This is a genomic window from Candidatus Nitronereus thalassa, from assembly GCF_032191465.1.
Taxonomy (GTDB): Bacteria; Nitrospirota; Nitrospiria; order Nitrospirales; family UBA8639; genus Nitronereus; species Nitronereus thalassa.
Map to the genome: position 1 here is coordinate 1 of NZ_JAQOUE010000002.1, position 656,439 is coordinate 656,439.

Below are 656,439 nucleotides of genomic sequence, written 5' to 3' on the forward strand. Positions count from 1 at the left end.
GAGGCTGTTTTGCCTTCTGGATGTGGCTCCGATTGGACCGCTCGCCTTGGTGGGCAACAGCAGGCATCATATCCCTGGTGATCTTTGCGGTCATATTGACCCGCTCAGAAGCCGCTTTTGCCGGACGAACCTATGCGGCCTATGGCGGGATTTATATTGTATCCTCGCTGTTATGGTTATGGGCTGTTGAAGGCGTGAGTCCTGATCGATGGGATGTCGCAGGAGCCAGTATTTGTTTGGCCGGAGCCGCCATTATACTTTGGAGCCCACGACCTCTTATTCAATAAACAAATGGTTTCTCTAAGGCTGAAAGGTTCTGGAAGATAAAATTTAGAAATTAAATTTGTTTGTTATTACCTAGTGAAGCACTGGTTGAGAAAACCGGAGTCCTGTAATCAGAAAGTCATAGGGTAAAATAACTCGTAGAATCACGAAACTGACAAATTCCCTGTTAATTCCCTGTTTGGGATAGTCATATCCCTTAACCCATGCTCAAAACCCATTGAATTGCCGAAGGATTTACACGTGGAGGCTTGATTTCTTCCTTACATATTGAGAAATTTCCCTGTACTTTCCCTGTTAAAGACGGAAATGAAGATTGCCGCTAGTGACTACTATCTTACCGGTGAGTCAGTAGTAAATTGATATATTCTAAGGTAGAGTTAGGAAACTGGAGAGAAAAATTGGCTGCTGACTACCCACATCTCGGGGAGTCACATTCGAACCAGCGGTCCTTCGTGCGGGAATTCGGGATCAACAGAGAGAGTGCTGCTGCAGACTCCCTCCACCGCCAGAATATCATCTACAATAAATCCTCACTTCACCCTTCTAATTTTAAAGTCGCTCCCGAGCGGGAGACCAAAAATAAATTTGAGCAGAAACATAGCATTCTGCGCTAAGCTCCTTCGTGAACACTGACTGACTGGCTACCTTCCTGACCTACCACAGGTTTTGCTGAAATTGAGAAAGAATGGCACTTCCGGTGGCAAACTTCGCAAGGGAATATTCACACCTCAATCGCTCCACGTTACGCCGAGAAGGAATCATAACTTTCGCCACGTGCTTGCAAAGAATTCATTACAAACCTTCGTATCGTAGGACCTTGGCCGGAGCCTGACACATTGTGAACGAAAATCTGTTCCGCTAAGTAAGCATTCGAATATCATGAAGGTGGCTTCGGGCGCCCTCCACAACTGCAACCTCTTTCGTGTGTATGTCCACTTTTAGATGCGAAACCCCAGACACTTTTCACAACCAGTGCATATTGCATGGCGTGTCAGAGTATACCTATGGATACCAATCTCACCACAGCCGCAATTGATTCCGTTCTCTTCATTAAACTCGTCTGGCGTATGTTTCGCTGGTGTGAGAAATCTTTACTTCATGAATGGTTTGACAAAATCAAGCTAAGTTACTAGGTTAAAAACTCCCAACCAACATCATCATCTCTTTTAAACATAGGCCATTTTAAAGAATGACAATTCTTCAGGATGGCCTTCTTTTCCGGATATTATGAAGGCTTAGGAACATTGCTTTTGTATTTTATGGAATTCCACAAGACGAACCAGGCTCCGCGAAGATTATTTCCTCCAGTGTAGGTCCCAGGAACTATGTGCGGAATTCTCGGGCAAATAAATTTCTCAGGTGACCCAGTCAACCCCGAAGGATTGAGGGCCATGAGTGCCACGATGATCAACCGGGGCCCTGATGGAACGGGTCTATATGTTCAAGGACGACTGGGGTTCGGCCACCGACGGCTCAAAGTGATTGACCTGTCTGACGCGTCACAACAACCCATGATGGATTCCGCATTGGGTCTGGGAATTGTGTTCAATGGTGCCATCTACAACTACAAGGAATTAAGAAAAGAGCTGGAAGGGAAAGGCTATACCTTTTTTTCCCATGGGGACACAGAAACCATTCTCAAGGCCTATCATGCATGGGGGGAAGAATGCATTCACCGCCTAAACGGCATGTTTGCGTTTGCAATATGGGAAAGAGATTCGGAACGGGTGATTTTGGCACGAGACCGTTTGGGAATTAAACCGCTCTACTATACGGAATCGCCTCAACAATTTCGTTTTGCCTCGACCCTTCCTGCCTTATTAGCAGGAGGACAAATCGACACAGAGATTGACCCTGTGGCCCTTCATCACTATTTGATGTTTCACGCCGTGGTCCCGGCACCCCACACCTTACTCAAAGGGATCAGGAAACTTGAGCCCGGCACCATGTTGGTTATTGAACCGACTGGGTCACGCCGACCTCATCGCTATTGGAACCTTTCCTTCGATCAACGTGAGGATGAAAAGTCCCTGGATGCACGCTCCTGGGAAGATCGACTGTATGATGTCCTTCGTACGGCTGTACGGCGTCGGCTGATTGCTGATGTGCCGGTCGGTGTTTTACTGTCGGGGGGACTGGATTCTAGCCTCATCGTTGGCCTGTTAGCCACTGAAGGCGCCCAAGGCCTCAATACGTTTTCCATTGGATTTGAAACGGTCGCGGAGGAAAGGGGGGACGAATTTTTCTATTCGGACATCATTGCCAAAGAGTTTTCCACCCAACACCACAAACTCCCAGTAGATTCCGCCCAGGTTCTCCCGAACCTGCCAGGGTGCATACAAGCCATGTCCGAACCCATGGTAAGTCACGATGCCATCGGGTTCTATCTGCTCTCCCAGGAAGTGTCCAAGCATGTCACGGTCGTCCAAAGTGGGCAAGGGGCCGACGAAATATTCGCGGGGTATTACTGGTATCCCCCGCTGTTGAAGAGTCAGTATCCAGTCGAGGATTATCGCAAAGAATTTTTTGATCGTGATCAGGAAGAATTCTGCCGCACCGTTCATCCCCGATTTCATGAACAGGATCATAGTCACGATTTTGTCGAACGTCATTTTTCACAACCAGGCGCCTCCAGCGCCATTGATAAGGCTCTACGGCTGGATACCACTATTATGTTGGTGGATGATCCGGTCAAACGCGTCGACAACATGACGATGGCTTGGAGCCTGGAAGCCCGAGTCCCGTTTTTGGATCATGAGGTCGTCGAGTTGGCCGCACGAATCCCCGCGGAGATGAAAATCGCCCAAGGCGGAAAAGGTATTCTTAAAGATGTTGCTCGACGGGTCATTCCCGCTGAAGTGATCGATCGTCCCAAAGGGTACTTTCCCGTTCCTGCTCTAAAATATCTTCGAGGGCCTTATTTAGAAATGGTGCAAGACGCCTTGGTATCCAAGGCCAGTCAGGAACGTGGCCTATTCCAACAAGCATACGTTGATAAATTACTTCATAGCCCGGACGACCATCTTACGCCTTTACGGGGATCAAAACTCTGGCAACTCGGGCTCTTGGAACTGTGGCTTCAAGCACACGACATTTAGAGAGAATAAGGAGATAGAATTTATTGAGAACCAAGCCTGTGCCTCTCCTTGCAGCCGCGGATCGACGACCCAGTGGGCCAACGGTGAAAAGCTGGGAAATCGGCCCGGCGACGTACCAAGGACAACAGGTCAAACCCAAAGTCGTTCAGGACTGTGGTTGGGGTCGCCTAATCTTTGCTCACACCTTTCCAGGGGCCGAAGAGGTCGCCTCGACCCTTCTGAAAGAACGTCCCGGACAACGAGACATCGCTTTTTATTTACGCGATCCTCATGTGTTATTGTCCATTCACCCCCACAAACTCTTCCTGGATCCTTCTCACACGTTTCGACTATGGTTGACAGAGTATCCATCCGATCCGAATAGAACCCCGGGATTTAAAATCACCACAATCCAATCGGAAGCCGATATTCTGTCTCTGAATCGAATCTATACGGCCCGGGGTATGGTGACGGTCGATCCCGATTTTCTGAAGAAACATCGTCGATCACGAAAAATCCTCTATTTGCTAGCCAAGGATCAGGCAACCCATGAGGTCATTGGTGTGATTATGGGAGTCAATCATCGTCTGACTTTTAACGACCCCGAAAAAGGCAGTAGTATTTGGAGCCTGGCCGTAGATCCCCAAACATCCCATCCCGGGGTAGGAGAAGCGTTGGTTCGGCAGGTCGCGAAACGCATGAAAGCCCGCGGGTGCAGCTACCTGGACCTCTCCGTGTTACATGACAATCATGAAGCGATTGCCCTGTACCAGAAACTCGGGTTTGACCGTATTCCCGTGTTTGCGGTCAAATTGCGGAATACAATTAATGAACGGTTATTCTCTGGTCCGTCTCCCGACCAGCGCCTGAACCCGTATGCCACGATTATCGTCAATGAGGCCAGACGTCGAGGCATAGATGTCGATGTACTGGATGCCGAAGCAGGGTATTTTCGATTGACGTTTGGAGGACGGGCGATCACCTGCCGGGAATCCTTATCAGAATTCACTACCGCCATTGCGATGAGCCGATGTGCGGATAAAACTTTGACCCGACGGTTACTCAAGGATGCCGGGTTATCCGTTCCGGCCCAGGTCGTGGCTCAAGGAGGAAAAAGCAATCGTGATTTTCTTCGACGATGCAAGTCGATCGTCGTTAAGCCGGCGACTGGCGAACAAGGAAAGGGTGTGAGTGTGGATGTGCACACCGTGAAGGCGATGGAGTCTGCCATTGCCCATGCCGGAAAATTTGGAGATCAGGTGATTCTGGAACAATACGTCAAAGGCGAGGACTTACGCATCGTACTCATCAACTATGAAGTCGTAGCTGCGGCCATTCGACGACCCGCAAGAATCACTGGAACGGGACGCCATACCATTGCCGAGTTAATCGAACGGCAAAGTCAGCGTCGGGCACGAATGACTGGTGGAGAAAGTCGCATTCCCATGGACAGCGAAACGAAGAGGTGTGTCAAAGAAAGTGGATATCAACTCACAGACTGGCTTCCCAAGGGCAAGTCCCTCACTATTCGAAAAACAGCCAACCTCCATACCGGGGGAACCATTCACGATGTCACAGAAAAAATTCATCCCGGATTAATCTCCGCCGCCATAGTGGGAGCCAAAGCCCTGGCGATTCCCGTCGTCGGTTTCGACTTTATCGTCCCGACGATTTCGAAATCTGACTATGTCATCATTGAAGCCAACGAACGACCGGGGCTTGCCAACCATGAACCACAACCAACAGCAGAACGCTTCATCGACCTGTTGTTTCCTCAAACTAAAACACCGACACATTCCATGTAAGCTTCCGGCGAAATAGAGGATTGTATGACCGAAACACACATTGACACCCATTATCTCCTGCACGTCTTGCAAAAACTGTTGGCGATCCCCAGCCCCACAGGCTACACCGATCAAATTGTTCATGCCGTGTCGGATGAACTGAAACAATTGGGGATTCCGTTTGAGCTGACACGACGAGGCGCGATTCGTGCCACGATGCAAGGAAAAGTCCAGTCCCCCGATCGGGCCATTGTCGCCCATTTGGATACGTTGGGTGCCATGGTCAAGTGGCTGAAAAATAACGGAAGATTGGCCATCATTCCGATCGGAAGTTGGTCCAGTCGGTTTGCCGAAGGGTGTCGGATCACCCTCTTCACGGATAACGGTATGTATCGCGGCACGATTCTGCCCCTAAAAGCCTCCGGCCATACATATGGGGATGAAATCGATACACAACCGGTGTCCTGGGAGAATCTTGAGGTTCGGCTCGATGAGGCTGTCTCTGACAATAAAGCCTTCATCCAGCCATTATCGAAAGTGCATGATCTCCAGAGACTCGGCGTCAATATCGGCGATTTTATCGCTATTGATCCATCACCGGAAATTCATCCCAATGGATTTATTAATTCGCGGCATTTAGATGATAAGGCAGGAGTTTCCACCATTCTCGCCGCGGCAAAATCCATTATAGATTCGGGAGCCAATCTTCCGATGGATTGCCATTTATTGTTTACTATTTCCGAAGAAGTCGGTTCCGGCGCCTCAGCCGTTTTACACGGTGACGTTGCCGAAATGGTCACCATCGATAACGGCACACCCGCCCCTTTTCAAGCATCCAGCGAATTTGGCGTGACCATTGCCATGGCCGATTCCGCAGGCCCCTTTGATTTCCACTTGGTGAGACGGTTGATTGGCTTATGCGTCGACCATGACATCCCATTTCAACGAGACATATTCTGTGACTATCGAAGTGACAGTGCTTCGGCAGTGGAAGCTGGAAACGACATTCGCACCGCCCTAATTACCTTTGGTGTGGACTCCTCCCATGGGTATGAACGCACACATCTGAGTGCGTTGGATGCTATCGCAAGATTATTGGCTATCTACATGAAAAGTGATCCCGTATTTTGGAGAGATCGAGACACCTTGGGATCGGACAGTGATTTTCCCACTCAACCGATTGAAGAATCTAATTTTCCCGATTCTGATAAGGGAGTAATCCTTCACCAACAGGACCGTTAACAGGCCACTTGAAATTCATTTCCGACGAAGGAGGGTGAATTCAGAGCACCTTAATCCAAGATGGTTTTCTCTCATGACTAACGGCAGCGGCGTTTTTTAGAACATCAGAATTCGTTCATGAATCAAAGCACCACATAAACCAGCACGAATTGTTGGTCAATTCGTGTGTTTCGTTACATGTCCTCTTTTTCCCCACCCAACACGACCGATCCACAATTCACGCTCCGTGCCATTGCCACGGGAATGGTTTTAGGGGCCATCCTTACCCCATGTAACATCTACAGCGGTCTGAAAATTGGATGGACCTTTAACATGTCCATCACGGCAGCCTTGCTCAGCTTTGCCTTTTGGAAGGTACTGGAGACAACGTCCCACAGTCATCCGTGGGGTCTTTTAGAAAATAACATCAATCAAACTACGGCTTCCTCAGCAGCATCAATCATTTCGTCAGGATTGGTCGCTCCCATTCCCGCGTTAGCGATGTTGACGGGTGAGAAATTGTCCTGGTCGCTTCTCACGGTCTGGGTCTTTTCCGTCAGTCTTATTGGCATTGTGGTGGCAGTCGGACTTCGGCAGCAGATGCTGGTGCGCGACCAGTTACCCTTTCCCGCAGGAATCGCCACGGCGGAAACCGTGAAAGAAATCTATGGAAAAGGCGGGGAAGCTCTGGCTCGCGTCAAAGTTCTCCTCACCGCGGCTGGAGTGGCCGGATTTTTAAAACTTTTCAACGACGCATTCGTGACCATTCCCAAACTGGCACTGAACTGGACATGGACCATCAGGGAAACACTTAGGCCCACAGGAATCTCCTCGGTCTCGTTGTCCAATCTCGGGTTTATCCTTGACCCCTCTCTTCTGATGATCGGATTTGGTGCGATTATTGGGATTCGTGCAGGGCTTTCCCTCTTGCTTGGGACAATTCTGGCCTGGGGAGTGATTGGTCCATGGGTCTTGACCCAAGGGTGGATTCCGATGGAACACCTCAAGCCGGAGGACTATTGGTTTGGAGCGATGGTGGAATGGTTGCTTTGGCCCGGGGTGACGATGATGGTCATGGCTTCTCTTACCTCGTTTGCCTTGTCCCTCAGACCGGTTTTGAGACGGATTTTGCTCGCTCGACCAACCTCTCTTTCCAATCCTTCAGTTTCCCAAGATCCCCATGAGGTCCCACGTCGCTGGTTTGTCATCGGACTTTGTGGAGCACTGGGATTTGCCGTATGGACCCAAGTGGCCTTTTTCAGCATCTCAATCTTCGTCGCTGTCCTGGCGGTTCTGCTCTCGTTTGTCCTTGCGATCGTCGCCGGACGGGTTTCGGGAGAAACGGGCATCACCCCTATCGGAGCCATGGGAAAAGTTACTCAACTGACCTTTGGTTTCCTTATTCCTGGGAATTTTACCACCAACCTGATGGCCGCGAATGTCACGGGAGGGGCAGCCGGACAATGTGCAGACCTGCTTCATGATCTCAAGACCGGTATACTCATTGGCGCTTCCCCTCGCCTTCAAACCTTAGCCCAGATTTTCGGAGTCCTGACGGGATCACTTGTGGGAAGCGCGGTCTACCTCATCTTAATTCCCGACCCTCAAGCTATGCTGCTCACCGCGGAATGGCCGGCTCCTGCCGTCGCGACATGGAAGGCTGTTGCTGAAGTGTTCCAACAGGGGATTGAGGCCATCCCTCCGGGTAGTCTATGGGCCATGGGCATCGCCGGTCCCTTGGGCATGGGCATGGTCCTTCTCTCTCACAGATTGCCAGGACACATCAGCCGATGGATTCCAAGCGCCTCGACGATGGGACTCGCCTTTGTGATTCCTGCCTGGAACTCCCTCTCCCTATTTATCGGTGCCCTTCTTGGCGTCGTCTTGATGAAATTCGCCAAAACATGGGCGGAACGATTTGTTATGGCCTTGGCAGCCGGGCTAGTTGCCGGTGAAAGTCTGGCTGGGGTCACGGGTATTTTGTTGAAATTATTTGGGCATGCCTAGTTAATAGGAGAGGGCCATTCGTAAGGCGGTTAGTTACAACGCCAATGTCACACGAGTCCCAAAAATTGTTTGGTCGAAACTCTGGTACGGTTCGCATGACAGTGTTATCGCGTCATGACAGGAGGTATTCATTATGCATTACCGAGGCATGACCAAAATTTCATGGCGATACATGGGCAACTCAATTTTAGTACATAGTTCCAAAGTCAGCTTGACCAAAAAATCGAACAGGCCTTTCCCCCTTCAGATGATCTGGCGTGATCTGGTATGTTCCCTTAATTGTGGGTGTCCATATAACCTGTGCGGTTTCTTCATCACCGCCCCCAAGGACATAGGCAATACCACCAACAATCCCTCCAAGACCTGCGTAAGCTGCTTTAACGGGAAAATATATGAGCGTGAGTCCCCCGCTCGCAATCTTGAGTCCAGTGTCGGTCGGAGCATTATTGTCATAATCAGTGATAGGCGTTGCCATTCCAGTGCCATGAAATGTTAAGCCACAAAGAAGCGTCCCCATTAGAAATACAAGAAGTTTGTTGATTGGCCGTTTTTTGTCCATTTTGAATGCACCTCCGTTTTTTGATTCCTCATTAGCCAAAAATCTTAGGGTATAACCCCACCACTGCAGAACTAAGATATCTTGCTCATTTTTTAGCCATTCTAATTCCTTATTTCTGAACAACCCCACCCTTTTAAAGAATTCTATCAAGTTGCGTCGTTCATTGAACTAGGAAAAACCCTGGACACGTATTGGGTCCAACCGTGGAATTAAGAGGCAATTAAGTACCTCAGCGATCTTTGACTAAGGTACGATTCAAATTCGTCCACTCATGCTTGAAAATTTTCATCGAAGAATCGACAAGTCCTTTGATTTCCATAATCAGTAATGAGCGGATAAACCCAACAAGGGTTTTCACCAGTGTATTTTCTTGTTCTTTTCCTCATTCTTAACGGATTAGATATAACCCATACTAAGGATATGGACAGTTCCTACACCATTCCTTATCAGCCAAGAATTCTTCTTGTTGATGATCATACAATGATACTGGAAAGTCTCCAGGAGTTATTGAAAAACCAATATCATATCGTCGCGACCTGCTCCCAAGGTCATTTGGTCATACAGGAAGTCTCTCGTCTTAAACCTGACTGCCTCCTTCTTGACATTTCAATGGGTGAAGCAAGTGGTTTTGACATTGCTCGACAATTAAAACAATAACGGCATCACACCAAAGTTATCTTTGTGACGATGCATGAAGAGCCAACTTTTGTGCGCGAAGCATTTCAAATTGGCGTGGATGGATATGTGCTTAAACAGAGTGCTCCTTCGGAACTCCACATGGCAATTGATAATGTCATGAATCATCAACGACACCTTTCAACACACCTACAGTAGATATGCGAAAATGCACCTGAACTTTATATTTTTTCTCCCCAACATAGCCCGACAATTGATTCGAACAAAACGAAGCATCGGACTTGAAGATTTCTGCCGTCGGTGAAAACCGAAGGCCATCTACTATCTGTCGCAACCATCAGCGCTCTTCTCATTCGCGGGAACCCACCATACAAAGATTTTGAGCATTTTTTTCAATGAAAATTCATCGAATAAAAACGTTGGTGGACATTTAAAGAATAGACATCACGTTTTTGTCTATCGAAACGATCTTGTACTTCTCGTATGATAAAAATATGCATTTTGAATGAAGGAGAATTTGAAACGCTAATGGCCTTTAGCTTAAAGAAGGGACTTAAACCTACACAGATATAACCTCAACGTATGAGGGTTCGTTTAAAAATGAGGCCCGGTTGTTCTTGAGGCCAAACAATCACAATATCGATTAGATCGTAAGAGGAGGAAACTGAGATGATCAGAAAAATAAAGAACAGTGCAAAAACCATCTGCATGGGAATTGCCTTTCTAGGCCTGATTGGATTGGATGCATCCTTTGCAGGACACGGAGATACCCTCCCTCAGGCACACTCAGAATCGTCAGCAAGTAGGATTGTCTTTGGAACAGTGGATGATGTTGCAAGAAATCTCGTAAAAGTAAACAAAGACAAAACGGAGGGCATTACACCTCGATACATCGACTTGAGTGAAGTGAAAAAAAATGAGGTCTTACAAAAAGGAGATAGAATCAAAATGAAGGTGAGCAATCATAATATTGTCACAGATTATTGGGTTGTGACGAGTAAATAATCTAGGCAAACAACAAACGTCCATAGTCATAAAAACCAAGCAACATTACCAATATACCGAAAGAGATGAGCCTGATGTCTTTTCCAAAGATGAAACGCTTTACTATGATCATCAGGACTTCGCTCATGACCGCTTTGGGTATACGAAGCAACGATTCAAAAAAATAGGCAAGCACGATCAAATACTCGAAATCTATGTCGACGCACCAAATGTAAACTTCTTAACAACCGAGACACACAAGGAGTAGTTGGGCAAATGTTACGGAATATCAATGCCATGATCGGTCACAGCCTCGAAGCGTCAGATGGAAATATCGGCTGCAGCTCGGACTTTTTGTTCGACGACCGAGACTGGGTGATCCGATATATGGTTGCCGATACTCAGAAATGGCTTCCGGGGAGAAAGGTGCTGATTGCCTCGTCGGCGCTCATGGAACCAGACTGGGACCAAAAGTGCTTTCCCGTGGAACTCACCAAGCAACAAATCAAGGACAGTCCCCCGCTCGATGAACATGCACCGGTGTCTCGCGAATATGAAATACTCTTTCATAAATATTATGGCTATCCCAATTATTGGGAAATGCCATTATTCGGAGGGTCTTATCCCGGTATGAGCCTTGGACCGAGCCTTCAAGAACCACACTGGAGTGAAGACATGGCAGCGGATTATCAACATGCCAAGGAAAATTCGCTGCGCTCGGTGTTGGAGGTCATTGGGTATGGCATTCAAGCTCAAGACAGTCAAGTGGGGGAGGTTAAGGATTTTATCATTGATGATCTGTCCTGGACCATCCGCTGGTTGGTTGTAGACACTCGAAAATTTTTACCTGGCCCCAAGGCTCTCGTGGCACCAGTTCGGGTCGATTCTATTGCTTGGGCAGAAAACGACGTTCAAGTAAATCTTTCAGTTGACCAAATCAAAACTTGTCCAGAGTTCGATCCAACCATTCCCATTACCCAAGAGTATGAGAACAGACTGGCTGAACATTACGCCCAGCCAAGGAACTGAAAAGTTGAAATTTCATTTATCCAGGTCACAGTTGTTCTTTCCAATAACCTTTAGCTTAGAGAGAAAGGGAGATTCTAATGAGTGAAAAAGAAGCCTATCAACAAAAACTAGAAGGAAAGCTCGACGAGTGGAAAGCCGACATTGACAAACTCAAGGCAAAAGCAGAGCAAGCTAGTGCCGATGCAAAGGTCGAATTGGAAAAACAGGTGAACGATTTACGAGGCAGACAAGAGACAGCAAAGACAAAGCTGAACGAGTTACGCCAAGCTGGGGATGAGGTATGGGAAAAACTTAAAGGAGAAGCGGAAAAGACATGGAATGATCTGGGTGAGGCTGTAAAAACTGCCTCATCGAAATTTAAATGATGGATGCTTTGCGTATTTTTTATGTCGAGTGTTTTCCGTTGGATTGTTTTTGGTCTTAGCTTCATTGCGATGGCGGGAAGTTTTAGTGGCCCCCTCACTTTAGCACAAATCAGCTCATCGGTTGGAAACGATCTTTTATCAGAAAACGACCAACCTCTCTTATCCCTTCCAACATTTCAACCTACCAGATCATTTGTTCCCAACGTGCCTATTACAGCAATCGGGAGCACCAGCACAATCCATTTGGTAGAAGACCTTGTCGAATCGGCACAAAATTCGCAGCCAGGGCTACTGATAAAAGTACGCAGTGTGAATGTTGCCGTCACCCCAGAATGGTGGAACCTCACTGATTTCCCCACAATAGCAATCTTCTCGGGACCCATAGCCGATGAACACCTAGCGACGTTTCAAAGACAGCGACATGCCTTTCCCCTTCACCTCAGTATTGGCATTGACGCCATGATCATCGTGACACACAAGACCAACCCGATTTCCGAACGTGGCCTGACACTGGCTCAGATCGATGCCATATTTTCAATGACTCGAAACCGCGGCCACAGTCCCGTACATTTATGGAGAGACATTGACTTGAACGGTGCTTGGAAGCAGCGTCCGATTAATATCATTGGGCAGGATGCGTCATCCAGTTATTTTCGGAATTTCATACGACATGCGCTGAAAGAAGGAGACTTCAAACACCAGGTCATACGCCTTCCAAATTCAGCTTCCGTGGTGAAGGAGGTAAGCCGCGACAAATATGCGATTGGTTATACAAGCAAGAGCGCACTGACAACAAAAGTTAAGATTGTCCCTTTGAAGTCTCGCATGAATTCGGATTTTATTGTTCCTACTTTTCAACAGGTTCAGGGAGATCACTACCCTCTTCTGGTGACACTTTCACTCTATAGTGATGCCAATTCCAATGAGCCTCTCGACCCAACAGTCCAAGAACTTCTAGACTTCATATTGAGCCGACAAGGACAAGAAGTGCTTTTGCAGAGAGGGTACACCCCTCTCACTCCTCAGCAGATTCAACAGGAACGCAGTAAGATCAGGAATTGAAAAAAGATATCCGCCACAAGAAATCGAGAATAGCGATATTTAACACCCCTCCCCCATTGTTTACCCCTCTGTGCCGCCTTTGGTGAAGTGCCCATTTTCACGCAAAGGTTGATTCTACACAGATGTCGAGGTTTTATACCCTAGAGGTCGAAACAGGACAAAGAGGAGAGGAAGGAGAGTCAGATCAACCAATAACGCGGAGACCATAGCAAATCCCGTCAAGAGGCCAAAGTAAACCGTCGGAACAAACTCTGACAAAGCCAGGATAGAAAACCCAAGAGTAATCGTGAGCGACGTATAATGCATGGCGCGACCGATACTTTTATGAGCCCGCCGAACCGAAGCCCAATAATCTCCGTCTTTTTGAAACTCGGTCTTATATCGATGGACATAATGTATCGTATCATCCACCGCAATACCCACGCTGATGGCAGCAATTGTAATCGTCATAATGTCTAAAGGAATCTTAAACCAGCCCATGATACCCAGGACTAATGCAGCCGCCAGCGAGTTCGGAATAATGGCAATAGTCGCCACTTTGACCGATCGGAACAAGATCATAAACATGACAAATATAGCGATAAAGACGAACCCAAGCGTAACAATTTGAGAACGAAACAGACTCTGGAGCATATTGTTATATAACACCATCATCCCAGTAAGCTGCACCTGGTTATTGTTCAAACCGAATTCTTCAACGAAATGGTTACGGATTTTTTTTAATAATTCCTGTCGATTCAAGGATGTGTCCGATTCATACACTCGCACACTGAAACGAAGTTGATCGCCTTCCTCCGAAAAGTACGGTTCGATGAGAGTTTCATTCATATTTTGGGGTAGGCGGTTATACAATACGGAGAGGAACAAATCATCAAGAGGCCCGTCGCGTTTCAATCGTTGCAACATCGTGAATGCGGTATGCAGTGACAGCACCTTTCCCGTATCCGATAAGTTGTCCAAATATGCATGCATGTTGGCGATATCGTCGAGCTTGAATGAATTGAACCAATAGCTGGAATTGGTAATGCCCGCATTGCCTGTGGTTTCATCCGCAAATGGATCGTTCGTGATATCCGGTTCCTGCTCTGCTTGCCAATCGTTAGGTGCATCAATGATGACATCGAGGGGTGTCGTTCCCCCGAGTTTTTGATCGATTAATTCCATCCCCTGGTAAATTTCCGTGGATTCCTTGTAGTAGTCGATGAAACGGTTTTGTACGCTCAAGCGACTCATGCCAACAACACAGACCACGGCCAACATAGCGCAGATGAGCAACGTCGATTTACTATAGGTTCGAATGCCTTGGGCAAGAAATCCTGTAAAGGTTTCAGTAAAATCTCGACGTGAAGCGGCCTTGCCAGGAGAGAACAGCATTAAGGCCGCGGGAAACGCTGTAAAGGCCAAAACAAAGGCGATCATAATACCAATGACCATCATCCACCCAAAGTCGATCACCGGACGAATATCGCTGAAGACCAACGAGCCGAACGCCACCATGGTCGTGAGCGCTGTATACACACAGGGCATCACCTTCGTACGGATGGTTTCTTTGACCAAGAACCGTTGATCCTTATGAGGATGCTCTTCGTGCAATTCACGATAGCGGACAATCAGATGAACCAAGAGAGACAGGGTAATGATGAGCAATAAAGAAAGGAAGTTTGAAGAGACGACTGTAACTCGCCAATCGAGAAACCCTAAAAAGCCAATCATGATGAGCCCTGTCACCAAGCAAATCATCAGGGAGAGGATAACCCAACGGGGGTTCCGAAAGGCTATAGTCAAGATAATAATGATAAACCCCAACACACCGGCGCCAAACACTTTCAGGTCGTGGCGGATAAAGGCTATTGAGTCTGCCACGATCATTGGGACACCTCCCAAATGCAACTCAGCCATGCCTTTATGACGATCCATGATTGAACGGATCGTCGCAATATCCTCAGCTTGTTGATCTAACCGTTCTGAGGTATAGGCGTTGAACCTCCTGGAGACCGTTGCCAGCTCTCTAGTCTCCTTCTCTGAAAGTTTCAACTGAAGCCGTTTTTCGCGTAACTGGTTCCGTTTATTGAGGAGGTCATAATAGATTTTGTCCCGATCAAAACTGATTTGAAGTGCCGTCGTGCTTCCATCAGGACTGATCAACAGATTTCGGTACAAAGGACTCGAGAGGAATTCGCGACGGGCGAGAGTCGGATCGGTCGTTGGATCTTCCAAAGTTGGGGCACCTTCGCTCAGTTCCGAAAGGGTCAATGGAGGACTTTGAATCAGTGGGACATCCAGAATGCTGGTGACAGAAGCAATTCGCGGTAAGGCATCAAGGGAATCTCGTAATTGAGTCAGGTCGTCTAACACCGAGGACTGAAAAAGGGACTGTTCAGGCGAGTATGTCAGAATCAAATAATCATCAGATCCATATCGAGCGCGAATTGATCGGTAGTCGCGAAGAGCCTCATCATTTTCCAACACCAAGGAGTCCGCAGAGGCATCCAGTTTAAAGTCAAAGGCGAAATTCCCGAAAACGGCGGCAAGCAAGCCAACGACCAGCAAGGTCACCACAGGCCTTGCGAGTACCAATTTGTCATAGACGCCAATGGAAGAAAATGACATAAAAGGAAGTGAAAAAGTTTTTAAAAATCAGGTGCCGGACCTGATGAACAAAGAGTTTCAAGATTTGGAGGCTTTTCGGTGAGATACAATTACTACAGGTGAAGGATCCATGGCCGCTCAGAAAAAAGGAATGGCAAGTGACACCTCATTGTTTTATGCCTAACGTAGCCATTCCATTTTTCTGGACATCCCGTTGTGCTAAAACAGCGATGAGATTACCGCCGCAGTTGCCCTTCCAAATGGACAACAGACGTGGTAATGCCCTCAGGTGATACCACGGCCTCGATGTGTTCGCCGACCTTAAAATCATTGGCATTTTTATGGCTGTTCAATGGCATGGGAATTCGTAGAATTTTTCCGGTGTTTCTGCTCTTGATCACCAATGTTTGTTCCTCAACTTCGACAATTTTACCTTCCTTGACTCCCGAGGCCACCGCTGCATCAGAATTTTGGTCTTGCATTGTCCCACCGTAGGCGGGAAACATGCCGAAGAGTAACAACATTAACGAGCAAGCAGAAAGCGCAATGACGCCTGGCTTGACCCTACAACGATTTTTTCGTCTCATGGTGCTCTCCTTTCAACTTTTATTAATTAGTTTGTTGATAATCTATACTATCGAGGATTGATCTTGACCTGTTCTTGCCTGCGCCACAACAGACTTTTTTCAAAACCATGAAAAGCTTTTGTCCACTGACACAAGGCAAAGTTTTACCCTAGAGCGAAGTACCACTGACTCCTTGGCACACCTCGTATGAAACGCACGATAATGTATAATTCCGCAGGCTACCGAGTCTTTTAGTGTCCGTCAGCCACAGACATTATGGGCACACTACTATTCTCTATGGCAGTTCCTCGGTCATGCCCTCAGCTTGAATTTGATAACCTGAGTTGAGCAATTAGGTTTTTATGGCTAGAGCTTCAAGCCCATCAAACACCTCCTGAAGCATATGAGATGTCCATTCTGGCGGAGCTCCAGCACGCCATGGCCCCACAGGTTTTTGATCATGATGAAGCTGACGATGGAAGAACCCACGGTCTTTTCCTAGCACGACTTTGTACTTGTGCCCGTTAGGGGAATCGACGACTTGCCGAAGCTTTCGTGTCGGTTTCATGCTGCTCTCATCTTCCAAAAATCGGTGTTGCATACTTTTTCTCTCCTTTCCTAAATATGCCTTTTCCAGACTACCATAGTTCACAAAGCCGGCCGCATGAGATGAATGAGGGAACATCTATTAATAGTTCAAACAGGAAATACTTTCCAAACCTTCACAAAAATCAGCAGGTTGCGCGCTTAAGAAGGAATTTGGATCTCATCCCGACCATGAACCTGAGCAGGTGGATGCGTGGCCTCGACTGCTGTAAAGGTTTCCAAAACCGTATAGCTATGACTTGAACCTTTTGGGACCACCCAACAATCGCCAGGATCGAGCAGAATAGTTTGACCTTCGAGCTGTAGCTCTGCTCGACCTTGAAGCACATAACCCACGGTTTCATAATCCCGCTGTGTGGGTGATTGAGGCTGTCCACATGGCTCATGTTCCCATAACCGCATCGCGATGGTCTTGCCAGAAGCGAGATATGTTTGTCCCAAGGGGCCTTTGGGTGAATGGTGAGCACTCACTTTTTGTACAGACGAATCAGCCATAATCATTTATCCTTCCTGATTTCGATATAGTACGATGTATTTTCTCGCATGAATCAAAAACTTCCCCCTAAGTGGGCATCCCGGGCGGATCTTCATGATCCTCCCCGGCCAAGGCCTCTTCCTCAACAGCTTCCAATTCCTCTAACTGGGGGAGAATACCCTGAAGCAACTGCCGCCGTTGTTGAACGGCTTTCATAAATAGATCCTGTGACAATGGTTCTTGAGCCGATTCGGGCAAATTGACGACCGCTTCCGCTTCGCCCATGACGGCATATTGATACGTTTCCATGTGCGGGTTGGCTTTTCCAAAAGTTTTAGCCAAAAGAGTTTCTGTCTCTCGGTCGAACTGGGCAAGGGCGTCTTCTTCAATCTCCCCCTGACTAAGGATTTCCAATTGGTTGAGTAACGCATGGAACTGGTCGGTTCGTGAAAGCGGTGAGAAGGATGCATTGATATTTGCCATAAAGAAAACTCCTTACCTTTGGGCTTGAGGCTCGAAGAGCTTAAGATCCCCCATTAACTAAAAAGTCGCGTAGAAAATAGCTGTTCATGCGGTCAGGATAAATCGAAAGAGAGGGAGCATTGTCTTATTATTTATAGTGCGTGCTCTCACATTCCAGTTTAATGGTTTTAACCTCCCACAGCTCCCCATTCTCTGCTAAGGTCGCTGAACCGTCGGCGTCATACCCACCTTTATGATTGCACAATCCCTATAGAGAAACAGAATTAATCTTTTTCCATTTTAACCGTTTTGCCTGATTTTGCGTCGATGTACACTTCATAAAATTTTCCGTCATCCCCTAAAATCTCCACTTCATAGACGAGTCGGTCCCCTTCTTTTTCTAGCTCAGCTTCTACTACTTTCCCGGGTTTTTCGTTCACAGCATGAATGACGGCTTTTTGAAGGGTAATTTCTGCTGTGGCGGAAAGATCTCGTTTGTTCTGTTCGTCGTCCGTGAACATATCGAACAACGCCCAAGAGGGATTGACCCACAGTAAGACCATGCTCACAATTAATATCGATCGTTTCATAAATCCTCCTTTTGCGAATAAGCCGTGTGATGAATGGTACCTTCTAGAAAGATTCTAACCAATCACCTCCCACCGAACACCTGGAAAAAACCCTGGAGGCAGCTTTTAAAGAAGATTCGGTCCACTACTTGGACTCTTTGCCTTCCGAGGGCCGCTGTAAGGACGATTTCAGCCGGAGCAACGAACCTTCTCGAGACCATGTCACCCTGGTAGTGGAAATCTACCGATTAAGGGTTTTTAACAGTAGTGATCACCAAGCGGTTTTGTTATAAGGCAAAAAACGAAGGGGACCCAGACAAAGTAAGGGGGTAAGTAGCGTAGACTATTGAGACCCAAGTGGGGAGAGCTTAGCAACGAAATTTCCCCTAAATCAGTCTTTTGCGGATGGAGTATTCGGGAGTGAGTAGACCCATAATCGGTATCAGAATCAAGGCACCACCCTATGCCACATGTAAAGGAGTCGTATGATGAAAAGCCAATTGATGCTGGATTCGTTTCGAGACCAATTAATGGCCTTGGAACACACTACGGGATTTGCAGCAAAACCAAAAATCATCAGCGCTCCACTGTTAGGCGCACTCAAATCTGCCGGCACATCCCACGTGTATGCAGATACGGCTGACAGTGAAGAATTACGAAAAATTATTGAGATTGAACAAGACACGATTATTGAAGAAATTGATGGAAACACGGTCAATCAGCCACTAGCAGCGAAGGTCATCCATCGATACCTTGAACAGGATGATTTGATTGAATGGGTTCGAGAGTTTCGTGGACAAAATCCTGCGAAGACCAACCATGAAATGGTCGAATGGCTGTACGCGGTTGTGTGCGGCCGAATCGGCAACGATATGATTCGCGCGTTTGCAAGCAGTCGTTCATGGGAAGTCAGCCTGCAATTGCACATGGGGCTGATGGCAAGTCCCGATAGGGCCCACTACATTGGGCGCATTCTGCGAACCGTGGTCCCCAGTGCGCTGGTCAAGGTCCCGTTTACCCCTCATGCGCCCGTATGTTTCCTTGTGGCACGGGACCTCGAACAGAAAGGGGTTCCCGTAAACTTCACGTCGACATTTTCTGCGCGACAAGTTGTCGCTGCCGCACTTCTAAGCAATGCGACCAGAACCAACGTTTTTATGGGCCGGTTGGATCAAGGGCTTCACGCGAAACTTCTGGGTGCCCACGTGACTCTTGAGGCACAACGGCAACTCATCCGCCTCAGGAGCAAACACCAAACCCACACTCAGCTCATCGTCGCCAGCCTACGGGATTGGCACAGTGTTGTTCAGACGGCTGGGTGCGATGTGTATACGATTCCATGTCAAGTCATTCGAGATTTCCTGCAACAGCAAGAGGTATCTCCCGCAGACATCAAGAGTCAGCTCGACACATCCTATGAGGATCGACTGAAGATTCCGGAAACCATTGTCTCCAAACTTGGAGCCGATTACATCGCGCGCCTCTATACCATTGAACCGGAGTTCGTGGAATTCCTACTCGAATATCGAAAAACTACCGAGTATCAGAATCTCGAAGATGGTGACCAACTGGTCCGACGTTTTGAAGCAGCCGGGTTCAAAGATGTGTTCTATGCCCCCACAGAAAGCGAATGGTCGGAAATGCGGCGGGGGAAGATTCCCGATCTTGACGCCCCACTCACCCAGAAGCTGGCACTGGACACATTATATAGCCTGTTGGCTGATGCGGATTTTGAAAAATGTCAGGAAGGAATGGATCGGGAAATGGAACAATACTTAAACAGGGAAGACTGAAAGCCAATCAACTGCTAGGCGAAAGAATGATCTTGGAAAAATATTGTTGAAGTTGTGTGACCTCAATTGGTTGACTTTTGTATCCCACGTACCCATCAGGACGAATCACATAGACACAACACTGCTCTAGATCCGCACCATTTCGAAGGTGAAGCGTTCCATCGCTATCCCGAATAATGGAACATTCAGGATGCAGGTTAGATTGATCGTTTGCTGTTTGCACAACGAGAATACGGACGTTAGGGACAAAGGCCTTCCCTATGAGGTCATGAAGATTTTCCAACATGGGTTGGGATTCTCGAGGTAGTGTTCGACCAATGAAGATTAGCATCGTATGGTGAGGGCTCCGTAGGAATTGAGATAACCGACAGACCTTCATGTCTGCCTGTCGGAAAGATACGTCCGGAGCACGTTCGCCAACATCGGGAGGAGCTGTTGCATTCAACGCTCCACGACCGGAAAAAATGCGCGTCTTCCATTTTTGTTTGACCGTAGTATTGATCTGTTGAGCACGGACAATCGGGCTCTGCGGATATTGAGTGTCGAGTTCCGCAAGGGCATGAACCATTCTTTGTTGGAAGACTTGAGATTGACTTACGAGCGTCACTAGATGATTTCGGACCCACCGCGAAACAGGATGTCGCAAGGTAATCAATTTCGTTCCCCAATGGGTCCCCGACAAGAGTGAGGCAGCCACAGGTCGCCGTTCCTGCTCATACGTGTCAAGCAGCGACTCACGTGAATATCCCCCACTCACCAATGCCAGTTTCCATCCGAGGTTAAACGCATCTTGTATGCCAGTATTCATCCCCTGGCCACCGACAGGGCTGTGAACATGCGCGGCATCCCCAGCGAGGAGCACATGCCCTTTGCGGTAAGACCTGACAAGACGTCGAGCGATGCGGAACTGTGAATGCCAGCAGAGTTGACTGAGAACATTGCGACTTCCAGATTCCCTCCCCACACGTTGCCTCCAATAGTCTTGAAAGTCTTGGATAGTAATATCCGCATCAACCTTTCGCAAAGACTGATGAGTTTCATCTACGACTAATCGATAGCAATCCTCCCAAGGCAAAGGAATAGCCAGCAGTACACCGTTGGGCGATAAAAAGACATGGGCTTCATCTGAAGGAAGGTCTCCGTTTACCGTGAGATCTCCAAGGAGAAAAGACTCATCATAGCGTTCTCCTTCAAACGGGATCTCCAGACATGTCCTGACCGCGCTACGCGCACCACCGCATCCAACTACCCACGAGACTGCCTGAGGATCTCGTCGCTGATTCGACCTTGGATCTTGAATAATGGCCATGATGTTTTCCCGAAGGAATTCCAGGGTCTCCAACTGGTTCGGTCGTTCGACCCTCTCGCCCAGTAAGGTGAGTCGCTCAATAAGAAATTGTTCCGTTTCATTTTGGGGCAACACCAAAGCAAACGGATAGGGCGTGTCTAAGTGTTGAAAATCGAAACGAGCGATGCATTGGCCATCTGCATACAAGTTGAGTGCGTGAATTCTACGTCCACGCCGGCATAGGTCGTCGGTGAGTTCAAGCTGCTCGAAGCATTCTAACGTTCGCGCATGGATGGCAAGCGCTTTAGAATGTTGAGAAGGCTGTTCCTGCTGATCGATGATCCGGAACGGGACGCCTCGTCTAGCGAGATCGCAAGCTAAGGTCAGTCCGGTTGGGCCAGCCCCCACAATCAACACTTCGGCAGAATTCCCCGTTGGTGTCATGTCGATCCGCCTCTATGATTGTACCGACCATGGAGTCTGACCCTTATAGCTTGCCGTTATACCTCACATGTTTCGATCATGTAGCGTGATCGTCAGCAGGTGCCAGATTATGCCTCGACAAGGGATGACACGTTGGATTTCATCCGCTGTTCAACCGTATCCCAATCGATATTTGAGAAAAAGGCATCGATGTATTTCGGACGGTCTGCAAGAGCATAATCCCATATATAGGCATGCTCCCAGACATCAAGCACCAAGACCGGAATAAATCCCGAGACATTTCCGGTTTCATGGAGGGTAATCCAATGATTGGACAGCATCCCATTGGCCGGATTTTGGTAACAGACGGCCCATCCCACCCCACGCATCTTTGCAACTCCGGTAAAGTGGGTTTTCCATAATTGATAACTTCCAAAGCTAGCCGTGGCCGCTTCAAGAAAAACGGAAGACGGTGCGGGATCCCCGGTTTCATAGCGAGTCAAATTTCCAAAGTAATATTCATGGAGAATCATGCCGTTATATTCAAATCCGAGACGTCGGGTCAGTTCGGAATAGGCAGGCATTTCCTCTTGATCAATGGTTCCATCCTGAAGAAATGTAGCAAGCTGGTCGTTGAGCTTATTTGTCGCCTTGACGTATCCTTCATAGAGGGAGAAATGCTTTTCCAATGATTCATCGGAAATGCCATTCAGACCACTGAGATTGTACTCTTTGGCTTTGTAAGGATCAGCTGACAACATCATATAACCTCCCATTGTTTGAGTGTAGGTGAATGTGGAAAGCTGGCCACGGTCCTTTCCTAGATTAGGCTGTGAATCAGTAACATCCACCATGCAGTCTCATTCTAGATGATCGATACGTCTAAACAACTGGAAACATCCCTAGGGAGGGGATCTGACTAGCTCCTTCGCCTCAATGGCTTTCATCGTTCGGCGAGGAATTACTATTGAAAATCTCGCAGCCTGGAGACCGATTCCAATTTTTTGGTATTATTCATCCGAGATTCTACCTATTTGAACGGTTGGAGGGATGCAACGTTGATTCTCTTCGATGCCGATGAAAGGAGTAGCCCGCATGCCCCCCCCTCGCATCGTACTAGCAGACGATCATGTTCTCGTTGCTGAAGGCATTCAGCAATTACTGGCATCCGAGTTTGACCTTGTGGGGTTAGTGGGAGATGGACGGGCTCTCTTGGATATGATTCAGGAACTTCAACCAGACATTGCCTTAGTCGACATTTCGCTTCCGCTGCTCAATGGATTCGACGCGGTACGCCAAGTCAAGAAAATTTCACCAAACATCAAGATTGTTTTCTTGACCATGCATGATGACAAAACATTCGTTGAAGAAGCGTTCCGAGTCGGAGCCTGTGGATATATTCTCAAAGAATCTGCTATTTCAGAACTCGTGTTTGCACTACACGAAATCACCGCTGGACGTAACTATGTGACCCCATCTTTGGCACAGGAGCCGGCGACCCAAGCAGGCAAGGCCTCTTCCCCACAGCATGGTCTATCACCAGACTCCCTGACCCAACGTCAGCGGGAGATTCTCCAGCTTGTAGCGGAAGGACGGTCGAACAAGGAAATTTCCCAAATCCTGAGCATTGCTCTCAAAACCGTAGAATTTCATAAAACTCGTCTCATGCGATGCCTCCATGTGCAGACAACGGCCGAATTGACCAAATATGCCATCGCCCATGGTCTGGTGACTCTGTAGAATCCTAACCTTTTCTATATTGTTTCCTTTCTTACTTAATTTCCCCACGAATAGCACCACGCAAAGCCCTCAAAGACATGGGTTTCTCAAAGGTACGTATTGCCCCCAACACTTCAGCTATTTTGAGCGGGTTGGCTTTTCGTTGAGGTAATTCCGCAGACATGGCAAAAATTTTCGAATTAGGAAATTCACTGCGTAGTTCCGTGATCAATTCAAGCCCGCCTTTTTCTGGCATAAAAATATCGGTAATCACGAGGTCAGCGGGATTTTGACGATAGGCCACAAGTGCCTCCTGCCCGTTTGCGGCTTCCTCAACTTCGTGTCCTTCCTGTTGTAAATCCTTTCGCAAGACCTCTCGGACGTCAGGGTCATCATCGACAAGGAGAATTAACGCCATGAGTCAGCTGCTCCCGGACAAAAAAACGGAAAAACATGCGGCTCATCTAAATCTCGTGTAAAAGTGCCGAACATCGCTGAACCTACTTTGGTGAAATGAGACAGCGTGGTTCTCGTGTATAGATGAGCATTCGGACTTTCAATTAACGCATCGAATGTATTCACAAATTGTTGGCTGAGAGTTCTCAACAGAACAACCGATCCTGACTCGGAGGAAATCTAATGATCGCTCTAACCAATACATCGGCAACCAAATCCCTCACAATCAAAAAAAAGTGTTCCCAAGCACCCACGCGGGACTCCCATACTTTCCTCATACTGCCCTAGTCTCTTCAAAACAGTAATTTTCTTATAACGGCTTGGGGCTGCAAACCAAGCCGACCCTTCCGGACAACTGTATGCATTCAACTATACAGGGATTTTTTGCCATCCAAACTGGTCATAACCCTTGAGTCTAACTTTTATAGAACTAACCCACCGACACCTTGGAGCATACCCATTGTGTTGGTTAACACTTCTCATTTAGAATTCTAGATCCATGTGTTCCCAAAAATCATTTAACGTTTCGGTGACAGACTTCACTAACACTGGATTCTATGGAACTTAAGAACCAACAGAATCAAACCCGTGTAACTTCTAAGAGCACACCGCCTACAGTTTCATCTCAATCTCGCTTATCTGGTCTTTTTCAACAGCCGGTTGTGCTCTTCACCCTCTGCACCATCATGACCCTGGTGATTGCCTCTATTGATTGGTTGACTGAACTCGGCATCTCCATTGGGTTGTTTTACGCCGTTGTCGTATTTATAGCGGGCCGATTGCCGGATCCTCGAGCGCCACTGATTGCCGCAGGAGTAGGTACGACTTTGGTACTCGTTGGGCTATTCCTTTCGCCTTTTGCCGGAGAATGGTGGAAGGCTGTGGTTAATCGCGGATTTAGTATTTTAACGATTTGGATCACAGCCAAGTGGATTGGCCAACAAGCCCATGAGAAGCAAACTTTAGAATCCATCGTAGATGGAAGTCCAATCGGAAAACTCGTAGTCGATCAACAAGGAAACATCGCCCTGGTGAATACGCAAATTGAAGAACTGCTCGGATATAGTCGGGATGAATTGATTGGGCGACCAGTTGAAACGGTTCTGCCTGAGCCAATGAGAGCGTTATTTTCTTTTGACAAAAAAGAACGCGCTGATTCACTTCGCACCAAACCATTGGGGACCGGACGAAATGTCTACGCCTGGAATAAACATGGCGAGGAAGTACCAATCGACATCAGAATGACGCCCATTAACACCCCGAGTGGGAAAATGGTCCTTGCCTCCATTGTTGATATGTCTGAAAGGATAAAGCTCGAGACAATCTTGGCCGCACGCGTTCGCCAAGAGGCAGCAATCGCTGATTTCGGTCAGCGAGCCCTCATAGAGCGTAATATTGATGCCCTTATGAAGGGCCTGGTAACGCTCATTACTGAGACGCTTCAGGTGGAGTATTGTATGATTCTTGAATTGCAACCAAACAAGCAAACATTTTTTCTGCGAGCAGGAATGGGCTGGAATGAAGGTCTGGTTGGTCATGCCAGAGTGGCGGTGGATGCACGGACTCAAGCTGGATTTACATTAGCGAGTACAGGTCCAGTGATAGTCAATGATTTACGCACCGACAGCCGCTTTGACGGTCCAACTTTATTGCACGATCACGGGGTAAAGAGTGGGATTAGCTGCATCATTCCAGGAATGAGGGAACGCCCGTTTGGGGTCCTCGGGGTACATTCGACGCGATCGCTCGTGTTCTCTGACGATGAGGTCAATTTTTTACAAACCATAAGCACTATTCTCGCAAATGCAATTCAACGAAATCAGGCAGAACAAACGATCCAAGCAAGTCGCAAAAAATACGAAAGTTTGATTGAGCATCTTCCCGACGTGGTGTACTCGGCCTTATCGGATCAGACAGCCACTACGACATTCATCTCTCAGAGAGTAAAAGAATGGACAGGCCTCGACCCATCAGCGTTCTATGACAATCCTGAAAACTGGTCGAGTACGATCCACCCTGATGATCGCGAACGGACCTTGCAGACTTTTCGGTCGGCCATTGCGAATCGGGCAGAGTTTATATGTGAATATCGAATCCTGCATGAGGATTCTAAGCGCATTCGCCATGTGAAAGACCATGGGATGCCAATCATCAATGAGAAGAACGAACTCATTCGTTACGACGGCATCATGCGAGATATTACCGAGCAAAAAGAAGTCGAACAGGAATTGAAGCGGCTTACAACCAACCTCGAAGCGGACGTGGAAGAGCGAACACTGGAGGTGCGCCGATCCCACGAGAACCTACGAAGACTGGCGGCAGAATTGACGGTGACCGAACATCGTGAACGCCGCCGTCTTGCCACAGAACTGCACGACTATCTGGCCCAATTACTAGTCGTGTCCCGCATAAAGCTTGGACAGGCGACGACCTTGAAACCAAGCCCGGAAGTCGTGGAATTGCTTAAGAGTTCGGACCAGATGCTTGATGAATCGTTAATGTATACGCGGTCGCTCATCGCCGAGCTCAGTCCTCAAGTGCTGTATCAATTCGGACTGCCAAAAGCAGTGAGATGGCTAGGCGAACAAATGAAAAAATATGGCCTCACGGTTGAAATTCATGACACGGTGGAGTCTGTAGATTTTGACGATGATGTCGCCATTCTTTTGTATCAAACTGTGCGGGAATTGTTAATAAACGTGGCGAAGCATGCTGAGATCAAACATGCTACTGTGTCACTATCGAAAGGCCCCGGAGACCACCTAAACATCACCGTAGAGGATCACGGCAAGGGGTTTAAACTGAACACCATAGACAATTTGAAGAAATTCGGATTACTTAGCATTCGGGAACGGCTCGAGGCACTCCAGGGGTGTTTCGATCTTGACTCGCAACCGGGAAAAGGGACACGCGCCACTCTCATCGTGCCCTTGCACAAAAACCAATCAAAACCACTCATCCCTTCAGACATCAGAACTCCGGTCCAGAAGAATCACCTTCCTTCATCAGAAATCGTGAGAATTCTGTTGGTTGATGATATGGCCATGGTCCGAGAAGGTCTACGGAGTCTTCTACAGAATTATACCAACCTAAAAGTGGTGGCCGAAGCAGAAAATGGGCAAGAAGCCATTGAATTGGCTCGCGCCGTTCAACTTGATGTAATCGTCATGGACATTAATATGCCCAAGGTCAATGGCATCGATGCGACGCGGCACATTCTCAACGAAGCTCCTCACCTCAAAGTAATTGGGCTATCCATCAATGAAGATAAAGAGCAACGCGACCTCATGTTACAGGCAGGAGCCATGGAGCATCTAAAAAAAGACTGTCCTGCGGAAGAACTCTATCAGGCGATATGTCAAGCCTGCCAAAAAAAATAAAGGTAGAAATAAGACCACTGAAGCACGGTGGGGTAATGAAAGAAAAGAATGCACCAATCGGTGTATCCGCTCTCACAAAGGCATTGAATATACGTAATCAGAAACTTTGCACTTATCGAATCCGATGATAATGCCTCGGTCGAGGACAAAGCCTATGCGGTGCTGTTTAAACCGGACAGAGTTTGGATCCGTCACTCACCGAAGTATGCTCGAGACGCGGCTAGTGCATGAGCCACATGATGTTGATGCGTGGCAACCGGAAGTCGGAAAAATTCACTCGTGAATACTAAGAATTCAAAGAGGTGATTCCATGAGTGACGGCATACTTCGTGAGCTCGGCCGCTGTCTTCACACCTAAGGCCTGCATGATATTGCTTTTATGAAAGGCCACAGTACTAGCCGAAATCTTTAGGGTGGACCCAATTTCCTTTGCCGTGTACCCCTCAGCAATGAGTCCAAGAACCCTCCTCTGTTTTTGAGTCAATCGGCCGCTGAGTTCCTCAAGTGGTATGCCTTCGGTTTTCGCAAGAATGGTTTCTCTGACTTCTTCGGAAATCTGTGGAGACATATAGTAACGGCTCCTCGACACTTCTTGTATGGCGCGAACAAGTTCACTTCCCACGGATTGTTTCAGCACATAACCCATCGCACCCAACTGAAAGGCTTCTGTAATAATCGTTGGGTCTTCGTGCATCGTGACGAAAACAATTTTGACCAATGGCTGTTGAGCCTTCAATTCACGAGCGAATGCAAATCCGTCTCCATCAGGCATTTGCTTATCTAGCAACACAATATCCGGTTGCAGTTCCTGAGCTTTCCGTAGGAAGTCCCGTCCATTTGTGGACGTACCCACAACATCACATTCTGCGTCAAGAAGCTGTTGTAGTCCTTGTAATACCAGGACATGATCATCGACGATGAGTACCCGCGTATATTTCGTGGTCATATTTTAAATCCGCTCGAATGGTTCGTGCACAAAACTTAAACTTCCTCGACCAGATCATAGTGTATGTACACGGAATTGGTCTCTTCTGGATCTCGGAGATAGATATGTCTCGAATTCATGAATAGGATTGTCACGACAGGTACCCGCATTTGCACGCTTTCCCATGGTTTGATGAACGAATAGTTATCCGTCACATTATACCCGGAGTCAGGGTGAGCATCACAACTGCCATAACTCCCATGCCAACATCTTCTGTCAAGGTGACGGTCGATAATGGCACGTCAAGGACAGAGCCCATGCACGGACAATTGATATCCAGATCTTTTCGTAACGCGGACACCACACCCAGTGTACCGATGATCATGACAATGATTGTGACACTATAGGTCACGGCAGGCGCAAGAAACGAGAGAAAGCTTAATCCTAACCCCAGTTCGATGAATGGATAGATATACGCATAGGCTCGACTGTGCTTGGCAATTAAATCATACATTTGAAATCCATCAGCAAATGCTGAAAGGTTGAAGATTTTCAACATGGCGAAACAGCACAAAAAGAATCCCATAAAGTAATGCATCCACTGCAACCAGCCGCCCTGCACGTTCCAGGTAATTGCAGTACCGGCGGCCGCAGTGATCAAGATAAGGGAGAAAAGAGACCAGTAATCTTTGAGTTCTCCTCCCCGATTTTTCTCTCGTTTCTTGTGAGAGGGATTGTCAGACATGGAAAACTCTCATTCTTGTTCCAAAACAAATAATACATCAGGGAATACCATGTCCTGTCCTCCATTTTAAAACAATGCGCACCATCGTAGTCCACATTGTTAGGAGACTCGAACTTTAGCCCTTGTATATTCCGGTTACCCACTGTCCTCATTCTTATGGAGGCTTCCTGAAAACCTTCTTGTTGAAACCGAAGGGGCAGGTTGCACTAGCCTTCACGAGTTCTCAAGATTCTAAATTACGAGGAGAAAGCGGTGAAGTGAACTACCAAAAACCCTGGAAGGCATTGCACCTACCCTTGTAATTCCCGGACACATTCTTACGGGTTTTCCACGTAATCGATTCAATTATGGACCTTCCGACTTAACCACGAAACTTACTTTAATTCCTTAATGCAGGAGCAAAAGTTTGTCTCAATCCACAATGGAACTTTGGGGTACGATTTTTTTATTTTCCTAATTACCACCTACATGCGGAATAGGCGGAACCGGTTGTGGCGGAGGATCTGGAAGCGGCGGCTTTGGATTCGGAAGCGGGGGTTTAGGATGAGGAAACGGATCTGGGGATGGGTCAGGTTGAGGATTTGGAAGGCCGAGATTGGATGTAACAACCAACCGTTTCTCAACCCAGGCATTGCAGAATGGTTTTGCGAAACTTATTTTGCTACTCATCGGAAAATCCGTCGTCCCTCTCACACTGTTTTCCATATGACAGTCCCCCACATTCTAATCACCGAATCTTCCCGTGAAGGTACGGGCAGCCATTTCAATCAATTTTAACTTCAATGGCTGCCCATCCTCATGACTACTTCGCGAGACCTCCAGTAAAACAGACTCGACGTTACTTCATGTCAGATCGGGGTTGGGCACTGATTCCCTTTTCTCCCCGGTCTTTCATTAAGGCAATGGCATGACCATTAGGTAACACCTTAGCAATTACCTCATCTCCTTGCTCGACACTTCCGTCCACAAGCGTATCTTCCCCCACATGCACTCGTCGTGTGCGCCCATCCGAGTTTTCCAGGACAAAAATGTTTCCGTTTCTTTTTTGCAAAGTTCCTAACATCGTCTTAGCGAAACCTCCGCTTACAGAAGCAAATTGTTCCTTTTCTGCTTGAAAACGATCGAGTTCTTCAAAAAACTGAAGCTGTTCTTTGCTAAAGTTTCTCTTGGCATTTCTATATCGTTGGGCCGCTTTTTTGAAGCGTTGCTTGGCGTAACCAAAACGATCACGCGCGAAAGCCCGATTATCATAGTACAGCGTGTCATCTTCGGAAAAGACATCAGGTTCGTCCCTCTCTCTGTACCGGTCACGTGTGTAGGGGGGAAACTCATCCTCGCCCAGGTATCTTTCAATATCAATAGACCCATAGGGGTTTTGAGGAACAGAAGGGTGGTTTGCTACCGGCAAGTTTTGGGTAATTGCTCGCCCAGGATCCCAGTCGGCTCCTCTTACTTGGTTATTTTTCGGGGATTCTGCCATCGCATAAGACGTGAGCCCCAAACTCATTAATACCGCAATCGTACAAGTGGTTTTAACTTTTCGCATTGTGTCCTCCATGTTTCAGGTTCTGGTTAATCCATCGAAGGGCTAAAATGGTGAACTGCCCTCCATCCAGCTTCTAGATAAAGACCGGTTGTCATGAGCTCGACTTCTTTTTTTTATCCTTGGCAAGAGTTATGACAGAATCGGCCATCAGTTCTTTTTTTTCGAAAAGGTCATAGTCCATGTGGCCAAAAGCCTTCACACGGTCACCTTTGCGGATTTTCTGAAACCCCTGGTCGTCCATGGGATTGTACGGCATATTGATCGTGTCAATCTGAATCTTCCGCTTCCCCGTATCCAAGGTAAACTCTCGGCCATCCACTTCAGTCACCGTTCCTGTTAGGTCAAGCCACGACACCACAATAGGTGTGGGGTAAATTCCAAAGGCCAAATCCTCCTCATCCGCATCATTGGCGTAGAAAAATGTGTTCAGATTTTCAACATACACACTGCTCGCCTCAATGGAGGCGGTTTCAAACAGATCATCATCTATCCGGCCATAGACGGTCACTTTGTCGCCATCGAGCAAAGACTTGCCTTCGCCATACCAGTCCCAGTCATCCATCTCAACAATGATCTGTCCCTTGCCATAGTCGAGCATGAAACTGTGATCTTTCGCGGATGCTACCACTCCACTCACACTGACCCAGCTCCGATCTGGTTTGTTTCTAAGATTTTCCGCGCTTGCCGCACACGGCACCGCGAGAATTAAAATCAGCAATATCCACATATTCTTAAATGATTGGCGCATTATTGTTCCTCCTTTCATTTTAGAGCACCACTAGATAGAACGTGAGCTGGGATACTCATTTGGAGATCATTCATGAGTTCGGATTGTGCCACCCTTTCAATTCCCTGATGACTCATACCCAAAAACCTTCGCTCCGGAATATCAATGGGAATGATCGGGAGCCGAATCTTTAAATAATTTCTATATCAATACACCGATGAGTAAAACTGTAAATTTCCCTTGATCGTGTATCTTTTTGAAGTAAGCCACAAACCTTGAAGTCAACCAAAATCGCTACCGAACGACGAAAAAGATTGATCAAAGGGCATAGCACCTCAGAAAAGAGGTGATTGGGGAGAACACAGAGAAAAAGTTGACTTATTTTGTGTTTTTCCGAAGTCCTCGGTAGCGCATCTTTAACAGGAATTTTTCAGAATTGGCCATACCCCATATACCAGACAATTTTTCAATAGATTACTTTTTTTGTCTACTAGATGAAGGTTTCTAACTCACGATAGAATGAAAACAATGAAGAGACATTGACGGCTGGTCATATTTTTGCTTTGTAGATCTCTCGAACTTTTCAAATCTGACTGGTTGCTGATTCATTATTCGAAAAACAATTGGCTAAACCAAAGACATTTGAAATCCAGATCAAGCGGGCTCCGAATTAATTGTTGCTTCATGCATTGTAGCGAGGACCACAAACACAATTATTTCACCTTATAAGGAAATCCAAGATGAAATGTCCCCAAACCTATCAACAGAAGGCCATGCCACTCACATTGTTTAGCCTCTTGTTCCTGGGAGTATTCGCAATCACTGGGACAAACGTCATATTTGCAAATTCTCAAGACGACACCATCACCGATAAAGACATCACGATTGCGACCGAGTCCCGTTTTATTGTCGATAAGAGCGTTCCAGTTAATGCCATTGATGTTTCCACGAAAAATGGCATCGTCACGCTTACTGGCAAAGTCAACACGATTCTGGCAAAAGACCGGGCCACTCGAATTACGGAGAATATTCGTGGCGTACGAGCTATCGTCAATCGCATGAAAGTCGTCCCTCTTGTTCAAAAAGACGATCCGGCAATAGTACTAGATGTGGAAGCGGCATTGGCCAAAGATCCAGCGACGGATTCCTATGAGGTAACTGTCGCTAGTCATAATGGCACTGTCACTCTTCATGGGGTAGTTGATTCATGGCAGGAAAAACAACTCAGTGCGCAAGTTGCCAAATCAGTCAAAGGGGTCAAGGAAATTTCCAATCAACTGAAGATCAGGCCGGCAGCAATTCGCCGCGATTCAGAGATCAAAGCGGAAATTATGCGAATGCTTCAGGCGGACGTATTTCTCGATGATCAACTCATTGGTGTCATGATTCGGAATGGGCATGTGACACTGACTGGTGTCGTGGGAAGTTTGGCCGAAAAAAATAGCGCATTTACCGATGCGTGGGTGAGCGGTGTCATTTCAGTTAATACCGAACCACTGAAGGTCGAGTGGTGGGCCAAAGATAGAATGCGTCGGGAACCAGGTGATGTAATTCGTTCAAACGAAGGCATTAAACAGGCCATTGAGTTAGCATTATCGTATGATCCCCGCATCAATCAAAACAGCATAGAAGTTGATGTTAAAAATGGCATTGTCACCTTGCGAGGGATCCTGCGGAACGCCCAAAGCAAAAGCGCAGCCCAAATGGATGCAGAAAACACCGTCGGTGTGTTTTTAGTGAAAAACTTGATTAAAGTACGCCCTCCTGAGCAGCTATCCGATTCGGAACTGGAATCTCAGGTTCGCCAGGCTCTGGCCAACAATGCATTGGTCGATCGCTACGACATTAACGTGACGGGACGTCATGGCCAAATATTTCTTGACGGCTATATGGATTCCGTTTTTGAAATCTCGCAAGCCGTCAAGACAGCCGAGAAAGTTTCCGGTGTTGTGGAAGTCATCAATCAATTAATCTACACCCCTCACCATCAGCACAAGAGTGATGAGGCTTTATGGCAAGAACTTAGGCAGGCTTTTTGGTGGGACCCTCATCTTTATGATCAAGATATTCGGGTTTCCATTGAGGATGGACATGTAACATTGACCGGTACCGTACCCACGGTCCATGCCTCAAAAAAAGCCATTCAAATTTCCAAAGATACCGGAGCGAAAAAAGTAACAAGTCGGTTACGTATCCAACATGCGCCAGACTTTTTTCCGGCCTAACGTAACAAATGGGCTTGTATAATAAGTTGATTCGTACGATTGGGCAAAAGGAAGAATGACCATGCGAACGTTTTACCCTCCCTATCACCAACACGAACCTATTCTAGCTTGGGGCAGAAAGAACAAATATCGCCTCTCTCGGCTGCTACCGATTTTTCTCGCTGCATGGGTCTGCATCATTTGTCAGGCCAGTGTCGTGAGTGGCAATCAGTCTTCTGACATTGCCGATCAGGATATCATGTTTGCGATCGAGGAACGATTGTCGAAAGATGAGGGAGTAGCAGCCCATCACATTGATGTCATCGTTAAAAATGGTATCGTGATGGCAACAGGAACGGTTGACAACCTACTTGCAAAAGAACGTATCACCCAACTCGCTTCAACCTTCAAGGGTGTCCGTGCAGTCGTCAATCGAATACAGGTAGCTCCGAGGCGCTCAAGCACAGACTCGGAAATCAAGGATCACGTTGAGCAGGCACTGCTAGATAACCCTGCCACAGAATTGCTCGATCTTCATGTATCCGTGCAAGACGGAATTGTCACACTTCAAGGAACCGTCCAGTCATGGCAGGAACAGCAACTGTCACTTACGGTGGCCAAAGGGGTTCAAGGAGTTCGGGATACCATAGAACGTGTCCAACTTGCCACAATACCAAACCGGTCAGATCGGGCTCTCACCCATGAAATTGCTCAGCGATTGAGATATGACGTGTGGATTCCGCATGATTCGATCAATGTCCACGTTCGCAATGGAAAAGCAACCCTTTCGGGTGTGGTCCACAGTGTAGAAGAAAAAAATCGTGCTGGGAGGTTGGCTTGGGTTTTTGGTATTACCTCTGTCAATACGGATGGACTGCAAGTCAATTGGGAGAAGCAAGATCCTATGCAGAAATCCGGTCTGACTCAGGTCCCTGACGATGATATTCGTCAAGCCATTGACCAGGCATTGACTTACGACCCTCGGTTGTCATCCTCAAACATTGAAATAGAGGTCAACCATGGCACGATTACCTTGACTGGGATCGTCTCAAACCTTGCCGCCAAGGCCGTTGCCGAACACAATGCCAAGAATACGGTCGGCGTGTATCGGGTGATGAATTTTTTGAAGGTACGCCCTTCACCGCCAGCGACTGATGCTTCCATTGAAAATCAAGTCAAGGCGGCAATGCAGCGTGATCCTTTTTTAAATCAAGAAGCTCTCGACGTGTCTGTCCATGAAGGGCGAGTCTACCTTGAAGGGAAAGTCCCGACGACCTTTCGGAAATCCCGAGCAGAATTCTTAGCCTCTCGCGTGAAAGGTGTGGTCGAGGTGATAAATCGGGTTCATCATCCGTTTCGATGGTTATGGAAATCGGATTGGGAGATTAAACGAGACATCCGCAATGCCTTACAGTGGGATTCTCACCTCGCCCCTGCCAGCATCCAGGTACATGTTGAAAACGGTCAAGTGACATTGCGAGGTACCGTGCAGAATAAGGAGCAATCCCAATTGGCCAAACACATAGCCTTAGAAATGGGCGCTCGTTCTGTAAGAAATAAATTAGAAACGCCGCCTTTACATTGAACGCCTATGTTTACTGAGATGCCACGATCTTTTCTTGACCATTGTTCCGACCAGGAACCATAGAGAAGGAGACAGAGTATGGATGCCACCAAACTCGATACTATCACAAAGGATTTAACAAAAGACTTTCCGAGAAGCCCAAGGGAAAAATTGGGTGATTATGTCATTGCAGGACGAACTTTAGACAAATGCCGAGCCGTGTTACTTGGCAAAGAAGGTGAATATAAATTTAACTGTCCTTTGGATAGGGAATTTTTCGACTTTAGTAAAATCAATGCCAACCAATTTAAAGAATGTGTAGCTTCAGGCGCCACGGACCATGAAGTGGCCGCATGGATCCATGAACATGCCACCGATCGTCCCAGAGTGGAAATCGTAAAATGGAACAATCGGTTGCGCGGCATGCGCATTTCTGAATTACCAGACGATGCCCAGGAGTTCCTGGAAGATTATATTGAAAACTACATTCCAAAGGGACGTCAATTTTACAGTTGGTTCGATGTTTATGATTTGGAAGAACAGCGGTTGTAAGGAATAAAAGCCTATGAAGGCTGTGAGAATTTTATTTTCACAGCCTTCATAGGAAACACCATGATTGACTAATATAATTCCGTCAGCAGATTTGCACGACTACTAAGTCTACCTCCGGTTCCTGGGAGACCTTCTCCAGAAGGAACTTCCGTTGGATATTTTACTGAGCCCACAACATTTAAGGGTCATTGTGAGCGCACGCATTGGATTTCTTATTACGTATATATTTCTACTTAATGAAAACAGTCCGATTAATGCGGCGCCAGGGAAATATATTTCTTGTTACAGGAATTTATTTCACCAGATCCAACACAAAATTTTGTGAACGCTTGTGTTTTCCGTCTATGGAGACATGATTTCCATAGGGACGCACCTGAAAATGGGTCAACGGTTGCAACTCATCCGCCAGACCATTCATTTGACTTTCGCATAAAGATTTAAAGCAGCCTTGGCACATCGCCAAGTGCCACAGCCGGTATTCCTGATCGTAATTATTAGCATACAGGTCCAACCAGGCTTCTTTGTCCCGACAGAGATAGTGAGATGGCTCACTTTTTCGATAGTAGGGTTGGATACGATCCAAGATGTGACACACAGTATTATTGACCGTTCTCCAGTCCTGATCCACATCTTTTTCCAACTCCAACAACACCTGCTCTGATAGTCCACCGACTATCATGGTTTGCTGCCATCCCCCTTTTCTCCATCGCGCATAGTTCTTGAAAATACGGGCCTGCTGGTCTTCCGGGATAGCCAGAACCTTCATCACATGTGAAGGGGTCATACTATAGAGATGCCAAAATAAGGTCACCAAGCCATCGCGACTCACCACAGCTCGAGAAATTAGAGCATCTAGATACTGTCCGAGAGGCGTTGACAGGGTGGGCCAATCCGGAGATATGAGGTCCAATTGACTAAAGGATTGAGCAATGAAACTGTCTAGGAGCAACACCGGTCGCATAGGGAGTTTTGTTCGCGCGTAATCGATGAATCGTTCAGTCAGTTCATAACCTAAACGTAGCGCGAGTTTTTCATACGCCACCGTATTATCCCATCTTTTGGTTTCTTTAAGCCGATGAATCACATATTGTGTGGCGTGTTCAAGAAGATCTTGGGATGATGTTTTGAGAAATCGATCATAACTGGCCTCATCAGGTATAATGGTGGCCACTGTCAGTCGATCCACATGTTGGTGTTCCTGAGCAGATAGCATAACCGCATCAAAGTCATTGTTTGGAAGGGAAATTCCAGCGTTCATTTTCGTTCCTTTCTTCTTGTGTCAAACGTACGCCAAGTTCTTAAGCACACCTTAGCAGGCCGCATTTGACTTCTGAACTGGAAAGAACCCTGGGTTTGTATTGATTGATAATTAAATGCAGAATTTATGAAGCGTGGAAGAGAGGAGTGGAATGGATTACCCGTCTTGAATTTAGAGTGGCATTCACACCCCGTTTCAGCGACAGAGAGCCATTCTGATTTGGCCCAAGTCAGGACGAAGTGTCGACCCTCTCTTTTTCTTTTGTGTCCGGTGGGTCGCCAATTGGAGGAATATCCTTAGGCGGGGGACCGTCGGGCATTGGTGGTTCCCGAACCGGCGGATCGTCGGTCAGAGGATCGGGAGGTTTTCGTTTGGGGGAATCTTGAGAACTTTGTTCTTGGTTTCGCCAAAATTTATTCACTTCGACCTCGCTATCTTTTTTGTTTTTATTATTGAGCATCCATGCCTTGATTTTATCCCTAAGCGTTTATTTAGGCCTTCACCTCTCGCAGGGCATCCGATTTCGCTTGAAGTAATTCCTTTAATTTGGCTTCGTCGTCAATCGACAAAGAGGTATGTAAAACCTTGCCCTCAAGATCAAGGCTCTGCAACTCCTCAACGACTTTGTCAGGCGTAATATCCTTAATCAACAAAAACAAGGCCGACGAGCTTGGTTGGATCGTTTGACCCAATTGTTTGATAAAATCATCATCAATTCCAATATCGGACAACCACCCTGCCGTTCCACCAAGGGCGGCACCCGTCACGCTTCCCGCGGCAAGGCCGACCAAGGGATTAAAAAAGAGCAACCCTAAGAGCAATCCCCACAGTGTTCCAAAAAAGGTCCCTTCAATTGCTCCGCTCGCGACCAGGTTATACTGCTGATTGACTGCTATTTTGCCTTCCTTATTTCGAACGACTACGACCGCATCCTCAAGGCTCACGAGATACTTTTTTTCCAATTCAACCAATTTCTGGCGAACCTCATGTGCTTTGGTTTCACTTAAAAAACTGACAACGACTAAATTCCTCATTCTTCGTTCCTTTCATGGTTTCGTCAATATTTTTAAGCTCTTCTATTTAAGCCCTTGCACATTCAACTTCATATGATCAGACTGTCCTCACCGACCCTCTCTCACGCACTCAAAGACTGGGGTTTCGTTTTATGGATTGGGCTTGGGCGGCGGCCAGTCAAAATCCAAGTATTTTCTAACAGTCAATTGACTTTCGACCAATCTCGCTCCTCCCTCTTTCGCATTCTCTAGGGCGGCCTCATACTCAAACCAACTATTCACCGTCCCTCTTAACGTCGCAATGCCGTGTTCAACAGTCACGGTGATATCATCGCTGTCAACGAAGGGACTCCACCACAATTCATCTTCGATGTCTTGTTGAATCACGGCATCTGGTGTCCATTCCCAGGAATCCGGGATTACTAGATTGTTTTTCACCTCCAAAACGCCTTTCACGCGAGCCGCCAGATGCTCCGCTAATCGTCGTTCATAATACGAGCCCACGGTTCCCCTCAAAGTAACTTTGCCATCATGCACCAAAGGATCAATCGTAAAAGGCTCAAGATCCGGATCGATGGCAATCAACGTCTCAATTCTCCTTTTGATTTCTTCATCATCGGGATATTCTGGGAGCCTGACTTTTAAATAGTTGTTTACCCATAAGACTCCCCTAGTATGCCTGGCTGTTTCTTGTGCGGAGTGTTTTGCGTTGAGGTTATCAACCGTCCCCTGTAATGTGACAACTCCATCTTCAACTGCGATGTCAATCGAAAACCAAAACACCCGAGGATCATAAGCCAAGGCAAGCTGGACATGTTCTTTAATGGTGTCGTCTGACAACATATCAAAGGTTTTTGTCCGACGCATGTTACCTTTGGCCCACCATTTGACAAACAGTTGGCTATCATCGACGCTCTTCACACCCATCACGTATGCGTTATTCCGAGCTCGGCGTTTTTCTGAAGCGCTGCCCACCACACCAGATAACCACACACGTCCGTCACGAACTGACACATCAAGACCATCCGCATTGATCCACACATCCGTCTGTAATCGTTTTTGAATCTCATCCGCGATTTGTCCGTCGCTCCGCTTCCCCTCGTAGGAAACCTCGATGTTATTGACAACCTCATGGACACCTCGAGCTCCCGAGGCAATCTTTTCTGCCAGGTTTCCTGCCGCCCATGAATTGACGGATCCAGACAGGGTTGCTGTCTTGTTTTGAACCTGAACTTCGAGATCGTATTTTTCAGTTGCAGGATCGTGAGAGAGAACCTCTTCAACATTTTGACGAATGTGCTCATCAGACAAGCCAAGATTTTTTATCGTCACGGTATTGACCACCGCTTGAACACCACGGATGGTTTCAGCCACGGAGGTCGCTCGCATTTTTCCTCGTAAATGAGGGGCTTTCCCGCTCAGAGCGACAACCCCCTTTTTGGTCGTAACGTCAATGAGATGACCTGGGACACTCGGATCAACTGAAAACGCCTTTTCTACCGCTTTGGTGATTTTATTATCATCCAACTGCTCCATTCTCTCGGCGAGCGCATTATTGACTGGGACTTGACACATCACGACAGCAAGTGCGATCAGTAGAATCCGTAATGTAGGATGAAATTTTATTTGTGTCCTCGGTTTTTTCATTGCTTTGAATTCATGGGTCATTTGCTTCTCCTTACCTAGAACCCCTCGATCATATGAGATTTCCAATGATTAATTCTTTACCAATACCATTACCAAAAGTGGCAGCCAAGACAAAATAGACAAAATCAATAGATAATGGAGTCGGATGTCCAATCATGGATAACATATAATCAAACATAATGAGGGTGCGGTTGCGCGCCGATTCTTTGCCGACGTCAGGCACACCCTTGAGTTGTTGGCTCCAGATTCTACGTCTTGTCTTTTTTCTTGGGTTGGAAATCTATATCTATTAAACGCTCGCTCGACTTATAGGTGAGATAGAACCAGATCCACTCCATGATGACTCTAATTTTGTCAAACCCAATGAGAAATGAGACATGAACCACACTCCAAAGCAACCAAGCTGGCAGACCAGATACGTTCCACCCTTTAATATTCGCCACGGCCCTGGCTTTTCCAATAGTGGCCATTTGCCCTCTGTCCTTATAGTGGAATGGCACCCTTGATCGGGGAGACGGATTGTGCCGAATAAGATGAGCCACGTACCGGCCTTGTTGCATGGCCACGGCTGCAAGTCCTGGTAAGGGATCTCCGTTTTCATCCAAACAGCATGCAGCATCGCCAATGACAAAGATTGAAGGGTACTTGGGTATGGAGAGATCCTGACCAACGCTGATTCTCCCCTCAGGATCCAAATCCATGTTCAACGTTCTAAGTAAGGGCGACGCCTCATTCCCTGCAGCCCAAATGACATTGGCTGTTGGGATGAATTCATCATTACACTGCACACCGTGTTCAGAAATGTCTGTAACTACACAATTGAGTTTGACTGTCACATCCAGATGTTCTAGATCTTTTTTTGCATGTTCTGAAAGCTGAGCAGGGAACCCCTTGAGTAATCGAGACTCTTTCTGAACCAAAATGATCTTAATGGTGTGGTCACGGAGTAGCGGAAAGTCTGGTCGAATCGTATTCCGCGCGATTTCGGCAAGTGCGCCAGCGAATTCAACACCTGTTGGTCCACCACCCACAATGACAAAAGTCAGATAACGTTGGGCTTCGCAATGAGGAAGCAGACGCTCAGCCCGCTCAAACGAATGCAGGATGTGGTCGCGAATCCCAAGAGCATCGTGTAAATTTTTCAGGCTCCAGACATGATGACGCCATTCTTCATGACCGAAAAACGACGGTCGAGATCCCGGTGCCAGAACCAGAAAATCAAATGAGAGTGTCTCATTGATAAGCTGGACAACCTGTTGCTGACAATCAACCGCCTCAACCCGATCTAATATGAATCGAATATTGGATTGAGTACGAAAAATTTCGCGGAAAGGCGTGGCAATATCCCCACGTGAAAGCGAGGCGATGGCAACCTGATACAGTAATGGCTGAAACAAATGATGATTCGTTTTATCGATGAGAACAATCTCGACATCCGCGTTTTTTAATCCGCGTGCAACGGCCAGGCCTCCAAACCCTCCTCCAACAATCACAACTTTGGGCCTACGCATGAGCTCGTTCATCTCCTTTTGATAATTGACGAAAAAGCATGAGTTTCACCTACCAAAAGTGTGGGGCCGCCAGAGGATAAACAATGCGGTAGAGCGAGTGTGGCATTGCATGATAGGATTGTCAGTAGACATAATCCTCTGGAGAAGATGGAATATTGTCTATATGACCTATGCAGTCATTCCTGCTAATGTCCGCTAAAGAATATGTCTCAACCTTCCCATCCTTCACCGGCAGACCGGCACCTTTGGCAAATTGCGTTTATTCGGGATTTGTTGTGGTTAAGCTTGATCTTGCTTTTGCTTTGGCTTGGCTACTATCTTCGAAGCATATTTGTGCCAGTCCTGATTGGTGCGGTGTTCGCCTATTTGTTTACGCCCCTTATTACCTTTGCCAATCAACAATGGAAATGGCCTCGCCCGTTTACCACCCTTTTGCTCGTCATCTTTCTCCTTCTCCTCATTGGGGGTGGCATGATTATTCTCGGTCCCATCATTGTTGATCAGGCCGTCACCCTCACAAGTAAGCTGCCCGATTATGCCAATTGGCTGGCTGACCGCTACGGCCTTCAGCACGACACCTTAATGAGTCAGTTACAGCAACTCGCCGTCCATGTTCAGGAAAACCCATTCGAGACCTTTCAATCAGTATTTAGCGGGACAAGTCGAGCATTCGATTTTATGGGAAGTCTTATCGGGACCGCGACCTATATACTGATTTCGTTTGCCCTCATCCCTATCTATTTCTTTTTCTTTGCATGGCAATTTCCGACAATTCTTGCTTCCCTTCAGGAATATATTCCTGCTCGTTATATGAGAAGGACCAAGAACATTGCCGCTCAAATGGATGAAGCTGTCGGCAGTTTTTTTCGTGGCCGGTTGCTCATTGCACTCATTATGGCCATTATGTTTTCTGTGGGGTGGTACCTGGCCGACGTGCCCTATTGGTTTTTGCTCGGAGTCGGAACAGGGGTGTTGAGCCTCATTCCCTATGCTGCGACATTCGGTTGGCCCATTGCTGTGCTCGTGAAATACTTGGACATGACCACCACTCAAGGGCTTTCATCGGTCGATTGGATGGCTGTAGCCTTTTGGCCAAGTCTGGTGTATGCCGTAGTACAAATCCTTGAAGGGTGGGTCTTGACTCCCTGGATTCAAAGTCAGTCGACCGACTTACATGCAGTAACCATTCTTCTTGTCGTGCTCATTGGAGGTGCCGTTGCAGGAGTATACGGCCTTATTCTGGCTATTCCATTAACCGCATGTTTAAAAATTCTGACGAAAGAAATGGTTTTGCCAAAAATGAAAGGAATGGCAGACAAATCCTCACCTGGCTAGGGTCGACATTCTTCAAACATTCTCATCAGGTTGGTAAAATTTTTATTCGTTACCAATCTGGAGTCGACTTTTGAGCCAATCCCATTCCAACTTTTCTGGGTGCGCAATATAGTCATCTGAATTTTGCACGACCGTTTCGATATAGCTCTCCCGTAAATTCCACTCATGTTCCGCCTCTTCCTCATCATATGACACAACATCAATTGTCCCATCGTTGAATCGAACGGTATAGGCATCAACCGGTTGGTTCAAGTCATCGACATAAATCTTGGCGATAACATTTTTTCCTCCAAGCACTTTATTTCCCAATTCTATAATTTGCTTGTAGGGAAGACCGTCTTTGTGGCGACGAAGCGCAAGATTGCACGTATTGATATATTTAATGAAAAATGTCCGCGTTTCCTGAGAATTCATGTTGTAGGGCCATCCAAAGCGCACCAACAAACAACACCGGACCTGCAAATCGTAAATCGTTGGTGGGTGGGATTGTGTCTTGGTGTGACGTCTGACTCATGAAAAACCTCTCACGACGGTTCGCAATGATGAGTTTGCGAATCGTCTCACCTGCAAAGTGATTAGGGCAAATCAGGATTTGACCCACCACTGAGAATTGAGCAGGGTTTCATGGTGCATGGTTTCAGTGAATTCCTCAATATGTTTTTGGTTAAGGTTTCCAAGTGGCATTAGGCGAGCGTCCTTGTACCCCCATGACTGAATCGGAACCATGAACTGGTTCCATGAGATGAGAGGACCACGACAGAGTCGTTTTTCGATGCTGGACGGTGGGGTCATGAGTCTTTGTTCCAGTCGTTTCATAAGTGTTTGCCATACCCATTGCGGAACCTTGTGTCTTTCCTCTGGATACACAAATGCAAATAGTTGCAAATGAGAGAACAAGACTTCCCAGTAGGTACCAAATCGTCTTATTAAACGTTGCCAGTCAATCTGCTTCCAGCAGGCATGAATGAGGTGAATGATATCAGTTCCGTCATAGCGTTCCCGCTCCATTACAAAGGCTTTGGTCCAAATCATTTCTTCTGGAGGAACAAGTTCAACCACGTGTTCATCAAGTTTCCAATGTGACGCATGAATGAACCAATCCTCGTCAACATCACACAGACCATTCCCTGAGGAAAAGATGACATCGACAAAAAACTCTCCAAGACGAACCTTTCCCAACCAGTGGGGAAACGTTCTTTCTGTTTCATATCCAGCTTGTGACAACGCAGCCATGATGCCCCCGAACTCCTCTGGTGTCACAAATAAATCGATATCCTTAGTTGTGCGAGCTATTTCGGTGTAGGCAGCTAATGCATAGGAACCACCGATAAGAAAACGCGACCCCGAACGGCGTAATGCCTCAAGAATGTGAAGATAAAAATGGCGAAAGGATGCAATGGAACTCAGTTCCGGCACTGTCTGGGCTGTTTCTTGTGGCGGCAAGATTCCGCTTGATGATCTCGAATGATGTGTACGTGACATCGCCATAGATGAACCTTTATCGACTTTTTTCAGCTCGGGCTATTGACGGTTAAAGCGTAGAATGCTACCGGCGTCTGAAATCTCTTGGCCTTTTGCAAAAGAGGCAGGGCGACATTGAACACCGGAATCTTATTCTTCGTCATCCCCTTCGGCTGGCCATGATGAGCATGTCCATGAAACACCACCTCGACAGGATAGCGGAGAAGCACGTTTTCCAGATAACTAGATCCCAGAAAAGGAATGATGGCTTCTGGCTCACCTTCAACCGTTCCACGAATTGGGGAATAATGAAGTATTGCCACGCGGTGATGATTGGTCGATTGTTTAAGAGATGATTCAAGTTTCTCCGCTTCGAGTTTAGCCATGGCCACAAATTCCTTAATCAATGGTTCTCCCCATGGCTGCAAGGCCAAGTCATCAAATCCGCCAGCGAATCCCTTTGTACCAACAAAATCAATTCCACATGCTGTATGCACGCCCCCATCCAGAATAATTACCCCTGATTGCCGTAGAACCTGAGTGATGATGTTTGCCTCTCCCATTTCATAATCATGGTTGCCGAGAACTCCAATCGTCGGACATCGCAATGGAGCGAGTAATTCAGCCAGGATGGCGGCTTCTGATGGATGACCTTCATGGGTTAAATCCCCACACAACAACAATACATCCGCTTTAGCGTCAATTTCCTGCAGCATGGCTTTCAGATACGATGGATCGACATACGGACAATGCACATCTCCGACTGCAGCTATGTTGACAACATTGCTGTTGGGGCAGATAGCCCTCCCCCCTTTTTGTTCTGAGTGCCTGAATGTTGTATCGAGACTCAATAGGTGTTCCTCATGGTTGACTTGGTCTGATTCATCCAGAATCGGATTGTATGACCTTATTCAAGGTGAAGTGACGATATTCTTTGGGCTTTACACGGTCAACGCTAATGCGTTTCTACACCTAATCCTGCTCCAGACATCGCTCGAATAAGGTCATGCCGAGTAATGGATTTAATAACACGTTCATCTTCTACAACAGGAACAATCGGCATATGCTCCGATTGAAGAATCTTAAGGGCATCAGATATCGGAGTCGAGTCTGTGACGTGAATGGGCTTCTCTTTTTTCATCAAATCCTTTGCTTTCATTTGCGTGAGGTCTTTACCCTCTTGAAGAGCCTTCAAAATTTCCAACTCTCCAACAACACCTTCCAAGTATCCGTCGGTATCAACGACCGGAACAACAGCGATATGGTTTGTCAATATCTCCATGGCAATCGATTCTCCATCGACTTGAGAATCGAATTGTAACGTATGAGTAGCAACGATATCTCCAACTGACTTATATCCTTCAGGTGGCACACCAGCAGTATTCATAAGATCTCCTTTCTTCTCGGCTGAAATAAATTTTTCGGGATACCTCACAATCCATAGTTGATTCCGAATGAATGCCGAGCAACATGAATTGGTAACATGACACTTCCCCTTAGCGTATTCGAATATCATTTTTGACTGTTTCTACGCCAAGTTGGTTACGAGCGATAATTTCGGCTTGTTCAACCTGAAGTCGACTCTCAACCAGCCCGGATAATTGGACATGTCCATCTTTAACGCTCACCGTGATGGCATGTCCTGCAACATGAGGGCTTTGCCGAAGATCATCCATTATTTTAATCTCAAGAACTTGTTCCTTTTTTGTCAGGTCCGTGTTGCCTGCTTTTGGCTGAAGACTCGCACACCCCAATTCGAAGCAGACGATGAGCAGGCTGTAAGTCATGATTAACATCGTCGTTTTCATCCGTCCTTTGTACTTTTGGTTGCGCATGCGGTCACATTTCATGTGAGCACCTATCGTCAGGGAGCATAACGGGCTTCATTTCACTACAATTACCAGTTTCATACTTATCTCATACGCCATTTTGGTTTTTGTGTGAACTGTAGAAAACCCCTGATTTGGGGAAATCCATGATGCAAAAGCAAGGGATCTCGCTAGTTACAAGGAAATGTATATTGGGTACATTGGGAGGATTTTTGTCCTAATCTGGATAAGGGACGAACTTTTTCACAAGTAATGGTAAATATTGTGAGTACACACACCTCTCAGACCACATCACTATTCAAACGGTTCGGCTTTCATCTTCATTCTATTGTTTTTGGATGTTCCGCGTTCCTCATTCTGTTGTTTGTTCTTCTCTCGCTCATTCGCCTTGATGAGATGCAAAAAACTTTTCAGACCATTGAAACCATAATCGCAGAAAAAGCTGGTTGGCTTCTTGTCCTTTCAGTCAATGTATTTCTTATTTATGTTGTCACTGTACTCTTGAGTCGATTTGGGAGCATCAAGCTTGGAGGAAAGGATGCAAAACCCGACTTTTCCTATTGGGGTTGGTACTCGATGTTGTTTAGTGCCGGAATGGGAATTGGACTATTATTTTGGAGCGTGGCCGAGCCAATCTCCCATTACGTTTCACCGCCATTCGGAGAGCCAAGGACTGTTGAGACCGCACGCCTTGCGCAAGGGTTAACTCTCCTGCATTGGGGAGTCCATGCCTGGGGAATCTATGCATTAGTAGGATTGGCTTTGGCGTTCTTCGCCTATAACAAGGGACTTCCTTTATCACTTCGATCGGTATTTTATCCATTATTTGGCGAGAAGATTTATGGGTCTCTTGGGAACATTGTTGACATTATCGCGACCATCTCCACCTTATTTGGAGTTGCGACTTCTTTGGGACTCGGCGCTCAACAGGTAAATGCAGGTCTGGCGTATCTTTTTTCGTTTCCCAACAATACCCTGACCCAAGTGATCCTGATTGCGATTATTACCGCATTAGCGACCCTGTCGGTTGTTCTTGGGTTGGACCGTGGCATACAACGTTTGAGTCAGATCAATTTGGGATTTGCTCTTATGCTCCTCCTGTTTATCTTTTCGATAGGACCGACGATCCATCTGCTGAATACCCTGATTCAAAACGTCGGTCTATACACAAAACATATCGTGATGTATGGCACGTGGACAGAAGCCTATAGCCAAACGGATTGGCAACATGACTGGACGATTTTTTATTGGGGATGGTGGATTGCATGGTCCCCTTTTGTCGGGACATTTATTGCCAGAATATCTCGGGGCCGGACCATCAAGGAATTTTTAGTGAGTGTCTTATTGGTTCCCACCGTGGTCACGATGACGTGGATCACCGTGTTTGGAAATTCTGCATTGTTTATTGAAATGTCCGACAGTGGCCGTATCGCTGAGGCCGTTCAGGAAAATGTTGCCGTCTCACTCTTTGTCCTGCTTGAGCAATTTCCTTGGTCATTCTTCACAAGTATGTTAGGCATTGTGGTGGTGACGATTTTTTTTGTTACTTCTTCGGATTCCGCTTCGTTTGTGATTGACATGATTACGGCTGGAGGCCATACCAATCCGCCAGTGAAACAACGGGTATTTTGGGCGATCACCGAAGGGGTTGTCGCTTCGATTTTACTGTTGGGAGGAGGGCTTATGGCCTTTCGCATCGCCTCAATCAGTATGGGGGTACCGTTTGCCATTGTGTTGTTAATTGCATGTGTGAGCCTATGGCTCGGGTTAAAGGGAGAAGATGCCGGTTCCAAGACCACAGCCTAATTGCATCGAAGAAAGGACCATTTGCTCATAAAAAAGGGGCAGAATTCTGCCCCTTTTTTTGCCTTCTCGGCGTGGACCTTACGACTATGACCAACTATCGATTAGGATTAATCGCATTCTTTACAGGTGGATTGATCTCATAATCTGGATATCCTTTTGCCAGTTCAGGTAATACTCCCGCTCCTTTATTATTGACATTGGTATCTTTTTCGGTCCATTCCGGGTTCTTTCGAATCTCGGATTTTGTTGCTGCCTGCATGGCTTTCTCACCAGTCCACAAATCTCGGCCTGGATCATTCGCTAAGGATTGCCCGGTGACCGGACTCTTCAACGGTTTCATCGGATGGCCTGGATGTTCAGGCAGAAGAGCTGGGTTTGCCAAGGCCGTCCCAACGAGCAGCGTCGTCCCCAAGAGAGCGCCGGTGAGTATGTTGATGGTTAAAAACCGTTTCATGGTGCCTCCTTCTAGATTGGTGTTTGGTAAAGCGACAAATGGCCGAGCAAGCTATTGTCTGCACGACTCAATTATCGATTAAGCATAACTTCAACTTACACCTCTCTCGACAACCCACAACTATCAACAACCCTTGATGAGTTTTGCCTTGAACCTGCTTAAAAACCCATGGCCAGGGTTTTCTTTAGTTTTTGGAAAGTGAATTCCCTGTTAAAACACGACTGAAAACTGATGGCCATTGACACCGCTGAACTAAGCAGAAAGTGTCACCAAAATTTTCTAACTACTGTAATCAAGGACTATAGAGGAGGTAGCCAAATGGTGGTGAGCGATATTATGACAGTTGGAGCTATGACCATCGAAGCAGATGATTCGATCACCCAGGCAGCTCAAAAGTTGGAAAAACACGGTGTTGGGCTCTTGCCTGTTCTTGATAACCAACAATTGATTGGCGCGATTTCTGATCGGGACATTGTTGTCCGAGTGGTATCTCAAAAATATGCCCCTCAAAGTTGCCAAGTTCGGCACTTCATGTCTCCGCAAGTTGCCGTGTGCTTTGAAGATCAAAAAGTCGAAGAAGCTGCTCATTTGATGAAACAGGAACAAATCCGTCGGCTCTTTGTGCTGAACAAAGACCAGAAGCTTGTTGGAATGCTCTCACTTGGCGATTTAGCCTATCGAGACCAACATGGGCAGGTTGCAAAGGATGCGCTCAAAGGGATTTCTGAACCACCCAGGCCAATACAACAGAGGATGACGAGTAGCTCACACAACCACGAGCACAATTAATATTCCTGAATGGTCAGACATGTCATTGCCAATTTATGCTCATATGAATTTGCCCATCACCGGATGTATTTGAAGGATGCTCTTCTCAATCGATCAGTTGTCAACATAAGGAGGTTTTACATGGAACAACAACACAATCGTACGGGTAGAATGCTGACAATCAAAAAGGTTCCATTCCATATTCTCCTTACGTGTACCGTCGCGGGTCTGATAAGTTTCGAAGTAAATCATGTGACATTTGCGACCCCGACGGCTCAAATCACCCCAGACCAAGCCAACGTCACACTTGAGTTTGAAAAGTCTGAATATGGAATGGAACGAAACTTTCCCCTTTATGAACAAGGGCCAATCCGTTATTTCAGCGCTGGGGTAGGCAAAGCTGAAAGGAAACCACAATACCCAGCATTTCCCCTTAAGCTGATTTTTGCAAATGACACTGGCTCTTTTCTCGCATTCATCTCTGTAGAAATTCGTCACCAGGACGGTTCGCTGGCTGCAGACATTCCAGCCAAGCATGTCACTGGCCCATGGTTATTTGTGGATTTGGAGCCTGGAGTCTATGAGATTGTTGCCACAAACAAGAATGGCCAAAAGGTCACAAAGCATGTTCCAATAAAAAAGGATGACCCATTGTCGCTACCCTTGTACTGGAATTCATAGGGAACGGTATCTGACAATGGGATGTTTCCTGTTCCTGCTATCTAAAGCGTGAAATTTCGTAAAAGGAGGTATTTATGTTCAATCAACGACGAACACTGAATGGCATAATGGTAGGCACCATCATGACAGTTTTTCTCTGTGTTGGCGTAGGGTTAGCTAAAGAAGTTGGAGAACTCACCGACGGTCGAATGGAAGGAGCGATTGAAAGACGATTAGAAATGGATTCAAGAATAATAAGTAACGCGATTGGTGTGACAGTAAAAGATGGACATGTCAGGTTGTTCGGGAGTGTTGACACGCTTCAAGAGCATGGACAAGCTACGCAAGTCGCTAGCTCGGTCATAGGGGTCAAATCAGTTCATAACACCATAGAAATTCGACCGAATCCGAAACCAGATCAACACATTCGAAATGAAATCTCCACGCGGCTTAAGGAAAGCGCCTTAATAAAGGATGATCATATCGACATTAGGGTGTCAAATCGGGTTGTCACACTAATGGGCACAGCTCCAAGCCAAAGCGCCTTGCGTCAAGCACAACACGTCGCAGAATCCACGCCGGGAGTTCGAAAAGTAGAAAATTTGCTAGGCCTTCAGGGATCAGATCGGTCTGATGAGTTAATTCACAAAGACGTGCTGGATTATCTTCTGTGGTCACCGCTGGCAGATCTACCCGACTTTAACGTGTCAGTGAAACAAGGGGTGGTCACCTTAGAAGGAACGGTGGCGCATCTCATTCACAAAGACGTATTGGCTATGGATATTATAAATATTCACGGTGTCAAAAACGTCAAAGTTGGAAAAGTCATCCCTGAGTCTTTTGAGATCTCTTTAAAGGACCAATAAATCATTACTGAGGAATATTTATTCTGTGGCAACTTTTCGTCTGCAGAAAATATGGAGGAGTACCAGCTATGCCAAGAGGCGACAAATCCAAATATACAGAGAAACAGAAGCGTCAGGCTGCTCATATTCAAAAGGGCTATAAAGAACATGGCGTCCCTGAGGAAGAAGCAGAAGCGAGAGCCTGGGCGACGGTGAACAAAATCACAGGAGGTGGAAAGAAAAAGGGTGGATCTGGAAGGGGAAAACCTTTGAATAAAGACCCGGCTCGGAAAGGTGGGGAAAAAGGTGGAAAGGCTTCCACAAAGAAAAACGTGTCAACTGTCACGAATGCTAAAAAGAAGCAATAACCCTTATTGAGTCCAATCCTTTCCAATTCATTTTATACACACGAGCACGACTAGGTTGAAAACCATGTCGCAACAAATCTCCAGTGACAGGGGCAGCACTATCGTGGCATTGGTTGTCGGTGAAAATGTCCTGCAGAAAATAAAATGACAGCCCAAAAGTCCAACCAAGGACGAAGCCACAGCCTGGCAGGAACAATTTAGACCAAATCAGCTGCCAGAAAAGCCATTCCCTGTGCCTTGGTTTGTTTTTTTACGCCAATTCAAGCATCCCTTGATTCAGGTTTACCTCTCGAATGTTCAGGGAGGCGTCTCATCTTCTTCATCTTCTAAGGTAAAACCGACTTTCAATGTGACCTGCCAATGGGCAACTTTTCCCTGATCAATATCTCCTCGGGTTTCCACAACCTGAAACCACCGCATATGGCGTAGGGTCTTGGACGCTTTCGCAATCGCATTCCGAATGGCGTCCTCTTCAGTCGTTGTTGAACTCCCAGTCAACTCAAGAACCTTATACACATGATCGTCCATTATTTTTACCTCATCGCAATCAACCATTAATTGCGCTCATCCATGCAACCGCGAAAGCAACAATCTGGTCACATAGACGATCGCCTCGGTTTGGGATTCATAATCGTTCTATGATGTTCCCCAAAGTTTTCTCCATGAACTCCTAGCAGACTCAAGAGTAGGATTCAGCCTGTTGAGTCTGCCTGCTAAACTGTCTGGAATGTCTTCCAACCAGGGCATCGAGGCTCCATGCTCCAGGACCAAACACATAGACATAGAGCAGCCCTCCCATCATCGCGATATTTTTGAGAAACATGATGAATTGAGTCTGATTGGAGAAATGGGTATGAAAAATCCATGTTGTGGGAATCATGAAGAGGAACAGCATGGCCGCACCAACCTGAGTCCAAAATCCCAATAAGAGAGAGAGGCCAGCGACGATTTCCACCACAATCGCGCCAAACAGAAAAATTTCCGTCGCTGGCATACCCATTGATGTCATATATTCTTGAGTGGAAGCGGGATTGAATATTTTATTGAACCCGGAAAGCAAAAAAATGGCTGCTAGCATCGTGCGACCTGCCAGCATGATGTAATTATTATATTTCATACAGACCCTCCTTTCTCAAATGGTACTAGCCATCTGTTTGTCAAAAACTTCATAGAATCAGGAGCCTGACTGAACCATCTATATTTGTACCGAGACGGTCTGACGGGTTCCTAATGTAGCCGCTGATAATGCACATTTTTGAGCCTGCTGGTTTATTGCAAAAATTCCACGCCTCCTTTGGCGTTGACGAACAATCCATCGGTAAAATTCACACCTCCACCCTCGCACTTCATTTTCGTGTCCCTGAGTTCCTGTACTTAAGATGATTCGGGCGTCTTCTTCACCTTGGTGGTCCACCTTGCTGAAACTCAACCCTTCAATGGCACTTCCCGTCTGAAATTGTTTCAGATTTGAACACTAACTCTCCAATTCGACATAAGCCATACGGGGGAAGAGGTTAGCGCAGGAAATGTCTCGGAAAACACTGTCAAAAACCCTGGCCCGCAATTATTGCTTGAAGGAAAGATGAAGGGTTCCAACCCATGCCATCCGTTAGCCATCCGGTCACCTTAAATTTCATGTCTCATCCATAGCCAGGGTATTTTCCAGTTTTAAGGCAAGCTCATCTGCAGTAGGTTGAAGAAGTGGCTAAAACCATTTTAGTAGAGACTAAGAGAAGGAGTCTGGGCATGGTGTCGGCATCTTTAAAAGATTCTAGTTTTGACCACAGGCTTATCAAGGGATTGCGGTCCCAGGCGGCTCAGCTTCGCATGGATAGTGTGCATGCGACATCATCCGCAGGAAGCGGACATGCAACAAGTTGTTGTTCTGCAGCCGATATTGTGGCCACCTTATTTTTTGGCGTCATGCGATTTCACCCGGAGATTCCCAGACTTACGACTAATGACCGGTTTATCCTTTCAAAAGGCCATGCGGCTCCACTCCTGTATGCGGCCTGGGCAGCAGTCGGCTTATACCCCCGTGAGGAATTATCAACCCTACGACAGATCGACTCTGACTTGGAGGGCCATCCGACGCCTCGCCTGCCATTTGTTCATGTGCCAACGGGTTCTCTGGGGCAAGGGTTATCAGCTGGGGTGGGAATGGCCTTAAATGCCAAATACCTGGATCAATTGGATTATCGCACGTATGTACTAATGGGGGATGGGGAATCAGTTGAGGGAGCCGTATGGGAGGCAGCGGAAATCGCCCGCTATTACGACCTCGATAATCTATGTGCAATCATTGATGTTAATCGTTTAGGACAATCCGACCCCACGATTCATCAACATCGTATGGAACGCTATGTCAACCGGTGGTCAGGCTTTGGATGGCACACCATTGTCGTCGACGGTCATGATCCAGCCTCCCTGCTCCAGGCGTTCGCAGAAGCCGAACAGACCTTGGCCCAGCCAACGGTCATCCTTGCAAAAACAATAAAGGGAAAGGGCATCTCGTTTCTTGAGGATCAGGGCGGACGCCATGGGAAAGCCTTAAAAGGAGAAGAACTTGAAAATGCAATACAGGAATTATCAAAACAAATAGAACCAGAGATTTTGCCTCTTACCAATCGAAATATTCCTCTCACTGGGGAGGTATCGAATTCGTTAAGAAACAAAACCCGTCGATCACTTCCTGCCTACAAGAAAGGCGACCAGGTGGCTACCCGTCAAGCGTTTGGAGAAGCTCTGTTGGCTGTAGGAAAAGCACATCCACATGTAGTCGTGCTCGACGGTGACGTCAAGAACTCCACACATGTGCAACAATTTGCCGATGAATGCCCCGATCAATTTTTTGAATCATTTATTGCCGAACAGAATATGATCGGCACGGCCATGGGACTAGCCTCATGCGGGAAAATCCCCTTTGCCGCAACCTTTGCCGCTTTTCTGACGCGTGCGCACGACTTCATTCGAATGGGCGCCATTGGACGAGCCAACATCAAGCTTATGGGATCACATGCTGGCGTCAGTACCGGAGAAGACGGCCCTTCTCAAATGGGACTAGAAGACATCGCCATGATGGCCACACAACCAGACACGGTCGTTCTGTATCCATCCGATGCTGTTTGCACTCACTGGGCGGTTCAGGAAGCCGTCGCGCACCAAGGGATGGTGTATATCCGAACCAATCGACCAGAAACTCCTATCCTGTACGACAACGACGAATCATTTTGCCTAGGAGGATTCAAAGTCGTACGACACACGCCTCGTGATCTTTTAACCGTCGTCACAGCTGGGGTTACGCTTTTTGAAACTTTGAATGCCCAGGAGCAGCTCGAACGACAAGGGATATCGGTTCGCGTAATCGACTTGTACTGCGTGAAACCTATTGACGCCCATGGTTTATATGCTCACATCAGTGAAACCGAGGGCCGCGTACTGATCGTAGAAGATCATTATGAACATGGTGGATTCGGTGATGCGGTGCGGCGGGCCTTAGGTCGAAAGAGTATTGAGAGTGATCATTTGGCTGTGCGAAACATTCCCCGAAGCGGAAAATCTCAAGAGCTGCTCGATCGATACACATTGAGTACAAGTTCAATTATTAAAAGAATCCAAGCGATGATTCAATAATCTCGAAGCTGAAATGAAGTGATAACGGTCACAAAACCAAATCAATGTTTTTTGAAACCGTCGAAGTCAGGCCAATACCGTTCGAGCTCGCAATGATGTCGGACAATGACGCACGACTCAAAAACCCCAATGCTCGTGTTGAGCCATTGGCTTTTTGTACACCTCAACCTAAGGAGGAGGTTATGAACCAAAATCGCACCATTTGCTATACGCTTCTACTGTTTTTCATGATGACCAGTATCGGCGCGACAAGTCCATCGTTCGTTCCATTAAAAACCGACTCAGGATCTCCGGCACAAAGGCTTAACCAGTCCGGGATTAAAGCGTATCAGGAAGGGGAATGGCAAAAAGCACAGGAGCATTTCCTTTCGGCGGGTCAAGAGGCCCCTCAGTCTGCTGTCGTTCATTACAATCTTGGCTTAACGTTACATAAAATTGAAGAGCACAAGGATGCCGCCCAACATTTTCAAAAAGCGGCAGATCTAGGAACGAATAATTCACACATACAAGAATCTCAAATTCTGAAGGATCATTTAGAGATGCTGAACTAACCAATTCTATTCCATGGATCTACTCACAAGACCAAGGTCTTCACCTGTCACTGTGAGTATTGGAATACGGATACGTGGCACCACTAGGGAAAAACAATTTACAGAGGGCCACGTGAAAACAGAGAGAAAACTTCCATGGGAAATTTTGTGGGGAAAGGAGGTCGTCCATGGTCTGGGAAAGGGCACCAACGTCTGTACAAACGGCCACAATTGATCGTGAACTTTGTACAAATTTCGCACATAAGTTCAATTAAACTTTTCGAATGGAGGAAAACATGAACCGCGTATACTATCAACAACCAGCGATACACTATGCCATCGCTGTCAGTTTGGCGACAGTAATCGGAACCACTCTGATAGGCGCCACAACCTCAGCGTTGGCCTTATCGAAGCCCCTGGGAGGCCACATACAAGGGAAAAGCTACGTGGTAAGAGGAAAGCTTGTAAATGTCCAAGGGGATCAGTATTGGATTCGCAAATCCACAGGGGAAGATATCCGAATCAAAGTGACCGCCGATACGAATATGGTGTGTGAATCAAACCGTGAAATGCCTTCCAAAGCAATTACCACAGGACGCACGGAGATGAAGCAAAAACCAAAAACAAAGGGATTTCGAATTGGAGATTGCCCTCCCGAACCCGGGCAATACGTGAAGGCCGAAACGACTGATATCGGCACAGCCAGTTTTGTCAGGTCTTACGACGAGGGATCCATATTGAGACAGACTGAACGACTTGGTCTGCCTCAACAATATTCCGTATTTCCCGTCGTGCGAGGAGAATTACAGCAAGTGCCGGCCAACGATTTTGCAGTTCGAACCGAGGATGGCAAACAAATTGGCAATCTCAAGAAGGTGATTATTGACACACAGGTGGGAAATATCGTGTATGGTGTAGTTGCATTGGATCAGGTGGCGCTTCAATCTCATGGGATGGAACTTGCGAGGGGCAGTTTAATGGCCGCGCCATGGGATGGATTCACCGTTTCGGACAAAGGCAATAGTATTTTGATCAATGCAACATTTGACCAATTATCGAATATGCCTGCGTTTGGCAATGAAATGTCCGTCTATGACGTACGTGCCTTTTGGGAACTGCACGATCCGACGTTAAAAAGCCCTGTGACTCCGGAATATCAAGGAGTCGATCGTGTAGCGAATTTGGATTTAGAAAGAGAACGGGCACGCTATGAATCTGCCAGGGATCGGTTTCTGGACACACAAACAAAGTTTGAAGACGACCGACAGGCAATGGAAAGGGCCCGCGAACGGTGGGAAGACGCCTTGCTTGACTACAGGACTGAAACGGGAAAAACGATTCAACAAGAACTGCAAAGTCAAATATTCCGTTAAAATTTCTTAAGTAGCTCATTCGCGTTGATGGCTGTGGCTGGATGTTTCTGGCCACGGCCATCTTCTGCATGGCTTTTGCTCAGTAAGAAGTCAATAAATCAAGCACCCACAAGACTACCGTCAACTGGCAGGTCCGTTTTCTTCGAGAGAGAAAAAGTCTGGGCGAGTTAAGATCACGTGTGATGGTCACGAATCTCAGTTCTACATGATGGGTTCTTTGGTGACACGAAAGGAGACTTCCTCATGGTAAATGATCCACAGAAAAAGACCTGCGCGCATCCTTCATGCACATGTATTGTAGAACCTGGAAAAGAATTTTGCTCGAAGTTCTGCTCAGACTCTCGAAGCCCTCTGAGTTTATGTTCCTGTGAGCATGAATCATGCGCGGCACCTTCTGGATAATTTAGACCCCCACCGTGATCGTCATTAATTTTTGTTGACTAATCGACATAAAGGACGGAAGCTCATGTGAAGAGGAAGATGATAGCCATTTTTTTAGGTGTCATATTTATCGTGGCTACCTGGTCATGGGTCAACGAAAGTGTTTATGCCAATGGAGCCTCTTCACCATTTTCGAATCAGACAGTCATTTTTCGTCTTGATGAAATGAAAACGGACCTCAATGGTCTCCGGCATGAGCTTCAAACGATGCAGAAGCAGTTGGAGGCTATGGAAAACAAACTGCAGAAAAGTACGAAACCCACACAAGGTAAGAGCGGAGATACGGTCACTCAACTCCAACAAGATGTATCTTCGATCCATTCCACGTTGACCAACCGGCTTTGGTTTGAAGTGGGGGGTTTCCTCATCCTGGCAAGTCTTTTAGGTTATGTTGGATTCAAAATGAGACCATGATCCAGTACCAATTGCGTGTTGGAGACACAACGTTGGCTTTACATTGAACATGAATCTGGCGTTTGAGGAGTAACTTTTGGGGGAGATCATCTTATTTGAATTCTGGGGCTCTATGGGTAACCGCATGCCACCTTTAATCTATACACATAATGCTTGATTCTGAAACATGGTCCCTTTCGTTCAGTATCGTTGTCTTTTCATTCGCCACGATCCTCATCGTGGGATTTGGCAGTTGGTTGGCAAAACTCGCTGACCACTTGGCTGATCGCACCGGGTTGGGAGAGGCGCTAATGGGGGCCTTGTTTCTTGGAGCAGCCACATCCCTTCCTGAAATCACCACCACCACCACGGCCGCAATCACCGACCATGCAGACTTAGCCATCAGCACGGCGTTGGGAGGGATTGCCGCCCAGACCGTATTTTTGTCACTGGCGGATATGACCTATAAGCGGGCAAATCTTGAACATGCTGCGGCATCAATGGCAAATATCATGCAAGGCCTACTGGCTATTGCTTTACTGACCACCACTATTCTGGCTTTTGGTACCAGTCACATCCATTGGTTTGGGATTCATCCGGCGACACCGTTTATGATTGGCGCGTACCTGTATGGGCTTCATCTTGTGTATAAAACCCAGGCCTACCCCATGTGGAAACCCCAAAAAACGTCAGAAACAAAAACCGATGTCCCCGACCCGTCTATCGAGGGTCCGTCATCTCTACTCTGGCTCTGGGCTCTATTGCTGTTCGTGTGTCTCATCGTGGGAATCGCTGGATGGCTTATTGCCAAATCCGGCATTGCGATTGCGACACATACCGGCCTGTCGGAGACCATCATTGGGGTGGTACTTGTGTCGATCTCCACATCGTTTCCTGAATTGGTGACGGCACTCGCTGCCGTTCGGCACGGAGCCCTCACCTTAGCGGTAGGCGGGATATTAGGCGGCAATGCGTTTGACACCCTTTTGGTGGCGTGGTCCGACTTGGTGTATCAATCCGGGACCATTTATGAGGCTATCTCACATCAACAAGTTTTTCTGATGGCATTGACGATTCTCATGACCGTCATTCTGATTATGGGATTAGTGCGACGGGAAAAAAGTGGCATTGGAAATATCGGGTTCGAAAGCTTCTTGATCTTGGTGCTGTATGTTGGGGCCATTGTTTATCTTTTTGCGTTTGAACAATCCTTGTAACTAATTTTCAACGTAACAATCTAACAATTAGACATTGTTCATGGTGTCATGGATTTGGCTGAAGGAGCATTCATATGGGCGCACCCATTGAAGAATTGATTGATCAACAACAATGGGAGAAACTGCAAAAGCAGATTGAAGCGCAACCAGCGCCAGAAGTCGCTGATGCCCTCGTGACCCTGCCTCAAGATCGTCAAGCATTGTTTTTCAATGTCTTGTCGCCTTCACAATCTGCTGAGGTCTTTTCTTATTTAATGCCTGAAGTACAGGAACCGTTACTCAAGGCCTTGCCAGATGACAAAGTACGTGTCTTGTTAGCAAAGCTGCCACCAGATGATCGCACGAAAGTTCTTGAGGGATTATCTCACCATACGATTTCGAAACTTCTGACATTACTCAACCACCAGGATCTCCAAGAAGCTCAACAGCTTCTACACTATCCCAAAGAAAGCGTCGGCCGACTCATGACTCCGGATTTCGTCTCCGTAATGCCTGATTGGACAATAGGGAGCGCGTTTGACCATATACGAAAAGAAGGGAAAGAATCGGAAACAATAGCCGTAATTTATGTCAGAGATACACATTGGAAACTCCTTGACGCACTGAACCTTGAACAATTGGTGTTGGCGAGTCCATCGCAGACTATTTCCAAAATTATGGACTCCTCGTGTGTAGCGCTTCATCCCGAAGACGATCAGGAAAAGGCCGTGCGAACAATACAAAAACATGATTTGGTTGCTCTTCCGGTTATCGATGCATCTGGAAACTTACTGGGAATTGTCACGGCAGACGATGTGCTTGACGTGGCCGAAGAGGAAGCCACCGAAGATATGCAAAAAGGCGCTGCGGTCGAGCCTCTCAAAACCCGTTATCGTGACTCATCGGTCTGGGGATTGTATCGAAAACGAATCCCATGGCTTGGCGGGTTGGTGTTAGTGAATCTCGTTGCTTCGGGAGTGATTGCGTTCTATGAAGAGACCCTCGCCTCGGCCCTGGCCTTAGCGTTCTTTATTCCCGTGCTCATGGGTAGTGGAGGAAATACGGGAACTCAGGCCGCGACGCTGATGGTTCGGGCATTGGCCACGGAAAACTTCACAGGCGCGCAATGGATGAAAACTTTGTTGAAAGAAATTGGAGTCGGAAGCCTTTTGGGCATCACCATGGGGCTCGGCATTGCGGTGTTGGGTATTGCCAGGAATGACTGGGCTCTTGGGATGACGGTAGGACTCGCGATGGGGGCAATTGTGCTGCTTTCCAATATCATTGGGGTACTGTTCCCGATTGTGTTGAATTATTTTCGCGTTGACCCCGCTGTCGCCAGTAGTCCCATGGTGACCTCAACTGCAGACGTCACGAGTCTTGCCCTTTATTTTGCCATTGCGACGTTCGTATTAACGAATGCACCAGGGGGAATGTAACTGCCTTTCAGATACTGTTCTGCAATTGACTAAGGGTGCCAAAAGACCAGCAAATAATACCCACCCCAAATACAAAGCCCAACACTGACGACGATAAGCCACCAGGGAATTTTGCCAGGTTTTTCCCTGACTCCGGCTGACACATATTCATATTCTCCATCATGGGACGAAGGTATCTGTTGCTTGTCTGCCTCGTTGTTGTTCATAAAGCATGCTCTTCTTTTTGCGTTGAGTCCTCTTGTTCTCCTGTCTTCATCGTCTGTATTGACGACATAGGCTGTGATTCAGGGAGTATCACGACATCATCTTCTAATTTTCCATTGTTGGCAGAAGTAGAAAGGGAAGCCCAAATGCGCCTTCTCGCATCTTCTACTTTTTCAGTTGGCAAGTCAGAGGCCAGGAGAGTTTTCATTTGGGCATTCACCCGAAGGGATTGCACAAAATGAACAATCTTCCACACTTGTTTGACAGAAAGCTGTTCTTGAAAAGCGGGCATAGGATCTCCGCCAACTCCTGTCATAATTGTCGTAAACAGGTGCTGGCTGTCATGTCCTAATTTCACACCACCCGGCTCTCCTGCGGGCAACACAAAGTTGGCTGGCTGAATAGGGCTCCCCCACACATCATTGACCTGTCCTGCTAAAATGCCGTCACCCAATCCCTTAGCTCCATGACAGAGCTTGCAATGCGTGTCGAAGAGCGTGGCCCCTTCTTGAAGAGACGTTGCAGTTACGGGTGGTTCAAGAGGCACCGTAATCGGCGATGGAACTTTTTCGTTTTCCCAACGATCTGAAAATGATTTGATATAGTGGATGACCGCCCACCGTTCTCGTTCCGGCAACGAATACCAGGGAGGCATGGCCGTACCCCACAGCCCATGCGTGATTGTGACAAAAAGATCGGCGTCGGTTGGTAATGAATTTTGACCTGCGGTCGAATGAAATTTGAACATCCCCCGTGTGAAGTCTCTTGGTTTCGGGTTCAGAAATTTGGCTGCTGGTCCCTTGCCGTCACCCTTCTCACCATGACACCCTATGCACCGGAGTTCATAGACTCGACGGCCTAAATTGAAAAGGTCGGCCTGGCCTTGTGGACTCGATTGCAACGCCGCGCCTTTGACGAGTCGCGTGGACACAAACCCTTCCCGCCAATCGCCGATAGAGGTGCCCAAGCGTTGGATATAGGTCAGGAGTGCCTTGCCGTCTTCATTCAGTACAAACGATGAATCTTCGCCCTCCGTAAACAACCAGGGAAATTTTGGCATAATTGAATTCGGAACAACTTCCCGAGGATTCCAATGGTGAGCGATATGCCAATCATCACCATATTTTCGTCCAACTCGTGTCAAATCCGGACCAATGCGTCGTGTACTGAATAGATGGGGCCGATCATGCGCATATTCTCCTGCCTGAGAAACCGGACCCCACCGAAATCTTTCTCCGGTAACCGGACGGATGTATTGAGAGTGGCAATACCAACAGCCTTCTCGAATATACACCTCCCGACCGCGTTGTTCCTCAGGAGAATACGTCGCCACTTGTACCGTCGATTCCGTCACGACATTTTGGACAGTGGTCTCTCGTGTTTCAGCCATCAGTAAGGGAATAATGCCCTGAGTCAACACCGCAAGAGAGAAAAAACCAATGCCTGCGGCCACGACAATCGTTGATGGGGTTTCTAACCAATTTGGCTTGGTGTACGGTCGAACAGGATGTTCCGATTCCGGGGCAATGTGGGTCTGGGTTTCTTCGAGCGCAACACCCTTTCGTGCGGTCTGATAAAAATTAATCACCATCAAGGCCAGAGCAATATCCATGGCCAAGCCACCAAGTGTTCGGGACACCCACCACGGTTTCATTTCTTCCATCGAGTCCACAAAATTCGCCCCATACTCCAGCATAGACCCTTGGATGAACCCTTGTGCAGTCAGCCCCACTGCCATGATTGTAAATCCCACAATGGTCAGCCAAAGATGCCAACTGGCGAGTTTGGCGCTCCATAATTGACGACCGGTGACGCGAGGCCACACGTAATAGAGTCCGCCCACGACCCACGTGACCATGGACCCGAACACGGTTAAATGTGAATGGGCAATGACAAAATCATTGAAATGCGTGAGCTCCTGAAGACGGCGTAGCGCTTCGACTGACCCTTGAAAACATCCGAGCAAATAGTACACGGCCCCAAGCATCAAAAATTTCCCGGCATAGTGATCAGCCTGATTTCCGCCAAGAACCGTTCCCCATTGTCCTTTGATTGTTCCGAAAAAGTTGACCGTGACTGTCCAGACCGGAATGATAAGCATCATGCTCGTGACAATGGAAATAGTTTGCGTCCAGTACGGAATGGGACTGAACAAATAATGATGCGTGCCCACAAAGGGGTAGAATAATGCAAGAGACCAAAACCCGAGTAACGATAGCTTATGACTAAAAAGCGGTTGTTTAGTACTCAACGGCAGGAAGTAGTAAATGATGGCTAAGCCAGCAGGTGTAAGCCACAGCCCGACAATATAATGGATATACAAACCGTGCATGGCCGCGCTGTTGACCCCGGTAATTTCGTCGCTATACGGCAGAACAACATTTCCCAAGATCAGGTTGAACAGCGTCCACACCAAAGCAGCAGTGGCATACCACAGCGAGACATAAAAACGTGGTTCTTTTCGACGGAACACAGTTCCGAGAATTTGAATGCCGATACACGCAAAGATAAAGAATCGTAACAGATTCAACGGCCATTCGAATTCTGCTGCTTCTAAACCAAGGTTATATCCCAATAAAAGGGAAGCGCTTCCAAAGACAAGAAAGGCATTCCACAACCAGAGAAGCCAAAACCCCCAGGCTTCTTTGTAGAGTCTGACCCCGCAGAGTCTGGGAACCGCATAATACAGGAGGGCGATGAACGAAGTGGAAAACGAGCCAAAGATGACGCCATTGACATGAACCGGTCGTAGCCGTCCGAAGGTAAACCATGAGGTCTCACTCAAAAAATTCGGATTATGAAATTTGATGGAAACGAGGATCCCGACAATGGGAAACACCGTCAGCCAAATGAGAGCCCACCACCCCCATAGTCTGACTAACGGCTTACTCACAAGGGCTGAAGTGCTCATGGTTATGGCGCTTTCTGATATTTCTGCTTAATGTCTGCGATGACATTCGTTCCGCATTCAGAACAATACCCATGCGAAAATCTTGCTTGCGACCGCTGAGAAATATACGACTCTAACTGTTGCCAATTCCCACCTTCATCTCGAATTTTTTTGCAAGACATACAAATGGGGAGTACACCTTCCAGCATTTGAATTCTTTTGAAAGCTTCTTCTCGCTGGTCTCGGAACTTGTTTTGATAATAAGCCAACGTGGCGGTTACCCAAATGGCAAACAATGCCAGACCGCGGTTAGCCAAACCTTTCCAATACACGGGATCAGATTGAGGTGAATAGACGAAACCGCCTATTGTCAGGAACGAACACATTAAACCTATCGCAAATACAGAAGATCGTACTGGAAGAAAGGCAGCAAGCAGAACCGGAAGAACATAAGGAACGCCACCCGCCACCCCTATCGGCATCCATAAATCAGCAAAAAAGGTTGCAATCATCAAGACTATACACAGAGGCAGCAACCACCAGAAACCCTTTGACGAATGGTTGTGGGACAAGTGCATATAAATCCCAAGTATACGGTATTATCCAATATTATTCGACTTGACATTCCAGGCAACCAAAGCCCTATCTTTTTAAAACAATGAACCCGCGTACCTTATTACGTCAGACCACGGAACAACGAACGGTTGCATACTTTACTAACCTGCGGAGGTTGCCATAACAGATTTGATTCGGGCACGTCCCTTTTTGACTGCAGGAAATTTAGATTGGCGGTTATGAAGGATCGCGGGATCGATGACTTCCCCACATTGAAAGCACCGCAATCCCCAGAAACCATTTTCCCCAGTCCCATCCAAAAGATCGAAGCAATACTCATGAGTAAGTAGCCCCTCACATCGAGGACATGGTTGCCCTCGCGATACGTCACGAGATCGCAACGGAGAGGTGGACTCATGCACAGTCATTGGAATTTTGAATTGAGCCATGGTGTTCTCCTTTGTTGTGGTGAACAGTGTGTTTCACGCACCGTTGAACTCTTGGTAGATCTCGGATCTATCACTCAGGTCGTCACAATAGCATGCTAAGACAAAGCTGAAAGCTATAAAAAACCCTTGGCCAGGAATGATGAGGGCCTTTACGGAATTCAAATGGACTGCTGGATGAAGAAGGGGATCGTTGAAAAACCAAAGCCACACACATGCATGCAAATCCATGAATCGCATCACAATTTGCGCGCGGAAGAATATTGGAAAAAATTATTAACGAGATTATTCTTGCTGTTGCCGATTCTTACTGCATCCACTCAGATCAACTCACGCACTTTATCGGATAAGACGGTTAATGCAATCTTGTCCCTATTGGGTTCTCCCTTGGCCAACGAATGGGCGAATTTTGCGGCTTGGTCCAATGTGACTTTCGGAGGCATGGGAGGCTCAAAAGGATCGACAAGGGCTTCAATAATAACTGGGCCTGGAGTTTCAAACGCTTCCTGAAGAGTCGCCGCACAGTGCTGAGGATCGTCAATCGTGAGTCCTTTTGCTCCACAGGCTTCAGCAAAAAGAGCAAAGTTAATCGGATGGAGTTCACATCCGTATTCTGGATTTCCAAGAAAAACCATTTGTTCCCATTTAATCATGCCCAACGTATTATTTTTAATAATGATGACTTTCACCGGCAATTGATATTTCACGCAGGTCGCTAGTTCGGCCATCAGCATGGAAAATCCACCGTCTCCGACAAATGCCACACATTGGCGATCAGGATAGGCGAGTTGAGCCGCCATGGCATAAGGAAGGCCATTCGCCATCGAGGCTAAATTGCCGGAGACCGAATGCAGTTGGTCGGCTTTGGCAGGAACCTGTCTCGCCCACCACGTGGCGATCGTGCCGGAATCAGAGGACACAATCGCTGAGTTGCGAAGTTGCTTGCCTAATTCCCATGCTACGACCTGCGGTTTCATGGGCGTACTCTGATTAGTCCCGCGAGCTTCCATCAACGCCCACCAAACCTTCATTCCCTTTTGCGTTTTCTCTAGGAAGGATCGGTCTTCTTTCTGTTGAACCATTGGCAATAATGCATTCAGCGTTTTTCGGCATTGTCCTACCAGTCCAACTTCGATGGGATAACGCAACCCAATACGCATGGGATCCATATCAATCTGGACACCACGAGCCTGGCCAGGTTTCGGAAGGAACTCGATGTATGGAAAGGACGATCCTGCGATAAGTAAGGTATCGCATTCTTCCAAGACTTCTTGTGAAGGTTTGGTTCCAAGAAGGCCGATGGTCCCGGTTGTATAGGGACTATCGTCCGGTACCGACCCTTTTCCCAATAGGGCTTTGACAATGGGAGCTCCTAATCGCTCTGCGAGCAGCTCGAGTTCTTCGGAAGCTCCCAGAGCACCCCTACCCGCAAGAATCACAACTTTTTCGCCACCATTGAGAACCGCCGCCGCTAAATCCAAGTCTCGATTGCTGGGAAATCCCGCTTCAATGGCGAATACATCTGATGTATGGTTTGGCACATTGCGTTTGGTCGTAGGTTTAGACACTTCGCTATCCTGCAGATCGACAGGAAACGTGATGTGGGCGACCCCACGGTAACTGAGGGCTGTTCGACATGCTAAATGTGCGATGTTTTCGATGTGCGCTGCACCCATTACTCGTTCGTTATAAACCGCCACATCCATAAACACTTTATCGAGCTCGACATCTTGTTGTGTTTTCGTGCCTATAAGATCGTGAAACGGCATACCAGTGATGGCTAATACGGGCTGCCCATCGAGTTTCGCATCGTACAGCCCGTTGAGAAGATGAAGCCCGCCTGGCCCAGATGTGGCTAAACAGACACCAAGTTGTCCTGTATATTTGGCGTGGGCACAGGCCATGAATGCGGCGGCTTCCTCATGTCGGACTTGAATGAATTGGATCCGATCCTGTCGGAATCTGAGGGCTTCCATAATCCCGTTGATCCCATCACCAGGCATACCGAATATCCTATCGACGCCCCAATCGTGAAGCGTATCGATGAGTACTTCCGCCGCAGTCACACTCATAGCTAGACTCCTTGTCACTCTACTGTTTCATTTCGCAGAAGAAAGTCTTTGGGATTCTCAGGTGTGCGAGACAAGCACTCTTTAAAAAAGCTTGACTCCGACTTTACTGATGAGATGATCAGGTGCAAGATGATCAGGGCTGTATTCAATTTCGTTTTGGGTCATGTCTAGCGAAATACATTTTCTTGACCAGTCTATCGTGACCTTCTCGCATCGTCGTGTTGCAAAATACACGATTTTACCTTCCAACCAATGATGCGTTTCTACGGCAATATAGGGAATCGCCCAATCCGTATCCTCAATCACAAAATCCACAACAGAACCGACAATTCCTTCCTCAGCTTCAATAGAATACCCGAGGAGTTCATGACAACTTCGCAAATGCGGATTGTTCTGTTCTTTGGTTAAGGCTTCCCAATCGGCCAGCGAAACTTGGGTAGTCCCGTAATCCATAACAGGTTCCATCTTTCGCGACGCGGGAAACAATGGATCAGTCCCTCCCCAATACCTCGGCCATCGGTAATACCATGAACGTGTATTTTCCTTTTGGAGAAATACTGGTTTCTCCATGGTCACAGCCGGACAATTATTAATCTGATTCATAGTCAATCCGACAGGCAACACCCTCGCCTTCCAGTGAGGGGCCTTGAAGTAATCCATTTCAACCGTGACCTGGCAACTTTCGAGCCATTTTCCGGTTTCAACAACGACTTGGTGAATACGCCAGGTCCGATCATCAAAATGTAGGTCTTCGACTACCCCAACCCTTTGATCGAGCGCTTTGACGGTAAAGCCTTTTAAATCTTGGGTGGTTGCACGCATATTGTCCTCCTCTTGGCTCTATCCATTCCCTTACTAAGCTTGTACTGGCTGGCTAAGTAGGAGCATTCGATTTCTTTACATGAATAATGAGAATTGGATTTTTTTCAATTCGCCCTCCTCTCAAAACTAGTTAGGATGTTCCCCAACGACCTCCACAGACAAAATCTGCCTCTCCGCTTCCAACCAGTCTTCTAAATCATGACCATGCCCCCCGCCTTTGGCCTCGTAAAGCTCATAAGCTCTCTTCGCAATTCGAGCGCCTAAAGCTTTGAAATAAATATTCTTTGTATCTTCTTTACCTTGGGGAACAAGGCGTGGATTTTCTGGAATACCTGCTTCTGGATGGGAATATTTCATTGCGTTAATCACTTTTTCTTTCTTTTTGGCCTTTTGAGCCGCGACCGCGACTCTCGCAGATATTTTGGTTTTTGCATCTTGTTGACCTTTCAGCTTTTTAGCACTGGCGCGAGATATGGTTTGGGCCTTCTGTCTTGTTTTCTCTTTTGGAGTAAGAGGAGAGGTTGCTGTACGCTTCTCGGTCATATCAATGCTCCTTCGAAATAGATCGCAACAAAACAATCGTCCCCGGGAACAAAATCTCAATACACGCGTTACAACACCTTGGAGACAAGTTGCAGATCATACTGTAATGTCTGGCCGGCCAAAGGATGGTTAGCATCCAATCGAACCTTGGTATCATCCACCTCCGTGATCCTCGCCACCATGGATTCTCCCGCTGGTGGATTGATATCCAAGGTAAGTCCAATTTTTGGCTGAATCCCACGATCTCGAAATTCTTTTTGGTCGATCTCGGTCACTAATTCATGCCTGTACTGACCATATGCCAGGTCAGGTGTGAGCGTCACTCTGGCTGATTCACCGAATTCCATTCTCAAAAGCCTCTGTTCAATTTCACGGAGAATTTCTCCCTGACCTAACTTCAATTCCAGAGGTCCGGCACGATGCGTCGAATCGCAAACCGAACCATCATTGAGTGTGCATGTGTAGTGAATTTTCACCTTGTCTCCTGGTTGCGGGTGATCCATTGATGCACCTCCTTTTTCTGAATACCAGCATTCAGAATTCGACTTTTTCAAAGTCATTCCAATTTTTGTTTGCAAATCGTTTGACGTCCTTGCAACTTCCTTTGATGGTAATATATCCACAACATCTAAATGTAAATGTTACTCTAATTAGGAAGAGGGGCTTTCCATTGAAGACCTCCATTCGGACCATACATTGTCAACGTAGGTGTCCCATCTGCAAGAAGCTGAATGCGAGCTCGCGGTACATCCTGGTGATCACGAAGCACAAATTCTGGTCCACCCAGTGTTTGCGTTTCCAAAACCGCTCGACGTTTACAATTTTCTCCAAAGAGGGTGAGTGCTGCCTGTTCCCGGTCCCGTACGGTTAAGGCCAAGCGGCGATCGCAGGTTTTATCTCCGAGTATGAGCGCAGGATGCTCACCGTCCCAAAGGAACAAGCTCGCTCGGGGTTCCCCTTTATCATTGACTATTTGGAGACCCTTTGTCGTAATAAACTGGCGCGGTTCTAGCTGGCCAATGGCTTGGTCAGCCTGGCTTAACCAACTCAGCATGATGCCGCTCAGAAAGGCGATGAGCACATACACAAATAATGAAGACTTGATTGGTCTATTCATAGCTATGAATCCTCCCATACGTAAAAGCGTTATAATGCCACTTTACAGGAAATGATGTATTGAGAAAGCTGCAAAGAACCCTTGGTTCCTACTACGCGAAGAGGCAAGGTACTATTCAAACACTTACAACAGTAAAACTTGTGTAAACGCTATAAATCCGTGAAATACGCATGGAGGTAATTTAAGACAAAAATGGATGGGAGTTTGTGACGAACTAATTCAAAACCGTTATGCCTAGAAATCGACCTGTTCCGTAAGTGATAGTCGCAGCCGCGAGTCCAAGAAGGAGCTGCCTAAATCCGGAATAGAAGATGCTTCGCCCTGTGATCAAGGCCACTGCCGCACCAAAGACAAAAAGCATAAGGGCACTGAACAGAATTCCGCTAAATATCGCAAGCTGCTTATCGAAAATCGCAAACGGAATCAGCGGAATGGAAGCTCCAAAAACAAAAAGCAAAAACGAGCTAATCGCGGCTTCCCAGGCCGTTCCGCCGAGTTTTTCGGGATCAATCCCTAATTCCTCACGAGTCAACGTATCGAGAGCTCTATGTTTATCCGACATAAGTTCCTTGGCCAAATTTTGTGCATCCTCCTTCTTCAGTCCCTTGGCCTCAAAAATTAGCACCATCTCTTCTTGCTCTTCTTCTGGCATTTCATCAATTTCATCTGACTCAATGTCGATTTGCCGCTGCGATAATTCTCGTGAACTTTGCACTGAAATCCATTCTCCCATGGCCATAGAACCGGCCCCTGCTAAAAGGCCGGCCAATCCAGTGATGATAATGGTTTGTTCAGAGAAATTTGCGCCAACGACACCCATGATTAGGCTTACATTCGAAACCAATCCATCGTTGGCTCCTAATACGCTGGCTCGCAACACATTCCCGCCAATGGCGTGATGACGCCCTTCCATCCGAGCTAGTTCGCTTCCCTCGATGCCTTCTTCCGCTCCTTTACCTATTGCCCGTAACACTCTGGCATGTGAATGTTCTTGAACAAACAACTCGCCATCACGAGCTTCAGGATCCTGCTGATAGCGTCTCGAGCCGTTATATTCCATTTCAGTCAAAGCAGGGAGAATGAAAGCCGGCCCGAATCGTTTAGCCAACCAAATAATCAAACGCCAGCGAAATTCGAGAGGTTTATGGGGGATGGCCCAACCCAATGTTTCTAATTTGTGTTTCCAAATGTCCGCATGTCGCTGTTCCTGTTGAGCGATGCGTTGGAACACCTCAGCAATCTTTGCATTAGACTCCATTTTGGCCAACGCCTGATACAGGGCGACACTCCCTGTTTCATCTTTAAAGTTTCTCTCATACCGTTTAATCTTTGTGCGAGAATTCATATATACCTTTATACTTTTCTCTCAAACTCTCCTAAAGACGTGCCTCTTCATGAAGGAATCGACCTCGCTGGATTTGCAAGAGTGATCGACGAGGCAACTTCTTTCGATATCCCTATCCAAGATTTCGTGTCGATGCGGTACCCAGGCGAGCCTCAACGTGATGAAGTCCCCTCAGCACAACCCAGACCAAACCGGTCACTCCGATTGCTAAAATATATTGACCAAGAGCCACACACACACCAATGCCCGCAACGATTAAAATCGATGCTGCTGTGGTAAGACCATGAACACGATCTGCCGATTGTTGACGAATAATGGTACCGGCACCGAGAAAACTGACTCCTGTGATGACTGCTTCTATGAGGCGAATAGGGTCAGAGCGAAGCACATCGACATTGATGTTCGAATGGAAACCCTCTACCAAGACTTGCCCCATTGATACGAACAACGCGGCGGCTCCAGCGACAAGACTGTGGGTTCGGATACCCGCCGGACGATTGGCAAGTTCGCGGTCCAACCCAACTATTCCACCTAAGACCATGGCCGCAACGACATGGCCAAGAATTTGGATTTGAAGAAGTTCGATTAGGAGCACATCCATGATTTAAGTTCGCTTCCTGTGCCATAAGAAAATTTTTCAACCTAAAGCTGTAACAAAAATGTCTTGATGGCGTGAACTGGTAGAAACCCTGGAACCAGAAAACCTTATGAATTTTTCAGAGAGGAGTACTGTGGGAGGGAAGGTCGCTCGCCGATCTTTTTGTCTATAAAATTGTTTGAAAAGTAACTGATAGAAAACCTACTCGACTAAGCGAGCTGATCTTGAGAGATCATACCCAATGGCTTTCCGTTTGAATCAAGTACGACAAGATATTGGGTATTCATTTGGTCCATTTTCTTTTCAATCTCCTCGAGATCTTGATCTTCAGCACATCGAATTTCTCCACAGGTCATGACATCCCTTACAGTCGTTTTTTGGGGATCAAGTCCTTGAGCGGTACTATTTTCGATAATATTCTTGTCCGTGAGAATGCCGGATACTTGCATGTGATCCATCACCACCATGCTGGTGACTCCAAGGCGCTTCATGGTTTGTGCCGCATTAGATACCAAGTCACCACCCCTCAACGTTTCAAAAATTGGTGTCATTACCTGGTTGACCTTTTTTGTCATCCCTTATGATCTCTCCCCTCTAATGAAACGAAATTTTCTCGAGTTTACCGGGTTATTAATCATTTTACCTGCATATTCCTCAGATCGAACTGGGAAAAACCCTTGGCCAAGCAACGCTGGTTTCATAGCCAGTGGTTTTTGAGCAGCTTCCAGTAAAGGAGACATTACATAAATTCGGAAGCACAAAGTTCTTCAACTCCCCGTTCCTGAAGAAAATTTCACTGAGTCCCTGTAACCTTCTGTTAGGAATCGGATTGTCGAATGTCACACTTTTTGATGAACCATGCACCATGATGTTTTTCCAAGAAAAAAATATAGGTTCCTTGGACTGACACCTCAACGAGACCCATGCCAGGCTCTATACCAGCTAAAGAATAATGCCCTTCTACCGTGGCTCTATTCTCTCCCTGAAACCGTATTTTCCGAATGTCTTTTTTTAGACTGGACTCTTGGAATAATTCCTCACGGTCTTGGGTCAGCAATTTTCGAATGGCTGATCGGGATTCAGCCTCAGCCTCCCTTGGAGTATCCAATTCGCCATCCTTCACAAATAGTTCCACTAGGGCATTTGCATCATCGTGATTCCACGCACGTACAAACTCCCTAACAATGCCTTGAATCGCTTCCTTGTCTTGCTTTTTAGATGAACCCAAAGAATGTTTCGTCTGCAAGGAAAGAGTCGCAATCACAACACAAAGAATCAGAACGCCAGTTTGTGTATATGGATTCATTGTTTTTAATGCTATTTCTTATGATGTGGAAATTGTAATTTGATTGTCGAGTGCCTGGCCGCAATACCACAAGACCACTCTAATTAACGCATTTTGTTTGGACACCTATTATTCTTCCCTCTCGAACCAATCTAGATCGAATCCTAGCCTGACCCCGAGAACCAAGGCATCTGCTATTGATGGATTAGTGCTAGGATTGATGACATATTGGATGTTTGGTTGAATCAGGACCTCATGTGTAAAATTGATGGCATAGGTGAACTCGACAGTCACTTCGACATCATTCACACGAATCCCTACTTGCCGTTGCGCTCGTTCGAAGTGGCTTCCATTTAACGCGGCAGCAATGCCGAATCCCATTTCATCAGTTGGACGCCCGCGAAGTAAACCTCGATAGACCAATCCCCCACCGTAATACTGTGAGAAACGATTGACACGAGGATCAGCAACCCCGGCTCTGGCAAAGAGTATCAGTCCCTGCGTTGCGTCTTCGTGTTCATGAAACACCATCTGCTCGGCCAATCCATAGAGACCATAGGTCCCATCACGGCGAATGGGATTGCCGGAATTATTCACCTCACTTAAATCATTCAACTCCGTCGTATACCCCCAGATACCGACAGCATATTTCCCCTGGTATTCCATGGGCGCAGCCCTGCCTACACGGGAAAAACCGAGACGAAACTGACGTTTGGATAATATCCCTTCTCCGTCTTCTTTTATCCCTTCCTCCGGAAAGGTGTAATAGGAAAACTCGGTGCCAAAAAAAATCCCATCGTCGCTTCTCAAATGGATTTCCGTACCATTTGGATCATTAGGATCACCCGGCACCCCATCCGCAATCACCGCGCGAATGGCTATGGCATCATTGAGAATAGCTTGTCCTCTCACGGCTAAGGATGTGGCGGGAAAGGTAGAGGGACCAATTCGCCCACTCGCCGCAAATTCCGCCCCGGTTCCGAAAGAACCATTGAGAAACAATTCTGCTGACGAACGAATGACATCAAATTCCGATGTGACATCATACAAGCCCGCCAATATCGACAATCGTTCGTTGAAGAAATTTTGTTGATACCAGACTTCAAACAGTTTCCATGTAGTCGGCGCCGCCAGACTGCTGACCGCCTGAACATCCCCAACGTTGTTGCTAGGATTCTCCCCGTAGATTCCTAATCCATACATAAAGAACGTGCTATCCTTCAACCCAAAGAACTTTTCACCATTGATGGTGAGCAACAGATCGAGAACGCCTGCTGTCGCGGTTTTTCGATGAAGCCCTCCTGATATGGGAGTTAAGACATCAATCGTGTTAATAATTTCAAAATTGACTCCTTTGGTTGAAAATTGATCTTGCAGCGAATGCCAAGTGTGAACAAAGTCTTCAACTACCGGCATCCCGACCAGGGTCTCAGCTCCGACCCAGACCGGCATTAACCAGATAAGACAAAGAAAAGGACCGATGACCTTATGAGGTAAAAAATACCGTCGGCTTTGCGGATCAAGCGACAAAGGACAGGACAGTTTGGAATCGCCTTTAATCACCAGCGCAACTCAGAAACGTTCAAAGTTCATTGGCAAGTGTCTTTTTGCCATACTAGAAATTTCTTGAGTGCGCATAATTAAAGGCCCCCATTATTACGTGAGTGCTCTTTACCAAATTTCTTCTGTTTTTCACAATAGGAAAGGAGCATAACTATGTGGCGAAGTTTCGATTTTTTCAAGGGTTTTATGTTCCGAGCTCAGGCTGGCAATTTCGACACAGTCCAATACATGCACTATGATGATCAAGAATAGGAATCCGGATTTCTCGACTAAGACACCGCGGAGTGGCTCACCTATAGACAGCCGAAGACCCTGGGGCCACCGGATTGGGCAAGGGTAAATTTTCCTATTGAGTTAGCGAAAGAACGACTCGAGCAGTGCGCGTGAAGTGTTCGGCTATACTGTCCAAGCCAGCAATGGGGAAGTCGGCCATGTCAAAACTTTATGGTCGTCGATGAACATAGACGGAGTACTACATGATAGTCAATTCTGGAACCTGGAAGGAAGGAATCTAGGCTTGTGATGTTTGGAACTCAAACAAAACTTTTTGCGATCGATCATATAGGATCGACCTAGGAAGGAAGTCCTTAACTCCTCCCTCAAATGATCCCTCTATCAATTCAGAATGGAGTTCTTGCGACATCGCACATACCGTCACATCTGGAAAGTACGTGCGGGTATAAATTAAAAATTCCATCCTATTCTCTTCCGTATCGTCCAAACTCAGCAACACTGCACTAGTGGGTTGAATATTCAATACCTGAATTCCTTCACGACTATTACTCACAATTGAAACTACCCTTTGCCTTGGAAATAATTTTTCAACCAAAAGGTATTTTCATTGTCTCCCTCGACGATTAAAATGTGTTGCGATACGGAATTTTCTATTTTTAAATCAACATAGTCGCTTAATGAATGCTCATGGGGCATCATTCCTCCCTCCAAAATTGAGCCGACGATCAACAACTATTTACTTCCTACGATTTCATGGTTGGATCATGATCCCGCGGTACTTGTTCAGCGCTAGAATCCGATTCGCTATTATGGATCTCTTGATCCTTTTGCTCTGAGGGTCGAGGCTGATCAGAAGATGACACTTCAATTTCAGATGGATCAGCTTCATGAATCGACTTCTTAAATCCCTTGATTGCCTTACCCATACCTTCCCCAAGCTGGGGAAGTTTTCCTGCCCCAAAAATGATCAGGACAATAAAAAGGACCAGCAGTAATTCCATCCAACCAAACGACCCGAACATACATCACCTCAGCTGTTACAAAAATGTCAGATCAATGGCTCTACTTAATTTGAATATTGCTTAAGAGCCCGATCATAGCCTTCTTCCAATTCTTTAATAGCATCTTCGACACCAGAACCCATTTCCTCCCAGGCTTTCCCAGTTGATGTTCCAAGGTTGTTCAACTTAGTTTTGACAGCTTCTTTTTCGGAGTTTAGTTCAGCCAAAGTGTTATTCATATCCTCCTTGACGTCTTTTCCAGCCTCTTTCATACGAGACTTCAATTCTTCATGCTTTTCATTGAGGGCTTGTAACTTCGCTTCAAGAGACTTTTGATATTCTGCCATTTTGCCTTCGGTAAATTGACCGGCGGTTTCGACGGCTTCATGAAATTCCTCTTTGACGTCATCCGCATTTGTTTTGGGTTGAACTTCCTGAGCCGACTCCTGATTTCCACAACCACTCATGATCAAAAATGAAAAGAAAAGGCAGACGAATCGCAACTGTACCATAGGCACCTCCATTGAGACGGAATTTGTCATTATTTAAGCAAAAATTTGAAAAACCCTCTTTTCATTTCTTTGAAATACCATCCCGAATTTTCGAAGATGCCAATTCAAAGGAGCTCCTAACCTCATCCCATCCCTTGTTAACGCCACGAACCATGTCTTCCCAGGCATTTTGGCTTCCGGTTTTTACCTCATCCCAGGCTTCTTCACCGGCATCCTTAATTGTTGCCAAACGGTGCTCGCCCTCGCCCATTTTGCTTTTCACGTCCTCGATCTTCACTTCCAATTCCTTAATCTGCTCCAGATATTGAAGTTTGGCTTCTGCTTCGAGCTTTTCCGCTCTCAGTTTGAGCTCATGCAATTTTTGAGAATGTGAATCGATTTGAGACTTCCATTTCTCTAATTGCTCTTCAATCTCCATCTGAAATGTTTCTTTATCACTCATTAAGTCCTCCTGTTAAAAATTTGAAACGAATGGAGCCATGCCCCTATAGGATCTACTCCCTTTCCAATTTTTCATTCATAGGGTGCTACTCTAGTCCCCAATTTTAGCATATTTGGCATACCTTCCTGTTTTTCTTAATATAATGAGTAGGTTACCATTCGCGGTGGAATTTGGTAACTGAACAAAACCCTTGACTGCGCCTACATTGGCATATTTCCCAAAGTTCCTTTAATGCGATGTAGTAACAATTTCACTTTGGGAAAGAAGAAGGGGAAGCCGGGTTTGGCAACATGATTTTTATCATTACACCATTGCTAATCATTACCGCTTCCCTACTCGTCACGCGCGTTGCCTCCATTGCCCTGACTCATACTGGGCTATCGTGAGAATCAGTAAAGTTCCGGGCAAAATTTGCCTTGATCGGAGCTGGGGTTACCACTTTAAAGTCTGAAAGAGTGGTGTCACACGCTGTCCGAGGACGATTCGTGATGCTCTTGATGCTGCTGGGAAATGCCGGCATAGTCAGGGCCATGACTATGCTCATTCTGACCTTTGTTCAAGATAACCAGGCTATTGCCTAAGGGCCGAATATTTTGTTTTTACTGGCTGGAGTCTTTGTTCACTTGATGTTATCAAGCAGTCAATCGGTCGATCGAAGATTGTTTCCCCTGATCGAATAGGCACTAGGGCCCTACACACCGCTTGACAAAAAAAACTACGCTAGCCTTTTGCCCCTTGGTGGAGAGTACCGGTTAGTGGAATCCCACGTACAGGAAAATGACTGGCTCGCCCACAAGACATTGGCCGAAGCTCGTCTCTGAGATGAATGGATTGTCGTTTTCGTCATTCAACCTAAAGACGGTACTTATCTCGAAACACCCAAAGGTCACCGCCGACTCCTTCCTCACAATATGTTGCTCCTGTATGGGCGCGTCACCACATTGAAAAATCTCGACAACCGCAAACAAGACCTAAAAGGGGATGCTGAGGACCAAAAGGCAGTTGACACCCACAAAAAAGTCATTGAGGAAGAGACCCTCCTGAGCAAAGACCAGAAATACAACTTCTAACATCCCACAATAGCTTGGTTACTGTAGGCTTTGAAAAAATTCCTAAAACACTTCAAGGGTTTTTACCAGTGTGACTTTTAGTGTGAAGTCCCTATGCTCTCTTCACACTTCTTGATTTAATGTTTAATGGTAATTACCAACACAGGAGGATGGACATTATGAACCAAGTGCGCCTGATAGCGGCTCTAGTTACGATTCTCATTGGATCCCTTACGGCATGCAACACACTAGAAGGTGCCGGCGAAGATATTCAAGACGCCGGAGAAGCCATTGAAGATAGAGCGGAAAAACATGATTAAAACAAATTCTCTCCGAGTTCAGCATAAACTGAACTGATTCAGATGGTTACTTCCATTTGCCATAAAGAATGGTTCATGGATACGGAGGTGCACAATGCTAAACTGGGCTGTAACCTTCCTCATTATTGCACTCATTGCAGGGGCCGTGGGCTTAACGGGGGTTGCTGGGACCGCCTCGAATATTGCATGGGTCCTATTTGTGGTATTCTTGATCGTTTCTCTTGTAGGCTTGGTGATGGGCCGACGCCCGCCTACGCGAAAGACTGGGTTCCCAAAATAGGAAATTTAACCTTTCGACATAAAATATAACTTTCTCTTGGTGGCCAATGAGAGGATCTGCTCAGACATAGTTTTGTTCCATAATATCTCATTTGGCCTAATCGACCAGTTGGAATCGACAAAATAACCGAAATGGGAAGAAAGGCGCTGACCTAAGCCGTGCGGGGAACGTGTTCTCGCGAAGTACTTTGGACAACTGCGCTTGGCTTGGGGATAAGTTCAACATTTAACAAGTGAGGCAACACCATGATTTTCATAAAATGGGCTGCTATTTTCTTTTTGATTGCGCTGGTGGCAGCTGTTTTTGGATTCTCGGGAATCGCTGCAGGAGCGGTCGACATTGCCCAGATTCTCTTTTTCATCTTTCTCGCGATCTTTGCTGTGTTGTTGGTGATCGGACTTCTTGTGGCGAAAAAATCAACTTCATGGTCACCCTAGTTGACGGCCATTTCCTGGGAACGTATTTTTTCTCAATGGGACGAGCCTCTTACCTCTCCATGTTCTAGAGAGAAATACCACACATACACCTTATGAGCATTCCACCACGCAGTTTAGGCGAGGCCAAGGTTCGGGCAACACGGTCATTTGTGTCCCGCGAAGTCTTGCTTCCAGCACAATTGTACATCCACAACGAAGTGATCGGGGGGGCACTGCTTTGTTTGGCGTCTGTTGCGGCCTTGGTCTGGGCCAATTCCCTGTGGTCCGAAACCTACGTGGCATTCTTCCATGAAACCATCTCCATCCGATTCTGGGATTGGTCCATCTCTCACACGCTCAAGCACTGGATTAATGATGGAGCCATGGTACTGTTTTTCTTTGTCATTGGTCTGGAAGTGAAGCGAGAATTCGTCCATGGAGAACTTTCGTCTCCAAGACAAGCACTCTTTCCAGGTATGGCCGCTTTGGGAGGAATGGTTGTACCTGCCCTTATTTTTGTGGGATTGACCTTTCATACATCAGGGAACGAGATAAGAGGATGGGGAATCCCAATGGCGACTGATATCGCCTTTGCCTTAAGTATTCTGGCGTTATTGGGAAATCGAATTCCCGGGGAAGCAAGAATCTTCTTGTTGGCTTTAGCCACAATGGATGATATCGGTGCCATTCTCGTAATCGCGCTGTTTTATACGGAACAGATATCCTGGGTCATGTTGGCAATCGCTGGCGGGCTATTCGGCCTTTTGGCATTCTTTCGTCGATTGGGCATTCGCAACATCATGCTATTCATCATTGTGGGAATTCTTTTTTGGTTTGCAGTCCTCAAGTCCGGCATCCATGCGACCATTGCTGGGGTAGTCTTGGGACTGTTGACTCCCGCGTACCCATGGTTCAACACAGCTAATTTTGACTCTGCCGCGACAAAGCTTCTGAATAATTATCGTGAAGCGATCAAACAAGGAGACTCCGACAGGGCCCGTGCCTTACTGGGACAATTCGAAGAATTAAGTATGGGCACTGAATCTCTTGTCGAACGATTGGAACGTTTGGTTCACCCTTGGGTTATTTTCCTCGTTCTGCCGCTGTTTGCATTAGCCAATGCCGGAGTTGTTTTATCAATACACACTCTTGAATCTGCCATGACCAGTCCCGTCGCCCTTGGGATCGGAGCTGGATTAGTGATCGGCAAAGTGACCGGCATCCTCAGTTTCTCCTGGATTTCCACACGGTTGGGATTGGTCACCATGCCCCCTTCTCTCAATTGGCCCTTAATCTGCGGCATCGGGTTTTTAAGCGGGATTGGGTTTACGGTTTCCTTGTTTATCACTGGATTGGCCTACACGGAAGGAGAACTTGCCGAGTATGCTAAGATTGGCATCTTGTTTGCCTCAATACTTTCTGGTGCAGCTGGGTTAATTTTTCTCCGTGCTCAATCATCGAATAACAGCTAACCATTCATACGCCTAAGATACACATGCCTAATTCGTCAGATTCCGCACAAAGTTTTATGGTTGATCGATTAGTGATATTCGGTGCAACAGGAGATGTCGTTTCTCGGCTTTTCCTTCCGGCACTTGTTGGATTGGTACAAGAAAGTACATTCCCTCGCAATCTTTCCATTACCGCCATCGCAAGAAAATCATGGTCGACCGAGCAATATCACCAACATGTGCGGGAAACATTTCGCAAACAGGGAACAGATGTTGAGAGCGATCAGCTTGAATACCTATTTTCGTGCATCCAGTACGCACAAGTTGAAGATTTGTCTCATATTCAACGAGTACAAGAAGCACTAGGGTCCTCACCCTTTGTGGCATACTTGGCACTTCCTCCGTCAACGTTTTCCATGGTGTTGAATACTATCAAACAGATAGGCATTCCCCAGGGCAGCAGAATCATTTTTGAAAAGCCATTTGGGGAAAATTTTGGTTCGGCGAGAACGTTGAATTATCAGGCCCACCAAATATTTCCAGAAGAACAGGTTTTTCGTATCGACCATTTCTTAGGAAAACAAACCGTTCGCAATATTTTAGGGTTGCGATTCGGCAATCGAATCTTCGAACCCATATGGAACCAACACCATATTGAGAATGTGGAGATTATCTGGGATGAGACCTTGGCCCTGGAAGGGCGAGTTGGCTATTACGATAAGGCTGGGGCTCTCAAAGACATGATACAAAACCACTTACTACAACTGATGTGTTTAATCGGGATGGAACCTCCGATCTCTTTCAACGACCGAGACTTTCGTGATCGAAAAGTCGACCTTTTACGAGCCGTTCGAAGCCTCACTCCAGATGAAGTGAAGCAGCAGACTGTTCGTGCACAATATGACGCAGGCACAATCAATGGTAAGGCTATCCCTGCATATAAAGACGAAGACGGAGTCGACGCTGATCGAGGAACCGAAACCTATGCTGAAATTAAGCTCTGGATTGATAGTTGGCGTTGGGCTGGAGTTCCTTTCGTGTTACGGAGTGGTAAAGCATTAGGCAAGGATAGAAAAGAAGTCCTTATCCATTTTAAAGATGTTCCATATCTAGCTTTTGGAGAAAGCAAGGAAATTCAAAGGAACATCCTCAGACTGCAGTTCAGCCCTGACAGCTTAAATCTATCCTTGAATTTAAATGGAGCTGGGGACCCCTTTCAACTAAATCCCGCTGAGCTCAAAAGCCAATTGGCCCCTCAAGACACTCTTCCCTATGGCGATCTTTTCCTCAATGTTTTGGCGAACGATCCAATACTGTTTATACGAGCAGACGAAGTTGAAGAACTTTGGCGAATAATCGAGCCCATTCAATCTGGATGGGAACAAGACCAGGTTCCCTTGTTTAGCTACCCAGCAGGCTCTCTTAAGCCAAAAGATTCTTTTAAAGAATCGCATTGAATGCGGTGCCTGCATTTACCTTCCTGAATTTCACCAAGCCATTCATTTAACCGACAGCCCATTTCTCTTTTACTCGAACAAGAATCCTCACCCTAATATTGCCACGTTTTTTTTCGCACTATCTGGTATAGTTTCTTTTGCTTGTGTTCCTCTTTTTAGGGAAAATTTTCTACTCGTCTTAATCATTCACAAAATTGTTTTCACCAATATTTCCTTTTGCATTTTCTTTCCTAAAAGGTTATAAGCTTTTACCTTCTTTAAAAAATGTACAGTGGCGAAAGGGAATTTCATGGCACTTTCAACAAAAATTAAAAAAACAGCAAAAACCGTTTCTCGGAAAGCCTCAAGTAAGGCGAGCCAAGCAAAAAAGAGCCTTAAATCTTCAGCTGAAAAAGCGAAGAAATCTGCCAAAGCGAAAACGAAAAAGCTCACGGCTGCAGGAAAGGCCGCTAAAAAATCTATAAAGAAAACCGCCTCTCGAGCAGAAAACGTTACAAAGAAAAAAACGAGCCAAGCAAAATCCACAGCTAAGGCCAAAACAAAAATCGCAAAAACCAAAGCTTCCAAGGCGGCAAAAAAGACCAAGCGAACTGTGAGCTCCGCATTAGGAAAAGCCAAACGGGCAATCAAAAAAAGATTAGCCTAAATCCTTGAAAATATTTGAATCTTTTGCACCTTCTTCATTGTCTCCAAATGCCAGGCTTGCTCCTTCTTTGGGTAGAGAGCCTGGCACTTTTCAACATCATTCGTTATTTAAAAAGACGGTTCGCTTCCTTGATGAATACTGGCCTTATAGGGACCCCTCAAATGAAACGCCCAATCATTTCTCATATTTAACATCTGCCTAAAATACGAGCAATTTATTTTCGAGTCTTGAATGGTTAGTTAGGATTATTTTCCTTTGTGCATACCCTGTTAATGCGACACTTGCCTTCAAACAAACGTTGAAATCCTTGCAAGGTAATCGCATGATCATCGTCCAGCGGGATTCGTGATCTGTGAATCACCATATAATTTATATGCCTGGTGGGTCATAATACAGTAATAGGTCCTGGCCAATGATTAGGAATAAGATAGACTCTTCTGGAATTGTACTCACAATAACTTTCGAAATCGCTCGCCTCAGTTTTCGAAAAAGCTTTCTTATTTCAAGGGTTTTTTCTAGTTAACGCCAGTACACAACCTCGCTATACTCTCTGAAGAAATTTGATGTCAGTGACAAATTATGCTTTGACTTTTAGGCAATTGTATTCCGAATTCCATTCCTTGGGAAATGGAGAACGGTAATCGTGAATTTAGGTGGGGTAATTTTAAATTTTCAATCTTCTAAGGAGCTTTATGGATACTGAATCGCGGACAATTTTCCTTGCTGGCATTTCTTTCTTAACTGGACTGATTTTGGGATTGGGCACGGGAATTCTTCTCGCCCCCCAAGCGGGGACAAACACACGCAAACGCATTGGGGAGGCCATGGAAGACTCGTCACAACAGTTGGGCAAATGGATGGTAGACGCCAAAGAACGTGTTCAAGATCTCACCGAAGAAGGGAAAAAGCTCGCGTCTCGAGTTACTTCAAAATAAAATAGTCGCCAAGAAGCGAACAGATGGTATCCGAAAGTTAATAGGAATGCTTCCAGCACATCTTCCAGGATCAAGAGTATCTTGACTCTTTACCTGAAATTCCAATGTGGACGCAAAGAAAAGCCCTGGCATGTGAGGATCCACTGACCAGGACTATCTCGACATAGAGGGTAGAAGCTCGCAGTTTTTTGTTCATTGTCGGGTATATAAAAGTTCACATGCTTCGCAATACCCATCCTCACGGCCACGATCATAGGCTTCGACCAATTGCTTGCGGACCCAATCACTACCCTGTTTTCCACCCGGTCCATCTACCCCTTGCGATAACATCATGGCAAGACCCACATCAATCAATCGCTCTTTACGTTCCTCCATCTCTTCAGTGACCAACGAAGGTATCATGGCTTTGGCAAAGTGCTTCACGATATCTTCGCGAAATTTGTCATACCCTAGGACAGCGACTGTACCTTCTCGAATTTTCACCAACGCAGCTTTGACGCGAGGAATGTCCTTCATCAAGACTCGAAAGATTTCGAGTCGCCCCTCGTCCCAGAGCTTTTTTTCCATCCCTTCCAGGATTTCGCCAGGATCTAACGCTTCGTCTGGGCCTTCATCGTGATGATCACTTTTCGCGCCAAATCCCCCAAACCGCATTCGCTCATACGATTTCCGAGTTTCAGGGTCACCTAAAATTTCATACGCAGCATTTAATTCACGGATTTTTTCTTCAGCCTCCTTATCGCCCTGATTCCGATCAGGATGATATTTCAAGGCCAATTTTCGATAGGACTTCTTGATTTCTTCGTCGGTCGCCTCTGGCGTCACCTCCAGAGTGACATAATAATCAAGATGAATTCTCGGCATAAGTCCTACCTTCGACCTCTGGCAGCGGAATTATTAATTGACCTGGAATTCTTCTTGGTCTGCCATCGGGTAATTTGACGACGAAAAGTCACTTCACCACGAAATGGCGACACAAACCGAGTCATTTCAAATAACGGGAGAGGATTAAGATGATGAAGATGTTCAGCCTTCCAGGTGAGGTGCAATTGGTCGATATGTGTAAAGGATTGCCCGCCCTTCGGTAATCCCAAGGGCACTTGTTGATATCCCCGAGAAAACAATAATAGCTCCTCGTCAAACAAGGCCGTATTGATTTCGTCGACTCCCCCGTAAGTGCTGAAGGCATGGACTAAACGTTGAAAAGTCACAGAGTTCTCTAATTCCTCACGCAAGGCGTAGAAGACCCTCACCCCTGCCTGCTTTTGATCCTGCAAGACCTGCACACTGTCCGCAATGGATTTCGCTTCCTTGAGGTCTCGCTTCGTGAGGATGAGAAGACGACGGATCACCACATCCCGTTGCACTGCACCCTGATTCACAAGCAAGTAATTGGGGTAAAACGGTTCGCCTTTCCTCCATAAATGCCAGCGTTCCATCACGGAATCAACGGAATGTTGCGTCGTTTCCATCAAACGGACAGCCTCGGCATGGGCTAATGCCCCGTCAAAACATAACTCTTGATTCGCCAATTGACGAAGCTCCAATCCAATGGCTTCGATCTTTTTCGGCAGATAGCGAGGACGCTTGGGCACCTGGGACATCACGTCCACAGCTGTTAACGCCATGGTCCAATATGGCTTCACGGGTTTGGGGGCTTTATCTTTTTGTGCTAGCAACAACAATGCCACAGGGTTCATCCCCAGCAGCTTGGCAATTCTGACACACAAATCTGGATTCGGAATCTTTCGACCACGACGAATCAGGTTCGCTTCGGGCTGGGTAATCCCTAGACATTTCGCCAATGCATAATCACTACGTAACCCGCAGCGATCTTTCACTTGCTCTACATATTTCGCACATTCCATAGGGCTTCCCAAAGAACTCAATCATATCGATGGGATGCCCCACAGGGCAAGGCATTGCCACGTCTATCATTACTTAGATTTAGGCTATATGAATTTTGCAAAAGAGATTAAATAACCAAGAGGGGCGTGACAAGAAAGACTCGGAGACAACGAAACAGGGAGGAAGATTTTCGCCTATCAAAGAAATACTGTTCACACAGCTTATTAGGCCCATAACAAAAAACCAACCGCACTAACGGCGCAGAGGGTTAGGAAACCTTAATGTATACCCTTTCTTTTCCATACAGTGCCCAGCTTCCATTCCAGACACCACCGTAGGACTCAACCATTCACCATAGATTTCAAGAGCTCTTTCACAATTCGCATAGTCGACAATCATATCAATTTCTGATTTTCCCACAAGTGTCCATTCTCCCTGCTGGCAATCCCAATATGGGTGACACATCCGCTCGGCACGGTTGGGCCCATAATCATATTCTGCGTACTGGTTAAGGAAGTCTGAGACACATCCTGACAATGCAACACCAAACCAAATGAGGAAAAAGATATTGAGTTTCCCTGAAGCAACGAGCCTCATGCCACCACCTCTTGTTACGCCGATGCCTAGACCGAACTCCTCACTAGACCTACACGAAAAAATCTACTACATTGTCTTGTCGGCAGAATGACGATCCGACAACAGGGGAGGCATAATTTTTAGGCGCTTACACAGGCCCTGTATTTCAGGTGAAAGGACAAATGAAGATCGAAATATCAAATTCTTAAAGACAGCTCCCCCGGCCTTTATGAACATTCAATTCATATGCTCAATCGGGCACAGCCACCCTCATCGAACACTCTTCATAAATGTGCCTGGGTTGTTGAGAAAGAAGGGGGATACACTAAGCCGCAAAAAACCATTCGGAGTGAACCGAATCCAAAAATGCTCCTCAAGGAAGGTTAACCCTGCTCGCTATCGAGAGCGACGAGTTAACGGAGGGCGTCCCGGCCCTCCAGGATGCCAAGGCCGGCTTCCTTTTCGGGCCCTCATCATTGTCCGTCGTTTCTGGAGATGGATGGCACAAAACCATTGACTCACGGCTTTGCGTGGACAATAAATGCACAAGCCCGCTTCCTTGTGACGCCGCTGATATCGTTGCTGTCTCGTCATATCATAAAAATGATAACAGTTTATTATCAAATAATACAATTTATTCATCATTGAGCAAATCCGCTTGGATTGCGGAACTCACCTTAAATTACAAAACCTGAGACCAGGTGGTCACATGGCAATCCCTCTGAAGCTATTCACGCATTTTAATTAGGTTAGATATGAACCGCCACCTTTTCCTTTCCTTCATCATGCTAGGCTTCATCGAACAAAAGCCAATTTTTGACTCGAGCATTTCGCACGCCAATCCCCTCGAAAACCGACAATTCTTAGCGGCACAAGAGGTTCAACCTGACCTCTTGCCTACGACTCCAGAACCCACTTTGGATCAGGGCAATCTGGTCTCTATCTCTGAGGTTTTGTGGCACCCGAGAGATTACCACCAAATGATCATTCGTCTACGAGGAATTGTCACACGACTCGAGCTACATCTTGACGACACACGTCACTTCATTGACTTTGTCTTTTTTTTAGCTGAGGGGGAACAGCGCCTCCTGGTATTTGGACGCCACGATAGGACGAAAGGAGATATTCAATTAACAAGTGACCGAATGGTCGAAGTACAGGGACTGTTTTGGCAAGAACGATTCGCGAACGGGCATCGTTTCGAAAATAATCTGGAAGCGCAGGACATCCGATTTTATCCACCACTCCTCCCCGACCAAGCCAGAGCCCCCAACACACATCTCCGTTTAGCAATTATTTACAAATAGGGGTCTAACACATCGGCAGCAGCAGATACTCCAGACTCTGGCGGTGCCTCACGAGGCAAAGGTAAGGCTTGAATCTCGGTCAATGCCTTCTGCCACGATCCCGCATAAAACTCATCCTTGGAAAGTTCCACAGCTCTCCCGTACCGATGAGCATATTCTACGAGTACATCCTCATCCGCAAAGTTATACCGTCGGACATAAATAATGGGCGTACCGGCAGCCACCGCTTCAATCACCGTTCCATACCCCGGTTTAGACAAGATGATATCGGCACCACCAAATAATTCCATGAAACTCATATCGAACTGGCTTGAAGACCGTAGCCGCGAAAATTTAGAGGGAAGAGGCATATCAAGAATAAGTTGAAAGGGAGCAAGCTGATCAATCTCATGAAAAGGTAAGGAATCCATGGGCACGCCACCCAATGCTACTAACACTATCGGTCCATCAGAAGAGTTTCGAAGGATTTTGGCCTTAGACGGCTGCCCCTCCCGAGGCAGTGAATACCCAATGGGACCGACATCTTTATGGTGAGAAAAGGCGTCCATGGATAACGCCGGTGAAAGCCGAATGGCGAATTCAGCACGTTTATAGACATCTCGAATATGGCCCACGATGTGCGCGTGTTCGGGATTATGTGAGTCTAACAACTCTTGAAGAATATGGTCCCAAGCAAGCGAACCATACGCAATGGCCGGCACCCCAGTGCGCGATCCTGCTTCCAAAGCAAGATACGAAATATTGGAAAGCACAAGATCGGGAGCATCTCGTTTCAGGACGTCACATTCGTCAGCAACCCGTTGTTCCCAGGTCTCATGAAAATGATGGTAGGCACGCCAAGTTGCCGGGATATCAATCGTCAACGGACCCAGCTGTACACATCCGACATCCTGCGCCTGCACACTGAGTTCCCAAGGCACAGTCAATCGACTGGCAAAAAATGTTCCTGGCACAGTTGTGCGTAAGATCACGGTAAGTTCCGGATGGCGTCGTCCCAATTCATTCAAAACCGGCACCACTTGGGCCGCATGCCCATACCCATGACCGGAAATCGCACACCAAATACGTGGCATTTGTCACCTCACACTCGGTAAAATAAAATACCCCTCTTGCCTAAGGCTTGACGATCGGCCAGAAAAGCGTTATTTCACAAGTCCATCATTAATCAGTGACTTCACAAAATCATCCATCGATGAACCATTCCACGAGACTTTCAACAATCGCCATCGGCATCATCCTTACTGGATTTCTTTTTGTACTCGTGAGTTGCCGAAGCTCTCCCTCAAAAACTGATCCACCACAATCACATAGACCGTCCCCAGCGGTCACCATGGAACAAAAGGAAGACGTGGAACAACAACTGTTGCACACGTTAGCTGAGGCTCGAAAATTGGGCCCCGCCAATCCTCTCTTGCTAAGTACGATGTACAGTTTGGCGTCGTTTTACCGTGAACATCACGCGTTTGAAAAAGCCGAACGTCTTTATCAAGAAGCTTTATTGATAAAGGAACAACTCCATGGACCGCATCATCCAGATCTCGCCATCATTCTCCACCAATACGCCGCGCTCCTTCGTGACGCCCAACGGGTGCAAGAAGCCACCGAATTAGAACAACGGGCACGCCAAATCCAGAACTCTTCCCCCATTCCATCTTCTTACCGACAATAGGACCCGCCAACCAACATACTCGGCATAGCCTGTTCAATGGAGCCAGAACTGCCTGACAGGTAGGAATCTTTTTCCGAGTCTGACCGCGAAACAAGAAAGATCGTAAAAAAACCCACACAAACATCACCTAATGAACATCATCTAAATTTGGCATATGACTTGTATACTAATGGTGTCAGGACCACTCTGCATACAGGAGATCCCTATGAAGACCAAAGCCAAATCAGTGCCTAAACCAGCACGTCGAACAAAAAAAGCCGTCCGGGAATCCGCTCCTGCCTCCACTCCTCAAGCACGGACAGTGCCACGCTGCACTCGATGTGGATCACGAACTGTTCGACTGGAGCAGTTTAATCAAGAACTCTTAGCCGTACTGGCCATCCACTGCCTTATTTGCGGACATCATGCCTTTGTCGGAAAACCAATGGTTCGCCTTATTCGAAAACCCGAAATCCCTCAAAGTGCCGACATTCAGAAAGAAGCCCTCAAAATCTGAATCCCGCACAGGATCAACCGACATTCTCACAACCTGCTGAAGAGGTGTATTTACCACACTTCGGCGCGAAAGCTTCGAGAATGAATTCCCAACTGATGCAAACCCCGCATCAGTTGGTCGCGGGCACTGACATTTCCACACAACCGAATATGGTATTGATCAAGATTTGGAATCAATGCGAGTAACGGATCCAAGTTAACCGGCAAATCTGAGCCCTCGCCTTCCTTCTCATGCATAATCCGCCCCCTTGTTCCCTCCCAGTCCTCTGACCACTCTCTCGTCAGCACTGGATGATATTGAAAATGGTCCGGCGCGATGCGAGCCAAATCCAATAGTTCTTCATGATCCATTAATTGACGTGTATTCCGCACGCTCGACACTAGAATAAACTCGACACCGGGACAGGTATCTGATTTGCCAAACCCTTTTGCTTGCATATACCGAAGATACGCGAGAAACGGAGTAATCCCGGTGGAAAAAGCCAGAGCAAGTATTCGCATAGTGGGCCATTCGTGATCGGACTCTAGGATTAAATTATTCGGTTGAATTTTTTGGCTGTTTTCATAAACCACCAGTTCTCCAGCCTGCTGATTAATATCCACCCGAACATCTATGGTGCCGCCAGTGGTCACCATTTCCTCTATGACCTCAGTTTGCCACCAAGGAGAAGTATCAGCCTTTTCGCGATGAGTATCATTCACAATAGTTTCCAAAATACGAGGAGCCACGATCGCACAATTTGATCGAGTATACATTCGGCGACGATACTTTCCCGACCGCTGCCCAAAGGGACGGGCCAAAAAGGCACTTCCGGGATGCATTCCATCACGAACCGAAAATACACGACCTTCAACCTCATAGGTATCCGGTAGCGTCAACACAATTTTCCGAATTTCTCCTGGATCAAAGGTGTGAATTTGAGTAATCGTCGCTGGAACAAATAGCTCGCGGGGCAGCATGGATGATGGAACTCCTACAAAAATCTCAGGATCGTTGGGTCTCCGAGGTGATGCCTCATCATAGCAGAGGAAGCTTGCGACCTAGAAGAAGCACTCTGCCACCCGACTTCCTTGTACCCTGCAGTAGAAGAGAGTAAAATTCCGATTTGAAAAAAGAAGATGTATCACCCTGTGGAACATAGGTTATATCGTGGCAGGACCCGAAAGGCTGGAAGGGCTACCTCAACAGCCAAACAACATTCAGAATTCGGAAAAGCCTCCCACATCCTCCAAAACTACCAACAACACCCCCGGGAATCAGCCATTTACAGATTCCGTAAACATCTCTTCTGAAAATGTCGAATATCAACAATTATTAAAAGAGATCGATGAGGTGCCTGATATCCGTCCCGATCGCCTAAAAAAGATCCAGCAGGCTCTTAAAAACGGCACCTACCATATTGATTCCGATCTTGTCGCCAATCGAATCATCCAGGACATTCTAAATGAAGAAAAGTCATCTCCCCGGCATTCCCAACGGCCGCTCTCGACATAATACCTTCGAATAATGTTGTTTTCGACCAAAGGATTCAGTCTATCTTCGTATCCATTTCGAATTCTTTTGAATCAATAATTTCCGTCTTCCCTAGTTCCTGCATTTTTCTTCGCCCGCTAAATTGCTATCACCATCGATATTACCCTACTTTCAACGGCTCTCTCCAAAAACTGACATTGAAGCGTTGAAAAAAAAGACCGACAACATGGAGGAGATGTATCACACGACAGAGACCACCACAAATAGCACCACCAATACGGTTTGGCTTCGCATCGAAGATGAGAACTCTCCTGCCATGCTGCGGGGACATCTCATCGGACTCGGACAAAACCAGGCCTTGCTCTGCGGCATTCCCTCCCATCCCTCATGGCAACAATTAAAACCTGGCATGACCTGCCGAGGCCACACAGTGATTGAGGGCGAAACTTATCAATTTGAAACAACGATTAAAGAAGTGCTTCGAGATCAACCTGCAATACTTTTAAATAGTCCCAGGAAAATAACGCGTCGACCGCCTCGGGTCCATCCACGGATTCCAGTAGACATTCCCGGGACCATTCGTCCAATGAATTATGATGGGACTGTGCTCGCCGTTCTCCCAGCCACCTTAAGTGACTTATGCACGATGGGCTGCCAGCTCCGAACATCCGAAACTACATGGCCGAGCCTGGCCACCTTAACGGTGATCCTCACTTGCCGGTTACCAAATCTTGACCATACATCCAAGTTTCATGGACGCATCGAATGGATCGAACCCATTCCGGAATTACTGATGGGTATTCAATTTCAATTTACTTCGTTTTCTGATGTCGCATGCAAGGACCTGGAACGCTGGTTCGGTTCTCAGCAAGCGAAGCTGATCAATACGATTGCATAGATGTTCCCCTTCAAACTCCCAAATTTCTTGCCAATCTGGCCACTACCCACGGACCGTGACCCAGAAATCCCAGAACATCATACCATTTCATGAAAAAGGGCAATCCCCCTGGCTCTTGCAGGCCCATGGGCAGATTCCTTAGAATACCGAATCCTGAATTTATCGTGCGGCTTTCTCACCTTTCACTACAAGGTAGAAGAAATAGGTGCCCCCGATATGTGATCGAGAATTTGGTCCATCATTCAAACATTCCCCAAGAAGGTCATCACCATGAAAGAACTTATTGATAATCGCCATGTCGTAGATATTAAAGAATTAGTCACCCCACGACAGGTCAAAGAGCGTCTGCCCACCACCGAAATGGCCGAAAGTGTCGTAATTGAAACCCGTCGGGCCCTTCAAGACGTCTTATATGGCCGGGACCAACACCGCCTTTTAGTTGTGGTAGGCCCCTGCTCCATCCATGACCCTGGCCAGGCCTATGCCTATGCGGAATCGTTGAAAAGAATCGCCGAAGCCACCAAAGATCATTTGCTCGTCATTATGCGAACCTATTTTGAAAAGCCCCGCACCACCGTAGGCTGGAAAGGACTGATCAACGACCCACACTTGGATGGGTCCTGTGATATTGCTTCAGGCTTTGAATTGGCCAGAACGATCTTACTGAACATCAATAATATGGGCCTGCCCTGCGGAACGGAATTGCTGGATCCCGTCACCCCTCAATATATTTCTGACCTACTCAGTTGGTCAGCCATTGGCGCCCGCACGACGGAAAGTCAGACCCACAGGGAAATGGCGAGCGGACTTTCTATGCCGATTGGCTTTAAAAATGGAACCGATGGAAGCCTTCAAGTCGCACTTAATGCCATGGCCACAGCCAGCCAACCTCACAGTTTTGTGGGCATCAACGTTGATGGCGTCACCTCAATCATTAGGACCAATGGGAACCCAGATCGGCATATTGTTTTACGTGGCGGTGGGGGTAAAACGAACTACGGCCGTGAACATATCATGCAAGCACTTGAGGGGTTAACGAATGAAGTCATTACCCGTCCCATCATGGTGGATTGTTCGCACGGCAATTCGGACAAAGACCATACCCGACAAATTCCTGTTGCCCATTCCGTACTCAAACAGCATTGTGAAGGACAAAAAGGGATTCTTGGATTATTGCTGGAAAGTAACTTAAAACCCGGAAAGCAATCGTGGGACCAAGGAAAAACCTTCGAATATGGCGTCTCGATTACCGATGCCTGTATCGGTTGGGAGGATACCGAAACGTTGCTGTATGAATTAGCCGAAGGACTTGCCAAAGAAACACAGGATAATGCTGTGGCACATTAGTAAAAAAGGGAAAGGCTCAAAACCGCACTAACGATGTGGATCGCGCAAGCGACGCCAAACAGGAAAAATCAATGTGAGGATTAGACCAAGAAGATAGAGCGACAGGATTCCAACCACCAGCACAGCAAGAATCGGAAGTCCCTGACCGTTGCGAAACAGTTCAACAATAAACGTCATCCACTCTGGCATACCTAAAACACCCTATACTCCTTGTAGAAAAAAGAATCCGGAAAACAAGCCCAATCACTGAATAGGTGAAGCCGGAGCAGGACGGACTTCACCACCCTCGTGAAATACTGATTGTTCATCATCTTCATGACAACCATGACAATGACATAATGATCGATTGAGAAATCCTCCCCAGGCGATCATTGACGCGCCAAGCAAATCCCCTGAAATTTCCAACGAACTCCCAGGCTCAATTAATATCCGAACCGACAGTAGAGTGAGAAAACCTATAATGGTTAACATGGCAGGTCGTCGATCTCCATGGACAGGATAGGTGGCCAACACCCCAAATCCCGCAACAACCACAATCACGCCCAAAAAGACCCATTCAAAGGAATGCGAAAACACGGTTCCAAATACTCCCTCAAAGACTCCGCCATATTGAGCCGCCAATAAAGGAAGCGCCAACAACGCTAAAGGCGTCAACGCGCAATGCACAGCACATACCAATGAAATCATCGATCCGGCCTTGGATAATCTGACACCTATTGTGGACATGCGGCTCCTTTTCCTTCACACATTATTGGCATTTGGGACACCATCCACTAAATTCCAGCGAATGATCTCCAACAATAAACCGAGTTTCTTGTTCAATGAGAGCAGTCAGCTTTTTCAAAGGACACAAAAGCAAGTCGACAATACGCCCGCAATTTTTACATCGAATATGATGATGATGCTCCCGACCTTCTTTGATTTCATAACGAAACTGCCCTTCTTGATGCAGCTCCAACTGCGTGACTAGGCCCAGTTCCTTTAATGCGGTTAAATTGCGATAAACCGTCACAAGATCAATGGCCACATTATCCTTTTGCAACATGGCATATAGTTCAGTAGGACTAAGCGGATACTTCGATGTCTCGAGAATGTTGAGCACCGCTCGCCTGGTTCGCGTCATGCGTTTCCCAGCTGCCTTCAATTCATCCTTCAAATTTGAATTCATGATCTCCCACTCATTACAAAAGTCCCCACCAACAGGGAGGACTCAACATCGGTTAATGCAAGTACATTGCAAATATCACAAGGAATGACGAGAAGTCAATGGAACAAAGAATTCAAGAAAATATTAAGTATTTTTTTCTAGTTTTATCTACGGTTAATTAATATTCAAGTAAGAAAAAATTGGCTGTAAATTCACATGCTGCTCCAGATGTGAGGCCCAACGGTCGATGGCGGTAAGCATTCGTCGAGAAACAGTCTCGGATACCGCTACATCAAGAGGTTTGAGCCCTTTCCTCTTGCGAAGGCGATTCAGCCACGCACGCCGAAACTCAGGTTCATCAAACACTCCATGAATATAGGTGCCCCACAACAACCCATCGCTCGAGACCATCCCTTCCAGCAATATTTCCCCATCGCACTCGCCCTGTCTTCCCATAATTTCAAAACACGGTAAGCCGGATGAACGATGAGACATTCCCATGTGGATTTCGTACCCTTTCACAACACATCCCTGGCCTTCAGATAGGAATAAGGGCTGAGCCGTCACTTGAGATGTATGCTTTATCGGCAGCAACTCAGACGTCATATCCAACAATCCCAAACCAGGAACCTCCCCACCCTCTTCAACTCCTCTCGGGTCGGCCACCATTTTTCCCAACATTTGAAATCCACCGCAAAGACCGACTAGCTCCCCAGTTCCCTTTTGCCCATAGTCTTGTATAAATTCGCAAAACCCTTGGGCATACAAATACTGGAGATCGCCCAAAGTATTTTTCGTGCCAGGGAGAATGACGACATCAGCTCCCTTCAATTGGTCCGGGCGTTTAATGTAATGAAACGCCACATCCTCCTCGGCGGCAATCGCATTAAAATCGGTGAAGTTACTCATATGAGGAAGCAACACCACAGCCACATTGATCCTCTGCGGGGAAAAAGGCTTTCCAGCCTGAGAATCAATTGTCACGCTATCTTCTTGATCCAATTCAAGTTGCCGCAGGAACGGCACCACACCTAAGACGGACACCCCAGTCCGTTCCTCTAGGATCTGGACTCCATCATCGAACAACCGACGATCCCCACGAAATTTATTCACAATCACCCCAATCACCCGTTGCCGCTCATGAGGCTCTAGCAAATCCAGGGTCCCAATAATTTGTGCAAAGACCCCACCCCGGTCAATATCTGCCACCAAAATCACAGACGCATCTGCCATCTCCACGACAGGCCAATTGACCAAATCACGGTTTCGCAAATTCACCTCGGCAGCACTGCCAGCGCCTTCGATGATTAAGATTTCATGTCGTGCCGCTATTCGCTCATAACTCTCTCGCACAAAACGAAACAGTTCGGGTCGGCAACCGAAATATTCTTGGGCATCATGACGTCCCCAAACCTTTCCTTGCACTACCACTTGGGACCGATGATCCGCCTCAGGCTTGAGTAGGATGGGATTCATATCGACATGCGGGACGACCCCACAGGCCTGCGCCTGCAAGACCTGAGCGCGCCCCATCTCCCCGCCTTCCACCGTCACATAGGAATTCAATGACATATTCTGTGATTTAAATGGGGCAACATCACAGCCCTTCCGATGTAAGAGTCGTCCAAGTCCAGCGCACACCAGACTTTTTCCCACATCCGAGGCAGTTCCCAGAATGGCTAAGGCTTTTGACATAAGTAACGAAATCTTTCAGTGAAATTCGCTACACCATATCGAATGGACGGATTCGACTCAAACACAATCCTCCCTATGCCACCAGGCAAAAAAAGAGCCCCATGCCGACTACAAGCATGAGGCTCTGGCGCATTGCCAAAAGGATTCGACTCGCCCTACATGCTCTTCTTCCTCATCTGCCACCCTGAGAAGCCAACCAAACCTGAACCTAATAACAGCAATGTCCCCGGCTCAGGAACAGGATGGGGAGTAATAGTTAAGGGCGTCCACTCCCCTGTTCCTCTCAATATAAATTCGCCAAAAATATTTCCCCCACCCTGCAACGACTGAGGACCTGGAGATAATGATAACACCGGAACTTGAATAACCTGAGCTACGAGCTCCCACTCATTTCCATTCAGAATCGCGGCTGACAACGATTGAAGAAACCCTCCCTCAACGCCGAAATACGTCCAAAGACATTCGGTGCACCCGTGAATATTCGGAGGCACCACTTCACCATTGGCAATGACCAAGGCAGATTCGTCAAATGTGAAGGAATTTGTTGAGGGCAATGCCGGACCAATTTGAAAGTTCGGTCCAGAAACCGTCAGGGCCGATCTAATAACATTTCCCCAGGAAAAATGAGTCGCTGTGGGGACGGTGGGACCGAAGTCTAACTCCAACCATGCCGTTACCGAATGTACTTCTTGGGTACTCGTATCGATACCCGCCCCTTCATAGGTCCAAATAGAATTGGCCTGGGCATCCAGGACCCACCCCCCTGCGAGCAACCACATCCCTATGAACATGTGGAATAAAATTCTTCGATATTTCATAAAACCTACCTCCCTAGATACCAAGGAGAAACCAAAGCAAGGTACTTTTTCCTTAACTCGCCGACAATAAATATTTGGAAAAGAGCAATTTCAAAACATTTTTGTGAAAACACTGTAAACCACAAGACCCTAACGACGACTAAACCAAATTTCATGCCAGCACTTGCCCAAAGGCATATTTCAGACCTTAATAGTCACTAAGGTATTGATTGTGAGCATGATTCACATTTTTCAACTCCCGCATTGATTGGCCATATTGAGTGAAATTCCTGTTACTTTTGTAAAATTCCCTGACGTTTTTTCCAACTGTGCTAATTCATAGACCAGAAGACTACCTACGTAATGAACGTATATTCTTTACGTCTCGCAGTAAAAACCCATCGGCTATGGGCCAAGGAAGGAATGTTTGGACCTTGAGTACACACTCCTTCATCCAAAAAAATAATCCTTCAAAAATCCTTCTATGCATTTGAATTTAAAGACAGAATTGATCCCCCTGGAACAATCCCAAACTAATATCGTTCAGAGTGAAACACATCTCTACGTTCCATCATTCAAAACTTCCCATGTTTGGTATGGCAGAGAAGGAAGACCTTCAAGTTCGGCAAAAGCTAATTTGTAAAATTATCTGACTGTAAATCATTCAAAAGTTCACAAAAACACCAAAACTCATCAAAATTGAACGGAAAATACGCCAAGAGAAATGAGGAAAATTTCCTGACACAAATAAAACAAAGCGACAAAAATGGAATGAGGACGAAAAAATTCAGGCACTACCAAGCAAACAAGAAAAATAGATTGCGGAGAGAGATGAAATTAAGAAAGGATGATCCCTACTGAGGGACATCCAAGGTCAATTTAGCCGAGAACAATACGGAAGGATCTTGACGCCGACGAGCCTCGCGCAACAAGGTCTCTAACTGAGGAATGATACGGCCGTGAAAACTGACGATACCATTAGTCACTACAGTGATGGGATGAGAAAAGTCGATTAATACATCGTTCAGAAACAATGTATATCGACGAACACGAGCAGTTGTGAGATCAATTCGATTTTCCTTAATATTCATTACAGTCAACCGAGCATAAATTCGGTTTTTCATCAACTCATCCTGACGATCAATCAATTGCTCGGAAAACATGGCAATCCGATCCGTGCCATCAATCCGCACCCACCCAAATTCACTTAGGTGACTGGCATCCCGCACCACAGTCACTTTCATAGGATAAGGATCACGACGCTGTTGGCCAAACCATTTCACAAGACTTGGTAATTCCTGACGTGGAAAGAAATGTCCTCCCGCATGTGGATGGGTCCACTCATGCTCACGATATATGTAGGCAATTCCAAGCTGTGACAATTCATGAGTGATATTCCGGCTCAACCATACCGGCATAATTTGATCCTTGGCCCCATGGATCACATACAAAGGCGTTTGACTTAAATTTTTCAAAAAGGGAAACAGCACCTCGTCAATACCACCGGCCATGGGTGCTACCGCCGCAAACCTTGGCGCATGATGCATCCCAATGATCCAGGCCCCAATTCCACCGTTGGACATACCCGTCAGGAAAATCCTGTCAGGATCAATGTGATAACGACTTTGAACGGCGCGGATCGTAGCTAGCACCAGTTCCTCGCCCTGCCGCGACCACCACGCCCCCATGGAAATAGTTGGGCAGACCAAGATATATGAATCCCCCAGCCGCTCGGCCCACCGCTCTAAATAGGAATCACCCGTAAACCCAGCACCATGAAGACACACGACCAAGGGAGACGCCTGGCTCGGATCATAGCTTGAAGGCACAAACAACCCATAGGACATGTCACGTCCACGAACCAACACGGACAGGCTAGGTTGCTGACCAACCGGAGCATTCCCAAATGTTCGCGCATGAGTAATGAGATCAACCACACGGTCGATACTTGCATCGGGCCGTAAAAGAATTTCATGGAGAACGGACTCCGCCAACGCATCCTCACCATTCGACAAATACTTGCGAACCACCCCCAACAAAGAGGGTTCAGTCTTTGCGTCAATTTGAGCATCCATCTTCAGAGGTTGCGCCATGGCAACACAGGAGAAATTCCACGCAATAAAATAGATACTGAAAAGAAGAAAGAAACGGGCGGTGTTAACCAAGAAGGGCATAGACATCCCTATGAATGGAAATTCCGGGTAAAAACCACATACCAACAATCACGCCATTTTCATCAATTCGGCTATCGCGCCGCTGACCCCTTCGAAGATTTGGTGGGGTTTGGCGGTGCCGTACATGTAGGCTGGGGTGGTGATAATTTTATTGGCGGAATCCACCACGAACTTTTCCACGGCACAGTTCGAATGTTTCGCGCCAGTTTTTTCGACTTCGGATGCGGTTCCTTGATCATCTCCAATCGTCACATTTACCCCTTTCCCTCCAAAGGCAAGAGCCATTATGGCCGGGGCAATACAAATGGCGGCGATGGGTTTTCGATTTTCATGAAATTCTTTCACGATTCGCTTGACTTGGGGATCAATGGCTCCGCCACTACCTTTTTGCGCAAAGTCACACAAATGGAGTGCAGCTCCAAAACCACCAGGAAAGGCCAGGGCATCAAATTCCTGAGCCTTTAATTCTTCCAAAGGTTGAATTTCGCCCCGCCCAATACGGGCAGCTTCTTGCAGAACATTCCTATTCTGGCCTGTGGGTTGTTGGGTCAAATGATTGGTTTCAGGCACATCTTTATTCGGGGCAAAACATTTGTACTCCCCACCGTGCTGCCCAATCGCCACTAATGTACTAATCGCTTCGGTAATTTCGGCTCCATCCAAGAAACCACATCCTGATAAAATGACAGCGACCTTTTTCATGATTCCCTCCCGAATGGCTATGAATATTTCTCTGCCATATTTTGCCCTTACTGTATCTTCGAATTCAAATCTCCAGAGATCAAGACATCATCCCCTAGGGGTTGCATGCGAATATTTGAGACCGCGATTTTTTGGACCAAGTGCTTGGGCGAAAGACCGCCAACCAGGCCTTTGGAATTTTGGCCGCCTAATAAAGTTGGGGCCATATACAGGAACACTCGATTCACCAACCCTTCACGTAAGAAACTGGCGTTTAACTCACTACCACCTTCTACCATCAAGCTAGTGATTCCCATATTTCCCAGTTCTTGAAGACAACGACGAATGGAAACCCGCTTGGCCTTTTGGGGAACAACTAACACCTCAACCCACTTCGAACGCAATTGTTCCATTTTCTTGTGACTTGCCTGGGAAGTCGTCGCAATGGCAGTTGGGCTGGTCTCAATATTTTTTAAGACCCGTGCGTCGAGAGGGATTCGAAGAGTACTATCGAAAATTAACCGAACCGGCTGTCGAGTACTGGATGTTTTCTCTTTTTGGCCAGAAAGCCGTGCTGTCAGTTGAGGATCATCTTGAAATACCGTGTTCACGCCGACAGCAATCGCATCGACTTGGCTGCGGAGTTGATGCACATGCGCACGAGCTTGCATTCCCGTGATCCACTTTGACTCTCCTGTTGCTGTTGCAATCTGTCCATCTAAGGTCATCGCTGCCTTGAGAATGACAAACGGCTGACCTGTTTTCACCCAATGAATATACACCTCGTTGAGTTCGGCGGCTTCCCGCTTCAAGCAGCCAACGTCTACTCTAATGCCTGCCCTTTTCAATTGCTGGAGGCCGCGACCCGCCACCTGTGGATTGGGGTCCCGCATAGCCACCACTACACGCCGAACCCCGGACTGAATTATGAGTGGCACACAAGGCGGAGTCCGTTTTTCGGTATGGCAACAGGGTTCTAAGGTGAGGTAGAGTGTGGCGTGACGAGATTTGGATTTGGCTTGTTCTAGAGCAAAGACTTCGGCGTGAGGGCCACCGGCTTGCTTATGATACCCAGAACCGACCCTTTTCCCCTTGGCCACCACGACTGCGCCGACCATAGGATTTGGACTGGTAGTGCCCCTGCCTCTTGCCGCAAGAGTTAGGGCCTGTTTCATGAAAAGGACGTCTTGATCGACGTCAGTCACCGGCGAGCTTTGGTTTTTCGTGGACGAGCTTTGGTTTTGGCTTTTGGTTTTTTGGTAGTAGCCGTCACACGGCGGGCATGAGCCTTAGTTTTTGTGGAAGCCTTTCCCACTTTTTTCTTGGACTTGGTCGCAGGCTTTTGGCCTTCGGCATTGAGCACCGCCTGGGCTGCAGCCAATCGAGCAATTGCCACGCGATAGGGCGAACAACTGACATAGTGCAATCCCAGAGAATGACAAAATTCTACAGAGCTTGGCTCTCCGCCATGTTCCCCGCAAATCCCAAGTTTAATATTCGGTCGAGTGACACGACCTTCGTTCATAGCCAAGCGCATGACAGCCCCCACGCCTTCCTGGTCCAGAACAGCAAAGGGGTCAAAATCCAGCAAATGATGTTCACGATAAAATCCCGTAAAACGGAACGCATCATCCCTGGACAATCCATAGGTGGTTTGCGTCAAGTCATTGGTGCCAAAGGAAAAGAATTCAGCGTCTTCGGCAATCTGTCGGGCCGTCACTGCCGCACGCGGCAATTCAATCATCGTTCCGACCAAATAGGAGAGCTTGACTCCGCATTGTTTCATGGTTGCGTTAGCCACTTCTTTAATGATCGCCTTTTGTGCCTTCATTTCCGTGGCCATACCGACCAGGGGAATCATTATTTCAGGAATGATCTTTTTACCTTCCTTGGCAACTTCGCAGGCAGCCTCCATGATAGCACGTACTTGCATACGAGTGATTTCGGGCATGGTGATTCCAAGCCGACATCCTCGTAGCCCAAGCATGGGATTATATTCATGGAGATCATCAACACGTTCCAAAATAAATTTCTTCTCTTCAATCTCCGACGCGCTTCCATTCGTTAACTCAAGACGAGCAATGTCGACCATCAACTGTTCACGCTTCGGCAAAAACTCATGGAGCGGTGGATCCAGCAACCTAATGGTCACGGGAAACCCCTTCATTTGACGATACAAACCGATGAAGTCTTCCCGTTGCAGAGGAAGAAGCTGCGCCAAATATTTCTCCCGTTTTTCCGGAGTCGAGGCAAGAATCATGGCCTCCATAATCGGGGCACGGTCCTCAGCGAAAAACATATGTTCCGTTCGGCAAAGACCAATACCTTCGGCACCGAAGCCACGGGCGATTTGTGCTTGATCTGGCGCATCGGCATTGGCCCGAACCTTTAGATGTCGAATCTGATCAGCCCAACTGAGTAGCGTGGCAAACAGGCGATATTTCTCAGACTCCTTAGCAGTCATGTTGCCTTGAATGACCTGCACCACTTCAGACGGGACCACCGAAAGCATCCCCCCATACACAAATCCCGTAAATCCGTTTAGGGAAATGCTATCCCCTTCCTGGAAAACAGACGGCCCAATTCTCACTTTGCCTTGGCCCTCTAAGACCTCGACATCTTCACAACCGGCGACACAGACTTTTCCCATTTGGCGCGCCACTACCGCGGCATGAGAGGTCATACCACCCGTCGCCGTTAAAAATCCTTCTGAGGCATACATGCCGTGAATATCATCGGGACTCGTTTCTTTTCGAACCAGAATGGTCTTTTCTCCACGAGCTTTCATGGTTACGGCTTGTTCTGGTGTTAAGGCAATCTTGCCAGAGGCGGCACCAGGTCCAGCCGGCAATCCTCGTCCAATCGGTTGAAATTTCTTTTCCTCGGAAGGTTCGAAAATCGGGTAGAGGTATTGTGCGATTTGATCGGGATCAACGCGACGGACGGCTTCCTTTTTGGTGATGAGGCCTTCCTTCACCATTTCCACTGCAATCCGCACTGAGGCAATCCCCGTGCGTTTTCCCACACGAGTTTGCAACATATAGAGTTTGCCTTCTTGAATGGTAAACTCCATGTCTTGCATATCCCGATAATGTTTTTCCAATGTCTTTTGGGTAGTCATGAGCGTTTTATACGCCGAAGGAAGCTTATCTTTTAAGGCATTCACTGGAAGAGGCGTTCGGATACCGGCCACAACGTCCTCACCTTGAGCATTCAACAAAAATTCGCCAAAAAATTTGCGAACACCGCTGGACGGATCTCGGGTAAACGCCACGCCTGTTCCGCTAGTATCACCCATGTTGCCAAAGACCATGGATTGGACATTTACGGCAGTCCCCCAAGTATCGGGAATATCGTAGATTTTTCTATAAGTGACCGCGCGATCTCCAAACCAGGAGGTAAACACCGCATTGATCCCCATCTTTAATTGCTCAAACGGATCGTCAGGAAATTTCCTTCTGGTTTCTCGAAGAACCACATCTTTAAATTGAGTCACAAGACTGGCCAGTCCCTCGACGGGGATATCCGTATCACTCTTCACACCAAACGTTTTTTTGGTTTGATGGAGGACGGATTCAAATTTGTCTCGATGGATGTCCATCACCACGGAACCGAACATCGTAATAAAGCGTCGATAGGCATCCATGGCAAATCGAGGATTATTAGTTTTTTGCGCGAGCGCTTTTACGGTCACATCATTCAACCCAAGGTTGAGCACGGTATCCATCATACCGGGCATGGAGGCCCGCGCACCCGACCGCACCGAGACGAGTAAAGGATTTTTCGAATCGCCAAACCCGGCCTTCATGGATTTCTCCACGCGCTTTAACCCTTGTAGCGTCTGCTCCCACATACCGGGAGGATATTTTTTCTTGGATTTAAAATATTCGAGGCAGGCTTCGGTCGTGATGGTGAATCCAGAGGGGACAGTAATTTTCAGGTTGGTCATTTCGGCAAGCCCGGCGCCTTTTCCGCCAAGGAGCTCCCTCATTGAGCCTTTTCCTTCGGCTTTCCCGTCACCAAAGTAATAGACGTACTTCTTCTTTCCCATGCGTTGGCTCCCCCTTTTTGGCTGCAAATGAACCAGCCCGCCGATTCACTTCATTCATTCAAACGAAGCGAAAATGTACCATACTTTCAAAATTTCTCAAAAATAAATCTTAAGTACCAACCCTCGACCTTGAGAAGATTCATGCCCTTGCCAGAGGTTATCCACAGATCCCCATGAACACCTTCAATTGAGAATGACGACTAGCCATTGCCCGCCACAAGTCGCCGTTGATACCAAATGAGGAGATACCGCTTCACTCCTAGGCCCGAACCAATCACCACGACAACAAACGCGAGGAGCCCCAGAATATGGAAATCCTCGTTTCGAGCATTGGGGTAGTATAAATTCCCATCCTCTCCCATTGCTAACGGTTCATTGGTCCTTATTGTATGCACTTGTCCGGTGGGATCGTTGGTATCCAGCCATTCAGTGCATACCTGAATCGGGGTTTCCACTCCGGAGACTTTCATGACAGTAATTCCCACGCAATGACCGCTCGCTGGATCATAGAGTTCAGCATTCGTGAGTACAAAATCCAGATCTATGCCACTGGCCCAGAGCCCGCCTAATAACACGCCATTACACACGATAATTAATATCAGGGTAATTCCAATTCGAAACCAGCGAAACCGTGCTTCAGAAAAAATCATGGGATCTGGGCATCCCCTTCTCATAGAACAAGCCACCGGACTCGTATGGTTGATGGCTATGAGCTCTGAACTTGAATCTGCGACAAGTCCCCTATGCCTAAAAATAACTTATCGATCTTTCGCAACAAGGACAAACGGTTGGCACGAATGTCAGGCTCCGGCGCGTTCACCAACACTCCATCAAAAAAAGCATCGATGGGGGATTTCAACTCAATGAGCGCTTGGAGGGCCTTTGAGTAATCAATGGCTTTGATGGAAGCGTCCACAGTGTCTTGGGCCATTTCAACAAACTGGAAAAGCGCCTGCTCGGACTGATGGACCAAAAGCGCCGCATTCACATCAATGGCGGTCCATTGTTCTTTTTCGACCAAACGATGCGCCCGCTTAAATCCCACCATTAATGGGTCAAAGTCTTTTTGGGTCGTGATCGCTTGAAGAGCATGCATGCGGGAAAACAGATCCGCCATGGAGAATCGGTCAACGGGGCGTCCTTTGAGGACAGCCGCCATGACATCTTCTCGAAAACTATGGAGGGTTCGTCCGTAAAATCGTAGCCGATCTTCCAGAAATTCCACCAAAATCTGAAGTGGCCCGGGCCTAGGGTTTTCACCTTCCTCTGGCGAAGGCGACTCCGATTTCACGCCCTGCTTCTCCAATAATTGTTCCGCTAACCTGAGGAGGTCGATCAGATTCACATTAATATTCGCTTCAACCAAAATTCGAACAAGCCCAAAAGCCTGTCGTCGAAGCGCAAAGGGATCTTCCGAGCCGGACGGAATCATGCCCACCTGAAAAAAGGCCGCCAAAGTATCTATCCTATCGGCGAGCGATAATAACCGACCAACCGCCGTCACAGGAATCGCATCTTCTGGGGTTCGAGGTTGATAGGATTCTCCCAAGGCCTGACACACCTCCGCGGGTTCCCCATCGTGAGTCGCATATTCCCGCCCCATCACCCCCTGTAACGTCGGAAACTCGCCAACCATTCCCGTGATCAGATCGGCCTTATTTAACAAGGCCGCTCGCTGACAAGACTCTTTATGGCCGGCTAAACCCGAAGCATCCGCCAGAGCTCCTATTAAAGAAATCGTCCGTTCAGTTTTTTGATACAACGTCCCAAGTTTTTTATGAAACACCACTCCATTCAAGTGACTCACCCGATCAGCTAATTTTCCCTTGCAGTCCTGTTCAAAAAAGTATTGAGCATCAGAAAGGCGGGCCGCCAACACCCGCTCGTTCCCTGCGGTGATGACCTCCATTTTGGGAATCTTCATATTGGTTGGCGCAAGAAATCGTGGAAGCAGCGTTTGTTTGGAAGTCACTACCGAAAAAAAACCTTGATGTTCCTTCATGGAGGTAATGAGAACCTCCGGCGGCAGGCCTAAATACTTTTTATCAAACTCCCCGCACACCATATTCGGACATTCAAGGGAAAAGACGGCTTGATCCAACAACTCATCGTGATTAGCAGGATACGGCTGACCTTTCACCGTCTTGGCAAGGCTTTGGGTCAAGTTTTTTATTGCCGTACGCCTTCGAAGTGGATCGGCCACGACCCCCGCTCGTTCGAGAGTCGTTTCATAAACCTCCGGTCGCTTTACCTCTAAACCCTTGGTGGCCATTAACCTTGTGGTCTTTCCCGTCATGAACCGATGGCCCCACGTCCGGTTCCCCGATTTCACGCCACCGACCTCAACCGAAATCGTACGAGATCCAAGTAGGGCGACGACCCATCGAATGGGCCGAGGATACCGCATCCCCGAAGCATTCCATCGCATGGTCTTTGGAAATGAAAGACCTTGAATGAGCTGCGGCACACTTTCTTTTAACACCATATCTGTGGGTCGGCCTTCTCGGTGCTTCACTGCACAAACATATTCACCTTTGGGGGTTTCACGAATTTGTAGAGCGGTGGCATGTATGCCTTGAGATTTCGCAAACCCTTCTGCCGCTTTGGTGGGTTTTCCTTGCGCGTCAAACGCTACCGCCTTTGACGGCCCCAATACTTCCTGATGAGATGAGGTTTGTTTTTTGGCCACACCCTCGGCTAGGACAGCCAAGCGTCGTGGCGTTCCAAACGACCGAATGGCCCCATGGTTTACATGTTGTTCAGTCAGCATCTCAGCGAGAGATTTCGCCAATTGCGTCATGGCCGGTTGGATCATTTGCCAAGGTAATTCCTCGGAACCAATTTCAAGAAGGAACGACGTGGTGCCGGATTTGGAAGGTTGAGTTTTTGCTTTTGACGAGGGGGATTTTTTGGAAGAACGTTTTTTCATGCAGGGGCCTTATTTCTTTTTTGAGACCATCGAGGCAGCCCCGGAATCCACCTTTCCCTGTTTTGTTGGCAAAATACGAGTAGACCGTCTCGATGACGTTGACACCACGGGGGCTTTTAACAGGGGAAAACCCATGGTCTCTCGACGCTCAACATAAGCCGCAGCACAGGCCCGGGCTAAACCTCGAACCCGTCCAATATATCCTGTCCGTTCCGCTACACTGATTGCGCCACGCGCATCCAACACATTGAACCAATGCGACGATTTCATACAGTAGTCATAGGCGGGAAGCACCAGCCCTTGTGCTAATAGTTTCTGACATTCCGCTTCACAGGACGTAAACATCGCACTGACCATATTGACATCCGCCAATTCGAAATTATACGTAGAAAACTGCACCTCGGCATCATGAAATAATTCCCCGTAGGTCATATCCTTCGTCCACTTGAGATCATAAACGTTATCCACATCTTGAATGTACATCGCGATACGTTCGGTCCCGTAGGTCAACTCGACGGTAATCGGATCGAGGGTTTGTCCGCCCGCTTCCTGAAAATATGTGAATTGAGTGATCTCCATGCCATCCAATCGCACTTCCCAACCCAAACCCCATGCCCCAAGGGTCGGAGATTCCCAGTCATCCTGGATAAATTGAATATCATGCTTTCGAGGATCAATACCGAGAGCAGCCAGGCTCTCTAAATACAACGCTTGAACATTGTCAGGGCAAGGTTTCATCACCACCTGATATTGGTAGTAATGTTGCAGCCGGTTGGGATTTTCACCATAGCGTCCATCCGTGGGACGACGGCAGGGTTCCACATATGCCGCACGCCAAGGTTCAGGCCCCAATGCGCGCAAAAAGGTGGCTGGATTAAACGTGCCAGCCCCCTTTTCCACATCATAGGGTTGGCAAATAATACAGTGTTGGGAAGCCCAGAATTGATGAAGAGAGAGGATGAGGTCCTGGACGGTCACAGGGGGTGTAGAAAGCCTATGTTAAAAGGCCCGATGGTCGATCTGAATGAGTGAGAAAACTTCCGAGATTTTGTGTCAATAAACAAGTTTGGAACCTAGCAATAATGGTCAATAGTGTCAAGATAACAGATTGAAAAATCAGGAAAACCCTTGCCTTTTTATGAAGGCTTGATTATATTGCCTTCACATTAAGCACAATGAGGGGAATTTTATGAAAACCACGTTTCGCCTGTTTCGTAGTTTCTTAGGTATTTCTGCTGCGGCCATTCTGATGTTTGGGTGCGCGGAATTGCAAACAAATGGAGGGGGCTCCGGTTCCAGTATGGGTGGGTCCAGTGCAGGCTCTTCCACTCCCGTCTCGAGCACCGATGTTGCCTCAGGTCACTACGGGGATACCCTAGAAGCATGTCTTGGTCGCATCCCAAGCGGGTCCACGGATTCACAACGCATGTTGGCTGAGCTGACCTGCAAACGTGATGAGGCCGCGAGAAAATCGATTAACGCAGTCCCTGGAAATTAATTCATTTCTACGTTGGGATCATGTCAGGATCGCCTGATTGGTATTCCTCCCCTTAATTTCCGGCAAGCTAGACAGGTAGCGAATCTGCTTTGTTCAAAGGACGATTTGCTACCTGCTGTTTCCACAATCACCACCCCCTTCATTCCTCGATGCCCACGAATGGGACATTGAAATTCGTAGACCCCAGAAGGCAAGGTCATAATCAATTCGACGCTTTTCCCTGGCGGGACAGCAATACCTTCCTTTGCGTTAATAGTGAGCAGATTGGGCTCACCATTGATTTTGACTTCTGATGCCGATAATAATCGACTCTGAAAGCGATGGATTTCTCGCCCCTGGTTTCTCACGACCAATCTGATCGGTTGCCCCGGAATGACTTGAACGCGAGTCGGAGTAAAGCGAAAATCTTCGATGGTAAGATGGACTTCCTGGTATTCATTCGAACATCCACTCCGAAGGAGAAGGATGAGGCCAATCGAAAACACCACCTTCATTTGACCACCTAAAATCTGCATGATAGAGTCCATTCACTTCCTATTTGACCCTCTAGGCTGAATGATTTTCAAGCGAATTTCGGTTCCTCCTTTTTACCCCTCATGAAGCAAGTGCTTACCATTGCAGGTTCCGATTCTGGTGGCGGAGCTGGCATTCAGGCCGATCTCAAAGCCATGTCCGCCAATGGCACATTCGCCATGTCCGTGATTACGTCAATTACCGCGCAAAATACCAAGGGGGTCACCGCTATCCACGACCTTCCCGACACGATCATTGAAGCGCAAATCGATGCCATTTTCGACGACTTTGAGGTCGCCGCCGTAAAAACCGGAATGCTTTCCACGGCAACGACTACCGCACTCGTGGGAAGAAAGATGAAGCAATACGGCGTCACCAAATTAGTCGTCGATCCCGTCATGGTGTCGAAAAGCGGTCATGAGCTATTACAACCCAATGCGATTGATTGGCTGAAACAAGACCTCATCCCTTTGGCCTACCTTCTGACACCAAATATTCCCGAAGCCGAACGTTTGACGGGCCTCACGATACGATCCCTTCCCGAAGCTCGCGAAGCGGCCAAAGCCCTGCACAAACTCGGGTGCCAACATGTCTTGATTAAGGGTGGGCACTTATTAGAACGGCCCGCCACAGACTTGCTATACGATGGCCGGTTTTTCCGAATGTATAAAGGCGAGTTTATCGATACCACCACCACACATGGCACGGGATGCACCTATGCCTCAGCCATTGCCGCCCAATTGGCACTCGGCAAACCCATTGCCGATGCCATTGAAACAGCCAAAACGTACACGACGTCGGCCATTCGCCATGGATTGTCCATTGGCCATGGGCATGGCCCCACCAACCATTTCTTTTTTCTCCAGTAACTCGCCTCACAACCCTTTCGCTTTACTGCCTAACGCGTTAATATTCCCATACACTTTTGGCAACAACCGCGCTCAGGCTCTCGGAAATTTTTCATGAAAGCCAAGGAAACAACACTCCGACTTGAACATTCTGGAGGCCATACGTCCGCCATCTTAATGGAACCAGGCGATGATGCCACCAGTATAGTCATCCTTGGCCATGGGTTTCTTTCGAATAAAGACAGTCGCACCAACCTTCGGCTTACAGAATTGCTCACCTCGAAGGGACTCAGCACGCTTCGCTTTGATTGGATCGGCATGGGAGATTCGGGTGGACGGTTTGCCGAAATCACCCTCTCAGCATGCTGCACCCAATTGAACTATTTGATCAATGACATGAAAAATAGAGGCTATCGAGACATTGGACTCATCGGGTCGAGTTTTGGAGGACTCGTCGCGATTTTGGTCGCTGCCGATCATCCTGAGCTGTTTGCCCTGGGGTTGAAATGTCCTGTCCCAGACTTTCCGGAAATGTTGGAATGTGAATTTGGACAACAGGGCATCGAGGAATGGAAACGCACCAACACCATTCCCAACGTGACCGGCGGGTCCGAGCCCATCGCCTTAGATTTTGCATTTCACGAGGATTGCTGCCAATACAATGCCTATGAACAAGCCGCGAAGATCAGCACTCCCTGTGTAATCGTTCATGGCGAACAAGACGAGCTGGTGCCCATTCATCAAATACACCGATTAGTAGAAAGCCTCCCTGGAGAAAAAAATCTTCGTTTGCTCCCGGAGGCGAACCATCACTTTGGACGGCCTGAAGACTTTCGGGTTATGAGCTTGGCCTTGACCGAATGGATAGTCACCCATTCCCCATCTTCCCAATCTACCGCAAAGGTCCCTTCCTAATGGAAACGTCCCACTTGCTCCGCGAAGAACAATTGGAAGTCGTGAGAATTTTATACCCCTGGTACAAAGAGGAAGTCTTTCGCCGACGGGAACAAATGATTCGCTTGACCGCCTTTGGCAGCGCATTTCTTGTGCTACTACTCATTACCATTCTCGCCCTTGCGCCGCCGTATCCGGTAGATCCCATCGTTAAAATTTTTTCGATGACCGGGGTCGCATTATTTTCAGCGCTCTTTATCTACCTCATCCTCCAACAGCGCGACCGGCATCGTTTGGCCAAACAAACGTTGGTCGAAATTGAAAAAGTGCTCGGCTTGTATGAAAAAGGATTGTACCTGGAAGAAAAAACTCTCTACCCGGAAGACTGGCAAATTGCCTGGACCACGGATCGAAGCGTCACCATCTACGTCGCAGTTGTCGCGGCACTTGCGGTTCTGGTGATTGCGGCTGTGCTGGCCAAAGGATAAGGGATTGGTTGTGATCCACCACATAAAGGTTCCGTGTATACCGAGCCACGCCCCCATCGAAAGGGGATTTAGCCATGATTAAACCCTTTCGTGGAATCCTGCCTACCATCACATCGAGCGCCTTTATCGAAGAGACTGCCGTCGTCATTGGGGATGTGGTCATCGAATCCGAATCGAGTGTGTGGTTTAACTCTGTGGTTCGTGGAGACGTGCATTACATTCGCATCGGCCATCGAACCAACATCCAGGACCTGAGTCTTCTTCATGTCACCCACGACACCCACCCGTTGATCATTGGAGACGATGTCACCGTCGGGCACCACGTGGTGCTCCATGGCTGCACGATTCACAATCGGGTTCTCATCGGGATGGGCAGCATTGTTATGGACGGTGCGGTCATCGAGGACGATTGCATAATTGGCGCAGGCTCGTTAGTCACAGAAGACATGGTCATACCCTCTGGCAGCCTCGCTCTAGGCTCGCCCGCTCGCGTCAAACGCCCGTTGAACGATCAAGAAGTCGCCTGGCTCAAGGAATCAGCAAGCAATTATGTACGTTATGCCCGCCAATACCTGACAGATTAGCAGGTTGCAGGAGACATCACGATTTTCCCCGACCCTCCCCTTCCCCTCGTGATCTTAGGCGCTGGTTATACCGGAAGGGTTCTCTATCACCAAGCGTTGGAACAAGGATGGATAGTTTACGCTAGCAGTCGGACCCCTGAAGCTCACTTACCTTATGTGGACCCTCTCGCTCGAATTCTTTTTGACTTAGAACAAACAAGCACCTGGCAAAACCTTCCCACTCCGTCCCACATTGTGTGGTGTTTTCCGACCTTACCAGGACCTATGGCCGCCGAGCTTGCCGAGAACCTAACTAATAAGGGATGTCGGCTTCTTCTCTTAGGAAGCACCTCAGCCTATCCACCAAAGGCTGAAGATTTGACCGATGAACGATGCGAAATTAACAAGACTCTTCCCCGAGTACAGAGCGAAGAACATTTGCGAGAGGCCTACGGCGCCATCGTCCTGAGACTCGCCGGCCTGTACGGCCCAGGCCGGCATGTCTTGAATTGGATTCGAAGGGGAAAAATTAGAAACACTCCCCGCTACGTCAATCTCATTCATATTGAAGATGTGGCTGCGTTAAGTCTTGCCGCCTTGCAACAAGCCTCGCCGGGATCAAGTTACATCGTCAGCGATGGGACGCCCCGGCTTTGGGCAGACATTTGTGAGTACGCTTCGACTCAATGGCACATCCCCATCCCCGAACCGACCACGCCAAAGGACGCAGGAAAACGCTTGTCGCCTCAAAAAATATTACATGAGTTGCAATATGAATTAAGGCATCCTGATCTGTTTAAAGAATTAGATGAGATTGAGAGGGAGGGGGAAGAGATTATTGAAACCTGAAGGATTCTTTCTGAAGAATTTATTATATGTGGGCTTTCGCGCCCACACGACGAGGTTCTTTTGTTTCGGCAAAAGGACCCAAAACCATTTTCGCCCGTGCGCGGCCCTACGGGTCCCTTCGGCTTCGCCCTGAATAAGATGGCTCAGGAACTCGCGCTGCTCAAATAGCCTTCGCCAAAGAAGCCGATTCAGGGCGAAGCCGGAGCCGCGCCCAACGCGGATTGAAAAAAGCTTGTGACATTGACTGCCACCCTAGACTCTCACGCAAAGATTTGACCCTTTATGAAATCAAAATGCTTGTACAACTTGGCATCCGCTACCTTCTGGGTAGCTAGGATATAATGGCTCACTTAGTTTAGAATGTTCGACCTCAGGGTTGAATGTGGCCGCTAAAAACCGACAGCTTAGGAAATCCTCCGGCTGTTAGCGTCTTAACAACTATTGAAAATTAAAAAATTTTTAGAAAACATACAATGTTTGATTCAGAACGCATGGGAATAAAAATCCTGAAATGTCTTTTTATTGTAGTTTTAATTGTGGCCTGTGATCCCTATACTTTTCAACTTCAACCGGATTTCACCCATCTTGACGTTCCTCAAGAGGGATATAATGTAAGAATTTCAAAACAAGGAATCACCGTCGATCTCAAGGGGAATCAAACTCGATACTACGGTAGCACTTCAGGAAGGTTTTCAATGAAAATTATAAATGGCAGAAGTAACTCGATGACTTTGGACCAATCAAATTTTTCAATAAAAGTTGATGGTAGGCTTGTCCCAGAGGCTTCATTTCGACTACGCCCTGTGAAAGATTATTGGTCAAAGAATGACTTCACAAGTCTTCCCATTTTCGCTTTTAGTAGTCCAATTGAGCGCATCACAATAAATCCAAACCAATCTAATGTTGTACTAATTGAATATTCATTTAGTTTCAATACTCCAGGTGCAAGTATGAGCTTCGTCTTTGACTTAGAGGAAAATGTAAATATACAAGGTAAAATTTCTTTTGAAACCCGATTTGTGTTTTAAATTTCTACAGTAAGATTTATGTGTCACTTTTGGGGTTGAAGGTTGGGAGCAAATCTTTGATTGAGAATTTTGCAAAATCAAAATTTTCCAACACTCCCTTCACCCCGCGTTGGGTGCGGCTGGGCCACCGCTCCGAATCCTACTTCTCTGGCGAAGACTGTCTGAGCGTAGCGAGTTTCTGAGCCATAATGATTCGGGGTGGTGGACCAGGAACCCCGGAGAGCCTGTTTCTGAACAGGATCGGAGGGGCCGCGCACAGGCAAGAATGGTTTTGGACACTTTTGCCGAAACAAAAGTGTCTCGTCGCGTGGGGGCGACACCCCACATAAAATATTTCTTCAACGAAGCCTATCTTCGGCAAAAACAAAACCAACCTAGATTTCCGAAAGCTAAAGTCCGTTCCTATTGTTGAAATTTTGAGCGAATTAAGAATACAAAAAAACTTAGCCCAGCGGTATTCAACGCAAGATATCCTTGTAATAATTTTGCTCTCCAAAATTCTCAAGAAAGGATTTGACTACAAGGAACCTTTAGCCTCAGACCAGTTTTTCACCGGTGGTTCCTATCGACATGTAGTCGATTAGGAACCACCATGAATCCTTTCTGGTTACAAATCGGTCCTCAAGAGTTATTTTGACAATAAGGCTCCTACCTCGTTCCAAGACTTTAAAGTTCCTAAGACGGTGGGACTCCCAAGCCGGACGTTATATTGATCTTCCTTTACCATCCGTAGGGCCAGAACCAGGTTATTGAAATCCTCCAAATTATTGGTTTCGAAAATGGTAATAAAGTCCGCATCGGCGAGACCTGTGGCGTGGTAGAGCTTTCTTTTCACCGTTTTCAAATAGGGCAGAGTGGGTACGGTGTGTTCTCGAATCAAGGCTACACGTTCTTCCTTGGGCAGATTCCACCATTCCGCGCTTTTCCTGGTCGGAATCATAATCACGTAGGTCGATGGATCGCCTTCATACTTGGCGGCTTTGAGTTGGGCCAAGAGATCCGGGAATTCTGGGGCATAATTCAGGCCTTTGGTAATACCGCTGATAGTAAATTCCAGATCAAGATGTTGCCCTAATCCTGACCCTGCAAGTTTGGTAAGCAGTTCCTGATTGATCTTTGCCTCAGAGGATTGTAGCCGAATCAAGAAATGGGAATCGGTCGTTAGTCCATAGGTCCAATAGGAATCAAGAGTGATTTGATCTTTAAAGGACTCGACCACCGCCGTCGCCTCCTGAACTCCTTTGGCCTTCTCTTCAATAGAAAGCCTTGTCCACGTAGGGTTGACTTTGAAGAGGGCAAACGTGCCATGCACTTGGGAACCTGCCGCCAGGGTTAAGGCCGGATTACCTACCAAAAATACCAAGAAACTCATCAACATAACCCTGAAAATATGCATAAAACCTCCTTAAAAGGATAAAGAAATCTGGATTGCCGAGAATAGGGTCTATCGATGTAGTGTTTCGTTACAACCTTTAATATTTTTCCAACGAAACCTATCTTCCTCAAAGAACAGGCAACCAAAATTCTCGATTAAAAACGTCGGGAATGAACACACCTGAAACCTTTTGCCGAGTTTTGGAGTCTTAAGAATACCAAAGGTTCCGCTTCACCCGCGTTAGGCGCGGCTGGGCCGCCGCCCCGAATCCTACCTCTTTGGCGAAGACTGTCTGAGCCCAGCGAGTTTCTGAGCCATAATGATTCGGGGCGGTGGACCAGGCACCCGCTGGGCCGCGCACGGGCATGAATGGTTTTGGGCACTTTTGCCGAAAAAAAAGTGCCTCGTCGTGTGGGGGCGACTCCCCACTAAGATAAAATGTATCGATGTAAATCTTAATAAGAGAGATCCTTCGCAATGCTCAGGACGACAGAAAAATGAAAAAGGAAAACCTGGATCCCCGAAAACAAACGTCGGGGATGACGGAATAGAAGAAAAAGCCGAGAGATGTATTTCTGAGAATTGTGAATAGGAAGGTGAAGGATAAGAGACGGAGCCTTCATCCTGGTCGCACGAGCAGCAACACCGTTGCGCAGACCAGGGAATTATTCAATGCATGGGCTACCATGCCAGGCAAAATGCTTCCCGTCTTTTCATAAGCCCAGGCCCACAACAACCCACTCCAAAAAATCGTGATCAACCCGAATGTTCCATACCCATGCGCTAACGAAAAAATCAGCGCACTTACAACCATCGCGATTGGTGCATTCCAATAACGACGCAAGGTGCTATAAAGCACGCCCCGGAAGACCAATTCCTCAAACAAGGGGGCCAAAATCGTATACGACAGCAGCGGAGGAAGGAGATCCCAGGCGGTGCCTTGAATCATGGTGGGATCGAACCAATCCGTCCAATGCAAAGAGGTCTCAAAATTCTGTGCAAAAAATCCAATCACCCATCCCCCTCCGACGCCAAGCGTAAAGAGGGTTAACGCAAACCAGGTAACCCGGAGCCAGCCTCCTTCGACAATCTTTAACCCCACGGCTTGCCGAAGCGACAATCCGTTCGGTTGCCACAAATAGTAGTAGGCCAACCCAAGAATGGGTATATGAATGGAGATGGGAATAAGAAATTGGAGTACCGAGGGATCAAGACCCGTGACCGAAAGACTAATAATCAATAAACTGGCGATACCACCGCCTCGAATCAACACCACCACTCCATTCCCGCCAGTCCACCGTGGAGGGAAGGACACCTCTCCTACGCGAAGAGCTACAGCCCCGCCCCATTTCCATCGCCTCCAAAGCATAACCATGGCCATGAGGCCGCCCATGACGGCCATGATTTGGGCGCCACCTAACAAACGATTGTTCGACACCAATCGCTGCGCATGACGTTGGCTGGCAGCTGCCAGGGATACCTGCAATCCCTCATCGTGACTTCGTTCGGCGATTTGTAACGCGATCCGCCGATAAAACCACCCACTCGGTAAATGCTCGGCAATTTGAGCTTGCAACGCGTGCGCCTGAATGGGGTCGACTTCTTCCGACAAGTAAGCGGCTTGGAGAACGGCACTATAAAAGGGAAAGGGTAAGGCCCAATCCTTCCACATGTGGACTTTCATTTGCACGGCATGAATCTGTCCCGCTTCCCCCTCTAATATCGCAAGGTAGAGGGCCGAAAGTGGATCAGTATTTATTTCCGTCAATTCCGAATACCATTCAATGCACTGCTGCAGTTCCTCCCCAGTAGGATCGACCACGCTCATCATTTGCCGCTCCAAATCGGAAACCTGCTTCAATCCGTCTCGGAGCCCCATCACCTGATTCGTGATGATCTCTAACGCTCGCTCGGGTGAAGGAATTCGCTCCAATCGGGGCATGGACAGGTGGGCAAAAATCAGGAACCCCAGGCAGGCAAGGAATATCGTTCCGAAACACACTGTCACAAACAAGGAAAATTCGACAGGTGTCCTTTGGGTGTTAGCAGAAGCCGATTCTTGATAAGGCCAAGAAGTCACAGTAATTCTTAATAACGGATGAATATTATCGAGGCAGTCTTTATATTGGGAACAATGATTACAGAATTAACAGAGGCTATTTCCTGGAATACCCTACCAGATGAGAGACCGTTTGAAATCCCAGACCATTGCCTCTTTCGGCCATTTTGCCCAAAGAGTGGAATCCTTGAGATGCCCCCGCTAGAATAGGCCCTCTAAAGGACGAACCATTGATGCCTGGTTTTACCCAACAATACAAGGATTTATCCCCTTCCCGTCGCCTCTTGTTAGGCCCAGGCCCTAGCCTGGTCCACCCTCGGGTTTTGCGAGCCATGAGCACCCCCCTCATTGGGCACCTTGATCCTGAGTTTCTCGTGATTATGGATGAGATTCAGGAACTTCTCCGATGGCTTTTCCAAACAGACAATTCCTTTACCATTGCCGTTTCAGGAACGGGATCGGCTGCCATGGAAACAGCCATCGTCAATCTCATTGAACCCGGAGACCGCGTCATAGTGGGAATGAACGGCATCTTCGGCGCGCGGATTGCCCAAATGGTCACACGATGCGGGGGAACTGTCGTCGAAATTCAAGCCGATTGGGGCACACCCATTCCTCTTGACCAAATCGCCCATCAGCTTCAGGCTGCCGGTCCCATCAAGGCCGTAGCGATCGTCCATGCCGAAACTTCTACCGGCGTCTGGCAACCGCTAGACAATCTCGGCGCCCTCTGCCACGGCCACGAGGCCCTGTTGATTGTAGATACAGTCACGTCACTCGGAGGCCTTCCAGTGAAGGTAGATGAATGGGACATTGATGCCTGTTACTCGGCCACACAAAAATGCTTGAGTTGTCCACCAGGATTGGCCCCACTGACATTGAGTGATCGGGCATTGCACGTTATCCAAAACCGGAACACTCCCTGCCAAAGCTGGTATCTCGATTGCACCCTTGTCGCGGATTATTGGACCAAAGGGAAACGCACGTACCACCACACGGCACCCATTTCCATGGCCTACGCCCTGCGCGAAGCACTTCGGTTGATACATGAAGAAGGTCTCGACGCACGGTTTGCTCGTCATCAGCGAAATAGCCAAGCTCTTCGTGCAGGCTTAGAAGCCTTAGGATTTACCCTCGTTCCTGCCCCTGGCCACAGTCTTCTAACTTTAACTTGCGTCGCTCTTCCAGAGTGGCTGGATGACAAAACCATTCGCTCAAGGCTTCTTCACGAATTCCATATAGAAGTCGGCGGCGGGTTGGGGCCGCTCGCCGGCAAAGTATGGCGGATCGGCCTCATGGGTGAATCATCCACGTTTGACTCGGTCGTCACCCTCCTTGCGGCTTTGGAACATCTCTCGTCGCAAGCCAACCCGTCAGTGCAACCAGGCAAAGCCGTTAGTGCTGCGCTCCAAAAATATAATACGTGGCCTCGTTAACTCGGCACCAAAACAATCTCCAACTTCTTTCGCACTGCCACAAGAACCTCTTTGGTAAAAATTTTTGGTGAATTTTTCCACTGTTGGAACCTTCCATTACACTGTTCTTCGCCAACGTCTCACATTTTCAATGGTTGTCTTAGTATCCTGGCTGTTCCATTCACTTGTTACCCTTCGAGAATAGTTAAAGGACCCTCAAAGAAATCCCGATCAACTTAATTAGTTTATGGAAGGAAAATTATGTCTGCCCGAGATTCGCCAAACTCCCGGCATTTCCGCCATTTCTATATCCCCGAAAAGAAAAATCGGTAGTTATGACAGCATTGAAAGTCAGTGAGCCCCCAGACAGGAATAGTGGAGAACAAGAATGATTTGGAATCTCTTTGGCAGAGGAAAGGGACCAAAACCGTCACAAAAGGATTTTGGACCTTATTCAAACTACCGATTAGCGGTAAGACTAGAACTCACCCAAAAACCTGGAGTCTTTGCCGCAGTCGTCAACTTGTTAGCTGAAGAGGGAGCCAGCATTGGAGCTGCCGACATTGTCTCCGCGACCAAGTCCAAAGTGGTACGAGACATTACCTTTGACGCCAAGAACGAAGAGCATGGACAGAAAATTTTAGAACAATTAGACCGTGTCGAAGGCGTGAAAGTCATTTCCGCTTCTGATCGAATTTTCATGATGCACCTAGGCGGAAAAATTCAGGTCAGCAGCAAGTTCCAAATCAAGACTCGCAATACGCTCTCCATGGCTTACACACCCGGTGTTGGACGCGTCTGCCAAGCCATTGCCGGCGATCCGGCTCTCGCCTATCGATTTACGAGCAAGAGCAATAGTGTGGCAGTCATCACGGATGGCTCTGCGGTATTGGGTTTGGGCAACCTTGGTCCACAAGCCGCGCTTCCGGTCATGGAAGGTAAGGTAATGTTGTTTCAGCAATTCGCAGGAATTGATGCCTGGCCTATTTGTTTAGACACCCGAGACCCTGAAGAAATCATCAGGATTGTCTCCGCCATTGCCCCAAGTTTCGGAGGAATTAACTTGGAGGATATTAGCGCCCCCCGCTGTTTTGAAATCGAACGACAACTACAAAACAAACTCGACATTCCAGTGATGCATGATGACCAACACGGAACCGCCGTGGTGGTTTTGGCTGCGCTTCATAATGCTCTTAAAGTGGTTGGACGTCGATTGGAGGATATCACGGTTGTCGTCAATGGACTTGGGGCCGCCGGGACGGCCTGCTGCCAATTACTTCTGGCAGCCGGCCTTCAGAACCTTCGCGGCTGCGACAAACAGGGATATGTATTGAAAGGGGAAGGAGGGGCATTATTCAATCAACGAGACGTTCTTCCTTCACTCATTCACTATGACAAACCCATGGGAACCTTGCGTGACGCGCTCCAAGGGGCGGACGTATTCATCGGGCTTTCCGCTGGGAATATTATACAGCCTGGAGATTTGGACCTCATGGCACCTGACCGAATTGTCTTTGCCCTGGCGAACCCGGAACCGGAAATTTCTCCAGAAGCGGCACATGACCATTGCCGAGTGTATGCGAGCGGACGGTCTGACTATCCGAACCAAAGTAATAACCTCCTCGCCTTTCCGGGTATTTTTCGTGGGGCATTGGATGTCCAGGCCTCGACAATCAATGAACCCATGCAATTGGCAGCGGCAGGGGCATTAGCCGATGTCATCCCCCCTTCCACCCTGAGCGAAGAGTACATCATTCCCAGCGTGTTTAATAAACAGGTCGTTCCAGCCGTTGCCAAAGCCGTGGCCTTGGCCGCACAAAATACCGGTGTCGCTCGGAAAACCCTTCAGCACCTGATAACGGAATAAACAAAATCAATCCTCCCCTTGCAAAACAACATCCCTTCTGATGTGTGCAACGAAGCATTCAGCATCTTGATATCTGGTTCATCGCCTTCTCTATGATCCCCGCCTCAATGAAACAGTTTTCTCTTTCGCTTTATCCCAGGAGAAAATCAATGCGGCTCATGCAAAAAGTTTGCAGGCCACAAAATCTTGCAACCCAGAACAATTCTCGGGCAAAATTGTATGCACCGAAAGATTTTCTCATCATGGATACTCCCACATCTCGTTCTACCTCTTTTTTCTCCCTGCCCTACTTGGGGCTATTGGGATTGCTCTTGTTAGGATGTTCCGAACCGTTGTATTGGGCAAAACCTGGTGCGCAGGCTGAAGACTTTGAGTGGGATGTTCAGGAATGCCGTGCCAACCTTGGCTTACCAGCCATTCCCAGAGCAGGCACGGGTTTTTCGGTTCTCAACCCAACGATCGGCTCGGCTTCAGTGGCCATGGAACAATGTCTCGCGGACAAGGGATGGTATTTGGCGAAGAAACCCTCCCAGTAAATGTTTGGTTCCTGGTTCGCTATTGAAGGAACGTATCGACAGCCTGACGCAATGTTTCTCTGATCTTTTCGCGTGCCTCCTCATCATTGATCTTTTCCCCATCGGCTCCCGTGACATAGAAGACGTCTACGACTTGATCAAGTTTGGTGGCGATTCTCGCACCGTGAATGGATAATCCTAATTCAAATACCGTCCGGGCAATGACCGACAGCAATCCCTGCCGATCATCGGCAAACACGTCAATGATAGTAAATTGGTCAGACGTTTCATTATCAATTTGCACCTCAGCGGGTTTCGGGGACACAGGAAAGGGTCGATCGAAAGAGAGACGATGACTTCGCTGCATTAACTGTTCAAGCGTGTCTTCTCCGCACATGACCTTAATGATGGCCTGTTCCACCTTCTGTCGCTTCACGGCTGTAGGAGGTCCGTCAAAGTCCGGATCATGAACAAAAAACGAGTCGAACACGATGCCATCACTTCTCGTCATAATTTGCGCATCCAACACATGAAGACCAAATGCAGCCAAGACTCCTGTCACATTCATGACAATTCCTGGTTTCAGGTGGTCACGTGCAATCAAGGTATATTCACAGACTCGCAAGTCATCTATGTAGGCCGACTCAACCAGGGGACTCTTGGTTAAAATCTGATCTAAGGCTTGAAGGTGAGCCACCATGCGATGGCGTGGAGTTCCAGACAAATACCGTTGCGGGAATTTCCCTAACTGCTCTTCTACCCAAGATTTCCTGGAATCAGGCAGGGATGTGGCTTCAATGGTCTGACAAGTGAGGTCCTGTGACTCCCAAAGTCCACAAACCTCCGTCGCAACCTTTTTGATGTCCTGCGTCGTGTCTAAGGATTCACTTCCCCCTGATACTTCAGGGAGGGTCCGCGTATACAACTCAAGCAGGAGGGATTCTTTCCATTTGGTCAAAGTTTCAGGCCCCACTGCCGCAATATCCGCAGCTGTCAACATGAGGAGCTTTCGCAAAAGGGCTGGTGTTCCCACGGCTCTGGAGAATTTCAGCAGTACCTTATCATCATAGGGATCACGGCGAAATGCGGTATTGGCCATGAGCAGATGCTGATGCACGAGAAACTCTAAGGTGCGAGCCTCCTGTTGATCGAATTGCAATCGCACTGCCATGTCCCTCGCAATCCCTTTACCCACTTCACTATGATCTTCGGGAAGACCTTTGCCGATATCATGGAGCAAAGCGGCTAAATGTAAAATATCTTTCCGATGAACTTTTTCGTAGACATCGTGAAAAATTCCATCTTGACGACCGAGTCGTTCTAAAAGACGTACGGTCAGTAGGCTGTGCTCATCCACGGTATACTTGTGGTATTGATTGAATTGCATGAGTCCGCGGACACGCCCGAACGCCGGAACCAATTTCTCTAGCACGCGAGCCTGATGCATCAGCGTTAAGGTTTCCCCCACCAACCTAGGTCCAGAGAGAATCTCCCGAAAGGCCTCACGGACGGACGGAGTTTGAAATACTTCATCCGACACGGTTTCCATTTGTCGATGAATTTCTTCGAGGACAGAACCATCAATAGTCAAACCCTTCGCTTGAGACACTTTAAACAGATCGAGTAATCGTCCTGGATCATGTAGGACATCGAGCAATTTATCTTGGGGAACCGACAGCGCCGTTCCTGATACCGAAAAATACCCGTGGATTAATGGCTGCGGCCACCACCCCTTAACTCTGGCCCACAGAGGTTGTTCTTGAGCGCGATCCAGAAAACGGACACAACGATCGTAAATTCCGGTGGTATGGCGATAATACAACTGCATAAACTGCTCTACGGCCAACAGATGTGGTTGATCGTGAAATCCAAAGGCCTTCGCCAATCGAACCTGCTCTTCAAATGAAAGGATTTCTTGCGCGCGGCCAGCTTCAACATGCAAGAGTGCCCGCACCTTCCATAAGAACTCTCGGGCTTCCACCAGCGCCAAATAATCCGGGTGAGCCAGAATACCGCGGTTCGCCAAGTCCTGTAAGGTGGGGGCTTGATACTTGGCCATCCCTACCCATTGCAACAAGTGTAGGTCGCGCAAGCCTCCCTTGGTTTTCTTGATGTTGGGTTCGAGTAAATAGATTGTCTCACCAAATTTGGCATATTCTCTTTTTCGTTCCTCTACCTTCTCTCGAATAAACTGATCAACTCGTCGACCCAACACCCGTCGCGCATAGCGTCGCTGAAATTCTTGATACACTGAAGCTCCACCAGCAAGAAACCGTGACTCCATGAGGGCCGTTTTCACAGCAAGATCTTCTTCTGCTAACACCAGGCAGTCTTGAATCGATCGTACACTATGTCCAACTTGAAACCCCAAGTCCCACAAATGGTGCAAAACCTGCTCGGATAACGTTTTCACCACCGTCTCCCCACCAGAATGATAAAGCACCATGACGTCGATATCAGAATAGGGTGAAAGTTCCCGTCGTCCATACCCGCCAACCGCCACGAGGCAACATTGCTGCATCCCCACAGCCGAGTCATTGACATGTTGGCGAAGCACATTTTGATATCTGGCAATCAGGACCGAATCGACCAAATCCGTGAAGCCCGCGACGACTTCAGATCCTGAAGCCCCATTCCGCAATCGTTCCGCCAACCCATCACGACGCTCCTGGAGTACCGCTTGAGTTAAGGTTAAGTCTTCGTCATGAGAAACAGAATCAAATTGTCCAGATGGTGTGACAGATTCCATGTTGTTTTCTCTTTGTCTCTCGAACAATACGCAAAAAAATCAGTTCTTAGTTGATCATTTCCACAGTTTAATGTTTGAGATATCGATTGGTCAGAGGCATACGCCGATCCTTGCCGAGGGCGCGCGGTGTAATCTTAATGCCAATAGGCGCCTGCCGCCGTTTATATTCACTTCGATCCACCATGGCCATCACCTGGCGAACAATCTTAGGTTTCATGCCTAACTTCACGATTTCTTCTAATGACCGATCTTCTTCGACATAGGCTTCTAATATTCGATCAAGAACGTCATAGGATGGCAAGGTATCTTGATCGGTTTGGTCAGCTTTCAACTCCGCCGACGGAGCTCGTTCGATAATCCGAAGAGGTATCAACTCCCTTCCAAGGTGATCCACCGCCCGACGATTCCGATACCGGGTCAGCTCATACACTAGCATTTTCGGAACGTCCTTAATCACAGCAAACCCACCAGCCATATCACCGTACAACGTCGCATACCCGACACTCATCTCACTCTTATTTCCCGTCGTGAGCACCAAATGACCAAATTTATTCGACAGGGCCATTAACAACGTGCCTCGAATTCTGGCCTGTAAATTTTCCTCGGTTGCATCATGCGGCCTTCGCCCAAAAGCCGGTGTCAACAGCTTCAAATAGGATTCCCACGTGGCTCCGATGGGGATGGTCAAAAAGGAACATTTCAAGGCTTTCATAAGCTTGGTAGAATCTTCACGACTCTCCCTCGACGTAAATTTCGAGGGCATAAACACTCCAGTGACGTTCTCCGCTCCAATAGCATCCGTAGCAATAACCGCCGTGAGAGCCGAATCAATGCCACCGCTGATTCCGATTACCACGGTCGAAAACCCATTCTTCCGTACATAATCCCGCACACCCGTCACCAGAGCCAGATACACTTCTTCTACTGAATTCAATTTAGGAAGAGGTTGGCGCATTATCGGTTTCTTTACCGCAGGACCCAAGTGTCCCTTGGCCACCACATTCTTTATAGTAAAATTGACCGGCACCCGTTTCTTGGTAGTCGTACTCGCAGCCAGATATTTTGGAACCGTACCAGGGAACTGAAGATCTGCCACAAGAAGATCTTCTTCAAACGCTTTAGCTCGGGCAATAACTTGCCCCTGAGGATTCACGAGAATACTATTCCCATCAAACACGATTTCATCCTGACCACCCACCATGTTGGTGTAACTCAGCATGACCCCATTTTCTCGAGCCCGACGCGATAGCATTCGTTCACGCGTCGCACTCTTCCCTTTGTGAAAAGGAGAAGCATTGATGTTGATGATCAGTTCCGCAGATCCATGGTTCACTTGATCACGGGTAGGTCCATCCGCATACCAAATATCTTCACAAATGTTCACGCCCACACCGATTCCGCCAATCCTACACACCAAGGCCTCACGGCCAGATTCAAAGTACCGGCTTTCATCAAAGACACCGTAATCAGGCAACAAGGTTTTTTGACATCTGGCAATCACCCGACGATCTTGAATCACGGCTGCGGCATTAAAAATGTGCCGGGGGCCTGATGGAACCACCATGGAGGTTCGGTATTTTTGACTCCTGGTTTTCCGTTCCTCCACAAACCCAACCACCGTCGTGATCTGACGACAGTGCTGAACGAATTGATGAAGGGCCTGTTGAGTATCCCGAAGAAAACTCTGCCGAAGCACCAAATCCTCTGGTGGATAGCCGGTAACCACCAATTCCGGAAACACCACAATATCGGCTTGCGCCTGGCGCGCGGCCTTCAGCCATCCTGTCATGGCTTGAACATTTCCATTCAAATCCCCAACAATGGGATTCATTTGGACCATCGCTATTCGACAAGTTCTCATCGTAAAAAAAAACGCCCTCATCCCTTCAGGGAATTGAGGACGCCTTTGTCCACAAACGCCATCACATTTCGGGACAGTTCATTGCCCCAAGTAATATACACGCATCTAACAAGGTCGTCGGCATCCTGTCAAGGTGGACGCTCGTACAAGATTACCGATCGGATCGTCCTTCTAACTCTCCTGCCAAAATTATAGCTTCGGCAATCTCTCGCATTGATTTGCGCAAATTCATACTTTGCCGCTGAATCAAACGAAAGGCTTCGCTTTCCGTCATTTTTCGTGAGTGCATCAGGTGGCCCTTGGCTCGTTCTACTAATTTACGAACCGTCAGGGCTTCTTGCATTTCAAACGATTTTTCCATTAACCGCGTATGCTCGATCGCCACGGCCGATTGGTTGGCAATTGCTTGAATGATCTTCACCTCCTCGGTCTGAAACACATGCACTTTCGAGGTGTAGACGTTGAGTACGCCAATGACCTTATCTTTTATCATCATGGGCACAGACAACAAAGAACACAGCCCTTCTCGTCTAGCCAAATCTCGATAATAAAATTCATCTTCTTTCGTCACGTCCGGCACATAAATAGGCCGTTGTTCCTTGACCACGGCACCACTAATGCTTTGTCCAATTTTCAGTGAGCGCTTTCGCCGGTAAGCTTCACTAAGGCTTTGAGTGGCGGCAATACGAAGCTCCCCGCTTGGTTCATCCACCAACATGAGTGAACAAATTTTTGAATCCATCATTTCCGCGGTCATGGTGACGATTAATTCCAGGACATCATCAATCAGTCGATTGGATGCCACGGTTTCAGAAACTTGCGACAGCGTGTCCAACTGTAACGCCTGCCGTCGCATTTCTTCATACAACCGAGCATTCTCAATCGCTCCTCCCACTTGATTGGCAATCGTGGAGAGCAAGGCCAATTCTGCCTCTTGATACCGTTTGGTACGTTTATGCTGGACATTGATGACCCCGACGACAATCCCTTTCGTGACGATAGGAAGCGAAACAAAGGCCTGATAACGATCTTCTGGCAAATTATGGAAAAACCGAAACCTGGGGTCGTCACTGGCATTGCGTGGAATGACCACTCGAACTTTTTCTTGCGCTACCCAACCCGTGATGCCCTCTCCAAGTCCGAGAGACGTTCGTCCAATCAGTTTCGGATGTGGATTTTTCGACGCCCGAAGCACCAGTTCATCACGATTTGCAGACACCAAGTACAATAAACATGAATCCGCTTTGGTGACCTGGACCACCACTTCCACAATATGCTTGAGCACCGACTCCAAGTCTAGCGTACTGCTAATGGATTCGCTGATGCGGTGCAGGACTTCAACCTCGCGGGTTCGTTCGCGCAAGGCCGCATTGACATCTTTTTTGGGGCGTGTGGTGGTCACTTTGGTTGGACTCATGAGGAATCGCGTATCTCGACGTCGACCAATTGTGAAAAAGGATTAAAAAATTATGCCTGATGCTTTTCGACTTGGCGGAACCAGGTTTTCACAGCCTTTTGATCCAAAGGATCCACAGTCACTTTTCCGACAGCCTTAGGAAGCACACAATGAATGCGTCCACGAGCAACTTTTTTGTCATGAAGCATGGCACCCCATAAATCTCCGAAATTCAATGGCGGTAAATTCGTGGGCAGCCCTGCGCGACGAACAAGATCTCGTTGCCGAGCGACGACTTTTTCTGCGCATAAACCGAGAGAATTCGCAAGGTCCGCCTCCTGAACCATTCCGATTCCCACGGCTTCGCCATGGATATACTGTTTATACTGGCCGAGAGATTCCAGAGCATGGCCTATGGTATGACCATAATTCAATATTCGCCTGAGACCGGATTCTCTCTCATCTTTCGCCACGACTGAGGCCTTAATTTCACAACACCGCTTCACCATATGATGTAATGATGTGTCGTCCATATTAATAATATCTTCGATCCGACTTTCTAAAAATCCAAAAAACTTTGGGTCAGCAATCATTCCATATTTCACGACCTCCGCAAGCCCCGCAGTCCACTCTCGCTTAGGCAGGGTGCGTAAGGTCTGCGTATCGAGAAGAACCAGCGCAGGTTGGTAAAAGGCGCCAATCATATTCTTTCCCAGAGGATGATTTACGCCGGTTTTTCCTCCAACACTGGAATCAACCTGAGCCACCAAGGTTGTCGCCACCTGCACAAACGGAATGCCTCGTTGATAGATAGAAGCCGCAAACCCGGTCATGTCTCCAATCACCCCGCCACCCAATGCCACCAACACTGATTGCCGCTCAAAACGCTGCGCCAGTAATTCATCAAGTATGTGAGAAATCCAACGGAGGTTTTTGGCTTGTTCGCCGTCAGGGACACTAATGGTATGCCGTTGAAACCCGGCTTTCTTCAATGAACGTTCAACCCTTCGGCCATAGAGTCCTTGCAAGATGGGATTGGTAACTATGCCCACTTTTCCGGAAAAGCCTAAATCTAGAAGATACTCCCCCAGTCGGTCGAGGCCGCCTGGGTTAAGGATAATGTCATAACTTCGCTTGCCGAGTCCCACTCGGACGCGTTCAGGCTTTTGAACAACTGATCGGGACAAGGAAGTTTTCGCCATCGTTATTGTTCACACAAGGATGCGTGCCAAGATACAAACATTAGGCAGGTCAAAATCGATAATTGGAGCCTAAGGAATTTCACAATTTCAAAACGATTTCACGTAGGCTTGATAGGCATCAAAATTTCGTTTCATCTCATCAAGACAGTCGCCACCAAACTTTTCCATCATGGCATTGGCCATTTCATAGGCAATGACCGCTTCCCCAACGACACCCGCCGCAGGAACGGTACAAATATCTGAGCGCTCGACCGTCGCTTCAAAAGGTTCCTTCGTTTGAATATCCACACTGTTTTTAGGTCGATATAAGGTGGCGATTGGTTTCATGGCCACACGAATCACAATTGGTTGGCCATTCGTGATCCCGCCTTCTAAGCCACCAGCATTGTTCGTCTTTCGCATAAACCCCGTATGAGACTCATCCGGATAAATGTCGTCATGCACTTCAGATCCAAATCGACGTGCGGATTCAAATCCCATTCCAATCTCCACACCTTTCATCGCTTGTATGCTCATTGCGGCCATGGCCAATCGTGCACTCAATCGGCGATCCCATTGGGTGTAGCTGCCTAACCCAATAGGAGGATTGGTAACCACGACTTCGAAGACTCCACCCAGACTATCGCCTTTATGTTTAGCCGAACGAATTTCTTCGATCATCTTTTCCCCGGCCCCCTGATCCCAACAACGGACCTGCGATTCCTCGGCCTTCGCATAAGCTTCTAAGGGATCCAGGGAGGTGGGCGCCACCACCGATCCGATTTCCATGGTATAGCTCACCACTTGCATGCCAAATTGACCCAATAACGCTTTCCCGATAGCCCCCACCGCCACACGGATAGCGGTTTCACGGGCACTCGCCTTTTCAAGCACATTACGAATATCACGATGGCCATATTTAATGGCGCCGACCAAATCCGCATGACCTGGACGGGGACGAGTCACGACCCGTTCGGTCGAAGGCGGCCCAGGTTCCACCGCCATAATGTCTTTCCAATTTTCCCAATCTTTGTTCCGAATGAGTAGGCCAAGAGGATTACCTAACGTCTTCCCCTTACGCACGCCACAAGTAAATTCAATTTGATCTTTCTCAATCCTCATGCGTCCACCACGGCCATACCCGCCCTGCCTCCGCGCCAAATCGTTATTCACTTCTTCCGCGGTAATCGGAAGCCCCGCCGGCACACCTTCAAGCACGGCCATGAGACATTGCCCATGCGACTCACCTGCATTTAAATAACGCAACATACATAACACCTTAGTCTAGAAATAACGAACATATCTGGCATTTAATTAGCCATTTTTCCGAATCCCCTCACACCCGAGAACTTATTAACCTGGAGGTACAACCAACGATAAGCGCATGGCTAATTGATCTTCGACAACCTTGATCGCGTATTGCAGGCCCTTGTCAATGGGATGATTAAGATCAAATACTAACCGTAATTTTTTCGGATGCTGCCCAATTCGAATTTGTTTCAGCAATCGATGGTCAACGGGCAACAATTGAAAGCGAATGGCCGAAACGACATTCGGTAAATCCAAACTCAACCGCAAGGCGTCAACAGGAGTCAGTCGATAGGTCAAAGGACCATTACCCTGGATGACAATCGTAATATCATCATCCCCTCGTTGCACGGCAATTTTCTTAACAGCCCGTCTCAAGGCTCCTCACAGTGTATCCAGATACGACCCCAATACATTTGATTAGCCTCTTATTTTTGTTCCTCTAGGCTTCCCCGTCTGCCAAGCATACAGAAAAAAGTTAGGGAGATAATACTAAACTATTTTCCGACAACTGGGCATCACCATTTGCATCCAAGGGCCTCGCAATCACCACGGAATCTCTTGTAATTCGCCTGACCGTTCCACGAATACCTTCTAGATAACTTCCAGGCTCCACTACGACTCGCTCTCCATTCGGAAACTTCACAAGGGCCTGATACCCGCGTGCTCCAAAAATAACGCCAAGCAATGTAAGAGGGTCTTCAGAATTTTCGGTCTTGGATATCCCAGAAATCTCGGGATCTTCTTCTGAACCGGAAGAACGTAAGGGAACAAAGGGGTCACGGCGGCTTCCCATTTTATAGCGATACGGTTGATCTAATAGTGACTCAATACCCAATTCATTCGCAGCCAATATACCAGAGGAGGAAGAGTCTTCGGCGAACACCCTTTCTGCGTCGAGAATTCCAACGTGGAGGCAGACTAAAGCCATCCATACGCAAAGGGAGGAACGACGCCAAGAGATTACCAGCCGAATCATCGAGACTTACCCTTTCCCTTCCATCGCATGGGCCGGCCTAGGAATATCACTATTCCCAGCCAGAGTACGGCCGGCTCCTTTAAACCCAATGAAATCAATTATTGTCTGAATCGTAGGCGTTCCGGAAGTACTATCAGCACTATGCATCAACATAGCCGTGATCCCCATGGCTTTTGAAAGATCCTGCATGTGGTCCAAAAATCGAGCCACATGATGAAAGCCCCCTTCAACATGAAGCCGAAGACGTTGCTCTTTCAGATCGGTTCCTGAGTGAACCTTAGATTCAACTGGCTTCCACAAGGTAACATTCACGAGCGTTTTTTGGCTCATGTTCGACATTTCGGAAAGGACCTGACTCATGGGAACCTCTAATCCGAGACTGGCCTCCTGTAGATTCGCTATGGATGTCCACTGAGACAACTCTTCTTGCGCAGCAAGATATTGTCGTTCGAAACGAGAAAACTTGCTAATGGTTATCTCGAGACCCTGAACTTTCAGGACTAATTCCTCTTGCTCCTTCATCATGGGTTGGACAATCAAGCCATAACACATTCCTCCCCACAGTACTAACACAAGGATAACGAGGGAAATTTTCTGCTTCAATGGCGTGAATTCACACCATTCAAGAAGCCCTGACATATTCCACCTCTGAGGTCAAAAGGAGGTCCATGATAAAGTGGTAGGAAGAGGATTCCCCGGAAACTCTTCCTGCCTCACGCACTGTCACATTTTGAAAAAGGCTGTCTTGATTTAGAAGTTTGGCGAATTTCACGATTTGATCCTTGGATTCTGAAAACCCCATGAGCTTGACCTGCCCCTGTTCCATTTCAAGATCAGACAACCAGAGCCGTAAAGGATCAAGGCTGCGACTAACCACATCCAATACCTGAATGGCCTGCCGACGTTGAACCAGTAAATGGGTCACTTGACGACTTCGCTCCTTTACGTCGTCAAGCTGGCGAGACGTTGCTTCCAGTTGACTCTGGAAATTCTCTACACCACGAAGCCTGTCCATCAGTTGAGCTTCCTGCTCCCGCAAGGAAGAAATCGATCTGTCCATGTTCCACCAAATAAGGCCTGAAGCCACCACCAGTCCAACAATAAGAAACACCCCGACTGACAGTTCGATTTGACAGCGTCGGCGACGACGCTGTTCATTGGCTAACGGCCGACGAAGAAGATTAATCGCGATCATGTTGAACATTTATCCATGTAGAATTCTCAGGCCCAATCCTCCAGCAACATTAGCCAAGGACTCTACGGTGGATTTCGATACCCCTCGCCCACCAAAATTAAACGGCGCAAAGAGGTTGATACATGAGGTAGGCATCATGAGAGACTGCGAAATTTTTTCCTGAAGTTCAAGGTTCATGCCCAAAGGTCCGCTGAGGAAAATTCGTTCAAGATGAAAGTTAGGTTGACATTCTCTGGCGCTTTCGACCGTTCGCTTTACCTCATTGACGATTTCAGCCTGGTTCAGTTTCTCACAATAGGAAGGGGCCACTACCTGATTCTCCAGGGAATCACCTGAAAGTCCGAGATGCCTCACGTCACGAAATTCACCACCAGTAAAGAAAGGCCCTACAGCAGAAGAAAGACATACATCACGAACAAAAAGCGGTTCACCTTGTCCCACGACGGCAATATTCATCACGGCATTCTGAATATTGACCACGAGATAAGAATAATAGGTCTGAACCTCATTATTCATTTGAGCCAGATTGAGAATCGCCAAGGTTTCCACATCGCATATAATGGGATGCAGCTGTACTTCTTCGAGTACTTCTCTGTGCTCGTCAACGGTTTCACGCTTGGCCGCAACAAGAAGAATATCTATCTCCTCACTGGTAACTTTGGTAGATGATGATGAACACAATGAAAAATCAAGATACACCTCATCAGGATCATAAGGAATAAATTTAGCACTCTCCCACAAGAAATATTCTTCGAGATTCTGTTGATGACTCCGAGGCACCCGAATTCGTTTCACTATCACCGATGCTCCACTCACAGCCATGGCCACGTGAGCACCCTGCAACCGGTATTGTTCGACTAACACACGGAGGCCCTCTTTCAGGGATAGTCGGTCTTTTATTCTTCCATTGTCCAAAGTTTGTGATTCAAGGAGCTGGTAGCCCCACCGATTCACAAAAAACCGACCTTGGTGATTTCGGAATTCTACAAACGCAATCGCTTCGGACCCAATGCTCAAGCCAATAACAGGATGCCGTCTGGCACTTGCCCAATTGGGCAAAAATCTCTGCTTAACCTGTGCAAGAAGAGAGGTTCCCATTGGAGCAGAAAAGGTTCCCAATTTGCTAAAAATCTTTCGTTTTCTTCACCGAAATTTTATGACAATTTGAGAATAAAATTGCCAAGGCAACCCTACACTGTTGGCCAATTTTCCGTCAAACAAGACCTTTATTCAGGTTCCTCGATTGGCGTCATAAAACCAGGCTTTCAGAGCTGAACATAGTAAGGATCGTTTAGGAAAGAGAAGAGAAGAATAAAGTCGGGCAAATCTGCGGCGAGCAATACTTGTGATGTAGGAAGACTAGCTGCGATGCAGGTCACGATGGCGTATTTTGACATCATGTCCCAATGAAAGGAACACTTGTTGCAGTTTCAGAGCAATGGCTACAGAACGGTGCCGCCCCCCCGTACATCCAATCGCAACTGTCAGATAACTTCGGCGTTCTTGCTCAAACAACGGAAACAGAAAGACGAAGAGGTTTTGTAAATGTTGAATAAAACCCTCGGCGTTTTTATTTTCAAATACATACCGTTGGACCGCTTCATCTTCCCCGGTCAACTCTTTTAACTCCGGTACGAAATTTGGATTTTTAAGGAAACGCACGTCAAACACTAAATCCGAATCATAGGGCACTCCGAATTTGTACCCAAACGTCATAAGGGACACCCGCATCGATTGCTTATGATCCAGGTCGCTAAAATGCCTGGCCATCCAATCCCGTAGTTCATGCACGGTCATGTCGGACGTATCGAGGACTTGATCTGCCCCATTCCGCAATTCCTGTAATTGGAGACGCTCCAATTGAATTCCCTCAATAACTGGTTGCTGCGGGAGAACAGGATGAGGCCTACGGGATTCGGAAAATCGACGAGTCAATACCGCATCACTGGCTTCCAAGAAAAGCAGCTCGACACGATAGGCGCTTTGCTTTAAGCGTGAAAGGTTTTCAAAAAAGTCGGCAAAAAACCCTCGTTCTCGAATATCAATACCCAACCCAATATTACGAACATCGCCTCCCTGTTGGGCGCACAGCTCGGCAAATTTCGGGAACAAGGCAGGCGGAAGATTATCCACACAGAAAAACCCGAGATCCTCTAAGCATTTTAAGGCCTGAGTCTTCCCTGATCCTGAAGCCCCACTGACAATCACCAACTGAAACGGCACTTCTGGATTTATCGACTCCATCGTCTCTCCCTAGACCCACACATTTCATTGTGGGAGACCAGAAATGGTAGAAGTGTACTTCTCATAATTCTACGCGTGACAGGTTATGACGGAATACGTTTCCGTTGGCTGGCAGGGGCAATATTGAGTTCCGCGCGATATTTGGCCACGGTTCGTCGGGCAATAATAATTCCTCGACTTTTCAGCTTGGTGACAATTTCTTGGTCTTTCAGTGGTTTGCTCGCGCTTTCATTGGAGACCATCTCCCGGATTAATTCACGAACTGTGAGGGAGGACAAGTCTTCTGCCCCTGGATCAGAACGTCCAATTCCTGCGTTAAAGAAAAACTTGAGTTCCAACATGCCTTGGGGGCAATACATGTATTTATTCGTCGTCACCCGACTGATGGTGGACTCATGCATACCCACATCTTCAGCCACCTGCTTCAACACCAGGGGTTTCAAATACTGAATGCCTTTTTCAAGGAACGCTTCTTGAAAATGAATCAGACTATGCACGACTTTTAAAATGGTCTTGTTTCGCTGGTCGAGGCTTCGAATAATCCATTGTGCGCCACGGACTTTATCTTCTAAATAAGTTTTGGTCGCTTCAGAGGTGTCACCACTTCCACTTACCATTTCTTTATAGTAGGGACTAATTTGCACGCGAGGCAGACCGTCTTCATTCAAGAGCACGACCCATTCCCCTTCATCTTTAAACACGAATACATCGGGAATGATGATCTGATTATTATCCGAAAAATAGGGCCGTCCAGGTTTAGGCTCCAATCCTTCGATGATATGAACCGCATCATAGACCTCTTCGAGGGTAACCCCGACTTCTTTGGCAATATTCTGGTAGCGTTTCTTCTGAAGATCCGGCAAGTGTTTGGCCACAATGGTTTTGAGTAAACAATCTGTACTTACCCCATTGCCGGAATGGGTCCCTTCAACCAAGCCATAATGAAGATGTCTGAGTTGTATGTTCAAACATTCTTGTAGGTCTCGCGCGCCAACACCTGGGGGGTCAAATGTCTGAATGAGATCCAACGCATTTTCCACTTGATGGAGGGAAACCTGCATCTCTTCCGCGACTTCCTCGAGGGAAGTACGGATATATCCATCTTCATCAATATTCCCAATCAAGACGGTGCCAATCGCTTGCTCGGTTTCATTCACGGAAGATAAGCGTAATTGCCACAACAAATGGTCTTCAAGTGAGGTCGGTTTTGTCAGGGTCTGCTCATAGGAGGGAAAATCCTCGTCTGAGGATGATGACGATTGTGTGGCACCACCTGCCCGCCAATCGCTTTCGTAATAGTTATCCCATTCCTCGGAAGAAAGGGGTTCGGAGAATTCTGCGGTGGTATTTTCAGTACTGGGTTCCCCTTCCGCCGGGGTCCCTTCTTTCCCTTCGGCGGCTCCAGTTTCACCTGCAGGTCCCTCGACATCTTCATCGCCAGCAACTTCCTCAAGGAGCGGATTCTCCATAAGATGCTGAGACAAGGTTTGCTGAAGTTCTAACCTGGATAATTGCAGGAGCTTGATGGCCTGCTGAAGTTGGGGAGTCATCACCAACTTCTGGCTCAGCTTTAAATCCAGTCTTAATTCCATGCTGACACGTTCACCCTTTGACAAGTACTCATGACAACTTGAAACGTTCCCCCAAATACAATGCCCTGGCTTGAGGACTACTTACAACCGCCTCGGGCTTTCCCGACTCCAGGATCGTGCCTTCGTTAATTATATAGGCTCGATCCGTTATGGAAAGGGTTTCTTGTACATTATGATCGGTAATAAGAATCCCAATATCCTTGCTTTTTAAGGATTGGATAATTTCTTGAATATCCGCCACGGCTATGGGATCAATACCCGCAAAGGGTTCATCCAACAACAAAAAACTCGGGTTTGTAGCGAGGGCTCTGGTTATTTCGAGGCGTCGCCGCTCTCCACCTGATAAGGTGAAGGCCTTATTTTTTCGAAGATTGGTCAGCCCAAGCTCACTCAATAATTCATCAAGCCTGGCCTGACGATCCCCCTTTGAAAGGCGAAGTGTTTCTAAAACGGCCATGATATTATCTTCTACCGACAAACGCCGAAATACCGAGGCTTCCTGAGGAAGATACCCAATGCCTCGGCGAGCCCGCTGATACATGGGAAGGTGGGTGATGAGCTCGCGGTTCAGGAGAATTTGACCATGATCCGGCTGACATAACCCAACCACCATATCAAAGATGGTGGTTTTCCCTGCTCCATTTGGCCCAAGTAGTCCAACGATTTCTCCAGCCTCGACCTCAAGGGAGACCCCGCGGACGACTTCCCGTCCCTTAAAACTTTTTCTCAGTTGCTTCGCATATACACGGGGCTGCTGCATGACGTGACAAAAACCAACACTCCAGGTAAATCTCCGTTTTCGAGAGCGCCCTACTGTTCACCTTCCGATTCCTCAATAACGACGCGAGATCCCCCCTCCACAATACTACGCTCTTCTTTTAAAAAAATCGTCATCTTCGTACCCGTCACGCGGGTTCCATTTTGCCATGCCACCGGTGAGTCGGTGAGCACGACTTTTTCTTCGTCTTTATAGTACACGGCTCGCCCACTGGTGGCCTTGCCATCTTCCTTCTCGATAATGACATGCCCCTGAGCATCGACCACGTCCACTTGTTGTCCAAAAGAATCATCTGATGACTTATCAGATTTCCCAGGGCTATCCTTTTTAAAATACACGATCATCCGATCAGCGCGGATTACCATATTATCGCGCGTGAGCACCACGGACTTTTCAAAAATGGCCTTTCGGGACTTTCCTTGGGCCGTCATCGTCCCAGAGGTAATGGTCGTCGGATTGCGTGGTGCCGCAAACCCGGCCGCATCAAAAAGCCCCCACCATAGCACCCCAATCACCAAGAGGACTTTTGACAGGGAAAGGAGATTACGACGAGGATTGGACACGGACATGATCTAGAACTGAAAACTCCTCTGATTCAAGGTGTCCCACTAAACCAACCCCAGTAATGGTCAAACCATTGCCTTGGATCGTCACTGGACTTGGCGTTCGTATTTCTTGATTGGCGTCAATCCAATGCAGGTGTGGGGTAAGAATCGTATACCCATTTTTGAGTTCGATGACGATGGGATCTTGTCGATTGCGTAATTCAAAATCTTTGGTTTCCGTATTGATCACCCCCTCATCGGCATCCACCATCATTTCTTCGCCCTGCTGTCCAAACAATCGTAACTGCACCTCTTTCAGGGTCGCCTCTTGTTTATCTTCAAATACTTCGGCGCGCTGAGCGGCAACTTCCCATTGCACCATCCCATCTTTTGTTTGACGATACACAAACCCTTCCATGCCAGCATCGGCTTCCTCAAGCTCTGGTAAGGCAATGGAAGGGGGAGGCGCATTGGTCTGCATATGACCAACGACCACATACGCTAAATACACGCTAAGGCCCAGGATGATTCCACCTAGCGTCCATCGCAAAAAACGGTTGGACATCCCAGTTGCACTCCATTCACGTATATCAAGCGATGTGAAAAAAGAATAGCACAGGGCCCTATCCAAGTAAACTACACATTCTTGGATAGGGCACAGGATTCTATAATGATGTCAACTAGTTAGAAGAAACAACGAAAGGACAGCAAGAAAGACATTAAGCGTCAAGGCTCAGGTGAGGAAGAGCGTGAGGAACACGAGAAATGTTTACTTTTTCTCGGCATCAGATTCGGCATCAGTATCAGATTCCTTCTCAGGTTTCACCGATACTTCACGCGCCACCAATTCCAACGCCACCATTTCAGCGGCATCCCCAGGACGTCGCCTCGTCGGAATAATTCTGGTATACCCACCAGAACGACTGTGGAACCGCCCTGCCACATCATCAAACAGCTTGGAAACAATGGTCTTTTGTTGAATGAAACTCAAGGCCTGACGTCTGGCGTGCAACGTACCAGACTTCCCTAAGGTAATCATTTTCTCCGCTAGCCCGCGAATTTCCTTTGCTTTCGCCTCTGTAGTTTCAATCCGTTCGTGTTCTATCAACGACGTCACTAAGTTCCGGAACAGGGCATGACGATGTTTGGTGTTTCGTCCAAGTTGTCTACCACTTTTTCGGTGCCGCACTGGATTACCTTCTTTCCCTAAACCTGGGTGAATTACGAGTTCGAGGAACTGACGGAATCAGTCTTAATTCCTAATCCTAATCCCATTTCCGACAGAACTTCTTTAATTTCATTTAAGGACTTTTTCCCAAAATTTTTCGTTTTCAACATTTCCATTTCCGTCCGTTGCACCAAATCTTCAATAGTCTTGATATTGGCGTTTTTCAAACAATTCGCAGCACGAACGGAAAGTTCCAATTCATTAACACTTCGCGACAAGTTTTTTGTAAATTCCGCCTGCACCTCATTTTGTGAGGAATCCGGCTCCGCCTCCCGCATCTCTTCGCTCGGAATGCAAATGGCCAGATGTTCTCGAAGAATACTCGCAGCAGAGGACACTGCCTCTTGTGGAGTGATGTCCCCATCCGTCCATACTTCAAGGTTTAAACGATCATAATCGGTCATTCGACCAACCCGAGCATTTTCCACATTAAAATTAACGCGCTTGATAGGTGAAAAAATCGAGTCCACAGGAATCACGCCAATGGGCAACCCCTCTTCTTTATTGCGTTCGGCTGGCACATAGCCTCGTCCGGGCTTCACAATCATTTCAATATCAATCATCCCATCTTTGTCCAAGGTCGCAATTTTCAAGTCAGGATTCAGGACCGTGACATCCGCATCATGTTCAATATCAGAGGCTTTGGCATCGCCCGGCCCTTTCTTTTTTAGCCGGATGGCCTTGGCTTTGTCCGTATGGAGTTTTAGCCGGAGGCTCTTGATATTGAGAATGATCACGGTTAAGTCTTCCGTCACACCTGGAAGGGTAGAAAATTCATGATAAGCCCCTTCAATCTTTACCGACGTGACAGCAGCGCCGGGGAGTGAAGACAACAGGACACGCCGCAGAGAATTTCCAATGGTCGTTCCAAATCCGCGTTCGAATGGTTCAGCGGTGAACTTCCCATAGGTGGCAGAGGCCGTGTCTTTTTCCAACTCCAGCCGCATCGGCAGCTGAAAATCTTTCATCCCTTTGCTCATTACGCCCCCCTTCGCCTCATCTGTCTATTGCAAAAAATTCATCAACCAGTTTCTTGCTTGAAAAATAATTATTGGAACCTTATCGAGAGTACAACTCGACGATAACCTGTTCATTAACGGGCGCCCCAATATCATCCTTGGCTGGCAAGGCATTAATCGTCCCACGAAACGCCTCGCGATCGACATCAATCCAATTGGGGGCTCCCCGCCCTTCCGTGACTTCTAACGCACTTTTTATCGCCAACAGTTCATGACTTTTGGGTTTGACCGAAATCACATCACCCACCGAAGTCGTAATGGAAGCAATGTCGGCCTTCTTTCCATTCAACAGAATATGCCCATGATTCACCAACTGCCGAGCTTGCTTTCTTGATAGGGCAAAGCCGATTCGATAGACCACATTATCCAAGCGTTGCTCCAGCAAACGCAGAAGGTTTTCACCCGTCACACCGCCCTGACGTTCGGCTCGCTTAAACACCCCACGGAACTGACGTTCGAGCATGCCATACATACGCCGTAATTTTTGTTTTTCTCGAAGCTGCGCACTATAGTCGGTTACCCGTGATCGGCCTTGTCCGTGTTGTCCCGGAGGATAACTCCGTCGCTCAATCGCACATTTGTCCGTCATGCACCGCGTTCCTTTGAGAAAGAGCTTGACGCCCTCTCGCCGACAAATCCTACACACTGGTCCCGTATAATTCGCCACGTCGTATTCCTTTCACCTAAAACTCAGCCATGTTAGGCCGCCATTTACTTTCTTTCGTTGTTCAGGAAAATCCTAGTTACACCCTTCGTCGCTTCGGAGGACGACACCCATTATGCGGGATAGGGGTTACATCACGAATTAAAGTGACACGCAAGCCCACTGATTGCAAAGCTCGAACAGCTGATTCCCGGCCTGATCCCGGACCATTGACATACACGTCAATTTGCCGCATCCCATGTTCCATGGCTTTTCGTCCCGCAGTTTCTCCCGCTTTGGTTGCAGCAAACGGTGTGCTTTTTCGAGACCCCTTAAACCCCAAACTACCTGAGCTCGACCAGGACACCGTATTTCCACCCATGTCCGTAATTGTCACCAACGTATTATTAAAGGATGCTTGGACATGTGCAATTCCGGCCTGAACAATTTTTTTCTCTTTTTTTCGCCCCTTACTCACACTCATGAATTCACCCTTATTAAAATCTTATTTCTTGCGACCAATCGCGGCTCGCTTCCCTTTTCGGGTTCGAGCATTAGTTTTCGTTCGCTGTCCACGAAGGGGCAGCCCTTTTCGATGACGGAGCCCTCGATACGTACCGGTGTCAATGAGCCGCTTGATGCTCATCGTGATTTCTCGTCGCAAGTCACCTTCCACATTGCATTCACGATCAATAATTTCACGAAGCTTCACGATGTCTTCTTCGCCAAGATCCTTGACTCGAGTCGAACCATCAATCCCCGTTTTTTGCAGGATACTTCGAGCCGTCCACGGACCGATTCCGTAGATATAGGTTAATCCGATATCAACACGCTTCCCAACGGGAAGATCTACTCCTGCAATACGAGCCATCCGTCCTCCTTAGCCCTCTACCACGGCAAAGACCGACAGGTGAGTGCCCTGTCCTTTCGTGACTGAGACTGACATTTAATTACCCTTGTCGTTGCTTATGCTTCGGATTACTGCAACGAACCCGAACCACACCACGTCGCCGGTACACAGTACATTTTGAACAAATTGGTTTGACTGACGATTTTACCTTCATTTTCAAGCCCACATCGTATTATTTAAATCGATAGGTAATCCGGCCTCTCGTTAAATCATAGGGGGACATTTCCACGGTCACCTTATCTCCAGGTAAAATTCGGATAAAGTGCATCCGCATTTTGCCAGAAATATGGGCCAAGATCTTATGTCCACTTTCTAATTGCACTCGAAACATCGCATTGGGCAAGGTTTCCAACACGGAACCCTGGACCTCAATCACATCTTCTTTTCCCATAATTACATTTGGACTTTCAGAGAAAAGTCCTTTGCCCTTATCGTCCGTTTAGAGTGCCGTTAATATTCTTGGAGGACCGCTCGGTTGGATGGCAATGGTATGCTCAAAATGAGCGGAAAGGCTCCCGTCTTGCGTCACGGCCGTCCATTGGTCATCCAGCACCCGCACATGATACCCCCCCACATTTACCATAGGTTCAATAGCCAACACCATGCCTACCTGCAAGCGGGGCCCGTGGCCTGGCCGCCCATAGTTCGGCACCTGAGGTTCTTCATGCAATTGGCGCCCAATACCATGCCCGACAAAATCCCGGACCACCGAAAATCCATGGGCTTCAACATGCTGCTGAACCGCATGCGAGATGTCTGACAAGCGATTGCCAACTACCCCTTGTTCAATGCCTTTCATCATCGCTTCTTCGGTCACCCGCATTAATGTCGCCACCTGATCAGGGACAGGACCGACAGGGACTGTCACAGCGCCATCCCCATAAAATCCATGAACAATTGCACCCAAGTCAAGCCCGATAATATCACCCTCCTTCAAGATTCGGTTTGAGGGGATTCCATGAACGACCTCGTCATTCACCGCTACGCACAAAGTCTTAGGATAGTTCCTATACCCTTTGAATGCAGGAACGCCCCCGTGGCCTCGTATAAACTCCTCGGCGATACTATCAAGGAACAGGGTTGTAACGCCTGGCCTGACCTCTTTCTTCAACACTTGATGGGCCTCTGCGACAATTTTGGACGCCTGGGCCATCATTTCAACTTCTTCTGGTGTTTTTAAAACAATCATCAATAATATTTAAGAGGCTGACAGTAACGCCACAAGGCGACCTTGCACATCCTCCACAGCTCCAGAACCATTCAATTCGACCAACAAATTTTTTTCCCGGTAATACTGAATTAGGGGTGAGGTTTGTTCTTCATAGACATTTAACCGTGACTCCACGGTTTCCTTTTGGTCATCACTTCGCTGGATAAGCGTCCCACCACAATCGTCACAGACGCCTTCCTGTTTTGGAGGAACAAACTCCACATGATACACAGCAGGACAGTTTGAACAACTTCGACGACCACTCAGTCGACTGATCACTTCTTCCCGGGGAATCACAAAATACACCACCCGATCCAGCGAGACCCCTTTTTTCGCTAGCATTCCAGTTAGGGTATCAGCTTGGGGAACGGTTCGTGGAAACCCATCGAGAATAAAACCTTTGGCACATTCTGCCGCATTCGTCTTTTCTTCAACTAATCCGATCACCACCTTGTCAGGAACAAGGTCTCCTCGATCCATAAACTGCTTGGCTTCCAATCCTAACGGCGTCTTCTGCGCCACCGCTGCTCGCAACAAGTCTCCAGTCGAAATTTTGGGAATGCCGTACTTGGCAGACACCATTTCCGCTTGTGTACCTTTTCCAACTCCAGGAGCCCCAAGAAAAACCAATCGCATCACAGACTACCCACTCCGTCCCTTAAGTTTCCCCTTGGATAAGAATCCTTCATAGTTGCGCATCAACATATGCGATTCAATCTGTTGAGCCGTATCGAGTCCAACCCCAACCGTAATCAACAAGGAGGTTCCGCCAAAATAAAACGGAACATTGAGCCGATAAATCAACAACTCGGGGATAACGCAAACGATAGCCAAATAGATGGCCCCCGCAAAAGTGATCCTGGTGAGCACTTTATAAATATAATCCGCCGTGCGTTGCCCCGGCCGTATTCCCGGAATAAACCCTCCGTACTTTTTCATATTGTCTGACATGTCCACCGGATTCAGAACCACGGCGGTATAAAAAAAGCAAAAGAAGAGAATCATACTCACATAGAGCAACGTATACACAACTGAACCTGGAGCCAAATGTGCACCAAGTTCTTGAACCCAAGGTACCTGAATAAAGCCTGTAATCGTTGCTGGGAACGCGATAATTGACGACGCAAAAATAGGTGGGATCACTCCCGCCGTGTTAATCTTTAACGGTATATGAGTATTTTGCCCTCCAAAGACTCGGCGTCCAACCACACGTTTTGCATATTGAACAGGAACTTTTCGCCGACCACTTTCCAAAAAGACGATGGCCGTGACCACCCCGACCATGACCAAACCTAAGATGATGAGGAACAGAAGGCTTAGCTCACCAACCCGGTACAGATCAAACGTCTGCACCACAGCACTTGGAAGTCTGGCGACAATTCCAGCAAAAATTATCAACGAAATTCCATTTCCAACCCCACGTTCCGTGATTTGCTCACCAAGCCACATGAGAAATGCGGTTCCAGCAGTGAGGGTAATCACAGTCATAAACCGAAAGGCCCAACCCGGCTCAAGAACAAACTGGCCTTGATTCATTCCTTCCAAACCAAGCGCTATACCAAATCCTTGGACCAGCGCAATGCCAATCGTGCCATAGCGAGTGTATTGGATAATGGTTTTTCTTCCGCGCTCACCCTCCTTCGCAAGTTTGGATAAATGAGGTATAACGACGGTCAGTAATTGAATGATGATCGAGGCACTAATATAGGGCATGATGCCCAGTGCAAAGATCGTCAGACGGGATAAAGCACCGCCTGAAAAAATATCAAGGAACCCTAAAAGGGCTCCACCACGATCAAGAAGAAACTTCGCAAGTTCATCGTTATTAATTCCAGGTGTAGGAACATGTGCTCCAATCCTATACACAGCCAACATTGCCAGCGTAAAAATCACACGGCTGCGTAACTCTGGAATTTTAAGAATGTTTTGGAAGCTCGTAATGAGCCGTTCAAGCACGGCCAATGACCTTGGCTTGCCCACCTGCTTGCTGAATCTTTTGGAGGGCCGACTGGCTAAATTTATGGGCTTCCACGACAAGTGGCTTTGTGAGTTCGCCCACCCCTAGAATCTTAATAGGCTTCGACCGTTTCCTCACGATGCCCTTGTCATATAGGACTTGCGGCGTCACTTCATTGACGTCAGATAGGGTTGAAAGCGCTTGGAGGTTGACAATACAGTATTCAACCCGAAAGGGATTATGAAATCCTCGCTTCGGCAAACGACGAGCTAAAGGCATCTGGCCGCCTTCAAATCCTGCCATATTGGGCTTCCCTGAGCGAGCCAATACCCCCTTATGCCCTTTTCCCGAGGTCTTTCCATGACCAGATCCGTGACCACGCCCTACGCGTTTTGGCTTCTTCTTCGATCCAGGAGCGGGTCGTAATTCATGCAATTTCATGTGGATTTCACCTCAACCAAATGCTTCACTTTATCAATCAAACCAAGAACCTGAGGATTTTTAGGATGCTCAACGGTTTGGTGTAATCGTCGCAATCCTAGGCCCAGTAATAATACCCGTTGCTTCTTGTGACGACCAATAGGGCTCTGTTTTAGCGTGATTGAGACTCGGTCCGTTTCAGATTTTTGTTTTGAAGTAGGCATGTTATTCAACTTGTAATATCTGTGTAATAAATCAGTTTATCCGGCCTGGCGAATACGCTTTACGGCCTCAGGATCCTTCAACTGCGCCAATCCAGCTAATGTGGCCTGAACGACATTGAATGGATTTCCCCGTCCCAAGGTTTTCGCCACAATATTATTGACTCCTAGGACCTCCAAAATGGCACGGACCGCGCCACCGGCAATAATTCCTGTCCCTTCCTGAGCCGGCTTCATCAACACATGCTCTCCACAAAAGAATCCATGGACATCATGAGGAATGCTACCGTTTTTTAAGGGAACCTGAATTAACTGTTTTTTGGCACGACCCACCGCTTTCGCAATGGCTGGAGGAACTTCCGCAGCTTTGCCTTTTCCGATTCCCACCCATCCAGAGCCATCACCCACGACCACAAGAGCGCTAAAGGAAAAACGCTTCCCCCCTTTTACGACCTTGGCCACGCGATTAATAGAAACCAGTTTATCCTTTAAATTCAATTCTTCAGGATTGACACGCAAAATACTATTCCCCCTGGGCTAAAAGTTAAGCCCGGCTTCACGAGAAGCGTCAGCTAAGGCTTTAACTCGACCATGAAATAAACGCCCGCCACGATCAAACACGACGGCTGTGACATTGGCGGCTTTAGCTCTTTCAGCGATTCGCTGCCCTACTGCCTTAGCCGCAGCTGTGGAGGCCCCCGACGAAACACTGTCCTGGATGGCCTTTTCAAGAGACGAGGCCGCCGCTAACGTTCGCCCCTGAATATCATCAATAATTTGGGCATAAATATGCGCGTTACTTCGAAACACGTTTAGTCTTGGGCGGGCATCCGATCCAAGAATTTTTTTCCGGACCCGCGCCTTACGGCGGGAGAATCTTCGACGTTTGGTAGCTTCATTCATAAGAGCACTCTACTTCTTCCCGGCTTTACCGGCCTTTTTAATTAACACTTCTCCAGCGTATTTAATGCCCTTCTGCTTATAGACGTCAGGTGGGCGAATGCCACGTATGTTGGCAGCCACTTGCGTAACCAATCGCTTATCAATGCCCTTGACTAATACCACGGTCTGTTTATCCACTGTTGCCTGAACTCCCTTCGGAATAGACACAGAGACAGGGTGGGCAAACCCTACGTTTAAAGAAAGATCTTGACCTTTGACCTGAGCCCGATATCCAACCCCCGTGAGTTCCAAAGTTCGCTCAAACCCAGTGGTAACCCCTTCGATCAAGTTATGTAACTCCATCCGCGTCAATCCATGGAGCGCTTTTAGTCGAGGAATATCCGAGGCTCGCTCCACATGGAGGTGCCCATCTTTCACTTCCACATTGACGCCATCGACCAATCCCCACTGCAACTGACCAAGAGGACCTTTGACGGTCACTTGACGACCAGCCACTTGAACCTCAACGCCTTTCTTTATCGGAACCGGCTTTTTCCCAATTCGTGACATCTGTTGTTTTGTCCTAACCTAGGTTTACGAAGAAATACCGTTGGTATTGCTACCACACATAACACAACACTTCACCGCCCATTCCATTTTTCCGGGCCTCACTATCGGTGATGACACCTTTCGATGTGGAGATCAAAGCAACACCTAACCCCCCCATCACCCGCGGAATATCCGACTTCCCTACATAAATGCGATGGCCCGGCTTACTTACCCGTTTAATCCCACCAAGAATGGGTTTTTTCTCTCGACCGGGATGATACCGCAATTTAACTTCGAGACCTGGATGGCCATTAATGGTAGTGGGCTCAAAGCTTTGAATGAACCCTTCGGCCTGAAATACCGAGAGAATATTGGCTTTCAGCCGTGATGCTGGAATACCCACTGTTGGATGAGCCCGTCGACCCGCATTAAGCAGACGAACAAACAAATCAGCAACAGGATCAGTCATCGACATAGTGAATTCCTCAATTTAATAAAAAAGATTTTTCGCTAAACCCACAGAGCCTACCAACTGGACTTTGTGACCCCGGGGATGTCCCCACGCAGACCATGAAACCGAAAACAAATACGGCACATATGAAAACGCCTCAAAAAGGCTCGAACCCTTCCACACAGAGGACAACGGTTGTATCGTCGAACCTCAAACTTTGGTTCACTGGCTGCTTTAATTCGTAATGATTTCTTTGCCACAAGTTACTCCGACACAGTCCCTATCGGTTAATTAGATCAACGAAAAGGCATCCCTAAATGGGCCAGAAGCGCTTTTGCCTCATCATTGCGGTTCGCACTGGTCACTATTGTAATATCCATTCCATGGATCGAGGCCACATCATCATATTTTATTTCCGGAAAAGTTAATTGCTCTTTGAGGCCAAGAGTATAATTCCCCCGACCATCAAAAGCCTTGGGAGAGACCCCGCGAAAATCCCGAATCCGAGGAAGGGCAATGTTCATCAATCGATCCAGGAATTCATACATGTGATTTCCACGGAGCGTGACTTTGGCTCCAATCGGTATTCCTTGCCGCAATTTAAACCCGGCAATGGCTTTTTTAGCCTTGGTGACCACAGCCTTCTGTCCGGTGATCAACGAAAGTTCAGCCACTGCACTTTCTAATAGCTTGGCGTTTTGAACAGCTTCTCCCATTCCAACGTTAAGCACCACACGTTCCAGGCGAGGAACCTGCATCTGATTTTTATAGGAGAATTCCTTAATCATCAAAGGGAGAACCTCGGCCCGATATTTCTCTTTTAATCGGGGAAGCGGCTTTCCATTTGCCTTAGACTGACTAGGTTCTTTTGATTGCGTTTTACTCATTACACTTTATCCAAAATTTCTTCAGGACTTTTTCGAAGAATCCTGACACGCCGACCATCACCTAACACTTTAATCCCGATTCTTGAGGGTCGTTGAATTCCCTGCGAGAAAACCATCACGTTGGAAATCGCAAAGGGGGCCTCACGCTCCAAAATTCCGCCTTGTTTATGTTTTTGCGTTGGTTTTGTATGTCGCTTGATAATATTTAATTTCTCAACCGTCACCTTCCCCAACCGAGGAGACACCCCCAAGACTTTGCCGGTTTTTCCCTTTTCCCGTCCGGCAATAACCATCACCATATCTCCCTTTTTGACTTGAGCCTTCCGAAGGCCCTGAATACGCTGCTTTCCCGATCGACCTCTCGCCATTATATGACCTCAGGAGCCAGTGAAATAATTTTCATAAATTTCTTTTTTCGCAATTCCCTGGCCACAGGGCCAAAGATTCTGGTCCCAATGGGATCACCCTGAGCATTGACGAGCACACAGGCATTTTGATCAAAACGAATATAGGAGCCGTCTTCTCGCCGCGCGCTTTTCTTAGTTCGTACGATCACGGCCTTGACGACCTGGCCTTTTTTGACACCAGCTCGAGGAATCGCTTCACGAACTGAGACGACAATAATATCGCCTATCCCGCCATATCGACGACGCGTCCCTCCAAGCACATGAAAACAACGAACGCTTCGAGCTCCGGAATTATCAGCAACATCGAGATATGTGTAATTTTGAATCATGCCCGTTCAATACTCCTGCCAGAACCAATTGAATCTACGCTTGCTGAGACCGCTCGCCTTTTTCCACTACTGCTGAAACGCGCCAATGCTTATCTTTACTCAGTGGTCTCGTTTCTACGATCTTCACTCGATCCCCAATCTTCGATTCATTTTTCTCATCATGTGCCTTCAACCGAGACACACGACGCACGACCTTTCCGTACAATGGATGCGGAACAAACCTTGTCACCGCGACCACAACGGTTTTCTCCATCTTATCCTTGATCACTTCACCATACGAAACACGTTGCCTACGACGTTCAGGATTACCCATTCTTTAGCACCTTAACTCCAATCATCAAGCAAACCGTCACTTCTTCTCGCGAAGGACCGTTCGCGCCCTGGCTACATCACGCCGCACGTGACGAATGCGCATAGGGTTTTCGATCCGACCTAAAGCCAGTTGACATCTGAGATGAAACAGTTCTTGTTTCAACTCATGAACTTTCCCCAACACTTCTTCCGGTTCCAATTTTCTTAGTTCTTGAATATCCATAAATACGCCATGCTAAATCGCCAATTCCCCACGAACCACTAATTTTGTCGCCAACGGCAGTTTATGCCCAGCCAAACGAAAGGCTTCCTCTGCCACTGAACGGGTCACATCGTCCATTTCATAAAGAATACGCCCAGGTTTAACCACCGCAACCCAAAATTCTGGATTACCCTTTCCTTTACCCATTCGTACTTCAGCCGGCTTTTTGGTGACGGGCTTATCAGGGAAAATCCTCGTCCAAATTCTACCACCACGCTTCACATGACGCGTCATGGCAATTCTCGCGGCTTCAATCTGTCGAGCGGTTATTCGACCTGGCTCAAGAACCTTCAAGCCATACAACCCAAAAGATACTTCACCACCACGGTAGGCCTTCCCATACATACGGCCCTTATGTACTTTGCGAAACTTAACTTTTTTAGGAGATAGCATATTGATTCACGCCTATTCCACTTACAATAAAGAAAGAGCCGGCTCTCCAATATTCGTTGAAGGCAACTTAGCATCACCCTTGTAAATCCAAGCCTTGACCCCAATTTTTCCCATCGTGGTATTGGATTCAGCAAAACCATAATCCACATCAGCCCGGAGGGTATGAAGAGGGACACGCCCCTCTCGATACCATTCAGTCCTGGCAATTTCATTTCCCCCAAGACGCCCCGCACAGGCAACCCGCACCCCTTGCGCCCCCAAGCGCAATGCGGCGGCGACGCTACGTTTCATAGCACGACGAAACGACACACGCTTTTCCAACTGCAAGGCGATATTCTCCGCCACTAACTGTGCATCCAATTCTGGTTTTTTAATTTCCTTGACGGTGACATACACTTCCCGCCCATACTGTTGCTCCATCATGCCTTTGAGCTTGTCAACTTCCGCGCCTTTCCGTCCAATGATAATACCAGGACGAGCGGTATGAATAATGATTTTCACTTGATTCCCAGAACGTTCAATCTCTACCCGAGAGATACCCGCATGATACAACCGAGATTTGACGACTTTACGAATCTGCACATCCTCATGGAGCAACTTCACATACTCTTTTTTGGCATACCACCGTGAATTCCAGGACCTGGTATACCCAAGTCTAAAACCATAAGGATGTGTTTTTTGCCCCATAAATTCCGCCTACCCCTCTATGTCAAAATGAACAGCATTTCCAAAAATCAGCCAGACGCCAACCATCAAGAAACTTCGGAAGGAGCCACAACAATTGTCACATGACTCATTCGTTTATGAATTGGATTAGCCCTCCCCATTGACCGCGCCCTAAACCGTTTCAACGTCGGCCCACAATCAACATAGGCCCGCACGATTCGCAAAGACTCAGGATCACCAAGCTCTTTTTGTCCTGCATTGGCCACGGCAGACTGCAACAATTTTTCGACGACGGGGGCAGCTGATCGAGGAAGATATTTGAGAAGAGTTAAGGCCTCCGGCACCTCCCGCCCACGGATCAAATCTATCACCATCCGCATTTTCCTCGGAGTCATTCTCACAAATCTCAGGACTGCACTTGCTTCCGCCATTGCCCTACTTCCCTTCTCCTACTTTAATGGAACAGCTTTTTCTGATTTTGCAGCCCCATGCCCCTTAAAGAACCGCGTGGGAGCGAACTCACCTAATTTATGCCCAACCATATTTTCAGTGACATATACCGGCATAAACTTTTTCCCATTATGCACGGCAAAGGTATGGCCAATCATTTCTGGCACGACGGTCGAACGGCGGGACCATGTCTTAATCAATTTATTGTCACGGCTTTCATTCATCTTTTCGACCTTCTTCATCAGATGATCGTCCACGAATGGCCCTTTATGAACTGAACGAGGCATACACGACTCCTACTAGACTATTTACTCCGCCGTGAAATAATAAATTTAGACGAATCCTTTTTCTTTTTGCGGGTCTTGAACCCCTTGGTCGGCATTCCCCAAGGGGAAACTGGATGAGGATTCCCTTGGCCGGCTTTACCTTCACCACCACCATGAGGATGATCAACCGGGTTCATCACCACACCACGCACATGCGGCATCTTCCCTAACCACCGAGAACGTCCAGCCTTCCCGACATTGATTTTCTCATGATCCAAGTTACCCACTTGCCCAACGGTGGCCATACACGTACCCAAGATTCTCCGCATTTCCCCAGAAGTTAAACGGACTTGAATATAATGGCCTTCACGCCCCATCACTTGCGCCGAAGATCCCGCACTTCTCGCTAATTGGCCACCCTTTCCTGGCTTAAGTTCAATATTATGAATGACCGTCCCTAATGGCATAGCCGAAATTGGAAGCGCATTTCCAGGCCGAATATCGGCATCAGTCCCGGATTGCACCGTGGCACCAACCACTAAATCAACGGGAGAAAGAATATATCGCTTCTCCCCATCGGCATAATGAAGCAACGCAATCCTGGCAGATCTATTGGGATCATATTCAATACGGGCCACTTTCGCAGGAATACCAAATTTATTGCGCCTAAAATCAATTTGTCGATACAGACGCTTATGACCACCCCCACGAAATCGACTTGTGATGCGGCCCTGATTATTCCGCCCCCCAGACTGCCCCTGCTTCTTCGTAAGTTTTTTTTCAGGACGATCAGATGACAATTTTTCGCCAACAATCGCCGTCATACCTCTACGGCCTGGCGATGTGGGTCTGTATGATTTGATTGCCATTTTTCTTTCAACTTCCTTATTTCAAAATTACCAAACTTCCAAAATCTCTATCCACTTCCCGAGAACAATTTAACTTAGGCACTTTCATACAGTTCCAGCTTTTCACCCTCACGTAGCGTCACAATGGCTTTTTTCCAGTCTGGACGTTTTCCAAGAAAACGGCCCTGCCGCTTTTTCTTCCCCATAACGACCATCACATTGACACTCTTAACTTTGACTTTTAAGGCCGACTCCACGGCCTTTCTTACCTCTATCTTCGTAGCATCCTTCTTCACCAAAAATGCCACCCGGTTCGCCTGCTCTTGAAGTCCGGTGATTTTTTCAGTCAACAGCGGCTTCACAAGTACGTCAAAGGGATCGCGCTTCATGACCATAACTCCTGAACTTTATCCAGCTGATCTTTCACAATAACCAAGGACTCGTAACGTAGGACATCGTAAACGGTCATTTCACTGGGGACAACGGCCCTCACATCTTTCAAATTTCGTGCAGCACGGAAGAGATTGATGTTCTCTTCTCCTGCCACCAACAAAGCCGAACGCCCCAAACCCAACTTGGACAACATCGTCGAAAGCTGCTTTGTCTTAGCCTCAGAGAGCGACAACTCTGAAACAATCGATAATTCGCCTGCAGATTGCTTGGAGGATAAAGCACTTTGCATAGCCCCACGATACATTTTTTTCGGTATGGAATAATCGTAGGTGCGGGGACGAGGACCAAAAACTATTCCACCATGCCTCCACACCGGCGATCGATTAGATCCAGCCCTGGCCCGACCAGTATGCTTTTGCTTCCATGGCTTCTTTCCGGTGCCGCTGACTTCACCACGCCCCTTTGTGCTGGATGTTCCCTGCCGAAGCGAAGCACGCTGCATCACCACAGCGGAATGAACAAGAGGAACTTTAACAGGAACCCCAAATACAGAATCATTTAATTCAACGGAGCCAGCAGCCTTCTTCCCTGTATCTAAAACCTTAATAGTAGCCATAAAATTACTTTTTCCGAACCTTCTGAATGACAACATAGCCACCAGGAGGTCCGGGAACTGCTCCAAAAATTAACAGAAGGTTTTCCTCTGGGCGCACTTCAACAATTTTCAAACCACGAACTGTCACTCGTTGGGCACCCATATGGCCAGGAAGCCTCTTTCCTCTCCACACTCTTGAAGGAAAAGAACTCGCACCAACAGAACCTGGAGCACGATGAAACATGGATCCATGAGTAGCTGGCCCACCACCAAAATTGTGGCGTTTCATCACACCCTGAAAACCCTTCCCCCTGGATACCCCTTGCACATCGACCAACTCACCGTTTTCAAACAAATCAACGGATACGGTATCCCCAATTTGCTTGTCTGATGAACCACGAAACTCCCTTAAAGATTTCCAGAGCTTCTTACTACCAGATGCCCGAAGATGACCAATTTGAGCCTTAGTCAACTTTCGTTCCTGCACCTCGCGATATCCCAATTGAATGGCTTCATACCCATCTCGGTCCAATGTTTTGACAGCGGTAACATCACAAGGACCCGCTTCTACCACCGTCACAGGGTAAAGACGACGCTCTGCATCATACACCTGAGTCATCCCCAATTTTTTTCCCAACAATCCACCACTCATAATGCTACATCCTCACCCAAACCAGACAACACTTAAAAAAATGGTCATCACAATTTAATCTCGACATCCACTCCGGCAGCCAAACTTAATTTCATTAGAGCATCCATCGTGTCTGGAGTTGGCTCAAGAATATCCAGCAATCGCTTATAGGTTCGAATTTCAAATTGCTCTCTTGATTTTTTGTCAGCATGAGTCGAACGCTGAATCGTAAACTTTTCAATTCGGGTAGGAAGCGGAACAGGGCCAGCCACTCTCGCACCAGTCTGCTTAACCGTATCGACAATTTCACGCGCTGACTGATCAAGAATCCGGTAATCAAACCCTTTCAACCGGATACGAATTCGCTGATCCACACTTACCACGCTCTACCCCCTCAACCTATGCCAAAATTTCCGTCACCACGCCGGCGCCCACCGTGCGCCCGCCTTCACGAACCGCAAACCGCAACCCCTGTTCCATCGCAATCGGCGAGATCAACTCTCCCGTAAACGTCGTGTTGTCCCCCGGCATCACCATCTCCACCCCTTCATTCAATTGCACGATCCCCGTCACATCCGTCGTGCGGAAATAAAACTGCGGACGATAACCATTGAAAAACGGGGTATGCCGCCCCCCTTCTTCCTTGGTCAACACATACACCTCAGCCTTAAACTTCGTATGTGGAGTGATACTCTTCGGCTTGGCTAACACCATGCCCCGCTCCACTTCGTCTTTTTTGGTGCCCCGCAATAACGCCCCAATATTATCCCCCGCTTGCCCGTCATCTAAGACTTTCCGGAACATTTCCACCCCAGTCACGGTGGTGGTTTGTGTGTTGCCTAACCCGACAATTTCAATTTCATCGCCCACCTTCACTCGCCCCCGCTCCACCCGGCCCGTGACCACGGTCCCACGGCCACTGATGGTAAACACATCTTCGATGGGCATCAGGAAGGGTTTATCAATGGCGCGCTCGGGAGTAGGAATGTAGGTGTCAATCGCTTCCAAGAGCTTTATGATGGAAGGTACGCCGATGTCACTGGTGTCCCCTTCGATGGCTTTGATGGCCGAGCCCGTAATAATGGGCACGTCATCGCCGGGGAATTGATACTTCGAGAGCAATTCCCGCACTTCCAGCTCCACTAATTCCAACAGCTCGGGATCTTCGACTTTATCCGCTTTGTTTAAAAAGACGACGATATAGGGCACCCCCACTTGCCGGGCCAACAGAATATGTTCGCGGGTTTGCGGCATGGGCCCATCAGCAGCCGATACCACGAGGATGGCGCCATCCATTTGGGCCGCCCCGGTTATCATGTTCTTGACGTAGTCGGCATGCCCCGGACAGTCCACATGCGCGTAATGCCGATTGTCGCTTTCATATTCCACATGCGAGATGGCTATGGTCAGGATTTTGGTCGGATCCCGTCGCCCTTGCGATTCACTCGCCTTGGCCACTTGATCATAGGAGACATAGTTGGCCATCCCCTTATCCCCCATCACCTTCGTTAAGGCTGAGGTCAGGGTCGTCTTCCCATGGTCAACGTGCCCAATCGTCCCCACATTCAAATGCGGCTTCTTCCGATCAAATTTCGACTTCGCCATCTGCCCCTCCCTTTACAAATGCGACTTTTCTTAGGCAATCCAAACGAAAGAATAATTTGCTCAACCAATTCTTTCGATTACAGTTAACACTTTATTTATGTGATTACGACTCGCCGCGCTGCTTCCCCATGATTTGCTCGGAAATCAGCTTTGGGACGATATCATATTGCTCAAATTCCATTGAATAGGTGGCACGCCCTTGAGTTTTTGACCGAAGCGAAGTGGAATATCCAAACATTTCGCTCAAAGGGACCGCGGCATCCACCGCTTGAGATCCTGCACGGGACTGCATCCCCCGAACCTTACCTCTCCGGGAATTTAAATCTCCAATGACATCCCCCATGAACTCTTGCGGCACCAACACTTCAACTTTCATAATTGGCTCAAGCAAGGCAGGATCAGCTTTTTTACAAGCGCTCTCAAAGGCCATTGACCCAGCAATCTTAAAGGCCATTTCATTGGAATCCACTTCATGAAATGAACCGTCGAACAACGTCACACGCACATCACGCATGGGATACCCGGCTAATACCCCAGTCTCCATCCGCTCTTTCACGCCCTTTTCGACAGCTGGGATATATTCCCTCGGGATGATTCCCCCAACAATTTTATTAACAAACTCAAGACCAATCCCAGGTTCTGACGGCTCCACGTTTAGTACGACATGACCATACTGGCCGCGCCCCCCAGACTGCTTGATATATTTCCCTTCGGCTTCGCCCTTCTTACGGATCGTTTCACGGTAGGCAACTTCAGGCTTCCCCACATTTGCCTGAACCTTAAATTCTCGGACCAACCGATCGACAATAATCTCTAAATGCAACTCCCCCATACCAGAAATAATTGTCTGGCCTGTTTCGTCATCAGTGCGAACATGAAATGAAGGATCCTCCTGAGCAAGCTTTTCCAAGGAAAATCCAAGTTTCTCCAAATCTTGCTTGGTTTTTGGTTCCACTGCCATAGAGATGACTGGCTCAGGAAATTTAATTACCTCTAACAGGATTTGCTTCTTCTCATCAGCCAATGTGTCCCCTGTCCGTGCACCCTTCATTCCCACGGCGGCCGCAATATCCCCGGAATACACTACATCAATATCTTCGCGCTTATTGGCATGCATCTTCAGGAGCCGACCGATGCGCTCACGCCTTCCCTGCGTCACATTATAGACATAGGAACCTGTTTCTAATTTCCCAGAATAGACACGGAAGTATGTCAACTGACCAGCAAAGGGGTCCGTCATAATCTTAAAAGCAAGGGCGGAGAATGGTTCATCATCATTGGCTTTTCGATGCATGACCTCCCCAGAGTCTGGGTGCACCCCTTCAACCTCAGGAACATCCAACGGCGAGGGCAACAGGTCAACCACGGCATCCAACAAAGTCTGAACGCCCTTATTTTTAAAAGCCGTGCCACACAAGACCGGAGTTACCTTTAGCTGATTCGTCCCCATACGAATAGCCCGCTTTATCTCAGCTTCATTGAGGGTTTCCCCATTGAGGTAACGCTCAAGTAAAACTTCGTCGAATTCAGCCACAGCCTCCAGCATTTTTTCACGATATTCTTCGGCCATCGACAACAGATCAGAGGGAATCTCCCCCACTTCATAGCTAGCGCCAAGGGATTCATCATTCCACACAATGGCCTTCATTGAGACCAGGTCAATCACGCCAAGAAAATCCGCCTCTTTCCCAATTGGTAATTGAATGGGAATGGGATTGGCCCCAAGACGATCGATAATGGTCTGAATACTGTTAAAGAAATCCGCACCCACCCGATCCATTTTATTTAAAAAAGCAATTCGCGGGACATGATACTTGTCCGCTTGTCGCCAAACAGTCTCAGACTGGGGTTCCACACCCATGACGGAATCAAATACGGCCACAGCCCCATCCAACACTCGAAGAGAACGCTCAACTTCCACGGTAAAATCGACGTGCCCTGGAGTGTCAATTATATTGATGCGATGATCTTTCCAAAAACAGGTGGTGGCAGCAGAGGTAATGGTAATCCCACGCTCACGCTCCTGCTCCATCCAGTCCATCTGAGCCGCGCCTTCATGCACCTCTCCAATGCGGTGAGACACACCGGTATAAAACAAAATTCGCTCAGTTGTGGTCGTTTTACCGGCATCAATATGCGCCATAATGCCAATATTACGGGTCCGCTCTAATGGGTATCCTCGACTCAATTTTCCCTCATCTTCTTGAAAGCACACAAATGCTGTAGCGGCACCCTCACCTTCACGACCCCCAATAAAAAATAAAATAAGGAATACGTTAGGGCATTACAGGGTGTGCCCAACTACAGCACCATCCCACAAGTCACCAACGATAATGAGCAAACGCCCGATTCGCTTCAGCCATTCGATGCGTTTCATCACGCTTCTTAACTGCAGCACCGGCGCTATTGGCCGCATCCATTAATTCAGCGGCAAGCTTCTCTTCCATACTACGACCAGACCGAGAAAGCGCACTCTGCTTAATCCAGCGAAAGGCGAGCGCCATCTGCCGAACCGGACGAATTTCAACAGGAACCTGGTACGAAGCACCACCCACCCGACGAGACTTCACCTCCACCATCGGCTTCACATTACCGAGGGCGGCATGAAATACTTTCAGTGGATCACCACCCGTCTTTGATTCCACCATTTCAAAGGCGCCATAACATACTGCCTGGGCCGTACTCTTCTTTCCACGACTCATCAATATATTGATAAATTTCCCGACCAAAGCGTCGCGAAACTTTGAATCTGGGGGTGGTGTTCTATGCCCTGCGCTTTGTCCACGTGCCATAATTTATTCACTTACTCCTAAAAACATGATCAACAAACCAAGGAACCACACAAGTCTAAGCTACTTTGGCTTCTTGGCCCCATACTTGGATCGGCCTTGTTTTCGATTGGCCACACCCACAGCATCCAACGCACCACGAACCAAATGATATCGTACACCTGGCAAATCCTTCACACGGCCTCCACGAAGAAGCACGATAGAATGCTCCTGAAGGTTATGCCCCATACCTGGAATATAGGTGGTCACCTCCACCCCAGTCGTCAAACGAACCCTCGCAACTTTTCGCAAAGCCGAATTCGGCTTCTTTGGTGTCGTGGTATACACCCGCAAGCAGACCCCACGTCGTTGCGGACAGCGATTCAAGGCCGGGCTTTTACTTTTAAATTTTGGGGCCTTTCGACCTTTACGAACCAACTGATTCACTGTCGGCATAAGTGCCTCTCTTTTCGCTACTTAAGTGTTCATTGAATCTAACACACAGGTGGCGGGCAACCGGCGGATTGTAATGAAACAATCACTCTAGTGTCAATAGAAAACCATGCGATTCAAAAACATTTATGATGTTTGCGTCTGTAATTCTTTCCCACCTTCAACAGCCATTGATTCTGAGTCACTTCCTGGGTCCGATTCTAGAACATCTTCAACCGGCCTTGGAACAAACGTTTCACGATATTCTGAAAATCCTGTCCCTGCTGGAATAAGACGTCCAACAATAACATTTTCCTTCAACCCACGGAGATCGTCGACACGACCATTGATAGCCGCCTCGGTCAACACCCTAGTCGTTTCCTGGAATGATGCCCCGGAGATAAAGCTGTCTGTGCTCAACGAGGCTTTAGTAATACCCAGCAACACGGGTTTTCCGATCGCAGGCTGGCCGCCCTCCGCTAATACTCGTTGATTCTCATCCATGAAAGAAAATCTTCCGACCTGTGCACCGGGCAAGAAACTCGCATCGCCAGGATCTTCAATTCTGATTTTCTTGAGCATTTGTCGTGCAATGACTTCGATATGCTTATCGTTAATGGAAACACCCTGCAACCGATAGACTTCTTGAACTTGATTCACTAAATAGCGCTGCAATTCACGAGGGCCCAAGACCGCGAGTATGTCATGCGGATTGGCCGAACCATCCATCAATGGCTCTCCAGCCCGAACCCAATCTCCTTCGTGTACATTGACATGTTTCCCACGAGGAATAAAATATTCCTTCACATCACCCATTTTGTTATCAACGGTCACTTTCCGCAATCCTTTGACAAATCCACCAAAAGAAACTTCCCCGTCGATTTCACTTATCACAGCTTGCTCTTTGGGTTTTCTGGCTTCGAACAGTTCTGCCACGCGAGGCAAACCACCAGTGATATCCTTGGTCTTTGTAGTTTCTCGAGGAATCTTGGCCAACACATCTCCAGGAAAGACGATTGATCCTTTTTCAACAAAAAGATGGGCGCCCACAGGCAAAAGGTATCGAGCCTGCGACCCTGCCGAGGGCAACTTGGCCGTTTTTCCAGATTCATCTTTAATCGAAATACGTGGGCGAAGGTTCGTCCCGGCCTGTTCAATCACGACCTTCCGGGACATGCCAGTGATTTCATCCACCTCTTCCTTCATGGTGACACCATCGGTGATATCACCATAAGCAATCTTTCCGCCCACCTCCGTCAAGATTGTGAGCGAATAAGGATCCCACTCTACAAGCTTCTGCCCAACCGTGACGCGTTCGCCATCCTTGACCTTGATTTTCGCGCCGTACACAACCGGATGTTTTTCGCGTTCACGTCCGGAATCATCATACACCGCGATCTTCGCATTCCGGTTCATTACGACCCATTCCCCCTGCTTATTTTTTACGGCCATGTGGCTGTTATGGAAGTCAGAATTTTTCTTGGCATCAAAGCTTAAGTACTTCAATACACCGTCATGCCGTGACTCCAACACGCTTTGCTCTACAACCTTACTCGCGGTACCGCCTATGTGGAAGGTTCTCATGGTCAACTGAGTCCCAGGTTCACCGATTGATTGTGCTGCAATTACACCCACAGGCTCACCTTTTTCCACCAATCGACCACGGGCCAAATCACGACCATAGCATCTCACACACACTCCCCACCGAGCCTGACAAGTCAACACCGAACGGATTTTAATATGATCAATGCCGGCCTCACTGACAGCCTTAACTTGGAACTCATCCAGTTCGGTATCAGCCTTGACCACCACTTCGCCGGTTAAGGGATCGAGAATGTCTCCAGCGGCCAACCTTCCAAGAATTCGTTCCTCCAAAGGTTCAATTACTTCACCACCTTCCACCAATGCCGAAACTTCAATTCCATCGGTGGTCAGACAATCTTCCTCACTAATAATAACGTCCTGAGCAATATCGACAAGACGCCTGGTCAAATATCCAGAATTCGCGGTTTTTAACGCCGTATCCGCCAACCCTTTTCGTGCACCATGGGTAGAAATAAAATACTGCAACACGGTCAACCCCTCGCGGAAATTTGCGGTAATCGGGGTTTCAATAATTTCACCTGAGGGCTTAGCCATCAAACCACGCATCCCACCAAGCTGACGAATTTGCTGTGAACTACCACGAGCACCGGAGTCCGCCATCATGAAAATTGGATTGAGGGTATCTTCAGGACCCTGACCACCACCAGCACGGATTTCGAGCATCATCTCATTGGCCACCTGCTCACTTACATGAGCCCAAATATCGATAACTTTATTGTATCGTTCACCGTTGGTAATCAACCCTTCGCTATATTGTGACTCCACCTCCCCCACTTCCTTTTTCGCCGCACCGAGCAAGACCTCTTTCTTCGTGGGGATATGCATATTGTCGATACAGATGGACACACCCGCCTTGGTCGCATAAGAGAAACCAAGTTCCTTGAGTTTATCCAGCATGAGGACGGTTTCATGAAGCCCAGCCTTGCGATACACCGCATCGATGAGCTTGGTCATTTCTTTTTTCGTCATAATTTGATTGACGTGCGAGAAATTAATGGATGCCGGCAAAATTTCGCCAAAGATGACTCGACCGACCGTTGTGTCGACTAACTCGTTATTGATACGCACCTTCACACGAGCTTGTTCATCAAGCTCACCAGCGTCGTAAGCAATGCGCACTTCTTCAGCTCCGTATAAGATACGGCCTTCACCTTTGGCCCCTTCCCGCTCCTGCGTAAGCCAATAACACCCCAACACCATATCCTGAGAAGGAATAGCCAACGGACGACCATTAGCAGGTGACAGCACATTATTCGTCGACATCATCAAGACCCGGGCTTCGATTTGAGCCTCAACGGACAAGGGCACATGAACAGCCATTTGGTCACCGTCAAAGTCAGCATTGAAGGCCGCGCAGACCAAAGGATGGAGGCGAATCGCTTTTCCTTCGACTAAGACTGGATCAAAGGCTTGCATACCCAGTCGATGCAAAGTTGGCGCACGGTTGAGAATCACAGGATGCTCACGGATAACTTCATCCAACACATCCCACACTTCTGGACGCTCCTTCTCCACCAGTCGCTTTGCGCTTTTAATGGTTGTGGCTGCGCCTCGCTCCTCCAATTTATGGAAGATAAAGGGTTTGAATAACTCGAGCGCCATCTTCTTGGGCAGACCACATTGATTCAACTTCAGCTCAGGCCCTACGACGATCACGGACCGCCCCGAATAATCGACCCGTTTTCCTAAGAGATTTTGACGGAATCTTCCCTGTTTCCCCTTCAACATATCGCTCAAGGATTTGAGGGGTCGCTTATTCGCACCACGAATCGTCCGTCCACGCCGACCATTATCAAAGAGCGCATCCACGGCTTCCTGCAACATACGCATTTCATTGCGAATGATGACACCTGGCGCTTTCAATTCGACTAATCGCTTCAATCGGTTATTTCGATTAATGACGCGACGATAAAGATCATTCAAATCAGAGGTCGCAAACCGACCGCCATCGAGAGGCACCAAGGGACGAAGTTCCGGAGGAAGCACCGGGATGACATCCATAATCATCCACTCCGGTTTATTTCCGGATTTATGGAAGGCCTCTATCACTTTCAGGCGCTTTGTAAGTTTTTTGCTCAGCGCGATGGAGGTGGTTGCCTTGACTTTTTCATGCCGCTCATTCCACAGGCCTTCGATATCGACCTTTCGCAATAATTCACGAATGGCTTCAGCGCCAATTCCCACACGAAATCCCTGGGAACCGTATTCATCAAATAATTCACGATACCGCTCCTCCGTGAGAAGCTCATTTTCTTTCAGTGGCGTGTCTCCTGGATCAAGCACCACATAAGCCTCGAAATACAGTATTTTCTCCAATTGCTTGAGACTCATATCCAACAGAATCCCAATACGACTCGGCACCCCTTTTAAAAACCAAATATGGGCAACCGAAGCCGCAAGCTCAATATGCCCCATACGCTCACGACGAACTTTGGATTGGATCACCTCGACACCGCACTTGTCACAAACAATGCCTCGATGCTTCATCCGCTTATATTTTCCACAATTACATTCCCAATCCTTTGTCGGGCCAAAGATTTTGGCGCAAAACAACCCGTCTTTTTCCGGCTTAAAGGATCGGTAATTAATCGTTTCGGGTTTTTTTACTTCCCCATAGGACCACGAACGGATTTTCTCTGGTGAAGCAATTCGAATACGCATCGCATCAAAGGACACGGCATCGCGTGGCTTTTCAAACAGCGCATAAATGCTTTCCAAGTTTCGACCCTCCTAGTTAAACACCCGTGTTAAATTCTTTTAACACGAATCTATTCAGTGGATTTCATTAACTCGACATCGAGTCCAAGACTCTGGAGCTCTTTGACCAACACGTTGAAGGACTCTGGCAATCCAGGCTCCAAGAAATTTTCGCCTTTCACAATCGCCTCATACATACGCGAGCGACCCGGGACATCATCAGATTTCACGGTAAGAAATTCCTGCAAGGTGGAGGCGGCTCCATAGGCTTGCAATGCCCAGACCTCCATTTCCCCCAAACGCTGCCCCCCGAATTGCGCTTTACCACCCAACGGTTGCTGGGTGACCAGAGAATAGGGACCAATGGAACGCGCATGAATTTTATCATCAACCAAGTGATGTAATTTCATCATATACACATAGCCAACCGTCACAGGGCTTTTAAACGGTTCTCCAGAGCGACCGTCATACACCACGGATTGGCCATTTTGAGGCAGCCCCGCCTTCTTTAAGAGTTCCTTAATTTCCGGTTCCGTAGCTCCATCAAAGACCGGACTGGCCACGTGAAGACCCAAGGCACTAGCCGCCCACCCGAGATGAGTTTCTAGGATTTGCCCTACGTTCATACGAGAAGGTACGCCCAATGGGTTCAGAACAATTTCTAATGGCGTGCCATCAGGAAGATACGGCATATCTTCTTCAGGAAGAATCCGCGACACCACACCTTTATTTCCATGCCGACCCGCCATTTTATCGCCGACGGAAATTTTCCGTTTAATCGCCAGGTATACCTTGACTAATTTGATGACACCGGGAGGCAACTCATCACCACGACGAAGTCTTCCAACCTTTTCATCATAATAGGTTTGGAGGATTTCAATTTGATCCTTCGCTGCCCGTTCAATATCTTCAAGCTTCTTGTGTTCTTCCGCATCACCAAGAATCACTCGACGGACATCATCATCGGACAATTTCCGCAACACATCCGCGGTAATTTTTCCCTTTTTCTTCAAAATGACATCGCCGTTATCGTGATCCATAAGATCACGCCCCACGACTTGCCCCAACAGGAGCTTACGAAGACGCTTATTGCGTTCTTCTTCGATGATTCGAAGTTCATCTTGATAATTTCGCTCGATCTTTACCCGATCCTGAGATTCAATGTTCTTGGATCGCTCATCCTTATCAATACCCTTACGGGAAAAGATTTTGACATCAACGACAATTCCTTCAATGCCAGGAGGCACCTGAAGCGAAGTATCCTTCACATCGCCAGCTTTTTCGCCAAAGATCGCTCGCAATAATTTTTCTTCCGGGGTGAGTTGGGTTTCCCCTTTGGGAGTCACCTTTCCGACCAAGATATCCCCAGGCTTCACTTCGGCCCCAATCCGCACAATCCCACTTTCATCAAGGTTCCGCAGTGCTTCCTCACCCAAGTTGGGTATATCCCGTGTAATTTCCTCTTTTCCTAATTTGGTATCGCGAGCTTCAACTTCAAACTCTTCAATATGAATAGACGTGAAGGTATCATCCCGCACGAGTTTTTCACTCAGCAAAATTGCATCCTCGAAGTTGTACCCACCCCACGGCATAAATCCCACCAACACATTTTTCCCAAGTGCCAATTCTCCACGATCTATGGATGGGCCATCTGCCAACACCTGCCCAACCTTAACGGGTTGACCAACACGAACCACAGGGGTCTGCGTCACACAAGTATTTTGGTTCGTACGTTGGAACTTCACCAAGTCATAGGTATCCAAAAATCTGCCACTCTTGCGTTTGGGATCATCCTTCTTACCCAATTCCGTTCTGACGACAATCCGCCTTGCATCCACACTCTCGACAACACCGTCGCGACGGGCCTGCTCAACATACCCAGAATCACGCGCGACAACCGCTTCCATCCCCGTTCCCACCAGAGGTGCTTCGCTCTGAAGTAACGGGACGGCTTGCCGTTGCATGTTCGAACCCATCAAGGCCCGGTTGGCGTCATCATGCTCGAGAAAGGGAATTAACGCTGTGGCCACACTGACAACCTGCTTAGGCGATACGTCGACATAATCAACTTTATCAGGATCAGTGGTCACAAACTCACCTTGCGACCGAGCAGTTACAGCCTCGGAGATCAACTTTCCACTTTCGTCAATTTTCGAATTTGCCTGAGCGATGATATACCGCTCCCCTTCCAAAGGAGAGAGAAATTCAACTTCGTCTACCACCCGCCCCTTACGTACCTTTCGAAATGGCGCTTCAATAAATCCAAATTCATTGATACGCGCATATGTGGCCAAAGAGGTAATCAAACCAATATTAGGTCCTTCTGGGGTTTCAATTGGACAAATTCGACTGTAGTGAGACGGATGCACGTCGCGAACCTCGAAGCCCGCGCGTTCTCGAGTCAAGCCCCCAGGTCCCAAAGCTGACAAGCGACGCTTGTGAGTGATTTCGGCTAATGGATTGGTTTGATCCATGAACTGAGACAACTGACTACCAGCAAAAAACTCCTTGATAGCCGCCACAATAGGCTTTGCGTTAATCAAATCATGAGGAAGGACCGTCTCCATATCCAAGAGATTCATGCGCTCCTTGATACTTCGCTCCATACGAGCAAGTCCCAACCGAATCTGATTTTCCAAAAGTTCACCCACCGAGCGCACACGACGGTTTCCTAAATGGTCGATATCGTCAACATCCCCCTTGCCCATTTTCAACTCAACCAAACAACGCACAACTTCCGTCACATCCTGCGAGGTCAGGACACGTTGATCGAGTGAATGATCCAAGCCAAACCGGCTATTCATTTTCAAGCGCCCAACCGGGGACAGATCATATCGTTTAGGATTTAAAAACAGATTTTCAAAAAGAAGTTTGGCAGAATCAATCGAAGGCATTTCCCCAGGCCTAAGCCGCTTGTAAATCTCCACCCAGGCCTCTTCTTTGGAGGTCGTTTTCTCGGCATCCAGGGTATCCAAAATCACTGGTGTGGTCGCCGAACTATCCAGGTATATGACTTTGAAACTTTCAATTGAACTTTCCAGAATTTTTTCGACAATGGGCAATGTCAGCCGTTGATTTTTTTCGAGGAGCACTTCGCCACTTTTGGTATCTACAATTTCTGTCAACACCGCACGCCCCAAAAGTTCATCCGGCTTTACAGGAATTTCCTTTATACCGGCGCCGGTAAGTTTGGCCATGACACCCTTGGTTAAACGACTACCTTCTTTGACTAAAGGCTCTTTTCCGCCTTTTTCAAAGACATCAGCCGTCGCACGAAGCCCTGTATGCAGATCCGCATCAAGCTTGCGCATGAACTGCCCACTTACCACGCGGATTTCTTCCACGGGATAATACATTTTCAGCAGATCATCCGTTGAAAGACCAAAGGCTTTTAACAAGATCGTAGCTGGCATTTTTCGGCGCCGATCGATTCGAACATACAAAATATCCCGGGCGTCAAACTCAAAATCTAACCATGAGCCCCGATAGGGAATAATACGCGCGGAAAAAAGTATTTTTCCGCTGGAGTGAGTCCTCCCCTTATCATGACTGAACGAAGCCCCAGGAGAACGATGCAATTGGCTAACAACAACGCGCTCCGTTCCATTAATGATAAAAGTCCCTCGATCCGTCATGAGCGGGAGTTCGCCGACATAGACCTCCTGTTCACGAACATCGAGCACCTTTCCCTTAACGCTCTTATCTTGACTATCAAAAACCACCAAACGAATGCGCAGTTTCATTGGCGCAGCCAAAGTCATGCCTTGCTCTAAACATTCACGCACATCATATTTTGGCGTACCAAGGGTGTAACTAGTAAATTCAAGAAGTGCCGTGTTGTTGTAATCAGAAATCGGAAAGACACTCATCAAGGCGGCTTGCAGACCTTTTTCGGCGCGCCGCTCAGAGTCAGCATCTTGTTGCAGAAAATCTTCGTATGATCGTTTTTGCACTTCGACCAGATCCGGGATGTCAATCCTCGATGGAATTTTGGCAAAATCCATCCGCTTGATAATTCCCGGCAATATTGGTTGCGGCATAGTCGGCTCCTTGGACATCAATTCAGGTTAGACAGCTCTTCATGAGCAAACAGGAAACTTCCGTCCACCTTATTTGATTTCTACTGTCGCTCCAACATCGGTCAATTTCTTTTTAATCGTTTCAGATTCATCTTTGTCCGCGCCTTCCTTCACAGGCTTTGGCGCACCCTCAACTAGGTCCTTGGCCTCTTTTAGACCCAACCCTGTGATCTCACGAACCACTTTGATGACTTGAATCTTTTTATCTGCTGGAACACCTGTCAGGACCACATCAAACGAATCCTTTTCCTCCACCGCTGCCGCTGGCGCTGCGGCTCCAGGCGCCGCCGCAACTGCCACCGGCGCCGCCGCCGTGACGCCAAATTTCTCCTCGAACCCCTTAACTAATTCCGAAAGCTCCAATACGGTCATACTTCCCACCGCACTGAGAATGTCCTCTTTTGAAAGTTTTGCCTCTGTCGCTGCCATTGAATCATCTCCTTTCTTTGTTTCTTGAATTGCGGCCAACACCGCCACAAACCCACGAAGAATGCCTTGCATAACCCCAGCCAGCCCGCGCATCGGGCCTTGCATGGCGGAAAGCAACATGGATAGCAAGACTTCCTTGGAAGGTAAATCTGCTGTGGCCATGAGTTGGGCGGAATCGAGGGTGTTCCCCTCCAACACTCCGCCTCGCCATAATATTTTTTCATCACATTTTTCTGCTTTAATAAAATCTCGTAAAATTTTTGTCGGCAGCACCGGATCATCGTAGCCAATCACGAGGGCCACTTGCCCTTTAAATAAGGTTGTAACCGGCACCAATGACGTGCCTTCTGCCGCTCGCTTAGCGATGGTATTTTTCACGACTTTCAATTCAGCCTTTGCACCACGAAGCTGATGCCTCAATTGCGTCACCTGGTTGACCGGCATACCGCCACATTCTGTTACGACGGCCAATTTGGCTTTCGAAAACTTTTCGTGTAGGTCGGCGACTGCCGTTACTTTGTCTTCCTTTTTCATTCAAGGCTCCTTCCCAACCACATCAATCAAACTGCCGCGCAATTGCCCCACATTCAAGTTGAATTCCTGGCCCCATGGTGCTGCACATGGTTGCTCCCTTGATATACTTGCCTTTGCTTGAGGATGGCTTAGCCTTCATCAAAGAACTAAACACGGCCTGGGCATTTTGGGTAATTTTCTCGCCCCCAAAAGACACTTTCCCAATAGGGACATGGACAATCCCAGCCTTGTCGACCTTATACTCCACGCGGCCTTTTCGGATTTCCTCGATGGCTTTCCCCACCTCAAAAGTCACGGTTCCGGTCTTCGGGTTCGGCATCAGCCCTCTTGGGCCGAGCACTTTTCCCAATTTACCCACGGAAGCCATGAGATCAGGCGTCGCAATGGCTTGATCAAATTCAAGCCAGCCACCTTTCACTTTTTCCAGCAGATCGTCAGAGCCAACAAAATCGGCTCCCGCCTGCTTAGCTTCCTGCTCTTTTTCCCCTTTAGCAAAAACTAAAATTCTCACTTTTTTTCCGGTTCCATGCGGAAGCAGCGTGGTCCCACGAACCATCTGGTCGGCTCGCTTCGGATCAACGCCTAGGCGAACAGCCAGCTCCACGGTTTCATCAAACTTGGCGGTGGCGGTTTCCTTGACCAAATCACCAGCCGCTTGTAAGTCGTACAATTTCGGCTCGACTTTCGCCGCAGCGTTTTGAAATTTCTTTCCCACTGCCATCACTCCTATAAAAAATAACCTTGAATATTAGTCCGCAACTGTAATGCCCATGCTTCGAGCCGTGCCTTCAATAATTTTCACGGCGCCCTCAATATTCAGCGCATTCAAATCCGTCATTTTCTGCTTTGAAATTTCCAGCAATTGGGCTCTCGAAATTTGCCCTACCTTGTCTTTTTGTGGAACCCCAGACCCTTTAATGATCCCGGCGGCTTTTTTTAATAAATCCGTGGCTGGCGGCGTCTTCGTAATAAAGGTAAAACTTCGATCTTTATAGACCGAGATCACTACCGGAATGACACTTCCTTCCTGCTTTTGAGTCTTTGCATTAAATTGCTTACAAAATTCCATGATATTGAGTCCATGCTGACCCAACGACGGACCCACTGGAGGCGCGGGATTGGCTTTCCCCGCAGGAATTTGCAATTTAATTTGAGTAATGACCTCCTTCGCCATATCGTACTCTCTTTCCTAACCAGACGGTTAACTATGCCGTTCAGCCTTTGTTAGAGGCTACCAATTTTCTTTTGGATCATTCGTGAACGATTACAAAATCACCCAGCACGCTCAATTTGAGAAAAGGCCAATTCCACAGGAGTCGACCGCCCAAAGATGCTGACCAACGCCTTGACACGACTATGATCAGGATCCACGTCATCCACCATCCCATTGAATCCCATAAACGGCCCATCAATAATTCGCACGTTATCGCCCTTCGAAAAGAACACCTGTTCGCGGGGGGCAGTAGCACCAGATTCAATTTGCTTAAGAATTGAGTCCGCCTCTTCACTGGTCAAAGGAATGGGAGTCGTTCCACCTCCGACAAATCCCGTCACTTTCGGCGTGTCCTTGATCATCATCACTGTTTCATCTTTAACAGGAGCCTCCAACTCTACGAGCACATACCCTGGGAAAAACTTCCGCTTCGATGCCCTCCGCTTCCCATCCTTAATCTCAATGACATCTTCCGTTGGAACGAGCACTTGGCCAAGCTCCTCCTGGAGCCCCATTTGCGTCGCCCGCTCTCCCAGGGAAGCCCTTACCCGACCCTCATAGCCAGCGTAGGTATGTATGACGTACCAATTTTTGGCCATCGCATAGACCTCAAATGACTCTGTTTAAAGTATGCGGCTGACAAGCCACACTAAAATTGAATCCACAAAAGAAAGATATAAAGACATGATGACACAAAACACCACGACAACCGAGGTGGACCCAATAGTCTCGTCGCGAGTGGGATAGGTAACCTTTTTCAATTCAGCTTTAACTTCCGATAAAAACTCAGTAATCCTGCCCCATAATTTACGCACAACACTTCTCCTCCAGCCCAAACACACTCCGCCAACTTCCTACCCAGGCCGCCTCCATCAACAGAGTGGCAGGGGCACCAGGACTCGAACCCGGACCATCGGTTTTGGAGACCGACATGCTAGCCATTGACACCATGCCCCTTCGCTTTCGACTGCCCAAGATTACCCATCCTATTTTACTTCCTTATGAGGAACATGCTTTCGGCAAAATCGACAATACTTCTTTCTCTCCAAACGATCCGGATCATTTTTTTTATTCTTCATCGTCGAATAGTTTCGCCGCTTACATTCACCACAAGCCAAAGAAATTATGACCCGCATGGCCCCACCACCTTTCCAGAAATATCAAACAACTCTGACGCCCTGTTATGCCAAAATTTCCGTCACCACGCCGGCGCCCACCGTGCGCCCACCTTCACGAACCGCAAACCGCAACCCCTGTTCCATCGCAATCGGCGAGATCAACTCTCCCGTAAACGTCGTGTTGTCCCCCGGCATCACCATCTCCACCCCTTCATTCAATTGCACGATCCCCGTCACATCCGTCGTGCGGAAATAAAACTGCGGACGATAACCATTGAAAAACGGGGTATGCCGCCCCCCTTCTTCCTTGGTCAACACATACACCTCAGCCTTAAACTTCGTATGTGGAGTGATACTCTTCGGCTTGGCTAACACCATGCCCCGCTCCACTTCGTCTTTTTTGGTGCCCCGCAATAACGCCCCAATATTATCCCCCGCTTGCCCGTCATCTAAGACTTTCCGGAACATTTCCACCCCAGTCACGGTGGTGGTTTGTGTGTTGCCTAACCCGACAATTTCAATTTCATCGCCCACCTTCACTCGCCCCCGCTCCACCCGGCCCGTGACCACGGTCCCACGGCCACTGATGGTAAACACATCTTCGATGGGCATCAGGAAGGGTTTATCAATGGCGCGCTCGGGAGTAGGAATGTAGGTGTCAATCGCTTCCAAGAGCTTTATGATGGAAGGTACGCCGATGTCACTGGTGTCCCCTTCGATGGCTTTGATGGCCGAGCCCGTAATAATGGGCACGTCATCGCCGGGGAATTGATACTTCGAGAGCAATTCCCGCACTTCCAGCTCCACTAATTCCAACAGCTCGGGATCTTCGACTTTATCCGCTTTGTTTAAAAAGACGACGATATAGGGCACCCCCACTTGCCGGGCCAACAGAATATGTTCGCGGGTTTGCGGCATGGGCCCATCAGCAGCCGATACCACGAGGATGGCGCCATCCATTTGGGCCGCCCCGGTTATCATGTTCTTGACGTAGTCGGCATGCCCCGGACAGTCCACATGCGCGTAATGCCGATTGTCGCTTTCATATTCCACATGCGAGATGGCTATGGTCAGGATTTTGGTCGGATCCCGTCGCCCTTGCGATTCACTCGCCTTGGCCACTTGATCATAGGAGACATAGTTGGCCATCCCCTTATCCCCCATCACCTTCGTTAAGGCTGAGGTCAGGGTCGTCTTCCCATGGTCAACGTGCCCAATCGTCCCCACATTCAAATGCGGCTTCTTCCGATCAAATTTCGACTTCGCCATCTGCCCCTCCCAGGGTTCTTTCTCATCCAGGAACCCATAGACACATCCCTGGCCGTTAGCTAAACGTGAGAATGTAAATTTTTCTAAAAATTATGATTCAATCGAAACCGTGGAGCCCACGACGCGGATCGAACGCGTGACCTCGTCCTTACCAAGGACGTGCTCTGCCAACTGAGCTACGTGGGCCTCGGCATAATTCAAAAAGCTGGGACCAAATCGACAATCAAACATCTACGCTTATAGGCCCTTGGTATTCCCATTCACGAAAGTATTGGAGCGGGAGACGGGATTTGAACCCGCGACAGCCAGCTTGGAAGGCTGGAACTCTACCACTGAGCTACTCCCGCCACGGTTTACATATGTGTTCTTCTTGAACGGCTTCATAACCAAACAGACAAATTTTCGTGCAACCACTCCCTACCCAATCTCTCGCCAGCAAAAAAATGGTGGGCAGGCAAGGATTCGAACCTTGGAAGCCGATGGCAGCAGATTTACAGTCTGCCCCCTTTGTCCACTCGGGTACCTGCCCATTTTACATCTACACTTTTTGGCAGTCTGCCCTTAAGTCATCAAAAGATTAAGGGAAATAGTCAATAGAAAAGGTGGGATGCGATAAAGGCAAAACCCTTCTCCCTCCTGCATTCCTACAGGTAAGAACTAGGGCTCAATAAGAATTTTGACTTACGAAACCGCCCACGGGTCGATCCCAACAAACGGTGCATTATAGAGACAGGACATACAATCGTCAAGATAGTTTGATGGGAAACATGAGTGACTATTTTTAAGGGAAAAGTGATCTCAAGATGACCAAGAAATAATACTGAGGTAAATATACATAAATCAATATTATTTTAAAAAAGCGGCCAGGGGTTTTAGGCAACCCGATCACCATTGCCAATTACCCCCTAGCATTTTTCACTGAGAAGAAGTTATATAGAGCTAGGTATAAGCATCTTACTGATTGGAAGCACATGACAGGACAGAAAAAAATTCTGATCGTATTTGCACTGGCTGTTTTTGAATTTGCAGGCTCCCTATCTGTTTTGGCTTCACCCCCATCTCCACCACCCAAGTTAAACCCAGGGCTCGCCACCATTCAAACACCCGATGGCTTCACTATTTATGCAGAAATAGCCAACACCCCCGATCAAAGATCCCAAGGATTAATGTATCGCACACGATTAGCCCCAGATCGAGGTATGCTGTTCACCTTCCCAGAACCCGGGATTTGGACTTTCTGGATGAAAAACACCAAAATGGCTCTAGATATGCTTTGGCTCGATGAGAAGGGTGTTATTGTTCACATTCAACATGCGGCTCCGATCTGCGAACGGAAAGACAATCTCTGTCCCCGGTACCGCTCCAATAAACCGGCCGTCGCAGTATTGGAATTGGGTCCAGGCCGATCAAAAACGCTGAACCTCGCACCAGGCAAGAAACTCACCATCGAACTCCCCTGAGGAAATCAGAAGGAATCTATTGTTTTCCTACTGATAGGCATCTCTAACGAGAATCTTCCCACCCTCGAATTCGTTTTGCAGAAATTACCCCTTCGATCCGCCCTACAGCTTCCAAGGTTCGCTCAAGGTGCAAGGCATTCGAGACCTCAATTACAAAATCCAAGACGGCCTTTTGGTCCTCTCTGGTGGTGATTTCGGCTCTACTGATATTGGCTTGGGATGACGAAATGGCCAAAGACACCTTGGCGAGAACTCCCGGTTGATCCACGGTCAATACGCAGACCTTGACTGAATGATTCCCTTCGATATGGCTATCCCATTCCACCTCCACCAATCGATCCTTTTCATAATCCAATGCCTGCAAATTGGGACATCCCAAGGCATGAATGGTCAGGCCGCGACCTCGGGTCAGATATCCCATGATGGAATCCCCAGGAATGGGACTACAACATTTCGACAACTGCATCATGACATCTCGACCACCCAACACCTTCACCGCCTTATTCGGCCTTTTCAATGGAATAGAGTCCGGCGTTTCCCCGCTCCCAGCACCATCGCTCTGCTCTTGAACGGCTGGATCTAAAAATTGATTGACCACATTGGCGGCTGACAACCGTCCATACCCAATCATTCTTGCCATATTATCGAGGGATTCGTAACCACCAGCCAAAGCGACCTGCTCTAACTGATCAGATTTGAGCAACTCAGCCGCCGGCAGATTATGCTGACGAAACTCTCGTTCCAAAAGACGCTGCCCTAACTCGAGTCCACGCTTTTGCTCTTCCACTTTCAGCCAATGTTTGATTTTGGCGCGAGCTCGCGAAGTTCTGACAAACTTGAGCCATTCCCGTTGAGGAGTCTGGGACGACGACGTTAAAATTTCAACGGTATCCCCGCTGCTCAGTTTGTGTCGCAATGGAATAATTTTCCCATTCACCTTGGCCCCGATGCAGTGATCGCCAATTTCGGTATGAATAGAATAGGCAAAATCCAGCGGAGTGGAACCCAAAGGCAACTCCTTCACTTCCCCTTTTGGCGTAAAGGCAAACACAACATCATGGAACACATCTAAATGAAAAAGGTCGAGCTTCACGGAATCCATAAACTGCCGGTTGTCTGATAAATCCCGATGCCATTCCACAAATTGGCGTAACCAACTGAATACCTTTTCATCACGATCCCCGACTCGTGCCTGCTCTTTGTAACGCCAATGCGCAGCCACGCCATACTCGGCAAGACGATGCATCTCTTCGGTTCGAATCTGAAACTCGATATGTTGGCCTTGGGGACCCAACACCGTCGTATGAAGTGATTGATAGAGGTTCGTCCGCGGAGTCGCGATGTAATCTTTAAATCGGCCATGAACCGGAGGCCACAGAGAATGGATCAAACCTAATACCGTATAACAATTCATCTTCGTATCGGTAATGATCCGAATCGCTGCGAGGTCATATACTTCTTCAAAGGTAATGCCTTGTCGTTCCATTTTTTGATGCACGGAATACAAATGCTTTGGCCTTCCCTCGACCTCACCGGTTAATCCTGCAGAAACCAAAGCGTCCTTCGTCGTATGGATGATGGATTCAACATAGGCCTCTCGCTCTTCATCCCGTTTTGCTACCCGGAGCTTGAGCAAACTATAGGCTTCGGGTTTTAAATATTGAAAACATAAGTCCTCCAGCTCTTGCTTCATCCAACTCATACCAAGACGATTCGCTAACGGAGCATAAATCTCCACAGTTTCTTGAGCAATTTGTTTTCGCTTGCTTTCGGACATATGTTCAAGTGTTCTCATGTTGTGCAGACGGTCGGCCAATTTAATAAACACCACACGGATGTCATCAGCCATTGACAACAACATTTTTCGAAAATTTTCAGCCTGCTTTTCTTCATACGTCTGAAAAGGAATCTGCCCAATTTTCGTGACGCCTTCGACCAAATGCGTCACCTCATCGCCAAATTGCGCGCGCAATTCCTCTTGAGTGGCCACGGTATCTTCTAGGGTATCGTGAAGCAGAGCCGCGACAATAGCGGTGACATCTAACTTCAGAAAGGTCAGAATTCCCGCCACCGCTAACGGATGTCGAAGGTAAGGCTCGCCCGACCGCCGAGTTTGTCCTTCATGGGCTTTTGCCGAAAACTCATAGGCACGCCGGATCACAGCCCCATCCGCTTCGGGATGATAGCCTTGAACCTGCTGAATAAGTTGGTCGATCTCTGTAACGATGGTTAACGACATCGCGTGCTCATGTTCCTTCACAAATCCGTAAATCTCTCATGCGGAGCTGAATTCGGTCATATCCTTTCCAGCGATTGATTTCCGGAATAAATGCCACATCATATTGTCGGCCAGCGCCATTCAAGGTGGGTAACCATTCCCCCATTCGAAACCCAATACATTCAATCGGAACCGACCCATTGTGACGCACCACCAACTTTAAATGATTGTCACCCACAATTCGTTTTTCCAGAACAGTAACACCCAACGCCGAAAGCGTTGGTTCAGGATTCCCCATACCAAATGGATCCAAAGCATCGAATTCTTTCAGCAAGCGAGGTTGCACCTCGGAAAGATTGATCTCCGCGTCAATATCCAGCACAGGAATTTTTAGTTCCGATGTCATATTCCCCGTCGCCACTTCAAACATTTTTTGTTGAAACCGCGAAAACGAGTCAAAAGACACGGTTACCCCCGCAGCTGCAGGGTGGCCTCCAAAGGCCAGTAAATGTTCCTGGCATTGGGCCAAGGAATCAAACACATTATACCCTGGTACGGAACGCGCCGAGCCTTTTCCCATGCCATCCTGATCAAATGCCACAACCACAGCTGGACGATGGTATCGTTCCACCAACCGAGACGCCACAATTCCCACTACGCCAACATGCCATCCTGGCTTTCCGACAACGATCACGGGAGATTCTCTTGCCTCTTCGACACAGGCTTTTGCTTCTTCAAAGATTTCCTGTTCAATTTCACGACGTTGACGATTCATGTGTTCTAATTTCTGAGCCAAGGAGAGGGCCTCCTCATCGGAACCGCTGGTTAACAGCCGAACTCCTAATTCCGCATGAGCCAATCGCCCGGCGGCATTGATCACCGGAGCCAGCCGAAATCCAATGGTACTGGCCGAACAACTTCCTGCAATTCCCAAAACTTGCTTCAGGGCTCGAATGCCGCAACGTCTTCCCTCATTAATATGACGAAGCCCTTCACGAACAAATACACGGTTTTCATCTCGAAGTGGCATCACATCAGCAACTGACGACAACGCGACAAGATCAAGCCCATCTTCGGGTACGACATCCCGTCCCCCATATTTTTTGAAATAAGCATGTATCACTTTGTACGCCAAACCTCCGGAGCATAGCCCCTGAAAGGGATACAGATTGTCAGAACGATAGGGATTAATAAATGCAAAGGGTTGAGGAACGTCATCTTGGAATTGATGATGGTCCGTCACGATCACATCAATACCAAGACGCTGCGCCAAGGCAATTTCCTGATGCGAGGTTGTCCCGCAATCCGCCGTCAGCATAAGCGACACTTGGCAATCCGCCAGTTTTCGAATCGCGCGTTCATTGAGGCCGTAGCCTTCTTCTTGACGGTGGGGAATATACACTTCCGCATGCGCACCGAGACTTCGAAAAAACGAAAGATGCAAACTTGTGGCGGAAATGCCATCAACATCATAATCGCCATAAAAACAAATGCGTTCCTTCTGACGAATGGCGCGCTCTAACCGATCGACGCATTTTTCCATATCTGGCAGAAGAAATGGATCATGGCCAGATCCCCCCCCATTTGAAAGCCACTGACGAGCATGCCCGCTATCCCGCACTCCTCGCCCCCACAAAACCTTGGCCGTAATGGGAGACACCTCCATCGCTTCCGCAAGGGCGAGAACTTGTTCCTGGTTAACAGACCTAGTGATCCAGTGCTTCTTGGTCATCATATTTTCTAGTGATATTGCGCGAATGTTATCCACACGCAGGGTTGAACTTAAACAGCGAGAATCTTAGGAGTTGGGCTACAGAGTGTCAAACTCCGAACCTAATGGAAAGGGACTACGGCAAGAATCTAACGGTACCAAATCGAATGAGAAGAGATGCAGACGGTCCAGCGGGATAAAGAAGTATAAAGAGGGTAACAGAAAGGCAGCTTATTCGCCCCCTTTCTGCACATAGTTTTTGACGAATTCTGAAGCGTTTTCTTCCAATACTTCGTCTATTTCATCGACCAGTTGATCAATATCTTCCTGAAGTTTTTTGCCAGTTTCGATCACCTTTGGATTCGGCTTAACCTCTTGATCATCCTTAACGGATGGGGTTTTGGAAGAATCCGATTTGCGTTCTTGTTTTTCCATGGGCCACCTCCTGACAAATCATTGCGCGGTCACGTTGGTAGGATAACGAAGCTTCGTGAGGTGGTCAAGATAACTCCTCTCAGCCAAACCGCGTAGTCGGGCCACGGCATCCTCGAGAAACTTCCCAGTTGAAGGATGTGGAGAAGATCTCCTATCCTGTTAAAGATTTCAGTCATATTCTCTTTGGAACATTACTATCACTATACCAGATTAAATACATCATAATACCAGATTGGATACATCATAAACCTTTCTTCTTAGTTCCTTTTTTTCTATAAGGCTTCGCATGTCTATTCAGGATCAAAAATTTAATCCAGCTTCTTTCACACCTCCTTCCAGACTGAAAAAGATCGGGCCATCACAGATTCGGGAAAATATGCGAATTGCACTCGAGAATCATGCCATTAATTTAGCTCAAGGGCGTCCTGACTTTCCCACTTCACCCGTGGTGAAACAAGCGGCGATTGATGCCATTAGCCAGGATCACAATCAATACTCTGTAACCTGGGGATTGACAGAATTACGCCAAGCCATCGCACAACATCTCAAGGACAGGCATGGTCTCTCCATTAACCCTGAAACCGAGGTCACCATTACCTGTGGTGTGACGGAAGCCATCGTGGCCTCCATGCTGGCCCTTGTCGAAACTGATGATGAAGTCGTCATCATTGAACCCGCACACGAAAACTATGTCCCGGCAGTTTATTTCGCCAGCGGCAGACCAAAATTCGTTACGCTTCGACCACCAGACTATGCCATGCCAATCGATGAGCTTCGTTCAGCCTTGAGCCCTCGAACACGAGCTATCATTCTGAATACTCCACATAACCCCTCCGGCCATGTGTTTACCCACGACGAATTAACAGGGATCTTGGCCATTGCGGATCAGCATGGCATCTACGTCGTGACGGATGAAATTTATGATCACCTCTACTATGAGCCGCATCACCATATCGCCCCAGCAACATTGGCTCCCACTTTGAAGAGTTTGGTTATTACCGGAGGCTTGTCAAAAATTTATGCAGCGACCGGTTGGCGTCTAGGCTATGTGGTGGCCTCCGAAGATGTCACGGCCGCGATTCGGACGGTACATGACTACCTCACCATCTGTGCCCCCACGCCTTTTCAGCATGCAGCAGTTACGGCCTTGGCCCTCCCAGAAACTTACTACGCCGAGTTACGCGCGGAATTTTTGGAACGTCGAGACTTGACCATGAAGATGCTGCAAGAAAGTGGATTTACGCCCTACCTACCGCAAGGTGCCTATTACTTGTTAGCCGGCTACGAACCCTGGGCACACAAAGGAAACTCAGAATCTTTTACCAAGCGATTAATCACAGAAGCCAAAGTCGCCGTGGTTCCCGGCAATGCCTTTTATTATCAGGCGACTGATTTGGGACAGCATCTTGTCCGCTTCGCATTCGCCAAAACATGTCAGGTTCTCCAGGAAGCCAGCGAGAACCTGCGTCAAGCCTTTCTCAATCGTTAAATACAACATTTGGTGAATTGCTCCACGACTTTCACCAAAATTATTTCTCACCCACAAGTTAAGGAACCAACCTCATGACTACATCCGCATGGGATACACTCTCTCACCAAATTTCAGAACTGGATACACTCGCGGGCATTGGAGGATTATTGGCTTGGGACCAGCAAGTGATCATGCCATCAAATTCGGTGGAGGGCCGAACGCAACAAAGTGAAATGATAGGCAGGTTGTACCACGAACAGGCCACGTCTCCTCGATTGGGTGAGCTCATTGAGGCGGTGGCGGCCCTTCCCAACCCAACAATCGAACAACAGGCTGCTGTACGAAATTTACGACGGACCTATGCCCGTTCAACCTGCGTTCCGCAAACCCTGGCCAGCCAAATTGCCAAGGCCTCGGCAAACGGAATCGCAGCATGGGGGGAAGCCAAAAAGGAAAAAAATTACAAACGATTCGTTAAGAGCTTGCAGACGAATTTAGACTTGGCCCTTGAACGAGCTCAGGCAATTGATTCCAGTCGTCATCCCTATGATGTCCTTCTTGAAGACTACGACCCCGGGACAACCGTCAAGGATCTACGCCTCATGTTTGGCACATTACAACCCGGCCTCACGACAGTGCGAAACGCAGCCCTTGCGAAAAAACCGGCTGAACCCTTCACCGAACTTTTTGAGGTCGCCAAACAACTCACGCTCCACCAAGAAGTCATTCGCGCGGTGGGATATGACACGACACGGGGGGCATTACATGAGGCGGAACATCCCTTTTCCTGTCGAGTTGGCCGCGGGGATGTACGGATTGCCACCCATGTGCACGAACGAGACTTTCTCAGTGGATTAGCGGCTACGATGCATGAACTTGGACATGCCCTTTATGAACAAGGCATCCCCGATGGACCAGGTAGCTCAGCGGTGTACGCCGCCACCTCAACAGGATTACATGAATCCCAATCTCGCCTATGGGAAAATATGGTGGGACGATCTCTCGAATTTTATCAATGGCTCCAGCCATTGATGACCAAACATTTTCCCCGTCAGGCATTTGATCCCGAAAATGTTTTCAAAACCTCTTGCCATGTGAATTCAGGAAGCATTCGAATATTTTCCGATGAAGTCTCCTATAACCTACATATCATTTTACGATTTGAAATGGAATTGGCATTATTAGAGAAACGCATCACCGTCAATGAAGCTCCGGGGGAATGGGAGAAGTTAAGCGAACAATATTTAGGAATTCGACCCTCCGATCCAGCGGAAGGCATTTTACAAGATGCTCATTGGGCGGGCGGGGCTTTCGGATATTTCCCAAGCTACACCTTGGGAAATTTATATGCGGCATCACTCTTTGCCAAACTACACGAATGCATTCCAAACCTCGGACACCAAATCACCGAGGGTAACTTTGCTCCAACCTTACAATTTTTAAGGGAACGGATTCACCACCATGGCCATTTGTACGAAACACCGGACCTCCTACAAAAAGCGGTAGGCACACGAGACCACGTCAAAGACTTGCTGGCCTATCTCCAAGGACGCTATGCCAATGATTAAAGACCAGGTTCGAAATTCTGCCTAACCAAGGTAACTGGTATCATTACCCAGTATTCAAGATTTATCGCGAAATTCCTGCTTGTCGATGTCATACGCTTTAAGCTTACGAAGAAGCGTACGGCGACTCATACCAGCCTGATTGGCTGAATCGGCAATGCGTCCATTATTGTCAGCTAAAACGACTTCTAGATACTCTTTCTCTAAAACCGAAAGTTGGGGTTGAAGGTAGTCTGCCAGAGTCAACGTGGGATCAATGGATGCTGACGAACAATTCTGACTTGGAAATGATCGGGCTCCGTTTTCCATTTCAGCGCTTGGCAAGGTAGATGAAACTCCTGGAATCTCTTGGGAATATAACACTTCGGTCAGATCTTCCGCGGTCAATTCCTTGGTATGACCTTTTAAGACCAGTCGTTGAGTCAGATTTTCTAATTGGCGCACATTTCCTGGCCAAGGCTGCTCCCAGAGCAAATCCATAAATGACTGATTCAATTCTGGACAGTCCATTCCATAATCTGCACAGACTTGTTTCAGAAAATGGCCAAATAAAAACAGAATGTCTTCCCGGCGTTCGCGTAACGGAGGCACCTCTAATCGAATTACATCAAGGCGATAAAAAAGATCTTCCCGAAATTGGCCAATTTGCACCGCTTGAGCCAAAGAAGCATTGGTTGCGGCAATGACTCGCGCATCAATGGGCACTTCATGGTGAGACCCAACGGGCCGCACCGTCTGTTCTTGTAACACGCGTAACAAACTCAACTGAGTTTGAACCGGCATATCTCCAATTTCATCGAGAAGAATCGTGCCGCCATCGGCATATCGAAACAACCCCTGTTTTTGCTGATGAGCGCCAGTAAAGGCACCGCGCTCATGACCGAACAATTCCGACTCAATAATTTCTGGATTAATAGTGCTGCAATTTACGGCCACAAATCGGCCTGTTCGTCCAGACTGACGGTGGATAGCCCTGGCGAGCAAGTCTTTCCCTGTCCCCGTTTCCCCAACAATCAACACCGTGGCATCGGAACTCGCCGTTCGGGCAATGGTTTGAAAAATATCCCACATGGTGCCATTACGGCTGAGGATACCTTCAAAACTCCCAAATTTTTTACGAGTATCCCGAAGGTCTGAGGTATTCGAGGAAAATGTTTGATTCGCCTGAATAGTTTGAATGGTGTGTTGCAGAGTTTCCAGTGAATCCTCATACACCACATCCGCCGCCCCGCTTTTTAGAACAGCATGAACATAGCTCGCATCCGCGTCAGGTTTAAACACCAACACATCGAGATACGGCCGACATTCCTGCAAAGCCTTGATCGTATCGAAAGTTTGGGCATCGCCAAGATTCTTACCATCTAAGATCACGAGGCGAACGTGAGCCCCGATTTGTAGAGTTTCTCCACTTACTGGCGACTCCCCACTGAAAACCTCGAAACCCATTTGAGCCAATGCATGTTCTAAATGCGGGGACCCCAGGAGGCATATTGGATAGGCTTCAGACATTGAGACACTATTGTCTCACAAATAAAAAATGAGTCAAGTGTGTCTCATTTAGAGAGACACACTTTTCCCATAAAATAAAATGAAAACATTAAATCGTTTATTTTCAGTAATTTAGGTTATGGAATCACAATTGCTTAATACTATCTTAGGTAAATAAATTTAAGGTGAACCAATGTCTGCCGTCTTTTATTTAACCTAAGGAGGTGCCAAAGTTTCTCCACTCCACTGAGGAGAGCAAAGCCTGACAACAGGGTTCCGGCTTCTGTGGAATGTAAGTTGCTCACTCATCGCCGACCTAACTCAAACAGCGAATTCAGATTGTACCCAATGGAGGATTGAAGCCTTCATGGGTTTTCGGGCCTAACAAGAAAAATTCAAGTAGAAAGAAAGAAGAAAGATGGTAGGGGAAGTAAGAAATCCCTGGCTGGCAATTTGCTACGACCATAGAGTTTAACATTCAAACATACACATGACACCTGAATGCAGGAAAAATCCTGCAACACACGACAGCAGAAAACACACTTTTTGGAAGGGATCCATCATGCAAAATCAATTGGAAATTGGAGAAAGACTCTATAACAGATTTGAGTGGAAAAGACCTCAAGCACCTATACAGCTAGATATTCAACCGGCCAAACGTCACGAAATGGTCATTGCTGCGAATATTCTCCGTTCATCAGCTGAATGGTACCGGCCTTTTCTTCACGAAAAAGATATGGCCCAGCATACGGTGGATAATACTTGGGGAGAAATGGAGTTCGACAGGCGACGCTTCTTTATTGGGCGAAACCAAGATGTCCCGGTTGGCGTAATATCCACTCAATCAGTCCAAGACATGTTTTACATCGGATACATCTATGTCTACGCCCACCAAGTAGGCAAGGGGTTCGGGCCCCAATTACTTAGTCATGTTCGTGATCTCGCTTGGGAGGAAGGTAAACGGGGTATGGTGTTGATTGCCCACCCCAAGGCAATCTGGGCCACTCGCGCCTATACCCGCTTCGGATTTGAATGCATTGCTACTACCCGAGAGCAAGTGCTAGAGTGGCAGCAAGGTTGGCTTAAACCCTACTATGAAGAGGGATTCCAACTGTACCAATTTCTGTTCTGACACCAATCTCTACATACCACAATTCATCAGCAATAAAAGTTGAACACTCATTTAAATCCTCCCTCACCCTCTAGGTGCGACAGGAACGGGAAACGAGGGAACCCACACGTTGAAGGAGATCTCAATGGCTAAGAAAGCCCCTAAGAAAAAGAAACCATCTGGAGGTAATAAACCCGCGGCAGCCAAGAAAAAGGCCATCTCGAAAAAGGTATTGAGCGCGAAAAAATCCCCCAACAAAAAGAAACCAACCATCAAGAAGAAGTCGGCCATTTCGAAAAAGACACCGGACGTTAAGAAAAAACCTACCACTAAGCGAGCACCAGTCGCTCTCTTGGGATATAGTCTCGAAACCATGGAAGCCGCAAAGGAACACAACATCCCATTTGTCGCCGTGGTTCCGGAAGGTTTCGACATTGCCCTGAAAGAAGATGGAGTTGATTGTACGACCTGGGACTTTTATATGCGGAACCAGAATTCAGAGCGCCTTCACGAAAAACTCGTGGAGCGAGGCGTGAGCCATGCCGTCCCCCTGTATGAAGAAACCGTGGAATGGGCGGGCCAACTCAACACCCTTCTCCTCAAAGATCCCCGCGCCTTTCAACGAGCGTTGCTCTTCCGTGACAAGGCCATGATGAAACGCAACGCCCAAATGAACGGAATTCGGGTTGGTGTCTTTGAAGAAATCCGGACACCCGAAGAAGCCCTAGCCTTTTTTGAAGACATCAATGAAGCCAGGCTTCGCCTAGACGAAGAAGTGCCAGAACCCGTCCACCTTAAACCGTTATCGGCTGCAGGAAGCGTCGGGCATGTGTTTGTCCGGACCAGAGAAGACATCACTTCTCTCCCAGATGACGCCTTTCCCTGTTTGGCCGAAAGCCATTTGGCTGGACAAGAGTTTTCGGTTGAAGCCTTTATTCATCAGGGAAAAATCGAATTCATGAATATCACCGAATATGTCCATTTGGGCTATTCTCAAATCGTACCTGAAACACCGAAGCTCACCAAACAGCGCCCCAAGATTCGAAAAGCGATCGAAAAACTCATCAAAGCCTTTGGTATCACCAATGGCATGATCCATCCTGAGTATTTCTTGGATCATGAAGGGGAGTTGCATTTTGGAGAGGTAGCAAACCGGGTTCCCGGTGGCCACATCTTCGAGCTGATTCAAAAAGCTCATGGCTTTAATCCTTACGCTGCTTTATTATTATGTTCGGATCCGAACACCACCAAACGGCAATTGGATCGATTTTTCCCGAAAGAGCGAGACCATAAGATCTTCGCGGCCAATTTGATGGTCTACCCGCGAAAGGCCACCGTGCACCAACTCGCGTTTCCTGAAGAATTAGAGAATCACTCCTACTTTGATCGCCATACCATGTTTGAACCTGTCACACCAAAGGTGGCAGAGCGGGTCGGGTTCGGCAACCACTATGGAACGGTATTCTTAGCAGGTGAAGACCCAGAAATATTGCGCGAACTCGTGCAGAAGTACGAGGATTATGACTTCTATGAGTGAGACCCCTCAGGGCTCTTCAACATCTGCCTCTTCGACCACTATCGGTCGCCACGAAAAAGCCTTTCTTCATGCCCTAGAAGAATTGGAGCAAGCTACGCTTTTTGCCAAACCCAAATACCAAACAGAATTTTTTCGTCGGGCCACGGATTTGTTTGAGAGTGACCAAGGGATCCAATTCGTCAGAGCACAAGCCCACCGTTTCGATTCTGCAGGAGTTTTTCATGCCGGGCCCTGGGAACATCCGGATCGGTTAATGCCAGAATTAGTTGGGGGCGGGTTGCGAGCCGAAGGAGAATACTCCTCCATCGAAATAGTAAGTGAGCTTCGCGTGATGTCCCTGGCGGCAGGAGAATCTACACATGCAGCAATGACCAAGGAGCAAGCCCAATCCTTTTTACAAACGGTCATGGGACTGAATCTCGACTTACTGTACGGTAGCGAAACGGAAGAATCCCGCCTCCGTCCCAAAGTCTTTGCACGCGCGCGACGACTGCTCGCATTGATTGAGCAAGAGGTGTCTACCGGTGGATTGCTGGAACATGTGCTCGACGATATCGATCAACGCGTCTCGCAACGGCCTATTGATGTCAGCCTGACCTTGAATATGATTGAACAAGCCAAAAATATTCCAGGCGATCCAGAACCCAAGCAGGTTGCACGCCTGAACAGATTTCTTAAAGCGACGGGAAGCCCAACGCCTCTCGCCGAGAAAGCCCAAACCCCAGCGAATTATCGAAATCTCTTAACTAAGGCCACCAACCATGAGATCGAAAACGAGGCCAAGGTCGCAGGAAAACTCTTAACCCTTACCGGACTGTCCAGTGAATACCATGTGGCACTGATTCAGCATCTCCTTAATAAAGATGACACCGACATCCTAGCCTTTGCCTTAGATTTGACCGAAGCTGGACAGGCCCACATGGAACAATATCGCGATCAGGTATTGGAGTTGCTCCGTCTGACCATCCATCCCGCCACCAGTTGGGTCATTTATGGATTTCAGCAATTTTTGGAACGAACGCTGTTAGCTCGCGCAGAGGTGGCAGATGGTCTCACAAAACTAACAAACCTCGATTTATGTGCGACTGCCCAACAAGTCATTAAAAAACCCTTGCCTAGAGGTTCAGGAATCAACGCAAACGCAGCACTTGTGGGAGGAGCCATCGCGATGTTGGGACAGCCCTTAGGTGTCGGGCAAGGAAACAATCCAACCTGTCAGGGTGCTCGTGCATTAAGCCTCTGGAGTCTGCATGATCCTGGATATTTACTCCAATTACTCACCAGTGCGGCCCGTGACGATACCGTTGAAATGTTGTTTGAGGGAGCCCCGATTTTCTCGGGGGCCATCGCAGGAGGAGTCGCGGCGGGTAAATTTGATTTGAGACTCGATCCGGTTTCACGCGTTCTGGTGCCCCATCTTGATCGCATTTATGATGAAATGATGCGACGGGCCGCATTGCGTGGGGAAGATCCTCACAAATGGGTCAACCCAGCCCTTTACGGACGTTGGGTTCCAAACAGTTTAGCATCCCCCTTCAATCTCATTAATCTGAATGTGGTGGGATACGAAGAATTTGTTCGGCTATTTTATGCGACCCATCACCCATCCTACGATGGCGGGCACGATCTGATCTACCCCAATCCCGTAGGGTTACTGATTACCAACATTCATGGGAAATTTTTAGGGTATCATGCCGTTTCCATTCAGAGAGTCGCGGAAGATGACGAAGGCAATGTCCGGGTCTATTTTTTTAATCCCAACAACGAGGGACGTCAAAATTGGGGAAAAGGCGTCGAGCCCAGTGTGGTTGGTCATGGAGAAATTCCAGGGGAATCTTCACTGCTCTTTGCACACTTTGCCGCACACCTCTATGCCTTTCATTACAATCAGATGGAAGTAGGAGATTTGAAGGCGGTACCGGCAGAAATCATTACTGAAGTGACGGAACATGCCCAGGGAACCTGGGGAACAGCCTTTACTTGGTTATAAATTTAAGAGGCATTCATACTGAAAGGAACGAGGTATGTCTTTTTTGAAAATTAAACAAGTCACATTAGCCGGCGTCAGAAATACCTTCATTAGCACTTCCGCGATTGCCTACATTCAGGAAATCACCCCGGAGCAAGATCCTGCCTGGCAAGTGGGGGCCGAACCTTCCCGAACCTTGATCTTTCTGCATCAAAAACTTGAACCAATTATCTCTATTGACAACTTTGAGACCATTGCCAAACAAATCAAAGGGTTTGGTTCTGCCAGTGGCATGAACCAACAACCAAATAAAAAAACCAGGTAACAAGTTCCATTGCCTGAAATTCAGCATCCATCCCCTCCTGAGTCATCCCCTCCTCGAATTGAAAACAAGGGCCAGGGCCCACTGCTTTGGTTCATGGTTATCGGTGCGCTTGCCGGGGGAGTCCTTGGAGCCATGGCTCCCGAGGCCGCTCAACACGTTGTCGTCCTTGGAGATCTGTGGATTCGAATGCTCCAGATGCTCGTGGTTCCCTTGATCATCTCATCTATTATCCAAGGAGTAGGCTCCTTGGGGGATATTCGCCATTTGGGAAGATTGGGTGGTGTCACAGTGGCGTATTATCTGATCACTTCAGGACTCGCCATTATTCTGGGGATGATTCTCGTCAAACTGATTCAACCTGGTGTAGGTGCCGATATCACCGCTGCAGTAGCCCCGCTCGGGACCGAGGCGGCAGTAAAACATGGTTGGATTGATCTGTTACGAGGATTTATTTCTCCCAATATTTTCGCATCCGCCACCCAAGGAGATCTCCTGCCCTTGGTGATATTTTCCCTCGCCTTTGGAGCAGTCCTAACGACCGTTGGGGAAAAGGGCCAGTTAGTCATCAACATCTTTGAAGGCATCTTTGCTGCCATCATGAAGCTGGTCCATCTCGTAATGTGGATCGGCCCCATCGGAGTGTTTGGATTGGTCGCCGGCCGCCTGGCCATTGCGGGCGGCAGTGAGGGCATTGTCGCGCTCTTAGTAGGCCTCGGATTATTCACGATCACGGTTATCGTCGGACTAGTCATCCATGCGGGGATCAGCCTGGGACTGATTTTACATCTAGCCGGCCAGCGCCATCCCTTTACGTATATGGGCTTTCTAGGCGCGGCCCTCACCAGTGCATTTGCTACGGCAAGTTCATCGGCCACCCTGCCCTTGACTATGGAAGGGGTTGAACGCGCCGGTATCAGGACACGATCCAGTCGGTTTGTCCTCCCGATTGGAGCCACGGTCAACATGGACGGATCGGCTTTATACGAAGCGGTCGCAGCCGTGTTTATTGCCCAAGCTTGGGGAATTGATTTACCAGTGACCGCCCTTATGGCTCTATTCATTGTGGCCACCGTATCAACCATCGGAGCGGCGGGAATTCCCGAAGCGGGTCTGGTTACCATGGTGGTCGTCTTACAAGCAGTTGGGTTGCCTCTTGAAGGATTAGGACTGCTTTTAGCCATCGACTGGCTAATTGATCGATTCAGAACCGCCGTAAATGTGTGGGGTGACGCCGTCGGAGCAGCGGTTGTGGACCGGTATGTTCCAGGCTAACCTTCTTCCCCTTTCCTTCCCTTGTGAATCAATGGCATACTGCTTCCCTAATTTCGAATGGGACTATAGGTCCTGTGTCATTACTATTTTTTAATTCTTACATTAGGTGAACCTGAAATGGAAACGACATTTACCTATCAAAAAATTGCATCTCACGAAGCCCGCAAGGGAACCTTTGATACATGCGTATTACTCTATTCCGGCGGGTTGGATACGTCCATTATGCTCAAATGGATTGCCGAGGCCTACAACTGTTCGATCGTGGCGCTGACCGTCGATGTCGGGCAACTGCATGAAGATCTTGAAGCCGTCAAAGCCAAGGCCATCAAACTTGGGGCCAAAGAAGCGGTCGTCGTCGATGCTCGTGAGGAATTTGCGGAAAAATTGTTATCGCGTGCCATTAAAGCCAACGCGGATTATCAGGGAGGATACCCCCTTTCCACCCCTCTTGCACGGGTCACGCTTTCGGAAATAGCCGTTCGTGTCGCCCAAGAACGTGGCATCAAGGTCATTGCCCATGGCTCCACGGGCAAAGGCAACGATCAGGTTCGTTTTGAAAATTACATTACGACGTTAGATGCCACCATGAAAGTTATCGCCCCGGTCCGCGAGTGGAGCATGGGGCGGGACGAACAGATTGACTATGCCAAACAACACGACATCCCGATTAAACAAAATAAACAATACCTGTACTCCCATGATGACAATATGTGGGGATCAACGAATGAAGGCGGAGACATTGAAAACCCGGCCTGCATTCCTGATCTCAACAAATTTCTCCAGGTTTGCGTTCCACCGGAGAAAGCCCCCGATGCAGCCGAAGTCCTCACTGTGGGTTTTTATAAGGGTGTTCCTTGTTCTATCAATGGGGAAGACCTTTCCCTGTCACAAGTTATCGAACAGGCGAATACCGTTGGCGCCCGACATGGGGTTGGCATTGTGCATTTAACGGAAGATCGACTGGTTGGGCTGAAGGTTCGCGGAGTGTATGAAGCTCCTGGCGCGGAGATTTTAATCAAGGCTCATTTCAATTTAGAAAAGTTGGTCAACACTCGCGACCTCAATGAACTAAAAAAACTTCTCGACGAAAAATGGGCATACATGTGTTACGGCGCAAAATGGTATGACCCTTCCATGGATGCCATTCACGCCTTCCAAGACTCCGCCAACCAATATGTCAATGGAACCGTCAAAGTGAAGCTCTACAAAGGGAAGGCCGAGGTTGTCGCTATGGAATCACCCCACTCCCTATTTGATAGCAACTTGGCGACCTTTAATAAGGATGCAAGTTTCAACCAGAATGCGTCCGCGGGTTTTATTGAAATTTACAATTTGGCGCAAAAAACCTATCGACGATTACATCAAAAATAAGCGAACTTCTGAAGAGGGTTGAGCAAACAAGGAAGGCCCTGACGAAAAAAGTCAGGGCCTTCTTATTTTAAGAAGCGATGTTCACTAAAGGAGCCGGTTTGTTATCGAACGAGCAACCCACCATACTGGACGAAAAATGGGACGAAGACCAAAGACAGAATCGCTGAAAGTTTGATCAGAATATTCAACGAAGGACCGGAAGTATCTTTCAACGGATCGCCAACGGTATCCCCGACTACCGCGGCCTTGTGAACTTCCGTCCCCTTGCCGCCAAGATTTCCGGCTTCAATATATTTCTTTGCATTATCCCACGCACCTCCACTATTGGAGGAAGAAATGGCAATGACTCCACCCGCCACCAGAGATCCGGCGAGTACGCCCGCCACAGCTTGAATATCGAAAAGGAATCCGACAAGCAGCGGAGTCCCCATGATCAAAATCCCTGGGGCAATCATTTCCTTCAACGCGGCTTGCGTGGAAATTGCCACACATTGTTCGTAATCCGCTTCGGCCTTTCCCTCCATCAGCCCAGGAATGGATTTGAACTGACGTCGCACTTCTTCAATCATTTTATACGCCGCAGAGCCCACGGACTTCATGGTCATGGCGGAGAAATAGGCGGGAAGAACCGCACCAATAAATAAACCCGTATAAACCAAAGGATCTAGGAGATTGATGCTGCCTAACAGATCATACTGTGGCCCGTTTTGTTCCTTCAGTAATAAATCTGCTCGAGTCAAAAATGCGGCAAAGAGAGCCAAAGATGTCAGGATAGCGGCCCCAATAGCAAACCCCTTCCCGATAGCGGCAGTCGTATTCCCAGCGGCGTCGAGTACATCGGTCCGTTTGCGCACATGTTCCGGCATACCAGCCATTTCCGCAATCCCCCCAGCATTATCAGACACTGGACCATAGGCATCGATCGTAAGCGCGATCACCAGCGTTCCTAACATTCCAAGGGATGCGATGGCCACGCCATACATTCCCGCTAACATCCAGGGAAAATAAATGGCCAGCGCAATCGCGAGATAGGGGCCTACTGCGCTCTTATAGCCTAGGGCCAAGCCAAAAATAATATTCGTGGCAGCCCCGGTTTCGCACGATTGCGCGACTTCCCTCACTGGGGCATATTCATGAGCCGTGTAGTATTCGGTCATCAAACCCACCGCCAGTCCGGCAACGAGTCCAGCTAAGAAACAAAAATACACGCCGACGCTCGTATAGGTTTCACCCGCAATGAGAAAAGTTTCAGGAATCATCAACTTGGTAACAAAAAACATTGCAACCGCAGTCAAGCCACTGGAGATGATCAGCATCTTTTTGAGCGCTGGCCCAACCTGTTCTTCGGTATTCACTTTAATCAACATCAAAGTCAAAAGGCTAATAGGAATGCCGACTGCTGAGATGACAATTGGATACAACAGGGCATCAACCATGCCAGAGAATGCCACCGCGCTAATCACCATGGCTGCGCAAGTACTTTCCGCGCAGGAGCCAAAGAGGTCGGCTCCCATACCAGCCACATCGCCAACATTATCGCCTACGTTATCTGCAATCACTGCAGGATTACGTGGATCATCTTCCGGAATACCGGCTTCGACTTTACCGACGAGATCAGCTCCCACATCCGCCGCTTTGGTGAAAATGCCACCACCCACCCGCGCAAACAAGGCAATGGAAGACCCACCTAGACCAAAGCCCGCGATGACCTCCATGAGAATATGCGTCGGAAGTTGTTCAGGCATAATACTTTTCAGCAGAAGATAAATCAGGAGCATTCCCAAAGTGGCCAAACTCACCAATCCAAACCCCATGACCGCCCCTGAATGCAACGCCACATTAAAGGCAGCGGACAGTGACTTATTGGCAGAGACCGTAGTCCGAACATTGCCTTGCGTGGCAATTTTCATCCCGATGAAACCCGAGGCGATGGAAATGATCGATCCAAAAATAAAGGCAACGGCTGTGTAAACCCCTTCATTGACATAGTCCGTATGATGATCATCAATGAGCAACGCAATCACCGCCGCAAAGACCACCATAAAGATGGCCATGAATTTATATTCCTGTTTGAGGAAAGCCATGGCACCAGTGGCAATGGCTGAGTGGATTTTCTTTAAACGTTGTCTGGTATCCGCATCATCCACCCCCATATCAATGGGAATTTTTTGGACTGACGAAGAATAAAAAAACGCAATGACAAGTCCAAGAAGGGACAGGGCCAAAATTGTTGTTACCGCCATGATTAGTTTCTCTCCATGATGTATGTAAGGCTTTATTTAGATTCGAACTCGCCGACTGAGCTCAGCGAACCTTCTTCTCTATCTCTCAATCATATTTTTCCTAAGCCGCAACCCTCAAAATTAAACAAACCCTGCTTTCCATTGTCGGGGAAGATAACAGGTTGGGAGGATGAGACTTTGACCCAAGAAAACTCTGCAAAATCTTTCGAGCCGAACTTTTCCTGACGACTGTTTCTTGGGTTCCTGATAGAAAACAACAGGAAAGAGGGCTATTTTATCGATGACGACCCTAATGATCAAGAATAATTTCGAACCATGGGCCAAGACTACGTTATATAGCAAACATTAACCCATAGTCATCACGAACAAAGGTTGACATCACAAATCCATTCTCCAATGGCATGGCACCACAGCCAGTCAATGAAGGACTTAGACATTCGAGAACCATTATGAACTTTAGAATCCTGTGAATAATGTCTTCATTTCGTCTTTGGTCACCTCTCGATATTCCCCAGGCATTAAGTCCCCGAGTTTCAGCCCACCAATGGCGATCCGAATGATCCGCAATGTCGGATTTCCTACCGCTGCAGTCATTCGGCGGATTTGACGATTCATGCCTTCTGTAATTGTCATTTCCAACCATGAAGTCGGTACGGATTTTCGAAACCGGATGGGAACAGGTCGATCCCAAAAATTCGGTGGTTCCTCTAAAAGCTGAATATGAGCCGGACGAGTTGTTCGGCCTCGAATGACCACACCATTCCGAAGTTGATCCAAGGCCGTCGCGTCTGGAATGCGTTCGACTTGAACAAGATACACTTTGGGAAGCTTATGTTCAGGGTCGGTTAATCGATGCGCCAGCATGCCATCAGCCGTGAGAAGAAGAAGGCCTTCGCTATCCAAATCCAACCGCCCAGCGGCATACACGTCTGGCACGGAAATATATTCAGCCAACGTGGGACGCCTCAGCTCATCGGTAAAACACGACAACACGCCATAGGGTTTATTCAGGATCAATGTTGGCTTTGTTGTCATCGCTGAAAGTTTCTCGCTCATGCATCTTAAGACCGCAAGGCTATCAAACGTACAAGAAAAATTCGTTTGCCCTTTTAATGTCTTAGGTTGCCCCTACTCACTATTTCTGTTAACGTAAAGGTCAATTACTTACGCACTAGCACTAGTACCCAAATCCACAACGGAGAAATAAATGTCCTGGGAACCTAAAGATCCGTGGGGACAACAAGGCGGTTCAGACCCGTTAGATGATGTCCTCAAAAAAGCTCAAGACCAATGGCAGAGAATGATGCCCAACAAGGGCATGAAAACTATCATTCTCATAGTCGTGGCCGTTCTTGCACTTTCGCAAGCGGTGTTTAAGGTCGAACCCGACGAAGAAGGTCTGGTGAAACGGTTTGGAGACGTGGTTCGGACCGTTGGACCAGGGCCACATCTTAAAGTCCCATTTATTGAAACCGTGGTCACCCCCAAAGTCGAAAAACTTCACCGGATAGAAGTGGGATTTCGCACCAACGATCGCGGCCGCACACAAATCGTACCCCAAGAAGCATTAATGTTGACCGGAGATATGAATATTCTGTCTGTGGAATTCATTATCCAATACAAAATCAGCAAAGCCAGGGACTATCTTTTCAATGTCGCTGACATAGAAGAAACCATACGCAAGGCCGCAGAAGCCTCCATGCGGGAAGTCGTTGGCAAAAACAAGATCGATGAAGTCCTCACCGTCGGAAAAGCGGAAATTCAACAAAAGACCCAAGACCTGCTTCAAGGAATACTCGATCAATATGAAGGTGGAACACAGATTGCCTCAGTTCAGCTCTTGGATGTAAATCCGCCTCAAAAAGTTGCCAAGTTCTTTAAAGATGTGGCCAGTGCGAAAGAAGAGCGAGAACAGCTCATCAATCAAGCCCACGGCTATCGAAACGATATTATTCCGAAAGCCAAAGGGCAAGCTGCACAAGACATTAACCAAGCCAAGGGATTTGCACAATCCCGCCTCGCACGTGCCGAAGGTGAAGCCAATCACTTTTTGCAAACATTGGAAGAATACCGAAAAGGCAAAAACGTCATTGGGAAACGCGTCTATATCGAAACCATGGAAGAAGTGCTCTCCAATGTCGATAAAATTATTCTGGACTCCAAGGCATCTGGCAATGTGTTGCCGTATTTGCCATTGGATCGGATGAAAAGATTTCCAAAATCTAATTCACAGGCGACACCATAATGAAACAAAATCTTATTCTCGGCATATTAGGGGTTATCGTTCTCCTCATCATGATGGGGGCTTCTCCGTTCTTCATTTTAGACCTCACACAAACGGCCATTGTCGTGCAGTTGGGAGAACCTAAGCGTACAGTCACGGAACCCGGGCTCAAATTCAAAATTCCTTTTGTCCAAGAGGTCACGTATTTTGACAAACGGCTTCTCGACTACGATGCCTCTGCACGAGAGGTTATCACCCAAGACAAAAAAACCATTCTCATCGATAATTTCGCTAAATGGAAAATCGTTGACGCACTCCGCGTGTACCAAGCTTTTCAAACACAACGCGGGGCCTTGCAACGTTTAGACGATATCATCTATTCCGAACTTCGCGTGGAATTGGGACGGCATGAACTCTTAGAAATCGTCTCCGCCAACCGCTTAATGATTATGGCTGTTGTCGCCGAACGAGCCAATAAAAAAGCCTCTGAATACGGGCTAGAGGTAACGGATGTTCGCATCAAACGCGCAGACCTGCCTGAACAAAATGCCAAGGCCGTCTTTGATCGGATGCAAGCTGAGCGAGAACGGATCGCAAAACAATACAAAGCCGAAGGCGCAGAAGAAGCGCAGAAAATTCGATCAGAGGCGGAAAAAGATCGTGAAATTATTTTGGCCGAGGCCTACAAAGAGGCCCAAGAAATTCGCGGTGAAGGCGAAGCCAAAGCCTTCAAAATTTATGCGGATGCTTATCGGCAAGATCCAAAATACTTTGAATTTGTCCGATCGATGGAAGCCTATCGAAAGGTGTTCGCCAAAGACACCACCATGGTGCTCAGTCCCGATTCCGAGTTTTTACGCTTCCTCAAAAAACAGTAATTTCGTCATTCCAAGCAGCAGGCAATCTCTTAACCAATTGCTTGCCCCATATCCTTGCCTTCGAGTCTCTTGCCGCGCTACAACAGCAGCATGGCAAATCAAGAACATCTTGACCTGGTCCTCAAAGGACTGGAAGTCTGGAATAAATTTCGGCGTACACAGCCGGACATCCTTCCCGACCTCAGTGGCGCGGATCTCTCGGGCTACGATTTCACAAGAATGGATTTTACGAAGGTGAATTTTTCTGGGACGGACCTTTCTGATGCGTATTTGCTTCAAGCCAATCTCGAAGAAGCCAATTTGACCGACGCGAATCTCACCGAAGCCGATATCCTTGAAGCCAATCTCATCAAAGCTATCCTCACCAATGCCACACTCCAAATGACCGACCTCAGTGGGACGGGCATGGTTCGCGCAAACCTCACAGGAGCCAACCTCTCCCAAGCAAACATGACTCGAACTGCTCTGCCTTGGGGTATTTTGCGTGGCTGCACACTTACCAAGGCCAATCTAAAAATGGCCGACCTTCGTGAAGCCGACCTCACCGAAGCTGATCTTTCCCATGCCAATCTTCAAGACGCCTCACTCACTGGCACGATCTTTCAACGCGCAAATCTCCAATCCGCCAAAAATTTAATCGTAGAACTACTGGGAAAATCAAAAACACTCCACCAAGCCCATCTGGATCCCGAGATCAAAGATGAAATTGAAAAAAACTTTTCCTACTTGCTTTGCGAATAGTAATTTTCATCTGTCGTAGAACTATAATTACTGCCTCGGGTTTCAGCGGCAGCTAAGGTAATGTAGAATAGTCGCATGAGCAGTCAGTCATTTAGTCATATTGTCACAGCTCTGCTTATTACCTTGGCAGTCGGTCTGCTCTCCCCCACCTTCATACAAGCCCAAGCTCAACAAGAACTTAAAAAGACCTATACTCCTGAAGAAAAAGATAACCTCAAGGCCATTCACACGATTTTGCTTGGTGGAAAAGTCACGACCTGGTTAGATTATGAGTATCCGATTTATGATCCCGTTTCAAATTTGAAAGGGAGACTGGAGGAAGTCGGATTCCACATTGTCTTCGATCCAGAAGAACCCCATGATGCCATCTTGTTTCTTGAATATACAGAAACACCCAGTGGCACTTTCCGTGCATTGGAACAAGGAACAGCGGTGACGTTCAACACCACCGTCTATCACCCGAAGGTCGGCATCATCGCTTCGAATCATTTCGAAGCCGAACCAAGCGAAGTTCCAATTGGGGGCCTCTATTGGGATACCATTGGTAACCTCGAAGGAGACCCGTTGTTCTTTTTTCAGGCCCAAATTCTGAAAGCTTGGCTCACCAACCAAACAGATGCTGGCACGGTCCTCATGAAAATGGTGCGTCGTCCGTATACTGACACGAACTTTGAACAACCCTACGAGCAGCCGGGACCAGCCTTTGTGCGAAGGGTCGCACGGATTAACGCCATACGGGCAATAGGTGCTCTTGAAGATCCCCAGGCGCAAAAAACGCTATGGGAATTGACGAAGGTTGCGACGCCAGAGGAACGATCAGTGGCCGTGCAAGTGCTAGGCAGCATTGGCAACGCCTCGTTTGTTCCAAAACTCTCGCTCCTCGCGGAAAGGGACCTGGATCTTAATGTGCAAAATGCCGCACAAGAAGCTATTCGGAATATTGAAACAGGCCAATAATAGAGAGGCTACTTCTTATTTTTTCAATCTGTAGACCGGGCTAGTGTATTGAGTTTGGCTTATGGCTTCGTCGAATAACGATGATGCGCCCAAGCAGGTGATCAGGAGGATCGATGGGAGATTCGATTAAATCAATTCGGGTCCCCACGCCCTGAAGTAAGCGAAGGCCTTGAGAAGTCTGGACAAAGCCTTTAGCGCGCAGGGCTTTGTGAGAAACAATCTGGCTAATGATTGAGTCAGGATGAGCTCCAGGTTCCAATTGAACTTCTTCAGATTCAAAAGCTTCGTGCGTATGAGGTCCATGTCCATCAACGTTCCGCTTAGCATTCATATCATTGTCTGGTGTAAACAATACCTCGGGTGAGACACTTGCATTAGTTGCATGAATGATTGGTATGCCGGGAGCCAAGTGATCTAACCGTGCTTCAATTCGCCCAAGATGATCAGTTCCCACAAGATCCACTTTATTAAGAATCAATAAATCCGCCGACGACACCTGCTGTTCAAAGGTGCCCTCTAAATCGCGCTCGTCGGCCACTTGTTCGGCATTGACCACCACGACCGCAATACAATCGCCCACCCAATTGGAGACAGGTTCCCGCCAAAAATTGAGGAGTGTATCGAAGGGCAACGCCACCCCGGAGGTTTCGACAACGATACGGTCTGGCCGAACTTCTATCCACAACTGCTGCAATGTGTTGACCAATTCATCTGACAATTTGCAGCAAACGCACCCCCCTTCGAGTTCGACATAAGCATTCGACCCTTGGGCTCCAAGAAGGGCCTGATCAATGCCTAGGGCGCCGAATTCGTTCGAGACTACTGCCAACCGCAAGCCTTTTTGCTGAGCATCTTTTAGAAGATGCTGCACAAGAGTTGTTTTACCTGAGCCTAAAAACCCCGACACCACGAGAGCTGGAATGCCTGTTAGAGGTACTGGAAACGGGTCACTCATAGTTTTGTTTCATCAAAGAAGGTGGAAGGTGGCCCCTAAGACAACAATACTTAGCACAAGCAAACGTTCTTTTGTCATCCTGAATGAAATGAAGGATCTGTCTCTCATGATGGAGAGATTCTTCACTAGGCTCAGAATGACAAATCCTGCAGATTTCCACCTATTCAAATACCAAACCATCTATGGCACATCGGTCATCCCTTGGGTAGGACCAATTTTATATAACAGAGTCACCTGGGCTTCGACTTTGATTTCACCTGGCGACATGGGGACCGAGGATTCTGCTCCCCCATCAGCCATCAACATACTCGCTTTGGCATAGGACCGTCGTAGTTCCGGAACCGATATCCCACCTTCTTGCACCGTCAATAGTCCTACCAGTTGAACGTCTAAAGACTGTGCAAGGATTTTTGCTTTTTCCTTGGCCTTCTTGGCCGCTTGGGCTAAGGCCTGGAGGTACACGGGATGTTGATCACGCACGATCCATTGGATTCCATTAAAATGATTCGCTCCAGCTTTTAAGGCCCGATCAGCCACGGCCCCCACCTTGACCAAATCTCGCACTTCAGCCTTGAGTCCATTCCGCGCAGTATAGCCAAGAATTTTGGGTGGCTCATATTTGATAGGCTCATCAGACCGACGCCGAGGGGGTGGGGCATATTGGGGGGTAATATCAAATGAAGTAGTTTGAATACGCTCTTCAGGTATACCCAGAGCAATAAGCGCCGCCATTACCCGTTCCATACGATCCCGATTATCACTCACAACTTGTTCAAAGGACTCTCCCGCAGTTTCGACAGAAAAATTGACAATGGCGGTGTCGGGTGCCAACTGAATCGTTCCTCGGGCCGAGACATTCAAGATGGAAGGGTCAACGTGTGCATCATTCCCCCAGGCAAATGGCACGGACATCATGACCATTAGAATCGTGGCCGGAAGTTTCATGGGACCTCCTTTATGTTGGCCTTCATTAGACCGGAACGATTGAATGACAAATCTCCCCTCTCGTTGACAACCAAGGCCCGGCTTTACGAGAATGCCACTATGTCAACGCCTTCCCCCGATTCACTCGCAATGACCCCGGGATCCGAATTGCCCGACCGACAATGTGCGTGGTGCAAAATTAACATGAATAAGCGCCTGGTCGGAGAAGACCGCTTTATTCATTACACATGCCCTGCCTGTATTTTTCAACATACCTCGAAACGGGAAGCTTCGTAATACGTGATGCGTTCATAAAACGATCCCCCCTCGCTTTACGCTTCACGTATTTTAGAACAGGTTCGAGACGATTCGAGTTCCGCCCACCCACGTGCCAATGACGCTTCCAAGGGTCGGCAACAAAAAGGCGAGAAAAATCCTGAGGAGCCGACTTTGCCACCATCGTCGAGGAATCGCAATATCTTCCGCAACGGTTTGAAATTCCCGGACGACCGGTGGCTGCATATAGGCTTGCACAAAGGCGGTCACGTACCCCACGCCAATCACAGGCGTCAGACTCGTAATCGGAGCGCCCGCAAATGCCACTAAAATTGTCAAAGGGTGAGCAAAGGCAATGATCGCGCCAAGGCCACTGGGAATGCCATTTGCGAGAATCCAAAACATGGCATTTTCGCCAGCCGCCGCCAACCCCTTTTGATACCCAATCATGGCAATTGATCCGACGATGATTGCGGGAATACTCCACCCCACCCATTTCCATACTGGTGAAACGGGAGGAATGACATCGAGCGCGGAAAGGTCTGAACGCCCAGATTGTTGCAACACCGATTTCATGCCCTCGACATGACCAGCACCCACCACAGCCACCACTTTCTCGCCATCGGCTTGTAAAATTTTTTCCGCAAGATATTGATCTCGTTCATCTATGAGCACTTCTTTAAGCGTGGGCACTTCGGTGCCAAGTTCCCGCATCATTTCCGATAACACGTCCTGTTTTTTTAAATCCGACAAGGACTCTTCCGTCACTGGTTCAGTATCAAATACACTTAACATGAGAGACGAAACCAACATGCTTTTTTTAAGGAATGGTGTGGAGCGCCAGGCGCGCCGCATGGTCACCCGGACATCGCGATCACACAAGAAAATAGGAATGTCATGTTTTTTAGATATGGTAATCGCTTCCAGCATTTCGGTTCCCGGCAAAACACCCAGCTGATCACCCAGCCGTTTTTGATAGGATGCCAAGAGCAAATTGACCAACAGAGTACTCAGTTGTTTATTGCGAATGACCTCTTTGAGGTCAAGCGACTCCCATTTATGCTGCTGCGAGAGGGCCTCCAATCGACGAGCATCAAGCTCGACACACACACCATTGGGCTTTTCCTCTTCGATGACTCCCCGAACTAAATCTGCCGATTCACGAGAGACATGGACCGTCCCGACAAGGATAATCGTTTTCTCCCCTACCTTCAGCACATGCACATCAGCAGAAGATCGAAGGCCGGAAGGCCCAGATTCCTGCGCTTGTATCGACTCAGGTGATTCAGAAGATTCCATAAACACACCATGAACAAAAATTTTCGATATTGTCAAGAAACGAAAGACGTGGACGTTTCTCCATGCTACAATGGCAACCTTAGAACGAGGGAAGTATCTCTTATCCACATCAACATCCCCCGGCCATGAGCAAAATTCGCATCGCCAAACGAATATGGTTTTGGATCCACCAAGATGGTAGCCGATGGAAAGTGGCCAAAACAGATGAAGGTTTTTGGTTTTGCCCGCTTGGTTCTGCAGGGAAGCATCGAGGCCCTTGGAAGGCTGGCTTTCCGCCGGGATTGGAAGATTTTACTCCTTGGCTTAAGCACCATTAAGCGGTATCGTTATTCTCATGACCCGTCTACTTAAAATCTCCAGTTATCGGTTGGCCTTTTGGCATGCATCAAAACGTGCACGCCACGAAGAAGCCGAAATCATGGACTGCATATTTTGCCAATATAGCGAAGGAGTCGCCAGAATGCGTGACGTAGCCGGGTACTTTCATCGACGAGGATTCACCATCGCCGACTGCGATGACCGGTCTGTGACTATTTTGCTAGAAGAACCATCAGGAACGTCCGACAAGATGCGTTCTCGCAGCAAGGCCGACCTATTGCGGATGATATCGGGGCAACGATCCTTTTCCGTTCATTCTTCGCATTTTGAATAACGCTCACTTTTCCAAACATTGATCATATTCCCTACAATTGTTTCGCTCCCAGGACTCCCATCATGGACAAGTAAATTCTTGCATGATCTTTATCAATGAATGGGACGTCTAATCTCGATCTTCAGGACTCAACATCCGCACCCGGCCAAACTCCCCGTCATAACCAGGATCGATCCTGGCATGCCCCTCACGCAAAAGTTGGACAGAGAGGGCCAACAACCGCCCACCATTTTCTTCGATATCCGCTAAAGGAATTTCCCTGAGGATGAAAAGTTCTGGACCCAATCTTGCGAGCATATGGTGATATGCTTCTTGCACTCCCTTGGTATTTACTCCCGCGCCTCTTACTTCCGCGAGGAGTTCAACCAACGGGACAAGACTCCAATAGGGCAAGCCCTTTTCTGGACGATAGCCGATAGGCTGGTCAGACAAGGCTTCGGTGCGGTGCAACACGCCAACGGTAACCATTTTTCCGCATTCAGGACACATCCCTTGATGCGCACGTGTTTCCTCGGGCGTGAGACGGATTTGGCAGTTTCGGTGCCCATCATAATAGTACTTCCCTTCCGCCGGAAAAAATTCAATTGTCCCCAGAAATTGTGGAGAAAAACCATTCGTAAAGGCCTGCTTGATACCCTCGAACGACAGATCGCAATTCAGCACGTTGCATTCCCGGCCTAGTTTACTCGGAGAATGCGCATCGGAATTGGAAATAAGCGTTATGCCTTCTAACTGGCTAAGTCGCCAATTCATCGGAGGATCCGAGGACAGCCCAGTTTCGATAACCTTAATATGTGGCGTGAGTTCTCCAAAGCATTCTTCCAAGGAATCAAATCCCGAGTTAGCTCCGAACACCGAAAAGTGCGGGGTCCAAGCATGCGCCGGCACAAACAAAGACTGGGGGGACAGTTCTAACATAATGCGCAACAATTCTTCGCTGTCTAACCCTAATATCGGCCGTCCATCGGAACGAATATTTCCAATCTGTGCTAACTTGTCATTGAGGTTCGAAACCTCCGTAAAGCTTGACGCATAAATCATATTATGCACTTTGCGCGTGCGCCCATACCGCTTATAGATACTGCTAATTTCCGAGGTAAGAAGGAACCGAACTTCCCCTCGACACGATTCAGGAATTTCGGCATCGACTTTTTTGGCAAGTTCAGGTTTGAGACGATACAAACCTGGTTCTGCTGGTTCGATTTTCTCCTGAAGCTCAAGACACCAGCCAGGGTGGGTAAAATCTCCAGTCCCTAGAACACTAATTCCTTTAAGTTGTGCCCACCGATATAAGTTCTCGGGGACCATGTCTTTACTCACCGCCCGTGAAAACCGCGAATGGATATGCAAATCTGCAATAAATGGCTTCATAGGTCCTTTGCCACCCTAACGAGGCATCATAAAGAAGTCATAACATCCAAAGTCTGCTCCTTCGGCAATCTCCAAAATACCCTAGCTCATAGCTATTTTTTCCACCCATTGCGATAATGAAATAACCTTTTGAATAAAGGTATCTCATTCATTCACCCTGGAGGGCTCCATGTCCAAAACCTTAAAAACGTGTTTCACCTCTTCACTCATTTTCGCCGCCGCCTTAACATTGTCTATTGGACTCCCAATGGGACACGATGTCGCTTGGGCCAAAGAAAAGGTCAAGGTGTTATACCACGTAGACGGCAAAGACATTGCCACCGCGACCTATGCCTTGGCTCTCATTAATAAACACATCGAAGCCGAGGGGGGGCCGGACAACATTGATGTCAAACTGATCGTTCATGGACCAGCTCTTGAACTCTTCAAAGAAGAAAGTGTTGACCCTGAACTCAAAGCGAAATTGAAAGCCGCTATGGATAAAGGTGCGGATGCGGAAATGTGCCAAGTATCCATGAAATTGTTTGGGACGCCCCTTGAAAAACTCGTGGCGGGATTTCAGCCGACCGAACATCCTGTTGCGGTAAAACGCATTGCCGATCTTCAACAACAAGGCTATATCTATATCAAACCGTAATTTCTCTTTCCTTTTTTTTCGGAGGAGCAAGGGCCGCCTTGCTCCTCTTTTTTTGAAGCGTTGCAGTTCATTACCACATTCAAGTCATCATCTGGGAGGAAAAAATTTCCCACTTCTCAGAGGAATATTCCCCTCTTGGCGACTCCTCAACCTCCAGCCCTTGAAACCTTGGTCCTTTAATTACCATGTAACGAATCAAGATCTCGCCACAACATACCGAAACAACGGATACTAGACAGCGTTCAACACAAATCACCAAATTCATTCAACATTTTAAAAAATATTCCCGGGCAAACAACAATCTGGAATAAAGCTTGCATGATCTGAAAGAAGCATTCAAAAACCCTTGAACGAAAAACCAAAAAAGAACCAGACCTTGAACCCTCTAAAACCTATCGACACCCCTATGCCTATAGCAGGGATCTCTTCCTTATATAAATGGTTGATAGCCCTAGGCATAATGGCCTTTTGGATACATCTGTGTGCAGATTTTGCCACAGCCCTTCCCCCTTCCATCACAACCTCTTCTACAACCACCACCGTTTTTGAATCCATGACCAATCTTGATGCTAGAACATTGTTACCTGCTGATTTATTAAAAAGTGCTCACCATACCGTGATGGACCAGGTTGAACCGTTTCGACTCACCAACCATTTCACTATCACTTCCCCCTTCGGACAATTTGAGGCGTACGGGCAAGACATGCTGCGAATTCGCATTCAAGAGATCCACGCCTTAGCCAAATTGCAAGAAGAAGGGTCCCTTGACCAACTTTCGGCTTTTGGACATGGCGTGGCCCATGCCGCTTTGAGTCCCTTGAAGTTTGTCGTCAACCTGTTCAGCGACCCAGTCAATACGGCGACTCAAGTCCCGAAAGGCCTCTGGCGTGCCACAACCCGCTTGAAAGAAATGGTCACCGGTGAACGAGGACAATTAGAGGGCCCGGCAAGCAAAGAAATCATTGGATTTTCGATGGTGAAACGAAAAATAGCCGACAAGTTGGGAGTCGATGTTTACTCATCCAACTCTGTACTGCAGAAAACTCTGAATAGGTTAAGTTGGGCCGGTTATGCGGGAGATACCGGCGTTCGGTTGCTCACTATTCCCGTGGCCGGTCCTGCCGGCGCCATCCTGACCGGTACCACGCTGAGCAGCGCCGTGGGCGACCTACTCCGAGACTATGCACCGGAAGACCTTCGCCGCCTGAATCGTGACAAACTGGAAGCCATGGGCATTGATGAATCTGTCATTGAAGACTTTCTTAGCCATGTCTGGTATTCGCCTCGACACGAAACCGTCATTGTCCAGGCCCTCTCGGAAATGCAGTCGGTGGCAAACCGCGGACGATTCCTTGAAGTGGCCATGTCAGCACAATTTGAAGAAGACGCACTGTTTTTTCAGCGGCTCTCTGAGATGCTGGTGGCTTTTCATCTGAATATCCGCCCACTGAACGATATTGTCGCCATTAACAATCAACTTGTTGCAGGATATGCGAACAATCATACGCTCATCGCGATGATTCCCACTGATCGACTCACCTGGCAAAGAGAGGTGGAAGAAGCAGCCCAACATATACGACGCTGGAAGAACCCTGAACATCCAACTCAAAAAGTAGAAGTGTGGATTTCCGGCAAACCGACTCCCCTTGCCGAAAAAAACCTCAAGGCGATGGGGCTTATCGTCAAACACAACGCACGCGACGTGTTGCGTTGGGCAGCGACCACCAGTCAAGGCGAATCAATAATGACCTCGTTTCGGTAATCCATACATCTTCCTCACCGACCTCCTCCCTCATTCAAAACATTAACCATAGTAGGTCTTGAAGCATTCTCTAGCCTATGAGAGTATGGCCATCCTCTCCATCAACGACATATCGTTTCTCTTAAAATAATAATGCCATCACAACGAAATATCGACGAATCCGCTACGGCTAAAAATATATAATATTTTTATTTTTCAACAACTTATAAAATATTCAAATTGGCATGATTTGTGAAATCCCATATTAGTGGAAGTTACTCTTATTAATAAAAAACACAAATTCAAGGTAAATATGGAAAACCATAGCATGACGTTAACGGAACAAAACTTTCATGAGATCGTAAAACATAGCGACAAACCAGTCCTTGTTGACTTTTGGGCGCCCTGGTGCGGACCCTGCCGAGCGATGAATCCCATCATTGCAGAACTAGCTTTGGAACTGGTGGATTACATTACCATTGGAAAAGTGAATGTGGATCATCAACCGCAACTGGCTGCAGAATATCACATCCAATCCATACCGACGTTTCTTATATTCCAAAACGGGAAGGTCGAAGCAACGGTCGTGGGTTCAATACCGAAGCAAGTACTGGCTGAAAAAAATTCTGACACAATCACAAATGAGTCGATCATAATCAGGAGGAACCCTCATGGCGCATATTATTCAGAACCTCAAACCGCCTCGATATGATACACAGTCCAAGGATCGCCATATGGAAACGCACATGAAAAACACCGGCAATTGGGTTGAGAACTTGCAACACCTATACGACGAAGCTGTCACGCGTTACCAGAATGGCCTTCGCGGACGAGATCATGTCATTCCTCAAACAAGTCTTGAGTTTCTGGAGTCGATCGGGGCATCCCCACAGGAAATTTACGATTTTGTTGAAGACTGGGTAGAAGACTGCGAGCCCTCGTTTTCAACGATCGCAGACATCACCGCAATAAGGCGTGATTTCTTCTTGCACGTTCAAAAAGGATACGCATCAACCCATGTGACTGACACTTCTACCCTACCCTCCGGTCATGAGGAATTGGGAGGCCACCGCTGGCTCCCACGCATTATTGCCAAAGCACGAGCAAAACTCCGGGGAGAAATGTCACCCGACATTATGTATGGCTGCGGAGCAGATCGACCATTCTTGCACAAGATCGGAATTGAACCTGCGGAGTTTCTGCGAATCGTTTGGAAAGCCGATGGCGACGAACAAGCGGTGCTTGACACCATAAAAAAACATGTGTGAGCTTTATTGTCCTTACTTTTGAGGAGGAGCTATTACCTTCATAAAGCCCACCGTTTCCCCCCCTCTTCTACAGCCTTCACAGCATTAGATTCGCCATCCTTGGCTCTTCCTAGATGCATCAGTTAGTATCTTTCTCTGAACTTATCGGAATTCGAGATTCAGAAAATATTGATTGTGCTTGAGCATTAGAGAAACAGAGAGAAAGGAAGGATGGCACGGATGGCAGACAAGATTCAAAAATCCGATGATGAATGGAGGCAACATCTCACGCCAGAACAGTTTCATGTGGCGAGAGAGCACGGTACCGAACCCGCATTCAGTGGATGCTACTACAATCACAAAGGGGAGGGCACCTATCAATGTATTTGCTGTGGAACCCCGTTGTTTCAGTCAGATGATAAATTTGATTCGGGAACTGGTTGGCCAAGTTTCACACAACCCCTATCGGCCTCTGTAATTTCCACCCACGCGGATCATAGTTATGGCATGACGAGAGTCGAGGTACTCTGCTCAGCATGCGATGCTCATCTTGGACATGTATTCCCCGATGGCCCAGCACCAACAGGGCAACGATATTGTATAAATTCCGCTTCGTTAGATTTTAAAGAAAGCAAGTAGAATCAAAAGACGGAATTTTAGGGGGATTTTATAATGAGTGGAGAGCCTGTCACACGTGGTAGGGACCATGGAAAATTTTGACAACCAACCTGTTTGAACCAGCGATAGTTAACTCCCCAATAATTGACGGACGCTTTTAACAAGGTCTTGCACATCAAAGGGTTTTGACAACACACTATGGGCTCCCAAACGCTTCGCAAGTTCCAAAACATCGACGCCACTTTTCGTGAGCCCACCTGAAATAGCCAATATTTTGGTATGAGGAAAACGTTGGCGCATCTCTCGAATTGTCTCTAAACCCTCTTTGTCAGGCATAAGCACATCAGTGATGACCAAATCCACCTTTGTAGTCTCTAAATGTTGGAGCCCCTCAATGGCTCTTTGCGCTGTGATAACCTGAAATCCTTCAAACTCTAAAACATCTTGTAGCAATGCATTAATCTGTGGATCGTCGTCAATCACTAAAATTGGTGCCATACACTCAACATCTGGTGAATAAGAAGCCCAAGACGACATTTGGATTAAATAGAGCAGATCTCATGCCAAAATTTACGTCACGATAACTTTGCGGCGAAAATCATATAACCTATTGATTTTAAACACATATTTTTATTTTCATTCAAATGGTCCGAATTTTTAAAAGATACAGATTTACGAATGTTGTATCCAATCAGATACGACATTGTATCTGTTTAGATACGAATGAAAAAAATTAAAACCTAAAACGATATTTATTCTGAAGAAAGAAGATGGCGTGTCATAGAGAAACAAAACAGGAGGGGGGGCACTGAAAACTACAATCAACTTTTCGTGACAACTACAGATCCAATTATCCCTAGTCTAATCGTCCAATAATTTTCAAATATTTTAAAAGGTAAAAATCACCGTGGAATCTCAATGGCGCTTCGCATCACATCCAATAATCCTCCCACTTCAAACGGATCATTTAAGACACGAACGACACCAGGTTGATTGGCCACGGCCTGTCGATCGTCTGGATTTTCATCTTGGCCAGAAAACAATGCGATAATTTTAGCCTGGGGAGCTGATTCATGCACATGCCGTAAAGTTTCCAGACGAGTATCAGTTGGACCGGTCATGAAATCGGTAATGACCAGCGAGGGGGAGGATTCGGTGGAGGCAAAACAGGTAACTGACTCTGGGCTAGCCAAAACCACATCGTGACCAGCTTTTTCAAGAATTCTTTGTAGCATGGGACCAATTGGAGAATTCCCCTGAACCACCAGAATTTTCGTCAGGGAGGTATCTTTTTCGAGTGTCACAGTCACCTACCTTACCCTAACTTTTTAGTTGACGGTTCGTAATCCAGAGAAAACCTTGGACACAATCGGGAATTCAGCATATGATCACCTCATAAGGTATTTGTAAACTTTATAATGGGGGGAAATCCCAAGCTCGTCCTTGAGCCGCAATGACTTTTGCCAGCGAAAAAGCCTCGACCATCTCGATTGCGGGGATATTCCCCCTTTTCTAAATTTTTAAAGACCCAACTCCCTAAGTTTTGGGCAAACATAAATTCGTCAATCTCTAGGGTAGAAGATCCTAACGAAAGACAACAGCAAACAGCGGTGATTTCTATCACTCCAACTCCGTGATCTTCATCACGCCCTTTTCCATCGTTGAAATTTCTCCACTTTCCCACACTACAATTTTGGCTACAGGCGAAAGGGAAAGCCCACACCATTCAAAACAATTGCACTAAGAGAATAAGAGGGGTACCGTAAACACAAAGGAGTTCAGAGAAAGATCGAAGGAGACTCTCGACCATTGTCTTAAGAACTTCAAGGGGAGAGAGTAGGTGGTATTGAAAACATCTACGATGAAGTTGCCCATGCACACGATTTTCAGGATCACAGCATCAGGAGCAACCGTTTTCCAATGTAGATAGTGAAAAAATGATATTATTCCTAAAATGGGTTGGCAGTCTCATATTGATATTTTTCCTCATGGGCGTCCACGTTGTGTTTTCGAAGGTTGCGGAAAAAACCTCCGAACGCCTTTCCGCAATAAAATCTTCGATCGCAACCCCCGGCCTTCATTCGTTGACCCGTCCTCAAATTACTGCACCCGTACCAGTTCGAAAAATACTCCCCGCCTATGACCGAAAAATGTTTTTCAAACATCTCAGAACACGATTCCCTCGGTATCAAGAACATTTCCAAAACGCCGCAGAGAAATATAACCTCCCTTGGAAACTTCTTGCCTCACAAGCCTATCAGGAATCTCATTGGAATCGCCGCGCTAAAAGCCCAACGGGTGTACGTGGGATCATGATGTTAACTCGCCGTACCGCGGCATCCCTTGGAATCCGGAATCGGCTTGACCCTGAAAAAAGTATTTATGGTGGCGCACGATTTCTTGCACGAATGCAACAGAGAATTCCTACCTCCGTTCCGATGCCCGACCGAAGGTTTTTTGCCCTGGCGGCCTACAACGTAGGCCTGGGTCATATGGAAGATGCAAGAGAGTTGGCTCAACGAATCAAGAAAAATCCTGACCACTGGCAAGACATGACGGAAGTGCTCCCCCTTCTCAGTCAAAAAAAATATTATCGTACTCTTCGGTATGGAAAGGCCCGGGGACATGAACCAGTGATTTATGTTCGACGAATTCGAGCCTATCAGGTGTTATTCGATCAAGTCCCATCGGAGAATTCCTACGTGACGAAAAGGAATAAAAATGGCAATATGAAAGCCTCCATTAGCCAACGATTCCTGCGCCCCCATTTGAACCGGCTAGAAAGAAACTCAGGAGCCTGATACATGAATGAATCTCCCCTAATCCTCCCTCTTCAAGAATCGCTCTATGATAGTTTGGACATGATCATTACTTTCCTTCCAAATATCGTGGGAGCCTTAGTCCTCCTGACTATCGGTATCATCGTGGGTCGCCTTGTGAGCAGCGCCATGCGCCGCATCATGGCATTTGCCAACATGGATCGACACTTGGACAACTGGGGGATTACGCAATTTTTTCAGCAATTCGGCATCCAGCAACCTGGGGCGACTTTGGTAGGGGCTTTATCTTTTTGGTTTATTGTGCTGCTCTTTCTCATTTCGGCTGCCCGGACTTTGGAGCTCGATGTCATCACCGAAGCCTTAATTTCTCTCGCGTACGCATTACCGGATCTCGTTCTCGCGATCCTTATTGTGCTCGTGGGCCTATTCGGCGCCAAAGCTTTACGCACATTGGTGACCACCCTCTTTGACACCACAGGCCTCCCAGCGGCCAGGATGGCTGGGAACCTCGTCTATGCCTTGTGTGCGCTGGTCGTGGGAATTATGGCGGCGGCGAAACTAGGATTTGATACGAGCTTCTTAGGCTCATTCATCCTGATTCTTGCCGCTGGCTCTGTGGCAACATTGGCCTTATCCATCGGTCTTGGCGCGGGGCCCGCCATTCGAAACCTCATCGGCACATATTCCGTTCGCCACTTCATTCAAGTCGGACAGCAAGTTCAAGTTGGCGACATGACTGGAACGGTGCTCGATCTCACCTCCATGGTCATCGTTCTCGAGGTCAATGGCAAGAAAGTCGTGATTCCCGCCTCGCGATTAAATGACAACCCCACCACAATCAATCCACAACAATCATAGCCCATCCTCTTAACAGGCATAGTTGCCAGAAGAGGCGACCCCGGCACAAACCGCTGTAACACGCCACCTTGGCTTCGCCATTCTTGTATGACTCCCCAACATGGAGTTCTCAGAAAAATTCAGGTAGCATCACGTTATGGCACCCAAACGATCCCGTCAATTATTGGAAAGCGTCCTGGTCATGCCAGAGGACTTATCCCCCTGGCGAACCATCGCCATTCGAATCGGCGTCATTATCCTTCTCGTTGTTTTTTTGATTACCTATCTATGGATCGATCGGGAGGGACTGAAGGATCATGCGGATGGAGTCATTACCATTCCCGATGTCATCTATTTTACCATGGTCACTATTACCACAGTGGGCTATGGGGATATCGTACCCATCACCCCGCAATCCAGACTCTTTGACGCCTTCGTGATCACTCCAATTCGTATGTTTATCTGGATGCTTTTTCTCGGAACCGCCTACCAATTGGCACTTAAACAATTTGCAGAGGGTTATCGCATGGCAAAAGTGAGAGCAAGCTTAGAACAACACGTGGTGGTATGCGGCATCGGATATACGGGGTTAGCCACCATTAAAGAATTACTCGCGAAGGGGACGAACCCCGAACAAATTTTGGCCATCGATATGCGAGACGAACGTGTTCGGGCTGCTGTGGAGTTAGGCGTGTATGCGATCCGTGGAGATGCCTCAAAGGAAGCGACCCTCCGAGATGCCGTCCTCGAAAAAGCCAAAGCCATCATCATTACCTCTGGGCGCGATGATACCAATGCTCTCACGCTCCTCACCGTGCGGAATATTTGTCCATCTCTTCGAGCCTTAGTGAGTGCCAAGGAAGAGGAAAACGTCAAATTATTGCGGCAGGCCGGTGCCAACACCATCATTACCCCTGCGACCTTTGGGGGATCGATGTTGGCCTCTGCTGTCAACCAAACTCATCTGGCTCGATATATGGAGGACCTGCTCACCTCAGGAGGGCGGGTGGATCTGATTGAGGAAAAGGTTCGACAGGAGGACGTCGGGAAATCGACCCTTGACTTCCTTCCCAATGTGGTGCTGAGGATCTATCGAAACGGGAAAATGTTATCACTTGATGAATTCCGAAAAAACGAACCTGTCAAAGAGGGAGATATCGTTATGCTTCTTAAACATCATCATGCTGAAGAATCTTCTACGTAATGTCCACAAAAGACCAAGAAATATTCATTACACTTCACCTAATTGCTGAATACATTTGGCCCATCCGATCGGCCCAACACCTTCCACTCGAATGAGCTGCTTAAAAGCAATCCCACTTTGGTAACCTCCACCTCTTTGCTCAACCAAAAAAGGATAATCTGCCTGCTCCAACATGGGAATATCATTTAAACTGTCTCCAATGGCTGCAATTTTGATGGATCCCCAATGCTTTCGGAATAAATCCAGAAGAGTGCGACAAGCTGGCCCCTTATGTGTCCCCCCAACCAAATGCGCAAAGCGACCAGCCAGCACGACTAACAGCCCCAACTGACCGGCTTCATGTCGAATTTCAAACATCTTGGAAGGATCGTTAACGAGGAACGGTTCATCATATTCTCGTTTTTGGGCGGCCATGGCTTGTATGGGAGACAAGCCTGTCGTGGCCACCACATCATCGAGACTCATATCACCAAATCCCTTTAACCGAATCCCAAGTTTTTGTTCTATTGTCCGTAATCCTTCGCGAAGCTTCGCATACGGAACCCCGAATTCAATGACATGGTACCCATCCCGCACAACACTATTTTCCGGCACTTGAGGAAAATATCCCTCGGGGACATACACCGCTCCCCCATTTTCCACGATAAACGGATCCACATTCTTCATTTCCAGACGCAGGGGTTCTACTTCGGCAAATGTCTTGCTGCTTGAAAACATGACGGGAACGCCCCTGGCCTGCAAATCTTCGAGCGCCGACCGGGCAGGCTCATACCCATAGGTATCATAATCCAGCAAGGACCCATCTAAATCTGTCATAATAATAAGGCGCGACTCTGGCTCCATATTCGTCCACTTTCTTTGTTAAGGGTCTTCGGAGTGAAAGAAATTTTAGGAAGAGAACGCTGCCCGCTCGCGATGGACAGCTGCGGCGAACTCAAGCAGACCTGGATCATTCTGCCATTCTTCGAAGGGTCGGCTCAACTTTTTTTGCCACACCGGATACGCACCTTCTGGTGCACCAGGTATATTTGGCGTATCCACCTCTCCCAATAAATCTTCCAAAGAGGTCGCCACTATGCGGCAGGGAGTCCGAGCCAGATAGGCATATGTAGCCTGACACAAATCATCCGACAAGTTAGGCAGATCTTCAGCCAAAGCGGACGTCCCATGAGGTAACAGATTTTCCTTACCCAAAGCGTGGAGCAGGGCTTGCCGATCTCGGATACGCGTCACTCGATCTTCATCCATATGAGCCAGTGAGGGGTATAACCCAATTTGGTCCTTGGTCTCAATATCCCGACCCACCCAAAATCCCCGAAGGGTTGGCAAATCGTGCGTATTGACGGATGCCAAGGCGAGTTCAGGGTACATATTGGGGGCTCGATACCGTTGACCGGAACCCTTTTCAAACATCAGCAATCGATACGACAACAACCCCGCCTGAGCAAACTTTCGTCGAATCGTTGGGGTCACAGTTCCCAAATCCTCCGCCACAACCATCACCTGATGCCGAACACTTTCCAACGCCAAGATGGCTAATAACTCGTCAACCGGAAACCGAACATAGGCCCCCTCACTGCCAGACTTGCCGTCGGGGATCCAATACAATCGAAACAGTCCAAGCGCATGATCAATCCGCAACATGCCCCCAAATTCCATATTATGAGAGAGCGTTTCTCGAAAATATTGAAAGGCATGTGATCTCAGACGACTGGGAATTGGGGACTGTAAGCCCCAATTTTGTCCGGATAAATTAAAGGTATCAGGCGGGGCGCCAATGGAAACCCCGCGTGCCAGCTGGTCTTGAAATATCCAGGCATCAGCCCCCCCGGCATCAATACCCACGGCCAGATCATGGTACAGCCCAAAAGAGACCCCAGCCTTCTTCGCAGCCACGTTTAGCTGATGAAGTTGCTCCACACATTGCCACTGCACATATTGAAAAAATTGGAGTCGTTCGAAATTTCGATGGGAAAATTCTTCAACCGCTACCGAGGTGGGATCTTGATATTCTCTTGGCCAGTGTCGCCAATACACTTGCGGATACTGTTCCTGTAACACCTGGAAGAGGGCAAATCTGAATAAGGCTATGCCTTGTTGTTTGACAAAACGCTCAAAGGCCTGAGCACGATCAGAACCTGCGGCAACATGACGTTGGCAAAACGCGCCATATAAAGATTCCAGTATCGGCAACTTGATACCACGGATGCTTTCGTAATCAACCGTAGGATTTTTCCTCAGTCGTTCTAAACGCTCTTGAAATGGCTGGTTGTAGACCTGGTCACGTACAGTATGCGCCTCTTGAAATTCAGGAATGGCCTCAATATCAAGATATAAAGGATTAAAAAATAATCGGCTTGACGGAGAATAGGGGCTGATTGATTGGGGAGACAAAGCGTGAAGTGGGTTAATACCAATGGTTGAAGCGCCGAGGCGATGCCCTGCCCAAGTGGCCAACCTTGAAAGGTCCGTAAAGTCCCCAATGCCCCAGTTGCGGCCACTAGCCAACCCATATAACTGAACGGTTAGGCCCCACGATCGAGAAGGCTGATCAGGAAGGTAACATTGCCGCGGGGCCACAACCACGAACGCATTCCCACTGATCTTACTAGGCAATCCTGAGACACTCACCGAAAGACGATAATATCCTAGGGGTAACTGGTCAGGAAACGGCACTCCCAATCGGCAATAGTCCGTTCCATGAATTGTCCGCGAGGCCAACAGTGCAAGAGAATCCCCTGACCGCTCACCACTAAACTCTCGACCATGCTCATCAATCAGTTGCCACCACACGGTCAAATGCGAAAGCGCTGAAGGTTTCAGAGGAAGAGTCAATTGCCAAAGGGAAGTAGCCTCGCTTTCCCACACGACAAAAACTTCATCAAGTACTGAAGTCCATCGCCGATGACGAACGGCCTTCAGAGACTGGCGAGCCTCATCCTCAGTCCCCACCTTCACCCCCATCGCATGCAACAATGAATGAAGGGCGGAAGACGGGACTACCCGGTCCATGCCCGTGCCATCGCGATATCGCAATTCGATACCATGAAGACGCGCAAGGGCCTGTAGGGCTTTTTCATGTTTGAGGGTCAACAGCATCTGATCCAGATCGCAAAGGTTGAGTGGTGGATGGCGAATCAAGGGGAAGCGAATCCCCTTCATCAGGCATCAAGTCTTCTTTTAAATGCTCTCCAAAGTGATCGGGTTTCATCACCCCTCGAATCGAAGGATCATGAACGAAGGGAGCATACTGAGCAAGGCCCAAGGTAATTTCATCCCCCTCTTCAACTAGCAAATTGATCTCTGGAATTTGACGGGTAAACGTCCCCAGTAAGGCTCCTCGGGAAGTGGATACGGTCAAAAGTAAACGTTCCTTGTCCTGGTGTTTTCGCACCACGGTGCCTTTGACAATTTCGCTCTGCGCTTGAAGCGCCACCGGCATATATGAGGAGAAGGTAGGAGGAATAAATTGCGTACCCACGGCACCTGTCCCCACACCCACCACAAAAAGACTTAATCCCACCCAAGCTTTCATCTAGGACTCCACGACAAGATTATTTTGTTGATTTGGCACCGTGACCTCAGGAATGACGGCCTAGGTTTTTTCCGCGATCAACCATATCGTTCATGGTTTCCTTGGCATCATCCACCCATTCACCGGCACGCTCGCCCATATCTTCCATCATGCTGCGGAGATGTCGACGGGTCCGACTCCCGGATTGAGGAGCTAGTAATACCCCCATTCCTATCCCGAGGATTAATCCAGAAAAAAATGTCAAACCAGCCACCATCAAACAACGTGCTTCGGAATCCATATACTCCTCCTTTTCATTATACGAGCCTGTCACTCATTTCACTCTCGACCGGGCAACCGATCGCCTTTCCCCCATCCACGATAAAAGAAAATATCGACCCAGAAAGAGGAGCGAAAGCACCTCTCCACAACATTGAATTCGACCCGACCACAAGTAAAAACAACGACTATATTCTATTCGGTTTCACATAACTTAAACTGAGTGTAATGCCGGAAAAAAAAGAATGGGACGTTGAATCCCCATTGCTATTCGGAAATTTAATTTCATAAATCTGGGGTCAAAACTATTCATTTCCTTAAATGGTGAAACATAGCCCCTCACTCTCTTTAAACTCTCTGCTAAGTCACATTCCAGTTTCTCACCTGGTTTAATTCCATTGTCTCTTATCTCACGCCTTTCGTCCATGGGGTCAAAGGAAATTCAAATCTATTTCCATGCCATGGCCCCTTCCCCTCAAAAAAAACGAGCCCCACTCCTTACGGAATGAGGCTCGAAGTTTTAGCCCCCAGGAAAGCAGTACTCAAACTACGCTTGAGCCTTCCGGTAGCGCCATCCAACTAAGCCGACAAGGCCTGAACCAAAAAGAATCATGGTGCTGGGTTCCGGTACTGGCTTCGGGGAGATATTGGCACGGAAATCCATGCCGATAGAGTTTGACACATCTCCGCCCCATAGCTGCACTGTCGTTTCGGTTAAGAAATTGGCACTTTGGGTATTCAAGAAGTTAAAGGTTCCAGTGTAACCATCCTTGGGACCTCCACTGATAGTGTAATCAAAATAGCCGTGGGCATACTCTGAACCACCATCATGAAGCCATCCATTCGAAATGGTCACGGTGCTCCCCAGATACGATCCTCTGTTATCTGTCATCACCCCCATAATGTTGGAAAGCCTCCAACCCCCAGACCAATAATCTAGATCTCCCATCAAGGTTCCTACTAAAGGATTGTAAATGGGGGATCCACCTGCAGTAGAGTTGTTATGAACAAAGGTTGCGATAAATCCTGGGAAATTTCCGCTTTGTACTGTTATGTTGACTGGCGCGGCCCAGCTTGGTGCTGCAGCAACCACGGTCATGATACAGGCAAACAAACCCTTTCGGATGGTGGATTGTACATTCATGGCATTCCTCCTTTTATTGCCCTCCGCATTCCAGGATGGGAGGAACAAGTAGTGGTTATTTTTCACCCCGGCGCAGGGGTAAAGATATTTTCAGTTTCAGGAGTAAAAGCAGAATCCATACCACGACCAAATAAACACTCAAAGCCGTTTGAATTCAATGGGTTGAGAATATCAACCAAATAGTCCAGGCCATAAGAACCAGCATATTCGCAAAAAATTCCGACGGTCCTAAGATAGTTGATAAATGAAAAGAAAAGTCCCCTAATGAGAAGTGATTGAAACTAACGATACCAATTTAACCAAGGCAAAGATCCCGACGGGAAAAAATTAAAATGATGTCGACTGGATCACAAGTAGAACCTAGAGAGCAGAACGAAGAAAAAGATTGGTTTGGAAGGTCTGAAAAAAATTCCGACAGAGGGTGGAAATACTATTAGGGAAGAATGAGCAAAAATAAAAAAACAGACTGTAACAACAGTCATATGGACAATCAGACATTCGCACCGACCAAAGAAAGGAAGAGTTTTTAAATTGAGGAAAATTGGAGTCAGGAGGTAGGTCAACTCAGCCGGAGGGAATCCCAGAAGTGAGTGAGTGTTTCTTTACTAACGGGACTATCCGACTGACAAGGCTGAAATACAATCGTAATTATTCTAGCCCGAAAATGGGGTTGAAAGGAATCCATATCTGAATTCAAATAAATGTGAAATCACCAAATGGTTCTCAAGTATTTTTCTTACGCGCCATGGCATTTTTTATATTTCTTACCGCTACCGCAAGGGCAGGGGTCATTGCGGCCAACTTTATCTTCGGCTCGGTGTACGGTTTTAGGAGCGGCAGCTTCCCCACGATTGAAGCTCATCTGTCTGGGTTGGTCCACTTCTTTGACTTCTTGAGGTTTCTCGCCCTGTACGACCTGGACTTTGAATAAACGCTCCAAGGCATCGGACTTAATCAAGTCCATCATCCCCGAAAACATGTCATAGCCCTCCCGCTTATATTCCGCGAGAGGGTCTTTTTGACCATAGCCACGAAGACCGATCCCATCGCGCAATTGATCCATGCCTAATAAATGTTCTTTCCAATGATGATCGATCACCTGCAGAACGAGTGCTCGTTCAAGCTGATGGCGCACCTCAGGACCAATATGCTGGTCGCGCTCCTTTTGTCTTTGTTCAAACAGGGCCCGCATTCGCTCCAGCAGTTCCTCCCGAAGACCATCACGTCCCATGTCCTTCATCTCATCTACTGTGATAAGTTCGGCGCCACATTGTCCATGCACAACGTCCCGCAGGCCCTCCAGATTCCATGCTTCGGCGTACTCCTCTTCAGGACAATGCGTCGCAAGGAGCGAGTCCACAACATCTTCCATCCAATCGCGAACATCTTCCTCTAAGGAAGACCCAGATAACACAGCCCCTCGATGAGCATAGATGATCTCTCGTTGCTTATTCATGACATCATCATACTCCAGAAGCTGCTTACGAATTTCGAAATTGTGGGCCTCCACCTTCTTTTGTGCATTTTCAATGGATTTGGTCACCATCCCATGTTCAATAGGCACCCCTTCTTCCATGCCCAATTTAAGCATGAGATTGGAGACACGCTCCGAGGCAAAAATCCGCATTAAATCATCTTGGAGGGAGAGAAAGAATCGTGTGGACCCCGGGTCCCCTTGCCGCCCCGCCCGTCCACGCAGCTGATTATCGATCCGACGGCTCTCGTGACGTTCGGTTCCAACAATGTGCAGGCCACCAAGCGTTAAAACCTCTTCTTTTTCCTTTTCGCATTGCACTTTTATTTTTTCAAAGGCCGCTTGTTTTTGTTCATCCGTGAGATCTTCTCCGCGATACACGACCTGTTGTTTATATAAGGCTTCGGGGCTGCCCCCCAGCACAATATCCGTCCCACGACCTGCCATATTCGTCGCCAACGTCACCGCGCCCTTTTGACCGGCAAGGGCAATAATCTCGGCTTCTTTCTCATGGAATTTGGCATTCAACACATGATGTTTTACGCCCTGGTGTTTCAACATGGCAGAGAGCCGCTCGGACTTTTCGATGGAAATAGTCCCGACTAACACGGGCTGCCCACGTTCGTGATATTCTTTGATTTCCTCGGCAATCGCCGTGAATTTTTCTTTTTCCGTACGATAGACCACATCGGGATGATCGATCCGAATCATCGGACGATTGGTAGGAATGACGTTCACATCCAGATTGTAGATTTTGGCGAACTCCGCGGCTTCGGTATCAGCCGTCCCTGTCATGCCGGCGAGTTTTTCATACATGCGAAAAAAGTTTTGAAAGGTGACCGACGCCAAGGTTTGATTTTCATTGGCAATCTTTACCCCTTCCTTGGCCTCGACCGCTTGGTGCAAGCCATCTCCCCACCGACGCCCGGGCATGAGCCTCCCAGTGAATTCATCGACAATCTGGACTTCCCCATCTTTGACGACATAATCCACGTCCCGCTTATAAATCGCATGGGCTGATAAGGCTTTCACTACATGGTGAACCAGATTGAGATTCCGCATGTCGTAGAGGTTATCCACGCCCAAAAGTTTTTCCACCTTAGCGTTGCCTTCTTCAGTCAACGTGGCGGTCTTGGATTTTTCTTCGATGGTATAGTCTTCTTCTGGCTTTAATTGGGGAATGATCCGATTGATTTGGTTATACAAATCCGTATTCTGCTCAGTCGGACCTGAAATAATCAGCGGTGTTCGGGCTTCATCAATCAGAATGCTATCGACTTCGTCGACAATGGCATAGTGCAATTCTCGTTGGACACGCTGCCGAAGGTCCGTCACCACCAAATTGTCGCGTAGGTAATCGAATCCAAATTCATTGTTGGTGCCATAGGTAATATCCGCCCGATATGCCTCCGGACGGGTACAGGGACGCAAATTATTCAGCCGCTTGTCAGCAGCTTCGTAATGGGGGTCATATAAAAATGAGGATTCGTGTTGAATCACGCCGACAGAGCATCCGAGGGAATGATACACCGCACCCATCCATTGGGCATCGCGTTTGGCCAAGTAATCATTGACCGTTACGAGATGCACACCCTTTCCGGTGAGCGAATTGAGATACACCGGCAGGGTCGCCATCAAGGTTTTCCCTTCACCGGTTTTCATTTCCGAAATTTTCCCCTGATTGAGAACCATGCCACCTAAAAGCTGCACATCAAAATGGCGCATGCCTAAAATTCGACGGGAAGCCTCACGACACACGGCAAAGGCTTCGGGCAAAATGTCGTCTACGGTTTCTCCAGCTTCAATGCGCTTTTTAAAGGTTTGGGTTTTATCGGCCAAGGCTTCCAGGGAGAGATTCTGGAGAGGGGGTTCCATTTCATTGATCTGAGCCACAAGAGGCTGCAAGGCCTTGAGCTCACGATCATTTTTGCTACCAAAGATCAGGTTCAGGAGGCGGACAAACATAGATTTTCCACGGGGTTCAGTTTAGAAATGAGAAATTAGGAACATGTCTCGTGCATATCGTCTCAGAGTAGTATACCTGAATGGATTCTGGAATCAACCGGTGGAAAGGTATGGCAAGAGTCATATTTTCGCAAGAATTCTGGATGATCCTGTCACATCAGTAGGCGTTGATGGGTTTATCAATCTATCCAGATTATGCTAGTGTTTAAAGGTTTTGAGGTCTAGGCCTTTCCATTGAACATGTCAAGATAACAGACGCTATCCTTAGAACACGACCAATTTCCATATTTTGAACAGCCAAGAGGCTTTTGGTTCCCGAGGCAGTCTATAGTAATATGATATATCCAAATTTTTGGCGGCTTTCTCAAACTGTTACAACCCTATGTTTCACATTAACCACCTTCGTCTTCGGCACTCCAGAAGTGCGGGGAGAAGACTACCCCGAGGAACCAGTGGCCATACTCGATACCATCGAAGTTCCAGCCACGTTTGTCATCCAAGAGGAACGAAAAATTTCGATCCCGCTTCCTGAAATGAACGACTTTACTCCCCTACCTATAGGACCTTTGGTGCAGGCGAGCCTGCCCCCCCCATCCACGGCGACTATGGATTCGGTCAAAGTGACTCGAGATCCCATTGCAGATATTAAAGGAAAACGAACCCCAGTCCGGCCAGCCAAGGCTGAACGCCCACCCTATCCACAATTCGCCCGGGAACAAGGTTGGGAAGGCACCGTGATACTGAGAATTCGAGTTAACCAACAAGGTTTGGTAGATTCTGTGCAAACTCAAAAAAGTTCTGGATTTCCGATTCTTGATGTCAGTGCTTTGCAATCCGTCAAATCCTGGAGGTTCGAACCTGCCAAGGACGGAGAATTTCTTCTCGCGGCCACCGTTGATCTTCCCATTCGCTTTGACCTTGATGAACCGTAACCCGTATTTTTCAATGACTCCATCACCTGAGGAATTATGAGCCCACGATTACTTGTTTTTGACACTATTCGTATCGGTGTGTTTTCCCTCCTGCTCAGCCTTGGCAGTCCACTCCAATGCTGGGCTGATCAGGCACAGGATTTGTACAATCAAGCCTTGTCTCATGTTCAACGGCAAGACTTTTCACAAGCCTCCCAAACCTTGCAACAAGCCCTCCAGGTTTTTCCTCGATTCGCCGCTGCCCACCATTTGTTGGGCGTCGTGCTGTTTAATGGATTGCATCAACCAGAAAAGGCGATTCAGCATTTAGAACATGCAGTAAACCTGCACCCAAATTTTGCCCGCGCCTACCTCGACCTTGGTTTGGTGTATCAACATGCCGGCAATATGCCGAAAGCCAAGCAGGCCTTAGAAAAAGCCATGGAGATCTATCCCCGCTATGCCGAGGCCCAACTCAATTTGGCGTTCGTGTTTGACCAAATGCATTCAACGGAAAAAGCCATTGAGGCCTATTTGGCCGCCCTGAAGCTGAACCCCAACCATCCCACGGCACTGTATAACCTGGCCACGTTGTATGATAGCCAAGGACATCCTGATCAGGCCAAACAATATTTGGAAAAATTGACCAAAATTGATCCAAACCATGCCAATGCCTGGTTAATACTTGCCCAATTGGCCGAAAAACAGAATCAAACGAACCAGGCCATTCAATCATACAAACGGGCCCTGCAGATCGATAATAATTTACTGGAAGCGCATTACGCCTTGGGATTTCTGTTGCAAGCCAAAGAACAATCACAACAAGCTGCGGAACATTTTCAACAAGTCATCCGCCTTAATCCCAAACATGCTGAAGCCCACTTAAACCTTGGGGTTCTTTATGCAAATCTCAACAAACTCGACCAAGCCGAGCAGGAATATCAATCCGCGATTTCGCTGAACCCTCAACTCGTGGAAGCCTACTATAACCTCGGAGTTTTTTATGAGTTTTATCGGAAAGATACAGGGCGAGCATTGGCACAATACAAAAAATACGCTGAGCTTGGTGGAAAAGACGAACGGGTGGGCAACCTACTGAAAAAAACCGGTCAATGAGTTTTGCCTTTGCCGCCACGGCCCCCATGAAATCGCTCTCTTCCGAACCACCATTTTTGCCCTTTTGGGCATGGTCGGGACTGCTCCATCTTGGAATCCTCGCTCTATTAAGCTTGACGCAAGTCACAAGCCAACTCGAAAAGACACCGTCCGTGGTAAAGGTCACCTTAATTGAAGCCGCCACTCCCAGCACCGCCCCTTCAACAACCCAGAAAACAAAAAATAAGGAAGCAACGCCTCAGCCACCGGCCATGTTGAAGGCGCAACGCTCGGTTTTACCAACTCCACCGCCGCCCCCAAAGGTTGCCAAACCTCTTACGACGCCAACGGCTCCTCTTACCATGGCTCAAGTCGCTGTCCCTCAGAATTCTCGGGAACGCGCCCAGCCGATAGAACGATCTCCGCTACGAGATTCCCGTGCGGATAACCAGGTGGAATTTAAAAACTTTTTAAAAGTAACTCAACGAATGCCAGTATCGCGCTCTTATTCCCTACCCACCACACCTGAACTCAATCCCTCCACTTCTGCCACGCAGATTCCAACCCACATCCCTTCTCCTCACATTGAGGCCATAACCACAAGAGACAGTCCGGAGTCCATTCGATCGGTCACACCAAATGTTCTCAAGGCCATGGCACCAGGCGTTGGCACTATTGGCAAATCAAAGGTGGGTTTGGGACGCACCCTTCCCCCTGTCTATCCTCGGATTGCCCGAGAAGCCGGCTGGGAGGGCACCGTGGTTGTGCGCGTCGCTGTTCAACCAGATGGCCATCCCGAGAAGATAGAAATTCGTAAAAGCAGTGGATACCCAGTGCTCGATGAAGCTGCGGTAGAAGCCGTCAAAAAATGGCAATTCTCCCCGGCCAAAGATGGCAATATCCCCATTCGCAGCATTGTGGAAATCCCCATCAATTTCGACTTGAGAAAACAAGGTTAATCAACATATTCACCAAGGATACACGCCAATGATACAAATGTTTATGGCCGGCGGATGGATGATGATCCCTATTGTCATCAGCTCGCTCGTGGCCGTCGCCATCGTCTTAGAACGAGGATGGTGGTTTTACCACATGCCACCCAACGACCATGCCGATCGTCTGATCAACCTTGTGACCCAAGGGAAGTTGACCGATGCCCTTGCCTTCAATGATCGCGAGCCACATTTCATGCTCCGCGTTTTAAAAGCTGGACTTCAAGCCAGAACCGCCGCTCCGGAAAAAGCCATGGAGGCGGCAGCCATTGCTGAACTCTCCCGAATGAAACGCGGGATGCCAGCTCTGGATACGATCATTACCCTCGCCCCCCTTCTCGGACTTCTAGGAACGATTATTGGAATGATCGATTCATTTGGAGTAATGGCAGATCAAGGGATAGGCCAACCTCATGCCGTAACCGGAGGAGTGGCCGAAGCCTTAATTTGCACCGCAGCAGGCATTTTTGTCGCCGTGATTGCCTTGGTCCCCTACAACTACTTTCAAGCCAGGATTGAACAATACACTGAACTTATTGAATATTACGCCACTCGCCTGGAGTCGGCATTACAAGAAACACTGGAGAAAACCCCGCGTGAGACTCCCAGCCGTCCCAAAAAAGAAAGCCCGAATTGAGATCATCCCCATGATCGACACCATGTTCTTTTTATTGGTGTTTTTCATGATCGCCACACTTTCAATGACCTTACAAAAAGGGATGCCGGTCAATCTTCCCACCGCTGGCTCAGCCACCGATGATGTACCGGAGCAGGTCTCGCTGACACTCACGAAAAAAGGGGAATTGTTCTTTAACAAAGAGCCGATCGTGATCCAGGAACTTGAATCCCGTTTACAAAGTTTGTTAGATACAAGTGAACCATCGGTCGTTATCAATGCTGACACCGCGGTTCCTCACGGACGCGTCATTGAAGTGATGGATGCGATCCGAAAAACGGGAATCTCCAATATGGCGATTGCAACAAAACCACTTTCCCCCTGACAATTACTCGATGATTCCTTTCCCCAAAACAAAAACAGCCTTAACCGCAACGGCCTCCTTGGTCGGCGGGATCTATCTTGTTTTGGTCATTGCGTCTCTATTTTGCGCAACAACCCATGCCTCAAATCATAGTCATACCAGTAACCACTCTCCTCTTTGTGCTTGGGCTTGTCAGACTAATAATTCCGAAACTTATGCTTCTGTCAATTCATCGGTACGTCCTCTCTTGTTAGCCATTTCGCTTTCTTCATTCACCTTTATTCCAACGCCATCTACCCACCGAATTCAACTCTCCTCTCGCGGTCCTCCTATGATCAATTTGTTCCCAACGTTCAAAGTCTAAGTAGGTTGTGCCCCTGGGCATCACAGAATGGTGTACCTGGGCTAATTCAACCTCCTGACATAACGGGACGTCTTGCATTGGCATCCCCATGTCAAATCATTTTTGGGAATTTTTAAGGAGAGACCATCATGACACAGCCCCTTTTACGCGTCAGTGAAGCTGCCGAAGCCTTAAATGTCAGCCGATGGACCATTTATCGATGGATTGATGAAGGACGCCTGGAGGCGACGAAAATTGGCAGAGGTAGCCTTCGAGTGTTTGGCTCATCGGTCCAGGCCTTAGTTGAAGGCAATCGCAAAGAACGGATGTGGCTGGAACCAACAACCGTATAAAATTTTTCGCAAATTGTTGCACCGGCAAGTAACTGTTTGTAGACAGCCTTGCCTTAAAGGCTTACATTTTAGGCCTATGATTTCCGGGAAAAATCAGAAAATACTTGGGGTTGGGTTAGCGTTTTGCTTTTTCTTCGTGAGCAGTCTGCTGACCACTGCAATCGCCAAGCACGCCACCCATGTCGGCCATGATCACAGCACCCATCAACAAACTTGGTGTGGTTGGTTGTGTGCCGCAGGAAAAGCGATTCAAACCCCATCACTTGAACCAGACCCGACCTTTTCGTTTTTAGCAAACACCGAACCTTTTCTTCTTTTGCGCACCCTAGTTCTCTTCTCCAAAGCCCCACCATCACGAGCTCCGCCCATCCCTTTTTCTAAGATTTCCCACTAATCAAAACATGAAACAACAACCAGCGTATTAGGTTGTTGAGTCAAAACCTCGTGAATGTTTTCACCCTAGGAAAATCGCTTCCTGTTTTCCAGGATGCAAGGCATCCGATCTGAGCGAATACTAGGTTGTTCTCCTAATAAAGAACTTCACGATGCTTTGAGTCATGAGGAATATCGGGTTCCCAACACACCTTGGCATGCCATTCAAAAACCGTTTTAAGGGAATAATGATATAAAAGTTTACTCGAATACATGCTTATATCCAGCCCTTCCAGCCTTTGCGCTTATTTTCTTTTTCATTGCCGCCAATACATCTTTGGCACAATCGGCATCCGAAAAAGTTTTTGCCCTACACTTGAGAACACAACCCTTCAGTTCCATCATGTGTAGAAAAATTCGACCAGACGAAAACATCCAGGTCAGAATCGCTCGCCACCGAGATTTGGTTTTGCGAAAAGTGACAAACCAATTTATTCCCCCTCAATTTGAGGATGCTCGAAAAAAATCCTATGTACATGAACTGACTCTTCAAGATTTAACCAATGGAGTCATTCACAAAGGAGCTATTGCCTTTAACACCAACCATGCGGTCATTTTTTCTGATTCCCACCCTCGAGGGATTTCCCGTGAGGAATTCCTGTCCCAATTACCTCCGGGAATACGTTCCATTGCCCAGCAAGCACTGGACACATTCCTCCGATTGCACCCTATTTTGAATGCCGCGGTTGATGGATGTCGTCCCTATCCCAGTCAAGTCACTTATGGCACAGATGATGAATTCGATAAAATTGAAATGGGCAGAATAACCTATCGTGATCTGGCGAATCAGTTTAACAATACGCCTAATCCTTCCAGCCCCCTGATTAGACACACAAACGGAAAATCTGGTGGGTACTACGATCCTCGGACCGAAGGCAAACAAGTCAGTTATCATGCCATCAACCCGCTAAATTTCTTCGAAGCCGGATCAGTAAATCCATGATTTCACCTTCACCAAAGATTTTATATCTTTTGATTGGCCTGGATAGATAATTGGAAAAAACAAAGTCCTACGCATTAAGCGACGGTTTACCCAAGTGAATCGGAATCTTGTTCTACCAAAATTTTTGTTTCCAAGGTTTAGGCTCTCCTCCTGACCTTGGATTTGGGAGTGGGAAAGCTCGATTGTTGCAACCTCCCGAGCTTTCCCCCTACCCCCCATTAATTTGCAAACTTGCCATTTCGGTCTGCTTCAAGAGCAGGAAGGATTTTATAAATAAAACTGTTGCAAGGGGTAGCATCTGTTGGCAAGCTCCCGTAGACAGTCCAAAACCACAATCTCTATTTTATGTTGGTAGAGTCTTTGGAATACCGGTTGTTCATCCTACAAAATAGAGTGAGTATATGATCCTGCTCTCAAAAACATTCCTATTGTTCCTTGTACCTTGGTTGATCGTTAATCTCATTTCACCGTCCCCTGGCCTGTCATCGTCTCCCCAAATTCCTGGCCTGGAGTTTGGCATACCATTGAATCTTAATCATGGCTCCAAACGTATATCTGGACCGGCATTGAAAATTGACAACCAAGGAACACTACATCTGGCATGGTTTGAAGCAGGGAAAGCTCGCAACGAAATTTTTTACGCAACAGCGCCCCATCAAGCCATGGGCGTTACTCTGCCCATTCATGTCAACAAAGACGGGGATCCCGTATCTTCACTCCATCAACCTCCTGCTCTCGCATTGGGACCAGATCAATCGGTGTATATCACCTGGTCAACACCCCATCCCCAAGGAAAAAGCAATCCATTTGCGAGCCTTCTAAAGGCAAGTCGCTGGGCCCCTGCCATAGGCACGTTTACCCCTCCAGTCACCGTAAATGATGATGCAGCCCCAACCAGTCATAGCTTTGACAATCTCTGTGTCAGCCCATCAGGCACGCTTCATGTGTCTTGGATCGACGAACGGCTGGGGCATGGACAACCCAAAACGATGACCACACGATCGGACACGAAGGGATTGAGTTTTAAAAAAAACCTCGCACTGGAGGGAATGACCTGTGTCTGTTGTCGAACCGCAATGACCACAGCTCCAGACGGGACAATTTATGTTTCCTGGCGACAGACTCTTGAGGGCAACGTGAGAGAAACCGTGGTGGCTCGTTCAACGGATAACGGGCGTTCCTATTCATCGCCCGTTATCGTGGGTCACGACCAATGGGTTTTTCCTGCATGTCCGCATCGACCATCCTCGATAGGGGTCGACGGTCAAGGAAGACTGTATGTGGTTTGGTATACCGAAGGCCCTGATGAAACACCGGGGATCTATTTCGCAATGTCTGACAATCAAGGACAAACCTTTTCACCACGTCGTATGCTTAATCGTTCAAAAGGCACTTTTCCGGATAAGCCACATATGGCCGTAGATCCACAAGGACGAATCCTCGTGGTGTGGGAAGAACTCTCGCCGGTTCGACATGAGGTATTTCTGAGTTATTCGGAAGATCGAGGAAACACGTTCACGACCCCTCAACGCCTGAATCAAGCCAAAGGAGAGGGGCCAGTCGTCAGCCTCAATACTCGAGGCCAAGGGAGCATTGCTTGGAACGAACATGCCTTTCCCAATAATGTGTTGATTGTACAACCCGTCACGATATCGACCCCTCACTCACACTAAACCGTAATGCTCCAGGTCATCGTTTTCCTCCTCTTCGGGTTGCCCATACCACTCCTACCCCATACGGTCTCCGGGCATTCGGTTTGGGCAAATGATACGTTGTCTTCCCTACAAATAGTTCCCCCCATTCCTCCAGCCCAAGCCCCGCACTTCCGCATTGTAACCCTTGAGGGAATACCCGTGGATTCTCAGCAACTGTTGGGGAAAGTCGTCCTTTTAAATTTTTGGGCAACCTGGTGTGGACCGTGCAAAGAAGAAATGCCTGCTCTAAATCGACTGCAAGAACATTTCCCGCGAGACAAGTTTAAAATTCTGGCTGTCACTACAGATATTCAGCCCAAGGCCATTCAGGCCTTTTGGAACCTCCTTCACTTGAACATGGAAGTTCTGCTCGATGAAACCCAAGAAGTGTCTCAACAATTTTTTGTTCGGGGATTACCCACGACCATCTTGATTGGAAGCGATGGAACCATTCTTGGCCGGGCTATGGGCCCGCGAGACTGGGACAGCCAGGACGCCATCGCGTTTATCCGAACTTTGGTAAACCCTGAGTCCATTGAATGAATTTTGAATCCGGAAAAGATTTGCTAATCGTCGAAAAACCTAATTTTTATGGAGGCATAGATCAGGACTAAACAGAATCAGTGAGGAACTGCGAAACTGAGAGACTCTTGCTTCACGTAATTTACACAAATCTCCAAGCATGCGCCCTTACGTTAATTAGGTTCAGCATGGACTCTTATTCAATGATGCGTATACCTAGTAAGACCGTGATGACACCTCGTATGAAATTTTTGGTGCGACATTTCACGCTGTTTTTGGTCATTCTCTATCTTGGGCTCGCCAGCGTTTCAACTTATTGTACGGTCAACCATTTCAACCCACATGCAGCTTCACACCAACATAAAAATACATCTCATTCCCACTCACCGTTATGTTTTTGGGCCTGTCAGGTAAGCGCACAGCCTTCAAACACCCAGCCTGCCTCGCCTCAACTCCTGCTGGTCCTCTTCATAGTCGGTGTTTTGGTTGCCCCTTTTCTCTTTTACCCAATCTTGTCACCCAACTTTTTTAGGGCTCGCCCGCCTCCCTTAGATTTTTAGTTTTCATTCAATCGTTTTTCTTCAACAGCATTGCTTCCTAGGCAATCTTTGGCTGCACCCAAGATTTGCGTCTCCATAAGAAAGGAACTTTCTATGTACCAGGGCCTACCTTGCACTCATTTCAAATTTTATCGGTCTATGATCGTTATCATGTGGTTTTCCCTATTTGGACTTTCTCCAACATTTGCTGATACCCCTCCAACGACTATCACCGACACTGACATTGAAACTCTTCCCACATATTTAGTAGAGGGCAAAAAAATCGAAAATATTGACATCATCAAAGAAGAACTTTCGCGTCGGCCTGCGAGCACGGCGTTGATTGAAGAAAAAGAGATTAAACAATCACGCGGTTTGAACTTGAATGATGTGTTGCAGTTCGTTCCGGGAGTCCGGTTTCAATCCCGCTTTGGTGCAGACGAGGGCCAATTTCAAATTCGAGGCACTTCCCTACGGAACAATTTTCATCATCGAGGAATTACGATCTTAATCAACGGTATTCCGTTCGGAGATGCCGATGGATTTTCCGACTTTGAATCTATCGAATTGCTGGCCTATGAACGAATCGAAGTGTACAAAGGAACCAATGCCTTAAGGTATGGCGCCAACACCATTGGTGGAGCCATCAATTTCGTGCCACGGACGGGATATAATGCTTCGATGTTGCAAGTGCGTGCCCAAGGTGGAAGCTTTGGGTTGTATATGGGCCAAGTTTCTAGTGGCCGTGTTTCCAAACCTATGAAGCTTGGCTTCATGGATGTCATTGCCGACTACTATATTAGCGTCTCCGGAAATCATCAGGACGGCTTCCAGGATCACAGCCAACAAGACCGGCAGCGGCTCAATGCAAATTTCGGATTTAAGCTTGGCACCCACCAAGAAATTCGGGCATATCTCTTAGGCGGCAACGTGGCTGAACGGATTCCTGGTTCCCTCACACTGGGACAAATGGAGGCCAATCCTCAACAGTCCAGTTCTTTGGGTGGAATCAGCCTGTTTGCTTGTGTCCCCAACCAGGTCTGTAACTATGGGCGATTTTACAACCTGTGGCGAGCAGGTGTGGCTTATCGAAATGAATTTTCTCCTCAACAATTTATCGAAATCATACCTTTTTATTCTTATCAATACCTCGATCACCCGATTTTTCAAACGATCGTTCAGGATAATCATAACGTCGGTGCGGAACTTCGGTATCATAATTCGAAGCCGCTCTTTGGGCATGACAATGCATTTCTTATCGGACATCAGCCTCGTTACGGCGATCAACACCAACGCCGATTCAGCAATGTTCTTGGCAATCGCGGGCCACAGACGCAGAACTTGAATACCAGAACCACCAATTTTGGAACCTACATTGAAAACCAATTTAACATATCAGATGGGTTGGTCCTGATTATTGGGGGGAGATGGGATTATAGTGTTCGGCAAGCCCGCAACGAATTAATCAGTCCATTTTCCGGGCTCGTGACGAGTAGCAGAAGTGACCTTCGACAATTCAATGCGATTACGCCAAAGGCGGGGGTTGTCTATCACACGTCGTCGACTTCTCAAATTTTTGGAAATATCAGCCGTGGCTACGAACCGCCTCTCAATTTAGAGTTGACCTCAGCAATAAATCCAGATGGCTCGACACCGACATCAGCGTTTCTTTCCTTGGACGCTCAGCGTGCCTGGCAATTCGAAATCGGTACGCGGGGCACAACCGCTAACCAGCGATTTTCGTGGGACTTCACGGTGTATAATTTAGAAATGGAAAAGGAAATTTTGGCTTCTGTTATTGGAGGCACGAGCACCTTTCAAAATGCGAATGGGACTCGTCATACCGGCATTGAGGCAGGCGGAAGCCTTCTTGTCCTCACAGGCCTCCTGGCCCCTGGCACACCAGCCCAACAGGATCGACTGATTGTTCGGACCGCTTATACATGGTCGTTGTTTCAATTTACCGATGATGTGTTTGGAGGGAGTACGCTTATTGCGGCTGATGGGAATCGCGTCCCTGGCGCTCCGGAACATAATCTGGCTGGAGAATTACGTTATGATCACCCAAGTGGATTCTGGATTGCCCCGAATTTTGAATGGTCAATCAAAGGATTCCATGTGGATAATCTCAATACCGTGAAAAATCCAGCCTATTTTGTTGTCCACATGAAAGGTGGATATAATATCCGCAAAAATCTCGTAATTTTTGCCGAAGGCCGGAATCTGACGAATCAAACTTATGCCGGGGCAGTAGTGGTGAACGATAATATGGGAAGATTCTTTAATCCGGCTCCAGGAATCAGTGGATTTGCGGGAATGGAATGGACGTTTAATTAGCAAGAAAGCACCGATTATCTATGGGGGAATAGATACTATTTATTATTTTCGGAATGACTCTCCTGATGGCATCGTAAGAAAAATAATATTCCCTTCTGGGAAGGGTTAAAAACATACATCGAGGACGGATTTTTTACCAAAAGAAGCCGTCCTCGTCCAACCACAATTCACCGTTCATTTTGAACTTCCTACCAAATTTCTTTCATCTGGAAATACCAGACGTCATAATGGAAGCAACAAATTCAGCTGAATTCTAGCTTTCGAATGGGAAAGGGTGCATAATAAAAAGTATTGTAGCCTTTATCCACATCATGGACTGCAGTTGACTAAAAAATGAAAAAACTTCTTGGCATTGGAGCGGTTGCAGTCTTGGGTTTGATCTTAGTTGTGACTTGGCTGTTACCCGGAGCCTTTAGCGCGAAGGGGAAACCGCCGGAATGGGAAGTCACCATGGCCCGTTTTGCACGCCACCTGGCAACACCAAGTCAATGGCGAGATGCGAAAAACCCTGTAGAAGCTTCCGCGGAAAACTTAGAAGAGGCACTTCACCATTTTGCCGATCACTGTGCGTCCTGCCATGCGAATGATGGAAGCGGGAAGACCGAAATGGGGCCAAATTTTTATCCGCCCGTCCCTGATCTCCGCACAGAACCCATTCAATCGATGTCGGATGGAGAATTATTTTATGTGATTCACTTTGGTGTGCGGTTTACCGGCATGCCGGCTTGGGGAAGTGGGGATCCGGAGAAAGATATGGGAAGTTGGGCCTTGGTCCATTTCATTCGACATCTACCAAATATTACTCCAGAAGAAATTTCACAAATGAAAGAATTAAATCCGAAGACCGCACAGGAACGGGCTGAACAGGAAGCTATGGACGCCTTCTTAGCTGGTGAGGATTTTGTCCCACCATCAGAACATCATCATTAAATCAAAAGGAAATGTTATGAAACGATTACTTGCCCTCACCATCCTTCTGTTGCTTCTATCCGCTCCTCTTTTTGTGGGCGCCCATGGGAACGCCTCTCACGTCCTCGGCACGGTCACAGAAACGACACAAGATCAGATTACAGTGAAAACACCCAAAGGAAAAGTCGTCACGATACACATCAGCCCTGACACCATTTTTCAACACAATGGCATCACCACGAACGACGCACGTCCTCAAGTCGGGAATCGGTTAATTGCAGAGGCGGCAAAGATTGATGACAAATTAGTCGCCATCGAAATTAAATTTTCTTCACCGAAGTCTAAATAATCCCAAAGACAGGCAAAATAGTTATGTAAACTGATGGTGATTTTTTTCATCATTTTGGATTCCCCAATTTTGGGGTGTTGGTCAAAAAGTTGCCCCGTATACAAGCCTTTCCCAACTCTTTTCTATTCATCGCTCTCTCAACGATAATTCTTATTCATTCCGTTTCGCATCTCAGAAAATCCCGAAAGTGTTGCATTGATTAGTACCCATCGGTAGACCAGAGTCGGGCCCCACCCTATACTAACGCCCCATAATTGAAGAATCTTGAACCAAGACGACACTCCTAAATCTTGGTTCCCCTGGGTAGGACTCTCAAGGCCATTCCAGACCTATTGCGCTTCCTGCCCATGTCCTGTGGAGAGCCCTCGGGATAAAGGGAGGTTTGCCTACCTCATCTCTTCATTCCAGGCTCCTCACGGGGTCTGCAACACTAAGAACATACATATTTCAGGAAAATATCAGCCGTTTTTCTATTATCAACCAAGGAGGCAGTATGATGCGCACGTCTTTCTTCATCCTTTGCTTGGGAGTGTTTTTGATTTTTGGATTGACCGGGTCAGCCTTCGCCTTACAGTCGGGCGGCGTTGAAATTGGAGATCTCGAGACAGGGTCTGTGGTAGGCCAGCCCTTCAAGGAACTTGATGTGGATATCGCATTCACCGCTATGAAAGTTGGCAACAAACAAGGATGGTACCCCCCAACCGCGATTTTGAATCTCGTAGCTCAAGGAACCGGTGGCCGCGCGGGTCGCCCAGTTCTTCTGCAAGTGACAAATAAACTTGAATCGGACTACTCCTTCCACCTTACCGCCGATTCTGCATTTGCCGGCCCAACATCCATGACCGCCAAACTCACCTTAAAACCTGGAGAAACCAAGTTCATTGGGATCCCCACTAGCGACTTAACCTACGTTACGGCCAGCAATCTGCTGAATTACACGAACCCTTCGGCGAAGGATGATTTAGGCGGCCAGCTGCTTATTCTTCGATAGACCTGATTCGTTTTTTAGGTCGCACGACAAAAGGCCATCTCCCAAAAAACACGGGAGTTGGCCTTTTTGTGTATCCAAGTCAAATTTCCTTTGTCTGCTTTCCCCCTAATGCACGTTGGCTAATCTCGCCTTATCAAGAATTACGATATGTCGATGATCTTGTAGAACAAGCCCTCGTTTGGAGAACTGACCAAGTAAAGTGCTCACGGTTTCGCGGGACGTTCCAATCAAATTAGCCAGGTTTTGGTGGGTAAGCCGAGACTGAAGACGAATCCCTCGGTCTTCAGGGCACCCCATGGTTTCCGCCAAATTGAGCAGCATGGTGGCAAGACGGGCGGGTGCACTTTTAAACACCATGTCCCCAACTCGCGATTCAATCGCGCGAAGCCGCAAGCCCATGAGTTTTATCACTCGGCCGCCCACATGTGGATATTTTTGGAGATATTTTTCAAAATCCTCTCGACGAATCTCACACACCATGGTTTTTTCCAATGCCTGGACAAGCGTTTCTCGATGCTCTCCAGTGACCGCTTCCGTTTCCCCAAAAATTTCGCCAGGCTCGAGAATTGCCAATAGTGCCTCCCGACCATCGTCATTTACCTTGGAAATTTTAACTCGCCCCTTTTTAAGCAAAAACACAGCCCCGCTCGGATCTCCCGGGAGATACAATAATTGCCCCCTGGCGTAACTCTCCATTTTGGTGATCCGTTGCAAATGACGCATTTCCTTCCAAGAAAGCCCAGCAAAAAGTCTGATTCGCTTCAAATACCACAGCTTTTTGCCCTCTTCCGTGGCGGAAACTGTTAAAGACTCTCCCGGCATTTTGCCCTCTTTTTTGAAAATTCGGCCAACTTTTCGTGCGTTCGTTCAGAAAATCATGAATTTCAGGACGAGCCAAAGTTTTCCGATAGTTTTACCATATAAAATTTTATGGTTTTCTAAGGGTTAACCCTACATTATGCAGGTACACTCGCTCAATACCCCTTCTCTTCCAATAGGGCATTTACAAACAACTCCGACAGCGTCCCCAACCTCCTCAACACCAACAAATTCCAAAGAAAAGGGCATTACCAGCCCAGTCCATGATCCTGTCCAGCTTTCCGGCCATGATCCGGAATTGGAAAAACTCAAAGCCCGAGATCGAGAGGTTCGTGCCCATGAAGCAGCACATGCCGCGGCCGCTGGATCACTCGCCAAAGGAGGACCGTCCTATACGTACCAACGTGGGTCAGACGGTCAACTATATGCCGTTGGAGGAGAGATCAACATTGATACCAGCGCGGTCTCCGGGGATCCTGAGGCCACCATCCAAAAGGCTCGACAAATTCGAGCCGCTGCGAATGCCCCCGCGAATCCATCTGCTCAAGATCGTGCCGTGGCAGCACAAGCCACACGGCTAGAAGCCCAAGCTCGAAGAGAGTTGCAACAAGAACGTACGGAAAAAGTTCAGGAACTCCCCTCCTCTGGATCGAATACACCACCATCAGAACCGAAAATCATTGATCTCTTTGCCTAATTTTTGTGGTGGGTGAAGCACTTGGTTATTGCCAATATGATCGGAGCCTCATCGGCTGTAAATTGAGCATTTCAGTCGCCCCTTTCCCACTAAACATTGGCAGGCCTTCTTTCCGAGATCCCCTCTCAGCAGATATGATCCCCTTGAAAACTTTCACAGAATTTTGTTAGCTGACATCAGCAATCAACATTTTTAAAAATTATGTAACATCTGCCCATTTGGAGCCACCAAGTAACCAGGACAGGAGACCAAATCTAAAGAAGTCCCGATTAACCTATTTAAAAATCGTCCTCATAATCATGACGAGACGTTAAAAAAAAATTTTCCTACAAACACTGATGAACATCCTCCCCTTTGTCCAATTATTTAATGCCGCGGGGGCTCGGTTGCGTGACCTGGGTCTCCCACTGGTTCCATTCGATTCAAAGTCCTTCATGGCCCAAGCTTCTAAGAAAACGAAGCTTCAAGATTTTGGCGACTCCTCCTTTCTCGAACCGTTAAACATTCTCTTGGAGGCCTGCGAAAAGGAGGCTCGCCTCTCCATGGTCGGACGCTTGGCTGTGAAGGGGGAAACCATTCGGCTTCTGGGGAATCGTTTAATTCTGACACAAGATCGAAAAACCTATCCGGAAATTTCTCAGGAACCCATCACCTCACCTATTTTCATCGTGGGCCTTCCTCGAACTGGATCAACCTTCCTCCACAACCTACTTGCACAAGACCCGGGTCTACGAGCACCTCGTATGTGGGAAACCATGTTTCCTTCGCCCCCTCCCGGTCATCCTGACTCGCAGACAGAATCTCCTATTCGGCAGACTGACCAACTCCTCAAAGGTTTTTATTTAGTCGCGCCAAAATTTAAAATTGTCCACCCGATGACAGCGCAAGATCCGACGGAATGCGTGACGATCATGAGCCACAGCTTTATGAGTGCGCAATTTCAAAGCACCTACCACATCCCCTCCTATCAAAAATGGTTGGAAAGCGGGAACCTTCGCCCCACATATGTCGACCACCGCCAATTCCTTCAGCAACTCCAGTGGGGCTCACAACCCCGGCAATGGATCCTCAAAGCCCCGGCACACATTTTATCCCTGGAATCTTTGTTGGCCGTGTACCCGGATGCGAAGATTGTGCAAACTCATCGATCCCCCCACGCTGTTTTGGGATCCGTTTCTAGTTTGGACGTCATTCTCCGCCAGGCCTTTAGTCGTTCAGTCGACCCACAAGCGATTGGACAGGAAGCCCTCACTCAATGGGCCAATGCTGTTCAGCGAGCCATGAATGTTCGCGATGCAGTTAGCACTCAGAGGCACCAATTCTATGATGTGTTGTATAATGCACTCGAACAACATCCCATACGGACTATTGAACAGATGTACCAACATTTTGGATTAACGCTTACTAACACCGCGAAAAGTAATATGCAGAACTATTTACTAAGACACCCTAACCACAAAAATGGAACCCATCGATACACCCTGTCTCAGTTTGGGCTCACCCAGGAGACCATCTTTTCTCACTTTAAGCCATACATTCTCCGATACAACCTGGATACCTGAACAGCCCTCAAAAACTAATTTTCGCCAGGAATATGATAACCCTCAAATGTACACACATTCGATAATTGGTAGAATTAAGGAATTATGAAAAAATATAAGAGACTCCATCATATTGTGATTTTGAGCTTTTTTTTCATCTTATTAGTTTCAAGCCAATGGGCGTTGGCGGAAGAGGCGAGTACCGCCGTCACTCACCTACAGGACACCATTCTCAAGATCATGAAGGATGGGGATAAGTTAGGGTATAAAGGCCGCTACGACCTCATCCGACCAGTGGTGACCCAAACTCACGACTTACCGGTTATCGCACGGATTGCAATGGGACAATACTGGAGGGAACTGAATGAAAACCAACAGAAGAATTTCACCGATATTTTTGGAGAACTTAGTCACTCCACCTATGCTGGCCGATTCAATAGTTTTTCCGGGGAAAAGTTTTCGCTGATTTCGGAGGAATCTCTCAGGAAAAATCGAAAGCTTGTTCAAACCCGATTCCAAAAGGCCGATGGAGAGGAAATTCGATTTAATTACATTCTTCATCAAGTCAATGATCAATGGAAAATCATCAATATCATGGTCAATGGCGTCAGCGATCTCGCGCTCAAACGGACTGAGTATGGTAGCATTTTAAAAAAGGATGGCTACGATACCCTAATAGAAAAACTACGTACGCAAATCAAGGAAAACGCGGATGGACTATAATGTCAATTACTGGTAGGATTATCATTTAGAATCATTCAATCGCTCCCAACCACCGATGTTTATTATGAAACTCTGGTCAAACCAACAACGCCCATTGGCAATATTTTCTTCACTCCTGGTTTCCCTGGGAGTACTCATGGGGGGCACTGACGCTGTTCTGGCTGCAGGGTCATCCGATGATCCCATTGAAGTCATTAATCGACCTATCTATCACGCCAATGACATTTTAGATCAGTATGTGGGAGAGCCAATTTCCCGAGTGTACATTGATTACACTCCAGAAATGGTTCGATCTAGCGTTTCGAATTTTTTCGATAACGTCTCCTATCTGAATGTGATACTCAATGACTTCCTGCAAGGAAAAGGCAAACAAGGGGTTGAAGATTCAAGCCGATTTCTTATCAATAGTACATTCGGGGCTTTGGGGCTCTTTGATATTGCCACCCCCTTGGGCCTTGAAAAACATAATGAGGACTTTGGACAAACACTCGCAGTGTGGGGGGTGGGACAGGGCTCTTACCTCGTCCTTCCTTTCCTTGGGCCAAACACGGCACGAGATGTCCCGGACCTTGGGTTCAGCACTGTCACCAATATCCTTTTCTATGTCAGCAATCCGGTCGCCGTTCCTGTCGCGGTTTTGGGCTTTATTGACAAACGGTCACGATTTGACCAAGCCATCCAAATCAGAAACGAAGTCGCGGTTGAGCCGTACCTCTTCACCCGTGAGGCCTATCTCCAACACCGAAATTTTCTTATTTATGACGGAAACCCGCCAATCGAGGACGAAGACTTGTTTTTGGACGAACCCTATGCGGAGCTCGAAAAAGAAGGGCCAGTGGAGATTGAAGACACACCAGAGCAACCTACCCCTAACATCGATCCCCAAGCTCGCAATACGGACCTCGGCAATGCCTCAGTGACTGTCTCCATTCGCTAACCATCCATTTTCTTGACTCATCCATTTTTCCACCAGCCTCGGACTTCCAATTCTCCAATTAAAGCCGGCAAAACCACCAGAGCACAGAGCAGGGCCAAAGTTAAGGTCAGCACCAGCAAAATGCCCAAGCTTGCCATCCCTGGATGAGCTGAAAATCCTAAGGCACCAAAAGAGGCCATTGTCGTGAGCGCGCTGAAAAGTACCGCTTGAGAAGTACTGCTTTGAACAACTTGCGCAATGGACACACCTTCGCGTTTTCGCAAGACAAGATAAATCCCAAAGGCAATGCCCAATCCCAGGACCAAGGGCAAGGCCACCACATTCGCAAGGTTTAAGCGGACATCAAACAAGAGCGAAGCCGCAACCGTGAGAATCATCGTCATGAGAAGAGGCAGAAGGACAAGAAGTACCTCGCCTGGCCTCCGAAGTATAACAAACAACAAGACTGTGGAAGCCAAAATCGCTACAATAGTCGCTTGGATGCACGCATCGATAATGGCCCGCCCACCCTCGACAATCCCAACGGGAGACCCAATGGCGCGTGGATCCACTTCTTGCACACCTCGAGCGAACTGCCGCAGCTTCGTATTATCGTTCCCATTAAACACAGAAAACACTTCAACCCGTGCGCGACCATCCTTGGCAAGATAATGGTCTTTCAGGGCCTGGGGCAAGGTTTCAAGTGTTACCGGAGTCGCATTCATCAACCTTCTTAAACGGTCAAGCCATTGAGGGAAATTTCCAACCAGCCTTTTACGAAGCTCATGTATGGCCTCAGGGTTCCATCCAACACTTGCTCCAAAGTGATCAAAAGATGCCGTCAAGTTTTTTGCGCTGGAAGAAAACTTCTGGGTCCACAGGGGATTGTTCTGGTCTTCCAACTTTCTTTGAAAGTCCTGAACAGCTCGAATTTCTTCTTCCTCACTTGGAAACGGGAGCGGCTCAACGGGAGTCAGCACCGGATCCAGCACTAAGGCCATGTCATCAATAATCGCCATTTTCTCCTCTTGGTCTTCTGGCACGTATTTCGACAAGGTAAGAGCACGATCTACCACATCCAGTTCTTTTAAACGCGCAGCAAGTTCATCCGCCTTTGTGAGATTCTGAGCCAACAGGTGAATCACATAGGGAGAGGTCCCTGGGTCCTTAAGAAGCTCAAGAAACGTGGAAACCCCTTCCGTGTTGGGATCCCTAAGGTGAAGAGCATTGAAATCAAACCGAAGTAAGGGAAGCGCCGCGACAGCGGCTAATGTGAGGGGCACCATCAAAAACAAAATCGGCCTTCGATACCGGAGAACCCAGGGTAAGGTGAAGGAATTATTCGGCGAAGATTGGGGAATAGAGGAAATACGTTTGGTCCTGGAAATCGGGAAGATCGTTAATAATGCCGGGAAAAAAGTCAGATTAGCGAACAACGCCAAAAACATTCCCCCCCCAGCAATCAATCCAAGTTCCGCAAATCCCCGGTAGGCCGTTGGCAAAAATGAGAAAAAACTCAATGCGGCGGCGATGGCCGACAGCGTAAGGGCGCCCCCCACCCCACTCGCTGCCTGACGAAGGGCTTCCTGATGGACACCCAACCGATCAAACGCTTCCCGATACCGCATCCCAAGTTGAATACCAAAATCCACACCTAGCCCAATAAATAACACCGGGGCGGTTGCAGAAATAAAATTCAAGGATCCAATCGTGAATACAGCAAAGGCACCGGTCCAAATCAATCCAACGATCAGAGTAAACAGCATGGCGCCGACAAGACGGACTGACCGCAACCCAAGCAATAAAATGAGACAGACCAGAGATATCGATAGGACCCCGGCCATTTCCGCACCTTTGGATAGCGTTTCGCGCTCTTCTGTTTCTATGGGAATGGACCCGGTTAGGCGAACACGAACGCCAAAAGTGTTTTCCAACACCTTTCCTTGCTTACGTATAAATCCAATGGGCCCACCAGCCCCTTCCAAAGTCGAGTAATCCAAACGGGGTTTTGCGAGAAGGAAGCGGCGCTTGGGATCGCCTTTTGGGGTCACGTCACCAAGCATGGCCTCTTTCCAAGAAGAAGGATTAGGCTTTCCTGCGATCTGAGCCTCAATGGCCTCACTCAGCAAATCAAACACCTTTGCCAATAGGATTTGTTCATCCGCATTCGGATTTTCGCCAACCGCCAAAGAAAGCATGGAAAAAAGGCCGCGAAGGCTAGGGTCATGGACCATCGTGCCTAAAAACGGTTGCCATTTACTCAAACGTTCGTCCAATTTCCAGAGTTCGTCAGGTTTCAGGTACAGCAACCCATAGGTGTCGAAAAATTCACCCTGTGCCGGATCATAGATCGAAGAAAAGAGGGCAGGTTGTTGAGATAGAGTTCCGGCTAATTGACGAACGGCGTCCCGGGCGGCATCCGAAGTTCCTTGATCAATCACGATCACAATTAAATCGTCGAGTTCCGGAAAGGCCGCAACAAACTCCTCATCTAATTGTCGGAAGGGAAGATCTGGATCCAGTAAATTGAGAGGATTCGTATCGAGCGTGAGATTGTTCACGGTATAGACCAAGAGAATACTGGTCAGTATCACAACCCCCATCACCACCCATTTCGCAAAACGACGGCAACCATCCACCAGTTGCACGACCGCTTGCTGAAATGTCACCGCCGTATGATCAAAAAGAGAACTCATCATCCTTCAAGTGTTTCTTGAGAAATGAAAAAGGTTGGGCTCAATATCATGGACTGCATTGAAGACCTATCTCTGGACACCAATTCGAACGCAGCCTAAAATTCCCATAATACCAGGGAGAAACTATGACACGACTTTGCCAAAGTAAGACTAAACACATGGACTAAAAAGTTAGAAAATGTGAATCGTGAAAGGACTTAACCGGTGAGTAGATGAGGCATGCGATTTCGGATGACCCTATGAATTTCACAGTAATTTGATAGTCTAGAATAAAAATACGATTTACTCTTGAAGGAATCAGCCATGATATTTTTCCGGCCTGAGACCATACGATTCGGCTACCTGCCGTGGCAGTGTACCACACAAGGGAGTTTTCCACATCTATCTAGCAAAGCAATCCTCATGCGAACATATGCATACTATTTTTTATGCCTCCTACATTCCTAACCTGAGAAAGTAGTCCAAATGCTCCGGAAAGCATAAAAATCGTTAGTTTATAACCTACCCAAACCTCCCCTTAATATACATATCCCTATTCTTGGCTACGCAGAATCCTGACTATCTTTTGGGAACCAACTATGGTAAAAAGGAGTATCTTTTTCCGCCGTGGGTCTGGCAGTCAAAGAATCGTGAATAAGGCCCGTAACCGATGTTGTTTTGCCGAGGAGTCCATTCGGAAGTCAGCCCAGAGTCGCCTCAAGTTCGCGCCCTCGGACCATACCTTCCAAACATTTGATTCTCCCCAGTCACAAGACAATGTCATGATTTTCAAAGGAGGAACCACATGGGTTCAAAAGTGTATGTAGGTGGCTTGCCGTATTCCGCGACGGAAGCTGAAGTTGAGGCGTTATTTGCTGAGCATGGGACTGTCGAATCGGCTCGTGTTATTACTGATAAATACACCGGCCAATCCCGCGGATTTGGATTTGTAGAAATGTCAACTCAAGAAGAAGCTCAAGCGGCCATTAATGCGCTTCATTCCAGCGATATGGGTGGGCGCACCTTAACTGTCAATGAAGCCAAACCCATGGCCCCTCGCTCTGGTGGCGGTGGCGGCGGATTTGGTGGTGGCGGTGGTGGCCGAGGAGGAGATGGAAACCGAGGCAGACGGAGCCGGTTCTAAACATCACCCTGTAATCCATACATAAACGGAGGGGCTTGCATTCTGAGCAGACCCCTCCGTTTTTATTTTTGAAAGACCCGAACATGCCCTCGACCACCCTGCCTCCTCTTTCTTCCCGTGGTCTCGATATTGGCAAAATCTTACTGTTTGGAACGGTCGCCACAGGCGCCCTCATTGGCGTCCCCACCTTTGCCTATTTCTATGACTATCACCCGATCGACTGGATCATGTTTGGCATGCTCTACGCCATCACGGGATTGGGAATCACCGTAGGATACCATCGCCTCGTAACCCACCGAAGCTTCACCTGCCCCAATTGTGTCAAAGGTCTATTGTTAATTGCCGGTGGCTGGGCGATAGAAAATTCCGCACTCCGATGGGCTGCCGACCACATGCGGCACCATGCCCAATGCGACCAAGACTCTGACCCTTATAATGCCAAACGGGGGTTTTGGTTTAGTCACTGCGGCTGGATTTTTTTGAAAGACCCCAATCGAGATAATCGATGGACTTCAAAATTACGACAAGACTCTGTGGTGGTTTGGCAGGATCGGTATTACCTCCCCATTGTCCTTTCCGGATTGATGCTACCGTTTGTCGTTGGTCTCATGGCCAATGGATGGATAGGTGGACTAGGATGCTTTCTTTTGGCCGGATTAGGACGGACATTTTTTGTCTTGAACTCCACGTTTTGCGTGAATTCCGTTTGCCACTTGTGGGGCCGACAACCCCATGGAAACTCCGATACAAGTCGAGATAGTTGGTGGGTCTCTCTCCTGACCTTTGGCGAGGGGTACCATAACTACCATCACATGTACCCTGGTGATTACCGAAACGGCATTCATTGGTACAATGTTGATATTTCAAAATGGCTCATCTATGGCCTTTCCCTCATCGGCATGGCCTCTTCCCTTCGTCGAACCACAGCTCGTCCAAAAGATCGAAAAAAAAAGAACCCCTCTAACATTCTCCCCACTCCATAACCTTAGGTTATTTTGTTCGGAAGTGAATTCGCACCGTCAGCTCACCATCCACAAAATCATCACCATCCATTTGCGGATCAAAGGTCCATTGCTTAAGGGCATGGAGCCCCTCGAGATTCAATTGACGGTGTTTGGCCGGTTGTAAAACTACAACAGTTGTCTCTGCCGTCTTACTCACCAAAATTCTGATTTTCATCCAGTCGTCGATTTCTTTTCCATTTAAGGAAGGCGGCATAGTGGGCCAGGGGGTATATTTTGGTACAGGACCAAGTTGTTGATCTTTATTGAGCTTGAATCCGTGTACATGAACGGTTTCAAGCACTTCCACATCTTCGTCTTCTAAGTGGTCTGCTTCATGAGTCGATCGATCGGATTGGGCCTGCACAACCATGGGCACACTCATCAAGGACAGGCATGCGATTCCTATTGGGACCCAAACGTCTCTCATTGGAAAACTCCCTTCATGAATCAAAAAACCATTGTGTTCTGAAGAAAAATGAGCGCGGCATATTCGCATGCGAGACCCCAAGACCAATACTCTGCTCCCCGATATTTAACAATTCTTGTTGATCGAATACATTGATCATATCAAAACCAAACAACAGCCTCTGCTTACCGGATAATGGAAGAACGTGAGTAAGAGAGAGATTATACGTCGTCACCGAATCAGCGCTCTGGGAATTGGTTTTCTCACCGGCTGATGCTGTCCGCAAACCAGAGCCAAACAACATTTGCCCGGATACGGTCGTATGCTCCAGTAGTCGATAGGTCAGAATGGCCGAACTCGTGACTTCTTGCATATGATCACAAAACACTCCTTCGCTCGTTTCAATATCATTAATCTCCTGCTGCTCCAGGAGGAAATGTCCCGACTGAAGCCCCTGTCCTTTACATTGCCCCCAAGCGACATTTCCTCGTGCCGAAAGATTGTCCGTGAGTTTCACTTTGATACTGCCTTCGATCCCCCGCTGCCAACCATTTTTAAAGGCAAAGAAGTTCAGCAACGGCGTGGTGCCAAATTGCCCGGCATCGGATAAATTCTTACTGAGTTTATAATAGCCCGTCAGTTGTACCACGGCAATTTGGCCAAACGCATGCGTGGATCCCACCTCAAAATAATGTGACCGCTCCGGCTTGACCGTATTATTCGTCAAATTCTCAGGTTCGGCAGTGGTGCCAACCGTATTAAGTTGGACAAACCTGATTGCTTCCAGATTCGGCGGAGTAAACAACCGACCATAGAACGCATGAAAGGCATGGTTGTTCGTGGCTTTAAACGTCGCACCGACTCGTGGGCTGATTTGGGCGGCCTCGATAAATCCGTGAATATTATCCACCCGGACACCAAGATTAAACGTCCATTGATCATTAGGCGTATATTGATCCTGCACCCAAAATTCTTCCCGATAGCCAATCAACCGACTATCCGCCCGACGCATCAAGACACTCCCCATTGGGGCTCCACCCACACGATTGAAGGCGAATAATTCCGTCTTGTTGACCGCCTGCGTTCGATCAAATTGAAACCCAGCTTTAACAAGGTGCTCGCTATTCAAGACATTCGTATAGTCCAATCGCACCCCGTTGGAATAGGCAAATCGATCCTGATCGCCAGCAGAGAATGGCTCGTCCGTATCGCCAGTATAGGCCAAGACATTTAAAGGATCAGTTTCAAACGTGGCTCGTGTATGACGCAAATATCCAGCTAGACTAAAGAATTGACTAGCATTGACATCATGTCGCCACACCAAATGGGCATACTGGTTAGTCTCTTTTTGGGATTCATCAATGTCTTGTGAAATTACTGGGTTAAACCCAGGATTGTTCGCCTGGATCAACCCAACGATTGTTCCATTGGCTATTTGATTGGGCGTATTGGGAATTTGAAACTTCGCAATCGAGTTCAGAAATAACAGCGTAAAGTTATTGTTATTGTTAAGTTGATAATCGCCACGTATGAAAGTCTGATTTCTGTCACTTTCGTTATGAAAACCTGAATCACCTAACGTCGGTGGATCAATCCCACGACTCGTTGTGGTATAACTGTTTAATACGTAATACCGAAACTTGTCTCCTGCCGTCCCACCATATTCGAATGAAGGTATCACGGTTTCATTCGACCCCCCAAACAATTGAATAGATCCAAATCCTGGCTTGGTTCCGCTTTTGCTCGTAATATCAATGACCGCAGCTGTTCGATTGCCAAACTGTGCTTCCATCCCACCGAGAATAATATCTGCCCGTTCCCAGGCACGGGGGGAAATCACATCCGTGAAGGTGGAAGAAACCGTATCCGGAATCGGCACACCGTCGATCCGTACCTGAAAATTTGCATGATCCTGGCGAATGTGAACTTGCTTGAGGCTCCCGTTCACCGCACCGGGAATAGTCAACAATGCATCATTGAATTCAATGTTACTCCCAAACGGCAGGGCCTCGATTTCCGTTCGACTCAGTGAGTAGGTTTCGCTGGACGACTTAGGTTGAATTGGGAGTAAGGGAGCCACTACTTCCAACGCAATTTCTTGTGTAACAGTCATCGTCAACACGACTGGACCTACCTCCTCATTACCAACTTCGACAATCTTATATTCGCTTCGATACGTCTCTTGAATCGCCCGTATAGAAAATACTCCAGTTCCTGGAGCAACCAAAATAAACTCTCCGGCATCATCAGTTGACTCGGATGTGACCAGTGCGCCCTCCTGATCTCGCAATTCCACTGTGGCTTGAGCCACACGCCGCAAATCCACATTTTGCACATGCCCTGCAATCTTTTGCCCTCCTGAAACAGCATACGAATCCTCCAAAAATCCAAATATAAACGTAAAGGCCAAACCCAAGAACAACCATTTCAGATGGTTAGTTTTTTTTAAATCTTTATCAAGATATGACATAGCCCCTCTTTCTCAAAGATCAAAATAATTCAAGAAGTTCACCAGAAATTACACAGGCGTCAACTTATTCCCGAGGAAAAGGAATAGGACGTCCCATATAACCCTGACAAGAAATGAATTTCGACTGATCTAGAGGAAAAGAGGAGGACCGCGGGATTCTTGGGAAGTGAGGGCTTTCGAAGAAAAAACAATTTCTGACGTATGCCATTGTTCATGTTCGACCTGAAGCGGGATTCCAAGATTTCCATGATCGAGATCAACGGACCCACTCCCATGGGCTTGCACCCATTGGCAGAGGTCAAAATCTGAATGCTCATGACCATCATGATCCACTTCCGCAAAAATATGGTGAACTTCTAGAGCACTCGCAAAAGGAAGAAGACAGAGGACCAGCAGAACGACCGTGGCCGCAACCGTGGCTTGAGAACGAGGTGAAAAATTGAATGATCGGAAACGGGCTATCATATGAGGCAACCTTAGCAACACCATCAAGGCGAGTCAATAGTTGCAAGGCAGTTGCAATAAGAAAATTAGCCACCCGATTAGCCAACCAGGAGCCAGGGAGGATTATGGGTCTAAACAAGAAGCAATAGAACGAGCCAAGTCGGCACCAGAATTCAAAGCGGTAGGTTTCCATCCAATACCCAGCCCCGCGCCATTCTCTTCTTTTGGAATAATGTGATAATGAACATGAAAGACCGCCTGGTGAGCCGGAGCTCCATTGTTTTGGAGAATGTTATAGTCCCTTGCACCGGTGGCCTTCAGGACTGCTCGACACAAACGGGGAAGTACTCGTCCAATCGCCGCCGAAGATTCGTCGGACAATTGATCCAAGGTTTCCGCGGGCTCTTTAGGAATCACCAAGGTATGGCCCTTGGAGAGGGGATTAATATCCAAAAATGCAAGGACCTGCTCGTCTTCATAAACTTTATGACAAGGAATCTCGCCACTAAGAATTTTTTTAAAAATCGTGTCAGCCATGGATGAAAGAATAAGCAAAATATCGAACAATGACAAGAGGGGGGAAATGTTGATTCCTGACTTGAGACCATAGGCCATTACCACTCATTTCTTCGCTTTATTCTCGTTCTTATTAAATCTCTGTCCCCTTATTAACCCGACATAGAAATTAGGCCGATACATAGGCTAGAGGGTTAAGATATTGAGTTTTCTTTTCTTGCTAATAAAAGATCCCCGCCGCAAGCAGCGGGGTATTCAGGGGAATACATGATCATACCTTCTATAATGAGACCCGCGTAGCAGAGCTACGGGGAATAACCAGATTCAAGTAGAATCCTATGCAAAAATCTTCTTTCAGTGGAATTGTCATCGGTATTGCCATCGGAATCTCTTCCATTACTGCCATTTTTGGTTTTGGTCTCTTTTCTATTGGCAAGCAAATCGACAACCCACAAACGGTAGAAATTGTTCGTGAAGCTATTCATGACGAACTTGATCGTACGAGTCTTTTAGACATGCTCCTCGGCAACAACACCTCTCAAAATGTTTCTGAGCCAATTTTCGATGATGAAATAATTATTCCGGCGGTCCGATCAGGCAACCACCTTTATGTGGATGTAGAAATAAACGACTATCAGACGGTGACACTACTGGTGGATACTGGCGCTACGGACATTATGTTAAAAGCTGAAGTAGCTTACGAACTAGGCCTTTCAGAATCAGACGCCATTGAAGCCACCTATAATACAGCCAATGGTCCGACTCAACAGTTCATTACCATGCTGGAGTTAGTTCGAATTGGGGAAGCCGAACAGAGCAAAGTACGAGCTTCTTTTGGTAGGGGAATGACAGACGGATTTGAAGATGGCCTTTTAGGGATGAGTTTCTTAAAACACTATCATGTTGACATTGATTTGAAACGCGAAGAACTTCACCTTCGTCCCCGCGAAAAGTAAAAGCTTAAATAAAAATTTTCAAACCTTCTCCCCCAAACACACTAGTACCATATCTCGTGATTTGAAGTTTGTTTTTCCCCAAGCCCCCTCAAATGAATACAAAGGGTCCATGGCCAATAGGGTCCTTGCTTAAGCACAGACTTTTTCACTACGCTGTCTTCATTATTTCAGAAAACTTTCTGGCTCATCCTGCAAGGCAAACACCCGTATGAGCTCGCCAAAACAACTAGAAACCTTTCGTCTCTCGCTTCAGACCACTGTCGGCGAACTCCAGGCGGAAATCTCGGTACCGACAAGTTTTATTCCTATATCAGATATTGTCCCTCTCATGCGCTCATTGGGCGAACAAGCCCTCGCAATGGAAGAAGATCACAATCGATTGGCCGGACACCAAATTTCTTGTCATAAAGGATGCGCCGCTTGCTGCCGAATGCTGGTCCCCGTCTCTCCACCTGAAGCTTTTGCACTCCAACGAAACATCGAACAACTACCAGTCCCTCTACGAGAAAAAATTTTAACTCGTCTGAGTTCTGTCAAAAAGACATTGGAGCAATCGGGCCTCCTTGGAAAACTTGTGCAGATATCAGAGACCCGATCGCAATTGTCTGATGAGGATATGGAGCCAGTCAATCAAGCATATTATGCCCAGCGATTGCCATGTGTGTTTCTTGAGGATGAAGTGTGCAGCATTTATGAATTCCGACCCGCGGCCTGCCGAGAACTTCTTGTCACCTCCCCCAAAGAATTGTGTCAGGATATCGCACAAAACCCAGTGGTTCCCCTATCAGCTCCCTTTCGTATTGCCACCGTGTTAAGTCTCATGTGGGCTGAACTCACCAAAGGACCAGCCAAACTCATCCCCCTTCCGGTCGCATTAGATTGGGCAGATCGCCATGCCAAAGAAAATCAATCCACCCAAACCGGAGAGAGTCTTTTGAAAATGGGGTTGGACAAAATACTTGGATTCCTCCGCCAGAATTCTTAAGCTTCTCTTCCAGTTGGCCTACCGCCCCAAGCCCCACCTTGACAACCCCTCGAAACATTGTGATAGAAATGAGAGTTTGCTAATGACCTTTATTCGGAAATGAGGCTGCCTGTTCATGCGATTCTTTTTTTATGCTGACAATTTGAATCCAACACAACTAAAACGACGAGCACCAGAACACAAGTTTTTATTTAAAGCCTATCTCCCGGACCACACCATTGGGTTCCCACGGTTCTCATCTCAATGGCGGTGCGGTTTGGCCAGTGTGATCCCTTCGCAAGGAGAACGCGTCTGGGGAGGCGTCTTTGAACTCACCGACGAAGATGTGAAAATTTTGGACCAATTTGATGGTGAAGTTCCGGAAGGGGCGTACCGGCATCTCGAAGCCAATGTCTACACGGAAGATGAACAAAAAGAATTGGTCACGACACACACGTCACAGGTCATTGGGAAATTCAAACCCAAAGAGCATTATTTGGACTTCGTGGTAAAAGGACTCAAGCATTGGAGCATGCCTGAGGAATGCCTTGAGATGTGGGAATTGTTTCGTCCTCGATAATTTCAAGTATAATAGCAGGAAGCCAAATCACCCCATCCATCATCCCAGAGCCAACTGTTTGATCTAACATAAAACAACAACCGACTAATCACCTCGAAAGGAGTGATAATGCCAAAACCCAAGTATCATATTATGGTTTGTACCAATACACGCCCCCCTGGTCATCCGAAACCCTCTTGCGGATCAGCCGGATCCCAAAACCTTTTGATGGCCCTTAATATGGGACTCATGGAGCGTGGCTTCCAACCGGGTGAGGTCCTGGTAACTGGCAGCTCATGCTTAGGCCCCTGCGAACAAGGACCAACCGTGGTAGTCTATCCTGATGGCACTTGGTACTCCCAAGTAAAAGATGAGCATGTAGCCTTGATTCTCGACGAACACATCAAGAAGGGCACCCCCGTTGCTCAATTAAACCCAGATTCTGTGTGGGCGTAACAGTTCTCACTTAAATCGTCGAACCCTAACATGGGCACCCAACACGGTTCTCACTCACATGGACCTAGTCATTCGCAGGGCTCAGCTTCCTCTGCCGAACATAAGGCCCGTGGTCCCTCAACCATCAGTTGCGGAATCATTACCTGTAGCGACACCAGAACTCCCGATACGGACAAGAGCGGTCAGCTCATTCGAGAATTGCTCACCTCACAGGGACATTGTATTGACGCCTACCATGTGGTGAAGGATGAACCCACCGAAGTACAACTGCTCCTTCAAGAGTTAGGGACTCATCATTCCCTTGGCGCGATCATCATCAATGGAGGAACGGGAATTTCTCAGAGGGACTCAACGTTCGAGGCTGTGGACGGGTTACTAGAAAAACACCTGGTGGGGTTCGGCGAAATTTTCCGCTATCTTTCGTATAAAGACATTGGGTCGTCTGCGATTCTCAGCCGCGCCACCGCGGGTCTCTATCGAGGCAAGGTCATTTTTTCGATTCCCGGATCGAGCGGAGCCGTTCGATTGGCTATGGAATCCTTAATCATTCCTGAACTTCCCCACATTGTAGGTGAAATGCAGAAATAAAAAACGAACCTCGAGTTTTACACGCTTCTCAGGTTATTCCTCACCAGGGTCTGGAAGAAGTACAATCTTTCCAAAATTTTTTCTCTCTAACATGCGTTCTTGCGCCACCCGGGCCTCATGCAAAGGAAATGTCGTGTCCAGGATGGGTCGAAGCGTACCCGCCTCAATCAAACGCGTGGCTTCCAAAAGTTCGTCTCGGGTTCCCATATACGATCCCATAATAGTCAATTGCCGGGAGTATAGATAACGCGCATCAAACTGGTGGGCTCCACCAGAGGTCGCGCCACAGGTAACCATGCGACCACCTCGTGACAGGGAATTCAAACAAGAATTCCACACTGCTTGTCCAATATGCTCGATAACCACATCGACTCCCCTATCATTTGTAAGGGCTGCAACTCGATCCGCCACATTTTCCGTAGAATGATTGATGACATCTTCCGCCCCTAGCAGGTTTGCCTTTCCTTTTTTGTCTTCCGTACCCACCGTGCTCAGCGCCCTCGCTCCCAATAAATTAACCATTTGAATAGCCATGCTTCCCACGCCACTTCCCGCACCCATCACGAGGACGGATTCTCCCGGTTGCACATTGGCCAAAGACTTGACCATATGCCATGCCGTAAGCGTCACTAAAGGAAATGCCGCGGCTTGTTCAAATGTGAGATTTTCTGGCATGGGCAGAACATTGACCGCCGGCACAGCCACGTATTTGGCATATCCACCATTTCGTTGAGCCCCAAGAATCTGAAACTGCGAACAGCGATTCTCCTTCCCAATCAAGCAGTCGTCACAATTGCCGCAACTGATTCCCGGCATGACAAACACTCGTTGCCCTGGCGTTAAAGAACCAGAATACGCCGTTCCTACGGTGTCGATCACACCACTGACATCACAACCAGAAATATGAGGAAGAGAGATGGAATAATTTGGAATACCCTGACGAATCCAAATATCCAGGTGATTGAGGGCACAGGCTTTGACTCGAACCAATACCTCGTCGGGCCCAACCTGGGGAAGAGGAACCTCTTCGTAGATTAATTTTTCCGGACCACCATGTTCATGAAAGGTCACGGCCTTCATGAGAGTTGGCATAGCCTGCTCCCAATCAAAAGGAGTGCGTCATTAAAAAAGAAGCTTTCCTTCGGCCACCATTACCGCCTGGCCCCCGACTTTTATTTCTTGAATCATGTCATCATCGGAGTAGACCTGCACCAGAATTCGAGATGGCCGATCAATCTCATAACCTTGTTCTGTATATATTTCAGTCGTAGGCCCTACATCCACCACCCCATTTTTCACTAAGTATCCTCCAAGAGCCCCACTCGCGCTTCCTGTCGCAGGATCTTCGACAATACCAATCGGTGCAGCAAACATACGGGTATGGACCGTGGCCCAATCCTCCACCGTCATGGTGGTAAATACCATGATACCGTTCACCCCCAGGCGCTCACAGATCGTCATCGTTCCCGTCAGGTCCACCTCGATCGATTTGACTGCCGTCAATGTTCGTACAGGAACAATCACCACCGGCAGACCGGTCGACACGACTTCAACGGGAAGCCGCGTGTCGGAAATATTGGCCTTCGTCAATCCCAAAGCCTGACTGATTTCATACAGATCCTTAATTTCGTCCACCACACCTAAATATTCCGGGGAAGGTTGAGACATGATCACCTGCTGTACCTGATCCTTCACAACCAATAGTTCGACAGGAAACACGCCAATGTTACACTCAAACATGAATCGGGTAATTGGTTCCTGCAAGGGAAACTTATTCAACAAACTGAGGACAAAAAAGGTGCCGATGACCGGATGTCCGGCAAAAGGAATTTCTTGGGTTGGAGTAAAAATTCTGAGCTTGGCAATTGCCGCCGGATCAGTCGGAGGAACGACAAACACGGTTTCAGAGAGATTCATTTCCCTAGCAATTTGCTGAAATTCCCGATCAGTTAAGTCTTCAGCATCGGGAATGACCGCCACGGGATTTCCACCAAAAGGCTGATCCGTGAACACATCAGCCTTATAAAACTGCAAGCGTCGAGTTGGAGTTGTCATAGAATTTTTGATTTAGTAGGAGAGGATAATGGCTTCATAAGATTTGGGGAAATAAAATCTTCCGGCCCCCATCGCACCCTACCCAGCAGGCCAATGGACATGGAAACTATTGAATTGGTGCACTTTTTTACCGAAACAGAAAATTTGGCAGGTAGTAGAACACGTTACGCACTTAAAGGCAAGGCTTCATAGCTGGCGGCGGCGGGATTTCGTACATAGTCCTCAACAAAATTTTTCAGCGTCCCATTTCGATACAGCCGGGTATTGGCAAATTTCGTATCTATCTTATGGAGCACCTTCACTTTCACACCAGTTTTGTGGATAAACTCCTCTAAGGTGACTCCCATTATATCCATATTCGTCCCACGCCCAGATTCCATGACGCTTTTTGGAATGTGCAGGCGCTTTTCGTTCGTAAGACATTTCCGTATATCATCAAAGGTCAGAAGTACCGTGCAATCGGAATCTCCACCCAACATCGCATTGGGTATATGGAGAAAGCGCGCCCTCCCCTTTCGGTACATGTTCAAAATTTTATGAACACTCCCGGCCATCACCACCGTATCCTTTTTCTCTAATTCGAGGGCATCGAACGCACTCACAATGCGTTTTCGATTCAAAAATGCGGTCACATAGGCTTCCGTATGAATCGTGGTCAGATTGGGATATCCCGCATCATATATTCGTTCCGCTTCAAGGGGGAGAAACTTTCTCCCCTGTCGCATCAGATTGGCCGTATCTTCCTTTAACCCACGAACCGGGGTCAGGCACCCCATCCACAACACGCATTGTTGATTAACCTTGGCAATCTGTTCGGCATCCTTAGACATCGTATCTTGGTCAAAGGAATAAAAATTAGCCGAGGACACGGCAGGGCCATCCAACACCTTCATGACGTGCCTCACCGACGGCGCATGGGGCATTAATTTTTCTCGATACTTGCTGAGTGTGATCACCGACAGTTCAAAATTGATCCGGCCCGGATATTGTGCCACCAGCTGATGAATTTTAGGGACATGGACAAAACCAACAGTAAAAAACTGAATATTCTTATCGGTGTGCTTTAAAAAGTCTTCCACCCACTCCATGCCTTTGGGATGCAGGAATAAATCCGTCCACTCCATATACTCATTCCCTCCCAAACACCAGAACTGCATGGGATCGGTAGGCTTGGCATTGATATAGTTTAGGATAAACTCCCAATCATCTTGCGATGTTTTCGGCGGATCTTGCGTCTCGCGATAGGAATGATCCAGCTCGTAACAAAAGTCACATTCCACCGGGCACTTCTTCCCCAAACTCAAGGGAATTTTTCCGGCATCCATTTCACGCTTGAGCACTTCCCGATACCCCTTGCCTTGGAGAACGAGAGTTGGCTCTAATACCGGCAGGTCTCGCCCCACGGTTAACCCCTCACTCCTAGTCGCTCATGACCATTCTTGTCTATAAGAACACAATGGCTCGTTGACACCCTCACAAAATTTTTGCCAGACTTTGTACAGTCAAGCCAAGTCTCGATTATCATAATTCCAATTTCGCCCAAATACTCCATGGAAAATTCCCATCTCCCATCCAATGAATCCTTCAAAAACGCGTTAGCACTGTTCCAGCTTTCCCTGCCCTTGGAATCGAAAACGTTACATCACCGATACCAAGAACTGCTGGTCACATGGCATCCTCACCGCTATGCCAATATGACCAACAACCCGACCAAATATATGCAGATGTACAAAAAAGGTGAAGCGATGACTAAGGAAATTCGGTCAGCCTACGCCCTATTGAAAGAGTCGTTAGAACAGGGTACTGGCACATCCTCGGACTAAATTCTACTCTAACCAACTTTTTGAGCAGCAACTTCAGCGGGAATCTGAATTATTCTAAACCTGGGAGCAATGAGGGCAACTTAAAACAATCGGACTATTTAGCCGAATGACTCACTACTCTCGCCATGCCAGGTTCCCCATCCTTTCCGCCCTCAGGATCAGCTTTGGCCACGGGCCAGGTAATTAATCCCGCCACGGTATCCGGCTTAGCCTCGGCAGGTGTATGGTTGGTGGCATAAATCTGAGGCAGCTTATTAGTGCCATATTTGGAAATATAAAGAAATATCTGCTCGCGCGCATTAATGCGTACGGCCCAAGATGCAAAGTCATTTTGATAAAACTCTTCGCATAATTGCATGGCATCCAGACAACTGACACCACCAGGTTCATTCAAGGTATAGTAATAATCCAGCGGCATATCGTATTCATCTTGCTTGTGAATCGTAATGCCAAATTTTTCTGGATTTCGAACCATGGGGGTATGCCTGTACGCCACGAAGTAAAATAACTCAACAGAATGAATGCTGGCTTTATTGTCCAGCAAAAACTGTCTCGTATCCTCGGCCTCCTCTTTCGTTTCTCCGGGAAATCCATAAAAGGCCATCACATGATTCCAAATGCCAACTCTCGCCGCTTCTTTTAAATTATTTTCGATGACGCTCTTCTTGGCATGTTTATCCATTAATTCCAGTACTCGTTCGTTCGCCGACTCCATCCCATAGTAGAGCGTTTTACACCCCGATTTGGCTGCCAAGTCCCAAATTTCTGGATCTTGTAGAGTTTCTTCAAATCGAATGAGCGTCGTCCATTTAATATCAACATTCTCCTCAATAAGCAGTTGGGATACTTTTTTAAAGAGAGCCGGGGGATAGGATTCATCGGCGAATAAAAAATGATCGGCATGAAATTTTTCCTGCAACGCCTTCACCTCGCGCACAACATCTTGGGCTGGCTTTCCACGATATTGATCAAAATATCCTTGCCCATGATCGCAAAACGTACATTTCCCCCAATAACACCCGCGAGTGGCAAGGTACGGAAGAATACGTGTCGGGACAAAATATGAGTCCAACGGAAACCCTTCGAAGTCTGGAAGTGGGAGGCTGGTCGTTTTTTCGGTATAAATTTCCGAATTGATCCGAACATGGCCTTGCTCTTTGTACATAAGGTTAGGAACGGCGGTCCATTCCCGATCCCCCACCAAAGCCTCCAGCAACCACAAGAGGGCATGCTCACCTTCATACATGATGGCCGAGTCAAATATTTCCGTAAAAAATGGTTCTTGCTTTGCCAGGTCCTCTTGCAAACGCGTGATAACGTTTCCCCCGACCGTAATATGAATATCGGGATAGGCTTCCTTAATCAGCTTTCCAAAGGTCAACCCAGCGATCAGCTGCATTTTGGTGCCAATCGAAATCCCCACCACATCCGGCCGCTCCTTCGCGATGGAAGGCAAAACCAACTGCTGGCACACATCGCGATACACATTGACCTGAGGGTCATTTAAGCAGGCATACACTTCACTTGAGACTCCAGGACGATACCCTAAGTTGCTTTCCATCGGGTAATAGACTAGGGAAGCCGGATAGTATGCCACTGAGATGTAGCGCATCACATCACGAAAAACATTCAGTGCCCATTCGAGTTTGCTAGCATCATAGAAATCTTCGCTACGGTTAATGCGTTTGGCTTCCTCGGCACTAGAGGCTAATTCCATCACGTCGAACGACAAGACTTCCTCCAGGCACTCCTTTTGATCAATTTCCTTTTCCGTCAGTTCGCCTTGTGCTTCTTTCCCTTTCAGCTCCCTGAGCTGTTGTGCCATTCGCGCATTCACCCAAATAAGGAACATATCGCTAAAAAACAATTCATACATTTCGATATTGATGTCTCGCTGAATAACTTCATGCCCATTTTCCCGAAGCACCGCCGTCAGGCTAGGAAGGGCTAAATACGGCGCCGTTGGCACCCATTCCGGAGGGAAGAGCAGCATGGTCTTTAACTTACGGCCACTCTTTGGCTTCGCATTTTTAGTATCGATTTTTATGAAGGAAGAAGACATAGGATTTTAAACTTTCGCTAAGGCCTGGTCCTTTTCATCGGGGGCAATTCGAAATTGGAGAGCAGGAAGTTTGTTGGTGCCAAAATGGGCCACATAAAGAAACACATATTCCCGGATGAAAATTTTCAAATCCCAGCCGGGATAATGATTCTGTTCAAACTCTTCAAACACGCGCTCGGCATCTTCAATACCCAACCCATCTTTTACTGTGAAATAATAATCCAGAGCCAGGTCCCATTCAGGATTGGCGTAGTATGTCACGCCCCACTTTTCAGCATTCTTGGCGACGGGAGTATGTTTGCTCAAATCAAATGTTCCAAATCCAATGGAATGCACATGTTCTTTATTGTCTTCTAAAAATTGCATGGAAAATTTTGCATCTTCGTATCGCTCACCCGGAAATCCAAAAAATCCCATGACATGATTCCACACGCCATGCTTCGACGATAACTCCATGCTGCGTTGAATCACCTCCGTCGTGGTGGCTTTATCCATGAGTTTCAGCACGCGCTCACTGCCAGATTCATACCCGAAGTGAAGAAATTTGCACCCGGAATCCTCCGCATCCTGCCACACTTCATCATCCAGCAAACTTTTTTCGAATCGAATGTGCGTGGTCCAGGCGATATCCATTTTTTCTTCTTTTAAGGCCCGGGTGAGCTTGCGGAATAAGGCAGGGGGATAGGATTCATCGGTGAAGTGGAACATGCGGGTGTGATATTTATCGCGAAGCAATCGAACTTCTTCAATAACCTCCTGAATCTTTTTGGTGCGGTAGCCCGCAGTATATCCTTCACCGTGGTCACAAAATTCGCACCGTCCCCAATAACAGCCACGCGTGGCCAGATAGGGAAGAATCGGTTCCGGAACAAAATATTTTTCGAGGGGCAGCCCATCAAAATCCGGCGGCGGCAAATCCGACATACTTTCTGAGGATGTCACCGAAGAGGTATGAATCCCGGACTCATCACGCCAAAGCAGATTGGGGATTTCGTTAAAATTTCGATCAGTGCCGATGGCTTCAATTAACTGCAAAAATGCCGTCTCACCTTCATACACTATCGCACTATCGAACAAGGCAAATAATCTTGGGGTATTGGGTAATACATCTCGCAATCTGGTAACAGTGTTCCCCCCAATGGTTATGTGAATATCAGGGAACGCTTCTTTGATCATGGCGCAGAAGGTCATTGTCGAAAATAATTGCTGCCGAAGCACAATGGACAGACCAATAATTTCTGGCTTTTCCTCCTCAATCGCGGGCCTCAAAATATGCTCAAAGACATCCCGGTACACATTCACTTGCGTATCGTTAACTGCCTCTAAGACTTCAGACGACATGAAAATTTTATAAGAAAGGTCGGTTTCCATGGGAGGCATACAAATACGAGCAGGGGCGTAAACCAAAGAAATAGTCGCGGTCACTTCGCGAAAAATATTAATAGCCCATTCGAGTTTCTCCGCATCATAGAAATCTGGAGACCGAACGATCGCCTTGGCTTGTTCGGCCTGGTCACTCAATTCGGCAATGCGTGATCGAGTACATTCACACAACGCAAGTTGCAGTTCCGTCTCAGGTTCAGTCAGGCTACGATCGCGACTGATCCGCTTCAGCCGATCCAACTGCTGAGGTACGCGCTTAAGCACGCGCTTTAAAAAGTCCGCACTAAAATACCAATCATACATTTCCAAATTGACATCTTTTTGAACGACTTCGTGACCGGCCCGGCGAAGGAAGGCGGCGAGGGTGGGCAAACTCAGGTAGGGTTCCGAAGGATACCAGTCGGGGGGGAAGACCAGCATGACCTTCTTTTTGGGCCCTATATTGGCATCACTCTCTTTTCTCCGCAATTGAATAAGCTCAGAACTCAGCAAGCCCCCTTTATTATAATCAATCCGCATAACGGTCCTTTATTGAAATTTTTGGGGTAAACATGGAGAAAGTACCGTTTTTCCCCAGGATTTCCCTCTGAGAAAACTATTGAAATCTCAACTGGTTATTTTCACAGAATGTCATTCTATGCTTACGGAAAATAGCTGGTCAAGGTTGCTAACCACATGAAAAATAAAGGGTAATACTGTTGACAGTTTCCAGTCCATCCATTAGGATGAAAGTTCGTGTTACACAAGGGCAATTTCCGGGATAGACCCGCCAAGATTTCCCACAACATCACCAATACAGCAACTCAAGTACACCATGGCTTGACCCGAAAGGGTGCGTAAGGAGCGAGAGATGAACGAGTCAAAAAGCACAACTAACAGGAATTGGCTGTCATATTTAATGGACTCTCTGGTGCATTCAGGGACAATGCCGAGTTGGGAAGCCACCGAATACCTGACGACCCACCTGATCGGAGTGGGCCCAAACACTCAGCTCCATGAATCAAAATCGCCGTATGAAGCTATCCATCAATTTCTTCATCGAGTGTACGGTCCGATTGTCGAAGCCGCCTCCCGCTCCATGTATCTCCCGAAGGAATCCATGATCCATATGTTTACGGATATTAGTGTGATCGGAAATTCCGCTGTGCTCGTAGTGTACTTTCCAGGAAAAAACAAACCGCATCAACTTCTCCTCCTCGATGGTGTCAAAGCCTGGGACCTGATGTTTCAGGATACAGACGCATTCAACGCCTGGGCCCAAGAACGACATACCTGGATTACGGATGCTTTAAAAGCAGTCAGCATTGACTCCATGTTCCAAGAACCCACCGAAGCATCAATGGCCTTGAGTTCCTAAGAGGCCCCAAAGTCCCGCAAAATTTCCAATATTTGCAATCTCTTTCTCAGTGAAAAGACCCTTACAATAAATTGGGCGAAAGCCATCGTTCGACTACCGACACATCCATTTGTTTTCGAATTGCATAGTCTTTAACCTGATCTTGGTCGATTTTCCCGACCCCAAAGTATTTGGCCTGGGGATGGGCAAAGTAGAGACCACTCACGGAAGCCGCGGGAAACATTGCGAATGTTTCAGTCAGATGGATCCCCGTGGACTGTTCAACATTCAGCAGCTTAAACAAAATACCTTTTTCCGTATGGTCGGGACAGGCCGGATAACCTGGAGCTGGGCGAATTCCACGATAGGACTCTTTGATTAACTCTTCATTCGAGAGGTCTTCATCCTGTCCATAACCCCATTCCCTCCGAACTTTTCGATGCAGCCATTCCGCAAAGGCCTCCGCCAGTCGATCGGCCAACGCCTTTGCCATGATGGAATTATAATCATCGTGGTCTTTTTCAAATTGCTTGCAGATGTCCTCCAGGCCAATGCCTGCCGTCACGGCAAACCCACCAAGATAGTCGGCAAATCCCGTTGATTGAGGGGCAATAAAATCGGCCAAGGCATAATTAGCCTCGCCTTTAGTTTTTTCCAATTGCTGTCGAAGCGTGTGAAACACCGTCAACTCTGTCGAGCGAGTCTCATCTTGATAAACAACAATGTCATCCTCCCGACTATTGGCGGGGAAAAATCCATACACGGCCTTGGCAGTAAGTAACTTCTTATCGACAATTTCCTTGAGTAAACCCTGCGCATCATCAAACAACTCTTTCGCTTTACTTCCGACAGTGGCATCCTCAAATATCTTTGGATATCGACCCTTCAGTTCCCAGGTCTGGAAAAAAGGCGACCAATCGATTAGAGGAATTAAATCTTCTAGCATTTGATTTTCTATCACTCGTGTCCCTAGAAAACTCGGCTTGGTCATATCCGAAGATTGCCAATCTATTGGGGTTCGGCGCTTTCTGGCTTCCTCCAACCTCAATAACTTTTTCGTGGTTTTCTTGCTCTCGTAGGCTTCGCGTGAGGAGGCTTGCTGCTGGCGAACCTTTTCTACAAATCCAGGTCTTTCTTCCTCACTTAACAATTGTCGTACGACATTCACTGCCAAGGAAGCATCCAGGACATGTACGACTGGTTCTTGATACCCTGGAGCAATTTTCACGGCGGTATGAGCCTTACTTGTGGTCGCGCCTCCAATGAGCAAAGGAATATCGAAGCCTTCTCGCGCCATCTCTTTGGCGTTATGCACCATTTCATCCAATGAAGGTGTAATCAATCCACTCAAGCCGACCATGTCGACCTTTTCTTCTCTAGCGGTTTTTAAAATTTTCTCGCAGGGGACCATCACTCCAAGGTCGATCACTTCATAGTTGTTACAGCCCAATACCACCGCAACAATATTTTTGCCAATATCATGCACATCACCTTTCACCGTGGCCATTAAGACTTTCCCCTGCGCTCCACTCCCAGAAGCTTCTTTTTCTTTATCCATGAAGGGCAACAAATAGGCCACAGCTTTTTTCATCACGCGAGCGCTCTTCACGACTTGCGGCAAAAACATTTTCCCAGAACCAAATAATTCCCCGACGATATTCATACCAGCCATCAGAGGGCCTTCAATGACCTGAAGTGGTTTTTCAAATTTCTGACGCGCCTCTTCCACATCTTCGTCAATATATTCCACAATGCCCTTGACCAATGCATGTGACAGACGTTCTTCAACCGTGCCTTTGCGCCAGACATCGTCTTTCACGATGGCCTTACCACCTTGCTTGACCGTCTCGGCAAAGGAGACCAACCGTTCCGTGGCATCGGACCTACGATTCAGCAGGACATCTTCCACCAACTCCAACAAGTCCTTAGAAATTTCTTCGTATACGCCCAATTGACCGGCATTCACAATAGCCATATCCATCCCTGCCTTAATGGCATGAAACAAAAAAGCGGTATGCATGGCCTCGCGCACAAAGTTGTTTCCCCGAAAGGAAAAGGAAATATTGCTGACGCCACCACTCACTTTACAATGCGGCAAGGTCGCCTTGATTTGTCGAGTGGCTTCAATAAAATTCACCGCATAATTATTGTGCTCCTCGATCCCCGTGGCCACCGTAAGAATATTGGGGTCAAAAATAATGTCTTCAGGAGGAAACTCTACGTCTTTGGTTAAGAGATGATATGCCCTCGTACAGATCTCGACTTTTCGTTCAATGGTATCGGCTTGCCCCTGTTCATCAAAAGCCATGATTACTGTGGCCGCACCGTACCGTTTAATGAGGCGGGCCTGTTCCTTAAATTTCTCCTCACCCTCTTTCAGGCTAATTGAATTGACCACCCCCTTACCCTGAATACATTGAAGGCCGGCCTCGATCACCGACCATTTGGAGCTATCGATCATGATCGGCACACGACAAATATCCGGCTCCGAGGCAATGAGGTGGAGGAAGTGCACCATGGATTTTTCAGAATCCAACATCCCTTCATCCATATTAACGTCGATGATTTGAGCGCCACCCTCCACTTGTTGTCTCGCTACAGACAAGGCCTCCTCGAACTGGCCATTGAGAATCAACTTGGCGAATTTTGGTGAACCAGTCACATTGGTCCGTTCCCCAATATTGATAAAGTTCATTTCAGGCCGAATGACCAACGGCTCTAATCCGCTTAACCGGGTAACATGATCTGAAGGAACAACCACATGAGGAGGAAGGCCTTTCACCGCTTGAGCAATGGAATGAATATGATCGGGTGTGCTTCCACAACACCCGCCCACAATGTTCAACCACCCATTGCTGGCAAAGTCGCGTAAATCCTCACCCATCCGTTCCGGCGTTTCATCAAACCCGCCAAACGCATTCGGCAAACCGGCATTGGGATAGCAACTAATATAGGTAGGGGCGAGTTTTGCGAGTTCTTCAATATAGGGACGCATTTGTTTGGCGCCAAGCGCACAATTTATTCCCACACTAAAGGGGTGAGCATCGGCAATGGAATTCCAAAACGCTTCAATTGTCTGCCCGGACAGGGTCCGTCCGCTTTGATCTGTAATGGTAACCGACGCCATCACCGGGATCTGTATGCCATGTTCCTCACGATATTGATCAATCGCAAAAAATGCGGCTTTGGCATTGAGGGTATCGAAAATGGTCTCCACGAGAAGCAAATCTACTCCGCCATCGAGGAGCCCCCGGACTTGTTCATAATAGGCTTCACGCAACTGATCAAACGTAACCGCACGGAAGGCCGGATCATTTACATCGGGCGACATACAAGCCGTACGATTGGTGGGGCCAAGGGCCCCAGCCACAAATTTTGTTCGAGACGGATCTTTGGTCATGACCATCTCAACAGCTTTTCGCGCGGCCTTGGCTCCCGCGACATTCAAATCGTAAGCCAAATGCTCCATTTTATAATCAGCCATGGAAATGGAGTTGGAATTAAACGTATTGGTTTCAATAATATCCGCCCCGGCATCAAGGTACTGCTGATGAATCGAGGTAATTAGGTCGGATTGCGTGATCGCCAATAGATCATTATTCCCCTTTACGTCACAGGAATGGTGGGCGAACTGGGATCCACGGAAATCAGCTTCCTCTAACTTTTGCCGTTGAATCATGGTGCCCATGGCCCCATCCAACACCACAATTCGCTTCGTCATGAGGGCCTGCAAATCTTGTATTCGGCCTGTTGAATGTTTCACATTTTCCTCTTCAATTAAATCCTGACTATATGATTGTCTAGACTGACTTTCGTCATTCCTTGCCACACCCCACTAAAATGAGGCTTTGCACTCGCTCTGGTATAGATATCATCGATTTTACGGAAAAACGACTATACCGGGTAAGAAGACGAGGGTCAAAAGTCAGCCTGCAAAAAATTTTGAAAAAACTATTCCTGTGGTGCCTGCCTGGCTTGACGCCCTATAAGATGAGGGAATAGGATAAATTAGTTGTGTTTGTACTAGCTAAATCCATGCCTGTCTCATTAACAAAAATTCCTCAGATCTTTTTTCTTATCCTGGTCGGCTTGAGTTTTTTGGGTTCGCCCTCACAGTCCCAGGCCATGCCCTATTTCGAAGATGGGTTTTTGGGGCTCACGAAAAAGGAACTGCACCAAAAAATTGGGACCCCTCACGCCATTCGGGCCCGAAAAGCCGCCTTGCGGATCTTTAGCTACTACTCGCCCCAAGATTGGGAAAAGTATTTTAGCAAGTTGGTGTCTCCAGAAAACGGGGAAGATGTGTACACCTATGAAAAAAACGGCATCCAAGTTCGTTATTCATTTGTGTATACACCGGACCTTCGCGAGCAAAAAGATTTTCCTACTTTATATGTTAAACGAGTTGAAATCGAATTCACCCCTGCGGTCCCGATTGAAACCATTCCCAGCCTCGTCAAAGAATTTGTTCCTCCCACCCAACCCGATGCACCAGTATTCCGATCGAATCTTTGGGTGCTAATTTTCAAAGGCCCTCCTTCTCAAGAAGCAACCCTCTTGGTCAAGGAACATAATAAAGAACAATGGGATTGGTCTTTAGCCTACCAACTCTTTTCCCTCAATGGCATTCCGAACTATGTCACGGGACAGTCGCCCATTGATCGGTTGGAATTTACTATTCAAAGCCTGCCCCAAATTCGAAAAACACGACCCTATACCCATGAACCCTTTTTAAACCCCTATTCTCCTGAGTTTGCCAAGCGCCCCACGGAACCTCCAAAAAAACAGAAGTCCATTCCTTTGCCTCAATACGCTGATTAAGGCCTCAAGCCTTCGAAACTTTCCACGACAAGTTTAGGGTTCTTGAAATCGTAAATCTCCAATATCGGCAAGAAGGAGATGAGATTCCCCCCATTGGTAGGGACTTTCGAGTGACCAAGGTTCTTTAATTTCTACCGGCCTTATCCGAATACCACACATGCCCCCAAACACGAGATAGGCCAAACCCGCCCCTGAATCTTCCACAGGTTGGCCAAACGCAGGACAAACAGGGTCGGCCTCATTGTCTGTCCAACCAACTACGTCACACCATTCCCCTTGTATTGAGCGTTCATACAGTTTTACCTGCATCAAAGGTTTCGCTAGCCCAACCTCCTTGAAACGGAGAAATAATGACCCCTCAAAATTTTCACTATGTTCAATCTCCAGAAACATTGGATCTCCACATTGACGACATTTATTTCGCCCTGATAAAGTCACCTAGCGTTTTATGGTACCCAACAATTCCATCTCAGCCACCTCTGTCCACCCTCCCAAACCATCTTCGGAAAATGGGGAAGCCGTGGACTTGCATCCAAATCTCCAGACGCCCGAGATACCCTTTATCTGTCGAAAACCTGTACGCATTACCATTTACTCCCTTTTGGCCGCCTTCGCGCTTTTCATGATTGCCTGGGGATTTCTGCCTAGCTTCTTAGACCCAACCTTTGAACAACATATTCAGGACAAAGAAGTTGTTGCCGGCATGACTCGCGATCAGGCCATCGCCGCATGGGGATCACCCTACCAAATGAATGTCACCTATACGGATCGGGGCATTCGGCGAGAAGAATGGGTATATGAAGATTGGATCGATGCAGGTTCGGTTCGACACCGCTACCTTTATTTTGAAGAAGGCGTGCTTGTTGGAGGATGGTACTATAAATAACCTCTCCTTATGGCCTAAATGCCGAGCCAATTAATTCTCAATCCAATCGGCCTTTTTTGCATCTAATTGGATAGCACTATAACTATTTAAATGACTTGCCCCCATCATGTCCATTCGGGCCAGGGCAATTGCCCTAAGGAGTTTCTGTTATTTGCGCGCGCCGACCTCTCCCTCCCCCATCACTAATGACAAGAACCCGTTTCCACTCTCGGATTTGATATACCGCCCAGGCATTAGGCTCCCCCTTATAATACGCTTCTGGATCCTCGCCTTTGGCACTCAAATAGGTCGGTTCGGTAAATCCTTCGTCTAATACATATTCCATTAAGCTGTCAGTGGTGAGTCCCTCACCTTTTAGGGAAACGTCCGCCAAAAAAGTCAAAATTTGGTCAGGATCAGCAAGATTTACCGGAGCTCTGGCCATGTTGATTTTTCCTCATGTGTGTTATTATAAATATCCTATTGTAGGTTTGATTTTCCAGAAATTGCAAATTTGCCTTGATTAAGCTCGAACCAAAATATTCCGACAAGGCTTTAAATTCCCACGCCAACGTGTAGCAACACACACGGCTCATCCCGAACCCGATGGATTCGAATGATTTGGAAGCTTTCAGCTGACCAGTTTCGCGAACGTCTTTTTGACATTGTTAGCCGCAAACAACATTGGTCGACACCCTACTTCAACGGAAGCACGGCCACCAAGGCCCAGCTAAATATTCATTTCCGCCAAGAGTATGCGGTATACATCCGGGATTTTTCCGTGCTGCTCGGTCGGCTTCTTGGGAAAAACCCTGCATGGGAAATGCGCCGACAGCTGGCTACCACGATCTACGAAGAGGAAACCGGGAAACTCTCGCTTGGCCAGCCACACCAGGAACTCTTTTTGGACATGATGTTAGGTCTCGGGTATCCACGCGCCGAATTTCGCGATGTCGAATTGCTCTCGCAGAGTTTTTCGTTCCGGGAATGGCTCGATGATATTTGCCAAGAGCAAGAGTGGATTGTGGGTGCCGCGATCTTGACCCTTCTTGTTGAAGGATCGGCGAATGATCGACAGGAAGTCTTTAGCCAAGAAGAACCAAAATCCGAAGCTGAAATCGAAGATATTGTCCTTAAACACCCGCTTGTGATCTACCATGGCCTTGACCCCAAACACATGGATTTGGTCCGGGTTCGTGAAATGATTGAGCCCTCTAATCGAAAAATTGTGTACGATTCAATTGTCAAAGAGGCAACTGCCAACAAACAGCATACTCTGGTATTGGAGCACTTGGAGGAAGGTCTCCAATTATGGCTAAACTACCGAGATGGCATTGCTCGTGCTTGTGGGCTCCGCCAAGTTTAACCATTCTCTTTTCTCCCTACACATCCTTGCCTAAAATGAAATTTGTTCTTCTCTTCCCCTGGCTCCCTACAAAAAACTTAATAGGGAAACATTTTACCATATTAAGATTTCCATTCATCTCTAGTTAAGCAAAGATTATAAAAACCGTTCCCTCAAGTTCAGTATTTTGTTAGGCTAGAGCTTTCAGCGACGAACCATCATGTATGAATTTCCATTTCCTTATCGAATTCTGCATCTATGCATCCTGCTCGCCTTTTTGAGTGGGTGCTATTGGACGCCCCGGGTCGAAACCCCCATTTTTGAAGATTCCCAAGTATCGGTTTCACTCACCACTGTGTCCGACGAATCCTTCTCGGCAGATCACCCCGTCTCTTTCCACACCGAAACAATGACTCACATCTTGACTGGCTTGAAACTGGAGCAACATAAACGATTACTCCAAAAATTATTTTCCAGTGACAATTCCCCGCACCCTGTGTTCACCGAGGAACAAACCCATGTATTAGCGGATCAGTTGAAACAAGCCTTTTCTCAAGTGACACCTGAGGAACATGTGGCTTTTCAAACCCACGGCAACCCCAAACAAGATATTCAGCCCCTCAAAGGGACCATGTATGTGAAAAATGAAAATCTGTATATTTCTTTAATATTTGCAAACTCCGGAGCTCATGCCGCAACTAAAACCGCGGGAAGAACGGTCCGAACAGTTCAGGAAGGTACTGGAAAACCTACCATTGTATTTACTCCCCAAGAAGCAATCCAAGCAGAACAGAAGCCCCATTGGCTCTTGGGCGGAGCAGATACCAACCATGTCGTCATCAATCTTCGTCTCCTTGCCTCCCTCAAAGACGAGCACTCCTTTCCATCCATGCAAGCAGACAAAACCACCGACACCGCCCCAAAGGCATCCATCTCCGAGAAAACAACACCTTTATCTCAGGAGATCGAGACCGCTTCGGATCAAAGTGAAACAAACTCTGACACGCAATTGTTAATGGAGGAAATTAAAGCACTTCGAAAAGAATTGGCCGACCAGAAAAAAGCCATTGAGGAAATAAAGCAGGAAAAAACCGAAACCCGTTAGCTTGCTTCAATTAATTGAGGATTATGCACAACAAGATCTCGTCCCAGGGGTTCACGAAAGGTCATCCGATTATAACAAGCATAGGTGACATAGGTATCTTGTAGACAATATTCTGCAATGGCTTTACCCTGTCCCGCAGCCCACATCTCCGCAACCTCTTTCCCGCTACCCGACTTGGTTTCGACCTGTAATGCCCGAGCCAAAATATCCAGCTTCACCCATCCTCGCATATCCCAATTACTCCAAACGGCCATCGTATCGTAGACCGGTTCGGTGCGAAACTTTGCCAGACTGATTTCCATTGAAGGTTTGACACGATGAATAATCGACCGTTTTTTAATAAACGGCAAATCAAACCCCAACCCATTATGCGTAATGAATAGTGACGGACGAATTTCCCCTAGCCGGCCCCAAAATTGACGAAGCAAGTCAGCTTCATTGGAACCATACCAACTCACGGCTCCCTGTGGTTCCATAGAAGGAGAAAAAACCAACATCCCAATGCACACAATTCGGCTATAGGTCCCATCAAACGATGAACGTTCATACAATTCATCCTCTTTTTTAAGCTGCTCCTGGACCTCCGCGTGGGAAAACAAATCAGCAGAAGGATCCCCATCGCAAGATTCTGAGATAACATTCTCTACGCCTGCTAACCGTGCCCATTCCTCGCGAGGCGCTTGCACGGTTTCAATATCAAGAACAACTTTCATCTGCACCTTGTGGGATTTTTTTGGATCGTGTGGTGAATGAGCATGAAATAAAGTCCCACATCATTTTCTTTGATTTTGTTCCTGGAGTTTAGCCATAACCGGTTCATCTGCGGGTGGAAACTGATAGCATGAAAATTCGTCAGGATGAACCCAATGAAAATCCGCGCATCCGAGCGGCTGCAGATCACCCGACAATAACGAACTGAAGAAAAAATGCAATTCCACGGCTTTCTCTGTATATTCGTGTTTGACGACCACGAAAGGTTGGGGATGCGTGATCTCAACCCCCAACTCCTCGAGCAACTCTCGCCTCAAACATTCCTCTAAACTCTCACCAGGTTCTCGCTTGCCGCCTGGAAATTCCCAATAACCGCCCAAATGTGAATTTGGTTCTCGTTTGGTAATGAGATAACGCCCTTCACATTCAATCACCGCAGCCGCAACCTGAATATATTTTTTCGTAGACATCACCCTGACAGCTATTTAATTTCAACAGGAAACGCCTGACAGAAGTCTCGCATAGGACAAAACAGACAATAGGGCTTACGCGCGGTACAGACGACGGCGCCAAAATCCATGAGCGCCTGATTAAAATCATACCCCTTCCCTTTGGGAATAAGCTCTTCCGACATAGCCCACAATCGAGACGTCTTCTTCTTGGGATCCCCATTTCCAAGAAACACACGATGCAACACTCGCATGACATTGGTATCAAGAATAGGAGCATCCTCATTAAAAGCAAAAGACCGTACCGCCCCTGCGGTATATCGACCAATCCCTTTCATCGATTGAAGCTGCGCCGGGTCTCGAGGAATGGTGCTCCCATACTTTTCCACGGCTTCGCAGGCAATACTATGTAACCGATAGGGCCGTACATTATAGCCAAGTGGATACCATGCCTTACGGACATCATCGGGTTTCGCCGCAGCCAAATCTAGTAAGGTGGGATATTTTCCTAAAAATTCATGATACTTAGGTACCACCCGATCAACCTGCGTTTGCTGAAGCATGACTTCAGAAACTAAAATTCTGTAGGGATCCGAAGTGCGACGCCAAGGAAGGTCTCGTCCAAATTCGCCATACCATTTCAGCAACCGATTTTGGAACCGCCGCTTTGGACCGCGATCGATAGAAGATGAAGAGACAGAACTTTTTAATGAAGATTTTTTCTTGTGGTTTTTTGCGGGTGCCATAGGTGGCAGGATTCTATGGATGAGATTGGGCTAATGCAAGACAAGCAAAAACCCGTAGATTTCTTCTACATAGATAACGGGCGGGATAATAGGGCCAAGTTATGATTTGGCTGGTGAAAGACCAATTGCATTGGGTCCTATTTTGATTACTTTGTCATTCTCACCTTGCGTCAGAGTAGTTTCAGGAAATTCTTTTTGCTCAAACCTGGGAGGTGTCAGATTCAATTTAGTAAAGTGGCTCAATTGCGCGTTGACCAAAATATCCAACATGGAGAGCAACTGACGGGTCTTTGCTTGGGACGACCCCATGACCGGACGGCCCTGAATTTTCGTAGGATGGATATGAGTAGTGACACCATAATTATTGGTGGCTAAAGGAATGGAAGTTCCCGAAAAAGGAAGAGGCATTGTAATCTCAATAATACCCTTCTTAGAAAATGCTTCCCAATTTTTATTTGCCAAGCTTTTTCCCAGCGAATGCCCAATTTCATGAAGAGCTACCGAAAACAAATCGATATAGTCACCATTCGAGAATTCACCTTTGGGGTTGGAATAAACTCGGCTAACTACAATCTGGCCACCCCCTAAATCTTGCGTCAATTCGGTGTAGGACTGAAACTCTTCACTTTGATGAGGGGTCGCATCCAACCACCATTGAAAATTATTGGGATTGGTATTGTTATTGAAGAGAATGGTGCCTTCAGTTTCACGATTAGGAGAACCCTCTTGACGATTCAACGTGTGTACTCCTCCCCCTACGGGAGCCCACCCGAACTTTAATATCAAGGTGTGGTCATCTTGAATGGCATGTTCCCAAAAGTCAGCTGCAGCATGAAAGATGGCCACTAAGTTCCCCTTTCCAATGGCCGTCGGCTGAGGGGTTCCTCCCTGAAAATGCCGGATAATATCCAATGCATTAGCATCACTGGAACTCACTGAAAAAAACAATATCAAAATTATCACGACACAACTCAATTTTTCCCACCCCCTGGAGGTTGCCTTTTGAAGTTGATCTTTTTTGATCATTTCATTTCTCCAGGTTTAACGATGAGGGTTGTGAATCGTTATGCTATTTTTTTGTACTAAACAGGCTTATTGGCTGCTTTACCTCCAACAGACATCGCAAGCCCTATGCCACCAGGATGACTGAGATATGAAACAGCGTGGCGGCCCCTGTAACTCATTGAATACCAGCATTTTTTTAGTAAGTTTGACGTGGCCGAAAGAACTCATCGCGACCAGCAACGTGGAATGGGCAAAATTCACAGTAAATGTATCCGACACCTATAGTGCTTGAATCCTAGAAACATGGGCATAAACCCATTGAGTTTCAACAGGTTGGACTTATAGATAGGGTTTGGAAAGAATTCTGACTGCCGTAGAAGAAATTGAGAGTAAATTTATTGAAGAATTCCTAGTGTTCCTTTCGCCAGAGACTTACGCATGGTGGACCGTTCCAATCGGTAATTGGATCGGGAAAGGTACATTGTGCAACCAGATTCAGACCAGAAGCCACCATAAACTGACAAGCCTTGACCCCTCCCCTTTCTCCACGATTGACCATAAACACAAAACCATTGACCTTGAGCACTCGCGCCATGGTCTGAGCCAATAGTTCTGGGCGGTATACCTTTAGGGGCAATCGCCATCGAACCAAAGCGTTCGGTTCAAAAAATGGATAGAAACAGGTGATGCCGTCCACCTCTCCATCGAAATCACAAAAATCCATGACTCGGTATTGAGTATTCGGCATATCTTGAATATAGGCCATGGCGTAATCAAAACGGCTGTGCCCATCCTGATAAATCCGATAGCCTTCCAGCTCTATTCCTACCAATGCCTTTGGTTGAAAAAATGCGTGCAAGACAGAAGCATAATAAAAGTTCTGGGATCCCACATCCACGATATGGGCACCAGGGGAAACTTTCCATGGAAAATTTTGGAAAGCCCGATCCAATAAATCTAAATACAGATAATTAGTCAGTGCGAGGGATTGTCGCAATTGGCCTTCAAAGGATACTTGGTAGGTCGATTGAAGCTGATCAATACGGTTGATTTTTTGGGAAGTCAGGTTTTGAAGAGTACCGGCAACCGGTTCCTCAAAGTGGGGTTTGGACCACTTTACGGTTCGCTGGATTTCGAACCAAAATCGATTATAGAGGGAAAAGAGTCGTAGGAAGGGAGAAATAATAAGGATGTCTCTCGCCCAAGGGAGAGTTATTTACGACATGATCCAGAGTTCCAGATCCCCTGGGACCGGTTCGGGAACAATAGGATGAAAGCCCAAATAAGGTTGTAGGTGATGCGCCTTAGAGGAGAAACTTCGAACCAACTGTTCCAGATATTGGAAGAGTGGAACACCATTCTCCAAGGCACACCGTTAGAACTTAGCCTATCGCCGTAAGTACCTTAAAACAAGCCGGGTTGTTATCTTTCGAGCCCTTCTACATATTTTGCAATATTTGTAAAAGTCTGGGCCAAGATGCAGCCATTATTTATATTGACATTTGTATAGACAAATGTATATTTTATTGCTATGATAAAAATACAAGTTAACGGCTTTGATTGGGATGAGGGAAATCGGGAGAAAGGCCAAAAGCATGGCCTGTCGCAGAAGGAGATTGAATATTTCTTTCAACAAAAAGAGGTTTTCGTTACCCCCGACCCCAAACATTCCGATGACGAAGAGCGTTATCTGGCGATTGGACGCTCGAAAAAACAAAAGCCGATGTTTATAGTGTTTACCCTGCGGGAGATGAATGGAGAGAGTTTAATCCGACCCATTAGCGCCCGTTATATGCATGAGAAAGAGGCGAAGAGATATGAAGAAGAAAGTGCCAAAATTCAAAAATGATAAGGAAGCGGAAAAGTTCCTGGACCAGGATTTAACGGATTACATTAATCTGAAGAATTTTACATCGGTCAATTTTGAGATGCTTCCGAAGGACAAGCAGGTCAATCTACGGTTTTCAGAGCAACTCTTGTCGGCGGTTCGGCAAAAGGCAGATGAAGAAGGGATTTCCTACCAAAAATATATACGCAAGGCTGTTGAGGAATCTCTTGCCTCGCAGTAAGAGCATTAAGCCTATTTTACAATTTCCTTAATATAGTGGGGTTTAAAGAAGATTTAGCTTACCTGCTTGAATCAAGTGCCTGTCTGTGCATTGTTGCACCGGATGGAGGCCCCAAGCCTGATCAACAAAACTTTCCATTATTAACCATACGTCTTTTATAAGCTGAACTTTCTTATCTTCAGTCAAATCATATTCATCCAGATAGGGCATGTATTTTTCAATGTCAGGTTTCAAATATGTATTTCCTTGGATTAACGCTCTAGATTATATCGAAAATTAGCTTCGAGGAATTGAACCAAAAAAAGTGTCTAAATTCGGCATTATAGCCAGTTATCCTTTTGCAGCCCACAATAGGCCAGAAAAAAATCCCTATAAAAATCAATCTGTTATATGATGGTGCGGGAGACGGGAATTGAACCCGTATGCCCTTGCGGGCGCAGGATTTTAAGTCCTGTGCGTCTGCCGATTCCGCCACTCCCGCATAGCGGGCGTCACTTTACCATCGCGGTCACGGACAGGCAAGAAAGGATGGCTTAAGGTCAAGGGCTTTTGAAGAACGATCGATAGACAGGGAATAAAAAGAGGGCAGCATGTTTCCACGCTGCCCTCTTCATAAAGAAAACCGAATCTACCATGTATTATTGATGAAGTTGCATATGTCCTCGGCGATTCAACTGATAACATTGTTCATCGTTTCCATAGCAAAACGGACGCTCTTTGCCATAGGAAATTACTTGAATTTTATGAGATTCTACACCCAGATCCACGAGATAAGCGCGAACGGCTTCAGCACGTTTTTTCCCGAGTACCACGTTGTAGTCCCGAGTTCCTCGTTGATCACAATGGCCTTCGACAGTCAAACTGCGGGCTTGGTTTTGACTAATCCAGTCCGCATCATGGGCCAAGGCTTGTCGTCCCTCTTGGGAAATTCTCCAGCTATCCAATTCAAAAAACACATCTTGGAGTTCTACCTGGACCCGAGTATGCTGGTCCCCGAAATTCCTCTGGCCTTGGCCAAAAGATTGAGAACCATAGCCATTCCCTTGGTCATTCGGTTGGGAACCGAAACCATACTGCCCGCCTTGGCCAAATCCTTGGGACCGCGCATCTGCAATATTGTCATAATCCTCTTGGATAAATTCATTGGCCATACTGCCTTCTGAAGAGTTCCATCCGCTTCCATACTCCTGCAAGTTAGCCAGAGGACCGGAAATCGCCTGGGATCCTGAATTGCTTTCATCATCGCCATAACCGGAAGACCCTCCCGACGCCCAATTTTGTGAGCCAGATCCTCCCCCATTTTGCTGAGCCCAATTTTGTGAGCCATTGCCCCCGGCTCCACCTTGCTGTCCCCAAGAGTATTGGGATGACGAAGAAACGCTGCCTTGTCCATATGGGTTACCTGCACCATACTGGCCATCGGCATACTGAGATCCCTGTTCAAAGGTTTCGGAATCCGCAGTAACGTTTACCGACTTTTGACTACATCCTTGCCCCAGCAGCAATGCCAGTCCCGCAAGACCAACAATTTTCATAATTTCTCGACTGGTTGCCATCATACTACCTCCTTGTTTGTCCGCGAGGCCTTCCCATGGACCTCCTGTATTTAATACGAGCCCTGTCTTCTTCATCATTAAAAACAAAAATTAAGAATTTTCACCTAAGATATTTAACTCGGCATTGAGTACATGCCACTTTGTCCATTTTGACTAACCAATTGTGGTGATGTATCGGAAATGGTCAAAAAAACTTGAGTTTAAATAAGGAGTTATGAAATGTAAGAAATAGTGGGTAAATATTGCAGTAAGTAGAAAAATCTAGCTAGATTATTTGTTGACTAGTAAAATGTAGCGCACGGGAGCAACGGTGAAGAATCGACCAAGACTAGCGAAAAAACCTGCACACGTCTCAAACGAAATATTAATTTTCTTCGAATAGGGAAGAAGAAAAATTGGAGAGAAATCGATAATTCCCAAAATTTCCCAGTTCATCCAAAAGTAATAAGGGGTAAAAAGGGGGGGACCCTTCTCTCAATAGGAAAATATGGGATTTAAGATGGGGAAAGGATCGTCTTCTGGTACCAATCCCAGAATTGGCGAACTCCTTGGCCAACCGATAACTTCGGGTCATACCCTAATAAATCGCGCGCCTTGGTAATATCAGCAAATGTGTAGGCGATATCAGCATCAACCATTGGGGTGGGAATTAAATGAGCAGGTTTGCCAGCCAACTCCTCGATAGTCTTGACAAATTCAGCCAACAGGACAGGCTCACCACGGCCAAGATTGATGATCTCATACCCAAGCGGTCGATCCACGGCTCCAACAATACCCTGCACAATATCCGTGACATAGGTCCAATCACGATGCATTTGCCCCGAATTGTAGAGGGGAACCTCCCGTCCAGTAAAAATATTGTCTAACACCTTGTAGGCCATCATGTCCGGACGACCCCGAGGACCATAGACCGTAAAAAATCGTAAGGCCGTAAACGGTAAGCCATAGAGATAATGATAGGAATATCCCAACAACTCGCCCGCTCGCTTACTTGCAGCATAGGGAGCCAAGGGCTTATCAGAGGGATCATTTTCAACAAAGGGAATCTGCTTGGTATTGCCATAAGCCGAGGAGGTTGAGGCAAACACAAAAGTCGGCAAGGAGTCAGGCTTCTTTTGTCCGATCGCCTTTCCACCAAACCGTCCGACCGATGCCTCGACAAGGTTTAACGTTCCGGTCACATTCACATCATAGTAAATATGGGGATTTTCAATTGACACCCGAACACCTGCCATAGCGGCAAGATGGACAACCGCATCAAAGGAATGAGCAGAAAATAATTCAGCAACAAGATTCTGATCCCGAATATCCCCCTCCACGAAGGTAAAACCATCACCCTGCCCAGTGTGAGCTAGAGCTTGCCGGACCTCTTCTAGATTGGCACGTTTTCTGGCAGGATCGTAATAATCATTCAGGTTATCCAAGCCAACGACTCGGTCCCCCCGAGACGCGAGGATTTGTGAAGCATTGCTTCCAATAAAACCTGCGGCCCCCGTGACTAAAATGGTCTTGCTCAATGGAATCTCCCTTTTGTGGTCAAAGCTAGGTTGAAGCTCGTATGTCTTGGATCACCAGCAATAAGCAGGCGGAATGTTTTTGCGTAATGATCTTCCATCGGAGAATAAAAGTGAAGCCTTAAATACTGAAACCTGAGCCATCTGCCTCAGATATTGAGCCATTCGTCCACCACTGATAGAATACCCTCATTCTCACATTCCATTATGGCAACCTTTCCCTCTACAGAAGTTGACGAAATCATCGAAGAAGGCACGGACCTCGGAACCGGGAAGGACTTTGAGGCCGAAGTTATCGTCTATAACTGCGACTGTCATACCTATCAGCAGGTCATCGACCTATTCTGTCGCTTTATCCCTGGAATGAATTCGTCAAAAGCCTTCGAACTTGCCTGGCGCATTGATCATGAGGGGAGCGCCCAAGTCTACAAAGGCTCGAAAAAGGCTGCAGATAATATTGCAGCAAAACTGGCAGGTGGTGGCCTCAAAGTAGAAGTTCGCTAACTTCCACAATCGTTACCTTCCACCACGACATTTCACAATCCCGGGATTATTTATGTTTGGCGATAGCCCTAGCCTTGGTTTTTTGCTTGGGTTTGGTTTTGGATTTAGATTTTGGTTTAACCTTCGAGGATAATTTTGGCGTAGACTTTTTAACCGGTTTTACTTTGGCGCGAGACGTTGAGGCAGATTTGGGTTTCGCTTTGGGTTGAGTCTTAGTTTTAGCCTTGGAAGTACTTTTTGTAAGCCGGGCACCTGACATGGAAGACTTTTTCGCCTGACTCTTGAGTATTGGTTTCCGGGTTTTCCCCTTTGACGCGGGTTTAGCCTTAGATTTCGATGGAGAAGTGCTTCCAGCAACCTTTTTAGATTTAGCAGGAGTTTGTTTCGATGCGGTCTTTTGACCCTGAACTTTTTTCAAGGAGACCGACTTTGAACCCTTCAAAGATTTAGATTGAATAGAGGGGGAAGTGTCAACAATGGGTGGTAAGGGTCTCGGGGCTGGCTTTCTGGCCGTCGGAAGCCCTTCCTTGTGCTTATGGGATGGCGGAGGGGGTGGCAATTTTCGAATTTTTATGGATTTCAGGCTATTCCCACTATACACCTTAACCTGATACAGCTCCATTAACTTGGAAACAGCATTTGCGTCACCCTTTCTCGCCAACGCCAGCAAATGCCGACGCTGGTTCATTTCCTCTTCTTCGGTATGCGATGTAACGCGCCTCTCCATAATAATTGAGACATCCCCTGTGCTGGTGGAAAATAGCCGAAATCCGTTCGGCGTGCGGGAGAGTTTGGCGTAAAGTACACTGTTAGGAAAATATTTTCCAGCAGCTTATTTTTTGGCAAATACCGCCGCATCGCAAGAAAAGTATTTTATCTGCTTCAGAGGGATGATCATCACCTCTTGGGGCGTATCAATTTCCAAGACTTCCATATCATCACTGATGGTATGGCGGACGGCATTATTCACCATCACTTCCTGATTATCCGTAAAAACGACCTTCACCCAATACTGCACAACCTACTCCTTTCCCCAAATTTGATGAGCCCTATTTTCCCCCACTCACCCGGGGGAGGACCTATCTAGGTAGCCCGCTTGGCTCGACCAACGCCATTTTTTCGTGACGCTATATGCCTTGACTGGCCCAGTTTCCCTAACTTTCTAGAACGTAGGGTGGCGCTTTGCACCGCATTAATTACGGTCCCCCGAAGTTTTCCTTCTTCCAAACTATGTAACCCCGCAATGGTCGTCCCTCCAGGAGACGCCACGCGGTCTTTCAAAGCCCCAGGGTGCTCACCACTTTCAAGGACCATCTTGGCCGCACCTAAAACCGTCTGGGCGGCTAATAACTGTGCAACTTCACGCGGCAAGCCCATTTTTACTCCACCATCGGCCAACGCCTCAATAAAAACATAAACATAGGCAGGCCCTCCACCACTAAGCCCCGTAATGGTATCAATGTGGGTTTCCTCGACCACCACGACCTTTCCGACCGCCTCAAAGATGGATTTTCCTATTTCAAGTTCCTGAGAAGATACACCTGGGCCCCCGGCCAATGCCGTGGCCCCCTCCAGCACAATGCTGGGGGTATTCGGCATGACCCGGATAATATGCTTGGTAGAACGAAGCTTAGATTGGATTCTTTCAATAGGCACACCAGCCGCCACAGATAATACCAAGGGATTTGATCGAGCAGGTAACTTCAACCCTACCACGACCTCATCAATAACCTGAGGCTTCACCGCCAAAATTAGAATATCGCACCATTTAGCAGCCTGAGCATTGTCAGACCCAACACGAACCCCATATTGGGTTTTAAAATGCTTCAACCTCGACTCCGAAACATCCGTGGCAAAAATTTGCGAGGGCTGAACCACTCGTTTCTTAAGCAATCCAGACACCAAGGCCTCGGCAATATTTCCGGCCCCGATAATGGCAATATTGAGATTTTTCAGCATAACCGCGCGAGTATATCGTGTGCGGATTACCCATTCAACTAAAGAACCATCTCCAATTTGGCCCACAACTCATAATGCCCATGGAAAAAAATTCATTGCGATGAGAAAAGGAGTGGATAAGTTAAGAGGCCCGGCATGAATATTGCCCTATTCCTTCACTGACAGGACCTCATTTTTTCCAAACAAAAACGATTGCCTGCCAACGGTTAGCCGGAAATTCAAAACCGGTTCCTGGGTAGAGGCTGACACTCCTTCTCCTGCAAAACCAAAAAACCCTCCCCAACTCAGGCTTATCCCTATACATCTTCCTTTTTACCGTTTATCATGTTCTCGTGAAAAAGGAGTGCAGTGCCTTTTTCCGTCTAAAATTATTAGGAAGTTTTTGGCTATTTCCTCTGGAAAGTTTGTGTATTGTAAGATGTGATTAGAATGTTAAACAGCCTCAAAAGATTATGCCCATCCAATCCAGCCCCACGACTATTCCCGACTGTATTCTGTACTGCCGCAAACGTTGGCAGCCCGTCACCATACCATGGGACGACTATGGCCCCAAGGAGGCTCCTCATGAAACACTGCTTATTCTTCACTTCTATTTTAGTCACATTATCTCTTCTAATGGTTCCCGAAAGTAGTTTCGCTCGACGAACTCATATGACTCCCGAAGAAAGGACCCACCTTGAAAAAGCCAAGACGGTTCTCGTCACAGTCCTTGCCTTAACTGAAAAAGGCGCCTCGGACGCCACAGATCTCACTAAGATTGTGACTCAGGGTTTAGGAGACATTGGATATGAGGTAGTCACTGATCGAACAAAGGCTCATGATGTCGAGTTTAAAGTTAAATGCGAAGAGCGAAAAACCTGGACGGGAACGACACCTGAGGGAGGAGACGCCGAATTGGCGGATGCGCCATCCCGACTTTGGAATGGTCCAGCCTGTCTCTTTACTTACCTGCTCAACGGAAAAAATTTGGGTTGGTATAAAGAGGTACGTACTCCGTTTCAAGATTCTATCACTGCGGCAAAAATTGCTGGAGCGAAAGATCCAGGCTTGTTTGCCCTGGAACAATTAACTACGCAAGTATCCAACTATGACTTTCCGGTATTGATCGCCGCAGAATGGGGACAACCCCAACGACTAGTAAAACTCTTGGAGGCCCCGAATACACCAAAACTCAGGAAGCTCAAAATTCTCTCTACGCTAAGTATGCATGAAGCTGACCTAGCACTACCGCAAATCACCGAACTGGTGAAACAAAAGGACTTGGCTCAGGAAGCCATTGCCGCACTCAAAGGAGTTGGAGAAGACTCCATCCCCACGCTCATCGATTTATTCCAAAACTCCCCGCAACCAGAGATTCAGGCAGCGGCAGCTGAAGCCCTCGGAGATGTTGCGGGGGCCAGTGGCAACCCTACTGCGATTCCCCCACTGATTGCCTACCTCAAGAGGGCATTGTCCACCATGAAAACATCTGAAGATATTAATTTTCCCGTACTCACTCCTGTGGTCTGGTCATTGGGAAAATTGCGGGATGAAAAAGCAATAGCACCCATGACCGAATTGAATAAAAAGGTATGGCTCATTTACGATAAATCTAAAGAAATGGCGGATCTTCGCGAAGCCGCCAATTGGACGTATAAACAGTTGGATCTGGATGGACACGTAAGTTAACCATGGGCATGAAACACTGGGCCGGTTAAACACTCAAACAAACCTTAGACAATTTTCACCCTTGTCCTTCACGTTGAAGGGCAAGGGTCGTTTATTTTACAATCCCCCCCCACACAGCAATGACTCCACCTTGGTCAGGAGGCCCCATGATGACACATTCTATTAGACTGTTCTTGAGTATTTGTTTAGTTATCCTGGGAATTGCCGCAGAAAGTTCGGCACGACGAACCCACATAGACCAAGAACAACGAACGCAACTCGCCAAAATCAAAACGGTTTATCTCAATATCATAGCTCTCACAGAAAATGGCCGTGTGCCATCCGATGATCTTTCGTCACTCATCAAAAGTCGTATGGAAGAGATCGGCTATACCGTGGTCACCGACAAGAAAGCCCCGCATGATGTACAGTTTTTTGTCAAATGTGAAGAACGAAAGCGTTGGAAAGGCACGACCCCTTCCGGAGGCGATGCCGAGTTAGCCGATGCCCCGGCGCGATTGTGGAGAGGTCCAGCCTGCTTGTTTAACTATTTGCTTGATGGCCGTGATTTAGGTTGGTACAAAGAAACCCGCACGGACTTTGAAGATGCTTATGCCGCGGCCCAACAAGCCAAGGTCAAAGATTCCGGGGAATACGCTATGAGCCAACTCAAACTTAAATTAGAAAAATTTGATTTCCCGGTGATGGCTGCCACCGAATGGGGGCATACGGAACGCTTGGCCAAATTACTGGAAGATCCGAAAACCTCTAAGCCCCGCTTGCTTCGCATTCTCGGCACCTTGTCAAAAGTGCAATCCAAAGCAGCCATGCCCCACCTCATTAAATTGGCTCATGATGAAAATACGGAATATGCAGAGGAAGCCATCATTGCACTTGCCGGGATGGGTAGTTCTGCAACACCAATCTTGACCGACATCTTCGTGAACTCAAAAATCTCACGAATTCAGGCCGCAGCTGCCAAGGGCCTGGGGTTGATTGGGGCCCACACCGGCGATCCTACTATCACTCCTCCGCTCTTGGATTATCTCAATAAAAACCTTGAAGACATGGACGAATCCTCAGATATCGACTTTCCTGTACTAACTGAAGTCGTATGGTCTATTGCGAAATTGCGAAATGATAAATCTATTGTCCCCATTGAACAACTCAACATTAAAATTTGGCTCATCCGCGACACCTCCGAAGAAATGAAAAAACTTCGGGAGGCGGCCAATGTCGCCACGAAAATGGTGGACTTGGATTATCAGATCATGTAAATCGGTATCCAGCCCGCCTTTGACACCCCTCACCTTTATGCAGAGGGAGATTTTATCCCCATCTTTGAAGGGTCTATGCGCGCACCACATGTTATTTTATCACCTAGCACAGTTGATACATTAGCACTTGTAAACCTCATTTTGCTTCTCTGTCTTCCCCAGTTCTTGCCACTCGCATCCGCACAAACTTCAAAAGACCAAGTAGAACTGATGCACTTGCGAGACAAAGCCGAAGAAGCCATGTCCGTGGGTGATCCTCAAACCGCCGCAACCAATTCCGGCAAAGCCGCACTCTTAGCTTCGCTCATGGCCAAGGATGAAACGCGCCCAGTTTTTCGTTCTCAATTGGAAAGCCTGGAAGCCATGTTTCGCACACAAGAGCAGATCTATCGAGCCATTGCTCTATTCCAGCAAAGTGGAGAACATGTCCCCGCCTCCTCCGGTGTATGCAAATCAATTACACAGGCTTCGAGTCACCAGAGGCAGGCAAAAAAGCTGTTGGCCACAAATCCCCCCGCTGATCCAATGTTCGAATCACTGCCAACCGACTTACAAGAATGGAAAGAAATTATCGATGAATTACAAACCGAATTTGGCTGCGCAAAGAAAATCGGAAAGGGAGGGCCTTAGAATCAAGGCCGATGATTCAGGCAGGGACTGGAAAACACTGGAACATTCTCAGTCGATTCTCTCGTTAAAGAACTAAATATCGTGGTCACGACCTCTTGAGCCAACGTAGCCTGCATTACGGCGGATGCCCGGGCCCGAGCCTCACGTGGAGTGACATGTCCTTCACGGTCGGATCGATTTACTACTCCTATCACACGATTTTGACGCGGATCAATTACCTGCACATCTCCACACCACCGCGCATAAACAAATAACGGATCACGCGAATCAATATCCCAGACGCGAACCGAACCCTGAATGAGCAAATCTGCAGCTTGTTGGGAAACTCCGACATGAGAATCCAAAGCCTCTATCGTTGAAGCACCCTCGATACGTACAGGGAGCCCTTCTTGGCCAAGCTTCTGCACAATCGCTGACTGGACGTCAGCCGCTTGATCACCGACAATATGAACCTCAACCACAAACTGTTCCTTGACAAATTCATCAAGCTCCTGTCGAAGCTGACCTAATTCATAAGGAGGCGGAATCCCACGTCCACTTTCTCGGATAACCCGAAGGTCCACATTCACCTTATCGCGCTCCTGCCATACCTGAATGGCATGTTTGAGCTGTCCCAAGTGCGTGAGCTTGTCCTCACTTGTTCGAGCCCGCTGTACCTTACTCTTTATCGTCTGATCATAGGCTTGAATTTGTTCCATCAAGCCACGTTCCACTTGTTGGCGATCAAGCCCGGCAAGCACATACATTTCCTTGGTTTCTGGATGTTGCCACCGTTCCAACACTTGCACATGACTAAGAACCTTATTTGTCGTCACACGCGTGGACTGTTCGAGTCCCAACTCACGTTGTGTCTGTGTCGACCCATCTTTTTCCAATAACCGAAACGCCTCCGAATCCTGAACCCTCGACTGAACATGAGCCGAAAAAATTTTGGCTACGGCGGCGTACGCCCGCTCCTCGGCCACAGAACCGGAGGACCCATGCCCGACACCGACGAGATACCGACTTGTTGGATATTGCTCGCTGGCTCCCATGAGCCAGGAGGGAGGGTCCACGTATTTGAACATCGTACAGGCGCTCAGGCTAAACCCTACGACCAAGATTAAAATTGACCACTGTTTACTTGCCATTGGGATCAAGTTTCTACTCCGGGGTAAATACCGTCAGAATTTGCGTTTCCCCAGGCTGCACAGTCACGGTAAAAGTCTTGGGGGCTCCTATTAAATTACTTTGCCGACCTACTGATTGATACTTCAAGGTCAAGGGACCAGGCGTTACAAAAAACCGAGAAACATGAATTTCATCAGGAAGGGTACGCCAACTACGCTTATCCGCTTCTTCCGTGGTAATCACAAGGACTTTCAGCAAGGTGGATACGATCGCGTGAATAAGATTCCGTGTTTCCTCATCCTTGCCAGCGGCACTCACTCCGTACCCAATGCCCTCAGCGGTGGACATTTTTAATGCTGCCCGAGCGACCGTCCGCAAGGTCACGCTCGGCAAGCGGTCTGCCAAATTTTTTTTCGCCGCAGCCGTCACACTGCTCATCAATTCCGTCTGATAATTCTCTTGCCCTCCCACCCCGTTTACAATAACCCGGCCAAAGCTGACCCTTGTCTTTTGCGGAACGACACGCGGAAGAGAGATTCTCACGATTTCGCCTTGGAGTCCATAGAGCACGGCATCCACCCCACCCGCCTGTTGGGGTTGATTCCGCCCCAATTGCTTGGTGTACAACAGGAGCCCCAACGCATCCAGACTGATCGGCACATCAATAAACTGATCTTCTAAACGTGGTGCTCGGCCATGCATGCCAATAAGGACAATCTCTCCTTGTCCATTATTCTGCCCTGACGGCCACGAAATTCCAGGAAATGCCTGTTTATAGCCGGCATGCTCATTCGAGAGATTCAATCGTTGGGTGATTCGCAATAAATCCTGTTTTAGCGTTTGTGGAATCGTCACCTCCGACCAAGACTGGGCACGTTGATATGCCTCGTAGGATTTTCGATAGGCCACGAACGCATTACTGAGATCGCCATTAGCCTCATACAACAGCCCCGATAAATAGCGTGCAAACGGATCTTCCTGGTAATCTTCTTTATCAACAGTATCGGCTAACACGTTAAGTCGATGATCTATCCGGCGCGCCTCAACCAATGCCTCGCCAAGTTGACCAAGCCTGGCATAATTCAACGCATTGATAACATTAATATACACTTGCTCATATGGATCACCACGAAAGGGCCGCTTGGCATCATTGACGATGAGGGACAAGGCTTCATTGCGAAGTTGACGCGTATATAAATCTTCCACCATCGCGTCGGCCTGTTCCAAGACCTTGGCACTTTCTTCATAGCGACCTGCCAAATGTAACGCCATCCCATGATCCATAAGATACAGTAGCTGACTTGTCGCCCCATACTGGGCTTCCGCAGCCACAATTATTTGGTTGGCTTGCTCAGGATTTCCCTGATGGAGGCTGGCGTACAATTTGTCGTAATGGGATAAGCTTCCTGCACAGCCTTCGAGCACCATGAACAACAAAAGCAATAGCCAGGAAGCCGGAACGAGGGGGAAAACCTGTTGAAATCTTTTATTTAGGAAGGAAAGAGGAAAGAACCCTAAGGAAGCGCTTGAAGTCTGCTCGGCAAGATGCAAGACCTTCACCAGACATCAGTCAGCTAAAAAATTGTGCGCTTTCGTTCAATGACTTTTTTAATCTTATGCTGGCCATACCAGGATTTCGTATTATCGGCCAAGCTTACTAATTCTAAATCGACCTGATAAAAAATCGCCTTAGTGCCTTCAGCTTCATCCTGAATGGTTGAAATCCGGCCTTTCATAATATAGTCGGCACCAATCTCACGACCTGGAGCCTTTTGAGTATCCTGACGAGAATGTGATGCCTGGTCCAGCCGTTCTTCACGAACTTCCTGTCGGTCAGATTTATCAGCCACAAAGGTGACTTTTTGGCTATTGGTCATTTCTCGTTCTAAATCACTGATAAACGTCTGGGTATTAATATGTTCATGGCTAAGATTTTCAACGGTGCCGACAATCACCACTGGCTGCCGAGTTTGCTGCGAGGTAAAATTTCCCAACCACGGACGCGACAACATTTCACTAATCATTTTTTCGGCGACTTGCTTGGAATCAGTATCATTCCAACGTCCGCTAAGATCCGTAGTCACACCGGTATCAACCCGCGTCACTCGCTTTTCCGTCGCGCAACCAGAAAGCAACCCCGTCAACAACAATAGCGCGCTTAACCAAGAAACTTGTCGGATCATGTTCATGACCGGTGATCTTTCCACTATAAATTGATTTATTATCATCGTTTACTGCTCAGACACACTCGCTTGGCGTTTTGCTTCTTCTTGTTCCAAGCGATCAAAAATACGTTCGCCATTTTTCTTCACGAAGTTTTTGACTTCCTTGTCCAACTCCTTGGCTTGATTCAAGGCCTCTTGCATATCTTTAAACGAGAGCTTGGCCAGGACATAATACATATCTTTTTCTTCATCTTTATACCGTTCAATTTGTCTCACACCATTCAAAGTCACAGCCGTAAACGTCTTGATCGCCCGTTGGACATCTTGTTCTGCAGACATGCCTGGAGATTCCGTAGCCGCCGTGGTGGCGACATAATCTCTCATCAGGTACGCGGTATAGGTCTCAAAACTTTTGGCCACCTCGGCACGAGCGCGATTTTCGGCTATCTCCCAAGCGACAGATTCCATGGGAACTTTTTCAACCGTTCCCACTCCATAGATTGACTTACTGTCATCTTTATTCAGCACTCCTGAGCCCTCTTTCACCCAGTCCGGAGCCCCTCCGCATCCGCTAAGCAACAAGGCCACGACCAGACATACCCCGCCTGCGAAATAGTTCCATTGTGTGCGTACTGGGACTTTCATAGATGCCTCCTCAGATCTTCAAAGGTCAGGTGGGGAAAACTGAGTCAACCTTAATCTTCACAAACCAACATTAGAGAAAACCTCAAAAAAATGCTAACATGCACCCCCTACCCTGTCAAGAAAACTTCGAAGAAAAACCTCGTCATTACAGGGGATTACGAGGATACATCTCAGACGCGCCAAGATCGCGACAAAGAACATGGAGGACATACCGTGGCTGAAGTTAAAATGGAAGACGGGATCATCAAGATTATTGAATTAGACATACAGGATCCCAAGGTGGCCAAAGTGCTGGCGGAATACCCGGAAAATCGATGGTGCGAAATCACCCGACGCGCCTTGAAAATTGGGCTGGGTTACTTAAAAGGAGGCGCTCAAGATTAATTTCCACATGCGGGGCCAGCTTCAAGACAGTATGTGGATCCATTCCTCATATGAGCGTCAGGCAGTAAAATTGTTTATTGGTCGGCTCTATACCGAGTGAAAGCCACTCTTGATCTTATTCATTTGTCGGTACCCATTAAAGGCTCCCCTTAAATATGACGAAATGACTGAAGGGTTGATTTTTCAGTCCCTTAGAAGGCCTTCAATGGTTAGGAAATTTTAGAACTTATGAACTCAACATGCAAAATTGACCACATGCTCACTCAACATGACCGAGAGTGCATCGCAAAGAGAGGAACCTCCGTCGAAACCATTGAACACCAGCTCACCACTTTTCAACGCGGAATTCCTTTTACTCACATTACGAAACCCTGTACGATTCAAGATGGCATAACACAATTCACCAAAAGCGACCTTCCGGATCTCGAAGCGACTTTCGGGCAAGCCATGACCACGGGGCGGGTCACTAAATTTGTCCCAGCCTCTGGCGCAGCCTCCCGCATGTTTAAAACTCTGTTGGCTATCTGTGCGGATTCTACAATCGCTGCCCCCTTTTCCGTGACTCCGTCAGAACAATCTGATCTAGAAACCTTTTTACAACGACTCTCGGACTTTGCCTTCATCAATGACTTAACGAGCACTCTCTCCAAACAAGGACACCAACTAGAGAACCTCCGTGACCAGGGGCAACATCAACCTATCTTGGAAGCGCTACTCCATCCAACTGGGCTGAATTACGCCAAACGACCTAAAGGCCTTCTGGCATTTCATAGGTATCCAGACCACATACGCACCCCCATTGAAGAGCATTTAATTGAAGCCACCGTGTATGCCAAAGACGCCAACAACCAAGCTCAAGTGCACTTTACGATTTCCCCCGAACATCAGGAGGCCGTACAAGAACATATTGAAGTTGCCCGTCAACGATTCAAGAAAGCTGACCACGATTGGATCGTCACATGCTCACTCCAAAAAGCCTCTAGCGATACCATTGCCGTAGACTTGAATAACCAACCGTTCCGAGACCGCCACGGCAATCTACTTTTTCGTCCGGGGGGCCATGGTGCGCTTCTTACAAACGTGAATGAACTCGAGGGAGATATTGTCTTCATCAAAAATATCGACAATGTGGTCCCGGATCACCTGAAAGAAGAAACCTATACATATAAACGAGCCATAGGCGGCTATCTCATTTCGATTCAAGGGACCCTCTTTGAATACCTTCGACAGCTCGACAAGGAAAGCGCGACCACACAACAACTGGACGATATGTTGGAATGGGCTCAGTCAACATTGCATTGTTCACATCCAACACCGTGGAAAGAGTGGGATCGTTTACAACGCACCCATCATCTCCGTAGGTTCTTCCACCGACCAATCCGCGTCTGCGGCATGGTGAAAAATACGGGTGACCCTGGAGGAGGACCATTTTGGGTACAACACCAAGACGGCACCACTTCACTGCAAATTGTAGAATCTTCTCAGGTGGATCCTCGTTCCACGGAACAACAACGCATCTTTGCTTCCTCCACACACTTCAATCCTGTCGATATGGTATGCGGGGCCCGCGACTACCAAGGCAAGCCATTCGACCTCACACAATACATCGACCCCAACGCCGGATTCATCTCACAAAAATCATACGAGGGACGTGAGCTGAAAGCACTTGAACTCCCTGGGCTTTGGAATGGTGGCATGGCTAAGTGGCATACGATTTTCGTAGAAGTTCCACGTCACACTTTTAACCCTGTGAAAACCGTCTTCGATCTCCTCTTACCCGCACATCAACCAGAATAATTTGAAATTACATTTTTTCTTGCAGCAAGGCGTCAAGGACCGCATAATAAAAATCATACACCAACATATCCCAAGTTTGATGATTTCAATCCACCCACATCACGACTTTTTATTTTCGAGGGGAACCACTCATGGCAGAACAAATTGAAACATTATTAAAGACTTCCACCGTGTACCGCCCCACCGAAAAAACTCTGAGTGAGGCGTATATCAAGGATTATGAAACCGCATATAAAGAGTCGATTGCCGACCCTGAAAAATTTTGGGATGGCATCGCCAAGGAATTGGAATGGTTTTCCCCTTGGAATCAAGTATTGGAATGGAAATACCCATGGGCCAAATGGTTTCTCGGCGGAAAGTGCAACATCTCCTACAATTGCCTGGATCGGCACGTCAACAGTTGGCGCAAGAACAAGGTTGCGGTCATCTGGGTCGGAGAAAAAGGCGAGGAACGGATTTTCACCTATGCCGAACTCTCTCGACAGGTAAATCGTTGTGCAAATGCCCTAAAATCCATCGGGCTCAAAAAAGGCGATGTGGTCACCATTTATCTCCCAAAAATTCCCGAGCAAATTATCGCGATGTTAGCCTGCGCTCGAATCGGCGTCATTCACTCCGTTATTTACTCAGGGTTTAGTGCCCCGGCTTTAGAATCGCGCATCAAGGATGCCAACGCCAAAATGATCATTACCGCTGACTGTGGTTACGATCGCGGGAAAAGTATCGATCTCAAAAAAGTTGTCGACGAGGCAGTATCAAAAAGTCCAAGCATTGAAAAAATGGTCGTCGTGCGGCGAGAAAAACCTGGCAATACTCTCAAAGAGAATGAAATCGATTGGGAAGAATGGATGGAGGGACAATCCACCAACTGCGAAGCCGAACAATTGGACTCCGAAACACCGCTGTATTTCCTGTACACCTCCGGAACCACCGGCAAACCTAAGGGCGTGGTGCATGTACACGGTGGTTATATGGTCGGCACCTACATTACTACGAAATATATTTTCGATCTCAAGGATGAAGATGTGTACTTCTGCGTAGCCGATCCAGGTTGGGTTACCGGACACAGTTATATCGTTTACGGTCCGTTGCTCAATGGCGCCACCGTGTTGACCGCCGAAGGCAAACCCGACTACCCCAATCCAGGACGCTGGTGGGACCTCATTTCAAAATATGGCGTATCGATTTTTTATACAACCCCTACGGCCATTCGTTTACTCATGAAGTATGGCGAAGATTGGCCTGGAAAATACGATCTCTCCTCCTTACGTGTGCTCGGCTCAGTGGGAGAACCCATTAACCCCGAAGCATGGGAATGGTTTCATCGCGTAACAGGTGGAGACAAACCTATCATGGATACCTGGTGGCAAACAGAGACCGGATCAATTCTCGTGAGCCCACTACCCTGCGTGCCGCTCAAACCTGGGTCTGCTACCCGACCCTTCTTAGGCATTGAAGCGGATGTGGTGGATAAAGAAGGCAACAGCATCGGCACCGGTGGGGGATTCGCCGTCATCAAAAAACCTTGGCCCTCGATGATGCGCACGATTCACAAAGACCCGGATCGTTACCTTGGATACTGGAATAACATCCCTAACTGCTATACCGCAGGCGACGTGTGTCACAAAGATGAAGACGGCTATTTCTGGTTCATGGGCCGGGCGGATGATGTAGTCAAAGTCGCGGGCAATCGAATCGGCACCGCAGAAGTGGAAAGTGCGTTAGTGAGTCATGATGCAGTCGTTGAAGCCGCCGTTATCGGCAAACCACATAAAACCGCCGGGGAGATGATCAAAGCCTTTGTGATATTAAAGCAGGGACAAACCGAAAGTTCAGAACTGATTAAGAACCTGAAGGCGCATGTCCAAACCGAACTCGGAAAAATTGCCGTTCCACGAGAAATCGATATCGTCACCTCGCTGCCAAAAACCCGGTCAGGAAAAATCATGCGCCGCGTCCTAAAAGCGAAAGAACTCGGCCAAGACCCCGGTGACATTTCGACATTAGAAGAATAGAACATCAAAAAAAATGGCGAGCGGCATTTCTAAAAGCCACTCGCCATTTTTTCTTCGAACCCTCTACCTATCAGCCATCGACACCCGAAAGAAAGCAAAAACTTTCAGTCCATAACTCAAGACTCTTTAGCCAATCAACCTCCCTGTTTAGTTTGCCCTTTTAGGCCTAATTGGGCCAAAGTCTTCCCGGCGCATTCAGGACAATAACTATGTGTAAACTGGGTGTTGGAATGCTGCCCGATATACACTTCCAGCTGTTGCCAGAGGCCTTGCTGATCGCGAATCTTCTTGCACTGGGCACAAATGGGAAGGAAGGACTCAAGAACTTTGATTTCCGAGAGCGATTTGCGCAAAGCCTCTGTGACCTCCCGCTCCCGATCGAGTAAGTCTCTCACCTTTGCGAGGGCCCACCCAATGGCCAGGAACGACACGAGGCGAATCAGAGAGTTCCAAACGAAGATACCCCATGACGAGTAGGCATGCCCATCATGAAAATCCGCAACAAACCAAACTACGGCGCTGAATAACGCAAGACCAACGGCTCCCAAAAGGCCGAAGAACCACGCACCAACCGACACGGGTAAAAAGTACAACGCAAAAAAGGCTAACTCATAACCCGTAAGCCAATCGAGAATTCCCACAACCACTACGGAAATGATAGACACTACCCCCCACACCCACAATGGCAACTTATTTTTCATGATGTGTTTCCCTTGGGAAAATGAAATAGATGCCGAACAATGGCCAAATGCCACGGGCTAACAATATTGAGATGGATACGTTCGTCGTTGGAATTTTACCACGCTTGGAGGGGAGGATGCTGTCGGAAGGTAGCTGCTTTTTCTGGCAACACACCACCATCAACGGTCGGTAATTCGTGCAGATGTTCCTACGCCATTGATGATGCAGTCAGTTAATAGAAGTCTATTAGTTCCTCATTCGTATTTAGGGAATGGCATACTACTCACTCAACACATAAAACCGAGTAGATAGCGTTTTACCGTCCGGAAAGCGATCAAAGCTCCCCATGGCATCGCCCAATTTGGACAGGCGTGCGTCGGGTTGTGGATGCGTCTTGAACAAGAGGGAAACACTACTATCCTTGGCACTCACATGCCCAATTTCTTGTAACACGACAGGCAATCCGTAGGAGTCATACCCGGCTCGTGTTGCTAACACAACACCGATTCGGTCAGCCTCGTATTCGGCATCCTTATCCAAGCCCCGCGCCATGATTTCCGCACCGTTTCCGATTAAATGTTGAATGGCTTCATCCCCGGTCTTGTTCCCGACACGGCCAAGCTTGCTGGATAACAGACGACTTCCTAGATCAAGGGCTTTGCTTTTCTTGAGCACGGTCAAATGGTGCTGTTTAATCACGTGGCCAATTTCATGTCCAAGCACGCCTGCCAATTCGGCTTCGTTGTTCAATTTCCTGTAGAGCCCTTTGGTAAGAAAAATGAATCCACCGGGCGCCGCAAACGCATTAATGTCCTCACTCTCCAACACCCCGAACGACCACGGCAAATCGTTCCGTCCACTCTGAAGCGCCACCCACATGCCTACTTTATTGACGTACCGCTGGAGAGATTCATCAGGCACGAGTGGGGCAGCGCCAAGAAGCCTCCCGGCGATTTCCTGTCCGATGGCAATTTCCTCTTCTACAGATGTCCCCTTGAGCAACCCTGCCACATCAGTAAGCGATGGTGGATTTTTCGCTTTCTGATCCTGAGAGGATGGAGGCGACTTTTCCTTTTTGAGAATTGTGGATAGATCTTCCTTTTTGTCGAGTTTCTTGAGCACCTCGCCAAAGTCGAAGGCGTAGGAAAAATTTACTGTGATGGCCATGATGAGAAGTCCGATACCTATGGCAATTGATCGCATTGCATATCCCTTTCTACTATTACTTTCCAGCAGAATTTTCGAGAAGTTCCACCCGCAGTGATTGCAGCCCACCTTCTTTGGCAAACGATTGGGACTCCTGAACCGATGTGGCATACGTTTTGAGTTTGGAGAATTCTTGGGCATTATACGTGGCGCCCTTCAACTCTTCTTCGCTTAAGCCACGGACACCGGTGGCAGCCACCACATTGCCTTTCCCAGATCGGCCAGTGGCCAATCCCAAGACGCCAGAGGCTTCAGTGACGGCCGAAGTTTTTCCAGCGGATGCGCCACGACGGACAAACAGCATTCGCACCCACCCCGTTTTCCCCTTGGCGGTGACCTGCAACCATCCACCCTTTCTCCTTCCGATGTCGACCGAATCCCCAGCCTTCAAGGATGCAATCTCTCGAGCATCGGCAAACGGTTCATTCAGCACCTTACAGCTTCTCACAGCCACACCACTTTCAGCCGCCAAAGCGGAAATGGAATACCCTACACACATGAACAATAGGAACCCTAACAGCCACCTCATCGTTCGATACCTCCTTACCACTCTAATCAACTTACTTCGCCTTTCGCAGCAACCACACGAGGTAGACTCCCGTTTCATTCAGGAGACCTGCCGCGTTTCCTGTTCTCTCAAATCGAGCATGCTCTTCATCACCAGGTGTTGCCATGCTTGAATCCGTCCCTTTTCCTGGCCATAGGGCAAAGCCCCCTGACAAAAGCCAATGCGCCAAACACGATGCTCCTTTGCACAAAGTGCTTGGGCCTCTTCCTGAACCAACGCACGCGTGGTGTTCCCATCGGTCCTGGGCACCCATTGACCATTCTTCACGGCACTCTCCACATAGTATATCAAGAACATGTCATGATAGGCTCTGCCGATTCCCGCGGGCTTGCGGGGAAACGCCTCGACTGTGAATCCAGGCTTTCGATTATTCAGATCGCGCTTAAAAGCAGTGAGAAAGTGGGATTCTGAAGCTTCCGGTAAATCCTCGACATGGAGCACCATGATTTCAGCATGCTGCCATCCGTCAACACCTTCTTCGACATTGAGCCAGACATATTTCTCCATGAGTGTGGCTTCGGCATAGGCATACACCCGTGCAAGGGAAAAATAAATCAACCCGGTGGTGATAGGCGCCGTCAGATCCACATAAAACGTGGAAAAGTTCAGACTGGCAAAGGTGACCCCAATCAAACCAGCTTGCGAACTCGCAAAAATGCCATCAATCCACTTCCGGTTCACGCCCGTCATAAACGCAAAGGCCGTTCCCCAAATAAGACCCAGAGCCAATAAAGTAAACATCCAGGGATTTTTCACCTGCGTGATCCAATCCCCGTTTTTCAGATTATCGATGGCGGTCGCCAGGATTTCCACGCCAGGATGAATGCGTGCCATAGGTGTCGGTTTCGTATCAAACAGGGCTGAAGCCGTAGATCCAATGATGACAATCTTGCTGGTAAATTCGTTAGAAGGCCGCTGGCGGTCACGACGCAAGAAGTCCTGGAATACTTCGCTGAAACGAACGGATTGAAAGGCTCCAGGTTTCCCGCGCCAATTTAAAAAGACATCCTGTTTTTGGGGTAATGTCCATCCCTGCGTATCGCCAATCTTCGCCGGCAACGACGGAATGCGCCACCCATGGTGATTTCGGAAAATGGGATACTGCCGAACAATACCGTCCCGATCAGGATAGACATTGTTTGTACCGATTCTGCCGCTGGCCAAAATCCCCGAAAAGGAAGGCAAGACCACGGCCATACCTTTGTCTAACTGCGATTGACCTGGGATAGTGCCCATACCAGGTATCATCCCAGGAGTAACTTGGCTGGCATCATCATTCTGTGGAGCCAATCGCAGCATGGGGAAAAAAGTGTTGGGCCACATTCCCACCACCTCATTGAAATATGCATCTGAGTCCGGGTTGTAGATATCCGGATCGCTGAACAAAATATCAAACACCACAGCCTCAGGTTCTTGTTCCTGAAGGATTTCCAGAAATTCCGCGAACACCTGGCGTGGCCAAGGCCATCGCCCATAGTCCGTCGCCATGGCGGCCAGGCTTCCTTCGTCGATATCAATAATCACAATGTTCGAATCAGCCTGGTGAAAGAGCAGACGATTTTTCATGATGACATCGAAAGTTTTCAACTTCATCCCGCTGACCAATTGGGTAGACCCGGCATCCAGGATTACCAGCAGGCTACAGAACACGGCTAGATAAAGATAAAACCGCCCCTTGGACCTGGTCACATAGCGGTAGCCGATCTGAATGAGTTTTTCCACGGAAGAATGCTTCATGGATTATCAGCTTACCTTACTTCCAAAAGATCAGAAAGGGCTGAATCGTCTAACGCTAGAGGAAAGACTCAGGATAAACTCCGCAAGTTCCTAAGCCATTATATTCAGGGTTGAGCGGAGGGAGCCCATGGGGCTGCGCACGGAAACCCATGGTTTTAAGCACTTTTGCCGAAACAATCATGCCGGAGAACGCCTATCTAATAATACACGTTAACAGCATACGCCAAGGTTAAGCGTGCAAAACCAGGACGCGACTAATTTTCTATTTTACGATCTTGTGTGGATTTCTGTTTGGGCAGGATTTATCACTGCACCGATTGGGGATGGTTTTTGTGCCCTTCACCATGAGGGCGCCACATTTATTTCCATTTCGAACATATTGGCACTTCTTCCCTGTCGGACACGTTTCAACGTAGAAATTGCACCCTTTGGTTGTGCATCGATAAATTGGACCAAAACGTCCACGTGCTGGATCAAGTGTTCCTTTTCGACATTCAGTGCATTTCACCCCCGTCGGTTCCAAATCACGCAACCTACATTCTTTCGCCATTATTCACCTTTCCAACAGGAAATGCCCTGCCCCCCAGCAGGGGAGCTTCAACGTTCGTGAAAATTTACACATTGAAAAAAAGAAATTTTGAGTGTTTGTGGTCAGACGCCAGAGGAGGTTCTATCGAAGGTCCTCATCTTCAGCATTGGAGTCCACCTCCTGCAAAATACTTTTAGCCAACTCGACCACTTCGGGATCAGAGTCATGCAAGGCATTTTGCAAGATGGTTTTGGCGGCTTCTTCGTCGCGGGAGGCCAGCACCACAATGGCTTCCATACGCCGTTCGGGATTGGGATCGTCGGTCACCATTTTCGCAATTTGATCGATGGGAAGAGGGCCTTCGGTTTCCCCTAACAATTCCAAAGCCAATTCGCGCACCTCTGGGCTTTGATCGTTCAAAGCATCTGCAAGGGTCGATATGGCGATTTCTTCATTCTCGTTACTCAGTAATTCTAATGCCGTGGCCCTTGCCTCCGGATCCTTACCATGAAGAGCCTGATATCGAAGATCTTCCCCAGAAATTTCCGGCTGTTCTTCTAGTTCTTGCGGAGGCGTCTCTTGCTTTCGTTCTCGCCACTGCCCACTTTTTGGAGACTCACCCCGCGCCCACACATAGAGGTCGCGATCGGTCAGCACATAATTTGTATTGGCAAGCAGTTTAGCCAAACCTTCACGAAAAGGAACATCCTTCAGGGTCAAGGTCACAAGCATCTTTTCAAGATCCGGATCCACATGGCTGGTGAGCAATAAGATTTGTGTGACTCGCTCTACCACTTCCACCAAAAGCGCATCATGCACGTGCATGGTCAGGTGATCCTGTATCACTTCAATATTCATTTCAGATGCCGCGGCATACACCATGCCCTCCCGGCTGGTAATCCCCCAAACCACCGCCGTCACCAGCAGGCAAAGACTCATCGATTGTAATAGTTTCTTATTCATGGGAGGTTTCTCTTTGCCCAAACAAGGCTTGTTACGCAAGAACCATTGCAGAATCCACCTCTTCTCAGATAAGGCTGATTCTACCATTATCGATGCGCACCCGACATCCCCTCATTCTTCGGATACCTGACAAATGCTTATAACAACATTGCTTTTGGGTGTTTAAGCCAGAGCAATTTTTTTTGGAACACTACAAGCAACAACCAGGTCTAAGATTGTGCCTTCTTAGGTAATGAGCAAAAAAACCGACGAATAAAGATTTCCTATCAAAGGCAGGCTGAAGACTTTCGAATCAGGCGATAGGCAGAAGAGAGTTTATTTTTAGCGTTTCTTCACCATGGGCTCACAGGTCACCCAGGTGGCACAACTCCATTCATAGAATTGCACGATTAGCCAAAGGGTCAGAGGAATGGCGACGGCCACAAACATGGCAAAGAGTAAGGCGCGTACTGGAACAGAAAGTTTCATTTTAGATTAGGATATGAACAGTCTACCGAGGAAGGATGAAAGACAGGCATTCTCCACAATTAGAGCAGCCCCCGTTTTTCCAAATATTCCCGGTCAATGATCGTCGTTGGTTTTTGCGGGAGTTGTCCGGCATTTTGCATCAACCGCTCTACATACTTTCCAATTAAATCCGCTTCTAAATTTACAGATTCGCCAGGTTGTTTGATGCCAAGCGTCGTCACCTTGGCCGTATGAGGAATAATCGCCACAGACACTGACTTTTCCGTAACCTGGTTAATCGTCAGGCTCACGCCATCAATAGTGATTGATCCTTTTGGAATACAGTAGCGCAGAATATTGTCCGGGGCTTCAAACATCAGCAGCGTCGCATTACCCTCTGGTTGGCGTTCTCGCAGAATGCCAATCCCTTCAACATGCCCAGAAACCAGATGCCCGCCGATTCGGTCATTCAACTTCATGGCCCGTTCGAGATTGACGGGTGCCCCCGCTGTTAAACTTCCAATATTCGTCACGTTCAACGTCTCAGTCGAAACATCGACCACAAAATCTCGGTCGTTCACATCAGCTGCGGTTAAACACACCCCTGAGACACTCACACTTTCTCCAAGTTTCAGACCTTCTAATATCGTCTCAGCAAAAATGGCTAGCCGAGCCCCACTCAAGTTGCGGTCGAAAGATTTGACCACTCCCATTTCTTCAACAATCCCGCTAAACATCCCGATGTTCCTTTTTATTTTTATCCACAAAGACCATCTTCACGACCCAAAAAAACACCGCAATCAACACGACCACGCCACAAGCCGCGAGTACCCCAATTACCACATCACCGGAGGTCATTGCCTCTTCCATCTCGCCCAATCCTTTCTTTCCCCCAAAAGCCAGGTCATACTGGCTGCACTGCGGAAGACCGGTAGGTCATGAGCCAAAACCCCCAGGCAGCCACAAACTGAAGCCCCCCCAACACCGTGAAGGCACCAGTATAACTGATTGTCGCCACAAGCACACCCGCCAGGACCGGCCCACCGGCATGCCCCATATCCATAATCGTCCCACGCAATCCCATACCCGCGCCAATATTCTCCGGTGCCGCGAGGTCGGCGATAAACGCAGCAGAAGATGAGGTGATCACTGCCTCGCCAAAGCCAAACCCCGCCGCGAGACCGAGGAGGGGTAGAAATTCCGTCACGTAGGGCAGGCTCATGATCGTGACCCCACAAATGACAAGACCCAAGGTAATGAGTGGGCGTCGTCCGACCTGATCCGAAACTCGCCCCATCACCGGTTTCGATAAAAATGACGTCAAGCCTTGAATGCCAAATAATAATCCACTGTCCGTCAAACTTAAACCAATGGAAAGCGCGTACAAAGGCAAGAATGCCATGAGCGTCCCACTCGCCATCATTTTAGCGGCTTCTGCCAAACTGGTCATCAGCATTTGCGAATGACCGATCACCGTGGACAAACCCCGCTGCAAATCGGCCCACACTTCGCGAGTATCTTTTTGAGTCATCGGTGTTTCTTCTGGATACAAAAATAAAATAATCACAAAAAGGGCGAGCGCAACCAGACCGAATCCACCACCCGCAAGAAAAGCCTGAGTAAACCCCGCGGTATCGACCAGCCATCCCCCGAGCATCGGTCCCAATAACGCGCCACCCTGCGCCGCAGACGTATACCACCCCAACGCGGCCCCACGCGTCATCGGGTACATCGACGCCACTGAAGCCAGCACCAGAGGAGTAAACACGGCAGTCGCCAAACCATGAATCACCCGCAACACCGCCAACGTTTCGAGGTCCGGCACTAAGGGATAGGCAAACGGTGGAAGGGCAAAGGCTAACACTCCCACCAACATCAGGCGACGCCGACTCACCACATCTGACAGCGCCCCCATCGGGAGCTTGAGGAAGACCCCAGTTAACGTCGAGGCCGCGACTATAAACCCTACGGCCACAGGCCCCGCGCCTAAAGATTCTGCAAACGGCGCTAAGGCGGGCATGCGCACGAGGTTGTAACTCATAAATGAGCACAACCCAACCCCGCACAAGATAAGAAACACGGGAGTCGAAGGCATCATCGGCTCGCAGCTCCCGACGCACACGACGAACGAATATGGAAAGAGTATCCTGACAAAAGATTCATACTTATGGAAGGTAAGTGGTGAGTTAAAAAACCCGTGGAGAAATTAAATGGGTAAGGTTAACCAGGAGCGGAAAATCATACAAGCCGACAAATGAGTGTCTCAAGAAAAGACGCTATCACTGGTTTCAAAAACCTGTCAAACACAGGTCAGTTAACCGAACCGGTAATTCCAGATCTCCAACGGTCAAAAGCAACCACTCTCCAGAGGAAACATCCATTCAACGAAATAGTACTTTCACATTCGACAAACTTCCTCCTGAATGGACAGTTTTGCCAATTTTTCAAAATTTCCTTGTTCTACAAAATATGGGTCAATTGATAAAGCCAAACCCTACAGATTGAGGTCAAACAGTTATAAACCCTTCAAAAGATCTTCGTACGTACCTTTACCTCAGGATTTTTATCTTGACAAAATTTAGGCATTTCAAGATCATCCGATTTCTTAAAATCCTTACACTATTTTTTCATACTGTGCCCTGTACGTTTCTATGCTGATCGTCCTTATTCTTACTCATCATTCATGGATTGTTAGTTCAGGAGGAACTCGATGATTTCGAATCAATGCCGTCTTGATCCTTCTTGGACTGGAACCTCAACTCTGATGTTAGGACCGTCACGAAGTTTCACGAACGACCAAGGAGGGTCACAGCATGGCAACCGCTGTCAGCAGAAACGGACAAGTATGGTCTATTATTCTCGCGGGAGGTGAAGGAAAACGCCTCACCCCCATGGTCCAACAATGGTTGGGCCAAGCTTTACCAAAACAGTACTGTGCCTTTGTTGGAACACGCACCATGTTCCAACATACACTGGATCGGGCACAACAAGTTTCGTTTCCTGATCATACCGTCACCGTCATTGCCCGCTCCCATGGCGAATATGCGCTCCCGCAATTCGGCCATCGGGCTTCCGGCACCGTCCTAATTCAGCCTGAAAACCGAGATACCGCAGCTGGTATTTTTCTTCCGCTCACCTACATCCGAACGCGTTCCCCTCATGCTATTGTTTCAATTTACCCTTCGGATCATTTCATTTTTCCAGAAGCGCCGTTTGTCGAGGCCGTCCAACATGCCACCTGGACAGCCCAACGATTTCCCGAACGGCTCGTGTTACTCGGCATTGCCCCAGATCAAACCGAATTACAATATGGATGGATCCAACCGGGACATGAGCTCGGCCACGTTGAAGGCCATTTGATCCGAGCCGTTGAGACATTTGTGGAGAAACCCAACTATGCGGAGGCCCTCGCGGCCCAACACTCAGGCGCCCTGTGGAATACCTTCGTCGTCACCTGTCGAGCCAGCACCTTGTGGGAATTGGGATGGCGTTGTGTGCCGGAATTAATGCCGCTGTTCGATAAATTGAGTCGGGCCATTGGCACATCTCAGGAAGGTCATGTTCTTGACCTCATCTATCAGCACATGCCGAAACGAAATTTTTCATTCGACCTCCTTCAGAAAATCCCGGAACGCATTGCAGTCATTGAAGTCAAAGACGTGTTGTGGAGTGATTGGGGACACCCGGAACGCGTGCTCTCCACACTTCGGCAAATCGGGAAATCGCCTCGCTTCCCTGCTCATTTAGTGGAAGCGTAGGAGAAGAGACCTTGGGGGTTACAGGAAAATCTAACCAAACGGCATTAGGATTGTAGACAACTGAAGATGGTTAGGCCACCGCCGATTCAAAGGCTTCTTGCTCGGTGGCGTAGATGGGAACCAGGGAAGGAATATTGAGATTGTCCAATAAGGCTTTGACATGCCCCCGAGGCTGCACCCAACTCATTTTTCGTTGAAGCCCGGTAAACTGCACGTAGGCAAGCACTAAAAAACCTAGTCCCGCACTATCAATAAAGGAAAGCGATTGGAGATTGATGACGAGATGGTCGTGTTCCGTTAAACAACATTGCTTCATGATGGCTTTGAAGTTCCATCGAGCAGCTGAATCCAACCGACCATGAAGGTCCACGACTGTAGCTTCTTTGTGGGCCCTGACTACAACTTCCATTTTGAAAATCTCTCCCCGTTGGGGTGTCTTATCGGTCGTAAGACTGGGAAACTTTACTAGGGAAATAACCCTAATAATTTTATCTTAAAATTTAACTCAACTCATTATCCCGTTTTAGTAGTATTGATCTCATTACAAACGATCTTTGTACTTCCCACCAGATCTTGTTAATATTTTCTTCGATTCATGCCGCCAGCCATACACCCAGTTGATCTCATCCAGGTTCTCCGTTTTAAACACCTTACCCCAGCTATTGTCTTTTTTACCTCACGCCGAGCCTGTGATGAAGCCATCGATAGCTTCGAACACCGCCACGTCCCTCTCCCCCCAAAACGAACGGCGGCCATTCAACAAGCCTTAGCTCCGATCATCACCGAATACCCGAGCATTGCCCAACACCCATTTATTCCCATCGTGGAACAGTACGGAGTGGCGGCTCATCACGCTGGACACCTGCCTTCTTGGAAAATTGCCATCGAGGAACTCATGCGAAAGGGATGCCTCGATGCCGTGTTTGCGACCACCACCCTGGCAGCGGGAGTAGATTTCCCTGCACGCACCGTTGTGGTGACCCAATCAAGTGTGCGCAAAGCTCGCGACTTCATGGACCTGACCGTGAGTGAGATTCAACAACTCGCGGGGCGCGGAGGTCGGCGAGGAAAAGATTTCGTTGGATTTGTCGTCATCACGCCCTCGCCCTATATCGACATCGGACACTTGGCCAAGGGACTCACCGGAAATCCTGAACCCATCGACAGTCAATTCGTGATTTCCTATCCCATGGTCTTGAATTTACTCAAAGCCCACACCATCGATCACATCCAACCGATTTTAGAAAAAAGTTTTGCGCAGTTTCAGCTCAACCAACGAGCCAATACCTTCGAAACGAAACTCGATGGCATAGAGCAACAGCTTACAGATTTTGGTCAACGCGAATGCGCGGATTGGATTTCTCAATGGCAATCATTTGAACTCGCCAAACGACGTCGATCGCATCGGCACATCAAGGTTCCCTACGAAACCCCTGAAGTGAATGCGCGCCTAGCCTTTTTGACACCAGGACGGGTCGTGGGACTCTCCAAGGAAAAAGCCATTGTACTTCGGCAATATCGGAGCAAGGGCCAGGCCCATGCCATGCTCACTGTCATCCGCAGCCGTGGACGGCTCGTCGAATATCCCGCAGGGTCGGTCACGGAAGTGTTTGATCAAGTCATTGACATTGCCGAAACTCGCGCCTTTCCATGGTGCACAACTGCCAGCTTGGAACATGCCATCGAAGCAATCGACGATCTGCCAAGCCGGCTGCGCCCATTGCCCATTCGGGTGGAGGATGACGCCACCGACAATCCAATTCTCACCGAAACCTTGAGCGATGAATTTCCCTGTCCAGCCTGCCCTTCACGACAGGCCTGTCGGAAGGATCATCCACAAGCCATACGCCTGCGACAAGAAGAGCAACGACTCACGAAAACCATTCATACCCTTCGCACGGAACTCTGGCACAGCTTTCAACAGCACATCGAAATCTTGCAAAAGTTTGGCTACCTCACCGCAAGCTGCCAACTCACCGCCGATGGCGAATGGGCGCGTTTCATTCGTATCAATCACTCATTGCTGCTCACCGAACTGATTCGCATGGATGCCTTCAATGGAATCGAGCCCGCTCTCTTAACCGGGGTGCTGGCGAGCATTGCCCATGACGACGACAGGCCAGGATCCTTTCCACGACGAAGCACGGGACTCGGTACGGTTTTGAAACAAGTACGAACCGTGGCACATTCTCTGGCAGCATACGAAGATCCTCCCCTGCTGCGTTCCGACATTGCCGCTATTGCAGAGATTTGGGTGGGGGAACCCCACCTGCCATGGAGCAACTTGATCCGCATGACCTCCATGGCCGAAGGAGATATTTATCGCATTCTGGCCCGCACGTTGGAATATCTTTCGCAAGTGCATAGCCTCAAAGCTACGCATCCGAGCCTTGCCGAAATCGCCGACCAAGCCATGAACCTCATGCGGCGGGATGTATTAGAGGAATTACCGTAGAAAGCAGCGAACACACCACATGACCAACGACGAACTCTTACGACAACTCTACGCATTGCCAGTCAGGTTATTGCACCGATTAGCGAAAGGGCGAATCCCACGCTATTTCCGGATGGGCAAACATCGAATTATCCAAACGTTGCTCGACCTTCCCCCCAACCAGCGGACCAAACTTACGGTAGAGGTGGAAGGGTTGACTCAAGAAGCCGCTCAACCTCGGCCACCCAGAACACGCCCAGTACGATCAACACCCAATGTCTCACCTCCAAAACCCAATCCGCCCGCTCCACCCAAACACCACATATCTGAACATGCGCTTGAAACAGCTGTTACCACGGAAGCACTACTGGAAGGCATTGGTGTGCCAACGAAAAAAGAGTTCAAACCCGACCCTTGGCAAGAAGAAGCCATAGAACAATTAGCCGCCAACGATGTCATTGTCAGCGTACCGACCGGCAGTGGGAAAACCTATGTGGCGGTCGAAGCCATGCGACGGGCTATTGAAGCAGACCGAACCGTAATTTACACCTCACCGCTCAAAGCCTTATCGAATACCAAGCTCACAGAGTTCTCCCATATTTTTGGGGCAGATCAGGTCGGCATTCTTACCGGTGATCGTCGCGACAATCCGCAAGCTCCCATCCTCATCATGACCACCGAGATCCTTCGCAACTTGCTGTACGATGCCGCTAGTGGAGAAATCGATTTGCGAATCGACACCCTAGGCTTGGTCATCTTGGACGAGTCGCAGTTTATCGCCGATCCCGAACGCGGAGTCGTCTGGGAAGAAACGATCATCTTTTGCCCATCCCAAGCACGGCTTTTGTTACTCTCCGCCTCTATCGGCAACCCCGATGAAATCGCTGCCTGGATTACCTCTATCCGATCGACACCCTGTCACCTCATTCACCATCGCAATCGATCCGTCCCTCTTCGCGCCGCCTACCTCGATCCCTCAGGCAAACTCTCGCCTTTGTTCCGCACCAAAGACATCACCCACGGCAAGGGCTTCACCATCCACCCCGAAACCAAACGCCTCTTCACCGACTACGAACACCACACCACGGGGCCACGGTATAGAAGATAGAGTCTAGAGAAGAACTACCTCCTTTTTTTATTAAAATAGAGGTTGATATGGATACATTAAGACCCAAAACAGATTGCGCAGAAATCCTGGGAAAAATTGTGGAAGCAAATGAGTATCTTGTACTTGAAGTTCGCCAAAAGTGGGGGCATTTTGGACAAGCTCCATTAACCCTAGCTATTTCACTAGAAGAAACCCCGCCTGACAAGTTGAACGATCCGCTCAAACAATTAAGAGATTTCTTTCTAAGTTCTTCGCAATATAAGCAGTTAAATATTCGATCCTTATTGGATCAAATATTAAACCAAGAACCCCATTTGAAGGCTTGCTGCCTTAATGCCAAGGGAATGGCTAAAGCTATTGAGGTATTAAAAGACTCGGCACTTAATCAGATGACCATGTCTTGGAATGAGGGTGGGAAAAAAGCGGCAATAGGATGGCTGACAGCAAAACTCTTTGAGCAGGAATACCAAGAGGAACATTATATCCACCTCTATAATCTCCAACTCGATATTTCGCCAGTGCGGATTCAAACGATGAACATGGAACTTATTAAACTTGCAGACCATGAAATTCCTCAGCTTATTGGGGAACAACCCCCCATAAGTTTTCTTCATAATTCTTCGACCGGCAATTGCTTTTTAAAGAATGTGAACAAAGGTCCAGAAGGTGAAGGAAAAAGTTTTGAGGATTCTTGGAAACTAGCTTGGGAAATAGTGCAGACCCTTATTTATCTGAGACATGGAACCGTTGATCTGGATTATGGAGCTATCTGGTACAGGCCAGATTGGGTTAACCAAAAAAGAAGATTCGGAATTTCCATCAGAGGGTTGCCGAGGCAAGACCAACAAGCAAGTCCATACTACCTCCGACTTGAAGATCTTGATACCTTCAAGAAGTACTCAATAGCCTATCAAAAAATACAACATCTATTGGCTGATACATCTTCGACACTGAGAAAAGCAACTGAACTTGCTGGAGACTTTTATGAAGGGCACGTAAGAAGAAATAAATTAGAGGATCAGCTTATCGACCTTACTATTTCCTTGGAAGCCTTGTTTTCCCCTGGTGACAGAATGGAGCTGGGATTTCGAATATCCCAACGAACTGCTACCCTTCTAGGCAAGACACCAAACGAACGAAAGGAAATTTTTCAATTTATCAAAGATTGCTACTCCAAACGATCTACCCTCGTCCATGGAGGAAGGCCACCATTAACTACTGCTGTAATTTATACTTTGGCTAATTATGTTAGAGAAGCCATTCTACGACTAATTACTTTACAATTCAGAGAATATGGAAGTAAAAAAGAGGTTGAGAAAAACCTTGATGATTGCGCCTTTGATAATGAATTAAGGGAAAGGCTTCAGGCCATTTCAGACTACAATGTTGCTATTCAAGAACTTGCGAGTTAATTGGAAATATAAAATGAATGGAAAGGGGGATTAGAAGTTAAGATCTCTTTACTCCCCGCATTGGGCGCGGCGGAGCCGTAGTATCGAATTCGACTTTCTGGCGAGCATTGTCTGAGCGAAGCGAGTTGCGCAGCCATATAATTCGATACGAAGGCGAAGGAACCCGTAGGGCCGCGCACAGGCGGAAATGGTTTTGGGTCCTTTTGCCGAAACAAAAGGACCTCGCCTGCAGGGACGAAACCCCGCTTTTAAAAAATTTTACTTTGAGTTTGAATGAATACTTTGGAAGATTTTGATAGGAGGAAGACTCTACCCCACCTACCCTCCCCTTACAAAGGGGAGGAAGGAAGGTATGATTACATCAAACGGCGGGAGGACAATTTCTTTTTCGCCTCTGGCTCTTTATTCGGCACACAAATATCGCATTGGCACATTTTGCGAAGATTGCCGAAGGTGTAGAGTCCCGTATCATGTCCATCACTCCAGATAAACCGCAGCGCATAATGTCCCACAGGTTCAATGTCCTTGAGCATCATGAGCAATGGGACGTCTTCGTCTTTGAGTTTCAGTTCACCCGTCCATTCATCCGTACAGGCCGCACAGGGACAATGCAGTCGTAAATAGCGAACGGGATACACGCCCTTATGCCCATCACTCCATTCGATGCCGAAGACTCCCTTTTCGATCCAATTCATATCTTTGGGTTGGATTGTGTCATCACTCATTGTCTTTACGCTCTTTCCACAACAAAATTTTCATTTACTTTGCCATACACCGGCAACGGTTCGGCAGCCAAGAAGTCGATGGCAGGTAACCGTTTGCCGACCACGGCTCGGGCGTAGGTATCAATAATATCTTCCAACTCTCGTCGCATAGAACCTTCGGCTTTAAGGCGCAAGGCGACGGAAAACTTCGTGCGACGCGCTTGCTGCACGAAGGCCACACTGCCCGGGGACATCTCCAAGCAATAATCCCAACTGGCTTGATCGCACCCCTGACACACCAGGCCACCCGCGGAGGGTGAAAACCGTGGTGCCCGTGTCCCAAAATCCTTGCCACACGAAGCGCAATGATCGACCTGCGGACGAAACCCGGCATGTGAGAGCACATGAATCTGAAAAATGAGCGTGGTCAGAGAAAGATCTTCCTGCTCTAGCAAAGATCGCAAACCCTCGCGAAGCGTGTGAAACAATTGGTGACTGGGATCTCGATCCGCCGTGATAGCATCCACCAAGGAGACCATGCGCGAGGCTGCCGAAATTCGCGCTAAATCTTCGCGCAATCCCGAAAGATCTTCCATAATATGAATAGCGCTGACGGTGGCTAAATTATCATGCCGACGGTCGAATAACGTGAGGTTCACGGAGGTAAAGGGTTCAAGCGCGCCGCCAAAGCGATTTTTCATCTTCCGCGCCTCGCGCGCAATTCCTCGCACCTTTCCCAACTTATAGGAAAAGAAGGTTACGATGCGATCGGCTTCTCCCCATCGGATACTTTTGAGCGCTATGGCGTCGGTGGTGATATGGGCCATAAGGAAAATTACAGGATGTTGAAAATGGTTCGTCCAGCAAGGCCGACCAAAGGTCTGCTCAAGCCGCTTCGGCAAAGCCAGAGAACGCCATTGGTAGACATTTGGAACATCCTATTACCGGATATACTCAACCATGATTGTTGCGAGCCCAAGATAAATGGTCACACCCGTGATGTCCATAGCCGTCGTAATAAACGGGCCTGCTGCCACGGCAGGATCGATTGTACACTTTTTCAACAACAACGGCGTTACGGTGGCGAGGCTTGCGGAAATCAGAAACGTCAGCAGGATGGAAGCCCCAACCACGAGGCCGAGGAATCCGCTTCCTTGCCACACCCACCCTGTTATCAACAGCAAGGTTCCACAAATTAAACCAAGAAACAATCCAATGCGTAATTCACGAAACACGACTTTCCACAGATCACTCAACTCGACGCGCCCCGTGGCCAATCCACGAATGATGAGCGTTGACGATTGCAGCCCTAAATTTCCACTCATCGCAGCAATTACCGGAATAAACGTCACGATGGCCACCACTTCTTGAATGGTGAACCGAAACCACCAGAGAATGGCTCCGGACGCCAAACTTCCTACCAAGTTTGTAAACAACCAAGGCAGACGATGGCCAACGGCTTGCATACTGGTCGTATGCATTTCCGCATCTTCCTCAGCCGCGCCCGCCATTTTTAACATATCTTTGGTATCTTCTTCCCGTATGACGTCCACAATATCGTCAACAGTAATAATGCCCACCAATCGTCCACCCTCCGCCAACACAGGAATGGCTAACAGGTTATAGTTGGCCACCTGTCGCGCCACTTCTTCTTGGTCCGTATCGACGGTCACGCTGAGCACGTCCCGCATGAGCATGCTTTTTAACGGGGCTGTGGGGGCCACAACCAGCAGTTCTCGTAACGATACAACCCCAGTCAACCTTCCCTCTGCATCGGTCGCATAGATATAAAACACCGTCTCCGCTTTGGTGGCCTGTTGCAAACGCTGGATCGCTTCTTGAGCCGTCGTTTCTTCGGGGAGGGCAAGAAACTCCGTGGTCATGATGCTGCCCGCCGTTCCCTTGGGATAGGCCATCAAGTTGACCACTTCTTGCGATTCCTCGGCCTTCATCAAGGTCAAAATTTCTTGCGCGCGCTCCTCGGGGAGCACCCCTAAAATGTAGGCCACGTCGTCGGCGGGTACCGAGCGCAACATCCAGGCAATTTCGGCAGGATGCTGATCTGCGAGGATTTGCGGAATCATTTCCTTACTCAGCTCACTGACCACCTGCCCTTGCTCGGCAATACCCTTGACCAGCTCAAAAATGGTTTGGCGTTCCTGCGGCGTATCCAAATGCACGATGACCCTGGCGATATCTGCCGGATGCAATCGATTTATCAAATTTGTCAGGTTGGCAATGGCTCCTCGTTTGAGCAACCGACGAACGGAGAGAAGGACCACGTCAAACTTGCGTTGTTGACCGTGTTCCGTTGGCAAAACCTCAGACTTGGCGCTATCGCTAACCGAGGATTCTGTGATGTGGGCAGGGTCCATCATCGTAAGTTCAATACCCTAAATCGATCAGTAAACTTTCATTATCTCGCCAGTTTTCCTTAACCTTCACATGCAGATCGAGAAAGACCTTCACTCCCATTTCACGTTCAAGATCTAGTCGTGCCGCAGTACCAATTTCTTTAAGTCGAGACCCACCTCTTCCAATGATAATCGCTTTTTGCCCAGATCGTTCAACCATAATGGATGCCGAAATCGAATACAGCTTCCCCTTCTCCACAAATTCATCAATGCGCACGGCCACAGCATAGGGCAATTCCGCTTTGGTTTGTTCGAGAACTTTTTCTCGAACGGTCTCTGCCGCCAATCGTCGCAGGGACTGATCGGTGACAAAATCCTCGTCGTAGGCTCCCCCTTGATCGGGAAATCGAGCAAAGGCCAGTGCCCGCAAACGATCCAAATTTATCCCTGTCTTCGCAGACAACGGAATTATTTCCGTCCATTTTCCCAACGACTGGTACGCATCCATCACGGGAAGGACCTTGGGTTTGGTGATTACATCGATTTTATTCACCAACAAAAACACTGGCAGCTCCTCTGCCCCTTTATTCATCGAAAATACTTGATCAATGACAGCCCGATCGCCCGCACCTGGCATCTTTCTGCCATCTACCATGACGGCCAACACATCCGCCTCTTCAATCGTATCTAAAGCCGCACGGACCATACGCTTATTCAACCGGTGCAATGGCCGATGCAATCCCGGCGTATCCAACAATGCTAATTGCCCTTCAGGGAAATGGGCCACGCCCAGTATACGCGATCGCGTGGTCTGGGGTTTATCCGACACGATGGCAATCTTTTGATTGACCAGCGTGTTCACGAGGGTGGACTTTCCGACATTCGGACAGCCCACAATAGCCATGGTTCCAAATTTCATAGATCGTAACAGGGGAAAATCTTCGTGAAGGAACGACACAAGGGGAAGGAATAATCGTATCAATCTTTGATCAAGTACTCATCGATTGCTCCTTCCCGCAGTCAGGTGGACTCTCGACCCATCCACAATGTGCATACGCATGAGCCAGTTACTGTGCCTCCACCAATTGATATACCACCTCACCTTCCTTCACATACCCTAAACGTTCCCTTGCCAGTTTCTCAAGCGTAAACCGATCATGCTGGACAAGATGAATTTCCTGCTCGAGCGACGCATTGGCTTGTTGGAGTTGGGCAATCTCTTGGTTCATTCGCTCCAATTCATCCGCCATTCGTAAAGACTGCGTAACCTCCGCCCCTTCAAGTAACCACATGGCCAGCAGGGCAATACCCACCGCCAAAGCCAAAGGCCGTTGCCAGGCTCTGGGAATGGGTATTTTCTGCGGGGTATTGGCCACCCGTTTACAATTCGCTCGAATCAACAGCTTCCGCTCCTCGTTTGAATCGCTTGCCGCCCCCGATATTGCGCGGCCTTTCCCAATTCTTCTTCGATTCGCAACAGTTGATTATATTTTGCGAGCCGATCGGTTCGGGATAACGACCCGGTTTTGATTTGTCCCGCATTGAGCGCCACGGCCAAGTCCGCAATCGTCGTATCTTCGGTCTCGCCCGATCGATGGGAAATGATCACACCGTACCCCGCCCGCTTCGCCATCTCTACGGTTTCAAGGGTTTCAGTAAGGGTGCCGATTTGATTGACTTTAATCAGAATGGCCGTTCCGGATTTTTCTCGAATCCCCTTGGCCAGGTATTCTACATTAGTCACAAACAAATCATCCCCGACCAATTGCACACGATTACCCAGCCGATCGGTTAATTGCTTCCATCCCTTCCAGTCGTCTTCGTTCAGTCCATCCTCAATCGAAACAATAGGATACCGGTTCACAAGCCCCTCGTAGAATTCGGTCATCTGTAAGGCTGACTTCGCCACACCACCTTCGGCCTGCAACACATAGCCCTTTTTTCCATAGAACTCACTAGCCGCCGCATCCAGTGCCAATACCACGTCCTGACCAGGTTTGTAGCCTGCCTTTCGAATCGCGTCGGTAATCACCGCTAGGGCATCTTCGTTTGATTTCAACGCAGGAGCAAATCCGCCTTCATCTCCCACGGCAGTGCTCAAACCTTTGGCCTTTAAGACGGCCTTCAAATGGTGAAATATTTCCGTGCCCATGCGCAGGGCGTCACTAAACCGTGACGCACCCACCGGCATAATCATAAATTCTTGAAGATCTAGCCCATTATCCGCATGGGAACCTCCATTGATGATATTCATCATCGGGACCGGAAGTTCCCGAGCATTGGCGCCTCCAATATAACGATACAACGATTGCTTGGTTTCCGCCGCCGCGGCACGAGCCACGGCCAACGAGACTCCCAACAAAGCATTGGCCCCAAGGCGAGATTTGCCTTTGGTCCCATCTAAGGCAATCATGGCCGAATCCACCGCCGTCTGGTCCAGCGCATTCATCCCCTTTAGCTTGGGGGCCAGTGTTTTAGAGATACTCGTTAACGCTTTAGTCACGCCTTTCCCCAACCATTTTTTGGGATCTTTATCTCGCAATTCTAAGGCTTCACGGGTACCGGTTGAAGCTCCGGAGGGAACAGCGGCTCTGCCCCATGCACCACTGGACAATTGCACATCGACTTCTACCGTCGGGGTCCCGCGCGAATCGAGGATGGCACGACCTTTCACATCTTGAATTGCACTCATTCAGGATTTCCTTGTCAGGCGAGAATGAACAATGAAGTATCCCCTCAAGGAAAGAAGGGTGTCTGGGCCCATCATACTAATTTTCTGGCTTTTGACAAGACAATTTGTACAAGGAAACGTGCAGACAGAGGGGAATAAAGAAGTAATCTTAGGAAGACAGGGCGCGTTTGAGGAGTTCGTTGACTTTCTGAGGATTGGCTTTTCCTTTTGAAGTTTTCATGACTTGTCCGACAAAAAATCCTAGCACGGCGTCTTTTCCACTTCGGTACTGCTCAACTTGAGCAGGGTTCTTGTCTACCACCTCTTGGATCATGTGTTCCAAAGCCCCCTCATCGGAAACCTGCTGCAGACCTTTTTCCTCAACCAATTGGGTCGCTGATTTTTCGCCAGCGTACAGTTCCGGGAAAATTTCCTTGGCGGCTTTTAAACTGATTGTCCCGTTATGAACCATTTGTAAGAGTTCCACTAATCGATCCGGGGAAACCGGAGAGGATTCTACTGCCATTCCAGCCTGGTTCAGTTCCCGCAATAATTCGCCCATGATAAAGTTACTGACGAGTTTGGGTTCCGCAAAACGCTGGACACAGGATTCAAAATAATCAGCCAACGCGCGCGAGCTCGTCAGCACTCCTGCGTCATACTCCGGTAAGCCATGCTCTTGGATAAAGCGTTGCTGGCGGGCTTGAGGTAACTCTTGCAACGTGCCGCGAAGCTCCTCGATCCACTCCTCGGGAATTGACAAAGGCAGGAGATCGGGATCGGGAAAATAGCGATAGTCATGCGCCTCTTCCTTGCTGCGCATCACGGCCGTTTGGCCGAGATCAATATTCCATAGTCGTGTTTCCTGATGAATCTTTCCACCTTCGGTTAATACCTTCGTCTGCCGCTTAATCTCATATTCCACGGCATCTTTGACATTTTTAAACGAATTGATATTTTTTAGTTCGACTTTTGTGCCGAAGGTCTCCGAACCGACGGGACGAAGTGAAATATTCGGCTCACACCGTAAATTCCCCTCTTCCATATTCCCATCGCACACATCGAGATAGACCAGGGCATCCCGAAGAGATTTTAAGTAGGCCACCACTTCATCTGCGGATCGCATATCTGGATCGGTCACGATTTCCAGTAATGGCGTGCCTGTCCGATTCAAATCGACATAGCTCTGCCCGCCTTCATTCGCATGAATATTTTTCCCGGCGTCCTCTTCTAAATGAGCGCGACAAATCCGAACTCGTTTGGATTCGCCATTCACATTCAGATCAATCCACCCATGTTCACAAATGGGTTCTTCATATTGGGAGATTTGATAGCCTTTGGGCAGATCAGGGTAAAAATAATGTTTTCGGGCGAACACATTGGTGGTCCGAATCGAACAATTCAATGCCAGACCTGTTCGAATGGCCATCTCCACGGCACGTTTGTTGATAACCGGCAAGGAACCTGGCAATCCCAGGCACACGGGACAGGTTTGAGTGTTGGGCAGATGGCCAAATTCCGTCCCACACCCACAAAACAGTTTAGATTGCGTCCGAAGTTGGGCATGAACTTCGAGACCTATGACGGTTTCAAAGGTCACAGTGGCGTATTTGGTTCATCACGGGAAGAATTCCGTAAAGGCCGCATCGCCTCTTTTCCAGCATCCACCGCATCCTGCACCACGGAACTGGCTTCGGACATAAAATCGCGGCTTTTCTCCACCACGTCTTCCCAGGTATGGGTGGCTTTTTCTGAAAAATCTTTGAAATCGTCTCCCGCCCGACGAGCAGCTCGCAATAATCCCTCACGCGACTCCCGTCCAGATTGCGGGGCCAATAAAAAGGCCGTGGCGGCGCCCAAAAGAATTCCGCTTAAAAACGCCAGTGCCACACTTCCTGCTGAAGCTCCGTTATTCCCACTCATAGTTCTACCCTCCTTCTTTATGAACCCGGTCTTTTATGGTTGTCGCTGCGGCTCTCATTCCGGAAAAGACTCGCGCGAGCTTCATCCCCACCGCAACGCCCTTCCCTCTCACCGCTCCATGAACTTGATGTACGGTCTGTCCGACCTCTCCAATAGCATTCATGAGCACCGAGGCCCTATCCACGCCAGCCTTCGCTTGAATGGTCATTGCATGAACATTCTCACTTGTGCCTTTCAACTCTCTTAGCAATCCCGGTAACTCATTATTCAATTGTGCCAATAATCGTTCGGACTGGGCGACTGTTCGACGCAACTGCACCACGGTCGGAACCAGATACCCCACCAACACCAAAAAGGCTACAGCAATTACCACCGCCGCAAAGTCAATCATGCATCACCCTTTCATTAGCGGATCGCCGGCCGTTTTTTTCGCCAATTCGTGACCAGTTCGTATGCACGCGCAGCGCGCAACACGGTTTCCTCTTCAAAAGGACGGCCCATGAGCTGCAATCCTATTGGAAGCCCCTGCTGGCTGAATCCACATGGAATTGATATGGCCGGAATTCCGGCCAAGCTGGCTGAGATAGTATACAGATCTGACAAATACATTTGTAAGGGATCTTCGATTTTCTCTCCCAACTTGAATGCCGGCGTCGGCATCACTGGTGTGACGAGCAAATCAACTTCGTCAAACACTCGATCAAAATCTTGCGTAATGAGGGTTCGCACGGCCTGAGCCTTGGCATAATAGGCATCATAATATCCGCTACTCAACGCATAGGTGCCAAGCATCACGCGGCGTTTGACTTCTGGACCAAACCCCTCCTGGCGGGTTTTCCGATACATTTCTAACAATTCCTGGCTATCCTTGGCACGAATCCCATATTTGACACCATCATAACGAGCCAAATTGGAACTGGCCTCAGCCGTGGCCACGATATAGTATGTCGCCACCGCCACTCCGGTGTGGGGTAGCGATACATCCTGAATTTTTCCTCCGAGTTGCTCAAGCTCCTCGATGGCTTGCCGAACAGCCCCTTCCACTTCGGAGTCAAGCCCTTCTGCGAAAAACTCTTTCGGGATACCAAACTTGAGTTTTTTAACATCTTTTTTCTTAAACGCTCGAGTAAAATCCGAGACTGGCACATCGGCCGTTGTCGAATCCATGGGGTCTTGTCCAGCCAACACATTGAGCATCATGGCTGCATCATAAACATCTTTGGTGATGGGACCAATCTGATCGAGCGAGGAAGCGAAGGCAATTAATCCATACCGGGAAACGCGGCCATAGGTGGGCTTGAACCCCACGACCCCGCAACATGCCGCTGGCTGCCTGATTGACCCCCCCGTATCCGTCCCAAGCGCCGCGGCACATTCATCCGCCGCCACGGCAGCAGCAGACCCACCGCTGGATCCCCCCGGCACATGACTGAGCTTCCAAGGATTTCGGCTGGGCCCAAAGGCGGAATGCTCCGTGGAGGAACCCATCCCAAATTCATCGAGATTGGTTTTCCCAATCGAAAAAAATCGATGTTCACGGAATTTGGAAATCACCGAGGCATCATACGGCGGTTGGAACTGCCCCAAAATTCTTGACCCACAGGTCGTCGGCAAATCCGCAGTACAAATATTGTCTTTGATGGCAATGGGCATGGCCATGAGTGGCATAGTTTTCCGCCACGATTTGAGTTCATCATCGATTGCTTGGGCCTGAGTCAGAATTTGCTCTTTGTCATTCACCGTCACATAGGCTTTTACTTTAGATTCGACCACACTTAATCGAAGGAAATACGATCGTGCGATTTCATTTGCGCTTACATCGCCACGGGTAAACGAATCTTGTAATTCCTTGAGGGTTAATTTGAATAATGACATGGTAGGACTAACAACAACGTACGGATTGAGAATTCACCACAGAAGACTTGTGTCCCCAGACCTGCAAAGGAAGGCCATTACGGCGTGTTGGTAATTCGGTTCTGCGAATCCACTTGTATGACCTTGGGATGATGACGCTTTGCTTCTTCGTCGTTATAGTATTCATAACAGAAAATAATGACGCGATCCCCGATTACGCCCTTTCGCGCCGTTGGACCATTGAGCACCACCTCACCTCCGCCGCGCTTACCGTTGATCGCATAGGTGGTAAAGCGTTCGCCATTATTCAAATTTGAGACCATCACGAGTTCATACGGAAGGATGCCCGCGGCATCGAGGAGGTCTTCATCGACCGTTAAACTGCCTTCATATTCCAAGCATGCGTCGGTCACCACCGCACGATGAATTTTAGCCCGCAACATCTGACGTAACATTCGTCTATTCCTTCTCGTTCAACGATCGCTAATAATTTTTGGCACTTGAAACAACCCATCCTTCGCAGCAGGAGCATTCCCCACGGACTTGTCTTGGGGCAAGGATTCGCGCACCTCGTCGTCTCTCAACACATTGGCCTGACTCACGACGGAGGCCATCGGGCTTACCCCATTGGTGTCTACCTGATTGAGTTCTTCCATATAGGTCAAAATACTGCTGAGATGTTGACTCAATTGATCCTTTTCCCCCTCGCTCACTTGAATCCGTGCGAGATCAGCCACATATTCTACTTCCTGTTGACTAAGTTTCATTAGTCACCTTCTTCCCTTCAGGCTTTCGTTCAACCCAGTTGAGCCTTCGAAACCTCAGTAGTGTGGGTATTTGACCATGAATATATAGAAAAGGGCAACGATTTGAAAAGCCGCACTTGTAGCATGAAGCCCGAGCTAAAATCTACTAAAACGGCCCCCAGTCTCATTGCTCCTTATTCATCAGAATTCGTTGGTCACGATAACTCTGGCCTTTTCAGGTCAGAATTTTTACGCTATCCATCCTTCATCCGCAAAAGACACAAATCGCCCATCACCAATAACGACGTGGTCCAGAACTTGAATCCCCAGGATGTTTCCAGCTTCCTGGAGACGTCGGGTAAGGATTCGATCCTCGCTACTCGGCGAGGGGTCCCCGCTGGGGTGATTGTGAAGAAAAATGACTGCCGCGGCTGATTCACGTACGGCTTCGTTGAAGACCTCTCGGGGATGCACGAGACTGGTGGTGAGACTGCCTTCCGACACTGTCAGATCCCGAATCACGGCATGTTTGGCATCCAATAAAATCACCTTAAATACTTCGTGCCGCAGGTCACGAACCAGGGGATAGTAATGTTGAAACACGATTTGGCTATTCGCGATCTTGGTTCCGGTCGTCAGTGGGGTAGAAAGCACCCGCTTACCTAACTCAATTGCTGCTTTTATTTGTGCGGCCTTAGCCGGACCAATCCCTGGAACCGCACAGAGCTCTTCGAGGGAACGATTGGCTAATCCCTGCAATCCTTCCAAATGGTGAAGGAGATCCATTGCCACCTGGACCGCTGAAAAATCTTGCCGACCCACGCGAAGAAGAATTGCCAGCAACTGCGCATCCGATAAACTTGCCGGGCCTGCCTCTAATAAACGTTCACGAGGCCGTTCAGATTTCGGCCAATGCGCAATGCCCCTAGACTTCTGATTCATCAAGAAAGACCTCGCCAGTTAGGTATCCTCGAATCTTTCGCCTCAGTAATACTTGTGACCTTTCGGGGTATAAAAATATCAGAGACAAAAGTCCACAAACAAACACTTGGTCCCAACAAACCTCGCCTCACTACAAGTAGGTTTTAATACGTAATTTATTCCACCTCACGCAGGCTCTCCCTTCTTGCTGCTGTTCAAAATGGTGTGCTAAGGTTTTTCCCTTGTGGGAAAACCCGAATGACCATGCGCGTAGTGGCGGGATTTCAGAAAGGGAGGCGACTGAAACAGCCCACAGGCCGCGGCCTTCGCCCGACCTCGGCACGGGTCAAAGAGGCATTATTTTCCATCATTGCCGAACGCCTTACCAACGCCAATGTTTTAGATTTGTATGCTGGAACAGGCGCCCTTGGGCTGGAAGCCCTAAGTCGAGGAGCACGAAAGGTTATCTTTGTAGAAAACCAGCCAACCTCGATTCAAATTCTTCGCGAAAACATTGCTCTTTGTGAACTCATGCATAACAGCACAATTATTGACCAGGATGTCACGGAATATTTAAGCGCTGATTTTCCCCGGCGGGATGACCATCCATTTGATTTGGTGTTTGCTGACCCACCTTATGAAGTCTCGGATTTAGAACCGCTCCTCAAGAAACTTGATACCTGTGACAAATTGGCTTCCCACGGATTAGTCGTGGTGGAACATTTTAAAAAGACATCCCTTCCAGTAACCACCGGACGTCTCCATCAAACCCGACAAGCTCGGTATGGCGATACGATATTGACGTTTTACAAGCTCTTCTTGCCATTGAAAGATGATTCATGCGGATAGGCGTCTACCCTGGCACCTTTGATCCCATAACACGGGGACACACGGACATTGTGGCCCGTAGTCTCCATTTATTCGATCGTCTCTTTTTGGCGGTCGCCCCTAACCCTCGAAAAGAACCTTTGCTTTCCATCGCCCATCGAGTTGAATTAGCCAAAATCGCCACGAAAGAGTTTCCCCATGTGGAAGTGGAGCCCTTCGATGGACTTTTGGTGAAATATGTCCGGGATCGTGGTGCCCATGCAATTATTCGTGGACTACGTGCCTTGTCAGATTTCGAGCATGAATTTCAAATGGCGTTACTCAACCGAAAAATTGACGAGCAGTTGGAAACCGTATTTCTCATGCCGAGTGAAGAATTTTCATATCTGACTTCCAGCATTGTAAAAGAACTCGCGATGTTTGGTGGCCCGTTGGAAGATTTTGTCCATCCTGAAGTGGCCAACAAACTTCGGCAATGTTATACCAAACACCCATGACGACACTTTCCTCTCGCTCCACTCGCATTGTTCCCTCGCCGACCTTAAGCATTACGGCGAAAGCCAAGGCCATGGCAGCCCAAGGGATTGATGTCATTGATTTCTCTGCAGGCGAACCCGCTCAAACCACCCCGAACTTTATTCGAGAAGCCGCGATCGCCGCCATTCAATCAGGATTTACCCGATACACCCCAGTGCCTGGCACGGATGAACTCCGCCAAGCCATCATCGAAAAATTTCAACGCGACCAGGGAGTTACCTACGATAAATCTCAGATTTTGGTGTCCTGTGGTGCCAAACATTCCCTGTATAACCTTTTTCAGGCGCTACTGGATCACGGAGATGAAGTCATAGTTCCCGCGCCATATTGGGTGTCGTATCCCGATCAGATTCGCTTGGCGGATGGCACACCCGTCATTTTAGAAACTCGGGAAACGGACAACTATGCCATTGATCCATCAGCCCTGGAATCCTGCATTACTCCACGGACGAAAGCCGTGGTGTTAAACAGTCCATGCAACCCTACCGGAGCAATCTATTCTCGAAACACGCTTGCACAAGTAGCCACGATCGCGAAGAAGTACAAGTTGTTGGTGATCTCCGATGAAATTTACGAGAAGTTAATATTTGGAGACCCTCCCTTTCTCAGCATCGTGTCCGTGGACCCGGAGATTGTTCCGCAGACGATACTGGTGAATGGCATGTCCAAATCTTACGCAATGACAGGGTGGCGTATCGGATATGCCGCCGGACCCAAAGACCTGATGGCGGCCATGTCCAATATTCAAGGCCAAAGCACCTCGAATCCTACCTCCATCGCCCAAAAGGCCTCTGTGGCCGCGCTTCAGGGGGGAAACGACTTCTTTAAAGAAATGGTTCAGGACCTTCGCCCCAAACGCGATCTGATGGTAGCTGAGCTCAACGCGATTCCCGGCGTCACCTGCCCCATCCCCTCAGGTGCTTTTTATGCTTACCCAAACATCTCGGGAATTCTGGGCCGTCGCTACACGAAAGGCACCATTACTACCTCTGCGGATTTAGCTGCTTATCTGTTGGAAGAAGCCCAGATCGCCAGCGTTCCTGGTGAACCTTTTGGAAGCCCCTCTCACCTTCGAATGTCCTACACACCAACCATGGAAACCATCCAACGGGGCATGGCACGATTTCAGTCCGCCATTCAATCCCTTTCCTAAGATCAGGACTTGCCTTGACTTCCTGAATTTTGGTGTTATTGAACTATGCCATTACTGTTGATTCCCCAAGGAGGAGAACCCCGTGCCTATTTATGAATATCAATGCGAAACGTGCGACCATAAATTTGAAGTCCAACAAAAATTTTCTGACCCCCTCGTTGATGCTTGCATCAAATGTGGAAAAAGTGTCAGAAAATTGATCTCCGCACCTGGCATTGTGTTTAAAGGCACCGGTTGGTACGTAACGGATTACTCTAATAAACTGAAAGATCCTAATTTATCGAAGCCAAGCTCTTCAGCAGACGGCAAACAAGACAGCGGCACGACAGGCTCCCAAAGCGAAAGTGGCAGCGGAGATACTAGCTCCTCCAGCACGAAAACCGACAACAGTTCAACAACATCTTCTTCCTCAGATAGCTCATCCTCGGCGGGGAGTCCTCCCTCCACCTCCGGGTCGGCATCGTCTTCGGGGTCATCATCGGGATCACCTACAAAATCAACGGCTTCCACTCCAAAACCCAAAGCTTCCTCGTCTAGTTCCAAGAACTAGGGGATTCACTTCGCGGGCTCAACCTTCAGAAAGAATGTCTCCAAAGGGTATCGCCAGAAGGTGACGCCAAACTAATCGAGCAAACGCTTCATAGCCTGCCGTATTTAAATGCAGGCCATCACTTGAGTACCGAGAAGCCAGCAGTTGATCTGAACCTTCAACAGTTTCTGAAAAGAGGTCCAGGCATGGGATCGTCAGTGCCCGACACATCTCAACGATCTGACGATTTAATACTAATCTTTGATCAATATGGAATTTCAACCAAGGGGGAATCGAGGGCTTAGAACCACTTTTATGGAGACCTCCTGGATCACCCTCTCCAGTTTCCACACGAATCGACGGCACCGTCACTCCCACAGGCTGGATTCCGGCTTCAATTGACAATTGATACAGTTGTTCAAGATTTTGGGAAATCCGCCCAGGACTCACCCCCAGACCTAGATCGTTTGTCCCACCTAAAATGACGGTCACTTGAGGCCTACGAGTGACCACATCCCGAGAAAAACGTTTTACCATGTCGTCCGTGACCTCTCCGCAAATGCCCGTCACCACAATCTGCGCCCGAGTGGCCACCCATTTTTGGAGAAAATCGCCATAGGGAGTATCTTCTTCCTGATGATCAACATAAGGGTTCCTCTGATAACCAGCGGTCAAACTATCTCCAAAGCAGACCAAATAAGGATCGTATAACTCCATACATCAAGCCTTTCGTTCTCTTGGGGAAATTCAATATTCCATAAATTGTATGCGCCCAGCTTTAATTTGTTTATCCTGTATAATAGGCCATGATACATCACAACCTAGAAGCTCTCATGGCGCCCTTGACACGGCAGCATGGAGTGAATAATCTCGTGAGCTTATTGTTTTCTGCTAGATGTACAGTGCTTCAGTAGTGAAAACATCCCCTACCATTTGAGAAACCTGACGTTTATTGATTAGCCCTGATAAGGAGGCCTTTGTCATGCCAAGAGGACGTGAACTGATTACCAACATTATGCCGCAACAAACAGCTATTCTACTTCTGACCATTTTTATGGTCGGTGTAGGGTTTGGCTTCCCGCAGGCTTTTGCTGCGAGCGATTTTAAAGTGGGAATCGTGGACCCACAAGCCGTGATTGAAAAGTCTAAATCCGGCAAACGGGCCTTGGAAACCTTAAAAGAACATGCCACCGTTCGGCAAAAGCTCCTCGGTTCTGATGAGGAAGAACTCAAAGCCCTACAGGAAGAACTCCAAAACACCAAAGGGCTTAGTGAAGCTGACACGAAAGCCAAACAGGGACTCTTCCAAAGAAAACTGCAGGAATACCAAAAGCGGGGTCAAGAGTTTCAACAAGAACTCGCTCAAAAACAACGATCTATGGTCTCTGACTATATGGGAAAGATCGAAGCGGCCACCAAGGCCGTAGCTGACCGCCATGGATTTTCTCTCGTCATCGACAAAGGGAGCGAATCTACATTGAAAATAGTGCTTTACAGCCGGAATGGACTCGACATCACCAATGAAGTTGTCAAGGAATTTGATAAGAAGTTCCCCTAAGATAACAATCGGTTTATCAATGCCTGGCCGTCTAGGAAAATTTCCCTCATAGCTTGCCATTTATAGAGAGTTAGGGCCTGGCTCAACGGGAAATCCCGCCTGACGCCAGGCCTTGATGCCTCCTTCCATCGAAGCCACTCGAGTATAACCCATTTCCATAAGATTCATGGCCGCCAAAACCGAACGATACCCTCCCCCGCAATACAACACAATTTTGGCATTTTTATCAGGAATCAGGGTCTCAATATCGCGCTCCAAAATTCCTCTTCCCAAATGTACAGCCCCCTGGGCATGGTCAATCATCCATTCATGATCTTCCCGTACATCAAGAAAATGAAATGGCTCGTGACGATCCTGCCAATCCTTCACCTCTCTAACACGACATTCGGAAACACGCGAACGAATTTTTTCGACTAATCGTTCAAATCCTGGATTATGGGTCACGAACAATCCTCCTTTTTCTCGCATCTCAGCCGAACACAGCACCCAACAAGACCAACAATCTCATACGCTCCCTCCGAAAAACTCCTCTCTTCATTTGAATACTCCAATGCACCACCGCTCCAAATAGTTGAAAAAACACATGAATTTACGCTTTTTCCACCACGACAAAGGACGCAATTTTGTAACCCAGGGCAGATATAAGGCGGCCATTTACACCTTCGACCAGATTACTCTCTGTTAAAACACCCCAAGTTATTGGAAATAATCAACATTCCATTAGACTAACCACATCAAAATAGAAGCCTCTCTATCTTTTTATAATTTCATTATGATAATCTACGTTTTTTTGCGTTGTTCCTACGAAAAAAATAAACCCCCGTATTTCTGGTACATTGAAAAATTAGGACCCGGTGCCCAAAGGGTAAAGTAAGCGCAAAATCCTAGTTACAGATTGTGGCTGTGATATAAGTAATAGTTTTAAGTTCTTCTTAATTGTAGAAAATCGCCACAACAAAACGCGGTTTTCCCTCTGGACCTTATCTTTACCTAAATGACGTATGGACAATAATGAATAATTTATGGGAAATGCTTAGTCCCTCACAATCAGCTAAGGCCCAATAAAAAATTTTCCTAATGGGGTGCTCAGAATTTATTTTCAAAACGCCGTAGTCACTAAAAGTATCAATATTGAACATTAGTTTTTTGATCAGGTCGTTTATTTTGCCAGGGAATATATTTCCAATTGTAAAAAAGCACAGGAGACAGGTTACAATAGCTTAGGTAGGATTGGTTTCAACAGTATTTGAGAAATACATCAAGTTAGAAAGACAATCTACCTTTCATGAAGGAAAATGTGATATATGACTTCCTCACATTTACGAATAAATATTAAATTTTTAACCGCATGAATTAATGTTAGATAGAATAATAGGCAATAATTAGGGAAAAATTCCAAGAGGTTATTCAAATGGCAAAAGGCAAAAATTCTATAAACGTTCGTGGAACAATGGAGCCTTTAAGTGCGTGGAAACGTCATAAGGCCCTGCAGGAACTGGCTCGCTTTATGGGGCAGGAGGGCCGAGACCATCTCACCCAACTAGAATATGACCTTGCCGAAGAGAAGACCTATTCGGTTCAATTTTTTGTTCGACATTGGGGGTCATGGACCCGTGCAGTCCAAAAAGCCAGGGAGTTGGTTGACCAACAAGATACGCCGGAACCCGAAACTTCTCCGTTTGCCGGATGGGTTGCCTGCCTCTGCGGGAAGGCCTGCCATTGTGAAAAACGTTTCTGGAGTCCTGACCGTCGCCGAATTCGGATGTGTGATGCCTGTCGATCCTGGTCGGACAAATTATCTGTCGATGATCAGTTTTTCTATTTAACGGATGATACTGTCCTTAATACTCGCGTTAGAAGCACAACCAAACAAGGGCGGCCTAGAAAGAGTGAAGTCGAAGTCAGCGCCAAGTAAGGGGGATTGTCAAAAGAATTTCTGACTTTCAAATTCTCCGACACAAGTTAAGTGGGCTATGACCAATTTGTGGGAATGATTTTGTTCTTACTTTCTCTTGGTACACCCAGAAAAAGCAGAGGACTTCCTTCATTTTCCTTATGTCCGATTGATTCAAAAAATCCATTTTATTACAAAGAGAGGACCCCTTAACCTCAATGGGAAGGGGCTTTCTCTTTTTATACTGATAATGTTCGCCAAAAAAATTTCAAAGAACCTTGTCCGAAAATACTTTCCCTTCTCCTCTTCACCTATATTGAAGAGTTACTAACCATCCTCTCTAAACGAAACCACACAATTATTTTCTACCAACTCTTTAAATACCAAGTACTGGCTGATTTCCCCTCTTTGTTTCTCAGTGAAAAATTTTACCTACCGAAGAATTCCATTTTCCTGGCAAGTTCTAAGGTTATTTTTCATAGGGCCGTTTAGCTCTATTCATGCGTATATAATACATCTGGAAGATCCCCTATAAAAGCCGCTAGGCTTACAGAGCTGCGAACCTTGTAAATTCAATAGGTTGTCGATCTTGTTCGGCCTCATAACTCTAGGCAAACGGGATTGGTTGGAAAAAAACAGTTTCCAAAATATTTAATCTTAGGGGAAAATACATTAGCGTGGAATTACCTTCCCAAATGATTAGGGAACCTTCAAAAGGCAGTCTGGCAATGCGTTCCAAGGATGAAACCCTAACCCAAGCCAAGCACCTTTTACTCACACAGAAGCTCATTTGGGAGGAAATCCTTAAGCGAAAGGATTTCGGCTCCATTCTGGGGACCCTTTGTCTCCAGATGGAAAAAATCATTTCTCCTTCAATTTGTGCCATTCTTCTTTCAAGTGACCAAACCAAGACGAAGACTTTTCGAATGGCCCCTAGTGGTTCCATCGCCTTCTGCGCAGATCTTGATGAGTTCGACCCTCATGAATTTTTAGAAATTTCTGACATGGTAATCTCGCAAGATGAAGTTCTCGCCTTTCCAGAAGTAGAGACAAATGCAGGCTGGAGCAGGATCCACCATCGTATAAATAAATATGGTATTCAATCCTGGTGGTCGATTCCAATAGGGAAAAAGAATCAACAACCTATGGGAACTTTGGTGATTTTTCATGAGGAAAACCACCGGCCTTCGACATTTGAAATCTATGCCTTGAACACCGCTGCACAGCTAGCAGAGCTAGCTATTGAACAACGCCAGAATGTACTGGACCATTCCACGAATCGTACCGACCGATTTCAAAACTTGTTTGATTCGGCACCTGTGGCCTATCTCACCAGCACCATGGAGGGAAAAATTCTGAGTGCGAACGCCTGCGCCGCAATGTTAACAGGTCTCGAACCTGATGAATTACCGGGAAGATCAGAACTCGACCTGTATGCCCCTACCCTCCGAGGAAAACGTAAGGCTGAAAGGCTTCATCATTGGATCCAACATGGACTCGAAGTGGAGAAGGAAGAGTTAGAACTGGAACGACCGGATGGCACTCGACGATGGGTCAGCCTCACCGTTGGGTTAATTCGAGATTCTTTAGGAAATCCCATAGAAAGACGAAGCATTCTTGAAGATATTTCCAACCAAAAACAAGCTCAGCAATTATTGGACGAACAGAAATCCATTTTAGAAATGATTGCCAAAGGGCAACCTCTTGCCCATACCCTTTTACGCCTATGTGAGGGGATCGAAACGCTTACACCCGGGATTCAATGCGCGATCCACCAATTGCACAACACGACCCTCCATTTACTGGCCGCGCCTTCTCTCCCTCGCTCCTACGCGCAAACTATAGATGGCATGAAAATCGGCGTGGGCATGGATTCCTGTGGAACGGCCGCATATCGCCGAGAACCCGTCATCGTTTCAGATATTGCCACGGATCCGTTATGGCATCAGAGCCGGACCGTCGCCTTAGACCAAGGATTCCAGGCTTGTTGGGCCATCCCCATCGTCTCATCTGACAATGAAGTCTTGGGCACTTTGGCCATGTATTGCTTGCAACCCCGTACTCCCTGTCAGGAAGATTGGCAGATTATTGAGGCATCAAAAAAATTGGCAGGGATCGCGTTGGAACAAGAGCGCGATCGTTTAGCCCTCCAACAAAGCGAAGCCAGATTTCGAACTCTCTACGAAGACAATCCCACCATGTACTTTACCGTCGCCTTGAATGGGACCGTACGTTCAGTCAATCAATTTGGAGCCTCGCAACTGGGATTTTCTCCTGATGAACTCCGAGGAACATCCGTATTTTCTCTTTGTCACCCTGATGACCTTTCGATCGTTCGCCAGACATTCGACGCCTATCTTCACGATCCTTCCGATCTGGAAAATTTGGAATTTCGTCATGTTCGAAAAGATGGAACCGTCATTTGGGTGCGAGAAACCATTCGGCTCATACACAGCAAAGAACAAGAACCAGTTCTGTTCCTAGTCTGTGAAGATATCACCAATCAAAAACTCACGAGTGAAACCCTTATTGCCAGCGAGGAGGCAATTCGTAAACTCTACGACATTACCTCTTCACCAAATTTAGATTTTGAAGCCCGCATTCGCGCGTTACTTCAACTCGGGTGTGAGCGATTTCATCTTTCATCGGGACTTCTTGCCCATGGCGTCGGGGAAGACCTCACCCTCCAATATATCCATACTCCTTCATCCTCTTTAGTCGAAGGCACCACAGTTCCCATGCAACACACCTTCTGGGGTCTTACTATCGGATCACCTGAACCCATTGGCATTGAACAAATCAGTGAACTCTCATTGCCTACTTCCGTTTGCCATTCCACGTTCAATTGGCAAAGCTACCTTGGAACCAAAGTTATGGTTGGGCATGAAACCTATGGCATTTTGTGTTTTGGCAGTCCGCAAGTCTTCAAAGGTAAATTTTCCGAAGCCGAGAAAGACTTCCTACAATTGATGGCCCGTTGGATAGGGACGGAACTTGAACAAATTCAAGCACGTGAGGCGTTAGAAAAAAATCACGCCGTCCTCCATGCCGTCCTCGAAGGCTCCATTGATGCATTTTATGTTAAAAATTTACAGGGTTCCTACCTCATGATTAACTCGGCAGGTGCCCGATTATTGGGGAAATCCCCTTCTGAGGTCATTGGGAAAAATGACTTTGATCTACTCTCTACTGAACAAGCCATCGCCCCGCGGCAAAAAGACTTGGAGATATTAGCGTCCCAGCAAAGCCAAACCTTTGAAGAACAAGTCACCATTTCCAACGTCACTCGAACTTACCTTACGACCAAGTCTCCGTTTTACGATTCCGCGGGTAACATCATCGGCATTTTCGGAAATGCCAGAGATATCACCGAGCGCAAACGAGGAGAAGAAGCTCTACAATTGACCCAACAAGTCTTCGACATTTTACCAGATCACGTCTCAGTCGTAGGCCCGGATTACCGTTATCGACGGGTGAATACCGCCTATGAACAAGTTCACGGCCTTCCTGCTCAGGACATCATTGGCAAACATATTTCTGACCTGCTAGGGCAGGAAATTTTTCAGCGCGACATCCAACCACTCTTCAATCGTTGCCTTCAGGGAGAAAGTGTTTCCTATGAACGCTGGTTCCAATTCCACGACGGATATAGACGATTTATGGCTGTCACCTACTCTCCATTGTGGGATCAGGATCATCACCAGGTGGAAGCCGTCGTGGTCAATGCCCGTGATTTAACACCACGGAAACACATGGAAGAAGCTCTTAAGGAAAGTGAGGGTCGCCTGCGGGTACTCCTTGATGAACGCATTCGAATTAGCCAAGACCTTCATGACCATGTGCTCCAATCCATTTATGCCGTTGGGCTAATGATTGCAGCTATCCGAAAACCCCTTGAAACCCAAAACTTTTCCGAAGTGTATGAATTTCTAGACCAAGCGGTGTTGCAAGTGAATAACTCCATCACGGACATTCGTGGTTTTATCGAAGGTCTGCCCAAGGACCTAGATGATATTGGAGACTTTTCCACCGAACTGACCAACCTGGTTCAATCGATGTCCATTCCGGATGGACCAACATTTCAATTGCGCCTTGATCAAGAAGCTCTTGATCTGCTGTGTCAACAAAACACTCTGCACCTTGTCAACATCGCCAGGGAATCGATGAGTAATTGTCTGCGCCATGCCCAAGCCACGGAAAGCACCATCAGCTTAACCAGAGAAAACGGCCATTTGCGTTTTGAGATCGCCGATAATGGCATTGGATTCATTCCCCTAGAACGCTCACACGCAGGTCACGGCCTTATCAACATGAAAGCCCGCTCTGAACATTTACAGGGAACGATGACCATCCGCTCTGCTCCCCATGAAGGAACCCGAGTGATTATTCACATGCCAACCGCTGCACCAAACCGAGGGAAGTAACATCTCATGATTCAAATTTTGTTAGTCGAAGACCATGAAGTCGTCCGCATTGGCTTGAAAACCATTCTCGCTCAAAATCCTCAATTCAATATTGTCGGGGAGGTTGGCACCTGTGAGGAGGCCAAACAGGAAGCTGTTCGACTTCAACCCAACGTAGTCCTCATGGACCTTCGTCTTCCCGATGGAAGTGGTGTCGATGCCTGTCGGGATATTCTTCAAACTTGTCCAAAGACCCGCATTCTCTTTTTAACATCCTATAGAGATGAAGATTCAATGCTGGCGGCAGTCTTGGCCGGGGCATCGGGCTACCTCCTCAAGGAAGTGAGTCCGGATCGTCTCACACAGGCTATAGAAATGGTCGCGGAAGGGCATTCCATCCTTGATCAGGGCGTGATTGAAAAAGTCAAAGAATGGGTCAACAAAAAAACTCAACCGCAAGCCCCCGCGAAAAAGTGGGATTTATCTCCGCAACAATTTAGGGTATTGGAACAAGTCGCCGAAGGCAAAACCAATAAGGAAATCGGCCGCTTTCTAGGACTCAGCGATAAGACAGTGAGAAATTATCTTGCCACAATCTTTGAAAAACTCAGAATAACTCGTCGCAGTCAAGCCGCCACTATGTTCACTAAACAAAACCTCAAGGATTCTCAAACGCCGGACCGCTGACCCTTTCCAGCGAACAGATTCAGAAAATTACACGCCTCCTTACTCACAACCATCTCATGCAACCGAGGCTCAGATCCACTTCCCGAGAGGAGTGAGCCCTGACTACGCCCGAGGCATAAACTGTTCATATATCCTCTACGTTGCGTTCTTGTTCATGAAAATCAAAGCCATATAGTCTAGGAAAAAGTTCTGGATCAATAAGGCAACATATGAGAACATCTGTTGAAAGCTATGAGTAATTTCAACCAGTCAACAATGGAAATGATTGGCATCCAAAGCGTTTCCATTTCCTGACAAAGGTCATGGATGCCAATTCAATTTGAAAAGAGTTACGACCGAAATCGCTTGTAAAAGCCAATCAAAATATCGCGTAAGAGGAATTAGGCAGTACACCTGGAAGTATCTCACCATTTCTCCAATAATTAGATACGAAAATTAGATACAAACGCGGACGACTTTTCTCTCGGCAATAAATTTCGAGGAAGAATTTGGGATTATCTATCGACAAAGAAGTGTTTGAGAAACAGGATTACGCTCTCTTCGCAGGCCGCTTACAACAAAGCCTCAGCATTCTCCATGAACTACTCGGTCGTCCTGGATTTGGAAATGGACCCCTTTCCCTTGGCGCCGAACTCGAGCTTCCTATTATCGATCAACACGGTCAGGCCTTTCCCATCAACCGCTCTCTTCTAGCACAAAGCGCTGACTCGTCACTTCAACTCGAACTCGATCGATTCAATATCGAATATAACACGACGCCTCTTCCCCTCAGTGGATCCCCCTTTACGGCATTAGAAACTCAACTCACAAACGCATTAGACACCATCAACAACCTCGCCGCTTCACAAGGCGGACGTGTCGTACCCATTGGCATCCTCCCCACTCTCACCGAAGCTGACTTACAACCCCAAGCCTTAACCGATCTCCCCCGTTATCGGGCACTCTCTTGGGCACTACGTCAACAACGGCATGCCCCGTTCCGAGTTTGTATCGACGGAAAAGAACCCCTCACCCTGGCCTGTAATGATGTCACTTTGGAAGGAGCCAACACCTCGCTTCAATTGCACCTTCGCGTTCCACCGACGGAGTTTGCCAACATGTATAATATGGCTCAATTGGTCACCCCAATTGCCGTGGCCGTATCAGCCAATTCACCGATATTTGTCGGCCATCAATTGTGGGATGAAACCCGCATCGCCTTATTTAAACAGGCAATTGATTATCGGCCACCTCACCAAAAAGATTGGAGCCAACCAGCACGGGTTTCCTATGGAAACGGGTGGATCCGCGATGGCGCCTATGAATTATTTGCGGAAGCCGTTGGACTTTTCCCTCCCTTACTGCCTCTACTCAGTGAACACGCCCCTATGGATTCCTATCAACGTGGTGAGCTTCCGGCCTTGGAGGAATTGCGCCTGCATCAGGGCACGGTCTGGCGATGGAATCGCGCGATTTATGATCCAGCCATGGGTGGACATCTTCGGATTGAGCTTCGGACATTGCCCTCGGGACCAACCCCAATTGATATGGCAGCCAATGCCGCTTTTCTATATGGTATGATCTTGGGACTCCAAACCCAGGCTCAGCATCTCCTGCCGATCTTCCCCTTTGATTATGCGCACCGAAATTTTTATAGGGCCGCACAGGTGGGATTGCACGCAAAACTCTTATGGCCATCCAACTCCCCACCCTCCCCCTCTGAGGTACCCGTGCGGGAACTGGCAAGGACCATGCTCCCACTTGCCAAACAGGGTCTACTCCATGCCGGCGTGGACCAAGGAGAGACAGAACGCATGCTAGGAATTATTCAGCAGCGAGTGGACACAGGGATAAACGGCGCCACATGGCAGCGTTCCATGCTCACGAAATTTGAGCAACGGATGTCAAGGAGGGAGGCCTTGGCCGCCATGCTTGAAAAATACTTGACCCATGCCAATGAAGGACGCCCGGTCACCGAATGGGAACCCTGTCCATGAAACATCAGTCTGAGGTTCTCCGGATTTGGGAACACCCACGACCTGAAGAAGTAGGGGATTCGGTAGAAGAATTTTTGCGACTTCTTGGCGGGCCTACCTGGATCGAAATCCCCGGCAAGGATCAATCACGATCTCGTGCCATTGTCACTCTGCTTCACGGCAATGAACCGTCCGGTGTCCACGCCATTCATCAATGGCTTCGACTGGGCAACCAACCGCAAGTAAACGTCGCATGTTTCCTCGGCGCCATCGACGCTGCCCTTGCACCTCCAGGCTTTGCACTTCGAACATTGCCAGGGCACAAAGACTTAAATCGGTGCTGGAAGGCACCCTTTGATGGGACAGAAGGGCGCATGGCCCAAGAAGTTTTGGATCAATTGAGGCTTATGAAGCCCGAAGCGTTAATTGACCTTCATAATACATCAGGGCGAAGTCCGAGTTATGCCATTACCACCCAGACCGGGAACAAGCAGAAAACCCTGACCTCCCTCTTCTCCGATCAACTCGTCATTACGGATTTGCGATTAGGGGCCCTGATGGAAGCCATCGAGTTTGAAATTCCCACCATTGCCGTGGAATGCGGTGAATATCACGATCCTCAGTCTCACCAATTGGCATTTGACGGAATCAATCGCTTTGCCCAGACGGATGATCTCTTTTCCAATGAAATAGAGAACTCCAACATCACAGTTTTTGAACACCCGGTACGTATTGAACTTCAAAAGGGTCGGATAGTGGCCTATGGCACTTCGCCAATCACCACAGCCGATTTGACCCTCCGAGCTGATGCCGACAAATTAAACTTTGATATGTTGTATTTCGGGGAACAAATTGGTTGGGCAGGACCGGACGAACTCAATGTGCTCACGGCCTTTGATGCAAAAGGAAATAATCGCGTCAAAGAAATCTTTTCCATCAACAAAGGTCAACTCCATCTCGCTCAAGCGGGAAGAATCCTCATGATGACGACAGACCCCATCATGGCCTCTACCGACTGCTTGTTTTATTTCCTTCCCGCCACGAACCGATAGCCTCGGTCCCAATAATAAGTGTTCCAAAAATTTCCCCATAAGGGGAGATCAACTCCAAATTTCTATCTCTCCAACACCGACAAACACCAAACTACGTACTTCCCCACCCCTCTTTCGAGTAATTTCAACCTCCCCCCCTTTTGGGGTACTCTGCTTTCGTCTTTCGTGAAGTAAATTACATTTATTCACCCTGGCACGGAGGCTGGAAACAGACTCACCCCCACAAGCCAGACAAACACAATCAGGGAAGGGATGCCCATTTTGTTTTTGTCTGCACAGCCATCTACGGAGATCAAGACCATGTCAATTAACCGACCAACATCCCAATCAAAACGATTTCATCATCACATCAGCAGATGGTCACTCATGACCACCTGTTTCATTTTTGCACTCCTCGGGACAATACCGCTGGAAGGCTGGGCGATCGAAACCAGAACCATAGATGGTACATACAACAACGTCCAAAACCCGGAGTGGGGCAGTGCCGACTCTCAACTCGATCGAACCATTGACCCCGACTACCAAGATGATATTGCCCAACCGGCAGAGTACAGCCGCCCAAGTCCTCGATCTATTTCCAACATCGTGGCCGCGCAGTCTGAACTTCGCTTCAATGACATGGGCGCAACAGATATGGTCTGGCAATGGGGGCAATTTATCGATCACGACCTCGATCTTACCACTGAGGCCCACCCACCCGAAGAATACGACATCAAAATTCCTGAAGGGGATACATATTTTGACCCCCAATCTTCCGGCAACGAAATCATCCCTTTTCACAGGTCAGTGTATGATCCCAACACAGGGACCGATACCTCAAATCCTAGACAGCAACTCAATAACATTACCTCGTACCTTGATGGCTCGATGATCTACGGTTCCGATCCCCAACGGGCTCTGGCTTTACGAACCTTAGATGGAACCGGTCGGCTCAAGACCAGCAAAAAGAACCTTCTACCTTTCAACACCGATGGCCTCCCTAATGCTGGCGGACCGGACCCAAACTTATTTTTAGCGGGGGATATACGCGCCAACGAACAAGTGGGACTCACCACCATGCACACGTTATTCGTGCGCGAGCACAACCGGTTGGCAAAACGTATCCGTAAACGAAACCGCCATCTTACAGGGGATCAAATTTACGAACGAGCACGACGAAGAGTTGGAGCCTTTATCCAAGTCATCACGTACAACGAATTTATTCCAGTATTACTTGGGCCCAAGGCCTTGTCACCCTACGGAGGTTACAATACCACCGTCGATGCCTCGGCTGGGAATATCTTTTCGACCGCCGCTTACCGCCTCGGCCATAGTATGCTGTCACCAGAAATTTTTCGGCTCAAGAAAAATGGGAAACCCATTCGCGCTGGACACCTGGCACTTCGTGATGCATTTTTCGCTCCTGGCCTTTTGCGGCAGGAAGGAGGCATTGAGCCTATCCTCCGTGGCCTCAGCAGAAAATTGGCCCAAGAGGTGGATAATTATGTCATAGATGACGTGCGAAATTTCTTGTTTGGCAAACCCGGGGAAGGTGGTCTTGACTTGGTATCGTTAAATATTCAACGAGGTCGGGACCACGGACTACCTACCTACAATGAAGCACGCCTTGAGTATGGATTCACTCCAGCAGCAGACTTTTCTCAGATTTCATCAGACCCGGAAATTCAAGAGCGTCTCGCGCTAGCATATGATCACCAAATTGAAATGATTGACGTGTGGGTCGGTGGGTTGGCCGAAGATCATGTTCCCGGCGCGCTGGTGGGGCCACTGTTCTTTAAAATCCTCAAGGAGCAATTCGAGCGATTCCGGGATGGAGATCGCTTCTTTTACAAAAATATGTACTCGCGATATGAAATTAAGAGGCTCGAAAATACAACATTAGCCGATATTATCAGACGAAATACGAGAATCGGCCACGAGATTCAAGACAATGTGTTTCGCCTATCACATAAAAAATACCGGAAACATGCCCGGGACCATGACGATTGATGGCGATCTGATGATTCAAGTATTTCCTAGCACGCTCAAGCCTTACCTCGTCAGGTAACAGATTCTCATATTGAGAACGTCCTTCACGACTGCCCAAGCTCTTTTCTGAGGAAGAGAGCTTGGGTGACCAATGGCAGGCCAGAGATGTATCCTTGAGCCTGGTACTCCTGCTCCTTTCCTATATAAAGTGTATACTGAAAAAAGCCCTGGCCCAAGACTGGAATCCATAACCCGGATATCTAACAAGTACACATGGATTTTCGAGATCCATCCTCGCCACCAGATTCAAACGGCCCAATTATTTTGTACGATGGGACTTGCCATCTGTGCACCAAAACGGTGCAGTTTGTGATTCAACGCGATCACCGGAAGCAATTTCGTTTTGCCTCACTACAATCCTCGTTTTCGGACAAATTTGTTGAACAGAATTCTGAAAAACAGGAACGATTGGAATCGATGGTGCTTATCATCGGAGATCACGTCTACCGCCGATCAACCGCTGCTCTGATGACTGCCAAAATGCTGGATGGATGGTGGCCAATACTCGCGGCCTTGTTATGGATTCCAAAACCGCTTCGAGATATGTTCTATCATTGGCTGGCCAAGCACCGCTATCAAGTCTTAGGAAAACGTGAAACCTGTTGGAGGCCAACCCCGGATCTCGCAGATCGATTTTTGGACACATAGCCCAAAATAATCCGGGCAACGCCCACTCACTCCCGGCCTCTTCTGAAAAGAAATTCTCACTCTCCGTGAGGGTCAAACCTGTCCCAAGGCCACGTAACACACAATATTCTGTGCTGCGATTTTTGGGGTGGCATAGGACCAAGTCCCATCACTATTCAAATGGCCTCCAACTTTCACATGAAAATAACCGGTGATTTCTTTCCAACTACAAATGCATGGCACCGAACTCTCCCGAAAAAATTACTGGTCCAGCAGCTCTGGTGGAAAGTCCTAGTGGTTACCTACGAATTCACCATGGTCACTCTGGGTGAGAGTTACATCTTTTCAAATAGCCTTGGCCATAATTCTTTTCATTCGCAGTCAGTGAACGTTCTGCTTGGTTATTTCGGAAAAATTTTTCTAGGGACGATCAAATCAAGTATACTCATGAATGACTGAATGCCCAATGAAAGGAATTCCATGTTTACACCCCCACGATATTCAAATATGTTAGGAATTGGATTTGCTATGGCGTTCAGCCTCGCCCTCATCGCCCCATCATCTGCCTCACCCCTTCCTGGGCCAACTCAGATTCGGCATCAATCCGTCCCTATCCTAGGAGTCACACTGAACAAAGCCCAACAACCAGTAGGCATTGTCATGTATGTGATGATTCATTTTCAGAAACGTCCGGATCATGATGGGCTGAAGGTGCAATTTCGAAAAGTTCCTGGTCGTTTTGGACCACTTGCCCGAAAAGGTGTCGCTACGGCCATTGACCGGGCAGCAAGGGCTGCACGGCTTCAGGATGATTCTTGGACTGTTGTCCTTGAATTTCCCTACTCAGGGTTAACCATGTTTGGGGATAGCCTCTCCGCCATGGTGGCATTGAGTGTCGTAGCCCTTGCCAAAGGCGAGACCGTACAATACGGCAGAACCCTCACAGGGACTATTACCGAAAATGGTAAGATTGGAACAGTGACTGGAATTCCCTATAAAGTATATGCTGCTTATTCTGAACAATTAGAGAGGGTCCTCATTCCCGATGAGCCCCACCCTCTGGATGGAGAATGGCGCATTCCGTTCCTTATGCATGTCTCATTCGTCGGAACTCTTGAACAAGCTTATCAGGGATTGACGGATCATCCTCTTTTTCCCAACCCTGTTTCTCCCTAAGCCTCCTTCTCCCTTCCCGGCAAACAAGACGAATCAATTAGACGATTTGTCCCTAGCAAGATAGCGCAACATACCTAAGCAAATCGCGTATATTCAGTCATAAGAGGTGATAGACCTCACATTAAGGTCGTGATTTGACGCATCGACGATCCAAGGCCAAATTTAATAGAATTCCTTCAATTAAATAGAAATCTATTGGATCAAAACCGTTAAATGAAACTCGGTATATAGGAAATATGATTACTTTTTATTAGGAGAACCAAACAAATGTTTACATTTCATCAGATTAGTGACAAGAGAGGATATGCCGTCGCCTTAAGTAAAACGGCTCTGTTGCACGAGGTGGGACGATTGGCGATGTTGGCTTATGAACTAGGCGCAACACTGCCAGAAGTCAAGGCAATTTGCGGCGCAGCCTATGGCGATTGGGATGAGACCCAACACCGAATTGTTTTTCAAGAATTACCTTTCACAAAAGAGAGCGTGGGAGAATATCAAAGCTAACAACTTTGAATCGGAAAAAGGTTTTTGCCCGTTTCCAAGTTTCGTAATTACTCCCATAAGCCACACTCAATCATTCAGAAAAGTACCACATTCAGAAATTGACCACATTGAAAAGCACCATCTAGACCCATAATCGCCTTGGAGCATCTGGTAGCCTTTGCCCAAAAATACGAGCTCCCATTTTTTCTTATCCTTTTAGGGATACACAGAAAAATTCATTACCCTTTGGCCATTTTCCGACGACAAGTAATTATTCCAACCAAGCCGGTCCCGAAGAGCAACATAGACGTGGGTTCAGGAATAGGATTAGTGCTTGGGGGAGTACCTGTCCTAAAGATGAGATTATCAGCAAGGACGCTGTTCGGAAAGTCACCAGTACTTCCAAACTCAATACGGTCAATACCCGCAACGTTCAAAGTTAAAATTCTTCCCCCAACTTCCCCAGCTGGCAGAAAATTGGTGTCCGTCCCAATCAAAATATTGACGGAGTTATAAGCCCGCAAAAACAAACTATCAGCATCAACCCCAAAATCACCCAATGCAATAGAAACAAAATTCACATTGCCCCCTATTGCCCCAAGGAATTGCCCCACAAACGGAAAAGATTGAACGCCAGGGACACCTTCTATGCCTCGACTCCCTGAAAGTGGAAGTCCGGGCACACTAAATGAAGTCTGCACAGTGGCTGATCCCGGAATGAATATTTGCACACCACCCAAATCCACATTTTCAATGTTCACATTCGCCCCAAAACCTTCAAAATCAATCGTGACAGCCGAAGCCGTACTCGCCACCCCAAACATTGCCACGAACAAACCGGCCGCGATAGCCAACTTCATCCGTGAAATGCTCCGTCTCGAACATTCGATAATCATGATTATTCCCCTCTCCTTTCAATGTTTCCTAACACAATAGTTACCTGAGAGAAGCCACGACATGGCATATTGAACAACTGACGAGGCTCACTCACCTATCCATATTCAATAAGCAATTTTTAAGCCGAATAGTCCACGAATTCGTCATTTTGCGCACATTGGAGATTGGTTCATACTGCTTGAATGCCGTTAGTTTCAGTTACACCTCGTACACTAGGGGTTTTTCAAAGTATGTCTTTATTTCATTCCGTAGGACTTGTAAACTTTACTGACGTTCCATAGGCATTCCGATATCAGAACATCGAATTTTCCCTTATTTCATACGGGCTTTTGAATGATTCCCAACGTGTTAAATAATCTGACATCCTGATCGCTACTTTTTGATGATTCCAGATGGAAGATTACGAATCATCCGAATGGTTTGAGGAGCAAACTAAAAAGGAGTGAACTGACAAGAGGCTGAGATACCCTGAAGTTTTTTTGAAAAGAACCCTTATTTGCCGGAGCCCCATACCTCAACGATATGCGGGCTCCGGGATTATTCTAACGATAGTTTCTCATGACAAAATGAAGTTACACATTGCCCTTTTTGCGACGCCAGACAATAATTCCAGCCAAGCCAGACCCTAAGAGAACAATGGAACTGGGTTCAGGAGTAGGATTGGTGTTGGGCAGAGTGCCCCACTCAAAGGTGAGATTATCGGCAAGGACACTGTTCTCAAAGGCACCCGTGCTCCCAAACTCAATGCGGTCAATACCAGCAACACTCAGCGATAAGATTCTCCCCCCGTTTTCTCCACTAGGCAAAAAATCAAAGTCTGTCCCAATTAAACCATTGGCTGAATTATACGCCCGCAAGTAAAGATTATCAGAATCAGCACCAAAGTCACCTAAAGCAATAGACACAAAGTTTACATTGCCGGCCAATGCCCCAAGAAATTGACCAACAAACGGATTAGCATGAGTACCAGGGTTACCTACGATTGCCCGACTCCCCGTCAATGGTCCGCCAGGAGTACCAACTGAAGTTCGCACTTCAGCTGATCCTGCAATAGATATTGCCACTCCACCTAAATTGACATTTTCAATGTTCACGTTCGCCCCTAGACCCTCAAAGTCAATGGTCAGGGCCGAAGCCGTGCTTGCGATACCAAACAGGGCCAAAAGCGAACCTGCCGCAATGGCTAACTTCATTCGTGAAATTCCTCGTCTTGAACATCCGACAATCATGATGCCTCTCCTTTCAATTAAATGGTTTGTTGAACAATGTTCATTTTTAAGAGAAACAACGACATGACCTATTAAAAGGCAGACGCAGTTCTCAACATCTGGCCAATACCAACAATCTACATATAGGCAATTTTCAAGCCGAATACTCCTCGAATACGTCAAATGGCGTATGTTGGATATTGCTTGATACTAGTTGAATGCAGTTGCCTGCACTTTTCACATCACCATAGTCGGCTATCCCTGGCTTGATTTCCTATTAATTCATCAAAATTGTAAACTTTACTGACGTTTAAAAAAGTTAAGAAATATAGAAATCTGTATTTCCCCTTGTTCCTATAGAGGTTTTTGGAGGCTTCTAGACATGTTAAATTTTTCGACAAACCTAGCCTCTATTTTTCAACGACATTCAAGGAAAGAAGGTTTTGAATCTTCCAAACGAACTGAAAAACGGAAATCAGAAGGATGGAATTGATGAAAGGCAGTGACACCCTGAAAAGTATTTCGGAAAAACCATCGCTTGGTATTTATTGGGATATTGAAAACTATCTATCCCAAGGGATTGGGTGGTGGTGCCCCCGGCGTGACTCGAACACGCGGCACGCAGTTTAGGAAACTACTGCTCTATCCACCTGAGCTACGGGGGCGGCCAAATATTACTCACGAAAAATGGTCGGTTTACGAAAGAGGGAAAGTCTACCGCAACATCATTGACGAAACAAGGAAAGACGAAAATTTCAACCTCCTCTCGCCTCACCTTACAAAGACAGCATTATTCCATATAATAGTAGGAAGCATCCTGCGGAACATACAATCAAAGTAAAAAACCCAAAAACAAGGTGTCTGTTGTCGAGGAAGTAAATTCATGGCCATTCGTTTGATATTTCTGTTGGCAATTTCTCTTGGATCCCTAAACCAAACTGCATGGAGTCAGACCGAAGAAGCCTGGTTCTCCTCCTTCGTCACCATTTCTGACAATGATGTAGCGACCCTGACTGCCGACGTCATGTTAGCGGCTCCGCCTGAAACCGTCTATGCGGTGCTCTCGGATTACCCGAACTGGCCGGATCTATTTGCCCAACCGCCCACCATCAACACCATCCAGCGGAACAATAACCATGTCCGAGTCAGTATGACGTTCAAAGTGTCATTTCTACCAATCGGGTTACGTCTAGCAACCGATACTGAAGAAATTCCCACGACTCTATTAAAAACAACATTGATCGAAGGTGATTTCGAACAGTATGAGTGGATATGGACATTCCGCCCCTTACAAGATCCGCAGCACACGAAGGCTTCGGTTGTGGTCCATGTGCAGCCATCAGTATGGATTCCCCATTGGCTCTTGGAATGGGTCCTCACGTCGAGCTTCACCGAGCATCTTCATAAATTGCGAGAGGCAGTCCAAGTCCGCTATCGTGAACAGGGAGCCACCACGATCACCTCCGCACCTCCGAATACTCCATGAAACTTATTTCCAATCCACAAAATCCATTTCTTTCAGATCAACGAGAGCTCCTCGAGCCCGCCCCTCAAGTCGACACGGACGTCTATGAAGAAGAAACGGGATCCATCCTCAGCCGCAATGACAGTCCAGACCTGCCTTTCCGGTGGAGTGTGAATCCCTATCGGGGCTGCTTTCACGCCTGCGCCTATTGCTATGCGCGGCCCAGCCATGAGTATTGGGGCTTTGGCGCCGGGACAGACTTTGAATCCAAACTCATCGTAAAACCCAATGCAGCCGAAGCCCTACGAACAGCATTCATGAAACCCTCGTGGAAAGGCGAACTTGTTGTATTTTCTGGAAATACCGATTGCTACCAGCCGCTGGAAGCGATTCATGAACTGACGCGTTCTTGCCTCGGCGTCTGTGCAGAGTTCCGGAATCCGGTGACCATCATAACCAAGTCTGCACTGATTCAACGGGACCTTGATATTCTCAAGACCCTGAATGAGCAAGCCTGGGTGCGCGTCTACTTCAGCATCCCCTTTGCCGAGAACGACATCGCGCGAAAAGTGGAACCTCAGACGCCATCGATTACCAAACGCTTTGAGGCGATGACACACCTTGCGCAAGCTGGCATCTCCACGCATGTCTTTATCGCACCGGTAATCCCAGGTCTAAATGACCATGACATTCCCAGCATTCTTCGCCGCGCAAAAGAGGCCGGAGCCAAAGACGCATCCTATATTCTCTTGCGATTAAATGGGAACGTCGAAATGGTTTTTCTTGAACGTATGGCCCAGGCCTTTCCCGATCGAATCAAAAAAATCATAAACAGATTAAAAGAGGTCAGAGGCGGAACCTTGACCGAGAAAAAATTTTTCAAACGCCATCAGGGACAAGGTTCTACTTGGAATGCCATCCAACAGTTGTTCGATACAGCCTATCGCAAGGCTGGGTTTCCACTTGAGCCCGACCAGCCCATTCCCCACACCTTCCAGCGCCCAGGACATCCACAGCAACAATCGCTGTTCTAGGAATCTTCCTATTCTCATTCCCTTACCGTTCTTAGTTACACCTTGTCGAATCTCTGGTGAACCATTATTCTGCTTCAGCGGTTGGCATAGGAGGGGTTGAACGTTACAATCGTCTTAACCGGACCAAATCTAGAGAACGGAAGGATTCGTTGATGGCAATCAAGCAATGGATTGAGGCCTTGAGCCTCTGTGGGCTGTTGACCTTCGGACTCACCGCCTGCGAGGAAGCTAAGACCCCGTGGGACCTGCATAAAGATGCTGGAGAACTACGGATGCAGCAAGGCCGATTCCAGGAAGCAGAAGACGAGTTAAAGGCCGCACTTCAAGAGGCTGAGAAATTTGGCGAACAAGACAGCCGATTACCGCAAACCCTCACGAAGCTCGCGGTTCTTTACGACGTGCAAGGCGACTATGACAAAGCCGAGCCCCTTCTTCGCCGAGCGGTTGATCTACACCGTAAAAATTTGAAGGCCAACGATCCGGAACTCGCAATCAGTTTGAGCAACCTGGGCGCACTTTACCATGCTCAAAAACAATACGACAAAGCCGAACCGTTGTTTTTGGAAGCCTTGGGCGTTCGGGAAGGAGCGCTAGGCAATGATCATCTCGATGTCGTGTTGGATCTCAAAAATTTGGCTGGAGTCCATGCCGCCCGACAACAGTACGCTCAAGCCGAGCCCTTCCTGGTTCGCGCCTTAGCCATTACGGAAAAAAATGTGGGACCGGATGATCCGATACTGGTGGAGCACCTCAACAACCTCGCGTTATTGTATCGAGCGCAACAACGATACGACCAAGCCCTGCCACTTCTTCAACGGGCCATTAGCATTAATGAAAAGGCATTTGGGATGGAAAGCCCTGGGTTGATCGGCAGTCTTAATAATTTGGCCCTGATTCATATCACGCAAGAAGCCTTCCCCAAAGCAGAAATCTTGCTCAAACGCGTCGTCAGCATCACGGAATTATCGTTCGGCCCCGACAATCCACGACTCGCGCCAAGCCTCACAAATTTGGCGGAACTATATCGCAACATGAGCCAGTTCGATAAGGCCATTAGCCTCCTCGAACGTGCGCTTAAAATAAACGAAGAAAAATTTGGACCCGATGACGCCAAGGTCGCCAATCTGTTAAATAATTTGGCCCTTCTGTATTTTAATCAGGAACAATACGACAAAGCCGAGCCTTTGATGAAACGTGCTTTAGCAATCAATAAAAAAACAATGGGCGAAGAGCATCCGACCGTGGCACGAACCCTTAAAAACTACGCGGCCCTCCTTCGAAAAACACAGCGTGCTGCCGAAGCGGATAACCTTGAGGCCCAAGCGGAAGGCATCCTCAAAAACAGGAGCAGCGCCAGGAATCGTGATCTCTAAGGACTTGGCAGGTTCTTGGGTTCCCTCTAGGACCGCCAGACCGGGTTATTTTCCGTTAATTTCTGTTTTTACCACTTGCAACAAGCCGGATAAACGCCGACAATAGAAGATAGGATTAAGAACATTCATTCAGGGAGTATCGAACCAAAAAGTATGGAGAATGTCTTACGAATCATCATCATCTTTGTCTGGTGTATGTTTTTCGGATTTTTTTCCGTCATGGGATATCTTGACGAGACCATGACGTCCCAAAGAAAATCCCTGATTTTGGCGGGTTTAGTAGCCGTGCTGGCTATCTACCTAGCGTTTGAATGGTTTACACGAACTGAGGAGAAGGGCGCTCCTGAAGAAATACTTCAAGCGGGCAAGAATGAACCGCTCTTGGAAAAAGATGGTCCTGGTACGCAATTGGACGAACGCGTACTCAGACGGTTACATCTTTACACCAAAGATAATGAAAAGGAATTAAAAGCTGCCCTCTCATCCCAACCCGCCAAGAAACAAAAAACGCCTGCTCTTTCTGGAACTAAAAAGTAACCCTCAACGCCAGTTCCACCGCCCGTTTCCAGAACTAGTTTGTGGAAGCCGCCAACCCTTTGAGCGATAAGGCACGCTTGGGTGCGCGAGCCAACGCAAGATTGAACTGCGCCTTGGCTGAATTCACTCTTCCAGTTTCCAACAAGACTTCTCCATATAACTCATGCGCCGGCTTCACAGGAAACGGTGGGCCGTAATCAAACGGAATGGTATCCGCCAACTGCGTGGCTTCTTTTAATAACGCCAATCCTTGTTTGACATTGCCTTCAACTACAAGAAGCAGGGCTGAGAGCTGTTTCTTCATTACCCGAGCCGACAAAATTTGCCCAGAGGAATGAGTGGCTTCTGCCGAATTAATCAACTCACGAAGTTTGCCCAATGCCTGACGAGCTTGATCTAAAGCTTGGGTCTTGACCCCACTCAACCCAATCGCAAACATTTCGTTGGCAACCCCAGAAAATCGAAGCCCAGAACGATCTTCATCCAACCCGCGAACATCCCATTGCTCGCTCTCAACAATGAAGGTTCCTCGCATCGCCGCCAGAGAGCCTTTGATATACGGGGAACCGTCCTGTGCCGCATCTTCGTGGACCATATCTAACAATTGCTTGGCCTCTTCAATGCGGCCTTGTTGTAAGTAGGCATACATCAGCCAATACAAGGTATGATAGGAACGCTCACTTACACCCAAGCCTTTTTCCTTCCGACGCGCTTCGCTTGCCTTCCAACTGATTTCGTTGGCCTTGACCACGTCATCCCACATGCCTAAGGCCATAAAAATATGTGACGGCATATGCTGGGCATGTGGAGCAGCCGGTGCAATCTGCGAATAGGTCCTGGCTGCACGAAGCCCCAAGAAAGCATGCTCCGGATCATCATACGCATGGATCATGTAATGAACCGCGCCAGGATGCCGTGGATTCTGTCGAAACACCGACTCGGCAATCTCCGCAGCCTGAAGATAAACTTTGGAGTCACGTTCCCCTTGCGCCGTCCCCAATAAGGCCAGCGCATAAAAGGTCGCGGCTTCATGATCCTTTGGATATCGCTCACTCAGAATCCTCATTCGCTCAGCATAGGCATAGTCTCTTGCCACCTTATCGCCTTCACCATACAAGGCATGGATGGCATGTAAGTAACCTTTCTCACGTTCTGTGGGTGCCTTGGCCATTCGCTCTTCCTCGGTAGACCCCAATCGAGCAAGCACCTGTCTGGCGGCATCATAATATTGCTCATCCCAAAGGGGATGATTCAACGTCATCGCCTCACCCCAATAGGCCATGGCAAAATCTTGATCAATCTGTTGCGCCTTTTGAAACGCCGCCTGCGCGTCATCATATTCGAAGCTATGGAGTAACAGAACGCCTCGAAGAAATTGTTGCTGAGCCTTACGAGATCCAGATATCGGAAAATCTATTTCGCCCAGAGTAGGAGCGGGAGTTGATTTGGAAGGAGGCTTCGGTGGATTCACATCAGGCCGAGGGTCAGGTACAAACCCATCGCGATGCAGCATGCGCACTTTCGGCAATGTTTTTTGATTCATCACGACATCTGGCCCAATCAAGCCATTGCGAAACAGCAACCAGGCCACCACAGCATAGACTTGGCTGGGATTCAACGATTGCGGTGAGGTAAAGGGCATGGCCCGTTGAATATAATCGAACACCGTAGTGGCATACGGCCAATGACTGCCAATGGTTTTCACCGGATGATCCGTGGCTAGCGTCCCTTGACCGCCCACCAGTTTAGGCATAGGCCCTTCCACACCAGTAGCCCCATGGCAACTCGCACATTGCTCAGCATACACCTTCGCGCCTTCATCCACTGCCCCACTTCCTACAGGCAACCCCGCACCATCCGGGGCCACATCAATATCCCATGCACGTACTTCTTTATCTGTCGCAACCCGCCCCAGATGAAAGCTACCGTGGCCAGTTTCACCAAAACTCACCATCGAAGACATCCCAAGAACCAAAAGTGAAAAAAGAAAAAGACTGTGATAAATGCAAGACATCACAGGTCTATCGGTTAAAAAATTTTTGAAAGCCTTCACAGTTATTTTCCTTGTGGCTCCGTTATCTCACAACACCCAAGCTCTGGAAACATAAGATGTTGTGGAAATGAACTTCACGCTTGGACATTATGCACATGCCCATCTTTATCTATTTTCCAACTTTGGATGGCGTTGTTATGGTAATAAGAGTTAGTTCCGCGAACGTTGATGAGTTGTTTCAATGTAGGTTGTAGGTAACCGGTTTCATCCATGCAACGGCTTTGAAGAATGGCTTCTTGCCCGTTCCATTCCCAGGCAAAGCGAAATCTAGTGTGACATTTGGGTAATATAGGTGTCTGCAATTCAGCGGCATTCCAGGTTTTTCCTCCATCAAGACTCACCTCTACTTTTGTAATCACACCTCGACCACTCCAGGCAAGACCTCGGATTTCGGTGAACCCTTTTTCCGTTAATTGTTGACCACCGGACGGATTCGTAATCACGGACTTGGCTTCCATGTCGAATGTGAATTGACGTGCGGTGCCATCAGGCATCAAATCCGTATATTTCGAAGTTTCTTCTCGCGTCATCATGGGAGAGTCCACCAGCTTTAATCGCCGCAACCACTTAATGCAGGTATTGCCTTCCCACCCGGGCAACAATAAGCGAAGGGGATAACCTTGTTCCGGACGAATCGGTTCGCCGTTTTGCGCGTAGCACAACAAGGCTTCGTCCATGACCCGGTCCAAGGGCACACTTCGCGTCATGGCTGCGGCATCGCTGCCTTCGGCAAGCATCCAAGTGGCTTGGGGGTTGAGATGTGCTGCTTGCAACACCGTGGAAAGCCGAACTCCCGTCCATTCACTGGTACTCGTGAGCCCGTGAATTTCCTGAACCGTTGTTCCTTTTGGCCCTTTCCATTCTTTACCACTGTTTCCTGAGCATTCCACAAAGGCGATCCGTGAAGTGGCGGGAAAGCGCTTCAACTCATCCATCGTAAAGATCATGGGGTGTTCCACCAGCCCATGCACTAATAAACGATGACGGCTGGGGTCGATGAGGGGCACGCCATTATGATGGCGTTCAAAATGGAGGGCAGAGGGAGTAATGATACCATACAAGTCTTGCAATGGCGTGCGCGACCGTTGAGGTTTCGTCAATCGTTGGGATTGCTCGAATCGGGACCTTGTCCCATATTCCGAGGCAAGCGCTCCAGGAACTTTTGTAGGATCCACAGGCACTTCTTGGGTGGAACCGATCCGTGGGGTCAACAGCAAACTCGCAGCAGTCAAACCTAGAAGCGAACTGGCCCCCAACAAAAATGCGCGCCGATTCGGCGGGTCTTTGGGACGGCTTGTACCCTCCGGACGGTCATCGGCAACCATAGGAAGAGATTGTTCGCTCATGACATTCCCTCCTGAATGGCGAAAGCCTTCGGCTCGGCCAACCATTGATCATTCTATCGGGTCTTCACCCTCCGGACAAAGGAAAAGAACTAAAAACTACAGAGCTGGAGGCTTAAGAAAAACCTTGGACGGGACGACCAAGATAAGCGAGAGGTTATCATAGGCCAGGCATTCAAGGAAAAGGCACGACACCAACTATGCCACATCATTCATTTATACTCGTCGTTATCCTTTCCATTATCTCCCTCACAGGGTGTGGCTCACACATTGACTGGAAACCTGATACCCAAGAAATTCATTCCTGCGTCCCTGACCATCCTCCCACATGGGAAGAATTCACAAAGTCCTATGGAAACTATACCAATTCCGCGCAGACCGCGGTTGCGATCACCTTGGCTCAGATGGAACCACCAATATTCCAAGCACGATTCGATTCAGATCGGTCCTGGGTCCAACCCCACATTGTAGAAGCCTGGCATCCCTATAAAAAGAGTATTGCCCAACGTTTGTTGCGACATGAACAACTACATTTTGCCATCAGTTGTTTGCTAGTTCGACAGGCAAACATGTCCATAAAACCAGGAGACAACCCTCACCAGATGCTGCAGTTTGTTCGCATGACCTCCAAACGGCTGAATCAACTCTACGATCAGGCCACCAACCACGGAACCATCCAAGACAAACAAGAAGAATGGGAACGCGACGTGGAACAGCAACTCGAAGAAGTCACAAGGATGCGATCGCACCATTCAACTCGTACGGCATTTGACATCCAGCCTTAAGCGCTTTTCCTTCGTTGTTTTGCAGCTGATTACGACTAATTGCCGATTATTCTTGGGAAGAACACCATCCAGCTACGATACCACTTGGTATTTATCTCTGATCGCTGCAAGATTTATGGGATGATATTTTTTCCCCATGGTTTTAACCCGATTGACTACAGACTCGTGAATTATCGGTTGAATAGTCTTGATCAGCTTGTTCCCTCTCTGCACAGCTATCTTCCGTGCGCCCATTTTGTAATCCAAGAAACGCTTTTTATGCGCATGCAGCACACCAGCACCCTGAGGATTTTCAGGGATTTCTTCCAATGCACCGGGATGAAAGACCAAGCCGTGTTTTTGAGCACATTGAATCATATAGCGCAGTGGCACATCGGCTAATCGACGCTTGTCGTACCCTCCCCCTACATCAGAATGCACCCCAGCAAACCATACCTCTTTGACCCTCTTGGGATCATGATTCATGAGGGTGGGCTCAAACGGATCACGGTTTTCATCAATCGCAAGCAAATGATAGGCCTTCTTTATATTCTTGGCGATCGTGAAATCCCGGAAGAGATTGATTTTTTGAAAGGGAATACCAAAGAGATTCACTGGAATGCCAAAGGAAGCCACAGTATCCCACACCCCTAACATCTCAACATCGATGTGGTGCGCTTTGCCATGGGATTCATAATCCTCAAACTGGCCTTGATAATCCTTCACAACGGTAATGGACTCTGGAATTCCTTCCTGATGGATTTTCATGGCGAGCATCCGTGCGATAGCCGCGCCCCGACTAAATCCAAAAATGAAAATTCGATCGCCTGGACGGTAATTAGTGGCCAGCACGGTATAGGCGTAATCGCGAATTTGGTTCCCGCCTGTACCAAAGACTCCCCCGAAAAATTGGCCGAGAACACTATTGTCCTGTTGATTCCCCACACCTGGAAAATATCGCACGAACTGATTCTTGGCATTCCGATCCAAGGCTTGACTGAGTCGATAGACATTCGTATGCCCCCGCCCCTGCTCAGAACTGTCCGTAGGATCGTTCCAGGTTCCATCGATACACAACACAACGTTGCGCGTTCCTTTACTGATCTGATCGAGATCGCTGTGGTACGTATACTTCACTGCCATACCGTTAACCCCTTTCCCTAAAAAAAATTCATGATGGTGATACATCGTGATTTCTGAGAGCATTATATTCATATTCTTGAATTTGCCAAGAATGAATTACTTCTGCATGACTTGGATGACGAAGACCTTCTCATGAAGGAAGGCAAACCATGCCGTTGATCCAAATGTAACAATCTACTTTTTAGACAGACTACCATAAAACTGACCCGCGCCACGTTATGATGCATCAAGAAAACGACCTCATGACCGCTCGACTTCTTGACCTTTCTCCAGCCGTATCACGATTTTTTCTTTTGGCCCGACTCCTCATTCTCATGAGCTTTGGATTGGAAATCGGACCAAGCCAGGCCGGACAAGAAATCCCCCAATCCAAACCTCACTCCGGCACACTTGGCCATCGGCCAACACTTACAGCGCAATGGAAATATCTTGGCGTAGAAGGTCCTGAACATTGGAGTATGCTCACGCCGGAATATCGAACGTGTGAAGAAGGAAGACAACAGTCCCCCATCAACATCACCATGACTCACCATGGCCATGCTCCTGAAACTTTGGAGTTTCATTATCAGACCTCGGAACTTCACGAGTTGAATAACGGCCATACCATTCAGGTCTCACACACTTCGGGATGTCACGTAAATCTCAATCACCGTCGGTATCAATTGCGCCAATTTCATTTTCATGCACCAAGTGAGCACCACATCGAAGGAAAGACATTCCCTATGGAAATGCATTTGGTCCATCAGGATACGCAAGGACATGTTCTTGTCATTGCCATCATGCTGAAGATCGGCGCCGAAGAGCCCGTACTCCAAAATCTCTGGACCTGGCTTCCCAAACAAATTGGGCAGGAAGTCTCCATCCCTCTGAGCCTGAGCATTGCGGATATTCTCCCGAAACATACCCGCCATTTTTCCTATTCAGGATCCTTAACCACCCCACCCTGCACCGAAGGCATCCAATGGATCGTGCTTGAGGGTCCCATTCTCATTTCGCAAAAGGATGTCGATCAATTCGTGGACATTATTGGACATAACGCCCGACCGATTCAGCCATTAGGCAATCGGCACATCGACAAACGATGACAAATCTGTTGGCCCCGAATGGATAAGCCAGAAATTCGGCTGAGAAAATTTCTCGAAAATCTTCAACATACTTGGGGTTCTCCCACAATAATCCGATACATCGTGTATAATCACGGTCTCTGTAGACACGACTGAACCATGACCTAACACCCAATGCCTTACCAACCCATTGAAAATTACGGTCTTATCGGCAATATGCGAACCACGGCCTTGGTGGGCATGAATGGGTCCATCGACTGGTTTTGCTTCCCCCATTTCGACTCTCCAAGTATTTTTGCCGCGATTTTGGATGATCACAAAGGGGGACGGTTTCAGATTCTTCCCCATACGCCCAATGCCAAACACAAACAATTTTATTGGCCAGACACCAATGTGCTCGTCACACGATTTCTCTCGGCCCAGGGCGTAGGGCAAATCATTGACTTCATGCCTGTGGGGCTTAAGGAAACGGACTTGGGCTATCATGGAATCATTCGCCGTGTACAAGCAATCCGTGGGAGCCTGAGGTTTAAACTCGTATGCGTTCCCTCTTTCAACTACGCCAGGGATCCGCACACTACCACCCTCACCGCGGATGGCGTGTGTTTCGAAGCCAACGGGTTAAGCCTTCGCTTGGGCTCCACCATCCCCTTGCAACAAGAGGGGACGGGCGTGACGGCCGAGTTTGAACTACAAGAAGGGCATGAGTTGAGTTTTTCACTTCAGGAAATCGAACGAAACAGCGACTGTTGTGTGGCCGTTTCTCAAGAGCAAGCCGAAGACCTCTTTCATCAAACGGTAGCGTATTGGCGCCGATGGCTGGCAAAATGCACCTATCGCGGTCGATGGAGGGAAATGGTCTATCGTTCGGCACTCACGCTCAAAATGCTCACGTTTGAACCTACCGGCGCCATCGTGGCCTCCCCCACTTGTAGTCTTCCCGAGGGAATTGGGGGACCTCGGAATTGGGACTACCGGTACACTTGGATTCGCGATGCTGCCTTTACCTTATACGGCCTATTGCGAATTGGATTCACCGCCGAGGCGGAAAAATTCATGCATTGGCTGGAAGCGCGCTGTCATGAATTGAAGCCCGACGGCTCACTCCAAATCATGTATGGCATCGATGGTCGTCACGAACTTCCCGAAATCACGCTAGACCATCTGGAAGGGTATCGACAATCCACACCGGTTCGTGTGGGGAACGGCGCCTACGACCAACTGCAACTGGATATTTATGGCGAACTGCTGGATTCAGTCTACCTCTACAATAAATACGGCTCCCCCATTTCCTATGATCTGTGGAAACACTTACGTCGCTTAATTAATTGGGTCTGTGACAATTGGCAAAGACCAGACGAAGGCGTGTGGGAAGTGCGTGGAGGGCAGCAACATTTTCTCTACTCCAAACTCATGTGCTGGGTGGCTTTGGATCGAGGGTTGCGGCTCGCGGACAAACGATCGTTTCCTGCAGATCGGGAGCGATGGCTCAAAACTCGCGATACGATTTATGAAGAGATTATGGAAAAGGGATGGAGCCATTCCCGTCGCGCTTTTGTCCAACGGTACGGAAGCGAAACGTTGGATGCCGCCAATCTCATGATGCCCCTGGTCTTTTTCGTGTCCCCCACAGACCCTCGCATGTTGAACACGTTAGATGCGATCAACCAACCTCCCGAGCGTGGTGGACTTGTGGCCAACGCGTTAGTCTATCGATACAACGTAAACGAAACCGAAGATGGGCTCGATGGCGAAGAAGGGACGTTTAATATTTGCACATTCTGGCTTGTTGAAGCATTGACTCGTGCAGGTCGGACGGATGAAGCGCGGCTCATGTTCGAACAAATGATCGGATACGCCAATCACCTTGGCCTTTATGCCGAAGAAACCGGTCATCACGGAGAAGGCCTCGGGAATTTCCCCCAGGCATTTACACATCTGGCACTCATCAGCGCCGCATTTAACCTCGATCGTGCCTTAGGGTCAAAGGGATAGATTTTTCTTGACTCCCAAACAAAACCCGTAAGTTCCTTCCTCTCGACAAAGACAAATCTTATCTAAATTCTTCAGTCCTTTTTCAATATTATGTGTAATATCGCGGAAAGTTCTGAGACTGACCGTTTCCATATATCACGAGGTACATAACCTAGATTTACCCTAAGCTCTGGAACACATGAAAAGCTTGGCATGAAGAACACGTTCAAAACTCTTCTGAATGAAGTCGACTCCTGTGACGTATGTAAACCATACCTGCCCCTGGGGCCACGGCCGGTGATTCAACTCCATCCCAAAGCTTCCATTTTAATTGCGGGACAAGCGCCGGGAAAAAAGGTTCATGAATCGGGAATTCCGTTCGATGACCCCAGTGGAGATCGCCTTCGGGAATGGATGGGGGTTGATCGAGAGGCTTTTTATGACGCTACAAAAATTGCGATATTGCCAATGGGCTTCTGTTATCCGGGAACCGGGAAATCCGGAGATCTTCCCCCAAGGCCAGAATGTGCACAAACCTGGCGTGCGCAGTTATTGGCTCAAGTACCTCACCTGCAACTCACATTGGTGATAGGACAATATGCCCAGGATTACCATCTTGCCAATTTGACATATAAGACCCTCACCGAGACCGTCAAAGCCTGGAAAACATTTTGGCCGACTCATTTGCCGCTCCCTCACCCCAGCCCTCGCAATAATATCTGGCTTAAACGCAACCCGTGGTTCCAGGAAGAACTCTTACCAATTCTTCAATCCAGAACTCGAAAATTGTTAAGTCCTTAATTCCCCACCTCATTTCCCATACGCGGGAAGAAGAGACGGAGTCCACAAAATATCGATCTCTCAAAATCGTGAACTCGTTAATGTCACATCCGCATCGGCCCAAGCCTTTTGGAATTGGGCTTCGACAAGTTGCATCTCTTGAGTCTGGCCTTGGGCTTTAAGGCTTTCCTTGAGTCCAAACAGCGACCATCCGCTTTGCGGGTGATACTCCAGATCCTGCCGGTAAACTTGCTCAGCCTCTTTCGCTCTTCCTGCTTCCAGCAAGACGGCTCCCAAGACCTGGCGCGGGGGCAAATACCAGTCCTTGGGCTCGGTATAGGTCAACCCATCTTCCAAGGCTATCGCATGTTGTAAATGAGCCACCGCTTTATCTGTGTGCTGCTGGGCGACAGCTAACTCACCGGCGAGAATTTCTGTGCCGATCTGAAGAAGCAGGGAAACCGAATTGAGTCCCAAAATCGTTAAATCGGCAATTGCCGGATCATTCGCGATACGTTGCAACGCGGCCAACTCTTGTTGGGCGTATTCCATGTTTCCTTTTCGAAGGTACGCTAACCCTCTGGCATAGTGCCACACCCCTTTGGGATACAGAAACTCTGGAGCTGGCTCACGGAAAATACTCTGCCATTCGCCAAATAAGGCTTTGGTATATAACGGAATGATAGAAAAGTGCTGAAGAGTGGCGCCTATTCCAGGATTGGTCAACATCGTTTGATCCACATGGTGAGCCGTATCCATGGCCGATTCTAATGAAACTTTCTTCATTCCCAGTTTGGTCGCGGCAGCCCACAGAAAATGATGGTTATGCGGAACATAGGCTAATGGATAGAGACCCTCCGTGTGCGAATGCGATAAATACCCGGCATCCGCCTTCGTCGCATGCTGATTGGCTTGAATCGCATCACGATATCGACCGACGCGTATGTAAATATGCCCAGGCATGTGGACCAGATGTCCGGCTCCAGGGACCAGCGTGCGCAATCGATCTGCGCTCGGAACCCCTCGTTCAGGTTCCGGTGACGCTTCGACGGCATGAATATACAGGTGATTCGCCAATGGATGATTGGGATCCAAGCGTAGCGTATTCTCAAGCACATTTAAGATTTCAGGAGTCCAGTCATGAGGCTTTCCAGTCTTGTCCCAAAAATTCCATGGATGCAGATCCATCAAGGATTCGGCAAAAAGACTCGCAACCGTGGAATCGTGAGGGTACGCAGCCTGAACCTCTCGCATGGCCGCAGCATAACTTTGATCTAAAGCCCCACGATCGGCCTGTGCATCAGATGCATAACGATGTCCCAAGGCATTGATTAACGCTTGCTCTTTGGTAGAAGCAGACTTGGCGTGTTGTTTGGCATGACTGATGGCTTCATAGGCGATAGGGATCGCGGCATCGGCCATCGGCGCATTAATATTGGGGCCCAATACCAAGGCTTGCCCCCAATAACACATGGAACAGTTTGGGTCGAGCCGAGCGGCTTCCACAAACGAACGATGGGCCTCGGCATGATTGAAGGCATAGGCAAGAACCATCCCCTGATCGAAATAATTCTGGGCCTGTGACGAATTTGTGGTGATGGGGTAGTGGAAATCTCCCAAACCCTCAAAAAGCGGTACGTGGGAAGAGGAGGCCTGCTCAGGAGACACAGTCGTACACCCTGACAACACCAACACTAAGGCAATAATTCCTAAGACATACCTGTTCCGATTCATACTCCCCCCACCTCCCTGCTTGGTTATTCCCTACCCACCATATTTACTTAGGCCGCTTGCCCTTCAGTAAAACTACAAGCCCAAGAATTCCGATTATCAAAACAAGTACACCGAAGTATTCCAACCCACCCATGAATCACCTCATCAAGGAACAGTTTGATAGTATTATTGTGCGGAATCCGAGGACCCGACGCAAGAGGCAGGTAAGTTTGGAGGCTTGAATTTCACACATTAGAATGACAGGATAGAACATCTTCCACCTCGGATCGCGTGACCGTGAACCTCACCCATTGCGCCGTTCCCATTCTCAGGATTTTTGACGTCGACAAAACACGAGAATTCTATATCGACTATTTGGGTTTTCAAGTCGATTGGCAACATCAATTTGAAGTAGACACACCCCTCTACATGCAGATTTCACGGGATAAGCTCAAGTTACATCTTTCCGAGCACGTGGGTGATTGCACACCCGGTTCAGCAGTATTTATCGAAATCAGTAATATTGAAGAACTTCATAAGGAACTCGCAGCAAAAAATTACAAATATTTTCGCCCCGGCATTGAAATCGCGCCGTGGAACGCCAAAATCATGGAATTAATCGATCCATTTGGTAACAAACTTCGCTTCACGCAAGATGATTGAAACCAATAGTTAGAACACCATGCCTGAAAAATCCGCTCAATTTCTTCGAGCAACTCCGGTATTACGAGTGGCAAACTACCCTAAAGCTCGGGCGTATTATGTTGACAAGCTAGGATTTCAAGTAGCGGAAGAAGGTGGCGACCCAGCACGATTCGGAATTATTCAACGCGGGAGATGTATTCTGTTTCTCGATTCCTGGCATGAGGGCAAAGAAAGTTCAGGGCAAGTCTGGGATGCCTATATCCACGTCTCCAATCTGCAAGAACTTTTTAAAGAGTTTGAATCAGCCGGAGCGACTATCGCCCGTCCTATTACCAAAACCGTCTACGATATGCTGGAATTCGAGATCACGGATCCAGATGGGAATCGTTTATGTTTTGGTGAAGATACTGATCCAGCAACTTGTTCTTAATCACGATTCTTTCAAGGACACGCTTATGACAAACACACCAAACATTGAAGCTGTGAAATCCAAAATGAAATCCACGTGGGAATCTGGAGACTATGGGGCATTTGCCAAGTATATGGAACCCGGTGCCATCGAGATTTTAGCTTCCTGGAATATTGCTCCTGGCGAAAAAATGCTCGATGTGGGATGCGGCGCTGGGCAGACAGCGATTCCGGCGGCGAAGAATGGTGTTCATGTGGTAGGGGTGGATATTGCTTCAAACTTGATTGAACAGGCCAAAAATCGCGCTCAAGCCGAGGGGGTGGATGCCAAATTTGAAGAAGGCGATGCCGAACAATTGAACTTTCCAGATGCCTCCTTTGATGTGGTGATCAGTCTGATCGGCGCCATGTTTGCACCACAACCAGAAAAGGTGGCGAGTGAACTTCTCCGTGTCTGTCGGCCAGGTGGCCGCATCATCATGGGCAACTGGACACCCCAAGGCCTACCCGGCCAAATGTTCAAAACCATTGGAAAGTATATTCCGCCTCCTCCAGGTGTTCAGCCCCCACCGCTATGGGGCGATGAAGAAACCGTTCGCCAGCGACTTGGGGAAGGCACAAGTAGTCTGAAGCTAACGCGAAGGCTTTACCCTTCTTGGCATTACCCTTTTCCGCCAGAAAAAGTCGTCGACTTTTTCGGCCAATTCTTTGGTCCCATCCATCGAGCCTTTAATACCCTAGATGAAAAATCTAAAACCGCAATACGACAAGACATTGAAAACCTTTTTTCTCAATTCAACCTAGCCACGGATGGCACCACCCTATTAAAAGCGGAATTTTTAGAAGTCGAGGCAACTCGAATTTAGGAAAACCTATATGAGTTATTCGATATCATCCCCTCCTTTTCATTTACTCTCCTGCCAACCCAGCCTTTCAGCCATGTAACACTCACAGGATCTGACAGACTACCCATCAATTCGTAAAGGAATAAACTCATGAAGTCCTGGTCACGTCGGAACTTGCTCAAAACAGCAAGCAGTCTCGTGTTGGCATCGGCATTGCCGACTCCCAGCATTTCCCTGGCTGGGATGTGGAGTCAGTTGTTTGGGGGATTTGGGCGCGAGGTTTCCCCGATTACTCCCAATGACGAATTCTATATCACCTCGTACCGCTCCCCGCCGGATATACGGCTTTACGATTGGGCATTGACGCTTAAAGGTTTGGTCAAATCACCCATGACTCTCACCTACTCAGAACTTCTTGCCCGACCAACAGTTTCAGAAATTGTCACGTTAGAATGTGTAGGAAATGCGGTTGGGGATGAGAGTATTGGCACCGCTGAATGGAACGGTGTCTCCTTGAAGACCTTGCTCAATGAAACAGGCATTGAGTCCAATGCCTACGATGTCGTCCTTCGCGCCGCGGATGGATATTCCGATAGCATCCCCATTGAACGGGCGATGCATGGCGATGTCTTGGTCGCACACCAAATGAATGGCGTGACACTCCCAACTGGACATGGTTATCCTGCCCGCCTCATTGTCCCTGGCGTTTACGGCATGAAGCATGTGCAGTGGCTGACGGAAATCGAACTCGTTCCTCGAGATTATCAAGGCTATTACCAAAAGCAGGGTTGGACAGATGATGCGACTGTGCAGACGAAGACCTGGATCACCGATCCTCAAGATTATGACGAATTACCGAGTAAGGATTTTCTGATAAAAGGGTTTGCCTTTGCGGGCATACGAGGCATTCGGTCCGTAGAAATCAGTCTTAACGGCGGGGATACCTGGCATCCCGCACATTTAAAGCCAGCACAGTCTCCTTATTCGTGGGTATTTTGGGATTATTTATGGAAGGAACCCAGGCCTGGAGTGTATGTCCTCCTTGCACGGGCAACCGATGGTACGGGTATGATGCAATCATTTCTTCATCAAAAGCCCTTTCCTAAGGGAGCCACCGGTATTCAAGAATTGTTTGTGAAAGTGTCTGAATAACGAGCAATGAGTCCAATTCAAAAGAGAAACATCCTTACAATTTTCCTTTTTTTGTTTTTGGTTGCAGGCTGTTCATCGGTTCCTCAATCGTTCCACCCCCAACACCCTATAGCTCCTCAGGTTTTTACACACAATGCTTTTAACGATGTTCTCCAGAACCATGTTTCTGATGGAATTGTGAAATACCATGAGATCGCTCGTGACCCTCGATTTCATACCTACCTCGAGGAGCTCAATCGGGTTGATCCAAATGCCCTATCCACTCGAGAAGCCAGACTGGCCTTTTGGATAAACGCCTACAACGCTTTTGCTATCAAGGGCATTCTAGACGGGTACTCGCCACGCACCAAATTTGGCCAATGGCGATATTTTATTTCTCGAAAATATCGAGTCGGCGGAGAAACTCTCAATCTCAATAATCTTGAGAAGAAAATTTTAATTCCCGAGTATCGCGAACCACGCATCCACTTTGCAATCGTGTGCGCTTCCCAATCATGTCCGAAACTTCGTTCCGAAGCCTTCACTGCTGAACATCTTGAAACTCAACTTAACGAGAATGCCCGTCAGTTCATCAACGATCCAACCAAGAATCGGTTTGACCGCGAACACAGGGTGGCCTATCTCTCAAAAATTTTCGATTGGTTCACCGAGGATTTTGTCGCGCATTCCGGCTCTTTGACTGCATATGTAACCCAATTTGTAGATGACCCGCTCCTCGCACAGGATCTACGTACTTCCATTTATACCGTAGAATTCCTCGATTATGATTGGACGTTGAACGGCATTCCTCCCTCTGATTCCTAGCGACCCTGTAAAATTCCCGAAGTTGTAATATTTCTAACTTTTGTGCGACTACTTTCATAACCAGGCACGATATGGACACACCCAGGACCAATCCTCAGGTTGGCGTCGGCCTTCGGCCCACCCATTATCCCTTTCTTCAAGAAAAGCCCGAAGTGCGCGTGCAATGGTTCGAGGCCATCAGCGAAAACTATATGGACTCTGAAGGCCGTCCCATTGACATGCTGGAACTCGTTCGCGCGGATTACCCTGTGGCGCTTCACGGGGTTTCCCTTTCGATTGTCTCGGCGGAGGGAATAAGGCACGATTACCTTGCAAAACTAAAAATTTTGATCGATCGCATCAACCCCTTTATTGTTTCGGACCATCTCTGTTGGACCGGCCACCAGGCAGCCAACCTGCATGACTTGCTTCCCTTTCCGTTCACCGAAGATGCGCTTCGAGTTATTCAAGACAATGTTGATCATGTCCAAAATTATTTGAAACGACATATCTTGCTGGAAAATGTTTCCACCTATCTCTCGTTTCCTCAATCACAACATACAGAATGGGAGTTTCTCACCATTGTGTCCAACACCACGGGCTGCAAATTATTGCTCGACGTGAATAATCTCTATGTAAACTCCCAAAACCATCACTTTGATCCGCTTAGGTTTGTGGATGCCATCCCCACCGACCTGATTGGACAAATTCATTTGGCGGGATACACGGATATGGGAACCTACTTATTTGATACCCATTCCAACCCCGTATCCACCGAGGTTTGGAATTTATTTTCGCATGTCATTGCCCGTGCTCCGGATGTCCCGGTGCTCATTGAATGGGACGATGACATTCCGGAATTCCCTCGACTCGAAGAGGAAGCCCTCAAAGCCGCTGCCATTTGGGAAAATCACCATGGACCAGTTGACGCTCAAGCACTTTCAACAATTATTTAGTCAGGCCACGCTCCCCAGCTTGGAACCTGAGCCCCCCCCAACGATCGGTGATCTCATCGTGCCCGGAGGGGCACTGACCGCTTCCGACGCTCTCAACGTGTATGGCACTGGAGTGGTCGTCAGGCTCACCGAAGCTCTGGGTGAAACGTTTGAGGCGGTCTGGTGGGTTTGCGGAGACGATGACTTTTTTCAACTGGCAAAATACTACATTCAGACGCATCCCTCCTCGACCTACAATCTTTCACACTATGGAGAAACATTTTCTGAAATGCTGGATCGCTTGGGCCCATTTCCGGATTTGCCCTTTCTCGGTGACCTCGCTCGATATGAATGGCTGTTTAAATGCCTGTTTCACACCAAACAACACGACTCCGTGGCTCAAGATGCCCTGCAATCATTAACCGAAGAAGCCACTATTCGATTTCATTTTGGAAGCGCGGTCACACTCTTTACCTCCCGTTATGCCATTTACGACCTATGGAAACTCCGCGGCGCAGAGCATGACGGCACTCCACCGACTGCATGGGATCGTCCGCAATCCCTAGTGCTGTATAAAAAGGACAAACAAATTTTTATACGCGAAGTGGACGATGCAGAGTATGGTATTCTTTACGCCTTACATCACGGAGCTTCTCTGGACGCGGCGCTCGCCTCCGCAGGCGATGCACATCCCGAGTTTGATCAGCAGCGGGTTTCCGATCTGTTTCAAATGATGTTTCATACCGGAATCATTCACCACATCGATATTCAGCCATCACCCTGACACGCAACTGGTCCACCCATGCACATGACCACCGACACCCTCCCTGTCCTTCGCAACCTCATCACAAGAAAACCACTGTTGGCTATTTTTGAAGTTTGTCTGCGTTGCAACTCCGCCTGTGGATATTGCGATCTTCCCCTAAATGTGGGTCGGTATGAAATGTCGCGAGAAGAGATTCGCAAAGCCTTTCAACACCTCTATGACCACGGCCTGCGGTTTTTGTTTATTCAAGGTGGGGAGCCTTTAGTGCGCCGTGATCTGCCGGAGATCTTAGAAGACCTATACGCGATCGGGTTTCATCTCACGCTCATTACCAATGGAACGAAATTGACGAAGCCCCTCGTGGATCGCTTCCGGCCATTAAACGTGAATATTTCTGTCAGCCTCGACACCCTCGACCAAGAACGCTATCACCACATTCGAGGCCGAGACCAATTGCCTGACGTCCTTCGAGGCATCGACTTGCTCCAGGACTATCCACATCCGAAATTTCTCACATGCATCGTGAGTGAACCCAATCGACACGATGTCCTCGACGTCGCTCGATTTGCCAGAGCCCGCGGGTTCATCCCTGTGGTCGGTGCCTATCACTGGAACGTCGAACGGTATGGGAAAGTGGATATGACCTTGCAGTATGAACGGGCCATGGCCAAACATGTTTTTGAGCAGCTTCTTGAATCAAATGTAGTGCCCGCCGGGTATTTTCGTCGATACCTTCATGATAATGTCAATTGGCTAAATGGCACTTCACTTGCCCCTTGCGATGCAGGCAAATACAGCATCGCCATTGATGCCTCCGGTAATGTAGCACCATGCTTGGCCTTACACTCCGCTGGAAATCTCCGGGAGCAATCCCTGCCTGAGATCCTTGAGAAAATGGATGCCAAGGCGATCCGTGTCTGCTCCGACCAATCCTCGTGCAATATGATGTGCAGCCGGGTCATTGGATCCTTACTGCGCCATCCGATTGATGCCATACGCACTCCACAAACCGTGGCTCCCATAAGGAACATGTATGCTCGTCAAGCCTAATGAACGTCTGCCGTTGGCGGCACTCCTGCAATTTCTGGAATTAGGCGAACGACTCGCCCATTCCTGCGCTACGACTCAAGCCGCACTCGCACCGACGAGCAAGATACGCGATTTCCTGAAAAGGCAGGCGAGACAGGAAGCCATGCACGCCACCATCTTTCGCACGACACGAAAGTGGATCGCCCCACGACAGCCCGACGGCTCCAACACGCTCAAGCCATTCGAGGACTACCGTTCGTTACTGTGTGATTCGCTTGACCGCAAGCAATTTCTTGAATCCATTTTAGCCGAGCAGGTCATCCTGGAAAGTTTGGGAGAAGCCATCCTGCATAAAATAGAAATTGGCCTTCAAAAACGGCATGCCCCCTTTCAACGACTGCGCCGCATGTTGCTAGCTCAGGAAGCCGCCCACCACGGCTTTGGGAACCACGTCCTCCAACGGGCCGTTGCGGACCACGAGATCACCAAAGAACAACTGCAAGAACAGGCCATCCCCTATCTCTTGCTGTCCCAATCCATGATCATGGAATTACACGCGCTGTTCCAGGAGATTGACGAAGACCCTCAAGAGTTTCTCGACCTTCAACAGCAACACCTTCCTCCATGGTTGGTCACCAGGAATACTAAACACGATGATTTACATAATCATTCCAGCCTATAACGAAGAGAACGCGCTTCCATTTACACTCTCTTCTTTACGGACAGCACACGGGTGTTGTGAAATTATCGTGGTCGATGGAGGGAGCACCGACCGTACACCGCACATTGCGAAAGGCACACCCTCGGTCACCCTACTTACTGCTCCCAAAGGACGTGCCTCTCAAATGAATACCGGGGCAGCCTACGCCATTCAACACAGCTATGACACTCAGAACTGGTTGCTGTTTCTCCACGCGGATACCACCCTCCCGGAGGGCAGCCTTCAACGTCTCCAGGCCATGCACACGGACGCCATGATTCAAGCCGGAGGATTTTTTCACCAATTTTCCGGTGATGACTGGCGGCTTCGCTTCATTTCCTGGCTAGATAACTTTCGATGCACACATTCTCGCATCATTTATGGAGACCAAGCGCTTTTTGTCCGATGCGGCCTATTTGAGCAACTCGGGGGCTTTCCCAATCAACCGATTCTCGAAGATGTGGCATTTTGCGAAAAGCTCATTCAACACACCCGCCCCATCCTTCTTACTCCCCCCGTTGTCACAGACTCTCGCAAATTCGTCCAAATGGGCATCTGGCGTAGCCTCGCCCGAGTGTTTCTCATCATCCTCAGCGTCGAGTTTCGGTTGCCTATGCTGGCACCAGCCTTTTTCAGAGATATTCGCTAGGCCTCATCCACTCAATGCTTTTCGATTCTTTTTTCTAGAGCATACGAACCTTTTACCCGGTCCAAAGCGCAATACTGAGAATTGGTATGTGCAGGGAAGTCGAGAACGCATCGCTCACTTTGGTGACATTCTTCCTTCAGTTGGTTCGTACTCGATTTTCATAATGTGTTTCCCACCATTTCCATTTTGCCGGAACTTCAATTCTCATTGGGAAACTTCCACGTATCCTGGGATACTGCTACAATCACTCGATGGATTTAATCACCACCCATTTGAACGCCGACTTTGATGGGCTCGCATCCATGGTCGCGGCGAGGAAATTATTTCCTGGGGCGATCTTGGCATTTCCAAGTGGCGCACAGGAACATGTCCGCCGATTTCTAGCGGTTCATGATGTTGGGCTCATGAAACTCAAAGACGTAAATTTGGATGAAATACAACGCCTGATTCTGGTAGATGTCCAGGAACCTGAGCGCATTGGTCGATTTCAGGAATTGTTTCACAACCCAAAAGTCCCAGTACATATTTTTGATCACCATCCAGAACCTATTGAGGATGTCACCCCATCGCTCTCAAATTCTCGCTTTCATCGAGTAGTAGATTCCGTGGGCGCTTCGGTGACGATCCTCCTAGAGCAACTTCAGGCTCAACAGATCACGCTTACACCATTTGAAGCGACAGTCCTCGCCATCGGGCTATACGATGAGACGGGTTCGCTGAGATACAATTCGACCACGCCTAGGGATCTCGAAGCCGCCGCTGTTTTGTTACGTGCCCAGGCCGATCTCACGATGGTCACGGCATTTATGCAAACACCCTTGGACCCAGAACGGGTCGCCTTGCTGAACGATTTATTGCGAACCGGGGAAACGGTCTATGTTCATGATCAAAAAGTCCTTCTTGCGGCTAGCACCTATGACCGGTACCAAGGCGATTTATCCTCCGTCGCTGAGCAATTAGCCCATGTGGAAGGATATGACGCCATCATTGCTCTCATGCCAATGGAGGATAAATTTCAGCTCGTGGCTAGGAGCAAGTCACCGGAACTGAACGTTGGCAAAATTGCCGAACATTTTGGGGGAGGCGGTCATCCGCAAGCGTCGTCAGCCACCATAAAAGGCAAAACACTCGTTGAGGTTACCGAACAAGTTCGTGAGCGCCTTCTTTTGGAACGCGACCGCACCCTGTGCGCAGCGGGGATCATGACCACTCCCGTTCGATCCGCCAAGCAAGACGCCACGATTCTTGAAACGGAGCGTGCGATGACACGCCTGGGAGTCAATGTCCTGCCGGTGCTCAATGCAAAAAAACAATTCCTCGGCCTCGTTTCTCGGGAAACCATTCAAAAGGCTCTCTTTCATCAAATGGCGGATCTGCCTCTTACGACCATTTTGCAAACCGACGTCTATACTGCCACCCCAGAGACGCCGTTTCATGATATTCAAACCCACATGTTGGAACGTAACCAGCGATTCGTCCCGATTCTCAAGGGCCGCCGAGTCATTGGGGTCTTCACGCGGACCGATCTGTTACGAACGTTGCATCATGACATCCTTGAAGCAGCCCATGCTCCAGTGAAGGCCACCGGACCAACACCTTCCTACCGGCAACGGAATGTGAAAAATCTACTCCACACCCGTTTACCCGAGGACCTCTATACTCTTCTTGTAGCGATGGGTGAACAGGCTGAGAAACAGCAGGTGGGCCTCTATCTGGTGGGAGGATGCGTTCGAGACTTGATTCTCAATATTCCCAACTTGGACATTGACCTCGTCGTCGAAGGAAACGGCATCGCCTTTGCCAAATCATTTGCCAAACACCATGGCGCGCGGGTGAAGACACACGATCGTTTCGGAACAGCGACCGTCACATGTTCCGAGACTCGCAAACTCGATATTGCTACCGCCCGTACGGAATATTATGAGTACCCGACGGCCTTACCCACCGTGGAAGACAGTTCCATCAAGAAGGACTTATACCGTCGTGACTTTACGATTAATACCCTGGCGATTTGCTTAACAAGGCATCGGTTCGGCGAGTTGGTGGATTTTTATGGGGGACAACGCGACCTCCATGACAAAATCATACGGGTATTGCATAGCCTCAGTTTTATAGAAGACCCTACCCGCGTGTTTCGCGCGATACGCTTTCAACACCGATTAGGATTTCGACTTGGCAAGGAGACGAGCGCACTGATTAAGGGAGCGGTGACCATGGATCTTTTTGAGCGCCTCTCTCCCTCTCGGCTCTTAAATGAACTTATCTTGCTCTTGTCGGAGCCCAAACCTCGAAACGCTTTGGAACAATTAGCCGAATTTAATCTCCTGCAATTCATCCACCCACAATTACGATGGTCATCTCAGCTGTCGGGCTTGCTTCACGGGGTAGAAGAATCGATCGAATGGTATACCTTGCTTTATTTGGATCGTCCTATGGATTCGTGGGTGGTCTATTGGATGGCACTCATGGAAGTTCTACCCTCAAAAGCCGTTCGGGACACTTCACGTCGCTTCCCTCTTCCTCAACAGCAAGTCAAGAAATTGCAGTGGATCGGGCGCGAAGCCTCGATACGTTTACGAAAACTCAGTAAACACCCGCCCCTCAAACCTGCTCAGGTGTACCGTACCCTTTGCGACTTACCGGATGAGGCCATCGTCTTTTTGATGGCCAAGACCCAAGCAGAATCCGTCAAACGACAAATCTCTGCATTCTTTACCTCGTATCAACGCATTCACCCGATTCTCAATGGGACAGACCTTAAAGCCATGGGCCTCAAACCCGGCCCACAGTTTCGCGCCATTCTTGAAAAACTGTTGGATGCCCGTTTGAACGGAGAGATTACCTCAGAATCCGATGAACGAACCCTGGCCAACCAGTTGATTCGAACCTTAAAAAAATAGGCTCTTCTCTTTTCTCTACCGTCACGCTAAGATCACCTATGCCTGCTGCCTGGCCCATAGCCAAATTTCTTTTCAAGCTGGTCGCTCCCAGCATTCCCGAGATTGTTTCTTCCATTTCTAACCTGAAACACCAACAGGAAGACGAGCAATCTCGTGAGGAAACGCTGGAGAGGAGGTTATTGGATATCGAACGAAACCTTGGCCAACAGCTTGAGGTTATTGACAACCTCACCAGACAAATCGCGACCCTTCAATTAATACTCCGTCGAACGTTCATCATGAGTCTTGTGGCACTCGTGTTGGCCCTAACAGGTCTCGTACTCATTTTCTATTCCTAAGTATTTATCCATCCTGATGAAGCCTCCTCCCCATGATGCCCCACCCTGTTTCATCATTGGGGTCATCTCTGATACCCATGGGCTGCTTCGTCCAGAAGTCACCGACGCCTTAGAAGGCTCCCACCTCATCATTCATGCCGGAGATATTGGCAAACCAGAAATCATCACAGGGCTAGAATTTATAGCCCCTGTTTTAGCTATTAAGGGAAATAACGATGTAGGGCCCTGGGCAAAGTCCATACCCACCACGCAATCCACCACCATCGGAGAACATCACATCTTTGTGATTCATGATGTAAAGCAGCTCGAGATTGATCCCATTCATTCACCATATACAGTGATCATTTCCGGACATTCGCATAAACCGACAGTAAATGAACACAACGGCACGGTTTTTCTTAATCCAGGCAGTGCCGGACCAAAACGATTTTCTTTACCCACCACCCTCGCACGATTGAGCATCCAAGGACCACGCCTCTCCCACGAATTTATTACGCTTTCAAATTAATGAGCTAGGCAAATATTTCTTTTTTTATTTTGAATAATCCCCCTTTTGAGGGGGTTAAGATGCAGGAGGGGTCTGTCCGATATAGCCTGCACAACGGAAATTATCATTAGGAGCCACTGAGCCCTCATGAGTCAGACATCTACAGATTTGTCCCAATACATTCAAGACTTCACCGATGGTGAGTTGAAAGACTACACCTGCTTTGCCGGAAACTTTCGTGACCAGCGATTAGAACAAAGCTGTATGGCCGAAGCCGCGTTTTGGAATGCCATTGTCAATCTCTGCGTGGATGAACGGGTTCGTCGGAACGAAGAAACCCGCCGACTTGAAATCATGTATCGCACCGGCGTCGATCCGGAAAGAGAAAACGAACAACCCAACGAATCCGAAGGATCTCTCGCCTAAGGGCCTCTCCAGGCTTTTCCCCTCTGCCAATCTGCTAGCTTTCCTCATCCTTCCACCAACGGTGTTTTCTTATCGCCGGTTTAAAATTTGCAACGTCTAATTCAGCCCGTTTCTATTTGTTTAAATCTCAAGTATATTCCTCCTAATTCACGCAGGACTCATTCCATGCTCAAACTCTTTGTTTCTCCCATGCTCGTGGAAGTGGAATCGTTAAAAGAAGTCCTTGAACAAGAAGACATTCTCTGTACCATCAAAAATCAACAAGGCTCATCCCTGGCTGGAGAAGTGCCCTTCGCGGAAGTCTTTCCAGAATTGTGGGTCAACGACGAGGATTTCCCAAAAGCACAAGAATTTTTAGAGCATTGGCGCCAAGCCCAACCAACCGAAATTACTGCCTGGACCTGTTCTTGCGGCGAGTCGCACGAGAAAGATTTCACCTCCTGTTGGAAATGTGGAACAGAGCGTAAGCTCGATTAAACATACTTGTTGCACCGAACATCAAGGAGAGAGAGTAAGAGTCAAGAGATTCGTTCAAGAGCTATTCGCTTTAAGGCTCGGAGATCCAACTTTCCTGTCCCCAACACGGGGATTTTTTCTACTTTCAGGAACGCGTCTTTTCGCGGGATGAATAAGTTTGGCAGGCCGGTATCGGAGAGTTTGGTTAATACTTCAGGGATTGCCGATTCTTCCAATGTATGGAGAACCACCAGTTGTTCGCCCTTCTTTTCATCGGGAATGGATGTCACGGCCAGGACTTGTGTTTCCGCATTGATGGCTTGATGCAGCGCTTCTTCCACTTTTCCATGCGGCACCATTTCTCCACCGATTTTGGCAAATCGTGAGAGGCGATCGGTTATCGTGATAAACCCGTCCTCATCGAGAATGGCAATATCTCCCGTGATGTACCATCCTTCGTGTATCGCTTTAGCCGTAAGGTCGCGGCGCCCCAAATACCCGTGCATCACATTCGGCCCTTTTACCAGTAACATGCCAGCCGTCCCTACCGGCAGAGGCTCAAACGAATCCGGATCAACGATGCGCACCGAGACCCCCGGCAAAGCGCGACCGACGGTCCCACGCCTGGATGCCGATTGGTAGAATCCTGCCGCACGGAAGTCTGGACAATTCACCGCGATGACAGGGGCACATTCCGTGACGCCATACCCTTCAATAGGACGAATGCCAAACTTTTCTTCGAAGGCTTGGGCGAGTCGCTCGGACAGCTTTTCGGCACCGGTCAATATAATACGAACCGACCCAAACTGGTCTGGTGTGCAACGCCGTAAATAAAGCTGCAAGAAGGTCGGCGTGGCAATCAGAATCGTGACGCGCTGCTTATGAATCAATTCGCCGATGGCTCCAGCGTCTAATGGCGTAGGATGATACACCACGCCCACCCCATGATTGACCGCCAGCCAAATCGTGGCCAAATACCCGAACGAGTGAAAGAACGGCAAAATACCCAATAGCCGATCATTCGGCCCCAGGTGAAACACCTGCGCCACACCCTCAACATTCGAATCAACATTATAATGACTAAGCATCACCCCCTTGGGCTCACCAGTACTTCCGCTGCTGAAAATAATCGTCGCCAGATCATCAATCTGTGGACGGATGGTCACACCCGCCGCTCGCTCCAACATTGAAATTGGGGCAAAGATCGCAAGTAACAATGCCGTGATTCGTTCTCCCGTGCCAATAGTTTTTCGTACTTCATCGATCCAAATGATCTTGATACCTTCTGGCAACTCAAGACCGGCTTTTTCGATAAACATCTGACTCGTGACGATGGTTTCCAACTGTGCTTGTTTCGCGGCTGCCTCCATTCCACTTTTTCCTGCAGTGTAATTCAGATTCACCGCAGTGCGGCCAGACAAAGTCGCGGCTAAATTCACCAGCACCCCACCTACGCTAGGAGGAAGCAAAATTCCCACGTTATGCTGGTGCTCCCAGAGCGGACGAAAGGCTCTGGCTAACGCAATGGCGCCAACGAGGGATTCCAAGCATGAGACCTTTGGCCGAGTCAGGTCGGCAAATGCAAAGCGAAACGGATGACGCCGCACGGCTCGGACAAACGTATGATGCAATGGTGGCCGATTCGGCTTACGATAGGCCCAGGCCTGCTCCCCCAATTCTTGGACCGCATTTCGTACTTCTGCGGATGTCACCGTGGCTGGTAAGGGGACCCCGTACGAGATCGTCACTGGATAAGGAATCTGTTCAGGCCATTTTGTCAAAAACTTTCCACCGATAAAACTGAAAATGCTGCCCCACACACGATCGAGATGCACGGGAACCACCGGAGCCTCACGGCCTTTGAGAATCCGTTCAAACCCTTGCTGAAATGGGAGGAGGCTACCTGTTCGTGTAATTTGTCCTTCAGGAAAAATACACACCAGCTCACCATCATCTAACCGACGTCCAGCATCCCGAAGTGCGGTTAAAATCTCCTTCGGCGACCCTTTAGAAGAGATGGGAATGGCCCCCATGATTTTCGCCAGTCGATGAAACAACGGATGCTCATAATATTGACGATCGACCACAAATCGAATGGGCCGATCCACGCTTGCCAAGAGGAGTAATCCATCTACAAACGACACATGGTTAGGCACGAGCAAGGCCCCGCCACGATCCGGAACATGATCGCGTCCAATGATATGGAGACGATACAGGGTGTGCGTCACCAGGAATAACACCATACGAATAAACGTTTCCGGCATAATCCTCACGGCCCACATTGTTAATCCGGCGGTCGCCATTCCGGCGGCCAGAATAATACTACTGGCACTCAACCCAAGAAAGGCCAAGAACCCGGTTCCCAAAGACCCGGCAAGCACACCAGCAAAGACGAACACATTATTAAAGGCAATAACCGCCCCACGCCGATCCTCAGGCGCACGCCACTGAATCAACGAATTAATGGGCACCACGATAAACCCACTCGACAACCCTAACCAGGCCATCCCGATCAACGTTCCGACAACGTCGGGCCTGAGGGCGCCAATCACAAACAAACCGACTGTTAATCCAATGGCGCCAAGGGGAATATGTCCCACCTCAACTTTGGAATGTGATAATTTCCCGGCCAGCACAGATCCAAGACCCACGCCGATTCCAAATGTGGCTAATGGCAATCCTGCCCATGAATCCGTCAATCCCAACACCGCTTTGCTATACACCAAGATATCTTGCCCCACCAAACTGGCCACCATCCAATATCCAATATTTCCCATTACACCTAAACGAAGCACACGATCCGCTTGCACAGCATCCCATGCTCCTTGCAAAGTTTCCCGCAACCCTCCTTCTGCACGTGCACGCGGTACCGAGGGAATCGACAGGGAATACCTCAATCCGATGATAGAAAATACCAAGAGGACTCCTCCACCTAACCATGGTGAGGCACCCGATACTTGCAAAAACATTCCACCCAGTGCCGTTCCACCAATAATTGCGAGAAAGGTCCAGAGCTCTAATTGACCGTTGCCAGCAGCTAATCGTTCATGAGGAAGCAACTCCGGCAAGATGCCATATTTGGCCGGGCTAAATAGCGCACTTTGGACCGCCATTGCGCCTAAAACAATTAAGGGCAAGAGCCCACCCTCCGGATTCATAAACAATGCCACCGTGCCTACACCCATCAATCCCACTTCGACGACTTTCATAATCACGATGACAGAACGCTTACTGAATCGATCTGAAAAAACTCCCGAAAAAATCGAGACAACCACAAGCGGAAAAGTGAACACCACAAAGGTGATCGTCGTCTGTGCTTGAGCCGCAGCCTCATACTCCAACCCACTTCCCATCTGGGACGCCAACTGTTTGATGGCTAACAACGCCACCATCAGTTTCCAGGCATTGTCATTGAATGCCCCAAAGAATTGAGCGATGAGAAGTCCTCGGATGGGGTTAGGTGAAGACCTGTTCATAAATTTGAGTGATGGCTCCCATAGCCAGATTGCGGACTAGAAAAAACTCCCTCTCATACAAGGAATTTCTCGAATATATTGTTTCGGGAGCATACAGGATTGCGCCAAGGATTCAAAAGAAGACTCAAAGATGACATTAAGAAATCAGTCAGGGAAATACAGACTTCCATGATTGACCAGTTCTAATAAGAACGGAAGATCTTCCTTGGTGTTGGACAAATGAGTAAATCTGATCACTCGCTGAGCGCATATTGATGCCACAAAGTCCGCTTGGCTCCGCGGACGACGAAAGCAACGACCATCCACAAATACCAAAATTTCCTCCCCATGTTCTTGGAAGGCAAAGCGGGACCCCTCATTTCGAAGCAGAGCTTCTCCCCCAGAAAGATGGGTTTGGAGATCCTTGAGACTATACATTTCCCGAGTCGGTTCTTCTTCTTGGTATTTGGGAATTGTCACCGAACGTCCAAACCATTCGGCAACCTTGTCTTTGTCCTCGATATATTGGCGCAAGATCTGGTGAGCTTGGTTGATGGCCTCGGGAGAAATGCGCCCAGGATGCGGTTGAGGTTTCAGATCGGGATCGGCATAGCGAAGCTCCTCACTGAGGTCACTCGAAACAAAATGAGAAAACTCCTTTAACATATCGCCATGAGAGGGCGCGCGAAATCCCACCGAGCACGTCATGCAATCCTTACCCACGGCAATACCGTTATGCCCAACCTTCGGCGGTACATACAGCAGGTCTCCGGGCTCAAGAATCCAACGTTCTTTTGGCTTCCAATCGGTCAAGATCATGACCGGAGTATCCGGACGCCGGGGTGATCGCCCATCATACACCCCGCCCACTTCCCATTGCCGGCGTCCACTCACCTGCACCAAAAAGACATCATAGTTGTCGAAATGCGGCCCCACACCACCGCCGTCACCGGACAGGCTGATCATCAAATCATCCACTCGCCAACTCGGAATGAAACTAAACTGATCAAGAAACTTTGCTGCCTCCGGCACCCAAAAATCCACGGCCTGCACGAGCAAGGTCCAATGGTTCTCCGGCAATGTCCGAAACGTCTCCTCGGCAAATGGCCCATGTGTGAGGTCCCAGTGTTCACTACTCCCATCATGAATAATAAGACGCGATTCAACCTGTTCTTCACACGCCAACCCCGCCAGTTCATCCGCCGCAATCGGCGGCACAACTCCTGGCAGTGCCTGCGGAATCAACAACGGCTTCTTCTGCCAATACTCCGCCAAAAATTCTTCGACAGACAAATCACCGAGGGGACTGAAATTATTAGACATAATGAATTACGAACCCATTGGAGAGTTAGTAGTTATCCACCCTTCGCGCGCTGGAGAGCCGCAGCCCCGAATCGACTGTTTAGGCGAAGACGGTTTGAACGCAGCGAGTTTCTGAGACATCTTATTCGGGCCGGAGGCGGAGGCACCCCCACGGGGACTGGCTCGGGGAATAATGGGTTTGGGCACTTTTGCCTAAACCAAAGTATCTCGTCTGCAGGGGAGAAACCCTGCAAAAAATAAAACTCATTTTCCTTTCACCATCTCAACATGCGGGATTCCATCTTCAAGGTACACCTCCGATACCCGCGAAAAATCATATTGCTCATAAAATTTCTGCAAATAATCCTGCGCCGATATTCGGATAGCATTCCCAGGCCAGGTACATTGAATTTCCTTCAAGGTCCTTTCCATTAACTGACGTCCAAGGCCATTTCCCCTCGCCTCTCTCTTCACCACAAAGCGCCCGAAACTTACCTCGGGGTGCCGTAACCCAGCGGGAAGGATCCGCACGTAGGAAACCAATTGTCCGGTCGCATCCATCCCCAAAAGATGCCTGGTATCCACATGGCGATCATACGCATCCAGCTCAGGATATGCACATTGTTGTTCGACGACAAAGACATTCACTCGTAATTCTAGAACATCAAAAAGCCGATCAATGGTCAATCGTTGAAATTGACTTGCTTCCCACTGCACATTCAGCATAGGGATGGAGCTTAAATTGAAAACTCCAGGGTGGCAACCTGAAAACTTTTGTTGAATTTCCTATATCGGGAAAATGATGTCTTATCAGAACGTAGGGAGTAGCAATAATGAAAGTTCTTCCATCAAAAGTCGCGCATTTGATTGACAAAGGCAAAGTCTCCTTGTGCAGCCCAAAAATATTAACGAAACATTAGCCTATGATATCCAATCCCAACCGGATTGGGGCAAAGAAAATTGCGTAAACGATTCGTCTCTCGTCATAATAACCCCAGCATGACTGATCACACGACACCTGACGAGCCTTCTTCTAGCAGAACCACCCACTTTGACCCTGGACAGAAGATTGACCCGTCATTAGAGACACCGGAGCAACTCAAAAAAGCCCTGCACCATCTGGGGGAACGGGTCAAAGAGCTCACGGCTTTGCACACCACTGCCCGTCTTTTTCAGGAAGAACACGCTTCTACCGAATCCCTTTTAGAAAAAATAGCCGCGCTCCTGCCTCCCTCCTGGCAATATCCCGACATTACCGCCGGTCGAATTTGTTTTGATGGGTTAAACATTACCACCCCGAATTTTCAGGACACGCCCTGGGTGCAAAGAGCCACCTTTCAATGCCAGGGAAATCGCGCAGGCTCCATTGAGGTGGTGTACTTGGAAGAAAAACCCCACGAGGTAGAGGGTCCCTTTCTTGCCGAAGAGCGTCACCTAATCAATTCTCTTGCCGAAATGCTCAAAATTCATCTTGATCGGAAGCGGTCCCACGAGGAACTACGAAAACTTTCGAAAGTATACATGGATGCAACTGATCCCATCATCATCGAAGATTTGAATGGGATCATTGTGGACGTCAACCCGGAAACAGAGCGTGTCTATGGGTGGACTTCCCAAGAATTAATTGGCCAATCCATCATGCAATTGGTTCCCCCAGAAGGGCAGGCCTTGTCTCAGGAACTGAGGCAACAATGCCAACAGGGTCACGTCGTGAGAAATATCTCATCTTATCGTCGATCAAAATCCGGAGCTGTGATGCCTATTTTGATCTCTCTTTCGCTTTTGACAGAGGAGGACGGCCAGCCAACAGGACTGGCGACGTTTACGAAGGACATCTCTGAATTAAAAGAAGCCGAGGCGGAACTCAGAAAAGCGCACAACGAACTAGAACAACGTGTCCAAATCCGCACAGCCGAACTTTCAAAAGCCAATCACGCATTGACGCAGGAAATTGCCCAACGCAAAGAAGCAGAACATAACCTGGAAGAGGCACTTGAAAAGATTCAACGGAGCCATGACGACCTTCAGGCAATTATGAATCAATTGCACATTGGAATGGCCCTCGTTAATCGAGAAGGAAAGATTGTCTTTCTCAGTCAAGGCATGCGGCATCTTTCACTAAGGCATCCAGAACGGTTCATCGGGCATTCCTGGGAACAGTTATTTGAGGACAAGGAACACCTGCCCGTTCTAATCGATATGATGGATCGTCCTTTACATAAACGCGAACGCGTGAAAATCCAGATGCCGTCTGTGGCGGGGGGTCGAACCTGTTTGGTCGAGGTGGATATTCGTGAAGACCCACGAGATGCTGAACAAAAAATTTTGTATGTCTATGATACTTCAGAGGTCGAGGACCTTCGACGTCTGTTATCTGACACAGGAAAGTTCCAAGATATTATCGGCAAAAGCCCGGAAATTCAGGCTGTGTTTCAGCAGATTCAGGAATTGACACGTGTTGATTCCACAGTATTAATCGAAGGAGAAACCGGCACGGGAAAAGAATTAGTCGCACGGGCTATCCATCGTGCGAGCCATCGTCAACATGGACCATTCATTGCCGTCAATTGTGCAGGCCTGACAGAATCATTGGTCGCCAGCCAATTATTCGGGCATAAGCGAGGCGCCTTCACGGGTGCTGTTTCAGATCAGGAAGGATTGTTTGAAGCCGCCGAAGGCGGCACGCTGTTTTTAGACGAAATCGGGGATGTTCCTCTTTCCATTCAAACCAGTTTGCTTCGCGTGCTGCAGGAGCGGGAAATTACCCGTCTCGGTGAATCCAAGCTCCGAAAAATTGATGTCCGAGTCATTGCGGCAACCCATCACAGTTTAGCCAAAGATGTGAAAGCCGGACAGTTTCGTGAAGACCTGCTTTACCGAATTCGGGTCGGGCGAATTCTTCTTCCCCCCTTGCGAGAACGACGGGAAGATATTCCTCTGTTATCCAGTGCATTTTTAGGTCAATGCCGCGCTACCACCGGACGCCCCGTTGAAATGATCAGCCAGCAAGCCATGCGCCTCCTCATGGGTTATTCATGGCCTGGCAATGTTCGTGAACTGCAGCATGCTATCGAATTTGCCGTCATCCGTAGTCGGGATGCGACTCTGCAACCACTTGACTTTCCTCCTGAAATTTTGGAGCAGAAGGATCTCCCTCTTCTCACCAAAGGACACCAGTCTCCAATTCGGCAACAGGACTCTACAATCATGGAAGCCTTGGAGAAAACCGGCGGGAACCGATCGGCGGCAGCGAAACTTCTTGGAATCAGCCGAGTGACCCTCTACCGGCGCCTTCACCGACTTGGCATCCAGTAACACTTCCTCCCAGCACTCACTCCTATTTTCAACATGTTACATATGAAACACTAATGAAACAAATTTGTATCATTTTAGTGTTACATGTTTACAAGTAGTAAGTTTTACTGTGTCTATAAATAGTTGTTTTTATTTAATTTTTAAAATTTAACAATTGGCATTGTACTTGTATATAGATAAATAGTGAATGAGTTTCATGGGGAAAATTAACCAAGAGATCAATAAGAAAAAGAAAGGAGGAACCATGTTGTTCCAACGAGCTTTATTAACAATGGTTTTCTTTATGGTAGGTAGTACCTTGGCCCTGGCTGACAGTTCACAACTAATGAAGGACCAAGCGACAGGTGTTCAATCCGATCAGAAGAAGTTGGAAAGGCTTGAATCGAAAATTCAGGCACTAGAGTCACGAATTAACCAATACTTACCCAAGTCCTCCACAGAAGTCGACCTGGGCAGCAACCCGTATGATTCAGATGTGGTCAAAAGAATGGTGGGGTGGTCCTCTCAGGATCACCTGACCAAAGCGAGGGAACACCAAGAGCAAATCGATAGTTTGGATAACAAAATTCAAAATCTCAATGATCGGATTGAGCGATTTAACAAAAAGCCGTACCTGGATACGAAAGGGTTTAAGCGAGACAACTTGAAACGGTTAAAGGGAAATCTGGTTCAAGATCTTCGCGAAGCAACAGTGAAGACCGCTTGGCATCAGGAACAAGCCGAAAAGGTCATGTTTTCTGAATCCGCTCATCACAACCCGCAACAAAACTCTTAGTTGCGCTCAATCCTTCCACGCTGAAAGGGAACCGTCTTTTCCTCAAAGACGGCTCCCTTTCAAATATCTATCATCGCTGACACTACCAATACCAAACTAGTTCACCCCAGCTCGACTGTACAAAGCTTAACTTTAAACTTTACTAGGGATATTAACCAGGACAGTAGAGTTCAGAGAACTTCTCGGGACCAGGAGCGTGGACCATGAAGAATTCATAAAACATTGAACATTTTAGGGGGTTAGAACAGCTATATGGTTGAACCAAAATGGAAATCCTAGGTGTATCAATCAGGATGGCTATAAGGGCTCACAGCCTTCAAAATTTGGGCCACCACCTCCCCCAACTCCCTCCAAAAATGTGTGCGCCAAGTCCAAGTTTTTCCTCTTGCTAAATTCAAAGGTTTGTATTAATTTCCTGCCCGCAAAATCGGTGTAGGACTTTGAAATCGTTCCAATGCACCCGTCTCAGGGTAGAATAAATAAGTCGTCGGGACAAGGGGATGTCGGTCATTCTATATAGGCTCTCATTGTTGAGAAACTCCTAGCTTCCAAGACGACCATTTGTCTCATAATACACAGCGCTACGGCTGAACCGTAGTCTACATTCACCCCGGATTGATTCACGACATCGAATCAACTCAGAGGAGTTAGAATGATCACAACTTGCGCTCTGGTATTTCCAAGAGCAGAAAATGGAACTAGCCATGTTGCTTGTTCGCACTATCATTCTTCCCAGCTCCATTCATGGCATTGGTCTCTTTGCTGACCAATTCATCCCTGCCCAAACCGTCATTTGGCATTTCGATCCAAAATTCGATGTGGGCTACACCGATCAAGAATTTCAGAACCTTTCGCCAGCCGCTCAACTCCACACCAGAAAATACTCCTACTTTTCCGCGGAAATGAATCTATGGATTCTCTGTGGGGATGATGCTCGATTCATGAATCACTCGGATCATCCCAACACGTTTGAAGAACCAGGGATTCGCACCATTGCCTTACACGACATTCACCCCGGAGAAGAACTGTTGTGCGACTACAATCAATTTGATGCACGGTCCTTTTCCGAAGACGACTTCACGCCGGAAAAAAGCCTCGCGACCACATAGCACCTAAACGGCAAGCAAGGGCCTATCCTTTGGCGAAGACAGGCCCTTGTGGGAACACCACATCCATGTTAGATTGATAGTCAATCGTGTAAGCACTCCTGAAATCGGGGGCAACAATCCCCAGGCAGACATGGAGTCAATCACGATCTTTTTTTTGTCCAAACGTCACCATCCCGCATCTGCCAAGCATTCCACTACAGCGTTACGGCGTATGGCTTGCCTGATCATTGCGACAAGGTCGTCAGGATATTTCTATCATTTTAGTGAGGTATGTTCTTGTTTCACACATCGTGGTTCACCATTCGTACCTTTCTTCGGGATGCCGGAGGAAGTCTCTATCACATTTTTATCGTGGCGCTCAGCGCGGGCATCGCGCTCTTACTACCATTAGGCGCCAAACAATTCTTGACGTTCTGGTCACACGTGGAGCATGACAAATTTTCCATCATTTGCATGGAAATGACCGTGGCCGTCCTGCTCATCGCGGTCCTGAGCTATATCCATCGCAGCATCCGAGACCGCTCGATGGCTGCCGTGGCCACTGGGGCCGGGCTCGTGTCATTTTTTCCTAAACGCACGCCAGCGGCGCAGCATCACATTAAACAACTCAAAGAAGAACAAGGCACGGGCCGTACTATTATGGTCATTGGATCAAGCGGCTACAGCACCTTCGTCGATCAAGTGGGCGATCTCTCGTCCGTCCTCGATAAATGTTTAGGAGCGAAAATTCTCTTGGTGAACCCCAATGGGCAGGAAGCCAGTGCGCGAATCCAAGCCATGGGTCATCCCCAGCACACCTTGGCGACATTTCGTGAAGAAATCCGTCAGAGTATTGACCTGCTGAAACGGCTCAAGGCCATGGGAAAGGCTGTCAAACTTAAGTTGTATGCCGATCCGCCCCTGATCAAAATGGTCATCCTCGGAGATTACCTCTGGCTCCAGCACTACCATGCCGACCTGGATATCCAGGATATGCCCGAATATGTCATGCGGCATAATCGCAAAGATCATGGACTGTATACGCTCTACGCCCATTACTTTGAAAATCGCTGGGAGAGTACGGAAATTCCAGAATACGACCTGGAAACGGACGAGTTAGTCTATCGAAGCCGTGGAGGAAAAGAGATCCGTCGAGAACAGTTTGAAAGTCAGGCAGCGGCAGAAGAATCCAGGGCAACGGGAAAGTTGCTTCACATTAACCCTGACCCGCCACGACTGACGGCTTCCGCATCGCTCATGAACCCGCTCTGCAAGGCTAGCGAGAGCAGCGAGTCGCAGGGATAATCTATCGACACCCAGCAAGGGTTTGAGCAAAGGAGAAGCCGGAACTACTCTGCTTTTTGGTTCAGCTTGGCGAGATTCAGTAAGTAGTGATCGAGGTGTTTGGCAAATAACTGACGGTCCCGCTGTGTCATCGCGGATGGACCACCCGTCTCAACTCCACTGGCCCTGAGAGTTTCCATGAAATCCCTCATCGTTAGCCGGGCTTGAATGGTATCAGCAGAATGCAGCTCACCGCGTGGATCCAATGCATGTCCACCCTTTGCAATCACTTCCGCAGCAAGCGGAATATCACCGGTAATCACCAAGTCCCCGACCTCCATTCTTCGGAGGATTTCAGAATCAGCCACATCAAATCCATCGACAACCTGGAGCGCAGATATATAGGGAGAAGGAGGAGTATAGAGAAGCCGATTCGCCACAAGCGTGACCATTACACTTGTCCTCTCCGCGGCCCGAAATAAAATTTCCTTAATCACCTTTGGACAGGCATCGGCATCAACCCAAATCGCCATTGGATAACTTTCGTTTTTGCAGAGTGCCCAGACATTGAAGAAAGAGTCATATGCACTCTTACATGAAAACCAAAATAAAAACCGTTGATTTTCATTCCGTCAGGCATGGTGGACTTTGCCGAAACAAAGCCCACCATATTTTTGAAAGGATAAAGCTTAGATATATTAACCCTTCTTCTTTTTCGCCTGTTGGCTAGCCTTCTGCTTTTGACTTTTCTCCTTATCCTTTTTTCCGCCCTTGTCTCCCATAGTATCCCTCCTTTCTCAAAAAGATTGACCGTCATGCAAGAGGAGTTTCTTGACTCCAAACCCCGATTACGTGAGCAAAAGATTTTCTTGTGCGCTAAAACACATCAGGAGAATTTTCAAGAAAACAATCCAGAGCATGCGCTGAGTGATCAACTATTGCAAGGGGAAGTTCCTGCTAGTGGAACAAGAAGATTTCTCATTCAATGTACGCCTTTGAGGAAAACTTATTGACCTCTCTCCAATAGTAAAAATTTGCCGCAAAAAGCATACTTTTGGAAGCCACAGATTCTCCTCAAAAAATTTTCCTCAGTCTAACAGGTCGATCAGGGGGGGGAAGGAACCTGCCCCTCCTTCACGGAAATATACTCAACCCACAGCGCCCATTTTTGCTTGCACAATTAGATCTATGGCGGTAGCGTACCGCCTAAATATTCTTCGCGCACATCAATCCAGGGAGGGTGTGACGATGTCGGCGGAATATCCCAAAAAATATTGGTGGCTTATCCTCATCGTCGTCCCATTGGCCATCGCGGTGATTGGCATCCTACCGCAATTCACGGGTAAGGACGAAGCCGATTCCATCACTATTTCCAATACAGAATTTTCCGGGGATCTCCACTTCAACACTACGGATGTCATTATCAAGGAGTTTACCCAAATAACAGGGCAATCCTTGAACGACCATCACCTGCTGACCTTAATCAAGAAAGGTGTAAATCTGGTGAGGGGGAAAGAATACGAAGCCGCGCTCCCTCTCTTTCAAGAAATCACCAAGCAAGTGGATTTACCCTCCGTGCAAAACAATCTGGGCACGCTGTATGCCTCAACCGGACAGTACACCGAGGCACGAAAATCCTATCAGCGAGCGATTGCCCAAGCGCCGACCGATCCTCACGTGCAATATAACCTGGGACTCTTGAAGTATCGTGATGGAGAGGTGGAATCAGCCAAATCACACCTCATGGAAGCCTCAAACATTGGGGCGGCCAAGGATATCGTCAGGAAAATAGAGGGCCAAAAAAAAGAGGGAACGCGGGAAAACGAGCCGAACAATGTGTTTAAGCAGGCGAGCAACATGACCCCTGGACGAACCATAGAAGGCGCGCTCACTGAGCCTTCCGATGCCGATTATTTTGTATTCGAAACTCCTCCCACCCATCGCGATATGCTGGAAATTCAGTTACAGAATCACACGGACGGATATCGCCCTTACCTGGCGATTTATAATGGTCAAAAAAATGAATTTTGGCATCAAGGCGCGGAGAACTCAGGCCAAGACTTATCGTACCGATTTCCTGCGATTCCTAGCGGTAAATATTATGTCTACGTAGGACAATGGAGTAATACGGCGGGGCAGTATGCCTTGCGGGTAAGTGCTTTACAAAAATTCGATGGATTTGAACCCAATGAAGACCTTCAAACAGCCGCGCCGCTCTCCATGGGAAAAGAAGCCGAAGCCAATATCATGGATTCCGGAGACCATGACTATTTTCATTTTAAGACATCCTCCAACTTCGAAAAAATCACCCTTACCCTTCGCAATCAATCCAGCACGCTCCGGCCCTACCTGGTGCTATATAATGGGGTCAAAAAAGAACTGTGGCATGCCGGCGCCGATAACGCCGGTCAGGATCTTCGCTATGAATTTCAACCGGCGCCCAATGAATCATACTATGTGTATGTGGGGCAATGGAGCGGCACACAAGGTCTCTACCGCCTTGCTGTTCAATATCAGTAATGCTTCATAAACATTTGAGAGATTTAAGAAAGTTTCAAACGGCTAAGAAATTTTAATCAAGTCTGACCCTATTTCTTAATTGGCCTCGTTTTACCGCCCTGCTTCGGCAGCGGCTGAACTCGAGCGTTAGGCAATTCATCAAAACAAAGAAGTATATTTAATGAAGCAAGAGTTTACAATTGACATATCAGAGGGAGCTAAAAGCGCATTAGAGGCTTTGCAGATTCTGACTGATCTTGATCCCAACGAAGGCTTCCACGCATCCAATGATCTTAGGCCGCCTTTAGGAATATATAATACTTCAATATCAAGGATATGTGACAAGCTTACTAAATGTTGCATTAAACTTGAGGCGTACTTCAAATCCTCAATAAAAGTCGATGATTTAAGACGAAAGGATGAACTTCGAGAAGAAGTTATTGATTATTTAGAATTGGCGCTGTATGCAGCAGCAGAGCATGTTGATGATGTGGCTCTTATTGCAAAAGGCTTTTTTCCTGATAAGAAAAAGTATAAGTCATCAAAACCTGCTAGGCAGTTAGAAAACACAGTAAAAAAACATAAGGGTTTGATCTCGGCCAGCATAAATGCAATTAAGCATCACCAAGCACGCCTCCGACTTTATTCTCTAGAAATACTGCATGGAGATACCCCTCATTGTTTGCATGGCTACTTTATTGAAGGTGTTCATGATGGAGTAGTCGGGCCAAATAAAATTTTTCATGACAATCAGCGTCAAGTTTTTTCTATTACCTCGTTAATGTGGGAAATACTATGTTTTGTTCTTAATGCATCTCGGCAATTGAAAACATTTTTGGAAGTAGTCACTACTTCTAAGCCAAATGAAAGCCTAAAATGCAATGGTGTTTTCACAAAGGCTGTGATTGCAGCAGCTAGGCTTCCACTTTACTCTTTTGATGAGATCCATCCATTTTCTGAAACAAGAGTTATTGTTATGTGCTCGGACGGTAAAAATAGCCTCCTAGATTCAAGGATTTATGGTTCAATCACCAATAAATGGACCTCTTCAGACAAAATGGCATTTTTTCAAAATTCGTGCGGCTATGCTGGTGATGGAGTAACTAAGTCATTTCGTATGGTAAAACCAATTGCTGTAAGGCTTCAGCATTGGACATAGTCATGCTTAACAAAGCAAATGCACTCGGACCGCATAAACATAAACCGGCGTTAGGGAGCATGAAGTTTATGTGGAAATTTTCCAGGTTAGCGTGAATTGTTATTGTCAACAAGAAAAATGGATAAGATTTATTTTCAACGCAAAATCAGAGGACAAGCCCTGCAATAATACATTTCCATCAGTCTTTTTTTGTCTTTCAATTCGGCTTTTCCAACCCCATCTTTTGCATGCGGGAAACTAAGGTTGTAGGTTTGATGCGGAGTAAGGTTGCGGCGCCGTCATCGCCGTAGACTTTCCAGTTGACCTTCTCCAGCGCCTTTCTCAAATTCTCGCGTTCGAAATCACGCATTTCGTCTTCGGTCATGATTTCAGCCTGACCGGGGCTGACGGATTTTTTCCTTCCTAGTAATGAAGAACGTACCGAATCCGACACAGTAGGCAAGCCAAACTGGAGGGTGCTGCAGCGCGAGGTAATCACGGCCCGTTCGATCACGTTTTGCAACTCACGAATATTCCCAGGCCAATCGTATTTTTGCAGTTCGATGACATGCGCCTGCGTCAGTCTTGGTGGATTGGAACAATTCATTTTCTTCGAGGTAAGTTCTAAAAAGTTAGTAGCCAAAAGAGGAATGTCTTCTTTGCGTTCGCGTAAAGGGGCGACTTCCAATGGAAACACATTCAATCGATAATACAGATCCTGTCGAAATCGACCGGCTTCAACTTCTTTTTTGAGATCACGATTTGTCGCGGCGACGACGCGCACATCAGCTTTCCTCGTTCGTTCATCGCCAACGCGTTCGTATTCGTTTTCTTGAAGGACACGCAACAGTTTACTTTGCAACTCAAGTGGAATCTCGCCCACTTCATCCAAAAACAACGTGCCCCCATCCGCCACTTCAAACCGCCCAGCACGATCTCTAAGCGCTCCGGTGAACGAGCCTTTGACATGGCCGAAGAATTCGCTTTCATAAAGCTCCCGCGGAATCGAGGCACAGTTGACTTTCACGAGGGGCTTGTCCTTGCGCAGGCTACGTCCATGAATTTCTCGGGCCACGAGTTCTTTCCCCGTTCCGGATTCTCCGAGAATCAACACGCTGGCATCGGTAGGCGCGACGAGTTCGATTTGACGCAGCACGGCACGCAACGCCGGGCTTTGCCCCACGATGTCGCCAAACGCCTGCGCCTCTAACACCTCTTCCCGCAAAAACGTATTTTCTAATTTGAGTTGTTCTTGCAACCGCTCGATTTCATCGAACGCATTCGCATTGACGATAGCCACGGCCACATGATCGGCAATCATTCGCAACCACCCCGGTGCATCTTCCGCGATGGGCGCACGTGTAAAAACTCCCAACACCCCCAAGATCTCTCCTTGATACATAATGGGTTGGCCGTGAAACCCATGAATGCTTTCTTGCTTGGCCCAATCCTGCCTGGCGATCCAGGTCGTGTCATCGTCCACTTCATTGATAATGACCGGTTCTCCCGTTTTTCCAATGCGGCCAACCTTACACGCGCCAATGGGAAACCGACGAAAATTCCCATTCAATCGATTCCATTCTTCATTGGGATTCACCACCGAGTTGCCGGCACTCGCCACTAAGTGCAAACAGGTCGTTTGATCGGCACAGTCTTCCCGCATGCGACAGGTTCCACAAATATCACCCGGTCGCTTGAGCCAAACACGCACCAGGGCCACATCGTCCCGCGACGCCATGCGCGTCACGATGAGTTGTAAGAGATCGTCAAGCGATCGCTGCTGCGCAATATCCAACACCAAACATTTAAAGGATGCGAATTCCGTCGGACAGATTTTCTCGGGTTTCATATTCTTTTCTCCAATATCGCTGCGGGCGTATCCAATAGTTCCTTCCACGAAGTTTCGTGGATTATACCTGACACCTCATCAACAACGGAAATTCGTTCTGTTCCCATGACGCATAAAACGTAAAAAGTATAAATATTTCAATATGTTTCGATCAAAATTTCTCTGGCACGCGAATTGGAATAGAAAGCACACAACGATAAAAATTTCCATCAAAAGGAGAAATCATGATGAGTAGATTGCCAACCATTCAACCCGAGCTCGCCACCGGCCAGACCAAACAGTTGCTGCAAGGAGTACAGAAAAAACTGGGCTTCGCGCCCAACGTTATGCGGACCATGGCAAACTCGCCAGCCGTCCTCCAAGCCTATCTCAATTTTTCTCAAGCGCTTGGCAAAGGTGACCTTTCCCCAAAGCTTCGCGAGCAAATAGCGTTGGTCGTGGCACAAGACAATCAATGCGAATACTGCCTCGCCGCCCACTCCGCCATTGGACGTACCGTAGGCTTGAGCGAAGAAGCCATTCGGGATAGCCGCAAGGGAGAGTCACCGGATACGAAGGACGCCGCCATTTTAGAATTTGCAAGTGCGCTGGTCGTGAATCGCGGGTGGGTTACTGATGCGGAACTTTGCACCCTTCGGAAAGCCGGTGTGACCGATGCGGAGATCGCCGAAATTATCGCGAATGTCGCGCTAACCATCTTCACCAATTATTTCAACCACGTGGCCCAAACCAAAATCGACTTCCCTGAAGTCGAAGAACTCGCGGTCGCGTAATCCTTTCACCCAACATAAGGAGAACACATACCATGAGTACTTACACTACAGTGAACCTTGAAAGCAGACTCGAAGAATTATTTTCGTACATTCGTGAAGGCCGCATACTCGATGCCATGAATGACTTTTATACAGATGATGTGGTGATGCAGGAAAACACCCAAACACCAACGGTTGGACGTGCGGCCAATCTTGAACGCGAAAAACAATTTCTGAGCACGGTCAAGGAATGGAAAGGCTTCGACGTGACAGCCAAAGCCATCGGCGACAATGTCACCTTTTATGAAACCGTCATGGATTGGGTAGCGACTGATGGAACGCCGGTTCATGTGGAGCAAGTGGTGGTTGCCAAGTGGAAAGACGGTCGGATTGTGCACGAACGGTTTTATCACAATTAAATCATTCAACCAGTAATAAAGGAGAAACATCATGGCACTCCCAAATCCAGGAATGGAGATTGTTCCAGAGCAAACAGCCCTAGTGATCACCGACCCACAGAATGATTTTTTAAACCCCAGTGGAGCAGCCTGGAGCGTGGTCGGCGAAAGCGTGACTGAAAATAACACCGTTGACCATCTTGATGCTCTCTTTCGAACAGCCAAGGAAACCAACATCCAAGTATTCATTTCGCCGCACTACTATTATCCATCAGACCACGGATGGAAGTTTGAAGGAACATTGGAAGCAGTCATGCACAGCATCAGCATGTTCGATCGTATCGATCCGTTAAATTTGGATGATTTTGAAGATTCTGGTGCCGATTGGCTAGACCGATTTAAACCGTACATTGAAGACGGACAGACCATTGTGGTGAGCCCCCACAAAATCTACGGTCCCGAGACAAACGATCTTGTCCTGCAACTCCGAAAACGGAAATTCAGCAAGGTTATTCTCGCTGGAATGTCATCAAATCTCTGTGTGGAATCACACATGCGAGAGTTTCTTGAGCAAGGTTTTGAAGTGGCCATCGTCAAGGACGCCACCGCTGGAGCGAAAGTTCCTGAAGGAAACGGCTATGAGAGTGCTTTGGTTAACTATCGAATGATGGCTAATACGGTACTGACCACGGAAGAAGTCATTCGCCAGTTACGCGAGACGACCGTTTCAGTTTAATACAAACACTAGCGAAACTTAAGGTTTGGTCTCTAATCGTTGGCAGAAGACCTTGATAGTTTTATTGAACAAGAATAGCGCCGTATCTTTTGGGGAGGCAGCAATAGCCGACTCGGCGGCTTTCTGGATATCTGAGCTTGAAAGGGAAAACTTCTTTACCACGTACTCAGCATCCTCCAGATCGATCTCTGTTCCGCACCGAAGTTTGGCAATCACAAAGTCTGTGGGTGCAAGAAGACGCAGGGTTAGTCCTGAATCTTGGCAAAAGGTTGTTGTCCGATCTCGATAACCAGGTGGCATGGCGACAACAGACCATCCTGACATGTTTTCCCCGAGGTCAGCTGGCACTTGTCGCTTTTGAAGAAATTCGACAAGTTCATTTAATTGCCCAACGAGTTCCCCATCGACATTCATCGTCACTCGATCCGTCAATCCATAGGCTTGGAGTGCAAGTTCACCGACGAGAATGAGATCAACACTCGTACCAGTTTGCCGAACGTACTGGGTTAATTCTTGAATAATCTTGTCAATATTGAGTGGTAACAAATCGAAGGGCCTCGGCGAAGGTTCGATATTCTCGAAAATCTATGGGGCCAGGATCATGGGGAAGGGACTCTCGCGAGAGAATGGCATTCAGTACGCTTCGATACGAGGTATACCAACGACAGGCCTTGGTATACGCTTCTCGCACCTCTGGAAGATGTTGCCAGGAAGGAACATCAAGACGCTCATTGACCAAAATTTCGAGCCATAATAATCGGAGAGCCCGAGGCATTCGAAGCGCGTCTTCAATCGAATCCACCCCTGCATAGGCTGGAAGAAGTTTCAATTTGGTAGCGGAGACACTCGTCGGTTTATTCAACATTGGCAAAGTGCATGGAATCGAAAACAGCAAAGCAAGCGGACTCACTCATAACACATTCGAAGTCAGAAAGTTTTTAGAGTCAAATTCATTCGTTTCTCTCCCAATACCATTCCACGGTTTTTCGGATGCCATCCTCGAAACTGTGGGCCGGTTGCCAACCGAGTTCGGTTTGGATTTTTCGCGAATCAATGGCGTATCGCCAATCATGACCTGGCCGGTCTTTGACGAAACTGATTAATGACAAAATCTTGTCGGGGGTCTCACCAGTGACCTTGGCCACAGTTCGACATAACAACGTGGCAATATCGAGGTTGCTCCAATGGTTCGAGCCGCCAATATTGTAAGTCTCGCCAATTCTTCCCTTCTCAATCACCTTCCAAATCCCGACACAGTGATCTTCCACATAGAGCCAGTCCCGAAAATTCGAACCATCACCATACACCGGTATTGGCTGCCCTTTTAGACAGGCGCGAATAACCGTAGGCATAAACTTCTCCGAATGTTGGTACGGCCCATAATTGTTTGAACAATTGGTCGTGGTGGTTGGCAATAGATATGTATGCTGATACGCCCGTACAAAATGGTCCGCAGCGGCCTTACTCGCAGAATAGGGAGAGTTGGGCGCATATGACGTGGTTTCCGTAAACGGGGGATCACCAGGCCCTAGCGTCCCATACACTTCGTCGGTGGAAATATGATGGAAGCGGCATCGCGCCTCATCCCAATGTTGATGCTCTAACCAGTATTTTCGCGCTTCTTCTAATAAGGTAAAGGTGCCTTGCACGTTCGTACGAATAAAGGCCTCGGGGCCAGCGATGGAACGGTCGACATGAGACTCCGCAGCGAAATGTACGATTGTGTCAATCGCATGCTCCTGCAACAGACAACTGACCAAGTCATGGTCACAGATATCGCCATGCACAAACGTGTGTCGATTGGGATCTGGCAGATTGACAAGATTCTCCTCCGAGCCGGCATAGGTCAACGCATCAAGATTCACGACCTTCACGGCGTTGTTGACGTAAAGCACATAACGAACGAAGTTGGAGCCGATGAATCCGGCCCCACCTGTCACGAGGATGGTACGCGGAGTAAATCCGGACATGCCATAAGCTCCTTAATACAGTAATGCACACGATCTTCCCATGGCAGCGCCTGGATACCAAACACGCGCTGAATTTTGCTGGAGTCGAGCACAGAATATGCTGGTCGCTTGACCACGGCAGGATAATCATCCGACATGATCGGCACAATGGGCTTGTTTGAAAATGACGATACCTGTTTCGCCTGCTCCACCGCTGCCTTTGCAAAACCATACCATGTCGTATGGCCACCGCCACACAGATGATACGTCCCCCACGGTTCATGATGGCCATCCAAAATCGCCTTCGTCACAATCACGATCGCAGACGCAAGATCTCTTGCCCACGTGGGAGACCCGGTTTGATCCTGAACAATTCGCAACTCTTCCCCATTCATAGCCTTGCGGAGAACGGTCTTTAAAAAGTTTCGCCCCCAAACGCTATAGAGCCAGGCGGTTCGAAGAATAATGTGTTTGGGCTGATGGTGTCGAACACATTCCTCCCCTTCCCATTTACTTCGCCCATACACACCAAGGGGAGATACCGGATCATCTTCACGATAAGGCCGACGGCTCTTCCCATCAAACACATAATCGGTGGAAACATGAACCAGAGGGATATCGAGACGATGGCTTTCCTTAGTCAAGGTTTGAACGCCATCGCGGTTCACGGAAAATGCCACATCCGGGTTCGATTCGGCTTGGTCAACATCGGTATACCCGGCAGCGTTGATAACGAAAGATGGCGTTTGATGAAGGAGAGCATTTCTCACGGTGTCGGGGTTACACAAGTCCATGACGGGACGACCGACACCCACGACATCGATTCCAGCTGCACTGAAGCTCTCCCGTAACTCCTGGGCGAGCATGCCCTGCTTTCCGACGACAAGAATTTTCACGGGGAGAGATCGAACAAGGGAAGAGTGGTTTTGGAAACATCCTTCAGATTGGGCAATAATCGGTCCTTTTCCGAAACTGTGGGTGCCGAGATGGGCCAGGTAATCTTCAGCATTTCATCATCCCACCGAATGCCATATTCATCGTTGGGTTCGTAAAAGTCGGTACAGAGATACTGCACATCGGCGATTTCAGAAATCACACCATAGCCGTGAGCAAACCCAGGAGGAATGTACAGTTGCACATGATTGACATCCGACAACTCCTCACCGACCCACTGACCAAACGTTGGTGATCCTACCCGGATATCCACCACGACATCGAAAATTTCCCCTCTGGTGACCCAGACCAATTTTCCTTGCGGATGCTTCAGCTGATAGTGCAATCCTCGAATGACATCTCGTTGAGATTGCGCGAAATTGGATTGCACAAACGGACCGGAGATATCGGCTTTTTGATAGCGGTTCGCCTGCCAGGTTTCGAAAAACAGACCTCGGCTATCACCAAACACCTGTGGTTCGATTCGCAGCACTCCCGGCAATCTCGTTTCCACAATTTTCATGAAGGTTTGACGCCCCTGGGATTGAGCACTCTCAGCACATACTCCCCATAACTTGTCCCGGCCATGTCATCCGCTAATCGATTCAGCTGCTCGGCATCAATATAGCCCATGCGATAAGCCACCTCTTCCACACAACCAATCTTTAATCCCTGACGGCGTTCCATCACTTCGATGAAATTCGCCGCATCAAGCAACGACTCCGATGTCCCCATATCCAGCCACGCGACACCGCGTCCCCAGAGTCTTACCCGCAAGGCACCTTGCTTTAAATACGTCTTATTGACATCCGTAATTTCCAACTCCCCGCGCGCCGAGGGTTGTAATTGGGAAGCGATATCCACCACTTGATTATCATAAAAGTACAATCCGGTGACGGCATAATGAGACTTAGGATCCTTTGGCTTTTCCTCCAATCCGATCGCTCGGCCTTTGGCATCTACCTCAACGATCCCATAGCGTTCAGGATCTTTGACCAAGTACCCAAACACCGTAGCCCCTTTTGTTTCCTGTGCTTCCTGCTGAAGGATCGATGAGAGGCCATGCCCATAGAAAATATTATCGCCCAAAATAAGCGAAACACCATCCTGCCCAATGAACCCTTTCCCAATGATGAAGGCTTGAGCAAGCCCACCGGGGTGAGGCTGCTCAGCATAAGCGAACTGCACCCCCCATTGCCGACCATCTTTTAACAACTGACGAAACAGCGGCAAATGCTCTGGGGTTCCAATTATTAAGATGTCGCGAATCCCAGCCAGCATCAACGTCGACAGCGGATAATAGATCATCGGCTTGTCGTACACCGGCAAGATCTGCTTACTGATGGCGCTTGTGAGTGGATACAGGCGACTGCCCGTGCCCCCCGCGAGGATAATTCCCTTCATGGATGTTTCCAACTCCCCTTATTACCCATCTTCGATTCTTCTATGAGTGTCAAAAATTTTCTCAGAATCGCGAACCACACGAACCAGGACAATCTTGTGCTTCCCTCGATTGAGGTAGCGAAATCGCTCTACCTTCAAAGCTACCTGTGCCCCCTCCAATTTTGCAAATTGCTCATAAGTCATGAGGATCACAACCTGGCCTTTCCGGATCACCAGTTCCCGAAGTTCCTGGACCGCCTGGCCAAATTCTTTTTGATAGCCAATGATATTCGCCCCTGGGTGACGATATTGCCAATAGTATAAATCTTCATCGCCGCGCCAATCCCAATGCTGAAACGTCAGAATAAAATCGTTGGGATGGGGCAGCAAGGCTTTGGTTTCCAGAAACATCGTTCGCGGAGAACCCGCCATATCCATGGCAGGCAAAAGAAAGCCAATAATGCCAAGCATCCATCCAGCGGCGATAACTCCTAGGCCCTTCAGTGCAATGTGAATACGGGAGGAAATCACGTGCCACATGAGCCACAGGGTTAATCCAATCATCACCATAATATAGGGTAAAGGAAAGGCTTCAAGCGATATCCCACGCTGCCATTCTAAAATTGCCGGACCAGCAACCAGCCCCACCACGTTGACAAGGCAAAAGATGCCAAGCAGGATCTTCAACAGGCGTTCGCATTGAATCTTCTGCCGAGGATCGGCAAGCACCGAATGATAAAAATACCCAATCGCTAACGCGACCGGCGGCACGATCGGCAACAAGTACCGCTCGGTTTTTCCATGAGCGACGCTAAAGGCCGCGAAGTAGGCCAACATCCATACCAATAAAAAAAGCTCTTTGGACTTAGGACCAAAGGGCCGCGCATACCAGAGCAAGACAAACGTCGAGGGGATCAACACTGACCAGGGAAAAAAATCAAACCACATCACTCTCAAATAGTAGTGAAACGGCTGATTCCCTATAGTGTCGGTTACCACACGATCTAAACTTTCCTTAAAGAAAAAGTTCTCGCGGAACTCCGGGCCTAAGACCCAATAGTAAGGAACCACCATCGCGAGAAAGACAAAGAGGCCAACGTACACAGGCCAGCGTCGCAGCGCACTCCATTCCCATTGCCACGCGAAATACACCAGCAGCGTGAGACTGGGGAGCAACAGCGCATGCGCCGCCTTAAACATCGTCCCTCCCGCGAGGAACACAAATCCGACGACATACCACCAACTTTGTTTTTCAAGAAAATACGCGCGTGCCCAGCAATACATACCCGCGGTCATAAAAAAAGTCAGCCCTGGGTCCATCAAGACCAATCGCCCATACCAGTAAAAAAGAAAGGTGGTAGCTACCACGACCCCCGCCCAAAACCCAGCCAATGGGGAAAATAGAATCACACCCAAATGATAGGTCAGCAACAGCGTCCCCAAACTGAACATCGACTCGGGAAGGCGCAACGCCACTTCGATACTTCCAACCAAAGGCGTGAAATATGTCGAGGCCAATGACTCCATCCAAAAAAACAGTGGGGGCTTATTCAAATAGCGTTGGCCATACAATTCCAAATGAAAAGGGTTCGCTTGCGTAAACGTTCGATCGATAATCGCCGCATACAAGCCCTCGTCCTCCACAAACAGCGAAATGTCGAGATGCCACAGGACCGAAAGCAGGCCAAGCCCCAACACCACACAAAATTGCAAACTCTTTTGATTCATCCAGAAAACAACCTGTGATTGGCAAAACGCCAGAAGGATATTAATGGATACAATGCACCGTCACGTGACCGGCTGGGCACTGTATCACATTGGGTCAACACCGCACAGACATAGCGCTCAAGAAAGGTGGGAGATCAAGATGCCGAAGTTTTGAGTTGAAAAGTGATGCAAAAGAATGGACAATTACTACGGGTATTTAATTAGGTTGTGAGAGGACCACCATGTTTCACCGAAATAAGACCAAGCTTAGCATCAAACTCATGCTCCTCTTTGCGGGACTGCTCTTGCCGGGATGCAGCGTCATTGAAACCGGATGGAACATTACCAAAGGAACCGTCAAAGGCGGATACTATGTGGTGAAGGGCGCGTATCACCTAACCGCTGGCGTCAGCAGAGTGGTCTACCACATTGGCAGATTCACCTTTAACGTGGTGCGGGCGCCAGATGATTGGCCCCTTACGAATAACGACCTGGAAACCATCGATGGATTGCCGGTGAAAGAAGCCATCCGCCAAGGCCGTGTCAAAGCCGCGCCGTACGTCGTCAAAGGCCGACGCTATGTGCCTATGACGATGGAAGAAGCGCAAAAATACGAGGAAACCGGCACCGCCTCCTGGTATGGCTATGAAACACGCATTCAAAAAGGCGGACACATGACGGCCAATGGCGAAGCTTTTGACCCCCATGGATTCACGGCCGCTCACAAATATCTGCCGCTCCCCATCAACGTAAAAGTGACCAATCTGGAAAATGGCCGATCGATCATCGTCCGAGTCAACGACCGCGGTCCCTTCCCAAGCATCAACAATTCTCACTCCGGCAAACGCATCATCGATCTCAGCGCCGGCGCCGCCAAACGTCTCGGCTTCTACAACAAGGGTCTCGCCAAAGTCCACGTGGAAGTCATCCCCGTAAAATTTGAAACCTGATCCCATTCCGTATTCCCTAGGAATATTTCCCGATTTCAAAAACCCTCCTGATTGGCACACACTACGCCATGAGATTTTTCAAAGAGTTAAGAGTGACGTAGAGGCTGGTTCAAAAAGAAACTAATTGGATTGTCTTTATAGAGGAATTCTTATGTCAGGTAAGAGCTCACGATGCCTTCAACTTCTTGAGGAAGTTGTTCACGAGCTTCAAAGTGGAAAACATGGTTACGTTACACGTGCTATCAGGAAGCTTGAGCTAACAGCAGAACTCCTTGATGATGCTGAACTTTCAAGTTGGTGTAAATTTCATCTAGGCCACTATGTCTTGAAAATTAAAAATTACGAGGGTGGTGAAGCTAAAGAGTATTTTATGAAATTTCTTGCCCCAGCACTAAAGGAAATAAGGGCATCCATTGAGATTGAAGAGTTGAACCCCCGTTTTAATAAAGCTGGTGGAGGGTTTGAAAGCGTCGAAATTATCGAACAAAAGATTGAACAATTTAATAAAAGTAAAACTGGGAACGACGGAACTTATTATCATAATAACCTCATGTCCACCTTGTCATCTGTCGCAAATGCTGCTTCAGTAAGGGCAGCCAGGCTGTATTCGGCGCTTGCATTTGGTGAGATACCAAAGCAACATTTTGATTTTATCCGTGATCGTGTTGACAACCTGCTCTTAGATGTCTGCCCCGATGCAATCGAACAGTTCATGAAGGCCTATGAGAGGCTTAGTTCGGGGAATTCCGAGGACTGGTCCTTAGCTCTTACTGTTTGTCGCCGTGTAATCAAAGCGGTTGCCGATGCCATCTATCCACCAACAACTGCAAAAGCAGGCGACAGGGACCTAGGTGAACCGCAATATATAAATCGCCTCTGGGCCTTTCTTGATGAAAATCTTCCCGCAAGCTCAGATAAAGATTTAGCAAAAGCTCACGTCGATTACCTGGGATCTTTTCTACACCGCTTGGATAGAAAAGCGTCCAAAGGAGTTCATGCGAAAGTAACTCATGAGGAAGCAGTACGATCGGTGCTTTACACTTATTTGACGCTCGGGGACCTACTGGAGTTTGCACCTTTTGAGGTTAGGAAGAAAGTCGCAGGCCCAACTAAAGTAGACCTGAATACAGCTTCACTTGAGGAACTCGCAATAGTTCCAGGAATAACTCGGGGGATTGCAAAGCAAATTGTTAAGCTGAGAATACAAATGCCATTATCTAATGTCGAGGATTTGAAAAAAATTAAAGGTGTTGGGCCCAAGACAGTGGAAAGACTAAAACAGCATGTAGTCACTCTGCCGACTGACCAAAATTCCGGCCAAAAAGCCAGAAAATGATTTTGTGCCGAATGGGTCCCTTAAACAATAAGTACACCATAAGCAAACGCCCATTGGGATTAGTAGTATATAACTCAAATTAAACAACATAGAATCAAAAGCAGTTATTTTTGATACCCTGAATGGAAATTAAAATTGCCTTAAAAGTAAGTAAATTTCTGTGAATCCCCAAGAAGGTTTTTGAAAATTTTCGATTTTCAGAAAAGGCTAACCCTTTTGTTGAAATGAATTATTAGCTTCCAAATAGGGGTAGATTCGTGACAGAGGAAAAAGACTTCTTCGAGATGGATCGTCGTAAGTTCCTGAAGCTTTCCGGATATGGTCTGACTGCCATAGGTGGTTATCTTGCAGCAGGTATTATCAACCCATTTCAAAATAAAATTAGTGATGCGGTGCAAGAAACTTTTTTCAGCAAAGACATTCCCCAACAAATCATTGAAGATCGAGAATTAACAGCTTTAATAAAACGAGTCTTTCTGGGGACTGGTGAGAACATTGCCATTCTCCCCGCTTCCCATAACCCAACTGTAGGTGCAGAACTGACTAAAGGTACCGTTGAAGCAGCGCAACCCTTTAAATCGGTGATTTTTGATCTCGATGAGAGAATTAAAGATATTTCAGGAAGCGTTAAAACTGGAATTTCAGGCAATCTAATTTGCTTTGGAAGTCCAACATCAAACATCGTGGCGCGGACAGTTATGCAATATAAAGAAATAAGAGGCGATGGAAGGAACGGACACCATTTTATACCAAACGAAACATTTGAATTTCCTTTTTTGTATGAACTTAACGGAGATCTACTCTTGAAAGAAGGGCATTATTGCAAAAGGTTGGTAAGAGATCAGGAGATTATTATTCCAAATTGGGGTATCAGACTGAGTAAAGACCTTCTTAAAATTCCAGAAACACGCAATGATAAAATCGCTAATGATTATCTCATCATCACCAATGTACCAAATATTTTTCACAAACAGTCTTATGAACTTGGACGTCGGATTATTATGCTTGGCGGGACTCATGCAACAGGGACCAGAGCTACAAAATTGTTGCTCTTAGACAAAGGTCTACTCAAACAAATTGAGGATAAATCATCCAGGATGTCCTCATGGCAAGCAGTGGTGACAATTGATAATGTTAACCTTGAAACATCCGCCCCGCAAAGTCTTGGAGGCAGAGTGGATGTCAAGGAAGTAAACATAGATCGCCAAAAACTTGAATCCCTTGTTTATAAACATGACAAACTCTATCAAGGTTACCTTTCTGCCTAAAGTGGAACAACAACCAGTAGCCCACAAAATTCTCTTTGTGCTCAACGCTACAACATTCCAGCCTACTCCAGTCAAACTTCGGAATATGTGAAAACCTTGGCTGGAGTTGGCTGGAATGAGTGGGAGTAGGTTCCAGTAGGATGAGGGTCTTGCATTTGTAAACCGCAGGTCGGACTCACCAAATAGCCTTACCGACTCACGGGCAAAAACATCCCCCTCCATTTTTCCTTCCAGTTTCAAGAACTTATGCTTTCATGAAAATCTTTGCGGTTTTTTCTTGATTCCTTCCGTTATTTCTTCTTTCAAACTGCCGATAAAGTACAAAGACGTTGTGCATGGGCTTTCAATTCTTCACCTCGTTACAAGGAGGAGCCGTTATGAAGTGTGTTCGTTTAATTAATTTGCTCATCGTTGGTGTTGTTTTCTCCACAGTCGCGATTGGCTGCGGGGCAACCAAACAAGTGCGATACACCTCGGGCCCACCCAATGTGGCCGTTTCTACCGAAAGTCTGAATCAGGAGTCCATAGCAGCATCTTCAGTAGCGTCCTATTCAAACGATACGCAGTATGTGCATGTGAAAATGACACAACCCTGATTCCCATATTTCCCTGGAATGCCGTTGGGACTCCCTCCGATTCCCAACGGCCTTCCATCATTCTCTCATCCAACCTTCTACTCGTTTGCCCAGATTATTACGAACCGACCTTTTTCATCCTTTGTAAAATCAGGTCCTTTTTCTGCCGCACGTAAGGGCTGTTCTGATCAGGTCGATACTGCAAAGGCCGTGGAATGACGGCTGCCAACCGTGCCCCTTCTTCAGCCGTCAGGAATCTCGATGATTTCCCAAAGTATTGCTGAGCCGCGGCCTCAATCCCAAACACTCCCCCACCCCATTCAATGACATTGAGGTACAGTTCTAGAATTCGACCCTTGGAGAGTTGCGACTCCATGGTATACGCCATCAGGAGTTCCTTGGCCTTTCGCCTCAGGGTCTTGTCGGTACTCAAATACAAATTTTTTGCCAATTGCTGGGTAATGGTACTGCCTCCGCGAGCCATTCTCCCTTGCTCGAAATTGGTTTCCACCGATTCTTGCACTTCTTGCCAGTCCACCCCTGCATGGGAATAAAACCGGCTATCTTCGGACACCAGAATAGCCCGACGCACATTCTTAGGTATTTGAGAGAGGGGTACCCAGTGTTGCGTGATATGGAACGATTTACCTTCGGCTTCCGCCTCCGCCCTGCGTTGTTGCATCAAGGCCGTCTCGGCGGGATTTTTCGTTTCAAGCTGTGCGATGGACCAGAAAGGAATGGTGGCGATTTCAATCAGCAGGTACAGGCACAAGAGTGACAGCATCGCCACGACTTTATGGGTTTTTGCCCAGAGAAGCACCGTCCCAAATTTTTGAGGCCACGAAGCCTGCCGCCTTTGGGTTTGCCACAAATATGTGGGCCTAGGAATTTTCGTTTTCATAAAGATTCCGCTCGTCGCTTGCTTCAAGTGCTACGATGACTTTTCGGTACCCCTGAGATCCCACTCCGCTCCAGGCGCTTCATGACCTTCCGCTCTAAGGCCAGGGCATTTTTCACGGCATAGGCATGTTCATCATTATCAAAATAACAATAGACATCTTTTCCCGCATTGATCCACATCACACATTTTCTGGCCCACGCATCCAGCACGGAGGATTGATACGAGCCTTGATATGCATCTCCCGGCCCATGCAACCGTATGTAGACGAAATCTGCCGTCACCTCGATTGGCGTGACTTTCCCGGCCAAGTGATACAGACACAACCCTGCGTGATAATGCCGCAACAGATCATACGTTTCTTGCTGCAACCAACTCTCGTCCCGAAACTCGAAGGCAAATGGTCGATTCCCTGGCAACACTTTTAGAAAACTTTCCAAACGTTCCAGATTCACTTTCCAGCGAGGCGGCAGCTGAAACAACACCGGTCCCAGTTTGGGACCCAGTCCCTGTATCGCGTCAAAAAACTTTTGAACGCTGGCTTCCGGATCTTTAAGTTTCTTCATGTGCGTGATAAATCGACTGCCCTTGCATGCAAAAAGAAAGTGTTTGGGGGTTCCCTTTCCCCAGGCTTCGAAGGTTTCAACTGAGGGAAGGTGATAAAACGTGTTATTGATTTCGACGGTGTGAAAGTGGCGGGAGTAGTATGAAATAAATTCTGAAGTCGGCATTGTTTTGGGATAGAAGGGCCCCACCCAATGCGGATAGTGCCAGCCGGAGGTGCCGATGAAGATACGGCCGAGCTTCACTCGTGCGCCATTCAACGCTGAGCATCCACGGCTTGTGCAAGGTCTCGCAGGGCTTGAGAGACCTGGACGTCAACCGTGGTACCTTCTCGAAGTAGTCGCAGTTTTTCCGGCAGCCGCTGTAATTGTGCCGCTGCATGTTCACGGGATTGGGGGAGTGGAATGGGAGAACTTATTCGCTTGCCACATTCCAAAATCTTCTCGATGATCAGCTCTCCATCTTGGGAATCATCAGCAGTGGTCAACACATCATGATCGATATGCCCCTGCGAGTCATAGTGGCGATAAACTTGTTTACGGCCAGGCCACGTCGCCTTCCCTTCCGATTTTTTTCGGCAGGCGCGGCCCGCATATTCCTGGAGTTTGTATGCGCAATCGAGATACGGGACATCCGCAGAGGCCGTCATCTTGGTGCCGACGGCCAAAAAGTCTATTGGTGCTTGGTCCGCCACCATGGCTTGAATGGCATACTCATCCAAATTTCCACTCGCGGTGATTTGCACGTCAGAGAGCCCGCCCTCATCCAAAATCTTTCGTACTTTGAACGCATGATCAACAAGATCTCCGCTATCGAGTCGCACGCCTTTAATGGCAATGCCTTTGTCTTTTAACCGCGGAGCCAGAGCAACGATTTTCTTCGCTCCTTCTTCAGTATCGTAGGTATCGATGAGCAGGATGACATTTTCTGGTTGCGCCTCGGCAAAATGTTCGAAGGCTTCGCTTTCGACTGTATGCGCTTGAATGAAACTATGCGCCATGGTACCGAACACCGGCACGCCAAATAATAGCTCGGCCAACACCGTGGCCGATCCGGCAAAGCCCGCTAGATAACTTGCCCGTGCGGCAAGCAATCCCGCTTCGGCTCCATGCGCACGGCGGAGACCGAAATCAATCAGAGGTTTGCCTGATGCCGCGAGTACACACCTCGCGGCTTTTGAGGCCGCCAAGGTTTGATATTGAAGAAGATTGATGAGGCGCGTTTCGACCAATTGCGCTTCAGGAAGCGGAGCCGTGATACGTGCGATGGGCTCATTGGCAAAAAAGATAGTGCCCTCGGGCATCGCGTGCAAATCACCGGTGAACCGCCAGCGTTCTAAATATTTCACGAAGGACTTGCTGAAGTATCCGCTCTTTTCTACCCATTCCAACTCTTCCGGCGTAAACCGCGCCTGCTCCAAAAACTCTACGAGTTGTTCCAGTCCCGCGGCCATGTAAAATCCGCGTTGAGGCGGCATCTTGCGCGAAAAGAATTCGAAGACCGCAGTCTCCTCCATGCCTTGCTCCATATAGCCTTGAAGCATGGTCAATTGATACAGATCTGTCAGGAGGATACTGGAGCGAATATCCGGGAACGACATGCCCTTAGAAGGTCCTCCGGTCGCTTGATGATTCGAGCGCACGGCATGGACCCAAGACCGTCATCAGGATGATCCCCTGGCGCAGGGTCTGGGGACTCCCCAGACCCAAACGCCTAAGGGTTGTGGTACGGACATTTTGACTTTGAGAGGTCACAGGAGGCCTTGGTGGCGGCTCCTCTAATGGGCTCGCCGCCTCAGCAGGAGGAACTTTGGGCGCTTCCTCAAATTCAGGTTGGGGTGACCATTCAATCGGTTCAAACTCCACCCCATCGGTGGAGTGCTTTTGCATTTGTTCTTGCAACCAACGACCAGCGACGGAAAGCCCCCAAACGAAAAGCGCCAGCAAGAAAAAGATGATGCTTTCTACGCTCATGACTTAGGTCCGCTCGATTGATCCTCTTCGTCTCCCGCGATGGAATCGCGCATGGCGGTATCGGCTTGCACATTCTTCATGCGATAGTAATCCATGATCCCCATGTTTCCTTGCCGGAAGGCCTCGGCCATGGCTTTGGGCACTTCGGCTTCGGCTTCCACCACGCGGGCTCGCATTTCTTGTTCCAAGGCCACCGCCATGGCCCGCCGTTCCTCGGCTTTGGCTTGAGCAATTTGTTTATCCGCATTGGCTTGATCAATCTGCAGTTTCGCCCCAATGTTTTGCCCCACATCCACGTCGGCAATATCAATGGATAAAATTTCAAACGCCGTCCCGGCATCCAACCCTTTACTCAAAATATGTTTGGAAATGTTATCAGGGTTTTCCAGCACCGCTTTGTGCGTGGGAGACGACCCAATGGTGCTCACCATCCCCTCGCCAACGCGCGCGATGACGGTTTCTTCGCCCGCTCCACCGACCAACCGATCGATATTCGCTCGAACGGTCACACGGGACACGGCAATAAGCTGTATCCCGTCCATGGCCACCGCCGTAATGCGCGGGGTTTCTATGACTTTGGGCAACACTGACATTTGCACAGCCTCCAGCACATCTCGCCCCGCAAGGTCGATCGCTGCGGCTCGCTTAAACGGCATCGGGATATTGGCCTTGTCCGCAGAGATCATGGCATTGACCACCCGCTCTACGTCCCCTCCGGCCAAAAAATGGGCTTCTAAATCGTTAATGGATATATCGAGCCCGGCTTTTGCGGAACTGATTCGAGCATTGACTATCGTTCCCGGCGGCACTCGGCGAAGTCTCATGCCGATCAATGTCATCAATCCCACATAGGCATTGGATGCCCAAGCCGCGATCCAGAGCGGAATAGGAATCAGAAATAATAAAAACCCCAAACCCGCCAATACGACGAGAAGTAACCCGAGTGATCCAAAGACTTGCGTTTCGGCTCCCATTACGTTTCACCTCTTTCCGGTGGTTCCGCACATGACCGGACCACGATTCTATTTCCATCCACATGCACCACTTCAACCCACTTCCCCGCTTGAATGAACTCGCCTTCCGAGACAACATCCACTCGCTGCCCATTGAAATGGGCAATGCCTGAGGGATGGAGATCAGATACCGTCGTGCCCTGTTTCCCAATCCATTGCCGATCGGTATCCGGTGTCGACTCATAGCCCTCTTTTGCTCCAAGTTCCTTATTAAGTACCAGTCGCTTGCCAAACGGCAATCGCGGGAATACTCGCAAGACTACTAAACTCAGGGCAATGGCAACGAGCAAAGAGATGGAAACCTGACCTATCGCGTCCAACACCACCTCCCATGTCGCACCTGCACCAACAAGGCTTAATCCCAAACCGCCCACAAGTGCGGCAATCCCCAGAATCCCAAAAATCCCAAACCCGGGGATGAGGAACACTTCGATGCCAACTAAAATCACGCCAAGCCCAACCAGCAAGAATTCTTCCAACCCTGCCAATCGGACCAGCCCATGCCCCCAGAAAAACAAAGCGAGGCTCGTGATTCCTAACACACCAGGAATTCCAAACCCCGGCATGCGGATCTCCGCGATGATGCCCAAAATGCCCAGCGTCATGAGTAAAGAGCTGACCGCTGGGTTGGTAAGAAATCGAACCAGCGTTTCAGCCCAGGTCTCCGACGCATAGCGAATCGTGGCATTCGCAAGGTTTCTCGACTCTAACACAAGTTCGAGAGTATTGGCTTGAAAATCTGCGACCTTCAGCTTCAGCGCTTCCTCGGTCGTGAGGGTGAGTAATTTTCCCTTGTCGATGACATCCTTAATTTCCACGTCCGCATCGACCATGGCTTCGGCGATGAGTGAGGGACGCTTGCGAGTTTCTGCCGTTGCGCGAAATTCCTTTCGCATGTATGAAACGGTTTTTTCCGCCACGGGTTGAGCAGGACCACCAGGAGCACCTATTTGAACCGGGGTGGCGGCCCCAATGGTACCGCCATCGGCCATCGCAATAGTTTCCGCGGCAAGACTGATTAACGCTCCAGCGGAAATGGCTCGCTTGTTCACAAACGCAACCGTAGGCACTTTCGAATTGAGCAGAGCATCCCGAATCACTACCGCAGCATCCACCCGTCCCCCGAAGGTATTGATTTCCAGAACTACGGCCTTGGCATCTTCTTTCTCAGCCTCATTCAACACCCGCTGAATAAACGGAGCCAGGCCCAAATCAATGATCCCATCAACGGGAACCACATAGACAACTGGCTGTTGGGCGTAGACAGGACAGACCCAGACCCACAGAGCCAAGAAGAAGGCGACTACATCTGTCGTTGAGCACTTGCGAATGGTCACGAGAAACCTTTCCTGAATCCTTAAGATCCAGCCACAACTAAACTTCAATGGCAGGGATCAAGGACCATGCGGTTTGTGACGGAACCCAAGAAACTACCGTGCCCAAACCCAGTGGCACGTGAAAATAGGAAGGAAGCAACACGACTGGATCTCGGATACCCTTGCAGGAATCCGTTAGTTTTCTGAAAGGCCCTGGAGCAACTCCACGCAACCCGGCTGCCGAAGTTTACGTAAAGCCACAGCCTCGATTTGGCGAATGCGTTCTCGAGTTACCCCAAAATCTTCACTGATTTCTTCGAGCGTGTGGTCTTTTTCAAACCCAATTCCAAAACGTTTTTTGATAATATAGGCTTCACGGTCGGTCAACACCCCAAGTGCCGTAGAAACTTTTTGCTGCACATCATACCGCTCCGCTGCAGCATAGGGTGGATAAATATTCACATCCTCAATGAAATCGCCTAACCGCATATCTTCGCTATCGCCCATCGGCATGTCCAGCGACATGGGCTCCTTAATGCAGTCCGTAATTTCTCTAACTTTCTCGTTGGGCAGGTCCAAAGCATGAGCCAGCTCTTCCAATCTTGGCTCCCGACCCAACTGTTGGACTAAATGCCCCTTGACCCGCTTCACCTTTTGCATGGCCTCATGCATGTGGACTGGCACACGAATGGTGTTGGCTTGATCCGCAAGGGCCCGGGTAATCCGTTGTCGAATCCACCAGGTGGCATAGGTGCTAAATTTATACCCCCGTTGGTATTCAAATTTATCGACCGCTTTCATGAGGCCTAAGTTGCCTTCTTGGACTAAATCCAAAAACTGCAACCCGCGCCCAAGATACCGTTTGGCAATGCTCACCACGAGCCGCAGGTTGGCACTAATCAGATCGGACTTTCCACGATCAATTTGGTTTTCCGCCTGTTCTAGTTTCTCTATCGTGATCAAAAACTGTGACGCAGGCATAGATATGACATTAGCTTCGAGATGGGTAAGCTTCGATTGCGCATCAACCATACCGGCCAACAGGGATTCCGCCTGTGCTTTGGGCAATTTCGATTTGTATTTTTTGGACAGGAGTGTGACCCAATTTGAATGGGCCTTTGCCCGATACTTCTGAAATTCTTCCTCTGACAACCCAAATTGTTTTGCCCCCTCATGAAGTGCATAGAGATATGAACGGACATTTCCACTCTCGGCCTTCACTCGCTCAAGGCAATGCGCCTGAAAACTGGATGAAAGGTTTAACTCCTTCACCACTTCCAATATTTTTTGATATAGATCTTCTTGCCTTTTTTGGGAATTGGCCATCTGTTGCTTGGTAGATCGATTTCCATTCCGTCTTTCCAACAACCCATGGAAGGATCTGGCATACCGGCGCACGATCGCAAGCCTCTGTAACGTCAGTGCTAACAACTCCTCTTCGGCTTGAGAATCTAACGGATCTTTAGCTTCCTCACCCTCTCCCGGCCCTTCCAGCTTAACCACATCTCGAAGAACCATCTCACCACGACGAAGCGACTCATGCACGTTCCATAGATGTTCCCACACCATCGGAAGCGTGAATAAGATAGCATGCAAATCCTTCTGCCCTTGCTCAATTTGTTGAGCTAATCGGACTTCCCCCTCCTGCTTCAGCAAGGGAACTTGCCCCATCTCTTTAAGGAACAGATGGGCTGGGCCTTTGGACTCTGCCGCACTCTCCTGCGCGGAAAGAGTTTCACCCTTTTTCAAAAAGGTTGAGGACATCGAATGGTTGCCCATCGCCGCTGGCGATATACTCAGATCAGTTCTCGCCTCAACACCTTGAGATAGTATGTCAAATGATTTTTTCATAATGGTCTGTCTTTATTGTACACCCAACATTACGCGGCTTTGGAGCCGGATCGGGTGGCCGATGATTTTGTGAGTGTTTGACTTTGGGTATTTTTGGAGACATAGGTCGTCCCCCCGCAATTTAGACACCGCAAAATGGCAATGTGCAAACTCGGTCCCTCGGGGTCAAATAACTGATCTCGAATAACTAATCCTTGGCACTTGGGACACTTCATTTTTTATCTCCCTCGCAGTCATTCCCTGCGTTTAGATTCTCATATGCCCTTCTCGAATTCTGGATCGAAAAATCTTGGTCTTTCTCTTTGATAAGCAATATTTCTCTCAATTCAAGTAGGCTGACTGATTTTTATGAGAAATCATTTTCAGATTCGGATGGGAAGCACTTGTTTTTTCTCGTTTATACTAGTTACTATAGGTAACTAATTATAAAAGTAAAGTAGGTACCAAAAAGTAACTATGAAATTACCAAGTAGCCCAGCCGGATGCCCTCTTGACGCCCTCCTTAGAGTACTTTCCGGCCCATGGACCATCTATATCCTCTGCCGGCTCCATAGAAATGGTCCTACTCGATTTGGCCAACTTAAGCGCCAACTTGTTGGAATTTCATCGAAAATGTTGACGGAACGGTTACGAAGCCTTGAAAAAGCCGAGATTCTTTACCGGGTGCACAAACCTACCGTACCTCCGCAAGTGACCTATGGCTTAACGGCAGAAGGGAAGGAACTCACCACGGTTTTGGACCAGCTCAACACTCTGGCCCAACAATGGGATGGCAGGGTACAAAACGACTCCAACCAGAAAATGGCTAGTTAGAATTTCTCTGACTTCTCTGCGAGATGAATTTTCTGATGGGAAAGCCCCCTTCTTTGAAAAGAAGATGAGCCTTCCCAACAGAATGGATCACTATCGGCTAGATGAAGCTGGACGCGAAGATCGACGCGGTCGGTTCGGCGGAAAATTTCTTGGCCTTTCAGAACGATCCCGATGTAGGCCCTCTGCAGATCGAGGCCGTGACATTCCGTTAGAGGAACGAGGCTTGGCCGATGTTCCCTCAGACATTTGTCCATATCTGGGTCTTGAAAATGAAGAGCGCGGAGCGCCTCCGTTTGGCTGTGGTCGAGCAGCAGGACGACTCCCGGGTGCGCAAGGCACGGCATGCCCCAGCAATCGCTCAATAGCCTGCAAGGATCGATAATCTTCCACCGTCACAAAACTGGTGGCGGACCCAATGGTTTTCATGCGAGCCGTTCGCCCAATCCGATGCACGTAGTCCTCAGGAACATTGGGTAAATCATAATTGACAACATGCCCGATATTGGCCACATCCAGTCCACGAGCGGCAATATCCGTCGCCACGAGAATCTGAAACCGGCCTCCACGAAATCCTTCCAACGCGGCTCGGCGTTGCGTCAGTCGTCGTCCGCCATGCAACACGGCCACACGATGGCCTCCCCGATCCAAGGTTTCTCCCAACCGATCAGCCCGATGTTTAGTTCTGGTGAACACCAATACGGACTCTCGCTTTTCTTTAAGAAGAGTCAGCAATAACTGAGTCTTATCTGATGACGTGGTATGATGCAAAACGTGATTAACCCCATCCGCAGGCGTGGCAGATTTAGCCACCATGGCACGTACGGGATCCTTCAATGACATCCGAGCTAAATCACCAAGATCACTAGGCATGGTCGCGGAAAAGAGCAACGTCTGTCGATTTTCTGGAATGGCATCCAGAATTTGGTTGAGTTGCGGAGCAAAGCCCATATCGAGCATTCGATCGGCTTCGTCCAATACCACAATCTGTAAATGGTTTAATAAAATTGTGCCTTGCCACATATGGTCCAACAAGCGCCCTGGAGTCGCGACCAAAATATCTGGCCGCTGCCGCAGACCGCGAATCTGCGCATTCATATCACTGCCTCCCACAATCGTGGTAGCAAATATTCGACGCGAGCGTCCAAGTTTTTCGATGGTCTCTTGAATTTGAAACGCCAACTCGCGTGTGGGGGCCAAGATGAGCGCGCGTGGATGACCTTTGGGGCCAGCCATCAGGCGTTCAATCATGGGGATCACAAACGCGGCGGTTTTCCCGGTTCCTGTTTGGGCGCAACCCAGTACATCACGACCTTCCATTGCAGGTGGGATGGCTTGAGCTTGAATAGGGGTCGGTTCTACCAATCCAGCCTTGGACAAAGCTTGTAACAAGGGAGCCGACACTCCGAGTGATTCGAACGTTAACGTTACGGATTCAGTCATTAAAACATTCCTTCTCCCAAGGGAGGTGTTAACAGAATGTCGGTGCAGCCCCTTGGAAGCTGACAAACTTCACATATCCCTGCGATGTTCACAGAGACCTCCTGTGTACTTTTTACAGCACATCAAGGAACGACGCCTTCTAAAGACAAAGAGTCGATGAATTAAACATTCTGTAAAAATTTAGTGGGATCGTATGTACACGTGGTCAGAAAACCAAACGAGGCAGAACTTAGGTGGGAGTCCGCTCCGAGCAGGAGTCTGGTCGCGATACGACCGCGGGTCCGTTTACTTATGATTTCCTGTTTGTCGCCGGACCGTCTCAACAAACAATGGCTTCAAGGTACAGTAGAATACCCGCACTGTCAAATTCCCTTCTCTCCCGATTGACGTACCCTTAGAGGCCATCACACCTTGGAGGACCATCATAGCAATGGCTACCCTTTCAACTTACGATAGGCGATGAGAAGCAATAACGCCCCTCCAACCGCCACCATCATACTGCGCATATCAAATCCTGTGACATCGCCAAAGCCCAGCATCGAACTGATCGTGCCGCCCACCAACGCTCCAGCAATACCAATCAAGCTGGTCACGATCATGCCTCCTGGATCTTTCCCAGGCATAATGAATTTGGCCACAATTCCGGCGATTAACCCAAACACAATCCAAGCGATTATTCCCATAAACTTGCTCCCTTTGGACGACTATTCACCTAAATGTCGATCATTCCTGCATGGCTGCAATAAACGAATCCGCCTCCTTGATGGACTTTTCCATATCTTTAATCAGAGAAGATATGTTGCCCTCCACCGACACCAGTTCTTGTTTGAGAGAGGCGATGGCTTGTGCGTTTAAATTATGTTTCAAGAATAGCACTTGGTCTTTGAACGCGGCGATGACAGGTTCCATCTTTGTCTCGGCCCGTTTCATGGCCTTGATCAACTGCCCATATTGCTTCCGAGTCTGCTCCAACTTTTGCTGACTCGCCCGGCGAAGACTGGCATTTGAGTATTGATGTAATTCGAGTTCCCATTCATCAAACAACGCCTCTGACACATTTTCCACGGAGGCGATACGATCATGAACCGCCTGGGCCTTGCTCTCGCTACGTTCATACTCGGCATTCAGTTTTTCGTATTTGTCCTGCAACTCTCCCCCTTCGAAATTCAACACGGTGGAGAATTGCTCAAACGCGGTTTTAAACTGGTCCTTGGCCTCTTCTTGAGAATCACGGGCTTTTTGAACATCCGACACAAGGAGGTCTCGCTTATGATACCCTAACTTTTCCATAGCCCCGTAATAGGCGGTCTGACAACCACCACAAATCATCACCAGCACCATCCCAGTAATGATTATTCCCATCTTAGATAATAAAGACTGATACATGGGCTTCTCTCCTTCAATCAATTAAGTCATCCGAATAGTCCTCATTCCGCCAAGAATCTGAGGTTGTTCGCCGAGCATACACATAGACAGGAGCAAGAACCAACATCATAATACACCGACAGAATTTTCTTTTTCTAAGGAGTCAGACATGACGATATCCATTTCACTTGGACTGTATGTGCTCGCTGGACTGTGCGAGATTGGTGGCGGCTATTTGATATGGCAATGGCTTCGCGAGGGAAGACCCGGAGGCTTTGGTCTACTCGGTGGCATCCTTCTGATGACCTACGGTATCATTCCCACCTTTCAACATGCACATTTTGGTCGAGTGTATGCCGCCTATGGTGGCATGTTTATCATCCTGTCCTTACTCTGGGGATGGGCACTCGATGGAACTCAGCCCGACCGATTCGATATCCTCGGCGGGTTCCTCTGCCTCAGCGGAGTCATCATGATTATGTACATGCCTCGAACCTAATATCTTTTACATCCGGCAAAGGAGTATCACTCATGAGTTGGTTGGCCGACCCAGAAACCTGGCTTGCCTTGGGCACCTTGACGGCCCTCGAAATTGTGCTGGGCATCGACAACATTATTTTTATTTCTATCCTCGCCTCGAAATTACCCAAGGCTGAACAACCTCGTGCGCGGTTCTGGGGATTGGCCGTCGCGTTGGGCACACGTTTATTGCTCCTCTTTTCCTTGGCATGGTTAATGGGCCTCACGACTCCGCTCATTACAATCCTGGCCCATGAAATTTCTGGACGCGATATCATTTTGCTGCTTGGCGGGCTCTTCCTGCTCGGGAAAAGCACGTTAGAAATCCACGAAAAACTGGAAGGCGAAGAAGAGCATGGGACTACGAGAGGCGCTGCCACTTTTGGAGCCATCATCGTACAAATCGCCTTGCTCGATATCGTGTTCTCTCTGGATTCCGTGATTACCGCCGTTGGAATGGCAAACCAGGTGAGCGTGATGGCCACGGCTATCGTCATTGCCGTCCTCGTCATGATGGCAGCCTCCGGCGCGATTAATGAATTCATCGATCAACATCCCACCATAAAAATGCTGGCCTTGAGCTTTCTCTTACTGGTCGGGGTCATGCTCATAGGCGAAGGGCTGCACTTCCATATTCCAAAAGGGTATATTTATTTCGCGATGGCATTTTCAGTCTTTGTCGAAATGCTTAATACAAAAATTCGCCGTCGTCGTCCACCACCGGTCAAACTTCGGCAACGCTATGCGGAATAAGCCATGAAGCATCGACAACTCGGAACCAGCGGCTTGACCGTTTCTGCCTTAGGACTCGGGTGCATGAGCATGTCCGAGTTTTATGGCCAAACCGATCAAAAGGAAGCCTTGGCTACACTACACCTGGCCATTGAACAAGGAATCACTTTTTTTGACACCGCAGACATTTACGGGCAAGGACGCAACGAAGGATTTGTTGGAGCGGCGCTTAAGGAACATCGCTCAAAAATTATTCTTGCGACAAAATTTGGAATTGTTCGAAATGATGAAGGGGAATTTGTTGGGGTAAATGGCAGACCAGATTATGTCCGCTCTGCCTGCGAGGCAAGTCTTAAGCGGCTGGGAGTGAAAGTGATCGACCTCTACTACCAACACCGTGTCGATCCCAACACTCCTATTGATGAAACGGTTGGCGCCATGGCTGACCTCGTGCAGGCTGGAAAGGTGCGGCACTTAGGCCTGTCTGAGGCCAGTGTTCACACGCTAAGAAAAGCGCATGCTGTGCATCCCATCACAGCCCTACAATCAGAATATTCATTGTGGACCCGCGACCCTGAAGAAGAAATCCTTCCAACCTGCCGTGAACTAGGTATTGGGTTTGTCCCCTATAGCCCCTTGGGACGTGGGTTTCTTGCGCACAATTTTGCTCAACCTGAAGACTTGGATGACGATGATGCGCGTCGCAAGCATCCACGATTCCGCCCCGAAAACTTTCAGAAGAACTTGGCCCTTGTCGAAGCAATTGAAGCCTTGGCAGAAAAAAAAGGCTGTAGCCTAGCCCAACTCGCCCTAGCCTGGGTCCTCTCTCAAGGAAAGAATATCATTCCTATTCCCGGCACGACGAAACGAACACATCTTGAAAGTAATATCAAAGCGATCGAAATTTGCCTTTCTCCCGAGGAACTATCACATCTCGATAAAATCGCGCCTTTTGGTATCGCCGCTGGCAAACGTTATCATGAATCAGGGATGGCGTGGGTAAACCTGTAGCTGGAACCTGTGACGACAATCAGATAAATGAGGAGAACCGTAAGAACAACCTAGGTCAATTCACAAAACCAATGAGCTCAGGTTCCAGGACATGACTGAGGATGTCTGTTCGGGCAATCATGCCAACAAGCTTGTTCTCTCGAACGACAGGTATTCGAATGATACGATATTCAATCATCTTCCCGATCACTTCTTCAGCAGAAGCATCTTCTTCGACACACACTGGACATTCCGTCATAATCTGGCCGGCTTCAATATCTTCAAGATTTATTCCCTCTTGAACAGCCTTCAACAAGTCGAATTCAGTCACCATTCCAACTACCGACCCATTTAGTTCAACCACGGGTATACCTGTGGAAGCTCCAGACAAAAGTTGAACAGCAAGATCTCGACCTCGCGCATGTCGAGTCGTCACCATGACCCTGGGATTCATTACTTCCCGTGCTCTCCATCCTAATGGACCACTTGACATCTGGCACCCTCCCGTTGATGTTCAGTCCGATCTAAGTAGCTCCTCGGCAGATTCTCCATTCTGATAAAGGGTTTTGATAAAAATCATAGGACTTTCAAGGAAAGAATAGGGGCAAACTTCCTCACAATCTTTCTAACATTACTCCCAATAGAGTAAGCCTCGAAGATCGCATTGAAAAGCGAAAGTCCCTTCACCTATTCTAGGAACATAACCGAGACCAAAAGTAGAATCATGACCCTACGAGCCCATGTTGAAGCAATTTACGAAAGCCTTCGCCCGACTTTAGGTGATCATGATCCATCACATGTTCAAACGAAACTCGAACGAGAACTCCGGCATGTGGTACCGAACTGGAGTGACGCCCTTCCGGATTGTCCGGGCTGGTACTGGTATAAACCGCCAAACATTGGCGAACCACAACTCCTACTCGTCAGCCATGGACGGATCGATACCAAACTTATGGCGGACCTTGGACCACCGAACAATTTAGTGGATGTGCAACGCATCAAAGGACAATGGGCGGGGCCGCTTTTGCCACCAAGTTAAATAATAAAGAGGACACCGTGCTTCCAGTGCAATTCATACAAAAAATTCGAAAACCGTTACCCTCCAAAAATTGGACCACGATGTGGCTGGTGCTTATAGTCTGGTTGGTAGGCCAAACCGGCATAAGCTACGCGGAGCAACCGGGAAATATATTGACCATCCAAAATGATTCAGGTCAATTTGCCTTAGTCAAAACCGTCGGTCCCACTCGGGCAGTTACCAAAATCCCCCTCGATCAAAAAAAATCCGTTCGCCTCGCGCCCGGGGAATACTATATTCTCGTACGATTTGGATTTGCTCCTAAAGAATATATTTACACTAGGGGCGAGCCCTTTACGGTCAAACAGGAGGAGAATAAATTTACCCTCACCACGATCACACTACATAGAGTCGTTGCGGGGATGGAAAACAACCATGAAGTATCCGGTGACGAATTCGAAAACTTTACCCTTACCAAAGAAGGCATGCCCTGAAATAGGCGAAGATTCACCCATGGAAGCCAAGGCCACCCGGCATGCTGAAAGAAAACTGATCCGTTAATGAAAAATCATAGACAGAAAATCAGGTCCGAACCCATCCATCCTGATTGACATGCAATAAATTGAATTGCCCATAGCTTTCCGAGAGGTTTAAGGTAATTCCCGCTTGAGCCCAAGTTGATCCATTGCCCACCTCGGCCCTCGTAGTTTCCGATCCATCCGGCAAATTAATACAAGCCCGAACTGCGGTCCCCGTCACCGGGTCTCGAAGGGGTTGCCCAAAAGACTCAAGAATCCCTGGGACGTAAACCATCGCCTTTCGGGCAGGCACATTGATCGCGATGTCAATCGGTACGAATTGAGGAGCCAACACTGTGGATATGCGTCGATTGAAAGAAAAAAAATGAGTCGCACCGGGCCTAGTGGACTCTCCGTGCAAAATTTTTCTTAAGGCTTCGCGTTGCGCGGAATTCGCCCGCTGATCGATGAAGATCTGCTGTTTCCCATTCCCGGCAACCATTTCATGGGGCCATTGAAGCAGCAACACGTAACTCAATCCGTCGAGTTGCGTCTCATTAAAATATCCTTCCGCAATATATCCAGAATCCAATGCCGCGCAAAGTCCTTGAGTCAATGGCGCATTGAATTGACTCCCCCAGCCATAGGCGCAATTGCAGTTTGAATACTCCACCCCGCGAATCATCCATTGATCTGTCATAATAAGCCCCGCCGAATCCCCCACATTCACCGGTTCAAGGGAAGCCCAAATTCTCTGTGTTTAATGACCTCACGTTCTGTCACATCCCACCGTTTAGCAGGCGCCTTCAAAAAGGACTGTAGCGGCCTTCACTTACATTTACATTACAGCAACCGGCGTTTCGACCACCGCGCCATTTTCATGAAACGAACTCACCCCAGGGGATACCGACGGTGGAAACACCCTCGGCACACCGGCCCAGGAAAAAGGAACCCGCCGCTTTTCAGTGCCATCTTCCCAGCGATACACCAAATCATCCGTTTCCAAATCATATTCCGGAGTGTCCAGATGCTCCCACTTCTCGACAAAAAGCTGATAGAAAATTGTATACAAGCCGTGCTCCTTCGGATTGTATTGAAAGGCATACATGGGCATGTATTGGATATCTAAATTGGTGTGGTAATGCTGCAACCAGATATGATCTCCAAGGATAGCCAGCTTCACATTGGGATCATCCGAATAAAATTTTACCCGTACATTCTTCTGCGCGGCGCGCAACCGTTTGAGATACTCGATGCTTGCCTTGGTTTGTGCCATTAAACTTTCCAGGGTGATGTCGGGATGGAAAATGGACTGAGCCCGTGCCCGCGCATTCGCACTGGAGGGGTTCATCAACATGACCTTGGCCTCCAAACAATGCTTCAACACAAAATGCAAATCCCCCTCGGGATCGACAAACGTATTTCCCGTCGAACCAATGATCATCACATGGCGGGGAAACCCATGGTCCTGAATCAACGACGTGATGCGTGCCGATGACACACGCCGTCCTCCGGGAAACACATGCACCAACCCGGCCCCCCGAGCCGCTTTCGCCAGTTTTCCATCCCGAAGGCTTCGCCCGAGAAAATTCAAGACAATAATCAGCACCATGGCCACGCCAATTTCGGCGGAGACCAAATACACCTTTTCATTTTTGACCAACCCCCAATACATGAGAAACCCTTGAGCCGCATAGGGTAACAATATAGCAATGGTCGCACTTACACTCACCAGACCGATGTGATATCCCACATGGCCTGTACCACTTAATCGCCGACGTAACTCAACTAACCGTTCACGATTCATAACACACGTACTCCTTCAAGGAATATAGACCGCGTGGCGAAACCGCCAGTTCCACGGAACTTCCAATAAAAATGCGCTGATGATGGCAATGGGTACAACAGAGGAAAACGAAGGGCTCCCAACCTTCAGCGTCGTGTCTCTATCCGTCAAGAACGGACATCACATGTCGTCCCTTGTAGCAATCTTTCGGCAGGATTGCCCAAGGGCTTGCAAAACCCAGAGCCTCTTGGTACCACATCATCAGCACAGCCCATAATTCACCCTAAAGGAGTTAAACCCATGGCCAAAAGCCAAGACTCACGCAAAGAAACGAAGAAAAAACCTTCCAAAAGCACCAAAGAAAAACGGGCCGAAAAAAAGGCTAAAAAGAAGGGATAGTTGGGCACCTCTCACATGGCATTCCTCAGCCCACTCATAATCCTGCTCGCCCTCGTGGGATGCACAAACTCACCCACCCATGGAGCAGTGCTCCCACTCAACCCAGTAGAGATCACCGAATGGGACGTACCCTGGGAACAAACTAGGCCGCGAGATCCGTTTGTCGATCAACACAATCGCGTGTGGTTTGTCGGTCAAGCGGGCGATTACCTCGCCATTCTCGACCCGACAACCTCTAAATTCACTCAATACCCGCTTGACCCCGGCACCGGCCCACACAATCTCATTGTCGACTCCAAAGACCAGGTGTGGTACGCGGGCAACCGTGCCGCACACATTGGAACACTCGATCCCGCAACCGGGCATATCACCAAATATGCGATGCCCAACCCAGCTGCCGACGATCCACACACTCTCGTATTCGGAAAGTCCAATGAAATTTGGTTCACAGTTCAGGGAGGAAATTTTGTTGGGCGTTTGATGATGAACTCAGGCCACGTTGACCTTATGCCCCTGCCAACACCTTCTGCACGACCCTATGGCATTGTTGTCGATGGAAGACAGATTCCCTGGTTCACGGAATTTGGCACCAACAAACTTGGAACCATTGATATAAACACTCACGCCGTTCGAGAGATCGAACTTCCAAGAAAAAATGCTCGCCCTCGACGACTGGCCGTGACCTCGGATAATGCCATCTGGTACGTGGATTACGCGGGCGGTTATCTGGGACAATACCTTCCCAGCAAAGGGAGCGTCGAAGAATGGAAAGCCCCCGGAGAACAGGACGCACGTCCGTATGGGATGACGGTCGATAATCAGGATCGAATCTGGTTTGTCGAAACCGGCTCTTTTCCCAACCGCCTCGTTGGATTTGACACGAAAACCAAAAAGGTCATCAGCATCACCCCGATCAAAAGCGGAGGCGGCTCCGTTCGCCACATGTTCTATCATCAGCCCACACAAACCATCTGGTTCGGCACCGACACCAACACCATCGCCCGCGTCACACTCCCCTAATCTTTCATTCGCAACATTTAGGCAACTGGGAATCAATAGACCTCTCCATGAATCTTAGCTGCAGAGCACCATCCGAGATGGTATGATGCACGCGACTCGACAACCCCATTTTTATTCCAACATTTTAAGAGGAAACCATGGCCACAAAATTCACACGCTATCTTATTGGGATCTCCCTGGGCTTCATGATCTTCACAGGAACTGGCTTGGCCGCAGACCCGGCTGAAGTCGGAAAGTTTGTCAACGCACGCATCGAAATTGGCGAAATGATGACCAACTACTTTTCTGGGGGAAATCAATACGGAAAAGGCGGGCGACCAGACCCCGCGCAAATGAAGAAAATGGGAGAGGACATCAATGCAAAGCTCAGCACACTCTTAGCCACGCATAACTTGACCATCGACGAATATCGCCAGCGTAGCCCAGAGATCTTCGCCAACGATGCAGCCGTGAAGGAATATCTTAATCAACATCCTGCACTAAAAGAACGATATGAGGCCCTGCCGTTTTCAAGAATGGGGCGCGGTGGCAGCGGGCGAGGATACTAAAAGCTCCCCACTGGTCAGAACGAATCCAACGTTGCGTGGATGAAGTATCGACTTCAACAACATCACGACCACTGGCAATTGGTGGATCAGGACGCGCCGAACATCGCTCCGGTGTTCATTGATTTCCTGTCAGGCAAAACCGCCTACCGCAGAAAATATGGCCATGCCGGTGGCGAAGCCATCAGCAGAGCCGTGGGGATCAAAAAAGGCCATCGCCCCAACGTCATCGATGCCACCGCAGGTTGGGGACGAGATGCCTTTGTGCTTGCAACCCTGGGCTGTCGCGTCCACATGATCGAACGATCGGAAATCATCGCCACGCTTCTTGAAGATGGATTACGTCGAGCTGAACAAGATGAAAAAATCGGCGCCTTGATCAAAGAGAAACTCTCGCTGTCCTGTGGCGAAAGCCGCCAAGAACTCCGCAAAATGCCATTCGAACCCGAGGTGATTTATCTTGATCCGATGTTTCCCCACAAAGAAAAATCAGCCCTAGTCAAAAAAGAAAACCGGATACTGCAAGAAATCGTAGGGCAAGACGATGACGCCAAAGAACTCTTGAAACTCTCACTTACCATTGCCGCGAACCGTGTGGTGGTCAAACGTCCGAGCTATGCGGACTTTCTTGCCGACCTCAAGCCGCACACCTCGATCAAAACCAAAAACCACCGCTTTGATATTTATCTCAGCAATACATAGCTGCCCAGCGGAACTTCCAAGACACATATCAACCCCTTGTCGATGCATGGATTCTATACGATAATGCAGGAGATGTTCCAAAGTATGTAGATTCAGGAGGAAAGAGTTAATGGCAAATAAACGGATCGGGATTAAAGACCCAGACCTTGCCAAAGTTGGAGTAGCGCTCAAACGCGCCGCGCTAAAAGCCAGGGAAATAGGATTAGCCACAAATACCCCAGTCTACGTCTTTCGAGACGGGAAAATTGTTGATGTTGTGGCAGAACAAAAAGCCAAACACCTACCTCATAAAACCAGCGGGAAAAGTTCACGGGCCCAAAAGGCAGGCCTTGGAAGAAAAACCTCAAAGATTACAAACAAGAGATAAGAGGAATAATCTTTCCTCGTGTTACCAATTCCGACATTCTTAAGTGCAACCCAAAAACACCTCAATCTTTCAGCACAACGAAGAACGGGTGCAAAGCGATGAGAAGAAACCAGACTATTTCCCCAAAAACAGCGCCGACATTCAGACCGCTTCCAATTAGTCTCACCAAGTCCTCAACCCTTCTGTGTCTCGCCTTTACTCTCCTTCTAGGAACCTCAGGCTGTACAGACCTTAAACGTCTGGCCTATGAAGGGTTTGACCGTGATGAGTGGCAACAACCAGAGCAAGTCATAAAAGCCCTGAAAATCGAGCCAGGAGACCAAGTCGCAGACCTTGGGTCGGGAAGCGGGTATTTCACCTTTCGATTGGCGGATGCGGTAGGACCCAACGGAAAAGTCTACGCCGTAGATATCGATGCGGAGATGAACGCCGCCCTCGCCGAACAGGTACAGGAAAAAGGATACCAGAATATCGAAGTCGTGCTCGCGCAACCGCACGACCCTGGATTGCCCGACAACAGCATCGACCTCATCTTTTCAACCAACACCTATCATCATCTCGAACAACGAGTGGCGTACCTGGCCAACCTCAAACAAGACCTTCAACCCAATGGACGAATCGCCATCATCGACTTCAATGGCGAGGGATGGTTCCAACACTTGTTCGGCCACTACACCTCCAGCGAAAGTATCCAGCGCGAATTACAAGAAACAGGCTACACCCTCGAAACAAAACTAGACTTTCTCCCCAAACAGGTCTTCCTCATCTTTGTAAGAAACTAGTAATAGCATCCCGAACCATAAAAACATCGCCCTCCCCTCTGTAATTCCCGACATTGGTAATCGGGAATCCATCCTCCATGTAATAACCTTTTATTTTTCCCTCCATTGAAGTACATTCGGGCGGCGAAAAAAAACACCTCGTTATGAATCAAGAAAATAGACCTTTGCAGGAGATCCACATTGAGAGATAAGAAAAAAGTGTGGCGAAACCGAACAAAAGCGGTGACCGTATCTACCGTCTTGTTATTGATGATATGTGCCACCGGCCTGGCAGCCGATCGAACTGCTGTGGACACAAGCCGGTCGTCGGTCCAGACCATCATGAAGTTCCCATCGACGGTGCGAAAGATTCCTCGGGTAACGGCACCAATACTGAGATCCGTGCAACTATGGGATATCGTCAATGGCGCAGCGAATTCCAGCATCAGCTACCGACGGCAGGTGCAATTGGGAATCAGCTATTCTGGCACACGCCCGACCCATTACCGAGTCAGCGAAAACCGTCAATTCGAGCGTGCCTCATGGCAGACATTTTATCCTCGTGGACGATACCGCTATACGTTTCAGCGAAATAGTGATGGGCGGAAAACCGTGTACGTGCAGTTGCGCTACGGCGACGGAACGAAATACCTCAGCCAAGTGCAACAGGCATCGATCGTCTATCGCAAACCGCCGACCATCAGTAATTTTCAGATTGAGAACGGCGCAGCCAGCGCTTCCAAGCGGCAGGTCCTGCTCACGTGGAACGTCTCCGGCATTGCGACGGACTACCGTGTCAGTGAGTCGTCCGATATGGCGGGGGCATCGTGGAAAACTGGCGGTGCACCTCCGAGCGGTGGTCTGATCTTCGATTTAGCCGAAGGAGCCTCAGGGCAACGAAGGATATATCTTCAGGTAAAGAGAGAACAGAGTGACCCCGTATCTGCCAACGACAGTATTAATCTCACTGTTGGCATTTGCCCGATCGGGCATCGAGGGTTGGAATGCAGCGGTGCCGGGACCTGTTCAAACGCGGGACAATGTACCTGCAACGCGGACATCAGCGGGCCAGCCTGCGAAACTATTTGCCAGCGGTGCTACGGAGCAGCCGGAAACAATTGTGGCGTCGCCGATGGCATGAATTTCCCCGCGAACCTCGGCGTGTGCATGAGCACGCCCCAGGGACCAAGCTGCCAGATCAATGCAGGAAGCTGGGCACACGACGAATGCTGCGTGCGCTACCGTTTTGGCGGACCGAATTCTCAACAAGGCTCCTGCACAGTAGCCGGCCTCGGCCCTCCACCGTATGTCTGCCAGTTAGAACTGGCCAAAGCCGTGGCCCAGCTACCAAACCCCCTGCTCACCTGGACACGCACGGATGTGAACTTCAGCAAGAGTTCTTGTACGGACGGAATCGAAATGCCGGTGACCCATGCCGATATGTGTAATCCTTCGGGCGGCACCCTACTCTGCAGTGATGTGCAATATTGCTGTAGTGGGAGCGGCCAGGCATCGGCCATTCAGGCACCAGCAGCAACCGGCGGGATATTGTGTGTCTGTGATTAAGCCCAGCTAGGGCCCTACAACCAGCAGATTATAACCCAAGAGCTGCCAAGTATTGGTGATGTGCCAATATTCACAACCCAGAATCCATCTTGGCCGTTTGCAAAAAGACAAGTTCTATATTGATGAGGAATTACCCCCAAACATGGTATAAAGACCTGCCATATACCAAATTTAAAAGGTGGGAAGAGATTCAAGGGTAATAAGGACAGAAAATGAGTAGGGAGTTTGTGGACTATTTGAGAGATATTATAGACGCTATGGGAAAGGCTCAACAATTTGTCAGGAATCTCTCTTATTTAGAATTCAAAGCTGACGACAAAACGGTCTTTGCCGTCGTCAGAGCCTTGGAGATTGTTGGGGAAGCAACCAAAAATATTCCCGATGATATTCGCAAGAACTACCCCGAGATCCCCTGGAAAGATATGGCGGGCATGAGAGATGTCCTGATTCATGATTATTTTGGCGCTGATGTAGAAACCGTATGGTTAACGGTTACAGAAAAAATCCCGCAGGTAAAACCGTTGATAGAAAAAATGCTAGAGAAATTATGATCACCTTAGAAACGATAAAGACAACGCTGCAAGCTCACAAAGAAGAGCTCAGCCAAAAATATGGTGTAAAGCAAATCGGGGTGTTTGGTTCTTGTGTGAAGAACGAACAGCTTGAGACGAGTGATGTTGACCTCCTGGTTGAATTTGATAAAGCCATCGATTTGTTCATCTTTGTTAATCTCAAAAACTATCTATCGGACTTGCTGAACGCCAACGTTGATCTCGTGATGAAAAAAGCCTTAAAGCCGAAAATTGGCCAACGCATACTACAAGAGGTTGTGGAAATTTAATGGGGATACCCAACGAATGGATCAGCCGTTCCTGGATACCTACCAAACCCCCTGCTGACCTGGACGCGCACGGATGTGAACTTTAACAAGAGTTCCTGCACGGACGGAATCGAAATGCCGGTGACCCATGCCGATATGTGTAATCCTTCGGGCGGCACCCTACTCTGCAGTGATGTGCAATATTGCTGTAGTGGGAGCGGCCAGGCATCGGCAATTCAAGCCCCAGCCGCAACTGGCGGGATATTGTGTATCTGTGACTAGGGCTAGTCAGGGCCTTCCATCGAGACCAGCATCGTTACACAGTCCTTTCAGACTGGAGCCCTAGGCCTCAGATTTCCTGGGATAATGATAGTCCAGACAAAAGGCGCACAATTCCTGACGAATATTGGCAGGAAGCTCTCTCACCCAGGTAGGAATCCAATCCCACCGATTTTTCTCTTGTAAATTTTTCACTTTGCGGCAGTGAGAACATTGGTGAATAAGTCCATCGCTATCGGTATAAACCGAGGCATTCCCCTCGCGTGCCACCTCAGTAACTGGGTGCGGCATTTCCTGCACCAGACTATTCACGATAAGAATTCCTTGATTCACGCCCACCGGATAGAGGGTCATGTTGAACATCCGGTACCGATGAGCACTGGAACATTGATACGCGTGCTGCTTGGGATAACCCTGACTCCTCGGATCATTAAACGTGGAAAGAAAAAACCCCGTATAAAACTCCTTCAAATCAGAAGTCACCGCCTCCATCACATTTCTTCCCAATTTCCACTCCTCAGAAATGCTCGGTTCGCCGCCGTTATCTTGGGCGAAGGCAAACCACGCCGGATTGAAATACGCTAAAGAAAAATCTTTCCATAACCCATAGACAGCCGAAGAATGCATTTCGATATTCACTTCATCGAAGCTGGCGAGAAGCTTTTGAAATGCCGGGTCAATCCGCGCCTTCATGTTCTACACACCATGATCATTTCCGTCTGGCAAGCCATCCCGTGAACTTTCAACCTATTCCCTTCCACCTCCAAAAAACAACCACCAAGCAACGCGGCCTTTTCTTCTATTTTTAACGAGTAGGAGAATGGATAAAGTGTCAAACCTTTTCTACCTCAAGGGCATACGCGCATGGCCAGGCTAGTTACCGAAATCACCTGCCCATTCCTTGTACTTGCGTCGCCACATACTTCTAAGAAGCCAATCTCCTCGTTCCCATCGACAGCGTCGCCGACAAGAGCAACACGCCCACTTCTAAATCGGTGGTCGTTACTGTCCAACTCTATTTTAGTACCCCCTGCCATTCCTCAACGACAAACAACTTTTTCAGTATTCTCTTTCATTTTCGCAAACCAATTAGGTACCATTTACCGATGACAATTGGCCCATTTTTTTTAAGGCCTTCCGCACTCCAATAAAGAGGGATTTTTTCTCATCTTAAAAAAATGTGGCATTCAAGGCCTGCCCCCCCAACCAAATGGAGGATCACATGGAAATACATTCTCGAACAAACGACAGAAAATATAAAATATTTATTAGCTCGTCCTTTGAAGATTTAAAGGATGCACGAATCCAGCTAATGAAAAGAACTTTAAAGCTCGGCCATTTTCCAGGAGGAATGGAATTATTTTATCCAGGAGAGACTAGAAACTTGGAGGTAATTGAAAGGGAAATAAAATCTTGTGACATTTTTGTAATTCTCATTGGGGCAAGATTGGGGATGCCTATTACTGACGATGATTATCCTGAAATTGATCACGTTTATTACACAATGGAAGAGTACGAAATAGCATGTAAATATAATAAGCCCGTGATACCTTTTCTGCTATACGAAGAGGAATTTAATAAGGCCATTGAAGAAATCACAGATAGTTCTAAAAAGCTAGGCAGTTCTTCGCACATTTCTAACCAGATAGAAACGTTGAAGAATTTCAGAAACACTGTGGTGCAAGGGCCACAGGGCAAGAGAATCGCAGGGTTTTTTTCATATAACGACACATCACATTTGTGTGAAGTTTACTCTGGCGCAATTAGCGCTACAATTAATGAGTACTTTGATTCAGGCCAAAAAGGTGGTTGGGTAAACGGAGCAATATATGATGATCTCAAGGCCCAAATTGCACTAGGAAGATCAGTTAGCAACAATATTTTCTTTAAAAGATTTGCCGAAAGGTTGAGCACCTTTGGAACCTTGTCGGGTAGGACTCAAATTGATTCGGAGTTAAAAACTAGCATTGCCGAATTCTTCTGGCTAAATTACCTAACAATCATAGAAGAAAAAGGCATTAATAAAATATTTTTTGAGTCAGGCTCTTCTATAGCTTATGCCTCGAGAAAGTTTATCGAATATGTTTATGAAGAGAGACAATCCTATCACGATTGGCTCCACGAAAAACTTCAAATCAGAACAAACAACTTTTTAACTTTTCTAGATTTACTTCTTATTGATTCGAGTTGGCAACCTTTGGATGTCCGCCTCCAACCGAATGGCCCCTTCTCTTCTGACTATGGTGCGTCATATGGAATGATCAAAAATGCTAAGGTTAGGTCGGCAACTAAACACAACCGTGAAGAGAAAGGGCTTCATAAAGACGCCAATGAAGCCATATTTAAAATGACTGAGGAGTTAAAAATTGATTTTGAAAGATCAGGAATGATATTGATGACAGCCTCCGGTTTATATTTGGAAAAGGAATCAAGATTTTATGGCCCTCATGTTGGCAGCTACCATAACATGTTATTGAAACGCAGCCTTCTTTCCATGCCTTGCCCGAAAGTTATTTTTCTTGATCAAAAAAAATGGGGACTAGAGTTTGATTCTGATAACTGTTATGCCATTTGTGACAAAACCTGCGGGGATGATTTAACTTGGGAATCTCTAAAAACTAAGACACCACTAGCAGTGGCGTTAGCAGCTTTTGAAAAGGACCAACAGGATAACCTAGCCAAATCTCTTTTTTCTGAAGGATTCATTCATCAGGAAAAAGGAACTGTCAAAGCTGGGGCTAAGGGAAGGTGGCCAATAATAGCAGGAAACGAATCATTTTGGAAATTTTTTAGTTAACCTAAGCACTTTAATATATTCAAAAAAATTCGACATTCCAGAATTAAAGACGAGAAGAGATGGGGGTCAGCAACTGTTGAATGAGAAGAACTGGGTTCAGGACTTGAATCGCGCAGCCTTTTCTTTCCACAATCTACCTATTCAAACCGCATAAAAAATTAAATTAGTTTCCAAATAGGCAATCTCCAACCTTTTCTCCACCTCTCCCACACCAAGAGTGCAATTTCTGATTTGAATGATTTGCAGTGGAATAAACCTCTTTCACGGTTCTTTATTCGATATAACTAATGTGAGGATATTGCAGTCCAACAAATGATATTATGTTGGCTTTATTGCTTTTGTCATGGGAAGGATCATGGATCTTGGGAGTCCATCACAATTTGATTTATCTAACCCCCAATGGATAGCAGTTTGCCTAGCCCTTATTGGCATAATTGGTACTGCTGCTTATCACAGTATTCCATGGATTCGAAAACGAACGGTCTACAAGTACTGCAATTTCAATCTACAGATTTTAGATAAATTTCCTCCCAATCATCACGAATTATCGGGTTTAGTCTCATTTCCACTCAACGTGACGGATTTCTATGTTGTGATCAAATCTAAAGACAGATTTTCTCTTCAGAGAGTTAATTTACGATTCCTCGACAAGAACCAGACCTTCAAGTCGCATCCATACGGCAATGCAGATTTGAAGGTTATAAAAATAACGTCCCTGAGATATTGGGATGATCGCTATGTTGATATTGAAAGCTGCTCAGATCAAGTAGGTGGTTTTGGAGCAGCATTTAACAGAACTCTCAAAAAGGAAGACGGGCTATATTTCCGACTGGGCGTCCATATTCAGTCGCCATGGGTTGGCATAATATGTTTTCGGGCCATAGATAACGATGGCTTTGAAAGTTTTGCTAGAAATAAGTTGGTAGCTTTTGGGCTAGCATATGAAGATGCGTGGAAGGTTTGGTGTGGTGAAAAGAATATAAATCATTGTAATATCGCTCCAATCTCGATCACAGATTTAGAGACGGAAAGTCAACCCTCTATTGAGCTTTTACCTAAGAGCAGCCAAAGTCCTGATTTGCGATTATCCGTACATAACCACGGACCTACAGCAGCTTTTTCCGCGAAATGCGAAATCTTGAGCACCAAAAATGATCCGAATCCACCAAGGAAGGGCCTTTTTCAGCTTCGATGGATTCTTCAAAATGATAGAGAAATGATGATTAGGCAGGGAGATAAGGAAGATTTGCTAATTGCAAGAATAAATGTTGACCATGGTTCTCGGCTTGGGCAAATGATCTTTTATGAATTACTTTCAAATGGTGATGCCGAATTTACTTCATGTCGTTGGAATTTGCCTGAATTGGAACTCCCTGAATATGAACTCGAGATTCGTATTTATAATGATGGTTTTGATAAACCCTTTCTTAAAACATTTATTGTACGGCCACATCTACATTGGGGGCCACTAGAAATGATTGAAATAAAGGTCTCTTGATTGAGTACTAAAAATTGATTTCGTATGCGATTTATTACGCAGTCAGGTATTAAAATTACTTTGAAAAAGAAAAAGAAGAAGATCGGGATCAGAATCGCAAAGAAAATCTGATACAGAAAGAAGTACAGGGCATATTCAAAAACAGGGATTTTTTTGTTAGCGCACTGAAGCCCCACGCCGAAAACCGGATGGCATAGGCGAATAAATGAGGGAACACGTTGCGAAGAGCGCTATATTTGTGCGCGCCCGAGAGGCTGTGAGCGCCCGGCTGACAACGTAATTACGGAAATGGACAGGTTTAGAGGTGAACTACAGGCTCTCTCGATGCTCCCTCACCAACCCAACAATTCTGTTCATCACCCGTTGGGACCGTCGTTGCGCTACTGACTTACGATTTTTGATTTCTTTTTTCTTGTCTGGATCAGGCCGCATTTTTTGATACAGAATAAAATCACGCAATACCGCTTGAAGTTTATCAAACGATAGTCGCTTTCGTTCCCTCAGAATTTTTTCTGTCACCCAAATAATGGACTCTCCGGTGATGCGATCATACTGGTTAATGATGGATGCCCGCATCCCGAGTTCGAGTAACATTTGTCTTTCCGTTTTTTTGAAATGTTTCGCCGCTTGATGCACTAATGCCCTATATAGTTTTTGAAATTCTCGTATTTTTCTGATTTTCGTCTCATCTAACGTTCTGTCCCGTTTGTTGGCATAGCTTGACGCCATCGTTCCCATAAAGACGTCAGGGGTCATGATCGCATCCGTTTCAGACAGATGAGGGGGTAGGGCTCGCAGAATATCCCTCATACAATAAATGGCATCCCAGGTGAGCCCGTCTGCAACCTTGTACACGCCTCTTTTCGATTTCGCCTTTTCGAAATAACTAAACACGCCTTTAAATTTCTTCATTAGATCCTGGTGTTCTGTGAACAGGTATTCTCGATGGGAATCCTTAAATCCGATTTTGTATAACAGATGACGACACAAATGGTGTTCAAATTCCTGATCAAACACCTTCAACAATGTATGGCGAGTAAAATGTTGAATAGGCTTCTTCTGACCTCTGACGAGAAAATCACTCATTTGAATAAACGTTTGCACGATATATCGGGCCTTGAGTTTTTGTTCGGGAATGGTCGTGGACCAACGATCCGTGTCATCAAATCGGTACTCGTGGTGATACAGGCCAAACTGCCTCACTGACCCATAGTCTATGATTCCACCGTCCATCAAAATATTGTCTCCGTCCCAATCTAACCAGACGAAGAGATAGTCTGATTCGAACGTGGCCGTGGTCTGCGCAAACTGGTTGGCCATGTACTCTGCAAGATATTCATAGCCTTTCTTTCGAGAACTCTGCCTGGGCCAATCACCGTTCAACACCTGTCGATCAATGTAATAGTCCACCGCGGCACGTAGCCCTTCAAGATCCCCCTGCTTGAGGTATCGAAACAGATGTGACGGTCGCAACAAGTTCGTTCCCGCTCGAACATTAATCGCGTTTCCCTTTGGATATTCAATCATCGCCAAGGTTCTCTCCGTCGCGATACCATTTCTATGAAAAATTTCACTCAACAGGGCTGCCGAAATTCCATCCTCGAGGTCTGCATACCCACATCCATAAGATGCGAAGGGGTCGCCGGTTTTAAAAAACTTCTTTTCAATGGCCGTGGCTGGGCTGAGGCACGTCGCCCCTGTTCCGCAGCTTGATACGTCCCACGTGGTCCCACGATAGGAAATCTGGCCGTTCCAGATGCTTCGCCCATCTCCGGACGTGCGTCCGGTTTTGTCCGGGTGTTGCAATTGCAGATACCGGGTCGCCATGTACTTATGAGGTTTTATATGCTTTTTGGGAATGAGTGTTTGATGGAAGACATCATATTCATTGATGATTTGAATGCCGAACGTATCAAGCACCGTTTGAGCCAGCTTGCGATTCATTTTCTGGGGGTGATCCCCAGCAATCAAACCCATCTCCTTCGCAAGGTCGTAGTTGAAATAGGCAAGCTTGCCCCCTTTCCGCAGGCGCACGGAGTATTCCACATAGCCCCCTGGGACGGCTTTCTGAAAGTCATGGTTTCCATTGATCAGACGAAACCTGTCATACCGCCGAGGATCTTGCTTCCCCTGACGCCCAGGAGCCCGCTTTGATTTTGGTAAAGTCTTCACAATCTTAGGAATCGGATATTTGATGAAAATAGTTTAATATTCACAAGCGAACATTGGATTGATACATCATCGACGAATATAAAAGAGTGGGCCTTCTCTCAAGTGAGTGAATAAATTTTAGGGAATCATTTCCTGAAAGGCTTAATCGAAAAAAAGTTGATAGGTTTCTCTGCGAGGGAAAAGTGGCCAGGCTTTTTTGTAGATTTATGCTGATCCTCCCTCCCCTTTGTAAAGGACGTAATTTCCGAAGAGGGAAAGCGGGTGAGATAGAGCCCTCCTCCAATTCCTCCCCTTTGTAAGGGGAGGACAAAGGTGGGGTAGACTGTTCAACTCTAGAATGATGCGTGAGGTTTTCTTTCGCAGCACTCAATTGTCGTGACCCTCTACCTCCCCTGCACCTCCTTACAAAGGAGGGGAGTGGAAAACGACACAAGCTTCTCCCCCAGTTGTGAGAAGAGCCAAAATACTAGCATACGGAGCCGTTCATGAAACTCGTCTTGTATTCGGGTGGGCAAACAACTTCAAATCGTCTGATTCACCATGCCCTCTTTCAATTAGTGAACCCGAAACGAAATAAATCCATGACCTACATTCCCTATTGCCAGGACGGATCTGACCTCTTTTTTAAGAGGGCAATCAAACGATACCAGGGTGTGGGCTTTAAACGGTTTCATTGCTTGCCGGTCGATGTGCCCTATACTCGTCAGGATCTACAAACGGCCCTCAGGAGTGACGTGATTTATCTTGCGGGGGGAAACACGTTTTACTTTTTAAAACACCTAAAAAAAAGCGGATTGATTCCTCAATTGAAAACATTTGTCGAGAGAGGAGGCGTGCTCGCGGGTCTCAGTGCCGGGGCGATCATGCTTACCCCTCATATTGGCACCGCAGGGCCTCCCCTTCCGTACCCAGACGAGAATGACGTGAAGTTAAAAAATCTACGGGCCCTGGGTCTGGTCCGCTTTGAGTTCTACCCCCACTACGCCTCAACGCTCCACACCAACCAAGCCATCCTTCGGTACAGTCGCACCACCAAATACCCCATTTTCGCCTGCCCCGATGGCAGCGGCATCACGATCAATGAACATCGCATGACCTTCATTGGAAAAGTGTTGATGTTTTTTGGAGGAAAGAAAGTGGAGATTTTTTAATTTCCAAAGGGGGAAGGAAAAAGGCATTCGATACTCATGCCTCACCCCTTGCCATTTTTTTTCAAAGGGCAAGGCCGACCTAGGCAGGGTTTTTTGACAAACCCGTTTTTAGGAAGGTTTTATTTCCCGGGCGGCTTGAAGCACCCAAGCTTTTAAGCTGCCGGCTTGTTCGGCCACATCCTGAATGTTCGTTAAGTCATGGGCCCAAACTCCTTGAACTTCTTCGCCCTTCCCAGTGATATCCTTTTGGATGGCCGCAAGTTCCACATCAAACCGCTCCACAGGCTGAGATTCAATTCGCCGGGTGCCACGCTTCTTATTCATGATGCCATCCGCACCAAGGTCGCAGGCAAACCGGACGAGGTCGAGCTTTCCGTCGGGTAGGAGCTTAGCAACCAATCGATGGGTCGTTCCTGCTTTGGAATGCACAAAAGCCGCTTTATGGAATCGTTCCCCCTTGGCAGGGTCGACCTCTAGCGTGGTCATATCTGGGGCTGGGGCTTCATCAACTTCTGCCATATGTGATTCTCCTTTTCATCTATTGGTACTGACGACCTGATAGTTTGCAACTCTCTGACCTTAGCAAAGGCCTCAGTGAGGAGCAAGAAGTCGGGGTTTCGTGATGATTATGGATTGATCCGAGGGTTTCAGGATAGGTATCTATACATTGGTGAAACCTTGCCCCTTTACTGGACATCGGCCTGGTTCCTGCCTTCAGCCTTGCTGGCGAACTTTTTGAACCATCCCCGTTGACTAGACGTCCCCACTCACAAATTCGTTAACTGCGTGCGCGAACAGGTTGATACTGCCGTGACCGTGTTGCGGCATGTTGGGCTCGCCCTTCGTTTTCAAATTTGCGTCGCGCGAGGAAGTTTTTAGTAAACCGCAAGAGGGTTTCGGGTGCATAATAGGGAATCGTTTTGACCGTGGAGTCTTGCAGGAATCGTTTGAGATCTTCGGCGGGGGTGTCTTGGCAAAGCTCAGCGGCGATAGAGAACCCGGCACTGCCGGGCCGCACATAGTCCGCGCGAAGCGGAAGCGGGTCGCTGCCGGGGAGTATTCTTATACCTTGTTGTTCGGCTTGGAGAAACGGCTCGGGGTAGGGAAGAAATGTATGGCGACTACCGTGGTCTCCCAAAAAAATTTCTTCAGGCTTTTGCGACTGCAAAAACTCCGAAAGTTTCTTTCCTTGCTCCCCCGACCATTTCGACGCGCCCCACAAGACCATGGGGAGGCCTCCACTCTTTCGAATGGCGTCAACCGTGGTGGCCAGCTTCCCCCCGTCTGGGAATACGGTCTCGGTGAGAAGTGCTGAAACGATCACCTGTCCTTTGGTGATAATCTGCCGTCCAGCGATGACCACAAGATCGTCCCCGCGAGACGATCGCAAGATCAGGGAGCATTGTTCTTTCGTGCGGTGGATTGTCCACGCCTCCCACGATCCATTCCGTATCGCTTCACCTTCGTCAGCCATTTTGGTGAGCCAACTAAACCAATCGTTCCCCTGGGATTCGACAAGCAGGAGCACCCCACCAAACTGGGTAAGATCATGCTCATACGCCTGCGCCGCGAAATTCACGCATGCGGCATCGAAGAACTTGTGCAGTGGAAAGCAGGCGTGAATATGGACCTGTGCATCGACAAACGTGCGGCTCTCGTTCATGGGGGTTGCTTGGCTGTTCTGTCGCATGATTCTCCGGCACCTCGGTCACCTTTTCGGCAATACCGCACTCATTATTTAGGCATCATTACGTACATTCATGGCCGGCATAATTTCACCACGATTCAAGACACCAGCCTTGGGCATGGCTTTGGGCCAGTTAGATGAACTCTATGAGAACGGAAGAAAATGAATCTTGGGATTTGGTATCAAAAGAACTTGAAACAACATTCATTTCTTGTGGGCGTGCTTTTCGTACCATTGCCTGGAAATCACCAAGGGGAAAGGAGTAGAGTTTGGTTCGGAAATGTCAGCACACCGAAAAGCCCTTGTCTCCAAAATTCTTTTTTATCACTTCACCCAAGAAAAATAAGTGAGCCTGAGAAGATCCCTCAACAGACTATGACTCCTGAAGATTTTATGCGCCTGGCGATTTCCATGGCGCGGAACGTCCCTCAATATCCATTCGGGGCAGTGATCGTTCGACGGCCCACCGGGGAGGTCCTTGCCCAAGGATATAACCGTTCTTCTCTCAATCCAACCTTTCACGGCGAAATCGATGTCATTAATCGTTGTGCTGCCGACCACGCCCCACTCGATTGGACCGAACTCGACTTATATACGACGGCTGAGCCGTGTCCCATGTGTCAGAGTGCCATCGAGTGGGCCGGAATTGCGACGGTGTATTTTGGAACGTCGATCCCTTTTCTCCAACAACTCGGGTGGAGGCAAATCGATATCCGGTCCGAAGAAGTATCTCGCCGTACCCCATTTCGAGACACCACCATCATTGGCGGCATTCTGGAACAAGAATGCAATGCCCTATTTGAAGCCGCCCACCAGAGTACGTGTAAGCAATAAACCCCTTTTAAACCATTGCGCTACATCAAAATTTTGGTCTGTGGTTTACCAAAGGCGGTGAGTTCTCTCCTTGCCTATTCTCCACAATTGCTTATAGTCCCGAACTCGGGCACAATTCATTTCCTACAGTCATGATTGTTGTACCTCGCAGGGGAAAGGAATTCGATCTTTATGAGCCAATTTGTGAATCGAATGATACGCGCGGCAAAACTCGACCCACAGGTCTATGAAGAAGTCGAAGCCGATAAAAGTACTTTGCCTCAAGCCATGGGCGTGGTGGTGTTATCCAGTGTGGCCGGTGGCATTGGGTTTATGGAAGAGACCGGATTGGGAGGGCTCGTGTTCGGCACGGTCCTGTCCCTTGCTGGCTGGTACATCTGGGCGTTTGTCACCTACCTCATTGGCACAAAACTTTTACCCGAACCCCAAACCTCTGCTGATCTTGGTGAACTGCTTCGGACCATTGGGTTTTCCAGCGCCCCCGGTTTGATTCGAGTTTTCGCCATCATACCCGCCTTAGACCTTGGAATCACCCTCGTGGCCGCGGTGTGGATGCTCGTCGCTATGGTCGTGGCCGTGCGGCAAGCCTTGGATTACCACAGTACCTATCGGGCCGTTGGGGTCTGTGTGCTTGGGTGGATTGTACAGGCAGTTTTTCTCGGAGTGATTTTGTGGATGGTAGGGGGAATGCCTGAACCCATGCCGGCCCACTAACTCTCTTTACCTTGTTCGGCAGCCGCCCCTTTTCGGAAATCTTTGTTCCGCGACTACGGCGTTTCGCCTTTTACCGCTTTCATAGAGAGCGAAATGCGCTTCCGAGGAATATCCACTTCCAACACGGTCACTTTCACTTGTTGACTCACTTTCACCACAGTGTTGGGATCGCTGACATAGCGATTGGCGAGTTGACTGATATGCACGAGGCCATCTTGATGCACGCCAATATCGACAAAGGCGCCAAAGGCTGTCACGTTGGTCACGACTCCGGTTAACACCATGCCGGGCTTCACGTGCTCAATGGATTGCACGGCTTCGTCAAATTGTACGGCTTCAAATTGCTGACGTGGGTCACGTCCTGGTTTTGCCAATTCTGAAAGAATATCCGTGAGCGTCGGCTTGCCGACTTCATCGGTAATGTAACGATTGAGATCGATAGCGCGTTGCCGCTCGGCATCCTTCATCAGCTCCTTTACCGTACAGCCAAGGTCTTTGGCCATCGCATTCACTACGGAATACCTTTCAGGATGTACGGCACTAGCATCGAGCGGATGTTCGCCATCGGTGATGCGCAAAAATCCCGCGGCTTGTTCAAAGGCTTTGCCTCCCAGGCGTGGAACTTTTTTCAGTGCCGTTCGGCTTGGAAAGGGACCATGCTCTTGTCGATACGCCACGATATTAGTAGCCAATTGAGGGCCGACACCGGACACGGCAGTGAGCAATTGCGGGCTCGCCATATTCACATTTACTCCCACTCGATTCACACAACTGATCACCACATCCTGTAGCCGCTGTTTTAAAATGCCTTGATCGACATCATGTTGGTACTGCCCGACCCCGATCGCCTTAGGATCGATCTTCACCAATTCGGCTAACGGATCCATGAGCCGACGACCAATCGATACAGCTCCACGTACGGTGACATCGTGATCAGGAAACTCTTCGCGCGCCACAACCGATGCAGAATACACCGAGGCCCCGCTTTCATTTACCATCACCAAGGGAATTTCCGTGGGCAAAGACAACCCGCGCAAAAACGTTTCGGTTTCTCTTCCAGCGGTACCATTCCCGATCGCAATGGCTTCAACCTTGAACCGCGCGCAGAGCCCGACAATCGTTTCCCCCGCTTTGGCTGCCCCGCCTGCGCCCTGATGTGGAAAGATCGTCTCCGTATGTTGGAGATTCCCTTGCCGATCGAGGCACACGACTTTGCAGCCAGTGCGAAACCCTGGATCAATCGCGAGCACATGCTTTTGTCCTAACGGTGACGCCATCAACAATTGCTGAATGTTTTGTGCAAACACGTCAATGGCCGTGAGATCCGCTCGAGTTTTTGTCTGAAGACGAGTCTCGGTTTCCATGGCAGGTGCCAGCAGTCTCGTGAAACCATCTTGCATGGCGAGAGTCACTTGATCTGACGCAGAGCTCTTCCCTTTTATAAAGAGACGATGCAAGAGAGACAGCGCTGCCGGCTCCGGTACCACCACACGAAAACTCAGAAAGCCTTCCTGCTCTCCACGACGCATGGCCAACACCCGATGTGACGGCGCAGTCGCCACGGGTTCTTCCCACTCGGCATAATCTCGATACTTGCTAGCTTGAACATCTTTTCCCCTCGCGCCAGTGGTCTTGAACTTCCCTTGTTCCAAAAATAACGCTCGCATGGAGGCCCGAGCCTGATGGTCCTCGTTAATCCATTCCGCCATGATGTCGCGCGCCCCCGCCAAGGCATCCTCCACCGATTCCACGCTCTGCTCTGGATTGAGAAATTTCAATGCTTCGGCTTCGACATTCAACCTTGGATCTTGTCCCCAAAGACTTTGCGCCAACGGCTCCAGCCCTCGTTCTTTGGCAATCATGGCTCGCGTGCGGCGCTTGGGTCGATAGGGCAGATACAGGTCTTCTAGCTCCGTCATCGTGAGGGCCGCGTCAATTCGTTCCTTCAGACTGTCCGTAAGTTTCCCCTGTTCTTCGAGGGACGATAAGATGGCGGCTCGACGTTTATCCAATTCTCGAAGTTGGGCAACACGATCGCGAATCGATGTGATGACAACCTCATCCAGGCCACCGGTCACCTCCTTCCGATACCGCGCAAGAAACGGCACCGTAGCGCCGTCATCCAACAGCTCCACGGTGGCCGTGACTTGTTTGATGGCAATCCCCAGTTCCAACGCCATGGTTTTATGGTGCAATGCCGAATTCATCTGTTCATGACATCCTTTTCATCATGCAAAGTTTTGGTTCGGGCTTTCCAAACTGATTCGCCCCAAAATGCCTTGACGAAATTCTTTGAGGAGGATTCTGGCGGCTTGTTCTTTATCCAGTTCACCGCCCTTTCCCTTACAGAGGCATCCCCGTTTGATAGCAATAGCTTCAAGAATTTCCGCGCCTTCACCCTCTTCGATCTCAATTCCATAGCGCTTCCTCAGCAGCGACGGGTAGCGGGCATGGAGAGTGGATGCAAGAAATTCTGCGATTTCTTCATCGACCACGGCATTCGCCCCAATAGCATGAATTGACGCCAGCAGGAACCCGACCAACGGGGTCTCGATTTTTGGCCATAAAAGGCCGGGGGAATCTATCAGCGTCAGACGATCGCTCACATTGTGGCGTTGCTGCTTTTTCGTCACAGCCGGTTCGTTCCCGACCTGCGAAAGGCGACGTTTGAGCAACGAATTCATCAACGTGGATTTTCCTACGTTCGGAATGCCCATGATCAACAGGCGTAGTGGTTTCGTTGGACTGTGACGATGAGGCGCAAGTATTTGGCAGTGACCGGGCACTTTCATCGCCTGCCCCACGAGATTCCCGGAAATGGCTATGGCGTGAACGCCCGCTTGCTGTTGATAGGCCTTCACCCAGGCTTTGGTGACCACCGGATCAGCAAGGTCAGCTTTGTTTAATACTTTGAGGCATGGACGGTCGCATTGCCGACGCAATTCGGTAATCATCGGGTTGCTACTTGCCGAAGGCACGCGGGCATCAACCAGTTCGACGACCACATCAATCGACTCCATCGTCTTTGCCACTTCTCTGCGCGCCCGGTTCATATGCCCGGGAAACCATTGTATGGTCATACCGCTCCCATGGTTACACCGGAAAAGTCTTCCCCACCCACCGCAACACTTTGCTCAATTCAGCCTCGGTCATGGAGGTGCGCGATTTTTTGAATTGCCGATAGACGGCTCCGTTGACCGTGCCATGCTTCAACCGTCGGGACTGTTCATGGGCACGCACATGTTTTTCGATTTGAACCCGCAACCGGTCGAGGCGTTCTTTTGGGGTCTCTTGAGGTTCTTCGACATGCGCGGCCCCAGGCATATTCGCCCATAACCCTTGTTGGCGAATACCCAGGACCCCTGAGCTTAAGGGTTCCATCCTTAATTCCGTTCGGTCCATAAAGGGTAAGAGGCCCGACCCATCGAGGCTGGCATCTTCCTGAATCCCAGCCCTTGAAGTCGAAGACCGAAGCTCCACCTGCCGTTGGGCCAAGATGTATCCCATACATTCACGAAAAGGCCGATCATCAGGCGCATATATATAGGCGCGTTGTTCCTCATAGGGACCGGCCAAAGGATCCATCCGTGTGGCCCGATGGACGACTTGTTCGATCCAGGGTTTCGTTCGGATGTGTGTCAAGCAAATCAAATGCGTAATAGCCGGAACATCCAAACCCTCGTACGCCATCGCCACGGTAATGAGACAATCCACGGCACTGATACCCTGCCGTTTGAACGCTTTTATTGTTCGATAGGCCGATGACGTATCGTCACTGGTCGCAATCTTTGCAGGGACCCCACGTGCCTGAAGCCAGGCTGTATATTTTTGCGCTTGCTCGATGTTGGCCGCTACGACGAGTAATTTTGATCGAGGATGAGTCGCCCGATAGGTTTGCCAGGCCTTCACCCCTGTATGGAGAAGCTCCAAGGCCGCTTCAGTTTTCAATGCCGTAAGCAGCGCTTCCGAAGTTTTCTTTCCAGCCTCGGCTAAACTTTCCACATGATGCTCGATACCTTGCACATCTAACCACGTGGCTTGGCAATTGGCATAGTGCACCGTCAGGTCAATACAAGCATGTTCGCGAATGGCATCAGCCAGTGAATATCGAATCACCGCCCGAGATTCGGTGTGCGCCCAATCGATGTCATCCAGCTGGTGTGACGAGGCATACGGCATGAAGGCCATCCGCATTCGATCGCCTCGCTCGAATGTCCCACTCATCAGCACCCGTAAGACCGCTTGCTCATAGAGGGGGTGAATCGCCTGGTGCCACACACCATCGGCTTCCATATGATGAGGTTCATCCAGAACCAGAATATATCGTTTTCGACGAAATTCCTTGGCGTTAATCTTCCGCGCATCGGCGGCCAAGGCTTGGTAGGTGGTGACATAGGCAGCACAGCCTCGTGTAGGAGACTCCTGATTGGTACTCACCATGGCTTCGAGCCGATGGCCGAGCATGGTGCGATGGGTGGGATCTTGAAAGCCGCGTGCCCCTTGGTCTTGCAACACCCGTCGAGGCACGACCCAACACAGGGCATCGGCAATGGTGGGAATTAACCGTGCAGCCAGGATTTGCGGCAGGAGACTTTTCCCCCCGCCTGGAGTCACGGCACACACAACATCGGTCAAAGAACGCCCCTGAAGCACAGACTCACAGATATCGAGGAGCTCTTGTTGATGTCGGCGTAACGGCATTGGGTTTTAAAATTGGAGGAACTCAGCAAAAATCGTGCACGGATTGGCCACCGAGAACAAACGGTTCAAAAAAAATCATCAGATTACCCTGGCTTATTCTCCATAGAGATACCCAAACCAACACATTTTGGCAATTCACCTCGGCACACACTCGGAAAAAGGTGAAAAACGTCCAAGGGAAGTTTCCAACTTGAATCTTTCTCCTCGAAAAGCGTAGGACTAGTAACTCTCGACGTCGTCGATTGAAACCACACACCTTCGGATCATTGCAGACCACCCAACGCCCTGGAACAATATCGTTGCCGTTTGTAAAGTTGGAATATCCACGTGACATCACCCTAAAGGAGCAGAGCCATGCCAAAGGCCAAACGAGAAAAAAACTGTTATATCTGTGAAAAGGCCGATGGAATTCGGATGAGTTTTATGGTCTGCGCCCGATGCGCTCGTCACTTTTGCAGCCGACATGGTGATATCCAATTGGATGAATGCACCCATTGCATCGAGGATGGAGAAGAAACGTAGCTCTGCCCCCATTGCAAACCTGCGTTTCCGCATTCATCAAGAGATTGCCAATTTTGTTTTTAAGATGTGATACAGGCTTGTTCCTCTCGTTGCTGCATATTTTTGAATATTTTTCCGTCTTCAGATTCTTTGATTTTTTCCCGAAGAAGTACACATGTCCACCGGCCTTTATCCTCTGAGAATCTTGTTATGGCCCTAATCTTCCTTGAAAATATTGACCAGCTACGCCTGGGACTATATGTCAAAATCAAAGGGTCGTGGTTTAGCCACCCCTTTTCCGTCAGCTCCTTTAAAATCAAAACAGCGAAGGAATTGGAAATTCTTCGAGGCTTGACTCGGGTCAAACTCTATTACGATCCCACGAGATCAGATCCCGACCCAAACGCCATCGCTGCCGATACAACTTCCGATGAAAAAACCTCCATGATGGCCATGGAGGATTCGGAAGCAGCCTCACTTGAAAACCAAAAAGAGGATCTGCGGACCGAAGGCTCAGACCCTGAACCCGTGGAAGAATCCCTTGCGGAGACAAAAGAAAAAGCGGCTTCCCTGCAAAAACAGCGTAGCCAGATTTTTCAGGAGCAGATGACCCATTTAAAGAAAGTGGAGAGTACCTATTCCAAGGTACTCAAAGACAGCGAAACCATTTTCAACAATTTGATCGCCAGTCGTCCGGAAAGTATTAAAGCTGCGAAACAGGTAGTATCTGGCATGGTGGATGTCTTTCGTCACCAATCGGTGTCAATGACGCTCATGGAAGTCTTGGGACGAAACGGGTTAGGGTGGGGACTCTCCACGCATTCGCTCAACGTAAGCATCATGTCCCTGCTCATTGGGCACGAATTGGGAATGTCCAAAGAAGATTTGCAACTCTTAGGACTGGGAGCACTCTTTCATGATCTCGGGGAACGACTCGTCCCCATGAAAGTCAAATTCATGGAAGGGGGCATGAAGATGCAGTCTGATTCCTCCCTACACCAACTACACCCGGAAAAGGGTTGTGAGTGGCTGGAGAAGTTCGCAGGGTTTCCACCCGAGGCATTAAGTATCATTCTTCAACATCATGAACGATTAAATGGGACAGGATATCCCCAAGGCCTCCGTCAGGAAGACATTGGACTCCCCGCGCAAATCGTCATGGTCGCCGATGAATATGATGAAATGTGCAATGCCCCTCGACAAGCGGATCGGCGCACGCCCCATCAAGCCCTGGGCCTCTTATTTCGGGCATTCATGGGAACGGATTCCCATAAATTCTCCGAGGAAGTGGTGCAAGCGTTAATCCGGGTGTTGACCGTTTATCCCCCAGGCACCTTTGTCCAACTTTCAGATGAGTCTATGGGCGTCGTGACGAGCATCAATCAAAAAAACCCAACTCACCCTTTGATCATGCTGTATACTCCACAAGAATTGAATAACGAAGCTACGATCATTGACCTGGCGAAAAATGAGCATCTCAAAATTGGAAAGGTGCTACGGCCCAATGAATTGCCATCCAAAGTCCATGAAAAGTTAAGCCGACGCCATGTGGCCATCTTCCTCCATGCCAGTGAAGAAATCGCCCAACCCGTTCCGGCCTAAACCTCACGAATACTTTTGTGGCAACGCCACACGATCTTTATCTCCCATTATTTTTGCTAATTCCCTCCCTTATCCAAATCCGCACTAGCCGGGTCGAGATCGGATTTGCTAGTATGCGCCTCCCATGGAAATTGGCATTGTCGGGCTACCCAACGTTGGCAAATCAACGATTTTCAATGCGCTGACGTCAGGAGGCGCGGCGGCGTCGAATTATCCCTTCACCACGATCGAGCCAAATGTCGGTGTCGTAGCCGTCCCCGATGCGCGGCTAGACCGCCTCACCGAGCTATTCAAACCAAAAAAGACCATTCCCGCTTCCTGTCGCTTTGTGGATATTGCTGGCCTCGTCAAAGGCGCGGCGAGCGGTGAAGGATTGGGGAACAAATTTCTGGCCAACATTCGTGAAGTAGACGCCATTCTGCACATGGTCCGCCTCTTTGAAGACCCTGATGTCGTGCATACCCTGGGAAGCGTCAATCCCAAACGCGACATTGAAGTAATTGAAACCGAGCTCATGCTCGCGGACCTGGAAAGCCTCACGAAGCAATTCGATAAAGTTTCTGGCAAGGCCAGGACGGGAGACAAGGCCTCGAAAGAGGCTTTGGTGATCCTGGAAACCCTCAAGAACGGTCTGGAAGAAGGCAAGCCGGCAAGAACCTTGGGGATTGAGGAGGAAACCCTCCAACCCTTCTTTCTCTTGACGGCCAAGCCGGTTCTCTATGTTGGCAACACCGATGAGAACCCAGACCAATCCGTCATCGCTGAGTTTCAGGCGTTTGCTAAGGAACGGCACTCCGAGTCAGTGGTTATTTGCGGGAAATTGGAAAGCGAAATCGGTGAGTTGTCTGGTGAAGATCGGGATTTATTTATGGCAGACCTCGGCATGGAACAAAGTGGCCTAGAAAAAGTCATTGTTAGCGCCTACAAAACCCTTGGATTGTGTTCCTACTTCACTTGTGGCCCACAAGAAGTTCGTGCTTGGACCATCCCCGTCGGCGCCAAGGCGCCTCAAGCCGCTGGCGTCATCCATACCGATTTTGAAAAGGGCTTTATCAAGGCTGATATTTACGGATTTCCAGATATCGACCAGTTCCGTTCAGAGGTGACGCTACGCGAGAAGGGCCTAATCCGCTCGGAAGGCAAGGAATACGTTGTGAAGGACGGCGATGTTTGCCACTTCAAGTTTAATGTATAATCCGTAAGCCTGAGGGCTGTGCACGGCCTACTTTTCAGGATGCCTACAAAAGGTGTACACTAAGTGTCGATCCTCTTCCTAAGAAGGGGATTTTTATGGCGTAACGGGAAGTCACCCCGTTGGGTTTCTTCACTCCCTCCGGTTGCCTTCGCCACTATTATTATTTCTTCACTGACAAAGGAATGACTACATGGGAGATGCCAAGGTACGGTTTGCCGAAGGTGAAATTGGGAAGCTATTTTCGTTTACTGGGAAGGAGATCCCACCTGGCACGACTCCCCTCATCGAGGAGGATGGCGTCAGTTTGACCGAAGCCGGGAAAGCGTATTGCCAGAAACGAAAATTAAACCCTCACATAGAATCCATCCGCGTACAACATGGTCAGCAAACGTCTTATGCCGTGATCTACGCAGCGGAAGCCTCGATCAAAAATCAAGAGAGTCGCTTGGACGAAGACGCCAAGAAAAAAGCCATATCTGAACGCCTCAGACTTGATTGGGCTCAACAGGACAAAGCCTATCAAGACGCACTCAAAGCCAGGTCGTAATTTTCACAAAGATCGTTAATCCCTGCGCATTTTTTGTCTTTATAGATAACGGTGCGCAGGCTTTACCCATCTTCCTCTTTTTTTTTCACCAAGACTTCTCCACCGTCAGTATTCTTTCCACAGTACTCAGTTCCATCACCATGAATGCCGTTTTTTATCCCTTTCATCTTTGCCAGGAATCTACCCTCCACCATCTCCTGCAACTCTATGAATCCCTCCACTTTCGTGACTTCATGGCGCTCCAACTCACACCTTTGGTTGGAACGACCGCTTTCCCCGACCGAATGGGGGATTATTATCCCGAATTATTGAGGACTGGCCGGATTATTCAAGGCCATCAAGTCAGTGGACCAATGAATGGGGAAATGATTAAAGGTATAGATCGCGATCTGGCTGATACTCAGTGGCGATCGATATTCCACGAGGCCCTAGTACATGACTATCGATTTCAGCGAGGATTGTTTGATAAGTCCAAACTTCGCTCAACAACACAGGAGGCGTCAGAAATTAAATCGCTATTGTCGACGTTGGCTGAGACAGAGTGGATCAACTATGGATTTCAAGTTGATACCATCAAAACCCTGAGCCGCTCGGCACATTCTCCACAGGACGGACCTACATTTGAATATGGATGGGCCTTGCTGAAAACCAGTGCCTCGCTGCTCTATACCATTCAACTCTGTCACACCCTGGACTCCGTGGCGGTCACCGATTCACGGGCCCATCACCAGCTTCTCACTCAAACATGCAGGCGAGACAGCGTTTATCTCAGAAATGTCTATCTGGATCCAAAAGATGGGAAGGAACATATAGCCTCTTTAGGGGACATGTCCCCTAAAGATTCAGGCAGGGCGGGATAAACTTATGAACTCAGCACGAATGAAAAATTACGCATGACTTTCTACAACACTGCTTCGGGGCCTTTGGGTCTCCAAGCTCTGGCCAAGGCTTTGGCTTCCTTGATTTGGGCTGGTGTGAGCACCTCTTCCAACATGCCCAACGCTTGGATGGCGGGATCCATTCCCTGCTCGGCAGCCAGCATGGCCCATTTATAGGACTGCACATAATCCTGCGCCACACCCTCTCCTTTAAAATACATCAAGCCCAAATGATTTTGCCCAGCGGCATTTCCCTGCTCCGCAGCACGAAGGAACCACTGAAACGCCTGCTGGTAATCTTTGGGAACACCTAACCCATATCGAAACACCAGGCCGAGATTATTTTGAGCCGTGGCATTCCCCTGATCGGCCGCACGTTTATACCATTCCTGCGCTTTCGAAAAGTCCTGCTTCACCCCTTGGCCCCAGCGATACATGAACCCCAACATGTTTTGAGCTTCGGGATTACCTTGATGAGCCAAGGGTTCCCACTCCCGAAAAGCCCTTTCGAAGTCTTCACCTAAATAGGCATTTTCCGCGGTTTCAAAATCGGCCCATGCTGGATTCGTGGCAACACTCAAAACGACAATCATCAAACCAAAAATTGAAAGAATCTTTTTCATTATTAGCCCTCCGGAATTTTCCAGCCTCCCGGCTACCCCAACGATTCAACATCGATAACAAAGCGGAAGCGAACATCGCCTTTTAAAATTCGTTCGTAAGCCTCATTGACCTGCTGAAAAGGAATCACCTCCACGTCAGAGGGGATTTGATGCTTCGCGCAAAACTCGAGCATTTCCTGCGTTTCAGAAATCCCTCCAATGAGCGAACCCACCATACGCCGACGTTTCAAGACCAAATGAAACGCGGCCACTGGTAAAGGCTCGCTAGGAGCCCCGACTAAGATCATGGTTCCATCTCTGGTCAGCAAATCCAAATAGGCATTGTAATCATGGGAGGCAGACACCGTATCGATCACAAAATCAAATTTCCCTGATTGTTCTGACAACGCACCATCTTTTTCGGTCGACACAAAGTCAACAGCTCCTAGCCGATAGGCATCTTGCCGTTTGCGTTCAGAGCGGCTGAAAACCGTCACCTCCGCGCCAAGAGCCCATCCAATTTTTACAGCCATGTGACCTAGCCCTCCAAGCCCCACAACTCCCAGCCTATGACCTTTCCCCACACCCCAATGTTTCAAAGGGGAATAGGTCGTGATACCCGCACACAGCAACGGAGCCGTACCCTCCAATGACAGAGAAGACGGGACCCGTAACAGATAGTTTTCATCCACGACAATCTGCTTGGAATAGCCACCATAAGTTGGCGCACCCTGTTTATCGAGACCGTTATACGTCAGAATCATGCCCGCTTCGCAGTACTGTTCCAATCCTACCTGACATGCTCCACACCTCCGGCAAGAATCAACAAAGCACCCCACCCCAACGCGGTCCCCTTGCTTAAATTTTTTGACTTCCCCGCCAATTTGGATGGCCGTTCCTACGATTTCATGCCCAGGCACCATGGGGAAAAAGGAACCACCCCATTCATCACGGGCTTGGTGAATATCGGAATGGCAAATTCCACAATACTGGATTTGGATAAGCACATCGTGAGGCCCAACGGCTCGTCGATTAAAACTAAATGGCTCCAACGCTGCACCAGCGCTCATGGCCGCATATCCCTTAGTGTGCAACATGAACATTCTCCCTATTCTAGAAACGTCATAGTGATTATCGCATACATGCCCTAAGAACAAAATTATTTCATCATGGCATAAACTAAGGACCCGAGTCGATCAAGCTCAGGACAACATTGGGGCTTTCATACATGAACGCTCCAGGCAACCCAGCAACAGGTGAATGAGAGGTCGACTGGACGACGAGAGTCAAAGGAGAAACTCACGTATTTAGTTTAACTTGTGTGGACGGAAGAATAAACGATGGTTACTCGACTGCAAACTTTGCAGGAAATTCTTGATCATCCAGGGACAGGGGTCTTGTCAAAATAAAGCCTGAGACGCTGAAGCCGATCAAAGCAAAAAGGCTATTCACCACCATGCTCACATTAACGACTGAAAGGGTGACAGAGGACAGCCCCACCATGAGGGCCGAGGCCTTTACTTTCGTGGCTTTGCGGATACTTCCCATCGTCTGTTCCGGCCCTTGGAATAATGACGGAAATACACCATTCGCCACCACTTCACAAAAACCGAAACGACCGGTACAGTGGTGAGATTATGATTTCAGATCCTCATCTATCGCCTTCGTCAACAGCATGGGAAAATTTTTGTGCGTCCAGAACAGAATATCTGACGGCACTCGCCATCACCGTAGCTCAGGGTGTCACTCGTCAGGACACGGCACATCCGGCCTTTTGCGGGTGCATAGATTGGCATTCCTGTGTACATGGCATCTATGCTTTGCTCACCGTTTCGCGACTGACCGACGATCCCCAATGGGCGGAAATCGCGGAGTCTCGACTCACCCCTGATCAACTTGACCAAGAACTCATCACCATCCAGCGGGAGGAAGTGAATCAAGAACTGCCTTATGGATTTGCGTGGTTTCTAAAACTGGCCCTAGAACGTGAGCGATACTCGGGTAAACCAGATTTACGCCCTTTAGCCACAGAACTCGCACAGCGTTTAGAGCAATGGATATTTTCCCTTTCCCCAGAAAGAATCACCTACCATGCTCAGCATCGGGCCTACGGAAATCTATCTTGGGCCTTAATTAATCTGTGGGAATGGTCTCAATTTCAATGTGAGAGAGACCGGACCGCGAATCTATTGCAATGGACCAAAGATCGACTCCTTCCCCTTGATTCCATCGTCCCTCAGTCGTGGGATAACGCCACCGATGAATTCTTCCCCGCCGCACTTCAGCGAACCCGCGCATTGCTGGCAATCTTACCGAAGAAGGAAAGCAAAGAGTGGCTGGAGGCATTTTTGAATGAGGGGGAATTCCTCCAGCCTGTGGAGCACCCCTCATCTCCACATTCGGCAGGGCTGAACTTTAGTCGCAGTTGGGGCTTGTGGGATCTCTATTCCCATACCGGCAAAGAAGCCTATCGGGATCAATACGTCAACCACATTGTCACCCACATGGAATTACCTCAATACTGGCGTGACAACTACAAAAAACATAGCCATTGGGTTGCCCAGTTTGGCATCTATGCCATCGCCTTGAGTTTCGATAAACCCTTGAACTGAGCAACCCTCTTATTCAATTTTTTGGTAATTGTCAGAAACTGTATCACGCTATCAGATTACACGAACCCTAAATTAGAAACTGGGAAATTCACCAAATTGGGGAACACTGCATTGATATCTGACGAGTTCACCCCAAACCAATTGGCCAAGGTCGCTCCGTATTGATCTACACTTGTCGTGGGTATCCATCGTCCCCTGCCATCGGTCGTATCTGGCCCATCTAATTGCAACACGGGGGGCATCCCATAAATACCTCCAGTCACGGCTCCGCCTAACACAAACTGATAGCTTCCCCAGGCATGGTCCGTCCCTAAATTTGGATTAGGTTGAAATGTCCGTCCAAAATCCGACTGCGTAAACGCCGTAACTTCGTTTTGTACATTCAAATCCAACGTCGCTTGATAAAATGCAGCCATCGCCTCGCTCACGCCGCCCAGGATTCCCGCATGTCTCGGCAATTGATCGGAATGTGTATCATACCCACCGGTAGCGCAGAAAAATATTTGACGCCGCATACCCAAGCTATTTCGCGCTTGAATGAGTTTGGCCACATTTTCTAGCTGGCGACCTAAGGACGACGATGGGAAGGTTGTGGGCAACGTGCTGGATTCCAACGCCGCGTCGATCGCTTGACCAACCTGAATCCCTTCGGAGAATGTAGTATTGGCCATATTCATGAGAATAGAACCAGATTCCATGTTTAACATTTCCTGAAGAGCCGCTGTACGCGCTTGTCCAGACTCTCCCGAATCCCCGCTCAAAAGAATGCTTCCCCCGCCTGATAACGATACTGGCTGAGTCTGCGCTCCGATTAACAACGCATTGCTTCCAGACATGGATAAACCAGCGGGAAATGTTGCAGGCTGATTCAACGCTTGAAGTTGATCAATCATACGCCCACCCCATCCTGAGGCAGAGGGCCCCTGGGGACTGGCATTTTGCATTTGCTGTTGTTGATCCGAGTGCGAAAACAACGACTGAGGACGCGGCTTCAATCGATTTCGGTATTCATCTTTGGTTAAAGGTTCGACCAAATTTCCACAATTGGCCACAACCGCTAATTGTGAGGACAACCCTGCAAGATGCGTCATACTTGGATGCAGTCCATACTCCGTGTTTCCATAGGTACTGTGATTGATATTGCCAATTGACAAAAGACTACCTGGAGTATGAGCAATTGCTCCTCGTACTGCCGCATAATCGGCTTGTGCTTGGCCCGTGATCGGCACGACTGTGTTATCGCCATCATTGCCACCAAACAAGAACACACAGACTAAGGCTCGATAATCTCCAGCCGTCTGGGCAAATGCATTCAATGCTCGAAATGGAAACAGTTGAGACGCCACGCCAAAAGCTGTTCCATAGGCTGCCATCTGCAGGACTTTTCTCCGTGATAAAGCCACCATGATTTATCCTCTCAGTTGAGGTCTGGCATTCTTCAGAATGCCAGACCATATGTTTATTTATTGTGAATCAGCCATGCTCAATGTTGCACTTGATACTTGGCCGATGTCGCAACCAAATAGACTGCCGTGCGTGCCCGCGTTGTCGAATTCGACGACACAGACACTGCAGTAATGATGCTCTGCCGTTCGGCATCGGATAAATTCTCATGCAGCAAGGCACGCTCCACTTCGGCGACTAGCTGACCAGCATCGGCTGCGACAGCTTCAAACCGAGACAGATCGACCGTAGTTCCCCCACCTAACCCATTGGTCACCACGCGGTTCACAAAATTCGCTCGCGCAATCACATTGGTCAGGGTATGAATTTGATACTCCGGTCCGAATAGATTCGTCCCCGGAATCTTGTACAACGGTGAGAAGAAATTGAACACGCTCGGCGGCGAGAACAGTGTTTGCCCCAGGTCACGTGTACGGGTATAGAGCGGATTATCGAGCTCCACATCCGCTTCTAATGCACGCAACAGAGCCATGGCATACAGGATCGGCTCCCGCAGATGGCTACCATTTGGTACTACCGTTGCCGCTTCAGCATCCATCAAAATCGCGGTGATCACGGCTTGCATATTTCCACGCACTCCGCTGCCGTCATCATTGAACACCGCGGCCACACGTTGAATGTATTCTGGGCTTGGGTTACTCGTCACCAAGTTGCGGATGAGTCGTGTTGCCACAAACGGACCCACGTTCTGATGCTCGAAGATGTGAGTCAGCGCAGCATCTAAATCTTCCTGCGCAGTTCCACCTGCTGGAATCACGAAGCCATTCATCAACAATTTCTGTTCAGTGTCATGATGCTCTTCAATGGCTTCCATAGGCCCATCAAAATGTGAAGGATTCCGCCATCGTGGAGTTTCTCCTGGTCTAGTGGGATAGGTCCAACCAGTAAACACGCGAGAAAGATTGATCACGACATCTTGGTCATAGGTTGGAATGGGTTGCCCATTCGTATCCAAGACCTCGCTGCCATCAGGACTCAAGACATTCAATCCAACAGAGAACAGCTGGAGCAATTCTCGCGCATAGTTCTCATTTGGATTCAGCCCAGACCCCGGGTCGGTCTTGTCATTGTTCACCATATCTAGATATAGACCCATGGCCGGACTCAGTGTGACATCGCGCATGAGGTCATAGAAATTCCCAAATGCATTATTGAGCATGATGCGTTGATACGGGATCATTTGATCATCCCTGCCAAGAGCATTTGCGGAAACCACAAACAGTTGGCTCAACGCAAATGCCACGCGTTGCCGTAGTTGATCCTGTCCATGGAACACATTATGGAACCATTGATCTTGTAGCGGTCCCAGAGAACTGGAATCATCTACTGGATCAGGATAGGTCGATGGTGTGGCGTTAAACTGTTCAGCCAGGAACGCCGTCTTCCCAATGGATTGCAGGTGAGCAATCGAGGTTGGATTTGGTCCCCACGTGGATTGCTCTAAGAACCGAATGGCATCTGCATTGGTCGTACCACCAGGGGTTGAAGGAACAAAGGTCGCCGTGGCTGCAGTTGCCGCAGTTACCGTCAATGCACAGCTTCCAATACCACTACAGGCTCCAGTCCAACCAGAGAAGGATTGGCCCGTATTGGGAATCGCACTTATTGTCACTATAGTCCCGGTTGGGATTGGATTCGTACAGGTTCCGGTCGTACACGTCAGATTGACCGGCGTGATTACGACAGACCCATCACCAACAACCGTGACACTCAAATCCACATTGGGTGGTGGTGGCGGCGGAGTAAAGGTGGCCGTGATGACGACTGGCGCATTCAATGTCACTTTACATCCCTCGCTACCAGTACAGCCGCCGGCCCATTCACCAAAGACTTGGTTTTCTCCAGGTTTCGGTTGCAGGACCACTTCGGTTCCTTGAGGAAACTGCCCAACGCAAGTACCAGCTTCACATTCCAACCCTTCAGGGTCGCTGATCACTTCGCCGAGCCCCACAATGTTTAATGTGAGCGCAATCTTAGGAACGGCTTGAAACTCAGCTTTAACTGACATGGACTTAGACAGTGTTAATTTACATGTGGACTCAGACGAGGAGCAGTCACCGGTCCATTTGCCAAAAAGTTGTCCTTCACCAGGCTTTGCTATCAGGGTCACAGGTGAGCCTTGAGGATATTCCGCGACACAAGTCTCAGTTTTACATTCAATCCCATCAGGATCACTGAAGACCACACCCTCTCCTGCAATCATCACCGTGAGGGTTTCTTTAGGAATGAGCACAAAGTTCGCATTGACTTCAGCGGGTTCATTCATCGTGACTTTACATTCTTCGTTCCCTTTGCACGCACCAGACCATTCTGAAAACACATGGCCTTCGCCCGCCTCCGGCTTCAGGGTCACTATGGTGCCAACAGGAAATCCGCCCTTACAGCTTTCCGTGGTACATTCAATGCCTTCAGGGGAACTTGTGACTTTTCCTTTGCCTTTCATAGAAAGAGAAAGGACAACTTCTTCAGGAGGGGGGGGAGGTGTGTTCGTGAATTTGGCGAGCACGGTTCGAGGTCGTCGTAGTTTAACGGTACAAGTCTCTGACCCACGACATGCTCCGCGCCACCGTTTGAAGGATTGTCCTTCCCGAGGAACTGCGGTCAGCGTGACATAGGATTTTTCAGGAAATTTTCCAAAACAGACATGTTCTCGACATTCAAGGCCTTCTGGGGAACTTGTAATGCTGCCTTCACCTTTGACCATCACGCGCAAGGGCATGAGTCGAGGAATCCGGAACTGCGCCAAGACATTGCGTGGCCGTTTGAGTTTGACTTTACATCCTTTGGATCCCCAACAGGCTCCTCGCCATTTCTTAAATATATGGCCGTCACCAGGGTCGGCATGAAGTCTGACTACCGTTCCACGAGCAAATTCACCACGACATTTTCCTGCAGTACAAGAAATGCCCTCCGGTGTACTTGTCACCTTTCCTTCACCCCGTACATATACGGTCAAAGGAACGGGAAGTGGGGCTTTGAAACTGGCTAATACCGTCTTAGGTCGTCTCAGTCTGACCTTACATCCTCGCGACCCGCCACATGCTCCACGCCATTGAGAAAACTCCATACCGTCTACAGCTGACGCTCGAAGCCGAACGACAGTCCCACGAGGAAACTCTCCTTGACACCTTCCCTCTGAACAGGAAATTCCCTCTGGTTTGCTCGTCACTGTCCCACCACCTTGAACCACAACTGTCAGGGGTACCGAACGATGTCTGTTCTGAAACTTATGATCGTTAGATTTGGCCATGGCCTCAGGCACCACGACTAAGGAAAGCAGGAAAATTATTTGGAGGACAAATCCTATGGGTGAACGGCCTTTCAGGCCTAAAGCTCCCGAACACCAGCCTCCTGAAAACACACGAGACCGGTCTGGACACCTTGCGACATATGCCCCGTTTTCCTGGTGCTTCGCTGTTGCCAAAATGCGTTGTACCGCCATAATCTTCCTCCTTATGAAACTCACCAATGTCCCATTATTTACGCACGAATCCCTAGGAACGATTTCACTCATTCCTGGTTTCCTTAATAACCGATGATTCAGAGGATCTTCCCAAGACGTTCTTGGGACGAGTTACTAGAGAAGAACTATAGCCTGCGCTTGAACCTTCTCAACCCGAAACATGGTTTGGTTAATTCATTACCCACGACCCATTATCGGCAAGGCGACACACATTTTGCGAATGCAGCGTTGGAAGAGAAATGAAGAATCTGCCGAAGGAAAGTGAAGAGAAGAATAGAAAACCAAAGTAGCCCAGATCGGACCAGAACAGATCATCTCGCGGGTCTGTCACAAATCAAATATTGGAAGGAAACTACTCTATGCTGTTCCTCATATATTTTTTATATAAAAGGCTCACGATTTAACACCCGGAATTTTCAGATTTGAAGACTCATTGAAAATCCAGCTTGTAAAATTTCTCCCTTCTGGAGGACCACCACCCCACAATTCAGATCCCCTTGCGCGTACAAGTTAAATCCATCATTGGCATTGGTCACTGGTTCCAGGGCAAAAAACCTTTTGTACGGTGGTGAATAAAGAATCACATGTTTCATGCTCGCATCGGCTTGGATGAAGGCTTGGACTCCACTCCCCGGCCAATCAATCAACGCCTGCCCATTCCATCCTGCAAAGCAATGATCGAGAACGACATCGAGAGGCCGCCGAACATGAAAATCATGCTCTGGCTGAAGGGGAGTTGCTGGGCCTGAAGGTAAAGGCGTATTACCCGGATACACACCATTAACGGTCAACTGCAATTCAACTTCGCCCGTAGATCCTTCTAGTCGTCGATTGAAATAGGGATGAAAACCACACCCCGCGGGCATCGGCCCACTACCCACATTCTGTAATTCAATCCGGCTCGTAAGGGTATAGTCTTCCAAGGCATAGGTCATCTTTGCAAAAAACGGAAAAGGAAAATTCACGTCCCCTGCCTTGATGGAATCAAATCCAAGGGAAACTCGATCCCCTGAATGATTGATGATCTGCAAAGCCCGATCTCGAACATCCCCATGAATCGCATGCTTCTCCCTTCCACGTAATTGATACTCCTTTCCTTGGAAGAAAAATTTGGCATCTCGTAGGCGATTAGAATAGGGAATTAGCACGAAGCTAGCCGCGTCAGAGGAGCGATTCAGCGGTTCTTCAATCGGACGCAAGATAGGAATCCACTCACCCCCACGGTTGATAGAACATTCCGTGATGGAACCCCCAATTTCAGGATTCAACTTCAGGCGAACTTTTCCGTTATTTAATTCCATGCCTCTCTTCTTTCGATGAACTGAAAGGGTTACGCCATGTCCATCGGACACCTGCCTCTACAAATTGATGATAAGAGAACTATTCAACCCCTTAGACTGCGTTAAGCATGCGGATTTCCTGCAGTGGGCAAGGAGTCTCGACATTTTTCTGTCTAAAGCGTTCCACAATGGCTTGATATAATTCTGCCTGGGCCGGAACATACTCTGGAATACTCACCCAGGGTTTCACTGCAATATTGATGGACGAATTATCCAACATACTGATGCCAATGACCGGATCAGGATTGGATTGGACCCGAGGATTAGCCTTAATAATTTCCCGAAATGTGGACAATGCCGAATTTTCCCAATGAGCATTTGATAAGGTTCAAGAAGTAATTTGCCAAAGCAAATCCATACTGAGGTGCTGATCCAACATCTGGCCCTCCTCGGTGAAGAAATTAATGGGGAACAAGATTGGAATATACCTTAAAAAAAATGCAAAGGCTTTTCGCGTTCACACGCAAATAGAAATGGTTCTCATAAACCGGAAATCGAAAGAATTTCATCCCCATGCCAATGGAGTCCTCGACCCTTTGAGGGTGCAAAGGAGCTCTTCCCCTTTCCCACAATTCCAACGCATCCTCTGGCCAGAAGCGTATTGCTGTAAATTTTTCACATTTCCGGAAAGAATTGATTAGGTTTCTTCTCTTTCTTGCCGAAATAATAAGTAAGCGTAGTGGCATGAAACCGTCTCACGGATGAGACATTCTCCACCAATGGACAAGGAGAGCCATGGATATCAACACACGCTTAATTGTTCATTCCCATCCTTATACCACAGCAACTGGGGACCGTGACCCTGGGAGAAATTTGTATTTTGGCTCACAGCGGAAACGAAAACCTCAGGAACCTGAGAGTGGAAGCGAGGGGCATGAGCAAGGGCCCGATGAGCCCGAGCATCAAATCGACATTATGGCCTAACTCGTTTCTTATGGCGGATCAGGAAGGTCCCCTAAGAAACGGAATGGCCTTTTGCGCCTTCATTCACCCCCTGATTACCCATGAAATGTCCGTCCCTACGAAAGGCGGAACACTCGAGGGGGAAGGGCGGCACACTAAGCGAATTGACCACGGTAGATGGGTATGTTACCGTCCGCCGTTTTTTCAGACATTCAACCATTGATCAAAGCATTGAATTATCGCTTCCCAAAATATGCAGGGTTTTGTAGTCCTGCCCAGAGATTCTCCCACCCTTCGATTCTCTTTTCCATTCGAGAACATCAGGATGTTGTTCGATTTACATTTCCCATTGCCCAGGATTCTGATTAACCATGACATATAAACCGATTGGCGATTACGGCATCATCGGGGACCTGCACACCATCGCTCTCGTCAGCACGAATGGCTCGATTGATTGGTGTTGCCTCCCGCACTTCGACTCCCCCAGTGTCTTTGCCGCTATGCTGGATCATAAACAAGGTGGACATTTTAAAATTTCGCCGATTCATGAAGGCAATCAACGCCAAATGTATCTGCCCGAGACCAACATCCTCCTCACCCGGTTCTTTCAAGAAGATGGTGTCGGAGAAATCACGGATTTCATGCCTGTGGAATCTGATGCCCCAGGGTACATCCCCAAACGCCACCAAATAATTCGAATGGTTGCCGTGACCCGAGGGCAAGTCCAATTCCGCCTCGAATGTGCCCCTTCATTCAATTATGGAAGAGATTCCCATACCGTGATGACCCGGGACACCAACGTCATTTTCCGATCACAACATGCCGTTCTGGGATTGGTCAGTCCCATACCCATTGAAGCACGAGAGGGAATGGCCTTTGCCGAATTTACTCTCAGCGAAGGACAAAGCTTAACGTTTTTTATCGAATACTTAGAAGCCAATGGCTCGGACACCTTATTAGCCACTCCAGAGTCAGGAGATATGGCCTTTCAAAATACTTCAGCCTTTTGGCAACGTTGGCTGAGCCAATGTCAATATTCCGGACGTTGGCGGGAAACCGTCCATCGCTCTGCCCTCACATTGAAACTCCTGACTTACGCCCCCACAGGCGCCATTGTCGCAGCTCCGACCACCAGCCTCCCCGAAGCCATTGGTGGTCCTCGAAACTGGGACTATCGTTATACCTGGATGCGTGACGCAGCTTTCACCGTATATGGTCTCCTGCGGTTAGGATTCACCACGGAAGCCGGCCGATTTATGGACTGGCTCAATGCCCGTTGCCACGACCTCAATCCTGATGGATCGTTACAATTGGTCTATGGCATCGACGGACGCCGAAATCTCCCAGAAGAAGAACTCACCCATCTGGACGGCTACCAGTCATCCAAACCCGTACGGATCGGAAATGCGGCCTCCCATCAATTACAACTCGACATGTATGGCACACTCATGGATGCCGTGTATCTCTATGACAAACACGGAACCTCGATTTCTTTTGACCTCTGGATGAACCTGTGCCGACTCCTCGATTATGTGTGTAACAATTGGGAACTCCCGGACGAAGGCATTTGGGAAGTCCGCGGCGGTCGTCGCCATTTTGTCTATTCCAAAGTCATGTGTTGGGTGGCACTCGACCGGGGCATCCGCCTAGCCGATCAACGGGGATTCCCAGGAAACCGTACCCAATGGATGCATGAACGCGACCGCATTTATATCGATGTCATGGAACGTGGCTACAACACCGAGATTGAAGCTTTCGTTCAGCACTATGACACCACCGCCTTGGATGCCGCGAATCTCATCATGTCCCTGGTGCACTTTGTTTCTCCTACGGACCCCCGAATGATTTCCACCCTAAACCGCACCCTCGAACAATTGACCATGGGGAGTTTAGTCTATCGGTATCGAGTTGGAGAGGCAGCGCCCGATGGATTAGAGGGAGATGAGGGCACATTCAGCATGTGTACCTTCTGGTTAGTCGAGGCCTTAACTCGTGCTGGCCGGTTGCAAGAGGCCCGATTAATTTTTGAAAAAATGTTGAGCTACGCCAACCACCTCCGGCTATATGCTGAAGAGGTATCTCATACTGGGGAGCAATTAGGGAATTTTCCACAAGCCTTTACGCATTTTGGATTGATCAGCGCAGCCACCAACCTCGACCTGGCCCTAAACACCCGACAGGGTACCACGACAATGACGCGTCGAACGCCTTCTCCTTCATCAAAACCTCAAAAACCCTAAACACCTTAGCTTCCACGGTCTTCACCCCCATCTCATTTCACACTTTACCCTAAGTATTTTTTGCGGTAAGGTGGGGTGACTATATTGTCATCCTCCCCTAATACCGATAAATAACTGTCTTCTTCTATTATTTTAGCTTTACTTGAAACGCCTCGAGAGGTGTGAAGACGTTATCTCCAGGGTACAACACGAACTCAACCAGAGGCATGCGCTCGCACCAGCCACGCATGACCAAAAAGATCCTAGACCAGCACAATTCGCTCTAGGCGGAAAGGGAGCGGTTATGGAAATCGGATTTATCGGACTTGGTAAAATGGGTATGAATATGGTGACCCGGCTTCGGCAGGATAATCACCAAATTGTTGTCTTTGATCGATCGCCAGAGGCCATCAAACAGGCAGAAGGGACGGGAGCGATAGGAGCCTCTTCACTTCAAGATCTCGTATCAAAACTTGCGAAGCCTTGCGCCGTTTGGGTCATGGTCCCCTCTGGAGCGCCGACCGAAGAAACCATTCAATCACTGGCCGGAATTCTGCAGCCTGATGATGTGATCATCGACGGTGGCAATACCAAATTTCATGATGACGTCCGTCGTGCGGGTGAACTTAAACCAAAACAAATCCACTATATCGACGCAGGAACTAGCGGAGGTATTTGGGGATTACAAATTGGGTATTGCCTCATGGTTGGAGGTGATAAAGCAGTCGTGAATCGGCTTGACCCGATTTTTACTACCCTCGCCCCCAAGGATGGTTGGTTACATGTTGGCGCCCATGGAGCAGGACATTATGTAAAAATGGTACATAACGGCATTGAGTACAGCATGATGCAGGGCTATGCGGAAGGGTTCGAGCTTATGTCCAAAAGTGACTATAAGCTGGACCTGGGCAACATCGCCGACCTCTGGATGCACGGCAGTGTGGTGCGTTCATGGCTTTTAGAACTCGCCGCCGGGGCGTTAAAAGAAGATCCGAAACTCACTGGATTAAAAGGCTACGTCCAGGATTCTGGGGAAGGTCGATGGATGCTCATGGATGCGCTTGATAAGGATGTACCCGTTCCCACTCTTTCGACAGCCCTCTTTACCCGATTTCGCTCAAGACAGGAAGAATCATTTGCTGAGAAAATGTTAGCGGCTCTTCGTAATGCCTTTGGCGGCCATAGCGTCAAACGGTAGGCTATTTTCAACGTGAATAGGAATGAAATGACTAAGGCCATTGAGAAAGAATCAGCAGCTCAGAAGAAAAACAATACAAGTCCCACTGTCGAACCCTGCAGTCTGGTCATCTTTGGAGGGTCGGGAGATTTGACACGACGAAAACTATTGCCTGCCGTATACAATCTCGTAATCGATGGATTGCTTCCGGAAAACTATTCGGTGGTGGGCATTGGCCGAAAATCCTGGACCGATGATGAATTCCGAAGAGTTGCTCGTGAAGGCATTGAAAAATTTTCTCGGCAATCACTTCAAGAAGACAAATGGGAAGAATTCGCTCGTCGTCTCCACTATGTATCCGGTGCGATTGACGATCCTGACATGTATCATGGGCTCCGCACCCGCATCGAAGAAATTGAAGCACATTTTGATTTGCCAGGCCATCGAATTTTTTACTTGGCCATTCCTCCCACTTCTTTCGCCCCCTCCTGTCAGGGATTGCAACGTGCCGGACTGATTTATCCTCCCGAATTACCTGAACGTGTCTCTCGGGTGATTGTCGAAAAACCCATTGGCCATGATTTGGAATCGGCGAAATCCATCAATGCCACCATAGGAGAGGTATTTGACGAATCGCAGATCTATCGCATTGATCATTATCTTGGGAAGGAAACGGTTCAAAATATTATGGTGCTCCGGTTCGCCAATAGCATCTTTGAACCTATTTGGAATCATAAGTACATCGACCATGTCCAAATCACGGTGAGCGAGGCGGAAGGCCTGGGTACACGGGCGACTTATTACGAAGAGGCCGGAGCCCTTCGCGACATGGTGCAAAATCATATTCTCCAACTCCTGTGCCTCATTGCCATGGAACCCCCCTATTCGTTAGACCCCGACGTGGTACGGAATGCTCGCATGGAAGTCCTTCGTTGCCTCCACCCCATCAAAGGAAAAGATGTCGAAAAGTTTACCGTCCGTGCGCAATACTCGCATGGAAAGGCGCACGACCAGGAAGTTCCTGGCTACCGAAGAGAGGAAGGGGTCAAAGCCGACTCCACGACGGAAACCTTTGTCGCCCTCAAATTGTTTATCGAAAATTGGCGATGGTCCGGTGTGCCATTTTATTTGCGGACAGGAAAAGCCATGCCGGGCCGGGCCTCGGAAATTGCTGTCCAATTCAAGGACATCCCAGAAATTTTGTTCAACACCAACCCTGAGGCGCGACAAGCGCCAAACGTCCTCACGCTTCGGATTCAACCAGAAGAAGGCATGTCTCTTCGGATCATGTCTAAAATTCCGGGAAGCCGGGCACGCTCTCATCCCGTAGAAATGGACTTCAAATATGGCGATGCCTTTGATGCACCATCACCTGAAGCCTATGAACGATTGTTGTTAGATGTGATGGCTGGTGATGCCTCGCTGTTTATGCGACGTGATGCCGTGGAAGCCTCATGGGCCTGGATCACCGACATCTTGCAAGGCTGGAAAGACCATGGCGGGAAATGGCTACCGGAATACCCCGCCGGCACATGGGGACCAGTCGAAGCGGATAAACTCATCGAAACCGACGGAAGACAATGGCGTTTGGTGTAGGGTGACACGAAAATAGACAATGAACTTGCCATCATCGCTAGTCTGCCGCATACCCCAACATTACATCTTGATCTCATCCCAAAATGTTTATTCATGACAAAAGAAAAAGGGACCGGATGATTATCCGGTCCCTTTTTCTTTTTAATTGGCTGTAGGTTTTTTTAAGAATAGACAGAGATCCTAAACTCTTCCTACCGCTTTTCTGTTATGGTTTGACAACTTATTTTGCCACCAAGAATTCGCTTCGTTTTCGATTAATGACACCCATCAGTTGTTCGAACGACTCCACGAACAGACGAGCCCCATCCTTAAGCAACGTCTCCGTCACTTCCGCCATACAGACACCGCAATCGGCCAACCGCTGCATGGTGGCTTTGGCTTCTTCTTGCCCTTCCGTCAAAGTTTCTTTCACGGTCCCATGATCACGAAACGCGTCAAACGTTGCCGACGGAATTGTATTCACGGTATCCGGGCCAATGAGGGAATCCACATAATAGGTATCTGGATATTTTGGATTTTTCGTTCCGGTGCTCGCCCAGAGGAGGCGCTGCACCATGGCCCCTTTTTGTTTCAAGGCTTGAAACTTCGGGTTTGAAAAAATTTCCTTATAGGCGAGGTATGCCACCTTGGCGTTCGCGATCGCCACCTTGCCCTTCAACCCTTCCATTACGGCTCGCTTTTGGGAATCGGTTTCGTCTTTCAGTTTCGCATCAAGTTGTTTATCAACCAGGGAATCTATGCGGCTCACGAAAAAACTCGCCACAGAAGCCACCTTAGACACATCGCCACCATTGGCCGCGAGTTTTTCCAATCCGCGGATATACGCCCAGGCAACTTCTTCATAGACCTGCACACTAAACAATAAGGTGATATTGATATTCACCCCTTGGCTCAACAACTGCTCGACTGCCGGCAACCCTTGTGGTGTGCCAGGCACTTTGATCATCACGTTTTTTCGACCCACCGCTTTCCACAGTCGAAGCGCTTCTTCGATCGTGCCTTTGGTATCGAATGCCAAGTCGGGCGAAACTTCAAGACTGACATAGCCATCTCGACCTTTGCTTGATTCGTACACAGAAGCCATGACATCTGCAGCATCTTGAATATCTCGAATTGCCAACGCTTCATAGAGGTCTTTGACATTACCGACCTCGGCAGCCACCCGCTCCAACTCTTCATCATAGTCTTGGCTACCAGAAATGGCTTTCTCAAAAATGGATGGATTTGAAGTCACACCCATCAATCCATCTTGATCGATCATGGCCTTTAACCCGCCAGAAGCAATTAAGCTCCGCTGAATATAGTCGTACCAGGGGCTTTGTCCGATTTTGCGAAGTTGAACGAGGGGATTCATATTGTAGCCTCCTTACTTTCCCATCATAGGATCTAGTGCGATTGTGCTACGCGCCAACAGTCAGTTCAAGTTGCTGCCTGGCCGCAGCCATCACACGATCAACGGTAAATCCGAAATGTTTTGTTAAATCCTTCAGTGGCGCGGAGGAGCCAAACGTATGCATGCCAATGCTCGTTCCCGTCGCCCCCACATATTGACTCCATCCAAAAGTCGTCGCTTGCTCGACCGAAACGCGTGCTGTGACCCCTGGAGGAATCACCGAATCTCGATAGTCTTGGGATTGCTGTTCAAACAGTTCCCACGACGGCATACTCACGACCCGCGCCTTTATTCCTTCCACCTTGAGCTTTTCATAGGCATCCACGCAAAGAGGCACTTCGCTTCCCGTGGCAAGCAAGAGGACCTCTGGTTTGCCATCATCCGCATCCGCCAAAACATACGCTCCTTGAGCCACCCCAAGGGCCGAGCCATACTTTGTACGGTCCAAAGTCGGAAGTGCTTGCCTGGTTAAGGCTAGCACCACAGGTTGATGCTGCATCTGCATGATCACCCGCCAGGCTTCCACCACCTCATTCGCATCGCCAGGACGAATCGTGACTAAGCCAGGAATGGCCCGCAAAGACGCCAGGTGTTCAACGGGTTGATGGGTGGGGCCATCTTCTCCCACCCCAATGGAGTCATGGGTGAACACATAAATCACCGGAATTTCCATCATGGCCGCCAGGCGAATGGAGGGCCGACCATAATCACTGAAGATTAAAAAACCTGACCCATAGGGACGGACCTTTGATAACGCCATGCCGCTTATGACCGCGCCCATGGCATGTTCTCGCACACCAAAATGAAAATTCCTTCCTCCGTAGGTGGAGGCTTCAAAGTCTCCAGCACCGTCAAACGTTAAACGGGTTTTGGTTGATGGCGCGAGGTCTGCCGAACCTCCGATGAGCCAGGGCACTTCCTTGGCGATGGCATTGAGGACTTTCCCTGAGGACTCCCGTGTCGCCAAGCCTTTTGAATCGGCGGGAAATTCTTGCAACCCGCGCGCCCAGCCATCGGGCAGCTGCCGATGCTGCATTTTGTGCAATTGATCGGCCAGTTCAGGAAACTGGGTTTTGTATTCCTGGAATCTCGCAGTCCACACTTCTCGATTCGCTTTGCCTCGTTGCCCTATGCCTGCTTTGAAATGCTGCAAGACTTCCTCAGGCACCAGGAACTTGGCATCTTCCGGCCAACCATAATTTTTCTTGGCCAAGCGGATCTCTTCCTCACCCAGGGGCTCGCCATGCGCGCCATGGGTGTCCTGCTTGTTCGGTGCACCAAATCCAATATGACTATCGACAATAATCATGGTGGGCCGAGCGGTCTCCTCTTGAAACGCTCGGAAGGCTCCAGACAATTTTTCGATATTATTGGCATCATCGACATGGACAACATTCCACCCATAGGCGCGGAACCGCGCCCCGACATCTTCGCTAAACGCCAAAGCTGTTTTGCCTTCGATGGTGATCTTGTTGTTGTCATAGATCCAACACAGATTCGACAATTTCAGGTGGCCAGCAAGCGACGCTGCTTCACTCGAGACCCCTTCCATCAAGCATCCATCCCCGCAGAGGGCATATACATCATAATTGATAATATCGAACCCTGGACGATTAAAATACTCAGCCATCCAGCGTTGGGCTATAGCCATGCCAACACTGTTCCCTAAGCCTTGCCCTAGCGGACCCGTTGTGGTTTCCACCCCTGAAGTCCAATGATACTCAGGATGTCCCGGACATTTGCTTTCCAATTGCCTGAACCGCTTGATCTCATCCAGCGGGACGGCCAGGTTATTTGTCGCACCATAATCCTCATTCACCGCCTTCACTTGCGACACGTGCAACATGGCATAGAGAAGCATCGACGCATGACCGACAGACAACACAAAACGGTCACGGTTAGGCCAAATGGGATCATCCGGATCAAATTGCAGAAAACGATTCCATAGGCAGTACGTTACTGGGGCCAATGCCATGGGCGTACCAGGGTGGCCGGAATTGGCAGCTTGTACCGCATCCATTGCCAAGGTGCGAATCGTATTGATGCTTAATTGTTCAATCGAGACTTGATCAGCCACGGTCTGGTTCCTTCCTGAAAAGTATCAAAAAATTAGCCACAATCGAGAGAGGACTCTCGGCCATTGAAAACCCCTTTTTATATTCTAACCGATGCTTCTTTGTTAAAAAGTTCCGGTTCCTGACTGTTGGGTAAAATCCTATCATTTTTATCGGTTTTTCTATACCGGTAATTGAAGAAAACTTCAAAAATAATAGGGTTAATTTGTCCGGGGCCATAAATAAACCCTTATTATAAAACCGTCTTTGGGACTTTCACCCCGATTCCATGGGACCGAGAAAACCCTCCTCTTTGGGGCAAGTGTCAATTCAATGTCGTATTCCTTGAGAAAATTGCAAACTCAGTCAGCACCACCTTATGATAGACGAGAACGATGAAAATTCATCTCACCAATCCCACCAAAGAGCTGGACATTCAAGGTCCCATGCGTGTGAAACAACTGCTTGAGCACTTGCAGCTCACCCCGGAAGCCCACCTGGTGATCCGTGGGGATGAACTTGTCACAGAAGATGAAAAGTTGAACGACGGTGATACGATTGAAATCCGTTCAGTCATATCAGGAGGATAGTCCCCTGCATGCGTTGTAAGAAATGTCCACAGCAAGCAGCCATCAAGCTCCCTCAGCATAATGCGGCCTACTGCAAGACATGCTTTACGGAATTCGTTCACTCCCAAGTTGCCAAAGCCATCAAAAAGCAAAAAATGTTTTCCCACGACGACCGCATCCTGGTGGCGGTTTCTGGAGGAAAAGACAGCATGGCACTCTGGGCCATTTTGCTGAAATTAGGGTACCGGGCCGACGCCCTGTACGTGGATTTGGGCATTGGCAACTATTCCATGCAGTCTCGCCAGAAGGTCGAACATTTCAATGATTCAGTAGCCCAACCCTTGGGAGCCACACTCCAAATTCATACGTTGGCTGAAAACGAAGGGGCGGGCGTCAAAGAACTCGCTATGATGATCAATCGCCCAACATGTTCAGCCTGTGGAACCATGAAGCGCTATCATTTTAATAGGACAGCGTTGGAAAAAGACTACGATGTGATGGCCACCGGCCATAATTTGGATGACGAGGCCTCAAGATTATTAGGCAACGTTCTCCACTGGCAGACAGATTTTTTAGAGAAGCAAACGCCCACCCTTCCAGCATCCTTGGACGGATTCGCGAAAAAGGTCAAACCCCTGTATCGGTTAACCGAGCGTGAAATGGCGGCATATGCCATCATCAATAAGATTGCTTACATCGTCGATGAATGCCCCATGTCCAAGGGCTCAAAGATGCTGGTGTATAAAGATGTGCTCAATCGATTGGAAGAAGCTTCGCCAGGGACCAAACAAGTGTTTTATTTCCAATTTCTTGATAAACAAGCCAAGGAACAAGCCGCCACTCAAAACATTACAGCACAAGATCAGAGTCGCCTCTCTCCCTGCCACTCCTGCGGACAACCGACTTCCATGGAAGTCTGCACCTACTGTAAAATGATGACCAAAGCCAAAGCCGCCGTTTAGCAGTTCCTCTCTGCCAAAAACCATCAATGTTGATGGTTTAACGTTTCATTAACATACACTCAGTATTCAAGGTGCAATGATCTGGGCTTCGTCCATGACTCGAAATTTGTAGCTGCAGCATCTTATGCCGCTTTTTTGGGATTCACAGGCAGTGTGAGGCAGGATGAGATCGTGCAGCTACAAATACTTCTGGGCGACAAATAGTTATCAATCTTGGAGGGCTTGAAGATCTTCGGGTTGCTGTTCTTCTTGTCCAAAGAATGGAAACGATATGGGGGGCCACAGGTCTTCATCATCTGGTGGAGACCAAAAATTCACGAACAAATCCAATTCTGGATTGAAAGCCATCTTCAGTTCTTCGGATTGGGCCACTAACTGAAAGCGGTTTCCAAAAATGTTGGGTTCCAACGATTCAGACAGCAATTCTTGGGAAAGAGCGTCTTGGGGCGTCGAAGATCCTGAACCAAGATTCACCAACAAGGGGGGGGATGCCGTCCCGAGCAGGGTCTGGTGAACTTGGGTATAAATAATGGCCGGGGGAATCGTGACTGCCCTGTTTTGAGCACTCGTTGAGGCCGAACTCTGAGCAGCAGCCGAAGAACCGAAAATGGAAAACCCATTCAAGGTGTACGGGCCGGCCCCCTTGGCCCCAATGAAGGTCACCGCACTAGCCGCCGCCTGATTGGCTAACCCATTGAGGGTTCCAGTTAAGATGGCGCTCGTTCCAGAAATCTGTAAGGCCGTAGCAGTAAGTGCCCCGGTCAGCGCCCCACCCGACATCAGGTTCAACGTACCCGCAGTCGCCCCGCTAATCCCATTCACCAACCCAAGAGCATAGCCGGTCGTCTCAGTATAATTCACTATCTGGCCCGCGGCATTAATGGCCAATGTCGTAACATTTTGCTGAGCATCACTGAAAGTGACGGTACCGCCCGCCGTTACTGCCAGGCTATCTTCGATGATACCGCCCGCCGATGCCGTGACCGTGCTACCGGAACGAAGATCAAGTCCCGTGGCATTCGCGGCCGTGATATCAGCAGACACGGTTAACGCCCCAGATGCCGAAGACCCAATGACCACGGTATCGGTCGTAATTTGATCAATTACGGTATTGGTAATTTCAAACCGATTCGCGATGGTGCCGTCGGTACCCACATCAATCACATCCACATCGTTCGCTGTCTCAGGCGCTAGGGTAACTGACTGATTCGCCCCTGCGCTCGCCGTCAACGTACCGGGCAAAGAAATAATGTCGGAAATGATCGAGATGTTGCCTGCCAAGGATTCAACGTCTGCACCTACCTGAACGTCTACCGTTGCTTCGTTGGCCGCGGCGGTCAGCGTGATATTGCCACTCGCTTCCACATCGTTGGCCGCAGCAGTGTTGGATACTGTCAGCGTGCCTGTGGTGGCGGTTAATGCCACCGCTCCTGCATCTGTGTCTACGCCGGTCACGCCATTGACGGTCCCAACGCTGAAACCGTCGGCATCGGTGAACGTCACGCTGCCAGTACTTGTATCAATGGCCAAGGTATCGACATCGTTCGTTGCCGTATCAAGCGTGACTGCACCACCCGCCGTCACCGACAAGTTGGTCGTCGTTACGGCTTGGGCATCCGTCAAGGCCCCACCTGTCGTGAGATTGAGCGTCGTGGAGGTCACCCCAACAACCCCATTCACCGTATCGATATTCAGATCGTCCGTATCACGGAAGCTCACCGTCCGGCCCGCCGCACTCACTGCGAGGTTGTCCACATCGGTCGTCGCAACATCCAAGGTTGTATCCGCGGCGGTGTTTGTGATCGAGAGGTTAGTCGCAGTAATCGCTTGGGCATCCGTCAACGCCCCGCCCGTCGTCAGATTCAGCGTGGTGGCCGTCGCACCCACAATCCCATTCACCGTGTCGATATCCAGATCGTCGGTATCCACAAAGGTCACGGTCTGCCCTGCCGCACTCACTGCCAGGTTATCAACATCTGTGGTCGTGTCGCTGAAGTTAACGGCTCCGCCAGCGGTTACCGCCAAGTTCGTTTCCACGATACCTCCCGCCGTGCCCGTGATACTGCCCCCTGATTGCAGATGCAACGTCGTGGTATTCGCCGGCGTGATGTCAGCCTCAATTGTCATCGCGCCCGATGCGCTAGTGCCAATCACTAGGGTGCCAGCGGTGACGTTGTCGATATCGCTAGCGGCAAGTTCGAACCGATTAGCAGCACTCGGATCTGGACCCAGATCAATCACATCCGCGTCGTTCACCGTTTCAGGGGCTAAGGTCACTGTACGCCCCGTATTGGTGATCGTCCCGGCGAGGTTGATATCATCGGCAGTGACGGTGATTGCGCCACCGGACGATTCCACATCAGCCGTGGCCTGTATATCAACCAGGGCTTCATTAGCTGCCGCGGTCAGTGTAATGTCGCCGCTCGCTTCTACATCGTTAGCCGCGGCAGTGTTGGATACTGTCAGCGTGCCTGTGGTGGCGGTTAGTGCCACCGCTCCCGCATCTGTGTCTACGCCGGTCACACCATTGACGGTCCCGACGCTAAAGCCGTCGGCATCGGTAAATGTCACATTCCCGGTACTCGTATCAATCGCTAAAGTATCAACATCGTTCGTTGCCGTATCAAGCGTGACTGCACCACCAGCCGTTACCGACAAATTGGTCGCCGTCACGGCTTGGGCATCAGTCAAGGCCCCACCAGTGGTTAGATTCAAGGTCGCAGCGGTCACGCCATTAATACTGTTGACAGTATCGATATCCAGGTCATCCACATCACGGAACGTCACCGTCCGGCCGGACGCACTCACCGCTAGATTGTCCACATCATTGGTCGCCACGTCCAAGGTGGTATCCGCTGCCGTGTTCGTGATCGAAAGGTTGGTAGCCGTAATCGCCTGGGCATCCGTCAAGGCTCCACCTGTCGTTAGATTGAGAGTCCCGGCTGTCACCCCTATCACACCATTAACGGTATCGAGATCGAGATCGTCGGCATCCACAAACGTTACCGTCTGCCCCGGTGCACTGACGGCCAGGTTATCCACGTCCGTGGTCGCATCCGTAAAATTGACAGTTCCTCCTGCTGAAATAGCAAGATTCGTTTCTACGATTCCACCAGCAGTAGCAGTAATCCCCGCCCCGGATTGTAAATGCAGCGTGGTCGTGTTCGCCGGTGTAATATCACTGGAAATGGTTATGGCGCCCGACGTGGCATCACCGATTTTAATGACACCAGCGGTAATCCTGTCTAGCTCAGTGGTACTGAGATTGAGGTTCGATGACGTTCCGCCTACGTCCGTGCCGCCGACAGCCGCCAGAAGGGTGGTACTTCCCGCACCGGAATTGACTGCTGAGGTTCCGTCAATCGTCATGTCAAAAGCTTTCATCGAAATATTCGCCCCACCGCTATTCACCGTCACTCCAGCGGCAAGGGTTAGACTACCGGCCCCTGATGCGTCGTCATCGGCTGATAAGGTGATGGCTCCCGCATTGGTCGTGATATCGGCATTCACACTAATATCATCCTGAGCTTGAGCAGTGAACGTTGCACCGGCTGTGGTCAAGTTTACAGCGTTTATAAAGCTAATATCTGCGGTGGCTTGCAAAGTGACGTTTCCCGCGACAGCATCGAGGGTGGCTGGAGCAATGGTGAGCGAAGAACCCGGATTGTCAGCAAATGCATCGACATCGCCCGCCGCCGCGGTGCCACCAGTAATGACAATAATATTTAATGGGTCGAGCAACAGCGTACCGAAGTCACCATGGACGGCGGAAAGATTCGCAGTTCCCTGGAAATCCAGGTTTTGTTTACCGGACACTTCAGCAAAGCCGCCATTTCCGCCGAATTCACCGCCGCGCACGTCGATATTCCCATAGTACCGGGATATCTCGTCCGCCCAGACAATTACCCGCCCACCGTCGCCAGCCGCTTTGGCATGCGCATTAATTGTTACGTCCTCACCAAGGTACGTTTTTTTGGCATTCTGCTCTGGTCCATTACCTTGGAAGTTGCCTCCGATCAGCACTTCGCCCCCGCCAGCTTCCCCAGATGCATTCACGATCGCATCACCGAACAAGCCGACTTTTTCGCCCAGTACTTTTATAATCCCGCCTTTTTCATCAACATCATCGCCTGAAGCTTTCAATGTCCCTGCTACTTCCACGACACCCAGGTCACCGCCGGACAACACGATTTGCCCATTGACCTCTGCCACGCTATTGGCTTGGACAATACCATCCATGTTGATCACTCGATCCAGAATATTTGTCACTGTCTGCGCCGTGAGCAATACTGTGCCACCATCAGCCTGAATCGTCCCAGAATTATTGACCAGCCCTTTCAACGGGGTTCCGTCAGGCGCAAAGAGCTGTTGGGATGTTTGAGCATCCACCGGCAACTTCACGAGGCCATCCCCAAATAAGTCGAGCGTAAAACCATCCCCCGAGGCCAGGGACACCGTACCGAGTCTCGCTTGAATCACGCCGGTATTTTCAACTCCAGGCCCAACCAGTGCGACTAATCCACCTTCGGCAGCCGTGATGGTCCCACGGTTCACGATGGTCGCTGCGGGGTTACTCATCTGATCGAAGGTAAAATCATTGGCAAGGATGCGTTCGTTGGAGATATCGATGGTGGTTGCAATGAGACTATTCACGTCAACTCTAGACCCAGCTCCAAATAAAATGCCGTTGGGATTGATGAGCATGAGTCGTCCATTGGCGGTAAGTTGCCCTAAAATACTGGAAGACTCATTGCCTATCACACGATTGACGGCAAGCGAAGTGGAGGACGGTTGAGAGAAAGTCACACTTTCCGCGGCGCCAATAGAAAAACTGGTCCAGTCGATAATGGCCTTGTCGGTATGTTGTTGTATCGTGAGGTGGGAAGGATCGGTGCGATCTACATCGGCGGCACCATGGACGATCGTTTCCCCAGTAGGATTCGCAATAAGGCTATTGGGCTGAAACACAAGCCCGACCCACAAGATAAAACAGAAAATTCCTAAAGTCTTTGGAGGAGGTCCTTGCCCAGTGGCAGCAATAATGTGTGATGATTTATATGAATGTCGTAATTGACAACCCCATTGGGCTCTAGGGCAACAAAGGGATGAGGAAATTCGGAACAATTAGGCACCACCCAAAAGATAAGGTATGGATCTTCGTCAAAACTTCTTAACCTCAAGCGCCAGGTATAAATGCCCGTTTTGACGATACAGTAGCATCTTATAGTCAGTTCGGTTATTTTATGTGCCATCTTAAGTATCACTATCTAGAAAAAGATCATGAAACCAATATCCTACATGGCCACTTAGGCAAAAGACTGTAGATGGTGCGATGGCTACTCAATACCGGATCGCCAAGCTGAAAAAAACCCTGGGATCTTTCCCATCCCCAGTGACCTGTGTCGTCACACGCCGCGTAAGAGGTTGTGCCACTTCAATATAGCCAGAAAACCAATCGGTGAAATTCGCACGAATACCCCCTCCCGCTGAAGACACGGAAGCCTTATTCGAATTCTCAACCTGATACACCACACCCAGGTCATAAAACCCATACAATTGCATATCCCGCAGAACCGGCAGGGCCGTCGTGTTTCCATACTGCAACTCGAGAATACCGGCCATTCCATGATCGCCGGTAATTTCCGAGGGATCATATCCCCGCCCCATAAACGCTCCCCCTACGGCAAACTCTTCCGGAGATAGCAATGGAACCGCCGCATATTGCGCCTTGCCGGCAAAGAATATATTGACACGATTGATCAACGGCTGAAGTCGGGAGAGCTCTCCTCGCACCTTGGTAAAGTCACTATGTCCTCCAGCGCGAGAAAGAGTACTCGAGGCTTGATCGGAATGATTCAAAATTTCCAGTCCCTTCGCAATCATCAATTCAAAAGACGTAATGGCTCGAAATCGATCCACAAAGTCATAGTGAGCGCTGAACTGGAGGCTACGGATTCGATCCTCGGCTAGTCGAGCACTCAAGAGATCCGTCTTGGTATTGATAAAGGAAAACTGTGACGTCACAAAAAGGTTTTGGGCTCGAGACCGAATGATCGGGTGGGTGAGCCCGATAGCAAACCTCACGGCACTGCTCTCCACGTTCAACGCCCGTAGCGTAAAGCCCGGCTCTGAATCAGTATAGTTAAAATTTATGGAGAACTGGGTGCCTTCATCCGAAATTGGTTGCTGATGGTTCAGCGCCACGTAGGTGAGCTCTCGACGAGCCTGATCCGACTCTGGGCTGCCCGTCACGAATTGCGCCGTGGTTCTTTCGCCCCAACCCCAGAATGAGTTGAGCCCGGCAAACGCAGTAATCTGCAATGGACCGACGAATAACGTGCCTCGATTATTCACGTTCAACGCGGCATTCACTGGCCGGTATCGAAGCTGAATCACAAGTTCCGACGCACCAGGAACGGCCTTATCAGGACGCAGCACACTTTCCGCATAAAATCCCGGGAGATCACGTATGAACAGCAGGTACCGTTCTAAGTCCGACGAATGAAGGGGACGGGATTGTTCGATCTTCGCACGATAAGCATGAATGAGCTTCGGGACTTCATACCCCTGACTGTCAATGACCACCTTGTTGATATAGCCTTCAATAATCCGAATGTTGACCACTCCCCCTTCAATTTTTTGGGGAGGTAAAATGGCTCGTGAAAGAATATAGCCATCATTCCGGTATTTTGCAGTGATGGCATTCGTGAGGTTATAGATGATGCGGAGGGAAATTCTCTTCCCAATGTAATTTTTGTACAGGGGAAGAACATCAGTCTCCTGGTAGACCGTCGATCCCTCCAGGATAATTCGGGCCAAGGTGAAGATGATCGTGTCGGCATTATCCGGGGGAACCACATCATCATCGCGTTCCGGCACGATGGGTTTAATGACGGACTTCGGTTCTTTTTTCTGTTCAAATCGTTTTTCAATTTGCCCTGGCTCGGCGGACTGAGGAATCGTCTGGGCTTGAGCACTCAGGAAACTGCTAAATAGAACGAGACTCAGCGCTGCACAGAAGGCGAACTTTGGAAAGATAGATCGGTAAGATGGTAGGAATGGATGAACATTAGCCGCATGACTGAAAATTTTCTGAGTGGAAATCACACGCATGCGGTTCAACAAGGCAGCAGGTAAGGATCAGGTTGGCCAACCAATCCTGTTTAATGGCCACAATTTTCAAACGAGGACATGCTACACTATTTACCTGCCGCAAAAACAGGAGTTTTCTACGAAAGACCTGACAAATCGACACCGGAGATTCCTACTTAGTCTTGAACACCATGAACAAACATTCCATACAACAACGAGGAAAAATCGCTTCGCTTGGCACCATTCCCTTTATATCGCCTTGCAGCATTTTTGACTCCCGCAGGTACAGCGGCGAGTTCCATTATGATGTGATTCTCCATAATCACATGTCAGCTCCTCACCTGGCTTGATGTCCCTTAAGGCATAAAATTCCGCAAGGTTTCGAAATATCCGAATGAAGGTATTGGGGCTGCACGAATGATTCATGTGTCGAAACCCATTCCCGTGTCGTGACCCATCAATCGCCTTGCCATTATTCAATTCGACAATCGCAATGTGCTTGAGATGTTTCGCCCGCCTCCTGGCTTCGCGGATACTAATTAACTCACCTGCAAATTCACCGATTTTTCTTCGCCCTTGCAACTTCGCCTTTGCAAAAAGTCCTTTGCCATCGATTCGACTAGGTCTAGTTTCTGCTAATATGCTTAGATTGACCGTATTCATGCCAAAGAACAATTCGACTTTTTTTTAACGCATCTGGCCAAGCCAAGACTTTGACTGAATCCGCCTTTTAGGAAGAGCTGTTTGAACGAAGGGGTGAATTTGCACTTTGGTAAGAGTTCCCGAACCCTTGGGATTCAGCAGGGGGTCGAAGGGAACCCAAAGCGCTGGGCCAAGGCAAGAATGGTTTTGGTTATTTTGCCGAAACAAAAGGACGTCCTACTCCTCATCCTTAAAAATATCCTCCAGCTTTTGTTGCAACCTCTCTTGGGTCACTGGCTTCACGAGGTAGCCATCTGCTCCAGCCAATATTGCCTCGAGAATATGCTCCTTATCATCGTTGGCTGTGACCATGAGAACTCTCATGTGTTTCAGGGCAGCATCGGCCTTGGCGGATTTAAGCAATTCCAATCCATCCATTTTTGGCATATGCCAGTCAGCTAACAACAGGTCAAAGGCTTGGCCCTGTAACTGTTCCTTCGCCTCCTGTCCATTCGCGACCGCCACAACGTTGGAAATCCCTAATTTGTCCAAGAGCCGCACGACGAGTTTTCGCCCGTCCGGATGATCCTCGGCGACAAGGATGGATTTGTTGGCATATTTTTTCATGTTACGTGCACCCATTGTTGATGAAAAATGAATCGGTCAACTCTGCAGTCCAAACGTACTATTCGGACCGTAATGGTACTGCAGATACTCATAAATTTCCAGAAATACTCAGGATGAAAAATCACAATCCCTTGGATTTCCACACATGATGCCCCTATCGAGTGGTCACATCTCCTAATGGGGTATCGAAAGCCCGACCCCCCCCTGACACCTCCCCCATGGGGTTTGCACATTGGCCGGAGAATGCTTGAACACCGAAGAGGTCGCAAGGCGACTGCCCCAAGTATCGCTTGACACCGGAAATTTGCTAGACTACACCTAAACTGGCAGAGAGATTCCCCTCCAACCTTCGAGGTAGTCATGATACCCTTTCGTTCAGCCACAACGACCAGCGGTCGGAATATGGCTGGTGCCCGTGCGCTCTGGCGGGCGACCGGCATGAAAGATGAAGATTTTCAAAAACCCATCATTGCCGTGGCGAATTCCTTTACGCAATTCGTCCCTGGGCATGTCCATCTGAAAGATCTTGGTCAACTCGTCGCTCGTGCAATTGAGAAGGCCGGCGGGGTGGCCAAAGAATTCAACACCATCGCCGTAGATGACGGCATCGCGATGGGCCATGATGGCATGCTCTATAGCCTCCCCTCGAGAGATCTGATAGCAGACTCTGTGGAATACATGGTGAATGCGCATTGTGCCGATGCCATGGTCTGCATTTCCAATTGCGACAAGATCACCCCCGGCATGCTGATGGCGGCCATGAGATTAAACATTCCCGTCATTTTTGTGACCGGCGGCCCCATGGAAGCTGGCAAAACCCGCCTGGCCAAGCACAAACTCGATCTCATCGATGCCATGGTGATTGCGGCAGACAACACAGCCTCGGAGGAAAAAGTCGCTGAGTTCGAACGAAGTGCCTGTCCCACCTGTGGCTCATGTTCCGGCATGTTTACGGCTAACTCCATGAACTGCTTGGCGGAAGCCATGGGGTTGGCCTTGCCAGGGAACGGGACCCTGCTCGCCACACATGCCGACCGTAAAGGTCTCTTTGAACAAGCAGGATCGAGGATTGTGGAACTCGCCCTACGCCATTACAAATCAGAAGATTACAGCATCTTGCCGCGCAGCATCGCGACCAAACAGGCGTTCGAAAATTGCATGGCCCTGGATATCGCCATGGGAGGTTCCACCAACACCATCCTCCATCTCTTGGCCATTGCCCGCGAAGCCTGCGTGGACTTTACCATGGACGACATTGACTACCTTTCCCGAAGGGTTCCACAACTCTGCAAAGTCGCACCGAATACGCAACAATATCATATTGAAGATGTGCACCGTGCCGGAGGCATCATGGGCATCCTCGGCGAATTAGACCGGGCCGGCATTCTGCATACCAAGGTTCCCACGATCCACAGCGCGACCCTGCAAGACGCCCTCGACAAATGGGACATCATGCGCAATCAGGATCCTGCCGTGGCGGAATTTTTCCGAGCTGGGCCAGCGGGCATACCCACTCAAGAAGCCTTTAGCCAGGCCACACGCTGGGAAACTCTGGATACCGACCGTGAAAACGGCTGCATCCATTCCGCGGAACATGCCTTCAGTCGTGAAGGAGGCTTGGCTGTCCTCAAGGGCAATATCGCCGAAGACGGGTGTGTGGTCAAAACAGCCGGGGTGGACGAATCTATTCTGGTCTTTACTGGTGAAGCCCATGTGACCGAATCCCAGGAAGAAGCCGTGGCGAATATCCTCGACGAAAAAATCAAAGCTGGAGACGTGATCATTGTCCGTTACGAAGGTCCACGTGGGGGGCCGGGGATGCAAGAAATGCTCTACCCAACCTCCTATATCAAATCCAAAGGCCTGGGGAAAGCTGTTGCGCTCATCACGGATGGCCGATTTTCTGGAGGCACTTCAGGGTTATCCATCGGGCATGTTTCTCCCGAAGCTGCCGCGGGCGGAGCGATTGGATTAGTCCAAAATGGAGATCGCATAACGATTGATATTCCTAACCGTAGCATCAACGTGCTGGTCGAGGATAGCGTGTTGCAAGCCCGTCGCAAGGAACAAGATCAAAAAGGTTGGAAACCAGACAAGGAACGTCCTCGAAAAATCAGTACCGCTTTAAAAATCTATGCTGCTTTCGTGTGTAGTGCCGATAAAGGCGCGGTGCGGGATCTCTCAAAAATTGATTAACGTGATGTTCCGATCTACTCTACGAGGTCCTTTTGTTTCGGCAAAAGTGACGCGTCATGTCAGGGCGAAACCCTCCTAAAAATAGAGGCCAAAATCTTTCCAAACAAAACAAACCCACCACATGGTGTGATTTCTCATAAAAAAGGCGGAGAGGTTTATCACCTCCCCGCCTTTTCCAAGAGTCTGGACCTTCTGTTTATTCTTGACCAGTCAACTTTACATTTTCCTTAAACCGCACAATCTGCACGGGTTTAAAGGCTCGATCTTTCTTTCCCAAGGCGGCACGCTGCTCAACCTCCTTCACAAATTCTTCGTCGCCATGGATAGGGGCATAGGTCAGCGTCACAATGACATCCATGGAAGGCGCATCTTTTGGGGTAGGAAACGTAAAATTTTCTACTCGTTTCTCTTCAGGAGTCAAGACATTCTCTTTCAAGACTTTGACGGCTTCAAAATCAAACACCGTGGGGTTTCCATCTTTATCGCCAAACACGCGTTCATAGTATCGCTGCTCGGTGTACACTTTTCGCAAATTTTTCCCAAGTATCGTGAGATCGATTTCCACTCGAGACCATCCAGGATGCGGCAAGGGCAAATTATGGGGCACTAAGCTTTGAATCGTGACCTTGACTTCAGATGTCTGCCCCTTGACTTCAGTCTCAACTTCCAATTTTACGGCATCAGCTCGAACTTTTCCGAATCGCCCAGGGAAGCTATGATTGGCGATTTTACGATTGCGTTCACCATTCGCCGATTCGCCAAACTCTTCAGGCATATGACACGACTGACAATTCTTCCCCGCCTTTTGTGTCTTGGATTCTTCCCAGGCCCCTAATAATTTCGGAAGTATCTTTTCAAAACCAGGTAAATTCTCATGGCAGGTCACGCAAAATTGCGATTGACTATATAAGGGAAGCTGCACAGACTGATGAGCCAAATTTTCTTCCGGATTTTTATAACTTCCAAACACCGTCCGATCTAATTGATAGGTCGGATGCGGAGGATGCTGATTCGGGTCCACCTCGCTGATGAGATGACATTGCGCACAACCCACTCCATCCAACTTGGGATCGCCAGATTCAATTTCTTTGATAAACACTCCAGCATGGTCTGGATATTCTAAGACGCTGGGTGCATGGCATCGAAAACACATGGAGCCTTCCTTATCGGAAGTCGTCGCACGATATCGTTCTAACGACACACGGAAGGGGGCACTGATGATGGACCGGGATTGAGCCGAGGCTTCCCATTCTTCAAACACCCGAAGGTGACACCGTTTGCACTTCTGTGAATGAGGAAAGGCTTTCTCCAGAGGTTTGTCAGGACTCTTTTTTGCCGCTAGGGTTTCTGCGTGAGGAAGTCCTAGAGCGAGGCTCGCCACCGCGATCACGACCGGGAGGCCAAGTATCCAACGTAAGGAAGGCAAAAGTTTTGGCATGAGGATGACCTCAACTCATCATGTTGGGATAAATGAACATGAAATTTTTGCGTGATTAAAAAGACTTGGTCCGAAACGTTAATAATCGTTCTGCGGCGTAATTGGTTATAATTTCTTTGGCTTTGTCTTTTTCTCGGTCACTTCCCAAGGTTGCCAGATAGCGATCAAGCAAGTCTGAATCAGGCTCAGGAATCAACGCATAACTCAGGGACGCTTCGACATAGCTTGGCGCTTGCCCTGGGTTCACTACAATTGAAAAAGGCACACGACGCGTAGTCCCACCATTAACCAGGGGATTGGGAATTGGACCACGAAGGATCTTATCAAAGGGCAACCCAAATCTCTCCTGCTGGGTTCCTAACACATGTCCTTCCGCATTTTTGACCGTCACGGTGACAAAAAACTGTTTTAATACCGGATCTCCACCCGGGAACATATGCGGCAGGCTACCATTACGCACCAGCACTTTTCCTTCTATCGCTTCATTGCCTTTTTGAACTTCAATATCAACACGAGGAAACCATTCGGCTTGCAGATTGCGATTGCTGAGCATAATTCCCGGAATCACTATCCCTTGGAACCAATGCCGTCCAATGGGCCGTGTCAGCGATCCTCGTTTTGAAGTCGAACTTCCCGTGGAACGCTCCATATGACAATCCTGACAAATCGTGCCTTGCAATATTTGTCCGGGCAATTCGGCCTGGGTCACGTCTTTGACCTTGCTAAAATGGCAGGAAGCGCAAAATTGAGCACCCTGATAGACATCAGCCTGTTTGGAAGGATGCACGAGATTGTCCTCGGCATTATCATAAGGACCGAACAAGACTTTCCCAGTGTTAATCTTAAACGCCGGGTAGTCGGTCGGATTCTCTTTCACAGAATCAATCATGTGACACGATGAACAACTGATCCCCTCGAGTCGACGTTGTTCCTTGGCCCTTCTTCCGCGTTGCTTTGGTTGTTCAGACATGACTTGGGCAATAAGGTTGCCCGTGTGTTGCGGAAAAGCCGTTACTGCCGGGGCATGACAAGCTAAACACCGCGTTTGTTCTTCACTGGTAGGATTCGTCTGCAGCCATAGACCCAGTACGGTCTTGAATACCGGAGACGTCAAAGCCGTTCCATGCAATAATGCCCCATCCACGCGACCAAATGTTTTCAGGTCTGGCGTTTGCTCACGCATCCCTTTCCATTCTTCATAATGCCGGTCATGACATTGCTTGCAGTGATCCGACGGCAGGAACACTTGTTCAATTTCATCAATCCAGGCATGGTCTTCGTGAGCAGCTTCCCCTGGATTTTGGGCAGCCCATGAGGACAAAGGAGAAACCATAATTCCTATAAAAACTGCGAAAACTCCAAGAGTCCTCATCCACAACGAAAAACTCGAATGCCCTGATTGTCGAAAAGATCGCATATTTTCGTCTATTCCTTTTGAATGCGAACCAGGTGAAAGTTGAGACCCCCACCAATTCCTTGATCATCGATATCAGCGGGCTCGTACGTCGCCACAGAAAAATTTTGGGTCGGCAAGGCTTTCTCTAGGGCCTTTCCGAGGTCTAAAATTGTGTGGATTTCCATGCCATCGACTTCCTTAATAATCGATTTGGACTTAATTCCTGCAAGATCAGCCGCGGTATTGCCAATAACCGCAAACACCACCACCCCTTCAGCCTTAAGCAATCCTAAAATTTTCCTGATCTCCTCATCCACCTCCCCAACGTCCACCCCAAATTCCTCGGCAAGAGCGAAGGCTCGATCTTCCGTCATTTCGGGTGCCCCTGCCAAAACCAGCCCAGGCACATTGAGTAATCCAAGACAAAGAAGGCCTACGAGAAATATCCGAAATCCTGGGCAAAGAAAGCCGGTGTGATTTTTTTGTAAAAAAGGAAGGGTAATCATGAATTCTGATTTTTTCCAATACCAATCTTTCCACATCAAAAATACTACAAGGCCTCCTTCTTGCTCTATCTTATCATGCTCATCATGATTTCTGTAGGGAAGGTGGTCCACCGACGGGATCGACGAGAAGTTGGAGCCATGAGGCCACGGCTTTCTGGCCATTCCGTTCCTTATATTCCCCATTCCATACGGCAAAGGATACCGCCTGCATTCTTCCAGGGATGAGCGTGGCTTCGTTTTCTTTATCATCACCTTGCTGAGTCAAAGGACGTTTCATCACAACCCGCCAAAACCCATTTTTCCATTCCGCTTGCCCCTTGATCGTTCCCTGACTGGACTTACTCGTCAGCGTACTAAACCCTCCTCCTATCAAATCTTCTACCGACGAGGGACGACGGGGAATCACTTCAAACCGCCTGATGCCGCCTTCTTGTCGTTTCCGTTCTTTTGCCCGTGCGGCCCGACGATCGACGTCACTTTGCCAATCCGCTTTCCAATGCCAAATATTCACATAGTGATCCAGTTGGCCCATGCAAAAAAAGGCTGGCGCATCTCCAAGTGGCAATGCCAACGCGGCACCATCGCGAAACACTCCTGGAGTGAGTTGCTCATTTTTGGTGGCATCCTGCCATTCAATGAGAAAGGAAATGTCTTGTCCATTATGAATGGAACGAACGGAGATAACCTTTGCGCTTGGTTCTGGCCAGACGGGGCGAGTGATAATCTGCCCACTCAGAGGGATCGGAATGGGAGCTAGGGATTCCCAATCCTTATCGGAAGGAAAAGAAGGAACCTCCCCTTCACGAAAGTGAGAACGGATGACAATGCCTTGGCTACTGACCACGGGAATCTCGAACCAACCCAAAACCATGGCCACCACAACAATGCCTAAACCCGTGGCCATTTGGAACCGCGTGATTTTTCCTCGAATCTTCACACCATACCTCTCAATGCTTGAGTCATGGGCATTATACCAAGCTTCAGTTTATTTTCAGTGAAGGAGTAGGAGATGTTTTAGAGACTGATAACGATATTTTACCAGAGTTTGACCCGACGGATTTTATTTTCATTCCGTTCACAAATATAGAGATAGCCTTGAGCATCTAGAGCCAATCCAGACGGAGCATTCACGACTGCATCAATGGCCTGGCTCCCATCTCCATGTTTCAATAGCCCCGTTTCTTCCTTCGCAACAAACCGAGCGGCTCCACAGCCGCCCATATTCTTATCATCGTACCCGCTATCTCCATTCCCTGCCACGGTGGTAATCATCCCTGTAGCAGGATCGACTTTGCGAATGCGGTGGTTCATGGAATCTGCGATATAGATATTTCCGTCAGGATCCACAATAGCCGCCTCCGGAACATTCAACATGGACATGACCGCCGGTTTATTATCGCCGTCGTAACCAAAACGGCATACGCCGGCAATCGTGGAAATCGTGCCGGTTTTCATATGAATTTTTCGTATCCGATTGGTCGCCTTATCCGTAAGATATAGGTCACCCTCTTGATCCACGGCAATGGCCACGATATCCCAGAGTTTGGCTTCCAGGGCCGGCTTTCCGTCATCAAGATAGACGGACAAATCCAGGTTGTCGGAACATTGGGGACGAAGCCATCCTTGATCATCACTAAAATCAATCCCAATGGCATCTCCGGAGAGGACGACAAGATTCTGTGCCGTGAGAGGGCTGATCCAATCTTCATCCATCCCAGTCCACGTTCCTGCAACGGTGGTCACCATTTCCGAGCGAGGATTGTATTTGCGTATACGATGTGCCTGAGTATCGGCAATGAATAAATTGTCATCTTTGTCAAAGGCAATAGCGCCAGGGTAGGTGAGATTCACTTCTAAGGCCGGCCCGTCACCATTATAGCCAGAGGGGCCCGCTCCAACGACGGTCGTGATAATATCTGTCTTATGGTCGACTTTTCGGATTCGATTACTTCCTGAATCACAAATATACAGGTCATTGTTGGAATCCACCGCGACGCTTAAGGGAAGGTACAGTCCAGCCTCACCACATGGTCCATAATCGCCGCTATAACAGGTCTCGCCAATTCCCGCATAGTTATGGATGCGTCCTGTCTCCAGATCCACTCGACGGATGCGATCCGATCCATTTTCGGCGATATAGAGCCAACGCTGTTCCTTATCGAGACAAATGTGATTGGGGAGTGGAATGCCAGCCTTGACGGCCCGCTTACCATCACCGGTGCTTCGGGATTTTCCATTCCCGGCAAAGGTTTCAATTTTGCCTACGATTGACTCGACCGCTTCTATGCTGGTTTCCATTGCTTACTCCTCACTCAACAGGCTGAGTTTCCCACAGCTTTAGACAAAATGAGCGCCAATTATGGCGCTCTCGCGTACGTTTTTAAGACCATCGACCGACCGCTTCGTGCAAAATGGCGGAATCCAAAGGACCCAATGCCATGAATCCGTTATTCTCAAACATCCTTCATCACGCAGAGTAGGCCATCATTTTATCGAGATGGTTGGACCGGTTCTGGCCTTGCGACTTGTTCAGATGGTACCGCCGCTTTCTCAGAAGCAGGTGCGATTTGCAATGCCACCTTATTTGGGTCCGGAGCCTGCCCCTGACCAGCCATGGGTGGATGAGCCTGTGTTTGCTCCGCAGCCTGGGCTTGAGCTTCGGCTTCAATGGCATCAGCTTCATGGACGGATTTTTTAAAGCCTTTGATGGCCTTTCCCACGCCCTCCCCCAATTGAGGCAACTTCCCTGCTCCAAATATGATCAGGACAATAATCAGAATCAACACCAGTTCTGTAATCCCTAAACTCCCAAACATGATAAGTCTCCTTTTGACGCTAGAACTATTAACTCGGATTCCCTTCCTTGGTCCTCTTGGCAAACCGCTGCTTTAATCGCTGCCTAGCCTCTTCCGCCTGTTCAAACATTTTACACTTTTCATACGTGTTAATAAGATTGTAGTACGCCAACGGTTCATCCGGACTATGATCGACAGCGTCTTCCATGACTTTGACGGCCATATCGGTCTTTTTCAAGGTAAAGGCAATATCCATCAATTTGAAGCTGGACTCTAAATGCGCTGGATCAAATTCCAACACTTTCATATAGGCTTGGACCGCCATGTCCAGGGTATTGAAATCCGAAATTTGCGGGTTATCCAATTGTTCATAGACCCCCGCCAAATTATACCAGGCAATGGGATCCTCCGGAGTCACTTCAATCAGTCGCTCAAAGTACTCCTTTGCCTTCATATATTCCTTTTTTTCGCTGAGAAGCCTCCCCAAATTGAATAAAGACAACACATCATATTTATTCAATTCCAGTGCTCGTTCGAACTGCTGACAGGCATCATCCATCATTCCCTTGGTTCCATAAATCGTCCCCAAGTTGGAATAATACATGGCCAGTGACCGGTCCATTTCAACTCTCAAGCCCTCTGCCATTTCAATGGCCTTTTTGACCTCAGTCAGCGCCTCATCCATTCGCCCTTTACCGAAATATAATTCCCCCAGGCGGCATCGAGCTTGAAAATCATCGGGCTCTTCGCTAAGCAGCTTCTCGAGTTCGGCGATTTCCTGATCCGGAGTTAGTTGCTCTTCTGATTGAGGCGCATCCTCCGCCCCCTGACTTTGTGCTTCCGTGACGACATCTTGCTGTTCCATTGTTCTCACAGTCCTCTCAGCGAATTTCACTTAATACCGGAGCCACCGGTGAGTACACCACGGGCTCTCCGATTTTGTCTCTTAATTTCCCTAAGGTGCCACGCTTATCCAGCGTCATCAGTATGAGACCGACCACCACCATCAAGGTTAAATGGGACAATTGCAGGGCATATCCCGCCATAAACATTAACCCGAGACCATACCCCGCTAAACGCCCAATCATCACTAATTTTATGACAGTATAGGCCCAACAGGTAAAGCCTGCCAAATACAAGGCAAAGGGCAAGTAAAATGTGTATCCCATCCCCATTTGAAATACCCACCCAATCCCCTGCCCCGCTTTTCTGGCCTCTTCAGCCAAGCCCGGGCTATACAAGGATAAAAAGAAATCAATATATAAAAAGGCAAGAAAGGTAACGCCACCACTTACCAAGAGAGTCATCGCCCATTTTCGCTGGGTTTTATTCTTGGAAAAAAACGAGGTACTTCCATAGGACCAAAGGACAAGGATACTGGCCAGCACCATAAAGGCTTCGCCGCCACGGCTAATTTCATGAACAAGAGGTGGCGCATCGAGGATCCCCAATAGACCATACGTCGTCGAAACCGTTTGATAATAGATCCACCCCAAAATTCCAAGGACAAAACACCCAATGGTAATCCGCTGATTCCACAGATGGTGGGACCTCCAGAATTCCGCCATAAGGATCATAAGTATTCCCAATGACACAGTATTATAGAGAACTGCCCCCAACATGGCTGGAGGAAACACTAAATACACCACGGTGAGAACCAAGAGAAGGGACACCGAGGGCAGTAAGAAGCGGTCAAAACTACCTGACCAAATAGAGGGTTTGAGCTTTTGAATAAGGAGAATAAATAACACGAGAAACAGCAGAATAGAGGTCACATTGAGCAGAAAAAACCCTAGAGAAGAAAGCGTTTTAAACGTTATGCGAACCGCCTCAGATTTCTCTGCCAGTTTGGCCATGTGCATGCCAAGCCGAGACGCCAATCGATAGAGCACTAACTCCAAAAAGGCGGACACCAAGAGAAATTTCAAGGCATATTCAAAGAGCAAACTTGGATTCCCTGAACGCCCCGAATCTTTTCCTGATGTCGTGACTCCCAAGACATCCATGTTACGCCTACTTGTCCTTTCGGGTCAGAGAAGCACCCTATTCCTAATACTCCCCACCATCAACATTCAGGAAACCGAAGAAAACTCCGCGGCATGCTGTTTTTTATGCCGCGCAATATAAAGGAGCCCATCGGCCATGGAATAGTTAAACGGCAACTCCACAACCACCTCGCTAATTTTTTCATAGACATATTGATATAACTTCTCTGCCTCTTCCGGAGTCATTCCCTCTTTGACCTCATAGAAAAATCCTAGGCTTAGGTCCTCCGCTGCCGGACGCATAATACGTTGAACTCCATACCCCCCGGGATCACTCATAATGGGAGCTTCTTTCTCGAGATCGAATAGGCAGGGCTGACAAGAAAACCCATACGAGGAATTCAAATTCGTGTTTTCCACGATAAAGTTCATAGTTTCCAATGCTTCTTCCTGGGTCTCCGTGGGGAAGCCGACAATGACATAGCAATGCACAGCAATGCCTAAGTCCACACAGTCCACGCAAATCCGCTGAACACTTTCTTGTGTAATACCCTTTTGCATGAAGTCCATCATGCGCTTGTTATATGTTTCGAGACCAAAGACGATTTTGTGACACCCCGCATCCCGCAATTGCGTCAACAACTCACGGGAAAGGTTTTTTTCAAACCGAAATTCTGCGGTCCACTGAATATCAAAATTGCGACTGGTGATTTCCTTGCACAACCGACGTGCGGGAGATAACGCGAGGCATTCGTCGGTAAAAAAGAAGAATGGCGTATCATATTTTTTCGATAAATATTGCAATTCATCCACAACTTTTACCGGATCTTTTTGTCTAAAATTTTGATGATCGAGAGTCAGAGCACAAAATGCACAGTCCTTGTAATAACAGCCTCGAGAAAACTGCACAGGCAACACCGTTTTGGGAGCCAAATATTGATTAAGCGGAAATCCGTCATAATTTGGGGCCGGGTGCTGTGCAAGATTTTCTGAATAAAACGGCTGATTGACGATCACCTTTCCCTCATGACGATAAATCAAATTTGGCACTTTGGCGAAATTCTTATGTCCCGCGAGTTGATTCACCAACTCGAGGAGAGCGGTCTCCCCCTCAAATACAATAAAATCATCCGTGAGCTGAAATAACCGTTCACAGCGTCGTAAATTATCTACTAAACGCGTAAAGATACTTCCACCGATGGTGACATGAATTTCGGGGTTAGCTTCTTTGATCAGACGAGAGAGGGTGAGACCAGGAATAATTTGAGAAGTGGCCGTAATGGAAATACCAACAAGGTCCGGCTGGTCGTCAAGAATGGATTGAAGAAAGTACTGCCGATAGAGTTCAATATAAGGATTCTGTTCTTCATCCTTCACCGCTTTAACAATATCACGTGAGGAATAAATTGAATAACTCAGTTGGTTATCGACGACCGTCAATCGGGTGGGGAAATAGATCGACGAAACCACTTCCAACCAACGATCAATGAGAAACAGACATTCACGATATCGATTGATATCATAAAACTCTTCACATCGCAGAGAGGCTTTTGCAGGCTCGATTTCGTCAATTAAATGGGGAAATCGATCCAAGGCTTCCACAACCTTGGCATAGTGTTCATCGCTGCCGGGTCCAAATTCGCCCTCCCTGGTTTTCTCTAATTGCTTCAGTTTATCAACCAACCGTTCATAGACCAACAACCCATAGGTACGGGTCAGGATGGTATCCAGCATTTCAATATTAAGATCTCGTTGCCTTTTTTCGGTAATCCCGGCTTGATCAAGAAAGGCAGTTAAACAGGGGAGGCTTAAGTACGGTTGAGAAGGGTGCCAACTTGGTGGAAACAACAGCGATACTTTCACAGGGGTCCCCTCAAAAAACAATTCGGTCGTAAAAAATTATTGCTTATGTTTTCACTTCAATCTTCAGCTTAAACTGAAAAATCAGTTGAAAATCAAAGGATAATCCTCTCTTCCTCTGTTTCTTATACACGCCCATTGGATTCCAACGCAACCTTACCAAAAAAGGGTTACTGTGGTGAAATATGGATGAAACCTAAAAGAAAAATGGTTCAATATTTCCAAAATTTTCTTTCCAGTCAAGGACAATTCCGAGAGAGATTTCGCTATTTTTATAAAGAGCAAAAAATATAGTAAAACCCATTACCAAGGTTTTTTGTTCCGGGAATTAAATGAATTAATCGTGTTACATACCTTACGTAGGTTAATTATCTAAGAACACCAAGAATCTATCAAATTGAGGGTAGGGAATAAAAAAACCCTGGCAGCCCATAGGGAGCTACCAGGGTTTTTGTACTTCTGTATGAGTAAACAAAAAGCCTAAATAATCAAAAATCCTTTATGGCATTTTTGCGGTAAACCATGTGGAAATGCCTTTCATGCCATTACGTTCGACATTTTGGCCATCCCACACTGCAAACGCCACTGGAAGACTGGCTCCAGACTTGAACTGCACATCGTTGGAGTCATTGGTTGTCAGTGAACGCTTGAACACCACCCGCCAGGTTGGTCCGCTGCAGCAACCACCCTTTAAGGCACCATATGGTTCCCACAACCCGTTGCCGATCACATCTTGTGAAGCTTGTGTGGTCAACGTGCTAAAACCATTGGCATTCAAATCTTCGACCGAACTTTTTCGAAGATTTGGGTCAGACATAATGTTACCAGACCAAATCCCAGGATTGAATGGGCCAAGGCTCCGTCCAATACGATCTGGGTAGGTCACACCACCTGCTGGTTCCTCATAATAGAAATCCCATGCGATGGAGGGATATTGGTTATCCACATCCCACATTCCCGCAACGCCAGCACCCAGGTCTCTTTGCCATTCGGCATTCCAACGCCAGATATTGACGGTACCACCGGATTGCCCCATACATTGGAAAGGTGGCGCACCAGAGGTTTGCACAGGGAATTGCACCGCAACTTGGTCACGAAAATCTTGTGGACCAATAGTGGTGTTATTAAGAGTTTGATCACCCCAGTTTGTCCAAACCCCAATCTCTTTACCATTGGTGGCCATTTTCACCATCACGGTTTTAACAGAGATATTGGGATGCATAGGGGTAGTAATGGTTTGGCCGCTCAACGGCACCACAATACCTGGCACGGTTTCCCAAACGGGATTGGCCGCGTCCATTGGGATGGAGCCGCTAATCTTGCCCACCGGAATTGTGACCGGTTGGCTGACGGCGAGAGGCACCTGCCCGAGCGTCAACATGACACCAACTGCCAGGGCAGAGAGCAAAATGCCGAACACCAGTCCTTTGTTACGCGTCTGCACCACTCTCATAATGACGCATCCTCCTTTGATGAAAGATTAAAACTAGATGACTGCGGACTAACTAACTCTTCAATTAATTTAATTAATAATTAATAAACGCACGACTTCCACACGACTACTAAGCGGTCCCCGATGGACCCTGCTCCGGTTTTTCCTTTTCAAGGTAGTCCTGAGCCCCCACCTCATTCATTAACAGGCTTAATTCATTTCCTTTATCCTGTGCCCCACATTCAAAAGACTGGCCTTCTGGGTTGGAATAGTTAGCCGGACGATAGTCCGTTTCTGAATAAGGTTGAGGATTTACCGAAAGGAAATTAATTTCGAAATTTACCCAGGCTGATGTCAAATCAGCAATAGTTTTATAAAAACCAAAGTCTGCTTTCTTCTTTAACATTCCAGAAAATAGTGGAACCCACCGCCCTACATGCTCTTTCACAAATTTCTTTTCAGCATCAATAACCATTTGGATTTTCTCTTTTCCATCATGGCAAAGGGCATACGATTCTTTATAGGCAAGAAAATGGAGAAATTCGAGCTCTACACTCAAATGATCAAGGCGTTCATGGATATCTTGCGACAATTGCAAGCCAAACGCTGTATAGAATCCTGAAATATCCCCCATAACATAAGATTGGCCAAATACATGATCATTACCAAATAAGGTTTCGTAGGGAGGACAATCTAACGCAATCACATTACTAAACACACGACGGTGCTCATCCCGAAGATCTTGAAGTCCCCAATTGACCCCCTCAGAGGAAATCCACTCTTCTATTTCATCAAAGTGTTTCGCAATGGACTCAAGACTTTCTTTGGCTTCATTTCCGCCTCGATCACCCAATACTTTAATCAGACTGTCGAGAGCGGCTCTCCCATCTTCAACGAACTCTCCACTCTGCACATAATCCAGGAATTCATCATCTTCAGGATAGAGATAACTCCAGGAAAGTAACAGATATAGTTTACTTCGGGATAGGGCTTGTTCAACGGCAGGAGAATCTTTGAGGGGAGAAACTGAAGTGGCAGCAGAACTTGAAATACCGCTTACTCCATTTTGACTTTCTTTTAATTTCGTCGCCATAGACTACCTCTTTAAATTCCTATCCGGAATAGTCTCAGCTTCCCCGATCACAGACAACGAACCATGCAGGTTTCCCTCTGTTTAGAGGGAGGCCAGATCATAGGCGAACTCTGTGGCGAAGTCAAGGTCTAATTCCAGCATTTTTGACCAAAAAAATTAACAAATCATCCCTCTTAGAGATGAAAATTTAGAGACAAACTCAATTCAAAATCACTCCTCAAATTTAATAAAAATTAATCACCTGAACACCCGACAAAGTCTTAACCTATTGAAAAGTCCTTATCGGCATGACTTTGATGGCAATTCGATCATTCACACTGCCACAAATATATTCACAAATACCACAACCTACACATACCTCTTCATTGACGGATAACGCAAATACCGAAAAATCCATGGTAATTGCAGACGTTGGGCACTTTGACACACAGGCATTACACCCCTGAGAAGCAGTACATTTCCGAGGGTTTACTTTTGCTATCCCCAGCTTAACCTCAGAGACATCCCCTTTAGGGGGAAGCAAGGCTTCGGTCTCACAAGCATCAATACATGGAAGATCTTCACAAGCATAACAGGGGGTCTGGTCAGCAAATATTACCGGTCTTTCATCTTGCTGAGATACCTGAATGCTGTCATGGGGGCACACATCAACACAGTCTCCGCATGCGGTACAACGCTCAAGAAACAGGGACTCCCCTACTGCTCCTGGTGGACGTAACCAATCGCTCCGAATGGGTACGGGTTTTTCTTGAACTGGAGGTTTGGCATCTCGATGTTTAACAAATTCTTGGACCGTGACACCCAGCGAAACCGCGGACTGCTTTAAAAAATTCCGCCGTCCGTATACTGCCTCAGGATTTCCCGTTTTCCCACCAGAGGAATCACTCATAGTCTTAAGATCTCCTGGGCCCATGCCCCCCGGATGCTAAAGGGAGTAGGTTTATCACGGTCCCCCGGCAATCACCAATCACTTTCCCGCAAATACTATGACTCTATACGACCCCTGCTGCTCTAAGTTTGTACACCTCGACACAACGATCGCAAGCACCATATTCAACATCCCACCCTGGATGATTTTCTCTCATATAATCCAGGACAAAAGGTTCAACATTGTTTTCTAAATCCTCAACCCAAGAATATGTGGGGAAACGACAAAGGGGACATGGAAAGCCCGGCATCAAAATATGCTTGGTGGGAACTTCGGGAATCTCACTCTCATCAACTTCGACTGCACGCTCAATGACTCGACCCGTGTCTTGGGCCATTTCAATGAGTTCGGCATGCGTGAAATAATCTGTACGCCATAATCCTTCAAAAACAGATTCGGCTTGGTTCGGGGCAATTTTTCGATACCACGAACGAAACTCCCGCAACCGATATTCACGACTAAACATCGGCTCTTTACCGGATTGCGCAATTCGTGAATCAACATGAAGGCTCCACAACACCCGATAACGATTCAGGATGAGGTGCTCCTCCCCTGGATTCAACCCCACCTTCGTATCCGGATCATACCCAAACGCGGGATCCAACATATCAAAAATATGGGTAAGTTCATGGCGCAGATATCGATTGATGGCAGGGTCATAGAATCGGCGAGGAATAAGCTTAATACCCACCCCTTTTTTTCCTTGTTCCTCAAACTGCTTCGCAAGCTTTTCTTCGACAGTCCCCCATTTTCTGAGGATATCCACGCCTTCTTGATCCTCCTTTAGCACTCCACGCACCAGGACGATACCAATTTTATCTCGCAATTCTGGAAACTCATTAAACCCATCGCGCAAAATATCCGCAAACCCCCATTTGGCAAACAAATATTGATATAACTTTTTAAACTCCTCTTCCCGATCGTCGAGTGAAAACTTTTCATAAATGGGATCGGCAACTTCATGAAACTCATTGTAGTACGTTGGATCCCCTTCCCGTTCAGTTTTTTCAGCGAACGAGTCAATAACTTCTTGAAGAAGGGCTGGCTGAAATCGTATTTCCATAATTTACTCCTTACACGCGATCACTCTGTATGAACGGGGCCTCTTTTCAACAACAAAAAACCCATTCGCATTTTTACGTATTCTTCATTCAACCACCCCAGCTTGACGGGGCGTTTCTTCGCTCGCTACTATTCATTTTATACTCTGGTAAAGGCATTATAGTCACCCCTCCTTTTCATTGGCAAGGACTTCATCGACGTACGGTTTTACGAAAAGCGAAAGGATCAATGCAGAATGGATCACATGAATATATCCTCGGTTGACATTGAACCAACCCATGAGAATCTAGAGCCACTTCCAGCGCCACCTCCACCGATTGATGCCATTCCTTATTGGAAGGCAGGAGTCCAAGAGGTGAAAACATTCCGAGGACATACTCAAGGCGTCTGGAGCGTTTCCTATTCTCCGGATGGACTCACCCTAGCCAGCGGCGGCAGTGATCGTTACCTTCGCCTTTGGGAAATTGAAACTGGACGTCTCGTTCGATCTCTACGAGGTCATACCCAAGATATTCGACAGGTGGCCTATAGCCCAGATGGCAGTATTATTGCGACGGGCAGCGAAGATCGGACGATCCGAATTTGGAATCCCCAAACTGGAGAAACCACACGGCTTCTCTTTACACGATACGATCATGCTGTATGCAGCATCTCTTTTTCCCCTGACGGATTAATGTTAGCACGCGCCGGACAAAACAAGGATATCAAAATTTGGGAAGTTACGACGGGAACGGAGCTCATGACTCTGCTCGGCAAAGACCAATATGACCACCACTGGACCGTCTGTACGGCATTTTCCCCGGATGGCATTCATTTGGTGGGTGGAAGCGACATTGGAAAATTGAAATTATATGAAGTGCTTCCAAGTGGCGAAGAAAAAATGATTTGCAATGGTCATTGGCGGGACGAGCCAGATGATGAAGAAACCGAGCAACGTGGATTCTTTGTTGATGAACATGGAGGTTTTCAAAAGCCTATGGAATATTGGGTCGGAGCCATCACCTTTTCCCAAGACGGCAGCCAAGTGATTACTGGGGGACGGGATGCGACCATCAAATACTTTGATATGCCCGATATGAAAGAATCCCGCACGCTCAAAGGACATAAGGAATGGATTCGGTGCCTTATACTATCCCCCGATGGGAAAATGGTGGTAAGCGCCAGCGATGACCACACTATTAAAATGTGGGATGTGGCAACCGGACGGCAAGTTCAAACACTCAAAGGGCATGCAGGACCGGTTCGAGGAATTTCTTTCTCTCCCGATGGACGCTATTTAGCTAGCGCCTCTTTCGATCGAACCGTTCGACTTTGGAAGGGCGGCGATGACTAAGTCTGGAGAGGATAGCCCTGAAGTATTGAGGGCCAATTCATCCTGCCAACTTCAAGAGGTTTTCAATTACCTCTAATTTAAGATTGCTGTCACTCTTCTGATTCAACCGAATCGGAAATTCCATACCGCTTACACTTTTCCCAAAGGGCTTTACGAGATAGCCCCAGGGACTTCGCTGCAATGGTTCGACTCCATTCTGTACGATTCAACACTTCCACAATATAGTCGCGTTCGATCTTTTCCCTCACCTCCGCCAGAGTGCCGGTCATCGGCGAGGAAATTCCAGAGGAGTCCCCAGCTGATGGGGTCGGCTGATTACAAAGTCCTTCTTGACAAAACCCACAGCCCTCTTGAGGCGTCCCTCCCAAAAATGGGCAGCCTTGATGCCCACAAAGGTCCCACACCTCGATTTCCTGTTTATTTTGGGCTAACGCCACTCCACGTTCGATCGTGTTTTCCAATTCACGAACGTTTCCAGGAAACGAATACCGTAATAAGACTTCCCGGGCTTGAGGGGAAAAGCCATTCACGGCACAAGTCGTTTTTGAAAGAGAGGAATGCAACAAGTGATCCGCCAATACTAAAATATCTTCCTTTCGTTCCCGCAAGGGCGGTAACCGCACTTGGACGACATGCAACCGATAATATAGATCCTCACGGAACCGTCCTTCATCTACCTCTTTTTTTAAATCCTTTTGCGTCGCACAGACAAGTCGAACATCGCATTCAACGGTCTCCGTCCCCCCAACGCGTTCAAATTGCCGCTCTTGAAGCACCCGCAACAACTTGACCTGCACCATAGGAGAGATCTCCCCAATTTCATCCAAGAACAACGTTCCCTTATGGGCTAATTCAAATCGCCCACGACGCTGCTTGAGCGCCCCGGTAAATGCACCCTTTTCATGACCAAACAATTCGGCTTCGAGCAACGTTTCTGGCAACGCGGCACAACTCACTTTAATCAACGCATATTCCCGTCGGGGACTGTTGCGATGGATGGCATTCGCAAACACCTCTTTCCCGGTTCCACTTTCTCCCGTAATGAGCACTGTGGCATCCGTAGTGGACACGAGTTTAATTTTTTCAATGACCTGCCGCATCCGATCATGTTTGCCAACGATGCCTTCGAAACTAAACTTCCCTTCAAGCTCCTGACGAAGCGCCGTATTTTCCTTACGTAAGGCAACCACCTGAGTAGCCCGATCTACAGTCAATAAGAGTTCATCCATAGAGAACGGCTTGGTAATATAGTCATACGCGCCCAACTTCATCGCTTGCACTGCCGTTTCAACTGAACCATGGGCGGTAATCACAACCACCTCCGTATCTGAAGAAAATTCTTTGCAGGCTTGAACCACTTGCAACCCAGTACTCCCAGGCATTCGCAAATCCGTAATCACGACATCGTACCGACTCGTTCGGGATCGCTCGATTCCTTCGTCACCAGTCGACGCTTCTTGCACCTGATACCCCACCGCTTTCAGCGCATCGACCATCGAAAGGCGCATGAGCGGTTCATCGTCAATGATCAACACGGAGGCTTCACTCACGATACCCTCCCCGTAGGCACTCGAGTGGCACTGCATGGGAGCCTTACGGTAAAGACCGTCCCCCGGCCCTCTTCACTTTCTACTTCCAATTGTCCACCATGGCGCTCCACGATGCCTAGGCTCACTGATAACCCCAACCCCGTCCCTTCTCCTGTGCGTTTGGTTGTAAAAAATGGATCAAAAATATGGGGACGAACATCCGCCGGAATACCCGTTCCCGTATCGGAAACTTCGATTTCACACATCTCCCCTACGATCCTTGTGCGCAGGACAATTCGGCCACCAGACTGCGTGGCCTGAACGGCGTTGAGCAACAGATTCGTAATGACTTGTTCAATCATATGTGGGTCGACAAACATAGCCGGCAAGTCGGCGGCCAAGTCTATTTCAAGCTGCAACCCTTTTTCCACAATGGCATGATTGATCAACACCAATACACGATCAATGAGAACATTGATCTCACTCATGGTAAATTCCGGTTCACGTTGTTGAGAGAAGTCGAGTAATTGGCGAACAATCTTTTGGGCCCGACGAAGTCCGTCTTCCATATACATGAGATATTCTTCTTGCCGCCCAGGAGCCAAGGTGCCCTTGCGAATGTTATACAGACAATTCAAAATTCCCCCTAACGGATTATTTATTTCATGTGCCACTCCCGCGGCTAATTTCCCCACAGACGCGAGACGTTCTGTATTGCGAATGTGCTGTTCCATACTTTTCCGATCGGTGATGTCACGCGCAATCCCCAGGACACCCACCACGGAATCCAGATCATTGCGAAGCGGAGAAACACTCACTAATACTGACCGCGTTTCACCCTTTCGGCTCATGACCTCCACTTCATATTCTTGTTTCACATGCATATTGAGAATGTCTTTCAAGTGTCGGCCTCGATGACGCTTCGAGAGAAGCGTGAGGAAAGGTCGTCCCAACAAATCTTCTTTTCCATAGCCCCAAATTTCCACTTTACTATTTACATAGGTAAATCGCTGATCGTGATCCAAGGTATAGATCACATCGTTGGCATTTTCCAACAAGCTTTCTAGATACAATTTTGTCTGGTGAATTTCCAGGGTCCGCTCCTGAACCTTTTCCTCTAATTCCTCACTATGTTGTTGAAGGCGAGCTTCCAGTTGTTTCCGTTCCGTAATATCACGAAGTTGCACCATTGCTAGGACAGCGGACTCCTGCTCCACTCGAATCAGGTCCATTTCGACAGGCAACAGCCGGCGGTCGGAGGCATAGACTTCGATTTCCTTGGTTGGAACTTTTTCCTCCCCAGACACCACCATGGTCAATAACTGGTCTGTTAATTCTTGATATTTTTCAGCCACAAAATCTGTAAACGGATGTCCACGCAGGGCGGATTCCTCATACCCCAACACTTCCTGTTCTCGCTCATTCGCCGCCACGATGATCCCCCTACTATCCACCATAAATATGGAATCGGCCGAGCGATTGAATAACGCCCGATACCGTTGCTCCGACTGAGATAATTGATGAGTCTGTGCCGCCACCTCTTCTTCTAGCTTCGTTGTATATTGCTCAACCTGTCGTTGCAGGGCTTTCCTTTCCGTAATATCCCTCACAAACGCCCGGGTATACACCAATTCACCCGAGACCGAATCCACTAAGGCTGTTGAATGAATTTCTACATCTAGGCAAGTCCCTTGCCGTGTCACGAACACGGTTTCCAGCGTCCCTTCCTGTTGATGGGGTAAATGTTGAAAATACGTCCGAATTTCCGACTGTTGTGAAACCGGCACAATATCCCACAAATACTTTTCCAACATCTCGGCGAGCGAATAGCCGAGTTTTTCAAGTTCCGTCTCGTTGACATGGACGAACCGGCCAGTCTTGTCGATCTGGTGAATCATCTCCGGTGATTTTTCAATGAGATCGCGATAGCGCTCCTCTAACTGACGAATTTCGTTCATCTGGTCATTGAGCTGCGCAAAGGACTGTTTTAGGTTCGTGGCCATTTTATTGAACCCATTGGCCAGATCTTCAATTTCGTCACCGGTCGAGAGAATTAAATGATGATCTAAATTTCCGCTGCCGATTCGCTGCACGCCATCATGCAAAGTTTGAATCGGACTCACGATACGCCGTGCGACCATAATCCCCATTAACCATAAAATACCAAAGACAATGATGCCGTAGGTGGCTACCTTGATAAGCATTTGGTCCAATGGAGCAAAGGTTTCCTGAGGATCTTGCCGAACATACGTGACCCAATGCCGGCCCCCAAAGCTCTCGGGGGCTAAGGGTTCACCAATACGCAACCGCGCGAATCCCACAATCGAATCCTGTGCCCCATGAGAATCGGCTTCGGCCTGCACCCAACCCACGACTTTTTCCTCAATAGCCGCCACCAGGGAGGGTTGAATCACATGTTGTTCCAATGAAAGCACGGGACAGATGAGGGGAGTACCGTCACTGGCCATCAACATGGCATGTCCCGTAGACCCGGCGGTCACCTCAGAAATTGACCGAAATAACGAGTCGCGACGCAACAAAATACTCACGGTGCCAATGGCCTGCTTTCGTTGTTCATCAAAAATAGGGACGGCCACATTCAACACATGTGTCCCAAACGAGGGATCAAAGGTCAGGTCACTCACATAAATCTGACCAGCCCCTTCACGAAATGCGGCGCGCCACCACGCACTTTCACCATGATAAAATTGAACTTGCGGTAAGGAACTCAACACAATGGCACCCTGATTATCCGTCACTAATATTCCCAGATAATCTGATTTACGAATGGCGTTCCAATCCATCAAATAATTAATGGCAATGTGATTCACAAATACCGGAAACTCATCGGGATCTTGTCGTTGCCGCCAACGCTGCTGCCATTCCTCGATAAAGGCTTTGATCTTTTCAGGTTCGCGGCCTTCGTAGCTCCGATTCGCCTCTATCACAGATGTGCGAATAAAGGGAATCGTCGCCAATTGCTGCGCTTCGTTTATTCCTCGAGTGATTTGAGTCTCAATTTTTCGAGCAACCTCAACCGCAATGCCTTTAAAATTTGAACCGCTGGTTTCACGAAGAGCGCGACGCTCTTCGATATAGGTGAGAACTAAGGAAAGGAGAAGCGGGAGAAGTCCCACCAACACCATTCCTAGAATAGTTTTGTGATGGATACTATGAGACCACTTCCACCGTTTCATTTTGGTAACAAAATCCCAAGTGAAAACTATAAGTTATTAATTTTCTGAAGAATTTTTTCAGGGAAGCCCAACCCTTGTCAAGGATCAGGCATAATTAGATTAAGGAAGGAGGCAGCATCAAATGCTGCAACTCAAGGAGGGAGAAAGTGTATAGATAGATAGGGGAATGTAAAACCTGTCCCCAATTTCTAGACTCTTTCATGCGTCCCTGTGCCTGAGCCCTGCAACGCACAGGCAAAAAAACAAACGACGAGGCACAAAATAGAGCCGTTATTTAGTCCGGCTTAATAACCGGCCATCCCCACTCGGCCAAGCCAGGAGCAAAGGGCTGGCCACATAAATTGACGAATACGTTCCAATGAGGACGCCCAACAACAGGGCCAAGGAAAAATCATGAAGCACTTCACCGCCGAACAAGGTCAAAGGGAGCAACACGAGAACCACCGTGAGCGTCGTTACCAACGTCCGGCTTAACACTTGATTGATGCCATTATTGATAATAGTCAGAATTGAATCACGCCGCCTCCCCCGCAAGTTTTCACGGATTCGGTCAAACACCACTACAGTATCCGTAAGAGAATACCCTGCCAACGTCAATAAGGCCGTCACGACTAATAGGGTAATTTCAATATCCAGCAAATAAAAAATCCCAAGGACGGCTAAGACATCATGAAACGTGGCGATGGCCGCGGCGACACCAAATCGCAATTCGAAACGTGTGGCTACATAGAGAATGATGCCAATCAAAGAAATGGTAATAGCCAACAAGGCATCCTTCTGCAATCGATGCCCAATGGTTGGACCAATTTCTGTGCTCGAATCCACGACAAATTTATTATTCGAAAACTCCTGTTCAAAGACTTGGACAATCTGTTCGGCAATTTTCTGTTCAATGGTTTCTTCGGTTTTGACACGGACTAACAGCTTATTGTCTTGCGTGAATTCCTGTAATTCCGCATCAGTAAGACCATGCTTCCCCAACGCTTGGCGTGCGGAATCGATGGCAATCGGGTTATCAAATTTTAATTGCACCGCCGTCCCACCGGAAAAATCAATTCCTAAATTCGCAGCACCTCGGGCAATTTGGACAATGGTGATTAGTCCAAGCACCACCAACACCCCAGAAATCACCAGGGCAATATTACGTTTCCCCATAAAATCAATGTGTGTGTTACCGACAATTTCTAGCATCAGTTCCCCCGATGATATTATATACTCAGGTATTCAAGCTTTCGACGATTCACCAAATCAAACACTACTTTTGTTCCGATAAATGCGGTAAACAGGTTGATACCAATCCCTAAACAAAGCGTCACCGCAAAACCTTTAATAGGGCCACTGCCAAAGACAAAGAGAGCGAACCCCGTAATTAAGGTCGTCACATGCGAGTCCACAATCGTCAAAAAGGCCTTATCGTAACCCGCATCCACGGCTAGTCGTATGGGCCGTCCTTGACGAAGCTCTTCACGAATGCGCTCAAAAATGAGCACGTTGGAATCGACCCCCATCCCAATAGTCAGAATAATCCCGGCAATCCCCGGCAGCGTCAACGTGGCATTCAATCCAGACAAGGCCCCAAACAAACAAATCAAATTCAACGCCACGGCAGCATTCGCCACCATTCCCGACATACGGTAATACACCACCATGAAGATCAAGACGACGAATCCTGCGATCATGGTGGTCTTCAATCCTTTTTCAATCGAGTCTTGCCCCAACGACGGGCCGACGGTAAGATCCTGAAGAATTTTCATGGGCGCGGGAAGCGCACCAGCACGCAACACAATGGCCAAATCATTCGCTTCGTTGGTGGTAAAGTTTCCGGTAATTTGAGCTCGACCACCACGAATCGGTTCGTTAATTCGAGGGGCCGAATACACGGTCCCATCCAGCACAATGGCCATAAACTTTCCCACATTCGCGGTGGTAATGTTCCCAAATTCTTCCGCGCCATTACTATCAAATGTCACAGACACTTGGGGTTCGCTAAAGTCCCCGATCGTCACTCGCGCATCTTGCAACACATCACCCGTGAGGGCGGCAGTTTTATAAACCAAGTATGGTCGACTATATTGTGGCTGCCCCGCATCTGATTTCAGAGGTTCAAATAAAATTTCTGACCCTTCAGGCACCTGGCTCGAAAATTTTTCACGGAGGGCTTCTTCTTCGGACCGTGCGACTTGAGACGGCAATGCCAACTTTGGAAAATTGACCTCATCCAACATTTTGAATTCAAGGAGGGCGGTATCTTGAATCAACGCTTTGGCCCGTGCCGGATCTTTCACCCCAGGCAATTGAATGACAATCTGCGTTCGTCCTTGGCGCTGAAGGAGCGGTTCAGTCACACCAAATTGGTCAATACGGTTTCGAATCGTTTCCAGGGCCTGATTGATGGCTCCATTCTTGATGCGATCAATGTCATCGCTATCGAGTTCATACACCAACGTGTTGCCCTCTTTGGAAACTTGAGCATAGGAGGAAAATGACTCACGAATGAAGTTTGCCGCTTCATCCAGTTTGTCGGACCCACCAAGCTCAATGGCAATTTTTACCCCCTCTTGACGAGCGGCCTTGGTGACCTCAATACCCTTATCGACCAACAAGTCTTTCATGGCTCTGGCTGAGCGATCGACCGCAATTTCCACGGCACGATCTTCTTCCACTTCCATGACCATATGAATGCCACCTTGGAGGTCAAGGCCCAGAGAGACGCCACGAGGAGGAACCACCCACTTGAGTCCTTCAGGCAGCGAATCATGAAGTCCTGGCCACGAGGGGATGGACAAGTACACCGAGAGGAGCGTTAACCCCAACACCAGCAATAAGCGCGTACGAACTTTTTTCATCAATCAACTCTCCGGAAGTTAACCTTCGTCAGTGGTCCTGATCCTCGAGATATTTTCTCGTTGAATTTTCACTTTTGTATTGTCATCGATCTGCACCGTAGCGGTCTCTTTATCCAATCGCGTAATACTCCCCCAAATGCCCGAGGAGGTAATTACTTTGTCCCCCTTCTTCAGAGCTTCAAGCATTTTTCTATGCTCTTTTTGTTTACGCTGTTGTGGGAGAATCAGCAAAAAATAAAAGATCACGAAAATCAAAATAAACGGGACTAACGATAAGAGGCCCGCCGGCCCTTCAGCCGCTCCAGCCCCTTGAGCCCATGCCACGGAGGCCATTGAAATTATTGTCACAATACTTGCTCCTTTCGGGAACGTCCATTTCGATCAACGACACCGACGTCTATTTCATCAAGATAGGCCCTGCTGCGAGGCGATGCCTCGCGAGTTGCATAAAACTGTTCACGAAATGCCAACAGGCGATCTTGTTGAATGGCTTCACGCATGTGTTTCATCAGCTGTTGATAATACCACAAGTTATGAAGGGTATTCAGACGAACTCCCAACATTTCATTCGACACGAAGAGATGCCGCAGGTAGGCTCGAGAATACTTCTGGCACACCGGACAGGCACATTGAGCATCAATCGGTGATTCATCACGCATATATTGGGCATTTTTAATCATCACGCGTCCGGTGGAAGTAAACAGCCACCCGGTCCGCCCATGACGCGAAGGCATGACGCAATCGAACATATCAATCCCTCGGATCACCCCTTCCACCAAATCTTCAGGCAACCCAACTCCCATAAGATACCGTGGGTGATCTTCGGGCAACTCGGGGATCGTGACCTCAATCATGGTCAACATGGCCAGCTTATCTTCGCCCAAACTTAGACCACCGAGAGCATATCCATCAAATCCCATTGCAACGAGATCCTGAGCCGCCGTTCGCCGAAGATCGGCATCTAGCCCCCCCTGGACTATGCCAAACAAGGCTTGGCCGCTTCCCTCGGCGGCTACTTTGCACTGCCGCGCCCAATGCCTGGAGCGTCGAACAGCCTCCCGGGCCTGTTCTGTCGTACAAGGATGAGTTGGGCATTCATCAAGGACCATCATGATATCGGAACCTAAGGCTCGTTGAATTTCTATACACCGTTCAGGCGTCAACTGATGGAGAGATCCATCCAGATGCGACTTAAAGGTCACACCTTCATCTGAGATGTGCCGCAAATCCGACAGGCTGACCATTTGAAACCCGCCGCTATCGGTGAGTATGGCTCCCGACCAACTGGCAAAGCGATGCAGTCCGCCCAATTCGGCAATGAGTTCATGCCCCGGACGAAGGTAGAGGTGGTACGAGTTGCTCAGCATCAACCCAAAACCACAGGATTTCAGTTCATCGGGCGTAATCCCTTTGACGGGCCCTAAAGTCCCGACGGGCATAAACACCGGGGTTTCGATGATTCCATGGGGCGTGGTCAATTGCCCCGTTCTCGCCTGACAGGCGGTTTCTTTATATGAGGTCGAAAACTGAATCATAAAATGATCTAAACTTAATTAACTCCGAAACTTGAGTATCGATATCTGAGAAAAATTCGAATTAAGATTTGAAAGTTTTTTTGATTCCGACATTCGTATTTCGAGTCTAGAGAACGTTTTTGAATGATCCTCACACTACATTTTTTCTGGGGCGCTTACCCCTAAGAGCGTGAGACCATTCTTCAGTACAGTTTTGACTTGCTGCAATAAGGCCAATCTGGCTTGGGTGAGAGCCGGAGAGACGATTTCCCGAAGAGCTTCGACGGGTTCGCCCTCGGCCCCTGTATCGATCATGTCATCCTGCCCATCACCATCCTTGGGCGGCAAGACCCGATGCTTGTAATAAAACGCATGGAGCAACCCAGCCAACTCCTGCAAATAGAACGAGATCCGGTGAGGCTCCAAGGCCTGCGCACAACTTTCGATCAAGCCCGGAAAACTGGAAAGGTGTTTGATGAGCCGAAATTCCTCAGGAGCCACAAGTAAAGACAAATCGACATTCTGAACTGCGGGAATCGTCAGGCCGCGTTCTTGCGCAATACGCGATAGACTGGCCAACCGCGCATGGGCATATTGCACATAGTACACAGGATTTTCCGACGATTGCTTTTTGGCTAATTCCAAATCGAATTCCAGATGTGTATCGGATCGCCGCATGAGGAAAAAAAACTTTGCCGCATCCGCGCCCACTTCCTCCGCCACCTCGCGAAGCGTGACGAACTCGCCAGATCGTTTGGACATTTCGACTTTCTCTCCACCTCGCAACAGGCTCACCATCTGCACCAACACAACCTGCAGTCTGTCCTTGGGGTAGCCAAAAGCCTCAACTGCCCCCTGCATTCGAGGCACATATCCATGATGATCAGCACCCCAAATGTTGATGAGCCAATCAAAGCCCCTCGTCAATTTGTCATAATGATAGGCAATGTCTGAAGCCAAGTACGTATAATCACCATCCTTCTTACACACCACACGGTCTTTTTCATCTTTGAATGTTGACGACCGAAACCAAATCGCCCCGTCTTCTTTGAAGACCAGATCTCGCTGTTCCAGATCCTTCAATGCATCCTGTATTTTTCCAGTCGTAAAGAGTGATGCTTCGCTGTACCACGTTTCAAAATTGATCCCAAAGTCAGAGAGGTCCTGCTTGATGGCATCAAGAAGCTTTTCATACGCTAGTTGCCCACATCGAGCCTGTGCGTCTTCCATAGAGAGGGCAAGAAGAGTAGAGCCAACTTGCGCTTGAATGTCTTGGGCTAACTCTTTGATATAGGCTCCATGATATCCGTCCTCAGGAAAATCAACCTTCTGCCCTTCTAACTCTCGATACCTGGCATGAACTGAGGCAGCAAGGAGTTTCATTTGCCGGCCGGCATCATTAATGTAGTACTCACGTTCTACAGAGTACCCAGCGGCACGGAGTAATCGAGCTAACGCTTCTCCCAAAGCCGCCCCACGCCCGTGCCCCATGTGCAGCGGCCCTGTGGGATTGGCACTCACAAATTCCAGTAAAACTCGCCGGCCTTGGCCAATCCTGCTCTGCCCATAGCATTCCCCCTGTGTTTCAATTTCAGTGAGCACTGAATGCCAACAGTCTCGACGAAGGGTGAAATTCAGAAATCCCGGGGGAGCAATATCAATTTTTTCAAAAATTCGGCAAGAGGTTCTTAATTGTTCCGCTAGAAGATCCGCCACCGCACGGGGCGGTTTGCCTTCTTTCTTGGCAATGGACATGGCTACATGGGATGAGAGGTCTCCCCATTCCTCACGTTTGGGAAATTCTACTGTAGGAGAGGGAAAGGATTCCGAGTTGAGCAACCCCTGATTTTTAACTTTTTCAAGGGCTTCTGAAATGGCCGAAGAAACTTGTTCTTGAACTATACCTGCAGACACAATATCTCTCTATCCTAGCTTAATATATGAAGATTTTCGGGGAATGGGCTCGGAATCTAACACAGCCTTCCGCAGGCTGGCAAGCGAGAAAACCCTTACTGAGTATTAACCAAACTGCCGAAATGCACGACTTTTCGAGAATGATTTGCTAAACGCTCAGCCACCTGAACGATCTCCTCGATGGGGTGCATCAAACAAGATTTTTTTGAGCATTGTTGAACTGCATTCCAATCCTGACACTGGCACCCGAGTCCTTGAAGAATTTCCACCTTTGCCCCCCTTGGTCCCCAACGTCGATGGTCCGTTGGGCCAAACAAGGCGAGGGTGGGAACTTCCAATGCCGCGGCCAAGTGAGTTAACCCGGAATCGTGTCCCACAAAAACATCCACTCCCCGTAACACCTTCATAACACACAACAATTCAGTATCTTTCAAGATTTCACAGGACACTTGATTAATAAAAGGCTTTAACACAAAAGCCATTTCTGCATCGGCTGGGCCTTGGCATAGAATGACCTTACGATAGGGTGCATTCGCCAACCGCCTAATGATACGTCCCATTCTTTCGGGCGATACACATTTATGTTGGCTCCCACTTCCATAATGAACCATAAAAACCTGAGGTTCATGACGAATCGGAGAATCAAGGATACCCTCTTTGAGGCGTGCACTTGGAAAATTCAGAGGAAACAATTGAGAAGGGTTAGTACCCGTATTTTCTGTTTCCCAATGCTCTAAAGATTCGCAATATCGATCAGCCTGATGGACTGCCGACAACAACTCATCATGAGGGGAAATAATGCAGCGATTCTGTATCCCCATTTTCTTAAAATTTTCCCCCAACCGCCCGTCGCGATCTTGCATCCAAGCCACGACATGATCGCAGCGGGACAACACCTCAGCAGAGTCCCCATCCAATTGAGGATCGTCTCTAAGCAATTCGCTCAAGACTGGCCCTTCCATGTCCATAAAACGATCCGCGGCTTTCAATTGGACCAAAACCTTCCCGATTTCCTGCCGCACCAACATGACGAGTTCATGTTGAGGACAACAAGTACGAATAACCTGAAGGGCCTGTAGGGACAACACCACATCCCCCAATGTCCCTGGATGGATTATGAACACAACTGGGCTTTTGCTTGTGCGGATCATCATGAGATTAGGGAGAAGGGCTTTTAATTTTTTTGGCCAATTCCAGGTCAGCAGGAGAGTTAAGGTTCATAAATGATAGTAGATCAGGATCGTAGGGCATAATGTCGGATTCGGGAATCATCTGAACTTGCAATGACGGATGCCGGATGAGCTCTTGGAGTCGAAGTTTTTCTTCCTTCACCATTTTCTCTATGACAGGAAGACAACGCTTGGAATAAATACCGTGCATGGTTTGAGGTCCATGCGCCAGTTGAGCCAAATGGATATCTCCTTCATCAGCAAGAGAAGCCATAAACCGAATAACCTCAGGATTTAAAAATGGCATATCACAAGCCACAACAAATATTCGTGGATTTTTTGCATAAAATAACCCGGTATAGAGCCCCCCGGCAGCGGCTCGATTGGGAATAATATCATGAACGACCTTTATATGAGTTGCCTCAATTGGAAAATCCCCTTCGCCCAAAACAACGATGACTTCCTGAAAAATAGTTTTTAATACCCCAAGCGCTCGATTAAATAGTGTCTCCCCAGAAAGAAGAATGGACCGCTTATCATTGCCCATTCGCCTGCTCTTTCCTCCGGCTAAAAGAACCCCTGTAATGTGGTTAATTACCATAATGATTTTTTCACAAAAAAAGGGGGGTGGGTTTTCCCCCACCCCCCTTTTTTCATTCCAGGACCATTTTGGCCCAAGAGCTGATATGTAAATTAGGCCTGGCCTTGCGCCTTACGGCGATTGGCACGTCGACCAAGCACCCAACCTTCTAAAATGATGATTCCCACAGCCATTAAAGCAGGGTAGATGTATGTAGTGGTTGGAATTGGTGGCTCCATCACGAGGTAGTAAAACGCGGAAACCGCCATTTTCCGTCCCACATCACCATTATGGCCATCCCATGCAAAAAATACCATGGGAATGTATTTTCCACTCTCTAAATAGGCTACTTCTTCATAATCGCCTTTAAGAGGACGCTTGATAATCACGGTCCACCGGCCATGAACCCACTCTGCTTTTACCACAGAGACTTCTTCTTGAAAGTCCAAATCATAGAAGTCCATATCCCAGCCAGTTCCTTCATACACCCCTAGGTGTCCATCTGCTGTCCATTTGGTGATATCAGCAGCAAAATTCTCATCTCCCCAGAAGTACCGTGGTTTACGTGGCGCGGGTAACTCCTGCCATTTTCGTGGGAATTGAAACGCAATTCCATCGTTAAAAACTTGGTATCCATCTTTTTGTTTGGCAGCAATGGATTCGGGATGGAATCGCTCATCCTTAAACAGCGAGCCATTGGGTTGCTGTTCTTCAATCCCATAATCACCGAGATTAACTTCGGTTCTATCCCAGTCGACTTCGCCCTCCTGAATACTCTTCGTTCGGTCGTCCCATTTGAACATAAATAGGATATGCTCATCGTTATATACTGATTGCACCCAGGCATCATCAATACGATTCACGAAGTTTCTTGGTTTATGAGTAATTTGCCCCCCCAGAGCCACCCAAATTCTTGGAGCGGTCTTCCAAGCTTCTCCGTTTTCATCCGTAGGTAGTTCCCCTTCCACAAATTTTGATGGAATTACGAACGTACCTTTGGGCTTATCTGTTTGAGGATCTATTGGCAAAGGTTGCGCCGCGTTAAATGCAGCAGCGGTTTCCTCACTAACTGTCCCATTGGGAGCATCTATCTCGACCTGTCTTTCACACAGGGAATTTACATAATTGGCAATATCCCAACGATCCGCGATACTCGTAGTATCAGCAAATGATGGCATTGGGGTCCCATTAATACCAGTGGAAAACGTACGGAAGATATTTTTTACATTGTAAGGATCTTGCCGACTCCCACGAAAATTCCAACACTTATGCCAATCCGCTGGTTGAATAGAAAAACCCCAGTCGTCTTTCAAATTAAAGGCGTTGCCATCCCCGCGACCTTCCATGCCATGACATTCAACACATTTTTTCTCTTGGACCAATTCTGATCCACGCTTGATGGATTCAGGAGTTTTTGGTGTCGCTTGAATTTTATCTAGTTCCAAAACATAAAAATCTTCAAACTCCGTATCTTGCCAGTCGCGATCCTTCACGAGTTGAGTGCTGACAAACGCAATTACATCCTTTCGTTGTTCTTCCGTTAAGATTCCTTCCCACGAAGGCATTGCCGAACCCGGAAGACCATGGGTCACAGTTTGGAGAAGATCAAGGTTTACAACTGGCAATTGTCCGCTTGCAGTATGACGAATTTTGAAGGTTCCCTGCACAAAGTTCCTTGGGCGTGGCCACAATCGTACTGCACCAGGTCCATCCCCCGCACCCTCAACCCCATGACACCAAACACATTTAGTAAAATATACTCGCTTTCCTGATTCTATTTGTTCTGCACTTGGTGGAGGAGCTGCTGTTTGTTTCACAAAACCCTCTGGTGGACCATCTTGTGCCCAACCTGATATTGGTAGACATGCTCCAAGTAGAAAACTTAATCCTACTGTGAGAGCAAAACGTCTTGATGTGCTCGCCTTGAATTTCAAGTTACTGTTCATTGTTTTCCTCTTCAAATTGCCAGTCAACAATTGTTCGGTTAACACCATATCAATCTGGTTAATCCCATGTACGGGGATAATACCCGGTGTGCCAATATTCAAACATTACCACTTTCCAGATTTCATCAACCGTAAGATGTTGTTCCCAAGGCGGCATAACGGAAGCCCAAGGGAACCCTTCCCCAGGCAGTCCAATACCACCTTTCGCTACACGCCAAAATACAAAAGTCTCTTGCAACTGGGCAATTGTTCCAGCATCAGTGAAGTTAGCCGGAATTGGATTAAAGGCATAGGCCCACAGCCCGCGACCATTCAGGTTATCGCCGTGACAGAAGTGGCAATTTTGAAAGAATATTTCTCCACCTTCACGCACATACTTCGTATAACCCTCAGCGTTGGGATCCCAAGGATTAAAATTTGGATCGTTCACATCTTTCATGAGGCGACCCATGGCCTGCTCTACAATTCTTTCATCGGTATAGGCTTGGTCATATTTGCCTTCTTTATTCACGCGGTAAGGATTTTGAACCGTTTGCAGTACAAAAGTTTTTCCTTGAACCTTTGTTGTAGCTGGCGGTGCTGGATGCACTGTTCGTAACTCAATGGGCTCTTCAAAACTTGGCAGGAACGAATTGTATGCAAATCCACCCAATGCCAATGGTATAACAATGAGGGCGACAACTCTAACTGCCTTGTGGAATCCAGTAATCCCATCCATCACATTAAGGATAGGTCGCTTAAATTCTTCCCAGGCACCCTGTGATCCGGAAACCCACATAAAGATTCCACATGCTGACACTGTGCCGTAAATGGCTCTCACACTAAAAGGAATAGGAGGATAAATTCGGTACTTAAGATAGAGTTGAATGTATATCCATACTCCAATTCCAGCCCAGAAGGCCGAAATTCCCATTCCTGCCTTTTTTAGCGACCAGTTGATCAAGGCAAACACTAAGATTGAACAAGCCAATTCAGAAATCATCTGCATTGGCATGTAGCCTTCTACTAACTTTAACCAGGTCATTGTGTAAACTCCTGTTTTATATTTTCAGAGCTTGGGAATACGGTTCAATTAAATTCGTCTAACGCTGGGGGTTCTTTTCCCTCTTCCAATCGTGACAAATAATCCACAATTTTATTTACGGCACCAGCACTTAATTTCACCCCAAAATCCTTTGGCATTTGATTATCAGGGTAATCTTTGACCACATAGGCGCTGGGCTTCAAAATTGATTCCGTAATGTATTCACGAGCTGATTTTGCTCTTCCCTGATAACCAGGATCCTTCATACGTTTAACGGCATTGCTTCCCTCCATCAACAAGGGACCAACCTTACCCGTCGCCCCCTCAATGCCCGGAATCGTGTGGCATGCCGGACAACCAGCCTTCATGAAGAGATCTGTAATGGGCTCTTCACCTGTTGCAAGAACACCGCCGGCTGCCTCATCGCCACCTGCACTTGCTTTTGGGCGATCTGCCTCAGGAATAAACTTTTCATAGGAGGCCTGAATTTCATCATAAGTCGGCGGATCTTTACCTTCCCGAACGTACATCCAGGTATCAACTGCTGCCATCTCACCAATAGTCAGTGATATCGGTGGCTTATGAATTCTAGGCATAGGACTTTCCGTATCATTCGAGCCTTTCACTCCAAAACCAGGAACCACGAAACAATTCGGGCAAGCATGTGATTCAGCAATATATTCCTGCCCTGTTGTAGCCGTCCCTGAGCCCTCAAACGCTTCTTTTTGAACCGTATCGCGGGCTGCCGGATCGTTCATATGATATTTTTCGTGCTTAAGCCTTTCTTCAGCTCTAGCAGGAATATCCCAAAGGTTTGGTGCTCTTTCACTCAAAAACCCCTGATTAAATCCGTGACAGAGAGGACATTGGCCTTTTCCTATGGCACCCTGAACCTTACTCTGCCCAAGACCGCCAAAAATAATCTTTTCGCCTTCATCGCCCAATTGCTGGGCAGACATACTTTGGAAATCTAGCTTCACCTCCGGAGGAGGGAATCCCCCTTCTACCTGGGGCAACCAATTTCCATAACCCGACAAGGCAGCGGCAACAAAGAACATAAACCCGCCAATTTTCATTAGCGCACTTATGTTTGAAAAATAGATTCCCATCAAAAACGTCAAACTGGTAATCATCACCAGAGAGATAGGCAACTTCCCATCATCAACCCCAAAATTATCCCGATAGTTGACAATTGCGATTAACAACATGACGGAGGCAATTAATCCGATCATGGTATTAAAAGTCATGTTCTTTTTTACTTCAGGGTCTTTCACCTTCGTTTGCTTATAAAGGGAAATCCCAACAACCAAGGCTAAAAATGGCCAACCAAATGCGATTGCCTCCGTTAATAATTCAAGCACCTTGTTACCCTCCATCAATATTGACCCTCTCGTTCATGGGAGGAGAGGGTCAATATTTTTAATTCAGCTTTTTCGTTAAAATTTCAGTCTTTTTTCTATCTTAATTTCCACCAGCGGGCTGTGGTGAAGGAATTCCCTGTGCAGGCTCCTTAGCCGCCACCGGGGCCTTCTTAGTACCCAGAGTTCCGAGCCAAAAGACAAACATAATGGAAATCCAGAAAAATAACACATTAAACGAAATCACATTGGCGGCAAATCCAATGGTGTGAGTGTAGGCCCAAGGAGAATTATCTCGCATAATTTCATTCACGTGCCAGAACAGCCTTACGGAAGATCGGATATAACCCATCAATCCCATCATCCAAGTAAAGGCAGTGGCTAACATGATAAGGGCATACTGAGAGCGAGGGGCAATCTTTCCGTACTCAATTGGACCAATTTCTTTTGCCCCCTTCAACATCATTAGATTGATTGTTGACCCGATAAACAAACAGGACAGCGTCCCAGCCACCTGAGGCACGGACAACCCAATTCGAACGTTTGCCGGAATAAAATACCCGTAGCAAGCCACCCAAATATTATTGATATGTCCCACCACAAAGAAGGTGATCAAGAAGATATTTCCAAAACTTGCCCAGCTTACCGCCGGCAATTTATTTCCCCTCTGATACCAAATGAAACTTGCGATCGTTATCATGATAATCGCATTGATACCGCCATTTTTGGCCGACATTACGCCATAGTTACCCAACACCGGATGCTGCTGACCACCCATGGCTTTCAATTCTGCCGGCGTCATCACGATAGTGTGAGGCGTAATGAATACGAGGAGACCGACGACCAAGATGAATACGAAGTACTTAATATACCTCTGAAACCTATCACCCCCAGTCATCCTTCCAAGGGCTTGCCAGAGATAGTAGTTAGTGGTCAAGAATAGAATCCCGATCATGGTAGCCTGAATAATGAACAACCAAGCAAGCAAACCACCCATCAAAGTGATACCCATTTGCTGTCTATAGGCATACACCTCACGCATCAACCAATATCCAGCAAAGGGAAGGGGAATTAAGAATGCCACCCCTAGTGACATAGCAATGTAACCCATCCAATCATAATGGGCTCGCTCTTCATCCGTCTTTGCTGATAAAAATCTATAGGCGGCATAGGCGGCTACCACACCACCACCAAACGCCATATTCCCAAGAATGCGATGCACGTTAAGAGGATTCCAAAGGGCGGTATGCAGAACGTGCCAAATATTTCCCAAATAACGACCCTGCTCATCAACACCAGCAGGAGACATCATGAAAGCGATCCAGGAATTCGCCAAGAACATCAGCACAGTCCCAATAACGTTCAGAACCACGGACATACTGACGTGGATCCACTTCAGCAGTCCCTCTTTCATCTTGTCCCAACCATAGTAGTAGATGTATAGGCATCCACTTTCCGCCACAAACATCAAGGCATATATATGCATGACAGGTCGGAAGATACTGGAGAGGTAACCAAAGAAGGAAGGATACAGCGTCAGGAAGGTAAAGATGAGAATTCCACCGAGAATTGCCGTTAACGAATAAGCGGTAAGACTGATTTTAATAAAGTCATAGGCAAGCTGATCATACTTCTTTGCCATCGCCTTATCTTTACTAATCAACCCCGCAAACTCAATGCACATACAAAAGATAGGGACTGCTAGCACAAAGCTTCCATAGTAGAGATGTTGCTGATTGGCCACCCAGAGAAGAACGCGGCTTTCAAAGTTGTATCGTGGATAAAACTCTGCCGTATCCTCAGTTTTGGGAGCAGGAGCCCCTACGACAGGCCCCTCGGTTTTGTAATATACATCACGACCAACCTCAACTTTTTCCCCCTCTACTTCACCTTCAGCTTCGGCTGCAGCTTTTTGAGCTGCAAGGACCTCAGGAGGAGGACCACCTGCTGATCCGCCACCGCCGCCAGCTAAAGCCGGAAGCGCCACAAAAATTGGGAGCACCAACATCGCTCCCATCGCAAATAAACCTGTGACGGCCAGAATTTTCTTCTTAGCCTGTCCTAAATTGAGGCGACCCATGACCAACCTCCTTTGTTCTTTGAACAAACTCAAAGAGCCTAAATATTTTTGAAGTTCTTTCATTACGTTCAACTCTATTCACCTAAAAACTAGGCTAGCGAAGAATATAGAAGTAATCCAGTCCCTGCATGTCCATAAGGAACCAATCTAGGAACTGAAAATACCCCACCGAAATGACCAACGAAATAATGACATAAATGATTTTCTGCATTCCCACTCCTCCTTAGCAAGAGCTACTACCTGTCAACCAAGGGAAAACAATTACTCCACCGATCAGCATGGGCATTGAATCCCAGCGAACCAGTAAAAGAACCAAAAGCTTACCGCGCAGGTGACATAAAAAATCGCCTTCCCCACCTTGGTTTCGATTGAATCAGTTTTTGCCATTTTTTACCCCTAAATACTTAAATAGTTAACACTAATTAATTGTACTCTTGACTCTTTTCTCTCCGATATGATACTCATCGATCACTTTTACAAACGAGGTCAAATAAATGCGAAATAACGCAAAAGTGTTCGATATTATAGTGCTGGCTGGAATGGTTGTCAATATTCTTTTGGCCGTCTTTTTGATTCTCTACTACTTTGATTTCCTTTAAAATTCCTTTTACGCCTTAGATTTTTTGTTCTGGGCTTGGTCAGGGTTTTTATCTAATTGTGAAGTCGCGCACCTGAACCCGATGGTTTCATCTCGGAAATCGGGGATCATAAAACTCCTCGCGGTAATTCGCAGATCGCTCCCATGGCTGGTATACCCAGCCCCACGAAGCGTTTTATACCCACCATGATCAGCCGAATTAACCTCCCTGGGCTCATTGGGGTTTACCGCCTGTTCTTCGTACCAGTTCTCCACCCATTCCATCATATTCCCAAACCCATCATAGATTCCAAAGGGGCTACGGTCTAATGGAAAAGAACCCACAGGGGCTGTGGCTTCATATCCATCTTCCGGACCTCCCAGATTCGCCTTAAAGATTCTTGGAGAATTTCCCCATGGCCACAACCGACCATCGATCCCCCTCATAGCTTTTTCCCATTCAGCCTCGGTGGGCAGTCGATATCCCTTCCAGCGGCAATACGCATCCGCATCATGCCAGGATACGTAGGCCACCGGCTGATTCGGGCTTCGGAGTTGAGTAAGCCGTTTCGCGTACCTGGAAGGTGGACCAGGATTTCGATGTCCCGTTTCCTCCACAAATTCTGCATAATGATGATTGGTGACTTCATGACGAGCAATCCAATACCCTTTAAGCATGACAATACGCTCCGGTCGTTCATTAAAACCACCTTGTTTTGTTCCCAGAATAAATTCCCCTGGGGGAATATGGACCATTTCTTCTGGAATTATCTCGACAGGAGCATCAGGAGCTTGGGGATTTTGAAGGGGTTCAGCCATTTCCGCAAGATCTGGATCAGGGGGGGGAGAAGAAGTTCCTCGCAAAATCCCTGAGACTGGCATGCCAATCATGAATAGGATCACGGCCGCAAGAATCAGCTTTAATCGGATATCCATGAGTTAAGAACAACACCGTTTATACATCAGGGCGACTCAGCCCGTGATGCAGGCTCATAGGCATCAGCATCAAGGGCACATCGAAAGCCCATTGTGGCATCTGTCCTCCACATTTTTGCAGAAAAGCGTTTCGTGACCCTGGCATTTAATTTTGAATCGCGCCAAGTCCCCCCCCGAATTACTTTAAACTCGGAATCGTCCGGACCAGGTGGATCTCGAAACGGCGTATTTTGATAATATTTTGGATCGTATGAATCAGCCACCCACTCCGCCACATTCCCCGTCATATCATAGACACCATACGGACTACGCCCGACCTCATAGGACCCCACGGGTGCTAGATATGGAAAACCATCGTCTTCCCCGTCTACGTTTGAATAGGTATAGCTAAATTCATTTCCCCAAGGATAAAGACGCCGGCCTTCCCCACGCGCGGCTTTTTCCCATTCGGCTTCGGTGGGTAACCGTTTCCCGGCCCATTGGCAATAGGCAAAAGCATCGTTCCATCCTACACCCACCACAGGAAAATCAGGATCTCGCAACTTTGAAATATCTTCCTCAAAAACCGGAACTTTTGGTTTTTCTCGTTTGACCATGTTGACAAAACGGTCGTACTCCGACTGAGTCACTTCCTTGAGATCAATAAAGAAGGCTTTGAGATATACCGGGTGTGCTGGGGCTTCATCGGGATCACCCTGGTCATAGCCCATTGTAAAGGGTCCCTCAGGGATTTCCACCATTTCCCGACCTTCATTGCCAACCACGGTACGGTACATGGAGTAATCTTGGACTTTGACGGGTTCAATTAATTTGGGTTTGTCCTTTTGGGAGGTGGCCACTAAACGTTCCCGCTCGGCTTTTCCTTTATAGGTTTCGTAGATCAACATCACCATCATCAAAATAAAAGAAGCAAACACGAAGATAATGGAGCCGATCAACACGCCTCGATTTTCCATATGCCTTCAACCTATTTGCACGATGCAACAACCCTTAGATTTGACAATTCAATCAATGGTGCAACCCAAAGAGCTCCATCAATCAGGAAGCAGGCTTGACCCGCTTTCGAAAAAATACGTCCAACAACATGGAGATCCAGGTTCCCAAGAACCCCCCCATGGCGGCTCCAGAACCAGCGCCAATAGTAATATTATGCGCGCCAGCAACCAACCATGCCAAGGCGCCGCCCAATACCGCGCCAACCAAAATCCCTACGAAAAACCGACGGCCACCAATTAACCCAATACCTGCTCCCAGCACCAAACCCATACCCGTGGCTGCATAGAGAAACGCACCGCCCATTAACATGCCAATGAGCAATCCAACGGTCCCCATCACGGCAAGGCCGAGAGCCACGTCAATAATTTTTTCCGTAGTAATGGTAGCTCCAGAGTATTAGAACGTCTCAGAAGAACACTATTTCTCACTGATTTCAATCGAGCCGAAATCGACTTCTACTCCTGGGCCGCTTTGCAAGGAAATCCCCCAGGCTTTTTCCGCGGGTTCATGCTTATGGATATCAATAAAATCTTTGTACGCATTAACCTCTTCTTCAATCCACTCACCAAACTGCTCATTTCCTGACCGGACGACCACTTCGGCGGCACCAAACATGCCGCCATCTTTTACGTCGCCTTTAGGGCGGGTCCCACTCCAGATATACTTAGTGGAAACCGGAATGAACATAAAATCCACATCCAAATTTGCAAACACCGCCGCGAAATAGTCCGCATCATTGGGAGCGGAAATGACTCGCCACCGCCAGCGTAAAATCGGATGGGTTTTCGGGTCCCACATGATATTTTTCGTATACACACGTTGGTTCGCACCTTTGCCTTTTAAAAATACAGCATCGCCTTCTTTATGAATGGAATACGCCTCTTGAGCTGTGACTTTGCTACGTGAACCCTCCCACCCTTGGGGGAACCCATCAACATCAGGGTGCTGAAAGTCTTCCAACACCATGCCAGAAGTGCGTCCTTCATCTGCTTGAACCAGAAGCCCCCCGGGATTTCCAATAACGACAAACCCGATGACCATCAAGCCAAACAGTTTTTCAATAATATGCATAGACCTTTGACACTTCACGCCGATTCCTCTCTTGAAAAAGTCTGAACAAGTGAAATTTCACCTGGGTCATTCGAAGTTTCTTTGGCAACGACGACCTGCCGATCCTTAGTTCCCAGCCAAAACATGACAAACACCGAAGCCCAAAAGAGCAACATATTCATTGTGACCATTTTCGCAACAAACGTGATTTCTGGCGTAAATGCCCATGGAGAAACATCGGCCATCAAATCCTTAACATGCCATCCCAATCGTCCAGCGGAGCGAATATACCCCATAAGCCCCATCACCCACGTAAACATGGCGGCAACGGCGAATAAGGATACCATGCCACGCACAGAAATTTTCCCCCATTGCACCGGACCTCGTAGCTGGGCTCCACGCAGCATCAATTGATTCAACACCAATCCCACAATTAACACCGTCGCAGTCGTCGCTCCCTGAGGAACCGAGAGACCGACCCTTACGTGGGCCGGAATAAAAAACCCATAGATCGCCACCCACACGATATTGACGATGCCAAGCGCAAACAAGGCGCCCAAGGCAATATTCCCGGCCGTGGCCCACGGGACCGTAATAACCCGATTCGCTCTCCGATAGAGTAAATAACTCAGCCCAGTGAGACAAATCATGACATTGATGGCGCCATTCTTTGCAGACATCACCCCGAATTGACCAATGACCGGATGTTGTGCCGCCCCCATCGCTTTCATTTCACTCGGAGTCATGGCAATAGTATGCGGAGTAAACCATACGAGGAAAGCCATCATCAGCCCGCCGACAATTAACTTAAAGTATGGATCAAACCGATCGCCACCCCGGATGCGCCCCAACGATTGCCAAATATAATAATTGATGCCCAGGAAGAGGGCACCAATGGTAATGGCCTGCACCACAAAAAGCCAGGTAAGCAACCCACCCATCATTGTCACACCCATTTCTTGCCGAAATTCAAACACGGCCCGCATGAGCCAATACCCGGCAAACGGCATGGGAAGCAACGCACATACCATCACCACGATAAAGACATAGCCTACCCAATCATAATAGGCCCGTTCACTTTCCACACGCGTCCGTAAAAAACGATAGGCAGCATAGGCGACAACCACCGCGCCACCAGACATGATATCTGCAAGGAACCGATGAGCATTCAAGGGATTCCAGAGCGGAGAATGCAACAAATGCCAGATATTTCCCAAAAATCGTCCACTCGCATCTACGCCAGCCGGAGCCATCATGAAAGAGGCCCAGGCATTGGCCATCAGTAGCAAAAGAAGTCCCATGGAGTTAGCCAGCACCCCAATCGACATGTGAAGCCACTTTCGCCCCCCGTTCGCCATCTTATCCCAACTGTAGTAGTACAAAACCAGGAGAAAGGATTCACCCAGAAACACCATGGCATAGGCGGGCATCAAATTTTTAAACGTCGTGCCCATATAATTCATGAACCCAGAATACAGGGTGACAAATCCGACGAGCATCACACTGCCCAGGAGAGCGGTAACCGACAGGGCCAACACACCAACGCGTAAAATATCCCGCCCCAATTCATCATAGCGCTTAACAGCTTCTGGGTCGCGACGCGAACGCGAAAATAATTCGAGTAAGAGAGCAAACAAGGGCAACGCCAGGACAAATCCTCCAAAATAAGTATGTTGCTGCGTGACTACCCACATAAGAATTCGATTATCGATCGTGCCCCATTGAGGATAAACTGATTTAATTTCCTGAGAAGCTACACCCTGAGGCTGCCCTTCGGTTTGATAATACACATCCCTTGAAGGACCGCTATGTAGAGCCTCCTCAGAAAAAACAGCGGAAGTCTGAAAGACAATAAGGAAGAAACACCAGGCGGCAAAATTGAAAGGAGAAGAATGGCGCATAGACATGATCTATTACGAACTTGGTTCGGCTGGTCTGGTTGATAAAGAAGAAGGTGCCGGAACTTGCGTAGGGGACACCCAACCCGTTTTGGCTAAAATTTCCATGACAAAAGGACAACGACGCAGCCCTTCTGAAATTTCGCCCTGCGTCTGTTTTTCCACAAACACCCGTGTGCCAAGGAAATAGCCATAGCCCACCATTAGAGCGGTGGTTAGCCCCGTGAGTACAGCAAAGAGACCAATTTGATTCACCTTGAAATTCAGCAAAAACACCAAAAAACCCCAGAGAACTAAATAGTAAGTCAGGGCAAAAGTCAAACATGGCCACGTCCAAAATTGCACGCGTTCCCACCAGGATTGTGTCCCAAATCGTGTCGACCAATTCTCTGTAGGAAATTGTCCATGAAAAAATGCGAGATAGGCCACGCTTCCAGCCACAAGCATGGACATCAGGGCTTGGCCTATGCCATTCAACCCCCAATCCCCGAAAAGGCCTAACCCCAGAGCAGCGAGCCCCCCAACAAAAAACCCACTGGCACTCCACTGCCCGACGTGAAGAGGGTCTCGTTGCCACAATTCCCGCAGGGGCCTGCCATTGGGAAATGTCACCATCCGAGTTCCTTGTGACTCTAACCGCATCACATGACCAATCTCGAAGGCATCTCGGGTCACCGCCGTCGTGGGAATTATCAAGGCCATCATGGCAGGGCCTTCAGGATGCAAAAGAAAATTGTAGTCGACAAAAAGCGCCAGCATCGCCAAGACCAGTAAAGACAATTGCATACCATAGACACATCCAATCCAACCGGCGACCCACACCAAAAATTGGAGAGAGTCGCTGTTGAGGATTTGAGCAACCGGCTGTTGCCGCCCCATGCGATAGGCCCATAAGGCCGTGACCGTAGCAATGGCACCGCCGAAGGCCAACAATACAAACGGGTCCCCAAGGGGTAGAATATCTTTGAGCAAGCGGTATAACAGGAAGGCAATAAGCCCCGGAAGGAGCATCACCCATCGTTTACGTTTGCGGACAGCAGATTCCGTCACTGCCGCATTCAGTTGAGGAATGACTCGTAGGGCCAATCGGTGTAGCATTAAAATCCCTAAAACCGCGATTATTGAAGCGTTAAGTCTGAAGCATGAAAAACCAAAAATGCGATGGGGTGAATTCCCATTTTCTTATCTTTTACGCATCAGTTTTCACGCTGGCGCACGGGAAAAAATACGCTTCAGGATCCTTTCCCAGCCATTCCGAAATATCTGGCCTTAAGTTCTTCCATTAGAGCCACCGTCACTTCTGGAAGACCGCGATCAAGAGCCGTTCTCTCCAGTTCCACACGAGCCATCGCACGGACAGGACCTGGCACACGAGACAACCGGGTTTCCGCTTCAGGATGCCAGGATACAGTTCCCTGGTTCTTTGCTTCCGTAATCAATCCAGTAGAAAGCAGACGAATATTTTTTGAGCCGGCATAGTCTTCAACCTCCTTACAAACCAAGGGCTTTAAATAGGGAGGCATGCGATCCAAATAATGTTGGGCCTCATCGGTCCATACGGGACCATTGAAAAAAGGAGAGGCCTCATCACAGGTCGCTTCTATACCAAACTCCAAGGCGCATCCAGGGCAAGAATAACGGATAAAAGACTGCCCATCATCCCCTTCCTCGATGCGGACAAGCTGCAACTCTGATCCGCAGGAACAATTCATGCTCGCTACCCAATCCGACCTGGGTAGAGAATATACAACATGGTATACGTAATACTTCCAGTCACGAATAGCACGCAATAGATCGCCATCGTAAATCGTCCCAAGACCCGGTGCCTCCGTGCTCCATTGGGCCAAATCCGTTGAATCGTGATCTCCACACCGAAGACGATTCCAACGATGATGAGGAGACCAAGATACACACTGAATTTCCCCATGGAAAAACCCGAGGAGAACCCGCGACTTAAAAACAATAATAGTACTACAGCCGTCACCCCACCAAAAACTATCCCCACCCTCCTCCAGGTGGTTTGAAGTAGAGTGTCCTTCAATTTTCGTTGACCTTCGATAAACGTTTGCGAACGGAATCCGAGGACCATCATGTAGATAGCCATGACCAAGCCAATGACGACCAATATAATATGCAGAGTCAAAATTGGAATAAAGACATTATCATACAAGGCTTGGGGCCCTCCAAAGCCTTCCTTACCTTCAAAGGCCAGCACGCCCAACTGGCGGAATAAATAATAACTGGTAAAAAAAGCCAACATGGCAATCATGCCACCCAGCATCAGCCAGTGATGGGCCGCCCCCTTTCCATTTCTGGCTTGCCACCAACCAAGAATAAACAGGGCCGTAAAAAAAGTAGCCATGAGCTGACTCACATCAGCCCCCATGGTCGCATGCGTTCCAGCAAATCCCGGCTCTCGTAACCATTCAGCCATTCATTAATCCTTTTTTGTTGAGGCAAATCCAAAGCACCCCATTAAGATTTCACTCCTTGAACGATAGCTCGTGGTTCCAATTCTGTCACGGAGTCAAAGCCTGCCTCGGTCATCCAATCCAGGGCTTCTTGCGTGGTAAAACAATCCCCATGTTCTGTGTTGACCATAATATGCACGGCAAACGCCGTGGTCCAAGCCGGACTGGTCCGATCCGGATCTAGAAATCGATCCTTGATCACAAGTCGCCCTTGATCGTGTAAATGAGCAAACACTTTTTTGACCAAGGCCCCATTGACCTGATGGTCTTGGTAATGAAGAATGTCGGACATGAGAGCGACATCATAGGGGCCACCCAAAGAATCCGTGTTGAAATTTCCAGGTTTTAAAGCGATACGGTCTTCCAAACCCGCTTCTTTAATATAGCGTTCAGTCACCTGCAAGGTCTGAGGAAGGTCAAACACCGTGGCCTTGAGATCAGGATACTCCTGACAAAAAGCAATCGCGTTCGTTCCAGCTCCACCACCCACATCGAGCAGGTGTTCAACCCCATCAAGTTGCAAATATTTGGCAAGATTGACTCCCCCACCCCGGCCAATACGATCCAACACCGCTAACACATTGGCACCCATTTCCGGATTCGTTTCAAACACGTGCTGCCGAACTGGGGATTGACCTGTTCGAATGGTCTCCTCCAATTTCCCCCAATTCTCCCATTCAGAATCATGAAGAATTAAGAGGTGCCCCACATATTCTGGAGTGGTTTTTACCAAATATTTTTGAGCGACACTGGTATTCCCAAAGCGGCCATTCTGCTTTATTAACACCCTCATGGCCACCAAGGCGTTGAGAAGAAGACTTAACGATCGTTCATTGAGAGCGAACCGCTCAGCGAGTTCAGAAGAAGTAGCAAATCGGTTCTCCAGGGCTGAGAAAAGATCCAGTTTAATCCCGGTCAAGAGAATTTTCGTCTCCCAGTAATACCCTAACTGAAAGATTTCTGCGAGGGACAACTCCCGTGGCACATCAAGTCCTTACAATCTTTGGTGAGAACAACCAGAACCCCTTCGAATAGCTGATATTAGCGGGCGGGAACTGGCGAACGCAAGGAATAGAAAATCAAAATCCTTAAAAAATAGAAGTCGAAAACCCCCATGTACATGAGCAACAAGCCTCCCATTCCTCCGCCACCAATTTGCATATGTAGTTTGGTCGGAAGGAAAGTTCTCCAACCGAAAGACACGGGCAATATTCCCAAAAACAAAAAAGGGTGGCAACGGAAACCCGTTGCCACCCTTTTCATATTTCACTATTTATTAAATTAAAGGTTTGCTTACCCTTTAAACCCCTTTAAACTTGTTGACTTTCTTGATATCAAAGTTGGCTTCAACTGTGGCGCCATCTTTTACTTCGACTTCAATCTCCACATTACCGGCAATGGGGTGCCAGGCCAATACTTTGTGCTTCCCAGCAGGAACATCTTTGATTTCAAAGGTGCCATCTGCTCCGGTTGCGGCAAAATGGCCATTTTCAACGGGCAAATACCACGCTTGCATGAATTCATGTTGGTCACATTGCAAACGTAGCACAGAACCTTTTCTGGCCATGCGCATTTTAATCGTTTTATCCAAGGAATCGCCCTTCTTGGCTAACCCAATGTTGAACAGAGTGGCGGACTTGGCACCCAGCACATCAAAGCTGTGTGGGTTATGCAACACGCCTTCTGCGGACTTGGGGTCACTGGGATCGGCATCTTCATTGGTCACCATGAAGTTTCCTTTATTGACCAACACGCCAGTAAAGGGCTGAAACTCACACAATATGGCTTTCACATCAGGAGTATACTTAAAACCTTTGTCCTCAATGCCACGGACTGACACAATGGCATTTTTTAAGCCCTTATTTCCATCCACTTCAACTTCTTTCAAGAGACGAGTGTCATCGCCCTTTTTGCTGGGATTTTGTTTGCAGAATTCGATATTCGGAAACTTGGAAAACGCAAATTCTTTGGGTTCCACCGGTGGGCCAGAATAGGTTACTTTACCTTTGATGGTTCCACCTGCTTGCGCTACTAAGGGAACGGCCACGAGCAGTGCTCCTAGCACCAGGGACAAAGTTAGGGATTGGCGATTCTTCATAATCTCTCCTCCTCGTTGAATATAAAATGTTGTCTGACTTGGGGGGGAATACAACTGACGGCTTCTTTTAACTCCCTCGCCGCCTCAAATTCTTATCATCGATAGGGGCGGGAACATTGTCAACAATCTATCAAGACACTCATTTTTGTATATAACAAGATGGCGTTTTGGTGTCAAGTCAGCTTTCCCTAAGTTACCTATTTTCTTGACGTTTTTAGGCTTTATCGTGCATATGGAAAGGGTTCTTGCGATTGAAATAATCCGGCCATGAGTTCATCAAGATGCTTCCCCAAGGCTTCCGCTTGTTGAATGGGGCTGGAACAGAGCTTATCCGTGCACACGAAGGCCTGAGCCACCTCGGACATGGGAAAGGTCACCTCCCCCACGGACAGGGAATCTTTCTGTGGATCTAAGTGCCGCACCACTTTCCCCGGCACATACAATGCTAGGGCTCTCTTGAATAAATTTTCGGTGCTAACGTCCTGTTCCTCACCAACAACGACAATATGAACTGGATATTGGTAAAACCGCTGGGTTGCCAAACCAAGGCTCGCCACCGGAAGAGGGTTATTCCCCCCAACAACGAACTGCAATACCCGCTTGGCCAAATCGCGATATGCCACTTCTCCCGTGAGGTAAGACAGCTCCGACAATACTAAGGCCAAGGAGGCATTGGTTTTTATATCTTTGTATGGAAACTTGAGTAGCCCCTGAGAACCAACATTTCTAGGTCGATCAAAAAACCCTCCCCCCTGCTTGTCTTCTAGAAGCGGTATCATGTCTTGGACAATCTGTTCTGCTCGATCCAGATAGGTAGATAACCCAGTCGTTACATACGCCTCGGCTAACGCTGCCGTGAACCACAGCTGATCTTCCAGCAAGCCAAATTGTTTCAGGTGTCCCTCATGGATTACATGGGCCATTCCCTTCCCTGGTTGGTATCGTTCTTCAAACAAGCGGTCAAGCGTGAGAAGAGCATATTCCCGAAGTCGTTCATCTCCAAACACCTGGGAAGTAACCAAAAAACTTTTGGCCATTAACCCATTCCATCCGGTATAGATGGAATGATCGATGGTAGGAAAACCAACCATCAGACGCTCGGACTCATTCAATGAAAAATAACGTTTCCCTGGAATAAAAGATTCGGAGCCAGAAATATTTCTCACATCCGCATCCTGACTGGCAAAAAATCCGCCACGCTCCGAATCACTAAGAAAACGAGTAACATACCGGATCGTCCCCTCAACGACATCACGATATTTCTGACTTTTGGTAATTTGATAAGCCTCAAGATAATTGAGCACATTATGCGCTTGAATCGGCAACATTTTTTCATAATGCGGGGCGGTCCAATCCGGCCTTTCAGCGTAACGATAAAACCCACCCCAAACAGGATCATATAATTTCAGCTGTTGGTCTAAGGTGAACAGAGCCATCTGCCTTACCACCGGATCCTGTTGCCAATAATGAATCTCAAATAAAAAAGTCATTGCGTCCGGCTCAAAAAATTTCGGGGCGTCACGGAACCCACCATTTGCTTGGTCGAAGCTTTGCTTCATGGTCACCAGCATATGTTTGGGTAGATCTCTTGGAATCGCCCCATCAGGTGGAACCCGTGCTTGTGTTGCAGCTTCCACTTGCTCCCAGACCTTCTCAGCGCGGGCAAACAAATCCTCTTTGTGCTTTCGATATAGCGACTGGGTTTCTTGGAGGGCCAAGAGTAACTCTTCAGGAGTTAAAGCATTAGCCTGAAATAATATTTCTCCAGAGGGCAAAAGAATACTTGTGGTTGGCCAGCCGCCATGTTTATACCGAGCCTCAATATCAGGCCGCTGATCGGTTTCGACCCGCACGGGAATAAAAGACGAGTTCAATAATTCCACAATCTCCGGATTCACATAGGTTGTTTCATCCATCACATGACAAGCATGGCACCACATTGCCGTCAAATCGAGCAGGATGAGTTTATCTTCGGTCTTGGCGCGTTCAAACGCTTGAATGTCCCACTCCACCCACTGAATGTGAGATGGTTTTCCAGGCGAATCCGACAAGGAATTCTCCTGATGAGCTAAAAGATTATTTGGGAACAGGAAGAAGGCCAGACAACACCAAAGCAACGCGAGAGAAAGGGATCTACGCAAATTTGAATAGGGTGTAAGGATCCAATTCATCATAGGATCATTTTAGTCAACCGAATTTCAGGACTCAAACACCATCCCCGATTAGAGAGGCCCTGAAAGGGAACCGAAGACATGATACTTTTCGGGAACCGCAATTACCCCCTCACACTAGGTTTGCGGCGGTGTCGAGAGGATGCGGGCAATCGCTCCGGCCGCCGTCGCCCGGAGGGATTCATTGGGATCTTTCAAGAGATTCTTTAATTGAGGAATAACTTCGCGCCCAGCCACCCGCCCCAGAGATCGCGCCGCGGAAATCCGAGGTTTCGGTACGGGATCATTAAGCATCAGCAATAGGGTGCCAATCACATCTCGGGGGCGCCCATGGGCAAGCGCCTTTGCAGCCGAGGAGCGTAAGCCTGGGTTTTGTTGACTAATTAATTCTCGAACTGTTTCCGCGACCACTCGAAAAGGACTATTGAGTTGAAGAAGCCCGGCAACCGCCGCAGCTTTGACACCCATATTTTGATCCCGTAAGGCTCGAGTGAGTGCAGGGATCGCTTCTTCAGAGTTGAGCTCGCCCAGCGTCACTGCGGCCACACTGCGCACGGCAGGAACAGGTTCGGATAACGCACCAATCAGAAGTGGTACACCTTCGGGAAGGCCTAGCTTACCAAGGGACGCCGCGGCGGCGGCCCGAATGGACGGCTGTTTATCACGCAACCCCAATTTGAGAAGTGGCAATCCCCGGGGGTCCCCGATTTCCCCAATCATGCGCAACGCCGACCCACGCTCGTACCCCTCCTGGACATTCGTCGCCCGCTCGACTCGCTGCCACTGTTCTTTTTGACCAAGACGATAGAGTGCGGCGGCGGCGGCAACCTGCACGGCTTCCTGTTTGTCTGAGAGAAATGGCGTGATAAGGGGAATGGTCGCGGTATCACCTGAGCGTCCGAAGGACTTTAAGACAGTCACTCGCACCAACCCAGCCTGATCATTTAACGCCCCTCGAAACGACTCTAATTTCCGACCCTCAGGGAATACTCCTATGCCCTCCGCAACCAAGACCCGAATCATCCCTGATCCATCACTTAATCCATCTTGAAAATACGGAAGGGCTTCGGTGGATTGAATCTCTTTTAAGGCCGAATAGGCCGAGCCTCGTACTTGTTCTCGCATATCCGAACGAAACGGCAGGATACTTTGGATCGCCATCTCTCGGAGAAGCGTTTCATCTTGACGCCCAGTGGCCTTGACGAATTGGTCAAAGGCTTCCACACCATCCTTCGTCTTGCCAAGCCGAACCAGGCTTAACACCTTAAGCCGGTAAGGTTCTCTAAAGGATGATGGTTGTTGGAGTAACGGTTCAACTAACTCTAAAGTTTTTGGATATTCCCCTTTCGCAAACAACTTGCGGGCCTCTGTCAATATGACTTCCTGGGAAGATTCGGCGACAGCTACCTCCACCCAAAATCCTGGGCACACATTCAACACACACCCAAGAAGCATTCCCAACCACATGACAACCTTCATTCGCACTTATCCTTCCTCTGCTTGGATTTCGGTCGTTTCAAATATTTTATACCCCAAGGGGGGTTCAAAAAAATAATCCGGCTGTTTGGATTGGGTCACGCGTTTATATTCTACCGACCACTCTCGTTCCTGACTTACTAATTTTAACAACAACTGCCGTGACTCATCGACCCACTCATAATAGGTCTCCCGATGATCATTCCGTTGAACCTCGACCTCGTATAAGGTGGCCGGTTGCTCACCCACCAAGGCATCCCCAATTCGAGTGCGCGCCACCTCACCTTCCAGTTTAATGGACATCGGAAGCACATCATCCGGAGTCAAAGGAACGGAGACCACCAATCGTCGTTGAGACAGGATGTACCACACCTTTTGTTCATCCAACCGAACAATGGTGACTGTAGCATAGCCCAAATCTGTTTTGATCCCACCTAAATGTTCAATACGATAGCGATCGCCCTTCACAAATAACAGCGCTTTTGAAGATCGTTTTCCGATTCGCCAAATCAGGCGAGCAGAGAATTCGGAATTCGAATCCTGAGAAACGACCGGAGACTTGTCGGGCAATGCTTGAACGACCGGAGGATACAGCACACCTAAAGCGAGGCCTAGGGATCCGAGTAAAAAACACCGCCTCCTAATATTTTTAAGGGAAAGATTGGGACACTTCACTTACTGACGCTCAAGAATGGGTTCAATGGTAAATTCACGCCCCAAAGCGGCAGGAGTAAATCGAGGAGGAGTTCGAACAGTGAGTGCTGTTTTTTTTCGACCCGGCGAGGGTAATTCCATATTCACAGTCAATTTCTTGTCTGGCTCAATAGTGATCCGCTGCTTGATCACCTGTTTGATTCCTGGATGCCAGGCGCGAAGATCGTAGGTCCCGGGAGGAATATTTTCGATGGCAAAATGCCCATCCTCATTGGTAAACACATAATAAGGATTGTCCACGGCAATCGCCCAACTTTCCATGTAGGCATGAAATCCGCATTGCATGACAAACGTATGGCGTTTTTTACTCAATTGAAATTGTCGGACTAGTGATTTACCAGGATTGTGATCATGGGTAGCGTGAAGATTCCCTCGATGGTGTCGTTGATTGAATGGTAGGGGAGAATTAAAAAGCACCCGAGTCCCAGTCTCCACCGAGGTTTCGTAGGCTTGAATGTCGTGCATCACGGGATCCATGTTTACCACTTCCACCCCATGCCCACTTCGGACCACAGTGGTAAATGGGAGGAATCGGCAATCCTTGGCTTCGATCCGTGGGACAGAAAGGGAAAAAACTTTCCCAGCCTTTACTCCTTCGATCAACACCACGACATGCTGCACTTGCTTTTCTTTATTGACAAAAAAATCGTGGAGCAACCGCCACCCATTACCATTCGAGATACGTCCACAATATTCGGGATCGGGAAAAGTCACTAAATTATAGGCTTTAGGATCGGGAATTTCACCGGTAAGCGTCACCGTTCCCTCTACCGAACCCCCATTTTCAACCTCAATCACGTCATAGGACCAAAGGGAGGTAGGACACCAAAGGAAAACTGCGAATAAGGAAAATACCAAAAATCGAGGTCTCAATTGCATTCCACCTCAAAGCTTAAAAAATGTATCATTAGTCAAAAACTTGCCTCTGAAAAATGACCCAGAAATAGGATTTACGGTTTTTGAAGTCGAAGCGATGGGACTATTTCAACGCCCTCTCCCAACAATTCCATCCCAAACCGTGGATTATCGCTGATTTCATGAACGCTTCGTCGACCCGGGACGGCAACATATTCAAAGTTTTCCGAGAGCGTACCGTTGGCCGTCACGGTTACCGGCCGTTCAAGGTATTGCTTCATTCCAGCATGCCAGACTTTTAGAATATATTGCCCCGGAGGTACATCGGAAATTTCATACAGACCATCTTCCTTGGTGATGGCAAAGTAGGGATTGCTCACTACCACGCCCCAGGAAAACATATAGGGATGAAATCCACATTGCATCACAAAAATATTACGTCCTTTCCGCAGATGAATTTTTTCGACCATCGGCTCGCCCGCCATATGTTTATGGCTATGCAACAGACCTAAGACCTTGTGGAAAGGATTCATGGGCAATGGCCGGTTAAATAACACGCGAGCCCCACGTTCGCGAGCTGTTTCATACCCTTGAATATCATGCTCCACGGGGTCCATGTTCACGACGGTGATTTCATCCTGATCTCGCAGAACATTGACAAAGGGAAGAAAGTCACAGTCGAAGGCATCTACTCGAACTTTTGGAATATCAAAGGGCTTCCCCTCCTTTACCCCCTCTAACATCACCACGACATCCTTAAGGCTCCCATCGTTGGCAATGATAAAATCTTCAACAATTCGCCAACCCGTACCCGTGGAGATTCTCCCACAATAAACCGCATCTGGAATAGTCACCAGGTTGAAGGCCATTGGTCTTGGCTTTTCTCCAGTAATCGTTACCTTACCCCGAATGGTCGCTCCATTCGTCACGGGAATTTCCTGATAAGAAAAACTTGGCAAAGCAAAGACCATTACCCACACGCATGCCAACAACCCCAATCTCCAACATCGCATGCACACCTCCCTTACGCCTAACAGATCTTTACACAACCTACGAATTTACATCCTTCTACTATTTTATAACATTCATGCTCTCAAAAAAAAACGGGGAAGCCGAAGCTCGGCTTCCCCGTTCATCTCTATAGCTAGCTTATCGGACCAATCGTTACTTGAACGAAATTGGTCGAACGCTACCTTCTGAGGATTGGGGCACTTCGGCTTCTTTCACTCCCGGGGCGGCCCCACCAAGCGGAAGAATTCGCTGGTCGTTCTTAGACAGAACTCGGAAATAGCCCCATTGGCCTGATTGGGAATATGGTAATCGTGCATTGCTATACACATAATCCCCCTTCATGGCATACGGTCCACCCGCCGAAGGAACAAAAACATCGATTCCTTCAGATCCAGAAAATTCCACGACGCTGATTTGGTCAGCACCACCCATGAATGGCTCAATGGGCCACTCATGTTTTTCTAACGTAAACATACCATTTTGTTCATTGCTGGCCCCGAACACATGGATCCGGACAGGATCACCAGCATGGGCCTCAATGAGAGGGGTCGCTGGATCAGCAGGGTCATCCACGTTACAGGGTTGGAACATCTTCCCTAAGGAACACCCTTGTTCTTCACGATACAGGTAGGGTTCATTTCGGTAATTCACCCCAATAAGACCCGCCACGTTTTGAACATATGGCATAAAGCTAGTTCCAATAATATTGTCTTCATCTTGGAAGAACAATGCTACGTCACGATAATTCGCCCGATGGGCATTGCCTGGCACCGTCCGATCCACGATCACATCGGCCGTCCAGCTATTTTTCAACGAAATATCGGCACCAGTTTTCGGGTCACGATATTGAGACCCTTTTGGTCCAATAATAATCCCACCATACAAACCATTGCGAGGATTCATGGCGACGTTCCCCCAATCCCATACTAAGGATTGTGTCTCGCCGAAAAAGGGATCTGCATAGTAGGTGTAGGTTCGGCTTTCCCCTGGTGCAATCGTTTGATCGCCAGGATTATTTCCAAGATTAACCCCTTGGGAATCCTTCGGATCAAAGGCCAGGCTAAAGGCCGAGAAGGACGCTCGGCTTTCTTTCATTTTATTTGTGAGGTTTACCTTAAGGCAATCACCCACATTGGCCCGTAAAGTCAATGGCATGGGTTGGAATTCCCCGGAAACTTTTGCCACTTCCTCTTCCAGCACATAGATCTTAGCATCTGGATTTCGGACCTCAATTTTTCTTTCGAAGTCAACTTCAATGGGTTCCTCCACATTGGGATTGAACGCCATTTCTGGGAAGTCCATGGCGACCACATTGAAGCTCTTCACCGGAGCATCCGCAGGACAAATTGGCAATGGCTTCTTAATCCCTTGTGGACCGTATGCCGCATTAGGCAACGGCTTAAGATCGGGTACTTCTTTGTCTAATACCCGAATGACGCCCCAGGACCCTTCCGAAAGTTTCGAACTTCGACCATTGAAATACATGTAATCACCAGGTTGGAGTCTCGGACCACCGGCCTGAGCCACCACCAAGTCATAGCGTTCGGCAATACCAATGTGAATAGAATTCTTTCGATTGGCATCGCCGGCATACCGCTCTGTCAAAAAGTTATGACCAGAAATGGTAAACACATTGCTTTCATTCATAGTCACATCAACCAACCGGAAGACAATAGCATCACCAAGGTACGCTCTCACCATGCTGGTACTTGGATCGCCATGAGTTGTACTGCTAAAAATTTGCGACGTTGCAGGATTGTTGGCCAACCGTTGAGCAAAGGGCTCAGCTCTAAAGTTGATAGCTCCTCCAGTCGTATGGGTCCCTCCGTTTAAGAAAGGCATCGGAGTCATTTTAATCATATTGTTTGGCGGCATTTGGAATGACACGGTTCGTCCTGCTTCCAAGGCCACTTCCACTGGCTGGCCAGGAGGATTCCCGGCCGTCACGACATTCACAGTATGAGGAACCGTATCCATAATTTGGATCATGAGCTCTCTGAAACTTCCGCTGACCCCATAGCCAACCGGTTCTACAGTGTGAATATCCATCACGGGCCCTGTTCTCTTTTCCTCTCCGGTAACTGGATCATGCCACGTTGAACCAAAAGGTTCGATGAGGAAGGTACATACGGCCCCATGAGGCCACGTCGTTCCGCCAAATGCATGGTCATGGCAGAACACCGACCCAACATCAGAGTCCGCCCAGAAACGCTGACGGACAAATTCTACCGTCACAATATCACCCACTGGGTGATCATGCGCCAACGGCTTTTTAAAGGTGATGGTCCCTGGGCCACCCACCGCAGGCATGGGTTCTCCGTGTCCACTACCACCGGATCCAGGAATTTGGAGCTTTTGGCCAACATGAATCATATTGGCATCTGAAATACCATTCATAGATTTCAAGGCTTCCACAGAGGTCCCATGGGAAACCGCAATTCCCCCCAGAGTATCTCCTGGCCGCACAACGTAATCGCCACCACTGGCAGAGGGTGCAGCAGACGAACCACCAGCATCCCCAGCTCCATCAATGGCCACGATTCTCTTAACCTCATTCCCTTTGACGTTATCCGCACCAACCAATAGCACAGTTCCGACATGATACTGTCCGGCATTTGTGACATGGATGGTTCGATCGCCTTTTCGAGCAGGTTTGGTTAACTTCGCATTCATAGGGACAGGCAATCCCTTATCAGACTTCTTCTCGAATTGCGTAAAAGGCCGCATGGATTGATCATACGAAAAACCAGAAATCACGCCATCAGAGGCTTGATTATCAAACTGCACGAAATGGAAGTGCGTATTAATTTTCGATGACTGAAAATTCGTAATGTCATCATCCAGCCATTCGCTGGTCAGGATCCAATCCATGCAATCGTAAATATTCGCACGAAATACTAAGGGAACTTTTAAATCATTATTATTTCGAATCGCCTCTTCTTCGTCATGAGACACATACAACAGCCCGTTAGGATCAACTACGGCAGGTTGGTTACCTTGAGCCGCAGACAACTCAATCGGAAGTTTAATGAAGTGAACGTTGTATTTTTGGGAACCTGCGCGATCTGGACACAGACTCCACCGACCATTTTCACCTGGCTTCGCTGGCTCAACTGAAGGCTGTCCATCATCGTCCAAGTGAATCATTTCCAGCCATGGGGCTGGATTACGGTCGGGCGAGAACGGCGCTCTCTTCCCAAAATGGGGAGTCAGCCATGGCCATGCCACTTTTCCTGTGGTTGGCTCAAACCAAATGGCTCGCCGTTTTCCCGCTTCATAACCTTGCCATTCCGGGTGGTACTTGGGATTTTCCGTCGTGCTTTCTTTTTCACTCATGGCACGATCGCCTTCCCAAACCCAATCAACAACCGTCGCATCATAGGACTTCAATTGGCCAATCTCATCATCTGTGTGGCCAGGAAGACCCCGAGTTGGCAATTGCATTTCCACCCAGTCATAAATATTCACTGTGGCAGGATTCTTGTCCCAAACAGATTTGGTTCCTTTCGGAACAATTTTGAATTTTTTTCCAAACCAATCGACTGTCGTCCCAACTAACTGATCGGACGTGACTGGTTTTGGAATGCGTCCAACCCGATCCGGCAACTCACGGAGCGGTGCCATGACGTCATTTTTCACACCAGGAACCTGCAAAGTATTGTATACGCGCCAGTAGCCCCACATTCCCGCCACATAGTGATGGGCAACATGGCAATGAAACAGAAAGTCCCCGGCCAAGTATTGACACAAGCCAGAACCGCATTCGGTTTCCAAATCCAGTGCTTCGGAAGGCCCAATGACTTCGACGTCCACTCGGTCTGTTTTCGCCCGAATCAACGGATATTTCACCGGACCATTTTGTCCCTTATGCCACATAGGCATTTGGTCAACGGCTCGAGGACTTCGTGTCCATCGAATGGCCCCACCATGCGGATGATGAGAGTGGAAGACTTCTGACCCACCATGCACTAGACGGAATTTAGCCGGATCTCCCAAATAACTTCGTGGAATCGTTGGGCCTGCATCACCAAAGGTGTAGGAGCTATACGCCATGGATTCGTCTTCGAATCCAAAATATTCATGCTGCACATGCATATTATTAATGCCAAACGGTTCGCTTCGATAATTCAGCGCCCGGGCACCTGGCCGATACGCATCCGTCAATGGATCACGTTGGGGAAGAAAGTCTCCGTGCTTGTTGACCGGACGAAAGGCTTCATCACCGACTTCGTGATAAATCAACACGAATTCTCGGAAGTCTGGCCCCATGCCATTTTGAATCACGGCTTGCCACCCACTCGGCATTTCGGTGGCAGGTCCGGTTCCTAATGGATCAAGGTATTTGGAACCGGCAGGTTCCACCACAAACACGCCAAACAAACCCATAACCGTCAACTCACGGTCATTGCTATAGCTGTGGAATTGACGTCCGCCTTCTTGGGTATCTGGATGGATATACCATTCCATTTCCACCGGCACGGGATCACAATCGGTGTCACAATCATCGGATGGACCCGAGGCCACGGAATCTGGATTGGTAGTTGTGGCTGGCTGACCGGTTTTACTGATCACCATGCTAGAGCCGTTAATATGAAGGCTTACATCTTCGCCGAATTCCAATCCATTACGCAGAGTAATTTTCACGCAATCCCCTTGGTTCCCACGGATTACAAGAGGTTGAATGTACTGGTCTTGGATCCCATTTTTCACGCCACCAGGATTATGATGGCCCTCTACTTCTCGGGCTTCAGCATTCGCGGCTTCTTCATCACGAACTTTATCGATATTCTCGGTCAGGACATACATGTAGCCAGGATAATAATCCAGCCATTGATTGAGAGTGATTTCCACGTCAATTGCCGACACATCATAATGCTTCACCGAGGCCGTGGCAGGACACTTCCCCCCACCGCCCATGGAAACCGGCTCAATGTCCCCATTTGACTGCAACAGGTAATTTCCTTTTCCCGCTCCATATTGATGCATCATGGACATGGAATTGAATCCACCAGAGTTGGGATCAGACATCTCCTTCTGCATCTGCTCCATCAAACGCTCATGCTGTTTCTCTACAAGCGCAGAACGTTCGGCTCGACCTTCCTGGGAATTTTCGATTATGGTCTGCCCTTTAAGGCGTTCGGCCCATTCAGGGTTTTGATGATTCATCCCTGTTTTGTGAACGCGGTCGTGGGGTGCTGGAGTTTCTGCCACCACTCCAGTTACGGGGAGTACAAACAGTGATAAGGCAATAAGGCTTCCCCAGGCTAGGGACGCACGTTGCTTCATGAGATGACGTGTGAAATGAAACATGGACCGGCCTCCTTAAAAATAAACACCATCAACACGCAGGAATGTATTGGACTTATTAGCTATTACTACGTAAACATGGTCTACCAACGCGAGCGAGAGGGAAAAACTACTGAAAACCACTAGGAAGTGTCAAGAGTTTCTGGTCTTTTCGAACTGGCATTTTTAGGATTCGGATAAAGATCAAATACTTTTGAGGAATAATTCCTCACACCATGGCGTCAGGATTGATTAACCCTTTTAAATTTAATTGCCGTGGATCAGCGCGTGAAAATTTTTTCTTACCATGTTCGTCACCTTTCCCGGCTTTCCACTTCCTACTGATTCCCCATTGAGGGTGGTAATTGGCAATACTTCAATGGTGGTTCCGATAAGAAATAGCTCATCAGCCTGTGTTAGTTCTTCCTCCGGCACAGCTCTTTCTTCAACCACTCGTCCATTTCTCCTAGCTATTTCCAAAACGGATTGTCTTGTCACGCCTGCCAGAAGCTGGTCGCTTAACGCCGGCGTGATAAGCGTTCCATTTTTCACCAGAACCACATTACTCGAGGTTCCTTCCGTTATCATCCCATCTTTAATTAACAAGGCCTCAAAGGCACCGGCCTCATTCGCTTCCTGTTTGGTCAAGATATTTGGGAGCAAATTCAAACTTTTTATGGAACATCGCGCCCACCGCAAATCAGGTCGCGTGACTACCGAAACTCCCTGTTGAATAAGCTCCGGAGACAGACCGGACATTTGGCGAAAGGTTATGACCGTGGTAGGTGAAGATTCCTTTGGAAATAAATGATCTCTCGGAGCCACACCTCGAGTCACCTGAATATACACCTTACATTCCAAATACCCGCTCCGCTCAAGTCCTTCACGAATAACGGCCTCCCACTCTTGATTGGTGCTGGTAAGTGCGATACCGATAGCCTTTGCGCTTTTGTTGAGTCTCTCGAGATGTTCTACCAGGCCAAAGGGTTTCCCCTGATACACCCGGATCACTTCATATATTCCATCTCCGAATTGGAACCCCCGATCCTCAATTGAGACCATGGCTTCTTCAAGAGGAAGGAATTCACCGTTCAGATAAGCAATGTTAGGCATGGGGAAACCAAAAATCGGGGTTAGGAATCTTGAACATTGACGAGATAGACCCGTCGGTCCTCAGCCGTGTATTTCCAGGCCATCCGTTTACTGAATTCTATTCGGTGAGTACCGCTCTGAAGCGCCTCAAATTCAAAATTTCGCTGGCCAGAGTCCACGGCATTATTGCTGGTCGTCCGCAAAAAGTCGTCTCCGGTCAGAGCAAATAGTGCAGGGTCATAGTCCGGCACCCACTGTTCCCCGCGTGTTCGGTCCTCCCATAATTGAATGGTAAAGGTGCTCCCCCGTTTGGCCGTAACCGATTTGAGATCAGATTCTTGAACACCCATGATTACCCTGACCTTTTCTCCTTAGAAAAAAAATTAACCCAGAATACTCCCGCCTATTTTAAATCGAAGCTCCCTCCATTTTCCTAGAAGCGGTTTTGCAATTTTACAAAAATAGGACGGCCTTAAAAGTCCCGGCATCGTGAACTGACATAAATTTCGTCTTCTTTTACCTTAACATCATAGCTGGCCACACAATACCCTCCACCATCCGTTCCAAATCCACTGCGCACGTCAAACTGGAGGTCATGCCATGGGCACCCAATCACGTAGCCCTTGAGTTTCCCCTTGGCCAACGGGCCACCTTCATGCGGGCAGATATTATTAATGGCGAAAAACTTCCCTGACACGTTAAACAACGCCACCGTCTTCCCGCCCACCTTGACCACACGGGAGGAACCATCGGGAATATCCCCAATTCGGCCAACAGCCACAAACTCTTCTAGCGATTTTTCATTCATTCAATTAACCACTGAATTTTTACTGGGTTATATGCCTAACCGACCAACATTAAACTTACTCAATATTGTTACCTATTACCTACGTAACGCAAAGACTAATTCTGTCCCCACAGCGGCTTCCGCTTTCTGCGCAAAGCCTGAATTCGTCTCCAGAACATATCGTGAATTTTCATTTGTAGGACCATACCACGGACAGGGATTTTCCATGCAGGGCGGAGCGGCTTCTTTGACATAAACAATATGCTTGCTTTCATCGACCCAAATCAAATCAACTGGGAACTTGAACCCTCCGGTCAGAACTTTATGAGGTCCTGACTCATCGAACAAAAAGATCATTCCCACATTCTCAGGAAGACTTTCCCGAAAGGCCAGGCCAAAATATCTTCCTTCTGGAGTGTCAGCGACCTCGGCCTGAAGCTTGGCTCCCGAGGGAAACCGAACCTCAATAATCTCTGTTTGCTTGGGAGAATTAAACAGCATGGCCCCTGAAATTAATAATAAGGCCATGAGGACAAGAAAAATAATTCGCTTTTTATTCAGGGGTTTCTCTTGCTTGATACGCATCAATAGGAAATTTCATCAAATGAAACAAGACGGAATACCATGAAATCGGATTTATTGTGGAGGCACACACAGAAAAATATGACGTAACCACCCCAGTCTTTCTGTTTTTTCTATCCTAAACTAAACCTGCCATGGTAGAGTATGAGTAATATTTTATAAGAGAGTGGCCGATAAGGTTCTTAGGTGTCAACACATAAGCCCCTAAAAATGCCTCATACGAATGAGAGGAGGCTCCATTATGAAACACCGAGTACTCGCCGCACTTTATTGTTTGACCTTTTCTGTGATCTTGGCCAACCCCATTCACAGCGCGCCTCCAAGCCTTCCCTCAGCCATCGACCAATTTGTGGCAAAAATATTTCCCCTAGCTAGCCACTATCACTGGGTGGTCAACAATGCCCAAAAGGAAACCTCCCAAGAAATGATCCTAGACATTAATACCTTCGTGACAAAAAAGGAAACTGGCGACACGCCAATCGAAAATCGGTTCTTACTACTGGTAATGGACGGGGAGGTGAGGGCAGCCCAAAAAATTCCTCTAGATTCTACTGTTGATTGCGGGAAAGATACGGAAATCTAAGAACATATCCCACCGCAAAAGTTACAAAAAACCCCGTCTCCTATTTATGAAGGAAACGGGGTTTTTGTTTGAATTCAGACTTTTTATTTCCGAATAATTTATTTCCGAATAATCAACAATTGACCACCCAAATGAGCCGCATGCAACTGACACTTATAGTTCAGCAAGCCGTTTGCAGTTACATATGTCAAGTCACTTGTTGGAATACCAATGTATTTGGTTTCCCCTGGCTTTAACGTAATCTTTACATGCATGGAGGTCGGCGCAGCAAAGGCCGAATCGGCATTAAGATCAAAGCCATGTTCCGTGTCCAAATCATTGGTCACCTTTAGGAGAACTGGACGGCCAGCCCGGCCACCTGTGCCTTGGGCAGTCAAGTTCAAAATGGAAGTGGGTGGATACCAAACCTTTTTCCCGCCAACCAACATGGCAGTAAACGCAAGATCCACATCTAACTCTTTAAAAGATTGACCCACCACAGACCCGGTTTCCAAATCTCCGATTTCGACACCACCGGACTGTAACGCGAACGCAACAGAGGAACCTGCTGCAACAAGAAGGAAACTTAAAAGGACGGATAGAAGCACCTTGTGCATTGCCTACCTCCTCATGGAAGGAACGTTAGTAATAAAAGAGCAACTGTTAAAAAACCTCAAGGCCATTCCAGTATACGCAAAACCCGCATTCGACAAACCTTGCCGTAGGGAAGGTCCGTTATAGCACAAGCATTTTCTGGACGCAAGGCGGTTTTGACAAAATTCTGAGACAAAAACTCGCTGAAATGGCCAACATTTGGGTTCGCTTCTTAACCTGAGGAATTAAAATGACCGCAGGGAGATTCCTAGTTGCAGGCCACCCAAGCCGAGCGTACTATCAGGACTGTCATTAGTCAAACCAATGCGAAAAAGGCAGGTTTTTTCATGAAAAAACTACCAGCGATTACGCATATTCCCCTGGTCACACTCTGCGCCTTCATGGTTTTTCCTACGTTATCTTTTTCGTTTTCCCTGGTGGAACCAAAAAATTCAAGTAGGCATTTTTCTGGAGAACAAATGCCAGTCCAATTGAATATCGGGGAAGTCGCAGGCCTCACGGCAGTGCATTACTATTTGTATGCCGAAGATGAAGATATGTTGGAAGAGCTGGTGGAACAAAAACTCTTGCTGGTGTCCACATCTAAGAACAATCCTCCATATGGAGGCATTATCCGAGTTCCCCGATCCGCCATCGGTACTTATCGTTTATTGGCCGTAGCCCAATTAGAAGCCGGCCAAGTGGATACAGAAAAGTGGGCGGTCTTCGACGAAATTTTAATCAAAATTGACCCCAAAGCCCAACTCAACGCAATAGATTTTGAAAGTGAGAAACCCCTTCGATTCGGAAGCGCTGCCGCTGCTCGCGTCTACGACCAGGTCGATTTTTTAGGAAAAACCTTCGCGCTGCCCATTATCGGAATATTTTCTGATGGCACCGTTCGTTCTATTCGCATGAAAGACACGGGCACCACCTACACCATCAACGATGAACGCGTGGTTACCATCAATGAGAATGGGTTGCTGCGCCTAGTCGGAAATGGAAGTGCGACCCTGACGGCCAAAAACAGAGACCAAGAAGCCCAGCTGGAAATTCAAGTCAAAGTACAGGACCAAAGCAACCAACCTCCCGTGGCTCAACCTGGCCAATCAGAAACCGTGTATTCGAGTGACCCCGTCACCCTCAACGGGCTCGCCAGCTATGATCCAGAGGGCGGCTCACTTCAGTACCATTGGGCCCAAGTGCGTGGAAGTAAAATTTCCCTTCTCGATCCCTACTCTCGGACTCCAAAATTTTTAGCCCCGTTCGTCCACGAACAACGCCTATTTCGATTCAAACTCAAAGTGACCGACACCCAAGGATCCGATAGTAACCCTGCCTACGTCGATATTATCGTGTTGCCTTAGCACCTCTCATAGAGTCGGCGGCATATCCCTGTTGGCACTTTCCTCGCGAGTAGCCTGATCAAGTACGGATTGGTCTACGTAGATAGGTGCCTGAAAATGAATCGCCAGCGCGATGGCATCTGAGGAACGGCTATCAAAAACTTTGCGATTGCCTTCAATGGAGATTTCTAGTTCCCCATAATAAACTTCCCCTTTTAATGAAATGTTAGCGCGGAGCACAGTCCCTCCAAATTCCCGAAGAATGGTTCTCATCAAGTCATGTGATAGGGGTCGAGAGAGGGTTGTTCCTCTTATTGCGCTGTCAATAGAGCCGGCCACCGTAGGATCCACAAAAATAGGCACGACCCGGTTTTGGGCTTTCAGCAAGACTACTGGCCCCATCTGGGACATCAACACGGTCACATCTTGAATTTCAACCTGCCCTTCCGAAGCAGGTGTTTGGGCCAACGAAAACCCAAATCCTCCAACCACGGCCCACAGGGCCAAAATGGAAAGGGATACCCCAAATCTCATCACACCCTCCTTCCTATTCAATGCAGGGTGCAAGCTACCTCAATCGGACACAAACGGATTGCACTGTTGCTCAAATCCAATTTGAGTTTCTGCACCATGACCAGTGATGACGGTAGTCGTCTCATCCAAAGAAAACAATCGTTCGCGAATCGATTCTTCAATGGCCCTGGAGTCACCTCCCCATAAATCTGTTCGTCCGATGCCACCTCGGAATAAGGTATCTCCTGATAACAACAAATGGTCTTCAGGAAAATGGAAGCACATGGAACCAGGGGTATGACCAGGGGTATGAAGTGCCTGACCCGTGACCTTACCAAAGGACAAGGCTTCCTCATCCCGCATACAATGATCCGGGTCAGGGGCTTGGACAAACGGCACACCAAACATGCGACATTGCACTTCAAGGATTTTCCACAGCTCAAGATCTGCCTCATGAAGGCCAAGTGGAGCCTGTGTCGCGGCTCTAATTTCCCCCGAAGCGAGAAAATGATCGAAATGTGCATGCGTGTGGTAAATACCCACCACTGTTAACCCCAACCGCTGGACCTCCTCTAAAATGCTTTTGGCATCGCCTCCAGGATCCACGACAATCGCTTGCTTCGTCGCCGGATCACCGAGAATCGAACAATTACACCCGAGTGGGGGAACGACAAAGGTTTTTCGAATCATATCCGCCATGAAACTCCTTTCATCAGAAGAAAAAAAGACAACGTATCTCTGACCTATCATTAGGTCAATCTCCCTCATTCGGGGATCTTCCATTTGCATTAGGAAACGAAGCAGCCTACAATTCTACAGCAATCGGAATGCAAACTCCTCTCTTTGTTAATATTTCTTTAATAGCCTCCTGTGGATAACAACCAACTCCGCATCACATCTCATTCCCAACAGCGTAGTTTGCGGATAAGACAATTATCTTATTTTATCCTTTGGATTATTCTCATTGGGTTGGTTCCTATTCTCCAAGGCTGTCCACAAGATAAGACGCCTCAGCTGGAAGAGGAAAATTCCGAGCTGAAAAAATTGGCCGCGAAGCTGGAATCCATGATCATTACGCTTCAAGAGGGCAACCGGGTCTTACAGGAGCAAATTGACCGACTCAATAAGGAACTCCGTGAAAAGCAGCAGGAGCAAGATCAGAGGCTGAAGTCCGCGCAAGAAACCGGAAAGGACTTGACGACGGAAAGAAAGGCTCTCGCGCAACAAGTCGCCGAACTCACCAAGGAAAATCAAAAACTGCAAAATGACGCCCAGTGGTTACGACGCCAACGTGAATTATTTCGAGATTCCATGACCACACTTACCCATGGCGCAAAAGCACAAACCTTCTCCGTCGGGCTTTCCCCTATGATCGAAGCTACCAAGCAAGCCTTGCTCCGTCATGGATACTCGACCTTGGCAAAAATGGCCACCGATCAAAAAGCCGTTTTTGTCACGGAACGAAAAACTTCCGCTTCTCCGTCCTTGGAATTACCGGGATTTCGCAATCAATATGTACTGGTCCTCGAGGGAGCTGGGACACAGGCCACCACGCTGAAAATAAAAGCGCAGTATGAAAAAATCTCCCAGGATGGGAAAACACTTGGCGTGGACGACAGTGAAATCGCCGACATCGAGCTCAGAATGATTCGCGCTGTTGAGGATGTACTTCAGGAATCAACAAATAGCAGCTCAAATCCATAAATGACCCGCGCGCCTTTCTCCCACGCTGTTCGAACCTTTCAGTGGAACGGCAGATCTTTGGATTCAAATTTAATCCGCAGCCAAATCAGTTTAACTTTTAAAGAAGATTCTCACTACCAGCCCAATTGTCTCAAGATGGACTTTCTTCGGGGGAATTTTTTTTGCTGCACGATCTCATCGTGCCCTCTTTGAGAATTTACACCGACCGTGAAACCGAAGGAGAAGAAAATGAGGCATTGGCCTGCATGGTAGGCTTCGGCGGAGGAGTTATTCATTTTTCTTATCTGGGGGGAGAATTTAAGAACGAGAATTCGTCAGGCTTTTGCCAGCCTTAAGATAAGCATCCACTCCAGAAGCGGCTTTGCGACCTTCGGCAATGGCCCAGACAATGAGCGAGGCGCCACGTTTCGTATCGCCTGCGGCGAAGATGCCCTCTTTATTGGTCATGAAGTTTTCATCCACCGAAACGTTGCCCCGTGGGCCATACTCCACCCCAAGATTATCGAGAAGGCCATTGTGCACTGGCCCGGTGAAGCCCATCGCCAGCAAGACCAAATCCACATCCATATCGAATTCCGTACCATGAACGGTCGAGAACTTTCCGTTCTCAAAAGACACTTGATGCCCGTGCAGTTTCGTCACATGCCCCTGTTCACCGGTAAACTTGGTAGTTGAAACACTCCACCGCCGATCACACCCCTCCTCGTGGGCATGAGAGGTACGAAGCTGCATGGGCCATAGGGGCCAAGGGGTGGACTCTGCCCGCTCGGGTGGAGGCTGCGGCAACAATTCAAATTGATGCACTTCCTTGCATCCTTGACGATGGGCCGTGCCCAAACAATCCGAGCCCGTATCCCCGCCACCAATAATCACCACGCGTTTATCTTTCGCAGTTATTTGATCTACCTGCAAACGATCGCCAGCATTGACTTTATTCTGTTGGGTGAGATATTCCATTGCGAAGTGAATGCCTTCTAGCTCACGACCAGGGACTGGCAAATCACGCGCATGTTCCGCGCCAAGTGTAAGGCACACGGCATCAAATTTTTGAGCCAACGCCTCACTCGTCAGATCGACTCCGACATTGACATTCGTTTCGAACTTCACGCCTTCAGCCACCATTTGGTCCAACCGGCGATCCAGCACCCATTTTTCCATTTTGAAGTCAGGAATCCCGTAACGAAGCAGCCCTCCTATTCTATCTGCCTTTTCATACACCGTGACCGTATGGCCAGCTCGGGTTAATTGCTGCGCCGCTGCTAATCCTGCAGGCCCCGACCCCACCACGGCTACCTGTTTGCCCGTGTTCGCGATGGGAAGAACTGGTTCAATCCAGCCTTCATCAAACCCACGATCGATAATGTTCCATTCGACCACGCGAATCGAGACAGGCTCCGCGTTAATACCCAAAACGCAGGCTGATTCGCAGGGAGCAGGACAGAGTCTCCCGGTAAACTCTGGGAAATTATTGGTGGAGTGAAGCGCCTTTAAGGCATCCTTCCACCGGCCACGATGCACGAGATCATTCCATTCAGGAATCAGATTGATGACGGGGCACCCGTTCGAGCCCTGACAAAACGGTACCCCACAGTCCATACATCGACTGCCCTGATTCCGCAGTTTATCTTCGGGAAACGGATCGTAAACTTCCTTCCAATCCAAGACTCGGAGTTCAACAGGGCGGCGCTTCGGCCCCTCACGAGCAAACTTAAGAAACCCTCGAGGATCACCCACGGGCCACCCGCAGTTTCTCTCGACCGCCCTTTTTCGCCGCTGCTTTACGCTCCGCCAGCACCCGCTTGTAATCCAAAGGCATGACTTTCACAAATTTTGAAGCCATGCTGGGCCAAGAATCAAGAATCATGGTCGCTTTTCGGCTTCCTGTATAGCTGGCATGAGATTCGATTAAGGTTTTCAAAGTGGTGATATCTTCGGGATTGGCCACTTTTTCCAATTCCACCATGCCAAGATTACACCGCGTCTCAAATTTTCCATCTTCGTTCAGAATAAAGGCTTCACCGCCGGACATCCCTGCGGCAAAATTTCGACCGGTCTTCCCAAGCACAACCACGATCCCGCCGGTCATATATTCACAACAATGGTCTCCCGTGCCTTCAATGACCGCGCGCACACCGCTATTTCTCACGGCAAAACGTTCTCCGGCTGTGCCATAGATATAACATTCCCCTTTGGTGGCACCATACAAGGAAGTGTTGCCGATCAAAATGGTATCTTCCGGAGGAAACGTGCAACCCTTAGGTGGAGTAACAATGATCTTGCCACCAGACAAACCTTTCCCAAGGTAATCGTTCGACTCTCCTTCCAGATTCAAGGTAATGCCACGTGACACAAACGCACCAAACGACTGCCCTGCAGAACCTGTAAAGTTAATCGTAATTGTATCGTGGGGAAGTCCCTCTTCTCCGTATTTTCCCGCAATACGACTGGACAAAATCGTCCCTGTGGTCCGATCGGTATTACGAATAGGCAGATCCAGGACGACTCTTTCCCCATGCTCGATGGCCGGCTGACAAAGTTCTACAAGTTTATTATCCAGGACTTTATCTAACCCATGGTCTTGTCGATCCACGCAATGGGTTTTGACCTGAGGCCCAACTTCAGGCTTCCACAGTAAGGGCGACAAATCTAACCCTTTCGCTTTCCAATGATCCATCGCTTTCTGCACTCTGAGCTTATCTACCCGCCCAATCATGTCGCTGAATTTTCTGAACCCGAGCTGTGACATCAACTGACGCACTTCCTCAGCCACAAAAAAGAAGAAGTTCACCACGTGTTCAGGTTGTCCCGTAAACCGTTTCCGTAATTCTGGATCTTGGGTGGCCACACCGACAGGGCAGGTGTTCAAGTGACACTTCCGCATCATGATGCACCCTTCCACAATAAGCGGAGCGGTAGAAAATCCAAATTCTTCAGCGCCTAACAGTGCCGCGATGGCCACATCACGACCGGTTTTCATTTGCCCATCCGTCTCCACGCGGATCCGGCTGCGCAAATCATTGAGGACAAGAGTTTGATGCGTTTCCGCCAACCCGAGTTCCCATGGGATCCCGGCATATTTAATGGATGACAATGGCGAGGCCCCGGTGCCTCCGGAATCCCCACTGATTAAAACTTTGTCCGCATGAGCCTTGGATACTCCAGCCGCCACCGTACCCACCCCAATTTCAGAGACCAACTTCACCGACACATCAGCCTGGGGATTAGAATTTTTTAGATCGAAAATCAATTGCGCCAAATCTTCGATAGAATAAATATCATGATGCGGAGGTGGGGAGATCAACCCGACACCTGGCGTGGAAAACCGCATCCGCGCAATCGTTTCGTCGACCTTATGTCCCGGGAGCTGTCCACCTTCACCAGGCTTGGCGCCCTGAGCCATTTTAATTTGCAACTCTCTGGCATTCACCAAATAATTCGCCGTGACCCCAAATCGACCCGACGCCACTTGCTTAATGTATGAATTTTTTGAATCTCCGTTAAGCAATGGTGCAAACCGCTCAGAATCTTCGCCGCCTTCACCCGTATTACTTTTTCCTCCTATGCGGTTCATCGCAATGGCGAGAGTCTCATGCGACTCCTTAGAAATCGCGCCATAGGACATGGCCCCCGTGGTAAACCGTTTGACAATCTCAGTGACGGGTTCGACTTCTTCGAGCGGAACCGGTTCTGGTGCAAACTTGAACTCAAACAAGCCCCGAAGATTCGAACGCCGTTTGCTCTCATCATTCACGAGATCGGAGAATTCCTTAAACGTCTTCGGATCGTTGGTCTTGGTGGCATGCTGCAACTTAAAGATCGTATCGGGATTCCAGTTATGATGCTCCCCTTGAATCCGGTAGTGGATCTCGCTGCCAAAATCGAGTTGACGAATCGCCTCGGGTTCGTATGCAACGGCATGTCGCCGCAAGGTTTCTTCGCCAATTTCCCGCATCCCGATGCCTTCTACCCGGGAAGGCGTTCCGGTGAAATACCGACTCACCAACTCTTGGCTCAATCCCACAGCTTCAAAAATTTGAGCGCCACAATAGGACTGCACGGTGGAAATACCCATTTTTGAAAAAATCTTGAGCAATCCTTTATTAATTGCTTTCACAAATTTTTCCGAAGCGGTATCGGCATCCACCCCTTCCGGCAAATAACCCTCGCGTTCCAAATCCACATAGGTTTCAAATACGAGGTAAGGATTGACCACCCCAGCACCATACCCAATTAAACAGGCAAAATGATGCACATCGCGCGCCTCACCCGTTTCCAAAATTAATCCAACTTCCGTTCGAGTCGCTTCACGCACCAAATGATGATGAACCGCGGAAATCGCCAAAAGACTTGGAATGGGCGCCCAATCTTGATTAATGCCCCTATCGCTTAAAATTAAAAATTTATATCCGTCTTTTATCGCTTTCGAGGCATCACGACATAACTGATCCACAGCAGCACCAAGGCCTTCGGGGCCTTCCGCCACCCGAAATAACATTGGCAAGGTTTGACTCACAAAATGGGGATCTTCGAATTCCCGCAGTTTTTGCAAATCGGAATTCGTCAAAATCGGCTGTCGGACCTTAATACGGCGGCAGGCTTCCGGCGTCTCGGCAATGAGATTGGGTTTGGGCCCTATGTTGGTCACCAACGACATCACGAGTTGTTCCCGAATAGGATCGATTGGTGGATTAGTGACTTGGGCAAAGAGTTGCTTGAAATATTTCGGCAACAGTTGGGGCCGATTCGAAAGGACCGCCAAGGGAGTATCGGTCCCCATCGAGGAAGTCGGCTCCTCGCCATTAATTCCCATCGGCGAAAGCACCATTTTCAACTCTTCAATGGTCACACCGAAGGCCTGCTGACGTTGGCGAAGTGTTTGATGATCGGGCTGCGGCACACTCAACGGTTCGGGCAATTCGTCTAATGATACCCGATGTTGAGTCAGCCAAGACCGGTAGGGTTTCCGCCCAGCGATATCGGCTTTAATTTCTTCGTCATCAATTATGCGACCCTGTACGGTATCCACCAAAAACATCCGGCCTGGTTGAAGTCGACCCTTCTCACGAATGTTTTTCGCTTCCGTAGGAAGGACTCCCGCTTCGGAGGCTAGCACGACCAAGTCATCAGTTGTCACCTGGTACCGGCAAGGCCGCAATCCATTCCGATCGAGTGTCGCACCAATAAGTTTGCCATCCGTAAACGCCACGGCGGCCGGTCCATCCCAAGGTTCCATCATAGAGGCATGGTATTCATAGAACCCTCGACGATCCAAGCTCATGTGAGGATTTCCCACCCAAGGCTCTGGAATCAGCATCATCATGGCATGCGGTAACGAGCGGCCCGCCATGACCAAAAACTCGACGGCGTTATCTAGGCATGCAGAGTCGCTTTGGTTCTCGTAGACAATGGGATAGAGTTTTTCGAGATCTTTTCCAAACAAGTCCGACTGCAATCGTCCCTGTCGGGCTCGCATCCAATTGACGTTTCCACGAAGCGTATTGATCTCGCCATTGTGAACGGTATAGCGATACGGATGCGCAAGGGTCCAGGTTGGGAAGGTATTTGTGCTAAATCGCGAATGCACCAAAGCGAGGGCCGACACCATGCTCGTATCTTCTAAGTCAGCATAAAAGTGTCCCAATTGTTCAGGAAGCAGCATCCCCTTAAATACAATTGTATTCGCGGACAAACTGCAGATGTACACTCTCCCACGTTCCACCAAAGCAGACTCCCGAATGGCGCGCGCAATTCGTTTCCGCACCACGTAGAGCTTTCGCTCAAATTGAGCGTCATTCAAAATATCTCGGGCAATAAAGAACTGCCGAATATATGGAAGGGTCTGCTTAGCTTGATCTCCCACATGCTCCAGCTTTACCGGCACATCCCGCCAGCCTAAAAACCGCACGCCTTCCTCGGCAATAATTCTTTCGAACAGGCCCTCGCATTGACGCCGCAACGGCTCATCCTGCGGGAGGAACACTATGCCAACTCCATAGCCACCGGCCTCGGGAATCGTCAGCCCAATGTCCTTCGTCGCTCGCCGAAAAAATTCATGGGAGATCTGCATGAGAATCCCCGCACCATCCCCAGTACAAGGATCACACCCTTGCGCTCCTCGATGATGAAGATTTTTTAGAACCTGAAGCCCTTGCTGAATAATTTCATGAGACTTGTTGCCCTTAATATTGGCCACAAAGCCGATGCCACACCCATCCTTTTCATTTCGCGGATCGTAAAGACCCTGCTTCGGGGGCATGCCATAAAAATTGGATAGGTTTGTCATTGTCCTTTGCACCAAATGATCTGATCAGCCAGCACTAAGCCAACATCTCATTCCATACACATTAGGAGGGATAACCCTCCCTTAACTCATTCAAAGAAAAAGGAAATGGTGGGAAAAATTGTACCCCTGAAATCTACTCGAAGGCTTCAAAGAGTGTCAAGGAATCGGTCCTTTTTAGGTAACCAATTTAAGAATCCGAGACAAACTCTCCGATTGGGTTTCATGTGCAGTTTTCAAAACCAAATCTGGGCTCGTAGGGATCTCGTAGGGATCTGACACTCCAGTAAAATGCTGAATGTGCCCATCTCGAGCCTTTTGATACATGCCCTTAACATCACAAGCCTGGCACACCTCTAAAGGGCAGTCCACAAAAATTTCGATATAGGTTTGGAACTCTTTTCTGATTTGGTCCCGTGCTTCCTGATATGGCGAGATCGCCGCAACAATTGCCATTACCCCATGACGAGCCAGAAGATTGGCCACAAAGGCGATTCGCTGGACATTTTCAATACGATCTTCCTTGGAAAATCCTAGACCCTTGGTGAGCCGTTGACGAACAATATCCCCATCAAAAATTTCAGAGGGCACACCCTGGCCGTTCAAACTGTCATGAAGGAGGTGGGCCAAGGTACTCTTTCCCGAACAGGGTAGCCCTGTAAACCAGATAATAGATCCCCCGCTCATGCCTGCCCCCATAAGGGGGTCAAGATTTGACCTTGCATTTCACCATAATGCCAATGGCCTTTTTTTATTTCCCCATTGCCCAACTCCTTACAAATCCCAAATAGCACTTTGGGATGTGAGAGTAAGGAAATCGAAAAAATCAAAAACTGTTGAACAGGGAGAACCTCAGAAAATAGCCATGGCTCCTTGAAATAAAAAAGTAAAATTACCTTTAGAAATCATGCACTTCTGTAAAAATAAGTTTTAGAAAACTTTTGTCTTCCTGGCCATTTTCCAGTCAACCAAATTAAATGGTAAGCCGGGATTCTAATCCAATAAATCAAAACCTTGGAAAATAACGGAAAGCCCATTCGTAAATCAAATGATAACTCACTGAATTTCTTGGAAGATTTGGCCGATAGAATACTATCAAGTCACCATTAAACACCCTGCGAAACGCATAAAAATCACCATACGAGCGCTGAATCTCCACCCCAAGTCACATGAATTGAAAGTTTGTCGCGTTGCAATATTTTTCAAATCTTGAGGTAAAAAATCCCAAGCCTATCGCATTTGATTATCGTACGAAGAATCTACGGGAAAAGATTTCCAGCTGATCAAAGGCACCTAAACCAAAAGTTGAATTTGTTGGGTAACCGAAATTGATTAGGCAATTTCCCTTCATTGGCTCCCTCAAGAGTACAAATTACATGCCCAAAGAACAATCTATTGATGACATTCAAATTCTTCGTGCCTGGGCAATCCTGCTGGTTACTATCGCCCATTTTCAAGTATACCTAATTTATTGGTCATCTCCTTTCCTAAAAGATTTTTATTATTATTTTGGCGGTGCATTCGGGGTCGACCTATTTTTCGCTATATCAGGGTTCGTCATTGCCAAAAGTCTGCTCCCGACACTTAGAAACACCCAGTCTACTCAAGAGTTTTTTCAGGCCGTAAAGGCCTTTTGGATCCGCCGCATTTGGCGCCTGACTCCCTCATCCCTACTTTGGATTGTTCTTCCCTTACTCCTGTGTCTCGGATTTAATGAGTCGGGAGCTTTTTTTTCCCTGGAAGCGAACCTTCGGATGGCCGCGGCAGCATTGTTGAAAGTTTCAAATTTCTACGCGCGCACGGTCTGGGGACAACCAGAATACAAAAATGTGCTCTCGCCTTATTGGAGCCTTTCGCTGGAAGAACAGTTTTATTTTATCCTACCCCTTCTTGTATTCTTTTTTCGTCGGAAGTTAATTCCCCTTTTACTCCTAATTGTGTCTATTCAACCTTTTCTACACCATGGATACTTTGCGTTGGGAGTCATGCGGAGTGAGGCGTTATTTTTGGGGGTGTTAATCGCAATTTGGCAATCACACCCAACCTATAACCATTGGAATCCCAAATTCCTTCAACATGCCTTCCCTCGTGTCCTTTTTAGTTGGATCATTATTGGTTCTCTCATTCTTTTAAATTCCCAAATAAAATTGCTACCCCCAGGTTATAGTTTTGGACCGGCAGCCTTGGTGAGTGGGGCAGCCGTTTTGGCAGCTTCGTTTAACCAGAACTATTTTGTGAAGACACACTGGCTAAAGTCGGTACTGCTTTGGATTGGATCACGTTCATATGGGCTCTATCTCATCCATATTCCAGCCTTTGCTGCATCAAGAGAAATTTTCCATCGGGGAAACCCACAAAACCCAGTTCACCTGCAAGGTGATTTTGCTATAGCATTCTTTGTGATTTTTGCCATTTTATTCACCGCCTTTCTCGCAGAACTAAACTATCGATTCTTTGAATTGCCCCTTAGATACAAAGGAAAGGCTATAGCCAACAAATACTTTCCTGAAAAAACACCAGAACAAATTCTTTCATCAAGGGAGTTACCTGCCTACCACTAAGTACTAGATCATTGTGAATTGACTATTTGAGGAATCATACTTTTCCCAATATTCCAGGTGCATTTTTTCACAGGAAAGCCCCTATTAAATTCTGAAGTTCAAAAACGGTGGGTTGGAATCTTTAGGTGAAGAAATTGGGACTTTACCCCAGGCTAAACCAAGACACTCATGAGGCCGCTCTTTTACCTACCTATCCCATGAGGAGCCGTCCCGATTACCTTGACAATCACCAGACCCTCACCTAGTATCCTCGGATGGCTAATGGGCCCCCTCAAGTCGTATCCACTTCCCTTTCCATGGAAGATGTCTTCGAGGCCTATCGTAACGACCTTGAAGAGATCGAAGCGCACATTCGCCAAAATCTTGACTCCGAAGCCCCGCTGATCAATGAAATCGCCGCGCATATTCTCTCCAGCGGTGGCAAACGTATTCGTCCCCTACTGCTCAGCCTTTGTGCCCGCCTCAATGGCTATGATCCCAAAGAAGATTTGGTACTCGGCAGCCTGATCGAGTTTATTCATACCGCGACGTTACTTCATGACGACGTGTTGGACGAAGCAGATCTTCGCCGCGGGCAACAGACCGCACGCCGCATTTGGGGCAATCACGCAAGTATTTTGGTGGGAGATTACCTTTATTCGCGTGCGATGCAACAGATCGCCGCCTTCCAAAATCATGAGGTTAATGATGTCATGGCCATTGCCTGCCGCAAAATGGCCGAGGGTGAGATTCTGCAATTATGTGCGACCCGTCAACCATTGTTGACCGAAACGGACTACTTACGCATCGTGGAATATAAAACCGGAGCCCTAGTGGCCTCGGCCTGTAAAGTCGGGGCCATCATCGGTGGCACTTCTCCTGCGCAACAAAAAGGTCTGTATCAATTTGGATTGTATTTAGGCATTGCCTTTCAATTGGCTGATGACCTCCTGGATTATACAGCCAATGGGGACAACTTAGGCAAAGCCCTAGGCCAAGATCTCATGCAAGGCATGATTACGCTTCCCCTCTTACATCTCTTGCGGTCCTGCTCTGTAGAAGAGCGCCAAGACCTGGTACAAAAGATTGAATCCAAATCGATAGAAGAAAAAGACCTTTTGAAGATTACCACCATGATGGCACGATATGGATCGCTGGAATACACCACGAGGCGATCTCAAGAATATATCGACGCCGCACTCCTCAACCTCGCGCCCTTCGAAGATTCCTCAGCAAAACGCGCCCTCACTGTAGTCGCCGATTACATGGTCAACCGCGATCGGTAGCCGCCTTCTCCTAGCCCTGACGGGTTTGCACTCGATTTCTTGGATTTTTCCCATTCCCCATCATTTCTCATGCCGCACGTCCTTTCCCCTACTTAGCTCTTAATTTGCCGCAACGTGTGGGAACAAACCAACCAAAAAGAAGAAACCAGTAAGGCACGAAAAGAATTTTTACGAGGTTAAGGTGGTGGAGGGTAGGGGAGATTTCTCTTTTAAGATAGCAAGGACTAGTAGGCCAACCATAATCCAAAGAATTTCTCGCATGCGACGAATCAGGGCAAAGGTAATACCTGTCACCTCGTCGAATCCAAAACTCAACAGTAACACCAAGTACCCACCTTCTTGGGCCCCGAGACTGCCAGGGATAAAAAATCCAGCGCCTTTAATTAACACAGAAATAGCGGCAATGGAAAATGCGACCAGCAGAGTCACATCCACCCCCAGGAAAAATAAAATAGCATAGACCTCAAAAGTTTCAATAGCCCATGCGACAAAATAAACCAAGACCGTAACTCTGAAAATTCCTGCGCGCTCCTGATAAAACCCCCGGATCGTGTTATCCAAATCCAACAGCTGGGCTTCCCGAGATTCCAAAAATTTCATGGGCAATCGGATTTTTCGAAGAATCGTAAGAAGCCCCATGCCAATCCCGTGGCGTTGAATCATAAACAACATGAGAAGACCAAAGGCTAACATTCCCAGGCCAACGGCCGCCGCCAACACGTTATGATCAGACCCACCAAGGATCCCCACCATTAAACATATTCCCAAGAGCATAAAGAGTATCTGCGCTAACACCATGGCGGTCTTGGCCGTGACCAGCGAGGCCAGCCCCTCAACCATTGGAACATCATATTGCTTGAGCAAATAGGCCTTCATGGGTTCTCCACCCACCATCCCGGTGGGGGTAGATGCATTGATGGCTTCTCCGGCTGTTCGGACAAAGAACAATCGAAGAAACCCCACACGATCTGCCCAACGCCCCAACGTCAGTTTCCATCCGTAGGCTTCAAGAACATAGACCACAAGGAGAGGAAGCAAAATAATGACAATGGAAACAAACCCAAGTTGTTGGATCGTTTGCAGAATCTGAGAAGGACCGACATGCCACACCAATGCGGTGAGCGCGACCAAGCCAATGGCAAGAAAGATGAGTCGAATCATGTAAAGAACTCAGAGGTAAGACATGATGCGTAATGCGTGACAAACAAAGCGTAAGGAAAATCCTTGGATTGACACTTTACGGATCACGCTTTATAAGACTTTACACTGAAGAAGCTTAGGTTGCGATAAATTTAGGAAGATTGAGGAAGAAGCGCTCGACGAAGGGTCCACCCCATCATCAAACTAAAAAATGCCCCGCCCAACGCACTCAACCATAAAAACCACGGCAAAAATGCCAGGCAGGCAAAAATTAAGACCACCACAGAAAAGTCACGATTCGCCACGTTCCCCAAAATAAACTCTAGCCGCGTTCTATGGGCGGGATTAATTTTCCGCCAGGCTGTAGAATTGGCTTTCAGATGCCGAACCCGATTCACAAATATAAACGAAAACGCATTGGCGATAATCGCAACCGCCCCCAACACCAGGGGCATGGGACTATGTTGCCAAGGACCTTCAAAATAGGCACCACTGGCAATCCCTGCAAAAATGGCCATATGCACCACATTATCAGCAATAATATCCAACTCTTGTCCAAAAGCAGACTCCGCAAATGTCAGCCTTGCCACCTCGCCGTCACAACAATCCACAATGACCGAGAATTGAAAGAGCAGCGCCCCGATAATTCCTAATTCATAGGAACCAAAAGCAAAACATGCAGCTCCGGCCAACCCAATGAGCATGGAGATAATAGTGATCACATTGGGCGAGATACCGAGTTTAATAAACATCCGGGTCAGCGCCCCGGAAAGTTTTCGATTCACATACCGATCGACCAACCCATCCAAACTGCCCTTAACCGTTTGCAAGGAGCGAAACAACATTTGCTCGGCTCGCTCCAGTCCTTTGGGACCACGCGCATCAAGATAGTCCTGAGCGGTCGTGGAGATAGTTTTGACAATTCCCTCGGCCGCAGCTTGTTCCAGTGCTAAACGAATCGGTCCACCTGCAGGAGATTTCCACGATCCGGAAATTCCAAGAAGCCGGGCGGGCAACACCACTAAATCTGTGGTAGGAGCTAACCGGCATTCCCCCTCATTGAATTCCGGGGGGGGTGTCGATTCTTGATCTTGAAATATTACCCGATGTGTTATCCCGCTTGTATGCGGATCAGCACGCATTACCACACCAGGATTGGCTTTCCATCCCTCATCGCCCGGGCGCCCTATAGCCACTAAGACCTGACCATCCTTAACCCCTTCGCGAAGGGATTCCACAAGCGAAGGAGCAAAGACCATATGACATCCCAAAATCAGGCAAGACCCTTTAATCTCATTCGCGAGTGTTTCCCATGTCTGAGGATCCCCTGGTGGAAATTCTCTTACAGGTAACCAACGAATCGCGGCTTGCACTCGGTCATCCTGATGGATAAGGGACCGAAGATGCTGCTCTTCTTCACCAACCAAAGCCAAGATCTGTGAAATCCCAGCTCGTTGTAGGGTGAACACTGTGCGCTGAAAAAGAGTCAATCCGCCAATCCGGGTCAGCGCGCTTACAGGCGATCGCTCTGTGGCCAATGTGAGATCAAACACACCGGAAGACGCCAAAAGGATCGCCGTATCCACGGTGCTCACTTCAGGTTTATTGAGCGTGCCATCCATCCGGAATTATCTCCCACATTATTTATGCATCGACATGGTTTTATTCCCTACCATGTTCAGAAAACTTCGGCAACACGTCATTTTGCGCACGGGCCACATCCTCAGGGAAGTCTATTTCGATCCACGGCAGGCCACCAATTTTTTCTACCCCGACGGTCGTGGAACGGAAAAAGTCTCGCAGTGCATCTTCATGTTCCATATCCAGAAGTCCTTGGCTGATCCGTTTCTCAACCGATTGTAATAAACTTGGAGCATCGTTGCCACTGAGCTTCAAAAATCCTACACTTTCACCTGCGTCATCATACGTATCTGGCATTTGCTTTGAGAGAGCGATCACGCGGCCTTGTTGAACCACCACCATACACTCCTCACGCGTTTCGGGATCTTGGACCACGGATTCATCCATCAGCAAGGCATTGGGATAACAAGACTTGACCAGCCGCTCTAGAATAGTGGGATGGAATAACACATCCGCATCCATAATGACCGTGTCATCGTCCAGAGCCGTCCGCGCGACCCACAACGACACGATACTCCCACGCGCATAGTCATCATTCACTAAAAAATGGACGGGAACCGAGCCCTCCCATTCAGCCACGGCCTTGCGAATCAACTCCTGCTTATACCCGACCACTATGGTAATGCGAGACACACCTAAGGTTGTTAAACTGTCAAGATATCGGATCAGTAAGGTTTTTCCACCAATCGAAAGCAGACATTTCGGATGATGCTGAGTCAAGACATGGAGACGTCGTCCAACCCCCGCCGCTAAAATTACTGCGTTCATAAGAATTAAATAATTTCCTTAAAGGCCGAGACGAACCCTTCGAAATCGGCTTGGGTTAAATTTCCCATATTGGCCACACGGAAAATCTTATTACTCAACAAACCTTGACCAGCATAAATGACATACCCCCGTTCCTTTAATCCGTCATGTAACTCTTGATAGGTACGCCCATCTGGCAAGAAAAACGACGTCAAAGAGTTCGATTGTCGTTCAGCTGGCAGAAGGGTCTTCACCCCCAAGGCCGCCAGTTGGTCCCGAAGAAACGCCGCAGAAGTGGCATAACGCTTGATCCGATTTTTCACGCCCTCTTCCAACAGTTCACTCAATGCCTCATTGAACGCGGCATAGACCTGAATAGCAGGCGTAAAGGGCACAGTGCCTTGTTCCTGCGCTTCAAAATAGCGTGGTAGGTTCAGATACATGGAGCGCTTAGGATATTTGGAGACTCGTTCAATAAATCCCCTCCGAATCAACACAAACGAGACGCCGGGGAATCCTTGGATACATTTTCCTGCGGTTCCCGCCACAACATACATATGCGAGCCCGCGACTTGGAGCGCCTCTCCTCCCAAACCGCTGACGGAATCCACCACGCACACGCGGCCCATGTCATCGACAATCTGTGCGATCTCATTCACGGGGTTGATTAAGCCCACGGTCGTCTCATGGTGCACGAGGGCTAACGTTTGGACTTCGGGGTGATGTTTAAGCGCGGTCCGGATTTTCTCGGGGTCAGGCACTTCATCCCACTCTAACTTAATCTCTGGCACCCCCAACCGTTGGCTGGCGACAATGTCCGAAATACGTTGCCCATACACGCCATTATTAACCGTCAAGACCCGCTTCCCAACTGGTAAACAGGAAAGCACCGCGGCCTCCACTGCCGCAGTACCTGATCCGGTTAAGATGATGGCGGTATATTCTGACTCGGCCCCTGGCACAAAGGCTTTAAGTAATTTTTGTCGAATATTCTGAATGAGCTCCGCACATTCGGGTTCTCGATGGCACATGTCGGGAAACGTCAGTGCCTTTCGCACTCGTTCTGAAACATTGACCGGTCCTGGATTAAGCAAAATCATGAGATTCAGTGACTCCTCATTGGTTCAAAGATTGGGCGAGCAGGAAAACTGGATGCGTGATGCGTACACCGTGATGCGTAAAAACATTTTTTTCCTACCCATAATGCTTCACGCCATACGCTTCACGGGCACATCACGGATCGAAATCGTTTCGTGATATCAGCCGGAGCAAGGGCCACTCGGTCGGCATCTTCAATCTGTTCATTCACTTTGATGAGCAAAAAACTCGGGCCCTCTTGGGACAACATATCCTTAAACTCATAGAGAATATCTTCACGTTCCCAGACTCGCTCGATATTGACATACCCAGCGGCCTTCGCGATTTGGTCCAGTCGAACCATTCGAGAATAGGTAGGTTGATTACCCGCACTCCCATACACTTCATTATCAAAAACCACATGAATAAAATTCTTTGGCTTTAAAGCGCCAATAGTCGCCAGGCTGCTCATGCCCATCAGCACGTTTCCATCTCCATCGAACACTATGATTTGTTTATCGGGCTGCGCTAGCGCGAGACCCAAGCCAATGGATGCCGTCATGCCCATCGAGCCCGTCATATAAAAGTTGTGGAGACGATCCCGAAGTTTACACGCCTCACGAGAAGGAAACCCGTTGCAAATAATAAGAGGCTGCTCCGTGACGAGCCCTAATAAGGCTGCCATAGCTTGGGCTCGACTTTGCATTACTCCTTCTTCGGGTCTCATCGTTGGCACCACATACTTAAATACTACTTAATTATTCGCCCGCATGGGTTTGTGGGATTTTTCCATCTTACATATGCCTTAAATTCTAAATCCGAATATTTTAAACTGACCTTACAATTTCTGAAGACCCGACTCTTTATTTTGTCCTTTGAATTCATTTCGGATTTCGATATTCGCGTTTCGAATTTTTCTGTTTTAGGGTTGAAGCGTTTTCACGATTCCTTTCTTGACCAAAAGCGCCACGGGGATTCTTTGCTCCATGAAGGTTTTCGCGGTCCACTGCAGATCATCCCTCATGGTTTTTTCAGAGAGCGTTCGATGCGGAATTCGAATCGTATCCAACAATGACGGCATGGTTTGTCCCATAACCAAATGTTCAGAAGCATCATTCCCCTCAAAACCACGCCAAGAGATGAGCATCACACAGGGAATTGTATAAATGAGGTGCAAGGACATCAGCACATTCATGCCCGTGGCCAATCCAGAATTTTCCATCAGCACCACCGGAATTTTTCCTCCGAGAAACGCCCCTGCGGCCATGGCCAAAGCCTCATCTTCTCGCACGGCGGGAGTAAATAGACGGCGTTCAACTAGCACATCGAGGACACCCGCCAAAAGAGTATCCGGAACGCCCGTAAAGAAATCACACCCAATATCTTCCAATGCCTTGACTACCTCATCGCTCTCAATCATGCCAGGACAAGCCTCGATGATCGCAGGGCAAGAGAAAGATATGGTGTCATAACAGGAATGCCATGGTGTGGAAGTGAAAAAATTAAAGGCAGAACATGAAAAATGGCCAGCATTCATGCTGACCGGCTGCACAACGGTGTGAATTATAACGAACCGGTTCTCTGGTTCTCAACAAAGCAGGAAAAGCGACCAATCCACCGTGAATCCTGATGATTGCAGCCCCAACCCACTCGGTGTACACTTCCCACCCTTAATTCGAAATCCTACAGGGGAATGTTTCACACAGAAGGAGTGGAGAACACATGAAAAAGAAGAAACCATCGTCTGGCGGATATACCGACCTTCACGCCAAATGCGGGATTACAACTTCGTTGCCCGAACTGGAGACGTGGCCCAATCAATTTTCCGGCTATGAGATTACGATCGAAATTCCTGAATACACCGCCATCTGTCCCAAGACTCAACTTCCAGACTTTGGCACCATCACCCTTCACTACATGCCGAATAAAGCCTGTGTGGAACTTAAATCGCTGAAAGTCTACATTCACGCCTACCGCAACATTGGAATTTTTTACGAGAATGCGGTAAACCGCATCCTTGAAGACTTGGTCAAAGCCTGCAAGCCCAAATGGGCTATCGTCACCGGAGTGTTTACTGCACGCGGAGGCTTGAGTAGCACCATCAAGGCGATGTATCCGAAATAATTTCCTACTGGTAATTAATCAATGGATAAATAAAAGATCCATCAATATAGAAGGTTGGCCCCAAATCCGGGAGTAATTCCCAACTTAACGTAAAAGGTCCATCGTGAAAGTTTCCCGAAGTCAAGTTTCCAAAACCGACGGCAAAGCTCAAAATATTCGAGTACGACTTTTGTTTCACCTTTTTTAATTAAATCTCTAGCCAAGGACATATTGGGACCAAAGGAATCAAGATTAGAAGAGCCTGGTGTTTTTCCTGCATTAATTAAATATTCTTTTGCCTTTACCAAATCCCCATTTAAAAGAGCCAATCGACCTAAAACCATATTCCCATCGTGGACAGCATTCCAATAATTCCAATTGTTCTCAAAAGCCCCCATTAGACCTATTAGCTCCAAAGCATACAACCGTGCTTTGTCATATTCTTCAGCGGCAAAAGCTAATTTAGCCGCATCGCACAAAATGTAGAATCTTTCCTCTGCGGATTTTGCCTTCTCAAGTTGGATTTCTTTTTCACTAAGTTTTCTAGCATGATTGGAAAATATATCTCCAGGTAATATTTCCAAGAAAATAAAGGAGAATAGGATTGGGATCAAGATGCCCAAACCAAGGGCATAAAGATATCGTGCTTTCATCGAGTGCCCTTTTCAAAATGAAAAAATTGCACTGAATCTATATACACAATGGGATCTAGAAGAAAAAAGGAAAATGGGAATGGCTAGTGATTGGCATAAAAGTCTTTAATCGTGCTCACCACTAATTCCATTTGCGATTCTGGCAACTCAGGATAGACGGGTAGAGACAGCACTTCTGTGGCCATTCGTTCGGAAACGGGCAAATCACCCTTTTGATACCCCAGGGGTTGATAGCATTCTTGAAGATGTAAAGGAACTGGATAATAGACTTTATGTCCGATGCCATGTTCTTGTAAGTAGCTCATTAATTGATCACGATTCTGCGCGCGAATCGTATATTGGTTAAAGATATGCACATTGCCAGGAACGGTATGAGGCAACGTAATCCGGTTCAGCAAACCGGCATCGGCAAATAACCGATCATAGGTCGCGGCATTTTGCTGACGCTTGGTATTCCATGTATTGAGATGAGGTAACTTCACCTGCAACACGGCTGCTTCCAGGGCATCAAGCCGGCTATTCATCCCAATGTGATCATGGTGATAATCGGAACGACTCCCATGCACGCGCAAGGCCAAGAGTAAATCTTTCAAGGTTTCATCGTTGGTGGAGATCAACCCGCCGTCACCAACGCCCCCCAAATTTTTCGACGGAAAGAAACTGAAACACCCGGTATAGCCCATGGTGCCCGCTTTTTGTCCTTGCTGTTCCGCACCAATGGCTTGGCAAGCATCCTCGATGACCTTGACGCCATGTCGATTCGCCACCTCAAGAATCTTGCCCATGTCTGCGCATTGGCCAAACAGATGTACGGGAATAATAGCCTTCGTCCGAGACGTAATGTTCTTCTCAATCTGCTCGGGGTCCAGATTAAAGGTGTCAGCCTGAATGTCCACAAAAACCGGAGTGGCGCCTAATCGCGAAACTACACCCGCCGTGGAAAAGAAGGTAAAGGGCACCGTGATCACTTCATCACCAGGCTGAAGATTCAGCGTCATCAATGACAGCAAGAGTGCATCACTTCCCGAAGCCACCCCCACCGCATAGCGGCAACCTAAAAAGGTCGCCACCTGTTTTTCAAAGGTGCTGACGCGTTCCCCCAAAATAAAACTTTGGTCGTCACAAACCCCTTCAATCGCCGAAAGCACGTCGGCGCGAATCTCTTTAAACTGCGCTTTTAAATCTAACAATGGAACTTTCACGGATATTCATTCTCCTGGTACGATGGGTAAATATTCGAATTTTTCTCGTAACTGCTCTTGGATATGTGTTCTTTTTGGGGGGACAATCAGAACCGTTTTATACAGCACGGGAAACGGCCCTCCGAAAAGAGGCAGGATATTCAATCACACCTATTAAGAAGGAGCAAGTTATTTTCCCAACTATTGACGTCGAAAGATCGAAGTATTCCCGAACCACCCCGCTCACACCCTTTACCCTTTTGAAAATCCATGCTAAGTAGCCTGGGATCCCATGAAATACTGTAGCCTTTGCGGAGCCTTCACCACGTTTGCCATTCCTCCGGGTGATAACTTGCCCCGGCATGTGTGCCAGCAATGCCAGACTGTTCATTACCAAAACCCCAAAGTCGTCGTCGGCTGCATCCCGGAATGGCAGGACCAGATTTTACTGTGCAAACGGGCCATTGAACCGCGCTATGGCTTATGGACTTTCCCTGCCGGGTTCATGGAAAATGACGAAACCATCGAACAGGCAGCCCTACGAGAAACAGAAGAAGAGGCCAAGGCCAACGTCACCCTTACCGGACTTTATACCGTATTTAGCATTCCCCACGTCAGCCAGGTGTATCTCGTATTTCGTGGAACAATGAAGGACCCTACATTTGGGGCAGGAGAAGAAAGCTTGGAGGTCCAACTGTTTAATCTTGATCAAATTCCCTGGACAGAAATGGCTTTTACAGTTATTGAGGAAACCCTAAGACTGTATTCACAGGACCGTGCCACCGGTCAGTTTCCCACCCATGTCGGCACCATTCAAAGAGGGGGAAAAAAAGGTCGCTAGTTGCTGGTCGCTGGTAAAAATTACTAGCGACAAGCGACGATTTAGGATGCCGCCAAGACAATCACCCCATACCGAGCCGCCTTACCCAGACTCATCCAAAGTACAGTCGCCATCCAATGAATCCTCAACCACCCAGCGGCGACACACAGCGGATCCCCTACGATTGGAACCCAGGATAACAAAAGCACCGGGCTCCCCCAGCGTCTGACCCATGCCATCGCACGTTGATATTTTGGCTGTTGAACATTCTGAGAAGGAAACCACCAATCCACGAATCGCCCTATGCCCCAAGAAGTCATTCCCCCCAGGGTATTTCCCGCCGTCGCAATAACCAACAGTGCCCAAGGATCGTGATGACCTTGATAGGCCAACGTCCCAATCACCACTTCCGAACCACCGGGCAGTAACGTTGAAGCGAGAAAGGCACTCAGGAATAATGCCCAAAGAGTGGGATCGTCGGCAGACATATCACAAGAATTTTTTCATGACACTGAAGGCTGGGAAAGGCAGGATGTATTACAAGTAGTGACAGTCCGTTACCGAAGTTTTTTTATTCCCACAAATTTATTGTTCTCATTGAATTGGATGGCAAATTCCCCCTCAATTCCATCGTGGGTCAGAAATTGGCGCAGCACCCGCGCGGGAAATTTGACTTTCCGGCCATCCATCGCTCGAGTGACCACAGTATCCGCCGTGCCCTTATAAAAGGCCAGATACTTATCAGAGGAAATAGAAAGGCTCACTCGAATTTCCGGCATACCGCCATTTCACATGATAGGGCCGTGATTGGGAACGCCACACCACTTAACCATAAAATAGCAAACAAAAAAAAGAAAGGGAGCGGTGGATTTGGCAATTAGAAGTATCCTGTGGCCCCTGAATTCCCCTTCCCGTCGTTCCCGACGTTTTTAATTGGGAGCCATATTGGCTTTTCACTGAAGGTAAGCAATTGGATGAAAGGATTTGTTTCGATTTTTTTATAGCAGTCCGTATGTCTTTTGTCTGGCATGGCTGCCTTCCGCATATTACAAGTGTGGAGAGGGCACCTTATCAATTCTTCAGACAGGAGACAGAACCATGAAACAACGAGCCTTTGTGGGATTAGATGTGCTCAAGGACAGTATTGCGGTGGCCGTGGCTGTCGATGAACGAGGCGGAGACGTGCGGTTTTTGGGGGACATCGTGCATAAACCAGAAGCCATCGCCAAGATGGCCAACAAGCTGGCAGCCACGCATGGGACCTTGGACTTCTGTTATGAAGCCGGGCCCTGTGGATACGGCCTCTACCGGCAACTCCTGGCCCAAGGCTATGCGTGTATGGTGGTCGCTCCCTCCCGCATTCCGATCGCCTCGGGGGATCGCGTGAAAACGGATCGCCGGGATGCGCAACGCTTGGCCGTGTTGCATCGCGCGGGGGAATTGACGGCGGTGTGGGTACCCGACGCCACCCATGAGGCGATGCGCGATCTCGTGCGGGCCCGGCTGGATGCGATGCGGCATGTGATGCGCGCCCGGCAACAGTTACTCGCGTTTCTGCTCCGACATGGGCGTGTATACGAGGCAGGTCGAAAGCCGTGGACGTGTCGGCATCGACGGTGGTTAGCGGCACAGAGCTTTCAGGAGCCGGCCCAGAATATAGTGTTTCAGGATTATGTGGAAGCTGTTTGGAGCGGAACGGCCCGTCGAGATGCCTTGCTTGCTCGTATAGCTGACCTGGTGCCGGCCTGGTCCTTAGGGCCTCAAGTTGAGGCGTTACGGAGCTTTCGTGGGTTGGAGTTAGTTTCCGCCGCCACTATTTTGGCCTGCCTTGGGGATCTCAGCCGCTTTGCCACGCCGCGGCACTTGATGAGTTATGTAGGGCTGACACCATCCGAACATTCCAGTGGCGGTCGAATCTGTCGCGGGAGAATTACCAAGACAGGGAATCGCGACGCCCGACGCATGTTGATTGAAGCCGCGTGGAGCTACCGCTATCCCGCGCGTGTGACTCAGGATAAATCGGATATTCTCATCAAACAACCAACGTGGGTGCGGGAGTTGGCCTGACGAGCGCAGGAGCGGCTGTGTCGCCGGTATCGGCAACTGACGAGAAAGGGGAAGAAATCAACCGTTGTCGTTACGGCCATTGCTCGCGAGCTATCTGGATTTATCTGGGCCTTGGGACGTGGCCTGACGCCGGCCTCTTGCTGAGGCCAGGAGTTCGGCGGGAGCGCGTGCGAACGGTTCGGGGAATGCTCGACAACCCTGTGGGCCAGCGCTGCTGATGCCCGTTAGCAGTCGGAGCCAGCTCCGCGACGACACACGTTCATGCGGTGGCAACCCGCGAAGGGAAGTTTGATCGACCGTCGCCAAAGTCGCACGGGCTCCCGACCTAACTCCTTGATCGTCATTGAACCGTAGCCAATACACTGTTTCGAGGAAACGGATGGCCGGCGTATGCGCGAATCTCTTGACAAAAGACATGGAAGGGTGTCGTCCCTGCAGACGAGTCCCTTTTGTTTCGGCAAAAGGACCCAAAACCATTTCCGCCCGCGCGCAGCCCTTCCGACCTTACTCAGAAGTTAGGTCTCCAGGGTCCCTCCGCTTCCGCACCGAATCAAGATGGCTCAGAAACTCGCTTCGAGGTGCAAAGCCACCTCTCCGTTCAAACAGTCTTCGCCAAAGAAGTCGATTCGGGGCTCCAGCTCCGCCACACCCAACGCGGGAAACACTCACAAAACACATGCCGTTCCCAACCTAGTTGAATTACCTCTCAAAAAAGGGAAACGGCACCTTTTCCAGGTGAAATTATCCATCAGAATACTTTGGATTCTAACATCCTAATGCCCAGCTTCAGCCACGTGTTTTCCAGAGCGAAGCGGCACGAAACACGTCGAGGTTAGAAGGGTTCACTTCTTCAACTCAAGCCCATTGGCACGACACGCCACCTCAATAAACTTCTCAAGAACCTCGGGTGCCATCCACGTTTTTTCGCATAGATGATGTACCCAACTGAGAATTTGCTGGTGAGTTCTACAGTCCGAGAGTGAGATGTTGTATTCATAGCAGACGTTGATGACGATGTGGTCGTCTTTTATCGAGACGATACGCTCCAGTTCTTCAAGACGCTTGGTGTATTTCTCGAAAATCTCTTCGTTGCTTGGCATATACAACCTCCCTCTAACAATGTTTAGGCCGATCCGTATAAGAACAGGATTTTCGACTTTTTGTCCACATAACACGCCATCGATTCTTCGGAAGAATACGCCGGGGTCGTTGTCTTTTCAATTGGGTATACCCATGGCTTCATTTATCACGGCGTATCCTGCGTTGGGTGTGGCGGAGCCGCAGGCCCGAATCGACTATTAGGCTCGGGCTGTTTGAGTGGAGAGGTGGCTTTTCACCTCGGAACGAGTTCCCGAGCCATCTTATTCGGGACGGAGGCGGAGGGACCCGTAGGGCCATGCACAGGCAAGAATGGTTTTGGGCACTTTTGCCGAAACAAAAGTGCCTCGTCGTGCGGGCGCGAAAGCCCGCATAATAATTCCCAAACAACGAACCACCATGACCTGAACTCGCAACACAATCCAAATCCACGAAAAACCTGGATTCCCGCTTACAACCGCGGGAATGACGAGGTTAAAACTGGCGTAACACACCTTCCTGTGGACCTTCGTTTATTTAGAAGTTGAAGTTTCAATCCGTCTCCTGCGTTGGGCGCGGCTGGGCCGCCGTTCCGAATCCCACATCTCGGCGAGGACTGTGTGAGCGGAGAGGTGGTTTTGCACCTCGGAGCGAGTTTCCTCGCCATCCTGATTCGGGAAGATGGCCCAGCTCCCTGTCGTTCCGCGCACAGGCAAACATGGTTTTGGGCACTTTTGCCGAAACAAAAGTGCCTCGTCGCGTGGGCGCGAAAGCCCGCATAAAATAAATCACTCCTCTACCCAAGACACTGAATCCCCAACCAAAATTTCTCCATCATCCAACACCTCCCCAAATGCCCCACCGGCCCAAGAGGCCCCCATGGCCGCTTGTAATCCTGGAAGAGTTTCTTCCATTCGTTCACAAGGTTTGGTTTCGCCTAAAATTCGAATTCTGCATCGCCCAATTAAGAGAATTCGTTTTCGTGATTTCAGGAGGCTCAAGCCACGAAGCAACAAGTTGGCCCGACGCGCGGACGGGGGCAAGTCACCTCCAACTTCGTTCATCAATCCATCCCACACTTCACGCTCAATAAGGGTCACTTGACGCCGCCCCCCTTGGTTGGCATTTCCAATCAGCCCAACGTCCTTTTCCAACGTCGCCATTTCCACCGAATCCATGGGGCCACGCTTCATACGCTTGATCCAAATCGCCTCAAGTGTCCCGGAAATCTTGGAATCTTGTTGAGCGACTACCCTGCCCATTTCCCGTAACGCTCCATTTCTTACACAAACTGAAGATAATGTTACCTTTACTCGGTTCCTTTTGACTCAAACCCGTTGTGAGCTTTATATTAACTTATGAACACTATGCGCGATCGAATAGCTTGTCCTACCAGACGGCCAGAAAACAACACTTCAAACTCCATCATCACCCGTCTTTTTTTTACCCTATGCGTGATTGGAAATTTCGCGCTCACCGAAACTCCGGTGCGGGCCGAACATCCCACACTCACTCCCACGCCATTTGAACAAATTAAGGGGCTGGTTGGTACTTGGCAAGGCACGAGAAAAGCCTATGACGGGGAAGAAACGATCACAGCACGTTATTCTCTCACAGCCAAAGACACCGCGGTGATGGAGCAATTATTCCCAGGCACTCCCAAGGAAATGGTATCCGTGTACACCCAAGACGGCCACGACCTTGTCATGACGCATTATTGCATGCTCGGCAATCAACCACGAATGAAGACTCAAGGACGGGCCCCATCCAAACACATCACCCTAACCTACGTCGACGGGACTGGCATGCGCTCTCCCCATGAAATGCATATGCATGAAGTCACCATCACGATCATGGATGACTCCCACATGACCCACCAATGGACGTTATACGATAAAGGGAAAAAAAAGGTCACACACACGTTCATGTTTACTCGGCAATAACGAGAAAGGTTCTCCCTCAAATCCATCAAGACCATCTGATTGTTCCTCCCCGCCTCGAAATCTTGTTCACATGCACCATTTAACCAAGGACCCAGGCCATCTATGAATACGGAACTCGACATTGTCTTGGATGCCGTCAAACAAGCGGGAGCCAGGACCTTAGAACTGGCCGAGAACGGTTTTGAAACTCATCGAAAAGCAGATCGCTCACCCGTCACCTCTGCAGACCTTGCCGTAAACCAGATCTTGCACGATACCCTTTCGAAACAATTTCCCAACGACGGGTGGATGTCAGAAGAAAGTCCTGATACGGATGAACGTTTACAACGATCCCGCGTGTGGATCATTGATCCTATCGATGGTACGAGTTATTTCATTAAAGGCATTCCCCAATATTCCATCTCCGTGGCCCTGATAGAAAACCAGGAACCCATTCTTGGAGTTATTTATAATCCGGCTACCGAGGAATTGTTTTCTGCACTCAAGGGACAGGGACTGCATCTCAATGGAAAGCCCGTAACGACCAACGCCTTAGCGGATAAACCCCTGAGAATCTTAGTAAACCCATCTCGATTGGGCCGCAAGGAATTCAAGGCCCTCGAAGCCCATGCCACCCTTCAACCGATGGGTTCGATCGCCTATAGTTTAGCGCTCGTGGCAGCCGGCCAGGCCGATGGCACCATTAACTACGATCAGTTGCACGAATGGGATATTGCGGCAGGGTGGCTGTTAGTGCAAGAAGGCCAGGGCATCGTGACTGACTCATTTGGAAAGACCCTCCCGTTTAATCAACCCGACCCCATTTCCCGAGGAGTTCTTGCTACTCGACAGAACAGGCACAAGGATTTTGAAACACTCTTGACCAAACGCCCGGAGAAAAAATCTTAATCCGATAGCCCCTGCAACCGAATCGTTTCAACGGGATACCAATCCTGCGGATTTAGGGATTCTGCTCGGACCAATTTCAGCTCCTCCACAATAAACTTTTTTGGAAGGTCGGAAGGAAGCGCTGCAATAATTTCTTCTTTAACTCTTGCGGGAAACAGTCCATATAACACACTGACATGGGGATTAAAGGGTAACGGAAGCTTTTGGCAAAAGAAGTCTATCCCCTGCTCTCGCGCGTCAAGAATTTCTGAATTTTTTCTCACCTTGAAATACAAACAGCGAAAATATTCATCTTCAAAAGCAGGCCCTTGAAGTTCAATTGAAATGGGGCAAAGTTTTTTTCCTAATAAATTGGCTCGTTCCGAGAAAAGAGATTCATCTCCTAAGAGTTCTCCTAATAGCGTGATATGGGGGTCAAAGCATGGCCCCTGGTACTGCTGGCTCAATTGACGAATGACTTGAGCCAACAGATGACCAGCCTCACCCTCAGGCGTGAGCCACAGGTAGTATTTGGCCATGTTTATTCCGCCAAGGTCTCAATACAACGAGGATCATCGAAACGAGCATTATTAACATGAAGGCTGACTGGATTCGCCACCATTTCTTCCGAAGGATACGCTTGCAGCAAGGGAGCAAGGCGCTTCGGGTCTTTGAGTTCAGGATCCAGCCACTCGTCATAGGACGTGGGTAGAAGGATGACCGGCATACGATGATGAATAGGAGCCATGAGCGTATTAGGTTCGGTCGTGAGCAACGCACAAGACTCAATGACTTGGCCGTCGGAACTGGTCCAATGATCCCATAGACCGGCGAAGGCAAAGGGCCGTTTATCTTGCATCCGAATGTAAAATGGCTGTTTCACACGGCCATTTTTTTGCCATTCATAAAACCCATCCGCAAGGACTAGGCATCGACGCTGCTGAAAAGACTTTCGGAAGGAGGGTTTTTCCGCCACCGTTTCGGCACGAGCATTAATCAACTTCATTCCAATGGCGGAGTCCTTTGCCCAGGACGGAATCAATCCCCAGCGCAGCACGACACCTTCACGGGTCTTTGAATCAGAAGGCTTTCTCACAGAGGCCACAACTTGCGAAGGAGAAATGTTATACCGAGGTTTCAGATCTGCCAATTCCTCAAACTGGAATTGATCCGCCAAGACTTCGGGGGTAGTGGTTAAGGTATACCGTCCGCACATCGGCAAACAGCCTCCAACAACTATACCGTGTCGCCATGTAATAAATGCGACAATGTTATGACTATTGATAAAATGTGACGCAACCCTCAGGGCTTGAAGGAGGCACCCTCATGAAGAATTTATTCTCTACGCAACAAGTTAAAATGGTGCTCCTCGTCTGCCTCGGTGGACTACTTGCTATACTTGCCCTCTCCCCTCCACTTCATGCCCAAACCGGAATCCCAGCGCCAGACATACTCAATGACGTATGGCTCAACTCTCCGCCACAGCGGTTGAAGGATTTACGCGGCAAGGTGGTTATGGTCGAGTTTTGGACTTTCGGGTGCTACAACTGCCGTAACATCGAACCCTATGTCAAACAATGGCACGCCAAGTATGCCGACAAAGGATTGGTTATCATTGCCATTCATTCTCCTGAATTTAGCTACGAACGATCCACGGAGAGCGTCCAACAATATATTAACGAGCACAAACTACCCTATGCTGTCCCTATCGATAATGATTTTAAAACCTGGAAAAAATATCGAAACCGATACTGGCCAACCCTCTACCTCATAGACAAACAGGGCATTATTCAATATGTAAAAATCGGAGAAGGTGGATATGCAGAAACGGATCATCAAATACGACAACTCCTTGAAGAAAACTCATCCCCTTCATCCTAATGAAGATTGTCTACCGACTTGGGATGAACATTCTGGCGATTCGTTTCCTTTCTCGCATCACCATCAGTGGAGGAAAGTAGTGTGGCTGGTTGAATAGCTTGGTCCCCGAATCGTGACCGAATGCTATCCAGGGCTTTTGAAATCGGAACGGCAGCTTCGTGAGCTGAAGAAAAAAGGTTTAATTGCGAAGAGTCCTCTGGTTTACCCAAATGAGAACCAGCAATGCCCAATAGTCTGACGGATTCCTGAGCGCAAGGCAGACGATCCAGCAAGGAAAGGGCTATCCGATAAATAGTGGCATCCTGATCGGTGGACCTCGAAAGGGTAGAGGATCGTGTGAACGTGTGAAACTTGGCCGTCCGAAACTTCAAAGTCAATGTCTTGGCAGAAACACCTTCGGCCCGCAACCGACTCCCAACCCGTTGGGCCAAGTCCAACAGGGTTTGCTGAATCACCGCCAGGTCCGAAGTATCGGACGCAAACGTCAACTCCGCGCCAATGGATTTCGCCGTTTCCTCCGGCACCACCTCGCGATCATCAATGCCATTTGCCAGTTCCCAAAAATGCATACCCTGCTTACCTAACCAGACTGAAAGCTCCGCACAAGAAGCCGAAGCCACTTGGCCAATAGACTCATATCCCCGTCTACGGAGAAGTTTTGCCGTCTTTGGTCCGGCCCCCCACAACCGTTCAATGGGCAAATCGTGAAGAAACGCTCGTTCTCTTCCTGCCGGCACCATCACAAATCCTTGTGGCTTTTGAAGGTCCGAAGCTACCTTCGCGACAAATTTCGTGGTCGCTACACCCACAGACGCAATCAAATGTTCCTCATTCCAAATATCCCGTTGAATCTGCGCGCCAATGGCTTGCGGAGTTCCAAATAATCGTAGACTCCCGGTGACATCTAGAAACGCTTCATCAAAACTCAAAGGCTCAACCAAGTCTGTATAGCGATGAAAAATGGAAAAAATATGCGAGGACACTTCTTGATACCTCGCCATGCGAACAGGCAAGAACACACCGTGAGGACATCGGCGATAGGCTTGACCAATGGGAAGTGCCGAATGAATACCGAACTTCCTGGCTTCATAAGACGCCGCCGATACCACACCTCGTCCCTTGCCCTCCTTAGGATCAGCCCCAACGATCACTGGCTTCCCACGATACTCCGGATAATCCCGCTGCTCTACTGACGCATAAAATGCATCCATATCCACATGGATAATCCAACGTGAATGTTGCCTGGGAGGAATGTTGGGTGCCATGAGGCCCATTGTAGGCCTTGTAGAAAAAAACGAAAAGGGAACCCGATGTGGAGAAAACCAAAAGGAGATTTAATTAGAATTAGGAGGTTCGGGAACCGGCCGCCACCTGGCAACCGAACGACGAAGAAACTCCTGTCGCTTCAAAAATTTGAGATGATATTGCCACGCGTAAAATTCCTGGTTTTCCTGAAAAGTCTCCAGAAACTTCGATTCATGCTTGAAATCGTTTTTGATAACGGCGACGGGAACTTTAGGAGCCATAAATCCTTATATCACAAATATCTAAACGGCATCCATATCATCATGGGCTATTACTGTTTCTCTATTATTAGAAATTTGTCCCTATCTAACAAAAAAAGTCTCTAGAATTTCCTCACTTCACTATCGACGAGGCATTTCCCCATTTGCCAGTGAAAACAAATCCCTCCAGTGGCTTTCTTGTGCGTGGCGCTCTTTCCCGTTCAGCTAATTCTTCTGAAAGTAAGTTGGGATCTCCCATATACCCCAAGGCCAACCCCGTCACGGGATCGAACCCTTGCGGGACACCATATACTTCTCGAATACGATCTGGAAGAATCCCGGCCATTTGATGCAGGCTGAGGCCCAAGACCGTGGCCTGAATCACTAAGTTGCCGACGGCCAACCCGACATCATGCCACGCATGGGGATTCCCCTTGCCATTATGATCAAAGGTGGACTTGGCCACTGTCAGCATTAACACCGGAGCCAATTTGGCCCATTCTTGATTACCATCAACCAAGCACGACAGCATTCGTTGATACTCCTGGGGAGTGTCTTTGGTAGCCACGATAAAGTACCAGGGCTGCTCATTAAAGCAGGAAGAGGCCCACCGCGCAGCTTCGAAAAGACGGTATAAATCGTCTTTTTCAACTGGACGATCGATGAAGGAGCGAGGACTCCACCGTCGCTGAATGGGATCGTGAAGCGAGTAATTTGTATCAGCGGGTTTTTCCATAAGCTATATTCCTTATTGGATTTTTAGATATTCACAAATTCTAAGCTGAACACTTCTTCCATCATAATACCTGCCTGCACTTATAACTTCATTCCTGAAAGTTACTTTACCCATGTGCCTGAAGGTTCCTCTACCCTCTCGTATCAGGATATTGGGTGGAACCTGCACGAAAAAACGCTGAAGGCTCGGGAACAATCCAGGCCACCTCATCCACCATTTCCAACAGAGGGACATCATCTTCGATCGAATCTACTGAAAGATCTTGGGTTTGCACCTCGATGTTCTCTTCACGAAGAACATCGCATTCAATATTTTTCCAATCACCCCGAATGGGCCTCAGTAAAAAATCCGTATCCCAAAAATAAATATCCACGATGGCCGTTCCATCCAAGAAACCAATTTGAAATGTACCGATCGGTCGTAAAGCCTGGGGGTCATCTTCCACCAAATCATTATGGGTTGCGCAAAAATTCCTGAGACATTCGTAGAGTAAAAGCCAATGAATATCCGTCAATTGATACACCGACGCATCACGGATCGCGGCTAATAATTGTGCCATAAGACGAACGGCCTTGTAGGGGCCACAGAAGGTGGAAGTTTCAGGATAGAGCCCTTCCCACGAATCAATCGCCGCGTCATCGGCCACCATCCTCACTTCGGTCATTTCACTCACCAAGGCTTCTTGCAAGATGGCTTCAAATACGACATCAGGTTTGGTTTGAAAGTAAATCACGGTGACACGTTACATCCTAGGAACATCCATCATTGAAACCTGCCGATTTCACGCCCACGATATCCTACCGTTCAGACGCACCATGAACAACCCAGGAGATAGGGTACACGAATCAGTGATTCCTTTCGAATGCTTTTCGTGTATGGAAATACCCGGAGGGAAGGATGTGTACTCCAACAATTGTGATGAATGAAACCGCAGCTTGTGCGGATCGCTTGATTAATTGGAAGGGAAAGACAGTGTGTTCAGGAGGTGGCGTGTTGCATCTCGGACACAAAACACAAATCGTCCTGCAGGCCCTCTTCAAAAGGATTTAGAATTCGCTCGACTCGTACGGGCTTACTGCCGGTTTTATATTCGGATAATTCCACTAGATAAGGTGAGTCTAACTTTTTTCTGCCTTTATTCCAGACAAGTTTCACCATAGGCAGCATGTGATCTGCTTGATTCACCGACACCACCCATCCCCGCTCCCCAGTGGTAAGTTCAACCAAGCTTCCCACGGGATAAAGCCCCAAACTTTGCACAAGGGCTTCCACCCACTCCATGGAAAACTCGCCCTCTAACCCCAGTTGATATAATCGGCGAACCGCCAGCGCGGGGGGAAGCGGTGGACGATTTCCCCGTTTGCTGACCAAGGCATCATATCGATCCACTAATCCCACCAGCTGAGCAAGCAGGCTAATGGTATTGCCTTGTCGCTTCCAAGGATATCCCTTACCATTGACGCGTTCATGATGTTCCAACACGATACGTCGGGAGACTTCCGAAACGTCCTCTGCCTTGGACATGAGCGTCGAGCCAAGCTTCGGGTGGTTTAAATACAAATTGCGTTCTTCCGAAGTAAAGGTTCCCTTTTTTAAAAGAAGATTTCGAGGAAGTCGGAGTTGGCCCACATCATGGAGCAATGCACCGAGCGCCAAGTCGTGCAATTGAAGCGCAGACATCTGGGAACGATAGCCCACAACCAAAGCCAACACGCACACATCCACAGAATGGGAAAATAGCGTGGCATCAAATTGTCGCATACGTTGCAGTTGTGCATCAGCCAATAAGGCGCCTTCTCGAACCTTTAAACAATCAAATATAGTTTGAGTGACTTCCCGTAAGGGTCCAGACTCCAGCACCACACCTGTTTTGATCCCTTCAAAGACCCGCTTGATCGCAGAAATAGCTTCAGTGCGGACTTCCTGAGCCACCCGAAGTTCATCTTCAAAGGCAGTCAGAGTAAAGGTGTTTCTAGCCGCCCCCAATGAATCCCCACCTGCTTGGCTTTCCTGGGGGAGCTTAAGCGCACCCCCCACTGGCAAATTTTCCCCTTCCCCGAGAACTTCACCTGTGTTCAGATTGCCATAAGAATTCTCGACATCCGCCCCCTGTTGAATATCAATCGTGACTTCACGAACTCCAGATTGGCGGAGTTTCACAATGTCGGCTTGGGATTTGATTTGCCCACGATGGATCCAGAGGGGGGATTGAAGCCAAGACTTATCCAATCCCACCAAATGCATTCCGGGTTTGAGTTGTTCAATAGAGATGCGACGCTTCATAAGAAAAAGATGTTATGGAAATGAAAACCAAAATGATCCAAGAATTGTGGGCTGAAAAGAAGGGATGCCCCACTGATCAATTTTTCGGTTAAACACCCTCGACCTTGAGCTTTGGGATTTGGCCGTTGTTGTTTATTGCTACCCGTTAATGTTGGGTAAAACAGTTTTCTAAAGGTTTATACTAGCAAATTATACCTACAAAAAATCTAGAATTCCCCTTTCGATTTAAGTATTTGTGTACTTAATTTCAAGCAGGTTTTTTCTTCACGACCTCATAAAACTTTTTATGGAAATCTTTCTTTTTTTCAGAAAATTGGCATTGCGGCCTAGCTCCTCATCTCGTATTCTGAAAGAATGAAGTCATCGCAGCTATCAAACTCTTAGCATCAGGTTTTCTTATGAATCGCCTCCAGCCAATATTCTCCGTCAACATTGGGATAGGTTTTCTTTTGCTTATGGTCTTTATGCTCGCAGCCATTCCGGTCGGGAGCGCTACTATCGGAACCCCACTTTACCAACCAAAAACACCGGCCGGAGCCATTGACTACCGACAAGGTGTCGCGGCCCTCGCGAAGGGCGACCTTGATATGGCCAAACAGGCATTTCGTACCACACTTGAAAAAACTCCTTCACACGTGGGAGCCATGATCGGGTTGGCCGAAATTGCGTTCAAAGAAGGCACCCCCGATGTCACCGAAAAATATATTCATGATGCCATGAAAGTGGCTCCGAAAAACGCCCTCATTCATCAAATGTTGGGCCGGCACCTGGCACAACAAGGCCGTCTTGAGGAGGCGGAGAACGCTTATCAACAGGCCATTGAACTCGAACCCAAACTTATGCATCTGCAGCTAGAGGTGGGAGATTTCTATCTGCAACGTTCGAATCAACCTCAAAAAGCCATCGAAGCCTATGAATCCGCCCTTGAATTAGACGTCTCGCATGCCGGGGCTCATTTTGGCCTGGGTTCAGCCCTAGCCAATACCGGAAAGATTGAACAGGCCATCCAAAAATTTCAGGAGGCCGGGCAACTTGCTCCAGATAATCCCCTTCCCTTTTTCGCGTTGGGTCGAATTCACCTAATGCGAAAGCAATTTGAAGACGCCCACACAGCATTCACCCAATCCATTTATGCGCAACCCAAATTCGTACAAGCCTATATTGCGCGGGGTGATGTCTCGATCATTCAAGAACGGGACACTCACGCCTTGGAAGATTATGAAGCGGCTCGCAACATTTCCCCGAATATCCCAGCCCTTCACGTTAAACTTGGGCTGCTCCACGAACGCAATAAGCGATTTGATCAAGCCGTCGATTCCTTTCGTACCGCGATTTCCCTCGACCCAAGACAAGCCATTGCCCTTAATAATTTGGCTTGGATTTCCGTGCAGCATAACACTCGACTCGACGAAGCCGTAGCCTGGGCCAAACAGGCGGTGGCCCTGGCTCCCAAGGTCAGCGCCTTTCAAGATACATTAGGGTGGGTCCACCGAAAACGGGGAGAACTGGATGAGGCCGCAGATGTTCTGAGTAAAGCGACGACTCTCGAACCAGAGCAGGCAGATATCTTCTATCACTTAGGTGTGGTCGAGTCCGAACGTGGGCATACAGAGAAAGCCGTGGCTGCACTCGAAAAGGCCCTGGAGCTCAATGCCAAATTTGCTGATGCGGAGGATGCTCGACGACGACTCCAAACCCTTCAAAAACCCTAAGGGTTTCCTTATCACCCAACCAGCAGTTCACCAGATCCAAGGAAGCAATTTGAAGGTACGGGTTTGATAGTCCTGGAAATCAGGAAATGTTTTTTCCAACAACCGTTCTTCATATTGAAGTTTCAACATCAAATCGATGAACAACACCATCCAGACTCCGCCCCGGACATAAGAAAACTCCTCCCACACAATAGCCAAGGTAACCATGAGAAGGGCCAAATACATCGGATGCCGAATCCATCGATAGGGTCCACGGGATTGGAGAGAACTACTGGCTTTGATCTCCGGGAACGCACTGAGATGCCGAAGTTTCATGGTTAGGACTGCCCACAACCCAAGGACGACACCACTCATTTCCAAAAGCACAAGCCCTGGAATCGATGCCAACCAAGGGCCGGTCACCACCAGCAACCCCAAACAGATAAATTGAACGCCGACAAATATATAGGACTGGACCTGATGCTTGGATTGATACATCCTGGAATTCTCTCTTGACCCTCATTACATTATTTCAATAACCAGCCTATGGCTCCAACCATGTTCCGTCTCCCATTCAAGCCCCCCTTTCTATCCGGCGAAAGAAAACGGTGTGCCAACAGCCAAGAGGAGTATGAAACGTGTCCCTCAATGTACCAGCGTTGAAAACATTTCGAACCTTTTTGGATAAACCCTACACTCCAATTCTCTCGTTTTGCGCCGGAGTCACGTATGACACGCTCACCCTCACAAGAATTGATCGCCTCTTCGACAATCTTATTTTGCTGCTCTATGTCGCACTCTTGGGCACTCTAATCATCCTCACGGGACGCGCCAAATTGGAGGATTGGCCAAGTGCTCCCCTCCACAGGTCCCCATGGTCTCCACTCTCCTTGCTACACAAAACCAAAACGTATCACATTCCGGCGCTCCATTTTTTATTTGGAAGCCTGTTTAGTGCCTACGCAATCGTATACTCACGAAGCGCATCGTTGAATTCTTCGGCCATCTTTTTAGGCGTTATCGTGATTGTCTTGGTTGCCAATGAATTCTATCATCATCGTTTCTCAACCCTCACCCTTCAAGTCACCTTATATGCATTAGTCACGTTCAGTTTCTTTACGTTTTTCCTGCCCGTGGTAACAGGATACATGAACACCTTGGTGTTCCTCCTTGGCGTTGGGCTCAGCATCGCCGTAGTGTTCCGGGTGGTCATGTTGACGTATCGCGGAGTCTCCGTGCCAAATCCATGGAGTCCGGTCTTGACTGGACTTCCCGCCATAGGCCTCGTCGCCATCTTCACCGGATTTTATTTCTTGAATTGGATTCCACCCGTCCCACTCTCACTAAAATTTGCAGGCATCTATCATCAAGTGGAAAAGATCGAAGATTCTTACCACCTGACATTCGAGGAGGGGCCCTGGTACAACTTTTGGAAAGATACCGATGATGTCATCCGAGGCGAAGGCCCAGCCTATTGCTTCATCTCAGTCTTTGCCCCGGTCAGATTAGAAACCACGAATTACCACCATTGGCAGTACCGACCCACGTCAACCATAGAAACCGAAAAGGCACGTCCCTTCCACACTACTGATCGTATTCCTATCACCATCTCCGGTGGCCGAGAAGCCGGGTATCGCAGCTATACCGTCAAAAACCATGTAAATCCTGGAGACTGGCAAGTCACCATCGAAACCGAAGATGAGCGAATCATCGACCGCATAGAATTTTCGGTCAAGGCGTCGGTGGCCGAAAACCCTGAGTATGAAACCATCACCTATTAAGTGCCTATACAGATAGTTAAATCTGTGTTTCCGTTTAGATACACGAAGCAATCCCTCTTTTCACCCAACAGCTCGCCCGTTCATAATTCAAATCTTAAAAAAACTCATTAAAACTGGCTTCTTTCCCCGGAAAGGAATTCTTCATTTACTTTCCCAAAAATGGCATATAACCTGTTTCCCTCCTCGGAGAGATGTTCCATATCATAAGACCGAAAGGAGCAGATGATGGGAAATTTTCAAGCCCTCGATATTGGACTAGGCCTCATGTTTATCTACTTGGTACTGAGTCTCGTATGCACCGGGCTGAACGAATTTGCTGCAGGCATCTTTCAACGGCGACGCCGGAACCTCCTCAAAGGACTGGAATTCATTCTGACGCATACTCCCAACTCAAACGCCGTGGAGAATTTTAAAAATCACCCCCTCATCAAAAGTATGTATGGAAACAAGTTTCAGGCATCCTATGTCCCTCCTCATATTTTCTCCACCGTCTTGTTAGACCTCTTGCCCAAAGCCGATCCTCAGACCCCCACCACCATGCAGGATATTCGCCAGGTTATCACTCCTCCACAAACTCCAGGGCAAGCCTCCCCGCCGTCCATGCTTTATGAAACCTTACGAGTCCTCGCGAATGAGGCGGACAACAATATGACGCAACTCAAGAAGAATATTGAGGCGTGGTACAACGAAGCCATGGTCGGCACCTCGGGTCGTTTCCGTGCAAGAACTCAAGCCATTGTCTTTGTCATTGCCATCATCGTGGCCTTTGGTACCAATGCCGATACGTTTGAGATCACCAAAACCCTTTCGCAAAATTCTTCTCTACGAGCCATGCTCGTGGCCCAGACGGAACAACTCAAAAACGGGGCCTCCGATACCACGATTCCAACATTCACTCTCGAGAACCTTAAAAAAACTGGCCTGCAACTTGGATGGGAAACATTTCCGCCTCCAATAGCGGATCTTGGTTTCAAAAAATTCATGGGACTCCTCATCACTGCCATAGCCATTTCCTTAGGCGCCCCCTTCTGGTTTGACTTGCTGAAAAAAGTCGCCAACGTCCGAGCCGGCAGCCTCTCACCAGACGAAGTTGAGAAAGAAAAGAAAAAAAGTCGAAGCACCTCATAGGCGTTTCTTAAAACCAGGTCCTCAAAAAGTACGAAAGTTTTTGCGGAACCCTAATAGCTGTATCCGCCACTAAGGTGACGTTCGAAGGTTGAGGAAAGGCCAAGGTGATTGCGATAGATAGTTGATTCCACAATTTCTTTGTTATTCGGGGCGAGTTCTCCGGCGGCTTGGAAATGTTTCCTCGCTTGATCATGATGACCAAGCTTGTGCTCCGTCAGAGCCAAGTTGAAATGTGCCTCCGGCAATCGTGGATCATCCTGCACGGCAGCCAAGAATCGTGCTTCCGCGCCTTTCCATTTTCCATCGTTGTACAGTCTAATCCCTTCAAGATTATGCTGAGCCGCCGTTGGGCTTGAGATGGGTAGAACCGCGAGCGGACCAGTAGTTGCGGCACATCCCGAAAGCATAGCTAAACTCCCTAAGATCATCAGGCAGTGAGTTATTCTCTGTTGCATACTTTTTCCTCCCTACAAAACCTCTCAGCAAAATGCAGTCTCCTACCTTTCACCATGACCCCATTGTAGACTGTCCAACATTACGATACCATGCCGACCCATGACGCATGACGTCTTAATCATCGGTGGAGGATCGGCGGGTTACGCCGCCGCTCGAACCGCTCGCGACGAAGGTGCGAATGTCGGTATTATCGACCATGGCCCGTTAGGCGGTCTGTGTATTCTCCGTGGATGCATGCCCACCAAGACCATCCTCCGGTCATCCGACATTATAGCGCTCATCAAGCGAGCCAACGAATTCGGCCTTTCTTCCGTTTCCCCAAAAGCCAATCTCTCCGCCATCATCGATCGTAAAGCCCGGCTCATCGGTGAATTTGCCGATGACCGCATTCAGGCATTGAAGGATTCACGTTTTACCCTGTACGAAGAGCGGGCAAGGTTTGTCTCACCCCATGAGGTTCAGGTGGGAACCCAGACCCTGACCGCGAAAGCCTTTATCATTTCAACTGGTTCGGTTGTCTCGCGCATTCCCCTACCAGGCCTTGAAGAAGTTGGCTACATCACGAGTGATGAGGCATTGGAATTACGTGATTTACCAGAATCCATGATCGTGCTGGGCGGGGGGGCGGTCGCCGTGGAACTGGCCCAATTCTTTTCACGCATTGGCACCAAGGTCACGCTCATTCAACGCAGCCGGCACATTATGTCCGAGGGCGATGAAGACTTGGCACGACCGGTCGAGGCTCGATTCCGCGAGGAAGGCATGACCGTCTATACCAATACCCAACTTCATCGGTTTACCAAGAATGGCACACAGAAAGTCGCGCACTTTACCCATGACGGACAAGAAAAAACCGTCATGGCAGAGATTATCCTCCAAGCGCTTGGCCGACGACCGAATATCGATGGATTACATCTTGAAGCGGCCGGGATCAAAACAGAAAAGGGTAGGGTCGTGGTGGATAGGACCATGCGTACCAATCACCCCCACATCTTTGCCGTCGGCGATGTGAATGGCCTACACGAGATTGTACACATTGCGATTGAACAAGGAGAAATCGCTGGATGGAATGCGATGCATGCCAATGATTCTCCACGCCGCTATGACGATCGACTCAAAACACAGGTCGTTTTTACCGACCCACAAGTCGCCAGCGTGGGATTGAGCGAAAGAGAATGTAGGAGAGAGAATATTTCCTACATGACGGCATCCTATCCGTTTAACGATCACGGGAAATCCATGACGCTGGGTGAGACCCATGGGCATGTGAAGCTCCTGGCCGATCCTCTCACTGGAACCCTCCTTGGAGCACACATTGTTGGGCCAGAAGCGGCGGAGTTAATTCATGAACTCATTGCCGTGATGTATTTCTACGGCACGGTTCATGATCTGATGCGTATTCCCCATTATCATCCCACCTTGGCCGAAATCATCACCTATCCCGCAGAGGAACTATTGGGACGCATCCCTAAATAACAGCATCCCATTTATTTCTCTTTGAAATCATCAGCTCCACACCATGGACAGATGCCTTCTGTTTGGGCCCGCGATGGTGGAGTTGAAGTGACCTCTACCCCAACAGGAGCCTCGCCTTGAATGAGTCGCACCCACCAAGCGGATCGATTCCGAAGAATCAACTTCGGCAAGAAAAGAAAAAGTCCGGCCAACAGCACACCAGAAACAATCACCGGCCATTGTAACGTAGGCACACTTCCTCCCAAATAGGTCAACGCAAACGTCGGGGGAATCATTCCAAAAAGCGTAGCGATGGCAAAGGCTTTCAAGGACATCTTGGTCAGACCCGCACCGTAGCTGATAATGTCGAAAGAAAATATGGGCAGGAGACGGGCTAAGAAGACGAGACCCAGGAGATGATGATCAGAGCACTTTTCACAAAAAGTGACGTTGGTTTTGAATAAACGGCCCAACACTTCGCGGCCCAATCCTCGTCCAATGAGAAAACTGAGAATGGCGCCGATCTCCGCTCCCGTCACGGCATACACCATACCCCAAAAAGGTCCAAACGTGATTCCTGCTGCAATGTCCAATGGCAGGCTAGGTATTGGGCTCACGACCACTGCCAATACCATGAGCCCGATGAATACCACAGGAGCCCAGCTCCCCAGGGATGCCAATTGACTCACGATGAAATCTGGTTCGGTCAGGACATCGACATCCAAAAACTCAACGATCCCATAGGCACCAAAAACTAAGAGGAGCAAAATTATCAGTTTCACCACATGAGCAGTTTTCATTAAGTCATTCCTTAATCCAAAAGCATTCAACTCCCATACATAATCATAGACCACTGTGACCCAGCTTTTGTGATGAGCCTTGCGTCCTCGAAGCGGAAAGCCTACGCTTTTTTACTTTGTTTTGTCATAATCATGAACGTTCACGGCAAGGCGAAAACCTGTAACAACTCCCCCGATGACAAGACTGTAGGAACAATGGCCGACATTCCCCACTCGTCACCGTCATTTCTTACCAATAATTGTTACGAGGTTTACCCATGTCGCCATCAACTACGGAGACAATCATGACGACCTCCTCGCTACCCAATACCGCTCCCAATCCCTTTGGGAAAATCGTCCTCCTGAGCGTTCTTGGGCTGGGCATTGGAGCTTTTTTCTATTTTGACCTGGGACAATTTTTCTCTCTTGAGGCCTTAAAGAGCAATCGGGACAGACTTCTGGCCTATACCGAAGCCAATTTTGGCATGGCCATGGCCTTATTCATTCTGATTTATATTGTTCAAACAGGCTTTTCGTTGCCAGGTGGCGCGATCATGACTTTGGCCGGGGGGTTCCTCTTTGGAAGTTTTCTAGGAACAGTGTTGGTGAATGTCGGGGCCACCACAGGAGCTACGCTGGGATTTTTATCCGCCCGTTACTTGTTACGCGATTGGGTAGAAAAGAAATTTGGCGACCGCCTAGAATCTATTCAAGCAGGATTTGCCAAAAATGCTTTTAGTTACCTCATGACCTTGCGGCTCATTCCTGCGTTTCCCTTTTTTCTTGTCAACTTGGTATCCGGGTTAACCCGGATCAACATCGGAACTTATATCACCGCAACATCCCTGGGAATCATTCCAGGTAGTTTCGTCTTTGCGTTTGCCGGCAGGCAGCTGGGTACCATAAATTCATTGGGAGAGATTGCGTCTCCTCCCGTCCTTCTGGCGTTTACACTGCTTGGCGTCTTAGCTTTGATGCCCATCATTTATCGGAAATTCAATCAAACTAAAAATCCCCAATGAAGACAACCATTTCCAGAATAGTAACGACACACCAACAAGCCATGGTGTAAAGCGCAGTAAGGTCCTTTCAGGAAGGATGACTCATGCAAACAGGTACCCAAAGAAACGACTTAGTCGAAATACCCCCCATGGATGAGTTCAACCATGCCTTAATCAACAATGTGCATCCGCCAACCTGGTTCAATCCTGAGCCCACTGGACGATACAACTTGGTCGTCATTGGGGCGGGTACTGCGGGACTCGTGACTGCAGCGGTAGCAGCGGCAGTGGGAGCAAAAGTGGCGTTGATTGAACGCCACTTGATGGGTGGCGATTGTCTCAACGTCGGATGCGTGCCTTCAAAAGGTGTGATTCGAGCCTCCCGTGTGTGGGCGGAAATACACCATGCCGCAGAGTTCGGTCTGCATATTCCACAGGGAGTCAAGCGGGATTTCGGCACAGCCATGGCTCGAATGCGTAAATTGCGTGCCAAGATCAGTCATGTCGATTCTGCTCATCGCTACAAGGGGCTGGGCGTCGATGTGTTTATCGGGGAAGGTCGGTTTGCCGGACCGGGAACCGTGGAAGTCGCCGGTAAAACCCTCGAATATGCCAAGGCAGTAATTTGCACGGGAGCTCGCGCAGCCGCGCCACCAATACCCGGCCTTGAAGAGGCCGGGTATCTCACCAATGAAACGATCTTTTCGCTCACGGAACTTCCCCCAAGACTTGCCGTTATTGGCGCCGGCCCCATCGGCTGCGAGATGGCCCAATCCTTCACTCGTTTTGGGAGCCAAGTGTGCTTATTCGAACGAACCAATCATATCCTTCCGCGTGAAGATGCCGATGCCGCCGAGATCGTGCAAAAACAAATGTCCAAGGAGGGGCAATGTTTCGTATTTAATTCAAACATCACAAATATAGAAACGCGCGGACAAGAGAAGATCGTACACTTCGAACAAGATGGAGAAAACAAGGAACGTGTGTTTGATGAAATTCTTGTCGGCATCGGACGAGCGCCGAATGTCGAGAACCTCGGCCTGGACACCGTGGGTGTCGAGTTCGACAAACAATCCGGCGTCAAAGTAAATTCCAAGCTCCAAACATCCAATCCAAAAATCTACGCAGCAGGCGACATCTGTTTTCCCTTTAAGTTTACCCACGCAGCGGATGCTATGGCGCAAATTGTGATCCAAAATGCCTTATTCCCCCACCCCTTTGGATTGGGCTATGCGAGCACGGACTCCCTCATCATCCCCTGGGCCACTTATACCGACCCCGAGATTGCCCATGTGGGACTCTATGAGCAGGAGGCAAAAGAAAAGGGCCTGGAGGTGGACACTTTCACATTTAAACTGGATGAAGTCGATCGTGCGATCTTAGATGGGGAAGATGAAGGATTTGCACGAGTCCATATCAAGAAAGGAACAGATACGATTCTCGGCGCCACCATTGTCGCAGCCCATGCGGGCGATATGATAAGCGAGATTACTTTGGCCATGAAGGGTGGATTAGGCCTAAGCACAATTACCGGCACGATCCACCCGTATCCCACGCAGGCTGAGGTGATAAAAAAAGTGGCGAATGCTTGGCGAAAAACCACGTTCACCGAAGGCAAGAAAAAATTCCTGACGAAACTCTTTGCCCGCATGCGATAACCCCCAATGCCCTATGGCAAAAAGGCCTAAACCATGTCTGACCTCCATCGCTATAGCCCTCAACCTCTCAGCATTTTTGGCTTTTTCCTCTGTCTCATTAGTACCTTGTGGCTGCCTAGTGCCATAGCTGAAGAAAAATTAGAAATAGGATTATTTTCATCTGCCGAGCCGGAAGGATCTTTTCCTCAAGGATGGGAACCCCTCACCTTTGAAAAAATTCCTCAACACACCGCCTACGAGTTAGTCAAAGATGGTGGCACCGTCGTGGTCAAAGCCACCAGCAAGCAGTCATCATCTGGGCTCACTCGAAAGATGAAGATTGATCCTAAACAATTTCCCATCGTTCAATGGCGGTGGAAAATAGAAAACATTATTCAAGGTAGTGATGTCACTAAAAAAGAAGGCGACGATTACCCTGCCAGAATTTACATTACCTTTGAATACGATAGCAGCAAGGTGGGATTTTTCGAAAAGGCCAAATTCGAACTGATTCGCCTTGCCTATGGCCAATATCCCCCAACCGGGGCCATCAATTATATCTGGGAAAGTAAGGCTCCGATTGGTGCTGTAGTGCCCAACCCTTATACGGATTACGTTCAAATGATCGTGACGCAAAGCGGAAGCCAACGCGTCGGCGAATGGGTCATGGAGGAACACAATGTGTACGAAGACTACAAGAAAGCTTTTGGGGAGGAACCGACACATATTTCCGGTGTGGCCATCATGACAGACACCGACAACACCAAAGAATCCGCCATCGCATATTTTGGAGATATTCTTTTCAAACAATCGGCCACATCAGAATAAACCGTCGCCTGCTGGAATTTGTAAGGTTCTTCACAGAAATATTTTTATGAAGGGCGTAACATATAATCCTTTTTATTGACATACCAGGAACACTAGGAGCCCAACCCCAAAGCTGTGGGGTATTATCACCCTAACCACATCGCTCATTTTGAGGGACCTATCATTCCACAAGGAGGAGTTCATCATGATATCCACAAAATCTATTCTTGTGAGCACTGCGCTCTCCAGTCTGTTGCTTGCCTCAACCGCCCATGCAGGGCCTGGCCACGAAGGGGGGCATGGCGATTCTGCCGCAGGCCAATGTCATGGCGTGAACGCATGCAAGGGACATGGTGCCTGTAAAGGGGCCGGTCATTCCTGTGAAGGGAAAAACTCTTGCGAAGGGAAAGGCTGGCTAAAGATGTCCAAGGAAATGTGTGAAAAATTGAAAGACGGGAAGTGGACTCCCATGCCCCAAAAGAGCTAATTCTGGAGCAGGGTTAGCATCGAAAAATATTTGTTGATCAGGAGGTGACCGACTATGAATTCAAAACATCGTTTACTGACCAGCGCTGCACTCACGGGTCTCTTACTTGCCGCTGGATGTGCCCATCATGATAGCCATGGAGTCTATGGCAAAGGGGGCTCCCATGCCGCCCTGGGACAATGCCACGGCGTCAATGCCTGTAAAGGCAAGGGAGACTGTGCGTCCGCCACACACGATTGCTCCGGTGAAAACTCTTGTGAAGGTAAGGGCTGGATCAAAATGTCAAAAGCTATGTGTGGCGATATTAAAGGCAGCACCTGGAAGGCGATGCCAGAGAATATGAAACACAAAGGCTAACCCTTTCCAAAATGGCAACAAAAAGGCTGTGCATCATCCCGAGACGCACAGCCTTTTTTGTTTATCCAACAAGAGGTTTTGCTAAAAATAATTCGGAGATCCCCCTGCCTTCCATTTAATATTACATCCGGCACTAGGCTTTTGATCCTGAGAGACGAGTTGTTTGGCCAACACCGCATCCATCGCAGCTCGCAAGTCTTTTCCCGTGACCGGCTTGCCATTGCCAGGACGGCTGTCATCTAACTGTCCACGATAGACCAACTGTTGATTGTCATCAAAAAGAAAAAAATCTGGCGTACAAGCTGCGGTAAATAACTTGGCAACCTCCTGTCCTTCATCATAGCAGTAGGGGAAGGAAAACCCGTTCTCCTGCGCCATCGCTTTTAATTGCTCTGGACGATCATCAGGATAATTTTCTATATCATTGCTACTGATGGCAATCATTGTAATCCCTTTTTCCCCATATTCCTTTCCCAACCGAGCAATCTCTTCTTGCACATGGATGACATAGGGACAATGCCGACAGATAAACATCACTAGGGTGCCAGGATATCCAGCAAGTTGAGTTGAGGATATTTGTTTTCCCGTCACCACATCCGGCAACTCAAAATGGGGGAGGGAAGTTCCTAGTGGCAACATTGTGGATTTGGTCAAAGCCATCGCGAATGATTCCTTCTAATTACAAAAAGATTGGAAACAGGGAAGAGCGAGAGTGAAGGCAGCCCCAGCTATCACTTCCAAGGAAATCGGGCTGCCAATCGCTACAATGGTTACTCCTTTTTCCATGTCCGAAATCGTTTAAGCAATTCTTCTCGAATATCGTCAGGTATGGGTTCCGCAGGAAGCTGCCCAAGCGTGCGAATCGTTGTCTTCATTTGAGACAAATACGCGCGGCAACCTCGGCAAAAACCCAAATGGATTTGGAAACGAAGTCGTTCTGAAAAGGACAAACTTCCCTCCAGGAAATCCGTCATTAAATTCACCAAATCCTGGCAGGAAAAATTTCCCGCCATATAATGCATGATTTGACCTTTCAGTTCGTTCGACATCAATGGGTTGCTTTCTTTTCAATTAGTTGCTGTTCGATGAATTTCCGCACTTTGGCCCTGGCTCGATGGAGCAAAACCCGTTGATTGGTCTCCGTAATCTCCAAAATATTACAGACATCTTTTGCATCCAGTTCTTCGATATCCCGCAAAGTCATTACATGGCGCTGAACCGGCGGCAGGGCATTAATGGCTTGTTGGATAAGCACACGGCTTTCTTTTGAAAGTAAGAGCCTTTCAGGGGTTTCCTCATCCCACATACTGGGCAGAGTTGACCAATGACCGGCTAAGGCACCGGATTGAATAAATCGGTCTGGTTCTCTCCATCCTTCATCATCACCCTCTCCCTGTCCATCGCCTGAATCCAGAGACTCATACCGCCGCTCCCGCTGGCCGCGAGTTTTGGCCCTATTCGTCAAAATCCGAAACATCCACGTTTTCAACGATGACCGGCCTTCAAACCGTGGGAGACTCTCTAAGACGCCCTGCCAAGTTTCTTGCACCACTTCCTCAGCCACAGCTCGAGAAGGCACATAGGCCATGGCTAAGCGTAACAACGCCCCATAGTATGTCTCAATCAAAAACCCAAAGGCTGATTCATTCCCTTGTCGTAATGCTTCCACGAGCACCTGCTCCTCCTTCCATTTTCCGGAAGGGGAGCCCGACGATTGTTGAGTATCCTCTTCCTGCATAATGCCTTCCCGATTTTCTCATCCATCGGCACACGTGGGGGATACCGGCACGCATTCAAGCAAAGGAACCGAGTCTGCTATGAGCCGGAAGCATTATGGCTAGGGAGGGGTGATGAATCAAGACCAAGCGGATTGGAGTAAGCCCCCATCAGCTTTCTTGATATCAGAAAAAAATAAACAGACGGAGAAGGGAAAGCTTGAATACAACTCGGCAAAATGGGGTGGGCAAGGCAAGCCGAAATGACTAGCAATCAAGAAAATTTCAATATCTGTGCCATGATTCCAGTCCTCGTGGAAGACTGCGTCTTTTTGAGAATATGTTTAATATGTTCTTTCACAGTATGCTCACTAATATTCAATGAATCGGCGATTTCCCTGTTCGTCCGCCCATCCGCAAGTTGAATCACAATATCGTGTTCACGATCAGTGAGATTGAAGTGTTTTTTGGCTTCATCAGTAGGGACTTGGGTCCGCCGGCCAAGTTTTTCTAAGAGAATTAAAAACCGAGGTTCATGTTCATCCTGGCCAGGGATCAAAAACCCCCGAAGCAAAATGGGATGAGAGGCCTCACCAATCACTCGACGCAACTGTATTTCTTCGTCCTCCTTTGAATCACCCCCAGGTTGAATTTCCTGCTGCAGGGCATGACACAAGTCTTGAATATCTTTTGGAATGCCCCCATTTCCTGTCGATTCATGACCAGAGTTCCCCTGCTCTTGTAACACACGATGGCATATGTCCTCTGCCTCGGAATTCATAAACAACAGACACATGGACCCTGTTAACGTCAGCACCCCAGGGACCGCACGTTTTTCCACAATTTTTTCGAGGAAAACCTCGGTATTTACACTGGCTTGTTGCTTGGATACTTTATGAGTCATTACTTATCGATTCCTGGTCATCAAACTGGCGTGGAACATTGTTTCATGCATGCCTTACGAACCATTCAGGTAGGGCCCCCAAGTTGATGGAAAATGCCGATTTCAAATCCGTGGGAATTCTCAACCACCCCATGATTGGTATTCCCAGATGTGTAGTCGGCTAGGCAGAACGGTTACTTAATATTCAGCAAGTAAGTCATCACTTCCCCTAGGATCACAATGGCGCCTAACAAACAGCAATAAGACAAGCGTGAATGAACGAGGATGATTGGCTCCCCCTTTTTTCATACACCAACACCCCGAGCATGCAAACTGAAGGAATTTGGGAAATGGGCTTATGCGGAAGGATTCATCTTTATGGAGGAAAGAAACAGAAAAGGCCCTCCCCCTCACTAAGAATGCCATTAGGCATTATCAAAAGGGGAAGGGCCTCAACCCTGGGAATCAAGAACGCTTAGCTCTCTTCTTTTTTAATTTGCTCGCTCAGGTAGTTTTGCAAACCCACCTGCTTGATGGTTTCTAATTGTGTTTCTATCCAATCGATATGCTCTTCTTCATCCTTAATCATATCCTCAAGCATATGCCGTGTGGCAAAATCTCCAACCTTGGTACAATGAACGACACCCTCGCTCATCAACTTGACCATGGCTTTTTCTTTGTCGAGATCCGCCTTCAATTGTTCCGGGACATTTTCCCCAATCTTGACTGTGCCCAATCGTTGCATGTTGGGCAGCCCATCAAGAAATAAAATATGATCAATCACTGCCTGTGCATCTTTCATCTCGCCGTAACTTCGGCCGAGCACATGGTGATGAAGTCGCTCATATCCCCAGTTCTTACACATTTTTGCGTGCAAGAAGTATTGATTAATGACGGTCAATTCCTCCGTCAAAATCTTGTTGAGTAAACTGATCACTCCTTCTTTGGCTTTCATACCGGCCTCCTTTCCCAATTTCTAGTTTTAAAAAATTTTGTTCATCACAATTTAGTGAAAACCCGGTGAAAATCTGGATATGTTTAGTTACCAGCCTAGTCTCATGCTACATCTCATTTTCGGAATATGTCAATAGAATACTTTAGGTATTTATTCTTAATCATGATTCTCTTTCTCAACTTCGCTGAGATGGACTCTCAAGTTCGCTGATATGAATTTTCAACTTCAGCTTACACCAGGATCGAGAGAGGGACAGAAAGTCACGAGGCATCGGTTGACCGATATTCTTGGCCAGTGCTACCGTCCCCCTATGTCCTCACCCACCACCAATCGTCCACCCAATCGTCTCATCCACGAAACCAGCCCCTATTTACTTCAGCATGCGCACAACCCTATTGATTGGTATCCTTGGGGCAAGGACGCACTCTCACGAGCCCAGACTGAAGACAAACCTATTCTCTTATCCATAGGATATTCGGCCTGCCATTGGTGCCATGTGATGGAACGTGAATCGTTTGAGAATGAGGAAATCGCTAAACTCATGAATCAGGACTATGTCTGTATCAAAGTGGACCGAGAGGAACGCCCCGACCTCGATGAAATTTACATGCAAGCTACGTTGGCCATGAACCAAGGCAACGGGGGATGGCCCATGACGGTATTCCTCACCCCCGACCAACAACCCATCTTTGCCGGCACGTATTTTCCACCGACTGATAAATGGGGACGCCCGGGTTTTAGTACTGTGCTAAAAAAAATCGCGGAAGGTTGGCATAAAGACCGAGCCGAAATTGTGGACACTGCTTCACGGTTTACCGCGAAACTCCAGAAATCCATTCAAGTTCCCTCTCCCACTACCATTGGGCAGGATGAACTGGATGCCGGAACTGAACAATTTGCGAAACATTTCGATCCCGTGTTTGGCGGATTTGGGCAAGCCCCAAAATTCCCTCCTGCCACCGGACTCTCGTTTTTACTTCGCCAATATCATCACACGGGCAACGAACATACCCTAACCATGGTTCGAAAAACCTTGGACGCCATGGCCGCTGGCGGAATGTATGACCACATTGCCGGTGGGTTTTCTCGCTATTCCACAGATGAACGTTGGCTAGTCCCGCATTTCGAAAAAATGTTGTACGACAATGCCCTTCTCGCCAAAACTTACGTCGAAGCCTTTCAAGTCACTCAAGCGGACAACTACCGGCGAGTCGCCACTGAAATTCTCGATTACATAATTCGAGAAATGACGTCTCCGGAGGGAGGATTTTATTCAGCCACTGATGCGGACTCGGAAGGCGTGGAAGGAAAATTTTTTGTTTGGGACCCCGAACAAATTAAAGCGATTGTTCCATCTGAAGAAGACGCGAAACGCTTTTGCGCCTACTATGACATTACCGATGAAGGCAATTGGGAACATCATAGTATCCCCAATACCCCTCGTGCTCTTGATGCTGTCGCTCAAGAAATAGACTGCTCGCCAGAGGAACTGCAACAAACAATAGACCGTGTGCGTCCCCTCGTCTATCAGGCCCGATTAACTCGAGTTCCCCCAGGGCTCGACGATAAAATCATCACCGCGTGGAATGGAATGATGATCAGCACCATGGCCGAAGCCAGTCGAGTATTTGGTCACCCTCAATATTTGCAAGCTGCCACCAACGCCGCGGATTTTCTTCTTCGAACGCTTTCAAGGCCAGATGGTGGTCTGTTTCGCACCTATCGGGAGAACAAAGCCCATCTCGATGCATATCTTGAAGATTATGCGTTTCTCATCGAAGCCTTGATAGATATCTATGAAGCAGGCGGAAGCGAACACTATTTATCCGAGGCCGTTCGATTGGCTGAACGGCTGCTCCAAGATTTTTCCGATCAAGAATACGGTGGATTTTTCACCACGGCAAAAGATCATGAAACCCTCATCCTCCGAAGCCGTGAAGGCCCCGATGGCGCCACTCCTAGCGGAAATGCCGTGGCCGCCACGGCGCTGGCCAGACTCTCGTTTCATTTCGGACGAGAAGATTTACGTGACGCCGCAACACAAGCCATTCGTGCCTATGGCCAACAAATCGCCCAAATCCCGCGCGGCTTTGCGAAAACCTTGATTGCCTCTGATTTACTACTCAAAGGCCCAATTGAATTAGCGTTAGTCGGAAGCCCTGAGGGCCACCAGGCATTGGAAGCCCTTTCAAAAGAACTGAGGCGTCATTTCGTGCCGAATCGAATTATCGCTCATTATGATCCTCAAAACTCCAAAACCTCGCATCCTCTTCTGAAAGACAAAACCTTAGTTAATGGACAGCCAGCGCTTTATATCTGCAAAAATTTCGCCTGTGCCGCTCCCCTTACCGACCCGAAACTGATCAAACAGGCTTTGGCCCATCAGCTTCATCCTGATCCGGATCAACCAACAACCCAAACCACCACACTCAAAACTTCCGGCATCACCGGAAAAGCGACGGCACAGGGAACGGCAGCCTATGTTTCACGCATGTTGTCCCACTCCAAGTCCAACCGCCCATCAGCTTCCGGGTATGGTCCTTTGGGATCAACGGGGTTGACGACCTCTCGAATTGGATTTGGAGGATACCGTATTACGGAAGGTCACGATGAACACCGAGAAGCCTTACGTAAAGCCTTGCGTGAGGGATGCAATATCATTGATACCTCAACGAACTATACGGATGGTAGCAGTGAACGTTTGATTGGGCAGGTGATCAAGGAATTACTGCAGGCTCAAGAAATGACTCGCGAAGAAGTGATCGTGGTTTCGAAGATTGGCTATGTACAAGGCCAGAACCTGGCTCGCGCGGAAACCAAAGAGCAAACCGGACATCCATATCCTGATATGGTGAAATATGGCGAAGGGTTGTGGCATTGCCTCCACCCTGAATTTCTTGAGGATCAGTTTGCGCTATCACTGGATCGTTTGGGGTTGGAAACACTGGACGTGTGCTTACTGCACAACCCTGAATATTTTCTTTCCGACGTTAAAAACCAGAAGCTCATCGTGGATAACGAAAAGCTCCAAGAACTGCGAAACGAATTTTACCGTCGACTACAACAAGCCTTCGAGTATTTTGAGACGCAAGTCACCGCAGGACGCCTACAATACTATGGCGTCTCATCCAACACCTCGACGACCTCTCCCGATGATCCCGAAGCCACCTCACTCTCTCGCATCTATGAATGTGCCAAAGCCGCGGGCAACACTCTTGGAAAATCTTTCCCTGCATTCCGAGTCTTGCAACTCCCCATGAACTTGTTTGAATCAGGGGCATTACTCACTCCCAACACTGGCAGCGACACCTCCAAGACAGTTTTGGAATTTGCACAACAAGAACAGATCGCCATACTTGTCAATCGACCACTCAATGCCATCCCCTCAAAACATCGCGGCATGATTCGATTGGCCAATCCCCACACGGAACCCGTGGAATCAACTTTTGAGGAGCTATACGAACAACTTGGAACCTTGGAAGAGGAATTTCGGGAAAAATTCGTCCCGCATATTCCTTACTCCGGCAAGGGCCTCGAGCCAAAAGACTTTTTCTCATTCACCGAGGAACTGAAAAATCTACGACCCCGCCTCCAGGGACTTGAACACTGGGATCAGATTGAATCACAGATGATCGCCCCACATGTCAATCAAGCGCTTCAAGTCGTCTCCAAACACCTTGGCGAGGACCACGCGAATGCCTGGAGCAATTGGCAACACCGCTACATTCCAAAACTTTTGACCTTTTTTCTGGTGTTGCGAAAAGAATCTGCACAAAAAAACCGTGAGGCGATTTCTGCAATATCAGGACTCATCGATCCCCATCTACCGAAGGATAAACGCTCCGAATCCATTTCCTCCAAATCTCTCTGGATATTAACCAGCACCTCAGGAGTTACCTGTGTCCTCAACGGCATGAGAACATCTGCCTATGTTGAAGAAGCACTCAAGGTCTTACACTGGGCGCCCCTTTCCAACCCCCGAGATGTGTTTGAAAAAATCAGAAATCCTCAATAGGCACCAGACCAGTTTTTCCACAATCGAACAAAATTTTCAGTTTCTTGTTGCAACACATCACCCTTTGGATTTACCATCAAAAGCCTTTGTTCTTGCGCTGTGTGAATCTCCGTGGTCTTCGAATAGAGGTTTTGACTGACAAGAACAGCTCCGTCTTGATCAGTCCGGTATACCTTCATGCCTTGTTGTTCATAATGTTGAAGGACCGACGGCGCTGGATGCCCATATCGGTTCCGCTGCCCAGCAGATACCACTGCGATCTTTGCCGTTAATTGTTTAACCCATTCCTCACTAAACGAACTCTTTGCCCCATGATGGGGAATTTTTATCATTGTCGCACGTTGAACCTGAGGGTCCTGGGCCATTCGCTCCAAGGCGTCCACCTCAGCATCCGCCGAGAACAAGATAGAATGATCTCCACAGGTAAGACTCAAGACAACCGAAAGATTATTGAGGTCAGCCCCACTATAATGCTCCTTCGCCATCGGTCTTACTTTACTGATTTCTCTCGATGGATTGAGCGACCGCAACTGACAAGGGCTTTCTCCTTCTAGTAGGTTGCTCCCAGCCCATGCAACCTGCGACACAAGATTTTGTTCTTCTACAGCATCAATCAAATTTTGATAAAACGGCTCTGGTCGTTGCACCCCGTTGGTCCAATAATACCCAACCTCAAAGTGCCGAATAATCCACGCCAATCCGCCCACATGATCAAGTTGCGGGTGGGTGGCAATGAGATGATCAATCTTGCGGATACCTTGATCCCACAAATACGGACCAACCACCGACCGCCCCATATTCCACCGTTCATAAGCGGCTCCCCCATCAATGAGTAGGACTTGCCCTTCAGGTAATTCAAGAAGCGTGGCATCACCTTGCCCAACATCGAGGAACGTTATACGCAAGGTATCATCACTGAAGAATTGCCGAGGAGACCAAAGCCACCAACTGATAAGTCCAACCAGTATAAATGTGCTACCCCATCGCAGCATGGGCCGATGATCTCTGAATACCAAAAAGAGACAGAAGTAAAATGCGCCAATAGCTAAGGGGGCCGGCGAAGCCACATGCCATTCAGCCCCAGGTATCTCCGCAATGATATGAACCAACACATTGAGCCCATCCAATAAACGTTGATTGAGCCCTGCCAAAGGAAGGTGCTCCATATCCAAGGCCAATGTAAGGATCGAGGAAAATAAGCCCAATGGCACCACGAAGAATCCCACGAACGGCACCACCACCATATTGGCTAAAACTCCCAGCCAGGCCACTTGATTAAAGTACAGGGCCACGAGGGGGAGTGTGGCGAGCGAAGCCGCACCAGATATGAGAAAGTATTGTTTGATCCAGTTCTTTAGTTTTTCGCTCGAAGATAAAACAAATTCCCAGTCGTCTTCAGGAGGGGATGTCAATTGCAGAGCCAACGCAATGGCAAAGACTGATACATAGGATAGTTGAAAGGACAGGTCATAAATCACCATGGGATCGAATAGCGTGGCAAATAAAGCCGACAGGCCCAACGCGATCATCATCTGCCGTTCATGGCCAAACCACACAGCCAATAAGTATAACGCGATCATGATCAGCGATCGCACCGTTGCGACATGAGCTCCCGATAGCAACGTATAAAATCCCACCAAAGGTAGAGTGAGAATCACGGCAAGTTGTTTGGGAGTCAACCGACAGGAAAGACGTTCCAACCATGGCGCCGGAATTCGTCGGGCACCCCCCCTTACGATAAAGAAGGAAAGGAATGCCAACAGGCCTAGGTGTGAACCAGAAATTGAAATAATGTGAACCGTCCCAGTCGTCATGAAATCATCACGAACCGCCTGGTCAAGATAACTTTGTTCACCCACTATCATCCCTAAAAACAGACCGCGCGCGGGCTCGCCAATGCTTCGTAACACAGCCTGGCGAACCTGATCTCTCCAACGATCAACCCGGTTCCAAGCATTTAACAGAGTGGCATCCGAACCTGAGCCTTTGACTTGAGCTCCATCCGGCCCGCGCACCAAGGCCACCGCGTCAACCCCGCGTTGTTGAAGAAATGCACCATAGTCAAATCCACCGGGATTTCGAGTCCCAAACGGTTCTCGAATACGGGCCTTCACTTGTATTTCATCTCCCCGATACACTGCCCCCTGAGGATCAAGCCAGGTTAATCGAAGTATCCCTGTAACAGGTTGCTTATTATTTTTCTCTCCAATGGATTGCACGGACACGAGCATCGTCACTCGCCCTGGCGAATGTTGAACAGGCTCCACGATCACTCCGGAGAGAAAAGTGGTTTGTTCGCTGATAAGGTGGCGAAACGCACGTGGGGATTGATCCCATTGATTGATGGCCCAATAGCCCACACCAGCCATTATGCACGCATAGAGAACCAGACTCTTTTGATAGGTCAATACCGAATGACGCTCACACCACGTGAGTCCAACCGCACACAGCAACAAAATGGAAATGATTGAGATGGGAATGTATAGAAGATAGGACCCACACCAGAGTCCAGCAAGGAAGCATAGGATGCTAAGCAGAAGAAATGGCGGCACGAAACTTGAGAAAGACACCCACGTTAGCCTATGGCAGCTTTGACCACCCCCACTAACTGATCGGCCACTTGCCGAATTTGATTATCATTTTGTCCTTCCACCATGACACGAACGAGGGGTTCGGTACCGGAATACCTAACAAGGACGCGACCCGTCCCATTCAAGGCTTTTTCACACGACCGTATGGCAGCTTGCAATTCAGGAATTGAATCAAGGTCTGGCTTTCGACTGACTTCAACACCCAGCAAAACCTGAGGTACCGCTTCCATACACTGGGTCACCACCGACAGGGGTTGTTCAGCTCGTTTCATCAGCTTTAACATTTGAAGGCCAGAAATCAATCCATCTCCGGTCGAATTATAATCTAAGAAAATAAAATGTCCCGATTGTTCGCCGCCGAGATTATGACCATTGGCCAACATCTGCTCGAGGATATAACGATCACCCACGGGGGTACGAAGGAGAGAAATTCCGACTTTCTGCAACGCCACTTCAAAACCAAAGTTACTCATCACGGTTCCCACCACCGTCTGTTTTTCCAGACGCCCCCGTTCGTGAAGATCAAAGGCGAATGCGGCTAACGCCTGATCTCCTGAGACCACGTGCCCTTCTTCATTAACAAACACTGATCGATCAGCATCCCCATCCAAAGCAATGCCGATATCAGCCCCTTGAAGCAACACTTCCTCTTGCAATCGTTTCGGACTCATGGCGCCATAACCGGCGTTAATGTTGGTCCCATTTGGCTCATCCCCAATCACTGACACTTCAGCACCCAATTCCCGCACTACCTTGGGAAACACCGAATAGCCCGCCCCATGAGCGCAGTCCAGCACAACCTTGAGCCCCTGGAAGTCCATTTCACGCGGCAGTGATCGCTTGACGTATTCGATATACCGGCCCTCGGCATGGTCAATTCGATAGGCTTTCCCAATCTCCTTGGCTGTTGGACGAAGATGTTCTATTTCATTGGTGAGAATAAGTTCTTCTATTCGTAGTTCAACTTCATCCGGAAGCTTCAATCCGTCATTTGAAAAAAACTTAATCCCATTATCTTGGTACGGATTATGAGAAGCCGAAATCATGACCCCCGCATCGGCTCGAAGGCTGCGAGTTAAAAACGCCACTCCAGGAGTCGGCATCGGCCCCACCAGCAACACATCCACACCCATTGAACAAATCCCGGAAGTTAAGGCAGACTCCAACATGTACCCGGACAATCGTGTATCCTTGCCAATGACAATTTGGTGGCGACCTTCACGCCGTTTGAACAAGTGAGCCACCGCACGACCCAACTTCATGGCGGTCTCACTTGTCATGGGTTCGAGATTGGCCACGCCACGCACACCATCTGTCCCGAATAACTTCCGCATGAACCCTCCCTGATTTCCTAATTCAAGTGAGCGTTTTTGATTGCCGTGACCATAGCTACGACATCCCGCATCGGCTCCACATCATGCACTCGAATAATGTGAGCCCCCTGAAATACCGCAGTCGCCACCGCCGCCGCAGTGCCCATCATTCTTTCAGCCACAGGCCTCTTCACAATGGAACCAATGAACGATTTATTGGAAACCCCCACCAACACTGGTTGCCCCAAACTCTCAAACGCCGCTAACCCATTTAACAATTGGAGATTCTGTTCGGTATTTTTTGCAAAGCCAATTCCAGGGTCAATCACGATTTGCTCACGGTCGATCCCATAGGATTCAGCCATCTCAATTCGAGTCTGCAAAAAATGTTTCACGTCATCGACCACATTGTCATAGTGACAATAATCCTGCATGGTCGCGGGATCGCCCTCCATATGCATCAACACGATCCCAGCCTGATATTCAGCCACGACCTTTCCCATGTTCGGACTAAACTGCAAGGCACTGATATCGTTAATGACATGCACCCCTAATTCCAAGGCTCTTCGCGCTACCTCCCCCTTCCGAGTGTCGACTGACAGGGGCACAGAGCACCGCTTTCCTAGCACTTCCAAGACAGGATTGAGCCGACGAAGTTCTTCTTGCACATCAACACATTGAGAACCTGGCCTAGTCGATTCTGCTCCCACATCAATGATGTCTGCCCCACTATCAACCATCTTTTGAGCCTGATCAATAGCCTGATGAGGATCAAGGAACCGGCCTCCGTCTGAAAAGGAATCAGGAGTGATATTCAAGACCCCCATGATCAACGGACGTGGGCCAAGCAAAATTCGTTTGCTTCCGGCACGTATCCATCGTTCAGTAACTTCGGTGACTGAACCTGCCATGAAGACTTGCTCCTCGGAAATGGGGATGAAGATTATTCGGATGTCAGGAAAACATCCTTGATGCTGGAGAAGAGTATAAAAATTTTGATGAAATGTGAAGACCTGGATTATTTCACTTCCAGGCAACCCTCACGTATTCTTACAGAAGGCTGGAATCAGGGTGGGGCCAGCCCCTTCTTCACCGCCGTTTCACCCCGAAACGGGCGAAGGGTCCTGAACGATGGAGCCTGAAGAAATAATCTGGTCAATTTCCAAAGAGTCCAGGACTTCTTTTTCCAACAACGCTTCAGCCAACGCTCGCAAGGTATGAATATTTTCCGTCAACATGCGTTTGGTGCGCTCATAAGATTCGACAATAAGGCGCTTGACTTCGTGATCGATCTCTAAAGCCACCTGATCACTGACATCACGCCGCTGAGCGATTTCCCGCCCGAGGAACACTTCTTCATCTTTTTTCCCAAAGGTAATGGGACCAAGTTTGGCACTCATACCCCATTCACAGACCATTTTCCTCGCTAACTCGGTCGCACGTTCAATATCATTCCCAGCCCCAGTGGTGACATCCTTGAGCACGAGCTCTTCAGCCACACGGCCTCCCAAAAGAATCGACAAGGTATTATATAAAAATTCTTGGGAATAGCTATGCCGGTCATCGATCGGCAGCTGCATGGTCATGCCCATGGCCCGCCCACGCGGAATAATAGTCACCTTATGAACGGGGTCGGTCCCCGGCAGCAATTTCGCCATGAGCGCATGCCCGGCTTCATGAAATGCCGTCGTCCGCTTCTCTGCCTCACTCAGCACCATACTCTTTCGCTCAACCCCCATCATGACCTTGTCTTTAGCATTTTCAAAATCGATGAGTTCCACGACTTTTTTATTGAGACGAGCTGCCCATAATGCGGCCTCATTGACCAGATTTTCTAAATCCGCACCTGAAAAACCAGGGGTACCTCGGCCGATTTGCTCTAAGTTGACATCGGTCCCAATCGGAACTTTTTTCGTATGTACTTTTAAAATTTCTACCCGACCCCGAACATCAGGGCGATTTACCACTACCTGCCGATCAAACCGACCCGGACGCAATAACGCAGGATCCAACACATCAGGTCTGTTCGTCGCGGCGACAAGAATTACACCTTCCGTCGTATCAAACCCATCCATTTCCACAAGTAATTGATTGAGAGTTTGTTCCCGTTCATCGTGACCACCACCGAGGCCAGCGCCCCGTAAACGACCCACGGCATCAATTTCATCAATAAAAATGATGCAGGGGGCATGCTTTTTTCCTTGCTCAAATAAATCACGAACCCTGGAGGCACCAACCCCTACAAACATTTCAACGAAATCAGACCCACTGATGCTAAAGAAGGGAACGCCCGCTTCGCCAGCAATAGCCTTGGCCAGAAGCGTTTTTCCAGTGCCAGGAGGGCCCACCACAAGGACTCCCTTGGGAATCCGGCCCCCTAATTTTTGAAACTTTTGCGGATCCTTCAAAAACTCTATAATTTCAACAACTTCTTCTTTGGCTTCATCGACGCCTGCGACATCCGCGAAGGTAATTCTCTTTTTTTCTTCAGTAAGTAATCTGGCCCTGCTTTTTCCAAAGGACAGCGCACGATTGCCCCCGATCTGCATTTGCCGCATTAAGAAAAACCAAAGGCCCAAGAACAAGACAAAGGGGCCCCAGGTCACGAGAAAGGTAATATACCAGGGGCTTTCATCAGGTGGCTTGGCCTCAATTTGAACTCCATTCTCCCTGAGGGCTTTCACTAAATCAGGATATTCAACGGTATACGTATTAATCTTCGTTCCATCTTTGAGGACAGCACTAATTTGGCTATCTCTCATAACCACCTTAGAAACCTCTCCACGTTCCAGGTGCGTCATAAATTCGCTAAATATCACTGGTTCTTCAGGAGCATGAGTCGGGACCGTAAATAAATTGAACAGTAGGATCATAAATAGTCCAACTACGACCCAAAAAAGCAAGTTCTTTACCCGAGAATTCATTCGAGTTCTCTTCCTCCTAGACTAAATATTCAATTCTATCTAGATTTGCTTGGATAAGTAATCCTAAAAAACAATTAGGAAATCTCACGAATATTACCATGCAGCTGGATTCTATGACAACCAACTCCATGCCAGATTATACTGAACCCGGCCAATCCCCGACCCATGCTACCCCCAACCCATTGAATTTTCATTGATTCTTAATCATCCCTCAACGATTTATACCGAAAGGAAAAGGTTAAAGAAAAGCCGCAAAGGCAATGCCGTTCTGCCTCCATTCTCTCATGAAGCAGAAGTAGAAAAATCTGGACTCATTCTCAAGGCTACAATCCTTTTGGTTTTTCCTTTGTCCAGACGAAACCGGTGATCCATTCGAAACCCAGCCACCCAGACAATGCCCTCCGGCGCAACAACTAATGGGACTTCAGAGCGTCTCTTTCGACTCAGTTTAATATCAGAGAAAAAATCCTGAACTTTTTTATTTTGGCCATTCATGCCCAATGGGAAAAACGAATCGCCAGGCGCCCACTGGCGAACGATAAGGTCCGGAGTAAATTGGTCTGCATCAAGATAGGCTAAGGATGGACCCTCGTTCCATGACTCTGGAAGTCTTTCCATGACACAGGCCCTAAGGGTGTGATCCGTCAAAGGCCAAGAAACTAACCCTGGGATAGATAATGGCAGGGAAAGCGTCGCAGAAACCTCTTCATTTGTCCTGACAACGCAAAAATGAATTTCTTCATAGTCTCGAAAGACTTGCACACCTGAGAAATGAATCATCTGCCCGGAGCCGACACGATTCACTAGCTCCAACACGCCTTCGACAAAATCAAATCGTGGATGAACCTCGGTTTCTGTCACCTGACGATAGGCCAACAGCACAACTCTTCGCTGAAGGGCTCTAGGAAGTTCCACCAATTTCGTTCGGTTTAACACTAGGCCATTTGTGGAGGTCTTGAGGCACACCGCCACCAGCGCCTCCGCCCCCAAATGATCAAGAAAATCTGATTCATCCCGTACAATACTCGCTTGGCGGGACAACACTTGAACAATATTAGGATTGAATTTTCTGAAGATCGGCAAAACCTCCTGACGAATACGATTCCGATGATATTTCGAGTTGGCATTACTCGAATCGGTACGATAGGGCCATCGGTTTTTTAGGAGGTAGCCTTCAATCTCAGCCCTCGACTTTCCCAGGAAGGGGCGAATGAAATATGGCATCCTAAAGGCAGGCATTCCTGAGAGTCCAGACGATCCAGCCCCTCTCATCATCCACATCAGCACGGTTTCAGCTTGATCATCCTTGGAATGCCCGAGGGCCACTTTTGTGAAACCAAGTTTTTGGACGATTTTCGTAAAGACTTCATACCGAAGCTTACGTGCCAGAGACTGAAGAGATTCTCCATTTCGTGTTGGGATTTTCCCTTTGACATTCAGCCGCTGAATCACACACGGCACTCGGAGTTGTTCACACAACCTGTGAACAAAGTGCGCATCAGCCTCGCTCTCTTCGCCTCGGAGGCTATGATTCACATGGATCACATGAAGTGACAAATTCAACGCTTCCTGCCAGGCACAGAAGGCATGCAACAGAGCCACCGAATCTGCCCCGCCCGACACCGCTACCAAGACACGGTCATGATCACACAACATTCCTTGTCGACGGGCACTCGCGAGGACCTGTTGTTCAAATCGCGTCATCGAATCCATCACATTCCATGAAAGTTAACTAGATATTTCGGATTAACTTCGAGGCAACTCGTTTGCCAACACCTCTTTGGCAATTTCAACATCCAAGGCAATACGGGCAGCTAAGGCCTCAGAAGAGTCAAACACTTCGTCTCCTCTCACATATTTGAGAAAGTGAACATGAATGTGTTCCCCATATAATTGACATTCTTCATCGAGCAAATGGACTTCCAATAGTCGCTCTCCCTGGCCAAACGTCGGCCGCGTCCCAATGTAACTCACCGAAGGAAATACCTTGTCTTTCCACTGCATGGTTGTCACATAGATCCCATCAGGAGGGATGACCCGATCGATCGGCAAACGAAGATTGGCGGTTCGATAACCTAAACCTTCCCCACGCTGCTCCCCCTCAATCACGGTCCCTTCCAACGCATAGGGTCTTCCTAAACATTCCCGCGCCTCATCCATATGGCCTTGTTGAATCAATGTGCGGATTCTGGTCGAGCTCACGATCTTGTCTGCAGAACCGAGGGGTTTGAGGAGATGGACCTGAAAATTGGCACGATTTCCTAATTCGGTCAGAATGGAGACATTCCCAGCTCGTCCCTTCCCAAAGACAAAATGCTCTCCAACAAAAATATCCCGCACTCCTAATCCATCACGTAAAATTGACTGCACAAATTCTTTAGGACTCAAGGCAGCGAAGGCTTTCGTAAACTCCAGAATCACCAGGTGTTCTACCCCCACAGTCTCAAACCATTGGAGCTTCTCGTTCTGAGTTGTCAAAAATTTAAAATTGAATTTGGGATTCAGGACTTGAACCGGATGAGGATCAAAAGTCAACACCATGGGGGTGCCATGACATTCACGTGCCCAATTGACCACCGTGGAAAGCAAATGACGATGACCAAGATGCTGACCATCAAAATTACCAATAGTTAATACAGGATGAGGAGGGAGGGGAGGATTCGGAAGACCCCGCGAAACCTTCATGTGTATCGACGATTGAGGATTTGCGCGGCCTCTTTGGCGAAATAGGTCAGGATCAGATCCGCACCCGCCCGTTTAATCGAAAGCAAAGTTTCCATCATCACCTTGGATTCATCGATCCACCCTTGTTGTCCAGCCGCCTTAATCATGCTGTATTCGCCACTCACCTGATAGGCGGCAATGGGCACCGACACTTGTGCTCGCGTTTGAGCAATCACGTCGAGGTAGGGCAGCGCTGGTTTCACCATTACAATATCCGCCCCTTCTTCGACATCGAGTTCGACCTCGCGAAGAGCTTCACGAGCATTGGCGGGGTCCATTTGATAGGACCGCCGATCACCAAAGGCCGGGGTAGAGTCCGCAGCTTCACGAAACGGCGCATACAAACTTGAGGCATATTTCGCGGCATAGGACATGATGGGCATATCACAAAACCCCGATCGATCTAATTCCTCGCGGATGGCCCCAACTCGACCGTCCATCATGTCGGAAGGTGCCACCATATCAACGCCCGCCTCAGCATGGGTCCAAGCCATCTGTCGCAAACATTCTAAAGTCTCATCATTGAGAATCTTGCCGTCTTGCACGACCCCACAATGCCCATGGTCCGTATATTCATCAATACACACATCCGTAATGATGAGGAGATCGGGCACCTGACTCTTCAGTATCCGAATCGCCTCTTGAACGATTCCCTTGGGATCGTAAGCCGCGGTTCCCCGAGCATCTTTGCGGTCGGGGATACCAAAGAGCATGACCGCAGGAATTCCTAACTGATGCGTTTCTGCAACCTCTTTCACCAGCAGATCGATGGACCATCGGTATTGCCCGGGCATGGAGGAAATGGGCGTTTTCTGATTCTTTCCTACCGTTACAAACAGGGGATAGATCAGGTCATTCGGAGTCAGATGGGTTTCGCGTACCAAACGACGCAGCGATTCATGTTGCCGCAACCTCCGCATGCGGTGTCGAGGAAATGCCATAATCGTGAAAATCCTATTGCGTTACGAGATGCCTTGGGACATCAGGCTGCCCAAGCAACGGAACCGGCCCCCGGCATTATCCCGTACTATTTCCGGGGAAGGTTTGTAAGAAATACCACAAGGTCGCGCACTGAAATCATACCAACGAGCTCACCCCCTGCTCCGGACACCCCTAAGTGCCGGATATGTTCTTTGGCCATCAAATCATTGGCATCAAGAAGCGTTTTATTTTCGTCAATACATAAGATGGGCGCAGACATAATTTGTTCAACGGTCGTCTGAGTTGATTCCAACCCAGCGGCCACCAAACGCCTCACCAGATCGGTATCCGTGAGGATCCCAATAATTTTACCCTCACGAGTGACGAAAATACTTCCAATGCCGCTAGCACGCATGATTTCTGCTGCCTGACGGACATTCACGTCACGATCGACGGTAATGAACTTGTCGGCCGGAACCATAAAAGATTTCACGGGAACCATAAGTGTCTCCTTCGTTTAACAACCTAGTAATGGTTAGTCTCTTCTCTCATGTGTGAATGACAACCTCACCTTTCGCCAGATCCTAGCTTGACACGGTAGCGCGGGTCTGTCGTTGACGATATTCCACCAGCGCCTCAACCAGAGCGGGAATGGTATTTTGCCCGGCAACGACATCAACTTGCAATCCCAATTCTCTGGCCGTTTCGGCAGTGATAGGCCCAATACACCCGATAATGGTGTGTTGGAGATTTTTTTTCAATTCCTTCATCCCACCAAACAACTCCACGAAATTTCGAACGGTGGACGAACTCGCAAAGGTGATAATCTCTATTTCTTGAGAACGCAGCCGGCCGACGATGGCATCGACGGCAGCTTGGGGAATTACCGTTTGATAGACCGACACAACCTGGACCTCTGCCCCTAAACGACGCAATTCCTCTGGCAAAATTTCCCTGGCTTGTGCCGCACGAGCAATCAACACACGTTGACCGGCCACCCCCGCCTTTTTCATGACTTCAAGGATACCCTCGGCTTGAAATTTCGAAGGCACTACATCAGCCTGCACACCAAATTTTTCTAATTCCTCAGCAGTTCGTGGGCCGATACAACATACACGCATGCCATGTAGGCTCCGAGCATCCCGACCGAGATGCCACAACCGTCGCATAAAATGCTGCACGCCGTTCACACTCGTCAAAACCAACCACTGAAACGTATCAAGATGACCAATCGCGTCATCAGCGGATTTCCAATTGTCGGGTGGTAGAAATTCAATGGTGGGACATTCCACCGGCTCCCCGCCATAGGCTAACAAAAGCCGAGAGAGTTCAAAGGCTTGACTACGTGCACGAGTTACTAAAATCCGAGCGCCAAACAACGGACGGGATTCAAACCAATTCATGTGCTCGCGCAACTGAACTACCTGGCCAATAACAATAATAGTCGGTGGTTGAATGTTGGCGACCTCGGCCTTCGCCACGATGTCTGACAACATTCCAACTACGGTTCGTTGCTTGGGATAAGTCCCCCATTGAATAAGGGCAATAGGAGTATCTCCTGATTTGCCTTCCTCCATTAACCGATGCACGATAGTCGGCAAATTTTTTGCGCCCATGAGGAACACCAACGTGCCATCCACAGTAGCTAATCGTGGCCACTCCAGCACCGTCCCCCCCTTGCTGGGGTCCTCATGACCCGTCACAAAGGTCACGGTGGAAGCCAGCGTTCGGTGTGTCACCGGAATACCGGCATAGGCGGGCACGGCCACTGCCGATGTCACACCAGGGACTATTTCAAAAGGCACAGATTGTTCAGCCAACATTTCGGCTTCCTCACCTCCCCGTCCAAAAACAAACGGGTCCCCACCTTTCAAACGAACCACCTGTTTTCCCTCTTGAACCTTTTGAATCAACAAACGATGAATTTCTTCTTGAGGACGATACGCCCCTCGCCCACAGCGCCCGACATAAATTCGTTCTGCCTGGGACGGCGCATAGTCCAACAACGCAGGATTGGCTAGATGGTCGTAGAGCACCACGTCGGCCTTTTCCAAACAGGCCTTTCCATAAATAGTAAGCAATCCAGGGTCTCCAGGACCTGCACCAATTAAATAGACTTTTCCTATTCGCATACCAACACCATTCACGCTTGGTCGTAAATTTCGTGCAGAATTTTATCCCCGCCTGCAGCCAAAATTCGTTCAGCGACGGTCACTCCCAAGGACTCAACCTCTTCCACTGGACCAGAGATTTTTTCATGAATGATTTTCCGACCATCCACACTTGCCACCAACCCATGGAAAGTCAGTCGTTGACCATCAAGCGCCGCATGCCCGGCAATAGGCACCTGACAGCCACCCTCCAACCGCGCAAGAAACGCCCGCTCTGTGGTCACGGCTATTCGAGAAGGCGGGTCATTGAGCGAATCCAACAGATTTGCCACAAATAAATCATCCATCCGCCCCTCAATACCCAACGCTCCCTGTCCTACAGCTGGAAGACAAATATCCGGGGAAAGACATTCCGTAATCTGTTTCGCCCAGCCGAGTCGCTTCAACCCGGCGGCGGCGAGAATGATCGCATCAAATTGCCCTTCTTGAAGTTTTCGCATCCGGGTATCGAGATTGCCCCTCAACATATGGATGGATAAGTCTGGCCGTTGCGCTAACAATTGGGATTGTCGCCGAAGACTACTTGTGCCAACTTTGGCTGACGAGGGCAGATCCCGAAACGACCAGCCCCCACGGCTCAATAAGGCATCCCGTGGATCTTCACGACGCGGCACACAGTGAAGAGTTAACCCTTCAGGCAAGACCGAAGGCACATCTTTCATGCTATGCACCGCCAGGTCAATATCTTTCCTCAGTAACGCCTCTTCAATTTCTTTAACAAATAGGGCCTTCCCTCCAATCTTAGCCAACGGTACATCTTGAATTTTATCCCCACTGGTTTGGATCCGCTCCAAACGAATGGAAAGATGCGGAGCCACCTCTTGAAGCCGTGCCAGCACCCATTCGGCTTGCCACATCGCTAACTGACTGCCACGAGTCCCAATGACTAATGACCTTCGAGACCCGTTTTCTGAACTCACGTGTTCTCCCTTTGACACACACCTTGATCGATCATTGCTCTCCAGACTTCTTGGGCTAAGAAGATTCTCCCCGCCCTTCAAGAGGGGAACCTTCTGCCACCCCGCTAGGCTAACTTTTTGGTTTCCTGAGAAAGTTGAGGATTTACTGAAGGGTGTACATTGAGCTGATCCACAGATGGTTTTGGGTTAGAGTTCTCAGTACACTCAGATGATGCCCGTGATGGCTCATCCCCTTCTTTTTCAATATCGCCAGTATCCAGATCATAAAAACGGCGGGCCGCATCAATATAGATCGAACCATTGGAAGATTGTGCCGCAGACTTAAGAGTCACTAACGACCCATGGATCAGTTTATTCACAATCCCTGAGGCCAACCCTTCAATCGTTTCACGATCCACATCAGAGAGTGCGCTCAACCGATTGAGAGCTTTCTCCACCTCCACTTTTTTAATTTCCTCAGCCCGTTTTCGTAACGCCACAATCGTAGGAGTTGCCACGAGGGATTGTAGCCATTTTTGAATTACAACCACCTCCTCCTTCGCAATGGCCTCGGCTTTGGTGGATTCGGCTCGTCGCTCTTCTCGATTCTGCTCGATGTGCATTTCTAAGTCATCAATATCGAACAGAAACGCGTTATCCACTTCACGCACCGCCGGGTCGATGTTTCGAGGAACCGACACGTCAATGAGGAAAATGGGCCGATTCCTGCGTTCGCGCACTGCTCGATTTACATCTTCGGCGCTGATTAAATAATGTGATGCTCCTGTAGAACAAATGACGATATCGGCTTTCCCCATTTCACTTCGAAAATCCTCAAAAGGAATTGGTGAACCTTCAAACCGATTGGCCACCGTTCGCGCGCGCAAAGGATCACGGGTAGTCAACAACACCTGCCTGACCCCATGATTTACCAGATGTTGGGCCGCGAGCTTCGCCATTTCTCCGGCCCCCACGAGCATCACGGTCCGGGCTGATAAATTGCCAAATACTTTTTTGGCCAATTCTACGGCCGCATAGCTGACCGACACGGCATTTTCTGCAATACGCGTTTCTGTTCGAACTCGTTTGGCCACCGATATGGCTTTTTTCACAAGCTTATTGAGGATGATTCCACTCGCGTTATGGGTTAATGCCAATCGAAAAGCATTTTTTACTTGCCCCAAAATTTGTGGTTCCCCAACGACCATGGAATCTAGGCTTGAGGTCACGCGAAAAAGGTGGGAGATAGTTCGATCTCCAGCATGCCAATACAAGTGGGGCAAGAGCTGCTCTGCCGAAAGAGAAAGATGTGAATCCACAAGAAACTCCTGAATCGAGGAGAACCCGGACTCGACCTGATCCACCACGGCATACACCTCCACGCGATTACAGGTTTGCAGCACCATGCCCTCTTTCACGCCAGGATAAGTCATGAGCCGTGTCAACGCTTCGCCCATGCGGCTATCCGGGACGGCTAATAATTCCCGAAGTTCTACCGGTGCAGTCTTGTGAGATAGACCTACGGCAATAATGTGCATTAGCTCACCGGTGTCCCACTACTTTTTAGAATGACTCCTAGGAAGGTGAGGAGCACTCCAGCAAATCCGACAACCGTTAAATAGGCGGCTTTTTTCGCTCTCCACCCTCCTGTCACTCGCCCCAGCAATACAATAAGATAAAATACCCAAGTCACCATGGCCCACGTTTGTTCAGGATTCCAACTCAAATAAGCGCCCACCGTAATCTGGGCAGAAATCGCCCCAGTCAAAATCCCCAGTGTTAAAAAAGGAAAACCCAGCAAAATGGAACGCTGGTTCAACATATCCAAAAAGTCCAAGGGGGGCAGTTTAAAAAAAAGCACATTAAATTGTTTGGATTTGAGCAATCGCTCCTGCATTAAATACATCAGGCCCGCCACAAAGGCGACGGCAAACCCCACCGTGCCCAACATACTCAGCGTCACGTGGACCCACACCGCCTGAAACATCGGGTGCAAGACCGGAGCTTCTGCAGGAAGAATGGCCGTAGAAACTAAGGAAAGAAATGCCAACGGAAGGATAAAAGACCCGAGAACTTGCAAATGCGGTCGAATCGCAGCGCCCAAAAACACCAACACCAAGGACCAGGAGAAAAAAGAGAGGGCCTTTGGGAAGGTGACCCATTTCAATTCATCGCCAGACCAAAGTTGTAAGGCGAGAGCTAGGGTATGGGTCAAAAATCCGAGTCCAGTCATTCCCACAGCCATTTTAGCCAGGAGGTCGGAACGGCGTACCAAGCAAATCAAAAAGCTAACTGTCCCGAGGAAGTACAACCCCAAGGTGATTTGGAAAAAAACAACCGTCATAACTTGTGGAAATCCTTTTAAAATAGTCCTAAAGACCCAGTATCAAAGTATAGTTACGCCCATGAGGGAGGTCAAGGAATTGTCCTAGGAGAGCAAAAGAGGACTTCTGAAAAGATTGCTGCTGATCATGATCCTTGGCAGGTTCGTCTTTCTGATAAAATGCCCATTTTGAATTTTATAAACAGAACACTCTGAGGATTGAATTTGGAAGTCCCAACAATTCCGTTCGTGTTGCCAAGCAGAATGTAAAATCTTTGCCAGTTCCAGAAGCCTTACCCGCCAGATGCCGCAGTAGCGCCACCGCAAACATTAATTGCCTGACCGGTAATTGCCGCAGCCGTTGGCGAGCACAGAAAAAGAATAGTCGCGGCAATTTCTTCCACATCTGCCATGCGCTTGATCGGAACCGCTTCAATAGCGAGATTTTTGAAATCTTCAGCTGGCATTCCCAAAACCTCGGCCGTTTCTTCAATACCTTGGCGCGCCATGGCCGTATCGACCCAGGTGGGACACACGGCATTCACGGTAATTCCTCGTTCCGCGACCTCCAAGGCTACGGCTTTCGTAAATCCAATAATGCCATGTTTGGCCGTGCAATAGGCCGCATAACCGGGAACGCCAAATCGGCCCAAAACCGAAGAAAGATTAATAATTCGGCCATAACCGGGAGCCTTCATATGTGGCAATACGACCTTTGAACAAAGGTACGACCCAGTAAGATTAGTTTGAAGAATACTGAGCCATCGAGAGTCATCCATTTCATCCATTGGAGTGCGCCCCGACATTCCGGCATTGTTCACCAAAATATCAATTTTCCCCCATTCTGCCACAATGGTTGCGACAACCCTTTCGACATCCGAACGGTTGGTCACGTCCGCAGGAATACCAATGGCTTGAGTGCCCATTTCCTTCAGCGCCGTCACTGTTTCCTCAAGAGGTTGTGGACGCCGCCCACAAATAGCGACTCGCGCCCCCTCAACAGTAAGGGCTTTGGCCACTCCACAACCAATTCCCACTCCGCCCCCCGTGATCAAGGCCACACGATCTTTCAGCATAATTTGGTGTCTCCTAAAGGGTCATGCTATTTTGGGATGACAGAATTCCCAGAATGTTTCAAAACTAGCTTTCTCAACGACAGATTTTTATGAATTGATGCCCCCTGAAACAAACACGGGTATTTCTCAGCTGGAAAAACTTTGTTTGTCAGAAAGCACCAACAGATAGATTAGGAAACCTTTTGATAACGAGAACACTATGAGCGGCAAATTATACATCGTGAGTACCCCTATCGGGAACCTGGAGGACCTGACATACCGGGCCCATCGTATTCTCCAAGAGGCTAATATCATTGCGGCTGAAGACACTAGGCATACACAAAAACTCTGCCTTCATTATGGAATTGGTACAACGCTTACAAGTTATCACGATTACAACAAAGAAGAGAAAACCCCGGTGCTTCTGGAAAAAATTCGAGAAGGCCAATCCATTGCTCTGGTGTCTGATGCAGGCACACCATTAATTTCCGATCCGGGATACTATCTCCTGACTCGAACTATAGCCGCCGGTTTCACGGTAGTTCCAATCCCAGGCCCCTCAGCAATTCTCACCGCTCTGGCAGCATCAGGATTGCCCACAGATGCCTTTCGATACGAAGGGTTTTTGCCAAAGAAATCAGGGGCAAGGTCTCGAATGTTACAAACTTTAGCGGAGGAATCCCGAACAATTATTCTTTTTGAAACCCCTCATCGAATTAAAGCCACATTGGAAGAAATCCAAGAATGTTTTGGGACTCGACCATTAGTCCTCGCTCGAGAATTGACAAAAACCTATGAGGAAATCATTCGAGGAAGTGCTGAAGAAATATTGGGAAAATACCAGACTCTAAAACCAAAGGGCGAGATGACTTTGCTGATCGCGGGAAAACCAAAGGCAAAAAAACTTCCCAAACGGAAAATGGGCCCTAATCCTCACCCTTTTGGATTAAAATCCGATGATGAACTCCATAAGGCTCCTGAATAAGAACAGCATGCCCCTCATTACGTAAACTTTGAGGAACATTTTTTATTGGCTCGCCATCATCCAAGACCACCGCTAAAATATCCCCCGCCTGCATCCTATCCAATTGCAATTTCGTCTTTACGAAATTATATGGACAAATGACTCCTCGCAAATCTAATTCCGTTTGAACTTTAATCTTGTTACTCATCAACCAAGACCCAGGGTTACCCCAATTCCATTAACCAATGACTCAGGACATCTTCATTTTGACATAAGATTCTTAAAAAAAAGGAGCGTGTCAACAACCGCTGACACGCTCCATAGTTATGTAAAGAAACCGGAATAATTCAACAGGTAATTACTGAACCGTTCCCTTGCTGAAATTTGCCCGGTCAGAACCATAGTCTGTCGCAATGGTATCCGCAACCCGTTTGTTTACATTATCCGGCTGTGGCGCACATTGCCAACAAGGAGCGGCACCCGTTATCACACCAATACTGGAAGTAATCCCGGAGTTCAAGGCACCTTCTTGGATCCCGCCTTCAGGCACTCCCGTGTAACTACCACTACCGATTGGAAGAACAGAAGCAGTCGACGGATCTGGTCGTTGACCTAAACCACCTCCGAAGCCAGTGTTATTCAGGCCACCAAGAACTTGGGATCCTTTAAGGACATACACAGACCGAACCAGCTTTCTCCCAGTGCTAAATTTGTGGTCCCGATCTGTTTCCTGTACCAATTGAACCGAGACATGGTCGCCCTTATTAATGGCTTTTAAATTTTCGAGGTTGGTATGGTCGTCAAAATACAATTCTTGAATATTCATGGACCCTCGTTGCATCTGACGTTCATCTTGTGAACTTCCGCCCATGTCAAGAAACAATCGACCACTTGCCAAATCTACTCCAACCACCTCTCCCTGAACAGTTTCAGGTTGTGACAAATACCGTAACATGTCACCTTCATCCATAACCCGAGCACGTGTCCCTGATCCTTGTGAATCACCAACACCCGTTCCGAATCCAGAGTGCTGAGGCGCCCGCTCTTGCGCCACGGCCACGCCGACTGAGCCTGCAAGAATGATAGCTGCTCCAAAATACCCTAACTTCCGCATGTGGCTCCTCCTTAGGAAGTGTAAGTTAATAATCTAAAAAATTAATAACGAATGATACCCGGTCCACTAACATTTTCAGTCCTAGGGTTGGTAACTATAGTGATCTCATTCCCCGCTGTCAAGGGGATTTTCCCCCATATTTCTATGTGTAAACTTCGAAGCAAAGGATGAAAATCCTATAGTTTACTCAATCGGTTATATAACTATTGTTCCCTTGAGTCCACACGTAATCTTTCAAAACAATCTAACCCTATGAAATTTCCGAAAAAATGGTGCCCGGACCGAGGGTCGAACTCGGACTCTCTTGCGAGAACCGGATTTTGAGTCCGGCGCGTCTGCCAGTTCCGCCATCCGGGCATGGGTTGACAAGGGTCAATTTCTAGCATGATCCCCAAACCCCGTCAATGAACGCCGGGGTAGCTTTTCAGAAATTCTTTTCCCGTGATATGATTTACTGTTTTTCCAACACAGCCTCTACCATTATTTGCCTTCATTCAAAGAGAAAAAAGGAGAAGGTTCATGGCCGAAATTCAATGTTTAAAATGCGAAAAGACTTCAGAAATGATGACTGAACCCTTATTTATGGGAAAATTAGAACAAGAGATAAAAAATAGCGTCTGCGAGGCCTGTTGGACGGAATGGAATAAACCCGGTGGCGTAAAGACCATGGTCATCAATGAATACCAACTTAATCTAGGGGATGAAAACGGTCGCGCTGCACTCAAAAAACAAATGCGAGCCTTTTTTAAACTTCCCGATGCAGGTGTTGAATTTAAGGACTATCGAACGTAAAAACCGTTAAACTACCTAACAAGTTTCACTTCATTAGCTAAAGAGAAACTCATTATGAGGATTTGGCTCAACTCCGAAGATGGAAAGAGGGTTCACTCATAACTACCACAGATAAGAGTTTACTTTTACCGTTAGTGTTATGAATACGCCACTTGGAAAAGGCATTTTTTTGGTCGCCACCCCAAGCCTCCGGGATCCCAATTTTCGACAGACGGTCGTGTTACTTTGTGAATATGGAACCGAAGGCGCATTGGGGGTGGTGGTCAACCGTCCAACGGAAATGAACATCACAGAAGTCTTGCCTCAGGTCCCGATTTTAGAAGGCCAGAGCCACATGGTGTTTTCAGGCGGCCCCGTTCAGCAAAATCATCTTTTGGTGTTGTACAAAACCCCCGAAGGACCTGAAAATACACATCACGTGTTTGATGGTGTGTATCTTGGGGGCAACATGGAAATACTAGAAGAAATTGTGAAAAACCCATTTAGCCCAGATAATTTTCGCGCGTTCATGGGGTACTCCGGATGGGCACCTGGGCAACTAGAAGCTGAAATGGAAACCGGCTCATGGCTCACCTTGCCGGCTGACTCTTCTTTTATGTTTGACCGAGAACATACCCGGCTTTGGGGGGATATCCTCCGATCGTTGGGGAACCAATATGAAATGTATGGGGACATGCCTGTCGATCCTAATATGAACTAAAACAGTTCTGGCAAATTGGCCTTTTCAATGGTTCAATTTAGAAGCCCCCCTCTACCACTACCGAGACAAATTCTTCTTAGGCCACAGCCTTCCGTAAAAACTTCCCAGTGAAAGAGAACTCATTTTCCATCACATCCTCAGGCCGCCCCTCCGCCACAATTCTTCCACCCTGATGGCCACCTCCAGGACCAAGATCAATAACCCAGTCGGCTGACTTGATAACATCGAGCTGGTGTTCGACCACGATCACTGAATTCCCGGCATCGACCAATTTTTCCAACACCTGCAATAAATTTCGCACATCGGCCAGATGAAGCCCAGTGGTTGGTTCATCCAAAATATACAATACTCCCTTGGCCTGGGAAGAAAAACTCTGCACCTTCCCAGATTTCTTTGTTCCATTCACCGTAGCCAGCTCTGCCGCCATTTTGAGCCTCTGCGCTTCACCTCCCGAAAGACTGGGCGCCGATTGACCGAGGCGAAGGTACCCCAAACCCAGGTCAATCAAAAGATCCAACACACGTGATAATGCACCAGAGGACCCGCGAAACACCTGTTGAGCTTCTCGAACTGTCAGGTCGAGGATGTCGTGAATGGAATAACCACGCCAGCGAACGTGCAGCACGTCGGAATTAAACCGTCGGCCTTCACAGGCCTCACACGTCACATATAAATCTTCAAAAAAATACATTTCGAGTTTTTCCAACCCATTCCCCTGGCACCGTTGGCACCGACCTAACCCTGAATTAAACGAAAAATGCGATGCCGTTAGCCCACGTTGCTTGGCATCAAACGTCGAGGCAAAGAGTTGCCGAATGTGTTGGAACCCTTTCATATAAGTGATGGGATTTGATCTCGGGGTTCGTCCAATGGGGTCTTGATTGATCATCCGAACTGTCGACACCTGACTGAGCCCTTCGATTTTGTCAAAACGACCCATCGGCAAAAACTCAAGCCCAAACGCCCTCGCCATCGCCCGATATAATGTCTGCGCCACTAACGTGCTTTTTCCAGAACCAGAGACTCCGGTTACACAGACGAGCATCCCCAATGGAAATCGAACGGTCAGGTGTTGAAGATTATTCTCCTGAGCCCCGTGCAGAATGATAAATTGTCCGCTATCTGGCCTACGCATCTGCGGAATAAGGATTTGCTCGTCACCTCGAAGAAACCGAGCTGTCAACGCATCAGGATGTCTAAGAAATTCATTGCGAGGGGCTGAGCACACGATTGTGCCGCCTTGTTCACCAGCCAATGGGCCAAGCTCTATTACATGATCGGCCTGCTCGATCACCTGACGATCGTGCTCCACGACCACAATAGTATTCCCACGGTGCGCCAGTTCTCGCAAAATTGTGGCCAACATGGCCGTATCTCGGGCATGCAGGCCGATTGTTGGCTCATCCAATACGTACAATGAGCCAACAAGGTGTGCCCCCAATTGATTCGCCAGAGCAATCCGCTGTGCTTCTCCGCCGGAGAGCGAACGGGTTTCACGCAACAGCGTGAGATACTCCAACCCGACCCTCACGAGAAAATCGAACTTAAGTTGCAAGCGGGGAATCAGATCCTTCGTGAGGGAAGACTCGAAGTCCGAGATAGGAAGATCATTCAGCCATTGGCTGACTTGCCCGATCGAAAGCTGCGAAACCTCATGAATATTCATGCCATGGATGGTGACATGAAGCGCCTCAGGCTTGAGCCGACTTCCGTGACAAACCAGACATTGCACGGGACTTCGATACCGGCTCAGGAATACCCGCACGTGCATCTTGTATCGTTTCCTCTCCAAGGCTTCGAAAAACTGGTCGACTCCTTTCAGGCCCTTCGCCCCTTTCCATATCAGCGCCCGATGTTCTTCACTGAGTTTTTGGTATGGCATCGTGATATCGATCCCGTACCTTTTGGCTCCACGAAGCAATTGATGTTGCCACAATGCAGCAGATGGCTTGGTCCAGGGCTCGATCGCCCCTGCCATCAATGATCGTGTTTGATCTGGCACGACCAAGGCTTCGTCATACTGCAGCACATTGCCAAACCCTTTGCATTCCAGACAGGCACCCAAAGGATGATTGTATGAAAACGAAACCGGCCGTGGCGGCACCGCCTTGTATCCACAAGATCGACATTGCGCTTCTGCGTTGTATTGAAATGAGCCACCGTCAATTACAGCCACGCGGCATTGGCCGTCGCCTTCTCGATAGGCGGCCTCTACCGCTTCCATCAATCGAGTGCGATTATCCTGGCGTAACACCAATCGATCCAAGATCACAAAAAATTGTTTTGGCCAACGATGGGGTAGGGAATCCGAGCCATCGAGGGAGAGCACTTTGTCCTTTACTAGAACACGGACAAATCCCCGTTGAAGTAACACCTCAGCAATTGAAGATTTGGGCAGGGCCTTACATTCTGAAAAAGGAAACAACACCATTACCCGGCCCTGCGGATATCGCTCAAGTAACTCATCAACAATGGCATCCGGCAGATCAGCACGAACTTCGACCTGACACTTTGGACAAATGGGACGACCGATTTTGGAAAACAAAAGGCGTAGATGATCAGATATTTCAGTGGCGGTCCCGACAGTCGAACGCGCCGTTCGAACCGAATTCTTCTGTTCAATGGCAATCGCTGGACGAATGTTCTCGATGTGATCAACCTCAGGCCGATCCAGTCGCTCAATAAACATTCGCGTGTAAGTAGAAAGCGATTCGACAAACCGCCATTGCCCCTCAGCAAACAACGTATCAAACGCTAGCGACGACTTTCCGGATCCCGACACTCCCGTCACCACCGTGACCGCATTGTGAGGGATACTCACGGATACATTGCGAAGATTGTTCTGTCGCGCTCCCTGAATTATGATCGCGTCTTTATCTTGTCCGTTTTTCATAAGTCCTAGTTTCTCAAATCAAATTGGCAGACGTTTCCTACACCCCTCTTTCGAGAGAATCATAATTTTCTTACCGGTTCAGAGTTAAGAATAGCAAAGGGGAGAAAAATAAGAGAAAGGGATGGGGATTAGAACAGCGTTGGTCAATGAGAAATCATCAAACTACCCGACCCAGCATATCCCCGAGCCATACTGCGATGAGGCCAAAGAAGACTTGTACTGTCACATTGGCCATGGCTTGCACAAGGGCTGCATCTCGAATCAGTGCAAGGGTCTCAGAGCCAAAGGTCGAGAAAGTCGTAAACCCGCCAAGCATACCGATCATTAAAAAAATTCGAAGATCCGGTCCAATTATCTGTCTAGTCTCAGATAGGCCGTTTAATACGCCAATGAGCAAGCATCCCAGAACATTAACCGCCAAGGTTCCCAAAGGGAACTCTGCGAGCGGTACCATCCGGTGAACGAATCCTGACAAGAGGAATCGGAACACCGACCCCATGAATCCGCCAATGCCCACTAAAAATATTTGAAATGCCATCAATCAATTCTGAGACAGAGAATCATCAAGAACGTGCGACCTTCATTTTCACCAAAGGGCTCTCATCCATTTGCCAAAAAGCAATGCCCCCCAACAACCCCGCCACATTAGAAATCAGCGTCACATTTTCAGGCAACTCCAAGGTCACCTTTTTGGCATTGCCCCCACCCATATACAACCGGTCATAATTAAACAACGCTTCAAGAGACTCGATGGCCAACTTCAAACGATGATTCCATTTCTTTTTGCCTATCTCTTTAAGCACCTTATCTCCCAATTCCTCTTCATAGGTTTTTTTGCTTCGAAAGGGATGATGAGCAATTTCCAAATTCGGCACGAGCCTTCCATCCACAAATAACGCCGAGCCAAAGCCCGTCCCCAAGGTCACGACTAATTCCACTCCTTCGCCCTGAATCGCGCCAAACCCCTGCACGTCAGCATCGTTGGCAGCTCGAACCGGCTTTCCGAGCCATTGCTCAACATGATGAACCAGATCAAACCCTTTCCAGGAAGGATCCAGATTCGGCGCTGTGATAGTCACACCCTTGCGAACGACACCAGGGAATCCGATCGACACACGATCAAACACGCCTTGGCCTTTGGCTAATTCCGCAATGGTATCCAAAATGGCCTGAGGCGTCGCAGGCCGAGGCGTAACAATACGCCCACGCTCCGTCACAGGGTGGCCTTTATCATCCAACACGATGGCCTTCACTCCGGTCCCCCCAATATCAATGGCCAAGGTCCGCACGGACTTTTTGGGGTTGGGGTTTCGGTGTTTGCTTGCCTTGGTTTTTTTCTTCATGCAACCTCCTGCACGTCGATGGCTTCTCAATGTGTTTTCAAGCGAATTGGAATTTTAGTCTTAAGAGAACTTCAAAATATTCCTAATGTTCGATCGGCGAATTACGCCGTAAACCAAAGTCTAAGAGCAAACACTATTACCATAACGGTCACAACATGACGTACCCACTCATGCCCTTTGAGAATCGTCAATCTCACTCCAATCAACCCACCCAATACCGTGCCTCCCGCCAAAGCCAGCCCCAACGGCCAATGCACCTTTCCCTGCCACACAAACAACAGGAGAGACAGACTTGTAAACCCCAGTACCGTTAAAACCTTCACCCCATTGCCCTGGACCAGATTCAAACCCAACACCGATGTCATCGCCAAAATTAAAAACCCCACTCCTGCCTGGACAAAACCGCCATACACTCCAATCAAAAAAAACCCGGATGCCGTGATAACTCCTCGCACCGGAGAAGAATGAGTCCCAGCCATAGGCCTGCCTCCTTGGGGACCCCACAAAGTCCACAGCGTAATCCCAACCATAAAAAAAGCCAACAACTTTTGGAAAGTCGCTTCTTGAAGGGAAAGAGCAAGCCACGTTCCTAATGGGGCACCGGCCACCGCCGGCATCACGGCCCATCGTAAGGCTTGCCAATCAAGCACCTTATGCCGGTGAAAGCTCCACACTGCAACTAGGTTCTGAAAAAAAATTCCAACACGATTGGTGCCATTGGCCACAGAGGGCGGCAGACCAAGAAAAATCAACAATGGCAAGGTGAGAAAAGAACCACCACCCGCGACCACATTTAATATTCCCACAAATACTCCCAACAAAAATAAGAGGCTATTGGCAATTAGTGATGAAGCTGGGTCGCCGGCCAAGAACCAGTCAGCTGATAGGGCAAGTTCCATGAGTTCTTATTCTTTCAAATTAAACGCAAAAGCGTTCATTGAGATTCATTCAGCAACCGCAACAACACGGAACATAAAAAGAGCCGCCTTCCCAAATGGAAAGGCGGCTCTTCGTCGGCGCATACACGCCACAAACAGACTTGCCTTCGCTTACCTCGACCCGCCTATCATGGACAGTCGAGCCTTTTTGCCGAAAGTTGCCCTGGGGTTTGCTTCCCGCCACCGAGGAAATATCATTTATTCTTAGTGGAGTCGTCTGTATTTTTTCTGCTCATCTTAAGCACATGCCAACGGGCATGACCACCAAACAGACAGCACGAACGCCAGCTAAAAGCAAAAAACCCGCTGTGAGAGGAAGGCACTCTTCATCATAGGCGGGACCAACTGGTCAGGTGGAGTATCGTCTTGCATTGCCAGACCCTCCTTTGTGTGTCGAATCGAGGAGTGAGATTTCCCCTCGGGAAATACCTCCAATATGAGGCAAGAAAAAGGCTACGCCGAATCAAGAATGATGTCAATGACTTTGACCAAACAAATCAAGCCTGGGTCGCGGGGAACTGCACTGCTTTCGACGATGTTGCCTCCGTCGCCGAAGGGTTTCAATCGTAGAGAGTGAGGAAAAAGAAGGCTGAGATTGACGAGTCCCTATGATACCCACCCATGCACAAGTAAATCCTAATAAGACCAGGCATGCCGCCGCAAAAGCATCAAAAGACAACAACGGCAACACGATCACTTTTTCAGATAACCGTGAACCAAACAATTCACCACGGCTCAAGATAATTGGGGTCGAGAGAAAGAACCCAATCAGGAGTCCACCAACAAACCGCTTAAGTGGGCTAATCATACTTTAACTCGTTTCCTTATCGCTCATCTTTCATCCATTCACGGAAACCTTTTGAATCCAGCATGAGATCTTTAGGTGTTCAATCCGTGAAGCTAATAGGCGTGAGTATTGGTCAGGACTTGCTTTCCCTTCTCAAGTACGGAATCCACATGTTGCATGACTTGACCACCCATGTGGGTCATTTCGTCTTGAGCTTTGTTGAGTTGCACCCGAATCTGCCCACGCGTCACACGGCCAGAATGAGGCGCAAATAACATTCCCAAGCCAGCTCCTACGGCCATGCCACCGGCAACCATTCCTGTCCTTATCAACACTTGTCGAAGCATAGACATCCAACACCTCCTTGCTAGAAATAGAGTAGGGTTTCCCACCGCTCGTAATCCGAGGGGAGAGAGTTTCTCTAAGCAAGTGTGCCCCCCTCCAGGAATTCGGTAAATACGCGGTTTGAAGTAGAAATTGGTGAAGACCTACCAATCTCAAACTAGGGGAAAAGCAAAATTCTACCTAGGAAAGCACCTGCCTAGACCGAAGCCTTCCCACATTGGAGTTTTTGTGCCCCCCTACCGATAAGTGGGGCATGAGCGTGTCGATGTTTACGGTTAAACCTGATTTTACCCCCCATGACCAGCTTCGCCTGTTAGAGGCCTGGGATGCCTGGGGCATTTCACGTGACCAACAACGAAGTTGGCAAATTCAACTTTTTGGCCCTGGATTCCACTCCCACCTCTCAGACTATTGTAGTTACCAAACCATTCACGCCAAAGACGACCAACTCGAACTTCCTTTTGACATTGAAGTGTCCGATTCTCCGATTTCTGAATAAATAATTTGGAAATTCACATCAGATCAGCGGTGTATATCTCCCCCTTTTCAAACCCAGCCAGTAGTACTTTCCTCTCACGTAAGAAATTTTGTGCAGAGCTCAATACAGAAACATAAGAGAAAAAATAGGAAAGTCACTTTATCTGCGCACATCACCCAGGAAAGATTTGACTAAACTCCATCGAAGAAGAAATAGACGCGGTTAAGTTTCACCAACAAAGGCCGAAGTCACTGAAATAACCATTATTTACCCATCCATAAAAGGAGGCATTTCATGGATGTTTCAGCTGTAAGTGCAGCGAGCGCCGGGCACGAGGTTCATACCAAAGCCTCTGCCTCAGAAAAACAATCCCCACCACCGCCACCTCCTGCTCAAGGTGATTCAGTGGAAATTTCCGATGATGCCAAAACCTTGGCGTCTAAATCCGTGTTAGACGAATAACACGTCTCCCTAGAAGTGGTACGTCAAGGGAGGGACGTACCTCTTACCCATCACAGTTTTTTGGTTTTCTCCTGCATTTGCCTAAGCGAATGGCAACCCATTCTGGATTCTACTATTTCCCGACACCCTCCAAGACAAACCCTGTCACCAGAAAAAACCAAAGGGTTTTAATCCATAGATTCCTGACAACAGATAGATTAATATTTCGGAATTGACACCTAGACATCCGGACGGACATCCTATAGAAAGTCTATATCTTCTGAAGTAGACCCAACAGGGCACATGAGATATCAGTGACTAATCAAACCAAAACACAACAATTTAAAAATCTACTTCTTTCAGATCAGTTGGAGTTTATTTGCGAAGCGCATAATGGGCTGAGTGCCAAGATCGTAGAAGAGGCGGGATTCAAAGGTATCTGGGGAAGTGGGCTGACGATTTCCGCTCAGTTTGGAGTGCGGGACAATAATGAGGCGAGCTGGACCCAAGTGTTGGATAACTTGGAATTCATGTCCGACGCGACACAGATTCCCATTTTACTCGATGGTGATACCGGCTATGGCAACTTCAACAACATGCAACGGCTCATTCGGAAGCTGGAACAACGCCACATTGCCGCCGTGTGCATCGAAGACAAACTATTTCCAAAGACCAATAGTTTTTTGAAGGGCGATGCCCAACCCATGGCGGACATGGATGAATTTTGCGGGAAGATTAAAGCCGGAAAAGATGCGCAAACCGACGATGATTTTTGTATCATTGCACGAGTCGAAGCGTTTATTTGCGGTTGGGGATTAGCCGAGGCGTTACGACGCGCCGAAGCCTATCATCAGGCTGGGGCCGATGGCATTTTGATTCATAGTGCCCTGGCTATTCCCGACGAGATCTTAGCATTCAAACGCGAATGGGGAAATCGTAGCCCGGTGGTCATTGTCCCCACCAAGTATTATTCCACGCCAACAGAAATTTTCAGACAATCGGGATTTTCCATGGTCATTTGGGCCAATCATCTCCTTCGGTCCGCAGTGACTACTATGCAAAAAACTGCTCAAACGTTAATGGAAAACCAGCACCTGCTAGCCATCGAAGATCGTATCGCCCCAGTATCTGAGGTATTTCGTCTACAAGGCGCGGCCGAACTCCAAGAAGCAGAGAAACGCTATCTTCCACAGAACGCCGAGAACATGGCCGCCATTGTTCTTGCCGCCTCTCGTGGTGATGAACTAGGCGAGCTCACAGAAGACAAGCCGAAAACGATGGTGCCGATTCAAGGCATGCCAATTCTTTCGCATATTGTGGATGCTTATAACGCCGTAGGCGTCAAAAATATTACCGTCGTTCGCGGGTATAAAAAAGAAGCGGTTACGCTCCCAAACCTCACCTATGCGGACAACGATGATTTTGCCAGCACTGGAGAATTAGATTCCCTACTCAAGGCGCTTCGCACAAAAAAAGGCACCTTCCAAGACACGATTATTTCCTACGGTGATGTCTTGTTCAATCAATACATTCCCCAAACACTCTTCCATGCACCGGAAGACTTTGTCATCTCCGTGGATAGCCAATGGGAAGGGAGAACCAGCTATAGCCGCCTTGGAGGGTTCGCCGAATGTACTACTCCAAATTCCCGGAAGGCCTTTCATTCCAAAGTCTATCTCACGAAATTAGGGCACGATGTCACGGAAGGCTCGATCCATGGCGTCTGGATGGGGTTCCTCAAAGTATCTTCCAAAGCATGCGAACAACTCCAAGAAATTTTAGAGCATCTACTAGCCGATCCGGCCAACCGGAAAGCCGGCATGTCTGAATTGTTTCAAGAATTACTCCGGCGGAATCATTCCATCCGCGTACTGTATACGGTCGGGCATTGGCTTGATATTAACAGCCTTGAAGATGTCGTACAGGCTGGAGAGTTTTAACCTCAATTTTCATTGACACGAGACCATCGTCTCAAATAGAAATCCCCCATGCTGAACCCCGAACAATTTTTTGAATGTCTTCAACACCATGGGGTGTCATTTTTTACGGGCGTCCCCGACTCGCTTCTCAAAGACTTTTGTGCCTGCGTCACGGAGAAGGCTGCCGCCCACCAACATATTATTAGCGCCAATGAAGGGGGAGCCGTAGGCCTCGCGGTCGGTTATCATCTCGCCACCGGAAAAATTCCGTTGGTGTACCTTCAAAATTCCGGGGTAGGAAACATTATTAATCCGCTGTTGTCGTTGGGCGACCCTGAAGTCTATGCCATTCCTATGTTATTCGTCATTGGATGGCGAGGAGAACCAGGCGTGCATGATGAGCCGCAACATAAAAAACAGGGGCGCGTGATGCTCCCGATGCTGGATTCAATGGAGATTCCCTATGCCATTGTCAGCCTGGAAATGGCCGAGGCCGAAGTAGCTATCAAACAAGCCCTTCACGAAGCCCATTCCAACCAGGGCCCCTATGCCCTTATCGTGCGAAAAGGCACGTTTAGCTCATTTCAACTTCAGCAACCACAAACCCCGGCCATGGAATTGACCCGGGAAGATGCGATTCGCGAAATACTTGAGGAACTTGGAGGTCAGGATATTGTCGTCTCCACCACCGGCATGCCCTCTCGAGAAGTCTTTGAAACCCGAGCCCACAAAAATCAAGGGCACCAACGCGATTTCTTAACCGTCGGAGGGATGGGGCATGCGTCACAAATCGCTTTGGGTATTGCGCTTCAAAAACCCCACAGACAAGTCTTTTGCTTGGATGGCGATGGTGCGACACTCATGCATCTGGGAGCCCTGGCCATTAATGGATCCCTCCAGCCACAAAATTTCCACCATATCGTGCTGAATAATGGGGCCCACGATTCCGTGGGGGGGCAACCTACTGTGGGATTCCAGGTAGACTTTCTCCAAATGGCCAAAGCCGCAGGTTATCAAACAACAGCTCAGGTACAATCGGCTGAAGGAATCAAACACGAACTCACCACACTTCGAAAATCCCCAGGTCCGCATTTACTGGAAATCCGTGTCAAAAAAGGCGCAAGAAAAGATTTGGGAAGACCAACCTTAACTCCCATTGAAAACAAACAGGGATTCATGAGGTTTCTTTCCTAGGCTAGGAAGACGTTATGCGCAAGGCGTAATATATGAAACGAGAATTTGCCAACGAATTTAATTCCGCGGCACAATAACGATAAAAATTTTCCTCAACCATTAATCATGAAAACAATCACAACCTACAATGGCATTTCCATACCTGCTTTCATGTATGGAACAGCCTGGAAAAAAGAGGCCACAGCCAATCTCGTCCAATTGGCGGTCCGTGCGGGCTTTAAAGCCATCGACACCGCCAACCAACTGGTCCACTATAATGAAGCCCTAGTTGGCGAGGCCCTACTTGCCTTGGCCAATCAAGGCATCTCACGAGACTCCTTATTTCTTCAAACTAAGTTCACCCCAGTTTCAGGCCAGGACCATCGCACCCCATATGACCCGATGGCCTCTCTTACAGACCAAGTTGAGCAATCGTTCGAGAGCTCTCTTCAACATCTGCATACGGATTACCTCGATTCTTACATGTTACATGGGCCCTATTCGCGATACGGGTTAGGAAAAGAAGACTGGGAGGTGTGGAAGGCTATTGAAGGAATTTACCAATCAGGTCGAGCAAAAATGATCGGCGTCAGCAATATGACAGCTAGCCAGCTCAATCTGCTCTGCGAGAAAGCCACGGTGAAACCGATGGTCGTTCAGAATCGGTGCTATGCGGCCTTGGGATGGGATAATGAGGTTCGAGAAATTTGCAAGATACAGGATATCATTTATCAGGGCTTTTCCCTATTGACAGCCAATCAGAATGTATTAAGAACTGCGGAGATAGGAAAGATTGCTCAACGAGTCGGGGCGGGACCGATACAAGTCATTTTCCGGTTCTCACAACAAATCGGAATGCTCCCCTTAACCGGTACCACCAACGAGCAGCATATGAAAGACGATTTACATAGCGAACACTTCGACCTTACCTCTCAAGAGCTCACGCAAATTGAAAAAATGGGGTTATGATTTCTTGACCTCCGTTGCCTGGGTTTCTGATTTCTCTGAATCACTAGATTCTTTCCCCCCGGCATCAGATACTCCATCATTCGTCTTCTGAGAGGAATCTTCAGTTTTCTTTTCCGTGTCCACCGCCTTCACATTTTTATTCTGATCACCCTTATTCTGATTTCCCTTATTCGACTCTGCCCATCCCTGGGATACCTTATTCTGACCGGCTGAGGAACCCATACTAATCTTTCCATTAAAGGTCACCCCGTTGTCCATGGAAAGTTTCGGGGTGGAAATAGAGGCATCGATAACCGCGGGCGATTTAAGTTCGACTCGCTGGCTGGCGGTAATTTCCCCTTTAATTCGCCCGCTGGCAATAACCGACCCAGCTCGAATTTGGGCTTTCACGTTGGCTTGTTCACCGATAAACAGAATGTCGGTTGTTTCAATTTCCCCATCGAAGGTTCCATCGATTCGAACATTGCCTTTATACGTAAGAACTCCAGAAAACTGCACCTCGTGACCCACAAACGCCACGATATCTCCGAGTTCCGACAAAGTTCTACCCGCCGTACGTTTGGAGTCTTCATTTTTTTCATTATCCATGGAATTCCCTTTCATCCTGAAAGATACCCTCAAAATCCCCAATTCGGAGACACCCTACAAGAAAAACGCGTTTGCTTCAATGCAGAAACCTATTTTTCCTTTCTCATTACCGCCAGACCGAACCACCTAGAGGAGAAAATACCAAATCACCGAAGAAAACAATCACCTAAATCTTAACTCCACCCAGTGATGGCACATCGCCATGCCATTTTGCCTACGTAGCATTCGCTCCATTACCACCTCTCAATTAAGATATTAAGCGAACCACTCGAAATGCCGAACATGAAGACAGGATTCTCCCTGGTTCCCTTCATCCGTGTCACTCTGATATTGCGAGGCCAATGATATGCGGTGGATATTTCGAGCGGTGTTCCTCATTCTGATTCTCATCCCGGTTTCCGTAGTTGGGGCAGCCTATTTGGCAATCGAAGACCAACCCTTAATCCAACGCGACGTTCGACTCACGCCGAAAGAAGTGCAACAAGCGAAAAAGCTGTTTAAGGAACATGATCCTCGATCATTACAACATGGCGAAGTGAAAACTATCACGGTGAGCAGGCAGGATTTAGACTTGGCACTCAATTACCTGGTGCATTTGGTTGGGAACGGCGGTTCCATCGTGACCGTCACGGATGGATATCTCATGAGCAAAACCACGGTCAAACTCCCCAAGAATCCCGTGGGAGAATTCATTAATGTTGATCTGGGAATTGCCCAAACAAAAGACCGGCCACAGTTAGCCCATTTACGAATCGGACAACTCACAATTCCCCAATGGCTGGCCGAAAAGAGCCTTCAGCTCGCTCTTAGCCGAGCGTATCATGACACAGGGTCACCAGCAGCTAGTGAGATCATTCACCAGGTCGCCATTCACCCTGACCACATTCAAATTACCTATCAATGGAATTCTTCCATAACGGAAATTGTACGAAGTACCTTGGTGAGTCCGGAAGACCAGGAGCGACTCAAGGCCTATCATCAACGGCTCACCCAGGTCAGCACCACCATTGGATCACAATCCACCGTGTCTCTCGTCACCCTCATGCAGCCCTTGTTTGCGTTGGCACAAGAACGTTCCAAAGACGGCAACGTCATTCAAGAAAACCGGGCCGTCATTCTGGTACTTGCGGATTATATTAATGGCCGAGGGTTGCGGCGGCTGGCTCCCGATTCCGAGCATTGGGCGCAACCCATTCAGCATAAAGTCACCTTGTCCGGACGAAAAGATTTTTCCCAGCATTTTATCATTTCCGCGGCCTTGGCCATGGAAGGTGGCGATATGATCTCCAATGCCATCGGCCTCATGAAAGAAGTGGATGATTCCCGTGGCGGCAGCGGGTTTAGTTTCACCGATTTGGGCGCTGACAAAGCCGGCACACGTTTCGGCCAACTGATAACCACATCTAAGTCAGGTCCACAGCTCCAGCAAAAACTCGCCCGCGCCATTCGCGAACAAGATTTCATGCCGGAAACTAAAGACCTTCCTGAAGGTTTATCCGAATCAGAATTTCTCCAACGTTTTGGTGGAGTGGATAGCCCACGGTATAACAAGGTGGTCGCCAAAATTGACCAACGGGTCGCCGATCTTCCTCTCTATCGAAATTAGACCTTTCTCTTAACAATCCAAATGTTGTCCGCCCATTTCTGAGAAACAACTTTCCCTGCGAAACAGAAAGGCAGCACTCCAAAAAGATCATGGAATTCCTGTGCTCCTCAGCATACTACGCTCTTTACTTCTAATCGTTCTGCATCATCCTCTCTAGAATTCACCTTGACTCCACTTCCCCGGAGGCTTATGATTTTTATATAACATGGCTTGGGGGGTCGCTAATGGGATAATCCTCGGGCTTCTGCCTAGCACTACGTCTGAAGAAACAAAACTAAGCCTTTTCGGTGATGACAACCGAAAAGGCTTTTTTAATTCCCCCATGTCATCCACAATATTATGTCACCCTCAAAACCGCGTAAATTTTGCCTATAGAAAGGGAAGGAGAGACGCGGCCAAAGACTCGCAAGTCGGCACAGCACCCATTGAGAATGATGGGAAGGTTGTGAGTGGGGGAAGAACCCCCTGCCATCAATAACCATCTGTATTCTTCAAAGGAGGTGTATCATGTCAACTCCCAAATCCTCATCATTTTTTGGATCAACCCAAACCACCAACGGTTGCGTCATGGTGGTGGAGGACGATCCAAATATCAGAAACCACGTGTCCAAACTTCTGGAGAAAAAAGGGTATGACGTCATCGAGGTAGAAAACGGCACAAAGGCCATTGAAACTATTGGATCTGGAGAGAACCCCTTGGTAGTCGATGTGGTCATTGCTGATATCGACAAACCCAAGGGCATGGAAGCCATTAACTTCCTTAAAAAAGAGTATCCCCGTGTGTCAGTGATCGCATTAACGGGATTGGAAGAGAAGTTAAAGACCACTCAAGTAGAAACCAAAGTGGTCATTCTCGGGGCAGGAAAAGGTGGCTCTGCGTTTCTTGACCTATTGAATCACCTTCCCGAAGTCGAAATTGTAGGCATCGCGGATAAAGTCGCCTCAGCTCCTGGATTAATTAGCGCCCGTCAACTTGGGGTCCCTGTTTGGGATAATATCATAGAACTTATCGCCCAGGAGGACGTGAATCTGATTGTGGATGTCACCGGGAACCCTGAAATGGCTCAGATTATTGAAAAACATAAAAGCGATACAGCCGAAATTCTTAGTGGGACTGCCTCAAAACTTCTCTGGGATGTGGTCCGATACGAATCACAGATGCAAAGCCATGTCCTCCAAACGGAAAAGATGTCTAATCTCATGAAGGCTGGAATGATCTTTGATTACCTCATCAAGCCTGTAAAAGAAGATAAAATTAACTCCGTGATTATCCAAGCCATGGATCACCGGGAAATCGCCAAGCTCTAAACACACTGACCCTGGCCATGAGGATGTAAACCATACATAGCAGGTCCACAAAAGAACACCGTTACAGGGAAAAAACATACGCACCATAGGAGAGAAGAAATACACCTCTGCTGTGGTGCCTTCCCAGACATTTACCCTCCCCCAAATCCGTCTTTTTGAATGGCAGAGAGTTCGCAACTTCATCCTAAAGGCCGTCAAACTTGTCGCTAAAAATTGCTCGGCCAGATATCCGATCGCGTTATCCAATTTCTCGAGATTCCACCTCCAACCACCATGGTCGTTCGTGTTGCGAAGCCATACGAAAGGCCTTAGGATTCCTTTCCAGACAAAAGGATTCGAATCAATTCCATCATGGCAAAGAGTTGGGGTTGATCATTTCCCAACAGGCGCAGCAACTCAAAACCATACGATGAATAACTCTCTTCAGGCCATCTCATTATCAGGAATTTTGTGGGCCTTTGCGCCAACGCTCATTGTTTTGGCCATTCTGTATGGATGGAAGCTCAATTTAAACGCTACACTGCATGCCATCACACGCATGTTTGTTCAATTACTGCTCATCGGATATGTCCTCGTGTTTATCTTTGAGACCGAACATGCCGGCGTAATTCTTTCAGTGTTAGGGGTGATGCTAGTTGCGGCAAGCTGGATTGCATTACGACCAGTCAAAAATAAACACCCTCGGCTCTACCAAGATGCACTCCTCGCCATTGTGATTGGCGGAGGACTCACTCTGGGGCTAGTCACTCAAGTCATCCTCGAAGTCCAACCCTGGTTCTTGCCACGGTATGTAGTCCCTTTGGCGGGAATGCTCTTTGCCAGTGCCATGAACGCCGTCAGCTTAGCTGCTGAACGTTTCGAGGCAGAATGCGGAAGAGACCGTTCCTATGCCGAAGCCAGAAATACGGCACTACGTGCAGCCCTTATCCCTGTAACCAATTCATTGTTTGCCGTCGGGCTAGTTTCCTTGCCCGGCATGATGACTGGTCAAATTCTTTCCGGCATTTCCCCCCTCATCGCGGCCAAGTATCAAATAGTCATTATGTGCACCGTCTTTGGCAGTTCTGGAATTTCCGCAGCTCTCTATTTGACATTCGCAAAGAAGCATTCATCCCTAAAACAAATAGATGCCCCGATTCATTGATTTCCCGGCACTACCGAGAGCCAGAAAACCCCAACTGCCGCCAGGCTTCATAGACGACCACCGCCACGGCATTACTCAAATTGAGACTCCGGCTCTCGGGTCTCATGGGAATACGAAGACGATGTGAAAGTGGCAAGGTATCCAAAAAATCGACAGGAAGGCCTCGGGTTTCTGGTCCAAAGATCAAAGCATCGCCAATCTGAAAGGAAACTTCCTGATAGGGCTGCCGGCCCTTCGTGGTGATTCCAAATATTCTGCCAGGCTTTCTTTTTTCCAGATAGGCATCCAAACTTTCATGAACCGCCATGTTGGCTAATTCACGGTAATCAAGCCCCGCTCGTCTGGCCTTTTTGTCATCGATTTTAAAACCCAAGGGCCGGATCAAATGTAAGGGGAAGCCTGTGTTCGCACAGAGCCGGATAATATTCCCCGCGTTTTGAGGAATTTCCGGTTGATAGAGAACAATATCGAGCATGGAAGCGGTAGTGGTTGGAAATGAAAAAAGAACGGCTGCGATTTAAACTCACAGGGACAGGTTTAGAGAGGGACGGGTGACGCTATTAATTGGATCCACAACATTTTTTATATTTTTTTCCGCTTCCGCAGGTGCAGGGATCATTCCGTCCGACTTTGGGTTGGGCACGAACTACCGTCTGTCCTTTGGGTTGCACACTGTCATGGTAATACCACGTCCCATCCTGTTTTCGAAATAGGCTGAGTTCATGATGAATTTGTGGGCCTTCATCTGTGAGAAAGGTGGCTTTAAATTCAACCGTACCACTTTCATCATCCGGACCTCCCTGCTTGGTCTCAACAATTTCTAATCCTTGCCAATTCGTTGACTCCGCCCATTGCCGGCTCCCCTGCATATCAATATCGGCACGGCTTTTCGGATCATGGGTACGCTCGATAAAATCCATTTCAATCTGCGTATAGGCGGTATACCTCGCCCTCATGAGTTGCTCGGCCGTCGCAGCTTGTTTTTTCCCTTTAATGAGCGGCTCACAACACTGACTGTACTTCGCCCCACTTTGACATGGACATTCCATTCGACACTCCAATGAAGGTTAGACCAAAATGGTCTTCTTGTACTTCCCTAAGAAAGAGAAGTCAAAAGTCTCCATTCCAGGCATTTCAAGAAATTTCTTAATCCGCCACAACGAAATGTCGTGTACTTCTTGAAATATCACGGTTCCTCTTTTTTTTATTGTGCCTAGTCACCAATAGAATCAATGCGTTACATTGAGTTTGTATTGGCATGCCCTGTGCTAGTATGAATCCAGGCAAAAAGGCAAGATAAACTAGGAATTAATCGGAGTACAAGAATGCCCATGTACGCTATGAAGTATTATTGGAAAACCTATACGACCCTCACCCTCCTGACTATTGCCCTTGCTCTCGGGATGGGAGGTGCGGTTTTCCATTACCTGACTCAAGCCTATGCTTCAAAAACGGACCAGGCTCCGGAACACATGCCTACACCAACTGTTGATGTCGTCACGCTACAACCACAGTCTGTGCGCACGTGGAGGGAATTTTCAAGCCGTTTACGAGCAGTGGATTATGTCGAAGTCCGTCCGCAGGTAGGAGGCACCATTACTCAGGTACTTTTTGAAGAGGGGGCCATCGTTCATAAAGGGGATCCTCTTTTTGTGATTGATCCAAGACCTTTTGAAGCTGAATTTGCAAGTGCGCGAGCGGAGTTAGAATCGGCCCGCTCGCGCGCCACTATGGCCAAACAGGAACTGAGCCGTGCGCAAGGGTTGGTAAAAAAGAACGCTATCTCTCAAAGCCGTTTTGATGCGGCCACCAATGACTATAAAGTTGCGATAGCCTCAATCAACGCAGCCAAGGCACGAATCACACGCGCCACACTTGATCTCGAATATGCGCATATTAAGGCACCAGTCACCGGACGAATCAGTCGCGCCGAAATTACCGAAGGCAATGTCATTGAAGCCGGTCCTAACGCCCCAGTACTGGCCACAATTGTTTCCGTGGATCGACTCTACGCAGAGTTTGATGTGGATGAACAGACCTATGTCAGCACCAGACGCCAGGCAACTGGAGACACAATGCCTGTTCAGTTAACACTGACGAGTGATCAAAGTGTGATCTATGAAGGGATCATTCACTCATTCGACAATCAACTCGATACCACGTCTGGCACGATTCGGGCTCGGGCTATATTTTCCAACACTGATGGCGTCCTGGTTCCAGGAATGTTTGCCACAGTTCAAATGGGGTCTCCGACAGAACAATCAATGTTGCTCATTAATGATCGAGCAGTGCGAACGGATCAAGATAAGAAATACGTGTATGTGGTGACACCTGAAAATACTGTCGCCTACCGCGAGGTCAAACTCGGTCGAGCCATTGAAGGAAAGCGTATGGTCCATTCGGGTCTCGAAGCGGGAGATCAAGTCCTGGTAAACAGTTTGCAACGTGTGCGCCCAGATATGGAAGTCCAGCCAATCGAACTCTCGAACTCCATCACGCCGAAATTTGAATCATGAACATCGCAAAATTCTTTATCGATCGCCCAATTTTTGCGGGAGTGCTCTCCACCCTTATTTTTTTGGGCGGCCTCATTGCCATGTTTCAACTTCCGATTTCGGAATATCCGGATGTCGTCCCCCCCTCCGTGTTGGTGAACGCGCAATTTCCTGGCGCCAATCCCAAGGTTATTGCCGAAACCGTCGCCACGCCTCTGGAAGAACAAATTAATGGCGTGGACAACATGCTGTATATGTACTCGCAATCAACCTCTGACGGAAAGATGACGTTGACGGTCACCTTTGAATTGGGGACAGATCCAGATCTTGCTCAACAGCTCGTGCAAAACCGCGTATCCCAGGCTCTGCCGCGCCTCCCTGCCGTTACCCGCCAGTTAGGGGTCACCACAATCAAAAGCTCTGCCGACCTGACCATGGTCGTCCATCTGAAATCACCCAACGACCGATATGACATGCTCTACCTCCGTAACTATGCGGTCCTCAATGTCAAAGATGAATTAGCCAAAATTCCCGGCGTCGGGCAGGTCCTGCTCTTTGGCGCTGGCGACTATGCCATGCGCCTTTGGCTGAACCCCGAAAAAATTGCCGAACGCAATCTCACTGCGGGAGATGTGGTGAATGCAGTCCGAGAGCAAAACGTGCAGATCGCGGCTGGCATCATCGGTGGTGCGCCATATGCGGATGTCGTTGAACTTCAGTTGCCCGTCAATGCCAAAGGTCGACTGGAAACTCCAGAAGAATTTGAAGAGATCATTATTCGGACAGGTCTCAATGGACAAATCACCAGGCTCAAAGATGTGGCAAAGGTAGAAATGGGCGCTTCGGAATATGCTCTGCGCTCGCTCCTGAATAACAAAAATGCCGCCGCCATCCCCATCTTTGCTTCACCAGGCGCCAATGCGTTGGATATTTCGAATAATGTCCGCCACAAAATGGAAGAGTTGAAAAAAAACTTTCCTGAAGGCCTGGATTATAGCGTGGTTTACGATCCGACCGTTTTTGTCAGGGGTTCGATTAAAGCCGTCATTAAAACCTTACTCGAAGCCGTCGCCTTAGTGGTATTGGTGGTGATTTTGTTTCTTCAAACATGGCGGGCCTCGATCATTCCGTTGCTCGCCGTGCCTGTCTCCATTATTGGCACCTTTGGGCTCATGTACCTGTTCGGATTTTCCATAAACGTCCTCACGCTGTTCGGACTGATTCTCGCCATTGGCATCGTGGTGGATGATGCCATCGTGGTCGTGGAAAATGTGGAACGCAATATTGAAAATGGCCTTTCACCCAAAGAGGCCACGTACAAAGCCATGCGTGAAGTCAGCGGCCCGATCATCGCCATTACGTTGACCCTCGTTGCCGTGTTCGTGCCAATTGCGTTTACCAGCGGGCTCACTGGACAGTTCTACAAACAATTTGCCTTGACCATTGCCATTTCCACGGTCATCTCTGCGTTCAACTCGCTGACCTTAAGCCCCGCCATAGCAAGCTTGCTGCTCAAACCTCAAGGCCAAGCCAATGATTGGCTGACACGGAGCATGAACAAAGCCTTTGGCCCGTTTTTTCAGGGTTTCAATCGTTTTTTTCGCTTTAGCTCAGAAAAATATTCAAGTGGCGTGGGGAAAACTCTGGCCCGTCGAGGTGCAGGGCTTGCCCTCTATGTAGTTTTACTCGTCATGGCCTACGGCATGTTCAAAACGGTGCCCAACGGTTTTGTGCCAGTGCAAGACAAACAATATCTCGTCAGTTTTGCGCAATTGCCTGATGGCGCAACGTTGGACCGTACGGAAGCCGTCCTTCGCGAAATGTCGGACATGGCACTACGCATCCCTGGCGTGGCCGGGGCCGTCGGCTTTCCAGGACTCTCGATCAATGACTTTACCAATAGTTCAAGCGCCGGGATCGTGTTTCTCCCACTTGATGATTTTGATCAGCGCACCGATCCGTCGAGGTCAGCCTTCGCAATCACCCAGACCCTTCAACAACAATATAACGGCATTGAAGAAGCCTTTGTGGCGATTTTTCCACCACCACCAGTCCAAGGTCTCGGCACCATTGGAGGGTTTAAACTGCAGATCGAAGACCGAACCGACCAAGGCTATCAAGCCTTGCAGGAGGCCGTGGGGAACGTCCTGGCCAAAGCCTATGCCTCTCCAGAACTGACCGGAGTATTCTCCAGCTACAAAATCAATGTGCCGCAATTGTATGCGGAATTGGATCGTACCAAAGCCAAGCAACTTGGGCTCAATATCAATGAAGTGTTTGAAGCCATGCAGGTCTATCTCGGCTCGCTCTATATCAATGACTTCAATGCCTTTGGACGCACTTATCAGGTCATTGCCCAAGCCGAAAAACAGTTTCGCGATGCACCGAACGATATTCTGAATCTCAAGGTTCGAAATCAACGTGGGGAAATGGTGCCTCTAGGATCAATCGTGCACATCAGCGAAACCTTCGGACCGGAATCGGCTCAACGATATAATGCCTTCCGCGCCGCGGATCTGAATGGGAATGCCGCGCCTGGATATTCTTCAGGCCAGGCACAGGAAACAATCACGCGAATCTTAGAAGAAACGCTTCCACAGGGCATGCAATTTGAGTGGACGGACCTCACCTATCAGCAAATACTGGCCGGGGATACTACAATGTATGTGATACCTTTGGTGCTGTTCCTTGTGTTCTTGGTGTTGGCTGCACAATATGAAAGTTTGACTCTTCCGCTCGCGATCATACTCATCGTTCCGATGAGTATGCTGTCGGCTTTAATCGGTGTGTGGCTGTCAGGAGGCGACAATAATATCTTCACCCAGATCAGTTTGTTTGTACTCATGGGACTCGCGACGAAAAACGCGATCCTCATTGTGGAATTTGCACGCGAGCTGGAGCATCAAGGCCAAAGCATTGTCCAAGCTGCCTTGGAAGCCTGTCGTTTGCGATTACGCCCAATTCTCATGACCTCATTTTCGTTCATTATGGGTGTCCTGCCGATGGCCATCTCTTCTGGCGCGGGAGCGGAAATGCGAAATGCCATGGGTATTGCCGTGTTTTCAGGCATGCTGGGTGTGACCTTTTTCGGACTTTTTCTCACGCCTGTGTTTTATGTCGTCTTACGCAAGCTGGAAACCCGCACGACTAAAACGGAAATTACCAAAGATGAGCTGAGTCATGATGTGGTTCCGAATAATTAATAATCCCAGGCTCATATTCCTGATCGGAAGTCTGCTGGCATTGTCGGCCTGCTCCGTTGGGAGGGAATACCACACACCGAAAACCGAGACCTTGGCTCAAGACAAATTCTTGGAACAAGACCAGGGACGTTTTCGCGCAACGGAACCAGTTGCCGCATGGTGGCGACAATTGGGGGATGACCAACTTACCTTGTTGGTGGAACAGGGGCTTGAGCATAACCTGGATATTCAAATTGCCCTCGCAAATCTGCAAGAAGCTCGCTTCTTGTTGAGTGAGACCACTTTCGATCGTTTTCCCACAGTGGAAACTCAAGGAAAAGTGACACGCCAATTACAAAGTAAAGAAGCGATATTTCCGCCATTTGGCAACCGGACGCAGACCACCTATAACGCCGGGTTTGATGCATTCTGGGAACTCAATTTGTTTGGCCGTGTCAGCCAGCGAATCGCCGCATCCGAAGCCAATTTAGAGGCACGGGAGGCAGATCTTGATGCCACCTATGTCACGATCGCTGCGGAAGTCGCTCGAACCTATGTAGAACTCCGTGGTGGGCAATACCGTCTCGAGGTCGCGAGGCGAAACGCGGACAATCAACAACAGACCTACAACCTGACAAAGGACTTGTTTGAAGCCGGCGCCAGTGACGGGCTGGACATGGAACGCGCACGAACGCAATTAGAATTGACCAAGTCCACAATTCCACCACTCGAAGCCGAAGTGAACTCGGCCATGAACCGCCTTGCAGTGCTGACCGGACAACCCCCAACGACGTTTCATGTAATGTTACAGTCCGTAGAGCCGCTTCCGTCCATTCCCACCACCGTCGACGTTGGAGACCCAATGGCCCTGCTTCAACGCCGGCCGGATATCCGGGCAGCCGAGCGAGACCTTGCAAGCGCAGTTGCGGAATATAATGTGAACGTGACGGATCTCTATCCTAATGTCACGGTTAAAGGAAGTCTTGGGTTTTCCTCGACGTCGATTTCCGATCTCGTCACAGGATCAGCAGGAACATATCTCATCGGCCCACAAATCAACTGGGCCGCATTCAACCTTGGCCGTGTCTTCGCTAGGATAGATGCCGCAGATGCGCGGGCCAAGGCCCGCTTGGCGTCCTTTGAAAAAACCGTATTGCGAGCTCTGGAAGAAACTGAATCCGCGATGGTTAATTTTTCCCGGCAGGAACAAAGCCGCGCACGCCTCCAAGACGCCGCGGTCTCAAGCGCGAAGGCCGCAAAGTTTGCAGAGGAACGATTCGACGCTGGAATTGATAATTTTCTGGATGTACTCGTCGCTCAGGCGACGATGCTGGAAGCGCAAGATCGTTTGGCTAACAGCGAGATTAATGTTGCGTTGAATTTGGTGGCAATTTATAAAGCCCTCGGTGGCGGATGGCAGGTAAAAACTCCCTCGACCAACCTATCGACCGATGTAGCTGTCGTCCCCACCGCTACGCGACAAGACATTGTTGATTCGTTTATGCAGAAGGTGCCTACATCAAAAGGCCAGTAATAAACTGCCAGCTATGATTTCTGAGTTACAACCTCATTCAGTTAAGGCGTCCAGGCCGGTATACGGATAGATACACGGAATTGGCCTTTTTTCTAATCCACGGAAATCGAAAGAGGGTCCGAATCTGGCTGGCATATTGCCCAATATTGGCTTGTTGCCATAGCCCTTTTTCAAAATAGGGTTGATTCTCCAAATCACTGACAAACCCCGCGAATTTCTTTTCTGTAAAAAAACTCACGGCCCAACTATTCGTCCACCTCGGTTGACAATGCCGGACATAATCATCCACCTCGTAAAGCAAGGCTTGCGCCTTCGTCAGATCCATCATGACGGTTTCACTCGTCAGAAGAAACAGCACATCGTGGTCGTGAGGAATACGGATAAGTCCAATCGCATCCTGTAACTTCTGACACAGAAGCTCATCAATGATGTAGACATCAGGCTGTCCCGGATCACCTTTGGGAATCGTGACTGAATGTGGTGCATCCTTTTGGCAAACGAATTTTATGCCAGACGGTGGACAATCCCACTGAAGAAGGACTCCGGACTGCTGAATATTCTCCAATAACGACCGAATCTGATGATTCAAGACAATCCTATCCTGAACCGACTCTCCAGGAAGCAGGCGAATACTTCGTGACCCAAAATTTCCGAGAAAGGAGGTTTGGATGAGAGGAAGGTGCTCTCCCTCCAGACGAAACGCTTTAAACCATTTGGAATCATTCGGAGGTGTCCATGGAAGATCATGAACATCGACAGAAACTGGCTCCGCACTGACATTGGTTAAGTGAACGTGAAACTCATACAAGCTTGGCTGAGGTTTTTTTAACGAAACCTCTAAGGCCAAAGGCAATCGGGGTTCCTCTTCAGGATCATCGCCCGAATTTGCGGCAGGGATCAGGGAAGGAACCCCAGCCACTCCTAGCCCCCCCAGAAACACCACGGCATAAAAAACAATCATGGCCCATCTAGTTACCATGGCGCAGACGGTCTTCGAATAAAAAGATTGGCTCCATGCCTTTTTCATATTAAAACGCACCCTTAATCTAAGGGGAGACAACCCCGGCTCCCCCGCCTTCGGCCATCTATCCTATGCTATACTGAATACATGATTGCATATGAAAGTTTTTTCCTTTAAGAATTTTCAGACTTACCCACGCATGTTGATACAACAGTCAAAAACTCTCGACAAGTCCGGCTTTTTCACCATGACATGTTGCACCATGAATTTCCAACCATAGGTAAAATCCATGTTCACCACGACATACAACAATTCTCACAAACATAATTTGTCAACCGACAAAAAATCTTCACGGGTCCTTGACCCCATTCTGGCCCTGGCCCTTCTCCTCTGTTCGACCACTCCGGCCTTGGCCCAAGACCTGCCAATGACTCCGGAACAAGAAATCCTGGCGGATGCGGAAGCCGCTTGGATGGAAGGTACGACACCACTTGCCTTGGAAATTCTCCGCCAAGGAATTCAAGACCATCCAGACGCGCTAGAGTTACAAAAACTGCGTGGCGATATTCTCGTCACCACTCGTCGCCCACAAGAAGCCCTTGAGGCCTATGACGCAGTTCTTCACAAAGCGCCGGACGCGCTGAATGCCCTTTGGGCCAAATGGAGTACTTTATTACGTTCCGGGCAGAGCGACCAGGCCATCGAAGAGTTTCAACGCATTGCCCAATATGATCCCACGAATCCCTTAGTACCCCTGCGATTGGCCCAAGAGCTGAGAAAGATTGATCGTCTGGAAGAATCCTTTGAATGGTACAAAAAAGCGCTGGCCCTCGGCCCTGACCTCCCTGGCTGGCGACTCGCCAAAGCCCGCGCCCAGTTTGATATCCTGGATGGTCGAGGTGCCCGTGACGAAGTGAAACAAGTGCTCGCCATGGTTGCTCCCGGGTCGCCGGAAGAGACCGCTGCTCGCAATCTGCTTTCTGTTGTGTATGGCGCCACCAAAGAACGGGGCCGACGGTATCAGTACATTTTCAGCCCCGAAGGCACAGCAGCAGAACGCAAGGAATGGGCCGCAATCCGTGCCGATTCCTGGAGACTTGTCGAAGAAGGACGCTATGCCGAAGCCGAACCGCTGTTACGCCGCGTGATCGAACTCAAGCCCAGCGACTATCGGGCCAGCCATGATTTGGGACGAGCCCTTATGGGCATGGATCGATGTCAAGAGGCCGTCGATATCTTTGAAAAAATGGTGGGGCTCAACCCCTCGGATGAAGTGTATACCGACACCTTTTACCGCATGGGGCTGTGCCTCATGAAGTTGGAACACTGGAAGGAAGCGCTGATTCATTTCCAAATACTTCATGACGCTGCGCTGGAATTTGAGCTCAGTACAAAAGAGGCCCCAGTCCCTGGAGGACTGACAGTTCTGGATATCAAAAAAATTGAGCAGCGGTTAAAAGAAGTTCGGGAACATCTTCCCGCGGCCGAACTACCGAAGGATGACGCCAATGAGCGTATTCCCTTGGCCAATGGCTCGAAGCCCGAAGGTCAATCCGAGGAGGAACTGTACAAGAAACTCGCCTCGAAACGATTGGAACCCGAGGACCCTATTTTTACACGGGCTTCCTTAATGGGTCGAGATGCGGATTTCAGCTTATTTCGACATGTGATTCCAGCTGGTCGCGTCATGCGAGATGATTTACCGGGAGGGGCTCATGAATTTATTCCGATCAACCCTGGGGATACATTTCCCACGACACAGGAAGAGATATTTTTAGTATTCGGGCTCGTAACCGCATCCTATGATGAGGTCGCCCTGGCTACCCAATGCTACCTAGAAACTTCAGAAATCACCCTGGAGCAACAGCCATTGGCACAAGATCGCATCGTCATGGCCATGAGTGAACAAACTGGTTACTTTCTCCTATCTCCACCAGAAAAAGGCTGGCTTCCAGGTTTGTACCGCTGCGGATTGTTTGTGGGCAATACGATCACGGCCTATACTCACACCGACGAAGTACGGTTCCGCATTATCGAACCCACCCCGTCGACCTAACACCTGAACATGAAAAAAGGCCAACACCCCAAACACATATAACCATGTGCGAGAGGTTGGCCCTTTTCCTTGACCACAAGAGAACCGACCTGGCCTAGTGCGTGCCCCCCTCTTTAATATTCAACACCTTCACATCAAAATACAGTGTTTGCCCAGCCAGGGGATGATTGAGGTCGAGGATCGCCGTTTTGTCGCGAATCTCCGTCACTTTGGCATACATCGGTTTTCCAGTTGGATCTTGGCCTTCCAAGACTTGCCCGACCTTTAATGAATCACCAGGAAGCTGTTCTTTCGGCACTTCAATTATGGCCTGCGGATTCACTGGCCCATATCCTTCTTCCGGCGTGACCACGACCTGTTTTTCTTGGCCAACCGCCATCCCTTCCAATCGCTTCTCAAGACCAGGAATAATTTGCATCGAGCCCTGCGTAAAGACCAAAGGCTCGGCCGCGACATTGGTATCCACAATTTTTTTATCCTCCAACCGTAAGGTATATTCCAACGATACTTCTTTGCCATGAGAAATAGTCAAGGCCTGAGGAGCTTGGGCCAAGCTCAGGGAACTGATGTTGAACGTAAACACAACCAACCACAAGACAACTAAGACACGTTGAATCCGAGCGCGAAGGGACATGGGACAACTCTCCTTGTAATCACACCGACGTAAGAAAGAAAAAATAGGCTGGAAGTGTTCGCGGAAAAGGCGGAACAAACGGGACAGGCGTTCAGTCCCAGACTATTGGTGAACGGATAAAATTATCTTACCAAATACCTTAAGTAGGTTTCCAACAACCTGAAATGCTGGGGTTGTTGGCCAATCGGTTTACATTATGGAATGTCTCGAATTTGGATGGAATCGACCCGATGTTGCGCCAGGACATCTGAAATAATCACGACTTTTTCTCCCATTTGGAAATGTTCCCGTTCCTTTAAAATCCTAAAGGCCGTTTGCAACGTCTTTTCAGGGTCGGAGCTAAAATTAATTCTGAAGGGGAACACTCCGCGATTGAGTGTCATGGTCCGACGGGATTGACTCATGTTAGTGAAGGCATAAATATTGGTGAAAAATGGGCGACAATTTGAAACGAAGTCGGCCATGATTCCCCTTCTCGTGATCACAACAATCCCTTTGGCTTGCAAGCCTCCTGCAAGTTGGACGGCTGCGATGGCTAATTGTTGTTTATCTTTTGTCCGCTGCAAATTTTTCGCAAATTGCAATCCAGGGATCGCTTCGGTTTTGATTGCAATCTTTCGTAGGTGCTCAACACATTTAATCGGATATTTCCCCACCGTGGTTTCACCAGAAAGCATCACGGCATCCACTTCTTCATAAACCGCATTGGCCACATCCGTCACTTCCGCGCGAGTAGGGATCGGATTGTGAATCATCGACTCCAGAAGATGGGTCGCGACAATCACCCGCTTTCCATATTCCGCGCAGAGTCTGACGATTCGACGCTGGACGTTTGGTAAATCCTCCAGGTTGATTTCTGCTCCCAAATCTCCTCGAGCCACCATAATGCCATCGGCTTCCTGAATGATGTCTTCCAGGTTGCGCACCCCTTCCTGGTCTTCAATTTTCGCAATAATTTTTACCCTCCCGGCTTTGTGGCCCATGAGGTGTCGTAACCGTCGAATATCCTCAGCTTCTCTAACAAACGACAGGGCAATAAAATCCACATCCGCCGCCAAGCCAAACGCAATATCCTGTTCGTCCTTTTGCGTAATCGCCGGAAGATTGACACGTATGCCTGGCAAATTAACATGGCGTTTACTTTTCAACACCCCCCCATCAATGACACGACACTGCATGAGACGATCTCTTTTCTCCAGGATTTCAAAATTAATCAACCCATTATCCACAGTAATTTTGTCACCCACGTTTACCGACTCCATAATTTCGGCATAGTTGATGTGAATAGAACTTTCCTCCACATCCAGAGGTCCGCGTGCAGCAATCGATACGATCGTGCCTTCCTGTAAATTGAGATCCTGGACCAGATCCCCTGTTCGAATTTCTGGGCCTTGGGTATCCAGGAGAATCGGAATCGGAAATTCAACCTTTTTGTTGAGGGTCTTTATATGCTTGATCACCTTGGTATGGGATTCGTGAGTGCCATGAGACATGTTCAACCGAACAATGTCCATGCCGGCATCATACATTTTGCGCAACATCTCGTAAGATTCTGTCGCCGGACCAATCGTACAAATAATTCGTGTTTTCTGCATAAGCCCTTCTTGGAAGAATGAAATCTTTCTGATTTTGGAGTTATTTCCCAAATTGGTCAATAATGTGAAAGACAAGAGGCCTGGCGTATGACCAAGGATACAGGTATTTTCCAAGTCAAACTCTCTGTTTACGACGAAGCCAAAAAACATATAGGATATAGAATTTTCCGCGTTTAGGTAGTTGAAAGCTGGACGCGTAAACGAGGTAAAGGATGAATGCAAAAGCCGAAAATCTGAATTTTGTGACCATCAATGGTCTTCTCTCTTACGGGGAAGCCTTAGTCCGACGTCCGTCAGTGGAGGGTGCAGAACTCCCTCCCGCTCCAGGTCCATCAGAAGATCGCCCAAAACGGGTGCTGGTGGCTATGACCGCAATTAGAGCGTTTGTCCATGATGCCCAAAAGGGTTTTGCCGATGCAGCAGCATATGGAAATGCCAGGCACCAGCTGATCCAACAAGCATGTGGAGGAGATGATTTGGTGTTTTTCGCAGCCTGGAATCAGCTCCTGGCTCAAGGGGAGCTTTCCGCTTTGATGCGAGCGCCAATCGGCGCCACAATCAAACCAACACGACGTCGCCCAGTGGCGATCGTGCCCCGCGAACACATGACTCCCAATTTGGCTGAAGGCCGGATCGTCCTGGACATAGGAAACGATCAATTTTGGTTGATGCCCAAGGACTTAAGCGACCGCACATTATTTCTGACCATGCGGCACGGAGTCTCACAGGTCGACAGTAAGAAGTTTCGTGTGGGACGCCGGTTGAAGAACGTGCTTGATCCCGAGCGAGGAATCCCTAAAGCAGAGGCCATTGGAACCGCCCTTGCCCGAACTTTAGGCCTGGTAGGAAAACAACTGGACTTCCTCCACCTGCATAACTACCTGGACCCAAAATCATTTGTGCATATGGTAAGTCGCAGTCCCAATACTCGTCAGCTCTTTGAACGGGTCGTCTCCATCCTGTCCCCGGATACAGCCAAGACGACTCAACCCATTGTAGAAGGTGCATTAGAATCACAAGACTTCGGATGGGCCACCGGCATTGAAAAAACCGCCGAACTCGAAGAAGCCGCTAAAGCCTTTGGCGTGGATACGAAGACAGCCCAGCGTCTGATTAAACACCCACTTTATAGTTATCCGGGGGGCCATTCGTTTTTTGAACTCTATGTGGACTTGGTAGATGGGTTCCATCATTTGGGCCAGACCCACCAGGGAGAGGTCCTGTGTTTGTATACACACAGCTCGACATTACGGGCACTTTTAATATTTCTAGATCCTCGTCCATTCAGCGAGGCCTTTTCTGAATTTGGCGCCTATAAGGAAGGACAGGATAACGTCGTGCTCCTGACCTTTGAGCACGGTCAATTGTCGGGATATTCCACGGCAGTCGGACTTTCAGAACGGGAACGTGCAGCCCGCGAGGCCTGGAAAACCGTAGAACAAGAACGTCGTGATAAGGTCACACTTCACCCACGCCAAATTCGGCGGGTGGTTGCCTTGGTCTCAGGTGGAGATTTTGCAGGTGCCGGAGCGGCATTGAAGGAACTTCGCGTCACGGGAAATCGATTAGGTCTCGAAGTCTATTTCGTGCAACATGGCTTTCTGGGGTTGGCCAATAATTGGATAGAACTGGTAACCGAACAAAACACGCGTGGCATGAGCAATCATGCCAGCAGCCCAATTGGAAGTAGCCGCTTTGAAGATTTTAAAGATGAAGAGGTGCAACTGGCCGCTATTCATCATCTCAAACCATACATGGAAGATGGAGCATTGGTCGTGATGGGCGGTGACGGCAGTATGCGTGGGGCTCGTGCCATCTTTGAACGGTTTGGAATACAGGTCATCGGGATTCCAGGTTCGATCGATGACAATATTGCCGGGACCACCTCCCTTGGGCTTCAATCAGCAGTAGCTCTGGCCAATCAATCCATCGAGTCGCTGAAAGCGACGAGTGCGGCTATGGGAAGTGTATTTTTCGTGGAAGTCATGGGTGCGGGCTCCGGTCATTTAGCCTTAATGTGTGCCTATCAGGCACGCGCGGAAGGGCTGTTGGTCAACGAACATCCTGACCCTGATGCGTATATCGAAGAAGTCATTTTGGGAACATTGAAACAAACCTTGGGGGTCCAAAACAAAAGCCACATTATTGTGGTGGCCGAACGCACACCTCACTGCCATCATCCCGTGGGTGGAGTCCATGGTCTGGTCGACTATGTCGCCAATAGGATTTCCCAGTGGACCCACCTTCAAACAAGATCCGGATCTTACCCACTGTCCGTTGCCACGAAGGCCACCATTTTGGGCCATACACTCCGAGGTGCATCCCCGACACCGGTGGACAAAACCATGGCTCAACACCTCGCCTACGAAGCCATTCGAAGTTTGGTCGAACAGCCCCAAGAAGTCATCGGATGCATGTTAGCGTACCGAGACTCAGGAACCATTCAACCGATTCCCCTGCATGCGTTGGCACCCAAACCCTTTGATTGGGAATTGTTCGCTCGAATGCACGGAACCGAATTGGCATTGTAGCCGGTCCGACGTGTTCAAGGAATTCAGTCTGGGAAAATAGAATTAAGAGGCGGGGATAGCAAAGGCTTTCTCAATCAGTGCTTGCGCTTCTTCCTGAATCTTTCGAAGATGATCCTGCCCCTTGAAGCTCTCGGCGTAAATCTTATAGACATCTTCGGTGCCTGAAGGGCGAGCAGCAAACCAGCCGTTCTCGGTAATCACTTTCAGCCCCCCAATCGCACTATCATTACCAGGCGCTGCAGTCAGAATAGCTTTGATCTTCTCACCTGCTAAATGGTAAGCCTGCACTTGTTTCGGTGAGAGCTGTTTAAGACTGGCCTTCTGCTCTCGCGTGGCGGGTGCATCAATTCGCTCATACACTGGATCTCCCAATTCCTTCGTGAGATCGAGGTAGAGCTGGCCGGGATCTTTTCCTGTTTTGGCCATCATTTCCACGGCCAAAAGATCCAGAATGATACCGTCCTTATCGGTAGTCCAGACCGATCCATCACGACGAAGAAAGGATGCTCCTGCACTCTCCTCTCCTCCAAAACCCAGGGAGCCATTAAGAAGCCCATCCACAAACCATTTGAACCCGACCGGAACTTCAACGAGACGTCGTCCGAGTTTGCCGGCGACGCGATCGATCATACTGCTACTTACCACTGTCTTTCCGATGGCCGAATCCTCTTTCCAATCCGAACGGTGCGTAAAGAGATAAGAAATGGCCACAGACAAATAATGATTGGGGTTCATCAACCCACCACTGCGTGTCACGATTCCATGTCGATCGTGATCGGTATCATTAGCAAAGGCGATCTCGAAACGGTCTTTCATGGCAATCAGTCCGGCCATGGCATAGGGTGATGAACAGTCCATGCGGATCTTTCCATCCCAGTCCACACTCATGAAGCGAAAGGTCGGATCAACCGCGTCATTTACCACGGTCACGTCAAAACCGTAACGTTCGCTGATGGGCCCCCAATATGCCACCCCCGCACCACCAAGCGGATCGACTCCGATGGCGAGGCCTGCACTTCGAATCACCTCCATGTCGATCACCGTTCCAAGGTCTCCAACGTAGGAGCCCACGTAGTCGTACCGATAGGTCGTCGCAGCGCGGAGGGCCTTCTCATACGGAACACGCATGACCTCGCGCAGGTCATTGGCAAGGAACGCGTTCGCACGTTCCTCAATCCAGTTGGTCGCTAGAGTGTCGGCCGGACCACCGTGGGGAGGGTTGTATTTGATACCACCGTCTTCGGGAGGATTATGTGAGGGCGTGATGACGATGCCGTCGGCAAAGCCTTCACTACGCTCACTATTATAGCTAAGAATGGCATGAGAGATCACTGGTGTTGGGGTGTAGCCGAGGTCCTGATCAATCATTGCCACCACACCGTTTGCCGCCAACACTTCGAGTACACTTGTAAAGGCAGGTTCAGAGAGCGCGTGAGTATCCATGCCCAGAAAGAGTGGGCCGACAAGGGATTGTTGTTGACGATACAAGCAGATAGCTTGGGTAATCGCCAAAATATGCGCTTCGTTAAAAGAATTTTTGAAGGATGACCCTCGATGGCCTGAGGTACCGAACCCCACCAGTTGCTCGGGGATTGAGGGATCTGGGCGGCCCGTGTAATAGGCAGTCACCAACTTAGGAATGTTGGCGAGCATGGAAGGCTCAGTGGGTTTCCCGGCAAGGGGACTTACCTTCATTCTGATCTCCCCAAATCGCCCAGGAAGAATCTTTTCATCCCTGTTCGTGGCCTCGTTGTTCACGCAAGAACCGTGGGCGATCGCGAACCGAGATCATCCGAATAAGATCACGAACAGAAAGAATCCCTACGATGGCATGGTTTTCGGTTACCGTTAAATGACGAATACCTTTTTCAGCCATAAGATCACTGGCATCATGCACGGTTCGATTGATATCGATATCAATGAGGGGACAAGACATGACGCTACCAACCGTGACCTGATTGGGATCCTGATCACAACCAACGACTTTTTGGACAAGATCACGTTCCGTGACAATGCCTACGACAACCCCGTTTTGTGACACTAATAATGAGCCGATGCGCTTTTGGGTCATGGTGGTGGCGACGCGTAAAAGAGATTCCTCTCGATCAATCGTCACCATCGACTTCTGCATCAGGATACTCAAGGGCCGATAGACATCATCCAAATCACGAAGTGGCCCAGACGCGGCATACACAAAATGTTTTACCAAATCACGAACGGAAATCAGCCCCACAATATCATTTCCATTAGACACGCAAAGATGACGAACTCCTGACTGCTCCATCACATGACTGGCATCCAACATCGTGGACTCGATGGAAATGGTCTGAAGGGGCGTGGTCATGATCTGAGTCACCTTGGTGGCCGGGAGGGACAAACCTTGGGCCAGACCTTTCCGCACAAGATCGGTTTCTGAAAGCAACCCAATCATGGCAGATGATTGGGTTGCTTGCCCTTCTCCATGAACCAGGAGACATCCGATCTTTTGCTCAGCCATCCTTTTGGCTGCCTCCACGAGAGTCGTCGCCGCCTTGACCGAGACAAGATTCCGCTGCATAAATTTTTCCACTCGTTCACCTGGACTGGCCATAGAATTTTCCTTGGCGTTGAAGTAAATGAAGGGTTAGGAGCGAATCAGCATTACTCGTGAGCCAAGACATGATTGGAATACGATTGAGAATCCCAACGGCACGTTGCGTTTGTTGATCCTCTGCCTGGTATCTCCTGCGTCAGGGAATACAAAAAAAGCCAAAAGTTTTATCCCAAACAAAAAGTAGCGAAAGAAACCGTAGAGGGTCAAATGCGGTATGCGCTCTTAGGAAGAGGTCAAGAATTGGGATGGGATCGAGATGCAGGCGGGACAAATCCAAGAAACCAAAATTTAGCAGGTTGTCAATTTTCACTTTTGCCAATCAAATCAAGGCCTTACCAAAATCCGTCCCGAGTTTTCCCTGACACATGCACCCTATCTTTTCTGCAAAGTGCATGCTATGCTGGCCCTACTTTATCGCGTTGGACCTGGTGATAAAGAATAAGCAAACGAGGTCCTTTACCGATATTGTTTTGTCATAGAGTTCATTCGGAAGTTAGCCCCTTATCGCATCAGTTTCGCGTCAACGGATTCCACCTTCCCCATTCGCTATCTCTAAAACAAGACAGTGTCAAAATTTTCAAAGGAGGAACCGCATGGGTTCTAAAATTTATGTTGGTGGTTTACCGTATTCTGCAACCGAATCTGAGATCGAGACCTTATTCGGCGCGCATGGCACCGTAGAGTCTGCACGAGTCATCACAGACAAGTACACCGGGCAATCTCGCGGGTTTGGTTTTGTGGAAATGTCATCTCCAAGTGAAGCGGAAGCCGCTATTTCGGCCTTGCACTCTACGGAGATGGGTGGTCGTACCTTAACCGTGAACGAAGCCAAACCAATGGCCCCACGCTCTGGCGGTGGTGGTGGATTTGGTGGTGGAGGCGATAGAGGCGGCCGGGGCAACCGGTTTTAATCGTCACCAAGTAATTCCTATATTAGCGGCGTGGCTGGTTATAAAATCCAGCCACGCCGCTTTTCTTTTGCCGTTAAGTGATGGCAGTTCTTGAACCCATCGCGCAGTTTTGTGAAATGTAAATGTGATCGGCGTTTAATCCTCTGCCACCCGGGAGGGCTTTTGATACACGTGCGGGGATTTTCCGAGGTACACCTCTGCGGCTTCCATAAGGGTTTCAGACAACGTAGGATGGGGATGAATCGAGAAAGCCAGGTCTTCCGCCAAAGCTCCCATTTCAATGGCCAACACGCCCTCCCCGATCAACTCACCTGCTCCGGAACCGACTAGTCCCACACCCAAAATTTTCCCGGTCTCAGGATCAAGAATCAATTTAGTGAAGCCATCCGGTCTTCCAAGAGTCTGCGCTCTTCCTGAGGCTCCCCAGGGAAATTTTGCTATTTTGATTTCTCGATGACTTTTTCGCGCCTCGGTTTCCGTAACCCCAGCCCAGGCAATTTCCGGATCAGTGAACACGACTGCGGGAATCGCCCGGTGATCAAAGGCCTCTTCTTTTCCAGCAATCACTTCAACAGCCACATGGGCCTCTGCCGTTGCTTTATGAGCCAGCATCGCCCCCCCTACCACATCTCCAATCGCGGAAATCGCTGAGTCTGCGGTGTGCTGTTGATGATCGATTTCAACAAATCCATGTTCATCAGTTTTGACCTTGGTGTGTTCCAATCCGATTCCTTTTGAGTTGGGTTGACGGCCCACGGAAACCAGAATTTGATCGAACGTATGTTCTTTTTCAGAGACCGCTCCTTCTAAAACGGCTGTAAAACCGGAATTGCTTTTTTCAATGGATTCGACTTTGGTTTTGAGGAAAATATTTTCAAACTGCCTTTTTAATCTCAACTGAAGTGGTCTGACCAAATCCGCATCCACTCCAGGGAGCAAGCTGTCCATCATCTCCACCACCGTCACCTTACTACCAAACGCCGCATACACCGTTCCCATCTCTAGACCGATGTACCCGCCTCCGACGATCAGAATTTTCTTTGGGATCTCATCCACTTCCAGCGCAGAAGTAGAATCCAACACCGGTGGATCGAGGGCTTCAAACATTTTCGGAAGAATGGGCCTGGACCCCACGGCCAGAATACAATGATCAAAACGTATCGTATCCTTACCCGAAACCACGATCGTATGAGAATCCTGGAATACTCCATGTCCCGAAACAAATTTGACCCCTCGCTGTTTACAGAGTGTCACCAGGCCGCTGGCCATTTTATCCACCACTGAGTTTTTCCATTGTCGCACTTGTCCAATATCGATCGCGGGTTCTCCAAAGACGACTCCCCACTCTTTTGCCTGCCGAGTCTCATGGATCAGTTTTGCCAGATGAAGTAACGCTTTTGAAGGAATGCAACCCCGATGAAGACAGACTCCTCCGGGCTTGTGTCCGGAATCCACCAGGGTCACGGTCATGCCCATGTCCGCCGCAAGAAATGCCGCGGCATATCCCCCCGGACCTCCACCCAAGACCAGAAGGTGTTTTTTGCTCATAGAGGTCATCATTATTACCCTTTCAATTATCCTTCCAAAAGTAGTTCCTGATAGGTTTCCAGTTCGTGCGCAATCAATCGGGAAAAACGGACGGCATCGGCCCCGTCAATGACCCGGTGATCGTAAGAAACACTGAAAGGCAGAATTAACCTTGGCTGGACCTGGCCGTGCCTCCAGACTGGGACCAGCTTGTTCCGCGAGAGCCCCACCACCGCCACGTCTGGCGGACTGACCAACGGCGTAAACCCGGTTCCGCCAATGCCACCCAAATTAGAGATAGAGATGTTGCCTCCGCGCAAGTCTTCCAGTGCGACTTTGCGACTCCGGGCCTTCTCGGACAACTCGGTCAATTCAATCGCCAGTTCAGTGAAACTTTTTTGATCTACATTTTTTAACACAGGCACGATCAGTCCCGCTGGGGTATCGACCGCCACCCCGACATTGAAATATTTTTTATAGATGAGTTCTTTGTGAGTCATATCCAAGCTGGCATTGAATTGTGGCAAAGCCTTTAACGCAGCCACGACGGTTTTCAACACAAACACCGTCATCGTCAATTTGCCGCCCTTCTGCTTTACATACTCAAGATTCTTCTTTCGCATGGTTTCCAGCTCAGTAATGTCGGCTTCATCAAACTGAGTGACCAGCGGCACTCTGGGCCAGGCAGATGATAGATTCTCGGCGACCTTCCGGCGTAAGGATGACAGGGGTTTCGTTTCGATCGCACCCCATTGGGAAAAATCCGGCAATTCCTCAACCGCTTGGGCACCTGAAAATGACCCAGCTCGAAGCAGCTGTTTGGTATGGGCCTTTATATCATCTGGAGTGATTCGACCTCCCCGGGCAGTTCCCTTCACCGTGGAAAGATCAATCCCCAGATCTCTGGCCAGTCTCCGCGTGGCGGGCCCGGCCGGGATTAATGTTCCTGTCGTCTTGCCATCTTCGGCTTTAGGCGTTTGGTCATCAGACTGGGAAGAGACTTTTTGGGATTCTTCCTTCACGGAAGCGGTCTGACCTTCTTCAGCAACAGGCTGTTTGTCATCTTTTGGCTTTTTGTCTTCTGTATCTTGTTTCGCTTCCTCGGGCTTTCTGTCTTCCTGAGGTTCGGTTTCTGGTTTTTCGCTGGAGGCTTCCTCAGGTTCGAGAGTGAACAACACCTGACCAACCTTGACCGTATCTCCTTTTTTGATACGGACACTCGCAATTTTTCCCGCTTGAGGTGAAGGGAGTTCAATCACCGCTTTGTCGGTCTCCAATTCCAAGAGAACGGAATCTTGGGCGACGTCATCACCTGTGGAAACCAGGATATTCACCACCTCGCCAGTTTCGATGCCATCGCCCAATTCTGGAAGCACAATTTCTTCGTTCATAATGTCAACGGATTGTCCTTTTCAGGGTCAATATTCAAATCTGTGATGGCTTGTTGAACGGTTTTCTTGTCAAGTTTATTTTGCCACCGGAGCGCATCCAGCGTGGCCAGTGTCATGCATTCCGCATCGACCTCAAAAAACCGTCGGAGCGCGGACCGTGAATCACTCCGACCAAACCCATCCGTACCCAGAACAATCAATCCACCTGGAACCCATGGAGTAATTTGCTCAGCCACCAGTTTCATATAGTCCGACACTGCGACAAAAGGCCCCTCTTCTTCCTTCAGGATGGATTCAATATAGGAAACCTTTGGGGTTTCCAAAGGGTGTAAACGATTCCACCGGTCGACTTCCAACGCATCTCTTCGCAGTTCCTTATAGCTGGTCACGCTCCAGACATCAGCAGAGACTTGATAACGTTCTGCCAGAATGGTCTGGGCCCGAAGGGCTTCCGTGATCAGGCTTCCACTGCCAAACAGATGCGCTTTGATCATTTTGGCATCCGTGGGCCCAGGCTGAAACTTATAGATTCCCTTTAAAATGCCTTCGTGATTGTGTTCCTTCATGGGGGGCATCGCGTAATTTTCGTTGCCCAGAGTAATGTAATAAAAAACGTCTTCCTGCTTCTCGTACATTCTTCGAATGCCATCCTGAATAATGACCGCAATTTCATAGGCAAAAGCCGGATCGTATGCGACCAGATTAGGAACAGTCGTAGCCAGCAAATGACTGTGACCGTCCTGGTGCTGTAATCCTTCCCCATTCAAAGTGGTCCGTCCGGACGTGCCTCCCAACAAAAACCCTTTGCTTCGCATATCCCCTGCGGCCCAAATCAAATCGCCAATGCGTTGAAAGCCAAACATGGAATAAAAAATATAAAAGGGAATCGTATTGATACCATGCGTGGAATAGGCTGTTCCGGCCGCGATGAAAGAAGCCATTGACCCGGCTTCATTGATCCCTTCCTCCAGAATCTGCCCGTCCTTCGCTTCTCGGTAATACAACAGTTGCTTGGAATCCACAGGCTCATACAGTTGGCCCTGGCTGGCATAGATGCCATATTGCCGGAATAACGACTCCATCCCAAAAGTCCTGGCCTCATCCGGAACGATCGGGACAATCAACTTTCCGATTTCCTTATGTCGTAACAAACGATTAAAAATCTGGACGAAGGCCATGGTGGTGGAGACTTCTCGTTCCCCGGATCCCTCGAAAAACTCCTTAAAGACTTCCTGGTCCGGGGTTTTTAAGGGAGGCGCCTTCTTGACGCCACGATTCGGAAGATAGCCTCCCAACGCTTTTCGTCGTTCATGCAAATACCGGATTTCGTCACTGTCGTCCGAGGGTTTAAAATACGGAGCGTCCCCAACCTCTTCATCATTAAGCTCAATGCCGAGCCGGGAACGGAAATTCTTCAATTCCTCTTCATTCAATTTCTTTTGCTGGTGAGTCACATTCCGGCCCTCTCCGGCTTCGCCTAATCCATATCCCTTGATGGTTTTGGCGAGAATCACAGTTGGGGCTCCCTTAAATTTGACCGCCGCGTGATAGGCCGCAAAAATTTTTTCCAGATCATGTCCTCCGCGTCTCAATTTCGGCAGATTTTCATCAGTCAGATGTTCCACCAGTGACAGCAACTCGGGATTTGCCCCGAAAAAATGCTCCCGAATAAATGGTCCCGACTCCACACTGTATTTCTGATACCATCCGTCCACCACTTCGCTCATTCTCTGCCGAAGTAATCCGTCTTGATCTTTTTCCAGCAGTGGATCCCAGTCAGCACCCCAGACGAGCTTAATCACATTCCACCCGGCGCCCCGGTACGCGGCTTCCAATTCCTGAATCACTTTGCCATTGCCCCGAACCGGGCCATCCAATCGCTGCAGATTGCAATTGATCACGAAAATGAGATTGTCCAGTTTCTCCCTGGTAGGGAGCGTCAGACTTCCCATGCTTTCGGGTTCGTCGGTTTCGCCATCTCCCACAAACACCCACACTTTCGATTGGGAGGTATCCAGTAACCCGCGTTGTTCGAGATACCGGTTGAAGCGGGCTTGATAGATTCCCATGAGAGGCCCCAGCCCCATGGAGACCGTAGGGAATTGCCAGAAGTTTGGCATCAACCATGGATGGGGATACGAAGAGAGCCCTCCCCCTGGCTGCAATTCCCTGCGAAAATTTTCCAATTGTTGTTCTGACAACCGTCCTTCCAGAAACGCACGGGCATAAATTCCGGGAGAGGCATGTCCTTGAAAGTACACCTGATCCCCAGAGGAGTTGGTGCTGGATGCACGAAAGAAATGGTTAAACCCGACATCCAACAGCATGGCCAATGAAGCAAAGGTGGAAATGTGCCCACCAATGCCCGGGCACACACGGTTGGCCCGAACGACCATCGCCATCGCATTCCAACGCACCAGACTTCTGATCCGTTTTTCCAGGGCAATATTTCCCGGATACTTCGGCTCCTGATGGACAGGTATCGTATTGACGTACGCCGTATTCGCCGTAAATGGCAGAGGATGTCCTGCCTTGTCCATTTCCTCTTGAAGACGCTTGAGAATAAAAATAGCTCGATCTTTCCCAGCTTCCCGCAAAATATAATCCAGGGAATCGACCCACTCCTGAGTTTCCACGGGATCAAGATCTCCCACGGTCGCCATGTCTATTTGCTGGTCATTTGTTGGCATGTTCATGAACCCATTCCGGCCCAAAATTAGAAAATATATTTTTGATCTCTTGTGGATTATTCAACATACCAGGACCATAGTCAAAATGTAGCCATTCAGTGATATTTTTCATGCTGAAACTATGTTCATTGATCAGACGGTGAAAATTTGGTTTTGATGTCTCCCCTTGGATTACTGCTGGGTAAGTTGATTGCGGAACTCGGTTGCGGTGTTGAAGAGACTCAACGCAGCTGAATAGCTGAGAGCAGCTGATACGGAATCAGTCAAACTGAAGAGGAAAAGACTTTTGGTCTCATAGGTTTGAAAAAAGCGCACATTTGGGAAACCTGTTTTAGAACCTGTTTGAACCAGGTCAGTTTGGATTGGTGAAAAAGGCAGATATGTTTTTTCAATACAAGATAGGCGAATCCATTTCTGGATTTATGGAAAAATGTGATTAATAGGAATTGCTTTATTAATTCTTGAAACTTTCAGGGTACTTTCTTCTTAATCTACTAAATTTCGTGTATGGGGAAATCTAAGCATTTGGCCTTGCCGTTCAACTAGGTGGCTGAGTGCCTCGACTTTTTTTATTTGAAGCACGCCGCCTTCCCAAAAATAGTCATCATTAAAAATTACCGGGACAGGAACCTGTCCATTCAAAATTTTTAGGGGATCAGCAAGCCTGTCTTCTCGACTTAACTCAGCAGAATAATTATTCACCCACTCCAAAAGGTTTTTTATTTTTTGCCCAAGTGGAAATGTGTCTAGCCGGGCCAAGATTTTCTTTAAAAGATCATCCCTATGTTTTTGAAGTTCATTTAAGGGTGGCAGGCCCACTTCTTTTAATAGGTGTTTCATGCCTTGTTCTATATCATCAGTTTGGAAAGTATTAAATGAGTGAGAGCTTTTTTCTAAAGCAGCACGAAAAATTGGAAAAATAAATGAAGGGTGAGGCACGTCAAGGTGAGGTAACAAATCTGGACGATGGATTTCAGCAAAGGACCTTAATGCCCTCCATATATCCGGGTCATCGAATGGAATCTCGGTTAAGAGAAGGACCAAATGGCCTGAGACAAGATAGGCTTTGTCAATGTTTTCTTTTCCATAAATTCGCGCTAGCAACGGGGCGAGCCAATGAGTCAGACAATAGTAATGGAGTAAACTGGGCACATATGCCTGTTGAGATAATTTTTCAACGATACTGTGCCTATCTTGGGTTTTCATCTCCCCCAAAAAGTCAACAGCCTTAGCCATGTGTTCAAGCAAAGTTCGCATTCCTACTGGAATCCGCAAAAAGGAAGGGCTGGTATCAGGATGCCCCACATGAAATCGGGTTGCCCAAAAACTATGTCCTGATAATGAACCATCCACACGGAAAAGACGGCCCGTCACTTCTTTTACTTGCCAAATTTCCTTATTCAATAAAGCATTCTCAAATTCCCACGGGCGTTCTTCGTAGTAGTATTCATCATCAATAGAGAGAATCTGTTTGGTCCGCGCAATGCGAAGAATTTGCTCCGCTTTCCACGTTAACTCCTGTTCTGCAGTTTTTTTCGGCATCTTTTTTTGAATGACATCAATTGATTCTACCCAAAAGCTTAAATCTTTTAGGCCAATATAAGTAGTGAGGTAGTGGAGCAAATGCCCAAATTCGTGCCTGAGTGTTAAATGTGCCTCTCGAGGCAATTCTTGAAATGAGTCGACATACTTGGTCGATAAATTGATATGGAATGTTTGGAGACTAAAGCTTCCCAGAGTAACAACATCTCTTAGGTTTTTCTGAATTATGAGAGGAAGAGCTTTCATCCTTCCTGAACCTTTTGGGAATTTTTATGTGTTTTTAAAGACTGCAACAAATTACTCCCCCATAAATTTTCCCTTTTACGTCTTAGGGGACAAAACAGTCCGAGAAATATATGCCCCCCTAGCCTTGAAGTCGGAGAGAATCAAGTGTTTCTAAGGGATCCAAATTATTGGAATGAATGGTTACATTACAGGATAACTGAAAGTTAGCCTACCGACCCAGCCACATTATTGAACTGAGGCCAACTCCCAGAAACAGGTCTAAAACGGGTTTTTCCTTGAGAGAGAAAGATGGTGGGTCGTACAGGGGTCGAACCTGTGGCCCGCTGATTAAGAGTTGTTCGTTACCTGATTTTTCTAATTATATATCCCTATAGTTTCTCTTGTACACCAAGAACTTGCGGACGACTTTAGTTTTCCATTGATATTCTGAGTTTTCTCCTGATTTATAAGGAAACAGGTTTTAAAACAGGTTTAAATAACTCGTCAATGAAGTTTGCCAAAAGGTATCATTCCAAGAAATTCGCAACATGAACGCCTAGTGAATCTCCTCAAATACACTAGAGCAAATAAAAATTCTTTTTATTTATTTTGGAGTAGACCTTTTGTGTTATGCTGTGGAAAAATTTCGAGAATGGAATTAAGGGTTTTCTGATTGATAAAGCTTACCATACTTATATCGTCTTCTCCCTTATAAGCAACCCCAAAAGGGGTTTCATCTGAAAATGAACCAGATAAATTTTTAGAGGATTCAAAGGTACCCTTCAAAGCATCAGGTCTCCCTACAAAACCTTTGCTCTCCACTGGCACATATTTCTTTGGAATAAATCCTATCTTTGGGTCCACACATTCCACCTTATTATTTTCATAGTAAAGCACACGCACCTCACCATTATCTTCGCTTAGTACATTCCTTGGAACAAAAAGCCCATTTGCTGAACTGTTTGGAATATTATCCAATATCAAAACCATCACAGCAGGCATGCCATTCTGACTAATAAGATCGCGGACTTGCCGAAGGCGCGGGGCTCTGTTCCAGATCCCATTTTTTTGGACAATATTCGTCACACTAAGCACCAATCCTTGGGAATCTCGAGGTTGGATTAGAACTCCAAAATCTACCAGATTTAAATCCAGCTGCAATCGCACCTTCTCTGCATTTGAATATTGTAGATACTGTATGGGTTTCCCATCGCTTGAAAGCTTTGAACCGCCCTTTTTACACTTTGGTTTAGCCTCCGGAACAACTAAAGATGCCAATTTTTCATTAAGTTTTCTTTTTGGTGGAGTCTTTTTAGTTACAAGATTTGAATCCCTTTTTACCTTAGCATAAGTCTTTTCACCTAATGCACTCTTTTGTTCGGAAACAGGGTGGTATGTCTTTTTTGCCAATATTGGCAATGATGAATCCAATTTAAAAATTAGCGGGATCTCAATAGTTGATTTTTGAGTAATCCCATTTTTTTCCGAAGGTCGAAAAACCCATTTCCATATTGAGCCTGATGCAGCCCGATCTAAAACAGCATGGCCACTACTTTGCACAACTCTTACACTTTCGGCATTCCCACCTTGGTTTACAACAATTCTTAGGAGCACGGTTCCTTCAAGGCCATTCGCCTTTGCTATGCCGGGATATTGTACCGGCGCATCTAAAACAATCACATTTCTATTTTTAGGGTCTTGCTCGGATATATTTTGTGTTTCTTGGTCTAAGTTTTTGAATACGACCTGGCCCTTTGTGTTTGAGTTTTCCTTAATTCTTTCGGAACGAAGATCAAAGTTGATGGGGATATCAACGATAGAAGAGGTTGGAGTCCCGTTTTCTTTGGCTGGAATGAAATTCCATTTCCAAACAGCGTCATAAGCTGCCCAATCTAGTATGTCCTGGCCACTACTTTTTTTAATTTGAACACGTTCGACCTTTCCTTTTTCATCTACGTAGGCTCGTATTAAAACCGTACCTTCCCACCCTTTTTCCTTTGCTTCTCTTGGGTAAACCGGCGGAATGGTATGACTCAAACCAACCCTTGTTGTTTGGGCCTCCCCAACCGGCGGAAAACTAAAAAAGATAAGACAAAAGCAAAAAAAGATAATTACTCTTATTTTTCTCATGCTACCTCTATCGAATTTTGGGATATTGCATTTTCTCTGTTAAACTCAAATATCCCTTAGCGAGTATAGGAATCTTTTGAACCAACTTTATATACATCCCAGTCCTCTGAAATTTCTAATGCTTGAGGTGTAAGAAAATCCTCGGAAAAAAATGTTAACCTAAGAATATCTGCACCGATAAGTTTATATTTTTTAGGACCTATGCGAAGGAACTTGTCCCCATATAACTCTTTATTTAGCTCAAGAATAAAAGCGTCATCTTCCTGCAACCTAACGATATAGTTTCTCTTGCCGGATTTTTCGAATTCGATGCAATTGCCCGATATCACCATGTTTCCTTTAACGGCAGCCGTACTCCTAGCATTAGCAAGCCAATAGCCAAAATACTTTTCAGGCAGTGTGATTTCTTGGTCAGAAACGACTATAGGCGAATAAAACCCTGCAAGTTTTGACGTTTTAGCAAATTCCAATCCCTGCGTTTGCCAAATTGCCACTAGATTTCCATTGAGTTTTTCGTAAACGTCGTTTGAAAGTATTTTATTTTCCACCAAACCTTCTTTAAACCGATACGGCCAATCCTTAACTAACTCGGAAGCATATCCTACTATCATTTCGAACACATTACGGTATTCTTTGGAAGGGATATCGTTTAGAATCGCTACGTAGGTTTTTGGTCGTTTCTTGGTGAACGCTTTTTCATTCCATGTAATTTGGTTTTTTTCTATGAGCGCTAATATCTTGGTTTTTTTCTGATTGAGATTTTGAATTTCCAATAAACTCTTTTTTGTTTGATCCCTTAGGGCAAGAAGCCGCTTTCTATTTTCAGCCTGCCTGTTTTTTATTACCTCAAAATCAGCAAGCACGGCATCTTTTTCTTCCTGTGTTTTTGCGAGGGTTCCCCTCTCCATCAATCTCTTATGTTCTTTGCTAATCTCTTCAAGCTCGAAGTCAAAACGCCTAATTTCTTCAACAATATTTTGATAGTTTCTTCTTTTTGAGCCCAACTTTTCATCAATAGATTCGATGGCATTTCTTAAAGGCATTTGAGAGTTTTCTTTTAGCCTTTCAACAGGCCTTATTGAACATTCTTCAGGATCAGGCATAGGCCTGTGAGGTTCCTTCTTGGAATTTTCTGTAATCTGTGAAAATATTTTAGCCATTCCATGCCCTTGATTTGCAGCTAATTTGAACCATTTCCTAGCTTCATCCAGATCCTTTTGGACTCCCTTTTCGTTAAAGTACGCATCTCCCATGAAGAACTGTCCATCTGGATTACCTTGATTCGCTGCCTGTCGATACCTTCTTTGGACTCCCTTTTCGTTAAAGTACGCATCTCCCATGAAGAACTGTCCATCTGGATTACCTTGATTCGCTGCCTGTCGATACCTTCTTACCGCTTCAATTGAATCTTGGGGTACCCCTTTCCCTTCCCTGTACATTTTTCCTAATGCGACTTGGCCATCAGGATTTCCCTGTTCTGCAGCCAAGCGATACCATTTCTCGGCTTTCATAAAATCCCGTGATACGCCCATTCCTTTGATGTAAAAGTTACCCAATTGAACCTGGGCTAAACCAATACCCTGTTTTGCGGCCAAATGGTATAACCCTGCAGCTTCCTGTAAACTTTTCGGGACTCCCTTTCCGTACTCATACAGAAGACCCAAGAAAAATTGTCCAGCAGGAAGCCCTTGGTCGGCTGCCATGGTGTACCATCTTGCAGCTTCTTTATAACTTTGAGAAACACCTTCACCTCTTTCATGAAGAAACCCCAGAAGGTACTGTGCTTTTGCCTCACCTTGAATTGCGGCCTTATTAAACCATTTCGCGGCTTTTGAAATGTCTTGCCCTACATCTTTTCCTTGCAAAAAACGCGATCCCAACTCGAACTGAGCTATAGAATTCCCTTCCTCTGCTGCCTTTAACAGTGCTGTAATTGAGGGCGATTCGGTCTCAGGTACCCCCGTAGACCCTGCAGCTTTTTTTTCAGACTGTAGCGAATTTTGTGAGTCGTTTGTTCCTTTAATTTTAACCGCTTTTCTCTCATCACCCTCACCGAAATTGGCTTCTAAATTAGAGGACGGGATTTCCAATTTATTTTCTTGTCCATTTGATTGGGCCTCCCCAATTGCTCCAAACCCAAAAAGGAAAAGGTAAAAGCTAAATAAGATGACTCTTCTTACTCTTTGCATGTGGCCTCTTCGTCCTTGAACAATAAACTAACTTTTGATTATAAGTTTACCTAGTGGAGTAGAGACAAATATATAGACAAATTCTTGGGGTATTCAACTTCTGGAAATGGCCATACTCTTTAGATGGTGGGTCTTGTTCTTAATCTAGCTGTATAGTTGCACCTTTGTTTTTCGAGGGGGAGATAAAGTGCCTTTTCATCGGGACAAGGGTTGATCATTAATGCATCTATAACCTTTTTCGCACTCTGCATTGGACTACTGGTCAATTTTTTTTGACCCAAAGAGGTAAAAATGAGCTTTCACTGCCTTGCCTTAGACACAATGAGATTTCCACTCTGCCGTCTATTGCCTATAAACCTATTTTCGGTATTCCCTATACCTTTAATGTTCCTCTCCACACTCTCAATGATTGGACTCCAAGGGTGCACAACCTTGGAGTTACCAGATTACCAGGCCAAATCAATTGATCACTACTCGGCTTCCCTTTCCAAAAACGGCCTTTCCGTAGCCATTCATCCTTTAACGGATGTTGAAGAAAATAAAAAATACTTTGGGGTTGATCTCTTAAATAAGGGTATTCTTCCTGTTTTGGTAATGGCAAAAAACCAAAGCCCCTCAAGCTTCATCCTAAAAAAGGAAAGATTCTCGCTTGGGAGTAAAAACCCCGTGTCGGACAGCACCAATGATCGAAAGCGATTGGGATCAGAGGCTAGCGGGGAAGCCTTAAGCCTTGCAGGTGCTATGCTAATTTCTCTTCCCTTAATGTTTATAGGAGGGAAAATGGAGTCTGATGCGACAGTCGTGAAACAAAATTTTCTAGTAAAGGAACTTCATATGGAAACCATATCCCCGGGAAAGTCAACCCAAGGGTTCGTTTATTTCCGACTACCAAAGGGCACTGCACCCCAAAAACTATGGAAAATCCATCTTGAAGCGGTGAATCTTCAAAGTAAGGAAATAACAGATTTCAATCTATCTTTTAAATGGAACCGGAGGTTGGTATCGAAATGATCGCTTTAATAAATAAATCTCGCCCAACTATTATATTTCTTACTTTCGTCCTTGCTAGTTGCACTCAAATCTACAAGGTTGATATGCAACCGATTACAGACTACCCGGTTGTCAAGAAATTTGACATGAGTGTTGCACTTAATTTGACCGAGGAATTTCGAAGTGCCAAATGGGAGAAGGAAAATCGCATTATTCCCCTCGGGGAGGATTTTTCCAAGAATGCAGAATCCGTTACCCGACACCTATTTTCCAGAGTAGTAGTTATTAACGATGAACGTTCTCAGGAGATAGAAAAATTTGATGCACTTCTTACCCCCAAAATGGTTTTCGTTGATCAAACATCAGGGGTAACTGTTTTTCATGAAGCGGTTCTCACAGCTACGCTTGAGTGGACCCTAAAAGATGTCAAAGGGGACATTTTATGGATAGATTCTGTGAGGGGAGAAGGCAGAGCTAACGAAGGAAATATGTTTACCCGCACTTCAAATTTTGAAAGGCGAATTAAAGCCCTCCACGAAGATCTATTTCGCAAAACGTTCCAGGCCATGGAGGCTTCGCATGAAATTAGGCAATTCGCAAATGAAAATTAGGAAAATTTCGATCTTGTGTGGAACTTTTTGAGTCATAGGGCACATTCCGAGGAATACCGTAAATTGTAATAGCTAGGAGCTAAAGATGGGGGATCCCTGGATCCTCATCAGCGAATTTAGAGATTAATATCGACTGATTACCGCAGAGGCCTAGTACCAACCGAAGACAATCGCCTACCAACCTACTCACTTTAAACAGAATCTTTTTCTTCAACTAGCCCTTTTGGGTAGCTCCCGTTATATGAATTGCGCGGTTTAATACTATTTAGGCTGACACCGAAAATAGAACTAAGCGAGTCTGTCCAGACCTTGAGCTGGTCACTTACAGGGGGAGAAACGAATGGCCAAGAAACTCACAGAGGGGCTCGTCCGCGGGTTGCCGTTCGGCGGGAAGGCCGTCCGCGACACGGAGGTCAAGGGGTTGATGGTGCTCTGCCACAAGCGCTCCAAGTCCTACGCGGTCCAGGGCGACATCTGGCGGAACAAGCGCAAGGTCAAGTGCATTCGGATCACTATCGGCAGGACGGACTGGGTGTCGTTGCGCGACGCCCGAAGCCGGGCTCGCGAGCTGATGGCCGCGATCTCGAGAGGCGAGGACCCCACGGCACCATTGAAGGTAAAAGCATTTACTCTCGCTGATGCGTGGGAACTCTACCGGAAGAACGGCACACTGTCGCCGAAGACGAAGAAAGAATACAGCGGACATCTCAGACGGGACTTCAAAAACTGGTTGACCATTCCCTTATCCGAATTGGGCAACGACCGCCGCATGGTCCGGGAGAAACACGAGGTGCTCACCGCCAAGAACGGGCCTTACGCCGCGAATGCGGCCTTCCGCACATTCCGGGCGCTCTACAACCGGGCGTTGCGTGAAGACCCGAGCCTCCCACCCAACCCCTCGGTGGCGATCACGTTTAACCAGGAGAGCAGACGCGACTCCTCCCTGACGCGTGAAGAGCTGTCGACATGGTTCCGTAAACTCGACGATCTCTCCCCCATCGTTCGCCACCTGCATATGGTCCTGTTATTCACGGGGCTCCGCCGATCGGAAGCCTGCACCGCGAGGTGGGAGCACTTCGACGAGCACAAGGGCACTCTCCACATTCCCAATCCCAAGGGGGGCGCGGCGCGAGCCTTCACCTTGCCGCTTAGCACCACACTGGTTGGGATTCTGAAGTATCGACGCAAGGAGAACGAGAAACTCTTCCCGGACAGCCCGTGGGTATTCCCCTCAAATTCTCGATCCGCTCACATCGAGGAACCGAAAAGACGTGGCCTCCCCAACCCGCACAGTCTCCGTCACACGTACCGCACGCTCGCGCTTGAGGCTGGCATCCCCTTTACGGAGACCTGTCTGTTGATGAACCACAAACGCAGGGACGTCTCCTACGGCTACATCACCAGGGACGCGCTCATTCAACACCTCAAAACCCAACAAGAAAAGATGTCCCAATACCTGTCCGATGCGATCCACGAAGGGAACGAACTTTTATCTTGATTTACAACACAACTGCCTCTTTAAGAATTTGGGACTTCACTTTTGCGCACAATTCCTGCATCTGTCATCCACCTTCTGCATAAAGGGAAATCTGTGACCCAGCGACTGAAGTAACCTTGGGAGAACTAACGTATCGAAAACTTTTGATTCTTCACCTGGCAGAATGAATGGCTGGAAGATTTAATGAATGAATGTGTATCGATCGAATACAGAAGTGTATCCAAATTGGTCATTCGCGAAAGCTAGGGAAAGGTCTGAATTTAATAAGCAAAATACACGCCTACCCTTCCCTTAGACTCTCAAAAACTGAAGAAAGGTTTTTTAAAGATTCTTTCTTGCATTCTCTAATTTATCCGCCAAATAAGCCGTTGACCTGCCTTAGATCAACAAAGGTTAGTCACTTATGATCGCCCATTAATGGTTTGAATCTCCCAAATTTCTCTTTTCCAAATTGACCGTATCTTTTTGTGCCAACAATGTATCTAATCAGATACACCATTTAATTAGGATTACACCTTCAGAGCTATGCTTGCCTTTTAAATTCATTCCTTTCCTAAGCATCGCCAAAGTTCAAATTTGATTGCCTGTGCTATTCACCTTATGGCACGGAACCTGCTTCATGTTGTCGTGAATCATTTTTTATAGATCAACTTTCAGGCCAGTGCTAAGGCCGCAGACTAAACACATTTTCCTATTTCTTAGGGAGAATTTCTTAATGACGACAACAAAACAAAGACCCAACACCCTAAATTCCATACCCTTTTCCATCACCTTCCTTGAAGAAAGAGAAATGCTTAGCTCGAAGGAATTGTCTTTATATCTAACCTATTTTCGGACCACCTATGTTCGGGCAAGTCTTTTCACCAAAGAACTTAATTTAACTTCACAACAATTTAGCAATAACCCTGAACCCTATTTGCGCAGATTCATGGATGCATTTTACTCAGACTCTCGTCCAATACTAGATTGGGTTGATCAAGACCTTGGCGAGTCTGAACTGTTCATTGCCAGCATTACCCGCGAAAGTCCTTTTAAAATTGCAGGATCGGCATCCTTGCTTCTCCTCACATTTGCCGTGGCCTTTTCAGGAGGAAAAATTAATGTGGAAATTCCAAAAGGGCAATTCGACATTGAGCTTCCATCCATAGGGAAAGGCATACAGGAATTCAGGGAAGGCATGGGATATTCTGAACCAAGACAGAATGAGACAGAAGAAGAGCTTAAATACAACCAATTATTGAAAAAGTTAATTCGAGAAGATGGTGAGGATGAAAGGCAGTCCTATTCAACTTAATGCAAGAAACGGAACTTGTTAGCTTTTCATTTCACTCGTTCTCAACCAACCTTAAAAGGAGGCCGTCATGGAAAAAGACATTGCCATCATAACCTTGCATGGCATGGGAAAAAACAAAAAGGATTATGCAAACGGTATTAGGGAAGAACTGGCTGATGATTTAGGCAAGGAATCATGGGCTCAGATACATTTTGAATCCATTTTCTATCAGGATATTTTGCAGCCCAACCAAGATCGGGTGATGAAGGAAATGAAGAAGGACGAGATAGACTGGATCACCCTGAGGGAATTTCTGTTATTCGGGTTTTCAGATGCCGCAGGACTTGAGAGGAATGCTGGAGAGAAAAACAGTCCTTACAAACAAGCCCAGGAGAAAATTTTTAACGCTCTAGACCGTTCCTTTTCAGCTTTGGGTTCAAAATTCAAACCGGTAGTAATCGTGGCTCAGTCCTTGGGTTGCCAGGTAATCTCCAATTACATTTGGGATTCTCAAAAGGTCAAAGCCAATACAGGAGTTTGGAAAGATGGCCAGCCTGATGATGAACCGAAGGGTTCTCCCAAAGACCGGTTCAGGAGATTAAAAAGCTTAAGATTCCTTTTTTCCACTGGTTGCAACATTCCTGTGTTTGTCGCAGGCTTTTCGAAAGATCAGATAAAAGCAATAAGCACATCGGGAAAAGGCTATAATTTTTCCTGGCACAACTTTTATGATAGGGACGATGCATTGGGTTGGCCGTTAAAACCGTTAAGTCCCTCCTATAAGAAAGCCATTTTTGAAGATAGGGAAATTAACGCGGGGGGTGGATTCTTTAAATCAATAGTAACGGGGTGGAATCCATTCAGCCACGGGAATTATTGGGAAGACGGTGACTTCATTAAGCCCTTGTCCAAGAAAATCAACTCTTTGTTGTAGCTAATTTCTTCATTTCCCAGTTCCCATAATTTGTTTACAATTTTCCTACTCCACGAAGAAGGAGAACTGCCATGCAGGAGGTATTAGATTTATGGGTAAGAATTGCACCTTCATTTACCCCGCTTTTTATTTTATTGAGTGCTCTAATTGGCTATGGAGCGTCGCAATGGGTTACTAGAAAACAAGTTGAGCGTGAACGTAAAGATAGAGATAGGATGAAGTCAACCACCCTTCATCTTCTCAGGGATGAAATCTGCAAACGGTGGGAGACTTTCATAAAACCTGACCTGGAAACACTTATCAATGAAAATTCAAACAACTATTCATACTGCGTCAAACGCTTTTCTGAAAAAGAAATCTCCCCACACGACCTTTTTGTATTGGAGAAAATAGCCAATACCTTTAAAGACTATTTTATATTGTATGACAATGCCCTTCTTTCTGACATTGTACACGCACATGTGTTGATGCTTGACCTCGTTGACTTCAAAAATTTAGTAAACAGGAAAATTTCCACTCTTGAAGCGGGCAATAAAAGGCTGGAAATTTGTCAAAATAATGAACAGGCTCAAGCAAGTTTTGGTGATAAGGATTTTGCAATTATTGAATCTATATACACAAAACTGATCGGAAAGTTTCGTTCAATTTCCAACAAATTAGAGTTAGTCAAGAAAAAGTTGCCAGAGAGTTCCTCGACCTAATTGGCTCTCATAATTTAGATAAAATCAACAAAGGAGAAGATATATGTTTGGAATCGCGGAAACTATATTCAATGTTGCAAAAGAATTATTTGAGATTTTCACCAATTTGGATGAAGGACGCCTTAAGAGAACGGCGAAAATCTCTGACTATTTTTCGAATCTCGCTCAAACCATTGAAGACACCAGAGCATCTCTCAAGAAGGGAGAATATCCACATGGCAAATGTGAGGAACTACGGTTTCACGCTCAAAATATGAAAGAGACAATAGGAGATCTGATTGGTCAGGATAAGGCTGAAGAGTATTCAGATAGGGTCATGCAAGTATGGCAGATTGAGGGGATGCATGCTCAATTAGGCACTGCCAACGAACAGGACAAAGACAAACAACTTCATATTCTTGACGAAGCAGCTGGATACTTTCGGGGAGTGGCCGCACATTTACGTGTAAGCGGCTAATCCGAACAGTAATTCAGTTAAAGCCTTATAAGACTTCAATAAACAATCTCAGGAGATTCCTTTCCAACAGGAAGCCCAAGAGTAGATAAAACAAGTCAATCGAAGTATTGGACAATCAAAATGTCAGAGGGTCAATTTTTGGTTAGGGACAAGAACCAACCATTCCCATTTTTGAGTTACTTCAAAAAATTTCTATTCACGAGAAGCCTTGAGGTCCATGACTAATTCTCTGAAGAGGAAAGAAATCGGATGAAAGGTGATTACTTCTGAAGCCATCATTGGGCCTTGAATATGGCCAAGATAATGTCTGGCAAAGTGTGTCAGTACCTGAGCAAGCCGAAGGCTAAGCTTCCCGGAAGAGAACGATCTTTTATCTTGATATATGGTGATATAAATAATCTATCAAGATAAATTTCGGTTCATTTGTTACATAATATTTGTTTGACAAATGTTCTAAGAATCTATAATTTCGAAATCCCGATGGCAAGAAGGGCGAGACTCCACGGGGAGATTTCGTCTGGACTTGCTGACGGCCTACCAGTGAATGAAGCAGGTTTTTTAAAGCTTCTCTCCTTAGGCTAGAGGGCACGGGCCCGAAGGGAATAGGCGATCACGTCTATCTTTCTTCGGGTTGAAGCCTTATGGCCCAATCCCCAAAAAGATAGGCATCTCCAAAATCTTTTATTATTAATGGAGGTGTGCCATGGCACAACACTTCAATCAGTTCCAACCACCACCCCAGGAGCCTGGTTACTCGGTTCCACATGCGCAGCAAATCGCTGCCGCCTACGCCGGCGCAAAAAAAGCGCTGGAAGAGGCGTCGATTCCCGCCCGATTTTTAACATCCAAACAGACAAGTCAATTTTTAGGCCTCGCCACGATCACACTAGCGACATGGCGTGGTGAAGACAAAGGGCCACCCTACACAAAGTTGGGCCGACACATCCGGTACAACAAAGAAGACCTCATCAGATTTATGTCCACGACCAAAGCTGATGGCGAGGGGCCGATCAAGATCTTTCCAGGTAACCACGAAAAACCAAGCGACTACGATCTTGCGGTTTAGGATTTTCAAGAATATTCAACAAATTTACGGAGGAAAATTTAATGAAAACGAATACGACCGACAACACCAGCACCAAGACCGTAGCAAAGGTTATCGTACCAGAGTTCGACTGGAATCCTTGCTTACGATTGGCCGGCTACAAGTATCAACTATGCGTCTTCGGGGAAGAGGATGAAAATGGAAACCACTCGGGCGACATGTTGATATCCGGACCCGGTGCCGTCGAACTGGCATCCGAGTGTGCGGACGCGATGCTCCGGCACTTCGGCCCAGACCCCGAAGCCATCTGGGTGGCACGAGCCGCTTTTATTCACGAGCTGGACCAAGGACTGATGATGTCAGAAATGGCAGAGTTCCATTGGAAGGAAGGCCGGTCCGAGGAGGAAGCCGCCGAGGGACGGCTGTGGATTGAGAAACGAAGACAACGTATGCGCTCGACTCAGAAAGCCACGCCGGAAAAACTGGCGTGGCTACGGGCTTGGCAGAGGAATTGTACCGAAGAAATAGACCACGATGAAAATTTATCTTCAAAAAATAGGAAAAAGAGGCAATAGGACCATGGGGTCACCGAAGACCGTGCGCCTGGAGCGACGGACCAGAACGACTCATGTTTTGAGCCCGGACCCAGCGTATTGCCTTTTCGGCAACCCTACCTGATAACCGATCACCGAAGTCGACACGGACGAAATGGGTGACCGATCTCGACAGAGGCGGTCACCCAGAAAGGACAGAAATATCTGTCGAAGCAACCACATTTAAACAACTACCCCATGTGTGGTTGGCATGTGTGTAGAAGCCTCGCGGGCGCAAGCGAATGACGGATACCGAAAAAACATTCAGGCACCGAAATGGAAAAGTAACTATGAATCCGCAACATCATCTACCATCTGACTTACCCGCTTTTGACTTTGACACGCTCCAACGTTTTCTCGACGTGGTCAAAGGAGATAGCCCGTACTGCTGGCAGATTATTCCCGATAAAAATGGAAAAGGCCGAGCAACCTTATTTCATGGGACTCTTGAGGAGGTGAAAGACAAACTCATCCAGGCACAGCGAAATGGGTGTGGAATCTTTATCACGGTAAACCGAACAGATGGCAAAGGTCGGAGGAAAACAAACGTGCTCAAAGCTACCGCCGTCTTCGTCGACGCTGACGGTATCCCCTTGCCCGAGCAATGGCCAATCCCACCCCACGTCATCGTGCAGCGGAGTTCCGATCGATGGCACGCGTACTGGCTTATCCAACCGACCGACGATCTGGCCGCATGGACGATGACACAGAAACGCCTCGCGAATTTCTTAAAGACGGACCCCTCGATCTCCGACCCGCCGCGGGTCATGCGGGTGCCGGGCTTTTTCCATCTAAAGGGCGAGCCCCTCCTCGTCAAACTAATTCAATGCCCCACCGCCGATGATGTGAGAAACGGCAAGGTCCAACGTTTCACATTGGAAGAGTTGGAAACCGCCTACCCGGGTGAAGTCAAACTCTCAACCAAGGCCTCGAAGGAACCCTCAACAGTAGATACCGACCAAACGCCTCTGGTGGAGTGGGACCTCAAGGTCAACATCGAGCACGCCATCGCCTACCTGCGCCACGAGGCACCCATGGCCATTGAACACCAACACGGTGATGATCAAACCGTGCAGGTTGCCGCACACCTCAAAGACATCGGCATCTCACAGGACAAATCTTTTGAATTGATGAAAGAACACTGGAATCCGCACTGCCGGCCACCCTGGAGTGACGAGGAGTTGAAGGAGAAAGTCGCCAACGCCTTCACCTATATGCACAACAATCAGCCGGGGTGTGAGAGCCCACTCGTGAATAAAAAAGCCGGACGGGCCAGGCGTGTCCGCGAAGCCTTGGATGCGTGGGTCTGGGCGGTGGACGCAAAGTGCTTCGTCCGCCGGCACGACTGCCAGATGTGGGACCGGGACCAGTTCGATAGCGTCTACGGCCACCTCGCCGACAAGTACCTGCTGTCGAATCAAATCTTTAAACAAGAATCATCCATCCGACGCTTCGAACGCCTCACCTATTTACCCGGACAACCCGAGTTTCCGGATGATGGCAGCTACAACATCTGGCGGCCGTCGGGGGTCGAGCCCAAAGAGGGAGAGGTGGATTGGTTCCTCACGCACATGGAATACCTGATCCCCGATGACCATGAGAGAAATCTCGTCCTGGATTACCTCGCGTTCCTTGTCAAACATCCTGGACAAAAGATTCACTTCGCGTTGGTGGTGCAGGGACTGCCCGGGACGGGGAAGAGTTTTATTGGCCAGCTCATGGAGCGGATCATCGGCGAGCAGAACACCAGCCGTCCGTCGAACGAGGAACTCCACTCGGAGTGGACCACGTGGCAGCGGCAGGCCCAGTTGGTGGTCGTGGAGGAACTCATGACGATCGGGAGGCAGGAGCTGATCAACAAACTGAAGTCGGTGATCACGGACGAGACCATCCGGATTCACGAGAAATACCGGAATACCTACTCGCTCAACAACTGCCTCAACTTTTTGATGCTCACGAATTACAAAGACGCGCTCAAAGTCGAGATGCACGACCGTCGCTTTTTCGTGGTGTTCTCGCCCGCCCAACCCCGTGAGGAATCGTACTACGCCGCACTGTTTTCTAATCTCAAGAAGGACGGACCCGCGCACGTCGCGCACCGGTTGTCGCAACGAGACCTCTCGGATTTCAAACCAAAGGGCGTGGCACCCCAGACCGCCGCCAAGCGCGAGATGCGTCGCGCCAACCTCGACGAGGTCCACCAGGTCTTGCTGGATCTGCTGGACAATGGACAGCCACCCTTCGGCTGTGATCTCGTGAGCATGGCCGACTTGGAACAGGCCTTGCCGGAACGATTGCGCCGGGTCAGGAACCTCAACGGGAAACTCACGGGCTTCTTGCGGGACCAGCTTGGGGCCACCAAACGCTCCCAGGTCCCCGTCGATAACGGCAGGCGGAAGTGTAATGTCTGGATATGGAGGAATCAGAACGATTGGGCTTCGAAGACGAGCACGGTGATCGGCCGACAGTACGACGCACAAGTAAAGGGCCAAGACATTGGCCTAGACGAATGGGACCCCATTCTTGGATAGGGGGCTGATAGGGGGTGGATAGGGTCCCCCTATCCATGAAAACGGCAATGGATTCAAGGCGTTGAAAACAACAGATAGGGGGCCTAAGGGGTATTTCTTTTAAAAAGGGAAAAAATATATATACATTAAAATTGGACAACAACGGCGGAGCGCATCTCAAAAAAACTCTGGAAAAAGGTTTTCAGTCTCTACCCCCTATCCGTCCTCTCGAAACGGCTCAAGTCCTTGTCTCGACTACCGTTTTCTTGGATAGGGGCCCCTTATCCACCCCTGTTCCACCCCCTCATCATCTGCAACCCTCAGGTGGATAGAAAACGACTGAATTCGATCCCACTCATTCACGGCCACCAAGACTCATAGGAAAAATGGCAGGCGGGTATCCCCCATGCGGGCCTTTTTTTGTGCATAACTCAACCCTGTCTGATGTTTAGGCAACCCGACTCGCCCAGGCACATAATGTGCCGCCTGGACTCGTTTCGGGTCGACTTGCACGCAAATGTGTCATTGCTCATTCAGACAAAAAGATGGAGAAAGACTAATGCGTCAGAAAGCCTCTCCATGTGTGGCTGGTTCAGGCGCGGGGGCCTCGCGCGCGCGGAGGTCCGGACTACCCAGGCGGACGATCACCTGAGAAACAGACCCACTGATATTCTGTCAGCGGGCCTGGAGGGGGAAAGGGCATGCGTTTCAAGTGCTTGCGATTTTCAGGTGTCGAAAAAACCTGTTTCGGGACCTGCTTCCGGAGACCAGACGAAGTCAGAACCTCATTTCTCCTAATCTAGTATGGTGGAGGGTAAGACAATACGTTTTTTTAAGACACAAGTTTTCTAAACCAGTGCTTCACTAGGTATTACGAAACAAATTTAATATCTAAAATTTATCTTCCAGGAAATTTCCAGCCTTCGGGAGACCATTTGTTTATTGAATAAGAGGTCGTGGGGCCCAAAGTATAATGGCAGCTCCAACCAAGCACATTCCTGCTCCTGCGACATCCCACCGATCAGGGCTCACACCTTCAACAGCCCATAACCATAAAAGCGAGGATACAATATAAACCCCGCCATAGGCTGCATAGGTTCGTCCGGCAAAAGCCGCTTCTGAGCGGGTCAATATGACCGCAAAGATCACCAGGGATATAATGCCTGCTGTCGCCCACCAAGGCGAGCGGTCCAATCGGAGCCACATCCAGAAGGCAAAACAGCCTC

The 656,439-nt window shown here is 48.1% G+C and carries 612 protein-coding genes, 7 tRNA genes and 7 pseudogenes; 250 read left to right on the forward strand and 376 right to left on the reverse strand.

What is annotated here, in order from left to right:
• From PPG34_RS15185 to PPG34_RS15205, 5 genes are all read left to right on the forward strand, one after another.
• A partial coding sequence (locus PPG34_RS15185; RefSeq protein ID WP_313834289.1) for a YnfA family protein occupies positions 1–287 on the forward strand: 287 nt, incomplete at its 5' end.
• A gap of 1,323 nt (positions 288–1,610) precedes the next feature.
• The gene (locus tag PPG34_RS15190) at positions 1,611–3,383 is read left to right on the forward strand and encodes an N-acetylglutaminylglutamine amidotransferase (protein WP_313834290.1); all 1,773 of its coding nucleotides are present in this window, start codon (positions 1,611–1,613) and stop codon (positions 3,381–3,383) included.
• Between the two features lie 23 nt (positions 3,384–3,406).
• Positions 3,407–5,167, forward strand: a complete 1,761-nt coding sequence (gene ngg, locus PPG34_RS15195; protein ID WP_313834291.1) for an N-acetylglutaminylglutamine synthetase — start codon at positions 3,407–3,409, stop codon at positions 5,165–5,167.
• A 24-nt stretch (positions 5,168–5,191) separates the two neighbouring features.
• Positions 5,192–6,388, forward strand: coding sequence for an osmoprotectant NAGGN system M42 family peptidase (locus PPG34_RS15200; protein ID WP_313834292.1), 1,197 nt, complete (start codon positions 5,192–5,194; stop codon positions 6,386–6,388).
• 177 nt (positions 6,389–6,565) lie between these two features.
• Entirely contained in the window at positions 6,566–8,374 is a 1,809-nt protein-coding gene (locus PPG34_RS15205; RefSeq protein WP_313834293.1) for an OPT family oligopeptide transporter, read from the forward strand.
• Positions 8,375–8,561: 187 nt separating this feature from the next.
• Here PPG34_RS15205 and PPG34_RS15210 read toward each other — a convergent pair whose 3' ends face one another.
• The gene (locus tag PPG34_RS15210; protein ID WP_313834294.1) at positions 8,562–9,083 is read right to left on the reverse strand and encodes a hypothetical protein; all 522 of its coding nucleotides are present in this window, start codon (positions 9,081–9,083) and stop codon (positions 8,562–8,564) included.
• Between the two features lie 270 nt (positions 9,084–9,353).
• Here PPG34_RS15210 and PPG34_RS15215 point away from each other — a divergent pair.
• The 5 genes and pseudogenes from PPG34_RS15215 (at position 9,354) to PPG34_RS15235 (ending at position 13,009) form a co-directional block, all read left to right on the forward strand.
• A pseudogene (locus tag PPG34_RS15215) lies at positions 9,354–9,767 on the forward strand (response regulator).
• A 471-nt stretch (positions 9,768–10,238) separates the two neighbouring features.
• On the forward strand, positions 10,239–10,574 hold the full coding sequence (locus PPG34_RS15220; RefSeq protein ID WP_313834295.1) for a S1 domain-containing protein: 336 nt from the start codon (positions 10,239–10,241) through the stop codon (positions 10,572–10,574).
• A gap of 255 nt (positions 10,575–10,829) precedes the next feature.
• The gene (locus PPG34_RS15225; protein ID WP_313834296.1) at positions 10,830–11,582 is read left to right on the forward strand and encodes a hypothetical protein; all 753 of its coding nucleotides are present in this window, start codon (positions 10,830–10,832) and stop codon (positions 11,580–11,582) included.
• 77 nt (positions 11,583–11,659) lie between these two features.
• Positions 11,660–11,947, forward strand: a complete 288-nt coding sequence (locus tag PPG34_RS15230) for a sll1863 family stress response protein (RefSeq protein ID WP_313834297.1) — start codon at positions 11,660–11,662, stop codon at positions 11,945–11,947.
• 204 nt (positions 11,948–12,151) lie between these two features.
• Positions 12,152–13,009 carry a PstS family phosphate ABC transporter substrate-binding protein gene (locus PPG34_RS15235; RefSeq protein ID WP_313834298.1) on the forward strand — a complete coding sequence of 286 codons (858 nt, stop codon included), beginning with the start codon at positions 12,152–12,154 and terminating at the stop codon, positions 13,007–13,009.
• A 114-nt stretch (positions 13,010–13,123) separates the two neighbouring features.
• On the opposite strand, the gene PPG34_RS15240 is transcribed toward PPG34_RS15235, so the two are convergent.
• From PPG34_RS15240 to PPG34_RS15265, 6 genes are all read right to left on the reverse strand, one after another.
• Complete coding sequence (locus PPG34_RS15240) at positions 13,124–15,619, reverse strand: efflux RND transporter permease subunit (protein WP_313834299.1); 2,496 nt, start codon at positions 15,617–15,619, stop codon at positions 13,124–13,126.
• 215 nt (positions 15,620–15,834) lie between these two features.
• Positions 15,835–16,185, reverse strand: coding sequence for a hypothetical protein (locus tag PPG34_RS15245; protein ID WP_313834300.1), 351 nt, complete (start codon positions 16,183–16,185; stop codon positions 15,835–15,837).
• A 331-nt stretch (positions 16,186–16,516) separates the two neighbouring features.
• A complete protein-coding gene (locus PPG34_RS15250) occupies positions 16,517–16,765 on the reverse strand; it encodes a hypothetical protein (RefSeq protein WP_313834301.1) in 249 nt (82 codons plus the stop codon).
• 146 nt (positions 16,766–16,911) lie between these two features.
• Positions 16,912–17,265, reverse strand: a complete 354-nt coding sequence (locus tag PPG34_RS15255) for a cupin domain-containing protein (RefSeq protein WP_313834302.1) — start codon at positions 17,263–17,265, stop codon at positions 16,912–16,914.
• A gap of 67 nt (positions 17,266–17,332) precedes the next feature.
• Positions 17,333–17,728, reverse strand: coding sequence for a hypothetical protein (locus PPG34_RS15260; protein ID WP_313834303.1), 396 nt, complete (start codon positions 17,726–17,728; stop codon positions 17,333–17,335).
• Positions 17,729–17,991: 263 nt separating this feature from the next.
• Entirely contained in the window at positions 17,992–18,297 is a 306-nt protein-coding gene (locus tag PPG34_RS15265; protein WP_313834304.1) for a PepSY domain-containing protein, read from the reverse strand.
• 464 nt (positions 18,298–18,761) lie between these two features.
• On the opposite strand from PPG34_RS15265, the gene PPG34_RS15270 reads away from it, so the two are divergent.
• Entirely contained in the window at positions 18,762–20,069 is a 1,308-nt protein-coding gene (locus PPG34_RS15270; protein ID WP_313834305.1) for a transaldolase family protein, read from the forward strand.
• Between the two features lie 7 nt (positions 20,070–20,076).
• On the opposite strand, the gene PPG34_RS15275 is transcribed toward PPG34_RS15270, so the two are convergent.
• Together PPG34_RS15275 and PPG34_RS15280 are read right to left on the reverse strand one after the other, a co-directional pair.
• Entirely contained in the window at positions 20,077–21,801 is a 1,725-nt protein-coding gene (locus PPG34_RS15275) for an FAD-dependent monooxygenase (protein WP_313834306.1), read from the reverse strand.
• 107 nt (positions 21,802–21,908) lie between these two features.
• Positions 21,909–22,544: a superoxide dismutase gene (locus PPG34_RS15280; protein ID WP_313834307.1), complete on the reverse strand. Its 636-nt coding sequence runs from the start codon at positions 22,542–22,544 to the stop codon at positions 21,909–21,911.
• A 331-nt stretch (positions 22,545–22,875) separates the two neighbouring features.
• On the opposite strand from PPG34_RS15280, the gene PPG34_RS15285 reads away from it, so the two are divergent.
• Positions 22,876–23,520 (forward strand): response regulator, encoded by a 645-nt coding sequence (locus tag PPG34_RS15285; protein WP_313834308.1) that lies wholly within the window; start codon positions 22,876–22,878, stop codon positions 23,518–23,520.
• Positions 23,521–23,551: 31 nt separating this feature from the next.
• Here the strand turns inward: PPG34_RS15285 and PPG34_RS15290 are convergent, their stop codons facing one another.
• Positions 23,552–23,917: a response regulator gene (locus PPG34_RS15290; protein WP_313834309.1), complete on the reverse strand. Its 366-nt coding sequence runs from the start codon at positions 23,915–23,917 to the stop codon at positions 23,552–23,554.
• A 595-nt stretch (positions 23,918–24,512) separates the two neighbouring features.
• On the opposite strand from PPG34_RS15290, the gene PPG34_RS15295 reads away from it, so the two are divergent.
• Entirely contained in the window at positions 24,513–27,335 is a 2,823-nt protein-coding gene (locus PPG34_RS15295) for a PAS domain S-box protein (protein WP_313834310.1), read from the forward strand.
• A gap of 286 nt (positions 27,336–27,621) precedes the next feature.
• On the opposite strand, the gene PPG34_RS15300 is transcribed toward PPG34_RS15295, so the two are convergent.
• The 4 genes from PPG34_RS15300 to PPG34_RS15315 all read right to left on the reverse strand — a co-directional run bounded on the left by PPG34_RS15300 (position 27,622) and on the right by PPG34_RS15315 (position 31,299).
• Complete coding sequence (locus PPG34_RS15300) at positions 27,622–28,281, reverse strand: response regulator (RefSeq protein ID WP_313834311.1); 660 nt, start codon at positions 28,279–28,281, stop codon at positions 27,622–27,624.
• A 190-nt stretch (positions 28,282–28,471) separates the two neighbouring features.
• Complete coding sequence (locus PPG34_RS15305) at positions 28,472–29,005, reverse strand: MauE/DoxX family redox-associated membrane protein (protein ID WP_313834312.1); 534 nt, start codon at positions 29,003–29,005, stop codon at positions 28,472–28,474.
• An 838-nt stretch (positions 29,006–29,843) separates the two neighbouring features.
• Positions 29,844–30,551, reverse strand: coding sequence for a hypothetical protein (locus tag PPG34_RS15310; protein ID WP_313834313.1), 708 nt, complete (start codon positions 30,549–30,551; stop codon positions 29,844–29,846).
• 91 nt (positions 30,552–30,642) lie between these two features.
• Positions 30,643–31,299 carry a NirD/YgiW/YdeI family stress tolerance protein gene (locus PPG34_RS15315; RefSeq protein ID WP_313834314.1) on the reverse strand — a complete coding sequence of 219 codons (657 nt, stop codon included), beginning with the start codon at positions 31,297–31,299 and terminating at the stop codon, positions 30,643–30,645.
• Positions 31,300–32,018: 719 nt separating this feature from the next.
• On the opposite strand from PPG34_RS15315, the gene PPG34_RS15320 reads away from it, so the two are divergent.
• The 3 genes from PPG34_RS15320 (at position 32,019) to PPG34_RS15330 (ending at position 35,598) form a co-directional block, all read left to right on the forward strand.
• Positions 32,019–33,503, forward strand: a complete 1,485-nt coding sequence (locus tag PPG34_RS15320; protein ID WP_313834315.1) for a BON domain-containing protein — start codon at positions 32,019–32,021, stop codon at positions 33,501–33,503.
• 61 nt (positions 33,504–33,564) lie between these two features.
• On the forward strand, positions 33,565–35,067 hold the full coding sequence (locus PPG34_RS15325; RefSeq protein WP_313834316.1) for a BON domain-containing protein: 1,503 nt from the start codon (positions 33,565–33,567) through the stop codon (positions 35,065–35,067).
• Between the two features lie 78 nt (positions 35,068–35,145).
• Positions 35,146–35,598, forward strand: a complete 453-nt coding sequence (locus tag PPG34_RS15330; protein WP_313834317.1) for a DUF5069 domain-containing protein — start codon at positions 35,146–35,148, stop codon at positions 35,596–35,598.
• A 292-nt stretch (positions 35,599–35,890) separates the two neighbouring features.
• Here PPG34_RS15330 and PPG34_RS15335 read toward each other — a convergent pair whose 3' ends face one another.
• The 5 genes from PPG34_RS15335 to PPG34_RS15355 form a co-directional block, all read right to left on the reverse strand.
• Positions 35,891–36,856 (reverse strand): hypothetical protein, encoded by a 966-nt coding sequence (locus PPG34_RS15335; protein WP_313834318.1) that lies wholly within the window; start codon positions 36,854–36,856, stop codon positions 35,891–35,893.
• Between the two features lie 229 nt (positions 36,857–37,085).
• A complete protein-coding gene (locus tag PPG34_RS15340; protein WP_313834319.1) occupies positions 37,086–37,316 on the reverse strand; it encodes a hypothetical protein in 231 nt (76 codons plus the stop codon).
• 31 nt (positions 37,317–37,347) lie between these two features.
• Entirely contained in the window at positions 37,348–37,890 is a 543-nt protein-coding gene (locus tag PPG34_RS15345) for a DUF1269 domain-containing protein (protein ID WP_313834320.1), read from the reverse strand.
• Positions 37,891–38,019: 129 nt separating this feature from the next.
• On the reverse strand, positions 38,020–39,537 hold the full coding sequence (locus PPG34_RS15350) for a BON domain-containing protein (RefSeq protein ID WP_313834321.1): 1,518 nt from the start codon (positions 39,535–39,537) through the stop codon (positions 38,020–38,022).
• 227 nt (positions 39,538–39,764) lie between these two features.
• Entirely contained in the window at positions 39,765–41,027 is a 1,263-nt protein-coding gene (locus PPG34_RS15355) for an NAD(P)/FAD-dependent oxidoreductase (protein WP_313834322.1), read from the reverse strand.
• A gap of 204 nt (positions 41,028–41,231) precedes the next feature.
• On the opposite strand from PPG34_RS15355, the gene PPG34_RS15360 reads away from it, so the two are divergent.
• Complete coding sequence (locus tag PPG34_RS15360) at positions 41,232–42,362, forward strand: AI-2E family transporter (protein ID WP_313834323.1); 1,131 nt, start codon at positions 41,232–41,234, stop codon at positions 42,360–42,362.
• A gap of 42 nt (positions 42,363–42,404) precedes the next feature.
• Here PPG34_RS15360 and PPG34_RS15365 read toward each other — a convergent pair whose 3' ends face one another.
• The 5 genes from PPG34_RS15365 to PPG34_RS15385 all read right to left on the reverse strand — a co-directional run bounded on the left by PPG34_RS15365 (position 42,405) and on the right by PPG34_RS15385 (position 45,673).
• On the reverse strand, positions 42,405–42,776 hold the full coding sequence (locus tag PPG34_RS15365; RefSeq protein ID WP_313834324.1) for a hypothetical protein: 372 nt from the start codon (positions 42,774–42,776) through the stop codon (positions 42,405–42,407).
• Between the two features lie 171 nt (positions 42,777–42,947).
• A complete protein-coding gene (locus PPG34_RS15370; protein WP_313834325.1) occupies positions 42,948–43,850 on the reverse strand; it encodes a nucleotidyltransferase domain-containing protein in 903 nt (300 codons plus the stop codon).
• A gap of 23 nt (positions 43,851–43,873) precedes the next feature.
• Positions 43,874–44,674 (reverse strand): metallophosphoesterase family protein, encoded by an 801-nt coding sequence (locus tag PPG34_RS15375; RefSeq protein ID WP_313834326.1) that lies wholly within the window; start codon positions 44,672–44,674, stop codon positions 43,874–43,876.
• Between the two features lie 104 nt (positions 44,675–44,778).
• Positions 44,779–45,210 (reverse strand): CBS domain-containing protein, encoded by a 432-nt coding sequence (locus tag PPG34_RS15380; RefSeq protein WP_313834327.1) that lies wholly within the window; start codon positions 45,208–45,210, stop codon positions 44,779–44,781.
• A 109-nt stretch (positions 45,211–45,319) separates the two neighbouring features.
• Positions 45,320–45,673 (reverse strand): BON domain-containing protein, encoded by a 354-nt coding sequence (locus tag PPG34_RS15385; protein ID WP_313834328.1) that lies wholly within the window; start codon positions 45,671–45,673, stop codon positions 45,320–45,322.
• Positions 45,674–45,916: 243 nt separating this feature from the next.
• Between PPG34_RS15385 and PPG34_RS15390 the strand changes: the two genes are divergently transcribed.
• Positions 45,917–47,458 carry a BCCT family transporter gene (locus PPG34_RS15390; protein ID WP_313834329.1) on the forward strand — a complete coding sequence of 514 codons (1,542 nt, stop codon included), beginning with the start codon at positions 45,917–45,919 and terminating at the stop codon, positions 47,456–47,458.
• A gap of 94 nt (positions 47,459–47,552) precedes the next feature.
• On the opposite strand, the gene PPG34_RS15395 is transcribed toward PPG34_RS15390, so the two are convergent.
• Positions 47,553–47,912, reverse strand: coding sequence for a hypothetical protein (locus PPG34_RS15395; RefSeq protein ID WP_313834330.1), 360 nt, complete (start codon positions 47,910–47,912; stop codon positions 47,553–47,555).
• Positions 47,913–48,230: 318 nt separating this feature from the next.
• Here PPG34_RS15395 and PPG34_RS15400 point away from each other — a divergent pair, with 318 nt between their 5' ends.
• The 5 genes and pseudogenes from PPG34_RS15400 to PPG34_RS18405 form a co-directional block, all read left to right on the forward strand.
• Positions 48,231–48,701 carry a CBS domain-containing protein gene (locus tag PPG34_RS15400; protein ID WP_313834331.1) on the forward strand — a complete coding sequence of 157 codons (471 nt, stop codon included), beginning with the start codon at positions 48,231–48,233 and terminating at the stop codon, positions 48,699–48,701.
• 120 nt (positions 48,702–48,821) lie between these two features.
• Complete coding sequence (locus PPG34_RS15405; protein WP_313834332.1) at positions 48,822–49,361, forward strand: hypothetical protein; 540 nt, start codon at positions 48,822–48,824, stop codon at positions 49,359–49,361.
• A gap of 74 nt (positions 49,362–49,435) precedes the next feature.
• Positions 49,436–50,206, forward strand: coding sequence for a BON domain-containing protein (locus tag PPG34_RS15410; RefSeq protein ID WP_313834333.1), 771 nt, complete (start codon positions 49,436–49,438; stop codon positions 50,204–50,206).
• Positions 50,207–50,274: 68 nt separating this feature from the next.
• A complete protein-coding gene (locus PPG34_RS15415; RefSeq protein WP_313834334.1) occupies positions 50,275–50,553 on the forward strand; it encodes a hypothetical protein in 279 nt (92 codons plus the stop codon).
• Positions 50,554–50,728: 175 nt separating this feature from the next.
• Positions 50,729–50,932: pseudogene (locus PPG34_RS18405) on the forward strand (cation-transporting P-type ATPase); the annotation flags it as partial.
• Here the strand turns inward: PPG34_RS18405 and PPG34_RS15420 are convergent.
• On the reverse strand, positions 50,851–51,081 hold the full coding sequence (locus tag PPG34_RS15420) for a dodecin (RefSeq protein WP_420888109.1): 231 nt from the start codon (positions 51,079–51,081) through the stop codon (positions 50,851–50,853). The pseudogene PPG34_RS18405 and the gene PPG34_RS15420 sit on opposite strands and share 82 nt — an antisense overlap.
• 151 nt (positions 51,082–51,232) lie before the next feature.
• Positions 51,233–51,670: a DoxX family protein gene (locus PPG34_RS15425; protein ID WP_313834336.1), complete on the reverse strand. Its 438-nt coding sequence runs from the start codon at positions 51,668–51,670 to the stop codon at positions 51,233–51,235.
• A 629-nt stretch (positions 51,671–52,299) separates the two neighbouring features.
• On the opposite strand from PPG34_RS15425, the gene PPG34_RS15430 reads away from it, so the two are divergent.
• The 6 genes from PPG34_RS15430 (at position 52,300) to mgtE (PPG34_RS15455) (ending at position 59,558) form a co-directional block, all read left to right on the forward strand.
• Positions 52,300–54,186, forward strand: coding sequence for a transketolase (locus PPG34_RS15430; RefSeq protein WP_313834337.1), 1,887 nt, complete (start codon positions 52,300–52,302; stop codon positions 54,184–54,186).
• A 182-nt stretch (positions 54,187–54,368) separates the two neighbouring features.
• Complete coding sequence (locus PPG34_RS15435) at positions 54,369–54,737, forward strand: tetratricopeptide repeat protein (RefSeq protein WP_313834338.1); 369 nt, start codon at positions 54,369–54,371, stop codon at positions 54,735–54,737.
• Positions 54,738–55,012: 275 nt separating this feature from the next.
• On the forward strand, positions 55,013–56,089 hold the full coding sequence (locus tag PPG34_RS15440) for a hypothetical protein (protein WP_313834339.1): 1,077 nt from the start codon (positions 55,013–55,015) through the stop codon (positions 56,087–56,089).
• Positions 56,090–56,569: 480 nt separating this feature from the next.
• A complete protein-coding gene (locus PPG34_RS15445; protein ID WP_313834340.1) occupies positions 56,570–56,944 on the forward strand; it encodes a hypothetical protein in 375 nt (124 codons plus the stop codon).
• 149 nt (positions 56,945–57,093) lie between these two features.
• Positions 57,094–58,140 (forward strand): sodium:calcium antiporter, encoded by a 1,047-nt coding sequence (locus tag PPG34_RS15450; protein WP_313834341.1) that lies wholly within the window; start codon positions 57,094–57,096, stop codon positions 58,138–58,140.
• Positions 58,141–58,214: 74 nt separating this feature from the next.
• Positions 58,215–59,558: a magnesium transporter gene (mgtE, locus tag PPG34_RS15455; protein WP_313834342.1), complete on the forward strand. Its 1,344-nt coding sequence runs from the start codon at positions 58,215–58,217 to the stop codon at positions 59,556–59,558.
• 29 nt (positions 59,559–59,587) lie between these two features.
• On the opposite strand, the gene PPG34_RS15460 is transcribed toward mgtE (PPG34_RS15455), so the two are convergent.
• From PPG34_RS15460 to PPG34_RS15545, 18 genes are all read right to left on the reverse strand, one after another.
• Complete coding sequence (locus PPG34_RS15460) at positions 59,588–59,764, reverse strand: hypothetical protein (protein ID WP_313834343.1); 177 nt, start codon at positions 59,762–59,764, stop codon at positions 59,588–59,590.
• Positions 59,761–62,673, reverse strand: coding sequence for a cbb3-type cytochrome c oxidase subunit I (locus PPG34_RS15465; protein WP_313834344.1), 2,913 nt, complete (start codon positions 62,671–62,673; stop codon positions 59,761–59,763). Before PPG34_RS15465 ends, PPG34_RS15460 begins: the two co-directional genes overlap by 4 nt.
• A gap of 2 nt (positions 62,674–62,675) precedes the next feature.
• A complete protein-coding gene (locus PPG34_RS15470; protein ID WP_313834345.1) occupies positions 62,676–63,164 on the reverse strand; it encodes a hypothetical protein in 489 nt (162 codons plus the stop codon).
• A 204-nt stretch (positions 63,165–63,368) separates the two neighbouring features.
• A complete protein-coding gene (locus PPG34_RS15475; RefSeq protein ID WP_313834346.1) occupies positions 63,369–63,656 on the reverse strand; it encodes a hypothetical protein in 288 nt (95 codons plus the stop codon).
• Positions 63,657–63,973: 317 nt separating this feature from the next.
• Positions 63,974–65,725: a thiamine pyrophosphate-dependent enzyme gene (locus PPG34_RS15480; RefSeq protein ID WP_313834347.1), complete on the reverse strand. Its 1,752-nt coding sequence runs from the start codon at positions 65,723–65,725 to the stop codon at positions 63,974–63,976.
• 81 nt (positions 65,726–65,806) lie between these two features.
• Complete coding sequence (locus tag PPG34_RS15485; protein ID WP_313834348.1) at positions 65,807–66,547, reverse strand: hypothetical protein; 741 nt, start codon at positions 66,545–66,547, stop codon at positions 65,807–65,809.
• Between the two features lie 126 nt (positions 66,548–66,673).
• The gene (locus PPG34_RS15490; protein WP_313834349.1) at positions 66,674–67,090 is read right to left on the reverse strand and encodes a DUF2934 domain-containing protein; all 417 of its coding nucleotides are present in this window, start codon (positions 67,088–67,090) and stop codon (positions 66,674–66,676) included.
• A 68-nt stretch (positions 67,091–67,158) separates the two neighbouring features.
• On the reverse strand, positions 67,159–67,593 hold the full coding sequence (locus PPG34_RS15495) for an FKBP-type peptidyl-prolyl cis-trans isomerase (protein ID WP_313834350.1): 435 nt from the start codon (positions 67,591–67,593) through the stop codon (positions 67,159–67,161).
• A gap of 143 nt (positions 67,594–67,736) precedes the next feature.
• Positions 67,737–68,207 (reverse strand): hypothetical protein, encoded by a 471-nt coding sequence (locus PPG34_RS15500; RefSeq protein ID WP_313834351.1) that lies wholly within the window; start codon positions 68,205–68,207, stop codon positions 67,737–67,739.
• Positions 68,208–68,421: 214 nt separating this feature from the next.
• Positions 68,422–69,552, reverse strand: a complete 1,131-nt coding sequence (locus PPG34_RS15505) for a VIT1/CCC1 transporter family protein (RefSeq protein WP_313834352.1) — start codon at positions 69,550–69,552, stop codon at positions 68,422–68,424.
• 112 nt (positions 69,553–69,664) lie between these two features.
• Positions 69,665–70,153 (reverse strand): MgtC/SapB family protein, encoded by a 489-nt coding sequence (locus tag PPG34_RS15510; protein WP_313834353.1) that lies wholly within the window; start codon positions 70,151–70,153, stop codon positions 69,665–69,667.
• Between the two features lie 206 nt (positions 70,154–70,359).
• Entirely contained in the window at positions 70,360–70,701 is a 342-nt protein-coding gene (locus PPG34_RS15515) for a CBS domain-containing protein (protein WP_313834354.1), read from the reverse strand.
• A gap of 266 nt (positions 70,702–70,967) precedes the next feature.
• Entirely contained in the window at positions 70,968–71,456 is a 489-nt protein-coding gene (locus PPG34_RS15520; RefSeq protein ID WP_313834355.1) for a YybH family protein, read from the reverse strand.
• A 108-nt stretch (positions 71,457–71,564) separates the two neighbouring features.
• Positions 71,565–72,998: a carbohydrate porin gene (locus tag PPG34_RS15525; protein WP_313834356.1), complete on the reverse strand. Its 1,434-nt coding sequence runs from the start codon at positions 72,996–72,998 to the stop codon at positions 71,565–71,567.
• 511 nt (positions 72,999–73,509) lie between these two features.
• Positions 73,510–73,785 (reverse strand): hypothetical protein, encoded by a 276-nt coding sequence (locus PPG34_RS15530; protein ID WP_313834357.1) that lies wholly within the window; start codon positions 73,783–73,785, stop codon positions 73,510–73,512.
• A 190-nt stretch (positions 73,786–73,975) separates the two neighbouring features.
• On the reverse strand, positions 73,976–74,254 hold the full coding sequence (gene tatA, locus PPG34_RS15535; protein WP_313834358.1) for a twin-arginine translocase TatA/TatE family subunit: 279 nt from the start codon (positions 74,252–74,254) through the stop codon (positions 73,976–73,978).
• A 44-nt stretch (positions 74,255–74,298) separates the two neighbouring features.
• On the reverse strand, positions 74,299–74,745 hold the full coding sequence (locus PPG34_RS15540) for a sll1863 family stress response protein (protein ID WP_313834359.1): 447 nt from the start codon (positions 74,743–74,745) through the stop codon (positions 74,299–74,301).
• 61 nt (positions 74,746–74,806) lie between these two features.
• Entirely contained in the window at positions 74,807–75,187 is a 381-nt protein-coding gene (locus PPG34_RS15545) for a sll1863 family stress response protein (RefSeq protein ID WP_313834360.1), read from the reverse strand.
• Between the two features lie 458 nt (positions 75,188–75,645).
• On the opposite strand from PPG34_RS15545, the gene PPG34_RS15550 reads away from it, so the two are divergent.
• The 8 genes from PPG34_RS15550 to PPG34_RS15585 all read left to right on the forward strand — a co-directional run bounded on the left by PPG34_RS15550 (position 75,646) and on the right by PPG34_RS15585 (position 81,741).
• On the forward strand, positions 75,646–75,768 hold the full coding sequence (locus PPG34_RS15550) for a hypothetical protein (RefSeq protein ID WP_313834361.1): 123 nt from the start codon (positions 75,646–75,648) through the stop codon (positions 75,766–75,768).
• Between the two features lie 647 nt (positions 75,769–76,415).
• Positions 76,416–76,556: an entericidin A/B family lipoprotein gene (locus tag PPG34_RS15555; protein WP_313834362.1), complete on the forward strand. Its 141-nt coding sequence runs from the start codon at positions 76,416–76,418 to the stop codon at positions 76,554–76,556.
• 94 nt (positions 76,557–76,650) lie between these two features.
• Positions 76,651–76,836, forward strand: coding sequence for a DUF1328 domain-containing protein (locus PPG34_RS15560; protein ID WP_313834363.1), 186 nt, complete (start codon positions 76,651–76,653; stop codon positions 76,834–76,836).
• A gap of 245 nt (positions 76,837–77,081) precedes the next feature.
• The gene (locus PPG34_RS15565) at positions 77,082–77,273 is read left to right on the forward strand and encodes a DUF1328 domain-containing protein (RefSeq protein WP_313834364.1); all 192 of its coding nucleotides are present in this window, start codon (positions 77,082–77,084) and stop codon (positions 77,271–77,273) included.
• Positions 77,274–77,365: 92 nt separating this feature from the next.
• Positions 77,366–78,724 carry a Na+/H+ antiporter NhaA gene (nhaA, locus tag PPG34_RS15570; protein ID WP_313834365.1) on the forward strand — a complete coding sequence of 453 codons (1,359 nt, stop codon included), beginning with the start codon at positions 77,366–77,368 and terminating at the stop codon, positions 78,722–78,724.
• Positions 78,725–78,747: 23 nt separating this feature from the next.
• Positions 78,748–80,160 (forward strand): glucose-6-phosphate dehydrogenase, encoded by a 1,413-nt coding sequence (locus tag PPG34_RS15575; RefSeq protein WP_313834366.1) that lies wholly within the window; start codon positions 78,748–78,750, stop codon positions 80,158–80,160.
• 289 nt (positions 80,161–80,449) lie between these two features.
• Positions 80,450–80,806 (forward strand): hypothetical protein, encoded by a 357-nt coding sequence (locus tag PPG34_RS15580; RefSeq protein ID WP_313834367.1) that lies wholly within the window; start codon positions 80,450–80,452, stop codon positions 80,804–80,806.
• Positions 80,807–81,498: 692 nt separating this feature from the next.
• Positions 81,499–81,741: a YtxH domain-containing protein gene (locus tag PPG34_RS15585; protein ID WP_313834368.1), complete on the forward strand. Its 243-nt coding sequence runs from the start codon at positions 81,499–81,501 to the stop codon at positions 81,739–81,741.
• A gap of 633 nt (positions 81,742–82,374) precedes the next feature.
• On the opposite strand, the pseudogene PPG34_RS18410 reads toward PPG34_RS15585, so the two are convergent.
• The 3 genes and pseudogenes from PPG34_RS18410 to PPG34_RS15600 all read right to left on the reverse strand — a co-directional run.
• Positions 82,375–82,605, reverse strand: a pseudogene (locus tag PPG34_RS18410) (DnaJ domain-containing protein); the annotation flags it as partial.
• A 5-nt stretch (positions 82,606–82,610) separates the two neighbouring features.
• Entirely contained in the window at positions 82,611–83,609 is a 999-nt protein-coding gene (locus PPG34_RS15595; protein ID WP_313834370.1) for a helix-turn-helix domain-containing protein, read from the reverse strand.
• 232 nt (positions 83,610–83,841) lie between these two features.
• Positions 83,842–84,186, reverse strand: coding sequence for a hypothetical protein (locus PPG34_RS15600; RefSeq protein WP_313834371.1), 345 nt, complete (start codon positions 84,184–84,186; stop codon positions 83,842–83,844).
• A 734-nt stretch (positions 84,187–84,920) separates the two neighbouring features.
• Between PPG34_RS15600 and PPG34_RS15605 the strand changes: the two genes are divergently transcribed.
• Positions 84,921–85,472 (forward strand): hypothetical protein, encoded by a 552-nt coding sequence (locus tag PPG34_RS15605; protein ID WP_313834372.1) that lies wholly within the window; start codon positions 84,921–84,923, stop codon positions 85,470–85,472.
• On the opposite strand, the gene PPG34_RS15610 is transcribed toward PPG34_RS15605, so the two are convergent.
• A complete protein-coding gene (locus PPG34_RS15610; RefSeq protein WP_313834373.1) occupies positions 85,463–86,545 on the reverse strand; it encodes a glycosyltransferase family protein in 1,083 nt (360 codons plus the stop codon). The genes PPG34_RS15605 and PPG34_RS15610 overlap by 10 nt on opposite strands.
• A gap of 257 nt (positions 86,546–86,802) precedes the next feature.
• Between PPG34_RS15610 and PPG34_RS15615 the strand changes: the two genes are divergently transcribed.
• The gene (locus PPG34_RS15615) at positions 86,803–87,141 is read left to right on the forward strand and encodes a tetratricopeptide repeat protein (RefSeq protein WP_313834374.1); all 339 of its coding nucleotides are present in this window, start codon (positions 86,803–86,805) and stop codon (positions 87,139–87,141) included.
• Between the two features lie 205 nt (positions 87,142–87,346).
• The gene (locus PPG34_RS15620) at positions 87,347–87,637 is read left to right on the forward strand and encodes a hypothetical protein (protein ID WP_313834375.1); all 291 of its coding nucleotides are present in this window, start codon (positions 87,347–87,349) and stop codon (positions 87,635–87,637) included.
• A 50-nt stretch (positions 87,638–87,687) separates the two neighbouring features.
• On the opposite strand, the gene PPG34_RS15625 is transcribed toward PPG34_RS15620, so the two are convergent.
• Positions 87,688–88,596, reverse strand: coding sequence for a hypothetical protein (locus tag PPG34_RS15625; protein ID WP_313834376.1), 909 nt, complete (start codon positions 88,594–88,596; stop codon positions 87,688–87,690).
• A gap of 190 nt (positions 88,597–88,786) precedes the next feature.
• Here PPG34_RS15625 and flgM point away from each other — a divergent pair, with 190 nt between their 5' ends.
• The 3 genes from flgM to PPG34_RS15640 all read left to right on the forward strand — a co-directional run bounded on the left by flgM (position 88,787) and on the right by PPG34_RS15640 (position 91,355).
• A complete protein-coding gene (gene flgM, locus PPG34_RS15630; RefSeq protein WP_313834377.1) occupies positions 88,787–89,131 on the forward strand; it encodes a flagellar biosynthesis anti-sigma factor FlgM in 345 nt (114 codons plus the stop codon).
• Positions 89,132–89,345: 214 nt separating this feature from the next.
• Positions 89,346–90,008 (forward strand): flagellar brake domain-containing protein, encoded by a 663-nt coding sequence (locus PPG34_RS15635; RefSeq protein ID WP_313834378.1) that lies wholly within the window; start codon positions 89,346–89,348, stop codon positions 90,006–90,008.
• Positions 90,009–90,278: 270 nt separating this feature from the next.
• Positions 90,279–91,355 carry a 3-deoxy-7-phosphoheptulonate synthase gene (locus tag PPG34_RS15640; RefSeq protein WP_313834379.1) on the forward strand — a complete coding sequence of 359 codons (1,077 nt, stop codon included), beginning with the start codon at positions 90,279–90,281 and terminating at the stop codon, positions 91,353–91,355.
• A 27-nt stretch (positions 91,356–91,382) separates the two neighbouring features.
• On the opposite strand, the gene PPG34_RS15645 is transcribed toward PPG34_RS15640, so the two are convergent.
• From PPG34_RS15645 to PPG34_RS15700, 12 genes are all read right to left on the reverse strand, one after another.
• Positions 91,383–91,544 (reverse strand): hypothetical protein, encoded by a 162-nt coding sequence (locus tag PPG34_RS15645; protein ID WP_313834380.1) that lies wholly within the window; start codon positions 91,542–91,544, stop codon positions 91,383–91,385.
• Positions 91,545–91,598: 54 nt separating this feature from the next.
• Positions 91,599–92,081 (reverse strand): MerC domain-containing protein, encoded by a 483-nt coding sequence (locus PPG34_RS15650; protein ID WP_313834381.1) that lies wholly within the window; start codon positions 92,079–92,081, stop codon positions 91,599–91,601.
• A gap of 22 nt (positions 92,082–92,103) precedes the next feature.
• Positions 92,104–92,523, reverse strand: a complete 420-nt coding sequence (locus tag PPG34_RS15655; protein ID WP_313834382.1) for a Fur family transcriptional regulator — start codon at positions 92,521–92,523, stop codon at positions 92,104–92,106.
• A gap of 153 nt (positions 92,524–92,676) precedes the next feature.
• Positions 92,677–94,197, reverse strand: coding sequence for a cobyric acid synthase (locus tag PPG34_RS15660; RefSeq protein WP_313834383.1), 1,521 nt, complete (start codon positions 94,195–94,197; stop codon positions 92,677–92,679).
• A 155-nt stretch (positions 94,198–94,352) separates the two neighbouring features.
• Positions 94,353–95,015 carry a PEP-CTERM sorting domain-containing protein gene (locus tag PPG34_RS15665; RefSeq protein WP_313834384.1) on the reverse strand — a complete coding sequence of 221 codons (663 nt, stop codon included), beginning with the start codon at positions 95,013–95,015 and terminating at the stop codon, positions 94,353–94,355.
• An 833-nt stretch (positions 95,016–95,848) separates the two neighbouring features.
• On the reverse strand, positions 95,849–97,069 hold the full coding sequence (locus PPG34_RS15670) for a carboxylesterase family protein (protein ID WP_313834385.1): 1,221 nt from the start codon (positions 97,067–97,069) through the stop codon (positions 95,849–95,851).
• A 147-nt stretch (positions 97,070–97,216) separates the two neighbouring features.
• Positions 97,217–97,870 (reverse strand): isoprenoid biosynthesis glyoxalase ElbB, encoded by a 654-nt coding sequence (gene elbB / locus PPG34_RS15675; RefSeq protein WP_313834386.1) that lies wholly within the window; start codon positions 97,868–97,870, stop codon positions 97,217–97,219.
• Between the two features lie 47 nt (positions 97,871–97,917).
• Positions 97,918–99,054: a bifunctional diaminohydroxyphosphoribosylaminopyrimidine deaminase/5-amino-6-(5-phosphoribosylamino)uracil reductase RibD gene (ribD, locus tag PPG34_RS15680; RefSeq protein WP_338140931.1), complete on the reverse strand. Its 1,137-nt coding sequence runs from the start codon at positions 99,052–99,054 to the stop codon at positions 97,918–97,920.
• Positions 99,051–101,900 carry a pyruvate, phosphate dikinase gene (gene ppdK / locus PPG34_RS15685; RefSeq protein WP_313834388.1) on the reverse strand — a complete coding sequence of 950 codons (2,850 nt, stop codon included), beginning with the start codon at positions 101,898–101,900 and terminating at the stop codon, positions 99,051–99,053. The genes ribD and ppdK overlap by 4 nt, the downstream gene beginning before the upstream one ends.
• A 200-nt stretch (positions 101,901–102,100) precedes the next feature.
• Positions 102,101–102,550 carry a hypothetical protein gene (locus PPG34_RS15690; RefSeq protein WP_313834389.1) on the reverse strand — a complete coding sequence of 150 codons (450 nt, stop codon included), beginning with the start codon at positions 102,548–102,550 and terminating at the stop codon, positions 102,101–102,103.
• Between the two features lie 56 nt (positions 102,551–102,606).
• A complete protein-coding gene (gene glyS, locus PPG34_RS15695; protein WP_313834390.1) occupies positions 102,607–104,829 on the reverse strand; it encodes a glycine--tRNA ligase subunit beta in 2,223 nt (740 codons plus the stop codon).
• Positions 104,830–104,838: 9 nt separating this feature from the next.
• Entirely contained in the window at positions 104,839–105,807 is a 969-nt protein-coding gene (locus tag PPG34_RS15700; RefSeq protein ID WP_313834391.1) for a glycine--tRNA ligase subunit alpha, read from the reverse strand.
• 211 nt (positions 105,808–106,018) lie between these two features.
• On the opposite strand from PPG34_RS15700, the gene PPG34_RS15705 reads away from it, so the two are divergent.
• Positions 106,019–106,327 (forward strand): hypothetical protein, encoded by a 309-nt coding sequence (locus tag PPG34_RS15705; protein WP_313834392.1) that lies wholly within the window; start codon positions 106,019–106,021, stop codon positions 106,325–106,327.
• Positions 106,328–106,350: 23 nt separating this feature from the next.
• Here the strand turns inward: PPG34_RS15705 and PPG34_RS15710 are convergent, their stop codons facing one another.
• Complete coding sequence (locus PPG34_RS15710; protein ID WP_313834393.1) at positions 106,351–106,854, reverse strand: cupredoxin domain-containing protein; 504 nt, start codon at positions 106,852–106,854, stop codon at positions 106,351–106,353.
• A 69-nt stretch (positions 106,855–106,923) separates the two neighbouring features.
• Here PPG34_RS15710 and thiD point away from each other — a divergent pair, with 69 nt between their 5' ends.
• From thiD to PPG34_RS15740, 6 genes are all read left to right on the forward strand, one after another.
• Positions 106,924–107,709, forward strand: coding sequence for a bifunctional hydroxymethylpyrimidine kinase/phosphomethylpyrimidine kinase (gene thiD, locus PPG34_RS15715; RefSeq protein ID WP_313834394.1), 786 nt, complete (start codon positions 106,924–106,926; stop codon positions 107,707–107,709).
• A gap of 93 nt (positions 107,710–107,802) precedes the next feature.
• The gene (locus tag PPG34_RS15720) at positions 107,803–108,603 is read left to right on the forward strand and encodes an alpha/beta hydrolase family protein (RefSeq protein WP_313834395.1); all 801 of its coding nucleotides are present in this window, start codon (positions 107,803–107,805) and stop codon (positions 108,601–108,603) included.
• Positions 108,603–109,070: a hypothetical protein gene (locus PPG34_RS15725; RefSeq protein ID WP_313834396.1), complete on the forward strand. Its 468-nt coding sequence runs from the start codon at positions 108,603–108,605 to the stop codon at positions 109,068–109,070. The genes PPG34_RS15720 and PPG34_RS15725 overlap by 1 nt, the downstream gene beginning before the upstream one ends.
• 74 nt (positions 109,071–109,144) lie before the next feature.
• Positions 109,145–109,654: a gamma carbonic anhydrase family protein gene (locus PPG34_RS15730; protein ID WP_313834397.1), complete on the forward strand. Its 510-nt coding sequence runs from the start codon at positions 109,145–109,147 to the stop codon at positions 109,652–109,654.
• A gap of 264 nt (positions 109,655–109,918) precedes the next feature.
• Positions 109,919–110,482 (forward strand): Rossmann-fold NAD(P)-binding domain-containing protein, encoded by a 564-nt coding sequence (locus PPG34_RS15735; protein ID WP_313834398.1) that lies wholly within the window; start codon positions 109,919–109,921, stop codon positions 110,480–110,482.
• A gap of 473 nt (positions 110,483–110,955) precedes the next feature.
• On the forward strand, positions 110,956–111,510 hold the full coding sequence (locus PPG34_RS15740) for a hypothetical protein (RefSeq protein ID WP_313834399.1): 555 nt from the start codon (positions 110,956–110,958) through the stop codon (positions 111,508–111,510).
• 628 nt (positions 111,511–112,138) lie between these two features.
• Here the strand turns inward: PPG34_RS15740 and PPG34_RS15745 are convergent.
• The 3 genes from PPG34_RS15745 to PPG34_RS15755 all read right to left on the reverse strand — a co-directional run bounded on the left by PPG34_RS15745 (position 112,139) and on the right by PPG34_RS15755 (position 114,965).
• Entirely contained in the window at positions 112,139–112,906 is a 768-nt protein-coding gene (locus tag PPG34_RS15745; protein ID WP_313834400.1) for a chlorite dismutase family protein, read from the reverse strand.
• 187 nt (positions 112,907–113,093) lie between these two features.
• Positions 113,094–113,252 carry a hypothetical protein gene (locus PPG34_RS15750; protein WP_313834401.1) on the reverse strand — a complete coding sequence of 53 codons (159 nt, stop codon included), beginning with the start codon at positions 113,250–113,252 and terminating at the stop codon, positions 113,094–113,096.
• Between the two features lie 252 nt (positions 113,253–113,504).
• Positions 113,505–114,965 carry a CPBP family intramembrane glutamic endopeptidase gene (locus tag PPG34_RS15755; protein ID WP_313834402.1) on the reverse strand — a complete coding sequence of 487 codons (1,461 nt, stop codon included), beginning with the start codon at positions 114,963–114,965 and terminating at the stop codon, positions 113,505–113,507.
• Positions 114,966–115,177: 212 nt separating this feature from the next.
• On the opposite strand from PPG34_RS15755, the gene PPG34_RS15760 reads away from it, so the two are divergent.
• The 3 genes from PPG34_RS15760 to PPG34_RS15770 all read left to right on the forward strand — a co-directional run bounded on the left by PPG34_RS15760 (position 115,178) and on the right by PPG34_RS15770 (position 118,762).
• The gene (locus tag PPG34_RS15760) at positions 115,178–116,380 is read left to right on the forward strand and encodes a pyridoxal-phosphate-dependent aminotransferase family protein (RefSeq protein WP_313834403.1); all 1,203 of its coding nucleotides are present in this window, start codon (positions 115,178–115,180) and stop codon (positions 116,378–116,380) included.
• A 367-nt stretch (positions 116,381–116,747) separates the two neighbouring features.
• Positions 116,748–118,226 (forward strand): NAD-dependent malic enzyme, encoded by a 1,479-nt coding sequence (locus PPG34_RS15765; RefSeq protein WP_313834404.1) that lies wholly within the window; start codon positions 116,748–116,750, stop codon positions 118,224–118,226.
• Positions 118,227–118,468: 242 nt separating this feature from the next.
• Entirely contained in the window at positions 118,469–118,762 is a 294-nt protein-coding gene (locus PPG34_RS15770) for a hypothetical protein (protein WP_313834405.1), read from the forward strand.
• 19 nt (positions 118,763–118,781) lie between these two features.
• Here the strand turns inward: PPG34_RS15770 and glnD are convergent, their stop codons facing one another.
• The 64 genes and pseudogenes from glnD to PPG34_RS16090 all read right to left on the reverse strand — a co-directional run bounded on the left by glnD (position 118,782) and on the right by PPG34_RS16090 (position 168,776).
• On the reverse strand, positions 118,782–121,490 hold the full coding sequence (glnD, locus tag PPG34_RS15775) for a [protein-PII] uridylyltransferase (protein WP_313834406.1): 2,709 nt from the start codon (positions 121,488–121,490) through the stop codon (positions 118,782–118,784).
• Between the two features lie 67 nt (positions 121,491–121,557).
• Positions 121,558–123,351 carry an NAD+ synthase gene (locus tag PPG34_RS15780; RefSeq protein WP_313834407.1) on the reverse strand — a complete coding sequence of 598 codons (1,794 nt, stop codon included), beginning with the start codon at positions 123,349–123,351 and terminating at the stop codon, positions 121,558–121,560.
• Between the two features lie 151 nt (positions 123,352–123,502).
• On the reverse strand, positions 123,503–124,768 hold the full coding sequence (locus PPG34_RS15785; protein ID WP_313834408.1) for a GAF and ANTAR domain-containing protein: 1,266 nt from the start codon (positions 124,766–124,768) through the stop codon (positions 123,503–123,505).
• 50 nt (positions 124,769–124,818) lie between these two features.
• Positions 124,819–125,949, reverse strand: a complete 1,131-nt coding sequence (aroB, locus tag PPG34_RS15790) for a 3-dehydroquinate synthase (RefSeq protein ID WP_313834409.1) — start codon at positions 125,947–125,949, stop codon at positions 124,819–124,821.
• Positions 125,950–126,036: 87 nt separating this feature from the next.
• Complete coding sequence (gene aroC / locus PPG34_RS15795; protein WP_313834410.1) at positions 126,037–127,197, reverse strand: chorismate synthase; 1,161 nt, start codon at positions 127,195–127,197, stop codon at positions 126,037–126,039.
• An 84-nt stretch (positions 127,198–127,281) separates the two neighbouring features.
• Positions 127,282–127,614 carry an AMIN domain-containing protein gene (locus PPG34_RS15800; RefSeq protein WP_313834411.1) on the reverse strand — a complete coding sequence of 111 codons (333 nt, stop codon included), beginning with the start codon at positions 127,612–127,614 and terminating at the stop codon, positions 127,282–127,284.
• Between the two features lie 100 nt (positions 127,615–127,714).
• On the reverse strand, positions 127,715–128,215 hold the full coding sequence (locus tag PPG34_RS15805; RefSeq protein ID WP_313834412.1) for a hypothetical protein: 501 nt from the start codon (positions 128,213–128,215) through the stop codon (positions 127,715–127,717).
• Positions 128,216–128,221: 6 nt separating this feature from the next.
• Entirely contained in the window at positions 128,222–128,854 is a 633-nt protein-coding gene (locus tag PPG34_RS15810; protein ID WP_313834413.1) for a hypothetical protein, read from the reverse strand.
• Positions 128,838–129,419 carry a PilN domain-containing protein gene (locus PPG34_RS15815; RefSeq protein WP_313834414.1) on the reverse strand — a complete coding sequence of 194 codons (582 nt, stop codon included), beginning with the start codon at positions 129,417–129,419 and terminating at the stop codon, positions 128,838–128,840. Before PPG34_RS15815 ends, PPG34_RS15810 begins: the two co-directional genes overlap by 17 nt.
• Complete coding sequence (pilM, locus tag PPG34_RS15820; RefSeq protein WP_313834415.1) at positions 129,420–130,508, reverse strand: type IV pilus biogenesis protein PilM; 1,089 nt, start codon at positions 130,506–130,508, stop codon at positions 129,420–129,422.
• Between the two features lie 261 nt (positions 130,509–130,769).
• Positions 130,770–131,654 carry an RNase adapter RapZ gene (rapZ, locus tag PPG34_RS15825; protein WP_313834416.1) on the reverse strand — a complete coding sequence of 295 codons (885 nt, stop codon included), beginning with the start codon at positions 131,652–131,654 and terminating at the stop codon, positions 130,770–130,772.
• Positions 131,655–131,737: 83 nt separating this feature from the next.
• Positions 131,738–133,246, reverse strand: coding sequence for an RNA polymerase factor sigma-54 (rpoN, locus tag PPG34_RS15830; RefSeq protein WP_313834417.1), 1,509 nt, complete (start codon positions 133,244–133,246; stop codon positions 131,738–131,740).
• Between the two features lie 28 nt (positions 133,247–133,274).
• Positions 133,275–134,006: an LPS export ABC transporter ATP-binding protein gene (gene lptB, locus PPG34_RS15835; protein WP_313834418.1), complete on the reverse strand. Its 732-nt coding sequence runs from the start codon at positions 134,004–134,006 to the stop codon at positions 133,275–133,277.
• A gap of 50 nt (positions 134,007–134,056) precedes the next feature.
• A complete protein-coding gene (locus tag PPG34_RS15840) occupies positions 134,057–134,587 on the reverse strand; it encodes an LptA/OstA family protein (protein WP_313834419.1) in 531 nt (176 codons plus the stop codon).
• The gene (gene lptC / locus PPG34_RS15845) at positions 134,568–135,134 is read right to left on the reverse strand and encodes an LPS export ABC transporter periplasmic protein LptC (protein WP_313834420.1); all 567 of its coding nucleotides are present in this window, start codon (positions 135,132–135,134) and stop codon (positions 134,568–134,570) included. The genes PPG34_RS15840 and lptC overlap by 20 nt, the downstream gene beginning before the upstream one ends.
• A gap of 204 nt (positions 135,135–135,338) precedes the next feature.
• Positions 135,339–135,758 carry a 50S ribosomal protein L17 gene (gene rplQ / locus PPG34_RS15850; RefSeq protein ID WP_313834421.1) on the reverse strand — a complete coding sequence of 140 codons (420 nt, stop codon included), beginning with the start codon at positions 135,756–135,758 and terminating at the stop codon, positions 135,339–135,341.
• 32 nt (positions 135,759–135,790) lie between these two features.
• The gene (locus PPG34_RS15855) at positions 135,791–136,777 is read right to left on the reverse strand and encodes a DNA-directed RNA polymerase subunit alpha (RefSeq protein WP_420888105.1); all 987 of its coding nucleotides are present in this window, start codon (positions 136,775–136,777) and stop codon (positions 135,791–135,793) included.
• Between the two features lie 79 nt (positions 136,778–136,856).
• Positions 136,857–137,483: a 30S ribosomal protein S4 gene (rpsD, locus tag PPG34_RS15860; RefSeq protein WP_313834422.1), complete on the reverse strand. Its 627-nt coding sequence runs from the start codon at positions 137,481–137,483 to the stop codon at positions 136,857–136,859.
• A 76-nt stretch (positions 137,484–137,559) separates the two neighbouring features.
• Positions 137,560–137,943: a 30S ribosomal protein S11 gene (gene rpsK / locus PPG34_RS15865; protein ID WP_313834423.1), complete on the reverse strand. Its 384-nt coding sequence runs from the start codon at positions 137,941–137,943 to the stop codon at positions 137,560–137,562.
• Between the two features lie 21 nt (positions 137,944–137,964).
• Positions 137,965–138,330, reverse strand: a complete 366-nt coding sequence (gene rpsM / locus PPG34_RS15870; protein ID WP_313834424.1) for a 30S ribosomal protein S13 — start codon at positions 138,328–138,330, stop codon at positions 137,965–137,967.
• Between the two features lie 79 nt (positions 138,331–138,409).
• A complete protein-coding gene (gene rpmJ / locus PPG34_RS15875; protein WP_313834425.1) occupies positions 138,410–138,523 on the reverse strand; it encodes a 50S ribosomal protein L36 in 114 nt (37 codons plus the stop codon).
• 18 nt (positions 138,524–138,541) lie between these two features.
• Entirely contained in the window at positions 138,542–138,760 is a 219-nt protein-coding gene (infA, locus tag PPG34_RS15880) for a translation initiation factor IF-1 (protein WP_313834426.1), read from the reverse strand.
• A 48-nt stretch (positions 138,761–138,808) separates the two neighbouring features.
• Positions 138,809–139,558, reverse strand: a complete 750-nt coding sequence (gene map, locus PPG34_RS15885; RefSeq protein WP_313834427.1) for a type I methionyl aminopeptidase — start codon at positions 139,556–139,558, stop codon at positions 138,809–138,811.
• Between the two features lie 9 nt (positions 139,559–139,567).
• On the reverse strand, positions 139,568–140,215 hold the full coding sequence (locus tag PPG34_RS15890; RefSeq protein WP_313834894.1) for an adenylate kinase: 648 nt from the start codon (positions 140,213–140,215) through the stop codon (positions 139,568–139,570).
• A 6-nt stretch (positions 140,216–140,221) separates the two neighbouring features.
• Entirely contained in the window at positions 140,222–141,535 is a 1,314-nt protein-coding gene (gene secY, locus PPG34_RS15895) for a preprotein translocase subunit SecY (RefSeq protein WP_313834428.1), read from the reverse strand.
• The gene (gene rplO / locus PPG34_RS15900) at positions 141,528–141,977 is read right to left on the reverse strand and encodes a 50S ribosomal protein L15 (protein WP_313834429.1); all 450 of its coding nucleotides are present in this window, start codon (positions 141,975–141,977) and stop codon (positions 141,528–141,530) included. Before rplO ends, secY begins: the two co-directional genes overlap by 8 nt.
• Positions 141,974–142,180, reverse strand: a complete 207-nt coding sequence (gene rpmD, locus PPG34_RS15905) for a 50S ribosomal protein L30 (RefSeq protein ID WP_313834430.1) — start codon at positions 142,178–142,180, stop codon at positions 141,974–141,976. Before rpmD ends, rplO begins: the two co-directional genes overlap by 4 nt.
• Before the next feature lie 36 nt (positions 142,181–142,216).
• Entirely contained in the window at positions 142,217–142,696 is a 480-nt protein-coding gene (gene rpsE / locus PPG34_RS15910) for a 30S ribosomal protein S5 (protein WP_420888106.1), read from the reverse strand.
• An 18-nt stretch (positions 142,697–142,714) separates the two neighbouring features.
• On the reverse strand, positions 142,715–143,080 hold the full coding sequence (gene rplR / locus PPG34_RS15915; protein ID WP_313834431.1) for a 50S ribosomal protein L18: 366 nt from the start codon (positions 143,078–143,080) through the stop codon (positions 142,715–142,717).
• A 9-nt stretch (positions 143,081–143,089) separates the two neighbouring features.
• Entirely contained in the window at positions 143,090–143,629 is a 540-nt protein-coding gene (gene rplF, locus PPG34_RS15920; protein ID WP_313834432.1) for a 50S ribosomal protein L6, read from the reverse strand.
• Between the two features lie 49 nt (positions 143,630–143,678).
• On the reverse strand, positions 143,679–144,083 hold the full coding sequence (rpsH, locus tag PPG34_RS15925; RefSeq protein WP_313834433.1) for a 30S ribosomal protein S8: 405 nt from the start codon (positions 144,081–144,083) through the stop codon (positions 143,679–143,681).
• Positions 144,084–144,133: 50 nt separating this feature from the next.
• Complete coding sequence (locus PPG34_RS15930) at positions 144,134–144,319, reverse strand: type Z 30S ribosomal protein S14 (RefSeq protein ID WP_313834434.1); 186 nt, start codon at positions 144,317–144,319, stop codon at positions 144,134–144,136.
• A gap of 36 nt (positions 144,320–144,355) precedes the next feature.
• On the reverse strand, positions 144,356–144,946 hold the full coding sequence (gene rplE, locus PPG34_RS15935) for a 50S ribosomal protein L5 (RefSeq protein ID WP_313834435.1): 591 nt from the start codon (positions 144,944–144,946) through the stop codon (positions 144,356–144,358).
• Positions 144,946–145,314 (reverse strand): 50S ribosomal protein L24, encoded by a 369-nt coding sequence (rplX, locus tag PPG34_RS15940; RefSeq protein WP_313834436.1) that lies wholly within the window; start codon positions 145,312–145,314, stop codon positions 144,946–144,948. Before rplX ends, rplE begins: the two co-directional genes overlap by 1 nt.
• The gene (rplN, locus tag PPG34_RS15945; RefSeq protein WP_313834437.1) at positions 145,314–145,682 is read right to left on the reverse strand and encodes a 50S ribosomal protein L14; all 369 of its coding nucleotides are present in this window, start codon (positions 145,680–145,682) and stop codon (positions 145,314–145,316) included. The genes rplX and rplN overlap by 1 nt, the downstream gene beginning before the upstream one ends.
• Before the next feature lie 34 nt (positions 145,683–145,716).
• Positions 145,717–145,995, reverse strand: coding sequence for a 30S ribosomal protein S17 (gene rpsQ, locus PPG34_RS15950; protein ID WP_313834438.1), 279 nt, complete (start codon positions 145,993–145,995; stop codon positions 145,717–145,719).
• Positions 145,996–146,031: 36 nt separating this feature from the next.
• Positions 146,032–146,217, reverse strand: a complete 186-nt coding sequence (gene rpmC, locus PPG34_RS15955; RefSeq protein ID WP_313834439.1) for a 50S ribosomal protein L29 — start codon at positions 146,215–146,217, stop codon at positions 146,032–146,034.
• A gap of 12 nt (positions 146,218–146,229) precedes the next feature.
• A complete protein-coding gene (gene rplP / locus PPG34_RS15960) occupies positions 146,230–146,649 on the reverse strand; it encodes a 50S ribosomal protein L16 (protein ID WP_313834440.1) in 420 nt (139 codons plus the stop codon).
• A 21-nt stretch (positions 146,650–146,670) separates the two neighbouring features.
• The gene (rpsC, locus tag PPG34_RS15965; protein ID WP_313834441.1) at positions 146,671–147,336 is read right to left on the reverse strand and encodes a 30S ribosomal protein S3; all 666 of its coding nucleotides are present in this window, start codon (positions 147,334–147,336) and stop codon (positions 146,671–146,673) included.
• Positions 147,337–147,401: 65 nt separating this feature from the next.
• Positions 147,402–147,746, reverse strand: a complete 345-nt coding sequence (gene rplV / locus PPG34_RS15970) for a 50S ribosomal protein L22 (RefSeq protein WP_313834442.1) — start codon at positions 147,744–147,746, stop codon at positions 147,402–147,404.
• An 18-nt stretch (positions 147,747–147,764) separates the two neighbouring features.
• Positions 147,765–148,052 (reverse strand): 30S ribosomal protein S19, encoded by a 288-nt coding sequence (rpsS, locus tag PPG34_RS15975; protein ID WP_313834443.1) that lies wholly within the window; start codon positions 148,050–148,052, stop codon positions 147,765–147,767.
• Positions 148,053–148,069: 17 nt separating this feature from the next.
• Positions 148,070–148,900, reverse strand: a complete 831-nt coding sequence (gene rplB, locus PPG34_RS15980) for a 50S ribosomal protein L2 (RefSeq protein ID WP_313834444.1) — start codon at positions 148,898–148,900, stop codon at positions 148,070–148,072.
• 74 nt (positions 148,901–148,974) lie between these two features.
• The gene (rplW, locus tag PPG34_RS15985; RefSeq protein WP_313834445.1) at positions 148,975–149,268 is read right to left on the reverse strand and encodes a 50S ribosomal protein L23; all 294 of its coding nucleotides are present in this window, start codon (positions 149,266–149,268) and stop codon (positions 148,975–148,977) included.
• Entirely contained in the window at positions 149,265–149,888 is a 624-nt protein-coding gene (rplD, locus tag PPG34_RS15990) for a 50S ribosomal protein L4 (protein WP_313834446.1), read from the reverse strand. Before rplD ends, rplW begins: the two co-directional genes overlap by 4 nt.
• Before the next feature lie 4 nt (positions 149,889–149,892).
• Positions 149,893–150,519 carry a 50S ribosomal protein L3 gene (gene rplC / locus PPG34_RS15995; protein ID WP_313834447.1) on the reverse strand — a complete coding sequence of 209 codons (627 nt, stop codon included), beginning with the start codon at positions 150,517–150,519 and terminating at the stop codon, positions 149,893–149,895.
• Between the two features lie 47 nt (positions 150,520–150,566).
• The gene (rpsJ, locus tag PPG34_RS16000; protein ID WP_313834896.1) at positions 150,567–150,872 is read right to left on the reverse strand and encodes a 30S ribosomal protein S10; all 306 of its coding nucleotides are present in this window, start codon (positions 150,870–150,872) and stop codon (positions 150,567–150,569) included.
• Positions 150,873–150,897: 25 nt separating this feature from the next.
• Positions 150,898–152,103, reverse strand: a complete 1,206-nt coding sequence (gene tuf / locus PPG34_RS16005) for an elongation factor Tu (RefSeq protein ID WP_313834448.1) — start codon at positions 152,101–152,103, stop codon at positions 150,898–150,900.
• Positions 152,104–152,206: 103 nt separating this feature from the next.
• The gene (gene fusA / locus PPG34_RS16010; protein ID WP_313834449.1) at positions 152,207–154,291 is read right to left on the reverse strand and encodes an elongation factor G; all 2,085 of its coding nucleotides are present in this window, start codon (positions 154,289–154,291) and stop codon (positions 152,207–152,209) included.
• A 133-nt stretch (positions 154,292–154,424) separates the two neighbouring features.
• On the reverse strand, positions 154,425–154,895 hold the full coding sequence (rpsG, locus tag PPG34_RS16015; protein ID WP_313834450.1) for a 30S ribosomal protein S7: 471 nt from the start codon (positions 154,893–154,895) through the stop codon (positions 154,425–154,427).
• 60 nt (positions 154,896–154,955) lie between these two features.
• Complete coding sequence (gene rpsL / locus PPG34_RS16020) at positions 154,956–155,327, reverse strand: 30S ribosomal protein S12 (RefSeq protein ID WP_313834451.1); 372 nt, start codon at positions 155,325–155,327, stop codon at positions 154,956–154,958.
• Between the two features lie 123 nt (positions 155,328–155,450).
• Positions 155,451–159,626, reverse strand: coding sequence for a DNA-directed RNA polymerase subunit beta' (gene rpoC / locus PPG34_RS16025; protein ID WP_420888107.1), 4,176 nt, complete (start codon positions 159,624–159,626; stop codon positions 155,451–155,453).
• Positions 159,627–159,676: 50 nt separating this feature from the next.
• Positions 159,677–163,645: a DNA-directed RNA polymerase subunit beta gene (rpoB, locus tag PPG34_RS16030; RefSeq protein ID WP_313834452.1), complete on the reverse strand. Its 3,969-nt coding sequence runs from the start codon at positions 163,643–163,645 to the stop codon at positions 159,677–159,679.
• Between the two features lie 69 nt (positions 163,646–163,714).
• Entirely contained in the window at positions 163,715–164,113 is a 399-nt protein-coding gene (gene rplL, locus PPG34_RS16035; RefSeq protein WP_313834898.1) for a 50S ribosomal protein L7/L12, read from the reverse strand.
• 27 nt (positions 164,114–164,140) lie between these two features.
• A pseudogene (gene rplJ, locus PPG34_RS16040) lies at positions 164,141–164,647 on the reverse strand (50S ribosomal protein L10); the annotation flags it as partial.
• A 22-nt stretch (positions 164,648–164,669) separates the two neighbouring features.
• A complete protein-coding gene (gene rplA, locus PPG34_RS16045) occupies positions 164,670–165,371 on the reverse strand; it encodes a 50S ribosomal protein L1 (RefSeq protein ID WP_313834453.1) in 702 nt (233 codons plus the stop codon).
• A 24-nt stretch (positions 165,372–165,395) separates the two neighbouring features.
• Entirely contained in the window at positions 165,396–165,821 is a 426-nt protein-coding gene (rplK, locus tag PPG34_RS16050) for a 50S ribosomal protein L11 (RefSeq protein ID WP_313834454.1), read from the reverse strand.
• A gap of 98 nt (positions 165,822–165,919) precedes the next feature.
• Complete coding sequence (gene nusG / locus PPG34_RS16055; RefSeq protein ID WP_313834455.1) at positions 165,920–166,459, reverse strand: transcription termination/antitermination protein NusG; 540 nt, start codon at positions 166,457–166,459, stop codon at positions 165,920–165,922.
• Between the two features lie 24 nt (positions 166,460–166,483).
• Positions 166,484–166,675 carry a preprotein translocase subunit SecE gene (secE, locus tag PPG34_RS16060; RefSeq protein ID WP_313834456.1) on the reverse strand — a complete coding sequence of 64 codons (192 nt, stop codon included), beginning with the start codon at positions 166,673–166,675 and terminating at the stop codon, positions 166,484–166,486.
• A gap of 66 nt (positions 166,676–166,741) precedes the next feature.
• Positions 166,742–166,817: transfer RNA gene (locus tag PPG34_RS16065), tRNA-Trp, on the reverse strand.
• A 29-nt stretch (positions 166,818–166,846) separates the two neighbouring features.
• Entirely contained in the window at positions 166,847–166,996 is a 150-nt protein-coding gene (gene rpmG, locus PPG34_RS16070; RefSeq protein ID WP_313834457.1) for a 50S ribosomal protein L33, read from the reverse strand.
• Between the two features lie 45 nt (positions 166,997–167,041).
• Complete coding sequence (gene tuf, locus PPG34_RS16075; protein WP_313834448.1) at positions 167,042–168,247, reverse strand: elongation factor Tu; 1,206 nt, start codon at positions 168,245–168,247, stop codon at positions 167,042–167,044.
• Between the two features lie 110 nt (positions 168,248–168,357).
• A tRNA-Thr gene (locus PPG34_RS16080) sits at positions 168,358–168,433 on the reverse strand.
• An 86-nt stretch (positions 168,434–168,519) separates the two neighbouring features.
• Positions 168,520–168,594: transfer RNA gene (locus PPG34_RS16085), tRNA-Gly, on the reverse strand.
• 97 nt (positions 168,595–168,691) lie between these two features.
• Positions 168,692–168,776: transfer RNA gene (locus PPG34_RS16090), tRNA-Tyr, on the reverse strand.
• A gap of 442 nt (positions 168,777–169,218) precedes the next feature.
• On the opposite strand from PPG34_RS16090, the gene PPG34_RS16095 reads away from it, so the two are divergent.
• Entirely contained in the window at positions 169,219–169,707 is a 489-nt protein-coding gene (locus PPG34_RS16095) for a DUF192 domain-containing protein (RefSeq protein ID WP_313834458.1), read from the forward strand.
• 43 nt (positions 169,708–169,750) lie between these two features.
• On the opposite strand, the gene PPG34_RS16100 is transcribed toward PPG34_RS16095, so the two are convergent.
• The 3 genes from PPG34_RS16100 to PPG34_RS16110 all read right to left on the reverse strand — a co-directional run bounded on the left by PPG34_RS16100 (position 169,751) and on the right by PPG34_RS16110 (position 174,071).
• Positions 169,751–171,946 carry a RelA/SpoT family protein gene (locus tag PPG34_RS16100; RefSeq protein ID WP_313834459.1) on the reverse strand — a complete coding sequence of 732 codons (2,196 nt, stop codon included), beginning with the start codon at positions 171,944–171,946 and terminating at the stop codon, positions 169,751–169,753.
• A gap of 7 nt (positions 171,947–171,953) precedes the next feature.
• Positions 171,954–173,660, reverse strand: coding sequence for a single-stranded-DNA-specific exonuclease RecJ (gene recJ / locus PPG34_RS16105; protein WP_313834460.1), 1,707 nt, complete (start codon positions 173,658–173,660; stop codon positions 171,954–171,956).
• A gap of 207 nt (positions 173,661–173,867) precedes the next feature.
• On the reverse strand, positions 173,868–174,071 hold the full coding sequence (locus PPG34_RS16110; protein ID WP_313834461.1) for a ubiquitin-like protein Pup: 204 nt from the start codon (positions 174,069–174,071) through the stop codon (positions 173,868–173,870).
• A 286-nt stretch (positions 174,072–174,357) separates the two neighbouring features.
• On the opposite strand from PPG34_RS16110, the gene PPG34_RS16115 reads away from it, so the two are divergent.
• The gene (locus PPG34_RS16115) at positions 174,358–175,560 is read left to right on the forward strand and encodes a pyridoxal phosphate-dependent aminotransferase (protein WP_313834462.1); all 1,203 of its coding nucleotides are present in this window, start codon (positions 174,358–174,360) and stop codon (positions 175,558–175,560) included.
• 74 nt (positions 175,561–175,634) lie between these two features.
• Complete coding sequence (locus PPG34_RS16120; RefSeq protein WP_313834463.1) at positions 175,635–177,110, forward strand: carboxypeptidase M32; 1,476 nt, start codon at positions 175,635–175,637, stop codon at positions 177,108–177,110.
• A gap of 54 nt (positions 177,111–177,164) precedes the next feature.
• Here PPG34_RS16120 and PPG34_RS16125 read toward each other — a convergent pair whose 3' ends face one another.
• Positions 177,165–178,616 (reverse strand): sigma-54 dependent transcriptional regulator, encoded by a 1,452-nt coding sequence (locus PPG34_RS16125; protein WP_313834464.1) that lies wholly within the window; start codon positions 178,614–178,616, stop codon positions 177,165–177,167.
• A gap of 541 nt (positions 178,617–179,157) precedes the next feature.
• Here PPG34_RS16125 and PPG34_RS16130 point away from each other — a divergent pair.
• The 6 genes from PPG34_RS16130 to PPG34_RS16155 all read left to right on the forward strand — a co-directional run bounded on the left by PPG34_RS16130 (position 179,158) and on the right by PPG34_RS16155 (position 186,180).
• Positions 179,158–179,727 (forward strand): GNAT family N-acetyltransferase, encoded by a 570-nt coding sequence (locus PPG34_RS16130; RefSeq protein WP_313834465.1) that lies wholly within the window; start codon positions 179,158–179,160, stop codon positions 179,725–179,727.
• Positions 179,728–179,851: 124 nt separating this feature from the next.
• Complete coding sequence (locus PPG34_RS16135; protein WP_313834466.1) at positions 179,852–181,243, forward strand: ATP-grasp domain-containing protein; 1,392 nt, start codon at positions 179,852–179,854, stop codon at positions 181,241–181,243.
• A complete protein-coding gene (locus PPG34_RS16140; protein ID WP_313834467.1) occupies positions 181,236–183,233 on the forward strand; it encodes a hypothetical protein in 1,998 nt (665 codons plus the stop codon). The genes PPG34_RS16135 and PPG34_RS16140 overlap by 8 nt, the downstream gene beginning before the upstream one ends.
• A 34-nt stretch (positions 183,234–183,267) precedes the next feature.
• Positions 183,268–183,537 carry a hypothetical protein gene (locus PPG34_RS16145; RefSeq protein ID WP_313834468.1) on the forward strand — a complete coding sequence of 90 codons (270 nt, stop codon included), beginning with the start codon at positions 183,268–183,270 and terminating at the stop codon, positions 183,535–183,537.
• 93 nt (positions 183,538–183,630) lie between these two features.
• Positions 183,631–184,809: a dicarboxylate/amino acid:cation symporter gene (locus PPG34_RS16150; protein ID WP_313834469.1), complete on the forward strand. Its 1,179-nt coding sequence runs from the start codon at positions 183,631–183,633 to the stop codon at positions 184,807–184,809.
• A 117-nt stretch (positions 184,810–184,926) separates the two neighbouring features.
• Entirely contained in the window at positions 184,927–186,180 is a 1,254-nt protein-coding gene (locus PPG34_RS16155; protein WP_313834470.1) for an argininosuccinate synthase, read from the forward strand.
• A 101-nt stretch (positions 186,181–186,281) separates the two neighbouring features.
• Here the strand turns inward: PPG34_RS16155 and PPG34_RS16160 are convergent, their stop codons facing one another.
• Both PPG34_RS16160 and PPG34_RS16165 read right to left on the reverse strand, forming a co-directional pair.
• Complete coding sequence (locus PPG34_RS16160) at positions 186,282–188,426, reverse strand: V-type H(+)-translocating pyrophosphatase (RefSeq protein WP_420888110.1); 2,145 nt, start codon at positions 188,424–188,426, stop codon at positions 186,282–186,284.
• A 453-nt stretch (positions 188,427–188,879) separates the two neighbouring features.
• Complete coding sequence (locus tag PPG34_RS16165) at positions 188,880–189,479, reverse strand: pseudouridine synthase (RefSeq protein ID WP_313834472.1); 600 nt, start codon at positions 189,477–189,479, stop codon at positions 188,880–188,882.
• Positions 189,480–189,630: 151 nt separating this feature from the next.
• Here PPG34_RS16165 and hflK point away from each other — a divergent pair, with 151 nt between their 5' ends.
• From hflK to PPG34_RS16185, 4 genes are all read left to right on the forward strand, one after another.
• The gene (gene hflK / locus PPG34_RS16170) at positions 189,631–190,668 is read left to right on the forward strand and encodes an FtsH protease activity modulator HflK (RefSeq protein WP_313834473.1); all 1,038 of its coding nucleotides are present in this window, start codon (positions 189,631–189,633) and stop codon (positions 190,666–190,668) included.
• Positions 190,668–191,525 carry a protease modulator HflC gene (gene hflC, locus PPG34_RS16175; RefSeq protein WP_313834474.1) on the forward strand — a complete coding sequence of 286 codons (858 nt, stop codon included), beginning with the start codon at positions 190,668–190,670 and terminating at the stop codon, positions 191,523–191,525. Before hflK ends, hflC begins: the two co-directional genes overlap by 1 nt.
• A gap of 90 nt (positions 191,526–191,615) precedes the next feature.
• Positions 191,616–192,266: a pentapeptide repeat-containing protein gene (locus tag PPG34_RS16180; RefSeq protein ID WP_313834475.1), complete on the forward strand. Its 651-nt coding sequence runs from the start codon at positions 191,616–191,618 to the stop codon at positions 192,264–192,266.
• A gap of 75 nt (positions 192,267–192,341) precedes the next feature.
• Positions 192,342–193,223, forward strand: a complete 882-nt coding sequence (locus PPG34_RS16185) for a HEAT repeat domain-containing protein (protein WP_313834476.1) — start codon at positions 192,342–192,344, stop codon at positions 193,221–193,223.
• 40 nt (positions 193,224–193,263) lie between these two features.
• Here the strand turns inward: PPG34_RS16185 and PPG34_RS16190 are convergent, their stop codons facing one another.
• The 3 genes from PPG34_RS16190 to PPG34_RS16200 form a co-directional block, all read right to left on the reverse strand.
• Positions 193,264–194,178 carry a CobW family GTP-binding protein gene (locus PPG34_RS16190; protein WP_313834477.1) on the reverse strand — a complete coding sequence of 305 codons (915 nt, stop codon included), beginning with the start codon at positions 194,176–194,178 and terminating at the stop codon, positions 193,264–193,266.
• A gap of 180 nt (positions 194,179–194,358) precedes the next feature.
• Positions 194,359–195,123 carry an SIMPL domain-containing protein gene (locus tag PPG34_RS16195; protein ID WP_313834478.1) on the reverse strand — a complete coding sequence of 255 codons (765 nt, stop codon included), beginning with the start codon at positions 195,121–195,123 and terminating at the stop codon, positions 194,359–194,361.
• A gap of 327 nt (positions 195,124–195,450) precedes the next feature.
• A complete protein-coding gene (locus PPG34_RS16200) occupies positions 195,451–196,677 on the reverse strand; it encodes a TraB/GumN family protein (protein ID WP_313834479.1) in 1,227 nt (408 codons plus the stop codon).
• 460 nt (positions 196,678–197,137) lie between these two features.
• On the opposite strand from PPG34_RS16200, the gene PPG34_RS16205 reads away from it, so the two are divergent.
• A complete protein-coding gene (locus tag PPG34_RS16205; protein WP_313834480.1) occupies positions 197,138–197,329 on the forward strand; it encodes a hypothetical protein in 192 nt (63 codons plus the stop codon).
• Between the two features lie 108 nt (positions 197,330–197,437).
• Here the strand turns inward: PPG34_RS16205 and PPG34_RS16210 are convergent, their stop codons facing one another.
• Positions 197,438–198,700 (reverse strand): endonuclease Q family protein, encoded by a 1,263-nt coding sequence (locus PPG34_RS16210; protein WP_313834481.1) that lies wholly within the window; start codon positions 198,698–198,700, stop codon positions 197,438–197,440.
• 169 nt (positions 198,701–198,869) lie between these two features.
• Between PPG34_RS16210 and PPG34_RS16215 the strand changes: the two genes are divergently transcribed.
• The 5 genes from PPG34_RS16215 (at position 198,870) to msrB (ending at position 202,964) form a co-directional block, all read left to right on the forward strand.
• Positions 198,870–199,337 carry a DsrE family protein gene (locus PPG34_RS16215; protein ID WP_313834482.1) on the forward strand — a complete coding sequence of 156 codons (468 nt, stop codon included), beginning with the start codon at positions 198,870–198,872 and terminating at the stop codon, positions 199,335–199,337.
• 460 nt (positions 199,338–199,797) lie between these two features.
• Positions 199,798–201,099, forward strand: coding sequence for a hypothetical protein (locus tag PPG34_RS16220; RefSeq protein WP_313834483.1), 1,302 nt, complete (start codon positions 199,798–199,800; stop codon positions 201,097–201,099).
• A 247-nt stretch (positions 201,100–201,346) separates the two neighbouring features.
• Positions 201,347–201,790, forward strand: coding sequence for a thioredoxin (trxA, locus tag PPG34_RS16225; protein WP_313834484.1), 444 nt, complete (start codon positions 201,347–201,349; stop codon positions 201,788–201,790).
• Positions 201,750–202,346, forward strand: a complete 597-nt coding sequence (locus tag PPG34_RS16230; RefSeq protein ID WP_313834485.1) for a DUF5069 domain-containing protein — start codon at positions 201,750–201,752, stop codon at positions 202,344–202,346. The genes trxA and PPG34_RS16230 overlap by 41 nt, the downstream gene beginning before the upstream one ends.
• A gap of 219 nt (positions 202,347–202,565) precedes the next feature.
• Positions 202,566–202,964: a peptide-methionine (R)-S-oxide reductase MsrB gene (msrB, locus tag PPG34_RS16235; RefSeq protein WP_313834486.1), complete on the forward strand. Its 399-nt coding sequence runs from the start codon at positions 202,566–202,568 to the stop codon at positions 202,962–202,964.
• A gap of 108 nt (positions 202,965–203,072) precedes the next feature.
• Here msrB and PPG34_RS16240 read toward each other — a convergent pair whose 3' ends face one another.
• The gene (locus PPG34_RS16240) at positions 203,073–203,441 is read right to left on the reverse strand and encodes a response regulator (RefSeq protein ID WP_313834487.1); all 369 of its coding nucleotides are present in this window, start codon (positions 203,439–203,441) and stop codon (positions 203,073–203,075) included.
• A gap of 404 nt (positions 203,442–203,845) precedes the next feature.
• Positions 203,846–204,247 carry a DNA-binding transcriptional response regulator gene (locus PPG34_RS16245; RefSeq protein WP_313834488.1) on the reverse strand — a complete coding sequence of 134 codons (402 nt, stop codon included), beginning with the start codon at positions 204,245–204,247 and terminating at the stop codon, positions 203,846–203,848.
• Positions 204,248–204,931: 684 nt separating this feature from the next.
• Between PPG34_RS16245 and PPG34_RS16250 the strand changes: the two genes are divergently transcribed.
• The 3 genes from PPG34_RS16250 to PPG34_RS16260 all read left to right on the forward strand — a co-directional run bounded on the left by PPG34_RS16250 (position 204,932) and on the right by PPG34_RS16260 (position 207,764).
• The gene (locus PPG34_RS16250) at positions 204,932–205,744 is read left to right on the forward strand and encodes a transglycosylase SLT domain-containing protein (protein ID WP_313834489.1); all 813 of its coding nucleotides are present in this window, start codon (positions 204,932–204,934) and stop codon (positions 205,742–205,744) included.
• A gap of 3 nt (positions 205,745–205,747) precedes the next feature.
• A complete protein-coding gene (locus PPG34_RS16255) occupies positions 205,748–206,581 on the forward strand; it encodes a mechanosensitive ion channel family protein (protein ID WP_313834490.1) in 834 nt (277 codons plus the stop codon).
• Between the two features lie 136 nt (positions 206,582–206,717).
• Entirely contained in the window at positions 206,718–207,764 is a 1,047-nt protein-coding gene (locus PPG34_RS16260) for a potassium channel family protein (protein WP_313834491.1), read from the forward strand.
• 27 nt (positions 207,765–207,791) lie between these two features.
• Here PPG34_RS16260 and PPG34_RS16265 read toward each other — a convergent pair whose 3' ends face one another.
• The 6 genes from PPG34_RS16265 to secA all read right to left on the reverse strand — a co-directional run bounded on the left by PPG34_RS16265 (position 207,792) and on the right by secA (position 216,140).
• Positions 207,792–208,607, reverse strand: coding sequence for an HAD-IIB family hydrolase (locus PPG34_RS16265; protein WP_313834492.1), 816 nt, complete (start codon positions 208,605–208,607; stop codon positions 207,792–207,794).
• 45 nt (positions 208,608–208,652) lie between these two features.
• Positions 208,653–210,926 (reverse strand): 4-alpha-glucanotransferase, encoded by a 2,274-nt coding sequence (gene malQ, locus PPG34_RS16270; RefSeq protein WP_313834493.1) that lies wholly within the window; start codon positions 210,924–210,926, stop codon positions 208,653–208,655.
• Complete coding sequence (locus tag PPG34_RS16275) at positions 210,841–211,299, reverse strand: hypothetical protein (protein ID WP_313834494.1); 459 nt, start codon at positions 211,297–211,299, stop codon at positions 210,841–210,843. The genes malQ and PPG34_RS16275 overlap by 86 nt, the downstream gene beginning before the upstream one ends.
• 46 nt (positions 211,300–211,345) lie before the next feature.
• Positions 211,346–211,579, reverse strand: coding sequence for a YtxH domain-containing protein (locus PPG34_RS16280; protein WP_313834495.1), 234 nt, complete (start codon positions 211,577–211,579; stop codon positions 211,346–211,348).
• A gap of 525 nt (positions 211,580–212,104) precedes the next feature.
• Complete coding sequence (locus tag PPG34_RS16285; RefSeq protein ID WP_313834496.1) at positions 212,105–212,701, reverse strand: PEP-CTERM sorting domain-containing protein; 597 nt, start codon at positions 212,699–212,701, stop codon at positions 212,105–212,107.
• A gap of 736 nt (positions 212,702–213,437) precedes the next feature.
• Positions 213,438–216,140, reverse strand: coding sequence for a preprotein translocase subunit SecA (gene secA / locus PPG34_RS16290; RefSeq protein WP_313834497.1), 2,703 nt, complete (start codon positions 216,138–216,140; stop codon positions 213,438–213,440).
• Positions 216,141–216,475: 335 nt separating this feature from the next.
• Between secA and PPG34_RS16295 the strand changes: the two genes are divergently transcribed.
• From PPG34_RS16295 to PPG34_RS16355, 13 genes are all read left to right on the forward strand, one after another.
• Complete coding sequence (locus tag PPG34_RS16295) at positions 216,476–217,072, forward strand: energy transducer TonB (RefSeq protein ID WP_313834498.1); 597 nt, start codon at positions 216,476–216,478, stop codon at positions 217,070–217,072.
• Positions 217,073–217,108: 36 nt separating this feature from the next.
• Positions 217,109–218,167, forward strand: coding sequence for a tetratricopeptide repeat protein (locus tag PPG34_RS16300; RefSeq protein ID WP_313834499.1), 1,059 nt, complete (start codon positions 217,109–217,111; stop codon positions 218,165–218,167).
• Positions 218,164–219,105 carry an energy transducer TonB gene (locus PPG34_RS16305; protein ID WP_313834500.1) on the forward strand — a complete coding sequence of 314 codons (942 nt, stop codon included), beginning with the start codon at positions 218,164–218,166 and terminating at the stop codon, positions 219,103–219,105. The genes PPG34_RS16300 and PPG34_RS16305 overlap by 4 nt, the downstream gene beginning before the upstream one ends.
• Before the next feature lie 28 nt (positions 219,106–219,133).
• Positions 219,134–219,775 carry a MotA/TolQ/ExbB proton channel family protein gene (locus PPG34_RS16310; RefSeq protein ID WP_313834501.1) on the forward strand — a complete coding sequence of 214 codons (642 nt, stop codon included), beginning with the start codon at positions 219,134–219,136 and terminating at the stop codon, positions 219,773–219,775.
• 10 nt (positions 219,776–219,785) lie between these two features.
• A complete protein-coding gene (locus PPG34_RS16315) occupies positions 219,786–220,139 on the forward strand; it encodes an ExbD/TolR family protein (RefSeq protein WP_313834502.1) in 354 nt (117 codons plus the stop codon).
• 471 nt (positions 220,140–220,610) lie between these two features.
• Entirely contained in the window at positions 220,611–220,814 is a 204-nt protein-coding gene (locus PPG34_RS16320; protein ID WP_313834503.1) for a helix-turn-helix domain-containing protein, read from the forward strand.
• Between the two features lie 841 nt (positions 220,815–221,655).
• A complete protein-coding gene (locus tag PPG34_RS16325; RefSeq protein ID WP_313834504.1) occupies positions 221,656–222,189 on the forward strand; it encodes a hypothetical protein in 534 nt (177 codons plus the stop codon).
• Between the two features lie 566 nt (positions 222,190–222,755).
• Positions 222,756–223,862: a sialidase family protein gene (locus PPG34_RS16330; RefSeq protein WP_313834505.1), complete on the forward strand. Its 1,107-nt coding sequence runs from the start codon at positions 222,756–222,758 to the stop codon at positions 223,860–223,862.
• A gap of 6 nt (positions 223,863–223,868) precedes the next feature.
• Positions 223,869–224,426, forward strand: coding sequence for a TlpA family protein disulfide reductase (locus PPG34_RS16335; protein WP_313834506.1), 558 nt, complete (start codon positions 223,869–223,871; stop codon positions 224,424–224,426).
• A 689-nt stretch (positions 224,427–225,115) separates the two neighbouring features.
• Positions 225,116–227,281 carry a TonB-dependent receptor family protein gene (locus PPG34_RS16340; RefSeq protein WP_313834507.1) on the forward strand — a complete coding sequence of 722 codons (2,166 nt, stop codon included), beginning with the start codon at positions 225,116–225,118 and terminating at the stop codon, positions 227,279–227,281.
• 333 nt (positions 227,282–227,614) lie between these two features.
• Entirely contained in the window at positions 227,615–228,211 is a 597-nt protein-coding gene (locus tag PPG34_RS16345; RefSeq protein WP_313834508.1) for a c-type cytochrome, read from the forward strand.
• 16 nt (positions 228,212–228,227) lie between these two features.
• On the forward strand, positions 228,228–228,539 hold the full coding sequence (locus PPG34_RS16350; RefSeq protein ID WP_313834509.1) for a DUF5666 domain-containing protein: 312 nt from the start codon (positions 228,228–228,230) through the stop codon (positions 228,537–228,539).
• A gap of 493 nt (positions 228,540–229,032) precedes the next feature.
• Complete coding sequence (locus PPG34_RS16355; protein WP_313834510.1) at positions 229,033–229,530, forward strand: hypothetical protein; 498 nt, start codon at positions 229,033–229,035, stop codon at positions 229,528–229,530.
• Positions 229,531–229,635: 105 nt separating this feature from the next.
• Here PPG34_RS16355 and PPG34_RS16360 read toward each other — a convergent pair whose 3' ends face one another.
• Positions 229,636–230,352: a Crp/Fnr family transcriptional regulator gene (locus tag PPG34_RS16360; RefSeq protein ID WP_313834511.1), complete on the reverse strand. Its 717-nt coding sequence runs from the start codon at positions 230,350–230,352 to the stop codon at positions 229,636–229,638.
• A gap of 136 nt (positions 230,353–230,488) precedes the next feature.
• Between PPG34_RS16360 and PPG34_RS16365 the strand changes: the two genes are divergently transcribed.
• The 4 genes from PPG34_RS16365 (at position 230,489) to PPG34_RS16380 (ending at position 234,247) form a co-directional block, all read left to right on the forward strand.
• Positions 230,489–231,046 (forward strand): putative metalloprotease CJM1_0395 family protein, encoded by a 558-nt coding sequence (locus tag PPG34_RS16365; protein WP_313834512.1) that lies wholly within the window; start codon positions 230,489–230,491, stop codon positions 231,044–231,046.
• 338 nt (positions 231,047–231,384) lie between these two features.
• Entirely contained in the window at positions 231,385–232,608 is a 1,224-nt protein-coding gene (locus tag PPG34_RS16370; RefSeq protein ID WP_313834513.1) for a sulfotransferase family protein, read from the forward strand.
• A gap of 84 nt (positions 232,609–232,692) precedes the next feature.
• On the forward strand, positions 232,693–233,310 hold the full coding sequence (locus tag PPG34_RS16375) for an ABC transporter substrate-binding protein (protein ID WP_313834514.1): 618 nt from the start codon (positions 232,693–232,695) through the stop codon (positions 233,308–233,310).
• A 64-nt stretch (positions 233,311–233,374) separates the two neighbouring features.
• Positions 233,375–234,247: an MlaA family lipoprotein gene (locus tag PPG34_RS16380; protein ID WP_313834515.1), complete on the forward strand. Its 873-nt coding sequence runs from the start codon at positions 233,375–233,377 to the stop codon at positions 234,245–234,247.
• A 17-nt stretch (positions 234,248–234,264) separates the two neighbouring features.
• Here the strand turns inward: PPG34_RS16380 and PPG34_RS16385 are convergent, their stop codons facing one another.
• The gene (locus PPG34_RS16385; protein WP_313834516.1) at positions 234,265–236,925 is read right to left on the reverse strand and encodes an MMPL family transporter; all 2,661 of its coding nucleotides are present in this window, start codon (positions 236,923–236,925) and stop codon (positions 234,265–234,267) included.
• A gap of 781 nt (positions 236,926–237,706) precedes the next feature.
• On the opposite strand from PPG34_RS16385, the gene PPG34_RS16390 reads away from it, so the two are divergent.
• On the forward strand, positions 237,707–238,045 hold the full coding sequence (locus tag PPG34_RS16390) for an RNA recognition motif domain-containing protein (protein ID WP_313834517.1): 339 nt from the start codon (positions 237,707–237,709) through the stop codon (positions 238,043–238,045).
• Positions 238,046–238,128: 83 nt separating this feature from the next.
• On the forward strand, positions 238,129–239,028 hold the full coding sequence (locus tag PPG34_RS16395) for an acyl-CoA desaturase (protein ID WP_313834518.1): 900 nt from the start codon (positions 238,129–238,131) through the stop codon (positions 239,026–239,028).
• Between the two features lie 7 nt (positions 239,029–239,035).
• Here the strand turns inward: PPG34_RS16395 and PPG34_RS16400 are convergent, their stop codons facing one another.
• From PPG34_RS16400 to PPG34_RS16415, 4 genes are all read right to left on the reverse strand, one after another.
• On the reverse strand, positions 239,036–239,476 hold the full coding sequence (locus tag PPG34_RS16400) for an energy transducer TonB family protein (RefSeq protein ID WP_313834519.1): 441 nt from the start codon (positions 239,474–239,476) through the stop codon (positions 239,036–239,038).
• 13 nt (positions 239,477–239,489) lie between these two features.
• Complete coding sequence (locus PPG34_RS16405; protein ID WP_313834520.1) at positions 239,490–241,925, reverse strand: TonB-dependent receptor; 2,436 nt, start codon at positions 241,923–241,925, stop codon at positions 239,490–239,492.
• A 129-nt stretch (positions 241,926–242,054) separates the two neighbouring features.
• Positions 242,055–242,390: a hypothetical protein gene (locus tag PPG34_RS16410; protein WP_313834521.1), complete on the reverse strand. Its 336-nt coding sequence runs from the start codon at positions 242,388–242,390 to the stop codon at positions 242,055–242,057.
• 102 nt (positions 242,391–242,492) lie between these two features.
• The gene (locus PPG34_RS16415) at positions 242,493–242,984 is read right to left on the reverse strand and encodes an HIT family protein (RefSeq protein ID WP_313834522.1); all 492 of its coding nucleotides are present in this window, start codon (positions 242,982–242,984) and stop codon (positions 242,493–242,495) included.
• A 239-nt stretch (positions 242,985–243,223) separates the two neighbouring features.
• Here PPG34_RS16415 and PPG34_RS16420 point away from each other — a divergent pair, with 239 nt between their 5' ends.
• From PPG34_RS16420 to PPG34_RS16440, 5 genes are all read left to right on the forward strand, one after another.
• On the forward strand, positions 243,224–243,841 hold the full coding sequence (locus PPG34_RS16420) for a retropepsin-like aspartic protease family protein (RefSeq protein ID WP_313834523.1): 618 nt from the start codon (positions 243,224–243,226) through the stop codon (positions 243,839–243,841).
• A 208-nt stretch (positions 243,842–244,049) separates the two neighbouring features.
• Positions 244,050–244,826, forward strand: a complete 777-nt coding sequence (locus PPG34_RS16425; RefSeq protein WP_313834524.1) for a YkgJ family cysteine cluster protein — start codon at positions 244,050–244,052, stop codon at positions 244,824–244,826.
• 115 nt (positions 244,827–244,941) lie between these two features.
• Positions 244,942–245,385 (forward strand): gamma-glutamylcyclotransferase family protein, encoded by a 444-nt coding sequence (locus tag PPG34_RS16430; protein WP_313834525.1) that lies wholly within the window; start codon positions 244,942–244,944, stop codon positions 245,383–245,385.
• Between the two features lie 108 nt (positions 245,386–245,493).
• A complete protein-coding gene (locus tag PPG34_RS16435; protein ID WP_313834526.1) occupies positions 245,494–245,820 on the forward strand; it encodes a (2Fe-2S) ferredoxin domain-containing protein in 327 nt (108 codons plus the stop codon).
• 30 nt (positions 245,821–245,850) lie between these two features.
• A complete protein-coding gene (locus tag PPG34_RS16440) occupies positions 245,851–246,408 on the forward strand; it encodes a MogA/MoaB family molybdenum cofactor biosynthesis protein (RefSeq protein ID WP_313834527.1) in 558 nt (185 codons plus the stop codon).
• Positions 246,409–246,441: 33 nt separating this feature from the next.
• Here the strand turns inward: PPG34_RS16440 and PPG34_RS16445 are convergent, their stop codons facing one another.
• The 3 genes from PPG34_RS16445 to PPG34_RS16455 form a co-directional block, all read right to left on the reverse strand.
• Positions 246,442–247,500, reverse strand: a complete 1,059-nt coding sequence (locus PPG34_RS16445; RefSeq protein ID WP_313834528.1) for a zinc-binding dehydrogenase — start codon at positions 247,498–247,500, stop codon at positions 246,442–246,444.
• 30 nt (positions 247,501–247,530) lie between these two features.
• Positions 247,531–248,463 carry a PhzF family phenazine biosynthesis protein gene (locus PPG34_RS16450; RefSeq protein ID WP_313834529.1) on the reverse strand — a complete coding sequence of 311 codons (933 nt, stop codon included), beginning with the start codon at positions 248,461–248,463 and terminating at the stop codon, positions 247,531–247,533.
• Between the two features lie 164 nt (positions 248,464–248,627).
• The gene (locus PPG34_RS16455) at positions 248,628–249,866 is read right to left on the reverse strand and encodes a hypothetical protein (protein WP_313834530.1); all 1,239 of its coding nucleotides are present in this window, start codon (positions 249,864–249,866) and stop codon (positions 248,628–248,630) included.
• A 147-nt stretch (positions 249,867–250,013) separates the two neighbouring features.
• On the opposite strand from PPG34_RS16455, the gene PPG34_RS16460 reads away from it, so the two are divergent.
• Positions 250,014–250,286 carry a hypothetical protein gene (locus tag PPG34_RS16460; RefSeq protein ID WP_313834531.1) on the forward strand — a complete coding sequence of 91 codons (273 nt, stop codon included), beginning with the start codon at positions 250,014–250,016 and terminating at the stop codon, positions 250,284–250,286.
• A gap of 94 nt (positions 250,287–250,380) precedes the next feature.
• Here the strand turns inward: PPG34_RS16460 and PPG34_RS16465 are convergent, their stop codons facing one another.
• On the reverse strand, positions 250,381–252,348 hold the full coding sequence (locus tag PPG34_RS16465; RefSeq protein WP_313834532.1) for a B12-binding domain-containing radical SAM protein: 1,968 nt from the start codon (positions 252,346–252,348) through the stop codon (positions 250,381–250,383).
• A gap of 6 nt (positions 252,349–252,354) precedes the next feature.
• Entirely contained in the window at positions 252,355–254,250 is a 1,896-nt protein-coding gene (locus tag PPG34_RS16470; RefSeq protein ID WP_313834533.1) for a B12-binding domain-containing radical SAM protein, read from the reverse strand.
• 331 nt (positions 254,251–254,581) lie between these two features.
• Here PPG34_RS16470 and PPG34_RS16475 point away from each other — a divergent pair, with 331 nt between their 5' ends.
• Entirely contained in the window at positions 254,582–255,088 is a 507-nt protein-coding gene (locus PPG34_RS16475; RefSeq protein WP_313834534.1) for a hypothetical protein, read from the forward strand.
• A 61-nt stretch (positions 255,089–255,149) separates the two neighbouring features.
• On the opposite strand, the gene metH is transcribed toward PPG34_RS16475, so the two are convergent.
• Entirely contained in the window at positions 255,150–258,830 is a 3,681-nt protein-coding gene (gene metH / locus PPG34_RS16480; RefSeq protein ID WP_313834535.1) for a methionine synthase, read from the reverse strand.
• A gap of 251 nt (positions 258,831–259,081) precedes the next feature.
• Here metH and PPG34_RS16485 point away from each other — a divergent pair, with 251 nt between their 5' ends.
• A complete protein-coding gene (locus PPG34_RS16485; protein ID WP_313834536.1) occupies positions 259,082–259,888 on the forward strand; it encodes a hypothetical protein in 807 nt (268 codons plus the stop codon).
• A 33-nt stretch (positions 259,889–259,921) separates the two neighbouring features.
• Here PPG34_RS16485 and PPG34_RS16490 read toward each other — a convergent pair whose 3' ends face one another.
• Positions 259,922–260,281 (reverse strand): hypothetical protein, encoded by a 360-nt coding sequence (locus PPG34_RS16490; protein ID WP_313834537.1) that lies wholly within the window; start codon positions 260,279–260,281, stop codon positions 259,922–259,924.
• 127 nt (positions 260,282–260,408) lie between these two features.
• On the opposite strand from PPG34_RS16490, the gene PPG34_RS16495 reads away from it, so the two are divergent.
• Positions 260,409–260,774: a hypothetical protein gene (locus PPG34_RS16495; RefSeq protein ID WP_313834538.1), complete on the forward strand. Its 366-nt coding sequence runs from the start codon at positions 260,409–260,411 to the stop codon at positions 260,772–260,774.
• Positions 260,775–260,907: 133 nt separating this feature from the next.
• On the opposite strand, the gene PPG34_RS16500 is transcribed toward PPG34_RS16495, so the two are convergent.
• Complete coding sequence (locus PPG34_RS16500) at positions 260,908–261,198, reverse strand: hypothetical protein (protein ID WP_313834539.1); 291 nt, start codon at positions 261,196–261,198, stop codon at positions 260,908–260,910.
• 171 nt (positions 261,199–261,369) lie between these two features.
• On the opposite strand from PPG34_RS16500, the gene PPG34_RS16505 reads away from it, so the two are divergent.
• Together PPG34_RS16505 and PPG34_RS16510 are read left to right on the forward strand one after the other, a co-directional pair.
• Positions 261,370–262,119 carry an iron-containing redox enzyme family protein gene (locus PPG34_RS16505; RefSeq protein WP_313834540.1) on the forward strand — a complete coding sequence of 250 codons (750 nt, stop codon included), beginning with the start codon at positions 261,370–261,372 and terminating at the stop codon, positions 262,117–262,119.
• Between the two features lie 199 nt (positions 262,120–262,318).
• Entirely contained in the window at positions 262,319–263,203 is an 885-nt protein-coding gene (locus PPG34_RS16510; RefSeq protein ID WP_313834541.1) for a hypothetical protein, read from the forward strand.
• Here PPG34_RS16510 and PPG34_RS16515 read toward each other — a convergent pair.
• The 5 genes from PPG34_RS16515 to PPG34_RS16535 form a co-directional block, all read right to left on the reverse strand.
• Complete coding sequence (locus tag PPG34_RS16515; protein ID WP_313834542.1) at positions 263,200–263,916, reverse strand: 3'-5' exonuclease; 717 nt, start codon at positions 263,914–263,916, stop codon at positions 263,200–263,202. The genes PPG34_RS16510 and PPG34_RS16515 overlap by 4 nt on opposite strands.
• Before the next feature lie 60 nt (positions 263,917–263,976).
• On the reverse strand, positions 263,977–264,384 hold the full coding sequence (locus tag PPG34_RS16520; RefSeq protein ID WP_313834543.1) for a (deoxy)nucleoside triphosphate pyrophosphohydrolase: 408 nt from the start codon (positions 264,382–264,384) through the stop codon (positions 263,977–263,979).
• An 11-nt stretch (positions 264,385–264,395) separates the two neighbouring features.
• Complete coding sequence (locus PPG34_RS16525; protein ID WP_313834544.1) at positions 264,396–265,109, reverse strand: A/G-specific adenine glycosylase; 714 nt, start codon at positions 265,107–265,109, stop codon at positions 264,396–264,398.
• 99 nt (positions 265,110–265,208) lie between these two features.
• A complete protein-coding gene (locus tag PPG34_RS16530; RefSeq protein ID WP_313834545.1) occupies positions 265,209–266,135 on the reverse strand; it encodes a hypothetical protein in 927 nt (308 codons plus the stop codon).
• A 388-nt stretch (positions 266,136–266,523) separates the two neighbouring features.
• Positions 266,524–267,111 (reverse strand): hypothetical protein, encoded by a 588-nt coding sequence (locus tag PPG34_RS16535; RefSeq protein ID WP_313834546.1) that lies wholly within the window; start codon positions 267,109–267,111, stop codon positions 266,524–266,526.
• Between the two features lie 534 nt (positions 267,112–267,645).
• Here PPG34_RS16535 and PPG34_RS16540 point away from each other — a divergent pair.
• Positions 267,646–267,963, forward strand: a complete 318-nt coding sequence (locus tag PPG34_RS16540; RefSeq protein WP_313834547.1) for a BrnT family toxin — start codon at positions 267,646–267,648, stop codon at positions 267,961–267,963.
• Positions 267,932–268,183, forward strand: coding sequence for a CopG family antitoxin (locus PPG34_RS16545; protein WP_313834548.1), 252 nt, complete (start codon positions 267,932–267,934; stop codon positions 268,181–268,183). The genes PPG34_RS16540 and PPG34_RS16545 overlap by 32 nt, the downstream gene beginning before the upstream one ends.
• A 42-nt stretch (positions 268,184–268,225) precedes the next feature.
• Here the strand turns inward: PPG34_RS16545 and PPG34_RS16550 are convergent, their stop codons facing one another.
• From PPG34_RS16550 to PPG34_RS16565, 4 genes are all read right to left on the reverse strand, one after another.
• Entirely contained in the window at positions 268,226–268,417 is a 192-nt protein-coding gene (locus tag PPG34_RS16550; protein WP_313834549.1) for a hypothetical protein, read from the reverse strand.
• 160 nt (positions 268,418–268,577) lie between these two features.
• Positions 268,578–268,664, reverse strand: a tRNA-Leu gene (locus PPG34_RS16555).
• A 157-nt stretch (positions 268,665–268,821) separates the two neighbouring features.
• Positions 268,822–269,742: an OmpA family protein gene (locus PPG34_RS16560; protein ID WP_313834550.1), complete on the reverse strand. Its 921-nt coding sequence runs from the start codon at positions 269,740–269,742 to the stop codon at positions 268,822–268,824.
• Between the two features lie 491 nt (positions 269,743–270,233).
• A complete protein-coding gene (locus tag PPG34_RS16565; RefSeq protein WP_313834551.1) occupies positions 270,234–271,256 on the reverse strand; it encodes an NAD-dependent epimerase/dehydratase family protein in 1,023 nt (340 codons plus the stop codon).
• Positions 271,257–271,460: 204 nt separating this feature from the next.
• Here PPG34_RS16565 and PPG34_RS16570 point away from each other — a divergent pair, with 204 nt between their 5' ends.
• Positions 271,461–271,757 (forward strand): ATP-dependent Clp protease adaptor ClpS, encoded by a 297-nt coding sequence (locus PPG34_RS16570; RefSeq protein WP_313834552.1) that lies wholly within the window; start codon positions 271,461–271,463, stop codon positions 271,755–271,757.
• A gap of 46 nt (positions 271,758–271,803) precedes the next feature.
• Here the strand turns inward: PPG34_RS16570 and PPG34_RS16575 are convergent, their stop codons facing one another.
• The 3 genes from PPG34_RS16575 to proC form a co-directional block, all read right to left on the reverse strand.
• Entirely contained in the window at positions 271,804–272,175 is a 372-nt protein-coding gene (locus PPG34_RS16575) for a hypothetical protein (protein ID WP_313834553.1), read from the reverse strand.
• 414 nt (positions 272,176–272,589) lie between these two features.
• Positions 272,590–272,775 (reverse strand): cupin domain-containing protein, encoded by a 186-nt coding sequence (locus PPG34_RS16580; RefSeq protein WP_313834554.1) that lies wholly within the window; start codon positions 272,773–272,775, stop codon positions 272,590–272,592.
• Positions 272,776–272,840: 65 nt separating this feature from the next.
• On the reverse strand, positions 272,841–273,782 hold the full coding sequence (gene proC, locus PPG34_RS16585; protein WP_313834555.1) for a pyrroline-5-carboxylate reductase: 942 nt from the start codon (positions 273,780–273,782) through the stop codon (positions 272,841–272,843).
• Positions 273,783–274,280: 498 nt separating this feature from the next.
• Here proC and PPG34_RS16590 point away from each other — a divergent pair, with 498 nt between their 5' ends.
• The 3 genes from PPG34_RS16590 (at position 274,281) to PPG34_RS16600 (ending at position 277,270) form a co-directional block, all read left to right on the forward strand.
• Entirely contained in the window at positions 274,281–275,384 is a 1,104-nt protein-coding gene (locus PPG34_RS16590; RefSeq protein WP_313834556.1) for a HEAT repeat domain-containing protein, read from the forward strand.
• A 146-nt stretch (positions 275,385–275,530) separates the two neighbouring features.
• Positions 275,531–276,640: a HEAT repeat domain-containing protein gene (locus tag PPG34_RS16595; protein ID WP_313834557.1), complete on the forward strand. Its 1,110-nt coding sequence runs from the start codon at positions 275,531–275,533 to the stop codon at positions 276,638–276,640.
• Between the two features lie 75 nt (positions 276,641–276,715).
• Positions 276,716–277,270, forward strand: coding sequence for a hypothetical protein (locus PPG34_RS16600; protein WP_313834558.1), 555 nt, complete (start codon positions 276,716–276,718; stop codon positions 277,268–277,270).
• Between the two features lie 2 nt (positions 277,271–277,272).
• Here PPG34_RS16600 and PPG34_RS16605 read toward each other — a convergent pair whose 3' ends face one another.
• Genes PPG34_RS16605 through PPG34_RS16620 form a run of 4 tightly spaced genes read right to left on the reverse strand, consistent with a single transcriptional unit; the run spans position 277,273 to position 281,190 of the window.
• Entirely contained in the window at positions 277,273–278,400 is a 1,128-nt protein-coding gene (locus PPG34_RS16605) for an LPP20 family lipoprotein (protein WP_313834559.1), read from the reverse strand.
• A 13-nt stretch (positions 278,401–278,413) separates the two neighbouring features.
• The gene (locus tag PPG34_RS16610) at positions 278,414–279,940 is read right to left on the reverse strand and encodes a COG3014 family protein (protein ID WP_313834560.1); all 1,527 of its coding nucleotides are present in this window, start codon (positions 279,938–279,940) and stop codon (positions 278,414–278,416) included.
• 14 nt (positions 279,941–279,954) lie between these two features.
• Positions 279,955–280,569 (reverse strand): penicillin-binding protein activator LpoB, encoded by a 615-nt coding sequence (locus PPG34_RS16615; RefSeq protein ID WP_313834561.1) that lies wholly within the window; start codon positions 280,567–280,569, stop codon positions 279,955–279,957.
• A 42-nt stretch (positions 280,570–280,611) separates the two neighbouring features.
• On the reverse strand, positions 280,612–281,190 hold the full coding sequence (locus PPG34_RS16620) for an LPP20 family lipoprotein (protein ID WP_313834562.1): 579 nt from the start codon (positions 281,188–281,190) through the stop codon (positions 280,612–280,614).
• 90 nt (positions 281,191–281,280) lie between these two features.
• Here PPG34_RS16620 and PPG34_RS16625 point away from each other — a divergent pair, with 90 nt between their 5' ends.
• The 3 genes from PPG34_RS16625 to acs all read left to right on the forward strand — a co-directional run bounded on the left by PPG34_RS16625 (position 281,281) and on the right by acs (position 285,386).
• Entirely contained in the window at positions 281,281–281,574 is a 294-nt protein-coding gene (locus tag PPG34_RS16625) for a hypothetical protein (protein WP_313834563.1), read from the forward strand.
• 228 nt (positions 281,575–281,802) lie between these two features.
• Positions 281,803–283,371 (forward strand): DUF4301 family protein, encoded by a 1,569-nt coding sequence (locus PPG34_RS16630; RefSeq protein WP_313834564.1) that lies wholly within the window; start codon positions 281,803–281,805, stop codon positions 283,369–283,371.
• A 131-nt stretch (positions 283,372–283,502) separates the two neighbouring features.
• Positions 283,503–285,386, forward strand: a complete 1,884-nt coding sequence (gene acs / locus PPG34_RS16635; protein ID WP_313834565.1) for an acetate--CoA ligase — start codon at positions 283,503–283,505, stop codon at positions 285,384–285,386.
• Between the two features lie 134 nt (positions 285,387–285,520).
• On the opposite strand, the gene PPG34_RS16640 is transcribed toward acs, so the two are convergent.
• The 9 genes from PPG34_RS16640 to PPG34_RS16680 all read right to left on the reverse strand — a co-directional run bounded on the left by PPG34_RS16640 (position 285,521) and on the right by PPG34_RS16680 (position 293,615).
• A complete protein-coding gene (locus tag PPG34_RS16640; protein WP_313834566.1) occupies positions 285,521–286,087 on the reverse strand; it encodes a hypothetical protein in 567 nt (188 codons plus the stop codon).
• Between the two features lie 259 nt (positions 286,088–286,346).
• Positions 286,347–287,270 (reverse strand): M48 family metalloprotease, encoded by a 924-nt coding sequence (locus tag PPG34_RS16645; RefSeq protein ID WP_313834567.1) that lies wholly within the window; start codon positions 287,268–287,270, stop codon positions 286,347–286,349.
• A gap of 19 nt (positions 287,271–287,289) precedes the next feature.
• On the reverse strand, positions 287,290–287,802 hold the full coding sequence (locus tag PPG34_RS16650; protein WP_313834568.1) for an SH3 domain-containing protein: 513 nt from the start codon (positions 287,800–287,802) through the stop codon (positions 287,290–287,292).
• A 78-nt stretch (positions 287,803–287,880) separates the two neighbouring features.
• Complete coding sequence (locus PPG34_RS16655; RefSeq protein WP_313834569.1) at positions 287,881–289,578, reverse strand: CHASE2 domain-containing protein; 1,698 nt, start codon at positions 289,576–289,578, stop codon at positions 287,881–287,883.
• A 670-nt stretch (positions 289,579–290,248) separates the two neighbouring features.
• Positions 290,249–291,070, reverse strand: coding sequence for a HEAT repeat domain-containing protein (locus PPG34_RS16660; RefSeq protein WP_313834570.1), 822 nt, complete (start codon positions 291,068–291,070; stop codon positions 290,249–290,251).
• A 321-nt stretch (positions 291,071–291,391) separates the two neighbouring features.
• Entirely contained in the window at positions 291,392–291,538 is a 147-nt protein-coding gene (locus PPG34_RS16665; RefSeq protein WP_313834571.1) for a hypothetical protein, read from the reverse strand.
• A 59-nt stretch (positions 291,539–291,597) separates the two neighbouring features.
• Positions 291,598–292,254 carry a riboflavin synthase gene (locus tag PPG34_RS16670; RefSeq protein WP_313834572.1) on the reverse strand — a complete coding sequence of 219 codons (657 nt, stop codon included), beginning with the start codon at positions 292,252–292,254 and terminating at the stop codon, positions 291,598–291,600.
• Complete coding sequence (locus PPG34_RS16675) at positions 292,247–292,387, reverse strand: hypothetical protein (RefSeq protein WP_313834573.1); 141 nt, start codon at positions 292,385–292,387, stop codon at positions 292,247–292,249. The genes PPG34_RS16670 and PPG34_RS16675 overlap by 8 nt, the downstream gene beginning before the upstream one ends.
• A gap of 34 nt (positions 292,388–292,421) precedes the next feature.
• A complete protein-coding gene (locus PPG34_RS16680) occupies positions 292,422–293,615 on the reverse strand; it encodes an MFS transporter (protein ID WP_313834574.1) in 1,194 nt (397 codons plus the stop codon).
• A 715-nt stretch (positions 293,616–294,330) separates the two neighbouring features.
• On the opposite strand from PPG34_RS16680, the gene PPG34_RS16685 reads away from it, so the two are divergent.
• Positions 294,331–295,275, forward strand: a complete 945-nt coding sequence (locus PPG34_RS16685) for a sugar phosphate nucleotidyltransferase (protein ID WP_313834575.1) — start codon at positions 294,331–294,333, stop codon at positions 295,273–295,275.
• 70 nt (positions 295,276–295,345) lie between these two features.
• On the opposite strand, the gene PPG34_RS16690 is transcribed toward PPG34_RS16685, so the two are convergent.
• Positions 295,346–295,684 (reverse strand): STAS domain-containing protein, encoded by a 339-nt coding sequence (locus PPG34_RS16690; RefSeq protein ID WP_313834576.1) that lies wholly within the window; start codon positions 295,682–295,684, stop codon positions 295,346–295,348.
• A 186-nt stretch (positions 295,685–295,870) separates the two neighbouring features.
• Here PPG34_RS16690 and PPG34_RS16695 point away from each other — a divergent pair, with 186 nt between their 5' ends.
• The 3 genes from PPG34_RS16695 to PPG34_RS16705 are packed head-to-tail and all read left to right on the forward strand — an operon-like array spanning position 295,871 to position 300,229.
• Positions 295,871–297,730, forward strand: coding sequence for a DEAD/DEAH box helicase (locus tag PPG34_RS16695; protein ID WP_313834577.1), 1,860 nt, complete (start codon positions 295,871–295,873; stop codon positions 297,728–297,730).
• 19 nt (positions 297,731–297,749) lie between these two features.
• Positions 297,750–298,817, forward strand: a complete 1,068-nt coding sequence (locus PPG34_RS16700) for a DEAD/DEAH box helicase (RefSeq protein WP_313834578.1) — start codon at positions 297,750–297,752, stop codon at positions 298,815–298,817.
• A gap of 47 nt (positions 298,818–298,864) precedes the next feature.
• Complete coding sequence (locus tag PPG34_RS16705; protein WP_313834579.1) at positions 298,865–300,229, forward strand: HEPN domain-containing protein; 1,365 nt, start codon at positions 298,865–298,867, stop codon at positions 300,227–300,229.
• Positions 300,230–300,585: 356 nt separating this feature from the next.
• Here the strand turns inward: PPG34_RS16705 and PPG34_RS16710 are convergent, their stop codons facing one another.
• The 13 genes from PPG34_RS16710 to radC all read right to left on the reverse strand — a co-directional run bounded on the left by PPG34_RS16710 (position 300,586) and on the right by radC (position 311,423).
• Entirely contained in the window at positions 300,586–300,954 is a 369-nt protein-coding gene (locus PPG34_RS16710; RefSeq protein ID WP_313834580.1) for a gamma-butyrobetaine hydroxylase family protein, read from the reverse strand.
• Between the two features lie 5 nt (positions 300,955–300,959).
• Complete coding sequence (gene recO / locus PPG34_RS16715; protein WP_313834581.1) at positions 300,960–301,835, reverse strand: DNA repair protein RecO; 876 nt, start codon at positions 301,833–301,835, stop codon at positions 300,960–300,962.
• A gap of 39 nt (positions 301,836–301,874) precedes the next feature.
• Complete coding sequence (mgtE, locus tag PPG34_RS16720; RefSeq protein ID WP_313834582.1) at positions 301,875–303,311, reverse strand: magnesium transporter; 1,437 nt, start codon at positions 303,309–303,311, stop codon at positions 301,875–301,877.
• 7 nt (positions 303,312–303,318) lie between these two features.
• Positions 303,319–304,206 carry a GTPase Era gene (era, locus tag PPG34_RS16725; RefSeq protein ID WP_313834583.1) on the reverse strand — a complete coding sequence of 296 codons (888 nt, stop codon included), beginning with the start codon at positions 304,204–304,206 and terminating at the stop codon, positions 303,319–303,321.
• A gap of 148 nt (positions 304,207–304,354) precedes the next feature.
• Positions 304,355–304,687 (reverse strand): FtsB family cell division protein, encoded by a 333-nt coding sequence (locus PPG34_RS16730; RefSeq protein ID WP_313834584.1) that lies wholly within the window; start codon positions 304,685–304,687, stop codon positions 304,355–304,357.
• Positions 304,684–305,979, reverse strand: a complete 1,296-nt coding sequence (eno, locus tag PPG34_RS16735) for a phosphopyruvate hydratase (protein ID WP_313834585.1) — start codon at positions 305,977–305,979, stop codon at positions 304,684–304,686. The genes PPG34_RS16730 and eno overlap by 4 nt, the downstream gene beginning before the upstream one ends.
• A gap of 148 nt (positions 305,980–306,127) precedes the next feature.
• Positions 306,128–307,558 (reverse strand): Asp-tRNA(Asn)/Glu-tRNA(Gln) amidotransferase subunit GatB, encoded by a 1,431-nt coding sequence (gene gatB, locus PPG34_RS16740; protein WP_313834586.1) that lies wholly within the window; start codon positions 307,556–307,558, stop codon positions 306,128–306,130.
• On the reverse strand, positions 307,555–307,881 hold the full coding sequence (locus tag PPG34_RS16745; protein ID WP_313834587.1) for a YtxH domain-containing protein: 327 nt from the start codon (positions 307,879–307,881) through the stop codon (positions 307,555–307,557). The genes gatB and PPG34_RS16745 overlap by 4 nt, the downstream gene beginning before the upstream one ends.
• A 4-nt stretch (positions 307,882–307,885) precedes the next feature.
• A complete protein-coding gene (locus PPG34_RS16750; RefSeq protein ID WP_313834588.1) occupies positions 307,886–308,272 on the reverse strand; it encodes a DUF948 domain-containing protein in 387 nt (128 codons plus the stop codon).
• A 14-nt stretch (positions 308,273–308,286) separates the two neighbouring features.
• The gene (gene gatA / locus PPG34_RS16755) at positions 308,287–309,756 is read right to left on the reverse strand and encodes an Asp-tRNA(Asn)/Glu-tRNA(Gln) amidotransferase subunit GatA (protein WP_313834589.1); all 1,470 of its coding nucleotides are present in this window, start codon (positions 309,754–309,756) and stop codon (positions 308,287–308,289) included.
• A gap of 77 nt (positions 309,757–309,833) precedes the next feature.
• Complete coding sequence (gene panD, locus PPG34_RS16760; RefSeq protein ID WP_313834590.1) at positions 309,834–310,190, reverse strand: aspartate 1-decarboxylase; 357 nt, start codon at positions 310,188–310,190, stop codon at positions 309,834–309,836.
• Positions 310,191–310,208: 18 nt separating this feature from the next.
• Positions 310,209–310,502: an Asp-tRNA(Asn)/Glu-tRNA(Gln) amidotransferase subunit GatC gene (gene gatC, locus PPG34_RS16765; RefSeq protein ID WP_313834591.1), complete on the reverse strand. Its 294-nt coding sequence runs from the start codon at positions 310,500–310,502 to the stop codon at positions 310,209–310,211.
• Positions 310,503–310,730: 228 nt separating this feature from the next.
• Entirely contained in the window at positions 310,731–311,423 is a 693-nt protein-coding gene (gene radC / locus PPG34_RS16770) for a RadC family protein (RefSeq protein WP_313834592.1), read from the reverse strand.
• 237 nt (positions 311,424–311,660) lie between these two features.
• Between radC and rsmD the strand changes: the two genes are divergently transcribed.
• From rsmD to PPG34_RS18415, 4 genes and pseudogenes are all read left to right on the forward strand, one after another.
• Positions 311,661–312,251 carry a 16S rRNA (guanine(966)-N(2))-methyltransferase RsmD gene (gene rsmD, locus PPG34_RS16775; RefSeq protein ID WP_313834593.1) on the forward strand — a complete coding sequence of 197 codons (591 nt, stop codon included), beginning with the start codon at positions 311,661–311,663 and terminating at the stop codon, positions 312,249–312,251.
• Positions 312,242–312,727 carry a pantetheine-phosphate adenylyltransferase gene (gene coaD / locus PPG34_RS16780; protein WP_313834594.1) on the forward strand — a complete coding sequence of 162 codons (486 nt, stop codon included), beginning with the start codon at positions 312,242–312,244 and terminating at the stop codon, positions 312,725–312,727. The genes rsmD and coaD overlap by 10 nt, the downstream gene beginning before the upstream one ends.
• Entirely contained in the window at positions 312,724–313,920 is a 1,197-nt protein-coding gene (locus tag PPG34_RS16785) for a pyridoxal phosphate-dependent aminotransferase (protein WP_313834595.1), read from the forward strand. The genes coaD and PPG34_RS16785 overlap by 4 nt, the downstream gene beginning before the upstream one ends.
• Before the next feature lie 82 nt (positions 313,921–314,002).
• Positions 314,003–314,143, forward strand: a pseudogene (locus PPG34_RS18415) (FmdB family zinc ribbon protein); the annotation flags it as partial.
• 26 nt (positions 314,144–314,169) lie between these two features.
• Here the strand turns inward: PPG34_RS18415 and PPG34_RS16790 are convergent.
• Together PPG34_RS16790 and PPG34_RS16795 are read right to left on the reverse strand one after the other, a co-directional pair.
• Positions 314,170–314,463, reverse strand: a complete 294-nt coding sequence (locus PPG34_RS16790) for a hypothetical protein (protein WP_313834596.1) — start codon at positions 314,461–314,463, stop codon at positions 314,170–314,172.
• A 25-nt stretch (positions 314,464–314,488) separates the two neighbouring features.
• Positions 314,489–315,166 carry a GDSL-type esterase/lipase family protein gene (locus tag PPG34_RS16795; protein ID WP_313834597.1) on the reverse strand — a complete coding sequence of 226 codons (678 nt, stop codon included), beginning with the start codon at positions 315,164–315,166 and terminating at the stop codon, positions 314,489–314,491.
• Between the two features lie 265 nt (positions 315,167–315,431).
• On the opposite strand from PPG34_RS16795, the gene PPG34_RS16800 reads away from it, so the two are divergent.
• Positions 315,432–316,007: an OmpH/Skp family outer membrane protein gene (locus PPG34_RS16800; RefSeq protein WP_313834598.1), complete on the forward strand. Its 576-nt coding sequence runs from the start codon at positions 315,432–315,434 to the stop codon at positions 316,005–316,007.
• Between the two features lie 60 nt (positions 316,008–316,067).
• Here the strand turns inward: PPG34_RS16800 and PPG34_RS16805 are convergent, their stop codons facing one another.
• Entirely contained in the window at positions 316,068–316,451 is a 384-nt protein-coding gene (locus PPG34_RS16805) for a rhodanese-like domain-containing protein (protein WP_313834599.1), read from the reverse strand.
• 967 nt (positions 316,452–317,418) lie between these two features.
• Here PPG34_RS16805 and PPG34_RS16810 point away from each other — a divergent pair.
• From PPG34_RS16810 to PPG34_RS16840, 7 genes are all read left to right on the forward strand, one after another.
• Positions 317,419–317,922, forward strand: coding sequence for a hypothetical protein (locus tag PPG34_RS16810; protein ID WP_313834600.1), 504 nt, complete (start codon positions 317,419–317,421; stop codon positions 317,920–317,922).
• A gap of 707 nt (positions 317,923–318,629) precedes the next feature.
• A complete protein-coding gene (locus PPG34_RS16815) occupies positions 318,630–322,325 on the forward strand; it encodes a PAS domain S-box protein (protein ID WP_313834601.1) in 3,696 nt (1,231 codons plus the stop codon).
• 6 nt (positions 322,326–322,331) lie between these two features.
• The gene (locus tag PPG34_RS16820) at positions 322,332–322,991 is read left to right on the forward strand and encodes a response regulator transcription factor (protein WP_313834602.1); all 660 of its coding nucleotides are present in this window, start codon (positions 322,332–322,334) and stop codon (positions 322,989–322,991) included.
• Positions 322,992–323,479: 488 nt separating this feature from the next.
• Positions 323,480–324,967, forward strand: a complete 1,488-nt coding sequence (locus PPG34_RS16825) for a glutamate-cysteine ligase family protein (RefSeq protein ID WP_313834603.1) — start codon at positions 323,480–323,482, stop codon at positions 324,965–324,967.
• Entirely contained in the window at positions 324,964–325,998 is a 1,035-nt protein-coding gene (locus tag PPG34_RS16830; protein WP_313834604.1) for a M14 family metallopeptidase, read from the forward strand. The genes PPG34_RS16825 and PPG34_RS16830 overlap by 4 nt, the downstream gene beginning before the upstream one ends.
• A 300-nt stretch (positions 325,999–326,298) precedes the next feature.
• Positions 326,299–327,987 carry a peroxidase family protein gene (locus PPG34_RS16835; protein WP_313834605.1) on the forward strand — a complete coding sequence of 563 codons (1,689 nt, stop codon included), beginning with the start codon at positions 326,299–326,301 and terminating at the stop codon, positions 327,985–327,987.
• Between the two features lie 252 nt (positions 327,988–328,239).
• Complete coding sequence (locus tag PPG34_RS16840; RefSeq protein WP_313834606.1) at positions 328,240–328,674, forward strand: thiol-disulfide oxidoreductase DCC family protein; 435 nt, start codon at positions 328,240–328,242, stop codon at positions 328,672–328,674.
• A 72-nt stretch (positions 328,675–328,746) separates the two neighbouring features.
• Here PPG34_RS16840 and PPG34_RS18420 read toward each other — a convergent pair.
• Positions 328,747–328,899: pseudogene (locus tag PPG34_RS18420) on the reverse strand (DUF427 domain-containing protein); the annotation flags it as partial.
• 234 nt (positions 328,900–329,133) lie between these two features.
• On the opposite strand from PPG34_RS18420, the gene PPG34_RS16845 reads away from it, so the two are divergent.
• The gene (locus PPG34_RS16845; RefSeq protein ID WP_313834607.1) at positions 329,134–329,829 is read left to right on the forward strand and encodes a S16 family serine protease; all 696 of its coding nucleotides are present in this window, start codon (positions 329,134–329,136) and stop codon (positions 329,827–329,829) included.
• A gap of 267 nt (positions 329,830–330,096) precedes the next feature.
• Positions 330,097–330,333, forward strand: a complete 237-nt coding sequence (locus PPG34_RS16850) for a hypothetical protein (RefSeq protein WP_313834608.1) — start codon at positions 330,097–330,099, stop codon at positions 330,331–330,333.
• A gap of 218 nt (positions 330,334–330,551) precedes the next feature.
• Here the strand turns inward: PPG34_RS16850 and PPG34_RS16855 are convergent, their stop codons facing one another.
• The 3 genes from PPG34_RS16855 to PPG34_RS16865 all read right to left on the reverse strand — a co-directional run bounded on the left by PPG34_RS16855 (position 330,552) and on the right by PPG34_RS16865 (position 333,082).
• Positions 330,552–331,208, reverse strand: coding sequence for a PEP-CTERM sorting domain-containing protein (locus PPG34_RS16855; RefSeq protein ID WP_313834609.1), 657 nt, complete (start codon positions 331,206–331,208; stop codon positions 330,552–330,554).
• 573 nt (positions 331,209–331,781) lie between these two features.
• The gene (locus PPG34_RS16860; RefSeq protein WP_313834610.1) at positions 331,782–332,438 is read right to left on the reverse strand and encodes a PEP-CTERM sorting domain-containing protein; all 657 of its coding nucleotides are present in this window, start codon (positions 332,436–332,438) and stop codon (positions 331,782–331,784) included.
• 567 nt (positions 332,439–333,005) lie between these two features.
• Positions 333,006–333,082: transfer RNA gene (locus tag PPG34_RS16865), tRNA-Arg, on the reverse strand.
• A 218-nt stretch (positions 333,083–333,300) separates the two neighbouring features.
• Between PPG34_RS16865 and PPG34_RS16870 the strand changes: the two genes are divergently transcribed.
• From PPG34_RS16870 to PPG34_RS16885, 4 genes are all read left to right on the forward strand, one after another.
• A complete protein-coding gene (locus PPG34_RS16870; protein ID WP_313834611.1) occupies positions 333,301–333,903 on the forward strand; it encodes an SRPBCC family protein in 603 nt (200 codons plus the stop codon).
• A complete protein-coding gene (locus PPG34_RS16875) occupies positions 333,900–334,916 on the forward strand; it encodes a PA0069 family radical SAM protein (RefSeq protein ID WP_313834612.1) in 1,017 nt (338 codons plus the stop codon). The genes PPG34_RS16870 and PPG34_RS16875 overlap by 4 nt, the downstream gene beginning before the upstream one ends.
• A gap of 152 nt (positions 334,917–335,068) precedes the next feature.
• Entirely contained in the window at positions 335,069–336,289 is a 1,221-nt protein-coding gene (locus tag PPG34_RS16880; RefSeq protein WP_313834613.1) for a tetratricopeptide repeat protein, read from the forward strand.
• A gap of 153 nt (positions 336,290–336,442) precedes the next feature.
• A complete protein-coding gene (locus PPG34_RS16885; protein WP_313834614.1) occupies positions 336,443–336,826 on the forward strand; it encodes a hypothetical protein in 384 nt (127 codons plus the stop codon).
• Positions 336,827–336,860: 34 nt separating this feature from the next.
• Here the strand turns inward: PPG34_RS16885 and PPG34_RS16890 are convergent, their stop codons facing one another.
• Positions 336,861–338,780, reverse strand: coding sequence for a c-type cytochrome (locus tag PPG34_RS16890; protein WP_313834615.1), 1,920 nt, complete (start codon positions 338,778–338,780; stop codon positions 336,861–336,863).
• 173 nt (positions 338,781–338,953) lie between these two features.
• Positions 338,954–340,225 (reverse strand): sulfite dehydrogenase, encoded by a 1,272-nt coding sequence (gene soxC, locus PPG34_RS16895; protein WP_313834616.1) that lies wholly within the window; start codon positions 340,223–340,225, stop codon positions 338,954–338,956.
• 197 nt (positions 340,226–340,422) lie between these two features.
• Here soxC and PPG34_RS16900 point away from each other — a divergent pair, with 197 nt between their 5' ends.
• Entirely contained in the window at positions 340,423–341,007 is a 585-nt protein-coding gene (locus PPG34_RS16900) for a hypothetical protein (RefSeq protein ID WP_313834617.1), read from the forward strand.
• A gap of 72 nt (positions 341,008–341,079) precedes the next feature.
• On the opposite strand, the gene PPG34_RS16905 is transcribed toward PPG34_RS16900, so the two are convergent.
• Complete coding sequence (locus PPG34_RS16905) at positions 341,080–342,129, reverse strand: DUF2235 domain-containing protein (protein WP_313834618.1); 1,050 nt, start codon at positions 342,127–342,129, stop codon at positions 341,080–341,082.
• Between the two features lie 242 nt (positions 342,130–342,371).
• Between PPG34_RS16905 and PPG34_RS16910 the strand changes: the two genes are divergently transcribed.
• From PPG34_RS16910 to PPG34_RS16920, 3 genes are all read left to right on the forward strand, one after another.
• A complete protein-coding gene (locus tag PPG34_RS16910; RefSeq protein ID WP_313834619.1) occupies positions 342,372–343,214 on the forward strand; it encodes a carbonic anhydrase in 843 nt (280 codons plus the stop codon).
• Positions 343,215–343,367: 153 nt separating this feature from the next.
• Complete coding sequence (locus tag PPG34_RS16915; RefSeq protein WP_313834620.1) at positions 343,368–345,188, forward strand: glycoside hydrolase family 15 protein; 1,821 nt, start codon at positions 343,368–343,370, stop codon at positions 345,186–345,188.
• 192 nt (positions 345,189–345,380) lie between these two features.
• Entirely contained in the window at positions 345,381–345,968 is a 588-nt protein-coding gene (locus PPG34_RS16920; RefSeq protein WP_313834621.1) for a uracil-DNA glycosylase family protein, read from the forward strand.
• A 60-nt stretch (positions 345,969–346,028) separates the two neighbouring features.
• Here PPG34_RS16920 and PPG34_RS16925 read toward each other — a convergent pair whose 3' ends face one another.
• Complete coding sequence (locus PPG34_RS16925; protein ID WP_313834622.1) at positions 346,029–347,681, reverse strand: tetratricopeptide repeat protein; 1,653 nt, start codon at positions 347,679–347,681, stop codon at positions 346,029–346,031.
• A gap of 276 nt (positions 347,682–347,957) precedes the next feature.
• Here PPG34_RS16925 and PPG34_RS16930 point away from each other — a divergent pair, with 276 nt between their 5' ends.
• From PPG34_RS16930 to PPG34_RS17000, 15 genes are all read left to right on the forward strand, one after another.
• The gene (locus tag PPG34_RS16930) at positions 347,958–348,323 is read left to right on the forward strand and encodes a glyoxalase superfamily protein (protein ID WP_313834623.1); all 366 of its coding nucleotides are present in this window, start codon (positions 347,958–347,960) and stop codon (positions 348,321–348,323) included.
• Between the two features lie 19 nt (positions 348,324–348,342).
• Positions 348,343–348,735, forward strand: a complete 393-nt coding sequence (locus PPG34_RS16935; protein ID WP_313834624.1) for a glyoxalase superfamily protein — start codon at positions 348,343–348,345, stop codon at positions 348,733–348,735.
• 25 nt (positions 348,736–348,760) lie between these two features.
• Positions 348,761–349,579, forward strand: coding sequence for a class I SAM-dependent methyltransferase (locus tag PPG34_RS16940; RefSeq protein ID WP_313834625.1), 819 nt, complete (start codon positions 348,761–348,763; stop codon positions 349,577–349,579).
• A gap of 129 nt (positions 349,580–349,708) precedes the next feature.
• A complete protein-coding gene (locus PPG34_RS16945) occupies positions 349,709–350,710 on the forward strand; it encodes a molybdopterin-dependent oxidoreductase (RefSeq protein ID WP_313834626.1) in 1,002 nt (333 codons plus the stop codon).
• Positions 350,711–350,887: 177 nt separating this feature from the next.
• Positions 350,888–351,514 (forward strand): DUF547 domain-containing protein, encoded by a 627-nt coding sequence (locus PPG34_RS16950; RefSeq protein WP_313834627.1) that lies wholly within the window; start codon positions 350,888–350,890, stop codon positions 351,512–351,514.
• Positions 351,515–351,585: 71 nt separating this feature from the next.
• Positions 351,586–352,449, forward strand: coding sequence for an MNIO family bufferin maturase (bufB, locus tag PPG34_RS16955; protein ID WP_313834628.1), 864 nt, complete (start codon positions 351,586–351,588; stop codon positions 352,447–352,449).
• Positions 352,409–353,212 carry a DNA-binding domain-containing protein gene (locus PPG34_RS16960; RefSeq protein WP_313834629.1) on the forward strand — a complete coding sequence of 268 codons (804 nt, stop codon included), beginning with the start codon at positions 352,409–352,411 and terminating at the stop codon, positions 353,210–353,212. Before bufB ends, PPG34_RS16960 begins: the two co-directional genes overlap by 41 nt.
• A gap of 24 nt (positions 353,213–353,236) precedes the next feature.
• The gene (locus PPG34_RS16965) at positions 353,237–354,244 is read left to right on the forward strand and encodes a radical SAM/SPASM domain-containing protein (protein ID WP_313834630.1); all 1,008 of its coding nucleotides are present in this window, start codon (positions 353,237–353,239) and stop codon (positions 354,242–354,244) included.
• Positions 354,228–354,905 (forward strand): hypothetical protein, encoded by a 678-nt coding sequence (locus tag PPG34_RS16970; RefSeq protein ID WP_313834631.1) that lies wholly within the window; start codon positions 354,228–354,230, stop codon positions 354,903–354,905. The genes PPG34_RS16965 and PPG34_RS16970 overlap by 17 nt, the downstream gene beginning before the upstream one ends.
• Complete coding sequence (locus PPG34_RS16975) at positions 354,877–355,572, forward strand: TIGR04283 family arsenosugar biosynthesis glycosyltransferase (protein ID WP_313834632.1); 696 nt, start codon at positions 354,877–354,879, stop codon at positions 355,570–355,572. The genes PPG34_RS16970 and PPG34_RS16975 overlap by 29 nt, the downstream gene beginning before the upstream one ends.
• A gap of 251 nt (positions 355,573–355,823) precedes the next feature.
• A complete protein-coding gene (locus PPG34_RS16980) occupies positions 355,824–358,472 on the forward strand; it encodes a CBS domain-containing protein (RefSeq protein ID WP_313834633.1) in 2,649 nt (882 codons plus the stop codon).
• 38 nt (positions 358,473–358,510) lie between these two features.
• The gene (locus PPG34_RS16985) at positions 358,511–358,810 is read left to right on the forward strand and encodes a hypothetical protein (RefSeq protein WP_313834634.1); all 300 of its coding nucleotides are present in this window, start codon (positions 358,511–358,513) and stop codon (positions 358,808–358,810) included.
• Positions 358,811–358,826: 16 nt separating this feature from the next.
• The gene (locus PPG34_RS16990; protein WP_313834635.1) at positions 358,827–359,318 is read left to right on the forward strand and encodes a metallophosphoesterase family protein; all 492 of its coding nucleotides are present in this window, start codon (positions 358,827–358,829) and stop codon (positions 359,316–359,318) included.
• A gap of 126 nt (positions 359,319–359,444) precedes the next feature.
• The gene (locus PPG34_RS16995; RefSeq protein ID WP_313834636.1) at positions 359,445–359,723 is read left to right on the forward strand and encodes a hypothetical protein; all 279 of its coding nucleotides are present in this window, start codon (positions 359,445–359,447) and stop codon (positions 359,721–359,723) included.
• Between the two features lie 165 nt (positions 359,724–359,888).
• Positions 359,889–360,200, forward strand: coding sequence for a putative signal transducing protein (locus PPG34_RS17000; RefSeq protein ID WP_313834637.1), 312 nt, complete (start codon positions 359,889–359,891; stop codon positions 360,198–360,200).
• Positions 360,201–360,241: 41 nt separating this feature from the next.
• Here the strand turns inward: PPG34_RS17000 and PPG34_RS17005 are convergent, their stop codons facing one another.
• The 3 genes from PPG34_RS17005 to PPG34_RS17015 form a co-directional block, all read right to left on the reverse strand.
• Entirely contained in the window at positions 360,242–363,655 is a 3,414-nt protein-coding gene (locus PPG34_RS17005; protein ID WP_313834638.1) for an acyl-[ACP]--phospholipid O-acyltransferase, read from the reverse strand.
• 144 nt (positions 363,656–363,799) lie between these two features.
• Positions 363,800–364,957: a JmjC domain-containing protein gene (locus PPG34_RS17010; RefSeq protein ID WP_313834639.1), complete on the reverse strand. Its 1,158-nt coding sequence runs from the start codon at positions 364,955–364,957 to the stop codon at positions 363,800–363,802.
• A 243-nt stretch (positions 364,958–365,200) separates the two neighbouring features.
• A complete protein-coding gene (locus PPG34_RS17015) occupies positions 365,201–365,653 on the reverse strand; it encodes a GNAT family N-acetyltransferase (RefSeq protein ID WP_420888111.1) in 453 nt (150 codons plus the stop codon).
• A gap of 282 nt (positions 365,654–365,935) precedes the next feature.
• Here PPG34_RS17015 and PPG34_RS17020 point away from each other — a divergent pair, with 282 nt between their 5' ends.
• The 4 genes from PPG34_RS17020 to PPG34_RS17035 all read left to right on the forward strand — a co-directional run bounded on the left by PPG34_RS17020 (position 365,936) and on the right by PPG34_RS17035 (position 371,419).
• Positions 365,936–368,251, forward strand: coding sequence for a sigma 54-interacting transcriptional regulator (locus tag PPG34_RS17020; protein WP_313834641.1), 2,316 nt, complete (start codon positions 365,936–365,938; stop codon positions 368,249–368,251).
• 244 nt (positions 368,252–368,495) lie between these two features.
• Positions 368,496–369,026, forward strand: a complete 531-nt coding sequence (locus PPG34_RS17025) for a hypothetical protein (protein WP_313834642.1) — start codon at positions 368,496–368,498, stop codon at positions 369,024–369,026.
• Positions 369,027–369,730: 704 nt separating this feature from the next.
• Complete coding sequence (locus tag PPG34_RS17030; protein ID WP_313834643.1) at positions 369,731–370,135, forward strand: SET domain-containing protein; 405 nt, start codon at positions 369,731–369,733, stop codon at positions 370,133–370,135.
• Positions 370,136–370,411: 276 nt separating this feature from the next.
• Positions 370,412–371,419, forward strand: coding sequence for a hypothetical protein (locus PPG34_RS17035; protein ID WP_313834644.1), 1,008 nt, complete (start codon positions 370,412–370,414; stop codon positions 371,417–371,419).
• 44 nt (positions 371,420–371,463) lie between these two features.
• Here the strand turns inward: PPG34_RS17035 and PPG34_RS17040 are convergent, their stop codons facing one another.
• Both PPG34_RS17040 and PPG34_RS17045 read right to left on the reverse strand, forming a co-directional pair.
• Positions 371,464–371,931: a YaiI/YqxD family protein gene (locus PPG34_RS17040; protein ID WP_313834645.1), complete on the reverse strand. Its 468-nt coding sequence runs from the start codon at positions 371,929–371,931 to the stop codon at positions 371,464–371,466.
• Positions 371,892–372,215 (reverse strand): hypothetical protein, encoded by a 324-nt coding sequence (locus PPG34_RS17045; protein WP_313834646.1) that lies wholly within the window; start codon positions 372,213–372,215, stop codon positions 371,892–371,894. The genes PPG34_RS17040 and PPG34_RS17045 overlap by 40 nt, the downstream gene beginning before the upstream one ends.
• Positions 372,216–372,586: 371 nt before the next feature.
• On the opposite strand from PPG34_RS17045, the gene PPG34_RS17050 reads away from it, so the two are divergent.
• Both PPG34_RS17050 and PPG34_RS17055 read left to right on the forward strand, forming a co-directional pair.
• Positions 372,587–373,918 (forward strand): tetratricopeptide repeat protein, encoded by a 1,332-nt coding sequence (locus tag PPG34_RS17050; protein WP_313834647.1) that lies wholly within the window; start codon positions 372,587–372,589, stop codon positions 373,916–373,918.
• Positions 373,919–374,078: 160 nt separating this feature from the next.
• A complete protein-coding gene (locus PPG34_RS17055; RefSeq protein ID WP_313834648.1) occupies positions 374,079–375,056 on the forward strand; it encodes a hypothetical protein in 978 nt (325 codons plus the stop codon).
• Positions 375,057–375,252: 196 nt separating this feature from the next.
• Here PPG34_RS17055 and PPG34_RS17060 read toward each other — a convergent pair whose 3' ends face one another.
• The gene (locus PPG34_RS17060; RefSeq protein ID WP_313834649.1) at positions 375,253–376,884 is read right to left on the reverse strand and encodes a sigma-54-dependent Fis family transcriptional regulator; all 1,632 of its coding nucleotides are present in this window, start codon (positions 376,882–376,884) and stop codon (positions 375,253–375,255) included.
• Between the two features lie 227 nt (positions 376,885–377,111).
• Here PPG34_RS17060 and PPG34_RS17065 point away from each other — a divergent pair, with 227 nt between their 5' ends.
• From PPG34_RS17065 to PPG34_RS17075, 3 genes are read left to right on the forward strand one after another with little or no spacing between them, the layout of a single operon-like run.
• Complete coding sequence (locus tag PPG34_RS17065; protein ID WP_420888112.1) at positions 377,112–377,657, forward strand: carboxymuconolactone decarboxylase family protein; 546 nt, start codon at positions 377,112–377,114, stop codon at positions 377,655–377,657.
• 32 nt (positions 377,658–377,689) lie between these two features.
• Positions 377,690–378,055 (forward strand): SnoaL-like domain-containing protein, encoded by a 366-nt coding sequence (locus PPG34_RS17070; RefSeq protein ID WP_313834651.1) that lies wholly within the window; start codon positions 377,690–377,692, stop codon positions 378,053–378,055.
• Positions 378,056–378,086: 31 nt separating this feature from the next.
• Complete coding sequence (locus PPG34_RS17075) at positions 378,087–378,770, forward strand: cysteine hydrolase family protein (protein WP_313834652.1); 684 nt, start codon at positions 378,087–378,089, stop codon at positions 378,768–378,770.
• Positions 378,771–378,788: 18 nt separating this feature from the next.
• Here the strand turns inward: PPG34_RS17075 and PPG34_RS17080 are convergent, their stop codons facing one another.
• The 7 genes from PPG34_RS17080 to PPG34_RS17110 are packed head-to-tail and all read right to left on the reverse strand — an operon-like array spanning position 378,789 to position 384,763.
• Positions 378,789–379,316, reverse strand: coding sequence for a DUF6036 family nucleotidyltransferase (locus PPG34_RS17080; RefSeq protein WP_313834653.1), 528 nt, complete (start codon positions 379,314–379,316; stop codon positions 378,789–378,791).
• Positions 379,297–379,680: a hypothetical protein gene (locus tag PPG34_RS17085; protein ID WP_313834654.1), complete on the reverse strand. Its 384-nt coding sequence runs from the start codon at positions 379,678–379,680 to the stop codon at positions 379,297–379,299. Before PPG34_RS17085 ends, PPG34_RS17080 begins: the two co-directional genes overlap by 20 nt.
• Positions 379,681–379,720: 40 nt before the next feature.
• Positions 379,721–380,740: a dTDP-glucose 4,6-dehydratase gene (gene rfbB, locus PPG34_RS17090; RefSeq protein ID WP_313834655.1), complete on the reverse strand. Its 1,020-nt coding sequence runs from the start codon at positions 380,738–380,740 to the stop codon at positions 379,721–379,723.
• Complete coding sequence (gene rfbD / locus PPG34_RS17095; protein ID WP_313834656.1) at positions 380,707–381,615, reverse strand: dTDP-4-dehydrorhamnose reductase; 909 nt, start codon at positions 381,613–381,615, stop codon at positions 380,707–380,709. The genes rfbB and rfbD overlap by 34 nt, the downstream gene beginning before the upstream one ends.
• A complete protein-coding gene (gene rfbC / locus PPG34_RS17100) occupies positions 381,612–382,175 on the reverse strand; it encodes a dTDP-4-dehydrorhamnose 3,5-epimerase (protein WP_313834657.1) in 564 nt (187 codons plus the stop codon). Before rfbC ends, rfbD begins: the two co-directional genes overlap by 4 nt.
• The gene (gene rfbA, locus PPG34_RS17105; RefSeq protein ID WP_313834658.1) at positions 382,172–383,056 is read right to left on the reverse strand and encodes a glucose-1-phosphate thymidylyltransferase RfbA; all 885 of its coding nucleotides are present in this window, start codon (positions 383,054–383,056) and stop codon (positions 382,172–382,174) included. Before rfbA ends, rfbC begins: the two co-directional genes overlap by 4 nt.
• A 21-nt stretch (positions 383,057–383,077) precedes the next feature.
• Positions 383,078–384,763 carry an ArnT family glycosyltransferase gene (locus tag PPG34_RS17110; protein WP_313834659.1) on the reverse strand — a complete coding sequence of 562 codons (1,686 nt, stop codon included), beginning with the start codon at positions 384,761–384,763 and terminating at the stop codon, positions 383,078–383,080.
• A gap of 221 nt (positions 384,764–384,984) precedes the next feature.
• Between PPG34_RS17110 and PPG34_RS17115 the strand changes: the two genes are divergently transcribed.
• The 4 genes from PPG34_RS17115 to PPG34_RS17130 all read left to right on the forward strand — a co-directional run bounded on the left by PPG34_RS17115 (position 384,985) and on the right by PPG34_RS17130 (position 388,892).
• On the forward strand, positions 384,985–385,692 hold the full coding sequence (locus PPG34_RS17115; RefSeq protein ID WP_313834660.1) for a septal ring lytic transglycosylase RlpA family protein: 708 nt from the start codon (positions 384,985–384,987) through the stop codon (positions 385,690–385,692).
• Positions 385,693–385,843: 151 nt separating this feature from the next.
• Complete coding sequence (locus PPG34_RS17120; RefSeq protein ID WP_313834661.1) at positions 385,844–387,028, forward strand: ComEA family DNA-binding protein; 1,185 nt, start codon at positions 385,844–385,846, stop codon at positions 387,026–387,028.
• Positions 387,029–387,285: 257 nt separating this feature from the next.
• Entirely contained in the window at positions 387,286–388,296 is a 1,011-nt protein-coding gene (locus PPG34_RS17125; protein ID WP_313834662.1) for a hypothetical protein, read from the forward strand.
• Positions 388,297–388,673: 377 nt separating this feature from the next.
• Positions 388,674–388,892 carry a hypothetical protein gene (locus PPG34_RS17130; protein ID WP_313834663.1) on the forward strand — a complete coding sequence of 73 codons (219 nt, stop codon included), beginning with the start codon at positions 388,674–388,676 and terminating at the stop codon, positions 388,890–388,892.
• 97 nt (positions 388,893–388,989) lie between these two features.
• On the opposite strand, the gene mtgA is transcribed toward PPG34_RS17130, so the two are convergent.
• The 8 genes from mtgA to PPG34_RS17170 all read right to left on the reverse strand — a co-directional run bounded on the left by mtgA (position 388,990) and on the right by PPG34_RS17170 (position 396,701).
• The gene (mtgA, locus tag PPG34_RS17135; protein ID WP_313834664.1) at positions 388,990–389,772 is read right to left on the reverse strand and encodes a monofunctional biosynthetic peptidoglycan transglycosylase; all 783 of its coding nucleotides are present in this window, start codon (positions 389,770–389,772) and stop codon (positions 388,990–388,992) included.
• 23 nt (positions 389,773–389,795) lie between these two features.
• Complete coding sequence (locus PPG34_RS17140) at positions 389,796–390,593, reverse strand: DUF72 domain-containing protein (RefSeq protein WP_313834665.1); 798 nt, start codon at positions 390,591–390,593, stop codon at positions 389,796–389,798.
• Complete coding sequence (locus PPG34_RS17145) at positions 390,590–391,933, reverse strand: nicotinate phosphoribosyltransferase (protein WP_313834666.1); 1,344 nt, start codon at positions 391,931–391,933, stop codon at positions 390,590–390,592. The genes PPG34_RS17140 and PPG34_RS17145 overlap by 4 nt, the downstream gene beginning before the upstream one ends.
• Before the next feature lie 4 nt (positions 391,934–391,937).
• Positions 391,938–392,306: a hypothetical protein gene (locus tag PPG34_RS17150; RefSeq protein ID WP_313834667.1), complete on the reverse strand. Its 369-nt coding sequence runs from the start codon at positions 392,304–392,306 to the stop codon at positions 391,938–391,940.
• On the reverse strand, positions 392,303–393,280 hold the full coding sequence (floA, locus tag PPG34_RS17155) for a flotillin-like protein FloA (RefSeq protein WP_313834668.1): 978 nt from the start codon (positions 393,278–393,280) through the stop codon (positions 392,303–392,305). Before floA ends, PPG34_RS17150 begins: the two co-directional genes overlap by 4 nt.
• A complete protein-coding gene (locus tag PPG34_RS17160; protein WP_313834669.1) occupies positions 393,280–394,656 on the reverse strand; it encodes an NfeD family protein in 1,377 nt (458 codons plus the stop codon). Before PPG34_RS17160 ends, floA begins: the two co-directional genes overlap by 1 nt.
• A 174-nt stretch (positions 394,657–394,830) precedes the next feature.
• On the reverse strand, positions 394,831–396,486 hold the full coding sequence (locus PPG34_RS17165; protein WP_313834670.1) for a sigma-70 family RNA polymerase sigma factor: 1,656 nt from the start codon (positions 396,484–396,486) through the stop codon (positions 394,831–394,833).
• A gap of 29 nt (positions 396,487–396,515) precedes the next feature.
• Positions 396,516–396,701, reverse strand: coding sequence for a hypothetical protein (locus PPG34_RS17170; protein WP_313834671.1), 186 nt, complete (start codon positions 396,699–396,701; stop codon positions 396,516–396,518).
• A gap of 241 nt (positions 396,702–396,942) precedes the next feature.
• Here PPG34_RS17170 and PPG34_RS17175 point away from each other — a divergent pair, with 241 nt between their 5' ends.
• The gene (locus PPG34_RS17175; protein WP_313834672.1) at positions 396,943–397,299 is read left to right on the forward strand and encodes a winged helix-turn-helix transcriptional regulator; all 357 of its coding nucleotides are present in this window, start codon (positions 396,943–396,945) and stop codon (positions 397,297–397,299) included.
• A gap of 90 nt (positions 397,300–397,389) precedes the next feature.
• Here the strand turns inward: PPG34_RS17175 and PPG34_RS17180 are convergent, their stop codons facing one another.
• From PPG34_RS17180 to PPG34_RS17190, 3 genes are all read right to left on the reverse strand, one after another.
• Complete coding sequence (locus PPG34_RS17180) at positions 397,390–398,739, reverse strand: DEAD/DEAH box helicase (RefSeq protein ID WP_313834673.1); 1,350 nt, start codon at positions 398,737–398,739, stop codon at positions 397,390–397,392.
• A 434-nt stretch (positions 398,740–399,173) separates the two neighbouring features.
• Positions 399,174–399,422: a GlsB/YeaQ/YmgE family stress response membrane protein gene (locus PPG34_RS17185; RefSeq protein WP_313834674.1), complete on the reverse strand. Its 249-nt coding sequence runs from the start codon at positions 399,420–399,422 to the stop codon at positions 399,174–399,176.
• Between the two features lie 40 nt (positions 399,423–399,462).
• Positions 399,463–400,125, reverse strand: coding sequence for a DUF2959 domain-containing protein (locus tag PPG34_RS17190; protein ID WP_313834675.1), 663 nt, complete (start codon positions 400,123–400,125; stop codon positions 399,463–399,465).
• Positions 400,126–400,273: 148 nt separating this feature from the next.
• On the opposite strand from PPG34_RS17190, the gene PPG34_RS17195 reads away from it, so the two are divergent.
• From PPG34_RS17195 to PPG34_RS17205, 3 genes are read left to right on the forward strand one after another with little or no spacing between them, the layout of a single operon-like run.
• Positions 400,274–400,603: a YnfA family protein gene (locus tag PPG34_RS17195; protein WP_313834676.1), complete on the forward strand. Its 330-nt coding sequence runs from the start codon at positions 400,274–400,276 to the stop codon at positions 400,601–400,603.
• Positions 400,604–400,635: 32 nt separating this feature from the next.
• Positions 400,636–401,376 carry a TerC family protein gene (locus PPG34_RS17200; protein WP_313834677.1) on the forward strand — a complete coding sequence of 247 codons (741 nt, stop codon included), beginning with the start codon at positions 400,636–400,638 and terminating at the stop codon, positions 401,374–401,376.
• 3 nt (positions 401,377–401,379) lie between these two features.
• Positions 401,380–402,366 carry an aldo/keto reductase gene (locus PPG34_RS17205; RefSeq protein ID WP_313834678.1) on the forward strand — a complete coding sequence of 329 codons (987 nt, stop codon included), beginning with the start codon at positions 401,380–401,382 and terminating at the stop codon, positions 402,364–402,366.
• Between the two features lie 55 nt (positions 402,367–402,421).
• Here the strand turns inward: PPG34_RS17205 and PPG34_RS17210 are convergent, their stop codons facing one another.
• Entirely contained in the window at positions 402,422–402,838 is a 417-nt protein-coding gene (locus PPG34_RS17210) for a CBS domain-containing protein (RefSeq protein WP_313834679.1), read from the reverse strand.
• Positions 402,839–403,069: 231 nt separating this feature from the next.
• Between PPG34_RS17210 and PPG34_RS17215 the strand changes: the two genes are divergently transcribed.
• Both PPG34_RS17215 and PPG34_RS17220 read left to right on the forward strand, forming a co-directional pair.
• Positions 403,070–403,384: a hypothetical protein gene (locus PPG34_RS17215; RefSeq protein ID WP_313834680.1), complete on the forward strand. Its 315-nt coding sequence runs from the start codon at positions 403,070–403,072 to the stop codon at positions 403,382–403,384.
• Complete coding sequence (locus PPG34_RS17220) at positions 403,354–403,857, forward strand: hypothetical protein (RefSeq protein ID WP_313834681.1); 504 nt, start codon at positions 403,354–403,356, stop codon at positions 403,855–403,857. The genes PPG34_RS17215 and PPG34_RS17220 overlap by 31 nt, the downstream gene beginning before the upstream one ends.
• A gap of 88 nt (positions 403,858–403,945) precedes the next feature.
• Here PPG34_RS17220 and PPG34_RS17225 read toward each other — a convergent pair whose 3' ends face one another.
• Positions 403,946–404,581: a DUF1326 domain-containing protein gene (locus PPG34_RS17225; RefSeq protein WP_313834682.1), complete on the reverse strand. Its 636-nt coding sequence runs from the start codon at positions 404,579–404,581 to the stop codon at positions 403,946–403,948.
• Between the two features lie 138 nt (positions 404,582–404,719).
• Positions 404,720–405,688, reverse strand: a complete 969-nt coding sequence (locus PPG34_RS17230; protein WP_313834683.1) for a hypothetical protein — start codon at positions 405,686–405,688, stop codon at positions 404,720–404,722.
• Positions 405,689–406,066: 378 nt separating this feature from the next.
• Between PPG34_RS17230 and PPG34_RS17235 the strand changes: the two genes are divergently transcribed.
• The 9 genes from PPG34_RS17235 (at position 406,067) to PPG34_RS17275 (ending at position 412,129) form a co-directional block, all read left to right on the forward strand.
• Positions 406,067–407,086 carry a Vgb family protein gene (locus PPG34_RS17235; protein ID WP_313834684.1) on the forward strand — a complete coding sequence of 340 codons (1,020 nt, stop codon included), beginning with the start codon at positions 406,067–406,069 and terminating at the stop codon, positions 407,084–407,086.
• A gap of 137 nt (positions 407,087–407,223) precedes the next feature.
• Positions 407,224–407,634 carry a hypothetical protein gene (locus PPG34_RS17240; protein WP_313834685.1) on the forward strand — a complete coding sequence of 137 codons (411 nt, stop codon included), beginning with the start codon at positions 407,224–407,226 and terminating at the stop codon, positions 407,632–407,634.
• Positions 407,635–407,673: 39 nt separating this feature from the next.
• Positions 407,674–408,333: a class I SAM-dependent methyltransferase gene (locus tag PPG34_RS17245; protein WP_313834686.1), complete on the forward strand. Its 660-nt coding sequence runs from the start codon at positions 407,674–407,676 to the stop codon at positions 408,331–408,333.
• A 109-nt stretch (positions 408,334–408,442) separates the two neighbouring features.
• Entirely contained in the window at positions 408,443–408,700 is a 258-nt protein-coding gene (locus PPG34_RS17250; RefSeq protein ID WP_313834687.1) for a hypothetical protein, read from the forward strand.
• 98 nt (positions 408,701–408,798) lie between these two features.
• Entirely contained in the window at positions 408,799–409,482 is a 684-nt protein-coding gene (locus tag PPG34_RS17255; RefSeq protein WP_313834688.1) for a class I SAM-dependent methyltransferase, read from the forward strand.
• A gap of 180 nt (positions 409,483–409,662) precedes the next feature.
• Complete coding sequence (locus PPG34_RS17260) at positions 409,663–411,027, forward strand: hypothetical protein (RefSeq protein ID WP_313834689.1); 1,365 nt, start codon at positions 409,663–409,665, stop codon at positions 411,025–411,027.
• A gap of 212 nt (positions 411,028–411,239) precedes the next feature.
• Entirely contained in the window at positions 411,240–411,578 is a 339-nt protein-coding gene (locus PPG34_RS17265) for a HepT-like ribonuclease domain-containing protein (protein WP_313834690.1), read from the forward strand.
• Positions 411,575–411,868, forward strand: coding sequence for a nucleotidyltransferase family protein (locus PPG34_RS17270; RefSeq protein ID WP_313834691.1), 294 nt, complete (start codon positions 411,575–411,577; stop codon positions 411,866–411,868). The genes PPG34_RS17265 and PPG34_RS17270 overlap by 4 nt, the downstream gene beginning before the upstream one ends.
• Positions 411,869–411,982: 114 nt before the next feature.
• Positions 411,983–412,129 carry a hypothetical protein gene (locus PPG34_RS17275; RefSeq protein WP_313834692.1) on the forward strand — a complete coding sequence of 49 codons (147 nt, stop codon included), beginning with the start codon at positions 411,983–411,985 and terminating at the stop codon, positions 412,127–412,129.
• Positions 412,130–412,189: 60 nt separating this feature from the next.
• Here the strand turns inward: PPG34_RS17275 and PPG34_RS17280 are convergent, their stop codons facing one another.
• Entirely contained in the window at positions 412,190–412,819 is a 630-nt protein-coding gene (locus PPG34_RS17280; protein ID WP_313834693.1) for a hypothetical protein, read from the reverse strand.
• A gap of 529 nt (positions 412,820–413,348) precedes the next feature.
• On the opposite strand from PPG34_RS17280, the gene PPG34_RS17285 reads away from it, so the two are divergent.
• Both PPG34_RS17285 and PPG34_RS17290 read left to right on the forward strand, forming a co-directional pair.
• Complete coding sequence (locus tag PPG34_RS17285) at positions 413,349–414,923, forward strand: DUF4062 domain-containing protein (RefSeq protein ID WP_313834694.1); 1,575 nt, start codon at positions 413,349–413,351, stop codon at positions 414,921–414,923.
• Positions 414,924–415,278: 355 nt separating this feature from the next.
• Positions 415,279–416,421 (forward strand): hypothetical protein, encoded by a 1,143-nt coding sequence (locus tag PPG34_RS17290; RefSeq protein ID WP_313834695.1) that lies wholly within the window; start codon positions 415,279–415,281, stop codon positions 416,419–416,421.
• A 309-nt stretch (positions 416,422–416,730) separates the two neighbouring features.
• Here PPG34_RS17290 and PPG34_RS17295 read toward each other — a convergent pair whose 3' ends face one another.
• Complete coding sequence (locus PPG34_RS17295; RefSeq protein WP_313834696.1) at positions 416,731–418,593, reverse strand: protein adenylyltransferase SelO family protein; 1,863 nt, start codon at positions 418,591–418,593, stop codon at positions 416,731–416,733.
• Positions 418,594–419,078: 485 nt separating this feature from the next.
• Here PPG34_RS17295 and PPG34_RS17300 point away from each other — a divergent pair, with 485 nt between their 5' ends.
• Positions 419,079–419,744: a Type 1 glutamine amidotransferase-like domain-containing protein gene (locus PPG34_RS17300; protein ID WP_313834697.1), complete on the forward strand. Its 666-nt coding sequence runs from the start codon at positions 419,079–419,081 to the stop codon at positions 419,742–419,744.
• A 108-nt stretch (positions 419,745–419,852) separates the two neighbouring features.
• Here the strand turns inward: PPG34_RS17300 and PPG34_RS17305 are convergent, their stop codons facing one another.
• Together PPG34_RS17305 and PPG34_RS17310 are read right to left on the reverse strand one after the other, a co-directional pair.
• Complete coding sequence (locus PPG34_RS17305) at positions 419,853–420,263, reverse strand: hypothetical protein (protein ID WP_313834698.1); 411 nt, start codon at positions 420,261–420,263, stop codon at positions 419,853–419,855.
• A gap of 259 nt (positions 420,264–420,522) precedes the next feature.
• The gene (locus PPG34_RS17310) at positions 420,523–421,434 is read right to left on the reverse strand and encodes a hypothetical protein (RefSeq protein ID WP_313834699.1); all 912 of its coding nucleotides are present in this window, start codon (positions 421,432–421,434) and stop codon (positions 420,523–420,525) included.
• A 372-nt stretch (positions 421,435–421,806) separates the two neighbouring features.
• Here PPG34_RS17310 and PPG34_RS17315 point away from each other — a divergent pair, with 372 nt between their 5' ends.
• Entirely contained in the window at positions 421,807–422,265 is a 459-nt protein-coding gene (locus PPG34_RS17315) for a nucleoside deaminase (protein ID WP_313834700.1), read from the forward strand.
• Positions 422,266–422,436: 171 nt separating this feature from the next.
• Positions 422,437–422,979: a YIP1 family protein gene (locus PPG34_RS17320; RefSeq protein ID WP_313834701.1), complete on the forward strand. Its 543-nt coding sequence runs from the start codon at positions 422,437–422,439 to the stop codon at positions 422,977–422,979.
• Between the two features lie 53 nt (positions 422,980–423,032).
• Here PPG34_RS17320 and PPG34_RS17325 read toward each other — a convergent pair whose 3' ends face one another.
• Genes PPG34_RS17325 through PPG34_RS17335 form a run of 3 tightly spaced genes read right to left on the reverse strand, consistent with a single transcriptional unit; the run spans position 423,033 to position 427,680 of the window.
• A complete protein-coding gene (locus tag PPG34_RS17325) occupies positions 423,033–425,186 on the reverse strand; it encodes a Tex family protein (protein WP_313834702.1) in 2,154 nt (717 codons plus the stop codon).
• Positions 425,187–425,207: 21 nt separating this feature from the next.
• Entirely contained in the window at positions 425,208–426,059 is an 852-nt protein-coding gene (gene ylqF / locus PPG34_RS17330; RefSeq protein ID WP_313834703.1) for a ribosome biogenesis GTPase YlqF, read from the reverse strand.
• 13 nt (positions 426,060–426,072) lie between these two features.
• Positions 426,073–427,680 carry a DEAD/DEAH box helicase gene (locus PPG34_RS17335; RefSeq protein WP_313834704.1) on the reverse strand — a complete coding sequence of 536 codons (1,608 nt, stop codon included), beginning with the start codon at positions 427,678–427,680 and terminating at the stop codon, positions 426,073–426,075.
• A 354-nt stretch (positions 427,681–428,034) separates the two neighbouring features.
• On the opposite strand from PPG34_RS17335, the gene PPG34_RS17340 reads away from it, so the two are divergent.
• From PPG34_RS17340 to PPG34_RS17360, 5 genes are all read left to right on the forward strand, one after another.
• Positions 428,035–428,202 (forward strand): hypothetical protein, encoded by a 168-nt coding sequence (locus PPG34_RS17340; protein ID WP_313834705.1) that lies wholly within the window; start codon positions 428,035–428,037, stop codon positions 428,200–428,202.
• Between the two features lie 189 nt (positions 428,203–428,391).
• Complete coding sequence (locus tag PPG34_RS17345; RefSeq protein WP_313834706.1) at positions 428,392–429,783, forward strand: cyclic di-GMP phosphodiesterase; 1,392 nt, start codon at positions 428,392–428,394, stop codon at positions 429,781–429,783.
• Positions 429,784–429,907: 124 nt separating this feature from the next.
• The gene (ychF, locus tag PPG34_RS17350) at positions 429,908–430,978 is read left to right on the forward strand and encodes a redox-regulated ATPase YchF (protein WP_313834707.1); all 1,071 of its coding nucleotides are present in this window, start codon (positions 429,908–429,910) and stop codon (positions 430,976–430,978) included.
• 190 nt (positions 430,979–431,168) lie between these two features.
• Positions 431,169–431,525: a hypothetical protein gene (locus tag PPG34_RS17355; RefSeq protein ID WP_313834708.1), complete on the forward strand. Its 357-nt coding sequence runs from the start codon at positions 431,169–431,171 to the stop codon at positions 431,523–431,525.
• A 140-nt stretch (positions 431,526–431,665) separates the two neighbouring features.
• A complete protein-coding gene (locus tag PPG34_RS17360) occupies positions 431,666–432,385 on the forward strand; it encodes a hypothetical protein (RefSeq protein WP_313834709.1) in 720 nt (239 codons plus the stop codon).
• A 41-nt stretch (positions 432,386–432,426) separates the two neighbouring features.
• Here the strand turns inward: PPG34_RS17360 and PPG34_RS17365 are convergent, their stop codons facing one another.
• From PPG34_RS17365 to PPG34_RS17375, 3 genes are all read right to left on the reverse strand, one after another.
• The gene (locus PPG34_RS17365) at positions 432,427–433,026 is read right to left on the reverse strand and encodes a tetratricopeptide repeat protein (protein WP_313834710.1); all 600 of its coding nucleotides are present in this window, start codon (positions 433,024–433,026) and stop codon (positions 432,427–432,429) included.
• A 32-nt stretch (positions 433,027–433,058) separates the two neighbouring features.
• The gene (locus tag PPG34_RS17370) at positions 433,059–434,102 is read right to left on the reverse strand and encodes an NAD(P)-dependent alcohol dehydrogenase (protein WP_313834711.1); all 1,044 of its coding nucleotides are present in this window, start codon (positions 434,100–434,102) and stop codon (positions 433,059–433,061) included.
• 247 nt (positions 434,103–434,349) lie between these two features.
• Positions 434,350–434,553: a hypothetical protein gene (locus PPG34_RS17375; RefSeq protein WP_313834712.1), complete on the reverse strand. Its 204-nt coding sequence runs from the start codon at positions 434,551–434,553 to the stop codon at positions 434,350–434,352.
• Between the two features lie 89 nt (positions 434,554–434,642).
• Here PPG34_RS17375 and PPG34_RS17380 point away from each other — a divergent pair, with 89 nt between their 5' ends.
• The gene (locus PPG34_RS17380) at positions 434,643–435,617 is read left to right on the forward strand and encodes a DUF2891 family protein (protein WP_313834713.1); all 975 of its coding nucleotides are present in this window, start codon (positions 434,643–434,645) and stop codon (positions 435,615–435,617) included.
• Positions 435,618–435,673: 56 nt separating this feature from the next.
• Here PPG34_RS17380 and PPG34_RS17385 read toward each other — a convergent pair whose 3' ends face one another.
• From PPG34_RS17385 to PPG34_RS17400, 4 genes are all read right to left on the reverse strand, one after another.
• Positions 435,674–437,023 (reverse strand): DUF1501 domain-containing protein, encoded by a 1,350-nt coding sequence (locus PPG34_RS17385; protein ID WP_313834714.1) that lies wholly within the window; start codon positions 437,021–437,023, stop codon positions 435,674–435,676.
• 77 nt (positions 437,024–437,100) lie between these two features.
• A complete protein-coding gene (locus tag PPG34_RS17390) occupies positions 437,101–440,523 on the reverse strand; it encodes a DUF1800 family protein (RefSeq protein WP_313834715.1) in 3,423 nt (1,140 codons plus the stop codon).
• 437 nt (positions 440,524–440,960) lie between these two features.
• Positions 440,961–441,845 carry an aldose 1-epimerase gene (locus PPG34_RS17395; RefSeq protein ID WP_313834716.1) on the reverse strand — a complete coding sequence of 295 codons (885 nt, stop codon included), beginning with the start codon at positions 441,843–441,845 and terminating at the stop codon, positions 440,961–440,963.
• A gap of 91 nt (positions 441,846–441,936) precedes the next feature.
• Positions 441,937–442,179 (reverse strand): hypothetical protein, encoded by a 243-nt coding sequence (locus PPG34_RS17400; protein WP_313834717.1) that lies wholly within the window; start codon positions 442,177–442,179, stop codon positions 441,937–441,939.
• Between the two features lie 440 nt (positions 442,180–442,619).
• On the opposite strand from PPG34_RS17400, the gene PPG34_RS17405 reads away from it, so the two are divergent.
• The 4 genes from PPG34_RS17405 (at position 442,620) to zwf (ending at position 447,779) form a co-directional block, all read left to right on the forward strand.
• The gene (locus tag PPG34_RS17405; RefSeq protein ID WP_313834718.1) at positions 442,620–442,808 is read left to right on the forward strand and encodes a hypothetical protein; all 189 of its coding nucleotides are present in this window, start codon (positions 442,620–442,622) and stop codon (positions 442,806–442,808) included.
• 350 nt (positions 442,809–443,158) lie between these two features.
• The gene (locus PPG34_RS17410; protein WP_313834719.1) at positions 443,159–445,027 is read left to right on the forward strand and encodes a glycoside hydrolase family 15 protein; all 1,869 of its coding nucleotides are present in this window, start codon (positions 443,159–443,161) and stop codon (positions 445,025–445,027) included.
• 283 nt (positions 445,028–445,310) lie between these two features.
• Positions 445,311–446,204 (forward strand): phosphogluconate dehydrogenase (NAD(+)-dependent, decarboxylating), encoded by an 894-nt coding sequence (gene gnd / locus PPG34_RS17415; protein WP_313834720.1) that lies wholly within the window; start codon positions 445,311–445,313, stop codon positions 446,202–446,204.
• Positions 446,205–446,231: 27 nt separating this feature from the next.
• Entirely contained in the window at positions 446,232–447,779 is a 1,548-nt protein-coding gene (gene zwf, locus PPG34_RS17420; RefSeq protein ID WP_313834721.1) for a glucose-6-phosphate dehydrogenase, read from the forward strand.
• 220 nt (positions 447,780–447,999) lie between these two features.
• Here zwf and tal read toward each other — a convergent pair whose 3' ends face one another.
• The gene (gene tal, locus PPG34_RS17425) at positions 448,000–449,133 is read right to left on the reverse strand and encodes a transaldolase (RefSeq protein WP_313834722.1); all 1,134 of its coding nucleotides are present in this window, start codon (positions 449,131–449,133) and stop codon (positions 448,000–448,002) included.
• A gap of 46 nt (positions 449,134–449,179) precedes the next feature.
• Positions 449,180–451,192 carry a transketolase gene (gene tkt, locus PPG34_RS17430; protein ID WP_420888113.1) on the reverse strand — a complete coding sequence of 671 codons (2,013 nt, stop codon included), beginning with the start codon at positions 451,190–451,192 and terminating at the stop codon, positions 449,180–449,182.
• Positions 451,193–451,621: 429 nt separating this feature from the next.
• Between tkt and PPG34_RS17435 the strand changes: the two genes are divergently transcribed.
• Both PPG34_RS17435 and PPG34_RS17440 read left to right on the forward strand, forming a co-directional pair.
• Positions 451,622–451,816 carry a MoaD/ThiS family protein gene (locus PPG34_RS17435; protein ID WP_313834724.1) on the forward strand — a complete coding sequence of 65 codons (195 nt, stop codon included), beginning with the start codon at positions 451,622–451,624 and terminating at the stop codon, positions 451,814–451,816.
• Between the two features lie 8 nt (positions 451,817–451,824).
• Positions 451,825–452,757, forward strand: coding sequence for a PP-loop family protein (locus tag PPG34_RS17440; protein WP_313834725.1), 933 nt, complete (start codon positions 451,825–451,827; stop codon positions 452,755–452,757).
• Positions 452,758–452,964: 207 nt separating this feature from the next.
• Here the strand turns inward: PPG34_RS17440 and PPG34_RS17445 are convergent, their stop codons facing one another.
• The 4 genes from PPG34_RS17445 to PPG34_RS17460 all read right to left on the reverse strand — a co-directional run bounded on the left by PPG34_RS17445 (position 452,965) and on the right by PPG34_RS17460 (position 461,118).
• Positions 452,965–457,740 (reverse strand): beta strand repeat-containing protein, encoded by a 4,776-nt coding sequence (locus PPG34_RS17445; protein WP_313834726.1) that lies wholly within the window; start codon positions 457,738–457,740, stop codon positions 452,965–452,967.
• 357 nt (positions 457,741–458,097) lie between these two features.
• Complete coding sequence (locus PPG34_RS17450; RefSeq protein ID WP_313834727.1) at positions 458,098–459,870, reverse strand: ShlB/FhaC/HecB family hemolysin secretion/activation protein; 1,773 nt, start codon at positions 459,868–459,870, stop codon at positions 458,098–458,100.
• Positions 459,871–460,098: 228 nt separating this feature from the next.
• Positions 460,099–460,512, reverse strand: a complete 414-nt coding sequence (locus tag PPG34_RS17455; protein WP_313834728.1) for an SET domain-containing protein — start codon at positions 460,510–460,512, stop codon at positions 460,099–460,101.
• A gap of 216 nt (positions 460,513–460,728) precedes the next feature.
• Positions 460,729–461,118, reverse strand: a complete 390-nt coding sequence (locus tag PPG34_RS17460) for a response regulator (protein ID WP_313834729.1) — start codon at positions 461,116–461,118, stop codon at positions 460,729–460,731.
• A gap of 360 nt (positions 461,119–461,478) precedes the next feature.
• On the opposite strand from PPG34_RS17460, the gene ilvD reads away from it, so the two are divergent.
• A complete protein-coding gene (gene ilvD / locus PPG34_RS17465) occupies positions 461,479–463,314 on the forward strand; it encodes a dihydroxy-acid dehydratase (RefSeq protein ID WP_313834730.1) in 1,836 nt (611 codons plus the stop codon).
• 196 nt (positions 463,315–463,510) lie between these two features.
• Here ilvD and PPG34_RS17470 read toward each other — a convergent pair whose 3' ends face one another.
• The 13 genes from PPG34_RS17470 to PPG34_RS17530 all read right to left on the reverse strand — a co-directional run bounded on the left by PPG34_RS17470 (position 463,511) and on the right by PPG34_RS17530 (position 477,810).
• Positions 463,511–464,752, reverse strand: coding sequence for a multiheme c-type cytochrome (locus PPG34_RS17470; protein ID WP_313834731.1), 1,242 nt, complete (start codon positions 464,750–464,752; stop codon positions 463,511–463,513).
• Positions 464,753–464,807: 55 nt separating this feature from the next.
• A complete protein-coding gene (locus tag PPG34_RS17475) occupies positions 464,808–466,085 on the reverse strand; it encodes a hypothetical protein (protein ID WP_313834732.1) in 1,278 nt (425 codons plus the stop codon).
• Positions 466,086–466,177: 92 nt separating this feature from the next.
• Positions 466,178–466,693: a PDZ domain-containing protein gene (locus PPG34_RS17480; RefSeq protein WP_313834733.1), complete on the reverse strand. Its 516-nt coding sequence runs from the start codon at positions 466,691–466,693 to the stop codon at positions 466,178–466,180.
• A gap of 43 nt (positions 466,694–466,736) precedes the next feature.
• The gene (locus PPG34_RS17485) at positions 466,737–467,591 is read right to left on the reverse strand and encodes an ethylbenzene dehydrogenase-related protein (protein WP_313834734.1); all 855 of its coding nucleotides are present in this window, start codon (positions 467,589–467,591) and stop codon (positions 466,737–466,739) included.
• A 98-nt stretch (positions 467,592–467,689) separates the two neighbouring features.
• The gene (locus tag PPG34_RS17490) at positions 467,690–468,952 is read right to left on the reverse strand and encodes an NHL repeat-containing protein (protein WP_313834735.1); all 1,263 of its coding nucleotides are present in this window, start codon (positions 468,950–468,952) and stop codon (positions 467,690–467,692) included.
• Positions 468,953–469,143: 191 nt separating this feature from the next.
• Complete coding sequence (gene tatA, locus PPG34_RS17495) at positions 469,144–469,470, reverse strand: twin-arginine translocase TatA/TatE family subunit (protein ID WP_313834736.1); 327 nt, start codon at positions 469,468–469,470, stop codon at positions 469,144–469,146.
• Positions 469,471–469,498: 28 nt separating this feature from the next.
• Positions 469,499–470,314, reverse strand: coding sequence for a tetratricopeptide repeat protein (locus PPG34_RS17500; RefSeq protein ID WP_313834737.1), 816 nt, complete (start codon positions 470,312–470,314; stop codon positions 469,499–469,501).
• Positions 470,315–470,330: 16 nt separating this feature from the next.
• Positions 470,331–471,455 (reverse strand): hypothetical protein, encoded by a 1,125-nt coding sequence (locus PPG34_RS17505; protein WP_313834738.1) that lies wholly within the window; start codon positions 471,453–471,455, stop codon positions 470,331–470,333.
• A 66-nt stretch (positions 471,456–471,521) separates the two neighbouring features.
• Positions 471,522–473,297 (reverse strand): B12-binding domain-containing radical SAM protein, encoded by a 1,776-nt coding sequence (locus PPG34_RS17510; protein ID WP_313834739.1) that lies wholly within the window; start codon positions 473,295–473,297, stop codon positions 471,522–471,524.
• Between the two features lie 496 nt (positions 473,298–473,793).
• A complete protein-coding gene (locus PPG34_RS17515) occupies positions 473,794–474,747 on the reverse strand; it encodes an ethylbenzene dehydrogenase-related protein (protein WP_313834740.1) in 954 nt (317 codons plus the stop codon).
• A 109-nt stretch (positions 474,748–474,856) separates the two neighbouring features.
• A complete protein-coding gene (locus tag PPG34_RS17520; protein ID WP_313834741.1) occupies positions 474,857–475,819 on the reverse strand; it encodes a TorD/DmsD family molecular chaperone in 963 nt (320 codons plus the stop codon).
• A gap of 265 nt (positions 475,820–476,084) precedes the next feature.
• Entirely contained in the window at positions 476,085–476,708 is a 624-nt protein-coding gene (locus PPG34_RS17525) for a 4Fe-4S dicluster domain-containing protein (protein ID WP_313834742.1), read from the reverse strand.
• A gap of 103 nt (positions 476,709–476,811) precedes the next feature.
• Positions 476,812–477,810 (reverse strand): hypothetical protein, encoded by a 999-nt coding sequence (locus PPG34_RS17530; RefSeq protein ID WP_313834743.1) that lies wholly within the window; start codon positions 477,808–477,810, stop codon positions 476,812–476,814.
• 234 nt (positions 477,811–478,044) lie between these two features.
• On the opposite strand from PPG34_RS17530, the gene PPG34_RS17535 reads away from it, so the two are divergent.
• A complete protein-coding gene (locus PPG34_RS17535; protein WP_313834744.1) occupies positions 478,045–479,142 on the forward strand; it encodes a WD40 repeat domain-containing protein in 1,098 nt (365 codons plus the stop codon).
• 89 nt (positions 479,143–479,231) lie between these two features.
• Here the strand turns inward: PPG34_RS17535 and PPG34_RS17540 are convergent, their stop codons facing one another.
• From PPG34_RS17540 to PPG34_RS17700, 33 genes are all read right to left on the reverse strand, one after another.
• Positions 479,232–480,692, reverse strand: coding sequence for a sigma-54-dependent transcriptional regulator (locus PPG34_RS17540; RefSeq protein WP_313834745.1), 1,461 nt, complete (start codon positions 480,690–480,692; stop codon positions 479,232–479,234).
• On the reverse strand, positions 480,689–483,868 hold the full coding sequence (locus tag PPG34_RS17545) for a PAS domain S-box protein (RefSeq protein WP_313834746.1): 3,180 nt from the start codon (positions 483,866–483,868) through the stop codon (positions 480,689–480,691). The genes PPG34_RS17540 and PPG34_RS17545 overlap by 4 nt, the downstream gene beginning before the upstream one ends.
• A gap of 270 nt (positions 483,869–484,138) precedes the next feature.
• Entirely contained in the window at positions 484,139–485,059 is a 921-nt protein-coding gene (gene secF, locus PPG34_RS17550) for a protein translocase subunit SecF (protein WP_313834747.1), read from the reverse strand.
• 17 nt (positions 485,060–485,076) lie between these two features.
• Entirely contained in the window at positions 485,077–486,714 is a 1,638-nt protein-coding gene (gene secD, locus PPG34_RS17555) for a protein translocase subunit SecD (RefSeq protein ID WP_313834748.1), read from the reverse strand.
• Positions 486,715–486,732: 18 nt separating this feature from the next.
• Positions 486,733–487,062: a preprotein translocase subunit YajC gene (gene yajC / locus PPG34_RS17560; RefSeq protein WP_313834749.1), complete on the reverse strand. Its 330-nt coding sequence runs from the start codon at positions 487,060–487,062 to the stop codon at positions 486,733–486,735.
• Positions 487,059–488,249, reverse strand: a complete 1,191-nt coding sequence (gene tgt / locus PPG34_RS17565; protein ID WP_313834750.1) for a tRNA guanosine(34) transglycosylase Tgt — start codon at positions 488,247–488,249, stop codon at positions 487,059–487,061. The genes yajC and tgt overlap by 4 nt, the downstream gene beginning before the upstream one ends.
• Before the next feature lie 135 nt (positions 488,250–488,384).
• Positions 488,385–490,142, reverse strand: coding sequence for an arginine--tRNA ligase (gene argS / locus PPG34_RS17570; protein WP_313834751.1), 1,758 nt, complete (start codon positions 490,140–490,142; stop codon positions 488,385–488,387).
• 95 nt (positions 490,143–490,237) lie between these two features.
• On the reverse strand, positions 490,238–491,266 hold the full coding sequence (locus PPG34_RS17575) for a glycosyltransferase family 9 protein (RefSeq protein WP_313834752.1): 1,029 nt from the start codon (positions 491,264–491,266) through the stop codon (positions 490,238–490,240).
• A gap of 34 nt (positions 491,267–491,300) precedes the next feature.
• The gene (gene mobA, locus PPG34_RS17580; protein WP_313834753.1) at positions 491,301–491,912 is read right to left on the reverse strand and encodes a molybdenum cofactor guanylyltransferase; all 612 of its coding nucleotides are present in this window, start codon (positions 491,910–491,912) and stop codon (positions 491,301–491,303) included.
• A 92-nt stretch (positions 491,913–492,004) separates the two neighbouring features.
• On the reverse strand, positions 492,005–493,837 hold the full coding sequence (locus PPG34_RS17585; RefSeq protein WP_420888114.1) for a c-type cytochrome: 1,833 nt from the start codon (positions 493,835–493,837) through the stop codon (positions 492,005–492,007).
• Between the two features lie 58 nt (positions 493,838–493,895).
• Entirely contained in the window at positions 493,896–494,861 is a 966-nt protein-coding gene (locus PPG34_RS17590) for a c-type cytochrome (protein WP_313834754.1), read from the reverse strand.
• Positions 494,862–494,905: 44 nt separating this feature from the next.
• Positions 494,906–496,222 (reverse strand): nitric oxide reductase, encoded by a 1,317-nt coding sequence (locus PPG34_RS17595; RefSeq protein ID WP_313834755.1) that lies wholly within the window; start codon positions 496,220–496,222, stop codon positions 494,906–494,908.
• Between the two features lie 100 nt (positions 496,223–496,322).
• The gene (locus PPG34_RS17600; RefSeq protein WP_313834756.1) at positions 496,323–498,299 is read right to left on the reverse strand and encodes a cytochrome ubiquinol oxidase subunit I; all 1,977 of its coding nucleotides are present in this window, start codon (positions 498,297–498,299) and stop codon (positions 496,323–496,325) included.
• A gap of 607 nt (positions 498,300–498,906) precedes the next feature.
• Positions 498,907–499,812 carry a formylglycine-generating enzyme family protein gene (locus tag PPG34_RS17605; RefSeq protein ID WP_313834757.1) on the reverse strand — a complete coding sequence of 302 codons (906 nt, stop codon included), beginning with the start codon at positions 499,810–499,812 and terminating at the stop codon, positions 498,907–498,909.
• A gap of 26 nt (positions 499,813–499,838) precedes the next feature.
• Complete coding sequence (locus PPG34_RS17610) at positions 499,839–500,768, reverse strand: formylglycine-generating enzyme family protein (RefSeq protein ID WP_313834758.1); 930 nt, start codon at positions 500,766–500,768, stop codon at positions 499,839–499,841.
• An 82-nt stretch (positions 500,769–500,850) separates the two neighbouring features.
• Positions 500,851–501,165 (reverse strand): hypothetical protein, encoded by a 315-nt coding sequence (locus tag PPG34_RS17615; protein WP_313834759.1) that lies wholly within the window; start codon positions 501,163–501,165, stop codon positions 500,851–500,853.
• Positions 501,166–501,225: 60 nt separating this feature from the next.
• Positions 501,226–501,897: a DUF3047 domain-containing protein gene (locus PPG34_RS17620; protein WP_313834760.1), complete on the reverse strand. Its 672-nt coding sequence runs from the start codon at positions 501,895–501,897 to the stop codon at positions 501,226–501,228.
• Positions 501,894–503,648, reverse strand: coding sequence for a cytochrome ubiquinol oxidase subunit I (locus PPG34_RS17625; protein WP_313834761.1), 1,755 nt, complete (start codon positions 503,646–503,648; stop codon positions 501,894–501,896). Before PPG34_RS17625 ends, PPG34_RS17620 begins: the two co-directional genes overlap by 4 nt.
• Positions 503,649–503,771: 123 nt before the next feature.
• A complete protein-coding gene (locus PPG34_RS17630) occupies positions 503,772–504,854 on the reverse strand; it encodes a hypothetical protein (RefSeq protein ID WP_313834762.1) in 1,083 nt (360 codons plus the stop codon).
• Positions 504,855–504,988: 134 nt separating this feature from the next.
• On the reverse strand, positions 504,989–505,468 hold the full coding sequence (locus PPG34_RS17635) for a PCP reductase family protein (protein WP_313834763.1): 480 nt from the start codon (positions 505,466–505,468) through the stop codon (positions 504,989–504,991).
• Between the two features lie 5 nt (positions 505,469–505,473).
• A complete protein-coding gene (locus PPG34_RS17640) occupies positions 505,474–506,190 on the reverse strand; it encodes a DUF420 domain-containing protein (protein ID WP_313834764.1) in 717 nt (238 codons plus the stop codon).
• Positions 506,191–506,231: 41 nt separating this feature from the next.
• Positions 506,232–507,212 carry a methyltransferase gene (locus PPG34_RS17645; RefSeq protein ID WP_313834765.1) on the reverse strand — a complete coding sequence of 327 codons (981 nt, stop codon included), beginning with the start codon at positions 507,210–507,212 and terminating at the stop codon, positions 506,232–506,234.
• Positions 507,213–507,527: 315 nt separating this feature from the next.
• Positions 507,528–508,325, reverse strand: a complete 798-nt coding sequence (locus PPG34_RS17650) for a hypothetical protein (RefSeq protein ID WP_313834766.1) — start codon at positions 508,323–508,325, stop codon at positions 507,528–507,530.
• 221 nt (positions 508,326–508,546) lie between these two features.
• Entirely contained in the window at positions 508,547–510,376 is a 1,830-nt protein-coding gene (locus tag PPG34_RS17655) for a thioredoxin domain-containing protein (protein ID WP_313834767.1), read from the reverse strand.
• A gap of 237 nt (positions 510,377–510,613) precedes the next feature.
• Positions 510,614–511,975 (reverse strand): HEAT repeat domain-containing protein, encoded by a 1,362-nt coding sequence (locus PPG34_RS17660; RefSeq protein WP_313834768.1) that lies wholly within the window; start codon positions 511,973–511,975, stop codon positions 510,614–510,616.
• 6 nt (positions 511,976–511,981) lie between these two features.
• On the reverse strand, positions 511,982–512,647 hold the full coding sequence (locus PPG34_RS17665; protein WP_313834769.1) for a hypothetical protein: 666 nt from the start codon (positions 512,645–512,647) through the stop codon (positions 511,982–511,984).
• Complete coding sequence (locus PPG34_RS17670; protein ID WP_313834770.1) at positions 512,648–513,484, reverse strand: carboxypeptidase-like regulatory domain-containing protein; 837 nt, start codon at positions 513,482–513,484, stop codon at positions 512,648–512,650.
• 152 nt (positions 513,485–513,636) lie between these two features.
• A complete protein-coding gene (locus tag PPG34_RS17675) occupies positions 513,637–514,554 on the reverse strand; it encodes a carboxypeptidase-like regulatory domain-containing protein (protein WP_313834771.1) in 918 nt (305 codons plus the stop codon).
• 151 nt (positions 514,555–514,705) lie between these two features.
• Complete coding sequence (locus PPG34_RS17680) at positions 514,706–519,862, reverse strand: LysM peptidoglycan-binding domain-containing protein (protein ID WP_313834772.1); 5,157 nt, start codon at positions 519,860–519,862, stop codon at positions 514,706–514,708.
• A gap of 243 nt (positions 519,863–520,105) precedes the next feature.
• Positions 520,106–520,951, reverse strand: a complete 846-nt coding sequence (dat, locus tag PPG34_RS17685; protein ID WP_313834773.1) for a D-amino-acid transaminase — start codon at positions 520,949–520,951, stop codon at positions 520,106–520,108.
• Positions 520,952–520,971: 20 nt separating this feature from the next.
• Entirely contained in the window at positions 520,972–521,280 is a 309-nt protein-coding gene (locus PPG34_RS17690; RefSeq protein WP_313834774.1) for a protease inhibitor I42 family protein, read from the reverse strand.
• 122 nt (positions 521,281–521,402) lie between these two features.
• Positions 521,403–521,738, reverse strand: coding sequence for a Rieske (2Fe-2S) protein (locus PPG34_RS17695; protein ID WP_313834775.1), 336 nt, complete (start codon positions 521,736–521,738; stop codon positions 521,403–521,405).
• Positions 521,739–521,813: 75 nt separating this feature from the next.
• Complete coding sequence (locus PPG34_RS17700) at positions 521,814–522,302, reverse strand: DUF192 domain-containing protein (RefSeq protein ID WP_313834776.1); 489 nt, start codon at positions 522,300–522,302, stop codon at positions 521,814–521,816.
• Between the two features lie 238 nt (positions 522,303–522,540).
• Here PPG34_RS17700 and PPG34_RS17705 point away from each other — a divergent pair, with 238 nt between their 5' ends.
• Entirely contained in the window at positions 522,541–522,882 is a 342-nt protein-coding gene (locus PPG34_RS17705) for a hypothetical protein (protein ID WP_313834777.1), read from the forward strand.
• Positions 522,883–522,980: 98 nt separating this feature from the next.
• Here the strand turns inward: PPG34_RS17705 and PPG34_RS17710 are convergent, their stop codons facing one another.
• Positions 522,981–523,478: a hypothetical protein gene (locus PPG34_RS17710; protein ID WP_313834778.1), complete on the reverse strand. Its 498-nt coding sequence runs from the start codon at positions 523,476–523,478 to the stop codon at positions 522,981–522,983.
• Positions 523,479–523,802: 324 nt separating this feature from the next.
• Here PPG34_RS17710 and PPG34_RS17715 point away from each other — a divergent pair, with 324 nt between their 5' ends.
• On the forward strand, positions 523,803–524,822 hold the full coding sequence (locus PPG34_RS17715) for an Ig-like domain-containing protein (protein ID WP_313834779.1): 1,020 nt from the start codon (positions 523,803–523,805) through the stop codon (positions 524,820–524,822).
• A 6-nt stretch (positions 524,823–524,828) separates the two neighbouring features.
• On the opposite strand, the gene PPG34_RS17720 is transcribed toward PPG34_RS17715, so the two are convergent.
• Both PPG34_RS17720 and PPG34_RS17725 read right to left on the reverse strand, forming a co-directional pair.
• Positions 524,829–525,335, reverse strand: coding sequence for a bifunctional nuclease family protein (locus tag PPG34_RS17720; RefSeq protein WP_313834780.1), 507 nt, complete (start codon positions 525,333–525,335; stop codon positions 524,829–524,831).
• Between the two features lie 39 nt (positions 525,336–525,374).
• The gene (locus tag PPG34_RS17725; protein ID WP_420888115.1) at positions 525,375–526,004 is read right to left on the reverse strand and encodes an MBL fold metallo-hydrolase; all 630 of its coding nucleotides are present in this window, start codon (positions 526,002–526,004) and stop codon (positions 525,375–525,377) included.
• A 180-nt stretch (positions 526,005–526,184) separates the two neighbouring features.
• Between PPG34_RS17725 and PPG34_RS17730 the strand changes: the two genes are divergently transcribed.
• Positions 526,185–527,018 carry a hypothetical protein gene (locus tag PPG34_RS17730; protein WP_313834782.1) on the forward strand — a complete coding sequence of 278 codons (834 nt, stop codon included), beginning with the start codon at positions 526,185–526,187 and terminating at the stop codon, positions 527,016–527,018.
• Positions 527,019–527,315: 297 nt separating this feature from the next.
• Here the strand turns inward: PPG34_RS17730 and PPG34_RS17735 are convergent, their stop codons facing one another.
• From PPG34_RS17735 to cysC, 3 genes are all read right to left on the reverse strand, one after another.
• The gene (locus PPG34_RS17735) at positions 527,316–528,752 is read right to left on the reverse strand and encodes a glutamate synthase subunit beta (protein ID WP_313834783.1); all 1,437 of its coding nucleotides are present in this window, start codon (positions 528,750–528,752) and stop codon (positions 527,316–527,318) included.
• Positions 528,745–533,301 (reverse strand): glutamate synthase large subunit, encoded by a 4,557-nt coding sequence (gene gltB, locus PPG34_RS17740; protein WP_313834784.1) that lies wholly within the window; start codon positions 533,299–533,301, stop codon positions 528,745–528,747. Before gltB ends, PPG34_RS17735 begins: the two co-directional genes overlap by 8 nt.
• Before the next feature lie 174 nt (positions 533,302–533,475).
• Positions 533,476–533,985 carry an adenylyl-sulfate kinase gene (gene cysC / locus PPG34_RS17745; protein ID WP_313834785.1) on the reverse strand — a complete coding sequence of 170 codons (510 nt, stop codon included), beginning with the start codon at positions 533,983–533,985 and terminating at the stop codon, positions 533,476–533,478.
• A 689-nt stretch (positions 533,986–534,674) separates the two neighbouring features.
• Between cysC and PPG34_RS17750 the strand changes: the two genes are divergently transcribed.
• Both PPG34_RS17750 and PPG34_RS17755 read left to right on the forward strand, forming a co-directional pair.
• Positions 534,675–535,859: an acyltransferase family protein gene (locus tag PPG34_RS17750; RefSeq protein ID WP_313834786.1), complete on the forward strand. Its 1,185-nt coding sequence runs from the start codon at positions 534,675–534,677 to the stop codon at positions 535,857–535,859.
• Positions 535,860–536,113: 254 nt separating this feature from the next.
• On the forward strand, positions 536,114–537,124 hold the full coding sequence (locus PPG34_RS17755; protein WP_313834787.1) for a polyprenyl synthetase family protein: 1,011 nt from the start codon (positions 536,114–536,116) through the stop codon (positions 537,122–537,124).
• Between the two features lie 168 nt (positions 537,125–537,292).
• Here PPG34_RS17755 and PPG34_RS17760 read toward each other — a convergent pair whose 3' ends face one another.
• The 6 genes from PPG34_RS17760 to PPG34_RS17785 form a co-directional block, all read right to left on the reverse strand.
• A complete protein-coding gene (locus tag PPG34_RS17760) occupies positions 537,293–538,285 on the reverse strand; it encodes a flippase-like domain-containing protein (protein ID WP_313834788.1) in 993 nt (330 codons plus the stop codon).
• 131 nt (positions 538,286–538,416) lie between these two features.
• Positions 538,417–539,886 (reverse strand): CDP-alcohol phosphatidyltransferase family protein, encoded by a 1,470-nt coding sequence (locus PPG34_RS17765; protein WP_313834789.1) that lies wholly within the window; start codon positions 539,884–539,886, stop codon positions 538,417–538,419.
• A gap of 40 nt (positions 539,887–539,926) precedes the next feature.
• Entirely contained in the window at positions 539,927–540,673 is a 747-nt protein-coding gene (locus PPG34_RS17770; protein ID WP_313834790.1) for a phosphocholine cytidylyltransferase family protein, read from the reverse strand.
• Between the two features lie 5 nt (positions 540,674–540,678).
• Positions 540,679–541,752: a pyridoxal-phosphate-dependent aminotransferase family protein gene (locus tag PPG34_RS17775; protein ID WP_313834791.1), complete on the reverse strand. Its 1,074-nt coding sequence runs from the start codon at positions 541,750–541,752 to the stop codon at positions 540,679–540,681.
• Between the two features lie 122 nt (positions 541,753–541,874).
• Positions 541,875–542,435, reverse strand: a complete 561-nt coding sequence (locus PPG34_RS17780) for a thiamine pyrophosphate-dependent enzyme (RefSeq protein WP_313834792.1) — start codon at positions 542,433–542,435, stop codon at positions 541,875–541,877.
• Between the two features lie 216 nt (positions 542,436–542,651).
• On the reverse strand, positions 542,652–543,149 hold the full coding sequence (locus tag PPG34_RS17785) for a thiamine pyrophosphate-binding protein (RefSeq protein ID WP_313834793.1): 498 nt from the start codon (positions 543,147–543,149) through the stop codon (positions 542,652–542,654).
• Between the two features lie 302 nt (positions 543,150–543,451).
• On the opposite strand from PPG34_RS17785, the gene queF reads away from it, so the two are divergent.
• Complete coding sequence (gene queF, locus PPG34_RS17790) at positions 543,452–543,853, forward strand: preQ(1) synthase (protein WP_313834794.1); 402 nt, start codon at positions 543,452–543,454, stop codon at positions 543,851–543,853.
• A gap of 41 nt (positions 543,854–543,894) precedes the next feature.
• Here queF and PPG34_RS17795 read toward each other — a convergent pair whose 3' ends face one another.
• Entirely contained in the window at positions 543,895–544,485 is a 591-nt protein-coding gene (locus tag PPG34_RS17795) for a hypothetical protein (RefSeq protein WP_313834795.1), read from the reverse strand.
• Positions 544,486–544,568: 83 nt separating this feature from the next.
• On the reverse strand, positions 544,569–545,687 hold the full coding sequence (locus tag PPG34_RS17800; RefSeq protein WP_313834796.1) for a DegT/DnrJ/EryC1/StrS family aminotransferase: 1,119 nt from the start codon (positions 545,685–545,687) through the stop codon (positions 544,569–544,571).
• 271 nt (positions 545,688–545,958) lie between these two features.
• Between PPG34_RS17800 and PPG34_RS17805 the strand changes: the two genes are divergently transcribed.
• The gene (locus tag PPG34_RS17805) at positions 545,959–546,507 is read left to right on the forward strand and encodes an NUDIX hydrolase (protein ID WP_313834797.1); all 549 of its coding nucleotides are present in this window, start codon (positions 545,959–545,961) and stop codon (positions 546,505–546,507) included.
• 41 nt (positions 546,508–546,548) lie between these two features.
• Here the strand turns inward: PPG34_RS17805 and PPG34_RS17810 are convergent, their stop codons facing one another.
• Together PPG34_RS17810 and PPG34_RS17815 are read right to left on the reverse strand one after the other, a co-directional pair.
• Positions 546,549–546,974: a YqaA family protein gene (locus PPG34_RS17810; protein ID WP_313834798.1), complete on the reverse strand. Its 426-nt coding sequence runs from the start codon at positions 546,972–546,974 to the stop codon at positions 546,549–546,551.
• 69 nt (positions 546,975–547,043) lie between these two features.
• Positions 547,044–547,265 (reverse strand): DUF2835 domain-containing protein, encoded by a 222-nt coding sequence (locus PPG34_RS17815; RefSeq protein WP_313834799.1) that lies wholly within the window; start codon positions 547,263–547,265, stop codon positions 547,044–547,046.
• Positions 547,266–547,584: 319 nt separating this feature from the next.
• Here PPG34_RS17815 and PPG34_RS17820 point away from each other — a divergent pair.
• Positions 547,585–548,697: pseudogene (locus PPG34_RS17820) on the forward strand (IS110 family RNA-guided transposase).
• Here PPG34_RS17820 and PPG34_RS17825 read toward each other — a convergent pair.
• From PPG34_RS17825 to PPG34_RS17840, 4 genes are all read right to left on the reverse strand, one after another.
• Positions 548,644–548,970, reverse strand: coding sequence for a hypothetical protein (locus PPG34_RS17825; RefSeq protein ID WP_313834800.1), 327 nt, complete (start codon positions 548,968–548,970; stop codon positions 548,644–548,646). The pseudogene PPG34_RS17820 and the gene PPG34_RS17825 overlap by 54 nt on opposite strands.
• 425 nt (positions 548,971–549,395) lie before the next feature.
• Positions 549,396–549,653: a hypothetical protein gene (locus PPG34_RS17830; protein ID WP_313834801.1), complete on the reverse strand. Its 258-nt coding sequence runs from the start codon at positions 549,651–549,653 to the stop codon at positions 549,396–549,398.
• Between the two features lie 529 nt (positions 549,654–550,182).
• Positions 550,183–550,410, reverse strand: coding sequence for a hypothetical protein (locus tag PPG34_RS17835; protein ID WP_313834802.1), 228 nt, complete (start codon positions 550,408–550,410; stop codon positions 550,183–550,185).
• An 8-nt stretch (positions 550,411–550,418) separates the two neighbouring features.
• The gene (locus tag PPG34_RS17840) at positions 550,419–550,892 is read right to left on the reverse strand and encodes an MOSC domain-containing protein (RefSeq protein WP_313834803.1); all 474 of its coding nucleotides are present in this window, start codon (positions 550,890–550,892) and stop codon (positions 550,419–550,421) included.
• Between the two features lie 105 nt (positions 550,893–550,997).
• Here PPG34_RS17840 and PPG34_RS17845 point away from each other — a divergent pair, with 105 nt between their 5' ends.
• Both PPG34_RS17845 and PPG34_RS17850 read left to right on the forward strand, forming a co-directional pair.
• Complete coding sequence (locus tag PPG34_RS17845; RefSeq protein ID WP_313834804.1) at positions 550,998–551,573, forward strand: hypothetical protein; 576 nt, start codon at positions 550,998–551,000, stop codon at positions 551,571–551,573.
• Positions 551,574–551,675: 102 nt separating this feature from the next.
• Entirely contained in the window at positions 551,676–552,461 is a 786-nt protein-coding gene (locus PPG34_RS17850; protein ID WP_313834805.1) for a 3'(2'),5'-bisphosphate nucleotidase CysQ, read from the forward strand.
• Here PPG34_RS17850 and PPG34_RS17855 read toward each other — a convergent pair.
• Together PPG34_RS17855 and PPG34_RS17860 are read right to left on the reverse strand one after the other, a co-directional pair.
• Complete coding sequence (locus PPG34_RS17855) at positions 552,458–552,979, reverse strand: 2'-5' RNA ligase family protein (RefSeq protein ID WP_313834806.1); 522 nt, start codon at positions 552,977–552,979, stop codon at positions 552,458–552,460. The two genes, PPG34_RS17850 and PPG34_RS17855, sit on opposite strands and share 4 nt — an antisense overlap.
• A 2-nt stretch (positions 552,980–552,981) precedes the next feature.
• Positions 552,982–553,656, reverse strand: a complete 675-nt coding sequence (locus tag PPG34_RS17860; RefSeq protein WP_313834807.1) for an SOS response-associated peptidase — start codon at positions 553,654–553,656, stop codon at positions 552,982–552,984.
• A 110-nt stretch (positions 553,657–553,766) separates the two neighbouring features.
• Here PPG34_RS17860 and PPG34_RS17865 point away from each other — a divergent pair, with 110 nt between their 5' ends.
• On the forward strand, positions 553,767–554,321 hold the full coding sequence (locus tag PPG34_RS17865; RefSeq protein WP_313834808.1) for a redoxin domain-containing protein: 555 nt from the start codon (positions 553,767–553,769) through the stop codon (positions 554,319–554,321).
• Here PPG34_RS17865 and dinB read toward each other — a convergent pair.
• From dinB to PPG34_RS17885, 4 genes are all read right to left on the reverse strand, one after another.
• Positions 554,318–555,586, reverse strand: a complete 1,269-nt coding sequence (dinB, locus tag PPG34_RS17870) for a DNA polymerase IV (RefSeq protein ID WP_313834809.1) — start codon at positions 555,584–555,586, stop codon at positions 554,318–554,320. The genes PPG34_RS17865 and dinB overlap by 4 nt on opposite strands.
• A 373-nt stretch (positions 555,587–555,959) precedes the next feature.
• Positions 555,960–556,562: a nitroreductase family protein gene (locus tag PPG34_RS17875; protein ID WP_313834810.1), complete on the reverse strand. Its 603-nt coding sequence runs from the start codon at positions 556,560–556,562 to the stop codon at positions 555,960–555,962.
• Between the two features lie 130 nt (positions 556,563–556,692).
• On the reverse strand, positions 556,693–557,295 hold the full coding sequence (locus PPG34_RS17880; RefSeq protein WP_313834811.1) for a hypothetical protein: 603 nt from the start codon (positions 557,293–557,295) through the stop codon (positions 556,693–556,695).
• A gap of 245 nt (positions 557,296–557,540) precedes the next feature.
• Positions 557,541–558,845, reverse strand: coding sequence for a cyclic di-GMP phosphodiesterase (locus tag PPG34_RS17885; RefSeq protein WP_313834812.1), 1,305 nt, complete (start codon positions 558,843–558,845; stop codon positions 557,541–557,543).
• A gap of 398 nt (positions 558,846–559,243) precedes the next feature.
• On the opposite strand from PPG34_RS17885, the gene PPG34_RS17890 reads away from it, so the two are divergent.
• Complete coding sequence (locus PPG34_RS17890; RefSeq protein WP_313834813.1) at positions 559,244–560,557, forward strand: tetratricopeptide repeat protein; 1,314 nt, start codon at positions 559,244–559,246, stop codon at positions 560,555–560,557.
• A 27-nt stretch (positions 560,558–560,584) separates the two neighbouring features.
• Here PPG34_RS17890 and PPG34_RS17895 read toward each other — a convergent pair whose 3' ends face one another.
• Positions 560,585–561,034, reverse strand: coding sequence for a methyltransferase family protein (locus tag PPG34_RS17895; protein ID WP_313834814.1), 450 nt, complete (start codon positions 561,032–561,034; stop codon positions 560,585–560,587).
• A 140-nt stretch (positions 561,035–561,174) separates the two neighbouring features.
• Here PPG34_RS17895 and PPG34_RS17900 point away from each other — a divergent pair, with 140 nt between their 5' ends.
• Together PPG34_RS17900 and PPG34_RS17905 are read left to right on the forward strand one after the other, a co-directional pair.
• On the forward strand, positions 561,175–562,317 hold the full coding sequence (locus tag PPG34_RS17900) for a DUF2914 domain-containing protein (RefSeq protein WP_313834815.1): 1,143 nt from the start codon (positions 561,175–561,177) through the stop codon (positions 562,315–562,317).
• Positions 562,318–562,539: 222 nt separating this feature from the next.
• On the forward strand, positions 562,540–563,445 hold the full coding sequence (locus PPG34_RS17905; protein WP_313834816.1) for a hypothetical protein: 906 nt from the start codon (positions 562,540–562,542) through the stop codon (positions 563,443–563,445).
• Positions 563,446–563,495: 50 nt separating this feature from the next.
• On the opposite strand, the gene PPG34_RS17910 is transcribed toward PPG34_RS17905, so the two are convergent.
• A complete protein-coding gene (locus PPG34_RS17910) occupies positions 563,496–563,900 on the reverse strand; it encodes a tetratricopeptide repeat protein (RefSeq protein WP_313834817.1) in 405 nt (134 codons plus the stop codon).
• A gap of 100 nt (positions 563,901–564,000) precedes the next feature.
• On the opposite strand from PPG34_RS17910, the gene PPG34_RS17915 reads away from it, so the two are divergent.
• Positions 564,001–565,377, forward strand: a complete 1,377-nt coding sequence (locus tag PPG34_RS17915) for a dihydrolipoyl dehydrogenase family protein (protein ID WP_313834818.1) — start codon at positions 564,001–564,003, stop codon at positions 565,375–565,377.
• Between the two features lie 11 nt (positions 565,378–565,388).
• On the opposite strand, the gene PPG34_RS17920 is transcribed toward PPG34_RS17915, so the two are convergent.
• Positions 565,389–566,156, reverse strand: coding sequence for a TVP38/TMEM64 family protein (locus tag PPG34_RS17920; protein WP_313834819.1), 768 nt, complete (start codon positions 566,154–566,156; stop codon positions 565,389–565,391).
• Between the two features lie 284 nt (positions 566,157–566,440).
• Between PPG34_RS17920 and PPG34_RS17925 the strand changes: the two genes are divergently transcribed.
• From PPG34_RS17925 to bufA2 (PPG34_RS17945), 5 genes are all read left to right on the forward strand, one after another.
• Positions 566,441–567,157, forward strand: a complete 717-nt coding sequence (locus PPG34_RS17925) for a TVP38/TMEM64 family protein (protein ID WP_313834820.1) — start codon at positions 566,441–566,443, stop codon at positions 567,155–567,157.
• Between the two features lie 83 nt (positions 567,158–567,240).
• A complete protein-coding gene (locus tag PPG34_RS17930; RefSeq protein ID WP_313834821.1) occupies positions 567,241–568,794 on the forward strand; it encodes a mercuric reductase in 1,554 nt (517 codons plus the stop codon).
• Between the two features lie 33 nt (positions 568,795–568,827).
• Complete coding sequence (locus PPG34_RS17935) at positions 568,828–569,601, forward strand: DUF3047 domain-containing protein (RefSeq protein WP_313834822.1); 774 nt, start codon at positions 568,828–568,830, stop codon at positions 569,599–569,601.
• A gap of 184 nt (positions 569,602–569,785) precedes the next feature.
• Positions 569,786–570,067, forward strand: coding sequence for a BufA2 family periplasmic bufferin-type metallophore (gene bufA2, locus PPG34_RS17940; protein WP_313834823.1), 282 nt, complete (start codon positions 569,786–569,788; stop codon positions 570,065–570,067).
• A gap of 54 nt (positions 570,068–570,121) precedes the next feature.
• Positions 570,122–570,424, forward strand: a complete 303-nt coding sequence (gene bufA2, locus PPG34_RS17945; RefSeq protein ID WP_313834824.1) for a BufA2 family periplasmic bufferin-type metallophore — start codon at positions 570,122–570,124, stop codon at positions 570,422–570,424.
• A gap of 81 nt (positions 570,425–570,505) precedes the next feature.
• Here bufA2 (PPG34_RS17945) and PPG34_RS17950 read toward each other — a convergent pair whose 3' ends face one another.
• The 5 genes from PPG34_RS17950 to bfr all read right to left on the reverse strand — a co-directional run bounded on the left by PPG34_RS17950 (position 570,506) and on the right by bfr (position 573,977).
• Positions 570,506–571,084: a thioredoxin family protein gene (locus tag PPG34_RS17950; protein WP_313834825.1), complete on the reverse strand. Its 579-nt coding sequence runs from the start codon at positions 571,082–571,084 to the stop codon at positions 570,506–570,508.
• A gap of 110 nt (positions 571,085–571,194) precedes the next feature.
• Positions 571,195–571,473: an anti-sigma factor family protein gene (locus tag PPG34_RS17955; protein WP_313834826.1), complete on the reverse strand. Its 279-nt coding sequence runs from the start codon at positions 571,471–571,473 to the stop codon at positions 571,195–571,197.
• Positions 571,473–572,162: an RNA polymerase sigma factor gene (locus PPG34_RS17960; protein ID WP_313834827.1), complete on the reverse strand. Its 690-nt coding sequence runs from the start codon at positions 572,160–572,162 to the stop codon at positions 571,473–571,475. The genes PPG34_RS17955 and PPG34_RS17960 overlap by 1 nt, the downstream gene beginning before the upstream one ends.
• Before the next feature lie 251 nt (positions 572,163–572,413).
• On the reverse strand, positions 572,414–573,043 hold the full coding sequence (locus PPG34_RS17965) for a helix-turn-helix transcriptional regulator (RefSeq protein ID WP_313834828.1): 630 nt from the start codon (positions 573,041–573,043) through the stop codon (positions 572,414–572,416).
• Between the two features lie 454 nt (positions 573,044–573,497).
• Positions 573,498–573,977 carry a bacterioferritin gene (bfr, locus tag PPG34_RS17970; protein ID WP_313834829.1) on the reverse strand — a complete coding sequence of 160 codons (480 nt, stop codon included), beginning with the start codon at positions 573,975–573,977 and terminating at the stop codon, positions 573,498–573,500.
• Positions 573,978–574,188: 211 nt separating this feature from the next.
• Between bfr and PPG34_RS17975 the strand changes: the two genes are divergently transcribed.
• Positions 574,189–577,992, forward strand: coding sequence for an aldo/keto reductase (locus PPG34_RS17975; RefSeq protein WP_313834830.1), 3,804 nt, complete (start codon positions 574,189–574,191; stop codon positions 577,990–577,992).
• Here PPG34_RS17975 and PPG34_RS17980 read toward each other — a convergent pair.
• The 13 genes from PPG34_RS17980 to PPG34_RS18040 all read right to left on the reverse strand — a co-directional run bounded on the left by PPG34_RS17980 (position 577,986) and on the right by PPG34_RS18040 (position 594,934).
• Entirely contained in the window at positions 577,986–580,562 is a 2,577-nt protein-coding gene (locus PPG34_RS17980) for a DNA internalization-related competence protein ComEC/Rec2 (protein ID WP_313834831.1), read from the reverse strand. The two genes, PPG34_RS17975 and PPG34_RS17980, sit on opposite strands and share 7 nt — an antisense overlap.
• A gap of 5 nt (positions 580,563–580,567) precedes the next feature.
• Positions 580,568–581,917, reverse strand: a complete 1,350-nt coding sequence (gene glmM / locus PPG34_RS17985; protein ID WP_313834832.1) for a phosphoglucosamine mutase — start codon at positions 581,915–581,917, stop codon at positions 580,568–580,570.
• A 17-nt stretch (positions 581,918–581,934) separates the two neighbouring features.
• Positions 581,935–582,807, reverse strand: coding sequence for a dihydropteroate synthase (folP, locus tag PPG34_RS17990; protein ID WP_313834833.1), 873 nt, complete (start codon positions 582,805–582,807; stop codon positions 581,935–581,937).
• 189 nt (positions 582,808–582,996) lie between these two features.
• Positions 582,997–584,820, reverse strand: a complete 1,824-nt coding sequence (gene ftsH / locus PPG34_RS17995) for an ATP-dependent zinc metalloprotease FtsH (RefSeq protein WP_313834834.1) — start codon at positions 584,818–584,820, stop codon at positions 582,997–582,999.
• 282 nt (positions 584,821–585,102) lie between these two features.
• A complete protein-coding gene (tilS, locus tag PPG34_RS18000; protein ID WP_313834835.1) occupies positions 585,103–586,524 on the reverse strand; it encodes a tRNA lysidine(34) synthetase TilS in 1,422 nt (473 codons plus the stop codon).
• 42 nt (positions 586,525–586,566) lie between these two features.
• The gene (locus PPG34_RS18005; RefSeq protein WP_313834836.1) at positions 586,567–587,505 is read right to left on the reverse strand and encodes a bifunctional riboflavin kinase/FAD synthetase; all 939 of its coding nucleotides are present in this window, start codon (positions 587,503–587,505) and stop codon (positions 586,567–586,569) included.
• Positions 587,502–588,485, reverse strand: coding sequence for a porphobilinogen synthase (gene hemB / locus PPG34_RS18010; RefSeq protein ID WP_313834837.1), 984 nt, complete (start codon positions 588,483–588,485; stop codon positions 587,502–587,504). The genes PPG34_RS18005 and hemB overlap by 4 nt, the downstream gene beginning before the upstream one ends.
• An 86-nt stretch (positions 588,486–588,571) precedes the next feature.
• Positions 588,572–588,967 (reverse strand): CBS domain-containing protein, encoded by a 396-nt coding sequence (locus tag PPG34_RS18015; RefSeq protein WP_313834838.1) that lies wholly within the window; start codon positions 588,965–588,967, stop codon positions 588,572–588,574.
• Between the two features lie 82 nt (positions 588,968–589,049).
• The gene (gene cobA / locus PPG34_RS18020; RefSeq protein WP_313834839.1) at positions 589,050–590,597 is read right to left on the reverse strand and encodes a uroporphyrinogen-III C-methyltransferase; all 1,548 of its coding nucleotides are present in this window, start codon (positions 590,595–590,597) and stop codon (positions 589,050–589,052) included.
• 11 nt (positions 590,598–590,608) lie between these two features.
• Positions 590,609–591,556 (reverse strand): hydroxymethylbilane synthase, encoded by a 948-nt coding sequence (gene hemC, locus PPG34_RS18025; RefSeq protein ID WP_313834840.1) that lies wholly within the window; start codon positions 591,554–591,556, stop codon positions 590,609–590,611.
• 104 nt (positions 591,557–591,660) lie between these two features.
• Entirely contained in the window at positions 591,661–593,073 is a 1,413-nt protein-coding gene (gene hemA, locus PPG34_RS18030) for a glutamyl-tRNA reductase (RefSeq protein WP_313834841.1), read from the reverse strand.
• Positions 593,073–593,879, reverse strand: a complete 807-nt coding sequence (locus tag PPG34_RS18035; protein WP_313834842.1) for a cytochrome C assembly family protein — start codon at positions 593,877–593,879, stop codon at positions 593,073–593,075. The genes hemA and PPG34_RS18035 overlap by 1 nt, the downstream gene beginning before the upstream one ends.
• A gap of 272 nt (positions 593,880–594,151) precedes the next feature.
• Complete coding sequence (locus PPG34_RS18040; protein ID WP_313834843.1) at positions 594,152–594,934, reverse strand: SDR family NAD(P)-dependent oxidoreductase; 783 nt, start codon at positions 594,932–594,934, stop codon at positions 594,152–594,154.
• A gap of 199 nt (positions 594,935–595,133) precedes the next feature.
• Between PPG34_RS18040 and rsmI the strand changes: the two genes are divergently transcribed.
• Entirely contained in the window at positions 595,134–595,898 is a 765-nt protein-coding gene (gene rsmI, locus PPG34_RS18045) for a 16S rRNA (cytidine(1402)-2'-O)-methyltransferase (protein WP_313834844.1), read from the forward strand.
• On the opposite strand, the gene PPG34_RS18050 is transcribed toward rsmI, so the two are convergent.
• The 3 genes from PPG34_RS18050 to PPG34_RS18060 form a co-directional block, all read right to left on the reverse strand.
• On the reverse strand, positions 595,840–596,085 hold the full coding sequence (locus PPG34_RS18050) for a sulfurtransferase TusA family protein (protein WP_313834845.1): 246 nt from the start codon (positions 596,083–596,085) through the stop codon (positions 595,840–595,842). The genes rsmI and PPG34_RS18050 overlap by 59 nt on opposite strands.
• A 150-nt stretch (positions 596,086–596,235) precedes the next feature.
• On the reverse strand, positions 596,236–596,991 hold the full coding sequence (locus PPG34_RS18055) for a hypothetical protein (RefSeq protein ID WP_313834846.1): 756 nt from the start codon (positions 596,989–596,991) through the stop codon (positions 596,236–596,238).
• A gap of 270 nt (positions 596,992–597,261) precedes the next feature.
• Positions 597,262–597,348, reverse strand: a tRNA-Leu gene (locus PPG34_RS18060).
• Between the two features lie 162 nt (positions 597,349–597,510).
• Here PPG34_RS18060 and PPG34_RS18065 point away from each other — a divergent pair.
• Together PPG34_RS18065 and PPG34_RS18070 are read left to right on the forward strand one after the other, a co-directional pair.
• Positions 597,511–597,783 carry a Fe(2+)-trafficking protein gene (locus tag PPG34_RS18065; RefSeq protein WP_313834847.1) on the forward strand — a complete coding sequence of 91 codons (273 nt, stop codon included), beginning with the start codon at positions 597,511–597,513 and terminating at the stop codon, positions 597,781–597,783.
• 139 nt (positions 597,784–597,922) lie between these two features.
• Positions 597,923–598,483: a YqgE/AlgH family protein gene (locus PPG34_RS18070; RefSeq protein ID WP_313834848.1), complete on the forward strand. Its 561-nt coding sequence runs from the start codon at positions 597,923–597,925 to the stop codon at positions 598,481–598,483.
• Positions 598,484–598,559: 76 nt separating this feature from the next.
• On the opposite strand, the gene uvrA is transcribed toward PPG34_RS18070, so the two are convergent.
• The 6 genes from uvrA to PPG34_RS18100 form a co-directional block, all read right to left on the reverse strand.
• Positions 598,560–601,376: an excinuclease ABC subunit UvrA gene (uvrA, locus tag PPG34_RS18075; protein WP_313834849.1), complete on the reverse strand. Its 2,817-nt coding sequence runs from the start codon at positions 601,374–601,376 to the stop codon at positions 598,560–598,562.
• Between the two features lie 157 nt (positions 601,377–601,533).
• The gene (crcB, locus tag PPG34_RS18080; protein WP_313834850.1) at positions 601,534–601,914 is read right to left on the reverse strand and encodes a fluoride efflux transporter CrcB; all 381 of its coding nucleotides are present in this window, start codon (positions 601,912–601,914) and stop codon (positions 601,534–601,536) included.
• A 25-nt stretch (positions 601,915–601,939) separates the two neighbouring features.
• Entirely contained in the window at positions 601,940–602,719 is a 780-nt protein-coding gene (locus PPG34_RS18085) for an ROK family protein (protein WP_313834851.1), read from the reverse strand.
• 101 nt (positions 602,720–602,820) lie between these two features.
• Complete coding sequence (locus PPG34_RS18090; protein ID WP_313834852.1) at positions 602,821–603,618, reverse strand: sulfite exporter TauE/SafE family protein; 798 nt, start codon at positions 603,616–603,618, stop codon at positions 602,821–602,823.
• A gap of 514 nt (positions 603,619–604,132) precedes the next feature.
• On the reverse strand, positions 604,133–604,465 hold the full coding sequence (locus PPG34_RS18095; protein ID WP_313834853.1) for a hypothetical protein: 333 nt from the start codon (positions 604,463–604,465) through the stop codon (positions 604,133–604,135).
• Between the two features lie 92 nt (positions 604,466–604,557).
• Positions 604,558–604,797, reverse strand: a complete 240-nt coding sequence (locus PPG34_RS18100; protein ID WP_313834854.1) for a YtxH domain-containing protein — start codon at positions 604,795–604,797, stop codon at positions 604,558–604,560.
• Positions 604,798–605,054: 257 nt separating this feature from the next.
• On the opposite strand from PPG34_RS18100, the gene PPG34_RS18105 reads away from it, so the two are divergent.
• The 5 genes from PPG34_RS18105 to PPG34_RS18125 all read left to right on the forward strand — a co-directional run bounded on the left by PPG34_RS18105 (position 605,055) and on the right by PPG34_RS18125 (position 609,769).
• Positions 605,055–605,288, forward strand: a complete 234-nt coding sequence (locus PPG34_RS18105) for a hypothetical protein (RefSeq protein ID WP_313834855.1) — start codon at positions 605,055–605,057, stop codon at positions 605,286–605,288.
• 273 nt (positions 605,289–605,561) lie between these two features.
• Positions 605,562–605,729, forward strand: a complete 168-nt coding sequence (locus PPG34_RS18110) for a hypothetical protein (protein ID WP_313834856.1) — start codon at positions 605,562–605,564, stop codon at positions 605,727–605,729.
• A gap of 293 nt (positions 605,730–606,022) precedes the next feature.
• Positions 606,023–607,648, forward strand: coding sequence for a phosphoenolpyruvate mutase (gene aepX / locus PPG34_RS18115; protein WP_313834857.1), 1,626 nt, complete (start codon positions 606,023–606,025; stop codon positions 607,646–607,648).
• Positions 607,649–607,696: 48 nt separating this feature from the next.
• A complete protein-coding gene (gene aepY / locus PPG34_RS18120) occupies positions 607,697–608,821 on the forward strand; it encodes a phosphonopyruvate decarboxylase (RefSeq protein ID WP_313834858.1) in 1,125 nt (374 codons plus the stop codon).
• Positions 608,822–608,926: 105 nt separating this feature from the next.
• Positions 608,927–609,769, forward strand: coding sequence for an aldo/keto reductase family protein (locus PPG34_RS18125; RefSeq protein WP_313834859.1), 843 nt, complete (start codon positions 608,927–608,929; stop codon positions 609,767–609,769).
• Here PPG34_RS18125 and PPG34_RS18130 read toward each other — a convergent pair.
• Positions 609,764–610,357: a bactofilin family protein gene (locus PPG34_RS18130; RefSeq protein WP_313834860.1), complete on the reverse strand. Its 594-nt coding sequence runs from the start codon at positions 610,355–610,357 to the stop codon at positions 609,764–609,766. The genes PPG34_RS18125 and PPG34_RS18130 overlap by 6 nt on opposite strands.
• A gap of 346 nt (positions 610,358–610,703) precedes the next feature.
• On the opposite strand from PPG34_RS18130, the gene PPG34_RS18135 reads away from it, so the two are divergent.
• The 4 genes from PPG34_RS18135 to PPG34_RS18150 all read left to right on the forward strand — a co-directional run bounded on the left by PPG34_RS18135 (position 610,704) and on the right by PPG34_RS18150 (position 614,415).
• A complete protein-coding gene (locus PPG34_RS18135; protein WP_313834861.1) occupies positions 610,704–611,963 on the forward strand; it encodes a hypothetical protein in 1,260 nt (419 codons plus the stop codon).
• 507 nt (positions 611,964–612,470) lie between these two features.
• Positions 612,471–613,271 carry a response regulator gene (locus tag PPG34_RS18140; protein ID WP_313834862.1) on the forward strand — a complete coding sequence of 267 codons (801 nt, stop codon included), beginning with the start codon at positions 612,471–612,473 and terminating at the stop codon, positions 613,269–613,271.
• A 200-nt stretch (positions 613,272–613,471) separates the two neighbouring features.
• Positions 613,472–613,684: a hypothetical protein gene (locus tag PPG34_RS18145; RefSeq protein ID WP_313834863.1), complete on the forward strand. Its 213-nt coding sequence runs from the start codon at positions 613,472–613,474 to the stop codon at positions 613,682–613,684.
• On the forward strand, positions 613,681–614,415 hold the full coding sequence (locus PPG34_RS18150; RefSeq protein WP_313834864.1) for an ABC transporter permease: 735 nt from the start codon (positions 613,681–613,683) through the stop codon (positions 614,413–614,415). The genes PPG34_RS18145 and PPG34_RS18150 overlap by 4 nt, the downstream gene beginning before the upstream one ends.
• A gap of 10 nt (positions 614,416–614,425) precedes the next feature.
• On the opposite strand, the gene trmL is transcribed toward PPG34_RS18150, so the two are convergent.
• Complete coding sequence (trmL, locus tag PPG34_RS18155) at positions 614,426–614,890, reverse strand: tRNA (uridine(34)/cytosine(34)/5-carboxymethylaminomethyluridine(34)-2'-O)-methyltransferase TrmL (RefSeq protein ID WP_313834865.1); 465 nt, start codon at positions 614,888–614,890, stop codon at positions 614,426–614,428.
• Positions 614,891–614,975: 85 nt separating this feature from the next.
• Positions 614,976–615,464: a YchJ family protein gene (locus PPG34_RS18160; protein WP_313834866.1), complete on the reverse strand. Its 489-nt coding sequence runs from the start codon at positions 615,462–615,464 to the stop codon at positions 614,976–614,978.
• A gap of 276 nt (positions 615,465–615,740) precedes the next feature.
• Here PPG34_RS18160 and PPG34_RS18165 point away from each other — a divergent pair, with 276 nt between their 5' ends.
• The 3 genes from PPG34_RS18165 to PPG34_RS18175 are packed head-to-tail and all read left to right on the forward strand — an operon-like array spanning position 615,741 to position 621,626.
• Positions 615,741–616,931 (forward strand): efflux RND transporter periplasmic adaptor subunit, encoded by a 1,191-nt coding sequence (locus PPG34_RS18165; RefSeq protein WP_313834867.1) that lies wholly within the window; start codon positions 615,741–615,743, stop codon positions 616,929–616,931.
• Positions 616,928–620,113, forward strand: a complete 3,186-nt coding sequence (locus PPG34_RS18170) for an efflux RND transporter permease subunit (protein ID WP_313834868.1) — start codon at positions 616,928–616,930, stop codon at positions 620,111–620,113. The genes PPG34_RS18165 and PPG34_RS18170 overlap by 4 nt, the downstream gene beginning before the upstream one ends.
• A complete protein-coding gene (locus tag PPG34_RS18175; RefSeq protein ID WP_313834869.1) occupies positions 620,091–621,626 on the forward strand; it encodes an efflux transporter outer membrane subunit in 1,536 nt (511 codons plus the stop codon). Before PPG34_RS18170 ends, PPG34_RS18175 begins: the two co-directional genes overlap by 23 nt.
• Positions 621,627–621,663: 37 nt before the next feature.
• On the opposite strand, the gene PPG34_RS18180 is transcribed toward PPG34_RS18175, so the two are convergent.
• The gene (locus PPG34_RS18180) at positions 621,664–622,653 is read right to left on the reverse strand and encodes a hypothetical protein (protein ID WP_313834870.1); all 990 of its coding nucleotides are present in this window, start codon (positions 622,651–622,653) and stop codon (positions 621,664–621,666) included.
• A 223-nt stretch (positions 622,654–622,876) separates the two neighbouring features.
• On the opposite strand from PPG34_RS18180, the gene PPG34_RS18185 reads away from it, so the two are divergent.
• Entirely contained in the window at positions 622,877–624,643 is a 1,767-nt protein-coding gene (locus PPG34_RS18185; protein ID WP_313834871.1) for a tetratricopeptide repeat protein, read from the forward strand.
• Positions 624,644–624,737: 94 nt separating this feature from the next.
• Here PPG34_RS18185 and PPG34_RS18190 read toward each other — a convergent pair whose 3' ends face one another.
• Both PPG34_RS18190 and pyk read right to left on the reverse strand, forming a co-directional pair.
• The gene (locus tag PPG34_RS18190) at positions 624,738–625,277 is read right to left on the reverse strand and encodes an FKBP-type peptidyl-prolyl cis-trans isomerase (protein ID WP_313834872.1); all 540 of its coding nucleotides are present in this window, start codon (positions 625,275–625,277) and stop codon (positions 624,738–624,740) included.
• A gap of 194 nt (positions 625,278–625,471) precedes the next feature.
• Complete coding sequence (gene pyk, locus PPG34_RS18195; RefSeq protein WP_313834873.1) at positions 625,472–626,872, reverse strand: pyruvate kinase; 1,401 nt, start codon at positions 626,870–626,872, stop codon at positions 625,472–625,474.
• A 212-nt stretch (positions 626,873–627,084) separates the two neighbouring features.
• On the opposite strand from pyk, the gene PPG34_RS18200 reads away from it, so the two are divergent.
• Positions 627,085–629,403 carry a 6-phosphofructokinase gene (locus tag PPG34_RS18200; protein WP_313834874.1) on the forward strand — a complete coding sequence of 773 codons (2,319 nt, stop codon included), beginning with the start codon at positions 627,085–627,087 and terminating at the stop codon, positions 629,401–629,403.
• A 42-nt stretch (positions 629,404–629,445) separates the two neighbouring features.
• Here PPG34_RS18200 and pgm read toward each other — a convergent pair whose 3' ends face one another.
• Together pgm and PPG34_RS18210 are read right to left on the reverse strand one after the other, a co-directional pair.
• Complete coding sequence (gene pgm, locus PPG34_RS18205) at positions 629,446–631,098, reverse strand: phosphoglucomutase (alpha-D-glucose-1,6-bisphosphate-dependent) (protein WP_313834875.1); 1,653 nt, start codon at positions 631,096–631,098, stop codon at positions 629,446–629,448.
• Positions 631,099–631,132: 34 nt separating this feature from the next.
• On the reverse strand, positions 631,133–631,993 hold the full coding sequence (locus tag PPG34_RS18210; RefSeq protein ID WP_313834876.1) for a CBS domain-containing protein: 861 nt from the start codon (positions 631,991–631,993) through the stop codon (positions 631,133–631,135).
• Positions 631,994–632,589: 596 nt separating this feature from the next.
• On the opposite strand from PPG34_RS18210, the gene PPG34_RS18215 reads away from it, so the two are divergent.
• Positions 632,590–632,907 carry an RNA recognition motif domain-containing protein gene (locus tag PPG34_RS18215; protein WP_313834877.1) on the forward strand — a complete coding sequence of 106 codons (318 nt, stop codon included), beginning with the start codon at positions 632,590–632,592 and terminating at the stop codon, positions 632,905–632,907.
• A gap of 135 nt (positions 632,908–633,042) precedes the next feature.
• Here PPG34_RS18215 and lpdA read toward each other — a convergent pair whose 3' ends face one another.
• The 6 genes from lpdA to PPG34_RS18245 all read right to left on the reverse strand — a co-directional run bounded on the left by lpdA (position 633,043) and on the right by PPG34_RS18245 (position 644,601).
• A complete protein-coding gene (lpdA, locus tag PPG34_RS18220; protein WP_313834878.1) occupies positions 633,043–634,455 on the reverse strand; it encodes a dihydrolipoyl dehydrogenase in 1,413 nt (470 codons plus the stop codon).
• 26 nt (positions 634,456–634,481) lie between these two features.
• Positions 634,482–635,825, reverse strand: coding sequence for a 2-oxo acid dehydrogenase subunit E2 (locus tag PPG34_RS18225; RefSeq protein ID WP_313834879.1), 1,344 nt, complete (start codon positions 635,823–635,825; stop codon positions 634,482–634,484).
• Complete coding sequence (aceE, locus tag PPG34_RS18230) at positions 635,822–638,521, reverse strand: pyruvate dehydrogenase (acetyl-transferring), homodimeric type (protein ID WP_420888108.1); 2,700 nt, start codon at positions 638,519–638,521, stop codon at positions 635,822–635,824. The genes PPG34_RS18225 and aceE overlap by 4 nt, the downstream gene beginning before the upstream one ends.
• 480 nt (positions 638,522–639,001) lie before the next feature.
• Positions 639,002–640,303, reverse strand: a complete 1,302-nt coding sequence (locus PPG34_RS18235; protein WP_313834880.1) for a hypothetical protein — start codon at positions 640,301–640,303, stop codon at positions 639,002–639,004.
• A 579-nt stretch (positions 640,304–640,882) separates the two neighbouring features.
• Complete coding sequence (locus PPG34_RS18240; protein WP_313834881.1) at positions 640,883–642,412, reverse strand: energy transducer TonB; 1,530 nt, start codon at positions 642,410–642,412, stop codon at positions 640,883–640,885.
• 56 nt (positions 642,413–642,468) lie between these two features.
• Positions 642,469–644,601, reverse strand: a complete 2,133-nt coding sequence (locus PPG34_RS18245) for a hypothetical protein (protein ID WP_313834882.1) — start codon at positions 644,599–644,601, stop codon at positions 642,469–642,471.
• Positions 644,602–645,695: 1,094 nt separating this feature from the next.
• On the opposite strand from PPG34_RS18245, the gene PPG34_RS18250 reads away from it, so the two are divergent.
• The 9 genes from PPG34_RS18250 to PPG34_RS18290 all read left to right on the forward strand — a co-directional run bounded on the left by PPG34_RS18250 (position 645,696) and on the right by PPG34_RS18290 (position 655,234).
• Positions 645,696–646,202: a hypothetical protein gene (locus tag PPG34_RS18250; protein WP_313834883.1), complete on the forward strand. Its 507-nt coding sequence runs from the start codon at positions 645,696–645,698 to the stop codon at positions 646,200–646,202.
• A gap of 340 nt (positions 646,203–646,542) precedes the next feature.
• Entirely contained in the window at positions 646,543–647,700 is a 1,158-nt protein-coding gene (locus PPG34_RS18255; RefSeq protein ID WP_313834884.1) for a tyrosine-type recombinase/integrase, read from the forward strand.
• 790 nt (positions 647,701–648,490) lie between these two features.
• Complete coding sequence (locus PPG34_RS18260; protein ID WP_313834885.1) at positions 648,491–648,994, forward strand: hypothetical protein; 504 nt, start codon at positions 648,491–648,493, stop codon at positions 648,992–648,994.
• A 67-nt stretch (positions 648,995–649,061) separates the two neighbouring features.
• Positions 649,062–649,907 (forward strand): hypothetical protein, encoded by an 846-nt coding sequence (locus PPG34_RS18265; RefSeq protein WP_313834886.1) that lies wholly within the window; start codon positions 649,062–649,064, stop codon positions 649,905–649,907.
• A gap of 71 nt (positions 649,908–649,978) precedes the next feature.
• Positions 649,979–650,608 (forward strand): hypothetical protein, encoded by a 630-nt coding sequence (locus PPG34_RS18270; protein WP_313834887.1) that lies wholly within the window; start codon positions 649,979–649,981, stop codon positions 650,606–650,608.
• Between the two features lie 43 nt (positions 650,609–650,651).
• A complete protein-coding gene (locus PPG34_RS18275) occupies positions 650,652–651,065 on the forward strand; it encodes a hypothetical protein (RefSeq protein ID WP_313834888.1) in 414 nt (137 codons plus the stop codon).
• A gap of 703 nt (positions 651,066–651,768) precedes the next feature.
• A complete protein-coding gene (locus PPG34_RS18280) occupies positions 651,769–652,131 on the forward strand; it encodes a helix-turn-helix domain-containing protein (RefSeq protein WP_313834889.1) in 363 nt (120 codons plus the stop codon).
• A 41-nt stretch (positions 652,132–652,172) separates the two neighbouring features.
• Entirely contained in the window at positions 652,173–652,685 is a 513-nt protein-coding gene (locus PPG34_RS18285; RefSeq protein WP_313834890.1) for a hypothetical protein, read from the forward strand.
• A gap of 308 nt (positions 652,686–652,993) precedes the next feature.
• On the forward strand, positions 652,994–655,234 hold the full coding sequence (locus PPG34_RS18290) for a primase-helicase family protein (RefSeq protein WP_313834891.1): 2,241 nt from the start codon (positions 652,994–652,996) through the stop codon (positions 655,232–655,234).
• A gap of 918 nt (positions 655,235–656,152) precedes the next feature.
• Here PPG34_RS18290 and PPG34_RS18295 read toward each other — a convergent pair.
• On the reverse strand, positions 656,153–656,439 hold a 287-nt coding region (locus PPG34_RS18295; RefSeq protein WP_313834892.1), incomplete at its 5' end, for a YnfA family protein.

Bases quoted from the DNA above. Each gene is read 5' to 3' on its own strand.
- PPG34_RS17385 (WP_313834714.1), bottom strand. From the start codon at position 437,023: ATGGTGGCTTTATCACGGAGAAAAGTCCTGCAGATGGCAGCCTATGGA.
- pyk (WP_313834873.1), bottom strand. From the start codon at position 626,872: ATGCAGAAAACACGAATTATTTGTACGATTGGTCCGGCGACAGAATCT.
- PPG34_RS15450 (WP_313834341.1), top strand. From the start codon at position 57,094: ATGCTTGATTCTGAAACATGGTCCCTTTCGTTCAGTATCGTTGTCTTT.
- PPG34_RS18070 (WP_313834848.1), top strand. From the start codon at position 597,923: ATGAATACGCCACTTGGAAAAGGCATTTTTTTGGTCGCCACCCCAAGC.
- PPG34_RS16215 (WP_313834482.1), top strand. From the start codon at position 198,870: ATGTCCAAAACCTTAAAAACGTGTTTCACCTCTTCACTCATTTTCGCC.
- PPG34_RS17865 (WP_313834808.1), top strand. From the start codon at position 553,767: ATGAAGAATTTATTCTCTACGCAACAAGTTAAAATGGTGCTCCTCGTC.
- PPG34_RS16530 (WP_313834545.1), bottom strand. From the start codon at position 266,135: ATGATCAAAAAAGATCAACTTCAAAAGGCAACCTCCAGGGGGTGGGAA.
- PPG34_RS17050 (WP_313834647.1), top strand. From the start codon at position 372,587: ATGGCGGTAGCGTACCGCCTAAATATTCTTCGCGCACATCAATCCAGG.
- PPG34_RS17530 (WP_313834743.1), bottom strand. From the start codon at position 477,810: ATGGAAATACGATTTCAGCCAGCCCTTCTTCAAGAAGTTATTGACTCG.
- PPG34_RS17910 (WP_313834817.1), bottom strand. From the start codon at position 563,900: ATGCAACAGAGAATAACTCACTGCCTGATGATCTTAGGGAGTTTAGCT.
- lpdA (WP_313834878.1), bottom strand. From the start codon at position 634,455: ATGAGCAAAAAACACCTTCTGGTCTTGGGTGGAGGTCCGGGGGGATAT.
- rpmC (WP_313834439.1), bottom strand. From the start codon at position 146,217: ATGGATATTCAAGAACTAAGAAAATTGGAACCGGAAGAAGTGTTGGGG.
- PPG34_RS15395 (WP_313834330.1), bottom strand. From the start codon at position 47,912: ATGAAACGGTTTTTAACCATCAACATACTCACCGGCGCTCTCTTGGGG.
- recJ (WP_313834460.1), bottom strand. From the start codon at position 173,660: ATGATGACCAAGAAGCACTGGATCACTAGGTCTGTTAACCAGGAACAA.
- PPG34_RS16810 (WP_313834600.1), top strand. From the start codon at position 317,419: ATGGCAAAAGGCAAAAATTCTATAAACGTTCGTGGAACAATGGAGCCT.
- PPG34_RS15345 (WP_313834320.1), bottom strand. From the start codon at position 37,890: ATGAGGAATTTAGTCGTTGTCAGTTTTTTAAGTGAAACCAAAGCACAT.
- PPG34_RS15430 (WP_313834337.1), top strand. From the start codon at position 52,300: ATGGTGTCGGCATCTTTAAAAGATTCTAGTTTTGACCACAGGCTTATC.
- malQ (WP_313834493.1), bottom strand. From the start codon at position 210,926: ATGAAGGGGATTCGCTTCCCCTTGATTCGCCATCCACCACTCAACCTT.
- PPG34_RS15280 (WP_313834307.1), bottom strand. From the start codon at position 22,544: ATGATGTTGTCAGCTGATCCTTACAAAGCCAAAGAGTACAATCTCAGT.
- PPG34_RS16115 (WP_313834462.1), top strand. From the start codon at position 174,358: ATGTCTATTCAGGATCAAAAATTTAATCCAGCTTCTTTCACACCTCCT.
- PPG34_RS18090 (WP_313834852.1), bottom strand. From the start codon at position 603,618: ATGGAACTTGCCCTATCAGCTGACTGGTTCTTGGCCGGCGACCCAGCT.
- PPG34_RS15650 (WP_313834381.1), bottom strand. From the start codon at position 92,081: ATGTCCACAATAGGTGTCAGATTATCCAAGGCCGGATCGATGATTTCA.
- PPG34_RS15810 (WP_313834413.1), bottom strand. From the start codon at position 128,854: ATGTCAGGGCTTCTTGAATGGTGTGAATTCACGCCATTGAAGCAGAAA.
- PPG34_RS15285 (WP_313834308.1), top strand. From the start codon at position 22,876: ATGCCCCCCCCTCGCATCGTACTAGCAGACGATCATGTTCTCGTTGCT.
- PPG34_RS16385 (WP_313834516.1), bottom strand. From the start codon at position 236,925: ATGATGAGTTCTCTTTTTGATCATACGGCGGTGACATTTCAGCAAGCG.
- PPG34_RS17805 (WP_313834797.1), top strand. From the start codon at position 545,959: ATGAAATACTGTAGCCTTTGCGGAGCCTTCACCACGTTTGCCATTCCT.
- bufA2 (WP_313834823.1), top strand. From the start codon at position 569,786: ATGATATCCACAAAATCTATTCTTGTGAGCACTGCGCTCTCCAGTCTG.
- PPG34_RS17375 (WP_313834712.1), bottom strand. From the start codon at position 434,553: ATGGGAAGTATCCGCAAAGCCACGAAAGTAAAGGCCTCGGCCCTCATG.
- PPG34_RS16595 (WP_313834557.1), top strand. From the start codon at position 275,531: ATGATGACACATTCTATTAGACTGTTCTTGAGTATTTGTTTAGTTATC.
- PPG34_RS16800 (WP_313834598.1), top strand. From the start codon at position 315,432: ATGCCAAGAGGACGTGAACTGATTACCAACATTATGCCGCAACAAACA.
- PPG34_RS17660 (WP_313834768.1), bottom strand. From the start codon at position 511,975: ATGAAGGTTGTCATGTGGTTGGGAATGCTTCTTGGGTGTGTGTTGAAT.
- PPG34_RS17345 (WP_313834706.1), top strand. From the start codon at position 428,392: ATGGCCCTAATCTTCCTTGAAAATATTGACCAGCTACGCCTGGGACTA.
- PPG34_RS15220 (WP_313834295.1), top strand. From the start codon at position 10,239: ATGATCAGAAAAATAAAGAACAGTGCAAAAACCATCTGCATGGGAATT.
- PPG34_RS16675 (WP_313834573.1), bottom strand. From the start codon at position 292,387: ATGGAAGAGGCAATGACCTCCGGTGATGTGGTAATTGGGGTACTCGCG.
- mgtE (WP_313834342.1), top strand. From the start codon at position 58,215: ATGGGCGCACCCATTGAAGAATTGATTGATCAACAACAATGGGAGAAA.
- PPG34_RS16365 (WP_313834512.1), top strand. From the start codon at position 230,489: ATGCAGGTACACTCGCTCAATACCCCTTCTCTTCCAATAGGGCATTTA.
- PPG34_RS15565 (WP_313834364.1), top strand. From the start codon at position 77,082: ATGATTTTCATAAAATGGGCTGCTATTTTCTTTTTGATTGCGCTGGTG.
- PPG34_RS16525 (WP_313834544.1), bottom strand. From the start codon at position 265,109: ATGGCACCCGCAAAAAACCACAAGAAAAAATCTTCATTAAAAAGTTCT.
- PPG34_RS17325 (WP_313834702.1), bottom strand. From the start codon at position 425,186: ATGAATTCGGCATTGCACCATAAAACCATGGCGTTGGAACTGGGGATT.
- PPG34_RS16375 (WP_313834514.1), top strand. From the start codon at position 232,693: ATGAAAAAATATAAGAGACTCCATCATATTGTGATTTTGAGCTTTTTT.
- PPG34_RS15350 (WP_313834321.1), bottom strand. From the start codon at position 39,537: ATGACCCATGAATTCAAAGCAATGAAAAAACCGAGGACACAAATAAAA.
- rplV (WP_313834442.1), bottom strand. From the start codon at position 147,746: ATGGCGGAAGCAAGTGCAGTCCTGAGATTTGTGAGAATGACTCCGAGG.
- PPG34_RS16900 (WP_313834617.1), top strand. From the start codon at position 340,423: ATGCCACATCATTCATTTATACTCGTCGTTATCCTTTCCATTATCTCC.
- PPG34_RS16390 (WP_313834517.1), top strand. From the start codon at position 237,707: ATGGGTTCAAAAGTGTATGTAGGTGGCTTGCCGTATTCCGCGACGGAA.
- PPG34_RS15780 (WP_313834407.1), bottom strand. From the start codon at position 123,351: ATGAGAACTTGTCGAATAGCGATGGTCCAAATGAATCCCATTGTTGGG.
- PPG34_RS17270 (WP_313834691.1), top strand. From the start codon at position 411,575: ATGATCACCTTAGAAACGATAAAGACAACGCTGCAAGCTCACAAAGAA.
- PPG34_RS16475 (WP_313834534.1), top strand. From the start codon at position 254,582: ATGAACGAGTCAAAAAGCACAACTAACAGGAATTGGCTGTCATATTTA.
- PPG34_RS15575 (WP_313834366.1), top strand. From the start codon at position 78,748: ATGCCTAATTCGTCAGATTCCGCACAAAGTTTTATGGTTGATCGATTA.
- PPG34_RS17795 (WP_313834795.1), bottom strand. From the start codon at position 544,485: ATGAAAGCACGATATCTTTATGCCCTTGGTTTGGGCATCTTGATCCCA.
- rplO (WP_313834429.1), bottom strand. From the start codon at position 141,977: ATGAAATTGCATGAATTACGACCCGCTCCTGGATCGAAGAAGAAGCCA.
- PPG34_RS15355 (WP_313834322.1), bottom strand. From the start codon at position 41,027: ATGCGTAGGCCCAAAGTTGTGATTGTTGGAGGAGGGTTTGGAGGCCTG.
- PPG34_RS16100 (WP_313834459.1), bottom strand. From the start codon at position 171,946: ATGTCGTTAACCATCGTTACAGAGATCGACCAACTTATTCAGCAGGTT.
- PPG34_RS16515 (WP_313834542.1), bottom strand. From the start codon at position 263,916: ATGAAAGTTGTTCTTGATATTGAAACCGTGCAAGCGCCTCGCGAGGAA.
- PPG34_RS17935 (WP_313834822.1), top strand. From the start codon at position 568,828: ATGTCTGACCTCCATCGCTATAGCCCTCAACCTCTCAGCATTTTTGGC.
- PPG34_RS16965 (WP_313834630.1), top strand. From the start codon at position 353,237: ATGACCACCGACACCCTCCCTGTCCTTCGCAACCTCATCACAAGAAAA.
- PPG34_RS15655 (WP_313834382.1), bottom strand. From the start codon at position 92,523: ATGAATTCAAATTTGAAGGATGAATTGAAGGCAGCTGGGAAACGCATG.
- PPG34_RS17815 (WP_313834799.1), bottom strand. From the start codon at position 547,265: ATGCCGGAAATTCGAGTGAGCCTTTCTATTTCCTCTGATAAGTATCTG.
- PPG34_RS16960 (WP_313834629.1), top strand. From the start codon at position 352,409: ATGGACCAGTTGACGCTCAAGCACTTTCAACAATTATTTAGTCAGGCC.
- rpsM (WP_313834424.1), bottom strand. From the start codon at position 138,330: ATGGCTCGTATTGCAGGAGTAGATCTTCCCGTTGGGAAGCGTGTTGAT.
- PPG34_RS15645 (WP_313834380.1), bottom strand. From the start codon at position 91,544: ATGCCAGAGTGGATGACGTTTATTGTTGAACTGTTTCGCAACGGTCAG.
- PPG34_RS17040 (WP_313834645.1), bottom strand. From the start codon at position 371,931: ATGGCGATTTGGGTTGATGCCGATGCCTGTCCAAAGGTGATTAAGGAA.
- PPG34_RS16785 (WP_313834595.1), top strand. From the start codon at position 312,724: ATGACGACACTTTCCTCTCGCTCCACTCGCATTGTTCCCTCGCCGACC.
- PPG34_RS16305 (WP_313834500.1), top strand. From the start codon at position 218,164: ATGAGTTTTGCCTTTGCCGCCACGGCCCCCATGAAATCGCTCTCTTCC.
- PPG34_RS15470 (WP_313834345.1), bottom strand. From the start codon at position 63,164: ATGATTGCAACCTTTTTTGCTGATTTATGGATGCCGATAGGGGTGGCG.
- PPG34_RS15720 (WP_313834395.1), top strand. From the start codon at position 107,803: ATGAAAGCCAAGGAAACAACACTCCGACTTGAACATTCTGGAGGCCAT.
- PPG34_RS15275 (WP_313834306.1), bottom strand. From the start codon at position 21,801: ATGACACCAACGGGGAATTCTGCCGAAGTGTTGATTGTGGGGGCTGGC.
- PPG34_RS17780 (WP_313834792.1), bottom strand. From the start codon at position 542,435: ATGCAAAGTCGAGCCCAAGCTATGGCAGCCTTATTAGGGCTCGTCACG.
- ppdK (WP_313834388.1), bottom strand. From the start codon at position 101,900: ATGGGAAAGAAGAAGTACGTCTATTACTTTGGTGACGGGAAAGCCGAA.
- PPG34_RS15420 (WP_420888109.1), bottom strand. From the start codon at position 51,081: ATGGACGATCATGTGTATAAGGTTCTTGAGTTGACTGGGAGTTCAACA.
- rplP (WP_313834440.1), bottom strand. From the start codon at position 146,649: ATGCTATCTCCTAAAAAAGTTAAGTTTCGCAAAGTACATAAGGGCCGT.
- PPG34_RS16350 (WP_313834509.1), top strand. From the start codon at position 228,228: ATGAAACGATTACTTGCCCTCACCATCCTTCTGTTGCTTCTATCCGCT.
- PPG34_RS16630 (WP_313834564.1), top strand. From the start codon at position 281,803: ATGAACTCAACATGCAAAATTGACCACATGCTCACTCAACATGACCGA.
- PPG34_RS17175 (WP_313834672.1), top strand. From the start codon at position 396,943: ATGAAATTACCAAGTAGCCCAGCCGGATGCCCTCTTGACGCCCTCCTT.
- glnD (WP_313834406.1), bottom strand. From the start codon at position 121,490: ATGGAATCTGTCACACCATCTGGACAATTTGATTCTGTTTCTCATGAC.
- PPG34_RS15340 (WP_313834319.1), bottom strand. From the start codon at position 37,316: ATGCTCAATAATAAAAACAAAAAAGATAGCGAGGTCGAAGTGAATAAA.
- PPG34_RS16095 (WP_313834458.1), top strand. From the start codon at position 169,219: ATGACAGGACAGAAAAAAATTCTGATCGTATTTGCACTGGCTGTTTTT.
- PPG34_RS16815 (WP_313834601.1), top strand. From the start codon at position 318,630: ATGCGTTCCAAGGATGAAACCCTAACCCAAGCCAAGCACCTTTTACTC.
- rpsH (WP_313834433.1), bottom strand. From the start codon at position 144,083: ATGTCGATGACTGATCCTGTTGCTGATTTGTTTGTTCGTCTGCTTAAT.
- PPG34_RS17255 (WP_313834688.1), top strand. From the start codon at position 408,799: ATGAGAAGAAACCAGACTATTTCCCCAAAAACAGCGCCGACATTCAGA.
- rplB (WP_313834444.1), bottom strand. From the start codon at position 148,900: ATGGCAATCAAATCATACAGACCCACATCGCCAGGCCGTAGAGGTATG.
- PPG34_RS17765 (WP_313834789.1), bottom strand. From the start codon at position 539,886: ATGGATGGCACGCTCAATAAACCTGAAGTGAGCACCGTGGATACGGCG.
- PPG34_RS15595 (WP_313834370.1), bottom strand. From the start codon at position 83,609: ATGGAATGTGCGAAATATGTAGAGCAAGTGAAAGATCGCTGCGGGTTA.
- PPG34_RS16885 (WP_313834614.1), top strand. From the start codon at position 336,443: ATGGAGAATGTCTTACGAATCATCATCATCTTTGTCTGGTGTATGTTT.
- PPG34_RS16145 (WP_313834468.1), top strand. From the start codon at position 183,268: ATGTCTTTTTTGAAAATTAAACAAGTCACATTAGCCGGCGTCAGAAAT.
- PPG34_RS17920 (WP_313834819.1), bottom strand. From the start codon at position 566,156: ATGAAAACTGCTCATGTGGTGAAACTGATAATTTTGCTCCTCTTAGTT.
- PPG34_RS16400 (WP_313834519.1), bottom strand. From the start codon at position 239,476: ATGAGAGACGTTTGGGTCCCAATAGGAATCGCATGCCTGTCCTTGATG.
- PPG34_RS15770 (WP_313834405.1), top strand. From the start codon at position 118,469: ATGGATACTCCCACATCTCGTTCTACCTCTTTTTTCTCCCTGCCCTAC.
- PPG34_RS17585 (WP_420888114.1), bottom strand. From the start codon at position 493,837: ATGAACAGTAACTTGAAATTCAAGGCGAGCACATCAAGACGTTTTGCT.
- PPG34_RS15440 (WP_313834339.1), top strand. From the start codon at position 55,013: ATGAACCGCGTATACTATCAACAACCAGCGATACACTATGCCATCGCT.
- PPG34_RS17075 (WP_313834652.1), top strand. From the start codon at position 378,087: ATGGCACTCCCAAATCCAGGAATGGAGATTGTTCCAGAGCAAACAGCC.
- PPG34_RS15255 (WP_313834302.1), bottom strand. From the start codon at position 17,265: ATGGCTGATTCGTCTGTACAAAAAGTGAGTGCTCACCATTCACCCAAA.
- PPG34_RS15855 (WP_420888105.1), bottom strand. From the start codon at position 136,777: ATGAGCAAAGGGATGAAAGATTTTCAGCTGCCGATGCGGCTGGAGTTG.
- PPG34_RS16410 (WP_313834521.1), bottom strand. From the start codon at position 242,390: ATGATAGCCCGTTTCCGATCATTCAATTTTTCACCTCGTTCTCAAGCC.
- secD (WP_313834748.1), bottom strand. From the start codon at position 486,714: ATGAAAAAAGTTCGTACGCGCTTATTGCTGGTGTTGGGGTTAACGCTC.
- PPG34_RS16465 (WP_313834532.1), bottom strand. From the start codon at position 252,348: ATGTCTTCTTCCTTCATAAAAATCGATACTAAAAATGCGAAGCCAAAG.
- PPG34_RS17630 (WP_313834762.1), bottom strand. From the start codon at position 504,854: ATGCTACACCGATTGGCCCTACGAGTCATTCCTCAACTGAATGCGGCA.
- aepY (WP_313834858.1), top strand. From the start codon at position 607,697: ATGCTGAACCCCGAACAATTTTTTGAATGTCTTCAACACCATGGGGTG.
- PPG34_RS15465 (WP_313834344.1), bottom strand. From the start codon at position 62,673: ATGAGCACTTCAGCCCTTGTGAGTAAGCCGTTAGTCAGACTATGGGGG.
- PPG34_RS17115 (WP_313834660.1), top strand. From the start codon at position 384,985: ATGTTTCACCGAAATAAGACCAAGCTTAGCATCAAACTCATGCTCCTC.
- PPG34_RS17045 (WP_313834646.1), bottom strand. From the start codon at position 372,215: ATGACGGTCAATCTTTTTGAGAAAGGAGGGATACTATGGGAGACAAGG.
- PPG34_RS17500 (WP_313834737.1), bottom strand. From the start codon at position 470,314: ATGGAACAGCAAGATGTCGTCACGGAAGCACAAAGTCAGGGGGCGGAG.
- PPG34_RS17315 (WP_313834700.1), top strand. From the start codon at position 421,807: ATGACTCCTGAAGATTTTATGCGCCTGGCGATTTCCATGGCGCGGAAC.
- PPG34_RS16600 (WP_313834558.1), top strand. From the start codon at position 276,716: ATGCGCGCACCACATGTTATTTTATCACCTAGCACAGTTGATACATTA.
- PPG34_RS17605 (WP_313834757.1), bottom strand. From the start codon at position 499,812: ATGGATATCCGATTAAAGCTGATTCTTGCGGCCGTGATCCTATTCATG.
- PPG34_RS17310 (WP_313834699.1), bottom strand. From the start codon at position 421,434: ATGCGACAGAACAGCCAAGCAACCCCCATGAACGAGAGCCGCACGTTT.
- PPG34_RS16155 (WP_313834470.1), top strand. From the start codon at position 184,927: ATGGAAACGACATTTACCTATCAAAAAATTGCATCTCACGAAGCCCGC.
- PPG34_RS16560 (WP_313834550.1), bottom strand. From the start codon at position 269,742: ATGATGGCAACCAGTCGAGAAATTATGAAAATTGTTGGTCTTGCGGGA.
- PPG34_RS17535 (WP_313834744.1), top strand. From the start codon at position 478,045: ATGGATCACATGAATATATCCTCGGTTGACATTGAACCAACCCATGAG.
- PPG34_RS16395 (WP_313834518.1), top strand. From the start codon at position 238,129: ATGCCCTCGACCACCCTGCCTCCTCTTTCTTCCCGTGGTCTCGATATT.
- PPG34_RS17700 (WP_313834776.1), bottom strand. From the start codon at position 522,302: ATGCGTATCAAGCAAGAGAAACCCCTGAATAAAAAGCGAATTATTTTT.
- PPG34_RS16910 (WP_313834619.1), top strand. From the start codon at position 342,372: ATGACCGCTCGACTTCTTGACCTTTCTCCAGCCGTATCACGATTTTTT.
- PPG34_RS15705 (WP_313834392.1), top strand. From the start codon at position 106,019: ATGAAAACCACGTTTCGCCTGTTTCGTAGTTTCTTAGGTATTTCTGCT.
- PPG34_RS16860 (WP_313834610.1), bottom strand. From the start codon at position 332,438: ATGATTGTCGGATGTTCAAGACGAGGAATTTCACGAATGAAGTTAGCC.
- rpoN (WP_313834417.1), bottom strand. From the start codon at position 133,246: ATGGAATTAAGACTGGATTTAAAGCTGAGCCAGAAGTTGGTGATGACT.
- PPG34_RS17885 (WP_313834812.1), bottom strand. From the start codon at position 558,845: ATGAAGCGTCGCATCTCTATTGAACAACTCAAACCCGGAATGCATTTG.
- crcB (WP_313834850.1), bottom strand. From the start codon at position 601,914: ATGGCATTTCAAATATTTTTAGTGGGCATTGGCGGATTCATGGGGTCG.
- PPG34_RS15370 (WP_313834325.1), bottom strand. From the start codon at position 43,850: ATGGCGATGTCACGTACACATCATTCGAGATCATCAAGCGGAATCTTG.
- PPG34_RS17390 (WP_313834715.1), bottom strand. From the start codon at position 440,523: ATGGCGGTACAACGCATTTTGGCAACAGCGAAGCACCAGGAAAACGGG.
- ychF (WP_313834707.1), top strand. From the start codon at position 429,908: ATGGAAATTGGCATTGTCGGGCTACCCAACGTTGGCAAATCAACGATT.
- PPG34_RS17635 (WP_313834763.1), bottom strand. From the start codon at position 505,468: ATGAATTGTTCCTGCGGATCAGAGTTGCAGCTTGTCCGCATCGAGGAA.
- PPG34_RS16985 (WP_313834634.1), top strand. From the start codon at position 358,511: ATGCCTGCTGCCTGGCCCATAGCCAAATTTCTTTTCAAGCTGGTCGCT.
- PPG34_RS17335 (WP_313834704.1), bottom strand. From the start codon at position 427,680: ATGCCGTTACGCCGACATCAACAAGAGCTCCTCGATATCTGTGAGTCT.
- PPG34_RS16280 (WP_313834495.1), bottom strand. From the start codon at position 211,579: ATGGATTCCGAAGCACGTTGTTTGATGGTGGCTGGTTTGACATTTTTT.
- PPG34_RS16695 (WP_313834577.1), top strand. From the start codon at position 295,871: ATGCCGCCAGCCATACACCCAGTTGATCTCATCCAGGTTCTCCGTTTT.
- rpsQ (WP_313834438.1), bottom strand. From the start codon at position 145,995: ATGGGTAATCCTGAACGTCGTAGGCAACGTGTTTCGTATGGTGAAGTG.
- PPG34_RS15405 (WP_313834332.1), top strand. From the start codon at position 48,822: ATGGAACAACAACACAATCGTACGGGTAGAATGCTGACAATCAAAAAG.
- acs (WP_313834565.1), top strand. From the start codon at position 283,503: ATGGCAGAACAAATTGAAACATTATTAAAGACTTCCACCGTGTACCGC.
- hemA (WP_313834841.1), bottom strand. From the start codon at position 593,073: ATGCACATTATTGCCGTAGGTCTATCTCACAAGACTGCACCGGTAGAA.
- era (WP_313834583.1), bottom strand. From the start codon at position 304,206: ATGAAATTTGGAACCATGGCTATTGTGGGCTGTCCGAATGTCGGAAAG.
- PPG34_RS15310 (WP_313834313.1), bottom strand. From the start codon at position 30,551: ATGCGAAAAGTTAAAACCACTTGTACGATTGCGGTATTAATGAGTTTG.
- PPG34_RS17230 (WP_313834683.1), bottom strand. From the start codon at position 405,688: ATGAATCGTGAACGGTTAGTTGAGTTACGTCGGCGATTAAGTGGTACA.
- PPG34_RS16440 (WP_313834527.1), top strand. From the start codon at position 245,851: ATGGGCACCCAACACGGTTCTCACTCACATGGACCTAGTCATTCGCAG.
- rfbC (WP_313834657.1), bottom strand. From the start codon at position 382,175: ATGAAAATTGTGGAAACGAGATTGCCGGGAGTGCTGCGAATCGAACCA.
- PPG34_RS17950 (WP_313834825.1), bottom strand. From the start codon at position 571,084: ATGGCTTTGACCAAATCCACAATGTTGCCACTAGGAACTTCCCTCCCC.
- rapZ (WP_313834416.1), bottom strand. From the start codon at position 131,654: ATGGAGTCGATAAATCCAGAAGTGCCGTTTCAGTTGGTGATTGTCAGT.
- PPG34_RS16340 (WP_313834507.1), top strand. From the start codon at position 225,116: ATGTGGTTTTCCCTATTTGGACTTTCTCCAACATTTGCTGATACCCCT.
- hflK (WP_313834473.1), top strand. From the start codon at position 189,631: ATGTCCTGGGAACCTAAAGATCCGTGGGGACAACAAGGCGGTTCAGAC.
- PPG34_RS16995 (WP_313834636.1), top strand. From the start codon at position 359,445: ATGAGTCAGACATCTACAGATTTGTCCCAATACATTCAAGACTTCACC.
- PPG34_RS16380 (WP_313834515.1), top strand. From the start codon at position 233,375: ATGAAACTCTGGTCAAACCAACAACGCCCATTGGCAATATTTTCTTCA.
- PPG34_RS17405 (WP_313834718.1), top strand. From the start codon at position 442,620: ATGGATATCAACACACGCTTAATTGTTCATTCCCATCCTTATACCACA.
- PPG34_RS16875 (WP_313834612.1), top strand. From the start codon at position 333,900: ATGAAACTTATTTCCAATCCACAAAATCCATTTCTTTCAGATCAACGA.
- aroC (WP_313834410.1), bottom strand. From the start codon at position 127,197: ATGTTGCGTTATTTAAATGCAGGTGAGTCGCATGGGCAATGTCTCATG.
- PPG34_RS15500 (WP_313834351.1), bottom strand. From the start codon at position 68,207: ATGAATAGACCAATCAAGTCTTCATTATTTGTGTATGTGCTCATCGCC.
- PPG34_RS18270 (WP_313834887.1), top strand. From the start codon at position 649,979: ATGCAGGAGGTATTAGATTTATGGGTAAGAATTGCACCTTCATTTACC.
- PPG34_RS17750 (WP_313834786.1), top strand. From the start codon at position 534,675: ATGCCCAAAGAACAATCTATTGATGACATTCAAATTCTTCGTGCCTGG.
- PPG34_RS17000 (WP_313834637.1), top strand. From the start codon at position 359,889: ATGCTCAAACTCTTTGTTTCTCCCATGCTCGTGGAAGTGGAATCGTTA.
- tatA (WP_313834736.1), bottom strand. From the start codon at position 469,470: ATGTTTGGGAGTTTAGGGATTACAGAACTGGTGTTGATTCTGATTATT.
- PPG34_RS17825 (WP_313834800.1), bottom strand. From the start codon at position 548,970: ATGTCTTTTGTCAAGAGATTCGCGCATACGCCGGCCATCCGTTTCCTC.
- PPG34_RS18250 (WP_313834883.1), top strand. From the start codon at position 645,696: ATGCAACCGATTACAGACTACCCGGTTGTCAAGAAATTTGACATGAGT.
- PPG34_RS17720 (WP_313834780.1), bottom strand. From the start codon at position 525,335: ATGAGATTTGGGGTATCCCTTTCCATTTTGGCCCTGTGGGCCGTGGTT.
- PPG34_RS15410 (WP_313834333.1), top strand. From the start codon at position 49,436: ATGTTCAATCAACGACGAACACTGAATGGCATAATGGTAGGCACCATC.
- PPG34_RS16210 (WP_313834481.1), bottom strand. From the start codon at position 198,700: ATGAAGCCATTTATTGCAGATTTGCATATCCATTCGCGGTTTTCACGG.
- zwf (WP_313834721.1), top strand. From the start codon at position 446,232: ATGACTAAGGCCATTGAGAAAGAATCAGCAGCTCAGAAGAAAAACAAT.
- PPG34_RS16195 (WP_313834478.1), bottom strand. From the start codon at position 195,123: ATGAAACTTCCGGCCACGATTCTAATGGTCATGATGTCCGTGCCATTT.
- PPG34_RS17065 (WP_420888112.1), top strand. From the start codon at position 377,112: ATGAGTAGATTGCCAACCATTCAACCCGAGCTCGCCACCGGCCAGACC.
- gatA (WP_313834589.1), bottom strand. From the start codon at position 309,756: ATGTCATTATTCAAATTAACCCTCAAGGAATTACAAGATTCGTTTACC.
- glyS (WP_313834390.1), bottom strand. From the start codon at position 104,829: ATGAAAAAACGTTCTTCCAAAAAATCCCCCTCGTCAAAAGCAAAAACT.
- rsmI (WP_313834844.1), top strand. From the start codon at position 595,134: ATGAGCGGCAAATTATACATCGTGAGTACCCCTATCGGGAACCTGGAG.
- PPG34_RS15690 (WP_313834389.1), bottom strand. From the start codon at position 102,550: ATGATTTTTTCTGAAGCACGGTTTCGCTGGTTTCGAATTGGAATTACC.
- PPG34_RS18095 (WP_313834853.1), bottom strand. From the start codon at position 604,465: ATGATTAGCCCACTTAAGCGGTTTGTTGGTGGACTCCTGATTGGGTTC.
- PPG34_RS17120 (WP_313834661.1), top strand. From the start codon at position 385,844: ATGTCAGGTAAGAGCTCACGATGCCTTCAACTTCTTGAGGAAGTTGTT.
- PPG34_RS16855 (WP_313834609.1), bottom strand. From the start codon at position 331,208: ATGATTATCGAATGTTCGAGACGGAGCATTTCACGGATGAAGTTGGCT.
- PPG34_RS17170 (WP_313834671.1), bottom strand. From the start codon at position 396,701: ATGAAGTGTCCCAAGTGCCAAGGATTAGTTATTCGAGATCAGTTATTT.
- PPG34_RS16260 (WP_313834491.1), top strand. From the start codon at position 206,718: ATGGCACCCAAACGATCCCGTCAATTATTGGAAAGCGTCCTGGTCATG.
- PPG34_RS16430 (WP_313834525.1), top strand. From the start codon at position 244,942: ATGCGATTCTTTTTTTATGCTGACAATTTGAATCCAACACAACTAAAA.
- rpsC (WP_313834441.1), bottom strand. From the start codon at position 147,336: ATGGGGCAAAAAACACATCCTTATGGTTTTAGACTTGGGTATACCAGG.
- PPG34_RS16445 (WP_313834528.1), bottom strand. From the start codon at position 247,500: ATGCCAACTCTCATGAAGGCCGTGACCTTTCATGAACATGGTGGTCCG.
- PPG34_RS16980 (WP_313834633.1), top strand. From the start codon at position 355,824: ATGGATTTAATCACCACCCATTTGAACGCCGACTTTGATGGGCTCGCA.
- PPG34_RS17010 (WP_313834639.1), bottom strand. From the start codon at position 364,957: ATGTCTAATAATTTCAGTCCCCTCGGTGATTTGTCTGTCGAAGAATTT.
- PPG34_RS16940 (WP_313834625.1), top strand. From the start codon at position 348,761: ATGACAAACACACCAAACATTGAAGCTGTGAAATCCAAAATGAAATCC.
- PPG34_RS15510 (WP_313834353.1), bottom strand. From the start codon at position 70,153: ATGGATGTGCTCCTAATCGAACTTCTTCAAATCCAAATTCTTGGCCAT.
- PPG34_RS17460 (WP_313834729.1), bottom strand. From the start codon at position 461,118: ATGAAAAAATATGCCAACAAATCCATCCTTGTCGCCGAGGATCATCCG.
- rpmJ (WP_313834425.1), bottom strand. From the start codon at position 138,523: ATGAAGGTAAAATCGTCAGTCAAACCAATTTGTTCAAAATGTACTGTG.
- PPG34_RS17590 (WP_313834754.1), bottom strand. From the start codon at position 494,861: ATGACCTGGTTAAAGTTAGTAGAAGGCTACATGCCAATGCAGATGATT.
- PPG34_RS15325 (WP_313834316.1), top strand. From the start codon at position 33,565: ATGCGAACGTTTTACCCTCCCTATCACCAACACGAACCTATTCTAGCT.
- PPG34_RS17395 (WP_313834716.1), bottom strand. From the start codon at position 441,845: ATGGAATTAAATAACGGAAAAGTTCGCCTGAAGTTGAATCCTGAAATT.
- PPG34_RS15385 (WP_313834328.1), bottom strand. From the start codon at position 45,673: ATGAAATGTGACCGCATGCGCAACCAAAAGTACAAAGGACGGATGAAA.
- PPG34_RS17300 (WP_313834697.1), top strand. From the start codon at position 419,079: ATGAAACTCGTCTTGTATTCGGGTGGGCAAACAACTTCAAATCGTCTG.
- PPG34_RS15380 (WP_313834327.1), bottom strand. From the start codon at position 45,210: ATGAATACTGCTGGTGTGCCACCTGAAGGATATAAGTCAGTTGGAGAT.
- PPG34_RS16425 (WP_313834524.1), top strand. From the start codon at position 244,050: ATGAGCTCGCCAAAACAACTAGAAACCTTTCGTCTCTCGCTTCAGACC.
- PPG34_RS15730 (WP_313834397.1), top strand. From the start codon at position 109,145: ATGATTAAACCCTTTCGTGGAATCCTGCCTACCATCACATCGAGCGCC.
- trmL (WP_313834865.1), bottom strand. From the start codon at position 614,890: ATGCTCGATATTGTTCTCTATCAACCGGAAATTCCTCAAAACGCGGGG.
- PPG34_RS16920 (WP_313834621.1), top strand. From the start codon at position 345,381: ATGAAGAACACGTTCAAAACTCTTCTGAATGAAGTCGACTCCTGTGAC.
- PPG34_RS17440 (WP_313834725.1), top strand. From the start codon at position 451,825: ATGCGTTGTAAGAAATGTCCACAGCAAGCAGCCATCAAGCTCCCTCAG.
- lptC (WP_313834420.1), bottom strand. From the start codon at position 135,134: ATGTCCAACCGTTTTTTGCGATGGACGCTAGGTGGAATCATCCTGGGC.
- PPG34_RS16150 (WP_313834469.1), top strand. From the start codon at position 183,631: ATGGTTATCGGTGCGCTTGCCGGGGGAGTCCTTGGAGCCATGGCTCCC.
- PPG34_RS15560 (WP_313834363.1), top strand. From the start codon at position 76,651: ATGCTAAACTGGGCTGTAACCTTCCTCATTATTGCACTCATTGCAGGG.
- PPG34_RS17380 (WP_313834713.1), top strand. From the start codon at position 434,643: ATGATTTCAGATCCTCATCTATCGCCTTCGTCAACAGCATGGGAAAAT.
- PPG34_RS15760 (WP_313834403.1), top strand. From the start codon at position 115,178: ATGCCTGGTTTTACCCAACAATACAAGGATTTATCCCCTTCCCGTCGC.
- PPG34_RS15740 (WP_313834399.1), top strand. From the start codon at position 110,956: ATGTTTGATTCAGAACGCATGGGAATAAAAATCCTGAAATGTCTTTTT.
- PPG34_RS16935 (WP_313834624.1), top strand. From the start codon at position 348,343: ATGCCTGAAAAATCCGCTCAATTTCTTCGAGCAACTCCGGTATTACGA.
- PPG34_RS15670 (WP_313834385.1), bottom strand. From the start codon at position 97,069: ATGGATGCTCAAATTGACGCAAAGACTGAACCCTCTTTGTTGGGGGTG.
- PPG34_RS15330 (WP_313834317.1), top strand. From the start codon at position 35,146: ATGGATGCCACCAAACTCGATACTATCACAAAGGATTTAACAAAAGAC.
- PPG34_RS16505 (WP_313834540.1), top strand. From the start codon at position 261,370: ATGATTTGGAAGCTTTCAGCTGACCAGTTTCGCGAACGTCTTTTTGAC.
- PPG34_RS17810 (WP_313834798.1), bottom strand. From the start codon at position 546,974: ATGTCTGCCGACGATCCCACTCTTTGGGCATTATTCCTGAGTGCCTTT.
- PPG34_RS16335 (WP_313834506.1), top strand. From the start codon at position 223,869: ATGCTCCAGGTCATCGTTTTCCTCCTCTTCGGGTTGCCCATACCACTC.
- PPG34_RS16890 (WP_313834615.1), bottom strand. From the start codon at position 338,780: ATGGTGAGTTTTGGTGAAACTGGCCACGGTAGCTTTCATCTGGGGCGG.
- tkt (WP_420888113.1), bottom strand. From the start codon at position 451,192: ATGGATGCGGTACAAGCTGCCAATTCCGGCCACCCTGGTACGCCCATG.
- PPG34_RS15290 (WP_313834309.1), bottom strand. From the start codon at position 23,917: ATGGCGTTAATTCTCCTTGTCGATGATGACCCTGACGTCCGAGAGGTC.
- PPG34_RS15625 (WP_313834376.1), bottom strand. From the start codon at position 88,596: ATGCTGCCCCGCGAGCTATTTGTTCCAGCGACGATTACTCAAATTCAC.
- PPG34_RS16130 (WP_313834465.1), top strand. From the start codon at position 179,158: ATGCAAAATCAATTGGAAATTGGAGAAAGACTCTATAACAGATTTGAG.
- ftsH (WP_313834834.1), bottom strand. From the start codon at position 584,820: ATGAATTCTCGGGTAAAGAACTTGCTTTTTTGGGTCGTAGTTGGACTA.
- infA (WP_313834426.1), bottom strand. From the start codon at position 138,760: ATGGGAAAAGAAGATGTGATTGAGGTCCAGGGTTCCGTGTTGGAAACC.
- bufA2 (WP_313834824.1), top strand. From the start codon at position 570,122: ATGAATTCAAAACATCGTTTACTGACCAGCGCTGCACTCACGGGTCTC.
- PPG34_RS16205 (WP_313834480.1), top strand. From the start codon at position 197,138: ATGCGTGACGTAGCCGGGTACTTTCATCGACGAGGATTCACCATCGCC.
- PPG34_RS16435 (WP_313834526.1), top strand. From the start codon at position 245,494: ATGCCAAAACCCAAGTATCATATTATGGTTTGTACCAATACACGCCCC.
- PPG34_RS16835 (WP_313834605.1), top strand. From the start codon at position 326,299: ATGTCAATTAACCGACCAACATCCCAATCAAAACGATTTCATCATCAC.
- PPG34_RS15305 (WP_313834312.1), bottom strand. From the start codon at position 29,005: ATGTCTGACAATCCCTCTCACAAGAAACGAGAGAAAAATCGGGGAGGA.
- PPG34_RS15540 (WP_313834359.1), bottom strand. From the start codon at position 74,745: ATGGTACAGTTGCGATTCGTCTGCCTTTTCTTTTCATTTTTGATCATG.
- PPG34_RS16745 (WP_313834587.1), bottom strand. From the start codon at position 307,881: ATGAGTGGGAATAACGGAGCTTCAGCAGGAAGTGTGGCACTGGCGTTT.
- PPG34_RS15425 (WP_313834336.1), bottom strand. From the start codon at position 51,670: ATGAAATATAATAATTACATCATGCTGGCAGGTCGCACGATGCTAGCA.
- PPG34_RS15620 (WP_313834375.1), top strand. From the start codon at position 87,347: ATGAAGACCAAAGCCAAATCAGTGCCTAAACCAGCACGTCGAACAAAA.
- map (WP_313834427.1), bottom strand. From the start codon at position 139,558: ATGATTGTTTTAAAAACACCAGAAGAAGTTGAAATGATGGCCCAGGCG.
- PPG34_RS17930 (WP_313834821.1), top strand. From the start codon at position 567,241: ATGCAAACAGGTACCCAAAGAAACGACTTAGTCGAAATACCCCCCATG.
- PPG34_RS15735 (WP_313834398.1), top strand. From the start codon at position 109,919: ATGGCCGCCGAGCTTGCCGAGAACCTAACTAATAAGGGATGTCGGCTT.
- PPG34_RS15515 (WP_313834354.1), bottom strand. From the start codon at position 70,701: ATGACACCAATTTTTGAAACGTTGAGGGGTGGTGACTTGGTATCTAAT.
- cobA (WP_313834839.1), bottom strand. From the start codon at position 590,597: ATGCGAATAGGAAAAGTCTATTTAATTGGTGCAGGTCCTGGAGACCCT.
- PPG34_RS17525 (WP_313834742.1), bottom strand. From the start codon at position 476,708: ATGAGTGATTCCTCTGGTGGGAAAACGGGAAATCCTGAGGCAGTATAC.
- PPG34_RS17770 (WP_313834790.1), bottom strand. From the start codon at position 540,673: ATGAACGCAGTAATTTTAGCGGCGGGGGTTGGACGACGTCTCCATGTC.
- rfbB (WP_313834655.1), bottom strand. From the start codon at position 380,740: ATGTCCGGATTTACTCCGCGTACCATCCTCGTGACAGGTGGGGCCGGA.
- PPG34_RS15230 (WP_313834297.1), top strand. From the start codon at position 11,660: ATGAGTGAAAAAGAAGCCTATCAACAAAAACTAGAAGGAAAGCTCGAC.
- msrB (WP_313834486.1), top strand. From the start codon at position 202,566: ATGGCAGACAAGATTCAAAAATCCGATGATGAATGGAGGCAACATCTC.
- PPG34_RS16240 (WP_313834487.1), bottom strand. From the start codon at position 203,441: ATGGCACCAATTTTAGTGATTGACGACGATCCACAGATTAATGCATTG.
- PPG34_RS17280 (WP_313834693.1), bottom strand. From the start codon at position 412,819: ATGAAGGCGCGGATTGACCCGGCATTTCAAAAGCTTCTCGCCAGCTTC.
- rpsS (WP_313834443.1), bottom strand. From the start codon at position 148,052: ATGCCTCGTTCAGTTCATAAAGGGCCATTCGTGGACGATCATCTGATG.
- PPG34_RS15335 (WP_313834318.1), bottom strand. From the start codon at position 36,856: ATGAACGCTGGAATTTCCCTTCCAAACAATGACTTTGATGCGGTTATG.
- secA (WP_313834497.1), bottom strand. From the start codon at position 216,140: ATGTTTGTCCGCCTCCTGAACCTGATCTTTGGTAGCAAAAATGATCGT.
- PPG34_RS18135 (WP_313834861.1), top strand. From the start codon at position 610,704: ATGCGGTGGATATTTCGAGCGGTGTTCCTCATTCTGATTCTCATCCCG.
- PPG34_RS16370 (WP_313834513.1), top strand. From the start codon at position 231,385: ATGAACATCCTCCCCTTTGTCCAATTATTTAATGCCGCGGGGGCTCGG.
- PPG34_RS15805 (WP_313834412.1), bottom strand. From the start codon at position 128,215: ATGATTCGGCTGGTAATCTCTTGGCGTCGTTCCTCCCTTTGCGTATGG.
- PPG34_RS17760 (WP_313834788.1), bottom strand. From the start codon at position 538,285: ATGATTCGACTCATCTTTCTTGCCATTGGCTTGGTCGCGCTCACCGCA.
- thiD (WP_313834394.1), top strand. From the start codon at position 106,924: ATGAAGCAAGTGCTTACCATTGCAGGTTCCGATTCTGGTGGCGGAGCT.
- PPG34_RS17895 (WP_313834814.1), bottom strand. From the start codon at position 561,034: ATGTATCAATCCAAGCATCAGGTCCAGTCCTATATATTTGTCGGCGTT.
- PPG34_RS17785 (WP_313834793.1), bottom strand. From the start codon at position 543,149: ATGATTGAGAGCGATGAGGTAGTCAAGGCATTGGAAGATATTGGGTGT.
- dinB (WP_313834809.1), bottom strand. From the start codon at position 555,586: ATGGCACCCAACATTCCTCCCAGGCAACATTCACGTTGGATTATCCAT.
- PPG34_RS15665 (WP_313834384.1), bottom strand. From the start codon at position 95,015: ATGAAATATCGAAGAATTTTATTCCACATGTTCATAGGGATGTGGTTG.
- PPG34_RS18200 (WP_313834874.1), top strand. From the start codon at position 627,085: ATGAATGCAAAAGCCGAAAATCTGAATTTTGTGACCATCAATGGTCTT.
- PPG34_RS15710 (WP_313834393.1), bottom strand. From the start codon at position 106,854: ATGGACTCTATCATGCAGATTTTAGGTGGTCAAATGAAGGTGGTGTTT.
- PPG34_RS18240 (WP_313834881.1), bottom strand. From the start codon at position 642,412: ATGAGAAAAATAAGAGTAATTATCTTTTTTTGCTTTTGTCTTATCTTT.
- PPG34_RS17355 (WP_313834708.1), top strand. From the start codon at position 431,169: ATGGGAGATGCCAAGGTACGGTTTGCCGAAGGTGAAATTGGGAAGCTA.
- PPG34_RS18225 (WP_313834879.1), bottom strand. From the start codon at position 635,825: ATGAACGAAGAAATTGTGCTTCCAGAATTGGGCGATGGCATCGAAACT.
- PPG34_RS15725 (WP_313834396.1), top strand. From the start codon at position 108,603: ATGGAAACGTCCCACTTGCTCCGCGAAGAACAATTGGAAGTCGTGAGA.
- rpsG (WP_313834450.1), bottom strand. From the start codon at position 154,895: ATGGCACGTGGACAAAGCGCAGGGCATAGAACACCACCCCCAGATTCA.
- rpsK (WP_313834423.1), bottom strand. From the start codon at position 137,943: ATGAGTGTGAGTAAGGGGCGAAAAAAAGAGAAAAAAATTGTTCAGGCC.
- PPG34_RS16545 (WP_313834548.1), top strand. From the start codon at position 267,932: ATGAAGAAGAAAGTGCCAAAATTCAAAAATGATAAGGAAGCGGAAAAG.
- gnd (WP_313834720.1), top strand. From the start codon at position 445,311: ATGGAAATCGGATTTATCGGACTTGGTAAAATGGGTATGAATATGGTG.
- PPG34_RS17370 (WP_313834711.1), bottom strand. From the start codon at position 434,102: ATGTTGCACACTAAGGGATATGCGGCCATGAGCGCTGGTGCAGCGTTG.
- PPG34_RS16685 (WP_313834575.1), top strand. From the start codon at position 294,331: ATGGCAACCGCTGTCAGCAGAAACGGACAAGTATGGTCTATTATTCTC.
- PPG34_RS16265 (WP_313834492.1), bottom strand. From the start codon at position 208,607: ATGGAGCCAGAGTCGCGCCTTATTATTATGACAGATTTAGATGGGTCC.
- rpoB (WP_313834452.1), bottom strand. From the start codon at position 163,645: ATGCCGCAACCAATATTGCCGGGAATTATCAAGCGGATGGATTTTGCC.
- PPG34_RS17850 (WP_313834805.1), top strand. From the start codon at position 551,676: ATGAATACGGAACTCGACATTGTCTTGGATGCCGTCAAACAAGCGGGA.
- hflC (WP_313834474.1), top strand. From the start codon at position 190,668: ATGAAACAAAATCTTATTCTCGGCATATTAGGGGTTATCGTTCTCCTC.
- PPG34_RS15545 (WP_313834360.1), bottom strand. From the start codon at position 75,187: ATGAGTGATAAAGAAACATTTCAGATGGAGATTGAAGAGCAATTAGAG.
- PPG34_RS16165 (WP_313834472.1), bottom strand. From the start codon at position 189,479: ATGAGCGAGAAACTTTCAGCGATGACAACAAAGCCAACATTGATCCTG.
- PPG34_RS16970 (WP_313834631.1), top strand. From the start codon at position 354,228: ATGCTCGTCAAGCCTAATGAACGTCTGCCGTTGGCGGCACTCCTGCAA.
- PPG34_RS17960 (WP_313834827.1), bottom strand. From the start codon at position 572,162: ATGCAGGAAGAGGATACTCAACAATCGTCGGGCTCCCCTTCCGGAAAA.
- coaD (WP_313834594.1), top strand. From the start codon at position 312,242: ATGCGGATAGGCGTCTACCCTGGCACCTTTGATCCCATAACACGGGGA.
- PPG34_RS18215 (WP_313834877.1), top strand. From the start codon at position 632,590: ATGGGTTCTAAAATTTATGTTGGTGGTTTACCGTATTCTGCAACCGAA.
- PPG34_RS16570 (WP_313834552.1), top strand. From the start codon at position 271,461: ATGGCAACCTTTCCCTCTACAGAAGTTGACGAAATCATCGAAGAAGGC.
- PPG34_RS16590 (WP_313834556.1), top strand. From the start codon at position 274,281: ATGAAACACTGCTTATTCTTCACTTCTATTTTAGTCACATTATCTCTT.
- PPG34_RS16870 (WP_313834611.1), top strand. From the start codon at position 333,301: ATGGCCATTCGTTTGATATTTCTGTTGGCAATTTCTCTTGGATCCCTA.
- PPG34_RS17240 (WP_313834685.1), top strand. From the start codon at position 407,224: ATGGCCACAAAATTCACACGCTATCTTATTGGGATCTCCCTGGGCTTC.
- PPG34_RS15505 (WP_313834352.1), bottom strand. From the start codon at position 69,552: ATGAATTCTCGCACAAAGATTAAACGGTATGAGAGAAACTTTAAAGAT.
- PPG34_RS16700 (WP_313834578.1), top strand. From the start codon at position 297,750: ATGACCAACGACGAACTCTTACGACAACTCTACGCATTGCCAGTCAGG.
- PPG34_RS15445 (WP_313834340.1), top strand. From the start codon at position 56,570: ATGATAGCCATTTTTTTAGGTGTCATATTTATCGTGGCTACCTGGTCA.
- rplE (WP_313834435.1), bottom strand. From the start codon at position 144,946: ATGAGTAAAACGCAATCAAAAGAACCTAGTCAGTCTAAGGCAAATGGA.
- PPG34_RS15890 (WP_313834894.1), bottom strand. From the start codon at position 140,215: ATGCGATTGGTTTTTCTTGGGGCTCCTGGAGTTGGAAAAGGTACACAA.
- PPG34_RS16520 (WP_313834543.1), bottom strand. From the start codon at position 264,384: ATGTCTACGAAAAAATATATTCAGGTTGCGGCTGCGGTGATTGAATGT.
- PPG34_RS15360 (WP_313834323.1), top strand. From the start codon at position 41,232: ATGTCTCAACCTTCCCATCCTTCACCGGCAGACCGGCACCTTTGGCAA.
- PPG34_RS17675 (WP_313834771.1), bottom strand. From the start codon at position 514,554: ATGCGATGTTGGAGATTGGGGTTGTTGGCATGCGTGTGGGTAATGGTC.
- PPG34_RS16795 (WP_313834597.1), bottom strand. From the start codon at position 315,166: ATGGAGTTATACGATCCTTATTTGGTCTGCTTTGGAGATAGTTTGACC.
- panD (WP_313834590.1), bottom strand. From the start codon at position 310,190: ATGTTACGTCAGATGTTGCGGGCTAAAATTCATCGTGCGGTGGTGACC.
- PPG34_RS17640 (WP_313834764.1), bottom strand. From the start codon at position 506,190: ATGGCTGAATGGTTACGAGAGCCGGGATTTGCTGGAACGCATGCGACC.
- PPG34_RS15225 (WP_313834296.1), top strand. From the start codon at position 10,830: ATGTTACGGAATATCAATGCCATGATCGGTCACAGCCTCGAAGCGTCA.
- PPG34_RS17775 (WP_313834791.1), bottom strand. From the start codon at position 541,752: ATGATTTTGCTTAATCCAGGACCGGTCAATGTTTCAGAACGAGTGCGA.
- PPG34_RS17410 (WP_313834719.1), top strand. From the start codon at position 443,159: ATGACATATAAACCGATTGGCGATTACGGCATCATCGGGGACCTGCAC.
- PPG34_RS16945 (WP_313834626.1), top strand. From the start codon at position 349,709: ATGAAGTCCTGGTCACGTCGGAACTTGCTCAAAACAGCAAGCAGTCTC.
- PPG34_RS17840 (WP_313834803.1), bottom strand. From the start codon at position 550,892: ATGGGCAGGGTAGTCGCTCAACAAGATTCCAAGATTTCCGGGACACTT.
- PPG34_RS18110 (WP_313834856.1), top strand. From the start codon at position 605,562: ATGGATGTTTCAGCTGTAAGTGCAGCGAGCGCCGGGCACGAGGTTCAT.
- PPG34_RS17830 (WP_313834801.1), bottom strand. From the start codon at position 549,653: ATGCCAAGCAACGAAGAGATTTTCGAGAAATACACCAAGCGTCTTGAA.
- PPG34_RS17835 (WP_313834802.1), bottom strand. From the start codon at position 550,410: ATGCGGGCTTTCGCGCCCACGCGACGAGGCACTTTTGTTTCGGCAAAA.
- PPG34_RS16705 (WP_313834579.1), top strand. From the start codon at position 298,865: ATGGATACATTAAGACCCAAAACAGATTGCGCAGAAATCCTGGGAAAA.
- tuf (WP_313834448.1), bottom strand. From the start codon at position 168,247: ATGGCGAAGTCGAAATTTGATCGGAAGAAGCCGCATTTGAATGTGGGG.
- PPG34_RS16345 (WP_313834508.1), top strand. From the start codon at position 227,615: ATGAAAAAACTTCTTGGCATTGGAGCGGTTGCAGTCTTGGGTTTGATC.
- PPG34_RS16250 (WP_313834489.1), top strand. From the start codon at position 204,932: ATGGGCGTCCACGTTGTGTTTTCGAAGGTTGCGGAAAAAACCTCCGAA.
- nhaA (WP_313834365.1), top strand. From the start codon at position 77,366: ATGAGCATTCCACCACGCAGTTTAGGCGAGGCCAAGGTTCGGGCAACA.
- rplN (WP_313834437.1), bottom strand. From the start codon at position 145,682: ATGATTCAAAATTACACATATCTCGATGTTGCTGATAATTCCGGAGCT.
- tgt (WP_313834750.1), bottom strand. From the start codon at position 488,249: ATGATTCAGTTTTCGACCTCATATAAAGAAACCGCCTGTCAGGCGAGA.
- PPG34_RS17855 (WP_313834806.1), bottom strand. From the start codon at position 552,979: ATGGCCAAATACTACCTGTGGCTCACGCCTGAGGGTGAGGCTGGTCAT.
- PPG34_RS16275 (WP_313834494.1), bottom strand. From the start codon at position 211,299: ATGAAAGCTTGGGTGGGATTAAGTCTTTTTGTGGTGGGTGTGGGGACA.
- PPG34_RS17305 (WP_313834698.1), bottom strand. From the start codon at position 420,263: ATGGCAGAAGTTGATGAAGCCCCAGCCCCAGATATGACCACGCTAGAG.
- PPG34_RS15585 (WP_313834368.1), top strand. From the start codon at position 81,499: ATGGATACTGAATCGCGGACAATTTTCCTTGCTGGCATTTCTTTCTTA.
- PPG34_RS15580 (WP_313834367.1), top strand. From the start codon at position 80,450: ATGGCACTTTCAACAAAAATTAAAAAAACAGCAAAAACCGTTTCTCGG.
- PPG34_RS16320 (WP_313834503.1), top strand. From the start codon at position 220,611: ATGACACAGCCCCTTTTACGCGTCAGTGAAGCTGCCGAAGCCTTAAAT.
- PPG34_RS16640 (WP_313834566.1), bottom strand. From the start codon at position 286,087: ATGAAAAATAAGTTGCCATTGTGGGTGTGGGGGGTAGTGTCTATCATT.
- PPG34_RS15485 (WP_313834348.1), bottom strand. From the start codon at position 66,547: ATGCGTGCAACCACCCAAGATTTAAAAGGCTTTACCGTCAAAGCGCTC.
- PPG34_RS16140 (WP_313834467.1), top strand. From the start codon at position 181,236: ATGAGTGAGACCCCTCAGGGCTCTTCAACATCTGCCTCTTCGACCACT.
- PPG34_RS17275 (WP_313834692.1), top strand. From the start codon at position 411,983: ATGCCGGTGACCCATGCCGATATGTGTAATCCTTCGGGCGGCACCCTA.
- PPG34_RS16405 (WP_313834520.1), bottom strand. From the start codon at position 241,925: ATGTCATATCTTGATAAAGATTTAAAAAAAACTAACCATCTGAAATGG.
- PPG34_RS16830 (WP_313834604.1), top strand. From the start codon at position 324,964: ATGAAACATCAGTCTGAGGTTCTCCGGATTTGGGAACACCCACGACCT.
- PPG34_RS17435 (WP_313834724.1), top strand. From the start codon at position 451,622: ATGAAAATTCATCTCACCAATCCCACCAAAGAGCTGGACATTCAAGGT.
- PPG34_RS16110 (WP_313834461.1), bottom strand. From the start codon at position 174,071: ATGGAAAAACAAGAACGCAAATCGGATTCTTCCAAAACCCCATCCGTT.
- PPG34_RS17215 (WP_313834680.1), top strand. From the start codon at position 403,070: ATGACCCTACGAGCCCATGTTGAAGCAATTTACGAAAGCCTTCGCCCG.
- PPG34_RS15320 (WP_313834315.1), top strand. From the start codon at position 32,019: ATGAAATGTCCCCAAACCTATCAACAGAAGGCCATGCCACTCACATTG.
- PPG34_RS17190 (WP_313834675.1), bottom strand. From the start codon at position 400,125: ATGTATCAGTCTTTATTATCTAAGATGGGAATAATCATTACTGGGATG.
- PPG34_RS18085 (WP_313834851.1), bottom strand. From the start codon at position 602,719: ATGAAGAAAAAAACCAAGGCAAGCAAACACCGAAACCCCAACCCCAAA.
- PPG34_RS16135 (WP_313834466.1), top strand. From the start codon at position 179,852: ATGGCTAAGAAAGCCCCTAAGAAAAAGAAACCATCTGGAGGTAATAAA.
- PPG34_RS17245 (WP_313834686.1), top strand. From the start codon at position 407,674: ATGAAGTATCGACTTCAACAACATCACGACCACTGGCAATTGGTGGAT.
- PPG34_RS16665 (WP_313834571.1), bottom strand. From the start codon at position 291,538: ATGAAACTTTCTGTTCCAGTACGCGCCTTACTCTTTGCCATGTTTGTG.
- PPG34_RS18105 (WP_313834855.1), top strand. From the start codon at position 605,055: ATGTTTACGGTTAAACCTGATTTTACCCCCCATGACCAGCTTCGCCTG.
- PPG34_RS18015 (WP_313834838.1), bottom strand. From the start codon at position 588,967: ATGGTTCCCGTGAAATCTTTTATGGTTCCGGCCGACAAGTTCATTACC.
- tilS (WP_313834835.1), bottom strand. From the start codon at position 586,524: ATGACGCGATTTGAACAACAGGTCCTCGCGAGTGCCCGTCGACAAGGA.
- PPG34_RS16310 (WP_313834501.1), top strand. From the start codon at position 219,134: ATGATACAAATGTTTATGGCCGGCGGATGGATGATGATCCCTATTGTC.
- bfr (WP_313834829.1), bottom strand. From the start codon at position 573,977: ATGAAAGCCAAAGAAGGAGTGATCAGTTTACTCAACAAGATTTTGACG.
- PPG34_RS17965 (WP_313834828.1), bottom strand. From the start codon at position 573,043: ATGACTCATAAAGTATCCAAGCAACAAGCCAGTGTAAATACCGAGGTT.
- PPG34_RS15245 (WP_313834300.1), bottom strand. From the start codon at position 16,185: ATGAGACGAAAAAATCGTTGTAGGGTCAAGCCAGGCGTCATTGCGCTT.
- rplK (WP_313834454.1), bottom strand. From the start codon at position 165,821: ATGGCGAAGGAGGTCATTACTCAAATTAAATTGCAAATTCCTGCGGGG.
- PPG34_RS15260 (WP_313834303.1), bottom strand. From the start codon at position 17,728: ATGGCAAATATCAATGCATCCTTCTCACCGCTTTCACGAACCGACCAG.
- folP (WP_313834833.1), bottom strand. From the start codon at position 582,807: ATGGCAGGTTCAGTCACCGAAGTTACTGAACGATGGATACGTGCCGGA.
- lptB (WP_313834418.1), bottom strand. From the start codon at position 134,006: ATGCAGCAGCCCCGTGTATATGCGAAGCAACTGAGAAAAAGTTTTAAG.
- rfbA (WP_313834658.1), bottom strand. From the start codon at position 383,056: ATGAAGGGAATTATCCTCGCGGGGGGCACGGGCAGTCGCCTGTATCCA.
- PPG34_RS17845 (WP_313834804.1), top strand. From the start codon at position 550,998: ATGCGCGATCGAATAGCTTGTCCTACCAGACGGCCAGAAAACAACACT.
- rplF (WP_313834432.1), bottom strand. From the start codon at position 143,629: ATGTCACGAATTGGGAAAAAGCCGGTTCCGATAAAGAAAGGCGTTGAG.
- PPG34_RS16180 (WP_313834475.1), top strand. From the start codon at position 191,616: ATGGCAAATCAAGAACATCTTGACCTGGTCCTCAAAGGACTGGAAGTC.
- PPG34_RS16625 (WP_313834563.1), top strand. From the start codon at position 281,281: ATGCTAACATGCACCCCCTACCCTGTCAAGAAAACTTCGAAGAAAAAC.
- ylqF (WP_313834703.1), bottom strand. From the start codon at position 426,059: ATGACCATACAATGGTTTCCCGGGCATATGAACCGGGCGCGCAGAGAA.
- PPG34_RS18065 (WP_313834847.1), top strand. From the start codon at position 597,511: ATGGCCGAAATTCAATGTTTAAAATGCGAAAAGACTTCAGAAATGATG.
- PPG34_RS17200 (WP_313834677.1), top strand. From the start codon at position 400,636: ATGAGTTGGTTGGCCGACCCAGAAACCTGGCTTGCCTTGGGCACCTTG.
- PPG34_RS15200 (WP_313834292.1), top strand. From the start codon at position 5,192: ATGACCGAAACACACATTGACACCCATTATCTCCTGCACGTCTTGCAA.
- rplX (WP_313834436.1), bottom strand. From the start codon at position 145,314: ATGGCGAGAGGTCGATCGGGAAAGCAGCGTATTCAGGGCCTTCGGAAG.
- uvrA (WP_313834849.1), bottom strand. From the start codon at position 601,376: ATGAAAAACGGACAAGATAAAGACGCGATCATAATTCAGGGAGCGCGA.
- PPG34_RS17320 (WP_313834701.1), top strand. From the start codon at position 422,437: ATGAGCCAATTTGTGAATCGAATGATACGCGCGGCAAAACTCGACCCA.
- rplR (WP_313834431.1), bottom strand. From the start codon at position 143,080: ATGAATGAAGCTACCAAACGTCGAAGATTCTCCCGCCGTAAGGCGCGG.
- PPG34_RS16850 (WP_313834608.1), top strand. From the start codon at position 330,097: ATGTTTACATTTCATCAGATTAGTGACAAGAGAGGATATGCCGTCGCC.
- PPG34_RS17600 (WP_313834756.1), bottom strand. From the start codon at position 498,299: ATGGGTCGCCTCAATTTAGGACAGGCTAAGAAGAAAATTCTGGCCGTC.
- PPG34_RS17025 (WP_313834642.1), top strand. From the start codon at position 368,496: ATGTTGTTCCAACGAGCTTTATTAACAATGGTTTTCTTTATGGTAGGT.
- PPG34_RS15190 (WP_313834290.1), top strand. From the start codon at position 1,611: ATGTGCGGAATTCTCGGGCAAATAAATTTCTCAGGTGACCCAGTCAAC.
- PPG34_RS17545 (WP_313834746.1), bottom strand. From the start codon at position 483,868: ATGAAACGGTGGAAGTGGTCTCATAGTATCCATCACAAAACTATTCTA.
- PPG34_RS16460 (WP_313834531.1), top strand. From the start codon at position 250,014: ATGGAAAATTCCCATCTCCCATCCAATGAATCCTTCAAAAACGCGTTA.
- PPG34_RS15435 (WP_313834338.1), top strand. From the start codon at position 54,369: ATGAACCAAAATCGCACCATTTGCTATACGCTTCTACTGTTTTTCATG.
- PPG34_RS16220 (WP_313834483.1), top strand. From the start codon at position 199,798: ATGGCCTTTTGGATACATCTGTGTGCAGATTTTGCCACAGCCCTTCCC.
- PPG34_RS16650 (WP_313834568.1), bottom strand. From the start codon at position 287,802: ATGAGGTGGCTGTTAGGGTTCCTATTGTTCATGTGTGTAGGGTATTCC.
- PPG34_RS18285 (WP_313834890.1), top strand. From the start codon at position 652,173: ATGAAAACGAATACGACCGACAACACCAGCACCAAGACCGTAGCAAAG.
- PPG34_RS17955 (WP_313834826.1), bottom strand. From the start codon at position 571,473: ATGTCGAACGAACTGAAAGGTCAAATCATGCATTATATGGCGGGAAAT.
- PPG34_RS16615 (WP_313834561.1), bottom strand. From the start codon at position 280,569: ATGAACATGATCCGACAAGTTTCTTGGTTAAGCGCGCTATTGTTGTTG.
- PPG34_RS16820 (WP_313834602.1), top strand. From the start codon at position 322,332: ATGATTCAAATTTTGTTAGTCGAAGACCATGAAGTCGTCCGCATTGGC.
- PPG34_RS17005 (WP_313834638.1), bottom strand. From the start codon at position 363,655: ATGAACAGGTCTTCACCTAACCCCATCCGAGGACTTCTCATCGCTCAA.
- PPG34_RS16360 (WP_313834511.1), bottom strand. From the start codon at position 230,352: ATGCCGGGAGAGTCTTTAACAGTTTCCGCCACGGAAGAGGGCAAAAAG.
- gltB (WP_313834784.1), bottom strand. From the start codon at position 533,301: ATGACAAACCTATCCAATTTTTATGGCATGCCCCCGAAGCAGGGTCTT.
- PPG34_RS16420 (WP_313834523.1), top strand. From the start codon at position 243,224: ATGCAAAAATCTTCTTTCAGTGGAATTGTCATCGGTATTGCCATCGGA.
- PPG34_RS15415 (WP_313834334.1), top strand. From the start codon at position 50,275: ATGCCAAGAGGCGACAAATCCAAATATACAGAGAAACAGAAGCGTCAG.
- PPG34_RS16355 (WP_313834510.1), top strand. From the start codon at position 229,033: ATGATGCGCACGTCTTTCTTCATCCTTTGCTTGGGAGTGTTTTTGATT.
- PPG34_RS16190 (WP_313834477.1), bottom strand. From the start codon at position 194,178: ATGAGTGACCCGTTTCCAGTACCTCTAACAGGCATTCCAGCTCTCGTG.
- PPG34_RS17690 (WP_313834774.1), bottom strand. From the start codon at position 521,280: ATGGGTGTTCAAGAATCTGATCTCAAATCGGTTACGGCCAAACGGGGG.
- PPG34_RS17250 (WP_313834687.1), top strand. From the start codon at position 408,443: ATGGCAAATAAACGGATCGGGATTAAAGACCCAGACCTTGCCAAAGTT.
- PPG34_RS18210 (WP_313834876.1), bottom strand. From the start codon at position 631,993: ATGGCCAGTCCAGGTGAACGAGTGGAAAAATTTATGCAGCGGAATCTT.
- PPG34_RS17455 (WP_313834728.1), bottom strand. From the start codon at position 460,512: ATGAATACGGTCAATCTAAGCATATTAGCAGAAACTAGACCTAGTCGA.
- PPG34_RS17070 (WP_313834651.1), top strand. From the start codon at position 377,690: ATGAGTACTTACACTACAGTGAACCTTGAAAGCAGACTCGAAGAATTA.
- PPG34_RS18050 (WP_313834845.1), bottom strand. From the start codon at position 596,085: ATGAGTAACAAGATTAAAGTTCAAACGGAATTAGATTTGCGAGGAGTC.
- PPG34_RS16510 (WP_313834541.1), top strand. From the start codon at position 262,319: ATGTATGAATTTCCATTTCCTTATCGAATTCTGCATCTATGCATCCTG.
- PPG34_RS15765 (WP_313834404.1), top strand. From the start codon at position 116,748: ATGATTTGGAATCTCTTTGGCAGAGGAAAGGGACCAAAACCGTCACAA.
- PPG34_RS17110 (WP_313834659.1), bottom strand. From the start codon at position 384,763: ATGAATCAAAAGAGTTTGCAATTTTGTGTGGTGTTGGGGCTTGGCCTG.
- PPG34_RS17475 (WP_313834732.1), bottom strand. From the start codon at position 466,085: ATGGTTTCTCCTTTGTCCTCATGGGCTGCCCAAAATCCAGGGGAAGCT.
- PPG34_RS18260 (WP_313834885.1), top strand. From the start codon at position 648,491: ATGCTTAGCTCGAAGGAATTGTCTTTATATCTAACCTATTTTCGGACC.
- PPG34_RS16925 (WP_313834622.1), bottom strand. From the start codon at position 347,681: ATGAATCGGAACAGGTATGTCTTAGGAATTATTGCCTTAGTGTTGGTG.
- PPG34_RS17470 (WP_313834731.1), bottom strand. From the start codon at position 464,752: ATGCCAAAACTTTTGCCTTCCTTACGTTGGATACTTGGCCTCCCGGTC.
- PPG34_RS18280 (WP_313834889.1), top strand. From the start codon at position 651,769: ATGGCACAACACTTCAATCAGTTCCAACCACCACCCCAGGAGCCTGGT.
- PPG34_RS15640 (WP_313834379.1), top strand. From the start codon at position 90,279: ATGAAAGAACTTATTGATAATCGCCATGTCGTAGATATTAAAGAATTA.
- bufB (WP_313834628.1), top strand. From the start codon at position 351,586: ATGGACACACCCAGGACCAATCCTCAGGTTGGCGTCGGCCTTCGGCCC.
- PPG34_RS15250 (WP_313834301.1), bottom strand. From the start codon at position 16,765: ATGCAACACCGATTTTTGGAAGATGAGAGCAGCATGAAACCGACACGA.
- PPG34_RS16840 (WP_313834606.1), top strand. From the start codon at position 328,240: ATGGATTTTCGAGATCCATCCTCGCCACCAGATTCAAACGGCCCAATT.
- PPG34_RS16300 (WP_313834499.1), top strand. From the start codon at position 217,109: ATGAGCCCACGATTACTTGTTTTTGACACTATTCGTATCGGTGTGTTT.
- nusG (WP_313834455.1), bottom strand. From the start codon at position 166,459: ATGGCCAAAAATTGGTACGTCATACATACCTACGCTGGCTATGAGGGT.
- PPG34_RS16450 (WP_313834529.1), bottom strand. From the start codon at position 248,463: ATGACAACTCCAACTCGACGCTTGCAGTTTTATAAGGCTGATGTGTTC.
- PPG34_RS17650 (WP_313834766.1), bottom strand. From the start codon at position 508,325: ATGAAGAATCGCCAATCCCTAACTTTGTCCCTGGTGCTAGGAGCACTG.
- PPG34_RS17150 (WP_313834667.1), bottom strand. From the start codon at position 392,306: ATGAGCGTAGAAAGCATCATCTTTTTCTTGCTGGCGCTTTTCGTTTGG.
- PPG34_RS17450 (WP_313834727.1), bottom strand. From the start codon at position 459,870: ATGCGTGTGATTTCCACTCAGAAAATTTTCAGTCATGCGGCTAATGTT.
- mgtE (WP_313834582.1), bottom strand. From the start codon at position 303,311: ATGATGGACCCTGCCCACATCACAGAATCCTCGGTTAGCGATAGCGCC.
- cysC (WP_313834785.1), bottom strand. From the start codon at position 533,985: ATGAGCGGGGGATCTATTATCTGGTTTACAGGGCTACCCTGTTCGGGA.
- PPG34_RS16670 (WP_313834572.1), bottom strand. From the start codon at position 292,254: ATGTTTAGCGGGATTGTTGAAGAAATGGGAGTGGTCAAATCTTTCGAC.
- queF (WP_313834794.1), top strand. From the start codon at position 543,452: ATGAAAAAGAAGAAACCATCGTCTGGCGGATATACCGACCTTCACGCC.
- pgm (WP_313834875.1), bottom strand. From the start codon at position 631,098: ATGAAGGTAAGTCCCCTTGCCGGGAAACCCACTGAGCCTTCCATGCTC.
- rplD (WP_313834446.1), bottom strand. From the start codon at position 149,888: ATGGCTACTATTAAGGTTTTAGATACAGGGAAGAAGGCTGCTGGCTCC.
- PPG34_RS18235 (WP_313834880.1), bottom strand. From the start codon at position 640,303: ATGAAAGCTCTTCCTCTCATAATTCAGAAAAACCTAAGAGATGTTGTT.
- dat (WP_313834773.1), bottom strand. From the start codon at position 520,951: ATGCCTAACATTGCTTATCTGAACGGTGAATTCCTTCCTCTTGAAGAA.
- PPG34_RS18245 (WP_313834882.1), bottom strand. From the start codon at position 644,601: ATGCAAAGAGTAAGAAGAGTCATCTTATTTAGCTTTTACCTTTTCCTT.
- PPG34_RS18185 (WP_313834871.1), top strand. From the start codon at position 622,877: ATGTTCACCACGACATACAACAATTCTCACAAACATAATTTGTCAACC.
- PPG34_RS17210 (WP_313834679.1), bottom strand. From the start codon at position 402,838: ATGTCAAGTGGTCCATTAGGATGGAGAGCACGGGAAGTAATGAATCCC.
- mtgA (WP_313834664.1), bottom strand. From the start codon at position 389,772: ATGAAAACGAAAATTCCTAGGCCCACATATTTGTGGCAAACCCAAAGG.
- PPG34_RS16710 (WP_313834580.1), bottom strand. From the start codon at position 300,954: ATGAGTGATGACACAATCCAACCCAAAGATATGAATTGGATCGAAAAG.
- gatC (WP_313834591.1), bottom strand. From the start codon at position 310,502: ATGAAACTTAGTCAACAGGAAGTAGAATATGTGGCTGATCTCGCACGG.
- PPG34_RS15270 (WP_313834305.1), top strand. From the start codon at position 18,762: ATGATGAAAAGCCAATTGATGCTGGATTCGTTTCGAGACCAATTAATG.
- PPG34_RS18190 (WP_313834872.1), bottom strand. From the start codon at position 625,277: ATGTCCCTTCGCGCTCGGATTCAACGTGTCTTAGTTGTCTTGTGGTTG.
- PPG34_RS17695 (WP_313834775.1), bottom strand. From the start codon at position 521,738: ATGAATGAAAAATCGCTAGAAGAGTTTGTGGCTGTTGGCCGAATTGGG.
- PPG34_RS18265 (WP_313834886.1), top strand. From the start codon at position 649,062: ATGGAAAAAGACATTGCCATCATAACCTTGCATGGCATGGGAAAAAAC.
- PPG34_RS17490 (WP_313834735.1), bottom strand. From the start codon at position 468,952: ATGGAAACCAGCATAGAAGCGGTCGAGTCAATCGTAGGCAAAATTGAA.
- PPG34_RS17755 (WP_313834787.1), top strand. From the start codon at position 536,114: ATGGCTAATGGGCCCCCTCAAGTCGTATCCACTTCCCTTTCCATGGAA.
- PPG34_RS17860 (WP_313834807.1), bottom strand. From the start codon at position 553,656: ATGTGCGGACGGTATACCTTAACCACTACCCCCGAAGTCTTGGCGGAT.
- PPG34_RS18005 (WP_313834836.1), bottom strand. From the start codon at position 587,505: ATGAAGGTTTCGCGGGGTCTTCCGAATCCTCCCCTCCCTCCTCATCCT.
- rplC (WP_313834447.1), bottom strand. From the start codon at position 150,519: ATGAGTGGTGGATTGTTGGGAAAAAAATTGGGGATGACTCAGGTGTAT.
- PPG34_RS17610 (WP_313834758.1), bottom strand. From the start codon at position 500,768: ATGGAAAATCGAGGCGTGTTGATCGGCTCCATTATCTTCGTGTTTGCT.
- PPG34_RS16690 (WP_313834576.1), bottom strand. From the start codon at position 295,684: ATGGAAGTTGTAGTCAGGGCCCACAAAGAAGCTACAGTCGTGGACCTT.
- PPG34_RS17185 (WP_313834674.1), bottom strand. From the start codon at position 399,422: ATGGGAATAATCGCTTGGATTGTGTTTGGGTTAATCGCCGGAATTGTG.
- PPG34_RS18140 (WP_313834862.1), top strand. From the start codon at position 612,471: ATGTCAACTCCCAAATCCTCATCATTTTTTGGATCAACCCAAACCACC.
- PPG34_RS16255 (WP_313834490.1), top strand. From the start codon at position 205,748: ATGAATGAATCTCCCCTAATCCTCCCTCTTCAAGAATCGCTCTATGAT.
- PPG34_RS16620 (WP_313834562.1), bottom strand. From the start codon at position 281,190: ATGAAAGTCCCAGTACGCACACAATGGAACTATTTCGCAGGCGGGGTA.
- PPG34_RS16540 (WP_313834547.1), top strand. From the start codon at position 267,646: ATGATAAAAATACAAGTTAACGGCTTTGATTGGGATGAGGGAAATCGG.
- PPG34_RS15815 (WP_313834414.1), bottom strand. From the start codon at position 129,419: ATGTTCAACATGATCGCGATTAATCTTCTTCGTCGGCCGTTAGCCAAT.
- PPG34_RS18125 (WP_313834859.1), top strand. From the start codon at position 608,927: ATGAAAACAATCACAACCTACAATGGCATTTCCATACCTGCTTTCATG.
- PPG34_RS15785 (WP_313834408.1), bottom strand. From the start codon at position 124,768: ATGAGTCCAACCAAAGTGACCACCACACGCCCCAAAAAAGATGTCAAT.
- secF (WP_313834747.1), bottom strand. From the start codon at position 485,059: ATGCTAGAAATTGTCGGTAACACACACATTGATTTTATGGGGAAACGT.
- PPG34_RS15295 (WP_313834310.1), top strand. From the start codon at position 24,513: ATGGAACTTAAGAACCAACAGAATCAAACCCGTGTAACTTCTAAGAGC.
- glmM (WP_313834832.1), bottom strand. From the start codon at position 581,917: ATGCGGAAGTTATTCGGGACAGATGGTGTGCGTGGCGTGGCCAATCTC.
- aceE (WP_420888108.1), bottom strand. From the start codon at position 638,521: ATGAACATGCCAACAAATGACCAGCAAATAGACATGGCGACCGTGGGA.
- PPG34_RS15300 (WP_313834311.1), bottom strand. From the start codon at position 28,281: ATGACCACGAAATATACGCGGGTACTCATCGTCGATGATCATGTCCTG.
- PPG34_RS17205 (WP_313834678.1), top strand. From the start codon at position 401,380: ATGAAGCATCGACAACTCGGAACCAGCGGCTTGACCGTTTCTGCCTTA.
- PPG34_RS18055 (WP_313834846.1), bottom strand. From the start codon at position 596,991: ATGCGGAAGTTAGGGTATTTTGGAGCAGCTATCATTCTTGCAGGCTCA.
- PPG34_RS17925 (WP_313834820.1), top strand. From the start codon at position 566,441: ATGACGACCTCCTCGCTACCCAATACCGCTCCCAATCCCTTTGGGAAA.
- elbB (WP_313834386.1), bottom strand. From the start codon at position 97,870: ATGAAAAAGGTCGCTGTCATTTTATCAGGATGTGGTTTCTTGGATGGA.
- radC (WP_313834592.1), bottom strand. From the start codon at position 311,423: ATGAATCAGAAGTCTAGGGGCATTGCGCATTGGCCGAAATCTGAACGG.
- PPG34_RS18180 (WP_313834870.1), bottom strand. From the start codon at position 622,653: ATGAAAAAGGCATGGAGCCAATCTTTTTATTCGAAGACCGTCTGCGCC.
- PPG34_RS17705 (WP_313834777.1), top strand. From the start codon at position 522,541: ATGAAACACCGAGTACTCGCCGCACTTTATTGTTTGACCTTTTCTGTG.
- PPG34_RS16915 (WP_313834620.1), top strand. From the start codon at position 343,368: ATGCCTTACCAACCCATTGAAAATTACGGTCTTATCGGCAATATGCGA.
- PPG34_RS17915 (WP_313834818.1), top strand. From the start codon at position 564,001: ATGACGCATGACGTCTTAATCATCGGTGGAGGATCGGCGGGTTACGCC.
- PPG34_RS17365 (WP_313834710.1), bottom strand. From the start codon at position 433,026: ATGAAAAAGATTCTTTCAATTTTTGGTTTGATGATTGTCGTTTTGAGT.
- PPG34_RS17180 (WP_313834673.1), bottom strand. From the start codon at position 398,739: ATGACTGAATCCGTAACGTTAACGTTCGAATCACTCGGAGTGTCGGCT.
- aroB (WP_313834409.1), bottom strand. From the start codon at position 125,949: ATGGCGAAAACTTCCTTGTCCCGATCAGTTGTTCAAAAGCCTGAACGC.
- PPG34_RS15750 (WP_313834401.1), bottom strand. From the start codon at position 113,252: ATGCCCGTGCGCGGCCCAGCGGGTGCCTGGTCCACCGCCCCGAATCAT.
- PPG34_RS15240 (WP_313834299.1), bottom strand. From the start codon at position 15,619: ATGTCATTTTCTTCCATTGGCGTCTATGACAAATTGGTACTCGCAAGG.
- PPG34_RS16990 (WP_313834635.1), top strand. From the start codon at position 358,827: ATGAAGCCTCCTCCCCATGATGCCCCACCCTGTTTCATCATTGGGGTC.
- PPG34_RS17225 (WP_313834682.1), bottom strand. From the start codon at position 404,581: ATGACAGATCAATGGATGATTCGCGGGGTGGAGTATTCAAACTGCAAT.
- PPG34_RS17195 (WP_313834676.1), top strand. From the start codon at position 400,274: ATGACGATATCCATTTCACTTGGACTGTATGTGCTCGCTGGACTGTGC.
- rplL (WP_313834898.1), bottom strand. From the start codon at position 164,113: ATGGCAGCGACAGAGGCAAAACTTTCAAAAGAGGACATTCTCAGTGCG.
- PPG34_RS17030 (WP_313834643.1), top strand. From the start codon at position 369,731: ATGTTGCTTGTTCGCACTATCATTCTTCCCAGCTCCATTCATGGCATT.
- PPG34_RS17975 (WP_313834830.1), top strand. From the start codon at position 574,189: ATGAATTTTCAACTTCAGCTTACACCAGGATCGAGAGAGGGACAGAAA.
- PPG34_RS17715 (WP_313834779.1), top strand. From the start codon at position 523,803: ATGAAAAAACTACCAGCGATTACGCATATTCCCCTGGTCACACTCTGC.
- ilvD (WP_313834730.1), top strand. From the start codon at position 461,479: ATGATACCCTTTCGTTCAGCCACAACGACCAGCGGTCGGAATATGGCT.
- rpmG (WP_313834457.1), bottom strand. From the start codon at position 166,996: ATGCGGGTCATAATTTCTTTGGCTTGTGGTGAATGTAAGCGGCGAAAC.
- PPG34_RS16680 (WP_313834574.1), bottom strand. From the start codon at position 293,615: ATGATGCCTTCGACTCCCGTGTTTCTTATCTTGTGCGGGGTTGGGTTG.
- PPG34_RS16645 (WP_313834567.1), bottom strand. From the start codon at position 287,270: ATGCGATCAATTGCCATAGGTATCGGACTTCTCATCATGGCCATCACA.
- PPG34_RS17285 (WP_313834694.1), top strand. From the start codon at position 413,349: ATGGAAATACATTCTCGAACAAACGACAGAAAATATAAAATATTTATT.
- PPG34_RS18130 (WP_313834860.1), bottom strand. From the start codon at position 610,357: ATGGATAATGAAAAAAATGAAGACTCCAAACGTACGGCGGGTAGAACT.
- PPG34_RS17520 (WP_313834741.1), bottom strand. From the start codon at position 475,819: ATGGCGACGAAATTAAAAGAAAGTCAAAATGGAGTAAGCGGTATTTCA.
- PPG34_RS15460 (WP_313834343.1), bottom strand. From the start codon at position 59,764: ATGAACAACAACGAGGCAGACAAGCAACAGATACCTTCGTCCCATGAT.
- PPG34_RS16660 (WP_313834570.1), bottom strand. From the start codon at position 291,070: ATGAATAAGAAACTATTACAATCGATGAGTCTTTGCCTGCTGGTGACG.
- tuf (WP_313834448.1), bottom strand. From the start codon at position 152,103: ATGGCGAAGTCGAAATTTGATCGGAAGAAGCCGCATTTGAATGTGGGG.
- PPG34_RS15600 (WP_313834371.1), bottom strand. From the start codon at position 84,186: ATGAGGCTCGTTGCTTCAGGGAAACTCAATATCTTTTTCCTCATTTGG.
- rpsL (WP_313834451.1), bottom strand. From the start codon at position 155,327: ATGCCGACAGTGAATCAGTTGGTTCGTAAAGGTCGAAAGGCCCCAAAA.
- PPG34_RS16125 (WP_313834464.1), bottom strand. From the start codon at position 178,616: ATGTCTGAAGCCTATCCAATATGCCTCCTGGGGTCCCCGCATTTAGAA.
- PPG34_RS16975 (WP_313834632.1), top strand. From the start codon at position 354,877: ATGATTTACATAATCATTCCAGCCTATAACGAAGAGAACGCGCTTCCA.
- PPG34_RS16185 (WP_313834476.1), top strand. From the start codon at position 192,342: ATGAGCAGTCAGTCATTTAGTCATATTGTCACAGCTCTGCTTATTACC.
- PPG34_RS15490 (WP_313834349.1), bottom strand. From the start codon at position 67,090: ATGACCGAGAAGCGTACAGCAACCTCTCCTCTTACTCCAAAAGAGAAA.
- hemB (WP_313834837.1), bottom strand. From the start codon at position 588,485: ATGGCATTTCCTCGACACCGCATGCGGAGGTTGCGGCAACATGAATCG.
- PPG34_RS17890 (WP_313834813.1), top strand. From the start codon at position 559,244: ATGAATCGCCTCCAGCCAATATTCTCCGTCAACATTGGGATAGGTTTT.
- PPG34_RS17505 (WP_313834738.1), bottom strand. From the start codon at position 471,455: ATGGATGTCTTGGGAGTCACGACATCAGGAAAAGATTCGGGGCGTTCA.
- PPG34_RS16490 (WP_313834537.1), bottom strand. From the start codon at position 260,281: ATGTTTCTGGAGATTGAACATAGTGAAAATTTTGAGGGGTCATTATTT.
- PPG34_RS16285 (WP_313834496.1), bottom strand. From the start codon at position 212,701: ATGAATGTACAATCCACCATCCGAAAGGGTTTGTTTGCCTGTATCATG.
- floA (WP_313834668.1), bottom strand. From the start codon at position 393,280: ATGGGAGCCGAAACGCAAGTCTTTGGATCACTCGGGTTACTTCTCGTC.
- tal (WP_313834722.1), bottom strand. From the start codon at position 449,133: ATGAATCCCCTCGTTCAACTTCGCAAAATCGGACAAAGCCCCTGGTAC.
- rplW (WP_313834445.1), bottom strand. From the start codon at position 149,268: ATGAAGCGCGATCCCTTTGACGTACTTGTGAAGCCGCTGTTGACTGAA.
- PPG34_RS15605 (WP_313834372.1), top strand. From the start codon at position 84,921: ATGAACCGCCACCTTTTCCTTTCCTTCATCATGCTAGGCTTCATCGAA.
- PPG34_RS16415 (WP_313834522.1), bottom strand. From the start codon at position 242,984: ATGGCCTATGGTCTCAAGTCAGGAATCAACATTTCCCCCCTCTTGTCA.
- pilM (WP_313834415.1), bottom strand. From the start codon at position 130,508: ATGGGAACCTCTCTTCTTGCACAGGTTAAGCAGAGATTTTTGCCCAAT.
- PPG34_RS17680 (WP_313834772.1), bottom strand. From the start codon at position 519,862: ATGTTTCATTTCACACGTCATCTCATGAAGCAACGTGCGTCCCTAGCC.
- PPG34_RS17265 (WP_313834690.1), top strand. From the start codon at position 411,240: ATGAGTAGGGAGTTTGTGGACTATTTGAGAGATATTATAGACGCTATG.
- PPG34_RS16470 (WP_313834533.1), bottom strand. From the start codon at position 254,250: ATGCGGATTGATTATAATAAAGGGGGCTTGCTGAGTTCTGAGCTTATT.
- PPG34_RS18040 (WP_313834843.1), bottom strand. From the start codon at position 594,934: ATGCTGAAAGATCGTGTGGCCTTGATCACGGGGGGCGGAGTGGGAATT.
- PPG34_RS15615 (WP_313834374.1), top strand. From the start codon at position 86,803: ATGGAACAAAAGGAAGACGTGGAACAACAACTGTTGCACACGTTAGCT.
- PPG34_RS17145 (WP_313834666.1), bottom strand. From the start codon at position 391,933: ATGTCGTTCCCGGATATTCGCTCCAGTATCCTCCTGACAGATCTGTAT.
- PPG34_RS17340 (WP_313834705.1), top strand. From the start codon at position 428,035: ATGCCAAAGGCCAAACGAGAAAAAAACTGTTATATCTGTGAAAAGGCC.
- PPG34_RS16230 (WP_313834485.1), top strand. From the start codon at position 201,750: ATGGCGCATATTATTCAGAACCTCAAACCGCCTCGATATGATACACAG.
- PPG34_RS15610 (WP_313834373.1), bottom strand. From the start codon at position 86,545: ATGCCACGTATTTGGTGTGCGATTTCCGGTCATGGGTATGGGCATGCG.
- PPG34_RS18255 (WP_313834884.1), top strand. From the start codon at position 646,543: ATGGCCAAGAAACTCACAGAGGGGCTCGTCCGCGGGTTGCCGTTCGGC.
- PPG34_RS16750 (WP_313834588.1), bottom strand. From the start codon at position 308,272: ATGATTGACTTTGCGGCGGTGGTAATTGCTGTAGCCTTTTTGGTGTTG.
- rsmD (WP_313834593.1), top strand. From the start codon at position 311,661: ATGACCATGCGCGTAGTGGCGGGATTTCAGAAAGGGAGGCGACTGAAA.
- PPG34_RS15635 (WP_313834378.1), top strand. From the start codon at position 89,346: ATGTATCACACGACAGAGACCACCACAAATAGCACCACCAATACGGTT.
- PPG34_RS15520 (WP_313834355.1), bottom strand. From the start codon at position 71,456: ATGAATCCATATACACAAACTGGCGTTCTGATTCTTTGTGTTGTGATT.
- PPG34_RS17710 (WP_313834778.1), bottom strand. From the start codon at position 523,478: ATGCACAAGGTGCTTCTATCCGTCCTTTTAAGTTTCCTTCTTGTTGCA.
- PPG34_RS18160 (WP_313834866.1), bottom strand. From the start codon at position 615,464: ATGGAATGTCCATGTCAAAGTGGGGCGAAGTACAGTCAGTGTTGTGAG.
- PPG34_RS17165 (WP_313834670.1), bottom strand. From the start codon at position 396,486: ATGAAAAAATCATTTGACATACTATCTCAAGGTGTTGAGGCGAGAACT.
- tatA (WP_313834358.1), bottom strand. From the start codon at position 74,254: ATGTTCGGGTCGTTTGGTTGGATGGAATTACTGCTGGTCCTTTTTATT.
- PPG34_RS17725 (WP_420888115.1), bottom strand. From the start codon at position 526,004: ATGATTCGAAAAACCTTTGTCGTTCCCCCACTCGGGTGTAATTGTTCG.
- PPG34_RS16120 (WP_313834463.1), top strand. From the start codon at position 175,635: ATGACTACATCCGCATGGGATACACTCTCTCACCAAATTTCAGAACTG.
- PPG34_RS15205 (WP_313834293.1), top strand. From the start codon at position 6,566: ATGTCCTCTTTTTCCCCACCCAACACGACCGATCCACAATTCACGCTC.
- PPG34_RS18175 (WP_313834869.1), top strand. From the start codon at position 620,091: ATGATGTGGTTCCGAATAATTAATAATCCCAGGCTCATATTCCTGATC.
- PPG34_RS15745 (WP_313834400.1), bottom strand. From the start codon at position 112,906: ATGCATATTTTCAGGGTTATGTTGATGAGTTTCTTGGTATTTTTGGTA.
- mobA (WP_313834753.1), bottom strand. From the start codon at position 491,912: ATGGTAATTAACCACATTACAGGGGTTCTTTTAGCCGGAGGAAAGAGC.
- PPG34_RS15265 (WP_313834304.1), bottom strand. From the start codon at position 18,297: ATGAAACGATCGATATTAATTGTGAGCATGGTCTTACTGTGGGTCAAT.
- PPG34_RS16200 (WP_313834479.1), bottom strand. From the start codon at position 196,677: ATGGAATCTTCTGAATCACCTGAGTCGATACAAGCGCAGGAATCTGGG.
- PPG34_RS17020 (WP_313834641.1), top strand. From the start codon at position 365,936: ATGACTGATCACACGACACCTGACGAGCCTTCTTCTAGCAGAACCACC.
- PPG34_RS17130 (WP_313834663.1), top strand. From the start codon at position 388,674: ATGAAGTGTGTTCGTTTAATTAATTTGCTCATCGTTGGTGTTGTTTTC.
- PPG34_RS17875 (WP_313834810.1), bottom strand. From the start codon at position 556,562: ATGGAAAAACCCGCTGATACAAATTACTCGCTTCACGATCCCATTCAG.
- PPG34_RS15480 (WP_313834347.1), bottom strand. From the start codon at position 65,725: ATGAGTGTGACTGCGGCGGAAGTACTCATCGATACGCTTCACGATTGG.
- PPG34_RS16905 (WP_313834618.1), bottom strand. From the start codon at position 342,129: ATGGCAGTGAAGTATACGTACCACAGCGATCTCGATCAGATCAGTAAA.
- PPG34_RS18035 (WP_313834842.1), bottom strand. From the start codon at position 593,879: ATGACGGTTGTTTTTTTCCAAATCACCTTGGGGTTGTACTTCCTCGGG.
- PPG34_RS16605 (WP_313834559.1), bottom strand. From the start codon at position 278,400: ATGGCAAGTAAACAGTGGTCAATTTTAATCTTGGTCGTAGGGTTTAGC.
- rpmD (WP_313834430.1), bottom strand. From the start codon at position 142,180: ATGCCTACTTCAAAACAAAAATCTGAAACGGACCGAGTCTCAATCACG.
- PPG34_RS17290 (WP_313834695.1), top strand. From the start codon at position 415,279: ATGGATCTTGGGAGTCCATCACAATTTGATTTATCTAACCCCCAATGG.
- PPG34_RS15555 (WP_313834362.1), top strand. From the start codon at position 76,416: ATGAACCAAGTGCGCCTGATAGCGGCTCTAGTTACGATTCTCATTGGA.
- eno (WP_313834585.1), bottom strand. From the start codon at position 305,979: ATGAGTGCAATTCAAGATGTGAAAGGTCGTGCCATCCTCGATTCGCGC.
- PPG34_RS16315 (WP_313834502.1), top strand. From the start codon at position 219,786: ATGATCGACACCATGTTCTTTTTATTGGTGTTTTTCATGATCGCCACA.
- PPG34_RS18170 (WP_313834868.1), top strand. From the start codon at position 616,928: ATGAACATCGCAAAATTCTTTATCGATCGCCCAATTTTTGCGGGAGTG.
- PPG34_RS18100 (WP_313834854.1), bottom strand. From the start codon at position 604,797: ATGTCTATGCTTCGACAAGTGTTGATAAGGACAGGAATGGTTGCCGGT.
- soxC (WP_313834616.1), bottom strand. From the start codon at position 340,225: ATGAGCGAACAATCTCTTCCTATGGTTGCCGATGACCGTCCGGAGGGT.
- PPG34_RS17515 (WP_313834740.1), bottom strand. From the start codon at position 474,747: ATGAGAGTGGTGCAGACGCGTAACAAAGGACTGGTGTTCGGCATTTTG.
- PPG34_RS17905 (WP_313834816.1), top strand. From the start codon at position 562,540: ATGATGGGAAATTTTCAAGCCCTCGATATTGGACTAGGCCTCATGTTT.
- PPG34_RS18150 (WP_313834864.1), top strand. From the start codon at position 613,681: ATGAATAACTCTCTTCAGGCCATCTCATTATCAGGAATTTTGTGGGCC.
- PPG34_RS17060 (WP_313834649.1), bottom strand. From the start codon at position 376,884: ATGAAACCCGAGAAAATCTGTCCGACGGAATTCGCATCCTTTAAATGT.
- PPG34_RS18290 (WP_313834891.1), top strand. From the start codon at position 652,994: ATGAATCCGCAACATCATCTACCATCTGACTTACCCGCTTTTGACTTT.
- PPG34_RS17055 (WP_313834648.1), top strand. From the start codon at position 374,079: ATGAAGCAAGAGTTTACAATTGACATATCAGAGGGAGCTAAAAGCGCA.
- PPG34_RS15400 (WP_313834331.1), top strand. From the start codon at position 48,231: ATGGTGGTGAGCGATATTATGACAGTTGGAGCTATGACCATCGAAGCA.
- PPG34_RS15315 (WP_313834314.1), bottom strand. From the start codon at position 31,299: ATGCGCCAATCATTTAAGAATATGTGGATATTGCTGATTTTAATTCTC.
- PPG34_RS16880 (WP_313834613.1), top strand. From the start codon at position 335,069: ATGGCAATCAAGCAATGGATTGAGGCCTTGAGCCTCTGTGGGCTGTTG.
- PPG34_RS15660 (WP_313834383.1), bottom strand. From the start codon at position 94,197: ATGTCAAAAGCCTTAGCCATTCTGGGAACTGCCTCGGATGTGGGAAAA.
- PPG34_RS18165 (WP_313834867.1), top strand. From the start codon at position 615,741: ATGCCCATGTACGCTATGAAGTATTATTGGAAAACCTATACGACCCTC.
- PPG34_RS16500 (WP_313834539.1), bottom strand. From the start codon at position 261,198: ATGGCCAGAGCTCCGGTAAATCTTGCTGATCCTGACCAAATTTTGACT.
- PPG34_RS16295 (WP_313834498.1), top strand. From the start codon at position 216,476: ATGATATATCCAAATTTTTGGCGGCTTTCTCAAACTGTTACAACCCTA.
- PPG34_RS17360 (WP_313834709.1), top strand. From the start codon at position 431,666: ATGAATGCCGTTTTTTATCCCTTTCATCTTTGCCAGGAATCTACCCTC.
- PPG34_RS15365 (WP_313834324.1), bottom strand. From the start codon at position 42,776: ATGAATTCTCAGGAAACGCGGACATTTTTCATTAAATATATCAATACG.
- PPG34_RS17220 (WP_313834681.1), top strand. From the start codon at position 403,354: ATGGGCGGGGCCGCTTTTGCCACCAAGTTAAATAATAAAGAGGACACC.
- PPG34_RS18275 (WP_313834888.1), top strand. From the start codon at position 650,652: ATGTTTGGAATCGCGGAAACTATATTCAATGTTGCAAAAGAATTATTT.
- PPG34_RS15495 (WP_313834350.1), bottom strand. From the start codon at position 67,593: ATGGATCACCCGCAACCAGGAGACAAGGTGAAAATTCACTACACATGC.
- PPG34_RS16655 (WP_313834569.1), bottom strand. From the start codon at position 289,578: ATGAAGCATTCTTCCGTGGAAAAACTCATTCAGATCGGCTACCGCTAT.
- PPG34_RS16845 (WP_313834607.1), top strand. From the start codon at position 329,134: ATGTTTACACCCCCACGATATTCAAATATGTTAGGAATTGGATTTGCT.
- PPG34_RS15475 (WP_313834346.1), bottom strand. From the start codon at position 63,656: ATGGCTCAATTCAAAATTCCAATGACTGTGCATGAGTCCACCTCTCCG.